An 851,697-nucleotide genomic window follows, 5' to 3' on the forward strand; every position below is an offset into this window, starting at 1 on the left:
GGTGCCGGTTGCGGAAATCCAGTTCGCTGACTACATCTTCCCCGCCTTCGACCAGATCGTTAACGAGTCCGCGAAATTCCGCTACCGCTCAGGCAACCTGTTCGACGTTGGCGGGCTGACCATCCGCGCTCCCTATGGCGGTGGTATCGCGGGGGGGCTCTACCATTCCCAGTCGCCGGAAGCCTACTTTGCCCATACCCCGGGCCTGAAGATCGTTGTCCCCCGGAATCCGCACCAGGCCAAGGGCCTGCTGCTCGGCGCCATCCACGACCCCAACCCGACCCTGTTCTTCGAGCCCAAGCGGCTCTACCGGGCCTCGGTGGGCGAAGTGCCGGAAGAAGACTACCGCCTGCCCCTGGGTGAAGCCGAGGTACTGAAGGAAGGCACCGACATTACCCTGCTGGGCTGGGGCGCCCAGATGGAAGTGATCGGCCAGGCAGTGGATCTGGCGGAAAAGGAGGGTATTTCCTGCGAAGTGATCGATCTGAGGACCATCCTGCCCTGGGATGTGAACACTGTGGTCGAATCGGTGCTGAAAACCGGTCGCCTGGTGGTAAGCCACGAGGCGCCGCTGACCGGCGGCTTCGCCAGCGAGATTTCCGCAACCATTCAGGAGCGTTGCTTTCTTTACCTGGAATCTCCCATCGCCCGTGTTACCGGCATGGATACACCCTTCCCGCTGGCACTGGAGAAGGAATATCTACCCAATCACCTGAAGGTTTTTGATGCCATCAGGGCGAGCGTCGAATTCTAGGCCGGTATCAGGACAGGAGAGCAACCATGAGTGATTTTATTCTGCCCGATATCGGTGAAGGTATCGTGGAATGTGAGCTGGTCAAGTGGCTGGTGAGCGAAGGTGACATCATCGAGGAAGACCAGCCGGTCGCCGAGGTCATGACCGACAAGGCCCTGGTGGAAATCCCCGCGCCCTACAAAGGCAGGGTTACCCGGCTTTACCACCAGGAAGGTGACATCGCCCGGGTGCATGAGCCTTTATTCGAGCTGGTGGCCGAGGGCGAGGGCGAGGGCGAGGGCGAGGGCGAGGGCGAGGGCGAGGAAGGAGAACACAGCGAGACGGAGACCGAAACTTCTTCCGAAACCGTCAGTGATGAACCATCTTCCGCCATCGCGGCAGAGACCGGCCGGCCTGCTTCAGAACAGCAGGAAGCAAAGACCGAACCTGCCGGACCCGCCGCCGGGGAAGCCACCGAGGACTTCATCCTGCCGGACATCGGTGAGGGCATCGTGGAATGCGAGGTCGTGGAATGGCGTGTAGCCGAGGGCGACAGGATCGAGGAAGACCAACCCGTTGTGGACGTCATGACGGACAAGGCCATGGTGGAAATCACGGCGCCCAAGGCCGGCCGCGTCACACAGCTTTACTATCAGAAAGGGGACCTGGCGAGAGTCCACTCTCCCCTGTTTGCCTTCATTCCCGGGGATGGAGAATCGTCGGCCGGGCCTGCCGCTGAGGCGGAAACACAGAAACAGGCAACTCCGCCAGCGGTTTCGGCCCGGTCCGCCCCGGCTATCAACAAAGCCGGGGGCAAGCGGATTCCCGCCAGCCCGGCCGTGAGGCGCATTGTAAGGGAACACGATCTGAACCTGGCGGACATCCCCGGTTCCGGTAAGGACGGCCGCATACTCAAGTCCGATGTGCTGGAGTACCTTGAACGGGGCGAACAGGCTCCCCGGGCCCCGGTCTCTCCCGAGCCGGCACCGGAGGCAGGACCGGCTCGCCGCCCGGAAACCGGCGGGAAGGCCCGGATTGAACCCATCCGGGGGGTCAAGGCGGCCATGGCCAGACATATGGCCTCGGCAGCGGCGATGATTCCCCACTTCATCTACAGCGAGGAGATCGATGTCACCGATCTGCTGGCCCTGCGAGCCCGGCTCAAGCCGGAAGCGGAGGCCGCAGGCTCACGGCTGACCCTGATGCCCTTCATCATGAAGGCCATGGCGCTGGCGGTGCGGGAGTACCCCGTACTCAACAGTCAGCTCAATGACGAGGTCACCGAGATCCACTACCTGCCCCAGTGCAATATCGGCATGGCCGTGGACAGTACATCCGGCCTGATCGTGCCCAACGTGAAGGGAGTGGAGGGCCTCACCCTGCTGGAAATCGCCAACGAAGTGGCCCGCCTGACGGAAGCCGCACGATCAGGCCGGGTAAGCCAGGAGGACCTCCGTGGCGGCACCATCACCATCTCCAACATCGGCGCCCTGGGCGGCACCTACGCTGCCCCCATCATCAATGCACCGGAAGTGGCCATTGTCGCTCTCGGGCGAACCCAGAAGCTGCCCCGGTTCGATGCGGGCGGCCAGGTCAGGGAAAGATCGATAATGACCGTGAGCTGGGCGGGGGATCACCGAATCATCGACGGTGGCACCATTGCCCGTTTCTGTAACCGCTGGAAGGGCTATCTGGAGGATCCCCAGTCCATGCTGCTGCACCTGGGCTGACCGGAAGCCATGCCGCAACAGAGCCAGCTGCAGCAATTCTATATCCCTGAAGAGCAGTCCATCTATCTGCTCAGCGAGGACGACGCCAGAAAGCTCAAGGACTGGGTGGCATTGTGTGCCACCCAGCTTGAGCAACTGGGCTACCGTGACATAGAAATGATCGGCAAGGGGGCCTACGGCTTTGTGTTTGCCGGCGTGCTGGCGAGACCGGGTGCCACCGACCTGGAGCATGTGTTCAAGTTCACCCGGGTCACCCTGGCCCAGCATCTTCAGGACCGGCTGGAGGAGGAAGCCTTCATGCTGGAGCAGGTGCGGCATCCACGGGTACCACAGCTGATCGCTTACCAGCGGGCCGGCAACCAGCCCATCCTCGTCATGGAGCGGGCGCCGGGCCTCAACCTGGAGGAAATTTCCCTTCGGGAAGGCCCCCTGAGGCCAAGGCTGGTGATCCGTATCGCCGCGCAGCTGGCGGATATCCTCCGCAACCTGCGGCAGGAACTCGGCCCTGCCGGTCGGCCCATCGTTCACGGCGATATCAAGCCGTCCAACCTGGTCTTCGACGAGCGCACCGAAAACATCGCCCTGATCGACTGGGGCTCTTCCGTATTTGCCCAGCTCGATGCGAATCAGCAGTTCATCAATGCCAATGTCATGGAGCTGATGTCCGACAATCTCCAGCAGACCAACGCCCGCCTGGGCGATGTCTATTTCATTGGCGAGGAACAGCTCAATGGCGGCCTGTCCTCACCCAGGTTCGACGAGCAGGGCGCGGCGGGAACCCTGTATGCCCTGGCGTCCGGCCAGTCCTGCCGATTTGGCCATCAGGCCATTCCTCCCACCTCCCTGGGCCTGCCCATGGAATTCGCCCGCATGCTCGAGGGCATGCTGGACCCGGACCCGGAGACACGGATGCGGGCCGGCGACTATTACCTGAAAGCCATGCCGAGAATGGCCAGGACCGTGATGGTTGACCTGCCCGAGCCGCCGGTGCCCCCCATGGTTCCGGTCTGGACACGGCTGGCCAGGCGGGAGATCGACACGGTGGTCTACAGTTCCCGCAAGTCCTTTCTGCGCCAGGAGGATGCCCAGGAAACCCTTAACAGCGTCAACGACGTACAGCTGGATCGCTACTACAAGAACTTCATGCAGGGCATGGGGGAAACCGAGAAGGCATTTCTGGCGGCAGTCAGCCGGCTTGGCAGATACCCGGTGGTGGGTGGGCTCGCCGTGCGCTGGGAGAGCGACGGGGTCTACATAGATACTTCCCTCAATCTCCACGATCCGGAGCTCCGCACCTCATTTGTGGCCGCAGTGAACAATATGGTGAACCTGGCCCGGGCAATCTACCGCCAGGGCATCTTCAAGAGCTGCCTGTTCAACGCCCGGGATACCCTGCATATCGATCGCCTCAGCCCGGAAGAATCGTTCGAGGTTTCGCCGGATTTGCGCCTGCCCTACGAAGTGAGCTCGGTTCCCGAGCTGGAGGATCACTCCCGTGTGCATTCCTACTTTGAAGACGGGCCGGACCCCGAGGAATTCCTGGTATTGCCCGCGCAGATCATCCATTCTCTGGAGGCCCTGAACGAAATACACCATACAGGAATGATCATATTCGAAGCCCTGCCCACCCACCTGAAGATCCACAGTCACTACCGTCTGCTGGACCCGGGCAGGGAAAAGGAGTTCCGTCTGCGTCTGGAGGAGATTCTCGCGGCCGTCGGCCAGATCGAGGGACTGGGTGTCTCGGGCTTCATGAAAATGCCCTTCAAGGACACCCGGTTTTTCACTCACATCGAACGGATGCCGGAGCGGTATTATCCCAGGAACCCCCGCCTTGCCAGTGATCCCCCATCGAATCCTTCCCCGTAGATAACCGGCTACAGACGCTTTGGCCAGCAAAAACACCTTTACGTTTACGTAAACTTTCTCTAACCTAAGTCTAAAAAGGGAGTCACCATGGCCAGTAAAAAGACGTACAGCATCAGTGAGCTCTCAAAAGAGTTCGACGTAACCACCCGGAGCATCCGCTTCTACGAAGACCAGGAACTGCTCAGGCCTTCCCGGCGGGGCCAGACCCGGATCTTCAGCTCCAAGGACAGGGTACGCCTGAAGCTCATCCTGCGGGGCAAGCGCATGGGCTTTTCCCTGGCGGAAACCAAGGAACTGTTCGACCTGTGGGACGAGACCCCCATCGGTAACGAAAAACAGCTGCTGAAGATGTTGACCATCCTCAACAACAAACGGGCGCAGCTGGAACAGCAGAAAAATGACATTGCCCAGGCAGAAATGGAAATGGACACAGCCGAGGCCAGGTGCCGGGAAGCCCTGGCCGAACTGCAGAAGAAAAAGAAACAGCAGGCACCGGCCAACGACGATGAAAAGCAGGCCGCTGAAAACTAATGACAGAGAACCAAAGGTAGCCAACCATGAAATCACAATACTCAGAGCTCAACTTCGGTCTTGGCGAAACCCTCGACATGCTTCGGGAACAGACCAACGGCTTCGCCGCCTCTGAAATCGCGCCCCGGGCCGAGGAGATCGACCGCAACAACGAGTTCCCCATGGACCTGTGGCGGAAAATGGGCGATATGGGCCTGCTGGGTATTACCGTGAAGGAAGAGTATGGCGGCTCTGACATGGGCTATCTGGCCCACGTGATCGCCATGGAGGAAATCAGCCGCGCCTCAGCATCGGTCGGCCTGTCCTACGGTGCCCATTCCAACCTGTGTGTGAATCAGATTCACCGCAACGGCACCGAGGAGCAGAAACAGAAATACCTGCCGAAACTGGTCAGCGGCGAGCACATCGGTGCCCTCGCCATGTCCGAGCCCAACGCGGGCTCCGATGTCATCTCCATGAAACTCAGCGCCAGGGATGCCGGTGACCACTATGTGCTCAACGGCAACAAGATGTGGATCACCAATGGCCCTGATGCCCATACCTACGTGATCTACGCGAAGACTGACACCAAGGCCGGTTCCAAAGGCGTGACCGCCTTCATCGTGGAACGGGACTACCCGGGCTTCAGCCGTCATCAGAAACTCGACAAGCTGGGCATGCGGGGCTCAAACACCTGTGAGCTGGTGTTTGAAGACTGCAAGGTACCCAGGGAAAACATGCTCGGGGAACTCGGCGGCGGCGCCCGCGTACTCATGAGCGGCCTCGACTATGAGCGCCTGGTCCTTTCCGGCGGCCCCCTGGGCATCATGCAGGCAGCCATGGACGTGGTGGTGCCCTACATCCGCGAGCGCAAGCAGTTTGGCCAGGCCATCGGCGAATTCGAGCTGGTACAGGGCAAAGTGGCGGACATGTATACCTGGATGAACACCGCCAGGTCCTACGTCTATATGGTGGCGATGTCCGCCGACCGGGGCGAGACCACCCGCAAGGACGCCGCCGGCGCCATTCTCTACTCCGCCGAAATGGCCACCAAGCTGGCCCTGGACGCTATCCAGCTGCTCGGTGGCAACGGGTACATCAACGAATACCCGACAGGACGTCTGCTGCGGGATGCAAAGCTTTACGAGATCGGTGCCGGAACATCCGAAATCCGCCGCATGCTGATCGGACGAGAGCTGTTCCTGAACAAGTAACAGCGCCGTACCGGGAAGTCAGCACCAAAGCACGTCGAGGGACCGGCGGTACGTCGCTCCGGAAGTGCCTGTTGCCTTCAAGGGCAACAGGCAGGCGCCCAGGGTGTGCCTTCAAACTTCCCGAGGGGCCGCCGCCGGACCCTATGCACCGACACACGTTGCACGGACCAAGAGCCCTATGACCATACTCCAGAGCAAAATAAACCCCAGGTCTGACGAGTTCCAGGCCAACCAGGAATCCATGGCGCAGGCCGTGGAGGACCTGCGGGACAAAGTCTCCACCATCCAGCAGGGTGGCGGCCCCTCCTACCAGGAGCGGCACCTTGCCCGGGGCAAGCTGCTGCCCCGGGAGCGTATCAACCGCCTCCTGGACGACGGTTCTCCATTCCTGGAAATCGGCCAGCTGGCCGCCTACAACGTCTATGATGAGGAGGTCCCGGCAGCCGGCCTCATTGCTGGTGTGGGCCGTGTCTCCGGCACTGAGTGCATGATTATCGCCAACGATGCCACGGTCAAGGGCGGCAGCTACTACCCCCTGACCGTGAAGAAGCATCTTCGCGCCCAGGAGATCGCCCTTCAGAACCGACTGCCCTGCATCTACCTCGTGGATTCCGGTGGCGCCAACCTGCCCAGGCAGGACGAAGTCTTCCCGGACCGCGACCACTTCGGCCGTATCTTCTACAACCAGGCCAGAATGTCCGCCAACGACATTCCCCAGATTGCCGTGGTCATGGGTCTGTGCACCGCCGGCGGCGCCTACGTGCCTGCCATGGCGGATGAATCCATCATCGTGCGCAACCAGGGAACCATCTTCCTGGCGGGCCCGCCGCTGGTCAAAGCGGCCACCGGCGAAGTGGTCAGCGCCGAGGACCTTGGCGGCGCCGATGTCCACTGCAAGATCTCCGGCGTTGCCGACCATTATGCCGAGAACGATGCCCATGCCCTGGAAATCGCCCGGCGCTGCGTGTCCAACCTCAACCGCCGCAAGCCGGTGGATGTGGAGATCCGCAAGCCGAAGGCGCCCCTGTACGACGCCGAGGAAATCTACGGCATCGTCGGCACCGACCTGCGTAAACAGTTCGACGTGCGTGACGTCATAGCGCGGGTGGTCGATGGCTCCGAATTTGACGAGTTCAAACGCTACTATGGCCAGACCCTGGTCACGGGCTTCGCCCACATACATGGGTACCCGGTGGGCATCATCGCCAATAACGGCATCCTGTTCGGCGAGTCGGCCCAGAAAGGCGCCCACTTCGTGGAGCTTTGCTGTCAACGCAACATTCCCCTGCTGTTCCTGCAGAACATCACCGGCTTTATGGTGGGCCGGAAGTACGAATCCGAGGGCATCGCCAAACATGGCGCCAAGATGGTCATGGCCGTGGCCTGTGCCAATGTGCCCAAGATCACCATTCTGATCGGAGGCAGCTTTGGCGCGGGTAACTACGGCATGTGCGGGCGCGCCTACAGCCCGGACTTCCTGTGGATGTGGCCCAACGCCCGCATCTCTGTCATGGGTGGCGAGCAGGCCGCCGGTGTTATGGCAACGGTGCGCCGGGAGGGGCTGGAGCGAAAGGGCCAGGAATGGGGCGCCGAGGAAGAGGCCGAATTCAAGAAGCCGATCATCGACACCTACGAGCATCAGGGCCATCCCTACTACGCCAGTGCTCGACTGTGGGACGACGGTGTCATCGATCCGGCCCAGACCCGCGAAGTGGTTGCCCTGAGCCTGTCTGCCACCCTTAACCGACCGGCCCGGCCGACACGCTTCGGCGTGTTCCGGATGTAACGGAGGAGAACACCATGACCGAACAGGAATCAGCGGTTCTGCTGAGACGCCGCGCCGAAGGTGTAACCGAGGTGGTACTGAACCGCCCGGAGAAACGCAATGCGTTCGACGACCTCATCATCCAGCAACTGATCACCGCGCTGGAAAAGGTGAATGCAGACGATAAGACCAACATCGTGATCCTTCGTTCCGAGGGCAAGCACTTTTCCGCCGGTGCGGACCTTGGCTGGATGCGCCGCATGGCGGAAAACACCCGCCAGGAAAACCTGGACGATGCCCGCCAGCTCGCGCGGCTGATGGAGACCCTGAACAATCTCGGCAAGCCGGTCATCGGCCTGGTCCAGGGCGCGGCCTACGGAGGGGCAGTCGGCCTGGCTGCCTGCTGCGACATCGTCATCGCCACCGGGAAGTCCAGTTTCTGCCTCAGCGAGGTGAAGCTCGGCCTGATCCCGGCCGTCATCAGCCCTTACGTGGTACGGGCCATCGGTGAACGCCAGGCTCGCCGCTACTTCATCTCGGCGGAAGTGTTCACCGCCCGCCAGGCCGAACAGTATGGGCTGGTGCACATGGTCTGCGACGACCTCGACGCCATGGAGCGCCGCTGCGATGACCTGCTGCTGCAGCTTGCCCTGAACGGGCCCGAAGCCATGAATGCAGCGAAAGACCTGGTGTTCGCCGTCAGTCACAAAGTCATCGGTGAAGACGTGATTGAAGACACGGCACAGCGCATTGCGGACATCCGTGTGGGTGCCGAAGGCCAGGAAGGGCTCAGTGCCTTCCTCAACAAGCGCAAGGCCACGTGGGTTCCGGGAGAATAATCCATGAGACAGGGCACCCAAATGTTCAACAAAATTCTGATTGCCAACCGGGGCGAGATTGCCTGCCGGATAATACAAACCGCCCATCGCATGGGCATTCGCTGCGTGGCCGTGTATTCCGACGCCGATGCAAGCGCCCGCCATGTGGCCATGGCCGATGAGGCCTTCAACATCGGGCCCGCGCCCAGCTCCGAAAGCTACCTTCGGGCTGAAAAAATTATCGAGATCGCAAAGCAGAGCGGCGCCCAGGCCATCCACCCCGGCTACGGCTTCCTCTCGGAAAACACCGGCTTCGCCGAAGCCTGTGAGGCCAATGATCTTGTTTTCATCGGGCCGCCCTCTTCCGCCATTGCCGCCATGGGGTCAAAGTCCGCCGCCAAGGCCATTATGGAAAAAGCCGGCGTCCCCCTGGTGCCCGGATACCACGGTGACGACCAGTCCCCGGAAACGCTTCGCGCCGAAGCGGAGAAATGCGGCTTTCCGCTGCTTCTGAAGGCCGTTGCCGGCGGTGGCGGCAAAGGCATGCGGGTGGTTGAGCGCATGGCCGATTTTGACGATGCCCTGGCCGCCGCCAGGCGGGAGGCCCAGAACGCCTTCGGCAATCCGGACATGCTGATCGAGCGCTACCTGACCCAGCCGCGCCACGTGGAAATCCAGGTGTTCTGTGATCAGGAAGGCCACGGCGTCTACCTCGCTGAACGTGACTGCTCGGTGCAGCGGCGCCACCAGAAAGTCCTGGAGGAAGCCCCCGCGCCGGGCCTTTCCGAGGAAACCCGCAAGGCCATGGGGGAGGCCGCTGTGCGCGCGGCCCAGGCCATCGACTATGTTGGCGCCGGCACCGTGGAGTTCCTCTACGACGTGGACGGCTCCTTCTTCTTCATGGAGATGAACACCCGCCTGCAGGTGGAGCACCCGGTCACCGAAATGGTCACCGGCCAGGACCTGGTGGAGTGGCAGCTGAAAATTGCCTGGGGCGAGCCCCTGCCTCTGGACCAGTCCCAGGTACGCACCCGGGGCCATGCCCTGGAGGCGCGGATTTACGCGGAAGATCCGGACCAGGACTTCCTGCCCGCCACCGGCAGCCTGCGCTACCTGAGAACACCGGATGAAAGCACCCACGTCAGGGTGGACACCGGGGTTACCGAAGGGGACGACATCAGCATCCATTACGACCCGATGATTGCCAAACTCATCGTCTGGGACGAAACCCGGGACCAGGCCATCAACCGCATGGTTCAGGCCCTCGAGCACTACCGCATTGCCGGGGTAAAGACCAACATCCGGTTCCTCCACGCCCTGGCCGATTCCCAGCCGTTCCGGGAAGCGGATCTGACCACCGGCTTCATCGACAGCCACCGTGACCTGCTGTTTCCGAAATCCCGGCTGGATACCCACAAGGCCCTGGTACTGGCCGCGGGCTTTGTCCTGGAGCAGCGCAAGTCCCGGGAGGTGGTCAGCAACGACCCCTGGTCGCCCTTCGGCCGCCAGAACAGCTGGCGCATGAATTCCGAGTTCGCACAGCCCCTTCGGCTCCAGGTAGGCGAGGAGATCCACGAACTCAAGGTGCTTGAACGGGACGACCGTTACCAGGTGTTCGTGGGCGGCAGCGTCTATAACCTCTGCGCGAGACTGGATGACGATTATCTCCAGGCTGTGATCAACGGCCACCGCATCAGCATCCACGGCGATCTCCACAACGACCAGCTGGTGCTGTTCTACGAAGGCGACACCTTCAACTGCACGGTTTACCGGGAGACCTACGGCTTCGAGGAAATGGCCGGGGAAGGCAGCCTGGAGGCACCCATGAACGGGGCCATCGTAGCGGTGCAGGCCAAAGTCGGAGACCGGGTAACCGCCGGCCAGACCCTGGTGATCATGGAAGCCATGAAAATGGAACACGCCATCAAGGCCCCTGCCGATGGTGTAGTGACCGAGATCTTCTTCACCGAAGGCGATCAGGTCTCAGAGGGCGCTGAACTGATTGCCATCGAAGTGGACGAAGAGGAGGCAGGCTGATGGCTTTTCCCAAACAGGTTCGTCTGGTGGAGATGAGCCCCCGGGACGGTCTTCAGAACGAACCCGGTGCGGTGATTGCGACGGCCATCAAGACCGGACTGATCGACCGCCTGGCGGACTGCGGCCTCAGCCACATCGAGGCCGCCAGCTTCGTGTCTCCGAAATGGGTGCCCCAGATGGGGGATGCCGCCGAGGTCATGGCCGGCATCAACCGCAGGCCGGGCGTTCGCTATTCCGCCCTCACCCCCAACCTCAAGGGACTTGAAGGAGCCATTGCCGCCCGGGCCGACGAAGTGGCGGTGTTCGGGGCGGCTTCCGAGTCCTTCACCAAAAAGAACATCAACTGCACCATTGCCGAGAGCCTGGAGCGGTTCGCCCCGGTGGTGGAGCAAGCCCGCAGCCACGGCATTCCTGTTCGAGGCTACGTTTCCACCGTGATGGGCTGCCCCTACGAGGGCGATATCGCCCCCGGGCAGGTGGCCACCGTGGCCCGGGCCCTGTACGACATGGGCTGCCATGAAATCTCCCTGGGCGACACCATCGGCGTGGGGACGCCCCTGAAAGCCAAGCGCATGCTTGAAGCCGTTGCCGCCCACGTGCCCATGGAGAAACTGGCCGCCCACTTCCACGATACCTACGGCCAGGCCCTGGCCAATCTCTATGCGGTACTGGAAGAAGGCGTGGCGGTCATCGACTCATCGGTAGCCGGACTCGGTGGCTGCCCCTACGCCAAGGGCGCTTCCGGCAACGTGGCCACCGAAGACGTGCTGTACCTCCTTGAGGGGCTGGGCATCAGAACCGGTGTCGACCTCCACAGGCTGGTGGCCACCGGTAACTGGATCTGCCAGCAGCTGAACCGCCACAACGGTTCCAAAGTTGGCCAGGCGCTTGTCGGCAACTGCGATTGAACGGTGGAGGGCGTCCCCTCTCTCCACCACACCTTGAAGGCAAGGAGCAAACATGAGTCAGAACAGAAACATCGTCGCCCTTGATCTGCCGATCCCGGAGATCAGCGACCTGCCCGAGGATACCCGGAAGTACTTCGAGATCTGCCAGGAAAAGCTGGGCATGATTCCCAACGTGCTTACCGCTTACAGCCAGAACCTGAAACAGCTGGATGGCTTTACCCGCCTGTACAATGAGCTGATGCTCGGCGAGGGGGAGCTTTCCAAACTGGAACGGGAGATGGTCGCCGTGGTGGTCTCCTCCGAGAACAAGTGTTTCTACTGCCTGGTGGCTCACGGCGCCGCCGTTCGGGTACTCAGCGGCGACCCGGCACTGGGTGAACACATGGTGATGAACTACCGCACCGCCAGCCTCGACCGGCGCCAGCGGGCGATGCTCGATTTCGCGTCGCTTCTCACCCGCTCGCCGGCCACCGTCACCGAAGACAATATCCAGGCACTGCGGGACGCCGGTCTCAGCGACCGCGCCATCTGGGACCTCAGCAACCTGGTGGGCTTCTACAACATGTCCAACCGCGTGGCCATTGCCAGCGATATGCAACCCAATACCGAGTATCACAGCCAGAATCGCTAGCAGGCCCGGCCGTCTGCTCGCCCTCGACTACAAAAACAATGGAGGCAGATAATGAACCAGACTCTTCCAAGTTACACCAGCGGCACCTCCGAAATCCCACTGCTGGGCATGACCATCGGCGAGATGCTCGACCGTACCGTCGAGAAATACCCGGACACCGAAGCCCTGGTGTGCCTGCATCAGGACATCCGCTGGACCTACAGGCAGTTCGTTGAAAAGGTCAACGAGGCGGCCCGTGCCTTCCTGGCCATCGGCGTCAGGCGTGGCGACCGGGTGGGCATCTGGTCCCCCAACCGCTACGAATGGACCGTCACCCAGTTCGCCACCGCCAAGGTGGGCGCCATCCTGGTGAACATCAACCCCGCCTACGGCGTCCACGAGCTGGAATACGCCATGAACCTGGCCGGCATTTCAGTACTGGTAACCGCAGACAGCTTCAAGGCGTCCGACTACCGCAAGATGGTCTACGAACTGGCTCCCGAACTGAAAGCCGGTGCGCCGGGCAAAGTTCAAGCCCAGCGACTGCCGGACCTGAGGGCGGTGATCAACCTGGACAAGGACAGTCACGACGGCATGTGGACCTGGGACGAGTTCACAGGCTTTTCAGGAGAGGTCAGTCAGGAAGAGCTGGAGAGACTGCAGGACAGACTCCAGTTCGATGATCCCATCAACATCCAGTTCACCTCCGGCACCACAGGCAATCCCAAGGGTGCCACCCTTACCCACCACAATATCCTCAATAACGGATACTTCGTGGCAGAAAGTCAGCGCTTCACCGAGAAAGACCGCCTGGTGATCCCGGTACCCCTCTACCACTGTTTCGGCATGGTAATGGGCAACCTGGGCTGCATCACCCACGGCTCCACCATGATCTACCCGGGTGAGGGTTTCGAGCCGAAATCCGTGCTGCAGGCGGTACACCAGGAAAAAGCCACCGCCCTTTACGGCGTGCCCACCATGTTCATCGCCGAACTGGCCGAGCCGGAGTTTGAAACCTACGACCTGTCGAGCCTGCGCACCGGCATCATGGCCGGCTCCATCTGCCCGGCGGAGGTGATGAAAAAGGTCAACGGCAAGATGAACATGAAGGAAGTACAGATTGCCTATGGGATGACCGAGACCAGCCCCGTGTCCACCCAGACCAGCTCCCTCGACCCCTTCGAGAAGCAGGTGACCACCGTGGGCCGAACCCAGCCTCACCTGGAAACCAAGATCGTTGATCCAGGCACCGGCAACATCCTGCCCCGGGGCGAAATCGGCGAACTCTGCACCCGCGGCTACAGTGTGATGCTGAAGTACTGGGACAACGAGGAGAAAACCGCCGAAGCCATTGACGAGGCGGGCTGGATGCACACCGGCGACCTGGCCACCATGGACGAGGACGGCTACGTTCAGATCGTTGGCCGCATCAAGGACATGGTCATCCGTGGCGGTGAAAACATCTACCCGAAGGAAATCGAGGAATTCCTCTACACCCACCCCGCCATCGAGGAAGTGCAGGTCACGGGTATTCCTGATGACAAATACGGCGAGGAACTGATCGCCTGGGTGAAACTGGCCCCGGACGCGGAACCCGTCACCGGCGACGACCTCCGGGAGTTCTGCAAGGGCAAGATCGCCCACTTCAAGATCCCCCGGAACTACAAGTTCGTGGACGAATTCCCCATGACGGTTACCGGCAAGATCCAGAAGTTCAAGATGCGGGAGATCTCCATTGAGGAGATGGGCCTGAAGTCCTGATTCGTGCCGAGACAGATCCATTCCAAGACCCCCGTACCGGCCGGGGGTTTTTATTGCCCGACCAGTATCTCCCACCCTGTTACAGTCACGCACGGGCCCTGTTACGGCCCTCACTCTTGGCCCGATAGAGAGCCTGATCTGCCTGGCGGACCAGTTGGTCGAGGCCACAGCTCCCATCCCATTCAGCAATACCGAAGCTCGCAGTGACTTGGAGGGGTGTGGTCCCATAGTTTACTGGAGTTTCGGAAATCTGAGTGCGGATGCGTTCAGCGATGTCCAGAGCTGCGCTTTCAGGGGTGTCGGGCAGGAGTATCAGAAACTCCTCACCGCCAATCCGTCCAAATAGGTCGGTCGGGCGAATAGTGGTTTCGACTGGGGTCATAACCCCACGCAGAACCTCATCTCCGGCCTCATGACCAAAGGTGTCATTGATGGTCTTGAAATGATCCAGGTCGAAGGCGACCAGAGCTGCCGTCCGTCCGTCCTGCTTCAACCGTTTCAATTCTCTCTTGGCGACTTCGTAGAAATGGCGGCGGTTGGCGATGCCTGTCAGGAAATCTGTAGACGCAACCTTCTTAAGCTTCTCAACAGCCCTGTTCAGGGACTGTGTGCGCTCCTGAACTTTTTCCTCCAGGACCTCATTCTGCTGCTCGATTGCACGGTTGGCCTCCCGCAGGCGTTCCTCGGCCTCTTTCTCCTGCGTGAGATCGTGCTGGATACCTACATAATGTGTAACAGTGCCGGCATGGTTACTCACGGGTGCCAGACTCAGGTCTATCCAGAGAAGCTTGCCTGATTTTGTGTAATTTCTAACCTGAACGCGGCATGGTTTACTCTCAGCCACTGCGGCTCGTATGATTTCAATCGTCGTCTTTTGCTGATCACCATCCTGAAGAAACTGACAGCCCTGCCCAACGATTTCGGCTGCCCTGTAACCAAACAGTTCCTCGAACTTGGGATTGACCCAGGTGATTGGCATGTCAGATTGCCGGACATCGACAACAGAAATTGGATCGTTGCTTGCCTGAATTGCCCGCTCCTGAAACCGAAGAGAAGCGTTTTGACGTCTTATTTTCTGGATCAGCCCGGAGAGACCAACGGCAATGATACTCACAACCACGAGATATTCCTGGGTCAGCCAGATTGCCTCCTGAGGAGCTATCGTTTCGGTATAGGTACTCAGCGGTTGGATGAGGAGAGCAACAGCCACGACGGCAATTATCGACACGGTTGCTGTGGTGGCGAGTAACCGGAAACGGGTCGCAGTCCAGACGACGAATCCCAAGAGCAGCACAGGTGTAAGGAAAAACTCGACGCTTCCCTGGCGAGCAAAGTCAAAGGCATAGAAGCCGGTGATTGCGATGGCTGTCCATATCACGACAAGTTCTGTGATCTTCGAATAGTGTGGAGCACGGACACTCCTCCAGCCGGTGCTTATGGCATGCCAACAGGAAGCGAACAGTGGCGTGAGAAGAAGGAGGCCCACGGCGTCGGCAAACCACCAGAGACGCCAGAACACCCAAAACGGATTGTCCGTTCGGTCCAGAATATTGTAAACGGCGGCGCCTAACAGCGCGGCAACGGAACATGCAACCAGGGGACCCGTCAGGATGAATATCCTGAGGTGCTTTAACGATTGAAAGTCAAAACCGGGACCACAAAATCGCCGGATCAGAAAAGCCGCAAGAAAAGATTCAAAGATATTCACCAGACCAAACAGGCTGGCGGACCAAAGCGGGAAAGAGACGGACAGAGCCGCAGTACAGGCTGCGATCAAGGCAGCAGTGGCGAGTCCAGTCCACTCGCGGCGAGGGGTCAATAAAAGTGCGGTTAAAAGTACGGCATTGGCGGGCCAAAGGATGGCAATGCCGTCCTCTGTCACGGTTTGTGTAAGACCTAACCAGGCCCCCAGAAAGAAAAACACCCCGGTGAGGATGGCGCGTAAACCAGGTTTCGTTAGCGCATTCGAATTCACCCTCTCTCTCCAATACTGTCACAGGCTCTGTGAAGGGCCTTCTCGGACAGTACGACAACGGAATTTCCGCTTTCTGGTCGAAAGCAAACTGTTACGGGAAGCTTAGCTGAAAAAACCGGTGATACTAATACCGGCCAGGCTCACCAGAACGAGGATGTACCCCCCAGGGCTGAAGAGCCTGGTCGGTTCCAGGCAAGGGTGCCTGCGCTGATCGTCTGTCGCGGAGCGATTGGGGGGAGTAACTGGCGGGGGACTTGCCGCTGAAGCCGTCCGTGGCCTCGGAGGTACTGCGGTGGCAACCGTCAACTCATATTTTTCCGCAGGAAGTTCTGGATCTCCCCCACAATCCCCGAGCGGAAGGTCATTACCGTAACCACAAAGATAGCGCCGAGGATGGGGTCCACCCAGTCGCCCAGCGGGCCCTGGGAGAGCTGATACTCGAGGTTGACCACGAAAGTGGCGCCGATCACCGGGCCCAATAGCGTCCCGGTGCCACCGAGCAGGGTCATGAGGATCACCTCGCCGGACATGTGCCAGTGGGCATCATTGAGGGAAGCCAGCTGGAACACCACGGTTTTCACCGAGCCGGCCAGGCCTGCCAGGCTGGCGGAAATCACGAAGGCCAGCAGCTTGTAGCGATCCACGTTATAGCCCAGGGAAATGGCCCTCGGTTCGTTCTGTTTGATGGCCTTGAGCACCTGGCCGAAGGGGGAGCCGACAATTCGCTGCACCAGAAGATAGCCACCGAGAAAGACTGCCAGCACGAAATAGTACATGGCGAAGTTATTACTCAGGTCCACCAGGCCGAACAGGTGGCCCCTCGGCACACCATGCAAGCCATCTTCGCCGCCGGTAAACGGGGCCTGCACGAACACGAAATAGACCAGCTGGGCCAGCGCCAGGGTGATCATGGCAAAGTAGATACCCTGCCGGCGAATTGCCACGATGCCGAATCCGAGCCCCAACAGGGTGGCCGTAGCGGTACCCACGATGATGCCCATTTCCGTTGTCAGTCCGGAAAAGTTCGAGAGCAGGTAGCCGGTGGTGTAGGAGCCGGCCGCCAGGAAGGCTGCATGCCCGAACGAGAGCAGTCCCGTGTAACCCAGCAGGAGGTTGAAGGCCACGGCGAACAGGGCGAAGCACAGGATTTTCATCAGGAAAACGGGGTACATGACCGTCGGTGCGAGCAGGAGCAACACCAGCAGCACCAGGTTGAGGATCTGCTTCTTGCGCTGTTCCGCCTTCTGTTGCCTGACGATACCCTGGTGGATGTCAGTCTGGGTGGTTGCGGTCGTCATGGCTATGCCTCCTTACCGAACAGGCCCGATGGGCGAATCAACAGGACGATCACCATCACCAGAAAGATCACGGCTGCCGAACCCTGGGGGTAAAATACTTTGGTGAGACCTTCCACAACCCCCATCAGCAGGCCAGTGATGACCGCGCCGGCGATGGAGCCCATACCGCCGATGACCACAACGGCAAACACCACGATAAGTATATTGGCGCCCATCACCGGAGATACCGAATAGATGGGGGCGGCCAGCACACCGGCGAAGGCAGCCAGCATGACGCCAAAACCGTAGGTCAGACTGATCAGCAAGGGCACATTGATACCGAAACCCTGCATCAGCTGGGAATCCTCCGTGCCTGCCCGCAGATAGGAGCCGAGCCGGGTTTTCTCAATCATGAACCAGGTACCGAAACACACCAGTAGGGCTGCGACGATAACCCAGGCACGATAATAGGGGAGAAACATGAAGCCGAGGTTCATCCCCCCCTTGAACACATCCGGCATGGAATACCTCAGGCCGGAAACACCATAAATATTGGTCAGCACACCCTGAATGATAAGAGCGATGCCGAAGGTCAGAAGCAGGCTGTATATATGGTCCTGCCCCGCAATACGTCGCAACAGGAAATACTCCAGGGCAATACCAAAGCAGCCCACAAGAATAGGTGCGAGAAAAAGTGCCACCCAGTAATTGATGCCGAAAGCATCAAACATCAGAACGGTGCAGAGGGCGCCGAGCATGTACATGGCACCGTGGGCAAAGTTGATAATTTTCAGCAGTCCGAATATGACCGCCAGGCCGAGGCTCAGCAGGGCGTAAAAGGCGCCGTTGATGACCCCGAGCATAAGCTGGCCGGACAGCACAGCCACGGGGACTCCCAGTATCATGGACATGTCGAGAACTCCAAAAGCAGCGCAGACGTTGTAACCGGGTGGTGAATCTGCAGTTTTCGGTGGTGTCCCCGCCACAATGGCGGGGACACCAGTCGGTCAGAACATCAGTTTTGGGTTACCAGATCGCACTTGCTCTCGGAGAGCGGACGGTAGGCTTCGTCGCCCGGGATGGTGCGAATGATCTTGTACAGGTCCCACTCGCCCTTGGATTCAGCCGGCGTCTTCACTTCTGCCAGGTACATATCGTGGACCATACGGCCATCCTCGCGGATGATGCCATTCTTGGCGAACATGTCGTTGATGGGTGTTTCCATCATCTGCTTGCGGACGGTCTGGGCATCGTCGGAACCCGTTGCCTTGACGGCATCCAGGTACTGCATGGTGCTGGAGTAGATACCCGCGTGCACCATGGTGGGACGAACGCCGGTCTCTTCCATGAAGCGGTCGGACCAGGCACGGGTTTCATCGTTCATATCCCAGTACCAACCCGTGGTGAGCTGGATGCCCTGTGCGGTTTCCGCGCCCAGTGCGTGAACATCGGTGAGGAACAGCAGCAGGGCTGCCAGGGTCTGACCGGACTGAGTGAGCCCGAACTCGTTGGCGGTCGTAATCGCATTGGTGGTATCCGCACCGGCATTCGCCAGGGCCACCACGTCAGCACCGGACGCCTGGGCCTGCAGGATGAAGGATGAAAAGTCAGACGTCGGGAAGGGGTGCCGCACGGTCTCGATGACTTTCCCGCCATTTTCCTCCACCACGCGGGTGACATCGCCTTCCAGAGCATGACCAAAGGCGTAATCGGCGGTAAGGATAAACCAGGTCTCCCCACCCTCTTTCACGACGGCACTGGCCGTACCGTTGGCCAGGGGATAGGTGTCATACACATAGTGAATGTGGTTGGGCGTGCAGTGTTCGTTGGTAATGCTGGACGCGGCAGAGCCGGAGATGATGCCCAGCCGGTCGTTCTCTTCCAGGATATTGCTGACAGCGATGGAGACCGAGGAGGCAACAAGGCCGCCAATCATGTCGACGTCTTCATTTTCCACCCAGCGCCGTGCCGTACTTGAGGCGGCGTCAGGGCTGTTGCGGTCATCGGCACTTACCACTTCGATCTTGGCGCCATTCACCTTGCCACCGAAGTCGGCGATGGCCATTTCCATGGCCTTCAGGCCGTTAGGACCTGCCAGGTCCCGGTAGGTACCGGACATATCGGCAAGGTAACCGATCTTGACGGTATTGTTGGAGATCTCGGCCTGGGCACCGCCCACCAGAAGGGCCGAGGCGATCGCTGAGGTCAGAAGCTTTTTCGTGATTGTCATTATTGTAACTCCGCTGCTGTCGTTGCGTTGGTTTTCGGGATTTGTTCTTGTTTTTGCACTCTCTGGCCCGGGCATCAAACGCCCAGGTACCTGTCCAGCACCGACTGCTTGCTCGCAAGGTCGCCAGCGCTGATTTCCTCCACAATCTGGCCGTGCTCCATCACGTAATGACGGTCTGCCAGGGGTGCGGCGAAATGGAAATTCTGTTCAACCAGAATAATGGTCAGTCCTTTTTCCTTGAGCCTGATCAGGACCTCGCCCAGCTTTTCTACAATGACCGGGGCCAGACCCTCAGTGATTTCATCCAGCAGCAGCATGTTGGCGCCCGTCCGGAGGATGCGGGCCATGGCCAGCATCTGCTGTTCACCACCGGAGAGCTTGGTGCCCTGACTGGTCCGACGCTCATACAGGTTCGGGAACATGGCGAAGATTTCTTCCAGCCCCATGCCGCCGCTTCTTACCACCGGCGGGAGCGTCAGGTTCTCCATGACGTTGAGTCCGGAAAAAATGCCCCGGTGTTCGGGGCAATATCCAACGCCCAACCTTGCAATGTGGTGAGGGGCACAGGACATCGTCTCCTCACCGTTGATCATGATCGAGCCGGTACGGCGGCCCACCATATTCATGATGGCTTTCAACGTGGTGCTTCGGCCGGCCCCGTTGCGACCCAGGAGGGTGACCAGCTCGCCCCGCTGGACCTCCATCTCAATGCCGTGGAGGATGTGGGACTCGCCGTAGAACGCGTGCAGTCCGGAAATCCGCAGCTGTTCGTACTCCTTGTGAGCAACCTGGCTCATTCCGCTTCCTCCTGCTTCTCGGTGGCTGCGCCACCCATGTATACCTCCCGCACGCGGGGGTCATCGGAAACCTGCTGGTAATTCCCCTCGGTCAGCACCGAGCCCTGGGCCAGCACAGTGACCCGGTCACAGAGCTTGCTGACGACGCCCAGATTATGTTCCACCATCAGTACGGTGCGGCCCTGGGCGGCCTTCCGGACCAGCTCCACCACCCGATCCACATCCTCACTGCCCATGCCCTGGGTGGGCTCATCCAGCAGCAGCAGCTCCGGCTCCATGGCCAGGGTGGTGGCCAGCTCCAGTGCCCGCTTGCGGCCATAGGCCAGCTCCACGGTTGTGGTATTGGCGTATTCCGTCAGACCCACACTGTCCAGCAGCTCCATACACCGCTCATTCAGCCTGTTGAGGGATTCGCCGGACTTCCAGAAGCGGAACGAATTGCCTTCAAAGCTTTGCAGGGCAACGCGGATGTTTTCCAGGGCGGTCATATGGGGAAAGACCGCGGAAATCTGGAATGAGCGGACCACGCCCTTCCGCGCGATGGCGGCAGGCTTCATGGCGGTAATGTCCTCGCCCTTGAAAAGGATCCTGCCCCGGGTGGGAATGAGAAACTTGGTAAGCAGGTTGAATACCGTGGTCTTGCCCGCGCCATTGGGGCCGATCAGGGCATGGATGTGCCCACGCTGCACCTTCAGGTTGACGTCGTTGACCGCGACAAAGCCCTTGAACTCCTTGACGAGGCTTTGGGTCTCCAGAACGAACGGGTCACTCATGGGGCATTCCACCTTTGTTATTGTTGTACATTTGAACTTTTCACAGAGTAGATTGACGTATACGTAAACGTCAATCAAAAAGTCGCGTTTTTTCGACCAATCTCTATGTCCGGGAAGTCGAGCGTTGACGACAGCACCCCACGGTGCCTGTGCCGCCGAAAACGCTCTTGCTCAACCCCCCCCCCGCACCGGAGGTCCCCCAGGTCCGTTATCGCGCCGCCGGAATGGCATAGATGCTGGTAGCATGAGCGACGGGCTCTTCCAGGCCTTCGGAGTGAATATACACCTCACCCACGGCACTGGTCCGGCCAATACGCAGCATGTTGGCCTTCGCCCGTATCGGGCTGTGGGCCACCGGCTTGCGCAGAAAGTTGATGTTCAGGTTGCTGGTGACGGCCAGGGGGACCAGGCCGATCTTGCCCAGTAGCGCGGCATAAACCGCGACGTCCGCCAGCGCCATCATGGCGGGACCGGAAACCGTGCCACCCGGGCGCAGATGTTCGTCGTCCACCTCCAGCTTCATTTCGGCCCAGCCATCCCCCAGGCCCTGCAGGGTTCCGTACCGGGCGCCCTGGGGGAAATGCTCGGCGAGGAAGGCCTGAAGTTCCTCGAAGGTGACGATCATCCGTGCACCTCCTCCTTGGCCTGGTTGCGCAGCACAAAACGCTGGATCTTGCCGCTGGGAGTTTTCGGCAGTTCATCCACAAACTCGATCTCCCGCGGGTAAGCGTGCGCCGACAGACGATGGCGGACCAGTTCCTGCAACTCCTCTTTCAGGGCATCCTCGCTTTCCGGTTCCTGCCCGCCCTTGATCACAACATAGGCCTTGATGATGGAACCACGCTTCTCGTCAGGCTTGGCCACCACACCGGACTCGGCAACGGCCTGGTGCTCCAGCAGGGTACTTTCCACATCCGCCGGGCCAACCCGGTAGCCGGCGGTGGTGATGATGTCGTCATCGCGGCCGCTGAAGGAAAAGCCGCCGTCACCATGGCTGATGACCATATCGCCGGTGAGGTAGTAGCCGTTCACAAACGGATCCTTCTCTCCCCAGGTATAGCCATCGAAGTGGAACAATGGCGAGGCCTCCACATCCACCGCCAGCTGGCCGACCTCGCCTGCCCCCACTTCCTCATTCCTTTCATTCAGTGCCACCACCCGGTGGCCCGGGGATGAATAGCCCATGGAGCCCGGGCGCACCGTGCTCTCGAGTCCGTGAAAATTGCAGCAGGTCATACCGGTTTCGGTCTGGCCATAATGGTCCTTGACCGAACAGAAATGGCGCTTTTCGATCCAGCTCACCACCTCCGGATTCAGCGGTTCCCCGGCGCTACTGGCGACCCGCAGGCCAAGGTTTTCACCCTCCGGCAGCACATGATCATGGGCCTTCAGCAGCCGGTAAGCCGTGGGCGCCGCCGCCAGATTGGTGATCCCGTATCTGCGGATCATGTCGTAGGTGGTTTCCGGGGTGAAGGCGCCCGGGTTGAAATGGGTCGCGTGCCCCATCAGCAGCGGGCCGATCACCGCGTAGTACAGGCCGTAGGCCCAGCCCGGATCAGCCACGTTCCAGAACACGTCGTCTTCCCGCAGGTCAATGGCGTATTTCATGTAAACATAGAACGCCAGCAACGCCTTGGCCGGTACCGCAACACCCTTGGATTTGCCCACGGTTCCGGAGGTGAACATCTGCAGGAAGGGGTCGCTACCCGTGATCAGCACCGGCTCGAACCGGTCGGACTGCTCTGCCAGAATGCTTTCGAAATCAGGAACATCGGCATCCACCGCCGAGGCATTCACACACACCACCGGCGCGCAATCCTTCACTTCGGTCAGCTTCGGGTAATTGGCCGGGTCGGTCACCACCAGTTGAGTGCCGGCACGCTCAAAGCGGTACTCGATGGCGCCGGGACCGAATGCGGTAAAGAGGGGCTGGTACACAGCGCCGGCGCGCAGGGTGCCGGCAATGACAATGAGCAGTTCCGGGGTACGGGGCAGCAGGGCAGCCACGCGGTCACCCTTGCCAATTCCCCGGGATGCCAGGTAATTCGCGAAGCGGGCGGACTTTTCCTTCAGCTCGGCAAAGGTGAGTTTGCCGGAACCACCATCCTCTTTCTCATAGTAGAGGGCGACCCGCTGGGGGTCTTCGGCCCACTTGTCACAGATTTCGGTGCAGACATTCAGGCCCGTCTCCAGATTGCCTTCCAGGATCTCGGCTTCGAGGCTGGCGGGATCGAAATTGTCATAGACCGACTGGTATTCCGGGAGGCTCATGGTCCTTTCCTTTTATTGTTGTCAACGAGTGCGTGATCAATTTTTAGCACATACTACAGTTTACGTAAAGGTAAAGTTAAGGACCATGACAGACCCGCAATAACCTCCCGCCCGGGTAGCAGGATCGGCCAGCTAACGGGAGTTTCAGAGCAGGGGTTTTTGCCTGTACCCAAGCCCGTATGAGCCGATCAAAGCCACTGGCGACGGGCCAGGACGTAATACAGCAGCGGCACCACCAGCAGCGTCAGGAGGGTGGACATGGCGAGACCGAAGATCAGTGAAATCGCCAGGCCATTGAATATCGGGTCATTCAGAATGAACCAGGCCCCCACCATCGCCGAAACGGCGGTAAGGGCGATGGGTTTGACCCGTACCGCTCCCGCCAGCATGACGGCCTGGTCGAGGTCCACGCCTTCAGACAGCAGCTGCCGGATAAAGACCACCAGCAGGATGGAATTGCGGACGATGATTCCGGCCAGGGCAATCATTCCGATCATGCTGGTGGCGGTAAACTCCCTGTCCAGCAGGGCGTGCCCTGGCATGATGCCTATCAGGGTGAGAGGAATCGGCGCCATTATCACCAGGGGCAGAAGATAGGAACGGAATTGGGCCACCAGCAACACGAAGATCATGAAGACACCCACGGAATATGCCAGGCCCATATCCCGGAAGGTCTCGTAGGTGATCTGCCACTCACCGTCCCATTTCAGGGAGCCCTGCTGGGGCAGATCCGGCTGACGGATGAAGAACTGCTCGGGGCCGTTCTCCCACTGGTCGAGGCGCTCCACCATCCGGAACATGCCGTATAGCGGCGAGTCCACATCCCCGGCCATGTCCGCGGTGACGTACGTGACCGGCAGGAGGTCCTTGTGGTACCGGGCTCCCATCCAGTCGGCCTCCCTGACCTCGGCGAAACTGCTGATCGGCACCAGTTCACCGCTGCCGCTGCGCAGTGACAGGGACAGCAGCCCGGATTTCTGGGCCTTGTCGCCCTCCTCCAGGATGACCCGGATCGGTACCGCGTATTTGGCACTGTCATCGTGGAGGTAACTGACGTTATCTCCTCCCAGCAACGTCGCCAGGGCTGACACCACCTGGGCCTGGGAAATCCCCAACCGGGCGGCCCGGTCGCGGTCCACCTCCACTTCCCAGCGCCGCGTCGGAGCCTCCAGGGTGGTGTCGATATCCACCAGACCCCCGACCCTGGCCATTTCTGCGGCCAGATTGGTGGCAAGTTCCGCACGGTGGGCCTCATCAATGGCGTAAACCTCCGCCACCACAGGGGAGAGGACGGGCGGACCGGGGGGAACCTCGACAATCTTGACAGCCGCGCCGTAGCGGTCTCCGATCTCCTTAAGAGGCGCTCGCAGAGCAAGCGCGATCTCATGGGACTGGCGGTCACGCTCGTCCTTGTCCGCCAGGTTTACCTGGATATCGCCATGGTAGGGCTCACCACGCCGATAATACTGACGTACCAGACCATTGAAGTTGATGGGTGAGGCGGTGCCGGCATAACTCTGCCAGTTGGCGACCTCGCCGACGGTTTCGAGGTGGGCGCCCATCTCCAGCAACACACGCTGGGTCTGCTCCATGGGTGTATGCTCGGGCATATCGACCACGACCTGAAGCTCCGACTTGTTATCAAATGGCAGCATCTTGAGGATAACGGCCAGAAACAGCGGCAGCGAAGCGGCAACCAGCGTGAGCCCGATCACAACCACAGCCAGCAGGCTCCTTCGCCAGAAGTGCCCGCCCAGAAAGGGGCCAAGAACCGTGCGGAATATCCGCATCATCAGAGTGCTGACGCCTGCAGCGGAGTTACTGGCCTCTTCCGCCTCCCCGGCCTGCTGCCCCTTTTTATGACGTAGCAGGCGCAGTGCGAGCCAGGGCGCCACCACGAAGGCGACAATCTGGGAGAACACCATGCCGGCAGAAGCGTTGATGGGAATCGGCTGCATGTACGGCCCCATGAGCCCGCTCACAAAAGCCATGGGTATCAGTGCCGCCATGATGGTCAGACTCGCCATGATGGTTGGCGTGCCCACTTCGTCCACTGCCAGCGGAATGATTTCTCTCACCGATCGGCGTGAATTCTGGATGCGGCGGTTGATGTTCTCGGTTATTACAATGCCGTCGTCAACCAAAATGCCGATGGAGAAGATCAGGGCAAAAAGCGAGACCCGGTTCAGGGTGAAACCCCAGGCCCAGGAAAAGACCAGGGTCAGCAGAAGCGTGATCAGTACGGCGGAGCCGACGATCAGTGCCTGACGCCAGCCCATGGCGGCCAGCACCAGCAATATGACGGACACGGTGGCCGACAGCAGGTCGGTAATCAACTGGCTGGCCTTGGCAGAAGCCGTCTTGCCATAGTCCCGGGTAACCACCACCTCCACGGTTTCCGGCAGGATCCAGCCCCGTAAAGTATCCAGGCGCGACTCTATGGCCGCGGCGATGTCGACCGCATTCTCACCGGATTTCTTTGCGATGGCGAGGGTAACCGCCGGGTAGAGTTCACCGGGCGCCCCGGCTCGCGTTTCCGCGTAAGCAGGCCCGAAGCCCATCATCACGCTCTGGTCGGCCACGGTTCCACCCCGGCTGATTTCGGCCACATCCGCCAGGAAAACCGCGGCGCCATTCTCCATGCCCACCACCAGCCGGCGCACTGCTTCAACGGATTCAAGGGGAGTGCCCGCCTGGACCGGTATCGACATGCCATCCTGGGTCACCCGCACTTCCTGGCTACTGGTGTTGGCTGCCTGCAGTGCTAGGCGAAGGTCTTCAACGGTCAGGCCGAACCCCTTGAGCAGGGCGGGATCGATGCGCACATCAACCCGGTCGGGAATCCCGCCCCGGGTGTAGATATCCCGGGTGCCGGGTATGCGTTTCAGTTCGACTTCGAGGGCGTGGGCCAGGCGCGTCAGCTCCTCGCCCCCATGACGGTTGTCGGGGTCGAAAAGCGTCAGGGTCATGATGGGCACGTCATCAATACCCCTGGGCTTGATCAGAGGTTCGGTAGCGCCCAGGTTCCGGGGCAGCCAGTCCCGGTTCGAGTAAATCTTGTTATAGAGCCGGACCAGGGCCTCCTGTCGCGGGATGCCCACTTCATACTCAACCGTAATGACAGCGCTGCCCTGGCGGGATACCGAGTAAACATGTTCTATTCCCCTGATCTCGCTCATCACCTGTTCAGCCGGAGTGGCAATAAGACTTTCCACCTCGCTGACACTGGCGCCGGGAAGGGCCACAAAGATGTCCGCCATGGTGACGTCGATCTGGGGCTCTTCCTCCTTCGGGGTAATGATGATGACCAGAATGCCCGCCAGCACGGCAAGCATCGCCAGCAAGGGCGTAAGTTTCGAGTCCTGGAATACCCGGGCTATCATGCCGGAGGGGCCGACCGGATTGTCTTCCTGGCTCACTCGTCGGCCTCCCGGGGATCGGCATGGTGGTCCCTGGCCGATCCGCCGCCCCCTTCCCCGGCCAGATCACCAGGATTGGTTACAACCTGCTCACCCTCGTCAAGCCCCGCCAGCACTTCGATCTGGCCATCACGCCGGACACCGGTGCGGATCTGCCGCAAACGGGGGCTGCCCTCCCGGTCGAGCACATACACTGCGCGGAGCTCGCTACGTTGAATCAGACTACTGGCGGGTATCCACAGGGCCTCCCGCTCCGCGACCGGAGCCTCGACCTTGACCAGCATTCCCGGATAGAGCGTTGCTTCGGGCTCCTCCAGGGCGAGCCGGAGCCGGAATGTGTGGGTGCGGGCGTCCGCATAGGGGTAGAAGGTCATCTCGCCGGTTCTGAGCACCCGGCCATCACCGAGGGTGACCCTCGTGCGACGCTCGGCCCTGACCTTGTCCACGTACATCTGCGGCAACTCCACGACAATCCGAAGCTGTTCAAGGGAGAGGCCACTGAGCAACGGTTGCCCGGGACTGACAGACTCACCCACCTCCACGTGGCGCGCCGTGAGAATGCCAGTGTAGGGTGCGATCACCGTGGTGTAGTCCAGCTGTTCCTGAGCCTCTTCCACGGCGGCCCGGGCCCGTTCCAGCCGTGCCCTGGCTGCTGCAAGATTGTTCTGGGCCTGATCAAATTCCTGTCGCGACACATAGCCCTGCTCATGCACTTCCTCGATCCTTCGGAACTGCTGCAGGGCATTCCTGTGATTGGCCTCCGCTTCCTGGAGGTTTCCCCTGGCCTGGTCGAGTCTCGCCTGTTGCTCGCTGTCTTCCAGCTTCACGATCAGTTCCCCCGCCTCCACCGAATCATCCACATCGTAGGGCAGGCGCTGCACCGTGCCGCTGGTCTGGGCGGAGACGGTGCTCTCCTGGACCGCTTCGATTACGCCATCGAGCCGGATGGTTTCACTGAGGGTTTCTCGGCGGACGGGCTCGGACTCCACATCGGCCAGGGCAGCAACAGGAAAACCCAGAATCATCACCAGGAAGAGCGCGACAGGATAAGGCATTTTCAGGACCTTCATTGTTCGCATAAGCTTATAACTTCATGCTATCACACACGGCAAAATTTTGAACCGCGCTCCTACTTTTGGCGGGTTCTCTCCTGCCTGCCATGACATTTTCCAACCTGCCAACCTTCACATCGTTTTTTACGAACATTCACTATCAATAAACCTGCTTTTTTCGACACCTCCCTTCGACTACCGTGGAAGCATCTTGCTGGGCACTATTTAAAGGGGGCAGAACATGGCGATTCACCACACTGACATTCTGATGATTGGCGGCGGAATAATGAGCGTTACCCTCGCCTCCCTGATCGCCCGTCTGGACAGCTCACGGTCCATTACCCTGGCCGAACAGTCCGGCCAGCTGGGCGAAGAGAGTTCCGATGCCTGGAACAACGCCGGCACCGGTCATGCCGGCTACTGTGAGCTCAATTATACGCCCCAGCAGGCGGACGGCTCCGTCGCAATCGACCGCGCCCTGGCGATCAACGAGCAGTTCGAGGTGTCACTGCAGTTCTGGAGTTCCCTCGTTGAGCGCAACGACCTTTCCCAGGCTGACGGATTCATTCGCAATGTGCCTCACCTGAGCTGGGTTCAGGGCAAGGAAGCGTGCCAGTTTTTGCAGAAGCGGCAGGCGGCACTTCAGTCCCATCCGCTGTTCGGAGCCATGGAGTTCACCAGCCGGCCCTCCACCCTCTCGGAATGGCTTCCGCTGATCATGGGACCACGATCATCCATCGTGCCCACGGCAGCCACCAGGGTTGCCCACGGCAGTGATGTGAATTTCGGATCGCTGACCCGGCAGCTTGGCCGCTCCCTGTCCCAGCGGGACAACACCGACATTCGCCTGAAAACCCGCGTAACCGGCCTGACCCGCAAAGGGAAGACCTGGCTTGTCACGCTTGAAGACCTTGAGTCCGGACAAACCACGGAGCTGTCAGCCAACTTCGTCTTTGTTGGTGCCGGTGGCGCCGCTCTCCACCTCTTGCAGAAGGCCCGTGTGCCGGAGGCCAAAGGCTACGGGGGCTTCCCGGTTTCCGGTCTCTGGCTGGCCTGCGAGGACCAGAATCTTGCCTCGGCTCACCACGCCAAGGTCTACAGCCAGGCACCCGTGGGGGCCCCGCCCATGTCGGTTCCTCACCTGGACACCCGATTCATTGATGGCAAACCCGCCCTGCTGTTTGGTCCCTTCGCCGGCTTCACCACCCGCTTCCTGAAATCCGGAAGCGTGCTCGACCTTGCGAAATCCATTCGGAGCCACAACCTGCGAAACCTGCTGGATGTCGCTGTCGGCAACTGGCCCCTGACACGCTATCTGATCAAGGAGGCGCTCAGCTCCAGGGATGCCCGCCTGGATCAGCTCCGTGGCTTCATGCCCGACCTGGAGCCCGAGAACTGGTATCTTCGCCCGGCGGGCCAGCGGGTCCAGATCATCAAAACCGATGACCGCAAACGGGGCAAGCTGGAATTCGGCACCGAAGTCCTGACCACGGCCGACCGGTCGATGGCCGCTTTGCTCGGCGCCTCGCCCGGAGCGTCCACCTGCGTTTCCGCCATGCTTGACGTGATCGAGCGCTGCATGCCGGAACTGGTCACCGGCAAAGGTCTGGAAACACTCCAGACACTGATTCCAAGCTATGGTCAGTCGCTGAAACACGATGGGATGCTGCTTGAGGACGTCCGCCGCTTCACGTCCTCCACCCTGGGACTGGCACCGACGGCCACCCAACGCGCCCCTGAACGAAGCATTTCCGCGTGACCGCGAATGCTCTCTGGGGGAAAGCCGGCGATAACCACTGACCGGGAACGAGCGTGAATACGCATCTTGACCAGCTGGAGGCCGAAGCCATCCATATCATGCGGGAGGTTGTCGCCTGCTTCGACAACCCCTGCATGTTCTACTCCATCGGCAAGGACTCCACGGTGATGCTCCACCTGGCGCGCAAGGCCTTCTGGCCCGCGCCAGTTCCCTTTACCCTGCTGCATATCGACACCACCTGGGAATTCGCGGAAATGGGCCGCTTCCGGGACCGGCTCGCCCAGAAACACAACCTGAACCTGGAGGTGTGGGTCAACCGGGAGGCCCTTGCAAATGGCGTCCATCCCATCGAGTCAGGTTCCGTTATCTACAACGACCAGATGAAAACGGAGGCACTGAAGCAGGCCCTGGCTCACTTTGGTTTTGATGCCGCTCTCGGGGGTGCAAGGCGGGACGAAGAGCGCTCAAGGGCCAAAGAGCGGATTTTCTCCGTAAGAAACAGCCAGCAACAGTGGGACCCGAAAAACCAGCGCCCCGAGCCGTGGAACATCTATAACACGAGAATCAACAAGGGCGAGTCTGTAAGGGTGTTCCCGTTGTCCAACTGGACCGAGCTGGATATATGGATGTACATCCTCAGGGAGCGGATCGAAATCGTTCCTCTCTATTACTCCTCACCCAGGCTATGCTGGCAGGACGATCAATCGGGTACGATTCTGGCGCTGGATGACGAGCGAATGCTCCCCTACCTCTCAGAGTCAGAAAAAGCGTCACTTTCCGAGCGCCAAATCCGTTTTCGCACCCTCGGGTGTTATCCCCAGACAGGCGCGGTCGAGAGCACGGCAAAAACCGCCGCCGCCATCGTTATCGAAATGATGGCGGCCCGCACGAGCGAACGGGATGGTCGGCTCCTGGACAAAGACCAGGCCTCATCCATGGAGCGAAAGAAACGACAGGGTTACTTCTAGTCTTTTCTCCCCACGTGACCAGGCATGCATCCTTCGTCATCTTCGTTCATATTAGGCACACCGTTTCAAATCGCTCTCGCACCGTCCAAAACAAAAAAGGAGAGTCCGACGTGCATACCCCTGCTGTTCGCACCGAAGAGAAAGGCCATGTCTTTACCATCATCCTCGAGCGCCCCGACAGAAAAAATGCGGTAGACCGTAAGACCGCGGAGGAACTGCGGGCGGCTTTTGAACGTTTCGAGGCCGAGGACCGGTTCCGCGTCGCCGTGCTCTGGGGCGCAAACGGGATTTTCTGCTCCGGTGCGGACCTGACCGCCATGGGTGACCCGGAAAGACGTAACAGCCTTGACCCCGAAGGAGCGGGTCCGGGTCCCATGGGCCCTACCCGCATGAGCCTGAGCAAGCCCGTGATCGCCGCTGTCGCCGGTTATGCCGTGGCTGGGGGGCTGGAACTGTCTCTACTCTGCGACCTGCGGGTGGCGGAGGAATCCGCCGTCTTCGGTGTATTCTGCCGGCGCTGGGGCGTACCCCTGATCGATGGGGGCACGGTACGGCTGCCCCGGATCATCGGCCAGTCACGGGCCCTGGATATGATTCTGACCGGCCGACCGGTTGGTGCGGACGAGGCATTGCAGATTGGCCTGGCTAACCGTGTGGTTCCAGACGGCCAGAGCCGTGAAGCCGCCGAGGCATTGGCGGAGCAGATCGCGGATTTTCCCCAGCAATGCATGCTGACGGATCGTGCCTCTGCCTATCGCCAGTGGGAGTTGCCGCTTTCGGAAGCTCTCCGCAATGAGGGCCGGAACGGCTACCCCATTGTATTCAGGGAGGCCATTGCCGGAGCCGACCGCTTTGCCAGGGGCGCAGGGCGTCATGGCCAGTTCGAGCGTTGAAGCACCCGAGCCAGGCCAGAGCGGAGTTTTCCAGTGCTTTCTTCCGCATCCTGTACTACACAGCCAATTTTCTGACGCTGATGTTGCTGAGCCAGCTGAAACGCTTCCTGCGGCTGGAGCTCTCACTGTCCTGGTGGGCCTATTCCTTCCCCATGGCCGCCCCACCTCCTCGTTCACATCGAATTTTCCGATGCTTACTTCTTATTAAATCTGTTTTTGGCGACAGCTCTATTCGACTAAGGTATGACCCCTTTTATTCGGGCACTACCGAAAAGGTCACGATATGGCGAGTCACCCAGAACGGAGCATACCCGCATGATGATTGGCATCCCCCGGGAGAAAGCGGCCGGTGAAAACCGCGTCGCGATCATACCCCCAGGCGTAACGCAACTGCTTGAGTCTGGCTACGAGGTGATCGTGGAGAGCGGCGCCGGCCTGGGCGCCCATTTCACGGACGAGGAATATCGTCATTGCGGTGCGATCATCGCCGACGATGCCGAATCCCTCTACCGGCAATCGCAGGTTATCCTCAAGGTCCTGGCGCCGGAACCGGACGAAGCCGCGCTGATCCAGCCGGAATCAACACTGATATGCCTGCTCAACCCCTGGTTCAACCGGCCGCTTCTGGAGCAACTGGCTGACCGGTCGGTGCAGGCTTTTTCGCTGGATCTTGTGCCACGCACCACCCGCGCGCAATCCATGGATGTTCTCAGTGCCATGGCCGGAATCAGTGGTTACCGGGCGGTACTGAACGGCGCCATGGCCCTGCCACGGTATTTCCCCATGCTGATGACCGCCGCCGGCACCATTCATCCGGCCCGGGTTCTGGTCATCGGCGCCGGTGTGGCCGGCCTCATGGCCATTGCCACGGCCCGACGGCTGGGTGCCGTCGTGGAGGCCTACGACCTGCGCCCCGAGGTCAAGGAACAGGTAAACAGCCTGGGTGCGGACTTCATTGAGATCGAGGTTCCACCACCGACCGCCTCAGGCAGCGATGGTTATGCCAAAGCCCAGAATGCGGAGTTCTATGCCGCCCAGCGACAGCAGCTGGCTGAATGCGTGGCCCGTGCGGATCTTGTGGTTACCACCGCTGCCGTGCCGGGCAAACCGGCACCGAAACTCATTGACCGGGACATGATCCACCGCATGAAAAGCGGCTCGGTCATTGTCGATCTCGCCGCTGACCGGGGCGGAAATGTCGAGGGTACCGTCCTGAACAGGAAGGTGGATCTGGACGGCGTAACCGTGGTCGGCCACGCCAACCACCCATCCCGAGTGCCCGTGCATGCCTCTCAGCTGCTCACCCGGAACATTACCGCTTTCCTGCTGAACATGACCCGCGAAGGGGCCCTTGATCCCGACCCTGAGGATGACATTGTCGCCGCCACGCGGGTCATTCACGAGGGCCGGATCCTGCACGATCAGGAGCCTGCCGGGACCGTGAAAGCGGAAAAAACAGAAACGGATGTGGAGGTAAACGCCTGATGGAGATGTTCGTTCTCAGCTTCACTATTTTCATTCTCGCCCTGTTCGTCGGCGTTGAGCTGATCAACAAGGTGCCCCCCACCCTGCATACACCGCTTATGAGCGGCACCAATGCCATTTCCGGCATCGTCGTTGTGGGCGCGATCATCAGTGCCGGCAGCGCTGGTGTATCACCCACTGTGGCCGCGGTACTCGGATTTGTTGCCGTTACCCTGGCCAGTATCAACATCGTGGCCGGCTTCCTGGTGACAGACCGGATGCTGAACATGTTCAAGCGGAAGGTATAACCATGTTTGCACTCATCAACTTCTCCTACCTTGCCGCTGCGGTCTGTTTCATCCTTGGCATCAAGGGTATGACCAGGCCCAGCACCGCCGTGCGGGGTAACCAGATTGCCGCTGTCGGTATGCTCATCGCCGTGGTCGCGGCACTTCTGCATCAGCAAATCGTCAGTTACCCCACCATCATCGCCGGTATGCTGGTTGGTGGAACCATTGGCGTCTGGCTGGCAAAGCGCATTGCCATGACGCAGATGCCGGAGCTGGTGGCGAGCCTCAACGGCATTGGGGGCGCGGCTTCTGTCACCGTTGCCGCCAGCACCTGGCTGATCGCCCTGACCGCGGACAATCTGGGCACGACAGGGTGGGCGGTAGCCATTCTGGTGTCGATTGTCATCGGCTCGGTCACACTCGCAGGCTCACTGGTTGCGGTCCTCAAGCTCCATGGCAGCATTGGTGACTCCGCAAAGAACAGGACCTGGCAGCTGGTTGCGCTGACAACACTGGTTGCCGTGATCGTCGGCGGCGGTCTGTTCGTGAACGGCACCGGCGCACAACCCCTGGTGCTGGCGGCTCTGGTTGGCCTCTGTCTCCTGATGGGAGTGGCGCTGGTGCAGCCCATCGGCGGTGCGGACATGCCGGTGGTGGTCGCTCTTCTCAACGCATACTCCGGCCTGGCCGGAGCTGCAACGGGCTTTGTCCTGGACAACCAGGGGCTGATCATAACCGGCTCACTGGTGGGCGCGTCCGGCCTGATCCTGACGGCGGTCATGTGCAAGGCCATGAACCGCTCACTGCCAAACGTGCTGTTTGGCGGCGTATTCGGCCAGGCGGGCAGCGGGTCCCAGGCCCGGGACGAAGGAGACTTCTACGCGGGCAAGGTGAAATACGCCACTGCGGATGAGCTGGCCCTGCTCCTGGACAGCGCCAGGAAGGTTGTCATGGTTCCCGGCTACGGCCTCGCCGTTGCCCAGGCCCAGCACGCGGTCAAGGAGCTGGCCTCCCAGCTGGAAAGCCGTGGCGCCAGTGTCAGCTATGCCATCCATCCCGTTGCGGGCCGGATGCCAGGCCACATGAACGTATTGCTGGCGGAAGCCGAGATTCCCTATCACCAGCTCAAGGACATGGACGCCATCAACCCGGAACTGCCACAGGCCGACGTTGCCATCGTACTCGGGGCCAATGACGTGGTGAATCCGGCAGCCGCCGAAGAGCCCAGCTCGCCGATCTATGGCATGCCGATTCTCGACGTTCACAAGGCCAGGACCGTGGTTGTGGTCAAACGGAGCCTCTCTCCGGGCTTCGCCGGGATTCCCAACAGTCTGTTCATAAAGGACAACAGCCTGATGGTGAAAGGTGATGCCAAGGACGTGCTGCAAGCGACAACCCGTGCCATGAAGGACCTGTAGGCCCCGCCGGCGGGAAACAGTCAGCACCGCTGGCCCGACCCGCCTTTGATTAAACCTGAAACAGACAGCCCCCGATGCAGATCTCTGTGCCGGGCGCTTTTTTGTAACCCCACCAACCGGCGCCCTCAAGCCCCGCTTTACCATCCCGGTTGCACAGGTGCGGTCGAGTCGCCTATGTATGCCAGCGAACCGACCAAAAGATTCCTTTGAGTTAATCTTTTCTCTCAAACCGGCCAGGGAGGACACGATATGAGCGTGACATCGATTTTTGTGACCATCCTGGTACTGGCCCTGGCGGGCGTCGTTCCCGCATGGCCAAGCGGCAGGGCATGGGGATACGCGCCAAGCGGCGCCGTAGGTGTTACCATGCTGGTCCTGCTGATCTGGGTTATGACAAGGAGCATTTGAGCAGAGACTCACACACTGACGACGGCTTGTCCGGACATGGGTGTCATGCCTGCCTGATTCGAGTCAAAGGGATACCCTATGCCATCGAAAGAAGAAGCAGAGCCCGTGGAAACATCAAAGGACGGCAATCACCTGATCGACAGTCTGCCATCCAGGCAGCGCCAGGCCGTGCTGGCTCAGTGCGAGCGCGTTGAGCTGGCAGCCGGCGCGGTGATCTGCGAGGCAGGCAAGCCCTTCCAATACGCCTACTTTCCGATAGGCGGCACCATCTCACTGGTCAGCTCAATCACCGGCTACAAGCCGTTCGAGACCGAGAGCATCGGAAGCGAGGGGATGGTCGGGGCGACGCTGGTCCTCGATATCAACAGCTCACCCCAGGGGGGTATCGTCCAGACCCCGTGCCTGGCACTGCGGGTGAGCGCAGGGAGCCTGCAGGCAGCCATGCGGAAGGAACCCGCACTATCCCCTATTCTTCAACGATATCTGCACTTCGCTCTCACGGAAATCCTGCAGACAGCCGGCTGCGTCCGTTTTCATGATGTGAGGATGCGCCTGGCCCGTGCCCTGCTGCTTGCCCATGACCGCGCCCAGACCGACCAGCTACCCCTGACCCATCTTCTTCTCGCCGGCATGCTGGGCGTCCAGCGTGGCGCCGTTACCATCGCCGCCGCAAAATTGCAGCGGGCGGGGGTCATACGCTACACCCGAGGCAAAATCGCCATTCTCGATCGTCCTGCTCTTGAGGCGGCATCCTGTGGTTGCTATGAGGCAAGCCTTGAAAACCGCGCAAGCAACCTGTCCTGATACACCCCCCATAGAAAAACGTTACAGATTATCGCCAATGTTCGTTAGCGTACAGAGCCCCGGCCGGAGCCACGCTAAACTCTCCAATCACGGGTACGACAGAAAGCGATGGGCTAATCAGTTTCTCGGGCCGTCTGCACTCAGGATGAGGGAAGGCGAGCCTACACGGAGGACAGGGAGAACGGGAAGAACCAAGGGACGACAGGGATTGTATTCAGGTGTGTCCGGGAAACTGATAGCCCATTGCCCCGTATGTTGAACGACTTGACACGGGTTCCCTTCAGGCCAATTCCAGGCTGAAGGGTGTTCACCCCTCAAGAACCTTTCACTCCCTAGTTGCCGCCAGGAATAAGTGCTTGCCCTACAGGCCCTATGTATTGTGTCGTACATAACTCCGGCAGGTGAACTACACTACGCCCATCTCGGTTGGAAAGAAGACCTCAGTGATGCCCAACGCTCCACAGCCAACACAGAACCTGCTCCTCGACAAATTGCCACCGGAGGTCCAGGAACGGGTTTTTCCCTATCTTGAAGAAATTCCCCTGCCTCTGGGCAAGGTGCTCTACGAACCTGGCGACAAGATGCGCTACGTCTACTTTCCCACCGACTGCATTGTGTCATTGCTCTACGTCATGGAAAGTGGCGCATCGGCGGAGATTTCCGTGGTCGGCAAGGAGGGCCTCGTGGGCATTTCGTTGTTCATGGGCGGCGAAAGCACTTCCAGTCGCGCCCTTGTTCAGAGCGGTGGCTGGGGTTTCAGGCTGGCGGGCCACCGACTTGTCGATGAGTTCAACCGGCACGGCGAGCTGATGGCACTGGTATTGCGCTACACCCAGGCCCTCATGACCCAGATGTCCCAGACCGCCGTCTGTAACCGCCACCATTCCATTGATCAGCAATTGTGCCGCTGGCTGCTGCTCTCCCTCGACCGATTGCCCTCGAACCACCTGGTCATGACCCAGGAACTGATTGCCAACATGCTCGGCGTTCGTCGGGAAGGGGTGACGGAGGCGGCCGGAAAACTGCAGGATCTTGGCGTTATCGAATACCGGCGCGGCCGTATCGAAGTCATCGACCGCCCCAGGCTCGAGGAACTGAGCTGTGAGTGCTACGCCGTGGTCAAGAAGGAAACGGACCGTTTGCTCAACCCCGACTCAAGCGAAGACTGGTTCGCCAGTAAGAAGCCGGCCTAGCCCCGGCATTCTCCAAAGTAAAATCCCGATCCTGCCTTCCCGGCAGGAGGGTGCGCTCCCGTACAGACCCCTGGTGTCTCCTCCGGATAATCTGGTGATCAAGGTCGTTACCAAGGAGACATCGATGCCAATGACACTCGTGCCCGCAACTGGCGGTCTCTTCACTGACACCGGGCTCCCATGTCCTCACTGCGAGGCCAGGAAAACCTCAAGGGGATGGCCGGGCCTTAGTGGGAACTCTGCCGAAGGCTTCGATGACGTCTCGTTCGAGGACATGGCACAGATTACCCTGGATGCCATTGGTGATGGGGTACTGGTTGTCAATCCGGAAGGCAGGTTGATCTATCTCAACCGTGTGGCGGAAACGCTGACCGGCTGGACCCGTGAAGAGGCTCTGGGTCGCTCGGTGGAACAGGTATTTTTCATTTTCGACGGTATCACCCGGGAGCGGACTGTCAGCCCCGCCCAACGCGCCATCAACGAAGACCGCATCGTGGAGCTGGCCCTGGGCAGTGTGCTGATCCGCCGGGACGGTACCGATATCGCAATCGAGGATTCCGCGGCGCCCATCTACCATCGCTCAGGAGAGGTCGCTGGAGCTGTGATTGTGTTTCACGACGCCCGCCAGGCCGGATCCGTGGTGCAGAAGATGAGCCATCACGCCCAGCACGACTTCCTGACCGGCCTGCCCAATCGCATGTTGCTCATGGAGCGGCTCAACCAGGCTATCGGCATGGCCGACCGGCACCACAAGCAGATCGCACTGCTGTTTCTCGATCTGGATCATTTCAAGCAGATCAACGACACCTTCGGTCACGGCGTGGGCGATCATCTGCTTCAGGAAGTCGCGGGGGAAATCGGAACCTGTGTGCGGGCCACAGATACCATCAGTCGTCACGGCGGCGATGAGTTCATTATCCTGTTGACGGAAATCGAAGCAGCCCAGGACGCCGCCTGCATTGCCAGGAAGTTGCTGGACAGGTTTGCAACACCACGGGTTGTCGATGGCCACGAACTCAAGGTCGCCCTGAGTATAGGCATTGCGGTCTACCCGGAAAGCGGCCTTGACGCAGACACGCTGATGGCCAACGCGGACGCGGCCATGTACACCGCCAAGGAAAACGGTCGTAATCACTACCAGTTCTGCCACCGGGTACCCGTGAAACCGGGTGCATCGAGGGGGACCGGTTTGCGGCAGTCCACCAGCGACAGGTTCCAGTGATCGAAATTGGGGGCAAGCATCCCGGGTAAAGACCGGGGCCTGCAAAGGTTTCCCTTGGCCCGTTACTGACGCCGGGCCAGGACGGCGCTGATTTGTCAGCTCCGGCGTGATTGAGTATGGTCAAAAGGCAGATCTGCTGATTCCTATTGTCACTCTGGGCCACGCCATGTTGGACGCCAGCTCTCCGCGCCAAAGAACAGTCCTGCTGATCCGCCGCTCGTTCCGGTTCGGACATCGCGTGCTGGGCCGTTTCCTCCGTAACCATGGCATTCTTCTCGCCGGTGGTGTGGGTTACAACGTGCTGCTGTCGGCGATTCCCTTGCTCGCCGTGCTGGGGGTCCTGCTGACCCATATTGTTCCGGAGGCGCAACTGGTGGAGGTCATGCGCATCCAGGCGCGGCATTTCGCGTCGGGCCATGCCGACCTGCTGCTGGAAATCGTGCAGACATTTCTGGATTCCCGGGACGTTATCGGTCTCATTGGAATCCCCGTGCTGCTGTTCTTCAGCTCCTTCGCTTTCCGGATGCTGGAGGATTCCATCGCCATCATCTTCCACCAGCCCGACACGCCGACCCGCAGTTTCTGGGTATCCGCCGCCCTGCCCTATGCTTTCATCCTGGTACTGGGCATTGGCCTGTTGACCCTGACACTGATTTTTGTGCTGGCGGATCTCTTTTACGAACGCCCGGGCATTATTCTCTACCCCCTGAGCTTTGTCAGTGTGTTCGTTCTGTTCAGCGCCATTTACAAAGTGCTTCCCATCGTCCGCATAGCGCCACGGCGGGCCGTTATAGGGGGATTTATTGCGGCCGTTCTCTGGGAGGGTACGCGGCTGATTCTGATGTACTACCTGCAGAACGTGTCCTTCGTGAATGTCATCTACGGTTCCCTGGCCACCATTATCGTCCTGCTGATCAGCCTGGAAGTGGGTGCCATCATCCTGTTGCTGGGCGCTCAGGTGATCGCGGAACTGGAACACAGCGCCGTGGCGGGACGGCCCTGGTACCAGGGCGCTGGTGATGAGGGCCGGAAGGTTCCGGCCCCGGGCGGCAAGCAGTAGGTCAGCGGACTAACCAGACGGGGGGCACTAACCCTCGCCAAGATCTTTCAGCACATCCTCGCTGCTGAAGTAGGTTCCTTCCGGTATGTGCTCCAGGGTATCGATGATTCGCGGATCGGCACCGTGTGCCCGTGCCTGCTCCACCAGCTCGTCGCGACTGGCGGGAAACTCCAGCCCCGCGATGGCGTCATGGGCCTGGGTATCAACACGCTTTTCAGGATCGCTCGTTGCCATGATGTCCTCCTCTATCGGGTGACCGTTCAGCGTACCTCGCCTTCAGCCTAGCTTCCGGACGGGAGAATACCAAACGGTGGTGGCTCTCCGGGGCTTACCTCAAGGCCCGGCTCCGGCATTTCAGTGGAGAGGACAATTCCCTTTAAGTATATGCATATTAAATAAACAGGACTCGTTTATTTACACAATAATGCACGACATATAAGTTTTCCCACATTACGTTTAAAATCAATTTACGAACACCTTAATAACAACATAACCATATGTAAAATATAGATATTTATTGTATATTTTCCAATCAAAACCGGTGAATTCAAAGATTAATTTTTCATCAGACAGAAGAAAACCACATAAGAAAGCGCCAAACTGTGGGCCACGAACAAAAGAGCACACCAGAACCAGAGGAGCCTTTCCGAGGCCTCCACCAAACAGCGAGTGCCCCCATAAGCTGAGCGCTGCCATTACAAGGGAATATAAACCAGGGAGAAGGAGCTTCATGAAATACGATATGTTGGTGGAAGGTGGCCAGATTCCCTCGGGCAAGGTCAAGGTCAGTGGAGCGAAAAACTCCGCCACCCGTCTGTTGGCGGCTTCACTGCTGACCGACGAGCCTGTGCGTATCCGTAACTTCCCCACCCAGCTGGTGGATGTGGTGGAGAAGATCGGCTTTATCCGGAAGCTGGGTGCGCGGGTGGAGGTGGATGACGAACGGGAGTTCCTGGAGATCCTCACCCCCGGCCTGTCCTGCAAGACCATTGATGACTGGGAACTGCCGATACGGACCACCTACCTGCTCACGGCCGGTCAGATCGTTCGCAACGGCATCGCGCGGATTCCCTACCCCGGCGGCTGCAAGATCGGCGCGCGAGGCTACGATCTTCACATGATGGTCTGGAAGGCACTTGGCTGTGAGGTCAGGGAGGAGGAGAGCTACATCCAGGTGAACGGCTCCTTTCGCGGCGGCTCCGTCGACTTCCCGATTTCGACCGTGGGCGGCACCGAAAACGCGCTGATGTGTGCATCGGTGGCAACCGGCACCACGGAAATCCGCAATGCCTATATCACCCCGGAAGTGGAAGACCTGATCGACATGCTTCAGCAGATGGGCGCGGGCATCGAGAATTTCGGTAACAGCCTGATTCGGGTCCGTGGCATGGGGGGGCTCATGCGCGGGGCGTCGTTCGAGGTCATGCCGGACCGTATCGAAGCCCTCACATGGATCGTTTTCGCGGCCATGACCGGCGGCGACGTTTACATCAAGGGTGTGCCGTTCAGGCATATGAAGGTCCCTCTCCTCCACCTTGAGGAAGCGGGGCTTGATCTCTATCGCAACTCCCACTCGGTGTTTGTCTCGGGGGAGAGCATTCAGGGCCAGGGTATCCAGCCATTCGAACTGGCCTGCGGCACCCATCCGGGCGTCATCTCCGACATGCAGTCTTTCTATGTTCTGCTTGGCATGAAGGCGAACGGCATTTCCCGTACCTTTGACTATCGTTACCCTGAACGAATCGCCTATGCCCGGGAACTCAGCCGTTTCAATGCCGATGCCATTGCCTGCGAGCCAGGCAAGATCACCACGTTCGGCATCGCCAGCCTCAAAGGCGCCGATGTGACCTCCACCGACCTTCGTGGCAGCATGGCCCTGGTAATGGCCGCCTTCTGCGCCGACGGCCAGAGCCGCATCAAGGATGTGCACATGGCCATGCGTGGCTACAACGGCCTGCTGGACAAGCTCAAGACCCTGGGCGTTCATGCCTCTCTCATTGAAACCGGGTAAGGCCATGGACCAACAGCGGAAACCGGAAATCTTCGACTATCGCTCGGTACTCGGTGATCTCCGTGCACTGTCACCCAACGGGGTGTTCACGAATATCGACCTCGCCGGTCTGAGCCGCTGGCGGGTGGGCGGCCGGGCCGACTGCGTGGTTGCACCCAGGAGCCTGACGGAAATCCGGGAACTTATGGGCTACATCCACCGTCACGGGATTCCCTACGTTGTGCTGGGCTCGAGCTCCAACCTGATGTTTGCCGACCAGGGACTGCGCGCCCTCGGTGTGCATTTTGGCGCCGGCTTTGCGGACATGCGTATTTCCGGCAGCTCGGTCTGGAGCCAGAGCGGCGTATGGGTTCCGGAGTTCGCCCGAAGGCTCGCCCGGTCGGGGCTCGAGGGCGGCGAACACATCTGCGGGATTCCCGGCACTCTGGGCGGCCTGATCTACATGAATGGCGGCAGTCAACGCAAGGGTATCGGCGACAATATTGTGGAAGTCACAACCGTCACGCCAACCGGGAGCCTGAGGCGCTACGACCGGAAAGCCTGTGACTTCCGTTACCGTCGCTCGTGTTTCCAGTCCTCCCCGGAAATCATTGTGGAGGCTCGCTTCGAGTTCACCTACACCGGCCAGGTGGGGGCCATCCGTCGCAGCATGCTCGAGATTCTCGGCCAGCGAAGGCGCAAGTTTCCGAGAAAACTCCCCAACTGCGGCTCTGTCTTCGTCAGTAATCCGGCCATGTATGAGGATTACGGCCCCCCCGGGGCGGTGATTGAACAATGCGGCCTGAAGGGCCTTCGCCGTGGCGGCGCCCAGGTCTCCAGCCTTCACGCCAACTTTATTGTGAACACAGGGAATGCGACCGCCAGTGATCTGCTCTACCTGATTGAAAAGATCAGGACAACGGTCCGACACCGCACAGGTTACGATATGCCATCCGAAGTTTTGTACGTTACCCCTGAAGGCCGAATCGTTCAGGCCCACGAGCAGGCCCGCCAAATGTTCGGGGGATCACCGCCAGGGGATGAGGCGCAACCGCACCCGGACCCTGTTGGCACCGGGATGCCCAGACTGGTTTGAGACTTCGATCTCGCCGGCAGGAAACCGTCCTTGAAAGAGCCGTTGCCATGAAAACCATCGTTTTCTTTCTTTCGTCCTACTCCACGATCAATACCGGTGTCGGCGGGCACTACCGCTCCCTGAAGGAAATCGCATCGATCCTTCAATCGGATTTCGATGTACGCATTTTCACTTTCGGAAACGTGCCGTCCCCTATCCTGCAGCAGCTCGACTGCTACCGGCATGTTGAGACAGGACCACTGGTTTCCCCGGGCACATGGCGCACCCTTCGCAACCTCAGAAAGGAGCTGTCATTCGAGCCGGACAGGGAGGTGCTTTATGTCACGGTGGGTGACCTTATCTGTTACGTGCCCATCCTGTTATGCCTGGGGCTAGGCTCCGGGCCTGTCGCCCACCTGAAGCCCGGCGGACCGGTATTCCCCAGGAGTTATATGTTCAACGGTTTGCCGCTGATGGTCTTCCACCGGCAGGACTACCGGCTATTCGAGGCCCATGACAGCAAGCGGCCCCTGGCGCTGGCGCCAGGCCGGGTCTCGCCGCCCCCCTATGACCGCGAGTACCTCAACCACGCCGTGCCGCGACTTATCGGGGCTCAGGAAGGTCAACTTCGACTGCTGACAATTTGCCGGATCGCGGAAGAGAAGGCGACCTCACTGTCGGTCATGTACGGGGCTCTGGAAAACCTGGAGGGCAGTCCTGTTTCCACTCACATCGGTGTGCTTCAGAGCAGGAGCGTGCTGCACCGGCTGGAGCAGCACCGGCTTGCGTTCAGTCACGAGATTCTGGTGGACGATGACGTGGTGGACACAGCGGCCAGGGCGATCCACGCCTGCGATCTGTTTATCGGCCTGGGCCGGTCCGCAATGGAAGCCATGGCCCTGGGGAAAATCGCTTTCGTGCCGGTCAGGGACAGGGAAGGGGCTCCCCGCCTGGTAGCGGTAACCCGCCAGAACTGGCGCATCTTCCAGCATCACAATTTTACCGACCGAACCCCGATGGACGAACTGGAAGCGACCGGAGAGCCCCTGTTCATCGAGGACGTGGTCGGTGACTTCGATCACCACCAGCATCTGGGGCAGGAAGGCCAGGACATCTTCCGGGAGCACCTGTCCATCGAAACATCGGCGTCCGCCTGGCGCCAGTTCTACGACGATGCCACGGGTTTCAGGGTCTCACGGCTAAGGGATCTTTTTCGGGTGTGCTACTTCGTGGCAATGGCCCTCAAACGCCAGCTGAAACCGATCAAGCGCTGAACCGGTCCAGGGCCAGTGTTATTCAGCCTACCTTCGAATGATCCGCATACAATTTTGTGCAGTACCTACTACTATAATAGACATGTCCCACTACAAATCAGGAGATGGCTTGGCTTACCCGACAGTCCTCAAACGACTCCTGGTCGCCGGGATCACGGCAACCCTGGCCGGCTGTGGAGACGCCAAAGAGCCCGAGTTGGTGGTGATGGAGTCGCCGTTCGAAACCGGCGTGCTGAAAGTCGCCACCCGCAACGGCTCGACCACCTACTACCTCGACCGCCATGAAAATTCGGCCGGACCCGAGTACTCCCTGGTGTCGGACTACGCCGAAGCCCGGGGGTGGGAGGTGGAGTGGACCATGCTGGAGTCCACAGCCGATGTGCTGAAGGCGCTCAAGTCCGGCACCACACACCTGGCAGCAGCGGGACTGACCCACCTGGACTCCCGGGATGAACAGTTTGTCCGGGGCCCGGCCCATACCGAGATCGTCGAGCAACTGGTGTGCCACCGGGATCACCGACCCCTGCCCCGCACCGCGGAGGAGCTCCCCGGCACGGAAATCGTTGTCACCGCCGGCGCCAGCTACGTGGAAACCCTGGACGGCCTCGCGCAGGTCCATCCCGGCGTTGAGTTCACTGAAGACAGCGAGCGGACCACCGAAGTGCTGCTCTCGGAAGTTGCGGAGCAGGCCATTGGCTGCACGGTAGCCGATTCCAATATTGTCCAGGTGATGCGCCGCCACTTCCCACACCTTGAAATCGCGATGAACCTGACCGGGGGTAACAACCTGGGCTGGTACCTACCCGCCGGGTCGGAAGACCTGGCTGGCGATGCGAGGAGGTGGATGAGCAGCATTGAGGGTGACGAAGCCATTGGCCTCATGGAAAATCGCTATTATGCGTACATTGGCGACTTCGACTTTGTTGACCTGCGGGCACTGAACCGTCGGATCGAGGACCGGCTCCCCCGGTTCATCGCCGAGTTCGAGAAAGCCGAAGCGGAAACCGGCGTACCGGCGGACCTGCTGGCCGCCCTTGCCTATCAGGAATCCCACTGGGACCCGAACGCTGTCTCGCCTACGGGCGTTCGCGGCATCATGATGCTCACCCTGCCCACAGCCAAGTCACTGGACGTGACCAACCGGCTGGACCCCCGCCAGGCCATCGATGGAGGCGCCCGGTATCTTGCGGACCGGCACCGCAGGCTTCCGGACACCATCCCGGAACCAGACAGGACCTTCCTGGCCCTGGCCAGCTACAATATCGGCCGTGGCCACCTGCTGGATGCGCGAAGCCTCGCCCGCAAACTCGGCAAAAATCCGGACTCCTGGGCAGAGATGAGAACCGTGCTTCCCCTCAAGGCCGACAAACGCTACTACCCCAACACACGCTACGGCTACGCCCGAGGCTACGAGCCGGTGCATTATGTGCAGCGCATCCGCAACTATCGCGATGTGATCCGGCCGGCATTCAGTCAGTGAAAGCAGGACCACAACAGCAATTCGCTGACTGCGGCTGAACATGGGGCAAGACTCATTCCGACGTTATCTTGGCATTGCCCGCCAAACCTTCTATTGTGCTCTGGTTTCTGTATTTCCCTCACTTTTCGGCCGGGCGCCGAAACGACAATAAAAAAAGGAGAGATCATGGACGTAGCAAATCGCATCGTAGTGGTGACCGGCGCGGCCGGTGGAATCGGCAGGGCCCTGGCAATCCGCTTCGCCCAGGCCGGCGCGAAAAAGGTCATCTGTGCCGACCTGGATGGCGAAGGGGCCGAAGCAACGGCAGCTGAAATCAATGGCATCGGCCGCAAGGTCAATGTCGCCAATGAAGATGAGATCAGGAGCCTGATCGACGATATCGAAGCCAGCGAAGGCCCCATCGACCTGTTCTGTTCCAACGCCGGCATCATGGAGCCGGGCGGCCCCGAGGCCTCCAACGAGGCATGGCAGCGTATCTGGGACATCAACGTCATGGCCCACGTTTACGCCGCACGGCACCTGGCACCGGTCATGATCCAGCGCGGCGGTGGCTACTTCCTCAACACCGCTTCCGCCGCAGGCCTGCTTTCCCAGGTGGGCTCCGCGCCCTATTCCGTCACCAAGCATGCTGCCGTCGCCCTCGCGGAGTGGCTGGCGTTCACCTATGCGGACGATGGCATCAAGGTGTCGGTGCTATGCCCCCAGGCGGTCCGTTCCGCCATGACCCGGGGCCATGAGGACGGTGTGGCGAGTGTCGACGGCATGCTGGAGCCGGAACCCGTGGCCGATGCCTGCCTCAAGGCTATCGAAGAGGAAACCTTCCTGGTACTGCCTCACCCCAATGTCCTCCAGTACTTCCGCAACAAGGCGGAAAACTATGATCGCTGGATCGGCGGCATGAAGAAACTGAACCGCATCTATAAGTGAGCCGCAGTGGAGCCCGGAATCGATCCCGGGCTCCGGCCACCCCACGCCCGTTCTTCGCGACTTCTCCCGGCAAAGGCCACCCTGGGCCCGATACTGCCCTGTCAGTACTGGCGTAAGACGCATCATCCCGCTAGCCTTGTGAATCATTTCCCGTGTTTATTCAGGAGTGGCTCATGGCTTCGCAGTGGATCGACATTCCCAGTAACGACGGCAAAAGTTTCAATGGTTACCTTGCGCTGCCACCCGCTGGCAAAGGGCCCGGGCTGGTGCTTGTCCAGGAAATCTGGGGGGTCAACCGCCACATCCGTGCCGTGGCCGAGCAGTACGCCCTGGATGGTTATGTGGTGCTGGCGCCGGATGTGTTCTGGCGACAGGAGAAGCGGATTGATCTGGACTATAACGAGGCAGACTCGGCCAAGGCCTTCGCTCTTGTGAAGGCGGCGGACGCCGCGCAATGCGGCGACGACGTTGCCGCTGCGGTGGATCACCTCAGGGGCCTGTCCGAATCCAATGGCAGGGTCGCCGTCATGGGTTTCTGCTTCGGCGGCCAGCTGGCCTATCGCGCCGCCGCCACCGGCAAGCCTGACACCGCTGTCAGTTATTACGGCGGTGGCATCCACAACCACCTGGACCTCGCCAAAGAGATCCATCAGCCCATCCTGTTTCACTTCGCGGGGGAGGACGGCATGATCCCACCGGAAGCGGTGAACCGGATACGCGACACCTTCGCCGATCACAGTCGCGCACTGGTGTTCGAGTACCCCGGTGTGGACCACGGCTTCAACTGCTGGGGGCGGTCGGCGTACAATCAACACGCCGCCGCGCTGGCCCATGGCCGCACCCTCCAGTTCCTGGCGGAAAACCTCAACTAGGACCGGCTATTACAAGCTCCCGGGAGGAGTCATGCGGAAGAACATCCTGATCACCGGAGCCAGCTCCGGCCTCGGCGAGGGTATGGCACGGGCCTTCGCCGCGAAAGGCTGCAGTCTCGCCCTCTGTGCCCGCAGCACGGAAAAGCTCGCCCGGCTGCAAAGCGAGTTGCTGGCCAACTATCCCAACATCCGGGTGTTCGTCCGGTCGCTGGACGTGTGCGAGTACGATGACGTATTCGAGGTTTTTCGCGGTTTCCGGGATGACCTCGGCTCGCTGGACAGGGTGATCGTCAACGCGGGCATGGGCAGCAGGTCCGCCATCGGCAGCGGTGACTTCCCCTCCAACCGGAAAACGGTCGAAACCAACTTCGTGGCGGCCCTGGCCCAGTGCGAGGCGGCAATGGAGATACTGAAGGACCAGAACGAAGGCCACCTGGTGCTGATGTCATCCGTCAGCGCGGTGCGGGGATTCAGGGGATCCATCAATGTCTATGCCGCCACCAAGGCAGCGGTTGCCTCCCTGGCGGAGGGGCTGCAGCTGGACACACTGGGATCGCCGATACGGGTGAGCTGCATTCTGCCCGGGTACATTCTTACGGACATCAACCGCGACGTGGAGAACGCTCCCTTCCGGGTTGACCTGGAAACCGGCGTACAGGCGCTGGTGAAGGCCATCGAGAAAGAGAAGAGGCGCGCCTACGTGCCATCCTGGCCCTGGACACCCCTCAGTCATGTGCTCAGGGCCCTTCCCTTTCGCCTTTACGCGCGGGCCATGTGAACAGGGACTGGCGCCGCTCGGGGGTAAAAAAGGTAGAATGCTCTCTTTCAGGAGATCCGACGTACATTTCCGGATCTGGTCACCAACGTGAGAGAGGCACCATGAACGAGGTTATCGAGTTACTCCAGTCCCATCGCTCAATCCGCAAGTTCACCGACCAGAAGATCCCCCGGGACCTCTTCCTGGAGCTGATCCGTGCCGGCCAGAGCGCGGCCACCTCCAACCATGTACAGGCCTACTCCATCATCCACGTCAGGAACCAGGCCAACCGGGAGAAGATCGCCGAGCTGGCTGGTGGCCAGAAGTACATCGCCGACTGCTCCGACTTCCTGGTGTTCTGCGGCGATATGAAACGTCCCACGGATTCCGCTGAACGGGCCGGGGCCGATGTGATCCGGGGCATGACCGAGCAGTTCCTGGTGGCCAGCGTGGATACCGCCCTGATGGCCCAGAACGTGGTGATTGCGGCGGAGTCCGCAGGCCTGGGCATATGCTACATCGGTGGTATCCGCAACAATCCGGCCGAGATCAGCGAGTTGCTGAAACTGCCGGAGCACGTGTTCCCGGTATTCGGCCTGTGCCTCGGTTATCCGGATCAGGACCCGAACGTGAAACCCCGCCTGCCGGTGGAGAGCATTCTCAAGGAGGATTACTACCGCGAGGACGAGGCCATGGTGGACGGCTTCGACGAAACCATGCGCGACTACTACGGTCAGCGTACCGGCGGCACCAAGGACACCAACTGGTCGAAACAGCTGAGCCCGCTGTTCAACGCCAAACTGCGGCCCCATATGCGGGAATTCCTGGTCAAGCGTGGCTTTGAGCTGAAATAGAACGAAAAAAGCCGTCAGTACAGTACTGACGGCTCTTGATATAACTGCCGGGCTTGCGGGCGCACCGCCAGCCTGCTGGCTGACGGTGCCGGAGCGTTATTCCGTAGGCAGCTTGTAGCCCTTGAAGTCCTCCCGCAGCTTGGCCTTCTGGAGCTTACCGGTGGCACCGTGAGGCAGCTCTTCCACGAACACCACGTCGTCCGGCAGCCACCACTTGGCAACCCGTTCCTCCAGGAACTTCAGGACGTCTTCCTTGGTCACCTTGGAATCCGGCTCACGCACGGCCACCAGCAACGGACGCTCCTGCCACTTCTCGTGACGCACGCCGATCACCGCGGCTTCCGCCAGCTCCGGATGGGCGACGGCTTCGTTTTCCAGATCGATGGAGCTGATCCACTCGCCGCCGGATTTGATCACGTCTTTCACCCGGTCAACGATTTCCATGAAACCATCCGGGGAGATCACCGACACATCACCGGTGCGGAACCAGCCATCGTCGTCGAATGCATTGGCGCTGGCTTCCGGGTTCTCATAGTAACCGTTGATAACCCCGTTCCCCCGCACCAGCAGCTCACCCTGGGACTCACCGTCATGGGGCAGCTCATTGCCTTCGGCGTCAACGATCTTCATCTCCACGCCGAACATCAGCCGGCCCTGGGTGCCCCGCAGCCGCAGTTCCTCCTCCCAGTCTCCGCCACGCTGGCTCGGCCGCGGTGTTGCCACCGTGCCCAGCGGGCTCATTTCGGTCATGCCCCAGCCCTGGATAGCCTCGACGTTGTAGGTCTTCTTGAACTCCTCAATCATCGACTTGGGCAGTGCCGAGCCACCGATCAGGGTGCGCTTGAGGCTGCTGAACTTCTTGCCAGCCTTGCGCATGTAACCAAGCAGGCCCAGCCAGACCGTGGGCACGCCCCAGGCGTCGGTTACTTTTTCGTCTTCAATCAGGTTATGGAGACTCTCGCCGTCCAGCGCCGGTCCCGGGAATACCATTTTTACCCCAGCGATCAGGCCAAAGTAGGGCGAACCCCAGGCATTGACGTGGAACATGGGCACCACCGGCAGAATGGTGGAGTTCTCGTCGATGGGCACGCCGGAAATGGTCAGTACGAACAGGGCATGCAGGACGTTGGAACGATGACTGTAAAGAACGCCTTTGGGGTTGCCGGTTGTGCCAGAGGTGTAGCACAGGGAGGAGGCGGTATTCTCATCGAATTCCGGCCACTCGAACTGGTCCGACTCATCCTTGATCAGGGTTTCATAGCAGTAGACCCGGGGCAGGCTGGTCTCCGGCATGTGCTCTTCATCGGTCATGACCACGAAGCCTTCCACGTCCGGAAAATGCTCGTACAGCTTCTCCAGCAGCGGCAGGAAAGTCAGGTCCACAAAAATGAACTTGTCCTGGGCGTGGTTGACGATGTAGATCAGCTGGTCCGCCGGCAGGCGCGGGTTCATGGTGTGACAGATGGCACCCATACCGGAGCTGGCGTAATACACTTCCAGGTGACGGTAGTTGTTCCAGGCAATGGTACCAATGCGGTCTTCCTCGGAGGCGCCCAGTTTCTTCAGGGCATTGGCGAGCTTGCGGGTGCGCTGGGCCATTTCCGGGTAGGTGTAGCGATGAATGCCGCCCTCAGTGGTGCGGGAGACGATCTCCTGATCGGGGTAGTTCCCGGCTGCGAACTCCAGGATCTGGGATATGAGCAGGGGCCGGTGCATCATCAGGCCTTGCATGGGCTTTCTCCTTTATTTTTATCTAACGGTAATGAATTGGGGGGACAAGTGCCTCCGGGAGACACCGGGTGCCCGGTTTCCTGTTTTCGGGTAGGGATACGATATAGCGCCGGATTGGATCGTGGCAACCCGGATGGTTGTTTTTCTTATGCGGGGGGCACTGACCGTTGATCAGTCGTCGTCGCTGAACGCGGAGCGGTGAAATTCGGCGGCCTCACTGGCCTCCTTCACACCGGTTTCCAGCAACTCAGGTATGTCTCCGCCAGCGAGCACCTCCAACACTGCGTGGGTACCCCGGGCAAGGGAGGTCAGGTTGTAGCCACCCTCCATCACGAGGGCGAGCCTGCCATCGCAGTGCTTGTCGGCAACCTCCTGAATAATGCGGGTGATGACCTTGAACCCGTCGTAGGTCAGGTTCAGCGCCATGTCATTGCGGTGAGGGTCGAAACCGGCAGAGACAAGCACCAGGTCCGGCTTGAAGTGGTCGGCGGCCGGCACGAGGATTTCACGGAACACTTTCTCGAAGGCGATATCCCCTGCTGACTCGGGAAGGGGCACATTGATGGTGTAGCCCTCACCAAATCCCGCGCCCACCTCCTCCAGGTGGCCCGAACCCGGATAGAAGGGAGCGGCACAATGGGTGTCGAAGAACAGGACATCGGGGTCCGCCCAGAAAATATCCTGGGTTCCGTTGCCGTGATGGGCGTCCCAGTCGATGATCAGTACCCGTTCACAGCCCAGCTTTGCCTGGGCATGGGCCGCAGCCACCGCAACGTTGTTCAACATGCAGAAGCCCCGGGCCCTCACCGGCTCCGCATGATGACCCGGTGGACGCACCAGGGCGAACGCGCTCTGGCATTCACCGTTGATGACACTCTCCACGGCCGCGATGGCGTTCCCCGCAGCCGCGGTAGCGGCCTTGATGCTGTCGGGGGAAACGGCCGTGGTGTCCGAGTCCAGCCAGGCGCTTTTGCCCGACAGCGAAAAGATGTGATCCAGGTAGGATGTGGTATGCACCCGCGCAAGCTGGTCGTAGGTTGCGCTCTTCCCCTCCCTGAACTGAACACCGGGAACCGGGTTTTCCTCCAGGTACTTCCTGACTGCGGTCAGACGCCCCGGATGTTCCGGATAACTCCACTTGAAGTCCAGACCCTGCAGGATGTTCCTGACACGCTTTTCCACCCGACTGGGAACGAAAGGCAGATCCACCTCAGGGTTATGGCCCAGCATGACGTCATCGGTAAAGACATAAACGGTTCGATCGCCCAGCACTTCATCCCCCTTTTTCATTTCTCTCCCGCGGCCCAGTGAGGTTCACGTATCACTGTCGATCAGCCAGAACTTCCTGCACAGACGTTGTGAATGCGGCTGCCCGTACACCTATGGTTTTGAAGCCCAGCCGGGTCCAGGCCGCCTTGGCCTCCTTGTTGGAAGCCGAGTACTCAAGGATCAGCTCATAGGCGCCACGACTCTCGGCGAATGCAACGAGCCTACGCAAAATCGCCCGGAAAATCCCCAGCTTGCGGAAATCGGGCTCCACCCAGACATCGTCAATAACACCAGACCTGTATTCCACGTGGCTGGTCTGTTCCCAGATGCCCTGATTGTGCAGTACATAGATATAGCCCATGGCAACAAGACCAGCCCCAGGTACCTCCGCCACCACAAGCTGCTTGTTGGCAGCGGTCAGGGACGAGTGCAACACCGCGAGCAGACGGTCCCGCTCATCCTCCTTCAGGCTTTGCGGCTGCGCACCCGCCACATGCAGGGCGAGCTTGGCGAGAAATTCCACTAGCACGGGGAGGTCATCCTCTGTCGCTTCCCGAATCACATACCTCTCATCTGTGTTCTTTCTGCTAACCATCTCGCGGCTCCGGCACGACCACTGTTTCACGACCAGTGCAAGTCTCCGGCTGCGGAACTCCCACAACCCCCTTTCACTATGGCTTGTTATGCTTGATATTCAAGCACTCATCCGTGACAGGAGTTTGCCAGGGTGTTCATCAGGGTCGCAACCGTCCGTCGTTCACGCAGGCTTCGCCTGCCATGCCACCCATGGCAGAACTCACCCACCGGGCCTGAACGAAACGCCCGGCCGAGGTTAAAGATTGGTTCACGATCATGGTATGGTGGCAGGGAGCTCGCGCTACGGCCGGGCCCACGAATCCACGTTCCGCCTGCGCTGGCGGGTCCCGTTGTTATCTGGAGCAAGAACATGCCAAAGGATGTGATTCTGGACACCAATGTCTTTGTTGCGTCCGGCTTCAACCCCCACAGTGCCTCTGCAAAGGTTGTCCGCCAGGTCAGGGAGGGCAAGCTTCAGATGATCTGGGACCGGCATACCCGGGGAGAGATTGAACACATCCTGGGCAAGATTCCGGGCCTCTCCAGGCGCGACAGCCGGGCTCTGTTCCAGAAGAGCGGCCGGTTCCGGGGCCGTACCCACCCGAGCCGATTCCGCTATGTTCCGGATCCCGCTGACCGGAAATTCGCAGCCCTTGCCGATGCCAGCGGTGCCACCCTGATCAGCAATGACGACGACCTGCTCCGGGGCCGAAAACGGGCGCGGGCGCCCATCATGACCCCCAGGGAATTCCAGCGGAAGCGGTCAAAGGGCTAGTGTCCCGTTTGGTTAATTCGCTGATCCACTGAGCCCCTGAAAGCCTTGAGAGCAAGGCGCGGTGGTGAAGGTTTGGTGGCTCCAAATCGAGACACCGCAACACAGCTATCAAGGCTTTCAGGAGCTCCCGAAGGGCTTGCCGCTGGCGCCTCTGGACCTGTGTTGCCAGCCCTTGATGTGGAACCACCACACCTTCGGACTGGCGCCTTGGCCAGAGGCGCCAGTGGCAAGCAGTGGATCAGCGAATTAACCAAACGGGACACTAGTGTTCCAGGCCTTCAGGGCATACGGTTGCGCTGCAGTAACTCCGACAGGGCCTCCGGGAAAAAGGACTTGCGTATCGAGATGGCATAGAAATTCTCGAAAACCTGGGAACCACCACACCTTCGGACTGGCGCCTTGGCCAGAGGCGCCAGTGGCAAGCAGTGGATCAGCGAATTAACCAAACGGGACACTAGTGTTCCAGGCCTTCAGGGCATACGGTTGCGCTGCAGTAACTCCGACAGGGCCTCCGGGAAAAAGGACTTGCGTATCGAGATGGCATAGAAATTCTCGAAAACCTGGGGAAGAAGCTGATATTCCTCCAGCCTGCCCTGATTGATCTCATCCTTTACCACCACCGGCGGCAGCACCGCGAAACCGTCGCTGTCCCGGGCCAGAAGCCGCAGCATCGCCATGTCATCGGCCTCGGCCTTGATACGGGGCCGGTACTGATGAATGGCACAAAGCGATTCGAACGCGGAACGGATTTCGGTGTTTTTATCGGGCAGCACCCATTCGGCGTTCTCGTAGCCCTCCGGGAACGGCCGTTCTGGCCGTCGTCCCGTTGGCCCGACAATGGCAACCGGCTGGCGGGCGACCAGCTGGTTCTGCCACGGGGCTTCCTGCGCTTCAGCCGTCACCGCCCGGTTGGTCAGTACCAGATCGAACTCATGACTGGACAGGCCCTCCAGCAGACTGGACATGCCCCGCGCCTTCAGGGAAAAGCGGACGTCCGGATTCTTCAGCAGCGGGCTCACAAATCCCTCGACGAAATTACGGGACAGGTTGGTCTGGACACCGATGGACAGGTGCTGGACGCGACGATCGGCGCCCTTCAGCAAAAACGTCTCCAGCTCCTCCCCCGTTGAAAATATCTCCTCCGCAAAGGCCAGGGTGCGTCTGCCGGTGTCGGTCAGCACCAGCTTTCGGCCGCTGCGACTGAACAGCTGTACATCCATCGTGTGCTCGAGCTGCTTGATCTGGGCGGAGAGGGCTGACTGGGACACGTGCAGCGCCTCGGCAACCTGGGTCAGGTTCCCGGTTACGGCCACACGCCAGAAGTAATAGAGGTGATGGTAATTCAGTCGCTTCATTTCAGTTAACTTTTATAGAACGTTTTTTTAATATTTATGTATTTTTATTAACTATAAAACATCAGCACACTGGAGCTCAACTTGAAAAGGAGGTCAGCACCCCATGCCACTATCCAGTACCCTGATGCTCACTATCCCGGCCCTGTGTTTTCTGGCGGGTCTATGGAGCGGAAGCTCCGGCCTCAGCCATAGCCGGCTGGCGCAATGGCAACAACGGCTGGGCCAGTACCTGTGGCTGCCCCTGCCATTTCTGCTGGTGCTCATGCTGACTCACCCAGAAAGCGCCGCGGACCTCGACATTCTCAGCCTGACGCCCCTCACCCTGGTTATGCTGGCGCTGGTGACCGGAATGGCGTTCGTGCTCATGCGTTTTTCCCGCCACTACATGGCTGGAGATCCCCGGCTTCCCCACTACTACCGGTGGTTCTGGCTGACACTGGGTTCAGTCTCCCTGACCATCATGGCCAATCATCTGCTGCTGTTCTGGTTTGGTTGGATGACGATCAGCCTCTGCCTGCACCGCCTGCTCACCCATTACCCTGAACGGCCTCGCGCCGTTCTGGCGGCCCACAAGAAGTTCATCCTTGCGCGAACCGCCGAGCTGGCCCTGCTGGCAGCCTTCACCATGCTTCATCTCCAGCACCAGACCTTCCTGATTGATGAACTGCGCGCACACTTTTCACAACCGGGGGCCACACTGAGCTGGCAGGACCAGGTTGCCGCGGGACTGATTGCCATCGCAGCCCTGATCAAGTGCGCCCAGTTGCCGGTACACGGCTGGCTGATCCAGGTTGTCGAGGCACCGACACCGGTCAGCGCCCTGCTGCATGCGGGCGTCATCAACCTCGGGGGCTTTCTGCTGATCCTGTTCGCTCCACTGCTGATGCTGGCGACCGCGGCCCAGTGGCTGATCCTGATCGTTGCGGGGCTGAGTACCGTGCTGGCCGCCCTGATCATGACCACACGCGTCAGTCAGAAAGTCCGGCTGGCATGGTCAACCTGCGCGCAGATGGGGCTGATGCTGGTGGAGTGCGCCCTGGGACTGTTCGAGCTGGCCCTGCTGCACCTGCTCGCCCATTCGGCCTACAAGGCATATGCCTTCCTCAACTCCGGCAGTGCGGTTTACGACGATATCCAGCAGCGCCTCGCGCCGGCGGCGGTACCATCATCGGTTGACTGGTCCGTTGCGGCAGTGATCGCGGCCTCCGCCGTCGGAGTTGTCGCCGCCCTGCTCAACCCCGGTGGCGCCTGGAGTCCCTGGCTTCTGCTAGCGCTGGCCCTGACGATGCTGATCGCCCAGCGCCGCAGCACCGAGGCGCATGCCTCCCTCGCCGGCCTCGGCATGATTGCCCTGACTCTCAGCCTGGTTTACGGCCTGCTGAAGACCGCCATGGCTCCTGTACTTGAGTCATCCGGCATCCAGGCCGCCCCGGCCTCCGGCCCCGCGGATGTCTGGGGGATGCTCATGTTCACCACCCTGTTCGCTCTCGGATGGCTGCTGCGTTATCAGTTCCGCAGGCCCCGGACGCAACATCTGTACACGGCGCTGTACGCGGGCCTGTATCTGGATGAGTGGTTCACCCGTGCCACCCTGAGAATCTGGCCGGTGCGCCTGCCAGTCAATCCTCGTCAAAAACAGTGTGACCTTGACCTTTCCGAGTTGGACAACAGGAGCCCGACGCATGAATATGCCGCTCAGCCCCAGAAACTTTAAGCTCCCGCCGGAGACCGCCGCCCGCCTGGCTGAGGCGACGGGGCGAATCGCTCCCGCCTGGCCCCTGGACAGGATGATCGCGGTCAACCCCCTGTGGGAAATGCGGGATCGTCCGTACCAGGAAGTGTCCGCACGCTGGGGTGCCCTGGCCGGCATCCGCTGCCTGCTGCCACGGCAACAATACCGCCGCCTGTACCGGGAAGGACAGATCACGGATACCGCACTGGTGCAGGCCGCGAAGCGGCAGGGACAGAGCGCTGACCTTGAGCAACTCCATTCCGGCCTGCGGGACACCGGTAATGAACCGGCCCACTGGCACAATATCGCTGACCTGCTGGATGCGGATCGCGACCCGACCCGCATGTACTGGACCGATGAGATCATCCATCAGATCAGTCAGTTCTGCGCCATGCACTATCAGCAACGCCAGCGAATGGCCGGAGACGAGAGCCTCGAGTCCCTCTACAGCCACTGGCTGAATGTCGTCCAGAAGGACTACGGCATCAGTATCGTGATGAAGGAACCCGGCCTGCGCTCGGTCTTCGCCGGCCTGCCCGCCGACCCCGAAGAGCTGATCGCCGCCGCAATTGACGAGCTGGGGATCGATGAGAGCGTCCTGGACGCATACGCCGAAGCCCTGCTGCTCGACATCAATGGCTGGGCCTCCTACGTCGCCTACCGGCGCTGGCAGGCCAACCTGGCCGGCGAGCCTGATTCTGACATGCTGCAGTTGCTGGCTATCCGGCTGGCCTGGGAACTGGTGATCTGGCGTCACCTGAAGGAGAATGACCGCTCACAGTTCGAACAGCTGGCGAGCCGCTGGCGCCAGGAGCAGGACAGCCTTGACCAGAAACTGGACGCGCACCTCGATGACCAGAGGTTGCTCTGGGTCTGGGCCCAGGCCCTGGAGCTGAGCGATCAGCATCATCTGCAGGGGTCACTGCTCGCGAGCACACCGACAGAAACAAAAGTCCCGGACCTGCAGGCGATTTTCTGCATCGATGTGCGCTCGGAAGTCATGCGCCGCGCCCTGGAAAGTCAGCATCAGGGGATAGAAACCTACGGCTTCGCCGGTTTCTTCGGACTGCCGCTGGAGTATGCGCCGGCGGGCACATCCCTGGTGCGGCCCCAATTGCCGGGCCTGTTGAAAGCACAGATCACGGCAAGGGAAGCGAGCCCTCCAGGCCATCGCCCCGGAGCCCTCAATCGCCAGTCGCGTTGGCGTGACTGGTCACAGTCCGCCAGTTCAGCCTTTTCCATGGTGGAGTCGGTAGGCCTCTGGTATGCCTTCAAACTTTTCAAGCAAAGCCTGTTTCCCTCGCAGCAGAACCATCCGGTCAATACCCTCAGTCACCACCGCGAGTGGGAACTGAGCCGCGACGGCGAGCCTCTGGGTGTCGAAGAGAGGGCGGCCCTTGCCAAGGGTATCCTTCACGCAATGGGACTGGGCACTTTCGCGCCAAAAATCCTTCTCGTCGGGCATGGCAGCCAGTGCAGCAACAACCTTCATGCCGCGGGGCTGGACTGCGGCGCCTGCGGGGGCCAGACCGGTGAAATCAATGTTCGTGTACTGGCACAGTTACTCAACGACCCGGAAATCCGCCGGCAACTGGACCGGGACGGTCTGCCCATACCTGACGGTACCGTTTTCGTGGCCGCCCTGCACAACACCACCACGGACGAGGTGACCTGCCTCGACAACGAGACCGACAGCCAGCTTCAGGACTGGTTACACTCAGCAACCCGCCAGGCCCAGAAAGAGCGCGCCGGTCGCCTCGACCCGGAGCTGGAAGGTCTGGAGGAGCACTCGCTCCATGCAGCGCTCGGGCGGCGGGCCCGCGACGCGTCCCAGGTTCGCCCGGAATGGGGGCTGGCCGACAATGCCGCCTTCATCGTGGCGCCCCGTAACTGGACCCGGGAGCTTGACCTGGGCGGGCGCAGTTTCCTGCACGATTACGACTGGCAGCGGGACTCGGGCTTCAGCATCCTGGAACTGGTGATGACCGCGCCGATGGTGGTTACCCACTGGATCAACATGCAATACAACGCCTCGGTGACCGACAATCTCAAGTTCGGTAGTGGCAACAAGGTCCTCCACAATGCCGTGAACGGTAACATGGGCGTATTCGAAGGTAACGGTGGTGACTTGCGCATAGGCCTGCCGCTGCAGTCGCTTCACAATGGCGAACGCTGGATGCACACCCCACGTCGCCTGAGCGTGTACATAGCAGCGCCCAGGGAGGCCATTACCGACATCGTGGCCCGCCACGACACGGTTCGTCACCTGATCGATAACGACTGGATCTACCTGTTCCGCTGGGACCAGCAGGAGGGTATTGAACGACTCTACCGGCAGCAATGGCGGGAGATGGCCGAGTCACCTCAATTCAGTCCGTCGGACGTGCGCGGTGCCGCCTAGACAACCTTGGGGACCAACGGCAGGGGTGGCTCAGATAAGCCCCTGCCGTCTGGCCTTCACCAGAGCATCCTGCTTATCCCTGGCCTGGAGCTTTTCGTAGATTTTCTTGATGTGACTATGCACGGTATGGGGACTTATATTGAGCCGCACCGCGGTTTCCTTGTAGGTCAGGCCCTCCTGCACTGCCATCAGCACATCACGCTCCTTGCGGCTGAGTAACTCCCCGGTGGGGGCATCGGCCTGGAATTCCCTGACCAGTGCCCGCGCAATCCGGGGTGTCATTGGCGCTCCGCCATTACGAAGCGTGTGCAGGGCGTCAATCAGTTCAGCCGGGCGTGTGCCTTTCAGGATATAGCCGGTGGCGCCAGCCCTGAGTGCACCAAAAACATGGCCGCGGTCTTCATTGATGGTGTGAGCGAGGATCTCGATGCCCGGCAACCGCGCCTTTGCCTCGGCAATAACCGTCAGGCCCGACATGCCCGGAAGGTTGAGGTCACACAGCAGAAGATCCGGCCTCACGGTATCCAGAGCCAGCATCAGGCTCTCGCCGTCGCCACAGGCGGCGACTACATCAAACCCGGGATCGCCCTCCAGCAGCAGGCGAAGGTTCTCCCGCAAGGGCGTACTGTCTTCCACAATGGCGATCCTGATCATGCCGCCGCACCTCTTCCATTACTGCCGGGAAGGCCGGGCATCACCGCCAGGGCATCACCGGCGGCTTCCCCGATCCGGGCGATTCCGGTCCCGATGTCATTTCCGGCGAGGGGCAGGGAGAATTCCACCCGGGTGCCCTTCCCCGCCTCCGACGAAATCTCCAGGCGGGCGCCAAGGTGTCGTGCCCTGGTCGCCAGGTTGCCACTGCCCCGCCCCGTGCCATCGACCCGGATAGCCGCCGCTGATGAGGGCATCCCGACGCCATCATCCACCACCACAAGCCTTAGACCCGGGGGTGCGACATGGAGGCTGACCCTGATCCGGCTCGCCCGGGCATGCTTGAGGGCATTGGTCAGGCACTCCTTGTAAACACGGGATACGTTCAGCAATATCACGCTGTCGGGCACGGGTGTTTCTTCATCCAGGGCAACCGTCATCTCGAAATCGAGTCCGCCCGCCTCCGCCAGGGAGCGTCCCAGCACCCGGAACTGGGCTCCGAGGGTTACCCAGTCAATGTCGTCGTCCAGGGCCTGCATGATCGCCCTGACTTCGCCCAGGGTCTCACGGGCAAGATTCGCGATGCTCTCGAGGTGTTCCCTGACAACCGGCTCACCGCTTTTCTTAAGTGTCATGTCGGCCACCATGGCAATCGTCGTCGCCAGGCTTCCTATGCCATCGTGAAGGTCCCGCAGAAGACCCGCCTTTTCCTCCTCCCGCGCGGCCAGCTCCCTGGTCCGGCCATCTTCTGCGCGCTGCAGCGCTTCAGCCTGTTGGGTCAGCGCAAGCAGTGCCTCGGCGAGCCGAAGATCCTCGCTGGTGAAAAGTCGCTTGCCCTTGTGGCCATGGCTCAGCTCCAGGCAGCCGCGCCCATCGATAGTGGGACTGAGCAGCACCAGTCCTTCCCGGTCAAGGGTGGCACGTTGGCACTTCTCATCCAGCATGCGCACGGAAAGCGGCTCGAAAACCCGCGTCAGCAGCCTCTGCCAGCTGACGCGAAGTCCTTCCGCCGAGCGGGCCGAGAAGAGGGTCTGAATGAGTTCAGGAAGGTGGCGCTCGATGGCCTGGCCGGCGGCTGGATTCACTTTTCGCCACAGGTACTGACGCAATGGGAAATACAGCCAGCCGGCAATCAGCAGCGAGGCTCCAAGGGAGGCTCCCGCGCCGGCATTAAGTGTCAACAGGAGAGCATCAAGCGCGAGAACCGTCATTCCGCTGAGAGCCCAGATCATGGCCTCGAACCACCACTGGCCCAGATTGAAAAGACGGTAACGCACGACTCCGAACGCCAGGGCAACGTACATGCAGAAGACCAGGGCGTAGACCCCGGATGTGGACAGGTAGACCTCCCGGGCCAGCGCCACCTGCATCAGGTTGGCAACAATTGCGGTACCGATGGTGATCAGCACCACCATCAGCAACCAGAGCAGCGCGGACCGGTCCGCTGGCTCAGCAGACGTACGACGCCACTGTAGTGCGCCAAACAGCGGAAACAGCACCAGCATGGACAGTACAATCGGCAGCTGGAAGAGCAGCAGTGGCGACGGGGACAGTTCCAGCACCGACACCGCCGTTATCATGGCGGCGGCAAGGTACAACATCTTCGCCACCGGCGCCCTTCCCAGCTGGACGGGATAGGACCAGATAAGGGCCACGAAGGCAAAACAGGCGATGGTGACGCCAAACAGGTTGGCATGGGTCAGGCTTTCAAGAAGCTGGGGCCGGAGCGTCAGCTCCCGGTGATTGATAGGGGTTGCGGCGCAGGCCGCCACGAACATCCCCGCTCCGTTGATGGCGAAGTGCCGGCAGGCCTCTGACTGGCGACGATAGGCCCATACGCCCACGCCTACCAGCAGGGCAGACAAGCCACAAAGCATGGCAATCCAGTAGGGCAGAGGCACTGAAGCCACTGGCCGCATGGAAGGCTTCAGGGCTACCGTCTCCCCTGCGAGCAGTTCGAGGGTGACCGTTCCCGCGGTGAGCCCGCGGTAGAGCTCGGCTTCATCCGTGAAGAATGACTGGAACTGATCCCGGTCCGGCAGACCGTAGGCACCTTCCGGCAGAACCAGGGCGGACCTCAGAGGCAGGTACGTGCCATTCCCGAACCGGATTCCCTGGATGCGGTCACCGGGTTCGACCTGGCCCGCGGCAGGCCCTGAAGGCGCCACCTCGCTGACCACCACCAGCCCCGTTTCGAGGTCACCCCTGAATGTCAGCCCAAGCCAGGGAGTGGACAGCAGGAACTGGGTAAGCAGAGCGATGGTACAAATGCCGAGGATACCGACCAGGAGCAGCAGCTTGCCGGGGGCATAGCTCGGACGACGCCAGCAAAAGGTTCGAAGACCCACCTCAAGACTCCAAACAGATACGCCGTCAGCCGTTGGTGCCCCCCGGGGGACTGGCTGCTATCACAAGTCCGTGGCGCCGGTCAGACCCGGTACGGACCCCGCCCACAAAATGTACAGGTCTATTTAAGCGCAAATACCCCGGAAAATCACTCTCCCGGGGTAGCGCCCGGGGATACCCGATACCCATCCCACCCCATAGGATAACGGAGCCTGGCGTATACCCGAGCCGCCACCAGCGGCACCGGGAATCGACCGGGCCCGAACCACCCCCACCGCCTCACCACCCTATAGCTCATGGAGGGAACCAAAAATGACTTTTGATCGCCAATACCTGATCTGTGGCCTGATCTATGCCCTGGCGGGCATGGGGCTGGGCATCGTTATGGCCAAGACAGCCAACGTAGCCCAGCATGTGACCCACGCTCACATACTGCTTGTCGGCTTCGCTGTCTCCCTGATCTACGCCATCATCCACAAGCTCTGGCTGGCCAATGCCAACCACCGCCTGGCGTTGGTCCAGTTCTATGCCCACCAGACCGGTTCACTGGTCATGTTCGCGGGCCTGTTCCTGTTCTACGGCGGACACGTGCCGGAACCCCAGGTCGGGCCTGTCCTTGGACTGGCGTCCTTTGCCGTGCTCACCGGGGCGGTCCTGATGCTGGTCATGGTCCTGATGAGCGGCAGACAGCCCCACCCGCACAACGCAATCCATGAAATCCGATAATGGAAAAATCGTCATGTTCAAGCAATCACTACGGCCTGCTGCCTTTTGCATCGCCCTTGCCATCACACCCTGGGTTTCAGCGGACTGCGTTGGTGGCATAACCCAGGCCGAAGCCCGGCAGCACTGGAACCACGCCCAGGCCCTGGAGAGGTCGGGCAGGACCACAGAAGCCGTCGTCGCCTACCGCCAGGCCCAGGGGTATGTCTGTGGAGGAAGTAATCCCGTTGAACTGGAGGCGGCCCAGATGGCGGCGCCCCTGGCCAGGGATCTGGGCCGGTCCCTGGAACAGAAGGGCAGGCTACTGTCCGTTGACGACAACGGCAAGGTAGCGGTGTGGGGTGCGTTCGACTGGTACGAGACCGGCGGCCACTTCAGCGACGCCGACCGTGTCCTGTTCGCGGCCGCCCGCGCAAACCCGGATGATATCGGCCTGTTCGACAGGATCCGCCAGCATTTCATCGACCGGACGCTGCCCTCCTTTTTGACCAACAACCGGGCACGGCTCCAGGCCGTGGGCGGCTATACCCTGGACCGGTCCATTTACGACAGGGTAATGGCAATGCCCCGGCAGAGCTTCGAGAACGCGCTTCTTGCCGAGGACCGGGCCTTCGATGAGAACTGGCTCCGGGGCTTCGCTGCGCTGGAGGGCCGGCGGCCGGAGAACCCGACGGATATCGTCGCGATCCAGCAGGCGCAGATGGCGGAGCAGACGTTCATCCGCAAATGGCCGGAGGATCTTATGGACCGCAGTCTTTCACTCCTGGAGATTGCTCGCCAGTGGTCTCTGCGGGCAGCGCCGGATCCGGCTGTCCACAAGGCCCTGGTCCACCGGCTCAACGAACGCGCGGTGGCCCGTGGTGATCGTCTGCTTGAGGCTTATGCCGATACCCCTGCCCTGCTTGATCGGGCCATTGAGTTCTACCTGCGGGCCGATGCCGCTGACCGGGTGGCCACGGTGGAAAAACGCGCTGAACAGCTGGGTGACGCGAACCTTGCCGACAATCGATTCACCCTGGCTGCCGAGTTTTACCGGATCTCCGGCAACGACGGGAAACAGGAGGAAGCCACTATACTTGGGGAACGCCAGCTCGGGTCGCAGGCATCCTCCATGGCCGCCAGCTATGAGGCGCAGGCGCTCCAACTGCAACAGATGTACAGCAATCCCGCCATGATTGAGGCCATGCAGAAGCAGGCCGAAGAGATGATGCGGCAACTCCAGAAAAGCCAGGGCCAGTTCCAGCAGAACTGACGATGGGATTAACCGACGGCGGGATCAATCCACTTTCAGTCAGGAAGCCGCTGCCGCGACCTCCAAACCGGATTGGATGGCCAGACGTCTGCAGGGCATCGTCGGCCGCTTCAGTAACTGAAAGGCCTGTACTCCACCCCCAACGCCCGGGACGAGCGAACGCTCATCCCGGGCACAACTGCGATTCATTTCAACTGGTCACCGCGTGGTGGCGTGTCCGGCCACCATTTCAGCATCACGGGCTTGACGCTCAGCCCGTGGATAATGATTGAAAGCACGATGACAACCAGGGTGATGTGGATGAACTCCACGGCCATGTCTTCCGGCAGGCCAAAGACAATGGCGAACATGAGGTAATAGATCGAACCGATCCCCCGCACACCGAACCACCCGACCAGCAACTGCAACCGGAGGGGAGTGCCGGAGCCCAGCAGACCGAGGAGGACACTCGCCGGCCGGACCACCATGAAAAGAAACAGTGCCATGCCGACGGCTCTCACGCTCCATGAGTCAAGAAACAACATCCCGCCCAGCAGCAAAACCAGCACAAGCTCGGACAGTCGCTCCAGGGGTTCCTTGAATAACAGAGAGCCTTCCGATACGTGAGTACCGTGCTGTGGCATCGCTCTGTCGGGCTGAACCTCCGGGGCGGATCCGGTATCCCTGGTGAGTGGACCAATAGCCGCCAGCTTGAGCTCTGCCTGACGCAGTGAAATGGCTGCTGCGAAAACCGCCAGGAAGCCCCAGGCTTCCACCAACAGGCAGGCACCGTACACCAGGCCGATCAGGCCCAGACCAAGAAAATCATCCAGCAATGGGCTTTCGCCACCGAGCAAACGCTGCTTCCGAACAATATGGGCCAGCAGGCGGCCCATCACGAATCCGATCAGGAGGGCCGATACCGTCGACCAGAGGACGTCCTTCATCACCCACGAGCCAATCAATTCATAACTTACCGGAGCGCTCAGCATTGCAAGGCCCAGCATGATAAACGGAAAGGCACTGCCATCATTCATACCCGCTTCGCTGGTCAGGGTGAACCGCAAAGCGTCTTTGTCCCCCATGTGCCGAACCTGAACATCCGTGGCCAGCACCGGATCGGTGGGTGCCAGGATACCTCCAAGCAGGATCGCCGCACCCAGGGGGAGTGAGAGCACGAAATACCCGAAAGCAGCGGTCAGGGCGACACTGATTGTCATGGAGACGAATGCGAGCCGCACCGGAGCCCGCCACTCGCGCCACCTCACAGGAACCGGCATTTTCATGCCGGCAATAAACAGTGACACCAGAACCGCGACCTCCGCAAGAATTTCCAGCAGGTGAGCCTGTTCCAGCGGATTAAAATGAAAGGCCCCGAATACCGTTGGGCCAAGGGCTACCCCGACGGCAAGATAGACAATGGAGGGCGTCAGGTGTAACCGCTGGAGGATGGGAGAGCGCAATCCCATCATGATCAACAGTGTTCCGATCAATACAAACCAGGCGGCGGTGTTCAAAGGCATTCCCCCGTTGCGGGATATGGAGCACAAACACCTACCGCAACCCAGGTTTGCGGTTTAATGCGCTGAGTTACAGCTGGGCCGGAGCGTGGCCGAGAATCGATTTCCAGGCCTTGTTCATATCGGGCAGCCACGCCTTGAGAAGGGGCGTGGCCGCCTCCCCGGGCCCCATGCCCCTGTGGGTTTGAAGGTAGCAAAAAAGAAATGCGGACACCCGGGCGTTGACGATGCAGTGGACCCAGACCTTCCGGTCAGAAAACGCGTCCATGAGCTCCGAGAACTCATCCAGATGCGCCTTGGCTGGTGCATCAAAGGGTACGGGCAGATGGACGTAGGTCATACCCAGGGAGGTGACGATACTCCCTTCCCGGTCGATCGACTGCTCGTGGTTCGGCATTGCCAGGTTGATCACGCACTGGTAGCCCCTCGCCGCGATCTGTTTCAGCTGTTCCTCCGTGGGCTGGCCCGAGGTGCAGATGCCCGGAGTGATCTTGAATTCGTTGAGTATTTCCATCGGCAATCCTGGCCTGAGTTAGAACTGCTCCGGCCACGAGCGAAGCCCGCGCCCGTAAACCGTTCAGTTTCAGAATACACTGAGTCTGTCATTGCGTGCCAGGAACCGGTCGTTAACGGTAAGCCACAAAGGTTCACAAGACAGGGGCGCACCTTCCGGCAGCCCTCTCTGGGCATGCACGTGGAGGTGGGATTCCGAGCTGTTTCCGCAGGAACGCCAGCAGGGAGGGCGAGACAATCCACCGGCACAAGCTGATGATGCTCTGACCGGCGTCAATCACGGGGGAACTCCACCGCCGCAACCTCCGCGACGAAGAACGGAAAGTACTGGTCACCACCAAAATGATTCCCTGCCTCTACATGGGTCGGTAAACGGAAACCCGAAAACCAGCGGTATCCGGAAAGATAGCCACCGAATGGCTGCAAGCGGTATTGTTTTTCCGGGTTAGCATTGCTCCATCGTTCAAATCGGACCTGGGTTGGCTCCCCGTCTGGCGCCACCGTCAGCTCCACCGACTGTGACAGACCCTGGTGCACGACGGTGAGCCGTACGCTGTCGGCACCCACCTGCTCCCAGGAAATTCCGGGGCCAGGAAGCGTCGCGGCGGGGGTCCAGAATAACGCTTCGGCCACGTAGCGGCCAAACGCCGACCGCCGATGATCCTCGTCCCCTCCAAGCCGGGCGACCGGCAGTAATCCCATCATCCAGAACCGGGTCCAGTGTTCACTGTCAGAACCGGAGAGCCTGAGCACACCTCGTCGCCCGCGCATCTTCCAGAGGAATCCCTCTGGCATGGCCAGCGCCTGGATCGCCGAAAAATCCAGATAGCCTGGACTGGCCCTGGTTCCCAGACCAAAACGGCCGGTCATTGTTATTCTGGCTATTGTGTAGAGCGGGGCCCCAGGTTCAATGGTGTAAAGGAAATAGCGCCGGGCCGGTTCCGGCAGGCCGGCAACAATGTCAGGTGAAAACCTTGCAGGTTGTCCGGGTTGCAACGATGCAAGCGCTTCCATGGCGTCACGGTCAGCCCGGTGGTCCAGCTGCCGCCTGGCCGCTAGCGCCAGCACCACCAGAACGAGCAAGAGCACCGTAAACGTCAGCCACATGATCAGTCTGCACTATCGGACAAGGGACTCTTCAGCCTGAGGCCAACGCTCATACGCCCCTTTACCCGGTATTCGGCGTCAGGCACACCCGGCAGCGCTATACCCATCGGAGGACCTCCTCTACTGGCCGTCTCAGGGACCGTGGCATCTCGGGTCCGCGACCAATTCGCACAATCAGATCCGGGCGGCAACCCGGGTCGACGGCGGGACAGCGTCTTGAAAGGTCAGGAAGAATCCAGATCCGCCCCGGTTCTGCCCTGAATATCCAGGGCTGGGTATTGTGACTGGAAGCCGCAAGGGTTGCGTAACGTATCAGGCCGCCATAGTCCTGCGGCTGAATACCGAGGTCATGGTGACGCCAGATTTCACTGACGGTATCGGAATAGGTCATGGCAGCCTCACATATCCATGGGCGAGGCACAAAGTATGTTCCCTGTCGCCGGCCCCTGCTATTGATATGAATCAACAGGCCCAGATATCATTTTGTGGTTTTGCTCAGGGCAACGCTCACGGCCTGATCCGCATGAATCCGGGTCGTATCATAAAGCGCCACATCGGTATCGGTTTCCTGAATGAGAAGCCCGATTTCAGTGCACCCCAGAATGACCGCCTGCGCCCCACTCTCTGCCAGAGAGGACACTACATCCAGATAGGCGTTCCTGGAGACCGGCTTAATCACACCCTGGCACAATTCTTCGTATATCACCGTATGAACAAGTTCCCGCTGGGCTTCATCTGGCAGCCGGACCTCAATCCCCTGAACCTCCAGCCGCTTCCGGTAGAAGTCCTGCTCCATGGTGAACCGGGTGCCAAGCAATCCGACACAGGTGACGTCGTCCTGCCGCAGCACCTGGGCGGTGGCATCGGCAATATGGAGCAGGGGCACCGTCACGGCCTTTTCAATTTCGGGCGCAACCTTGTGCATGGTGTTGGTGCAGAGCACCAGGAACTCGGCACCGGCGGCCTCAACTGATCGGGCGGCGGATGACAGGATCTCCGCGGTGGCTTCCCAGTCCCCCTGGTGCTGAAGTCGTTCAATATCAGCAAAATCCACGCTGTACAGAACCAGCCTGGCGGAGTGAAGCCCGCCCAACCGATCCCGGACTTTCTCGTTTATCAGGCGGTAGTAGGTCTGGGTCGACTCCCAGCTCATCCCGCCGATCAAGCCTATGGTTTTCATCCACTCACTCCCTGTAAGGGTTTCGGTTCAATTTCCGGCCTGTTCCGGAGCTCTAACAGCCCGGGTAAATTCCGCCCCCGCTTCCGTGCCTGTCGTTACCGCTTCATTAAGGTTTCGTATCCTGCTCGGCTGGTGATTCCTTTTTCGAGGATCACGATGGCGCGGGGGTGATATCTGACCTAACGTGCAAATGCAGGTGCTCGGGAATCACATTTATCAGGGACGATAGGCTGAAATGGAATTGACGGCAACGTTGGAAATTTTTGCTGATTACAACCTCACTCTCGTGGTGATAGGCCTGGGAGTGCTTGCACTTGCGGTGCTGCTCCACCACTTCAGCGACTACCCGTTCTCCTTTCCCATTGTCGCGCTCGCCCTGGGGTACCTTGCCTTTGCCCTTCCTCTGGGCCTGAAGCCCCCCGACCCTCACGAACACGGTGCGTTAGCGGTTCACCTGACAGAGCTGGGTGTCATCATTTCGCTGATGGGCGTGGGCCTGAAGATAGACCGGATGCCCAGTTTGCGCACCTGGAGTTCCACATGGCGCCTGCTGGCCATTTGCATGCCGCTGACCATCGCGGGCGTCGCCTTTCTGGGATGGTGGATGATTGGCCTGACTCCGGCGGCCGCCGTGTTACTTGGCGCCGCTCTCGCCCCGACGGACCCGGTCTTGGCCGCGGACGTTCAGGTTGGCGAGCCAGAGGGTTCGAACGAAGAGGATATCCACCCCAAGAAAAAAGAGGACGAGCTGCGGTTCACCCTGACGTCTGAGGCGGGACTGAACGACTCGCTGGCATTTCCGTTCACCTACCTTGCCCTGCTTATGGTAGCGGAGGGAACGGCTCCGTCGAACTGGATTGGCGAATGGCTGTTGATCGACGTGGTGTACAAACTCGCGATGGCTCTCGTCGCCGGGCTGGCCCTTGGCTGGCTGCTTGCAAGGATCCTGCTTCGACTGCCCATCGAAACAGAGCCCCAGAGAATGAAAGCCGGGGTCGGGGCCCTGGCCGGCACCCTGCTGCTCTATGGCATCACCGAAGTGCTTGGAGGTTACGGCTTTCTGGCGGTCTTCATTGGCGCGATGACCATCAAACACTACGAGCAGACGCACCAGGCCCACAAGTCATTGCACACCTTTGCTGAGCAGTCGGAGCAGCTGCTGATGCTGGGCATACTGATCGCGCTGGGTGCCGCCATCGCCGGCGGACTGCTTGCCTCCCTCACCTGGGAGGCCGCCCTGCTCGGGATACTGCTGGTCTTCGTTTTGCGACCCCTGGCCGGAATGATCAGCATGTTCGGATCGACATGGCTGCCCCTCCGGGATCGCGCCATCGCCAGCTTTTTCGGTATCCGCGGTATCGGCTGCCTGTTCTACCTGGCCTATGGGCTTCATGAGGGAGAATTTATGGAAGCGGAACTGCTGTGGTCGACCTGTGCCTTTGCCGTCGTTCTGTCTGTTTTTGTGCATGGCGTAGCAGCCAGTCCCGTTATGAAGTTCAGGGAGCGGCGGATCCCCCCTCATCCCCGGCAACCATCCAGCAACTGCTGAAACCTCGCGGCCTCCGTGGCATCGGGCTGGAGACCGTAGCTCTTGACTATCCTCACAAACCGCGCGACATACTGGCATCGGCCCGCTGGCGGCATCCACTCATCGGGGCCTCGTGCTCCCTTGCTTCGGTTCAGGTGGGCCTCCACCGGCCAGAGGTTGACCGGATCGTTGGCGAAGCGCTCCCGCTCCACCCGGGGCCAGGTGTTGGCGCCCCGTTCCCAGGCCCAGGCCAGGGGGACGACGTGGTCGATGTCGATGTCACCGGCGTTCTGGATAACGTTGCCGGTGAAGGGGGAGATCCAGCGACCGGTGACCACGCGGCAGCGGCTGGCGTCGGCGAAGCGGACGGTGGTGCTGGAGCTCTGGATCAGGGCTTCGGCCCGGCTGTCCTGGCAGTCGCCGTCCTCATCGGACCAGCCGTGGCCGAACTCGGAGCGCTGGTATTCCACGCTGGGGTCGGCGCGGCTCAGGGTAAGGCCCTTGGGCAGACGGCCACCAGCACTCAGGCAGCTCTCCAGGTCCTGGAAGGGCGTGAAATTTCCGGTCCGCTCATAGTAGGAACTTACCGGCGGGTGACAGATACCGGAAGAGGACTGCTTGACGGGTGGATTGACCGCATGGGCCAGGCTGAAGCCCAGCAACAGGACCAGCACGGCCAGGTTTCGACAGCACACTGAAACCATGAAAACTCCAGGTAAAACGAGGGCTACTTCATTGCCTCCCTCTCCTGGTCAAATTGTACCCGAGTTGCCGATTTTTTGCCCCGAGATGACACTGAGGTATTGGATCCGAGAACGGCACCGGTGTCGAAAGCTAGCGGGTCTCAGTCGTATCCCGATCAAACCACCATTCCGGCAACAGGTTCCTGTTCGCCGGCTGCAGGAAACGGTCATCGATCAGCCAGATCACGCCTTCATCCTGCGGGGTGCGAATCACCCTTCCCGCTGCCTGGGCGACTTTCTGCAGGCCGGGGATGCGGTAGGTGTAGTCGTAGCCGGCACCGAAGCGTTCCTCCAGCCGGGTCCTGAGTACCTCGTGCCAGGGGTCGAAGGGCGGCAGGCCCAGGGTGGCCACAAAGGCCCCGATCAGCTGGTCCCCGGGCAGATCGATGCCCTCACTGAACACGCCCCCCAGCACGGCGAACGCCACGGCCGGTTCCGGTTGTCGGAAGCCCGCCAGGAAATCGGCCCGCTGCGCCTGGCTCATACCCGGTCTCTGGGGACGCTGGGGGATATCCGGGGCAATGTGGGCCAGGGCTTCGGTGACCTGCTCCAGGTAGCGAAAACTGCTGAAAAAGGCCAGATAGTGCCCCGGGCGTTCACGGAACTGGCCGGCAATCAGCTCGGCAATGGGTTCCAGCGACCGTTCCCGGTCGGGCTGGCGGGTACTGATGCGCGGGGTGAAGTGAACCTGCAGCTGGTCCGCGCTGAAGGGGCTGGGAAGCGAGGTAAACCGGGTGTCTTCCGCCAGGCCCAGCAGATCCCGGTGGTAGACGCCGGGGGTGAGGGTGGCGGAGAACAGCAGCACCGAAGCCGCCGCCCGGAACCGGTCCCGCAGGAAGTCCGCCGGTATCAGGTTCTGCAAGGTCAGGCTGGCCCTGCCACGACCGGCCCGCTGGTACTCGCACAGGGAGTGGTCGCCAAACTGATCCGCCAGTTTCATGAAGGCCACGCTCTCGAACAGCAGCTCCTGCAGCGCCAGATCCGGCGGGTTGTCCGCCAGATAGTCAGTCAGACCGGACACCAGTCCTTGCAGGCTGCCGGTGAGCTGTCCGGGAAGTGACTTCAGGAACACCGGTTCGGAGCTGTCCACGCCCTGTTCGCTGATCACCTCCTGCCAGGCTTTTGCCACCCGATTCATTGGCGCTTTCAGGGGCCTGGGCGCTGTCCGGCGGACCCGCAGCAATCGTTGCTGGTCCAGCCTTACCGAGTACATGCCCCGGGCCCGGTCCACCAGGTTGTGGGCCTCGTCCACCAGCACGCCGGCCTTCCACTGGTTCTGACGAACCAGGGCATGTAGCAGTGCGCTCTGGTCGAACATTCGGTTCACGTCGGCCACCACCACATCGCTCCAGCGGGCCATCTCCTGGCCCAGGAAATAGGGACAGATGTCGTGGCCGGCCGCAATTTCAGCCAGCCGTTCACGGCTCAGGGGCCCCTGTACCCGGGCCGCTTCCGCCCGGGCATCCGGAAGACGGTCAAAAAAGCCCCTTGCCAGTGGACAGGCGTCGCCGTGGCAGGCCTTGTCCGGGTGCTCGCAGGCGTCGTCCTTCGCCACCAGCTCCAGGGTCCTCAGTGGCCAGTGGTGGGGATCCGGCTGGGCCTGCCGCAGGGCTTCGGTGGCGCCCATGGCCAGCTCGCGGGCGGTATTGCGGCAGGTCAGATAGAACAGGCGGTCCTGGCCGGCGGCCGGCATGGCCATCAGCGCCGGGAACAGGGTACCCAGGGTCTTGCCCAGTCCCGTCGGTGCCTCCAGCAACAGGGATCGGGACTGTACGGCATTGCGGTAAACGGTTTCCGCCAGCCGTCGCTGCCCGGCCCGGAACTCGTCGAATGGGAACCGCAGCTGCCCGAGGCGCTGGTCCCGGGCCTGGCGATGACGATCCTCCTGTTCGGCCCAGGCCCGGAAGGCGCTGCACAGGGCTTCCAGCTCGCGCCATAGCTCGTCGGCGGTGGCGGTTTCCGTGACCGGGCTTTCCCTGTTACGTCCCGTGTCGTAGTACACCAGCGCCAGGGTCACGGATTTCAGGTTTTCCTGGCGGCAAAGCAGGGCGCCATAGGCCCGTAACTGTGCCCGATGGAGGGCACGCTGATGGTCGCGGATGCGGGAAAGGTCGCCGCGGTGGGTCTTGATTTCCTCCAGCAGGGGCTTGTGAGGGTTGTACACATCTGCCCGGCCAGTGAGTTCGATACCCAGGCAGTTTCCGGTGAGTGAGAACTCACTCTTATAGCCGTAGCCACGGCTTGCCTGCACCGCCTGATGGCCGGCAATTCCCTCCTCACTGGAGGGGGCCGGGGTGTAGCGGAAGTCCAGGTCACCGCGCCGGGCGGCAAACTCGCAAAGGGTTCGAACCGCCACTTTCACGGGCCGAACTCCGGCTCCTGCCACCGGACATGGCAGACCCGCGCCGCAATCCCCTGGCGGTCAAAGAACGCCAGCCAGCGCCGCTGGTGGTCCTGCAGGCGATCACCGGGGCCTTTCACCTCGATCATTTCGTACCGTTGCGCTGGCTCGGGGTGGTCCGGAACAAACCGGATCAGGTCCGGGAAGCCGCTGCGGTGCTCCTTCAGGTTGGCCAGCAGACGCCGGAACAGGACCTTGAGGTGGACCGGTGGAATGCAATGGAGGGCCATCTCCAGAAGCGGCCCGGAAAGCACCTGCCAATGGACGAAAGGGTTGGCCAGGCCCTGCTTCCGGCGCCAGGTGGTGAGGATGGTGTCGCGGTAGGCGTCCGTGTCCAGCTGGCGGAAGCAGGCTTCCAGCAGATCCCGGCGACGGGAAACAAAGTCCTCCCGGGTCAGGTCCGCCGGCCCCACATGGAAGGGATGGAAGAAAGCACCGGGCATCGGCGTGAAAATCACCTCCCAGCACAGCAGCCCGAAAAGGCCATTGATCAGGGTATTCTCCACATAGACCACCGGGCACTCGTCCGTGGTCAGGTGTTGCTGCACCAGCCACTCCACCGGGCCCGGCTCAGGCAGGATCAGGGTGAAGGTCTCGGGAACGGGGGTATCGTCCAGTGGCGGTGCCGGTTCGCCAACCTTTTTGGATAACCGCTTGAGCAGGCGCCCGAGACCCTGGGCCTCGGCGTCGCTCAGGTCCTGGTCATGCCAGTTCCGGGCAATGGCCCAGGCCTCGTCGAAACGCTTCATGCGCTCCAGCAGCCTGAGCTGCTTCAGGCGGGCTTCCCGGTGATGACTCCCCGCCAGGGCCTCCAGCGCCAGCTCCGGTTCTCCCTGGCGTTCCGCCTGACGCCCCAGCTCCAGCAGCAGTCGGTCGCGGCGACTGGCGAGCCAGGCGTTATCCGCAGGATCCGGCACCTGGCCCCAGACATCAGGGGCGGCCACCCCGGCATCCAGCTGCTCCCGGCACTGGTGCATCACCAGGTAGCAGTCTACATCCCCCCGGTCATGGAATGCCCGGCTCCGGGGTGAGAGGGGGACGGTTTCATACTGCTGGTAGCCCAGCTCCACCAGCACGAAGTCAGACCAGCTCTGTCGCAAGTTGCCAAAGAACATCAGTCGGACCCGGTCGAACAACGCCATGTAGCGCAGACGCACCACCGGATGGCGGTCATGCCCGAGCCACTTGCTCACGGGCCGGGGATCCGGGAACTCCCCCGCCAGCAGCGCTTTCATCCTCCCCTTGGGAAGGCCGGAGGGATGGCCAAGAGACTTGAGGGTGGCGGCAAAGGCCGGGCGCAGTTCCGCCAGGGTAAACAGGCGAAACAGGTCGTCCAGCGTCAGTTCAGGATTGTCTTCAAGCCACCCCCTGGTGCCCAGCTCCATTAGCGCCCTGGCTTCGGAGTCGGGTAGCTCGGGATACTTGAACTTGTCCAGGCGAAACAGCTCACCGGTTCGCATCACCATTCGGGTCAGCAGGGCACGGGCGGAAACCGACAGGTTGCCGAAGGCGGCCAGACGATCGCATTCATCCTGTGTCAGCAGGTCAGCGTGGTGACCGGCCACCCAGGTGACAACAGTTTCCATATTGGCCAGGTAATACAGCGGATCGGCAAGGTCGGCGGTCTGCGGCCGGGCCTGCGGGTGCGAATCGGTCATAGGGGATGGGGACAAAACCTGCTTTCGGGGGAACCAGAGTGCTCACTTTACGACGACCGGGCGCCCACCTCAAATACCGGTATCGGCCTTCTGAACGCGAACACCGGCGATCCGCCACTGGCCATCCTCCTCCACCATGCGGTAATAGGCGTTCCATCGGGCGCCCTGCGGCCCGGTAAGACGCACCACCTGGATGTCGAAGTAACCGTGGGGCACATACTCGCGGAACTCGATGGCAGTGGCCCGGTGAATTGCCGGGTAAGCCTGCTCCACCATGCTGAGGAACACCTCGGAGGTGCCGAAGCGGCGCTGGATTCCCTCGGAGGCGATATCCCAGGCCCGCTGGTGATCATCGGTGGCGAACGCTTCGATCTGCCGCAGGATGGTGTCCCGGATGTCTGCTTCCGCCGAACCCGCCGTTACCTTCGGCACTGCAGTCACCAGCGCCAGCACCAGTAATGTCACCAGCAGCCCGGCGGATGCACCGTGCAGGCGCGATCGGACTCCAGTTCTGTTCCACATTGTCACCTCCCGGGCTCTGCCTCAGGAAACGTGCCGACCCTGTGCCGGCACAGATATCGTAGAAAACATACGAGCTCTTTTGCTTCCAGGATGAATAAAAACTGAGCTGAGCGCCAATCTCCCACGTACCCCGTTCATGACGCACCCGCACAAGTCACCAGAAAGGAGCGCCTTAATGCATATTTCCCATACCGAACTGAAGAATCTTGTCGACCCGGTCGATACCCTGGAGATCGTTTCTCTTGAGGGTCGTTACTACATGGCACGGGTCAGGGTTGGCGAGCGCTGGTACGTCGTCACCGATGGCCACGACGAGGTCATACGGTATTCTGGAGCCGCTGCCGCCCGGGAAGCGTTCGACGACATTCCTGTCAAGGACACAGTGGTGATCGCCGCGGCTGGCACCGACGAGATGGTCGGTATGCCGGAGGAAGGCCTCCGACCCATGAAAGTGCCGCTCAAGTAACGCCACAGCGAACCGGTTGCAGAAACGAAATCAGCTGCCCGCGAACGACAATGAATCCACCAGCTCGCGGCCATGGAAGACGGCGCCGTGGAAATCGCTTTCCGGGACGTCCTTCAGGGTGAAGGCGATGGCGGAGGCGGCCTGCTCCGGCGTCAGGCAGTCGCCGTTGTCCAGGCGCTCTGTCAGCCAGCTGGCATGGGGCAACCCCAGCGAACGGGCACTTGATGCGTGGGCGCGCAACCCGTCCGTGTCCACCATGCCCGGCTGGAACAGGCTGATGACCGGCGCCTCGGGGGAGGCGTCGAATTCAACCGCCAGCTGACGCACCAGCCGTCTCAGCGCCATCTTGCTGACACCATAACTGCCCGTGCCCTTCTGCACAGTCTGATCCATGCCCGCCCCCAGCATCACCACACGGGCAGCCTTTTCCGGGTGGTACAACAACGGCATCAGTCCCTGTATCAGCTGCAGCGGCGCTGCCACATTAACCGCCAGGGCACGGTTCAGGTCTGCCACGTCCCAGCTTTCCACATCCGCCGCTGGCTCCCCGTCACCCGCGCAATAGACCAGGCGATGTATGGCGCCGGTTATCCCGGCAATGTGGCTGGCGAGGCGGGCAACATCATCCGGTCGCGAAAAATCCGCAACGGCGACCCATACGACACGATCGGGATACTGCTCCCGCAGCCCGGCGGCCACGGCTTCCAGCTTGTCCCGTGTCCGGCCCGCTATAATCAGATGGTGGCCGTCCCGTGCCAGTTCATGGGCCAGGGCCCGGCCGATACCGGAACCCGCGCCTGCTATCAGAGTCCACATGGTTCACCTCCAAAAGTCAGCCTGATCAGGCATAATCAGTCTCTGATTACTGTGGCACATACGGTAATCTTCAGCGTCAGGATTGCATTTACCACCCAGCAAGGAGTTCCATGGCCGAGCCCGTCACCATCCACCCCGGCTTCCATGCCATCCACGCCAATCACCTGGAAGATCTGCGCCGGGCCGTGGTGTACCTGTGCCACCATACCCCCCTGCCCCCCCTGGAAAGCGAGACCTTCCTGGTCCAGAGCAATGGCATTGCCCAGTGGCTGAAGCTGGCGCTGGCGGAAAAGCGCTCCGCGGATGGCGGTAACGGTGGGCTGGGCATCGCCGCCGGAATGGACTTCCTGTTCCCCGCCCGTTTCATCTGGCAGGCGTACCGGGCGGTGCTGCCGAATGGCGAGGTGCCGGAGGAATCGCCCTTCGACAAGCGTCGCCTGCTCTGGCGGCTGTACCGGCTGCTGCCGGAACTGGTGGCCACCGACGACGCCTATAATCCGCTGGCCCGGTTTCTTGAAGGCACCGACCCGGAGCTGAGGGCTTTCCAGCTGGCGGAGAAAGTGGCCGACCTGTTCGACCAGTACCAGGTATTCCGTGCGGACTGGCTCAGCGCCTGGGAGCAGGGCCACGACCGCATCACTTCGCCCCGGGGCGGGGAGCAGATGCTGGATGGCGAGACCCGCTGGCAACCCATGCTGTGGCGGGCCCTGGTGGCGGATGTCGGGGAGGCCTCCGGGACGAGCCGATCGGGCATCCATACCCGCTTCATGAACACTGGCCAGCAGCTGCCGGCACCCTCCAACCCGCAACGGCTGCCCAAACGAATTGTTGTCTTTGGCGTGTCTTCCCTGCCCCGCCAGGCGCTGGAAGCCCTGTATGTGCTTAGCCGCTTCAGCCAGGTGGTACTGTGCGTCCACAACCCCTGCCAGTTCTACTGGGCGGACATCATCAGCGACCGCGACCTGCTCCAGGCCCGGCGCAAGCGTGGCAAAACCCACCCCGGCCTGTCCCGCGTCACCGACCCGGACCAGCTCCACCAGCATGCCAACCCCCTGCTTGCCGCCTGGGGCAAACAGGGCCGCGACTACATCCGGCTGCTGGATGAGTTCGACAACCCGGACGAGTACCGGGACCGGTTCCAGACCCCGGACCAGAAGATCGACATTTTTTCTCCACACGGCCATGGCGATGAGCCGCGTCTGCTTCATCAGTTGCAGAACGACATCTATAACCTGACGCCCCTCAGTGAGATCCGCGCGGAGCAGCGGCGGCTCGACTCCCGGGGGGATCATTCCCTGGCCTTCCACGATGCCCACAGCCCCCAGCGGGAGGTGGAAATCCTCCATGACCAGCTGCTGGCCGCTTTCAATGCGGACCCGGCCCTGCGGCCAAGGGACGTGATCGTGATGGTGCCGGACATCAACGTCTATGCGCCCCACATCCAGGCGGTGTTCGGCCGCTATCAGGCCAGCAGCAAGCGCCACATCCCCTTCACCATCTCCGACCAGGGCCAGCGTCATCACGAGCCGGTGCTGATCGCCCTGGAAACCCTCATGTCGCTGCCCCGCAGCCGCTTCCCGGTAAGCGAGATCATCAGCCTGCTGGAAGTTCCGGGCCTGCGCCAGCGCTTTGACATCAGTGAGGAGGAGATTCCCCTGGCCCGGCGCTGGGTGGAAGGCGCCAACATCCGATGGGGCCTGCACGACCGCCAGCGGGCAAGCCTGGAGCTACCCGGCGACCTGACCCGCAACACCTGGCAGTCCGGCCTGAGGTCGATGCTGCTTGGCTATGGCATGGGCGATGATGAGCCCTGGGCCGGGGTGGAACCCTACGCCGAGGTGGGAGGACTGCAGGCCAGCCTGGCCGGCAGGCTCTCGGACTTCGTGCTGCAGCTGGAAAGCCTGTGGGAAACATTGCAGTCGCCAAGGACCCCAGGCGACTGGGAGACCCTGTTCTCGGACATGCTGGAGCAATTCTTCCGGGATGTGAGTGGCTCCGACCTGTTGCTGCTGAACCGGTTCCGCCGCCAGCTGGAGCAATGGCTCACGGACGCCCTGGCCGCCGGCCTGCAGGAGACGCCTCTGCCCCTGAATATCGTCAAGGACGTCCTGCTGGAAGGCCTCGACGAAGGCGGCCTCAACCAGCGTTTTCTTGCCGGCAAGGTGAATTTCGCCACCCTGATGCCCATGCGGGCCATACCCTTTCGCAAGGTGTGCCTGCTGGGCATGAACGACGGTGATTATCCGCGCTCGCGGCCGCCGGTGGACTTCGACCTGATGGCCAACGACTATCGCCCCGGGGACCGCTCCCGCCGGGAGGACGACCGCTACCTGTTCCTGGAGGCCCTGCTGTCCGCCCGGGAGCAGCTGTACATCAGTTGGGTGGGCCGCAGTATCCGGGACGACTCGGAACGGCCGCCTTCGGTGCTGGTGAGCCAGCTCCATGACCACCTGGACAGTCTATGGCGGGTCTCCGGTAACGAAGATCAGGGCGTCACCGCCGCCCTCACCACACGGCACCCGCTGCAGCCCTTCAGCCGGGCCTACTTCCCCCGGGCCAATGGTCTCGAGCCGTCACCGGATAGCCCGCCACGCCCCCTTGAGGAGATCCTGCACAACCGCCACCTGTTCACCTTCGAGCGGGAATGGCGCAGTGCTCACGGCCATAGGGACGAGGATCCGTCACAGCTCCACCAGCCCCTGGCTTATCAGCCACCAGAAGAGCCCATCACCTTCGGAGACCTGGCGAACTTCCTCAAGCGCCCGGTGGGAACCTTCTTCCAGCGCCGGCTGCAGGTGCGATTCGAGGAGGTGGAAGAAGACGACACCGACAACGAGAACTTTGATCTCAGTGGCCTGGACCGCTGGCGCCTGGACAATGAGCTGATCGGCGAGGCCGTGCTCAAGGCCGACAGCGACAAGGAACTGCAAAGCCGTCTGGAGACCACCCTGAACCGGATGGCCCGCCGTGGCGACCTGGGCATGGGACTGACCGAGCACCGGCTGCGTTCGGAGCTGGCCGGACGCCTGCCGGATCTTCACAAACGCTATCGTGAGGCCCTGGCCGGGCTTCCCGAGGCGCTGCCGGAACCGGTCACCTTTGAACATCGCTTCACCAGCGATAAGGGCACGGTGGAGGTGCTCGACCTGATCGACGGCCTGCGCCGGAGCCCGGATGGCAGCCTCTGCCGGCTGGTGGTGTCCCGCTCCAGCCTGTTGTCCGGCTCGGGCAGCACCCGCAAGGTTCGCTACGCCAACCTGATGAAAGACTGGGTACTTCACCTGGCCGGCCAGCTCACGGAGCGGCCGTTCACCACCCTGATCCTGGGCAAGGAGGAGGGCCGCCGTTTCCGTTTCGAGCCGCTACCCGCAGACCAGGCCCGGATCCATCTGGATGCCATGCTGGCCCAGTGGATCGCCGCCTCCACACGGGCCCTGCCCCTGCACTGCGAGGCGGGCTTCGCCTGGATCTACAGCTTCTACCAGAGCAGTAAACACCGGGGGGATCATGACAGGGCCATCGAGGACGCGAAACAGGCCTATAACACCGCCCTGGATCGGGACGCGGGTTATCTGCGCAGCGCCTTCGAGCATCCCGAAGATATCGTGAATGAGGCATTCGAAGGCCTGCTGCACCAGCTCTATGTGCCCCTGTGGGAAGCCGAGCAGGACAAGACCGCCGCCGACCAGATCGAGGGTCAGTCATGAGTCGTGAAAATGCCACCCTGAATCCCCTGGAACTGCCCCTCAATGGCAGTACCCTGATCGAGGCCAGTGCCGGCACCGGCAAGACATTCACCATCGCCATCCTTTACGTGCGTCTGGTGCTGGGTCACGGCCAGCCCCGGGATACCCCCCTGGCCCAGGGCATACTGCCTCCCAATCTGCTGGTGGTGACCTTCACCGAGGCCGCCACCAAGGAGCTTCGGGACCGTATCCGGGCCCGCCTGACCCAGGCCGCGGAGGTATTCTCGGAAACAGCGGACAGCGACACTCCAACAGCGGAAACCGCCCTGATCCATCAGCTGCGGGACCAGGGCTATCCGGACCCGGCCACCTGGCCGGAATGCCGCAAGAAACTGCTGCTGGCGGCGGAATGGATGGACGAGGCAGCGGTATCCACCATCCACGGCTGGTGCAACCGGATGCTCAGCGAACATGCCTTCGATAGCGGCAGCCTGTTCCGCCTGACCCTGGAGACCGACCAGACGGAGCTGCTGGACAATGTGGTCCGGGACTACTGGCGCACCTTCGCCTACCCGCTACCGCCCGAGCTGCAGGACGAGATCCTGGAGCACTGGCAGACCCCGGGGGCACTGCGCAACTCCGTGCGTAACCTGCTACCCGAGGGTGCTCAGATCAGTGCACCGAGCGGCGGGGTGCGCCAGGCTATTGAAGATGCCGTCAGCGAGCGTCAGCGCCGGGCTGATGAGCTGCGCGCTTACCCCTGGCACCAGTGGCGGGACGAGGTCTTCGACCTGCTGGACGGCCTCGGCAAGCGATTGCACGGCAGCAGCCGCAAAGCCATGGTCACCGGGTGGGACCACCTTCTGGCCTGGGCGGACTCCGGCGCGCTATTACCGGACGGCCTGGACAAGGCGGGCCTGCAGAACCAGACCCCGGAGGTGCTGCCTGCCAAGCTCAAGGGAGACGGTCCGGTACCCGACCACCCGGCATTCCATGCCATCGCCGAGCTGATGGCTTTCAGCAAGGATCTGCCAACCGCCCGGGCTGATATCCTCAGGCACGCCGCCCAGTGGATTCACCGGCGCCTGGAGTCCGAGAAACAGAAGCGCTCCGAGATGGGCTTTGACGATTTGCTCACCCGCCTGGACGAGGCCCTCCACGGGCCCCGGGGCGATCAGCTGGCCGCCACCATCCGCCGTCAGTTTCCGGTGGCGCTGATCGACGAGTTCCAGGACACGGACCCGGTGCAGTACCGCATCTTCGACCGAATCTACCGGGTCGCCCGGAACGACCCGTCCACCTGCCTGCTGATGATCGGCGACCCCAAGCAGGCCATCTACGGCTTCCGGGGTGCTGACATCCATACCTACCTGGAAGCGCGCCAGGGGGTTCGGGACCGCATCTGGACCCTGGGCCGCAACTTCCGCTCCGCCAAGCCCATGGTGGAGGCCGTTAACCGGATTTTCGAGTACGGTGATGCCAGGGGAAGAGACGGCGCGTTTCTGTTCGGCAAGGGTGACAGTACGCCACTGCCGTTCAATCCGGTGGCCGCCAAGGGCACGTCCCGCATCTGGACCGTGGACGGGCAGCCCCGCCCCAACCTCACCTTCTGGACCCTCGAGAGTACCGGCCAGACCAGGAATGGTGAGCCGGTCCCCCTGGCCAAGGGCCGGGCTGTCGAGCAGATGGCGCAGGCCTGCGCCAGTGAAGTCGCCCGGCTCCTCCAGCTGGGCCAGCGGGAAGAAGCCGGCTTTGTCCTGGCGGACGACGCTGGCGATCTCGAGCCGGTGCGTCCGGGAGATATCGCCATCCTGGTGAACAACCGTAACGAAGCGGCCGCCGTCAGGGACGCCCTGCAGGACCGCCGGGTACGAAGCGTCTATCTGTCGGACCGGGACTCTGTGCTCACCTCGCCGGAGGCCCGGGAAATCCTTGGATGGCTACGGGCCTTTGCCGAACCCCGGCAGCTGGCCCTGGCACGGGCGGCCCTGGCAACGCCGACCCTGGCGCTGCCGTGGCGGTACCTTGACCAGCTGCTCACCGATGAGGTGGCCCTCGAGCGTGAAATCGAGCGTTTCATGGGCTACCAGCGGCAATGGCAGGAACAGGGCATCCTGCCCACCCTTCGCAGCTTCCTGATGGATTTCGGCGTGCCCGGCCGCCTGTTGCGGCGTCCGGACGGCGAGCGCCGGCTGACGGACATCCTTCACATCGCCGAACTGCTGCAGCAGGACAGCCTTCAGCTGGATGGCGAGCACGCCCTGGTGCACCACTTCACCCAGATCCTGCGAGCGGCGGATGGCGAGGATGAGCACCGGACCCTGCGCCTGGAAAGCGATGCCGGCCTGGTGAAAGTGGTCACTGTGCACAAGTCCAAGGGTCTGGAATACCCCCTGGTGTTTCTGCCCTTCGGCACCGCCTTCCGGGCGGAAAACGAGAAGCAGGCCTTCGTGCGCTTCCACGATGAACGGGGCCGACTGGTTACCGTATTTGATCCCGGGGCCGACGACCTGGCCAGGGCCGACCGGGAGCGGCTGGGTGAAGACATCCGCAAGCTCTATGTGGCCCTGACACGGGCCCGCCATGTCACCTGGGTGGGCGTGGCCGCCCTCCAGGACTGGCACCGGAGCGGGCTCGGCTACCTGCTGGATGGCGATGGTGGAGCCGATGGTGAACTGACCCGGTGCCTGCGGGCCCTCGCCGACGGCCACCCGGCAATCGCCGTCACCCCGCTGCCGGAGGCTGCCGACAACGAATACACTGAAGAAGCCCCGGAAAGCCTGGGCCCGGCACTGATCTCCAGCCGCCAGGCCCGGGAGGACTGGTGGATTGCCAGCTACTCCGCCATCGAATACGGCGGTGTTGCAGGCACCGGCATTGCTTTCACCGACGAGGTGGAGGACGCCGAGGCCCAGAACCTGCTGGAGGAAAGTCGCCTGGAGGAGGAAGCCAGCCAACGCCGGGCGACCACCCTGATACGCAACCAGCATCACTTCCCCAAGGGTGCCGGGCCCGGCACCTTTCTCCACGACGTACTGGAGTGGTGTACCCGCCAGGGGCTGGCCTCCATCGCCGGCCAGCCGGAACAGCTCCGGGACCAGCTCGCCCGTCGCTGCCGTACCCGGGGCTGGAGTGAGTGGGCGGCCCCCCTCACCGATTGGCTGGTAACCCTTATACGCCAGCCACTGCCCCTGGACCGCCAGGGCCCCGACCGGGTCGCCCTGGGTGAGCTCACCACCCTGCGGCCGGAGCTGGAGTTCTGGTTCGAGAGCCGCAATGTCAGCATCCGTGACCTGGACACACTGGTGCGGGTACACACCCTTAACGGAGCCGACCGTCCGGAAGTGGAACAGCAGCACTTCAACGGAATGGTCAAAGGGTTTATCGACCTGGTGTTCGAGCACGAGGGTCGTTATTACGTGCTGGACTACAAGTCCAACGCCCTGGGCGAGGATGACAGCGCCTACACCCGCCAGGCCATGGGGGAGGCGATCCTGGAGAAGCGCTACGATCTGCAGTACGTACTCTACCTGCTGGCGCTGCACCGGCTGCTGAAAGCGCGCCTGCCGGATTATGACTATGACACCCACATCGGCGGCGCCATCTATCTGTTCCTCCGGGGCGTCGAGGCACCCTCCGCAGGCGCTTTCGCGGACCGGCCACCCCGGGTATTGATCGAGACCCTGGACGCCCTGTTCGACGGCGAGTCCATTCAGGGGGAGGCGGCATGACACGCAAAAAGAACCACGAAAACCAGTTCAACCTGGAGTTTGAGCAGGATCCGATTCCACAGGTCAGCCCGGAACCCTCCCAACGGGTCGTCGACGCCAGCGAGGCTCTGGCCGAGCCGGAAACCATTCTTGAGCTGCTGTCCCGGTGGCGGGCCGCGGACTGGATCCGTCCTCTGGATGTGGAGTTTGCCCGGCTGATCCGGTCCCTGTCCGGGGAACAGGGGGAGGAGGCGCCGCCCCTGTTGCTCCTGCTGGCGGCCCTGACGTCCCACCAGGTGGGCCGGGGCCATGTCTGCGTGGACCTGGGGGAACTGATGAGGGATGCCGGACAGGTCGTTGCGTTGCCTCCGGAGGAGTCATTGGCCAGCTCTGTCGCACCGCAGGAGATGGAGCAGTTGCCCCGCCCCGGCGAACTGCTCGCCGGTATTGCCCTGACCGATTGCCTGGCCGCCCTGGACAGGGTTGCGGCCGTCAGCGAGGGCTCACAATCAACGCCGCTGGTGCTGGACGGACACCGCCTCTACCTTCGACGGTTCTGGCGCTATGAGCAAAAGATTGCCCGGGGTATCCGTGATCGCCTGGCCCTGCCCTCGTCAGTGGCCGACTCCGGTTCAGCCGAAGCCGGCACCCTCAAACAGGCCCTGGCCGCCCTCTTCGGCAGCCAGGCCGGGGTGGACTACCAGAAACTGGCCTGCGCCCTGGCCGCCCGGAACCGGTTCGCGGTGATCACCGGCGGGCCGGGCACCGGCAAGACCACAACGGTGGTGAACCTGCTGGCGGCACTGCAGTCGGTGGCGGGAGCCTCCCCCCTTCGGCAGGGTCGCAAGTACCGGATCCGGCTCGCGGCTCCCACCGGCAAGGCCGCGGCCCGCCTGAACGAATCCATCGGCGGCGCGGTCAGCCGTCTGCCCCTGGATCAGTTGCCCGGCCAGGTGACCGTCGCGGACATTCCCACCAGGGTCACTACCCTGCATCGCCTCCTGGGCAGTCGCCCGGACACCCGCCAGTTCCGTCACAACCGGGACAACCCGCTGCTGGTGGACATCCTGGTGATCGACGAAGCCTCCATGGTGGACGTGGACCTGATGGCCTCGGTGTTCGACGCCCTGCCCGGGTCCACCCATCTGATCCTGCTGGGGGACAAGGACCAGCTGGCATCAGTGGACGCCGGTGCGGTGCTGGGGGAACTGTGCCAACGGGCACAGGAGGCCCATTACCGGCCCGGCACCACCGACTGGTTGCAGGCCATCACCGGCGACCGGGTACCGGACGATCTGACCGATCCCGAGGGCCAGGCCATGGACCAGGCGGTGGCCATGCTGCGCAGAAGCTATCGTTTCACTGAGACCAGCGGTATCCGCCAGCTGGCGGAAGCGGTGAACACCAACGCCCTCGACGACGCCATGCTCGAGGGGGCACGCAACGGCAATTTCGAGGACGTGGCCTGGCTGGACACCGGTGTCAGCACCGAAGAAACCCGGACGCTGGTCAACCGGCACGCCCTCACCGGCACGCCCGGGGCTTTCCGCCATCAGGGCCAGGGACGCGTTGTCGGTAACCAGCCGGTACCGCCACCAGTGGGTTACCGGCATTACCTTTCACTGATGAAGGACCATGAGCTGGCGGAAAACAGCCCCCGTGAAGCGTGGGATGCCCTGGCCCAGCGGGTACTGGCCGCATTCGGGGATTTCCAGGTGCTCTGCGCCCTGCGCCAGGGGCCGTGGGGTGTGGAGGGTCTCAACGACCAGATTGCCCGCCACCTCCTTGGCGAGCAATTGATTCCCAGGGCGGAAGGCTGGTACGCCGGCCGGCCGGTGCTGGTAACCGGCAACGACTATAACCTGGGGCTGATGAATGGCGATGTGGGCATTACCTTCAGCCTGCCCTGGGATCAGGATGAAGCCGGTCGGACGAGACAGGTGCTACGGGTGGCGTTTTCCAGTTCTGATGGCAGCGGCAACATCCGCTGGATCTCCCCCAGCCGGCTGCAACAGCTGGAAACCAACTACGCCATGACCGTGCACAAGTCCCAGGGCTCGGAGTTCAACCACACCTGCCTGGTATTGCCGGACCGGCTCAGCCCCGTGATGACGAGGGAGCTGGTCTACACCGGCATCACCCGTGCCCGCAACTGGTTCAGCCTGATTACCGGGAATGAAGCCGTGTTGAGGGAAAGCGTGCGCCAGCGGGTTATTCGGGCTTCGGGGCTGGCTGAGCGGCTGTGGCAATAGGTTCACACCGTACCCGGCAAATCAGGTTCACCCTTTCTTTATCGCCTCCAGGGGATAATACGGTGGAATCCGCCACAGGGGATAACCATCAGGATGACATCGCCGGCAGGAACTACGCCGACAGAGACACCGACGGGCCGCACCCGCCCGCAAAACAGACAGGGACTTACCGCCCCTTTATACTCACTTTTCTTTCCTAACAACCAAGAACGCAACAAAACAGGAGACGCGATATGACAATTCGACTGGATGACAAGGTCGCCATCGTGACCGGTTCCGGTGGTGGGCTGGGCCGCTGTCACGCGCTGGCCCTCGCCGCCCGGGGGGCCAGAGTGGTGGTGAACGACCTTGGCGAGGAGCCGGCGGAGAAAGTGGCCGAGGAGATTCGGGCCGCCGGCGGCGAGGCCATTGCCCACGCCTGTTCCGTGGCCGACTTTGCCGCGGTGGAAACCATGGTCCGGCACGTCATGGACCAGTGGGGCCGGGTGGACATCCTGGTGAACAACGCCGGCATCCTGAGGGACAAGACCTTCGTCAAGATGAACCTGGAGGACTTCCGCACAGTGCTGGATGTTCACCTGATGGGGGCCGTGAACTGCACCAAGGCGGTTTGGGAGATCATGCGCGATCAGCAGTACGGTCGTATTGTGATGACCACCTCGTCGTCTGGCCTGTTCGGCAACTTTGGCCAGTCAAACTACGGCGCCGCCAAGCTGGCAATGGTCGGCCTGATGCAGACCCTGAGCCTGGAGGGCGAGAAGTACAACATCCGGGTCAATTCCCTGGCGCCCACCGCAGCCACCCAGATGACCGAAGGCCTGATGCCACCGGAAGTACTTGAGAAGCTGCGTCCGGAAACGGTTTCCCCGGGCGTGGTCTTCCTGTGCTCGGAGGACGCTCCCAACCGGGCCATCCTGGCGGCTGGCGCCGGTTCCTTCGAATGTGCCCACATCACCCTGACCAGGGGCGTCTACATTGGTGAGGGCGAGGATGCTGCTGATGAAATCGCTGCCCGGTTCTCGGAGATTGCCGACCGTACTGACAGCCAGGTACCCAGGATGGGCTCGGCCCAGGGGCAGCAGGAAATGACCAACCTGATCGCCAGCCAGAAAAAGAGCTGACGCCCCTGTCCCGGGACCGTCGACGCACTGGCGGGTGACGGTCCCGTCTTCAGCGAACCTGCTAGCGCCGGAACTGCGGCGGAAACATCACGAATACGCCCAATAATCCCAGGCGGTCGTGAACCATCGCTGCCATTGGCATCCGTTTGACCCCGCCTTCAGTGCCTGATAACTCTCCCCGCGCTGGGGGGCACCGTTGCGAAAGGACGGTCCATACCGGGACCGGGCCAAAGTGGGTACTCATGACCACATCCAGGGACCATCCGTGGGCTTCTGTCCAGAGCGGCTATACTTTTATGAGGGTCTGGGCTGGGACGGGATCGGGAGAGGGCGAGCAATAAAACCTTTCCGGGCTGGTAGGCCTAGTGTCCCGGCCGGTTAATTCGCTGACCTACTGAGCCCCTGAAAGCCTTGAGAGCAAGGCGCGGTGTCGAAGGTTTGGTGGTTCCAAATCGAGGCGCCGCAACACAGCTCTCAAGGCTTTCAGGGGCTCCCGGAGGGCTTGCCGCTGGCGACTCTGGACCTGTGTTGTCAGCCCTTGATGTGGAACCACCACACCTGCGGACTGACGCCTTGGCCAGAGTCGCCAGCGGCAAGCAATAGGTCAGCGAATTAACCGGCCGGGACACTAGGACCTCGCATATGCTGCTATTTTTTTGTTTGAGCATGATTTCCCGACGGCAGTCAGGGTGATCGAACGAACCGGCGGAGCAGTTTCATGATCGAAAAGCAGGAAATCCTGGTCATCGGCCTGGGCGTATTCGGGTCCACGATCGCCAGCGAACTTTCCCGGCTGGGGCACAACGTCCTGGGCGTCGACAACGATGAGCACAGAGTCGATCGGCTGGCGGATCAGGTGACTCACGCGGTGATCATCGATGTCAGCGATGACGACGCCCTGGAAGAGGTGGACGCGGGTTCCTACGACGTTGCGGTGGTGGCCATGGGGCAGGATTTCGAGGCGACCGTCCTCGCCACCATGAGACTGAAAGAGCTCGGCGTGCCCAAGGTCTGGGCAAAGGCGGTAACCACCCAGCACCACCGCATCCTCGAACGCCTGGGCGCCGACCGGGTGATTGACCCGGATTATGAAATGGGTGAGCGGGTGGCCCAGGAACTGAACTATCCCATGGTGGAGGACTATCTAGACCTGGGCGGCGAGGAGTTCGTGGTTGAGCTGCACGCAACCGACGAGCTGGTGGACCGCTCCCTGGAAGATGTTATTGGCAGTACCGAGGTCCATGCGTTAATGATCCGCAGGGGCGGCCAATCGCTGGTTCATCCTCAAAGCTCCCTCACCATCGAAGCGGAGGACAAACTGATACTGGCAGGGCAGCTGGAGGCACTCAGGGAACTCGCCCGAGATTTATGAAATCCAGTGTTCTTTCCCTGATCCGAGCCGGTCGCGATACCCGGGGAACCCAGCAGCTCAATCCACCCAGGCTGCTGATCGAAAGTTTCCTGAGCCTGATTGTCGTGGGCGGGTGCCTGCTGAAACTTCCGTTTGCCACCGAAATACCGGTTACCTGGCTGGAGGCGTTTTTCACCGCCACTTCGGCGGTAACGGTAACCGGTCTGGTGGTGGTGGAGACCGGAAGCCACTACTCCCTGTTCGGCCAGCTGGTCATTCTCACCCTTATCCAGCTGGGCGGCCTCGGCCTGATGACCTTCGCGGTGCTCACACTGCTTGCCCTCGGCTTCAAGCTGGGTCTGCGGGGGCAGGTGGTTACCCAGGTGGCGTTCAATGAAGTCACCCTGACCACGGCCAAACGGGCTAGCAAATCCATTGCACTGTTCGCCCTGATTGCCGAGTGCATCGGGCTGGTGGTGCTCGCCCTCTTTTTCGTGCCGGAACGGGGCTGGGCAAACGGCCTCTACTACGCCCTGTTCTACGCCATTTCCGCCTTCAACAACTCCGGCTTCGCGCTTTCCGGAGACAGTCTGTCGGCCTATGTATCCCACGCCGGTGTCTCGTTGTCGGTGACTGCCCTGTTCATTACCGGGGGACTTGGCTATCTGGTGGTGATGGAGATGATCCAGAAACGCAGTTTCACCAGGCTGTCGGTCTACGCCAAAATCATCCTGGTCACGACCCTGACACTGAACCTGGTGGCAATGACCGTTTTCCTGCTCCTGGAATACAACAATCCCGCCACCCTCGGCGCCCTGGACAGCATCACCGACAAGCTGGTGACGGCCTGGTTCCAGGGCACCACGCCCCGGACGGCGGGTTTCAATACCGTTGACATTTCCACGCTCACTGCCGGGACCAGTGTTCTGTTCCTGTTGCTGATGTTCGTCGGCGCTGCCCCCAACTCCACGGCCAGCGGGATCAAGATTTCAACCTTTGTGATACTGCTCGCCGCCACCCGGGGGTTTCTGAAAGGTAACCTGAGGGTCAACCTTTTCCGGCGCTCCATCAGTCGGGAAGCGGTGCTGAAAGCCCTTGCCGTGACGACCCTGGGCATGGCACTCGTGTTCGTCGGTGTTCTGAGCCTGACGATCCTGGTGAAGGACGACTTTCTCGACATCGCTTTCGAGGTGGTATCGGCCTTCGGCACAGTAGGACTCTCGAGGGGGACTACGGAGCACCTGGGGGCGGCGGGGCAACTGATCATCATGGCCATCATGCTGATTGGCCGGGTGGGCCCGTTGACGGTGGGCTATATCCTTACGATGCGGAGCAAGTCCCAGATACGGTATGCCCGAACAGAGCTGCCGGTCGGTTGATGGAGGACCCGGTGCGGCGCGGGGTCACAGAAACAGACCATGGCGTCGCCCACAGGCTCACTTGCCCTGATCGTCCCGCATGCGCTCGATACCCGCCAGCATCAGATCGATGCTGAAGGCGGCATCCTCTTCGCTGGTGCCATGACCGGCCGTACCGGTGTCCGGAAGGGGGTCTCCGTAAAGCGGTCGTAACCGCAGGCCATTGGCCGCCACGCTGGCCATGCCGATGCCGTAGGTATATAGCGCGCTGGTTGTCCGGGGCCGGTCCTCTTCCCTGAGCCCGGCTTTCTGTAACGCACGCTGGATGTAGCTGAAAATCTCCTGCTCCCTGGGGGTGCCATAGGGGCTGGCGATCATCGCCGGAAAGATACCCGGGTAACGCCTGGCCAGAACATGAAAGCCCATACCCAGTTGCCGCAGGGCCACCTTCCAGTTGTCCGGCATGGGCTCCGGCAACGGCAGCTCCTCGAGCACCGTCTGGAACACACCCTGCAACAGGGCCTGCTTGTTGGCCACGTGGTGGTAGATCGACATGGCGTCCACCCCAAGGGCCACTGCCAGCTTGCGCATGCTCAGGTCCTCCACCCCCTTCTCGTCAACCAGGGTCAGGGCCATCCGGTAGATGCGCTCGGGGCTGAGGGGCTCTCTTTTCTTCTGGACCTGCTGGGGCTGTCGTGCCAAGGGGCCTCCCTGCTATCCGGCCTGTGGTGGTATCGGAGGCTCCAATGATGCCCGGAAAGCGCATCATTGACCAGCCCTACACCGTAGGGTAAATTTCATGGACCCTACAGTGTAAGGCTATAATAACGATCATGAAGCAGCATCCGGGCGTTACCAGCAGTTCCGACAGCACCACGTCGGCAGAACCTCTCCACCCCATCCCCCATCCGCCCCGCTGGCCGGTGGTGGGCAACCTGCTGCAGATCCCCAAGTCACGCATGGCCCAGTATTTCCTGGAAGTCTCCCGGAACTATGACGGCATTTTTGAACTGGACTTCGGTGGTTTCACCACGCCTTTCGTGTCATCGGCAGCACTGGCGGAAGAGCTGTCCGATGAGACCCGCTTTCGAAAAGTGGTCCGCCCGCCGCTGTCGCTGCTGCGGGATATCGTGGGCGACGGGCTGTTCACCGCCAAAAGTGATGAGCCGAACTGGGGCAAGGCCCACCGTATCCTGATGCCGGCTTTCAGCCAGCGGGCCATGAAAGGGTACTTCGACGCCATGCTGGAGGTTGCCAGCCAGCTCTGTACACGCTGGGAATCCCATCCCGGGGAGGACATCCTGGTGGCGGACGACATGACCCGCCTCACCCTGGACACCATTTCCCTCGCCGGTTTCGGTTATCGCTTCCACTCCTTCGAGTCGCGACAGCTGCATCCATTCCTGGGTGCCATGGTGCGGGTCCTGGCCGCCAACATGGCCAAGCTGACCCAGCTTCCCATGTTCAACCGGCTGCGCCGGGACCCGGCGGACTATTACGCCGACATCGACACCATGAACGCCCTGGTGGATGAGGTGATCCGGGCGCGCCGGGAAAACCCCACCGGAGACAACGACCTGCTCAACCTGATGCTGACAGCGGAAGACCCGGACACCGGCGAAACCCTGGATGACCTCAACATCCGCCATCAGGTGCTCACCTTCCTGGTGGCCGGCCACGAAACCACCAGCGGCCTGCTGACCTTCACCCTCTATTTCCTGCTGCGTAACCCCCATGTTCTTGCCCAGGCGTATGCCGAGGTGGACCGGTTGCTGCCCGGCGACACCGTGCCGGAATACCGGGATCTGGCGCAGCTGGATGTCATTGAACGTGTCCTCAAGGAGAGCCTGCGGCTGTGGCCCACAGCGCCGGCCTTCATGGTGGCCCCCTATGAGGACACCATCATCGGCGGCCGCTACCGGATCAGGCGTAACCAGGGGGTCTCAGTCCATCTCCCGGCGCTGCACCGTGACCCGGCGGTCTGGAGCGATCCGGAAGTGTTCGACATTGACCGCTTCCTGCCGGAGAACGAGGCGAAGATCCATCCCCACGGCTATAAACCTTTTGGTAACGGCCAGCGGGCCTGCATCGGCCGCCAGTTTGCGCTGACCGAGGCCAAGCTGGCCCTCGCCCTGATTCTGCAGCGCTTCGCCCTGAGCGACCCTCACGACTATCAGCTGGAGATCAAGGAGACCCTGACCCTCAAACCGGACAATTTCCGTATCCGCGCCCGTCGGCGCCAGCCTCACGACCGCCTGGCGACATCGGTCGCCACCGGAAACCGGGACAGATCCGAGACGGAACACAGTGGTGTCCAAGGCGACGGGGAGCCCTTCACTGTGGCCTGGGGCTCGAGCCTTGGCACGGCCCGGGATATCGCCGAGGCACTGACTGCCCGGGCGGCGGCACTGGACTTCGATGCCCGCTGCGTTCCCCTGGACGATCTTGCGGGGTCACTGCCGGAGTTCGGCATTCTTCTGATCGTCACCGCCACCTATAACGGCTTTGCGCCGGACAGCGCCAAGGCCTTCGAGCGCCTTCTCGACAATGATGGCCTGGCCGCAGTCACGCGTCCGGAACTGAAGTTTGCGGTGCTCGGCTGCGGCAACACCCAGTGGGTCAACTACCAGGCCTTCCCCAAACGGATCGCCGCCGCCCTTGCCGGGACCGGTGCAACCGAGCTGGCGGAGCGTGGGGCCGCCGATGGCAACGGCGACTTTGAAGGTGCCGTTGAAGACTGGATAGATAACCTCTGGCGAAGCCTGGGCCAGGAGAGTGGGAGTGACGGCGGCACGGCAATTGCGCTGCCCCTGACCTACGTGGACAAACAGGCTACCCGCGCCCTGGTGCTACCGGTCCATGCCCGCCCCCTCAGGGTGACAGGTAACCGGGAACTGGTGCGGAACCCTGACGGACTCGCTGACTTCTCCGGCAGCCAGCCCAGAACCTCGACCCGGGAAATTACCCTCGAGCTGCCAGAGGGCATGCGCTATCAAACCGGCGATCACCTGGCGGTCTACCCCTCGAACGCGCCCCGGCTGATCGAGCGGGTGACCGGGTTGTTGGGTCTGGACCCATCGGACCTGGTGACCTTCCCCGAACACGATACGCCGGCCCACCTGCCGGCGGGCCAGACCGTGAGCATCGGCCAGTTGCTGGGCCACTTTCTGGAACTACAGGAGCCGGCCAGCCGCCGCGACCTGCGGGTACTGGCGGCTCACAGCGCCTGCCCCCGGACCCGCCAGGTTCTGGAGAACGTGGTGGAGGATGGTGACCAGTACCACCACGAGATCCAGGAAAAACGACTGTCCGTGGTGGACCTGCTGGAAACCCACCCCGCAATACAGCTGCCGTTCGAAGTCTTCGCCGCACTTTGCCCGCCGCTAAGGGCCCGGTTCTACTCGATTTCCTCGAGCGCGCTTGCCAGCCCCGGGCAGGTCCGCCTGACCGTGGGTACCGTCGAGGCACCGGCCTGGTCCGGCCAGGGGGAGTACCGGGGCGTTGCATCGGGCTATCTCAAGGGTCTGAAGGAAGGGGACACCCTGCCCGGCTACATCCGCACCCCCACCCCGGCTTTCGCGCCCCCGGAGGATCCGGCCACGGTCATGATCCTGGTGGCGGCGGGCACCGGGCTGGCCCCTTTCCGGGCATTTCTTGAAGAGCGCGCGATTCTGGCGGACCGGAACACAGCGGTCGGCCGAAGCCTGCTGTTCTTCGGTTGCCGCCATCCCGACCACGACAGTCTCTACGGGGACGACCTGATTCGCTGGCAGGACCAGGGTATCGTCGACTGGCAACCGGCCTGCTCCGCAGTGCCGGGCCATCCCTACCGCCACGTCCAGGACGCCCTATGGGGTGAGCGGGAGAGGGTATGGACGATGTTGCAGAACGGTGCCCCGGTCTATGTCTGTGGCGACGGCAGCCGAATGGCGCCAGCGGTGCGGGACTGCCTGATCCGTATCTGCGAGGAAAAGACCGGCGGCACCCGGGAGGAGGCCTCCCTCTGGCTGCAGGCGCTGATGGAGAAAGGGCGTTACCACCAGGATATCTTCGGCACCGGCTAAAGGTTTCTCCCCCGGGCCCGATATACACACTACAAACGGAAACAAAGGCAGCCTCCAGTTTTTGCGGGTCGTCGGCTACCATTGCCCGATACCTCCCGAAAAATGGCAACCAACGTCCGGAATCTCTTGATGACCGAAGGCAACGCTGTTCCCCAGAAGCTTCTCCTGTTCCGCCTGGGCGGAAGCCGCCTGTCAGCATTGGGCACCCTGAAGATCCGCGAGATCATGCCCATGCAGCGGCTGACCCAGCTGCCCCAGAGCCATCCCGCGGTGGTGGGCACCATGAACTTCCGGGGCTCGGCCGTGCCGGTTATCGACATGGCGGCCGCTGTGGGGTACCCGCGCCTGGACCCGGAAGCCCGCAAGACCGCCTCCATCATTGTTACCGACATCCAGCGCCAGGAGATCGGTTTCCTGGTTCGCAGCGTCGACCGCATTGTCGAGGCCAACTGGAAGCAGGTTCAGGCACCGCCCCGGGCGCTGGGCGACCAGGCCTTTGTTACCGGCCTGCTGCAGATCGACAACGACCTGGTACAGCTGATGGACGTGGAACTGCTGCTGGCCCGGGTCTATCCGGAATCCATGCGCAGCGCCCCCACCCAGCTCACCGATCCCGAACGGGAGACCCTGGTCGGGCAGCGCATCCTGCTGGTGGATGACTCCCAGGTGGCGCGCCGGCAATTATCCGATGCCCTGGATCGAGAGAATATTCCCTACCAGGTAACCGGTAACGGCCAGACCGCCCTGGACATCCTGATCGAGGCCAACCAGGACCAGAAGCCTGTCACCATCCTGGTCAGCGATATCGAGATGCCAGGTATGGACGGCTATGAGCTGACGTTCCACCTGCGGGACGACGGTTCCATGCACCAGCCTTACGTGATCCTCCATACCTCCCTGAACAGTGAAATGAGCGTCAGTTACGCCCGCCAGGTAGGGGCGAACGAGGCCCTCACCAAGTTCGACGCCGAGGAACTGCTCGAGGCAATGTTGCGGGGCTCCAAAACCACCATGGCCTGATGGGCCGCGGCCCCGCCTCGTCCATCGTCGGCCGCCTTTTGCTGCCAGGCCGTCGGGGATATACTCTGCCTCCAGCAGCATCCCATCGGCAAAGCAGGGCAGGCCCATGAAGTTCCGCGTCATTCCCGTCACACCTTTCCAGCAGAACTGCACACTGATGTGGTGCGAGGAAACCGCCAGGGGCGTTGTGATCGACCCGGGCGGCGACCTGGACCGGGTGCGGCAGGTGGCGCGGGAAGAAGGGGTCATCCTGGAGAAGATCCTGCTCACCCACGGCCACCTTGACCATGCCGGCGCCGTCGCCGTGCTCGCCCGGGACACCGGCCTGCCCGTGGAAGGTCCCCATCGTGACGACGAATTCTGGATCGAGGGCCTGCCACTGCAGAGCCAGCGCTTCGGCTTCGCCCAGGCCGACCGCTTTACCCCGGACCGCTGGCTTGAGGATGGCGACCGGGTAACATTCGGCAACCAGGAGCTGGAAGTACTTCACTGCCCCGGCCATACCCCGGGTCACGTGGTCTTCTATCACCGGTCCTCTGGCCTGGCCCAGGTAGGCGACGTGCTGTTCAATGGCTCCATCGGTCGCACCGACTTTCCCAGGGGTGATTACAACCAGCTGATCGCTTCCATCCGCGAAAAGCTGTTCCGGCTGGGGGAAGACATCCGTTTCATTCCGGGCCATGGTCCCATGTCCACCTTCGGCCATGAACGCCGGACCAATCCCTTTGTCTCGGATCATCGGGGATAACATGGAAAACAGCCGCCCCCATAAGGTCGACATTCACTACTGCACCGGCTGCCGCTGGCTGCTCCGCTCCGCCTGGATGGCCCAGGAGCTGCTGACCACCTTCGAGGATGAGATCGGCGAGCTCACCCTGCATCCCGGTAGTGGCGGTATTTTCGAAGTCCATGTCAACGGCGAACGGATCTGGTCCCGCAAGGAAATGGGCGGTTTCCCCGAGATCACCCGGCTGAAACAGCTGGTGAGGGACCGGGTTTCACCGGATCGGTCACTGGGTCATTCCGACCGGAATACATCGAACACCTGAAAGTACACATATCCACACATAAAATAGACACAGATCAACAGGCGAATCATTCCGGACCGGACACAGTCCGTTATACTCTGGTTAAAACAACAACAGCCGGAGTAACAATATGTCCCTGGGTAACGTTTTAGGCTTCCGGGCCAAGGTGGCCCTGCCCTTTGTCATTACCGCCCTGGCCGTGATCATTCTGGGCGTGTTCAGCACGTTCACCGTTCGCAACCTGGTTTCCAACACCGACTTTCTCGCCCTTAACCTGATGCCTGCCTCCAGCGAAATCCTCAACGGCGACAGGGACCTGTACCAGGCGCTGGTGGCCCAGAGCGAGTATATCCGCTCGCGGGAACGTAATGCTTCCGCGGACGAGTCCCTCGCCGCCTTCCATGAAAACGCTGACCAGGCGAAAAACCGGATCCGGTCGGCCCAAGAAAGACTCAGCGGCACCCGGGTAGACCAGGTGATGGAAGGCTTCGAGGAAACCTACAGCGCCTGGCGGGACTCTGCGGAATCCGCCCTGAAGCGGGCCGAGATCGGCGACACCTATGGCGCCCACGAAATCGTGGTGAACGAGACCAGCGACCGCTTTGACGCGGTCCGGAACTATTTCGACCTTGCTGGCCAGGTGGCTGACGAGCTGGCCACAAAAACAGCCGGCGCGGCCTCCCAGGAAGCACAGCGCAGCATCGTCATTACCGTCGCCGTCACAGTGGCCGCACTGATCATTGCCGTGGCGGTCTTCGTGTTTGTTCTCAAACTGATCATCGCCTCCATCCGCGAATTGCGGAACCAGCTGGACAATATCGCCCAGGGCGAGGGAGACCTGACTCAGCGGATTCCCGTGGAAAACAACGATGACCTCGGCCAGTTGGCGGAGTCCTTCAACCGGGTACTGGCCAACCTCCAGGGCATGATCCGCAGCATCCAGGAGCTCTCAGGCCAACTCGCGGAGGGCGCCCGGGATCTGGAGAAGTCCGCCGCCGAGAACCGCGACGGCGTTTCACGCCAGACTGAATCCATCACCATGGTGGCGACTGCCATCAATGAGATGCAGAGTGCCGTCGAGGAAGTGGCGGGCAACGCGTCACGGGCTGCGGAAGTGACCCGTACCGCCCAGGGCAACGCCACTCGCGGGGCTGATATCGTCGAGCAGTCCGCAGGGCAGGTCCGGCGTCTGTCGCAGCAGATTACTAAGGCGGTGGAGGTTATCCGCAAGCTGTCGGAGGATTCGGACAACATTACTTCAGTGCTGGACGTGATCCGCGGAATAGCGGAGCAGACGAACCTGCTTGCGCTCAACGCCGCTATCGAGGCCGCCCGGGCCGGAGAACAGGGGCGTGGTTTCGCCGTGGTGGCGGATGAGGTACGCACCCTCGCCCAGCGCACCCAGCAGTCCACCGAAAACATCCAGCAGATGATCACCGCCCTTCAGACCGGGGTATCGGACGTGGTATCGGTCATGGAAACCGGCAGTGAACAGGCCGCCGCCACTGACAAGCTGGCCTCGGATGCGGAGACCGAGCTGTCCTCTATCCTGAACGCCATGACCGACATCAGCGACGTGAATACCAGCGTGGCATCCGCCACCGAACAACAGACCCAGGTCATCGACGAGATCAACCAGAGCATCACCCAGATCAACGACCTGGCCGGAGAGAGCAGCCAGCGTTCCACCGACCTCAACAGCATCAGTGAGTCCATGGCCGGCTACGCCACCAGGCTCAAGGAACAGGCCGGTCGATTCCGGGTCTGATTCGGTTCATAAAAAAAGCCCCGTCAGGTACGGGGCTTTTTTTCACCACCTGTAGGGAGCGACGCTCTTCAGTCACCAACAAACTCTGGCCCGAACCCGTAACTCCAGAGAATCACCGAGCCTACCCGGGTGGTAACCAGGATCACCAGGGCGACCGTCAGCAGGGCTCCGGCGTACATGATCGCCCGTTCCTTTGGAATATCCATGACGATGGGGAGACCGTCATACATCAGGTAGGCCCCGTAGATCGCAGCTGCCAGGAAAACCAGGGCGTTGAACCAGGGCACCGGATACAGAAGGGCAAAGCCCGCCAGGAACAACGGTGTGCAGGAATACGCCGCCAGGGCAACGCCGTTCGACGCATCGGGCTCCTCCTGCGCCCCGTAAGTCTTTGCCATCCAGTTAACCGCATAACCCAGCGCGAACACGCCCACCAGAATGGCGAGGTAGGTCAGTACGCTCAGTTGAAGGGCGCTGACCGGCGATAGCTTGATCAGGCGGTCGGCGCCCACGGTCCAGCCGAAGTGGGCCGTTGAAATATAGGCACAGATTGGGCCGATGGCCGCCAGCGCCAACACGTAGGCCACATAGAGACGCAACGGTTTCTCGTGCTCCCTACGGATTTCTGCCCACTCCGAATCCGGGTGGGTGAACAGACCGAATACATGATGCAAAAGCATAGTTTCGCCCTCTTTTTTGTTGTCTTCTATTATTACGCTCGCCTCAAGAGACAGATCAGCTTTTAACCACACTCTTAATTTAGTCGACAGAGCCCGCCGCCGAAAGTTTTCCCGGGGCCGCACTCACCCGCCTGACATAAGAATCGCGATCCAGGTGGATTCCTTCTGGCTGGCGCCGGCCGCAAATGGCTTCTAGGCTGCGTTTGTCCATGTCAACAGCAACGGATGGCTGGGGCAAATGCCGCCACCCTGAGTTCTCCGACGTGCTGGTCAATGCCAAAGGCTGGTGCAGCGTTTACGCCCCCCGCGGCTGACCCGGTTTTCCGGCATCGTTTTCATGGGGCTTCCGGCTCCCTGGAACGATGCCGGAAGATTCTCGCACTCAGCTCCTTCCAGGATTAAAAGTCAACAACTTACCCACCTTACTGGAACAGGACTTTGAGAACCGGTGCACAGGTGGCAAACTGATGCATTGCTACTGATGTCATGCCTGGCATTCCGCCGACCCTTACCCACAAGAAAAAGGAATCCTTATGAGCGAGTCCGTACTGCTTGAGCGCCGTGACAACGGCGTTGCCCTGGTCACCCTGAACCGTCCCGAAGCCATGAACGCGCTCTCCACCGAGCTGCGCCAGACCCTGTACGGAATCATGCAGGAAATCCGCAGCGACGACACCATCCGTGCCGTGGTGGTCACTGGTGCGGGGCAGAAGGCCTTCACCGCGGGCCTGGATCTCAAGGAGCTGGGCACCGACACCAGCGGCATGAAGGCCGCCACAGACCGGGATCCCACCAGCAACCCGGTTACCGCCATTCGCAGCTGCGGCAAGCCCGTCGTGGGCGCCATCAACGGCGTCGCCATCACCGGCGGCTTCGAGGTGGCTCTGGCCTGCGATATCCTGATCGCCTCGGAAAACGCTCGCTTTGCCGACACTCATGCCCTGGTCGGCATCATGCCGGGCTGGGGGCTCTCCCAGAAACTGCAGCGCATCATTGGCCAGTCCCGCGCCAAGGAACTTTCTTTCACCGGTCGCTTCCTGAATGCGGAGACCGCCGCCCAGTGGGGACTCGTCAACCGCGTGGTGCCGGCGGACAAGCTGCTGGACGAAGCCCTGACACTGGCGGATGACATCGCCGTGATCGAGCCCCCTTTCCTCGCCAAGTACCGGCACCTGATGGAGCACGGCTATGAGCTGGCCATGGACGATGCCCTGGACTACGAGACCCTTTTCTCTTCCATAGAGAACGGCCGCGTCACTCCGGAGGACATCGAGCGCCGGCGCCAGGCGGTCACAGAGCGCGGCCGGGCGCGCAAGGGTTGATCTCCCGCCCGCAACCCCCGGAGGGTTACGGGCCTCTCCCATCCGGTCGCCGGACCCGGGTTCCGCATCCTTGAGAGGTAATGGCTGATATGGCCATGTCCATGGAAGAGCTCCAGCAGCGCTACGGCAGCCACTACAAATGGTGGGTGATGGTGACGGTGATGATCGGCACCATGACCATGTCCTTGTCCTCCACCATTGTTAACGTCGCCCTGCCGGAGATCATGGGTACGTTTTCGGTCAACCACACGATGGGACAATGGCTGGTCACCGCCTTCCTGGCGAGCATGGCCATCGGGATGCTGCTGAATATCTGGATGGTGGACCGTTTCGGACCCCGGACCACCTATATGGGAGCGCTGGCCATATTCATCATCGCGGCCCTGGCCGGCGGCTTTGCCGTCAACTTCGGCATGCTTGTGGTTGTGCGCATAATCCAGGGCCTTATTGCCGGCATGGTGCAGCCCTTGGCTATGCTGATGCTTTACGCGGTGTTTCCGGTGAGAGAGCGGGGGCAGGCGATGGGACTTTACGCCATGGGCGTGGTTCTCGGACCTACAGTAGGGCCGGTGGTGGGCGGCGTACTGGTGGACTGGTGGTCCTGGCGGGCCGTTTTCCTGATTGTACTGCCGTTCTGTCTGGTCGCGTTCTACCTGGGCCAGCGATACCTCTCCCGCCCGCCCTCCGCGCCTCCGGTCCACCGGCGCCTGGACAGCGCCGGGTTGCTGTTGCTGACCGGCTGGATGGTGGCCCTGCTGTGGGGACTCTCCGCCGGCCCCGACTATGGCTGGGCCAGCCCGGCGGTCATCGGCGCCCTGATCCTGGCGGTGATACTGTTCATTGCCTTTGCCTGGCGCCAGCTCAAGGGCCGGGCGCCGTTGCTGGCACTGGGAATTTTCCGCCACGCCGGTTTCGGGCCGGCTTTCATGGTGGCCATGCTGACAGGAGCCGGGCTGTTCGGCTCGGTCTACCTGCTGCCGCTACTGGTACAGACCGCCATGGGAAAATCCGCGTCCGCCGCCGGGATGTTGCTGATGCCGGCCGGCCTGGCCATGGCGCTCTCGTTTCCGGTAATCGGCCGGCTGACGGACCGGGTGGTTCCGAAGGTCCTGGTGGCCGGCGGACTGATCATCTTTGCCATCTCCTGCGTGGTGCTCAGTGATGCCCAGAAAGGCACATCACTGATCCTGGTGGCGCTGATGGCGGCCCTGGGCCGGGTGGGGCTGGCCATGACCATGCCTCCGGTGGTGATCGGGGCGGTGAGCATTGTTCCCCAGAACATGGTGAACCAGGCCACCGGACTGATCAGCTTCGCTCGCCAGTTCGGCGGTTCCCTCGGCGTGGCCCTGTCAGCAATCCTGCTGCAGGAAAGCACCCGGTGGACCGCCGCACTGGGCGTGCCGCTGACCTCCCCCGGTTACCAGGATGCCTTTGCGCTGATGGCCCTGTTCTACCTGCTCGGCCTCTATCCCATGGCCCTGATGAAGTCGCCGCCAAAGGAGGAGCCGGCAAGCACCACTGCCTGAGAACTTGCCCCTGCGAGAATCGGCGCAGGACTTACGCCGGGGTGAAATTTTATTGTATGGTTCCGGGAAACGTCTCACAAAACACAGGAAACAATAACAATGATTTTGACCGACCTGCCAGAAAAGAGCCTTGAACGCTTTGGCGAGTACCCCATGCTGTACGCCGGAGAGCGGGAAATCACCAATCTGGAGCTTCAGGAAAGCGCCAATCGCCTCGCCAACGGACTGAAAAACTTGGGGGTAACCCCGGGTGACCGGGTGGTGGTCTGCATGCCCAACTGCCCGGAAGTATTTATTGCGTACCAGGGTATCCTGAGAGCCGAAGCCATCGTGCTCCCGGTGATGTTCGTGCTCCACCCCCGGGAAATCGGCTACATCCTCCAGGCCTCGGGAGCCACCGCGGTGATCACCAGCCAGGCGATGCTCCCCGCCATCGAGCAGGCCACGTCAGGCATGGAAACCCCGCCCACACTGGTTGTCGCCGGTATCGCCCAGAACCAGCCCAGCCCCAACGCCGGCATCCCCTGTAACAGCCTCTGCTCGCTGATGGCGGCGGCAGAACCGGAGCTTTCCCGGCCCCGGCTCAAGGAAGATGACGTTGCGGTGATCCTGTTCACCTCCGGCACCACCGGCCAGCCCAAGGGGGTCATGCTTACCCACCGCAATCTCTACAGCAACGCCGCTGCCGCGGTGGAACTGGCGGAGGCGACCGGTGATGAGCCAGGCACCACTCTCGGTGTCCTGCCACTGGCCCATATCTACGGCTTTACCATGGCAAACACCCTCTTCCTTCGTGGGGGAAGCATGGTGATATTGCCAAAATTCGATGTCCGGGCGGTCTGCGAGGCCATCCAGAAGCACCAGGTGAGAGCCTTCAGTGCCGTTCCAGCCATGATCTACGCCCTCACCATGGCCCCGGAAGTGGACGAATATGATGTCTCCTCGCTGGAGTCCGTGGGCTCCGGCTCGGCGCCACTGCCGGTGTCGCTGATCGAGGCGTTCCGCAAGCGCTTCAATGCCGAGATCTACGAAGGCTATGGGCTCTCCGAGGCCGCCCCGACGGTATCGGCCCACCGCAAGGGAGAGACCATCAAACCCGGTTCTGTCGGCCGGGCCTTTCCAGGGGTCGAGCTGCGTATCGCCGACGATCAGGGGAACCCCATGCCCGCCGGTGAGGTCGGTGAACTGCTGGTACGGGGCGAAAACATCACACCAGGCTATTACCGCAACGAGGAGGCAACGAAGGCCGCGATTCGTGACGGCTGGCTCCATACCGGCGATGTGGCCAGGATCGATGAGGATGGCTACCTTTATATCGTCGACCGCAAGAAGGACCTGATTCTCCGGGGTGGCTTCAACATCTACCCGCGGGATCTGGAGGAACTGATTTCCCGCCATCCGGCGGTAGCGGAAGTGGCTGTGGTTGGTGTGCCTTCGGAGCGCATGGGGGAGGAAGTCGTGGCCGTGGTTGTCCCCAACCAGGACTCGGAAATTACGGAGGAGGAAGTGCTGACCTTCTGTCAGGAGCGGCTGGCCAAGTACAAGACGCCCCGCCGGGTGGTGTTCATGGACACCATGCCCCGTAATGGCGTTGGCAAGATCCTCAAGAAATCCCTGCGGGAGCAGGTCGCGGAGCAGGTAGTGATTGAATAGAAGGGAAGGACCGTCAGATCACTGGTGACGCCCCGATACCCGTGGGCCAGAGTGTCCGCGGGTAATACAGAATAACAACAGGAAACCCCATGAGCGCGAACACCCCCACCATCATTCCGTTTGAACATGGCATATACGGCATCGACACCGAGTTCGCCGGCACCACAATGATGGACGCCAGTCACCTGATTGTGGACAGTGGCGAGGCCGCCTTTGTCGATGTGGGCAGCAACTTCTCGATACCGGTGCTCCTGAAGGCCCTTGAACAACTGGGGCTGGACCGGAGCCAGGTTCGCTACGTCTGCGTAACCCATGTCCATCTGGATCACGCCGGCGGCGCGGGCCTGATCATGGAGGAACTGCCAGATGCGCAACTGGTGGTTCACCCCCGGGGCGCCAGGCACATGATCGACCCCGGTGCTCTGTACGAAGGCGCCCGCCAGGTTTATGGCACCGAGACCATGAAACGGCACTATGGCGAGCTGATCCCGGTACCCCGGGAGCGGATTGTCGAGGTTCAGGACGGGAACACCCTCACTCTGGGCAAACGCACCCTTACCTTCCTGGACACGCCCGGGCACGCCCTGCACCATTACTGCATCCATGACAGCACCGCCAACGCCGTCTTCTCCGGTGATACTTTCGGCATTTCCTACCGCTTCCTGGATTCGGCCATGGGAGAATTCATCTTTCCCGCCGCCACTCCGGTCCAGTTTGATCCCGCCCGGGCCCATGAATCGGTGGACCGGCTCGCCGGCCTCGAGCCGGATGCCATCTACCTGACCCACTTCAGCCAGGTTCGCAACATCCGGGCCCTGGCCCGCCAGCTTCACAGCGACCTGGACGCCTATGCCGATATTGGTCGCCGCCATATGTCGACCGCTGCCGACCAGGCCAGGCCCATCCGGGACGACCTGAAGACCCTGTTCCGCCAACGCCTTGAAGATCATGGCCTGGCTTTCACCAGCGAAGAACTGGAGGCCTCGCTAGGGCTGGACCTGGACCTGAACTCAAAGGGTATTGCCGTATGGTCGGCCAGGCAGGCGAGGCAGGAACCTTCTAAGACAAAGGTCTAAACCACTATCTGAATAAATGTAACACTCAACTGATCCGTGCTAGTTTAATAACGTACCGTTGGAGGCTTCCGGGGCTTGGCGGATTCCGTGGATGCCCCCGTTTTTAGAAATACCAGAGGCCTCTCCGGGTCGTTAACGGACGGATGACCGATCGGCCCCCTGAAAGCGCCCGAGCACAAACTACAACAACCCAGAGGAACGCACCTTATGATTCGTCGTTCATTTTTTCGCAAGGTGGCTACCGCTGCCGCGCTGTCTGCACTGATTGCCTCCCCCTTTGCCGCCGCCCAGGAGAAGTTCACCCTTCGCCTGGCCGAGACCTGGGGGCCGAATTTCCCGATCTTCGGGGAAGCAACCAAGAGCATGGCCAAAATGGCCGAGGAAATGTCCGATGGCCGTCTGCGCATCCGCATCGACTCAGCCAACAAGCACAAGGCGCCCTTCGGTGTCTTTGACATGGTCAAGGCCGGCCAGTATGACATGGGCCACTCCGCGTCCTACTACTGGAAGGGCAAGGTACCCAACACCCTGTTCTTTACCAGCATGCCCTTTGGTATGACCGCTCAGGAACAGTACGCCTGGTTCTATTACGGCGATGGCATGGAGCTGATGCAGGAAGTCTACGAGCCCCATAACATGCTGTCTTTCCCCGGCGGCAACACCGGCATCCAGATGGGCGGCTGGTTCCGTAAGGAAATCAATTCCCTGGAAGATCTTCAGGGCCTGAAAATGCGGATCCCCGGCTTTGCGGGCGAAGTCTTCGCGGAAGTGGGTGTCGTACCCACCAACATTCCGCCGGGAGAGCTCTACACCGCCCTGGAGCGCGGCACCATCGACGCCGTTGAATGGGTAGGCCCGGCACTGGACCTGCGCCTGGGCTTCCAGCAGATTGCCGACTACTACTACACTGGCTGGCATGAGCCCGCCACCGAACTGCAGTTCCTGGTCAACCAGGACGTCTGGAACAAGCTGCCCAAGGATCTCCAGCGGATCCTGGAGATTTCCATGCGCACCGCCGCCTACGACATGCTGATCCAGTCCGTTCACGAGAACGCCCAGGCCTGGGCTTCCATCACCGAGGAGTATCCGGACATCGAAGTCAGGAACTTCCCGCAGGATGTTCTCGAGGCCATGGTTCTGGCCAACCGCAAGCTCCTCCAGGAAGCGGCCGAGGCTGACGAGCAGGCTGCCCGTATCATCGAGTCCCAGGAGGCTTACCTGGAGAATGCCCGCAATTACATCAACATCTCCGATCGGGCCTATCTCAACAACATGGCCGATATCGAAGAGTAAGTAATTGATATCAGAAAGCGCCGGAACTCCGTAACGGGGTTCCGGCGTTGTTTTAAGGGAATTCTGTGAAAAAGCCGCCACCCTGACGTAGAATACCGGCGTTTTTTTCACAGACTGTCCCTATCGGAACAGAAGGCCGGCCGGGTTTGCCCGGCGGGCCCATGAGGATTGATCATGCGATGGCTCAGAATCATTGACAGCGGGCTGGGACGCGTAGCTTATTTTTGCGGCTGGATTGCCAGCGTGGCGTTCATCCTGCTGACACTGAATGTGTTCTACGACGTGGTAGCCCGTTACGCCTTTAACAGTGTCTCCATCGGCATGCAGGAAATGGAATGGCACCTGTATTCCGTGGTTTTCCTGATGGGCATTCCCTATGCCCTGCGAACCGACGGCCACGTCCGGGTAGATGTTTTCTACACGCGCTGGAGCGAGACCTTCAAGGCCTGGGTCAATCTGATTGGCGCATTGTTGCTGGTCATTCCCCTCGCCGGCTTCATCGCCTGGCTGGGCATCGATTTTGCCTACGAATCCTACAAACTGGGAGAGGGCAGCGGTGACCCGGGCGGCCTGCCCCATCGCTGGATCATCAAGAGCCTGATTTCCTTCTCGTCCTTCTTTACCGCGGTCGCCGGTATTGGCATGGTCACCTACGCCATCCGGGTCCTCAAGCGGGATGCCCACTACGAAGATAGCTCACACAGCGGCGGAGGCCTCGCATGATCGGCATTATTATGTTCGGGGTTTGCCTCCTGATGCTTTTGTGGGGCTTCCCCGTCGCTTTCACCTTTGGTGGTGTCGCCCTGATCTTCGGCCTGATCGCCGAAGGGCCGCAACTGTTCGCCTTCATGCCCTACCGCATCATGAGCATCATGCAGAACACCACGCTGATGGCGGTACCGCTGTTTATTTTCATGGGTCTGGTGTTGCAACGCACCAGGCTGGCGGAGCAGTTGCTGGAATCCATGGGCAAGCTGTTTGGCGGGGTTCGCGGTGGCCTGGCCATATCCACCGTTCTGGTGGGCGCGCTGCTGGCGGCCTCAACTGGCGTCGTAGGTGCCAGCGTCGTTGCCATGGGACTGATCTCCCTGCCGGTGATGATGGCCCACGGTTACAAAACGGAACTTGCTACCGGTACCATCTGTGCTTCAGGCACTCTGGGACAGATTATCCCCCCTTCCATCATCCTGATCATTCTGGGTGATGTCATGGGCCTGCCGGTGGGCGACCTGTTCAAGGCTGCAGTGGTACCGGGACTCATCCTGATCGGGCTTTACATCGCCTACATCCTGATTATGGCCTTTATCAAGCCCGAGATCGCTCCGGCTATGGAGCGCGACAGCAACGAATCCCGCAGCCAGGAAGTCGTCCGGGCCCTGCTGGCGGTCATTCCGCCACTGGCCCTGATCATCGTGGTGCTCGGTTCGATATTCACCGGCATCGCCACGCCCACCGAGTCCTCGGCCCTCGGCGGTGTGGGGGCAGTGGTGCTGGCGCTACTCTATCGTCAGTTCTCCTGGCAGGTTATCTGGGACTCCGCCCGGGATACCGTTAAAGTCACGGCCATGGTATTCGCGATCCTGGTGGGGGCGACCGCTTTCTCCATGGTCTTCAGCTATACCGGCGGAGAGTATCTGCTGGAAGAGTGGATGCTGGCCCTGCCCGGCGAGAAGTGGGGCTTCCTGATCCTGTCGATGCTGGTCATCCTGGTCCTGGGTTTCTTCATCGACTTCGTGGAAATCTCCTTCATCGTGGTGCCCATTCTGGCCCCTATCGCGGAACTCCTTGGCATCAACATGCTCTGGTTCGCGATTCTCATTGCCATGAACCTGCAGACCAGCTTCCTGACGCCACCCTTTGGCTTCAGCCTGTTCTACCTGAAGGGCGTGGCACCACCAGGGGTTCAGACCACACAGATCTACCGGGGCGTCATGCCATTTATCCTGATCCAGATCGCGGTCGTCATCACTCTGCTGGTCGTGCCCGAGTGGTTCGGAATGAGTTCGACGTCGGGATTCTGACCCTTCCACTGCGATAAAAGGGCCGGCTTCAAGCCGGCCCTTTGCATTTCCGGCACCCTCTCGTGCCCGCGGAAACCGAGCTCCTTCGCGGCCTTAAAAAAACTGACCCGACAGAAGTGATTGATGTGTTCCGCAGATCGAGAGAAGATACCGCAACCAGTTTTACAGGATGGGATTCCATCGACCTCCAACACTCAACAATCATAAAAAGGGCCACGCCATGAAACTCAAAGATTCCGTCGCCATTATCACCGGCTCCTCCTCAGGCATTGGTGCCGCCATCGCCCGCCTGTTCGCCGAGCATGGCTGCCATGTCGTGATCAACTACAGCAATAATGAGGGGGGCGCCCTCGCCGTGGCCGCCGACTGCGAGAAGCAGGGCGTCGAGACGCTGGTTTTCCGTGCCAATGTGGCAGAGGATGCTGACTGCCGGGCCATGGTGGACGCCGCCCTGGCCAAATTTGGTCGGGTCGACATTCTGGTCAATAACGCTGGCACCACAAAATTCTGCGACCATGCCAACCTCGACGGGCTGGACAAACAGGACTTCCTGGACCTTTACGCCGTCAACACAGTAGGCGCCTTCCAGATGACCCGCGCCGCCGAAAAGGCCCTGCGCGCCAATGACTCCGGACATGTCATCAACATGGCATCCATCGCAGGCCTGGCGGGGATTGGCAGTTCCATTGCCTACGCGGCTTCCAAGGGCGCACTGGTCACCATGACCCGCTCACTGGCTCGGGTCCTCGGACCGGAAGTGCGGGTCAATGCGGTTTGCCCGGGATTTGTCCAGGGCGAGTGGCTGAAGAAAGGGCTGGGCGAGGAAAAGTACGACGCCCTTCTGGAGAAGACCAAGCGGGCCGCCCCGCTACACGATACCGCGTCGCCTGAAACCGTTGCAGATGTCTGCCTGGGCCTGATCATCGGTGGCGATCTGACCACCGGCGAGACCATCCTGATCGATGGTGGCGCGCACTTGGGCGCCGCCCCCGTACGCCGCTGAATCAACGGGCCGAACAGAGGAGTTTTTTCGATATGAGTAGCAAACCCGATATCCTGATCGTCGGTGCCGGCGCCATAGGCAGCTTTTACGGTGCCATCCTGAAGAAGGCTGGCTGCAGTGTCAGTACCGTGCTGCGGTCGGAGTACGAGGCAGTCAAGGCCAACGGCATCAGGATCAACAGCCCCCTCGGCGACCTTTCCTACCGCCCGGACCACGTCTACAAGGATGGCGACAAACCGGAAACCACCCCGGATTATCTGATCCTTTGCGTCAAGGTTCTGCCGGGAGTCGACCGCGCCGCCCTGGTCAGGCCCTGGATGGGCGAGAACACCCGCCTGGTGCTGATCGAAAACGGGCTGGACATCGAGCGGGAACTGGCTGACGCCTACCCCGACAACCCCATCATCAGCTGCCTGGCATTTATCGCCGCCAGCCGCACGGAACCGGGCGTGGTGGAACACAAGGCCTACGGCAAGCTGGTCATGGGGCGCTACCCGAAAGGCATCGACGACGATTGTCGTGAACTGTCCCAGCTGTTCATGGACGGTGGCATCAACATTGACCTGACCGAAGAGGTGGTGGGCGAGCGCTGGCGCAAGTGCCTGTGGAACACACCCTTCAACCCACTGTCGGTGATTGCCAACGGTGCCGATACCAAGACCATCCTGGAAACCGAGGGTGGCGAGGAACTCATCCGGGCCATGATCCGCGAGGTCATGGACGTGGCCGCTGCGGAGGGCTATCCCATGGATGAGAAGCTGATCGACCAGAACATCGAGGGTACCCGCAAGATGCCACCCTACAAGAACAGCATGGCACTGGATTACCTGAATGGCCGGCCCATCGAGCGGGAGGCTGTGCTTGGCAACGTGGTGGCCATTGCCCAGCGCCATGGTCTTCCGGTGCCTCACCTGAACACGGTTCTGGTGACCCTGAAAATGCGGGCCAACCTGGAAGACCGGAACTGACTGTCAGTTTCTTTTACACATCCTGACTGACCAGAGAGGAGAGCGCGATGCTCTCCTTTTCTTTTGCTGTGTCGTCTAACCGGATTTCTCATTGAACATGGAAATCCGGCCACCATCCACCACCAGGTCGTGGCTGTTGATAAAAGAACCCTCATCGCTGGCCAGGAACACCGCCGCATTGGCAATATCCAGCGCCAGCCCTGCCCTTGGCAGGGGCGTGGCCCTGGCCAGATTTTTCTCCAGTTTTTCCATCTTGGCCTGGTTCTCCTCGTCGCTGAGGTGATTTGCCCGGGCGGATCCGCCCCAGAAGATGGGCGTCGCCACCGCTCCCGGAGAAATGGCGTTTACCCGGATTCCATCCGCCCCCAGCTCCACACCCGCGAGCCGGGTCAGATGGCTGACCGCTGCCTTGGCCCCGGAATAGAGATAGCCGCCCTGGCCCAGCCGGTGGGCGGCGATGCTGGAGTTATTGATGATGCAGCCGCTGCCCTGCTCCCGCATGATCCGGGCAGCATGCTTGATACCGAACACCACGCTGCCCGTAAGCAGCCGCATGACCTGGGCGAATTCTTCCTCGGTCACCGAGTCAAGGGTGGTGCGGTCGCCGGCGCCGGCATTGTTGAACAGGCAGTCCAGCCGACCGAACTTCGCCTTTGCGGTGTCGACCAGCGCGGCAATGTCCGCCTCCTGCATCACATCCGCCTTCTGGAACATGGCGTTACCGCCCAGTTCCTTTGCCAGCTTCTCACCCTTCTCCACGGTACGACCCGCAAGGATAACCGTGGCGCCCTCCTCCGCGAACCGTCGTGCGGTGGCTTCGCCGATACCACTGGTGGCGCCGGTGATGATGGCAACTTTGCCTTCGAGTCTTTGTGTCATGGTTGTTCTCCCGGTTGTTATTGGTGAACAACAGGATAATCTTCTCGACCCCAGGAAGTAACCCGCAGCAGACAGGTGTCAGTTTTTTTAACGAACTCTCCAACCATGAACTTGATTACCTGGCCTCTGAGATCCGCAGTCGCCGTCGGCATATTTTACACCTCACTCCTTAGCCGCCCAGAAACAGAATCATAACATTATGATATTAAGTATTTTTTTATGCGTGAGAAATTCTGGCCCTGCAATTGCTTGCTATAAACTGCAGAATCGCTGACGCGTTACCCGATGGCCCACGCGGATCAGAATCGGATTCGAGCGGCTACCCGATGTAGTCCAGAAATTATCTTGGCAGGGCAGCACCAACCCTCACAGGAGTGCATCAATATGACTAAAAGATATTTCGCGCCAACTCTTGCTGTGTTCAGCCTTGCGGCCGGACTGGCATTCTCAGGCACAGCCAGTGCGGCGGCCACCTACTGTTCCGACGCGGGTGGACACAGCGTTCTCGATACCAGCGATATGACCTGGGCCGGCGCTAACGCTAACGACTGTTATGGCGTCAGCTCTGGTAACCCGGACACAAGCGCCGGTGCCACGCTCACCAACAACTGGGGAACATTCGATTTTCTCACCAAGGACGCTCCCGGAGAGATCGCCGGTGTCAGGTTCACGCTTTTTGACGTCAACATCGGCGCTACATCTGGCGAATGGAGCCTGATGTGGGAAGAGGTTGGTACGCCGGGCCTTCCCCTAACAATCGATTTTGTCGGTAATCTCAAAGCGGGCGACGGTTACGCTTCCTATCTGTTTGAAGGCATCACCTTCGGCAGCCCGGGAAGTTCCGGTACCGGAACCTTCGATATAAGCTTTACCAACCAGGGTGGCCAGACACCGGATCTCTCGAACCTGTCGCTGTTTGCCCGAGTGGCTGAGGTTCCGGTGCCAGAGCCCGGGTCACTGGCCCTTCTCGGTCTGGGCCTGGTCGGTCTGCACTTTGCCCGTCGAAAGAAGGCTTGAGCAAAGAACCCGTTAGCGCTCTTCGCTTGTGTCCTGAAGGAATCCCCGCCCCTGCGGGGATTCTTGCTTTTATCAGTCTCTGCTTTCACCATGAAGCCGTCTTGACGTCCTGACGACCTGCCTCCATGGGGAAGTGATGATTCCAGATGAGCATACCCACAGAAGCCGCCTGAAAACCTTTCTTCTTCTGACCACCGGTGCGGTGATAATGGCTGCAGGGGTACTGATGCTGTACCTCTGGTTCGCCATGCTCAGCCCCTATGGCTACGAGCCGCCCGAGACGCTGCTTCCCATCGACACCGCCCGCGACCATGAACTGTTTGTGTTCGGCACCCTGCGCAGCCCCGTTGTGCGATGGATCGTGATGGGACGAGGCGGGGAGGAGCAGGTGGCGATTCTGGAAGGCTATGAGAAGGAAGGCCTGGATATCACACCCCGTGCCGGCAGTGAGGTGGAGGGTGACCTGATCACAGTGACGGCAGAAGAACTGGCGAGGCTGGATCGCTACGAGCGTCTGGGTATTCGTTATGAGAGGGTGAAAATGGCGCTGGCGGATGGCACCAGCGCCTGGGTGTACCGACGACTTACTCGATAACGGAGTTGTTCAGGTACGCACGGTCGGAGATGTTGGTCCAGGGACGGATCTGCTGCAGATAGTCACGCTGGGACTCGATGATCTCCCGGCTCAGAGGATCCTTTTCTGCCATCTGGCCAAGCAGCTTCTCGGTGGAAGAGCGCAGCGCCTCGATGACCTCATCAGGGAAGGTGCGGAACTTCACGTTGGGGTAGTCTTCCTTGATGGTGCTCCAGGCTTCGCCGCTCATGTGCATGGTCTGGATGTACATGTCATAGGCAGCGGTTCGCATGGCGACGCGCAGGACTTCCTGGAGGTCTTCCGGCAGCTTGTTCCAGGTATCCTTGTTCACCAGCCACTGCAGCTCAGCAGACGGCTCCTGCCAGCCGGCGTAGTAGTAATCGGCGATCTGGTGGAAGCCCATGGGCAGATCCAGTGCGGGGCCGACCCACTCCAGCGCGTCAATGGTTCCGCGCTCCAGCGCGGTGAACAGTTCGCCCGGCGGAATGTTGGTAACCGCAACGCCAATGTCCGACATGACCTCACCGGCAAAGCCGGGCGTCCGCATCTTCAGACCCTTCAGGTCTTCCAGGGATTCGATTTCGTCGCGGAACCAGCCGCCCATCTGGACACCGGTGTTGCCGCCGGGGAACGACAGCATGTTGTGCTCACCGTAGACCTTCTGGGCCAGCTCAAAGCCTTCGTCATAGTAGAACCAGGCGTACTGCTCCGGCGCCGTCATGCCGAAGGGTACGGTGGTGAAGAACATGCTGTTGGGGATCTTGCCTTTGTAGTAGTAAGAAGCGGTATGGCCCAGATCGTACTGGCCCGCCTTCACCATATCGAAGATACCGAAAGGCGCCTTGTGCTTGTTGGAAGAGTCGATACGAATCTTCAGGCGACCTTCCGACATTTTCTCAACCATGGACTTCAGGCTGCGGTTGGTGTCACCAAGGATCGGATAGTTCGGTCCCCAGGTTTCGGCAAGTGTGAGGGTATAGGTTTCTTCGGCAACGGCCTGGGCACTGGCAAAGGAGAAGGAGAGCAGTGCGGCCGCGGCCATCAGCTTGGAGCGTAACGTCATGATTTTACTTCCAGCAATGGTTTTATTGTAGGTTGTTTGCCTGGTGTACGAGTGACATCCGTCAAACGTCACCGGCTACGACAAGACATGATAGCGTTCCCTGAGGCTCTGTGCACCCATCGTATCGCATCGCCGGCTCACCACCGCGAGACCAGAGCGGCCACAAAGATTACGGTCAATTCAGAAGCCACCATACCAGGGTCACGGCAACGGCCCCCAGGACCAGTGCAAGTGTGATATTGCCAAGCCATGCGGAACCCGAGGCACCCTGGTTGTCCCCACCCCGCATACTGGCAATCGTCGCGCGGGTATGCTCCCCCGCGTAAGTTACGTCCGCTTCCAGCGTTCCCGGGGCCCAGGCACACTCCTTCCCTTTGTTGTGTCTCATAAAGTTCGTCCCTCTGAAGAACGCCCTCATGATACCCGTCCCGCCCGGCCCGGGATACCGCAGGGCCCAGAAACAGCGCACACTCCCAGTGATCCGACATTCAGCCTGGGCGTACTTTTCACCAATCAGTCTCATCGACTCCTACCGGGGGAATATGAATGGACATTCTGTTTCACGATGGGGCATGTTCCCTGTGCTCCAAAGAAATCCGGATTCTCCAGAAATACGAACAGGGCGGTCTGAGCTTTGCCGATATCCACCGCCAGCCCGATAGCGGAGCATTCGCGCCCGGCAAAGAGGCCATGCTGCGACGGCTCCATCTGGTGGCAGCGGACGGAACCTGGCACGTGGGGATTGACGCCACCGTCAGGGCCTGGTCCCACACCCCGTTCGGATGGCTGTTCCGCCCCCTGACCTGGCCACTGATCAGGCCCCTGGCCAGCCGACTCTACGCCCGCTGGGCCGACCGCCGGTACCGGCGAAAATACAGCTGTAGCCAATGCAGCCCACCAGAGTCGGCGGTCGAGGGAGGCTTGTAATCACAGCCTTCGACCCAAGCTAGTAACACACATCACTCAAGCAGGGAGACGTCGACATGAAGATTCTGATGGTTCTCACGTCCCATGGTCAGATGGGCGACACCGGCCACAAGACCGGTTTCTGGCTGGAAGAATTCACGGCACCCTATTACGTCTTCCGGGACGCGGGGGCCGAAATCACCCTGGCGTCCCCGAATGGCGGACAGCCCCCGGTGGACCCGAACAGCGAAGCGGAAGAGGCACTGACCGAGACCACCCGCCGCTTCAGCGAGGACGACCGGGCCCGGGAAGCCCTCGCCAGCACCAGGAAACTGAGTGACATCAACATCCACGACTTCGACGCCGTCTTCTATCCGGGTGGCCATGGCCCCCTGTGGGACCTGGCGGAAGATAAGCACTCCATCCAGTTGCTGGAGGAGGCCAACAGGGCCGACATGGTGATTGGCGCCGTCTGTCATGCCCCGGCGGTTTTCCGCCATCCCGAGTCCCCCAACGGTGATCATTTCGTCCGCGGCCGCAGTGTGACCGGCTTCAGCAATTCAGAAGAGGAAGCCGTAGGTCTGACGAATGTTGTCCCTTTCCTGGTGGAGGACATGCTTCGGGAAAAAGGCGGCAACTACAGCAAGGGCGACGACTGGGCCCCTTACATTGTGGTGGACGCAAACCTGATCACCGGCCAGAACCCGGCCTCTTCCGAGGGCGCGGCCAAGGCCGTGTTGCAGGCCCTCGCGGATCAGGGCAAGGGCTGACCTCAGACAGACGGGGGCTGGACATCCCGCGGCGCGCCCCCGTCGCACTTCACGCATTCCAGCTGGAAACCCAGCATGCCATTGCGGCCCTCGGGATTGACCACCCAGGGCCGGTTGATCCAGGGTGGGTCGTGGCGCACGTGCTGATTGTGCCCGCAGGCGAGCTGGGCGACCCAGTGCCCCTCGTCATCCCGGTGATAGCCAACAATAGGCTGCTTCATCTGATTTGCCTCTTTATCCCCTTGAAAAACTGTAGCCCGTAAGATGAGCCTTCAGTGGGATTGGATTGCCAGCGCCCCAGCTACTCAGGATACCCAACCCGTGTCCCCATCAGGGCAGGCAGCAGGCCTTGAACTTGCGGCCGCTGCCGCAGGGGCACCGGTCGTTGCGACCGGGGTTCAACCGGCCCTCCTTCGGCGTTCCGCTGACGTAGTACCACCTCCCCTGCTCCCTGAGAAAATCCGAGACCTCCTCAAGGTAACCGAAGCCATCAGGCAATCGATGGATCGCCCGAAAATGCACCGTGCCATGGTCGCCCCTGGCGTCGGATGCCAGCACCTGCAGCCCTGTCCAGTCTGGTGAGTCCGAAAGGTTCAGCCGGCTGGGGCGGGTGTCCGGGTGCCAGGTGGCCAGCAGATATTCCTCAAGGCCTTGCATGAAAGCGGTGTAGCGGGAACGCATCAGCGCTTCCGGTGTTTCCGCCCGCTGGCCCGAATGTAAGGGAGCGCAGCATTCCCCATAGGTAAGCGTGCTGCCACAGGGACACAGGTTCATAAGGTGAGTCCTCGAAATATCGCCTATAAGGCATCAATCTAACACAGAGGCTCCGGTAGCTACCTATCGGCCTCACGTGCTATAACAGACGGTCACTCCGAAACCCTGACGAGGACGCCGCCGTGCTGGCCGATCTGACCCTCTACCACATTCTGCTCGCCAACCTGGTGGTGCTGGCGGGCGCCTGCCTGCAGGGTGTCGCCGGCTACGGCATCGGTGTGCTGGCCGCTCCGTTGCTGTTCCTGATTTCGCCGGCCTTTGTGCCCGCGCCCCTGATTCTCAACGCGACCGTGCTCACCGTGCTGATGCTGGTTCGCAACAGAACCAGCCTGCAACTACGGCAGGTACGCTTTGCCATCGGAGGGGGGCTGGTGGGAGCCGCCCTTGCCGGGCTTACCCTGCTGCTGCTTTCCCCCAGGGGGTTCCAGCTGATCTTCGGGATGCTGATTCTGGCGGCGGTGGCACTGAGCGTGGCCGGCATCAAACCGCGGCTGAACCTCCGCAACAGCGTTATCGCCGGGGCCGCCTCCACCTACATGGGCACCATCACCGCCGTTGGTGGTCCACCCATCGCGATGATTTACCAGAACGAGAAAGGGCCTCTGGTGCGGGCCAACATGTCGGCGTTCTTCCTGAGCGCCAGCGTGCTGTCGCTGGTTACCCTGATTGCCTCCGGTTACCTTGGCGCAGCAGAACTTCGGCTATTCGCGGCCACCGTGCCGGGAGTGTTCCTGGGCTTCTGGCTCTCCGCGGGGCTGGTCAGGCGGCTGCCTTTCGAGGCCCTGCGCCCCATCATCCTGGGCATTGCTGGCGTGGCGGGACTGATGGCGCTGGTAAGGGGGTTGATCAGCCTGAACGGCGGCTGACCGATGCCCTCAGCTCCTCGATCCGGGCGTCCTTGTCGCGCCATAGCTCGCTGACCCAGGCCTGGAAGGTTTTCCGGAACTCGGGATCATTGGCGTAGTCCCCCAGGAACAGCTCCGGCGGCACCGTGCGGCCGCGGATATCCACGATCACCCGGGATACCTGTCCGCTGAGCAGATGCCAGAAGCCGGGGACCCGCCCTTCCGGGTAGACAATGGTGACATCCAGCAGATACCGCATCTGTTCCCCCAGGGCCGCCATCACGAAGGCCACTCCTCCGGACTTGGGCCTGAGAAGATGGTGATAGGGGGAGTCCTGCTGGCGATGCTTGCCCGTGGTGTATCGGGTGCCCTCCAGAAAATTCACCACGGTCACCGGCAGGTCATGGAACTTCTCGCAGGCCCGCTGGGTGATTTCCAGATCCTTGCCGCGATCCTCCGGGTGTTTTTCCAGGTGCTCCCTGCTGTAGCGCTTCATGAAGGGGTAGTCCAGCGCCCAGAAAGCCAGGCCGATCAGGGGCACCCAGATCAGCTCTTTTTTCAGGAAAAACTTGAAGAAGGGGGTACGGCGGTTGAACGCCTCCACCAGGGCCGGAATATCCACCCAGGACTGATGGTTACTGATCACCAGGTAGGGCTGGTCACGACCGAGGGGAACGTCACAGCGCACGTCCCAGACTGTAGGCGTCATCAGGCGGAAAATGGTCTTCAGCCCCTCCGCCCAGGTTTCGGCAATCCACATGACACCCACCGAACAGACCCTTTGCAGGGGCCTGAAGGGTATCAGTGCCTTTATCAGGCCCATGATCATCATGGGGCCGATACCGATCAGGGTGATCAGCAGGATCAGCAGGCAGACGGCGGCTGCCCGCAGTGCGTGAAGAATGGACACGGTTCTGATGGGTTTCTGGCCTCTTCAATCTCCGACTGACAGGGTCGGTACAGCAGTTGATCGCCAATATACGCAGGCCGGAGCCCAGGACCTGGAATCGGAGGCAGCGTCACCAACCCGCCGGGGTCCGGGCATCGTGCTTAAATGTCCTGGCTGTTGGATATCTGGCGCGCCAGACGCATGGCCTCGTTTTCTTCCATTTTCCGCAGGGAATCCACCAGTTCCTTTGCTTCCGGAATCTCCGCCTTGCTTCCCAGGCTGTCGTAAAGTTCCACCACCTGGTCGTGGAAGGCAAAGACTTCCCGGCAGATGTCGTCAAAACTCAGGGACGCAAAGTGGGTATCCGATGAACCGGCAACCTTGACCGGTTTGTGCTCCATGTAATCATAAAGGCGGGTTTTCAGGGCTTTCGCATCGGCCTGGCGTTCGAACTCCTCGGTGATGCGGACCAGCTCATGCTCGTGCTCGGAAAGATACTGCAGCAGAGCCGAGGCCTGCTCGTTGGTGCTGTGCTCAGCGCTCCGCTTCATGCTCTGGGCAAGTTCGGTGTGAGTGTCCCGCACCCAGTCGATCAGGTCTTCAAAGGTCTTGATTTCCATAAAGTATCCTTTTATTGAGATCTGCAGTCATTTGAAATGTCTAGGATATCATTACCCATGATCCTAGCGCAGGACAGGCGTGGCATCCATCAAACCGGGCTATTAAACCGGTGCTGATCTATGGGGCACCATAGCCTGTCAGCTCCATATAGCCTTCGCCCGAGGCATCCCCGGAAACCGTCACGGGGCTTTCCCAATAGGGATAGGCGCCACGGTTCCAGTAACTCCCCTCGGGCGCTGTCACGGTGAAAGTGAGAGCCTCAGGGAGCACGTCGATGCGCCAGCGATCCGGGATCCGCCCACCCCCGGTGTCGCGAAGCCCCAGAGGAGAGAGGACCAGATCCTTCGGCCCGAGGGCCGAGGTGACGCCTGCCGGGTCGATCCAGGTGCCCGACAGATAGGCGTTGTCACCCCGGCCGACCCGGAAAGCCATCAGCCGGGCGCCCGTATCAAGACGCAGGGCGAACCAGTCCCAGCCCTCCTGGTCCGAGCGCAGGAATTGGCTGCTCCACTCTCGGTCAAGCCATCCGGTACCGCTCACCGAGTGAGGCTCGCCCCCGATGGTTACCGTGCCCTCCATGGCAATATCCGGATCACTGAAGTACATCGAACCCTGGCCACCCTCCGTTTTGGCACTGAAGCCATTGTCCCCGTGGCGAACCACCCGGTCACTGGGGAGGAGGGTGAGGTTATAGGCCCATCCCTCACCGGCTGCTTCCAGTTGCCACTGATCCCGACCCGCCTCCATCAGTTGCCAGTGATCCAGCCAGACCCTGAGCGGTTCGGCCCGGGCCCCGGCATGGCCAACATCGCCGCGGGCAAAGCGCTCAGAGAACCAGTGCCGGCCATTGAACGACACCGCGCCATGGGCCATCCAGGCCGATTCCAGGGGCCAGAGCTGCTCAGCCGGTGGTTCGTCATCCGGCTCCCGGGGTTCCAGTCCCTGCCGGAACTGGGTCCACTGAATACCCATGGGCACACCGTCGGCGGTGGTCAGATTGGCGGTCAGGTACCACCATTCTATCCGGTGGGCCGGGTGAGGCCCCCAGTCCTCCGGAAGCCGGATCGTATCGCCGGGCCGGGGCTGTCGGAAGCCGTCCTCCGCCTCGCTGCTGGCAGCCAGTCCGGCAAAACCACCGGGCGCGGGGGTGTCCGAGCAGGCAGCCAGCAGAAAAGACAGAAGGAAGGCAGGCAGGCATGTTCCCAGTGGCAACAGACACCGTGTCATCGCTCACCTCCCTCAGTGAGAACGGGCATGGTGACAGGGGCGCCCCGCCGTACCCGTGCGGCCAGACTGCCGAGCACCAGTCCGATGATCACCATGACAACCAGCAACTGCAGCCAGTAGCCGGGATAGATTGCCATGGGCAGAGACCAGCCGAACGCCACCGGATTGATGCGGGCAACCAGTACCCAGGTCAGCAGCAGCGCCAGTGGCAGTGCCGCCAGCCAGACCCGGAACATCAGGCCCATGCCGAGCCGGACCAGCAGGCCCAGACGCTCTCGGCGGCGCAGCCCCCAGACCGCCAGCAGATGGACATACCATCGCCGCGATGCCAGCGCCACCCACCCGGTCATCAGCAGAGCGGCTCCAGCCAGCACCAGGGTCAGCAGACTGATGGCCCTGGTCAGCAGAAAGGTCTGGTCAAAGATCCGGTTCGCCAGCTCCCGGATGGTCCCGGTGTCACGAATCTCAATATCGGCAACGCTCCACACCCTTTCCAGGTCCCGCTCCAGGGACTGCCGGTCGGAAGTCGTGGCATCAGATTCCAGGGCGATGGTGACCGACTGGAAGCCCGGCACAAAACTCGCGGGTAGCTCATCATGGTCCAGCAGAACCTCACCCGCGGGGCGGCCGTAGTCGCTGTACACCCCGGCCACCCGTGGGCTGAGGCGATGTTCGGGAAATTGCAGGGTCAGGGTATCGCCTGGTTCCAGCTGGTGGCGCCTGGCCAGCTGCTCATTGATCAGCACCCCGCCCCCGGCGACCGCCTGCCAGGGGTCTGGCACTGACTGAAGCAGTTCCCATTCGCGGATCAGGCCCGAGCCGGTGTCCGTCGCCATCAGATCCAGGGCAATGGTGTTGCCGTCAGGCAGGGGCAACCGGACCTGACCCCGGATGACTGGATGCCATTCGACGATCGAAGGTTGGAACGACAGAATCCCGGCCACATCCTCTGGCCGTTTGCCGGCGGGCACCTCGACAAACAGGTCTCCCGCCAGCCGCTGCCCCAGCCATTGCTGGAAGGTATCTTCGAAAGTCGTCACCAGGGCCTGTACCGCGATCACGGTGGCCACCGCCAGTTGCAGCGCCACCAGGGGAAGACTGAGGCGGCGGATCAGAACGCCGGTTTCCCGCCGGCGCCACAACCCCAGTGGCGCAGTTCCCGAAGAGGTCTTCGGCCACTGGTTCATCAGGTAGGGGGTGGCAAGTCCGGTTGCCGCCATGATCATACCGGTGCCGGCAAACACGGCGACGAGACGTTCGCCAGAAAAAACCAGGACTCCTCCCACCCCCATCATCAGCACGACAGTGGTTACATGAAGCCAGCGGTTGCCTGTTACCCATTTTCCGCGAGGCCGCAGCAACTCCAGTCCACACCAGAACGTCACAAGCAGCATCAGAATCGCGGTCACGCCAAACTGAAGAAACGTGTCGCCGCCCCTCAGCAACGGCGTGCCGAAAAGGGACCCCATTGCCTCTCCGAATCCGCCGGCAAGCCCGTCCGCCAGCAGCTGGCCAAGAAGATAACCGGGCACTATGCCCGACAGCCCCAGTATCAGAAGCTCCAGCAGCAACAGCCGCTGCAGCCGACCGCGGGTGACACCGTAGCGCTCCAGCAGAGCCAGACCCTCCCGGCGCTGGGCAAGTCCAAGGGTGTAGACACTTCGGATCAGCAGCGCCGACACCAGCACCACCAGCACACCCAGGGCGTCCAGATTCAGCAGGAAACTGTCCGCCAGCTCCCCTGTGCTCAAGGCTGCCGGGTCCGGCTGGCGCTGCCACTGCGGCGGCAGGGAAAGGTCTTCCGGCGCGTCCAGCAGCAGCCGCAAGCGATGACGATGGCCCGCCTCGGCCAGCTTCGCCGCTCGATGGATGTCGACGAAAGGCTCACCATCGAGGGAAGTGCCGGCACCGGTCTCCTGATTACCGGCACAGGCCATGGCCAGGGGGTCGATACCCACAAGGCGGCCACGGCCTTCACCGGCGTCCACTTCCAGCCAAGGCATCACACAAAGGCCCTGGCGACGCAGCGTAACGAAATCCTCTACCGTGACAGGCGCCCCGTCACTGCGCACCACCTGCTGTCGACCGGAAAGCTGGGCCTCCCCGGTCCGCATGCTGTCCCGGGCCTGCTGGGTCAGGGACCAGACGCCGGACCAGAGCGCCGTGGCCAGCATCAATATGACCCATAACGACAGCAGATGAAGCGGGTGACGCCGGTAGTGACTGAGAATGGCCCGCAGCACCATGGCTCAGGCGCCCCCCGCCAGATCCAGACCGTCGTCGCAGCGATCAGCCAGGGGCAGGTCGTGGGTGGCCAGAACGAGTGTGGCATTCACCTCCCGCTGCCAGCGAAAAAGTGCATCCGCCACAGTGTGGGCGGTCTGTCGGTCAAGACTGCCGGTGGGTTCGTCCGCCAGCACAAGCTCCGGCTCCATGGCGAACACCATGGCGAGGGCGGCCCGCTGGCGCTGGCCACCGGAGACCTGATCCGGGTATCGCTGCTCCAGCCCTGCCAGCCCCAGTCGCTCCAGCCAATCGCCGGTGCCTTCGGTCGACCTTCCCGCCAGCCCGGCCCGTAGCCGGACATTCTCAGCCAGGGTCATGGTGGGCATCAGGTTGCTGTCCTGGAATACCACCCCGATATGGCGGCGGCGCAGGTCCGCCCAGGCATCCCGCGGCAGGCCATCGACCTCCCGCTCGAGCAGTCGCACATTGCCCTCGTCGAAGCTCTCCAGGCCGCACAGTATGTTCAGCAATGTGCTCTTGCCGGAGCCCGACGGGCCGGTGAGCGCCAGGGAGCGGCCTGCGGCGATGCTGAACGAAAGGCCATCGAAGACCCTGACGGTATCACCGGACGACTCAAACCGTTTGACCAGGCCCGTAACACTCAACATGGGCGCGCACCGGAGCTGATGTGCTGAGCAGCCCGCAGGCACAGGGGCAGTGCATGCCTCGTTTTTCTGCACAAACTCTGTGCATAACCGCTTCGATTCCGAGTTGAAACAAACAGTCTCGCACCATTTAAAATCACGCAACCTCCCGCCAGTTCTCGATTTGCACCATGCCGGACCATTTTTTGCTGGAGTGACGGCTCAGTCACCGGAAAAGGCGCACCACCGTGCGCCATCCGAAACAATCATCGACCCGGGAGCGCTCCAGTCCGTGGATATTTCATCAGCTGTACATACCCTGACCGACAGTGCGAATACCCTTTTCCTCCTGATCGGCGCCGTCATGGTACTCGCCATGCACGCCGGCTTTGCCTTTTTGGAAGTTGGTACTGTCCGCCACAAGAATCAGGTCAACGCTCTGGTAAAAATCATTACCGATTTCGGCATTTCCGCCATCGCCTACTTTTTCATAGGCTACTACATCGCCTATGGCAGCCACTTTTTCGGCAGCGCTGAAACCCTGACCCAGAATCAGGGCTACGAGCTGGTGAAGTTCTTTTTCCTGCTCACCTTTGCCGCCGCCATACCGGCCATCGTATCAGGGGGGATCGCCGAGCGGGCCCGGTTCTATCCGATGCTGATTGCTTCCGGCCTCGTCGTGGCCGTGCTGTACCCCTTCTTCGAGGGTCTTGTCTGGAACGGCAATTTCGGTTTCCAGGCCTGGCTCGAGAATAGCTTTGGCGCCCCTTTCCATGACTTCGCCGGATCCGTCGTGGTTCACGGTGTCGGCGGATGGATCGCCCTCGGCGCAGTATTGTTGCTGGGCGCCCGCAACGGCCGCTACCGCAATGGCCGGGTCGTCGCGTTTGCGCCCTCCAATATCCCGTTCCTGGCCCTCGGTGCCTGGATTCTCACCGTAGGCTGGTTCGGCTTCAACGTGATGTCGGCCCAGACCCTGACCGGCATCAGCGGCCTGGTGGCGGTCAACAGCCTTATGGCCATGGTTGGCGGCACCATCGTGGCGATGCTGGTTGGCCGCAAGGACCCGGGCTTCATCCACAACGGACCCTTGGCCGGGCTGGTGGCGGTGTGCGCCGGCTCGGACCTGATGCACCCCATCGGGGCACTGGTTACCGGCGGCATCGCCGGGGCCATCTTTGTCTACCTGTTCGAGTGGGCCCAGAATCGCATCGAGCGACTGGACGACGTGCTCGGCGTCTGGCCGCTGCACGGTGTCTGCGGGCTCTGGGGCGGTGTCGCCGCGGGAATCTTCGGCCAGACCGGTCTCGGTGGGCTCGGTGGTGTCAGCTTCGCATCCCAGTTACTGGGCTCGCTTGCGGGCATGCTGATCGCCTTCATCGGCGGCCTGGTCATCTACGGGCTGGTTCGCCAGGTGTCTGGTCTGAGGCTGACCCAGGAGGAGGAGTTCGAAGGTGCCGATATCAGCATTCACCGAATTGGGGCCACCTCCTTCGAGTAAATGTCGGCGCGGGGAAGCCGTTGCCCGCCATCGGGCGTATCATGACCGGAAACCTCAGTGTATAAGGACTCCACCATGAACGCCCAGGCACTTTTCCAGGCCATGATTGAAGACTGTCAGCCGGGCTCGTTGCTGGCGGCGGGCCACCATGCCCGGGCAGCGGCGGAACGCTGGCACCAGTATCATCCCGATGCAACGGTCGAACTCCTGGAACCCACGTCCGGGGAGCTGACCGGTCATGGCGCCGTTCCCCACGACCTGGCCATCATCAGCGACACGCTGGAGGAACTGGACCCGCGACAGGGCAGCGTGTTGCTGGGCCAGCTGCGAAACCTCGGCAATCGTCAGATCGCCGCCCTGATAAGCAACAGCAGTGACTGGGCCTTCACTGACTTCATCGCCCTCGGCTTCGTGCGCCAGGGCGCCACCGGGCATGAGGAAGGCTTCACTCTCTATACCTACAACATCGACACTTACAACCGGAAACGGGACTGGAACAATCCACGGAACTGGGCCAACCCGGAGATGTGGGGCAAGGCGAGGTGGTAACCGGCGGCTCCGGAGGTCAGGGCAGCGCCACCGCCTCGAACCGTGCCAGTTCACGACCCTGGTCGTCGAGCAGCTTGAGCACCTTGCCCTGGAGGAAAACGCCGGCGGTGCTGGCGAAGGCCTCATAGAGCCGGCTTTCATAGGTGTCTTCGGGGCATGCCATACGGGTGCTGGCCATGGAATCGAACAGCAGGTTCTCGCCCTGGACGGTGTACTCCCCCACAAACCGGTTGCAGCCACTGAAACCGTTCACCTTGCCGTCGTCCCGAAGAATCAAATGAGGTTCGCCGGGCTCCCCCGCCGGCACGGCCACCTCCTCACCACCGAGCGCCGTGAGTTTCCAGTAGGTGTTGGTCAATGGTGCGGTGGGGATGGCACCGCGCTGCGGCGATGGTCCGGATGCACAGGCCACCATCAGAAGGGCGAGACCCCAAACGATGCCTAGCCGGATAACCTTCATTCCTTTCATATCGAACCTCCCTTGCATTGCTGACCTGGCCCGGATAGGGCACGGATTCGGAACCAAATTGCATGATACCAGCCCGGAGCGGATCCGGTATTTGCCAGCCAGAAAAAATACCCCCAAGTGAGACACGCATTCGGTTGCCGCCCCAGATCTGTCATGTGACTGAGCGTCCCAGGGACCTCAAAATGCCACCACACCGGGCCCGATCCGGTGTTAGACTCATACTATCCGAACCCCAGCAACAGGGAGCTTCTATGACCTCAATCACTTCAAAACAGGCGCAAGAGGAACTGGACCGGGAAAGCAGTAATGTTGATCAGGCGGATGTTGAAACGGTGCTGCAACGGCAGAAGAAGATCGAGGAGAAAGTCCGCAGCAGTGGCAGGCTGCGGCGCTTTTCCACCGATATCAAGCTGATGTTTTCACTGTTGCGGGACTACCTGAAGGGTAATTACCGCACGATTCCCTGGAAGTCGATCGCCGCCATCGCCGGTGCGCTGCTGTATGTGCTGAACCCACTGGACCTGATTCCCGATGTGCTTGTGGGTGTCGGATTCATCGACGATGCCGGCGTGGTTGCCCTGTGCCTGGCGTGGGTCGAGGACGACCTGCACCGGTATGCAGCCTGGAAAGAACTGAAAGAGGAGGGGGCTTGATGTGCATCAACGCTCCCGGGCTGATGTTTCGCTAGTCTTTCCTATGGTCACACGCCCCAACCCGACAACCTGAAGGCTGCCAATGGATTTTGACTACTCGGAGGAGGCTCGCCAGGTGCAGGACCTGATGCGGCGCTTCATGAAGAAGCATGTCCTGCCCCGTAACAGTGACTGGCTGAATACCGCCGAATCCGGCCGCTACCCGCTGGATATTGTCGAGCCCCTGAAAGCCCAGGCAAGGGAGGACGGCCTGTGGAACCTGTTCCTTCCGGAACTGCGGGAAAACGAGCCCGGCACCGCCATGACCAACCTGGACTATGCTCCCCTTGCGGAGATAATGGGGCGTCTGCCCTGGGCAGCTGAAGTCTTCAACTGCAGCGCACCGGACACCGGCAACATGGAGCTGCTGCACCGCTTTGCCACCCCCGAGCAGTACGAAACATGGCTGAAGCCGCAGCTGGACGGCACCATCCGTTCCTGCTTTGCCATGAGTGAGCCGGACGCGGCGTCCTCCGATGCCACTAACATCAGCACCACCATTCGCCGGGATGGCGACGAGTACGTGGTGGACGGCCGCAAGTGGTTCATTACCGGCGCCAACCATCCCAACTGCCGGTTTGCCATCGTGCTGGGTCGCTGCGACGACGTTCCCAATGATAACCGCCATAGCCAGCATTCCATGGTGATTGTGCCCATGGACGCTCCCGGGCTGGAGGTGGTGCGTAATATCCCCATCATGCAGCATCACTCCCCGGAGGGGCATTGCGAGATCGCCTTCCGCCAGGTGCGGGTGCCGGCAGAGAATCTGCTGGGCAAACCCGGGGAAGGTTTCGCCATGGCCCAGGCCCGCCTGGGGCCGGGACGGGTACACCACTGCATGCGCACCATCGGTCAGTGCGAGCTGGCCCTGGAAATGATGACCGAGCGGGCCCTGGAAAGGCGCACCTTTGGCAAGTTCCTCAGCGAGTATGAGAACGTCAGGGACTGGATCGCCGAGTCCCGCCTGGAGATCGACCAGGCCCGGCTGCTGGTACTGCAGGCCGCCTGGAAAATGGACACTTATGGCAACCAGGCCGCCCGGGTGGATGTCTCCGCCATCAAGCTGGTGGCTGCCCGCCTGCAGACCCGGGTGGTGGACCGGGCGATGCAGGTTTTCGGCGCCATGGGGCTCACCCCGGACACTCCCCTGGCCTACCTGTGGACCTGGGGGCGGGCATTGCGTTTCCTGGATGGCCCCGACGAGGTGCACCTGCGCACCGTGGCCCGGGCCGAACTGGAGCGCGCGAAAGAAAATCGCGGCTCCACGGCCGCCTACTACAACCTCTGAAATCCGTTTTCGGATGGGGCATCGGCTCGCTCTTCGCGAGCCTTGCCCCACCCGCCCTTCAGGATTCGGGTGCGGTTCCTCTTTCCTCCGCAAAGCGGATATAGATATCCAGGCTGTCCGGATTGGCCATGGCATCCGGACTCGCCACCTGTGACAGGGGCTTGCCCAGCAGCAGCTTGCGGATGGGCAGTTCCATTTTCTTGCCGGTGAGAGTGTAGGGGATCTCCTTCACCTCGATAATCTCGTTGGGTACATGGCGGGCGGAAAGGTTGTCGCGAATCGCCGACCGGATACGCCCCCTGAGATGGTCATTGAGTTCGGCACCCTCACGGAGCACCACGAACAGGGGCATGTAGGATTCCCGCCCGAGGTATTCCAGGTCCACAACCAGGGAGTCCATCACCTCCGGAATTTCTTCCACCACCCGGTAGATCTCGCCGGTGCCCATGCGCACACCCTGGCGATTGATGGTGGTGTCAGAGCGGCCGTAGATGACCGCTCCACCACGGGGGGTGATGCGGATCCAGTCGCCGTGACGCCAGATACCCGGGTAGGTGTCGAAATAACTGTCATGATAGCGCTGTCCGCCCTCGTCGCCCCAGAAATAGAGGGGCATGGAGGGCATCGGCTTGGTGACCACCAGCTCGCCGACCTCGTCCTCCAGGGCATTGCCGTCCTCGTCAAAGGCATACACCGCGGTGCCCAGGGTCCGGCACTGCATCTCGCCGGCGTAGACCGGGAGAATGGGGTTGCAGCCCACATAGAAGGCCGCCACATCGGTGCCGCCGCTGATGGGCGCCACCAGAACATGCTCGCCCAGCTCATTCATGATCCACCGGTAACCCTCCTCCGGCAGCGGCGAGCCAGTCGATCCAACGGAATGGATGGCGCCGAGGTCCGCATAATCCCCTGGATGGATCCCTGCCTTCTTGCAATTGAGGAAGTAGGCTGCCCCCGCTCCGAAGAAGGTCACCCCGGCCTCGCCGGCAAACCGCCACAGGGTGCCCAGGTCCGGGTAACCGGGATTGCCATCGTAGATACAGATGGTACTGCCCAGCAGCAGCCCGCCGATCTGGGCGTTCCACATGATCCAGCCAGTGGTGGTGAACCAGAGGTAGCGGTCGTGAGGCTGCAGGTCCATGTGCAGACCCTGGCCCTGGAGCCCCTCCAGCAGCGCGCCACCGTGGCTGTGAACAATGGGCTTGGGCATGCCCGTGGTGCCGGAGGAATAGACAACCCAGAGGGGATGGTCAAAAGGCACCTGTTCAAAATGCATGGGAACGTCGTGGAACAGCATGTCATTCCATGGAACGCTGCCCTCCAGGGAAGCGTCCGGGTCCAGGTAAGGCAGCAGTATCACGTGCTCCAGGGTGGGCAGTTCCTCCTTCAGCTGTCGCACCACCTCCAGGCGATTGAAATCCTTGCCGCCGTACCGATAGCCATCCACCGCGATAAGCACCTTGGGCCCGATCTGGCGGAAGCGGTCGATGACGCTGCGGGTGCCCATGTCCGGCGAACAGCTGGACCAGATGGCGCCAATGCTGGCGCAGGCATAGAACGCCACCGGGGCTTCCTCGATGTTGGGCAGATAGGCCACCACCCGGTCGCCGGACTTCACCCCGATCTCCCGGAGACTGTGGGCCAGCGAGGACACCTGGGTTTTCATGTCCCCCCAGGACAGCTCCTGCAGGGGCCGGATCTCGGAACGGGAAATGACCGCCGGCCGCCCCGGCTCATCCTCGTGGAAGCGCAGGGCCTGCTCGATCATATTGAGACGCGCCCCCTCGAACCACTTGGCACCAGGCATGCGGTAACTGTCCAGAACCCGCTCGTAGGGAACCGAATGGGGAATGTCGAAATATTTCCAGAACTCCCCCCAGAAATCTTCCGGACTGTCCACGGACCACTGCCAGAGCTGATGATAACCATCGAATTCAAGACCGCGGTAGCGCATCAGCCACTGCATGAAGTCGTGCATCCGGCTGTTCTCGATCCGTTCTCTGTCCGGGGTCCAGAGTAGCTCTGGCGTCTGGTCTGTCATGGTGTGCTCCTGTCTTATTGTAGGTGTTCGGGGGTTCATGTCGGCATCTTCATGTCCGGCCTTGCCGGCCAACCTCGCAGCCCGTGCAAATCTGCGGATTCGGGCTACAGTAAAAATCGGGTAAATCCTCAACTTTCTGTTGAAGTGGTTGATTTAATCAACTATACCTGTCAACTGTCAGGCTGACCCTAACAGCCTGAAAAGGACGAATTTTGAAATTCATTTTCATAGGGAAAAATAATGGTTCACGACATTGAATAGAACAAGCGCTCGCTATACAGTTTGAAACTCTATCGAACAATTACAAAAAGTCCACTGCCATGGTGGTAGTGGTAAGCAGGAGAACATCATGACAAGAAAGAACAAGACCGGTGTCTTTACCGGCACCATGATTGGCCTGACCATGGCCATTTCCTCAGTCACCTACGCTGACAACCATCCGATCCGGATTTCCTACATCGAGCCGCTGTCCGGGCCCTTCGCCAACGTTGGCGACGCAGGCCTGAAGCACTTCCGCTTCACCGCCGAACAGATCAACAAGGAAGGCGGCATCCTTGGCCGCAACGTCGAAATCGTGGCCATGGACAACAAGCAGAGCCCGTCCGAGTCCGTGCAGCTGATCCAGCGTTCCGTTGACCAGGGCATCAATTTCGTCACCCAGGGCAACGGCTCCAATGTGGCCGGCGCCATGGTCGAAGCGGTGGACCGTAACAACCGCCGCAACGCCGACAACAAGGTGCTGTACCTGAACTACGCCGCCGTTGACCCGGCCCTGACCAACGAGCGCTGCAGCTTCTACCACTTCCGGTTCGATGCCAACAGTGCGATCAAGCTGGAAGCCCTGGCCAACTACATGAAGGACCAGGAGGAGATCAATAAGCTCTTCCTGATCAACCAGGACTACTCCCACGGTCAATTCATTTCCAACCACATGAAGACCCTGATCGACGAGAAAGACATGGACGTTGAAGTGGTGGGCGACGTGCTCCACCCGATCGCCCAGGTCCGTGACTTCGCCCCCTATGTAGCCAGAATCCAGCAGTCCGGCGCGGACACTGTGGTCACCGGCAACTGGGGTAATGACCTGTCGTTGCTGGTTCGGGCGATTGACAGCGCTGGCCTCGACGTCGACATCTACACCTACTATGGCGGCGGCCTGGGTACTCCAGCGGCGATAGGAGCCCGCGGTGAAGACAAGGTCTACCAGGTCACCGAATGGCATGCCGACGTGAACGTTGACGAAGGTCTGGAGGAATACGAGCAGTGGTTCGTCGACTTCAAGGAACGCTACCCGGAAATCGACTGGTACTACCATCGTGTCTACAACCAGATGTACATGCTCAAGGATGCCATCGAGCAGGTCGGTAATGCCGAAGACGTGGACGCCATTGCCTATGCACTGGAAGGCATGCAGTTCGAGTCCCCGACCGGCACGGTCACCATGCGCGCCAAGGACCACCAGGCCCTGCAGCCCCTGTACATCTCCGTCATGGACGCTGACGCCAAGTATGACGCCGACAACTCCGGCGTAGGGTTCCGTACCGTTGCCAACATTCCCGTTGAGCAGGCCACGGACGAGACCAGCTGCAACATGAAACGCCCATAACCCCGAGCGATACTCCGGTGGCGCAATGCCACCGGAGCCTTCCAGAACAATAACCAGGAATTGGTCTCACCATGCTCGAAACCATCGCATATTCCATACTGAATGGCGTGCTCTATGGCACGCTGCTGTTCATGATGTCCAGCGGCCTGACGCTCATTTTCGGGATGATGGGTGTCCTGAACTTCGCCCACGCCAGTTTCTATATGCTGGGCGCCTACTTTGCCTACACCCTTGGCCAGGCTACCGGCTTCTGGGTTGCTCTGTTCATCGCCCCCATACTGGTAGGGTCCGTTGGAGCCATAGTTGAACGATACGGCCTGCGCCGCGTGCACCAGTTCGGGCACGTGCCGGAACTCCTTTTCACGTTCGGCCTGGCCTATGTGATCGAGGAGCTGGTTGCGCTGTTCTGGGGAACCGTTCCGGTACCCTACAAGATGCCTGACGCACTGAACTTCACCGCATTCAATCTGTTCGGCCTTGATTACTCCATGTTCAAGGTCTTCATCCTGTTGGTGGCGGTCGCCATGTTCGTGGGCCTTTGGGTCTTGCTCAAAAAGACCCGTGCCGGCCTGGTCATTCAAGGCTCCCTGTCCCGCCCGGACATGGTTGGCGCCCTGGGACATAACGTGCCCCGCGTTTTCATGTTGGTGTTTGCCTTTGGTTGCGCCCTGGCCGGCCTCGGTGGCGTGGTCGGTGGTATCCAGTTTGTCACGGACCCTGGCATGGCATTCATGATGGGCCCAATCGTCTTCGTGGTGGTGGTACTCGGCGGCCTGGGTTCCGTACCTGGAGCACTGGTGGCCTCGCTCATCATCGGCATCCTGCAAACCTTCTTCCTGTCGGTCAATTTCTCCCTGGCGGAGACCATCGGCACCCTGGGTATTGAGGATTCCGGCTTTTTCGGCGTCCTGTGGCATATGGAGGCAACCCGTATCGCACCGGTTCTGCCGTTCCTGCTGCTGGTCCTGACGCTGATCTTCAGACCCCGCGGACTGTTCGGGAAGCGTGAAGCATGACAACCACAACAACAACGCAACAGGAAACCAAGTCTATGGCTACCAATACCGCAGTGGGCAAACCCAGCCTGCTGAAGTTATGGCCCTGGGTGGTCATCCCGATTGTGGCAATCATCCTGCCGCATATTTTCGACTCGGGTCACGACATCAACCTGATGAGTCACATGAGCATTGCGATCATCTTTGCCCTGTCCTACAACATGTTGCTGGGAAACACCGGGCTGCTGTCCTTTGGTCATGCGGTCTACTTCGGTTTGGGTGCCTACGTCGCCATGCACGTACTGAGAATGGTCAACGAAGCCGGCGGCGAAGGTCTGCCCCTTGAGTTGATACCGCTGGTGGGTGCATTGGCCGGCATGGGCTTCGGCATCATCTTCGGTGCCGTCTCCGTGCGCCGGGCTGGCGTTGTGTTCGCCATGATCACCCTGGGCGTGGGCGCCCTGGTACACTCAAGCTCACTAATGTTCACAGACTTCTTCGGTGGCGAGGCGGGGCTATTCGGCGACCGGACATACGCTCCCTCAATGTTCGGTATCGACTACGGTTCAAGCGTCAGCACCTACTATCTGATCGTAGCGTGGACTTTGGTAGCCGCCATTCTCATCTACCTGCTGAAGAAGACACCTTTGGGCTGGATGGCAAACGCCGTGCGGGACAATCCCGAGCGGGCCCAGTTCGTCGGTTATGATCCGACCTTCGTGCGCTTCTTCCAGTTCGTGCTGTCGGCTCTTTTTGCGGGTCTGGCGGGCGGTCTGCACGTGCTGTCCGATGAAATCGTCAACGATGAGGTGGTTGGCCAGATCCAGTCCGGTGCCGTCCTTCTGGGCACCTATATTGGTGGCATCGGCTACTTCGTGGGCCCCATTGTCGGCGCTTCCATCGTAACCATTCTGGAAAGCTCACTCTCCACCTATACCGACGCTTGGGTACTCTACTTCGGCTTGCTGTTCATCGGCATCGTCATGTTCGCCCCCATGGGAATCGTCGGTGTGATTCATCTGCAATACCTGTCCTGGAAAGCCGGTGGCTGGAAAGGCAATACCGGCATCCGCCTCTACCTGCTTCTTGCCGGCCTGGTGGGAATCTTCGGCCTGGTCTGCGTGATCGAGCTTTCCTATCACTACTTCCGCAGCTGGGACCCCAGTGCACCCTTTGGCCTGATGGGCTTTACCGTTGATGCCACCGGCGCCATGCCCTGGCTGGTATCCTTCGCCATTGCCATTGCCGGCTTCGGTGCAATGCTGTTGCACGCCAAGCCGATGCTCGCCCGCCGTACCGGCGCCAAGACAGAGGGAGGTAAAGCATGAGCACCCGTAACGCACTGGAACTCAAAGGCGTCAAGAAGAACTTCGGGCGAGCCGAGATCATCCGGGGTGTGAACCTGGATATCCATGAGCACGAAAAGCACGTCATCATCGGCCCCAACGGGGCCGGCAAATCCACCCTGTTCAACCTGATCAGCGGACGCCTCAAGGTCTCCGAGGGCTCCGTGAAGCTGTTCGGGAAGGACATACACAACCTGCCCGCCCATAAGGTCAACCGCATGGGCCTCAGTCGCAGTTTCCAGGTGACCAACCTGTTCCAGAACATGACCGTGCTGCAGAATCTGCGCTGTTCACTACTCTGGTCCGAAGGGCACAAGTACGCTTTCTGGAAGAGCGTCCTGAAGCAGGACTCGGTCACCGAACGCGCCAACGAACTCATGGAGCGGCTGAATCTGACGACCCAGGCCAACACCCCGGCCCAGTTGCTGACCTACGCCGAGCAGCGCTCCCTGGAGATCGGCTGTACGGTCGCCTCCGGTGCCAAGGTCATCCTGCTGGACGAGCCCACCGCCGGCATGAGCCGGACGGAAGCCAACGACGTTATCCAGCTTATCCAGCGGATGACAGGCGAAAACACCCTGGTAGTGGTGGAGCACGATCTGAACGTGGTCTTCGAACTGGCCGATCGCATTTCCGTACTGGTGTATGGCGAGATCATCGCCACCGGCACCCCGGAAGACATCCGCAACAACGCGGCGGTACAGGAAGCCTATCTCGGTACGGAGGTCCACTAATGCTCAAGATCCAGGATTTGAATGCCTTCTATGGCAAGAGTCACGTGCTGCGTGGCGTCAACATGACAGTCGAACGCGGTGAAGTGGTCAGCCTTCTCGGCCGTAATGGTGTGGGTCGGTCCACCCTCTGCAAGGCAGTAATGGGACTGGTAGCACCGGTTGGTCATGTGGAGTTCGACGGCAAGACCATCAGCGGCATGGCACCCCACGACATCGCTCACGCCGGAATCGGCTACGTGCCGGAGGACCGTGCCATTTTCCCGGGACTGTCGGTACTTCAGAACCTCGAACTGGGGATGAAGAAGAAGGGTCAGACCGGCGAGAAGTGGACCCTGGAGAAGGTCTACGAATGGTTCCCCCGTCTCAAGGAACGGGAGCATACCCCGGCCGAGGTGCTGTCCGGTGGCGAGCAGCAGATGCTGAGCATGTTCCGGGCCCTGATGGGCGACCCCCAGTGCATACTCGTGGACGAGCCTACCGAGGGTCTGGCCCCCAAGGTGGTGGCCGACGTGGCGGCGATCCTGCAGCAGATGGCAAAAGACGGCCTGGCCGTATTGCTGGTGGAGCAGAAACTGTCCATTGCCCTGGATATAGCCGACCGGATCTACATCATGGGTGAAGGCGAGATTGTCTTCGAGGGCACCCCGGAAGACCTGAGGAATAACCCCGAAATCCGCAAAGAATGGCTGGAGGTATAGGATTCAGCATGCCCGGAGCAGACCACTGCTCCGGGCATGCTGCACCTGAAAACATCAATGGCAACACTGCTTAACGACCGCGATCTTGAATTCCAGCTTTACGAAGTCCTCGATACCGAGTCCCTCCTGCAGCGACCCCGCTACGCGGAACACGACCGGGAGATTTTCGACGCCACGCTCAATACCGCCCGGGATATTGCCGAGCAGTACTTCGCGCCCCACAACCAGAAAGGGGATGCCAACGAACCCACCTTCGATGGCAAAAAGGTCACCCTGATACCGGAAACCAAACCGGCCTGGGATGCCTTTGCCGAAGCGGGTTTCCTGGCCTCCCATCACGATTTTGACGATGGTGGCTCCCAGTTGCCGGAAGTGGTGCTGCGGGCCAGCATGGCCTACTTCAACGCGGCCAATGTCTCCAGCACCGCCTACTCTTTCCTGACCATCGGTGCCGCCAACCTGCTCAAGAGCTTTGGCAGCGACGAACTGAAGGACAGGTACCTGCCGCCGATGCTGGATGGCCGCTACAGCGGCACCATGGCCTTGACCGAACCAGGCCAGGGATCCGCACTGGGCGACCTCCGCACCCTCGCGAAGCCGGCGGGCGATGGCAGCTACCGCCTGTTTGGCAACAAGATGTACATATCCGGAGGCGACCACGAACTGACGGAAAACATCATCCACATGGTACTGGCCCGGATCGAGGGCGCCCCCGCCGGGGTGCGGGGGATTTCCCTGTTCCTGGTGCCGAAATTCCGCCTCGACGACCATGGCCAGCCGGTGGAGCGCAATGATGTGGCCCTGGCGGGCCTGCTCCACAAGATGGGATACCGCAACACCACCTCGACGGTGCTCAACTTTGGTGAGAAAGATGGCGCCGTCGGTTATCTGGTCGGTGAGCCCCACAAGGGCCTGACCTACATGTTCCAGATGATGAACGAGGCCCGCATCGGCGTCGGTCTGGGCGCCGCCGCCATGGGCTACCAGAGTTACCTGCACGCACTGGACTACGCTCGCGAGCGCCCTCAGGGCCGCCCCGTCAGCAACAAGAACCCGGATGCCCCCCAGGTGCGCATCGTCGAACACGCCGATGTCCGTCGCATGCTGTTGATGCAGAAGGCCTATGCCGAGGGCAGCATGGCCCTGTGCCTGTATGCCAGCACCCTGGTGGAAGATGCCCACACCGCGCCGGACGAGAGCGAGCGCAAGGCTGCAGCGGAGTTGCTGGACCTGATCACCCCGATGGTGAAATCCTGGCCCTCCAAATACGGCGTGGCGGCCTCGGACCTGGGGATCCAGGTACTTGGCGGCGCGGGCTATACCCGTGACTACGTTCTTGAGCAGCTTTACCGGGACAACCGGCTCAACCCGATTCACGAAGGCACCGAGGGCATCCAGGGTATCGACCTGCTGGGTCGCAAGCTGGGGCCCAAGGGCGGCGATGGCTATGCGGAGTTCCAGCGGCGCATCGAGGCGACCCTGTCCCAGGCAGCGGGTCTGGCGGGCTGCGAGCACCTGGCCGACGAGCTCGCCCAGGCCCAGGAAACCCTGAAGGCGGTTACCTCGGAACTCCAGAAACAGCTGGCGGCAGATCCCGACCACGGGCTTTCCAACGCCACCATGTATCTGGACATGTTCGGCAAGGTGCTGGTGGGCTGGATGTGGCTCAAGCAGGCCATGGCCGCGGAAAAGGCGCTTGGCAACGGTGCCCTGGGCAGCGAAGAGGCCTTCTACCGGGGCAAGATACACACCGCCCGATACTTCATGAACTGGGAGCTGGCCCCGCTGGATGGTTACGCGCGCCTGCTCATTGCAGGCAACCGTGACAATCTGGATATGCGGAACGACTGGTTCTAATGCTGTTCATGCCTGGTCAAAACTAGTATTGCCTTTGTGCGGTTACCCGAAAGGCTGAAGCGAGTGGACGGGGATGGCTTTCCGGGACCTTCAAAAACAGGGACGTTTTTGAAGAGCCTCCATGGACGGATTTACGGCGTGTCCCGGAAAACCATCCCCGGCCCGCTCGCCTGACTCCAAAGCCCGAACCTCAAACTCCAAATGTAAACACTGGAGCATCAAGCAATGACCTCCCCCCAAGACCACTACACCCCCGAACAGCAACAGGCCCTGGAGCACGTAAAGCAGGCCGAGCAGGAAGCCAGCAACATCCCCGGCATCAGCCCGGACATCCAGCTAAGACCGATCAGGAAGGTGGCCGTAATCGGCGCCGGCACCATGGGTGGCGGCATCGCCATGAACTACGCCAATGCCGGCATTCCGGTGGTCATGCTCGAACTCAGGCAGGCAGCCCTGGACAAGGGCCTGGACATCATCCGCAAGAACTACCAGCGTACGGTTAGCAAGGGCAGGCTCAGCCAGGAAGATATGGACCAGCGTATGGCGCTGCTCTCCGGTACGCTCAGCTACGATGACCTGGGGGACGTGGACCTGGTGGTCGAAGCGGTGTTCGAGAGCATGGACATCAAGAAGAAGGTATTCAACGCCCTGGATCAGGTCTGCAAACCCGGCACCATCCTCGCCACCAATACGTCCAACCTGGACGTGGACGAGATCGCCGCATCCATCAGTCGTCCCCAGGATGTGATCGGCCTCCATTTCTTCAGCCCGGCCAATATCATGAAGCTCCTGGAAGTCGTCCGGGGCAAAAAGACCGCAGACGACGTTCTGGCCACCTGTCTGGACATGGCGAAGAACATCCGCAAGGTCGCGGTGGTGTCCGGCGTCTGCTTTGGTTTTATCGGCAACCGCATGCTCGAACCTTACGCCCGCGAGGCCCACCGGCTGGTTCTGGAAGGCGCCACCCCCGCCCAGGTGGACGCTGTCATGACCTCCACTGGCCTGGCCATGGGGGTACTGGCCATGTATGACATGGCGGGCATCGATGTCGGCTATATGGTGCGGCAGGCCCACCCCGGTGACATCGGTCGTGACCCCAGCTTTTTCAGACTGGCGGACGAGCTCTACCACATGGACCGATACGGACAGAAAACCGGACGCGGCTTTTACATCTACGAGGATCGGGAAAAGAAGGAAGATCCGGAAGTGAACCGGCTGGCGGAGGAGATCGCCGCCGATCTGGGCATCAAGCGCCGGGAGATCAGTAACGAGGAGATCCATGATCGCTGCCTGTACATGCTGATCAACGAGGGCATCCAGATCCTTGACGAGGGCATCGCCCTGCGCAGCGGCGACATCGACCTGGTGTGGATCTATGGCTATGGCTTCCCGGCCTGGCTCGGCGGCCCCATGCACTACGCTGAGCAGATTGGCCTCGAGAAAATCCTCGAAACCATCCGCCACTATCGCGATACCCTGGGTGACTACGGCAAAATGTGGTTCGAGCCGGCGCCTTTGCTGGAAAAGCTGGTTGCCGAAGGAAGGAACCGAATCGAAAAAATATGAGTCGAGAACGCCTCGGGGTCAGACCCCATTTTTCACGCCAAGAGGAAGAGATCATGAGAGAAGCAGTCATCGTATCCACCGCCCGGACCCCCATCGGCAAAGCCTTCCGGGGTCTGTTCAACAACACCAAGTCCCCCACCATGGCCTCCTTCGCCATCAAGGCCGCCGTTGAGCGCTCAAAGGTGGACCCGGCGGAAATTGAAGACCTGATCATGGGCACCGCCATGCCCGCGGGGACCGCCGGCATGAACCTGGGACGTCTGGCGGCACTGGCTTCTGGCCTGCCTCAGGACGTCAGCGGCATGACCATGGACCGCCAGTGTGCCTCCGGCCTGATGGCCATTGCCACTGCCGCCAAACAGATCATGTTCGATGGTCAGGACATCGCCATCGGGGCTGGCCACGAGAACATCTCACGAGTTCAGCAAAAGAACTTTGAATGGATGGCCGCCGAGCGGGACGAGACCGTCATCAAGCACGCACCCCACGCCTACATGCCCATGCTGGAGACCGCGGAGAACGTGGCCAAGGTCTACGGTATCAGCCGTGATGCCCAGGACGAGTATTCCCTGCAGTCCCAGCAGCGCACTGCCGCCGCCCAGGAAAAAGGCCTGTTCGACGACGAGATCGTTCCGGTCACCACCACCAAGGCAGTAATGAACAAGGAAACCAAGGAAGTCACCTACGAGGAAGTTACCCTCGACAAGGATGAAGGCAACCGTCCCTCCACCACGCTCGATGGCCTGCAGAGCCTGAACCCGGTGATTGAAGGCGGCTGCATCACCGCTGGTAACGCCAGTCAGCTTTCCGATGGCGCCAGCGCCTGTGTACTGATGGATTCAAAGCTGGCCGAGCAACGCGGCCTGCAGCCTCTGGGCGCCTATCGGGGCATGGCCGTGGCCGGCCTGAAGCCGGAGGAAATGGGCATCGGTCCCGTGTATGCGATTCCCAAGCTGCTCAAGCAGCACGGCCTGAAAATCGATGACATCGGCCTGTGGGAACTGAACGAAGCCTTTGCGGTGCAGGTGCTTTACTGCCGCGACAAGCTGGGCATTCCCAATGACCGGCTGAATGTGAACGGTGGCGCCATTTCCATCGGCCACCCCTACGGTATGAGCGGTGCGCGGATGGTGGGCCATGCCCTGCTGGAAGGTAAGCGCCGGGGCGTCAAATACGTTGTGGTGACCATGTGTGTGGGCGGCGGCATGGGTGCCGCGGGCCTGTTCGAGGTGCTGTGATGCACCCCCTCGACGCCTTTTCCCTGAAAGGCAAAACCGTCATGGTCACTGGTGCATCCAGTGGCCTTGGCGCCCATTTTGCCGAAGTCTGCAGCCAGGTCGGGGCCAGGGTTGTTGTCGGCGCCCGTCGCGTTGAAAAACTGGAAAAGCTTGCCGAGAGCATCCGTAACACCGGTGGAGAGGTCCTACCGGTAGCCATGGACGTAACCAGCCGGGACAGTGTCGAGGCTGCCTTCGACAGTGCCGAAAAGGCATTCGGGGTGGTGGATATCGTCCTCAATAACGCTGGTATCGGCGGCGCGGCACGGGCCCTGGAAATCAGTGAGGACGACTGGCATGCGATGCTGGCGACCAACCTGGACGGCGTCTGGCGGGTGGCCCAGTGCGCGGGCCAGCGCCTGGCCAGAGCCGGCAGGCCCGGCAGCATCGTCAATATCGCATCCATCCTGGGACTGCGGGTGGGCAAGGGACTGAGTCACTATGCGACTTCCAAGGCGGCGGTAGTGCAACTCACCAAGTCCCTGGGCCTGGAACTTGCCCGGCACCAGATCCGCGTCAACGCCATTGCCCCCGGTTATTTCAAGACCGAGATCAATGCTGATTTCTTTGACACGGAACAGGGTCAGGCCTTTATCCGCAACGGCGTGCCCATGCGCCGCCTGGGCCAACTGGACGAACTCAATGGCGCCATGCTGTTGCTCGCCAGTGACGCCGGTCAGTTCATGACCGGCTCGGTGATTGCCGTCGACGGCGGCCACCTGGTCAGCCCTTTGTAAAGCAGGTCGGTCGCCCTCCGGGGCGACCGACACCTCCCTCCCCTCGATCCTTACCATACCATTAATTTCACGCAGCATTCCTGTACCCGGTGCCGGCAGGTTGCCATCCTGTAGTCATCACCACCCAAAAGGAGTAGGGAGGGAATGGAACCGGATCCGGACAACAACTCATCCTTCGGCACTGAGCAAAAAGGCAGATCGGTTGCCGCCCACGCAATCAACTTTCGTTCCATCGCCCCCATCGTAATCGCCTGCCTGGGGTTTATTGTGTTCCTGGACTGGGCCCAGGCGGTCCTGTTGCCGTTGGTGGCGGGCATCATGATCAGCTATGCCCTGGACCCGCTGGTTTCCCTCTTTGATCGGATCAGCATGCCCCGGCCCATCAGTGCGGCTATTGTTCTAAGTGGCCTGGTGGCCGTTCTGGTGCTGGCCGCCATACCATTACAGACGCAAACCATGAAGATGGTGGAACGGATTCCCGACGCGGTCCGTCAGTTCGAGCGGGAAAGCGCCGCCAAACCGCAATCGGAAGGCATGATGGAGAAAGCCCAGGAGGCCGCAAAGGAAATCGAGGAAAGCGCTTCCAAATCCGAGGAGAAAAGCCAGCCGAGTCGGGTACAGGCCACCGCAGTGCGGGTTGTTGATGAACCCTTCAGCATTCGCGAATACCTGCTTGACCGGGCATCCGGGGCAATAATTATGGTCGCGCAGCTCTTCTCAGTATTGTTCCTGGTCTATTTCGTGCTGGCCACGGGCAAGCTCTACAAACGCAAGGTCGTGCGGCTTTCGGGTCCGGGTTTTCACGGCATGCGCAGGGCGGCGCGGATGCTCAACGAATTCCACGCCCAGATGCGCCGGTTCATCTTTGTCATGCTCCTGGGTGCGGTCTTCGTTGGTGTGGTGACCTGGCTGTCGTTTATTGCAATGGGGGTGGAGCAGTCGCTGCTGTGGGGGGTAATAGCAGGCGTGGCCAGCGCCATCCCCTATCTGGGCCCTCTGCTGGTATTCCTTGGCGCCGGAGCCGCCGCATTTATCCAGTTCGGTTCCCTGGACATGGCGATTCTGGTGTCCGGCGTTTCACTGGTCATTACCAGTATCCAGGGTAACCTGCTGACACCCTGGCTCACCAGCCGGGTCTCAAGCCTCAATCCGGTAGTCATCTTTATCGGTCTGCTGTTCTGGGGCTGGCTCTGGGGTCCCGTGGGACTCATCCTGGCCACACCGATACTGATGATGACCAAAACCCTTTGCGACCATGTGAAAAACCTGCAGGGACTCGGGGAATTGCTGGGGAAATAGCCGCCATGGCTATTTTAACGACAGTTATTTTATGCTCCAATTCACCTTTGCAGCCCAGCTCCCGACAACTCATGGACAGACACCCGGACACCCTCACCCAGCTCGCTCGCCCGCACCGCAAGGCGGTTCTGGTTGCTCTTCTTTGCATTACCATTGCCGGAGGCATCCTGTTCGGTGTGCTCAACGCCCGGAATGACGCATGGTTTATCGCCATCGTCGAGTGGGCAATGGCGGGATATTCCATCGCCCTCCTCCAGGCCGTTCGCAACACCCGCTACCTGGAGCGCTGGATTCTGGCGTACATTCTGCCTTTCTTCAGTGCGATGATGGTGGCAGTGGCCACCCCCAATGCCAGCGCCACGGTATTCGGCTGGGTCCTGCTGATTCCGCTGGTGAGTCACCTGCTGCTGGGGCGCAGGGCAGGCATGGTGCTCTCCCTGTTCTTCATTGCCGTGGCCACGCTGATCTTCCTCTATCGCTTCCAGGGAGACCCAGGCGCCATGGATCCGCGATCCATTGCGAATATGGTAGTCCTTACCGCCTGCATCACTGTTTTTTCCCACGTCTACGAAGTGAGCCGTGAACGCAGCGAAACACAACTGCTCAGGATGGCGCAGACCGACTTTCTCACCGGCCTGCCCAACCGCTCAAGAATCAAGGTGTTCTTCGAACGTGAAAAGAGCCGGGCCACCCGGGAGAAACAACCCCTGTCGCTCCTGATTATCGATCTGGATCACTTCAAACAGGTGAACGACCGCTTCGGCCACGAAGCCGGGGACCGGGCGCTGGTGTTCTTTGCGGACCTGCTACAACGACGGCTGCGCAGCACCGATCTGGCCGGCCGACTGGGCGGTGAGGAGTTCGGTGTCATACTGGTCAATACCGCCACCACCGCGGCCGCGGAGGTGGCCGACGACCTGCGCAAGGCCCTGAAAAGCACGGGTATCAGCCACGATGACCAGACCATACACCTGACCATGAGTGCCGGCGTGGCTGAGCTGGGCGTGGACGGCGACAGCCTGCAGGCGCTGCTCGCCGTCGCCGACCAGCGCCTGTACCAGGCCAAGAACGAAGGGCGCGATCGGATAATTCCCCCACCCCCGGAGCTTACATCACCAGCGATTCTCTCCCCCGGCTGAGACTGTGAAACGCAATCACCGTCAAGCCGGCTCATGCCGTTGCTCACGCCACTGATGGAACTGCTCCAGCAGGGACATCAGCGCGGGAATCACCAGCAGCACCAGGAAAGTGGACAGCGCCAGCCCGAAGGTAATGGAGGTTGCCATCGGAATCAGGAACTGCGCCTGCAACGAGGTTTCAAACATCAGTGGTAACAGGCCCCCGATGGTGGTCAGGGAAGTGAGTATCACGGCCCGGACCCGCTGCACCACCGCTTCATTCAGTGCTTCATTGATCGACCGTCCCTTGCGGCGCTCGGCCTGGTAAAAGGACACCAGGATGATGGCACTATTGACCACGATGCCGGACAGTCCGAACAGCCCAAACAATGACAGAATGGTCAGTTTCATGCCCAGCAGCCAGTGGCCAAGAAGCGCGCCGATCAGGGCAAAGGGAATGATCGACATGACGATCAGCGGCGTGGTCCAGGACGAGAACACCCACACCAGCACCACATACATCAGGGCAACACCGGCAATGGCTCCCGTTTTCATGTCGGCCAGGGTTTCCCTCTGGTCGGCGGAACGCCCCTCGAAGCTGTAGCTGATGCCCCAGGTATCCGCCAGGTCCGGCAGGGTGTGTTCCCGCAAGGAGCCGAGGATCTGGCCCGCGGTGGTCCGGGCCGGGTCCAGCTGGGCCGTCACCTCCACCGCAAGCCGACCATCGGCGTGGCGCAGGGCATCGAAGCCCTGACGAGGTGTCAGGTCCATTACCTGGTCCAGCGGTACGAAGCGACCGTCCGGCAGGCGAATGGTCAGTTGAGACAGGGTGCCGATGCGTTCCCGCTGCTCCCCGGGCAGCTGGACCCGAACCTCGATCTCGTCGCGGCCATCCTGATAGATCTGCACGACGCGACCATCAAAGGCGGCTCGCAACTGACGACCCAGTTCGAGCGTGGTCAGGCCCAGGCTCTGGCCCATGGGCGATACCTCATAGATAAGCTGCTCACGACCCCAGGGCATGTCATCCTCGGTCTCCATGACGCCGGGAAGGGACTGCATGGAGGCCGCCAGGGATTCCGCGGCCCGCTTCAGGGTTGCGGCATCGGCGCCGGTGAGACGGACATTCACATCCCGCCCCGGCGGGCCCGCCTCGCGCTCGGTGATGGTCAGGTTTTCCATGCCGGCGGGGAGCCTTATGCGCTCCCGCCAGGCCCTGACGAATTGCGTATTGCGCACATCCCGGTCGTCGGGATCCGCCAGCTCTATCATGATGGAGCCGACGTCGTCCCCGCTCCTGGCGCTGCCGCCGGCACCCTGGGTACTGCCATGGCTGGTGACGGCGTGAAGAATCAGCTCACCACCGAGGGCGTCGTTGGTCTGGTTGAGGGTCTCCTGCAGATGCTCCAGAAATCGGTCGACCGTACCCCGGTCGGTGCCGGCCACGAAATTGGCGTTGGCATAAAGAACGCTTGGCTCCGGTGTGGGGAAGAAACTGAACCCGATCCGATCACCTTTCAGGAGGCCGAAGGTCATCACCGCCAGGGCCACCACCGATGCCAGCACGATACCCCGGTTCGCCAGGCTCCAGGAGGACAGGCGGCGGCAGAATCCCTGCCGGAACCGCTCGACCCCCCTGTCGAAGCTCCCGCGAACCCGCGCCATCCTGCCCGGATCGCGCCGCTTCCGGCCGGGCTCGAAAGCGTGGCGCAAGTGGGCGGGCAGCACGATAAAGCATTCCAGCAGGGATGCCACCAGCACACAGATCATCACTACGGGAATATCGCCAAGAATGTTGCCGATCACGCCACTGACCGCCAGCAGGGGCATAAAAGCAGCGACGGTGGTCAGCGATGACGCCAGCACCGGCCACACCATGCGCTTTGCCGCGCCTTCCGACGCATAGATGGAATCCTCACCCATGCGGGCATGGGCATCGGCGTCCTCCCCCACCACAATGGCATCATCAACAATCACCCCCAGGGCCATGATCAGGGCGAACAGGGAGATCATGTTGATTGAGCCGCCGTACAGCCACAGGATGCCCAGCGCCGCCAGGAAAGCGGTGGGGATACCCACCGCCACCCAGAAGGCGACCCGCCCTGGCAGGAACAGGTACAGCAGCAGCAACACCAGCACCAGCCCGCCAAGGCCATTGCTGATCAGCAATGAAATCCGCTGGTCGATGAGCTCCCAGGTCTCGTCGTAAACCTCCAGCTCGACAGTGGGAGGGAGTCCCGGCCGGGTTTCGTCCAGCCAGTCCTGCAGGACCTCGGCGGCTCTCAGGGAATGGCCGTCCTCTGACCGAAGCAGCTGAAGCTCCACGGCCGGATGGCCATCCCGGCTCAGGGTAACCTGCTGGTCCCGGGACTGCTGACGGATAATGGCGATATCGCCAAGACGAATCCGTTCCCGGTCCCCGGCCACCACCGAGATATCGGCAAAATCCTCCGGAGAACGTCCCTGGCCGGTGGCCCGCAGTTCCCGGGTGGCGTCCTGCTGCCCCATCAGTCCGGCGGGCAGATCCCGTGACATGGCCTGAATCCTGTCGGCAATGTCGTCCAGGGACAGGCCAAGGGCCTGCAGCCGCTCTGCCGGAACATCAATGCTCATCTGCAGCGCAGGCAACCCCCGCAGTTGTACCCGGTCAATGCCGGCGCGCAGCAGCTCGTCCTCGTAACGGTACGCCAGGCGCCTCAGTTCATCCGGGGCTACCTCGCCGTGTATCAGCAGGCGGGCCACCGGTTCGTAGCGCCCCACACGGCTGACCCTGGGCGTCTCGGCATCCGCCGGCAGGTTGTTGAACTCCTCCACCTGCTGACGCACGTCATCCACCGCCTGGATCGGCTCGGTGCCTTCCTCGAACTCCAGGGTAATGCTGGCGACGCCCTGGGCGGAGGTGGACGTCATTCGCTTGAGGCCCTCGATACTGCGGAAGCGCTGCTCCAGGGGGTCGGTAATACCCTGCTCCACATCCTCGGCAGAGGCGCCGCTCCACACCGCCCTTACATTAACCACATCCAGGGCGAAGGTAGGAAAGAACTGGATGTTCATCCGGGTCAGTGCCAGCGCACCTGCCAGCAACATGAGGATCATTACCAGGTTGGCGGCCACCCGGTGGTGGACAAAGAAACCGATGACACCCCGCCGACGCCTCATTCGTCAGCGCCCTCCCTGGCCTCTACCTCGGATACCTTCAGCCCCTCGATGGCATTGGGCAGGTGGGTGACGATGATTTTTTCGCCCCCGACCAGCTGGTCACTGCGAACCAGGGCATCCAGGTGACCATCGTCCCGCAGGGTCTCACCAATCCGGGTCACGGTTACCCGGTGCATGCGGCCCTCTTCTGTCATCACATAGAGGCTGTCGATGCCGTGCAGCGCGCTGTAGGGAACCGCAATCACGTCCCGCTCCGGCGGTCTGAACACCACCAGGGGCAACATGGCACCGGGACGCAGCAGGGTTCCTCCCTGTTTTATCCGGAAAATGCCCTCAGGGCCCCGGGGGTCGCTTTCCCCCGCGAAACGGACCAGTTCAAGGTGAATCCGGCCATCCTCTGAAATCGCCTCAACTCCGGAGCCCTCCGTCATTGCCATCTCAAGACCGCTGGCGAAGCGGGAAGGCACCCGGGCCCTGACCTCCAGGCGCTCCGGTTGATAGATCGACAGCAAGGGACTGCGGGCTGCCACCTGGTCTCCGGGGGCCACCTCCACCCGCGCCACGATGCCGTCGAACGGCGCCGCCACCTCCGAACGCCGGGCATCCCGCCGGGCCATCGCCAGTGCGGCCTCGGCCCGTTCCAGCCTGGCCTCCAGGCTCCGCAGACGGGCCGGATGTTCCGCCAGGCTCTGTTCCCGCATGATAACCGCCAGCTTCGCCTGCTCCAGGGCGTCACGGGCAGTGTCCAGGTCCCGCTGGGAGACCAGGTTATTGCCCAGCAGGGAGCGGGTCCGTTCCAGTTGCCGCCTGGCACTGTCCCGAACCGCCCGCTCCAGGGCCAGGGCCTCCCGGTCCGTTTCGGCACGGGTCTTCTCACCCTGTATCTGTGCTTCCAGGTCTGACACCTCGGCTTCGGCCTGGACAAGGGGCGGCCGGAAATCCGCCGGATCCATGGCCACCAGCAGTTCCCCTTCGGCCACCCGCTGCCCCTCCGACACCGGACGCCGGGCGACCCGTCCGGAGACCGATGCGACAATATTCATCATCTCCGGCGCGGTCACCTCACCGTAGACGGGCAACGCGGGCCGATGGGCCGAGGGGGTGGCCGGCATGACCTGGACCGGCCAGGAACGCTCGGTCTGGCCGGCGACCTCAGGCTCCGGCCTGGTCAGCTTGAGAATCTGGAAAACCGCCACCGCAGCGATCAGTATCACCGCGGGAATCAGATATCGCATCATGCAACTGTCTCTCATCAAAACCGGAGCTTCCGGAACAGGTACTGGCTTTACCCGCCGGCGTCCATGGCACAGAATTATCCATCATTGCCACGCCCTGGTGTGAGCCGATACGACAAACAACAGGTTTTCCGACATGGATATTCTTGGTCAGGCCAGTCTGCTTACCGCCACCGTGATCAACAGCCTGATCGTGGTTCTGGCCGTGCTTTTTCATTACGAGTGCCTGATGCGGCTCAGCACCTCGCTCGGCCACATGCGACCCATTCGCCAGTTACGGCTGCTGGTGGCGGTGCTGGGAATCCTGATTGCCCACACTGTTGAGGTATGGCTTTTCGCCGGTGCCTATTATCTGATGCATCATGCCGATGGCTGGGGACAGCTGACCGTCAGCTACTCCGGCTCTTTCATGGATACCGTCTATTTTTCCTTCGTGACCTTCACCACCCTCGGTTACGGCGATATCGAACCGGTAGGTATACTGCGTTACCTGACCGGTATTCAAGGGCTCACCGGCTTCGTGCTGATCACCTGGAGTGCCTCATTCCTGTTTGTTGAAATGCAGCGCTACTGGCCGAGTCGCTAATGCCCCCTTACTCAGGCGCCACTCAGTCTACCGGTTGGCGGGCACTGGACAGTGGGACAGAATGTCGCGGTAAAACCATGACCGCCCACACTATAATCGCGACATGAAACTCCACACCATTTCCCAGGCCGGTTTTCGCCAGTCCGCCCGCTACCTGCTGCTGATGCGGCTTTCCATGGTCACCATGGAGTGGCTGGCCCTGGCGGCGCTCTCTTTTCTGGCACCTCCCATGACCGGCCCGGCACCGCTGCTGGTGACCCTGGCCCATGCCCTGTTCGCCGCCGCCAGCTGGCTCTGGCTCACCCGGCATCCGCCCGCCCATTCACTGCCGGTGACACTCTCGCTGACCGCCGACCTGGTCGTCATGGGGATCTGGCTGGCCCTCACAGGTGGTTTCACCAACCCCCTGGTGTCACTGTTATTACTGCCGCTGGTCACCGGCCTGGTGCTGGTTCCCACCCGTCACAGCCTCGCCATCACCCTGGTGGCCATCGTCGTTTATACGCTGCTGGTCCTGTTTCCGGTTCCTCCCCCGGCCGGGCTCTCACGTAGCGATTACATGCAGCTTCACCTGATGGGCATGTGGGGAACCTTTGCCCTGACAGCCGCCATTATGCTGGTCGTGGTGGGCTCGCTGGTATCGAGACTCAGGGAGCAGCAACAGGCCCTTGCCAGGGACCGGGAGGAACGCCTGCGGGACGAGCAGATCATTGCCCTTGGCCTGTCTGCGGCGAATGTGGCCCATCGCCTGGGCACACCCCTCAATACCATGACCCTGCTGGTGGATGACATGCAAACCCTCCCCCAGGCCCACGAGATCCGTGAAGACCTGAAGTTGCTGGAACAACAGATCGGCCTGTGTCGCGATCAGCTGAAGACCATGACCGAGGCTGCCGTCCGGGCACGGGAGGCGGCTACTGAAACGCTTCCCCTGGGTCACTGGCTGCAACGTCTGCGGGAGTCCGCCACCCTGCTGTGGCCGGACGCCCGCATCCACTGGCCCCGCGACCTGCCCGACGACCCGCTGCAGGTGGACGCGACCCTCGACCAGGCCGTCCTCAACCTGCTTGCCAACGCCCTGAGAGCCAGCCCAGGGGGTATCGAAGTGACAGCGGATATCGTCGGTCCACGGGTACAGGTGCGGATCACGGACCATGGCACCGGCATCAGTGAACAGATTCTGGGCCAGCGGTCCCACCGCCCGGTCAACTCCGACCAGGGCCTTGGTGTTGGCCTGTTTCTTTCCAATGCCACCATTCAGCGCCTCGGCGGGCACCTGGAGGCGGATGTCCGCACAGGGGACGAAAACCGGGGCACAACCATGATCATCGACCTGCCCATCGCCGAGGAGGACCACCATGAATGAACCGATCTGGCTGGTGATCGACGACGACCCGACATTTGCCGGCACCCTGGCCCGGTCCCTGGGGCGACGCGGCATCGAGGCGCTCACCGCCCACACATCGCAACAGGCCATGGACCGCCTGAATAACGAGCGGATCCGGCGCTGCGTCCTGGATCTGAACCTGGCGGGAGAAAGCGGACTGCAACTGCTGCCCCGGCTGCTGGAAAAACGGCCGGGCCTGGAAGTACTGGTGCTGACCGGTTACGGCAGCATCGCCACCGCCGTGGAAACCATCCGCAAGGGCGCCATCAACTACCTGTGCAAGCCGGTGACCGTCGGGCAGATCATGGAAGGGTTCGAGCCTGACCGGCCCGAACCGGCGCTGAGAAGCCAGCCTCCGTCCGTGGAGGAACTGGAATGGGAGCATATCCAGCGCGTGCTGGCCGAGCAGGAAGGCAATGTTTCCGCCACCGCCCGGGCCCTGAACATGCACCGCAGAACCCTGCAGCGCAAGCTCGCAAAGCACTCCCGCTGGCGCGAGTAGAGCCCCAGCAGGAGGCGTGTCAGGCGTTGTTCAGGGTTTTCATATCGATGACGAAACGGTATTTCACGTCACCCTTCTTCATGCGTTCGTAGGCTTCGTTGATGTTGCGGATATCCAGCATCTCGATGTCGCATTCGATGCCATGTTCCGCGCAGAAGTCCAGCACTTCCTGGGTCTCCGGCATGCCGCCGATCAGGGACCCCGTGAGGATGCGCCGCTTGCCGATGAGATTGCGGGAATGCACGGTGGGATCGATGGGCTCGATCAGCCCCACCAAGATATGGGCACCATTGACCGCCAGGGTTTGCAGGTATGGGTTCAGGTCGTGGGGAACCGGGATTGTATCCAGCAGGAAATCGAAGCGTTCCGTGGCGGCAGCCATCTGCTCGGGGTCCGTGGAAATGATGACGTGGTCGGCACCCTGTTTCCTGGCCTCGGCCTCCTTGCTCTGTGAACGGGTAAACAGGGTCACCTCCGCGCCCAGCGCCCGGGCGAACTTCACGCCCATGTGGCCCAGCCCACCCATTCCGATCACGCCCACCTTGTGCCCCTTACCCACACCAAAGTGCTTGAGGGGGGAGTAGGTAGTGATGCCCGCACACAGAATGGGCGCTGCCGTGGCCGGGTCCAGTGCGTCCGGCACCGACACCACAAAGCGCTCGCTGACCACAATGCTGTCGGAGTAGCCCCCGAAGGTGCGCTCACCATCGTGGCGGTCCACACCGTTATAGGTGGGCGTCATGCCCTCACGACAGTATTGCTCGAGCCCCTGGTCACAGGAGGCACACTGGCGGCATGAGTCAACCATGCACCCGACGCCGACCCGCTGTCCCACTGTGAATTGATTCACATCATTTCCAACCGCGGTGACCCGGCCGATAATCTCATGCCCTGGCACGACCGGATAATTCGTGCGGCCCCAGTCATTGGCAGCAAAGTGAATGTCCGTATGGCAGACGCCGCAATATTCGATTTCAATGGACACGTCATCCGGCCGGGGGGCGCGACGCTGGAATTGGAACGGCGCCAGGCCCGAAAGTTCGGAAGTGGCAGCGTAACCTTTTACTTCAGACATGCTTGCATCCTCATCAGTTGACTTCAGTGTTTTTTGTTTGTGTTATCATTATCAGCAAACTATTCGTAATTGACCGGACGTCTATACCACACTGCAGGGCAGCAGCGCATTCACCCTTGAGCCCGATACCAGAGTATGGACGAGCAGATCATCAAGCAGCAAACTTCACCTGGACCCGAACGGCTGGCCCTGGTGGCCAGGCACACCAATAATGGCGTCATGATCACGGATGCCCGGGGCCGCGTGGAGTGGGTCAATCCGGCCTTCGAGGCCATGACCGGCTATAGCCTTGAGGAAGTGGCCGGCCGCCCGCCGGGCGAACGCCTGCAGGGCCCGGACACCGATTCCCAGACCATTGCCAGAATCAGACAGCACTTTGACAAGGGCGAGGGTTTCGACAGGGATATTCTCAATTACCGCAAGGACGGATCAACCTTCTGGGTAAGGATGATCTGCACTCCTATCGACCGCAGGGATCACCCGGAGGGTGGTTATGTGGCCATCCAGGTGGATATCACCCACCGCAAGGCGATCGAGCGTCGCCTCAAGATTTCCGCCAGCGTATTCGAGCGCAGCCACGACGCCATCGTCATTTCCGATCGCAACAACCAGATCGTTGACGTCAACCCTGCCTTCACCCGTATCACGGGCTACGACCGCGAGGAGGCCATCGGCCGCAACCCCAATATGCTCAGCTCGGGTCGACAGGGCAGCGAATTCTATCAGGCCATGTGGCGCTCCATTAACGAGCACAACTGCTGGCGTGGCGAGATCTGGAATCGCCGGCGTAACGGCGAGGAGTATCCGGAGTTTCTGCAGATTACCCGCGTCCAGCTGGATGAACCCGGCGACTGGTATTATGTCGCCAGTTTTTCCGATATCTCGGCACTCAAGAATCACGCCGAGGAGCTGGAACGGGCGGCCAATTACGATGAGCTCACCGGACTGCCCAACCGCCAGCTGATGACAGCGCGCCTGGACCGGGAAATGGAGCATGCCGATCTCAGCCGCAAGACACTGGCGGTCTGCTACCTGGACCTGGATGGCTTCAAGGCCATCAATGACCAGGTTGGTCAGGGCCTGGGTGATCGGGCGCTGATGACGGTTGCCAACCGGCTGCGCCTGTCCATCAGGAGTGATGATACGGTGGCCCGCGTCGGTGGCGATGAATTTGTACTGCTGCTCAGGGACGTCGACGACCCCCGTGTTTACCAGCGTATTCTCGATGCGGTGCGTCAGCCCCTGTCCATCGGCCCGACGACCGCGAACATCACCGGCAGCATGGGCATCGCCCTCTACCCCAACGATCCTTCCGATTCGGAACGACTGGTGCGGCATGCCGACCAGGCCATGTATTTCGCCAAGGAAAAGGGACGCAACAACTATCACTTTTTCGATCCGACCCTGGACAAGCATCTGCAACAGCGCCGGCAGCTGCTGACGGAACTGACCCAGGCCCTCAGGGGCAACGAATTCGAGCTCCATTACCAGCCCCAGGTGCAGATGAGCGATGGCCGGGTGGTGGGCATGGAAGCGCTGGTCCGCTGGCGGCATTCGCAGCGGGGCCTGGTTCCGCCGGGGGAGTTCCTGCCCTTCATCGAGGGCAGCCATCTCGAGGAACGCTTCGGCCAGTGGGTTCTGAAAAAGGCCCTGGAACAGCAGGCGATCTGGGCCCGCAGCGGTCATCTCCTGGCCATAAGCATCAATATCAGCGCCGCCCACCTGCTGGCCCCGGGTTTCGCCAATTTTCTGCGGCGCTATCTCTCCGAGCACCCGGAACTCTCTCCGTCACTGGTTACGCTGGAAATCCTGGAATCCACGGCCCTGGACGACATGCAACGGGCAGGCAAAGTCATTGAAGACTGCCGCAACCTTGGCGTCCAGGTCGCCCTCGACGATTTCGGCACGGGTTTTTCGTCCCTCAGTTATTTCCGGACATTGCCGGTGGACCTCATCAAGATTGACCGGAGTTTCATCTTCCGGATGCTGGAAAACGACAGCGATTGCGCCATCGTGGAGAGCGTTATCTATATGTCACGACGGTTCAATCGCCCGGTGCTGGCGGAAGGGGTGGAAACCCTGAGGCACGCGGAAGTCCTCAGAGACATGGGGTGCGATCTGATTCAGGGCTTTGGCATCGCCCGACCCATGCCGGCGGGGGAGGTCGAACGCTGGCTGTCCGGCTGGACCTGGAATCTCGATGCCCGCTCGACAGCTCACTGACGATACCGGCGTTCATCGAGGGTGGTCAGCAGTTCCGGTTGGAACACCATCAGCCCCGTGACCACCGTGCCGTTGACGAAGCCCTCGGGCAGTACGAACAGGGGCAGGTAGCGCAAGTAATCATGCACCAGGTGATACCAGTCGTACACGCCGGTCAGCCAGAGCAACAGCACCATGGTCACGCCGGCGCTGGCGACAGCGGCGCCGGCGCCAAAAAAGCCGCAGAAGAAGATGTAGGCGAAGAAGTTGCGGAAGTTACGGTGGCGTTCCCAGCGCATGATGCCATGGGTAACCAGCGCCGGCACCATGACCGTGATCAGACCGTTGACCGCGAACAGCGACAGGGGCTCGTGACCGGTCACCACCACGATCACCAGCGCCAGCAGACCGGAAAAAACCGCCAGTGGCCAGCCCAGCATGAGGGTGACCGCGGTCATGCCGAAGATATGGATGCTGAGCCCCGGCGAGAGGCCGGCCCGCAGTTGCCACAGGGAGCCCAGTGCCACGGCGGCACCAAACAGGCAGTGCTGGAGGCGTGGCGAGCTCCTCAGCCCAGCCCAGCTGGTCTGGCGCACTGCGGTTACCAGAACACCCGCGAACAGCAGCCCGCAAACCAGCAACAGCCAGCCGGGAAACAGGTTGTCAGTCAGCCCCATACCCTGCCCCTTTTTTCCACACTGTCCTTTCGGATCGTAACCTGCTGATTCTGCAGGCGACCGTCAGGTCTCAAACAACCTTTCATTGACAATGGTCAGGCGACGATTGTCAGAAAGGCACTACCATGGTGCAATGACTCGCTTTACCCATACTCAATCATCGGTCCTCTGACAGGAGAATTCCATGGCGGCACGCCTTGACGAAAAGCTTGAACCCATTTTCCAGGATGTTCTGCACCGCAACCCAGGAGAAGTCGAGTTCCACCAGGCAGTCCATGAAGTACTGGAAACCCTGGGCCCGGTCCTGGTGAAATATCCGGAGTTCGCAGACAAAAAGATCATTCAGCGCATTTGCGAGCCGGAACGGCAGATTATTTTCCGGGTGCCCTGGCAGGACGACAAGGGTGAGATTCATATCAACCGGGCCTTCCGTGTTGAATTCAACAGCGCCCTTGGCCCCTACAAGGGAGGCATGCGCTTCCACCCCTCCGTCTACCTCGGCATTATCAAGTTCCTTGGCTTCGAGCAGATCTTCAAGAACGCCCTCACCGGCCTGCCCATCGGCGGCGGCAAGGGTGGTAGCGATTTCGACCCCAAGGGCCGGTCCGATGACGAGATCATGCGCTTCTGCCAGAGCCTGATGACCGAACTTTACCGCCACCTGGGCGAGTACACCGATGTGCCAGCGGGCGACATCGGTGTCGGCGGCCGTGAGATCGGTTACCTGTTCGGACAGTACAAGCGCATCACCAACCGTTACGAATCCGGCGTCTTTACCGGGAAAGGAATCAACTGGGGCGGCAGCTGCGCCCGCACCGAGGCCACCGGCTATGGCACGGTGTTCTTCACCCAGGAGATGCTCAAGGCCCGTGGAGAAACCCTTGATGGCAAGACCGTGGTGGTTTCCGGCTCCGGCAACGTTGCCATCTACGCCATCGAGAAAGCGCACCAGCTGGGGGCCAAGGTCATCGCCTGCTCCGACTCCGGCGGCATCCTGGTTCACGAGAAAGGTATCGACCTGGCGACCGTCAAGCGAATCAAGGAAGTAGAGCGTCGCCGCATCAGCGCCTACACCGAAGTCCATAAGGACGCGCGATACGTCAAGGGCGGCAGCCTCTGGTCCGTTCCCTGTGATGTGGCGCTGCCCTGTGCCACCCAGAACGAGCTCAACGGCTCCGACGCCAAGACCCTGGTGGAAAATGGCTGCATTGCCGTGGCCGAGGGGGCGAATATGCCCACCACCCCGGAGGGTATCCAGATTTTTCAGGAGGCCAGACTCTCCTACGGCCCGGGCAAGGCCGCCAACGCCGGTGGTGTCGCCACCAGTGCCCTGGAAATGCAGCAGAATGCCAGCCGCGATTCGTGGACCTTCGACTACACTGAAAAGCGGCTGGAGGAAATCATGATCAACATCCACAAAAACTGCTTCGAAACCGCCGAGGAGTTCGGCTCTCCGGGTAACTACGTGATCGGCGCCAATGTGACCGGATTTATCAAGGTGGCCAGGGCCATGGATGCCATGGGCCTGATCTGATCATGACGGACGTCACCAGTTCCGGAGACACGACGCTGATCTCCACCGGCGTTGCCGGCCTGGACCGGGTTCTCGACGGGCTCAGAATTGGTGACAACGTGGTCTGGCGGGTCAGTGACCTGAACGATTACCGGAGCTTTGTTCTCCCCTTCGTCCGCTCCGCCAGGAAGGCGGGACGCCAGATTATCTACCTGCGCTTCGGGCAGCATGAGCCGCTGCTCCCCCCCGGACCTGGTATCCGCATCGTCGAGGTGGATGCCAGGGACGGCTTTGAATCCTTTACCGCCCGGGTCTGGGAGCTGGTTGAGACCTGGGGCCACGGCGCCTTCTACGTCTGCGACTGCCTCAGCGACCTGCTCGACGCCTGGGCGACGGATACCATGGTGGGCTATTTCTTCCGGGTGATCTGCCCGCTTCTGTTCGAGCTGGACACGGTAGCCTGGTTTGCCCTCTATCCTCACCGGCACTCCCGTCACACCCTTGACCGCATCCGCGCCACCACCCAGGTGATGATTGACGTTCACCGGGCCGACAACGACATTCAGATTCAACCGGTGAAAGTCTGGCAGCGCCAGTCTCCCACCATGTTTCTGCCCCACCGCTACCAGGACGGCGCCTTCACGCCGGTGACCGACAGCAGCAACGCCACACGGCTGCAGGCGGCCATAGAGCATCAGGCCCACGGCACCCAGCAACGTCTTGACCGCTGGGACCGTCTGTTCCTCGAGGCCAGGGCGCTGTCCGGCAGCGAAGACCGGACCGCCCGCCGGGCTCTGACCGAACGCATCCTGAGGGTCCTGATAAGCCGGGATCCACGTGTTCTTGAACTGGCGGAGCGTTACCTGGACCTCGATGACCTGACCGCCATTCACAACCGGATCATCGGCAGTGGTTTTATCGGCGGCAAGGCGGTGGGCATGCTGCTGGCCCGTGCCATCCTGTTGCAGGAGGATCCCGATACCTGGAACGAGGCCCTGGATCCCCACGACTCCACCTTCCTCGCGTCGGACGCCTGGTACGCCTTCCTGGTGCATAACGGGTTATGGCCGCTGATGATGCGACACCGCACCTATCAGGGATATTTCGAGGAGGCCCCGGCTCTCAGAAATGCCATCCTTGCCGGAACATTCCCCCCCGAAGTGCGCCCCGAACTGATCCGGACCCTGGACCATTTCGGTCAGTATCCGATCCTGGTCCGCTCCAGCAGCCTTCTGGAAGACGGTTTCGGCAATGCCTTCGCGGGCAAATACGAGAGTGTTTTCCTGGTCAACCAGGGTGATCCGGAGCAGCGACTGGCGGAGCTGGAGAACGCCATCCGCCAGGTCTACGCCTCCGCCCTGAGCGAGGACGCCCTCAGCTATCGTCGCAGCCGCGACCTGGAGCACCAGGAAGAACCCATGGCCCTGCTGATCCAACGGGTCAATGGTCGTTTCCATGATCACTGGTACCTGCCTGATGCCGCCGCCGTGGGTGTGTCCCGCAATACCTTCGTATGGGACCCGGACATGACGCCGGAGGCTGGCATGCTGCGGCTGGTTATGGGCCTGGGCACGAGAGCTGTCGACCGGATCGAGGGGGATCATGCCCTCGTTGTGGCCCTGGACCAACCCGATAAGCAACCCTTCCGCAGCCGCGAGGAGAACTACCGGTTCAGCCAGCATCTTGTAGACGCGCTGGATGTCAACGGCCCCGGCCTGACGACCATCGATCTGACCAGCCTGGCCCGGGAGGTGCCCGACCTGCCCCTCTCGCAACTGGGGGAGACCGACCGGGAGGCCTCGGACCGGGCACGGGAACTGGGCCTGGACCACCCGGTGTGGCGCCTCACCTTCCGCCCCCTGATCCGCAAGGGCGATGTCACGGCTATGGCAAGCCTTTTGCTGAAGACCCTCGAACAGGCCTACCGCCACCCTGTGGATGTGGAGTTCACCCTGCACCTTGCCACCGCCGATAACCCCAGGCCCCGCCTCAACCTGGTGCAGTGCCGTCCCCTGGCCACGATTGGCGAGGCCAGCCCGGTGGAACTGCCGCGACGGCCCGACCCACGCCAGATACTGCTGTCCACGGAAGGTCATTTCATGGGGGGCAATATCAATCTGCCCATACACCGGATCATCCGGGTAAAAGCGGAGGCCTACAGCGCCCTGACTGTGCCCGAGAAGTACCAGGTCGCCAACCTGGTCGGCCGGCTGGCCCGCCAGACACCGGAGTACTTCAACCTGATGCTGGCGGGTCCCGGCCGCTGGGGCACCAGCAGCCCCGAGCTGGGGGTGCCGGTGGGATTCGCGGACATCAGCCGGGTTTCGGTACTGGTGGAGGTGGCCGACATGGGCAACGGCATGGTGCCGGATCTGTCATTCGGCTCCCATTTCTTCCAGGACCTGGTGGAATCCGGAATCGCCTACGTGGCCCTGTTCCCGGAGGAGACCGGCTCCCGCTGGAACCCGGACTGGCTCACGGATCACAGCCTGCTGCGACAGGCGGACTGCCTGCTGCGGGACGATCTGCCGCCGGCTCACATCCGCGACTGCGTGGAAATCCGGGAATGCGAGGACCATCCCATCCGGGTTCTCGCGGACATCACCGTGCAACGTTTACTGGCCGGCCACCTCTGACTCCGGCTCCAGGGCCTTCCAGGCCTGGTAGTTGGTGAGGTAGATCTGCCCGGTCAGGTTATCCAGAAACCCTGTCCCCCGCAGCCGATCCATCACCGGCCCCTTCACCTCGGAGAGGTGCAGGCGCACGCCGCTGTCCTTCAGGCGCTCATTGATGGCCTCCAGGCTCTCCAGGGCAGAGGCATCGATGAGGTTCACCGCCGGACACACCAGCACCACGTCCTTGAGTTCCGGCTGTGTGCTCGCCAGATCCAGCACGCAGTCCTCCAGAAAACGCGCGTTGGCGAAGTAGAGACTTTCATCCACCCGGAGCATGGCCAGGTCCGGGCGGGTTTCCACCTCGTGCCGGCGCACATTGCGGAAGTGCTCGGTCCCGGGAACCCGGCCCACCACCGCGCTGTGGGGGCGACTGGTGCGATAGAGAAAAAGCCCAATGGAGAGGCCAACCCCGGCCACGATGCCGGCTTCGACGCTGTAGGCCAGGGTCAGCAGGATCGTGGTCAGCATGGCGATGAAGTCTGCCCGGGAATAGCGCCAGGTGCGCACCACCGCCGGTACATCGATCAGGCCGGACACCGCCACGACGATGGTGGCCGCCAGGGTGGCCACGGGCAGCAGGGCGATGGCAGGCGTCAGGAACAGCGTCGCCAGGGCGATGCCTATGGCGGCGAAGGCTCCGGCCGCCGGGGTTTCGGCGCCCGCCTCGAAATTCACCACCGAGCGGGAAAAACCACCGGTCACCGGCATGCCCCCGGAAAATCCGGCACCGAGGTTCGCGGCGCCCAGGCCCATCAGCTCCTGGTCCGGATCGATGCGCTGACGACGCTTGGCCGCCAGGGTCTGACCCACCGACACCGACTCCACAAAGCCCACAATGCTGATCAGCAGGGCGCTTATCGCAAGCTGCTGCCAGAGCGCCAGGTCCAGCGTCGGCATCACCAGGCCGGGAAGACCACCGGGCACGTCTCCCACCACGGCGACACCAGACTGGTCCAGTGCCAGCGTCCAGGTCAGTCCGGTGGTGACCACCACCGCCAGAATGGGCGAGGTCTTCACCAGGATATCCGCCGTTTGCGGTGCGAGGCCGGACCGGACAAGGACCCCCTTCAGGTGTTTTCGGGTCAACCAGAGAAAAACCAGCGTACCTCCGCCTATCGCAAGGGTAGCCGGATTGATACGGCTCAGGCCGGAGACCAGTCCGGGAAACAGCGTCAGAAGATTGTGGCCGCCCGCCTCAATGCCCATCAGGTGCGGAAGCTGGCTCGCCACGATCACCACGGCCGACGCGGTGATAAACCCCGAGATCACGGGGTGGCTGAGAAAATTTGCCAGGAATCCGAGCCGGAGAAGACCCATCAGCATCAGCATCAGCCCCGACAGGACCGCCAGCACAACGGCGCCGCCAATATAGCCGGCCGAACCAGGCTCGAACAGTTCACCCAGTGCCGCCGCGGTCATCAGGGAGGCGATCGCCACGGGGCCCACCGAAAGGGTCCGGCTGGAGCCGAACAGGGCGTACAGCACCAGCGGCAGCATGCTCGCGTAGAGCCCTACCTGTGGCGGCAGGCCCGCCAGCATGGCATAGGCCAGGGACTGGGGAATCAGCATGACGGTGACGATCACCGCCGCCATCAGGTCATGGCCGAGGGTGAGTCGTCCGTAGCCGGGCAGCCATTCCAGAATCGGCAGATATCGCGCAAGCTTCAAAATGTCGCCGCCGTCAGAAACGGTTAAGAGGGACTTTCAGATAAACCTGACCATTGTCCTCCGGTGGCGGCATATGGCCCGCCCTCATGTTGACCTGAACCGAGGGAAGGATCAGGCGGGGCATATCGAGGGTTTCATCCCGCTCGCTGCGCATTCTCACGAATTCATCCTCCGTGATGCCGTCGTGAACGTGCACATTGCTCCTGCGCTGCTCCGCCACCGTGGTCATGTGCTGGTACTCGTCACGCTCTGGCGCCTTGTAATCATGGCACAGGAAGATCCGGGTCTGGGGAGGAAGACTCAACACCTTCCGGATCGACCGGTACAGGGTACGGGCATCGCCCCCGGGGAAGTCACACCGGGCCGTGCCATAGTCCGGCATGAACAGGGTATCGCCCACAAAAGCGGCGTCCCCGATAACGTAGGTCAGGCAGGCCGGGGTATGGCCGGGCGTGTGGAGAACATGGCCCTCCAGGCCTCCGATCCGGAAGCGATCACCCTCCTCGAACAGGCGATCAAACTGGCTGCCATCACGGGCGAACTCGGTGCCGGCATTGAAGGCTTTGCCGAAGATCTCCTGCACCTCCACGATGCGGGCGCCGATGCCGGTTTTACCGCCCAGCGCCTCGTGCAGATAGGGTGCCGCGGAAAGGTGGTCGGCGTGGACATGGGTTTCCAGGATCCACTCCACCACCAGACCTTCCCGGCGGACGTAGGCAATAATCTCGTCAGCGGAGCGAACGTCCGTGCGGCCGGCGGCGTAGTCGAAGTCCAGCACCGAATCAACAATCGCGCAGGCATTGCTGTCCGGATCCCGGACCACATAGCTGAAGGTGTTGGTGGGCTCGTCGAAGAAATGCTGAACAAGGGGAGTATTCATGGGAACGCCTTTCAGTATCACATTTGTTCTAAGCATATACTGAAAGGTAATATAGTGAAATACCGATTTTCTATAACCGTGATTTCCCTGATGCATCCACCAGGCAGTCCCGCCCGGAACGCTTGGCCTTGTACAGGCGGCGGTCGGCCTCGGTGACCATGGCATCGGTACTCAGCTTTCCCGGCCGCAGGTCCACTACATGGACCAGGCCCGCACTGACCGTGACCGGCACCGTCCTGCCCTTGAACTCCACGTTCATGGCACGTACCCGTTCGAGTATTCGCAACAAGGCCTGCCTTGCGGACTCATGGCTTGCGCTGGCCAGGGCGACCACAAACTCCTCCCCGCCATAGCGCGCGGCAACATCGGTGCCGCGGAACTGTTCCTGCAGCAGGCGACCGAACTCCTGGAGCACCCGGTCGCCAGCCTGATGACCGAGGGTATCGTTCACCCGCTTGAAATGGTCGATATCCAGCATCGCCAGGGCGAAACCTTCCCCCGTCCGCTGGAAACGCGACATCATCTCTTCGACCCGGGGCTGAAGGTAGCGCCGATTATGAATGCCCGTCAGCGGGTCCCGGATGGACTGATTCAGCAGCTCCTGCTCCAGACGGTGACGTTCCAGGGCCTCCGAGAGCAGGTTTGCCGCCAGGATGAGCAGGTCCGACTGGTCCTTTCGCCAGCTTCGCACGGTCAGCGAGTCCATGCCGAAGAACCCCTCCACCACACCCCGGATCAGGATGGGCACGCAGAACATGGCGGCCACCCCCTGCTCTTCCAGTAACTCCCGTTCAGCAACCGCCTCTTTCGGGAGCTTGCTGACGTCTTCGATAAACACCACCCGGTTCTGCTTCAGGACGCTCTTTGTCTGAGCCTGCCACCAGTGAAATCCGGTGATATCCACTTGCTGCTGGGATCCCTTCAGTTCCGGGACCCCCTCCCGACACCATTCATGGGTGTTGGTCATCCGGGCCAGGTCCTCGGAGAACCGGTACACGTAGACTCTGTCAACGCCGAAGAACTCCCCAATGCGTGCCAGGAAGGTCTGGACTTTGTCGTCAATGTCCCCAATGGTCGAGTTAATGAAGTCTGAGGAAAGGCTCGTCATCAGTTGTTGAAATGACAGCTGGTACTCGGCCTCTGCCTCACTCTTCCGGAGTCCGAACTCCAGATCCTTGTGAGCCTGGATGTCAGTAAACTGCCCGAACCAAAGGGTGCTACCGCCGGGTTCCCTGCGAGGCACTGAATGACCCTCAAACCATCGGTATTCGCCGCTTCTGAGCCTAAGTCTTGCTTGCTGCTGCCAGGGAGCCAGATCCTGAAAAGATTGCTGGATGGAGGAGCCGACCGCGTCGTGGTCGTCGGGATGGATGATGTTAAACAATTCGGAAGCGTCCCGGAGCAATTCATCCGGTGAGACCCCGAACAGATCCCGGACACGGCTACTGATGAATGGGATACGATGCGTGGACGCGTCGGCACTGATTTCATAGCAGAACAGCACGCCTGGTACGCCAGAAGCGAGTTCCCGGAACAGCCCTGAAAAATCCAGGTTATCCGTTGCGGATTTTGACGCCATAAGAAGAGGGCCCTTGGCAGGCGGGACAACCACCGTCTCTTGCGTTCCATCCTAGCCCAATCCCTGACGCCGTGCCATTTCACGAGGGACCCCAGTACCCTGGCGAAGGGCTCGCGGGGATGGCATTACACGCCCCGGGTGCGCCACAATGCTCCCTTTTCAGGAAAACTCGAATTGACCGACGAATCATCCAGATTACGCGCTGAGTGGCAGGCCTTCTGGCTGGCACTGGGATTTCTTACCCGTCTTCCGATGATGGTAAAGATCGACTACAGCCAGAAGCTCATGAATCAGAGCAGCCTTTACTTTCCCCTGGTGGGACTGCTGCTGGGCGCCCTGTACGCCACGACCTATACGGGCCTGACCCTGGTGTTCCCGCCGCTGACAGGCATTCTCCTGGTGATGGCCCTGCATCTGTGGACGACCGGAGCCTTCCATGAAGATGGCCTGGCGGACAGCGTGGATGCCCTCGGGGGCGGCTATACCGTCGAGCGCCGCCTGGAAATCATGAAGGACAGCCGTATCGGCACCTATGGCACGGCCGCCCTGGTCATGTCCCTCGCCCTCAAGGCAGCGCTGCTGCTGGACAGCTCACTCATCTGGCTGGCGCTGCTGGTCGCCCCGGCGGTCTCGCGGCTGACACCGCTGCTACTGATGGGCGGTATGCGCTATGTCACGGACACAAGCACAAGCAAGAGCAGGCCGGTGGCGGACGGTTTCTCCCGGCGGCGGCTGGCTCTCGCTTGCGCCTTCACCCTTACCCTCACCCTGGTGTTCAGTCTCTGGCACGTCAACCTGCTGCTGTGGAGTGTTATCGCAACCATGGGGGTGGCCCTGCTCTGGGGTCGGTATCTGCACACCCAGCTGGGGGGCTATACCGGCGATGCCCTGGGGGCCAGCGTGGTCCTCTCCGAACTCGTTCTGCTTCTGCTGCTGACTCTGGAGTGACGGTCAGCGCAGCGCGGGGACGCAGCCATTATCCCCGGAGCGAGGGCAGGATTCAGCTCAGTGCAGGAACCGCTCAAGCTCCTGAACCGGCAGCGGTCTGGCAAACAGGTAGCCCTGGGCGAAATCACACTTCTTCTCTTTCAGCCAGTCCCGCTGCTCGGCTGTCTCCACGCCCTCCGCCATGACCTTCAGCCCCAGTCTGTGGGCCATCATGATGATGGTTTCGAAGATCTCCCGTTCAGTCGAGCGGGCGCCAGTCTGCAAAAAGGCCGGAGCGACTTTCAGGTAATTGATATTGAAACGTTTCAGGGAGGTCAGTGAGGAGCACCCGGTGCCGAAATCGTCAAGGGCCAGTTCGAGACCGGCGTCCTGAAGACTTTTCAGACGCTCCTGCAGGTAGGGGGAACCATTTACAAGGGTGTTCTCGGCGAGCTCCACCACCACGTTGCTTGCGCCTTCCTTTCGCCGGTTGGTGTGTATTTCCCAGGGTTTTTTCCGGGTATCGTGAATGAACTGCAGCGGTGAGGTGTTGACGCTGACCTGAACACTTCGCCCGGTATCCAGGCTCCACTGATCGGCCTGGGCTGACGCTTCGGCGAACACCCAGTCCTCTAGTTCATCGATCAGCCCTGTTTCCTCCGCAAGCTTCAGAAACTCTTTGGGAAGTAACAGGCCTCGCTGGGGGTGCTCCCAACGTAACAGTGCTTCGGCTTTGGTAACGCGGCCCGTGGCGAGTTCGAAAATCGGCTGGTAGTAGAGCCTGAATTGCTGATGTATCAGTGCCTGACGGAGGTCGCCAATCAGCTGTTGTCGTTCCGACGGGGACTGTTCGCGCACTTCGCTGAAGAAGCAGAGCTGATTGCGACCGGTGCCCTTGGCTGTGTACATGGCCCGATCGGCGCGGTTCAGCAGCTTTCGACTGTCCGACGTATCCTCGGGAAACATGGCAATGCCAATGCTGCCGGAAACCATTGCCCGCTCCTGATCCAGCTCAAACGGAGCACTGAGCTGATCCAGAATGTCCCTGGCGATCACCTCGATAAGTCTGGCGTCACCAAGGTCCAGCAGGAGAACAGTAAACTCATCGCCTCCCAGGCGTGCAACGGTATCGGTCTCACGGATGCAGGACTTGATCCGATCCGCGCTTTGCTGCAGCAAACGGTCCCCCGCTTCATGCCCCAGCCTGTCGTTAACCTCCTTGAAGTGATCCAGATCGATCAGTAACAGCGCAAAAGGAATGCCCGTGCGATTGGAATGAGTGGCATTCTGGTTCAGCCGGTCTTCGAACAGGCGCCGATTGGGGATACCGGTGAGAGCGTCGAAGTTAGCCAGTCGCCAGGTTTCCTCTTCCGACCGCTTTTGTTCAGTGACATCACGGGCGATACCGGAAATGGCCTCCACCACCCCCTGATCATCAATCACCGGGGCATAAACGTAGTCGATAAACCGCTTTCCGGCCTCTTCCTCTAACACCACTTCCTGGTGAAGTTTTTCTTTCTTCCTTATCACGCGGGACAATGTCTGACTCTTGCCGGAGGAGTCTGGAAGACAAATATCTGCGAAGGATTTACCGATGAGATCGTCCCTGGATCTATCCTGGAACGCCGCCATGGCATCATTCGCGTAGAGGAACCGACCTTCAAGGTCCAGCACAAAACCGGGATCGGGCATGGATGACATCATCGTTTCAAATAGCCTGGCCTGATGCTCCGTGTCCGCCTGGTACCGCTGTATGGACTCTGACAGCGTCTTGTCCAGTGCCTCATTGAACTGAACCAGATCAGTAAACTCCCGATGGCTCGATGGTTTACCGTCCTCGATCCACATCTGGATGATCGATCTCCGCAAGGCTCTGAACTCCGTGGCCAACTGGTGTACATCGGCTCCCATACCAAACCGTTGTGAGCCGTGCTTCTGGGCGGAGGTCTCTTCGCCAGATAGGGAGCCCCGCCCAATCGACCTTTCCGACGATTCATGCTCGCTCTGCCGATGTTCCATATCATGAATGATGGCCTCAAGGACGAATTTAAAATGATCTCGTAGTTCCTTCCGGGAAAAATTTTCCGGAGGGAGGATAGCCCGTGCATCCTGTTCGCATTCAAGGAGAATACTTTCCATGTTATCGCGGATAAATTGGGCGAATCTCATCTTCTGGGGGGCCTCCATGGCATCCTGTTCCAGGCGGGCAGGCGGAGCAATTGTTTCATCCCGGAAAAGAGGTGACGGGCCTGCAGCGTCAATGGCCGTCTCTTCGGAACCCGCGACATACTCAAAGCCTAGCTCGGAAGCAGTCGTTTTCAATCCGGAGCGTTCAAATACCTTTATCTGAACTGCCTGTTCATGGTCCCCGGCACAGCCCGCGCCCATCTCTCGCCCCTGACCCGGAATCTGCTAAGTTTGAACAGGACCACCCATCCCCCTGGAGCCCCCATGAAAGACCTGCTTGTGGTGTGCCTGACCGCCCTGACCCTGGCGATGACCATGCCGGTGGCTCACGCCCAGATGACGGAGAGCACGGAGCCGGAAATACGGGTTCAGGATACCCCGCGGGATCAGGCGATCCAGAGCCGCCTGAAGGCGGTACTGGCCGCCATTGACGGCCTTGAGGATGTCGAGGCCACGGTGCAGGCAGGGGTGGTGACCCTGGAGGGGCAGGTCTCCAGCGCCCGGTCCGCCCGGGAACTGACTGCGGTCGCCCAACGGGTTGAAGGGGTGGTCTTCGTCCAGAACCGGCTGCAGGAGGAAGTGGATGTGGCGGCCCGCCTTCAGCCCGCCCGCCGGAAATTCCAGGAGCTGGTGGCCACCGTGATACGCACCTTGCCCCTCACCCTTGCAGCCCTGGGTGTGGTCGTGGTGTTTGCGCTCCTCGGCCGGTGGATCAGCCACCATGCTGACTGGCTGCGGCACCTGGGTTTTTCGGAACTGGCGTCCCATCTTGGCAAGCGGGTGATCCGACTGATCATCACCGGCATCGGCATCCTGCTGGCCCTGGAAATCCTCGACGCCACCGCCCTGGTGGGCGCCATGCTCGGCGTGGCCGGGGTCGCCGGCATCGCTGTGGGTTTCGCGTTCCGCAACATCGTTGAGAACTATCTGGCCGGCGTACTGCTGAGCGCCAGGAATCCCTTCAACATTGGCGATAATGTGCAGATGGGCGAGCTCGCCGGAAGCGTGGTTCGCCTCACCTCCCGGGACACCGTGCTGATGACCGCGGAGGGTAACCACCTGCGCATTCCCAACAGCATGATCATGACCTCGCCGCTGACCAACTTTACCCGTAACCCCCTCCGCCAGTTCGATTTCCCGGTCAACATAGCGGCGAACCTGGACCCCGCCGACGCCCGGCGGCTGGGCACGGCCACCCTGCGGGGGATGAAAGGGGTGCTATCGGACCCCGGCCCGCTGGGTGTGGTGAATTCCCTGGGTGAGGGCACCGTGCAACTGCGTTTCTTCGGCTGGATCGACCAGCGGGAGACGGATTTCCTGAAGGCCAGGAGCGAAGCCATCCGCCTGATCAAGGCCGCGTTCGATGGGGCTGGCATCGAGATGCCGGCGCCCACCTACCGCATCCGCACGGATGACAGCCCATCCCGAGCGGGCCAGAAGCCGGAAACCACCGTAGCACCCCACGAGCCGGTGGACGTTGCCGCCGACTACACCATCGACCGGCAGGTTGAGGATGAACTGCGAACCTCGGGCGAGGAGAATCTCCTGAAAGCCGGCAGGAACGGGCAACAGTAGTGTTCTGCGTCGGGTGGACCTCTACCGGGCCCCGTATTGTCAGCCATTGATGGGAGACCACCACATCCGGTCTGGCACCTGGCCGGAGCCAGCACCGGCAAACCCCGGATCAGGGAATGATTCCGGCGGGAAACTAGTGTCTCGGCCGGTTAATTCGCTGACCTACTGAGCCCCTGAAAGCCTTGAGAGCAAGGCGCGGTGTCGAAGGTTTGGTGGTTTCAAATCGAGGCGCCGCAACACAGCTCTCAAGGCTTTCAGGGGCTCCCGGAGGGCTTGCCGCTGGCGACTCTGGACCTGTGTTGTCAGCCCTTGATGTGGAACCACCACACCTGCGGACTGACGCCTTGGCCAGAGTCGCCAGCGGCAAGCAATAGGTCAGCGAATTAACCGGCCGGGACACTAGGAGGCCGCGTAGATTGAGTTGCTGAAGATATAAATGTGCAGAATGGCCATTGCCAGACAAAACAGGTTTGAGAAAATCACATAGGACCGGAACGCTTTCCCCTCAACGGTATTTCTGGACAGGCAGATAAAACCGATAATAAGCGTCGATATGGCGACAAGAAAGGTCGGCAAAGCCAGGAACATCATCTTTTCAGAATCCGAACCCACCATCGCAACATGGAATTCAGCCTGGCCAATCTCTGACGCCGCCCCCAATATGAACACCACGTAGTAAATCGTGAAAAACGCCAGGGAAACCGCCAGTTGCACACCAAACACGCCGATGACATACCAGGTGTTCTTCATGTGATGAATCTCGGCCACGGATTGTCCTCCATGTTCTTGGTCGCCCAGGAATCCATCCGATGGGACAACTCCCCGAGGCCAGCGAATGCATCAGCCCACGCAGAACCCCGCCAGCGGATATTGACCTCCCCACGATATAAAACGTCTGGCCGCTCATCAAATGGAACGTAAGCAGGCAGACCAACTGCTATGCTTGAGAATTTACCCACGAGGCCCGCTTTCCGATGTTCGAGATGTTCTTTACCACCTACCTCAGCTCCACCATCCGCTTCCTGTTCCTGCTCGCCCCCTTCTTTGTTGTCTCCATGTTCCTGGCCCTGACCCGGGGACTGCCCGCAGCGGAGAAAGAGTCCATCATCCGCCGGGCCTGCATATCCGCCCTCGTGCTGGGGCTGATCCTGTTCTTCGCGGGACCTCTGCTGTTCAGTGCGATTGGCATTACCCTGAATTCCTTTCGCATCGGCGCCGGCAGCCTGCTGTTTCTGACCGCCATCAGCCTGGTCACAAGTGGCACCCGTAACCACGCCACCGGACTGCCGGACGAGGACCGGGATGACATTGCCGTAGTACCCCTGGCAATCCCGGTGATGATCGGGCCGGCGACCATCGGCGCCATCCTGGTATACGGGGCGGAGCTGAATACTGTGCCGGCCGTTGCCGGAGGTCTTCTCGGACTGGTGTCCGGCCTGTTCATACTGGCCGTGCTGCTGCGACTGTCCGGTCACCTGGAAAATGTACTGGGCAGGACGGGGCTGAATATCCTCTCGAAGATCAGTGGCCTGATCCTGTCCGCCATGGCGGCGGAAATTGTCATGACCGGGATTGCCGGGTTTATGGCATCCACCTGAGCCGCGCCCGTAAGGAGTGCCGGCCGGTCGAGCGGGATGCTCACGGCTACGGCTTCCAACGGTCCCGAAAAGAATCGCCGATGGACCTGGCCGCCTCGTCAGCCAGCCGGAGCCGGTCTTCTCTCACTCAGCCATTGCCGCAGGTCGTCGTCCAGGTGGAACTGGGGGTAGGACCAGTTCTCCTCCTCCATTCCGATGTCCTCCTCCCAGACCCTGATTTGCTCCCTGACCTGACCGAACATGGCTTCGGGATCAGTGAGGGACAGGCCCACGTGCTGGTACACCGCCTTGGTGAACCAGGTCATCTCTGAGTCGTCGCCACAGCCAAAGGAGGTACGGTCTTCCCTCGCGGAGGTCATGATCAGGGTGTTGCTGTCCCTTAGCTGGTTGAGCCAATGGCCGGAGTAACAGGCGGAGACCACCAGCACTTTGCGGTGGGCCTTCAGGGGCTCGAGCATTTCCGCGAAGGCCTTGGGGGTCAGGTCCGGCAGTTCGATACCGGGCTGCTGCAACAACAGTCCACCGTCCTGGCCACCGTGGCTCACCAGGTGGATGAAAAGCAGGTCCTGCTCCGGGTCCATGCGCTGACCCAGGGCCTCGATGGCCCTTGCGATGGAGGGCCGGCTGGCCAGGGGAAGGGTTTCATAGTCGCGGTGATTGAGCAGCATGATGGCACGGCTCTCAACATCGAACAGCTTCTGCAAGCCGGTTCTGGCAACCTCGATATCCCGCATGAAGACGGACTCGGTACCATCGCCACCCACCGCGAGAAAATAGGCATCAGTGACACCCGGGCGCTCGGGTTCCAGGCGTTCAATCTGACGGTTCAGGCGCTGGCGGTCCTCGGCCAGAATCTTCTCGGTCAGGGGTTCGGTTGGCTTTTCCGGTGTGTATTCCTCGCCATCCAGGAATTCACCGTACTCCCAGCTGCCGGAGAGGCTGCCCACATCGTCCGGTGCACCGGTGTAGGTGTAGGTGTAGGTGCCTTCACCGTGGTAGTACCAGTCACGGAACTCGCCCTCATAGGTGCCGTAATCCGTGATGTGCGCGCCCTCCACCGGGTCACCATCAACGAACCTGGCGATATAGACGCTGTCATTGACTTCATAGCGTCCTACCCCATGGAACCGGTTATTCCTGAAGGCGCCTTCATAAAGACTGTTTTCATCCTGAAGCACGCCCTCCCCCGCCATCAGGCCCTTCTCGAACTCGCCTTCGTAGCGCCAGCCCGCCGCGGAATCGAGCTCGCCCTTCCCATGCCAGTATCCTTCCCGAAACTCGCCCCGGTAGACCGTCCCACCGGGAAATTCCTGAACGCCTTCTCCGTGGAAGACGCCGTTGCGGGTCTCCCCGGTATAGGTGCTGCCGTCCGGGAGCCGGGCGTCGGAGGGCAGCAACGGTGAGGAATCACAGGCCGCCAGGAGCAGAGCCAGGATCAGTGACAGGGTGAGTCGCAGGGCGCGAGGTAAATCGGTGGACATCCGCTACTTTTCCAGGCCCATTTGACTCAACTTCCATTTCAGAGTCTCAATCCGGTCCTGGCCGAAAAACGGCTCACCATCAACCACCAATGTGGGCACTCCCCAATGACCAGCATCGGCCAGCATCTGCTGATTGTCTTCAATTTCGCGCATGTGGCTGGCATCATCGCTGATTGAGGCATCCATCTCCCCCAGGTTAAGACCGGCTCTGCTCGCCGCGCTGGCAAGATGATCATCCTGGTGCCAATTTCTGGTGCCACCAAAAATAAGCCTCGACACTTCCGCCACGAACTCCGGCCCGCGGCCCCGCCGCTGAGCCTCAACGCCCAGGCAGCTCAACCAGTAGATATAAGGCTGCTTCTGAGGAACACTGAAATTCTTGATATCCATGACAACCGGATCGGGCGAAGGCCAGGCATGAGGCATTCCCAGGAATTCCGCCCGACGCTCCCAGTCCAACTGGATATACTTGACCTTGTTCAGGCTCTCTGGCGTGAACAGGATGTCAGGGCTTCTGATAGCGATAGGCAGTACCACCCGAATATTCACCCGGACATCGTAGTTTTCACGAATTTCAAGAATTCCAGGCGTCGCCAAATAGGAGTATGGGCTCCTGAACGACCAAAATACATCAACTTCTCTCATACAACCCTACTCCACTGACGTTATCAAATCTGGATGCGGCGGCACATGCAGCCGGGAACGGGAATCGTTTATATTCAGCGACGTTGGCGCCGGACCACATCTCGATCTCTCAAAAATGCTGCAGGCAGGAATGATTGTCAATTCTCATGCCGTAAGTCTCGCTTAATGCAGGGTGACGTTCATGCGATCTACCAGACCACTCGAGGCCCGAAGATCACTACACATCGATCCATAGTTAGGGTATCGGTCTTCGGGCGAACGGGCGGACTACTCCGGTGGACTTCCCCGACAGCCAGGCGACCGCTACTTTTTTCAGTTCTTCCAATAGCACAACCGGCAAGAGCTCTTTCACATTCTCGACCAACGCCACGCTGGTTTCGGTGCAGACCAGAAGCTCGTCAGGCAGGTGCCGTCAACTTTTTCGAAAAAGGGCCGAAGGGCATCAAGGACCTCTGGGCCCCCTTTGCTTTTGGATCTCAGAAGCAACTGCTCCAGCTCACGTATTTCTCTTTTTATCTTTTCAAGCTTGTTCATTTACTCACCAACCAGCTCGGGGGAAGTAAATTTTCCCCTATCAAGAACAAGGATTTGAGTTCCGCCACCAGATCTCAAATACTCGCCACCATTGAGTGAAAAAGGCGCGATTGTACTTTCGTATACCGATACTTTCGATGTCGTGCTAATTTTATAAACATCGAAAGCACTTGGAACCTGAGACAAACCAAGTAATGAACCCGCCTCTTGAGGATCACGGGGTAACGGCTCGAGCATTTCTTCGCTCATAAAATAGGGCAAATTTTTCGCCTGGTTTGCCGCCAGTCTTAGGAACAACTATATAGATAGCCTGCGCGCTCTCAAGTTTCGCTAGAATAAAGTAGGGCTTCTGATAATAATTATCGACGTAGCTATCGGCCGCCACGCCTGCAGCCAGGGCAAGCAGCTCTGAACCGTTGTCCCCGCATTGGCTTAGCTCACAAACTGAAACAAGCCCCCCTTCTTGAGGGTATTTTTATAGTTCTCGAATGCTTCTAACGTGGAAACGCCCTTCATCTTATAAGCGATTCTGGTAAAACCGCCTACCAGGGTCTCGCTCGTTAGATTACACCCGTTTGCCGCGGAATCATGATCAGGTCATGTTGGTGTAGTTAGTGGATCGCTTACCAGCAGGGCGTGTAATCGTCAGCAGGCTTGGGGCTAATCCGACAGGACGAAGGATCAATCTGGGCAAACGATTCAATTGCGAATCCCTTCTAGAACAGGGCAAGAATATTAGCATTCATAGGGGCGGCGGCGGGTCGGTTGATCTTATTGTTTTGGCGAACTCAAAACGAACCGGCCTTACCGCCGCCTCCTACTTATTCATGCCAACCCGCGATGAACCTATTTTTTTATCCTTATATTTATTAACTGAACCTCAATTCAAACCGCTGATTTCAGTCGTAGGGGCGACCAATACCATCACCATACGATGCTCTGGAGCAACCGTATCAAGGCCTTCGGCACTACCGTAATCAAATATTCCTAGTCCTTCAAAATCGAGAGTCTGCTTAGGCACTCCCAAATCACCCAAAAACTCCGCGACCGTTCTTGCCCGTACAAGCGACAGGTTCATATTGAAGCCCTTATCGCCTATATAATCAGTGTAGCCCAGAAGCTTGACCGAAACACGCGGGTCCCTATTAATCAGTTCTGCAACCGCTTTATATTTTAGCTTCATGGTCGACGATAATTCGGAGCTTCCCAACCCATAGCCCGATACACGAAGACCTTGTTCAAAGCCTTCTTTTGACCAATAGTTCATGATAGCGTTGGCGTAATTATAAATTGATCGCTCAATATCCACCAGCAAAGCAACCTCATCAATCGTCACCCTGACCCTATCACCTACCATAGAAATATGAGCCGACATCACACGCTCAGGCGGGCCGTTCTCGGGATATACAGCGGATATATAGTACTGGTCAGACTGAGCACCATCTTCCTGTTCCGGATAGAACACCCCCCATCCCTTAACAGAACCACAGGATATGTGCTCACACGAAAAAACCAGCTTAAATCCTTCATCGTCAACTACGCTCTTAATGGCGGCCATTGCTTTTAACGTACCGACACCCGCGCCGAGATCCAAGACCTTTCGATCTATCCTTCCCTCAAAAATCTCTGAAGTTTCGGCTCGGAATCCCTCAACTTCTTCAGGAGAGGAGGGGTACTGATAAGCGAGTTTACCCAATATCAGTTCATAGCGACCAAAATCAGTATGCTCGGATGAGAACTCCTGTACGTTGATCAGGGCACTGGTAAACTCACTTGATATCGAAGCGGCTGAGCTGGTAGACATGCCAACCGCTAAAACGACGACCGGAATAAATCCAAAACATTTTGCCCTTATCATAATCTATACCTCCTTGTAACAGTTTAATCTCAGCTTCTACCACCGGATCGGCGTCTGCATTCTGACCACGCTCGTTGCGCTCACCGGTAAATAATATGAGTCGCGAATAAACGACAGTGCCCTGCAGGCGCCCCAGTGAGGACTCTTGGCTCCAGGCAGACTGGCGTACGTTTGGTAAATGATATAATTTACGAATGGCACGATCATCTCATAACACCAATGACCACGAATTTTTAATAGATTAGCATCCTGCAAATTAATATTAACGTTACCCGACGGCGTCTTTACGAGCTTCTGGGAAGAACTCCGGACGTTCAGATTGTCACTGGGCATCTGAACTATTCCTCTCTCAATCCCTTTTCGGTCTAGATAGTATTGTGTAGTTTTGAACTCTTCGTAAATACTTTTGGTTGGGGAAATAATCTGAATATCCCCAATTGGCGCGGCCGGGAGCTTCATCGCGGCCGACAATATTGCTCTCTGCTTCACCAATTCAGTTAGACTGGCATCTTTTATGTACAAAGGCGCCATAGTCTCTGCCAGGCGCTTTTCCATCGCCTTCCCATCCCCGTGTTTTATAGAACCTTCTCTGGCGGCCTGAAATGTGGCATTGTTCATCGTCGCCTTAGCATTATACAAAAAACCCATCTGGACTACGCCAAGCGTCAGCATTACCAAGATAGGCCAGAGCCATATGCTTTCGACAATGAACGAACCCCGCTGTTTACAGTAATTTTCAAGTTGTTTCATGAGATAAGGCTTCCAAACCTATCGCACAAGGTGCTTTATCAGAGATTGCCTGGAATTTCTTAATACTGCAGCACCCGCAGAATCGTTCGGAAAGTGATGCTGCGCCTCATCGAGGACAGCAAGACTTTGCTTTAACCGGGTTAAGGAAAGGTTGCTCCAACCACGAACTTCATCGGGCCGAAGTTCAGTACACTTGGTGAACATGCGTACTGCTGCTTCGAGCTGGCCAGTTCTTACGTATATGTTACCAAGTTTGAGCCAGGGCTCGTAATAGTCCGGCCGTAACTGCGTCACCTTCCGATAGGAGGCCTCTGCTTCAGTGAGCAATCCCGCTTCATATTGTGACGAAGCTCTTTCAACCAAAGCGGTAAATTCCACGTCCTTTCCTGATTTGGCCGTTGCCGCGCAACCGTTAAAGAGCATAAGAAAAAGTGGAATTAAAGCCAACCTCATAATAAAAAATCTGCTTTTACTGCACATCCCAGCACCTTTCGTCTCTAACGCTTAATTTTTCGCCAATGCTTGCAAACGGAAACGCTGCTTGTCCCGATTTCAGCTCCAGCGCATACCTTGCGCCGAAAATAAATCTACACTGGCGTGGCCCTACGGAAGGGCATCTACGGACTACCCGGAAATCTTTATCCAGGAAATAAACATCGATATCAAAATCCATGCCGATCGTGTGTATCGAGGAGCATGGATATATCAGAATACCATCGACTGCACTCGCGGCGTGCTTGCTTTTAAACCCGCGATATCGTTTCAGCCAGGTATCCGCAATGCTGACGATCGCACGCCTACCGCCTTCAGACTCGACCATCGACTTCCGATATTGGGTTTTACCTAGAATTCTGTTTACGACCACCTAAACATTTCCGGCGTCCTCATGCTTATGGTTGCATTACATTTCGTATAGAAACTTCATGGCAATCGGGAAGCCAAGCACAATAAACGTCATCGGGAATATGAAAGCCACCAACGGGAAGATCAGCTTTACTGGTGCTTCCATAGCCATTTTCTCGGCACGCTGAAACCTTTCGACCCGCCGCTGGTCGGCCTGTATTTTCAAGGTGGCGCCGAGGCTACTACCGGTTTTCTCGGCCTGTGCCACTGCACTGACAAAGCTTGTAACCTCTTTTAATTCGAGCCTCTCTGCCATTGCCCTTAGCGCGTCGATCCGATGCATGCCGGCCCTGATATCCCGCATTACCTTCTCGAGTTCGATTTTTAAAGGTCCCGCTGGGCCTTTTTCGATGGACTGTGTAATGGCCCCTGACAGGTTCATGCCGGCCTGAACCGCCATGGTCAGAAAGTCCAGAAAGGTTGGCAGCTGCTTTAATATGAACGCTTCTCTTTTCTTGCGACGATCCCTTAGTGAAAGCGATGGCAATATCCAGCCGATGAAAAACGCCACCGGAAGATAAAATATGTCAAATGCTTCAAGAAGCCACATAATCAAGCCGGCCACGCCTAATGCGCATAATGCAGCCAGGATTTTCAAGCCCACCAGTTCATCGGCCGTCATCAGGTAGGTAACCCCGGATCTTCGCATCTGGCGGTAATAATATTCCAGAACGTCGGTGGGGAAGCGTTCCCCGAAATAGAATGCAAAGATGCTCACCAAGGGCCAGGCCATCCTGAGCATCGGAGGCAATGGGTCCATATAGTCCCGCTCGGCATCGGGTACAGCGTTTTTAATATTTCTTGCAGCAATTAAAAACAGAACCACCGATAGAAACGCTGCGACAAATAAAATCAGCTTCATATAATTTAACCGTTACGTCCTTTTGTTCACCCGGCACGCCCTAGACGTCGATGGTTACAATTTTTTTTATAAAGTGATATCCGAGCAATTCAAAAACCACGATTACCGCGCATACTGCCCAGCCTATTGGCTCGCTCCACAACCTGGACATCGCCTCTGGCTCGATGTGGTAGATAATCATTGCCAAAAACAAAGGAAGAGCTGCCATCACAATGCCCTGATATTTGCCTTGAGCGGTGAGGGACTTAATTTTCCCTTCCATCTCCAGCTTTTTCCGGATCGTCTCTCCCAGTCGTTCGAGGGTGCCTGCCAGTTGACCGCCTATTTCCCGGGAAATTTTGATCCCGGAGGCGACCAGTGCAAGCTCTTGTACCGGCATACGGTGGCAAAGGTTATCCAAAGCTTCAGCATAGTCCGTTCCCATCCTTACCTCTCTCTGGAAAAGACCAAATTCCTGCTTGATCGGGCCCGATGTTTCCGAAAGCACCGTGTCCAACGCCGTTGACATATTCCCACCTGCCCTCATGCTATTGGCCAACGCGAGAAGAAAATCCGGCAAGTCAGACAGGAACTGGTTTTGCCGCCTGGTTTTGAAGAATTCGTATAACCAGCTTGGCGCCCAGGCTCCAAGCACAGATGCCATCAACGCGACAACCAGAAAACCGCTTGCAATCCAGGTAATTAAAAAAAACAACAACAAACAAACAATATTGACGATGTACAGTTTCGCAGGGTCAACAAAAATGAAGAGGTCGGTTAGATTTTCCCTCGCTGATTCGGTAAAATTTTCTTCATATCTTTTAATCCCAACATTTACATAATAGATACAAACTGCTGCAATCAAAAAGGCAAAGAAGGAGGAGCCGATAACGGCTGCCAGTACTGTGTTAGACATGGCTGTGGTCCGCCGCCATGTCTGTTTTGGGCGCTTTTTCGAAAATCGACAGGTCGACATGGGTTCCCTGATCCGCCAGCCTTTCGTAGAACTCGGGTATCAGACCGGTCGGCTCGAAAACTCCCTTAACTTTTCCATCAGACCCGTAGCCCCTCTGTCGAAAACGGAATATCTCGGCCAGTTGAACGGTATTCCCTTCCAGTCCGGTCACCTCAGCAATAGACGTAACCTTGCGACTGCCACAGGAAAACCGGGTCTGCTGCACAATAATATTAACAGCAGAAGCAACCTGCTCCCTGATGGCGGTCAGAGGCATTTCAATTCCACTCATCATTACGAGCACTTCCAATCTGGATATACAATCGCGAGGGGAGTTGGCGTGGATAGTGGTCAAAGAACCATCATGCCCGGTATTCATGGCCTGCAACATATCGAGCGCCTCACCGGCGCGGCACTCCCCCACCACGATCCGGTCGGGCCGCATCCGCAAACAGTTCTTCACAAGGTCTCGGATAGAAACCAAACCCTTGCCTTCCTGATTAGCAGGCCGGGCTTCCAAGCCAACCAAATTCGGCTGAATCAGGCTTAGCTCAGCAGCGTCTTCTACTGTAATGATTCGTTCGGATTCGGGAATAAAATTCGACAACACGTTGAGCAGCGTGGTCTTGCCGGAGCCGGTACCACCGGAGATAACCACGTTCCTTTTCGCCTTTACAGACATTTCAATGAAATTAATCATTGAAGGGCTTACGGATCCGAAATCGATCAGATTTTGCGCTCTCAGCCGCTCCTTGGCAAACTTACGAATGGTTATGCTCGGACCTTTCAATGCGAGAGGAGGAATAATCGCGTTTACCCGCGAACCATCAGGCAACCGGGCGTCAACCATGGGGGAACTCTCGTCAATACGTCGCCCCAATGGTGCAACTATTCTCTCAATCGCACTAATCACTGCTCTGTCGTCAGTAAAGGTAATGTGGGATTTTTTTAGACGGCCGTTCTGTTCGAAGAAGATCTGATCGGCGGAGTTGACCATAATTTCCGTTATCGAGTCATCACCCAGCAGCTCTTCCAGCGGACCCAATCCTACAGCCTCAGCCAGTGATTGCCTTGCCAGTTCCGCCTGGTCGATATCATTCGGTAAGTCGTCGATATCGGCGATGATTTTCTCAATCGCTTTACTGGTAATCGCGCGTAGCTCTGCGTCACTCAGTTTATTAACATCTATTCTTCGGAGATCCAGCAATTTTACAAGTTTGTCGCGTACGATAATACGCCAGCCCGCATAGAGCTGATCCATTTCAGCAATTTGGCCTTCGGTATCGAGACGGGCCAAATCCGTGGAAACCGACGGCGCCGATTCCCTGGCCTCATTTTCGGTTTTAACTGAAGCGCCAACCGCAACGACGCTATTCTGAACTCGCTTGCAGGTAACCCGAAGTAGGTAGTCTCCAATGGTTATCGAATCCTCTACCGTTATCGGCCCGTGGGAAGAAACCCGAGTGCCATTAACGATAATGCCGGTCTTGGACGAATTATCCTCAATAAATACCCCTTCTTCTTTTTCCAGCAGCCACGCATGTACCCCGCAAACCTTGCGGCCCTGGAGAACGATCATGTTATCCCGGTCACGACCAATACGACATTTTTCATTGGCGCAGTGTGCCTTCTGGAGCACCTTGCCTTTTTTTGAGGATACCTGTATCTCGAACATGGCTTACTCCATCAAGGCTTCGTTCAGCTTTCCGTCTGCCCAGGGCTTGGACATCTCCCGACCAAGCTGCAGCAAATCCTTGTTCTTCTGGCTATCTGCCGTTATCAGCTGAGGAGTCACAAACATGACGATTTCTGTTTTTTCCTCAATTTTTTCGGTCGACCGGAAAAGCGCACCCACATAAGGAATATCACCGAGGAGGGGCACCTTAATCACCTGGTCAGAGGCGTTTGCGGTCGCCAAACCGGAGATGACAATGGTCTCTTTTGCTTTAACGTTAATCACGTTAGAAACGTTTCTTGTCAGCAGGCCCGGCGTGTCGCCAGCCTGGTTGGCCCTGTCGATTGAGCTCACTTCAGCGGCGATAGCGGTCATTATGTTGCCGTTAGCGTCGACCAGCGGCTCGATATCGAGGCTGATGCCATATTGCCGGAACTGGATAACGGGGCGCCCCAGTTCGTCAATCGTCTGATAGGGAAGCTCGCCGCCAGAGTTGAACGAGGCGACTTCACCACTACGGGTGACCAGTTTCGGGGAAGCCAGTATGGAGGCTTCGCCGGTTTCCGCCATAAGGTCAATTTGCGAAGCAAGGCCGGTGCTCAAACCGGCATAGCCGTAAAACGTATCGACGCCAGCGCCACCGACGGCTTCGATAATATCCTCGGAAAGGTCATTGGCATCTGGCGAGAACACAGCAAATCTTGAGTTGGTGGCGATAGGGGCGTACAAACCAACGGCAGGACCTGCAGCGACCTGACCCCATCGAATTCCAAGTTGTTCGGCCGCCCTGCGATTTACCTCAATAATCCTGACGTCCATCAACACCATGTCTTTCATGGTGAATTCCTTTTCCGTGGTCAGGTTAAGACTCCCGGGCAGAGCTGCCGTAAGCTGCGTTACCCTGTCACGGTTTTCGGGCGCAATCTCTCCTTCGAAAATAACAACACCATCAACTTGCCTTAGCTTGAGCTCGGGGATGCTCTCGGCAAAGCCCCTAGCGGTGCTCAGAGCCCGTGACAGGTTCTGCTGAAATACGGTGACAATAAACCGGGTCCGGCGGTCACCCGCTGTCCATACTTCCACCGTGCTTTCACCAACGCCGTTGGCGATGAACAACAGTTGGCCGTTATCGAGTGCCCGATAACTGATGACTTCCGAATTACCGACGGCTACCCGTTTGACATCAGCGAGATCAAATACACGGACCTGACCAACGAACATGGAAACGTACTTCGTCTCAGCCGCTGTCGCCCCGGATATCTTGAGCCCCAGAATCAATGCCAGCAGCAACCATCGCGCTACAGACTTTTCCGCACTGAATATCGTGTTCAACATCCGTGTTACTCCGACTCAACAGTGTTTTTGCTTTGGGACGCAGCAATCGCGCCCTGAAACTTCTGGGGCAGCCTGTATAGATCAACCCTTCCTGTCGACTTATCGAATCCAGGCTCTTCATAACGGACTTCGAGAACTCCATCATTCGACTTTCCGCCGATGTTTTCGATGCCGAACGAACCTGTCTGCAGACCGCGGGAACCACCGGGATAGGACGCGATACTTTCATCTATTGGGTGACGTAGAAGAATATTGAGAGTGTCGTTTTCACGGGCCATCAGTATTTCGGTGACCAGATAAGCCGGCACGGCAATGGTGATCGTGCCGTAAAACGGCTCGTCAGGATAAACGCCATTCGCTTTCGCGTACTTGGCGTCAAGTCGGGTCATGGTGCCTGTCGCCAGTACCTCTACCCTTTCCATCAGCCGACGAAGCACATAGCCCTTGGTGCCTGCTTCGCCATTCTCCTGCTCACCGGCGATTACCAGATCGATGAAGTCGCCTGCTTCGAGCATGCCTGCGACCGCATTGAGTTCGTCAACGGATAATGTCATGGCCCGCCAGCCTTCTTTGAGGTGATCGGAAAAACTCGATTGGTGACTCAAACCCGAGATGTAAGACTTCAGCAGAGGCCTTCCCGGATCCAGCGGGACTAGAATCGCTTTCTTCGCGTAAAACTTGAATTCCTCGGGAGCAATGGCGTCCTGCGGCAGGTATTTTTGTGGAACTTCGGCAATCGCCATATTCTCCAGGGTTATCGATCCCCCGGGGGCCATAGCCTGACTGGCGACCACCACCTCGACGGCGGGGCCGTCCATCGAAGCGGCGGCTTGCCTCAGTTCTGCCTCACGGCTATTCAGATAGGAAAGCGTGCCCCAACCAGCGAGACCCGCGAAAATGAGAGCGAGCAGCATGAGACCGCCCGTTTTAAGAAAACCAGCCATTGAACTTCCATCCCTGGTAAAACTGCGAAAAAAAATTCCATTCTACAACGGGTACGACGCACCCCAGATGTAGCGGTGGTGACTGTCCTTGAACCCCTGTATCATCATTTCCATAACTGATTCGCTATGGCCGGGCACAGGCAAAAACAACATTGCCACCACAACCGCTGTTGCTACGAGATATTCTATCGTTGTTGCGCCAGATTGATGTGAGCGGCGCAACAAACGGACTGAGGAACGGGTCTCGCCATGTATGTTTTTGCGACACCTCTCAGTCATAGCTTTCCACCAGAACGCCATAGCTTTCGTTGTCTATTCGATTGAAAACAATACTAATCTCACCATTACCTTTGTTCATCAGCAGCAGCGCTGTGTCCCTGTCAGCCGAAAGCTGAGATAACTCCTTCCACCCTTGGGCCATATAAAGCTCCCGGTAGAAATGATAATTGGCCTCTACTGTCTGTTGATTCTTGAACTGGACCACCCGTCCACGCTTACCGGCATCGTCAGAGGCAAGATCCAGGAGAATTTCCGACCCAGCGGGTTTGGCGAACCCGTCCGGCTTGTGATTCACCAGGTCCATTGGCCGGGAAACAGCCAGAAACCCGAATGAGGATCCCATGGCCGCTTCCCGCACCTGCACCGTATAAAAGTAGGGCTCGTCGGAACGACTGATAATTTGCCATCCACCGGCTTCATTTTCGAGGAACCCGGGACCTTTCGACTCTGCCGGATCCTGCCATTCCTGCCGATAGTAGGCGAGGATTTCCTCGGGCGACTGAGAACTGGAAAGCTCCCACACCCGAGTAGGTAAACCATTAATATTCAGATCTTCACCAACAATGACCACTTTGGCCCCGTCGGGAACGGCAAGCTCAGGCCCCTCTACTGCATGAACCTGCGGCATTAAAATTGCCATGCTGCAGAAAACGAGCGCCACCTTGCCTGCACCACTCATCATGTCAGAGAATACGGTGAGGGATTGTCCATACTTCAGATTCAACATGATAGCCCGCCCCCAGATTCTGCTAATCGGTGACAGGGAACAATATCCACATCAATTTTGCCCAACTCCATCCTCTTGAAGTCTTTAAAGCCTCCCAAGGAACCTAACGTTTTTAACCCAGAGTCGATACTGGCGTTTTTTAACAGGGTTGTGGCCACGATGCCGTCGATAGAACTTCTAATTCTATCGGGTGAGCCTGCATTCCAACTCTCGGTGAGCAACGTATTTGTGCTACTCACGGTCGCAGGTGTCCAACCATAGTCCAGAGCAGGGATCCAGTCATATTTCCAGGAAATGGTAGAGGTCTGAAGACCTTTATCATTAAGATCGAGTCCATAGGAAACCACACCGCTCAAGGCTTTGGCGATCGATCCCTTCGCAGCCTTGTCATCCTTGAAAGAAAAAGTGTGCAGTACGCCTTTCTCTTCCTTAAATACCGGTCCTCGTTTTCCATCCCCCTTATTGAGGCCCAGCATAGGATCAAACTTCCGACTTTTTGCTTTGACTACCTTTCCATCAGCGTCGCTATCGATAGGCGCGTTGGGTCGGCCAATGACCCTGGAGACAGCTTCATTCAGTACTACTCCATCTGACTTGTGGTGCGCCCCACCTCCACCCGCAGACCAGACGGTGCGCTCCCATGCCGCGTACCGGGCTGCCTCGTGCATCTCATGCTGGCTATTGCCGATCTTCATCAGGTACACACTGCCGAGCGTGACGGGTACCAACAGGAACGTAGCCACTATCACGAACTCCACGAGGGCCTGGCCTGCCTGGCAATTCGCTGAACGCGATATACAACTCTTCATTGTCGCCTCTCCTTGAAGTTAGCCTACTCTCAACTATCTGAGACCACTGCCTAAAGTATCGTCACAGCCAGTCTCAAAAGGGCAGTGCTATCCTTGATTTCAGCCAGCCGCGGCTGCCAGAAAGGGTTATAGAGATTGCCGTATTCCCTTTTTTTATCCCAGCGGCGAAATACGCTCACATCATTAGGTCGAGAAAAATAGGGCACAGCCTGACTCAGCGCAGACAATCTGTTTTTAAAGAATCCGCCTTCAGCCTCAAGGTTGAGATCATCCGACCCGCCCCCAAACGAAGTGTGCTTGACCGTCTTCACGCCACCACCGCTATGGGGCTTGGTAAGCACCACAGCTATCCCTGGCCCCTCGCTCACGAGACCATCCTGCTTGATATCAAAGAAGGGCTGCAGTCCATTAAACCTACCGCTTGGTCCCAAGCCTGTGTATTCGGTCGCAGCCGCCCAAGAGGTTTTCTTGTTTATCCGGAAAGAGCTTGCATACCTGTGCTTACCACCCAGCTCCCGAAAGAAAGTGAAGGACCTTTCGCCGTCGGTAGCCGCAGCGCCCCAGGCGATAGGCATCCCCTCTTTCCAGGACCGCCAACGGCACCGCCAAGAACCACACTTGTACCATTTGAGATGAACGGCCATCGTGTCCATTGCCGACCAGGTATAGTAGCTGCCAATCTCATCGGGATTTTTCGAGCTACCCGTCAGCTCACTGCCTCCTGTTTTTCTCACCCGGAGCTTTAGAACTTTCCATACAGCGGTGAAAGATTTCACATAATCGTATGTACGATTTTTCGAGAAATCATCACGAGATTCAAGGGTAACCTGCCTGAATTCATCCATTCGCTTTTTGTTATCGTCGTATGTGTCGGTCCACCATTTGGCCTTGTTCGTTTTGGTGACTTTCGAAGGAGAATAGCGTTTTGTAAATGCCAGATGATTTTTGGCGTACTGAGCCGCGAAGGGAGCACTACTTAAGGAAATCGAACGATCCACATCAGGGTCATTCCGCTTTACCACTTCGTCAAAGATATCTTCGGCCATTGCCAGAGTACCCCCGTGATGCACCACCTGCGCATAACTTAGTGTTTGCTCAATGACGTTAATAGAAGTGATAGCAATTTCGGTCGCCACTTCAAGAGCCTTCATAGTGATCGCAATACCTTTAGAGACCGCAGCAAAGGCTAATCTCAAGGGCGGAAACGCGCTTGCCACGTGAGATATATTTTCCGTATAACGTGTAGCGAAGCGCGCCCATGAAATAAGACTAATAGACTGAGCCAATCCTACCTGGTTAGCAACCATCGCCCGGTTGGTATAGGATTTGAAGTTTAGATCTCGGGCCTCGACGGCAGCCACGCTAAACGCAGCCGAATCTGCCGTGTTTTGCAGGCGCGTTTTTTCTCCGGAAATGCGGCTAACATTAAATGAGTACCCCACAGAAAGAACTATCAACACCAGCACGCCGAGGCAGTATACCAAAACGCTACCATGCTGTTTTGACAAATAGTTATTCGGCCTGGCTTCGTTCATGTCTTTTCATCCATGCGAAAATCTTAGTCACTTTTTTTTAACAATCTTCCCATTCTTTCAGTGGGTACGTCATCATTACAAGAGTACTTCCATTCTCAATAAACATAGGGTCTTCACTTGTAGAAACCATAACGCCGAGATCGGTATCCGTATCTCCGTCCTTAAATAGTTGGCAACCCTCTGGGTCCAATCCATCAGCATCAATTTGCGAGTACCCTCGAGGGGTCAACTCTGAATGATAATAGCTACAGACTTCTGCAACCGAGAGTTCTGTCCTTAACCCCAAAGTACAGAATTTATTTCCACTCACGCCCATAAACTTCCCACCTGGAGGAGGCGGGAAGGGAACCTCCGACGCATCCGGCATCTTCATTTCCGGATCAATCTCTTGCAAAGGCATATCCTTACCAATAACGCCCCACTCTGCGTAAGGCTCGGCTGACGCGATGCAAGACCAAAAAACACTAAAACCAAGAGCCACCTTGATGAACCTCATCAAACTCTCCTGTCGCTAGAGAATAAACTGACCGGACGGATATCCGGTCAGCTCGTTGTATATTCGGAACTTACTTCTGGTTCCCGTCGTAATAGTTTGACAAGTCTTTTTTTGTTGTTGCCTGTTTTTCAGCGTCAGCAGCAGACGTCTTCGCTGCGTCTCTTGCTTTCTTACCAGATTCGCCTGAAAGTTCCTGTGCCAGACCCGCCATTTGCGTTCTGACGGTGTCGCCAAAAAGACGATAGACTCCAATCGCCGCAACAGCGATAAGCGCTACGATAATGATGTATTCAGTCATGCCCTGACCGCGGATGCGACGAATTCTTACTGGTTGCATAATGTATTCTCCTTGGAAGCGATATATCCTTTAAGCAGACCAGTCAGTAACAGCTTCGTCCCCGGCCTTTGACGGCAACACGATGGCGCCGACTAACCTTGGAACACGAGAGGCAACAGAAGAAAGAGAAGTACCCGGGAGGGCTGACACCCTCAAAACTGAGGGTGCAGGGCTCGACTCACTTCCTTGTGTTAGCCTGCTGACATCCTGATCAACGCAAGCTGACAATACCTACCAGCCTAGAAAATCGTCAACGTTTTGTTGAATCGGGACGCGAAATCGTGACGATGCTCTCATAACTTTAACTATCTGTACCGTCCCCCCATATATCATGGGTGACACCTAATCTTCGTTCGAAAGCCTGCGCACGAGCTCCACACGACGATTCAGACGGCGGCCCTCTGCAGACTCGTTACCTGCCACCGGCGCGTAAGGACCAACTCCAGCGGGTTCCAGACGGTTGCCCGTAACCGGGTAATCCATCTCCAGCGCTTTAACTACAGAGGCCGCCCGGCGGGATGAGAGGCTCAGATTATAGCTGCCTTCACCTGTGTCATCGGTATGACCGACCACATACAGCTCCAGCTCGGGATGAGACTCAAGGAGGTCCGAAATGGTTTTGAGCGCATCAGCGGATTCTGGCTTTACGGTGGTCGAGTCGGTGTCGAAATAGATGCCGTAAACCAGAGCCTTACCCGATTGCTGGATTTCCTGATACAACTGATCGGAATCAACTCTGACCAGATCCGTTTCAGCTCCTCTTTCCTCTACAACGGCCTGCTGAATCCAAACGTCGCCTTCAAACCCGCCAAAATACACCGCAATGACAATACGACCGTGACCAGTTCCACGACTCGCCACGAGGTAATACGGCGCTCGGTAGTAGTTTTCAACATCACGGTCAACCGCCAGGCTTTCCGCCAATGCCAGGGACGCCGATTCATCTCCACATTCATCAAGCTCACACGTGTATTCCAGCGAGAACCCCAGCATCTTTATTGCTTCGAGATAGTTCCGGTAGATCTTCAGAGTCGAAACGTTCTTCGCCTCATAGCTGTACTGGCGAATGTCTCCGACCAGATCCAGTTTTTTGGAAGTCTCGCCTTCCGAATTCAGGACACCGATGGCGATCGTCATCTTCTCATACTCAACGTTTCTGGACCGGAGCAAGCGAGTTTCCGGGTAGCGGGCAATCATGGGGTGGTCCTGCTGCTTTTCCTCTGCGGTACGTCGGTCCCCTAAGGTTGTGGCCGCAGGCTTTTTTTCCAGGTAATCCTCCGCAACAGCGACGAGTCCATTTTCCAGCGGTACGTCCTCAACTACGACCTGATGTAGCCACACGTCCCCTTCGAATCCACCTATGAAGAGGCTCAGATTTACTAGGCCTTTTGCGCTATCGAGTTTTGCGTGAATAAAATACGGCTTACGGTAATAGTTGCCAACATAGCTATCACCCGCCACAGCTGAAGCCAGATCAAGCAGCCCTGTGTTTTTACCACCACACTGATCCAGCTCGCATACCGTCAAGAGCTTTGCTCCCACGATTTTGAGGGCCTTTCTGTAATTCTCGAATACCTTGAACGTGGACACGCCTTCGATCTCATAGGTAATTCGGCTGAGATTGCCCACCAGAGCCTCGCCGGACAGATTACCTTCGGCATCCGCCGGACCGGTCGGCAGCGAAACTTTTTCATACTCGGTATAAAGCTGGCTTTTGATCTCTGCACCAGGATAACGGCTCAGCAGAGGATGGTCTTGAGCATCAGCAATAACCAACGGCGAAAGTAAACAGAGAGTCAACAGGCCAAGCATTCTGAAGAACATGAACATTCCTTATTCACCTTGAAAATAGACTACGCTCGCAATACCGTCAGGACGACGACACGCTTGCATCGTGTTCCTTGAGCGAACGGAAATCGGTATTCCGCCCAAGCGGATGGGTAACCTTACCAAGACCGCCTGACATGTTTATGGGCCGAGAAAAGAACCGTGATTCATGTCACGGATAAAGTCCTGATAAGGTACTAACGATGTAATACCTGTCAAAGCCCCCGGGCAACTCAGCGTTCACCAATCAAGTAATTTTGCGGTAGTCCGCAGATGTCGACTCCGAGCGGCAGGTACAACTATACTCAGCCAAATCCACGATAATCGAAGGACCGCGCCATGAGTGATCTTGAAACCCGCTTCAACGAAGCCGTGGATTTCATCCAGAAGGGAGAGGGCGATGCCCGTCCCTCCAACGAACAGAAACTGGAATTTTACGCCCTCTACAAGCAGGCGACAGAGGGTGACGTTTCCGGCAAACGGCCCGGTATGATGGACTTTGTCGGTCGCGCCAAGTTCGATGCCTGGGAAAAGCTCAAGGGCATGTCCCGGGAAGAGGCCATGCAGCGTTACGTTGACCGACTGGAGGAGCTCCGGGGCTGACGGGATATCCGCCCGGGCGCAGGGGGCAATCCGCGACGGTTTTTTTGCGGTGGTCAAGTGCCTGTCATCTCAGGCCGTCACCATGGCACCAAGAGAGGCACATTCTGGCCTCGCCGTCAGCAGGAAACCTCCCATGCATCTGACCGAAGCGCTCGAGCGGAGCCAGCCCGGGCTGTTTTACCGCATCCAGTGCGCCATGAGCAAACACAGCCTGAACCGGCGGACCGAGCAGACCTACCTGCACTGGATATCACGGTTTGTGTATTTTCACCAGTCCAAGGCGGCGGACGCCCTGGAAAACAAGGACCAGCACCTGTTCCTGAACTACCTGAGCGACCGGATCCAGGTCTCCCGGGCGAGGCTCAATCAGGCGCAACACGCGCTTACCCTGTTTTATGCGGATGTTCTGCAGAAGACAGATCCGGACCAGCAACCACATCTGAGCCACTATGCGAGCAAAGTTGATTACCCGGGCCGGCTTCGAGGCCCTGAAGGCGGAGATGGAACATCTCTGGCGGGTTGAACGCCCGGAGGTCACCCGCAAGGTGACCTGGGCCGCGAGCCTGGGCGATCGCAGCGAAAACGCCGATTACCAGTACAACAAGAAGCGGCTGCGTGAAATCGATCGCCGCTTTCGCTACCTGGAAAAACGCTCGCGGGAACTGAGGGTGGTGGACTACGCCCCCGAACAGGAAGACCGGGTTTTCTTCGGTGCCTGGGTGGAGGTGGAGAACGAGCAGGGAGACACCCGCCGCTTCCGCATCGTCGGTTATGACGAGCTGGATCTGGACAAGCGCTTTATCTCCATTGATTCCCCCATGGCCCGCGCACTGCTGAAGAAGCAGGTGGACGATGAGGCTATCGTCACTACGCCGGAAGGGCCGGTGGCCTGGTATGTCACCGCTATCGACTACGAAAAAACCTGATCCCCGACCCTCTGTCCGATGCAAAAAAAAACCCCGCCGAAAGGCGGGGTCAAGGCTAGCGCTGTGCTGGAGGGAAAAGCAGACGGAACCTTTGTCTGCTTAACTGCTGCAGTGCTTATTATGCATGGTCGCTGTTAAGGCGAGGTGGCGATGGAATGACATTTTCTTCAGGACGGCGCGGATCCCGACCGGCATCCGCCAGGCACTTTATCAAGGTTTTCAGGGGCTCGGCAGGGTGAGCAATTAACCCGACGGGGCAGTAGGTTGTATACTCTAAACAACAACCCCACTATTCCCGCAATCCAATCTCATCCATCTCAGGGAATTGCTCCATGAACAGACAAGACATCGGTCAGGTCGGCCTGAAGGCCATTGACGCTCTGGGTTATCAACTGGACCGGCTGGGCATCACCGACAAGGTGAATCGCCACAACCTGGCGGCTTTCGTGATGGCCGAGCAGCATCACCTGGAGGGCGAATGGGACAGCCTCCAGACCCGGCTGGATCGCTATCGCTCCCGTGCGGAGGACCTCCTTGACGGCCTTGAGCGCGACGGGGCTCCTGTCCTCCGGTCGGTTGCGGGACGCATCAACCGGTTCCGCAGGAGCGACTCTCAGGCCGACTGATCCTGTTCCTGCCGGGTTGTCGAGTCCTTGGCGGCCACCGACCTTAACCGTTTTCTCCGGTCATGATAACGGGGCAGCGTGATCCGAACCCTTAACCCGGGGTATTCCTCTCGCCCCGGATGATGGTCGCTGACCTCAATGGTGCCCCGATGGATCTCGGCCACCGCGCTTACCAGGCTCAGGCCAAGCCCATTGCCAGGCAGGGAACGGCTCTTGCCCACCCGATAGAAACGCTGGAAGATCTTGTCTTTCTCGTCGTCCGGGACACCAACGCCGCTATCAGCCACCTCGAAGATCACGGTGTCGTCCTCCTGGCTCACCCGGATCACGATCTCGCCCCTTTCCGGGGTGTACTTGATGGCATTGTCGATCAGGTTGCTCACCATCTGGAACAACAGGTCCCGGTCCCCTTCCACGGTAATCTCACGATCAATGTCCTGGGTGAAGGTCTGGGCCTTGTCTTCCGCTACCGCCTCGTAGAGTTCACAGGCGTCGCCGACCAGGGTCCCCAGGGCCACCGGGCGGAGGTCGGCCGTCGTATTGCCGCGGGTTTCCAGGCGCGCAATCCGCAACAGGGCGTTGAAGGTGGCCAGCAGCTGATCGGCTTCCGCCACCGCCTTCGCCGCCTGATCCCGGGCCTCGTCGTTGTCCACCAGCATCAGCGTGGTCTCCAGCTGGTTGCGCAGGCGGGTCAGGGGGGTTCGCAGGTCGTGGGCAATGCTGTCCGAGACGTGGCGGATGCCTTCCATCAGGTAGACGATCCGGTCCAGCATCTGGTTGAGGTTTTCTGCAAGCTGGTCGAAGTCGTCCTGGGTTCCCCGGGTGGGAATGCGCTGTGACAGGTGACCGTTCATGATCTTGCGGGAGGTGTTGTTGATCACCTCGATCCGCCGGGTGGTGCTGCGACTCATCATGAAGCCCCCCAGCAATGCCAGGGCGAGGGTAATGCCCATACCCCAGTTGATCGCGGTTTCGATCAGCTCCTTGAGGGTGTTGAGCTCATCCACATCCCGCCCCACCAGGAGCCGCAAGCCGCCCTGGACCTCGAAAATACGGGCCCGCGCCATGCGGGGCGGGCCGGACCATCCCAGGCTCTCGTCCAGGGTGAAATTGATCCAGCCACCCTGGCCCTGGGCCTCTTCAGGCCAGGAGCTCAGGTTGCCCGCCAGCTTCAGATTTTCGTCGGTGGTGAGCAGATACAGGGACTTGGCATTGGGGTCACGAGCCACCCGTTCACGAATGACCGTGATCAGGCCGTTGACACCCCGTCCCCGGTACTGCTCCGCCAGCCCCGCGATTTCCGCCTCGATGGTTTCATCGGTCTGGGCGGTCATGAAGCCGGCGGTACGCCAATAGATGAATGCCAGCAACAGGAACACAGAGGTGGCGAACACCACCATGTAGAGCAGGGCCAGCTGAAATGTGGAGGTTCTTAGCTGACTAAGCAGTTTCACGCAGCATGTATCCGGCACCTCTCACCGTCTGTAGCAGCGGGGTATCGAACTCCTTGTCGATCTTGGCCCGAAGGCGGCTGATGTGCACATCAATAACGTTGGTCTGGGGATCGAAATGGTAATCCCATACCTTTTCCAGCAGCATGGTCCGGGTGACCACCTGACCCGCGTTGCGCATCAGGTACTCCAGCAAGCGGAATTCCCGGGGCTGGACATCGATACTCTGTCCGGCCCGCTTGACGGTCCGGGCCAGCAGGTCCATCTCCAGATCCGCCACCCGGAGCACGGTTTCGGTCTCGGCGGACTGCCGGTTCCTGCGTACCAGCGACTCGATCCGGGCCAGCAACTCGGTGAAGGAAAAGGGCTTGGTGAGGTAATCGTCGCCACCGCCACGAAGACCTTCCACCCGGTCATCCACATCCCCCAGGGCACTGAGAATCAGCACCGGAACCTGATTTCCCGTGGCCCTGACCGTCTTGACGATGGAGAGCCCGTCCATACCCGGTAACATCCGGTCCACAATCATGATGTCGTAGTCTTCGCTGGCGGCCATCATCATTCCTTCCCTGCCGTCAGCTGCGTGATCCACCACGAAATCGGACTCCTTGAGTCCTTTCACAAGGTAGCTTGCCACGTCCTGATCGTCTTCGATTACCAGTGCTTTCACCGGTCTTCCTCCCGCCTGACTGTGTACTCGCGATTACAGGATCCAGGCCCCGCCGTGCGGGTGCCCTGGTACTGTTAATGTCGCCCAGAGTAAGGGCTGGCATGATTGGCTGCCAGTTACGATCCTGTAAGAGGGTGTCGTCATAGACGACGGTCAAAATTGCCCCGAATTCAGCCGTCCAGCCACCCCAGGCCTGCCTCCGTGGTGGTCAGGGGCCGATATTCGGCACTTACCCAGCCATCATACCCGGCCTCGTCCAGGACCCGAAAGATGGATCGAAAGTTAATCTCGCCGGTGCCCGGCTCGTGGCGGCCCGGATTGTCCGCAAACTGGATGTGACCAATACGGGGCATCAGCCGCTGCAGTGTCCGGATCAGGTCCCCCTCCATGATCTGCATGTGGTAGAGGTCGTACTGCAGGCGGACATTGTCCGCACCGACCTCATCAATAAGTTGCAGCACCCGGGAGGAGGTGTCCAGCATGAAGCCCGGCATATCCACACGGGAGTTGATGGCTTCCAGGCACAGGGTGATGCCCTCATCAGCCAGCCGGCCGGCGGCGTAGCGAACGTTCTCCCGCAGTGTCTCCCACTGCCTGGCCTCGTCCACACCCGGTGCCCTCAGGCCCGCCAGGCAATTGAGCCGCCGGCATTCAAGGACACGGGCGTAACGAATGGCATCCTCCACCCCCGTCCGGAATTCGGACTCCCTGCCCGGCAACGCGGCAATGCCTCGCTCGCCGGCCTCCCAGTCGCCCGGCGGCAGGTTGAACAGCACCTGGGTCTGCCCCTGCTCACGGAGCCAGCCCGCCAGTTGCTGTTCCGGCCAGGCGTAGGGAAAAAGAAACTCCACGCCATCGAAGCCGGCATGTCGGGCAGCGGCGAACCTTTGCTCGAACGGTACCTCGTTGAACAGGAGGGTCAGGTTGGCGGCAAATCTCGGCATCTGGCAGCTATCCTTCCTTCGATTCCGGGCGAGTGCGGCCCAGGCGGGCGCCATTAATGTGCTCCAGCTCCAACAGCAAACCACTGTGGTCCACATCTGCATGGCCGTTGGCGACCAGGGACAGATAGGTATTATGGGCCTGCTGGGCCAGGGGTAGGGTAAGGCCCTCCGCCCTGGCCTCGTCCAGGATCATACGAAGGTCCTTGAGCTGGATACGGGCCGGGGCGCCCGGTGCGAAATCCCGGTCGATCATGCGCTGGCCATGCTGCTCGAGGATCCTGCTGCCAGCAAAGCCGCCCAGCAGGGCTTCCCGCACCGCAACCGGATCCGCTCCACCCCGGCTTGCGAGCAACAGCGCCTCCGACACCGCACCGATGGTCACGCCGACAATCGCCTGATTGGCCAGTTTCGCCAGTTGCCCTGCCCCCACGGGTCCGATGTGAGTAACCCGGCCCAGTGCCGCAAGCACCCCCTGCACCGATTCCAGGTGTGCGGCTTCACCACCGGCCATGATGCTGAGTGTCCCCGACTCCGCGCCCCGGGTCCCGCCGGACACCGGTGCATCCAGGTAGCCAGCGCCCCTCTCCGCCGCCATGGCAGCATGGCGGCGGGCCAGGGAGGGCTGGACGGAGCTCATGTCGATCAGCACGGCGCCTTCACCCAGGGCATCGATAACGCCCTGGCGAACCAGCACGTCCTCCACCACGTCGCCATTTTCCAGCATGGTGATGACCACGTCGGCACCCGCGACGGCTTCTGCCGGTGAAGGGGCAACGTCGGCCTGCTCTTTAAAGGGTTCGCATTTGGCAGCGGTGCGGTTCCAGAGGGTCATCCGGAAGCCAGCCGCCAGCAGATTGGCGGTCATGGGCGCACCCATGAGCCCGATGCCCAGAAAAGCGATATGGGGTCTTGCCATTGGCTTTCTCTCTGTAAACAAAAAACGCCACCGGCCGGTCACGGCGGGTGGCGTTTATCATAGCAGGGATCAGGCGAGGATCAGGCGGCTTCCGCCATCTGCGCCCTGATCTTCTTCATGGCGTTCTTCTCAAGCTGCCGGATCCGCTCCGCGGAGACACCGTATTTGTCCGCCAACTCATGAAGTGTGGACTTGCTCTCGGTCAGCCAGCGCTCCCGGAGGATATCCTGGCTGCGCTTATCCAGGCTTTCGAGAGCCTCCATCAGGCGACTGTTGGAGTCCTCGGTCCAGTCTGACTGCTCCAGTTGGGTGGCTGGATCACTGCGGCGGTCCTCCAGGTAATAGGCCGGGGCCTGGTAGGCATTATCGTCATCGTCATCCTGGGGGCCATCGAAGGCGGTGTCCTGGGAGGCAAGACGGCCTTCCATCTCCCGTACTACCCGCGGTTCCACACCGAGGTCACTGGCAACCGCATTGAGTTCATCCTGATTCAGCCAGGCCAGACGCTTTTTCTGGCTGCGCAGATTAAAGAACAGCTTCCGCTGGGCCTTGGTTGTGGCGACCTTGACGATCCGCCAGTTACGCAGAATGAACTCGTGAATCTCCGCCTTGATCCAGTGCACCGCGAAGGACACCAGCCGGACCCCGTACTCGGGGTTGAATCGTTTAACGGCTTTCATCAGTCCCACGTTGCCTTCCTGGATCAGGTCGGCCTGGGCCAGCCCGTAACCGGAGTAACTGCGGGCAATGTGAATAACGAAACGCAGATGGGAGAGCACCAGTGTACGCGCCGCCTCCACATCTTCGTCATAGTAGAGGCGCTCGGCAAGCTTACGCTCCTCATCCGGGGTCAGAACCGGAATGCGGGCGGCTGCCTGAATGTAGGACTCCAGGTTGGTACCCGGAACAAGACGATCGGCCAACTGTAGACTCGTACCCATGTGTCTCCTCCCTCCCAAGCGGTCTATGGCAAAAAATGAATCAATAGACCGCCAAAACTGGTAAATATATTCCGGCTCACAGTACTCGAAAACATTGAACTTACATCAGATCTGGAGCCGGATATGTAGCCATAATCATGTCACTCTGGCTACTCGCATCTGCATTATGCCACACTCCGTTACGTTCAGTGACTAACATAGGTTTAACTACGGAAATCCCGCCATACGGTGTTTCCCTAACGCAGCATTGTCTTCCGCGGCCATCGCCCCCACCGTCTCTGCGCCTGGCAAGCCTTCGGCTCCAGCCAGAAATCAGGAACCGGCGATTTCTCCCGGCTCGATGGCATCGAGGTGGCGCCGTACCGCCAGCCATGCCCCTAGCCAGCCCAGCGAGACAGCGACGAGCAGCAGGCCCAACATGCCATCCGCCGGCAGACCGTGGAGCTCGAAATTGCTGTTGTACAGCATCGCCAGGTCCCGCACGGGACCATTGAGCCACCAGACCGACAGCTGCAGGATGACAACCGCGACCACGCCACCCCCCAGGCCATACCATATACCGGTATAGAGAAACGGCCGGCGGACAAACGCATCCGTTCCTCCCACCAGCTTTGCCACCAGGATTTCATCCCGGCGATTCTCAATAGCCAGCCGAATGGTATTGCCAATGACCAGAATGACTGCTGCCGCCAGCAATCCTGTCAGTACCCAGACAGCCCTGGCGATGAGGTCCGTCATTGCCGCCAGCCGCTGCAACCAGCCCATATCCACCTGAACCCTTGCCACTTCCTCATAGCCCCCCAGGTCGCCGGAAAGGCGATCGACGCCCATTGCCGTGCGGGCCTCGTCCACCGGTGTCACCAAGAGGGTGTGGGGAAGCGGATTGTCGTCCAGATAATCGAGCGCATCGGCCAGGCCGGAACTGGCCCGGAATTCAGCAAGGGCCTCATCCCGGTGGATCAGGGCGACATCGGCGACATCAGGTCGTTCCCGCAGGGTTGCCTGGAGCCGGGCTGCCTCGTCACCGGACACGGAGTCCGCCAGATACACTGTCACCCTTGCGGCGCTCTCCCAGCCCGCGCTGACTCCCTGGAGGCTGGTCAGCAGCAGCAACAGCCCCATCGGCAGGGCGAGGGCAATCCCCATTACCGCCCAGGTCATGGCACTGGCCACCGGCGTGCGCAGCAGACGACGGGCACTGTCTCTGGCCACCTTCAGATGGTGGGCACGATAACTGGCGAGAAGGGCGCCGAGGGATGGCCGCGACTGACCGGCGCCACGGCCGGGGCGGTCTGACTGCTGGCGGTGCTGACGGCCGCTCATGCCACCACCCTGCCGGCCGGCGGAGTGGTCAGGAGCTCGCCGTGGGCCAGGGTCAGCCGGCGGCGCCCCATGGACTCGATCAGGGCAATGTCGTGGGTTGCGATCAGCACCGTAACGCCCACCTGACTGAATTGCTCGAACAGGTGCATGATGTCTGCGGACAGCTCCGGGTCAAGGTTACCGGTGGGCTCGTCCGCCAGCAGCACCGGCGGTTTATTGACCACCGCCCTGGCGATACCCACACGCTGCTGCTCGCCGCCGGAGAGCTGGACGGGGTTCATCTTTTCCTTGCTGAGCAGGCCCACCTTGTCGAGGGCGGCGCGGACCCGGCGGCCGATGTCCTGGTGCGACACCCCCATGACTTCCAGTGGCATGGCCACGTTATCGAAGACGGTGCGGTCGAACAGCAGCTGATGGTTCTGGAAGACCGCCCCTATATGACGGCGGACATAGGGAATCTGTCGCCGCGGCATGGTGTTGAGCAACTGTCCCCCCACCACTACCTTGCCCGCAGAAGGACGCTCCATCAGCAGAATCAGCTTGAGCAGGGTACTCTTGCCGGCCCCCGAATGCCCGGTCAGGAAGGCCAGCTCACCCCGGCCAAGGCCAAAAGAAACGTGCCGCAACGCCGTGTGATCGCTGTCGTAGCGTTTGGAGACCTGCTGGAACTCAATCATTGCGGCCTACTTCCTGGTTCGATAATGCCGGACAACGCCAGTCTGCCACCTGCTCAGTCGTCGAACAGGGCGTCTACGAAGGTCTCCGGCTCAAACGGCCGCAGATCTTCCACCTGCTCCCCGACACCGATGTAGCGGATTGGCAGACCCAGCTGCCGGGCAATGGCGAATACAATGCCCCCCTTGGCGGTGCCATCAAGCTTGGTAAGCGTGATACCACTGACTCCCACGGCCTGCTGGAACACCTGGGCCTGGCTCAGGGCGTTCTGGCCGGTACCGGCATCCAGCACCAGCATGACTTCATGGGGCGCGGTATGGTCCAGTTTTTTCATGACCCGCACCACCTTTTCCAGCTCGGCCATGAGATTGTCCTTGTTCTGCAGGCGGCCTGCTGTGTCCGCAATCACGACATCAACACCCCGGGACTGGGCCGACTGGACAGCGTCGTAGATGACTGAGGCACTGTCAGCACCCGTGTGCTGAGCCACTACCGGCACATTGTTACGCTCGCCCCAGACCTGCAACTGTTCGACCGCGGCCGCGCGGAAAGTATCCCCCGCCGCCAGCATCACCGAATGCCCCTCCTTCTGGAACTGGCGGGCCAGCTTGCCGATGGTGGTGGTCTTGCCAACACCGTTCACACCCACCATGAGCATGACCCACGGCTTCCTGCTACTGTCGATGACGAGGGGCTCCTGGCTTTCCGCCAGCATCGCCCGCAACTCTTCCTTGAGGGCGTTTTTCAGTGCAGCGCCATCCTTCAGCTGGCTGCGATTGAGCTTCTCCGTCAGTGAATCAATGATCTCGGTGGTTGCGGTAACGCCCACATCCGCCATCAGAAGGGTGGTCTCGATCTCCTCAAGAAGGTCCTCGTCCACCTTGCTGCCGGCCGAGAACAGCCCTGACAGACCGGCGCCGAAGCTGGCGCGGGTCTTGCCAAGCCCTGACTTGATGCGCTGGAAAACACTGATCTTCTTCTCCGGCTCCGCGGGCGGCTCCGGGACTTCTTCCGGAGTGACCACCGCAGTGTCGGGTACCGGCGGGACTTCCGGCTCCGGGGCAACCTCAGGTTCCGGCACCACTTCCGGTTCGGCCGTCACTTCCGGAGCCGGCGCGGCTTCCCGATTCAGCGGTTTTGGTGGTGGCCCGCGCGGAGCCTCCAGCTTGCGCTGGGGCACGGGTTTGGGGCGGGGCGCCGCTGCACGCCGCTTGGCCACGTCCACCACAAAGGCCAGAACCAGCAGCACCAGAAGGCCGATCAGAATCCACTCTGCCATCATTTGTCATACCATTTTTTCGGGAGGGAGCGACGGCCCTTAACAGAAGCCGTCGTCAGGAAAGCGCTCATTCTAGCGGCAGGGGCGTTCCGGGTCCAAACCCGCTTACCGGAAGGACAGGATTCCGCTACCATGATCGCCGATCATCAACTCCGGAATACAAGAACCATGAGCCGCCGCCAACCCCGTCCGGGGCGACAGACCAGCAAACAGGCCCGCAGCACCGAAGGTGAGCTGAGAATCATCGGGGGTGACTGGCGTAGCCGGGTGCTTCGTTTTCCCGACGAGGGCGGTGTCCGGCCCACGCCGGCCCGTACCCGGGAAACCCTGTTCAACTGGCTCAACTTCCAGCTGCCCGGCAGCCGCTGCCTCGACCTGTTCAGCGGCAGCGGCGTTCTGGGCCTGGAAGCCCTTTCCCGGGGCGCATCACACGTTCGCTTCGTCGATCATACTCCCGGCCTTGCCCGGGCATTGCGGGAGAATCTGAGGAAACTGAATTCCCAGGGAGGTGAGGTGATCTGCCAGGAGGTAATCGCCTTTCTGGACCAACCGGCGGCAGACCCGGTGGATATCCTGTTCATGGACCCACCTTTCCGCCAGGGCTGGCTCGAGCAGCTCATCCCGCTGATAACGGAACGGGGCTGGTTACGCCCCAGTGGCTGGGTCTATCTCGAGTACGAGAGCGACAGGAGCGCGCCGGACGTTCCGGCGCACTGGCACCTGCACCGCGCAAAAAGCGCGGGTCAGGTGACCTATGCCCTGTATCAGCTTGATGATCAGGCGGGGCGCAGTGAATAGGCTCGCAGATGGGCGGCGAAGTCTTCCAGGTAACGGATGCCACTGGCCTCCGCCCGCCGGCACCACTCCATCAGCGCCTGCAGTTTCTCCTGGGGCTTGACCCCGCGACGGCGCCACAGCGCCTGCAACTCGTGACTCATGTCGTAGATCTGACGCAGGGCCGGATTGGTCTCCAGCACGGTCTCCAGATGAGCCTGGTCCTGGGGCGGAATCAGAGAGGTTTCCCGGGACAATAGTTTCCTCAGGCGCCGATAACGCGGGCGGATGGCGTCGTCCAGCAGTGCCTGTTGCTGGCGCAGGACCGGCTCCATTACCCGCTTGCGGTACTGGCGCATGATGTCGAAGCGGTTGTTCGTAATCGCCTGCACGGTTTCCACGTCAACCTCCTGTTTGCCGGGGACCCAGTGGGCAACGGGCCGGTAACCCTTGGGCGTTGCCAGGCCAAACAGCTGGAACAGGCGGATGTAGCCCCAGCCAATGTCCACCTCATACCAGCGCCGGGAAAGCTTGGCGGAATTGGGGTAGGTGTGGTGATTGTTGTGGAGCTCCTCACCGCCAATCAGTATGCCCAGTGGAGAGATGTTGCGGGCATTGTCCTGGCATTCGAAGTTACGATAGCCCATGTAATGGCCGATACCGTTGACCACGCCCGCCGCCCAGACCGGAATCCACATCATCTGTATCGCCCAGATCCAGATACCATGGACACCGAACAACGCCAGGTTGACGGCGAACATCAGGGTAATCCCGAGATTACGGTGGCGACTGTAGACGTTACGCTCAACCCAGTCCTCGGGTGTGCGCTGACCAAACCGTTCGAGAGTTTCCGGCGTAACGGCCTCGGCATAAAGCTCGGCGCCCTCGAACAGGACCTTGCGAATACCCCTGACCACCGGACTGTGGGGATCGTTCTCCGTTTCCGTGGTGGCATGATGTTTGCGATGGATGGCAGTCCATTCGCGAGTATTGATACTGGTTGAGACCCACAACCAGAAGCGGAAAAAATGCTTCAGCACGGGGTGCAGATCCAGAGCGTTGTGGGCCGAGTGCCGGTGGAGATAGAGCGTGACACTGACAATGGTGACATGCGTCATTGCCAGCGTAACCAGTATGAGCTGGACCCAGGAAAGGTTCAGCAAACCGTTGTACCACATGGGGGTATTCCTCAAATTCTTGTCGGACTGCCAGATCGGGGACTGTCAGAAGTAAGCGCCTCCACCCTCCAGAAGGGTGGGGCATGCCTCTCACTTTAGCGTACAGATGTACGCCGAAACAATGGGTCTTATAGTGCTTTTTATTACCGTTTACTTAGGAGCTGTCGGTGCCTGAATTGCCGGAAGTCGAAACCACCCGCCGGGGAATCGCGCCCCATTGCGAAGGCAAGGCGGTCGCCCGGCTTACGATCCGGGATTCCCGCCTGCGCTGGCCAGTGCCCGACGATCTGCCCGAACTGCTGGCCGGCCAGACCCTGCGCCAGGCGGACCGGCGGGCCAAATACCTGCTGCTGAGGTTTGATCACGGCACCGTGCTCGTTCATCTGGGAATGTCCGGAAGCCTGCGGGTGATAACCGACGGCAGCAGCCCCCTGAAACACGACCATATCGAGCTGCTGTTTAACGACGGCACCCTCCTGCGCTTCAACGACCCGCGACGGTTTGGCTGCTGGCTATGGTCCACGGAACCGGACCGGCACATACTGCTTGCCAATCTGGGACCGGAACCGCTGTCCGGCGAATTCAGCGGAGCCTATCTGCACCGCAAGGCCCAAGGTCGCAAGACGCCCGTCAAGTCGTTCCTGATGGATAACCGTATTGTGGTGGGCGTCGGCAACATCTACGCCAACGAGGCCCTGTTCAAAACCGGCATCCACCCCAACCGCGCCGCCGGCCGCGTCAGCGCCGGCCGCTACCACCAGCTGTGCGAGGCGGTGAAGGAAACGCTGTCCGGCGCCATCCTCATGGGAGGCACCACGCTGCGGGACTTCGTCAACAGCGACGGCAAGCCGGGCTATTTTGCCCAGTCACTGCAGGCCTACGGCCGCGGCGGCCTGCCCTGCTTCAACTGCCAGCGTCCCCTGAAGGAGATACGGATGAATCAGCGCACAACTGTCTATTGCAGCCACTGCCAGCGTTAGGCAGGCTTGCGGCATCAGTGGTCCTTGCCAAAGCGCTCGCCGTTGAGGCAACCTGAATCATCAACACGTCTGACGGAAAACGCCATGATCGACTGGGCACAGGCAGACACCGTATTCCTGGACATGGACGGTACCCTGCTGGATCTGCACTTTGACAACCATTTCTGGCTGGAGCACCTGCCCCGGCGTTACGCCGAGCACAACCAGCTGAGTGCCGAGCAGGCCAGGGAACTCATCATTCCCATGATCATGGCCGAGCGGGGCACCCTTAACTGGTACTGCACCGACTACTGGAGCGAGCGTCTGAAGCTGGACATCACGGCCCTGAAAGCCGAGGTGGGCGACCGTATTGCCTATCGACCCCACGTAAAGGACTTTCTGGCCGCGCTCCGGCAGAGCCGCCTGAAGCCGGTGATCCTGACCAACTGCCACCCGGATCCGCTGCGGCTGAAGCTCGACCGAACCGGACTCGATCAACTGGTGGACGGTGTTGTGTCAAGCCATGACCTGGGAGCGGCCAAGGAAGACCAGGCCTTCTGGGACGAGCTGTCGAACCGGCACCCTCATCATCGCGAGAAGGCCATCATGGTGGATGACAGCCTGCCTGTACTGATGAGCGCACGCCGTGCCGGCATTGGCCAGTGCCTGGCGATTCTGCAGCCGGACAGCCGGCAGCCGGTCCGCGAGCGGCCAGCAGGAATGGCGGCCGTGGAGCATTTCAGTGAAGTGCTGCCGGGGCTCTGCCATCACGCCGCGAGGACCGCTATACTATCCCCATAAGTTGCGGCAGAACCGGGGCGGCAGCGCCCGGATTCCCAGCGGAGGACCATGAGCCAGAAAAGAACCGAGACCCAGGCCGGCTCCGGCAAGCTTCAGGTGCGCCTCGACAAGTGGCTGTGGGCTGCCCGCTTTTTCAAGACCCGGACCCTGGCCAAGGAGGCCATCGAAGGGGGCAAGGTCCACTACAACGAGCAACGCAGCAAGCCGGGCAAGATTGTTGAGGTCGGCGCACTTCTGAAGCTACGCCTGGGCTCCCAGGAAAAGGTGGTGATCATTGACGACATCACCGACCGGCGCCGCGGCGCTCCGGAGGCGCAGACTCTCTATCACGAGACCGAAGACAGCATCCGCCGGCGCGAGGATCTCGCCTGGCAGCGCAAGACCCTGCAGGCAGCGCAGCTGCCGCCGGCCCGGCGGCCCAACAAGAAGGACCGGCGGGATATACGAAAATTCCGGGAAGAGCAGGGCCTCTGAGCACACTTTCCGACAGCTGACTGCCACCACCGACCAGCGCTGATGAATACAGGAACCCCGATGTCATCCAACGATCAGTTTCGCAAATTCCTTTTTGAACACAGTCAGGTACGAGGCGCCTGGGTTCACCTGAAAGAGAGCTATGGTGAGATCCTGTCCCAGACCCGCTACCCGGAGCCTGTGGCCCAGTTGCTCGGCGAGTCCCTGGCGGCCAGCGTCCTCATGAGCAGCACCCTCAAGTTCCATGGCACCCTGTCACTGCAGGCCAATGGCGAGGGGCCGGTGACCACCCTCATGGCTGAATGCAGCCACGACCGTTACATCCGGGGCATCGCCCGCTTTGATGACGCTGACAGCACGACCGGTGAGAACCTGAACCAGCTACTGGGCCAGGGCCGCATGGCCATTACCATCACTCCGGAACAGGGCCAGCGGTACCAGGGCGTCGTGCCCCGGGAGGCGGAAACCCTCTCCGGCGCCCTGGAGGAGTATTTCGAGCGCTCGGAACAGCTTTCCACCCGCTTATTCGTGTTTGCGGACGGCAAGCAGTGCGCCGGCCTCCTGATCCAGCGCCTGCCCGGCGCCACCGAGGAGGACGATCAGCTGTGGGAGCGGGTGGAGCATCTGGCCGCCACCATAAGCCAGGAAGAACTGCTGACCCTGGACAGTGAAACGGTGCTGCACCGCCTTTTCCATGAGGAAGAGGTTCGCCTTTACGACCGCGAGCCGGTGGCCTTCCGCTGCAGCTGCAGCCGCGAGCGCACCCTGGCGGCCCTGCAGGCCATCGGCAGGGACGAGTGTTACAGCATTCTGGAGGAGCAGGGCAGCATCGAAATGGACTGCCAGTTCTGTCACGCCCAGTACCGTTTTCAGCGGATTGATATTGATCAACTCTTTGCCGGACACACCCTGCACTGAACATCGGTGCACCAGGCGCCAGCCCAGTAATGGCAAGGCTTCCAGGGCGGTCGTTTTTCCCGGACTTCTCTGGCATAATAGCGCGCCTGAATTGATCCGATTGCTCATAAATCCACCACCCCCAGTGCTGTCCCGGGACGGAGAATCGAGCAGTCAAAAGACACCCCGAGGGCGAGGTCGAAGTGAGCACAACCTATACTGATCTGAGCTCAGCACGATTGGTCGAGCTGGCACTGAAAAGACACGAAGGTCAACTGGCCGTAAATGGCGCCCTGGTCGTCAAGACCGGCAAGCGTACTGGCCGTTCACCGATGGACCGGTTCATTGTTCAGGAGCCCGGCACAGAAAATACCGTCCACTGGGGCCCGATCAACCGTCCCTTCGATCCGGACCGGTTTGACGCCCTGTGGGACCGCGTGGCGAGCTACCTGGCCGCCCGGGAGCACTTCCTGTCCCACGTTCATGTGGGCTCGGATCCCGAGCATTACCTGCCGGTCCAGATGCGCACCGAGACCGCCTGGCAGAACCTCTTCGGCCGCAATCTCTTTATCCGCCCGGACCGCTATAACCCGGCAGACAAGGACGAATGGCAGATTCTCAACGCCGCCAATTTCGAGTGTGTCCCGGAGCGGGACGGCACCAACAGTGACGGCTGCGTGATCATCAATTTCGCGGCCCGCAAGGTGCTGCTGGCCGGCATGCATTACGCCGGTGAGATGAAGAAGGCCATGTTCTCCGTTCAGAACTTCCTGCTGCCCGAGAAGGACGTTCTGCCGATGCACTGTTCCGCCAACGTCGGCGATGACGGTGATACCTGCCTGTTCTTCGGCCTCTCCGGTACCGGCAAGACCACCCTCTCCGCCGATCCCAACCGTTACCTGATCGGTGACGATGAGCACGGCTGGGGTCCCGGAACGGTCTTCAATATCGAGGGCGGCTGCTACGCCAAGTGCATCGACCTGAGCAAGAAGAACGAGCCGATCATCTGGGACGCCATCCGCTTCGGTGCCATCGTGGAAAACGTGACCATCGACCCGGAGAACCGCGAGCCGGATTACACCGATGTGTCCCTCACCGAGAACTCCCGCTGCGCCTACCCCCTGGAGCACGTGGAAAAGCGGGTTGAAGAAAACCGTGCCGGCGAGCCTTCCCATATCGTGTTCCTGACCTGCGACATGACCGGCGTGCTGCCGCCAGTGTCGATCCTCAGCAAGGAAGCGGCCGCCTATCACTTCCTGAGCGGCTACACCGCGCTGGTGGGCTCCACCGAGATGGGCTCTTCCGCCAAGCTGAAGTCCACCTTCTCGACCTGTTTCGGAGCACCCTTCTTCCCGCGGCCGGCAGGCGTTTACGCGGAACTGCTGATGAAGCGGATGGATGCCTTCGGCAGCAAGGTCTTCCTGGTGAACACCGGCTGGACCGGTGGCCCCTACGGCGTGGGCGAGCGTTTCAGCATTCCCACCACCCGCGGCATCATCAGCGCCATCCAGAACGGCGACCTGGACAATGCCGAGACCGAGCATCTGCCGACTCTGAACCTGGATGTGCCCAAGGCTGTCCCCGGCGTCGACAGCAACCTGCTGAACCCGCGCAACACCTGGGCCAGCAAGGAAGAGTATGATGCCAAGGCGAAGGAGCTGATCAGCCAGTTCGTGGAGAACTTCAAGAAATTCGAGGTTTCCGACGCCATCGTCGCGGCAGGCCCCAAGCTCTGAGCCAGCCGACGTAACCGCATCAAAAAAAGGGGTGTCCGTTGCGGACACCCCTTTTTTTCAGCTCAATGTTTTCTGTCGGTCAAAGGTTGCTGGCAATAATCCCGCAGACTCCTCCCGCTCAATCCGGCCGGCACACCACTTCACCCCCGTGTATGGTCCAGCGGAGCACACCGGGCAACGGTTCGTTCGGCACCGGCACATGCTGCCCGACGGACCGGATTGTGTCAGGGCGCGCCCGCCACTCGCCATTCAGGTCCCACAGGCCCAGACTGGCCTCCGCCCCTTCCGCGATCTCGGAGCGCTGCCCGATGATCGAGGCCGGCCCCGTGGTCAGCGCACGTGTGAGCGCGGCGAAGGAGAGCTCGCCCCGCCGGACAAGCGTCAGGCCCATGGAAAAGACACTTTCTACGGTGGACAGGCCGGGCTCGGTGACCCCGAGCGGCGCCTGCTTGGCGGCGCTGTCGTGGGGCTGGTGCTGGCTTACAATCGCATCGATAACTCCCGACTCCACACCCTCCAGCAGCGCCTTGCGGTCGGCCTCGGAACGAAGGGGGGGCACCACATGATAGCGACTGTCGAACCCGGACAGGGCCTCCTCGGTAAACAGCAACTGATGCATGGCCACGTCCGCTGAAACCGTCACGCCACGGGCACGGGCCTCAGCAACCATCGCCACGCTGCGACCACAGGACAGCTGCCCCAGGTGCAGCCGGACACCGGTTTCTTCCGCCAGCAACAACATTTCCATCACCGCTGCGGTTTCCGCCACTTCCGGCACACCCAGCAGACCCAGACGGGCGGCGACCCTGCCGTCGTGGGCATAACCGTCCGCCGCCAGGGCCTGATTCAGCGGCTGCAACATCAGGGTCAGGTCGAAGGTCCGGGCGTAGGCCATGCAACGGCGCAGGATACGGGCATTGGCCATGGCCCGGGAACCATTGCTGAAAGCCACGCAACCCGCCGCTTTCAGGCCCACCATGTCGCTCAGCAACTCTCCGGAGAGGCCCCGGGTGGCAGCACCGATGGGCAGCACCCGGATACCGGACCTGGCCCGGGCCACATCGCGGACCAGATGGGTGACGGCACCGGAATCGTTCACCGGCGAGGTGTCGGGGGAGGCGCAGACCGTCGTGTAGCCACCCCGGGCCGCAGCCCGGGTTTCGGAAGCGATATTGCCCTTCTGGCCGTTGCCGGGCTCCCGCAGATTGCAGCACAGGTCCACGAATCCCGGCATGAGGGTCAGGCCGGCGGCGTCGATTACCTGCACCGCCTCTGCGCCAGTCAGCTCCGCTCCCACTGCCTTGATACGACCGTCACTCACCAGGACGCTCAGGGGACTCTCCTGGCCAGGCAGCCTTGCCCCGTCAATTCTCAGGGTCTTGCTCATTGGTCAGCCTCCTGGGCCCGGACCCGAGCGGCACGGTCCGCCACCTGCCCGCTCATGGCCATGGACATCACTGCCATGCGGATGGCGATACCGTTGGTGACCTGGTTGAGAATCACTGATTGCGGGCCGTCCGCCACCGCGGACTCGATCTCGACACCCCGGTTGATGGGCCCGGGGTGCATGACTATGCAGTCGGGCTTTGCCAGCGCGAGCTTCTCGGTATCCAGGCCATAGAGCCGGTAGAACTCCCGCTCACTGGGCAATAATGCACCCTCCATCCGTTCTTTCTGAAGTCGCAGCATGATCACCACATCCAGATCCGCCATCCCACGGCGCATGTCGTATTCGATGGTGCAGCCCAGGCTCTCCGCATCCGCGGGCAACAGAGTGCCCGGCGCAATCAGGCGGACCTCCGCGACGCCCAGGGTCTGCAGGGCACGGATCTGGGACCGCGCCACCCGGGAGTGGAGGATATCCCCTACAATGGCCACCCTCAGACCTTCAAACGAGCCCTTGTTCTGGCGGATGGTCAGCATGTCGAGCATCGCCTGGGTGGGGTGTGCGTGGCGGCCGTCGCCGGCGTTGATGATGGCGACGCCGGGGGTCACCGACTCGGCAATGAAGTGGGGCGCGCCACTCTGGGAATGCCGCACCACGAACATGTCGCTGGCCATGGCCTCGAGGTTCAGCAGGGTGTCCGACAGGGTCTCCCCCTTGGATGTGGCCGAGGTGCTGATATCAAGGTTGAGCACGTCCGCCGACAATCGTTTGGCGGCCAGCTCGAAAGTGCTGCGGGTGCGGGTACTGGACTCAAAGAACAGGTTCACCACGGTTCGCCCCCGCAGCAGGGGGACCTTCTTGATGGTGCGCTCGCCCACCTCGATAAAGGAGTCAGCGGTATCGAGGATGTCGGTGAGCATGACCAGGTCCAGGCCATCCAGGGTAATGAAATGCCGGAGCTGGCCATCCCCGGTCAGCTGGAGGTTCCGGGAGGCCCGGTCATGGGCGCTCAGCACAACAGGATCGGTCGCCGGTATCATGCCCTGACCTCCCTGATCTCGACAGCCAGGGGTTGCGGTCCGGTCAGCTTGACCCGCTGGTGGGGCGGCAGCTTCAGGGGGCACGCCGCCACATCGGGCTGGATCGGCAGCTCCCGCTCACCCAGGTCGATGAGCGCCACCAGGGAAATGGAGCTGGGCCGGCCGTAGTCGAAGAGCTCGTTCATGGCGGCGCGAATGGTCCGGCCGCTCATGATGACGTCGTCCACCAGCACCAGGTCCCGGTCCTCCGTCTCGAACGGCAGGTGCGAAGGGGTCACCCTCGGATTGAGGCCAATCCGGCTGAAATCATCCCGGTAGAAAGAAATGTCCAGCTCGCCCCAGGGCTCGATAAGACCCAGTCTTGCGTGCAGCGCTTCCGCCAGCCACACGCCCCCGGTGCGAATCCCCACCAGCAACGGGCGATCGATACCCTTTTCCTCAAGAAAATCCTTCAGCCGCTGCTCAAGACGGTCGAGCAGAACGGGAACTTCGGGGATGTCGGTCATGGTGACGAGAGGCCTCTGCTACATCGATTGTCAGAACGAATTAATTGTCGGGATGGGTTTGCTGATGATTGAACCAGCTCTCCAGGATCAGCACCGCGGCGAGATCGTCCACGCCGTGCCGACCAAAGTCGCTGCTACCACCGCTGGCCAGCACCGCCTCCTTGGCCTCGAAGCTGCTAAGGCGCTCATCCATCATCTCCACAGGCACGTGGAAACGGCCGTGAATGCGCTTGCCAAACTTGCGGGCCCGGGCGCAGATGTCGCTTTCGGTGCCATCCATGTTCAGGGGGAGGCCCACCACAACCAGATCCGGACACCATTCCGTCAGCACGGCACCAATCCGGTCCCAGTCGGGAATGCCGTCCCGGGCCGGAATCATGGTGACTGGCCGGGCCGATCCCAGCAGTTCCTGGCCAACGGCCACGCCAATACGGCGGAGACCGAAGTCGAACGCCAGCACGGTCCGCCGACCAGGGGCAGCGATGGCCTTCTCAGGCATGACCCACCGAAGAGCCCAGCTGCCCGGGATCAATACCCATGCTGGCCAGTACCGCACGGTATCGCTCCCGCCAGGGGGTGCTGAACAGTATCGCGTTGCTGGCCGGGCAGGTAAGCCAGGCGTTTCCGGCCAGCTCTTCCTCCAGCTGGCCGGCGCCCCAGCCGGAGTAGCCCAGGGCCACCAGGAAATGCTCCGGGCCGATGTCGTTGCCAATGGCCTGGAGGATATCCCGGGAAGTTGTGACCTGAAGCTCGCTGTTTATGGGCGTGGAGCTCTGCCAGCGCTCATCCGTCGGATGCAGCACAAACCCCCGCTCCTGCTCCACCGGCCCGCCGGCATACACCGGCAGTTCCAGATGACCGCCATCCATGTCCAGCTGCTCCAGGATCTCGCCCAGGGAAACATCCAGGGGATGGTTGATCATCAGACCAAAAGTGCCGTCCTCGCTGTGCTCGCAGATATATACGAGACCGCCCTGGAAATTGGGATCACCCAGCCAGGGCGACGCCACCAGAAAGTGATCTTTCAGGGACTGGGTCTTGCGCGGGCCGTCACTCATCCCGACGACAGCCCCCTGGGCTGGAACGACCAGGTCCGTATGATTTCAAGCTCATCTGTCTGCTCCCGCATTTCTTCCGGGAAGGGCGCGAAAGGGGCCGCCATGCGAATGATGCGAATGGCGGCGTCGTCCAGCACCGAGTGTCCCGAGGATTCCAGAATGCTCAATTCCTTGATGGTACCGTCCTTGCGCAAGGATACCAGCAGACGAAGGTCACCGTAGATACCGCGACTGCGGGCTTCCTGGGGGTAGTTCATGTTGCCGACGCGGGTCACCTTGGTAATCCAGTTCTGGACGTACCAGGCATTGGAGGACTGCAACGTGGAAACCGCCGTGACCCGGGTCACCCTCGGTCGCCGGGCGTAGGCCTGGCGCTGGGCATCGAGGCGCGCCTCAAGGCTGGCGATTTCCAGGCTGCGTTCCATCAGGCTTTTCTCCTCGGCCACCGGCAGGTCCTGCTCGGGCTCTTCACGGGCTTCCTCGCGGCTCGCCTGGGGCCGCGACTGGCCGGAGGTCTGCACCACTTCCCGCTCGGCCCTGGGCTGGCGTTCGGTGACAGTGGGGGGTTCGGGCTGCACCTGCTCCACCTGCCGGGCATTCACTTCCGCTATTTCCGTGGTGGTCTGCTCGCGCTTTTCCTCGAGCTCACCGCTGCCCTGCTGGGTGGTGGCCGCCAGAAAATCGGCCTCCTCGGGTGCCTGCTCGTCACTGAAGCGGGACAGAGTGATCTCCATGGTGGACGCGCTGGTCGCCGGCTCCTCCGGCGCAAAGCTCACGCCCAGCAGGATCAGCGCGTGAAGCGCGAGCGCCATGAACAAAGTAAACATCAGGCGATCGTTCGCCGTGACCTGTGCCGCCATTCCAGCCACTTCCCGGGGGTTCCTTATTCAGAGGATCTCAATCAGCGGGCCATTATCCCAGGCGACGCTCGATCGCATCCATGAGCTGGCCCGCAATATCGATCCCGAAAGCCGCATCAAGTTCCCGCACACAGGTGGGGCTGGTCACATTGATTTCGGTCAGATAGTCGCCGATCACATCGATGCCCACGAAGATCAGGTTCTTCTCCCGCAGCACCGGAGCGACCCGTTCGCAGATCTCCCGGTCCCGCGCTGTAAGCTCGCGGCCCTCGCCCCGGCCTCCCGCCGCCAGGTTGCCACGATTCTCGCCCACGGAGGGAATCCGGGCCAGCGCGAAGGGCACAGGCTCGCCTTCGATGATCAGAATCCGCTTGTCGCCCTCGGCGATCTCGGGGATGTATTTCTGGGCCATGCACTGGTGCTCGCCGTCGTTGGTGAGCGTCTCGATGATCACGCCCAGGTTGAAGTCGTTTTCCCGGACCCGGAACACCGACTTGCCGCCCATACCATCCACCGGCTTCATGATCACATCGCCATGCTCCCGGTAGAATTGCCGCAGGCGGTCGGCGGAACGGGTCACGATAAGGGGGGGAGTGCAGTCCTCAAACTGGGTGGCGAACAGCTTCTCGTTGCAGTCCCGCAGAGCCGCGGTGGGATTGACCACCAACGCGCCCTGGCGCTCCGCCGCCTCCAGAATATGGGTGGCCATCAGGAATTCCCGGTCCACCGGTGGATCCTTGCGCATCAGAATCGCATCCAGATCACCCAGGGCGACGTCGTCTTCACGACCCAGGGTAAACCAGTCGTGGGGGTCCATCCTGACCTCCAGCTGTCGCACCCGGGCGCGGGCCTGCCCCCCCACCATGTAGAGATCCGGAAGCTCCATGTACTCGACCTGCCAGCCCCGCTGCCGGGCGGCCCACAGCATGGCCAGAGAGGTATCCTTTTTATAGTGGATCGCTTCGATCGGATCCATGACAACACCGATTCTGACTGTCATTGCGCCTCCCCCGGCCACTTGATAAAAAACAGGAACCCGTCTACAGAGCTTACTGATTGAAGGGTGCTATGCTGAGTCATGGAATGGTATTGCACACGGCGCCGGAATGCACCCGCATTCCCCGCCCGACGCCATAAAAACGTCGCCATGGGCGACTGAAACTGTGAGCGGTACAATACGACACAAACTTAAACTTTGTTGCAGGTCACGAATATCCTATAAATAGAGAGGCTTGATAGAACACCCTCAAATAGTGTGTTAAAAAGCCATTCTCTGAACAACGACACTCGCAGAGCGCAGGGCAGTTGCACAATGGATGACAACTTCGAAAATCTGAAAATCATGGTGATTGACGACAGCAAGACCATTCGTCGCACCGCAGAGACGCTACTCAAGAAAGTGGGCTGCGAGGTAATCACCGCGACCGACGGTTTCGATGCGCTCGCCAAAATTGCCGATTCCCGCCCTGACATCATCTTCGTGGATATCATGATGCCGCGCCTTGATGGTTACCAGACCTGCGCTCTGATCAAAAATAATTCCGCGTTCCGGAAAACACCCGTCATAATGCTCTCGAGCAAGGACGGCCTGTTTGACAAGGCCAAGGGGCGCATTGTCGGGTCTGACCAGTACCTGACAAAACCGTTCAGCAAGGACGAGCTACTTAATACCATTCGCCAGTACGTTCCCCAGGCGGAACAGTAACTCCGCCCTATAAGAGAACCATTGAGGATAACATGGCCCGTATTCTGATTGTTGACGACTCCCCCACCGAAATTAAGAAGATCTCCACCATCCTGGAGAAGCACAAGCACGAGGTTCTGACCGCCGACAACGGCGCCGATGGCGTTGCCATGGCCCGCGCGGAGAACCCGGACCTGGTGCTGATGGATGTGGTCATGCCGGGACTGAATGGCTTCCAGGCCACCCGCCAGCTTACCCGCGCGCCGGAAACCGCGTCCATCCCGGTCGTCATCGTGACCACCAAGGACCAGGAAACTGACCGGGTCTGGGGCACCCGCCAGGGGGCCAAGGGCTACCTGGTCAAGCCGGTCAATGAAAACGACCTGATCAACACCATCGACAGTCTCGTGTCCTGAATCCGCCCCGTGGAGTAAGCATGTCTGCCCAGGCCGCCCCCTTTGCCGTACTGACGGATATTGCCCGGCGAAGCCGGTCCCTCGCTGCCGGCCTTCCGGAGCAGCAGGAAGCCGTAACCCTCTGGAACGGCATCGGGTTCATGCTGGCGGGCCAACGCTTCGTCGCACCCATGGGCGAGGTGGTGGAAATTCTCCACGTTCCCCGCTTTACCCATGTGCCGGGTGTCCGGCCATTCATGCTTGGTGTCGCCAACGTCCGTGGCCGGCTGCTGCCCCTGATCGACCTCACCCAGTTTCTCGGCCTCCCCCGGGGCTCCCGCAGTAACCGGGACCGGCGGATATTGGTCGTTGAGCAGGATGACATCTTCACCGGCCTGGTGGTGGATGATGTCGCCGGCATGCAGTACTTCGCAGAAGACAGTTTTGTGGTGCATCCAGGCAATGTTCATGAGGCGGTCCAGCCTTTCGTACAGGGCGGTTACGTCCGGGATGAAGAAATCTGGAACGTGTTCTCAACTTTTGCGCTGATCGATGATGAGCGCTTTCTGGATGTGTCACAGTGGTAATGTTTACGGCCGTGCCGGCATCGCTGGCCGACTTACCCTCTGAAACCTATTTGCCAAAAAAAGAAGAGGCCGGGAGCCAAAGATGAAAAACAAAGCCGGAAGATTCAGCATGGGACAGGGCGCCAACAAGCTTGTTGCCACTCTGATCGCAGCGCTGATCGTACTCACCGTGCTGCTCGTTGCGGTTCTGTTCATTATCAACCGGAACAGCCAGAACGATCAGGAATACATTGCTCACGCCAGTGAGCTGCGGGTCTTGTCCCAGGAGATCACCAGTAACGCCACGGAAGCGGCCTCTGGTACCCCCGAGGCCTTCGACCGGCTTCAGCGCAGCCGTAACGACTTCGCCCGGCTCTGGGACTATATTCTCAACGGTAACCCGGCCACCGGCCTGCCGCCGAGTGAGCTGGCAGCCGAGAGCAATGTCCAGGCCCGCTGGAACGTTCTTCGGGAGAGTGCCGACAGCATCGTGAATACCCGGGAAGAGGTTCTGGGTCTTCATGAAGTGGCGAATACGCTGAACGAGACCATTCCCCGGCTTCAGGTTGAGTACAACGACATTGTCCAGGTACTGCTGGACAACAACGCACCGGCGGAACAGGTTGCCCTGGCCCAGCGCCAGTCCCTGCTGGCTGAACGTATCGCCCGGGCCGTCAACAGCGTACTGTCCGGCGACGAGGACGCTGTGGTGGCCGCCGACCGGTTCGGCCGGGACGCCACCCAGTTCGGCCGCGTTCTGCAGGGCCAGCTGGAAGGCAGCCCCGCCATGGGCATCTCCCGTATCGATATCGACGAGGCCCGCTACGGCCTGGAAGCCGTCCAGGAACTGTACCAGTTCGTTGCCCAGAACATTGACGCCATCCTGGAAGCCTCCCCTGACCTCTATCAGGTCCGGAACGCGGCCAACGACATTTTCCAGAACTCCCAGCTGCTGCTGAGCGAGATTTCCGACCTGGCCGACGCCTTTGCCGGCCGCGCCGATGCCCGCCTGATCAGCCCGCTGCTGGCCTACCTGATTCTCGCCCTGATGGTCGCGACCGTGGTTGCCATCGGTCTGGTACTCTACCGCGCCGCCCAGGAGCGCCTGGCCCAGACCCAGGCCCAGAACGAGCAGAACCAGAATGCGATCCTGCGACTGCTGGACGAACTGGCGGACCTGGCAGACGGTGACCTGACCACCGAGGCCACGGTAACCGAGGACTTCACCGGTGCCATCGCCGACTCCATCAACTACGCGATCGACCAGATGCGTGGCCTGGTACAGGCCATCCGGGGCACGGCGGTACGGGTTGCTTCCGCGGCCCAGGAATCCCAGTCCACCGCCATGCAGCTGGCAGACGCCTCCGAGCACCAGGCCCAGGAAATCGCCGGAGCCTCTGCGGCGGTGAACGAGATGGCCGTGTCCATCGACCAGGTATCCTCCAACGCAGCGGAATCCACCGCGGTTGCGGAGCGCTCGGTTGCCATCGCCAAGAAAGGCGCGGAAGTGGTACAGAACACCATTCGCGGCATGGACAACATCCGTGAGCAGATCCAGGAAACCTCGAAGCGGATCAAGCGCCTGGGTGAATCCTCCCAGGAAATCGGTGACATCGTATCGCTGATCAACGACATTGCCGACCAGACCAACATCCTGTCCCTGAACGCGGCTATCCAGGCCTCCATGGCCGGTGATGCGGGCCGGGGCTTCGCGGTGGTTGCGGACGAGGTTCAGCGCCTGGCGGAACGTTCCTCTGCAGCGACCAAGCAGATTGAAGCCCTGGTAAAGACCATCCAGTCGGATACCAACGAAGCGGTTATCTCCATGGAACACACCACCGCCGAGGTGGTCCGTGGTGCACGTCTGGCGCAGGACGCCGGTGTTGCCCTGGAGGAAATCGAGAACGTATCCATGAGCCTGGCCGAACTCATCCAGAACATCTCCAACGCCGCCCGTCAGCAGGCGTCCTCGGCAGCTCACATTTCCAACACCATGAACGTTATCCAGGAAATCACCTCCCAGACATCCTCCGGTACCAACGCCACCGCGCGGTCCATCGGAAACCTGGCAGAGATGGCTTCCGAGCTGCGGTCTTCGGTTGCTGGCTTCACGCTGCCGGAGGAAGATACCGTCGACACCTACAGCGAGGAAGACCGCAACGTTCCGGTGGTCAGCTGACCACCGCTGCCAGGGGCGATGAGGGTTTATGTCTGAAACACCCCGCAACCTGTCAGCTGGCTCCGACACCTGGGCGCTGCGCCCGCTTCCAGACATGGACGAGGCGCAGTTCCACCAATGGAAAACCCTGTTGGAGCATCGGACTGGCATGGCCCTCGCCCCTGAGCGCAAGTCTTTTCTGGAAACCAACATCGGCATCCGGATGCGGGAAATCGGATGCGGCAGCTTTCAGGCCTATTACGAGAAGATCGTTGCCGGGCCGGAAGCGGTGGTGGAGTGGGCAACCCTTGTTGATCGCCTCACGGTGCAGGAGACCCGGTTCTTCCGGGATCCTGATGCCTTCCGGCTGGTGCATGACTACGTCATGACCCGGCCACGGGAGCAACTCCGCCAGAGGCCTCTTGAGGCCTGGAGTGTGGGCTGCTCCACTGGCGAAGAGGCCTACACCCTCGCCATCCTGCTGAATGAATGCATGGAGCAGCTGGAGCTGCCACCGCTGTATGGGGTAACCGGTTCTGACATCAGCAAGCCGGCTCTGGAGAAGGCTGAACGGGGTTTGTTCAACCCGCGACGCCTGAACGGCATGGATGACAGCCTCCGTCAGCGGTATTTCCGGGCAGGAGCCCGCAACAGTGCAGAAATTACGGAGGGAATTCGTGAGCGCGTCTGTTTCACCCGGCTCAATGTGCTGGACCTGAAGCGCGCCCCGATGCAGGGGATGAACATCATCTTCTGCCAGAACCTGCTGATCTATTTCCGCCGCTGGCGACGGCGGGAGATCCTGAAGCGGCTGGCGGGGTATCTCGCTCCTGGTGGCCTGCTGGTGCTGGGCCAGGGCGAAATCACCGGCTGGCAACCACCGGGACTGCAGCGGGTTCCCTCGGAACATGTACTGGCGTGGATTCGCCGCCAGTCGGACGACGAATAACCGGAGTGGTTATGGGCAACAACCATGACAATATCGCCCTGGACTGGGTTCGTGGCGAGATCGAACAGACCCTTAAACAGGGCCAGCAGGCACTGGAAGCGTACGTCGACAATCGCGACGATACCGCTCGCCTGCGCTTCTGTCTGAATTACCTGCATCAGGTCCATGGCACGCTGCAGATGGTGGAGTTGCAGGGCGCCGCCCTGCTCACCGAGGAGATGGAGAAACTCACCCAGGCTATTCTCGGCAACCGGGTGGACAGTCCCGACCAGGCGGTGGGCGTGCTGATGGAGGCGATTCTGCGTCTGCCCCGCTACCTGGAGGGCCTGCGCTCCAGTGCCGACGATCTGCCCCTTGCCCTGCTCCCGCTGCTTAATGATCTGCGTGCCGCCCGCGGTGAAGGCCTGCTGTCGGACCTCTCCCTGTTCCGGCCGGACATGACCCAGGCCAGATTCGAGCCCTCACCGAAAGTTGCCCGTCTGCTACAGGATCCGAAAATCCTGGCGAACGTCGGCAAACTGGGCAAGATGTTCCATCGGTCGGTAATGGCGACGGATCCCGACCAGGATAACCAGGTCCATTACCAGAACCTGCAGAAGGTCATTCAGCGGCTGGTCAAGCTCTGCACCGGCACGCCCAGGGAAGAGCTCTGGCGTGCGGCCGGCGGTTTCATCGAAACCCTCCAGCACGACCTCCACGAACTGGCTCCGGCTACCCGGACTCTGCTCCAGGAACTGGATCATGAGATAGACCGGCTGACACGGGAACCCAAAGGTATTCTTCATCAGCCGGTGCCGGAAACCCTGTTCCGCAACCTGCTCTATTATGTGGCCCAGGCCCATGATGGGTCATCGCCCTACCTTGTCGACCTGCGGCAACGCTATCGCCTGACCGAGGCTCTGCCCGCCGCCGGTGAGGCCGACCACGGCGACGGACCCGGACGGGAGGCTATCCATTCCGTTGTGGTTGCCCTGAACGAGGAAGTCGCAAGACTCAAGGATCAGCTGGATCTCTTCGTCCGCGACCAGCACCGTCAGAATCAGGATCTGGAGGAGCTCATTCCAGGCCTGCGCCAGGTGGCCAATACCCTGGCGGTGATCGGTCTGGGCAACCCCCGACGGATCATCGGCGAACAGATCGATCTGGTCGAGAAACTGATCCGGCAGTCCGAAACGGCGGACGATGGCATCCTGTTGGATATCGCCGGTGCCCTGCTCTACGTCGAGGCGACCCTTTCCGGTCTCGATCGTGACCGCGGCCCAGGTCTCCAGCGCAAGGCGCTGGCGGACGAGGACGACACCGATGTCGGCGGACCCGGTCGCCAGGAGCTGGGAGACGCCCATACCGCCCTTCTGCGGGAGTCCCGCAACGCCCTGGAGCAGGTCAAGAGCGCGGTCGTCAATTTTATAGCCTCCCAGTGGGACCCGCGGGAAATCGAACACGTGCCCTCGATGCTGGCGAGCATCGAGGGAGGCCTCAAGGTCATCCCCCTGGAACGCCCCGCCCAGATCCTGTCCGCAGCCCGCGATTACATCCAGCAGGTATTGCTGGAGCGCAGGCGGATCCCGGACTGGAAGCAACTGGACACCCTGGCCGATAGCGTCACCAGTATCGAGTACTACCTGGAGCGGCTGACCGACGGCATTTCCGACAATGAGTCGGTACTGCGGGTCGCCGAGGAAAGCCTGCGCTCCCTCGGCTTCCCTCCCGGTGAAGAGCCGACCTGGGTAGAGGCCGAGACCAGCGCCGAAATTCCGGAAGGCAGGTCCAGCCAGGCGCCCCTGGAAGCCCCGGAGCAGGCCGCAAAAAATTCCGACATGGATCTTGTGGATGATGAGATTCTCGAGATTTTCGTCGAGGAAGCCGGCGAGGTCCTGGAAACCATCCATGAATGGTATCCCCAGCTGCGTCAGAACCATGACGACCGGGAAGCCCTTACCGAAGTTCGCCGAGCCTACCACACTCTCAAGGGTAGTGGCCGGCTGGTGGGCGCCGTCAGTATTGGCGAGCTGGCCTGGTCCATCGAGAACCTGCTGAACCGGGTCCTTGACCAGTCCCTGAAACCCACCGACGAACTGTTCGCGCTGGTGGACGAGGTTAACGACCGGCTGCCAGGGTTGATTGACGAATTCCGCACCGGCAGTGCCGACGGCGACGTGTCGGATCTCATTCAGCGCGCGGAGGCCATGGCCACCACCCGCAAGACCGGCCAGGAGGCGGTTCCGGATGAGGCCGCCGACGATCATGAAGCGTGGGCGGAAACTTCGGAAAACGACGACCTCCGGGAGCCCGGAGAGGCAGCCGAGGAGGCCCCGGCCCAGGCCATTCCGCCCGAAAGCACGCCCGAGCCCGCTGACGATTATGACGATCTGATTGATGACGAGATCATCGAGATCTTCGTGGAAGAAGCCGGTGAAGTGCTGGAAACCATCAACGAATACCTGCCCATGCTGCTGCGACAGTACGATGATCGCAGCGCCATGGCGGAAGTCCGACGGGCCTTCCACACCCTCAAGGGCAGTGGCCGTATGGTTGGTGCCACCACGGTGGGAGAGCTTGCCTGGTCAGTGGAGAACATGCTGAACCGGGTTATCGACGGCACCGTGCTCATGAACGACGACATTGCCTCGTTACTGCGGGAGGTTACCGACCAGCTCCCCGCCCTGGTTGCCGATTTCGAGCACCGGCGCACGGCGTCGGTCGACACCCAGGCCCTGGAGATGCGTGCCAACGCCCTGGCCAATGGCGACATCTCCGACGCCCGCGAGATGCCTGCCGCCGACCAGGAGCCGGAAGCGGTTGTGGAGGAAACACCGGAGCCGGCCGACGGCGACAACGACGACCTTGTCGATCCGGTCCTGGTGGATATTTTCGAGAGCGAGGCCCGCACCCACCTGGCCACCCTGGAGGCATTCCTGGAAGAGTCCGAGGGCCGCAGCAGCGTGCCCTACACCGACCACGTCTCCCGGGCTCTCCATACTCTCAAAGGCAGCGCCAATACCGCCGGCATCCAACCGATCGCAGAAATCATCACTCCGCTGGAACAGTTCGTGAAACAGGCCCGCGCGGAAAACCGGCGTGCCGACAGCGATGTGCTTCAGCTGATTCACCAGGCCTGCGAATTCCTGAAGTCGGGCCTGGACCAGCTTCATACCTCGCCCCAGCAGCCCCTGCGCGGCACCGAAGCCTACCTGGAGCGGCTGGCGATGGTCTCCGCCCAGACCCTGGGTCGCCGCGACCGGGAAGACGGTCGCGAGAGCACCGGCAGCATCGACAGCCAGCTGGTGACACTGTTCCTCAGCGATGGCCTTGACGTTCTGCTGGATGCTGATCGCATCGTCAATGAATGGACCGAGGAACCCGGCGAAATCGAGGGCATCCAGCGGCTGAGCCACGAGCTGGAGCAGTTGAGCAAGGGCGCCCGCAATGCCGGCCTGACCGACGTTTCAGAACTGACCGATGGACTGTCAACCGTTTACCGCAATGCCCTGTCTCACCCGGAAGGGCCGGACGACTGGTTCCTGGAAACGGTTCGCTCCGCCCATGATCACCTCATCAATCTGATGGACCAGGTGGCCGCCGGGCTGGCAACCCAGCCCGACGCCACCCTCCAGACCGAACTGCAGGTGCTGGCCGACTCCCTGTCGACTGTTGACGCGGACAGTGCCGGCACCGATGAAGACGTGGATTACGACACCCTGGCGCTGCCGGACGTGGACGTCAGCGAGGAAACCGACGAGATCACCGATGAGGTGGACGAAGAGTTGGCGGAAATCTTCCTGGAAGAAGCCCAGGACCTGATAGCCAGTACCGCCGATGCCCTGGAGTCCTGGCAGGAGCGGCCCGACAACACCGAACTGTTACGGCTGATGCAGCGCGACCTGCATACCCTCAAGGGCGGAGCCCGTCTGGCGGATGTCCAGGCCATCGGCAACCTGGCCCATGACCTGGAAACCCTCTTTGAAGGCCTCAGTGAACACCGCCTGGGGATGACACCCGAACTGTCGGACCTGCTGTTCCGTTGCCACGACCGCCTGGCCGGAATGGTGGAAGCCCTTGCCAATGGCGAGCCGCCGCGTCCGGCGCCGGATCTGGAAGCCGATATCCGGCGTTACATGGATACCGCCAGTGGCAGCCGACCTGTAACTGACATGCCGGGCACCGGAGAAGAGCTGCCCGACACCGACGGGTTTGCCGAAGACCAGATTATCGAAGACCGGGACGAGTCTGAGCGTCCAGAAGGGGTTGCGGAATTCGATGCCGAGCCAGAAGTCCCCGATGACTTTGCGGACGATCAGGACGAGCCGGTAGCCCCGGAGGAAGTTGCGGAAGATCCGGAGCAATCCGAGACACCCTACGAGCTGGGCCTGCCCGATCTGGAGGATCTGGATCAGGAGGCTGCGACCTATGATCTTTCCCATCTGGATCCGGAGCTGGTGTCGATCTTCCTTGAGGAAGCCTACGACCTGATCAACTCCACAGGCAGCGCCCTGCACGCCTGGAGCGAAAACACCACCGATCAGACCGTTGCCGCGGAGCTTCAGCGGGACGTCCATACCCTCAAGGGCAGCGCCCGGATGACGGGGGTCGAACCCATCGCCGATCTGACTCATGTGCTGGAAGATCTGTTCGAACGTGTTGTGGAGGGCCGTCTGAGCGCCAGCCAGCAGATGCTGGACCTGCTGTTCGCGTGTCACGACCGTCTGGCCAACATGGTGGATGAAGTGGCCACCTCCCGGCCCTGCGCGCCCGCCAGGGACCTGGTGGCGCGGGTGCAGGCCATCCTCGACGGCCGCTCGCCTGCCGGGCCCTCACCTGAGCCGATGCCGGCGCCGGCGGTGGACGAAAGCGTCACGACTGAAGCAGACGAAGCTCCGGAGCTCAGCGCCGATGAAATCACCGGCATGTTCCTCGAGGAAGGTCTCGACATCTGTGAGTCTATCGAGGAGAGCCTGGTGCAGTGGCGGGAGGAGCCGGAACAGCTCACCGGCATTACCCAGCTGCAGGAGGAGCTTCATACCCTCAAGGGCGGAGCCCGGCTGGCGGATATCGATGCGGTCGCGGATCTCGCGGCAGCCTGGTCCGATGCCCTCGGCCCCCTCCTGGAAGGTTCGGGCAACCAGCCACTGGTACTTTCCCTGAGCGAGCGTGCCAATGCCGGCCTCAGGGCCATGCTGACAGCCCTTGAGGAAGGTGATCGCCCCGCCGCGGACGACGGCCTGCTACGCCTTCTCCGTGAGGCCGCGAGCCACCTGGACGAGCCCGGGGAGGCACTGACGCCAGCGCCGGAAGCCAACACCGATGAAGAGCCGGACGTCGAAGTCCTGGAGATCTTCCTGGAAGAAGCCCAGGAGATTCTCGACCAGCTCGAACAGCTGTTGGCCGACTGGCGCCAGGAGCCGGACAGTCACCATTTCAACCAGGAGATCCAGCGGGCACTCCATACTCTCAAGGGCGGCGCCCGCCTGTCCCGGCAACCCGAACTGGGCGACCTGGCCCACGACTTTGAAGCCCTGTTGACGGACCTGGGGGACAAAGTGCCGGACCAGGCTGCCTGGCAGAAGATCACACAGTATCACGATGGCCTGATTGCATCGGTGAGCAGGGTCCGGAGCGATTTCGAGGCTTATCTGGCCCGGAGCAGCGACAGCCCGGCCCGGGAAGCCCCGGCACCGAAGGCAGAGCCCGAGGCCCGGAGCGCACCGGAAACCGGCACCGTCGTGCCGGCACCGGCGAAAGCGCCGCAGGCGACCCGCAAGGCCATCGAAAAGCGACGCCGCGAGTCCGCCAGGGCGGCCCAGGAAACCATCCGGGTATCCGCTCCGTTGCTGGATGACCTGGTCAACCTGGCCGGCGAGACCAGTATTACCCGGAGCCGGCTGGAGCAGCAGAACAGTGACTTCAGCCACACCCTGGATGAAATGGCCGCAACCATTGACCGGCTGCGGGAACAGCTGCGGCGGATGGATATCGAGACCGAAGCCCAGATTCTGTTCCGGGCCGAGCAGGAGCATGGCCCGGACTATGGCGAAGACTTCGACCCCCTGGAAATGGACCGTTACTCGTCCATCCAGCAGTTGTCGAGAGCCCTGAGCGAATCCTCTTCCGACCTTGCCGACCTTCGGGAGACCATGGCTGACCGGGTCCGGGATACCGATACCCTGCTGGTCCAGCAGTCCCGGATCAATACCGAGCTGCAGGAAGGTCTGATGAAGACCCGGATGATCCCCTTCGCCTCAATGGTGCCGAGGCTGCGGCGGATCGTGCGCCAGATCAGTGGCGAACTGGGCAAAAAGGTGGAATTCGATGTCCGTAACGCCGAGGGCGAACTGGACCGTAACATTCTCGAACGGATGGTGGCGCCGCTGGAACACATGCTCCGCAACGCCCTGGACCACGGTATCGAGAGCCCCTCGGAGCGGGCCCGGGCCGGCAAGCCGGAAACCGGCCAGGTCAACCTGACCCTGACCCGCGAAGGTGGCGAAGTGGTTCTGCGGATGATGGATGACGGTGCGGGTATTCCCAGTGACATCATCCGTCGCAAAGCCATCGAGCGTGGCTTGCTGTCAGAGAACGAAAATCTGAGCCAGCGGGAAATTCTCCAGTTCATTCTGCAGCCAGGCTTCTCCACCGCCAAGGAAGTCACCCAGATTTCCGGTCGCGGCGTGGGCATGGATGTGGTTGCCAGCGAGATCAAGCAGCTGGGCGGCAGCCTGGACATTGACTCCCGGCTCGGTGAGGGCACCACCTTCACGGTTCGGCTGCCGTTCACGGTATCCGTGAACCGGGCACTGATGGTGTCCACCGGTGAAGACTTCTATGCCATACCGCTCAATACCATCGAAGGTATCGTGCGGGTCAGCACCTGGGAGCTGGAGGAGTATTACCAGCCGGAAGCGCCCATGTATGAGTATGCCGGTCAGGAATACCGCCTGCAGTACCTGGGGGGCCTGCTTCACAGCGAACATCGTCCCAAGCTTCAGGGCCAGGCCCTGCCGCTGCCGGTGATCCTGGTGCGGGGCTCCGAGCAGCCCATGGCGCTGCAGGTGGACAGTCTGCTGGGCAGCCGCGAGATCGTTGTAAAATCCCTGGGGCCTCAGTTCAGCTCCGTGCGGGGGGTTTCCGGTGCCACCATCCTGGGTGACGGCAACGTGGTGGTGATCCTGGATCTGCCCGCCATGATCCGCTCCGACATCCTGTCCGAGCGTCAGCGTCTGGCTGATCATGCAGCCCAGCAGCAGCAGTACCGGGAAGACCGGCCCACGCTGGTCATGGTGGTGGACGACTCGGTCACGGTGCGTAAGGTTACCTCGCGCCTGCTGGAACGGAACGGAATGGAAGTGGTAACCGCCAAAGACGGTCTCGACGCGGTGGCCCAGCTGCAGGACCACAGGCCGGACATCATCCTGCTGGATATCGAAATGCCCCGGATGGACGGTTTCGAAGTGGCGAGCTTCGTACGGCATGATGACAGCCTGCGGGAGGTACCCATCTGCATGATCACTTCCCGGACCGGTGCAAAACACCGGGATCGGGCGCTGAGTCTCGGCGTCAATGAATACCTGGGCAAGCCGTTCCAGGAATCCGAGCTGCTGGAGACCATCGAACGCCTGACCGGTGAGAAAATTGGCGATGGAGAGAGCTGATGGAGGGGGAGGGCGGTCGGCCTGCGGTCGGTATAGTCTCTGACGACGTTCTGCAGCGCCACCGCCTTCAGGAAGCGACGGGGCGCTTCGGCCTGCGGCCGGGGTTCTCCGGCGCCCCGGAACGCATTCTCGGCTATGACCTGTTGCCGGACGCCAGCCTCTGGCTGGTGACTCTGGAGGACGAGGCGGACCACCCGACCCTCTTTGACCATTTGCTGGATCACACCGAGGCGCCCATCCTGTTTGGCATTGATCCGGCGCCCAAGCCCGGCACCCGGGATTTCATCCGCTGGGAGCGCCGCCTGCTCAGGAAGCTGGAGGAGCAGCTTGGCCCCCTGGAGCAGACCGAGTCGGTCCAGGCACTGGAGGCGCTGGCCCAGACACCGCCGCCGCAACCTGCCGCAACTCAGTTGCCACCCTGGATCAGGCCCGCGTCACCGGGCCAGCTCGCCGAGGAAGTCTGGATTCTGGGGGCGTCACTGGGAGGACCGGCCGCGGTGAAGGCCTTTCTGGACAATCTCCCTCCGGGTTTGCCGGTAGGGTTTGTCTATGCCCAGCACATCGACGGTAACTTCACCGATGTACTGGCAAAGGTGCTCGGGCGCCATGCCCACTACCGGTTGCAACGGGCCGAGGAAGGGATGGGGATAGCGTGCGGTCAGGTGACCCTGATACCCGTTGAGCGGGAATGGACACTCACCCGTGAGGGCACACTGACGGAAAAGACCAATGCCTGGCCCGGGCCCTACGGCCCGTCCATTGATCAGGTATTACTGAATTTTGGTGATCACTTCGGGCCCCGCTGCCATGCCATACTGTTTTCCGGCATGGGCAACGACGGAGCCGTGGCGGCCCCCATGCTGCGGGCCTTCGGCAGCAATATCTGGGTGCAGGCGAGCGAAACCTGCGCCAACAGCGCCATGCCAGAGGCCGTGTCGGCGACCGGCTGCGCCGGTTTTTCCGGCTCCCCGGAGGCCCTGGCGAAAGCGCTCGTCCGCACTGTTGCGGATGGGGCACTGCTGAAACAGACCTCGTCGCAGGATGTAACCTGAGGACAGATAACATGACTGATACCACCACGAAAACGCTACCCTGTGTACTGATCCCCATGACTGACCGGCAGTTGCTGCTGCCCAACGTATCCATAGCGGAAGTGGTGGACCACAATACCGATCTCGAGGGCCATGACGGGCCGTCATGGCTGGCGGGGTTCCTTGAATGGCGTGGGCTGCAGCTGCCGGTTATTTCCTATGAAGGCGCCAACGGCCAGTCGGCCGTCATGCCGGGCACCGGCCGTGGCCGGGTCGTGGTGCTCAACACCATTGGTCCCAGCCACGACCGGCTGCCCTTCCTGGCCATCATCACCCAGGGCATTCCGAGCCAGGCCCGGCTTGAGCCCGAGCAGGTGCAGGGGACCGAGGACACCAGCAAGGGGCCGGCCGATCTGATGCAGGTGGACCTGGAAGGCGAACCGGTGTGGATACCGGACCTGGAATACCTCGAAAATCTGGGCCTCCAGGCGCTGGACCGCGGTTGACCGTCAGCCCGGCCAGGCCGGAGCCCTTGTGTGTAAACGGGAAAACAATGTTATATTGTTGCATTGTTTTTCTCGGAAACCGGAGCCATGCCCGCCAACGCGCTGCCCTATCGTCCCCACAATCACAACGCCTGCGTCCGTGACGCCCTGGCAGAGGCTCAGGCCATCTGCCAGGCCCGTAATGCCCGGCTGACTCCGATCCGCCGCCGTGTCCTGGAGCTGGTATGGGAGTCCCACAAGCCCCTGGGGGCCTATGACCTGCTGGCAGTGCTGGCACAGGAAGGCCACAACGCCGCGCCACCCACCGTTTACCGGGCTCTGGATTTTCTCCAGCAGCAAGGTCTGGTCCACCGCATTGCCTCCCTGAACGCCTTTGTCGGCTGCGCCCACGCCCGGGAAAACCATACCGGCATGTTCCTGATCTGCCAGCAATGCCGTAACGTCCATGAACTGGCCTCTGGTCCGGTCGCCGAGGCGGTCAATGCCGCCAGCTCCGAACAGGGCTTCGAGCCCCTGGATACGACCATCGAGGTAGCCGGCCTCTGTCCTGCATGCCGGGCGATCGCACCGGTGGGCGGGGAGTGAGGGCAGCCATGACCAACTTGCTGGTCCGGCTTGAGCGGGCGTCCGTCAGATTCGACAAGCTGCAGGTGGTGGATGACGTCAGCCTGGACGTTCACCGGGGGGACATCGTCACCATTATCGGTCCCAACGGCGCCGGCAAAACCACGCTGATCAAGACCGTTCTCGGGTTGCAGCCATTGACCAGCGGCAGTATTCACAAAACCCCCGGCCTGCAGATCGGCTACGTCCCACAGCACCTTCAGCTGCAGACCACACTGCCACTGAGTGTCCGACGCTTCCTTTCGCTGACCGGAGCTTCGACAAAGGAATGCCAGGCCGCGCTCCACCAGACCGGCATCCCGCAGGTGTTTCGTCAGTCCATTCACCACCTCTCCGGCGGCGAGATGCAACGCCTTCTGCTGGCCCGGGCGCTGGTGCGAAAACCGGACCTGCTGGTCCTCGACGAACCCGCCCAGGGTGTCGACATTAACGGCCAGGCCGCCCTTTACGACCTAATCCGCTCATTCCGTGACCAGCTCCATTGTGGTGTCATCATGATCTCCCACGATCTTCACCTGGTGATGGCGGCAACCGACCGGGTAATCTGCCTGAACCAGCATGTCTGCTGCAGCGGGTACCCGGAGGACATCTCCCATGACCCCGCCTTCGTGGAAACCTTCGGGCGGCCGGTAGCCGAAAGCCTGGCGGTTTATCAGCACCACCACAATCATCACCACGATCTCCATGGGGACGTGGTGGACGAACGTCACTCCAGCCAGCACCAAGATGCCTGCGACCATCATGTCCATTCTTGACCCGATTCTCGATGATTTCTTCTGGCGGGCGCTGCTGGGTGGCCTTGGGGTTGCGCTGGTGGCGGGTCCCCTGGGCTGCTTCGTGGTCTGGCGACGCATGGCCTACTTCGGCGATACCCTCGCCCATTCCGCCCTGCTGGGTATCGCCCTGGGGTTCCTGTTTCAGATCAACCTGAGCCTGAGCGTCACCATCACCTGCGCGCTGCTCGCCATTGCGCTGGTGTACCTGTCCCGGAGCCGGGCCCTGGCCACCGATACCCTGCTGGGCATCCTGGCCCACAGCGCCCTTGCCATTGGCCTGGTTGCCCTCAGTTTCATGCCGGATCTCCGTGTAGATCTCACAGGCTACCTGTTCGGCGACCTGCTGGCGATGACCCGTCAGGACCTGGGCCTGATCCTGGGTGGCGGCGCTGTCGTGCTGGCGTTGCTGTTCTGGCTCTGGCCCGGTTTGCTGATGGCCACCATTCACGAGGAACTGGCCCGGGTGGAAGGTTTCCCGGTGGCCCGACTTCAACTGGCTTTGATGCTGATTTTTTCACTGGTGATTGCCGTGGCCATGAAAATGGTGGGCGTGCTGCTGATCACCGCCCTGCTCATCATTCCCGCGGCTACCGCCCGGCGCCTGGCCAGCAGCCCCGAGAAGATGGTACTCATGGCCATAGGCTTTGGCATGATTGCCGTCTCCGGGGGTCTGACCCTGTCCTGGAACGTCGACACACCCGCTGGCCCTTCCATTGTGGTGTCCGCTTTCACGGTCTTTGTGCTGGTCTATGCCCTGGTCCGCAAGGCCCGGGCCTGAACCGGTGGCAGGGGACGTGGCACTGGGCTAGATTGTAAGCGGTTCATTCCGCCACAACCGGCGATTACAGGGACAGGATTCGCCCATGGACAGCGAGCACTCGTTAACTCAATACAGACACCTGCCATGGCTGTTACCAGGGCTGGTGCTGGTTGCCGGGCTGACCATCACGGCCCTGGTCGCACCCCGCAGCGAGGCACCGGTGAATCACCTGGCCCGGGAGCTGTCCCGAAGCCATCATGAACAGCTGGCCCGGGCCCTGAGCCAGCAGGCTGAACAAACCCTGTCAGAAGCCGGCGCCCTGCCTGGGGGTTCCCGGGACGGATTCATCTTTCACGCCGAGACATTTCTCGAGGATCATCCTGAAATTGCCGGCCTGGAGCGCCTGATCACTGTGCAACACAGTCAGCGGGAGATGGTGGAGAGACAGCTCAGCGAGGAAAGCGGACAGTTCATTCAGTTCGGCGAATGGGACGGCGCCTACGAAAGTGCTGTGGCCCCTCCCCGGGAAGACTATCTGATTGTGCGTCAGAGCGTCTTCCATGGAGACGACCCCGCCTCTAACGCAAGCCTGGGCCTGGTTGCCACTTCGGTGCCCCACTGGCGCAGCGCCCTGCGCAAGGTCCGGGAGGAGCACCGCCAGGCGGCCACGACACTGACAAGGCTGAGCCGCAACGGGGGCGAGCTTTCCGCCCTCAGGGTGTTCCTGCCCGCCGGCGCCGGTGGCGAGGGGCTGCTTTCGGTTGTCATCGAGCCACAGCAGTGGCTTGAGTACCAGCTCGCGGGTCTTCATGATGACCGCTGGCGGGTGGAGATCCACGACATCAGCAGGTTCGCCCTGCGACCCATGGCGTCCCTGCCATCGGCAGACGAGCCCGACGATGTGCCGGCGACTCGATCACCCGTGTCTTTTGCGGACCGCCAGTGGATGCTCAGCACCTGGCCTTCCGGACAGTGGCAGAGCACCCTGCGTCAGCAGGCGGCCTGGCCCGCATGGCTGGCTGGTCTCACCGTAACGCTGCTGGCTACCGGTCTGACCCTGTGGGCAGGCCTGCTCTCGCAACGCCTGCGACGGTTACTCCACCGTCGCACAGAACGCGCCCGGCACCTGGGCCGGCAACTGGAGAATACCCGCGTGGAGAAGTCGATCCTGCATCACTCCCTGCAGGAGAGCGACCGCCGGACCCGGGACCTGATCGAGCTGGGAGCCGGTATCTTCGCCGAGCTGGACGAGAGCCGGCGAATTGGCTACCTATCGCCCCAGGCGGCGACTTTACTGGATCAACCCTCGGCGGAGCTTGCCGACAGCCCCGTCGACTGCCTGTTTCCTCCTGACGCCCGGACCGAGCTTGCCATGGCCTTCGACGCGGCAAGGCGGGAACAGGTCACCCAACGCATGGACAGTCACCTGGTCACCGTTTCGGAGGAGCCGCTGCCAGTGGCCATCAGGATAAAGGCCCTCAAGGATCCCCTTAGCGGCTGTAGCGGGTTCCGGATGACCATGACCCCACGTCAGTAAACGGAGCGGTCGGCGCACCCACCGCTTCAGAGCGGCCTCAGTACATCCCGGATCTGACCTGTCTCGACCAGCTCCAGAAACTCCTGACCGAGTCGGTCACTGCGGGCAATGGCCGTGCGCCAGGTCCGCTCCCGGCCTGCATCGTCCCCGGCGTAGCGTTCGAAGTCCTTCCGGTCCGGCAGTTTCCTGTCCGGCAGGGACGCCAGGTATTCACGGGAAGGCGCCACCAGCACCACGTCCTGCAGCCGACCGGCATCACCACGCCGCCACGGCAGCGACTTGTCAAACCAGCCCGGAATCACCTTGTCCGTGAAGTGGGGGTAGAGGACCACTCCGTTCTGCCTGAAGGGCAGGTCCAGGTGATAATCCAGCAACCCGCCATCCCTGTACACCCCCTCCGGAGCGCCAGGAATATTGCGTACACCAGCCATGACGAGGGGAATGGACGCCGAGGCCAGCAGTGCGGGGATCAGGTTCTCATGGCTCAGGGGCACCTGGTGACTGGGAAAATCCACCAGCTTGGCTACCGGTGTGGGCAGTCGCTGGTCGTGGATGATGCCCCGTTCGAAAAAACGGCCCAGGTGCCGCCGGCTCACCATATTGGCGCTGATCGCCTTCGCCAGGCCGAGGCCCAGTCTGTTCCTGGCATCATCCTCCAGGCCGGCCAGGCTCCGCACCACCACGATGTTCAGCCGGTACCAGGGATGCTGGAGAATGGTCTCCTCCCGGCCCCCCAGAAGTTCCTCCAGGAAAAGCGTACTCTTGCGGGTGACCTCCATCGGACTGACACCCCGGGAAAACCTCTGGCAGGTGTACAGTTCCGCCAGTTTCGCCAATTGAGCCGCAGGATCCCCGGAAGACGCCACGGCGGCGAACCGCCAGCTGCCAATGGATGAGCCGATCAGCGCCCGAACCTGCGGAGCCCTCGGCAGCCACTCTCCGAATATGGCCTGGTCCAGTCCCGACAGACCCAGCGCCTTGGGTCCCCCTGCGGCACCGGGTATCACATGGACATCTTCCGGGGCGAGGCCACGCTCACGCACCCGCTCCAGTGCGCGGCGCCCTGCCCTGATGGTGAGTGCTGGCGGTCTGGTATGAATGGCTGGCATGGTTTCGGATCTCCCTGACTCCCTGGTTCGCCGCGAGTGTAACGAAAGCCCTCGGACACCGCCATAACCTCGCGGGAAAGCCGGGACCGCCTCCCCGGCGTCCATTACGAAACGATTTCACGGCAGGCGGCCGGGAGGGGGGATACTGTTACCGGCCAACTTGGCTTACAATGGCGGGTTAAGCCACGTCGTATCCCTGACGGAACACATAATGACTGACCCTCTCGATAACCTCTCTGATCACTACCGCGCCATCATTGAAGGCCTGGGGGAAAACCCGGACCGTGAAGGCCTGCAGGACACCCCCAAGCGGGCGGCCAAGGCCATGCAGTTTCTGACCCGGGGGTACAACCAGACCCTCGGCGAGCTGGTGAACCGGGCGGTTTTCGAATCCTCCATGGACGAAATGGTGCTGGTCAAGGACATTGAACTCTACAGCCTGTGCGAGCATCACCTGCTCCCCTTTATCGGCAAGTGCCATATTGCGTATATTCCCAATGGCCGGGTTCTCGGGTTGTCCAAGTTCGCCCGTATTGTCGACATGTACGCCCGCCGGCTTCAGATCCAGGAAAACCTCACCCGGGACATTGCCGAGGCCGTGGAGCAGGTAACCGGCGCGGCCGGCGTGGCCGTGGTGATCGAGGCAAGGCACATGTGCATGATGATGCGCGGGGTGGAGAAGCAGAACTCGGTGATGAAAACCTCCATGATGCTGGGGGCTTTCAGACGGTCCCAGGCCACCCGTACCGAATTCCTGCAACTGATCGCCTCACGGGACTGACACCAGGGACACCCATTGGTGTCTTTATTCGTAAAATCATGACCTGACTCATTGAAACTGGTTGCAAATATGACATAGTGCCAGAGGCGGCACACCGGTGAGCACCAGACAGCCGGGCCGACCCTGATATCAGCCAGTACCCGTTAACCCTGTGCCGGAGCCCCGTGTGCGTCAACCACGCCCGCTGTCCCTCATGATTGTGCGCCAGCTCATGCGGCCGGGGTTTCCGATTGTTGTACTGCTGACGTTCCTGGCAATCGCCACGGGACTGAAGATGGGCCTGGATTCCGCAGAAGATACCCAGATCCAGCAGACCCTGGCCGCCGAAACCAACGATCTGGCCAGGCAACTGGAACAGGACTTCCTCAACCACGTACTGGCGCTGAGGCGCATGGCCGAACGGCGTGAGGCACGGCCGGACATGCCCGTGGAGGTCTGGCGCCGGGATGCCCGCCAGTACCTTGAGGATTTCCGGACATTCCAGGCCATTGAGTGGATTGACCAGTCTTTCACAATCCGCTGGCTGGAACCCATGGAAGGCAATGAAGGGGTGCTCGGTTACAACGTCGCCTTCTCCGATGCTCGTCGGAAGGCCCTTGAAGAGGCTCAGGAAACCGGCGAGCCGGACATTTCCGGAGTGATTGAGCTGGAGCAGGGCGGCACAGGGCTCGTGGTGTATGCCCCCATTGGCGAAGGGAACCAGAGCAATGGCTTTATCGCCGGGGTCTTCCGGATGGAGCGGCTGGCGGATGCCCTGGTACTGCCCCGCATCCGCGACAGATTCAGCCTCGCGCTGATCGAGGATGGAAGCGTCGCGTTCTCTCTCTTATCCGACCAGCCCACGGCTGATCGTTTCAGTTATACCTCCGCCCTTGACCTGCCTTCGGTCACCTGGTCCCTCCGTGCCACCCCCACCCTCCCATGGATGAACCGCTACCGGAGCATCTGGCCCTGGGTGACCTTTATCAGCATGGTAGCCCTGGGCATACTGGTGTCCCTGAGTATTCTGCTGGCTCAACTGATCCTGAAACGAAATCAGGACCTGCTGCGGACCCGTCGTGAACTGGAAGCGGAAATCGATCAGCGAGTGGCGGTACAGCAGGATCTCGCCCGGCTTGAATCCACCGACGCCCTCACCGGTCTCGCCAATCGCCGTTTTTTCATGGAAGATCTGGAACATACCCTGACCCAGGCGGACCGCAAGATGCAGCAGGTCGCGCTGATCATGATGGATCTGGACCGCTTCCAGACCCTCAACGACTCCCTGGGCCACCAGTTCGGCGACGAGCTCCTCATCCGCGTCTCCCAGCGCCTCAACAGGCTCAGTGATGAGCGGGTGATGGTGGCCTACTCAGGCGGCGATGAATTCATGATCTGCCAGCAGCATGTGGGCAATATTGATGACGTCATTCACCTGCTCGGACAGATCAAGAGCTGCTTCGCACGGCCTTTCCAGGTTCATGGCGAGCCTCACTCCATCACGGCGACAATGGGGGTGGCGGTCTACCCCCAGAGCGGCCTGGATGCCGACATTCTTCTTCGGAATGCCGATATTGCCCTGTACCGTGCCAAGGAGCGGGGCCGGAACACTTACCAGTTCTACACTGAAGGCATGCAGGACCGGGAAGTCCGGCGGCTGGAGCTGGACAAGGACCTCAGCGAAGCCCTGGCGGGGGATCAGTTCGAGCTGCACTACCAGCCCCAGCTGGACCTGATCACCTCACGGGCCTGCAGCGTGGAGGCACTGATACGCTGGAACCATCCGCAGCGGGGCATGGTGCCCCCGGTGGAATTCATCCCCCTGGCGGAGGAAAGCGGCCGGATCGCGGAAATAGGCCGGTGGGTAATCCAGGCCGCCTGCCGCCAGCTGCGGGCGTGGCAGAACACCAATCTGAGTCACTTGCGCATCGCCATCAACCTGTCCGGGCGGGAACTGGATCAGCCGGATCTTCCGGACTACATCGGCCAGTGCCTGCTGGACTCCGGCGTGGCTCCCCACCAGCTTGAAATCGAGCTGACGGAGGAGTCCTTTATCGCCAACATCGAACACAATCATGAGCAGTTGCGACGCATCAGTGAGCTGGGTGTGCACCTGGCGATTGACGATTTCGGGGTGGGCTATTCCTCCCTGGGCTACCTGCGAAACTTCCCCGTTGATCTGCTCAAGATTGACCGCTCCTTCATCACCAACGTGGCCCAGCAACAGGATGACGCCGTTATCACCCGAGCGATCATCAACCTGGCCCATAACCTGGGCATCCGGGTGGTGGCCGAGGGAGTGGAAACGAAGGAACAGCTGCGCTTCCTGTACAATCACCAGTGTGACCTGGCCCAGGGCTATCTCGTCGGTCGGCCGATGCCGGCACGCAAGCTGGCTGAGAAACTGACCCAGGGGCTGCTGCCGGAATCCCTTAAGCACAACAGTTGATCCGCCGGCCGCCCTGTGCCGAAAATACGGGGAGTGGCATCAGGCGCCGACAGGCAAGCCCTGCCAGAACCCCCTCAGACAGGAATACCATGGCCAGCTACCTGACATCCGAACAGAATCAACGCCTGCGTCGCTGGGAAGCGATCAACAAGGCCTACTTCATCTTTGCCTTCATCACTCTGATCCTCCTGCTGGTGTTCAGCAGTCAGCTCGGCGTGTCCAGTGGCGACAACTGGGGTGCCCTCGGCGTTCTGCTGGCGCTGCTCGTCATTCCCGTTATCGTGCTTCAGTGGCGGCTGAAGTGTCCCGCCTGTGGCCACCCGATTGGCTGGCAGGCCAAGCTCATGGCGCCTGACCAGTGCCGTCACTGCGGTGTGTTCCTGCGATCCCGGGGAGACTGAACCCCGGCACAGGATAAAAAAACCCTTGACCTTTGAGCTACTCACAGGTTTTAGGTTAAGCTCGTGTGAAAGCTGACCATGAGCAAAACATCATGAAAGTAAGTGACATTGCCCGAGCCGCCGAGGTGAATCCGGATACTGTCCGCTTCTATACCCGGGAACGTCTTCTGCATCCGGAACGGAACCCGGACAACAATTACCAGCAATACCGTGCGGAAGACCTGCGCCGACTGCGGTTCGCCCGCAAGGCCCGTCAACTGGGTTTTTCCCTGCCGGAAATTCGCGCCATCCTCGACCAGGCCGATGACAATCACTCCCCCTGCCCCATGGTGCGGGAGCTGTTCGAAGCGCGGCTGATGGAGGTGGAAAAGGAGATCAACGAGCTTCAGCGCCTTCGCGAACGCATGACCAGCGCGCTCACAGCCTGGCAGTCCATGCCGGACGGAACGCCTGACGGCCATACCGTCTGTCGGCTGATCGAGCACTGGGATATTGAGGAGACCTGCCACCATGAGTGAGACCAGAGAACTGCATGCCGGACTGTCCATTTCCGGCGCGTCCTGCCAGGGTTGTGTGAAGAAAATCCGGGGCGCCCTGGAACCTCTGACCGGGGATCCGGAACAGGTCGAGGTGGACCTGGACCGGCAGACCGTGGCCCTGCCCTCCGGAGTGGACCTCGATGATGCCGCGAAGCGGGTGAGCGAGGCGGGCTATCCGGCGGAACCCCTGCCAGGGCCGGCACTGTCCATCTCCGGTGCGTCGTGCCAGGGTTGTGCCAGGAAGATCCGCGGAGCACTGGATCCCCTGATCGATGACACCGACCAGATCGAAGTGGACCTGGACCGGCAAACGGTGACACTGCCCCACGGTACCGACCTTGACGAGGCCGCTCAACGGGTAACCGATGCCGGCTACCCGGCAAAACCACTGGATGAACAGGAGGACAGCGGCACCGGGGAGTCCGAAAACGCGGAGGAGGAATCCGCGGGGGACGGCACCAGGCCCTCACCGGACGAGTCCCGGCAGTCAGTGGAATCCGGGGACGACGAGAACCAGACCTACCTCTCCGTGTCGGGAGCGACCTGTTCCTCCTGTGTCTCCACCATCGAGAAGGCACTGCTGTCCGTTGACGGGGTGACTCACGCCCATATGAACCTGGCGGACAACACCGCCACGGCCTCAGGGGATGCCGACCCGGAGGCGTTGGTCAAGGCGGTGGAAAGTGCCGGCTATGGCGCCAGTATCATCGAGGACCAGGAGGCCGCCGACGAGCAGAAACAGGAACAGGACCGGAAACAGTACCGGGACATGCTGGTCAAGATGGCGGTCAGTGTCAGCCTTGGCATCGGGCTGATGGCCTATGGCATGGGCTTCGGATCGATGATGGTGAGTGAGGCCAACCAGCTCACCTGGATCATCCTCGGCCTGGTGACGATCGCCGTCATGGTGGCGACCGGCAGCCACTACTACACCGGCGCCTGGAAAGCCTTCCGCCACCATAACGCCAACATGGATACCCTGATCGCTTTGGGTACCGGCACCGCCTGGGTCTATTCCATGGTGGTGTCCCTGTTCCCGGACGTCTTCCCCGAGATGGCGCGGCATGTCTACTTCGAAGCCTCGGCCATGATCATAGGCCTGATCAACCTGGGTCAGGCCCTGGAGCTGCGGGCCAAGGGCAAGACCTCCGAGGCCGTTCGCCGGCTTCTGGACCTGAGGGCAAAGACAGCACGGGTTATCCGCGACGGCGAGGAGCAGGACATCCCGGTGGAACAGGTGCGCCGGGGTGACCATATCCGGGTGCGACCCGGTGAGAAGCTGCCGGTTGACGGCGTGATCGTCGAAGGCAGGACCCGCATCGACGAAAGCATGCTCACCGGTGAGCCCATGCCCGTCACCAAGGAAGACGGGGATGACGTGTCAGCCGGCACCCTGAATACCCAGGGTTCCATTGTCTACGAGGCGACCCGGGTGGGCAGCGAGACCGCCCTGGCCCAGATCATCAGGCTGGTGAAGCGGGCCCAGGCGTCCAAGCCCGCCATCGGTCGACTGGCGGACAAGATCTCGGCGGTGTTCGTACCCACCGTGATGCTGATTGCCGTGGTCACCGCCCTGGTCTGGTTCAACGTCGGCCCGGACCCGAGGGTGGTCCACATGATGGTGGCGGCCACTACGGTGCTGATCATCGCCTGCCCCTGCGCCCTGGGCCTGGCCACACCCATGTCGGTGATTGTCGGTGTGGGCAAGGCCGCGGAATACGGTGCGCTGATCCGCCAGGGGGACGCCCTGCAGACGGCCGGTAAACTGGACCTGGTGATCCTCGACAAGACCGGTACCATCACCGAAGGCCATCCGGCCGTGACCCACGTCCACGCCCTGGGCAGTGACGACAGCCGGCTTCTGGCCCTGGCCGGAGGGCTGGAACGTCACTCCGAGCATCCCCTGGCGGAAGCGATCGTGAACCGGGCCGATGACGACAACATCGCCCTGGAGAAGGTGACCGACTTCGAGGCCCTCAACGGCAAGGGCGTGCAGGGACAGCTGGATGGCCAGACCCTGCGCCTGGGCAACCGTCGCTGGCTGGAGGGCGAGGGAGTCGACCTGGCCTCCCTGGACGAAGCCGCCGAATCCATCACGCGGGACGCGGGCACACCGCTGTTCCTGGCCCTTGACGACAAGGCACTGGGGGTTATCGGTGTGGCCGATGCCATAAAGCCGGATTCCGAAGCCGCCATTCGCCGGCTGCACGATGCCGGTCTGAGGGTCATGATGGTGACCGGCGATGTCCGGGCCACCGCCGAGGCCATCGCCCGCAAGACAAATATTGATGATATCCGCGCCGAAGTGCTGCCGGAAGACAAGGCCGATATCGTGGAAGAGATGCGCCGCAAGGGTTACAGGGTCGCCATGGTGGGTGACGGCATCAACGATGCCCCGGCTCTGGCCGCCGCCGACGTGGGTTTTGCCATCGGCACGGGCACCGACGTGGCCATCGAGAGCGCGGCGATCACCCTCATGCGTGGGTCGCTCCATGGGGTGGCAGACGCCATTGAGATCTCGCGGGCGACCGTGCGCAACATTCACCAGAATCTGTTCGGGGCATTCATATACAACACCATGGGTATACCGATCGCCGCGGGCGTGCTTTACCCTATCTGGGGCATGCTGATGAGTCCGATCCTGGCCGGGGCCGCCATGTCCCTGTCTTCGGTTACCGTGGTGACCAACGCCAACCGTTTGCGCCTGTTCACAACCAGCCACAAAACTCACCGGCAGGAGGGGAACTGATGGAGACCGTGCTAGTCAACCTCACCGGACTGGTATTGATGGGGGCCATTGTGTGGTGGTTCTGGCTTTCTGATTCCGACGCCCCTGACACCGACAGAGAACATCACTGAGGATCTACCATGAAAAAGCTCACGCTCGCCCTTGGCCTTGCCGCCGCCCTTGTCAGCAGCCAGAGTGTCCTGGCTGATGGCCAGGAAACCATCAAGGTGTACAAGTCGCCTTCCTGCGGCTGCTGCGGTGACTGGGTCGACCATCTCAAGGAAAATGGCTTCGAGGTGGACGTCACTGACATGGACAACATGAACCAGGTCAAGATGGATGCCGGCCTCACGCGTCAGCTGGCCAGCTGCCATACTGCCTTTGTCGGCGACTATGTGATCGAGGGCCACGTGCCCGCCTCGGACATCCAGCGTCTTCTTGCGGAGTCGCCCCAGGGCCACGGCCTGAGTGTACCGGGCATGCCCATGGGTTCCCCCGGCATGGAGTATGGTGATCGCAAGGACACCTACCAGGTGCTGCTGTTTAATAAAGAAGGCCAGACCCGGGTCTTCGCGGAACATAACTGAATCCGACTCCGGCCACCCGCTCGCTTCTGACGGGAGCGAGCCCCTAATCCGCCCCCTCCGGCTTTAACCGGGCAGCAGCTCAATGGGGTGGCGTATGGTGATGCGCTCGGCGCCCTGCTTCTCGCCGAAATTCACCAGCTGCAGGCGGGCCCATATCTTCGCTTCCAGGGACGGCTCGTCAAGGGTGGATTCCACCACATTGCAGCTGGATACCGCCCCGCTCTCCTCGATCACCAGTTCCGGTGTTACCGTGCCCCTGAGTGAGGGATTGCGACGCTGTCTGTCACAATCACCAGCAGAACGATCGTAAGACACTGGAATGTAGGAGAGATACGGAATTTCATAGTCGTTACCCGCACTGAACGACACCATTGTGCCACTGGAAACGCCTCATTACCGGCGCAATTTCACAGCCACAGAGCATCTGACTCACGGCCTCATAACCGGTATACTCCGCCCAACAGTCACTTTTACCAACCAGGTTCATTTCATGCTCAATGCCGACGCGCTCAACCAGTTGCGCCAGCTTAAAACCGATATCAAGGACAACAAGGTGGTCTCTCCAGGCACCGTCAAGGCCACCAACGGTCGTTTCGGGTTTGTGGCACTGGACGAGGGTCGCGACGTATTTCTTCCCCCGGAGGAAATGCAGAAGGTTCTGCCCGGCGACCGGGTCACCGTTACCGAGGTGCCAGGTGAAAAAGGCCGCTCCCAGGGCATCGTGGAAGAACTGCTGTCAACGGACCTGACCACCTTCGTGGGCCGCTACCTGGTAAAGGGTAAGGGCCACTTCGTCGCTCCGGAAACGCCCGGCATCGGCCGCTGGATTTTCCTGCCGCCGAACGAGCGCCAGAATGCCGAGCCCGGGGACTTCATCTACTGTCGCGTGCTGCGCCACCCCATCAAGGATGGCAAGGGCCAGGCCCAGGTGATCCGGGTCATTGGCAAAGGTGGCGACCCGGGTATCGAACGCAGCTTCACCCTGGCCAGCTTTGACATGGACGACCGTTTCCCGGAAGAGGTGGAGGTCCAGGCCGAGACCCTGTCGGAAGCTTCTGTGGATGCCCACCGAAATGGCCGTGAAGACCGCACCCATCTGCCCTATGTGACCATCGACAGCCCCGGCACCCAGGACATGGACGATGCCCTGCTGGCCGAACCCAATGCCACCGGCTGGAAACTGTCGGTGGCCATTGCCGATCCGACCGCGCTGATTCCGCCAGGCTCGCCGGCGGATGTTGAGGCCCGCAACCGCGCCACGGCCATCTATTTTCCCGGCGAGCCCCGGCCCATGTTGCCGGAAGCCATCAGCACCCGGCTCTGCTCGCTGATGCCCGACACGGACCGCCTTGCCCTGGTATGCGACCTGCAGGTGAACAATGATGGCAGCCTCGGGGAGTACAGTTTCCACCAGGCGGTCATCCGCTCCCGGGGCAAGCTCAGCTATGAACTGGTGAGCCAGCTGCTGGACGACCAGCACACCGAGGAAACCGACGCCCTGAGCAGTGATGTGACCAACAACCTGGACCAGCTGCATCAGGCGGCCACCGCCCTGCGCAGATGGCGTGGCGAACACGCCCTGCTCAATACCGACCGGCCGGAATTCCGCCTGCGACTGGATGAGAACCGGCGTATCCGGACCATTGAAGCGACAGTCCAGAGCGAGGCCCACCGCCTGGTGGAGGACTGCATGGTGGCGGCCAACCGCTGCGCCGCGGACTTCCTGGCGAAGCAGGATCAGGGTCTGTTTATTTCCCATCCCGGCCTCCGGGACGACCGGGCGGACAATATCCGGGCTTTGCTGGAGCGTTACGCTCCCCATCTGGCGGCCATCGATCCGGCCACGCCGGAGGGTTTCCGGGAGCTGATGGTTCGCACCACTGACCTGGAGACAGAGGTACCGGTCAAGTCCATCATTGCCCGTCAGCTGGCCCGGGCCGAGATGGTATTTGAAGCGGCACCTCACCAGGGCATGGGTCTTGCGGCCTACACCACTTTCACCTCGCCCCTGCGACGCTATGTGGATTTCTACGTGCACCGGCTGGTCAAGGCCGCGCTCTGGGAGGAGAGCCACGAGGCCATGGCCCCACATGGCCTCGAGCAGCTTCAGACCGCCCAGATCCAGGCCCGCCAGGCATCCAACAGCCTGGAGAGCTGGCTCAAGAGCGACTACGCCAAAGGGCTGGGGGATGAGCCCATGACCGGCACCATTTCCCGCACCATGCCCGCGGGCTTCTTCGTCCGCCTGGACGCCAACGGTCTGGAAGGTTTTGTCAGCTGCAAGACGCTGTCCGGCAAGTACAGCTTCGATCCGGTCACGCTGCGCCTGGAGGCCACCAAGGGAGCCCGCACATTCCAGTTGGACCAGAAGGTGGTGGTGAAGCTCGACAGCATCGATGAGGAGCGCCGCCAGATCAACTTAAAGCTGGTCAGTGACAGCCCGGAGGCCGAGCGCCCGTCCGACCCCGGAGAGTAGACCGCGCCATGGCCGGATAAGGCCAAAGACGGACGCTCTTCGTAGGGTATGGGTAGTAACGACCGCTCAAGCGGAGGGAGGTACCCATGCCCATAAGCCCCCAGGAGTTCCTGAGGAAGTATGGCTTCGAGGACGACGATGAGGAGCGCGATCATTCCCTGCGTCGCAATGCCCTGGAGCACGCCCGCCATCTGAAACGGCCCCATGCCGGTACACCCCATGACTGGGAGGAGTGGGAGCGTTTCCGGCGGGAGCATCCGGACGAGGTGGACGACAGCGAGAGCTGAAAAAGCGGTCGTCAGCGGGTCTCCGCCTCCGCCAGCATACGCTCCAGACGCTCGTCCTTTTCACGCCACAGCTCCGCCAGCCAGGTTTTCAGCATGCGGCGATACTCGGCGTCCTTGGCATAGTTCCGGCCCTTGAGCTCATCGGGTATGGGGTGGGTATGGATCTCCATGCGCACTTCGCTGACCCGGCCACAGAGAAAGTCCCAGAAGCTGGGTGCGCCCCCGGGATAGGCAATGGTTACGTCAACCAGCGTTTCCATGGCATCCCCCATGGCATCCAGCACGAAGCCCACACCGCCGGCCTTGGGTACCAGCAGGTGACGGTAGGGTGATTTCTGCTGCTTTTGCTTGGCGGACGTAAAGCGGGTGCCTTCCACGAAATTCATGACGCTGACGGGCGTGTAGCGAAACTTCTCGCAGGCCTTGCGGGTGGTCTCCAGGTCCTGGCCCCGCTTCTCCGGATGCCGGAGCAGGTACTCACGGGAATGGCGCTTCATGAACGGAAAGTCCAGGCCCCACCAGGCAAGGCCGATCACCGGCACCCAGATCAGCTCCTTCTTCAGAAAGAACTTGAGAAATGGCGCCCGGCGGTTGAATACCCACTGCATGGCCAGGATGTCCACCCAGCTCTGGTGATTGCTCAATACCAGGTACCAGCTTTCCCGTTCCAGCTTTTCGGCACCATCAACGTGCCACTTGGTTCTCTGGGTTAGTCGCATCCAGGCGTTATTGCCCGCAACCCAGTTCTCCGCCACCCAGATGATGAGCCTGGTACAGCCGACGCGGAAACCCTCGTGGGGAATGATCAGCTTGAGGAGCGCCGGAATGTAGAGGAACAGTGCCCAGAACAGGGTATTGAGAATCAGCAGACTGATTGCAATAACGCCAATTACTGGCTTTGGCAGGAAACCCAACATCGCGTTTTCCGTTATTCAGGGGTTTTGGACCATGCATCATAACAATGCATCGCCTGCTTGGGCAGGTCTGCAGTCTTCATGGCTGGAATCGGTGATACACTTCACCCATGAAATCCGTTGATCAATTCAATCTCGACAGCCACTCACTATCCGTGTTCCTGATGGTACTCCAGGAAAACAGTGTGTCGCGGGCAGCCGAAAAGCTCGGCATGAGCCAGTCCGCGGTCAGCCATACCCTGGAGCGGCTCCGCCGGGCCCTGGGCGATCCGCTGTTCGTCAAGTCCGGGCGGGGCATTGCGCCAACGCGGTATGCCGTGAAAACCGGGCCCCATGTACGTCAGATCCTTGATGAGCTCCGCTCCCTGTCCGCCGGGCCACCCTTCGATCCGGAAACCGCACAGTTCACCTTCACCATTGCCGCCAACGACTACCAGCGGGACCTGCTGCTGCCGCCCCTGATGAAGATACTGTCCGAAAGGGCACCCGGTATCCGCCTGCAGGTCATACCTTCCGGCATCCCCGGTCCGGAAATGCTCCGTGATGACGTCTGCGACCTGATCATCACGCCCCACGCGCCGGATACTGCTGACATCATCCAGAAAGGACTGCTCACCGACCGGATGGTGATTTTCTACGATCCCTCCCGCCGGCAGGCGCCACAGACCTTGGCGGAATACCTGAGGTCAAGGCATGTGGACGTGCTGTTCGGAACCGGCGAGCGCACCGGGCTGGAAAACGCGCTGCAGGCCCGGGGGCTGAGCCGGAACGTCGTGGTGGCGGTGTCCAACTTTTCCGGGCTGCCTGAATTCCTGCGGGGCAGCGACCTGCTGGCGTCCGCCCCCGGTCGCATGAAAGACCAGCTGCTGCGGGGGTTCGCCACCGCCCCGCTCCCCTTCGACTACGGCGACGTCAACCTGCTGATGATCTGGCACCAGCGCTACCAGACCGATGCCGGCCATCGCTGGATTCGCAACGAGCTTGCCACGGTGGCACGGGCCATCGCCTGAATGATCGAAATCGTTCATAGGTCCTATGACCGGGCCGGCCGTTATCTTCCCCGATCAGGCGCGTAGACTGGTCAGCCCTGATTCACCGACCGGACGCCCCCATGCTCGCCCTGACCAGCATCTGGACAACCATACTGCTTGCCGCCGCCGTGGCCCTCGGCCCCCTGGCCACGGATATGTACCTGCCGGCCCTGCCCGCCATGGGCGACGCCCTGTCGGCGGGTCCGGACCAGATCCAGCTGACCCTGAGCCTTTACATGGCCGGCTTCGCGGTCGCCCAGCTGTTCTGTGGGCCGCTGGCGGATCGCTTCGGCCGCAAGCCGGTGATGATCTTCGGGTTGCTGCTGTTCTTTCTCGCCAGCATCGGCTGTGCCCTGGCCACCAATGTGGAAAGCCTGATGACGTTCCGTTTCCTCCAGGCCCTTGGTGGCTCGGCGGGCCCGGTTCTCGGTCGTGCCGCCATCCGCGATATCTACACGCCCCGGGAGGCCGCCCGCATCATGGCGATCCTTGCCAGCATCATGGCCCTGGCGCCAGCGGTGGCCCCGACGCTTGGCGGCCTGCTGCTCTCCGGTTTTGGCTGGTCAGCCATCTTCGTGGCCCTGGGTGGCTATGCCCTGGTGGTCATTCTGCTTATCGCCTTCGGAATTCCGGAGCCCATGGCCCCGGGCAACCGGCAGTCCCTCAGGCTCGGCAACCTGGCCTGCAACTACCGCCGCATTGGCACCGACCCCAGCTTTATCGGCTACACCCTGACAAACGCCTTCGCCTTTGCCGGGTTATTCGCCTTCCTGTCCGGCTCGTCGTTCGTTCTCATTGACTTCCTGGGTATCGCCCCCGACCACTTCGGCCTGTACTTTGCCTGTATGGTCGCCGGTTACATTATCGGCAACCTCACGGCGGTGCGCCTTGGCCGACGGCTGGTGCCGGATCAGATTCTGCTGCGGGGGCTGCTGATCAGTGTCGCCGGCGGCAGCATCATGGCTTCACTGGCCATGACCGGGGTCTACAGCGTCTGGGCGGTAATGATACCCCAGACCCTGTTCATGGTCGGCGTGGGTATGACCCTGCCCCAGACCATGTCGGGCGCCCTGGCCAACTTTCCAACCATGGCGGGTTCCGCCTCGGCCCTGTTCGGTTTCATTCAGATGGCCGTTGCCGCCTGCGTGGGGGCGCTTGTCGGCCATCTTTACACCGGCACGTCACTGATCATGGCCAGTGTCATCGCCGTTTGCGCCGTCGCCGCCCTGGCCGCCTACCTGCTGCTGGTTCAGCGTTATCCGGCTCCGGGCTTCGAGCCCGCGGAGGCAGGCAAATAGGGAATTTTCTGGTTTTCGTGCTCGCGGGGTCATCCAAATTGCCACCAACCAGTGTATGTTACCGGTTCCGACACCAATAATATCGAGCAAGGAGATTTTCCCATGAGCAAGGTCAACCTCGGCGGCAACCCCATCGAAGTCAGCGGTACTTTCCCCAAGCCGGGCGACACCGCCCCGGATTTCACCCTCACCACCGGCGAACTGAAAGACGTGGGGCTCGATCATTTCAGTGGTAAACGCAAGGTCCTGAATATCATCCCCAGCATCGATACCGGCGTCTGCGCCGCATCCACCCGGAAGTTCAACGAGAAAGCCGGCAGCCTGGAGAACACCGTGGTACTCATCGTGGCGGCGGACCTGCCCTTTGCCATGGGCCGGTTCTGTGGCGCCGAAGGCCTCAAGGACGTGGTGAATCTCTCCACTTTCCGGAACCCCGGCTTCCAGGAAGACTATGGTGTCGCCATCCAGACAGGTCCCCTGAGCGGCCTGTGCGCCCGTGCCGTGGTGGTTCTCGACGAGAACAACAAGGTACTCCACAGCGAACTGGTCGACGAGATCAAGAGCGAGCCGGACTACGACGCGGCCCTGAAAGTACTCTGATCAACGCTGTATCATCAGGCCGCCGCCACGGGGATCCCGTAGGCCGGCGGCTTGACCGGCGCGGAACACCCGTGGCCGGGGCCCAGTACCATCCACCGACGATGTAACCCGCTTCCGTGACCCCTACCGACCAGCCGGACAATCTCAGCCGTCAGCTCTTCACCATGACCTGGCCCATGTTGTTCGGGGTACTGTCGCTGATGACTTTTCAGCTGGCGGACAGTATCTTCATCGGCCAGCTGGGCCGTGATCCCCTGGCGGCGCTGGGCTTCACGGTCCCCATGCAGCAGCTTATCACCGGGCTGCAGGTGGGCCTGGGCATTGCCACCACGGCCATTATTTCCCGCACCCTCGGTGCCGGCGATGAAGACCGTGCGGTCAGACTGGCCGGTCTGGTAGTGGTCACCGGCGCCATCCTGGTGTGCCTGCTGGCAATCGGTCTGTGGCTTCTTCGCGACACCATCATGACGCTACTGGGAGCCGAAGAAGCCCTACTGCCGCTGATCCGCCTTTACTGGATGCCCTGGCTGGTGGCAGCCTGGACCGGCGCGGTGCTCTACTTCGGCTACAGCATATGCCGGTCCCATGGCGACACCAAGCTGCCCGGGCTAGTCATGGTGATGGCCAGCCTGCTCAATATCGCCCTCGACCCGCTGTACATCTTCGTCTTTGGCTGGGGGCTGCCCGGCGCGCCCCTGGCCACCATCACCTCCTTCGGTGTGGGCTGCCTGTTCATCTACCCGGCATTACTGCGGCGGGGCTGGCTCGGATTCGACCTGTTCCGGCTCAATCTCGGCAAAGCCCTCCGCCAGCTGGCCGGCACCATGGCACCGGCGATGGTCAGTCAGCTGATGCCTCCCATGGCCGCCATGCTCGCCACCGCCCTGGTGGCCACCTTCGGTTCCGCGGCGGTAGCGGCCTGGGGGCTGGGCACCCGCCTGGAGTTCTTCTCCATCGTGGTGGTGCTCGCGCTGACCATGTCCATGCCGCCCATGGTGGGCCGACTGCTGGGTCAGGGGGACATCGCCACCATTCGCAGACTGGTTCGTCTGGCGGTGCGGTTCATTATCCTGTGGCAACTGGGCATCGCAGTGATCTGGCTGATGGCCTCCGGCGTGGTGTCGGAACTGTTCACCGCCGACCGGCAGGTCAGCGACGTGCTTGGGGAATACCTGTTGCGGGTGCCGCTGAGTTACAGCGGTCTGGGGGTGTGCATGCTGATGGTGTCCGTCAACAACGCCCTGGGGCTGCCCCTGCGGGCGCTGCTGATTTCCACCCTGCGCCTGTTCGCCTGTTACCTGCCAATGCTGTGGATTGGACGGCAACTCGGGGACATAACCGGCCTGATGACCGGCGCACTGGTGGGCAACCTGATGGCCGGTGTCATGGCCTACCTGCTGTACCGACAGGGCATGGGGGAATTACGACGCACCATGGCCCACTGATGGACGGTGCTCAGACAAAGCGCTTGCGAAAACTCTCGGGCAGCTCGACCACCTTCTTGTGCTGGAAATCGAAGAATACGAAACCGTACTTGGCCAGTGCAACCGGCTGGCCACTGCTGGCCTTGGTGACCCGGAACACATAGTCGCCGCCGTACCTGTTGAGGTCAGTCACCCCTACCTCGAAAGTCAGGATTTCCGGAAAGAACGACTCTGACTGGTACATGGTCGCCAGATCGGTGACGATGATACCTATGCCATTGCCAACGGTTTCCTCCAGCCCCATCTTTACCATGAACTGGGCTCGTGCCTCGGACAGCATCGACACCAGAGCGTCGTTGCCAAGATGGTTCGCGCCATTGATATCGGTGATCCGAACCGGCATATCGGTGGAGAAGACGAACACGTCATCGGGAAAGGAAAGTTTTACTCGGGCCATGGCACAGTCAACCGGACAAATGAATCGGAAAAAGTGACGCGCATGATACCGGCATCCCGCGGCCAAATCATCCGGTGCCCCCCCTATATGGGCGCGTCCCCGGTCAAGGGAGACTGGAGTCCGTCCCGTGCTTTCGTTATGTTAGGAAGCCACTAAAATAACATTCATGTCTGTCATCCAGGTATTATCTGATGGAAATCCGCCCTGCCGCCACACTCGCCATTACCCGGGACTCCTCCGAGGGCCTTGAAGTTCTGCTCTTACAGCGCACCTGGGACGCCACGTTCATGCCCGGTTTCTACGTCTTTCCGGGAGGCGCTGTGGACGACGCCGACCGCCGCTGTGAGCAGTGGCTCACCGGTGGCAACGATGCCTCCGTAAGCCATGACATGGGCGTTGAAAGCGGCGGCAGCCACTTCATGACCGCCGCCATCAGGGAGAGCTTCGAGGAAGCCGGCGTCATGCTGGCCCTGGACGGGAATGGTGAAACACTGAAACCGGACCATCCGGTGTTTGCCGAAAGGGACGCGGTCTTCGCCGGCGACCAGACCCTTGGCGCCCTCTGCCACAAGTTCGGACTCAGCCTGCCGCTGGACCGCCTGGCCTACCTCAGCCACTGGGTAACCCCGCCGGGGCCGCCGCGCCGCTTCGATACGCGTTTTTTTGTGGCGGCGCTGCCGGAAGGTCAGTCACCGACCCATGACCGGGTGGAAACCATCGACCACGTCTGGCTGACGCCGGAACAGGCCATGGTGGAACATCGCAAGGGCACCCGTCTGTTCGCCTCGCCGACGCTGCGGACCCTGCGCATACTGGCGGGTTTTGACACCACCGAGGAGCTGATTCGTTACGCCCGCTCCCAGCCACCGGAGGCAGAGCCGGACAAGCCCTGGCCGGCAATCAAAGCCGGCAAGCCGGTGAGCATCGAGCCGGGAACGCCGCCCTTCGATGAGGTGCGCAAGGTCGATCCGGAAGGCCTCGGCCAGGCCAGGGCCGAGATCATACCGGAACGGCCGGTCCAGCTGGCCGACGCCGTGGTGCGCCTCACCTGCCCCAACCCCAGCGCCATGACCGGTCCCGGCACCAACACCTACCTGCTGGGCGTTACCGGCGGGGAATGGACCGTGATCGACCCGGGTCCCGCCGAACAGAGACATCTGGCGAACATTCTGGAGATCACGGGCGGCCGCATCGGCCAGGTGCTCTGCACCCACACCCACCCGGACCATTCCCCGGGAGCCGCGGTGCTCAAGCATGAAACCGGCGCCATTGTCAGAGGCATGCACGCGCCGGCGGAGGATCCGATCCAGGATCACGACTTCGCTCCGGATCAGGTGCCGGTGGATGGGGACCGGATCGATACCGCCGCCGGTACCCTGAAAGTGCTGTTCACCCCGGGTCATGCCTCCAACCACCTGTGCTTCCTGCTGGAAAAAGAGCGGATGCTGTTCGCCGGCGATCACATCATGCAGGGCTCCACCGTGGTCATCAATCCACCGGACGGTGACATGAAGGATTACCTGGAATCCCTGGACCGCCTGCTGCTGGAGGACATCCGCTGGATCGCTCCCGCCCATGGTTTCCTGATCGGCAAGGTGCAGTCGGTCATTGACTGGCTCACCACCCATCGCCTCACCCGGGAGCGCAAGATCGCCAACAGCCTGAGGGAGCATGGGCCCGGAACCCTGGAGGAACTGGTCAAACACGCCTACGACGACGTACCTGCCAGCATTCACGGGCTGGCCAAGCGCTCGCTGCTGGCTCACCTGATCAAGCTCAGAAAGGAAGACAGGGCGCGGGAATCCGACGACGTCTGGCAGGCGATGGACGACAGTCAGGCCTGATAAGGGAAAAGGGGTTAAACCTTTGTCAGTCACCTATCGGCGTCGTGGCCAATTCAGGTAGCCTTGGGGTTGTTTTCGCGCCAGAGACCGGAATCAGCCGGTCGGCGCGAATGCAGTACCGTCCAACAGGATCAAGAGGGGACATGCACCTGAACCATCGCTGTGCCAGCATTATTTTCGCGTTTGTAGCAGGCCTCGGGTTTCTCATTGCGGCACCGTTTTCAAGCGCCCAGGAGACATCCACGGCGTCAGAAGCCGCCGGCAAAACCAGCTCCGATGCCGGGTCCTCCCCTCAACTGCCGGTTATCGAGCTGCCGGAAGACGAGTCCGTTGAAGACATTCCGGTGCCGGACGGCTCCGCCCTTTCCACAAAGCCTGACGTTCCGCCCGACCCGGTTGTCTCAGGGGACAGGCTGCCCCGGGCGGATGACGCGCCCGAATCCCTGGAGAATGCGCCCGGCTCGTCACCACCTGCGTCCGGCGGGGACGACAACTCCGACACAGGCAGCACCGGACCGGGCGAGCGCCAGGACATTGCCCCGGGAGGTGAGCCGGCAACGCTCGAGGTCATACCGGAAACCCGGCCGGCCCAGGCCGGGCCTTTCCACATGCTCAGCGGAAAGGTGTTGCCAGGCACCACGGCCCGCCTGGCCTGGTCCCCGGGTATCCAGATCGCCGGACTGAGCCAGCCAACGCCGGTGCTGGTGGTAAACGGCAGCAGGCCCGGGCCCGTGCTGTGCATGACCGGCGCTGTGCATGGTGACGAACTCAACGGCATCGAGATCATTCGCCGGGTGGTTTACGACCTGGATCCCAAGGAGCTTTCCGGCACCGTGGTGGGCATTCCCATCGTGAACCTTCAGGGTTTTCAGCAGGGCAGCCGCTACCTGGCGGATCGCCGCGATCTGAACCGTTATTTCCCGGGCAGTCCCGAGGGCAGCCTGGCCCATCGCGTGGCCCACTCCCTGTTCGAGCAGGTCATCCAGAAGTGCACCATGCTTGTGGATATCCACACCGGCTCCCTGAAGCGCACCAACCTGCCGCAGCTGCGTGCTGACATGAATCAGCCCGCCGTGGCCGAGCTGAGCCGGGGGTTTGATGCCATGGTCGTGGTTCACAGTCCGGGCAGCCCGGGTATGCTTCGCTCCGCCGCAACCGACGCCGGTGTTCCCGCCGTCACCATGGAAGTGGGTGAGTCCATGCGCATTCAGGAAGACCATATCGACGCCGGCGTGAACAGCCTGTTCAGCCTTCTGGAAAAGCAGGGTATGACTGCCCGTTTCTTCCAGTGGAGCAAACCGGAACCGGTGTACTACCGGTCCCACTGGATACGGGCCAACCAGGGCGGCATTCTGTTCAGCGATGTAAAACTGGGAGCCTACGTGACCGAGGGCACGGTTCTTGGGGTGGTATCGGACCCCATCACCAACGAGCAGTCCGCCATCCGCGCCGACAGCGACGGGCGTGTCATCGGCATGGCGGTCGACCAGGTGGTCATGGCCGGGTTCGCGGCCTATCACCTGGGGTCACGGGCGGAAATCCCCGCGGAAGAGTAAACTCCCCGATTTCATTACCGGAGCTGATTCGTGCCTCAAGCAGTCGATCGTTCCCTTGCCCTAGCCTATGTCGGGCTGGTCCTCACCCCCCTGTTCTGGGCCGGCAATGCCGTCGTGGCGCGGGGGGTGGTGGAGACCATTCCTCCTGCATCCCTTTCATTCTGGCGCTGGGTGATTGCCCTGGTGGTCATCCTGCCCTTTGGCATCCGGGGGATCCGGCAGGAGTGGCGGACGGTCCGGCAGTACTGGCGCAGCATGCTGGTGCTGTCCTTTTTCAGCGTCACCGCCTTCAACACTCTTCTCTATCTGGCGGCCATCACCACGACCGCCATCAATATCGCGCTGATCAACTCCACCATCCCCATCATGGTGGCGCTGCTGGCGCTCCTGCTTCTTGGTGAACGGACCCGCCCTCATCAGGTGTTGGGTATCGCGGTGGCCCTGGCCGGCATGCTGATTGTGATCGGACAGGGCAAGCTCGAAAGGCTGACGAGCCTGAGCTTCGCCATGGGGGACCTGATCATGGTGACCGCCGTGGCGTCCTGGGGAATTTTTTCGGTGCTGCTGCGCAGATTTGCCGTACCCCTGAAACCCCTCACTTTCCTGACTGTCCAGATTGCCCTTGGCACCATCATTCTGGCACCCGTCTACCTGGTCGATCTGCTCTGGTTTTCCGGAGGATTCCGGCTGACGCCAGGCACGCTGCCGCCACTACTTTACGTCGCCTTCTTCCCGGGTATCCTCGCCTACGCCTTCTGGAATCACGGCGTCCTGAAGGTGGGTCCGGCCAGGTCCGCCATGTTCATGTATCTGACCCCCGTGTACGCCGCCGTGCTGGCCTGGGTTTTCCTCGGGGAACGGCTGGGCTGGTTCCACCTGGCCGGCGGTGCCTTCATTCTCGCTGGTCTCTACCTGACCACCCGCAATCCCGCACCGGCACCGAGGCCGGACCGACCCTGAGATGTACCGACGGTCTGCGGAGGTTCAGCCTGCCAGTCTGGTCAGTACCCGCTGATGCAGCTCACGGTCGGCATCCTTGAACAACACGAAGCGAATCAGCCTGACCTTTTTCAGTTCGGAACTGAGTGCCAGGAGCGTCTCGAAGGCCACTTCGGCCGCCGGTTCCATGGGGTAACCGAAGGCGCCGGTGGACAGGGCGGGGAAACCAATGGATTCGAGGCCTTCCTTTTCAGCCAGCTGCACGGCATTGCGATAACAGTCCGCCAGCAGTTCGTCGGACGGCTCATCCCTGCCGTAGACCGGGCCCAGGCAGTGGATGACATGGCCATTGGGCAACTCGAAACCCCGCGTGATAACCGCTTTGCCCGGCGAGATGGGTGCCATTGACTCACAGGTGCGCGCCAGTTCCGGGCCAGCTGCCTTGTGGATGGCACCTGCCACACCACCGCCGGGCATAAGCTCGGCATTGGCGGCGTTGACGATCACATCCAGGTCATGCTGATCGGTAATATCCCCCTGGATGCACTCGAAAGTGACGCCATTCTTCTGGACGCTGTCGCTACTCACAGTCCACCTCCTGCTACTCTGACTTCAGCGCGGTAACCGCTGTCTCGATCTGTTCCAGCGCCTGCCTCAGGACGGACCGGGGAGAACCCAGGTTCAATCGCATATAACCACTGCCGCCGGTTCCGAAGGAACTGCCGGGATTCATGCCGACCCCGGCCTTCTGCACAAAGAACCGCTTCAGGTCGGCATCGCCCAGCCCCAGCTCGCGACAGTCCAGCCACAGCAGGTAGGTGCCCTCCGGCCCGGTTACAGAAATGTCCGGCAGGCGCTGTTCCATAAAGCCAAGCACAAAATCCCGGTTGTCGCGAACGTAGTCCATCATCTCCGCCAGCCAGTCCGCACCAGACCGGTATCCCGCCTCGAAGGCGGCCACACTGAACGGGTTGCACTGCAACATATGAAAGGCGTCGAACACATTGTTCAACTGCTTGAGGAGATCAGCCCGCTCGGCCACAACCGCCGAAAGCCCCATACCGGGGATATTGAAAGTCTTGCTGGGTGCCACAGCCGTCAGCAGAGGGTCCCCGGGTTCTGCCAGCGTAGCCAGCATGGTATGAGCGGACCGGTCAGGATAAACCAGGTCGGCGTGAATCTCGTCGGAAATCACCACCAGGTCATGGCTCCGGGCAATGTCCAGTACCGCCTCCAGTTCCGCCCGGCTCCACACCCGCCCCACCGGGTTGTGAGGTGAACACAGGAACAGCAGCTTCACATCCGGCGACGCGGCGCAGGCGGCCAGGTGATCCAGATCCATCTCGTAGCGGCCACCCCTGACCACCAGTGGGTTCTCCACCACCCGCCGACCGGTTTTCTCGATGCTGCTGAAAAAGGGCGGGTAAACCGGCGGCTGAATGATGACCCCTTCGCCTTCACCGGCGAAGGCCCGGGCGGCGGCGTGCAGGGTAGGCACGACCCCTGGAGCCATCCGGACCCAGTGCCGCTTGATCGACCAGTGGTGATGCTGCCGGAACCAGTCGATCATCGACTCATACAGGCTGTCGGGAAAGAGGGTGTAGCCGTAGGCAGGGTGCCGCGCCCGCTGCACCAGCGCTTCCGTGATCGCCTGTGGCGCGGCGAAGTCCGTATCCGCCACCCAGAGGGGAATCACATCCTCACGCCCGAACACCGCCTTGCGGGCATCAAACTTGACGGAGCAGGTTCCCTCGCGAACGAGCACCCGATCAAAAGGATTCTTCAAGTTACACTCCCGTATTGTCGTATCAACTGCGCCATGCTGATGGCGCCAGGGGGTTTTCGCAAGACACTCCTCCACTGAAGAAGCGTGCGGCCGGGGCCTGCCGGCGATTTCCCGGCTCCGAGCCCTTTCCGGGACGGTGGGTGTGGGTATAAGACCCTGGTCCGAGTGACTGCATCGGGTGGAATGGCTACACTTACCCTCCTACCGTTTACCCTGCTTACCCGCCAAGGCACGGAGTTTTCATGATAGGCCAGATTCTCTCCACGATGTTGCCGGTATTCCTGATCGCCGGCTGTGGCGCTCTGTACGGCCGTTACCGGTCACCGGATATCCAGAGCATGAACACCGTCAACATGGAGCTGTTCGTGCCCATGCTGGTGTTTGCGGTGCTGGCGGACCAGGAGGCCCCGCTCGCCGACTTTGCCTGGCTTGCCACAGCCGGGGCGATCATCGTTCTGGGGTCCGGACTGATCCTGTGGCCGCTGGCGCGGGTCCTGAAGCTGAATGTGAAAACCTTCCTGCCGCCAATGATGTTCAGTAATTCCGGCAACATGGGTATTCCGGTCATCGTGCTGGCCTTCGGGGAGGCCGCCCTGCCAGCGGCGGTGGTGCTGTTTGTGGTGGAGATGATCCTGCATTTCTCGGTGGGTCTGTACATGCTTGATCCCCATACCTCGATCCTGCGACGCCTGCGGGTACCCGTGGTGCTGGCCACCATCGCGGGTCTGACGGTCAACGCCGGCGGCATACCCATGCCGGGGTGGCTGATGGAGGCCCTCAACATGCTCGGCGGCATCTCCATTCCCCTGATGCTGTTCACCCTGGGCATCCGCATGCTGGACGTGGATTTCAGCGACTGGAAACTCGGTCTGCTGGGCGCCATCGCCTGCCCCGCCAGCGGCCTGATTCTGGCCTGGCCAATGGTCGTCCTGATGGATCTTACCGGCCTCCAGATTGCCAGCCTGTGGGTATTCGCCGCGCTGCCTCCGGCGGTACTCAATTACATGGTAGCGGAGCAGTACCGGCAGGAGCCCCACAAGGTGGCCTCCCTGGTACTCATCGCCAACCTGGGCAGCCTGGTGGTGATGCCCCTGGTGCTGGGGCTTGTGTTCAGCGCCAATCTGGTCTGAGGCAACAGCGCTGAGGAGCTGTCGCTGGCATTGATCCACATCAGGCCTTAATGTCAGCTGTGAGGGGTAGACTGACCAGCCAGGCGACACGCCGGGCACATCAAGGACCGACAGCATGCCAAACCCGAAGCCGGACAAGCGCACCCAGTTCTCCATCTGGTACTTCATCGCCGTCATGGTGTTTCTGTTTCTGCTTCCGGACTGGCTTTCCAGCCAGCCCCAGACCATCCGCTACAGCGATTTCCGGGCCCTGGCCATGGCAGGCGAATTGCGGGAGGTATCTGTGGCCGCCGAGGACATCAGGGCCACGGTCGCCATTGACCAGCTGGCGGCTTACCTGCCAGCGAATCAGCTGACCCGCATGGGTCCCGGGGACAGTGGTCTGGTGCGGGTCCGGGCGATCCGCGTGGAAGACCCGGACCTGGTTCGGGTGCTGGAAGAGGCCGATATCAACTACACCGGAGTTCGGGAAAACACCTGGCTGACCTCCCTGCTGTCGTGGCTGCTGCCTTTCGCCCTGTTGATCCTGCTGTGGAGCTTTCTGCTCAGACGCATGGGCGGCATGGGCAGCGGCGGCAGCATGATGGCCATTGGCAAGAGCAAGGCCAAGGTCTACATGGAAAAGGACACCCGGGTGACCTTCGACGACGTGGCCGGCGTTGACGAAGCCAAGGCCGAACTGCAGGAGGTGGTGGATTTCCTGAGAGACCCTGAGAAGTACAGCCGCCTTGGCGCCCATATTCCCAAGGGCGTTCTTCTGGTCGGTCCCCCCGGAACCGGCAAGACCCTGATGGCCCGCGCCGTCGCCGGTCAGGCCGGGGTTCCCTTTCTGTCCATCAGCGGCTCCGAGTTCGTGGAAATGTTCGTGGGCGTGGGTGCCGCCCGGGTCCGGGACCTGTTCAACCAGGCCCGCACCATGGCACCAGCCATCATTTTCATTGACGAGCTCGACGCGCTTGGCCGTGCCCGGGGCGCGAACCCCATGATGGCCAACGACGAAAAGGAACAGACACTTAACCAGCTGCTGGTGGAACTGGACGGTTTCGATCCGTCCAGCGGACTGATCCTGCTGGCAGCCACCAACCGTCCCGAAATCCTCGACCAGGCCCTGCTGCGGGCGGGCCGGTTTGATCGCCAGGTACTGGTGGACCGGCCCGACCGTCTGGGCCGGACCCAGATCCTGAAAGTGCATGTTCGCAAGATCAGGCTGGATGACCAGGCCGACCTGGATCAGATTGCCGCCCTGACACCGGGTTTCACCGGCGCCGACCTGGCCAACCTGGTGAACGAGGCGGCCCTGCTGGCAACACGCCGCAATGCCGACAGGGTGACCCTGGATGACTTCAACAACGCCATCGAGCGGATTGTCGCAGGGCTGGAAAAGAAGAACCGCATCCTCAGTGAACGGGAGCGGCGAACGGTCGCCTATCACGAACTAGGCCACGCCCTGGTGGCCATGGCGCTGCCCGGCGTCGACCCTGTTCAGAAAGTCTCGATCATCCCCCGGGGCATAAGCGCCCTCGGTTATACGCTGCAGCGCCCCACCGAGGACCGGTTCCTGCTGTCCGAGGACGAACTCCGCAACCGGATGGCGGTCCTGCTGGGCGGCCGGGCCGCGGAAGCCCTGGTGTTCAACACCACATCTACCGGCGCGGCAGATGACCTGCAGAAGGCCACGGACATCGCTCGTGACATGGTTACCCGGTACGGCATGATTCCGGGTCTGGGCCTGGTCACCTATGAGAAATCCCCGGCCAGCCATCTGCAACAGCGGTTCCTGGATGGGCCCCGCTCCTACAGCGAAGCCACGGCCGAAGCCATCGATCAGGCCATAAGGACACTGACGGAACAGGCCTTCGAGACTGCCACCGGCATCCTGGAAGCCCATCGTGACTCTCTTGAAACCGGCGCCATGCGCCTGCTGGAGGTCGAGGTACTCAGCGGGGAGGGCCTCCGGGACCTGATGCCGAAGAGGCCAGCCGTCTCTGGCGCGCGATCATGACGGCTGGCCATGCCTGGTACTCAGCTAGTGCCCTGGGCACGGAAAAACTCGACCTCACCACGGAGCTGATCTGCGAGGGAGTCCAGCTCCCTGGCTGAGGAAGCCACCTGCTCGGAACCGGCGGCAGTCTCCACCGTGGCGTCATGAATGCGGCTGATATTACGATTGACCTCTTCGGCCACCGAGCTCTGCTCTTCGGCGGCACTGGCAATCTGGGCGTTCATGTCATTGATGGCACCCACCTCATGACGAATACGGGCCAGCGCATCCCGTGCCTCGCCAGTCTGCACCACCGTCTCACGGGCCCGTTCGCGGCTGGTTTCCATGACCGATACCGCCTGACCGGCGCCAGTCTGCAGCTTGCCGATCATTTCCTGAATCTCCCGGGTGGAATCCTGAGTCCGGGTGGCCAGGGACCGGACCTCGTCCGCCACCACCGCGAATCCACGGCCATGGCTTCCGGCCCGTGCCGCCTCGATGGCGGCATTGAGTGCCAGCAGATTGGTCTGTTCGGCGATCCCATTGATCACTTCAATGATGGTTTCGATATTGGCGCTGTCCTGACTGACCTGCTTGACGGTTTCCGTGGCGTCCTCAAGAGTGTCAGCCAGCTTGCCAATGGCGGTGGCGGTTTCACCAACCACACGGTTGCCGTTTTCCACCTCCTCATCGGCAGTCCGGGTCGCAGAGGCCGCGTTGGCGGCAAAGCCCGCCACCTCGTTCACGGTAGCCGCCATCTGGTTGACCGCTGCGGCCATCTGCTGGGCCTCCTCGGACTGCAGGCGGATCTGCTCACGGTTGTTTCCGGAGGTCGCCAGCAGTTCAGAGGACGATTCTGCCAACTGCACCGAAGCCTGCCTCACCCGCGCCATGGTGGCCGCCAAATGCTCCGTGGTCTGTTTGAGCACCCCCATAACGCTACCGGGATAGGGGGTCTGGATGTTCTGGTCCAGCTGGCCATCAGCTAGGCCACGAATCACATCCGCCACCGCTTCCGGCTCCGCGCCCAGGGTGGACTTCAGATTGCGGATGATCAGCATCGCAACCACCACACCGGCGAATATCGCCACACCGGTCACAAAAAAGATCAGCGTCTGGAAGCCAGAAGCCGCCTCCTGCACGCGCTCAATATCTCCGGCAATGATGGCTTCCTGGTGATCGATAAAGGCGTTCACCCGTTTGAGCCATTCGGTATACGCCGGCGATACCTCGTCCAGCAGGAAGACACGGGCCGCTTCCGGACCCTGCTCCCTGCGCAGCTCGACCAGACGCTCGGTCAGAGCCAGTGTCTGGCGCTCGATCTCCTCGATGTCGGCCAGCAGACTCGCTTCCCGTTCGCTGGCACCGAGGCTGTCGAACAGGGCATCCATGGCCGCAGCAGACTTCTGGTAGAACGCATCCAGGCGCTGGACCTCCTGCAGGTGCCCGGCCAGGGCACTGTCGTTCCGCACCAGAACCGCATCCCTGATGGCAATGGCCCGGTCATGGACACTGCCACGGAAATTGATGGCGTGACGCTGCTTGACCGCAGCACCCTGCTGCACCTCTGTCAGGGTGCGGTCAAGAAAGTCCACCCGGAAGTTCCCGACCAGACTGATAAGTACCATGAGAGATAACAGGAAACCGAAACCGAGACCAATGCGGCCCGCAACCGTCAGCTGGCGAAACATCTGTATACTCCAACGTCGTTATTTTATTAATCGAGTCTATTCTTTCGACGGCTAAGAAAGACTGGATCAATTTCACGATGGTCAAAGCGCATTCTTTTACAACTATTTGCAATATGGTTTTTGCGGTGACAACAGATTCAGAGGCACTTGCAACCATCCGGGGTTTGTTCGATGGTTAGAGGGTTTCTGGTTGATTCCATTCCCGATACGGAGGTCTCCCGATGAGTGTCCTTTTCCTGATTATCAGTGCCCTGGTGCTGATTTACCTTGGCCTCGGCGGTACCCTGGCCACGGTCGTCCTGATTGCCGCCACCCTGGTGGGCATGTCCATGGACGAGTGGCACGTTGTCAGTATTCTTTTCGGCGGCGGCCTGCTGGCCCTCGCCCTGGTTATCCTCCACGCCGATGACCTCCGCCGTGAAAAGCTCAGCAAGCCGCTGCTGGGCTGGGTCCGCGGTCAGCTGCCAACCCTCTCCGACACCGAGCAGGAAGCCCTCCGGTCCGGGTCCGTGGACTGGGACGGCGAGCTGTTCTCCGGCCAGCCGCAATGGTCGAAACTGCTGGGTGCCAGGCCGGCACACCTGTCCAGCGAGGAGCAGGCGTTCCTGGACGGTCCGGTGGAGAAGCTCTGCGCCATGCTGGACGACTGGAAAATCACCCATGAGGATTACGACCTGCCCGACAAGGTCTGGAAGTTCATCCGCGAGAATGGCTTCTTCGGCCTGATGATTCCAAAGGAACGGGGCGGTAAGGGCTTTTCCCACACCGCCCATTCCGAAATCGTGATGAAAATCTCCACCCGCAGTGTGTCCGCGGCAGTCACGGTAATGGTGCCCAACTCCCTGGGTCCGGGTGAGTTGCTGATGGAGTACGGAACCGATGCACAGAAGGAGTACTACCTGCCCCGCCTGGCCGGCGGCGAAGAGATTCCCTGCTTCGCCCTGACCTCGCCGGTGGCCGGTTCCGATGCCGGCGCCATTCCCGACAGGGGCATTGTCTGCAAAGGCCAGTGGAACGGAGAGGAAGTTCTTGGACTGAGGGTCACCTGGAACAAGCGCTACATCACCCTGGCACCGGTGGCCACGCTGATCGGCCTGGCCATCAAGGTCTTCGATCCGGACAGGCTGCTCGGTGACGACGACGAGGTGGGTGTCACCTGCGTCATGGTTCCCAGGGATACCGAAGGCGTCAACGCCGGTGCCCGTCACCTTCCCATGAACACGGTATTCATGAACGGCCCCACCTGGGGCGAGGACGTGTTCATCCCCATGGACCAGGTGATCGGCGGCCAGGACATGCTCGGCAAAGGCTGGACCATGCTACTGGAGACCCTGTCCATCGGCCGTTCCGTTTCCCTGCCGGCGCTCGGTACCGGCGCTGGCAAGGTCGCGAGCCTGGCTACTGGCTCGTACTCCCTGGTACGGGAGCAGTTCGGTCGCTCCATCAGCCAGTTCGAGGGCGTACAGGAGGCTCTGGAACCCATTGCCGGCTACACCTACATGATGGACGCCGCCCGCCTGCTGACCGCCGGCATGCTGGACCGGGGAGTTCGGCCTTCCGTGCCTTCCGCGGTGCTCAAGTACCGCAACACCGACCTGATGCGCGAGGTGATCAACCACGCCATGGATGTGGTAGCCGGCCGGGGCGTCATCACCGGCCCCCGTAACTTCCTGGCCAGGGCCTACCAGGCGGTCCCCATCGGTATCACCGTGGAAGGCGCCAACATTCTTACCCGCAGCCTGATGGTGTTCGGCCAGGGGGCCATCCGCTGTCATCCGTTCATCGTGGCGGAGATCGAAGCGGCGGGCATGAAGGACCAGCGCAAGGCCGTGCGCAAGTTTGACGACACCTTCTACCGTCACATCGCCCACACCACCCGCAACGCCTTGCGGGCGCTGGTGCTTGGTCTGACCGGCGGACTGGCGGAGCCGGTGCCCAGGCAGGGCAATATCCAGAAGCACTACCGCCAGCTGGCCCGGTTCTCTGCGGCCTTCGCCCTTATGACGGACGTCACCCTGCTCACCATCGGCGGCGGCCTGAAGGCCCGCCAGCGGCTCTCGGGGCGCATGGCAGACTGCCTGGTGCAGCTCTACTACGCCACTGCCGTGATCAAGCAGTGGCATGAGGAGGGCTACCCGGACGACCAGCGACCCCTGGTGGAGTGGTGCCTTCAGCGCTGCCTGTGCGACCTGCAGGCGTCGATGCGGGACGCCGTGATCCGGTTTCCGGTACCGGCCCTGCGCTGGCCGCTGCGGGTACTGATCTTCCCCCTCGGCGCCACTGGCCTGAACGGGCCGGACGACCGCCTTGCCACCGAAGTCGCCGAAAGCATCGTCAAGGACACTCCCCTGCGCAAGCGGATCAGCCGCGGGTGTTACGTCAACGACAAGCCCGATGACTCCCTCGGCCGGGTGCTCAACGCCTATCGCCTGGCCAATGAAACCGCCGAAATGCGGGAGCGCCTGCACAAGGCCATCCGCAGCCGTGATCCGGACGAGCTGGGCGGTATCGACATGCTGATGGGCCACCAACGCAAGGAGCTGGTGGACTGGGCCTGCAAGGAGGGCATCATCAAAGAAGAGGAATGCGACAAGCTACTGGAAGCCCTGTCCGCCCTTTACGATGTGATCCGGGTGGATGCGTTCGAGCCCGATGGGCTGAAGGCGCTCGCCCGTTGCGCCAAGGGCAAGCGTAAAGTGGTGGAACGTCCGGCAGACCTTGAGCAGTGAATGGCCGGGGCCCGCGGGCCCCGGTTCCTGCCTGCCTCAGACGTGGGTCAGGGCGTGGCGGCGGCCAGGCCGCTCCAGGTGGGGTGCATTGTTGAAGTTCAGTACCCGACGGGCGCTACTGCCCACGATCACCTCACAGAAGGCGGTGTTACGGAACTGGAAATTGAGGTGGATCGCTCCCCGCTCCGGCCCTTCCAGAAGCCGGGTGAGGGCACTGCCGATAACGCCGCCTGAGGTCACCACCAGTACCGCGTCGTCGCGTCCGGCACCCTCGCAGGCGTGGTCGATGGCGTTTTCAATGCGCTGGCCAAAGTCACCCCAGGTTTCGGTGACATCGGTGAGCCGATCATCGATCCAGGCTTCGTAGGCGGCCCGGAAGGTGCGCCAGTAGTCCTTGAAGTCCCGGGCTTGGTGCACGTGCTGGTCACCGCTACCGGTGAAGGCGCGATACATCATTTCGCCGTCGTATTCGTTGAGACCAGGGTGGGTGGACACGTCCGCGCCGACCCGGGCCATGCCCTCGAGAATGCCCTTGGCGGTGTCCTGCTGGCGCTGGAGACTGCCCGCCACCACGCGATGGAAGTCCAGCTCCCGCTCACCGAAATACTCGCCCAGCCAGCGTGCCTGCTGCCAGCCCAGGTCGGAGAGTCGGTCGTAGTTGGCTTCGCCGAAAGAAGCCTGGCCATGTCTTACGATGAATAATCTTGCCATGGGGTACCTGTTGTTGGATGTCTACCGCAGAAAACACATCCTGCCCGAGCGCGGCGCGATTGGCCAGCCCATCACGCAAGCTGCCAGACCACGAACCCTATGGTTGCGGCGGTAATCGCCAGCGCAATCAGGCCCAGGAGGCCGTCCCGGGCGATAATCGCCAGCCCGTAGGCGAGCAGCGCAAGACCACCACCATTGGCACTGAAGGGCACCAGTTCCATCACCGGCAGCATCATGGCCACCAGCAGGCAGGCGCTGGTGAGAAGAATGTTTCCACCATTCGTCATGAGCACCGTCAGGCGAGGGCCGGTAAAACGGTCGATGAACCGCGCCGGCCGGTACATCCAGCCCAGTCCCTTCTCAAACCTGGCCCGGGACATTCGCCGCTGCGATAGCCATCGCGGCAGCCAGATCCGCTCCCGGCGAAACAGGCGCTGGCCAATGGTCAGCATGATCAACAGGCTCATGACCGTGGGAACGCCCGGAATGTCACCGATCAGGGGTGCCAGTACCACCAGGCCGGCCAACACCACCACGGGTCCGAAGGAGCGGGTGCCGGCCGCGTCGAGGACATCTTCCACTTTCACCTGGTCCCGATTGCCCCTGCTCCGGCGCAGTCGGTCCAGCACGGCTTCGAGACTGTCCAGCCCTTTTTCCTGCGTCTCACCCATCCTGATTCTCCCAGTGTCATTGCGAGGCGGCTGCCTGACCCGCGGGATTCATTAGGGTAACCAATGATCCGGTCGGGAAACCAGACCTTCCGGCAGGGGAAGGCCTCCTCCTTTCAAGGGCTCCGGAAGGCCTCTATACTCCCCCTTCCAGTTCGATCCAGGTCAACCCACGCCGGAGAAGGGCATGTCAGGCAACACAGTGAGCAGCGCCATCCTTTTGCTGGTGATCGGCAACGCCCTGGCTATCGTCTCGGACGTGTTCATCAAACTGCTGGAGCCGGGGGCGCCGGTGTTCCAGTTCGCCTTTCTGCGCAGCCTGCTCACCCTGGTGCTGTTGCTGCCCCTGTTGGGGCAAATCAACCGGGACAGGTTGCTTGAGGGCGTCGGCCTCCATGCCCTCCGGGCCCATATCCATCTTGCCGGTCTGATCTGCATGGTGGTAGCACTCACCACGCTGCCCCTGGCAAGCGCCAATGCCGTGTTCTACGTGGCGCCGGTCATCGTGATGGTGCTATCGGTGGTTTTCATGGGCGAGGGGCTCAGACCCCTGAGCCTGCTGGCGGTTTTCAGCGGCTTTGGCGGCGTCCTCGTCATACTGCGACCCATGGAATTCAACCTGGCGTCACTGTCCGCCCTCGGGACGGCTTTCTGCCTGGCAACGGCGGCGGTCATGGTGCGCAAGCTCCCCCGCGAACAGTCGACGGTGCACAAGCTGTTTCTCAGTTACCTGCTGATGCTGCCCGCCAGCCTTGTGCTGGCACTGCTGGAAGGGGCTCCCTGGCGGCTGGAGGTTGTCTGGAGTGCCCTGGGTTCGGCAATTTTCATCCTCGGCTATAACACCAGCGTGCTGATGGCCTACCGCCACGTGGAGGCCAACCAGGTGACCAGTGCCGAATACACCGGACTGATCTGGGCCATCGCGGTGGGGTGGATCTGGTTCGGGGAAGTGCCGGACCTGTGGTTCTTTACCGGCAGCCTCATGATCATCCTTCCGCTGGTGCTGATCGGCCTGCAGCGCAGGCGGACACCGGTGCCACCGAGGCAGGCCATGGCAGCAGAGGTTACCGCTGCCGACTCCGGAAAATCTCAGCCGGACTGACCTTCGCCTCCGCCTTGCCCACAGGACTCAGCATTTCATACAGACGGAGAGTTTGAACCGATTCCCACTTTGGGCCATTTAACGCTTTGTAACATGCCCCTGTGATGGGAACGGCGGCACACTCCCGTTAACAAGGAATCCACCGATTCGCAGGAGGCGTCTCATGTCCAGGGCACTGGCGTTTATCACCGGTATTGTCGTTATCGTCGTTGTACTGCTATTCCTGTTCTATCCGGTGGCGGACACCACCGGCGCCGGCTCCCCCGCCGACGGAAACAGAGAAAATACCGCGACCAACGATTTCAGACTCGGTCTGCAGTAGGTCTCGTGGTTCTGACCCTTTGAGTGCCCGGCCTCCCGCCGGGCACTCCGTTTTCCTCACCGCCCCCCTTCAGCCACCTCTCATGGCTCTACGTCTTTACAAGTCCCCCACCCCTGTCTAGGATTAGGTTTCATTACGCAACCGCATTTAAAAACGCCATAACAACAAGCAGGAGCACCCATGTTTCTCAGCGAGCCCAAAACCCTTACCACGTCACGCGGCACCTTCAGTTACCGGGAGGGAGGCAGCGGCGCCCCGGTGGTTATGATCCATGGCTGGCCGGAAAGCTCCTACTGCTGGGAGCATCTGGGCCGCCACCTGAAACAGGGCCTGCGGGTCATCGCACCGGATCTTCGGGGACTGGGAGACAGCGAACGCACGGAAGGTCAGGAGCACTACCGAAAGCAGGAGCTGGCCAAAGACGTTATCAGCATGCTGGACGAGCTGGGCATCGAAAAATTCCAGCTTGTCGGCCATGACTGGGGCGGTATCGTGGCCCAGGAAGTGGCCCTGGCGATCCCGGACCAGATCCGCAAGATGGTGATCATGAACATTGCCCTGATCAACAATCTCAAGGGCAACATGGAAGTGATCGAGAAAGTCCGCTCCGGCAGCGGCAAGGCGTACTGGTACCAGCACTTCCAGCAGGCTCCGGGCCTTGCGGAAGCCATGATCCCCGGCGCCGAGGAGACCTGGCTGCGGTTCTTCCTCCAGGGCTGGAGCAACGACATTCCGGAAGATTCCATCGCCGAGTATGTGCGCATGTACAGGATTCCCGGCACGCCTGGCGCCGGGGCCAACTACTACCGCGCCTTCGCTGACGATGCCAAACGCTGGGGAACCCTGTCAGATCATGTCTGGAAGATTCCCAGCCTCTATATCTATGGCAACAAGGACAGGGTCATTATCCCGGAGTACCTCAACCATATCGAAGACTGCTTCGAGGAGATCCGCGTGGAAGAAGTGGACGCCGGCCACTTCCTGCAGGAGGAAAAGCCGGAAGAGGTGGCAGGCCATATGAACGGTTTTTTCGAGACTGACTGATTCCCCGGATGCGACCGGCCACGGGGTCGCCCTGGCCGGTTGTCACTCCTTTCCGGAATTTGTGCTCCCCCCCTGGCCAAGCGCCACCCGCGCCACCAGGTGCTCGATGCGGCGAATGATGTCGGTATTGCCCTGGCGACCGGAGAGCACTACCTGTGAGCCGATGGTCGCCACATACATGAGGGTGGCCAGCTCCTCCACCTGGTCCTCCACGCTTCCCAGGTTCCGGAACAGGAGCTTGTTCTGCTCCACCCGGGCCTCGTCCACCTCTTCCACCAGCCTCGCGGCGTAGTCGTTACGGCGGGCGAAGTCCCGCACCGCCAGTTCCACCTGCAGGCGGCGGACGTTCCGGGAGGCGTCGGTCAGCAGCAACTGGAGCAACTGGTGCAGTTCCTCTTCCGGGTTTTCCCCTTTCGGCCGCATGTAGTCCAGTTCCACGAAACGGCGGTCCCGCCAGCGGTCCAGGAAGCTGTTCACCAGATCCTCATGGTCCCGGAAATGCCAGTAGAAACTGCCCCGGGTCACGCCCAGTTTTTTTGCCAGGGTCAGAACCCGCAGGTTGCCGAAGCCACCGGCGGCGACTTCGCCGGCGGCGGCATCCAGCCAGTCGTCCCGGGTCAGCTGGGACTTGCCCGGGGCTACGTTGCGGTTTGTTCTGGGACTGTTTTTGCTGCTTGCCATAGTAAGTCCGGTTCCGAGCGGCCGCGGCATGAGAGCGGTCCGGGCTCGTTGGTTGCGGGTGACCAGGGCGACGGAGTGTACAACCCCATTGACCTGTGACGCGACAATACATTACTGTACGGAATCTCCAGACACCAGTGTATGGAAACAATTTCCCGCATTCCAGCACGACGACCCGGCCCACGGTGGAACCGACCTGCCATCGAAAGGGCCCACCAGAGCTACCCGGCACTCGTTGCCAAAGCCAAGAAAGGAGCGAGCATGAGCACCGCACACTACGACACCAACGGCAATGTCGCCGTTATCCGACTGGACAACCCCCCGGTCAACGGCCTCAGCCTGGCATTGCGCCAGGGCATCGTCGAGGGCATCAAGAAGGCTGAGCAGGACAGTGCCATCGAGGCCATCGTGATCACCGGTTCCGACCGGGCCTTCTCCGGCGGCGCCGACATTACCGAGTTCGGCACCCCCCGGGTGATGCAGGAGCCTATCCTCACCACCGCCATCCACTACGTGGAAACCGCCAGGAAGCCGGTTGTCGCCGCCATCAGCGGCAACTGCATGGGCGGCGGCCTGGAACTGGCCCTGGGCTGTAATTACCGGGTATCCACTCCGGACGCGCAGCTGGCCCTGCCGGAAGTGAAGCTGGGCATTCTCCCCGGCGCCGGCGGCACCCAGCGCCTGCCCCGGGTAATCGGTGTCGAGCATGCCCTGAACATGATCGTTTCCGGCGCGCCGGTGCCCGCCAAACAGTTCAAGGGCACTCCGCTGCTGGATGAGATTATCGAAGGCGACCTGATGGAAGGCGCCCTGGCGTTCGCCCGCAAGGTGGTCGCCGACAAGATGCCCCTGAAGAAGGTGCGCGACCTGAAGGCGAAGCACCCCAACCCGGAAGGCTTCTTCATGTTCGCCCGTAACACCATCGGCGCCATGGCCAAGAACTATCCGGCTCCGCTGAAGTGCCTGGAAGCGGTGGAAGCCGCCGTCAAGAAGCCCTTCGACGAGGGCATGAAAGTCGAGCGCGACGGCATCAAGTATCTGATGCAGACCCCTGAGTCCGCCGCCCTGCGCCACGCCTTCTTCGCCGAGCGCAAGACCAGCAAGATCTCCGACGTGCCGTCCGATACCCCGACCCGGGATATCGAGTCCGTGGGTGTGATCGGCGCCGGCACCATGGGCACCGGCATCTCCATCAACTTCCTCAATGCCGGCATTCCGGTGACCATCGTCGAGATGAAGCAGGAAGGTCTGGACCGGGGCGTGGAAGCCATCCGCAAGGTCTACGAAGGCCAGGTCAAGAAAGGCCGCATGACCGAAGATAAAGCCAAAGCCCGGATGGAGCTGCTGACCCCTTCCCTCAGTTATGACGACCTCAAGGACGTGGATCTGGTTATCGAGGCCGTGTTCGAGGAGATGGGCGTCAAGGAGCAGGTATTCACCAGGCTGGACGAGGTCTGCAAGCCTGGCGCCATCCTGGCCTCCAACACCTCCACCCTCGACGTGAACAAGATCGCCGGCTTCACCAAGCGACCGGAAGACGTGATCGGCCTGCACTTCTTCAGCCCCGCCAACATCATGAAGCTGCTGGAAGTGATTCGCGGCGACAAGACCGCCAAGGACGTTCTGGCCACCGCCATGAAGCTGGCCAAGACCATCCGGAAGACCGCCGTGGTCTCCGGCGTATGCGATGGCTTCATCGGCAACCGCATGATCAACCAGTACTCCCGTGAAGCCCTGACCATGCTGGAGGAAGGCGCCAGCGTGCAGCAGATCGACAAGGCGATCGAGAAGTTCGGTTTCGCCATGGGCCCGCTGCGCATGGCCGACCTGGCCGGCGGCGACATCGGCTGGGCCATCCGCAAGCGCCTGTACGCGGAACACCCCGGCATGAAGAAGAACCTGATTGCCGACCGCCTGTGCGAGCTGGGTCGTTTCGGGCAGAAGACCGGCTCCGGCTTCTACCGCTACGAGCCGGGTAACCGCAAGGCCCTGCACGATCCGGAAGTGGACAAGATCGTTGACGAGGCCCGCGCCGAGATGGGCATCACCCCCCGCAAGATCAGCAACCAGGAAATCGTCCAGCGTTGCGTCTATGCCCTGGTGAACGAGGGTGCCCGCATCCTGGAGGAAGGCATCGCCCAGCGCGCCTCCGACATCGACATGGTGTACCTCACCGGCTACGGCTTCCCGGTATTCCGCGGTGGCCCCATGCACTACGCCGAGCAGGTTGGTCTGCTCAACGTGGTCCGCGACATGGAGCCCTTCGCCGAGAACCCGAACACCCAGGAAGGTTTCTGGGAGCCCGCTGCGCTGCTGGCCAAATGCGCGCAGGAAGGCCGTGGTTTTGACCAGTAAGGCCGGTGCATTGCGTCACCTGGTTTCCACGAATTGATCGCCGGGGCCCTGCGGGGCTCCGGTTCACAGGAGAAAGATTATGAATGATGTTGTCATCGTATCCACCGCCCGCACGCCCCTGGCCAAGTCCTGGCGCGGCGGCCTGAACATGACCCACGGCGCCACCCTCGCGGGCCACGCCATCCAGCATGCCGTTGAGCGCTCCAAGGTGGACCCCGCCGAGATCGAAGATGTGCTGATGGGCTGCGCCCTGCCGGAAGGCTCCACCGGTAACGACGTGGCCCGCATGGGCGCCATCCGCGCCGGCCTGCCGGTGTCCGTGGCCGGCGCCACCATTAACCGGTTCTGCTCCTCCGGCCTGCAGGCCATTGCCATGGCCGCCCACCACATCGCCGTGGACCGGGTGCCGGTGATGGTCGCCGGTGGCGTGGAGTCCATCTCCACCGTCCAGGCCACCGTCAACCAGAACTACCTCGCCGAGCCCTGGCTGATGAAGAACAAGCCCGAGCTCTACTGGTCCATGCTGCAGACCGCGGAAACCGTGGCCCAGCGTTACAAGATCAGGAAAGAGGACATGGACGAGTACGGCGTGCGCAGCCAGACCCTGGCGGCCAAGGCCCGTGAGGAAGGCAAGTTCGACGACGAGATCGTGCCCATCACCACCACCGCCGGCGTCGCCGACAAGGCCACCGGTCAGCTGATGAGCAAGGAAGTCACCGTGTCCCAGGACGAAGGCATCCGCCCGGACACCAACCTGGAAGGCGTCAGCAAGATCGGCTCCGCCATGGAAGGCGGCGTGGTCACCGCCGGTAACGCCAGCCAGTTCTCCGACGGTGCGTCCGCCTGTGTCCTCATGGACGGCAAGCTGGCCGAACAGCGGGGCCTGCAGCCCCTGGGCATCTTCCGCGGCTTCGCCGTGGCCGGTTGCGAGCCGGACGAGATGGGCATCGGCCCGGTCTACGCCGTGCCCAAGCTGCTCAAGCGCGCCGGCCTGAGCGTCGACGACATCGGCCTGTGGGAACTCAACGAAGCCTTCGCGGTACAGGTGCTGTACTGCCAGCGTGAGCTGGGCATTCCCATGGACCGCCTGAACGTCAACGGCGGCGCCATCGCCGTGGGTCACCCCTACGGCACCACAGGCTCGCGCCTGGTGGGCCACGCCCTGATCGAAGGCAAGCGACGCGGCGTAAAATACGTTGTTGTGACCATGTGTGTCGGCACCGGCATGGGTGCCGCCGGGCTGTTCGAAGTGGCCTGATCGGGTTTCTTTTACGAATAATCCCGGTACACAACCAGACCGGAGTTCCCGCCCCGGCGGGGCTCCGTTGCGACAGACGACACGAGAGAGCGAACCATGGATCTGAATTACACCCCTGAACAGGACGCCTTCCGCCAGGAAGTGCGCCAGTTCCTGGAGAACAACCTGCCGGACGATATCCGTGAGCGGGTGCAGAAGCGCCATCGACCCACCAAGGACATGATCGCCCGCTGGCAGAAGATTCTCTACAAGCAGGGCTGGGGCGCCTCCAACTGGCCCGAGCAGTACGGCGGCACCGGCTGGGATGAAGTCCAGCAGCTGATTTTCGAGGAAGAATGCGCCATGGCAGGCGCGCCCCGCCAGCTGGACTTCGGCCTGCGCATGGTGGCCCCGGTGATCATGAAGTTCGGCAACCAGGAACAGAAGGATCGCCATCTGCCGGGCATCGTCAGCGGCGAAGTCTGGTGGTCCCAGGGCTATTCCGAGCCCGGCGCCGGCTCCGACCTGGCCTCCCTGCGCACCACCGCCAAGCGTGAGGGTGACCACTACATTGTCAACGGCCAGAAGACCTGGACCACCCTGGGCCAGCACGGCGACTGGATCTTCTGCCTGGTGCGCACCAACATGGACGTGAAGTCCCAGGAAGGCATCTCCTTCCTGCTCATCGACATGAAGAGCCCGGGCATCGACGTCAAGCCCATCATCATGCTGGACGGCGAGCACGAGATTAACGACGTCTTCTTCGAGAACGTCAAAGTGCCGGTGGAAAACCTCGTCGGCGAGGAAGACAAGGGCTGGACCTACGCCAAGTACCTGCTGGGTCACGAGCGCACCGGCCTGGCCAACGTGGGCCAGTGGAAAGCCATGATGCGCCGGCTCAAGGAAATCGCCCGGGAGGAGAAGGACGATGGCAGGCCCATCATCGAGAATCCCCGCTTCCGCGATCGCCTGGCCCAGCTGGATGCGGAACTCCGCGCCCTGGAGCTGACCGTACTGCGGGTGCTGACCGCCTCCTCCGGCCCCGGCCCGGAAGCGTCGATCCTCAAGATCCGTGGCACCGAGATCGGCCAGCGCCTGTTCGAACTGGCCATGGAAGCCACCGGCCAGGACGCCCTCGCCCATATCCCGGAGGCCCTGGAGCCGGACTACGCCTACCCCGTGGTGGGCACCATGAACGCCACCTCGGCGGCCGGTGACTACTTCAACATGCGCAAGCTGTCCATCTTCGGCGGATCCAACGAGATCCAGCGCAACATCATTTCCAAGCTGGTGCTGGGGCTTTAAGGAGCGGACCATGAACTTCGAACTGACAGAAGAACAGAACATGCTGCAGGACTCGCTGCGCCGCTTCCTGGCCAACGAGTACACTTTCGAGAAACGCCGCAAGATCGTCGAGTCCGGCAAGGGCACCGATGAGACCATCTGGAACGCCCTGGCGGAGATGGGTCTGCTGGCCTTCACCTTCCCCGAGGAGTACGACGGCCTGGGTGGTAACGGCATCGACACCATGATTGTCATGGAATCCTTCGGCCGCGCCCTGGTCACCGAGCCCTACCTGGCCACCGTGGTGCTGGCCGGCGGCCTGGTGCGGGATGCAGGTTCCGACGCCCAGAAACAGGATATCCTGCCGGCCATCGCCAGTGGCCAGAAGCTGATGGCCCTCGCCGCCTACGAACAGGGTGCCCGCTACAATCCGGCCAATGTGCAGACCACCGCCAAGGCCGACGGCGATAGCTACACCCTGAACGGCAGGAAGACCGCCGTGATTCACGGTGGCCAGGCGCACCAGCTGGTGGTTTCCGCCCGCACCAGCGGCGACACCCGCAGTGAAGACGGCATCACCCTGTTCCTGGTGGATGCGGACGCCTCCGGCCTGACCATCAACGATTTCGCCTCCCACGACGGCTTCCGTACCGCCGATGTGGAGCTGAAGGACGTGAAAGTCAGCGCCGATGCCATCGTTGGCGAGCTCGACAAGGGCTTCCCGGCACTGGAGAAGGCCATCGACCAGGGCATCGCCGCCCTCTGCGCCGAAGCCGTGGGCGCCATGGAAGCCATGACCGGGGCCACCCTGGAGTACACCCAGCAGCGCAAGCAGTTCGGGGTCTCCATCTCCCGCTTCCAGGTGCTGCAGCACGCCATGGCGGATATGTTCATCCAGACCCAGCAGGGTCGTTCCATGGCCATCCTGGCCGCCGCCTACGCGGACTCCGATGACCTTGACGCCCGCCGTGAGGCCATCTCACAGGCCAAGCTGCTGATCGGCCAGGGCGCTCGCCTGGTGGGCCAGTCCGGTGTCCAGCTCCACGGTGGCATGGGTGTCACCGACGAGATGTTCGCCGCTCACCTGTTCAAGCGCCTGACCCTGATCAACCTGCTGTTCGGCGATGCCGATCATCACCTGGGCAAGGTCAGCGACGCCCTGCTGGACAAGATCGCGTAACACAGCTGCCAGTGCCCGGCTCACTCCGGCCGGGCACTCCAACAACAACGACAGGATTCCCCACATGAGCCTGAAACAACTTCTCGACCTGACCGGAAAAGTCGCCGTCATCACCGGCGGTTCCCGGGGCCTGGGTCTGCAAATGGCCGAAGCCCTCGGCGAACTGGGTGCCAAGCTGGTCATCAGCGCCCGTAAGCAGCACGAACTGGACGACGCCCGGAAGCACCTGGAAGGTCAGGGCATCGAGGTAATGACCATCGCCGCCGACATGTCCAAGCGGGAAACCGTACCCGGCTTCGTTGACCAGATCATCGAACGCTTCGGCACCATCGACATCCTGGTGAACAACGCCGGCGCCACCTGGGGTGCCCCGGCGGAAGACCATCCGGACGAAGCCTGGGACAAGGTGATGAACCTGAACGTGGACGCCACCTTCTTCCTCACCCGGGAAGTGGGCAAGCGCTGCATGATTCCCCGCAAGTCCGGCAAGGTGATCACCACCGCTTCCATTGCCGGCCTCTCCGGCAACCCGGAAGGCATGACCACCATCGCCTACAACACCAGCAAGGGCGCCAACGTGAACTTCACCCGGGCCCTGGCCGCGGAGTGGGGCAAGTACAACATCAACGTGAACTCCATCTGCCCCGGCTTTTTCCCCTCCAAGATGGCCAACGGCCTGCTGGACACCATGGGCGAGAAGATGCTGGAGCGCATCCCCCTGAACCGCTTTGGCGGCGAGGAAGACATGAAGGGCCTGATCGCCCTTCTGGCCACCGAAGCCGGCCGCCACATCACCGGGCAGAACATTGCCATCGACGGTGGTACCACAGTCTGTTGATGTAATCCCGACTCGGTTGCACTGACCCCAGTGACAGTCCATTGCCCGGACACCGTTTGGTGATCCGGGCTTTTTTGTACAGTGAGGCCAGGACTGCAAATACATTGGATAAGTCTGTATATCCGGGACTGCCCGGTTCACGAGAGGTCCAGTGGACTACTGATACCTCGCTGGTGCGTGCCAACAACATGGGTATAGATTTGCGTGGTGCTGATATCGTTATGACCCAACAACTCCTGGATACTGCGAATGTCTGTTCCCCGCTTGAGCAAGTTGGTGGCAAAACTGTGGCGAAAGGTATGACAACTGGCCCTCTTGCGAATGCCCGATGCTTTTAACGCATCGCCGACGAAGCGACGGACCTGTTGTTCACCTATATGATGGCGCCGATACACGCCAGACCGGGGGTCAATGGACAGGCGCCGGGCCGGAAATACATACTGCCAGGCCGGGCTGCGGGCAGCAGCGGGGTATTTCTTCGCCAGCGCATTGGGCATGTAAACCTCGCCGAAACCATCTTCCAGATCCTGCCGGTGGAGCGCCAGTGCATATTCCACCTGGGTCTCCAAACTTTCACAAAGTGATGCCGGCAAAATCGTGCGCCGCCACTTATTGCCTTTGCTCTCACGGACAAACACACACGGCTCTGAGAAATCCAGATCCTGAACGCGCAGTCTCACCGCTTCCATAACGCGCAAACCGGAACCGTACATGAGACTGGCCACGAGCTTATGCACGCCCCGCATATGTGACAACACCGCCATAGCCTCTTCATGACTGAAAACGGTGGGCAACTTGCGTCCCTGGGAAGTATGAGTGAACTGCAGGTTGCCCAGTTCCCTTCCCAGAAACTGGTGATACATGAACACCACGGCGTTCAGGGCTGTCTTCTGTGTGTTCACTGCCACGTTGCGGTTGTTGGCGAGATGGCTCAGCCAGGCGTTGACCTCATCCGCACCCATGGACTCGGGGTGACGCTTGTTATGGAACAGAATAAACTCCCGTACCCAGTTGCAGTAGGTTTTCTCCGTGCGGTATGCGAGATGCCGGGTACGAATGAACGCGCGGAAGCGGTCCATGAATCGGGTAGGAACAGCAGGCAAAGGGACTGGAATGTCATCCATGAGCGAGAATCCTATTTAAACTGTACATCTGTACAGTCTATGCAGAGAAGAAAATCATGACAACTGGAAAAACGGTCGCCGTGACCATGATCCAGGCAGCCTTCCAAATTTCCAAACTTTTCCTATATCTATCAGACCATTACGTACTTAGGCGAAACCAGGGGAAGTGATCTTTCTGATCATTTTTCTTTGACCAAAAAGTGACCGAAGTCCGGGAACTGATTGACTTACGAGGACATTTTGCATAGTTTCGAAAAATTATAAATTGAGATATGGGTCGCGGGAAAAACGGTCATGGCGACTTATATACAAATGTTATGTGATCAAATCTACAGAGAAATATGCTAGATGAAAGCACCAGATAGGTTTTGGAATTTCGATGCTCATCTTAAAAATCAGCTGTTTATTGGTAGAGCTAGAGAGTTAGATTTACTCAAGAGATCTATTTTTGAAAAAAAAGATAAGGTAGTTGCCATATCTGGCAATAATGCAACCGGGAAAACATCCTTGTGGAATGCCTTTTTAAGGGTGCATAGTGGAAAATTAAATAATAAAACTGAAGTTGTCTCTATTCTTCGATCTGACGAAGAGTTTCCACCTGTTGAAAATGATATTGAACTAGTAATAATCGAAGATCTGAGTCTGGATATAACACTATCGCTTGAAGGTAAGATAACTGATTTTATAAATCGTTACCCTCGCAAACAATTTATTCTTGTGGGTGCATTCAAAAATTTCTTAGATAAATTTGAGCCCGCTGAACATATCCATCTTGAAGTATTGCCAAGCGATGAGTCTGTTCGGTTCTTATTGAACTTCCTCTCAAGAAAACTACCGGAAAAAGATCTAGTTAAAATATCAAGGATGACTCAAGGAAACCCTTACTTATTAAAGTTGGTTGCCAACTACATTAATGAAAACAAGTATGATCTTAGCTCAATTCTTGAGCTAATCACTCAAAATATAAACTATCAAAGTTTTTTTGATGGTAGAGCCGTTTCCAACATTGAGCAAACGCCTGAGTTTATACAGGTTTCTAGTGATATTCGAGTTGTAAACCAGAGTATTCTGGAAAGAATGAAATATAACCCAGATGCCATGTACCATTTATCGCCGCGACAGTTTGAAGAAATGGTGGCAGAATTGATGGTGAAACGTGGCTATCAAGTAGACCTGACAAAAGCGACCAGGGATGGCGGAAAAGATCTGATAATTGCCAGTCACGTCGATATTGGCAATTTTATGTACTATGTTGAGTGTAAAAGATATGCTCCGACAAACCCGGTTGGAGTAAATCTTGTTCGAGAGTTAGTTGGCACTATTTCCGCCGATCGTGTTACTGCGGGAATAATGATTACGTCTTCATATTACTCACCAGATGCTGTTGAGTTCTCAGAGAAGTTTAGGCACCAACTAAGTTTGATCGATTTCATTAAGTTAAAAGAATGGATGGCGAATTGTCGGTAGCTCAAGATGCACATCACATAACCAAGCCATTAAATACGCTTTTCACCGACGCTGGCGCTCTGGTGCGCCGCAAAGCCAGAGCGTTATGATCTTAAGGAGGGACTCTTGTGTCGATCAAATTAGTTCATAGACAGATAGATAAATTTCTCGGCAACACGACTCCTGAAGTTCTCGCAATTCGAGGGAAATGGGGCGTAGGAAAAACGTTTACGTGGAATCAATTTTTGGTTGACGCTGCACATCGCAATGCAGTTGGCTTGGAACGCTATTCCTATGTTTCTCTCTTCGGTATCAATTCCCTCGATAGCCTGAAATTTGCAATGTTTGAACAAGTTGTCGATATTGAGGCAATTGATCACAAGCCGAGCATTGAAACTTTTAGGAAAAGTACAGAAACCTTAGGAAAGTCCCTTGGAAGAAAGTCAATTAGGGTTATCCAAGGGCTGCCATATGTTAAAAACGTTTCTCTTGCTCTCGAAGCTGTTTCATTTCTCTCCTTGAAAAACACGATTATTTGCATTGATGATCTAGAGCGAAAGGGGGATGATCTAAAAATACGTGATGTTTTGGGTTTAGTTTCTTTGCTAAAAGAACAAAGAGACTGCAAGGTCGTTCTTATACTCAACGAAGATTCCTTCGAAAAAAATGAGAGTGAACAGTTAGATCGATATCGCGAAAAGGTGATTGACTTTGATGTTCTGTTCTCTCCTACCTCAGATGAATGTAGCGAGATAGCTCTTAATGAAGATTTTGAATATTTGGATATTTTAAAGAAAAATGTATTAAGTTTAGGTGTAAGCAACATAAGAATAATTAGGAAAATGCTGTACCTTTCCAGATCTGTAGCTCCTCTTCTCAAAGATTACGAGGCCGAAGTTACCCATCAAGCCATACATAGCCTCGTGCTGTTCGCGCTCTGCCACTTTCAAAGAGACGATAGTTCGATTCCGTCTATAGACTATGTCCGGCATATCGGATATTCACTCTGGGGCCTTGGAAAAGATGAAGAAAGTGACAAAGAGAAGAAGTGGAATTCTTTGTTACGTTCTTATGATTTTCAAAACTGTGATGAGTTTGATTTAGAGATAGCTGATGCAGTGGTTAGGGGGTTTTATGATGAGTCTAAGCTTATTTCTGAAGCTGAGAGTCTCAATCAAAAAATAGTCGCAGACAAAGTAGAGGGCTCGTTCAAGCAAGCTTGGGAAAAATACCATAATACGTTTGATGATAATGAAGAAGAGCTAGTTAACGCTTTGTATGAGGGTTTCAAGAAAAGCTCAAAATACATAAGTCCCCTTAACCTAAATGGCACAGTAGGACTTCTTCGTGATTTGGGGCATGGTGATAAGGCTGATGAACTAATTGAACTTTATGTTGCAGAGAGGGAAGGGAATCCAAAATCTCTTAATCTTGAGATGTACCCATTTTCAGACGATATTCAGGATAAAATAATAATTCAAAGATTTGACGAGATTGCAAGTAAAGCCGTTGATAATCGCTCTTTAGAAGACGTTGTCAGCAGCTTAGTTGGCGCGAACGGATGGAATCGATCTGATATTGAAGTTCTATCACGGGCATCTGTGGACGATTTCTACACACTTTTCAAAGGCACTAAAGGCCCGCAGCTAGGTCGTTATGTTGAGGTTTGTTTGCAATTTTTCCGCATCGGCAATATCGGTGATAAAGAAAGACAAGTTTCAGAGAACGCTCGAAACGCTTTAATAAAAATTGGAAAAGAGAGCACGCTGAACCGGAGGCGAGTTTCAAAGTTTGGGGTTAAAGTGGATGACTGATCATAACCAATGCAGGCACAGCGACGCCCATTACATTGCGCCTTTGGCTCCATTCCATGGGCGCGCGTGCTGCAAGCGTTACATGGTGAATCCAGGCTTATGACTGCGGTGAAACTGAGGGATCTTCAACACCAAGATAAAGCGGCTGTAGTAGCCATGCTTCGTGATCCTAAGGTAATGAGGTTTCTTGGGCCCCGCCGCGCTCTGGCTGAAAATGAGGCGGGTTCATGGTTCGAAAGAGCGCTCGCTCATCCGGCCCGGTTCGCTGTCGCAGAGGCAGATACTGATGAATTCATAGGGTTCTGCGGGGTTAAACAAATAGATGGCGTTCTAGATTTTGGATACTTCATCAGGTCAGAGTTTTGGGGTAGCGGCATAGCTGTCCGGGCGTGTGAGTTGGCAGTTGAAAAGCTGGCCTCGGATATTGATTTAGAGACCGTCCAGGTTTTCATTGCGGATGAAAATGCTGCCAGCAAAAGGGTAGCTGAAAAATTGGGTTGGCAGGCCACACATAGCGGATCTAAGGATGGAGAGCATGGCCGATACTATCGAATCACCATGTAACAAGGCGGTCAACCGGACGCCAAAAGCGTACCGCTTTTGGTTCCCTCCGCTGCGCTCCGGCGCCGGTTACCATCAGCGTTAGGTGTCAGGGTATGCGGAAGCTCGTACCTACAGTACTAAAAGATCACTTACTTCCGTTCGATTGGGATGTGGCTGCTGTGTGGGCCCTTTACGCGCCGACGGAAGATGACCCAATTACTAGATATACCTATTTGCTCCAGTTGCCACTATGGTCCTCCGTGCCAGGACAGGGAATGCTATTTGACGTAAGCCCTATGGGCGTACTGAGCCGGCCTGAACGATTTCCTCACCAAATGAGCCGTATCAACGAAGCAGATGTTTCATTTCCAATAGATATGCTGATCTGGGGCGGTCGGAGATGGATTCTCGATGGAGTACACCGAATCGCAAAGGCATACAGCCAGGGAGCCAAGACCATCGCAGTACGAACACATCCCGAGGAGGCTGTAGCCTCAATTCGGACACCTAACCATGCGCTGCAGCGGAACGCTGACGCGTCCGCTGAGCTATAGCGTTAGCCCCAAAGGAACGGAATCGAAGAATGATTGCGCGGATTTCCACTCACTTTGCGTGCACAGAGAGTGAACTATGGCAACAGATTACCAAGCCAGAGTCTCTCCAATACGTGGCGTGGCCTATACTTACCTTCTCGCCTATCGAGCCTGGAGCGTTTGACAGCGAATGGGAGTTAGGTCGGGATTATCCGTTAAAGCTTTATTTCCTAAAATTCATCCCTTTAGGGCGGCACACGATCCAACTCGTAAAGATTGATACAGAGGAAAACATCATCTGGAGCCGTGAGAGGGGGCTGCTAGCACCAGTTTGGAATCACAAAATCTCTTTTCAGGAGACAAAACCGGGTTTGGTTAGCTATAGCGACGAAGTAGAAATTCGGGCGGGATTCTTAACCCTGCTTATCTGGGTGTTCGCACATGGATTTTATCGCTATCGGCAGCAACGATGGAAAAGGTTGCTGAAGAATAGTAGTAACTGACGACTAATGGCTAACAAGTCGCTCAAGTTCGTTCCGCGCTTCGCGCTCCACCGGACGCGGCAAAGCCGCGCCGCTTAGCTCAGACGTTATGAGTTAAGGTTAGCATGAAGAGTTACTTGTTTAAGTGGGCTATCGCTGGGCTAGCAATCCCGGCGACATTGATAATGGCTAATCATCTAATGTCGCTTCCAGATGAGCTGATAATGGCGCTTTGGCCAAGCGCAATAGTCCTGATGGCATTGGATACGAATCAGCCAGCTAGCACATTGAATGTAATGTATGTTTGGTCGGTGAGCCTATCTTTAAGCGTTGCAATGTATGTAGCTGTCGGACTGGTGCTGACGTTGGCAGCCAAGACCATAAGGAAAGCACGTGGATAAAACTCATAACCAAGCCATTAAGTACGCGCACGTTGTGCGCCGGACCTCGTTTCACTCGGCCGCTTATGGCGGGCGTTAGGCAGAAATTTTGAGTTAACGGAATAATAATGAAACTAATTGAAATTCGAGTACGTAATTTTCGATCAATTGAAGCTGAACAACACTTTCCAGTCCCCGGTAGGATGACTCTGGTTGGGCCTAATAATTCTGGGAAGACCAATCTTTTAAGGGCAATTCAGGTTTTATTTACAGGTCAAGCAAACTCATATGGGTATACGCGTGAGAACGATCTCACATTTGGTGTAGGTAAAGCCCGAACAAGTATTACTGCGACATTTGACGGCGACCCTGAAACGGAAAAAGAAATCTACGATAGCGTCGATGAGCTCCATGAGTTACAGGGAACTACGAGAACCAGCAGCCATCTCAATCTGACACTTTACTTCACCGATACGGACACCCCGGTATACAGCTTCTTCCCTAACATCAAACGACCTAAGCCAGGCGCACAGGCAGCGCAATACTCCCGAACTCACATAGCCCTTCTTAACCGTATAATAGGGATGTTTAGTCTTCATTATGTACCCTCTGCCAAGAGTATTGATCAAATTTACCTCGAACTCCTGACGCCTTTTCTCCGCCGTAAGGTGTCAAAGGTAATCGAGCCGCACCTTTCAGAAATCAATCAAAGCCTAGATGAAGCCGCGGACGCGCTAAATACCGAGCTGAAAAGTGCCAAGCTTTCGGAATACGAAGCTAGCTTCTCTCTGCCGGGCCAATCTATCGAAGCTTTGGTTTCTGGCTTTGACTTTATGATCTCTGATCCCCAAAAGACACCAATACATGAAAAAGGAATGGGGATTCAGTCTACAGCGCTTCTAGCAGCCTTTCGATGGATAACTAAACAAGAAAAATCAGAGGGTAGAGAGGTTTTATGGTTACTCGAAGAGCCAGAATCGTATTTGCATCCAGATCTTGCCGGTAATTGCAATTCGATTCTAGAGAACTTAGCCAAAGATGCAACTGTTATCAAAACCACCCACTCAATGGCGTTCGTACCTCAAGATCCGAATTATGTAAGTGGTACTCGCCTTAACTCAAAGAATCGAACGGAAGTTGAAAGTTATAAAACATTCTCCGAGGCCGTATCTGCTATCAGATGCGCGCTCGGAATAAAGTTTGGTGATTTTTACAACTTGGCTCTCTTTAATATATTTGTGGAAGGGCCTACAGACCGCGAGATATTTGGGTGGGTGCTCGATAATCTGCCAGATGAGACTTACCCTCTTCCATTTGTTCGGCAATCAAAGTTTGAAGACTTCGGCGGCGTCAAACACTTATCGGGTTTCCTCAGGGCAACATATCAGTTCATTCGGCAAGAGTATGCGTGTGTGGCTGTATTCGATGGCGACGACGCGGGAGAAAAAGAGAGAAGAGATCTTCAGGCCTATTTTGGGCAAAGATCAATTCCGTTCGAAGCCAATAAGAATTTTGTCTCAGTGCGCTCACGGTTTGCTATTGAAGGGCTCTTTCCTGACGACTGGATTACAAATATCTATGAAGAGCACGCCTCGTGGTTCGATTCATTCGCAGTTGACGCAGGTGGTGAACTTGAGCCATTTAAGGTAAAGGATAGTAAGAAATCACAAATGCAGGCCAAGCTAATATCTTTCGCAGAGGCCGACAATAGTCTCGATTGGGCTAGTCGCTTCATTAATGTTTTCCAAGTGATAGATTCTGCATTAAGTTCGCTCCATAAAAATCTGGCAAAACAATAATGAGAATCCTTCAAAGCCTAACAATTGCAGGCACTGTGACGGCTTTTTCGTTGCGCCTTCGCCTCCACTACAAAGCCGCACGTGCTGCAGGCGTTAGGCGTCTCTAAGAGGAGACCGTAAAAATGAATCCAAGCATCATTCGACACGGGTTTATCCTGATCTTGATTGCTTTGGTGACCGGCTTATTGCTTCCTGCTATGCAAATTCCGAGACTTGGACTGTCCGCACATACAATCGGCATTCTGAGTGGAGTGCTACTCATCGGGATCGGCGCCATCTGGAGTGCATTCAGCCTATCGGCCCGGCAGTTTCTCGTTATGTACTGGGGCTGGGTGTATTCCAGTTATGCCAATTGGCTAGGCTGCCTAATTGGTGCTTTTACCGGCGCAGGGCAAATGACGCCATTGGCATCATCGGGCGCGAAAGCCGACTCTTGGGCAGAGGCGACTGTTGCCGTGTTGCTCATTAGCGTTGCAATTACCTCGCTAGTCGCTGTGGCGTTGTCCATCTGGGGATTACGGAGGCACAGTGCAAACGACGCCTAACCATTCATTCCAGTTCGTTCCGGCCCTGATGGGCCTCCACCGGACGCCCTTTTCTCCGCTTCGCGGTGCAAAGGTCGCCGCTGAATATTGGCGTTAGTTTTCTAGAGTAGGTTTAAGAAATGCCAGAGATATCAGCTAGAACATGGACCCGTTTTTTGGTGACGAATTTTAATGTCTCGGCGGATGTTATGGGCTTAGCGCATGAATTTGATTTTCATGGGTACAACGTCTCGATTAGGCTTCCTCAGAAGGATCAAGCTGACAGAGACGAAAGATATGACAACGTTGCAGCCACCTCAACTCGGAGGGCCGATACCGGTGAGCCTATCAATTACGAAGTTCTAAAAGTTGATGTTGAGATCGATGTTAAGAATCGGCTAAGCGTCCCATCCGAAGCTTTGGAAAAGCCACCGAAACAATTTCAATTTTTTTCCGAAGAACAGACCAAAGCTGTTGATGATATTTGTGAACAGTATTCTGAAGTTGCCGATAGGGCATTCCAATACTGGTTAGGTGTACTCCGTTGGGCAACTGACTACTCGTTGATTGGTCAACCTGAAATTAGCGGGCCGGATTCGGGTTGGTCGACATATATTTTAGAGTCTTCGAGCAGCCACAGAGTTTGGGCTGGCACTACGGTAATCAGAATTCAATTGCATAAAGAAGTAACGAAAGAGCATTGGGAAAAAGCTTCAGAGAGATTGGTTATCGGCGAAGACATTCCCATGCATCTGCGGTTTCTGCAAGATGCTGAAACATCGACGAAAAACGAGCAATATGAAAAGGCTATCCTCGAACTGGCGATGGCATGTGAAATATACCTTAGGTACTCCGTCTTTGAGTTTATTCCTGAAAGTACCCACTCTGAGCTAAAAACTTATATAGAAGAAGCCAATATTAATCGCTTTGTGAGCAAATTTTTTAAGGGCTTGGTTCCTGCGGATAGGTTGTCGGAGTACAAAAAATTAACAAGCGAAATCTCTTCGCTAATGAGTAGAAGGAATTCGTACGTTCACATGGGAAAAATGGATGATGCTAATAAAGAAACCTGTGATCGTTTTATTAGATCTACCAGGCTGTTATTTAGCATTAAATTGTCTTCCCCTGAATCCGAAAACTAACCACGCCAGTCACGGCTTCCCCTCCACTACAGAGGCGCGCATGCTGCAAGCGTTAGGTAAGAATACACATGGATGATATTCAGGCGTTGGCTTCGGCCATATCGTCAGAGACCCTGAGTCGCTCTTGGCCGTACTTCCTTTCTATTGGCCTGCTCACCTTGGTCTCGGGCGCAGTTGGTGCTTTCCTCAGCTCTTATTTTGGTAGGAGAGGCGAGCACAAAGCGATTGCAGCGGACTTTAATTTAATCAAACAGCAGTTGAAAGACACTACAGAGATCACGGAGTCGATTCGGGGTAAGTTGGATCATACTCTCAATAGGCGACATGCCATTGAAACCCTTCGCCGTGAAAAACTTGAATGTTACGTAGCTAAGGCAATCGAAGCATCGGAAAATTTATCAAGGGAAATGAATGAGAAGCTTTTCAACTCGAAGGTTGATTACGACAAATCCGCATTCTCGACCGCTACCATGCTTCAAAAGCTCTACTTTCCTGAGTTTGATCAGGTACATGCACAATTCCAAATTGCCCATGCGGAATTCCAAAAATGGTTGGTAGAGGGCATGAAGTACCTTGTAGATCAGAGGTCGCAGGGAGTTCCGTTACCAATTCCCAACGCTGCTCACCTAGACCGATACTCTGAGTATTACCAGGAAGTTTTGAGAGCGTTAACAGCTTTGGAAGAAGCGGCACGTGACCTTGGAAGGCAGCTCATTCAAGATGATCCTGCACCGTTTACCTAACCAAAGCAGGCAAGGGACGCTCCTGACGTCGCGCCCCTGCTGCAAGCGTTATGAGTATTGATATGGAATACAGTGTTCATTTTTCACTGACTATTCATAGTCTTGATGGTTCGAAAGCGGCATCGTTCGGTAAGCGAATGACGCTGCCGTTTGTGCCATTTATAGGTCTGCGATTGGCGGAGAGAGAGGGAGCCACTGATCCCGTGGTATCTGTGGTTTGGTCAGCATTAGATCAGGAGTTCCGCTGTCATATCGACTCCTCAGAAGTTGAAATAGCCGACGGCTACGATTTGGACATGGCCTTTCTGATCGACCAAGCAAAAGCCAATGGCTGGGAAGGAGCTGGTCGTATTTATGACACCAACTCATAACAAGGCCATTAAGGTCGTTCCGGGCCGATGGCCCTCCACCGGACGCCCTTGACAGGGCGCCGCTTATGGCTGGCGCTATAACGCTTTGACACCTGATACGTTACAGGGTACACTCAAGAAATGATTCGAAGCTTCAAACACAAGGGCTTGGCAAAATTTTTCAAATCCGGCAGCACAGCAGGGATTCAGGCCGCTCACGAAAAGAGGCTTCGGCTCATTCTCGGTAGATTGAATGCAGCGGCGAATGCCAAAGACATGGACTTACCCGGTCTTCGCTTGCACGAACTCTCTGGCAGCCGGGCCGGAATCTGGTCGGTGACCGTCAGCGGTAACTGGCGAGTGACTTTCCGGTTCGAAGAGGGAGATGCCGAGATTGTGAACTACGAGGATTATCACTGAGGTACCGCCAATGTTAATGCACAACCCTCCGCACCCGGGCGAAGTACTGCGAGAGCTTTGTCTTGAGCCCCTTGGCCTCTCTGTCACGGCGGCGGCAGAGGCATTGGGCGTTAGCCGAAAAACGCTGAGTGCCGTATTGAATGGCAAGGCCGGTATCAGTCCGGAAATGGCAATCCGGCTTTCTATCGCTTTCAATACTTCGGCAGAAAGCTGGCTGAATCAGCAGTCCCAATATGAACTCTGGCACGCTGAACAGCATCGCAAAGAGCTCAACGTGAAGAAGCTTGTTGCAGCTTGAAGCAGCACATAACCAGGCCATGCGCCGGATGCCAAAACCTCCGCTTTGCTGCGGTTTCGCCACAGGTGATGGTGGGCGTTATGTGGTGAATTCCAAGCACACCAAGGAGATAGGTCTACATGGGTGAAGGAAAGGACCCCACCGTAAAGGAGTTTTTCGAAGATTTTGGCGCGGCATTTTCGAGCTTTGACGGTGATCGTGTGGCCACCAAGTTCAGCCTTCCTTATATGGCTAAAGGGCCTGGCGATGTTTGCAATGTTTTCAACTCACGGTCTCAGTTGGCAGAGTATTTCCAGTCGTACGTGCACGTGAAGCTGTCCGCCGCATATCTAGCAAAAATGGTGGTGCGCGCGGCGTTATTGTGAATCTCTCCTCGGCTGCGTCCCGGCTTGGCTCTCCAAATGAGTATGTGGACTATGCTGCGTCGAAAGGTGCCATCGACACCTTTACCCCCGGTCTGGCAAAAGAGGTCGCCTCCGAAGGAATCCGGGTCAACGCCGTGCGCCCGGGGGTTATCTATACGGATATTCATGCCAGCGGCGGTGAGCCGGACCGGGTGGATCCGGTGAAAGGGTCAGTACCCATGCAACATGGTGGCAGCGCTGAAGAAGTGGCCAGAGCTATCCTTTGGTTGCTTTCGGAAGATGCCTCTTACTCAACTGGCGCTCTGCTTGACGTCGCGGGTGGGAGATGAAAATGCCTAACAATCGCAGGCACGGCGACGCTCTTTCCATTGCGCCTTCGGCTCCCTTCCAAAGCCGCGCATGCTGCGAGCGTTAGCAAGATGCCAATAGGCACACACTCTGCTAGACTCGTCCCATGAAGCAAATTAACTGGAATGCTGAAAAGAACCAGCAGCTGATGAGCGAGCGCGGAGTTTCCTTCGAAGATGTCCTTTTTGCTCTTCAGTCTGGTGGTTTACTTGATGATGGACCTCACCCCAACAGGGACAAGTATCCGAATCAACGCCTGCTTGTAGTTCGGATTGACGATTACGCCTGGCTGGTGCCGTACGTCGAGAATGATAGCGAAATCGTTCTCAAGACCGTCATTCCCAGTCGCAAGGCCACCAAGAAATTTCTAGGGGGGTAGCATGGCCAAGACCAAATTAGATCCCGAAGAGCAAGAGCTGCTGGAGGCATACGAATCCGGGGAGTTCGAGTCAGATCTGGATGCCGATCGTCGGGAGTACCTGACGAGGGCAGCGGAAGACACGTTCAAGAAAGACAAGCGGATCAATATACGTATCTCCAGTCGCGACCTCGAGGCACTTCAACGTCGGGCGCTGGAAGAGGGACTTCCTTACCAGACCCTGGTTTCCAGTGTCCTGCACAAGTATGTCTCCGGCAGCCTCAAGGACATCTCTGCTAACAAGTCAGGCCAGCGGAAGCGCTAACGCGAGCCGCTGCCTTCTGCGTTAACCCCTCCACCCGCCATCTTGCAAAAGTCCGTCAATGACGTATATTGGTCGTCATGTTCACCATCATCGAAACTCCTACATTCGAAGCAGATGCCAGAAAGATCTGGACTGAGGAGGAACGGAATGCGCTCTTTGCCTGGTTGGCAGCCAATCCGGAAATTGGCGATCCCATTCCAGGTAGCGGTGGATGTAGAAAGGTTCGCTGGTCGGTGGCGGGTTCAGGGAAGCGTGGTGGAGCGGAGTTATCTACTTCACCAGATTGGCAAATGGTGAGATCTGGTTGTTGGTGATCTACAAGAGGGCCGTCAAGGAGAACATACCCGCGCATATCCTGAAGTCGATCGTGAGGTATTGGAAAATGAGTAATGAGACTCTGAGTGCTGAGGAGCTTGGCAACAAGCTGCTTCAGTCTGTTAAAGAGATGAAAGCTGGCAACGCTGCGCGCGTCAGTCGTGTGGAGCCAAACGAGGTCGCAGAAGCGCGTGGCAGAACTGGCCTCACGCAGCGAGAGTTTGCCGAGGTACTCCATATTTCTCCACGTACGTTGCAGGAATGGGAGCAGGGGCGGCGTAAACCTTCCGGCCCGGCAAAGGCGCTCATCGAGATTGCGTTTCGCCATCCGGAGGTTATTCGGGAAGACCTCGAACTCAGGGGGTAACAAGGTGGTCAACGGGACGCCAACTACGCTGCGCTCCGTTGGCGCGCATGCTGGCAGCGTTAAATCAGTAGTGATATCGAACCTGTGCGATAAGTAAGGCGTCATCCGTGACCTTATACACCATACGGTGTTCCTCATTGATTCGGCGAGACCAGTAACCAGCGAGGCTGTGCTTGAGCGGCTCCGGTTTACCAACGCCTTTGAACGGTTCTTGCTTGCTCTCTTTGATCAGCTTGTTGATCCGGTTAAGGATCTTTTTGTCGGTTTTTTGCCAGTACAGATAGTCTTCCCAGGCGTTCTCGGAGAAGATGAGTTTCATTCAAGAAGTTCCTTTTCTTGACCACCGTCTTGCTCCAGTTCGGCGACGGATTCCATCAAACGCCGGGCGTTTTTTGGTGCGCGCAGAAGGTATGCAGTTTCTTGCAGCGCTTCGTAGTCCTCAAGGGAGATCATTACCACGGACTGCGACTTGCTCCGGGTGATGATCACAGGGGAATGGTCCTCACAGACCTGCTCCATGGTTTTTGCCAGATTGGTTCTGGCGGCTGTGTAGCTGATGGCATCCATAAGGCTGCTCCTGTACAGGATGTTGGTCATGATCAGGATACCGTACGCCAAAGGATTTAACAATCGGCTGCACAGCGACCGATTTTCCGCCGCTTCGCGGCTCCAAACCGGCGCGTGAGCCAAGCGTTATGTTTCCGAGTTACCCATGATAAAGGACACCTAAGAAAAAGCCTGTCCGGTACCTGTCCCCATTCCCTCCTTGCCCCACCCATTCTCCGGCCTGCCTGTGTCCGAAGAGAGTATCTAAGCTATCATCATTACCGAAGACAACGTTCCGGCAGGCTCGGTCTTGCAGCAACACCAGCGTTTCCATATGGCTAAAGGACAGCTGAATGAGCGACAGGGAAACCGATCGGGATATCTCCTCCGAAAAAAAAGCCAAGGAGGCCGCAGACGATCAAGCGTCCCGGGCCAAGGCTCAGGATCGGGAATCCCGGGAGCAGACACCGACGTCCAGCGAAAAGTCACTGACCCGCAAGGAACGTAATACCGTCGCCGACCATGGCGGTCTGACTTCACTGACTCTGTACTCCATTATCCATCGCGAAGGCGAAGCGGAACTGCGACGCCCGGCAATGTCTCTCTGGTGGTCTGGTGTGGCAGCGGGGATCGGGATTTCCACCTCGATCCTCGCCGAGGCTGTTATCCGCTCCAATCTGGAGCCAGATCCCTACCGGACGTTGATTGAGAGCCTGGGTTACTCGTTCGGGTTTGTCCTCGTGATCCTGTGCCGGCTGCAACTGTTCACCGAGAACACCATCACCGTCGTGCTGCCGTTGCTGGCCAAGCCGACGCGCAACGGATTCTCTTGCACGGCGCGCCTATGGGGGATTGTGCTTGCAGCGAATCTGAGTGGCACGTTTGTCACTGCCCTCATCGGCGTTCATGGGGGTATTCTTCCCGGGGACACACTCGCGGCTATCCTGGATATGTCGCATCACCTGGCCTCGCTGACCCCAGCCGAGGCGCTTTTGCGGGGGATTCCATCAGGGTTTTTCATAGCCGCTCTGGTGTGGATACTGCCTTCGGCGAAGGGATCCGAAGTGCTGGTTATTGTCATGTTCACCTGGCTGATCGCGGCGGGTGGCTTTACCCATGTGATTGCCGGGTCAAACGAAATTTTCACTCTGGTGCTCACTGGTGAAATGAATATCTTTACCGCCTTTATCGATCATATTTCACCGGTACTCATCGGCAATATTATCGGCGGCACCGGTTTGTTCGCGATGCTGGCCTATGGCCAGGTTCATGAGGAAATGTGAGTGGCGCAGTCTCGATCTCGATGCCATGCATAACGGGAGCAGTCGCCTAAGACCATTGGACAGTGTTCAGGACGAACATCATGCTGACTGACAGATTCAAGCCGACTGAGCAGCCCATAAACGTGCTGGTCATTCTGGGACATCCCCGCACGGACAGCTTTTGCGCGGCCCTGGCTGAGGCCTTCTGCCGGGGCTCGCGCGCGGCGGGGGTGCAACTGCGCAGGCTGGACCTGGCAGGACTGGATTTCGATTCACACCTGCACATGCCCTCCCCCAACGATCAGCCCCTTGAAGACGACCTCTGCAGGGCCCGGGAGCTCTTTCTCTGGGCGGATCACCTGGTAATCGTTTACCCCACCTGGTGGGGAGGAGCCCCCGCCCTGCTCAAGGGCTTTCTGGACCGGCTGATGGCGCCAGGCTTTGCCTTCAGGACCTGCGAAGGGGGCATCGGCTATGAAGGGCTGTTGCAAGGCCGTTCCGCCCAGCTGATCACCACCATGGATACGCCCCCGCTTGTGCATCGGCTGCTGTACCGGCAACCCGGCAAAAATGCTCTGGCCCGCGCAACCCTGGGCTTCTGTGGCATACGCCCGGTGCGTTCGCTGGTGTTTGGCTCCGTCAAGAACGCCAGCGCGAACCAACGCGAGGCCTGGCTCGGGCGCGCCGAACAACAGGGCCGCAAGCTGGAGCAGGGGCGAATAACACCGATGGAACGGCTGCAACACAAAACCGGCGCCTGGTTGCGGAGCCTGCGACTGCAGTTCTATCCCATGTCGTGGGTGGCCTATACCATCGGCGCTCTTGCGGCCTCCCCCGGCAGCTCAGTGCTCGGGACGTCGGTGTTCTGGGTCGGCTACCTCTGCCTTTTCCTGCTGGAGGTGGCAACGGTGCTGGTCAATGAGCTGGTCGATCTGCCCTCGGATCAGCGCAACTCCTACTACAACGCCTTCACCGGCGGATCGCGCGTGTTGGTTGACGGTTCGCTGAGCCAGCGGGAGGTAAAGACCGGGATTGGTGTTGCGCTGTTGGGGTTGTTGGCCAGCATAATCTGGCTGCTGGCGCTATCCACGGCGGCTCCGGTCGCCATGATCGTGGTGCTTGGCGCCCTGACCGTGCTGGCCATCGGCTATACCGCACCGCCACTGAAGCTCAGCTATCGTGGCCTGGGGGAGTTGGATGTGGCGGTTACCCACAGTATCGGCGTGCTGCTGTGCGGCTATGTGTTTCTGGGCGGGGCCTGGAGCGATCCCACGCCATGGCTCCTGAGCGTGCCGATGTTGTTGGGGATATTGCCCTCCATTACCCTGTCAGGCATACCGGATCTGGAGGCGGATGCCCTGGCGTCCAAGCGCACTCTGGCGGTACGCTTTGGATTCAGGAATGCGCTGGGTATCGCGATCTTCTTCGTCCTGCTCTCCTGTGCAGCTGCACTGGCATGGCAGGCCTGGGGACTGGCAGGTGGCGCCTACAGTGGCATTGGCTGGCTGGTGGTCCCCCATGCCGCTATGCTGACGTGGTTGTTGTACCAGCATTTCCGCACTGACCGGGCGCCGGGGCGTATTGATGGGCTGATGGTCGCCTCACTTGGCTACACGGTGTGGTTCGGGCTGGTTCCACTACTGCGACTGCTATAACTGAAGCCGGACAGGCACTTCCCAAAGAAGAGGGAATGGCCGGCCGAATCATGGCTGTTTCCGTCTCGCCACGACTTTAAAACAACAAAAAAGGCAGCCGAAGCTGCCTTTCTGGTCATGCGGTCTGCTATTTAGATAGCGACAACATTTTCCGCCTGCGGGCCTTTCTGGCCCTGGGTAACGCTGAACTCAACCTGCTGGCCTTCTGCCAGGGTTTTGAAGCCGCTGCTCTGGATGGCGCTGAAGTGAACGAAGACGTCCGGGCCGCTTTCACGCGTGATGAAACCAAAGCCTTTTGCTTCGTTGAAAAACTTAACAGTACCGGTGGTGTTAGACATATAAAGATATCCTGAGATCAATCATTTTGGTTGCCGCCAGTGCATCGGAATGATGGCCGGTCAGCGGTGTGCGGAAAAAATTTGAAGACTCGAAAACAGGACGGGCACTACCAGTAATAACCAGAGAAGCGTCGTATTCTTGAAGTTCGTAACAGATCTTTTCTACCCGCACACAGTACCCCATATCCCCCTGGTTACCTAATGTTTTTTCGGTAGGTACATACCGGGGGATTACCCAGCCTCTCAAAACGCGACCGGAGGTAAGCAATCGGATGGCTCGCCGGCATGCCATGTGGCATATCCCCTGCCAGTTGGTATATTGAAGCCTGCGGCGATGCAATGAACCCGGCGGAAGTACCGAAGCCGTCCGTTACCCGGACCCGGCAAACCGGCGTATGCACCCGCCCGATTCCAACGACAACAACAAGGAGCACCGATGAAAGCCCTGCGGACCCCTGACAGCCGTTTCCAGAACCTGGCCGGTTTCGACTACCAGCCCCATTACCTGAACGTGGACGATTTCGAAGGTGGCGAACTGCGGATGCACTACCTGGACGAGGGTCCGCAGGACGGGCCGATTGTCCTGCTGATGCATGGCGAGCCCTCCTGGTGCTACCTGTACCGTAAGATGATCCCCATCATCACCGCCGCCGGCTACCGTGCGATCGCACCGGACCTGATCGGCTTCGGCCGGTCCGATAAACCAGCGGATCGTAAGGACTATACCTACGCACGTCACATGGGCTGGATGCAGTCCTTCCTGGATCAGCTCGATCTGCAGGACATCCATCTTGTGTGCCAGGACTGGGGTGGACTGCTGGGCCTTCGCCTGGTGGGAGAGAACCCGGACCGCTTTGCCTCCGTGGTTGCCGCCAACACCTTCCTGCCGACCGGCGACAAAGACCCGGGGGCCGCCTTCAAGAAATGGCAGCGCTTCTCCCAGGAAACCCCGGAGTTCCACATTGCCGGCGTGATCAAGGGCGGTACCGTGACCCCGCTGCCGCAGGAAGTCATGGACGCCTACAACGCCCCATTTCCGGATGAGAGTTTCAAGGAAGGTGCCCGTCAGTTCCCCATCCTGGTTCCGACCACCCCCGATGACCCCGCCGCCGAGGCCAACCGGCAGGCCTGGAAGGTACTCGGCCAATGGCAGAAGCCCTTCCTGACGGCATTCAGTGACTCCGACCCCGTGACCCGGGGTGCGGACAGGTTCCTACAGAAGGCCATACCCGGAGCCCAGGGACAGGATCACGTCACGATCGAGCAAGGTGGTCACTTCCTGCAGGAAGACCAGGGGGAAACCCTGGCGGAGGTTGTGGTTCGGTTTCTGGATAAGTCCCGGTGAGCAGGTTTCGGCATGATCGGCTGGAAAGGGTTTTCAGACCAGCCGATCCAGGCGCAGGCGCTCGCGGGTGTCGAACAGGCGGCGGCTTCCCACCGAAACGGCCATCAGGGCTCCGAAACCAGTGCCCACGGTGATGGTGAACATCACCAGAATCTGATATTTCACGGCAACAGCCGGGGGACTTCCGGCAAGGATCTGGCCGGTCATCATACCCGGGAGGCTGACGATACCCGCCGCCGCCATGGCGTTGATGGAGGGGATCATCCCGCCCCGCATGGCGTCACGACGAATATCGCCCACCGCCTCCCGCCAGGTCTGCCCCATCATCAGGCGGTTCTCGATCACCGCACGCTGGCGCCAGACGGATTCGGTAAGACGGTCCAGACTCAGGGCGACGCCGGTCATGGTGTTGCCCAGCATCATACCCAGCAGGGGAATTGCATACTGGGGTGAGTACCAGGGCTGAGGACCGATGACGACAGTAAGGGTCAGTATCGTCACCGTGAAGGACGAAAGGAACATGGCGCCGGTCCCGATCCCGAAGGCCCAGCCCCCGGATAGCCGCCGTTCCTGCCGCGCCATGACTTCCCGCCCCGCCACCAGCAGCATCACGAAAGCCATCAGAACAATCCAGACCAGGTCCGCGGCGGCAAACAGCGCCTCAAGGATCAGGCCTATAAGAAACAGCTGAACCGCTGTGCGGGTGCCGGCAATGAGCAGACTTCTGGTAATGCCCAGTCGCGACAGGTGGCTGCATAGTGCGAGCAGCAGCAGGAGCACCGCTGCGAGGGCCAGCTTCCACCAGGCAAGGTCTATCACTTCCATCAGCGCGCCTCCAGGACGTGGCCGTTCAGATAGAAGGCCCGGTCTGCCAGACGACGGATCTGCCCGGCGTCGTGGGCGACCCAGATGACCGGCATGTTGCGTTCACGGATCTCAGAACCCAGCCATCGCTCAACGGTTTCGGTTGTTTCCGGGTCCAGGTTGGCGGTAGGTTCATCAAGCAGCAGGGCCTGAGGGGCAGCCGCCAGAGCGCGAAGAAGGGCCAGTCGCTGTTTTTCACCGGAGGACAGGCGGCTCACGGACCAGGCCATGACCTGGCGATCAAATCCCAGCTCCGACAATCCGGAAACCTCCGCCTTATCGGGGAAATGATCCCCTACCCGCTCCGACCACCACTGGCTTTCTGATGGCACGAGCATGACCCGGCGGCGCCATTCATGGGCGGCTATTTGCGACTGTTCGATATCGCCCAGAAATACCCGCCCGCCGTGGTCCTCAAGGTCGGCAACCGCCCTGAGCAGTCGGCTTTTGCCACTTCCGGAAATGCCGGACAGGCAGACCACTTCCGCTGAAGCGATGGTAAGGGATACCTGCTCCAGTTCACCGATGGTGACGTTCTCCAGGCGAAGTGTATGGTCGGGACGCAACGGCAGGGCTTCCTCAGGGTCTGGTCCGATTGGGTATTGGATGCCATGATGCACACGAATCGCCCTAAAGCCAATTCGTGCATCGATCGGGGTAAATCGCCGGTCACGTCCGTTCATGGGCACGATGTTCACTGGGCTTGGGCCGGTTTTGGTGCCAAGCTTACACTTGGGTTCAAGGGCTGGAGAATTCTATGGCTGGTGGCTGGTCACGGGATGGTGCCGTTCAGGATCAGATTGATGCGAGCGTTGATGAGGGCGTTCAACGGGCGCGGAGCCAGTTGGCTAGGGGCGAGAGTGCCCGCTATTGCGAAGAGTGTGGTTCCGCTATCCCGGAAGAGCGCCGCAAGGCGATTCCCGGGGTTCAGTTTTGCGTTGCGTGTCAATCCGCTCTCGAGAAGAAGCAGACCTCTTCAAGCGGAATCAACCGCCGTGGCAGCAAGGACAGCCAACTCCGCTAGCCGGAGCTAACGTTTGTCCTGCCTTGATACCCGCAGCCAGGAGTCGTTCCCGACACTGAAAACCTGGCCTGATCGATTTTATCCATAAATGGAGTCTGTACATGCAGCCAAAAGATATCGTGGCGCAATTCATTGCTGATATCCATGCCCAGCGATTTGACGAGGCAAAGGCCCTGCTGGTTGCTGAGGGGTTTGAATATGTGGGGCCGAACATGCGCTTCCTCAGCCCCGATGACATGATGTCCTATCAATTCGGAATGGCTGCCATTCAGAAAGACCTGATACTTCGTCAGCTCAGTGCCGAAGGGGAGCATGTCTTCGCGGTCCTGGATTACCGGACCAACTTCGAACCAATCGGGGATGTGCGGCTTGCGGTCTGGTTTCGGGTCCGGAACGACAAAATACAGACAGTCGAAGCCTTCTACAATGCGGCAGTGGTCGAAAACATGCTGGGAGGCAATCTGCCTTCAGCCCACTGAGACAACAGAAAACCGGGACGCATATTCGTTTAAGGCTTCCTCCTTTCCCGGGTGGGCCGCTGGCCATCCGGGAGGGAAAATAATGCAATATTGCAATTCGTCATTTGTAATACCCCATAAATCAGGCTAACTCCTATCATAGGGCTAATGACCAAGGGGGACCTAATGTCTGATCGGAACCGTTACTCTTCAGTTTCCACCATTAACCACTGGGTGACCGCACTTCTTGTGGTTGTCATGCTTGCGCTCGGCTTCGCAGCGGCAGCAGCGCCGTCAGAAACCGTTGAGAACTATGTGCTTGGGGTTCATATTTCCCTGGGCTTTTTTGTCCTGATATTTATCATCTGGCGAGTGTTATTCAGGATATATGAAGGGTTTCCCCGAAATGTGGGAAAAACTGCCTTAGAGCGCTGGGCCGCTTATGCGGCTCACAGGCTGATACTGATTCTGCTTACTATTCAGGTAATTACGGGACCGATGTATCTGTTTACCGAAAACGAATGCATGAATGTATTTGGCTGGTTTTCTCTCTGTCTTCCGCTGGAAAGCCTGTCAATGATTCACGAGCCCATGGAGTGGCTTCATTTGAATATCGGGCTATATGTTCTTCCAGTCCTGTTGGTACTGCATTTTATTGGCGCAATTCGCCACTATGCCACCAACTCGCCTCAGGAAACGCCAGCGGATATGTGATGTTTAGCCCGGGTCAGCTCCGAGAAGAAGCCGTGCGTGCAGCAGGGCTTCAGAGAGCCCCGAGGACCGATGTTCATCACTCGTAGCGGACCAGGCCCAGGTCGATGTTATCTCCGACAACAGCCCGGATCGCCGCCAACCCGTTCTCCCCGAAAGCGGCGCTCAGCTCAATGGCGTGAACGCCCTGATCCCGCAGGTCACTGGCGAGCTGCTTTGCAGAAACCAGATTATCCACGGTCGCCAGGCTCAGGGTGAAGCCCTCCCCTGACTGGGTACTGACTGCATTGCTGCCCACGGTCGGAACCAGTATGAGAAACGCGAGATGCTTGTGCTCTGCCATGGTTATGGATACTCCATCCGATGGTGAGTGAGTGCTTCCACCGAAGCGTCCGATTTGACCTCGCCCCCGACGGCTTCAACCAGCAAAGTCTGCCAGCCCGACGGGCGCCGGTAACCGGTTCACTAACGGTAGCGGATTTTCAGCCAGGTCACGCCCGCAAAGGCGCCGGCGTTAAGCAAAAAGACAACCAGGGCCTGGTAGCCCTGCACGGGTGCGTACTCCTGATTGGGAATGAGCGGCGCCAACAGCTGCAGGATGATCAGGAAGACGATGGCGCAGAGGCCGGCGAGCAGCGAAAAGCCAACTCTTCCCGGCATTCCGGGAACCCGGCTCTGCCATCGGTACCAGACCAGGTAGAACGCGGCCAGGATCGTGGCCAGTAAATTGCCGACAAGGCCATGGGCTGTGCCCGAAAACAGGTGGATGATGAGTATGACCACCGAGAGGCCGCCAAACACAAGCAGGTAGGCGATAATATCCTGTAGTACATTGTTTCTTGTCATGTCAGCCTCTATACCCCGATATCTTCATTCCAGAGTTCGGGATTGTCGCGGATAAAGCGCTTCATCATATCGATGCAAGCGGGGTCGTTCAGAACCTTCAGCTCAACGCCGCGGCTTTCGAGCAGATGTTCCTCGCCCTGAAAGGTCCGGTTTTCGCCGATGATCACGCGGGGAATGCCGTACAGGAGAATCGCGCCGCTGCACATGGCGCAGGGTGACAGGGTGGTGTAGAGAGTTGACCGCCCATAAACCTCGGCGGGCTGCCGTCCAGCGTTCTCCAGGGCGTCCATTTCACCGTGGCGGATGGCACTGCCGGACTGGACTCGCTGATTCCGCCCGGAACCCAGCACCAGGCCATCACACACAAGAACCGAGCCGATGGGGATGCCACCTTCCGACGCGCCCTTCTCGGCCTCCGCCATTGCCAGCTCCATGAATCGGTCCATGCTGTCTCCTTAGCGAGTGTGGTACTTCGAAGATAGCACAGTCGCGGGTCACCTTCCGCACGGGCCTGCGGGGTGATGGGGAATTACGGTATGGCCGTCGGCCGCTGTGGCTGTTACTGTCCCGCGAGGAGGGCATATCATGAGTTTTGCGAGCATTCACGAACGGGCTGTGGCGCGCAAAGGCGGTATCGCCGAGCTGAACGCTCTGCTGCCCCGACTGGCCAAACCTGATGAACTGATGGACCTGGGCGACGACCGCTATCTGGCTGAGATCACCCGGTGCGTGTTCCGGGCAGGATTCGTCTGGCGGGTGATAGATAATAAATGGCCAGGGTTCGAGGCGGCGTTTGACGGTTTTGTGCCTCTGTACTGGCAGCAGGTACCGCCGGAGGTGTTGGAAAACCTGGCGGGGGATGAGCGCATCGTCCGTAACCTGCAGAAGATCCGCACCGTGCCGGAGAACGCCCGCATGATCGTCCAGGCAGCGGAAGAATATGGCAGTTTTGGCATCATGCTGACCCAGTGGCCCTCGGAAGACCAGGCCGGGCTACTGCTTTGGCTTAAGCGCCACGGTGCCCGGCTGGGGGGCAACACCGCCCAGTACTTCCTGCGGATGGTGGGTTGGGACGGCTTTATTCTTTCTCAGGATGTGATCGCCGTGCTCCGCCTGGAAGGGCTGATGGATGCGACACCAGGCACCAAAAAGGCCCTGCTACAGGCCCAGGCGGCCTTTAACCAGTGGCACCGGGAAACGGGCCTGCCTTATAGCCACCTTTCAAGGATCGCGTCTTGCAGCATTGAGCGCTAACATTAGTAAAGCTACCCGGTTCCCCAAAGCGCCACGCCAGTTCGGCATGACCCGACAACCCCCGACATTCCGCAGTGTTGCACTGGAGGCACTCATTGAAATACTGGCTGTTTCTTGGCATTGCCATTATTGCTGAAGTGATCGGCACCTCGGCCCTCAAGGGCAGTGAGGGTTTTACCCGTCTGTGGCCATCGGTGGTCGTGGTGGTCGGCTATTCAGTGGCCTTCTATTTTCTGGCCCTGACCCTGAAAGTCATTCCCGTCGGTGTCGCCTATGCCATCTGGGCGGGGCTCGGGGTGGTGCTGATTACGGTGGTGGGCTGGCTGGCCTTTGGCCAGAAGATGGATGCAGCCGCCATTGTCGGGATGGCCCTGATCGTGGCTGGCGTTGCCGTGATCAACCTTCTTTCCAGCGCTGGCGGCCACTGAGCCACGGCGCTCGTGCCATCAGTTCTCAGCCGCTTCCTCGTTCAGTAGTTGCGGCTTCTTGAGAGCCTTCTGGAACAGATCCTTGTTCTCCGCGATGGCCAGCGCACACCGGTCCGCCGTTTCTTCATCCAGGCCTTCCACCTTGCGGGTGAGGAACTCCCGGATCTCCTCGGAGAGTTCCAGTATCCGGTCGCGGGCGTCCGCATCGGCCTTGTTGGTGAACAACAGGGTTTCGGGGTGCTTCAGTGCCATGTCCAGCCCATCCTTATCGGAGAAGTAGACTGCTTGTACCGCCATGGGAGTGCCTCGCAGTTTTCGTGAATGATTAATACTGTATTAATTTACAGTATTAATCTGAAGCCTACAATGTGTGTCGATATCCGCTGCGGGTTCACGGCATTCCCGAACTGATCCATGACCCGGAGCTGAACAAGGCACTCTCGTCCCAGTCCCAGCAGTCCCTGCTTGTTACCCGGGTGGCGGTGACCAGCAGCTATTTCCATTGCGGCAAGGCGCTGATCCGCAGCGGCGCCTGGTCACAGGACGCCCAACAAGCGCCCATCAAGGTCTCTTTCGGTGCGGAGATCGCCAACAATCAGGGCCTGTCCGGGGATATCATTGCCGACATCGACGCCGGCGTTGCCCAGCGGTACCGGACTGACATCTGATCAGGCCGGCGTTTCCACGGAGGTCAGTCCGAGCATGAGCAGACACATGCGCTCGGTTTCCTCCGCCCAGCGGACCATGCGCTCCTCCTCCAGTCCCACCTGCAGGGCGTAGCGTCGTCCGCCCCAGACCGCGAGGTGTAGCGCTTCCACGGTTTCCGGCGTCGCCGGTCTTGGCAGGTCGGTACAGGCCGCCAGTACCCGGCGCCACATGGCCAGTAATTCCCCGTAAGCCCGCTGCTGGTATTTCCGGTCCGCCACCAGGGGTTCAAGCCGCATCATGTCCGGATGGAACCAGGAGGGCTGGTCCCGGTCCAGGCCCCCCAGCAGCCGGATCAGCCGGTGAAGCCGGACCCTGGAGTCGAGGGATTCCGGCGCCACCACTCTCTGTTCCACCTTTTCCAGCAAGCGCTCGATGCAGTGTCGGACATAGCCGGAATGAAGCGCTTCCTTACTGGGAAAGTAGTCGTAAAGGGTGCCTACCGCGATGCCTGTCTCCAGGGCCACCTTGCGGGTGGTGAGCCCTTCCCATCCATCCCGCTGCCAAATCCGAACATAGGCATCGTAAATGGCCTGAACCGTGAAGCGGGCCCGGGCCTGCCTGGGCCGTTTGAGCGGTCTCGCCCGGGGCGTGAGGTGAGTCGATGAGCGGCGCATGGTAATCCGAACCCGTTGTGGCCAGCGTGAGCATAAAATCGTCTAACGACAGTAACCGCTCACTATAACGGATTAAGGATGAAAATCATGACCGACATCCAGAGGCTTCTCACCAATCGCAGGGACCTGGGCCACACTCACATCACACCACAGGCCGACCAGCCCCTGGAGCAGGGTCAGATCCTGCTGAGGATCCGGCGCCTGGCCGTCACCACCAACAACATTACCTATGCCGCCTTTGGCGATACCCCTCACCTGCGCTACTGGGACTTCTACCCCACCGGCGAAGCCGCCTGGGGTCAGATGCCTGCGTGGGGCTTTGCCGATGTGATGTTCTCCGATGTGGAGGGCGTTGAGGAAGGTGAACGCTTCTACGGTTTCTGGCCCGTGGCCACCCACGTGGTAATGGAGCCGGTCCGGGTGACGGAGCGGGGATTCTACGACGGAACCCCCCACCGCCAGGAGCTGACCTCGGCCTACAACCAGTACCAACGAATCACCACCGATGCGGCCTACCGGGCTGAGGACGAAAACTACCAGATGCTGCTGCGGCCCCTTTTCATAACCTCGTTCATGCTGGCGGATTTCCTGGAAGACAATCGTTTCTTTGGTGCCCGGCGGATTCTGGTATCCAGCGCCTCCAGCAAGACCGCCTATGGCACGGTTTTCTGCCTGCAGAAACGTGATGACCTGGAAGTGGTCGGGCTTACCTCGGCGGGCAACCGGGCTTTTGTGGAAGGTCTTGGTGCCTATGACGCCGTGGAGGGGTATGACAGCGTGGAAGAACTGGATCCGTCGGTTCCCACTCTCTATGTGGACTTTTCAGGTAATGCGGGTCTTCGGTCACGCATACACCACCACTTGAAGGAGACTCTGGTTCACGATTGTTATGCCGGCTCCGCCCACAGTCATGATCATATCAGCACCCAGGGGGAAGAGCTGCCCGGTCCGGAGCCCAGGACCTATTTCGCACCGAACCAGATTCGCAAGCGCAACACTGACTGGGGCCCCGCAGAAGTCACCCGCCGGTTCAATGAGGCCCAGCTGGCATTCATCAAGCACGTAAAAGGGCCGGATAATCCCTGGATCGAGATAACTGAACATCGTGGGCTACCGGGGGCGCAGATGCTGATCCGCAACCTGGTGGATGGCAAGGTGGAGCCACGGGAAGGCCACGTGGTGATTCCGGGCTGACCGTCGCCCAAGGAACCAGAGGTCCGGCATCACGGGTTACACTCAGAAACGGTTTTTTGGCTGGTTCGGCTCTAGACTCGGGGACTGCCGCCGTTAACAACAGAGTAGCCATCACCAACCGGGCGATGGCACCGCCAAAAAAGAAGGTTATACACCATGCCCGCCGAACCAATGGTGCAACACGCTGATCAGGCCCATACCGCGCTTCCGGCCGGTGGGAAACCGAGCCTTTCCTGGAACGCCCTTCTGTGGGGCGCACTTCAGGTCATTACCGCCATTCTCCTGTATACCCAGTCCGATGGTGCCCTGAAGTGGATTGCCGTGGCCCTGGGTATTGCCGGCGTTGCCATGATGCTGCTGCGTCTGCGGAAGGGGGAATCCGGGGGGCAGCGGGCACTGGTGACCGTGTTGCGGGGAATCAACGAGGATCAGGGTGACCTTTCCCGTGAACTCCCCAGGGAACGGGAGGGGGACGAGACTGCGGAACAGTTCAACCAGTTCATTGAACGCCTGCGGACGACCCTGGAGGAGCTGCGCACCCAGACTATCGGAGTGTCCCTGTCCGCCGCACGGGGCCGCAAGCTGACCGAAGAGGCTGCCCAGGACGCGGCACGGCAGGAGTCCTATTCGGAAACCATTTTCAGCTCAAGCGAGGAGTCGTCCAACGCCATCCAGGAACTGGCCCGGCGCACCGCCACCATTGCCGACGCCAACTCCCGGAATCTTGAAGTGGGCCGCAACTCCTCCACCGAACTCCAGGAGGCCGCCCGGCTGATCGCCGAGGTGAGCACCATGATGCAGGAGTTCCAGAGTACCGTCGGTGAGCTTCACAGCACGTCCGACAACATCAGCACCATTCTGGCGACGGTGCAGGAGTTTTCCGACCAGACCAACATGCTCGCGCTCAACGCGGCGATCGAGGCGGCGCGCGCCGGCGAACAGGGTCGCGGTTTCGCGGTGGTGGCGGATGAAGTCCGCACTCTGGCAGGCAAGGTTGGCGGCGCCGCGGATCAGATCGGCGGGCTGATCGGCAAGATGGGCAAGGTGGTGGAACGCACCGCCAACGGTACCAGTGCGATGATGTCCCAGGCTGAAAAGGTCCAGGCATCCGTGGAGTCATCCTCGGAGCACTTCCAGAATATGATCCGGGACTTCGAGACTGCCCATGGTGACCTGCTGCAGATCAGCTCCGCGGTGGAAGAGCTGTCGGTGGTGAACCGGGACGTGCACGAACGCAGCACTGAGATCCGCTCCCTGGGCCAGAAGATCCGCGAGAACATGCAGCATGCCGACACCCAGACCAGCGACCTGGTTGATTCAGCGGATGAGACGCTCCACAAGCTCTGTCAGTTCCGCATCGGCCGTGGCCAGCTGGAGGCCACCCTGGAAAAGGTGGAGGCCCGGCGGGATGTCATTGAGGCGGAAATCGCCAAACTGGTGGCGAAGGGCGTCAACATGTTCGACCGCAACCACAAGCCCATTCCTGGCACCAATCCGCAGAAGTTCGATGTCAGCTACGCGAGGCCTTTCCAGCAGGCCTGCCAGCACCTCATCGACGAGTGGGCCCGTGAGAACGACGGCGCACTCTACTGCCTTCCCCTGGACAATAAGGGCTATGTGGCCATTCATCGCAGCGAGCTTTCTCATCCGCCTTCCGGCAATCCGGAAGTGGATCTGCAGAAGAGCCGGCACATGCGCTTCTTCCAGACCCGGGACATCCCCCATATGGGTCGGTTCAAGTTGCAGAGCTATATCCGCGACACGGGCGAGGTGATGTTCAACCTGTCGGTGCCCATTGCGCCGGATGGCCGTTATTGGGGCGGCCTGTTCATCGGCCTGCCGGCAACAGTTCTGGGCATTGAATAGGGCCGGTCATCAGACCCTGGCCCCGGTGCCCGCGAGAAGACATTCCACCCGGTGCGCCAGTGCGAACACATGATCATCTCTGGCGCCGAGCGCCTCCAGCGCCCTCGCCAGCTGCAGCAGGTAGTCCGCATTGGCGCCGCTGGGGCCCCCGGACCGGGCTATGTGCTTCGCCATTTCCTGCAGGGGAGCCGGGCCGAGAAAGGCAGCGTTGTCGGATCCCGCCACATAGACCAACCCATCGGCATGGTCACCGTTGTCGAAGGTCATTGGGATGAAGAACCGGAGGTAGCCGTTCTTCTCACGGTGATCCAGATGTTCGAAGGTGACCGGCGAGACACGGTATGCCATGCCGAAACAGACCTCACCCGGCGACTCAGTCAGGGTCGCCACCCGTCCTGGAGATTCCGGCGTGCCCCGGTGGTCATGAGATCCCTGCCAGAAGCGCCGGCCCCAGCCCTGAATGCTCGCCGGCCGGCGTTCAAGGAAAGGAAAATCCACCTTGTATATCAGTGAACCGTATCCGAACAGCCAGACATCCTCGAGGTGATCGAGCCTGTGGCGCTCACGGTTCAGGGCTGTGGTATCGAGTGCCATCGTCGGTAACCTCCCTCAGGACGGGTCCATCCGCGAGAAAGTCCCCTGGAAGAATCGCACCGGCAGGCGACAGGCAAGGCTTTTCACCAGCCACTTGATGCTCTTTGGATTGAGGCAGTACGCCCTGAAGAAGTGCCGACTGGCCAGAGAGAACTCGCCCCTGTCGGCCGCCTCGTAGGCGAACGCCACGCTGCTGCCCCTGAGGTTCGTTGCCACGATTTTCATGGCCCGCTCATCGTCCGACCATGTCTCCCTCATGAATTCAAGGGAATCCAGGCGGCGTTTGCGGTATGCGTGGGTTTTGGTGGTATTGGCAGGATGGTCCCGCATGTGGGTCAAATGCGGGCTACAGAGCATGACTTTCCCGTATCGGGTCAGCCGTGCCCACATTTCCGTATCTTCCGCCGCCCCGCCCAGATGCGGCACGAAAAGTCGGGCTCTGGACCAGACGCTCTTACGGACCAGGGCAGACGAACAGTGGACCGGGTTCCGGTGAAGAATATCGTAGTTCGACAATGATCGGTGTGACACAGGGCACCGGATGGCTTCGAACCGAATCTCTTCCTCCTCCTGAAACTTGACCCGTTCATTGCAGACCACGACCCAGTCGGGATTCTGCTTCATCAACGATGTCTGAATGGAAAGCTTTTCCGGGTGCCAGACATCGTCGTCATCCAGCAGCGCAATGAACTCTCCAGAGGCTTCCAGAATCCCGACATTCCGGGCAACCGATAACCCCTGATTGTTTATGGATACCACTTTGATCCGGTCACCATAACGACTGAGAACCTGCATGGTCCGGTCCGTTGAGCCGTCGTTGACCACAAGCAGCTCGACATCGCCATAGGTCTGGTCCAGCACGCTGTCTATGGCCTGCGCTACGTATTGCTCTCCGTTGTAGACGGGAATAACTACTGATACTCGTCCTGGATACTGCATACTGCTCCCTCTGCGCATCAACTACACCGCTCCGTCCCCGGGGTAAGACGTGCAAGTCGTGCCAGGTACTGAACCTCAGCTTTTTACCCTTCTGCTACCAGTACATCGACAATACACCAAATTCCGGGCGCCCGGAAATGCTCAGGTTTTACCCCCCAAGGTCGCCCCGCCCTCGCTCCGGAACGTCGTGCACAGTCGCCGCTACCTCACTGTCCGGAATGGCCAGCGCTCAGTCCCAGTCCGGGGCGAAGTCCGGGTCGGCGATGCGGTCGCCACGGTCAAGGGCATCGATTTCCCGCATTTCGTCATCGGTCAGCCGCAACTTCAGGGCGTCAAGATTGGCAGTCTGATGCTTTGGCCGCGTTGACGAGGGGATGGGTATCACACCCCGGGTTGCACTCCAGGCGATGGCGATCTGCGCGGGCGTTACGTGGCGCGACCTTGCGATCCGCTGCAGCGTCTCGTCTTCCATTACCCGCCCCACCGCCAGGGGCATATAGCCGGTCACGGTGAGACCCAGTTTTTGCGCATGCTCCACGACTTTGCGATTGGCCATGAACGGGTGTACTTCCACCTGATTGGTGAGAATCGGGGTGTCCCCCAGGATTTCACGAGCCTGATCCATCTGTGGGCAGGTGAAGTTGGAAATTCCGATGTGGTCGGTCAGGCCCTCCCGACGGGCATCCTTCAGTGCACCGAGGTATTCCTCCATGGGCACTTCGTCACCTGGAGACGGCCAGTGGATCAGGGCAAGGTCGACATGATCGGTCTTCAGCAGTTGCAGGCTTCTCTGCAGGCTGTTGATCAGGTCACTGGAACGGAGGTTGTCGAACCAGACTTTGGTGGTGATGAAAATGTCCCGGCGAGGGATTCCGCTGGAAGTGATACCGTCGCCCACCGCTGCTTCATTCTCGTACATCTGGGCTGTGTCGATGTGGCGATACCCCAGTGACAAGGCGCTACGGACCGCTTCCCGGGCTTCTTCGCCCTTGAGTCGGAAGGTTCCCATGCCGATGGGTGGTAATGCGTCAAAAGCCATAATGTCCTCCTGTCGCTGAACCCCTGCTTACGACGATAATGCCCGATCCGCTCTGTGTGGATTCAAAAACGGGCGATGGCCTCGTCATGGCAAGGCTGATGGTCTGCAGAATGGAAGAATTCCAGACAGTATAACGTGCCCGAGCGGTCCCGGGAGGCCATCTGCCAATCAATGGGCTTTTTTGCGGGACTCGGAAATCCAGTCCGTAATGGCGAAAAACACACCGGACAGCACGAAGGTAAAGTGAATACCCACTTTCCACCCCAGCTGCTCATTGGTGTACTGCTCGCTCACCAGGAAAGCCTTGAGCAACTCCACGGCGGAGATGGCAACGATGGCGCCGATCAGCTTCAGCTTGAGATCGGCGAAACCCACCTTGCCCATCCAGGCTGGCCGGTCCTCGTGTCCACTGACCCCGATTTTGGAAACAAAGTTTTCATAGCCGCTGAAAATGATGATCAGCAACAGACTGGCAATGAGGGCCGTGTCCACCAGTGTCAGAATGGAAATGACCGTGTCGTATTCCCCGGCGGTCCATATGCCTGCCACCAGGGAGGCCAGCTCTTTCATGAACTTGACCAGCAGGACCACGATCGCCAGGATCAGGCCCACGAAAAACGGGGCCAGTAACCAGCGGCTGTTGAAGATCGCCATTTCCAGGGTTTTCTCGAAACGCTCCATAGATTCTCCTTCGGGAAACACATCGGCAACCGGTGTGCCGCAGGCCAGGCTATCATCGCCTGGCCATCGTTCGCTCATGTTAGCGCAACAGGAGGAACACACCAGTCAGATAAAGTACGAGGATGGCGACACTTTCCGCACCAATCCGGCCGGGCCCCTGGCGTTCACGTCGAATGAGTCCCATCATCAGAATGCCATGCATCAACACGGTCAGCGCCACCCAGAACAGGGCATCCTCACTCATGGCGTGGTAAACCGAGCCATCCCGATAGGCCAGGTCGGAGGCTGCCGTGAAAAGGGTGTCGAAGGCATTACCGCCAATGATCCCCCCCACAGCCAGGGTCAGCGCACCCCGCCGCACGGCCGCCAGCGAGGTCACCAGCTCGGGGATGCTGGTACTGATAGCCGTGAGCATCACACCAACCACCGTCTGACTGAGCGCGGTTTCACGGGAGATGGTGGTTGCCGACGGCTCAAGTGCCCAGCCCGCCAGACCGAGAATCAGCATGAGGATAACGAACTCGATCCATAAGCGGGATACCGCCGGCATGAGGGTGGTATCGTCCGGCGCATCCTCACGGGTCTCCCCCGTGATTGTCGGTTTCCACATGGGCTCCTTCGATGCCCCCTGCACCAGGCGCACGCCGTAAATGTAAAAGCCGAACAGTACAGGCGTGACCGGATGGATGCCCCAGAAGGTCACGTCGGGCAGCATGGGCGCAAGCAGGATCACCGCCAGCAGGCAGATCAGCAATCCGTTCTGCATCATGTTGGGGGCGGAGGCCGCCGCATGTTCCAGGTTGGCGCGGCGGTAGACCATGTCCGCCACCGCCAGGAAGAATGTCTGCACAGCGATGCCGCCCACGGCGTTACTGACCGCAAGTTCAGGGTGTCCCTTCCAGGCTGCGGTAACCGACAGTACAGAACCACCGAGAGAGGTGGCCGCGCCCAGCAGTACAGCGCCGGCAGCGGCCTCGCCAATACCCGTGCGGTCCGCCAGCTGATCCACCACTCCGGTAATACGGGTTCCCGCCAGGGCAATGACAACAGCACACAGGGCAAACGCTATCAGCGCCTGGCCCAGGCTCCACCCTTCCGGCTCCAGCAAAAACATGAATAAGGGGCCTTACTGGCCCCGTTTCCGCCGATGGGTGACCTGCTCGCCGGCGATACCCCAGTTGTCAGTATTCACTTCATCAATGACCACCACGGTGGTAGCGGGGTTCTTGCCCAGCACATCCTGCAGTAGCCTCGTCGCCCCTTCGATCAGGGCCTTCTTGTCCTCGGAAGATACATTCTCGTCGGTAATCTTGATGTTGACGTAAGGCATGGCATTGAGTCCTTGGAAAAAGTGAACAGTGCCTCCATCCTGCCGCGAAGCCGACCGATAGGCAACGACAGCCTTTAGCGACAGACCGGGCGCAGGGCCATCAGACCCAGCACCGGACCGATCACCAGCAGCCAGGTCACACCGGTCCCCAGCGACAACCAGAGGCGCGCTGTCAGCTCGATCGCGAACACGGTGAGCAGGAAGCCCACACTGTTCATGATGGCCAGGGAGCTGCCCACGGATTCGCTCGGTGCCGACTCCGCCGCGAGGGCCGAGAACTGGGGCGAATCGGCGATCACAGCCATGCCCCAGACCATCAGCAGAAGCATCGAAAGCCAGGCCGGGGCGGATCCGAGCCAGGGCCAGAGCAGGCACATCAGTCCCGACACCGACAGAGCAATGAAAGCAACCCGGGCACTGCCGATCCTTCGGCTGACCATGCCCCCAAGGACACAACCAACAGCGCCGGAGGCAATAAACAGGAAGCTGGCCAGAGAGATCAGTGCGGGGTCGCCATCCTTGCCCGGCAGGCTGGCCGCCACCAGCAGGGGCGCCAGGGCCCACACCGCATAAAGCTCCCACATATGGCCGAAATAGCCCAGGGCCGCCGCCCGGAAGCGTGGCGAGCGAAAGGATCTCACTACCCCGCCCCAGTTGAAATGGCCGCTGGCCGGGAGGCTGGGACCGTCTCCAAGACGCGCCACCATCAACCCCGCGACCACAGCGAGCACAGAGGAGGACAGAACGACCGGTTGCCAGTTCCACCCTGTGCTCAAGCCCCGCATCAGATGAGGAAAGGCCGTGCCCAGGGTAAGCATGCCCACCAGCCAGCCCAGGGCAAGGCCCTTCTTTTCCGGCGCCCAGCTGGCCACCAGCTTCATGCCGATCGGATAGATACCGGCCAGGCACAGGCCGGTCAGGAAGCGCCAGATCAGGCCTGCCCCTGCTCCCGGCGAGAGCACGAACAGACCGTTGGTGACGGCACCCGCCAGCGCGCACACCAGGAAAATCCGGCTGGCCCGCCAGCGGTCCGCCAGGCCGGAGATCGCAAAGATCAGGGTGCCCAGTATGAACCCCAGCTGCACCGCACCTGTTAACCGGGCGACCTCGGCGGGACCAACGCCCCAGGATGCCATCAGACCGGGCATCACCGCATTGGGGGTGAACCACAGCGAGGTGCCAAAAAACTGCGCCATCACAATGATGATCAAGGCAGGGCGCTGGTTCGGCAGGGGCTTTGATGGGCCGGGAGAAATCACAGGAAATTGATCACGATGAGGCCGGCGACGGTAAACGTGAAAACCAGGCCGAGAAGAGCCAGCAGGCCATCCAGGGAGATCATGGCCAGACCAAACACCGCCAGGGCAAAACCGGCAGCACTGGCTGAAAAGGGAATGACTTCCATGAGGGGCATGAAGGCGGCGATCACCACACAGACAGCGCTGATCAGGTAACTGCCCGGGCCTCGAACCACCGGAACCAGCCTGGGATGGAGTCGTGCATCGATAAATCTCGCGGCGGGTAACAGAAAGCGGATGCCGCGGTGCAGCTTTTCGGCGGGCAGGGTGCGATTCATCATCCAGCCAGGCAGCCAGTAACCGGGACCCAGCACCAGCATCTGTGCGGAAACAAACAGGATCAGGAGACCGCTCAGGGTGGGGACCCCGGGAATGCCGCTGATGGGAGACATCAGCAGAACCCCCACAATCACCAGCACCGGACCAAAGGAGCGGCTCCCCACCGTATCCATGATGGTGCCCAGCCTGACCCACGGTTGCTCTGTCGTGGTCCGGACGATCCGGTCCAGTACCTGCTGAAGATTGGCGGGATCACTCATCGAGCGCGCTCCGCCACTGTATGCCTTCTGATTTCCATTTGGCGCATGTGCTTTACGATAACCCCCTCCAGCGCGGGCAAAAACAGCTGACTGTGACTTGTCCGAAAGCTCCGACCCATAGGACCGGAACACGGTTTCCAGGCCATTAGCTTAGCCTGTTCAGCTGTCGAATGCGCAGCGCTTCATAACGGCTGTATCTATTTTCTATATCGGCCTGATAAATAATGCCACTGACCGGTAACTGGTCATCCGGGAGGGGCTGTTCTATAGCTATTCAGCGTTCGGAAACCAATCAGGCATCAGAAGAGGATACGAGACGATGACCGACAAGAAACCGACCACAACCGATGCGGGGATACCGGTTGCGAGCGATGAACACTCCCTGTCCGTGGGCCCGAATGGTCCGCTGCTGCTTCACGACCATTATCTGATCGAACAGATGGCCAATTTCAACCGGGAGCGCATCCCGGAGCGGCAGCCCCACGCCAAGGGTGGTGGCGCCTTCGGTTACTTCGAGACCACCGAGGATATGAGCCCCTACACCAAGGCGGCCCTGTTCCAGAAAGGCACCAGAACCGACCTGGTCATCCGCTTCTCCAGTGTCGCGGGGGAGCGGGGCAGCCCCGATACCTGGCGCGACCCGCGGGGTTTTTCCATCAAGTTCTACACCAGCGAAGGCAACTACGACATGGTGGGCAACAACACCCCCATCTTCTTCGTGCGGGATCCCTTGAAGTTCCAGCATTTCATCCGCTCCCAGAAGCGCAGGGCGGACAATGACCTGCGTGACCACGACATGCAGTGGGATTTCTGGACCCTGTCCCCCGAGTCCGCTCACCAGGTGACCTGGCTGATGGGCGACCGGGGCATCCCCAGGACCTGGCGCCATATGAACGGGTATTCCAGCCACGCCTACATGTGGGTCAACGCCGAAGGCGAGAAGTTCTGGGTGAAATACCACTTCAAGACCGATCAGGGCATTGATTATCTGCCGCAGGAAGAGGCCGATCGCATCGCCGGTGAGGACGTGGACTACCATCGTCGCGACCTGTTCAACACCATCAGGCAGGGCGACTACCCGACCTGGACCCTTTACATGCAGATCATGCCCTTCAGGGAAGCGGAAACCTACCGCATCAATCCGTTCGACCTGACCAAGGTCTGGCCCCACGAGGACTACCCCCTGATCAAGGTGGGCAAGCTGACCCTCAACCAGAATCCCACGGATTTTCACACCGAGATCGAGCAGGCCGCCTTCGAGCCCAACAACCTGGTGCCGGGGATCGGTATAAGCCCGGACAAGATGCTGATCGGGCGAGTGTTTTCCTATGCCGATGCCCATCGGGCGCGGCTCGGGGTGAATTACAAGCAGATTCCCGTGAATTCACCCAGATCGCCCGTTCACAGCTACAGCAAGGACGGCGCCATGCGGGTCCAGAAAGTATCCGACCCGGTCTATGCTCCCAACTCGAAAGGCGGCCCCGCCGCGGATGGGGAGCGCTACCCCACCGACTCCACATGGGAAACCAGTGGTGACATGGTTCGCGCCGCCTACACGCTGCGGGAGGATGACGACGACTTCAGCCAGGCCAATGTCCTGATCAACAAAGTCATGGATGATGCCGCCCGGGATCGCCTGGTCAGCAATGTGGTTGGCCACGTCAAGGACGGTGTTGAGGAGCCGGTGCTCTCCCGGGTATTCGAGTACTGGAAGAACATCGACCAGGCCATCGGCGAGCGTATTGAGAAAGGCGTCAGGGGCGGCTGAATGAACCTGACCCTGCAATCCGGCAGCCGGGAGGCTGTCGGTTTGTTACTCCCTGGCGAAGTCGTTTCCTGCCCTTTCCTTCCAAACCGTAATCCGGCCCGGCCCACATTTGCAGAATTGTGTGCTAATCCTGAACAGACACTCAGGAACGCTGGCAGGAGGCCTCATGTTTATTCAAAAGATCAAATCGGAAGGACTTTCACATCTCTCCTACCTGGTTGGGAACAAGGGCAAGGCCTTCGTCATCGACCCTCGACGCGATTGTGAGATCTATATGGAGGAGGCTGCCAAAGCAGGCTGCCGCATCACCCATGTTTTCGAGACCCACCGTAACGAAGACCTGATTTCGGGCGCACCGATACTGGCGAAGCTGACAGGTGCCCGGGTACTCCACGGACCCAATGCCATGGGCGATGTGACCTACGCGGACACGACTCGTGACGGAGACACCTACGAATTCGGTAACCTGACACTGCAGGTACTGGAAACCCCCGGCCATACGGACGACAGCCTCTCGTTTGCCGTGTTCGACACGGACCACGGCGACGGTGCCGTTGGCGTTTTCACCGGAGACGCCCTGTTCATTGGCGATGTGGGCAGGACGGATTTTTACCCCGACCGGGCCGAGGAAGTGGCGGGCCTGCTCTACGACAGCCTGCAGAAAATACTGGCCCTGGGTGACCAGGCCATTCTCTATCCGGCCCATGGTGCAGGGTCCGTGTGCGGCGATAACATGGCGGACCGGGAGTTTTCATCACTGGGGTATGAACGCCAGTACAACGACAGGCTCAGGATCGACTCGCGCGAGCGGTTTATCAAGGAGAAGATTGCAGAGCATCATTACCAGCCACCCTATTTCCGGCTGATGGAAAAGCTCAATCTGACCGGCGCGGACCCCGCGCCCCGGGTAACCACCCCGGTCCCGCTTTCACCCAATGAATTTCATGACCTTCCGGATACAACGGCCATTATCGACGTCCGTACGGTCAGTGCGTTTCTCGGGGCCCATCTGCCGGGAAGCCTGGCTATCCCCGCCCCCATGATTCCGGCGTTTGCGGGCTGGTATATCGAGCCTGGTCAGCCTGTGGTACTGGTGGCGGCCGATCCCGGCCAGGCCCGGGAAGCGGCTCAGCACCTGATCCGGATCGGCCTGGATAACCTCAGGGGATTCCTGACCACGGATATGCCCGAGTGGTCTGCCAGAGGGCTCCCTTTTCACTCGCTGCCTGCCATGCACGTGGACGACATTCGGGAACGGTTCCGGAACCCTCCGGAAAACTGGCAACTGCTGGACGTGCGGAGCATAACGGAATATGAGGAGGAGGCCATCGACGGATCTGTCCACGTTTACGTCGGCGAGCTGCCCGAGCAGCTGGACCGGCTTGACGGGAACCGGCATTACACGGTGATGTGTGCCAGCGGGGCTCGGGCGACCATAGCCGCGTCGGTGCTGGAACGTGCCGGGTTCAGCCGGGTGGATGTCTTTCTGGGGTCGTTCGGTGCCTGGAAGTCCAGGGACTGAAGCGGCGCCGGGCAAGAACCTTACCCCGATAGCACCGGAGTGGTAGGATTCCCGATAAAGCATTGTTTTGGTAGGGACGCTTATGACCACCATCGCTGATCGGCCAGGGTGGGTGTTCTATTGCTCGCTGGTGCTGCTTGCAGGCTTCGTTGGTATCGGAATCTGGTTTCCTGAGCAGCTGGCTTATGGGGCGTCGCAGGCACTCGCCTTCACGACGGAGCACTTCGGCTGGCTGTACCTGTTCGCGGCAACAGCCTTTCTGTTCTTCTGCGTGGGTGTGGCCCTGTCTGACTATGGCCATATTCGCCTGGGTGCGGATGGGGAAAGTCCTGAATTCGCCTACCCCGCCTGGCTGGGGATGATTTTTTCCGCAGGCATGGGCATCGGCCTTGTGTTCTGGGGCGTTGCCGAGCCCATGACCCACTACAACGAGCCACCCCTGGGGCTGGCCACACCACAAACGCCTGAGGCCGCGAGCCTGGGCATGCGTTACTCCCTGTTCCACTGGGGCTTTCATCAATGGGCCAACTTCGCTCTGGTGGGGCTCGCCATCGCCTACGTGCGGTTCCGTCAGCAACGACCCGGACTGATCAGCGAGGCCTTCCGGGCATCCCTGGGAGGTCGTGTGGATGGCGGGTTCGGCCATGCCATCAACATTCTCGCAGTGGTATCCACCGTGTTCGGCGTTGCCACAACCCTCGGGCTGGGGATCATCCAGATCAACAGCGGCCTGAATACCGTCGCTGACGTCGGCTTTGGCATCACCCAGCAACTGTCGATACTGGGTGGCATATCCATCATTTTCCTTATTTGCGCCCTGTTCCCCCTGGAAAGTGGCGTACGCTACGTCAGCGATGCCAATATGGTGCTGGCCTCTGCCGTTCTCCTTTTCGTTTTCTTCGCGGGACCGACCGACTTCATCACTGCTGCGATGACCAACGCCATTGGGGAATACTTCGGCAATGTCATTGGCATGAGCCTGGTAATGACACCCTATACCGGCGAGGACTGGGTAGAGCGGTGGACCATTTTCTACTGGGCCTGGGGGCTGTCATGGGCGCCCTTTGTAGGAAGCTTCATAGCCCGGATATCCCGGGGGCGCACCATCCGTGAGTTTGTTCTCGGGGTCATCGGCATGCCGGTGCTCCTGAGCATCGTCTGGTTTGCAACTTTTGGCGGCTCTGCCCTGTTTTTCGAACTGTTCGAGGAGGCCGGCATCGCAGCGGCGGTAAGTCAGGAAATCAGCTCGGGACTGTTCCAGATGCTGGCGTTGCTGCCGGCCAACGACATTGTCGCTCCTCTCGTCCTGCTTCTGATCATCCTCTTCGTCATCACATCCGCAAATTCGGCCACCTTCGTTCTGGGCATGTTCACCAGTCAGGGCACCCTGGATCCGAAGCGGTGGCTCCGGATTCTGTGGGGCGTCTCGCAGGTTCTCGTGGCGGGTGTGCTGCTGATGAGCGGCGGCCTGGCGGCACTGCAGACGATCTCCATCGTGGCAGCGTTTCCGTTCATGGTGCTGATGATCTTTATGGCAGCCTCCCTGCTGAAATCCCTGCGCAACGAGCGGCGCCAGTCCGAATTCCACGAGGCGCTGCTTCGGGAGCGTATGGCGCGCATGCTGGAGGAACATGAAAAGAGGCGGGAACAGGAAGGTGCGCTCCGGGAGGAGACCGCTACCGGCGACAGGCCCGGTAGCGGCTATTCGGATCAGTAAAGTTCGCCAAGGGAGGCCTTGCGGAAAGGCTCCACCTCGGCGGATCGACCCTCTTTCACCTTGACCAGCCACTCCGGGTCCTGCAGAAGGGCCCGGCCGACGGCGATCAGGTCAAACTCATCATTGTTCATACGCTCAACCAGCTCATCAATTCCCGCCTCGGAAACAGCCTCCTGTTTGCTGGCGAAGGTGCCGGCAATGAAGTCCTCCGTCAGGCCGACGCTGCCCACGGACATGGTGGGCATGCCGGTGATCTTCTTGACCCAGCCCGCCAGGTTGAGATTGGAGCCTTCGAATTCCGGCTCCCAGAAGCGACGGGTGGAAGCATGGAAGATGTCCACACCCGCATCCACCAGTGGCCTGAGGAAGGCTTCCAGCTCTTCCGGCGTCTGTGCCAGCCTGGCGTCGTAGTCCTGCATCTTCCACTGGGAAAAGCGCAGCATGATGGGAAAGTCCGGACCCACCTTCTCGCGGATGGCCTCGATAATCTCGATGGCGAAGCGCTGCCGGTTGAGCATGCTGCCGCCGTATTCGTCGTCGCGCTGGTTGGTGCCCTCCCAGAAGAACTGGTCGATCAGGTAGCCGTGGGCACCGTGAACCTCAACACCATCAAAGCCAATGGCCTTGGCATCGGCGGCGGCATCGGCGAACGCCCTGACCACATCCTGGATGTCCTGCTTCGTCATGACCTTGCACACCACCTTGCCAGGCCTGTTCATACCGGATGGCGCATAACCCGGCACACTGGGGTCCGGTTCGATTCCCTCTTTGCGAACCGCACCGACGTGCCACAACTGCGGGAAAATCTTCCCCCCCACCTCATGGACGGCATCCACCACTTTCTTCCAGCCAGCCAGGGCCTTCTCTCCGTGGAAGAAGGGAACGTTCTGGTAGCCATTGGCGGCAATATGGTTGACGGTGGTGCCCTCGGTAATCAGAAGTCCTACGCCATTCTCGGCCCGACGTTTGTAGTACGCCACCACGTCATCAGTGGGGACATTGCCCGGGGAGAAGTTGCGGGTCATGGGGGCCATGGCCACGCGGTTGGCGAGCTTCAGGGATTTTATTTCAAACGGCTCGAAAAGAGGGCCGAGGTTCGCGGACATGGGGGACGCACTCCTGACAGTTTTTGGATGGGTATCCGGGTGAATTCGTGATTTCGGGCCGTGGTGAGGGGCAGGCTCCCGAATATGGTCTCTTTACGAAACCTTATTCAATCCGGTTTCATATTGCAACCCTATTGCGTACACTTTGACCATGGCAAGAAAACGTTTTGATGATTCCAGCTGCTCCGTCGCCCGGGCCCTCAATGAAGTGGGGGACTGGTGGTCACTGCTGATTGTACTGCAGGCCATGTATGGCACCCGTCGCTTCGTGGACTTCCAGCAGGAACTGGGCATCGCCCGCAACATCCTGGTGGACAGGTTGTGCCGCCTGGTGGATAACGAAGTTCTGCGCAAGGTGGACGTGGGCGAACACGGACCCCGTTTTGAATACCGTCTTACCGACAAGGGCCGGGACCTGTTTCCGGTGGTCATCGCCCTGCGCCAGTGGGGGGACAGGTACAACCCCAGCCCGGACCAGCCACCTCTGGATCTTCGTGACCGCCCCTCGGGCCGGCCCATCCGTCAGTTGGAAGTGCAGGATGCGGAGGGCAAACCCCTGACCGTGCGTGACGTCTTCGTGGCGGAGGACAATAATGAAGCCCCCTCCAACGGCAAGAAGCAGGCCTGACAGATTCGGTGATTTTCGGACTTTTTGAGCTGAATCAATGTTCTGCAAGCACCATTGCGCTCCAGGATAGACTCTTGCGTTAGATCAATTCCCTTTTTCGCCGCCGCGTTAGCCTTGACCCGTCAACAACTTTTGGTCAAGGAGTTACATCTATGTCCCGTAAATTCACTCTGAGCGTTCTCGCGGCAGGCCTTCTGGCGGCAACTTCCGCGCAGGCCTATCAGGCGGGGGATATCATTATCAGGGCTGGCGCTGTTGCGGTAGACCCGCAGGAGTCGAGCGGCAGCGTACTGGCGGATGGCGCTGATCTGGGTGGCTGGGAGGTCGGCCTGGACTCGAACCGACAGCTGGGCCTGGCAGGCACCTATATGGTGACCAGCCATATCGGTGTGGGACTTCTGGCGGCGACACCGTTCAAGCACAATATCAGCGCAGCCGGCGCCATTGCCGGCGCCGGCAAGCTGGGGGAAACCAAGCACCTGCCCCCGACACTGACTCTGCAGTACTACCCGATGGGATCCGCCAGCCGTTTCCAGCCTTACGCCGGCCTTGGGGTCAACTACACCATCTTCTTCGAGGAGGCGACCACGGACACGCTGAACGGTGCCCTTGGTGTGGATTCGACCACCCTGGACCTGGATGACAGCGTGGGCATCGCGGCCGAATTCGGTTTTGACTATGCACTGTCTGAAGAATTCGGTTTCAACGCAGCCATCTGGTGGGCGGATATCGACACCGAAGGCACTATCAGGACCCAGGCCAGCGGTGCTCCCGGCCCTGTTGGAACCGTCGATGTGGAGATCGACCCCCTGGTCTACATGGTCGGCTTCACCTACAGATTCTGATCAGTGTGAGACGTTCGTGCCCCGGCACCCGTGGACTGGTGGTGCCGGAGCGCGTTCTCCCTTGCGGGGCCCTGGTGGCCCCGCTTTTTTTACTGAAAGAAAATCAGCCACGGAAAACACGGAAAAACACCAACGAAAAGATCAGAACCAGAATGATTCAGTTCTTTGTCTGGGTTTTTCCGTGTTTTCCGTGGCTGAAGAATATCTCTTTGCGGCTATCCGGGGGCTCTCAGCCCCCGAACATCAGGCCGTCTGGCGCGGAGCGGAGCGGCCCTGACCACCACCACTGCGTCCACGGCCGCCGCTGCGACCGGCGGGCTTCGGGCCGAAGCTGCGCTGGCCCTCGGAACGGCCACTGCCACTGCGAGCGCCGCCACCGGCACCACGGTTGCGGGCACGGCTGGGGTCGGCCTTGGCCTTGGGCTTCAGCGGCAGGTTGTTGATGGGCTCGAAGCCCTCCACTTCCTTGCGGGGCAGCTGCTTCTTGATCAGCTTCTCGATATCCGCCAGCAGCTTGCCTTCGTCTGCGCTGACCAGTGACAGGGCATGACCGCTCTCGCCAGCACGACCGGTGCGGCCGATGCGGTGGACATAGTCCTCCGGCACATTGGGCAGCTCGAAGTTCACCACCTGGGGCAACTGCTTGATGTCCAGGCCGCGGGCCGCGATGTCCGTGGCCACCAGCACACGGATATCCCCCTGCTTGAACTCCGCCAGAGCCCGGGTACGGGCGCCCTGGGACTTGTTGCCGTGGATGGCGGCGGCCTTGATGCCGTCGCCTTCCAGCTTCTTGGTCAGGCGGTTTGCGCCATGCTTGGTGCGGGTGAACACCAGCACCTGCTCCCAGTTGTTATCCCGCACCAGCTTGCTCAGCAGGGCGGATTTCTGGCTCTGGTCCACCGGATAGACCGACTGCAGGACCTTCTCGGCAGTGGTGTTACGGACCGCGACGTCCACCTGTACCGGGTTGTTCAACAGGCCCTGGGCCAGGGTACGGATCTCGTTGGAGAAGGTGGCGGAAAACAGCAGGTTCTGACGCTTCGCCGGCAGCAGTGCGAGAATCTTGCGGATATCGCGGATAAAGCCCATGTCCAGCATGCGGTCGGCTTCATCCAGTACCAGGATTTCCACTTCGTCAAAGCGCACGGCGTTCTGCTGGTAAAGGTCCATCAGGCGACCGGGCGTGGCCACCAGCACGTCCAGACCCTTGCGCAGCTTCATCATCTGCGGGTTGATCTTGACGCCACCGAACACCACGGCGGCCTTGGTGGGCACGTATTTGCTGTACAGGTTCACACTGTCATGGACCTGGGCCGCCAGCTCACGGGTCGGCGTGAGGATCAGGGCGCGGGGACCCTTGCCGGTGCGCGGGTTGGCGCTCAGGCGCTGCAGCAAAGGCAGGGTAAAGCCGGCGGTCTTGCCGGTACCGGTCTGGGCGGCCGCCATCACGTCCTTGCCGGACAGTACGGCAGGAATGGCCTGGGCCTGGATGGGGGACGGGGTTTCATAGCCCTGGTCGGTGGTTGCACGGACCAGTTGCTCGGACAGACCGAGTGAAGAAAAACTCATATTTGATGAACTCTTGATTGTTCTGCCTCCACGATCGACGGTAAATCCGTTAACGAATGTGGGCAGATGCCATGGCAAAGCATGGAGTATAAAGACGACTACGGTCCTTCGCCGGTATCGGGAGGACGTCCTCTGACGGGTCGTATGAAAGTATTCGCACGGAGGCCTTGTGGCCGAAACTGCGGATCCTTAGAGGCAGGATGCGGGCACGTTAACAGAGCCCCCGGAGAATAGCCATAGGTGTTTGTCGCCAATATCCCGGGCCCCGTAATGTTTCACTATGGAGCCAGCATCCAGGTCATCGTGGCCGCCAGCAACCCGCCAGCCAGCAGACTGACCACCGAGTGCGACAGATTCCACCGGAATGCGGCCACCCTGGCGGAATAGCCGGTGACCCTCTCCATCAGTAACGAATTGGCCGAATAGGGTGTACCCCCTGTGGTGATGCCCCAGCCGGACACCATGCCGATTCCCAGCCCCAGAACCGACTCCACGGGCCAGATGGGGCCAAGCACACCGCCGGTCAGGGTGCCGATGACAATCGGGTTCAGGCCCAGCATACCTCCGCAAAAGAACACCCAGGGCACCAGCGCGGCCACCAGGGGATAGCCCCAGCCCGGCAGAATGAAGCCGGCGCCAAGCCACTTCAGGGCAAAACTGCTGATCAGTGCGCCGAGGAAGGCGGAGCCCCCCACGATCACCAGTTCATTGCTGACCGGCGCCATGGACGGCAGCGGATTACGCTGACCCGCTGGGGCCGTTGCCACGGTATGCACGAACAGCAGGCCCACCATGCTCAGGCAGCTCAGGGTCACCGCCTTGGAATAACTCAGCCCACCGGGCCCGCTGAGGACAAAGGCCCCCAGGCAGATAACGCCGATAATGGCGGAGAACCGCACCCAGGGGAGGTATCGTTGCCAACCTGATGCCGTTATCTCCAACTGGGCCGGTCCTGGCTCCTCCCGTTCGATGAACAGCAGACCGCTCAGCAGATAGACAGTGGCCAGGGGCAGGCTGAAGGAAATCAGTTCCCAGCTGTGGAGGCCGGGCAGGAAGGTGACGGTCATGACCACCGAGATGGACAGCGGGGAACAGGTAGGCGAAGCGCCGAAGCCCCGCAGGGTCCCCCGGCAGGCATTGCGGGCCATGGCCGAGTCCCCATGGCGCCTGACCTGGCCAGCGATCATCGACGATACCACGCCCACCGAGCCGAAGTTCAGCGGCACGGACAGCACCGTCGTCCCGAAACTCACGCTGAGGTAACGCGCCGTGGGGCGCCCGGCGAAGAGACTGGCGGAGATCCACTCCAGATCACGGGAGCGGCCCAGCAGAGAGGACAGCAGCATCACCGTCAGGATCAGCGCCGTCAGCCGGGTCATGTTGACGGCGCCGTCCATGAGTGCGGAGGGTTCGTCCACCAGGGCCAGCGCGGACATGGCCACCAGCAGACCAAAGATAATCCTGGCCACCAGACGCAACTCGCGCCAGCCCAGCAGTATCGCCAGTACAATGGCGGCCGCGCCCACCACCGCCATGCCGGGGACCAGGGAAAGCACGCCGCACAATAACGCCAGGTAAGCCAGTGCCGACCGGGTGACGGTAAGTACCCCGGTAGAGAAAACGTCTGTCATCAATCAACCTGAATCGGGACCGGGGAGTTGAGGTACGCCGCCTCACACCCGGTCGGGATTGCCAGTGCGGGTCAGGCTGGCGGCGGCAGGAGGCGGGTGCCGGTTACGGCCTGGACCTCCGCCAGGGTGTTGCCCGCCACCAGCTCCAGAACCTGCAGCCCCCTTGGGGTTACCTCGAGAACTGCAAGGTCGGTATAGATCCGGTCCACCACCCCCTTGCCGGTCAGCGGGTACTCACACTCGGTCAGGATCTTGGGTTCGCCGTCACGGGTGCAGTGCTTCATCAGTACATACAGCCTGCGGGCACCCACCGCCAGGTCCATCGCACCACCGACAGCGGGTGGTTCACTGAGGTCATTGGTAGCCCAACTGGCCAGATCACCGGTGGAGGACACCTGAAACGCACCCAGCACAGCAATGTCCAGGTGGCCCCCGCGCATCATGGCGAAGGAGTCCGCATTATCGAAATAGCATCCCCCGGGCAGCAGGGTCACGAATTGCTTGCCGGCATTGATCAGGTCAGGGTTTTCCTCACCTGGCGCCGGCGCCGGGCCCACCCCGAGAATGCCGTTCTCGCTATGGTATATCACATGACGATCCCCGGAAACATAGTTTGCTACCTGGGTCGGCATGCCAATGCCAAGGTTCACATAAGCGCCGTCAGGAATATCCTGAGCGACCCGCCGGGCCATACCTTCGGTATCAAGCCGTTGCATTGATCAGACCCTCCTGTAGCACAACCGTATCCACAAAGATGCCGGGGGTCACCACGCTTTCCGGGTCCAGGTCGCCCACTTCGACAATCTGCTTCACCTCGGCAATAGTAATTCTGGCCGCCATGGCCATGGACGGATTGAAGTTACGGCCGGCGGTGTTGTAGGTCAGATTGCCCCAGGCATCGCCCTTCTCGCCACGGATGAGGGCCACATCCGCATGGAGCGCCGTTTCCATCACATACCCCCTGCCATTGAACAACCGGGTTTCCTTTCCTTCTGCCAGCCGGGTGCCGTAGGCCGTTGGTGTATAGAAGGCCGCCAGACCCGCCCCGGCGGCACGGATGCGTTCACCAAGGGTGCCCTGGGGAACCAGCTCGAATTCGATGGACCCTTCCCTGAAGCGCCTCTGCAGCCAGACCGAACCCCTGGAACGGGGAAACGAACACACCACCTTGCGCACCATTCCGTCCCGCAGCAGGGACGCGATGCCCTCCTCGGCGACGCCGGCATTATTGGAAATGATGGTCAGATCCTTTGGACCATGACGGCGCAGTGCCTCGATCAGCTCCAGCGGGATGCCGGAACTGCCAAAGCCACCGATCATGACGACATCGCCATCCTTGACCACGGAGATCGCCTCCGCCATGGAACTACAGACTTTGTTGATCACGATGTTTCACCAGTGCGTTGCGTGGTATTTACCGGAACGCGACCGACGGTTACCGCCGGAAAGTTCAGCAACCGGCTGCTCAGGTAGATGGCGGCGATCAGACCGAAACCGATCAGGTCCGTCACCAGCTCGGGATAGATGAGCACCCCACCGGCCACCAGCACCAGGATCCGAGCCGGCCATCCCAGCACACCGATCCGGTAGAGGTAACCTTCCATCGCTGAGGACAGCAGCCAGATCGCCGTAATGGCCGTGAAAGTGGATGTCAGGATTTTCGTCAGTTCCCCCTGCAGGATCAGCGAAGGATTGATCACGAACAGGAACGGCAGGATGAACAGGATGCCGCCCAGGCGCATGGCGTAGAGGCCGGTCCGGCCCGCATTCGCCCCGGCCACGCCAGCCGCTGTTATCGCTGCCAGTGAGACCGGCGGCGTGATGTAGGAGAGCATGCCCCAGTAAAGGATAAACAGATGGCTGGCCAGGGGATTGAGGCCGGCGTTCACCAGAGCCGGCGCCAGCAGGATCGACAGGAAGATGTAACAGGCGCTGACCGTCATTCCCATGCCCAGCACGAAACTGGTCACGGCTCCGGCGATCAGCATCAGCGGAATGCTGCCATCGGCGTAGAGCAGTAGCTCCCGGGAGAAGGCTCCCGCCACGCCGGTGTAGGAAAGCCCGCCCACCACCAGGCCGATACCGGCCAGGATGGCCACCAGATTGGCCACGCTGGTGGTCAGGTCCTGCAGGAAGGCCAGGGCACGTTTCAGGTTCAGCCGGTATTTACGCTTGAAGAGGGAGATGCCCAGCAATATCACCGTGGCGTAGTACGGCGCGTAGGCCTCGAGACGCATCACGATCAGCATGTAGATGAGCATGCCCAGCGCCAGCAGGTACGGCCAGCCCTCCTTGAGGGTTTCCTTGAGATTGGGGATGGCCTCCGGCGGCAGTCCCTTCAGCCCCCGGCGGGCGGCATAGATATCCACCTGGAACAGCAGCGCCAGGTAGAAGAGTACCGCTGGCAGGAACGCCGCGATCACGATCTCGGCGTAGGGGACACCCAGGAACGAGGCCATGATGAACGCCACCGCTCCCATGACCGGGGGCATCAGGGTGCCACCCGTGGACGCGCAGGCTTCCACGGCCCCCGCGTAATGGGGCGGGTAACCGGTCTTTTTCATGGTGGGGATGGTGATGGGTCCGGTGGTCAGGATATTGGAGATCACACTCCCGGACAGACTGCCCATGATGCCGCTGGACAGCACCGACACCTTGGCGGGCCCGCCCCGGCTCTTACCCATCAGGGCGGTGGCGAAGTTCATGAAGAACTCACCGCCACCGGTGGCGGTCAGGGCAGCGCCAAACACCACGAAGCCGATCACCAGCTGGGCCACGACCTGCATGGGAATGCCGATAACGCTTTCCACCCCGATGACGTGGGCCCGGATGATCTCCGGCAGGGTGTACTGGTTGCCCCACAGGAAGCCGGGCATGGAATCGGCATAGAGCGGGTAGGTCCCGAAAAACAACGCCACGAACAGCAGTGGCCAGCCACCGCAGCGGCGAACCCCTTCCAGGATCAGCACCAGCAGGATGCCGGACAGCACGGTGGCCTCTGGGGGCGCCTCGAACTCCCAGCCGTAGTTGATCATGGTGAGACCGTGGTAGCCGAGGTAGCCGGCGCACACCATCGCGGTGACCGCCAGCAGCCAGTCGTACCAGGGCACCCTTTCCGCAGCCCCTTTCCAGGCCGGAAACGCGAGGAAGGCGGCCGCCAGGAAAATGCCAATAAGGTAGTACAGGTAGGCGTTGCCCAGGGGTTTGAAGCCGAGGATTTCCAGGTTGAAGGTCTGGTTGATGGCCATCAGTAGGCCCAGGGTGCCCAGGACGATAACGGTCCAGTAACCGGCGCCACGCAGGCGGCCATCCCTCTGTTCAGGCCCGCTGGGTGCCGCTTTCTCCGCGGCGTCGGAAACGCTCATGGCTGTGATACTCCGAAAATGAACAAGGGGCCCGGTCGGGCCCCAGTCAGGGCGTGTTGTACGGTCTTACTTGACGGATTCCAGGGCCTGGGTGCGATGCTTTTCCCAGATCTGGGCAAATTCCTCGTCGCTCTTGTTCTCAGCTGCGGCGAGGGCTTCCGGCCAGGCGTCCAGCAGGGCATTCAGCCGGGCGGTGCGCTGGTCGTTCCAGGCCTGGTGTTCCTCGGTCCAGATGCCCTTCTCTTCCAGGTAGCGGATAGCGCCGGCGTGGAAGGGAACATCAATGGCCGGCGTGCCAGCCTCTTTCAGGTCCCAGCGATGCATAACGGCGGTGGCATCCTTGTACATATCGTAGGTTTCATCCAGAGCCTTGATGTAGTTATAGACCGCATCCTCGTCCATGTCCGCGCGAACGGTCAGAACGGGGTAGCGATAGGCCAGGATATCCACCGGGTTTTCCTTGCTGATGCCGGCACCCACAGTTTCAGTGTAGGGCTGGAAGAAAGGTGCCACTTCCCGCAGGCGTTTCCAGCCTTCTTCATTTTCCTTTGGAACTTCCAGCCAGCGAATGCCCCGGGGGGACTCGGCCAGTTCGTACACATGGCTCGGGGTTGTGGTGGTGCAGGAGGCGTCCGCCTCGCCACGGGCCAGGGAGCTCATGGTGCTGGCATAGGTAGGGAACATGATCGCTTCCACGTCATCCCGACTCAGGCCGGCAAACGCCAGGAAGGCATCGCATTTCACGTTGATGGACGGGTTACCGGCAACGTAGGCGAAACGAACGCCTTTCAGGTCTTCCAGGGTTTCAATGTTGGCATCCGCGGCAGTGAAGATACCGAACGAGGAGGGTCGACCGGCAACCGCCCGAAGATCCTGCGGGCCCCAGCGACGGGTGGAAAAGTCATGGATGCCCTCAGCGGCAAAAAAGGTCTCCGTGGCGAGGAAGGCATAGTCCGCACGGCCACTGAGCAACGGCTGCAGCCGGCCGATGGCAGAGCCGGAGGGCTGGATGCGAACACGGGTGCCGTATTCCCTGCCGAAGGCATCGGCAATGGCGGAGGCCTCCGCGTATCCGGCGGAACCGACGTCGTAGGACGACCAGGTCATGGTGTCGGGCAATTCCTGGGCGGCCGCAGATCCGGCAAAGGCCAGTGAAGCGCTCAGAGCAACAGCAGTCAGGGTTTTTATCAGGAATGGGTTGGCGTAAGGCATGGGATTCTCCGAAGGCTTTTTATTGTTCCGTTCGATTTTCGAACAGCGCAGGGCTGTGACCCGAGATAACAAATTAGTCCCTGACGTGTTCACCGTCAAATATTTATCAATATGTTATAAATTTTTCTCACATAATGAGACAAAAATGAAATATCGTCCCTCATGCAAGGCCGGGGTCAAACAGGGAACACGATCAGGAGCCGCCAGATGCCCAGCGATCAATTTCATCCCTGAGGATCTCAAGCACCCGCTCCCGCCGCCCTTCATTCATTCTCGAGGCGACCGAGGCCACACTGATTGCAGCGTAATGGCCGGAACCCGGCGCCTGGAACGCAAGGCCCACCGCCGACACCTCCGGCACGATGCGGCCTTCGTTCACCGAATAACCGTCCTGCCGGGCCCTGGTGAGCCATTGCTCCACCTCGTTGCGGGTGATACCCGAATACCGGGGGTAGCGGCTCGCGTTCAGCTCTACCATCCGCCGGGCCTCCTCTTCGGGCAGCGCCGCCAGCAGCGCCATGGCGGCGGCACCAACTCCCAGGGGGCGGCGTGCGCCCGCCACCAGGGTATTGGCAGTCACGGGATAGGAGCCCTCGGCCACATCAATGCAGACGGCATCCCGATTCGCGCGGATACTCAGGTAGGTGTAATCTTCAGTACGGGCCGCGATCCGGGCCAGGACCGGCTGCAGGGCATGCCTCAACTGCAGGTCCGGAGCGACCTCTTGGGCCGACTCCGCCATCCGCAGCAGATCGAATCCGATGTGGTAGGTCTTGGCATAGGGATCAAAGGTCAGCAATCCCTCGCCAGCCAGGCCCGTCAGCAATCGGTGGGCCGTGGCGGTATTCATTCCCACTTCACGGGCGATACGGGACAGGCTCCCGCCGGTGGGAAACACCGTTGCCACCGTCCGCAGTAACAGGCAGGCCTTACTCAGGGTTGTGCTGCCGCCGGACGATTTCCGGGAAGGAATGGGAACGTCGCCTGATGTCGGCATTAGGGCTTCCTCTGGTTTCTCAAAATGTATGAAAATTTTATCGTATTTCAATAAAAATAACGATGAGGTTCCAATGAAACCGCGCTTCAGCCTTGTCGGTCGTTATTCCCTGCTCTCACTCACGCTGATCGTGGGCTCGGTGGCGATTCTCAGCAGTCTCTACGCCACGGTGGCGGATTCGGTCACCGAGCGTCTGGCCGGCGAGCGTCTGGAAGCCCAGATGGCAGGCACGGCCAACCGGCTGACCAATTTCATCGAGAACCGGATCTATCAGCTGGAAACCCTGTCGACCCATCCATCCATGCCCCTGTACCTGCTATACCGCGATGGCGTGCCTGAGGGGGTGCGGGAACTGGTAAGGGTGGAGGCGGACTCGCCCGACCTCTATGGCATCCTGTTCTTCAATGATCGCAATGAGCTGACCGAGGTCATTCCCGGGCAGGCAGCCTCAGGCAGCCCCTATTGGGACCGGAGCGACTGGACCCTTGCCGGCCTGCCCTCGGTGTTCCTGCGCAATAGCGAGGTTATCGGTCCCAGCCACAGCAGCGGCGCAGGTCCGAACTGGCTGCTGATCCGTCAGCCTCTGCGGGACACCGGGGAGCCTCAGGTCACCGGCTCCATCGGTCTGCATGTGCGACTGGCGTCCCTTACTGAACTGATGCGAACCGAGAATCTTGCCAGCGTCTTGCGCCCCTATCTGAGAACCCCCGCGGGGGAACTTCTGGATGCCACCGGCAATACCCTCACCATGCCTCCGCAGGACCTGCGCACCGGCCCGGAAGTGCTCCCAGGCTGGCGCATCGACTACGTGGTTTCGGCGGGGGATATCCTCAGCCCCCTGCGTAGTGCCCAGCTGGGACTCTATACCCTGGCCGGGGTGATGGCGCTGGGCACGGTTGTGCTGTTCTGGGCCCTTGCCCGGAGCCTGCGACGGCGGGTGAGACGTCTGGTGGAAGGCGCGGAGGCACTTGCCAGCGGCGACCTGCACTTCCGCCTGCAGGCGCCGAGGAACGACAAGGACGAGATTGACGTACTGGCCCATGCCTTCAACGCCATGGCGGACCGGCTGCAGGACATGATTGGCCGCACCGTGCAGGCGGAGAAAATGGCGGTACTGGGGGAGTTCGCTACCGGCGTCGCCCATGAAGTCCGCAACCCCCTGGCCACCATCAAACTTACGGTACAGGCCCTGGAAAAAGGCGAAGCCAATGACCAGCGCCGAGACCTGCTGGTGTCCGTGGAGGATGAAATCGACCGCCTGAACCGGGTGGTCGGTGATCTGCTGGACTATGGCCGTCCGGTAGCCGGGGAGCCCCAGCGGGTTGAGATCCGCAGGGTGTTCCGCCATGCCACCGTCCTCACTTCCGGCCTGGCGGACCAGCGCCAGGTGCGGATCAGCGCCAGCGGCGATTCCCGTCTTGCCATCTACGCCAGCCCGGACCAGGTCATTCAGTGCCTGGTCAACCTGCTGGCCAACGCCATTGAGGCCTGCGACACCGGCGGCGTGGTTCATCTGCGTGCCTTCCGTAATGGCGACCGCATTAATGTGGATATCACCGACAACGGCTCTGGCATGGACCCCCAGACATTGCGCCAGGTTACCGAGCCTTTCTTCACCACCCGCCAGGAGGGGACGGGCCTGGGCCTGAGCATCACCCGCCAGCTGATCGAACTCAACGGTGGCGAACTCCACATCCACAGTGTCCACGGTGAAGGCACTACGGTTTCCGTCAGACTTCCGGCGGCAAACGATGATAACCTTTTCACACAATAACAACCGCCCGCGAAAGAAACCCATGCGCTCCCAGATACTGATCGTTGATGATGAAAAAAGCTTCGTCCGCTCCATGACCTTCGCCCTGGGCGAAGCAGGCTTCGGTGCCCGTAGCGCACACACCGGCGAGGACGCCCTCAATGCCCTGGCCATGACACCGGCGGACCTGATGCTGCTGGACCTGCGGCTGCCGGGAATGAGTGGCATGGACGTGCTGGCCGAGACCACCCGCCTTTATCCGGACCTGCCGGTGGTCATGATCTCCGCCCATGGCGACACCCGCTCGGCGGTCCAGGCGGTCAAGGCCGGTGCCACCGACTACCTCACCAAACCCTTCGCCCTGGATGAACTGCTGCACCTGATCCGCTCCATCACCGACCGCACCCGGATGCGGGACGAGCTCGACTACCATCGTAAGCGAACCGCCAATTCCTCCGGCCTGGTGGGCTCCAGCCAGCCCATGAAGGCACTGTGGCAGACCGTGCAACGGGTCGCGGCCAGCAGCACCGGGCGAATCCTGTTGCTGGGCGAGTCCGGTACCGGCAAGGCCGTGGTGGCGCGGGCCATTCACCAGCAGAGTCCCCGTGCCGAGGGTGCCTTTGTGGAGATCAACTGTGCCGCCCTGCCCGAGCAGCTGATTGAAGCGGAACTGTTCGGCGCTGAGAAAGGCGCCTACACCGGCGCCCACCAGAAACGCTCCGGACTGGTCGCCCTGGCCCACGGCGGCACCCTCTTTCTCGATGAGATCGGCGAACTGCCACCGTCGCTGCAGGCCAAGTTCCTGCATTTTCTTGAGAACGGCGATTACCGCCCTGTTGGGGGCACCGTCAGTCACACCGCTGACGTGCGGGTGGTTGCGGCCACCAACCGTGCCCTGGAAGAAGACGTGCGCAGTGGCCGATTCCGGGAGGACCTGTTCTTCCGGCTCAACGTTATCGAGCTGACCGTTCCGCCGCTGCGTGAACGGGGCGAGGATCTCCAGGAGCTGCTGGACGTCTTCATCGAGTCCCAGGCCCGGGAGGAAGGCTGCCGGCCCATCGCCATTCCTCCGGAAACCCTGGAGCGCCTCTGCGCCTATCGCTGGCCGGGCAATGTGCGGGAACTGAGGAATCTGGTGGAGCGGCTGACCATACTGCACCCCGGCCAGCCGATCCGTCCGGACCAGTTACCGGCGGAGTTCACCGCCACGGCGACCGCCGAAACCCCGGTCGATGCAGCGATCTCCCTGGACCAGCAGCTTCAGCACACCGAACGCGGTATGATCCTGCAGGCCCTGGAGCAGTCCGGCGGCCACAAGGGTCGGGCAGCGGAAAAGCTGGGCATGTCCCGTCATGCTTTCAAGCGCCGGCTCCAGCGCCTGGGCCTGACTTGAGCGGAATCCGCTCATGAAACCCGGAGGTCTGAGCGGAAGTCGCTCAACGGAGCGCCCTTGATCGGGCTCCGTCTCCGCCTGTCGCCCCACCATTCTGGCCCACAGCGCCAATCACAGGCCACCCCATGGCCTTGGCCCTCCTTTTGCTACAGATTCAGTGTCAGACATCACAAAAACAAACGATGACCCGAGGCCGGCTCTGCCGGATCAGGAGGCAGACGTGCCGGGATTTTCCAACCGCCATCGGCATAGAACAGCATCTCTCAGGCGAACATTCGGCCGGTGGTGGCGACAGGCCGCGGCAACGGCATTTTGCGTTTTCAGTGTTTCGCTGGTGTCGGCACTCCCGGAGAAGCCCCCCGTTGGACGGGTCGAACTGGGCGCCGCGGCGGAAGACGCGGACGCCACCGTAGCCTGCATGTACCCCATGACCGGTCGCTCCGCCAGTTACGGCCGCGACAGCATCGCGGGCATACGCCTGGCCCTTGAAGAGTTGGCCTCCGACCCGCTCGCGCCCCGGTTGCGGGTGATTGTCGATGATTCCCGCTCCAAGGCATCGTTCGCGGTTCGCATGGCCGAGGACTTTCTCCACCAGGACGACGCCAACGTTCTCTGTGGCATGGTCAGCTCAGGGGTTGGCATGGCGGTGAGCCGCCTGGCGAGGGAGAAGCAGGTGATCCTCGTAGGTACCGATCACGCATCCTCCCGCGCTGCCCTTGAAGAAGGCCACGATTACTATTTCCGGGTGTCCAGCGACACCTGGACCTCCCACGCGGCCGGCGCCCGCTACCTGAAGGATCTCCAGGCCAGCAATGGCTGGCGGAAACTGGCCTTCCTGGGGCCCGACTACGAGTATGGCCGGGTAGCATGGCGGGACCTGCAGCAGGCACTGGATCAGAACGGTGTCAGCTACCAGCAGACAGGGACCTACTGGCCGCGCCTCTACGAGCCCGATTACTCGCTGTATATCCAGTCACTGCTGGAATCACCTCCGGACATTCTGGTGGTGGCCCTGTGGGGCGGCGATTTCACGGCCTTCCTGGAACAGGCCCGCACCACTCACCTGTTCGAGCGCATGCGGGTGGCGAATTTCGACACCGGAGGCGACTACGAGACCCTGGTGGCGCTCGGAGACAAATCCCCCGCCGGGCTCATCCTGTCCGCCCGTCACCACGTCAACTGGCCAGACACGGAGCTGAACCGACAGTTCGTAGAACGTTTCCACCGGTTATCGGGACGCTATCCCAGCTATTCCGCCCAGGGTGCCTACGCCGGCATTCTCGCAATCGCCGAGGCCATCACCCTGGCCGGCTCGGTGACCGACACCCGGGCCATGATCTCGGCCCTGGAAGGCCTTCGCATCCGGCTGCCGAAGGATCCGGACGGTTTTGTTTCCTATATCGATCCCGAGACCCACCAGATTGTTCAGGCCCAGGCCATTGGCATCCCCCGGGCGGACGACCGCTTTCCGCCGGCCCGGGTCCTGCTGGGCGACTGGCGGGTCTACGACGCCGAATCCCTCAAACCGTCATCCGCTCTGATCCAGGAGCGACGCGGTAAACCCACAAACCCAACGCAGCATCCGAACCGGGCACAACAACAATCAAGGAGCACGCAATGAACACGACTCAACAACGCAGCATCTGGCAGAAAACCCTGCTGGGTACCGCCACATCGGTGGCCCTGGCCTCCGCCGGCATGATGGGAATGGTGGCTTCCGCCAACGCCCAGGACACCTTCAAGGTGGGTTTTGTCACCTTCCTCTCAGGGGGTGCCTCGGGGCCCTTCGGCGTACCCGCGGCCCAGGGCGCGGATATTGTCGTCAAAGCCATCAATGAGGGAACCCTGCCGGCACCCTACAACAGCAAGGGCGTGAACGGCCTGCAACTGGAAACCGTGGTGATCGACGAGGCCGGCGGCCCCACCAAGCAGGTGGAGGAGTACCGCAACCTGGTGCAGCGTCAGAACGTCGACGCCGTGATCGGCTACATCTCTTCCGGTGACTGTCTTGCCGTGGGACCGGTAGCGGAAGAAATGAAGATGTTCACCATCGCGTTCGACTGCGGAACACCTCGCCTGTTCCAGGAGATCGAGAACCCCGAGTATCTCTTCCGCACCGGTCTTGATGCGGTTGCCGACAATGTCGGGGCGGCCCACTACCTGGCGGAAACCCGTCCCGAAGCCAAACGAATCGCCGGCATCCAGCAGAACTACGCCTGGGGCCAGGATTCCTGGGAGGATTTCACCCTCTCCATTGAACAGCTGATGCCTGAGGCGGAAATCGTCAACAACCAGACGCCTCAGATTTTCCAGGGCAGTTACGGCACCGAAATATCGGCGCTGCAGACCCGCCGTCCCGACATCATTCACTCCTCCATGTGGGGTGGTGACATGGAATCCTTCGTGGCCCAGGCCAATGCCCGTGGTCTTCTCGGCCAGGCGACGGCCCTCCTGACCACGGGTGAATCCGGTCTGCACCGCTTCGATGGCCAGGCGCCCAACGGAACCATCCTGGGTGGTCGTGGGCCCTTTGGCGGCTTCATGCCCGAGAATGACCTGAGCACCTGGTTTACCAAGGCCTATGAGGCCGAGCATGGCACACCGCCAAGCTACCCTGCCTCCAAAGCCGCCCAGGCTATCCTGGCGCTGAAGTTCGCCGCCGACAATTCCGGTGCCGAGGGCGTCCCGACACCGGAGCAGCTGGCTGCCGCTCTCAAGGGCGCGAAGTTCGAATCCGTCAGCGGTACTGTGGACATGGCCCTGGCGGGTGGTCACCAGGCCATGCAACCCATGCTCTACGGTGAATACCACTTCGTGGATGGCAAGGCCGAACTGCGCAATATTCGCTCCTATCCGGGTGAGTGCGTGTCCGCACCGGACGGCCAGAACCCGCAGGAATGGATCAAGGCTGGCTTCCCGGGAGCCAAGTGCGACTGATTCATTCACTGGTTGATTGTTCCGCCGCCCTATGGCGGCGGAACCGTCAGTAACAGGAGAAACAATCGATGTTAACGGTCTGGGCGATACTGATCGACGGGTTTATCTACGCCTCCTGGCTGTTCCTTGTGGCCGCGGGGCTTACCGTCATTTACGGCGTCATGCGAATTCTGAACATGGCCCACGGCAGCCTTTATGCCCTGGGAGCCTATGCCGCCGCCTCGGCGCTGGGCTGGTACTACGCCGGCGGCGGGGAGCAGCTCTGGATGGCCTTTGCCATCATCGCCGTGTCCGCGGTGTTGATTGGTGCAGTCACCGGCCTGGCCATCGAGCGGGGACTGCTCCGGCTGATGTACGGCCGGGACGAAATTCTCATGCTGATCATCACCTTTGCTGTCCTGCTGATTCTTGAGGACGTGATGAAGCTGGTCTGGGGCACCACGCCCTACTTCGCCTACCAGCCCTATGCGGCCATGGGCCGGATCAATATTGATGTGCTCACCGTATCCCAATACGACCTCATGGTGGTGGGGGTGTCCATCGTGATTGGCGTGGGGCTCTGGTTCTGGCTTGAACGCACCCGGATCGGCAAGATCCTTCGCTCCATCATCCACGACCGGGAAGTCTCGGAGGCCATGGGCGTCAACGTGCGACGTATGTTCACCATCACCTTTATGATCGGCGCTACCCTTGGTGCCATTGCCGGTGGTGTCACCGCGCCCATCATTTCAGTGGTACCGGGCATCGGCATCGAAGTCATCGTGCTGGCCTTTGCCGTGGTGGTGACCGGCGGCCTGGGCAGCATCCTCGGTGCTGCCATCGGCGCGATCATCGTGGGCCTGGCCCGGGCTACCTCCATACACACCATGCCCGAACTGGAGCTGTTCATTATCTACGCGGTGATGGCGGCGGTACTGGTATTCCGGCCCCATGGGCTATTCGGTCAGGCGATTGCGAGGAAAATCTGATGAAGCTGGAAAGAACCGAACTGTCACTGATCGGCGTCGCTGTCGCCGTCGCGATTCTTGCCCAGTTCAGCCCCAACTGGCTGGTATTTACCCTGACCCTCGCGATTTCCACCGCCCTGGTAGTGATGGGCGTGGTGATGCTGATGCGGGCAGGACTGGTGTCTTTTGGCCAGGGACTCTTCTACTGCCTCGGTGGTTACGCCGTGGGCCTCGGTGGGCGGTTCCTCGGAATTACCGACGCCCTCATGCTGGTTGGGCTTGGGGTCGGGGTTACCGTTGCCATATCCATGGTGCTGGGGCTCCTGGTCACCCGCTATCGTGAAATATTCTTCGCCATGCTGTCCCTGGCCTTTTCGATGATTCTCTACGGGGTACTGGTGAAAAGCCATGACCTCGGCAGCACCGACGGCTTCGGTGTTGTGGACTGGTCCATTCTGGGATACCAGCCCGGCACCGGCGAAAGCGGCACCCGTGCGGCATTGCTGCTGGCACTTGTGATAGCACTGGCAATCGCCCTGTTTCTCAATCGTTATTTCAAGTCCAGCCTGGGTCTCGCCTGCGAAGCGATCCGGGAAAACGAAGTGCGTGTGGAGTACATGGGCATATCGCGCCAACAGGTGCTGTACATCAACTACGTCATTGCCGCGGCCATCGGCTCCGTTGGCGGGTCCATGACCGCCCTGACCGCCGGCCATGTGGACCCCACCATGGCTTACTGGACCATATCCGGTGAGTTCGTGTTTATCGCCATCCTGGGAGGCACCGGCCACGTTGCGGCGCCCTTTATCGCAGCGCTGATCTTCACCCTCGTGCGCACCTACGCCGTTGAACTGGCGCCCAACGCCTGGCAGATGATCCTGGGCATTGTGCTCCTGCTGATCATCCTGTTCCTGCCCAAGGGTATCTGGAGCCTGTTTACCCGCAAGAGAAGGACCGCCTCATGACGGAGATTCTGAAAACCGAGGGGCTGTCCCGTTATTTTGGAGCGGTGACAGCGGCTGAAGACATCAATATCACCATTACCGAAGGGGAAATCGTGGGTGTCATCGGCTCCAACGGGGCCGGCAAGACCACCTTCATCAACATGGTGACCGGCTACCTGCCGCCATCCAGTGGGACCATCGCCTTTGGAGGCGCGCCTATCAAGGGGCTGGGGCCCCGCAAGCTGATGCGCAAAGGGCTGACCCGGTCGTTCCAGATACCGCAGCTTTTTCTGGAGCTGCCAGTGATCGACAACCTCGCCATTGCTCTGGCGTCCGCCGAACACAACCAGTTCCAGATGCTGCGCCCGGTGCGCACACCCAGGCGTCTTGCGGCGGCGGACAATATCCTCGAACAGATGAACATCAGCCAGTACCGGGACGAGATGGTGACCGCCATGCCCCAGGGCGCCCGCAAGCTGCTGGACATCGCCATCGCCATGCTGGGCAATCCTAAAATGCTGTTGCTGGATGAGCCCACCAGCGGAGTCAGCATGGAGGAGAAATACACCCTGATGGATACCGTGATGGAGGCCGTCAAACGACGGGGGCTGACAGTGTTGTTCGTGGAGCACGATATGGAGATCGTCCAGCGCTACGTTACCCGGGTACTGGCCTTCGCCAGTGGCGTAGTGATCAAGGACGGGCCCGTGGACGAGGTGCTTGCGGACAAGCAGGTCCAGGAACTGGTGACCGGAAAGCGCAAGAAGCAACCTGAAACCGAAGGAGACGCCTGATATGAGCCTGGAAATTTCCAATCTCGACGTCTCCATCGAGGGCATCGGCATCCTCCGGAACGTCAACCTGAACATTCCGGGTGGCCAGATGGCCGGTCTGATCGGCCACAACGGCGCCGGCAAGACCACCCTGATCCGTGCCATCATGGGCCTGCTGCCCGCCACCCGGGGATCCATCATCTTCAAGGGCCAGGACCTCACCCGCCTGCCGGCGCACCGACGGGGGAACATGGCCATCAGCTATATGCCGGAAGACCGGAGGCTGATACCCGAGCTGACGGTCACCGAAAACATGCTGATGCCCGCCTGGGCCAACCGCATTGCGGACGGTGAGCAGCGGCTCAAGTGGGTCTACTCGCTGATGCCGGAGATCGCCGATTTCGGCGAACGCAAGGCGCTGCAGCTGTCCGGTGGCCAGCAGAAACTGGTGGCCCTGGGCCGGGCCCTGATTCCCGGCCGGGAGCTGATCCTGCTGGATGAGCCCTTCGAGGGTGTCGCCCCGGTTCTGGCACAGCGGCTTTCATCCGTAATCGCGGATCTCAGAGGGGAGGGTCTCACCGTGCTGATTGCCGAGTCCGACGACGCCCATTCCGCCGGTCTGGTGGACACCAACTGGCGCATCGAGCGGGGCTCGGTTTCACAAGGGCGCAGGGATCGTTCAGAATCATCAGCTGTTGCTGATGACTGATCCGATCGCAAACAAGGAGAACAACCATGAAAATACGTGCTGCCGTACTCCAGGCCATCGGTGCCGAGCGCCCCTATGACAAAACCAGACCACTGGTCATCGAGGAGCTGGAGCTGGATCCGCCCGGTGACAACGAGGTGCTGGTGCAGATCAAGGCCGCGGGCCTGTGCCACTCCGACCTCTCGGTGATTGACGGCAACCGGCCGCGGCCGGTGCCCATGGCTCTGGGCCATGAGGCCGCCGGTATCGTTAAGGCTGTGGGCAATGGGGTCCGCGACCTCAGGGAAGGCGACCACGTGGTTGCGGTATTCGTGCCCAGTTGTGGCCATTGCGCCCCCTGCGCCGAGGGCCGGCCGGCCCTGTGTGAGCCTGCGGCCAAAACCAACAATGCCGGCACCCTGGTCAGTGGCGACCATCGCCTGCACCGGGCCGATGGCACCACCATCAATCACCACCTGGGGGTTTCCGCCTTCGCCGATCACGCGGTTGTTTCCCGGGACTCCCTGGTCAAGGTGGACCCGGACTTGCCACTGCACCACGCCGCTCTGTTTGGCTGCGCGGTGCTCACCGGCGTTGGCGCCGCCATCAACTCTGCCGATATCAGGGCCGGGCAGTCGGTGGCGGTCATCGGCCTCGGCGGTGTCGGTCTTAACAGCGTGCTGGGGGCCCTGGTGGCCGGTGCCGGTGAGGTGATTGCCATCGACCTGGACGACAGCAAGCTGACCCTGGCAAAAGAGCTGGGGGCTACTCACGCTTTCAATTCCGGAGAAGCGGACTGTGTTGCGAAAATCAAGGAACTGATGAACGGCGGCGTTGACTGCGCCATCGAAATGGCGGGCTCCGAGAAGGCCCTGGAATTCGCCTATCAGATCACCCGCCGCGGCGGCACCACCGTCACCGGGGGGCTCGCCCACCCCGAGAAGAAGGTGGCCATTCAGCAGGTCAGCCTGGTGGCGGAAGAGCGGATTCTGAAGGGCAGCTATGTGGGAAGCTGCGTGCCGGTTCGGGATGTGGCCCGTTACGTCACCCTGTTCCGCCAGGGCAAGCTGCCGGTGGACAGACTGCTGAGCGATACCCTGACCCTGGATGAGATCAACGAGGGGTTCGAGAAGCTGGCCGCCGGTAAGGCGGTACGGCAGGTAATCCTGTTTGACTGACAATTTGTAGAACAAAGCTACACTTAGCACGACCCTCTTTCTTCCTTGCAGTACCACGCCGGGGGCGCACTCGCCCCTGTTGGTAGACACCAGAACCACAACAAGAACGCGACAAGGAGAATTACGATGCCACTCAAACCATCCACCCTGGCCCTGTGCGCCGGGGCGCTACTGACAGGACTGTCCGCCGGAGCCACGGCCCAGTCACCCATGGAGATCCTCCAGGGCGATGCACCCACCAACTGGGGCAAGTGGGGCGAAGACGACCAGGTGGGCGCCCTCAACTACCTGGGCGAAGCCGAGGCAAAAAATGGCGCCGGGGCCATCACCAGCGGCAAGACCTTTACCCTTCAGATCCCCATGACCTCCGGTTCCGGGCCGGTATTCCCGGGTCGGGTACCCACCCAGCATTTCATGGCCACTGACGCGGGTGTCTACATGGCGGGCAAGGCCGAGCCTGCTCCCGGGGGCATCAAGTACTCCGACGATGTGGCCTTCATGTACCTGCAGGGGACCACCCACGTGGATGGCCTGGCCCATGCCTGGTACGGCGACAAGGTTTACGGCGGCAAGAGCGAGGCCACCTCGGTGCATGGTCACACCCATGCCGACGTGGGAGAAATCGGGAAGAAGGGTATCGTCGGCCGCGCCGTGCTGCTGGATGTCGGCCGGCACATGGGCAGTGACGACCTGCATCGTCTGCCCACCGAGACCTGCATTCACCTGAAGGATCTCGAGGCAACCGCCGAGGCCCAGGGCACCACCATCAATAAACGGGATATCCTGGTCATCCGCACCGGTTCCATCGCCCGGTTCTGGGAAGAGGAGCCGGACGAGCAATGGAACGCCATGAACGAACCGGGGCTGTGCTACAGCAAGGAATTGCTGAGCTGGCTGGATCGCATGGAAACGCCCATGATTGCCACCGACAACATTGCGGTGGAGAAGGTGGTCCAGCAAATCGACGGGGAAACCTACATTATTCCGCTTCACGGTGCGCTGATGCGGGATATGGGTGTGGTGCTGTCGGAAATCTGGTGGCTGGATGACCTGGCTGCAGACAGCGCCGAGGACGGCCAGTACAGCTTCATGCTGGTGGCCGCCCCGCTGAAAGTGGAACAGGGCACCGGTTCCCCGGTTAACCCCGTGGCCATCAAGTAGCCAGGTTCATGGCCCCGGCATCCCTCCGGGGCCATGTATCAGGCGTGTCTTATTCCTGACCATCCTCATCAGCGTCGTCCCCTGCGGCGTCAGGGTTGTCGTATTCGTCGAGACTGTTCTGTTCATCGTCCGGAGAAATGTCCCGGACGCCCGGGCGGTGACCTTCCTTGAGGGTTTCCCGGTCCATCGGGGCCGGATCCTCTTTAGCCTGGTCTGCCTGCTCTCTCGGTGACAGGTCCGGCTGGTTGCCCCCCATGGGACGTATGGCCTGGCCTTCGGGCGAAGCGGCCCAGGCCGATGAGGTCACCAGAAGCATGGCGGCAATGGCGGCGGGAAGAGAATATTTCATGGCGTCTCCTGGATCTGGGAATGTCAGGGACCAGGACCGCCGAAGGTAACCGGCGGCCATGTGGACCATTCATGGTTATGGTATTGGGACGAATCCAGAAAAATAAAGCCTTGGCATGATCCGGCTCAAAACCGGTTCGTACCGCGATATTTGGTTCTTTTTACCGATCTCGCCGGGGGAAACGGTCAGAAGCCCTGACATTAATCAAACAAACGATATTTTTTCGATCACAATTCATCCAGAGTTCAGAGGGCTGGCTTATACTGAGCCAATCGTTTCTGGCCTCCTATCGACAAAACTGACATGTCATTCAAACACGCCCCTCGCCACAGCCAGCCCCACTGGGTGGTGACGATGAACCGACGCAACCGCAGCCTCTCCTTCGCGGCCATCTTCGTGACCCTGGCCAGTCACATCTGGCTTCAGCAGCTCTCGCCCTGGCTTCTTCCCATCCTGCTTGTAAGCTTCCTCGTGTGGCCCCAGCTCGCCTACCTCCGTGCAAGAGAGTCCCGGGACACCATGAACGCCGAGTTCGATAACCTGATTATCGACTCGGTGATCTTCGGTCTCTGGATCAGCGGACTGGGCTTTCCCTTGTGGATCGGATTCATGCTGGCCATCAGCACCTCCATGAACCTCATGGTCTTCCGGGGACCCAGGGGACTGGCCCAGGCATTCGGCGGTCTCACAGCGGGCATCGTGGCGGGAGCGGCGTTCACGGGCATGAGGTTCGAGCCCGCCACCCATTGGCTTACTACGGTAATGGCGGTGAGTTCCATTTCGATGTACCTGCTGCTGGTGGGATACGTTTCCTACAGCCGCAACCTGGTACTCCACGAAGCCCGGGAGCGGCAGCGACGGATCGAGTCCCAGCTGAAACAGCAGATCGAGGAAAACCGGCTTCTCCAGGAGAGACTGCATGAGCAGGCAAACCGGGACCCTCTCACCGGCCTCTACAACCGGCGCTACCTTGATGACAGTCTGCAGCGGGAGATTGACCGCTGTCGACGCCAGCAGGAGCCGGTCGGCCTGCTCCTAATCGACATCGACCATTTCAAGGCCATAAACGACGAACATGGCCATGCCAGCGGCGATGCTGTAATTACCCAGCTGGCAACCCTGCTTGGGTCCATGTCACGGGCCAGCGATATCGTCTGCCGCTTTGGGGGTGAGGAGTTCCTGGTGGTGTTGCCGGGAACGGGCCGGGAGCCCGCTATGGAGAGGGCGGAGGAATACCGTCAGTTATTTGCCAATACCCCGGTCATCACCGAGGCGGGAGCGATAACCGCCACCCTATCGGTGGGGGTTGCGTGCTGGATTGAACCCATGAGCCCCGATGAACTGATTCGCGAGGCGGACAAGGCGCTCTACCGTGCCAAGAACGAAGGCCGCAACCGGGTCATCTTCGGCACCTTGGACCCGGCGGCAGCCCCGGAAGGGGCCTAGTGTCTCGGCCGGGACACTAGTGTTCCGTCCGGGACACGACCGGTCCGGCATGTTCAGTCCGCATCGAGGGATCTTGCCGGCGGCTGATCCACGGCCACCTCCCGGGGAAATCGGCGGATCATGAGCGTGAGCCAGACACCAACTACCAGCACGGCGAATGTGAAGCCGAACGCCACCCGGAAATCACCACTCCACTCGATCAGCCAACCCGCCACAGCGGGGCCGATCAGCTGACCGGTGGCGAAAAACACGGTCACGAAACTGAAGGCAATGGGAATATACCTGGGGGCCACCTGATCGGTGGCACTGGCCTGGATCAGGGCAAACATGCCATTGACCGACAGACCCATCACCAGGAAATGCAGGAAGAACACCGGCAGTGACTGGTCCAGCAGGGGCAGCCCCATGGCCAAGGTCACCAGGGCCAGGGAAGCGGTCAGGGCATTGCCACGCCCCCAGAAATCCGACAGCCATCCCCACAGGGGGCCGGCAGCTATGGACAATAGCCCGAGCATCGCCATGAAAGCCCCGGCGGTGGTCTCGGGGTGCCCTGACTCCACCATGAAGCTGACAATAAAAATCGCCTGCACGATGTAAGTGACCCCGATGATGCCGTAGACGGAGGCCACGGTAATTACCCGCGGATTGCGGTAGATCAGCCATTTGTCGGCGGAGGGCGGGGACTGCCCGGTCGCGGTGGCCAGCCTTGGCGGATCCTTGGCGAATACGGTCACCAGTAACGCGACCACAAGGGCCGCACTACAGAAAATGCCCCAGCTGACCCGCCAGCCGTCATCACCAAACAGCTCGGTCATCCATGGCACCAGCGCACCGGCCAGCAGCATGCCGAGGCCAACGCCGCTGGTCATCAACCCGATGACCAGGCCCCGCTTTTCCGGATACCAGGTCGCCAGCAATGAGACCATTGGCGCAAAGCTGAAAGCTGTACCAAAGCCCAGCAGGGCCATCAGGGCAAGCAGCATATAGAAATGGGAGGCCAGGCTCAGACCCGCGAAGCCAATGGCAACACACACCAGGCCAAAGACGACGGTCAGGCGGGCTCCCCAGCGGGCAGCGGCAATACCGCCCGCCAATACGAAGCTCAGGTAGCCCAGGGCGGTGATCGTGCCCAGGATGCCCGCCTGCTGGTAACTCAGGCCAAGGTCCGCCCGCATGGGAGGCAAAAGCAGACCGTAGGCCATCCGGGCAAAGGCAATTACCACAAGACTGGTAAACAGGCCGCAGACCACCATGATCAGCATGTTTGGCCGTTCTTGACTGGGAGACATCGGAACTTCCATCGGCAAAGAGGGGGGAACGCCCCGACAATAAGCGGCGGGGCAAGCTGATTCTGCGGTGGCTAATGACTGACCGGAGAGCCCTTGTGCCCGCCATGGACCGGACCCACGCGGCGGTCGATTTCCCGCTGCAATGACTTGCACAGTCCCACCCCGAACGCGGCTTCGGCAACCACAAACAGCGGACCGATCAGCAGGCCCACCAGATCATCGACAAAGGCGGGTTTGCGGCCCTCGTAGAAGTGGCCGATGAATTGGGCGATCCAGCCAATCACGAACAGGCCGATACCCCATCCCAGCCAGGCCCCGGTGGACATGGCGGCAACGGTCATTCCCGCCCACACGGCGAGAGCCATCAGCACGCCCATGACAACCCCGAAACGGAGGTCGAGCACCAGGTAATAAGCCACGCTGGCAATGGCAAGCAACCAGATCGGTGCCATGGTGATACCGGCGATCTCGAAGGAAGGGCGGGCCAGAAGTATGGCGATGGCCACCACGATCATCGGAATACCGATGAAGTGGGTGACGATGTTTCGACGATCACGATGATAGCTGGCGTAGTTGGCCAGCTGGTCTGTTATTGTTTTCATTGTAGTTATCCCCTAGTCGCTCGTGTTCCGGCAATGCACGGAACACCAGAGCGGCGGCTGTGGAAACCGCCGGATCTGTTAAAGATAGCTGCCTACGGGAGTAAATGCTACTTCCGAACCCAATTGCCGTCCACCTGGATATACTGCCCGGCCGGTGTTTTCTCCAGGGCCTTCTTGCCGGCCACGGCCTCCACCTTGGCGACGGGAATATCATGCTTCTCGGCGATCCGCTGGTATTCCTGACGGCGGGCATCGTTGATCGTCTTCACGATCTCGGCCGCATCGCCGCCAGGGGACACCACGCCCAGATAACCATCGGGTTTTTCACCCACCAGGCCCTCGGTCTTTACGGTATCCAGACGACTCTTGGCTTCCTCAAGCTCCATGGCCAGGGCCGGGAGACTCAGGCACAGCATGAGCAGAAGCATTGTGGCGCGCTTTATCAATGTCATTTGCAGCTCCTTGAAACCGTGACGGTCAGGCTCAGAACAGGCCCTGGTCAGTGAAGAGTTCCTCGACCTCGCGGTCCACCTTCACGTAGATCTCATGCTGGATCTTGACGTTCAGGTTTACCGTTATGGGCTCCTTGGGTGCCGCCATCTGCACGGTTGGCGTGCAGGCGGCCAGCAACAGGCCGGCCAGGCAACCGATCATCAGACCTGCACCGGTTTGCGATATCCTCATAATCACCTCATTGTCCGGGGCTTTTCCACCCTGCCGATGGGCCATGAATTCACCCAGTCTGCTCATTGTACACTGACATCACCCTGCTCCAGCATCCTGCGGACCCGTTCGGTGACCGCGTCGTTCACCCGGCCACTCAGCTGCAGGCTGGTCAGCAGGGCCGGAATGTTTTCCTCCAGGTTGATATTCAGTACCACCGGCCGTTCGCTTTCGATCTGCGGGCTTGAGCCCTCCAGGTGCAGGTCCAGTGTCAGGGCGCCATCCTCAGCATAGTTGATACTGCTGTCCAGGACCCGGTAGTGAAAATCCTCCATGGCCCTGGCCACCAGGTCCATGGCCGCATTGCCCTGCCCCAGGCCGCGGAGTCGGTCCGCAGGCAGCTGCAGCGTCCCACCCGGCGCCAGAGCCGAGATCTCGCCACCTTCAATACGGATACCGTTGGCGCTGATCAATACCGGCAGGCGCCCCTGCAGGATGCCGTCCCCCGACAGTCCCTCGGCGGGGTAGAGGTTCATCAGCGCCGACAGCTCGATACCTTCCACGATCAGCGGTACCCGCCAAAGCTCCTTTGCCAGCGACCAACGGTTTTCATCTATTTTTACCATACCTCCGGCGAAGCCCGCTGTAGCCTTATCCAGATGTAACTGTCCCGCCATCGGAGCCTCCGTATCGGCCTCGTACTGAAATCCCAGCTGAACCGGGCCGATAGCCACCCCGGGGTTGAGAGTTTCCAGTGCCAGCTCGTCTGCGTTCAATGACACCTGCTCCCTTCCCCAGCGACCAGAGACACTCCCCTCCAGTTCTTCCCACGCCATCCGGTCGTAAAGGCCTGACGCAGCCGCCAGCACCAGCGTTCCCTCCATCTCCGAACCTTCATCAGGCAGCCACCGGATTCCCGCTGTCAGGTCGGCATGGCCGCCTGAGAATGTCAGCGTCTTCGGCCAGGCCTCGAGAGTCCCGGCCAGATAGTTTGCCTGGTTGGCTTCCTCGAGTTTCATGGAAAAGCGTGCATCCAGGCCCTGCCGGGAGTGGTAGTCCAGTTCCGAAGTAATGATCGTCCCCGCCTCACTGGACAGGGTCAGACCGGTCATGGCGATGGCCTGCCCCTGTAACCGGACCTGGCCGTTTGCCTGCCATGGCTGGGGAATCAGGCCAGGTAGGGTTGCCTCCCGGACTGACAGCTCCAGCGGGCCTGTGGCGGCAGGCCCATTCTCGAAGGTGAGTTCCAGCCCTGCCCCTGAGAGCGACAGTCCGTCCAGCCAGACCAACCGGTCGGTTTCCATCAGATCCGCATACCGGACGGTAAGCTCCGCACCCTGACCGAGGGTCAGTCGGGTCCTGGCCGCGGATACACTGCCGGCAAGGGGCAGATGCGCCCTGATGTCGTCGAACAGCCAGCCCGAGTGTTGCAGGCTGCTCAATCTGCCAGTCAGGAGACCCTCCCGGATCCGAAGCGCCCAGGGTGACTCCGTGTTCAGAGTCAACTGCCCGTCGAAGCCAAGGCCGGCGCCGCCTTCCGTTTCGACGGAGACATTCCCTGACCAGTGATCGGGGGACTCTTCCGTAAGGCCGGAGGGTGACAGCTCAAGCCGCGCGGAGACGGGCATCAGTGTCTGATCCATTGAAGGGAAAAGATCCCTGAGCCAGGGTTTCAGGCCATCCATCCGGAACTCGCCGCCGGTAATATCTTTCGCCGAACCGCCGGCGCCCAGACGGAGATCTCCGCGGATTTCCAGCGGCTCAACCGCTTCCCGGTTCAGGGTTGCGTCCACCTTCAGGGTTGCCTCGCTTCCGCCACGATCGAACGCCAGCTCTCCTTCCAGCCGACACTGGCCGGCCCCGCAGGGAAAGGATGCCATCAGATGATTCACCGTCAGCGTCCGCGGTAGCCAGAAAGGGATGTTTTCCGGCAGGGTCAGCCTGACGGCGGGAGCTCCGTCGGAGGATGACGGGGCGCCGTCTTCATTCCCGAGACTGACATCAGTGACCGTGGCCTGACGGGTCGACAGGCGGGCAACCTGCCAGTCTCCCCAGTCCAGATGCACCGATGGGCCGGTACTCTCGACGCGCATCGTCCGACCCGCGCCCGACCAGGTGAAGGCAAGGTCACGGAAGCCCACATGATCCCACCCCACCTCAAGGCCGCTGGCCTCGATCTTTTCGATGCCCAGCTCCGACAGCCGGTTGCTCACCAGTACCCAACTGACCCAGAGAAGAAGAACCAGCGCCAGCAGAAGAACCAGCAGAACCCAGAGCGAGCGTCGGACTTTCAAGTCAACCTCCGTGACAAGTGAGATAGCCTTGGCAAACAAGCATAGCGGTGGCTGTATCGTCTTGAAAATGCTTTAGTATGACCAATAGACGTGTATAGGTGGCGGGAGCCCCCGCCCGTACGATGGCATAAGGAGTGCGAATGAGCGTTCAAAACGGTAATACCCACAGTGTGGTTATGGGCTACCTGCTCTGGATATTCGGTTTCCTGGGGGCCCACCGTTTCTACTATGGCAAGCCGGTGACCGGCACCATCTGGTTCTTCACCCTGGGCCTGTTTTTCATCGGCTGGATTATTGACCTGTTCCTGATTCCCGGCATGGACCGGGAGGCGGACATGCGCTATCAGGAAGGACCGGTCAACTACAGCGTGAGCTGGCTCCTGCTGACCTTCCTGGGAATCTTCGGACTTCACCGGATGTACATGGGCAAGTGGATTACCGGCATCATCTACCTGTTCACCGGCGGCCTGTTCTTCCTCGGGGTACTTTACGACTTCTGGACCCTGAACGAGCAGGTGACGATCAAGAATAACGAAAGGCTGTAGTCACCTTATCGACCAGGCCCCTGGCGTAATGGACGCCGGGGCCTGGTCCACTCAGGCAATGGAGTCGACGATACCCCCTTCCACCCGCAGGGCCGCGCCGGTGGTGGCAGATGCCTGTTCGGAACAGGCGTAGACAATCATGTTGGCGACCTCTTCCACCGAAGCAATGCGCTGGATAATGGAGCTTGGGCGCATCTTTCTCACAAACTCCTGCCCCACCTGCTCCATGGACACACCCCGTTTCTCCGCGGATTCCTTCAACATGGCACCGACCCCGTCACTGAGAGTGGGCCCCGGAAGCACCGAGTTGACCGTAACCCCGGTGGCCGACATCCGCTTGGCCAGCCCACGGGCAACGCTGAGCACAGCGGTCTTGGTAAAACCGTAATGAATCATCTCAGTCGGAATGTTGAGGCCGGACTCCGAAGACAGGAACACCACCCGTCCCCAGTTCCGCTTTTCCATACCCGGCAGGTAGGCCCGGGACAGACGCACACCGGACATCACATTGATGTCGAAGAAACGCTGCCATTCGCTGTCCGGTACATCGAAAAAATCCTCCGGGCCGAAGATGCCCACATTGTTCACCAGGATGTCGCATTCCGGGATGGCGTCCACCAGCGCCTGGCATCCTTCAGCGGTGCCAAGGTCCGCGGCGACACCACGAATACCCGCGTCAGGGGCCATCTTCCTGACCGCCATGACCGCTTCATCCACGGCCTCCTGGGTACGGCCATTGACGACCACACTGCCCCCGGCTGCCGCGAGCCCTTTCGCCGCCGCCAGGCCAATGCCCTTGGTTGAACCGGTGATGATGGCGTTACGCCCTTCAAGAGAAATGTGCATGGGCTTGCTCCTGTCAGTGTATGAATTTGGCAGAGACCTGTTGTCCGTGCCTTCAGGGTATACCAATCCGGCGCCTGTCAGGTCTGCCCCGGGTAACCGGTTTTCATGGGCCACCGGAGCCCTTCATTAAAACTTCGCAATCCTACACATCCAGGCAAATTCGCCTGGCGTAAAAATAGCCAGCATCGATGCCGATCCGAATGAACCGCAAGTCACTCAAAATGTATCTCATTGCACCAACTGAAGGAGTCAGACATGAGTATCAAAAATCTTGCTATCGCATTGATTGCAACCGTTGGCTTTTCCGTCACCGCCCAGGCAGACCATCACAAGGGCGATGGGATGAAAGACGGACCGACCATCACCGATATCGTGGTGAATTCAGACCAGCACACCACCCTGGAAACCGCCGTGGTGGAAGCCGGCCTGGCCGATACGCTGGCAGGCAAGGGGCCGTTCACAGTCTTTGCCCCAACTGACGCGGCCTTCGCCGCATTACCCGAAGGCACGCTGAAAACCCTGCTCATGCCGGAAAACCAGGATAAGCTCCAGGGCATTCTGACCTACCATGTCGTTGAGGGTAAGGTGTCCGCTGACAAACTTCTGGGCCTCATCGAGACCGGCGAGACAATGTACGAAGTAACCACCATGAATGGCGAGATCGTCGCCCGTACCGAGGGCGGCGCGGTTACTCTGGAAGACGCCCAGGGCAACCGGGTGACAGTCACCATGACCGATATTGAAGCCAGTAATGGCGTGGTACATGTGATCGACGGCGTACTGCTTCCCTGAATCAACGGAACCACCGCGACGCGTCCGTATCAGACGGACTTCTCAACCCCGCTGCCCTGAAGGCGACGGGGTTTTTTTTCAGATAATTGTCGGTATCAGCCTGCGGCAGCAAGACGGAAGCCGTACCGTGGAAAATGCACGTGCACGAGGCCGGCCCGGTCATCTTCGCGGCTGACGACAATTTCTTCGGCGTCATGGTAAACCAGCGTACCCGCCACCGGGTCAACACCGTAGTCCACAGCCGCCACCGTCACCTGGTTGCCGATCTCGAAGCCATTGGGGTCCACGAAGTCAAAGTCGCCTGAACCCACCGGCTCCGGTGTGCTGTCACGGGCGATCTCGACTGCCTCGGGGGACGGCAGTTCCGAATGTTCGCCGTGACCACAGGCCGCCACGGCTTCAAGCCACGCCAGCACCTGGGGATAGGGATCCAGCTCGTTGGCCACCGCCTTGTTACTGGCGACGAACCACAGGGGATGATAGTAGGAGAAGTCGACGATGCAGGGTTCCTCACCCATGAGGAAGCTGCCGCTTTCCGCCAGCTGTTGCTCCAGCCGCCCCAGCAGGGCCGGCCACTGGGATTTGGCCTGGGCCGGATGGAGCGGCGCGGCGGAGCCACCCTCAAACAGCTTCTTCCGGTCCGCCAGGAAAGCCTTCATGACATCTTCCGGGGCCCCCTTGAAACGCTCAGCCACGCCATGGGGCTGGAAATTCATGGCAACACCGTGGCGGAACATCACCTCGTCCGCGAAGTGGGCCGCACTGGCCGCAAGCGCTTCCTTGCCTTCCGGGTAGAGCGCCGGAACCGGCTGTATCCGGTCCAGAAGACGGGCCATGATGGCTGTGTCGCAGTAGATATCGGCACCAATCTGCATCACCGGTGTCTTGCGGTACCCCCCTGTGAGGGCGGTGAGATCAGGCTTGGGCATGACCGGAGGAATGGACACGGACCGCCAGGTGAGGCCCTTGAAGCCCAGCATCATGCGGGCTTTTTCGGCGAAAGGGGAGCCGGCGTAGTGGTGCAGGATAATGTCGCTCATAGGGGTTCCTTTTTCTTATCAGGTTGCGTAATGCAACCACCTTAGACGTTTACCGGCCCGACAGCCAGTACTCCCGAACCTCCGGACCCTTCCGGGGAGCTTCGTCAGGACCACTTGCGGGCGGGAGGCTCGTAGGCCCGGATGGCTTCAACAAGCGCTTCGGCCCGATCTTCCACAATCAACATTCTGTGGTGGTGGGTTTTCAGGAAACCGGATTCCGCCATATGGTTTACCAGGGCCAGCAGGTGGTCGTAGTAACCAAAGGCGTTGTACAGAGCGCAGGGCTTATTGTGGTAACCCAGCTGACCCCAGGTCCAGGCCTCGAAGAGTTCGTCCATGGTGCCCGGGCCACCGGGCAGTGCCACGAACCCGTCCGCCAGCTCCGCCATCCGGGCTTTGCGCTCGTGCATGCCGGAGACGACTTCCAGTTCGGTGAGTCCATGGTGGGCAAGCTCCCGCTCCTGCAGGGAGGCAGGAATAACGCCAAAAACCTGACCGCCACCGGTCAGCACGGCATCGGCCACCGCTCCCATCAGTCCCACCTTGCCACCACCGAACACCAGATCAATACCCTCATTGGCCAGAAAGGTACCGAACTCAGTGGCGCACTTCTGATAACGTTCATCGTTTCCGCTACTGGAACCACAAAACACGGCGAGTTTCATCAGGCTGGCCTCCGGCGGCATCGGGGTGAAAGCGGGCATCGGCTCCCTGTCTGCTCAATCAGGAAAGCCGGTTACAAATGGTGCCATGGTGGCGTTGACGGCACAATTGTCCCGCATCAGCGATCACTGTGGACATGGGCGGCCAGCGCACCAAGGGTGCGAACGGCATCCTCGATTCGCGCCGACCAGGGATTGGCGGCGTTCAGGCGCAGGCAGTTCTCGTACTTGCCGGTGGTGGAGAACATGATGCCCGGTGCCACGTTGATATCCCGCTCCCGGGCGCGCCGGTAGATATCGGTGCCGGAGATGCCCTCCGGCAGCTGGACCCAGACCACGAAACCACCCTGGGGCCGGCTGACCGCCGTTCCCGGCGGGAAGTGGCGGACCACGGCGGTGCGCAGGCGCTCCACCGCATCCCGGTAATTGCGCCGGGCGCCACGCAGGTAGCGATCGTAACCGCCCTGCTCCAGAAAATGGGCGACCGCCATCTGTGGCAGGGTGGCCGTGGCCAGGTTAGTGAAGTATTTCTGCTGCCGGATCTCGTTGAAATAACGACCGGGGACGATCCAGCCCAGCCGCAGGCCCGGGGAGATGGTCTTGGAAAAGGAACTGCAGTAGATCACGTTACCGGACCGGTCAAACGCCCTGGCTGGTCGCGGCCGCTCCCCCGAGTGACCAAGGTCACCGTAGATGTCGTCCTCGATCAGCGGTACGCCCGCATCTTCCAGCAGAGTCACCAGCTTGCGCTTGTGGTCATCCGAAAGCCGCATGCCCATGGGATTGCTGTGATTGGTGACCGCGATGCAGGCCTTGATGGGCCATTGCTCCATGGCCAGCTGGAGTCCCTCCAGGCTCAGGCCCTCCGAGGGGTGGGCCGGAATCTCGATGGCCCTGAGCCCGCCGACCTCCAGCGCCTGGAGGATTCCCGGAAAGGAGGGGGATTCCACCGCGACAATATCACCGGGTCGGGTTATGGCCCGCAGGGCCATGATGATGGCCTCCTGGGCGCCGTTGGTGGCCAGCACCTCGTCCGGCGTTACCGCCACACCCAGGGTCGCCATGCGCTGGGCGATCTGGCGCCGGAATGCGGACTTGCCGGGGAAGGCGTAGTCGAGGGTTTCCAGGCCGTGACGGGCGGCCCAGATGGAGGCCTGCTGGATCTGGCGGATGGGCAGGAAATCCGGGTGGGGTATGGCCGTGGCCAGGGGTACCATGCGCTTTTCCTCATCGGCGCAGAGGTCGATGGTCATGTCCCGCGCACTGACCGGCATCGGTCTGGATGCCTGGGACGCCATCGCAGGTTCCGGTGCTTCAACATCGGGCACCCGGACAAAGAATCCGCTCCGCTCCCGGGGTTCGAGGATGCCCCGGCCTTCCAGGGTCTGGTGGGCCTGCAGCACGGTGGCGATACTGACACCAAACTGGCGGCTCAGCATCCGCACGCCCGGCAGGCGTTCGCCATTGCGATAGACCCCATCGCGAATCAGCGATTCCACCTGATCTGCCACCTGATGATAAAGAATTTCCATACCCTATCCTTTCACAGCCCGCAGTCAGCGACACAGTACAGTTCATCGTCAACAGAACCGGTACAGATACTCCGCCACCGGCCGCTGTACCGGTTCAAAACCATATTAGCTGAATCTGTTACGCCAAACAGCCAGGAGAGACACTATAAGGCCATCGGATCAGGGAAAAGAGACACCCATGAGCCTGTTCAGCCCGATCACAGGAAAAGCCGGCCCGGCTACCAGGAAAGATCTGCTTCAGGTCCAGAACACGGTCGGATCCGCGACGACGGACGTCATTGATGAACTGGAACGCCTCGGTTTTTCCGTGACCGGGCGACGGCGCGATCACTGGGTGGTAACGGGACGATCAGCACTACCGGAATTCCACTTCTACAGCATCGGGGAGATGGGCCAGTTTGCCCGGGACCGCGCCCGATTCTATATTGAGCCTCTTCATAAGGAGATCCTGCCATGACACAACTGTCCATCTATCAAGTGGACGCCTTTGCCTCACGGGTATTCGGTGGCAATCCAGCGGCGGTTATGCCGCTGGAGACGTGGCTGCCGGAAGAAACCCTCCAGGCCCTGGCCATGGAAAACAATCTGGCGGAAACCGCCTTCTTCGTGGCAGAACAGCAGGGCAGTGAGGCGGACTTTCACATTCGCTGGTTCACCCCCAGAGCCGAGGTGCCACTGTGCGGTCATGCCACCCTGGCCAGCGCGTGGGTGCTGTTCCACCGGCTGGGCTGGCAGGGAGAGCACCTTCGCTTCCGCTCGAAAAGTGGCACTCTTGGGGTTCGCCGGCTGGAAAAGGACCGGCTGGAGCTGGACTTTCCGGCACTGGCCATAAGACCGGTTGCCGTGCCAGACATCCTTGCAAGGGCTTTGCCGGAGGTCAGCAGCCAGGTATTCGAGGTGCCCCACGACACCAACCTGATGGTCGTACTGGACAGCGAAGACGCGGTCCGTCGGGCAAAACCGGATATGACACTGCTTAAAACACTCGATAACCAGGGAGTGATCATCACCGCCCCGGGTGACCAGTGCGATTTCGTCAGCCGCTACTTCGCCCCCGCTCTCGGTATCGACGAAGACCCGGTGACCGGATCGATCCACAGTGCTCTGGTCCCTTACTGGGCCAGTCGGCTGGACCGCACCCGATTCAGGGCACGCCAGCTGTCCGCACGGGGCGGTGAACTTGAATGCGAACTGCGGGGCGACCGCGTGTCGATTGCCGGACCGGCGATTCTCTACATGGAGGGCCGGGTTATTCTGGCCTGAGAAAATCAGGGCAGAATAACCAGATGGTTGGGCAGCTCGTTACGTTCATGGGTGGCCGGGACGTGTTCCCGCAGGTGTTTGCCACAGGCCTCGATACAGTCGAGAAAACCCTGGCAGGTGTCACCCTGGCGCACCTTACGCGTGAAATCCGCCACGATTTCCTCCCAGACCCGGTTGTCCACTTTTGAGGAAATGCCCTGGTCAACCAGGATTTCCACGTAACGCTCGGCCTCGGAGACAAAAATCAGCACACCCGTGCTGCCCCTGGTGTGATGCAGGTTCTGCTCCAGGAACTGCCGGCGGGCCAGGTTGGAAGCCCGCCAGTGCCGGACCGGCCCGGGTATCATTATCGTGGTGATCCGGTGTATGCGGAAGAGCAGGCCCAGAATCAGGAAAACACCCCACTGGGTAAGCAGCAACATATCGGCGCCAAACCAGCCCGTAAAATAGTTGATCATCCCCGGTATCAGCAATGCCACGATTCCGGCCCATAAAAGCGGTATATAGGAATAGTTGTCGGCCTGCCGCGCCAGCACGGTGACCAACTCTGCGTCGGTTTGCTGTTCCACCGCTTTGATGGCTGCTGCCACCTTGTCCTGTTCGGAATTGGTCAGTAGTGTCATGGGACCTTCGTTTTATGGGCTGTCATTATTGAGGTTGAAGACTTAGGGCACCGGACTACCAGCCACCGGAAGCACCGCCACCACCGAAGCCACCGCCTCCGCCGCCAAAGCCGCCACCACCGAAGCCGCCGCCGCGGCCGCCCATGCCAGCGCCGAGCAGAGCACCGGCAACCAGCGCACCCCTGCCACGGCCCCCTCTGCCGCCACCTCCGACAAGGCCGATGAAGGCGACGATAATGACAAAGAACATGATGACTGCGCCGACATTGGGTTTTTCGCGCTGGCTGGTCTGCGCTGCCGGTACATTCAGCGGATTACCGCCAAGTACCTGGATCATCGCTTCGGTTCCCTGAACGATGCCACCGGCAAAATCGCCCTGGCGGAAGGCCGGCGTAATGATGCGGTTGATAATCGTGGACGAGGCCGCATCCGTCAGTTGCCCCTCGAGCCCATACCCCACTTCGATGCGGACCGCACGCTCCTGCTCGGCCACGATCAGCAGGGCGCCATTGTCTTCGCCCTCCTGACCGATGCCCCAGTGGCGGCCAAGTTGGTAGCCATACTCTTCAATGTTGCGTCCCTGCAGATCCGGCAGGGTAACCACCACCACCTGGTTCGTGGTAGCCTCCTCATGGGCGGCCAGGATCCGGGTGAGATCAGACTCGACCTTGGAAGGCAGCATCTCGGCCCGGTCCACCACCCGGCCCGTAAGCTCGGGGAACTCCGGTGTCGACTGGGCCCAGGCCACCGGATAAACCACCAGCAAGGCAAGAATCGCGACGAATGGTCGAAGCCAGAGCATCAGAATTCAACCTGTGGTGCCTGGTCCGCGTCTTCCGTGGTTGCAGTGAAGTTTTCACGCAACTCCATGTCGCTGTAGAGCAGACTGTGCCAGATACGGCCAGGAAAGGTGCGGATCTCGGTGTTGTACTTTTCCACCGCCTGGATGAAGTCGCGACGCGCTACGGCGATGCGGTTCTCCGTGCCCTCCAGCTGTGACTGCAGGGCAAGGAAGTTCTGGTTCGACTTCAGCTCCGGATAGCGCTCGGAAACCGCCATCAGACGACTCAGGGCACTGGTCAGCTGGCTTTGTGCCTGCTCGAACTGCTGCATTTTCCGGGGATTGCTGAGCATGCTCTCATCCACCTGAATCGAAGTGGCCTTGCTGCGGGCCTCGATGACCGCGGTCAGGGTCTCCTGCTCCTGGGCGGCATATCCCTTGACCGTCTCCACCAGGTTCGGCACCAGATCCGCACGCCGCTGGTACTGGTTCTCCACCTGGGACCATGCGGCCTTGACCTGTTCGTCGTAGGTTGGGATGTTGTTGATCCCACATCCGCTGAGCAAAAACGCCAGCGCCAGCAGTGAAGTGAGTTGCCAGAATGCCCCCCGCCGGGGCCCTTTCCTGAGGTTGGTCATGATTCAACGTTTCCTGTGTGCATGACATGAAGCCATTGAGACTGTCGCCCAACGGCTCAACTATGTCCGTATCGGCCCCTACCGTAACACCTCCGGCGTTACAATTCGCCCAGGGCCGACACTGAGCTGCCCCATCCCGACGATGGAGTCGACCCAACGGGAGTCAGCGTTACTGCTTCTGGCGGTAATCGGGGTCCGTCCAGCACACTGGCAGTGCTTCTCCTGAGGGAAACGCGAGCTCGGTCTTCAGCATCGGCTCCGGATCCTGGGCCTCTTCGCCGTAATGAACGCTCCCCATGACCCTGGGTTCATTGGGATCGATCAGCATTTTAACGTCCTTGATCTCAACGAGATGTCCGGTGGATTTCTCGGCCAGCAACATGGACTTGCTCCTTTTTTCAGATAGGGCGGGTTCCGCTGTTATTCATCTGTTCCTGCCCACAGGTATATGGCCCATGGCCGCCAGATGCAACTCCGGCGCGCAGCCCTGGGGCCGGACAGGGGTTTAAACCCGAAGATTCAGCCTCAGGTCACTAGGACTGACCGAGAGACCGGGGACTCCCGGCATCAAGCCATTTCAAACGGGGAGACGTCATCATGACGAACCAACTGCAAGGCAAGACAATCGCATTTCTCGCGACCGATGGGGTCGAGCAGATCGAACTCACCCAGCCCTGGGAGACACTCAGGGACGCCGGCGCACGGGTGGAGTTGCTGTCGGTGAAAACCGGTAAGATCCAGGGCTACAACCATCTCGACAAGGCGGACCAGTTTCCGGTGGACGGCCAGGTGAAGGACGTCTCCTTCGAGGACTACGATGCCCTGGTGTTACCCGGCGGCGTGGCGAACCCGGACGCATTGCGCATGGACCAGAGCGCCGTTGCCTTTGTCCGCAGTTTCGTGGAAGCCGACAAGCCGGTGGCGGCCATCTGTCATGCGGCCTGGCTGCTGGTGGAGGCGGACGTGGTTCGTGGCAGAACCCTGACATCCTTTCCCAGCGTGCAGACGGACATTGCCAATGCCGGCGGTAAATGGGTGGACGAAACCGTCTGTCATGACGATCCACTGATCACCAGCCGCAAACCCGATGACCTGGACGATTTCTGCAACAGAATTATCGAAGTCGTGGGTCGGTAGCTGTCGCACTGCTGCGCCCGGACCGCTCCCCCGGGCGCAGCGTTGACGGGTCTGCCAGCTCCCGGGTACCAGATTCATTGCACAACTGTCATGGAGAAGACGGCCGTATTTCAGTCGATTCTTGCTACGCTTACCGCTAATGCCATCCGTTTTTCATCACAGCCCGATAATGGATGCCGCACCTCTTCAAGGAGTTCGTTTACAAGGAGATTCCCAATGAAATCCCCCGTAAAGCCTCTGATGGCCCTTGCCGGTCTGGCCGCACTAATGGCCGGCTGTGCCTCCGACCCCGGTCCGAAGCCCAGCGCCGAACTGGAAGAGGCCACCCTGGCGGTGCAGGAAGCCGAGACGGCCCGGGCCCAGAACCAGGAACCGGCCCTGATGGAGGAAGCACGGAGCAAGCTCACCCGCGCCCGATTCCTCCTTGAGGAGCAACGACACACCGAGGCCAGACAACTGCTGGAACAGGCGGCCCTGGATGCCCGCCTCGCCGAGGCAAGAGCCGGAACCCAGGCCGTGCGGGATGAGCTGGGTGCTCTCATGGCCAGTATCGAATCACTCCGGAACAGCCTGGCAGCCCAGGAACAATAAAGACACAGGGAGGCGCCATGAAAACATTGTTGATCACCAGAGGCTCCGTCATCACGCTGGCGGCATTTATCTCCGCCTGTGCCAGTGGGCCCACCGAACACGCCGGCCTGGCGGAGAGCCGGGCCAGCTATGAGCAGGCGATCGAAAAAGACCATGTGGTCCGTAACGGCCTGGCGCACCTGCGCAAGGCGGACACGGCCCTCAGTCACGCCGAAACCCTGCTGGCGGAGAGAAAGGACTCCGAGGAACTCGACCATCAGGTCTATCTCGCGGACCGGCACCTGGCGATAGCTCGGGAGAAAGCGCTCCGGGCGGAGCTGGAGGAACAGCGGATCATGGCAGAACGGGAGCGTGACGACCTGCGTATCCGCCTTGGCGAGCGCCGGGCCCAGATTGCGGAAATGGAAGCGCGCATGTTGCGGGAACAGATGGGTCGCCTGCAGGCGGAACAGACCGACAGGGGCATGGTAATGACCCTCGGCGATGTCCTGTTCGAGTTTGACCAGGCCGAACTCAAACCCGCCAGTGAAGAGACCATCGAGCGTCTCGCCAGTTTCATGAAGGACTACAGCAATTACCGGGTCCGCATCGAGGGTTATACCGACAGTATCGGCGACCCCGACTACAACCAGGCCCTGTCGCTGAAGCGGGCGGAGTCGGTCCGCAACGCCCTGCTTCGTAAAGGCATCGCGCCGGGTCGCATGGAAGTGGCCGGTTATGGCGAAGCCTTTCCCAAAGCATCAAACAGCACCCGGACAGGACGGCGGGAAAACCGGCGGGTGGAAATCGTGATTTCCGATAGCGAGGGGAACATCAAGAACCGCTGAGCTATGTCGGCCGGACGGTCGTCCTGCTAGCCCTTTATGCGGGATTTTTTCGGCCGCTTGCCTTTAGCCCGGGCCGGTTTGGCCGGGGGCTTGCCTTTACCGGCAGTGGCCGGTTTGCCAAATGGCTTGCCCCCTCGTTTCGGCGCAGCGGGGCCGCGTTTTCCTGCCGGAATGCCTTGACCCTTACCGCCGGCCTTTTTGCCGGTCGTTTTCTTTGCGCCGGCTTTTCCGGACGGTTTGGGAACCTGACGCCGGGTACCGGGGGTGGCTTCCGATGACGAGCCACGAATGGACTCGAAAAGGACCGACAGCTCTGCGTCGGTCAAATCACGCCACTCTCCCACCGCCAGCCCCTTAAGACTGATGTTCATGATCCGCACCCGCTCCAGCTGCAGTACTTCGTAGCCAAAGTGCTCGCACATGCGCCGGATCTGCCGGTTCAACCCCTGGATCAGCGTGATCCGAAAGGCATTTCTGGATTCCCGCTCGACCTTGCACCTTTTGGTGACCGTGCCAAGAATGGGCACGCCGGCCCGCATACCATTGAGGAAATCGTCAGTCACCGGCCGGTCGACCGTCACCACGTATTCCTTTTCATGGTTGTTGCCCGCCCGCAGGATCTTGTTCACCAGATCGCCGTTGCTGGTGAGAAAAATCAGCCCCTGGGAGTCCTTGTCCAGCCGGCCAATGGGGAAAATCCGCTCGCTGTGACCCACGAACCGGACAATATTGTCGGGTTCGGCGCTGTCCGTGGTGCTGACCACCCCCACCGGCTTGTTGAGAGCAATGAAGATAAGGTCCTCTTCACTGCGGGGCTCGATCAGCTGTCCGTTGACCCTGACCTCGTCACCAGGAAACACCTGATCGCCGATCTGCGCACGCTTGCCATTGATCACCACATTGCCCTGCTCAATGTAGCGATCCGCCTCGCGGCGGGAACAGATGCCGCTCTCGCTGATGTACTTATTGAGGCGGGTTGAGCCCTGGTTGTGCATAACAGTCCTGTCTGGTCATTGTTCAGTGGATGGGCGAGGTGCGGTCGCAGGGTCGATTGTCGGCCCTGACCGCCGGTGGGACAAGGGTCGGGGAACAAAAAAGCCCCGCGCCATTGCTGGCGCAGGGCTTTGGGGCCTGCAGCGACGGCGGTAGCTGTCGCTGCTCTCTCATCAGGCCACTTCCGCTATCACGCGGCTTCGGTCTCTGCCTCTTCCGGCACTTCGTGACGAATCAGGAAGTCAAAGGCACTCAGGGCAGCCTTGGAGCCCTCGCCCATGGATATGACGATCTGCTTGTAGGGCACCGTGGTGGCATCACCGGCCGCGAACACGCCCGGAATCGAAGTCTCGCTACGCTCGTTCACGACGATCTCTCCGTGCTTGCTCAGCTCAATATCGCCCTTGAGCCACTCGGTGTTGGGTACCAGCCCGATCTGGACAAAAATGCCCTCCAGAGAAACATGATGCTCCTCGCCGGAATCACGGTCCTTGTAATTAAGACCGTTTACCTTGCCCCCTTCACCGGTAACCTCGGTGGTCTGGGCAGAGGTGACGATTTCCACGTTCTTGAGGCTGCGAAGCTTCTTCTGGAGCACCTCGTCGGCCTTCAGCTCGCTGGCGAACTCCAGCAGGGTCACGTGGCCCACGATGCCGGCCAGGTCAATGGCGGCTTCCACACCGGAATTACCGCCACCAATGACCGCAACGCGCTTGCCCTTGAACAGGGGACCGTCGCAGTGGGGGCAGTAGGCCACACCCTTGTTCCGGTATTCTTCCTCTCCCGGTACGCCCATCTGGCGCCAGCGGGCACCGGTGGACAGGATCACGCTGCGGGCCCTCAGAGATGCGCCATTGGCCAGCCGGACCTCATGATAGCCCCCGGCCTCGGAAGCCGGTAACAGCTTCTCGGCGCGCTGCATGTTCATGATATCCACGTCGTATTCCTTGACGTGCTGCTCCATGGCAGCCACCAGCTTGGGACCCTCGGTGTAGGGCACGGAAATCAGGTTCTCGATACCCATGGTATCGGCCACCTGGCCACCGAAGCGCTCCGCAGCGATACCAGTGCTGATTCCCTTGCGGGCGGCATAGATTGCCGCAGACGCGCCAGCAGGACCGCCGCCAATCACCAGGACCTCAAACGGATCTTTCTCATTGATCTTGCGGGCTTCCTTGGCTCCGGCGTTGCTGTCCAGCTTGACCACAATTTCTTCCAGGGTCATGCGGCCCTGGCCCCAGGGCTCACCGTTGAGGTAGACCGAGGGCACTGCCATGATCTCTTTCTTCTCGACCTCGTCCTGGAACAGGGCGCCGTCGATGGCGGTGTGCCTGATCCGTGGGTTCAGCACGCTCATCAGGTTCAGGGCCTGTACCACGTCCGGGCAGTTCTGGCAGGACAGGGAGAAGAAGGACTCGAACTCGAATTCCCCTTCAATGGACTGAATCTGTTCAATGGTGTCCTGAGCGGCCTTGGACGGATGGCCGCCAACCTGCAGCAGAGCCAGTACCAGCGAGGTGAACTCGTGGCCCATGGGGATGCCGGCAAACCTCACGCCGACATCGGAGCCGATCCGGTTGATGGCAAAAGACGGGCGACGCACGTTCGGATCGTCGTCGGTGCGCAGGCTGATCTTGCTCGACAGCGGCTCGATTTCTTCCAGCAGTTCCTTCAGTTCCTGAGACTTCTTGCTGTCGTCATAGGCGGCCGCGAGCTCGATGGGCTCGCGGAGCTTCTCAAGGTAGGCTTTCAACTGGTCTTTGAGATTGTTGTCCAACATGGCGTGTCCTCTATTAGATCAAAATGCGATGACTGAAACCGTAAACCGGCAATTTAAGTCTGATGGTTCTCAAGATAGGACCAGACCGGCCGAAGCTCAAATTAATTGACCTTAAACATTCAATAGTCGATATCTATAGGCCAATGAGTTTGAACTCTTTTCGGAACCCTGAAAACAGCAAACCCCGGACGGGCCGGGGTTTACCGAAGCGCGGAGCCCGCCAGAGGCGGACTCCCTGGGAGATCAGGCGCTCCTTAGATCTTGCCAACCAAGTCCAGGGACGGAGACAGTGTTGCTTCGCCTTCCTTCCACTTGGCCGGGCATACCTCACCGGGGTGGTTACGCACGTACTGGGCAGCCTTAACCTTACGCAGCAGGTCCTCAGCGTCGCGACCAATACCTTCAGCCGTGATTTCCATCGCCTGGATGATACCGTCCGGATCCACCAGGAAGGTGGCACGGTCGGCCAGGCCCTGACCTTCACGCATGACACCGAAGTTGTTGGTGATGCGGCCGGTCTGGTCACCAACCATGTAGTACTGGATCTTGCCGATGGTCTCGGAGCTGTCGTGCCATGCCTTGTGGGTGAAGTGGGTGTCAGTGGAGACGGACAGCACTTCCACGCCCAGCTTCTGGAGCTCTTCGTACTTGTCAGCCACGTCACCCAGCTCGGTCGGGCACACGAAGGTGAAGTCGGCCGGGTAGAAGAAGAAGATCGACCACTTGCCCTGCAGATCGGTGTCGGAAATCTCGACGAACTCGCCCTGCTTGTACGCGGTGGCGGTGAACGGTTTGATTGGCGTGTTTACTAGAGTCGTCATTGATTTATTCTCCTTCAAGTTAATTGAGGTGCACAAGGTATGCGGTTCACCCCGACTCATCAAATTGATTAACCTTAAAAGAGCCATAGGTATGGGCTATATCTCGGAAAAGGTTTACCGTTTTCCGAACCGGGAGCCGATAATTTGTACTACCCCCGTATGATGGGGTGAATGTTCCGGAAATCAATCAGTCCATCACCGCGACGTATCCCGCCCACCCGTCCGGGACAACACCCGATGATTCCCTGTCGGAGCCATATTCGTTAATCTGTGTGACCGTTCTGATACACACCCGGGAGCTCTCCCCATGCACGAATTTCCCATCCACTATGTCGAGCCCGTATTCCGCCCACCCAGCGAGGCCCATTCGCTGATCCTGCCGGTGACCAACGGCTGTTCCTGGAACAAGTGCACGTTTTGCGAAATGTACACCGCACCCCAGAAAAAATTCCGGGCCCGGGATGAGAGCGAGGTGCTTGAGGAAATTCGCAAATGCGGCGAACGGATGATTGTTCAGCGGGTATTCCTCGCCGATGGCGATGCCATGATCCTGCCCACCCATCGCCTGCTGCGGATCCTTGAGGCCATTCGGGACCATCTGCCGGATGTTGAGCGGGTGACCTCCTACTGCCTGCCAAGAAACCTGAAGAAAAAATCGGTGGCCGAACTGAAAGAGCTGCAGGATGCCGGTCTTGCCATGCTCTATGTGGGAGCGGAATCCGGCGATGATGAGGTACTCAGGCGGGTCAACAAGGGCGAAACCTATGACTCCACCCGCGATGCTCTGCTCAAGGCCGGCGAGGCAGGCATCAAGCGCTCGGTGATGATTCTCAACGGTCTTGGCGGCAAGAGCCTGAGTGATCAGCATGCCCTTCATTCCGCCCAGTTGATGAACGAGACCCAGCCGGAATTCCTGTCCACCCTGGTGGTGAGCTTTCCCCAGGGCATGGAGCGTTACCGGGAGCAGTTCCCGGACTTCGAACCCCTGAACCAGCAGGAGCTGTTCCTGGAAGCGGAGCGGCTCCTGGAGAACCTGGAACTGGACAACACGGTGTTCCGCAGCGACCACGCCTCCAATTACCTGGTACTGAAGGGCACGCTCGGTCGGGACAAGGAGCGGATGCTGGCGCAGGTACGTACCGCCATACACACGCCGGAGCAGGCCAGATTGCGTCCCGAGTGGATGCGGGGGTTGTGACAGGGATCGACCCGGCAAGGGAGAGGTTCCGGTCAAAAAACAACTATATCTGAGAAAAAGAACGCGGTCTGTCCAGGCGTCCTCCCAGGGCGCCTGAACCCTTCATCTGATCACTTTCCGCTCGACAAAACTTGTAACCGCTCCCTGATTTCCTGTATCTTTATTTTAATTGAACGTTCAATTAACAATATTCCGAGAGAACTCATGCCGATTGTCGGAGTCAAGGACACCCGAAAACAGCAGCTGATCGATGCCACTATGGCCTCCATCGCGGAGCTGGGAATGCAGAACACCACCATCGTCAGTATCAGCAAGCGGGCTGGTATGTCCTCCGGGATCATCAGCCACTATTTCGGTGGCAAGCAGGGACTGATCGAGGCCGCGCTACGTTACCTGCTGGATCAGCTGGGCCAGGAATTGCGGGAACGCATGGCTAAAACCGATGGCAGCCCCGAGCAGCGCCTAAACTGCATTATTGAGTCCAATTTTTCCGAATTTCAGCGCTCGGCCCTGGCCGCCAAGACCTGGCTCAGTTTCTGGGCCCGCTCCATGCATGAGCCGGGGCTCAAGCGTTTACAACAGATCAACAACGCGCGGCTATACAGCAACCTGCGTTATTCATTTGCCCAGGGGCTGCCGCCGGCACAAGCCACCGCAGCGGCCCGCCAGACCGCCGCCATGATTGACGGCTTCTGGCTGCGCAGTGCCCTCAGCCTGGACCCGGCAGAAAGTTTCGAGGCAGGCGAACGCCTGTGTAAGCAATTTGTTCACCAGACCCTGGCCAGTGCCGGGGCCGAGAACTCATCAAATTAAGGATACCGGTCGCCATGTCCCATTCCATTCCCGTTTACCAGAATTTCGTCCACGGCCGTTTTCTCGCCAACCATAGTGGCGAAACCTTTGCCGTGGTGAATCCGGCCACCGGCCAGGTGATTTACCAGGTGGAAGTCGCTGATCCGTCGGTTCAGAAGGCTGCCATCGAGAGTGCCCGGGCCGGTTTCGCCGACTGGTCCGCCATGACCGCCATTGAGCGCAGCCGCATCCTGTTGCGAGCCGCCGCCCTCCTGCGGGAGCGCAACGACGAGCTGGCCCGGGTGGAAGTGCTGGACACCGGCAAGCCGCTGCAGGAGGCCGAAGCGGTCGATGTTGTGACCGGCGCCGACGCGGTCGAGTTCTTTGCCGGCCTGGCTCCCTCGATAGAGGGTAACCAGCAGGATCTGGGTGGAGACTTCTATTACACGCGCCGGGAGCCCCTGGGCATCTGCGCCGGTATCGGCGCATGGAACTACCCCATCCAGATTGCCTGCTGGAAGTCCGCGCCGGCATTGGCCGCAGGCAATGCCATGATTTTCAAGCCCTCGGAAGAAACGCCGATGGGTGCCATCAAACTGGCGGAAATCTTCATCGAGGCGGGTGTGCCCGCAGGCGTGTTCAACGTGGTACAGGGCGCCGCCGAGGTGGGCAGCTGGCTGACCCATGATCCGGACATCGCCAAGGTGTCCTTCACCGGTGAGGTGGGCACCGGCAAGAAGGTCATGGCGGCAGCCGCGTCCTCCCTGAAGGACGTGACCATGGAGCTCGGCGGCAAGTCACCGCTGATCATTTTCGACGATGCCGACCTGGAGAACGCGGTTTCCGCCGCCATGGTGGGCAACTTCTACACCCAGGGCGAGATATGTACCAATGGCACCAGGGTGTTTGTCCAGGAAGGTATCTACCCCGCCTTTATCGAGCGGCTGCTGGAACGCACACGCAACAACATCGTGCCCGGCGATCCCCTGGATCCGGCCACCAACTATGGTGCGCTGATCTCTGAGGGGCACCGGAAACTGGTACTGGACTATATCGGAAAGGGCGTCGCCGAAGGTGCCACATTGAGCCATGGCGGGCGCCCCCTGTCACCGGCCAACGCCAGCGGTGGCTATTTCGTGGAGCCCACCATCTTCACCGATTGCACTGACGACATGACCATCGTGAAGGAAGAGATCTTCGGGCCGGTGATGTCCGTGCTCACCTTTGCGGACGAGGCAGAAGTCATCGAGCGGGCCAACGACACCGAGACAGGCCTGGCCGCAGGCGTGTTCACCAATGATATCCGGCGCGCACACCGGGTGATTCACCGGATTCAGGCGGGCATCTGCTGGATCAACAGTTACGGGGCCTCGCCGGCGGAAATGCCGGTGGGGGGTTACAAACTCTCCGGCGTTGGTCGCGAGAACGGTCGCATAACGCTGGATTCCTACACCCAGATCAAATCGATTTACGTTGGCATGTCCGACCTTGAGGCGCCGTTCTAGTGCCGTCTGGTTACCAGACACATCGCTAGTGTCTCGGCCGGTTAATTCGCTGACCTACTGAGCCCCTGAAAGCCTTGAGAGCAAGGCGTGGTGTCGAAGGTTTGGTGGTTCCAAATCGAGGCGCCGCAACACAGCTCTCAAGGCTTTCAGGGGCTCCCGGAGGGCTTGCCGCTGGCGACTCTGGACCTGTGTTGTCAGCCCTTGATGTGGAACCACCACACCTGCGGACTGACGCCTTGGCCAGAGTCGCCAGCGGCAAGCAATAGGTCAGCGAATTAACCGGCCGGGACACTAGTGCCACGGGAGGAAATGAATGAAAGAAAACCGATACGACTACATCATTGTGGGCGCGGGCTCCGCGGGGTGTGTGCTGGCGAACCGGCTCACCGAGGACGGCCGCAGCAGGGTGCTGCTGCTGGAAACCGGCGGCAGCGACAAGAGCATCTTCATCCAGATGCCCACTGCCCTGTCCATCCCCATGAACACCAAAAAATACGCCTGGCAGTTCGAGACCGAGCCTGAACCCTACCTGGATAACCGTCGCATGCACTGTCCCCGCGGCAAGGTGCTGGGTGGTTCCTCGTCCATAAACGGCATGGTGTATGTCCGCGGCCATGCCAGGGATTTCGATGAATGGGATGCCGAAGGCGCCACGGGCTGGGACTATCAGCACGTACTCCCCTATTTCAAAAAGGCCGAAACCTGGGCCTTCGGCGGTGACGACTACCGGGGCGGTTCCGGTCCGTTGGGCGTCAACAACGGCAACGGGATGAAGAATCCCCTCTATAAAGCTTTTATCCGGGCCGGAGCGGACAGCGGCTATCTCGAGACCGAAGACTACAACGGCGCGCAGCAGGAAGGCTTCGGCGCAATGCACATGACCGTGAAGAACGGCCGTCGCGCCTCCACTGCCAATGCCTATCTGCGTCCGGCCATGAACCGCCACAACCTCACCGTGGTTACCCATGCCCTGGTCCACAAGGTATTGCTGGAAGACAAAACCGCCACTGGTGTGCGTTTCGAGCAGGGCGGCAAGGTACAGGAAGTTCATGCCCGCGAAGAAGTGATTCTCTCCGCCGGGTCCATCGGCTCGCCCCACCTGCTGCAACTCTCCGGTATCGGCCGCCGCGAGGTACTGGAGAACGCCGGTATCGAAGTAAGGCATGAGCTGCCGGGCGTGGGTGAAAACCTGCAGGACCACCTGGAGTTCTACTTCCAGTTCCGCTGCAAGCAGCCGGTTTCCCTGAACCGCAGGCTGGACTGGTGGAACAAGCTGAAGATCGGTGTGCGATGGATCCTCCGGAAGGATGGCCTTGGCGCCACCAACCATTTCGAATCCTGCGGCTTCATCCGGTCGAAGGCCGGCGTGGAGTGGCCGGACCTGCAATATCATTTCCTCCCGGCCGCGATGCGTTACGACGGCAGGGAGGCATTCGACGGGGATGGCTTCCAGCTCCACGTGGGGCATAACAAGCCAAAGAGCCGCGGCTTCGTTCACGTGCAGTCGGCCGACCCGACCCAGCCGCCCCGTATCCGCTTCAACTACCTGCAGCACGAGGCGGACCGTGAGGGCTTCCGCGACTGTGTTCGGCGGACCCGCGAACTCATCAGCCAGCCCGCAATGGATGAATACCGTGGCGCCGAAATTCAGCCGGGCGAGCATATCCAGAGCGATGAGGAAATCGATACCTTCGTTCGCCAGGCGGTGGAAAGCGCCTACCATCCGTCCTGCTCCTGCAGGATGGGCACGGACGACAAGGCGGTGGTGGACCCCAGGACCCGGGTTCACGGCCTCAAAAATCTGCGGGTGGTGGATTCGTCCATCTTCCCCACGATCCCCAACGGCAACCTGAACGCGCCCACCATCATGGTGGCGGAACGGGCGGCCGACCTGATCCGGGGCAGGGAGCCCCTCCAGCCTGCCGGCGTGCCGGTCGTCATGGACGAGCAATGGCAGAGCCGCCAGCGCCCCGGGGAACCGGAACGGGCGTCTGGTTAGTGCATTCCCTCCCCGGGCGCATCGCGCGCCCGGGACTCTGTAAACCATCAGGGTTTCCCTATCAGCGCGGCGGCTTCGTGCCGTCTTGAGGCGCCGGATAGGCAAGTCCTGGTTGGATTCTCAAACTCGAGGAGACAAACCATGAAACTGATGACAACAAGTAACAGCCAGGGGAGGAGTAACCCATGACGCTCTGGTTATCCGCAGGCCTGATTTTCACCTTCGCTGCCATGGCGATGATTCTCTACAAGTGGTGGAACGTGCAATGCATCGGCGTAACACCGGTAAGCACGTTTACGTTCATTGCCATCCTGTTTACCTCGGGGCTGGACGTGGGGCTGATCATGTTCCCGCTGACCGAGTTCGCCGGTTATGGCGACCTGGCTGAAAGTCCGGAATACGGCTTCGCCAATCCCCTGGCCATTGAGTTCGGCTTCTGGGCCTTCCTGATCTGGGGGTTCTATTTCCTCACCTGTTTCTATTTCGCCATCATCGAGCCCCGGGTGCACTTCTTTGAGATTCCCGTGGTCAAGGTGATCAACAACATGGTGATCATCGGCACCTGTGCCTTTACTGCCTACCTGCTGCTGGTGAACCTGCCCTGGTATCTGCCCCAGATCGGCGACGGGGAATCGGTAGTTCCCACCTTCTACGCCATTGTGTTCGCGTCCATTGGCCTGGCGGTGTACTCCAGTTCCCGGATCAAGTACGTGCGCATCCTCAGTGTGGGCTCCAGTATCCTGTTCATCGCCCTGATCGCACTGATGTGGTTCCGGGCGTTTGTACTGGGCAAGGGGTCACCAGCGGATTTTGTGGGCACGGCCGGAATGATCGGAGAGTACTTCAGCAACATCCACCAGTTCCTGCTGCCCATCAATGACTATCACGAGTTCTATCTGCTGTGGTGGTTCTCCTGGAGCATCATGATCGGCCAGTTCACGGCGCGCTTTGTCAGCGGCATCCGTACCTGGCAGCTGCTGATCGCCATGATGGTGGTGCCGTCCATCGCCATCGGAACCTGGTTCACAGTGCTCTACTACTACCACTCCGAAGGCATCCAGGTGGCCGCCTTCACCAACATCGCGATGATTTCCGTGGGTGTGCTGATGGTGGTGAACTCCCTGGACTCCCTGATACGCCTGTATACGGACAACCTGAACCTTACCGCGAAGCGGCTGGGCCAGTTCAACTACGTGGTGTTCAACCTGGTGGCCATGATAGGGCTCACCCTGCTGTTCCAGCTGGACTTCCTGCGCATCCAGTGGGTAGGCGCCCTGGTGATTGCGCTCTACTTCAGCTGTTTCGTGTACATTCTTACCAGAAAGCGGACCGAAGTCGGCGCTATCACGAGCTCTCCGAAGGAGAACGTGCTCGATTTCCACAAGATCGAAACCGCCAGCTGACCTGGTCGGATGAACATCCCGGGGGATAATCCCCGGGGACCCGCTCCGCCCCTTCCTCAATACCAGATCAGGCGACCGAGGATGGCCGCCACCATGATGAGGGTGAGCCACCGGATCCACTGGGCACCTTTCGGCCCCATGTTCACCTTCACCGCCAGCAGAGCCCCCACCACGTTGCCCGCCGCCAGGATAAGTCCGGTGGCCCACAGCACCTGTCCCTTGAAGGCAAAGATCGCCAATGCCGGAATCGTGTACACCAGCACGATGAATACCTTGATGACATTCACCTGTGGCAGGTCAATCTTCAGCATACGGTAAAGCACCACCACGAACAGCGCACCGACCCCCACCTGGATAAACCCGCCATAGAGCCCGATCAGCAAGAGGGCAAAGTACTCAACAGGTCCAAGCCGGTCCGGCGCCAGGGGGCGGGTATCGAGCTTTGGCTGTGGCAGCAGGAGAAAGAGGGATGCGCCAATCATGGCAAGGATCAGTACCCACTCGAAGATGGTCCTTGGGATCCAGGTGGCCGTCCAGGCGCCGATAAGGGAACCGACAACGGCGGGAATGGACAGCCGCCAGCTCACCGCCAGGTTGCTCTGCCCCCCGCGGAAGAAGCTGCCGACAGCCATGACACTCTGCAGCGTAATCGCCACGCGATTGGTGCCGTTCGCCACCTGGGCGGGAAGGCCCAGGAACATCAGCATGGGCAGTGTCAGCATGGAGCCGCCCGCGGAGAGTACGTTGATGAAACCCGCCACGCCGCCAATGGCAACCAGGGCCGTTATCTCCAGCAGAGTCATTGTCGTCATTTCCCATCCACGGGGGTCATAAGAATAAGCGCCAGCCGGTCAGGTCAGGCGCTCCGGCCATCTCGGAGTCCCGTCCCGGGCGCCCGGTCGCGCTTCACGGGTCATAAAGACTATCATGTGGAGACCAGACCCCAACGAACCGCAGGCAGGAAACGATTCATGTGGAGTAACCTTCAGGACCAGCTTTTAAGCAACCTGAGTGATACCGCTGACGCGCTGGGTATCGCCGAGATGGACTGGCAGCATCTGCTGGTCTGGATGTCCGGCCAGCTACTGGTCACCTTTATACTCCTGGTTCTCGCGGCGCTGCTGTACGGCCTGCTCGAACTTATCCTGAAACTTGCGATTGGCCGGCGGCGAGCGCTGAACAGCATTTATCTTGCGGTGAAACGGGGCCTGCAATACCTGGTTACCCTGTTTGTCGTCATTGCCGTCGTTGCCCAGTACGGCGGCGACGCCGCACTACTGAAAAGCATTGCCCGCGGTGGCCTCATGGCCATGGGGTTCTATGTGGGCTGGGTGCTGGTAGCCCAGACCATACTGAAAACCCTTCATCGTTATCGCATCGACCCCTCCCTGGAACAGTTGCTGAAAAACTCCCTGTCGGTGATGTTCCTGGTGCTGGGCGCGGTGACCGTGCTGGCCCAGTTCGGCTTTGATGTCTGGTCCATTATTGCCGGTCTCGGCATTGTCGGCATTGCCGTAGGCTTTGCGGCCCAGTCCACCCTGTCCAACTTTATCGCGGGCGTGACCCTGCTGATCGAGCGTCCCTTCCGCATCGGCGACTGGGTACGCATCAACGACCAGGAAGGCAGGGTTCAGAAGATTGCCTTTCGCACCACCTGGCTGCGGACGCGGGACAATATCTTTACCATGATCCCCAACGACAACGTCGCCTCCTCGGAAATCGTCAACTTCAGCGCCGAGGGCCCCACCCGCATCCGTATCAAGGTTGGTATTGCCTACAAGGAATCGGCCCAGGCCGCCCGCGACGCTATCCTGCCGGTTCTGGCGGAGCATCCCAAGGTATTGCAGGAGCCCGACATGATGCCCCGGGTCCGGATGGAAGCACTCGGCGACTCCTCCATTGACCTGGAGGTACTGGCCTGGATCCGGCGGGAAGACATCGATACCAAGGCCAGAATCGCCTCCGAGATCCTGGAGGGGATCAAGAGTTGCCTGGATGAAGCCGGCATTCAGATCCCCTTCCCCCACCTTCAGCTGTTTATCGATGACGCCAAGGGTCTCAAGCCCCTGGTCTCGCCGCTCCGCATCAAGGATGAGGGGGGAACAGCCGCCAACAATCCGTAGACCCGACCTGAACCAGCGGGGCGCTTTCCGGCGAGGGAGAGACCCGGCCGAAACACCCGCTAAGCGGTTGCGGTCACACCCGGCCCCGCTGTGCGGCGTGTACTCCAGAGCATCAGGGAGAGAAATACCACCAGCCCCGTCAGGTCAATCCAGATCAGGCCGTGGGGCCAGAGCATCAGGGCACCCAACGGGAACATCAGCACCCGCAGCCACCACTTGAGGGGATGTTCCAGATAACCTTCCAGGCCGGCAATAATCGCGTACATCCCGAACAGGGCAAAGGTAAAGACCTTGAGCATCTCCATGGGCGTGCCGGAAATCAGCGGCGAGTAGGCGAACAGAAGCGGCACGATGTAGAGCCCCTTGGCGATCTTCCAGGCAGTCAGCCCGGTGCGCATCGGCGGCGTACCGGCGATGGCGGCTGCCGCGAACGCGGTCAGGCAGACCGGTGGTGTGACGTTCGAATCCTGGGACAGCCAGAAGATGATCATGTGGGCGGCCACCAGCGCCATTGTGGTGGCGTGGGGCGAAAGCGCCTGCTCCAGCAGCTGGCTGGTGAAGTTTTCCGGCACCTGGCCCAGCAGCTCCACCGCCAGCGCCCGATCCATGGGCGCGCTCAGGGCCTCCACGGAGTCCGGGGCGGTCAGCATGAAGATGGCCCGGGCCTGCTCCGGAAGGTTCCCGCTGGCCATCAGGTCCAGCAGCTGGCTCTGGGCAATCAACTGATAGATGGCGGGGGCAGAGAGGGTGGCCAGGACAATATAGGCTGCGGTCACCGGCAGCCCCATGCCCAGGATCAGCGATGCCAGGGCGACCAGGACGATGGTCACAAGCAGACTGCCCCCGGCCCAGTCGGTGATCATCAGGGAGAAGATGTTGCCGATGCCGGTAGTGGAAATCACATTGACGATCAATCCCACAGTAATGAGCAGGATGGCCGTGGTCATGATGTTGCGGCTGCCCTGGGCCAGGGCGTCCAGGATATCCCTGAGGGTCATGGGCTTGCGGGCGATCCATGAAGCCACGACCACCGAGACAATGGCAATGCCGGCGGCGTAGGTGGGGGTAAAGCCATAGATAAGCGCCACCACCAGCACCACCAGCGGCAACAGGTAATGCCAGCCGTTCCTGAGTACCGTGCCGAAGGACTCACCGGTATCGTCCTCCAGCTTCACCGCGTTACTGCGCTTGGCCTCGATACGTACGAACATGGCCACGGACAGGAAATACAGGAACGCCGGCAGTGCCGCCACGCCGATGATGGTGAGATAGGACACCTGGGTGTAGGAGGCCATGATGAAAGCGCCGGCACCCATAACCGGGGGCATCAGTTGTCCCCCGGTGGAGGCCGCCGCCTCTACCCCACCGGCGAAGCGGGCGGGGAAACCGGCCTTACGCATCAGCGGGATGGTGATCACGCCCGTGGACACCGTGTTGGCCACACTGGAGCCGGACACCGAGCCCATCAGTCCGGACGAGAACACCGCCACAAACCCGGGGCCGCCGACAAAGCGGCCGGCGGCACAACGGGCCAGGTCAACGATGAAATCTCCGGCACCGGACTTTACCAGGAAGGCGCCGAACAGGATGAACATGAACACGTAGGTCCAGGAGATACGGGCAATGGAACCCAGCATGCCCTGGCCACCGATATAGGAACGATAGAGGACCGTTTCCCAGGACAGCCCGGGAAAGTTGAACACGCCATCAACATACTGCCCCCACCAGGCCACATAGGTCAGCGCCACGATACACAGGCAGGGGATGAACCAGCCGGTGGTGCGCCGGGCAAATTCCAGCACCAGCAGAATCGCCGCAATGGAAACCACCCAGTCACCGGTGGAGAAATTCACGCCCCTGTCGTAGAGGGCATCCTCGAATCCGATCAGGTAAAGCGCGCAACCCAGGGCCGCCAGGCCGAGCAACAGGTCGACCCCGAACACGGCCCGGCGAACCCCCGGGCGCTCGCTGCGGATCATCGGCATGGACAGCGCGCACAGCAGGCCGAACAGCCCGAAGTGCAATGCCGAGGTCCACAGTTCCGACAGGGTGGAAAAGGTATTGAACCAGAGATGGATGAGGGCGATGCCGATGGCCAGCACGAAGATCACCCGGCCGATGACCGGGTGGTCCAGGCGCTCTGGCGCCTCCTTCACACTTTCCTCGCGGATTCCTGCTGGCGCCTCGGGGGCGTCGTTCGGGGCGTTGCTCACTCCGAAGTTACCGGCTTACCGGGCTTTCAGACGATCCGGAATCTCGATGCCCTGCTCTTCGTAAAAGCGCTGGGCGCCTGGGTGCAGGGGCATGGGCAGACCCACAATGGCCTTTTCCAGCGCCATGGCCTTGGTGGCCGGGTGAATATTGTTCAGGAACGGCAGGTTTTCGTAGACGGTCCTGGTGATCTGGTAGACGTCTTCCTCCGACACATCCTCCCGCACAGCCAGGATGTTGGGCTGGGCGATGGTGTTGATGGCCTTTTCCTGGTTGGGATAGGTGCCGGCTGGGATCTCGTAGGGTGACCAGAGCTCGAATTCACTGTTTACCCGGGCCAGCTGGTCGGCGGTGAAGTCCAGCGTGGTGATGTCGCCGCCAATGTTGGCGTAGGCCCGGGTCACCGCCGAGGCGGGCACACCGGCGGGGATATTCATACCGTCGATATTGCCATTCTGCATGGCGTCGGCACTGGGACCATAACCGAGGTAGGCCATGTCGATCTTTTCCAGATCCACACCCAGCTTGCCAAGGATGAACCGGCCCGAGCCCTCGGTGCCGGAGTTGCGGGCGCCGATGGAGAACGTCTCACCGTACAGATTCTCCATGTCCGAAATGGTTCCGGTGTCCACCATTTCATCACGAACCACGAAGTGCTCGACGTTCTGCCAGAGCATGGAAACCGAACGGAGGTTCTTGTAGGCCTTGGGAACCGGGCCCGATCCGTTCCAGGCCCAGGCACCGTAAAGACCCTGCAGGATGCCGAACTGGATCTGGTCTTCATCCATCAGTTTCAGGTTCTCACCGGAGCCGGCTGAACTGATGGCGGAGAGGGAAATGTTCTGGGTGGGCTCAAGCTTCACCTTGACCAGCGTGGAAATGGCAACGCCCACAGGGTAGTAGGTGCCACCGGTTGTGGCGGTACCCATAATGTATTTGCCCTCGGCCTGGACCGGAGCGGAGAGACCGAAAGAAACCGAAACAAGCAGGGAGGCGCCAAGGGCGAAAAAGGAACGCTTATCCATGGAAATATCCTTATTGTGGATCTGATCTGATCGTTTTGTTGTGTGTTATCCAGACAAATCTAGAACAGGCTGACGGGAACGGCCACAGTGTTGCCTTATACTTTAGGCGAAGAGACTCTCGGGGGGCATGGTGGTGTGGTGTCCGGGTGGAACGGGAAAAGCCCGGCAGGTCCGGGGAAGCGCGCTTCCCCGGCGAGCCAGGCTGATGCCGGCAGGGCCGATTTCTCGATATCCCGTGGGACAGCAGGGCCTGTTAATTGTTGGTGGCGTCTTTTCCCTCCCCCGTGAGGTTGTACCAGGCAGAGGAAGTCGCCTGCTTGGTGTTCTCCCAGGCGCTTTCGCTGACGTCCTTGGTTTCTTCCCAGGCCTGGTTCAGGTTTTCGCGGGTCTCGTTCCACCAGTTTTCATCGTATTCCGGCAGTTCTTTAACGCCTTCTCCCGCGGTTTCCATGTGAACCTTATAGTCGAAGTCGTCAAAGCGGGCCTCGTCACCCTCTTCACGCATCGTCTGCACCGTAAACGAACCGCGCTCGGCAACCACCTGGCGACCACCAAGGCCAAGGATATCACCGGTTCTGATGACCAATGAGTGCACGGACATATCGTCACTCAACAGAACGTCTTCAACCTCGCCGATTTCTTCGCCTGTATTATCCAGAACGTCCGCATCCAGAAGCTCGTCCATGGAATAGAGCCCCTCGGTGGCAGTCGCGGAAAAGCTCAGCGCCATGCTGCCTGCCAGTAGCGACGCGCCCATTGCACGAATGATAGGTTTACGCATTTTCATACTCCTGTACTCCGTCACTCCTGTGAAAACCCGGAGCGTTGAACGCACCCGGGCCACTCAAAGCGTATTCGTTCATTGATGTGCCTCACCGATTTGGTGAACTGCGTCACACTTTAAAAGCTAGCAGAGGATCCAGGCAGGGACTAATGACGGTCCGGCAATGATTTGGCCTTCGGCCCGCCGGCGACAAGGGCTTGCGAATGATCTCCTCCGCGCTCCCGTCACCAGGGAACGCGGCAGTCTGTGGCGCTACAGGAAGTAGACCCGCAGCGGCATCCACAACCCCATGCCCATCATGATCAGGTTTTCGCTGAGGGAGATAAAACCCAGGGGAACATTGCTGTTGCCACCGACACAGGCACACTTGAGGCTCCGCTTGTCTATGTAGACAGCCTTGAACACAGACACCGCCCCGACAGTCCCGATAAACAGGGCTATGGGCGCCGCCAGCCAGATCAGGGCACTGGCCAGCATCAACAGGCCGGCAAAAGCCTCGCCAAAGGGGTAGAAGTAACCGTAGGCGACCTGCTTCTGGGCCAGCAGGTCATAGTTGAGGAACATGGTGCTGAAGCTTTCCACATCCTGCAGCTTCTGCAGGCCGAGCAGCACCATGGAGATGGCCACGAACTTTTCCACCGTCATCCATGAAAAAACCGGGCTGTCGAAGAACCACATGATGGCGACCGCCATCAGCAGAGCGGTGCCAAACAGCGCGATCACCGGTTGATAGGTGGTGTCCTGCTCGGGGTCGTCGAGCCCGAAATACACCCTCAGATCGTCGTATCCGCCGATCCGCTTGCCGTCGATAAACGTCTGGGGGGTGGTGTCGACGTCGTGCTTTTCCTTGAAGCGGTCCGTCTCCTCACGGGTGGTCAGATGATGGTCCTCAACCTTGTATCCCTTCCGCTTGAGCAGGAACTTGCTTTTCAGTCCCATGGGGCACAGGTGTTGCGACATGACCATGCGATGCAGCTCGGCCGTTTTACCACTTGCTTGATTTGCCATTGCTTTTCTCCAGACAGCCCCGCAACCGAACCCCGGGGGGAAAGGATCCAGCGGAAGCGATGGGTTGTAGGAGAAAGCCTAGCAGATGCGGAGGGGACAGCCCTGGAAAAGGGCGAGACTTCCTTAGGCCAGTTCAGGAGTGGGCAAAGGTGCCCTTCGCGCCGTCCTTGACACTGTACATGGCCTTGTCCGCACGATGGATAATGTCGGCTACGGACATGCCGGGATAGGGAAACTGGCAGATGCCTATGCTCGCGGCCAGCCTCTCGTTCGCCGGTACCGACTTCAGGGGAGCCTTGAGCCGTTCCAGAAGTTTGTCGGCGAAGGCGCTCGAGTCCGCTTCGTTATCGATATTGGTGAGCAATACAAAAAACTCATCCCCACCGAGGCGGGCCACGGTGTCCATGTCCCGCACCACGGACTGCAGACGTTCCGCCACTTCTTTCAGTACGTCGTCTCCGGCCTGGTGACCGTACTCGTCATTGATGCGCTTGAAACCATCCAGGTCCAGAAACAGGGCACAGTGGGCAACATTTTCCCGCTGGCTCGTCGCCATGGCCTGGCTGATCCGGTCTTCCAGCAGTTCGCGGTTGGCGAGTCCCGTCAGGGGATCGCGGAGCGCACGATTGAAATGGTACCTCCGCTCCCGGTCCAGCTCCTCCTCCCGGAGAAACAACAGGCGCCGCTGTCGCTCCGTCAGGTAGCCGGCAGTGCCACCAATCAGATTGGCGGAGACAATGAAAATGTCATGTCCCAGCAGAATCGGTAACGGATAGCCCTGGACCACCCCGAAGACAAGGTTGTAACTCACCAAAAACAGGAGATCGATGGCCAGAGCGTAAATGAAGCGGATACCGATGAAGTTATAGGTGTAGAAGGTCACCAGAATGATGGCGGGATAATAGAAAGCTGCCTGGGAGGTGGGCACATAACTCTGGATCGCAATAAGGCCAACGCCCGCCGCCACCGAAACAAGGGACAGATAGAACTGCGCGAACCGGTGGAAAGATGACGTCAGAGTCAGGACGAGAACCACCACTGGCACGCAAAGCGCAATAATCCTCACTCTCCAGGTGGCCTCCTGGTGCGGCTCGGCTACAAACCAGAAATCCAGCATGCCCACCAGCAGATAGACCAGTATTCCGACCAGGATGGCCATCCGCCCCTGTAAACGGAGGCGAGACAGAGTCTGTTGCCGGTAACGACGCTCATCCTCCACATCATGGAAGGTCAATGTAAACGGGCGGATGGCCTGCATTTTGTTTCCTGATAGTACCGTAGCCAACACTATATGTAGCCTTTCACGGTACATGATGAAACTGGGATAAGGCAGGTTTTTTAACCCGGACAAGGCATTCCTGTCGAGTACAGGACACACTTATCACGCAAATTAACATTTTGGGTTGCGCTGAGCCGTAATCACGGGTTAGATTCCTGTTAACAGATAAATTGAGTCGGTCGAATTTTTTCTATGAACCTTAACGCCGTAGTCGTGATCGTGAAGCTAGTCCTGGTGGTGGTGCCATCCGGGGGCCTTTGCGTGAACAGACGGTTGACTGACTGACAGACCGAAAAGACACCAAAGCCCCCGGCCCGAAAGGTCCGGGGGCTTTTTTTTGCACCAGAAAAAGAAGGGAAAACACCATGAATGGCGCACAGCACATACTGACGGCGTTACGCCGCCATCACATCGACACGGTCTTCGGCTATCCGGGCGGCTGCATCATGCCCCTATACGATGCCCTGGTGGACAATGTTGGTGTGGAACACGTGCTTTGCCGCCACGAGCAGGCCTGCGCCCTCGCCGCTGATGGCTACGCCCGGGCCACCGGCAGGACCGGTGTCTGCATCGCCACCTCCGGGCCCGGCGCCACCAATCTGATCACCGGTGTCGCCAACGCCCACCGGGATTCCACCCCCATGCTGGTCATCACCGGCCAGGTTCCCTCCGGGCTGATTGGGACCGATGCCTTCCAGGAAACCGATGTACTTGGCATGGCGCTGGGTATCGTCAAACACAGCTACCTGGTGCAGGAGGCCGACAGCCTGCCCGCAATCATGGAGGAGGCCCTGAGACTGGCATCGGAGGGACGCCCCGGACCGGTCTGGATCGATATTCCCAAGGACATTCTGCTGGCCGAAGTGTCCCCGCCCATGATGGCCGCGCCGTCCAGGACCCAGTCCCGTACCGCAAAGATCGGCGATGCCCTGGCCCTGCTCCGCGAGGCGCGAAAACCCCTGATCTACAGTGGCGGAGGCATCTCCCTGGCCGGCGCCGAGGCTGCTTTCCGGGCGTTCGCAGAGACCTCCGGCGTGCCGGGCGTGGCAACCCTCAAGGGATTGGGCAACGCCGGCAAACACAACCCGAACGACATGGGCATGCTGGGGATGCACGGCTCCAGGGCCGCCAACCGGGCGGTGGACGAATGCGACCTGCTGTTCGTGGTCGGCGCCCGCCTGGACGACCGGGCCACCGGCAGGCTGGATGGCTTCGCGCCCAACGCCCGCCTGATCCATATTGACGCCGACGGCGCCGAACTCAACAAACTGCGCCAGGCGGACATCGCCCTGAGGGGGGACCTCAACACCATACTGGGCGCCTTCACCAAAGCCCTTGATGCGCAACCGCTGGCCATTGCGGACTGGCAACGGCAATGCCGTAGCTGGCACACCACCGGCGGCTTCCATGAGGCGGACAACGAGGATCCCTACGCGCCCATCACCGGCCCCGCTTTCATTCGCCGGCTGTCCGGAATTGCCCCCGAGGAAGCCATCATCGCCTGCGATGTGGGCCAGCACCAGATGTGGGTGGCCCAGCACTATCGCTTTGCCAGCCCGCGCCACCACCTCACGAGTGGCGGCCTGGGTACCATGGGCTTTGGTCTGCCCGCGGCCATCGGTGCCCAGTTCGCGGACCGCGACAGTACTGTCATCAACGTCACCGGCGATGGCTCCTTCATGATGAATGCCCAGGAACTGGCCACCATCCGCCGCTACCAGCTGCCGGTGAAGATCATCATTCTCGATAATCAGTGCCTGGGCATGGTCCGTCAGCAGCAGGAACTGTTCTACAACAACCGGGAAAGCCAGATCGGTCTGGACGACAATCCGGATTTCGTGGCCATGGCCGGAGCGTTCGACATCCACGCCCTGCACATCAACCGCACGGACCAGATCCGCCGGGGCATCGAAACCCTGCTGGCCTACAACGGCCCCATGCTGCTGCATGTCGCCATCGCCCGGGAGGAAAACGTCTGGCCCATTGTCAAACCCGGCGCCAGCAATGCCCACATGATCGACGAGTCCCAACGAACCCGTAAGACCAGCAAGGAGGAGGTTGCATGAACACCACGACCCAGGACACATCCAGTTACCAGATGAATTGCCGCATGAGCCAGGAAGCAGCAGCACTGGAGCGCCTTTGCCAGGTGGTGCGGATACGGGGATTTCGAATTTCCAAACTGGCCATGGAAAGAATGGGGGAGGAACTGGATATCGCCCTGACTCTGGAAGGCTCACGGCCTATCGGCATGTTGCAGAGTCAGCTGGAGAAGTTGCATACCGTGGCGGCAGTGGAACTGGTTGAGAGAACGGCGCTGACCACATCGACAAGAAGTGCGTAATTCACTTGCTTTGTCCGGAACGCCTTTAAGGGTCACGAGGAGGACACATGCTCTGCTTCACCTACGGCTCAAACATGTCCAGGGCAAGGTTACAGGCCCGGCTCCCGTCTGCCCGCCCCTTCGCCGTAGCTACCCTGCCCGGCCACCGGCTCCGTTTCCACAAGAGGGCCCGGGACGGCTCCGCCAAGTGCGACGCCGAAAGGACACGCAATCCGGAGGACAGGGTAATCGGGGTCATCTATGAGATTGCGGATGACGAGAAGCCGGACCTGGACCGCTACGAGGGCCTGGGCTTTGGCTACGAGCAGAAAATGGTGGAGCTGGAAACCGCCTGGGGCCATGCCCAGGCCTGGATGTACTACGCCGCCGACATAGACCCGTCTTTGAAGCCCTATCGCTGGTACAGGGAGCATGTGCTGATCGGGGCCCGGGAACACGATCTGCCACCGGACTATATCGCCCGCATCGAGGCCGTCGAGTCGGTGGACGACCCCGATGTCAAACGAAGCCATCGGGAACTGGCCATCTACCGCCAGCGGAGGTGAGTAGGGCTGCCGACTTCACTCACCGCCACCTGCCGGGATATCCCTCTGATCGAGGGTCAGCCCCTGACCCTTGCGGTCACTTCAATTTCCAGCTGCATGGCGTCATCCAGCAGCCCGGCCACGAATACGGTGGCGGCGGGGCGCGACTCGCCCAGGTACTTCTGGAACACCGGCCAGCAGGGTTCAAAGTCAGCCCTGTTGGGGTAGATGTAGTGAATACGGACCACGTCCGCGAAACTGCTGCCGGCCTGTTCCAGCACCTTGCCGATGTTCCGGAAACACTGCTCGGCCTGCTCCACCACATCCTCTGAGATGGTCATGGTTTCGTAGTTGAAGCCGGTGGTGCCGGAGACATACACATAGTCGCCATCAATGACGGCGCGGGAATAACCGATTTTGGACTCGAATTCAGAACCGCTGGAAATCAGTGTTCGACTCATTGTGGAGATCCTTTTTGGACAAGGAGATTTAGAGCCGGGTGGCCCGGTCGGGCGGATTCTAACCCATTGCCCGGAGAGCGGGAATCACCGAAAAACCCGCTGACGGTCACTCAGTCAGGGTTGCCTCACACCCCCAACCGATCCCGCAGGGCGTAATACCAGGCCCCCATGGCCGTGAATGGCACCCGGAAGACCCGACCACCCGGGAACGGGTAATGGGGCAGGCTGGCAAAGGCATCGTAGCGCTCCGCCTGACCCTGGATCGCCAGGGCCAGGGCCTTGCCCGCCACGTGGGTGAAGGTCACGCCGTGGCCGGAGCAGCCCTGGGAATAGAGTATGTTGTCATGGAGCCGGCCCACCTGGGGGAGCCGTGACAGGGTCAGCAGGAAGTTGCCGGTCCAGGCGTAGTCCACTTTCACGTTGGCGAGCTCCGGAAAGGTGGTTGCCATCTTGGGCCGGATCAGCCGTTCGATATTGGCCGGATCCCGGGCACCGTAGACCACGCCGCCACCGTAGATCAGGCGTTTGTCCCCGGACAGGCGGAAGTAGTCCAGCAGGTAGTTGCAGTCCTCCACGCAGTTATCCTCAGGCAACAGGCGTGTCGCCAGCTCATCGCTCAAGGGCTCGGTGACAATGATCTGGGAGCCGCAGGGCATGGCCTTGGCGCCCAGTTTGGGAACCAGGCCACCCAGGTAGGCGTTGCCGGCCAGTACCACGAAGGGGGCACTCACCTCGCCCTGGTCGGTTTTCACCGTGGCGGGCTGGCCGGGGCGGACCTCAACTACCGGCGAATGTTCATAAATCGTGCCGCCGAGAGACTCCAGCGCCGTTGCTTCCCCCAGTGCCAGGTTGAGGGGATGGATATGGCCGCCGGTCTGATCGATGGCGCCGCCTATATAGCGATCGGTGCCGACACGGGCGCGGATGCCTGCCCGGTCCAGCAGTTCCAGCTGGTCGTAACCGAACCGGCGCCAGAGCGCCTGCTGGGTTTCCAGGTGTTTCTGCTGACGGGGGTTGAGGGCGGCGAAGATGCCGCCTTCCTTCAGATCGCACTGGATGTCGTAATCCCGCACCCGCTGACGGATGATCTGGCCCCCTTCAAAGGCCATCTCCGCCAGCAGGCGCAGGTGATCCGGCGCGGTCTGTCGCTCAATGGTATCCAGGTCGCGGCTGTAGCTGTTGACGATCTGGCCACCGTTGCGACCGGAGGCACCCCAGCCCACGGTCGCCGCCTCCAGCACCACCACGGAAAAGCCGGCCTCCGCCAGGAAAAGGGCCGTGGACAGGCCGGTATAACCGGCGCCCACCACACAGACATCCGCCTCGCGGCGTCCCTGCAGAGGCGGGCGCGCCGGGGCCGGGTTGGCGGTGGCGGCGTAATAGGAGGGAACCGGAGCGTACTGGGTCATGAAAGAGCACCATAGAGGGAACGGAAAACCGGCCGCAAGCGCAGCCGCTGCGCCAAGTCTAAGCCAGCGGCCGCACCCCGTGAAGACACGTTCTTTTACCTATGCCAGCGGTGGCGGCCCGGGGCCAAAGTACTGCTATGATTGGGCTATTCCACAGTCAGCGAGGCCAGCATGTCCGACCCTGTAGTTTCAAGAACCCCCGACACCCAGGAAGACTGGCAGGCCCTGGCCGACCGGCTATCCATCGAAGGCCGCGCCCGGATCAACGGCACCTATCAATGGGCCGAAAACGGCGAAACCTTTGCCTCCGTCAGCCCGGTGGATGGCCGTGAACTGGCGCGGGTGGCCAGTTGCGACCAGGCCGACGCCAACCAGGCGGTCACCGCCGCAAGGGGTGCCTTCGAACGGGGAATCTGGAGCCGTCAGCCCCCGACCCATCGCAAGGCCGTACTGCTCCGCTTCGCTGAGCTGATCGAAGCCCATGGCGACGAGCTGGCCCTGCTGGAAACCCTGGACATGGGCAAGCCCATCAGCCACGCCCGGGCGGTGGATGTGCCGGCGACCGCAAGGGCCATTCGCTGGACTGCCGAGGCCATCGACAAGGTGTATGGCGAACTGGCCGCGACACCCCATGACCAGATCGGCATGATCTCCCGGGAGCCCGTGGGCGTGGTGGCCGCCATCGTCCCCTGGAACTTCCCCATGATCATGGCCTCCTGGAAGATCGCACCGGCCCTGGCCACGGGCAACTCGGTGATCCTCAAACCCTCGGAGAAATCGCCACTCACGGCGATCCGCCTGGCGGCTCTCGCGGAGGAAGCAGGCGTACCGGCTGGCGTGTTCAACGTGTTACCCGGTTACGGTCACACCGTGGGCAAGGCCCTGGCCCTGCACATGGATGTGGACTGCCTGGTGTTCACCGGCTCCACCAGCGTGGCCAAGCAGCTGATGATCTACGCCGGCCAGTCCAACATGAAACGGGTCTGGCTGGAAGCCGGGGGCAAGAGTCCCAACATCGTCTTCGCCGACGCCCCGGATCTGAAGAAGGCCGCCGCCGAGGCCGCCAGCGCCATTGCCTTCAACCAGGGCGAGGTCTGCACCGCCGGCAGCCGCCTGCTGGTGGAGGAAAGCATCCGCAATGAATTCATTGTCCTGATCCGGGACGCCCTCAAGACCTGGCGCCCGGGCCACCCCCTGGACCCGGCCACCACCTGCGGCGCCATTGTCGACCAGGCCCAGCTGGACCGGATCATCGAATACATCGACATCGGCCAGGCCGAGGGCGCGACGCTTGTGGAAGGGGGCAAGCGGGTGATGGAGGAGACCGGCGGGCTGTTTATCCAGCCCACGGTGTTCGACGGCGTCCAGAACACCATGCGGATTGCCTCGGAGGAGATTTTCGGGCCGGTGCTGTCGGTGATCGGATTCCGCAGTGCTGAGGAGGCCATCGCCATTGCCAACGACACCATCTACGGGCTGGCGGCGGCGGTATGGACCTCCAATCTCAGCACCGCCCACAAGACGGCAAAGGCCCTGCGGGCCGGCAGCGTGTGGATCAACCACTACGACGGCGGCGACATGACCGCACCCTTCGGTGGTTTCAAGCAGTCCGGCAACGGACGCGACAAGTCACTGCACGCCTTCGACAAGTACACCGAACTGAAGGCCACCTGGCTCCTTATCGACTGATGCGGCGATGGTAACGTCTCTCCGATGGGAACCACCGTCGAACGCGGCGGGGCCACAAGAGGCGGGTACTGTGGCTACCCGTCTGCCCCCGGTGCCCTCATGGTGATGATGGCCTGCAGGATTTTTCCCACCGGTCCCTGGCTGTCGAACAGAGTCGTTTCCACCAGGCCGACACCGGTATCCTGCATACGGCTGCGGGCATCCAGCCCCAGCCACTCGCCGACCGGGTTCCGGTGGAGGTAGAGGGTCACATCGGTGTTGATACAGCCCAGATCACTGGAGAGGTTGAGCTGACCCACCCCATTGCCAAAATCACACAGTGTGGCTGCCATAACGGTGGGGCTCGTCAAGACCCCCTGCACCAGCGGCAGCGGCAATTTTAGCCAGGCACATCCCTGCCCGCCGCCATTGACGCCCTCGATGATCACAGCTTTGGCCGTGCTGTGCAGACCCACCGGACTATAACGGTTCTGCCAGCCTCCGGCCTCGGCAATACTTGCCTCGACAGGCCAGGATGGAGGCTCAAGCCCTGTCGCCGGGAAGCCGGCATGCTCCGGTACCGTTACCGGTCGGTTTTCGAGGAAAAGGGCGCTTGCCCGGGTGACTTCGGTCTCCCCCGCGAACAATGACGCCTCCAGAATCTGGAGCCGCTTGCCACCGCGCACCAGTCGGGTGGTCACGGTCAGCGGTGCTTTGGGGGCCGGTCGCAGCAAATCCACGGTAAGCCTGGCCAGATGCAGATCCGCATTGTCCGACGCCTGCTCCACCGCGTGGGCCATCAACCCCACTACCGGTCCGCCGTGCAGTTGCCGGGGGCTCCAGGGACTGCCACATGCGGGCGTGGGTACGTAAAAGTCTCCATCACGGTGAAAGAGCGCTTCAGTCATGGTCTGTCCTTCTTCTTGTTCTTTTCAGAATCGGTGAAGGGCCGGCTCCTGCTGTCGCCACAAGAGCGCACTGCACCTACCGTGGCACGAGTCGAAAAGCCACTAAACCGTATGAAGATACCAGAGATATTCCAGGTCCGAGATGGTCATCTCGAACTCGGTCAGTTCGTGTTCCTTACAGGCCACGAAAACATCCAGGAAGCGGCTGCCCAGATAATCCGTCATCACTTCCGACTGGCTCAGTCCCCGCAGCGCGTCCCGCAGGTTGTTCACCAGGCTGGCCTCGTGCTGCTCATGGGCGTTGCCCACGGTCATGGGAGGCGGCTCGATGCGGTTGGCGATACCGTAATGGATACCCGCCAGCACCGCCGCCATCACCAGGTAAGGATTGGCGTCGGCACCGGCCACCCGGTGTTCGATGCGCAGCGCTTCCGGGTCACCACCGGGCAGGCGCAGGGAGGTCGTGCGGTTGTCCACGCCCCAGGTGGGTGCGCTGGGCACATAGTATTCCGGGCTGAACCTGCGATAGGAATTGATGTTGGGGCAGAACAGCGCCATGGCGTCGTTCATGGTTGCGGCCAGGCCACCCACGGCCCAGCGCAGCAGGTCGTTGGGCTTCTCCGCATTGCCGGCGAAGACATTGCGGCCGGCCCTGTCCAGCATGCTCACGTGCAGATGCATGCCGCTGCCAGCCTGGCTGTGGTAGGGCTTGGCCATGAAGGTGGTGTCCATTTCATGGTCGTAGGCCACGTTCTTGATCAGGCGCTTGAGCAGGGTGGCGTGATCGCAGGAGCGCACCGCATCGTTGACGTAGTGCAGGTTCACCTCGAACTGGCCCGGCGCCGACTCCGCCACCAGGGCGTCCGCCGGCAGTTCCTGCTCATGGGCGGCATCCAGCACGTCCGCCAGGAATTCGGCGTATTCGTCCAGGTCATCAAGGGAGTAGGCCTGAGTGCCCGCCGGGCGCTTGCCGGAAATGGGGGACTTGGGCGGCTGGGGCCGGCCGGCCAGGTTCTCCTGGTCGATCAGGTAGAACTCCATCTCGTAGGCCGCCACCGGCGTCAGACCCAGCTCGTCAAAACGCCTGACAATGTTCTGAAGCACCACCCGGGGGTCGGCGAAGAAGGGCGTCTCACGGTCCAGCTCAAACATGGTCAGCATCAGCTGGGCCGTGGGTCGCTTCTGCCAGGGTTCCATGGTCAGGGTGCCGTCAATGGGCAGACAGACCCGGTCGGCCTCACCGATATCCAGGCCCAGGCCGGTCTCCTCCACGGTGGTGCCCTGGATATTAAGCGCAAAGATGGACGCCGGCAGCGCAATCCCCCGCTCGAAAACCTTCACCAGAGTCGATGGATCCACCCGTTTGCCGCGAACGATGCCATTGATGTCCGGCATCAGCAGATCGACAAACTGCAGCTCGGGGTGCGCCTGAAGGAATGCGTCGGCGCTCGCGGAACCAGAACCCATAGAAAAGCCTTTTAGTACCCGAATTCAGCCCGTAAGCGGGCCTCCGGCACAGGAGCGTGCCAGAGCACCTTTATCCCGTTTTCCGGGGCGGTTTGCAAGATACGCACATGTCGTAGGGCAGGCTGGCCGAAATCTCTGGTGTGGCCATGGCCGACATGCTAGAAATTGCGCAATTCCTGATCAGGAAGCGTTCCGCAGACCGGTCGTCCAAACGTCTGCCCTGGATTTCCCGAAGGCACGGAGTTCACTATCAGTGGTTACCCAGCACTCCCCCCGCGCCGTTGAGGCTCCCCGTCCCCTGATTGGTATCAGTGCCTGCAGCCAGCACACCGAGGGCGAGCATCCGATTTTTACCTTTGGCGAGAAGTATACCCGCGCTGTGTCCGAGGGCGCCCAGGGGATAGCCGTTGCCATCCCGGCCCTCGGCAACGGCGTGCCCCTGGATCAGCTGGTACAACGGCTGGACGGTATCCTGCTGACCGGCTCGCCTTCCAACATCGAACCCCACCACTACCGGGATGCCGGAAGTGAGCCGGGCACCGCCCACGACCCCAAGCGCGATGCGACCACCCTGCCCCTGATATGGGCGGCGGTGGCCGCCGGCGTCCCGATCCTCGGCATCTGCCGTGGGTTCCAGGAAATGAACGTGGCCCTGGGCGGCACCCTGTACCAGAAACTCCACACCACGGGTCGCTTCCAGGAACACCGGGAGAACAAGAATGCGCCCCTGGCCGAGCGTTACAGCCATGGCCACACCATTCGCATTATTCCCGGTGGCAGTCTGGCGCGGATCTGGGACAGGCCGGAACCGGTCTACGTCAACTCCCTCCATGAACAGGGCATTCGGGCTCTGGCCCCGGGTCTGCAGGTGGAAGCGGTGGCGGAGGACGGCCTGGTGGAGGCCTTCTCACTGACCGGGGCGCCCGCCTTTACCCTGGCGGTGCAATGGCACCCGGAGTGGCAGTGGCATCCGGGCCATGCAGTGGGGGAGTTTCCGTTTTACCGGGCGTTGCTGGGGGCGTTCGGGAAGGCGTGTGCAATACGGCAGCGGGCCCGTGACCGGGCCCGGGGAGCAGTAGGTGCATGACCCCGACGAGTGATAAGCCGGAGTGACGCACTGACAGACGCATGTATGCGTAGGCGATGAGTGCCTATTTCTTCGCCATGGACTCCAGCATCCGGTTCACCGCCTCAAGATGCTCCGGCTCGTTATGGCACATGCCCTGGAATACGGCGCACACATCGAGGAAGTCCTTCAGCTCCATCCGCTGGCCCATTTTCATCAGGCGCTTGGTCAGGCGGGTCGCCTTGGGCGGCTGGCTGGCAATACGCTTTGCCATCTTCATGGCGGTGGGCATCAGGTCGTCTGCCGGCACCACTTCCAGCACAACTCCCAGTTCCTTCGCTTCACCGGCCTCCACCACCCGGCCGGTGAGGGTCAGTTCGAAGGCGCGCTGGTAACCGATCAGGCGCTGCATGAACCAGGCGCCGCCATCCCCGGGAATAATACCCAGGTTGAGGAAAGTCTCGCCGAACTTCGCTTTTTCGGAGGCAATGCGGACATCAGCCATGTTGGCCAGGTCAAAACCGGCTCCGATGGCGGGGCCGTTCACCGCGGCGATGATAGGTACTTCCACTTCCTGCAGGGCGAGGGGGATCCGCTGGATGCCCTTGCGATAGCGCTCCGCGCATTCGGCCACGTCGCCGGCGAAATCGCCGCCTCGCTCGGCCATGTCACGGACGTTACCGCCGGCGCTGAAGGCGGAACCCGCCCCGGTGATCACCAGCACGGAGACATCGTTGCAGTGGTTCACCCAGTCGGCGGTGGTGACGATGTCGTCGATCAGATGGGAGCCGGTCAGGGCATTGCGCAGATCGTGGCGGTTCAGGGTGAGCACCGCGACGCGGTCTTCCAGGGTCAGCAGGGCGTCGGTGAGTTGGGGGATGTTGGCCATCATGGGCTCCTTGATTGAGGGTAACGTAGCCGGCGTGCCGGATGGGGTTTTGCGACTAGGATAAACCACGAGCTGCGCTTTATCTCCCAATACGCACAACCCCGAATCCTCCTGCTGAAAAAATCTGTAGCGCGACCCCTGTTCTCATGATAAATATCGCGCGAATACGGAAGGTTCCCCACCGCCGTTTCCAGGACAAGCCTCAAAGGAGTCTCTGGCGACTTCCCAGCCGCCCGAAGGCCACCCTCAGCAGACCTGCACAACACTGCGTGCGTCCTGCACGTTTTGCTTCCATCCCTTTTCAGTGAGGGACAACACCATGTTGAAGTTGTGTAAGCCCGCGGCGCTGGCTGCCGCTATTGCTGTGTCACTCGGTTCCACTGCTGCCCTGGCGGCGGGTGAAGTGCGTGTGTATAACTGGTCCGACTACATCGCCGAGGACACCCTGGCGAAGTTCACCGAAGAGACCGGCATCAAGGTCATCTACGACGTCTACGACAGTAACGAGATCCTGGAAGCCGCCCTGCTCTCGGGCCGTTCCGGCTATGACCTGGTGGTGCCGTCCAACCACTATGTGGCCAAGCAGATTTCCGCCGGCGCGTTCGAGCCCCTGGATCACAGCAAACTGCCGAACATGAGCAACCTGAACCCGGACCTGATGGACGACCTGGAGTCCGTGGACCCGGGCAGCAAGTACGCCATTCCCTACCTGTGGGGCACCAATGGCTACGGCTACAATGAGGCCCGCATCCAGGCCATCCTGGGTGACGACGCCCCCACCGACTCCTGGGCCCTGGTGTTCGACCCGGTGGTGACCGGCAAGCTGGCGGCCGGTGGCTGCGGCATTGCCATGCTGGATTCCGGCGAGGAGATGGTGCGTGCGGCCATGGCCTACATCGGCCTGGACCCGAACAGCAACAACGCCGAGGACATCAGGAAAGGCGGTGAGGTGATCAAGGCGGCACGTCCGAACATCACCTACTTCCATTCCTCCCGTTACATCGGTGATCTGGCCAACGGCGACCTGTGCGTGGCCGCCGGCTACTCCGGCGACATCCTGCAGGCCGCTGCCCGCGCGGAGGAAGCCGGTAACGGCAATGTCATCCTGTACACCATCCCCAAGGAAGGTGCCGCCCTGTGGTTTGACATGATGACCATTCCAGCGGGCGCCCCCAACGTGGACAACGCCCACAAGCTGATGAACTTCCTGATGAAGCCGGAGATCATCGCGGACGTGACCAACTACGTTTGGTACGCCAACCCCAACAAGCCCGCCAGCGAGTTCGTGGATCCGGAGATTCTCGGCGATACCAGCATCTACCCCACGGATGACGTGATGAAGAAGCTGTACATCATGGACAGCCGTCCCCAGGACGCCCAGCGCCTGATGACCCGCACCTGGACCAGCGTGAAGTCCGGGCGCTAGGGGTGGGCGAGAGCAACAACACCTCCGCCCAGGCGGAGGTGTTACTCAGCATCAAGGGCATTTCCAAGAGCTTTGACGGCACGCTGGCCGTAGACGACGTCAGCCTGGACATCCACCGGGGCGAGATTTTCGCCCTTCTGGGTGGCTCCGGGTCCGGCAAATCCACGTTACTGCGTATGCTGGCGGGCTTCGAGAGGCCGGATTCCGGCCGCATCCTGCTGGATGGCCAGGACATCACCGACCTGCCGCCCTACCTGCGGCCGACCAACATGATGTTCCAGTCCTATGCTCTGTTTCCCCACATGACGGTGGAGCAGAACATTGCCATGGGCCTGAAACAGGACCGGCTGCCAAAGGACGAGATCCGCGACCGGGTCGCCGCCATGCTCCGGCTGGTGAAGATGGAATCCTTTGCCAGTCGCAAGCCCCACCAGCTCTCCGGCGGACAACAGCAGCGGGTGGCCCTGGCCCGATCCCTGGCCAAGCGCCCCAAACTGCTGTTGCTGGACGAGCCCATGGGAGCCCTGGACAAGAAACTTCGCACCGAGATGCAGCTGGAACTGGTGGACATCCTGGAGAACGTGGGCGCCACCTGCCTGATGGTGACCCACGACCAGGAAGAGGCCATGACCATGGCCAGCCGCATCGCCATCATGTCCCATGGCTGGATTGCCCAGGTGGGTTCGCCTATCGACATCTACGAGAGCCCCAACAGCCGGATGACGGCGGAGTTCATCGGCTCGGTGAACATCTTCGAGGCCAGCATCCGGGAAGACCAGTCGGACAGCATTACCCTCACCAGCGACCTGCTGGATGCGCCGGTGTTTATCGACCGGGGCGTCACCACGCCCGCGGAAACCACCGACACCCTGATCGCCCTGCGCCCGGAGAAGATCTACCTCACCACGGACAGGCCGGAAGGCGAGAGCAACTGGAGCCAGGGGACCGTGGATAACATCGCCTATCTGGGTGACATCACCTCCTATTACGTGAAGCTGGCCAGCGGCAAGCGGGTGCAGGCCACCATGGCCAACATCGAACGTCGGGGCGACCGGCCCACCTGGGGGGACAGTGTGTTCGTCTCCTGGGATGCATCCAGCCCGATTCTGCTGTGGAGCTGATGCCGTGAAGCACAGGCTGATCCCGGCTCCGGTGATGGAGCGGGTGCGCGCGGTCGTGTTCCACCGCCGGGTGGTGTTCGGCATTCCCTTCCTGTGGCTGATGCTGTTCTTCCTGCTGCCTTTCGCCCTGGTGATGAAGATCAGTTTCTCCAGCGCGGTAATGGCCATACCGCCCTACGAGCCGGTAGTACGCTGGGCGGACGATACCTTCTCCATCGTGCTCAACTTCGGCAACTACCTGTTCCTGGCGTCAGACAGCCTGTACGTCGCGGCCTACTGGGGCTCGGTGAAAACCGCCTTCCTGGCCACGGTGGCGTGCCTGCTGATCGGCTATCCCATGGCCTACGCCATGGCCCGTGCACCGAAGCACTGGCAGCTGGTGTTCCTGCTGCTGGTGATGCTGCCCTCCTGGACCTCCTTCCTGATCCGGGTGTATGCCTGGATGGGCATCCTGGGAAACCAGGGGCTTCTCAACAGCCTGCTGCTCTGGCTGGGGGTGATCAACGAGCCCATCCGCATGCTCAACACCAACTTCGCGGTGGTGCTGGGCATCGCCTACGCTTACCTGCCGTTCATGGTGCTGCCCATCTACACCAACCTGGTAAAACTGGACGTGCGCCTGCTGGAGGCGGCCTCGGACCTGGGCTGTCGCAGCCTGACCACCTTCTGGCGCATCACCCTGCCCCTGTCGAAGGCCGGCATCATCGCCGGTACCATGCTGGTGTTCATTCCGGCCGTTGGTGAGTTCGTGATTCCGGAGCTGCTGGGCGGGCCGGACACCCTGATGATCGGCAAGGTGCTGTGGGAGGAGTTCTTCAGCAACCGCGACTGGCCAGTGGCTTCGGCGCTGGCCATCGTGATGCTGGCGCTGCTGCTGGTTCCCATCGTGCTGTTCCACCGTTTCCAGGCCCGGGAGATGGAAAAGCATGGGTAACTCGCGGGGCTTCAGTTTTTCCAGGGTGATGCTGGTACTGGGCCTGCTGTTCCTGTACCTGCCGATGTTCGTGCTGATCGTCTACTCGTTCAACGCCTCGCGGCTGGTGTCGGTATGGGCGGGTTTTTCCACCCACTGGTACGGTGAGTTGTTCCGGGACCAGCAGATTCTCTCGGCCGTATGGATGAGCCTGCGGATCGCCTTCTACTCTGCCAGCATGGCGGTGTGCCTGGGCACCCTGTGCGCCTTCGTGATCACCCGTTTCCGGCGCATGCGCGGGCGCACTCTGCTGTCCAGCATGATCACCGCTCCCCTCGTCATGCCGGAAGTCATCACCGGCCTGTCGCTGTTGCTGCTGTTCGTGCAGATGGCCCAGCTTATCGGCTGGCCGGTGGACCGGGGCATGGCCACCATCTGGATTGCCCACACCACCTTCTGCAGCGCCTATGTGGCGGTAGTAGTGAGCGCCCGCCTGCGGGAAGTGGACCGTTCCATCGAGGAAGCGGCCATGGACCTGGGCTGTACGCCTCTGAAAACCTTTTTCATCATCACCCTCCCGGTGATCGCCCCGGCCCTGATCTCCGGCTGGCTGCTGGCCTTCACCCTCTCCCTGGACGACCTGGTCATCGCCAGCTTCGTCTCCGGCCCCGGCGCTACCACCCTGCCCATGGTGGTGTTCTCCTCCGTGCGCATGGGGGTGTCGCCGAAGATCAACGCCCTGGCGACCATCATCATCCTGGTGGTGTCGGTGATTGCATTTATTGCCTGGTACTGGATGCAACGTGCCGAACGCAGGCAAAGAACACGGGGATAGGTCCTGCGCTATTGCAAACAGGCCAAGTACCCGCGGCCTGTTTGTATTTCTTACCGCCCGCAAAGGCAGAATTTACCGTTCCCGATACTCGCCCCCTTCCTGTGCCCGTCTTACCCGTGGCCTGGATCCTTCCTGATACGTGGCCCACGCTTTGCAGCCACACCTGAGAAAGCCAGAGCAGTATCCCGCTGCGTGGAAACGAAACCTGTTTGCCACGGTTGTAACCAACGGATAGAAGTCTGACCCATGGAAAAGACAGGACCGGCCAACCTTGAGCAGACCCTGGACCGCATCGCCAGGGCCGAGGAAAGCGACGGTGAGCAGACAACCGTCGGAGCCGTCGTGACAGAGCTTGGTCCACGCTCGTTCGGGCCCATGCTACTGCTCCCTGGGCTGATCACCCTGTTGCCCATCGGAGGGGTCCCGGGTGTTCCGACGATCATGGGACTGTTCGCAGTGCTGGTTTCAGCGCAGATGCTGTTCGGGCGCCAATGTTTCTGGCTTCCGGACTGGATGCTCAGGCGCTCCATCGCCTGGGAAAAACTGGACAAGTCCCGTCGCTGGATGCTTCCCCCCGCCCGTTTCACCGACCGCTTCATCCGACCACGCCTCACCAGATTCATGGAGGGCGTCTGGCTGTACCTGATTGCCGCACTGAGCGTGATGACCGGCCTGATGATGCCACTCATGGAGGTGGTACCTTTCTCGGCCATCAGTGCCGGCCTGGTGCTCACATTTTTCGGCCTCGGGCTGCTGGCCCGGGATGGTTTGCTGGCGCTGCTGGGGATGGCGGCCTTCGCCGGGTCAGCCTGGATTATCTATGCCGCCATGATGTAAGCCGACTGCCGCAATTCTCCGGATTCAGTTGCAGATGCATTGAACATCATCAGGTCATCCCTTGTGATGACCTGGTGGGGTCCGGTCCGGAGCCGGGATTCTTCTGGCAAGAGCTCCCCCGACTAGCCACCCCGCACCTGGCTGACGCCATAGGTGACCACGATCCAGGCCAGCACGAGAACCGGCAGGTAGCGGCCCACAAGGTACATCCGCCACTCCCACCAGCGGCTGGCGGTGCCCAGCACGGTTCGGATGCGATGGGGAGGGATAAACCAGCACAGCAGGGCGGCCCCGGTGATCCCGGAGAAGATGATCACATCGCCTCCCGCGACCCTGTCCACAACATCCAGCACCGGTTCCCCGGCAATGCGCCACTCAAGGGGAGTGAAGCTCAGGGCCGAGGCGGTCCCAAGAACCAGCATGACGACCGACACCAGGATGACAGCGGTGGTGTTGCGAAGACGGAACTCCTCGGCCACCGCAGCAACAACCACCTTCAGCCCCGCCAGTGAGGAGCTGAATGCGGCGGCAAAGAACAACCCGAAGAACAGGATGGCCAGAAGGCCGCCCCCGGGCATGTCTGCGAATACCCTGGGGAGAGTCTCAAAGGCCAGGGCCGAGCCCTGCCCCGGTTCCAGGCCATAACTGAATACGAATGGAAAGATCATCCAGCCCGCCAGGAGGGCAACACTGGTTTCCACCACGGCCACTGTGATACAGGCCCTGGGCACGTGGGTCTTGCGGGGTATGAAGCTGCCGTAGGTCACCAGGTAGCCCTGACCGATGGCGAGGGTGTAGAACGCCTGGCCAAAGGCGAATCCCCACAGGCTGCCATCCAGCAGGCGGGACCAGTCGACACGGAAGAAAAAATCCTTGGCCTCGCCCCAGCCTTCCGTCTGCGACGCCCGGTACACCAGGAAAAGCACTATCGCCAGCAGGGCCGGCATCAACAGTTTCGACAGCTTCTCGATAGCCTGGACATCACGGGCCAGCACCAGGGCACCCAGTACCGTCACTACCGCAAAGTACCACAACGAGTTGAACCCGGCGCTGAACTCCTGGAAGACCCGGACATTCCCCCGTACCGAGTCCACGGCGTACCCGAGGGTCCACCCGGTGATGACCAGGTAGTAGCTGGTGATGGCCACGGTAACCAGCACCACAAACCAGCCATAGGCGGCCCCGAAACGTCCTACCTGGCGATAGGTGCCCACCGTGCTGCCCTTGGAGAGCCGGCCCGCAGCCACCTCCAGGATCATGATGGGCATCACCACCACAACCAGGGCAATCAGGTAGGCCACCACAAAAGCTCCGCCGCCGTTTTCCCCCATGATATAAGGAAACCGCCACAGGTTGCCCAGGCCCACCGCGGCGGCCGTCATGGACGCCACAAAGGCGGGCTCGGAACTCCATTGTTTCCGGGACTCTTCGATAAACTGATGTTTACGGGACATCCGGTTTTTCCCTGGCTGGTCATTTTCAGACCATTCTAGGTTGCACAAAGCGCCTGCGCCGATCAAGATTGGGCTATAAAAACAACAGCAACCTACTTACCGAAGAATCCTGACCATGACGTCTCACAACAGCTCCACCGGTGCCACCCGAGCCGAAGACCAGAAACGGCCCGGGCGTCTGTTCTACGGCTGGTATGTGGTCGCCGCTGCCTTCGCGGTGACCTTCGTTGGTTTCGGGGCCGCCTACAGCTTCAGTGCATTCGTGGACGCCCTGCAGCAGGAGTTCAGCGCCTCCCGAGGAGAGGTGTCGCTGGTGTTTTCCATCGCCGGGTTTCTCTATTTCGGACTTGGCGTCATTACCGGGCCTCTCGCGGACCGGTTCGGGTCGCGGCCCATGGCGATTATCGGCATGGTGCTGGTGGCCACCGGGCTGGTGCTGGCGGGCTTCGCACAGAGCCTGACCCAGGTCTACCTGGCCTATGGGCTGGGTGTGGGTCTGGGCGTGGGGTTTTCCTATGTGCCTTCGGTGGGAACCGTGCAGCGCTGGTTTGCGCGCCGGCGTGGCTTTGCTTCCGGTCTGGCTGTCAGCGGAATCGGGTTCGGCACCCTCTTCATGCCGCTGCTTGCGGCCCTGCTGATCGGCACCCTGGGTTGGCGCAATGCCTATATTTCACTGGGTATCCTGTCCGCTGCCCTGGGTATCAGCATGGCCCTGCTGATCGTGAACGATCCCCGCAGCCGGGGCCTGGGTCCGGACGGCGGGCCGCCCCTGCCTCCTGCCTCAGCCGGGGGTGCCGAAGGCGCCGGACTGAAACAGGCGGTACGCAGCCGCCCCTTCCTGACCCTGTACTGTGCCGGTCTGATCGCCTCTTTCGGGCTCTTCGTGCCCTTCGTTCACCTGGTACCCTTCGCCACCGACCACGGCATGAGCCCCGGCGAAGGGGCTTTCCTGCTGGGCATGGTGGGGGTCGGCAGTACCGTGGGCCGGTTCCTGCTGGGTAATGTGGCCGACCTGATCGGGCGGCGCACGGCGCTGATCCTGGCATTCGCCGGCATGTCCACCACCCTGGTGATCTGGGCTCTGTCCACCTCGCTGATTCCCCTGGCGATCTTCGGTCTCACCTTCGGTACCTTCTATGGCGGCTTCGTCGCCCTGATGCCGGCACTGGTAATGGACTATTTCGGAGGCCGCAACGTCAGCGGCATTATCGGGGTGCTGTATACCAGTGTCGCCCTGGGTACCCTGGTGGGCCCGACGGCAGCCGGGTATGCCTATGACCTGACGCAGGATTACACCCTGGCGATCCTGGGCAGTATTGCCGTCAACCTGGTGGCGGCCCTTGCCGTGGCCACCCTACCCAGACCCGACCCGGGGAACCCCTGATCAGTCGATGAACTTCGTGATCGCCTCAAGCACCGCCTCCGGCCGTTCCCGATGGGGGACATGACCGCAGCCCTCCAGAACGACCTGTCTGGAAGGCCCGCTGACGCCTTTGGTTATGCGCTCCGGGAAGGCCAGAGAACCGTATTCGTCCTGATCACCGTGGATGGCCAGAACCGGGCAGTGCACTTCCGTCAGCACCGGCTCCAGGCTCCAGTCGGCAAAGCCCGGGGACAGCCAGGTATCGGTCCAGGCGGCCAGCACCCAGCGGGCTTTATCGCCATGGTAACGCCCGAGTCTTGAGAACTGGGCCGGGTCCTTGAACCCGCCCCCGGCCTGCCGGATACCCTCCAGGGTGCGCTGTTCCACGAAGGCCTGGGCCGCTTCGGTGATGACGACCTGGCACCCGTCCGGGTCCTGGGCGGCAATCTCCAGTGCCATGGCGCCGCCAACACTGTGGCCGAACAGGCTGTATTGGCCGAGTCCAAGGGCCCGGCACAGTTCCGGAAACACGTCCTCTGCCTCCTTCCGGATGAAGTCCCGCGAGGGTAGCTCATGCCGCGCCGACGACTGCCCGAAGCCTGGTCGGTCGTAAGCGATGACCTGACGGCCCAGGTGATCCGCCAGCCGCGATGGAAAGTCGCGCCACAGTTCAACGCAGCCCAGGGAGTCATGGAGCAGTACCAGGGGTACACCCGTAGCCGGTTCCGGTGTCCAGCTCTTTACATAAACGCGGGCACCGGCGATATCGAGGAATTGTTCACGAATAGTGGTCATGAAAGGAATCGGTCGTGTTACAGGCGGGCCCCGCGCCATCCGTTGTGCGCGGGGCCCGCTATGGGGGAATCAGTCCCCGGCTTCCGCGTCCAGCTTGTCCTGGGTACGCAGTTCAAAGTCACTGGCGTCATGACGCTCCGGCAACTGACCGGCAGGATCGCCCCACACCCGGTTTACCATGCGACCGCGCTTGACTGCGGGACGGGCTTCCATCTCCTTACTCCAACGCACCACGTTGGTGTAGGTGTGCACTTCCAGGAATTCCTGGGCATCGTAGATATTGCCGGTCACCAGCTGCCCGTACCAGGGCCAGATGGCCATGTCGGCAATGGTGTACTCGTCACCGGCAATATACCTGTGGTCGGCGAGACGCCGGTCCAGTACGTCCAGCTGGCGCTTCACTTCCATGGTGTAACGGTCGATGGGGTACTGGTACTTCTCCGGCGCGTAGGCGTAGAAATGACCAAAGCCGCCGCCGAGCATGGGCGCGCTGCCCATCTGCCAGAACAACCAGTTGAGTGTCTCGGTACGACCAACGATGTCCTTCGGCAGGAAGGCATCGAACTTTTCCGCCAGATAGAGCAGGATGGAACCTGATTCGAACAGCCGAATGGCGGGATTCTGGCTCTGATCCACCATGGCCGGAATCTTGGAATTGGGATTCACCGCCACAAACCCGCTGCCAAACTGCTCACCCTCGGTGATGCGGATGGTGTAGGCGTCGTACTCGGCACCCTCGAACCCCTTCTCCAGCAGTTCCTCCAGCAGGATGGTCACCTTGACCCCATTGGGCGTGGCCAGAGAGTAGAGCTGAAGCGGATGCTTGCCCACAGGCAACGCCTGGTCGTGGGTCGGCCCGGCTATCGGACGGTTGATGTTGGCGAAACGGCCGCCGTTGCCAGGTTCCCATTTCCAGACTTTCGGGGGAGTATAGGTATCGTCGCTCATTGGTGCACTCTCGCCTTCAGATGAATGAAAGGACTCGTCAGGAGACAACCCATACGGATGAAAGATGGGTTCGGGCCTGTGGGACATCTTGCCACCAGAGACCTCTGGACGCCAACGTATTGATCCGTTGCTACTGGTGAGCGTCAAACCGTCAGCGCCCGTCCCCTTTCACTCCCAGCCGGTCCAGATAGACATGGAGCTCTGCCTCGCTCAGGTTGACGTACTCCAGTACCCGCCCGTACAGCATGACGGTGGGCACGTTTCGCCCCTTGAGCTCCCGCTGGGTTTCATGGAGCACGTACAGGATGATGCGCTCGGTTCGGGTCAGGCCATCACGCACATCCGGGATGGTCTCCAACATGGCATCGATCTCTTCCCCTGGCACGGAAATGTCCTGAAATCCGTCACTGGTCATGGCGAAACGCACCCGTTTTCAGGAAATGCACTGTCTGGGCAATCACTTCATCGTCGTACATCATAAACGAGTGACTCGCGGGCACCTCGATAAAATCATCCATCCCCTCAAGCCGGGTATTGTCCACCGCCACCGTGCCGTCGTCCTCACCGGGTATCAGAGCGGAGAAGACCGGGTTGATGGAACCGGTCCCGGCGATGACCCCCACCTCGAGTTCGGTGGCGCCAAGGGACCGGGGCAGGGAATTCTCCCCGGTTCCCAGCTGACTGCCCGCGGGGCCGTTAAGCCACTGAAAAAGCTCGTTATCCTTGAGCTTATCCACCATCACGCTGCCTTTGTTGGGTGGGGCGAGCATGACCACCCGGCCAAACCGGATCGGCGCCCCCTCGGCACCGAGATACCGGACAATTATGGCGCCCAGGGAGTGCCCCACGAAGGCAATCGGGGTTTCCTCAGGGTCGCTGACACAGTCCTGAATCGCCGGCAGCACAAAATCCATGGCCAGTTCCCCGATCGGATGCTCCGTTGACGGATAGTCGACATTGCAGGGCCGGAAACCCGCGTCGTTCAGGGCTCTGGCCATGTCCTCCATCGACGCGTCGCTCCGGATCAGGCCGTGAAGCAGGACCACCGGTTGCCGCCCATCCCCGGTGGCGCCGGACAGTGGCAATGCGGCGATGCTCATCAGGGCGAATAGCAGAACTCTGGCTTTCAACTCGATCAGGTTCATAGGAGTGTACTGAGAACCCACACCGCAAGGACCAGCACCAGCAAGACCCCGACCAGAAACAGCCGACGCCGGGTGGGGATATGATTACTGCCCGTGTGCACCACGGCATGGGCGATGCGGCTCGCCACGAACAGCCAGGCGAGCGTGAGACTCACCCAGTCGACTGCATCCAGCACCATCAGCGACAGCGCCAGCACAAAGAACAGTACCGGAACCTCGAACTGGTTGCGGATGCAGTTGTTGATCTTGAGCACGTAGTCGGGCCAGGCGTCGTCATAGAGGCCGCGGCGGGATTCATCCACATGGCCGGCCGTCGAGGCCTTGATCTTGGCAAGGTTCAGCCGGACATAGAGCACGAGAGTAAGCGCTACCTGGGTCAGAACTGGCCATAGCATCAGCTGGTTATTCACTCTTTCTCCTTGAATGCCATCACTGCGGGACAAACTTGTGCGGCAGTTCGGGCGAACCCCGTTGGCCAACTTCCCATGACTCTAGCGAAGTTTATTGGCCAGGGCCATCTTCGCCTCTCGCAACCCTGTGATCCCGAGATCTCTCCCGCGCCTGTCGTTATAGGGTTAAGGCTTCTATGCTTGAGGGACGGACAGAACGGACCATGGGGGGAAGGTCAGCCGCCCCCGCCGACACCCATTCGACATGACTCAACCTGGAGGCGCCCTGAACATGAAGCCCGAACTTCCGATATTTACCGACCTGAAGCTGGAGAAGGACCCTGAGATACCCGCTTCCTGGGACTTCGGCGGGGGCGTGGGCCTGATACTCCTGGCACCCGAGTCACAGCGGGACGCCATCAGGCAGGGACCGTGGGGTGAGTTTCTGGAACAGCGCCTGGCCGCCTTCCCGGAAAAAGCCAATCCGGTTCACCTGTCTGGCCCCACCGGAATCCGCACGGCTGTCGCCTTTGTCGCGGACGATGTGGGCGGGTTCAAGGCGTTGACTCAGGCCCGGAAACTGATCGGGCCATTGCTGACCGAGCGCCCCGAGCAGATCAACGTGATTTCCCTGCTCGGCAATGGCGATACCGCAACGGTAATGGCAGAAGCCCTGGCGGCTGCCACCCACGCCGCCCTGTTCCAACTGCCCAAAATTACCGACACCCCCGAAGACGCGCCGACATTGCGGACCATGGTGTTTATGGGAGATTTCGACGCCGCGAATTTCCGTCACGCCGAAGCGACCGCGGAAGGTAATAACCTGGCACGCTGGCTCACCCAGCTTCCGGGCAATTACCTGACGCCCGCCATCTACCGGGATTACGCCGAGTCCCTGGCCAGAAACGAAGGCTGGGATACGGACTTCTTCGACCAGACCCGGCTTGAGGAGCTGGGTGCGGGTGCCTTTTTATCCGTAGTGGCCGCCAGCCCCAACCGGGACGCCGGCATACTTCGCCTGAGTTACCGACCCAGGGATGCGAAGGGGCAGGCCCTCGCTCTGATTGGCAAAGGTATCTGTTTCGATACCGGTGGCGCCAACCTGAAAGTGGGCGGCAGCATGCTTGGCATGCACGGGGACATGCAGGGCAGCGCCGTGGCCCTCGGCACCCTGCTCGCCCTGACGCGTCTGGAATTCGACCAGCCCGTGGACTGCTGGCTACCGCTGGCGGAAAACCACATCGGCCCCGACGCCGTTAAATGCAACGACGTCATTACCGCAATGAATGGCACCACCATCGAACTGATCAATACCGACGCCGAGGGCCGCATGGTACTGGCAGACACCCTCGCCCTGGCAAGCCGGGAAAAGCCCAGGGCGATCCTGGACTACGCCACCCTGACCGGCGCTGTTGTATCCTCCCTTGGTCAGCGCATGGGGGGCGCGATTACCAATCGTCGCCACTGGATCGAACCGATCATCCAGGCCGGTGAACGCAGCGGTGAGCGGGTCTGGCCCTTTCCTTACGAGGACGACTACGACGAAGACCTGAAATCGCAGGTTGCCGACACCCTTCAGTGCCGGACCGCAGGCGCTGGCGATCACATCTACGCGGCACGCTTTCTCGGCCGCTTTGTGGACAAGGACATCGACTGGGTCCATGTGGACATGGCATCCTCCGGTACCCATAAGGGTGGCCTCGCCCACATTCCCACAGACCTCCAGGGTTTTGGCGTGCGTTTCGGGGTGGAATGGTTTGGCACCATCACCAGGGAGTAGGAGCGTCACAGGCCGTTACGAGACAGGAGTCCGTACTGAGATGCCACAACAACGCAAGCTCAGCGTGTATTGGCTGGTTTTCTGCCTCCTGGTGCTGCCTGCAACGGCTGCGGCGGCTGACGAATTTTCAGCCCCCGGTCCGCAGGAGTCGGCCCCGGTCCGTCTGGTAACGGGGCCTCACTACCCTCCTTTGGCCGCGGACTACCTGCCCTACAACGGGCTCGGGGCTTTTCTCGTCAGACGCATCCTTGAAGCTTCGGGAAGCGAAGTGTCCGTGGACCTTCGGCCCTGGAAACGGGCCTATCGAGAGAGTCTGGCGGGGCATTACGATGCCGTCCTGCCCTACCTTGAAACGCCCTCCCGTCAGGAGGACTTCCTCTTTTCGGAACCCGTCTTCAAGGCCGACACCTACGCTTACGTATCGGCGGGGTCGGACATTCACGCCGACTCGATGACAGGACTGGAGGGGCTGACGTACTGCAATCCCCTGGGCTACGCCGACGGCGAAAAACTCGGACAGATGCGTTCGGAGGGCAAAATCACCAGACTCACGGCGCCCCATCTCAACAACTGCTTTCGCATGCTGCTGGCGGGACGGGCCGACTTCGTCAAGATCAATCACTACGTCGCACGCTACAGCCTACACCATAGCGAGCTGCCCCATAACGCCATCAGGGCACTGCCCTTTGTGGTGGAGCGGGTGTCCCTCCACCTTATGGTTCCCAGAACGCGACCCGAGGCAGAAGAACTGGTGGACGAATTCGACCGGATACGTGGCCGTATGGAAGCGTCCGGGCAACTGAATGCTCTGACCAGTTGGTATCTTGAGACCGTCGAACTTGAAGAGGAGCTCCGTTAAATAAGTTCTTTGCCGGCGGCCTTTCCGTCGTTATCGGTCTTATCGTATTAAATGCCGATGTGTTCTACTCTTTAAAAGGGCCGGTGATCATTGGATTCCGGCAGTTGGGAACAACAGACAACAGGGAGCCTGAAATGCAGACGATTCGGAACAATCTGAGATTCACCGCTTTTTTCATGGCCGTCCTGATGAGCCTGGCCACTATCTGGACTTCGCCCGCCGTGGCAAATGTGGTGGGAACGGGAGAACTCCTGAGCGAGCAGCGGGTCGAGCTGGACCGCGCCTCTCTCCTGAACATGCTTGAACAGCAGGAGGTAAAGGACAAGCTCGCAGATATGGGGGTTAGCCAGGCGGACGTGGAAAAACGCATCCAGAACCTGACGCCCGCTGAGTTGTCAGCCTTCGAACAGCAACTGGCCGAAGCGCCGGTTGGTCAGAACAGTGTGGTGGGTATTATTGTGCTCTTCCTGCTGGTGTTCGTGGTTACCGACATTCTCTGCGCAACGAACATCTATCCATTCATCAACTGCATAAGGTAACCGGCCGGGGCCATCGTAAACGTGTCATTGCCTCGCTGTTATCGTTCAACCGCAATCACCGTCAGCCTGCTGCTGATGGTGATTCTTGGCGGCTGCGCCAACCGACCACAGTGGCCCGACCAGACGTCTTCGGCAGTTTCCCCAATCGCTTCATCCCGAAGTTCCGACCTCGATCTCGACCAGAGGCTCATACTCGAGCAGGTTCCCTTTTATGCCCAGGAAAAGTATCAATGCGGGCCGGCGTCCCTTGCCATGATGCTGAACGCCCAGGGCCTCACGACGGAACCCGACCAACTCAAAGATCTGGTCTATCTCCCGGGCCGCGAAGGCAGCCTGCAGGTGGAGCTGGTAGCCGCGGGCCGAAGTCACGGCATGGTGGTCTATGAGCTCGATGGCTCACTGCAAAGCCTGCTCACCGAGGTTGCCGCCGGCCATCCGGTGATGGTCATGCAGAATCTGCGCTTCAACTGGTGGCCACAATGGCACTTCGCCGTGGTCACGGGTTTTGACCGGGAAAAGCGAAATATCATTCTTCATACCGGTACCCGCGAGCTCCATGAGGAGGCGGTGGAAGTCTTCATGGCCACCTGGAACCGTACTGAAAACTGGGCAGTGGTCATGCTTCCGCCCGGACAGCTGCCTGCCACGGCGGAGCCCATCGATTACCTGATGGCGGTCAACGACCTGGAAACCACCGGCCACTGGGACACAGCCAGCGAAGCATACAGAACCGCGGAAAGAGCCTGGCCGGACCAACCGGCGGCCATCCTGGGCCAGGGCAACATTGCCTGGCAGGCTGGCGACTGGGCGGAAGCGACCCGTCACTACCTGAGACTCACCTCAGAGTTTCCCGATCTTGCCGCCGGATGGCACAACCTTGCCCAGTCCCTCGCCAGGCAGGGCTGCGAAAGCCCGGCGCGTAACGCTGCCGAGTGTGCCTTCAGCCTGAAGCCCGACCGCTTCAGCCTGGAGATGCCCGCCATCTCGTCGGGTGTTTCGGCTGAATGCCCTTCCGTGGATTGCCCCGATACCGAAAGGCCCTGATTACTGAATTCTGTCGGGATTCATCCGGAGGCTCAAAAGGATGCCTGCCGGCCTTAACCCCGTTGATCCGATGCCGGAGCCGCCCGCCCCTGCACACCCTCAAGGCTTGAACGACCGGCATCCGTGCCGCGGCGGACAACGCTCAGGGAGCCCTCGGTCTCGATAACCACGGCTTCCACTTCCTCCATGGCCAGGACCCCTGACGACCGGATCGCTGAGCGCACCTCATCTTCCGTGACACGGGCCCGGCGCATGGATGCCGGCATGAACTCGCCCCGGTAAAGCACGAGGCCTGGTTCGCCTGTCAGCGTGCGTCGTATCCACCCCACCCGGACGCTCGACCAGGTAACCACGAGCTGGAGTCCGATCAAAAGGGCAAAGGCCATGGCACCTTCGGAAAGGCTGATGCTTTTGTTCAGCAACACGGTCGCCAGCGTCGAGCCAAGGGCCACCGTTACCACGAAGTCAAAGGCATTCAGCTTCGACAGTGTCCGTTTTCCCGAGATGCGCAGAAACACGACCAGCACGACGTAAGCAAGCACCCCCACGATCAGGATGCGTACCAGATTGGACCAGTCGTTAAAAAACATGCCTTCCATGGATTTTCCTCCTTCTTTCAGCGTCAACGGCCCCGCGTCCCGGGGTTGAGAGGACTGAGAGTCGAGGCGTGCTCTTTAACGATAGCCTATTTTCGACCTGACCCGGCCTGAAGACTCCCGGATTCAGCCAGCGCCGCCGCAATAGCCTGGTACCCCCTGTCACTGGGGTGAAAGCCATCGCTGGCCAGCAGCGAAGAATCGGTGAGCGCCCCGTAACTCCGGTATTGAAAATCCGCCGGCGCCTCCCTGGCCAGCTGCTGGTAGACCCGATTCAGTTGCCGTGCCCGCCATCCCATGATTTGCCGAAGAGGGGAAGGCAACGCCGTAAACAGATGCATGGGCGGCACGCTCAGCAGATAAACCGGGCCCGGATAGTGTGGGGTGAGGGTTTCCCGGAGCATCCCCAGTTGCCGCCGGAACTGATACCGGGGCGTGAAGCCGGTGGTATCGTTGACGCCCATGCTCAGCAGAACCACATCGGCCTCCGGGAGCTCGACGCTGACCAGTTTCCGGTTGAGCTGGTCCAGTCTGATGCCGTTCACACCAAAGGTATGCCAGCTAATGGTCTGACCGGAGCGCCCATGGAGCTCCCTTGCCAGCTGGCTGGCGAGGCCCTGTTCATGGCTGGACACCCCCACGCCGGCGGCGGTGGATTCACCGATGACCAGAAGCCGCAGATCCGGTGTGCCCTTGCCGTACTGACCGGAAAGGGAACCCTGGGCCTCGGGCAGCCGGGGGATAATCCGTCGGGCGCGCCTGCCCTGATACAGGAGGACCGGGAGGAGCAATGCGGTGGTCAGCCAGAAAGGAAGGTGCATGGGTCTCCCGTTGAGTCTGGTGAGTGCGCCTGATATCGGAAACCGGCGTCAAGGCCAGCTCTTACACCAGCCCGGTTTCGCTCCGGCTGATTCTGACTCGCTTTCAGCTTGCCTGTCAGGGTCTCAATGCTGATTTCGATGCCAACGATAGCCTGAACCAGGCGGTCGATGAAGTCCTGTGGCGCATCGTCCACCGACCAGGGGTCGCTCATTCCCGACTCATGCTGGTCGGTCAGGTTACGGACATGCTGATTCAGCGAGGCGGCATCCTCGATGACGCGGGGCGCTTCCATACCGGGTTGTTTCGGGCCACTGCGGAACGCCACTGAAAACAAGACGCTATTGTATCAAAAGCCCAAAAACAGCATGTCCAACGCTGCGGAGATTTCATCTTGCTTCTCAGCAAGGCTACCAGCACCAAAACGCAATTCTTCTTCAGGAACAGCAGCCATGTACTGAGTAGCCATTACTACCTCTTGGCCCTCAATGTTAAATACAGGATTCAGCCTCTGGGCTGGAGAGGGCGCCGAGGATTTTGGCAACAGTGGCACGACAACTCGGGTGTTCAATCCACTGAGTAGGCCTGACTGAACATCCAGCAGATAACCAGTCCCATCCTTATTTTCAAAGATATCGAAACGGGCCATCAGAACTGACGGTGCCGTGCAAGAGGCAAACCGTTAGCTTCAATGTATGCATTCGAGCTTGCGAGGGCTGCGGCATTATCTTGCAACCACTTGTTCTGCTTATGCAGCTTCACAGCCTCCGCGATCCCTGCCTCCGCCGATCGTGAAACATTGATCCCCAGGACTTTTGCCTCTCTAAGAAGGTCACTATCCAGCGACAGGTTCGTTGGCTTTCGCCTGGATTTGGTAGCTTCAGAAGCTTGCATGGCCAGTCCTCACGAAGAATAATGCACTTATCTTATGCGCATACCGATTGCACATCAAACTTGTGCAGCGAAAAGCTTTGGGGAAGGCGCCAAAGGATGCGCGGATGCAGTGGCCTAATGCCACGCTCCGCGACAATTTTTTCGTAGCGGAAAATTTGTCCGATAGCAGCGCCTTGTTAATAGCTCGAACGGCAGCATGGTGGGTCAGAAACCAGGCGGAGCTTATCGCTTCACAATCTCATAAATCGCTCATGAGCACCTGACTTAAAATAGTGTTTTCAGCCCACTGTCTCAGTTGCCCATCCTCGCCTTTAATAATCCAAGGCACTTTCCGAAGATCCTGAGGTCCGGGTATGAACAGGAGGTCAATATGAATCAGGTACTACGCTGCTCCACGGTCCTGCTGCTCCTGGCAACGGGGCCCCTCGCTGGCCAGCAGCCTCCATCCATACCCGCCTTTTCGGTGCTGGAATCCCTCGATGCCGATAACGGCTGGGAGCCGCTGGAGTTTCCCAACATCGACCGGCTGACCCGCTACGAGCTGGTCAGCGAAGACGGTCGGCAGGTGGTGGAGGCCCATACCGACGACAGCGCGTCGGGAATGATCTACCGGGTCTCCCTGGAGCCCGGCGATTCACTGGTGCTGCGCTGGAGCTGGAAGGTGGCCAATGTGCTGGAGACAGGCAATGCCCGGAAGAAATCCGGCGACGACTACCCTGCCCGCATCTACGTGGCCTTCGAGTTCGAGCCGGACAAGGCCGGCTGGTTTGAGCGGGCCAAGCGCAAGACCGTGTCGGCCCTGTTCGGAGAGGAACTGCCGGGCAAGGCCCTGAACTACATCTGGGCCAACCGGTTGCCGGTTGGAACGCAGGTTCCGAACCCGTTCACGGAGGACACGGTGATGATAGCGGTGAATTCCGGAAGTGCCCGGGTCGGAGAGTGGGTGACCGTGGAGCGGGACATCGTGGAGGATTACCGCAGCGCCTTCGGGGATGATCCGCCCCGGCTGGTGGGCGTGGCCATCATGAGCGACACGGACAATACCGGGGGCCAGGCGCGGGCCTGGTACGGCGACATCACCCTGGAGCGGCCCTGAGTGCCTGGCCGCCCACCAATCTCAGGTCATACCAGGTAGATCACACACAGCAGGCCGACACTGCCCATCACAATCATATAGGGGAACGCCATCACCACCATCCGGCCATAGGAGAGCCGCACCAGGGGCGCAATGGCTGAGGTCAGCAGGAACAGGAACGCGGCCTGGCCGTTGGGTGTGGCAACGCTGGGCAGGTTGGTACCGGTGTTGATGGACACAGCCAGGGTCTGGAAATGTTCGTTGCTGATGGCCCCGGCATCCAGCGCCTGCTTGATCTCACTGATGTAGACGGTGGCAACAAAGACGTTATCGCTGATCATCGAGAGGAGACCGTTGGCGATGAAGAACATGCCCGGCTGCTGACTTTCCGGCAGGCTGAGCACGAACTCGATCACCGGCTTGAACAGGTGCTGGTCGTGAATCACCGCCACCACCGCGAAGAACACCACCAGCAGCGAGGTGAACGGCAGAGACTCCTGGAACGCCTTGCCAATCTGGTGCTCGTCGGTCACCCCGGTAAAAGAGGTGATCAGGATGATGACCAGCAGGCCGATCAGGCCCACCTCCGCAAGATGGAAGGCCAGACCCACCACCAGAACCCCGGCGGCAAACGCCTGAACCCATAACGAAGCCTGGTCCGCCTTGGTGCGCTTGGCCTTCTCGTTGTCCGCGAACTCTTCCAGCACCCGGCGCACCGGCTTGGGCAGGCGGGTACCGTAGCCGAACCAGCGCACCTTTTCCAGCACCCAGCAGGTGAACAGCCCTGCCGCCAGCACCGGCAGACTCACTGGTGCCATATGAGTGAAGAAGCTCACGAAGTCCCACCCCACCACCTTGGCGATAAGCAGGTTCTGGGGCTCGCCCACCATGGTGGCCACGCCGCCCAGGGCGGTACCTATGGCACCATGCATCAGCAGACTGCGGAGAAATCCACGGAAATTTTCCAGATCCTCGCGATGCAGTTCAATCACCTCTGCATCGCTGCCGGCGTTGTGATCCTTCTGCTGGTATCCCTTGCCGGAGGCCACCTTGTGGTAAACCGAATAGAAACCGACAGCCACGCTGATGATCACCGCCGTAACCGTGAGGGCATCGAGGAAAGCGGAAAGCAGCGCGGCCGCTGCACAGAACAGCAGCGAGAGGGCGGATTTGGAGCGCACCCCCACCAGTATCTGGGTGAAGGTGACCAGCAACAGTTCCTTCATGAAGTAGATGCCCGCCACCATGAACATCAGCAGCAGAATCACCGGGAAATTGGTAAGAAGCTCGTGGTAGACCGCCTCGGGCGTGGTCATGCCGATCAACAGTGCTTCCACTGCCAGCAGCCCCCCCGGTAGCAACGGATAGCACTTCAGCGCCATGGCCAGCGTGAAAATGAATTCCCCCACCAGCAACCAGCCCGCTACGGCCGGGCCGAACATCACCACCACGATAGGGTTGATGACCAGGAACAGCAGTATCAGCTGCTTGTACCAGACAGGAGCTTTACCCAGAAAATTGGCGGCGAAACCGCCGAAAACGGTCGATGGCATTTGGCTATCACTTCTATAGAGCGAGTCTTTTTATAAGCGTGCGGATATTACCAGAAGGAAGGGCGAATGTGCTTGATTTCGATGAAGTGTTATACCACCGGATTCTCGTTTTTGGTGCTCATGTCGCACCAGACCGGGTTTTATGCACCGTGTCGGTGCGGCCCGTTACTGGCAGGACGGATTCCCTTGACTGGAAATGCAGAAATTTCACTGAAATTTCAGTCATCTGTCAGGAGTGGCATGGAACTTGGTTCTGTTTCGTCACGCAGCGAGACGTTGGTCGACGGACACCACTGATCAAAGCGCGACAATCTGACCAATAGGTCAACTAGGGTTCCGGCCCGCTGCTCCACCGAGCGCGGGTGACTGGTCCGAGAGTTGACGACCTTTTTCCAAGGTTACACGGCGGGACAAAAGCCCGGGAGGATCGTTCAGTGACTGACGCCTCTCGTTTTTTGTAACCCGAACCAGGAGGAAAAGGTGATGCTCGAAACCGCAGCTCCCCTCTACGATGATCTGATTCCCGGCGGATCCCACTGGTCTTTTGTCATGCGCCGTGGCCATGTACTGCGCCTGATCGATGAGTCCGGCGGTACCAACGTCGGCATGCTGATGTACAACCCCGAGAATGCTCTCGAGCGGTACAACATGCCCGACACTCTCAAAAACCAGCACACCTTTCTGCTCACCAGAGGTCATGTCCTGCTGTCGGATATGGGTCGGGTGTTTGCCTCCATTATCCGTGACGATCTGGGCTGGCACGACACTGTCAGTGGCACCTGCAGCGCCGGACTGGTGACAGAGCGCTGGGGCGCGAAGACCTACCAGCAGGCCCACAACCGTTACCATCGCGACGGCATTACCAGCTTTCTCAACGAACTGGCCAAGTACGGCCTGGGCAAGAAGGACCTGACCGCCAACCTAAACTGGTTCAGCAAAGTGAAGACCGACGAAGAGGGTAACCTGGCGTTTGTAAGTGATCACTCACATACAGGCGCCACGGTGGATCTGCGCTTCGAGATGGATACCATCGTGGTGCTGCATACCTGCCCTCATCCCCTCAACCCGGCCCCGGAATACCCCAGCCACCCCCTCCGGTACCAGCTCTTCAGGGCGGCTGCCGTGACCGACGCCGACCCGTGCCGTCTCTCGTCGCCGGAGGCCGCCCGCGCCTTCGCCAATAATGCCCTGTACCACATGTTTCAGTAACCGGAGGCCCGGACATGATCAGAGAAAGCACCCTGCATCCCGACAGCGCCGCCTTCCGGGAGACCGTACCGGCGGGCGAGTACTTCCTCAAGGTGGTCAAGGCGGGTGAGACTTTGCGCATCCTCGACCTGGAGGGTAACCAGGCCGCCGACACCCTGTTCTACAACGCCCACAATCCCGCCGAACGCTACAGTGCGGTGGACACCATCCGCGAGCAGGGCAACGTCTACCTGACCGCCGGCTCGAAGTTGATGTCTTCCGAGAACAACGTGATGCTGGAAATCACCGCGGACACCTGCGGCCGTCACGATACCCTCGGTGGCGCCTGCGCCGCCGAGAGCAACACCACCCGCTATGCCCTGGAGAAGAAATGCATGCACGCCTGCCGCGACAGCTGGCTGGTGGCAGTCACCAAGCATGAGGAGCTGGGCATGAGCAAGCGGGACATCACCCACAACATCAACTTCTTCATGAACGTGCCGGTCACCCCCGAAGGAGGTCTGACCTTTGCCGATGGCATCTCCGACGCGGGCAAATACGTGGAACTCAGAGCGGTAATGGATGTGCTGGTGATGATTTCCAACTGTCCGCAGCTGAACAACCCCTGCAACGCCTACAACCCGACACCCATCGAGGTGCTGGTATGGAACTGAACAGGCCCTTCGAAAAAGTCCTGATTGCCAACCGCGGCGCCATCGCCTGTCGCATGATCCGCACCCTGAGGGAGATGGGCATCGGCTCGGTAGCCGTTTACGCAGAGGCCGATGCCGACTCCCTGCACGTTCGTCAGGCGGATGAAGCCTGGCCCCTTGGGGAAGGATCCGCCGCCGCCACCTACCTGGATCAGGACAAGCTGCTCGGGATCCTCCGGCAAAGCGGCGCCCGGGCGGTCCACCCCGGCTACGGCTTTCTCAGCGAAAACGCCGATTTTGCTCGCCGCTGCGAGGCCGAAGGTGTGGTGTTCCTGGGCCCGACCCCGGAGCAGATGGAAGATTTCGGCCTCAAGCACACCGCCCGGGACCTGGCGCAGAAGGCCGGCGTTCCCCTGCTGCCCGGCACGGGTCTGTTGAACGACCTGGACCAGGCGCTTATGGAGGCCGAACGCATCGGCTACCCGGTAATGCTCAAGAGTACCGCCGGCGGCGGAGGCATCGGCATGTCCCGCAATTACGGCCCCAAGGACCTGCAGAACAGCTTCGACTCGGTTCAGCGCCTGAGCCGGAACAATTTCAGCAACAGTGGCGTGTTCCTGGAGAAGTTCGTGGAGCATGCCCGCCACATCGAGGTGCAGCTCTTCGGGGATGGCGGAGGTACCGTGGTCACCCTGGGTGAGCGGGACTGCTCCGCCCAGCGGCGCAACCAGAAGGTGATCGAGGAAGCACCTGCCCCGGGGCTTTCCGACGCGGTCCGCCAGAGGATGCACGACACCGCCCGGGCGCTGGGGGAAAGCATCGGCTACCGCAGCGCCGGTACGGTGGAATTCATCTACGACCCGGACACCGCCGAATTCTATTTCCTGGAAGTGAACACTCGCTTACAGGTGGAGCACGGCGTCACCGAGGAAGTCTACGGCGTGGACATCGTTCGCTGGATGGTGGAGCTGGGCGCCGGCGTTCTCACCGACCTGCAGCAGCGGGCTGACAGTCTGGCCCCGCAAGGCCACGCCATCCAGGCCCGGATCTATGCTGAAGATCCCCACAAGGATTTCCAGCCCTCCGCGGGTCTGTTGACCCATGTGGCCTGGCCCGAGGAGAAAGGTCTTCGTATCGACACCTGGATACAACCGGGTTCCGAGGTGTCGCCCCTGTTCGACCCCATGCTGGCCAAGGTCATCGTCCACGGCGCGGATCGGGAGGCAGCCCGCCAGCGGCTGGTGGCAGTCCTGGAAGGCACCAGGCTCTACGGCATCGAGACCAACCGGACCTACGTTCGCCAGGTGCTGGCCGACCAGCGCTTCGTGGAAGGCAACCTGGCGACGCGCACCCTCAACGAATTCGACCATCAGCCCGCCACCGTGGATGTCGTCACCGGCGGTACCATGACCACGGTTCAGGACTACCCGGGACGGGTTGGCTACTGGGAGATCGGGGTACCGCCATCGGGGCCGTTCGACAGTTATTCCTTCCGCCTCGGCAATCGCCTGTTACGCAACAGGGAAGACGCTCCGGGGCTGGAGATCACCCTCAAGGGCCCGACACTGATTTTCAACCAGCCCACCCAGATCGTGCTTACCGGCTCCGTGCTGGATGCGACCCTGGATGACGTGCCGGTGGCCTTCTGGGAGGTGCTGGACATTCCCGCCGGCGCGACCCTGAAACTGGGTGCAACCACCGGCGACGGTGCCCGCGCCTATGTGCTGTTCCGTGGCGGCCTTGACTGTCCGTCCTATCTGGAATCCCGCAGCACCTTCACCCTGGGGCAGTTCGGTGGCCACTGCGGCCGGGCGCTCCGGGCCGGTGATGTACTGCACCTGACGGACACGGCGCCGGTGCCACCGGCACGACTGGAAAACGGCCTCAGGCCCGTTATCGGAAAAAGCTGGAGCCTCCACGTCACCTATGGCCCCCATGGCGCACCGGACTACTTCACCGGGCAGGACATCGACACCTTCTTCGACAGTGAGTGGGAGATCCACTACAACTCCAGCCGCACAGGTGTCCGCCTGATCGGGCCAAAACCGGAATGGGCTCGCAGCGATGGCGGCGAAGCGGGCATGCACCCCTCCAACATTCATGACAACGCCTATGCCATCGGCACCGTGGACTTCACCGGGGACATGCCGGTGATCCTGGGTCCGGACGGCCCCAGCCTGGGCGGCTTCGTCTGTCCGGTGACGGTGATCAGTGCCGACCTCTGGAAACTGGGCCAGCTCAAGGCCGGTGACAGGGTGCGGTTTGTCCCGGTCAGCCAGGACCAGGCGGTCGCCCTGCGGGAGGCGCTGGATGAATCTGTCGCCACCCTCACCTCGGCAACCGCCCACATCAGGCCCTTCAGACCGGCCTCCCCAATCCTGGCGTCACTGGGTCCCGACGATCATGAAACCGGTGTGACCTATCGCGCCGCCGGCGATAATTACGTGCTGGTGGAATACGGCCCCATGGAACTGGACATCCGCCTGCGTTTTCGGGCCCACGCCCTGATGCTGTGGCTGAGGGAGCAGGCTCACCCGGCCATTCTGGAACTCACCCCCGGCATCCGGTCACTGCAGGTGCATTACGACAGCCAGCGGTTGAGCCAGCGGGACCTGATAGACCGGCTGATCGATGCCGAGAAAGAACTGGAACAGCAGCCGGAATGGGACGTGCCCGCCCGCATCGTTCACCTGCCCCTGTCCTGGGATGACGAGGCCTGCCACACCGCCATCAGCAAATACATGCAGTCGGTGCGCAGGGACGCCCCCTGGTGCCCCAGCAACCTGGAGTTCATTCGCCGCATCAATGGCCTGGACAGCATCGACGAGGTAAAGAAAACGGTGTTCGATGCCAGCTATTTGGTGATGGGTCTGGGGGATGTGTATCTGGGCGCGCCGGTGGCCACTCCCCTGGACCCGCGCCACCGGCTGGTCACCACCAAGTACAACCCGGCACGCACCTGGACCGCAGAGAATTCGGTGGGCATCGGCGGGGCCTACCTGTGCATCTACGGCATGGAAGGCCCCGGCGGCTACCAGTTCGTCGGCCGCACCCTGCAGATGTGGAACCGCTACCGCACGACGGAGTTCTTCGAGCCCGGCAAGCCCTGGTTGCTGAGGTTCTTCGACCAGGTGCGTTTTTACGAAGTCAGCGCCGAGGAGCTCAAACAGATCCGCCGGGACTTTCCCAACGGCGACTACCCCATCGACGTTGAGGAAACCCGGTTCAACCTGAAGGACTACGAGGCCTTTCTGGCGGACAACGACCAGGAGATCCGGGCCTTCACCGGGCGGCGCCAGCAGGCTTTCGACGAGGAACTTCAGCGCTGGATCGACTCGGGACAGATCAATTTCAGCTCCGAAGCACCACTGGAAGAAAGCGGCGTGGACGATATCGACAACCTGCCCCCTGGCCAGCACGCGGTGGAAAGCCACGTCGCCGGCAATCTCTGGGAGTGCCTGGTGAAGCCGGGCGACCACATCGAGGCCCAGCGCCCGGTGGCGGTGGTGGAGTCCATGAAGATGGAGATCGAACTGCTCAGCCCGGTCAGGGGACGGGTGGCGGAGATCCGCCGCAGGGCGGGCCAGGCGGTCTCGCCCGGCACGCCGGTGGTGATTGTGGAAGAGATAACTGACTGAAACGACATTGTCTTTCAATAACGGGCCCGGCCCGAGGAGAGTACTATGAAAGCACGTAACGCAAGCAAACGTATCGGCGCCATCGCGGGTGCCGGAGTTCTGGCCGCGGGTCTGGCCATGGGCGCTTCCGCCCAGGAGCGGGACTCCTTCAGCATCGCCTGGACCATCTACGCCGGCTGGGTTCCCTGGCAGTACGCCGAGGACAGCGGGATCATGAAGAAGTGGGCCGACAAATACGACATCGAAGTGGATATCGTACAGGTTAACGACTACATCGAATCCATCAACCAGTACACCGCCGGCCAGTTCGACGGGGTGGTTGCCACCAGTATGGACGGCCTGTCCATTCCCGCCGCCTCCGGCATTGATACCACGGCACTGATCGTGGGTGACTACTCCGACGGCAACGATGGCCTGGTGTCAAAGGACGCGGACAGCATCGAGGGCCTTGAGGGTGAAACCGTGCATCTCGTGGAACTGTCTGTATCCCACTACCTGTTGGTACGGGCCCTGGATTCCGTTGGCCTGGAAGAGCGCGACATCAACGTGGTCAATATCTCCGATGCCGACCTGGTCTCCGCGTTCCAGACCGATGACGTCCGCCACGTGGCCACCTGGAACCCGCTGCTGACCGAGGTGGCAAACTATCCCGGCGCCACCCTGCTGTTTGATTCCAGCCAGATTCCCGGCCACATCAAGGACCTGACCCTGGTAAACACCGATACACTGGAAGACAATCCGGAACTGGGCAAGGCCCTGGTGGGCGCCTGGTATGAAACCATGAGTATCCTCGAGTCCGACACCGAGGAAGGCCGGGAGGCCCGCGCCATGCTGGGCGAGATTTCCGGCACCGACCGGGAAGGCTACGAGGCCCAGCTGGCCGGCATGAAAATGTTCTGGGAGCCACAGATGTCGGTAGACTTCATCAACAGCGAGGACGCCCGCGAAGCCATGGACAGCGTGCGCCAGTTCTCTTTCGAAAAAGGCCTGCTGGGTCAGGGCGCCATGAGCCCCGACTTTGTCGGCATCGAGTTCCCGGACGGTTCCATCATGGGTGACGAGAGCAACGTCCAGCTCCGTTTCAACGATACCTATATGCAGATGGCGGCCGACGGCGAGATCTGAGCGACAGTCAGCCTTGCCTGAACCCACACCACAGGGCACGATATCCGTGCCCTTTCTATTTGGCCCGGGGTACGGGTGAGGTGGGAAGACTTTCCCACCTCACCCGCCAATTTGTTCATTGGCCGGAAAATTACGACCGCTCATGCGACGAACCAAAGAAGACGCCGAAAAGACCCGGCAGACCGTACTTGAAGCTGCCCTTACCCTGTTCAGCCGTGACGGCTATTCACTGACCACCCTGAGCCGTATCGCCCAGGAGGCGGGCTGCAGCCGCGGCCCGATTTACTGGCACTTTGAGTCCAAGGACGATCTCTACGAGGCCGTTCTGGCCTACTCCCAGGAACCCCTGGAAGCTCTCGTGGGGGAGTGCAGGGGCATGAAAAGCCAGCCACTGGAGGCCATGGATCATTTTATCGACCGCTGGCTCACACTGCTGGCAACGAACCGGAAATACCGCCAGTCGTTCGAGATTCTGCTTAACAAGACCGAACTCACCGACGCCATGAGCCGGACCCTGCAACGGGAACGCCAGCTGACCCGGTCGATCATTGCACTGTTTGAGGAACTGATCACCGGGGCCATTACAGAGGAAATGCTGGCAACGGCAGAGGATCCGGCAAAGCTGGGACTGCTCAGCTACACCTACCTCATGGGAATCACCCAGAGCTGGCTGTTTTCCCCGAAACTGTTCGACATCAATCGGGAAAGACCATTCTTTCGGAGACGGTTCTGGGCGATGCTGGGCACCGCTGACCTGATCGGCGATGGCGGGGACAAAATCGCAAATACTTGAGGCCTTTCGGTCGCTGGTTCCTGCTTCTGCATTTCAAGAATTGAAGCATGTCAAAAAACTGCTCTGGGAAGAGATCGGGAAATAGCCAAAAAAAATATTGAAAATATTATTAAAAAAAATAAAGTCATATTGAAGAGTCGCTTGAAAAGTTTAAAAGCTATAACTTCATACAACTATGAAAATGAGAGGAGGCTTGATAAAGAAAATAAGACAATTTTTCCTGTTTATAATTCGACTTACGACGTATTGACCGAAGTCAAAAAATACTCAACCAATCGAAACCCCAAAGCAGATCGGTCAAAGATTGCAATAAATGGACAGGGAAAGTGATGGGCGGTCGTTACACTGCATTACTATGCAAACCTCCCCTATAAGCGGTATGGAATTGCCGATGTCTTTTTGCAGGAGTCAGCTTTTCGTTCTTGAGCATTTTCTTCGGATGGACACTGCAAGGCCGGAAAACTGGCTTTCTGCATTACAGGTACTGACCGCAAGCCCGAGACTGTCTCTGAAAACCCTGGCGCCAGCCGGGAGTGGTAGCTTCAGGGCCCGCCTGTCCTTTCTGCCTTCGGCCGACCTGATGGCATGGGGGACCTATACACGACGTGCGGGTACGTTAACCGGAACCAATGCCGGCGCTACGGCCATTGTCATGCCAGTGGCTGGCGAAATGGTTTTTGAAGTCAGGGAGGGCCAATTTTCCTGCGGACCCTGGACACCATTCGTGCTGGACCCCACTGAAAACTTCCATCTCACTCTGTCCGAAGAGGCCCATCTGTTTATCGTCCAGCTGCCAGGGCTCAGCGGCCCCCATCATCGGGACCAACTGCGGTTCCATCAGGATCAGCTGGCAGAGTTGCTCACCAATTTCCTCGGAGAAACTCCTTTTTTTCGCGACCACAAGCACGCACAGGGTTGTCTCGATCGTTTTTCCGGGCACTTACACGGTTTTATCAAAACCGGTTACTCTCCTCTCGCCCAGTCACGCAATCGCAAAGACATTCGAAATGATCGCCGGCTCTGCAACGCGATCCGGTTGCTGAATGAAGAGCTGGACACGGAAATCAGCATTGAATCCGTTGCCAGTCGTTCCGGCCTCAGCCTGCGAAACTTCCATTACCTTATGAAACACTACATCCGGCAATCGCCCTACCAGTACATCCGGGGCCGCAGACTGATCAAAGCCAGGGAAGCGATAATTCGGGACTACCCGGAAAACATCAGTATTGCCCAGCAGGCCTCGAACTGGGGGTTTCAACACGCAGGCCGATTTTCACGTTACTATCAGCAGCATTTTGGCGAATACCCTAACGAGACTCTGGCTGAGCTGGACCGGCTGGGACGATTTGCCCGTCAGGTCCGGTCCACGGCAGGTGGAAATACCGCAGCCGGCGAATACTGGCTCACCAGTAAAGGAACGCCAACGGAAGCTTCCCTGGACGGGGATGCAGGCCCAGCACGACAGAAATGCCTGTTCTAGTGTCTCTCAGTCCCGATAGGCCTGCTTGATTGCCACAAAGCTCTCCACATCCGCGAGGAAAAGATCCACCAGTTCCGGATCGAAATGCTTGCCCCGGTTGTCCCGTATCAGGGCAACTGCGTCCTCGAGGGACCAGGGTCGCTTGTAGGGACGCTCCGAGGTGAGGGCATCGAAAACATCCGCCAGCGCGGCAATACGGCCGGTTATCGGGATATCCTCACCGGCCAGGCCTGCCGGGTAACCACTGCCATCCCACTTTTCGTGGTGACTGAGGGCAATTTCCCGGGCCATTGACAGCAGATCGCTGTCGTTACCAGCCAGCAGACGGGCACCGATCTCGGCGTGGGTCTTCATGGTTTCCCATTCCTCCGGCTCCAGTTTGCCCGGCTTCAAAAGAATGGCATCGGGAATGCCGATCTTGCCGATATCGTGCATCGGGCTGGCATTCAGGATGAGATCACACCGGGCTTCAGACCAGCCAAGCTTGCGGGCCAGCAACGCACACATCTTGCTCATGCGGATTATGTGATTCCCGGTTTCCTCGTCACGATACTCCGCGGCATGGCCAAGCCGACGGATGATTTCCAGCCGGGTCTCCTGAAGTTCCCGGGTACGCTCGCTCACCAGAACCTCAAGATGTGCCTTCTGGTCCAGGGCCATCCTGTGGGCCACGTGGGCTTCCAGAAAATTCCGCACCCGCATCAGCAGTTCGCGGCGATCGAAGGGCTTGGTCACGTAATCACGGGCACCGTGTTGCAACGCCCGCAGCAGCGAATCCTGCTCGTGTTGGGCGGTGAGAATCACCACGGGCGGAGCCAGTGGATCCTGCCTGGCGGCAAGTTGCTGCATGACCTCGAAACCATTCATGCCCGGCATGTTAAGGTCCAGCAGTATCAGGGCCGGACGATGCTCCTGATAGGCCGGCAGTACCTGAAGGGGGTCACCGATGGAAACTACCCGATGATAGCCCTCTGCCGACAGGATGCGCTCCAGCAGCTTGAGGTTCACGGGCTCATCATCCACCACGAAGATGGTCTGATCATGGAGGCTGACGTCGAAAAATGCAGACATAAATGGATTACCTCAGATATTTTTCCAGCGTGACCAGCAGTTCATCCACGTTAATGGGTTTGGTCAGATAGTCGTCAAAACCGGCCTGCAGGCCCCGGCGTACTTCGTTGTGCATGGCGTTGGCGGTCAGGGCGATGACCGGAATGGTCTCGGTCCCGCGGTCGGCTTTCAGTGTCCGCAGGATGTCATAGCCATCCGTATCGGGAAGGTTGATATCCAGCAGTACGATATCCGGCTGTTCGGACCTTGCCATTACGAGTCCTTCCGCGCCACTGGAGGTGGTCAGCAGACGGGCACCGGGGTGCCGCTGCAGGATCCGGGACACCAGCTTCAGGTTTGCCGGATTGTCTTCGATATACAGCACGGTTGGGGTGCTTTGCTCCGGGACTTCCGTGGCCTGCCCCGAATGGCTGTGAGGCTGAACTACCGGCGATGCGCTGGTGTTGATGGCGCCGCGCCCCTGCTCGGACGGCAGTCGCAGCCAGAAAACCGAGCCGTTACCAACCTCACTTTCCACACCCACACTGCCGCCCATCAGCTCCACCAGCCGCTGGGTCAGGGCCAGGCCAATGCCGGTGCCCTCGATGTGGGTAAGTTCGGCTCCAAGCCGGTTGAATGGCTGGAACAGTTCCGGTATCCGGGACGACTCGATCCCGGGACCGGTATCCGAAACCCGGATATCCACCCAGTTTTCATCGTGCTGCCCCACGGTAATGGTTACTTCACCCTGTGCCCGGTTATATTTGATGGCATTGGAAACCAGGTTGAGCAGGGCCTGCTTAAGACGCGTCCAGTCAGCGGTCACCCGGATGCCACGGGTGTCCTCCACATGCAGGGCTATATCCCGGGACCGGGCCAGGTGCCGGACCAGGGTCAGGGTTTCCTCCAGCAGGTCGTGCAGGGGGATCGCCTCCAGGGACAGATCCAGTTTGCCGGACTCGATCCTGGCGAGGTCAAGAACCTCATTGATCAGGGTCAGCAGGTGCCTGCTGGCCTTGAGGATTTCCTGAACGTTGTCCTGTTGCTCTTCGTTCAGGTCGGAATCGGTGTCGAGCAGCTGACTGAAACCAAGGATAGCATTCAGGGGAGTGCGGAGTTCATGACTCATACTGGACAGGAATTCGGATTTGGCCCGGTTGGCCTGGTCCGCCCGCTGTTTGGCACGGACCAGGTTCCTTCGGTTGATTTCTTCCATGTCCAGCATGCGCTGGGAGTTGATGATCACCCCGTAGGTGGCGGAAAACGGCCGCAGGAATTCAATGAGTTTTTCATCGTAGCCCTGCTGCCGGTTGGCCAGGGCAAAAGTGCCTACCAACTCGGGTCCTATAAAAATGGGTACGCTCAGGAATGTGCGGATCTCGGGATGCCCCGGCGGCAGGTGGCTGAATGAAATGCCCGACTGCGGATCCACGACCACGGGTTTACCCTCGCGGATACAGGCCCCCAACAGATTGTCCAGCTCCCGGAATTCGAAACGGTCCGTGCCTACCCGGCTGAACATTTCCTTTGAGGAGGCATTCCAGCTGATGTCGGTGATGGCCTGGATTCTGAGATAGGGCTTGTCGTCGTGGCCATGGAGCACCTCCGCCATGTAACCGAAATCGCTTTCGGTCAGTTCAAGCAGCTTCTTCAGCATGGTGTCCAGGGTGGTCCGGAAACGGCCTTCCAGCACAAACGCGGTAAGGGAATCGTGGAGCATATTCAGCAAAATGGCCTGCCGTTCCAGTTTGAGGTCCGCTTCCCGGATTTCCGTGACATCCTGGACCACGCCCAGCATCCGGATCGCCTCCCCCGCCTCATCCCGGGTGATGTCCCCTGTCTCCATCAGCCAGCGAATCCGGCCGTCCGGCCACACGACACGGTGCTCGATGCGATAGGGATGATTGTCCTCGACCGTCCGCTTGATGGCCGTTTCCACCGCTTCCCGGTCCTCCGGGTGAACGGCGCCGATAAAATTGTCGTAGGAAGTTTCCAGCTCCCCCTCGGAATAACCGAACAGGACCGGAATCTGTTCCGTCCAGTAAAGCGAGCCGGTCCGGATATTCCACTCCCAGGTGCCAATCCCGGAATATTTCTGGGCCACTCGGAGGCGCTCGCGACCTATTTCGTGTTCGTATTCCCGTTGCCAGCGGGCCAGAGCTCCCACCAGAATATTGGCAAGCAGGTCCACCAATCCCCGCTGGGAAAACGTCTCGGCCATGGCTCCGGCAGAGCCATGCAGACTCATGGTGCCGACCCTGACATTGTTGGTCCTGAGTGGCGCTTCCGCGATGGACTGGCAAATCGGGCCCTCGTCCCCTGCCGGAGAGTCCGTGGTTCGAATCCACAGAGCGGGCATCCCCTCCGACTCGGGTAACACCCAGCTCCAATCCTTCAGGAACGGATAGTCCTGGTGCAGGTCCAGTAAAATGCCTTCCGCCTGTAACAGGTGGCACAAGGGTGTCAGGGCTGAGCGGATCCCGCGGACGCCATCCTGCCAGCCAACGCTGAGTAATTCCGCCCCGGCCTCGCCGAGCCGGGCCGCCAGCTCCCGCTGCTGACTGATCTGCACCTCGGCCCGCTTGACGTGGGTGATGTCCTTGCGGATGGCAATGTACTGATACGGCCTGCCGGACTGGTCGAGATAGGGGACGATGGTCGACGATACCCAGTAACAGGAGCCGTCCCGGGCCTGGTTGCAGATCTCCCCCCGCCAGACGTCACCCTGGCTGATGGTGCTCCACAGCTCCCGGTAGAATTCGGGAGCGTGGTGACCTGACTTCAGTATCCGGTGGTTCTGACCGATCAGCTCATCCGCCGAGTAACCGCTGATCTCGCAGAAGCGGTCGTTCACTTCAATGATCCGTCCCGACCGATCCGACTTGCTTACGATGGCGTGCAGGTGCAAAGCACGGTGTTCCTGTTCGTAATCATGAAGCTTCTGAAAAAGCCGACGGGGGGGCGAATTGGCGGTCGGCCTCCGGTTGAGGCGACGACTGACAGCTTCGGGCAATTCGCTCACGTCAGCAATGTAAACCACATCAGCAACGGCGCTCATGGCCTGCAGGAGCTCTCCCTGCCTGGTTATCCCCCTGAGAAGGAAAACCGGAACACCCGTGAGTTCGGGAAAGGACCGTAACAGATCGATGACGCCGCGGAGGGACAGGGATTCCGGATAGTGGCTCAGTACCAGGCCATCCGGTGCTTGCCATCGCAGAGCCTCCAGCGTTTTCTGGAGATCAGCGAGTCTTGCGCTGGAAAATCCCGCGCCGGTCAGAGCGCCATCAATGTCCTGGTAAACCGCTTCCCGGTCTTCCAGTACCGCCAGCGCCGCGCCATGGAATGGCGCTCCGATTCCTAGCTCCCGGCAGGACTCCGCCAATGCACGGGGGGTCAGGGGCTTGCCGAAACACCGGGCCGCGCCCATCGACAGAACCTTCTGAGCCGTTTCCAGGGAGAAGTGCCTGCCCACGGCAATCCACGGTCTGCCTGGGGACTTCTCAGTCTGTTCATTCAGACCCAGGGATTCCAGCGTGCCGGGCGTAATGCCGTCGAGGTCGACCAGCCACAGGTCCGACTCCCGAGCATTACCCAGCCCCTGCTCCCTGTGGACGAACCGGCACCGCAGGCCCTCTGATTCGAGCTTTTGCGCCTGGCGGGCCAGCCACTGTTCCGTGGCGCTGTCACCAACTACGGCGATATCAATCATTGTCCGGCCTGTAACTGGCGATCAAGACAGGCTTCCACCATCCCTAGACACGTCCTCTCTCTCGCAGCCTCAAAACCAGTCGTGCGACATCACCGATCTGCTTCTTGAGCTCGGAGGTGGCCTGCTGGGCTTCCTGAACCAGTCCCATGGCGGAGTCTCCCAGCTCATTGATGCTGACAATCCTGTTGGAAATCTCAGCGGAGGCATGGTGTTGCTGCTCCGCCGCCGCCGAGGTGCCGTTGCAGGCTTCCGAGATATGATCGATGTATTGCACAAGTTCGCCCAGAGTGCGGTCGGAGCTGACCGCGTTCTCAACTGTCTCCCGGGCATGGTGATCGCACCGCTCCATGGAGCTGGTGGCATCCGCCACGGTCTGCCGGAAACGTTGCAGGGTCTGGTCAATCTGTTCCGTTGACGTCTTGGTTCGCAGCGCCAGGCTGCGAACCTCATCCGCCACGACCGCGAAACCACGGCCGGCGTCACCGGCCCGGGCCGCCTCGATGGAGGCGTTCAGGGCCAGCAGGTTGGTCTGTTCGGTGATCTCCCCGATGACTCCCAGGGCCCCGGTAACTCCCCGGCTGGCTTCCGTCAGTTCACTCACGGCGGAGGTTGCCTGGGCCAGCTCCCTTGACAGGGATTCCATGCTGTTGCGGGTTTCCTGGGTCAGTTCCCGTCCCTTCGCCACACGCTCCGTCGCCAACTGGACCTGTTCAAGCATGCTCATGGCATTGCTTGCCACCTCCTGGGAGGTAACGGACATCTCCTCACTCGCCGAAGCGATGGTATCCGTCGCCGTGGACTGCTGTTGTACCGCGGAATGGGCCTCGGTGCTTCGGCTGATGGTATGGGCTGCCCCGGCATCAAGCTTGCCGATGACATCGTGCATCCGCTTGACCACGGCATCCAGCTCCGCAGACTGCTGGGTCAGGGCCAGATCAAGGCTGCCAATGTCATCCACGCGGCCGGCGAAAATATGCTCGGCCACGGTGTCGTCAATCACCGACCGGGCCCTGCGGACACACTGGCGATATGGCCCCATAAGGCCCCGGACGGCCAGCAGGGATACCACCAGAGCCGCCGCCCCAATTAGAGCAGTGGCCATCATGGAGGGCATCAGCAGCTGCACGGAGGTGGTCACGGCAATGATCAGGGCCATGGCCAGCATCAGTTTGGACTGGAGCGTCGGACCGCGACGCAGTCTTGGCCGTTCAACAGGGCCCTTGGAGGGCTGGTCTTTCCGGAGGGTTGCGTAAAGTTTCTCCGCACGGGCCTGGGCCTCCGGCTCCAGCCGGGAGCGAATGGACTGCAACTCCTCTATTTCACCGTTTTTGCCAAGAACCGGAATGGCATAGGCCCGTACCCAATAATGATCGCCATTCTTGCACCGGTTCTTGACCGCACCCAGCCAGCTGTTTCCCTCCCGCAGCCTGGACCACATTTCTTCGTAGGCGGCCCTGGGCATGTCAGGGTGGCGGATGATGTTGTGGGGCTGTCCGATCAGCTCCTCACGGCTAAAACCGCTGATCTCGACGAATTCATCGTTGATATGGGTGATCTGGCCCTTCGGGTTTGTTGTCGAAAGGATGTTGGCGTCAGGCCCGACCGGCACACTCCGATCTGTAACTGGCTGGTTCACTCGCATACGGATATTCCAGAAAGTTCTGTCGTTATAATGCGGAAAAATACGTTCGGAATTCAGTATAGATTGCGACAATGAGCCGCAGCCAAAGCACAAAAACGAGCGCATGCTAACTATAAAAATTCAAGCTATTGTTTTAAATGTGTTTAAGTGGAGACTGGTTGGTTTATTATTGCTAAAATTGGATAGCTGAAGGGCCTGATTTGCACTAACTGGACAGTGGAAATTGTTGCCTGGGGGCTTGCGGGCCCCCGGCTTTGTGCCAGGAGCATCTATAGAAGTTTGTTTCGCCCGGGAGAAGATGCCCCGTTAATTCCCGGGCTCGGTGCTTCCGCCGAACCTGCGAGCAGCCCGCAGCCCTGCAAAAAAGGGCAAGGCCCAGGCATTTACCGGAAGCTCGTGTACTCAGAACATCTTCAGATAACGCTCCACCTCCCAGGTCGAAACGTGGTTCTGGTAGCTCTCCCACTCCCCACGCTTATAGGCAACAAAGCTGTCGAACATGGCATCCCCGAATACCGCTCTGGACAGCGGATCCGCCTCGAAAGCCTCCACCGCTTCGCCCAGGTTGCGGGGCAGGTAGTCAATCCCCAGTCCGGCGATCTCGGCGTCGCTGTAGTTGTACATGTTCTCGTGGTGGGGGGCGCCGGCATCCAGTTGTTCCCGAATACCTTCCAGGCCCGCCGCCAGCATCATCGCGCTCCCCAGGTAGGGGTTGCAGGCAATGTCCGCCGCCCGGCACTCGATACGTCCGCCCACGCCGGGAATCCGGATCATGTTGGTGCGGTTGTTGGAGCCAAAGCACTGGAACACCGGCGCCCAGGTGGAACCGGACATGCTGCCCTGGCGCACCAGCCGCTTGTAGCTGTTGACCGTGGGCGCGATCACTGCACTGATGGCACCGGCGTGTTTCAGAACGCCGGCGATGAAATGGTAGGCAAGCCTGCTGATACCGCAGGCATGGGCGTCGTCTCCCCTGGGCTCGAACAGGTTCTCGCCGGTCGACCGGTCCGCCAGTGACATATTGTAGTGTGCGCCACTGCCGGTGCGGTCGGCAAAGGGCTTGGGCATGAAGCTGGCGAAGGCGCCATGTTTACGGGCGATTTCGTTGGCCATCATACGGAAAAACACGAACCGGTCCGCCATGGTCAGGCCATCGGCGTACCGGAAGTCGGTCTCGAACTGGCCGTTGGCGTCTTCATGATCGAAGGAGTACACATCCCAGCCCAGTTCGTTCATGGCCTCCACGAGCTCATCCATGATCGCCAGGTTGTCCATCATGGCGCGAGGGTCATAGCAGGGCTTGCCGGCGGTATCACGGTCACTGACCGGCGCAAACCCTCCGTCCCCGGTATCCCGGAACAGGAAGAACTCGGTCTCGATTCCCAGGTTGAAGCGATAGCCCATCTCCGCAGCCATCTGCAGCTGGCGACGGAAGATGTTGCGGGAACAGGCCTCAAAAGGCTCGCCGTTAAGGTACAGGTTGCCGGGAAACCAGGCCAGCTGCCGGTTCCAGGGACAAATGGCGACCCCGTCGGCATCGGGCATTGCCGCCACCTCATCGTCGGAAATGTCCTGGGGCACGCCATCGAGCGCGGCGCCGGTATAGAGTTCCGAGCCTTCCATCATCTGACCCAGGTGGGCAATGGGAACGAACTTGCCCTTGCTGATGCCGTGAATGTCGACGTAGCTGGCAATGGCATATTTCACGCCGGCATCCGCCAGCTTTCGTTTCAGGGTCTGGGTATCAATGGCATCCGACATGGTCATGTCCTGTTTTATCCGCTGCATTTGCTGACGCCGGGGCTGGCGTCATCGCTGGAATCTGGCACGGACTTTCCATACAACTTACATGCCATTGTGTATGTAAAAGCCAACATCAGCGGATCTGCTCGACCACCAGGAAAGCCATCAAGTGACTGATAAAAAATGGAATATTCACGAATTCAGGGTGCCTGAACTGGCGCTTTCCGGCGGCGGTCTGCTACCCGCTGCAAGCCTGATCTACCACCAGATTGGCGAACTCAACGCACCAAAAGACAACCTGGTACTGCTGCCCACGTACTATGGCGGTGCAGCGCAAGGAAATTATCCCCTGGTGGGTGGTGACAGCCCCCTGGACCCGGATCGGTACTGCATCGTGATTCCCGCCATGCTCGGTGCGGGTGAGTCCTCGTCCCCCTCCAACACCCGGGGCGTCCCTGGCGGCGGCCATTTTCCCGCGATCAGCCTGTACGACAACATCGTCCTGCAGAAACGGCTGGTGGATGACCGGTTCGGTGGCGCCTCCATCGCCCTGGTGATGGGCTGGTCCATGGGGGGAATGCAGGCGCTGCAGTGGGCAAGCGCCTTTCCCGGGCAGGTTCGATCGGTGGTCGCCAGTTGCTGCACCGCCCGCTGCAGCCCCCACAACTGGCTTTTTCTGGAAGGTGTGAAGGCTGCCCTCAAGGCGGACCCGGGTTATCAGAACGGTCACTATGAAAAGCAGCCCGAGGCGGGCCTGAAAGCCTTTGCCCGGGTCTATGCCGGCTGGGCCTATTCCCAGGCTTTTTTCCGAAACCGAGATTACGAGCTGCTGGGCTTCGGCTCCGTTGAAGAACTGCTCCGCTTCTGGGAGCGGGATCACCTGTCGCAGGATGCCAACGATCTGCTGACTGTGCTCGCGGCCTGGCAGAATGCGGATGTCAGCGATACTCCTCTGTTGGAAAGGGATTTCAACGGTGCCCTGGGGCGGATCACGATGCCCACGCGGGTTCTGCCCTGCCGCACCGACCTCTATTTCACCGTGGAGGACGCCTTCCGGGAGACCGCCGCCATGCCCGGTGCCCGACTGGAGGTCATTGAGTCCGACTGGGGCCATGTGGCCGGCGGCCCCGGGCGCCAACCGCAGGTCATGAGCCAGCTGTTCCGGGCCATGGGAGAGGTCCTGTCGGAAGCGGGGCAGAACTGAACCCTGTCGTGCCCCAGCAATGGGCAGGGGCCCATTTTTCGCGCCCTATCTCGGGGCAGCTGATTTCGACTCCGTCCCGGACAGCAACCATGTCACTCGTTAAAAGTCCTTTATAACAGTACCTTGAGTATTTTTAAGCGGGCCTGGCACGGCCCCTGCACAACTCCCCTTAACGAGACACAGATCCAGTCACAGCAACACCGCAGCACCGGGATGCGGTACGACAGGCTGACCAATGGGTGACTAGGGTTCCGGTCCGGGCAAAACGCCCGGATGACTGGTCCGAGAGTTACCGACCTCTGAGAGGTTACACGGCGGGACAAAAGCCCGGGAGATCGATTCACAGCGTTTGCGCTGCCGTGTTGCTGACCAGAGGAGTGCTTTATGCGACTGATCAACCGCCACCCCGGCCGGGCCTCAGCCCTCGTCCTGGGCCTGATTCCCTTCCTGCTGGCGATACTGGTGTACGGCATGGCCTCCCGGGAGCGCCTGGCGGAAAACCCCAACGACAAGCTGTTGCCCGGCCTTGAGCAGATGACCAGTGCCATCAACCGCATGGCCTTTCAGGAAGACCGTCGCAGTGGCGACTACCTGATGTGGCAGGACACCAAAGCCAGCCTCCAGCGCCTGGCCATCGGTGTCGGCATAGCCGCGTCCCTGGCCCTGGCGGTCGGGCTGCTCAACGGCGTGCTTCCGGTGTTCCGGGCCGGACTGGCGCCCCTGGTGTCGGCGTTATCGATGATTCCACCCCTGGCAATACTACCCATTCTGTTCATCGTTTTCGGCCTTGGCGAACTCTCCAAGGTCATGCTGATTGTGATCGGCACCGCACCCATCATGATGCGGGACGTGGCCCAGCGGGTACGGGAGCTGCCCCAGGAGCAGCTGATCAAGATCCAGACCCTCGGCGCCAACTCCTGGCAGGTGGTCACCCGCATGGCCCTGCCCCAGGTGCTGCCCCGGCTGATCGACACGGTTCGCCTGAGCCTGGGTCCGGCCTGGCTGTTCCTGATCGCCGCCGAGGCCATCGCCTCCGAGGAAGGCCTGGGCTACCGGATTTTCCTGGTCCGCCGCTACCTGGCCATGGATGTGATCCTGCCCTACGTGCTGTGGATTACCCTGCTGGCTATCGTGATTGACCAGCTGCTGAGGCTGACCAACCGTCGCCTGTTCCCCTGGTACAACGCGGGAGGTCACTGATGAGCTTCATCACCGTTAACAGACTGTGGAAGGAATACGGCAGCGCCGTGGTGCTGGAAAATCTCAACCTGCAGGTGAAGCAGGGGGAGTTCTGTACCCTGGTGGGCGCCTCCGGCTGCGGCAAGTCCACCTTCCTGAAAATGCTGCTGGGGCAGGAACAACCGAGCCGGGGAGAACTGAATCTCGAGGGTCAGACGTTCCCGGGCGAGCCCGACCGCAATCGCGGCATCGTGTTCCAGCGCTACTCAGTATTTCCCCATCTGACGGTGCGCCAGAACGTACTGCTGGGTCTGGAGCTGGAGCAGAAACCCTTCCTGGGCAAGCTATTCGGCCAGCAGCGCCGAGAAGCGCTGGACAAAGTCGACGGGATGATCGAGTCCGTCGGCCTCGCCCACGCCGCCAACAAATGGCCCCATGAGCTCTCCGGTGGCATGCAGCAACGCCTGGCCATCGCCCAATCGTTCATCATGCGCCCCCGGGTGTTGCTGCTGGACGAGCCCTTCGGGGCGCTCGATCCCGGTATCCGGGGCGACATGCACGAGCTGATCCTCAAGCTCTGGCGGGAAACCGGTACCACCATCTTCATGGTAACCCACGATCTGCAGGAGGGGTTCTATCTGGGCACACGGTTGCTGGTGTTCGACAAGGTCCGCAACGATCCGCAACAGCCCGAGGCCTACGGCGCCACCATCACCTACGACCTGCCTATTGGCGAAACCAGCCGGCAGGTCTACCAATCCATCGAATCGTCCGTGTCGGAAACGGCGCGCAACCTGTCAGCGTGAGGCACCCGTGAAAACCACCACCATCAATCTCGATATCCCCTCGCTTCACGAGGCCTACCGCAGTGGTGACCTCACGCCAGCCACGGTCATCTCACATCTGCTGGAGCGGGCCCGGAAGTTTGCGGACCATAATATCTGGATCCACCTGGCCACAGAGCAGGAGCTGGCCCCTTACCTGGAACGACTGCAGGGCACTGGCCCCGACCAGCTTCCCCTGTATGGCGTCCCGTTCGCGGTGAAGGACAACATCGACGTGGCCGGCATGCCCACCACCGCGGCCTGTGAAGCCTATCGCTACCAGCCCGCGCAACACGCCGCCGTGGTGGAGGCCCTGGTGAATGCCGGGGCTATCCCCCTGGGCAAGACCAACCTGGACCAGTTTGCCACCGGCCTGGTGGGCACCCGATCGCCAGAGCCCTGGGGGCCCTGCGGTAACAGTTTCGACCCGGACTATATATCCGGCGGTTCCTCCTCCGGCTCGGCGGTGGCCACCGCCCTGGGACTGGTGAGTTTTGCCCTGGGCACGGACACTGCAGGCTCCGGGCGGGTGCCTGCCGGCTTCAATAACCTCATCGGCCTCAAACCCACCCTGGGCCGGCTCAGTGTCCGGGGAGTGGTGCCGGCCTGCCAGAGCCTGGATTGCGTATCCCTGTTTGCCCGCTCCGCCGACCAGGCCGCGAGCGTTCTCTCGGTGGCTTCCAGGAGCGACGATGGTGATCCCTGGCAACGGCCCTTGCCGGTGGGCCGCCGCCCCGTTTCCGGACATTTCCGGTTCGGCGTTCCCCGCCCGGACCAGCTGGACTTCGATGGCGAGGAGGGCGCCCGGCGGCTATTCGAGAAGTCGATTGCCGACCTGGAAGCGATAGGTGGAATATCGGTCCGGGTGGACTTCCAGCCCTTTCTGGATGCCGCCCGGCTGCTCTATGAAGGGCCGTGGGTGGCGGAGCGGTACCTGGCCACCAGTCCGTTGATTCAGGAGCGGCCGGAAGCCCTGCTGGATGTCACCCGCAGCATCATCAGCCAGGGCGCCCTGGCCAGCGCGGCCGAAGCCTTCGCCGCCCGTTACCGCCTGCAGCAGCTCAAACAGAGCGCAGACCAGGTCTGGCGGGAGGTGGATATTATGGTCACGCCCACCACCCCCACCATCTACACCCGGGCCCAGGTCCGGGAAGAGCCCCTGGCCCGAAACAGCCGGCTGGGCACCTACACCAATTTCATGAACCTGCTGGACTACAGTGCGGTTGCGGTGCCCTCCGGCTTCCTGGAAAACGGCCTGCCCCTGGGCTGCACCCTGTTTGCGCCGGCCTTCCAGGACGAGAGCCTGCTGGCGCTGGCCAGCCGTCTCCATCCGAGGGCCACCGATCGGGTGGGCGCCCTCGCGGATCCCCTCGTGAGCGCGGAACCGACGGCAACCGACGGCACCATTGATGTTCTGGTCTGCGGCGCCCACCTCACCGGCCTGCCCCTCAATCATCAGCTCACGGAACGCAACGCCGTGCTGATGGAAACCACGGAAACCGCCCCTGCCTACCGGATGTACCTGCTGGCGGGCGGGCCACCGCTGCGCCCTGGCCTGGTAAGGGATCCGGGCCCGGGCATCGCCCTGCCTGTGGAAATCTGGCGACTACCGGCGGACCGGTTCGGCAGCTTCGTGGCCGGTATTCCGGCGCCCCTGGGTATCGGTAAGGTTGAGCTGGCGGACGGCCGCTGGGTGCCGGGCTTCATCTGCGAGCCCATCGGACTGGAAGGCGCGGAGGACATCACCCACCTGGGTGGCTGGCGAGGATTTCTGGCATCCCGATAACAGCCGGGCTACAGGTTGATCCAGCCAAAGGTCAGCAGCGCGGTGACAAGGTAGCGCCCGGCCTTGGCAATCGTGACGATCCAGAGAAACGTCCAGAACCGCTCCCGCATGATGCCGGCGATCAGTGTCAGCGGATCACCGATGAACGGGGCCCAGCTCATCAGCAGGCTCCATCTTCCCCAACGGTGGTAATGACCCTGGGCCTTTTCCAGGCTGTCTCCCTTGAACGGGAACCAGCGCTTGTAGCGAAATTTCTCGATATACCTGCCCATATACCAGTTAACCACCGAACCCAGCACATTGCCGGCGGTGGCCACCACCAGTAGCAGGGTGACCGAGTAGGTATCCGCCACCAGCAACCCCACCAGCAGCGCTTCCGACTGGAAGGGAAAGAACGTGGCCGCGGCGAAGGCCGCCAGAAACAGGGAGCCATAGGCGAACAGGTCACCCATTAACAGGAACCGAGGTAGCCGGCGGGCAGGAACACACTAGTGACACGGAGCGACCAATTTCAGCATGGGACTCCATGCTAGCGTAGTTCAGTATCCCGCTGACAGGCTACCTGTTCTGCAACATGTCAGGAAACCTTGGGATTACAGGACTCCAGGCTTTCAACGATCTGTTCCAGCAAGGCACCGTAAAGTTCCGGTCCCGGCTCCAGAGAAGACCCGAGTGGATCCAGCACGGGGCTCACCACCACTCCTGTGGAACTGAACACGCTTCTCACAAGGGCGGAATTGTACTGGGGTTCGGTGAAGACACACTGAATAGCCAGGGCTCTGGCCACCTCCCGCAACCTGTTCACCCGCGCCGCACCCGGTTTGGAGGCGTCCCCGAGCGCTATGGCGCCCTGCGCCTCAAGCCCGAAGCGTTTTTCGAAGTACTGATAGGCATCATGGAACACGATGAACCGCAGATCCCCCAGGGCATCGACCCCGTGCGCGAGCTGGCTCTGCAGTCCTGCCAGGGCGACCTGGGCGCGGGCCGCGTTGCGGCGATAGGTATCGGCGTTGGCGGGATCCAGTTCCGCCAGCTCCCGGGCAATTACACCGAGCCAGGCGCGGGCATTCTCAGGGTCGAGCCAGGCGTGGGGATCATGATGGCCATGTCCCTCGTGTTCCCCGTGATCGCCATGGTCGTCATGCCCCTCGAAAGTCGCGCCCTCCCGGTAGGAGCGCACCAGGGTCTCGTTCAACTCCAGCAGCGCCACACTCCGGGCGTCGGGGGCAAGACTGGCGATGGAATTGGCCAGCGACGGCGTGAAGTCTTCGCCCATCCAGATAACCAGGTCCGCCTCCTGCAACGCCTGCGCCTCCGAAGGCCTGAGGGAATGGTGGTGAGGGGAGGTGTTGGGCTGGATTACAAGGTCAACGGGGCCGACGCCGTCCATCACCATGGAAGCCAGGGAATGCACTGGCGTAATGTCGGTTGCCACACGGGGTGGCACAGCGGCGGAAACGCCAAACGACAACAGGGTAAAGAACAATGCAACGGCAAAAGAAAGGTGATTCATGGTTCTCATCCGGATTCCGTAAAGTGCTGAACGCTGAATAATGTTATGTTATAACATATATTCTTCAGCATCAGAATCTCCAGTTAAACCACGACGTCACCATGAGCCGTCAGATTGACGCGTTGGAGCCACCACTCTACTGGTGGGACTTACTTTGATACCACGATTAACCCGGACTGCGGCCTCAAAACCCGCCGGTGGGAGGAAGTGATTCCGGCACTGGAGAACATGGTGGCGGCGGCGAGTTCGCTGCGGGAGGCCGTCTAGTTCTCAGGGCTGGAAACTTGACCCCCGACGGCCTCCTCGTCCGAATGAAGGTTAATGACAGGGTGATGCCGCACCTTCAGGCGACGGTTCGCGATCATTGCGCGAAACCGCCTTTACGGGACACCCGTCTCTGAAGGTTTCGAGTCGGATCAGAGGACAGAGTGAGAGTATGTTCCTCACACTCTGAACTGCGCCACCATACCTTGCAGGTCCGTCGCCATACGCGCCAGTTCACGGGTCGTGGCCGAGGCCTGCTCGATCGCGGCGGCGTTCTGGGTCGACATGTCATGAATGGCCTGGGTATTGATGTTCATTTCCTCGGTAGTGGCGCTCTGCTCCTCGGCAGCACTGGCGATCTGGGTGCTGAAGTCGAGGATTGTGGCGACTGACGCGGTGATTGCGGACAGTGCCCGGCCCGACTCGGCTCCCATTGCGGTCGCCTGATCGGTATCACCGCGGCACAGGTTCATCACGTCCACTGACTCGCGGGCGCTGGCCTGCAGCTGTGCAATGATTTCGCCGATTTCCCCGGCGGAGGCCTGGGTGCGACCCGCCAGGGTGCGTACTTCGTCGGCCACCACCGCGAAGCCACGACCCTGCTCGCCGGCCCGGGCCGCTTCGATGGCCGCATTGAGGGCCAGCAGATTGGTTTGCTCTGCAACACCACTGATCACGTCCAGCACCGAAGTAATGGCCTCGGCACGTTGCGCGAGCTCATTGATCGTGATCGCAGCCTGCTCAATCTTTGAGGCAACCCCATTGATCTGCTCGACGGTGCCGGACACCACTCGAGCGCCGTTATTGGCCTGTCTAGTGGCTTCCTGAGCTGCATCACTGGTGCTGCTGATATTCGCCGAAACTTCGTGGGTGGTGGCCGTCATCTGATTCATCGCCGTGGCCAGGGAATCGGTCTGCTGACGCTGCTCGGTAATGGCGGCGCTGGATTGTATGGAGGTCGCTGACAGTTCTTCGGTAGCGCTGGATAATTCCGCAGAGCTCGCGGCCACGGTCTTGATGGCAACCCGCATTTTTTCGGCGAAAGCATTGAATGCCCGAGCCAGATTGGCAATTTCGTGGCGACCCTCGGCGGGCAGCCGGCGGGTGAGGTCCCCTTCGCCATCAGCCAAATCTTCCATGGGTCGGGTCACTTCCTGCAAGGGACCCACCACCGCCCGCACTAACAGCAGAACGATGAGAACCGCCAGAGCGGTGGCGCCGGCCGCGGAACCCGCCATCAGCCAGTTTGCCTGTCTGATGTCCGCAGCAGGCTCGGCCTTCTGGTCACGCCGCAGAAGCTCTGCCTCCTGCCCCAGCTCCCGGCGGTTCTCAGCAGGGTGGGGGCGAGCTCCCGTTGCTCATTGCGGTCCTCGACAAATGCCGCGAAGGTATTACGATAATCGACCAACTCCTGGCGCACCTGGGTGGCCACCTGCCTGCTCCCCTCCCGCTCGGCATTGGCGGGCGAGCTCATCCGCCAACTGAAGGGCGCCATTCAGTTCGCCGATAACCTGTTGCGCGGCCGAAACCTCACGGCGGAACTGGAAGTTCTTTTCATCACGCCGGGCCTCCAGCAGATATTTGATCAGGCGGTTGGCCGCATCCGCCTCCTCAGACTGGCCCCGCAATAGGTAGTTCTTTTCCTTGGTGCGTAGCTCAAGAACGTACTTCACCAGTCTGCTGGCATCGTCCGCCTTGTCCGTGCGCTGGGTAACCTCCTTGAAGGCCAGCATACCGATGCCGGCGAGCATCAGGGTGATCGCAAGAAGAACAATAAATCCGGCAATAAGCCGAACACGGATAGTCAGACCAGTAAAAAAATGATTCACCGGGCTTTTCCTTGAGTTGATTCCCGCTGGGAGCGGTTCACGTTACCTCACGCTGGTCATTGCGTGGAGCATTTGCAAAAACTGGTCCCCATTATTATTACCGCGCTCCATTTTGGATCTGTGTTTTGATGAAATTACAGAATTTTTTCTAACCGAGGATAGAGTGTCAGTCGGAGTAACCTTACTTCGGGGTAACCACCTTCGATATTTTTCCCGGAAGCTGCGAACAAAGGTCTCTGCTGCTCGGTTCGGCCATGATTCAACCAGCGGCCGTTGGTATGAGTCTCTTATCCCAGTAACCAACTGTAAAAAAATGTTACAGGGAGGTACTTGATAAGGGTTTGAAATGGAAGGGATAACCAGAAAAGGCAACACCACCGTTATCATTAAGTAACGAGAATTTATAATTCTGATATCGTTATTTCACAAAAATACTCATTTCTGAAATGGATGCAGAAATAAAACTGTGCGGAGATCATGGTTTTTTTAAGATTTCATTAAATAGGTAGGAAAAACCGAAACGGTCCATTATTATCATCGAAATTCGATTGCTCAATTACCGGTTATGCCCCTAGAATGCGCCGCTTCAACTGCTTCGAGAACATGCGTTCAAACGCTATCGGCACCTCACCAGGCAAAAGGGTCCAGAACGTGGAACAGGTTAAAGACGCCAGCATCGTTAATCATGAGGACATCTCCTTTGACAGCCTTGAATTCCTTGGCCTGATCGTGCCGGTACTTTTTGCCATCTTTGCGATCGTCCTGGTGGCAATGAGCCCACACGCCGATTCCACGGCTTCCCAGAGTCCGACCGAACGGCCTGAACCTATCGTGCAGATCCACAAGCGTTAGGTGATTCCATGATGAGCGCTTGCGGGCGCGCTGCCGGCATTCAAGTGCGATGCAGGTCTGTTCACAAAGGCCGGTAGGATAGGCCTGCTTTAGGCCTATCTGTACCGATCTAAAAACTCACTCCACCGTCACACTCTTGGCCAGATTTCTCGGCTGGTCCACGTCAGTACCCTTGAGCACCGCCACGTGATACGACAGCAACTGCAGCGGCACCGTGTAAACGATCGGGGCGGTGATGGGGTGCACTGATGGAATCTGGAGCACGTGGATGCCGTCCTCGGACTTCACGTCGGCATTCCGGTCCGCGAAGACGAACAGCTGGCCGCCGCGGGCACGGACTTCCTCCAGATTGGACTTCAGTTTTTCCACCAGATCGTTATTGGGGGCCACGGTCACCACGGGCATTTCGCTGTCCACAAGGGCCAGGGGGCCGTGCTTGAGCTCTCCGGCGGGGTAGGCTTCGGCGTGGATGTAGGAGATTTCCTTGAGCTTGAGGGCACCTTCCAGTGCCACCGGGAACTGGGAGCCGCGACCAAGGAACAGGCTGTGGTGCTTGTCCACGAAGGCCTCGCTCATCTCGACAATGGCCTGGTCCAGGGCCAGCACATCGGCGACCTGCCCCGGCACCAGTTTCAGGGCCTGGACAATCTCGGCTTCCTTTTCCTCCGGCAGGCCATTGTGGCGTGCCAGTGCCAGGGTAAAGATCAGCAGGGCGGTCAGTTGGGTAGTGAAGGCCTTGGTGGAGGCCACGCCGATCTCGGGCCCGGCCTGGGTCATGATGACCAGGTCGGACTCCCGAACCAGGGAGCTGCCCGGCACGTTGCAGATGGCCAGGGCGGCACGGAAGCCGGCTTTCTTGGCCTGGCGCAGGGCCGCCAGGGTATCGGCCGTCTCTCCGGACTGGGAGATGCACAGGAACAGGGTGTCCGGCTGAATCACATGCTTGCGGTAACGGAATTCGGAGGCTACCTCGACCGAGCAGGGCACGCCGGCCAGTTCCTCGATCCAGTAGCGGGCTACCATGCCGGCATGATAGCTGGTACCACAGGCAATGATCTGAACGTGGCGGACATTCTCCAGCAACTGGCCGGCCTGGGTGCCCAGGGCCTGCTCCAGCACATGGCTGTCGGTCAGGCGACCGGCCATGGTGGCCTGGATAACGGCGGGCTGCTCGTGGATTTCCTTGAGCATGAAATGCCGGTACTCACCCTTGTCGGCGGCGTCATGGCCGTGCTCGAAACGGGTGATCGGCCGGTCCACGACGTTACCCTCCTGGTCGTGGATGACTACCTGGTCCTTGCGCACATCCGCAATGTCCCCTTCCTCCAGGAACATGAAGCGGTCGGTTACCGGCAGCAATGCCAACTGATCCGAAGCGATGAAATTCTCGCCAATACCCACCCCGATTACCAGCGGACTGCCCTGCCGGCAGACTACCAGGTGGTCCGGTTCGTCGGCGTGAAGCACAGCCAGGGCGTAGGCACCGCGGAGCTGATCAAGCGTGGAGCGAACCGATTTGAACAGATCGCCATGCTGCTGGTAGTACTTCTCGATAAGGTGGGCGACCACTTCGGTATCGGTCTGGGAGGTGAACTCGTAGCCCTCGGACCTGAGCTGCTCCCGCAACTCCTGGTAGTTCTCGATAATGCCATTGTGAACGATTGCCAGGCGCTCGCCGGACATATGGGGATGGGCATTGATCCGGGAAGGCTCGCCATGGGTGGCCCAGCGGGTGTGGGCGATGCCGATGGGGCCCGGCGCCGGCCGGGTCAGCAGGATGTCCGCCAGGGCGGCAACCTTACCCAGCTCCCGGGCCCGGGTTACCTCTCCGTCCACGTTGAGGGTCGCCAGGCCAGCGGAGTCGTAACCCCGGTATTCCAGGCGACGAAGCCCTTCCAGCAGGATACCTTCCACGTCCCTTTGCGAGACTGCTCCAACAATGCCACACATAGTCTGTTTTTCCGTCGTTAATCGGGGGATCAGGCGTTCTTTTCGGGGCGCTTCCAGCCCTTTACATTCCGTTGGCGACTCCGGGCAACCGCGAGGTCTTTCGCCGCGACGTCGGTGGTGATGGTGGAACCGGCGCCGATGACTGCGTCTTCGGCCACGGTAACCGGGGCCACCAGGGCGGTATTGGAGCCCACGAAAACGTTATCGCCCAGGACAGTCCGGAACTTGTTCACCCCATCATAATTGCAGGTAATGGTTCCTGCACCCACATTCACATTACGGCCCAGGGTAGCATCACCCACGTAACTCAGATGGTTGATCTTGCTGCCCTCGCCCACCTCGGCTTTCTTGGTCTCCACGAAATTGCCGACCTTGGCATTGCTGGCCAGACGAGTGCCCGGGCGGAGGCGGGCAAATGGACCAACCTGGCAATGCTCGGCCACAACGGCGCCTTCGATCACCGAATTGGCGTGAACGGTCACGTTGTCGGCCAGATCTGCATCCCGGATCAGACAGTTCGGGCCGATGGACACGTTATTACCGAGTGTGACCCGACCCTCGAACACCACGTTAACGTCGATCAGGACGTCCTGGCCCACGGTAACCTCGCCACGAAGATCAATCCGGTCAGGATCCGCCAGAGACGCACCCCCGGCCATCAGGCGATCGGCCTCACAACGCTGATACCAGCGCTCGAGAACCGACAGCTGGAGGCGGTTGTTTACACCCTGGACCTCCTGCTCATGGGCCGGCTGGGCCACCTCGATGGCTATCCCCTCATGGGCGGCCATGGCGATAATGTCGGTCAGGTAGTACTCACCCTGGGCGTTGCTGTTGGACAGTTGCGGCAGCCAGCGCTTGAGGTGATCGGAGCTCACCGCCAGGATACCGGTGTTGACCTCACAGATGGCCTTCTGGGAGTCAGTGGCGTCTTTCTGTTCAACGATGGCGTTCACCTTGCCATGGTCATCCCGGAGGATACGGCCGTAACCATCGGGATTGGCCAGGTCGACGGTCAGCAATCCCAGGCTGTTTTCGTTGACCCGGGACACCAGAGAGACCAGGGTCTCGGGGTTAATCAAGGGCACATCCCCATAGAGCACCAGAACCACGGCGCCATCGGGAATTTCGGGCAGCGCCTGGGCAACGGCATGTCCGGTTCCCAGTTGCTGCTCCTGGAGGGCCCAGGTGACGTCATCGACGGGGGTGACCTCACGAACCTGGTCGGCACCATGACCAATGACGCCATGAATGCCCTCGGCACCCAGCGTCCGTGCGGTGTCCATGACGTGGTGGAGCATCGGTTTGCCGGCAAGCTTGTGGAGCACCTTGGGCAGCGCGGATTTCATGCGGGAGCCCTGGCCGGCGGCCAGGATGATGACGTGAAGGGGGGCTGTCATGGCCGGATCCTGATTCCTGTGTTCTGGGATGTGCCGCTAATAAAAAACCGCAACCACAGGAGCAAACCCTTTCCGGACAAACACTCCGGATCTGGCTGCCACTATGGCTGCGGTCGCGGTGAGCGCGTTCCATGGGAACGGCTTAGCGTACCTTCTTGCGTAGCTTCTCCAGGGTACGGAGCTGGGCCACGGCCTCTGCCAGTTCGGCAGCGGCTCGGGAGTACTCGAACTCACCAGTTTTGTTCGCCAGTGCCTTCTCCGCCTCACGCTGGGCTTCCAGCGCTGCAGCTTCATCCACGTCCTTGGCCCGGACAGCGGTATCAGCCAGCAGGGTGACGATGGAGGGCTGTACCTCCAGATAGCCACCGGAGACGTACAGGATCTCTTCCTCGCCGCCCTGCTTGATGACCCGGACAGGGCCCGGGTTCAGCTGGGTCAGCAGCGGGGCGTGACCGGGCTTGATGCCCATCTCACCCTCGGTACCGGTGGCGATCAGCATCTCCACCAGTCCGGAATAGATCTTTTGCTCGGCACTTACGACGTCACAATGTACGGTCATAGCCATCTCGATTGCCTCTCAGGTCGTCGGTCCGCGAAGGGGGTGACTTACTTGCCACCCTTGGATTTCAGTTCCTTCGCTTTCTCGACCGCTTCCTCAATGGTACCGACCATGTAGAAGGCCTGCTCCGGCAGATCGTCGTAATCGCCGTTGAGAATGCCCTTGAAGCTGCTGATGGTTTCCTTCAGCGAAACGTACTTGCCTGGAGAACCGGTAAATACTTCAGCAACGTGGAACGGCTGGGACAGGAAACGCTCGATCTTACGGGCGCGGGCTACGGTCAGCTTGTCGTCTTCTGACAGCTCGTCCATACCCAGGATCGCAATGATGTCCTTCAGTTCCTTGTAGCGCTGCAGGTTGGTCTGCACGCCGCGGGCGACTTCATAGTGCTCCTGACCGATTACCAGTGGATCCAGCTGACGGGAGGTGGAGTCCAGCGGATCGATCGCCGGGTAGATACCCTTGGAGGCGATGTCACGGCTCAGTACAACGGTCGCGTCCAGGTGGGAGAACGTGGTCGCGGGGGACGGGTCGGTAAGGTCGTCCGCCGGTACGTATACCGCCTGGATGGAGGTGATGGAGCCGGTCTTGGTAGAGGTGATCCGCTCCTGCAGCTGGCCCATTTCCTCGGCCAGGGTGGGCTGATAACCTACCGCAGACGGCATCCGGCCCAGAAGTGCCGATACTTCGGTACCCGCCAGGGTGTAGCGATAGATGTTGTCGACGAACAACAGTACGTCACGACCTTCATCACGGAACTTCTCTGCCATGGTGAGACCGGTCAGGGCCACACGCAGACGGTTCCCGGGAGGCTCGTTCATCTGGCCGTAAACCATTGCCACCTTGTCGAGAACGTTCGACTCCTTCATTTCGTAATAGAAGTCGTTACCTTCACGAGTCCGCTCACCAACACCTGCGAATACAGAGAGACCGGAGTGCTCCTTCGCGATGTTGTTGATCAGTTCCATCATGTTTACGGTCTTGCCAACACCAGCACCACCGAACAGACCAACCTTACCACCCTTGGCGAACGGGCAGATCAGGTCGATAACCTTGATGCCGGTCTCCAGCAGGTCGGAGGAGGCGGCCTGGTCGGCGTAGCCCGGTGCCTTGCGGTGAATGGCCCAGCGCTCTTCCTCACCGATGTCGCCCTGCTCGTCGATGGGACGACCCAGAACGTCCATGATGCGACCCAGTGTCTGGGTGCCCACGGGTACGGAAATGGCCTTGCCGGTATTTTCTGCTTTCAGGCCACGCTTGAGGCCTTCGGTGCTGCCCATGGCGATAGTACGAACAATGCCGTCACCCAGCTGTTGCTGGACTTCCAGAGTTGTCTCACCACCTTCAAGCAGCAGTGCGTCATAAACGTTGGGTACGGAGTCACGTGGAAATTCCACGTCGATAACCGCGCCAATGATCTGAACGATGTGTCCGCTACTCATGCTCGGTTCCTCGTTATCTCTATAGTCACTAAAACCAGTTGGATCATGATTGGTATCAGACCGAAGCCGCGCCGCTCACAATCTCCGAAATTTCCTGGGTGATGGCTGCCTGACGGGCCTTGTTGTAGGCCAGCTGGAGCTCATCAATGATGCTGCCAGCATTGTCAGTCGCGCTCTTCATGGCAATCATCCGGGCTGCCTGTTCGCAGGCCAGGTTCTCTACCACACCCTGATACACCTGGGATTCGATGTACCGTGGCAGGAGACCATCCAGGATGGGGGCCGCGCTCGGCTCGTAGATATATTCCCACTGGTTTCTGATCTCTTCATCTTCGCTTGGCGGCAGGGGCAGCAACTGCTCCACCTTCGGCGTCTGGGTCATGGTGTTCACAAATTCGTTGTGGACCACGAAGAGACGGTCGATGCGACCTTCCTCGAACGCGTCCAGCATCACCTTGACGTTGCCGATGAGCTTTTCAGCGCTTGGGGTGTCACCCAGGTGGGTCAGTGCTGCAACGACGTTACCGCCGTAGTTGCGGAAAAACGAGGCGCCTTTCTGACCGATAGCGCAGATGTCGGTGTCGACACCCTTGTTTTTCCAGTCACGCATGTCACGGACCAGGCGACGGAACAGGTTACTGTTCAGGCCACCACACAGTCCCCGGTCAGAGGAGATCACAATGTAGCCAACCCGGTTTACTTCCCGCTCCAGCATGAAGCTGTGGCGGTACTCGGGGTTGGCCAGCGCGATGTGTCCAATGACCTGACGCATCTTTTCCGCATACGGGCGAGTCGCCTGCATGCGTTCCTGAGCCTTACGCATCTTGCTCGCCGCCACCATTTCCATGGCAGAGGTGATCTTCTGCGTGCTCTTGATGCTTCCGATCTGGTTACGTATTTCTTTTCCGACGGCCATAAGTCACTGCCTTTTCAAGTTAGACACTCAAACTGACAACCGGCCTGCCCAATGGGCAGACCGGTAGGTGTTACCAGCTCTGAGTGGTCTTGAATTTTTCCAGAGCAGCTTTCAGGCCGGCGATGATCTCGTCGTTGTAATTGCCTTCAGGGCCGATCTTGTCAAGGAGCTCTTTCTGCTCGGAACGCATCCAGTCCAGGAGTTGCGCTTCGAACTTCACTACCTTTTCGACATCGACGTCATCCAGGAAGCCTTCGTTAGCTGCGAACAATACGGTGCCCATTTCCGCGACGGTCATCGGGCTGTACTGATTCTGCTTCATCAGCTCGGTAACACGCTGACCATGCTCCAGCTGGTTCCGGGTGGCTTCGTCGAGATCGGAAGCGAACTGGGCGAATGCCGCCAGTTCCCGGTACTGGGCCAGTGCCAGACGGATGTTACCACCAAGCTTCTTCATGATCTTGGTCTGGGCGGAACCACCAACCCGGGATACCGAAACACCGGCGTTCATGGCCGGGCGGATGCCGGAGTTGAACAGGTTGGTTTCCAGGAAGATCTGACCGTCGGTAATGGAGATTACGTTGGTCGGTACGAACGCGGAAACGTCACCGGCCTGGGTCTCGATGATCGGCAGTGCCGTCAGGGAACCGGTCTTGCCCTTGACTTCGCCATTGGTCATCTGCTCGACATAGTCGGCGTTGACCCGGGAAGCACGCTCCAGCAGACGGGAGTGCAGATAGAACACGTCACCCGGATAAGCTTCACGGCCCGGAGGACGACGCAGAAGCAGGGAAATCTGGCGATAGGCCACTGCCTGCTTCGACAGGTCATCATAAACAATCAGGGCGTCCTCACCGCGGTCACGGAAGTATTCGCCCATGGAGGTACCGGAGTAGGGGGCCAGGAACTGGGTCGATGCGGGATCCGCAGCACCGGCAGCCACCACGATGGTGTGGTCCATGGCACCATGCTCTTCCAGTTTACGCACCACGGCGGCAATGGAAGACTGCTTCTGGCCGATGGCCACGTAGATGCACTTGATGCCGGTGTGCTTCTGGTTGATGATCGCGTCGATGGCAACCGCGCTCTTACCGATCTGACGGTCACCGATGATCAGCTCCCGCTGGCCACGACCGATGGGAACCATGGTGTCGATGGCTTTCAGACCAGTCTGAACCGGCTGATCAACGGACTGGCGGGCGATAACGCCCGGCGCAACCTTCTCGACCGGGGAGGTCAGGGAGGTGCCCAGCTCGCCCTTGCCGTCGATGGGGTTACCCAGGGAGTCCACTACGCGGCCCAGCAGTTCCGGACCAACCGGAACTTCCAGGATCCGGCCGGTACAACGAACCTTCTGACCTTCCGCCAGATCTTCGTAGTCGCCCAGCACAACCGCACCAACGGAATCACGCTCCAGGTTCAGAGCCATACCGTAGGTGCCGTTGGCGAATTCAATCATCTCACCGTACATAACATCGGCGAGACCGTGGATCAGCACGATACCGTCGGATACCGACAGGATGGTGCCTTCGTTCTTGGCTTCGGAAGAGATATCGAGTTTTTCGATCCTCTTCTTGATGATGTCACTGATCTCGGATGGATTCAGTTGCTGCATGCCTTTGTCCTCAAACCTTGTGCTGAAATCAGGCGCCCAGTGTATCGGCCAGTTTTTGCAGCTTTCCGCGTACGGAGGCGTCGATAACCATGTCGCCGGTGCGAATCACCACACCGCCAATCAGGGAGCTATCTGCCTGGGTGGAAAGCGATACCTGCCGATCGAGATTTCTCGACAGGGCCTGGGCCAGTTTCTGTTGCTGTTCTTCCGACAGCTCAAAGGCTGCGGTGACATCTATCTCGACAGTGCGTTCCAGCTCCGCACGGAACTTGCGGAACAGTTCGGAAATTTCCGGAAGCAGTGTCAGACGTCCTGTTTCAGCGAGAATGGCGAAGAAGTTGCGGACCCGTTCGGAAACCTCGGTACCTGCGAACTCCAGAATTATCTCTGCCTTGACTGACCGGTCGACACCGGGGTGTGCGAGAAGCCCTTTCACATCGCTGTTGGCAGCAACCCGCCCGGTTGTTGTCAGCACGTCGGACCACTCTGCCAGGGCGTCCTGGCTCTGGGCGGTCTCGAAGGCTGCCCGGGCATAGGGGCGTGCCAGCGTAATCAGTTCTGCCATGATGAACCTCGCTTAAAGTTCGGCCGCGAGCTTTTCCAGCATCTCGCTGTGTGCGTTGGCATCGACAGATTTTTCCAGGATCTTCTCGGCACCGGCGACGGCCAGAGCAGCCACCTCGGCACGCAGGGCATCACGCGCCTTGACGCGCTCCTGCTCGATTTCGGCATGGGCCTGGTCGATCAGTTTCTGACCTTCCTGGCGGGCCTCGCCCTTGGAGTCTTCCACGATCTGGTTTGCCCGCTTGTTGGCCTGTTCGATCAGGGCAGCGGCCTGTTCCTTGGCAGCACGCATTTCCTGGGCTGCCTTTTCCTGAGCGAGCTCGAGGTCCAGGGAAGCTCGATCTGCTGCAGACAGACCATCCGCAATTTTCTTCTGGCGCGCGGCCATGGCCTCGGTTATGGGAGGCCAGACGTACTTCACGCAGAACCAGACGAAAATAGCGAAGGCAATCGCTTGCCCTATTAACGTAAGGTTTATATTCACGGCAATGTACCTCTTGCTATTCGTTGCGTCCGGGTAACGGAAAGAGCGGGCGGAACCGTCAGGTCACGCCCGGTCCAGATGCCGAATTAACCCGCAACAACGAAGATCAGGTACATCGCAATACCAACGCCGATCATGGGAACGGCGTCGAGCAGACCGGCCATGATAAAGGTCTTGGTTTGCAGCTGGTTCGCCATTTCGGGCTGACGTGCGGTGGACTCAAGCAGCTTGCCACCAAGCAGACCAAAGCCGATACCGGCACCCAGGGCGCCCAGACCGATGATCACTGCAGCTGCCATAATTACCATTTCCATTGAAGACTCCTCAGTTTTCTCAGATGGTTAAGGGTTAGTGATTGGTTTTTTAACGGTTAATTTGGGATTTTTAAATCCGGTTGCGAATCTGTCCAGAACCCTCGGACGTTAATGCTCCTCATGGGCCTGACTGAGGTAAACCACAGACAGGGTAGTGAAAATGAACGCCTGCAGGGTAACCACAAGAATATGGAAGATGGCCCACGGAACGTTCAGAGTCCACTGTAACCAGAAGGGCAGAAGCGCGATCAGAATGAACACGACCTCACCTGCGTACATGTTGCCAAACAGACGCAGAGCCAGGCTGAGGGGCTTGGTCAGATGGCCGATGATCTCGAGAAGCAGGTTAAAGGGAACCAGTAACCAGTGATTGAAGGGCGTAAAGGACAGCTCTTTCGCGAATCCGCCCGGGCCCTTGACCTTGAAGTTGTAATAGATGATCAGGAAGAACACGCCGATCGCGATCCCGAAGGTACCGTTAGGATCGGTCGTAGGCACGATCTTGAAATACTCAAGGCCCAGGAATTGAGCAAGACTGGGGATAAAGTCAACCGGGATCAGCTTGAGCGTATTCATCAGCAGAACCCACACGAATATGGTCAGGGCAAGAGGCGCAATAAAGGGATTCTTGCCATGGAAGCCATCGCGGACGATACCCTGAACAAACTCGACCGTCATTTCCACCATGTTCTGCAGACCCCCGGGCTGGCCGGAAGTCGCACGCTTCGCCACCAGGCGGAACAGCGTCAGGAACAAGAGACCCATAGCCAGGGACCAGCCCATGGTGTCGACGTGGATTGCCATAAAACCCATGTCCGCGGCTTCCACCGAACTCCGGGCGAAGGTCCAGCTTGTTTCCTGGAGTACGACCACTTCCTCGGTGTAGGGATCGACCCTCTCGTACCCGGCGGGAAGCTTGCCATAGGTCAGGTTCTGAAGGTGGTGCTGTATATATTCTACTGGGGTATCAGCTGCCATACTGCTTCTCGTCCAGTCATCGCTGTGGTGTTGGTCGTATGAACCAGCGCAGGGCCGCACCCATCACAACCATCACAGCAAAAGTGAATAACAGAGCCGGCACATGGATCGGCTCCATCAAGTTGAAAACGGCCGCAAAAAAAACTGCGGTAAGGGCGAGCTTTATGCTTTCCGCCCTGAACAGGTTGCCTACCATCCGGGACATGTTACGGGCCCCTTCAACCTTGTATACCTGGTAAGCGAACCAGGTGTTTGGCACCAGATAGATAAGACCACCCACCAGGGCGGAATAACCGGCCAGAACACCCTGAGTGGCCCATAACAGGGCCATAACAGCAACGGCTGCGAATTCAATCACGAACCAGCGGACCAACGGCACCCGGTTGAAACGTTTTCCGGATCTTGCCATCGCTAAAAACCTGCCGCCATTCCAAGCGCGGGAATTATATGTGTTAACCCAAAGCTGTTCAACTCACCCCGGTCGAAATCCTGACGGTTTTTTGGCCACCTCAGGCACCAAAATGGCGCGAAAGTCATAACTTGTGCCTGAAAATGGTTCGCACAACGACATGTGGTAGTTTGGATGAAAACCGGTTTCAAAAAGGAATTTTTCGCGATGACTCCCAGGCTTTACCGGATATGCCCCAGAATGCCATCGAGTTCGTCCAGCGAGCTGTACTCGATCACCAGCTTGCCCTTGCCCCGCTGGCCGTGATCGATGGATACCCTGGCACCCAGCCGTTCCGCCAGGTCGTCCTGGAGAGCGCGGATGTTGGGGTCGGTTGCTCCCTTCTCACGGGTATTCTTCTGGGGGTTTTCCTGCTGGATACGGCGCACCAGCGCTTCGGTCTGACGCACGGACAGCGATTTGGCCACCACCTGGCGTGCAACCTGGAGCTGCTGCTCCGGGGGGAGCGAGAGCATGGCCCGGCCATGACCCATCTCCAGGTCACCATGCTCGAGCATGATGCGAACGTCCTCGGAGAGACCGATCAGCCGTAAAAGGTTAGTGATGGTGGTGCGGGACTTGCCCACAGCCTCAGCCACCTGGGCCTGGGTGAGACCGAATTCGTCCTGCAGGCGCTGGAGGGCAAAGGCTTCCTCGATGGGGTTGAGGTTTTCCCGCTGGATGTTCTCGATCAGCGCCATGGCGATGGCCGCCTCGTCCGGAACATCCCGGACAATGGCAGGCAGGCGGTCGAGCTCGGCAATCTGGGCGGCGCGCCAGCGACGCTCCCCGGCGATCAGCTCGTAGCGGCCCTCGGCGATCAGCCGCACCACCACCGGCTGCATCACACCCTGCTGGCGAATGGAATCCGCCAGTTCCTGCAGGGCGGCAGGATCCATGTCACGGCGGGGCTGGTAGCGACCTCGCTGGATCAGGTCGATGGGAATCTGGCGGAGTTCGCCATCATGGCTGCGGGGCTCCTCATCCAGGTTGACCCGTGAGTTCGCCAGCAGGGCACCGAGGCCCCGTTCACCCAATCCTCGTTTTTTTGCCGCCATGGTCGTCGCCGTCTGTTCCGCGTGAAGAATTCATCTGATCTGGAAGGGGCTCTATGTTACACCGCAAATGCCTGCCGGCAACCGGGTTATACCGCCACGGCTCCGGGGGCCTTGCTGCCGTGGCGGCGCACCATCTCGCCCGCCAGCGCCAGGTAGGCGACAGCACCCTTGGAGGCCCGGTCGTATTTCAGCGCCGGAAGACCATAACTGGGCGCCTCGGCCAGACGCACGTTGCGGGGAATCACCGCCTTGTAGACCTTGTCACCAAAGTACTCGGACAACTGTCCGGACACATCCAGGGTCAGGCTGTTGCGGGGATCGTACATGGTTCTGAGAATTCCCTCGACCTGCAGGTTGGGATTCACCGTCTCCTGTATCTGCTCGACGGTATTCATCAGCGCCGCCAGCCCCTCCAGGGCGTAATATTCGCACTGCATGGGTATCAGCACGGTATCGGCAGCGGACAGGGCATTGACGGTCAGCAGGTTGAGAGAGGGAGGGCAGTCGATAAGGACGTAGTCATAGTTTTCGCGAACGGTGTTGAGGCACAGGCGCAGGCGATGTTCCCGGCCGATCTCGTTCATCAGTTCCACTTCCGCAGCGGTGAGATCGCCGTTGGCCGGAAGCAGGTCGAAACCGGCGTTTTCCACCGGTACGATAACCTCGGCCGCACTGGCACGCTTGGTGAGAAGATCATAGCCCGAGAGATCAACCCCGTTCTTGTCGACTCCACTGCCCATGGTGGCATTGCCCTGAGGGTCCATATCCACCAGTAACACCCGGCGTTTGGTGGCCGCCAGGGAGGCCGCCAGATTGACGCAGGTGGTGGTCTTGCCAACGCCACCTTTCTGGTTGGTCACCGCAATGATGCGAGCCATGCCTAGCCTCCTTGTATGGAATCCTGTGACGGGGAAACCCGGTTGATGATCAGCAGATGCCGTTCGCCGTCGCAACCCGGGTAGTGCAGCCGGTGCCGGGCACTTACCCGCCAGCCTGACGGCAGTGCAGACACTTCATCATCCGGAAACTGGCCTTTCATGGCAAGGAACTGGCCATCATCCGCCAGCAACCCGTCGCACCAGTTCACCAGATTGGCCAGGGCGGTAAAGGCCCGGCTGGTGATCTGCTCAAAGGGCCTATCCGGCTGGCAGTCTTCGGCACGACCATGGATCACCTCCACGTTGGCCAGTCGCAGCTCCAGCACGCACTGGGTCAGGAACCGTGTCTTCTTGCTGTTACTGTCCAGCAGGGTAAAACGGATATCCGGCCGGGCGATCGCCAGCGGGATACCCGGCAGGCCACCGCCGGCACCAACGTCCAGAACCCGATCCGCGGTCACGAACGGCAGTATGCTGAGGCTGTCCAGCAACTGCCGGGGTACCATCTGCGCGGGTTCACGGACCGCAGTAAGATTATAGGCCCGGTTCCACTTGTTGAGCAGTGCCAGAAAACCCAGCAGCTGGTGCTGCTGATCCTGATCCGGTACCAGCCCCATGGCGGCGAGGCCGTCGGACAGCTGACGCTGCCACAGTGAGTCGTTCACGCTGCCGGCCCTCGTCAGGCGGATTGCTTGCGGAGCAGGTCCCGCTTCTTGAGGTGCACCAGTAACTGGGACACCGCCGCCGGCGTGACGCCCTGGATCCGGGAGGCCTGGGCAATGGTTTCCGGCCTCACCGTCTTCAGTTTCTGGCGAATCTCGTTGGACAGCCCGCCCACGGCATCAAAGTCGAAATCATCCGGCAGGCGGGTCTCCTCGTTGCGACGCAGGCGTTCGATCTCGTCTTCCTGACGGGAGATGTAGCCTTCGTACTTGATCTCGATCTCCACCTGTTGCTCGACATCGTCAAGCTCGGCGCGGGCTCCGCCAACCTCGGCAATCTCGGCGTAGGTCATTTCCGGACGGCGCAGCAGTTCCGCCAGGGTGTTATCCCGGGTCATGGGCTGCTTGAGGTAACGGTCCGCAATTCCGGAAGCGTCGGTTCCCGGATGGATGCGTGTTTTCTCGAGGCGCTGCCGTTCCACGGCGATGGCGTCCCGCTTGTCGTTGAACCGACGCCAGCGCTCCTCGCTCACCAGCCCAAGATGGTGACCAGTCTCGGTGAGGCGAAGGTCAGCGTTGTCTTCCCTCAGAATCAGCCGGTATTCGGCCCGGCTGGTGAACATGCGGTAGGGCTCGGAAGTACCCATGGTGATCAGGTCGTCCACCAGCACCCCGATGTAGGCCTCGTCACGGCGCGGGTACCAGGGTTCCTTGTCCTGGGCCTGGAGGGCCGCATTCAGGCCCGCCAGCAGGCCCTGGGCTCCTGCCTCCTCATAGCCGGTGGTGCCGTTGATCTGGCCGGCAAAGTAGAGGCCACCGATGAACTTGGTTTCCAGGGTGTGGCGCAGGTCCTGGGGATTCAGGTAATCGTATTCGATGGCATAGCCCGGCCGGGTGATATGGGCATTTTCGAATCCGGGAATGGAACGCACCGCCGCCAGCTGGATGTCGAAGGGCAGGCTGGTGGAAATACCGTTCGGGTAGAGTTCGTGGGTATTCAGCCCTTCCGGCTCCACGAAGATCTGGTGGGAATCCTTGTCGGCGAAACGGTTGACCTTGTCCTCGATGGACGGGCAGTAGCGTGGGCCCACGCCCTCGATCTCGCCGGCAAACATGGGCGAGCGATCAAAACCGCTGCGGATAATGTCATGGGTCTGGGCGGTGGTACGGGTGACGTAACAGCACACCTGCCGTGGATGCTGGTCGCGGGAGCCCATGAAAGACATCACCGGGGTGGGGTCATCGCCCCACTGCTCGTCCATGACCGAAAAGTCCACGGTGCGGGCATCGATCCGCGGCGGCGTGCCGGTTTTCAGGCGTCCCACGTTGAACGGCAGTTCCCGCAGACGCTTCGCCAGGGCATTGGCCGGTGCGTCGCCGGCACGGCCGCCGGCATGGTTCTTCATGCCGATGTGGATAACGCCCCCCAGGAAGGTGCCGGTGGTCAGCACCACGGTCCTGGCGTTGAAGCGGATACCGGTATTGGTGACCACACCGGTGACCCGGTCGTTTTCCACAATCAGGTCGTCCGCTGCCTGCTGGAACAGCATAAGGTTGGGCTGGTTCTCAAGGATTTCGCGGATGGCGGCCTTGTACAGCACCCGGTCGGCCTGGGCGCGGGTGGCCCGCACCGCCGGTCCCTTGCGACTGTTGAGAACCCTGAACTGGATGCCGGCAAGGTCGGTGGCCGTGGCCATGGCGCCGCCCAGGGCGTCGATTTCCTTCACCAGGTGACTCTTGCCGATACCACCGATGGCCGGGTTGCAGGACATCTGGCCCAGAGTCTCGATATTGTGGGTCAGCAGCAGGGTCTGGGAACCCATGCGTGCCGCCGCCAGTGCGGCCTCGGTACCGGCATGGCCACCACCAATGACTATCACGTCGAAACGGGTCGGAAAATCCACAACATCACCTCAGCAAAGGGAGAAAAAATCAGCAGGGCAGTATACCTGCAACCACGGCGGGTTTGCAGTGCCAGTGGATAATTTTTAACCAGCCTGACAGCCATGGTGGGCACGGGAAAGGGATGAATAACGGAAATTACCTAATAATCCCTTGATTTCATACGCTTGAACGAGACACTTCAGAAAACTTTTCAAAAAAGTTATCCACAGAAAAGAGGTCGAAAAAGACCGGATTTGAAAACCATATCCCTATGTTTTTAATGGTTTTATATAACTTTACTCAAAGTTCATTCCCAGATTATCCCTGTTTTTATCCACAGAAAATCCGGCCAACTGAGACGGCGGTCCGGCCTTCGAACCGGCATGCTCATCGATGAGCCTCATTCGATGGATTTTCGGGGGCTCTGGGCGGCGGCCATTGACCCACCCCCGCGCTTCTCCTCACGGATTTCCCGCTCCAGTTCCTGCTCCACCGCATTGGAAGAGCTGGCGAAGCGGGCAAGCAGGTTATATAGCACCGGGATCAGGAAGAGGGTGAGGGTGGTGGCGAACAGCAGGCCACCCAGGATGACCATACCGATGGACATACGGCTCTCGGCGCCAGCTCCGGTGGCTATTACCAGTGGCACCGCACCGAAGATCGTGGAGATGGTGGTCATCAGCACCGGCCGGAAACGCAGTACCGCCCCCTCCAGGATGGCCTCCCGCACCTCGTAACCCCGGTCCCGCAACTGGTTGGCAAACTCGACGATGAGAATGCCGTTCTTTGCCATCAGGCCCAGCAGCATCACCATCCCGATCTGGCTGTAAATATTGAGACTTATTCCCGACCACAGCAACGCCAGCAGTGCCCCGGTCGCTGCCAGGGGAACCGTCAGCATGATGATCAATGGATGAATCCAGCTTTCGAACTGGGCCGCCAGCACCAGGAAAACGATGACAAACGCCAGGCCAAAGGTGACGTAGATGGCGGAAGAGGATTCCTCGAACTCACGACTCATCCCTTTATAACTGACCCGGGCTTCCGGCGGCAGGTTATCCATTGCCAGGTTGTTGAGGTAGGTCAGCGCCGTACCCAGGTCGTAGCCCTCCGCCAGTGAGGCGCTGATCACCACGGCGGGCAGACGGTCGATGCGCCGCAGGTCCGGATTGGCACCGATTTCCTTCAGGGTCACCAGGGACGAAAGGGGAATAAGGGTGCCGCCTTCCCGGGGACGCAGGTAGATCTGACCCAGGTCGGAAGGGGACGCCCGGTCGGCGTCGGAGGCCTGGACCACCACGTCATACTCCTGACCCCGGTCGAGGTAGGTGGTGACCTGCCGTGAAGCCAGCATGGTCTGCAGGGTCAGGCCCACATCCTCCACGGTAATGTCCAGGTCTGCTGCCCGTTCCCGGTCAATGGTGACCCTCAGTTCCGGCCGGGTCAGCTCGAAGTCCGTGTCCACATTGAGCAGGTTGGGATTCTCCCTGGCCCGCTCGACGATCTCCTCGCTCCAGGCCTGGACCGAGGCATAATCCGGGCCGGCCACCACGAACTCCACGGGCTGACTGAACCCTCGCTGGCCAAGTCCCGCCGGATTGATGGCAATCACCCGAACCCCGGAGATGTCCGAGAATTTCTGGCGGATTTCCGTGGTGATCTGCTGCTGCTTGACCTCCCGCTGGTCCCAGGGCTCCAGCCCCAGGATCATGAAGGCGTTATCTTCCTCATCCCGGAAGCCGACGATGGACAGCATTCGGTTGGCCACCCCTTCCTCAAGGTAGGGCAGCAGCTTCTGCTCGGCTTCGAGGACGTAGTGATCGGTGTATTCGACCGTGGCACCGCGAGGCGCACTGGTGGGCATGATGATGACGCCGCGGTCTTCAACCGGCGCCAGTTCCTGGGGCAGCTTGGGGTAAACAACGACGGCGACCACCAGACTGGCGATGCCCAGACCCAGCAAAAGGCCCGGCTGTCTCAGGGAGAACCGCAACAGTCGCCCATAAGCCCGGGTCATGCCATCAAGCACCCTCTCACTCGCCACCCACAGCCGGTGACCTTCCACCGTCTCCGGGCTGTGACGTAGCCACTTGGAACACAGCATCGGCGTCAGGGTCAGGGCTACGACACTGGAGAACACCACCGCCGCGGCCAGGGTAAAGCCAAACTCCGCAAACAGCCGCCCGATGTTACCCCCCATAAAGGAGATGGGCACGAAAACCGCCACCAGGGTGAGGGTGGTGGCTATGATGGCAAACGATACCTGCCTGGCCCCCCTGAACGCCGCCAGCAGCGGAGCCTCGCCGTCATCAATCCGGCGCTGGACGTTCTCCAGCATGACAATGGCGTCGTCCACCACCAGGCCGATGGCCAGGATGATGGCCAGCAGGGTCAGTACATTGATGGAAAAACCCAGCAAACCCAGACCGATAAAGGCTCCGATCACGGCCACCGGAATGGTCACCGCGGGAATCAGCGTTGCCCGCCAGGACCGCAGGAACAGGAAGATCACCAGGATAACCAGGGAAACGGCAATGGCCAGAGTGGTGACAACCTCCTTGATGGAGGCCCGGATAAAAATCGACTCGTCGTAGCTCTCGGCGATGGTGACTTCCGGCGGCAGGGTTTCCCGGATGCTCTCCAACTCTGCCCGGACCGCATCGGACACTGACACGGTATTGGCCTTGGACTGGCGGATGACCCCCATGCCGATAGCGGTCTCACCGTTGGCCCTCAGCCGGCTGACATCGGACCGGACTCCCATCTGGACATTGGCCACCTCACCCAGGCGGAGCAGGTCGTTGCCATCGCGGCGTATCACCAGGTTGCGGAACTGCTCCACATTGTTCAGGCGGCCTTCCGCCCGTACCGTGAAATTCCTGGTGGAGGAGTCCACCGAACCCGCCGGCAGCTCCACGTTGTTGGCCCTCAGCGCACGTTCCACTTCGGCCACCGTGATGTCGCGGGCCGCCAGTTTCTCCCGGTCCAGCCAGACCCGGATCGCGTAGCGTCGCTCGCCACCGATGCGGACACTGGCAACCCCGTCGAGTACGGACAGCCGGTCGGTCAGCACCCGGTCGGCGAAATCCGTCAGCTCCGCACTGCTCCAGACCTGGCTCCTGAGGGTCACCCACATCATCGGGCGGGCGTCGGAATCCGCCTTCTGGACCACCGGGGCATCCGCCTCTTCCGGCAGCTGGTCGGCAACACGGGAAACCGCGTCCCTGACGTCATTGGCGGCGATGTCCACGTTCCGGGACAGGTTGAACTCGATGCTGGTGCGGGACCCACCCTGTTCCGTGGAGGACTCAATGGAGCGAATGCCCTCAATCCCGCTGATGGCACCCTCGATAACCTGAGTGATCTGACTGTCCACCACTTCCGCGGCGGCACCGGTGTAGTCGGTGGAAATGGAAACCACCGGCGGATCGATATCGGGGTACTCCCGTACCGGCAGATCCAGCAGGGCGGCTGTGCCGAAAACCACGATCAGCAGGCTCAGGACCGTGGCGAAAACCGGTCGTTTTATGGAAATATCGGAAAGGACCATGAATCAGGAGTCCATGGACCGGACAAACCGGTTCTCGGGGATGGCGTTTTCCCCTTCCTTGACCCGGATGCGATCGCCGCTGCTGAGCCGGTCCTGACCGGTGATGATCACCTGGTCTCCGGCATCGATGCCGCTGATCACTTCCACCAGCCCCGGCATTCGGGAGCCGAGGGTGACGGAAATTCTGCGGGCAACGCCGTCTTCCACAACGAAGACGTACTTCTCGTCACCCCGGATCAGCACCGCCTGCTCCGGAATCACCAGAGCCTCACGCTCCTGCAGTGTCAGGCTGGCGGAAACAAACTGGCCGGGACGCAAACGTCCCTCCGGGTTATCGATCAGCGCCCGTACCGGCAATGACCGGCTCAACTCGCTGATTCTGGTACCAAGCTCCACCAGTTCCCCCTGGAAGGTCTCGCCGGGGAAGGCTGGCGTGGTGCCTCGGACTGTCTGGCCAACGGTTACCTGGCCCAGAAAGCGCTCCGGCACCGAGAAGTTCAGCTCCATCTGTTCGGTGGCATCGAGGGTGGTAATGGTCGTTCCGGCGGTAACGTAGGCTCCAACGCTGATATCCGTAAGCCCTGCCACCCCGGAGAAAGGGGCGATGATACGATGGTTATCCAGGCGCACCCGCGCCGCCTGACGCTGGGCCTCGGCAATATCCACCGCCGTGCGCAGTTCATCCACCTGGGACTGGGAAATGCTGTTGTTGGATTGCAGTCGCCGTGCCCGTTCCAGCTGCCGGCGGGCATCCGCCAGCCGTGCCTCGATGACCCGCAGGTCCGACGCCGCCTGCCGATCATCCAGGCGAATCAGCAGGTCCCCCTTGGCGACCTGCTGGCCCGGCTTCAGGTTGATGTCGATTACCCGGCCGCTGACCTCGGCGGTAAGCTCCACCGCCTCAACGGCCTGCAGGCTGCCGACAGCATTCACCAGATCCCTGACGGTATCCCGCTCCGGCGCAGCGGTGTCGACGGGCTTCGCGGGCTGCTCTCGGTTGCTCCCGGCCGCTCCAACACCATCACGACCATGCCAGACAAAGGCTCCCCCGATGGTGACAGCCACCAGCACGACTGCAACGAACCACTGCTTCCACATAAGACATTATTACCTGTTGTCAGAATCGTAATTCCCGGACCCGGGTGCCGCCCCCTTCTGAATGACCAGAACGATTTCACCGACCGGGATCCCCCATTTGCTCATGGCCGTTTCGTTAATCAGGGTGTCGGGCGTGATCAGGTACATCCAGTCGTCCATCTGGACCTCCAGAGTATCGTCACCGTAGGGAATCTCGAGGACATAGTTCATGTGGATGGCATTGCCCTGCCATTCCATGAAGCCCGGCTCCACCACATCGCCGGCTTCCGCATGGTATCCGCCCTCCCGTGGCGTCAGGGTCCAGACCCTGGTATCGACCTCGCCATCATTGAAACGGAAAACCTCGTCCAGGGTGCCAACCCCCTGCTCGTCCCAGCTCGCCTCGATATCGGCGTCGAAAGTCCGGATCACTTCACCGGACCAGTCTTTTACAACGCCCCGGGCGGTGAGGGAGCCCTCGAAAAAGCGTTCGGGGATCAGCTCGGGTGACCGGGACTGGTAATCGTCCAACGAGGGCCCGGCACAGCCACTCAGCAGCACCACCAATAAAAATACCCATATACCGCGAACAAGACCACAACGATGGTCTTTCACTGAAAGAGTTTGCATAACCTTTACACTCCGATCGGGTTTCGTCTGGTACCAGGGCCGGGCGGATTCCCGATAAGTGGGGAAAGGCTCAGCCGAGTCCGGGACAGTTTCTGCCGACAGGAAAATACGCCACCGCCAGCTCAGCGGTTCTGTCTGCACAATCGACCTTGAAAGATTCCGGTATCGACCCTACATCTCTACCGCGTTTGCGATTTTTTATTAAATATCTAATTTTAAAGGATTTAATTTATCGAAAACGCGATAGGTTTGTTGACACGTTATTACTGAAAAGGAGGTTAGACGATGACACCCCGTTCTGATGACCTTTATCCGACTCGGCTGGAAAGACCAACACCATCCTTCGAACGCCACGATCCGGTGATTCACAGCACCGGCGCGGACCGCAGCGACGGCCCTCTCAGTGAAACCGAACTTGCCCGCTATGAGCGGGATGGTTTTCTGTCGTTTCCCAATTTCCTCGACCAGGACACCGTCAAACGGTTCCGCCAGGACCTTCGGGACTATGAAAACGACGAGAGCATTCTGGGCGCCGAGGGAACCATCACCGAGCCCGGCAAACAGGAGATACGGTCGGTTTTTGGGGTGCACGAGTTGTCCGAACGCTTTGATCGGTTAACCCGGGACCCCAAAATCCTGGCCATGGTGCATCAATTACTTGGCAGCGATGCGTACATTCACCAGTCACGGATCAACTTCAAGCCCGGCTTCCTCGGCAAGGGTTTCGACTGGCATTCGGATTTTGAAACCTGGCACGCGGAAGACGGCATGCCCCGTATGCGGTCGGTCAGCTTCTCCATTGCGCTGACGGACAACACCCCGTTCAACGGGCCGCTGATGCTGATTCCCGGTTCCCACAAAACCTTCGTACCCTGTGTGGGGCGGACACCGGAAAACAATTACCAGTCTTCTCTCAAGAAACAGGAGCTTGGTGTGCCCAACAACGGCGACCTGGCGCGGATGGCTGACAAGGGTGGGATCCAGGCGCCTACCGGTCCGGCGGGCTCCCTGATCATCTTCGAGTGTAATACCCTCCATTCCTCCAATGCCAACATGTCACCCTGGCCACGGAGCAACCTGTTCTTCGTGTTCAACAGTGTGGAAAACAAGCTGGTACAGCCATTCTGCGGTAACAGACCCCGGCCCGATTTTCTGGGTAACCGAAGCAATACCGAAGCGCTTACACCGCGCAACTGGGACGATGCTCGGCGCACCGGTTGATCACTGGAAGACGTGAATCCTGCTCTTTACGAGTCATTCAAGCGAAAAAGGGGAAGCTCTAAAGCTTCCCCTTCGTTATCCAGCTCGTCATTTTCTTACTACCCCCGGCCAGCCTGCTATTCCCTGTTGCGGAATCGCTGGATAAAGGCTTCCGATTCTTTGATGGAGCGTTCCATATCCCGGATCAGGGAGTCCACATCGTCCTGCATCCGGACCAGTTCGCTTTCCAGTGAGGCGATGGCCTGAGCATTGAGATTGTGCTTGAGGAACAGCATCTGGTCTTCAAAAGCCTGGAGTACTGGATCCATGCGGCTCTCCGCCTCGTGCATCTGATCGATCAGTTGATTGTAATGGCGCCGGGTTTCCTGCAGTTTCTGTTCGCTGGAGCGTCGCAGTGAGGCACTTTCATAACGATCCAGCTCGTCTTTCCATTCGGCGAACAGCGCGCCGGCCACATCCTCGACCTTATCGATGCGCTCGCGAACGTCCTCTGCCGCGTCCTCGCTGTTTTCATAGGCATCGAGCACTTCCTCGTACTTGGCGTTAAGCGGTGTATCCGGCGTCTCAACAACGCTCTGGAAACGCGCCAATGCCGACCGGAAGGTTTCCCGGGCCTCGTTCTGGGAATCACGGGCATCTTCGACCCGATCCACCAGGATGTCCCGTTTCTCGAAGCCCAGTTTTTCCATGGTGTTGTAGTAGATGGTGCTGCAGCCGCTGAGCAGTAACAGACCAGCCAGTAACCACATCAGGTTGATCAGGCTTGCCTGACCCTTACCGGGCGATAGGAGGCGGGACTCAAACATGGCTGTGGCTCCGGAAGTATGAGGGTCTCCCTATCCTAGCCGCTATGGCGGCCGTTGGGGAAACTCGTGATGTAATCCGCTGCCGGGATCCGGTACCGGGGCTCAAGGACGACGGCAGGCAATTCGTTGCCATCAATAACCAGTGGCACAAAAATAGGGGCGCAAGGCCCCCTAAACACTGAGTCAACTCAGGATTATCCGGTCAGCAAACTGTCAGCACGGACTGATCAGAACTGCATCTTGTAACCGACGATCATGGTGCGGTCGATACCCGGGCGGGCACCCAACGGGCGGCGAGACAGCATGTAGGTTTCATCCAGCAGATTTTCCACCCGGAGATAGACCTGATGGACTTTCTGCCAGTGATACCGGCCGGATACGTCCATCACGGTGTAGTCATCCAGCCTGGCGCCTTCCAGTGGACCACCGCTACCGGCCTGTTCGAGCTGCTCCCCAACATAATTGGCGCTCAGGTTCACATCCCATGGACCATGGCCGAGGCCCAGGCTGACGGAACCTTTATGACGGGGCATGTAGGGCAGTTCATCCCCAGCGCTTACTTCCTCACCCCACAGCGGAAAGTCAGAGCTGAAATCGCTTTTGAATTCGGAGCGGGTGTAGGTATAGGTGATACCAGCCGGTATCCGCCAGTCGCCAGTCGGATTCCATTGGTGACGGATCACAGCTTCAATACCGTATATATCCACCTCACCGCCATTGAATGCTTCACCTGTCGCTTCCAGACAACCGGAGGAGAAGGTACAAACCCCTTTCAGATTGCTGTAATCGGTGAAAAACCCGATCAGCTCGCCGTAGGTGTCTGCACTCGCGAAACGAAACCCGGCCTCATAGTTGGTGCTCTTCTCCGGCTCAATGCTGTCATCCACGCCTGGGCCGGTGGGGACATAGCCGCGATGGGCACCGGCCAGAACCCCCAGCGTGTCGGTCAGTTGATAATGAATGCCCAGCCCCGGTAACCAGATGAGGTTATCGTTTTCCCTCTTCTCACCAGTTCTCAGGTTTTCGGATTCATAGTCCACCATTTCCAGGCGTATTCCGGGAATAACTTTCAATTTTCCATAGCGGACCTCGTCCTTGATAAAGAAAGCCAGGGCATCTGCCCGTTCCCGTTGTCGGAGCGTTGTGGTCATCCCTTTACCATCCTGCTGCAGGTCACCACTGCGCATCAGAAAACCCTGCTCGGTATGGTTCCGTTCAACCTGGTCCTGATGCAGGCGCAAACCCGCGGTCAGTTCGTGCCGGGTTTCACCCAGTTCGGTGAGCCATTCCACCCGACTCTGTACCCCGCGGGAAAAAAACGTCCGGCCATTGTTTCCGATCAGCAGGGTTTCCTGGTCAGTCTCGCTGTCTTTGTCCCCCCGTAGCACCGCCATGAAATCAGCATTCAGGCCCGCATCGGGATTAGCCAGGATTTCGCTGATGGTGCGGCCGGAATTGAAACGTCCCAGCTTGTTCCAGTCACGCTGGAAATCCTGGTAGTAGCCCTCCGTAATCACAGCCAACTCATCGCTGAACTCGATCCGGTACTTCAGATGGGTCTGCCAATAGTCCCATTCATAGCGGGCATTCCGGGATGCAGCGTAACGACGATAGGGATCCTCGGCGAAATCGTCATCGGTCAGTCCCAGATAGGTTTCGTCGGAGATTTCAGTGGCGACATTCAGGGTCAGGTCAAGTTGGTGGTACACATTGGCGGCCGGATCGCTATTGAGCCGTCCCTTGACCATGACATCGCTCTTCTTGAAGCCGGTATCGCCCCCGGAATCCAGTTCCTTGAAGCCGTCTGTTCGGGTCTGGACGCCTTCAATCAGGAATCCTCCACGGCTGTTGGACTGCCCGTAATAGCCATGGACCTTTCCATAATCATTATCACCGGCAGCCACATCCAGGCCACCCCCGCTCATGGCTGGTATCGGGCGGGTAATCAGATTGATGGCACCGCCCACCGTTGCCGGACCATGCTCGATTGCAGCCGGCCCCTTGACGACCTCCACACCAACCATCCGGGTTATCTGGGGAAAGAAATAGGCGGCCGGAGCGGAATACACGGCCGGCGCCATGACGACACCATCCATCATAAGCGTAACCTTCTGGCTACGCTCGGTTGTGGTTCCACGCAGCCCGATGTTCGGACGCAGACCGTAACCCTCCTCACCCCGGATATACACCCCGGGGACATCGTTGAGCACCCGGTTGATATTGTCGTATTCATCCTGCTCAAGGGTTGCCTCTTCCACCCGGTGAGCAGAGCCGGCAGTGGTGTACCACTCCTCACTGCTGTCACCGACCACCGATATGCCCTTGAGCATTTTTGGCGGCGGTACATCACCTTCTGCCAGTGCCGACACTGGTGCGAAGACAAGAACTGCCAGCAGCATCTTGCTGTTCATAGGTAAAACGGCCATGAACGGACTTCTCCGGAATCAGTAAATCAGGAAAACGAAAGGCGATGCCCACAGTGGACACCGCCTGATTGCAGTCACCTAACCAGCCAGGGTCAGGTGCCGTTACCAGTTTTCGACATCTTCCGGGGAGAAGTCGTACGCTTCCTGCATCAATCCACGGGCCGCCAGCAGAGCGTCACGGTATGCGGCAAAACCTTCATCTCCCGGCAGTGCAGGACGCTCGCCAACCAGGTCGTGGAAATCGGTGAAGCGGGTACCTTCGTTGAGAGGGGAGCGGGGATTGAACTGAAGTCCCAGGGCGAAAGCCTTCATCTCGGCCCAGTGCTTGGTGTGATCCACATAGCTGTAGCCGTCATTGGCCTCAGCCTTGTCCATGTCGGACAGGGTGTCATTGATGTAATGAACAACAGTCGCGGCAAGGGCCTTCTCCCAGGCGCTAACAGCAATGTCTCGCTGTTCCTGCAGTGCTTCCATTTCCAGACTGGTCAGCTCACCGTCACCGTCATCTCCGGCCTGGGCGATTATGGTCCGGCCGGTCAGGAAGGCGTCCATGGCCTGCCTGGTGAAATCGGTGCCGGTCGTACTGCCAAGATCGCGTTTCGCGGCATTGGTGGAGTTGCCGAAATTGAACTCGCCGTTCAGGTCAATCTGGCCATCACCGTCGGTGTCATGGTAACCATCGCTCCAGCCATCACGCCCACTCTTGCCGGCAATTTCCCCATCTGTATAGGCCAGGTAGTTCCTGGCGGCACCAAAGTAACCGAAGCCCTCATCAAACTGGTGCTCCAGCTTGGTATAAGGCTTGGACCCATCGCCGTCAGCCTGGGTATTGTCGGTCAGCAGGCCCTTGCCGTCAGTGGCATCATCCAGATAATCGTCGGTTGCCTGAGAGAAGGTGATGGCGCCAAGAAGGAACTTCTGAACCATCTGTTTCAGATCCAGACCGTCCTGGGTGTGGTAGACCTTCAGGGTTTCTCCGGTACCGGCGTAGGCCCGCTGGGTGCCTTCCGCCTGAGCAACCGTGTTTTCAGCAATCTGGTCGAACCAGTTGCGAATCAGTGCCTCGGGGGAAGTCGCATTCCAGCCTTTGAAGTCGCCACCGTCCCAGTCTTTATGGTCGGTAACCGCATCGTTGCCAGCAAACTTGCCAACCAGATTCTTGCCGGTGGAGATATCGTTGTAAGTGGACTGCAGAGTTGGTGGGGTGGTGGTCAGCAGTATCTCATTGTCACCGATGGCATTCGTGCCTTCATCGAAGTAGCTGTTAAGCACGGCCAGTACCGTATCTTTGGAGGTGCTGCTGTTCCACTCGCCTCCGGTGATCCGCTGTTCCAGCTTGCTGGCAATTTCGGTGTTCAGGTCGGAAATCAGTACCTGCCGGGCCACCTGACCCGGGTACTGGGCACTCTCGGCACCGCTGACAAAACGGCTCGCGAAGCTGTAGGTGTCGGGTACCTCAAGACTGGCCAACAGTTCCGCCTTTGAATCTGTTTCAGCGGCAGTCTGACTGTCGGAACTGGAGCCTCCGCAGCCACTCAGACCCAAACCGGCGACAGTACCGGCGGCAATCAGAGAAACGAGCAGTTTTTTATTCATAGCTTACCTCGCAACGGGCAACGTGTTTATGGAGAACCTGTAACCATGGTGCGCACAATTTAATGGTAATAGGAATTATTTGCAATTAGTTTTTATTATTAATTCTGAGTGCGCGGCGACAGGGTTCCAGATAGGCGTTCAGCAGTCCCCGGTGGGGAGATTTCGCGCCGCGGCGAAGTCCGAAACTGGTGACAACCTGTCCGCGGGCAATCTGCAATGTGCCGAAGAGGCCGTCCCAGACGGCCAGGAAGGCGCCCATGTTGCGGTCAAAATGGGCCGGATTGTCACTGTGGTGAATCTGGTGCTGAGCGGGGCTGATAAATACACGCTCCAGCCAGGGTCCCCAGGATATCCAGACATGAGAGTGTCTGAGATTGGCGCCGGTCAGATTGAACAGGTAGGTAAAGAGATTGGCTCCGGCAATCTCCCACACGCTCAGGTTCATGCCGAATCCAAAGAAAAACAGCCCCAGAATCACTCCCTGGGTAACCACCATCCGGAGGCTGTAGAGCATGCTCTCAAGGGGATGGATGCGATATACCGTAAAGGGTGTCATCACTTCCGCCGAGTGATGGAGCCGGTGAATTGACCACAGTCGGGGCACCTTGTGCATCAGGTAATGCAGCAGAAACCGGGTGAAATCGTCGGCAATGAACAGCACCAGTGTATAGGCCGCTGTCACCTGGATCGCACTCCAGGTCAGGGAAACATCGCCAAGACCGGCTTCCAGAAAACCGCTGGTAGCGAGGGCGACGGGAACCAGGGAAACACCCATCGCGCCTACCGTCACCCCTCTGATGACAGGGTTGGTAATCAACAGCAGGTAATCCAGACGGGCTGACGGATGCCACCAGATTTTCAGGCTGGTCATCCGCCGCCAGTATTCAGCGGCTTCCCGGGGCTGACGTCTTATCAGGGCAGCAGTAATCCAGACCGCCGCTATCGCCAGGCTACCAGCCAGGTAGCCCAGATAGATACGGTTGGCTGCGTCGAAGGGAAAGGCCAGCAGGAACAGGGCATGTTCCTGCATGCTATTGAATAAAGCCTCCACAACTGCTGGGCGCCTGGCCGTTCGTCAATCACCGTCGCCGGCTGCTGCCGCCGGGATCGACAATCCCAACACCTGCAGGAAATCATTTTTCAGGCGGTCCGTGACCTTTTTGGTGGACTCGTGCACTCCCTTGGCCAGGTTGACGCCATTGCTATCGGTTACCGCTTCCTTGAGAGACCTGTCACCGAGGTTATCAATCGCAATAAGCACTTCATTGATGTCGGTCTCCATGGCAGCAGAAACATTATCCCCGTTCACAGCATCAATCAGATCATCAAATCCGAGTCCTTCACTGCCGTCGGCGCTATTCCCGAGAAAGACCCGCTGAAATGCCAGAATGTTCTGACGCAGATGCTCTTTGCTGCGAGCACTGATCGGATTCTCGACAAACTCGGCGCAGGCGGAAGTCCCCTGCTCGCATTTATCCCCTTTCAGCGCCAGCGGTTCTGCCAGTTTGATGTCTTTGACCTGCTTCTCCACGTAGAACAGGGCATCGGATACCGCATTGACCGCTTCCTGTGACGTATTGAAACGGCTGCCACCGCTACCGGCATTGACCAGCTCGTCACGGAAGTTACCGGTTCCCGTACCCCAACGCTCCACTACACTCAGGGACTGCCGGTGGACATCTTCACCCGCTGCCTGGGCATAGGCCAGCCGGGCCGATAGCCGCTCGCTGTCGGTCCGCCCGTTCCAGCTGCTGGTCTTGGTGACGTTTGAAGCACAGGTGTGTTCCAGAGTATCTGTATGGAGGATGTATTCCAGGGCATCGAGGCCCTTGCGCAGAGGGGTCCGGGCGGAAATATCGTAATTGTCCCCCTGCTCCTCGGCTTCGATCACTTCCTGATCAACGGCACAGGTGCTGGTTGAAGGCCAGGAGTAGATACTGTCCCGCAAAAGTGAGGAATTATCGGTCAGCGGGCCCGTCTGCATGACTTCCACCCTTTGCCAGGCATCCATGGCATCGTTCCAGGCCTGCCGGGCTTCCTGCTTGAGGGTGTCATTGTTCTGGTCGGCCCGCCAGGCGGAAACAGCGGACTCCAGGTGATTTGCCCTGGCCTCGAAATCGATCATGGCGGGGATGACTACATTGTCCGCAACGTTTTCAAGCATGGCCTGGCAATCGAAGGCACTGCAGGCACCGGTTTCCTGGTTACCGGTGCCATCACCTCCACCGGAGCCACCACAAGCAGAGAGAAGGGCGGAACCACCGATAACGGCGGTCAGGGTCATGGCTGTGGCCATGCTGCTGCGGTTTTTACCCGTACTGGAAGCTGAAGAACCTGCGATCAACGTCATGACAAACCTCGTTAATAATTTTTAACGAGTTTATTACCATTCGCATTTGAAAATCAATCTCATGTACAGAAATATCCGGCTGTTATTGTCGTTTCAGCCCTGTTTGGGATCGATATTCATCCTCCCGAGATACAAGCTTTTCACTTCCCGATGCAGAAACTGCTGAAGATCTTTCCCAGCAGATCGTCGGGGGTCATGACGCCGGTGATTTCCCCCAATGCATCCTGGGCAGCGCGGAGATCTTCGGCGAGCAGCTCGCCGGCGCCGAAGCCCGTGAGTTGATCCTGGCCCTGGAGGAGGGAATCACGGGCGCGTTCGAGGGCTTCGAGGTGACGACGACGGGCGAGGAAACCACCTTCCGTCGTGGTGGCAAAGCCCATGCACTGTTTCAGGTGGTCTCTCAGTGTGTCCAGTCCGAGGGCGGATTTCGCCGCCAGGCGGATAACGGGTGCGGCCAGCCCGGGGCTCTCATCGAGACCCACGGTCTCTCCGCTCAGGTCCACCTTATTGCGAACCACCGTAACCGGTGCGCTCTCCGGAAGCTGATCGATAAAATCCGGCCAGATGATATGAGGTTCCACTTCGGTGGTAGTGGTGGCGTCCACCATCAGCAGGATGCGGTCCGCCTGACGGATTTCCTCCCAGGCCCGGGCAATGCCGATCTGTTCCACCTCATCGGGGCTGTCCCGGAGACCAGCGGTATCAATGATGTGAAGCGGCATGCCATCGATGTGGATATGTTCCCTCAGAACATCCCGGGTGGTGCCCTCTATGGCGGTGACTATGGCCGCCTCCCGGCCGGCGAGGGCATTGAGAAGACTGGATTTGCCCGCATTGGGACGACCGGCAATAACGACTTTCATGCCATCCCTGAGCAGACTGCCCTGGTGGGCTTCCGCCAGGATACGATTCAGGTCCTTCAGAATGGTTGTCAGGTCGTCCGCAACTTTTCCGTCGGCAAGAAAATCGATTTCCTCTTCGGGAAAATCAATGGCGGCCTCGACATAGATCCTGAGGTTGGTGACCGAGTCAACCAGCGCGTTGATACGGCTGGAGAACACGCCCTGCATGGACTGAACCGCGCAGCGGGCGGCCTGCTCCGAGCTGCTTTCGATCAGATCGGCGATTGCTTCCGCCTGGGTAAGGTCCAGCTTGTCATTGAGAAAGGCCCGTTCCGAGAACTCACCGGGACGGGCCAGGCGGGCGCCAAGCTCGCAGACCCTTTGCAGCAACAGGTCCAGGATTACAGTGCCGCCGTGCCCCTGAAGTTCAAACACATCCTCTCCGGTAAAGGAGTTCGGGTTGGGGAAAAACAGGCCGATGCCTTCATCAATCAGCCTGCCTTTACCATCGTGGAAGGGACCGTAATGGGCATAGCGGGGTTTCGGCTCGAAACCGAGAGTCTGCAAGGCGATCGCCCGGGCGGCGGGCCCGGAAACCCGAACGATGCCAACCCCGGCCTGACCCGGCGCGGTTGCGATGGCGGCTATGGTGTCTGTAACAGGAGCCATGGCGACCTCCGAGTGGCTTCAGATTGACGGGGACTCAAACGAACAGGGGCCCCGATAGGGACCCCTGTTGCTCGCCTGTGGATAACAGAATTATCCGTTAGCTCTTTCTGGCGGCCATCTCGCCCTCGATCTTGTGGGTAATGTACCACTGCTGGGCGATGGACAGTATGTTGTTGGTCAGCCAGTACAGTACCAGACCGGCCGGGAACCACAGGAAGAAGACGGTGAAGATGATGGGCATCAGCTTCATGATCTTGGCCTGCATGGGGTCCGGCGGTGTCGGGTTCAGGTGCATCTGAAGCATCATGCTGGCGCCCATCAGGATCGGCAGTATGAAGTACGGATCCATCTGGGAAAGATCCTGGATCCACAGCATGAAGGGCGCGTGACGAAGTTGCACACTCTCGAACAGAACCCAGTACAGGGCGATGAACACCGGCATCTGCACCAGTATTGGCAAGCAGCCACCCAGGGGATTGATCTTTTCCTTCTTGTAGAGGGCCATCATCTCCTGCGACATTCGCTGGCGATCGTCACCGTAGAGTTCCTTCAGACGGGTCAGCTGTGGCGCAACGGCTCGCATACGGGCCATGGACCGGTAACTGGTGGCTGACAGCTTGAAGAATACCGCCTTGACCAGAACCGTAAGCAGAATGATTGCCACGCCCCAGTTGCCCACCAGGCCGTGGAACCAGTCCATGATCATGAAGAGCGGCAGGGACAGGAAGAACAGCCAGCCAAAGTCAACGGTGCGGTCGAGATTGGGAGCGATGCCTTCAAGGCGTTCGATAATCTTGGGGCCGAGGTAGACCCGGGCGCCCGCTTCTGCGGTTTCACCCGGCTCCGCCGTTGTTGCCGGGCTCACGAATCCCATTACGTGAAGGTTGCTTCCCCGTGTGGTGGTCTGGAACTGATGGGTCTCACCGCGGGAGGGAATCCAGGCCGAGATAAAATAATGCTGGAGAAAGGCCAGCCAGCCATCGGTGACCGGCTGGTTGATCCTGGTGTCGTCGAGATCTGAGAAATCGTATTTCTCATAGGGATCTTCCGGGGTACTAATGACCAGACCCAGGAACGCCTTGATGCCCATGCTGTTCTGGGCGGTGGGATCCGGGGTTTCATCGCGGATGATTTTGCCCGTGAAGTTACCCTGCCAGGTGGAATCGGACTGGTTGTCGATCAGGTACTTGACGTCAATCTCGTAGCTGTCCCGGGACAGGGAGTAGCGCTTGGTGACATTGACGCCGTTGTCTGTGGTAAAGGTCAGGTCAACGTCCAGGGTATCCTGGTTTTCCCGCAGTTCAAACCGTCGGGAATCGGTCTGGTACCGGGGCAGGTTGCCCTGGCCACGACGGTCAAAACCGTCACGGCCGATCATGCCGCTTTCCAGGAAATAGGTTCGCTTGTTGCCCTTCTGCAGGAGCTTCAGAGGCTCCTCGCTGTCGAGGGTGCGGTCGTAATTGAGCAGTGCGGCTTCAACAATATCGCCGCCTGCACGATCGATTTTCAGTTCCAGGACATCCGTGCGCACGGTAATAAGACGATCTTCATCGGGAATCGCTTCACCGGGGACGGACGAGGCGTCGCCGGGAGCAGACAGTTCCCCGGTGTCGGCCTGACGCTCGGACTCGGGGAGAGTCAGCTCATCGTCATCGGCGACAGAACCATTGATTCCTGTTTCTTCCTGGGCAACAGGTGTGGTCTGCGGCTTGTTGTAATCCTCGTTCCAGGCAAGAACCATGAGGTAACTGACAATGGCTAGACCGGCAAATAATACGATGCGCTGAATGTCCATAAACTTAGTCTGCAGTTTGATGTTTTTGGGCTTGGGTGTCAGACCGGTCAGTGCCGGGTACTGGATCGTAACCGTGGGTTCCCCATGGATGACAGCGGGATAGACGGCGGGCCGCCAGAAGTGTACCACGGGCGGCACCATGGGTTTCTATGGCTTCGATCGCGTAGGCGGAGCAGCTTGGAATGTGACGACAGTGGCTTGCCATCAATGGACTGATGGCGTAGCGGTACACATGGATAGGGATGAGCAGGAGAGATCTCATGATGTCTATCCTGACTGCTGTGGCATGTGTTGGTTGGGCTGGACCGGTTCCGAGTGGTACCTGGCGCCCTTTTTGGCGAGGGTTTGCCAGACCTGATCGAGGATCCTGTGCAGGGTTGGATTATCCTGCGTAGCCAGGTCACGACGTCCCAGAACCACGATATCCATGGCGCCAAGGTCTTTCCTGTGACGGAAAGTCTCTCTCACAATACGCTTGACACGGTTCCGCTGTACGGCCCGTTTCAGGTTGCGTTTGGAGAAAACGAGTCCGAGTCTGGGTCGCCCCAGATTGTTGGGCGACGCCAGAATCAGGAAATGCCTGTGGGGAACACGGACCCTGACGTCGTTGAAGACTCCTGCGTAATCCCCCGGTCGCAACAGGCGAGACGATTTGGGAAACGAGAAATCTTCCACGCCGGAACCCGGATCAGGCCGACAGGCGTGCGCGACCCTTGGCACGGCGACGGGACAGGACCTTGCGGCCGTTGGCGGTGGCCATCCGGGCACGGAAACCGTGAACGCGCTTACGCTTCAGGACGCTCGGTTGAAACGTTCTTTTCATGATTAGGCTCTCGTTGATCGAAATGTGAGCTGAAGTAACTGGCTGCAAATTGAACAGTCAAAACAGGAGCGGCATTCTAAGCAATGTGGGGGGTGATTTCAATGGTTTTGCGATTGTGTCGATTGGAGGCAGTTGGGAGCGTGGAGGTGCGGTTTGCGAGTGTCGGCCAGGAAGGGTCCGTAACAGTTACTACAGGTTTTTTTTAATCTTTAAATCTTTTCTGTAATTACTGTTATTACGCACCATGGTTTCTGTGGATATGCCGTTAAACCGGCGCAAATTCATATAGTTGTTTCTTGGGTAAGGCTGTCCGCAAGTGGGCGTGAGGCCTGTGGATGAGATCGGGGCGAAATGGGGATAACTGGGAGGCTGGGCCAGATCCGGTTTTCTCCACGGCGGGTCCCGGAGTCATGAACAGGGTTGAGGGTGGGTTATGGACAGACTCCTGTGGATAAGTATTTTGAGGTATTTTTCTGTACACAAGGTTGTGTGTAAAGATGTAAAAATATGAAAAATAATAGAAAACTTTTGCACAGGGTGTTTATTAAGTGCATTGCCGGGCTTTCCATGGTGGCGTCCGGGGGTTAGAATTCCGGGTCTTGTAACCCTCTTTTGACGGGTTGCTTGCTCTGCATTACACAGGTTCATTTAGCATCGGAGGCAGGCTGTCGTGCCGCACAGGATCTGGCATCAATGTCTTGAAGTACTCCGGGATGAGTTTCCGGCGCAACAGTTCAATACCTGGTTACGTCCCCTGCAGCCCGAGCTGACGGACGGCAACCTGGTGCTGTTCGCGCCCAACCGTTTTGTGATGGACTGGGTCAACCAGAAGTACCTGCGGCGTATAGAGGAAGTGATCAAGGATCTGGAAGGCGGTCAGGCGCCCAGAGTCAATATGAAAGTCGGTTCCGCCTCGCAGGCTGCATCGGCGGGTGATTCCCCTTCTGAAGGGGTAGCCAGATCGGTCGATAGAGCCAGTAGTCCCCGTTCCAGTGGCAGGCCGGGGCTGATGCAGTCCGCGGGGCCGGAGCTGACAACGGTTGAATCCCGTGGTCAGGCGGTCCAGGACGATACCGGTGTGGTCACTGAGGAAGAACGGGGCGTTGCTGCGTCAGTGCCTTCTGCCTCGCCCAGACGTGCCTCCGTGCAGGTGGAAGGGGATATCAAGCATCAGTCGTTCCTGAATGAGGGCTTCACCTTTGATACCTTCGTGGAGGGCAAGTCGAACCAGCTGGCCCGGGCGGCTTCCATGCAGGTCGCGGAGAACCCCGGAGGTGCCTATAACCCTCTGTTCCTGTACGGCGGGGTCGGTCTGGGTAAGACCCACCTGATGCACGCGATCGGTAACGAAATCGTGCGTCGTAATCCCATGGCCAAGGTGGCGTACCTTCGGTCCGAACGTTTTGTCGCGGACATGGTCAAGGCGCTGCAACTGAACGCCATCAATGAGTTCAAGCGGTACTATCGGTCAGTGGATGCACTGCTGATTGACGACATCCAGTTTTTTGCCCGCAAGGAACGTTCCCAGGAAGAGTTCTTTCACACGTTTAACGCCTTGTTGGAGGGTGGTCAGCAGGTTATCGTTACCTGTGACCGGTTTCCCAAGGAAATCACGGACATGGAGGAGCGCCTGAAATCCCGCTTCGGCTGGGGGCTGACGGTGATGGTGGAGCCGCCGGAGCTTGAGACACGGGTTGCCATCCTGATGAAAAAGGCTGAGCAGTCGAATGTGCGTCTGAGCAGTGAGGCCGCGTTTTTTATAGCCCAGAAGATCCGCTCCAATGTGCGTGAGCTGGAGGGTGCCCTTCGGCTCGTTATTGCAAACGCCCATTTCACCGGTTCGGAAATTACACCGCCCTTTATTCGTGAGAGTCTTAAGGATCTGCTCGCCCTGCATGAAAAGCAGGTGAGTATTGATAATATCCAGCGCACGGTGGCGGAATATTACAAGATCAAGGTGGCTGACCTGCTTTCCAAGCGCCGTACCCGTACCGTGACACGCCCGCGTCAGCTGGCCATGGCGCTTTCCAAGGAGCTGACCAATCACAGCCTGCCGGAGATCGGCGATGCCTTTGGTGGTCGTGATCACACCACCGTGCTGCACGCCTGCAAGAAAATAGTCGAGCTGCAGGAGACCGATCCGGGCATGCGGGAAGACTACCAGAACTTCATGCGTCTGCTGACCAGCTGACGCGAGACAAGATATCAAACGCTGAACTCACAGGAATGCCGAGCGACACATGAAACTGACCATCAGCCGAGAAGCCCTGCTCACGCCACTCCAGTCCATCGCCGGTGTGGTGGAGCGTAAGCAGACCATGCCCGTGTTGTCCAACGTCTTGCTGGTGGCTGAAGACAGCCACCTGACCCTGACCGGCACCAACATGGAGGTTGAACTGGTGGGCCGGGTATCGCCGGTGCATGTGGATCAGCCTGGCGAGATTACCGTACCGGCTCGAAAGCTTTCAGATATCTGCCGGGCGCTCGGGGAGGAATCCCCGATCGAGCTGAGCCTGGAAGGAGACCGCCTCCATCTGCGCTGTGGCGCCAGCCATTTCACACTGTCCACCCTGCCGGCCCAGCATTTTCCCAATGTCGAGGATGAACCTGCGAGCCTGCGGCTGGACGTTCCCCAGAAGGAACTCGGGCGGATGCTGGATGCAACGGCCTTTGCCATGGCTCAGCAGGACGTTCGCTACTATCTGAATGGATTGTTGCTGGAGGTGGCTCCGGAGTTTATCCGCACGGTGGCGACCGACGGCCATCGCCTGGCGATGGCCCACTTCGATATGGCGACTGGAGTGGACGAGGCACGGCAGGTCATTGTTCCGCGCAAGGGGGTACTGGAGCTGACCCGTTTGCTGGATGACGTTGAAACCCCCGCGACCCTGGTCATTGGTGATAACCACCTGCGGGTTACGGTAGGTTCCTACACTTTTACCTCGAAGCTTATCGAAGGCAAGTTCCCGGACTACAACCGCGTGATTCCCCGCGGAGGCGACAAGGTGGTCCTGGCGGACCGGACGACTCTGAAGAATACGCTTCAGCGTGCTGGCATTCTTTCCCACGAAAATATTCGCGGGGTGCGCCTTCATCTGTCCCCGGAGAAACTGGAAGTCTTTGCCAATAACCCCGACCAGGAGCAGGCGGAGGATGCCCTCGCTGTGGATTACCAGGGAGAACCGTTGCAGATCGGTTTTAACGTGGGTTACCTGGTGGATGTCATGAATGCGCTGGATGATGATGAGGTACGCATGACGTTGTCCAATCCCAACAGCAGCGCATTGATCGAATCGGACAAGGACAGTCGCAGCCTGTATGTGGTCATGCCCATGCGGCTGTAGAGCCGCGGATCGGGGGACAGTCCAAATCCGCTGAAAACGAGCCAGAAGGGAGATGACAATGGTGAATATCAACCAGGGTATCCAGGGAGCCTTGAGAATCGGTCAGACGGCGAGCGTACTCGGCCGTACAGGCATAGGCTGGCTGCGCGGCCACCGGCCACCTGCCCCACGCCTGTTGCGGGAAACGTTTGAGTCACTGGGAGCGACCTACATCAAGCTGGGCCAATTCATTGCCAGTTCCCCTACTTTTTTCCCTCGCGAATATGTGGATGAATTCCAGGGGTGTCTGGACCGTACTCCCAGTCTTCCCTTCTCTTCCGTTCGTCGGATTATCCGTCAGGAGCTCGGCCGGCCTCTGGAAGAGGTCTACAGCGAGATCAATCCTGTGGCGTTGGCCTCGGCGTCCATTGCGCAGGTTCATGCAGCGCGCTTGGTAACCGGCGAGGACGTGGTCATCAAGGTGCAGAAGCCGAATGTGGAAACGGTTCTGCTGACGGATCTCAATTTCCTGTACCTGTCATCGAGGCTGATTGAAACCCTGGCGCCGAAGCTGTCCTGGACCTCTCTGTCCGGCATTGTGGAAGAGATCCAGCAAACCATGATGGAAGAGTGTGATTTCATTCAGGAGGCCCGGAACCTGAACACGTTCCGAAGGTTCCTCCAGAACACCCATAATGAAGACGTGGCCGTTCCGAAAGTCTACGAGGAGTGCAGTACGCGCCGTGTTCTGACAATGGAACGATTTTATGGTGTGCCGCTGACGGATCTGGAAACTATCCGGCGGGTCACCAATGATCCGGAACACACCCTGATTACCGCCATGAATACCTGGTTTGCCAGCCTTACCCAGTGTGAGTTCTTCCATGCGGATGTCCACGCCGGCAACCTCATGGTGCTCGACGATGGCCGGGTTGGTTTTATCGATTTCGGCATCGTCGGCAGGATACGCCCGGAAACTTGGCAGGCCGTTTCGGATTTTATTGGTGCTGTAATGGCGGGCAACTTCGATGGCATGGCGGACGCCATGGTGCGTATTGGCATCACTCGGGAGAGTGTGGATGTGCCTGCCCTTTCCCGGGATCTGAGTCAACTGTACCGTAACATGGATCGTATGGTTCCTGATGACTCGGCACTTCATAGTCATGGGGACGAGACGGAAGATGAAGTGAACAACATCCTCATGGAAGTGGTCCGCATAGGCGAGGACCATGGCCTTCACTTCCCAAGAGAGTTCGCGCTGTTGCTCAAACAGTTCCTCTATTTTGATCGCTACGTGCATATCCTGGCGCCGGAGATGGATGTGTTTATGGATGATCGACTTACCATGCTTCACTGATGGCGCTGCTTTCCCTCCAGACCGAGAATTTTCGTAATCTGTCCCCGGGCACCCTTCGCTTTTCCCCTCAGGTTAATCTTGTTTACGGAGCCAATGGCAGTGGCAAGACCAGCCTGTTGGAGGCAATCGGTTATCTTGGTCTGGGGCGGTCTTTTCGTCAGGGGCGACACCAGGTTGTGTGCCGGCAGGGGCATGAGCGATTGGTCGTGTTCGGGGAAGTGGAGGTCTCGGACGGGACCGGGCAGGGGAAACATCGAAACAAGGTGTTTCGTCTCGGGATGTCCCGGGATATCCAGAAGAAGGAAACCCGCCTCCGGGTTGATGGTGAAAATGTTCACAGTCTCTCGGTTCTGGCCTCGCTATTCCCGGTTTCGGTAATCGATCCGGGCGTGTTCGATATTGTTGCCGGCGGCCCGGGCAAGCGGCGCCAGTTTCTGGACTGGCTGGTGTTCCACGTGGAACCTTCTTTTGGACCACTATGGCAGCAGTGCCAAAGAGCGATATCTCAGCGGAATCAGATCCTCAGAAGTGATAGAATAGACGGCGATCAGTTAAAGGTCTGGGACCGGCAGTTTGTAGCCCTCGCCGAACAGGTGGATAGCCTGAGGCTGAAGGTCTACAAGCGATTTGAACACGAACTCCAGCGTGTCCTGGCGGAAACCCACGGAGATTGGTCAGAAGGGCTCAAGGTACACTTTTCCGCAGGGTGGGACCGAAAGAAGGGGCTCGCCCGAGTGCTTGAAGACGCCCAGGAGCAGGAGCGCAAGGTTGGTCATACCCTCTACGGGCCCAATCGCGCCGATCTCCGGTTCCGATACGAGGGGCAGCCGGTTGCAGACCTGTTTTCCCGCGGACAGCAAAAGACCCTGGTGATTCTGATGAAACTGGCCCAGGGGCAGGTTCTGTCCGCCGTTAACAAACGGGTGACCTTTCTGCTAGATGATATCAACGCGGAGCTGGACGATTACCACCGCCGGCTCCTTGCGGACCGTCTGAACCGCCTGGAGAGCCAGGTGTTCATGACAGCCATTGAACGTCCGGACCCGGCCACCCTCTGGACGGTTCCACCGCCGGATTACCGAATGTTCCACGTGGAACATGGCCGGTTAACGGAAGAACAAATCAGCGCTTCAGGAGCGTCCGAATGAGCGAACAGAGTTACAACTCCTCCAGTATCAAGGTTCTCAAAGGATTGGATGCGGTCCGCAAACGGCCCGGCATGTACATCGGCGATACGGACGACGGAACCGGCCTTCACCATATGGTGTTCGAACTGGTGGATAACTCCATTGACGAAGCTCTGGCTGGCTACTGCTCGGAAATCGGTGTGGTAATCCACGCAGACGAGTCGGTCACGGTAAGAGACAATGGCCGTGGCATCCCGGTCGACCTTCACGAAGAAGAAGGAGTTTCCGCCGCGGAAGTCATCATGACCGTTCTTCACGCCGGTGGAAAATTCGACGACAACTCCTATAAGGTTTCTGGTGGTCTTCATGGCGTCGGCGTATCGGTGGTCAACGCCCTGTCATCGACTCTGAAGCTGACTATCCGCCGGGATAATCAGGTCTACGAACAGACCTATACCCACGGCGTTCCTGACAAGCCCCTCGCTGTCGTTGGTGATACCGACCGTAGCGGAACCGATGTGCATTTCATCCCGTCGCCGGATACCTTTACCCACATTGAATTCCATTACGATATCCTGGCCAAGCGTCTGCGCGAACTCGCTTTTCTGAACTCAGGCGTCCGCATCCGATTACAGGACGAACGTTCAGGAAAGGAAGAGATCTTTGAATACGAAGGCGGCCTGCGGGCTTTCGTCGAGCACCTGAACCAGAACAAGACCCCCATTAACCGGGTGTTCCATTTCAACCGGGAACGGGAAGACGGCATTGCGGTGGAAGTGGCGATGCAATGGAACGATGCCTTCCAGGAGAACATCTACACGTTCACCAATAACATTCCCCAACGGGATGGTGGTACCCATCTGGCCGGGTTCCGCGCTGCCCTGACCCGCTCACTCAACACCTACATCGAGCACGAGGGAATCGGCAAGAAGACCAAGGTCAGCACCTCCGGGGACGATGCCCGGGAAGGCCTGACGGCGATCATCAGCGTAAAGGTGCCCGATCCCAAGTTCTCCTCCCAGACCAAGGACAAACTGGTTTCCTCGGAAGTGAAGACCGCCGTGGAGCAGGAACTCTACCAGGCTTTTTCCGACTTTCTACAGGAACAGCCGAGCGAAGCGAAGCTGATCGTCAACAAGATGATCGAAGCCGCCCGTGCCCGGGAGGCCGCACGCAAGGCCCGGGACATGACTCGCCGCAAGGGTGCCCTGGACATTGCCGGGTTGCCCGGCAAACTGGCCGATTGCCAGGAAAAAGACCCGGCCCTGTCCGAGCTGTTCATTGTGGAGGGCGATTCCGCCGGTGGGTCGGCCAAGCAGGGCCGTGACCGTCGCACCCAGGCCATTCTCCCCCTCAAGGGCAAGATCCTGAACGTGGAAAAGGCTCGCTTCGACAAGATGCTGTCGTCGGTAGAAGTGGGCACCCTGATTACAGCCCTGGGCTGCGGTATTGGCCGGGAGGAGTTTGATCCGGAGAAGCTGCGCTACCACTCCATCATCATAATGACCGATGCGGACGTCGACGGCTCACACATCCGCACCCTGCTTCTCACCTTCCTGTTCCGTCAAATGCGGGAAATCATCGAGCGCGGTCATGTATTTATCGCAATGCCGCCACTGTACAAGGTAAAGCGCGGCAAACAGGAGCAGTATCTGAAAGACGAAAAGGCGAAGGAAGCCTATCTGACCCAGACCGCCCTTGAGAACGCCCAGCTTTACGTCAATCCGGATGCGCCGGCGATCAAGGATTCCGCCCTGGAAACCATGGTGAAGGAATATCAGGCTGTAATGGCCATGATCCAGCGCCTGTCCCGGGCATTCCCTGAAAAAGTGCTTCAGCAGATGATCCAGAACAGCACCCTGAAGCCGGATGATCTGGTCTCCGAAGAAGCCGTTGCCCGCTGGGTCGCCCGGCTCGGCGAGGGGCTGGAGCTGGACACCCGCACCGGTACCAAGTACACATTCTCGGTGGAGCGGGACCGTGAGCGTAACCTCTTCCTCCCCAAGGTCACCATTTACGTTCATGGTATTCCTTATACCCATGTTTTCAGCCATGACTTCTTCGAGTCTTCTTCGTACAAGGCAATTTCCCGCCTGGGAGAGACCCTTGACGGCCTGATTGAAGACGGCGCCTACGTACAACGGGGTGAGCGCAAGCAGACCGTGCTGAGTTTCGAAGGTGCCCTGCAATGGCTCATGAAGGAGGCCCAGCGGGGATTGAATATCCAGCGGTACAAGGGTCTGGGCGAGATGAACCCCGAACAGCTCTGGGAAACCACCATGGACCCTGAGACCCGCCGCATGATGAAGGTCACGATCGAAGACGCCATCGCGGCGGACCAGATCTTTACCACTCTGATGGGAGACGATGTGGAGCCCCGGCGGAACTTCATCCAGAGCAATGCATTGTCGGTAACCAATCTGGACGTATAGTTCCCGGATACAAAAAAAGCCCCGATGGAACCTTCAATCCACCGGGGCTTTTTATTGTCCTTGAGTTCAGGCCGAAGAGGTTGTGGCTTCTTGGTGGGTGGCCAAACGGTCGCGAACGGTCTCCTGTTGCGGAAGCAGGTAGGAATAAAGCAGGTCGATGACCTGGTCAGCATAGGTTTCCACGGATATATTCTGCTCCCGGTACTTTCGCCGTTTCAGATACCAGTCCTGCAGCATCGCCTTGATAAGCGAGGACATCAGCCTGGAATTGATATCGCGGAACACTTTCTCATTAATTCCGTCGGAAATGATGTCACAGAAAATCGTTTCCACTTCCCGCTCCGTGACAACCGCTTTCTGTTTCTCCTCAGGCGGCAGATGCTTTGCCTCCATATAGGAAAAATAGAACCAGGGTCGGATCAATTCGCTGAGGAACAGATGGGCCCGGATCGCCTGGGCGAGCCTGTCGGCCGGATCCTTCACTTCCGAAATATAGTGAAACACGGTTCGTCGGGTCAGCATGAATCCGTGACTCTGAATCAGATGAATCAGATCGTCCTTGTTGCGGATATAAGCGTAGAGGCCTCCCATGCTGAAGCCAGAATCCGCACAAAGGTCACGAAGGGTCATGGCGTGGAAACCCTTTGAATTCGCCAGCCGAAGGGTTGAGTCAATAATGCGGGTAAGATTCCGCGTTGCGGTGGTCTCCTTCTTGATGCGGATCCTGTCCATATTCTGCCGATATAATTCACGGCAGATCTCGTCTTTCGAGAGACTCATCTCGGTCTTGAAGGTTTCAAAATCCTGAATCATGTTTCTTGGGCCAGCCTGGAAAGCGCGCAGTATACGATAACGCTTCCGGGCATTGCAGAGGAAAGGCGGAAGGTTTGCGAAGCGCAAGCCTGCTTTTTTTATTTCTTATCCTGTAAAAATAGAGCTCTTGCATAGCTTCTTCAAGGGAAAAAGGAGCGATCCACTATCTTTCTTTATAGAGAAACATATCCCTTTGTTTTATCGTAATTTTTTTGGATTAGCCGACCCACATTGACAAAACGTAAGTGTCTGTTTGATCCCTTGGTGAACCTGTTCCCTCCTTCCCATCTTGATTATCCGTAGCATCTCGAAATCCCCGGCCCCGGGCTATGACCTTAAGTCTGTTATTCCCGTGCAGGCTGTGGATCCGTGATCTATCGAAAAGTAACCTTGATGTCCCGCCCGGGTAGGTCAACCAATTACCCGGACGGGAGATTAGCGCTATCGACAACAGGAGGTCGGTATGAGAACCCTTATAGGAAGTACCCTGCTCACCACAGTATTGGCACTGGCCAGTCCCACCAGCCACGCTGTGGCAAGTGGGCCGGTTGGTTTTGCATCCCTCAACGGCGGCACCACCGGTGGAGCCGGTGGTGAAACGGTCACCGTCAGGACCGGTGCTGAACTTTACGACGTGCTCAAGGAACAGCGCAATTCAGATACTCCGCTGACGGTGTTGGTTGAAGGACGAATTACCCCCGACAACACGGGTGAGTCCAAGATCGACCTCAAGGACGTGCGTAACGTTACCGTCCTTGGTGCGCCTGGCGGCGCGGAATTCGACGGAATCGGCATCAAGCTCTCCCGCGCTCATAACATCATCATTCGTAACCTGATCATCCATCACGTGGACACCGGCGACAAGGACGCTATCAGTGTCGAGGGCGGTAGCAGCAATATCTGGATCGACCACAACGAGTTGTATGCCTCACTGGATGTCGACAAGGATCACTACGACGGACTGCTGGATACCAAGCGAGGTTCGGAATACATCACGATCTCTTACAACTATTTCCATGACAGCTGGAAAGCCAGCCTTCATGGTTCCAGTGACAGTGACCAAGGGCAGCGTTTGATAACCTTCCACCACAACCGTTGGGAAAACATCAATTCAAGAGCCCCCCTCTTCCGTTTCGGCGAAGGCCATATTTTCAATAACTACTATTACAACGTAATCGATAGTGGCATCAACAGCCGGATGAGCGCGCGACTCCGGATTGAGAACAATCATTTTGAAAACGCCAACAACCCGATAGTGTCCTTTTACAGTGATGAAATCGGTTTCTGGGACCTGACGAACAACTTCCTGGATGGGGTTTACTGGAACGATAACAGCGGTCCGGTGGCCGGCGAGGCCATGGTCTCCACAACCCGCTACCAGCCCCCCTATCGCTACACCCTGGATGACATTACCTGTGTCAGGGACATCGTGATGGCCACCGCCGGCGCGGGCAAGGGTTTGCGGACGTCTGACGGAAGCTGTGAGGCCACCACACCGGTGCCACCGACAACGCCGACACCGGACCCCACACCGGAACCGCCCGAACCGGAGCAGCCGAAGCCAGAACAGCCTGGCAGCCCGGACCCGGGAATGCCCGATCCGAATCCGGGAGACCGGGGAGAGAACCTCTCCTTGTCGGCCGGTGCCGATGGCAGCAGCAAGGCGAGTGGTTCCAGTTACGGCAATGCCATTGACGGTGACACCGGCAGTTTCTGGCAACCGGCTTCGACCAGCGGTGAGCGGATCTCGGTGAAACGTATGGCGCCTTTTAACACGGTTGTTATCCGGGAGCTGAATGACGCCACCCGAAACTGGCGACTAGTAAACCACGAAACCGGTGAGGTGCTCGCCAGCGGGCAAAGGCTGGGCACGGAGACCACCATCACGGGACTTGGAACCCAAAACATCTACAAGCTGGACCTGGAGATTCTCAATGCCGCTGCTGCGCCCCGGATTGCGGAAATCGAGCTGTACAATGCGGCACCGGGAACCGGCGACAACGACAGTGGATCGCCATCGACACCGGACCAGGGCGAACCGGAGCCCCAGCAGCTGGTGCTGGAGGAAAACCAACCCGGTTTCTGTGGTGTGGACGGCGTCATCGAGAGCGAGCATGCCGGCTTTAGCGGTGCGGGCTATGCCAACACCAGCAACGTCTACGGGACCGGGGTGGCCTGGCAGGTCAACGTAGCGGAGGCGGGACACTATGATCTGGTGGTGCGGTTCGCCAACGGAGCAACAGCCCGCTCCGGATCACTGTACGTCAACGACCGTTGGGTAACGGCGGAGGACTTCCGGTCCACCGGCGCCTGGAACAGCTACCGGGATACCGCGGTGTTATCGGTCACTCTGGGTACGGGGGCAAACCGAATCGCTCTGCGAGCCACCAACGACAGCGGCCTGCCGAATATTGACCGGATTCAACTGGAGGGCCTGGCCGTAAGCGCGGTTGACTGCAACTAGTCCGGTTAAGGGGCCTTCAACGGGAAGGCCCCTTAACTTTTCCGGTCCTCTTTCTCGGCGAGATGGGGGGCGAGCACTTCTTCCAATGTATGACCGGTCAGGCGCCGGATGCTGCGCCACAGATAGAAGAAAATGGCGATCATCATGACCATGGAGGGAATGGCGATCATCGGGTAACTCACCAGGGTCATGCGACCGAGTTCCTCGTTGAAGGCCTGGGTTCCGGACGGGCTTGTTACGATCCAGCGGGCCAGAATGTAATTCATGATGGCCGAAAACAGGAACGTTCCTGCAAAGAAATAACTGGCCTTCAGCAGCCGGCTGTCGAATTCCTCCTCGCACCCCCGCTCCTTCAGCGACTGCTGAATCTTTGCCGTATCCAGAACATTGGGGTTATAAAGCAGGGTGCGCACCAGGGGATATCGGGTGCGGGTGGAGATCAGCACCGCGATGCCAATCGCCAGGGGAACGGCCGCTTCCTTGATAGCCAGCCACCGGGCATCGATGGCCAGCAGGCCGATACCCCCGGTCAGGCCTACACTGATAACCCCGAGGACGGCAATGAAGTTCTTTTTGCGATAACGAATCAGTTCGAACAGACCCCATCCCATGGGAAACGCCAGGCCCACCAGCAACGCCCAGGTATTGCCCAGGTACTCATCGCCGCTGAGCTTCATCAGGATTACCGAGGGGATAATGATACTGACCAGCAGGTCCACCCAGGGGCGGGGTTTGTGGTCGGGGATATTCTTGGAGTGTTCGGTCATTGCCAGCGCCTGCCGTTAACGTGCTTTGGGCAGGATGATAACACGGCTATGGCAGGAGTTTTGGTTGATCACTGCGCAGCAGCAACGTTTCCCCGGGCTGGAGGGTCATCCGGAAGTTCCCGGTTGTAGAGGGCCGCAATCAGGTCGGACTGGGTGACCATACCTACCAGCCGATCCTCGGCATCGACGATAGGGATATGATGAAGTCCCTTGTCGGACAGTAACGGTACCAGGTTGGCTATATGGTCACTCTGGCGAGCCGAAAAGACCTCTGTCGCCATGATCTGGCCGACAACCTCCGGTTTTTCAGTGGGGGTGAACGGTGAGCTTTTACGGAGGAAGGCCTCGATATCTTCCGCGAACGTCCGATAGGTCTTCAGATTGGCCCGTTTCAGGAAGTCCACCAGCGAGATCACTCCGGTAATCCGGTGTGCCCGGTCCACCACTGGCAGTATTTTTACCTTGTGGTACCGTAACAACGCCCAGGCATCCTCAAGGTCTGTACCGTATTCCACGGTGATAAGGTCGGTGGACATAATATCGGCACAGGTCACCTCCCCCATTCGCCGTCTGTACGCAATGCTCTGGGCCATGCCGTAGAGCTGGTTCAGGTCCTGTTCATTGACGTCGAGGAAAGAGGTGTATTCACTCAGTGCGTGATGGAGGTCTTCCGGCCGAATACCAAGGCGTTTCATTGGACTCGGGTCATTGTGCCTGTGGGCGGGGTCTTCTTCCCTGACAGGAGGTACCGGATAGGATTTACCGAGCCAGTAGCGGTTCAGCATAATGGCTATGGCCAGCATGACGAGTACGTTCAGGCCTACGGGGTAAAAGACAAAGTCGAAGCCCAGAGGCTGGTCCTGAGCGGCAATGACAGGCACCAGAGCGGCGGCTCCCCCCGGGGGATGCACACATTCGAAGAGATACATCGCGAAAAGGCTGATGCCCACCGTGGCCGCGGCCGCGATGGCCAGATCGGGGAAAAACTGCGCGCAGGCGACACCAATGGCGGCAGGCAACAGGTGGCCACCGACAAATGACCAGGGCTGGGCCAGCGGGCTGTTGGGAAGGGCGAACAGTAGAATCGCTGAGGCGCCCATGGAGGCAACCAGCACCGGCCAGTGAGGGGTGGACGAAAACTGCTGACTGAACAGGATCACCGCGAGAATGGAAATTGCTGCCGCTATTCCGATCTTGAGCCGGTCAATCAGCGGTAAAGAGGAGAGGGACTGACGGCCCGATACCCCCACGCCGGTGAACTCCAGGAGTTTGCGGAGAAAGAGGCGCGCCCCGGCTCTTTTTCTTATGTTGTCGGGCATAGATGATCACCATGGTGGCCGGCGTCCTGACCCAAAAAGGGGCTCCGCCTGTTCCATATTGGTGCATCATATACCAGAAAACCCGGACAATTCAGCCGCTTTCACTTGCATCGGGCCTTACCCGGCCTTCTTTTTAGTGGACGTTCTGTCGGTAACCGCATCCGGGGGTCCGATCGGGCTTACCGGAGGCTCCTACTCATATGGTGAGGGTTCAACATGAAGCCCTTGTTCAAATAGAGCCGGAGGGCATCGTGCCGCTGATGGCCGGTATCAAGATGGGCCCCGTCACGCCTGAGTGGTGGCTACCGAATCCTGAAACGCAGTTTACCAGTATTCCGCGATGAGACCCGAACGGTGTCCTGGGATCAAGTGGCACGGGCGTCATAGCTTTGGTTGCTTTCAGGATGCGCCCTGCTATATTCGATACCGAATACAAGCGCGGAAAAACGAACAGATCCGAACATGGTTGGCCTAACAACACGAACAACAATCAACCGGAGAAGGAACATGCAAGGGATGGAATTTCGGGGTTCACGCCGGCTCGCCGGCAAGCTGGCGATGGCGTTTTTTGGAGTGTTGCTCTCAGGAGGCATGGCAATGGCGGGTGCCGTTGAATGGCGAGTGATGGAAGCATCCGATGGCACCGGGGTTCACTACCGGTACTGGCCTGCGACGTCCGAGCCACACGCCGTGGTGCAGGTTGTCCATGGGGCTGCGGAGCATAGCGGACGCTATGACCGTTTTGCCCAGTTCCTGAACCGCCATGGCTACGCGGTCTATGCCACGGACCATCGCGGTCATGGCCGCACCCGGGTACGCTCCGAGGAGCTGGGTGACGCCGGTCCCGATGCCTGGAACAGCTTTGTCAGGGACGAGATGCAACTGAGTACCGTCATTCGTGACGAACATCCCGATGCGGATCTGGTGCTGTTCGGCCATAGCCTGGGGTCATTCATAGCGCAGGATTACATTACCCGCCAGCCGGAGCTGATCGACGGTCTGGTATTGTCTGGCACCGCCTACGGTCCGCCCCCACCCCAGGACCTGCTCGAGGCCCTGGACGCAGCTGCCGGAGAGGCACCACTGGCGGACTCCCAGGTCTGGGCCGGTATTTTCACCGACTTCAACAAACCGTTCAGCGACGAACCCGGCTTCCAGTGGCTGAGTCGTGACGAGGCTGAAGTGCAGAAATACCTGGATGATCCCCAGTCCGGGTTCGCATTCAGCAACGAACTGGTGCGGGATTTCTTCCAGGGCATGGCGGATCTGCGGGACCCTGCCCGCGAGCAGGCCATTCCGAAGGATCTGCCGGTGCTGGTCATCCAGGGGGAACTGGACCCCGTGGGAAATAACCTGGAAGGCACCAGGGCCCTGCTTGAGCGCTATAAAGCGCTGGGTCTGACCAGGGTCGAGCATGAATTCTACGACGATGCCCGCCACGAACTGCTGAACGAAACCAATCGTGAGCAGGTGCAGGAGGATGTCCTGGCCTGGCTCAATGATCTGACCCGCTGACCCGCTGACCCGCGGGCCAGTCCTCGCCGACACGGTGCCTCAATAGTGGCACTGGCAGCACACCGGGGAGAGGCTTCCTCCCCGGTGTGGTTTGCTACGGGGCAATCCAGCCCTCTCAGCGCCGCATCTGGCGTTCAATGAAGGCCCGTCGGCTAGATGATTGCCGCAAGAATCTGGATACTCATGATAAATAAACAAACCACGCCTACCGCGAACGCCACCGTACGCCACGGCTGGATTCCGCCCAGGTAAAATACTGTATGAAGGTAGCGGGCTCCGGTAAACACCAGGAAGAGCCAGGCCGCCATTTCAGGGGATGCACCCACCAGAATGTAAGCCACCCCCAGGCCCAGGAAAATGGGAATATTCTCGAGATCATTCAGCCAGGCCCGGGCCGCTCTCTGGACTTGAGGTAATTCCTCTCTCGCCGGCTCACGACCGACAAAGGCAGCATCTTCAGGGATCTTGAAGGTCATTTTCCCGATTCGGTGAAAGGCCTGGTAAGCGGAAGTGGCGAACATTTTGAAGAAGAGCAACACCGTGGCCAGGGCGTACCAAAAGATTGTCTGGTCCATGATTTTTCCCGGTTTTCTGATGTGGAGCGAGATAGCGGTCTCGCAACGTGATGGTATGGGTTGTAGAGAAAAAGGTAACCGACTGCATATTTCAAGGGGAAGACCGGAACAGACGATTCCCGCCTTGTGCCGGGGCTATGACATCGAGGACATTCATGGGCCCGGCTGATCCGGCGGTATCCCGCAACCTCCATTCTCACGGCACCGCCGACAGCCCAACCACCCAGTCAATCATGGGTGCAGGATAGATACCCAGAAGGAGGATCACCACCGCAGTGGCCAGCAGGGTCAGGCCGCCGACGCGGTTGCCCCAGTCGTTGGTGGCGTCTCTCCGGCGCATGCCCGGCTCGGGCATATAGAGGGTGACCATTACCCGCAGGTAGTAGAAAATGCCGATGGCACTGCCGGCAACGATCCCGCCCACCAGCCACCAGCGACTGTCCGCCACACCCAGGGCGATCACGTAGAATTTGCCGATGAAGCCCGCTGTCAGCGGAATGCCCGCCAGTGACAGGAAGCTGACTGTCATGACGGCCGCCAGCCAGGGCCGACGCCAGAACAGACCCCGGTAGTGGTGCAGACCGGCGGCGTCCTCTCCGCTGAAGGGGCTGGACACCTGGGTCACCACACCAAAGGCTGCCAGGGTTGTCGCCAGGTAGGTGACCAGATAGACGCCGGTGGTTTCCACCGCCAGGGAGCCACCGGCCACCACGGCTACCAGCAGGTAGCCGAAATGGGCAATGGAGGAATAGCCCAGCAGCCGCTTGAGGTTGGACTGGAACAGCGCCAGCAGGTTGCCGCCAAGCATGGTAATCAGAGCCAGCAGGCTTATCAGAGTGAGTAACCATTCACTCTCAAATATTGGCGCCGTCAGCACCAGCCGTATCAGCACCGCAAAAACCGCCAGTTTGCTGACCGTGGCGAGGAAAATAGTGGCCGGTGCGGGGCCACCCTGATACACGTCCGGTGTCCACAGATGGAAAGGTATTACCGAGAGCTTGAACCCCAGCCCCGCCAGCATGAGGGCGGCCCCGGCCAGGGTCCAGCTATCGGGACTTGCGGCAAGGCCGGCCGCCAGTCCCGCCAGGTCAAGGCGACCGGTACGGGCATAGATCAATGCCATGCCGAACAGGAGGAAGGCCGTGGCGGCGGCGGAGAGGATCAGGTACTTGATCCCCGCCTCCAGTGAACGCTCTGCCCGGAAGCTGTAGGCCAGCATCCCGTAAAGCGGCATCGACAGCAGTTCCAGGCTGATGAACAGGGTGGCCAGGTGATCGCTGGCCACCAGGCCCAGGGCGCCGGTCACCGCGCACAGCAACAGCAGGTAGAACTCCTCCCGTGGTCCGAGGTATCCGGTCAGGTAGTGGTGACTGAGGGCCACGGTGACCAGCGCTGATAGCAAAACAAGGGTACTGGCCATGATCGCCAGGCCATCCACCTGCATCAGGGGTGGTGACTCCGGTGCGCCATAGGCCATGGGCAGGGCAAGCAGGGCAAGCACCAGGCCCGCGGCGGAAACGAGGGCGGTGACGCCATGGTGGCGCTGCCAGGCAATCCCCAGCATGACCACAACGGCGGTGGTAGCCACAATGATCAGTGGCAAAACGGCGAGAAGACTGTTCAGGGTCAGCATCAGTCCACCTCCCCTGCCAGCGTGGACAGCTTGCCGTCGGTGAACAGCTCCGCTGCCGGCCCCGAGACAGCCGCGGTGGTGTCCAGCAGCGGCTGTGGATAAAGGCCCACGAGCAGCACCAGTGCCACCAATGCCAGCATCATGCCGTATTCACGCAGGTCCGGCCCGGGCAGGGAGCCCTGGCGGTGAACCGGGCCGAAGTGGACCCGCTGCATCAGCAGCAGCGAATAGATGGCCGCCAGCACCAGCCCGCCGCTGGCAATCACCACCACCACCGGTGCAGTGGGGAAGGTTCCGAACAGGATCATGAATTCTCCAACGAAGTTGGCAGTGGCCGGCATGCCCAGGGATGCCGCCACAAAACACAGGGTGAATCCCGGCAGTATGGGTATCCGTCCCCAGAGCCCGCCCATGATGCGCATATCGCGGGTGTGGAGACGCTCATAGATCTGCCCGCTGAGAATGAACAGCCCGGCGCTGGAAAAGGCATGGGCCACCATCAGCACCACGGCTCCCTGGATCGCCAGTTCGGACCCGGAATAGAGCGCGATCAGCACAAAGCCCATGTGGGAGATGCTGGTGTAGGCGATCAGTCGCTTGATGTCCTGCTGCCCACAGGCGAGAACGGCGCCGTAGATGATTCCCACCAGCCCCAGGGTCATGGCCACCGGGGCGAAGGCCTGCGACTCCTCCGGAAACAGCGGCAGGGCAAAGCGGAGAATGCCGTAGGCGGCGGTTTTCAGAAGGATGCCCGCCAGGTCCACGCTGCCGGCCGTGGGCGCCTGTGCATGGGCATCGGGCAGCCAGCCGTGGAAAGGCACCACCGGCAGTTTGACCGCAAAGGCGATGAAGAAGCCCAGCATCAGCCAGGGGGCCAGGGCGTCCGGTACGTCGGTGCCCCGCAAAACGTCGTAGCTGAACGAGAAAACGCCGGTGTTGGCGTAGTGCACGAACACCAGCGTGAGGATGGCCACCAGCATCAACAGGCCACTGGCCTGGGTGTAGATGAAGAAGCGGGTGGCCGCCCGTATCCGGGTATGGCCGGCGGAGCCGCTGTGGCCCCAGAGGGCGATCAGGAAGTACATCGGCACCAGCATCATTTCCCAGAACAGGAAGAACAGGAACAGGTCCAGGGCCAGGAACACGCCCACCACGCCGCCGAGAATCCACAGCAGGTTGAGATGGAAGAACCCGACCCGGTGGGCGATTTCATGCCAGGAGCACAGTACCGCCAGGGCGCCCAGGAAGCCGGTCAGGGCCACCAGGATCAGGGAGAGCCCGTCCAGGGCCAGGTGGATTTCGATGCCAAAGCGGGGAATCCAGGGCGCTCGCCATTCCAGCAACCAGGGGCTCTGGCCGCCATCCGGCAGGCTGAAGTCCCCGGTCCACCACAGGACGATGCTGATCACCAGCACGAAGAGCATGGTGGCCAGGGCAATCCAGCGGGGTGCCTTATCGCCCCAGCGCTCCGCCTGCCAGCAAAACAGGCCGCCGAGGAACGGAATCAGGATCAGCCAGACCAGGATCATGCCGCACCTCCCGGCGCCAGAGCCAGGACCGCCAGGATAACGGTGACGCCGAGCACCATGACCGTGGCGTAACTGCGCATCCGTCCATTCTGGGTCCTTACCAGCCCGGCGTTCAGGACCCGGGCGATCAGCGCAGGCAGGTTCATGGCCAGATTGACCAGGTCGTGCCTGAGCAGATTCACCATCAGTTGCCAGGGTCTTACCAGCAGCCGGTCGAACAGGCCATCAAAGCCCCAGGCGTGGTGCCACACCGACCAGAGACGGCGGCCAGTACCGTGACTGGCCTGGCGCTGCAGCCATTCCCGGCGCATCATGAACAGCCAGCCCGCTAACGCCAGGCCGGCAACGACTGCGCCGATGGCCAGCACCTGCAGCAGGGTATGACCCTCCTCCACGCCCTCGCCCGGCGCGGAGGGAAAAAGCCTGTCCAGCCCAGGATAGAGCCAGGCGCCGATAAATGTGGAGAGTATCGCCAGTACAACCAGGGGCAGGTGGTGGGTAATGAGGTTGGTGCCCGGCTCGGGATGGCGGGAATGGTCACTGCCGGCTTCGCCATGGAAGGTGCCCAGAATAAGCCTCACGGTGTAGATCCCGGTGAGCACGGCACCCAGCAGCCCAGCCAGCAGGAGGCCATTGTTGCCGGCCGCCATGGCCTGCCAGAGAATCTCGTCCTTACTGTAGAAGCCCGCAGTGACCAGCGGCAGAGCCACCAGGGCCGAGCCGCCCACCAGGAAGCCGCCATAGGCCACGGGCAGCCGGCGCCAGAGACCGCCGAGACGGGCCATGTCCTGCTCGTGATGGCAACTGATAATCACTGCCCCGGCGGAAAGGAACAGCAGTGCCTTGAAAAAGGCGTGGGTCACCAGATGGAAAATGGCGGCATCAAAGGCCCCTACTCCCAGGGCCAGAAACATGTAGCCAATCTGGCTCATGGTGGAATAGGCCAGCACCCGTTTTATGTCGGTCTGGGCCAGGGCGGCGAAGGCGGCGAGCAGCATCGACACCGCGCCAATCACACCTACCAGCAGGAGCACATCGGGCGCCAGCAGGAACAGCCCGTTGAGGCGGGCAATGAGGTAGACACCGGCGGTGACCATGGTGGCGGCGTGGATCAGGGCGGACACCGGAGTGGGACCCGCCATGGCATCCGGCAGCCAGGTGTGCAGCGGAACCTGGGCGGACTTGCCCAGGGCCCCGCCCAGCACCAGCAGGGCCGCAATATTGGCGGTGGTGCTGCCCTCCTGCCACAGTTGCGGTGCCCGCACCAGGATCTCCCCGATATCCAGGGTTCCCAGCTCCCGGAAAATCAGGAACAGACCCAAAGCCAGGAAGACATCGCCGATGCGGGTCACGATGAAAGCCTTGAAGGCGGCCTGACCGTTGGCGCTGTTGTGGTAGTAGTAGCCGATCAGCAGGTAACTGCACAGTCCGACCCCTTCCCAGCCCAGGAAGAGCAGCAGCAGGTTGTCCCCCAGCACCAGCAGCAACATGCTGAACACGAACAGGTTCATCCAGGCATAAAACCTTGCGATGCCGGCCTCCCCTTTCATGTACCAGGCGGCAAACAGGTGGATCAGGAAGCCGACGCCGGTGATCACCGACATCATCATCAGGGCCAGCCCGTCCACAGCCAGACCAATGGTGGGCCGGAAGTCGCCCACCGCGATCCAGGTCCACAGGGTGACATTTTCCGGCGAGCCCGGATACAGGGTCACCGCCCAGGCCGTGGCCAGGGCCGCCAGCCCCACACTGGCCACCCCGATGGTGGCACTGGTCCGGGCTCCCAGTCGGCCCGCCGACAGGGCGAGCAGGAGAGTACCCGCCAGTGGCAGAAGGAACGAGAGTACGACTGCTGGTGCCATCATCCGCGCATCCTGCTGGCTGCATCCAGGTTAAGGGAATGGAAACGCTGGTAGAGCTGGATCATCAGTGCCAGGCCGACGCTGGCTTCGGCTGCCGCCAGGGTAATCACCAGCAGGAACATGGCCTGGCCGTCTGGCTGGTTCCAGGCGGTGCTGCCCACCACAAAGGCCAGGGCAGCGGAATTGAGCATCACCTCCAGGCTCATCAGCACGAACAGCATGTTGCGCCGCAGCATCAGTCCCGCCAGACCCAGACTGAACAGGACCGAGGCCAGAATCAGGCCATGCTCCATGGGGATGCCATTCATTGGTTGCCTCCACGGTTGCGGTTTTGCACGGGGTTGTTGCGGCGGCCCACATGGGATGCCGTTACCAGGGCGGCCAACAACAGGATCGCTGACAGCTCCACCACCATCAGCCAGGGCCCGAACAGGGTCAGGGCCACCGAGCGGGCGGTGAGCAATTCCCCCTCGATCACCCGATCCACACTGCCCTGGGCCAGGAGGGCCACCAGCGCACCGAGGAGGACCAGGGCCAGCAGGGATGGCCCCAGCCAGTGACGGGGATGCAGCCAGGGCTGGTCCCCTCTGGTGTCGGATCGCAGGTTGAGCATCATCACCACGAACACGAACAGCACCATGATGGCGCCGGCGTAGACAATGATTTCCAGGGCGCCGGCAAAGGGGGCCCCCAGGGCGAAGAACACCAGGGCGACGGCAATCAGCGAGACGATCAGATAGACCACCGCATGAATCGGGCTGGTGCCGGTGATTACGCCGATGGTGGCCAGTACCGCCACCAGGCCACTGAGGTAGAAGGCCAGTTCCATCAGGCTACCCCCTCCCGGTTATGGCAACAGCGATCGCACATCTTCCGGTGCCTCCTCGTTCTGGGCCTGGCCCTTGTCCTTGCCGCCGATGGCCATGCCCGCCACCTTGTAGAAGTGGTAGTCGTGGTCCTTTCCGGGGCCGTTGATCAGCAGATCCTCTTTCTCGTAGACCAGTTGCTGGCGATCGTACTCGCCCATCTCGAAGTCCGGTGTCAGCTGGATGGCGGAGGTGGGGCAGGCTTCCTCGCACATGCCGCAGAAGATGCACCGTGAAAAATTGATGCGGAAGAATTCCGGATACCAGCGGCCGTCCTCCTGCTCGCCCTTCTGTAGTGAAATGCAGTCCACCGGACAGGCCACCGCGCAGAGGTTGCAGGCGACGCAACGCTCCTCGCCGTCGGGGTCACGGGTCAGCACAATCCTGCCCCGGTACCGGGGTGGCAGGTAAACCTCCTCCTCCGGGTAATTCACCGTCTCCCGTTTGCGGAAACTGTGCATGAACACCATGCCCAGCGTACGCAACTGGGACCAGGTGGCTGGCACGAGCCAGAGCACGGACTTGATGTACGGGACCTTGTTCTCTTTCATCGGGTCCTCCTCAGGCATCCGGGGCAACCAGCAGGATGACGGCGCCGGTTGCCAGCAGGTTGATCAGGGTCAGGGGCAGGCAGATCTTCCATCCGAAGTTCATCACCCGGTCATAACGGGGCCGGGGCAGCGAGGCCCGCAGCAGGATGAACAGCATCAGGAAGAAGCCGGTCTTGATGGCGAACCACAGGATCGGCGGCAGCAGGGGCCCATGCCAGCCCCCGAAGAACAGCGTCACGATCAGCGCCGAGACCAGCAGCATGCCCACGTATTCGCCTATGAAGAACATGCCGAACTTCATACTGGAGTATTCAACATGATAGCCGTCAGCCAGTTCCTGCTCCGCTTCCGGCTGGTCGAAGGGGTGCCGGTGGGTCACCGCGATACCGGCAATCAAAAAGGTGGCGAAGCCGAAGAACTGGGGAATGACGAACCAGAAGCCTTCCTGGGCGGCGACGATGTCCCGCAGGTTGAAGGAGCCGGCCAGGGCCACCACGCCCATCAGCGACAGCCCCATGAATACTTCGTAGGAGAGGGTCTGGGCCGAGGCTCGCAGCGCGCCCAGCAGGGCATACTTGTTACCGCTGGCCCAGCCCCCGAGCAGCACGGCGTAGACGTTGATGCCCGCCATGGCCAGGAAGAACAGCAGCCCGATGTGAAGGTCTGCTACGCCCCAGCCCGGGGTGATGGGGATGATGATGAATGACAGCAACAGCGAGGCGAAGGCGATCACCGGCGCGATCACGAACAGGGGCCGGTCGGCGAAGGGCGGAATCCAGTCTTCCTTGAAGAAGATCTTGATCATGTCCGCCACCAGCTGAAGTGTTCCGAAAGGGCCAACCCGGTTGGGGCCATAACGGTCCTGCCACAGCCCCAGCAGGCGCCGTTCCACAACGGTCAGCACGGCCCCGAGGAGAACCGCCCCCAGCAGGATCACCAGGGCCTGGAACATGGCCCAGAGCACGGCTGCAATTTCGGGTGTCCACCAGTTCATGACGGCCCTCCCGGCGTGGTTTCATCCATCCTGCCCGGCGTCGGAAGCCTGGTCCCCTGGGCGAGCCCGGGAATCAGGCCGGCGGGCAGGCCGGCCCAGCCCCGAGGCCACCCCGGCTGCTCCACCAGCGGAAGAATCCGGCTCTCCCCTGCCAGTTCTATCCTGAGCAGGTCCCCCTCCCGCAGCTCCAGGGCCTCGGCATCGTCCGGCGAAAGCAGGACCACAGGCGACGTCATCCGTTGCCGGATGGGCTCGGCCAGGGATGAGGTTTCCTCGCCGCCGAACAGGCGTGGCAGGATCAGCGCCCGCAAGGACTCCGCGTCATGGGAGGCGGCTGGCGGAATCTCCTTCGGATAGTCGAACCGGACCGGCTGGCGGTGCAGGATGCGTATACCGGGATCCCCGCCGCGCAGGTGGCCGCCCACCTCATCCGTGAACTTGTTCCAGGCCTGGGGAGAGTTCCAGCCCGGCGCCCAGGCGAAGGGTACCTGCTGCCGGGGCCGCTCCGAGCCGCTGTAACCCTCCATGGAGAAAGCAAAGGCGGTGTCCGGGTCCTGCGCCGGCCGCGGTTCGTTCACGTTGAGATTGGCCCGCATGGCCGTGCGACCGCTGTAGCGATGAGGCTCCCGGGCCAGCTTCAGGCCCTCTACCCGGTAGTCCGATCCCGGCGCCGCCGCAGTGATGCCGATCAGAGCGGGGAATTCCACGGCGCAGGCCTGGGTGACGGTATCGAGGGTAATCTCCGGTGGAACGCCATCCTGGAGCTTTGCGGTCAGGGCATGGAGCCAGCGCCAGCTTTCATGGAGCCGGGTTTCCGGACGCAGGTAGCCGGGGTCGAAAACCTGGAAGAAGCGCTGGGCCCGTCCCTCCAGGTTCACCAGGGTGCCGTCGGCCTCGGCAAAACTGGCCGCGGGCAGAATGAAGCTTGCCTGTTCCAGCGTTGGTGTACGCTGGTGGTCCAGCACCACTTTTATCTCGGCAGCGGCCAGGGCCTGGTCCACCTGCTCCCGGGGTCTGCGCTGGTAGAGGTCGTTTTCCAGCACCACCACCGCATCGGCCCGGCCCTGCTCCAGTTCCTCCAGGGCCCAGTCCAGGGGTGGTCCGCCCATCAGCGAGAGCCCGGTGCTGTTGGCCTCGCGACGGATCAGCATCAGTCCGCCACGCCTGGCCCGGCGGGACAGGGCCTGGGCAATTGCGCCGGCAGCCTGCAGGATGGCGATGGAGCAAAGTGAGCCACCACTGACCAGCAGGGGCCGTTCCGCCGCCATCAGGATGTCGGCTATCCGCCGTGCCGACTTCGTGCTGGCCTCGTCCAGACCCGCTACCGCCGGTGCAGCCGGGTCGATACAATGAGCCACGGCAAAGCCCAGCCGGGCGATGTCGTCCGGCGCCATGGCAAGCCGGTCTTCGGCCACGTCGTCCAGGCCCGTGGGCGCCGGCCAGGCGATGAAGAGCGGGTGATACCGGTCCTGACCAAGGGTCTTCAGCGCTTCGGCGTTCCAGGCGGGTACACCGATTTTCTCCCCGAAGCTGACCCTTCGGGACAGGACCGCCTGGCGGATATTGAGGCCAAGCCGCGCGGCGCTCTGGATGGGGTCCTCGCCCAGCACCAGCACGGCGTCGTGATCTTCAATCTGCCGTGGCGTGGGCGTGGCCAGGCCGGCGCTTTGCTGGAGGTGGTTCATCAGCTCCAGACAGGCCTGTTCGTCGGCCTCGATGCCGGTGGAGAAATTCTCGCTGCCAACCAGGGCCCGAAGCTGGTGGTTGCTCTCCAGACTGGCCCGGGGCGAACCGATACCAATGACCCGGCGGGCGTGGCGCAGGGAATCGCTGATCCGTGCCAGGGCGGTGTCCACTTCCAGGCTGGCAGGTTCGCTCCGGGGTGTTTCCCGCCATTCCGGCAGCCTGGGCCGGTCCTCCCGGTTCACATAGCCATAGCCGAAGCGGCCGCGGTCGCAGAGGAAGTAACCATTCACTTCGCCGTGATAGCGGTTCTCGATGCGGCGGATATCACCGTAGCGTTCACCGGGGCTGATGTTGCAGCCGACGGCGCACTGATGGCAGATACCCGGCGCGAACTGCAGGTCCCACTTGCGGGTGTATTGCTCGGAATGGCTCTTGTCGGTGAAGACGCCGGTGGGACACACCTCGGTGAGGTTGCCGGCGAACTCATTCTCCAGAATACCATCCTCATAGCGGCCGAAGTAGACGTTGTCCTTGGCACCGAAGGCTCCAAGGTCGGTGCCGCCGGCATAGTCATTGTAGAAGCGCACGCAGCGGTAGCAGGTGATGCAGCGGTTCATCTCATGGGCAATGAACGGCCCGAGGTACTGATTGCGGCGGGTGCGCTTGCGGAAACGGTAGCGGCGTCGGTCATGGCCGGTCATCACCGTCATGTCCTGCAGATGGCAATGGCCGCCCTCCTCGCAGACCGGGCAGTCGTGGGGGTGGTTGATCATCAGCCACTCCACCACACTGGCACGAAAGGCACGGGCCTCGTCGTCCTCAATGTCGATCCGGGTCTGGTCCTCTGCCGGGGTCATGCAGGACATCACCAGCATGCCCGTGTCGTCGTCTTCGTCCTTGTACTGGCGCACAGCGCACTGGCGGCAGGCACCGACACTGCCCATGGCCGGGTGCCAGCAGAAATAGGGAATGTCCAGGCCAAGGGACAGGCAGGCCTGGAGCAGGTTCTGGGCCCCGTTCACTTCGTAGCTCTGTCCGTCCACATGAATGATTGCCATGGTATGGTTCTACCCTCTCCTGATCGTACCTGTCAGATTGGCCCTGGCCCTGTTCATACTGAACCCACCGGAATGGGATCCTGGTGGGCCGGTCCCCGGGACTGGGTGATGCCCTGCTCGAACTCATGCCGGAAGTGCTTCAGGGCGGTCTCCAGCGGCATGGCAGCCCCGGGGGCGTGGGCGCAGAACGTCAGTCCGGGACCGCAATCCGCTGCCAGTTTGTCCAGCAGCTCAATGTCCCCTTCCTCGCCTTCGCCGTGCTCAAGAGCCTGCAGGAGTTTCACTGTCCAGGGCAGTCCGTCGCGGCAGGGGGTACACCAGCCGCAGGACTCACGGGCGAAAAACGCCTCCAGGTTGCGCATCAGTGCCACCATGCTCTGGTTTTCCGGTACCACCGTCAGCAGGCCGGTGCCGAGACGGCTGCCCTCCTTGCCTACGGTGTCGAAATCCAGAGGCAGGTCCAGGTGTTCCGGCAGCAGGAAGCCGGTACTGGCGCCACCGGGCAGCCAGGCCTTGAGCTTGTGGTCGCCCCGCAGGCCTCCGGCCAGCGCGATAATCTCCCGTCCCGTGGTGCCCATGGGCAGTTCCCAGAGTCCTGGCCGATGTACCGGTCCGGAGATCCCGTAGAGCTTGCTACCGCCGTCGTCCGTGCGGTCGCCGGACAGCGCCTGGTACCAGTCGGCGCCGTTGAGGATGACCGCCGGCACGTTGCAAAGGGTTTCCACGTTATTGACCACGGACGGTTTGCCCCAGGCGCCCGACTGGCCGGGAAACGGAGGCTTTGCGCGGGGGTTCGCCCGCTTGCCTTCCAGGGAGCTGATCAGCGCCGTTTCCTCGCCGCAGATGTACCGTCCGGCACCGGTGTGTACCACGATGTCGAAGTCAAAGCCGCTGCCGTCGATGTCGTTGCCCAGCCAGCGGGCCTCGCGGGCTTCCTGCAGGGCCTGGTTGAGCACCCGGGCCGATTCCACGTATTCACCCCGCAGGAAAATGTAACCAGAACGGGAATTATTGGCGTAGGCTCCGAGAATCATCCCCTCGATCAGCAGATGGGGCTGCTGCTCCATGAGCAGGCGGTCCTTGAAGGTACCTGGCTCCATCTCGTCGGCGTTGCAGATCAGGTAACCCCGGGGCATATCGTCGCCCTGCAGGGTCAGGCTCCATTTGAGGCCCGCGGGAAAGCCGGCCCCGCCCCGGCCCCGGACGTTGGCATCCTTCATTGCGGCAATAATCGCCTGGGGATCTCCTTCGCTGAGGGCCCTGCGGACAGACTGGTAGCCGTCCTTGCCCAGGTATTCGTCCAGCCAGACCACCTCGCCGTCATCCCTCAGGCGCCAGGTGAGCGGGTGGGTGTCGGCGCTGCGCTCGCTCTCTGGCTGCATCAGCCGGCTGCGGTAGCGCAGGGAGTTTCGCTGGCTGGCCATGGCGCCGGTCATGGGTAATCCTCCAGCAGGCCGGGCAGATCATCAGGACTGACCGGCCCGTAGGTGTCGTCATCAATCATCAGAGCGGGGGCACCGTCGCAGGCGCCCAGGCAGCAGACCGGCAATAGTGTGAAGCGGTCATCCGGCGTGGTCTGGCCATAATCGATGCCCAGCTGCGTCACCAGCGCCTGCTTCAGGGCGTCGAAACCGGTGAGGAAGCAGGAGCTGCTGTCGCACACCAGAATCACATGACGGCCCACCGGCTGGCGGAAGATCAGACTGTAGAAAGTCGCCACTTCTTCCACTGCTGCCGGGCCTATGCCCAGCACCCGGGCTATGGCACTGATGGCTCCGTCGGGAACCCAGCCGTGGCGGCGCTGGACGATTTTCAGGGCCTCGATGCAGGCGGCCTGGGGCTGCTCGAAGTGATGCACTTCCTCCAGCATCGCTCGTTCATCCGCCGGATGAAGCTCGAAGCCGTCGCTGCCGATAATCCCGGTTGTTGCTGCTCTTGCTGCCATTTCAGCGGTCCACGTCTGCCATCACGAAGTCGATACTGCCCAGGTGGGCGATCAGGTCGGGCACAAAGCCGCCCCGCATTACCGCCGGTATCTGCTGCAGGTGCGGAAAACTCGGGGTACGGATGCGGGTGCGGTAGCTCATGGTGTTGCCGTCACTGGTGAGGTAATAGCTGTTTATGCCCTTGGTGGCTTCCACCATCTGCAGGGACTCATTGGGTTTGAGTACCGGCCCCCAGGACACCTGCAGGAAATGGGTGATCAGGGTTTCGATGTGCTGCAGCATGCGCTCCCGGGGCGGTGGCGTGGTCAGCGGATGGTCCGCCTTGTAGTCGCCGGCAGGCATGAGCTTGACGCACTGCTGAATGATGCGCAGGCTCTGGCGCATCTCTTCGATACGCAGTTGGCCACGGTCGAAGACGTCGCCGTTCTCACCCAGGGGAATCTCGAACTCGAAGTTGTCGTAGCCCGAGTAAGGCCGCTGCTTGCGCAGATCGAAGTTACAGCCGGTGGCACGCAGGTTGGGGCCGGTAACCCCCCACTCCAGGGCATCGGCGGTATTGAAGGCGGCCACGTGGCGGGTCCGCTCCCGGACCAGCGCGTTCTCCATCATCGCCTTCTCATATTCCCGCAGCCGGGGAGGCATCCAGTCGAGGAACTCCTGAACCAGGTTTTCCCACCCCCGGGGCAGGTCCTGTGCGACACCGCCGATGCGATACCAGGCCGGGTGCATCCGGAAGCCGGTAATTCCCTCGATCACTTTGTAGGCCCGCTGACGGTCGCTGAACGTGAAGAACACCGGCGACATGGCTCCCAGGTCCTGCAGATAGGTGCCCAGGAACAGCAGGTGGCTGCTGATCCGGAACATTTCCGCCATCATCACCCGGATGGTCTTGACCCGGTCCGGCACCTCGATCCCGGCGAGCTTTTCCACCGCCAGCACATAGGGCAGGTTGTTCATCACGCCACCGGTGTAGTCCACGCGGTCGGTGTAGGGGATGAAGCTGTGCCAGGACTGGCGCTCGGCCATCTTCTCGGCCCCCCGATGGTGATAGCCGATGTCCGGAACGCAGTCGACGATCTCCTCGCCATCAAGTTGCAGCACCAACCGGAACGCGCCGTGGGCGGATGGGTGGTTGGGGCCCAGGTTGAGAAACATGAACTCAACGCCGTCCCGCTCCCGGGCCATGCCCCAGTGTTCGGGGTCGAAGCGCATGGCCTCCTGCTCGGTCTCCTGGCCGGCCACGGTCAGGGCGTAGGGGTCGAATTCGGTGGCCCGGGCGGGATAGTCCTTGCGCAGGGGATGACCGGTCCAGGTGGGCGGCATCAGGATGCGTTCCAGGTGGGGGTGGCCGGTGACCCCGATGCCGAACATGTCCCAGATTTCCCGCTCGTACCAGTTGGCATTGGCGAACACCGGCGCCACGCTGGGCACCCTGAGGTCTTCCTCCGTCAGGGCGACCTTGAGTATCAGGTCCTCATTCCGTTCCACCGACATCAGGTGGTAGAAGACCGTGAAGTCCGCCGGCGGCAGGCCCTCGCGATGGGTGCGCAGGCGCTCGTCCACGGCAGACAGGTCATAGAGCATTGAAAACGGTGAGGGCTGCGACTTCAGGAAGCTCAGCATATCGGTGAGAGAGTCACGGCGCACCCACAAGACCGGCAGCCCGGTGCGGGTCTGCTGGACATGACAGACACCCTCCCGGAAGCGCTCCAGTAGGGCCTTGATCATCGGATCCCCGGTCGGGAGCGGGTTATCGACGGTGTCTGTGATCATGCCTTGATCGAGCTCCTGGTGTTTCTGGGAAGTCCCCGGTTAGCGGTTCAGAGCACGCGGTTGCACGGCGCTCCCAGGCCGGAACCTGACCGGTCAGAGTTTGTCCGGTGTCCTCAGTTCGGTGGCCTGGATCCTGCGGTCCCGCCACTTTTCACGCTGGGAGGGCATGTCCGCCTTGTAGACGCCCTGGTCGCCCACCACCCATGACAGCGGACGGCGCTCCTCCTGGATGGAGTCCTGAAGCAGCTGCAGGCCCTGCAGGAAGGCCTCGGGCCGGGGCGGGCAGCCGGGCACGTAGACATCCACCGGCAGGAACTTGTCGACACCCTGAACCACTGAATAGATGTCATACATGCCACCGGAATTGGCACAGGAGCCCATGGAAATCACCCACTTGGGCTCCAGCATCTGATCGTAGAGCTGCTGGATGACAGGGGCCATCTTGATGAAGCAGGTGCCGGCAATCACCATGAAATCCGCCTGCCGGGGGGAGGCGCGTATCACCTCCGAGCCGAAGCGGGCAATGTCGTGGGGCGAGGTGAAGGCGGTGGTCATCTCCACGTAACAGCAGGACAGCCCGAAATTGTAGGGCCACAGTGAATTCTTGCGTCCCCAGTTGACCGCCGAATTGAGCACCTCGCTGAGCTTGCCGGTAAAGACGTTGCGCTCAAGCTGCCGCTTGACCGGATCTTCAGCCGGTGTCTGCTGCCGGGCCGGGTAACGGGTGTCGCCGGCTGGCTCTTTGTCGGCCCTTGTCAGGGTATAGGACATGGTACGCCTCCATGGACATCGTTCCCGGAGGCTCGGGCGCCGCCGGGTTGTCGCCATCTGTGATGCGTTGGTTCAGCCTGCCGGCTTCCGGGATCCGCCTTCTGCTGGTTCCGGGGCCCAGTCCAGGGCGCCGGTGCGGCTGTCGTAGATGAGGCCGGCCAGCAGGATCAGGATGAAGATCGCCGCGCCCCAGAAGCCGGTCCAGCCAACCTCGCGGATGACAATGGCCCAGGCGAACAGGAACACGGCCTCAAGATCGAAGATCACGAACAGCATCGCGACCAGGTAGAACTTGACGGAAAAGCGCTGCCGGGCATCGCCGGTTCCAACGATGCCGGATTCGAAAGGCAGAGACTTGCTGACGCCCTGGCTACGACCGCCCAGCAGCGCGGACGCCACCACCATGAAGGCGCACAGGCCCAGGGTGGCGAACACGAAGAAGCCGGTGGCCCAGTGGTGGGCCAGAATGTCGGTAACGTTCTCGGCCATGCACTTTCCCCTGGCAGTGGGTCGGCTGCCGTTGATATCCCCTTTTTTAAAACCTAACAGCGGGCCCGGGATTCCGCAAATTCGGGCCGCGCAAAATCAATGACCTGCATCAAAGGTAGCGCGGAATTGTAATTCCGCCAGGCGGGCATAGAGTGGATTGCGTCGAATCAGCTCGTCATGGGGGCCTGAATCCAGCAGCGTGCCCTGATCCATCACCAGGATGCGGTCCGCATGCTGCACCGTGGCCAGCCGGTGGGCGATGACCAGGGTCGTACGCCCGGACATCAGTTGTGGCATTGCCTGCTGCACCAGATGCTCACTCTCCGCGTCCAGGGCGCTGGTGGCCTCGTCCAGCAGCAGGATCGGGGCGTCCGCGAGTAGAGCCCGGGCGATGGCCAGGCGCTGTTTCTGGCCCCCGGACAGGCCCAGGCCGGTATCACCAAGGGCAGTGTCGTAGCCCCGGGGCAGTGCCCGGATGAACTGGTCCGCATGGGCGATCCGCGCCGCCCGGACAACCTCGTCGAGAGAGGCCCCGGGGCACCCGTAGCGGATATTGTCGGCAATGGTGCCGTGGAACAGGGCCGGGGTCTGCGGCACCAGGGCAAAGCAGCGGCGCAGTTCTTTCGGGCTCACCCGGCGGCTGTCGGTCCCATCCAGAAGAATGGTGCCCTGCTGTGGATCGTAAAAGCGCAGCAACAGATCAAAAAGGGTGGACTTGCCGGCGCCGGAGGGGCCCACCAGGGCAACGGTCTCTCCGGCCCCGATCCTCACCGACAGGTCCCTGATGACCGGGACCTCCAGGCGGGTCGGGTAGCTGAAGCTGACCTGGCGGAACTCGATCTCACCGGATACCGGTTTCGGCAATGTGGTGACACCAGCGGGGTCGGGGTCAATTTCGGTGGGGGTCTGGAGCAGCTCAAAGATTCGTGCGGCGGCCCCGGCGGCCCGCTGCAGTTCGCCGATGACTTCGCTGATGGCCCCGGCCGCTATGCCCACCAGCAGGCTGTAGAAAACGAAGGCGGCCAGTTCACCCGGGCTGATGCGCCCGGCAATCACATCGAGGCCACCGATCCAGATCACCACCCCCACGGCGCCCATTACCAGGGTGATGGCCAGTGTCATCAGCCAGGCCCGCTGGAGGATGCGGTCACGGGCGATCAGGAAGGCGTTTTCCGCCACCGCAGCGAACCGCTCCCGGTCCACCGGCTGGTGATTGAAGGCCTGGACCGTCTTGATCTGGTTGAGGTTCTCCCCCACGTAGCTGCCCACGTCTGCGACCCGGTCCTGGCTCAGTCGTGACAGTTTTCGCACCCTGCGGCCATAGAACAGGATGGGAATGATCACCAGGGGAAAGCCAAAGATGATGACACTGGCGAGCTTGGCATTGGTCACGAACAGCAGGATGACGCCGCCGAACAGCATCAACAGATTACGCAGGGCGATGGACACGGTGGAGCCAATCACCGATTGCAGCACCGTGGTGTCCGCCGTGAACCGGGACTGGATCTCCAGACTGCGATTGCTCTCGTAGAAGCCCGGGTGCAGGTCGAGGAGATGGTTGAACACCTGCTTGCGGATATCCGCCACCACCCGCTCCCCGATCCAGGACACCAGATAGAAGCGGGCAAAGGAGCCCACCGCCAGACCCAGTACCAGCAGGAAGAAGAGACCAACGGACTGTGCCAGCATTGACGGCGACTGGGTGGCCAGGCCCTGGTCCACCAGGATCCGCAGGCCCTGGCCCAGGGAGAGAGTGATGCCGGCGGTGATCACCAGTGCCACCAGGGCGCCGGCGACGGCTTTCCTGTAGGGCAGGACGAAATCCCGGGCGAGAATCAGGGCTCTGCGGTGCTGGCGTGCGATGGTGGCGACTCCGATCGGGTGATAAAGGGACGCTTAGTACGGTCGGTGTTCGTAACCTATCATTCTACGGACTATCATGCCGTATTGATTCAGACCACCGAACGGAAGCCGACTTCTTGCGCCCATACGCCGACAACGACTACCCCGCCCACCACAAACCCGACTGGAAAGTCATTGCCGGCCTCTGGCCCTACCTGGCGGAATACCGGGGGCGGGTGGCCATGGCGGTGCTGCTACTGGTGACCGCCAAGCTGGCCACCGTGGCCACCCCGGTGGCCCTGAAATACATTGTGGACTATCTCGATGCCACCCGCCCCGAACAGATGATCATGTGGATTCCGGTGGCACTGGTGGTGGTCTACGGTCTGCTCCGGTTCGGCAGCACCCTGTTCAGTGAAATGCGGGACGCGGTCTTCGCGAGGGTGGCGGAACGGGCCATGAGGCGTGTCTCCCTGCGGGTGTTCCGGCATCTTCACCAGCTGGAGCTGAGCTTTCATCTGGACCGCAAGACCGGTGGTCTTGCCCGGGACATCGAGCGCGGCACCAACGGCATCAGCTTCCTGCTGCGCTTTACCCTGTTCAACATCGTGCCCACCATCCTGGAGATCGTACTGGTGTCCGCCATTCTGCTGTGGGCCTTCAGCCCGGGCTATGTGCTGGCGATTCTGGTGGCGGTGGTGGTGTATGTGGTGTTTTCGATCCAGGTGACGGAGTGGCGCACCCGGTATGTACGGGAGGCCAATGCCCGCGACAACCAGTCCAATTCCCGGGCGGTGGACAGCCTGCTGAATTACGAGACGGTGAAGTACTTCAACAACGAGGACTTCGAGGCCCGGCAATACGACGAGGACCTGGCGGAATGGGAACAGGCCCGGCTCAGGAACCGGCTGTCCCTGGCGGCCCTCAACACCGGCCAGGCACTGATCATCGGTGTCGCACTGATCGTCATCATGGCGATGGCGGTTCGGGAGGTGGCCAGTGGCGCCATTACCCTCGGTGATTTCACCATGATCAATGCCTACCTGATCCAGCTGTTCATTCCCCTGAACGCCCTGGGTTTTGTCTACCGGGAGATCCGCCAGGCTCTGGTGAACGTCGAAAGGCTGTTCGGCCTGCTCAACGAGCCACCCCTGGTCACCGATGCAGAGGACGCCGAGCCGCTGGAGGTTCGCAAGGGTGAGGTGCGGTTCGAAAACGTGCACTTTGCCTACCAGGCCGCACGCCCCATTCTCCATGGGGTCAGTTTCGAAATACCTGCGGGCCACAAGGTGGCGGTTGTGGGCGCCAGTGGTGCCGGCAAGTCCACCCTGGCGCGGCTGCTGTTCCGGTTCTTCGATGTGGATGATGGCCGCATCGTCATCGATGGCCAGGATATCCGCTCCGTCACCCAGGACAGTCTGCGTGAGGCCATAGGCGTGGTCCCCCAGGACACAGTGCTGTTCAACGATACCCTGTACCGCAACCTCGCCTACGGTCGCCCGGGTGCAACCGAGGAAGAGGTCCACCGGGCGGCGAAGCTGGCGCACCTGGAGCAGTTCATCGAGTCCCTGCCCGACGGCTACCAGACCCCCGTGGGCGAACGCGGCCTGAAACTCTCCGGCGGTGAAAAACAGCGGGTGGCCATTGCCCGGGTGTTTCTGAAGAACCCGCCGATACTGATCCTCGATGAGGCCACCTCCTCCCTGGATACCGTATCCGAGCAGGTGATCCTGGAGGCGTTGCGGGAGGTCAGTGAGCAGCGCACGACCCTGGTCATCGCCCACCGCCTGTCCACCGTCCAGGATGCCGATACAATCCTTGTGATGGCAGACGGCCGGATCGTGGAACGCGGTGACCATCAGCAGTTGCTGGCGGTGGACGGTCGCTATGCCGAACTCTGGAATCGCCAGCAGAAGAGCGGAGAAGCCGAAAGCTCTCCGGATCAGGAGGACTAGCCCGTCATCCGGGCACTCAGGCGAATCATCAGGAGTCCGCTACGGCGATGCCGCCGAGCTTGGTTTCCAGATACTCCTCTATGCCTTCCCGGGCGCCTTCCCGGCCCAGGCCGCTCTCCTTCATGCCGCCAAAGGGTGCCGCCGCGCTGGTGGGATTGATGTCGTTGATGCCGATAATGCCGAAGTCCAGCCCTTCGAACACCCGCATGGCCTGTGACAGGTTCTCGGTGTAGATGTAGGCCGCGAGACCGTAGGCGGTGTCATTCGCCATGGCCAGTGCTTCCGCCTCGGTGTCGAAGGGGATCACCGCCGCCACCGGACCAAAGGTCTCCTCCCGGTAGATCAGCATTTCCGGCGTCACATCGGACAGCAACGTGGGGGCATAAAAGTGCCCGCCGGCCAGCTCGGGCGTCAGCAGTCGCTCGCCCCCTGCCAGCAGCCGGGCGCCCTTGTCCACGGCGTCCCTTACCTGCCGGTCCACCTTGACGATGGCCGCCTCGTTGATCAGTGGCCCGATACGCACGCCTTCATCCATGCCATTGCCCGCGCGCATTCCACCGATGCGCTTGCCCAGTTCCCCGAGGAATGGCTCCATCACCTCCCGCTGAACCAGAATCCGGTTGGGGCTGATGCAGGCCTGGCCGGTGTTGAGGAATTTCACCAGTGACAGTCCCTTGGCGGCATGAACCGGGTCCGCGTCCGCAAATACCAGGGCCGGGGCATGGCCGCCGAGCTCCATGGATACCCGTTTCATATGGCGGGCCGCCCGCTCGTTAAGCATCTTGCCCACGGGGGTGGAGCCGGTGAAGGTGATCTTGCGCACCCGGGGGTCATCACAGAGGGCATTGCCCACCGGCGCGGGGTCCAGCTTGGTGACCAGGTTGACGACGCCTTTTGGAAAGCCCGCCTGTTCGAAGATGCGGAACATCGCCATGGCGCAGAGAGGCGTGGTTTCGGCGGGTTTCAGTACCACCGTACAGCCCGCCGCCAGGGCCGGGCCCACCTTTCGGGTGATCATGGAGATGGGATAGTTCCAGGGGGTTATCGCGCCCACCACCCCAACGGGCTGCTTCTGAACCCAGAAACGCTGGTCCTTCCGTGCTGATGGAATGGTCTGCCCGTAGACCCGCTTGGCCTCCTCGGCGAACCACAACAGGAAATCGGCTCCGTACTGAACCTCGTTCAGGGAGGCTTTCAGCGGTTTGCCCTGCTCCCGGGTCATCAGTTCCGCAAGTTCCCGCTTCTGCTCCAGCATCAGCTGCCAGGCCCGGTACAGCAGACCGGACCGTTCGTAAGCGGTGGTGTGGCGCCAGCTGAATCCAGCGTCATGAGCGGCGCCGATGGCATCATCAATGTGGGCTGCAGAGGCATCCGGCACCTGGCCGATGACTTCGCCGGTGGCGGGGTTGGTGACATCAAAGGTATTCCCGGTCTCGACCCAGGTGCCGTTTATATACATACTTCTGTACCGTGTTGTTTGGGGGAGGCGCGCCAGACGGGTTGCGGCGCTTTATATAAACATCCTATTTATCCGGTTAAAGATCAACTCTACCAATGGAGCAGATGCATGAGTGACCTCCACGGCCATTACCTGGAAGACCTGACGGTGGGAATGAGCGCGAGTTACGCCAAGACCATCACCGAAGCCGATGTGATCCTGTTCGCCGGTATCACCGGTGACGACAACCCGGTGCACCTGAATGCCGAATTTGCCGCCGAGACCCCCTTCAAGGAGCGGATCGTCCACGGCATGTTCAGTGCCGGGCTGATCTCCACGGTACTGGGTACCCGCCTGCCGGGCCCGGGAGCGATCTACGTGGACCAGGAACTCCGTTTCAAGGCGCCTGTGCTGATCGGTGACACCGTGACGGCCACGGCAACGGTGGAAGAGATCGACGAGCGCCGCCGCCGGGTGAAGCTGAAAACCGTCTGCACGGTCAGGGGCAAGGTGGTCGCCGAGGGTTACGCCACCAACATGGTGGATCGCCGGCCTCAGTCCTGAGTGGCGATGACGACCTGGTTGCGGCCCTGCTTCTTGGCGTCGTAAAGGGATTGGTCCGATAGAGCCAGCAGTTCCCGTATGGAGCCCAGCCTCTTTTGCCAGGCCACGACGCCACAGCTCATGGTGTAGCCCAGCATTTCCGCCCAGCGATTATTGATAATCACCTCGCCGGTGCCCAGGTTCCATTCCCAGGTGCCGGCCAGGGTGCCATCGTTGATGGCCGTCAAGCGGGTCTTGGGGGAAAGTGGAGTTGAGTCTGACATGCCGTTATCCAGGGTGCGCTGTCTGCCCGATGATAATGCACCCGTATACATTGTCCGACGCAACACAAACAGAGGTGAAACCGGTTCGGCCGGAGAGGCACAACAGGGACTCTAGCCGCTTTCGAAGGGGAAAGCTCTGGTAGGGGCAAGGTGAGACGGGGATATGATGGTCGGCGTGGCAGGATTCGAACCTGCGACCCCTTCGTCCCGAACGAAGTGCGCTACCAAGCTGCGCCACACGCCGAATTACGGCCGGTATTATACGGAATCCCTCTTCAATTGCCAGCCCTCCGGCGATGCTCGCAGCGAATCTTTTGGTCTGTTTCAGGGTTGATCCATTTGCCGGGTAGAATACCCTTTATACCCAGACCAATAACGGGAGAAGGCTGTGCTTCGACTGTACAGATTTGCCAACGGGCTTATTCGTGAAATCCCGGTGACGGACCAGCCACTCGAGCCCCAGGTGCGCGCAGCGGACTGGATCGATTGCTACGAGGCAGAGGAGGAAGAGAAGGCCATCCTCGAAAAGCTCCTGATGACGGATGTGCCCGAGCAGGATGAAGTGGACGAGATCGAAGCCTCCGCCCGCTGCTTCGTGGACCAGGCGGGCATTCATGTTCACTCCCTGTTTCTCACCCAGACCGAGGGACGGCATACCACGGTATCCGTTGCCTGCATTCTTCAGCCGGAACGCCTGATCACCATCCGCGATGACGAGATCGCGGACTTCCGCCTGATGCGCATGCGGGCCCGCCGTGGCCAGCTCGAAAGCCATCATCCTTCCGAGCTGCTGGTGACCCTGTTCGAGCAGAAGATCGAGAACCACGCCGACAACCTGGAATACATTCACCGGCAGCTGGATAAAGTGTCCTATCTGGTGCTGGAAGATGAAGACGCCGAGCTGGAGGACGCCATCAGTCAGCTGGCCAGGCTGGAGGACAGCAACGGCCGCATCCGCCTCTGCCTGATGGACAGTCAGCGGGATATCTCTTTCCTGGTGAGGCACCTGAGATCCCACCCCGAACTGAGGGAAACCTGCCGGGAGATTGCCCGGGACATCGAAACCCTGATGTCCCACAGTGCGTTCCTGTTCGAGAAGATCAACTTCCTGATGGGGTCTACCCAGGGGTTCATCAACATCGAGCAGAACCAGATCATCAAGACCTTCTCAATCGCGGCGGTGGTGTTCCTGCCCCCCACGCTGATCGCCAGCATTTACGGTATGAACTTCGAGCACATGCCCGAGCTGGAGTGGTTGCTGGGCTACCCCGCGGCTTTAGTGCTGATGGTGGGGTCCGGGTTTGCCCCCTACTGGTACTTCAAGCGCAAGGGCTGGCTGTAACAGCCAGGCCCTGGAACGAAAAAAAGGCTTCCCGGTCAGGGGAAGCCTTTTTATTCCGGACCGCTGACTCAGCTGCCTGGCAGCAGTGAAATATCCGCCACCCGCAGGAACAGGTTCCGCAGGCGGTTGAGCAGGGCCAGACGGTTGTTGCGCACCGCTTCGTCATCGGCCATGACCATGACCTCGTCGAAGAAGGCGTCCACCGGCTCCCGCAGGCTGGCCAGGGAACTCAGGGCGGAGGCGTAGTTGCCCCGGTCGAACATCGGTACCACTTTCTCCGCCTGCTCACTCACCCGCTCGGCCAGGGCGATTTCCGCCTTGTCCTGCAGCAGGCTGTTATCCACGTGCTCACCAACGGACGCATCACCCTGCTTGGTAAGAATGTTGGATACGCGCTTGTTGGCGGCGGCCAGGGCGTCGGCTTCCGGCAGCTTGCGGAAGGCATCCACGGCTTTCACGCGGCGGTCGAAGTCCAGTGGCCGGGTGGGCCGGCGGGCATGAACCGCTAGGTACACCTCCGCTGCGATGCCCTGCTCCTCGTAATGGGCGCGGAACCGTTCGAGTATGTAGTCCACCACGGTGGTGGCGGTATCATCCTCGGTGAGCTGAGTGAAATTCCTCTCCGCCCACTCGCAACAGGTCTGCAGGTCGAGGTTCAGCTCGCGCTCAATAATGATGCGCAGCACGCCCAGGGACGCCCGGCGAAGACCGAAAGGGTCGCGGGTGCCGGACGGGGGCTGGTTGATCCCGAACAGACCCACGAGGGAGTCCAGGCGGTCGGCGATGGCCACCGCGCAGCCTGTCATCGTGGCCGGCAGATCATCGCCCGCGAAGCGGGGCATGTACTGCTCATTCAGGGCGCGGGCCACGTCGGCATGTTCACCATCGTTGGCGGCGTAGTACTGGCCCATGATGCCCTGCAGGTCGGTGAACTCCAGCACCATCTCGGTGACCAGGTCGGTCTTGCCCAGCATCGCGGCCCGTTGCGCCAGTGCCGGATCGCTACCGATTGCTTCGGCAATTTTCCCCGCCAGAGCGGACACCCGCACCGACTTGTCGTAGATACTGCCCAGCTTTTCCTGGAACACGATCGGCTTGAGCTGATCGATGCGATCTTCCAGGCGGGTCTTGCGGTCGGTGTCGTAGAAAAAGGCGGCGTCAGCCAGGCGCGGACGAATCACTTTTTCGTTGCCGGCGATCACCTGGGCCGGGTCCTTGCTCCTGAGGTTCGCCAGAGTGATGAACACAGGCAGCATTTTCCCTTCCCTGTCCATGACGTGGAAGTACTTCTGGTGCTCCTTCATGGAGGAAATCAGAGCCTCCGGGGGAACCTCCAGAAAGCGCTCCTCGAACCGACCCAGCAGCGGCACCGGCCATTCGTTCAGGGCCGTGACTTCGTCCAGCAGCTCTTCGTCGATCACTGCCTTGCCACCCGCCTCCTTCTCGGCGGTTTCGGTAACGCCGCGACGGATGAGCTCACGGCGTTCGTCGAAGTCGGCGATGACGTAGCCTTCCTGCATCAGCACGATCTCATAGTCGTTGGGTGTCGGTACGATGAGTGAGCGGGGGCAATGGAACCGGTGACCACGGGTGGTGTTTCCAGGCTTGAGTCCCATGATCGGGCTGTCGATCACGGCGTTGCCGTACATGAACACCAGCCAGTGGACCGGCCGCACGAACTCGGTACGGTGTGCTCCCCAACGCATCCGTTTGGGAATCGGCAGACCTGCCAGTGCCTGCTCCACCAGTTCGGGCAGTAGCTCCTCGGTGGGCTTGCCCTGCTCCACGGTGCGGTAGACCACCCAGGCCCCCTTGTCGGTCTCCAGGGTGTCCAGTTGCTCGGGAGTGACGCCCAGAGAGCTGGCAAAGCCGGTCAGGGCGCGGGTGGGGTTGCCGGCGTCGTCAAAGGCGGCCTTGATCGCGGGGCCGCGTTTTTCCACCGGCTTGTCGGGCTGTGCGTCCTCCAGCTTGCGAACCCGGACCGCCAGGCGCCGGGGAGCCGCGAAGGCCTCTACCCGCTCAAAGGCGATACCGGCATCCTCGAGTCCGCGCCGGATACCGCTGGCAAAAGCATCGGACAGGGGCCTGAGAGCTTTCGGTGGCAGCTCCTCGGTGCCCAGTTCAACCAGAAAATCCTGAGTAGCCATGGTTACGCGGTCCCCTTCTTGGCCTTTTTGGCTTTCTTGCCCTTGCCGTTATCGGCGTTCTCTTCCAGTGCCATAACCTCCTTGCGCAGCGCCTCGGGCGCCAGCGGGAAACCCAGGGCCTTGCGACTGTCGAAATATGCCTGGGCAACCGCGCGGGCCAGGGTGCGGACCCGGAGGATAAAACGCTGCCGCTCGGTAACAGAGATGGCGTGGCGGGCATCCAGCAGGTTGAAGGTGTGGGAGGCCTTGAGAACCTGCTCGTAGGCAGGCAGTGCCAGGCCGGCATCGATCAGCCGTGCGCTTTCGCGCTCATGAACGTCGAAACTGTGGAACAGGAACTCGGTATCGGCATGCTCGAAGTTGTAGGTGGACATCTCCACTTCCTGCTGGTGGAAAACGTCGCCGTAGGTGACCACGCCGTCGGGACCTTTGGTCCAGACCAGATCATAAACGCTGTCGACACCCTGCAGGTACATGGCGATTCGCTCGAGACCGTAGGTAAGCTCGCCGGTGACCGGATAACACTCCAGGCCGCCCACCTGCTGGAAGTAGGTGAACTGGGTGACCTCCATGCCGTTGAGCCAGATTTCCCAGCCCAGGCCCCAGGCGCCGAGCGTGGGGGACTCCCAGTTGTCTTCCACGAAGCGGATGTCATGGACCAGCGGATCCAGGCCCAGTGCCTTCAGGGAGTCCAGGTAGAGTTCCTGGATGTTGTCCGGAGAGGGTTTCAGAACCACCTGGAACTGGTAATAGTGCTGCAGGCGGTTGGGGTTTTCACCGTAGCGGCCATCGGTGGGGCGCCGGCTGGGCTGTACGTAGGCGGCGTTCCAGGTCTCAGGCCCGATGGAGCGCAGGAAGGTGGCAGGGTGAAAGGTGCCGGCACCCACCTCCATGTCCAGGGGCTGGAGGACCACACAGCCATGCTGCGCCCAGAAATTCTGCAGTGCCAGGATCAGGCCCTGAAAGGTCTTCAGATCCGGGTTTGAAGATTGTGATGCCATGGTAGTCACGACGATTGCCTGCTGGTCAGTCTGAATGTTGCGGGGAGGCAGATGCACATCTGACGGCGCCGGCCCGCACTGAAAGGCGGGTATTATACGCGCGAAAGCCGGGTAATTCTAAGCCGTGTCATGACTTCCGTCGGGGTTGACGATTGAATTTGTCGGTCTGCAACGGAAGCAACAGGACACGGTGTCCGCGAATTCACCGCCAGGAGCCCACAGGGATGTTCGAGAAAGATCCGGTTTCCATTGATGGCCCACTGGGTAATACCTTTCTTTTTACCCGCCATTTCAAGCACAACAACCCGTTTGCCTCACAACCGATCGCCTTTGTGCATCATCGGGTCTACCCAAAACAGAGCCTAGAAGCACTGGTGCGATATGCCGGCGCCGACCCCTTCAATTACCGCCTTTATGACATCTGGCAGATGGTCTTCCAGAAACCCTGGGCCTGCCCCCGAAACACCAACCAGCAGTTCAACGACTTGGTGGGCAAGATCCATGGGGATGAACTGTTTGTGTACCTGACCGAAAGTGACTCCGACGGAAATCCTTACGCTGGAGAGTGACAAACGGCTGCGGGCGTGGTCAAAGGTTTGGTCAATGAGCCGATCCGCCGCAGTGACGGAATCAACCGGGAGTAGTTGCCGGGGAGCAACATAGTCCCGTACCGGAGTCAGACCTCTGCAAAGATCTTGCTCTGGTCTGCACTCTTGCCCGATGTTCGTTTATTCAGAGGATCCTTAACTTTAATTAACCAATATTGCTTAACTAAATAATAATCGTTAGCCTTACCAAAGGCGTTGCCAAGGTCGTCAACGCTACCGCAATTAGTCATAATTAATAAGGACGTTTTTTATGAAGAGACTACTCATCACACTATTTATTGGACTCTCAGCGAATTCTGTTCTGGCTTCGCCCCTGGAGACCTTTACTCAGTGTGACATGTGCGACTATCAGGAGATGCTACAAGCCGCCCATCAGGTCTCAGGCGAAGTTCGCCCCAAGCGAGAGTCGCCTTTTGCTCCGCAGGGACCGGGCACGGGGTACGTAACGGTTTTAGATCTTCATAGCGGCAGTGCTGCCACTTTCGAAATCTATTTTCGTGAGGCCATGGCCACCTCTCCACCGCCACAATACCAACGTTTTTTTTACTACACGGTCGACTCCATCCATCCATGGAACACCGATGAGAAGGTTACCCAAGCCGCAGGCAGGGTAGCGAGCGCTGTTAGGGTCCTCCAGTCCGCGACCGCAGTACCAGAGGCCATAGCCGATAGCGCTTGGGATTTGGTGGGAGCTGGATATAAGCAAAATCAAGTTATTGATCACTATGTAAACAACATGAGCGTATTTCAGCATTTAAACAACGCCCTAGGATCGCTTGCCATTCTCCTGGGCGGTGTAGTTAACGTTGAAAATGTCCTTATAAAAATGAAATTTAGCGATGGCTCGGAGGCAGATTTTTCGCTCGATGGGTGGGACTCAGCAAGCAGACCCCGGCTCACGTTTCTTGGCGGTAGGGATGCTGATGGAAATATTATTCGAGATAGCAACCAGATATTCAGTTCGGGTTCTTACAGTTTCCGAATTGGCGGTCATGTTGCGTTCAATGCGTTTATTGACGCCGCGTCCCGCTTTGGTGTTTCCGTTCAGTCTGTTCCGGCTGGAACGGTAACTCTGGGTGAGATCCAAATATGTAGCCCTGCCGAGCAGGCAGAAGATGCAAATGAAGATGGCTATGACTACTGCTTTTAATAACAGTGGCTGTGATCGTTTTAACCGAATCTATTTCTTGAAGCAAATAGCTCATGGGAGAATTAAATTGATTTTTACCGTGGACTCAGTAAGTCAAGCTATATTGATCTGGTGCGCAATAGCCTCTGCAGGATCTTTCTTGCTAGCGATGAACAAGTTCAAGGCCCCATGGGGATATGCCCTAATAGGACTGTTCACCGGTCTGTTCCCGCCGCTTACCATTGTGTTCTGGCTCGCATTGTGGCTTAAGAAGGCGCCTCGTCGTGCCGATTGACCATGACCTGCCAGCAAAAGGGCTGCTGATGGAGCTCTGAAACCTCTCAGCGGCGCCAGAACGCCGGCGTCAGCAGCACCAGGAGGGTGAACACTTCCAGCCGCCCCAGCAGCATGGCGAAGCAGAGTACCCATTTGGCGACGTCATTGAGGTTGCCATAGTGGTAGGCTACCTCGCCCAGGCCCGGGCCGAGGTTGTTCATGGCGGAGGCGACGGCGGTCCAGGCGGTGACCTGATCCAGGCCGGTTGCCAGCAGGATGATCAGCATGGCCACGAACATGAACATGTAGACCGAGAAGAACCCCCAGACCGCCTGCAGGACCCGGTCCGATACTGGCCGGTTGCCCAGTTTCACCGGAATGACCGCATTAGGATGTAGCAGGCGCTTTACTTCCCGGGTTCCCTGGCGGTAGATCAGCAGCACCCGCATCACCTTCATGCCGCCGCCGGTGGAGCCGGCGCAGCCACCCATGAAGGCCAGGACGAACAGCATGAACGGCAGCATCAATGGCCACTGGCTGAAGTCAGCGGCGCCAAAGCCGGTCGTGGTGGCGATGGAGACAACCTCGAAGATGCCCTTGGTGATGGCAGTCATGGGGTCGAGGGTTGCGGTATAGATCAGGACCACCACCGTAATTGCGCTGACGCAGGCCAGCACGCTGAAATAGAAGCGGAACTCCGAGTCCTGCCAGTAAGCCAGCAGGCTGCGCTGGCGGAACGCCACGAAGTGGAGCGCGAAGTTGGCTCCCGAGATGATCATGAAAACCACCGCGATCATTTCGATCAGGGGGCTGTTGAAATAGCCGATGCTGGCGTCGTGGGTGGAGAAACCGCCGATGGCGATGGTGGAAAAACTGTGGCCGATGGCGTCAAACCAGGTCATGCCCGCGGCCCAGTAGGCCACGGCACAGACGATGGTCAGTGAGACATAGATGTACCAGAGGGCCTTTGCCGTCTGGCCGATACGGGGAGTGAGCTTGTTGTCCTTTATCGGCCCCGGCACCTCGGCCCTGTAAAGCTGCATCCCCCCGATGCCCAGCATGGGCAGGATGGCCACCGCCAGCACGATGATGCCCATGCCCCCCAGCCACTGCAGTTGCTGGCGATACCAGAGAATGGATTCGGGCAGGGAATCAATCCCGGTGATCACTGTGGCGCCGGTGGTGGTCAGCCCCGAAACCGCCTCGAAGAGGGAGTCAATGTAGGTATAGGGAGCGTTATTGCTGAGGTAGAGGGGAATGGAGCCGGCGACACTCAACACCACCCAGAAAAGGGTGGTGATCAGGAAACCGTCCCTTACCCGCAGATCTCCGGTGACCCGGCGAAACGGCAGCCACACGATGAGGCCGCCGAAGAAAACCATGGTCAGGCCGTTGGCGAACCGCTCCCACTGGCCATCTTCATAGAGCAGGGAAATGCCCAGCGGCGGCAGCATGGTAAGGCTGAAAAGCATCATCAGCAGACCGAGTATCTTTCCGATCACCGGCAGACGCATGTCAGCAACTCCCCTGTGTTTCGAGTGGCGTCATCAGAAGAAGGTCAGCCCCACCTGGAAAAGCTTTTCCACCTCGCGGATACGGGACTTGTCGATCAGGAACAGAACCACGTGGTCATCCGGCTGCACCCTCAGGTGATCGTGGGCGATGAGCACTTCGTTGTGGCGGACGATGGCGCCAATGGTGGTGCCCTGAGGCAGCTTGATCTCGTCCAGCCGCTTACCCACCACCCGGGATGAACGATGATCCCCATGGGCGATGGCTTCGATGGCTTCGGCGGCGCCCCGGCGCAGGGCATGGACGTTCACCACGTCGCCCTTGCGGACGTGGGTCAGCAGGCTGCCGATGGTGGTCTGCTGGGGAGAGATGGCGACGTCGATCTCGCCCCCCTGGATAAGGTCCACATAATCCGGGTTGTTGATCAGGGTCAGTACCTTGCGGGCCCCCAGGCGCTTCGCCAGCAGGGAGGCCATGATGTTGGCCTCGTCATCGTTGGTCACCGCGCAGAACACATCGGTGCTCTCGATGTTCTCTTCCAGCAGGATGTCCTTGTTGGCGGCGTTACCTTCCAGCACGATGGTCTTGCGCAGGTTCTCGGACAGCATCACGCAGCGGTCCCGGTCCTGTTCCAGCAGCTTGACCTGGTAGCGGTTCTCCAGGGAATAGGCCAGGCGCTGACCAATGTTGCCGCCCCCGCAGATAAAAATCCGCTTGTAGGGCTTTTCCAGGGGCTGGAGTTCGCTCATTACTGAGCGGATATGGTCGGTACCGGCAATGAAGAACACTTCATCGCCATCCTCGATCACGGTGTCGCCCTGGGGAATGATAGGCCGGTCCTTGCGGAATATGGCCGCCACACGGGTATCGATGCGGGGCATATGTGTACGCAGATAGGACAGTTCGTGTCCCACCAGCGGACCGCCTTCGGTGGCGCGAATGGCCACCAGGCGGACCAGGCCGTTGGAAAATTCCAGCACCTGCAGTGCGCCCGGATACTCGATCAGTCGGGTGATGTGCTGGGTCACCAGGTGCTCGGGACTGATCAGGACATCCACCGGAAAACCGTTCTCGCCGAACAGCTCCTTGCGGGCCAGGTAGGCGTTGGCTCGCACACGGCTGATCTTGGAGGGAGTGCGGAACAGTGAGAACGCCACCTGACAGGCCACCATGTTGGTCTCGTCGGAGTTGGTGACCGCGATCAGCATGTCGGCATCTTCCGCCCCGGCCTGACGCAGAACGGTGGGATAGGAGCCTCGGCCCTGTACGGTGCGGATGTCGAGGCGGTCCTGCAGTTCCCGCAGGCGGACACCATCGTTGTCGATCACCGTGATGTCGTTGGCCTCGTTGGCCAGGTTCTCGGCAAGGCTGCCGCCTACCTGGCCGGCGCCCAGGATAATGATTTTCACTGGTTCTCCTCCGGCCCGCCCTTGGTCAGACAGGCATAGAAAAATCCGTCGTGGCTGTTCGGGTCCGGCAGCAGCTGGCGGCCGTGGCCGGTGTCCATTCCCCAGTCCCCGACCCGCTCCAGCAGGGTCGCGTCTGGCTGCTGATGCAGAAACCGCCGGATTATACGACTGTTTTCCTGGGGAAACACGGAACATGTCGCGTAAACCAGCCGGCCGCCCGGCTTCAGGACTGGCCAGAGGGCTTCCAGCAGGCGCATCTGGATACCGGCCAACGGCGTGATGTCGGTTTCCCGGCGCAGCAGCTTGATGTCCGGGTGCCGGCGGATCACGCCGGTGGCACTGCAGGGCACATCCAGCAGGACGCCGTCAAAAGGCTCGCCGTCCCACCAGCTGGCCGTGTCTGCCGCGTCGGCCTCCTTCAGGGTGGCGGAGAGGCGAAGCCGGTCCAGATTTTCCCCGATCCGCGGCAGGCGCTGGCCGGACTCGTCAATGGCAACCACATCGGCCCGATTGTCCACAGCTTCGAGAATAGCGCAGGTCTTGCCGCCGGGCGCGGCACATGCATCCAGCAGTCGTTGCCCGTGCTGCGGTTGCAACCACTGGGTGCACAGCTGTGCGGCCTCGTCCTGGACACTGACATGGCCATCGGTAAAGCCCGGTAGCAGATCCACCGGCACCGGCCGTTCCAGCTGGATGCCCCAGGGGGCGAAGGCGGTGGCCCGGCCGACGATACCGGCGGCGTCGAGCCGGGCCAGGTAATCCTCGCGGCTGCCGTGCATACGGTTGACCCGCAGGGTCATCGGGGCCTGGATATTGTTGGCCTCGAGGATGGCCTCCCAGTGCTCCGGCCAGTTGTGACGCAGTTTTTCGATGATCCAGGCCGGGTGGCTGAAGCGGGCCTCGTCGCTGGCCGGCTCCGGGGCGCCGTCACGCTCCGCCTGGCGCAGGACACCATTCACCAGGCCGGTCAACGGCGTCTTGCCGAGAGCCTTGCAGGCTTCGACGGTCTCATTGAGGATGGCGTAGGAAGGATTGCCGCTGAAACGAAGCTGGAACAGGGCGACCAGCATAAGGTGATGAACCACCCGGTCCTGCTTGCGCAGGGGCTTTCTCAATCGGCCGCCGAGTTCCTCATCGAGGCGGTGAAACCAGCGGCAGGTGCCGTAGCACAGGGCCTGCAGCTGGGCCCGCAGGTCCGGATCGAGATCATGACTGGCGGCGGGGAGGCATTGATTCAGGGACTCCCCCTGCTCCACCGCCAGCATTACCCGGGCGGCAACCGCGCGAAGGGGCAGCTCCCGGCTCATCAGCGCAGCACCTGGCCGGGCATCAGCAGCGGTTTGCCGCCGTTGATCAGATCCGAGACTGACATGGCGCGGCTGCCGGACAGCTGAACCCGGGTCACCCGCAGGATGCCACGGCCACAGGCGATGTCGATCCCGGATCGTTGCCGGGACAGAACGGTTCCCGGTTCACTGTCGCTGGAATCCGCTACTGCCACCGCCTCATGGATGCGGACCCGCTGGCCATCCAGTTCGCCATCGGTGCCGGGCCAGGGGTTGAAGGCCCGGACCTTGCGGGCAATGGCATCGGCGTCCCCCTGCCAGTCAATGCGGGCCTCGTCCTTGCTGAGCTTGTGGGCATAAGTGGCCTGCCGGTCGTCCTGCGGTATCGCTTCCAGTCCGCGGGTGTCCAATGCGGCGAGGGCTTCGACGATGGCGGCGCCCCCCATGTCCGCCAGCCGGTCGTGCAGGCTGCCGCCGGTGTCATCATCATGGATCGGAGTCCGGTGTTTCAGCAGCATGTCACCGGTGTCTAGGCCGGCGTCCATCTGCATGATGGTGATGCCGGTTTCGGCATCACCCGCTTCGATGGCGCGATGGATCGGGGCCGCGCCGCGCCAGCGTGGCAGCAGCGAGGCGTGGATGTTGATGCAGCCCAGCCGGGGAATCGTCAATACTGCGGGGGGCAGGATCAGGCCGTAGGCGGCAACCACCATGACATCCGGGTTCAGTGCCCCGAGCTGCTGCTGTTCCTCATCCCCTTTCAGGGACTGGGGCTGGAACACCGGGATCCCGGCGCTCACCGCGGCCTGCTTGACCGGCCCGAACTGCTGCTTGCGACCGCGGCCGGCGGGCCTGTCCGGCTGGGTGTAGACGGCAACCACCTCGTGGCCGGTCTTGAGAAGGGCCCTCAGAGCAATGGCGGCAAAATCCGGCGTTCCGGCAAATACGATTCGCACAGCGGGTTCCTGTCTGTGGCGTTGGTGGTAAACGAAAAAACCGGGTAGCGTACCCGGTTCGTCGTTTTGATCAGGCCCAGGGCCGATCAGGCGCTTTTCTTGTGGAGCTTTTCCAGTTTCTTTCTGATGCGGTTGCGCTTCAGGGCGCTGAGGTAGTCCACGAAAAGCTTGCCGTTCAAATGGTCCATCTCGTGCTGGATACACACCGCAAGCAGGCCGGTGGCTTCCAGTTCAAAGGCTTCGCCCTTCTCATTGATGGCGTTGATACGAACGTGTTCGATGCGATCGACATCCTCGTAGAAGCCGGGTACCGAAAGGCAGCCTTCCTGCATGGGCTGATAATCGCCGTCCAGCACTTCCACCTTCGGGTTGATGAACACCCGGGGTTCACTCTTGTCTTCCGAGAGGTCCATGACGATGATCTGCTGATGCACGTTTACCTGGGTTGCCGCCAGCCCGATACCCGGAGCGTCGTACATGGTTTCAAACATGTCTTCGATAAGCTTGCGGGTCTCGTCGGTCACTTCATCGACCGGCTTGGCGATGGTGCGCAGCCGTGGATCCGGATATTCAAGAATGTTCAGTATCATAAGGACTCGTTCTTGCCTGTCTCTGGCCTTCATCCAGTCAGGACATCTGGCCGGTGTCACAAAATGCGATCGCGTACCGCGACTTTTGCTACCCACTCGCTATGATAATCGGAGCGAAAACTGTGTGTTCAAGGGAAGCAGCTGTTGATGGCACTATTATCCCCGGAAGCATCATTGAATACAAACTGATCAGCCGATAGTCAGAATCTACTACAAGACACGAATATAAGATCACAATTTCTTTGGTTTCCTCTATATTAGGGTGAAGCCACGCTTTCTAGGCACGCGATGAAGGATTTTACGATGAGGAAACTGCTGTACGCTCTGGCAGCCGTGATGCTGCTGTCCACGTCCTGGGCGCAGGCACAGGGCCCGGAGTTCCGGTCCGACCACCCTGAGCGTTATACCGTCAAGAAGGGCGATACGCTGTGGGATATTTCTTCCCGGTTCCTGAATAACCCCTGGTACTGGCCGGAGATCTGGCACGTCAACCCTCAGGTGAACAACCCACATCTGATCTACCCCGGGGACGAGCTGGTTCTGGTCTACATAGACGGCAAACCCCGCCTCACCAAGTCCAGCTCCGGAGTGGTCAGGCTCTCGCCCAAGGTTCGGTCCGAACCGATCGACACGCCGATTCCTGCCATTCCCCTGGAGGCGATTGACAGTTTCCTTACCGACACCCGCATCGTGACCGAGGAAGAGCTCGAGGGCGCGCCTTATGTGCTGGAAGGCACCGAGGGCCGGATCGTGATGGGAGCCCTCGACCGGCTTTATGCACGGGGCGAGGCGCCTGCCAGAAGCGTCGGTGTGTTTCGTCGTGGACGGGCCTACACCGATCCTGACACAGGTGAATTCCTGGGCCTGGAGGCCCGCTCCATCGGTGATGGCGATATTACCGCTGAAAATGGCGACGTACTGACGGTGGATCTCACCCGGACCCGGGAGGAGGTTCGCATCAAGGACCGGCTGCTCAAGCGGGAAGATCGCCGTATCAATACCAGCTTCACCCCCAGCGCGCCCGACACTCAGATCGACGGTAAGATGATTGACGTGGAAAGCGGGGTAACCCAGATCGGTCAGTACAATGTTGTCGTGCTGAACCGGGGCGAACGGGATGGGCTGGAAGAAGGAAACGTGCTGTCGGTGTTTCAGGCGGGCGGAAAGGCAAAAGATCCGGTGACCGGAGAAATGGTGGCATTGCCTGATGAGCGTGCTGGCTTGCTGATGGTGTTCCGGACCTACGAAAAACTCAGCTACGGGCTGATCCTGACCGCCACCCGCGCGCTCTCCGTGGGCGACAAGGTGGCCAACCCGTAACGCCAGTCTGACGGGCCGGGGGCCTCCCCGGTCCGGATCCCGGTTGCCAGGACGGCAGCCCGAACAACAGGGAGGTTGCCATTGCCCCAGGTTTCCGCATCCACCGCATCGTTTATTTCCGATCCCGCCGCGCCCTGGCTGATCCTTGGCATGCTGCCCCGTTTCAGTGGCAAGCGGTGGCTGGCGGTATGCGATGCCTTTTCCGACCCGCTGGAATTCCTTGCGGCCTCATCGGCCACCCACAAGGCTTTTGGCGTTGGGGCGGAGGCCCGCGCCATCCTGTCAGCCTGGCAGCGGGCCGATCTCGATTTCGCACCTCTGGCCCGTATCGCTTCCGTTCTCCTGGACTGTCATGAACGTCGGATCCAGTTGCTGGGCTGGGGTGATCCGCGCTATCCCGAGCCCCTGCGGCATATTCCGGACGCGCCTGCGGTGCTGTATGCCCGGGGCCGCGTGGAGCAGCTTTGCTGCCCCCAGGTGGCAATTGTGGGCAGCCGTAACGCCACCCGGGCCGGACTGGACCATGCCTACCGGTTTGCCGGAGCCCTGACCGAGCGGGGTTACGCCGTCACGTCCGGGCTGGCCCTGGGGGTTGATGGCGCGGCCCATGCCGGCGCCCTGGCTGCCGGGGGTGACACCGTGGCGGTGGTGGGCACGGGTGTGGATGTGCTTTACCCCCAGGCCCACGGGGCACTGACCGGTCAGATCGTAAACAAGGGTGTTCTGGTGTCCGAATACCCGCCGGGTACCCAGCCCAGATCCGGCCACTTTCCCCGCCGTAACCGCATCATCAGTGGCCTCAGCCGGGGCGTGCTGGTGGTCGAGGCCGGCCTGAGGTCAGGGTCGCTGATCACCGCCCGCCTGGCGCTGGAACAGGGCCGGGACGTGTTTGCCATTCCCGGTTCGATTCACAATCCTATGGCCCGGGGCTGTCACGAGCTGATCCGTCAGGGCGCCCGGCTTGTGGAAACGGTGGATGACATCGAAGAGGAGCTGTCGGTCTGGTGGGCAGACAGCCCGGTATCGCCGGTTCCTGAGCCCGACCCTCCTGAGACTGCTTCATCCGGCTCGCCAATGACAGATGATTCCCAAACGCCGGTGCCCGAGTACCTGGATGACCGGGAAATCGCAGTCCTAAAGGCCCTGGGATTTGATCCCTGCTCTACCGACCAGCTATGTTCGGCAACGGGCCTGCCCGCGGATCAGCTGATGCAGTCGCTGCTGTTGCTGGAAATGGAGGGGCTGGTGGAATCCGCACCCGGTGGCTTCCAGCGGATGTCCTGATCCAGCACGGACTTGCCGATACCGCGATGCCGGGTTAGTCTCAGGCGCCCGGTTACCTGCAGGATGAAAAGCCCATGACGACCTCTATAAACCTTTCCACACCCTGGTCACGCCAGCGGTTGCAGCAGACACTGGCTGCCGACGGGGTGATTGCCTATCCCACCGAGGCGGTGTGGGGGCTGGGCTGCAATCCCTGGAGCGAATTCGCCGTGGATACCATCCTTGCCCTCAAGCAGCGGCCAGTGGAGAAGGGGCTGATCCTGGTGGCCTCGTCGGTGGACCAGGTGCAGTTTCTGCTGAGGCATCTGCCGGAGGAGATCCAGGCCCGGGCCACCGCCCACTGGCCCGGACCGGTCACCTGTGTGGTGCCGGATGTCAAACGCCAGGTTCCGGACTGGGTCCGGGGTGATCACGACACCATCGCGGTCCGGGTGAGCGCTCACCCGCTGGTAAGGCAGCTCTGTGATCTGGCAGGCATGCCCCTGGTCTCGACCTCATGCAACCCGGCGGGTCGCGAACCGGCCCGAACCCCCTGGCAGGTCCAGCGGTATTTCCCGGCCGGTATTGACCTGATGGTGTCTGGCAGCCTGGGCACTTCCCGGAAACCCAGCACCATCATCGATATTGCCAGTGGTCGACGGCTGCGATAGGAGAACCCGATGTCCGATACCTCAAATCCGAACTCCGAGGCGGTCCACCAGTATCTGCTGGATCTCCAGAAGACCATCTGCGAACGACTCGAAGCCCTTGACGGCGGGGGAGCGTTCATCGCCGACTCCTGGGACCGGCCCGAGGGGGGTGGCGGCATCAGCCGGGTTATTTCGGATGGCAATGTGTTCGAGAAAGGGGGCGTGAACTTTTCCCGGGTCACCGGCGCCCAGATGCCGCCGTCGGCCACGGCCCACCGTCCCCACCTGGCCGGGGCACCCTGGCAGGCCATGGGGGTATCTCTGGTGATGCACCCGAAAAACCCCTACGTTCCCACCTCCCATGCCAACGTCCGCTTCTTTATTGCCACTCCGAAGGACAGCGAACCGGTGTGGTGGTTTGGCGGCGGGTATGACCTTACGCCTTACTATGGTTTTGACGAAGACTGCCGGCACTGGCATGAGACCGCCCGCAATGCCTGCCTTCCCTTTGGCCCCGACATTTACCCACGCTACAAGCAGTGGTGTGACGAATATTTTTACCTCAGGCACCGTCAGGAGCCGCGAGGTGTTGGCGGGCTCTTCTTCGACGACCATAACACCGGCCACTTCGATGAAGACTTCGGTCTGATGCAGGCGGTGGGATCCAGCTTCGTCGCGGCCTATGAGCCTATTGTGCGCCGGCGCAAGGATCATCCCTGGGGTCAGCGGGAACGGGACTTCCAGCTCTATCGCCGCGGTCGTTACGTGGAGTTCAACCTGGTCTACGATAGGGGTACCCTATTCGGACTGCAGTCCGGCGGCCGTACGGAGTCCATTCTCATGTCCTTGCCACCACTGGTGCGCTGGGATTACGAATGGCGACCGGAACCCGGCACAGAAGAAGCCCGCCTGACCGAACACTTTCTCACCGGCAGGAACTGGCTGGAGGACGACGATGCACAATGATCTGTATGCCGTGGTAGGCAATCCTGTCAGCCACAGCAAATCGCCCCGCATTCACGGGCTTTTCGCCGCCCAGACCGGCGAGGCCATGGAGTACACGGCAATCCAGGCCCCCCTGGAGGAATTTGCCGAAACTGTCCGGGGGTTCTTCGCCCAGGGCGGCAAAGGCCTCAACGTGACCGTTCCGTTCAAGGAACAGGCCTGGGAGCTGGCGGACGTTCGCAGTGATCGGGCTCAGAAGGCGGGCGCGGCCAACACCCTGTACCTGGACGAGTCCGGCCGGCTGATGGCGGACAATACCGACGGAGCCGGCCTGGTTCGTGACCTGACCTACAACGCGGGAGTCAGCCTGCGGGACAGAAAAATCCTGATCCTGGGAGCCGGAGGTGCGGTGAGGGGCGTGCTTGGTCCGATTCTGGCCGAGCAGCCTGCGGAAGTGACCATTGCCAACCGGACCGTGGTGAAAGCCCAGGGTCTGGTTTCCCTGTTCGCCGATGATGCCGGCAATACATCCCTTGGAGCCGCCGGTTTCGCTACGGTCAAGGGCCCTTTCGATATCATTGTCAATGGCACCAGCGCAAGCCTGATGGGGGATCTGCCGCCGGTCCCGGATACGGCCATTTCAGACAGAACCGTCGTTTACGACATGATGTACGCGGCCTCGACCACCCCTTTCAACAAGTGGGCGAGGGAGCAGGGTGCGGAAAAGGTACTGGATGGCGTGGGCATGCTGATCGAGCAGGCGGCGGAGTCCTTCCGGATCTGGCGCGGCGTCAGTCCGGATACCAAAACTGTGATGCAGGAGCTACGGCCGCCCATGGCCTGAGGCCCCGCAACTGGGCTATGCTTTGGCCTCTTGAAGTTGTCCTTTCCCTGAGGCGTATTATGGACATTTTGACCCTGGTCGGGTTGGTTGCGGGCGTGGTGATTGTCATCATCGCCATGCTGGCCAATGCCTCGGCGCTGACCTTCCTGAATCTTCCCGGCCTGGCCATTGTTCTGGGCGGCACCTTCGCCGTCACTCTGATCAAGTTTCGACTGCCGACGGTGGCCAGTTCATTCAGGCTGGCCATCAGGGCCGCCTTCACCGAACGTCTCGACCACCCCCGGGATCTGATCCGCGAGGTGGGTGAACTCGCCCGGGTGGTGCGCAAAGACGGAATCCTGGGACTGGAAAGCCACGACACTGACAATGCCTTCCTGCAGAAAGCGATCAATCTCTGCGTGGACGGGCATTCACCGGAAATGGTGGAGGAGACCCTGGCCCAGGAGATTGAGCTGACCGACGAGCGCTACGAAGTGGCGGAGAGGGTTTTCCGCGGGATCGGGGAATCGGCGCCCGCCATCGGCATGCTGGGTACCCTGGTGGGCCTGGTGCAGATGCTCAATACCCTGGACGACCCCTCTTCCATTGGTCCGGCCATGGCGATAGCCCTGCTGACCACCCTCTATGGCGCCTTCATTGCCCAGCTCATTGCGCTTCCGCTGGCGGACAAGCTCCAGCTGAAGGCGGAGGACGAGCGCCGCAACCATATGCTCATCGCCACCAGTATCCAGAACATTCTGAAGGGTCAGAACCCGCGTGTGATCACTGAAATCCTGTCATCGTTCGTCAGCCCTGACCAGCGGCCGTCGCCGCAAGCGGGCCAGGAGGTCTGAGCAGCGTGGCACTGGTGTCGGCAAGACAAAGGCGGCCCAGCCGTGGCAGGCGTGGCGCACCCGCCTGGATCGTCACCTTCGCGGACCTGGCAACACTGCTGCTCACCTTTTTCATCCTGCTGCTGTCCTTCGCCGAAATGGATGTGGAGAAGTACCGCGCCATGGCCCAATCCATGGCCGTGGCCTTTGGCAGTGCCAATGTGATGGCCGAGGATATTGGCGGATCGCCCCTCACCCTTATCGAATCGGATACGGTGTCATCACCTGAGCCAATGGACACACCCCGGGAGGTAGCGGAGTTCATCGACGACCGTGGCGCGGCCCCGGAACTTACCCGGGTTCCGGAAGGGGTTGTGGAACTGACCTCCCGGCTGATCGGCGAGCTGGAGGAGGAAGTGGCCGACGAGTCCCTCAGCATCAGCTACGACGAGGAACAGGTGGTGATCCGTTTTTCCGAGCGGGCCACGTTCAATTCCGGCGAAGCACAGATAAAGGCGGACATGCTGCCAATCATTGACCGGGTGGTGGACGTGGTCGCCCAGTGTCTGGGTGATGTCATCGTGGCCGGTTACACGGATGACGTGCCCATCGTCAGCAGCCGCTTCCGCTCCAACTGGGATCTGTCCGCGGCAAGGGCGGTGTCGGTGGTTCATGAGCTGGTCCTCAACCGGCAGATACCACCGGAGCGGGTGATTGCGGCCGGCCGCGCCGAAACCCGCCCTCTGGCGCCCAATACCTCGGCAGAGAACCGGGCCATAAACCGGCGAGTGGAAATCGCTATCCGCGAACCGGAGTGCCGCGATGCGGTGCCAACCAGGGATCTTCCAGTGGAAATCCTGCGCTGATATTCCCGGGGGCTAGAACCTAAGACCCAATTCGACTAGGCCCTCGCAGCCAGTCGCCGTTATACTTTGGGCCCCTGATTCCACATGTTTTTTATAACGAAAGAGAGAGATCATGAGCGGACCGGAACAACCAAAAGTCATTGGAGAGGAATGGAGCGATGAGCGGGTCAAGAGCTTCCTGTTCCTGAGTCCCTATGACGCCCGGATCAACCCCGATCATCACGTTCTGATCAAGGCCTATCAGGCCATGCGGGCCGAGGACTTTGCGCGGTTTATCGGATTCTTCGTGGAAGCCGGCCGTGACCTGAATGCTCTGGATGAGCAGGGCGAAACCATTCTTGACCATGTCTCCCGCCACAAGCGCATGACCGATTACGCCGACACCCTCCGGGCGGCGGGCGCGAAAAAAGCGGCGGAGCTCTGATTCCGTCGAGCCCGCCGCCATACCAGGTTACTCTACTTCCACCTCAATGGACTTCGGTTCAGCCGGTTCGGTCTTTTTCAGGGTCACTGACAGCACGCCATTGTTGAAACTGGCTTTTACACTGTTGTCGTCGACGTTGTCTGGCAAGGTGAAACGACGCAGGAAGCTGCCATAGACCCGCTCCACACGGTGTAGCTTCTCGCTGTCGGTTTCCTCTTCCTGTTTGCGCTCACCCTGGATGGTGAGGACACCCTCATGAACGGTGACCTTGACGTCTTCCTTCCGCATACCCGGAAGCTCGGCGTCAATGACGAAGGAATCCCCGGTTTCCCGGATATCCACCGCCGGCGCCCAGTCGCTGCGACGGAAGAGATCTTTCCCTTCCCTTTCACCGGGTGCCCGCGGCAGGCCGAAATGACGGTTGTAGCGGTCAAGCAGATCCTCGAACTCACTGATCGGATTCCAGCGACTGATGTTGGCCATAATGAAACTCCTCCTATGAATCTGAATATGGGTTTTGCATTCAGCTTCATTCGCGGAACAGCTCCATCCCGGCAGACGCCGGATGGTTATCCGTGAACGCTTGCTGTTATCGAATCTAGGAGCGGTTGTGAGTTTTTCAAGAGGTCCGATGAGGGCGTTTTGATTTGGGTCAGGTTGTTGAGTGACTTTTGGGTTTTTGCAGGCTGCTCCCGGGTGGCGGGGGAGGTTTTCTCCGCCGTAATTCACGGTCCATCCCTGGACCGGCCTTGCTCCGCGCCATTCCTGGCGCTGCTGCAAGACACCCAGGACCGTCAGACATTACGAAGGACCGATTACTGCTCGGATCGGCGGTAGCCTGCGCGTTTTCAGTAGGAATGCGGCCTGTCCATCAGGTATTCGTCCTTCAGTTTGACGTAGTTGGCTGCGGTGTAGGTGAAGAACCGTTTTTCGTCGTCGGTGAGTGCCCGGGCCTTCTTGCAGGGTGAACCCACGTATAGGTGGCCCGACTCCAGCCGTTTGCCCGGCGTTACCAGGGCGCCCGCTGCGATGATGACATCGTCCTCCACCACCACGCCGTCCATGAGTATGGCGCCCATACCGACCAGCACCCGGTTGCCGATGGTGGCGCCGTGGATCAGCGCCTTGTGGCCGACAGTGACATCGTCCCCCAGTGTCGTCGGCCAGCCCCCCGGATTGAAGTCGGAGGCGTGGGTGATGTGGACCACAGTGCCGTCCTGGATGCTGCACCGGTTTCCTATGCGTATCTGGTGCATGTCGCCGCGCACCACCGTCATCGGCCAGACCGAGCAGTCGTCTCCCATTTCCACATCCCCGATCACCACCGCCGACTCGTCGACCCAGGCCCGGTCACCGAATTTTGGGCTGATGCCCTTGTGAGAACGTATATTCGCCATTACATACACCTATTAGCCAAAGAGGTTTGTATACCGTTATCGTCGCAGACAACAGTGTGAACTGCTTTCCAGAACCTGGCCATCCGTTACGTGCGGAGAAAACATCCCCAACACCTGTCAGGCACGGAGCAGAAGACTAAACGCTCAAACCTTACAATCAGTCTAGACGAGGTCAAATGAACAACCCACTACTCACAGCCGACCTGCTCCCGAAATTCGATCACATCCGGATCGAACACATGGAGCCCGCCATTGACCAGATTCTGAGCGACAACCGCATGCAGATCCAGAATCTGGCCAGCCAGCAGGACCCCAGCTGGGATACCCTGGTCCAGCCCATGCAGGCGCTGGACGACCGTCTCAATAATGCCTGGTCGGTCATCTCCCACCTCAACGGGGTGATGAACAACGAAGAGATTCGCAAGGTCCACAAACGCTGTCTGGAGAAGCTCACTGAGTACGGCACCGAGGTCAGCCAGAACGAAGCGCTCTGCGAGGCTTTCAAGAAAGTCGCGGCACGCCCCGACTTCAGCAAGTTGTCGGAAGCCCAGCGCAAAATGGTGAATAACACCCTGCGCGACTTCCGCCTGGGCGGTGTGGATCTGCCTGCGGACAAGAAAAAGACCTACGCCAACCTGTCGAGAGAGCTGGCGGACCTGACCAGCCGCTTCAGTGACAACGTGCTGGACGCCACCCAGCACTGGTACCGGCACATTACCGATGAAAAAGAGCTGGCGGGCGTTCCCGAATCGGCCCTGGCCGGCGCCAGGCAGGCGGCGAAGCAGAAGGAACTCGACGGCTACGTCATCACCCTGGACTTTCCCAGCTTCTATCCGGTCATGACCTACTGCGACAACCGTGAGCTGCGCCGTGAGGTGTACGAGGCCTTCGTTACCCGTGCTTCCGACGTTGGGCCGGACGCCGGCAGGTGGGACAATACGCCGATCATGGGCGAGATCCTCAAGCGCCGCCATGCCAAGGCGAAGCTTCTGGGCTTCAGCAATTTCGCCGAGCGCTCCCTGGCCACGAAGATGGCTTCCGGTGTCGACGAGGTACTGGACTTCCTTCATCAGCTGGCGGACAAGTCAAAACCCGTGGCCGAGCAGGAAATGGCTGAGCTGAAGACGTTCGCGAAAGAGGAGTACGGCGTTGACGACCTGCAGGCCTGGGATGTCGGCTATTACAGCGAGAAGCTCCGCCAGAAGCGCTACGACATTTCCTCGGAAGTGCTGCGGCCCTGGTTCCCGGCCCAGCGGGTCATTTCAGGGCTGTTCCAGGTGACGGAAAAATTGTTCGACGTCCAGATCGAAGAGCGCCCGGAAGTGGAAACCTGGCATGAGAACGCCACCGCCTACCGCATCTCCCGCAACGGCGAGGATATCGCCTGGTTCTACCTGGACCCTTACGCACGCCAGGGCAAGCGTGGCGGTGCCTGGATGGCGGATTGCCGCGTGCGCTGGCGCAACCAGCAGGGCTCCCTGCAGCTGCCGGTGGCCTTCCTCACCTGCAACTTCACGCCCCCTGTCGATGACAGGCCGGCCCTGCTGACCCACGATGAGGTGACCACCCTGTTCCACGAGTTCGGTCATGGCCTCCATCATATGCTGACCCAGGTCGAGGTCGCGGATGTTTCAGGTATCAACGGTGTTGCCTGGGATGCGGTGGAGCTGCCCAGCCAGTTCCTGGAGAACTGGTGCTGGAATCCCGAGTCCCTGGAACTGATCGCCAGTCACCATGAGACCGGTGAGCCCCTGCCGCGGGATCTGCTGGACAAGATGCTGGCCGCCAAGAATTTCCAGGCCGGCATGCAGATGGTGCGACAGCTGGAGTTCTCCCTGTTCGATTTCCGCCTGCACGCGGAGTTCAACGAGGAATCGCCCGTCAATCCCCTGGAAGTGTACCGGGAGGTGCGCAAGGAGATCGCGGTGGTGGAGTCACCGGAATTCAACCGGTTCCCCAACTCGTTCTCCCACATCTTCGCCGGTGGCTATGCCGCGGGCTATTACAGCTACAAATGGGCCGAGGTGCTGGCGGCGGATGCCTTCTCGCTGTTCGAGGAGACCGATATCTTCGACCCTGAGACCGGCCGGTCCTTCCGGGAGAACATCCTGGAGATGGGTGGCTCCCGGGAGCCTGCGGAACTTTTCAAGGCATTCCGGGGTCGGGAGCCCAACATCGAGGCCCTGCTGAAGCAGTCGGGCATTACCGATCACCAGAGTGCGGCCTGAGGGGGCGTCCATGGCCAGATCACCGAAACGTTTTATCGCCGGGGCCGTTTGCCCCCGGTGCGCGGCCATGGATCGGCTTACCATGTTCACCGATGACGACGGCGTTCAGCACCGGGAATGCGTGTCCTGCGGCTTCACCGACACCCAGGGAGACCCGCCCCCGGACAGCGGTGAACTGCAGACCCGGGTGAACAAGCGCAAAAATGAAGACGACCATACCGTCAAGCAGGTGGTGTTTTTCAAGGCGGGCGATTCCGACGACTGACGGACTGACTGATTTGCCACGGAATCCACGGAAGGACACGGAAAAAGGAAAAGGAAAAGGAAAAGGAAAAGGAAAAGGAAAAGATTGGTCGGACTTGCGCGGACAAAAACAAGCCATCTTTTTCTTTTTTGTCCGTGTTTGTCCGTGCCGTCCGTGGCTAGTCTTTTAAGTCTTTTTTCCGTGTCCTTCCGTGGCTAAAAAGTCTTTAAAGCACCATGGCCGCCAGCCAGCCGAATGCCAGCAGCGGAAGGTTGTAGTGCAGGAAGGTGGGCACCACGGTGTCCCAGATGTGGTTGTGCTGGCCGTCGACGTTAAGGCCGGCGGTGGGCCCCAGGGTGGAGTCCGAGGCCGGTGAGCCGGCATCCCCCAGGGCGCCGGCGGTGCCTACCAGGGCCAGGATGGCGAGGGGGCTGAAGCCGAGTTCCATGGCCAGAGGCACGTAGAGGGCGGCTATGATGGGAATGGTGGAGAATGAGGAGCCTATCCCCATGGTGATCATCAGGCCCACTACCAGCATGAGCAGGGCCGCCAGGGCGCGGTTGTCGCCAATGGCGGCCACCGAGCCTTCCACCAGGGCACTGATCTCCCCGGTTTCCCGCATGACTTCGGCAAAACCGGAGGCGGCGATCATGATGAAACCGATCATCGCCAGCATCTTCATGCCTTCCGTGAACAGGTCGTCGGACTCTTTCCACTTCACCACGCCGGACAGGTTGAACAGAATGAACCCTGTCAGCGCCCCCAGGATCATGGAGCCCAGCCATAGTTGCACCACGAACGCGGCGACAATCGCCACCAGTGCCATGAGCAGTGTCCTGGTGCTGTATGGGGTGTTCACCCGCTCGGTCTGTTCGATCCGCTCCAGTTCGTAGTCGCGCTGCCCCCGGTAACTGAAAAAGACCGCCACCAGCAGTCCCACCAGCATCCCCAGTGCGGGCAGTGCCATGGCGGAGATGACGCTGAGGCCCTCGGTGTCGATGCCGTTCTGGCCCACGTTGGCCATCAGGATCTCGTTAAGGTAGATGCCGCCAAAACCCACTGGCAGGAACATATAGGGGGTGATCAGCCCGAAGGTGAGCACGCAGGCCACCAGACGTCGGTCCAGTTTCAGTTTCGCCATCACATAGAGCAGTGGCGGGACGATCAGGGGGATGAAGGCAATGTGTATCGGCAGGATGTTCTGGGATGACATGGCGATCAACAGCAGCAGGCCGATAATCAGAAAGCGCACGCCCCTGTTGGCGGCGCTACTGGTATCGCCGGCCTGCCGGTTTCCCACCAGGGCCAGTGCCTTGTCAGCAAGGGCGTGGGCCAGGCCGGATTTGCCGATGGCGACGGCAAAGGCTCCGAGGGTGGCGTAGGACAGGGCTACGGTGGCCCCTCCCCCGAGGCCACCATTGAAGGCTTCGATGGTGGCTTCCAGGGACAGGCCGCTGATCAGTCCACCGGCCAGGGCTCCGATGATCAGGGCGACAACAACGTGGATTCTGCACAGACTCAGGGCGAGCATGATGATGACCGCGGCAACAACGGCGTTCATGGTAAGACTCCGTAAGGACGACAGATACCCTTGTGGGGCCTTCTGTCACGGTTGATCAGGGGGTGGTTGGTTCTAACGGGGCGGTAATGTGCAGTAAACGGCAGTCAGAGTCAAAGCCGATCCCGGAGGTGGGCCCGCCGGGAGCCGGTATCAGTCACCTGCGGGGGTGAATCGCGGTACCTGCTCCCCGGCGACCTCGACCGTTTCGGTAAACATATCCAGGGGCCGCACCCAGAGGCTGAAGTCGCCGTACAGGCAGCGGTAGACGACCAGCCACTCCCCGGTTTCACTATGCCGGGCGGTACCGAGCACTTCGTATTCCCTTCCCTTGTAGTGACGGTAGCGACCAGGAGTCACGTTGCGGGGCATGGCGGACACCTCAGTTTTTCAGTTTATAGCGGCCGGGGCCAAGGAAGATCAGCGCCAGCGCCGTGAACAGGAAGAAGCCCTGGAGTTCCAGAGACCAGCCTCCACCGCCACCGAGCGTCATCAGTTCGCTGGCGTGAACCAGGGCAATGGCCACCATCATGTTGAAGACGATCAGCAGGGCACCGATCCGGGTGTGGTAGCCCAGGATCACCATCAGCGGCGCCAGCAACTCCCCGATGAATACACCATAGGCGAAGAATGCCGGGATGCCATGTGCCACCAGTATGGCCTCGATATGACCGACGCCATTGAGAAGCTTGCTGATGCCGTGGAACAGTAAAAGCCCGCCAAGGGTGAGACGCAGGATCAGTTTTCCGAGATCGGCATTATCCATTCAGAGGTTGCTCCGGGCTGAGGGGTCACAAAAGGCTGCAAGCTTAACGCCGGGGCCTTTCGGAGCCAAGTTTCCATGGCTACCGATGGGTGATGTCCGGATGCAGTTCCACCAGCCGCCCGAGTAACCGGTTCTGGGCGCTGGTGCTCACCTGGTTTTCCTCCATCGCCAGTATCAGTTGTTCCGCCAGGGCATTGAACTGTGTTTCGGTTACGTTCATTCCCTCATGCACCTCCGTCATGGCACGGCCGGTGTAAGTGCAGGGGCCGCCGCTGATTTCGCAGATCTGGTCGGTCAGATTGGTGTGGAACTGGACCACATCGATGCCCTTGAACTGAGGGGCAATGCGGTCGTCTTCCACAATCCGGTACAGCAGGTCCTCAACAATCTTGGCAATGCCGGAGCGCTCGCCCAGACCCTGGTAAAGCGTCGAATCCCCGCTCCTGTTCGAGGTGGCACAGGCCGTGGCCAGGGCCAAAGTGGCGGCCAGAGCCAGGGTACGCGCAACGATGATCATTGGTCGGTTCCTCAGAAAGTGCCTTGCAGTGAAACATACAGGCCGCGTTGGTCCTCCAGCCCGGCGATGTCGCCCAGATCCGCCCAGGCGGCGGTCACCGAGAGGCGACGGTCCGGTATCCAGGCCACGAAGACGTCCCACCAGTCCTGTTCCCGGGCAAAGCCAAGATTGTCGGGCTTCTGCCGGTATTCCGCCCCCACTACCCAGCTACGGTTCAGCAGAATACCGGCACTGGTTTCCAGCATCGCTTCATAGCTGTCGTTCCGGTCTCCCCCGAATCCCAGAAGCCCCCCCTGATTGGCCCTGGTGCCCCGGAGGCTGACATTGACCAGCAGGTTGCGATCGAGAACCGCGGCAAAGAACAGTTTGCTGGCGGCGAGATAGACATCGGTGCCGCGGTCGTCCTCTGCTCCGACCGCTTCCGGCACGTCGAATTCCCGTTGGTGCTTGTGCTGCAGCCCCAGGGACCACTGACCGTAGTCGCTGTAGAGAACGTCGCCGGCAAGCCGTACCTTGGCGGCGAAAATGTCCTGTGAGAGTTCGTCCTGGCCCAGGGCGGCCCCCAGTGTGTCCAGATCCAGGGTCTGGCGGGCGATACTGAGTTCGATCCGGTTCCGCCAGTTCAGGGCGGCGCCGGTCACGTTGAGGGTGAAGTCGTCCGTTTCCGCCCGGGAGAGGGTCAAGGTCCCGCCCCATTCCTCATCACTGGCGTAGCCTGACATCAGTGCCCAGGGCACCAGGCCGCCACCGGCAGTGCCTTCAATGGTGGTGACGCCGCCGGTAGCCCATAACCGGCTGCCCGGATCGGCCTTCAGCGCCGCAGCCGGGGCCAGGCTCACGCAGGCGACCAGTGTCAGTCGGCACAGGGTGGAAGGTTTCATCGCATGTCTCCGGTCATGAGAGGACGCAGTTCCCGGGCCCCGGCGCGAAAGTCCCGGGCCCAGGCCGCCAGCGCCTGTTGGGGCATCGGCCGGGCCATGAAGAAGCCCTGGCCCTTGTCGCAGCCCCATTGCTGCAGGAGTCGCCAGCTGTCCAGGTTCTCGATGCCCTCGGCGACTACCGACAGGCCCAGGCCATGGGCCATGTCGATGGTGGAGCGGACGATCAGCTGATCCTGGGGTTCCTGCTCCAGTCTGAGTACAAAGGATTTGTCGATCTTGAGTTCCTGCACCGGCAACTGCCGCAGTTGCGACAGGGACGAGTAGCCGGTGCCGAAATCGTCTACCGAAAGGGAGGCGCCCAGGGTGCCCAGCTGGTCCAGGGTGGCTCTGGCCGAGGTTGCATCTGACATGAAGGCGCTTTCGGTGATCTCGAAGGTCAGCCAGCTGAAAGGGATGCTGTGCCGGGAAAAGGCCTCCCGGATCTCCTCGGTGAGGGTCGGGTTGCTCAGATCGAGGGCAGACAGGTTGATCGCAGCGCCAATCTCAAGCCCCTGGCGGTGCAGGTCGGCAAGGTCCTGGGAAATCTGACTGAGGATGAAACGGGTCAGGTCACCAATCTGGCCGGTCTGTTCCGCCAGCAGGATGAATTCCTCCGGCGAGATGAATCCCATCTCCGGGTGCTGCCATCGCGCCAGGGCCTCCACCTGAATCATTTCGGCGCTGGCCATCAGGATTTTGGGCTGATACACGACATTGAGCCCGTTGTCGGCTATGGCCCGTCGCAGGTCCTGGGTCAGGGTGAGTTCCCGCAGGTGGGTCTCGTCACCCCCGGGTTCGTAAACAGCCAGGCTTCGGGGGTCATGCTCGGCCCGTTTCAGCGTGAGGCTGAGGCGGCGCCGCACCTGGTCCAGCGTGGCAGCGTCTTCCGGCAGCTTCAGCCCGGCAACTGCCACGTGGAGACTGATAGGGGTTTCGCCAATGGTTGCGGTGGCCTGGAGGCCATCCCTGATGTCGAGCAGCAGCTCCTTTAGAGGCCCCTGCATCGGCTCAACCAGCACCATGAACTCATTTCCGCCGGTGCGGGCCAGCACCAGGGCCCGGTGCCCGACGATACGCTGGAGGCGGTCCGCTGCCATGGACAGGACCTGGTCCCCGAACTGGAAACCGAGGGTGTCGTTCAGAGCCCGGAAGCGGTTCAGGGTGACGCCGACTAGCAGTAGCGGGTGTGCCTCCTCCAGGGCCGGGCTGAGTTTCTCGTTGAGCGCCTTGCGGTTGGCCAGTCCGGTCAGTTCGTCGTGAAAGGCGTTAAAGCGAATGCGGTCTTCCCGGTCGCGCACTCGTTGTTGCATGGTGGTCAGGGCGCTCTGCAGCGTTCGCAGTTCCCGGGTTCTCGGTGGAGAGGGCTCGGCGGCGTCCTTACCTTCGCCAATAGCGGTGGCGAAGCGGGCCAGTTGCAGCACCGGCTGCCCCAGTGCCCGGGCCGTTACCAACACCACCAGCCCAGACAGGACGATGGACAGCATCAGAATGAGAGCCAGATCCGTGGCCCGGTTGTAATAATTTGCCAGAGCTTCCTCGCGATCGATCAGCAGCACTGCCTGCACGGCGGATGCCTGCTCGCCGCCCAGCTCCATGGTGCGGATGAAAAACCGCTCATTCTCCACCGGCCGTTCTCCCGTTGTGGTCTCGGGAAGGTCATCAAGCAACTGATGGAAGCGGTCGGGTCTGCGGCTCGCTGCCAGCAGCCCCTGCCCCTGACTCTGGCGGATTCTGAAAAGAACGTCGGTCCCCGTGAGGTCGGCCAGCTGGCGGGCGAAAGCATCATCCAGAACAAAGCCAGCCACCAGCCACGCCCTCAGTCCGGCCCCCCGTATCGGCACGGCGAACATCTGGAGGGCCCGACCACCTGCGCTGATGATCTGGTCTGCTCCACCTCGGTTGCGTGCACTCTGCAGCAGGCCTGGGACAGCCTGGCGGAGTGTTTCCCCGCTGATACCAAGGGCGATCAGTTGCGCTCCCTGATTGTCCAGGACCACGGCGATGTCGGCCCCTGCCCGGCCGGCGTGGTTGACCAGGGCGCTTTCCATGGTCGCCTGATCGTTACTGGCGATGGCGGACCTGAAGCCGAAGTCGTCCACCAGCACCTGCAGGTTGCCGGTCAGCAGTTCGCTGCGGCGGGCCATGATCTCCGAGGTGACCCGGGCGGCCACATCCAGGCTGTCACTCGCCCGCTGCTTTTCGTCCTCCAGCAGATACACCAGGAACACCACGCCGAGCACCACTGCGGTGGCCGCGACCAGGGAGAGCATCGCCGCCAGCAGTCGCCCCCGGAAACCCAGACCGGCCGGCACCACCCTCACAGGTCCCGGAAGCGCTGTTGCAGGCGCTGCAGGGAGCCATCGGTCTGCGGCTCTGGCCGAACATCCAGCTGGATCTCGGTCGCCCCCGCCATGGCCGGTCCGGAAAGGGAGACCTCCCTCCAATCTGTGTTGTCGGGCAGTCGCGGATGCCAGACCCGGACCTGCTCCGGGAACGCCCGGTCGTCGGGCCAGCTCAGGGTCACCCGGCCGTCGGGGCCGGTGACCCCATGACGCTGGTCCGTAACCAGGATAAAGCCCTGCATGTGGTCGTGGATGTTGCAGCCCAGTTCCACCACGCCCACGTCATCGAACAGAACCGGGGATTCCGGTACACCGGCGTACAGTTCAATCTCAAAGGTTTTCGCCGGCGAAAAGGAATAGACGTGGTGCTGGGTATTATCCTGGTTGGGAAACGTCACTTCGGTACCGGCGGTAACCGCCAGCACCTGGGGCACGAACTGCCGGTTCCGCTGGATCATGCGGGTGTTTGCGTCAGGATGGTCCGCGGAGACAGGTAAAATTACCACCGCATCGGAAAGTACACTTCCTGTGCGGGCGTCAGTTACCAGGAAAGAATGTTCTCCGCCCACGGCGGCCAGCGGGGCCACTGTAAAGCACAGCATCAGGGCCTTTCTGAAAGTCATTGCCGGTTGCTCGTCTGTTCGTTTAGGGCATCAGGGTAAACCGGATGTGATTCCTGGTCAGCAGGTTTTCCCAGTATTCACGCATCCATTCCCGCGCTGCCTTGCCAAGCTCTTCGACGAAGGGGTCCAGGTTCAGTTCGTAGTAATCAGGTGATCCCGCCAGGTTCAGCATGGTCACGGTAATGGACTCATCCAGCTCATTGGCGAAGGGCTCGCCGATCAGCTGGTGGGCCAGCAGGTTGGCCCGTATGGCCTCCATGTCCACGACATGGCTGCGGCGGGTGGACTGGTTGTTTTCATACATCTCCTCCATCAGACGGTGGCACAGGTAGGCCTTGATCAGAAGCCCATCCAGGCCGTCATACCGGGCGAGGACGATGGAGGGTTGGGTGAAGTAACGGGTAGCCGTGTCAATGAAGGGGAGAAACAGGGCTCTCCTGCGGGACTTCTGGGCGCACTCTTCAACGCACTGGATCAGCCGCGGCGCCATCTCGATATACTCGATGGCGAACTGGAACAGGCAGGTGGCAGGCTGGTATCCCTCCACGGTAACGCTGGCGGGCAGGCGTGTGGCCTTTTCACGCATCTGGCGGAGAAACTCCCCAGAGTGTGCTTCCTGTCGACGGGCCTGATCAATGATGTTCAATACTGCCTCTGGGGTCATGTCAGACAAAGCCGGATCTGCTGGAAAAACCAGGGGTGCCTGTCGCCAGACGCCCCTTTTTCTGCAGTGTAGTTGAGATTTTTCGGTGTGCTGAGTGATTACCGATCACTCATCTCAGAACCATGATCCGGATCGTGTCCTGACCAGGAAAACCGCCCCCATGGATCCGGCCCTGGCGAGCATCAGGGCAATCAGCGCAAACCACAGGCCGTGGTTGCCCCAGCTGGTGGTCAGCCACCACACGGGCAGGAACACTCCCAGTGATGAGAAAAGCATGGTGTTCTGCATGTCTTGGGTACGGGTGGCACCGATAAAAATACCGTCGAAAAGGTATCCCCAGACCGCTGCCATCGGTAGCAGCCACAACCAGGGCAGATAGTCCCGGGCGGTGGCGCGCACCTCCTCGATACTGGTCAGCAGGCCAATCAGCCAGTGTCCGCCGAGAACGAACAGGGCCGTAAAGATCACTGCGCCAATCAGCGACCAGCGCGCGGCGGTGCGGCACGCCACCAGGAAACGGGCGTGGGAGCGATGACCAACTGCCTGTCCCACCAACGCTTCGGCGGCATTGGCAAAGCCGTCGAGGCCGGCGGAAATGACCAGCAGGAACGTCAGCAGCACAGCGTTGGCCGCGAGAATAACCTCGCCCTGCCGGGCTCCCTGTGCGGTAAAAAAGGCCAGTGCCAGCAGCAGGCAGATGGTTCTCACCATCAGGTAGCGGTTGACGCGGATCAGTGCCAGGTAGTCCTCCAGCTGGCCCAGCAGGGTTTTCAGTGAAGCCCGGTGGTCCGGCAGCCGCTGCCATACCAGCCAGAGGCCCAGAGCCGTTGCGAAATACTCGGCGGTGATCGTGGCCATGGCCACGCCCCGGCTGTTCCATCCCAGCACCGTCACGAACAGAACATCCAGCAGGATGTTCACGCTGTTGGCGGCGATCAGCATGACCATCGGCCCCCGGGGCAACTGGCAGCCAATCAGCCAGCCCACCAGCGTGTACTGGCAGAGCACCGCCGGGGCGCTCCAGATTCGTATGGCGGCGTACTCCGCCGCCAGGGCAGCCACATCCGGCCCCGGGTTCATCAGCCCCAGCCCGGTGGTAATCAGCGGGCCCTGAAGTGCGATCAGAGTCAGCCCGACGGCGATGGCGAGCAAAAGGGAGCGGAGCAGCAGTGCGGCCTGGCCGACCTGGTCCTGCCTGCCATAAGCCTGGGCTGCGAGGCCGGTAGTGCCCATGCGCATGAAGCCGAAGGTCCAGTAGAGGATGCTGAACAGGTTTGCACCAACGGCAACCGCTCCCAGGTACTGGGGATCGTCCAGGTGGCCCAGCACGGCAGTATCCACCAGGCCCAGCAGGGGGACGGTCAGGTTGGTGAGCATCAGCGGCCAGGCCAGGCGCCAGAGATGCCGGTCGGAGCGGGTCAGTACCATCATCCCGGAAAAGGCTCGGGAGTCGGTCGCGTCCAACAAAATTGATATATGTTTATAACTATAAAATTATTCAAAATGTGTCCAAGGTTTGAGTGTTGGCTAACTCTCTGTCTATACTCACTTCTGGTTATCCGTGAACAGACTTCCCGTGCTTTCCTGTTGCGTGTGCGAGCGCATCCGGGTTCAATGGCTCCGGGGGGACGAACTTCCATCAGTCGTGGAAGTGTCACGCAGATCCGCCAGACTTGGCAGGCTGAAGTCGCGGGAGGCGTCTGGCCTCGTGTCTGTCATGTATAAGAACAACATTCTGTGGAGACGCGGTATGCACGTGCACGTTAAACGGGCAGGTGCCCTTATTGCGGGATCGTTATTATCTGCTTCGGCGCTGGCCGACTGGCAGATGAATATGTCCCCGGGGGTAACTGACACCAGTAACGAGATTTTTGGCCTTCACATGACTATCCTGTGGATATGCGTCGCAATAGGCGTCGTGGTCTTCGGGGTCATGTTCTGGTCCATCTTTGCCCATCGAAAGTCCAAGGGCCACAAGCCGGCCCACTTCCACGAGAACACCGTCGTGGAAATCCTCTGGACGATTATACCTTTTGCCATCCTTGTCATCATGGCCATCCCGGCAACCGCCACCCTGGTGGATATGTACGACACCTCCGAGTCGGAAGTGGACATCAAGGTCACCGGGTATCAATGGCGCTGGAAATACGACTACATCGAGGACGACTTCGGTTACTTCTCGAACATGTCCACTTCCCGTGACGAAATCTATAACCGGATGGAAAAGAGCGAGAACTACCTGCTGGACGTGGACAACCCCATGGTGATCCCTGCCGGCAAGAAGGTCCGTCTCCTGCTTACCGCCAACGACGTGATTCATTCCTGGTGGGTGCCCAATTTCGGGGTAAAGAAAGACGCGATCCCGGGCTTCATCAACGAGATCTGGGTGAAGGTGGATAAGCCTGGCACGTATCGGGGACAGTGTACCGAGTTGTGCGGCAAGGACCACGGCTTCATGCCGGTGGTCGTTGAGGTCTTGCCCGAAGAGGAATACAACCTGTGGCTGGCGGACCAGCGGGAAGCCGCTGAGAAGGAACGTCAGCTCACCGAAAAAGACTGGACCCTGGAAGAGCTGGTTGAGCGCGGCGAAGGTGTCTACGCCACTGCCTGTGCGGCCTGTCATGGTCAGGACGGTTCCGGTGGCGGTGGCGGCGCGTTCCCGTCACTGCGGGGCACGCCGGTCGTAACCGAGGATATACAGGCTCATCTTGATATTGTCGTCAACGGTGTCAGCGGAACCGCGATGCAGGCCTTCGGTGCCCAGCTCAGTGAAGCCGATCTTGCCGCGGTCATTACCTACGAGCGTAATGCCTGGGGTAACAATACCGGCGAAATGGTGACACCGAAGGAAGTCTTCGACTACAAGAACCAGTAAGAGACAGCCGGGCGGTGGCATTGCCGCCGTCAGGTTCGCCAGATAACAAACTTCGCCAGCAACAAGAAAAAGGCGGCAACGGGGGTTTCAAATGAGTGCGGTCGCAGATACCCATGCCCAGGATCATCATCATGGTCCCGCCAAAGGCATGACCCGGTGGCTGTTAACCACCAATCACAAAGATATCGGGTCCATGTACCTGATCTTCAGCTTTGCCATGTTCCTCCTCGGGGGGAGCATGGCAATGGTCATTCGGGCTGAGCTGTTCCAGCCGGGTCTCCAGATCGTGGAGCCCGAATTTTTCAACCAGATGACCACCATGCATGGGCTTATCATGGTATTCGGCGCGGTCATGCCTGCTTTCGTGGGTCTGGCCAACTGGATGCTGCCGCTGATGGTGGGGGCGCCCGACATGGCCCTGCCGCGGATGAACAACTGGAGTTTCTGGCTGCTGCCGGCGGCGTTCCTGATGCTGGTGTCCACCCTGTTCATGCAGGGCGGCGCCCCCAACTTCGGCTGGACCTTCTACGCGCCCCTGTCGACGACCTACGGGCCGCCAAGCACGACCTTCTTCATCTTTGCCGTCCATATCATGGGTATTTCCTCCATCATGGGCGCCATCAACGTCATCGCCACCATCCTCAACATGCGGGCGCCGGGCATGACCCTGATGAAGATGCCCCTGTTTGTATGGACCTGGCTGATTACCGCCTTCCTGCTGATTGCTGTCATGCCGGTACTGGCTGGCGTGGTCACCATGATGCTCATGGACATCAACTTCGGCACCAGTTTCTTTGATGCCGCCGGCGGCGGTGACCCGGTCCTGTTCCAGCATGTGTTCTGGTTCTTTGGTCATCCTGAGGTCTATATCATGATCCTGCCGGCATTCGGGGTGGTTTCCCACATCATCCCCGCATTCGCCCGCAAGCCCCTGTTCGGCTATGCCTCCATGGTATATGCGGTAGGTGCCATCGCCCTCCTCTCATTCCTGGTTTGGGCCCATCACATGTTTACCGTGGGCATTCCCATCTTCGGGCAGCTGTTCTTCATGTATGCCACCATGCTGATTGCCGTGCCAACCGGGGTGAAAGTATTCAACTGGGTGGCAACCATGTTCCGGGGATCCATGACGTTCGAGACCCCCATGCTGTTCTCGGTAGCCTTCGTCATACTGTTTACCATCGGCGGGTTCTCGGGCCTGATGCTGGCCATTGCACCGGCGGATTTCCAGTATCATGACACCTATTTCGTGGTGGCCCATTTCCACTACGTCCTGGTACCTGGTGCGATCTTCGGCATTTTCGCGGCCGCCTACTACTGGTTGCCCAAGTGGACTGGCACCATGTACGACGAAACCCTGGGCAAAACCCATTTCTGGCTGTCTTTCGTGGGCATGAACCTAGCCTTCTTCCCGATGCACTTCCTCGGCCTGGCCGGGATGCCCCGCCGTATCCCCGACTATGCCCTGCAGTTTGCCGACTTCAACATGGTATCCAGCGTGGGTGCCTTCATGTTCGGTGCTACCCAGCTGCTGTTCCTGTTCATCGTGGTTAAGTGTGTCAGGGGCTATGGGGAAAAGGCCTCGGCCAAACCCTGGGAGGGAGCCGAGGGGCTGGAGTGGACCGTGCCGTCGCCGGCGCCCTACCACACCTTTGCCACTCCACCTGACGTGAAATAGGCAGCGGTCGCTGAAAAGGGGTACCGTTCATGGCATCAACACCGCAAAACAATGGTCGATCTTCCAATACCCGGGTCGTCGCCTGGTGTCTTGGGGGTGTCATCGGAATGTTCGGGTTTGGCTTTGCCATGGTGCCCCTCTATGACGTCTTCTGTGAGATCACGGGCATCAATGGCAAGACCGCCGGTCGTTATGAGTCCACCCAGGCGACGGAAGCGGACGTGAACCGGACGGTAACCGTTCAGTTCACCGCCCAGAACGGACCGGACATGCCCTGGGTTTTCAAACCGGAGGTTCGAAGCATCAAGGTTCATCCGGGGGAGGCGATAACGGTTAACTTCATCGCCGAAAACCCGACCACCAGAACGATGGTTGGCCAGGCGGTTCCAAGTCTGGCGCCATCCGAAGGTACCGGATATTTCCACAAGACCGAATGTTTCTGCTTCAACCAGCAGCAGCTGGAGGCGGGTGAGCGGGTGGAGATGCCCCTGGTCTTCATCGTCGACAGGGCATTACCGGACACCATCCACAAGCTGACGCTGTCCTACACCCTGTACGACCAGAAGCTGGAAGTGCCGGCGGCCGAAACCGCAGCGAGTGAAAGTACAACAACAAACAGAAACGGATAGGCCACCGGAACAGGCCTCTGGAGACAAGCATGGCGAACAACCAGACGTATTATGTACCTGAACAGAGCAAGTGGCCCATTGTGGCCACCATCGGGATGTTCCTCCTCATGTATGGGGTGGCATCCATCATGGTCAACAACTCACAGGGAGAACCCACCCAGGCGTCCTGGTTCATGTTTCTGGCCGGAGCCCTGGTGATGGTCTACATGCTGTTCGGCTGGTTCGGGTCGGTGATCCGCGAGAGCCGGGCGGGCCTGTACAGTGAGCAGATGGACCGCTCCTTCCGGTGGGGCATGGCCTGGTTCATCTTCTCGGAAGTGATGTTCTTCGCGGCCTTCTTCGGCGCTCTGTTCTATGTACGGGTGTTTGTGGTGCCATGGCTCGGCGGCGAAGGCGACAAGGGCACAAGCGCCATGCTGTGGGAAGGCTTCCAGGCTAACTGGCCGCTGATCAATACTCCGAATCCGGAAGCCTATCCGCCACCAGATGGCATTATCGGACCCTGGGGGCTGCCGCTGATCAACACCATCCTGCTGGTGACCTCCTCATTCACCATTACTGTGGCCCATCACGCCCTCAAGGAAGACAACCGCAAGAAAGTGAAAATCTGGCTTGGCGCCACCATTGTGCTGGCTCTGGTTTTCCTGGGCCTTCAGGCTGAGGAATATGTCCATGCCTACCAGGATCTCAACCTGACGCTGCAGTCCGGGATCTACGGCAGCACCTTCTTCATGCTGACGGGTTTCCACGGTGCCCACGTGATCCTGGGGACCCTGATCCTGATCGTCATGATGGTGCGGATCCAGAAAGGTCATTTCACCGGTGACAATCATTTCGGGTTCGAAGCCGCCAGCTGGTACTGGCACTTTGTCGACGTCGTCTGGCTGGGTCTGTTTGTGTTTGTCTATGTTATCTGACCCGAGCCGCCGGTAATCCTGCACCCGGCAGCGATGCTGGCGGGTGCAGCCGGCTCAGTGATAGGGGGTGGGGTTCAGGCTGAGGCCGCCCTGCCACAGGGCCAGCAGGATCACCGCCAGGAGCAGGATGCTCAGCACGACCCTGACCGCCAGTGAATTCACCACCCGCCGTCGGTTACCATCGTCCTTGATGAGGAAGAAGAGGCCACTGAACAGGCTGACGATGATTGCCAGCATCAGGATGACGATGAGTACTTTGAGAAGCATGGGCCCTGTCTCCGGGATGGCTGTCCATTATTCCTGTCTTCAGAAAGGCTACGAACCTGTGACTATAACAGAGCATGTCGGATCTTGAATCCCGCGGGCGCACCTGGGTGTTTGACTGGCGCCTGCTCCTGTTTGCCGGGGTATTCCTGCCGCTGTTACTGGGGCTCGGTACCTGGCAACTGAGCCGGGCGGAGGAGAAAAAGGAACTTCTGGCCCAGTGGTCAGACCCGAGCGAGACCGAAGCCTGGGGCAACCTGAGTGAGTCGGCAGGAAAAGCCGGGCGCCCCGTGATTGCGGCGGGAGAATACAGTCGCTACAGCTGGCTCCTGGACAACCGGACCCGGGACGGTGTGCCGGGATACGAGGTGCTTACCCTGTTTTACCCGCGGCAGGGTCCGTCGGTGGTGGTCAACCGGGGCTGGGTAAAGGCGGAGCGCCGCCGCAGCGAACTGCCTGCTGTTGGCATTCCCGCCGGCCCCGTGGAAATCCGTGGGCGTATCGCCGGGTACCCCGAACCTCCTGTCCTGGCCGGGGCGGCCGCCGGCGCCGATACCGGTTCGGAGGGCTGGCCCCGCCGGGTTCAGGCACTTCCCCGCGAGATTGTGGCGAAACAGGCGCCGGAGGTGGCTGACCGGATTCTCCGGCTCGAGAACCCCGCACAACCGGGAGCCTTCCGGGCTGACTGGGAACCCGATATGATGGGTCCTCAGACTCACTATGGTTATGCCCTGCAGTGGTTTTCCCTGGCAGTGGCGCTCATCATACTGACAATAATAGCGAGCTATCGTAAGCAGGAGTCCTGAATGACCGACATCACCGCCCGCCAGCAGGAAGCCGAACCCACCGCGGATCAGGTCCGTCGTGGGCGCCGCACTGCACTGATCCTCTTTGCCATCGGTTTCGGGCCCATGATTTTCGCCACAATCATGTATTACACAGGCTGGCTGCACCCCGAGAGCCGCAGTAATCATGGCGAACTGATCCTGCCTGCCGTTCCTGTTGAACAACTGAATCTCGCTGGCGCCGATGGGGACCCGTTGGAGCAGCGCTTCGGACCTCTTCTCCATGAGCCAAAGTGGATGATGATTGTCGTCGCCGAGACCTGTGGCAGCGATTGCGAGCGCCTCATGTATCTGGCGCGCCAGGTGAATATTGCTTTGGGAAAGAACGCCAATCGCATGGGCCGGGGAGCCTGGATAGGGGAGATTCCCGAGGAACTGCAGACCCGCTGGCGCTCCGAGTACAGCTCCATGGAGCGCCTCAGGCTTGTGGGTGAGGGAGCCTCCTGGCCGAACGGGATCGACCCTGCCGAAGAGTCACGCATCCTGCTGGTCGATCCCTTTGGCAACGTGATGATGCATTACGGTACTGAACACACGGGCAAGGAAATGCTTGAAGATCTCAAGCATCTGATGAAGCTGTCCCAGATTGGCTGATCTATACCGGACAGGCGTGGTCCTGGCGGATGGATAAGCCCGGTTGATGTGAACAAGGTAACCATCGTGAAAGAAGAACAACAATTGTCCAGTGACCAGCACGTCCGAAAGACCATGGCCCGATGGGCCCTGATTGCGGCGGTATTCACCGTTGTAGTGGTGATGCTCGGCGCCTGGACCCGACTCGTGGATGCCGGCCTGGGATGTCCTGACTGGCCCGGCTGCTACGGCTTTCTGACGGTACCCCAGAGCGAGTCCAGTATTGCCATCGCCAATGCCCGCTTTCCCGATTCGCCAGTGGATGTGGCCAAGGGCTGGCCAGAGATGATCCATCGGTACGCCGCGGGCACCCTGGGCCTGATTGTGTTCGGGCTTGCCATTTACGCTGTCCGTAACCGCAGGGCGGGTATCCCGGTCAAGTTGCCGGTGTTTACCGCGGCGTTTATCGTTCTGCAGGCCCTGTTTGGCATGTGGACGGTGACCCTGCAGCTCTGGCCCAAGGTGGTGGCTCTGCACCTGCTGGGTGGTTTCACCACCCTCAGTCTGCTTACCCTGCTGAATTTCCGCCTGCGGGCACGACGCAAGCCATTACCGGCCAGGCGGCAAAGCGCGCTGGCCCGGCTCAGGCCCTGGGTCTACGGTGGCCTCGCCCTGGTTGTTATGCAGATTGCCCTGGGCGCCTGGACTGCGGCCAACTACGCCGCCGTGGCCTGCCCCGACCTGCCTACCTGTCAGGGCCAGTGGTGGCCGGAGGACATGGACTTCAGCCACGGCTTTGACATTCTCCAGACCATCGGACCCAACTATCTGGGGGGGCAGCTCACCGCCGACGGTCGTGTGGCCATCCACTTCAGCCATCGCCTGGGGGCCCTGGTTGTCCTGGGTTACTTCATCTTTCTGCTGCTCGCACTCTGGCGTCAGGTACGGGGAACCCATCTCCAGTTCATGGTGCTCTTGACCGCGGGGGCACTGGTCGTGCAGATTGGGCTGGGTGTCGCCAACGTTGCCTTCCACATTCCGCTGTCCATAGCCGTTGCCCATAACGCCATGGGGGCAGGGCTGCTGTTGACGGTTATTCACGTGCTGTGGCGAATACACGGCTACAGGCCACAACCGGTCGCAGAACCGGAACAAAAAACAACAAATTCTCGCGAGGTACCCGCATGAGTAACCAGGCCAAGGCCATTGCCGCCGAACCCGGAGTCAGCCGCTCCCTTTCCTGGCGTGACTTTCTGGAGCTGACCAAGCCCCGGGTGGTGGCGCTGATGATTCTTACCTCGGTCATCGGCATGTTGCTGGCGGCCCCAGGGGTACCTGGATGGAGCGTACTAGTGTTCGGCAATCTGGGCATTGCCCTGCTGGCCGGTGCTGCCGCCGTGGTCAATCATGTGGTGGACCAGAAGATCGACACGGTCATGGCCCGTACCCGCAAGCGTCCGGTGGCTACAGGGCGTATCAGCCCGCTGGACGCGATTCTGTTCGCTACGGTGCTTGCCCTTTCCGGAATGATGATCCTGATGTGGCAGGTCAACGCCCTGACCGCCTGGCTTACCCTGGCGTCGCTGGTGGGTTACGCAGGCGTCTATACTCTCTTCCTCAAGCGCGCCACGCCCCAGAACATCGTGATTGGCGGTCTCGCCGGCGCCATGCCGCCGCTACTGGGCTGGACCGCGGTTACCGGTCAGGTGGACGGCCATGCCCTGCTGCTGGTGCTGATCATTTTTGCCTGGACCCCTCCCCATTTCTGGGCGCTGGCGATCCATCGCAAGGAAGAGTACGCGAAAGCCGGAATTCCCATGCTACCGGTCACCCACGGCAACCGCTACACCGAGCTGCATATTCTGCTGTACACCCTGATGCTGCTGGCGGTCACCCTGCTACCTTTTGCCACAGGTATGTCCGGCTGGATCTATCTGGCGGGGTCCGTCCTACTTGGGTTACGCTTTCTGCAATACTCGGTACGTCTGCTTCGTGGCGACGACCGCCGGGTGGCGCTGGCAACCTTCAAGTACTCGATCACTTACCTGATGGCCCTTTTCGTGGTGTTGCTGGTGGACCACTTCTTCTATTTCTGATGCATCGGGCCCGGCCGGCTCTGACGCCGGCCGGGTCTCCCTGAACCGGAGTCACCATGAATCGCTCAGTCCGGCGAACGCTCGTACTGTTACTGCTCGTTGTTGCCCTGATATTCGGCCTGGTGGTGAGCCAGCAGATGCGCACCGCCAGTGAGGAACCCCCGCCGGCCCCGGATCTCAGCGCCCTGAACACCTACGTCTATAACGAACCCCGGACGCTGACACCGTTCTCTCTCACCGGTGACACCGGCGAAACCGTCACTCTGGAGGACCTCAAGGGTGGCTGGACCTTTGTTTTCGTCGGCTACACCCACTGCCCCGACATCTGTCCGGCCACCATGTCCACCCTGCGTCGGTTCAGTCGTGAACTCCCCCCTGAGTTGCCGGAGCCGGAGTTCCTGCTGGTCAGTGCCGACCCCCAGCGGGACACACCGGAGCGACTTCAGGAGTACCTGGACTTTTTCGGGGAAGATTTCCACGGTCTCACCGGCGATATTGATGAACTGCGTGAGTTGGCCAGGAGCGTCAACGCGGTATTCGTCCATCGTGACGATGGCGACGGTAACAACCTGGTGGATCACAGTGGCCACCTGACCCTGCTCGATCCGGAAGGCCGGATGGTGGCCGTCATCCAGCCACCCCACGAACCGGACAAGCTGATCAGGGCTTACCGTCAGATCTACCAGTGGGCCCGTGAAAATCACCCCCGCGCCGGCTGATCCGGCGTGGCTCTCACTCCCGCAGGATATTCCTGCCCGACCCGAGGACAATCAATGCTGTATATCCGCGCCATTCTCCATGTGAAACCCGAGCAGAGGGAAACCCTGCTGGAAGCCGCCCGGCCCTGTATCGATGCGACCCTGCAGGAGCCAGGCTGCCAGGAATACGAGCTGCATATCAGTCTCTCCGACCCCAACCGCCTGGTCTTCATGGAAGTGTGGGAGTCCGAGGACTGCCTCGAGCCCCACCGCAAGAGCGATCACATGAGGGCCTTTGGCAAGGTCGCCGCAGGCTGCCTGGCGGCGCCACCAAGGATCGAGTACATTACCCCGGCCAAGGTCGATGTGAAGTAACCAACCGTTTTCGGGCGCCAGCCCCGTGGTGTAGCGATGACTGAGAGATGACAGATTCCCGGATAACTCCCAGCCCCCGGGAGCTGGCCACAGTCTTGGTGGCGGGCGCTGTCATCCTGCTGGTGGTCCACGCCCTGGGGCGCTTTATCTATACGCCCCTGCTGCCCTACCTGGTAGGGGACGGCCTGCTGACCCCCAGCGAGGGGGCCTCCGTGGCCACGTGGAACTACCTCGGTTACCTGATCGGTGCGCTGCTGGCGATCCGCTGGTACCGGCCGGACCATATCCGGAAGGCATTGCCCATCGCGATGCTGGTCCACGTCGTGATCACGTTGCTGCAGACCCAGGTAGAAGCGGTGGCAGGGCTCTCAGCCCTGCGACTGGTCAACGGCATTGCCAACGGCGTGGTCTTTGTCCAGGCACCGGCCCTGATCCTGGAGTGGCTGGTGCGCCGGAACCGAGCTTCCAGCAGCGGTCTGGTCTATGTCGGCGTGGGCGTAGGCCTGTTACTGTCCAGTTTTCTGGTCACCGGCACGGCCGATCTGCTGTCCGGCCCGGCCCGCTGGTGGCCGGCCGCGCTGCTGTCCATTCCCCTGGCCTGGTGGGCAACCCGTCGCCTGCTGATCCTGGACGTGCCGGCCCGGATCCAGCGGGAGGATGGCTCCTTTGCGGAAAAAGGTCCCCTGCTGGACCGTGCTTCCATCCCCCTCTTCCTGTCCTACGCGGGCGCCGGGATGGGTTATATCCTGCCCATGACGTTCCTGCCCCTGCTCACCAAGACCCAGTTGCCGGAAGGTCACTGGCTGGTGGATGGCTCGTGGCTGTTCGTGGCTCTCGTCACCATACCCACGCCCATTCTCTGGAGCTACCTTGGTTCGCGGATGGGCGATCTTAGGGCCCTGCGGCTCAACTACCTGATCCAGTTCCTGGGGGCACTCTCGGTTGTGATATGGCCAGGTCCCACTGGCATCATCCTCTGTGCTCTGCTGGTTGGCAGCACGTTCGTGGGAACGGTACTGCTGACCCAGCGCATTGGCCGCGCTCTCCACCCCCACCAGGGTCCGCGTCTGTCCGCCGCCATGGTGGCGTTGTACAGCGTGACCCAGATGGCGGGCCCGTGGCTGACGCGGCAGTGGCTGGAGGCCGGCGGGACCCTGATCGGTGCTTTCAGCCTGGGAGCCGTCGCCCTGGGCCTGGGCCTGTTCTTCGCCCTGTTCGTGCCCCACCCGGAAGATTGGCACGGCCGCTGATTCCGGTTAGCCTCGGATTCACCGATTCATTGCCGGCGTACGATCATGCTTCCTGTAGACGGGATCCTTCCCCAGCTTTCTGAGACCCTTGAACAGCAAACCACGGTGCTGCTGCAGGCACCACCGGGTGCCGGCAAGACAACCCGGGTACCGCTGGCGTTGCTTGCCGCGTCGTGGCGCGGCGAGCGGAAGATCCTGATGCTGGAACCCCGGCGGCTGGCAGCACGGTCGGCAGCCCGCTACATGGCGCGCCAACGGGAGGAGAGCCCGGGCCAGACCATCGGCTACCGGACCCGCCTTGATACCCGGGTAAGCGACACAACCCGGGTCGAGGTGGTGACCGAAGGCATTCTGACCCGGCTGATCCAGGAAGACCCGGCCCTTGAAGACTACGCGGTGGTCATCTTCGACGAATTCCACGAGCGCTCCCTGCAGGCGGACCTCGGCCTGGCGCTGGTGCGGGAATGCCAGCAGGCCCTGCGGGAGGATCTGCGGGTTGTGGTGATGTCGGCAACCCTCGACACTGCACCGCTGGCCAGCCTGCTCGACAATGCGCCGGTGCTTACCAGTGAGGGCCGGGCCTTTCCGGTGGGGGTGCGTTATCGTCCGCTGTCGGCATCCTCAGGCCGCCGGTCCCGACTTCTGGACCACGTTACAGCGACGGTGATCGAGGCACTTGAGACGGAGACCGGCTCAGTACTCGTGTTTCTTCCGGGGGCCGGAGAAATCCGCCAGGCCGAGCGCCTGTTGCGCCCCTACCTGCCATCGGATACTCATATCGCGCCGCTCTACGGCAACCTCAGGGGTGATGATCAGGACCGGGCGATCCAGCCAGCCCCCGCCGGTCATCGCAAGATCGTGCTGGCCACTGCCATTGCCGAAACCAGCCTGACCATTGAGGGGGTGCGGGTGGTGATTGATGCGGGGCAGCAACGTCGTGCCGTGTTTGATCCCAATAGTGGCATGACCCGACTGAAAACCGGACGGGTCTCCCGGGCCTCAGCCGAGCAGCGCAAGGGTCGGGCAGGGCGGGTGGAGCCGGGGGTCTGCTACCGGTTGTGGAGTGAATCCGAGCAGCAGGGACTGCCCGCCTACACCCCGCCGGAAATCCTGGAAGCGGATCTCGCCCCCCTGGCTCTGGAGCTGGCGCAGTGGGGTGCCCGCAGCCCGGACGCCCTGGAATGGCTGGACCCGCCCCCGCCAGCACACTGGGCCCAGGCTGTTGAGCTGTTGCAGTGGCTGGACCTGCTCGATGGCCAGGGGGGGATGACGGACCACGGCCGTAAGGCCCGTGCCCTGGGTATCCACCCCCGCCTTGCCCACATGGTGTTGAAGGGGCGGAAGCTTGGCTACCCCCGGACCGCCGCCAGGCTGGCCGCTTTGCTGGGCGAACGGGATCCTCTTGGCACCGGGGCGGGATCGGACATCAGTTACCGCCTGCAATGGCTGACCGGGGAGTACCGGGCAGCCCGTCCTGACCGGGCCGGACTGGAGACTCTCAGGCGGGCCGCCGACCGTCTGGTGACGGAAAGGGGGGCGAAAGACGTTGACGAAAGCCAGCCGGCCGGCCGGTTGCTGGCCTTCGCTTACCCGGACCGGATCGGACTTCGGCGTGCGGGGGACGCCAACCGCTATCAGCTCAGCAACGGCCGTGGCGCCAGGCTGCGGGAGGAAGACCCGCTTGGGGCCCGAACCTGGATCGTCGCCGCGGAGCTGGACGGGCAGGCCCGAGAGGCTCTGATCTATCTGGCGGCCGCGACAGACCGTGCCACTCTGGAAGATGACCTGGCAGACCACGTCCGTACCATCGATGAGGCCCGCTGGGATGATCGTAGAGGCACGGTGGTGGCCCGCCGCGTAAAGCGGCTTGGGGCGCTGGTCCTTGATGAGGCCAGCCTGCCGGAACCGGGGCCGGAACAGATCCAGCTGGGGCTGTTGACCGCCGTCCGGGAAAGGGGCATTGAAAGCCTGCCCTGGACGGAAGCCGCCCGCCAGTGGCAGGCCCGGGTAAGGCTCATGAAGCAGCTGGAACCGGCCGACTGGCCGGAGGTCTCCGACCAGGCTCTGCTGGCGGAACTGGAACAATGGCTCGCGCCGTACCTGGCCGGTATCCGTAACTGGAAAGGCTTGCAGCAGGTCCCGCTGTCCGATGCCCTGCAAAGCCTGCTGCCCTATGAGCAGCAACAACGCCTGAACCGGGAGCTGCCATCCACTCTGGAAATTCCGGCCGGCCAGCGCCTGCGCCTGGATTACACCGCCGAAAACGGCCCGGTACTGGCTGTCAAGCTACAGGCCATTTTCGGCTGGGTGGTGACGCCGGCCCTGGCGAGCGGCCGGGTTCCGGTGGTGATTCACCTGCTGTCTCCGGCGCAACGGCCACTGGCGGTCACCGCGGACCTGGCCAGTTTCTGGAGCGCGGTTTATCCGGAAGTCCGAAAGGAAATGCGGGGGCGTTACCCCAAGCACCCGTGGCCGGAGGATCCGCTGACCGCAGAGGCGAAGATGGGAACCCGCAAATCAGGACGATAACCCGCTGCGGAACTCCCACAGCCGGGATTTATGCTGCCCGGCAGCCTTTCAGCTGGTCGTTGAGGGCGGCCATCACCCTTGAGCGGGTCAGTATGCCAAGGACCCGGTTTTCCCGATCCACCACCGGGTAAATCTTGGGCTTGCGTTCGGAGAACAGGTTGGCCAGGGCCAGTTCGGACATGTCCGCGGTCACCGATACGGGTTCCCGGGACATGATATCGCTGATGCGTACCCAGTTGTCACAGTGGTAACTGCTGCTCGCCAGCGAGCGGATACAGTCCTGCTCGGACAGGAAGCCCACCAGGCGATTGTCACTGTCCACCACCGGGAGCCCGGTGTGGCCGCTCGAGAGGATCTGGTCCACGGCACGGCTGAGATAGTCCCGTTCGTGCAATGGGGGCGTCCATTTCGACATCAGGTCTTGTACGGTGCGCATGGGTACCTCCTTGGGCTCTGAATGCGTCTGGCAGCCAGTATCCGGATACCAGTGGCGTCCGCCCAATCGCACTTTCCAATGCCATTCATTCGCAAAAGCTATACTGATTATTACATCAATAGGAAAATTGAAATTTTAGGCCCCCAGCATCAGAAGCAGTCCTGTGACCAGCAACACACCGTAGACGGCCTGCCTGAAACGGTCCTCGTTGAGACGGTGGTGGAGGAACTCTCCGGCCCAAACGCCAATGACGAGTAACGGCAGGTACCACACCAACCGACCGGCGCTGGTGATCAGGCTGCCGTCGAACATATAGAGGACGCTGAGGGTCAGGTTCAGGGTAAACCAGACTGTAAGCAGGGTGGCCCGGGTACGCCCCTTGTCCAGCTGGATACCGGCCAGAGCATAGACCAGCAGCGGGCCGCCGGAGGCAAAGAGGCCGTGGGTGATGCCGGCGCCGAAGGTGATGACGCGGCTGGCGGCAAGGTTGTGGGGTACTGCGACACGGCCGCCGAAGATACGCCACAGCTCCTTGCCGGCGAACCAGACCACGAGCAGACCGAACAGGGTTTTGAGGGCGGCGGCTCCCAGCCAGGGTGTGAGCACGTAGCCGGTGATCGTGCCCGTCAGCATCAGCGGCAGAATCAGCGTCGACAGCAGTCGCCAGTGAATATGGTGGCGGTGCTTCCAGGTGAGGTAGCCACTCATCAGGACGTTCAGGGGCACCAGCACCGGGAGCATTTCAGGTATCGGCAACAGCACCGCCCCCAGGGACAGGGCGATGACGATGGAGCCAAAGCCGGTGATGGCCTCAATGGTGTAGGCCAGCAGGATACACAGGCCAAGCCAGAGCCAGGGGTCCATTAAACCAGATCCTCCGCGAATCTCCGGCGGACGGCGTTCAGGTAAAGTCCGGGTGCCAGCCGCCATAGCAGGCTGCCGAAACGGGACACGGGCTCCGGCAGGAGCCAGCGTTTGCGTCGGGAGAATGCCTGGTCAATGCTTCTGGCCATCTCGTCCGCACTGGTCATGGCCCCGATGGTGGAACGGGGGTGTGTCGCTTTCTCGCCATCCGCCCCCAGGGCGTTGTTCTCGATCGGGGTGTCCAGGAAGCTGGGGTAAACCATGAGAATGTGAATACCATCTGCCTCCAGCTCCAGTCGCAGTACCTCGAAGAACTGGGTCAGGGCGCTCTTTGCCGCGCAATAGCCCGCTCGCCCCGGCACCGGCATCCAGCCGGCCATGGAGCCGATGCTGATAATGCCGCCACGGCTTTTCCTGAGCAGGGGCAGGGCGAGCTGGGTGAGTTCCACCGGCCCCTGCCAGTCCACTGCCATGACTTTCCGGAAGACCCCCGGATCTGTACTGGCAGCGGGAGAACGGTGGGTGATGCCGGCATTGTTGACCAGGAGGTCGAGGCGACCAAAGGTCGTTTCAGTCTCCCGGATCAATCGCTCCAGGTCGCGGCGATCAGTCACGTCGACGGTCACCACGTGCACTCGTTGAGGGTCGTCCAGTTCGGCCTCGCGCTTCACCAGGGACTCGGCGTCGATGTCCGCCAGTACCAGGGAATGACCGGCCTGATACCAGTGCCGGGCCATGGCCCAGCCCAGGCCGCTGGCAGCTCCGGTTATCAGGATGACGGTCACAGATCGCCCCTCTGCCTTGCCTGCGCCACAAAGTAATCAAAGGTCTCGGCCGATGTTTTCTGCAGCCGGTAACCGAATTCCTCCTTGAGCCTGCGGTTGCTCAGCACTGGTCGGTAGCGCAGGAAGTTGATCTGTTCCGGCGACACCGGTTTGCCCAGCCATTTGGCCATCTGCAATCCGGCTTTCACAACACTGGCGGGCAGGGCCAACAGGGGTTTGTCGAGCCTGTGGGCGATCTCCCGGATGGTGAGAGCGCCATCGCCGGCCATATTGTAACAACCGGTTTTGTCCGCCCGGATGCCCTGCTCCATGGCTGCCACAACGTCCTGGTCCCAGATGAATACGAATGGCGAATTACTGCCCCGTATGGCCAGCAGGCGGGGCGCCAGGAACAGACCGGTGATCTGGTTACGGGTCTCGGCCCCCAGCACCGTGCCTGGCCGGAAGATGAGCTGGGCCAGCTCCGGGTGTTCCTGACGGTAGCGGGCGAGAAGTTCCTCCACCCTGCGCTTGTGATCCGAGTAGGCGAACTCCGGATTACCCCGCAATGGGTCATCCTCGTCGATCCAGGCCGGGTTGTCCGGGTGATAGCCGTAGGCTGCCCCGGAGCTGGTAACGGTGATGTGTTTCACCTTGGCGGCAACGCAGGCTTCCAGCACGTTGCGGGTACCATTTACGTCAATGTCGAAATCACGTTGCCGGTCCGGAGAGGCCTGCAGCACCGAAGCGAGGTGGACCACGTGAGTGATGCGATATTCCGCCAGGGTAAGCACCAGCTTCGGGTCCCGCACGTCGAGGACTTCCAGGGGGAAGGTCAGCCCGTCCCGCCGGTTGATGTCGGTGCCGATGACAAAATGGTCTTTCGCCAGCCGATTGCCCAGCTGGTGGCCGATGTAGCCGGCGGCGCCGGTGATGAGAATCCGTTTTTCAGTGTTCATGGTTGTTTACTGAAAGTTTCCGGTTGAAGAGGGATGGGCCTGCGGGACCAGATCTGCGACAGGATGAGGCCGGACACCAGGTGCCAGACGCCCCAGAAAGCGGTGATCAGCATCATGCCACCGGCGTCGGGGAAGAAGGTGAACAGAATCACCAGCCCCAGGCCGGAGTTCTGGATGCCCACCTCCATGGTGACGGCCCGCTGGTCAGGCACTGACAGCTTCATGAGCCTTGCCATGGCGAACCCGAGCGTCAGGGCGATCAGGTTATGCCCCACCACCAGCCAGAAAAAGGTGTGGAACCTTTCCAGAAAGAGCCCGACATTATTCATGAAGGCTATGGCTACGAAGGCGAGGAACACCAGCAACGAGATGAACCGCAGGGGCTTTTCGCTGCGCACCGCCAGTTTCGGGAAGCGGCTACCAGTGACCATGCCCAGTATCAGTGGTACGGCCAGCACGAGGAGCACCAGCAGCAGAACGTTCTCCGGCTGGAGACTGATCTCCTGAAGATAGCCCCGGGTGTGGGGGTTGAGCCAGCCATAAAAGGCGAAGTTGAGGGGCGTCATTACCGTCGCCGCCAGACTGGACACTGCGGTCATGCTGACGGACACCGCCACGCTGCCCTTCCCCAGCCAGGTCATGATGTTGGAGAAGCTGCCGCCGGGGCAGGAGGCCACCAGAATCATCCCCAGGGCCAGCTCCGGGTCGATCTCAAGGGCCCAGGTAAACAGGCAGGTGGCCAGCGGCAGCAGCAGGAACTGGGCAAACAGGCCCGCTATGGGTGCCCTGGGTATGGTGAGTACCCTGCGAAAATCCGCGGGCTTCAGGTTCAGGGAAACGCCGAACATCATCAGCGCGAGGATGGCGTTGAGCGTGACCAGGCTGGCGGGGTCAAACTGCACCGTCAGGGACGACTGCATACGGCATTACCCCTTGCTGGGTTCGAGGTCGGCAATGTGACTCGCCAGGGCGTCGAGGTAGGCGTCCTTGTTGACATAATAAGCCATGCGCGCCAGCTTGATGTAGTCATAACCACCATCCAGCCGTTCTCCCGCATGCGCCTTTTTCTTATGCCTCAGGGCGGTTGCGGCCGCTGTACCCCGCTGTTGCTCACGGATGAACAGTGCCACCAGCCGTGCCTGCTGGTTGCGCCCCTCCCAGCCCAGGCCAGTGGCTTCGATCATGCCCATCAGGAACAGGTTGTCGTAGTCGGGGTGCATCATGTTCAGGTACAGCTGGGGGGCATCCCGCTCGGCGGGCCAGTTCAGGTGCGTGCGATCGATGAAGGGGTAATCCAGCAGATAGCCGGTGGCCATCAGTATCAGGTCGTATTCACCCTGTTCGCCATCGGTGAAGTGGACGGTGTGGCCCTCAACCCTCTCGATGCCCCGCCGGGGCCGGATATCACCGTGACCCAGGTGATGGAGTATCAGGGAATTGATGACCGGGTGTGACTCATACATACGGTAGTCCGGATCCGGCAGACCGTAGTCCGAGGGCTTGCCCATCACCAGCCGGATCAGGGTGGCGTCGACCCGTTGTTTGAGCGGGCGCGGCAGCTTCAGCCTGCCGCCAATGGTGTCGATGGGCCGGCCTTTCAGGAACTTGGGCAGGAAGTAGTAGCCCCGGCGCAGGCTCATGTCCACGGAGCGGGCGTGGTGCACCGCATCCACGGCGATATCGGCCCCGGAATTGCCGCAGCCGACGATCAGCACACGCCTGTCACGGAAGATCTCGGGGTTGCGGTAGTCGGCGGAGTGCATCAGCTCACCGGCAAAGTCGCCGGGCAGCGGCGGCCTGTTCGGGGTGTGGAGCGTGCCGTTGGCGATCATGACCCCATCGAAGGTACGAGTCTGTCGCTCGCCATTGTGCTCGGTGGTAATCCGCCACTGGCTTCCGTCCGGCTCCATGCTGACCACTCGGGTATTGAACTCGTAGTACTCCCGCAAACCGAAGTGAGCCACGAATTCCCGGAAATAGCTCTTCAGCTCGTGGTGGCTGGGGTACTGGGCCACCGCGTCCTTCATGGGGAACTCGGCAAATTCCGTCATCCGCTTGGAGGAAATCAGGTGAGCCGTGTCATACATGGTGCTATGGGGGTTGTCGATGTCCCAGAGTCCGCCCACATCGCTGTGGAGCTCGAAACCGGTAAAGGGGATGCCCTGCTTCTGAAGGTTGCGCGCGCACGCCAGGCCCATGGGGCCGGCACCAATGACTGCGTACATGTGGGTGTTCCTGATTTTGTTATTGTGTAAGGCTATCCTAGCGAAATACGTTACGCCATTCCTGATCCGACGGGACAGGAAACACGACAATTCAGGCCATGATCGCAACATCGCCCACAGTTACCCATCTCTATGCCCAGGCCATTCTGCAGGCGGCTCGCCGTCGCGGAATCGCGTTGCCGGGTGATGTCACGTCCCGGCTGGTGGCGGGGCAAAGGGTGCCTCTGATGGTGCAGGACCGGCTCTGGGAGGAATACTGCCGGGCCATTGACGAACCCTTGGCAGGCCTGGACATAGGCCTGGCGTTGCAGGTGGGCCACCTGGACAGCGCCGGCATGCTGCTGGTGAGCTGCGACACCCTGCGGGACGGGCTGGAAGCGCTGGTGGAATATGCGCCGGTGATTGGCGACGGCGGTGAGTTCAGCCTCTTGGAGGAAGGCGATCTGATCTGCCTGTGCTATCGACCGGGATATTCGGTGCGTGTGGCCGAGCGTGTGGAGGCGGTGATGGCGTCCCTGGCCCGGCTCGCCCGCTGGGCCACGGGAGACGCATTCCGGCCGGATGATTTGTGGCTGGCCCATTGTCCCCTGGCGGATGAGTCGGTCTATGAGGAGCGGCTGGCCATGCCGGTGGTCTTCCGGGCGGAGCGGAACTGCCTGCGTTTTCACCGGAATCAGGCTGCGCTGCCGCTGATTCAGGCCAACAGTGCCTTGCGGGATCATCTTCGGCAGATGGCGGATCGTACACTGGAAAGTCTTGGTCATCAGAGTCTGAGTGCCCAGGTCTGTCATCTGATGCGGGTGCATCCGGACTGGGGCAAGGAGCGGGTGGCGGCGGAGCTGGCTGTCAGTGGCCGGCACCTGACCCGGCTGCTGGCGGAGGAGGGGCTGTCCTTCAGGGTTCTGCGGGAGCGGGAGTTGCGACGTCTGGCGGTGTCGGCCCTGGAATCCGGCTTTTCGGTAGCCGAGGTTTCCGAGCAGCTTGGCTTCTCAGAGGAAGCGGCGTTTGCCCGGGCCTTCCGGCGCTGGGAAGGGGTTAGTCCTTCCCGTTTTCGGTCTTCCGTTTCGGGGTAGCGTTGATTAAAGCTTCAAGATCCCCCTGGAACTCCGCGCTCGTGCAGTATTGCGTGCTGCTGAGAAATGCTTTCAGAAGATCGTCATGGGGTCAGCACCCTGTTGGCCAGTGCCTACTCGATGAGTTGGCGTGCCTTCTCCAGGTAAGCCGACCCTTGCTCACTGACCGTCCCGGTATTTGCGCTTTCGGAAGCCAGGTGCACTTCCTCCAGGGTTTCAGCCAGGTGCTCCAGCTCTTCTTCCATTCGGGCAATGGCATTTTCCAGGGTGTAGGTGAGCTGATGAATCTCATTCAGGTCTTCCGGGGTCAGCTCGCCCTGAAGAACCTTCTCGAGTTTTTCGTTGTACTCCGAGAAGTTGGTTACGGCCTCTGGCAGGGAATTGGCGGACTTGCCCTCGTAGTGTTCCACCTCGGTGGCCAGGGAAAGACCTGAAAAGACCATTGAGGTTACCAGGGCGCTGCAGCAGAACAGTTGTTTCACGGTAGTCTCCTTTTTATGAACGAGAATCATTATCGTTAATGCCCCGCTGGCTTTCAATGACACATATCAAAAAAAGATTCCCGGAACCTGCTTGCCAAAAATTGGATTGTGCATAAAATGCCCACTTTCCCCATTCTGAGTGCCTCTGCCTCCATGCACCTCGTGTCCTTCGATATCTTTCGAACCCTGGGCTTTCCCAACACCACCGTTCTGAAGCCTGACCAGTTGCTTCGCCACAAGCCGTTGTTGCAGGAGGCGGACTGGGTCCTGTTTCCGGAATACTGGCAGCTCAATGCCCTGGTCTATGGCCTCAAGTGCCGGGTCTTTCCCAGCGAAGCCAGCTACCGCATCGGCCATGACAAGGTGGAAATGACCCGGGCATTCCAGGCCGTCGCACCGGAACACGCACCCTGGACCCTGATCGAAGCCAATGGCCCTGAGGAGCGGGAGCGACTCTGGAGCATAATGCCCCTGCCCTTTGTGGCCAAGCTGCCGAAAGCCTCCATGGGCGAGGGCGTCTGGCTGATCGAATCCAGGCAGGACTGGCTCCGGTACTGTGAGAAAACGCCCGTGCTGTACGTGCAGGAATACCTGCCCATCGACCGGGACGTGCGGGTCGTGGTGGTGGGCGACCGGGTGCTGGCGGCTTACTGGCGGACCCAATCGGACCAGGGTTTCTACAACAACGTGGCTCGCGGGGGCCGGATCGATACCGGGCCGGTGCCAGCTGTGGTTACCCACCTGGCGCTTCGTCTGGCCCGTGACCTGGGGGTGGATCATGCTGGGTTTGATATCGCACTGGTAGATGGTTACCCCTACGTCCTGGAGTTCAACCGCCTGTTCGGCAACCAGGGCCTCGGGCAGGGCTCCGGGCTCAGGGAAGCCATCCTCGGCTACCTGGAGAGCCGCACCGAGCCGGAGGATCCGGATGGGCCGGCGCCGCTCTGGCCCGTTGCTGTTTGATTGTGTCGGTAGAAGCTACTAGGTTATCTACAGTGCCCTGACAGAGGCTCGCCGACAGTCACCAAACCTGTGTCAAGGCATACTCTGTACCCGACAATAAAGGACAGTTTCATGGGAACACCCAAGATTGTGGGCATTGTGCTGCTGGTGGTTGGTATCCTGCTGTTGTTTTTTGGCTGGCAGGCCTCCCAGTCCGTGGGGGAACAGCTGGCGGAAACCTTCACCGGCCGATTCAGTAACGAAACCATGTGGTACATCATTGGGGGCGTGGCCGCGATTGTGGCAGGCGCCTTCCTGGCTTTCTTCAGGAAGTAGCGGAGTATCGGCGGGGATGGGTATTTATGCTCATATCCCGACCTGAAGAAAAGCCCGATCATCGCGCAAAATCCGGGGTGCCACAGTGACTGAGGTACCCTTTTTTCTTTGTGATTACCCTGTGGAGGGCCACACCACCCATGACCGAAATTGCCAACGCCAACATCGCTGATTACTACGACGCCGAGACCTTCAAGCGGATCAAGGATTTCGCTGACACGAAGGAAACCCCGTTCGTGGTGATTGATACCAAAACCATCGATCGTCAGTACGACGAACTGGTGGATGGTTTCCCCTACGCCAGGGTCTACTACGCCGTGAAAGCCAACCCGGCCCCGGAAATCCTGACCATGCTTCGGGACAAGGGAGCGAATTTCGACATCGCGTCGGTGTATGAGTTGGACAAGGTCATGTCCCTGGGTGTGACCGGTGATCGCATCAGCTATGGCAATACCATCAAGAAGGCCCGGGACATCCGCACCTTCTATGAAAAGGGTGTGCGTCTGTTCGCCACGGACTCGGAGGCGGACCTGCGCAATATCGCCAAGGCCGCGCCGGGCTCCAGAGTCTACGTACGCATTCTGACGGAAGGTACCCTGACCGCTGACTGGCCGCTGTCCCGCAAGTTTGGCTGCCAGACCGATATGGCCATGGACCTGCTTATCCTGGCCCGTGACCTGGGCCTTGAGCCCTACGGGGTGTCCTTCCATGTGGGCTCACAGCAACGTGAAATCGGCGCCTGGGACGCAGCCCTGGGTAAGGTGAAGGTTATCTTCGAGCGTCTGAAGGAAGAAGACGGCATTGAGCTGAAGATGATCAACATGGGTGGCGGCTTTCCCGCCAACTACATCACCCGCACCAACGAACTGGGTGTTTACGCTGAAGAGATCGCCCGTTTTCTGCATGAGGATTTCGGGGACGACCTGCCGGAGATCATCATCGAGCCGGGCCGCTCGCTGATTTCCAACGCCGGTGTGCTGGTGAGCGAGGTGGTGCTCATTTCCCGCAAATCCCGTACTGCCCTGCATCGCTGGGTGTACACGGATGTGGGCAAGTTCAGTGGCCTGATCGAGACTCTGGACGAGTCCATCAAGTTCCCGATCTGGACCGAGAAGACCGGCGAAGGCGAGGATTGCGTGATTGCGGGACCGACCTGTGACAGTGCCGACATCATGTACGAGCACCACAAGTATCCGCTGCCCCTGAACCTGGCGATTGGGGACCGCATGTACTGGCTCTCAACCGGCGCCTACACGACAACGTACAGTGCGATCGAGTTCAACGGCTTTCCTCCGCTTGAGGACTACTACATCTGAGCCCGGGTTCGGGCCGCGAGCGGGAGCAAGGAAGTATTTCGAAAGGGTCAGCCTTCGGGCTGGCCCTTTTGCGTTTTCAGGTCGAGGGTGAAGGCCAGTGGCAGTACAAGGACGCTATAGCCGATCATGACCGCGATGCCATGGCGGACGTCGCCGGTCAGGTCGGCCAGCAGCCCTCCGGCCATGGGTATCGTGAACGCCACGGTATAGCCCACCAGAAAGGTGCCTGCGGAGAGCCGGCCGGTTTCCTCGGAGCGCACCAGCAATGGCGGCAGGCCCACCAGGAGAATCAGCAGGATGCCGGCGACGAAGCTCATGAAGGTGGCGCTGGCGATGGCCCACCAGCCATCGGTGAGCACCGCGCCGGTGGTACCAATAATGCTTAGCGAAGCCATCCACAGGATAAGATCCCGACGGCCGACCCACAGGCGGGCCAGCCTCAGCATCATCAGCGAGGCCATCACCTGGGCGATGTTATACCAGAACAGCGCGCCGGCCAGTTTGTCGAAGTGGCCGGTCTGCTCCAGCAGGCTTCCCATGTAGGCGTTCAGCCCGAAGAACATGGAGGCTGACAGGCCAAGCAGCAGGCCCAGTTTCAGGGTCAGTGGATTGGACCAGTCCGGCAACCAGGACACCCGTTTCACCGGCCGGGCAAGATCCCGCCGGGGCAGGAACAATGCTGCGGCGACAACCAGTGCCGGCAGGGACCAGGCGAGCAGGGTCAGTCGCCAGTTATTGTCGAGCAGCGGCATCAGAACCGGCAGGGTCAGGCCGGCACCCACGAACTCCCCCATCAGCATGCCGTTCATGTAGATGGCGCTGCCCACCGCCACGTGGTGGGGCTGCAGCCAGCGGGGCAGCAATGCCGGCAGGGCGGGCTGCATCATGGCAACTCCGAGGCCCATGACGGCGCTGGCACCCATGAGGGTAAAGACTTCCGGCGCCAGCCCCCTGCTGGCGGAGCCAAGTACCATGATCGTCATGGCCAGAGCCAGGGTGTTGCGGGGCCCCAGCCGGGCAATGGCGAATGAGCCGGGCATGGCGCCGATGGCGAGCATCAATATGGGCAGCGCCGTCAGGGCGCCGGTGAAAGTCTGGTTCAGGGCCAGATCCTGGCTGATAAAGGGCGCCAGGGGTGGGGCAACAAGAATGGGAACCCTGAGATAGAGGCCGGCCAGCCAAAGCAGCACCGCCACCGGCAGCAGTCGGGCTGGCGGTGGCGGTGGCGGTGGTGTTGGGGTGACAGGTTCCGTCACGGATGGACGGACCGGTCAGTCTGCTTTTTTGGACTTTTCTTTCTGCTCTTTTTCAAACCGTTCCCTTTCCTCGGGATTCTCGATTTCCATTTCTTCCTCGGTGTCCGCGATATAGGCGCCGTCGTGGTCGTGGATCTCACGGCCGGTCACCGGCGGATTGAAGGCGCAGATCAGGCGCATGTCTTCGGTGCCGCCGTACAGGGTATGCTTGTCGTGTTTGTCGAGGGCATACAGAACGCCATCGTAGATCTCGTGGACTTCGCCGGTTTCCAGATCCCTGATGGAGCCGTTACCGGCCACACAGTAGACGGCCTCCAGATGGTTCTTGTACCAGAAGGTGTGTTCGGATCCCGCCTTGATGATGGTTTCATGAAACGAGAATCCCATTTTGTCCTTCTTCAGCAATAACCGACGGCTGGTCCACTGCTTGTCGTAGACCTCGCGCTCGCTGCCGATAATGTCCTCTAGTTTAACGATCTTCATGGGCGTACCTCATGGTTGATGGGCAGAATCGTAAGAATCAGCCTTCATTGTAAACATTAGACCCGAACCGACTTCAACCGCCAGTTCCGGAACCCCTCAAGGGCGGAACCAATGGCGGCCTCCAGATGTTGCCGTTCTTTCTGGTTCAGATCGCGACCCCTGCGAAGCTGGTTCAGGGCCACCTGAATGGCATTTCGCTGGGGTTGCGCCAGTTGCTCCAGCCAGTGGTTTTCCGTTGGCGGCAACTCCAGCGGATCTCGCCCGGCATGGTTGCGTTCGCTGATGTGCCACCAGTGATCCACGGCCCTTCCTAATACAATGTAGCCGAACTGGAGGTCTTGTGCAGGTCCGAATGCAGCGGTCTGCAATTCAGTGCCGGGCTTGAGGGGGCCCAGGCGCAACGCCTGACCGGCAAGACGGTCACCATAGAAATAGCTTCCGGCGGCGCCGATCAGGCCGCCAATGAGGGCGCCGGCCCCGAGGGAATGCCCCAGGGTCGCGGCATCGATTCCGACGCCACCGATTGCCCCCGCACCAAAACCGGCAGTGGCCAGGTAGCCCCGGCTGACGGACCAGACCTGGCGGGTGCTCTCACTGAACAGGTCATGCTCGTGATGCCAGCTGAGTTCCGCCTCCTGGCGACTGATGCGATGGTGTTCATAGAGCGCTTCAATGTCTTTGCGCAGCCTCTGTTCCCGCTCGCGCTGGTACTGGTACCAGCCTTCCCGCAGGCGGGCCTCCAGGGCCCTGCGGCTCTCGGCACCGGGATTGGCCAGACCCGGCGGCAGGGTGCGGGTTTCCTGGTGCCGCATCATGTCTACCAGAGCGCTTGCAATCAGGCTGGCGGCCTGGCGCTGGCGATCCTCGCGCTGGCGGGTCAGGTGGTGGGTGGCGTCTTCCAGAGGTTGTTCCCACTCCGGGCGCAGCTGCCCGAAAGCCTTCAGCAGGCCCAGGTGCTGCTCAAAGGGGGCGCGGACGGCGTCGAAGCTGCGGACAATCTGGAAGAACTGCCCCAGCGCCGCCCGCCAGGTTTCCGTGTGGTCGTCGGGGCCGATCCGGTTAATCAGGGCCAGGCTTGGCTGGCCGCTCCAGCGCAGGATGGTCATTTCGGCCTCCTGCTCGGCGGTGTACGGCACCGAGCCATCCACCACGTAGATGATCCCCGCTCCATCGAGGATCGGGGTCAGCAATTCGCACTCGTCATGGAACTTCGGATTGTCCCGGTGCTGGCGTACAAACGCGGCCACGGTATCGGGCCGGTCCGAGGCGGACAGGCTGTGAGCCTCCAGCCACTCCAGAACCCGCCGCGGGCGCTGGAAACCGGGGGTATCCACCAGCGTATACAGGATCCTGTCATCCACCTTCAGTGGGTAATACTGACTCTCCCGTGTGGTGCCAGGCTCCAGGGCGATGGCGATGCGATCATTCTGGGACAGGGTCGCCACGACACTGGACTTGCCCCGATTGGGATGGCCGACGACAGCAAACATCGGGCTTGTGCTTACCTCTGTCATGGCTCGATCTCCACTTCATCCGGAACCGCCACGGCGCTTCCCCTGCCCAGACGATGGGCGAATCGCAGCCACTGGGCCAGTTGCCACGCCGTTGGTCGACTGCTGCTTGTGGTGGCCACGGGCAAGAGGGTGATCCTGATCCCCGGCAGGTGGTCTGTGGCCTCATCCAGAAAGTCCTCGAGCTCGGCCGTGGGGGGCTCCCAGCTGCGGGCAATCACCAGCAGGTGACCGTCGGACGAGTTCCGCCGGGCCGCGAGTTCCCTCAGGGTCTCCCGGTCAGCCGCCAGGCTCTGGTTGCCCCCCGCGGGCAGCGGGTCGCCAACACCCTCCGGTAGTTGACTCTCATACGCGGGGGATCCGGCCCAGGACACCACCAGCGAAGTGCGGGGGATGGCAACGGTGTCACTGGCCTCCAGGTCCGGCAGCTGTCCGGAGTCGGGCGTGTCGCTGCCGGTATCCACGGACGGAGTTTCCAGGCGCCACAGCAGCGCCGGATAGCCCGGGTGGCGAGCCAGTGCCCGGCGGCTTTGCCGGCGAAGGTCCAGTCGGGCCACCAGTAACAGGATCAGGCGTGGCAGCACAACCCACGTGAGCCAGGCCATGGCGACAAAGGGCCACCAGGCGCCCCAGCGGCCCGCATTTTCCATCTCCCGGCTTCCTGCCAGTCGGAAGAACCGCGTCTCCGTTACCAGCTCCAGGGAAGGGGCGGCCGCCGGCAACCAGCCAGCCCAGGGGGCGGCCACCATGGACACGATGTCGTGCCAGACCCCCGCGGACGTGTCGAGAGTTGTGCTCCAGCCGAAGGCCAGATCCTGGAGGACCACCGAGATCAGTAGGGTCACGAGACCGGTGACCCCGAAAGCCAGCCCGGCCGCCTGGGCATTGCGGGCCATCAGGGGAGCATGCAGTGGTTTCAGTGCGGGGGTGTCGGCGCCCGGACTTTTCCTGAGCAGGCGTTCCAGCACCGGCGCCCAGGGCTGCCAGCCGGCAACGCCCTGGATGGCGGTATAAATTGCCAGCACCAGCTGCAGCAGGATGAAGGCTAGAATCACGGTGATGTTGATCTGCTGGCCGCCGTCGTAGAACAGCAGGCCCGACATGGCCACCACACCCAGCACGGCGCCGGCCAGCACAAATCCCGTTTCCAGGCGCCGCCAGAACTTCATTTCCGGATATTGGCTGCCAGTCCCCGACCCGAGTGCCTGGAGGTGCGCCAGCCAGTGGTCGAGGCGGGGGGCCCTTTGGCCCTCGAGCTCCTGATCCAGAGCGTAGCGGCGGTCACGGCGGTGAAGAAAGACCGGTGACTGCTGCTGGTCGCGCTGGTACTGGCGATCGAATGCCAGCAGGGTCTCAAGATGACCAGGCATGGGGTATCCTTGTGTGATTGACAGCGAAACGCTTGCACCCGGAGTGTAACCGATGCCCCACCATTTGATGAATCTGCGCCACGTACCGGACGATGAGGCGGATGAGATCCGGGCCCTGTTCGAGGCCCATGACGTGAACTATTACGAGACTCCGCCGTCTTTCTGGGGCATCAGCATGGGTGGCTTCTGGGTCCATGACGAGATCGAGGCGGAACGGGCGAGAGCCCTGCTGGCGGAATACCAGGCCAGGCGCCAGAGTAGCCAGCGCCAGGCCTGGGAGGATGCCCTGCGGGAGGGGCGTGGTGCGGGGGTGTGGCAACAGTTCATCCGTAAGCCGGTTACCGTGCTTGCTGCCCTGATTGCCCTGGTCTTCATTCTGGGGGTTTCACTGGCACCGTTCCTGAGCCTGGGATGATGCTGGCTTGCTTCAGCGAGTGTGTCGTTCAAGGAAGCGGATGGCTTCGTCCATGGCTACGCCGCGGAACAGGAAAGTGCTGAAATGGCCATGGCCGTGCATCAGGTAAAGCTCGCTGGGCACACCCGCAGCCCGTAGCTGCTGATGAAAGTCCTTCGACTGCTCCACCGGCACCAGTTGGTCCCAGGTGCCGTGAAACAGGAAATGCGGTGGCATTGCGGGGGTTACCCAGGCGGCCGGCGAGGCGCGCTCGTAACGTTGCGGAAATTTGTCCTGGGTACCGCCGAGCAGCTGGCGCAACAGGCGGCCGGAGCCGAAGGTTCGCAGATCCGCCGGCAGACCTCCGGCCACCACCGCCACCAGGCCTTTTTGATCGGGAGCCCAGGGTGCCTGGTCCGGATGCCCGCTGCTGGTCACTGCGCCCAGCAGGCTGACCAGATGCCCGCCGGAGGAGTACCCCAGGCCGGCAATGCGATCCGGATCAATCCCCAGGTCGTCGTGGTGTTCCCTGAGCCAGGTCAGGGCCTGTTGCAGGTCGCGAAGCTGGGCCGGGAACCGGTGCTCGGGCGCAAACCGGTAGTCGATGTTCATGGCGGTAAAGCCATGGCGGGCCAGGTTGCGGGCGACGCCGGTCATGTCGTCCCGGGAGCGGCGCTGCCAGCCTCCGCCGTGGACCACCAGCACGGCGGGGCCCGGTTCGCCCGTGCGGGCAAGGTAAAGATCGGCCTGAAGCGCTTCCGGCCAGTCCTCCGGCGAATAGCGGATGTTGAGCCGCTCCTCAAACCCGGTATGCTTGGGCTGAGCGGCCTGCTCGGGAGCATTGAGATGGCTGGTGCAGCCGGTGAGTGCCACCAGCCCGAGGGCGGACAGCCAGCTTGGGAGTTTCATGGGATTCCTCACAGGGTAATGTGGGGGTGCGTCTGGGATTCGATACGACCTGCCGGCGGCGATGGATGGCCTTGCGGGCTGACCGAGAACAAGCGTTAACAGGGAGCCGCCATGGCGCAACCATTCCAGCCGACCGGTATCCACGGGCTGACCCGGGAAATGATCCAGGCATTCATGGCCATGTTCGACAAGGCCAGTGCCGGCGCTATTGCGGTGGACCGGGACACCCGCATCACATGGATTAACGACCGCTACTGCCAACTGCTGGGAGTGCACGCCCCTGACGTAATCGGTAAGCCGGTGCGGCGTGTTATCCCCCAGAGCCGCATGCCCGAAGTGGTGGCCAGCGGCGACCCCCTGTTGCTGGATATCATGGAGCACCAGAACCAGCAGCTGGTAGTCACCCGCCTGCCCTATTTTGATCCTGATGGCGCCGTGATCGGTGCTATCGCCTGCGTTCTCTACGATGATCTGCAGCCGCTGACGCCCCTGGTATCCAAATATCGGCGCCTTCATCAGGACCTGATGGCCGCCCGCAAGGCCCTGGCCCGCAAGGCCAGGAGTACCCGCTACAGTCTCTCGGATTTTATCGGTGCCAGCCCCGGGGCCCTGGATGTGAAGCGTCGGGCCCGGCTTGCTGCCGGCCGGGACATGCCAGTGTTGCTGCTGGGCGAAACCGGTACCGGTAAGGAAGTGCTGGCGCAGGCCATCCATTCGGGTTCCGCTCGGGCGGAGCGACCGTTTGTGGCGGTCAACGTCGCGGCAATTCCGGACAATCTGCTGGAAGCCGAGTTCTTCGGAGTGACGGCAGGTGCCTATACCGGAGCGGATCGTAATCGCACCGGACGTTTCCAGCTGGCAAATGGTGGCACCCTTTTTCTCGATGAGGTGGGCGATATGCCCCTGAGCCTCCAGGCCAAACTTTTGCGGGCCCTTCAGGAAGGTGAGGTCGAACCGCTCGGATCCAGCACCGTGACTCCCGTGGACGTTCGCGTCATTGCCGCCACAAGTCGTGATCTCGGTACCATGGTCGCCGAGGGTGCTTTTCGTTCCGATCTCTATTACCGCTTGAATGTCATGGAGATTACGGTGCCTCCTCTGCGCGAGCGGCTGGCGGATCTGGGAGTCCTGTGTGAGGCGTTTCTCGGGGACATGGGGGTGGGTCCCGGGGCCCGGGCAGATATAACCGATTCAGGCATCGCTGCGCTGTCCGGGTATGACTGGCCCGGCAATATCCGCGAACTGCGCAATGTTCTGGAGCGGGCCCTGACCATGGATGAGGGGGATGGGCTGCTGGATGCCGAAGCTATTTTCCGGGTGCTGCCCTCTCAGAGCGGGAAGGCCGCTTTCCGGCTTGCCGCCAGACCAATAAAGCCGTTGTCGAAGACGGTGGCTGAGGCTGAAGCGCGGGCTATCGAAGAGGCTCTTGTGGCGTCCCGTGGAAACCGGTCCCAGGCTGCCAAGCTCTTGGGTATTTCACGATCCGTGCTTTATGACAAGCTTTCCAGGGTGTCCTGATTTCAGGACGCTTGTGCGAATATCCGGACATTTTCATTCGACAAACGTAGAAATATGTCCTGAATTTCGGACACTTTCCCATGGAGTTCTGCTGATCCGTTTTTTTCAACTAATTGATTATTAAGATTAATTTATATCTGGCACAAACCCTGCCTCATCTCTCTCCGAAGGCGGTCAGAACAACGCAGTATAATATTGACGCCCATTTTCCACTTGGCATGGCGGATTCTGCTGTGTTTTTGCGTTGTCTGGCTAAACTCAAATCAGACCGTTAGACCTTCAAAACGGTCTTCGTATAAAAACAATGCTAGGAGACGCTTCATGAAACTGTTAAAGGCCATGGCCGGCATTGCCGGTGCCCTCGCCCTTTCTACCGGCGCAGCCGTCGCGGATGACCTGCGCTGGAAAATGCCCGTAGCTTTCGCCACCAACCTACCGGGTCTTGGCTCGCCCGCGGCCTGGGTTGCCGATAACCTGACCACTGCCTCTGGTGGCAGTATCCAGGTCCGGGTATACGAGCCCGGCAAGCTGGTGCCCCCCTTCGATATCCTGCAGTCGGTTTCCGACGGCAAGGTTGAAGCAGGTTACACCTGGATCGGTTACGACCAGGGCAAGGTGCCCGCGATCCCCCTGTTTGCCGCCGTGCCCTTTGGCATGAAGCCCTGGGCCTACACCGCATGGTATTACTATGGGGGCGGCCATGAAATGCTGCAGGAAGTCTACGCCAACAAGGGATTCGAGGTGCACGCCCAGTTGTGCGGCATCATCGGCCCTGAGACAGCCGGCTGGTATTCGGACCCAATCGAATCACTGGAAGATTATGAAGGGCTGAAGATCCGATTCGCAGGTCTGGGTGGCAAGGTTCTGGAAAAACTGGGGGCTTCCGTCACCATGATGCCCGGCGGCGAGCTCTACCAGGCGTTGGAAAAAGGCACCATTGACGCGACCGAATTCTCCATGCCTGCCATCGATCAGATCCTCGGCTTCCACCAGGTGGTCAAATACAACCTTTTCCCGGGATGGCACCAGCAATTCACCGCCCAGTACATGCTGATAAACAAGGACGAGTGGAACAAAGCCACCGAAGCGCAGAAAGCACTGGTTGATGCTTCCTGTACCGCGGCAACCACACTTGGCCTGGCCGAGGGTGAATACAAGAACGGCAAGGTGCTGGCTGGCTTCCAGGAAAAGGGTGTTCAGGCTGACCAGATACCCCGCGAGGTTCTGGAAGAGCTGAAAGCAGTCACCGATGAGGTGATGAAAGAAGAAGCCTCGAAGGATGCTGACTTCAAACGTGTCTATGAGAGCCAGAACGAGTTCCTCGAAACCTATAAAGTCTGGGATTCACGGGCCTATGTTCCCACCGACCTCTGAGGTTGTGGGCCGGGCCTGAGGCGCCGGCTGGAGTGCCGGCTTCTCTCTGACCAAGTCTGGATGGCCCTTCGGGGCCATCCCTGTTTGAAATCAGCTTTTCTGAGCGGGGAACTGTTGTATGACAGTGTCTGATAAAGACTCGCCGCAGAATGTGCGGGCATCGGTGTCTGACGCGGGTAAGTTTATTCATCACCACACGGAGTTTCCTACAACCCGGCTCAGCCAGGTTATGGACGGTGTGATTTCTGCAATCGGCAAGACCGCTTCCTGGCTCTGGCTGGTTGTCACCGGTGTGATCATCTATGCCGTGGTGGGTCGTTATGCATTTGGCGCTGGCTCGGTGACGCTGGAAGAAGTCCAGTGGCACCTGGCCGGCGCAGGCTGGTTGTTGGGGCTGGGCTACACGCTGGTGACGGATGATCATGTACGGGTGGATGTCATCCACGAACGGCTGTCCCTCAGGAGCCAGGCCTGGATTGAACTGTTCGGCCTGCTATTCCTGTTGTTGCCTTTTCTTGGGCTTGCCGTCTGGGAAATGGTCCCTTACGCCTATAGCTCCTGGCAGCAGGGCGAAACCAGCCAGGCGCCTGCGGGACTTCCGTACCGCTGGATTCTCAAGGGGGTCCTCGCATTATCCTTTGTTCTACTGATTCTGGCTGCGCTGTCCCGCTTACTGAAAGTTACCGCACTGCTTTTTGGTTTTCCGAGGCCAATCCGGGTTGAATCCGGAAATAACAAGAAAGAGGACGCGTCCTGATGGAACTCGAAACCCTGTTTGTAATCGGCATGTTCCTGACCTTCGGGGTGCTGCTGATGACCGGCTTTCCGGTTGCCTGGGTGTTGGGTGGTACCGCGGTCATCTGGACAGTTGTCGGTGTGGTGGCCGTTGAGAATTTTGGTGCCAATCTTTGGTTCGACTATTCCTCATCCATGGGGCTCGTGCCTGAACGGGTGTGGAAGGTCGTAAACAGCGAGACCCTTGTGGCTTTGCCCATGTTCATCTTCATGGGCATCATGCTTGATCAGTCCGGTGTTGCCGAGCGACTGATGAACAGCATGGTGAAGCTCTTTGGTGCCGTTCGTGGGGGCTATGCGGTAACCGTCATTGTTATTGGCGTATTGCTTGCTGCCACTACCGGTATTATCGGTGCGTCTGTGGTGCTTCTGGGCATGCTCTCCCTGCCAGTGATGATGGAGAACAAGTATAACAAGGGGTTTGCCGTGGGTACGGCCTGTGCCACCGGCACCCTGGGGATTCTCATCCCTCCCTCCATCATGCTGGTGCTGATGGCTGACCGGCTGGCCGTCCCCGAAGCGTCCGTGGGTGATCTGTTTATGGGTGCTTTCTTCCCCGGGTTGATGCTGGGCGCCATGTACGTGGCCTATGCCATTATCCGTCCCATGCTGCAGCCGCACATTGCGCCGGTGCCGGAGGGCACGGAAAAAGTGTCATGGAAGATCGTCTGGGAAGTGGCAAAGGCAGTGGTGCCCACGGCTGCACTGATCCTGGGTGTGCTGGGTTCGATTTTTGCCGGTATAGCGACTCCAACGGAGGCTTCTGGTGTTGGCGCACTTGGCGCCCTGCTCCTGGCCCTGATGTCACGTCGCCTGAACCTGAAAGTACTCAACTCCTCAATGCAGCAGACAACCCGCACCTCTGCATTCATCTTTGCCATTTTCCTCGGGGCGACGGCCTTCTCCGTGGTGCTTCGGGGTCTGGGTGGCGACCAGGTGATCGAAGACGCCCTGCTGGGCTTGCCATTCGGGCCCTATGGCGTGGTATTGACCATTCTGTTTGCGGTATTCCTGCTTGGCTTCTTCCTGGACTGGGTTGAGATTACTCTCATCATTCTGCCGCTGGTGGCACCGGTGGTCCAGACGCTGGGTTTCGACCTGGTGTGGTTCACCATCCTGTTTGCCATGTGCCTGCAGACATCGTTCCTCACGCCGCCGGTGGGCTTTGCACTGTTTTACATCAAGGGAGTGGCCCCGCCGGAAATCGACGTGATGGATATCTACAAGGGCGTTATCCCTTTCATCATTATTCAATTGGTCGGACTGGCAATCGTCTTCCTGGTGCCTGAAATTGCAACCTGGCTACCGGCCATGGCCTATGACTAAGGAAACAATCATGCGTATGAACAATCGTGTTGCCCTGATCACGGGCGCGGGCCGGGGTATCGGTCGCGCCATTGCCGAGGCTTATGCTCGCGAAGGGGCGAAAGTGGCGGTGGCGGACCTGACTGAAGAGGCTGCTGCCGATACCGTCTCGGCGATTGAGGCGGCTGGTGGCACCGCCATGGCACTGGCCATGGATGTTACCGATGAGCAGGCGGTGGACAACGGTGTCGATGCCATCGTTGAACGTTGGGGGAGTCTGGATATCGCTCTCGCCAATGCTGGCGTGCAACACATCGACCCTGTCCACAAGCTGGCTTTCGCCGACTGGAGGAAGGTCATGAACGTCCATCTCGACGGTGCCTTTCTGGTAACGCGCGCTGCCCTCAGGCAGATGTATGCCAGCGGCGGGGGCGTCATGCTTTATATGGGGTCGGTTCATTCTCTGGAAGCTTCGCCCCTGAAGTCGCCCTACGTGGCCGCCAAACATGGCATGCTCGGTCTTTGCCGGGCCGTCGCGAAAGAAGGTGCCGAACATGGGGTTCGCAGCAACATCATCTGCCCCGGTTTCGTGCGCACGCCGCTGGTGGAAAAGCAGATTCCGGAACAGGCGAAGGAGCTGGGCATTTCCGAAGAGGAGGTCATCCGTAACGTGATGCTCAAGAACACCGTCGACGGCGAATTCACCACCGTGGAGGACGTCGCCGAGCTGGCCGTTCACCTGGCTGCCTTCCCGTCCGCCGCCCTTACCGGTCAGTCCATCGTGGTCAGCCACGGCTGGCACATGCAGTAATACAGGAGATTCGGATGAGCACTACAGAACCATCACCGATAGTCTGGACTCCGTCCCGGGAAACCCTTGAACATTCCCGCATGGGCAAGTTCAAGGCCTGGCTTGAAGCCCAGGGCTGTGGCCTCTTCGACGACTATCACGCCCTGCACCAGTGGTCCATCAGTGATCTGGACGTTTTCTGGGAAAAAATCTGGGAATACTGTGGTCTGGTCTGTGATACGCCAGCCGACGGTGTGCTGGGCAAGCGGGAGATGCCCGGCACGGAATGGTTCCCGGGGATGAGGCTCAATTTCGCCGCCAACCTGCTGCGTCTCGCCGATGGCGAGCATGGCGATCAGGAGGCGGTTGTCGCCTATTGCGAGACACGGCCCGTGTTACGCAAGAGCTATCGGGAGCTGAAAGCCGATGTTGGTGCGATGGAAGCGTTTTTGCGCCAGCGGGGCATCTACGAAGGTGATCGGGTAGCCGGCATCGTCACCAACGGCTATGAAGCGATTGTGGGTATGCTGGCGGCGACCAGCATGGGGGCCATCTGGAGTTCCGCATCGCCGGACTTCGGCGTTGGCGCCATCAAGGACCGTTTTGGTCAGATCGAGCCGACTGCGCTTATTACGGTCAATGGGTACGGCTATGGCGGCAAGGTGTTCCGGCGTCAGCAGGATTTCCGCGAACTGGTCGAGGACCTGCCTTCCCTCAAGTGCGTGATCAGCATCGCCCAGTTGCCGGATGATGAGCCGGTTCCCGGCGAGCTGGTGACCACCTGGGATGCCGCCCTTGCCGCGGGCGAAGGTCGGGCGCCGTCCTTCACTCCGCTGCCGCCGGATCACCCCGTTTACATCCTGTTTTCCTCGGGCACCACCGGCAAGCCAAAGTGCATTGTTCATGGCAGCGCGGGCCTGCTGGTGAATCATGCCAAGGAACTGATGCTCCATGGCGATGTTGGCCCGGATGACCGTTTCCTCTATTTCACCACCTGTGGCTGGATGATGTGGAACTGGCAGGTATCCGCGCTGATGACCGGCGCTGCCGTGATCACTGTCGACGGTTCGCCGGGCTATCCGACCCTGGGCATGCTGTGGGAAGTCGTTGCCAGGGAAAAGGTCACCCATTTCGGCACCAGTGCCCGTTTCATCGCCGGCTGCCGCAAGGCGGAGATCCGCCCGGCCCGGGAACTGGATCAGAGCAAGCTGCGGATTGTCTTCTCCACTGGCTCTCCACTGTTGCCCGAGGATTACGACTGGGTCTACCAGGACGGCGCTCCGGAGGTGTTGCTGGGCTCCATTGCCGGCGGCACCGACATCTGTGGCTGCTTCGTGGGCGCCACGCCTTTGCTGCCGGTGCGACGCGGTGAAATCCAGTGCCGCTTCCTGGGAGTGGACGCCGTTGCCTACGGCGACGACGGCAAGCCGGTGACTGAAGGCCGGGGTGAACTGGTCTGTCGCCAGCCCCTGCCCTCCATGCCGGTGTGCTTCTGGAATGATCCGGACGGCGAGCGTTATTTCAGCGCCTACTTCGACACCTTTCCCGGAGTCTGGGCCCATGGGGACTTTATCGAATTCACCGAGCATGGCGGTGCCATCATCTACGGCCGCTCGGATGCCACGCTGAACCCGGGAGGTGTCCGGATTGGCACCGCGGAGATCTATCGTCAGGTGGAGACCGTGGATGCGGTCGCTGACAGCCTGGTGGTGGGCCGGCAGGTGGAGGGCGACGTGGAGGTGCTCTTGCTGGTGGTACCCGCTCAGGGTCAGGAGGTCGACGAGGAACTGAGGAAACAGCTGAAAACACGCATCCGTGAGGGCGCCAGTCCACGCCATGTGCCCAGGCATATCATCGCCGTTTCGGATATCCCTTATACGCGCAGCGGCAAGAAAGTGGAGCTCGCGGTGGCCCGCCTGGTCAACGGTTCGGCACGGGCGGACAATCGTGACGCCATGGCCAATCCCGAGGCCCTGGACCGGATCCGCGAAGCCCTGCAGACGGCTGGCCTACTGGGTGCGGACACTTCTTCCTGAGGTCTTTGACGCTGCGAAAATTCCTCGATCATTTGCCGGCAGGGACGCCGGCAAACCCCGTTTTCGGGGCGGCTTCGCCAGAGTATGTCAACCGACAGAGGGGCGACTTTAGACTAAAATCGTAACCTGAGATACACAAAAACTGGTATATTTACCAGCTCCAATAATAGTTCGTAATCAGTGTCTGCTCTTATCCGGAGTCCACAAGACACCGGTGTCAGCCCTGACCGTCCTGAACTGACAACCAACCTCGAGGACGCACATGACAGAATCAAATCCAAAGATTGTCTACACACTGACCGACGAAGCTCCGGCACTGGCGACCCGCTCTCTTCTGCCCATCCTGCAGACGTTTACTGCCCCGGCGGGTATCACCTTCGAGACCAGCGACATTTCCCTGGCCGCCCGTATCCTGGCTACGTTCCCCGATTACCTTGAAGAAGACCAGCGTGTACCCGACGACCTGGCGGAACTGGGTGAATACACCAAGAATCCAGAAGCCAACATCATCAAGCTGCCGAACATCAGTGCGTCAATTCCCCAGCTGCGTGCCGCCATCAAGGAGCTGAACGAGCAGGGCTACAAGGTTCCGGAATACCGGGAAAACCCCCAAACCGACGAAGAAAAGGAAGTCCGGGCCCGTTACTCCAAGGTGCTGGGCAGTGCCGTGAATCCGGTTCTCCGTGAAGGTAACTCCGACCGCCGGGCTCCGGCCGCGGTCAAGGCGTTCGCCCGCAAGCACCCCCATTCCATGGGTGAATGGAGCCCGGCTTCCCGCACCCACGTGGCCCATATGCGGGGTGGTGATTTCTACTCAAGCGAACAGTCCGTCACCCTCGACAAGGCCACCAATGCCCGCATTGTTTTCGAGGATGTCCACGGCAAGCAGACCGTCCTCAAGCCCGAGCTGCCACTGCAGGCGGGTGAGGTGCTGGACGGCATGTTCATGAGCAAGAAGCACCTGGTGAAGTTCTTCGAGGACGCCATCGACGATTGCGAGAAGACCGGGGTGATGTTCTCCCTGCACGTCAAGGCCACCATGATGAAGATCTCCCACCCCATCGTGTTCGGTCACGCAGTGAAGGTCTTCTACAAGGAGCTGTTCGAGAAGTACGGCGATGTGTTCGATGAAATCGGCGTCAATCCCAACAACGGCCTTTCCTCCGTACTCGAGAGAATCAAGCAGCTGCCGGAGTCCAAGCAGGAGCAGATCCAGGAAGACCTGCACAAGACCTACGAGCATCGCCCCGAGATCGCCATGGTGGATTCGGTCAAGGGCATCACCAACCTCCACGTGCCCAGCGACGTAATCGTTGATGCCTCCATGCCGGCGATGATCCGCAACTCCGGCAAGATGTGGGCCCGGGATGGCAAGCTCAAGGACACCAAGGCGGTCATGCCGGAGTCCACGTACGCCACCATCTACCAGGAAGTCATCAATTTCTGTAAGACCCACGGTGCCTTTGATCCCACCACCATGGGTACGGTTCCCAACGTCGGTCTGATGGCCCAGAAGGCCGAGGAATACGGCTCCCACGACAAGACCTTTGAGATTCCGGAAGAGGGAACGGTCCGGATTGTGACCGATGAAGGCACCGTTCTGACCGAGCACACCGTGTCCGAGGGCGATATCTGGCGCGCCTGCCAGACCAAGGACCTGCCCATCCGTGACTGGGTCAAGCTGGCGGTGAATCGTTCCCGTTCCAGCGGCATGCCCGCTGTGTTCTGGCTGGACGATGAGCGTCCCCACGACGCCGAACTGATCAAGAAGGTGGAGACCTACCTGAAGGAGCATGATACCGAGGGTCTGGCAATCCACATCATGTCGCCCGTCCGTGCTATCCGCTGGACCATGGAGCGCCTGATCCGCGGCCTCGACACCATCTCCGTGACCGGCAACGTCCTGCGTGACTACCTGACCGACCTGTTCCCCATTCTGGAACTGGGCACCAGCGCGAAGATGCTGTCCATCGTTCCGCTGCTCAATGGTGGCGGCCTGTATGAGACCGGTGCCGGTGGCTCCGCTCCCAAGCACGTCCAGCAGCTGCTGGAAGAGAACCATCTGCGCTGGGATTCCCTGGGAGAGTTCCTGGCCATTGCGGTGTCGCTGGAAGAGCTGGGTGAGAAGAAGGACAACGCCCGTGCCCGCCTGATGGGTCAGGCCCTGGACAAGGCCACCGGCCGCCTGCTGGAGAATAACCAGTCGCCGTCACGGGTGACCGGCGAACTCGACAACCGTGGCAGCCACTTCCACCTGGCCCGTTACTGGGCCGAAGAGCTGGCCAGCCAGGATGAGGACAAGGATCTGAAGGCCTTCTTCGAGAAACTGTCAAAGAAGCTGGAAGACAACAAGGACACCATCCTCGAGGAAATGAGCGTGATCCAGGGTCATCCGGCGGATATCGGTGGTTACTACCATCCGCCGGCGGACAAGGTCTGCAAGATCATGCAGCCTAGCGAGACTCTCAACAAGATCCTCGACGAGGCCCGCGCCGAAGCCGGCAAGTAAACTCCGGCCAGGCACCAGGAACCCGGGGAGCGACGACGCTCTCCGGGTTTTTTGTTTTAGCCGCGGAATCCGCGGAAGGACGCGGAAGAAAAAACAGAACTAAATTAGCCACGGAAACCACGGAAGGACACGGAAAAAAGACTATTAGACAAAGACGTACACGGCCGAAAAGTCTGTTCTTTTTCATCCATGTGGGTCGGTGTCATCCTTAGCTAATCAGTTTTTATCTTTTTTTCCGTGTCCTTCCGTGGTTTCCGTGGCTAAAAATCCTTTCTTTCCGCGTCCTTCCGCGGATTCCGCGGCAAAAAAAATCAGTCTCTCACAGGCGCGAACGAAGCCCCCGTCAGGCTCGCCAGGTCCGCTGGTGCCAGTTCGATCTCCAGGCCCCGGCGGCCGGCGCTGACGTGGATGGTTTCGAAGCGGTGAGCGGAGTCGTCGATGACGGTCCTCAGTCGTTTTTTCTGTCCGAGGGGGCTGACCCCGCCCAGCACGTAGCCCGTGGTTCGCTGGACCTTCTGTTTCTCTGCCATGGCAACCTTCCTGGCCTTTGCCGCTTTTGCCATCTGCTTGAAGCTCAGGTTGCCGGAGACGGGTACGATTGCGACAACCAGTTCGCCGCTGTCGGTTTCCACCACCAGGGTCTTGAACACCCGGTCCGGATCCAGTCCCAGCTTGACGGCCGCTTCCGTGCCGTAGGACTGGCTCTTGGGGTCGTGTTCGTACTCGTGGATTTCGTGGGCGATGCCCGCCTTGCGGGCCAGGTCGACAGCAGGAGTCATGAGGTCTTCCGGTCAGCGCTGAAGCCGGAAGCATAGCGCCAAAAGCCCACCAAGTCAGCGCCCGGAATCGCCGGCGGCCCTGGGCACCGTCAGCATGATCAGAAAGCCCGCGACCAGGAAGGCGAGAATCGTGCTCATGCCCCATCTCTGGCTGCCGGTTGCGGCGGTCACCCAGCCTACCAGCAGCGGCCCGGCAAAGGCCGTGGCCTTGCCCGAGAAGGCGAACAGGCCGAACATCTGGGTTTGCAGGTGGGGTGGCGCGACGCGGGCCATGTAGGAGCGACTGGCGGACTGCAGGGGGCCGACAAAGATGCCGAGAATCATGCCCCATACCCAGAACCAGAGCACTGTGTCCACCACCAGGATGGCAAGCGCGCTGGATCCCAGTCCCACCAATGCCAGCAGCACCGTATTGCGGCCGCCAATGATATCATCTATCCATGCAAGGCCAAGGGCGCCAAGACCTGACGTCACGTTGAGAGCAATGGCAAACTGCAATACCTGGCTCTGGTCCATGGCAAACGTACCGGCCGCGTATACTCCGCCGAAGGTGAAGATGGTGGCGAGGCCATCGGTGTACAGCATGCGCGCAACCAGGAAGCGCAGTATGTGACCGTACTCCCGGGCCTGGCGGATGGAGTCCCTTATCTGGCGGAGGCCGAGCCGGACCGAGCGTCGCAGTGACACCCCTTTTGAGGGCTGGTCCGGAACGAAGAGGAAAGCCGGCAGTGAGAACAAAAGGTACCAGATGGCCACGAGTACAAAGGTGGCCCGGACGTGTTCCAGATTGTCCCGGTCCAGGCCCAGCCAGCTGGTATCGCCATCAATGAACACGAACAGGGCGACCACCAGGCAGGACACGCCGCCGATGTACCCCAGTCCCCAGGCCCAGCCGGACCAACGTCCCACCCGGACCGATGAGGCGAGATCCGGCAGCATGGCGTTGTAGAAAATAAAGGCGCACTCGGCGCCCAGAATACCGACACTGACCCAGAAGGCCGCCAGCCAGAAGTCGCCGGTCTGCGGTTCCACGAACCACAGCATGCCGCTGGCAACCACACACAGCAGGGTAAACGCCATCAGCCAGGGTTTGCGGCGACCATTCTGGTCCGCGATGGCACCCAGTATCGGGGCCAGTATGGCCACCGCGAAGCCGGAAATACCCACGATATTGCCCCAGGCCTCCGTGCCCGCCACATCGTCCTGTACCACGGACTGGCTGAAATAGCGTGCAAAAACGAAGGTCAGGATGATGGTGAAGAATGCGCTGTTGGCCCAGTCATAGAGGGCCCAGGACCAGAGTGCCCGGCGGTCCTCCGGGATGTCCTTCAGGTGGCTCAACGCCATGGCTGAATTCCTTGCTGGTTCGGGTTCGGTGATCTGCCAGTGTGCTCCGTCAGTATGACAGCCATGGAAAAATGTGGAAGTGGTCGACGCTGTCTTTCCCAGGCACTACTGTTGACATAAAGGGCAGGTACCCCTTCATGGATTGCAGTGGTGCTTTAAAGGCCCGTCGCTTCCTGTTCTTTGGCCCTGACGCAGCAGTGTGGACGATCAGCCTATGGAAAAAACCGGAGGACGAGGCACCCCCTCAAGGCGAGCTCTCTGGATCGCCCTTGCCTACCTGATCGCCAGCAGTCTGTGGATTTTGCTCACGGATCTCGGGGTTGAGCGCCTGGTACGCGATCCGGTCGCCCTGACCCAGGTCCAGACTTGGAAGGGCTGGGCTTTTGTCGCGGTGACGGCGGCGGTGCTTTACCTGGTGTTGCGCCGCCAGTTCCAGCGGGACCGGGAGCTACTCGATCTGCAGCAGGACCAGCGGGAAGAAATCCTGAGACTCAGCCAGTTCCAGGAAAGCGTGATCGACAATGCCAATATCTGGATCAATGTTCTCGACCAGAATGGGCGGATCCTGTTATGGAACAAGGCCGCTGAGAAAATCAGTGGTTATCCCGGGCAGGAAGTCACCGGCGGTGATTGGATCTGGCAGGCGCTCTACCCGGATCCGGATTACCGGAACTGGGTTCTGGCCCAGGTGGATGGCATCCACCTGGGCGGCAAGGAGGTGGAGGGCCTGGAAACCACGATCCTCACCCGTGACGGCAATGAACGGCTGATCGCCTGGAACTCCAGGCCGTTCCGGAACACCGGCGGGGAAGAGGTGGGATCCATCGCCATTGGTATGGATGTTACCGAACGGCGGGCCGCAGAGCGGCGCCTCATGGAGCGCGAGCGGCAGCTGACCACCATCATGGACAATCTTCCGGGCATGGCCTATCGCTGTCTCTATGATGATCGCTGGACCATGAAGTTCGTCTCCAGCGGCTGCCATGAACTTACCGGTTACCAACCGGAAGATCTGATCGATAACCATCGGATTGCCTGGACTGACATCATTCTGCCAGAACATCGTCCTGATGTGCTGGAGGCCGTTGAGCAGGCCATCGCGTCCGCCGATTCCTTTTCACTGGAATATGAGATTCTGCGTGCTGACGGTGAACGGCTCTGGGTCTGGGAACGGGGTCGAAGTATCGAGGAGAACAGCGGCCTCGCGCTGGAAGGGATCGTCCTGGACATTACCGAGCGGAAGGAACTGGAGCAGCGCCTGTCGGAGCTGGCGACGCTTGATGCCCTGACCGGTCAGCTCAATCGTCGGGAAACCGAGCGACTGCTGGAAGAGGAAGTGATTCGGGCCAATCGTTATCAGCGACAGTTGGCGGTGCTCTGGGTGGATCTCGACCACTTCAAGGACGTCAACGACACCCATGGCCACGCCGTGGGCGATCAGGTGTTGAGGGCCGTGAGCCTCAGGCTCGCGGACAGCATCCGTGCTGTGGACACCCTCGGGCGTTTCGGTGGCGAGGAGTTTATCGTGGTGCTGCCGGAGATGTCGGTGATGGAAGCGGAGGAAATCGCCGAGCGGCTCCGTCACCGGGTAGCGGACGAGCCTATTCTGACCACCTCGGGGGAGCCGCTGGCTCTCACCATCAGCATCGGCGTTGCGGTTTTCCCCGACCACGCCACCACTGCCGAGGGGCTCTGCGAACTGGCGGACCGGGCCATGTATCGTGCCAAGGAAGAAGGGCGCAACCGGACCGCGATAGCGACCCCCGGTGTCTGAAACCGGGCGGCGCGCGGGGTATTCAGATGGTCCGCAGCTGGGCTTCCAGAATGCCCAGAACCGAAGACACAATGTCCCGGAAATCGGTCAGGGTCTGGGTCCGCTGAATCACCTCAAGGCGCTGCTCGTCCAGCTGTTCAAGCCGGGGAACCACGCGGCGCATACCTTCAGTGATCACTTCGTAGGGATAGTGATGGTCCTGGATGCTGAGCTTGTTGAGCTCCGACACTTCCTGGTGAAAGATGCTGATGATGTCGTAGAGCATGTCCTTGTGCTGGATGGAGCTGGCCTCCCAATAGGCGTCGTCGAGCAGTTCCAGCAGGGAAAGGTATTCGCGAAGGGTATCGGCAACAGAGGTTTGGCTCATGACACGCTCCATGGTGAATGCATGAGCCAACTATAGCAGGACTTGAACCGCCAGAACCTGTTCCTGATTCCGGCAGTGCCCATCAGGCAACCTGTCGGGCGATCCACGAATCATAGCGAATGGCGAGAGCCTTCACGTAACGGGCTTCGGCGTCGCCAAGGTTTGCCAGAACGCCCTTGAAGATCCAGCCACGCTCATACAACGCCAGTACCCGCTGCTCGTCCTCCAGGTTGACCCGCTGGTTCAGTTTCTTGCAGATGGCATCCAGCAGTGGCAGCTTGTTTGGCTGACGAATCGGGCCGGGGCGCTGGCTGGCCGGTGGCGTGGCGGCACGTCTGTTCTGGGATCTGTTCATAATCTTCTCCTCGCTGTTCTGCGGCTGCAAAAACCAAAAACCCGGCCTCAGGGGACCGGGTTTTCATGCGAGAGATGCTGCATGCCCGGTCGCCTGAGCTTCCGGGCCGTACCGAAAGCTTTACCTGAAATTCGCCATTCCGCGGCCCGGCACCAATGCCAGAGGGCGCGTCTGCGGGAAACGTTGATGGATTGCCTTGTTCAAAATATCGGTACTCGCCATATCGGTACTTTTCATATCGGTACTTTTTTTGAGAGACCTTCGGGTTTGAGAGACCTTCAGGGTTCAGGACCCATTCCAGCCGTCAGGCCCACACCGGATCATTGCCGGACCCTGAATTCAGGGCCTGTCGGTTTTCTGCCCGTCAGGTAAATATCGGCTCTTCGAGGTCGTCAGGTAACGCATTCGGAAATGTCAGCGCCGGCATGAATGTGCCACGCTGACAACGATGAGTGTATCGTGCCCGGAGACCTTTGCAAATGGGTTCCTCGGATCGGGATATAGGCATAATCCGCGGCTTCGGCAAACCCCTACAGACCGGAATGGGAGCGGGATGGATAATGCGCGCCGTCACGTGTTTTACGTTGTGCAAATCCGCAGTGGCAGGTGTGCTACTGCGTGATCTCTCCTTTATTGTTTAGGCGTTGCCGGTCACGGCAGCGCCTTTTTTTTAGGTGGATATCGTGGAACTGCTGCCCGCACCGTCGGTCAGGGTGAGCCAGGTGGTGTGAAGAATCCGGGCGTCATTGGCGGCCCGGTGAACCGGCAGGCCGAGGTCTTCGATTACTTGGCGCCGGATGGCCGACCAGCGCTGGATCTGCGCCGGTGAAAGCAGCATGGATACCGATTCCAGCTGGAAGGCAGGCCGCATGTCCGCGGCCCGGTAGAGCCTGTGAAGCCAGAAACTGTCAAAGGTCCAGGCATCACAGAAGACTGGCCCGGAGAGCAGCTCGTTCAGGTGGTGAGCAACCCGGCGGACACTGATGCCCTCTTCGATCAGAGTATCCCGGGTTATACCGTGGATTTCCTCTGCGGTGTCGGACCAGTCCTGCCAGAGCACATGGGGATGAATCAGCCAACTATGCAGAGAGCCGTCCGCAAGACACACACCCACCTCGATCGGGTAACTGGCAATCAGATCAAGGCTGGAAGCCTCGAAATCGATAAAGGCCGGTGTTTGGGGATGGGTCATCGGCATGTCGGTCGGTTGATGGAGTGTCTGCAAAGTGTAACCGCCCCTGTTGTCAGACGCGAACCCATCCTCCGCCCGCACTGTTACAATATGACGAACATTTCCGGGAAATCCCGGCGCTTCCCTGAACCGGGGGTGGCCGGCCGATCAGTAAGGAGGACGGGTGTCAAAAACTGTGGTCGTTATCTATTCCGGGGGTATGGACTCTTTTACCCTCCTGCACCGGGCCCTGGCGGAAGGCCATCGGGTGCATGCCCTCTCCTTTGACTATGGCCAGCGCCATGTGCGGGAACTGGAGGCAGCCAGCGAGGTGTGCGAGGGTCTGGGCATTCCTCACCGGGTGATCGATATCCGCTCCCTGGAGACGGTGATGTCAGGTTCCTCCCTCACCGGCGGAGGCCCGGTGCCGGAAGGGCATTACGAGGAGGAGACCATGAAGTCCACAGTCGTGCCCAACCGCAACATGATCCTCCTCTCACTTGCGACCGGCTATGCGGTTACCGTAAAGGGTGATGCGGTCTGGTTCGGCGCCCACGGCGGCGACCACGCCATCTACCCGGACTGCCGCCCGGAGTTCATCGAGAAGATGGATGCTGTCTGCCGGGTTGCCAATTACGAGCCAGTGGCCGTGGAGGCACCTTATATGCTGGCGGACAAGTCGGAAATTCTCGCAGAGGGTCTGGCCATGGGCCTCGACTACAGTCAGACATGGACCTGCTACAACGGTCGCGAAAAGGCCTGCGGGGTCTGCGGTTCCTGCGTTGAGCGCCTGGAGGCCTTCGCCGCCAACGGTAAGACCGATCCTCTGGCCTACGAGGCGCGAAATTGATGTACCGGGTCAAGGAAGCCTTCTATACCCTTCAGGGCGAGGGTGCCCAGGCAGGCCGGGCGGCGGTCTTCTGTCGCTTCAGCAAGTGCAATCTCTGGACTGGCCGGGAGGCGGACCGGGCTTCGGCGGTGTGCAATTTCTGTGATACGGATTTTGTCGGTACTGATGGCCAGAATGGCGGCCGGTTCGCCACGGCAGCAGAGCTGGCCGGTCATGTTGCCGCCCTCTGGCCCGGTGACCCGATGGCGGATGTCGAGACCGGCATCCGGCCCTATGTGGTATGCACCGGGGGGGAGCCCCTGTTGCAACTCGACGAGGCGCTGATCAGGGCTTTTCACGAGCAGGGTTTTGAAGTCGGCGTGGAAACCAATGGCACGCTTCCCGCCCCGGCCGGGATTGACTGGCTCTGTGTCAGCCCGAAAGCGGATGCGACTGTGGTGATCCGGGAGTGCGACGAGCTGAAGCTGGTCTATCCGCAGCCCCTGGCCCTTCCTGAACGCTTCCTTGAAATCCAGGCCCAACACTATTTTCTTTCGCCCATGGCATCGCCGTCGCTGCCGGAGGATGGGCGGGATCCGGTCAAGGCGAGCAATACCCGCAAGGCGGTGGACTATTGCCTGAAGCACCCTCGCTGGCGTCTGACCCTGCAGATGCACAAGATAGTCGGTATCGATTAAGGCGTCCCGATCCGGCGCCAGGTGGAAAACTGGCGCTCTCGCGTCAGTCCAGCCGGAGGTCGGTGATTACCGGATCGTGGTCGGAGGCGCGCCAGGGCATACCTTCATGCCCGGCAGGCGGGCGGTCCTCCTGATAGCTCCACAGCCTTGGCTCGTCGGCATTTGCTGACCAGATATGGCTGGCCAGTACGTGGGGCATCAACAACTCGTCGGCCAGATGATAATCCAGGGTTCCCGCCCGACCGTGATAGCGGTACGTGGCATTCCTCAGGCCGTGGAAGTGCCGGATCAGATCGGTGAATCCCTTCTTGCCGAGGACTTCCAGCGGATCCTCCCGGGCGTAGGCATTGAAATCACCCACCAGCAACCGCCGCGACACTCCCTTCGGCCACTGTGCAAGGGCCCTGGCCGCCTCAACCCTGGCGTCGGCGTAGCAGCCCTGACCATCGCCCTGGTCCTGCTGGTCTGCAGGAGCCTTTGAGCAGCGCTTGGATTTCAGGTGCACGGCGACCAGTGTCAGGGTCTGCTTTCCATTCGCTAACCGGAAATCCTGGGCCACAGGGGGCCGGTGCCAGCGCCGGAACGCGCCAGCGTCCAGGAGTACCGGCGATCCCTCCGGTCTTACACGGTCACTCCGGTATAGCAGGGCGTTGCGAATCTCATCGTTACCGGGACGCGCGGCGGTCTCCACGAACGCCCACTCCGGCCCAAGAGCGGTAGCCAGGTCCACGAGGGTACTATCGGCACCATAACCGTCGTTCTCCAGCTCGGCTACCGCCAGGATGTCCGGCGCGATGGCCTTTATCTGGGTCGCGATCCGGCCCAGCTGGGCCCTGAATTGCGATGACGAGGCAGCGCCCCGGGAGGAAGGAAAACCGCCACCGGAGCCGTCGCCATTGAACAGGTTGCCCAGGTTCAGCGACGCCACCCGCAGGTTGGCATCCGGATGCCGTTCCGGAGCGGACTGTCGGGGGTTGGCGGTCTCGAATTCGGGTGTTCCGAGGGGCTGCAGTCGCCAGTCGCCGAAGCGGAAATCCATCACGCCAACCAGATTGTGGACGCGATCGCCGATGCGAAGCGGGTTGTCCGGGGACAGCCCGCCAGGAGGGTAGGGCACGGGACGGGGCGCCCGTTTCCGATGCCCGTCATCCACAAGCAGGCGCTCCAGTTCCTGCTGCTGGTATAGGGTCGCTATGCCGGGACCGGGCCGTTCAAGCTGGGTGGGGATGAACTGATGGCGTGGGGCCAGTGCCAGTTCTCCATACTTGCCGAGGTTCCAGGTATCGGTAACTTCCAGCGGTTCGCTCAGGGCCACCACCATACCCTCAAGGTGTTCCAGCAGGTCTCGGGAATCTGTCGGAAATGCCAGGGGGCGCGGTGCCGGCAGGCCGGGGTGGGCGCATACAGCCAGATTCTTAACGTCTGTCAGTCCGGTGAGTCCGTAGTATTCGTTGACCCGGCCTTCGACACGCACCAGATCCCCCTGACTGCCCTCGCGGAAGTGGGTGTGAATAAAGAGGCCTTCGGAGGTTTCCGGGTTGTCGTCTTGGTGATCGGCGGATTGTTGCAGGTAGAAGCCCTGAAAGCCGCCCGCCTGACGCACATCGAGGGTGATGATGCCCTCCACGGCTACCACGGTACCGCTCATGGGAGAGTGGTCGTTGCTGCCCTGAATGTCGGAAATGGGCGTGTGGGGCTCAGGGCAGGCGTCTCCCTGGACGATGGCCGGGAGGGAGAGCAGGATCAGTACAGCGGTGGTTTTAAGCATATACGGGGCAGCGGACTCCGTTGCTTCGTTATGGGCAGCCCCGGTGGTCAGGTCAGATCGTATCAGCGTGGGTTGCCGTCTGCTGGCGCGTCGACCTTTTCAGCCAGGCGGGCAGTGCCTCACCGTTTACCAGTTCCAGCGGCGTGCCGGGAATCTCGCCCTCGCGACCACCGGAGTCAAGGCCGAGCATGGGTAACAGCCAGGGTAGTATTGCCTCCCGGGCACGCACTTCCATGGGGCCATCTTCAAGTCCGAAATCGGCACAGACCAGTTTGCGCTGGGCAGCATTCAGGCCGGAGGTGGGCTGTAGCCGGAGGCTGATCATGCGGTTCCAGCGTTCGTCGTGTTCTTCCCGGTGACGGGATTTTTCACGGCACACCTGCATTTTGCCGGCGATCCGGCTGAGGCGATAATCGCCGAATCCTTCCCGTTTGTCACTCCATGCCCGTACATGCCAGCCCTGACCGGTGAGCACGAGGGTGTGGGGCTCCAGTAAGAGGGACTCGCCGTCCGGGTTGTCGAGCGTCAGGTAACGGATGTCCAGCTTGCGTTTCTGCCGGCATGCGGTAATGACCGAGCGGGTAACCTCCGGGCTGGCCTGACGGCATGGGGCCCGCACCACGCAGCTGTCCGGCAGTCCGATATCGAGGTTCTCAAAACACTGGCTCAATGCCTGGTGCCTGCAGGCCAGCTCCAGGTATTCCTGGGGTTCACCGCGGGTCACCACGGGCTGGAAGTCCGGAGCGGGGATATAGCCTTTGAGGTGCCTGTCGTAGACGAGGTTGCCGGGGGCCAGTTCACGCAAATAGGTATTGATGTCCTTGGATGCCTGTTGGCGACCAATGCCGAAGCCATGGCAGATATGATTGGTTGTCAGACGACCTTCCCAGAGGGCAACGATTTCTATCAGGCGGTAACGCAGCAGCAGATCCCAGCGAATGGGCCATTCCGTTTTTTTCATGATGTCGGGCTCTTGATGATGGCTAAAAGAGGTCAGGTCGACAATGACCGATCCATGATCACCCTACCGATGTTAGCAGCATTGCAACGGGTCGGTGTGTTACGGGCGATTAATGTAAAATTTTGTAAAACTCAGGCGGGGTGCGACCTGCAGCGGTGTTTTTATGATCAGATCCGATACCGTTTCGGCAACTGCGTAATGGCTGTCTAATCGATTGGATGCTTAAATAAAGGTTTCTCTATCTGCAGTACCTCGGTTGCCGTTGCAGGCGTGGGCTCAGGGCATTTCTGAACAATCCCGGAGTACAATCGATGACCCGTATGGTGGCGTCACTGTCTGCGCTGATCATCAGCATTATCCTTCTGGTCAGCGGCAATGCCTTTCTGACGACTCTATTGGGTATCCGCCTCAGTATTGAGCAGATCGAGCCCTCCATTATCGGTTGGGTGCTGGTGTGCTACTCCATCGGTTTCGTGCTCGGCACTCTCTATGTCCAGAAAGTCATTGCCCGGGTCGGGCACATTCGGGCATTCGCGGTATTCGCGGCCCTGTCAGCGGTAGCGGCGCTGGTCTACCCGATCTCCGTGACTATGGGGCTCTGGGCCGTGCTAAGGGTGATCTCGGGTTTCAGCATTGCCGGTGTGCTGGTTGTGATCGAAAGCTGGTTTTCCAGTCGCGCCACCAACACCAACCGGGGCGCACTCTTCGCCGTCTATCAGATCGTGTTCTACATCGCCGCGGCGGGCGGCCAGCTTGTCGTCAACCTGGGTAACCCGGCCAGCTTCATGCCATTTACCCTGGCGGCCATCCTGCTGACGCTGGCCCTCATTCCCCTTTCCCTGACCCGGATGGAGGCGCCGGTCATCGAGACCGCTGATCGCCTGTCCTTCTTTACCCTGGCAAGGGAGTCCTTCACCGGGGTTGCCGGCGCTCTGATCTGTGGTGTGCTTATTGGCGCCTTCTACGCCCTGGGGCCGGTCTATGCCACCATGGCGGGGCTGGACGTTACCCGGACATCCATTTTCATGGCGGCAGCCATTATTGCCGCGATGCTTCTGGCCTGGCCTCTGGGCCGGGTCTGCGACAGTTTTGACCGGCGTCGCGTGATGTTCGTCGTGTCGCTGGTTGCCGCCATCACGGCGGTTGCGGTAGCCATGATCGGCAGCACCAACATGACCCTGCTCATGCTGCTGGTGGGTCTGTTTACCGGCCTCTCCGCCACCCTTTACCCTATCGCTGTGGCGATCACCAATGACCGGATGGAAACCCACAGGATCGTGGCGGCCAGTGCTACGCTGTTACTCAGTTACGGCATCGGCAGTGTCATCGGGCCGGTGGTGATGGCGGAGCTGATGGGACGGCTGGGGCCGGCGGGTCTGTTCTGGGGCAGTGCGGGCTTTCTTCTGCTGCTGACGGTGGCAACCGGTTATCGGATCAGCAGCACCTGGGACGTTCCGGTGGAAGACCAGGAACACTTTGTTGCAACGATGCCCGAGGCATCTTCCGTGCTGGTGGAAATCGATCCGCGAAACGAAGAATTTCATGCCTCCGACGTGGTGAAGGAGGAAACATTCAGACAGGCAAGCTGATAAGTAATGCACAAATGCATTTGATCTCACGCAAATCTGATCAATGCGTAACTTGTGATCGTCTCAATGATTAGCTTACTATTGCTGAATATCGGAAAAGGACAGGATCATGGATCAGCAGAGTATCAGAGAACAGTTCCCGTTTGCTGTGGCACGGGTTACCCGACGCTGGCGGAAGTTGCTTGACGAGCGGCTGAAGGACCTGGGCGTGACCCAGGCACGCTGGTCAACCATGGTATACCTCCAGCGCGGCGGCGAAGGCCTGACCCAGCGTGAGCTCGCTCACCTGATGGCCATTGAAAATCCGACCCTGGTGCGCCTGCTGGACAGCCTCGAGGAGCAGGGCCTTATCGAGCGGCGTCCCTGCAAGCGCGACCGCCGGGCCCGCAGGCTTTACCTGACTCCCGCCGGCGAGCGTTTCATGAGCGATCTGAACGAGCGGGGCGATATCCTGCGGGACGAAATGCTGGAAGGCATCGACGACAAGGATCTGGAAGTGGCGTTGGGGGTGTTCAATCGCGTCATGGAAAATGCCGCAAAACTGAAGAAATAGTCAGGGCACAGCGGTTGAGTTATCTGTTTCAACTCGCTATTCTCTCACCTCCTTCAGGGGAGTAGTCTCCGCGACGTTCAGGGTTTTCGTGAGCGCCGCGGGTGATGGTCAACATACTTGGAGCACATCTCCATGGCCATCACGTTTCCGTTGTCATCCCTCACCTGGGCCGGTGAATGACGACGGAATTGACAAGACCTGGGGTACATCCACTTTTCCATGGGCGGAGGGTGGTGGTACCTCATGTCTGGACACTCCGCCCTGGAACATCAACCTTATGGATGCTTTCCTCGCCTCTACCCTTTCCGTGGCTGTCGCCGAGATTGGTGACAAGACCCAGCTTCTCTCCCTCTTTCTGATTACCCGCTTTCATCAGCGCACCCCGATCATCTTCGGTATCCTCGTCGCAACCCTAGCCAATCATGGTCTTTCGGCGCTGCTCGGGGCCTGGGTAGCCAGCTGGCTGCCGGACACCTGGGTGCCCTGGCTGGTGGCCGGCAGTTTTGTCGCCATCGCCCTGTGGTTGCTGTTTCCGGACAAGGACGACAGCGAGGATTCACGACTGCTGGGGCTGGGGGCTTTTGGCGCAACCACGATGATGTTTTTTCTCGCCGAGGTTGGTGACAAGACACAAATTGCCACGGTTGTGCTGGCGGCACGCTACGATGAGACCTTCTGGGTGATTGTCGGCACAACCGTTGGTATGCTGGCGGCAAATATTCCGGTGATTATCGCGGGCAGGTGGCTGATGGAGCGGCTGCCGCTGGCGACCGCGAGAATCAGTGCCAGTGTGCTTTTCCTGATACTGGCCATTATCACGGTTTTCGCCGCAGTAAACGGGTTTTAACGACCGTCAATCAATGCGACAGGAAGGAACTCCTGGACGTTTGACCAATCAGACACTCAATCATGACAGAGCTGTCCAGGGAACCGGACAATCAGGAAGCAGGAACACCAGAATGGCAATATCCAGAGTTTTGACGGCGGGTCTTACCGCTTCGCTTTTGCTGGCGGGAACAGCCTTGATGCCGGCGATGGCGGCTGAACGAGCTGCCGAGGGAAGCCAGGCGGGCCAGGGCAGCGTGGTCAGGGCCGACGAAAGCGAGACCGGAGCTTCCGGGAAGGACAGTCGTGCCCGCTCACCGGTATGGGCACTGAAGGGAGATCTTGCGGGTAACCTGCAGGTTGTGACAACCCGGTATGAGGATACCTTCGCGGAACTGGGCAATCGCCTCAGCCTCGGCTACCTTGAACTGGTAAAGGCCAATCCTGGCGTTGACCCCTGGCTGCCCGGCGATGGCAACCGCATCACCCTGCCCCGGCAGTATGTTCTCCCGGAGTCCCGGCGGGAGGGTATTGTGATCAATCTGGCCGAGTACCGGCTCTACTATTTTCGCGACGGGGGGGTCCAGGTCTTCCCGGTGGGCGTAGGAACAGAAGAGAATCCCTCGCCGATCACCGATGCCAAGGTAACCATGGGACTTGAGTCACCCGCCTGGTATCCGCCGGCGAGCATCCGGGCGGAATTCGATGCCCGCGGCGAGTACCTGCCCCGGATGATTCCACCGGGGCCCGAGAATCCGCTGGGAACCCACGCCCTGGTGCTGAGCGAGGAAGGCTATCTGATCCACGGCACCAACAAGGGTTTCGGTGTCGGCATGCAGGTCAGTCACGGTTGTTTCCGTATGTACAACCAGGATATTTCCCGGTTTGTACATGAGGTTGCCAAGGGGACCCCGGTTCAGGTGGTTCACCAGCCGGTCAAAATCGGCATGCACGAGGGCGAGGTCTGGCTGGAGGTTCACCGGGCGAAGGAAGAATACCCCAGCGAGGAGAAAGAGCGTCTCTGGGAGCAGGTCAGCGAGCAACTGGCCAGATTTACTGACAGCGTAAAAGGTCTGGAGATCCAGCGCCAGGCGGTTGAGATGGCGGTGGACCAGGCGGACGGCATTCCCCGGAGAATCGGCGAGAAGGTAACCCAGGTCGCGAGTCGGACCGAGCCTGCAAAACCCGAATCGGCGACGCCGGGTGTCAACCGGTCCGGTGCGACACAGACGGAGTCAGCGCCGCAGCAATGGTTCTGATTTCCGCTCCTTGTGTTAAGGCACGCTAACAACCGGTTGCGGACACCGGTCTGACGGACGTAAGGAGTTGTCCATGGCACGAGGTGAGGTCAGTCGTACCCCAAGACCCAGGCGTTACTGGTTATGGCTGGCGGTTCTGGTATCCGGACTGACGCTTTCGCTGATCCAGCTGGGGGCTGCCCAACAGAACGGCGGGCGTACAGCCGTTGTGCTTACCATAGACGGCGCCATCGGCCCGGCCACCATGGACTACGTGGTTCGGGGCATTGACCAGGCCCGTGAAGACGAGGCCGCGCTGGTAGTCCTGCGTCTGGACACGCCCGGCGGCCTGATGAGTTCCACCCGCGAGCTGATCAAGGCCATACTCGCGGCGGAAGTCCCGGTCGCCACCTGGGTCACACCGGGTGGCGCCCGTGCCGCCAGTGCCGGTACTTACATCATGTACGGCAGCCATATCGCGGCCATGGCCCCTTCCACCAACCTCGGTTCCGCCACCCCTGTTCAGATGGGCGGTATGCCCGGTACCAGTGAGCCCGCCAGTGAACCCGCTCCAGAACAGACCGATGGCGAGAAACCAGCGGAAGAAAAGTCCCCTGAGGCGGCGGATGAGCCTCGGCGGGGCGAGACATCCATGGAGCGCAAGGTTCTGGAGGACGCCGTCAGTTATATCCGGGAGCTTGCCGATCGCCACGGCCGCAATGCCGACTGGGCGGAACTGGCGGTCCGGGAGGGCGTCAACCTGGGCGCTGAGGAGGCCCTCGAAAAAAACGTCATCGACGTTATCGCGCGGGACCTTGACGAACTGCTGGCAAAGATAGACGGACGCACCGTGGTAATGGCCTCGGGCGAGCGTGTGCTTCAGACTGAGAACCTCACCATAGTTCGCCTGGATCCTGACTGGCGGACCAGCCTGCTTGCTGTCATTACCGATCCCAACATTGCCTATTTCCTGATGATCATCGGGTTTTACGGCATCATTTTCGAGCTGGCGAATCCCGGCAGCGTCTATCCCGGGGTGATTGGCGCAATCTCCCTTCTGCTGGCCCTCTTCGCCTTCCAGGTGCTTTCCGTGAATTACGCGGGGCTTGCCCTTATCCTGCTGGGCCTCGCTTTCATTGTCGGCGAGGCGTTCATGCCGAGCTTCGGCATGCTGGGAATTGGCGGCATAGTGGCGTTTGTGCTGGGGTCCGTCATACTGATGGACGGTACCCACCAGGATATTTCCCTCCCGATCATTGGGGGAACCGCGGCGGTGGCGGGCGGCTTTATTCTGTGGACCGTTACCCGGTTCATGGGTCTGCGGGGAAAACCATCGTCCGTGGGCAAGGATCACATAAAGCATGGCCGTGCCCGGGCGCAGGATGATTTTACCGCAGACGGCGACGTATTCCGGGGCCATGTGCAGCTCGGGGGCGAACGCTGGAACGCCGTCAGCCAGGCACCCATCGAAAAGGGCCAGACGCTGAGGGTGGACGATGTGGAAGGACTGACCGTAAAAGTCAGCCCTGCGGGCAGTTCGCAGGGTAAGAATGAGGAGGCATTATGATAGGTGAATTGATTCCCTGGGTTGCACCCTTGGTGGTGCTCCTGCTGATACTGGCTGCAGCCATCCGTATCCTGCCGGAGTATGAGCGGGGCGTGGTGTTCTTCCTTGGGCGGTTCCAGGGAGTAAAAGGGCCGGGGCTGATTATCATCATTCCGGGTATACAACAGATAGTGCGGGTTGATCTGCGGGTGATTACCCTGGACGTTCCCAGTCAGGATGTGATTTCCAAGGACAACGTCACGGTCCGGGTCAACGCGGTGCTCTATTACCGCGTTGTTGATCCCGAGAAGGCCATCCTGCAGGTGGAGGACTTCGGTTCCGCCACCAGCCAGCTTTCCCAGACCACGCTGAGATCGGTACTGGGCAAGCACGACCTCGATGAAATGCTGTCGGAGCGGGACAAGCTCAATGCGGATATCCAGGAAATCATTGATGCCCAGACGGAGGACTGGGGCGTCAAGGTAGCCAACGTCGAGATCAAGCACGTGGATCTTAACGAGTCCATGATCCGCGCCATTGCCCGGCAGGCTGAGGCAGAGCGGGAGCGGCGTGCCAAGGTCATTCACGCCGAGGGTGAGCTGCAGGCTTCCAAGAAACTGGTGGAAGCGGCGGAGGTCATGTCTTCGGAGTCCGGCGCGATGCAGTTGCGGTACCTGCAGACTCTTTCTGACATGAGTACCAACAACAACAACGCGTCGACGATTGTCTTCCCCCTGCCCATGGACCTGATGCGGGCGTTCATGAAAACCATGGGTTCGGAAAATCCCCAGTCCGGCCCGTCAAAGAGGAGCGATGAGTAATCCGGTGGCAGGGGCTGTACGGTAATGGCCACGGATGGCCGTAGAGGGCGGGAGATAAAAAAAGGCCGGCGGATGCCGGCCTTTTTCTGGCAGCTGTAATCCAGCTTTTACTTCTGGCTGGAACGCTGAAGCATGCGACGAGCGCGCTCGTTTGCTTCGTCTGCCGCTTTTTGAGCTTCCTTGGCTTCAGCCAGGGCCTGCTCGGCGCGACGCAGGGCAGTGTTGGCCTTGCGGTCGGCGTTGTTGGCAGTGCTCAGGGCGTTGCTGGCAGTCTGCTCAGCGGAAGATGCAGTAGCCTGCGCCTCGTCAATGGCAGCCTGATCAGTGGTGGCACAGCCAGCAGTCAGAGCTGTGGCCAGTGCAAACCCTGCGATCGTCAACTTACGCATGTCTTAATTCCCCTTATTGGTCGTTATACTTCCTGTGGTACAGAAGTTTGGATTGAATAACATCCTGTCAAAAATCAGCTCCGATGAACAAAATCATCGGATTCGTTTACAGTGTAAAACACTAATGCCAAAAATGTTAACTTCGGATAGGTGAAAGTTCTTAGGGAATTACATAAACTTAAGACGTTTGTCAGGAACTTTCTGAAAACTCCCGGATTTTTCACCTGTCACGGCAGTATCCGGATAGGCGTTCCCACATCCACCAGCTGCCAGATTTCATCCATCTCTTCGTTGCTCACCGCTATACATCCGTTGGTCCAGTCCAGGCCAATATAGGCAAACGCCATATCGCCGACATCGTTTGGCAGGCCATGAATCATGATATTGCCGCCTGGATTCAACCCCCAGGATTCCGCCTGGCGACGGTCCTTGTGATTGGGATAGGAAATCCGGATGGACTTGTAAAAGTCGCTGTGAGGATTGCGGAAATCGAGGGTATAGCTACCTTCCGGCGTGCGGCTGTCCCCTTCATAGAGTTTGTGTCCCGTCGGGCTCTTGCCGAGGGAAATGCGGTAACTGCGAATCACCTCACCATGGGCCATCAGGTACAGCCGACGCTGCTCCTTTTTCACCACCACTTCACTGACCGCCGGCGGCGTGGCCATGGCCAGGGTGCGGAGCTCGGCGGCGGACAACCAGGGCGCCGCCAGGGAGAAAACCAGTGCCAGTATCGTGGCCAGCGTCAGTCTTTGGACGAGCGGGGTCATGGAAGCTCTCATGGATAGGTCAGAATTCCGCCGAAATGATCAATATTTCCTCATCTTATAGCATATTCCCGGACACGGGCGAAGCGAAGGTTTGTGGTGATATGTCACAAACGATGTCGGAATTTTCCCGAGCGTCATGTCAGCCGCCGTCGCTCACCCACGCCAGGTCAGGAGTCGGTCATCTTGAGTCCCACCTTGGTCACCCGGTCCGCCTCGGTGGCCCTTGCCACGAGTACCACCGGGCCCAGTTTCACCTTGTCGCCCACCACCGGATGGCCCTTGGTTCGCTTGGCGAAGCATTCGGCCAAGGACAGTTCCGGAGGCAGTTCGTCGAACTCGATGCCGTAGACCTGCTCCACGTCTCCAAGCAGGGCGTCACCATTGAGCACGAAGTCGCCAAAGAAGGTCCGTTCTGCCAGGTGCTCTGGCGTCGGCCTGCCTGAAAGGGCCTTGCCCAGTTCCGTGAGACTGTTGGAAACAGCGAATACCGCGACCACATCGTCCCTGCCGATGTGCAGGTCAGGTGCCGGGGCGAAGCATTCATGATTGCGGAAGATGCCGGCAATGGCTGTATTTTCCGGCAGCCTCAGCTGGCCCAGCGGGCGCGGCTCATTCCAGCGGTCGCCCCTGAGCGGGAACAGCATCAGTTCATGGTCACCGGCGGCGGATACGTCCAGGGGAAGGCGCCGATAGGGCTCGCCCGTGGCCGGCACCTCCAGTTTGAGCTTCCTTGCCAGGGGCGCCAGGGAGGTGCCCTGCACCAGCAGGGAGACCAGCACGATAAAGAAGGCAAAGTGGAAGATCTGCGGGGCCTCCGGCACCCCCGCCATGATCGGGAAAAGCGCCAGCACGATGGGCACCGCGCCGCGAAGGCCCACCCAGCTGATAAAAAAGAGTTCACGTCGATTGAAGCCAAAGGGCCAGAGGGTGCTGAACACCGCCAGGGGCCGGATCACGAAGATCAGTGCCAACGCCAGAATCAGGCCGCTGCCGGCAAGGGACAGTAGCGACGACGGTGTGACCAGCAATCCCAGCATCAGGAAGAGGCACAACTGGGCGAGCCAGGCCAGGCCATCATGGACCTGCAGGATCATCGGCATCATTCTGACCGGGCGGTTGCCGACGATAACCCCTGCCAGATAGATGGCCAGAAAGCCGCTGCCACTGAGGATGTTGGTCCCGGCGAAGACAAAAAGCCCGGCCGCCACCACCATCAGGGGATAGAGTGCGGGTGTCAGGCGCACCCGGTTTGCCATCTCCACGATGATAAACCCACCTGCCACCCCGACGACTGCCCCTATGCCGAATTGCCGGACCAGCATCATCAGGCCGTCGGCAAGGGTGGATGCCCCTTCCTGGCCAATAAGACTCACCAGCATCAGGGTCAGGAAGATGGCCATGGGGTCGTTGCTGCCGGATTCGATCTCCAGGGTGGCGCTGACCCGTTCGTTGAGGTGCAGGCCATGGCCCTGAAGCAGCGAGAACACCGCGGCGGCGTCGGTTGATGAAATGATGGCGCCGATCAGCAATGCGATCATCCAGTGCATATCAAACACCAGCCAGGCGCAGAGCCCCGCCAGCGCCGCGGTGATGAACACGCCCAGCGTGGCCAGCACCAGAGCCGGCTTCAGGCCGACCCGAAAGGTCTCGGCCCTCGTCCGCATACCGCCATCCAGCAGGATTACCGCCAGGGCCAGATTGCCAATCACAAACGCCAGTTCGAAATTGTCGAAGCGGATACCTCCGGCGCCGTCCTCTCCCATGAGCATCCCCACCGCCAGGAATATCAGTAGCACCGGCATGCCCACCCGGCTGGAAAGCGGGCTGAGCAGAATGCTCGTGATGAGCATGGCGGCGCCGATGAGGATCACGTAAGGGTCCATGGAGTCTCCAGTGAGGTTGCCGTCTTAATACTAGCTGACCATGACGGCCGAGGGCACTTGCCTGATTTGACTGGCAGGCCTATATTGGGCCTGCGCGGGTGTAGCTCAATGGTAGAGCAGAAGCTTCCCAAGCTTAAGACGAGGGTTCGATTCCCTTCACCCGCTCCATACTGCTCGATTTGGAGCACCTTCCCAATGCAGCGGAGGAACCTGGTCCCACGCACTCTGAGGGTGGCTGACCCAGGGAAGAGTCAGTTCGAGCTGTGGAAGGGACCGGACCACCATGCCCTTTGATCTGAATTGAGTATCCGAGGTCCCCTGACCGAGCGGTGGGCGGCCATGGGTCCATATCATGGTCAGAAGCTTAGCGCCCGGCCTCCTCGGCGCGCGTTTCCCAATACCTTGCCCTCTCGGGATCCTTTTGCACGCCTATACCTTTACGGTAGGCGTTCGCTGTCTCCTCCATGCCGGTCTGCACACCGGCTTCCGCCGCCGTTCGGTACCACCTGAAGGACTCACTGTCACTCTGTGCCACACCTTTGCCTTCCGCGTACATCTTGGCCGCATTCAGCATGCCCTGATGGTTTCCGTCCTTGGCGAGAGCGAGGTAGCGCTCGAACGCCAGGTCGTACTGGCCCATTTTGTAGACTGCGTAAGCCTCCAGGGTCCGGATGATGTCCCGGGCGACGCGGGTCTGGTCGTCTGATGCCCGGACTGTCTCTGAATGAGTTGGCAGAACCATCAGCGCCGCGAGCATCATCGTATTGAGAACTTTCCTGTTGAAGAACATGTTAGCTTCCGCTCCCGGCCGCGTGAGTTAATCCTTGTCAGTCCAAGCTAGCAGGATCAGCTGGGAGGGGGGAACGGTACTAAAGTACCTTTCCGCACCCTGTTTCCTGAGAGGTCAGCTATTTCGGGTCAACCGGCGAGGAGTTACTCCCCTCGCTGCCTGCGGTGAGCGATACGTTGTCGATCAGGGCTGGCCGTCTGAATGGGGCAGGTGTCTGGTCCCGATCAGTGCAGCTTCAGCCGCGGCTGCATGGCCCGGCTTACCCGGTCCATGGCCCAGATGATGGCCGTTCGCAGCGGTCCGTGCAGTGCGTTCTGGTGCATCCGATACAGCGAGGCGTAGAACAGCCTGGCCACTTTCCCCTCCACGTACATCGAACGACCTGACAGGTTGCCCATCAGGTTACCCACCGTGGTGTAACGGCTGAAGTTGATGAGCGAGCCGTGATCGCGATAGACGAAAGGCACCGCCTCGCCGCCCTGGATCCGGTGGCGCAGGGTCCTGAAGAGGGTGTCCGCCTGCTGGTGGGCTGCCTGGGCCCTGGGCGGAACGGGCCGCTCCGAGCCCGGCTGAGGACAGGCGGCGCAGTCGCCGAGGGCGAAGATATCGGGGTCGGTGATGGATTGCAGGGTCTGCCTGACCACCAGCTGGTTGCTGCGGTTGAGCTCCAGGTCCAGGGCGCGTAACCAGACCGGTGCCTTGATGCCCGCTGCCCAGATGGTCATTTCCGAAGGCAGTTCGGTCCCGTCCTTCATGACGATGCCGCTATCACGGATCTCCGCCACCGGTTGTCCGGTAAGCACTTTCACATCCTGACGTTCCAGTTCCCGGGTGGCGGCCAGTGACAGTCGGGGCGGCAACGCCGGCAGAATCCTGTCAGCCGCTTCGATCACCGAAATGTGGATGTCCTCAGGGGCCAGGTGGTTCATGCCATAGACGGGTAGCTCCCGCGAAGCCAGGCGCAGTTCCGCTGCCAGTTCCACGCCGGTGGCGCCCGCGCCGATGATGGTGATGGGTAACGGATGGGGGCGGCCTTCCCTGGCGTAGTGATTCTTGCGCAGGAAGGCATTGAGCATCAGGTTGTGGAATCGCCGGGCCTGGGGCAGGCTGTCGAGAAACAGGCAGTGGTCCTGGGCACCCGGTGTGCCAAAGTCGTTGGCGGTGCTGCCGACGGCCAGCACCAGGGTGTCGTAGGGAATGCGGCGCTCGGGCACCACCTCATCGCCGTCTCCGTCCAGAAACGGGGCAATAACGATCTCGCGCTCACTCCGGTCCAGCCCCGTCATCCTTCCGAGCTGGAATTCATAATGATGCTTGCGGGCATGGGCCCGGTAGTTAATCTCGTTGGCATTGGCATCCAGCGAGCCGGAGGCGACTTCATGAAGCAGGGGCTTCCAGACGTGGGTCAGGCCGGCATCCACCAGGGTGATGCGGGCTTTGCCGCGACGGCCGAGTCTGTTGCCCAGGCGGGTCACCAGTTCAAGACCGCCGGCACCGCCGCCAACCACGACGATATGATGTTTGTGATCCATTTCGGACTTCCAATCAGTGAGGACAGGCAGAAATCCTCACTGAAAAGGACGTCTGGCTCTCTTCCCTGGGCATGGACGAGGATAGCCGGGTTATGGGCCCGGGCATGGCTTGCCCGGGCCCATTGTTATGGCAGGTCGGTCACCGCCCCCTGGGAGGCAGAATTGACGGTGCGGGCGTACTTGGCAAGCACCCCCCGGGTCACCCTAGGTGCCGGCGGCTGCCAGGCATTGCGCCGACGCTCCATCTCCTCGTCGGAAATGTCGAGCTCAATGGTGTTGTCCACCGCATCGATGGTAATGGTGTCACCGTTCTCCACAAGTGCGATGGGGCCACCTTCAGCGGCTTCCGGCGTGATATGGCCCACCACGAAGCCGTGGCTGCCACCGGAGAAGCGGCCGTCGGTAATCAGCGCCACATCGCTGCCCAGGCCCTTGCCCATGATGGCGGAGGTGGGACTGAGCATCTCCCGCATGCCGGGACCGCCCCGGGGACCTTCATAGCGTATCACCACCACGTCCCCGGCCACGACGGTACCGTCCAGGATGCGCTCCTGGGCTTCCTCCTCGGAGTGAAAGACCCGGGCCTTGCCGGTGAAGTGAGTACCTTCCTTGCCCGTGATCTTTGCCACGGCGCCGGTGGGTGACAGATTGCCATAGAGGATGCGGAGGTGGCTGTCCGATTTGATGGGATTGTCAAAGGCGCGGATGATGTCCTGGTCTTCCGGATAGGGATCAACCGTTGCCAGGTTCTCCGCCAGGGTCTGGCCGGTCACGGTGAGGCAGTCACCGTGCAGCAGGCCACGGTCCAGCAGCATCTTCATCAGCGGCTGGATGCCGCCAATGGCCACCAATTCCGACATCATGTAATGGCCCGACGGGCGCAGGTCCGCCAGTACCGGTACCTGTTTGCCGATACGGACAAAGTCGTCCAGGGTCAGCTCGACGCCCACGGTGCTGGCCATTCCCAGTAGGTGAAGGACGGCGTTGGTGGAGCCGCCCAGGGCGATGGTCACGGTGATGGCGTTCTCGAAGGCCTCCCGGGTCATGATGTCCGAAGGCTTGATGTCCCGCTCCAGCAGGGTCAGCACCGCCGCGCCGGCTGCTTCGCAGTCCTGGAGCTTGGTGTCGGAAACAGCGTTCTGGGCGGAACTGCCGGGCAGACTCATACCCATGGCCTCAATGGCGGAGGCCATGGTGTTCGCGGTGTACATGCCGCCGCAGGAACCGGGTCCGGGTATGGCGGTTTCCTCGATCTGCTTGACTTCGATCAGGTCCATGTTGCCCTGGGCATGGGCACCCACGGCTTCAAATACCGAGATGATGTCGGTGTGATTTTCGCCCGGTTTGATGGTGCCGCCATAAACGAACACCGAAGGCCGGTTCAGTCGTGCCAGGCCCATCAGGCAGCCGGGCATGTTCTTGTCGCAGCCGCCGATCGCCACCAGGCCGTCGAACCCCTCGCAGCCGGCGACGGTCTCAATGGAGTCGGCAATCACCTCCCGGGACACCAGGGAGTACTTCATGCCCTCTGTGCCGTTGGCGATGCCGTCAGAGACGGTGATGGTATTGAAGATCAGGCTCTTGCCACCGGCGCCATCGGCCCCCTTGGCGGCTTCCCGGGCCAGTACGTCAATGTGCATATTGCAGGGGGTAAGGTTGCTCCAGGTGGAGGCGATGCCCACCTGGGGCTTCTGGAAATCCTCGTCGGTAAAGCCCACGGCCCGCAGCATGGCGCGGCTGGCGGATTTGCCCAGGCCATCAACCACCACAGCGGAATGGCGACGCCGTTTGTCATTGTTCATGGTGTGTCCCTCTGCCAAACGAATGGTTTCAAGAGATTAGTGTGAGACAGGGTCCTGCGTAAAGGCGCCAAGGGCCGTGATGATGTCTTCGGCCAGTATTTTGATGTCTTCCACGGCTATGTCCCGCTGGGCGAGGGAGCGCAGACCCATGATCTGGGCCTGGATGAGCCGTGCCAGCCGCCGGCAGTCCACGTCCGCTTTCAGTTCCCCCCGCTGATGGGCCTGTTCGAGCAGCCCGGTAAGGTGGTCTTCCACGGCCTGAAGGCGCTCGTTGACCAGGGCGCGCAGTTCCTGTTGGTCCTCGGTGACCTCCAGCAGGGTCTTTACCACCATGCAGGCCCGGGCCGGGGAATCGGGGGCGGTGATCTCGCCGGTAAGGGAGCGGAGGTAATTGAACACGCCACCCATGGTGCTGGGAGCGGTTGCCATCGCTTCCGCCAGTGACCGGGACATGCGCCCGGCATAGACATCCAGTGCCTCCCGGAACAGGCCGTCCTTGCTGCCGAAGGTGGCATAGATACTGCCAGGGCGCATATCCAGAGCCTGTTCGATCTGTTTCATGGAAGCACCGCCATAGCCCCGTTCCCAGAACAGGTTAACGGCGCTCTCCAGGGCCTTGTCGCGATCGTATTTGGCAATTCTCGGCATGGCATTACTTCTTGATGAAATTCAGCCCAAGTATAACTTGAGTGATCACTCAAAAACAGCTAGAGTAGAGGTGAATTTGAATGAATGCTCAAAAAAGAGGACATATGACTGATTTCAAACTGCACGACATCGACTCGGCTCCGGAAGACTCGAAACCCCTGCTCGAGGGATCAAAGAAGAGGATGGGTATGATCCCCAGCCTTCACGCGGTCATGGCCGAGGCCCCGGGGGTCCTTGAGGGGTATCAGACCCTGCATGGCCTGTTTACCAAGACCAGCCTTGATGCCAACGAGCAGACCGTGGTCTGGCAGAGCATCAACGTGGAGCACGAATGCCACTACTGCGTACCTGCCCACACCGGCATCGCCCAGATGATGAAGGTGCCCGATGAAATCACCGAGGCTCTTCGCAACGAAACACCGCTGCCGGATGACAGGCTTGAGGCTTTACGTACCTTTACTCTTGCGGTGGTTCGCAAGCGTGGCAACGTCACCAGCGAGGACCTGAACGCCTTTTACGAGGCCGGCTATGGTCAGCGCCAGGTACTGGAGGTGATTCTCGGTGTGGCCCAGAAGACCATGAGTAACTATGTCAACCACATTGCCGAGACGCCCATCGACGAGCCGTTCAAAAAGTTCGCCTGGAAGAAAAATTCCTGATTTCCTGTAATTCCCGGGCAGCCCGGGGGTCCAACAGGTGAGGTCAGAGCCTCACTTGTTGAACTCAGGGTTTACCCCTCCTTTGGCGCGTTACGGTATAGTGACGCGCCTTTTTTGTGCCAGGAGTGGATGTGCCTTGAGAACCCTGCAACGTCAGCAGCTGATAATCCGGTTGATGGCCATCGCCGGCTTGACGTTATTGCTTGCCGGTATCTGGCTGACCCTGCTGGAGCTCGGTGCCCCGACGACCCTCTCCCCCGGCGATCTCGCTGCATGGCTTCGGGGCGAGGGGGCCCTGGGGCCGGTATTGCTGGTGCTGTTGATGGTACTCGCCGTGGTTGTTGGCCCGATTCCCACCCTGCCGGTCAGCGCCGCCGCCGGGCTGGCATTCGGCATGTTCTACGGAACGTTGATTGCCGTGACCGGTGCCGCGCTGGGTGCCCTGGTGGCGTTCTGGACCAGCCGCATCCTGGCGCGGGAATTCTTTCGCCAGAAGCTGAAGGACCACCCGATGTTCGCCCCCGATGCCTCTCAGCGAGCCCTGTTCTGGGGAATCCTCTTCACCCGCCTGGTGCCCGTGTTTTCCTTTGCCCTGATCAGCTATGCGGCGGGCCTTACCTCGGTGACGGTCACACGGTTCCTGCTGGCGTCGGTTATCGGCATGCTGCCAATGACCTTCGTGTTCGCGGGCCTTGGCAATACCTTTGAGTTGCACCCTTTATGGACCGTTTTTGCCGCAGGGCTGGTACTGGTCGTCATGACGGTAATGCCCTGGTTGTGGCACCAGCGTGGCCGCGCCTCCCGTCGCTGAGTGGTGCCCGTGAGTTAAGCCATCGATCTGGACAAATCCGGTGCGCAACTGCTAAAACCGGAAGATCGGTCATTGAAAGCCAACAGGAGCAAGCCATGAAAGTTCACGTCAATGGTATTGACGACGGAAAGCCGATCCCCGAGAAATTTGCATTTGGTGTGTACAGCGAAGAAAACCACATGAACTTCGGACCCAACCGCAACCCGGAGGTGTCCTGGCAGGACGCCCCCGAGGGCACCAGAAGCTTCGCGGTGGTCATGTTTGACCCCGATGTTCCCAGCGAGGCGGACGACGTCAACCAGGAGGGCAAGACCGTCTCCAGGGACCTGCCCAGAGTGGATTTTTTTCACTGGTTGCTGGTGGACGTTCCGGCCTCGACCAGCCGTATTCCAGAGGGAGAAGACAGTGACGGCGTCATCCCCAAGGGCAAGGACCCCGGTCCCGGTCCCATTGGCGTTCGCGGTGTCAACAATTTCACCCAGTTCCTTGCGGATAACCCCGACATGGCCGGCACCTACGGTGGCTATGACGGGCCCTGCCCGCCCTGGAACGACGAACTGATCCACCACTATCATTTTGAGGTCTATGCCCTCGACGTCGAGACCCTGGGCCTGGAAGGTGAGTTCGATGGCGAGGCGGTGCGCGAGGCCATGGAAGGGCACATACTGGCCAGCGACCGGGTGACCGGTACCTATACCCTCAACCCGGATCTGCGCTGATGGTTCGGTTTTGCCTGTAACCTCTGCCAGGAGCGGAGCACGGAGAGTCAGTCCATGAGCACCCGCGTGATCCTGTTCGATGTCATAGAGACGCTGTTTTCCCTGCGACCCCTGAAGGCCCGTCTGGAGGCGGAGGGTCTGCCAGAAGAGGCGGCTGACCTGTTCTTCGCCCAGATACTGCGGGACGCCTTTGCGCTATCCGCCGCGGGTGTGTTCAGACCCTTCCCGGAAATTGCCGCCGGCACCCTGCGCGTGCTTCTGGAAAGCCACTGGCAGCCGGTAACCGACGACGTGCTCCGTGACATTCTGGCGGTCTTCGGAAAGCTGCCGGCTCACTCCGACGTGCGGGGCGCGCTGGAAGCGGCGCGAACGGCCGGCGTGCGCTCTGTGCTTCTGACCAACGGGTCGCGGGCCAATACCGAGAAACTGGTGAGCAATGCCGGGCTGACGGACCTTGTGGACGATGTCATTTCCATTGAGGACTTCAAGGTCTGGAAACCCAAAGCCGACGTTTATAGGGAGGCGTCCCGGAGATGCGGAGTGGAGCCGGCAGACGCAACCCTGATCGCGGCTCATGCCTGGGACGTTCACGGAGCTTTGCAGGCGGGGCTTGGCGCCGTATGGGTGAAGCGGCAGGACGCCAGTTTCCATCCCCTGATGGGGCAGCCCCTGGCACTGGCGGATACGCTGCCTCAAGCCGTGGCGGCCGCCCTGTAATATTGCTTCGGCCCCCGTGTCTTCCGGAGCTGGAAAAGGCTTCGAGTCCGTTGCGGGACACTATTGGTGGGCAGGTGGTCAGCGTTCATTACGATGCCGGGGTGCCCAATGCCTGGGTGACGGATTCCATGGGGGAGGAGTTGGCGGCGACCCGGGCGTTCTGGTTCGCCTGGTATACCTTTTACCCGGAAACAACGATTTTTCAGGTCACTGATGAATAGGATCGGATGGTCATGAAACCGGGCGATGCTGTCCGTTGGGTGGAAGTAACCGATCGAACCGACAAATATGGGCCCCTGTGAAAAGAAGCCCACTCCCCAGGGGCCCGGCAAGATCCGGGAGACAGGAGCCCGTTGTCATCGTTGCCTGAAATTCTCCTGCTCGACTCGCATGTATTCAGTCAGGGCGGCAAGTTCTTCGGAATCCCATTCCAATGGCTGGGCTGCCATGGGAGCCACCATACAGACCTGAACCATTTCATCCAGGGTTACCTGGTCCAGTCCGAAGTCGGTCTTTGCCATCTCGACGGAGTGTGGGTAATCCTTCGAGAAAGTATCGGCGTAACCAGCGCCATTGGCATGACACGTCTGACAGGACAGGCCATTGGTGGAAAGCGAGGTGTCACTGAACAGCGCCTTGCCTTTTTCAGCCAGGGCGCGGGCATCGCCTTCATGAGGCTGGTAATCCGAGGGCCGCTGGACAGCGGCTTTCATTTTTTCAGAAATGCCTTCCCCCTCACCCTCGGCCTCACCTTCACCTTGGGCTTCACCCTCACCTTCACCTTCTCCTTCGGATTTTCCTTCGGCTTCACCTTCAGCTTCGCTGTGGGCTTCCCCCTCGGCTTCACCCTGACCGGCTTCGGCCGAGGGAATCAGTCCCGGACCATGGTCTGAAACGGCCGTGGCGCCGGCCATTGCTACCACTGTCATTACTGGCACCGAGATCATGAAGTTCCGGGACAGTTTTTGCAGAAGTTCCTTTCGATGATTGTCAGTGTTCATTTGATCGCTCTCCGGTAGTCATTGTTTTTTTGCCCTGTCAGGTATGATTCCGTTCCCACAAGGCGGTGACGCCTTTCTGCATTCTGTTACCTTGATCAGGCCGGCCTTTCTCCGGGCTCCGGCTCACGCACTCCTGGCCATCTGCATTTGCAACTGCTTCTGGTGCCGCAATGTGGACGGATGGACCCCGAACCCCTCCACGACCTCGACTTCACCCTGTTCGGCCAGCATTGCGATAATCGCCATGTGGTGAATGGTATGGCTGGTGAGAAATACGAGTTCCCGCTCAGCGGTCGTGGAGACCGGAACCCGCTGATCGCCGCTCACATGTTCCATCCACAAGGGCGCGTTCCGGGGCGAAAGGGAAAGCCTGTCTAAAAAACGGGCAATCGCGAGGAGTCGGTTTCGGGCGGCGTGAATGTCCAGCTCAAGGCTTTCCTCACGCTGCCGGCTTTCATAATCCAGCGGCTTTGACGGATCTCCGCTGACAGCCTTCTGGAACGAGACGTAGTGGTCGATGATATGGCGCACGTGCTTGCCGATAACATGCTTTCCCCTGGCCCCGAAGGTTTGTCGGTACAGCTTCCCGGGCAATACGACGAGCAGATCCACAAGCTGTTGGATTGCGTGAAGGTTTTCGGCGACAAGGCCTTCACAACTAACTGGGTCGGAGCTTGATTTTGACATTTTTATCACCCGTGCTGACTGGGTAGATTCAGTACCTGAAAGCCGTAAATCAGGATGGCAGGCAGGCCCGGCGCGGGGGAGGGAAATCATGAATCAGATCCAACCCTGCCCCGGCCGCTGCCTTTGTAAGGAGCCAGGATTCAGGCTTAGCCTTCGGCTTCACCCTCACCCTCACCCTCACCTTCGCCCTCACCTTCGCCTTCGCCTTCACCTTCACCTTCGGCTTTACCCTTGGCTTCCCCCTCTGCCTCGCCATAAGCGAGCATCAGGTGGTCACGCTCCGCACTGTTTTCCACACTGACATCCGCAGTGGCGGCACCACTGAATGCGGAGGCGCCCACAACAACAGCGAGTACTGGTCCGGTGTAGGTGATTCCTCTGGCAAGCTTTCGTAACAACTGTCTTTTCTGGGTATGTCTGGACATGATATTTCCTCTCTTGCCCGTTGCTTTGGTTAACGCCGGGCATGTGTGCCCGGGTCTTCAGCCGGGAGGTAAAAGCCGTTAACGGCACCCCATTACCACCCGGGGTTGCTGGCGATGACCTGACGGCGGAGGCCAGCAAACACCCTCAATGTCTGTCACTCAGCTGGCGTTCATGCCGCTGGTGTACCGCAGCGTCTCCCCTGGCTGTAGCTGAGGGATTACGGCGTCGAGGCTGCCGGCAACAACAAGGAAGCGGTTCGCACCTTCCAGCCATTCAGACAACCTTGAAAATCCGGAGGTATCCAGGGGCCTGCCCCCGGAGCCACAACAGGCGGAAATAAGATGCTTCAGGGTTTCGGTAACCGAGATCGCCCGGATACCGTCCTCTTCCTCCGGAAGTGTCTCCACCGGTATCAATACCGTATTGATGTGGCAGTGCAGTCCCGCCACGCCAGCCGAGGCCGGTCGCAGCATGACCTCGCGATCGTTTGCCAGGGAATGCGTTGAAAAACGTTCTGACGACGTGGGATCGACGGTCCCTGTACCGGGCACCTGCGCTGGCAGGCCAAGGGCAAACATGGATGTGCCAGCATTGCCCGGAATCCGGAGGGCCCGGCCAAAGCTTGCTCCCAGCCGGCTGGCGAGCTCCAGCGCGGGCAGATCGCCGAGCCCGGAAGGACTGCTGGCAACCAGCACGGCGCTTCCCGGCTCATCTGCGGAGCAGACAAGGCCCGCGTCGACAATGATATCGCCTGGACCCGCCGAATGGTGGGTCAGGCAGGCCATTACAGCCAGTGCGACATGTGCGAGTCCCAGGCGCTCCCTGATCACCTTGCCGTCCAGAACCAGGGTGTACCCAGGGGTGCCACGCACGATTTCAAGCCGTGAGTGCTCCTTCTGGCGGGCAGTCGATGCAAGGGGGAGAAGCAGCGGGCCGATGCGACTGATCACGGTGGGGCTGTCGGTCAGGCACTCCACCTGGAAGCCCCCGCATCCGACCAGGCACGAGAAGGGCTCGGAAATCGGCGGGGGCTGGTGGTCCTCAGGCCTCGGCTTAATGGAGGTAACGCCCGGCGTGCCTGTCTGCACCAGGAGGCGGTTGTTGGTCCAGTTCGCCAGGGAGTTCCAGACATCCTGGCGAACTGCCCAGGCATCCGGTTCGTTGGCGGCGCCCTGCCGGGCGGACTGGAGCAGGGCATCGGCTATGTCATCCGGTGCGATTCCATCCGTGGCCATGAGCCAGATCAGCGAAGCGGTTTCATTCAGTTCGCTGAGGTGCCCCCGGCGGGTATCGTAAACGTACACCCGGTCCTCACTGATCATATCCTCGGCGCAACGGCGCTGCAGGGTGGGTTGGGTTAATTCCCCACTGGCCAGGGCCCTTGAGACGATCCAGTCCTCGAGGCGGGGCAGGGTGTAAAATGGCAGATAGGCGGCCGGGTCTTCGGAGGGAAGCAGGCGCTTGAAGTTACCGGCCCGGGCCAGTTCCTGTTCGGTTTCCGCAAGCAGCTGCTCTTCCGGGGAAACACCCCCGTCAATCCCGGTTTGGTCGTTCAGCCCCACGAGATTGACCAGGTCCGCCACCATCGTGCCCTTGACGCCTTCTTCGATTGCTCCACCGCTCTCCGGCCCGGCACACACTTCCAGGGAAGGGCTGAGATTGCATTCCAGTACCCATGGCTTGAGTGTCTCGTCGATCAGGCAGTCGATGCCCAGCAGCTCGTAACATCCCCGGGTATCCGCACCGATCGTCCGGGACCGTTCACGCATGGACTCCAGTGCGGAAAGGCAAGTCAGGGCGACCATGTCCTCGACCCGGGCGAAGAGGATGGCATCGTCATGCCCCTGCTCCCGAAGCCAGGCCCGGTACCGCTCCAGGTCGACGAATTCGACCGGCACTTCGGCGTCCAGGTTCAGCGCATTCACGTCGGGATTGGTGAGGTAGCTGTAGGGGTTGTCCGCGTTTTCCGCGTCGTAGGGAGCCGAGGCGAGCTTGGCGAAGCCCTGACGGTACAGATAGACCCGCAGGGGAGTCACGGATGATATGGCGACGTAAAGCCGCAGAACGTATTTGCGCCCATGCATGGTGTGGGGATTTTCAATGTACTCCTGCACCATCCAGGAGGATTCCATGGGAACCCTGGCAGGATCCTTGACCAGCTGTATGCCCTTGCCCCGGGCTGCGTTCTTGGGCTTGAGTATCCAGCGCCGGGAGGGATTATCGAAGGCCGCCTGCTGGAAGGCGTGGTAGTCATCGGGCATGCTGTAAACCCGGGGAAAGAACTGCAGTCTGTCAGACAGTGCGGAGGCGCCGTTCTCCTGGACCGTCACCCGCTCCCGGAGAATTGCCAGGCTCTGGTAGAGCCGGCTTTTGACGGTCAGGGCATTGTTACCCGGGATGTGATTGATTTTCCTTCCGGGTCCCAGGTTCTGGAAAAAACCGGGGTCGGGCATGCCGGTGTACCAGCAGGCGTCCCATTCTTCCGCGCTGTCCGCTGCCTGCCAGTCAGTCTTACTGAGAGAAGTTTCAAAAAAACGGTCCTGCTCGTAACTGCGGTTGCCACCCATCCAGTAGTGTCGCGTCATCTTTGCGCTTCCCCCCTCGGCCGGTTTTTTTTATTCTGTCTTGCCGCCGCCGGAGATCGAACCCGGAAAGAGCTGGCTCAACAGTTTTCGGTTTTTCTTCTATTGCAGACACACGGCTTGGGGAGTTGTTACAGATAAATTTTGCTCGATCTGCGGCAATAAACAGTCTCTCATCCCTGGAGAGATCACTTTCGGTCACCGGGAGGGGGGCAGTCGCAGGTAGCAGTCTTGCGGCGAACTTTTGTTAAGAGGCATCAGGGGAAAACAGGCCCCGGACTTCCGGTGTCGGGGCGAAGTGGTGTCATTCAGGCGTCGCGGATGCCGGCTCCCGTGGTGGCGGGCCGGGGCGCGGAGTTCATTCGCAGCCAGATGATGGCAAGCAGGACCAGCGTGATGGGCGCCAGCATGATCAGGTTCAGTGTTTCCCAGCCAAGGTGGTGCAGCAGTGAGCCCGACATCAGAGAGCCCACGGCCACCAGGGAAAATATGGCCAGGTCGTTAATGCCCTGCACCTTCCCCCTCTCCCCTTCGGAATGGGTTGTGGATAGCAGCGTGCTGCCTCCCACAAACAGGAAGTTCCAGCCGATCCCCAGCAGGACAAGGGCAAGCCAGAAATGGACCAGGGTGTTACCGAGGACCGCGACGCCCACCGTACCCGCCAGCAGTACGCTGCCAGCCAGCAGGATACGGCCCACACCGAAACGGGCAATCAGGCTGCCGGTTATGAAAGAGGGAACATACATGCCCAGCACATGCCATTGCATGATGAAGGCAATCTGCCCCATCTCGAAGCCCCGGGCCCGCATGGCCAATGGCGTGGCGGTCATGACCAGTATCATGATCGCATAGCCGATGGCACCGGCGATCACCGCCACCTGAAAAGCCGGTTGGCGGGCGATGGCGGGCATGGGGCGGGTGGTTTCGCCGGGGCGCGGCTCACCGCCGGGCGGAACCCTCAACTGGCTCAGCAGGCCCATAGCCAGCAGGGCAAGGATGGCTATCACCAGATAGGGGCCACCGGAAGGGACGCCGGCAACCAGTCCGGTTGCCAGACTGGCGTTCCACGGTCCGAGGAACGCCGCCGCCACGCCGCCGGCCAGAACAAAGGAAATCGCCCGACTGCGGAAAGACGGGCTGGCGACGTCCACCGCCGCAAACCGGTAATACATGGCAAAACCCTGGTAGAGCCCCAGCAATGCACTGCCGAGACAGAACAGCCAGAAAGACCCCAGTCCGATCGCGGTGAAACTCAGCAGGCCGCCGGCGACGCCGCCGAGACTGGCTCCTGTCATAAAGCCCCGGCGCCGGCCTACCCGCTTCATGTAGAGCGAAGCGGGGAGGGTGGACACCACCGTGCCCAGCATCATGACAGCGATCGGCAGAGTTGCCAGGCCGGGGTCGGGGCTCAGCTGCTGCCCCACCACGCCGCTCAGGGTCATGACGGTAATGGCGGCCACCATGAACAGGGTCTGGCTGACCACCAGAATGGCCACATTGCGCTTCTGGAGATGGTAGGGGTCCATGGACGGTTTGCTCCTCGGTAAGGCAGTTCAGAAAACCAGCACCCTGTCGGCACTGATGGTGGCATCGGCCAGGGCATCCATGGTGCTCCGCTCGGCTCCCTTCACTATCTCATCCTCAGTAATGCCCCGGGCATCCATACAGGTCCCGCACAGCTGAACCTCCCCCTTGATGGCGACCCTTTTGACCATGCGTTCCGCGTTGTAAAAGCCATCAGGCGTCTTCTGACCGGACTTGGCTCCGGCAACCGCATCCCCCATCAGGAAAACAGTAACCTCGCACTCCTGCTTGAGCAGGGCATGGGCCAGTCGCAGTCCGTTATAGAGTCGCTCGGTGCCATAAGGCGGGTCATTGATTATGATCAGCGCTTTCATGATTCTCTGCCTCAATCTTGCTAACATTCTATTAATTGTTAGAATAAGAGAATATTGAAGTCTGTCAAGGTCGATTCAGGCATGGGTTTGCCATGACGTTTTCTGGAGAGGACTAAAGCGATGACCGCCCGAGAGGATCTGTTCGACACCCTGTCCCAGATCGGCAAAGCCCTGGGACATGGGCACCGGCTTGCCCTGCTGGAGCGTCTGGCCCAGGGGGAAGCCGCTGTGGACGCGCTGGCGAAAACCGCTGACCTTACCGTTGGCAATGCCTCCGCCCATCTCCAGCATCTGCGCAGAGCCGGGTTGGTGACCGCCAGCCGTTCCGGCAAGCAGATGATCTATCGTTTGACTGACCAGCGGGTTGTCACCCTGCTGAGCCTGATGCGGGACGTGGCGGAAACCAATCTGGCGGAAATGGAGCGCCTGGTAAGCCGGCTGTTTGCCGACGACAATCCCGATGGCGCGCTGGAGGCTATCTCCCGGGATGAACTGCTGTCGGGGCTGAAGAGGGGGGCGGTAGCCCTGCTCGATGTACGCCCCGAAGACGAGTTCAGGGCCGGGCACCTGCCCGATGCCATCAATATTCCTCTCGACCAGCTGGAAATGATGCTGGAAGAGCTCCCCCGGGATCGGGAAATCGTGGCTTACTGCCGGGGGCCCTACTGCGTGCTCTCCCATGAAGCGGTCCAGCGGCTGCGGGCCCTGGGCTTTCGGATCCGGCGCTTTGATGAAGGCTTTCCCGAGTGGAAAGCCGCTGGCTTGCCCGTTCATTGAAATGAGGCCGGGACATGACCGATACGTTCCTCGCCAATGAACCTCTGATCCGGGCCGGCTTTTTCCTCTCCGTTCTGGCCATCATGGCCCTGTGGGAAGTGTTCGCGGCTCGCCGCCCACAGGCCATTGGCCGCCGGGTCCGGTGGCCCGGCAACCTTCTGATTGTCCTTCTGGATACGCTGGCGGTCAGGGCGATATTCCCGTTCGCCGCGGTCGGCGTCGCTCTGGTGGCATCGGAGAATGGGTGGGGGTTGCTGAACCTGGTGGCCCTGCCTGGATGGCTCTCCGTGCTTCTGGCCATTGTCGTGCTGGATGCTGCCATCTATTTCCAGCACCGGCTGTTTCACGCGGTGCCCTGGTTGTGGCGGCTGCACCGGATGCACCATGCGGACCTGGAGTTTGATGTCACCACGGGACTGCGCTTTCATCCGGTTGAAATCATCCTGTCCATGGGCATCAAGGTGGCGGTGGTTCTGCTGCTTGGGGCGCCCGCACTGGCCGTCCTGGTCTTCGAGGTTGTACTCAATGCCACCTCCATGTTCAATCATGGCAACGTTCGGTTACCGGGCTGGATCGACAGATGGTTACGGCTGCTTGTTGTGACACCGGAGATGCACCGGGTCCACCATTCGATCATACGGCGGGAAACCGACAGCAATTTCGGCTTTAACCTTCCCTGGTGGGACCGTCTGTTCGGTACGTACCGGAATCAGCCCGAAAAGGGTCATCTGGGCATGACCATCGGTATCGAGGATTTCAGGACGGAACGGGACCTGAGGCTGGACCAGATGCTGATCCAGCCTCTCAGGAAAAACGTGCTATCAAGTGGCAGTAAGATGGGGCTGGGCTGAAAGACCGCACTCCCGGTATGCGGCAGTTGCCCTACTGTTCCTTCAGCGCCTTTTCGACCGCTGAATCGAGGCGATTCGCGTATTCCTCGTCGAGACGGAACCCGGAGTGCCCTTTCAGCAGTCGGACACTCTCACGCAGGTTGCCGATAAAGGAGCGGCAGTCCTTGCACATCAGTATGTGCATCTTTACGGAAAGGTTGTCCGCCGTGCCCAGGTTACCATCAATGTAATCGCTGCTAATTCTGGCCAGATCTCGACACATCAGCATTCGCCGGTCTCCTGGAAGCGTTCCACCATAAGGTAAATCTTCTGACGGGCACGATGAACCAGTACCCTCAGGTTAGACGCATTGATGTCCAGGATGTTACACACATCGTCCGCATTATGCTGGTGGGCTTCATACAGCATGACCGCCGAACGCTGTTTCTCGGGAAGAGATGACAGGTGCTTGTCGAGGCACTCACTGAGGGCGTCGTTTTCCATCAGTGATTCGGCATGCTCCTCGAAGCGCAGCTTTGGGGGTGTCGCCCAGCGACCGCCCGACTCGAAGCGATCAGCGATTCCTGGCTCCAGCACTTCACCGAATTCGCTGGAAACCTCCCGGTTGGCGGTCCTCAGCCGGTTCTTGCAGCGATTGGCGACAATACGGTGCAGCCACGTCTTCAGCCCGGAGCGACCCTCGAACTTCTGTATCGCGTCGACAACGTTAACCCAGGTGTCCTGAACCACATCTTCGGCACTGGAGTGGTCCAGGTAGTAGCGTGCAACCGCCAGCATGTCTGGCGAGTATTCCCTGACGGCGATCCGGAACGCTTGCTGGTCTCCGGCTTTCAGGGCGTCAACGAGACCTGCTTCCTTTTGGGGGGTGTCTGAGAGTGTTGCCATGACTGATTACTTCCCTTTCCGCTCAGGCTGCATTGCGAAACCCCAATCACCAGTATCCACCATTACCGGAGAACGAGTTGGTGCCGGGAGTTTTTTCAGTCCGTCCATGACGGCAGTGACAGTCCTTTTGACGGTACGACGGGCCATCGGTTCCAGCGTTCGGATTAATTTTGAGTGAATGCTCAAATCATAGCAGACGGAAGATCTTAGCCACATCGGTAAGCTGGAACGATGGAGTATTCGGCCTTTTCTGTGATTGCCGGCCGGCAAGTCTCCGCTATCCTGTTAAGACCATCTCAGGTGTCCGGGGGCGGAGGTTTCCCCGTTGGTTGCCACCCGACGGGAAGGTCATGGTTCGCCGGCCAGGTGGAATCGTCGCCAGCAGACTGAGCGCCCATTTACTGCATCAACAGGCATCAGGATCCGGAGGAGGACTGTCATGACCAGCAAACCATCCACATCGCAACAGGCCCGTCTTGTAAACGCTCTGGCAGGTGGCTGGGTGGCCGACGCCGCTGCCCTGGGCCTGCACTGGGTATACAGCAGCCAGCGCATCGCGGAAGTGGGCGGGTCGGCGCCGGAATTCCTGCCACCCAAAGCCGAATATTACGCGCATGGCGTAGGCTATTTCGCCCATGAAGGCAAAGTAGTGGGCGATGTCAGCCATTACGGGGCGGCAACCGCAGTACTGACCGAAAGCCTCCTGTTCCGGGAAGGGCGTTTTGGCGTGCGGGACTACCAGCGCCGTTTCCGTGACTATTTCGGCCCGGGTGGTGGCTGGTGCGGCTATATCGACAACCCGACCCGCATCACCCTGGCCAATCTGGACAGGATTGAGCAGGAGGCCATCGACCAGGGCCTGTCAGATGCGGGCTCATCCCTCAACGAAGAGCAACGCCGGATTCTGGTGCAGAAGGTGCTCCCCTACACCCGCCGCATGAGCGGTGACAGCCTGGCTGACCCCATCCGTCGGGCCATCAGCCTGACCTATACGGAAGAAGACGTGCAGGAAGCCGGCGTCCAGCTTGCTCTGGCCATAGATCGGCATCTGCGGGCTGACAGCGGGGCCGATGACCAGCAGTTACCGGCGGTTTCCAAGCTACCGCCGCTGGTTGCCTGCTATCTGGACGATCCGGAACTGATGGAAGTCGTGGAATCTGCTGTCCGTGTCACCAACCATAACGACCGTGCAGTGGCCTGGGCAAGGTACTGCACCCGTCTGTTGGCCGCACTCTTTCAGGGAGAGGGCATTGAGACGGCTCTGGAAAAGGCCGGGCCGGAAGCGCCGGACCGGGAGGCCATCCGTCGGGCACAGCAGCTGGCTCCGCTGAACCCGGTCACCGTGGGGGACCAGTTCGGGCGTACCTGCTATCTTCACGAGGCGGTGCCGGTGATCGTCCATATTCTGACCCATGCCGAATCATTCGCCGAGGCGGTTCGGGCCAACATCCTGTGCGGCGGGGACTCTTGCGGCCGGGCCTGGATCATCGGCCCGGCAATGGCCGCCATCCATGGCGCGGGAGGCGTGCGGGGTATTCCATTGAGCTGGCTGGCGCAAGTGAACGATGCGGCTGCCATTTTTTCTGATATCGAGAACCTGGTAGCGGAGGACTGACCCGGAAGGGGCCGGGGTGGGCGCCGGCGAATGATCTGTGCGGCAACGTACTGACACGGTGATCGTCATGTCTAACACTATGTGACGCTAGGGTGATCGCTCGGCGATTCCGGAGGTATCCAATGATCAGCAAGACGGCAATTGTGGACGGAATTACCATGAGGTGGGAGGAGACCGGCGAGGGCACGCCAGTTGTTCTTATCCACGGGATTCCCACATCCCCCGCCCTATGGCGGCATGTTGCGCCCCGAATTCCCAAGGCACGCTGCCTTGCCTGGGAAATGGTCGGTTATGGCGAGTCTATTCCAGAGGGTCGTGATCGGGACATATCCGTAGGTCGCCAGGCGGATTATCTCGCGAGCTGGCTTGAACATCTGGGAATCGAGCAGGCGATTCTCGTCGGCCATGATCTTGGCGGGGGAGTCGCCCAGATTGCGGCTGTCCGGTACTCCGGGTTGTGTCGTGGCCTCTTTCTGACCAACGCGATTGGCTACGATTCCTGGCCAATCCCGAGCGTGAAGGCTATGCGCATGGGCGGACCGCTACTTCGGCATTTGCCCGATCTCGCGTTCAAGCAGGTGATCCGGACTTTCCTTCAGCGAGGGCACGACGACAGCACGCGGGCAAAGGAAGCCTTCGAAGCGCACTGGCCCCATTACAGGAAACATGATGGCGCGGCCGCCTTTGTCCGGCAGGCGAATTCCCTTGACGTGCAAGATACGATGGCAGTTGCAGGTGATCTACCCGGGCTGGGAATACCCGCCCGTATTGTCTGGGGCGCGGCGGATCAGTTCCAGAAAATGGAATACGGCGAACGCTTTGCGCACGACCTTTCTGCGCCGTTGCAGCGGATCGAAGGCGGGAAACACTTCACGCCAGAGGATCATCCGGAGATCATTGCTAACGGCATTAACCAGCTCATGGCAGACGCCGCCGACGCCGAGAGCACTACGGGCGCCGGTGGTGATAACGACATTGCCAGTGGTGTCTGACGTGGCTGGTGATTCTTGCCGATTCCGCAGATCCCCGCCAAAGCCAGTTCAGGCGAGTGCAACGCAGCCCCAACGTCCACACAGGCCCGCCCTGCGGGCTCTGACAGCCGCAAAACCTGTGTCAGGGGACGCGAGTCATTGTCCCGGTGATTCCTTCATGTAAGGACGCAATCAACGGGCAGCTGATGTCGCCTTGATGGGCGTGGCATCGCTTGACCATTTCACCCAGCACCTTCTCGATTTTCTCCAGCCTGTCGATTTTTTCACGCACGTCCCGCAACTTGTGCTCGGCCAGAGCGCTGGCTTCCTGGCAGTGGGTGCCGTCTTCAAGCCTGAGCAGGTCGCTGATGTCATCGAGACTGAATCCCAACTGCTGCGCCGTTTTCACGAACGTCAACCGGGCGATATCGGCGGAACCATAGCGTCGGACACCCCCTGGAGGACGTTGGGGTTCCCGTAACAGCCCTCGTCGCTGGTAGTAGCGGATCGTCTCGATATGAACGTTGGTCGCCTTTGCCAGGCCACCGATGGTCAGTGAATTCGCGTTAACTGGCATACGCCTTGACTCCGTAGCTGACTACGGAAGTAATCTTATCTCAACGCGCGTCTTAATGCTTCGGCTCCATTTCCTCAAAAGGAGAGTTCCTGTTGAAGAACCCTAAGACCCTGCTGCGCGTGAGCGTGATTGGCACCGTCCTGGTGGCGTTGTGCTGCTTCACGCCAATCCTGGTGATCCTGCTGAGCACCGTGGGCCTGGCTGCCATGACGGGCTACCTCGACTATCTGCTGCTTCCAGCGCTGGCTTTCTTCATTGGCCTGACCCTCTATGCGCTATGGCAGAAAAAGCCGTACGACGCCTACTGTGAGAAAGCCTCTACAGATTCAGGGAGTTCCGTTCATGAGTGATAACAGCCTGCACATAGCCGTCATCGGCAGCGGTGGCGCAGCGATGGCGGCCGCCCTGAAAGCGGCCGAGCGCGGTGCCCGCATCACCCTGATCGAACGCGGCACCATCGGCGGTACCTGCGTGAATACCGGCTGCGTGCCCTCGAAGATCACGATTCGCGCCGCGCATATTGCGCACCTGCGCAAGGAGAGCTCCTTTGACGAGGGGGTAAGCGCTCAGCCCCCCGTGGTGGACCGGGTGAAACTGATTCGACAGCAGCAGGCACGTGTCGAGGAGCTTCGTAATAACAAGTACGAAAGCATATTGCACGACCACACAGCCATCACCGTCCTGAAAGGTGATGCCCGGTTTGTCGATGCTCATAATCTGACGGTCAGGCTGAACGATGGCGGTGAGCAGACTGTTCACTTTGATCGCGCCTTTATTGGCACTGGCGCCCGCCCGGCAGAGCCGCCGATACCGGGGCTGGCCGATACGCCCTACCTGACCTCCACCAGTGCGTTGGTACTGGATACAGTACCCGAACGGTTGATTGTGATCGGTGCGGGTTTCGTCGCCCTGGAGTTGGCTCAGGCCTTCGCCAGGCTGGGTAGCGAGGTCACCGTGTTGGCCCGCAGCCGTTTGCTGTCCAGTGAAGACCCCGCTATCGGTGACGCCATGGAGGCAGCGTTCAAGCGTGAGGGCATCAAGGTGCTCAGGCAGACCCAGGCCAGCCGCGCGGACTATAGCGACAATGAGTTCACCGTCCACACCAATGCCGGCACCTTGCGGGCGGATCAACTGCTGGTGGCCGCCGGCCGAACACCCAATACCGAAGCCCTGAACCTGGAGAGGATCGGCGTGGAAACCTCCAATGGTGCGATCCAAGTGGATGGGCAGCTGCAAACCACCGTCCCCGGTGTCTATGCTGCCGGTGATTGCACCGATCAGCCGCAGTTTGTCTATGTCGCCGCCGCCGGGGGCAGTCGGGCCGCCATTAACATGGCGGGAGGCGGAGCCACCCTGGACCTCAGTGCCATGCCAGGGGTGATGTTTACCGACCCGCAGGTGGCCACCGCTGGCCTGACGGAAGCCGAGTCGCTTGAGCAAGGCTTTAACGTGGATACCCGTGTGCTGGAACTTGAGAACGTGCCGCGCGCGCTGGTCAACTTCGACACCCACGGCTTTATCAAGATGGTCGCCGAGCGCGATTCCGGGTGCTTGCTTGGGGTGCAGGCGGTCACGGCAGAAGCCGGTGAACTGATCCAGACGGCGGTGATGGCGCTGCGGTCAGGTATGACCGTGCAGGAAATCGGTGATGAACTGTTTCCTTACCTGACCATGGTGGAAGGCCTCAAACTCTGCGCACAGACCTTCACCAAAGATGTAAGCCAATTATCCTGTTGCGCGGGATGAACGATATCTTTGTGGTGGGCGCTGGTAGGTGCGCAAGTGGGCCTTACGGGTATTCCGCAGCGATTCCTGGATGGCCTCGATCGCTCGGAGGACATCCGGGAACTGGTCCAGGTTCTGACTTCACAGATGCCGGGCTAATCACCTCACCAATAGACCAATTCTCACGAGAACCCTCCCAGACCCTGCCGGTGCAGCATCCAAGTCAGGAAGAGGCGCGGAATAATCGCGTCTCCTCAGGACAGGAGTGTCTTCGTACTGCCAAATTCAGCCTCCCAGCACATCGGGACGGGCCTGATTTAGCCAAGAGAATCGTGGGCGTGGGTGTCCTGGTTTTCGGTTTCCTGAAGGATGAGCCGCACGGTCTCTTCGGGCCGATCCCACATCGGGAAATGACCGCATGTGCCGAACCAGTGCAGCCTGGCGGATGGAAACGCCGCTTTCGCTCTGGCGGCCTGGCGCGGCAGACACAGGCGATCCTGGCGCCCCCATCCGATGACAAGGGGGCGGGATGTCTTTGCCGCCGGTCCCTCCTGTGCCGGCGCCGTGGCGAGGTCGCGCACGAGCGCATTAAAGGTCTTCGTCGCGGTAAAGCTCTTCAGTTCGGTCGCCACTGTATTGCCGTCCAGCTTCCAGGGCCGTGCTGACAGCTGCGCCAGCAGCATGCTGCGGGTCGCGGCAGACCGGGAGAGGGCCGGCAGTGCTGGCCCAAGGCCGCGAAGGAACCGGATCGACGCTGTGAGGGTGGCGCGGAAATACTTTCTTTCCCAGCCTTGCCAGAATCCGCCCGGATCGAGGGCGACCGTTGCGCCGACCTTGCCGCGGCGCGCCATCTCGAGCACGATCCTTGCGCCGAGCGAGCTGCCGACGATGTCGATGCCGTCAAGGCCCTGTTCGGTGATGAAGGCATCGACGCTGTCGGCGAGCCCCCTAAACGTGCCGCTGTCGGCAACCGCCGGCGTTTTGCCATGCCCCGGCAGGTCCAGGGCCACAACCTCGCGCGCTTCGGAAAGCGCGGGAAGGATCGTGGTCCAGGATCGCCACGAGCCGCCGAGGCCGTGCACGAGGAGAAGGGGCGGGCCTGCGCCCTGTCGAATGAAATTCAGCGTCGGTGCCTTTCCCGGTCCCGCGCCGGAACCGAGTCGCTCTAGTGTGCAAGTCATCAGGGGTTTTCTGCCCACGTGTGACATCACTGCTCCTGTTTCACGAATGTCGGCGATAAAAAAGGCTAACGCCATATCACCCAATGGTCTGTTTGGTAACGTACCGACACGGTCGGCTAAGGCGAGTCCAATCTGGAGAGTCGTGACCGCTGGTTCGACATCGCCAGGGTACGCGAGCTTTTTTTAGGCAATGAGCGGACAGCGAAACCCGAAGACGAGACCCTGTCAAACGGAGGAATACGGATGGAATCGAATGAAAAACAGACCACGCTTTGCGACCGGAACGAGACCGATTTTTCAGATCTCCGGGCCGTTTACGTCAATTGTACCCTGCAGCATCCCGACAAGCCGTCCCACACCGCCCTGCTGATGGGCGCATCCGCCGGGATCATGCGCCGGAACGGCGTTGTCGTCGATGACATACGCGCCACCGCCCATCGCATCGCTTTCGGCGTACAGCCCGACATGCGCGAGCATGGCTGTGAGCATGACGACTGGCCCGACCTGTGGCAGCGGATCGAGGCCGCCGATATTCTGGTGATTGGCTCGCCGATCTGGCTGGGCGAGCAATCCTCGGTCTGCCGTCTGGTGATTGAACGCCTGTACGCCATGTCGGGGCTTCTGAACGACAAGGGACAGTCCCTCTTTTACGGCAGGGTCGGGGGCGTTGTGGTCACCGGCAATGAGGATGGCGCCAAGCATGTTGCAATGAATGTGCTCTATTCGCTCTCGCACCTGGGCTACATGATCCCGCCGCAAGCCGACTGCGGCTGGCTTGGCGAGGCTGGCCCGGGCCCCGGCTATGGCGACGATGGCGCTGGCCTCGACAACGAATTCACGCAGCAGAATACGACGGTCATGACCTGGAATCTCCTGCATGTGGCGCGGATGTTGAAGGACGCCGGAGGCCTCCCCAACCACGGCAATGATCGCAAAGCCTGGTCCGCCGGTTGCCGGTTCGATTACGAAAACCCCGAACGCCGAAGCTAAAGTCGGGGCCAACATGGCGGAAACCGCCAGCGATTTTACAGTCAAGCGTCTGAAGGCCTGCCCGGTCAGAGCGGCTGTTTGGTAGGCCGGATGATGATCTCGTTGACATCGACCTCCGCCGGCTGTTCGATGGCGTAAGTAATCGCCCGCGCAATCGCATCGGCATCGATGGCGTTCTCGTACATCTCGTCCACACCTTTGGCAGTATCGGGGTCGCTGATTTTACTGGTCAGCTCAGTCGCTACGGCTCCCGGCGAGATATTGGTAGAGCGGATTTCGCCGTCACCTTCCTGGCGAAGGCCTTCAGAGATCGCCCTCACCGCATATTTGGTTGCAGAGTAGACTGCAGATGCGGGAAAGACCTTATGCCCAGCGACCGACGACAGATTGATGATGTGGCCAACATGCTGCTCGCGCATGGCGGGCAGCACCGCGGCGATGCCGTAGAGCACGCCCCTGATGTTGACGTCGATCATCTGGTCCCACTCGTCGACCTTGAGCTCATCAAGGGGCGACAGTGGCATCAGGCCGGCGTTATTGACCAGTACGTCGATGCGACCATAGGTTTCCTTCGCCACCCTGGCCAGCGACTCGAGCTGGGTGCGGTCAGTGACGTCTGTGACCTGGTAAATCGCTTCACCACCCTGCTCCGTGATCGCGTCACGCAGCTCCACAAGGCGTTCCTCACGGCGGGCAGCAAGTACGAGCTTTGCCCCACCCTTGGCCAGCCGGTGGGCAGTGGCTTTGCCGAGGCCACTACTGGCACCGGTAATGATGACGACCTTGCCATTGATCTCTGACATGGGTTTTCTCCTGTGAACATGGAATGTTGGGGGCTGCGGGTTAAGCGCTCCGAGCCGGGTGTGACCCCGACAAAAGGATGATCACGGCAGGAAAATCGACTTTACGTTGACGAATTCCTTCATGCCAAAGCCGCCGTGTTCCCGTCCGTATCCGGAATTCTTGACCCCGCCAAAGGGCATATTCGGATCAGCGGCCCCGAACGAGTTGATGCGGATCATGCCCGTATCGAAGTAATCCCGGGCCAGGTTCACGGCACGTTCCTCGTCTTTGGAAAATATCCCTCCGCCCAGACCATAACGGCTTTCATTAGCCAGGCGCATGGCGTCCTCGTCGTCCCGGGCACGGATGATCGACGCGACAGGCCCGAAGATCTCATCGTCGTAGGCCGGCATTCCGGGCGCGAGCTCCGCCAGCACCGTGGAGGGATAGTAGGCGCCCGTGCGGTCAGGCACTTCACCACCGCAGAGGATTTTTGCACCCTTGGCGACGCTGGCGTCCACCTGCTCCTTGACCGTGTCAAACTGGTCCTGGCTTGAAAGCGGGCCAAGCTGGGTATTCTTGTCTGTGGGATCGCCCATGGTGATGTTCTGCATCTGAGCGACGAAAGCTTCGACAAAAGCGTCATAGACCTTGTCGGTCACGATGAACCGCTTGGCGGAAATGCAGGTCTCTCCGTTGTTGTAAAGCCGCCCCATGACCGAAAATTTCACCGCGGTTTCAATGTCGGCGTCTTCCAGCACGAGGTAGGCGTCGTTCGACCCCAGTTCGAGTACAGTCTTCTTCAGCGCCTTGGCGGCGACAGCGCCGACGTGCCGCCCGGCACCATCGCTGCCGGTCAGTGTGACACCACGAACCTTGGGATGGGCGATCAGCTTGTCGCTGGTGTCGTGGTCGATCACGATGACCTGAAACAGGTCCTCAGGCAGACCTGCTTCAATGCATAACTCCCGCAGCCGCAGGCCAGACCCCGTGCAGATGCTGGCGTGTTTCAGAACACAGCCGTTGCCTGCCATCAGATTTGCCGCCAGCACGCGAACCGGCTGGTAGATGGGGAAGTTCCAGGGCTGGATCGAATAGATGACGCCAATGGGCTGATAGCTGACAACGCCTCGCTTGCCGTTGAGACCCTGGGCACGTTCCTCATCGGCCAGCTCGCCGGGTCCGTTTTCAGCGGCGTAATCAAAGAGTGCCGCACAGAGCTCGACTTCACCCCGTCCGTCCTTCAGGAGCTTGCCGGTTTCATTGGTCATCAAGGCGGCCAGTTCATCGGCATTATCGCGCAACTTCTGCCCGATCTTCCTGAGATAGGGGGCCCGCTCCTGGTGGGTCAGTTCGCGCCATTCCAGGAACGCCCTGTGGCAGGCCTCGAGCCGCTCCGTGGCCTGCTTTTCCGTCATGACGTCGTAGCTTTGAATGGCTTTTTCCGTCGCGGGATTAAAGGTGGTGACTGTCGACATGGTCGTTCCCTCCGGATCTGATAGGTGAATGCAGGGCGATGCCATGCATTTCTTTCCCACGTTGACGCTGGTGCTGTTGGTGGCCGTCGTTGAGGGCAGAGGAACGATTTTCACACCCTTGGCAGGGTCTGTCTGTTCGATAACCAACGCATGGGTGGCGATTGTTATTCTTTAAGCGGTCCATCTTCGCTTTCCACAAAGCCGTAGCCCGGCTGTCCGGGCGCTCAACTTCGCTGTACGTCCTCATCGACTCGCTCACGGAAAATCTGTTTACCGGCTCTGCATTGACCGCTAACGGGCAAATCCCGCAGACTTCAAGGTAATCAGAGTCAGGAACTCGAGCTCTATGCCAGCGAAAGTAAAAACCCGCGTTCTCTTCCGGTCCAGGTACCTGAACACCTACCTCGTGCGTTACCCGGAAGGCCACAAAGTGGTGCCTCATCTGGATATGATTGCCGAAGGCCGCCTGTACAAACTCAATTGCCTTCTGATCAAGCCCCGATCAGGCGGCGAGTTCGCCTGTGAGAAAAATATCTTCAACCTTTTCGGGCGGCTGATCCTGTTTCGGCCTGACCTCTACCAGCACCAGGTTTCGAGGATTGAGCGGGGGACCCGGTGGTTACTCAGTTTTGCTCTGACCACACCCTGAGGCGACGGAGCGACTTGCGCCGGCGGGCAGGTTGAGGTTGAACGCTGCCGAGTTAAAGATACCGGCTGGACCAGGCTACCAGCATATTCGCAACGTATTCCGAATCCGCTGCCTGCGAGAGCAGGTGGTCGGCATTGTCCAGAGAGATGAAGCTCTTGGGATGCCTGGCGGCCTGATAGATTGCGGCCGCCTCCCCTATGTCCACGACCTGATCGACAGGCGAGTGGAAAATGATCAGTGCCTTGCGCAGCTTGCCAATATGATCCGGTGTGTTCCAGCGCTCCAGGTCCTCAAGCATTTGTGATTTCACATTGAACCGACGACCGGCCAGGGTTACTTCCGCCTCGCCGGCCCTGCTTGGAGCAGCAAGGGGCAGAAACCGAAGCCATTACCGGACACCCGTTCGCTACGTCGACCGCCTGGAACGGATGCCAAGGGATGCGCTGAACCTGCTACCAGTTTTCTCCGAAGGGCCGGATGTCCAGCTCGAAGGTCCAGGCGGAGGAGTGCTGCTGGCACAGGTGCCAGATGGCATCGGCCACGGCGTCCGGTTTCACGAAGAAGTCGTCGTCCTTGTCCGGCAGCATTTCCCGGGTGCGGGGCAGATCCACCACGCCATCGATGATGACGTTGGCCACATGGATGCCCTCCGGCCCCAGCTGGCGGGCCAGTGACTGGGCCAGGCTCCGCTGGGCGGCCTTGGCGGACGCGAACGGGGCAGTATTGGCCCGGCCACGGGTCGCCGCGGAGGCGCTGGTCACCATAATGGCGGCCTGGTTGTGCTTTCTCAGTTGGGGCAGTACCGCCTTGGTGGCGGCTGCCAGGCCGAGAACGTTGACTCGCCAGTTCGCTTCGAAATCCTCCAGACTGGCGTCTTCCACGTTTTTGAAAACGCCGCCGCCGGCGTTGTAGATCAGCACCGAGACCGGCCCCAGCTGTTCCCGGATGTCCCGGAACGTTGAATCGATCTGCGTCGGGTCGGTCGCATCGCACGGAAACGCATGGGTGCCCGTTATGTCCTTCTCGAGTGACGACAGGTAATCCCGGCTGCGGGCCACCATGGCCACCTGATAGCCTTCGGCGCTGAAGCGCCGCACCAGGGCCTCGCCATTGCCTTCGCCCACACCAATTACCACGCAAACCTTGCTCATCGGATGCCTCCTGCCGGTTAAAGACGGCTGTTATGGCTGTGCACTCGTCCCTAAGGTCTAGTTCTCCCGCTCTGATTTGACAACTTGAGCCAGGACTTCTGATGTAAGGTTAATTGTTACATCCTCAACAAGCGACTTGGGGGAACGGCCGTTACGGTGCATGTCGATGGGATTCGCTGATGAAGGTTTAGATCATTGCTTTTGGTGTGCCGTCGCCAATGCCGGTTCGCTTACTTTCTGGCCGGGCTTCTGGTAAGCTTCGCGCCCCTTTTTCGCAGTCAACTGACTTTTATCAACGGAACCAAGCTGCTCACCGTGACGATCACTCCACCCTAGTATTCCGATCCCCCCTTCCTGCCGGCCTGGACCGACATGCCGCGATGCTCCGCCGTGCCCCGACGACGGACGATAGCCGTGACTCGTCCGCCCACTATGTCTGCTCTGCCGGCCTTCCGATTTTTACGTTGTAACGCATGGATACCCGAAACCTATGGTGACTTCTCTGAAAGCCAACTGGCTCTCCAACATTCGTGGCGATGTGCTCGCCGGTATTGTCGTGGCCCTGGCCCTGATCCCGGAGGCCATTGCGTTCTCCATTATTGCCGGTGTCGACCCCAAGGTGGGGCTTTACGCGTCCTTCTGCATCGCCGTGATCATTGCCTTCGTGGGCGGCCGCCCCGGCATGATCTCCGCCGCCACAGGCGCCATGGCCCTGCTGATGGTGACCCTGGTGAAGGATCACGGCCTGGAATACCTGCTGGCCGCAACGCTGCTGACCGGTGTGTTGCAGATAGTGGCCGGCTACCTGAAGCTGGGTGGCCTGATGCGTTTTGTGTCCCGTTCGGTGGTTACCGGTTTTGTCAACGCCCTGGCGATTCTGATCTTCATGGCGCAGTTGCCGGAACTGACCAACGTCACCTGGCATGTGTACGCCATGACCGCCACAGGCCTGGGCATCATTTACCTGTTCCCGCTACTGCCGAAAATCGGCAGGCTGATTCCCTCGCCCCTGGTGTGCATTGTCGTTCTGACCGCCGTGGCCATGATTCTCGGGCTCGACATTCGCACCGTTGGCGACATGGGGGATCTGCCGGACACTCTGCCCATCTTCCTGTGGCCGGACGTGCCCCTGAACCTGGAAACCCTGATGATCATCCTGCCCTACTCCGTGGGTCTGGCGGTGGTGGGCCTGCTGGAGTCCATGATGACCGCCACCATCGTGGACGACCTGACCGATACCACTTCGGACCGTAACCGCGAGTGCCGGGGGCAGGGCATTGCCAATATCGGTTCCGGCCTGCTGGGGGGTATGGCGGGCTGCGCCATGATCGGCCAGTCCATCATCAACGTTAAATCCGGGGGCCGGACACGACTGTCGACCCTGACAGCCGGTGTGTTTCTGCTGATCATGGTGCTGGTACTGGACCAGTGGCTGGTACAGATACCCATGGCCGCCCTGGTGGCAGTCATGATCATGGTGTCTATCGGTACCTTCAGCTGGGGGTCCATCAGGGACCTCAAGGATCATCCCCTGTCCACGAACATCGTGATGGTGGTGACTGTGGTGGTGGTTGTCGCCACCCACAACCTGGCGTTTGGCGTATTGGCGGGCGTCCTGCTGGCGGCCCTGTTCTTTGCCAACAAGGTGGGCCACTACATGGCGGTCACCTCCGAATATGAAGAAGACACCGACACCCGCACCTACCGCGTGGTGGGTCAGGTTTTCTTCAGTTCGTCGGAAAAATTCACGGAATCCTTTGACTTCAAGGAAGCGCTGGATAAGGTGGTTATTGACCTGAGCCGGGCCCATTTCTGGGACATCACGGCCGTGGCGGCACTGGATAAGGCGGTGATCAAGTTCCGTCGTGAGGGCGCCGAGGTGGAAGTGATCGGACTGAACGAGGCGAGCGCCACCATCGTAGACAGGTTTGGCGTGCACGATAAGCCGGACGCCGTTGACCAGTTGATGGGGCACTGAAATGACCACAGCTGGCGAAAACCCGGTCAACCCCGATCCTCCAGATAAACATAACAGACTGGAAAGCGAGACTGACATGTTACACGTAGTGGCCTGTATCGATGGTTCCCGTGCGGCTCCCGCGGTTTGTGACTACAGTGCCTGGGCAAGCCAGCACATGGACACCCCCATGATGCTGTTGCATGTATTGGATGAGGATCGCTATCCGGTGGCTCCGGACCTGGCGGGCAATATCGGTCTGGGCAGTCGCGAGCACCTGCTGGAAGAGCTGGCTCACCTTGACGAAAAACGCAGCAGGCTGGCCCTTGAACACGGCCATCATATGCTGGATGAAGCTGAACGGCGGGTCCGGGAGGCTGGTGTCGGCGAGGTGGTCAAGCGCCAGCGCCATGGCAGCCTTACGGAGTCGCTGCTGGCCCTGGAGGATCAGACCCGGTTGCTGGTGATGGGGCTTCACGGCGAAAGCAGTTCGGATCGCGACCTGCACATAGGCAGCCAGCTGGAGACCGCGATCAGGAGCCTGCACCGGCCGATTCTGCTGGTGCCGGACGAGTTCAGCCAGCCCAGAAGCGCCATGCTGGCCTTCGATGGCAGTGCCACGGCCTTCAAGAGCGTGGAACTGCTGGCAGGGAGCCAGGTGCTTGCCGGCATGCCCCTACACATCGTGATGGTGGGTCCGGATACCGCCGATCGCTGGGAACAGTTGAAGAAGGCCGAAGCCATGCTGGCAGGGCTGGGAGTGGAAATCCAGCTGGCCATTCGTGCCGGGGAGGTGGAACCCACCCTTCATGCCTATCAGGCGGAACACGATATCGACATCCTGGTGATGGGGGCCTACGGCCATTCCCGTATCCGTCAGTTCCTGGTGGGCAGCACCACCACCACCATGTTGAGAACCGCGGAAAAACCGCTGGTTATATTGCGCTAGCCCGGAGGGAATCAGGCGCCGTGGCCGCCAGCAGCAGCGGCCAGTGCGGTCTCCCGGGGTGCGGCGCGCCGCTTTGTACAGAAATCAGACGGGAAAACAAGACTGGTTCGCTTGCTTATAAAGTGAAATAATTTTCGTTCAGGGTCACTCCCTCCTGCTTTGCATTCTACAGGCCGCGCCACGGCGCGCCTTTCCAGGGAGTGGGTTTCGGTCGTTGTCAGGGATTCACATTATGCGCACGTTTCGCCGTTTTCTGGTGGTCATTGTCATCCTGGGTCTGGTGCTCGGGGGTATCTTTGGCTACAAGTTCTACCAGTTCGGGCAGATGAAAGAGCAGATGTCCCAGCCCCAGCCTCCGGCAGAGGTTTCGGCCACCACCGCGACCCTTGAACAGTGGACCCCAAGCGTCAAGGCCGTGGGCAGCATTGAGGCGGTCAATGGCATTCGGGTCGCCAATGAGGTGCCGGGGGTGATCGAGCAGATCGAGTTCGAGTCCGGGGATACGGTGGAAACCGGTGACGTGCTGATCAGGCTCGATTCCGAAATCGATGAAGCCGCGCTTCGGACACGGCGGGCCGAGGCCCAGCTGGCTGCCCAGGAATTCAAGCGGGTGGAAGACCTGTTGCCACGGCGCGCGGTATCCCAGTCCCAGTTTGATGAGGCCAAGGCCAATTATGACGCCGCCCGGGCCCGGGTCAATGAAGCTGAAGCACAGCTGAACAAGAAGGTCATACGGGCACCCTTCGACGGCAACCTCGGGCTGCGGCTGGTGGATCAGGGAGAATACATCGCCACCGGCACGCCCATCGTCGAGATCAACATGCTCGACCCCATCTATCTGGACTACACCCTGTCCGAAAAAGAGCTGCCCCGGGTCGATATCGGTTATCAGGTAACCACGACGGTGGCGGCAGTGCCGGGGGAGACCTTCACCGGCGAGGTGACCGCCATCAACACCTCGGTCAATCCCCAGAGCCGCACCGTTCGCGTCCGCGCCACGCTGCCCAATCCGGAAGGCAAGCTCCGCCCCGGCATGTTCTCCACGGTCATGACCCGGCAGCCGGACCAGCGGGACGTCCTGACCCTGCCCCGCACCGCCATCTCCTACAACACTTACGGCGACTACGTGTTTCTGATCGAAGAGAACGATGAGGGGCAGAAGACCGTGACGCGGCGCTCGGTCACCACCGGGGAGGTTCAGGGTGACCGGGTGGCTATTGTCAGCGGACTGGAGGAAGGCGACCGGGTGGTCTCCAAGGCGCTGTTGCGCCTGAGGGCGGGCCAGCGGGTGGAAATCCAGCAATCCGATGATGAATCGGCGGAGGCGTCTGACTGATGCGCTTCACCGACATTTTCGTCCACCGGCCGGTCCTCGCCACGGTGGTCAGCCTGCTGATTCTCCTGCTGGGTGCGCGGGCAGCCATGGAAATGGAGATTCGCCAGTACCCGAAGCTGGAAAGCACCACGGTCACGGTGACCACCGCCTACCCGGGCGCCAGCTCGGACCTGATCAAGGGCTTTATCACCACTCCGTTGCAACAGGCCATAGCGGAGGCCAGCGGTATTGATTACCTGACATCCACCAGCTCCCAGGGTGTGTCCACCATCCAGGCCAAGATGGAGCTGAACTACGATGCCAACGCAGCTCTGGCCGAGATCCAGGCCAAGGTGGCCAGCCAGAGGAACGTGCTGCCACAGAATGCCCAGGACCCCGTCATTACCTCGGAGACCGGTGACTCCACGGCCCTGATGTACATTGCCTTCTACAGTGATGAGCTGGATGTACCCCAGATCACCGACTACCTGACGCGGGTCGTGCAGCCTCGGCTGCAGGCCCTTCCCGGTGTTGGTAAGGCCGACCTGCTGGGCCGGCGGTTTGCCCTGCGCGCCTGGCTGGATCCGGAGCGACTGGCGGCGGTGGACATGACCCCCCAGGAAGTGGTCGGCGTACTGTTGCGCAACAACTACCAGGCAGCGGTTGGCAGCTCCAAGGGCAAGTACACCGAGATCAGCATGACCAGCAACACCGATGTGAGCGATCTGGAAGACTTCCGTGACCTGGTGGTGAAGGAAGTGGATGGCTCCATCATCCGGCTGCGGGATATCGCGCGGGTCGAACTGGGCTCGCAGACCTATGATCAGTTGGCTCTCTACAAGGGGCAGCCAGCCACCTACGTGGCCATCGAACTGGCGCCCGGTGCCAATCCCCTGACCGTGGCCGGCCTGGTCAAGGATGACCTGCCTGACATCGAGCGACAGCTGCCCTCCGGCCTGAATGTGAAGCTGGCCTATGACGCTTCCAGCTTCATTGAAGACTCCATATACGAGGTCATCAAGACCCTGCTGGAAGCGCTCGTCATCGTGCTGTTGGTGGTGTTCCTGTGCCTGGGGTCGATACGGGCCGCGGTCGTGCCTTCGGTGGCGGTTCCCCTGTCCCTGATCGGCGGCGCCTTCCTGATGCTGATAATGGGATTCTCCCTTAACCTGCTGACGCTTTTGTCCATGGTGCTGGCCATCGGCCTGGTGGTGGACGATGCCATTATCATGGTGGAAAACGTCCACCGCCACATCGAGCAGGGCGAGTCCCGGTTTGATGCTGCCCTTAACGGGGCCCGGGAAATGGCGGCCCCCATCATTGCCATGACCACCACCCTGGTGGCCGTTTACGCCCCCATCGGCTTCATGGGTGGGCTGGTTGGTTCACTGTTCACCGAATTTGCCTTTACGCTGGCGGGTACGGTGGTGATCTCGGGTATCGTTGCCCTCACCCTGTCACCCATGCTCTCCGGCAAGATCCTCAAGCCCCATGGCAACGCCGGCTGGTTCGAGGGCCGAGTGGAAAGTGCGTTCACCGGACTGGCCAATGGTTACAAGCGGGTTCTGGGCTCCCTGATGCAGACCATCTCCGTGGTGATCTTCTTCGCACTGGTGGTGCTGGCGTCCATTTACTTCATGGTGGCCATGAGTCAGAACGAACTTGCACCCACGGAGGATCAGGGCATCCTGTTCTATCAGGGCCAGGGCCCGCAAACGGCCACCCTTGATTACCTGCTGGAAGAGGGAAATGAAATCCAGCAACGGATGACCACGGTGCCGGGATACAACGAAGACTTCATGATTATCGGGATTACCGGGCCCAATACCGTTTTCGGGGGCTTCAAGATGGCCCCCTGGAGCGACCGTGACATCACCCAGTTCGAGGCCCAGCCCAAGCTCGATGCCGAACTGAAGAAAGTGACGGGCCTGCAGACAGCGGTATTCCCGCGGCCTTCCCTGCCGGGCTCCGGCGGAGGCCTGCTTTTCCAGTTCGTGATCACCACCGGCGACAGCTACGAGCGCCTGAACGATGTGGCCAACGAACTCCAGGGCAAGGCCATGCAGAGCGGCAACTTCATGTTCCTCCAGAAATCCATCGACTTCGACCGGCCGGTGACACGGGTCCTGGTGGACCGTGACCGGGTCGCAGACCTGGGTCTGTCGATGCAGGATGTGGGGCAGTCCCTCTCCAGCATGCTGGGTGGGGGTTATATCAACCGCTTCAGCATGGAGGGCCGGTCCTATGAGGTCATTCCCCAGGTGGAGCGGGATTTCCGTACCAGCTCGGAGGCTCTGAACGACTACTACATTCGCACGGATACCGGCGAGCTGGTGCCCATGGGCAGCGTGGTCAGCTTCGAACGGGATGTGGAACCGTCCCAGCGCACCCAGTTCAACCAGCTCAACTCCCTGACCCTGCAGGGTGTGGTGATGCCCGGCGTCACCGACGGTGATGCCATGGCCTGGATGGAGCAGACCGCCGCGGAGGTCTTCCCCCAGGGTTTCAGCAACGATTACACCGGGCAGACTCGACAACTGGCGACCCAGGGCAGCGCCCTGATGGTAACTTTCTTCCTGTCGCTGCTGGTGATCTATCTGGTGCTAGCGGCCCAGTTCGAGAGCTGGCGGGACCCGTTCATCATCCTGGTATCGGTGCCCATGTCCGTGGCGGGAGCGATGGCCTTTATCGTCCTTGGGTTTGCCACCATGAATATCTACACCCAGGTGGGCCTGATCACCCTTATCGGCGTCGTCTCCAAGAACGGCATCCTGATTGTCGAGTTTGCCAACCAGTTGCAGGTCGACCGGGGCTACGACAAGCGCAAGGCAGTACTGGAAGCGGCCGCCATCCGCCTGCGGCCGATCATCATGACCTCCCTGGCACTGATCTTCGCCATGGTGCCGCTTCTGCTCGCCATGGGCCCGGGTGCCCAGAGCCGCTTCGCCATCGGCCTGACCATCAGTGCGGGGCTCGGCATCGGTACGCTCTTTACCGTCTTTGTCTTGCCGGCGTTCTACATTCTGCTGGCCCGGGACCACAACGCCGGGAAGGAAACGGAGGCGAGCGCCTGACGGTCGAAAATCCATAAGGGGGGCTGCGGCCCCCTTTTTACTGATGCGTTTTCCCTGCCACTGCGTATTTCCCTCCACCTTGGGTGCTTTCACCGACACCCCGTTAACGTTTCGGGACATTTGCACGCTACCCTGTAACGGTACGGCGATCCCTGTGTCTGGTATCCGTCATTCTTATTCACTGGAAAGCGCGAATCATGTCGAAAAAGAAACTGATTGTCGTAGTCCTGATCGCGGTTCTTGTCGGCGCCTTTCTGCTTCTCGGGGGGCCGGAAGTGTTGACGCTGGAGAATCTGAAACAGCACCAGGCGCAACTGGACCAATGGATCGCCGACAACCTGCTGCTTGCGGTGTCCGGGTATGCCCTGGTGTATGTGGTGGTCACTGCACTGTCGTTACCGGGAGCCACCGTGATGACCCTGGCGGGTGGTGCTTTCTTTGGCAACCTGGTGGGACTGCTGACGGTTTCCCTGGCCTCCACCCTTGGCGCCACGCTCGCTTTTCTCGTGGCCCGATTCCTGTTGCGGGATACCCTGAAGCGGAAGTATGCCAAGACCGTCCGGCGTATTGACGAGGGTATCGAGAAAGACGGCGCCTTCTATCTGGCAACCCTGCGACTGGTGCCGGTGTTTCCCTTTTTCCTGATCAATCTGGCCATGGGCCTGACCGCCATGAAGCTGCGCACCTACGCGCTGGTGAGCTGGCTGGGGATGCTGCCGGGCACCTTTGTCTACGTGAATGCGGGTACCCAGCTTGCGGGGGTCAGTAGCCTGGGGGACGTTGTCTCCGCGGATCTGTTGTTGTCCTTCGCCCTGCTGGGACTGTTCCCGCTGATTGCCAAGTTCGTGGTGGACTTTATCCGCCGTCGCCGGGTTTACCGGGGTTTCAGCAAGCCCTCCTCGTTCGATTACAACCTGCTGGTGATCGGTGGTGGTTCCGCCGGTCTGGTATCGGCCTATATCGCCGCAGCCGTCAAGGCGAAAGTGGTCCTCATCGAACGGAACAGGATGGGGGGCGACTGTCTCAATACCGGCTGTGTGCCCTCAAAGGCGCTGATCAAAAGCGCCAAGGCGGCCGATACCATGCGCCATGCCGATCGCTATGGTCTGGACGCGGTGCCGGTGTCCGGTTCCTTCGCCAACATCATGGGCCGGGTGAAACGCATCATCGAGAAAGTGGAGCCCCACGACTCCCCGGAGCGCTACCGTAGCCTGGGTGTGGACTGCATTGCCGGCAGCGCGGCGTTCATCTCCCCATGGGAGGTGGAAGTAACCCACAACGACGGTGGCCGCGAGCGCCTGACCGCCCGCAGCATTATTGTGGCCACAGGCGGCAGGCCCTTTGTGCCGCCAATTCCGGGCCTGGAGCAAATGGAGCCGCTGACCTCCGAGAATCTGTGGTCATTGCAGGAGCAGCCGGAGCGCCTGTTGGTGATCGGCGGCGGTCCGATTGGGTGTGAGTTATCCCAGGCCTTTGCCCGCCTGGGCACCCGGGTGACCCAGGTGGAGACCGGTGACCGCATCCTGGTAAAGGAGGATGCGGACGTGTCGGAGTTACTGATGGAGCGGTTCCGGGATGAGGGCATTGACCTGCGGCTCAATCACCGGGCAGTCGAGTTCGCAGAGGACAACGGCGAGAAGGTGGCCTGGTGTGAGCACAATGACGAGCGTGTCGCCATTCCTTTCGACCGGGTGCTGATCGCGGTGGGCCGTGCCGGTAACACCGAGGGCCTTGACCTAGAGACCCTGGGCATCGAGCCCCGCGCCAACGGTACGGTGCCGGTTGCCGATGACCTGAGCATGCGCTATCCCAACATCTTTGCCTGCGGCGACGTTGCAGGCCCCTATCAGTTCACCCATGCCGCCGCCCACCAGGCCTGGTACGCGGCGGTGAACGGTCTTTTCGGACAGTTCCGCCGGTTCCGAGTCGATTACCGGGTGCTGCCCTGGGTGACCTTTACCTCGCCCGAAGTGGCCCGGGTCGGGCTCAGCGAGGATGAGGCCCGGGAGCAGGGCGTGGACTACGAAGTCACCCGGTATGACCTGGACGATCTGGACCGCGCCATCGCCGAAGACGAGGATCATGGGTTCATCAAGGTGCTGACCGTGCCCGGCAAGGATCGAATCCTTGGCGCCGTCGTTGCCGGCACCCACGGCGGCGAGATTCTGGCGGAATTCACCCTGGCCATGAAACACGGTATCGGACTCAACAAGATTCTCGGTACCATTCATCCCTATCCTACCTGGAACGAGTCCGCCAAGTTCGCCGCGGGTGGCTGGAAGCGGGCCCACGCGCCCGAGGGTGTGCTGGCATGGCTCGCCCGTTTTCACCGGTGGCGGCTTGGGGGTGGTCAATCCGAGCGCTCCCGGCGTAAACAGGGTGAGTCGGTAACATAATCCCGCTGACTGTGTCTGACAGAACAAGATTGGTAACCATGGAGCGACTATGCCCCTGACTGCAGAAAAGATGATACCGGTCACCGAACTGGTGGAACCCCGTGCCCGGGACAGCTGGACCCACACCCGGGCGGGTGAGCCCCGCGGCTACATCGACCCGGACCGGCTCAAGGAGCTCTGGATCCACACCGGTACCGCCTGCAACCTTGCCTGCCCCTTCTGTCTGGAAGGATCCCACCCCGGCGATGGGCGTATTCCCGGCATGAAACTCAGCGACGTGAAGCCCTTTATTCACGAGGCCCTGGAGATGGGGGTGGAGCAGTTCTCCTTCACGGGAGGCGAGCCCTTCGTGATCCGGGATTTCATCAATATCCTGGATTACGCGAGCCAGCACCGCCCCTGCTTTGTGCTCACCAACGCCACCGACCCGCTGCTCAAGCGCCGTCACCAGGTCAGGCCGCTGCTGGATAACGCTCATCCGATCCACTTCCGGGTCAGCCTGGACTATCCCGATGCCATCCGCCATGACGTGGACCGGGGCGAGGGCAGTTTCGACAAGGCCCTGGAAGGCATCCGCTGGCTGGTGGATCAGGGCTTCAAGGTCTCCATCGCCCGCCAGAGTGATCCCGTGGAAGATCCCGAGCAGGTGGAGGCGTCCTTCCGGGCCATTCTCAGGGAGTGGAGCATTCCCGACTCCCTGGCATTTACCGCCTTTCCGGACCTTGGCACACCGGGCTCCGACGATGGCAGCCCGGAAATCACCGAAACCTGCATGGAGAAATATCCCACCCGGGAAAGCCGCGCCCACTTCATGTGCACCCACACCCGCATGCTGGTGAAAAAGAACGATCAGGTCCGGGTCTACGCCTGCACCCTGGTGGACGACGACCCCCAATACGATCTGGGCGGCACCCTGGCGGAGAGCATGGAAGAGCGCATCATGCTGCGGCATCACCGGTGCTTTGCCTGTTACCGGTTCGGGGCAAGCTGCGGGGCGCCTGAGTAAGGTCTTGTTTTGCCGCGGAATCCGCGGAAAAAAGACGGATTAGCCACGGAAACCACGGAAAGACACGGAAAAAAGAAACGAATGGGCCACGGACACTCACGGACAAAAAACAAAAGATCTTTTAGGCTTTTCAATCTTTTTGTCCGTGTCGTCCGTGGCAAATAAAAAACGAGGAAAATGAAAATGACAGGCACAGAAGCCACCCTGTTCTGGGGCTTTCTGGTGGTTTACGGCATTGTGATGTATGCGCTCTCGCCGAAGAGCCTTAACGCCGAATCTTTTTACAAGGGTGCCGATGATCAGGGCAGGCCGGTGGGGCAGTGGTCGCTGACCGCCTCCATTTTTATCAGCTGGATCTTCGCCAAATCGGTCACCAACGCCGCCAATCTTGGTGCCGCTTACGGGGTGACCGGAGGCCTTGCTTACGCGGCGTACTGGCTCTCCATTCCCGTGGCGGGTTACATCATCTACCTGATCCGCACCCAGACCGGCGCCGGCAGCCTCCAGGAGTTCCTCACTTCCCGTTTCGGCCGCCTGGCAGCGCTGAGTTTTTCCGCCGCCATCCTGATCCGGCTCTACAATGAGGTCTGGAGCAACACCGCGGTGGTGGGAGGGTACTTCGGCAGTCCCGGCGACTGGCCCTATTACACCGCGGCCATGGTCTTCACGGCATTCACCCTGGCCTACAGCCTGAAGGGTGGTCTTCGCAGCTCCATCTTCACGGATGTCATCCAGGCAGTGGTGTTCGTGTTCTTCGTTGCGGCGGTACTGTTCCTGATCATACCCGCCAACGACCCCAGGACCCTGCTCACCACCGGCGAGTTCCGCCTTGAGGCCGGTATGGATCTGCTGCTGGTGGCGGGGCTACAGCTGTTCAGCTATCCGTTCCACGACCCGGTGCTGACCGACCGGGGCTTCGTGAATCGTGAGAAAACCATGCTCAAGAGCTTTGTGGTGGCAGGACTGCTGGGTTTTGTGGCGGTGTTTGTCTTCAGTCTGGTGGGCGTGCATGCCCAGATCAACGGCATCGCCGCCAACGGCAACGCGCCCGCGGCGGTGGGACAGGCCTTGGGTCTCACCGCCCTGTTCCTGATGAGTGTGGTGATGATGACCTCGGCAGGCTCAACCCTCGACTCCACCTTTACCTCCTTCTCCAAGTCCATCGCGGTGGACCTGCCCCGGCTGGCCCGAAGGGCAGCGGAGCGACTGCCGAGTATGAAAGTTGGGGCCGCGGTGATGATCATCTTCGCTATCCTCGGCAACCTTCCGATGTTTGCCGGTACCGACATTCTCAAGGCCACCACGATCTCCGGCACCATGGTGATGGGGCTGGCGCCGGTATTCCTGTTCTACGGCTTCACCCGCTGGTCACCCTGGAGTTTCCACCTGAGCTTCTGGACCGGGCTGATTCTCGGACTGTTGCTGGCTCTGGGCCTGATCCCCCGGTCCTGGGCCATCGGTGAAGGGGCCTATGCCTTACTGCTGGGCACCAACGCCTGGGGTATTCTTCTCTGCAGCGCCGGTTTCTTCGTGCCCCTGGTGTTGCGGCGCCTGCGGGGACGTGGATTGGCCACTACCGAGGCCGGGGGATGAGCGAAGGGCGCAGCTGCCCGCTGCACTATCGCTACCGGCCGGAAGCACTCACGCTGTTTCCGGAACCCTGTGATGCCGATGTGCTCTATGTTGTTGGCGGTCTCTACGGCAACCCGTTCGCCCTCGACGAGATCGAGGCCATGGCTGCGCGGGAGCAGCAACAGGGCCATCGGGTCCGGCTGCTGTTCAACGGCGACTTCAATTGGTTCAATGCCAGTGATGAGCTGTTCCGGGACATCAATGCCCGGGTACTGTCCCACTCCGCCATCACCGGTAACGTCGAGTACGAACTGGCCCGGCCGGGGGACGATACGGGCTGTGGTTGCGCCTACCCGGATTTCGTGGATGACGCCGTTGTGGCGCGCTCAAACCGGATCATGGAACGGCTCCAGGGGGTCGCAGGTCGGCACCCGGATATCCAGGAGCAACTGGCCCGGCTCCCTCGCTTTCAGTGCCTGATCTTTGGTGGCCTAAAGGTTGTTGTTCTGCACGGCGATCCCGAGTCCCTGGCGGGCTGGGGGCTGTCCCACGAGGTGCTGAGCCACGATGGCGACGATCAGCTGGGGGAATGGTTCCGCCGGAGTGACGCCGATATCATCATCAGCACCCACACCTGCCTGCCGGTAATGCGCAGTCTGGCGGTGGATGGTCGGCCCCGGGTCTTTCTCAACAACGGGTCGGCCGGAATGGGGAATCTGGCAGGGGGAAGCTCTGGTCTGGTGGCCCGCGTCGCCCGCTCACCGGCGTCACCGGCTGCTTTCCACCTGCCCTCGGAGCTTCCAGTTGACGCATCTCTGGAACCGGTGGTGTTCCCCCTGGCCCCATGGCTGCAGCGGTTCGACCAGCTCTGGCCATATGGCAGCGATGCCGCCCTGTCCTATCGCCAGCGTATTATCAATGGCACCAGCCTCTGCGGCCGGCACTTGCTGGCGACGTCTGCAACATTCCGGTAACTGACCTAGTATTGAATCATGGAGCGTCGTCGCGGTTGCGGCGCCGTTGCCTGGCGCCTGCTGCAGGACCGCTCCGGTTGATTTTTCTTTTGTGGTCTATATAATTCACCACTAACGTTTGCAGCGAAGAGGTCGATATGACAGCCAAAGATGCCGATACTGCTTCCGCCACCATCCGTAAACCAGTAAAGGATGATGGCTTCCGGCTCCACCAGCTGGTGGATGAGTGCCCGCCCCTTGATCCCAATTCCATCTACTGCAACCTCCTGCAGTGCAGTCACTTCGCTGACACGGGCGCCGCTGCGGAAATCGACGGCGACATGGTCGGTTTCGTCTCAGGATACATCCCCCCAAAGCAGCCAGAGACCATGTTCGTCTGGCAGGTAGCGGTCCATGAGAAAGGCCGCGGCCAGGGCCTCGCCAAGAGGATGCTCAAGGACATCGTGGCACGGGATGTCTGCAAGGGCGTGACCCACATGGAAACCACCATTACTGAAGACAACGAAGCGTCGTGGGCGCTTTTCCGCTCCTTTGCCCGGGACATGGGTGCCGAGGTGACCTCTCACGAGCACTTCGAGAAAGAGAAGCACTTTGGCGGCAAGCACGATTCCGAGTTCCTGCTGCGTATCGGTCCCCTCGTCAACAAAGGCTGAATGCCAGCGAAGACTGAACCGACGATCAATTCTGCTTTAACGGGCCGGTGGAGGATAAGAGGAGCCTCCACCCCAGAGCCCCTGACACTGTGGAATGTACCGGTCGCGACCGAACCCCGTCCGGTACCCGCATCCCCTCGAACCTTAAAATGCTAAGAGGCAAGACATACACATGGAAATCTTCAAGTCGACCGAATCCGAAGTACGCGTTTATTCACGGGCGTTTCCGGTAATCTTCAACCGGGCCAAGAATGCGCATCTGTACTCCGAGGACGGCAAGGAATATCTGGACTTTCTCGCGGGCGCGGGCTCCCTGAACTACGGCCATAACAACGACGTCCTGAAAAAGGCGTTGCTGACCTACATCGAGTCGGACGGTGTGAGCCAGGGCCTGGATCTGTTCACCACCGCCAAGCATGACTTCATTGAGTCCTACAAGAAATACATCCTCGATCCCCGGGGCCTGGACTACAAGATGCAGTTCACCGGCCCGACCGGTACCAACTGCGTGGAAGCGGCCATGAAGCTTGCCCGCAAGGTCAAGGGTCGCACCGGTATCATCTCCTTCACCAACGGCTTCCACGGTGTGACCACCGGTGCGGTGGCTGCCACCGGCAACAAGCATCACCGTGGTGGTGTGGGCATGCCGCTGGGCAATGTGGACTTCCTTTTCTACGACGGCTACCTCGGTGAGAACGTGGACAGCCTGGCTATCATGGATAAGGTGCTGTCCGACGGCTCCTCCGGTTTTGAAACGCCGGCGGCGGTCATCGTGGAGGCCGTCCAGGGCGAAGGTGGGCTCAATGCCGCCCGCGCCGAATGGTTGCAGGGCCTCGAGAAACTCTGCAAGAAGCACGACATGCTGCTGATCCTGGATGACATCCAGGCGGGTAATGGCCGCACGGGCGAGTTCTTCAGCTTTGAGTTCGCCGGTATCAAGCCGGACATGGTTACTGTATCCAAGTCCCTCAGTGGCTATGGTCTTCCCATGGCGCTGGTGCTGTTCAAGCCGGAACTGGATATCTGGGAGTCCGGCGAGCACAACGGCACCTTCCGGGGCAACAACATGGCCTTCGTCACGGCCCGCGCGGCGGTGGAGACCTACTGGAAGGATGACGCCTTCGCCAACGAGGTGAAAGCCAAGACCAAAGTCCTTGGGGACGCCCTGCAGGCGATCTGTGACAAGTATCCGGGGGAATTCCGGGTCAAGGGCCGCGGTCTGATGCGTGGTATCGAGGCTAAGAACGCCGACATCACCGGCCCGGTAACGGCCCGCGCTTTCGAAAAGGGCCTGATCATCGAGACCAGCGGTCCCAATGACGAGGTCATCAAATGCCTGATGCCACTGACCACCAGTGAAGAAGACCTGAAAAAAGGTGCTAGAATTCTGGCTGAGAGTGTGGACGAAATCATGCAGGAAGGGATCAGCGTGGCGTCGTAAGGCGCCAGTGGCACTCTGACCTCCTCTGGCCATTCATTCTGCAGGATAGCGACGGAAACACCATGACTAGCCAACAACATACTGTCGAGAAGATCGGCGGCACCTCCATGAGCAACTACGAGGCCGTTCGAGACAATATCATCATCGGCGGTCGCAAAAAGAGTGAACTCTACCAGCGTATCTTCGTGGTCTCCGCCTACGGCGGTGTCACCAACGAGCTTCTCGAGCACAAGAAGACCGGCGAGCCGGGTGTCTATGCCCTGTTCGCCGACGCCGAGTCCGACTGGGCCTGGGGTGATGATCTTACCAAGCTCGTGAAGTTCCTGACCGACCTGAACGGCGAACTCTTCCGCGACCCGATGCTCAAGCAGCAGGCCGACCAGTTCATCACCGACCGTGTCGAAGGGGTCCGCGGCTGCCTGATCGACCTCCAGCGCCTCTGCTCCTACGGCCAGTTCCAGCTGGAGGAGCACCTGCTCACCGTGCGGGAGATGCTGGCGGGCATCGGTGAGGCACACAGTGCCTTCAACACCGCCCTGAAGCTCCAGCAGGAGGGCATCAACGCCCGTTTCGTCGATCTCACGGGTTGGCGGGACAACGAACTGCTGCCCCTGGACGAGAAGCTCAAGCAGGCCTTCGATGCCGTTGACCTGAGTCGCGAGCTGCCTATCGTTACCGGTTATGCCCAGTGCAAGGAAGGTCTGATGCGGACCTTCGACCGGGGTTACAGCGAGATGACATTCAGCCGGGTGGCGGTGATCACCAACGCCCGTGAAGCGGTGATCCACAAGGAATATCACCTGAGCTCCGCCGACCCGAACATTGTCGGCGCGGACAAGGTGGTACCCCTGGGTCGCACCAACTATGACGTCGCGGACCAGCTGGCCAACCTGGGGATGGAGGCGATCCACCCCCGTGCGGGTAAGGGGCTGCGCCAGAATGAGATTCCGCTGCGGGTGATGAACACCTTCGAACCGGAGCACACCGGTACCCTGATCACCGGCGACTACGTCAGCGAGAAGGCCCGGGTGGAAATCATTGCCGGTGCAAAGGGCATCTTCGCCATCGAGGTGTTCGACCAGGATATGCAGGGAGAGCCCGGTTCCGACCGCCGTATCCTCGATATCCTGACCCGGTTCAAGGTCCGCTTCGTGTCGAAGGACACCAATGCCAATACCATTACCCACTACGTCAACAGCACTCTCAAGCATGTCAAACGGGTGGTGAAGGCGCTGCAGGAAGAGTTCCCGAACGCTGAGGTCAATACCCGCAAGGTGGCCCTGGTGTCAGCGGTTGGCAGTGACCTGAAGGTGCCCGGCATCCTGGCCCGTTCCGTCAAGGCCCTGGCGGACGAGGACATCAGCGTGCTGGCCATCCACCAGTGCATGCGCCAGGTGGACATCCAGTTTGTGGTGGACGAGGATGACTACGAGAAGGCCATCGTGGCCCTTCATGCCGTGCTGATCGAGCCCCACAACCACGAATACGCCATCGTGGCGGCCTGACGGGCAGAGTCCCGTTCAGGTAAACGGGTTACCTTCGGGTGAAACCGGTCGCTTCACCCGACGGTAACGGAGGTTGTCTTGCCTCCTGATCGGCGGCATCCGGTGCGACTGCACCGGGTGCTGGCCGATCCCTTCCCACCCCTGTATTTCCCGCCTTTCCGAAACCTCCGATAACGTTCCTTTGCCCCATCAACCCGGGCAATCTGTGGGGCCTGCCGGTGCGTAAAAACAGATGTACGCACGGCCCGGCACCGCCGGGCACAAGCATTCACTGGTAATAATCAGAGTGCCTATGGCCAACGAAACCATGATCGATCAGCCCGAAACCCTGGTGTCCCGCTATTTCAGGGACGTCTCAGAACACGACCTGTTGACGGATGCCCGTGAGAAACGGCTTTCGCGACAGCTGATGCGTTGTTTCAGAGTGCTGTCAGAGTCATCAGGCCTGCCGACCCCAACGACGATACGGGAGGCGAGGGAATGCTATGACGAGGCTTCCGTGTCGATGCGCTTGCGCCGCGCCCGTGCCCTGATCGAAGGCAACAGGGAGCTGCTGATCCGCAGCAACCTGCGTCTGGCCGTACACATTGCAAGACGCCACAGCCAACAGGGCGGTATGGACATGACAGACCTTATCCAGGATGCCAACGTGGGTCTGATCAAGGCGGTGGACCGTTTTGATCCGGCCCGGGGCTTCCGCTTTTCCACCTATGCCTACTGGTGGATCACCGAAGAGGTTCGGCGCAGCCTCAAGCGTGGACAACGGGTGGTGCATACTCCGGACCACATCATCGACGAGATCCGCCGCCTGCAGGCCGCAACCATGAAGCTGCACCACCAGCTTGCCCGCCAGCCGAGACAGAGTGAGCTGGCCCGGGAGCTGGAGGTAGAGCCGTCGCGCATCAGTGAGATCCGCGGATTCGCCCAGACCGAGCTGTCCACGGCGCTGCCCATTGGTGACGACACCTCCGCCTCACTCGGCGACACCCTGGAGGACGATCAGTGGAACCCGGTGAAAGTTGCCCAGGGCAGTGATCACGGACAGGTTCTCAAGGGACTGCTGGCTCACCTCAGTGCCCGCGAGCAGGACGTGCTCAAACGGCGGTTCGGGCTCAACAGGCGGGAGGAAGAAACCCTTCAGGTCATCTCCGAGGACCTGGGCATCAGTCGCGAGCGTATACGTCAGATCGAAAAAGGTGCCATAAAAAAACTGCGCCAGCTGACGCAGGACCGGCCGGACGCAGATAACATTCTTTTCTCCTGAGGAGTCATTCGGGAACGACAAAGGGGCTGGTCAGCGGAGATAGAGCCAGCCCATCACCACCGTCTGGCAAAGCACAACAATCAGCGTCAGGGTCATACGGAGCCGCCGATACCACCGGGGCCAGTAATTATAGAGCCAGCGTACATCGATCAGGCACAGGGCGAGGTAAGCAACGGGATAGACCAGAGTGCGCCACTCAAGGGGAAGCAGCAGCGCAAGTCCTCCCACCAGGAAGAGCACCTGGCTGATGGCCAGGGTGACAATGGGTGACAGGGGGTAGCAGCGATTCTCCAGCTGCATGGCCACCGGCCAGTAGATCCCCGACATGAAGGCCAGGATGCCGGCACTGTAGATGTAGAACCAGCGGACCAGCCAATCGGCGTGGTCGGGCATGACAAACAGGCCAATGGCGCCGGCCAGGAAGGGCAGCAGTCCGGCCAGGCCCACAAAGATGGCCAGTCTTTCCACCGATATCACTGTTTTCGCCCCTCAAGCCTGATCCTCAAGGGTTCCCTGTCATCCGGGTCGAGCCCGATCATTTCATCATAGGCGGATGGATGAACCAGCTCCGTTTTCCCGATATCCAGGTCACTCAGTTCGTTCTGGGCCTCATGGGCGCTTCGGAACAGTCTGCTCTGGCCATTCTCATCGGACAGGATGAGAGGCTCTCCTTGAATATGAAGCCTGGCCAGGTAGCCCTGCCCCTCGATGGACAGGATTTCCAGCAGCGTAACAGGCGCGATGTCAGCCTCGTGAAGCTCGGCAAGTGTAATGCGCACAGGAAATTCCCCGACTGATGAACGTGGCAATGAGTACAAGGGCATTTACGCCCGCCAGAAGGGGTAAGATCATCGGGGTGGTAAGAAAAATTGATCCCTGGAGCCCAGTTCACGGCAGGGTCCGTGAGAGGGACACTGCACCAGGTGGTCGTTGACCATGCCCGTGGCCTGCATGAAAGCATAGACAATGGTCGGGCCGACGAAATTGAAGCCATGCTTTTTCAGGGCCTTGGACATCGCTTCAGATTCGGGGGTGGTTACCGGAACCTCATGGAAGCTCTGCCACTGATTCTGTACCGGCCGGTAATCCACGAACGACCACAGGAATTCGCTGAAGGATTCGCCCCGCTCACGAAAGTCCAGGAATCCCCTGGCATTCCGGATGATCGACTCCACTTTCAGGCGATTGCGGATGATTCCCGGATTTTCCAGTAATTCCGCAATCTTTCTGTCGTCGTACCGGGCAATTTTTTCAGCGTCGAAGCCGTCGTAGGCCTGACGGTAGCTTTCCTGTTTGCGAAGGATGGTGATCCAGCTCAGGCCGGCCTGCTGACCATCCAGGCAGAGCTTTTCAAACAGGGCCTCCTCCCGGGTTTCCGGTCGCCCCCAGACTTCGTCATGATAGGCCACGTAGAGCGGATCGGTGCCACACCAGGGGCAGCGCTCCTCGGGAAGGGGCTGGTTCATGCCTCTCTCCGGCGATTGCTGTCCGCTCCGGATTCCCGGGGCTGGGGGTACTGGCGTAAGGGGCAGATCACCCAGGGCTGCTCTGACAGCGACTCCAGCTCCGCCGGATTCAGATGGGCTTCGTCACTGCCCCGTACCCGGTGCAGGGATGGCGCCGCATCGCCGGACTCGTCCTGCCAGACCGCGGCGATCATGTAGCCCTCGGCCTCGGTGAGGGCAGCATGCCAGTTCTCGTCAGGCCGGTCGCCAATGAGCTCCAGGTTGGCGCTTACCCTCAGGCTTCGCAGGTTGTTGGCGATCCCCCGTCCGGTGGCCTTGAGCCAGGCCTCCTTGAGGGTCCATACCTTGAGAAAGGCTTCATGGCTGCCCCGGGTGAGCAGCCAGTCCTGTTCCTCCTCGGTGAACCAGCGCCGGACGATGCGGCGCCAGTTGGTCTCCCGGTAGAGCGGCTCGATGTCGACGCCCAGGCCAGGGCGGGAGGATACCGCGCAGGCGGACATGCCGTGACTGTGGCTGAGGGAGAGGTGCCAACCGGCTGGCTCGGCGGAGGCCACCGGCCGGCCATGGACCGGCCGGCACAGGTGCGGTGGCCGACCGCTGACCCCGTGCAGGGCCTGCCGGACCAGCCAGCGGCTGTGGACGAATTCCATCAGCCGGCCGGTGGCCATCCCCGAGGCCACCTCCTGCTCATAGGGACCCAGCCAGTCCGGGAAATCGTAGGGTTCCAGCGGCTGCCGGCCCAGCCAGACGGAGACCCGGGCGCGTTCAGGGTTGGAGTCGTTGGATGTTCCAGCCATCATGGCTCCTGAGGTATTCAAAACGGTCATGCAGGCGGCTGGGGCGCCCCTGCCAGAATTCGATCCGTTCCGGAATGACCCGGTAGCCACCCCAGAACGACGGCAAGGGTACCTCACCATCGCCGAATTTTCGCTTGATCTCGGCCACTTTCTGCTCGAGAAGGCCGCGGGAGCTGATCGCTTTGCTCTGTTCGGAGACCCAGGCCCCCAGCTGACTGCCCCTGGGTCGGCTGGCAAAGTAACGCATGGACTCGGTCTTGCTCACCTGGGCGACGGTGCCCTGGATAATCACCTGCCGATTGAGGCCCAGCCAGGGAAACAACAGCGCGGCCCGTGGATTTTCCTCCAGCTCCTTGGCCTTGCGACTGCCATAATTGGTATAGAATACGAAGCCCTGGTGGTCGAAATATTTCAGCAGTACCGTGCGCAGGTCCGGCTGCAGGTCCGAACCTGCGGTGGCCAGGGACATGGCATTGGGTTCGAGAATGCCAGCTTCCCGTGCGTCCTCGAACCATTTCTCGAACTGTTGGACCGGGTCGTTGTCCAGCTGCTCGCGATCAAGGCCTTCGCTCTCGAAATCGCGGCGCATATCACCTATATCCATCGGAGTTTCCTGATATAAAGGTTGGGTTCGAATCTACGGTTCTATATTCTTTCAGGATCAAGCGCGATTTAGAACCGCAAAGGAGCCACTGCAGTGACCAAGACCGCCCGTCGTAAACCCGCCTACCGCCGATGGTGGTTCTGGCTGCTGGTTCTGGCGCTGGTTTATTGTGTGATTGGCTTCGGCCTGGTGCCGCTCTACCTCAACTCCGCCATTCCCGATCGGCTGGAACGTCACCTGGGCTGGTCCGCCAAGGCCCGTGAGATCACCTTCAACCCTTTTTCCTTCAGTGTCGGGATCGACCGGCTGGAAGCCACCGATGACGGCGGACTTACGGTGATGTCGGTGCGTCAGGCCGATCTGAACCTTGGCCTGTTCCAGCTTGTGAAAGGGACGCTCCATCTCCAGCAACTGACCCTCGACGATCCTTACCTTCGACTGGACCTGAGGGCTGATGGTCAGGTGAATGTTCTGGAAGACTGGCGTAGCCACAGCGCGTCCAGGGAGAACGGCACGCCCGAAGAAACCGGGTACAGCGTGTTCCTGGGGGAGACCACTGTCAACAATGGAAGGGTCCTGGTACGGGACTTTAGCGAAACCGGCGAGCAGGATGAGCCCAGGGAGTTCCGGATTGAACCCCTGGGCCTGACCCTGAATGACGTCGCCACCTGGGCGCAGGAAGACCCGGGCGATTACTCGCTGCGCGCGGTCATGGGGGATCAGGTGATCGAGTGGGAAGGCACCCTGGGCCTGGCTCCGGTCTGGTCCAATGGCCGGATGTCCCTCAGCAATGTGAGCGGCGACACGCTCCGGGCTCTGGTTGAACCATGGTTCCCCTACCGCATTGGCGCTGGTCGCCTGTCCGCCACCACCGCTTTTCAGTTTGCCTATGATGACCAGGGTGTGGCCCTGGCGACCCGTGAAGGCCAGGTGTCGGCCGAGGATGTCGAGCTCGCCACGAGGGGGGACAGCAGCACGGTCCTCGCTCGCGCCGGAACCCTCGACCTGGAGGCCGTTGCCTTCAACCTTGACGGCCCGGAGCTGGTGATTTCGGTGGTGAACGGCGCACAGCTCGAGCTGATGGCGACGGTGGATGCGGAGGGGGCGTTTAATCTCACGGCGCCCTTTCAGCCGGGCGCCGGAAGCAAATCGTCCCCGTCGACCCCGAACCCCGACGACTATGGCCTGAGGTGGTCCGTTGGCACCGTGAATCTCGGGGACAGTGTGATCGACTGGCGGGATAATCGTCCCGACACGCCGGTTACCGCAAGTTTCCGGGACGTTAACCTGACCCTCGGAGCCATGACCGAACGTCTTGAGGAGCCGGTCACCTACCAGCTGACTGCCACCCTCGCCAGGGGCGGTGCCTTCTCTGCCAATGGCCAGTTCACGCTGTCGCCTCTGACGTTCGAGGGGGGCGTCAACCTTGACCAGGTGGTGCTGCCCCCCTTTAACGGTTACCTGCAGGAAATCAGTCGCCTCGACGTGCAGGAGGGCATTGTAAGTCTGTCTGGCAACGTCGATATCGATGTCCAGGACGACCCCCTGACGGGCACCTTCAGCGGGCGTGGCAGCATCAGCCAGTTCAACGCCCGCCTGCAGAATAGCGAAGAGCCGCTGGTGAGCTGGCGGGAACTGCGGCTGGATCCCATCGAGTACAATTTCGCCCCTGCCCGCCTGGAGCTGGGCACGGTGGTGATTTCCGAGCCAGAGCTGAATATTGTCAACCGCCGCGACGCGGGCCATAACCTGGGCCAGGTTATGCGCTCCGGCGAAAGCCGGTCGGATGGCTCCGGAACAGCGCCGGACACGGCTGAGGATAGGCCCGAAATGATCTTCCGACTGCGTCAGCTGGAGTTGGAGAGCGCGGAACTTCATTATACCGACCAGACCCTGAGCCCCACCTTTACCACCCGCGTACACAATCTGCAGGCTGTCGTATCCGGGCTCAGCAATGTGACCCCCCAGGAAGGGCGGTTTACCCTCAATGGCCGAGTGAGTGATAACGCGACTCTTCAGGCGAACGGAACCATTGCCACCCTGGGCACCGATGAACCCGCAGAGCTGGATCTGAAGCTGGCGGATCTGTCGATGCCGGTGGTCAATCCCTATTTCGTCCGGTACCTGGGTTACCGTGTCGACGGTGGACGCCTCGCTGTGGATGCCACCTATCGCCTGGAGGGCACGGTCATTGAGGGAACCAACACGGTCCGGCTTGACCGGCTGGAACTGGGTGAGCAGGTTGGTAGCGGGCCGGCAGGTAATGCCCCGGTCCGCCTTGGCCTGGCCCTGCTGCGCGACGACGACGGCCGCATCCGGCTTGATATCCCGGTCAGCGGCAACCTGGCCGACCCGCAATTCGAGCTGGGACCAGTGATCATGCGCACGTTCCGCAGTCTGGTGGTGAAGGCTGCGACGTCGCCCTTCACCCTCCTGGGGGCTGCGGTGGATCTCGCCGGATTCTCGCCGGAGGAGCTCGGTGGCGTGGCCTTCCTGCCGGGGGAGACGACCATGGAACTGGGCGAATACACCAAGATGGAAACCCTGGCGAAGGCGTTGAAATCCCGTGAACGGCTGATACTTTCCATCCGTGGCATCGCGGTGGAATCCATCGACCTGCCGGAACTGAAAGCCACCCTTCAGGATGAGGAGTCGCTGCCGGACAGAGCCCTCGCGAGCCTCGCCTCGCAACGGGGCAAAACCCTCCGGCGTCTGCTGATGGACGAGTACGATGTGCCCGGCGATCAGATTTTCCTCCGGGATCCACAGGTGGTTCCCGGAGAAGAGTCGGCCGGGAAAGTGACCATAGAGTTCGAACTGGAGGCACGATGAAACCGCCCGTCTTCAGTCACTTCTTTGCCTATATCGGACGCCTGAGGTGGATTCGCCGCTGGGGTCTCATGCGCAATGCCATCGAGGAAAATGTCGCCACCCACTCCTGGGAGGTGGCGACCCTGGCCCATGCCCTGGCCGTGATCCGAAATCGTCATTTCGGAGGTACCGTCAACCCGGAGGCGGTAGCCACCTCGGCCCTCTACCACGACGCTACCGAGGTCATCACAGGGGATATGCCCACTCCCGTGAAATATCATTCGGCGGTGATGCGGGAAGCGTTCAGCGACATTGAACACAAGGCAGCGGACGAATTGCTGGCGCTGCTGCCAGCGGATCTGCAGCAGGATTTCGCACCTTACATACAGGAATCGCTCTGGACCGGGGAGGTCAGGGAGCTGGTGAAGGCTGCCGACCGCCTGTCGGCCCTGCTCAAGTGTGAGGCGGAAATTCAGGCCGGCAATCGGGAATTCGAACCGGCGGCCCAGCAGATCCGCCAGCGTCTGCGGGATGAGAATCTGCCGGAGGTGATCTTCTTCCTGGAGGTATTCGCTCCGAGTTACAGCCGTCCCCTGGATCATCTGCTCGGTGACTGAATTCCGCGCTCGGCCTCGGCCCCCTTCCTTTCCTGGCGGGCACCTGGGGTCTGGCGGGACGCTAGTGTCCCGACCGGTTAATTCGCTGACCTATTGCTTGCCGCTGGCGACTCTGGCCAAGGCGTCAGTCCGCAGGTGTGGTGGTTCCACATCAAGGGCTGACAACACAGGTCCAGAGTCGCCAGCGGCAAGCCCTCCGGGAGCCCCTGAAAGCCTTGAGAGCTGTGTTGCGGCGCCTCGATTTGAAACCACCAAACCTTCGACACCACGCCTTGCTCTCAAGGCTTTCAGGGGCTCAGTAGGTCAGCGAATTAACCGGCCGAGACACTAGCCCATCACCACCTGGTTGCGGCCACTGTTCTTGGCCTGGTAGAGGGCCTCATCCGCTCGCTTGAAGTTATTTTCGACGGTTTCGCCGGGCTGATGGATGGCCACACCCTGGGATACGGTCACCCGGTAGCTTTCGGGCAGCTCATCGAAACGCAATGCCGACACGGCGCGGCGAATGCGCTCGGCGGCGGGAATGGCATGGTCGGGAGCGGTATCGGGAAAGATCAGCAGGAATTCCTCACCGCCGATACGTCCAACATAATCGCCCCTGCGGATGGTGGCCTCAATGGTGCGACTGACCTTGCGCAGGATTTCGTCACCGGCCTGGTGACCGAAAGTGTCGTTGATTTTCTTGAAATGGTCGATATCCAGCACGCTGATGCCCAGGGCTTTGGTCCCTTCCGTCTGGCGATCACTGCGGGCCACTTCCTTCTCGAACTGTTCCATCACAGTGCGTCGGTTGGGAAGGCTGGTGAGTGGGTCGCGGGTCGCCAGCTCCACCAGCTCAAGATTGGCATGCTTCAGCTCCCGGTTGCGCATGCTCAGCTCGGACCGCAGCTGGGATATGAAACTGCCCAGGTAGGCAAGAATCGACAGCACCGAGGCGTAGGCGAACAGGGTTACGGCCTCCAGCGGCCAGTAGACCCGGTCCGGGGCCTGCCAGGTAAGAATGAGCACCAGCACCAGGTACCCCAGCCAGAACAGCCAGGCAATGGTGAACATCTGGCGACGATTCAGCGCCAGTGCACCGAACAGCAGGCCACCCGTAGCCAGTAGCAGGAACAGGATGCGGCCCTGAGGCAGCGCCACAAAATACATCACGTAAAGCGAGGGAATTACGGGGAGGGTAATCTGGGCCATGGTCATGCTGGGATCACGAAACCGCAGATTGATGCCAAACTGAAGAATAAGCACCATGAGGGTGCTGATAAGGACGCTGCTGGCAAAAAACACCAGGACCGGCGCCAGGGGAAGAAAACCGCCAAGGTAGAGTCCGGCAACCGCCAATCCGGTACAACCATGATTGGCGAACCCCCACAGCATCCGCTTCAGACGAAGGGATTGGGCCCGCTGAATCCTTTGTTCAATGGTTTCTGCCGACATGTCCTCACTGACCCTGGCTCGAACGATTTTTATACGATTGTTTTAAAGTGCGCCAAGATTATCACGATTTCTGTCAAAGACGAGGTCGTCCCATTACAAATACCGCCTCAAACCCTGCAGACCCATTAATTTGGGGAAAGATGGAAAGCCCGCGGAGCGGCAAGTATCAGGAGTCCGTCTGAGCGTGGCAGACCCAGACAGGTCTGGTGGCTGAAAACACCCGTAACACCCGTAGGGCCCTGTTGTCATGGGAACAGGATCCTATGTCCATCGACCAGAGCAATGAAACGGAACTGAGGTAAAACTATTGATGTATAACGAAGGCACAAGAACCCCCGTTTGCCGGGCGCTCGGGCTCCTGGTGCTTTCTCTTGTTTCAGCGGTTGCCATGGCCCAGGAACATCCTGGCGTCCAGTTGGCGCCCGTGGAGGAACGCCTGGTGCTCGAGGAGACGAGGCTCAATGGCACGGTCAACGCCTTGCGCGCGTCCCGCTTGTCGGCTGCAGTGGCGGGACTTGTGGAGAAGGTCGCCGTAGAGATTGGCGACACCGTGTCACCGGGAGATCTTGTGATCGCCCTGGACGATGAGCGGGCCGAGCACGAGCTGGCCAGCGCCCGGGCCCGGCGGCAGGAAGCGGAAGCCAACCTGGACGATGCCCGGCGCCGGCTTTCGGAAGCACAGTCCGTGGGAGCTGGCAGGAACATAGCTGCCACCGAGATCCGCTCCCGGGCCTCCGCTGTGGAGTCCGCCGAGGCGGCTCTGGCGCGGACCCAGGCAGATGTCAGGCGCTTTCGTACCGCCCTGGAGAAACATCGGGTTACCGCGCCCTTCTCAGGTGTGGTGAGCGCCCGCAGCCGGGATCTGGGTGAGTGGGTGACGCCGGGAGACGAGCTTTTGACCCTGGTGGACCAGAGCAATCTGCGCCTGGACTTCTCCGTGGCACAGGAATTCTATTACGCCCTTTCCGGCGACAGTGAGCTGCTACTGGTCTCCGGGCCCGGCGGAAGCGAGCCCGTCCCCCTGGCAATAAACACCGTCGTCCCCGTTACCGACCCCGTCTCGCGCACATTCCTGTTGAGGGCGACAGCACCGGAGAAAGTGGAGCTCATGCCGGGCATGTCCGTTGTCGCCCTGTTGCGGGTCAGCACCGGTGAGCGGGGTCTTACTGTGCCGAGGGACGCCATCAACCGCTATCCGGAAGGCCGGGTCACTGTCTGGGTGGCAAAACCGGCGGAGGGCCAGGGGCTCTATACCGTTTCCGAGCACAGGGTAAAAACCGGAGGCGGTTTTGATCAATGGGTGGAAATCCTGGAAGGGGTTTCGGCGGGCGACCGGGTGGTCTCCCGGGGCAATGAGGCTCTCAACGAAGGCATGACGGTGAAGATTTCCGAGCGGGAGGCCCGCTGATGTTCGCAGCCGTTATCCGCCACGGCACCCTGGTCATGGTGGTCACGCTCATCATTGCCATCCTCGGCGCTGCCGCGGCCCTTCGGATACCGGTGCAGATGATCCCCGACCTGGAGGTCCGCACGATCACGGTGGAAACCCAGTGGCCCGGCGCCACACCCCAGGATATCGAGAAAGAAATCCTGATCGAGCAGGAGCGTTTCCTGCGCAATGTGCCCAACCTCGGCCGGATGACGGCCACGGCTTCTTCCGGCAGCGCGGAGATCGAGCTGGAATTTCCCTTCGGTGTCGACATCACCGAAACCCTGATCCAGGTGAACAATGCCCTCAGCCAGGTACCGGACTATCCGCGCAATGTGGATGAACCGCGCATCGTGGCTACCTCCTTCTCCTCCAACGCCTTCATGTATTTCCGGATTGCCACTCTTCCTGACAATCCCCGGGAGCTGGACATCCAGTTGATGCGGGATTTCGTGGAGGACCGGGTTCGGCCCCGTATGGAAAGCGTCCCCGGGGTATCGGAAGTCACCGTCGGCGGCGGTGCCCGACGTCAGATGCAGGTATTGGTGAATGAATCCCGGCTGGCCCAGCGCGGTCTGACCCTGGTGGATGTGCGCGACGCCATGGTTGCCCGTAACCAGGACGTTTCCGGCGGACAGATCGAGGCGGGCAAGCGTCGTTATCTGCTCCGTACGGTAGGCCGCTTTGACAGTGTGGAATCCCTGGAGGCCATGGTGGTGGTGCGCCGGGGTGACAGTGTCATTCGCCTGGGGGATGTGGCCACGGTTCGCCAGGGTCAGTCCCGGGTCACCGAGCGCTCCCTGATCAATGGCAAGCTGACCATCGGCCTGCAGGTGCGACGGGAACTGGGCTCCAACGTCATCGCCACCAAGGAGGCGATGCTGGAGGAAGTGGATGCCATCAACCGGGAACTGCTGGAACCCGCCGGCCTGGAGCTGTCACTGACCGCGGACGACGCCCGTTACGTGGAGGCGTCCGTGGCCAATGTCTGGACCAACCTGGGTATCGGCGCGGTGTTTGCCACCCTGGTGATGTTCCTGTTCCTACGCTCCGGCAAGGCCACCTTCGTCGGCGTGATGGGCATTCCACTGTGCGCCATCGCGGCCTTTATCGGCCTGATGATCTCCGGGCGGACCATCAACGTCATTTCCCTCGCCGGTATTGCCTTCGCCATCGGCATGACCGTGGACAACAGCATAGTGGTGCTTGAGAACATCGAGCGGCACCGGCGCATGGGCCTGGACCGGTTCGACTCGGCGGTTAGGGGAGTGCAGGAGGTCTGGCCGGCGGTATTGGCGTCCACCACAACCACCATCCTGGTATTCCTGCCCATCCTGTTCATCGAGGAGGAAGCGGGACAGCTCTATTCCGATGTGGCCATTGCCATATCCTCTGCCATTTTCGCCTCCATGCTGGTGGCGGTCGCCCTGATTCCCACGCTCAGCGCCCGCCTGGATTTCGGGAAGCGCTCGGAGGCCACCGACGAACAGGGCAATGTGGTCTCTGGTGGCTGGCTCAGTGGGGTCATGACGCTGGTGACCTGGCTGGTGCGGCGGCCCCTGCGCCGTTTGGTGGTCATTGTCGCCACCATTGGCGTCAGTGCCTGGATCATCCTGGTGCTGACGCCTCCTGCGGAATACCTTCCGGAGGGGGAGGAAGCGAAAACCTTCGCCTCCATGAGTGCACCGCCGGGCTACAACCTGGAGGAAATGAGTGCCATTGCCCGACAGGTGGAGGATCACTTCCTGCCCCACGTCAACGCCGATGGCGAGGCCTACGCCGCCGGGGAAACCCGGGTGCCGCCGATCGCCTACCTGAACATGCAGGTGTCCCAGACCGGCATCCGGATCATCTCGGAGACCCTCGATCCGACCCATATTGAAGCGCTGATGGACGAGATCACCCGCTTCTACCGGCAGTTCCCGGGTATGCGGGCCTTTGCCGCCAAGGGCTCGATCATTTCCAGCAACGATGGGGGCACCCGCAGTATCAACCTGGATATCTCAGGGCCGGACCTGGTGTCCATATACAACGCGGCCAACGCCGCCTACCGGCGGGCCCAGGAGATTTTCGACGATCCCCGCATCCAGAGTCAGCCCTCAACCCTGACCCTGGCCCAGCCGCTGATCGAGGTGCGCCCCGACTGGGACCGGGCCGCCGAGCTCGGACTCGGCACCGAGGCCATCGGCTTCACCGTATCGGCCCTGACCGAAGGCGCCTTTGTGGATGAGTTCTTCCTGGGTGACGACAAGATCGATATCTACGTCTATGGCAGCGAGGGTCGGGACACGGAACTCTCCCGCCTGCCGGATCTGATGATTCGCGCTCCCAGCGGGACCACACTGCCCCTTTCAACCCTGGCCACCATCGAGGAAACCGTCGACACCAGCATCGTTCGCCGGGTGGATGGGCGCCGGACGGTGACCCTCAATGTGATTCCGCCGGACGATGTCGCCCTGGAGACCGGGGTGCAGCGGGTGAAATCAGAGCTACTCCAGCATCTGCGGGACACGGGGCAGATACCCACCAGTGTGGGTGTGGATATCTCCGGTGCCAGCGACCAGCTCAACGCCACCCGGGACGCGCTCAGCGGCAATTTCATCATTGCCCTGGCCATCGTCTATCTGCTGCTGGTGGCCATCTTCGCTCACTGGGGTTACCCGCTGCTGATCATGACCGCCATTCCCCTGGGGGTGGCGGGCGGTATCGTCGGCCTGGTGCTGATGAATGTGGTGGGCGGGTTGCTGCCGATGATCGGCCTGCAACCGCTACGGCAGCCGTTCGACATGATTTCCATGCTTGGTTTCCTGATCCTGATGGGCACCGTGGTCAACAACCCGATCCTGGTGGTGGAGCAGGCCCGTCAGAACCTGAAGGCGAAGGGCGTCGACGCGGTGGAGGCGGTTGTGACGGCTGTCCGGACCCGGCTGCGTCCCATTGCCATGACCACCCTGACCACTATTTGCGGCCTGTCGCCCCTGGTATTCCTGCCGGGGGAGGGTACTGAGCTGTACAGGGGCGTTGGGGCTATTGTGCTGTTTGGTCTGGTGGGGGCCGCTACGGTGACGGTGACCTTTTTGCCTGCTCTCACCGTGTTTGTCTTGAGGTTTCGGCGCCAGGAAGGGTGATTTTATTGCCGCCGGACTTGGGAGGTGAGGCGGAGCCGGGGGTTCGTTTCTTCCGGGCAATCGAAAACTCGCTACGCTCAGACAACGATTCCCTACAGAAACGAACCCCCGGCTCCGCCTCCGGCCGGGCTGGCCGGAAGACCTCCCAGAAGAATCTGCAATCAGCTCGGCGCGGATCTTTCTGATCTGCAGACAGAGACGATATTTCGGGATCAGGCCGCAACAGCCTCGAAGCTGGCTGTGCGGATTTCCAGCCTTACCGCATTGCCATCCAGCAGTACACGGTAGGTTTTCACCTTCACATCCTCATTTTCCAGGCACTGGCCAGTCACCAGGCTGAAATGCTGCTTGTACAGCGGCGATGCCACCACCGGCTCCCCTTTCAGGTCGCCGGTGATGCCCCGGGCGAGCACATTGGTGCCACTGAACGGGTCGGTGTGGCTGATGGCGAACAGGGCCGGCAGCCTATAGGGAATATAGAAGATGGCGACCGGGCCATCGGGAGTCCAGACGGCGATGCCGGACTCTGGCACCAGGTCATCCACGGTGCAGACGATGTTCCATTGGTTGGCGGTTTTCATGGTGTGGCTCCTCACTATTTTAATCAGTATCCAGATGCTCGTTCAAACCGGGAGTTGTGGTGGGCCCTGCCTCAGACAGATTCCAACAAGGGCCGGCGCTGATCCCGCTCGGTAGTCCACTGCTGCACAGGGTCTTTCTTCTCCGGTGCGTTGACGAACTCCCGGAAGCGCTTGCGCTTCTCAGGATCCTCCACGGCGGTTTTCCACTCGCACTGGTAGGTGCTGACGATATCCGCCATGTGCTGCTCCAGCTCCTCGCCAATGCCCAGGCTGTCCTCCAGAACCACCTTTTTCAGATAGGCCAGGCCCCCCTCCATGTTCTCCATCCACACACTGGTGCGCTGCAGGCGGTCGGCGGTGCGGACGTAGAACATCAGCACCCGGTCGATGGTACTGATCAGCCCCTCGTCGGACAGGTCGGTGGCGAACAGGTCGGCATGGCGCGGACGCATGCCGCCGTTGCCGCAGACGTAGAGGTTCCAGCCGTTCTCGGTGGCGATCACGCCGATGTCCTTGCTCTGGGCCTCGGCGCATTCACGGGTACAGCCGGATACCGCCATCTTCAGTTTGTGGGGTGAGCGCAGGCCCTTGTAGCGGTGCTCCAGGAAGATGGCCATGCCCACGCTGTCCTGCACGCCGTACCGACACCAGCTGTTGCCCACGCAGGACTTCACGGTTCGCAGGGACTTGCCGTAGGCGTGACCGGTTTCGAAGCCGGCGGCGATGAGCTTTTCCCAGATCTCCGGCAGTTCGCTCAGGGTGGCGCCGAACAGGTCCACCCGCTGGCCACCGGTAATCTTGGTGTAGAGGTTGTACTCCCTGGCCACTTCACCCAGCACGATCAGCTTGTCAGGGGTGATTTCCCCACCCGGCACCCGGGGCACGATGGAGTAGGTGCCGTTCTTCTGCATGTTGGCCATGAACGTGTCGTTGGTGTCCTGCAGCGGCACATGGTCCGTTGTCAGGATGTGCTCGTTCCAGCAGGTGGCGAGAATGGATGCCACTGCGGGCTTGCAGATGTCGCAGCCGTGGCCCCGGCCATGCTGTTGAATCAGGGTGCGGAAGGTGCGGATGCCGTTCACCTTGACGATATTGAACAGGTCCTGGCGGCTGTAGGCAAAGTGCTCGCAGAGGTCCCGGCTCACTTCCACGCCGCGTTTCTCCAGTTCGCTGTCCACCACGGTCTTGAGCAGCGCGGTGCAGCCGCCGCAGCCGGTGCTGGCCCTGGTTTCACCCTTGACCGCGCCCAGGTCGCAGCAGCCGGCGTCAATGGCGCCGCAGATGTCACCCTTGCTGACATTGTGGCAGGAGCAGATCTGCGCTGTGTCCGGCAGGGCATCCGGCCCCAGGGCCGGGGCGCCGCCCTGGCTTTCCGGCAGGATCAGGGATTCCGGGTTGTCCGGCAGATCGATGCCGTTGAGGGCGTATTGCAGCAGGGTGTCGTAGTGGCTGTTGTCTCCCACCAGGATGGCACCGAGCAGCTTTTTGCCGTCTGCACTGATCACCATGCGACGGTAGTGTCCCGCGTTCTCGTCGCTGAAACGGATATTGCGGGCACCCGGGGTCCTGGCGTGAGCATCGCCGATGGAACCAACGTCCACGCCCAGCAGCTTGAGCTTGGTGCTCATGTCGGCGCCGGTAAAGGCGGCATCACTGTCGCCGTTCAGAATGGCGGACAGGGTACGGGCCATGGTGTAGCCCGGCGCCACCAGGCCGAAGATCTGCTGGTTCCACAGGGCGCACTCGCCGATGGCGTGGATATGGGGGTCCGAGGTAGTGCACTGGTTGTTGACGATGATGCCGCCGCGCTCGCCAGTCTCCAGTTCGCAGGACCGGGCCAGGGTATCCTGGGGCCGGATACCGGCGGAGAATACGATAAGGTCGGTTTCCAGGTGGGTATCGTCGCCAAAGTTCATACGCAGGCGGGATTCCTCACCATCGACGATGGCGGTGGTGGCCTTCTCGGAATGCACCTGCACGCCCAGTTCCTCGATCTTGCGACGCAGCAGGGCACCGCCGTCCCCATCCAGCTGCACTGGCATCAGACGGGGAGCGAACTCCACCACATGGGCATCCAGACCCAGGCTCTTGAGGGCATTGGCCGCCTCCAGGCCCAGCAGACCGCCACCCACCACGACGCCGGTGCTGGCGCCATCGGAACAGGCGCGGATCGCGTCCAGATCGTCCAGGGTGCGATAAACAAAGCAGTTGGGATTTTCCCGCCCTTCAATGGGCGGCACAAAGGGATAGGAGCCCGTAGCCAGGACCAGCTCATCGTAACGGTAGGTGCCTTTATGGGTGGTGACCGTCCGGTTTTCCCGATCCACTGCAGTGACCAGCTCGTTCAGGTGCAGGTCGATGCGGTTGTCGGAATACCAGTCCGCCGTGGCCATGGCCAGGTCGGCATGGGTGGATCCACTGAAGTATTCCGACAGGTGAACCCGGTCATAGGCCAGCTGCTTTTCCTCACCGAAGACGATGATGTCGAACCCGGCAGCCGCTGGCGATGCGACGAACTGCTCGAGGAAATGGTGGCCAACCATGCCGTTGCCGATGACGATCAGGGTCTTATTGCTCATGGGACTGTCCTCTCTTTCGTATCCTGGTGTTCAGGCGGCCTGCTCACAGTACTCGCGACCAAAGGCCAGGTTGGCCCGCCAGGGGGTGATGTCTTTATGTGTCTGAATCTGTTCCGCGTACCAGTTGCCGTCAGTGGTATCGCCGAACAGCACGGCCCCCACCAGTTGCCGGTCGTGGATCAGCAGCCGGCAGTAGCGGTTGTTCTGGTGGTCCTGCCAGACAATGGATTCGGTTTGCCCGTCATCGTCGGTCTGGCCGCAGGAGAAAATGGGAATGCCGCTGATCTTGAGCCGGGTGGGTTGGGTGGCGGCCTGGAAGCGTCGGCCAGTGGCCCGCTCGCTGAGCACCGCTGCCAGCACCTCCGCCTGCTGATAACCCGGGTCCACCAGACCAAAGGTCTGGCCGTTGATCTCGCAGCACTCTCCCAGGGCGAAGATGTCGGGGTCACTGGTCTGTAAACGGTCGCTTACGCGGATTCCCCTGCCACAGTGGAGCCCCGCGGCGCGGCCCAGCTCTGCGTTGGGTGTTATCCCTGCAGCGGTGATGACCAGATCGGTGCTGATCAGGGTGTCGTCATCCAGTCGGACCGCCCGCACGCAACGCTTGCCCAGTAGCGCCACGGGCGCGCGGCCGGTGCGGATGCTCAGGCCGCGTTCAGTAAGGCTCTTCGCCAGCAGCTTGCTGCCGGTGGGATCGAGCTGACGGTTCAGAAGACAGGGGTTGCGATGGAGAACGGTCACCGCCATACCCCGGCAACGGAGCCCCTCCGCCGCTTCCAGACCCAGGAAGCCGCCACCGATCACCACAGCACGACCAAAGCGCTGGCTCAGGTCGATAAGGCGGCGGGTGTCCTGCAGGTCACGGAAGGTCAGGGTGCCCCCCAGGTCCCCGCCTTCAAGGCCCAGTTCAGTTGGACGTGCCCCGGTTGCAATCACAAGGGTGCCGTAGTCGTAGCGCAGCTCCGACCCGGTAATCACCTGCCTGGCAGCGCGATCGATCGTGACAACGGCGTCGCCGCAATACCGTTCGATACCCGCCTGCTCAAACCAGGCGGCGTCCTTGAGCCGGATCTGGTCGGCGGTCGCCTCACCGGCCAGTACCGAGGATAGCAACACCCGGTTGTAGGCCGGGCCGGACTCGGCGCCGAGCACCACAATGCGTTCAAACGGATGACCGCCTTCAACGAGTCGCTCCAGCAGTCGCTGGGCCACCATGCCGTGTCCGCAAATCACCAGTGTTCCGGTTGCCATGACGTTGCTCCTTCAGATAAGGACATTGTTCGCGCCAGACAAAAAAAGCCGGAGCACCTATCCCCCGAAGGGGAATCGATGGTCCGGCGCCAATGCCAACAACGATGTTCTGGGAGTCCCTGACCAATGATGGTCCGGTCGATCCTTGACCGGGACGTTCATCCATACCTGAGCTAAAGCGATTACCGTGCCATTATCATTAAACCCTTTAATTTCAGTCCTATAATCGGTTCCTGGGGATTCTTCGGGGCTGGCCCTGCCCCAGTTCGGTTCAGGGCCGGGGTTCTGTGCACCTTCTTCGAACGTCACGCCCTCAGGCAATGGCCCGGAGGCCCTGGCGCCCCTCATCCTCGCCTTCGCTGCCTGAGTCCTGCTTTTGCCCGGCGGAGGGCTTTCGCTCGGCCTTGTCCGGGAACCGCTGCTTCTCGTAGAGGAACGACAATACCGCCTGGCGGTAGCGTAGATACCTGGGGTTATCCGCCATGGCAACACGATTCCTTGGTCTTGGCAGATCAATGGCCAGGTCCTCACCCACGGTTGCGGCGGGGCCATTGGTCATCATGATGATTCGATCGGACAGCAGCACCGCCTCATCCACATCGTGGGTGATCATGATCACCGTGTTGTTCAGCTCCTGCTGGATTTCCATTAACGAGTCCTGCAGGTGGGCCCGGGTAAGGGCATCCAGTGCCCCGAAGGGCTCGTCCATCAGCAGTACACTGGGCTTCATGGCCAGGGCCCGGGCAATGCCCACCCGCTGGGCCATACCACCGGAAATTTCCCCGGGGCGTTTATTGGCGGCATGATCCATATGCACCAGTTCCAGGTTGTGAAGGATCCACGCCTTGCGCTCCCGCTTGCTCATGGACTTGCGGAACACCTGCTGCACCGCCAGCTCCACATTCTCGTAGACCGTCAGCCAGGGCATCAGCGAATGATTCTGAAACACCACCGCCCGCTCCGGCCCGGGCGTATTCACCTCATGCCCATCCAGCACACAGCCACCCCTGGTAGCACCCAATAATCCAGCGACGATGTTCAGCACCGTGGACTTGCCACAGCCGGAGTGCCCGATCAGGGAAACAAACTCCCCCTTGCCGATCTTCAGGTTCAGGTTGTCCAGTGCAATAAAAGGTCCGGACGGCGTATCAAATGCCATCTGAACACCGGTCAGTTCCAAATGTGATTTGCTCATGGTATTCACTCCATTGTTGCGAAGCGCTGGCTGGGGCTGTGTCTTCCGGGACCGTCGAAAACAGGGATGGTTTCGTCGAGCCTGCACGGATGTATTCACGGCGTGTCCCGGAAGACACAGCCCCAGCCAGCGCGCCATACTCCAGAAGAAAGCAATAAACTACTCGTTCCAGGCCACTTTCCGCTGAACCACCAACATCCCGCGATCCAGTAAGAACCCGATAAACCCGATAGCCAGCACCGCCACCATGATCCGGCTCAGGGACTGGCTACTGCCGTTCTGGAACTCATCCCACACGAATTTCCCCAGCCCGGGATTCTGCGACAGCATCTCCGCGGCAATCAGCACCATCCAGGCAATCCCCAGGGACACCCGCAGGCCGGTGAAAATTGCCGGAATCGACGAGGGCAGCACCACCTTGCGCACATGGGTCCAGAAGGAAAGCCGCAGCACCCGGGAGACATTCACCAGATCCGGATTCACCGCCGCCACCCCGAAGCTGGTATTGATCAGCGTCGGCCACAGGCTGCACAGGGTCACCGTGATCATCGACGTCAGGAACGACTTCTCGAACATGGGGTCGTCACTGACGTAGGTGGCTGACACCACCATGGTGACCAGGGGCAGCCAGGCCAGGGGCGATACCGGTTTGAAGATCTGGATCAGTGGGTTCATCGCCGCGTTGAAGTAGCGGTTGAGGCCGATCACGATACCCAGGGGCACCGCGATCACCGTGGCCAGGAAGAAGCCTGCCACTACCGTAACCAGGCTGGTACCGATCTGATCAATGAAGGTGGGTGCCCCGGGATAGGCGCGAATCCTGACCTCCGCGTCGGGGTTCGTTGACAGGATGCGGGCGTTTCGCTCCTCCTGCATGGTGACGTATTTTTCCGCGCGATCACGTTGGTTCTGGTGTTCCTGCCAGAGAGCGCCCGCCTGCTCCATCACGTCGGCAGGCCCCGGAAACGCTCCCAGGGAGGTATTCACCTGAGGCGCGGCCAGGTGCCAGGCCCCGAGGAACACCAGGATGCCGACCAGCGGCAGCAACAACTGCTGCGCCGCACTCGCCAGGCGCTGCCACGTAAACAGGATTCCCATGAGTGACAGCCACCGGCCAGGGCCTGTTTGCGTATCGGTTTGGCTCAGGGTGCTCATTACCTTTCTCCATGCACGTTGTACGTGCCCTAGTGACGTCTGCAAATAGCCTGATGCCGCAGATCAGGGGGTATCGTCGCCCTTCAGGCCGATCTCGAAACTGTCGATGTAGGCATTCGGCGTGCGAGGGGTGAAGGGCACGCCATCAATCAGCTCACCCTGGTGAGGGCGCTGGAAGTTTTCCGCCCCCAGGTCCGGGAAGTCTTCGGCGGGGAGGGTTCCGTCCTCAATGAGGGAGCGGGCGGCTTCCCGGTAGATGTCCGCGCGGTAGACCTCTTCTGCGGTCTTCAGATACCAGTCATCCGGTTTGGCTTCCGCAATCTGACCCCAGCGACGCATCTGGCTCAGATACCAGATGGCGTCCGAAGGATAGGGATAGGTGGCGTAGTAGCGGAAGAAAACATTGAAGTCCGGCACCTTGCGCACATCGCCTTTCTCGTACTCAAAGGTGCCGGTCATGGAATTGGCGATCACCTCTTCATCGGCTCCAACGTAGTTGGGCCGGGACAGCAGCTTCACCGCTTCCTGGCGGTTGGCGTTGTTGTTCTCGTCAAGCCAGTGGGCGGCACGGATCAGTGCCCGCAGCATGCGAAGGTGGGTGTTGGGATTTTTCTCCGCCCATTGCCGTGTTACACCGAAGACCTTCTCCGGATTGTTGGGCCAGATTTCATAGTCAGTAATCACCGGCACGCCAATACCCTTGAACACGGCCTGCTGATTCCAGGGCTCGCCCACGCAGTAACCCTGGATGGTCCCTGCCTCCAGTGTTGCCGGCATCTGCGGCGGGGGAGTGACCGACAGGTGTACGTCCGCCTCCAGCGTGCCGCTGGTATCCCCCCGTTGCGGTGCGTAGTAGCCGGGATTCAGGCCGCCGGCCGCCAGCCAGTAGCGCAGCTCATAGTTATGGGTGGAAACCGGGAAGACCATACCCATCCGGAACCGTTCGCCCTGGTTGCGGTATTGCTCGACGACGGGTTTCAGTGTGCTGGCACTGATGGGGTGCCGGGGACTGCCGTTCTCATTTTCGGGAATCTGGGGCTTCATCACCTCCCATACATCATTGGAAACGGTAATGCCATTGCCGTTGAGATCCATGCTGAAGGCGGTGATCACATCGGCCCGGGTGCCGTAGCCGATACTGGCCCCCAGGGGCTGACCAGCAAGCATATGGGCACCGTCCAGCTCGCCGGTGATGACCCGGTCCAGCAGCACCTTCCAGTTGGCCTGGGCCTCGAGTTCCACAAACAGGCCCTCATCCATGAAGAATCCCTGCTCCCAGGCAACCGCCAGAGGAGCCATGTCGGTCAGCTTGATAAAGCCCAGCTTCAGGTCCGGCCTTTCGGCCGGACCGATCGTGGCCCCTGCATGACCCGTGAGTCCCGTTGAAAGGACCAGGCTCAGTGCGAAGAGAAGTTTCCGTTTCATATGATTGCCCCCAAGGCGTTTTCCGGAGTCTTTGCCAAAAAAAACGCCTGCCCCCCGTCACCGGGAAGCAGACGCCAATGTCTGCAGATCAGTCAGAATGTGTCGGAGGACATGCCGGCATCGGCTGCCTTCCTGGTGTTAAGACTTGCATTTGCTGTGCCATATAGATTTTTGCCCGGAAAACAAAGCCATGAGAATTATTCGGGGTGCGGAGTCAGGGTCGAAGGTGTAAATAACCGTGCAAAAAAGAGCGATACGCCCCGGATGAGTGCATCAATGGCTTGAAAGTACGGTGCTCACCGACCTTCGGGAGTGAGGTTGTAACACCCTGAAATAAATAGGGCCTCTCTGGTAGCTATGGCCGTTATCGATACTGGCGGGTCGCTGGCGTCATTATTGCTAGGTTTCCTGGCAGAGCGCAGACACTGGCAATGAAGCCCGATGGTCCCCGTCGCCGATGGTCATTCTGAACCATCCGGTAACAGGGACCATCGGGCTTTTTTGGTCAGGGTCCGTCCTCTTTGGAAAGGCCTTTTACCTGATCACGTTAGCGGAGCCACCATGACTGATTCTGACAACCCTGTTTGCCGAACCACCTGCCCCTATTGCGGCGTTGGCTGCGGGGTGGTGGCACCGGGCCGTTCGCTGTCCGCGGGGGCCCTGGTAGCCGGTGACCAGGATCATCCGGCAAATTACGGACGCCTGTGTGTGAAGGGGGCCAGTCTTCATGAGACCACGGCTGTCGACGGGCACATGATGTATCCCCGGCTTCATGGCAGACGGGTGACGTGGGAACGGGCGCTGGATGAGGTGGCCGGCGCCATCAGGGCATCCGTCGATGCCCATGGCCCGGAATCCGTGGCGTTCTATCTCTCGGGTCAGCTGCTGACCGAGGATTATTATGTGGCCAACAAACTGGCCAAGGGTTTTATCGGAACACCCCATGTGGATACCAATTCCCGGCTCTGCATGGCATCAGCGGTGGCAGCCCACAAACGGGCCTTTGGCGAGGACGTGGTGCCTGGCTGCTATGAAGATCTGGAGCTGGCGGATCTATTGGTACTGACCGGCAGCAATGCCGCCTGGAATCACCCGGTGCTTTACCAGCGGATGAAGGCGGCCGGCCGCCCGGGCCGTCGGGTTGTGGTCATCGATCCACGGAGGACGGCCACCGCGGAACTGGCGGACCTTCATCTGGCACTGAGGCCGGGTTCTGACGCCATCCTGTTCAATGGTTTGCTGGTCTGGCTGGCCGATACCGGCGCCCTTGACCAGGATTATGTGCGCAACCACTGCCGGGGCCTCGGGGAAGCAATGGCGTCTGCTCGAGTCAGCGGTTTTGCGCCGTCGAAAGTGGCCGATCTGTGCGACCTGCCCGAGCAGGACGTGGTTCGTTTCTATCGTTGGTTCGCCGAGAACCCACGCACGGTCACGGCCTTTTCCCAGGGAGTGAACCAGAGCTCTACCGGCACCGACAAGGCCAATGCCATCATCAATTGCCACCTGGCGACGGGCCGGGTGGGCAAGCCCGGCGCCAGTCCTTTTTCCCTTACCGGTCAGCCCAATGCCATGGGAGGGCGGGAGGTGGGCGGGCTTGCCAATACCCTGGCCGCTCATCTGGACTATGACACCCCCGGGGGCCCTGAACAGGTGGCCGAATTCTGGGGCACGGGCCAAATCCCCCCGGGTCCGGGTCTCAAGGCGGTCGAGCTGTTCAGGGCCGTGTCCGAGGGACGGATAAAGGTGCTCTGGATAATGGGTACCAATCCGGCGGTCAGTCTGCCGGACTCTGGCCTGGTGCGGCAGGCGCTGAAGGCCTGTCCCGTGGTGATCGCCTCCGACTGTATTGCCCTGACAGATACCAATGCCCTGGCGGACATACTGTTGCCTGCCCAGGGCTGGGGAGAGAAGGACGGCACGGTCACCAACTCCGAGCGCCGTATTTCCCGCCAGCGGCGATTCCTGCCGGCCGTCGGTGAGGCTCGCGCGGACTGGTGGATGCTAGCGGAAGTGGGACGCCTGCTTGGCCATGGTGATGCCTTCGCCTGGCCGGATGTGGCGTCGGTTTTCCGGGAGCACGCGCAGTTGTCGGCTATTGCCGGCTCTACCGGGCGGCAGTTCAGCCTGTCGGCGCTGGCGGGGATTTCCGATGAGGGCTATGAAGCCCTGGAGCCGGTCCAGTGGCCGGTCACCACCGATTATCCCCACGGCCGTGCCCGACTTTTCGGCGATGGCCGGTTCAGTACCCCGGATGGAAAGGCCTGCCTGGTGCCCATTGAGGGCCGGTTACCGGAAGCCGAACCCGATCTCCGGTGGCCGATGATCGTGAACACCGGGCGGATTCGTGACCAGTGGCACACCATGACAAGAACAGCCCGTTCATCCCGACTGGTCCAGCATCGCCAGGAGCCCTTTATCGACCTACATCCGGAGGATGCGCGCCGCTATGGGCTGAGCCCCGGCGATCTGGCCCGTCTGGAAGGTCCCGGGAGCATGGGTGGGTATGTGGGGAAGGTACGTTCCGAGCCCGGACAGAGGCCGGGGGAGGTGTTTGTGCCCATCCACTGGAACCGGCAATTCACCCCGGCGGGTCTGGCGAGTGACCTGATCCGCCCGGTCACCGACCCGGTTTCGGGCCAGCCCGAGTCCAAGTACGGCGTCGTCCACCTCACGAGGATCACGACCCTGTGGCATGGGCGCCTGATCCGGCCAGGTAACGCGCCCCGGGGCTGGCAGGCGGATTACTGGTGTCGGGTGCCACAGGACCACTGTGACAGCTGGTGGGTGGCAGGCTCGGGCCCGGTGAGCTGGCCCCGTGAGGTGGCCCGCTGGCTTGGCGGTGCTCCCGACCTGGTGCTGGAAGACGCCGCCCGCGGCACCTATCGGGCGGCCCGGCTGGTGGAGGGCCGGTTGCAGGGCATCCTGCTGGTGGAGCGGGAGGCGGCTCTGCTGCCGGATGCTGGCTGGCTCATCGGCCTCTTCGATGGACGGGTTCTGTCCATGGGTGAGCGACGGGGCCTGCTTTCGGCCCGGGACGTGGAAGTGAAGGACGTTGGCCCTGTGGTGTGCAGCTGTTTTGGTGTCGGAGAGCGCCAGATCGAGGCAGCAATCCGCTCTGGTGCCGGTGATGTGGAGGCACTGGGCCGGGCCCTGAAGTGCGGTACCAATTGCGGATCCTGTGTCCCGGAGCTTAAGGCGCTCATGGCCTGCGCGATCCCTTCCTGAGCTTCCCGAGCTCTGACGGGACGTGCGACAGAATTCGCCTTCGGTCAGGCGGCGGCTCTGAGCATCACAAAGGGAACGCGGAATCTCAGTCCTCGGGAAAGCCCGGCACCTTCCACGGTGCAGGTCTTCCGGTTGATTCGCAGTATCACGCCCTCCCGTGCCTGGGGCCCCTCGCCGAATTCCACGTGATCACCCCGTTGCCATTGCGCGGCCTGGGCCTGGCGAGCCGGCAGGACCATGGGAGCCGTGTCCAGGGCGATGCCCACGCTGGTGCCCGCGTCCGCCAGAAAACGCCGCACCTGGCCGGCGCTGCCATTGCCATTCAGCTCATCCAGCAGCCGGTAGAAGTGGCGGTTATGAACGGAACCGTGGTAACGCTTGCCTCCTTGCAACTGCAGAAGATGGGCAAACTCGTGGATGCAGGTATGGGCCAGCAGATTCAGTACCGATACTTCGCCCCCGAAATACCCGCGACCGACAATCTCCCGTGTCGACAACCAGTTGGCGGCGGTGCGGGCTTCCTGCTTGGCGGCCACCATTTTTACACCGAAGGTGATCAGGTGGCGTTGGTCACGGTGGTCGTAACGGTGATAGGTGGCACGGCCCCCGCCTACCCGGCACACCAGCTGGGCCCGGGCACGACGGGAGCGAAGATCGTCCCGGTAGGCGGACCAGAGCACTTCGTGGGTAGCCTGGCACATGAGCTGTGCGATCTGGTTGAACGTCTCTGGAAGGGCGGGCATTACCGGTATCCGGGCTCCATTGGGATCTGAAGGAGAAGATGGTTTACCTCAGATTAAACCTCACCGGCAGGGCATAGGTAAATGTCTTTCCGGTCATCCCCTCGGGGACATCCGGCAGGGGCTCCGCTGCGGCGAGCATCTCCAGGGCTGCCTGGTCCAGCAGTTGATGGGAGGACGAGTCTCTCACCCGGTAGTCCAGCAGGTTACCGTCCCGGTCGAACTGGAACAGAATGACCGGCGTGCCTTCCTGCTGCAGACGCCGCGCGCGGCGGGGATAGTCGTAATGGCGTGACAGGTGCCGGTGCAGCTCGGAAAGGTAGTTGTCCACATCCGCATCGTCCCCCGCATTGAGCTGCACCTGTTCCCGACGGGTCTCGCGGTCTGACCCCGCATCCGGCTCCGGTGTGTCGACGTTCGCCGCCGCTTCGGTGGCCTGGGGGGTGGGCCCAGGTTCGGGTTTCGGTTCGGGTTGCGGTGTGGGCTCCGGTTCGGGAGCCTTTTCAGGCTCAGGCTCAGGCTCAGGCTCAGGCTCAGGCTCAGGCTCAGGCTCAGGCTCAGGCTCAGGCTCAGGCTCAGGCTCAGGCTCAGGTTCTGGCTCCGGTGCAGGGGGCTGGTTTTGTTCCTCGGAAGGCTGGGGGGCGACATTGCCGCCCGCGAGCTGAATCTTCAGGGCCGGCGTAGTGGTGCTCGCATTCCCCACGGGTTTAAGTTCCAGGGCAGGTGCCGCCGGAAGCACCAGAAACAGTGTCAGCCCGGTCAGCAAAATCGAAATGGTAAAGATGATGGCCCTGGCGGTTGCGGTCATTCCACCGGCTCCGTAAGCAGGATGACCTCACTGAACCCGGCGTCTTCCAGAGTGCGAAAAAGAACTTCCAGCTGGTCCATGGCTGTGCCGGAGGCGGCGGCGATACGCAGGGTCGTATCGTCCTGCGGTTGTGGCAGGGTATCAGGCAGGGCATCAAGAGCAACGGGTTCGTTGGCCACCATGAAGGCACCGTCTGCGCTGACCACCAGGTCCGCCTCGGGCTGTTCTCCGGCTTCCGGGCTCGCCATGCCCGGCAACTCCGGAATCGCTGTGTCGGTCAGCTGACCTGCGACGATAAAAAACATCAACAGCAGGAACACCAGGTTGATCAGCGGCAACAGGCTGTCTTCAACCCGTTCCAGAAGCGTCTTGCGGTCCTCGAAAGGTTCTGGTGTCAATGGCGTCATGTCAGGGCGTGGTCGCTGCTTCGTCGGGGGGTGTCCGCTTCCACTGGGTGCGGATGCCGGCGCTGTCAAGGGAGCTCAGAGTCCGGGTGAAGCGATCCAGCGCCACATCGCCATCGGTAGCCAGCCGAACCTCCTGATGACCAGCCTGTAACAGCGCAGTGGCCAGCTCTGCGGATTGCCAGCGCCGGTTCTGCCACTGAATATCGCCGTCGGCCGTGAGTTGCAGTTCCGGCAGCGGCGTCCCGCCCTCGCCCCGTCCGGCGGCGGTTACGTTTTCAAGCTCCAGATAACTGGTGGGGAGCAGATAACTGGTGACCATGAAGAACACCAGCAGGATGAACACCACGTCGATCAGTGGTGTCATCCGGATGGGCATGGGACGGGCAGGCCGGGGTTTAACCAGTGGCATGGGCAACCCGGGACCCGGTATAGGCCGCCCCACCGGCTTCCGACACCGGTCTTGAACGGTTCTGTGCTGACGGCTGGGCAACGGGTGACTGAACCGCCGGAGAGGCGTTGAGGATATCCAGCAGGCGTTCGTTCATCTGGCTGTTCAGCCGGCGCAGACGGAATTCCACCCAGGCGGCAATAGCGGCAAAGGGGATGGCGATGATCAGGCCGGCGGCGGTGGTGGTCAGGGCTTCATAGATTCCGCCACTGAGCTGGCTGGCGCTGGCCCGTCCCTCTGTGGTGGCCATGGCGCTGAAAGCCTCCATCATGCCCATGACCGTACCCAGCAGGCCGAGTAACGGCGCCAGAGCCGCAATCACCTCGATAATCTTGAGGGGCGCCTCAAAAGGCTGCAGGGCTTTCTGGGCTCCCTGGGCCACGGTTTCCCGCAGCGCGCCCAGTGGTTCCCGGTTGGCCACACCCACCATGGCACGACGTGTCAGCTCATGCATGGGATTGCAACGGGCGAAAAAGGCACGGGGTGCTGGTGGCGGATTCTCGGCGCCGGTCTGTTTCCACTTCGCCACATCCTGCTTTACCCGGCCGCCGGAACGGGGGGCGTAAAGTGCACCGGTGAGCACCAGGTAGAAAAAGGTCAGGGTGCCCACCAGGGCGAGCCCGAGCAGCACATACATCACGGGGCCGCCCATGGCGATGAGGGACTGGAGCGGGGTATCCAGCGAGGCCAGCTGGGTAGATTCAGGCATATCGTCCACTCTGGAAAGTCAAGTGAACGCAAACGATAACAATTTTTATTAGGTTAATCCAGTGGCGTCCATCCCCTTGAGGCGATGGTTGTCTGTTAAACTGACATTACATCCATTTTCTGGTTCAGGGCGTTCTGACTGACATGATGCTGCCCATGAGAGCGAAGAAAAACGGAGACCTTCCCCATGCGGGCGTGGTTTGATCGCCTGGCCAACCGGGGCATTGCGATTTTTGTCGCCGTTATCATTCTGACCGTGGCGTTTGTGAGCATGTTTAACATGGCGGCGAGTCGCCAGGAACTCGGCCAGCAGGCCCGGACCCAGGTTGCGATGGTGGCGGAGCTGCTCGCCTACGAACTGGACCGCAAGCTGATTGAACGTTTCAATATCCTCACCGGCGCGGCGGCCACCATGACCATGGATGCCACCTCCTTTCGCCAGTTCTCCGGCCTGATCATGGAGCGGCAGTCACCCTATCATCATCTGTTCGAGAATCTGATCCTGTTTGATGAAGGCGGCGTCGTGCTCGAGATCTACCCGGAAGTGGAAGGCCTGGTCGGAACCGACCTGTCGGCCCGACCTTATTTCCAGGATACGAACCGGGGTCTGACGCCGGTGATTTCCGAACCTTTCGAGTCCTATATCCGGAAGCTGCCGACCGTGGCCATGACCGCGCCGGTGTTCAATCACAATGGTCGTGTGGTTGGCGTGTTCGCCGGCACGATTGTGCTCACTTCCCATAACTTCCTGAGCGAAGTGGCCAACACCCGTATCGGTCACGATGGGTATGTTGGTGTGGGCACCCGTTCCGGCAAGATGCTGGTACAGGGAGGCCGTTCCGCCGGTTTCCGGGATCTGTCTCCGGGCAACGACGTGGCCATGGCGGCGATGGATGGCTTTGAAGGTGTCAGGACGACCACGAACCGTCAGGGCGTGGAAGTCATGGTGGCGGTCCAGCAGCTGAACATGGCACCCTGGTTTGTCCTTGCCAGCTGGCCCCTCGAGGATGCCTTCGCCCCCGCCAACCGGCTGCGGGAGGATCTCCTGCTGACCATAGCGATCGTCCTGCTCATTCTCCTGCCCGTAGCCTGGTATACCTTCCGGCGCTACACCAATCCCCTGATCGAGCTCGCCGAGCAGATCCGGGAACGCCATCTCGGGGTTCGGCCAGAGCCGGTGGATGTGGGTGGATACCGGGAGATCCGTGAGCTGGAGCAGGCCTTCAACCGGGTGATGGCTGACCGCAATGAAGTGGAGGCCCGGCTTCGGGCCGAGCAGGAGATGGGTGCCAGTATTCTCGGTGTACTCCACGAAGCGGTGGTGATGACGGACACCGAAGGCAGGATCCGCTATGCCAACCGGAGGGCCGAGGAGTTTCTCAACCGCGCCGGACGTCTTGAGGGACTGGTCCTGTTCGAGCTGCTTTCCTTCGAGGCGGAGGGGGAAGAATGGGGTGCCGACCGCTTTCTGTCCAGTGACGAGGTTCATGGCATGGACGGCGCGCTGCGGGACGAGCACGACCGTGTTTTCGATGTGGAAGTCACCATGTTGCACGTCAGCCGCGGCGAACCGGATGAGCGGCTGGTCTTCGTGGTTCGCGACGACAGCGAACGGCGCCGCCAGGAGCGGCATCTGTCCTGGCAGGCCACCCACGACAGCCTCACTTCATTGATGAACCGTCGCGCCTTCTCTGCGGAACTGGTCAAGTGGCTGGCCCAGGCCAGGGAGCTGGAAGCACCGACGGTGCTGATGCTCATCGACCTGGATCATTTCAAACCGGTCAACGACAGGGGCGGCCATCTGACCGGAGACGAGTTGCTGCGGGGGCTCGCCGCGACTTTGCGCCAGGTGGTGCGAAAAACCGATGTGATCGCCAGGCTGGGCGGGGATGAGTTCGCCATACTGCTACCGGCCTGCGGCCTGGAGCGGGCACTGGTCCTGGCGGAGGAGATTCGCAGGAACATAGAGGCGCTTCGCGTGGCCGCCGATGGCCAGGAGTTCGGAGTGACCGCCAGTATCGGGCTGTCGGATCTGAGCCCCGGAGACGCCAGCCCCCGGGAAGCCATGGCAAGGGCCGACGAGGCGGCATACGCCGCCAAGGCCAGGGGGCGCAATCAGGTGGTGGTGATTGCCTCACCCTTATCGGATTAGCTGGCGGAGCCTCACAACTCAGGCGACGGACAGCTGCTGCCATACGAGCCAGAGCAGCCGGAGCGCCAGCAGGGTCAGCAGTACGTTGAACACCCGGTGGAACGTCAGATTGCCAAGCCGGTCGAGGACCCTCAGGCCGAGCCAGGTGCCCAGGAAACCGCAGGCAATCATGGCGACCAGGAAAACCAGCCACTCCCTGAAAGCGAAACCGGCCAGGCCGAATACGAGGGCCTTGGGCAGGTGCTGCAGGCACATGCTCATGGCGAAAGTGGCCACGGTTTTGTGGCGGTCCCGGTGAAGCTGCTTGATGAAGGCAGCCACCAGAGGGCCGGTGGCACCCACGAAGAGACTGATAAAACTGGTGAACGTTGACGCCAACAGGATGCCACCACGGCCCAGGGCCATGGCCGGAAGCTTCGGCCCCCAGCAAAGGTAGAGCACGAACAGGGCAATGGTCAGCTGCCATACCCAGGGAGACAGCTCAACCAGCACCAGGGCCCCGGCGAACGCGCCCAGGGCAACCCCCGGCGCGAAAGCGGCGATCACCCGCCAGTCCACATGCCTCCAGGTCAGGCCGGCGCGCCCGGCGTTGGAGCCGAGCTGAATAATGCCGTGGACCGGAATGATGGCCGCCGGTGGCAGCCACAGGGCCATCAGCACCAGTAACAGCAATCCGCCGCCCGCCCCCAGGGCTGCCGTGATCAGGGAGGTCGCGACAGAGCAGGCCAGCAACAGAATGGCGATGTGGGGGCTCAGATCGGGCGGCAGGATCGAGATCAAGGTGTTTTCCGGCGCGGTTTTCAGGTCACGGGGACTGGCAGAACCGGGTCTGGTCCAGGCCTTCGGTTTTACAAAGCGCCCGGGTGGCCAGTTCAACGTCCGCCACATAGTACAACGAGGCCAGTCCCAGGCGGTCCCTGCCGAGATTATGGAAAACCATACCGAAGGCGATATCCCCGGCCTCGAAGCGGTCGTGATATTCGGCGAAATAGCGGGCAGCCTGACCCAGGTCGTCGTCTTCAAGAAGCCTCAGTACCCGGGTTGCACCGCCGTGATAGGCCTGGATCAGAAGGAGCGTGAACAGGCGCTCCCGCTTGGGCTCCGGCAGGTGCCCGAACTTCTCCTGGACCGTGGGGGCCAGTATGCGGGCGTTCTGGGCCATCAGTTTCATGGCGCAGTCGAGCTGCGCGAGCCGGTGCCAGTGATTGCGTGGAGCGACTCCACAATCGGCCAGCACCTGGGGCGTCAGCTGCATGATGCCCTTGGCGCCGACCGGTGAGTGGGCGCGACTGCGGCCGCCACTCTCGATCATCAGCATACCGGCCAGGTAACGGGGGAGTTCCGGCGGCAGTGAGAGCCTTTGCTGATCCGTGCGGGTCTGGTAGACATGGAGCAGTGCGTCATGCAGGCTCCCCGGCGCGTTCTCGCTGGCGAAGTCAAGGTCATCCCAGCGTCCCCACAGTCGTGCGGAGGGGTTGCGGCCCAGGTACCGATCCCGGGCGATTTCCAGTCTCGCGTGGGGTTGGTCGCACGCCAGGGCGAAGGGGTAGCCTACGGTATCGGCGTCACCGGGGGTCCAGCCGGTCACCCGTCCGTCAGCCGCCAGGGTGGCGCGCAGGGAATTCAGGCGCTGCTGGGTGGCCGCCCGGGTCAGGCCGTCGGTGATGTAACCCAGGAATGTGCCACGATGGTCAAACAGCAGGTGTCGGTCACTCTCGCTGCAATAGCCGGATTCCTCCAGTACCCAGCGACGGATGTCCAGAACGTTGGCATATACCCCCTGGCTGCTCCAGAACGGAGCGGCGCGGATGATGTCCTGCCATTCGTCCACTGGCGCAACCGCCTCGGCCCTGGCCAGTGAACCCGCCACAAGCAGGCAGAGAGCGGCCGTCAGGCCGCGGATCGTGGTTGCTGTTCGCCGGTGTGTCATGTTTGTCGGCGTGTGCTCCTGCCCCTGCTACAATCGAAACAGCGGGGTCGTTGACTGAGGCTTTGCGGACGTGTCTTTCCGATTCCCTAGATATACCTGAAACCATAAAGTAATCCCAATAACAATCAGGTTAATACCATGAAACCTTCCGAGTATCTGCAATACGATGCCACCGGCCTGGCCGATCTGGTCCGGCGGGGTGATGTTACCCAGGATGAGGTTGTTGAAGCGGCCATAGGCCGGGCCGAAGCCCTTAACCCCCGTCTTAATGCGATCTGCCTGCCCCAGTATGACTCCGCACGCCAGCAGCCTGCCGGCAACGGACCCCTGGCCGGGGTGCCCATGCTGGTGAAGGACCTGGGGCAGGAGCAGGCCGGTGAGCCGTGCACCATGGGCAGCCAGGGGTTTCGCGACCGGATAATGACCCAGGATTCCGAATACGTCAGGCGGGCCCGGGATGCCGGGCTGGTTTTTCTGGGCAGAACGGCAACACCGGAATTCGGTCTCAAGGCAGTCACCGAATCCAGGCTCTGGGGACCCACTCGCAATCCCTGGAATACCGAACTGACGCCGGGAGGTTCCAGTGGTGGTTCCGGTGCGGCCGTTGCCGCCGGAATCGTACCGGTGGCGGGGGCCAACGATGGCGGTGGTTCGATCCGCATTCCCGCCGCCTACAACGGCCTGGTGGGACTCAAGCCTTCCCGCGGCCGGATTCCCTGGGGGCCCGAGACCGGCGAGAGCTGGCTCGGTGCGGCCGAGAACCATGTCGTCACCCGGACCGTGCGTGACACGGCGGCATTGCTCGACGCCCTTGCCGGACCGGCGGTGGGTGACCCGTTCCGCATCGAGCGGCCGGACCTGCCCTGGAAAGACATCGCCAGCCTGTCCCCGGGCAGACTCCGGATCGGTATGTTTACCCGGTCGCCCTATGGCGGTGATGTGCACCCGGACTGTGTGGCGGCGGTTCAGGAGGCGGCCCGGATGCTGGAGTCCCTCGGCCATGTGATCGAGGAAGCGGAACCGGCCGTCGACGGCCAGGATCTGGCACGCTGTTACCTGGGGATTTACTTTGGCGAGGTATCGGCGTTCGTGCAGCAGGCACTGGAAGGCGGCGCCGACAGGGACGATTTCGAGCTGGATACCAGGGTGCTGGCGATGCTGGGGCGAAGCTTCCCCCTGCCCGATTACGTGCGCATGCGCCAGCGGTGGAACGACTTTGCCCGGGCCACCGGGGGGTTCTTCGGACGTCATGACCTCTATCTGTGTCCCACCACTGCCCAGCCGCCGGCCCGGATCGGCGAGCTGGATATGCCACCGGCGATGAAACTTCTGTCGACGTTGCTGGTCAAGGTTCGTGCTGGCGCGGTATTGCACCGGACCGGGATGGTGGACCAGCTGGCGATGGAAAGCCTGGCACGCACGCCGTTCACCCAGTTGGCGAATCTTACCGGTACCCCGGCCATCTCGGTGCCGGTCTGCTGGAGTCCCCAGGGACTGCCGGTGGGAGTGCAGTTCGGTGCCGCGCACGGTGGCGAGGGCCTGTTACTGCAGCTGGCGGCCCAGCTCGAGGAGGCCAGCCCCTGGTATGGCCGCTACGAGAGCCTGTGGGAAGCCAGCGAGGACCGTTGAGCAAGTTGTGATCCGCTCCCACAAAACCCACGTTTATTTTTAAGGTCGGAACAGGCTATGCTGTCAGTAACAGAGATGGCATGGCTTCACCGCCCTCTGTACCTACGGAGACCGGTCATCCCGATCGGGCTCCCCTTGCTGATGGCATCGAGGAGGCGAGTACCATGAACCAACCGATGGCAATCGAAGAACTGGTGTCTGTAGCTCAGGCCGAGGCCATGGGGGAACTGGATGCGCCGATCATGGCCATCGTTCTGTCCAGCGAACAAAGCTACGACCTTCCCATCAACTCCCTTGAAACCGATGCCGACAAGGCCCGGTGGGCGCTGATCCTGCGCGCAGCCCGGGAACATGTCGAGGCAGACGCCGTGGCCCTGCTGTATCCGGCGTGGACCACCATCCGTCACCGGTCACCGGAGGCGGAGAAAGAGAAAGATGAAGGCGCGGAGCCCATCGACACGCTCTTTGTCCAGCTCCACACCCGTGACAGGATTTACTGGCGTGGGTTCGAGCAGATCCGCGATCCCCGCCACCAGCGCATCATCGGCTTTCGCACCATCGGTGCCCTGTCCAATGAGTACGAGCGGGAGGAAGCTCCGTCGGTCACTTCCTGGCTGAACACGCTGTTCGAACCCTTGCCGGACGAGGGGGAGGAAACTGAGGTGGACCGCGAGCTGGCGGATCTTCTGGAAGAGCCGGAAGTCAGTGCCGCGCTCTACCCCAGGCAGATGCGAGCACTCCATTGACCAAAACCCTTTCCCGGCTGTGCCGGGAAAGGCTCAATCCGTTTTCCCCCTGAATAGTGTCCCGTACGGATAATTCGTTAACCCGCTGAGCCCCTCAAGGGCTTGCCGGCAGCGACTCTGGACCTGTGTTGCCAGCGGCAAGCAGTGGGTCAGATGATTACCCGGACGGGGCACTGGATATCAGGCTGAGGCATAGCTGTGCATGCTGGACGAAGTGGCTGAAAGCGTGCAGGTGTTCCTGGCCCGGTTCGCTGGCGTTGGCGCCGAAGTCAGCGTAAAACATGCCGAGCATGCGGCCATTGGCCATGATGGGGCCGGTCAGCGCCGGCACCCGGCCGAGCCAGGGGTCGAACGGCAGCTCCCTGGCCTGCTTCGGTGGATAATAGATGGCGCAACTGCCGTGGGGTAGCAGGCTTCCCAGTGTACCGCTGCCGTCCCGGGCAACGGCAAAGTGCTCGCGCCAGCCCTCGGTATCCGGCCCGGCGCACTTGCGCAGAACGAGATTGCGGCCGTCCCGGTCGGACATCAGCAGACCCACACGCCTGAAACCGATCCCCCGCTGAATTCCCTCCATGACCAGCTGGATGACGGTATTGAGTTCGGGCTTCTCGGTCAGGCTCTGGGCCAGTTCCCGAAGGATCCGGAGTTGCAGCTCGGCGTCGATATCCGGTGGAGCCGGCGGCTCCACCGTGCCCTCGGCACCCGGCATCAGTGCCTGTACCTGGGGAATGCCGAGGGAGACCGCGACCTTGCCCGCTTCCGTGGCGTTCAGTCTGGCCTGGTCCCGGATCACGGCAGGGGATTCGCCAAGGTCCCGGCCGATACGCTCCATCAGCGAATCCATTTCCGGCGTACGCCAGCCCTTTTCCGCCAGTTCCGCCATGCTGACCGAGTTTCTCGCCAGTTGACTGGCCTGGGAGCCGGCCCGGTTGGAGGAAACCACATCGCGGATGAACGGCCCCAGGGCCCAGGCCTCAGCCAGCCCGCGGGTGATCTCGGCAAAGGTGCTGTGGAGCACGGCTTTCTGGGCTTCCACCGGCGGCACGCCGTCCCGTAACCGTTGCTCCAGCTCCGCCGCCTGTTCGGTATCGCAGGACCAGAACGCCAGCTCGCCGATGTTCATCAGCAGGGCACCGATGAACACCTCCTCAAGGGCCTGTTCGTTCCGCTTGGGCAGCAGGCTGCGTGCCTGCACGGCGGCATGGATGGCACGGGCCAGGCACGTCAGCAGGTGGGGTCTTGAGCTTCGCTTGAGGAGCGAGTCGACGATCAGTGACGAAATCGCCATGGACTTGACGGAATCAAATCCGATCAGGGTAATGGCCCGGCTGACAGTGCTGACCTGCACCCGGGTCTGGTTGTAGAACACCGTGTTGGACAGGCGCAGCACCTGGGAGGTGAGCTGGGCGTCATTGATGATCACCTCGGCCAGCTCGTTCACCGTGCTGCTGCTGCTCTCGGTCAGTTCGTTGATGCGCCGCAGGGTGTTGGCCAGCACGGGCAGCTCCACCCGGCTGAGATAGGCAACCCAGGCCTGGGTCGAGTTTATTCGTGCGCTGGAACCGTCTGGCGAGTCCAAAGTGAGCTTTGCCTCCCTGGTGATCTGATGGATGTGGACACTGAATCATCATACTACACTTGCCGAATCCCGCCGCCACAAGCCGCTCGGGGAAACAAAATCGAACATTCGGGTTTGGCTGGCGATTGCGCTATAATCAGCGCCTTTTCGTGTCACGCTCACAAGGCGTTGGCGAAAGTCTCACTCAAGGTTTGTGACGTGTGATTGAGCTTGACCAGGTCCAGAAATCCTACCAGGTGGGTGGCCGGGCGATCCCCGCATTGCATTCCACCAGCCTGACCATTGAAACCGGCGAGGTGTTTGGTATTGTCGGCCACTCCGGTGCCGGCAAGTCGACCCTGGTGCGTCTGATCAATCTGCTGGAACGGCCCACCAATGGGCGGGTGCTGGTGGACGGAGAAAACGTCACCCATTACGATGCGGCGGAACTGCGGGCCTTCCGCCGCAGGGTGGGAATGATATTCCAGCACTTCAATCTGCTTTCCTCCCGTACCGTGGCGGACAACATCGCCTTTCCCATGAAGCTCGCGGGAATCTACTCGAAACAACAGATCCGGGAACGGGTAGCCGAACTGCTGGCCCTGGTCAGTCTCACTGACCAGGGCAACAAGTACCCTTCCCAGCTCTCCGGAGGGCAGAAACAGCGGGTTGGCATTGCCCGCGCTCTGGCCTGTCGCCCCACCATTCTGCTCTGTGACGAAGCCACCAGCGCCCTTGATCCGCAGACCACCCAGTCGGTATTGCGGCTGCTGGCGGACATCAACCGGGAACTGGGGCTGACCATTGTACTGATCACCCACGAAATGGACGTGGTGCGGCGAATCTGTGACCGGGTGGCGGTCATGGATGGCGGACGCGTGGTGGAGATGGGGCCGGTAACGGACGTGTTCCTTCACCCGGAGCATGCCACCACACGGGATTTCGTTTTTGAGAGCGAGAATATCGACCGGGAGGAGATGAGAGAGGACCTGGCCCACGCCCCGGGCCGGATCCTGCGGCTGACGTTCCGGGGGGAAAGCACCTATCAGCCGTTGCTGGGCCATGTGGCCCGCAGTTCGGGGGTGGACTTCAGTATTCTCTCCGGTCGGATCGACCATATCAAGGACACCCCCTACGGCCAGCTGACCCTTTCGCTGGTGGGTGGTGACCTGGACCGGGCCATGGCGGAATTTGACGCCGCGGATGTTCACGTGGAGGTGCTGCGCTGATGGAAGCTCTGCTGGGTAATGTGGACTGGAGCGAAATCGGCTGGGCCAGCTGGGAAACTCTGGTGATGGTGGGCCTGTCGCTGCTGTTCAGTGTGCTGGTGGGGCTCCCGGTCGGGGTCCTGCTGTTTCTGACCGGCAAGCGGCAGCTGCTGGAGCAGAAGGTGGCCTACGGCATTCTGTCTTTCATTGTGAACGTGCTGCGTTCGGTTCCGTTCATCATTCTGCTGATTGTGATGATCCCGGTGACGGTGGTCCTTGTGGGCACTTCACTGGGGGTGATCGGGGCGATTCCCCCCCTGGTGGCCGGTGGCGCCCCTTTCTTCGCGCGGCTGGTGGAGACCTCCCTGCGGGAGGTGGACCGGGGCATTATCGAGGCGACCCAGGCGATGGGCGCCAATATTCGCCAGATTGTCCTCGGGGCGCTGTTGCCGGAGGCGCTGCCGGGTATCATCGCCGGTATCACGGTGACTGCCATTACCCTGGTTTCCTATGCCGCCATGTCAGGTGTCGTTGGCGGCGGCGGTCTGGGTGATCTGGCGATTCGTTTCGGTTATCAACGGTTCCAGACAGACGTGATGGTGATTACTGTGGCGCTGTTGGTGATTTTTGTGCAGATGCTGCAGATGCTGGGGGACCGGCTGGTGCTTTATTTTAGCCGCAAGTGATGTTTTCTGCGGTGAATGACTTCGGACGAGGTGCCGGCCGCCGACCCGAGCGGCTCTGACTTGAGTGCTGCCCTCTGTAACGTAATTTTTAGAACCAAGGAGTTATGTTGATGACTTTCAAGAAAACCCTGATTGGCCTGGCCGCATTCGCGGCTTTTTCCTCGGCCCAGGCGGAGGAAACCCTGTCCGTGGCGGCGACGCCCGTTCCCCACGCGGAAATCCTGGAGTTTGTGGAGCCCATGCTGGAAAAGCAGGGTGTTGATCTGGAGATCCGGGTGTTCACCGATTACATCCAGCCGAATATCCAGGTGGACCAGAAGCGGATGGACGCCAACTTCTTCCAGCACCAGCCGTATCTGGATGAGTTCAATGATGGCCGTGGTACCGATCTGGTCACCGTGACCGGCGTTCACATCGAGCCGTTCGGTGCCTATTCCCAGAAGGTGGATTCACTGGATGCGCTGAAAAAAGGCGCCACGGTTGCGATTCCGAACGATCCCACCAACGGTGGCCGTGCTCTCCTGCTGCTGCAGGACGCGGGCCTGATCAAACTGAAGGAAGAAAGCAAGATCACCGCGACACCAAGGGATATCGCCGAGAACCCCAAGGACCTCAAGTTCCGCGAGCTGGAGGCGGCGACGCTGCCCCGTGTCCTGAACCAGGTGGATCTGGCCCTGATCAACACCAACTATGCCCTCGAGGCAGGCCTGAACCCCAGTGAGGACGCTCTGGTGATCGAGGGTTCCAATTCACCCTACGTCAACATCCTGGTGGCCCGTCCGGATAACAAGGACTCCGAGGCCATGCAGAAGCTGGCGGATGTCCTCACCTCAGAGGAAGTGAGGGAATTCATCCTTGAGAAGTATGAAGGTGCGGTGGTTCCGGCATTCTGAAGCCGGTTTAGCCCTTTCACAAAAAAGCCGGGCTGGTGAAAACCAGCCCGGCTTTTTTGTGGTTGGCGGCAGGGCACGGCCCCACCGATGCCACGACAACGAGCGGCGCCTACTCGCCGGACCAGTTGGACTTGGGGTCCGGGGTCATGCGCAGATAGGATTTGACCGCCTTGTAGCCTTTCGGGAAGCGCTCTTTGATTTCTTCCTCGTCCTGCAGCGACGGTACGATGACCACATCATCGCCGCGCTCCCAGTTGCCCGGGGTGGCCACCTTGTGGACGTCGGTGAGCTGCAGTGAGTCGATCACCCGCAGTACCTCGTTGAAGTTGCGCCCCGTGCTCGCCGGATAAGTGATCATCAGGCGGATCTTCTTGTTCGGGTCGATCACGAACAGGGAGCGGACCGTCAGGGTGCTGCTGGCATTGGGGTGGATCATGTCGTACAGCTCCGCCACCTTGCGGTCGTGGTCCGCAATGATGGGGAAGTTCACGGTGCAGCCCTGGGTTTCGTTGATGTCGTGGATCCACTCATTGTGTGAGTCCACAGGGTCCACGCTCAGGGCAATCGCCTTGACATTGCGCTTGGCGAATTCGTCCTTGAGCTTGGCGGTCAGACCCAGCTCGGTGGTGCACACCGGGGTGAAGTCCGCGGGGTGGGAGAAGAGGACCCCCCAGCCATCGCCAAGCCATTCATGGAAGCGAATGGTGCCTTCACTGGAATCCTGCTCGAAGTCCGGTGCAGTATCGCCTAGATGTAAACTCATATCGTCTTCCTCCATTCTCGGTGCCGCCGCCTGCAGCGTGTCTGCAGGGTACGGCGTGTTAACTTCGTTCTCTTGGGTTACCAAGGAGTTATGGAGCCTTTACGAGGATTAAACAAGTGTCGGATCTCTTTACCATCGCAAGCTCCGGCGATTGGACGACACTTTCCCCCATCAGCCCCCTATCTGTTTCTGCCTTTCGAAATGCTCTTTCGTCAGCCTGAATACTACGGGGCTGAGCAATACCAGGGCAATCAGGTTAGGCAGGGCCATCATGGCGTTCAGGGTGTCCGCCAACAACCACACGAAACCGAGGTTGAGTGTGGCGCCCACCGGGATGGCAAGGATCCATGCCACCCGGTACGGCACGATCGCCTTCACGCCAAACAGGAATTCAATACAACGCTCACCATAGAAAGACCAGCCCAGAATGGTCGTGAAGGCGAATACCGCCAGGGAGATGGCCACCACGTAATTGCCGCCGGGGAAGCCAAGGGCAAAGGCGGTGGATGTGAGGGCCGCCCCGGATTCGCCGGTGGTCCAGGCGCCGGAGGTGATGATCACCATGCCGGTGATGGTGCATACGATGATGGTGTCGATGAAGGTCCCCAGCATCGCCACCATGCCCTGATTGATGGGGTTGTTGGTCTGGGCGGCGGCATGGGCAATGGGGGCGGAGCCAAGACCCGCCTCGTTGGAAAAGATGCCCCGGGCCACACCAAAGCGGATCGCGGCCCAGACCGCGGCCCCGGCAAAGCCACCTTCGGCGGCGATGGGGGAGAACGCATGCTCGAAGACCAGGCCGAAGGCTGCCGGCAGGGCGGGAGCATTCACTGCCAGCACGATCAGGCCGGCTATGACATAGGAAATCGCCATCAACGGGACCAGGGCGCTGGCCACCTGACCGATGCGGCGGATGCCGCCGATCAGCACCATGCCCACCAGCACCATCAAAATCAGCCCCGTCGCCCAGGCGGGCAGGCCGAAGTTGGCCTGGAGCACGTCAGCCACCGAGTTGGCCTGTACCGTGTTGCCGATACCGAAACCGGCAATGGCGGCGAAGATGGCGAACAGTACGCCCAGCCAGGCCCACTTGCTGCCCAGGCCGTTGCGGATGTAGTACATGGGGCCGCCGACGTGGGCGCCCCGCTCGTCAACCTCCCGGAAGCGCACCGCCAGAACCGCCTCGGAATACTTGGTGGCCATGCCCACCAGGGCGGTCAGCCACATCCAGAAGAGGGCCCCGGGTCCGCCGAGAAAGACCGCAGTGGCGACACCAGCGATGTTACCGGTGCCGATGGTGGCGGACAGCGCGGTCATCAGGGCCTGGAAGGGCGGGATTTCACCGCTCTCTTCCGCGCCCTCGGCGGTCCGGCCCCGCCACATCAGGCGGAAGCCTTCCCCCAGGCGCAGAATGGGCATCAGTTTCAGGCCCAGGCTGAGGAAAAGGCCCACCCCCAGGATGAGTACCAGCATGGGAGGTCCCCACACCAGCCCGTTGACATAGGATACAAGGTTGCTGACGAATTCCATTGGTGTGCTCCGTATCAGGCGCGGTATCGGGATAAGCGCTCCCCGGGGTCTCCCGGGACACTCGGAGTTTAGCCTCTGGTTTTCAGATGTAAATGTTTCAAATCAGTAAGTTGTCTCTTCGTGGGCCATTGTTGTGATATCCGTTCATTTCCTGAGCAGCCTCACCTGCTCCACGTCATCGAAGTGCCGCAGGGTCAGTGTGCCAGGGGGCTGGTCGGCGCCAGGTCTGTCCCGTTCCAGTTGCTCGATCAGATCCGCCAGTCCGAGGTCGGTGGAAACCCCGGTGCAGGCGGAAAGGCCAAGGTGGGCGAGATTTGCAGGGTGCTCCCCGAAAAACCGGCGGATTCTTTCCGCCAGCAGCGAAAGCACCGTTGTGAGGGACTCCCGGTTGCCATTGCCGATAATGAGAATGAACTGGCCCTGGCCCACGGTTCCTGCCGTGTCCCGGAAGTCCAGGACCCCAAGTATCAGATTTGCAAGTTCCCGCTGAACATCATCGGGCGCCTGGGCATCGGCGCCAGCGGGCATCGTGAAACCCACGTCCACCCAGGCCAGGGATTGCTGACCTCCACTGAGATGGATGCGATGCCGGGCCTCTTCCAGCAGCCGGATGATGCCATCCCAGTTCCACAGGCCGGTTACATCATCCAGCAGCAACGGCCGGTCGGAGAGATCCATCGGATTTCCGGAGTGGGCGTTCAGAGCGCTTTCAAAGAGCAGTTCCCTTTCCACCAGGGCAGCCAGATCGCTGAGAACGGACAGGTCCATTTCTCCGGCGCCATGGGGCTCGATATCAAGAATGCAGAGCGTGCCGATGTGGGCCTGGTCGTGACCCCTCAGGGGGATCCCGGCATAGAACCGAAGTCCCGGGTTCGTTACAACCAGGGGATTGTTTTCGAATCGCGGATCGAGCCGGGCGTCCTCCACCACCATCATGGCATCCTCCAGAATGGCATGACCACAGAAGGAGATGGCCCGTGGAACGCTGCGTTCGCTCAAACCGATCGCCGCCTTGCACCATTGCCGGTCTTCCTCGATCAGGGAAATGGCCGCTATGGGAACAGTGAAGAACTTCTGCGCGAGCCGTGTGATCCGCTGAAACCGTTCCTCAAAAGGCGTGTCCATGAGCCCGGTACTGCGAAGGGCTTCCAGTCGGCGGGATTCGTTATGGGATTGTGGTGGCTCTTGCATAACTGGCCTTTGTCGTGGCGTCGCGGGACAGTAGGGAATGGTGTTACCGTAACATGAAATACTGGCGGGCCTGGCCCACGGACCAATGAGCTCCCCCCCCGGCTTTCAATATAGCTGATATAATCATGTTTCGTTCAGGCGAGTTATTGCCTAAGGTTAGGAAAGGGGTCCGGGAAGGACGCGCCTGATACAGAAGGGTGGTCTTCAGGGGCCGCTCGTTTGTGAGAAAACAGGAACCTGAAACAGGAACAGGAGGACGTTCAGATGATGCGCTCACTCAAGGCTTCGGACATCATGTTGAATCATATTGAACCGCTACGCCTGGGTACGCCCCTGCCGGCGGTGGTCAAGCACCTGCTGATAAACCATGTCACGGGTCTTCCCGTGGTGGACGGTAACCGCAAGGTGGTCGGCTTTGTCTCGGAGCAGGACTGTATACATGCTCTGCTGGTGAGCAATTACCATGGCGAGGGTGAGCCATCGGTGGACGATGTGATGATCAGCAAACCGGTTACCATCAGCCCGGAAATGTCCGTTGTCGACCTGGCCCAGAACCTTGGTCATGGCAAGCCGAAGGTGTATCCGGTCGAGGACCACGGGCGCCTGGTGGGCATCGTGACCCGTACCGCTATCCTGGCCGAGCTCGCCCGCCTGGGTGCCGGCGTGGACGTGGGGCGGTTCGCCGAGGCACAGTGACCTCCCGGGATTTCCGACAATGACCTACCGGAGGTGAGGTATGGAACAGCTGGCAACGAACATGTGTTTTGGCGGGGAGCATCGTCGCTATCGCCACCGGTCCGATGTTCTTTACTGCGACATGGAATTCGCCGTGTTCCTGCCGCCGGTCGCGCTGGGCAGCGGCGCCCGGCAGGTGCCGGTACTTTACTGGTTGTCCGGCCTGACCTGCACTGACCAGAATTTCATGCAGAAGGCCGGTGCCCAGAAGCTTGCGGCGGAACTGGGCATGGCCATCGTGTGCCCGGATACGAGCCCCCGGGGACTGGATCTGCCGGGCGAGGACGACAGTTACGATTTTGGCTCCGGCGCCGGTTTCTACCTCAATGCCACCCGGGAGCCCTGGTCGCGCCATTACCGCATGTACGACTATGTCGTGACTGAACTGCCCTCCCTGCTGGAGCGGGAGCTGCCGGTGACCGATCAGAGGGGCGTCAGCGGCCACTCCATGGGTGGGCATGGTGCGCTGATCTGCGCCCTGAAAAACCCGGGTCGCTACCGCTCGGTTTCCGCCTTTGCACCCATCGCCAACCCGTCGGAGTGTCCCTGGGGCCAGAAAGCCTTCAGCGGATATCTGGGTGGCGACAGGGAGCAGTGGGCTGAATGGGACGCAACGCTGCTGATTCCGGGGGCGAAAGAGCGCCTGCCCCTGCTGGTGGACCAGGGCACCTCGGACCAGTTCCTGGAGGAGCAGCTGGCGCCTGACGCGCTCGCGGACGCCTGTGAGAAAGCCCATCACCCCATCGAACTGCGCATGCACAGAGGCTACGATCACAGCTACTTCTTCATTGCCTCATTCATTGACGACCACCTCAGGCACCATGGCCGCGCCCTCGGACTGGTGTGAGCCGGCGCCCGGGGCAGCTGTGTCAGGGCACATCAGCGGGCGCCGCGACTCTACCGCTCAGGGATTGACGGCAAGTAACAGTTTGCCCGTGCTTTCATTGCTTTCCAGGTAGGCCATGGCCTCGTCCGCCTCTGTGATGGGCCAGGTACGGTCAATGATGGGCTTTATGTCGCCACTGGCGAGTTTCGGCCATACATGCTCGTAGAGCGCGTCCATCACCTCGCCTTTGAGTTCGACCGGCTGGGCCCGCAGGGTGGAACCGATCAGCCGTTGACGCTTCATCAGCATCAGTCCGGTGTTGATCTGGGAATCGGTACCGGCCATCCGGCCGATCAGGATGATGCGGCCTTCCACGTTCAGGCACTTCTGGTCCTCCGCGATATAATCGCCGCCCACGGGGTCCAAAACCATGTCGGCACCGCCCCAGTCTTTCACCGCCTGGGCAAATGACCCCTGGTGTCGATTCCAGGTTCCATCCGCGCCCAGCTCCCTGCAAAACGCCAGCTTGTCATCGCTCCCGGCGGTGGCGAACACGGGGTTGCCCATGGCCTTGGCCAACTGGATGGCTGCGGTTCCCACTCCGCTGGCCGCGGCGTGGAGCAGGACACGTTCACCCGGCCTGATGCCCGCCACCATGTAAAGGTTCATCCAGGCGGTGGCAAAAACCTCAGGCAGGGCGGCGGCCTGCTCCAGGGTCAGCCCGTCGGGTACCGGCAGTACCTGGGCCGAGGGTACGTTGACCCGGGAGGCGTAGCCACCGCCGGTCAAAAGCGCACAGACCTCGGTCCCGGGTTCGAGGTGGGAGACATTTTCGCCCACGGCCGCCACGCGGCCACTTACCTCCAGGCCAAGAATGGGGGATGCTCCCGGAGGCGGCGGATACGCCCCCTTGCGCTGCACCAGGTCGGCCCGGTTCATTCCAGCCCAGGTCACATCAATAGCGACTTCGTCCGGACCGGGCTCTGGCAGGTCCGGGTGTTCTTCCCAGATCAGGGACTGGTCCGTTACCGTGATTGCTTTCATGACTGCTCCTGTTTGAAAGAAATGCCTGTTTGAAGGAGAGGACCTCCTTCAGAGGCCATCAGTATTATCTGATTTCGTTGATTTTGGCACCGAGTCCCGGGACAGGTTGCTGAGCAGCGACCGCAGGGAATCCCGGGTGATGGGTTTCTCCAGGTGGGCATCAAACCCACTGTGGAGGCTGCGCTGACGCTGCTCACTGCCGGAGTGGGCCGTACAGGCGATCATCCGGGGTTGCCTGCGGTTTGCTTCACTGAGTCGCTGGCGGGCCTCCCGCAGAAACTGGTAACCATCCATCTGCGGCATCTGGATGTCCACAAACACCAGGTCCGGTGACAGATTCTCCAGCATCACAAGCCCCCGGCGGGCGGAACCTGCCGTGTAGACCTTACTGGTACCGAGATGGCCAAGCATGGCTTCCAGAATATCCCTGTTAACGACGTTGTCATCGATAACCAGAGCTTCCCGGGGTGGTTTCCAGGAGCCCCTGTCGGAGGCGTCGTCCGCCGGGATCATCTCCGGTCCGGCGAGGGCCAGGGTAAGACGGGTGTGGAAACGGGCTCCCTGGCCGGGCCTGCTGTCCAGACACAGGTCCGCGTCCATCAGGTGAAGGAGCTGGCGGCTGATAGCAAGACCCAGGCCTGAGCCGCCATAGGCCCGCGTGGCGGAATTATCCAGCTGTTCAAAGTGGTTGAAGATACGTCTCTGATCCGCCTCGGGAATACCCGGTCCTGTGTCCGCCACGGCAAGTTCCACGGTATGGAAGCGGTCGTTCGCCGCGGTGACCAGCGCCTCGATCCGGATCTCTCCATTCTCGGTGAATTTCACCGCATTGCCCACCAGGTTCATCACCACCTGCTTGATGCGGGTCGGGTCCCCTATCAGCCAGACGTCCGCCAGGCCCCGGATATCGAGCCTGAGCTCGGTGCCTGCTTCTCCAGCCCTGGCCCTGAAGAGTTCCGCCACTTCCTGCAACTGGCTGTCCAGCTTCATCGGCATGAGGTCGAGGCCCATTCGCCCGCTTTCGATGTGGGACAGGTCCAGAATGTCATTCAGCAATCTCAGTAAATGCCGTGATGACTGGTTCAGGGTCCGCAGTAGCGGCTGGAGGTCGTCGGGTGCCTTTTCATGCATCAGCTCAGCCACGCCGAGGATGCCGTTCAGAGGGGTGCGCAACTCGTGACTGATGTTGGCGAGGAACTCGCTCTTGGCGCGGCTGGCGCGCTCGGCGGTGTCCCGTGCCTGGCGGAGAGCTATTTCCTGCTCCTTGCGGCGGGTAATGTTGGTCTGGGAAGCGATGAAATGGGTGATGTTGCCATGCTGGTCATGGATCGGTTCCACTGAGACGTCCACCCAGTAAGGGGTGCCGTCGCGGCTGTAGTTAAGAATCTCCTGACGTACCGGCTGGCCTTTGTCAATGTGCTCCCGCAGGCGCCGGCGCGCCTCCGGAGAGGTGTCCGGACCCTGGAGGATCTCCCCCGGGCGTCTGCCGGCGACCTCCCCCAGGCTATAGCCGGTCAGCTTCTCGAAGCTGCGGTTGACCCAGGTAATGCCCTCGTCGGGGCCGGTGATCACGATGAGGTTCTGACTCTGGAGGGCTGCACGGTTAAACAGCCGGAGATTGGAGCGGACCTCCTGGACCTCACAGCGGGATGCCCGGAGGGCGGACTGGTCGTGAATGACCACCAGCAGGTTCTGACGGCCGTCCTCCCGGGAGTTGATCAGGCGTATCCAGCTGGTGACGTTGTCGCCGGGCCCGAAATGGACTGGGGTTTCGAGGGTCTGCTCCGTCTCCGTATCACTCAGCAGATCCTGAGTGGAGAGCTCCGGGAACATCTGTTCGAAGGCGTCCGTGGCGGAGCCCGGTAAATCTCCAAGGCGCCGGTCCAGGGCATGGTTGGCGTACAGAACCTGGTTCCTGCGGAGGTCCAGCAGCATCAAATAGAGGTCACTGGTATCGAGAATGCTGCCTATATGGCGATTCAGGATACCTTGCACCCGGCGCTCCAGGCGCTCGGTCACCTGTGCCGCCAGCAGCTGGAGGGCTTCAGTCTGTTCGTCATCAAGGACGCCGGGACAGGGATCGAAGACGCACAGGGTGCCGATGGTCAGGCCATCACTGGTGATCAGCGGGGCGCCGGCGTAGAAGCGGATCATGGGGCCACCGGCAACCAGAGGGTTGTCCAGGAAACGGGGGTCCTGGTGGGTATCCTCCACCACGAATACCCGGGTCTGGAGGATCGTGTGGCCGCAGAAGGACATTTCCCGCTCCGTTTCCGTCACATCCAGGTCGCCCTGGCGGGACTTGAACCATTGCCGCTCCCGGTCCACCAGGGTGACAGTGGCAAAGCGGGTCTTGCAGATCATCGCCGCCAGTCGGGTAATGTCATCGTATAAACGCTCAGAGGGGGTGTCCAGCACGTCCATCTGATACAGTCGCTCGAGGCGGCGTTCCTCGTTTTCTGGAATAGCGGGGGCCTGCATGGTCTCTCCGGGAACGGCGACAGAGCCAGGGACCTCACCACCGCTCTGACCCGGATGGGCCAGTGCCGGCAGGGGCGAGGCTCTTGATCTATATAACAAAGAGCCTAGCACGTTTTCCGGGCCGGCCAGGTTCTACGGACCTTCCTTTTTACACCAGATTACGGTCATCACAGGCAGGGCATATTCCCCATGAGCGAGCGGTTCTCCGATCAGTTCGATTTCACCAGGTGCGAGGAAGAGCCTATCAGAACCCCGGGCTCAATCCAGGCTTTCGGTGCCGTGCGGGTGCTGGCGGTGGGCCTGGACAGGGTCCTGGCGGAGAGTGCCGATGCCAGCCAATGGTTTTCGCGGCTGCCAGAGGCTGGCGAGATGGGGTTGCCGGCGTCCTTTGCCGGGGCACTGGAAAAGGCCATCGCTCGTGACAGCGACTGGCCGGTGCGGGAAACCCTGCGGGTGGGGGCGCAGCGATGGCACCTCACCGGCCATTATCTTCCCGAAGCCGCCATCCTGGTGGAAGTGGAGCCGGGTAACACCGGTCCGGACACGGTGGGGACAGCAGTCAGCGATCTGGAGGCACTGATTGGCCGGGTCAAGGCGGCCAGGTCGGTGGATGAGCTGATGACCACAGCGGCGGAGGCAATACGGGGTATCACCGGATTCGACCGGGTCATGGTCTATCGCTTTGCCGAGGACTGGCACGGCGAGGTTGTGGCGGAAAGCCGGGCGGATCACATGGCCTCGTATCTCGGGCTTCATTTCCCGGCCTCGGACATACCCCCTCAGGCCCGGGCACTGTACGTGGAAAACCAGATCCGTCTGATCGCGAGTGTCGACGCTCCCGTGATTCCGGTGTATTGGACAGTGAGTAACCGGGCACCGGCGGAACTGGACCTGAGCCAGTGCAGTCTGCGCGCCGTATCCCCCATTCATCTGCAGTACCTGCGCAACATGGGCGTCCAGGCCTCGATGTCCATTTCCCTCATGCGGGACGGTCAGCTCTGGGGCATGGTGGCCTGCCACCATGCGACCCCCCGCCACGTCACCCTGGATGCCCGCATGGGGGCCAAGCTGGTAGGCGATGTGCTGTCCATGTGCCTGCGCCTGGTCGAGGACGCCGATACCATGCGGGCCCGCCTGCAGCACAGCTTCCATCAGCGGGAGGTTACGGACCGCTTCGTTCACAGCGACGAGCTCGTACCGGCGCTGAGGGACTCCGGCGAGGACCTTCGGCGACTGTTTCGCGCCAGCGGCCTGTTGATCGCAGAGGGGGAGCGGACCTGGCTTTACGGCACATGCCCGAATGAGCGTTGCGCCAGGTTGCTGGCCAACCACGTCGGGGAGCGGATGAAAGCCAATGGCCTGGGACTCTACCAGCGCAATGGCTGGTCGACGCCGCTGTTCGATCATCAGGAACTCACCGCGGCCGGGGTGCTCGCCCTTGCCCCGACCGCGGACTACAGGGTTCTGGTACTCTGGTTGCGGGCCCACGAGCCCGAAGAAGTGGCCTGGGCGGGGGCTCCGGAAAAGGCGCCGGAAGACCCCCTCAATCCCCGTCATTCTTTCAGCCAGTGGCGTGAGCAGCGCCGGGGTCTGGCCCGCCCCTGGCAACCCTGGGAAATGGAGGCGGCGGATGAGCTCCTGTCCGACCTGCGCCAGCTCAGTCTTCGCCAGATGGAGAGGCTGCAGCGGCTGTCGGAAAACCTCGAGCGTTCAAACCGGGATCTGGAGGATTTTGCCTTTATCGCTTCCCACGATCTTCAGGAACCCCTGCGCAAGATCGAGGCGTTTTCCACCATGATCCAGGAGGAAGCGCGGGAGGGGCAGCTTGAGGGGCTGGACGACTACCTGGACCGTATCAGCTCCAGCTCCCGCCGCCTGCGGGCCCTGGTCGGTGATCTGCTGACATACTCCCGGGTGGGTCGGCTGGATTACAGCTATTCGCGGTGCGACTGGCGAAAGGTCATCGACAGGGTGCTGGAGTTGCTGGACGGTGAGATTGCTCAGGCGGGCGCGGAGATCTCCCTGGAAGGAGACTTTCCGGTAACGTACAGTGCCCCGGTCCTGGTGCGGATGATCTTCCAGAATCTGATCTCCAATGCCATCAAGTACCGGGCGAGTGGGCGACCTCCCCGGATCGAGATACGTTCCCGGAGAGTGGCCGATGGCTGGCAGGTGACCGTGAACGACAATGGCATCGGCTTTTCCCAGGATAAGGCGGACGCCATTTTCAGGCCTTTCCTGCGACTCCACAGCAAGTCCCGGTACCCGGGCTCCGGTATCGGTCTGGCCATCGTTCGCAAGGCGGCCAGCCGTATCGACACCCAGGTGGACGCCACATCCGAACCGGGAAAGGGTAGTTGTTTCCGGTTGCAGGTGAGAGCGCCGGGAGATAGCGAAGAATAGCGAAGAGTAGTCGCGGCAGGCCCCTGGCGATCAGGAGTCGTGCCCCAAGCTGTCGCTCTCCAGTCCGGTGAGCAGATACCGGAAAGCGAACCGGGCCCCCCGGCTCGCCGACGGGGCCATGGCTGGCGGCAGCGACCGCAGTTGCTGGCAGAACGCTGGCCAGTTGTCCTCGCGGCAACGGAAGAATGCCAGTGGCAGGCCGGCATCGGATGCGGCAAGCCTGCGCTCAAGAAACGCGCTGCCCAGCTGGGCTCCCTTGACGGTGTACAGGACCCCCACCGCTTCCTCCGGGGACCAGGCGGGGATTGGTGCGGGGTCCACCGGTGGAGTGGCGCCCAGATCCTCCAGGTCGGCCATCAGGGCGTCTCGGCGGGGCAGCAGCCAGGGTTGCCACGGACTGCCGGCCAGCGAATGCTCCAGCGCTTCCTCCAGCGGGCACCAGCCCCGGGCCAGGCCCGTCATGGCGATACGGTACTCGTCCCGGGAGGGATCGGCCGTGAGGGTGGCGAGCAGGCGGTGCTGATCCAGTTTCCGGTGGTCGGCCCCGGTATCCGCACGCAGGCGGCTGAGCAGATCCGGGGTGGTGATATCAGGGGTGATAGAGCTTCTCCACCGGCAGTGGCAGTTCGCAGCTGGGCAACTGCCCCACGGTCCAGTAACGGTCCATCTGCAGCACCAGTCTGCTCAGATCCTGGAAACGGATCGGTAGCTGGATGACCGAGTTTACACGCCGCGCGTAGAGATTGTGGATGTCGGTTTCGGTGATGTGGCTGTCCGGACTGTAGAACGCCGTCAGTGGAGCCCGGGACAGCTCGGCGTGAAGCTTTATGTCCACCGGCACGCTCAGGTCTTCCGGTCCGTTAACCAGGAAAAAGACCAGTCTGATATCGAAGGAACGGGAGCTTCCCGGGCTTTCAAGGGATTCCAGCAGGTCCGTCACGCTGGAAAACACCGCAACCTGATCCACCAGGCCGGAGTGCACGAAACCAGTCCAGATCTCCCGGGGCAACTCGGTGTGGTTGCCAATCAGCACCGCCGCACTTTTATCCACCATCAGGCTCCCTCCTGCACACTCTGCTCCGCCAGGGCTTCAACCCAGTCCTTCAGGGGCATCGGTCGTGCCAGGAAATTGCCCTGCCCGGTGGTCGCGCCCAGTTCCCTGACGATGCGCCAGTCACTCTCACTTTCGATGCCTTCCGCCACCACCGCCAGATCGAGGCGCTGGCCCAGGCAGATGATGGCTTCACAGATACCCCGCGCCGCCTGATCCGACTGCAGGCCGCTGGTAAAGCTCTGATCGATCTTGAGAGTGGAGACCGCCAGTGTGCGCAGGTAGGCAAGGCAGGAGAAGCCGGTGCCGAAGTCATCAATGGCCACGCCAAATCCTTTCTGTCGCAGTTGTCCGAGGGTCTGCTGGGCGGTGCGGTCCACCAGCGATCGTTCCACGATCTCGAACTCCAGGTAACGGGGTTCCACGCCGTAACCGGTACAGAGGGTCGCAAGCTCGTCGGCAAGATCAAGGTTCAGCAACTGCGCCACGGTGATGTTGAAACCCAGACGCCAGGGCCGCTCCGGCGATGGCAGGGAGTGGTTGGACGCCAGCAGATCCAGGGTTCGCCGAATCATGTACTGGTCTATATCGAGCATCAGACTGGAACGCTCGGCAACCGGGATAAATACCCCCGGTAGCAGCAGGCCCCTGAGCGGGTGCCGCCAGCGGGCCAGCACTTCCGCTCCACTCACACGACCGGTGTGGCTGTCGAAACGGGGCTGGAACCAGGGCTCGAACTCACCCTGGTCAAGGGCGCGGCGGATGTCCTGTTCCAGCTCAAGCGAGACCATCAGCCCCTGCTCCAGGTCACTGTCGAAGGTAACCACATCGCGACGACCATGGGCCTTGGCCTCGTAAAGCGCGATATCGGCGTAACGCATCATTTCCAGGGGCGAGTGGGCGTGGTCCGGATAGATGGCGATACCGAAGGAGCCGCTGATCCGGCTGTTGATCCCCCGTATGGGAATGGGTGCTCGCAGGGCGGCCAGTAACTTGAGGGCGATCGTCTCCAGCTCGTCCTCGGTGGTGAAATCCTGGACCAGAATGGCGAATTCGTCGCCTCCCAGGCGGGCCAGCAGGTCCTCTTCCCGCAATTCCCGCTGTAAACGGTCAGCCACCAGCTGCAGCAGCAGGTCGCCGGTGTCGTGGCCGAGGGAGTCGTTGACGTTCTTGAAGTCATCCAGGTCCATGGCCAGGATGGCCACCCGGCGTTTGTGGCGCTCGGCCCGGCTCAGGGCACGCTTCAGCTGCTCCTCGAACATCATGCGGTTGGCCAGCCCCGTCAGGCTGTCCTGCCGGATCAGCTGGTGCATTTCCCGTTCGTGGCGCTGGCGCTGGACGACGTTCAGCACTATCCGCTCCAGCATTCTTGAACCCAGGTCATCCTTGTAGATGAAGTCCCAGGCACCCGCGTCCACCACACTCGCGTTGACCTTCAGATCGTTGGTAGAGGTGACCACGACGAAAGGCGTGGTTTTCAGCTGGGCCGGCAGGTTCCGCAGTACGTCCTCAGCGGTCCGGTCCCCCCAGTAATAGTCGATGAAAACAGCGTCATACCGGTTGCGTTTACACAGTTCGACAGCCCGGTCCAGATCGGATTCCACCGTGACACGGGCTTCGAACCGTTCCATGCGCCCCAGGTACTTTCGTATCAGCAGAGCGTCGTCCTGGTCATCATCAACAATCAGGATCCTGAGACTATTATCCGGTTTGGTCATGGGGCAGTTCCACCAGGCTGAACCAGTACTGTTGGATTTGGCTGACAACGTCGAGAAATTCCCGGTCTCTTCCAACAGTCCAAGTGTCCTCCAATTCGGGGTTTGGTTCCAGTGAACCCGCAATGCTGCCTTGGTGCCGGATCGAACCTACTGCTGATATCCCCACAGCAGCTGGAAATCCATGGGAGGCATGATGTCCACCACTTCCACCGCCCGGATATTGAACTCCAGCAGATCGGTATCCCGCCGGAAGCCCCCGGGATAGTCCTTGCCCCGTGAATCCTTGATCGACTGCACCCCGTGGCCGGTCGTTCGGGTGGGGCGGTGGGTCACCACCGCCACCTCGTTGTTGGCAAGACGCACCAGTGCGCCGGGAGGATAGGGCGTGAGAGCCCTGAGCAGGGCCTGGTGGAGTGCCGGTCGGGGAGTCTCCCGGGAAGCGTCGAGAATGGCCTTGCGGGCCTCGGTGATACTGTGGCGAGAGCGGTAGCCGCGGCGACTGATCAGGGCCACATAATGCTCCGCAAGGGCCAGCACCTGGGCCTCCAGCAGGATATCGGTGCCTTTGATTCCGTTCGGGTAGCCACTGCCATCCGGCCGCTCGTGATGCTGCAGGATGGTCTTCAGCAACAGCCGGTTATCGATGCCAGCATCGAGCAGCGCACGGGCGGCCAGCTGGGGATGGCGGTGGATGATATTGCGTTGCTGATCGTTGAGTCCGCGACTGGACGCATTGAGCTTGTCCAGGATCGGTATCAGTGCCAGGTTGGCTGACAGGGCCGCCGCCATGAGGACCACGGTATGACCTTCATCCATGTCGAGTTCGCGGGCCGTGAAGTGGCAGATAATGCTGTAGAACAGGGATTGCTCCGTGGCGGTCGGCTCCACCGAATACAGGTGAACCAGCGCCAGGCAGGCCTCCGGTGCTTCCCGGCAGATCCGGTCGATAAAACGGGCCAGTCCCAGCAGTTTCAGGCGGGCCTCCTCATCCTGGCGGGAGATTGCCTCGTAGGTGCGGTCAAGAGTCTTGAGCAGCGCCCGGTAATCGGCGAAGGGGTTGCGTTCGCCTTCGGCCACCTCTTCCTGGAGTTCCTCCTCGGGATCCTCTGCCTGCCGCGGATAGAACAGGCCGCGTTTGTAAAGCTGTTCGAGCTGGCTGTCACTCTGGATGACATAGCCCTGGGCAAGCAGGACATCGCCCTGGTCATCGTAGATGGGCCAGGGCAGGGGCTTGCCAACCACCAGTACCCCGGGAGCGACCCGGAGCAGGTTCTGTGGCTGATCGTGAGTGTTATTCGCCGGCATGGCTGATAACAGTGCCCCGCCCGGCAGTCTTGATCCGCTCCCGGACATCGTCCGGAATGGGGGTTTTCGTCATGGTGTCAGGATTGACCATGACGTAGGTGATATCCGCTTCCGCGATGGCCTTCTCATCCGGATGGCGCACGAACGCGATGTTCAGCACCATGGAGGTATTACCCAGGTGTTTGGGTTCGACGCGGGCGCAGAGTACCTCGTCGAAATGGGCCGGGGCACTCCAGTTGAGGGTGAGGCTGACGACCTGTATGTCGAGTTTGCGTTCCAGCATCTGCTGGTAATCGCCGAACAGCACCCGTATGTACTCGTTGATGGCGATATCCACGTAATCAGCGTAGCGGGCGTTGAAAACGACCTGCTGGGCGTCGCATTCCGCGTATCGTACGCGGAAACGAAATTCGAACGGGTGGTCACTCATGGGGGCCTCCTGATGTTTTCTGTTGCCCAAGTGTAACCTGACCGGCGGGAATGTCACCCGGCCGGTCAATAAGTTTTACATGCTACCTGGTAGGGAGCTGCGACGGCAGGGTCTCAGAACCGGAACTTCCGCACCAGCTCGGACAGCTCTGTTGCCAGGCGCGACAGTTCATTACTGGATGAGCGGGTCTGGCTGGCACCTGCGGTGGACTGGGCCGCCAGGTCGCGGATGTTGACCAGGTTGCGATCCACGTCCCGGGCCACTTGCGCCTGTTCCTCCGCACCGCTGGCAATGCTGGCGTTGCGGTCGCTGATATCGGTCACGGCCTGGGCAATCCTGGCCAGGGCTTCGCCGGCTTCCCGGGCGATGGTCAGTACCTGGTCCGAGCCTTCGTGACTTTTCGCCATCGCCTTGCGGGCGTCATCGCTGCCATTCTGTACCGCGGCAATCATACCCTCGATTTCAGTGGTGGAGTCCTGGGTCCGTTGGGCCAGGGTGCGCACCTCATCCGCCACCACGGCAAAACCACGGCCTGCCTGTCCCGCCCGGGCTGCTTCGATGGCTGCATTCAGGGCAAGCAGATTGGTCTGGTCGGCGATACTGCGGATCACGTCCAGCACCCCGCCGATATCGGAGGCCTTGGCGGCGAGGGTCTCGATATGCCTGACCGTATTGGTGATATTGTCCGCCAGACCTTCCATGGCCAGTACCGTGTCCTGCACCTTCTCCCGCCCGGCCTGGGCCTGCTGGTTTGCTTCCCGTGAGGAATCGGCGGCGGCATTGGCGTTACGGGCCACATCGTCGATCGCGGTGGTCATCTCGTTCACCGCCGTGGCCGCCTGGTCCAGCTGGCCGCTCTGCTCGTTCAGGCTGCGGGTGGACTCGTCGGTTACCGCACTGAGCTGTTCGGAGGTGGAGGCGAGCTGATCGGAAGAGCCGGTAATGGTGCCAATGGTATCCCGCAGGTTGGCCTGCATGGCGTCGAGAGCCCGCAGGAGATCCGCCAGTTCGTCCCGGCCATGACTGTCGATGCGGGCGTTGAGGGTGCCGTCGGCAATGGTGCGGGCCACATCAACTGCCTGACGGACCGGCAGGGCAATACTGCGGGTGATCAGCAGAGCCAGGGCCACGGTCAGTGCGATCGCCACCAGCACTGCGATGATCACGCCCAGACGCACGTTGTCGGCCACCTGTTGGCCATGATCGGCAGCATCGGCGATACGCTGGTCCTGATAGTCCAGCAGGGCGCCGGTCAGTGCGATCAGCTCTTTGGTTACCGGATTGAGTTCGGCGTTACGCAACTGCCGTGCCCGGTCGGACTGGCCGCGCTCCGCATAACTTACCACTTCCTGATGGACGTCCCAGAAGCGGGCATCTACTGCCCGGAGCTGGTCGTACAGCTCGCGGGCCTGGTCGCTACGGATAAGGGACTCATACCGCTCCTTAGCGCGGTTCAGCCGGTCGCGGGCGTCCACCAGCCGTCCGATCAGGGGCGCCCGCGTCGCCATGTCCTGGGCGCCGATCATGGTTTCTGTGTAAATCCGTACCCGAAGATACTGCTCGTTGACCTGGTTGATGGCATCGTTGGCAGGTGCCCGGTGGTCGGTCACCAGAACCAGTTCGTTTCTCAGGGCATTGCTTTGCATGAGACTGAACAGTCCCAGGCCTATGATTACGAGTACGAGAAAGCCGAAGGCCAGGGTAAGGCGCGGGCCTAGGCGTAACTGTCGGAACATGGGAGAACTTCCTGTCTATCGATTGCGGGGACATTCGGGCGAGGGACTATACGGGAATCAGGCCGGAGCCACCGTTCCAAATTGTTAACCGGTTCCGGGCCTTTATCCCGGCCCGCCCCGAAGAGGCAAGCCGGGAGTGCCGGGTTCAGTCCGCCGACGCGCCGTGATAGACGAAGGCCTGGCGGATATGGTTGCGGATCTGCTGGTCGTCCCAGGGTTTGGTTAGGAACTTGTAGATAGCCCCCTCGTTGATGGCGTCGGTGACGGATTTGAGATCGGTGTACCCGGAGAGGACGATGCGCACGGTATGCGGATAGATGTTCTTCACCTGGCTGAGAAACTCGGTGCCCGACATTTCCGGCATACGCTGGTCCGAGATGATCACCTGGACGTTATTGCCCGCCAGCAGCTCAAAGGCTTCCTGAACACTGGTGGTGGACAGGATCCGGTACCCGTCACGGCGCAACACCCGGATAAGGGCCCGCAGAATGTTGGCTTCATCATCCAGCAGCAGCAGCGTTGGCTGACTTGCGGTGGCCGGCGACGCCCCATCCGGACTTTCCGGGCTGGGGCTTGTGCTGCGCTGACCAAGGTAGTCCAGCAACTCGGCGAAAGGCATCGGGCGGGCGAACAGGTAGCCCTGGAGCATTTCGCAGTTGTTCTTGCGCAGGAAGGCGGCGTGGGCTTCGGTTTCCACCCCCTCGGCGACGACTTCCAGTGCCAGGTGGTGGGCCATGGACAGGATGCCCTGGGTGATGGCGGCGTCGCTGCGGTTGCTGATCACGTCTTTTATGAACGCGCGGTCGATCTTGATCTTGGTGACCGGCATCAGCTTGAGGTAGCTGAGACTTGAAAAGCCGGTACCGAAGTCGTCGATGGCGATGCCCACACCCAATGCCCGCAATTGCCGCAGGTGTTCGATCACCTGTTCGGTATCGTAGAGGATAGCGGACTCGACGATCTCCAGTTCCAGCAGTTCCGGGGCCAGTCCGGTCTGGCGGAGGGTATCGGTGACCTTCTGGGAGAAGTTGCCCTGGCGCAACTGCATGGGGGAAACGTTCACCGATATCCGGTGTTCCCGGTATCCCAGCCCCTGTAGTCTCACCGCATCGCGGCAGGCCTGATAGAGCACCCAGGTGCCCAGCTCGATGATCTGTCCGGTGTCTTCCGCAAGGGGAATGAAGGCATTGGGGGGAATGAGGCCGCGGCTCGGGTGGTACCATCGGATCAGGGCCTCGGACCCTCTTACCCGTCCTGTCCGGCTGTCGATCAGGGGCTGATAGAACAGGACCAGCTGGCCATTTTCCAGGGCTTTTTGCAGGTCGTTGCGCAGCTCCACCCGCTCATTGGCTTCGTCGTTCAGGTCAGAAGCGTACCACTGGTAGGTATTGCGACCCTGCTGTTTGGCCCGGTACATGGCCAGGTCCGCCTGCTGGACCAGCTCCATGGGATGCTCCCGGGTGCCATCGTCCAGGGCAATGCCGGCACTGGCGGTCAGGCGCAGGGACCGGCCGTCCACCTCGTAGGGCTGGGCGACGGCATGGAGCAGCAGCTCCACCACCTTGATGATGTCGTCGCCGTGGGCCAGGTCCGGCAGTACCACGACGAACTCGTCACCGCTGCCGCGGGCCACGGTGTCGCCACTGCGAACCCTGGCCTTGAGGCGGTTGGCCACCTCGATCAGGATCTGGTCGCCCACCCGGTGACCCAGTGAGTCGTTGATAGGCTTGAAACCGTCCAGGTCCAGGAACAGCACGCCCACCTTTCGGCCGTATCGCCGGGCCATCTGGCAGCCCTGGCTGAGCCGGTCTTCCAGCAGCGTCCGGTTGGGCAGCCCTGTCAGCACGTCATGGCTGACGTTATAGGCCAGTTCACTCTCAACCGACTTTTTTTCCGAAATGTCGTTCTGGACCCCGATAAAGTGGGTGACCTCGCCGGAGTCGTCCCGGATAGGGGCAATAAACAGGTCATTCCAGAACGGGGTGCCGTCCTTGCGGAAGTTACGCAGCACCACGCTGACGTCACTGTTTTCAGCAAGGCCCCGACGAACCTCTTCCAGGGCGCTTCTGGTCCCCGGGTCCATGGGGCCGCCTTCCTGCAGGAAACGGCAGTTCCGACCGACGCTTTCCGCCGCGGTAAACCCCGTGATTCGCTCGAAAGCCGGGTTGACGTAGACAATCGGGACGTCCGGCTCCCTGGCATTGGCAATGATGATGCCGTTGTAGCTGGACTCGATGCCCTGCTTCATGAGCCGCAGCTCGCGACTGTTCTCGATGCGCTCGGTGATGTCCACCACCATCACCAGATTTATCCGTCGCCGCTCGACCACCATCCCCTGGCTGCGGGTCTCCACATAGATATCGGATCCGTCGAAACGGCGGTGGACTTCCAGCGCCGCGCCCGGCTGGGTGATCATGCCCCCGGTGCCAGGCTCGCTGGTCAGGGCGCTGCCAGCGCCCTGAAGGTCGGAGAGGGCGAGGCGGCCGAAGTCTCGGCGGTCGGCGCCGTAGAGTGTCAGCGCCGCATCGTTCATGGAAAGGATGACGCCGGTTTCCGGCTCCGTCAGCAGCATGGGCACCGGGTTGCTGTCGAACAGCAGGCGGTAGCGGGCTTCGCTCTGGGCCAGGCTGTCGATGGCCATGGACCGGTCGATGGCGTAGCGAACGCTGCGGATCAGGGACGGGGCATCCACCAGGCCCTTGACGAGATAGTCGGCGGCGCCGATTTCCACAGCCCGCAGGTCAAGCTCCTGGTCCCCCTGGCCGGTCAGCAGGATCATGGGGGTGTTGATGGCCTCTTTCTGGGCCTGGCGGATAACGTCGATGCCGGACTCCGGGCCCAGCCGGTAGTCCACCAGGGCAACGTCGTGGCGGCGCTCCCTCAGGGCGGCAAGGCCGGCATCGGCGGTGTCGATCCAGTCCAGGTCCACTGGCAGGCTGCTGCCTTCCTCCAGCAGCTCGCGGGTGATCAGGACGTCATCTTCGTCATCCTCAATCAGCAGGATGCGCAGTCGGGTCTGGTTATCGGGCATGGCTCGTCATTTGTCCTGGTAATACGCTGGTTTGTGTCCAGTAATTGATCAGTGAGCGGGTGACTTCCAGCAGAGCCTCGTAGCTCCCTGGCTTTACGATATAGGAGCAGGCGCCCAGGTCGTAGCAGGCGCCGATGTCTTCCTCATTGCGGGAGGTTGTCAGCATGATCACGGGTACTCGCCGGTATCCGCCCGCGCCCTTGAGTTCCGACAGAACCTCGCGGCCGTTTTTGCCCGGCATGTTCAGGTCCAGCAGGATCATGTCAGGCAGCGCTCTCCTGGTCCGGGCGCTTTGCAGGCCATGAAGCAGTTCGTCACCGGTGGCGAAGAAACTCAGCTCCAGGCTCTTCCCGTGCTCCAGGAACGCGTCCCGGATCAGCAGGCGGTCATCGGCGTCATCGTCGGCGATGAAAATACGCAGGGACAGTTTGTGGAACATGATCAGTGGGATACTCCCGGTGTTTGGTCCAGGCTATCGGGATGCCTGAAATGAATCCGGAAGGTGGCTCCTTCCCCCGGCCGGCTGTCCGCCACGATTACCGCGTCGTGGCGGTCGATGATCTTTCTGACAATCGCCAGACCGATACCGGTGCCGGCGTATTCGTGCTTGTTGTGCAGACGCTGGAAGGGCTGGAACATGCGGTCGGCGTACTTTGGCTCGAAGCCGATGCCATTGTCCTGGATAACCAGTGTCCAGCCCCGCACACTCACATCCTCAGGGTATATCACAATTCGCGGTCTCACATCCGGTCTGGAAAACTTTATGGCGTTGCTCAGCAGGTTCTGCATGACCTGGCGCAGCTGGGAGGGGTCGCCGGCAATCTCTGGCAGGGGGCGGGCCTCCACCACCGCACGGCTGGCGGTGATTGCTGACTCCAGATCCTGCTGAACCCCCTCCAGGATGTCAGTCAGGTCGCAGCGGACGAAGGGCTGTGCCCGGGTGTTGATCCTGGAATAGGAGAGCAGGTCCATGATCAGCCCCTGCATTCGCTCGGCCGCGGAGCGCATCCGCCTGAGGTAGTCCTGTTCCCGTTCGTCAAAGTGATCAGGATTCCGCGTCAGGCGGTCGCTGAAGGCCTGTATCTTGCGCAGGGGTTCCTGCAGGTCATGGGATGCCACGAAGGCGAAGTCCTGGAGCTCACTGTTACTCCGCTCCAGTTCCGCCAGAGTGGCCTTCAGCTCCCGTTCCGCCTCGACCCGCTCGTTGATGCTGCGGAAATACACCGCCAGGCCATCCTCCGACGGATAGGCATTCGCCTCGGACCAGAGGTCCAGGGGCGCAAAATAGGCTTCGAAGGAGGCGGTCTCGCCGGTGTTCATGGCCTGTCGATACTGGCTTTCGAACTCCGTTCCGATTGCCTCCGGAAACACCTCCCAGAGACTTTCTCCGATTACTTCACCACGGGACTGCTGCAGCAGTTCCTCGCACTTCCGGTTCATGAAGGTGAAACGCCACTCCCGGTCGAGTGTGAAAAAGGCGTCAGTGATGCTCTCGAAAATGCGGGACTGGCGCTCCGCCAGCCGGCGGATCTGCTCACTGGCCTCTTTCCCCGCGGAAATGTCCTGAAAGGCCCCCTGCAGGCTGATGACCTCGCCCCGTTCGTCGCGGACTGCCCGGCCGATAAGCCTGACCCACCTGAGCCGGCCGGTGGCGGTCGTGATCCTGGCCTCCAGGTCAAAGGGCAGTCCCAGCACAATTGCCTGTCGAACCGCCTGTCTCACCACGGGCCGGTATTCCGGGGTATAGAATTGCAGCGCCTCGTTCATATCAGGAACCTGATCGGGGGCCATCTCATGGATATCGCAGACCGCGTCGGACCATACCGAGCGGCCGGAAGTGACATCCACCATCCATCCGCCAAGGCGACCGATCTGTTCGGCCATGCGAAGCAGCTGTTCATTGGCCCGTAATTCCTTCTGGACCTGAAGCTCGGCAGTGATGTCCCTTGCCGAACAGTAGATCAGCCGGTCCCGACTCATGGAAGCGTTCACCCGCAGCCAGCGCAGGCTGCCATCGCGATGGAAAAGCTGGATTTCCAGATCGTATATGGTCTCTCCGTCAGCCAGCCGTTCGATGGCGTCCATGACCGTGTCATGCCAGGAGGGTTCTATCAGGTTCAGGTAGGGTATCTCCACCACCTCGGCCCGGGTGTAGCCCAGGGTTTTGAGAAAAGTCTTGTTCACCTCGACGAAACGGTTGCGTGCCGACACAATGCAGAATATTTCCGGAGTCAGGGAAAAGAACGCCTCCCGCTGGTGTGCCAGCTCCTCCGCTTTGAGCTCCGGGGTGATGTCGCGACCGACGCAGAACAGGGTGTCATCCTGGCTGGACAGGCGCGCCTTCCAGTTCAGGGTGACCACGTGGCCATCCTTATGGTAATAGCGGTTGCGGAACTGGGGAGTGCCGGGGCCCGTGTCCTGCCTGACCCCCTGTGCCGCCTGGACGCTCGGTTTCCGGTCCTCCTCCACCATGAATTCCAGCGCCCGGTGCCCGATCATCTCCTCCGGGCGATAGCCGAGTATGGGCTCGCAGGCCGGGCTCACGAAACGGAACCGGCCCTCCTGGTCAATGGTGCACAGCAGGTCACTGCTGAAGGAGATGATGCGCTCGTTCGTTTCCCGCAACTCCTGCTCCCGCTGCAGGAGGCGGGCCAGGCGCCGGTTGCGTTCATCGCCCAGTACTCCGAACAGGCGGGTGATCATCATCAGCGTCGTCACCGCCAGCCCCCCGGCCAGTACCAGGGTTTCCGAGAGGTGATGGGTATGGGACGAAATCCCCATCGGCTCGGCCAGGAAAAGCAGGTCGCCGTGGCCATGACTGATGCGAAGCAGTTCCCAGATGAACACCGTCAGCACGGCTCCGGCCACGCCAACCCCGAGAACGGTCCGGAGCGGCGCGTCTCGCATGCAGCTGACGTGGGCCGACGGGGTCCGTGTGGGGCGGCTTTTTGCCAGGGTGGCCAGCAACAGCAGAAGGCCTCCCGTCAGGGCAATAACTCCTCCGGCGGGACTGTCTTCCTGTTCAGAGGCTTCTGCCAGGGCCCACAGGTAGCCGGCAGAAAGGACCAGGCCCAGTGCCACCAGGATCATGCCGGCAGCAAGCGCCAGGCAGAGCAGTGTCAGCTGGTGGTTGCGTGATTCAGTCATGGAGCTCCTGCGGGCCCAACACCCTGAGAATCTCCTCCGCGCTGGTGTGTCCCGCCTCCAGTTTTTCAAGAGCATCATCCAGGAGCACCTTCATACCCTGTTCCCGGGCAATGGACTCGATCTGCATGGCGCTTGCGCCCTCGGTTACCGCAATGCGCAGCTTCTCGTTCATGGTGAGGACTTCGTGCAGGGCCACCCGTCCACGGTAGCCCTTGTGGCAGCGTTCGCAGCCCCTTCCCTGAAAATAGGACATATCCGGCTTACGGAATCGCGCGCCCAGCTGCTCCAGGACCTCTTTCGGTGGTTCGGTCTGCTCGCGGCAATGGGAACAGATACGGCGAACCAGGCGCTGAGCGATAATCGCTTCGAGGGCGGAAGCCAGGACAAAGGGCTTCAGGCCCAGGTCCAGCAGCCGGGCCACGGTGGCGGCGGCGGAGCTGGTGTGCAGGGTGGAGTAGACCAGGTGGCCGGTCATGGCGGCATGGAAGGCCACATCCGCGGTTTCCGCATCGCGTATTTCCCCCAGGAGAATCACGTCCGGATCCTGGCGCAGGATGGCCCGCAGTACCGTGGCGAAATCCAGACCGATACGGTCCTTGACCGGGACCTGGCCGGCCATGTCGACGTGGAACTCCACCGGGTCTTCGATGGTGACGTAATTGCGTTCCGCAGTGGCGTTATGCTGCAGCAGGGCGTAGAGCGTTGTGGTCTTGCCGCTGCCGGTGGGTCCGGTGGCAAGGATAATCCCCTGGGGCTTGCCCACCACGTGCGTCAGCCGCTTGAGGTTGTGCTCGGACAGCCCCAGCTCGGGAAGGGACTGGGCGGAAGATTGCCGTTCCAGAACCCGCATCACCACTTTTTCGCCGTTGATGGTGGGCAGGGTGGAGATGCGCAGGTCCACGATCCGCATGGGCGTCTTTACGGTAATCCGGCCATCCTGGGGCCGTCGCCTTTCGGTGATGTCCAGTTCGGCCATCACCTTGATGCGGGAGACCACCGACATCAGCAGGCTGGTGGGAATGTGGATCTTGTCCTGCAACACCCCATCGATGCGGTAGCGCACCACCAGGGATTTGGTGCGGGGGTGAATGTGGATATCGCTGGCGCCAAGGCGCAGTGCCTCCAGGATAATGCCGTTGACAAGGCGTATGGCGGGCGGCTCTTCGGAGCTCCCCAGCAGTTGCTCCAGGGATTCGCTATCCTCATCGTCCAGGACGATTTCAATGCCTTCATAGGGGTCGTCGGTTCCGACTTTCGTTGCCAGGTCGTCGATATTGTCAGCCTGTTCGCCGAAGATCTCCCCGAGTTTCGATTGCATCTGATCCGCTTCAACGAGCAGCGGGTGGACGGTGTAGCCGGTCATGAAGCCCAGCTCGTCAATCAGGTTGATATCCATGGGGTCCACCATGGCCAGCCGCAGGCGCTTGCCCTGGACCCGCAGCGGCAGGATCAGCTGGCGAATGCAGACCGACTGGGGAATCAGCGACAGCAGGCTGGGATCGGCCTGGAATTCCCTCAGGTCGATCTCCTCGAACATCAGCTCGTCCCGCAGCAGCTGGTGGACCTTTTTGAAGTCCACCCACTCATGCTTGAGCAGCTGACGCACCACGGGGGTCTTCTGGTTCTGCATTTCCCGGTGCAGCTGCTGAATCTGCTGGGCGTTCAGCCAGCCTTTCTTGTGGAGCATGATGGCCAGCTGGCTGCGGTTGGTGGCACCGAGCTTGGCGATGGTTTCCAGGTCCTTGCCCTGTTTCCTGTTCTGTTGCTCCAGCTGATGGGTCTTCTGGATCAGTTCATACTGCTCAAGGGCCAGGGCGATGGTCAGGCGCAGGTCGTCGTCGTTCCAGGGCTTGAGGATGAAGCGGTAGACGGCGCCATCCTTGATGGAGCCCATTACCGCATCGGTATTGGCGTGTCCCGTGAGCATGATACGGATGGTCCGGGGCCAGTGCTCCCGCACCGTGCGCAGCAGCTCGCTGCCATTCATGCCCGGCATCATGAAGTCGGTCATGATCAATTCGACGGGTTGCTGCTCCAGGATTTTCAGGGCCTCCGCCGCGCTCTTGGCGAACAGCAGCTCGTAATTCTCGCGCATGAAGACGCGCCGCAGGGACGCGAGGATATTGGGCTCGTCGTCCACCAGCAGAATCCGGTAGGGCTGGCGCTTTTGCGTCTCCTGCCCACGGGTGTCCTGGTCGTCCTGGTTGCCGGTGAAAAGCGCTGCGTATCGGTTTGCCATAGAAAGTCGGAAGCCTAGTGTTTCGACGGTAGTAACAGGGTGATCCGGGTGCCGGCATTGAGGCGGCTTTCCAGCTTGATCAGTCCGTTGTGGGCGCGGACGGTATCCCTCGCCACGGTCAGGCCCAGGCCGGTTCCGGAGCCCACGGGCCGGCTGGTATAGAAGGGGTCGAAGACCTGGCCCCGGCTGGCTTCCGGAATGCCACAGCCATTGTCCTGGATGACCACGGCAATATTCCCGGAACTGTCGGTGGCGGTCTTGACGATGATCCGGCCCTCCTCGTCGATGGCCCGTACTGCGTTATCGAGTACATTGTAGAAGGCCTCGGACAGCCGGGCCGGGTTGCCCTGGATGTCAGGCAGTTCGCCCAGACGCTCGTCGATTGCCAGGTCGCGGTCACTGTAGCTGGTGCGCAAAAGGTGGATGGCGGCCTTCAGCAGGTCGTTGATCCGGCAATGGGTGTACTCGGCGTGGTCGATGCTGGAGAAGGTCTTGAGGTCCGCCACGATGGTAGCTATGCGGCGGGCGCCGTCCTGTGACTCCGCCAGCAGGTCGCGGAAATCGTTCAGCAGATCCCGGGTGGCCTCATCACCCGGCAGCTTTTCCTCCAGCTCGTCCAGGTAGTCGCCGGCCACCTTCAGGTTGCTTTTCATAAACCCGATGGGGTTGTTGATCTCATGGGCGATACCGGCGGCCAGCTGGCCCACGGACCGTGTCTTCGCGCTCTCATAGAGTTCCTGCTGGGCCTTCTGGATGGTCTCCACCTGTTCCTTTACCTTCTCCTGGAGCTGATCCGACAATGTCCGGTAGCGGGCCTCGGAGGCTTTGAGGGCTTCGTGCTTGCGCTGGAGTTCCTCATAACCGGCCTCGGTTGCGTCATGGTGGAGATTGGCCGCCAGCCGGTATTTCGCGACAAAAAGCAGGATGAAAGAGACCAGTTCCGCCGCCGCCCGCAGATTTTTCTGGCTGCAGTCCCCGCTGAGCCAGGCTACCGTTTCCAGGTTGAATTCCACCGGTATGGCGTTTTCGTGCCTGGTCGTGGTGAGACTGACACGGCCCAGGCCCAGGGCTTCGAGGCTGGACTCCAGGCGGGAAACCTGTTGTGGCTGTAACAGGTCCGTGAGGGTGGGATCGTCCTCAAACTGGCGCATGGGCATCTCCCGCGCTCAGCCGGTCCACGAAGGCGGCACGGTCGATGCCGTGGCGCTCCGCCAGCCGGAACTCGTTGTCCGCCACCGAATAAAGACGGTCCAGAAGAGCCCGGAAGGTATCCACCACACCCGTGCCGTTGATGGCGCTGGCCATCTGCAACGGTGACCAGGGCGTCGGTCCCCAGCGCTCCTGCAGAACGTCCTCGGCCACGATGTCCGCCATGTCCCGCTTGTTGAACTGGATGACCAGGGGCAGAGCTTCAATGTCCAGCCCCACTTTTTCCAGGTTCTCCTCCAGATTGCCGAACGCGATGGCGTTGTTGTCCTGCTGTGCGCTCAGGGAGTCCGCCACGAAAATGATACCGTCGGCACGGGACAGTACCGCCTTGCGGGTGCTGTCGTGCTGGACCTGGCCCGGTACCGTGTAAAGCTTCAGTCGCAGATCGAGGCCACTGCTGCCCCGCAGGCCAATGGGCAGCATGTCGAAGAACAGGGTGCGGTCGTCACGGGTTTCAAGCACCATCAGTTCGCCCTTGCGCTCCGGCATCAGCAGGGTGTGCAGCTGCATGAGATTGGTGGTCTTGCCGCTCAGGGCGGGACCATAGAACACCACCTTCAGGTTCAGCCGGTTATCATCGGAACAGTAGTCAGCCATGGCGGTACTCAGGCACTCTCGTCGATGATGATGGAGCCGTCGGCGTCACGGGCGACCCGGGTAATGCCGGGGTTCTCGGTTTCCAGGCGCATGAGCTCTTCCTCCCGAAGGCGCAGGAGGTCCTTCTGACGGTGGATCTCGGCCAGCAGTTCCCGGTTTTCCACCTTGACCCGGTACAGGTCCACCGCCGAGCGGATGGCCGCCTGGATCTCGTAGTCCTCCCAGGGCTTGGAGAGGAACCGGTAGATCTCTGCCCGGTTGATGGCGTTGATCATGGACTGCCGGTCCCCGTGGGCGCTGAGGATCAGGCGGATTGCGTCGGGCTGCCGCTGGCGGGCGAACTGCAAATAGGTGACGCCATCCATGCCGGGCATCTGGTAATCGGAGACGATGACGCCATAGCGGTGGGCCTGCAGGGCATCCAGAGCCTCCTCGGCACGGGTAAAGGTATCTATTAACCAGTCTTCCTCCCGCAGCAGCCGCTTGAGGGCCGTCAGGATATTGGGTTCATCGTCCAGGAGCAGTATGCGAATCATTGGATGCCGACCTCCATCAGTGGCTCTTCCGGTACCTCGGGGTCATGAATAAAGAGGATATAGCGGGTACCTTCCGGTTCTCCCCGCTCGAAGGCGATCAGCTTCTCGATCAGTGGTCGCGTCAGCTGTTTGCCCTCGTTGAGTAGCAGCATGCCGGAAGCGGCATGGAGGTCCCGCGCGAGGATCATCCCGGCCTTCAGCTGGCGGGTGTCTACCGCAATCACGCCTTCTTCGGTGGGGGCCAGGTCTGGGGCGGTTCCTTCACAAAGTGCGACGAAGGCGCCGCACAGTGCCGGGTCATAGAGTCGGCCGGACTGCCGTTCAACCAGCTTGAGGGCGTCATCCCGGGAAACCCTCCGGCTGATGATCAGTCCGGTCTGCAGTTCAATGAAATCCACCGCCATTCTCAGTATCCGTGATCCCAGGGGAATGGCATCGCCGGCCAGCTCGTCCGGAAATCCACGCCCGCTCCATCGTTCCTGGTGGTGGCGGATGATATGGGCCGCCTCCTGCAGGGGCTCCAGGGTCATCAGCAACTGTTCGCCGGCTTCCGGATACTGCCGGTAGGTCTTGGTCTGGGCCTTGGTGAGCTGGTCGGAAGGTGCCCGCAGCATGTCATCGGACCAGCTCAACTTGCCCAGGTTATAGAGTGCGGACGCCATCTCCAGGTTGCGGGTAAGCTCGGCATCCAGCTCAAGGTGCTGGGCAAAGGCGCGGGCCACCGCGATGACGCGGCCATTGGTCTGCAGGTCCCGGGGCAGCCGCTGGTTGAGCAGCGACGAAAACACTTCGGTGGTGGTGACATAGCTGGTCCGCAATTCGCTGAGGGCGCGATCAAGCATGTCGGCGGTTTCCTTCAGCTCCGCCGTGCGGGACTCCACCTGCTGTTCCAGGTTTTCATTGAGGGCACGCAGTTGCCGGTTCTGCTTGCGGGAGAGTTTTTCCAGGGCCAGTCGCCTGCGCTCTGAGTACTGGAATGCCAGGGCCTGCCGCACGATGACCTTGAGTTCTTCGTCTTCCCAGGGTTTGCTGATGTAACGGTAGATCTGGCCGTCGTTGATGGCCTTGACGGTGGATTCCATGTCGGCGTAGCCGGTGAGCAGGATCCGGATCACCCAGGGCCAGCGCCTGCGGATCAGGCTCAGCAGTGAAGGCCCGTCCATCCCCGGCATGCGGGCGTCGGAAATCACAAGGTCGATACGCTCGTTTTCCAGTATCCGGAGCGCCGCTTCGCCGGATTCCGCGGTGACCAGCTCGTAAGGCTCACGGCGCAGGAGTCGCTTGAGACTCCTCAGGATGTTCTCCTCGTCGTCCACCAGCAGCAGCCGAAGGTTGTCAGGCAGCGTCGGGGTCATGGCCTCCTCCTGCATGATCTCACCGAATCCCGATGTCGGGTTGTTGTACGGGTAGTCGTATGCGGAAGCACGTGCCCTTGCCGGGGGTACTGGTGGCGGTGATTTCACCGTGGTGCTTTTCCACAATATTGAATGACAGTGACAGGCCCAGCCCGGTCCCCTTGCCCACGGGCTTGGTGGTGAAGAACGGATCGAAGATGCGGTTCAGATTCGCCGCCTCGATCCCCTTGCCGGTATCCTCCACCTCGATCAGGACCTGGCCTTCCGCCGTCCGGGTCCGGATAGTGATGGTGCCGGTGGACTCAATGGCATGGGCTGCGTTCACCAGCAGGTTCATGATCACCTGGTTGAGCTGGGAAATGATGCACTCGATCTCCGGTACGTTACCGAAATCCTTCACCACTTCCGCCTTGTACTTGAGCTCGTTGTTCACCACGTTGAGGGTGGTTTCAATACCCCGGTGCAGATCCGCCATGCGGAACTCTTCTTCCTCGGTATGGGAGAAATCCTTCATGGCGGCAATGATGGTCTTGACCCGTTCAATGCCCTCCCGGGATTCCGCCAGCAGGTCCTCCAGGTCGCCCCTCAGGAAGTCGTAGTCGATGCTCTTGCGGATCTGGCGCAGGTCTTCCAGGGATTGTGCCGTGTCCACCGCGTCTGTCAGCCGGAACAGGTCCGTCAGATAGGTGCCGAGACTCTGCAGGTTGGAGTAGACGTAGCCAACCGGGTTGTTGATCTCGTGGGCAACGCCGGCGGCAAGCTGACCGATGGCGGCCATCTTCTCGGACTGCAACAGCTGCCGGTTCGCCTGTTCCAGGCGCTCCGACAGTTCCCGGGAAGGAAGCTCGGACGAAACTTGACTCGGAGTATCGGTCATGGCGGGAACCAACCGTTTTCATTGGGTTTTAAAGCGGTAAATCAGTGATATCAAGCAGTATAGGGGGGTGTCGTATTTCAGTTGGTAATTTTTGGTATCCGGTGGAAAGCAAAGGTTACCGGGTGGGTGCGTGAAGAAGAAACGGGGGGTTAATCAGACAAACTGTCACCAGTTGTCAACAGGTGGTGACAGTTTGTCTGGTCACAGGGCGATTGGCTAACTCCGCGCAGAGCCATTAATCCTCGAGGGCTCCACCCTGGTATACAGAAACAACCGCCACCCCAGCAGCAACGCCGCAGAAGCCAGCCCGGCAGTGATCCCCACCCAGAATCCCGGCGCGCCCATGCCCTCGACGATCAGGTCCGTGAAGGTGAGGGCATAGCCTAGTGGCAGGCCCACGCCCCAGAAGGAGAACAGCATGATGAACATGGGGATGCGGGTGTCCTTGTAACCCCTCAGGGCACTGATGCAGCTGACCTGGATCACATCCGCGATCTGGAACATGGCGGCGTACCTGAGCAGTACAGTGGTGACCGCCTGAACCTGGGGGTCGCTGGTGTAGAGCCGGGAAATGGGACCGGCGAAGAGGAACAGGCAGGAGGCAAATGCCGCAGCCGTGGCGCCCGCCAGGAGCAGCGAGCTGCGGGACAGAAGGTGGGCGGTATCCGGGGTGCCGGCGCCCATCAGGAAGGAAATCCTCAGGGTCAGTGCCATGCCGATGCTCAGAGGCAGCATGAACATCAGCGAGGTGACATTGAGGGCAATCTGGTGCCCGGCCACCACCACGGGTCCCAGGGGGGCCAGGAACAGGGCAATCACCGCAAACATGCTGGCTTCCACGAAGATGGTGAAGCCAATGGGTACACCGATGCGAAGAATGTAGCGAAGGTTTTCAGGGTCCGGTTTCGCCCAGTCGGCAATGAGATGGAAGTGCTGGTAAACCGGGCTGCGGTTGAGATAGATCACCATGGCCACGGCGGCGATGGCGTTGGAAATGGCGGTGGCCCAGCCACAGCCTATGCCGCCCATCTCGGGCAGCCCGAACTTGCCGTAGATCAGCATCCAGTTAAGGGGCAGGTTGATCAGTGTGCCAAGCACCGAGAATGCCATGATAACGCGGGTATGGCCCAGGCCATCCGTCAGCCCCCGAAGGGCCACCATCAGCAGCATGAAGGGCACACCCCAGGCGAAGGCGTTCAGGTAGCCCTGGGCGATGGCGGTGGTTTCCGCCTCAAGACTCATCAGCCTGAACACAGGCCCGACATTGACCACGATCAGGATCATCAGCACCGAGCTGACGGCCCCGATGTAGAGTCCCTGCCAGGTGGCGGGCATGATCTTGTGGACGGCCCGGGCACCGTTGTATCCGGAGATGATGGGTTGCAGGGCGCCAAGCAGTCCCATGAAGAACAGGAACAGGGGCATCCAGATACTGCTGCCGATGCCCACTGCCGCCAGGTCCTCAGCACTGGCGTGACCCGCCATGACGGTGTCGATGACGCCGTTGGCCATCTGGGCGATCTGGGCGATCAGGATTGGCCCGCCCAATATTGCAAGCGTACGCCATTCTCCGACCATCCGGGGAATCAGCGGGGCTTTGACGTCGGGAACCGGTTGGTGTTCGCTGTCCAGCATAAGACGGGCGTTTTATCCGGGGAGCATGGATGGGAGCGTGGAAAACCGCCTACTATACACTTCCGGGCGAGGCCTGTGTCAGTTCAGGGAGGCGGTATTTTCCACGGCACAGGCCAGCGCCACCAGGTCCCCCCTGAGCTCGTTCGCCTCCCCCCGAAGATGCTGCCAATGGCGCTCTTCCGCAGCGCTCAGGAGGTCATGGGTCAGCCGGGTGACGGACTGGATGTTGGCCTCCATCATGGCCGGATAGGCATCGCCGCGGTAGCGATCATGTTGGAGGATGAGGTCCCGAAGGCGGACGCGGAAGTCGTCCGCGTCCCGGTCCGCCATCAATTGGGCGAAGGCGGCCTGCCACAGGGCCCGACCCTCCAGCCAGATGCGGGTGCGGGGCGCGCGCTCGCTGGTCCATTGCCGGATGATGACCTGCTGCTGCGGATTCAGCGGGCCGAGCCATCGCTCAACCCGCTCCCGGGTGCGTGCGGCGGCTTTCTCTGGTGTGTCGTCTTCCAGAAACTCTTTGCGGGTCTCCTGGTGTCGGATTCTCATGTTGGCAAGCAGCTCCTCCACCTGCTCATCGCTCAGGCTTTCCAGAAGCCGGGTGGCGGCGGGGACGATCCGGGCGGCCAGCGGCTCGGAAAACTGGATTGCCCGGGAACGGTAGTGGGCGATTCGCGGTGGCGGAAGATTCCCATCCCCGACTTCCTGTTCCAGGTCCGCCAGCCAGTCCGCGTAGCGGGGCAGCTCCGCTCCGCAATGCCAGTCCCGGAGCACACCCAGATCCCGTTTGAGGGCGGATGTCTGGGCATGGGTCAGGGTGACGTAATCCTCCACCCACCAGATGACGCCGGTGTCCGCAAACCGGTAGGCGAGTCGGGTGGAACTGCAGCCATTGAGCGTCATTATGGCAAGTAGCAGGCAGATCAGCTCTATGATCCTTGGTCTGCATGAAATTCCCATGGGCAGAACCCCCTCTGAGTGTCCGTTACTCCTGTCAGATTACAGTTCATCGAGGCGGAGGCAGCCAGTAATCGCCGCCATGCGTTGTTGTTATCGGCAGTACGAGCGGTGCGACTGGATGGTTTCCGCTTCTGTTTCAGTTGGATTCCATCGCCGTCATTTGAGCGGTTCCGGCTCGGTGTTTTCTGACATTAGCTGCCTTGTTTTGGGTCTGCGGGATACCGGTGACACCTTCAGGCCAAAGTTGTCAAAATTCGTCAAACCAGTCGAATCCAAAAAATCACCACCCCCGTAGATCATTTAACGCACAGTTCATGGACTGAATCAGTGCAGGTTCGAACCACCCAAGCAAAGCAGTCAAACGATCTCTGCACAATGAGGAGCAGACTTTTATGAACCGTTTCCTGGCTTTACCCCTGGTGGTGGCCGGCGGGCTGATGCTTGCCGGTTGTGACGACGATTCAGACAGTGCCCTTGGGACTGTGACCGAGGCTGAAGTCCGTATCATTCACGCCTCGCCGGACGCGCCTCCGGTAAATATCCTGGTGGATGGAGAGGCCGCCGTCGAGGGGGCCGACTACAAAGAGGTTGCCCTGCTGACGCCCCCGGTTGGAGACTACGACCTTGCCGTGCAAGGCATCATTCCGGGGGTAACCGGTGATGCCGCCATCGTTATCGGACCGGCGAACTTCACCTTCGAAGACGGTATCCGTTACAACGTGGTTGCAGTGGACACCGTTGCTGGTATCCGCCCGCTGACCTTCAACGATACAGACCCGGATTTCAGCTCCACCACCGACGTTCGCGTTCGGATCGGGCACCTGGCACCCAATGCACCGGCGGTGGATGTCTACGTGACGGCCGCTGGCGACGGGGATGACCTTTCCATGACCGACCCCCTGCTGGCCAACGTCAGCTTTGAGGACGTTGCCGATGCGGTGGAGGTGCCCGCGGGGGACTACCGGGTCCAGATTACCGCTAACGGAGCCACCCAGGCGGTCTTCGACAGCGGCAGTGTCTCCCTGCCGGCCGGTGCTGACCTGTTCATCGGTGCGGTGCAGAATACCGGTGCCAATGCATCAGCCACCGGTGCCAGTCCCGTCAGCCTGATCGTTGTGAACGGTGCGGATGTGAGTGAAATCTACGACGCCGACCAGAATGCCGGCGTCCGGGTGGTCCATAATTCCGCCGATGCGCCCGAGGTGGATGTGCTGGTGGACGACACCGAAGCTCTCGCCAATATCGCCTTCACCGAAGCCGCCCCTTCTGCGGCCCTTGATGAATACGCGTCCCTTCCGGCGGACACCTATAACATCAAGGTGGCAGCCAGTGCCGATAATTCGATCGTTCCCATCGAGGCGGACCTGACCCTTGCCAACGGCCAGGGTTATACGGTTGCGGCTGTGGGGCTTCTTGGGGATAACACGATCGAAGCGCTGGTACTGGAAGACAGTGTCCGCAGCATTGGGACCCAGGCTTCCCTGCGGGTGGTGCATGGCGCCACCGCCGCGGGTAATGTGGATGTCTACCTGCTCCCGGGTGACCAGACCGCCATAGGCAATGCCAGCCCGACCCTGGAGGACGTTCCCTTCAAGGCGGTAACCGGCTACCTGCCCGTGCCGCAGGGTACCTACAACCTGCGCATTACCGACACGGACGGCAATATCGCCATCAGCGCTGATGGCGTTGCGCTGGACAATGGTGGTGTCTACACCGTGATCGCGCGGGACGGCCAGCCGACACTCACCGACTTTGGCCTGATCCTGCTGGATGATTTCGTTCAGCCCTGATCAAGCGCCCCGATAGCATGGGCCCGACGACCTGTCGGGCCCATGCTTTTTGGAATTGCCGACTACTCCATCAGTGCCGCTGATTTCACCAGCGCTACCGCCGTCTGCCCCGTCTTCAGTTCAAGCTCCCGTACCGACTGCCGGGTAATGCGTGACAGCAGCACCTGACCGTCCTCAATTCGGCAGGTAACCGTACTCCGGTATTCATCACTGTCTTCAATCCGCTCAATCCTCACAGGCAACAGATTCCGTATGCTGATGCCCTCTGGCCGGGTCAGCGCAAGACTGACGTCGGACGCCAGTATCCGTAACCGGTGCAGGCTGGTCTGGTGGCTTGACCGGCCGCTGACCTCGAACCTCACCGCCTGGCGGTCGCCGCCCGGTTCAGTAATGAACTGCCACTGCCCGGGACCGGTTTCCTCCAGTCGGCCCACCAGAACCGACGCCGGTCCCTCATCGGAAAACAGCGGTGAATCGGGCCTGGCCAGCGCTTCCCGCAAAGGCTCCACACGGTCGATGCGACCGTTCTCCATGAAGGCCACCTGGTCCGCCAGCTGTTCCACTTCCCGGGCCGAATGAGTCACCAGTAAGACCGGCACGCCGGTCCTGCTGGCGAGACCGGAGAGAAAAGGCATGATCTCCCTCTTCGCCGTGGCGTCCAGGGCCGACAGGGGTTCATCCAGGAGCAGCAGCTGCGGACTGGTGAGCAGGGCGCGCCCCAGGGCGATGCGCTGACGCTGGCCGCCGGAGAGGGTATGGACCGGCTGCGACAGCAGGGTGTCCAGCTCCAGCAATGAGCGAACCGCTTCAGGGTGTAGCCGGCGCTGGCCTGCCGGCGTACGACGGTAGCCATACAGCAGGTTGGCCTCTACCGACAGGTGGGGCAGCAGGCTGGGTTCCTGGAAAACCAGCCCCAGGCGACGCCGGCTGACCGGCAGCCGCCATCTGCCCGCCTGCCAGACCTGATCATGAAAACGGATCTCGGCCTTCCGCGTCGGCTCCAGTCCCGCTATCAGTCGCAACAGTGTGGTCTTGCCGCATCCGGACCGTCCGAACAGGGCGGTGATGCCTTCGGTTGGCAGGGTGTCGTTGAGGGTCAGGTGAAAATCCCCGCGGTGGAGCCGGGCAGTGATCTGCAGCGTCATGGCTTCACCACATCGAACCGGCGGTTGAGACTGTAGACCGCCACCAGTACCACAAAGGAAAACACCAGCAGACCCAGCGACAGGCGGTGGGCGGCGGCGTATTCCATTGCCTCGGTGTAGTCGTAGATCAGCACTGACAGCACCTGGGTTTCCCCGGGAATGGAGCCGCCCAGCATCAGGATGACGCCGAATTCCCCCAGGGTATGGGCGAAGGTGAGGGTGGCGGCGACGATGAAACCGCCCCGGCACAGGGGCAGGATGACCGTAAACAGACGATCCAGCCTGCCTGCTCCCAGGGAGGCCGCCACTTCCACCGGCCGTGCTCCCAGGGCCCGGAAAGACTCCATCAGTGGCTGCACCGCAAACGGCAGCGAGTAGACCACCGAGGCCACCAGGATGCCCTCGAAACTGAACGCCAGATGGGTCAGCCCCACCGCCTCCAGACTCTGGCCGACAGGCCCGCGGGGCCCCAGGGCCAGCAGCAGATAGAAACCGAGAACCGTGGGTGGCAACACCAGGGGCAGGGCGACCAGGGCCTGCACCAGGGTTCGACCGGTGGAGCGCTTGTGGGCCAGCCACCAGGCCAGGGGCGTGGCCAGTACCAGCAGGATAATCGTGGTCAGGGCGCAGAGTTTCAGGGTGACGGTGATCGCCTGCCAGTCCTGGGGTGAAAGCTCGGGCATGGGACCTCAGTCTGTTGTGGGGGCCTGAAAACCGTACTGCTGGAGAATGTCCTGCGCCGTAATGGTCTGCAGGAAGTTGGAAAAATTCCGCGCATCCGGATTGTCGGCTCCCTGGCGGGTGATAACCATGGCCATGGCAAGCGGCGAATGCAGGTCCTCATTGATCAGGGCGAAGGATCGCCCGGCAAGCTCCGGGGAATGGGTAAGCGACCAGGCGATGAGGCCGGCATCCGCGGCGCCGGAAGCCACCATGGCCGCTGCCTGGCCGACATTTTCGCCATAGACCAGTTTCGGTTTGACTGCCTGCCAGAGACCGGCGCTCCCCAGGACTTCCAGGGCAGCCTGGCCGTAGGGAGCGTGCCGGGGCTGGGCAATGGCGATGCGGCGGATATCCTGATCCAGCAGGCCGGCGAGTTCCGGATTGGTGCGGTCCGGCTCCCGATACCAGAGAACCAGCCTGCCCCTGGCATAAATGGCCGGCTCCGAGGCGGCGGCACCCAGGGCCACGAGCCGCTCCGGATAGGCGGTATCGGCCGACAGGAACACATCGTAGGGCGCGCCATTGGTGATCTGTGCCGTCAGCTTGCCGGATGAGCCGAAAATGACGCGGATTCCGGTATCCGGATGTTGCTCCAGGAACGCCTCTTCAAGATCGCCCATCGCCTGCCGGAGACTGGACGCGGCGGCGATGGTGAGGGCGTGGACCGACGTGCTGAACAAAAGCATCAGCAGGCTGAACACCAGGGCAATACGCATGGGGGACCGGTTCTCCGCAATTTTCCAAAGACTACCCTATCTGCCCGGACGTTCAAACAGCAGGTGTCCGGTGGCTGGCAGGCCCCCGGCGACAACTGGCCAGTTTTTGATACATATCACTTGCGAGATCCCATGCTTAAACTAGGGTTATTACGAATATTCCCGAATTAGGTGGCTTATGGAGCAGGCTCACAACACCGAGAATGACGGCGGCAACGACAAGCGCAAGCGCGACGAGCGGCGCTTGTTCCTGTTTCTGGTGATCTTTCTCTTTCCGATACTGGCGGTCGCTGTCGTTGGTGGTTATGGCTTTATCGTCTGGATGTCGCAGTTGATCCTGGGCCCCCCCGGGCCGCCGGCCTGAGGAGTCGCCATGACGGTTTCCCGATCCCGGCGTACCCTGTTTCTTGGCGGACGGAGTGCCGTTGCAAGCGAGCGACGTCCGCCATGGACCAGTGACAGCTTCACCGACCTGTGCAGCCGTTGCGGGGATTGCATCCGGGCCTGCCCGGAGCAGGTGTTGGCACCCGGAGACGGTGGCTTCCCCCAGGTGGTGTTCCGGGGCGAGGGCTGCACCTTTTGTGGTGAGTGTGCCGGGGCCTGCCCCGAGCCGGTGTTTGACCTGGCCCGGGAAGCTTTCCACTGGAAAGCCACAGTGGGCAACACCTGCCTGGCCCTGAACGGCATTCATTGCCAGAGTTGTCAGGATGCCTGCGAGCCACGGGCCATCCGTTTCCGCCCCCGGCTCGGCAAGCCCCCGGAGCCCGACATCTCGGAAGATACCTGTACCGGCTGCTTTGCCTGCGCGGCCGTGTGCCCCCAGGACGCGATCTCTCTGAACACTCCCTCTGAAACCAGGGAAACGAGCCATGCCTGACATCACCGACTCTCCTGAAGTGCATATCGCCAGCTTTATCGTTCATTTTCACAACGCCCAGCGGGATTCCCTGGAGCGGTTTCTGAAGGCGGAAGCCGATCTGGAGGTCCAGCCATCGGATCCGCCCGGCGATGGCAGGCTGGTCGTCGTCTGTGAAGGGCCACACCAGGGACACATCCTGGATCGGATGGACGCCATCGAGCAGGTACCGGGTGTGCTGGGCTGCTCACTGGTCTACCACGAGGTCATGAGCGCCCGGGAAGCGGAGCAGGAGCTGATCAGCGAAGTGATCAGCGGCTGAAAGACGTGAACCTTGCCCCGCCGAGGGCAACCAGTATAAGAACAGGGATACGATCATGAAACTGACCCGTCGAGAATTCGCCAAGGCGAATGCCGTGGTGGCGGCTTCTGCTGCCGCCGGACTGTCCGTGCCCGCTGCTGCCAGCAATCTGGTGACCAACCGGGAGCTGACGGAGCTGCAATGGAGCAAGGCGCCGTGCCGCTTCTGTGGAACCGGCTGCTCCGTCATGGTGGCCACCAAGGAAGGCCGGATCGTTGCCACCCACGGGGATACCCGGTCCGAGGTGAACCGCGGCCTCAACTGTGTGAAAGGCTACTTCCTCTCCAAGATCCTCTATGGTCATGACAGGCTCACCAGGCCGCTGCTGCGCAAGCGTAATGGCGAATACCACAAGGAGGGTGAGTTTGAGGAAGTGGACTGGGATGAGGCCCTGGACATCATGGCGGAGAAATTCACCTCTGCGATCCAGGAATATGGTCCCGAGAGTGTGGGAATGTTCGGCTCTGGGCAGTGGACCATCTGGGAGGGGTACGCCGGCCTCAAGCTGTTCAAGGGCGGTTTCCGCAGCAACAATATCGACCCCAATGCCCGCCACTGCATGGCCTCGGCTGTGGGGGGCTTCATGCGGACCTTCGGTGCCGATGAACCCATGGGAGTCTACGACGACATTGAGAGTGCCGATGCCTTCGTGCTCTGGGGCTCCAACATGGCGGAAATGCATCCGATTCTCTGGACCCGGGTCACCGACCGCCGCCTGTCCAATCCCGACACCACCGAAGTGGCGGTGCTTTCCACTTTCAAGCATCGCTGCTTCGATCTGGCAGACCACTCCCTGATCATGCACCCCCACGCGGATATCGCGATCCTCAACTTCATCGCCAATTACATCATCCAGAACGATGCGGTAAACCAGGACTTTGTCGGCAGGCACACCAATTTTGTTCGTGGTGTCGCCGATATCGGCTATGGCCTGCGGCCGGAAGATCCCAGGGAGCAGGCGGCAGCCAATGCCGACAACCCCAATGACTGGGGCCCCATGAGCTTCGAGGAGTTCGCCGATTTCGTCAAACCCTTCACCGCCGAGCTGGCGTCCGAGGTGTCCGGTGTGCCGGTGGACCGGCTCAATACCCTCGCGGAAATCTACGCCAATCCTGACAAGCGGGTGATGACGTTCTGGACCATGGGCGTCAACCAGCACACCCGGGGCGTATGGGTAAACAACCTGATCTACAATCTGCACCTGCTCACCGGCAAGATCTCCAGGCCGGGCAACAGCCCCTTCTCCCTGACCGGTCAGCCATCGGCCTGTGGTACCGCCCGGGAAGTGGGCACCTTCGCCCACCGCCTGCCGGCGGACATGGTGGTCACCAATCCGGAGCACCGTGCCAAGGCGGAAAAGATCTGGAAACTGCCGGATGGGACCATTCCGGCAAAACCCGGTTACCACGCGGTCCTGCAGAGCCGGATGCTCAAGGACAGCAAGTTGCGGGTGTACTGGACCCAGGTCACCAACAACATCCAGGCCGGTCCCAATACAATGCAGGAAACCCTGCCGGGCTGGCGCAATCCGGACACTTTCGTGATCGTCTCGGATATCTATCCCACGGTATCGGCCCAGGCCGCGGACCTGATCCTGCCTGCAGCCGGCTGGGTGGAGAAGGAGGGCGCCTATGGCAACGCCGAGCGGCGCACCCAGTTCTGGCACCAGCTGGTGTCGCCGCCCGGGGAAGCCCGCTCCGACCTCTGGCAGACCATTGAGCTGTCCCGTCGCATCAGGGTGGCGGATGTGTGGCCCGAGGAGCAACTCGCCAAGGCGCCGGAGTTCCGTAACAAGACCCTTTACGACATCCTGTTCCGCAATGGCCAGGTGGACCGCTACCCCCTAAACGACGTGGACAGAAATTACCTGAACGAGGAATCCGAGCATTTCGGTTTCTACATTCACAAGGGGCTCTTTGAGGAATACGCCAGGTTCGGTGCCGGCAAGGGCAAGGACCTGGCGGATTTCGAGACCTATCACCAGACCCGGGGCCTGCGCTGGCCCGTGGTGGACGGCGAGGAAACCCTCTGGCGCTACCGCGAGGGCTCTGACCCCTACGTGGAGGAGGGCGCGGGCTTCCAGTTCTACGGTACGCCGGACAACCGGGCCCGCATCTTCGCTGTTCCGGACGAGCCCCCGGCGGAATCCCCGGACGAGGAATATCCGTTCTGGCTGTCCACCGGCCGGGTGCTGGAGCACTGGCACACCGGCTCCATGACACGACGGGTCGGCGAGCTTCACAAGGCGGTTCCCCATGCACTTCTTTATATGAACAGCGAGGACGTCCAGGAGAGGGGCTGGCGCCGTGGCAGCGAAGTGCGGGTGATCAGCCGCCGTGGAGAGACGCGCCTGAGGGTGGAAACCCGTGGCCGCGTCAGCGTGCCGCGAGGCCTGGTCTACGTGCCTTTCTTCGATGCCGGACGGCTGATCAACAAGGTGACGCTGGATGCGACGGACCCCATCTCCAAGCAAACCGATTTCAAGAAGTGCGCCGTTCGTCTGGAACTGGTCAGTCTGGCCTGAGGAGGAGCCCTGATGAAAACCGTTATCCTGCGTGTTACCGCTGCTCTGGCCATCACCGGCCTGCTGTGCCTTTCCGCGATCTCCTCTGCCCAGGACCAGCGGCTCTCGCCTCCCGCACCGGACGGGTTGCGCATGGGCGGAACCCTCGCTGAAACCATGCCGGCGCCTCCCATTGCCGGTGATCCCCGCACGGTGGAGCGGGAGGTGCGCAACTACCCCGAGCAGCCGCCGGTGATCCCCCATGTGATTCGCGACTACCAGGTGGACCGTCGCTTCAACCGCTGCCTCGACTGCCACAGTCGCGAAGACGCGGTGGAGGCCGGCGCGCCCATGGTCAGCATCACTCACTTCATGGACCGGGAGGGCCAGGTCCGGGCGGCGGTTACCCCCCGTCGCTACTTCTGCACCCAGTGCCATGTGCCCCAGACCGATGCAAAGCCGCTGGTGGAATCGGACTTCTGGCCGGCGGAGAAGGTGATCCGTGAGGCCATCAGGGGGGATAAGCAATGAAGCGATGGCTCAGGCGTTACTGGGACCTGTTGCGCAAACCCAGTGTCCATTACAGCCTGGGGTTTCTTACCCTGGGCGGCTTTATTGCCGGTATTATCTTCTGGGGTGGGTTCAACACCGCCATGGAAGCCACCAATACCGAGGCTTTCTGCACCAGTTGCCATGAAATGTATGCCAATCCCTATCAGGAACTCCAGGGCACCATCCACTGGAGCAACCGCTCGGGGGTAAGGGCCACCTGTTCCGACTGCCATGTGCCCCATGAGTGGACCCACAAGATCGCCCGTAAGATGGAAGCATCGAAGGAAGTCTGGGGCTGGATTTTCGGCACCATCGATACCGAGGAAAAATACGAGGAAAAGCGTCTGGAACTGGCCCAGCGGGAATGGCACCGGCTGAAGGCCAACGACTCACTGGAGTGCCGCAACTGCCATGAGTTCGAGTCCATGGACTTCACCCTGCAGGAGGAGCGCGCAGCGCAGGCTCACTCCACGGCCCTGGCCGGAGGGGACAAGACCTGCATCGACTGTCACAAGGGCATCGCCCACGAGTTGCCAGACATGGCCGGGGCCACCCTGGTCCAGTAAACACGGCCTCGCGGGGCTGGTCAGGACTCGCCGGGGTCTGACGTGGCCCTGGCCAGGCAGGCCGCCAGCATGGACTGCATGGCGGCAAGCCCCAGGTTTTCCACCCGCTCGATATTGCGCTCGGGAATGGCAGCGGTATCGGGATAGCGCGCAATGGCCTCTTCCAGGCTGTCCTCCCGTAGCAGATGGAGCATCGGGTAGGGGGAGCGGTTGGTGTAGTTTTCCACGTCCTCCGCTTCCGTGCCGGCAAAGCGGTAATCGGGATGGAAGCTGGCGATCTGCACGACACCCTCCAGCTCCATGGCCTCCAGAAGCCCGTCGGTCAGGGCCAGGAAATCGTTGTAGTCGTGGAAGGCCCGCAGTGCTAGCGGGTGGACGAGCAGAGTGGTCTCAATCGAGTCGTCCCGGACCAACCGCTCCAGCTCCTCCACCAGAGCCTCCAGCAAGGCTTCCTCGGTCTCCGCTCCGGTCACCGCAAAGCGGACGGTTTCGTTGACCAGCTCGCGGCGGGCAAAGGGGCACAGGTTTAGGCCGACGACCACATCCTCAACCCACTGCCGGGTGGCCTTTATGGCCATCTGGTGATTCATGGACTCTCCCGCCATCTGATTACAATTCCTTACTCTGGATGAGGTTTTCCGCTGATATTATTCGGCCCGATTGACTAAAGTCATGACGATTCCGGCCGTTACCGGACATGGATCCCGTCGGCCCATGGCCTCTTCGATATACCCCCGTAAAACCGCCCAGCAAGGATATTCCGCCATTATGCGCAATAACGGCCCTGTTACCCAACGCGAAGTCACCATGAAGCCGGGGAGCCGGCTGATTACCATCACCAACCTCAAGGGGGTGATCACCTATTGCAACGATGACTTCGTGGAGATCAGCGGCTTCAGCCGGGAGGAGTTGCTGGGTCAGGCCCACAACATTATCCGTCACCCTGACATGCCCCAGGCCGTGTTCAAGCTGATGTGGGACCTGCTCAAAGAGGGCAAGCCCTTCATGGGTGTGGTCAAGAACCGCAGCAAGAATGGCGATCATTACTGGGTCAGTGCTTACGTTACGCCAATTCTGGAGGGTGGCAAAATCACCGGTTATGAGTCGGTGCGCGTTGCGCCTACCCGGGCGCAGGTGGCCCGCGCCGAGCGGCTGTATCGGCGCCTCTCCCAGGGCAGGCCGGCAATCAGTGTCACCGACAGGCTGGCGGCGGTCTCCCGCCTGTGCTGGCCCATGGTTGCGCCCCTGGCCGCGGGCCTGGCTGCCCTTGCATGGGGTGAGTTCTGGCCGGGCGTTGTGCTGATGGTGCTTGGCGCGGGGCTGGGGTGTGCGCTGTACGGCATGTCAATCAACAGTCGGCTGTCCCGACTCCTCGAACTGCGCCCGGAAGCTTTCCGGGACCCCCTGGTCGCCCGCACCTATACCGATGACAGCGGCCGCTTCGCCGAGCTGGGCATGGTGCTGATGAGTGAAAAAGCCAGAATCCGGACGGCCCTGACCCGAATCGAGGACCGCGCGGAAGATTTGCTGCGCACGGCGCGTGAAGGCTACGAGTTGATTGCGGAAAGTGCCGGCGCCATTGAGCGGCAGCGTCAGGAAACCGATCAGACCGCGTCCGCCATGAACGAAATGACTGCCTCCATCCAGGATGTGACGGGCACCGTCAACCGGAACGCCGCTGACGCCGAGCAGGCCAGTGGACTTGCCCGGAATGGCGGTCGCCTGAGTGGCGAGGCGTTACAGGCCATCGAGCAGTTGGTGAGCCAGGGTACCACCATCGGCGAGAGCATCAGTCGCCTGGGCGAGTCCACGAACCGGATCGGGGAGGCCGCGCAACTGATTTCCGACATCGCTGATCAGACCAACCTGCTGGCGCTCAATGCCGCCATCGAGGCGGCCCGTGCCGGCGAACAGGGCCGCGGCTTCGCGGTGGTGGCCGACGAAGTCCGTTCCCTGGCCCAGCGCACACGCCAGTCCACGGTGTCCATCCACGAGGTGATCGAGCGTTTCCAGGGCCAGGTGGAGGAAGTCATGGCCGCGACCCGACGGGGCGAGGAAATCGGCAACCTGGGCCTGGGAAGGGTTCGTGAGACGGAGGCTGCCCTTCAGGAAATCATGCATACCGTCGAAGGTATTTCCGACAGTTTCATGAGTATGTCGGCCACTTTCGAGGAACAGACCCAGGTGTCCGACGAAATCAATCAGCAGGTGGTCAGCATCGCCAGCCTGGCGGATACCAGCACGGAAAAAGCGGGCGGCGCCCGTGCCGCCAGCGATACCATCAGCCAGCACTCGCATAGTCTGAACGACCTGGTGGCACGCTTCGTTACTCAGGAGTAACCGGCTCTGCGCCCCTGATGCCCGCGCCGGACAACCTCCGGCGCGTTTTCGAACTGGCCACCTGTTTGCGTTGTTTTACAGATCAGCCGGGACCGGCGGTGGTATTAGCGGCCCCGGACTGGCAGAATCCGCCCCCAATCGCCGGTATCACGCAGGGAACCCCCTGACCGGCTACGCTCATTCAAGCATTGCTGATGCTTTCAAACCGCATACGTATACAGGATTGAAACCCATGTCTGATTCTAGTCCGGCCAGTCGCGGCAACTGGTCATCCCGCATGGCCTTTATTCTGGCCGCAGCGGGCTCCGCTGTTGGCCTTGGCAATATCTGGAAGTTCCCCTACATCACCGGTGAAAATGGTGGTGGTGCGTTTGTTCTGGTGTACCTTGCCTGTATTGCCGTGCTCGGCATACCCATCATGATGGCCGAGGTGTTCATTGGCCGTAATGGTGCCCGCAATCCCATTGCCAGCATGCGCCTTGTGGCTGAGCGCAACCTCGCCAATCCGGCCTGGCGGGTATCCGCCATCGTGGGTGTGCTGGCTGCGTTCGTTATCCTCTCCTTCTACTCCGTGATCGGTGGCTGGTCCGCTTCCTACGTGGTGCATTCTGCCATGGGGGATTTCGCCGGGCAGGATGCGGATGCGGTGGGCACGCTGTTTGGCAACCTGCTGGCAAGTCCGGGTATCCTGCTGTTCTGGCACACTGTGTTCATGGCGCTGGTGATTTTCGTGGTGTCGCGGGGCCTGAAGTCGGGCCTTGAGCGGGCGGCCAAGATCCTGATGCCAGCCCTGTTCCTGCTGCTGCTGCTGGTCGTGGCCTATGCCACCACCACGGGGCACTTCGGCCAGGCGGTCAGCTTCCTGTTCACGCCGGACTTCAGCAAGCTTACCTGGGAAGCTGCACTGGTTGCCCTGGGCCAGGCCTTCTTTACCATGAGCCTGGGCATGGCCATCATGATGGCCTACGGCTCCTACCTGGGTAAGGACGTGTCCATTGGCCGGGCGGCCGTGGGGGTCGGTATCACCGACACCCTGGTGGCGTTGCTGGCCGGTCTGGCCATCTTCCCCTTCGTGTTCGCCAACGGCCTCGAGGCCGGCCAGGGCCCCGGGCTGATCTTTGTCACACTGCCGCTGGCATTCGGCCAGATGCCCCTGGGGGTGGTGTTCGCCACGATCTTCTTTGTGCTGCTGCTGTTCGCAGCCTGGACATCCGGCATTTCGCTGCTGGAGCCGGTGACCGAGTGGGTGGAGGAAAAAATGGCCATCACCCGCACCAGTGCCGCGATTCTTTCCGGTCTTGCCTGCTGGGCTCTTGGCTTCGCCTCCATCCTGTCCCTCAATGTCTGGTCTGATGTCTACCCGCTCGGTATGTTCGACCGTTTCGCCGAGACCGGCATCCTGGACCTGCTCGACTTCTTTACCGCCAATATCATGCTGCCCCTTTCCGGTCTGCTGACCGCGCTGTTTGTGGGCTGGTGTGTTGCCAAAGAGTCACTGAAGGCGGATATGGCCATGTCCCAGGGCATGTTCACCCTCTGGCTGACCCTGCTCCGTTACGTGACCCCGCTGGCGGTGCTGGCGGTGTTTGTCTACAACCTGATGTAACCCCAAGAAGATGATTGGGACATCCCCGGTATTTCCGGGGGTGCTCCTCATTCATGCATGTCATCTGTTCTCCTCCAGTCGGCGTAATCAGATCACACTCCTGAGAATCACTCGCTTACCCCACGTCAGGTAATCATTGTGTCTTCGCGGGTGGTGACGTGCAGGTACCCCGACCAGGTACCTGCGGCAGAACTGGAGTAACTGTGATGATGTCGGTAACTCAGCCGCTGGCTGGTACCAGATCGATCCTGGCCCCTGGGCTGATACTGGCCCTGACCCTCATTGCCAGTGCGGAGCTCTCCCGAACCCTGACCGTTCCCGGCGAGGCCATATCAGCCATCTGGCCGCCCTCCGGTATCATGCTGGGTGCGTGTCTTGCCCTGGGCTCGCGCTTTCTACTACTGTTGGTGCCTGCCCTGTGGTTGTGGATGGTGGGCTTCCAGGATTATGCCCCGGGCACCGGTATGCTGGTGGCGCTGGGTCAGGGCTCCGGTACCCTGGCGGGGTGCTGGCTGATCCGGCGATTCTGGAAGGACAATCGTCACGTCCGGCCTGTGGTCTCGCAACTGATGCTCTATATCCGCGGGGCGGTCATTGGTGGGGGCCTGTCCTCACTGGTTGGCGCGCTCGTGCTGTTCCGGCTCGAGAGTCCGCCGGTCATGTTTCATGATCTCTGGCTGGTCTACTGGCTGTTTGATGGACTGGGCATCATTCTGTTCGCACCGGCCACCTTCCTGATCCTGGTGAATGAACAGCGTTTCCTGTCGGATCTCCGCTGTGAGCTCAGGCGGCCCGCCATCCGATGGTGGCTGGCTCTGGCCGGCACGTTGTCCATCCTGGCACTGGGTTTTTCCAGGCTGACGAATGAGGCCTATGCGCCCGCCATCGGGTTCGCGTATTTTCCGCTGCTGTGCTGGGCAGTGCTTCAGACCCGTGCCTCCCTGACCGCTCTGGTCATTCCCCTGTTCGCCCTGCTTTACGTGGCGTTTTCCCTCCACGGCCTGGCGGGCTTTCCGGACGTCCGAACCATTACCGATCTGGTGGGGATCCTGCTCGTATTGATGGGGCTGGTGATCTTTGCCCAGATGATCGCCGCCACTTCCCTGGAGCGGACCCGGCTGCTGCAAAGTTTTCGGCAGCAGGCAAACACGGATTTCCTGACCGGGCTGGGGAATGACCGTGCCCTGTCGCAGATGCTTGAAGCCCGTTTCACTCGCCAGGGGCAATGGCGGGCGTCTCCGGACTGGCTGGTGTACCTGCAGGTACTGGATTTCGACCAGCTGGGGGACCTGCTGGGCTACCGTTCCACACGAAAACTCGAAACCCTTCTGGCGGAATGCCTGAAGGAAGCGGTCGGTCCGGACGCGATGCCATCCCGGATCGGTGATGGCGTGTATGCGTTCGTGCTCCACAGCGTGGACATGGAATCCATCCGGCGCCAGGTAGAAAGCGTGTACCAGAAGTTCAACGATCAGATGTTCGCCGCCGGAGACCATGATACCCGCATACGGGTCGCCGCGGGCGTCATTCCCCTGGACCAGCACGCCCGCGACCATAACCAGCAACTCAGTGCGGTGATTCAGGCCGCCCAGCTCGCCCGACATGACCTGCACCGGGTAATGATCATTGAAGATGTCGCCGGCTTCATGGCCCGCCGCGGTGAGCTGACCCAGCGAATGGAGGTGCTGAAACGGGCGCTGTCAGAGGAGCGGCTGGAGCTGTTCGCCCAGCCCATACGTCCCCTGGGCCCGGAGCCGGAACTGCTCAGCTATGAAATATTGTTGAGACTGCGTACCGAGAGCGGCGAACTGCTGGGGCCGGGGCAGTTCCTGCCAGCGGCGGAAGCCTTCGGGTTCATGATGGAAATCGACCAGTGGGTCATCAGCCGGACCCTGAGAATGCTGGCGGACAATCCGGAATGGCTGGCCATGACTCGCAAATGCTCGATCAATATCGCCGGCACTACCCTGTCTTCAGGGGATATTGCGGGTTTTGTGGCGGCACAGCTTGAGGCAACCGGCGTGCCTGCCGGATGCCTCAGTTTCGAGATTACCGAGACCGAGCAGATACGCCGGCTGGATGTTGCACGCACCGTGGTCTCGGAGTTTCGGCGTCAGGGTTGCAGTGTGTCCCTGGACGATTTTGGTACGGGACTCGCAACCTTTGACTATCTTAAGAGTTTTGAGCTGGACTACGTAAAGATCGATGGGGCTTTCATCCGGGAACTTGAGACGGACCCCTATGACCGCAGCATCGTCAGGTCCATCTGTGAGGTGGCCGGGGAAATGGGTCTGCAGACTATTGCCGAATTCGTGGAAGGTGAGAACGTGGTGGCCATGCTGAGGGAGCTGGGTGTGGACTACGGCCAGGGGTTTGGCCTGGGTCGCCCGGAACCGCTGGCAGCCATCTTTGCCGTCGGTTCCGGGAATACCCGAACGATTACAGCCTGAAGCGCGCAATCCGACCGCTGAGATCCTCTCCCAGCCTGGCCAGCTCATTGCTGGAGCTGGAAACCTGCGAGGCCGCCGTGGCGGACTGATCGCTGACATCCCGGATATGGGTGATGTTCTGATTGATGTCCTCTGCGACCGAAGTCTGCTGCTCGGCGGCGGTGGCAATCTGGCTGTTGAACTGACTGATATTGCCAACCGCCTCCGCGATTTCGCGGATGGTGTCACCGGTGGTGCGGGCACTGTCCAGGGTCTGACTGGCGAGCGTTGTGCCCCTCTCCATGGTGGCCACGGAGTCTTCGGTGCTGTTAACGAGAGTGGAGATCAGGGTTTCAATCTCCGAGGCGGAACTCTGGGTGCGCTGAGCCAGGGAGCGGACCTCGTCCGCCACGACCGCGAAGCCGCGGCCCTGCTCGCCGGCGCGGGCGGCCTCGATGGCCGCGTTCAGGGCCAGCAGGTTGGTCTGCTCCGCCACTGATTTGATCACGTCCAGAACCGTGCCGATGTTCTGGGTGTCCGCCTGCAGCCCCCGCAGCCGCTCCATCACGGTTTCCACCTGGGTATTGAGCTCGGCAACATAGGACAGGGTTTCGCCAACGGCGGCTTCTCCGGCCGAGGCCTTGGCATTGGCGGTGTTGGCGGCGTTGAAGGCTTCCTCGGCGCTCTTGGCCACATCATTGACCGTGGCCACCATCTCATTCATGGCGGTTGCCACCTGGTCGGTCTGATCCCGCTGTTCCGCCACGCCCTTGCTGGTCTCTTGGGTGACAGTGGAGAGTTCCTCGGCGGAGGAGGCAATGTTGGTGGCGCCGGTGTTGATCTGCTGTACCAAATCCCGCAGGCTGGTCACCATGCTGCCCAGGGCTGTGAGCAGCTGCCCGAACTCATCGCGCCGGTTGCTGGAGACCGTGTTGCGAAGGTCCCCGTCCGCCACTTTGGTGGCCAGTTCCACAGCCTGGCGCACCGGACGGACGATGCTTGTGGTGAGCAGCCAGGCAGTCAGGGCGCCCAGAAGAACAATCACAGCCAGGACGACTCCAATAAGAATCATGGCTTGAGTCCGGTCTTCAAGCATCCTTTGTACCTGGGATTTCTGGAGGGTGTCAGCGATGCTGAGGATTTCCTCGGCGTTGGCCATCATCGCTTGCTGAAGATCCTGTGTCCGGTTTTCCGCGGCAACCACGGCATCGAAAGCTTTGCGGTAGCGAACAATCAGTCCCTTCAGGGCCTCTTTCACATTCTTGTCGAGAAAGGAAGATTCCAGAGTCTTTTCGGCGCGCTCACCGGCTCTTTGGAATCTCTCGACCGCTTCCTGGTCCCCCTCTACCAGGAAGTTACTCTCATACCGCCGCATCTGCTGGATGGCAGCATTAGTGCCGTACAGGCTGTCTTCGGCGGCAAAGCCCCCTGTCACTCCGCGCACGGTGATTTCGAGGGCGTTGAGTTTTTCGTCCCGCTCGGCCCGCACTTCCACGAGGGACAGGAGCTGCTGATCGTACTCGGCGATGCGGGTCTGAAGTCTTTCAATACGATCCCGATTGGTGGGATCGTTCAGGCGCGCACCCAGTTCGCCGGCACGCGCTGATGCCTGGTCAGTCAGCTCAACCGCTTTTTCCACATAGCTCTGATCCTGGCGAAGCAGGAAATTTTTCTCCGCCCGGCGGGCGTTGAGCAGCCTCACTTCAATCTCATAGGCGGTGCTGACATTCAGTGAGCGTTTACTGTAGTTGTCCAGGGCAAGAAACCCGCTTGCGCCAACAACAACGGCCAGGACGATCAGCAGGGCAAACCCCGCCGCCAGCTTCAGGCCAATGGAAAGATCGGTAAACAGGGATGCGAGCCGCATACATACTCCGGGGCTGTTTTTTCTTGGATATGACTGTCTGGTTCTGTAACAGGTATCGGCCAGACAGCTTATTTATTTAGGGGTTTCTGGCCAGGAGGACGTTTTGTCCGGGCTGGTCCGACAGGGTCGGGGCCGACGCCAGTAAAGCGTTGAAGGGTGGGAGAGACAAGAAACATTTGGTAACAGTGTGCTACCGGACATAAAAAAGCGCCGGGTCCCTGGGGGGAGCCGGCGCTTTTGGGCTGGTCAGCCGTTTATCAGAACAGCAGATCCGGCAGGTAGGTGACGATTTCGGGGAAGATCATCAGAATTGCGAGCCCGATGATTTCCACGATCACGAAGGGAATCACCGACTTGTAGATGTCCTTCATGGTGATGCCGGGTGGCACGATTCCCTTGAGATAGAACAGGTTGAAGCCGAATGGCGGCGTCATGTACCCGATTTCCATGTTGATCACGAAGAGAATGCCGAACCAGATCGGATCGAAACCCAGGGACTCCACGATGGGCAGGAACACCGGCAGGGTGATCAGCATGATACCCACTGGATCCAGCACCATCCCGAGGATGAAGGTGATCAGCATCATGGCGATGATGATGCCCCAGGGCCCGCCGGGGATATGGGTCATGAAGCCCTCGATCAGAGCCTGGGCACCCATGCTCTGGTAGGCCGCGCTGAAGGCGTGGGCCGCGAACAGGATCCACATGATCATGCCGGTGAGTTTGAAGGTGCGCACGGAAGCTTCCTTCAAGAGCGGCAAGTCCAGCTTGCGGTAGACCGCGGCGGCAATCAGTGAACCCAGAACGCCCATGGCGGCGGCCTCGGTGGGCGTGGTGATGCCGCCCATGATAGAGCCAAGCACCATGAACACGATCAGTACCGGAAGGGCTATCGACCTCAGGGCTACGAGCTTCTCCCGCATGGTGCCCCTTTCTTCGGGTGGCAGGGCCGGCGCCAGATGAGGCTGGAGGTTGCTGCGGATAAGGATGTAGATCGCTGTGAGAACCATCAGCAGGATGCCCGGCAGGACGCCGGCGGCGAACATCTTGCCCACGGAAACGCCACTGATCAGGGCATACAGGATCATCATGATGCTGGGCGGAATCAGGATGCCCCAGCCGCCACCGGTATTAATGACACCAAGACACATGCTGCGGTCATAGCCCCGGGCCAGCATGGCTGGCAGGGCAATGGTGCCCATGGCGACGACGGCGGCGCCACTGATGCCTACCATGGCGGCAAAGATGGCGCAGATGACCAGCGTACCAATGGCCAGGCCGCCGCGAACACCACCGAACCACAGGTGCATGGTGCGGTACAGGTCCTTGGCGACGCCGGTGCGCTCCAGGATCATGGCCATGAACACGAACAGGGGAATGGCCACCAGCGTAAAGCTTCCCATGGTGCTCCAGATCTGGGATGCCACCATGTAGAAGGAGTCGAATCCCCAGGTGAAATACAGGAATACGACGGACACGCCGCCAAGAACGAATGCCAGGGGCAGGCCCAGGAATACGAAAAACAGCAGTGAACCAAAGAACAGCAGAGTCAGGGCTTCGATACTCACAGTTGCTCTCCCTTGGGATCTTCTTCTACAACCTTGTCTTTTTCCGGGTCGTAGTAGCTGAGGTTGCAGGCGATGGCGATGTCTTCAAGCAGCTTGACGATGCCCTGGAGCACCAACAGCGCCGTGGCGATGGGAATACAGGCCTTCACCGGCCAGATGGGCGGGTTCCAGGCGGAATAGGAGGTTTCCCAGTTGCCGATGGACTCCTGGGCCATGTCGTAGCCGAACCAGAGCAGGGCCAGGGTGAAGATGAAGAAAAGGATGGACGTGAAAATATCAATGACGGCCCGTACCCGGGTACCGAACATTGAGTAGATCAGGTCAACATTCACATGACCCCTGTGGGCCATAAGGTAACCACCGGAGAGCACGGCGTAGGCGCCAAACAGCAGCTGGGTGAGCTCGTTGGTCCAGACCGTCGGGGAATTGAAGGCATACCGCAGGAAGACTTCCAGCAGTATGAAGATGAACATGCCAAACACCAGGTATGAGACCCATTGCCCGATGGCATTATTGAGCCTGGTGACGCCGTTCATGAACGCGGTGATCGCACGCATGGCATCCTCCGGGAGGAAAGTTGATGACCTGCAATAAAAAACCGGGAATCCCTGGCAGGATCCCCGGTTCGCTTACCCCGGCTTACAGGTAGCCGAGTTTGCCCAGGTAGTCCTTGAGCATCTGGAGGGCTTCAGCGGCGTTGTCGCTGCGCTTGCCTTCCTCGTCCCACATTTCCTGGGCGACCTGTACCAGACGGTCCTGAACATCGTCCGGCAGGGTGTTGATCTTGACACCCTCTTCCTCAATGGCCTTGGCCAGGGTTACACGCTCCTTGTACTGGTACTCATTGGTGCGGTACCAGAACTGCTCCTGGAGCACGTCCTTCACCAGCTTCTGCAGGTCCGCCGGCAGCTTGTCGAGGGCCTTCTGGCTGACGATGATGGCGTCTGTGCCCGCGATGTTCAGAGCCGGCTGGACATGGTACTTGGCGATTTCATACAGGGCCATGGAGTACGCGCCCTGCGCGGCACCCCAGTGAGCGCCGTCAACGATGCCGGAATCCAGAGCGGTGTACAGTTCGCCGCCCGGAATGTAGGAGGCGGCGGCGCCGGCTTCGGTCAGGAACTTCTGCAGCGCGCCGGAAGACCGGATCTTCAGGCTGGTGAAGTCTTCCCAGCTCTCGATGGGCTCCTTGACCACCATCTCGGTGGGGTACACCTTGTCGGTGGAATAGTAGACGCCGTGCTGGGCGGCTTCTTCACGCAGCATCTCCTCGAATCCGAGGACCTGGTGGAAGTAGGCTGCTTCCCAGACGTTACGGAACGCGAAGGGCAGACCGGAGGCGATACCCGCCAGGCTCATCTTGTCGGACGCGTAGGAGGGGGAGATGGTGCCCATTTCCAGGATGCCACGGCTGACCGCGTTGAAGGTTTCCTGGGCCTTGAACAGGGAGCCGGCTTCAAACAGCTGGAGCTTCAGGCGACCATCGGAACGCTCTTCGATCTGGTCTTTGAGACGACCCAGGCTGTCCTTGTAGGAGCTGGAGGCGCCCGGCCAGTGGGACTGCACTTTCCAGGTGATGGTTTCCTGAGCGGCGGCGGGGGTAACCGTCAGAGCGGCGGTCACGCCCAGGGTGAGTGCGGAGGCAAACACCGTGAGTTTTCTGCGCATGTTGTTAAGCATTACTTAACCTCTTTGTTGTTTTCCAGGTTGATGACATCCTGTCTCAATTTCGTCAGGCGGAATTCGTGACTGCAGAACGAATCCGAGTTTCCCAAATTTATCACATGAGAGTGGGTTTGCAACACCGCCTTGTCATTCCTTTACACAAGGCACTCCGCCCGAGTGTTATAAAAGATAGCTTATGCAAGAGTTCCTGTCTGTTGCTGTAATGAATCCTTATGAAACCGGCGGCCACGGCAGACCGTTCGGGAACAGCTCTTTCTGTGCCAGTCGTGCCACCTGGATAAGGGTTTTCTCGCTCCAGGCGGGCCCGATAATCTGCACCGCCCGTGGCAGGCCGTCGGCTCCGAAGCCCACCGGAAAGCTGATCGCCGGCAGGCCAACCACACCCGCAACCCCCGCCCAAACCGTAATGTCCATGTAAGGTTCCGCCCTGCCATTGATGGTGAGAGTGCGATCTATGGCGGACACGTCCTGGCTGTGGGCGAATGGCAGGGTGTTGGTGACCGGACAGATCAGAAGGTCATACTTCCGGAACAGCTCGGCCCAGGTTCGCTGGAGCCTGGCCCGTTCCTCATCCCTGTCGAGCCACTCGGCGTGGCTTTGCAGGGCGCCCCGTGCGAAACGACTGCGATAGTCGTCGCCCTGGCCTTCCGCCAGTTCCCTGAGTTTCTCCCGCATCCGTGGCGGCAGGCCCTGCCCCATCACGCCTCCCAGCAGATGGTAATAGAGCCGGTGGCTGTTCTCCAGGTCGAGCCCTTCGGGCTGGGCATCCTCCACGGTTGCACCCAGGGACCTGAGGGTGTCGCAGAATCCTGCCAGGCCATTGAGAACCTCCCCGTCCACCGGCGCGAAGTCGTCGTTGAGCCAGGAGGCAAAGCGATACTCGGCCAGGTTCCGGCTGTCAGGGTCTGGCAGGGTCACGGTCCAGGCGGCAGACATGTCGTCGTCCGGCCCGGAGAGCAGGTCGAGCTCCGCTTCCAGGTCGTCCAGGTGGCGGGCCAGAGGGCCGCTCACTCCCATGTCCCGTTTGCCAACGCTGCCCGGTGCTCCCGGGACGTGGCCCCGCATGGGAATCAGGCCCGGGGTGGTCTTGAGACCAAAGATGCCGCAAAACGCGGCAGGGGTGCGGATAGACCCACCAATATCGCTGCCCAGCTCAAGGGGCGTGAGCCCTGCTGCCAGAGCGGCCGCCGCTCCACCAGATGAGCCTCCAGGGGTCAGGTCGGTGTTCCACGGATTATTGGTTGTGCCGTAGATATCATTGTAGCTTTGCAGGTCGCCGGCGAACTCAGGCACGTTGGTCTTGCCGAAAATGATGGCGCCGGCATCGATCAGCCTCTGGACCGCCACGGCGGTACGGGGCGAGACATGGTCCTGGTAGCCCTTGTGGCCTGCCGTCGTGGGCCAGCCCTCGATCTCGAAAGTCTCCTTGATGGTCATGGGTACGCCGTGGAGGGGGCCGAGGTCTTTCCCTTCAGACGCTGCCCTGTCTGCCTCCCGGGCCTGCCGTCTGGCCTGCTCTTCCTTCAGGACAACGATGGCATTGAGCTCCGGGTTGTACTTGCGGGTCCGCTCAAGGAAGTGCTCGAGTACCTCTTCGCTGCTGTATTCTCCGGCCTTGATACCGCGGGCGAGTTCGAATGCGCCCAGCTTGTGGAAATCCATAGAGGCTCCGTTCTGGTTGTTGTTGGGGGTTCGGGAGTTCCAGCAACATAGAATATCCGGCGGTTTTGTGGAACAGTATTCCGAAAATTAGTTCACCATCGGGAGTTTTCATGATCAAGACAGAACAGAAGAACGGCTACGTTCACCTGCTGATATCACGGCCGGAGAAGAAAAACGCCCTGACAAGGGACATGTACCAGGATCTGGCGGATGGGGTGGAGAAAGCGGCCGCCGACGAGTCGGTCAACGCCATTGTGATCAGCGGTGATGGCGGCGTTTTCACAGCCGGCAATGACCTGGACGACTTCCGGGCAAGAGCCACCGATACCAATCCCAGGCCTTCCGCGGGTCTCGCCTTTATAGAGACACTGATGAATTGCGACACCCCGGTGATTATCGCGGCGGAGGGCCTGGCCATCGGCATCGGTACCACCATGCTGCTGCACGTGGACACGGTCTACGCAGGGCAATCGACCCGATTCAAGACCGCCTTCGTCGACCTGGGGCTGGTGCCGGAAGCCGCTTCCACAGTAACCATGCCCCTGCATCTGGGCTCGCGCAAGGCGGCGGATCTGCTGCTGATGGGGGACGTGCTGACGGCGGTCGAGGCAGCGGATATCGGTCTGATCACCCGCTCGGTCGAAGATGGAGAAGCCCTGAATCAGGCCTTCGAAGCCGCTGAAAAACTGGCCACCAAGCCCCGTGGCGCCCTGAGGGCCAGCAAGCGACTGATGAAAGCCCCGTGGCAGGCCATGGTCAAGGAAGCCCTTGAGCGTGAGCGGGACGTGTTCGGCGAGCGCCTTCGCTCCGACGATTGCCATGCCGCCCTGGCGCGTATGGGTAAAAAATAACGGAAAAAAGCTGTAGGAGCTGGCCTGCCAGCGAGGAGGGTACCTGAAAGCTCACGGGCCGGGTCTTCGCCAGCAGGCTGGCTCCTACAGAAGTTTTCGGGTGGTTACTTCTTGGGTTCGGCCCAGTAGGGCGCACGAAGCTCCCGCTTGAGGACCTTGCCGATGGTTGACCGGGGCAGTTCGTCCCGGAATTCCACGCCCGAGAGCCGCTGGGTCTTGCCCAGTTTTCCGTTGGCGAAGGCCAGGATCTCTTCCTCGGTGTCGCTGGCGCCGGCCTTGCGAACCACCAGGCCAAGCGGCGTCTCGCCCCAGTGCTCGCTGGGGATGCCGATGACGGCTACATCCGCCACGGCGGGGTGCTCCAGCAGTACCTTTTCCAGATCCACAGCATAGATATTGAAGCCACCGGAAATGATCATGTCCTTGCGGCGGTCGAGTATATAAAGGAAGCCGTCTTCGTCCAGGCGGCCCATGTCGCCGCTGCGGTAGAAGGTCAGGCCCTCCGGGCTGGTCCAGAGCATTTCCCGGGTCTGCTCTTCCCGGTGGTAGTAGCCGCGCATCATGGAGATGGCCCGGCCTACGATCTCGCCGATCTCGCCCCGGGGCACCTCGTTGCCTTCGTCATCAATGATCCGCACCTCGGCGCCCTCGGTGGGAACGCCCACGGAATCCCATTTGCTGGGGTTGGCTGCACAGTCCAGGGTAGTGGAGATGCCGCCTTCGGTCAGGCCGTATACCTCGCGGATATTGCCCGGCCAGCGTTTCATGGCCTCGTCGATCACGTCGGCGCGCAAGGGGGCGCTGGTGCACAGTTTCAGCTTGAAGGAGGACAGGTCAAACCGGTCGAAGTCCGGCTCGGCCATGATGCGGGTGTACTGCACCGGTACCAGCATGGCGTGGGTTACCCGGTGTTCCTCCGCCAGTTCCAGGAAGCGGTGGGCGTTGAACTTGCCCATCAGGATCAGGGTGCCGCCGTTGTAGAGGGTGGGCAGGGCGGATACCAGGGTGGTGTTGGAATAAAGTGGCGTGGACACCAGGTTGATGGCGTCTCCGTCGAGGCCGAACCGGGCCAGGCGAACAAACTGACGCTGGCGGAACCGGTAATCGTGCAGTATACCTTTGGGGGTGCCGGTGGTGCCCGAGCTGTAGATGATGTTGAAGGGGTCATCCAGGGTGACTTCCGCCGGGTCGGCCTGGTCGGAGACGTCGCCCAGCCAGGCGTCGAGGTCCTGGCCGCTGTCTACGTCGCGGGTATCGATGCCGATCCGCTGCCCGGGCCTGACCCGCTCCAGCTGATCACGGATTTCCCGGAACAGTGACAGGTTCTTTTCGGACACAAACAGGAACCGGGAGTCGCAGTCGGCCACCATCAGTGCCAGGGCTTCGCCGCTCGCCATGCCGGACAGGGGGACCATGCAGCCACCGGCAATCAGGGTGCCCAGGTAGAGGCACATATAGTTGTTGCTGTTCTCCGCGAGGCCGGCAACGGTGTCACCGGTTTTCAGGCCGTCCTGCCTTAACCGGTTGGCAATGCGATTGGCGCGACTGATCATTTCCGACCACGTCAGTGTGCCGTATTCGTCAGTCAGGGCCGCTTTGTCAGCCTGGGTTCGGGCAAATGCCTGGATATGGTGGCCGATTGGGTCCATGGTTTCATGCTCGATCGCTGGCGCGTAATTCGGCATAGCCTCAACGGTTTCTCTCATAGGGGGCCTCTGAGTGGTTGTTGTGTTTTATCTAGTGAAATTTATTTTCGAATATATTGACTCAAAACTGGAAGCCGTGACAAATTAAACGCCCTATGGAGCTTCCTGACAAATGTCCGTCGCGCAATTTCAGGTGATTTATCAAGAGGTTTCTCGCGGATAATCAGTAAGCTATCAACAATCATAAAAGCCCAGGAAAGATAAAGGAGCATGTGTATGATGCGTTTCACTGAGCGGGTCGCCATCGTGACCGGCGCAGGCAGTGGTATTGGCCGCGCAACCGCCCTCAGGCTCGCTCGCGAAGGCGCCAGTGTCATCATGGCGGACTGGTCGGAAGAAGGTCTGCAGGAAACCGCCTCACACATGCCCGCCGATGCCACCCATATTGAGCGCAAGCTGGATGTCTCGGATGAAGACGGCGTGCGCACGCTGATTGCCGAGGTTATGGACCAGTTTGGCCAGATTGATGTGCTGGTCAACAATGCCGGCATCTCCGGCGGAAGCTATCCCCCCGTAACCGAGAACGAAAAAGGCGACTGGGAAAAGATCCTGGGCGTCAATCTGATCGGCGCCATGCTCATGATCAAGCATGTCGCTCCTCACATGCAGGCACGGCAGCAGGGCGCCATCGTCAATACCGCGTCCGTGGCTGGCATCCGCTCCGGAGCCGGCGGAAACCCCTACAGCGCCTCCAAGGCGGGTGTCATCAACCTCACCCAGACCGCGGCCTGTGACCTGGGCGGCTTTAACGTACGCGTCAACGCAGTGTGTCCGGGCCTGGTGGAAACCGGTATGACCAAGGCAGTCTTCGACTACGCCCGCTCCAATGACAAGGAGCACAAGCTCGGCGGACGCTGCGAACTGCGCCGTTATGGCAAGCCGGAAGAGCTGGCAGCCGCCATCTGCTTCCTGGCGTCCGATGATGCCAGCTATATTACCGGTCAGGCACTTCCCGTCGACGGTGGTAACACCGCTTCCCTGAACCTTCCCGGAATGAAAGTGTAATGAGTGAAGCATCACAGAACCTCCACATCACCGGTGGCAAGGATCTGCCCGGCTTCCACAATCTGCTCGGTTACCGGCAGGTGTCCTGGGAAGAGGACAAGGCGGTTATCGCCCTGGACCTGAGACCGGAGCACCTGAATCTCGGCGGAGTCATCCACGGCGGCGTGCTCAGCTCGCTTTTGGACATTGTGCTCGCCGAAGCGGGTACTTACTGCCCCTATCCGGGCCGTATGCGCAAGGCCATTACGCTCACACTGACCACGACGTTTACCGGCCAGTGTTCCGGTGGCACCATTACCGTCACGGGCATCAAGCGCGCCGGCGGCACCCGAATATTCAACAGCACCGGCGAAGTCCGTGACGACAAGGGCAACCTGCTTGCCATTGCCGAAGGTACCTTCAGGATTCGATCCGGTAGCGAAAAACCCGAGGGCGTTCCCATCTGATCGCCCCCTCATCAGATCAATAAAAGAGAGGAATAACGATGTCCTACGAACCGTCTGACCGAGCCAAGAAACTGCAGAAAGAACTCATCGAGTTCATGGACGCCTATGTCTACCCCAACGAGCACAAGCATCACGAGCAGGTAGACAATGCCGAAAACCGCTGGGCGCCTACGCCCATCATGGAAGAGCTCAAGGCCAAGGCCAAGAGTGCCGGCCTGTGGAACCTGTTCCTGCCGGAGAGTGAGCGTGGCGCCGGCCTGACCAATCTCGAATACGCTTACCTGTGTGAAATAATGGGCCGCTCCCATATGGCGCCGGAAGTGTTCAACTGCTCCGCGCCGGACACCGGTAACATGGAAACCATCGAGCGTTACGGCAGCGAAGAGCACAAAGAGAAGTGGCTGAAGCCTCTGCTCGAGGGCGAGATTCGTTCCTGCTTTTCCATGACCGAGCCAAATGTGGCGTCTTCCGATGCCACCAATATCGGAACCGAGATTCGCCGCGAAGGCGACGAGTACGTGATCAACGGCAAGAAGTGGTGGTCCTCCGGTGCCATGACCACCACCACCAAGATCGCCATCGTGATGGGCAAGACCGATCCTACAGCCGAGAAGCACAAGCAGCAGTCCATGATCCTGGTGCCACTGGATGCACCGGGCGTTGAAATCGTTCGCGCCCTGCATGTCTTTGGCTACGATCACGCACCCCACGGTCACGCCGAAGTGCATTACAACAACGTCCGGGTACCGGCTTCCAATATCCTGCTGGGTGAGGGTCGCGGTTTCGAGATCGCCCAGGGCCGCCTCGGGCCGGGCCGTATCCATCACTGCATGCGCACCATCGGTGTTGCCGAGCGTGCCCTGGAAGCCATGTGTGAGCGTGCCAATGCCCGTGAGGCTTTCGGTCGTCCGCTGGTGGAGTTCGACTCCATCCGCAAGGATATCGCCCGTTCACGCCTGGAAATCGAGCAGGCCCGCCTGATGACCCTTAAGGCTGCCCACATGATGGATACCGTGGGTAACAAGGTTGCCCGCCAGGAAATCGCCATGATCAAGGTTATTGCGCCGAATATGGCCCTGAAGGTTCTCGACCGTGCCATTCAGGTTCACGGTGGTGCCGGCGTCAGCCAGGACACTTTCCTGGCCGCAGCCTGGGCAAGCGTGCGTACCCTGCGCCTGGCGGATGGTCCGGATGAAGTACACCTGGACTCCATCGCCAAGCTCGAGCTCAAGAACTACCCACGCACCCACTGAACCCGGAGCCAGACCGTGAGCAATCCATTGTTTGACATGACCGGCAAGGTGGCCCTGATAACCGGGTCCACCAAGGGCATTGGCCGGTCCATTGCCGAAGAGATGGCCCGCCTGGGTGCCAGGGTGGTGATCTCCAGCCGCAAGGCCGACGCCTGCGAGCAGGTGGCCGGGGAGCTGAAGGCCGAGGGCTTCGATGCCATGGCCATCCCCTGCCACGTTGGCAAGAAGGATCAGTTGCAGAACCTGGTGGACAAGACCATCGAGGCCTGGGGCAGAATCGACGTGCTGGTGTGCAATGCCGCCACCAACCCGGTTTACGGCCCCACATCGGAAATGACTGATGAGGCCTGGGACAAGATCATGGACACCAACGTCAAGGGCACGTTCTGGCTCACCAACATGGTCCTGCCCGGAATGGCCGAGCGTGGCGAGGGTGCAGTGGTCCTGCTGTCCTCCATCGCCGGTATTCGCGGCAACACCACCATCGGCACCTACGGTGTCTCCAAGGCCGCGGAAGCGGCCCTGGCACGGAATCTGGCGGTGGAGTGGGGTCCGAAGGGTATCCGTATCAACAGTATTGCCCCGGGCATCATCAAGACCGACTTCGCCAAGGCGTTATGGGAAGATCCGGTGCGGATCAAGCGTGCGGAAGAGAAGACTCCGCTGCGCCGGATCGGTGACCCGGTGGATATCGCCGGCCTCGCCGTCTTCCTGTCCACCAAGGCCAGCGCCTACATCACCGGTCAGGTGATCGTGGCGGATGGCGGCGAGACTATTTGCTGAGGTTACTATGAGCACTGGCCCTAACCTGGTGGACGTCCTGGACGCCCACCGGTTCGACGAGGCAGCCCTGTTGAAGTGGCTGCAGAAGCACATTCCGGAGTTCGGGGACGACCTCGAGGTGAAGCAGTTCCAGGGCGGGCAGTCAAACCCGACCTTTCTGCTCACCTCCGGGGGCAAACGTTATGTCCTGCGCAAAAAACCCCCCGGGAAGACGCTGCCTTCCGCTCACATGGTGGAGCGGGAGTACAAGGTTATCCGGGCATTGTCCGACAATACCGATGTGCCTGTACCCAAGGCCCGGGTGCTGTGCGAGGACAGCGACCTGATCGGCACTCCCTTCTACGTAATGGACTACATGGAAGGCCGGGTCGTGAGTCATCCGGCCCTGAAGGAGCTGGACCGGGCCGAGCGTCGTCCTGTGCACCACGCCGCCATAGACACCATGGCGAAAATGCACGCGGTGGATGTGAACGAGGTGGGTCTTGGGGATTTCGGTCGTCCCGAGGGCTACGTTGCACGCCAGGTGGCGCGCTGGTCCAAACAGTACGAGGCGTCCAAGACCGGTGACATGCCGTCCATGGACAAGCTGATGAAGTGGCTGCCGGAAAATCTTCCGGCGAAGGATGAATGCGCCATTGCCCACGGTGACTACCGCCTGGGGAACCTGATGCTTCATCCGGAAAAGCCTGAAGTCATTGCGATTCTGGACTGGGAGCTCTCCACGCTGGGGCACCCGCTGGCGGATCTCGCCTACTACTGCCTGCCATACCATCTCAGCTCCGATTTCGAGGGGATGCGTGGCCTGATCGGCGAGGATCTCGAGGAGCTCGGCATTCCCGACGAGCAGGAGACTATCGAGAGGTATTGCAAGGCTTCCGGCCGTGAGAGCCTGGATGACTGGCATGTCTTCCTCGCGTTTTCCCTGTTCCGCCTGGCGGCGATCCTCCAGGGTGTGTATGCCCGGGCGCTGGCCGGCAACGCCAGTAACGCGGATGCCCTGGAAGTTGGCAAGCGGGCCCATGTGCTGGCGGATGTGGGCTGGGCGATCGCCCAGCAGGGCAGCAAAGGCTCCGCGGTATGAGCCGTGCAGCAGCGGCGGACCCGATGGTCCGCCGCATACTGATTACCAATGACGACGGGGTGGCGGCGCCGGGCCTGAAGATCCTGGTGGATATCGCTCGCAGGCTGGCCGAGGAAGTCTGGATCGTGGCCCCGGAGCACGACCGCAGTGGCGCCGGGCAGAGTATTTCCCTGCACGATCCGCTGCGGGTCTATTGTCATGCCGAAAGGCATTACGCCGTCTCGGGAACGCCGGCTGACTGCGTGCTCTATGCGCTGGCGGAGTGGTTCGGCGAGACGCCGCCGGACCTGGTGCTTTCGGGCATCAACGCGGGCGGAAACATAGGCGATTCGGTGCAGTATTCGGGTACCGTCGGAGCGGTGCTGAGCGCGGAGCACCTGGGTATTCCGGCCATTGCCCTGAGTCAGGCATTCACCAACCGGGATGCCATCGACTGGTCGCCGGTTACCCAGCTGGGCGAAACCGCGATCCGTGCCCTGTGGCCGACGGCGGGCTCGGGCAAGTGTTGCTGGAACGTGAATTTCCCGGCCTGCCGGGCCGAAGAGGTCGGTGACATGGAGTACGCACTCCAGTCCACAGGCTCCATTGCCCGGCCCCGGTTGCTGCCGGGCCAGGACAGTCGCGGGCTGTCCTATTGGTGGTTGGGTTTTGACCGCAACTCCGATCACCCGGTTCCCGACAACTCCGACGTGGCTGTGCTGCGGCGCCGGGGAGTGGCGGCCTCGCCGCTGCGGGGAGATCATGGGTTACCCGGTGGCCAGACGTCCATCGCGTTGCAGAACAGATGACAGAAACGGAGAAGTAATCTCAATGTTTACACGACATCATAAGGTCTGGCCGAAAGAACTGCCCAAGACCATGACGCTGCCGAAAACCAGTGTGTTTACCAACCTGGAAATCTCGGCCAGGCGATACCCGGACCACACCGCCATCATCTATTACGATACCAGGATGACCTACCAGACCCTTCTGGATGAGGTGGAGGCGCTGGCGGGATGGCTGCAGAACAATGGTGTCAAGAAAGGGGACCGGGTCCTGCTGTACATGCAGAATTCCCCCCAGTATGTCATCAGTTATTATGCCATCCTGCGGGCCGATGCCGTGGTCATTCCGGTCAACCCCATGAACCGGGCCTCGGAGCTTGAGCACTATATCTCCGATACCAGCGCTACGGTCTGCCTGGCGGGTGTGGAACTCGCCGGGTTCATTGCGCCGCTGGTGGGACAAACCTATCTCGAGCAGGTGGTCGTTGCGGCTTACGGCACTTACGTTCGTCAGCCGACGGATCTGAACCTGCCGGCCGAAGTGGCCGCAGAGCCTCAGCCCCTGAAGGGCCCCGGCCTGATCTCCTGGGAAGATGCCCTAAATGCCGGCAACAGCCCGGCCGAGCATACGGCGGGTCCGGAGGATCTGGCGGTGATTCCCTACAGTTCCGGCACCACCGGCCAGCCCAAGGGTTGTGTGCATGTGCACCGGGGTGTGATGGCGACGGCGGTACACCGGTCTTTCTGGAACGTGACCTCCGTGGACTCGGTCCAGCTGTGCACGCTGCCGTTCTTCCACGTCACCGGCATGACCGGTTCCATGAACAGTCCCATCTATGCCGGTTCCACCATGGTCATCATGACCCGTTGGGACCGCGACGTGGCCGGAACGCTGATCGAGCGCTACAAGGTCACCGGCTGGACCAACATCGTCACCATGGCCGTGGACTTCCTGTCCAACCCCAACCTCAAGAACTATGACATCAGTTCCCTCGTCACCATCGGTGGCGGTGGCGCAGCGATGCCGGAAGCGGTTGCCAGGAAGCTGCACACCCTGACCGGGCTGGATTATATTGAAGGATATGGTCTCTCCGAGACCATGGCAGCCACTCATATCAATCCTCCCGACAACCCCAAGGCCCAGTGTCTGGGCATTCCGGTGTTCGACGTGGATTCCCGGATTATCGACGTCGATACCCTGGAAGAGAAAGGACCGGGTGAAGTGGGGGAGATCGTATCCAACGGCCCCCAGGTGACTGTCGGCTACTGGAACCGTCCTGCCGAGACCGAAGCCGCGTTTGTGGAGATTGATGGCAAGAAGTTCTTCCGCACCGGTGATCTGGCGTATTACGATGAGGACGGTTACTTCTTCATGGTGGACCGGGTCAAGCGGATGATCAATGCCTCCGGTTTCAAGGTATGGCCCTCCGAAGTCGAGAGCATGATGTACCAGCATCCCTCCATCCATGAGGTCTGTATCATCTCCGCCCCTCACGAAAAGCGTGGCGAGACCGTCAAGGCGGTCGTGGTGCTTACACCCGAGGCGGAAGGGCTGACCACCGAGCAGGAGATCATCGCCTGGTGCAAGGAGCAGATGGCGGCCTACAAGGTGCCGTCCATGGTGGAGTTTGTCAGCGAGCTGCCAAAATCACCAACGGGCAAGCTGATGTGGCGCGCGCTCCAGGAAGAAGAGTGGAAGAAGCAGGCCTGAGCTGGAAGCAGGGCTGACCTGAATGCCCCCGCTAACCTTTTCTGGTTGGTGGGGTTTCTCGCCAATGCCGGGCATCTGAGCCTGGTATCCCGCCATCATGGCAACACCATCAATATTTCATTTTTGTCATTAAAATTCCCAATCGGGTTCGCATAGCGAAATTACATTCTGTCTATTGACAGTATAGGCACGGAGTGTAATCTTGTCGGCCGACGTGAGGCTTTCCGGCGTTACGTCTGAAAAAGAACGGAAAACCAGAAAAACAAATCCCTGAAAAATCATAGAAACACACAGTGTTGCGGTAACGGCAACTCTACAAAAACAACGTCGCCACGGGAGGGGCCGGTTTGACTATATTTCTCCAACAGGTTTTCAACGGGTTAACACTGGGCAGCATCTACGGTCTCGTAGCGCTCGGTCTGACACTCGTATACGGGATACTCCACATCCCGAACTTCGCACATGGTGCGCTCTACATGGTAGGCGCCTTCATATCGTACTTTTTCATGGTGGACATCGGCGCCCATTACTGGGTCGCCATGGCGGGAGCGGCTGTTGTCGTAGCCGTGCTGGGTGTTGTCTGTGAGCGTCTGGTGTTCCATCCGTTGAGAAACGCCCCCCCCATCCACGACAAGATTGCCGCTATCGGTATACTTCTGTTCCTGGAAGCCCTCGTTCATATGGTTTGGGGTTCGGATTTCCGTCGCATGGCCTCTCCCTTTGGTGGCGTGGTCAACCTGGACGGTGTCTTCCTCCGGGAGCAGGGCATCCTGATCATCGCCTCCACCGTGGTTCTGGTGGTTGCGCTGAATCTGTTCCTACGCAAGACCATGGTGGGCGCCACCATAATCGCTATGGCCCAGAATCGCGAAGGTGCGTTCCTGGTAGGTATCGACGCCAACCGGGTAGCAATGATGACCTTCGCCATTTCCGGGGCGCTGGCAGCCATCGCTGCTACGCTCTACGCTCCGCTGAACCTGGTTTATCCGGCAATGGGTCACCTGGTCATCATGAAGGCCTTCGTTATCATTATCCTTGGCGGCATGGGCAGCATTCCCGGGGCCATTGTCGGTGGCATGATCATCGGGTTCGCCGAGGCGTTTGGAGGGTACTACATCTCCACCGCCTATAAAGATGTCATTGCTTTCGCTCTGCTGGTGGTGATCCTGTCCATACGTCCACAAGGTCTGTTTGCTAAGGGGGCGCACTGATCATGATGTTTAAACTCGGAGCCCTGATTATGCATCCGGCCAGCAAGTATGTGCTGCTGGCCCTGGCGCTGCTTTTCCCGGCAATGGCCGCCAATGAGTACCAGATCTACGTGATGGCTACGGCTTTCATCTGGGCCATCGCCGTCTATGGTTTCAACGTGATCACCGGCTACTGTGGCCAGCTCAATCTGGCTCACGGCGGATTCTTCGCCATCGGTGCGTACGCCGTCGCTCTGTTGACGGCTGATTATGGCTGGAATTTCTGGCCGGCATTCATCGGAGCGCTCGTGGTGACCGGTGTTCTCGGCTTACTGGTGGGTGCGGTCTCACTGCGCCTGAAGGAGCATTACTTCGCCATCTTCACCCTCTGTGTCGGCTTCATCATCTACCTGCTGCTGGACAAGTGGGAAGAGCTGACCCATGGTGCCCTCGGTGTACGCAACATCGCCGCGCCGGATGGTTTTGGGCTGGTCAACTTCCGGGAAACCATTCCGGTCTATTACCTGATCCTGTTCTTCCTGGTGTTCATCATCTGGTTCACCAGTCGCATCCAGAAGTCGCTGCTGGGACGGACCTTCATTGCCATCCGTAACGGCGATGATCTGGCCCAGTCCCTGGGTATCAACCTGATGCGGAACAAGATTCTGGCGTTCGTGGTCTCCACGGTCTATGCCGGCCTGGCAGGTGCCCTTTATGCTGGAATGATCCGTTTCGTTGGTCCTGAGGATGGCAATATCCTTCACACCTTCAACATGATCATGTACATGCTGGTGGGTGGTATCGGCACTCTGTTCGGCCCCCTACTGGGCACCGTCGGTATCGTGTGGATTACCCAGTCGCTGCAGTTCCTGGAAGAGTACCGGATGATCATCTTCGGTCCGCTGCTGGTGATCCTGGTTATCTTCTTCCCGCTGGGTATCGCCGGTTCCTTCCTGACCTGGATGCATCGCAAGGCCCAGGCCCTGGGCCTAGGTTCGAAAAAGCCCCAGAAAGAGAGCAAGGTAAAGACCACCGCCGGTCGGGAGGCAGAGAACAATGCTTAAGGTAGAACACCTCACCAAGATGTTTGGTGGCCTGGCAGCGGTCAATGATGTGTCCGTTGAGTTTGGCGCCAACCAGATCAACGCCATCATTGGTCCCAATGGTGCTGGAAAGAGTACGTTTTTCAATCTCATCTCCGGCGTGCATCAGCCTACCTCCGGCAGAATCCTGCTGGAGGGAAAGGACGTGACCACCATGCGTTGCGACCACGTTGCCAAGCTGGGCGTGGGCCGCACCTTCCAGACCACCAATCTGTTTGAAACAGCGACGGTTCTGGATAACCTGATTGTTGGCTACCGGCTACGGACCAACTCCGGCCTGTGGGATGTGCTGATCAATTCCAAGCGACTGCAGGCGGAAGAGAAGGCTGCCCGAGAAAAGGCCCGCGAGGCACTGGATTTTGTTGGTCTGACCTACGCTGAGAACCGCTATATTGCGGACTGCACCCAGGAAGAGCGAAAGCGGGTGGCGTTCGCGCTGGCGCTGGCGACCCAGCCCAAGATTGTCCTGCTGGACGAACCCGCCGCGGGTGTGAACCCGGAGGAGACCGAAGGCCTGGCGGACCTGATGAAGAAGATGGTCAAGCATGGCCTGACGGTCTGCCTGATCGAGCACAAGATGGACATGATCATGGGCATTGCCGACAAGATCATGGTTCTTGACCACGGTGAGAAAATTGCTGAAGGTACCCCGGAGGAGGTCAAGAATAATCCGGTGGTAATTGAGGCTTACCTGGGGAGCGATCACGATGCTGCAGCTTAAAAACGTCGACGTTCATTACGGTAGCTTCAAGGCGCTGAACAATATCAACATGACTGTGGATACCGGCGGGCTCGTTGTTCTTCTGGGTGCCAACGGTGCTGGTAAATCCACCCTGTTCAATGCAATCAGTGGCTTGATCAAGCCTTCATCCGGTGAAATCGAGTTCGAGGACAAGATTCTCAACGGCATGAAGCCCAGTGCCATCGTATCCTCCGGTGTTGTTCAGTGTGCCGAAGGCCGCCAGCTGTTCCCGCAGATGAGCGTCCACGACAACCTGATGCTCGGAGCCTACGTCCATCGCAAAGACAAGGAGGGTAACCGCAAGCGCCTTAACGAGGTTCTTGAACTGTTCCCCATCCTAGAGGAAAAGGCCCATCAACCGGCGGGTTCCCTTTCCGGTGGTCAGCAGCAGATGGTTGCCATCGGAAGGGCCATGATGAGCCGCCCGCGGCTGATGATGCTGGATGAGCCATCCCTTGGTCTCGCCCCGCTGGTGGTCAAGCAGATGTTCGAGACCATCAAGCAGATCAACAGCCTGGGCACCACAGTGCTCCTGGCTGAACAGAATGCCTTTGCGGCACTGAAAATTGCCACACATGCATACGTTATGGAAAACGGCCAGCTCGTTATGGACGGCGACCGTGAAACGATGCTGGGTAACGAGGAAGTGCGCAAAGCATACATCGGGGCCTGACCGGCCCCCGCTCGCTCGAAAATAAACCTGATAAGCGCCTGATGTTCAGGCGAAACAAAACCAGGAGAAAACAATGAAAACAGCGAAAAAACTTGGACTGGCCGTTGCCGTAGCAACCCTTGGTATGGGTATGTCCGCTGCCTCTATGGCAGAGGAAGTGAACATCGGGTTCTCCGGACCTCTGTCCGGCGGCGCCGCCCTGTACGGTGAGAACGTTCTTTCCGGCCTGCGCATGGCCGCTGAAGAAATCAACGCCAATGGTGGTTTTGATATCAACGGTGAAATGCACACAGTCAACGTCGTGGCCCTGGATGACCAGTATTCACCGGCTCAGGCGGCAACCAACGCCAAGCGCCTGATCCAGGAATCCGAGGCACCGGCCATTTTCATTCCCCACTCCGGCGGCATCTTTGCGCTGATGGACTTCAATGTTGAGGATGACTTCCTCATCATGGCCTACACCAGCGTGCCGACCATTACGGCACAGGGTAACCCGCTGACCCTGCGTATCCCGCCGACCTTTGACGGTTATGTAAAGGCGTTCACCGATTACGCTATCGAAGAATACGGTACCAAGCTGGCCATGGGCGGCGCCACCCATGAATATGCCAAGATCTGGGGCTCCATGATCGAAAAGGCGTGGGAAGCAAAAGGCGGTGAAGTCGTTGCCAAGAATCCGATGGACTACAACAAGTCCGCCGACTTCTTCACCGGAGTCAGCAAGCTCCTGGCCGAGGACCCGGACGTCATGTTCGTTGGTGGTGCTTCCGAGCCGACCGGGCTGGTTATCCAGCAGGCCCGCCAGTTGGGCTATGAAGGCGCGTTCATCATGATGGACCAGGCCAAGATCGACGAGGCGGCGGTTGCTGCGGGTGGTCTTGAGCCGCTTGAGAACACAGTTGGTGTGGTTCCTCTGAGCACCGATGAGTCCGAGGCAGCCCAGAGCTTCATCAAGCGTTATGAAGAGAAGTATGGCAAGACCCCGGGTTCCGAGGCGGCCTACAACTACCTCGCCATGCACGCGCTGGTTGAAGCCATGGACATGACCGACTCCACGGATCCGAAAACTATCCGTGCGGCCATGAATGATGCCATCGCCCAGATGGATTCCAGCAAGAACCCGTACGCCGTTGAGGAAATCGACGAGGCGGGTGGTTTCGTCACCATGCCCACCATGTCGGTGGTCAAGGACGGCAAGATCATGGAAGTGACTTTCTGATTCCACTGATCAGGCTGTGCTAACGAAAAAGGGGGCGAGAGCCCCCTTTTTTACGTTCGGGAAGCCTGGAAAGCCTCAGGGCTTCACATACATCGCAAGGTTCTCCGCCACGACGGCCGGCTTGTCCTCACCCTTGATCTCTATGGTGGTGCGATAGGTGGCCAGTACCCGTTTGTCATCCACGTCCTGCACATCCAGCAGTTCCACTGTGGAGCGTATGTCCGAGCCGGACTTGACGGCGGCGGGCAGGCGTACCTTGTTCATGCCGTAGTTGATGGTGGCCACCGGGCCGGTGATGGTGACCGCCTGCTGGTTCAGCTGCGGAATCAGCGACAGGGTCAGGAAGCCATGGGCCACGGGCGCGCCCCAGGGCGCTTCTTTCCTGGCCCTCTCAACGTCCACGTGAATCCACTGGTGGTCGCCGGTGGCATCCGCAAAGGCCTGGATTGTCTCCTGGCTGACGTTTTTCCAGGGGCTCTGGCCAACCACCTTGCCCTTGTGTTCAGGAAGTTCTTGCAGTGGAATACTTGTCATTATTCTTCTCCTGGTTTCGTTTGGCGAAAATCAGTTTCGTAAGCTATTCTGTTGCAGTTAAGTCTCCGGTGCAACAATAAAAACACCCCCGCGAAACAGAGGTATATCATGGAAAAGAACAGGCGCTACATCCTTGCCGACCGCCCGGTGGGCATGCCGGACGAGACCCATCTCAAGCTTGAAGAGGTCGAGATTCCGGAGCCAGGTCCCAATGAAGTATTGCTGAAAACCCGCTACCTCTCCCTGGACCCCTATATGCGGGGCCGCATGAACGATACGGCCTCCTACGCCACCCCGTTGCAGCTGGGTGATGTGATGACAGGCGAGGCCGTCAGTGAGGTGGTCACCAGCAATCAGCCCGACCTGAAGCCCGGCGACCTGGTCATGGGCCGTACTGGCTGGCAGACCTATTCGGTGACCACACCGGAGAATCTAACCCGAATCGATCCGTCACTGGCACCACCGAGTGCATGGCTGGGCGTCATCGGCATGCCGGGCTTTACCGCGTACGTCGGGCTGCTGGAATTCGGCAAGCCAAAAGCCGGTGAAACCGTGGTGGTATCCGCGGCGTCAGGTGCCGTTGGTCAGGTGGTCGGCCAGATTGCCAAGATGAAGGGCTGTCGTGTGGTCGGCGTTGCCGGTGCAGAGGACAAGTGCCGGCACGTCGTGGACCAGTACGGTTTTGACGCCTGCGTGAACTACAAGGACGAGGACTTCCCGGAACAGTTGAAGGCGGCCTGTCCCGACGGCATCGATGTTTACTTCGAGAACGTTGGCGGAAAGGTATTTGATGCGGTCATGACCCTGGTGAACAATTTCGCCCGCATTCCCGTCTGTGGCCGAATCGCCCATTACAACCAGACCTCCCTGCCTGAAGGCCCCGACCGGCTGATCCCCTTCATGGGCCAGATCCTGATCAAACGCCTGATGTTCCGGGGCTTCATCCAGTCCGACCACTCGGAACTGCTGCCTGCGTTCCGCCAGGACATGGCGCAATGGCTCAGGGATGGAACGGTCAGCTATCAGGAAGACGTGGTGGAAGGCATAGAAAACGCCCTGACCGCCTTCCAGGGCCTGCTCCAGGGCCGTAACCGGGGCAAACTCGTGGTCAAGGTCTCTTGAGGCCTTGGTTGGCCGCGGAATCCGCGGAAAAACGCGGAAAAAAGACAGTTTAGCCACGGAAACCACGGAAGGACACGGAAAAAGAAAACAGTTCTTGTTAGAGACGTTTATTTGTTCTTTCCGTGTCCTTCCGTGGTTAATATTCGGTTTTTCCTCTCTGTGGATTCCGCGGCTTAAAAATCTTTTAAACCGCGTAACCGGGGTTCTTGCTGTCCAGCAGACGGGTCAGGGCCGGCCAGGTGAGGGCCGAGGCCTTGCCCAGGGACTGGGACTGTTCCTGGGTGGTGGCGATGGCCTGGTCCGAGGGCAGGCAATAGGGTGTCGGTGTCTTCACCTGGATTTCACAGGCCTTCATCAGGAAGTACAGGTAGGTGAAGCACTCCGGTACCGAGCCACCCGCCGTCAGTACGCCGTGGTTGCGCAGGATCAGCATGTTCTTGTCGCCAATGTCGTTGATCAGGCGTTCCCGCTCGTCCAGGTTCAGGGCGACACCTTCATAGTCGTGATAGGCGATGTGGTCCAGGCACAGCATGGCGGTCTGGCTCAGGGGCAGCAGGCCGTCCTTATGGGCGGACACCGCAACGCTGTCAGCGGCATGAATGTGCATGACCGCATGAGCGTCGTCCCTGCCCATGTGAACCGCGCTGTGGATGGTGAACCCCGCCGGATTGACCCGGTCAATGCCACCGGCCTGCACCACGTTGCCTTCCTTGTCCACCTTCACCAGGGAGGAGGCGGTGATCTCGTGGAAAAGCAGGCCATAGGGGTTGATCAGAAAGTGATGCTCGGGCCCGGGAACACGGGCGGACAGGTGGGTAAAGACCAGGTCATCCCAACCGAAAAGGGCGATCAGCCGATAGGCGGCGGCCAGCTCGGTACGGACCTTCCATTCCTGCTGCTTCAGCTCTTCGGTACCCAGGTCGTTTGAGCCGGTGATGTTAGATGCATTCATACTGCGTCATCCTCTTTATTGTTGGCGATCAGGAGCTCTCGGAGGCTCTTTGTTGTTGGGGGTAAATAAACAGTGTAGCCCGTTCCGAAACGGTTCGACAGGTTGTCACCGGACCTGCCTGGTGACTCCCTAAAAAAAGGGCGGCCAAAGGGCCGCCCAGAAACGCTCTCCCACTGGTGGAGAGACCCGACAGGTTCTTTTCGCAGCCGGCTTCAGCTGGCTTCCAGCAGGGACGCGTAGCGCTCCAGGTGGAAGTCCTCGTCACCCAGCTGATGGCTGATCATGACCAGCCGCTTGGCGTAATGGGCAAAGCTGTATTCCCAGGTCATGCCAATACCGCCGTGGGACTGGATGCCCTTTTCAGAGATGAACTGGCCGGCACGGTTGATCACGTTCTTGGCGGCGGCCAGTGTGCGGCGACGCTCATCGCTCTGCTCGGCGTCGGCGAAACTGGCAGCCAGGATAGCCATGGAACGGGCCTGCTCCAGCTCGGACATCATATCCACCATGCGGTGCTGGAGTACCTGGAACTTACCGATGGGCACACCGAACTGCTTGCGCTGCTTCAGGTATTCCAGGGTAAGCTCGTTGGCCTCTTCCATGCAGCCAATCGCTTCGGCGCACAGTGCCGCGATAGCGCGGCCGGTCTGGTATTCAATTACCTCGGCGGCCTTGCCTTCTTCGCCCAGAAGGGCATCGGCGTCCACCTTGACGTTGTTCAGGAAGACATCGCAGCCCTTGGCTCCATCAATGGTCGGATAGGTGCGACGCTCAACACCTTCGGCACTTGGATCGACAGCGAACAGGCTGATGCCGTCGGCGTCGCGCACATCGCCGGAGGTGCGTGCAGACACAATGATCAGGTCTGCACAGTGGCCCCCGATCACAACTGCCTTGCGGCCATTGAGGGTGTAGCCTTCGCCGGATTTTTCGGCCTTGGTTTCCACTTCGTTCAGGTTGTAGTACGACTGCGGCTCCTGGAGGCCAACGGCCACTTTCAGTTCACCGGAAGCCACGCCCGGCAGGTATTTATCCTGCTGATCCTTGTTGCCCGCCTGGCTGAGGATGCCGCCACCCAGAATGACGGACTGCATGAAGGGCTCCAGGCACAGACCCCGGCCCAGTTCCGTCATCACAGACTGGATCTCGACGCCGCCGCCACCAAAACCGCCCAGTTCCTCATCGAAGGGAACGGCGGTCAGGCCCAGTTCGCCCAGCTGCTTCCAGAAATCCTCGCTGAAACCAAGCTCGGTCTCGCTGAATTCCAGACGCTTTTCAAAACTGTATTCACCGCGGACCAGACGCGCCACGGTGTCCTGCAACATCTGCTGCTCTTCGCTCAGAGTGAAGTCCATGGTCGCCCCCTTAAAGTCCCAGAATCATTTTGGATACGATGTTCTTCTGGATCTCGTTGGATCCGCCGAAAATCGACAGTTTGCGGTTGTTGAAGTACTGAGCAGCCATGGGTGCGGCATTCTCGTCAGACAGGAATTCACCTTCGTAGTCGAGGCTCATCTCTTCTTCAACAAACGGTATGGCGTAGGGGCCAATGGCGCGACGGGCCAGATCGTTGATGGCCTGTCTGATCTCGGTGCCCTTGACCTTGAGCATGGAGCTCTCGGCACCGGGCACACCACCGCCCTCTACGGCCGCGATGATGCGCAGGTTGCTGATGGAAGCGGCCATCAGGTCGATTTCCACCTGGGCGATACGCTGGCTGAAGCTGGGGTCCTGCAGAAGCGGCTTGCCATTCTTCAGGCGACGGCTCGCCAGGCCCTTCAGATGGCTCAGGGCGGCCTTGGAAATGCCGATGCCGGCCAGACCGGTGCGCTCGTAGGTCAGCAGGTACTTGGCGTAGGTCCAGCCCTTGTCTTCTTCGCCCACCAGGTTTTCCACCGGTACTTTGACGTCTTCGAAGAACACTTCGTTGACCTCATGCTCGCCGTCCAGGGTGATGATCGGACGAACGGTGATGCCCGGGGTGTTCATGTCGATCAGCAGGAAGGAAATGCCTTCCTGGGCCTTGACCTCGGTGTTGGTACGCACCAGGCAGAAGATCATGTTGGCGTGCTGGCCCAGCGTGGTCCAGGTCTTCTGACCGTTGACGATGTAGTGGTCAACCTCGCGGACCGCACGGGTCTTCAGGGAGGCCAGGTCAGAGCCGGCCCCGGGCTCGGAATAGCCCTGACACCACCAGTGCTCACCGTTGAGAATCTTCGGCAGGTAGTACTGTTTCTGCTCTTCGGTACCAAACTTGATGATAACCGGAGCCACCATGTTCACGCCGAACGGGACGGTGCGGGGACCACCGTAAGCGCTGGATTCCTCATCCCAGATGTGCTTCTGAACCGGGGTCCATTTCACACCGCCGTATTCCTCGGGCCAGTGGGAGGCGTACCAGCCCTGTTCAACGAGGATTTTTTGCCAGCGCTGGTGATCTTCCTTGGTCATCTTGCGGAAGCCCTTGGCCTTGGCAGCGATGTCGGCCGGCAGTTTCTCTTCCAGAAAAGCGCGCACTTCGTCTCGGAAGGCCAGCTCTTCAGCCGTGTAGTTCATATTCATGAATCAACCTCTCGGTTCGTTCCAGCGAAAACATATACCGCATAGCAGAATATACCTATGATGGAGGAAGCCTTTTCCGGTGTCAATTCCCTTACCGGGCCATCACGTCAATGGCTGGCCGCCTGCAATGCCCCTATTTCCGTGGAAAAAGGGGCGAACTGATTATGTCTATGCACTGGAGCAGCAAAAATGGAGAAATGCCGTATCGCAGAGTGAAATATGGCGTTCCAAAACAACCAGCGGAGCCGAACACAAAATAACCAGCCGGGCGTATTTTAGCGAAAAGGACCTCATATTGCGCGCCCCTCCATCGTGGAGGGACTCCAGACAAAAAAACAGGGCCCGAAGGCCCTGTCTCAGTGCTGGACTTGATCCGGGCAGGGCGTTACTTGAACGCCTGCAGACCGGTCTGCCCGCGACCCAGAATCAGCGCGTGAACGTCATGAGTACCCTCATAGGTATTCACGGCCTCCAGGTTCATCACGTGACGGATAACATGGTATTCGTCGGAGATGCCGTTGCCGCCGTGCATGTCGCGGGCGACCCGGGCGATGTCCAGTGCCTTGCCGCAGTTATTGCGCTTGAGCAGCGACACGGAATCCGGAGTGGCGTCGCCGGAATCCATCATCCGGCCCAGCTGCAGCACCGCCTGCAGGCCCAGGGTGATTTCGGTCTGCATGTCCACGAGCTTCTTCTGGATCAGCTGGTTGGCAGCCAGGGGCTTGCCGAACTGCTTGCGCTCCAGGGTGTAGTTGCGGGCGGCGTGCCAGCAGAATTCCGCGGCGCCCAGGGAGCCCCAGCTGATGCCGTAACGGGCCTTGGTCAGGCAGCTCAGGGGGCCTTTCAGGCCGGTTACATCAAGCTTGTTTTCCTCTGGCACGAAAACCTCGTCCATGAAGATGGAGCCGGTTTCCGAAGCGCGCAGGGAGAACTTGCCTTCAATTTTCGGGGTCTCGAGACCGGTGGCGCCTTCGCGCTCGATAATGAAGCCGGTGACTTCGCCGTCGAGCTTGCCCCAGATCACGCAGACATCGGCAATCGGCGAGTTGGTGATCCAGGTCTTGGAGCCACTGAGCAGATAGCCGCCGTCAACCTTCTTGGCGCGGGTTTCCATGCCACCGGGATCGGAACCGTGGTTGGGCTCGGTCAGACCGAAACAGCCCACCCACTCGCCGGAAGCCAGCTTCGGCAGGATGCGCTTTTTGGTTTCTTCCTGTGCATAGGAAAAGATCGGGTACATGACAAGAGACGACTGCACGCTCAGGGCGGAGCGATAGGCTGAATCCACGCGCTCTACCTCGCGGGCGATCAGGCCATAGCAGACATGGTTCAGGCCCGGGCCGCCGTATTCTTCCGGCAGCGTGGCACCCAGCATGCCCAGTTCACCCATCTCGTTGAAAATGTTGCGGTCGAACTTCTCGTGGCGGTTTGCCTCGACAATTCCCGGCATCAGGCGCTGGTCGCAGAAGCCGCGGATACTGTCACGAACCTGACGTTCGGTCTCGTCGAGCTGCTTGTCAAAAAGGAGCAGATCGTCCCAGGGAGCGGAAGCCATTTTGTGTCTCCTGAATTGCATTCTGGCGGCACCGGATGGTGGTGCCGCCGGGTTGATATACGGCCTTGGGCCGGGTTGTGATCAGTCCTTGAAACGCTCGATTACAGCGGCAATACCCTGGCCAACGCCAATGCACATGCTGATCAGCGCGTAACGGCCTTCCATACGTTCAAGCTGACGGGTCGCTGTCAGCGCAATCCGGGCGCCGGAAGCTCCCAGGGGGTGGCCTACGGCGATAGCGCCACCATTGGGGTTCAGGCGTGGGTCGGTCTGGTCGATGCCCAGCTTGGTGGTGCAGCCCAGGACCTGGGCGGCAAAGGCTTCGTTGATTTCGATGACGTCCATATCGTTGATGGACAGGCCCGCCCGGGCCAGTGCCTTCTGGCTGGCGGGTACCGGGCCGTAGCCCATTACCCTGGGCTCAACCCCGGCGATAGCCGCGGAAACGATGCGGGCGCGGGGCCGGATGCCGGCCTTCTCGCCAGCCTCCAGGGAGCCGATGATCAGAGCGGCGGCACCATCGTTAACGCCGGAAGCATTGCCGGCGGTGACCACGCCGCCTTCAAACAGGGGGCGAAGGCCGGAGAGGGCTTCAATATCGGACTGCGGGCGCGGGTGCTCATCCTTGTCGACGGTAACCGGTGGCTTCTTGCGGCCCTGGGGCACTTCGATACCGAGAATTTCTTCATCATAGAAGCCCAGCTTGCGGGCTCCTTCATAGCGTGCCTGGCTCTGGGCTGCGAACTCATCGACCCGGTCGCGGCTCAGGCCCAGGTCTTTCGCGATGTTGTCAGCGGTCTGGGGCATGGTGTCGTCGCCAAACTCCGCTTCCACCCGTGGGTTGGGGAAACGGGCGCCAATGGTGCTGTCGAACATGCGAAAATCGCGGGAATAGGGCGCTTCGGCCTTGGCCATGACAAAGGGGGCACGGCTCATGCTCTCGGCGCCGCCGGCGATAAACAGCTCACCTTCGCCACAACGCACCGCTCGTGCGGCGTCGATGATGGCCGCCAGGCCGGAGCCGCACAGACGGTTGACGGTCAGGCCAGCGGTCTCCACCGGCAAACCGGCCATCAGGCCTGCGTGACGGGCAATGTTGCGGGCGTCTTCGCCGGCCTGGTTGGTGCAGCCGGCAATCACGTCCTCATAGGCGCTGCGCTCGAAACCGTTGCGCTCAATTACGGCTTTGATGACGCTGGCCAGCAGGTCGTCCGGGCGTACCTTGGCCAGGGCTCCGGCGTGGCGTCCAAAGGGGGTTCTCAAGCCGTCATAGATGTAGGCGCTCATGGTGTCTCCTGTCTAGTGATCCGCGGCCATGCCGGCGGAAAGATAAAGATTCAGTTCAAGCCTTCCTATGATACCGGAAAATGCCCGCGGCTTGTCTTCGCCAAAATGATAATGTAGTTTCATTAAGCGAAACTGAATTTTATCGAATATCGAGAGTGGCTAAAGATTAATCCGCCCAATGGCCAATTGCAAGCCATGCAAGCCGGCGGAGCTGCCATCTCCAACCCCCGGGAAAACGTCCTCCATGAGCCGCTACGTGCTGTCGTTGGCGGTGGTGATCGAGCTGGCCGCGCTCATCACCTCCGTCAGTGCCCTGAGTATAGTCGCCGGTTGCCTGTTCATCGGGTACTTCACCGTCTTTCTGGCCAGGATCAAGGCATACTCGCGCATCATTATGGTGGTTACCCTGTCGGTGACCGGCGTTCTGGTCATCCTGGGCAGGCTCGACCAGCCCCATCTGCTGGGGGCGGCGGAATCCGCCGGCTTCTATGGTGCCTTCCTGGGCAGCCTCGGCATGATGCAATGCCTGGTGCGACGCTTCGAGGTGCTGCGCCGTATTCACGATGTGTTGCTTGGTGGCCCGCCCATGCTGTTGTACCCGAAATATGCAGTGACGACCCTCGGCATTGCCTCGGTCCTCAATTTCGGCGTGATGAGTCTGCTGTGCGGAACGCTGACCGGCATTCTGGATGAGCGGGGTGTGCGGGGGGAATCCCGCCTTAACTGGATTCGAAGTGTTCTGATCAGCGCCCTGCGAGGGTTTTCCCTGGTGCCTCTGGTGGCGCCCACCAGCGTCGCGGTCGCCATTCTCACCCAGGAAGTGCCCGAACTGAGCTGGTCGGGTCTGCTGCCTTATGGTCTGACGGCAGCCGCTCTCCTGATCTGTGTCGGCTGGGTACTGGAACAGCGACGGTTCCGCAAGGTCAGTGAGGAGCGGGTCAAGCTGGAAGGCTGGCCCCAGGGTACCCGGACCCTCGTGGTCATGGTGTCACTTATCCTGGGCACCATGGCAGCCCTGGTCTACAGCGCCGGATTCAACGTTTCCCGTGCGGCCATGATCGCAGTGCCCTCAGTTACGGTGCTGTACATGCTCTGGACGGACCGGAACGTGGCCTCCGTATTCCGCGAAGCCACCGATAATGTCGTGTCCATGAGCAACGAGATGGCCATCTTCGCCGCCTCGGCCTGCCTGGGTGTGGCCCTGATGGCCCTGGTGCCGTCAGACTTCATTTCCGGTGTCGCCGCCAGAGAAGCGGGGGTTTACCTGCTGGCAGTGGCGGGGCTGCTGGTTTTGCCGCTTTTCTCCACAGTGGGCGTTATCCCCATCACCACCCTGAGCGTGCTGGGCGGACTACTGCCCCAGCTGACCGCCGCCGGCATGGATATCCAGCCCATCGCCGTCGCCCTGATGATCGGCTTCTCCCTGGCCATGATGCTTTCGCCCATGGGACCTGCGGTGCTGTTACTTTCCCGTTTCGGCCAGGTTCGCCAGGTGACCGTGGCCTTTGGCTGGAACGGCCTCTTTGTAGCGGCGGCATTCCCGGTGCTGCTGCTCTATCTATGGATACTGGTATAACGGGCCACCGGAGCCGGAACAGAGCCTGCCCCGGGTTTTTTTGAGACCTGGTTCCGTTGACCAAAAACGGTATGCAGGACAATATTATCTCCAGGATTGATTGATGGAGTTTCAGGGATGAGGCTGACACCGCCTGCCAAAGGGCCGAAGACCGCGCGCCCGTTTTTTCGCTTCACCTGTTTGCATAACGCTCATCCCGTGTCCGAGCCAGTCACGTTTCACCTGGAGGCATCATGGTATCCATGATTCGCTTGGTAGGGGGGGTGTGTCTGTTCGGCTTTTATGATCAGTGAAGGGAGTGCGGGGATGTTTGGGTTAGGGAAAAAGTACGACGTTGAACTCTTCCCCCGGGTTGAGGGGATAGCCAACAATGGAGAACCCCCTACAGACAAGGGGGTTGCTGGGGCAGTTGCTGGCTTTCGCCCGTGCCGCAGTCACAACGGTAGTCCACCTGACCTTCAGTTTTATCCCGTGGGTTTTCGATCAGACAGTTGGGACTCTGTATCGCGCCGTGAGACAGGCAATCAAACGCACATGATCGTGCTCAGGAACAATCTGATGCGCTTTGGGTTCAGTGTTCTATTGGTTCTTCTGCTATCACCGTTTTCTGCCCGGCTGAAGGCAGCCGGCCTATTCCGCCGCTGGCCCGACAGAGTGATTGACCTCTCGATTGCTGAGAGACACGACTAATCCGCGCCTGCTAAGCTAGACGGAGTACAGTCAACCAGACCGTGCAACGGAGGCACCATGAGGCGAGTGGTTTTCAACCAGAAAGGTGGCGTGGGCAAATCCAGTATCGCCTGCAATCTCGCAGCCATCAGTGCGGCCCGGGGCAGGCGGACGCTGGTGGTGGATCTTGACCCACAGGGCAACTCGACCCATTACCTGCTGGGCCAGTCGGCGGCCGGTATGAAGGATACGGTAGCGGATCTGCTGGAGCAGACGGTTTCCTTCAAGATGTTCAACCGCCCGGTGGAGGATTTCATCCATGCCACACCCTTCGACAACCTCTCGGTCATGCCCGCCAGTCCGGAACTGGAATTCCTGGAGCGGAAACTGGAGGCGAAGCATAAAATCTACAAGCTTCGCGAGGCCCTGAAGAAGCTGGATGACGATTTTGACGAGATCTACATCGACACCGCTCCATCCCTGAATTTCTACGCCCGGGCCTCCCTGGTGGCGGCAGAACGATGCCTGATTCCCTTCGATTGCGACGACTTTTCCCGGCAGGCCCTGTACAACACCCTCAATGAGATTTCTGATCTGCGGGAAGACCACAACGAGGACCTGGTGGTGGAGGGCATCATCGCCAACCAGTTCCAGGCGCGGGCCCGTCTCCCTCAGCAGGTCATGCAGGAACTGGTCGATGAAGGCCTGCCAGTGATGGATGTGCGCCTGCCAAGTTCGGTCAAGATGAAGGAATCCCACCAGCTTCATCAGCCGCTGATTCATATGGCGCCGAGCCATGCCCTGACCCTTCAGTACAGCGCACTTTACGATTCGTTGTCCGGGGCGCCCGTTTCGTCACGCTAGGAACCGTCTCGGTACAAACCTTTCTGCCGTGCTTTTGACCGGTCCCGGTTAGGGGGGGCGGTCAAAAGGCCATCAGTTGCCCCCGGTTCCGCTCCGCCATTTCCCGCAGGAAATCCCAGGTTACCCGCATGCGGGCGATGTGGCGCAGTTCCTCTGGCATCAGCATCCAGAAGGTCCTCACGAACCGTATCTGTTCCGGCATCACAACCTGGAGTCGCGAGTCGATGTCTGCGGAAAAGGCGGGGAGGATGCCGATACCGGCCCCTGTCGCGATGGCCTCCTGCTGGGCCAGCACGCTGGTGCTGCGGATGCTGACATCGCCGGAGCTGGCGATCTCATCGAGGAACAGCAGTTCGCGGCTGAACACCAGGTCATCCACATAGCTGACGAAGCGATGCTGGCTCATGTGGTCCCGCCGGCGGATGGGACCGTGCCGTTCCAGGTAGTCCCGGCTGGCATAGAGACGGAGCACGTAGTCGGTCAGCTTGGTGATGATGAAGGGGCCGCGTTCGGGACGCTCGAGGGTGATCACGATATCCGCTTCATGGCGGGACAGGCGCACCGCCCGGGGCAGGGCCAGCAGGTCGAGGTGTAGATGTGGGTAGCGATGGGTAAGGTTGCCCAGCTGCCGGCCGATCATGATGGTGCCGTAACCCTCCGTCGCACCGATGCGTATCTGCCCGGACAGCTGCTCCTCGGGGTTGGGCAGGCTCTGCTCGATGCTGACACTGGCGCTCTCCATCTGTTCCACCTGGGGAAGCAGTCGTCGTCCCGCTTCGGTCAGGCTGTAACCGGTGTTTTCACGGATGAACAGAGTCACACCCAGGCTTTTTTCGAGGACCTGGATCCGCCGGGAAACGGTTGTGTGATCCACTCCCATGCGCCTGGCGGCGGCCGTGAGCTTGCCCGCCCGGCTGAGTTCCAGAAAGAAGCGGAGATTGTCCCAGTCCATATTCTCTAGGCCTGTGCATATTTGCAGAGTGGAGTTGCATTATGCGCCATTGTAGCTGACAAAAATGCACTGCTACTATCCGGTGACGTCCAATAACAATATCCGGGCGCCTCACGGCCCGACCCTGAACCGGAGATACACAATGAACAACCAGGTCCCGACCGTTAAACTGCTTATTAACGGCGAATTTGTCGAATCGAAAACCAGCGACTGGCGTGACGTGACCAACCCTGCGACCCAGGAAGTGCTGGCAAAAGTGCCCTTCGCCACCGGTGACGAGCTGGAAGCCGCGGTCAGCGCCGCCAGCGAAGCCTTCAAGACCTGGCGCAAGACCCCCATCGGCGTGCGCTCCCGGATATTCCTAAAGTACCAGCAGCTGATCCGCGACAACATGAAGGAACTGGCCGCCATCCTCACGGCGGAGCAGGGCAAGACCCTGCCCGATGCCGAGGGGGATGTGTTCCGGGGCCTTGAGGTGGTGGAACATGCCGCCGGCATCGGCACGCTGCAGATGGGGGAGTTCGCCAACAACGTTGCCAATGATGTGGACACCTATACCCTGCGCCAGCCTCTGGGCGTCTGTGCCGGCATCACGCCGTTCAACTTCCCCGCCATGATTCCGCTGTGGATGTTCCCCATGGCCATTGCCACCGGCAACACCTTCGTACTCAAGCCTTCGGAGCGTGATCCCATGGTCACCATGCGGCTGGTGGAACTGGCCGTCGAGGCGGGCGTACCCAAGGGCGTGCTCAACGTGGTCCATGGTGGGCCGGACATGGTGAATGGCATCTGCGACCACCCGGACATCAAGGCGGTTTCATTCGTGGGCTCCACACCGGTGGGAACCCATGTCTACAACCGCGCCTCCCAGGCGGGCAAGCGTGTCCAGTGCATGATGGGCGCCAAGAACCATGCGGTGGTACTGCCGGATGCCAACAAGGAGCAGACTCTGAACGCCCTGGTGGGCTCCTGCTTCGGCGCCGCCGGTCAACGGTGCATGGCGGTCTCTGCCGTGGTACTGGTGGGCGAGGCCCGCAACTGGCTGCCGGAACTGGCGCGTCGCGCCGAGAAACTGAACGTCAATGCCGGTACCGAGGAAGGCACCGATATCGGGCCGCTGATTACGCCCCAGGCGCTGGAGCGGGTGGAGCGCCTGGTCCAGGCAGGCATCGATGAAGGGGCCGAACTGGTATTGGATGGCCGCTCCCCCAACGTCCGTGGCTATGAAAAAGGCAACTTCATCGGACCGACCCTGTTCTCTGGTGTGCGTCCGGACATGACCATTTATAAAGAGGAAATTTTCGGGCCCGTACTGTGCGTGCTGGAAGCGGAAACCCTGGATGAGGCCATCGACGTGGTCAACGCCAATCCCAACGGCAATGGCACCGCCATCTTTACCCGTTCCGGCGCCGCTGCCCATCGCTACCAGGAGAAGATCGACGTGGGCCAGGTCGGCATCAATGTGCCCATTCCGGTACCGGTGCCCCTGTTTTCCTTCACCGGCTCCCGTGGTTCCAAGCTGGGTGATCTGGGCCCCTACGGCAAGCAGGTGGTGGACTTCTATACCCAGACCAAGACGGTTACCTCACGCTGGTTCGACGAGGATGAGAAGGTCGGTTCCGTGAACACCACCATCAACCTTCGTTAGGACAAGGAGCGACTGTCATGACATATGAAACCCTGCTGACCGAGATAAAGGGCCGCGTGGGCCTGATTACCCTGAACCGGCCCAAGGCGCTTAACGCACTGAACAGCCAGCTCATTGACGAACTCAACCAGGCACTGGATGAGTTTGAGCGCAGCCCGGATATCGGCTGCATCGTGCTGGCCGGCTCCGAGAAGGCCTTTGCTGCCGGCGCCGACATCAAGGAGATGTCGGTGCTGGAATACCCCCAGATCTATCTGGACGACTTCTTCGCCAACGCCGACCGGATCGGCCAGCGCCGCAAACCGATGATCGCCGCGGTGGCGGGCTACGCCCTCGGTGGTGGCTGCGAGCTGGCGCTGATGTGTGACTTTATCTATGCCGGTGACAATGCCCGCTTCGGTCAGCCCGAGATCAACCTCGGGGTGCTGCCGGGCATTGGTGGTACCCAGCGCCTCACGCGGGCCCTGGGCAAGGCCAAGGCCATGGAGATGTGCCTTACCGGCCGGCAGATGGACGCCACGGAAGCCGAGGCCGCTGGCCTGGTCGCCCGCATCTTCCCGGTGGAGCAGCTGCTGGAGGAGACCCTGAAAGCCGCCACTTCCATCGCTGAGAAATCCCTGCCCAGCACCATGATGACCAAGGAAGCGATCAATCGCGTATTTGAAGTCAGCCTCAGCGAGGGTGTGCGGTTCGAGCGGCGTATTTTCCATGCCGTCTTTGCCACCCATGACCAGAAGGAAGGTATGAGCGCCTTCGTTGAGAAGCGCAAGCCGGATTTCCAGCATAAATAACGGGGCGCCAGCTCCCTACAAAACAACAGGACTGGAGACAGCATCATGAAAATCGGATTCATTGGCCTGGGTAACATGGGTGCGCCCATGGCCAGCAACCTGCTCAAGGCGGGTCACGAACTGACAGTATTTGACCTGGACCAGGCAGCGGTGGACAAGGCCGTGACTGAGGGTGCCACGGCCGCGGACGGTCTGGGCGACATATCCACTGGAGATGTCGAGCTGATTATCACCATGCTGCCAGCGGCCCAGCACGTAAGATCCGTATACCTGGGTGAGGACGGCCTGCTGGCCAGTGTCGCCAGGGGCGTGCACCTGATCGACAGCTCCACCATCGATCCCATGACGGCACGGGAAGTCGCCGCCCGGGCGGCGGACCAGGGCAATCCGATGCTGGATGCGCCGGTATCCGGCGGTACCGGTGGTGCCCAGGCCGGCACCCTGACGTTCATGGTCGGCGGCGAGGATGAGGAATTTGCCTTTGCCCGCCCGGTGCTGGCGAACATGGGCAAGAATATCGTGCACTGCGGCGCGGCCGGCAACGGTCAGGTGGCCAAGATGGCCAACAACATGCTGCTGGGCATCTCCATGATCGGCGCCGCCGAAGCCATGAGTCTCGGCGTTGCCATGGGCATGGATCCGGAGGTCCTGGCGGGGGTGATCAACACTTCCAGCGGCCGCTGCTGGAGTACCGATACCTACAACCCCTATCCCGGTGTCATCGAGACCGCGCCCTCCAACCGGGGCTATACCGGCGGGTTCGGCATGGACCTGATGATCAAGGACCTGGGCTTGGCCACGGAAGCGGCGAAAACCGCCCGTCAGCCCGTGATAATGGGCGCTCTTGCCCAGCAGCTGTATCAGGGCATGAGCTTTGAGGGTCATGGCGGTCTGGATTTCTCGGCCATCATCAAACGGTATCTGAAGGAGCCGGAATGAGTGAGAACGATTCCGAAGTCATCGTCGAGGTCAGGGGGCGATACGGTTGCCTGACCCTGAACCGGCCCTCGGGGCTCAACGCCCTGACCCTGGGCATGGTTCAGACCCTCCACCGGCAGCTGGACGACTGGGCCGGGGACGACGCCATTGATGCGGTTCTGATCCAGGGCGCGGGCGAAAAGGCCTTTTGCGCTGGTGGTGATATCCGGGCGCTGTATGACAGCTACCACAACGGCGATACCCTCCACCGGGTGTTCTTCGAGGAAGAATACGCCCTGGACCAGGCCATCCACGACTACCCCAAGCCGGTTATCGCCCTGATGAACGGATTTGTGATGGGCGGTGGCATGGGTCTCGCCCAGGGGGCCAGCGTCCGGATTGTCAGCGAAAAGGCCCGGCTGGCCATGCCCGAGACCGGCATCGGCTATTTCCCTGATGTGGGGGCGACCTATTTCCTGGGCCGCCTGCCGGGACGGCTGGGCGAATACCTGGGCCTGACCGGCAAACAGCTGGGACCGGCGGATGCGATCCACGCCGGGCTGGCGGACCTGTATTTGCCGCCGGAGCATGTTGATGGCTTCGTGGATACCCTGGTTGATATCGACGGTCGCACCGATGACGCCCTCCGGGCCGGTCTTGCCATGATGACCGGCGAGCCGGGCGAGGCTGGCCTGGAACGACTCCGGCCGGCCATCGACGAGCACTTCGCAAAGGAGTCCCTCAGGGCCATCCGGGATTCCCTCGAGGCGGAACAGCGCCCCCAGTACCGTGAGTGGGCCGCGGAGACCCTCAAGGCTATCGAGGGCCGCTCGCCCCTGGGCATGGCGGTTGCACTGGAACTGGTGCGCCGGGGCCGCAGGCTGACCCTGTCCGAGGCATTCGCCCTGGAGCTGAAGCTTGATTACCAATGGTTTGACCATGGCGACATGGTGGAAGGCATCCGGGCACTGATCGTGGACAAGGACAAGTCGCCCCGCTGGCAGCCAGCCACAATTGACGACCTGGAGCCGAAGCACGTTTCCGTCTTTTTCGACGACGCGGGTCGCTGACAGAACGGGCAGCATTGGGTGCCCAGGCGTTACAACAACGAGAGAGTTGCGTCATGCAGGATATTGAATTCAACGAAGATCAGCGGATGATCCGCGACATGGCACGCCAGTTTGCCGAGAGCGAGCTGGCGCCCCGGGCGGCGGAGTGGGACCAATCCGGCTACATTGATGATGCCACCGTCCGGCAGATGGGTGAGCTGGGTCTGCTCGGCATGGTCGTGCCCGAGGAATGGGGCGGCAGTTACGTGGATTACGTGGCCTACGCCCTGGCGGTGGAAGAGGTGGCCGTGGGCTGCTGTGCCACCAGTACCCTGATGAGCGTGCACAGCTCGGTTGGTTGTGCGCCGGTGCTGCATTTCGGCAGCGATGCCCAAAAGAGCCGTTGGCTGACGTCCCTGGCAACGGGTGAAACCATCGGCTGTTTCTGCCTGACCGAACCCCAGGCTGGTTCAGAGGCCCATAACCTGAAGACCCGGGCCGAGCTGAAGGAAGGTCAGTGGGTGCTCAACGGTGCCAAGCAGTTCGTAACCAACGGCAAGCGGGCCGGGCTGGCCATCGTCTTTGCGGTGACCGATCCGGATCTGGGCAAGCGCGGCCTGTCCGCCTTTCTGGTGCCCACGGACACCCCGGGGTTCCGGGTTGAACGTATGGAAAAGAAGCTGGGCATCCGCGGATCGGACACCTGCGCCATCACCCTCGACGACTGTCGCATCCCGGAAGAAAACATGCTCGGTGAGCGGGGCAAGGGCCTGGCCATCGCGTTGTCAAACCTGGAGGGTGGCCGCATCGGCATCGCCTCCCAGGCGGTGGGCGTCGGCAGGGCTGCCTTTGAGGCGGCACTCAAGTATGCCAGCGAACGCATCCAGTTCGGCGTGCCGCTCACCGGTCACCAGAGCATCGCCAACATGCTGGCGGACATGCACACCCGCCTGAACGCGGCACGCCTTCTGGTCATGCACGCCGCAAGGCTCAAGAGCGCAGGCCTGCCGTGCCTGTCGGAGGCATCACAGGCCAAGCTGTTCGCCAGTGAACTGGCGGAAGATGTGTGCAGCAAGGCCATCCAGATCCACGGGGGCTATGGCTACCTTCAGGACTACCCAGTCGAGCGTCTCTATCGGGATGCCCGCATTACCCAGATCTACGAGGGCACCAGCGAGGTCCAGAGACTGCTGATCGCCCGGGAGCTGAAGAACCTGCTTTGAATCATCCCTGTTGTCCAGCCTCATGGACGAGGCAGTTTCCTCCGGTTGTCTTCCATCTTCCAGTTCGTCTTTTTCGACGATGATTACGCTTGCTTATCGAATGATCATGACGTGAATCCCGTAACCCGGCGTGATGCTCCTCAGGGGCACCCCGTTATTGAGGAAACCGCTCATGACAGACCTGCCCCCACCCCTCAGAATCGAAGAATCCGGCGGAGTGGCCCGCCTGACCCTGGCACGGCCGGACGCCCTGAATGCCCTCGACCGCCCCCTAGTTCACGCCCTGCGGGACTACTTCTGTGAGCTTTATCACCGTCGTGATATCCGGGTGGTGGTGCTTGCCGGAGAAGGTCGGGCCTTCTGTGCCGGGCTGGACCTCAAGGAACAGGCGCAAAGCCCGATCAATCCCAGGGTGGGCGGCGCGCTGGATGAGCAGCGGGCCGTGAGGGACATCATGGTGGCCATGCGCCGCTGCCCTCAACCCATTATCAGCATTGTCCAGGGAGCCGCCAGTGGTGGTGGCTTTGCCCTGGCCCTGGCCAGCGATATCCGGCTGCTTACCCCTGATGCCCGCCTGAACGCGGCTTTCATCAGACTGGGTATCAGCGGCTGCGACGTGGGTGTGAGCTATTTCCTGCCCCGCATGGTGGGCAGCTCGGTGGCGGCGGAATACCTCTTGACCGGTCGCTTTATCGAGGCCAGGCGTGCCCGGGAGCTGGGCCTCACCAGCACCGTGGCGGAGCTGGCCCAGTTGTGGGAGCACGCCGAAGGGCTCGTGGAGGACATGCTGCGGGCCACGCCCCTGGCGCTGCGACTGACCAAGGAGGCCCTGGGCCTGGCCATCGATGCCCAGAGCCTGGAAGCGGTGGTGGCTCTGGAGGACCGCAACCAGATTCTCTGTGTACAGGACGACAACTTCCGGGAGGGCGTCAGTGCGTTCCTGGAAAAGCGCGAACCCCGGTATTCCCCCGAAGGAGACAGTCGTGAAGGCAGATGACCTGATGTACAGGGATGGTCTTATCAACAACGCCGCAGTCAATTTCGTCAGCCGTACCGGGGACCTGTCCCACCGGGCCTTCGATGCCGTCGGCCATGTCCAGGGCCGGGATCAATGCCATGACCCGGTGACTTGCGGTAGAGTGGGGCAACCGTGGTATCCGGCTTGATGCCATTGCTCGGGGTCTGTTTCCCACCGAGGGCATGAGCAAGCGCCTGGGAGCAGGTGCCGACTACGTCAACGGCCAGACCATGCCATTGATGGGGGGCAGTGCCAGGCGGATGGCGGAACTTTACTGCCCTGTCGGCCTGGGGCGAAGAGGAATGGCGCCCGGGCCCGGAAGGCGATTACTGCCATTAACAATCAGGACAAGGCCAAACGCTCCAGCTGAGCCGGTCTGCTGTTTATCGAGGAAGTTACTATGTCCGAAGTCGTACAGGTTATCCGAAGTGAGCATGAAGGTGTGGTTGAAGTGCGCCTGAACCGCCCCGACAAGATGAATTCGCTGAATACCGACATGTTCACCAGTCTGGCAGCGGTCGGCGAAGAGCTGAAAAAAGACCCGGGCCTTCGGGCGGTCGTGCTCAGTGGCGAGGGCCGCTGTTTCTGCGCGGGGCTGGACATGGGTAACTTTTCGAAAATGGCGGAGGGCGGAGGTGCCGGCGTCAACGGCAACGGCCTGGAGCCCCGGACCCATGGTGACTCGAATCTCGCCCAGTACGTGGCTATGGTATGGCGGGAAGTGCCGGTACCGGTTATCGCCGCCGTACACGGTGTATGTTTTGGCGGTGGCCTGCAGGTGGCCCTCGGTGCGGATATGCGCTACACCACGCCGGACGCCCAGTGGGCAGTACTGGAAGTTAAATGGGGCCTGGTGCCGGACATGGGCGGCATGGTCCTGCTCAATGAACTGGTGCGGCCGGACATCGCCCGGGAGCTGTGCTACAGCGGACGAGTGCTGAACGGGTCCGAGGCGGTGGAACTGGGGCTGGCCACCCATCTCGGAGACGATCCCCGGGCAGATGCACTGGCACTGGCACGTACCATTGCCGGCAAGAACCCGGACGCGATCCGTGCCATGAAGCGCATGTTGAACAGCGCTATTACCCCGAGGGAGGAAGCGGCCCGCATCCTGCTGGAGGAATCCCGGGAGCAGGACCGCATTATCGGCAGCCCCAATCAGGTCGAGGCAGTCTACGCAAACCTGGAGAAGCGGGCACCGAAGTTCGCTGATCCGGAAGTTTGAATGCCCCCCGTGTCCGCCCCTCAGGAGTGGTGGGTGGGCACCGGAGAAACTTTGTCTGCAGTCCTGTGATTTGGTGTATCGCGGCCTGTCGCGGTAACCCAGAATAGGCGGCACATCTCCAGCAGCATGAGGCCGAACGCGAGCGGCACCATAAGGATCACCGGCCATATGGGCCAGTGAGTCGAGCTGATCTGGAACTGCCGCCCACTTTCTGTCGACTTCCAGGCGAAATCGGTGACGTGCCACATCACCACCAGGAAGATGATGATTTCCACCAGCAGCACGAGTGACGCGAGAATTCGGTGAATCAGCGGCGGCAGTTTTGCCTGCAACATGTCGAATTTCGGGAACATACCATCCCGATGGGCAAGGGGAACGGCCCAGAAGACCAGGAGAGGGAATGCCACTCGCTCGATCAGGTTATACCCACCGGGTATCAGGTCCATGTTGAATACATAGCGTCCCAGAACGCTCAGCACGGTCATGATCATGATCGCGAACAGACAGAAGCCGGCTCCGACCGAGGCCAGGCCACCTTCCAGTTTGCCGAGTTTTTGCCAGAATCCCATAAAATCCCCTTATCGCATCTGGGCGGGCAGCCAGGTCACAACGGACGGGAATACCAGCAGCAGGGCCGTTACGATAACCCCCGCTGCCAAGGCGAATATCGTGGCGCCACGAAAGACCTGTGATGCCGGATGGTTAGCGGCACTGGCCGCCGCGAAACTGGCCAGACCGACCGGTGGCGTCAGCAAGCCAAGTGCAATCATGGTCGAGGCACTGACCCCGAACCACAACAGGTCGATATTGGCGGCCTTCAGCAGTGGCAGAATGATGGGAACCAGCAGGACGATAACGGCGGCAGACTCCAGGAACATGCCGGCAAGGAAGAAGACTGCAAGGAGAATGATGGCCACCAGGCCGGGGTTCGCCAGCACCGGTTCCATAAACGCAATCAGTTCATTCGGCAGTCGGGAAAAGGTAAGAAACCGGGCGAAAATCTTGGCGCCAATTACCAGCATCATCAGCGCGGCGGTAACCTTCACGGAGTCGGACAGGGCCTGGAAGATATCCTGCGGGTTGACGCGGCGCATTGCGATCATGCCCATCATGGCGGTGAAGGCACCGATTGCGCCTGCTTCAGCGACGGTAATGATGCCACCGTAAATGCCGCCGAACACCACTACCATGAGGGTGACCACGAACAGGAAGGCGTTCCGGCTCTTGCGTCGGCTGTCAGGGGCATCCGGCTCATCGGGTATGGTGCCATCTGCCTGGGCATCGCCGCGGATTTCGCCGAACACCTTAAGGCACACAACGTAGATAAGAATACACAGTACCGCGGGGCCAATGGCGCCAATGAACAGGTGGCCAATGGGCACCGACGCGAGTGAGCCATAGATGATCATGATCAGGCTGGGCGGAACGATCGCTGACAGTGATCCCGAAACCGCGGCGATACTCAGTGAAAACCTTCGGGTATAGCCCAGTTTCTCCAGCTCGGGAGAGGCCACGGCGGCCAGTGAGGCAGAACTGGCGGCACCTGAGCCGGAAACGGCGCCAAGCAGCGAACCGGTAACAATGGTGGCCACGCCCAGAGGAAAGCGACGATAACCAGACATGCGGTGACCGACCTGGAACAGATCATTGATGATACCGCCTCGCAGCAGCATCTGGGCCATTAACAGATACAGCGGAACGATGGACAGGGAATAGATGGAGGCAGTGTAGAAAATGTCGGGACCTATGATGCCGCCCAGTGGCCCGGTGCCTATGTAGAGCGCAATACCGACAATACCGGCCCCCAGAAGCACGGTAGCGACGTTCTGGCCCAGGGTCAGGAAGATGGCGAACCAGGCAATGACGATCCAGATAGTAGCCGTTGCAGACACAGCGAATCACCCGCAGGGTTGGGAAAACGAACGTACGGCGATGGTCAGACTATCGCCGTACACACGGGCCAGATCAGTTGAGCTGGAGGTATTCCGCAGCCCCTTCAGGTATTTGCCCGCCTCTAGCCATGATCAGCTCGGCCCATTGCCGGGCTGCCGCTTTTGCGGGATGACCATTGCTCTCAAGCTGTTCGATCCAGCGGATCCAGGTCTGGCTGGCTGCGTTGGACATGTGCGCCTGCATGTCTTCAGAGAGATCCTCGATCTGCACAAATGTGGTGCCCTCTTCGCTTGTTTTCTGGCGAACGGTTATTTCCCGCTCGTCGATGTAGCGGGCGTTTTCCATGGCGATTTCCCGGGCGATGCGGTCCCATGTCTCGCGCTGTTCCTCGGTGAGCCCCTGCCAGGTTTCTTCGGTCATGGCGAGGTAGCTTTCCCAGTGGCCCATGGAAATACCGGTAATGGCATACTCCAGAAGATCTTCAAAGGAATAGGACGGCCAGTCGGCAACTGACAGGATGGTGCCTTCCACCGTGTTCCGCGACAGAGCCTCATAGGAATCGGCACTGGTCATGGTAACCGGGGTTGCGCCCAGTTCTTCCAGCAGGATGGTGTGGAGGGGGGAGCCGGCGCGGATGGGCAGTCCCTTGATGTCGGAAGGTTCCTTCAGTTCAATGCCAGTCGTAGCCAGAGAGTAGGCGGAGGTCGCTCCCACCGGCCAGCCACGGATGCCCTTTTCACCGAGTTCATATTCATAGAAGGATTTGCCATCTTTCAGTTCCTGCTCTGAGTCCATCAGCTCGAGCAGTGCGTCGGTGACCAGTTCCGAATTGGTTTCCAGCGTGGGTAGCTGAGTGACATCGGACAGCGGGAAGCGGCCTTCATGGTAAGGAGCCAGCAGTGGCGCGGCTACGTGGATAATGCCGTCCCTGAGGCCGCCCAGCTCCTGGCCTGGTGTCACCAGGGAGCCGGAATAGTAGGCTTCGAAGTCAATGCCGATGTCGGCGGCTTCGATCGCCTCAATGAAGGGATCCATGTGCTCCCCGCCCCAGAAATGCTGCTGGCCGACACCGGATGAAATGCGCAGGGTTTCGGCCGATGCAGTTCCGGCAACGCCGAGGGAGCCGGCTAACAGGCCCGCGACGGTCAGTCTGAAAAGAGTGTTGTTCATTGTGATTCTCCTGTGGACCCTGTTACGGGCCACCTGCTGTTGCATGTTGTATTTGTTGTGTGCGGCTTCCGTGCTTCCCCGGCCGTTCGGGTCAGGGGCAAGTTTCTCCGGTAAAAACGGTTGTGACTTCAGCTCGTCAGGCGATCGACAGACAATAACTCGGCTCCCCGGCGGCCCAGCGCAATGGCCAGAGCCCCGACAGTGGCCGCATTCTCCGACGCAGCGTTACCGGATTCCGCACGCTTGGCGATGCCCTGGAAAATCACCGCCCAGCGGAACAGGGCGAAAGCATGGTGGAACGTGGTCAGGCCGTTACTGAACCCCGCTGCTTCAAGGTAGGTTTCTTCAAACTGCTGGCGGTCGGGGATGCCAAGGGCTTTCAGGTCAGCTCCCATCAGGCCGCCGTATTCTTCCGGCGTGATGTGCCACATGGCCGTGGCGTGGGCCAGGTCGGCCAGGGGGTGGCCCAGGGTAGACAGTTCCCAGTCCAGAACACCAACAATGCGTGGCTTGCCGGGGTGCAGCATAAGGTTGCCGATACGATAGTCACCGTGGACAAGGGTGGAGGTTTCATCGCCGTCGTCGTTTTCTTTCAGCCACTTTGCGAGTTGGTCGATCTCCGGTATCTCCCGGGTTTTGGACAGCTCCCACTGCTGGGTCCAGCGATGAATCTGGCGGGTGAAGAAGGGGCCTGTACGGCCGTAATCCTCAAGGCCCTTTTCAGCGATATCAACACAATGAAGGTTGGCCAGAACCCGGGCCTTGTGTTCATAGATTGCCGACCTGGCCTCGGGCGAGTGGTCAGGCAGGGTGCTTTCATGGAAAACCTGGCCGTGCAGTCGTTCCATGAGGTAGAACGGCGCGCCAAGTACGCTCTTGTCTTCCTCCAGCCGCACCATTGCCGGCACCGGTACCCCCGAATCAGCCAGTGCGGCCATGATGCGGTATTCCCGGTCAACCCGGTGTGCGCCGGGGAGAAGTTCCCCATTTGGGGCCTTGCGCAGCACCAGCTCACGGTCGCCAATGGTCACGAAGTAGGTGGGGTTGGACTGGCCGCCCGAGATCGGTTCGATGGAGAGATTCCGGGCGTCGATGGATGCCGGGAGCTCGTGCAGGTCCGTTTCGAGGTATCTGAGAAGTGCCGCAGGATCAAAGTCTGTCTGGCCTGCGTGCATTGAAGTCGACTGTTGCCCGCTGGTACTCATTGGAAAGGCCCTTTCGGGGGCGGATAACCCGGGGAGATCGTCCGCTGGTTTGTTGTTTTTCAGGAGTAAACCCTGAAGATAGGCCAGGGGCCTCTGACCAAGTATCGTCGCAATGGACGATTTTTGCCCAACCGGAAAAACCGCCCAGGGAGCCCGGAATAATATCGTCGGAATGGACGATTTTTTCCGGTAGTTCCCCAATCAATCTACCTGAAAGATAAAAACAACAACTAATGATCCGCTTCCGGTGGTGGCTCGCTCGGCGCGATAGCTGGAATGTGCCGGCGGATCAGACCATGGAGGCATTGTGAACATACTGGAAATCGACCAGCTGTCGCTGTCCTTTGGTGGCGTCAAGGCCCTCGAGGATGTCAGTCTGCGGGTTCCCAAGGACACCATCACCACCATTATTGGTCCCAACGGTGCCGGCAAGACTTCCCTGTTCAACTGTATTTCAGGCTTCTACAAGCCCCAGCAGGGTCGCATCACTTACCAGGGCAAGCCCCTGGATGGCCTCCGGCCGCCCAAACGCGCCGGCCTTGGTCTGGCCCGCACCTTCCAGAACATCGCCCTGTTCAGGGGCATGACGGTACTGGACAACATCAAGCTTGGTGCCCATGTCCATATGAAGACCGGTCTGCTTGGCTCCCTCGTCTATTTCGGCCGGGCGCGCCGGGAGGAAATGGCGGTGCGGGAGGAGGTGGAACGCCGCATCATCGATTTCCTGGAAATCGACCATATCCGACGGCAGCCGGTAGCCAATCTTCCTTACGGCCTGCAGAAGCGGGTCGAACTGGCCCGGGCCCTGGCCATGAAGCCCGAAGTGCTGATGCTGGACGAGCCGGTTGCCGGCATGAACCGGGAAGAGAAGGAGGACATGGCCCGCTTCATCCTGGACATACGGGAAGAGTGGGGCATCACCATCCTCATGGTGGAACACGATATGGGCATGGTGATGGACATCTCCGATCATATTGCCGTGCTCAATTTCGGCAAGGTCATTGCTGAAGGTGACCCCGGAACGGTGCAGAAGAACCCGGACGTGATCAAGGCCTATCTGGGCAACAGCGACATCGAGAGCCTGCGCAGGAAGCTGAACCCGAATCGGGAGGCCGCCTGATGGACTGGCTGTTTTTCGGTGAAATCAGCCTGGCCGGACTGGCCATGGGCGGGCTTTACGCACTGATCGCCCTGGGCTTCGTGATCATCTACAAGGCCACCCGGGTCATCAACTTTGCCATCGGCGAAATCATGATGTTCGCCGCCTACCTTTTCCTGGCGTTTGCCGGCGGCATGGAAATGTCGCCCTGGGTGGCGGTGCCGCTGGCGGTGCTCGGTGGCGCCCTGCTTGGCGGGGTGATCGAGAAGACCATGATCCGCCCGATGCTGGGGGAGTCCCCCATTGCCGTGGTCATGGTCACCATCGGTATTGCCAGTATCCTGGTGGGCCTGGTGGAGCTGATCTGGACCGCCGACCCGCAACTGTTGCCCTCCTTCCTGCCGCGGCAACCCGTGTTCATCGGCGAACTCTACCTGGCCCCCAAGATTGCCTACGGTTTCCTGATCGGAATGGCCGTGCTGGTGATCTACCTGCTCTATTTCCGCTTCTCCCGGGGCGGGGTGGCCTTGCGGGCAACGGCGTCGGACCAGGCCGCTGCCTATTCCATGGGTATCAACGTGCGCCGGGTATTCAACCTGGCCTGGGTATTCGGCTCCCTGGCGGCGTCCGTCGCCGGCATCCTGGTGGCTGCCACCGGAGGCCTGAGTCCGCAATTCGGCATTATCGGTCTGAGTGTGCTGGTGGTGGTGATTGTGGGTGGCCTGGACAGCATTCTCGGGGCCCTGGTTGCCGGTGTGTTTATTGGCTGGCTCGAGACCGTTGCTGGCGCCTATCTGGGGGGGGAATACCGGATGCCCGCCACCTTCGCGGTGCTGGCGGTGATTCTGGTGTTCAAGCCCTATGGCCTGTTCGGCACCCATGAAATAGAGCGAGTGTAAGATGCGTATTGGTGACGCCAAACAGACCTACGTGGCCGACGAGGCCATCTGGACAACTTCGACCCAGAAGTTCTGGTTCAGTATCCTGCTGCTGGGACTCCTGATTTTTCCATTGCTGGCCAATTCCTACCTGCTGTACCTGGGGTGCCTGGTGGGCATCGCGGTCATCAGTACCACCGGCCTGAATATCCTGACCGGCTTTACGGGCCTGATCTCCCTCGGCCAGGCGGGCTTCATGGGCGTGGGTGCCTACACCGTGGCGTGGCTGTCCACCAACACCGGGCTGCCGTTCCCCATTACCCTGCTGCTGGCGGGTTTGATGGCCGCCGCGGTGGGTTTTCTTGTGGGTTTGCCCTCACTGAGGGTAAAGGGACTGTATCTGGCCATTGCGACCCTGGCGGCCAGTGTCTTCCTGCACTTTATCTTCGCCGAGTGGGAAAGTGTCACCGGTGGCATGGAGGGGCTCAGCCTGGAGCCGGCCCATCTGTTCGGGGTGACCTTCCGCAGCGATTTCGCCATGTACTTTCTCATTGTTCCGCTGGCGGTACTGGCGGTCCTCGCCGCCAGGAACCTGTTCCGAACCCGCATCGGCCGGGCCTTCATCGCCATTCGCGACCGGGATATCTCGGCGGAGATCCTGGGTATCCCCCTGCTCAGGTACAAGCTGATGTCCTTTGCCCTGAGCTCCTTCTACGCGGGGGTCGCCGGGGGGCTGTTCGCCTACTTCTATCGTGTGGTGACACCGGAGAGCTTCCCGCTGACCATGTCCATCTTCTATCTGGCGGCAGTGATCGTCGGCGGCATGGGCAACCTGCTGGGGGGTATCCTGGGCGCGGCGTTCATGACCCTGGTGCCGGAAGCACTGAAATTGCTGACCGCTGCGCTGACCCCGTTTTTCCCCAACGCGCCGGTGTTCATGTCACCCATGCTGGAGATTATTTTTGGCGCCCTCATCGTGGGTTTCCTTATTTTCGAGCCCCACGGGCTGGCAGAGATCTGGCGTCGCGTGCGCCGGTTCTTCCACCTGTGGCCATTCCGCAGCTGACAGCAGCGGCGGACACAAAGACCCGACAACACCAACAAAAAGCAAGGAGAAGGCCCATGTTCAACCAACTGATGCAAAAGGGTCGCCAGCTGGCCGGTATCGGCAGCCTGGTCACCGCCCTGGGACTGGCCGCACCGGCCCTGGCCCAGGACAAGGAGCCGATTGTCTTCGGGGGCTCCATTCCCCTCTCCGGTGTGTTTGCCTTTGCCGGCATACATGGCCATGCGGGACTGACGGACTACACCGACTGGATCAACAGCCAGGGTGGTATTGATGGTCGTCCGGTCCAGTATGTCATGGAAGACACCGCCTATGAGGTGGACCGATCCGTGGCGGCCTTCAAGAAGATCACCGGCAGTTATTCCCCGCCAGTCTATTACGGTGACAGTACAGGGTTCATGAAGTCCATTGCCTCCGAACTCAACAGCATGAATTCCATGCTGATGAGTGGTGCATCTTTCGCCACCGCCCTGACCGACAACGAACAATACCCCTACCAGTTCATCCCCGGCCCCAGCTACAGCCAGATGTTCGGCATCATTCTGGAGTACATCGCCAGCGAGGGTGAGGGCGGTGACATGCCGACCGTGGCCTTTGTCTACAGCGACACCGAGTTCGGAAAGGACCCCATCGAGAACAGCAAGGCCCGGGCTGCCGAACTGGGCATCGACGTGGTTGAGGAAATCGTCACCAAGCCCGGCAGTGTCGACGTGTCCGCCGAAGTACTGAAGCTGCGCCGGGTCCGCCCGGACTACGTGGTCTTCCACGGTTATGTACTGTCACCCATCAACGAGTTCATGGTGCAGATGCGCCAGATGGGCCTGGACACCAAGTTCATGGGCACATTCTGGTCGTCCGACAAGCTGATCATCGACAAGATGGGCAAGGACGCCGACGGCTACATGGGCATCATGCCCTACAACTATTATGACGCCGAAGAGAGCGGTCCCATGCTGGACGCCCTGAGGGCCCAGGCTGAAAAGAGCGACCCGGAAGCCGGGTACCGGCCCACGGCCTACATCCAGGCCTGGTTCAACGCCATGGTATGGACCGAGGTCATCCAGCGTACCCTGGATGCCGGCAAGGAGCTCACCGGCGACAACATGGCCGAGGCTCTGGCCTCCATCAAGGACTGGGACACCGGCGGCATCATGGGTATTCCGGTCACGGTGAAAGACATGTCGTTCCCGGTAGGCCGTATCTGGCGGGTCAATGCCGCCGAGGGCCGCTATGAGCCGGTGTCCGACTGGATTCACCTCGACTGAGGCCGCCATGGACGCTGTTCTGGAAATCGAAAATATCGAGGTGGTCTACAACAAGACGGTACAGGTCCTGCGGGGCCTGTCCCTGACGGTTCCCCGCGGTGCCATTGTGGCACTGCTGGGGTCCAACGGGGCCGGCAAGTCCACCACCCTGAAAAGCGTCTCCGGCCTGCTCGCCCTTGAGGATGGAGAGGTGACCGCCGGCGATATCCGCTTCAAGGGCCAGAGTCTGAAAAACCGGCCACCGGAGAAGCTGGTGCGGGAGGGGCTCTTCCATGTAATGGAAGGGCGGAGGGTGTTCGAGGACCTTACCGTTGAGGAAAACCTGGTGGCCGCCACCTACGCGCTGAGTGGCCGCGAAGACGCACGTTCACGGGGATATGAACTGGTCTATGACTATTTCCCCCGGTTGCGGGAGCGTCGGCGGCAGCTGGCAGGCTACCTCTCCGGTGGTGAACAGCAGATGCTTGCGTTGGGGCGGGCGCTGATTGCCAGGCCGGAGCTGATCATGCTCGACGAGCCCTCCCTGGGGCTGGCGCCCCTGCTGGTGGAGGAAATTTTCGAAATCGTGGCTCGTATCAACCGGGAACAGGGCACGGCGATCCTGCTGGTGGAGCAGAATGCCGCAGTGTCCCTTGCGATTGCCTCCTACGGCTACATCATGGAAAACGGCAAGATCGTGATCGACGGGCCGGCGGAAAAGCTTACCGCCAACGAGGATGTGCGGGAGTTCTATCTCGGTGTGGGAGGCCAGGACGGAGAGGCCCGCAGCTACCGGGAGATCAAACATTACAAACGTCGTAAACGGTGGCTGTCATGACTGCACCCGCAATTCCCCGACTGACCCTGCCGCAGATGCTGCGGGAGCATGCCCGCCGCCGGCCACGGGAACTGGCCCTGCGCCAGAAGGATTTCGGCATCTGGCAGGCCTTTGACTGGCAGAGCTACTATCGCCGGGCCCGGCACTTCGGTCTGGGACTCAGGGCCATGGGACTCGAGCCCGGTGGCCACGTTGCCATTATTTCCGAGAACCGGGTGGAGTGGGTCATCGCCCAGATGGGCATCGGCATGGTGAGAGGCATCTGTGTCGGTGTCTATCCCACAAGCCCCTGGAACGAAGTGGCCTATGTGCTGGAACACAGTGATTCCACCATGGTGATCTGCGAAGACCAGGAGCAGACCGACAAGGTTCTGGAGGCCTGGCCCCAGCTGCCTCATCTCAGGCACAACATCGTCATCGACATGAAGGGACTGCGCCATTATCCGGACCCTCCCACCGTATTCGACAGGGTGGAGGCCATGGGTGCTGCCTATGAGAGCGAGCATCCGGGTATCGTGGACCAGCTGCTGGATCAGCAGGATATGGACGAAACCGCGCTGATGATCTACACCTCGGGATCCACCGGCCGGCCCAAGGGCGCCATGATATCCTGGCGCAACCTGCATGCCGCGGTGCCGGGCCTGATCGAACTGATGGATATCGATGAGCACGACACCAGCCTGTCCTACCTGCCGCTGTGCCATGTGGCGGAACAGGCTTTTACCAACATGGGACCGGTCTACGCGGGCAGTACCGTCAGCTTCGGCGAGAGCCTGCGCACGGTGCAGGAAGACCTGCGGGAAATCGCGCCGACCCTCTTCCTCGGGGTGCCCCGTATCTGGGAGAAGCTGCACTCGTCCATCTACATCAAGATCCAGGAAACCGGCCGGATCCGGCAGGGCCTGTTCAACCGCGCCATGACCGCCTGCGGGCCGCTGGCAAACCGCCCGAAGGACCGGTGGAGTTTCAGCGACCGGGTCCGGTACGGGGTCTGGTACTGGTTGGTGTTCCGGGCCCTGCAGAACTATGTGGGGCTGCGCCGCTGCCATATCGCCATGAGCGGGGCCGCGCCCATATCACCGGGTATTCTCGAATTCTTCCGCACCATCGGTATACCCCTGGTGGAAGTTTACGGCCAGACGGAAAGTACCGGGGTGGCCACCGCCCAGCCGCTCAATGATGTCCAGATGGGCACCGTGGGCAAAGCGGTCGCCGGCGTGGAGGTGAAACTGGGGGAACATAATGAAATCCTGCTGCGGGGCGACAGCATGTTTCAGGGCTACTACAAGAATGACGAGGCCACGGCCAGCACCTTCAGGGATGGCTGGCTCCATACCGGTGACGTGGGCGAGTGGCAGGGGGAACACCTGCGAATCGTCGATCGGCTCAAGGACATCATGATCACCGCGGGCGGCAAGAACCTGTCTCCCACCGAAATCGAAAACACTATCAAGGCCAGCCCCTACATCAAGGAATGCATTGTCATTGGCGAGGCCCGCAAATTTGTGTCGGCGCTGATCCAGATCGACTTCGACACCGTCGCCAAGTGGGCGGAGCAGGAGCGGCTGGCCTACACCACGTTCCGCAGTCTTACGGAGCATGAACGGGTGAGGGCCCTGATTCAGGATGAGGTTAACCGCGGCAACGACCAGCTGCCCCAGGTCGCCCAGGTCAAGCGGTTCCACCTGCTGAGCAAGGAGCTGGACCACGACGATGACGAAGTGACCGCCACCATGAAGGTGCGCCGGAGCAACATCTACGAGAAGTATACCGAGGTGATTGAATCGCTATACGCCTGAGGAGGTTTTAGCCACGGAATCCACGGAAGGACACGGAAAAAAGATAAAAGATAGTCACGGACGACACGGACAAAGACAAAAGATTTCTTTATTTTTTAGTCTTTTCGTCCGTGCAATGTCCGTGTCGTCCGTGGCCGAGTTATTTTTTCTTTTTTCTTTCTTCTTTTCTTTCCGTGTCCTTCCGTGGATTCCGTGGCAAAAAAATCCTTACCGGGCGATCCGCTCTTTCAGCCCGGCCTTGACCAGCTTGCCATTGGCATTCCGTGGCAGGGGATCTTCCTGGATGGTGACATAATCCGGCGTCTTGTAGTCGGCCAGGTTTTCCCGGCAGAACTGGCGGATCTCGTTTTCCGTGAGTTCCTGGCCTTTAACCACCGTCACGAAGACATGGATCTTCTCCCCCAGAACCTCGTCCGGATGGGGAATTACTGCAGATTCCACCACAGCCGGGTGGCCGGTGATCAGGTTTTCCAGTTCCACGCTGTAGATGTTGTACCCACCCCGGTTGATCATGTCCTTCTTGCGGTCAAAGACCCGCACAAAGCCTTCCTCATCGATTGATCCGATGTCGCCCGAACGCCAGTGGCCGGCAGTGAACTCCCGGGCGTTCGCTTCCGGGTTGTTCCAGTAGCCCGGAACCACCATGGGACCGCTGATCCATAACTCGCCGGATTGTCCCGGCGCCACTTCACGGCCGTGATCGTCCATGATGCGGACATCGCCGCAGGGCACCACCCGACCGACGCTGTCAGCATGGTTGCCGGCGTCACCCAGGGGCAGGCAGGTGGACGGGGAGGTGGTCTCGGTGGCGCCGTAGGCATTGATCAGCTCCAGGTCCGGTAACTGTTCCCTTAGCCGGGCGATGGTACTTTCCGGCATGGGCGCGCCACCAAAGCCGCCGATGCGGAACGCGCTCAGATCGTGGTCGCGGAAGTTCGTGCGCATCAGGCACAGGTTGTACATGGCCGGCACCATGATTGTGTGGGTGACTTTCTCCCGCGCAATCAGACGAACCGCCTCCACTGCGTCAAACGCCGGGATCACCACAGTGCACCCGGCGACATGGGTCATGGTGAAAATATTGGCCACCAGACCGGTGACATGGCTGCCCGGGGCTACCAGTAGCGTGCGTTCGCCATCCCCCAGGCCCATGGTGTGCTGGAAATGCATCACAGAGTGGATGATGTTGAAGTGGGTCAGGATCACCCCCTTCGGGGTTCCCGTCGTGCCGGAGGTATACAGGATCACCGCCGGGTCCTCCTCGTTCACGGACGGTAGCGGCAGGCCCATGTCAGCGGTCTGCAGGAGGTTCTCGAAAGGCTCGCTGTGCTCGTTATCGCCGTTGATGACAAACCGGTGGCGAAGGCCCGGCAGTTCAGTTGGCGGCGGCAGCTTGCCACCCTGATCGGCGGCAAAAACCACGGCCCGGGCATCGGAATGCTCCAGCATATAGCGCAGCCCCGGCGCCTGTTCACGAATGTTCAGAGGCATGATGATGGCCCCCGCCCGAAGTATTCCAATCACGGTCAGCACAAACTCGATACCATTACCGATGAGCAGGCCGACCCGGTCACCCGGTTCAACGCCCCGGTGCCGGAGCTGGGCTGCCATCGTCTCGGCCCGGTCGGCTACCTCCCGGTAACTGAGCCGTTGGCCCTCACAGACAATACAGTCTGCATCCGGTGCCCGTTCCACCGATGCCAGAAAAGAATCCAGGACGCTGGCCGGCCGTTCCCGGTAGCAGCGTACAACGCGGTCACCAAAATGTTGTTCGTGGCGTGTGGAAAAGTTCGGGCTGATACTCATTGGACTGAATCTCCGGTTTCTGTCTGTCGGGAACCAAAATGGTGTTATGGCCCGAGACGTACCACGGCATCGCCAACCACCTTGGGCTCGCCGTGCTGATTGACCACACTGAGTTCGAGTCGTGCTCTGTGTTCGCCGTCTTCCTCGAAGCGTTCAGCAATTCGGCCGCTGCAGCTCAGTTCGTCGTGGACGTGGGATATCGCCACAAAACGCATGCCAAAACTCACCAGGGCATCCTGGGGCAGCCAGTTGGTGAGCATTCGGCCCAGGTAGGCAGAGGCCAGCATGCCATGGGCAAAGACATCGTTCATGCCGTGATAGCGGGCGAAGTCCAGGTCCACATGAATAGGATTATGGTCGCCGGAAGCACCGGCATACAGCGCCAGGGTCAGGCGCGAAATGGGTGGCGTGGACAGGGGCGGGATCTCGTCCCCCACCCTGAGGGAAGTGGTGTCGACGTCAGAACGCATAGGCTTCACCTGTGGCGGATAATAATGATGGAACGAAGGTCGGCGACTTTTTCCTGTTTCTGCTCGCCGGTTTCCCGGACCACGGCAGTGTCCCTGACCACGAATTCCATGGCACCTTCCTTTTTCTGATAGATGTCGGTGATCCGTGAGTCAAAGGTAAGCCGGTCGCCGGCACAGGCCACCTGGTGGTAACTGAACTGCTGCTCGCCGTGCAGAACTTTCCCCAGCTCGATGCCCAGCGTGACCATGTAGTCATAGGGATTGTCCCGTTCCATGTCGAGGCAGAACAGGAACGTGGGGGGCACGGGCAGCGATCGCCAGCCAGCCGCCTTTGCCGAGTCTTCGTCCAGGTAAACCGGGTTGGTTTCGCCGATGGCCTTTGCAAAGAAGCGCAGGCGTCCTTTGTCGACGAGCTGGGTGTGGACCGGCAACCGGAAACCGATGAAGTCAGTATCGATCATAAGGTTACACCATCAGGAAGTCCCGCCAGCCAGCAGGGCTGGCGGAAGATGGGGTCAGCCGGTGGTCACCGGTTTGAAATCACCGAACTCTTCCCGGAGCTTGGTCTTGAGCAACTTCCCGGTAGCCGTATGGGGCAGTTCGTCCACGAACAGGATGTCGTCCGGCAGCCACCACTTGGCGACTTGCTCTTCCAGGAATTCCATCAGATCCTCCTTGTCGATGGTAGCGTTGTCCTTGAGTACCACAATCAGTAACGGACGCTCCTGCCACTTGGGGTGGGCGATGCCGATAACCGCGGCCTCTGCTACCTGGGGATGGGAAGCCGCGGCGTTCTCCAGTTCAATGGACGAAATCCACTCGCCGCCGGACTTGATCACGTCCTTGGACCGGTCCACCAGCTGCAGGTAGCCGTCCGGGTCGATGGTGCCGATGTCGCCGGTGGGGAAGAAGCCTTCGCTGTCCAGCTTGCTGCCCCCCTCCTGCCGGTAATACCCGCTGGCAATCCAGGGGCCCTTCACGTAGAAGTGGCCGGAGGTCTTGCCGTCCCAGGGCAGGCGCTCCCCGTCATCATTGACGATCTTGATCTCCACGCCCCAGATACCGCGGCCAGCCTTGGTTTTGAGTTTCGCCTTATCCTCATCGCTGAGGCTGTCATGCTTGGGCAGGGGCTTGTTGATGACACCCAGCGGACTGGTCTCCGTCATGCCCCAGCCCTGCACCATGTCGATGCCGGACTTGCGGAACCGTTCGATCATCGCAATCGGGGGTGCGGAGCCGCCCACACCCACGCCGGTCAGGCTCAGCCTGTCAAGGCTGGCGTCCGGGTGGGCGTCCAGGTACTGGAACAGCATCAGCCAGACCGTGGGCACCGCCATGGAGAAGCTGACGCTTTCTTCCTTCATCAGCTTATAGACATTCTCGCCGTCCAGGTGCGGTCCGGGCAGTACCATTTTGGCGCCCACCATGGGAGCGGAGTAGGGCACACCCCAGGCGTTAGCGTGGAACATGGGCACAATCAGCAACATGGTGGTCCTGCTGCTGATCTCGAAGGCGTCCGGTGCTACCTGCATCAGCGAGTGCAGCACCGTCGAGCGATGACCGTAGAGAACTCCCTTTGGATTGCCCGTGGTGCCGGAGGTGTAGCACAGGGACGAGGCGGTACGCTCGTCGAACTCAGGCCATTGATACTCTTCGCTGGCAGCCTCTACCAGGTCCTCATAGCAGTGAAGATTGGGCAGGTTGACCTCGGGCATATGGTCCCGATCGGTCATGGCTATGAAGGCCTCGACGGTCTTCAGCTGCGGTGCCAGCTGCTCCACCAGTCCGGCGAAGGTGATGTCAAAGAACAGCACCTTGTCCTCGGCGTGGTTGATGATATAGGTCAGCTGTTCCGGAAAGAGGCGCGGATTGACCGTATGGAGAATGGCACCGCTGCCGGAGACTCCGAAGTACAGCTCGTAGTGGCGGTGGGTGTTCCAGGCCAGGGTGCCGACCCGGTCCTGAAAGTCCACACCCAGGGTGGTCAGCGCATTCGCCACCCGCCTGGACCGGTCCCGCAGCTCCCGGTAGTTGGAGCGGTGAATGGGTCCCTCCACTGTCTTGGTGACGATCTCAGTTTCCGGGTGGAACGCTGCCGCGTGCTCGATGAGTGATGAGATGAGTAGAGGCTTGTCTTGCATCAGTCCATGCATGGCCGTCTCCTGGCGTTATTGTGATTGTGGCAGGAAGATTTTCCCCAGTGTCCCTTATCAGAAAAACTGCGACCTCGTCTGATTCGACGATTTAAAATTGCGTTGCCTGACGCTGCCATGATCTCGTCGGAACAGACGAGGCCCTCTTCCTCACGTCTTCCTAAGCTGGACTCTGGTCGGTATTGGCTGGCCGCGAACCGACAGCAATCAAATAACAACAAACGTACCCTCTAGCCGGTACGATCAGGAGCTTATTATGCGTTATCTGAAGACTCCCCATTTTATTCATACCGCACTGCCATTGGTGGTGACTGGTTTCCTGATAGCCGGTGTTGCCGACGCCCGCACAATCAGTTATGCCACCGGTTATCCTCCCCAGTCCATCGGGGCAGAGGCGGGTAAGGCTTTCGCCGACGCCATGGAGGATTATTCCGATGGTGAACTCATGGTGAAGGTCTACCCCCAATCGCTGCTCAGCTTTTCTGAAACCCCCTCTGGCGTGCGGGATGGGATGGCGGACAGCGGTCTGGTGTTGACGCCCTATTTTCCCTCGGAATTTCCCAGTACCAACCTTGCTGCCGAGATCTCCATGTTACTGGAGCTGACCGATGCACCGGCAGAAACAGCTGGCCTGGCCTACGCCGGCGCCATGTCCGAATATCTGTTCAATCATTGTCCGGAATGCTCTGGCGAGTTCGAGGCACAGAACCAGGTGTTTATTGGCGGCGGCGGTACCTCTCCCTATATGCTCCTCTGCAACACCCCCGTGCGGAACCTGGAAGAACTGGAAGGTAAACGGGTGCGGATCGGTGGTGCGCAATGGTCCCGGTGGGCGGAAGACCTGGGCGCATCCCCGGTATCAGTGCCTCAGCACGAAACTTATGAAGCTCTCAGTCAGGGCGTGGTTGACTGCACCATCCATTCAGCTCCCGAGCTTACCATCGTCAAGCTGATGGAAGTCGTGTCGGATATTACCACCGGCGCTCCTGGCGGGGTCTTCGCAGGAGTCGGCAACACCGTGAACCGGGACACCTGGAGGAACCTGGATGAGCAGCAGCGGAGTTCTGTGCTGCATGCTTCCGCCGTACTCTCCGCTGAATTGAGCTGGGGCTATGCAGAGGCTGCCGTTGAAAATATGAAGACCGCGGAGAGACTGGAGCGGATCGATATTCACGATGCCAGCGACGAAATGAAGGTGCGGACCCGTGAATTCATCCGTGAAGATCTGGACAACATGGCCTCCACCTATTCCGAAAAATACGGTGTCAACGGTGCGGACGAGATGATCGAAACATTCAAGCCAATCCTCGAGAAGTGGGTGTCCCTGGTGGATGGCGTCGAGAGTGGCGAAGCACTGGCCGAGCTCTATTGGAAGGAAGTTTTCTCCAAGGTGGACGTGAGTGGCCATGGTCTGTGAACGCCGGACAGTAACAAGACCGACACTACAGGAGAACTGAGCCGTGATTCTGCACAAACCTGAGCTGATCGAGGAGTACACCCGCAAGGGATATTGGGGCCACAAAACCCTGTTTGAACGATTCCAGGCCAACTGCCAGGCCCATCCCGACCGGGAGGCAGTGGTGGATCCCCCAAACAGGGAGGAGCTGGTGGGAACCCCGGCCCAGCGACTCACCTGGGCCGAGTTCGGCCGGGGCGTGGATGCCACAGCGGCGGAACTGGTGCGACGGGGGTTTGGTAAAGATGACATCGTGGTAGCGCAGTTGCCCAACGTGTGGGAACTGGCCATGCTCTACCTGGCTGCGGCAAAAGCCGGTGGGCTCCTTTCCGCTCTGCCCATGCAGTGGCGGCGCAAGGATGTGGGCTACGTGAGGGAAATGACCGGCGCCCGGTTCTATATCTCCGCGGAAACCTTCCACGGCTTTGACTACCAGGCACTGGGACAGGAACTGGGTTTCGAGAATTACATCGGCCTCCGTGAACTGACGGAAATTGCCCGCGGCGAGCCTGGTGAAGCGGTCAACGCGGCGGTGGATGCCAACGACATCTTCACCCTGTGCTGGACGTCCGGTACCGAGGCGGATCCCAAGGGCTGCCCCATGAGCCACAACAACTGGGAGTACCTCATCAGCCTGGTATTCACCACCTGCGGGTTGGAAAAGGGGGACCGCATGCTCTGCGTGGCGCCCCTGGTGAACATGACCGCGGTGGGGGTGAACTACGTGCCCTGGCTGGCGGCCGCAGGTACCCTGGTGCTACACCATCCGATCACCCCGGAGATCCTGCTTCGCCAGCTCACGGAAGAAAGAATCCAGTACACCATCCTGGTACCGGCGATGCTCAACATGATCGCCAAGCTGCCCAACGTGGATCAGCTGGACCTGTCCAGTATCCGCACCATCACCACCGGTTCGGCGCCGCCTTCAGCCTGGTCCATGCAGGAGTTCAAGCGGCGCTGGGATATCGATATCGTCAACATCTGGGGCCAGAATGAGGGTACCAGCCTGGTAGCGGGTCCGGCGGATGTGCCGGAGCTGGATATGCGGGTGGATCACCTGCCCTGGTGGGGCAGGGAAGGCGTTGAATGGCCCTCGGGCATCTATGGTGTTGAAGTGAAAATCCTTGGGGATGGGGACGAGGAAATTACCGAACCCGGCGGTATCGGAGAGCTGGTCTACCGCAGTCCCGGTCTCTTCGCCGGTTATTTCCGGCGCCCTGACCTCACCGAACGGGCGTTTACCGAGGAAGGCTTTTTCCGTACCGGTGACCTGTTCATCGTGCAGGATGACAGGCACGTGGGTTTCTATGACCGCAAGAAAGACATGGTCATTCGCGGCGGCTTCAATATTTCCAGTGTGGAGGTGGAGAACGCCGTGTTGGGCTTCGACAGGGTTCAGGATGTCGCCGTTATTCCACAGCCGGACGACATCATGGGGGAGCGGGTCTGCATCTGTGTGGTGGCCGCTGACGACCACAATCCGCCTACCCTGGAGGAGATCAATGACCACCTCCGTGAACAGGGTATGAGTGTCTACAAGCTGCCGGAGAAGATGAAGCTGATTGACGCCATTCCCCGGAATCCCGTCGGCAAGATCCTGAAGAAGGAGCTACGGACCATGTGAATGCTGACAGGCCGGGGCTTATTGCCCCGGCCTGTCAGGTTGGTTACATACCGTACTGATTCACATCGACCTTCGAGAAGACCTCGTCCCAGTAGAGTTGTTGCAGCTCTTCCCCGGTTTCCACATCCTGGACCAGCTCCAGCCAGTGGCTGAGCCGGTCACGGAACCCCGCGATCATTTCCCCAGACCGGGCCAGGTCATGGTTCTCCTGGTAACGCTCGGCGATGGTGGCGACGTCGTTCTCGATAAAGCTGCGGGTGGCCGCCTTGAGCTCGTCACCGGCATCGTGGACGGCGATGTCGTCCATCTCCCTGATCAGCTCCCGGTTCTCCTCGTGCTCCTTCACATAAAGGCGGGCAATCTCGGCGGCGAGAGCGGCGGAGGCGTAGAGCACATCCTTGCGGTGCTCCACCGACAGATTCTTCCAGGCATCCGCGTGCATGTGGGTGGCAATGCCACCGAAGATGCCACCGGGTACGCCCAGGGTTACATCACTGGTCACCTCGATGAAGTTGAAATTGGTCAGGTCAGGCAGGTTGTGGGCGGTGCAGTCCAGCACACCCTGGCCCAGACCCTCGTAGACTTCGTTCACTGCCATGGAGACCGGCGAGGCGCCCATGGATTCGGCCCATCGGGCCCATTGAGGCCCGCCGACACGAACCCGTTTGCCCTTGAGCTCTTCCATGGTGGTAACAGGTTTGTTGCAGATCAGGGTGTAGGGCGTGCTACCGGAAATGCCGAGAAACACCTGGTTATTGTTGCTGTATTCCTCCAGGCATTCCGGGCAGTTATTGAAGACGTATTCGGAAATGGCACCGCCGAAGGCAAAGGTTGCCTCCCGTGCCGAGGTATCGTCCAGCTCCAGCAGCATGGTCAGTTCCGTCAGCATGATGGTGCTGGGAAACTCGGTCTGGAAATAGGGCGTGAGAACCGCGCCAAAGTCCGCCATGCCGTCCCGCAGCCCCGAAGGCGTCTCCAGGAAACTCAGCAATGACTGCATGTAGGCCTTGACCGACAGGTCACCGCCGCTGCGCTCTTCCAGGGCGTTGGAGAACACATCGATACTCTTGGAGCCGATGGAGTTGGGCGTGGCGCCGGAGGCGAAGCTCAGCTCCCGGGCTTCGACGCTGCCGGCGACTACCAGTGAGGTCAGGACGGCGCCGGCCATAAAGCCGGCAAGGGGTTTTTTCAGGTAGGTCATTGGGTTCTCCCTTTCGATTGTTGTTATGGTGCCTTGCTCTGTTCAGGTTGTATCTGTTGTACCGGGACCGTTCAGCTCACCTTGCGGTCCCGGTCGGACCAGTGTTCCTCCCTCAGTTTGTACTTGAGCAGCTTGCCCGCCGGTGACAGCGGCAATTCGTCACGGACGTCCAGGCTGCGGGGGATCTTGTAGTTGGCGATCAGCGTCCTGCAGTGAGCCATCAGGTCGTCCAGGCTCATTTCTGTGCCTTCCTGCAGCACCACAGTGGCATGAACCCGCTCGCCCCAGTCCTCGTCCGGTACTCCGATGACTGCACATTGGGCCACTCCGGGCATCTGCAGCACGGCTTCCTCCACCTCGGCGGAGTAGACGTTCTCGCCGCCGGTGACAATCATGTCCTTGATGCGGTCCACCACGTAGACAAAGCCGTCTTCGTCCATGTAGCCCGCATCGCCGGTGTGCATCCAGCCATTGCGAAGTGCCTGGGCGGTCTGCTCCGGCTTGTTCCAATAGCCCTGCATGACCACCGGGCCGCGGGCCACGATCTCGCCCCGGGTGCCATGGGGAACCGGTTTGTCCTCGGCATCGACGATGCGGATCTCCACCATGGGCAGGGGGCGGCCGGCGGAATTCATCTTGCCGCTCCTGAAGCCCTCGTCGGTGTGCCAATCCTTGGTGAGGATGGTGACGGTGGGGGACAGCTCGGTCATGCCATAGGCCTGGAGAAAACTGGCCTTGGGCATGGCATGCCGGGCCCGGTTCAGCAATGTGCTGTCCATGGGAGAAGCACCGTACATCATGTGCTGCAGGCCGCTGAGGTCATAGTTGTCAAACTCGGGGTGGGCCAGCACCATGCGCAGCATGGTGGGTACCAGGAAGGTCTCGATCACCTTTTCGTTCTGGATGGCTTCCAGCACGGCCCTGGGCTCGAACATGGGAATGATCACATTGGTGCTGTGGCGGGCCACCGCCTGGAGGATCAGGCCGGTACCGGCCACGTGGAACGTGGGTGCGGCGTGCAGGGTCACCGAGCGCAGCGGCATGCTGGCAACGGCCTGGGAGCCCAGGCCATTACTGAACAGGTTCGTGTGGCTGAGCATTACACCCTTGGGCTTGCCGGTGGTGCCGCCGGTGTACATGACCGCCGCCAGGTCATCGTTGCTGCGAAGGGCATCATCGGTCTCGCGGTTATCCCGGATGAGCGCCTCGAAGCTGTGGGTATCGGCGGGCGTTTCCTTGTCACCAGCGTGGATCACCGTGCGCAGGGATTTCGAACCCTCCCGCAGTGGCCCGACCATGGGGCTGAAGGTGTCGTCCACGATCAGGAAGCTGCTATCACAGTCGTCCAGGGAGTAGATGATCTCGGCCGGGCTCCAGCGGATATTCACCGGGTTGATCACGCCTCCGGCCCAGAAAATGGCGTAGATGGCCTCCGCGTAGCGGTCCGAGTTAAGGCTCAGGATAGCCACCCGGTCGCCTTCCTTCAGTCCCAGTTTCCTGAGGCCCGCCGCCAACCGGGCAACCCGGGAGACAAATTCACGGTAAGTATGGCGGCGCCCGCCATAGACCGTGGCAAGCTTGTCGGGGGCTTCGATCAGGGCCTTGTGAAGGGGTTGTGTCAGGTACATGCTCGTTGGTCTCCTTTGCATGCCAGCAGGGCAGGCCACGATCGGACTCCGGGTCCGGGTGGGGTGCTGTTATGGAAACGGACAGAAACGGGAATGGTGAACGGGGCCCGAAACAGAGGCGAACGGACTGCTTCCGGTCGCCTCTGGCGGTATTCCCGGGAATCGGTAATCCTGTTACATGCCGTGAGTGGCGGGATCCACCCTGGAGAAGACTTCCTGCCAATAGATTTCGGCAAGTTCGTCCTGGCTGTCCACCTCCTGCACCAGCTTTACCCATTTTTCCAGGATCGGACGGAATTCCTTGAGCATCTCGGCACCGTTTTCGACACCGTGTCTTTCCTTGTAATAGCGAGCGATCACGTCCATGTCGTTACGGACGAATTCCCGTGTCGCCTCTACAAGATCTTCGGATGCGGTGTGAATGTTGATCCCAAGCTCGGAACGGGCCCGCTCGAGCACTTCAGCGTCCCGCTGGTGGTACACCCAGGGGATTTCGGCGGAAATGTGAGCGCCGGCATGAAGCATGGCCTGCCGCTGGCTGTCGGTCAGTCCCTGCCAGGTGTCCTGGTTGGTATTGGTGATTTCGGCGCCGGCGAAGACGCCGCCGGGCACATCGGTGGTAATGTCCGTGGTGGCCTCAATGATGCCAAGGTTTTCCAGGTCGGGGGCGGAGATAATGACGCAGTCCACCACACCCTGCTCAAGAGCCTCGAAGGCTTCATTACCGGACAGGGTTACCGGCGTCGCCCCGAAGTTTTCGGCCCACCGTGACCACTGAGAGCCGGCTGCGCGGAGCCGCTTGCCCTCCAGTTGCTGGACCGTGGTGACCGGTTGGCTGCAGTTCAGCATGTAGTTCGAGCTTGAGGCGATGCCGGTAAAGACCTGATTCTGATTCTGGAACTCCTCATTGCACTCCTCGCAATGGAAGAACACGTATTCCGCGAGTGCGCCGATATACGCCGGCCCCTCCTTGCCTTTCACCTCGTCACCGAACAGTTGCAGCTGCATGGCCGCTTCGGCCAAAAGATTGGTGTGAGGGTATTCCGCCGGAAAATAGGGGCTCAGCAGGTAGCCGATGTCGGCCATACCGTCCCTCACGCCCGAGGAGGTTTCGGCAAAGTTCAGCAGTGACAGGGGAAATACCTTCACCTTGAGCTCCCCATCCGAGTATTTTTCCACCCAGTCGGCGTAATTTTCTGCCGCTTTCGCAGAATCCGTCCCCGGCGGATAGCCCAGGGCGTATCGAAGTGTTTCACCCTGAGCTGTGGCGGCGAATGACACGCCACTGATCAGTAACGACGCGGTAAGTGCTTTCAAAACAGGTTTGTTGAGCATGAGTGAGCTTCCTTGTGGTTGTTTTTGTCATTTCAGGAAAGAAAGGCTGAAGAAAGCCTTTCCATAGCTGGTATCTGAAAGTTAGATTCAAGCGCTTGACCAATCAAATGGTTGGTTAAAAAATCGTCGGAATGGACGAGAGAGGTCTGGTAGCCAGCTTACACAAGACACCCCCAGCAATGGGTGTCAGCCTCATATACCCACATCACGAGGAAACCCCATGAACTTCGATTACTCAGACAAGGTCCGGGGCCTGCAGGAACAACTGCAGTCCTTCATGGACGAGCACATCTACCCCAACGAAGCAGCTGTTCTGGAGGAAGTCCGTGCCCTGGGGCCCTATCGGGTTTCGCCCAAGCTGGAAGAGCTCAAGGCGATTGCCCGGGAGTCCGGCCTTTGGAATCTGTTCCTGCCGGAATCGGAACACGGCGCCGGACTCACCAACCTGGAATACGCGCCCCTGTGCGAGATCATGGGCCGTGTGGCCTTTGCACCGGAGGTGTTCAACTGCAGTGCCCCTGACACCGGCAATATGGAGGTTCTGGCCCGTTATGGTACCGAGGAACAGAAGAAGCAGTGGCTGGAACCGCTACTGCAGGGCCTGACCCGTTCCTGCTTCGCCATGACCGAGCCGGCGGTGGCGTCCAGCGATGCCACCAACATCCAGTCCTCCATCAGCCGGGATGGTGACGAGTACGTGATCAATGGTCACAAGTGGTTCAGCTCCGGCGCCACCGACCCCCGCTGCGCCCTGTTCATCTTCATGGGCAAGACCGACCCGGACAACCCGGATCGCCATAAACAGCAGTCCATGATCATCGTGCCCCGAGATGCGGCGGGTGTGGAGATCGTCCGGCCCCTGCCGGTATTCGGCTATGAGACCCTGGACCGGGTCACCGAGGTTAAATTCAACAATGTGCGGGTGCCGGCAGACAATATGCTGCTGGGGGAGGGAAGGGGTTTCGAGATTGCCCAGGGCCGCCTGGGGCCCGGCCGCATCCATCACTGCATGCGACTGATCGGCCTGGCGGAGCGGATGCTGGAGAAGATGTGCATACGTACCCAGCAGCGGGTGACCTTTGGCCAGCCGGTCTCCACCCAGACGGTTACCCTGGAACGTCTCGCGGAATCCCGCATCATGATCGAGCAGGCCCGGCTACTGACCCTGAAGGCCGCCTACATGATGGACACGGTGGGCAACAAGGTGGCGAAGGCCGAGATTGCCATGATCAAGATTGCCGCTCCCAATATGGCCTGCAAGGTGATCGACTGGGTGATGCAGGCCCACGGTGGCGCCGGGGTGATCAATGATCACGGCATTGCCGCGGCCTACGCCGTTGCCCGTTTCCTGCGGATTGCGGACGGCCCGGATGAGGTGCATCGCAACCAGTTGGGCCGGATGGAGCTGAAGAAACATCCCGTGACCGGACAGTAGAACCAGAAAGGCCCGCCAGTGCGGCGGGCCTTTCCACAGGTCACTGAGGCTCAGCGATTCTTCCAGACCGGTGCACGTTTCTCGGCAAAGGCACGGGAGCCCTCGATGGCATCCTCGGACCTCATCACCGGCCCGATCAGCTCGGCCTGGCGGTCAAACATCTCATCCAGGGACCAGTCCTGCTGCCGGGCAATTACTGCCTTGGTCGCCTTGAGGGACATGGGCGCGTTGGCAGCGATGGCGCGAGCCATCTCAAGAGCGCCGTCCATGGCTGCACCCGCACTGACCAGCCGATTGATCAGCCCCAGGTCATACATCCGCTGGGCGTCCGCCATATCACCGGTCAGGGCGAGTTCCATGGCCACCCGGTACGGCAGTTGACGGGGCAGGCGCAACAGGCCCCCGGCGCCGGCCGTCAGCCCCCGCTTCACCTCCGGCAGGCCGAACTTGGCGTTGTTGGCGGCAACAATCAGGTCGCAACTGAGAGCCAGCTCGCAACCACCGGCCAGGGCATAGCCCTCGATGGCCGCTATGACCGGCTTGGTCAGTCTTGCCTGCACGAAACCGGCGAAACCCTTGTCATCCGTGACCACCTTCTCTCCGGCCACAAACGCCTTCAGGTCCATACCGGCACAGAAGGAGCCGCCAGCTCCTGTCAGGACCACCACCCGGACATCATCCCTGGACTCAACCTCGTCCAGGGTCCTGTCCATGGTTTCGGCAACCGCCTGGTTGATGGCATTTTTTGCCTCCGGGCGGTTCAGGGTAATGACAGCGATACCGTCTTTCACGTTCAGCTCAAGTACGCTCATGGCCGTTTTCTCTTGTTGTTGATGAGGAATATCATTCCACCACGCCGACGCCTCCAATGCCTCGGTCAAACCGACGATCCTGCGACTACATCAACGCGACAGAAAACCCGCCGTCCACCACCAGGTTGGTGCCGCTGACGTAAGCGCCGGCCCTGCTGCAAAGGTACAACACCGAGTAGCCAATATCCTCCGGCTCCCCCAGGCGCTTGACGGTGGTTTTCTCGACAATGCGCTTCTTCGTTTCCGCGTCGAAGGCTTCAGCCAGCTTGGTCTGGATTACCCCCGGGAGGATGGTGTTGACGCGTATGCCCTCGCCGCCGAACTCCAGGGCGAAGGAGCGGCTCATGCCGATGAGGGCCGTCTTCAGTGTGGAATAGAGGCTCAGCATCCGGTCCGGGTGCAGCGCAGCGACCGAGGCCAGGTTGATGATACTGCCGCCCCCTCTGGGACGCATCAGCTTGACGGCCTCCACCGACAGGAACCAGTAGCCCCGCAGATCCACCTCGACGGTTTTGGTGAAGAGCCCCACATCCGTGTCCTCAATGGTTCGCCATGGGCTCAGCACCGCATTGTTGACCAGGATGTCGAGACCGCCGTGTTCCTGCAGGTAGGCAGCCATGGCTTCAATGTCTTCCATGCGGCCGATATGGCATGCTCGCCCTTCGGCACTCAACCCCAGCTCCCGGAAGCGGGCAGCCACGGCCTCACATTCGTCCTGCTTGCGGCTGCTGATAATGACGTGGGCGCCCGCCTGCGCCAGCACCCTGGCCGTGCCCTCGCCAATACCCATGGTGGAGCCGGTGATCAGGGCCACCTTGCCTTCCAGGCTGAAGGCCGAGGTGAGGTCGGACGATAGCTGAAATGCCATGCTGTTCTCCCAGTGCCAGAGATTTCTTGTGGTTGTGTTGGTGACAGGGCCTGACGGGGCAACCCACGACTCATTGATGAAAGCGCATCCGGGCCTTCCCCGGGGTGATCACGTCACCCGACTCATTCAGGATCGCAAGTTCTACTTCCACCTCCCTGTCGGTCTCCCTGACCTCTGTTACCTGACCGCGTGCGACAAGAGTGTCGCCGATATAGGCCGCCTTGCGATTGCTGTACTCGAAGCCGGTCAGCGCGGCGTCTTCGCCCACCCATTCAAGGACCAGTTGCGTGAGGAAGTCCCCCTGCAACGGCCCGTCGATGACGATTCCGGGATGTCCTTCCTCGCCGGTTGTGTAGGGCTGGTCATAATGAATACGATGAGAGTTCCAGATCGCCGCGTTGTACATGAACAGCTGCACCTCGTCGGGCCGGAACGTTCTCTCAGGCAGGACAATGCCCGCGTGCACCTCTGACAGGACCATGGTCACCTCGCAATACGTGTGGAACGCTCCGTCATCACCGGTGCGCCCGCTTCCGTCTCAACACAGTTTTCAACCACCGCAAAAATCAGTGGCCCCTGTGCGCCTTCTTTCTCGAAAAGATCCACCAGGGTCTGGCGGGAGACCAGGACATCGCCGGGGTAGATTCCCCGGAACCAGGTCTGCCGGGTGCCACCGGCCATCACCCGTTTGAGAGGAAGTTCCGGCACCAGGCCGCTGTCCGGGGGCAGGCCATCGTGACCCACCTGCGCCCGGGGCAATATGGGCATGAAAAGGCCGAACAGAAACATGGGCGGCGCTTCGTCCCCTTCAATGAACCGTTGCAGCCGCTGGCCGGTTGCCACCGAGTATTTGCAGATTTCCCGGCGGGTCACTTCCGCCCTGGCGGGGGGCAACTGGCGGCCGATAGTTGCCTTGAGTTCCGGTGTCAGCAACGGCATGTTTTGCTCCTCAGTCGGTCAGTCCCAGGCGGGACCTGGCCTCCTCATCAAGTTTACGGAAGTCGATCTTGCCCTCGGGCGTTACCGGCCAGTTTCCATTCCACTCCAGAAACTCCTGCGGTATCTCATAGATCGCCATCACCCCCTTGCAGGCCTCGCGGATATCCCGGGTGGAGCCAAGATCGTATCCGGTCCGGGGCCTGACAAAGGCGACGATCTTCGAACCCCAGTACTCATCCGGAACACCGATGGTCTTGGCGTCGTCGAACGCCTCCTGGAATATCTCAAGCAGCAGGTTGGTTACCCGCACGGTGGACACGTTTTCCCCGCCGGTTTTGAGCACGCCCCCGAGCCGGCCCAGAAAGGTGATGTAGCCATTGTCGAAGGTACCGTAGTCGCCACTGTGGAAGTAGCCTTCTTCATCGAAGGATTGCCGGGTTTCCTCTTCCTGTCGATAGTAGCCACGAAACAGGAAGGGGCTCCGGTAGCAGATTTCCCCGGGCTGCCCCTGAACGACCCGGCCACCCGTTTCAAGATCCTTGATGACCACCTCCACCCCGGCCAGGGGCCGGCCATGGGTGTACTTCCTGATGCGGTAATCCATGCAGTCATGTTCCGCCAGTGACACCAGCGGGCCGTTCTCGGTCTGGGCATAGAGGTTGTTGATGGTGGCGCCTTCCGGGCACATGTCCTTCACCAGGTCGTAGCTCCTTGGCTCACCCGCAAGCACTGCCTTGGAAATGGTGAAGTCGTAGCCGGAAAATCCGGGCGCCCCCAGCAGGCCCTGCCAATGGGAGTCAAAGCCGAAGGTCGCGGTCACCTTGTACCTGTCGATAATCTTCAGAGCCTGCTCGGGCCGGAACTGTTCCATGAGATGAAGAGTGCTGCCGGCCAGGGTCAGGTTGAGGTTAAGGCCGAACAATCCGCTGTTGTGATAGAACGGGCTCATATTGATGTAGGCATCGCTTTCCTGATAGCAAAGGTTCTTGGCTCCGAAATGCGCCGTTGCCAATGGTGGCCGGTGATCCCATAGTGCACTCTTGGAAAGCCCCGTGGTTCCGGACGTCTGGCACATGAACTGGATATCCGTGGGCCGGCTTTCCCGGATCAGCCTGTCGAACGTATCCTGCTGCCAGTCAGCGCCACGTCCCATCAGCTCGCTGAAATCGAGAAATCCATCGTGGCGCAGCCCTTGGCGACTCATACAGACCAGATGGGAAAGCCCGGGCACGGCCCCGGAGGACACGCGTTCCCCATCAACCTGAAGATCGGGAATGGAACTCTTCAGTGTCTGGATGTAATCCCGGTTGCCGCAATGATCAACTGTGACGATCACCCTGGGATTATTGCGGGGCAACACGCCCTGGAACTCCTTCACACCCCAAAGCAGGTTCAGGGGATTGATGATCGCACCCACCTGTAGTGTCGCAAAGTACAGGCAGGCGAACTCTGGCGTTGGACTCGGCAGCATGGATACCACATCCCCCTTGCCGACTCCCAGTCCCAGCAGTCCCTGTGACAGCTGGTTGACCCGATCGCCCAGGGTCCGATACGGGATCTCCTCGTCTTCGAAAATAATCGCTGGCTTGTCCGGTTGACGGGCGCAGACCTCTGCAAACAGGGCCTGAGTCGTGCTGTGATACCAGCGGTTGTGCAGGAATCTTTCCTGAAGAGCCATGATCGAGCTCCGTTATAGGCATGAGGGGCAGGGCACGGGAAGGCCGGTGCTGAGGGACCGGCTTCGAAACTCAAGTTAACAGGCCGGTGTCACCCACTCTTGTGCCTACTGGCTGCACAGGGGACTTCCGGGGCCGGCGGGAAAAGATTGGATACTGAAATACGTCCCTAGCCACCTGACGCAAGTCACCGGAGGAACAACCTCCCTATGCTGGGCTTATCCGCCAGAAGGAGAGCTCCGATGGTGAAGCTGATTTTTTGTCTGCGTAGAAAACCGGGGATGTCCCCGCAAGACTTCCGGGATTACTGGGCCAACCACCATGCCCCCCTGGTGCAGAAGCACGCCCGGGCCCTTGGCATACAGCGTTACGTGCAGAGTTACACCCTCCCATCCTCGGGTTTTTCCAGAATCGCTGACGCCCGCGGCGCCCCCGAGGCGTTCGATGGTGTTGCGGAGCTGTGGTTTACGAGCACCAGTGACATGAAGGAAAGGGGTGCAACGGAAGAAGGCCGGGCGGCGGGCAGGGCGCTGCTTGAGGATGAGGCCCGTTTCATCGACCTGGCGAGATCACCGCTCTGGATCTCGGAAGAGAAAGAATTCCTATGAAGGTGACAGTCTTTTCAGGAGCGCTCCGCCATGACCGTGCAGTTCAGCCAACAACAGCTTGATAGCCTGACACGCCCCTTTGAACAGCGCGCTCTGGAGGCGCTCGCCAAAGGCGACCTGGATGCCGTCAGACACTGGCTGGATCAGATGGAGCGGGGCCACGCCGGCCTTGATGCCCTGTCCGCCCACGCCCTGGCCCGGAAGATGGGCAAGCTGCGGCAGGATTTCGGTGAGACCGAGGCCCGCCGGTTGCTGGAGGACATCGGACGTCAACTGATGAAAACCTGGCATGCCCAGTTGCGACAGGGCGATGAAAAACGCGCCTTCGCCGATCTGATCAGCATCTATCGCTACCAGGGGGATGCCCACCTCGCTCCCCTTCGGGAAACCGATGGCGAGGTCATTCTGGACCTGGAACCCTGTGGCAGCGGAGGCAAACTGGAGCGCCAGGGACTGGCGGATCGTCATCCGGACTGGTACGGACGCTGGAGTGACGGTGTAAGCACTTTCTGCCAGGGTTGCAAGGCCTGCCAGAACGCCCTCAATGAGTCCCTTGGCGAGGACGTCTGGACTACTGAAAAGGGCGAGGGCGGCCACTGCCGGATGCGCTTCCGCAAGCTCAGCAGCAAGGGTGCCCGGCTGTTCACGGACCGGGAACTTGAAACCCTATCTGAAACCCGGGTCCAACAGGCGCGAAACAGGCTGGACGCCGGAGATACGGATATCGAACCACTGCTGAAAGGACAGCGCAAGGAATGGCAACCCTGGCACGACTTTGGCGTGGTATGGCTGGAGTACTTCTACGCCACGGCTCTCGAAAAGGGCGGCGCCGACTATCTGGATGAGATGCTGGCGCAGACCTACGAACCGGCGTTTGACGCCGGTTTCCCCCATTACCGCGCCCTGAGCGATCAGGAGTTGCTGGAGGAGGTCGCCAAAACCTGGAACTATCACTGTGCGGATTTCTCGGTCACGGAGGAAGACGACCGCTTCGTGTTCCACCTTGATCCCTGTGGAAGCGGTGGGCGCCTGTTCCGGGGCGAGATGTGGCGGGACATGTTCCACTACGGTGAACCGCTTTCGCCGACCATGGAAGAGCCCCACAACATCAATTTCAATCGCCGCCAGGCGCCCACCTATTGCACCCACTGCGCGGCCTCCAACCGAGCCCAGTTGCGGGACGGTCCTGACGGATCCAATCCCCGGTTTTTTGTTATCGACGGGCACGTACAACAGATGCCGGGTCAGGCCTGCCGCCAGTTCAGCTACAAGAAAAATGCCGACCGGTCCGACATGGACCCTGCGCTTCCCGCTCAGATCGGTATCGACTGGACCAGCAAGCATCGGGCGATACCCACCAGAAACCTGAAGGACTGACCATGATGAGACTGGACGGGAAAACCGCCCTGATTACCGGCGCCTCAAGGGGGCTCGGGCGCGCTGCTGCCAACTACCTGGCAGAGCTGGGGGCCGATATCGCCATCCTTGATGTTGACGAACAGGCTGCCGCCACCGTGGAAGAAGTACGGGCACTTGGCCGCAAGGCCGCCTACAGGCACGCCGATGTGGCTGATAACCAGGCCGTACGGGACGCGGTTGCCTCGGTAGAGGAGGAACTGGCGCCTATCGACATCCTGGTGAACAACGCCGGTATCGTGAAAAACATCGCGCCCATCAGCCGTATGTCGCCGGACGCCTGGCAGAAAGAGCTGGGTGTCAATCTCAGCGGGCCCTTCAACCTGATCCAGGCCATTGCCCCGGGCATGGCCGAGCGCGGCTGGGGTCGCATTGTCAACATCTCCTCGGCGGCAGCCCGCGGAGGTCTGTACAACCAGGCAGGGTATGCTGCCACCAAGGCCGGGGTTTTGGGGCTCACCCAGAACGTTACCCTGGAATTCGCGGGCAGCGGCATCACCTGCAACGCCATCCTGCCAGGTGTCATCGGCACCGAGAATGTCATGGCCATGCCACAGGAAATCTTCGACCAGGCGGTACGGCTGGTCCCCACCGGCCGTGTTGGTGATCCCCGGGAGGTGGCCCATCTGATCGCCTTTCTGTGCTCGGACCTGGCTGGCTATATCAACGGTGTCGACATCCTGATCGATGGCGGCGCTGCATTGAACACCGTGGTTCTGGGAAGCCGTAAAGCCCTGAAATCATGACATCAGGGAACCGCGGCCTGCGGTAAAACAACGATAACAAGGAGGCACATCATGCCTGCATCCCCCCGATTCCGAAAAGCACTGTTGCCGGTTGCACTGGCAGCCGGTCTGGCCGTTACCATGAGCGCTCAGGCGGAGGAACTCAGTTATGCGCTGGGCTTCCCGCCCAACTCCGCGGCCGATGACGCTGCCAAAACGTTTGCCGAGAAGCTGGAGCAGGAAACCGGTGGTGAGGTCACCGTCAAGCTCTATGCCATGTCACTGCTGAACCTGGCGGAAATGTCCGATGGCGTCCGGGACGGCATCGCCGATATCGGCAATGTGCTGACGCCCTACTTCCCCCGCCAGTATCCACACGCCAACATGGCCGCCGAACTGACCATGCTGCTGGCGCTGGATTCGAGAGCCAAAGGGCGTCAGGGCATGGCCTACGCCGGCGCCATGGGCGAGTTTCTGCTGCTGAACTGTGGTGACTGCACCGAGGATTTCATCGAACAGAGTCAGATCTATCTGCCCATGGGGGCAACGCCGGAATATCAGCTTCTGTGCACCAGTCCGATCAAGACCGCCGAGGACCTCAAGGGGAAACGGCTCCGGGTTGCCGGCGCGCAATGGTCCCGCTGGGCAGCACACTTCGGCGCGTCCGGCGTTTCCCTGTCCGGTAACGAGGTCTATGAGGCGCTGGAACAGGGTGTGGTGGACTGCACCATACAATCCAATCCGGAACTGGGGAATTTCGGGCTCAAGGACGTGGTTACGGACATAACCGTGGGTGTTCCCGGTGGTGTCTTCTCCGGGGGCTCACTGAGCGTCGGCCTGGCCCCCTGGCGGGATCTTTCCACCGAACACCGGGAAGATCTGCTCAAGGCCGCCAGTCACCTGATGGCGGACATGACCTGGCGCTACCAGGTCTATGGTGACCGGGACTTCGAGGAAGCCAGGGAGAGTGGCGTGAATATCCACGAACCGTCCGAAGAACTGGTGCAGGCATCCAGGTCCTTCGTGGAACAGGACATCAAGGAGATCGCCAGGAACTACACCGAGCAGTATGGCATGACCAATGCCGACGACAAGATCGAAACCCTCCGACCCATTGTCGAAAAATGGGTCCGGCTGATGGATACCGCAGACCTGTCTGACTCGGAAGACCTGGCCAATCTTTACTGGGAGGAGATTCTGTCGAAGGTCGACGTGGAGTCGTATGGCCTGTAGATGAGTAACGGCGGGCCCGTGCAAAGCGCACTGGCCCGCACGGCCTCATTGTGATCTCCCTGCCTCAATCAGCCCTGGCGTGCAGCCGCTGCATGCCCCGCAGCCAACGGTCAATATCCTCGGACTTGGCGCGGTAGTAGGTCAGCACTTCCTGGTGTGGCAGAATCAGGAACCGTTCCTCCCGCAATCCCTCCACCACCACCCGGGCCACCTCGTCCGGCGTCAGTTCGTGACCGCCTGACATCAGTTCCCGCCTCACATCGGAAACGCTGTTCAGCATCGGTGTGTCAACGGCGCCCGGGCACAGACAGCTCACCCCGATGCCGCGGGCACCATAGGTAATGGAGAGCCATTCAGAGAAACTGACCGCGGCATGCTTGGTAACGGCATAGGATGCGTCGAACTGCGACAGCAGTCCCGCCGCCGAAGCCGTTTGCAGCAGATAGCCGTGGCCCCGTGCCAGCATGCGGGGGACAAGGGCGCGTGCGGCATAGACATGGGCCATGACATTGATATCCCAGGTGCGTCGCCACTGCTCATCCGGCAGCTCGATGCCACCGGCAACAGCGATTCCCGCGTTGGAACAGAACAGGTCTACCGGCCCATAGTGGTCAGTGGTCTCGTCGACCAGTCCCACGATATCCGCCTCGACACCGACGTCCACCTGCAAGGCCAGGCCCGCGATTTCCGCAGCCACCCGTCGTGCCGCCTCGATATCCAGGTCGGCAACCACCACACCCCTGGCGCCTTCGGCGGCGAAACGCAGGGCCATGCTTCGCCCTATGCCACTGCCACCGCCGGTGACAACGACAACCTTATCCCTTACCTCCACGGTTCATCCCCCGTCCCGGCCAAGCCCGGTATAGACAATCAGCTTGCCGGTGGCCCGCCGCTCCTTCAGATCGATCAGCGCCCGGGCCGTCTCTTCCAGGGGATAGCGGGCCGTGATCCGGGGCTTGATGCGGCCCTCGGCGAGCCAGTCGGTCAACTCGCCCATCAGCTCACGGAAACGCGCCGGTTCCTTCTCCTGAAAGGCGCCGTAGAACACACCGACAATGGCGCATCCTTTCAGCAAGGGAAGGTTCAGGGGCAGCCTGGGGATCTCACCCGCGGTAAAGCCGATCACCAGGTAGCGGCCGTTCCAGGCCATGCCCCTCAGGGCGGGTTCGCTGTACTCACCGCCGACCGGATCGTAGACCACATCGACGCCCCGGCCATCGGTCAGTTCCCTGATGCGTTCCCTAAGGCTGTCCTGGCTGTAGTTGATGGTCTCATCCGCACCGTGCTGCCGGCAGACCTCGAGTTTTTCATCGGTGGACGCGGCGGCAATTACATGGGCGCCCATTACCTTGCCCAGCTCGATCGCGGCCAGCCCGGTGCCGCCCGCGGCGCCCAGTGCCAGCAGGGTTTCACCGGGCTGCAGGCGAGCCCTGTCCTCGAGCGCATAGTGGGTGGTGCCGTAGGTGATAACCAGGGCGGCGCCGGCATCCATGCTTACAGGGTCCGGCAGTCGCACCACCTTGCGTGCGCTGACCGGCGTTTCTTCGGCGAAGCCACCCCAGCCGGGTATGCCGATGACCCGGTCTCCGGGAGCGAACCCCTCGACGCCTTTTCCCACCGACTTGATGGTTCCGGCCACCTCTCCCCCGGGAACAAAGGGAAAAGCCCTCTTGAACTGGTACTTGCCCTCAATGATCAGCGTATCGGGAAAGTTTGCGGCACAGGAATGGACCGAGATGATTACCTCCCCCTCGGCCGGTTCCAGGGAGGGTATGTCTTCTACCGCCAGCGATTCTGGTGGGCCATACTGCCTGCATAGAACAGCCTTCATATCGGGCACTTCCTCTGTCGTCAGCGTCCCGGCCATTCCGGTGCGCGTTTTTCATTGAACGCCGCCATACCCTCTTTGGCGTCCTCCGTCAGAGCCATGGTGGCCAGCTGGGTTTCGGTATAGGCAATGGCCTGCTCGAAGCTCATGTCCTCGATGGCCTTCATGGCGTACTTGCCACGGCGGATGGCGGTGGGAGACCGGTCCGTCAGTCGACTGATCAGCCAGTCCACCTTGGCGTCCAGTTCCTGAGGCGCCACGACGTGGTTCAGCAGGCCATGCTGCAGGGCCTCGGCGGCAGTAAAGGGCTCACCGGTGAGGGTCCATTCCCGCAGGACACGGCGGGGCACCAGGCGTTGCATCAGGCTGAGCACCTGCATGGGGAAGAGCCCAACCTTGACTTCTGGTAGCCCGAATTTCACCTCGTTGTGGGCCACCGCCATGTCACCCATACAGAGCAGGCCCATGCCGCCGGCCATGCAGATTCCGTTCACCCGCACAATACAGGGGGTGGTGGTGTTGACCGCGAGCCGGAACAGGTCGGCGTACTCCGCATTGGGCTTTGAATAGTCGAAAGCGAATCCCTGGCCCGGCTGCAGATCACCGCCGGCACAGAAGGCCTTTTCGCCGGCAGCGGTGAGCACGATTACCCGGATCTCCGGGTCGGACTCCGCCTTCAGGTAACCTTCACGGATACGGGCGATGACGTCATTGTTAATGGCATTGCGCTTTTCCGGTCGGTTGATGGTAATCCACAGGGCCGGCCCCCGCTGCTCCAGTAGGACGGTCTGATTTTCGGTACCGGATGGTGCTGACATGATCTGCTCCTGTTTATCCTTCGTTTTTCGCGGGGGCCTCATTCTCAGGTGTTATTTCTGCCACCACCCTGCCGGCAGTTACCTGCTCCCCTTCGCTGACCGTGAGTGAGGTGAGGGTGCCGGCAACCGTCGCCGTATGGACATGCTCCATCTTCATGGCCTCCAGCACAATAATCGGCTGGCCCGCCTCCACGGCATCGCCCTCGCTGGCATGCAGGGCGACGACACGCCCGTTCATGGACGCACGGATGATCCCGTCACCGGCTTCATCGCCTGCGGTGGCCGCCTCGTGGGTATGATCGTCCACCCGGTAGGACTGACCCCGGTAACGCAGATAGAGCCGGCTGCCTTCGCGAACCAGGTCCGCAGTCTCTGAAAGGCCCTGGCAACCGAACCGAACCTGGCTGCCGTTGACGGCATCCAGCGTCAGTTCGGTGCTGTCGTCATTCAACTGCACCTGGAAACAACCGTTACCCTGATTGCTTACCCGGGCGTCCGCTGCCTCGCCATCCACACTGAAGCGGAAGATGATAGGCAAACGGTGAGTGATGGTGCTGATGGAACCACCGTAAACGCCCCAGGCATCGGTGGTGTACAGCAATACGGCCGCCAGCAGCCGGGCACGGGCATCGATGCCTTTGTCCCGCGCCAGCAGTTCGTCCTGATGGTTCGCCACAAAAGCCGTGGTGGCTTCCCCGCGGATGAAGGTGGGATGCTCCAGGCAGGCACGCAGGAAGGCCTGGTTGGTTTCCACTCCCAGGGCGGTGGCATCCTGCAGGCCACTCACCAGACGTCGCCGTGCTTCTTCCCGGTCTGCGCCGGTGCTGATCAGCTTGGCAATCATGGAGTCGTAGAAGGGTGGTATCTCGGAGCCCGTCTCCACCGCATCCTCCACTCGCAGGGTGGATGGCATATGCCACAGGGCCATCGTGCCGCTCTGGGGCATGAAACCTTCGCTGGGGCTTTCCGCGCAGAGACGCACTTCAATGGAATGGCCTTTCAGAACGATGTCGTCCTGGTCCAGGGGCAGCGGCTGGCCGGCTGCAACCCGGAGTTGCAGCTCCACCAGGTCCAGGCCGGTAATGGACTCGGTCACCGGGTGCTCTACCTGGAGGCGGGTGTTCATTTCCATGAAATAGAAGTTACCGTCCTGGTCCAGCAGGAATTCCAGGGTACCGGCCCCTTCATAGTTGATGGCCTTGACGGCGGCCACGGCGGTTTCACCCATCCGGGCGCGCAGTTCCGGAGACACCGCCGGAGAGGGCGCCTCCTCCACCACCTTCTGGTGGCGACGCTGAATGGAACAGTCACGCTCGCCGATATAGACCGCGTTGCCGTAGCGATCCGCCATCACCTGGATCTCGATATGACGGGGGTTGATGATGGCCCGCTCCAGGATCACCTCCGGGTCGCCAAAGGCGCTTTCCGCCTCCGACCGGGCACTGCCCAGGGCGGCGGGAAAGTCTTCCGCGGTCTCCACCAGCCGCATGCCCCGGCCACCGCCACCGGCGGTGGCCTTGATCATCACCGGAAAGCCGACCTCGTCCGCTTCGCGGATCAGCCGGTCCTCACTCTGATCCTCGCCCTGGTAACCGGGCACGCAGGGCACCCCGGCGTCCATCATCAGCCGCTTGGCGCCTGCCTTGTGACCCATGGCCACGATGGATTCGGCCGACGGGCCGATGAACACGAGACCGGCTTCCCTGCAGGCCCGGGGCAGTTCCGGGTTCTCCGCCAGGAAACCATAACCCGGGTGGATGGCATCGGCTCCGCTGAGCCGGGCCGCCTCGATGATCCGGTCGATGCGGAGATAGGAATCGGCTGGCAGGTCGCCGCCAATGGCCACGGCCTGGTCGGCGGCCCGGACGTGGCGGGCATTGCGGTCGGCGGTGGAATATACCGCCACGGTACGGTAGCCCAGGTCACGGGCGGAGCGGATGACGCGGAGCGCAATCTCGCCCCGGTTGGCCACCAGCACCTTGCTGAAGGGAGTCGGTTGATTCGCTGTTGTCGTGGTCATGATGGTCAGACACCGTTCTCATTCTTGGGACAGCCGGCCATGCCGGCCAGGCTCCGGGAATCCGCTGGATCAGGGACGCGCCACGCCAAACTGCATCCGGTGGGGCTCGCGCCGCTCCGCGTCACGGCAGATCGACAGCACATAGGACAGTACCGAGCGGGTTTCCCTCGGGTCGATCACACCGTCATCCAGCAGCCGGGCGCTGGTGGTGAACACATCCATCTGGCTTTCAAAGGTGTCGATGATCTTCTTCTCCATGGCCGCCAGACGCTCATGATCCACCTCGCCGGTCTTGCGCATCATCGCGGCTTCGGTGACGTTGGTCATGGTCTTCGCCGCCTGTTCGGCACCCATTACCGCGGTCTTGGCGTTGGGCCAGGAGAAACAGAACCGGGGGGCGAAGCCCCGGCCGCACATGCCATAGTTGCCTGCGCCAAAGGAGGCCCCACAGTAGATGGTGATCTGTGGCACGGTGGCGTTGGTGACCGCCTGGATCATCTTGGACCCGTGCTTGATGATGCCGGCCTGCTCGTACTCCTTGCCGACCATAAAGCCGGTGGTGTTATTCAGGTACAGGATCGGAGTCTGGGACTGGCAGCAGGCCTGGATGAAATGGGTGGCCTTGGTGGCGCCCGCCGGGTCGATGGGGCCGTTGTTGGTGAGAATGCCCACGGCCAGGCCTTCCACTTTGGCGTGACCACAGACAGTGGACGACCCGTAGTTGGCACCAAATTCCAGGAAGTAGGAATCGTCCACGATGCGGGCGATCACCTCCTTCATGTCAACCGGACGCTTGTAATCCATGGGCATGATGCCCAGCAGTTCTTCCCGGTCGTAGCGGGGAGGCTGGAAGGACCGGGACTTCTCTTCCGGCTGATCTCCATCCCAGTCCAGCTGGGCAACGATTTCCCGCACCATACGCAGCGCGTCGCGATCATCTTCCGCCAGGTAGTCCCCCAGGCCGGAGATGCTCGTGTGCATTTCGGCCCCGCCCAGCTCTTCCTCGGTGGCGATTTCACCGGTGGCTGCCTTGAGCAGTGGCGGTCCTGCCAGGAATGCCCGGGACCGGTCCCGCACCATGATGATGTAATCGGACAGGCCAGTCTGGTAGGCACCGCCTGCCGTGGAGGAGCCATGGGTTACCGTGACCACCGGCAGGCCCGCCGCCGACAACCGGGTCAGGTTGGCGAACAGGGTACCGCCGTGGATGAACTGGTCCACCTGGTACTTGAGCAGGTTGGCACCGGCACTTTCCACCAGTTGCACATAGGGCAGCTTGTTCTGCAGCGCCAGTTCCTGCACCCGAAGCTGTTTCTCCAGACCCATGGCCTGCAGCGCGCCGGCGTCGATGCCTGAATCGTTGGCGGCGATCATCACCCGTACGCCGGAAACGTAACCAATGCCGGCCACCACCCCACCGCCGGGTACACTGGTGTCCGGGTCGGGGGTATCAAGCCCGAAACCGGCCAGGGTGGACAGCTCCAGGAAGGGCGCGCCGGGATCCAGCACCAGGGCGATACGCTCCCGGGGCAGCAACTGGCCCCGTTTCTCGAACCGCGCCTTGGATGCCTCGGATTTGGTCCGGGTGCGGTTCTCGAGCTCACGAATGCGCTCCAGAATCGATAGCATGCCCTGTCGGTTGTCGCGAAAGGTGTCGCCACCAGTGGAAATTTTGGACTCGATGACTGCCATAAGCCTGGTATTCCAGATTCGTGGATTTCTCACCGGTGTAACACACCAGTACCATTGACTATCCTGAGAGAATTCCGCCGGGCCGTCTTGTGCCGACTGGCTGGAGAGGCGGAATTCCGTTAGCCGTTCGTTATCTCAACATAAATTTGATCAAGCGTTTGGTCAATACTAGAATCGGAAAAAACCAACAAACGGGAAAACCTATGATCAAGCTTTACCACTGCATGAGCGCCCGCTCGTTCCGGGCACTGTGGGCCCTGGAGGAACTGGCGCTGGACTACGACCTGCACATGCTGCCGTTTCCGCCCCGGATGTTCAAAAAAGACTATCTGGGCATCAACCCCCTGGGCACCATTCCCGCTTTCTTCGATGGTGACATCTTCATGACCGAATCCTCTGCCATTGCCCAGTATCTGGCGGAACGCTACGGTCAGGGGCAGCTGAATGTCCCGGTGGATGACCCTCGTTACGGGGCCTACCTCAACTGGCTGCATTTCGGCGAGGCGACCCTCACTTTCCCCCAGACCCTGGTCTTGCGCTACACCCGGCTGGAGCCGGAAGAACGGCGTGTCCCCCAGGTCGCTGAGGACTATAAGAAGTGGTTCCTGGGACGCCTGAGGGCCGTGGAGGCCTCCCTGGGGACGACTGCACCGTGGATCCTCGGTGACACCTTCACCGCTGCGGACATCTCGGTGGCCTATGCCCTGATGCTGGCGGAGAACCTGAACCTGGAGGGAGAGTTCGGTCCCAACACCCGGGCATACTGGGAGCGGATTCAGCAGCGGGATGCCTTCAAACGGGCCCTTGAGAACCAGGAAGAGGCGGCCACGCTCCAGGGTATTTCCTGAACCATGGCAGCCAGGTTCCCCGTTGCTGGCGTCGCGGATCGGAAAACCTTCAGGCCGTGTTCGGGGCGCTGAAGTCCGGTCCGGAACGACAGGGTAGGGCCATTGCAGGTGTTGTGCGGACTGCCGCCGGGGATCAGAGCAGCCCCCAGCTGCGGGCCTCCTGTTCCGGAACCGGAATTTCCAGCTCCAGCAGTACCTGGGAATAGGTTTTCCCCTGAGGGTCCAGGTGGAGGGAGCTGACGCCTCCTCCATCCAGGGACTCCGCCAGCAGGAAGTTGATGCCGTGGATGCCCGGCAACGGGTGCGCCGTAACTTTGCCCCGGGTCAGCCCGCTGAAGCAGGCTTTCACCCGCTCCGGGGTCAGGGCAGCACGAATAACATCGAAAAAACGGGGGTCCCGGGCAATCACACCGATGTTCGCGTAGTTGCCCTTGTCGCCACTGCGGGCAACGGCGAGACGGATCAGCGGTATCGATACCGTGGCGCCCCCGATCACGTCGGGCGGCTCCAGCTCCTCCGCAGGTTGCGGCTGTCCCGGTCCCTGCTGGCAGGCCTGCGGCAGGGCTACCGGATCGCCTCCCACTTTCACGGTTACCGGTACCTGGTCCTTGTTGATCAGGCCCGAGAACAGGCCCACGACGGGGCTCGGGCGAGGCCGCCCCGGCGTGACGCCGGTCACCGCCGGTGACATGGAGAGAGCCGCTCCCACGAATTCCTTGGAAAAGAGTTCGACGCCTTCCTTGCGGGGGTGGTGAACGCCCAGGCGTAGCACGACCTCACGGGCCTGAAGGGCCTCCGGTCGTGCGTGATCGCCGAACATGGCTTCGGCACCAATCACCTGCAGGTCCGACTTGGTAAACGCCTGCAGGCCCTCGTCCTCCAGCATGGCGGAGGCACGGTTGCGGATCGCCTCGCCCATCCGCCTGGCCCTGGCGGCCGCGTCCCGGCCCACGATCACAAAACTGCCTATGCAGGCAAAACCGCCAAGATAGGTGGCGCTGACCTTATAGCTTGCAGTGGGCTCCCGGCCCCGGGCGCCCTTTATCAGGACCCGGTCCTCACCGACCTGCTCCATGGTGACCCGGGTAAAGTCGCAGATCACATCCGGCAGGATGTAGCTGTGGGCGTCGCCGATCTCGTACAGCATCTGCTCACCGGCGGTCAGCGGCGATACCAGCCCGCCGGTCTCAGGCGGTTTGGTGAGCACAAAGCTGCCATCCGCCGACACTTCGGCAATGGGGAAACCGGTGTTCTCCCATCCGTCTTCAGTGTCCTGCCAGTCGGTGAAATTGCCTCCGCTGGTCTGGGCGCCGCATTCGATCAGGTGTCCCACCAGTCCGCCGGCAGCCAGGCGATCGTAATCCTCCGGTTTCCAGCCGAATTCGTGGATCAGGGGCCCCACCGCCAGCGCGCTGTCGACACAGCGGCCGGTCACCACGATATCGGCGCCGGCATCCAGGGCGGCGGCAATGGGGAAAGCGCCCAGGTAGGCATTCACGCTCATGACCGTGTCAGGCATGGCGGCGCCGGTTTCCATCTCCCGCAGGCCCTTGTCCCGCAGTTCGTCGGCCCGGTCGAGCAGGTTATCCCCCTCCACGGTGCCGATCTTCAGCGTCACTCCAGCCTCTTCCGCCACGGCTTCCAGGGCCCGGCGGCAGGCCTGCAGGTTTACCCCGCCGGCATTGGCAATCACCCGGATGCGCTTGTCGGCAATCTCCCGCACCCACGGTTTCATGACCCGGTCGATGAAGTCCGTGGCATAGCCCGCTTCCGGATCCCGGGACCGGGCCTTGGCGAGGATCGACATGGTGATCTCCGCCAGGTAGTCCAGGATCAGGTAATCCACGCCACCGTGGCGGATCAGCTGTTTCGGCCCCAGAGCAGTGTCGCCCCAGTAACCCGAGGCACCGCCAATTTTTACAACCTTGTCTGACATAAGGACTCCGCTGGAAAATTCCGCTTACAGGCCAAGCTGGCGCGACGCCAGGTCCCGCATGATCTCTTCGGCACCACCACCGATGGCGTTGACCCGTACCTCCCGGTAGATGCGTTCCGACTTCGGACCCCGCAGGTAGCCGGCGCCACCAAGGGTCTGCACCGCTTCCCGGGCACAGTACTCCATGGTCAGGGTACTCTGGTTCTTGAGCAGACAGACATCCGCCACCGGGTTGTCCCCCTGCTCGATTTGCCAGGCCAGTTTTTCCAGGTAGGCCTGGCTGGCCTCGATCTTCATGTACATGTCCGCCAGCTTGTGACGGATCACCTGGTGCTCTATCAACGATTTGCCGAAGGTCTGGCGTTGACGGGCGTACTCCACGGTTTCCTCATAGCAGGCCCGGGCAAAGCCGACGCAGCCTGCGGCCATGAAGATGCGCTCGAAGTTGAAGTTGTTCATGATCATCTTCGACCCCTGGTTTTCCTCTCCCAGAAGATTGCCCGCCGGTACCCGGCAATCGTCGAAATAGAGAGTGGCGGTGTCGGAACACCACCAGCCCATCTTCCGGTCCAGGGGAGTGCGGGTGAAGCCGGGGGTGTCCCGGTCAATCACCAGCAGGGAGATGCCCCTGTGGCCGGCCTCGCCGGTGCGAACGGCAACGGTGTAGGTGTCCGCCCGCATCCCGGACGTGATGAAGGTCTTGGAGCCATTCACCACGTAATGGTCACCGTCGCGCCGGGCGGTGGTCCTCAGGGCGGCCACATCGGAGCCACCGCCTGGCTCGGTGATGGCCAGGGCACTGATGGCCTCACCGGAATAGATGGGCGGCAGCACCCGCTGCTTGAGCTCCTCGGAACCGTACTTCACGATGGGCGGCGTGCCGATACCGTGACTCATCAGGCTGGCGGACAGACCACCACAGCCGGCCATGGCCAGCTCCTGGGCAGCGATAATCATGTAGAACAGGTCCGCCTCGATGCCGCCGTACTGTTCCGGGTACCCCAGGGGAATCAGGCCAATGTCCGCTGCCTTTCTGTACAGCTCCCGCGGGAACGTGCCGGCCTCGTCCCATTCGGTGACAAAGGGCTCGATCTCCTTGCGGACAAAGGTCCGGACCGAATCCCGAAAAGCCTCGTGTTCGGCGGTGTAGAAGGGACTGCTGATGGACATGGATCTTCCTCGGTTGGATCGTCAGGTTACTGGTACTGCTTGCGCAGTTCCCGCTTGAGCACCTTGCCCGTGGCGGTGCGGGGCAGTTCATCCAGCACCACCAGGTGCCTGGGAATCTTGAAACGGGCCAGTTGGTCCCCGCAGTGGGCCTGGATCTCTTCCAGGGTAGGCGCCTCGCCCTCCTCGGGGACCACCAGGGCCAAGGGCACTTCACCCCACTTTTCGTCGGGTACGCCGATTACCGCCACGTCACGGACTTTCGGGTGGCGATAGAGCACCTGTTCCACCTCGGTGGGATAGACGTTCTCACCGCCGGAAATCAGCATGTCTTTCTTGCGATCAACAATGTAATAGAAGCCTTCCTCGTCCTGTCGGGCCAGGTCACCACTGTGGAACCAGCCGTTGCGCCAGTCCTCGGCGGTGGCGTCCGGGCGATTCCAGTATTCCCGGAACATGCTGGGGCCGCGCAGCACCAGCTCGCCGGTGTCTCCGGGGGCCACATCGTTGTCGTTCTCGTCCACGATGCGCATCTGGACATGGATCAGGGGCTTGCCCACCGAGCCGTTCTTGCGCACCGCGTTTTCGTTGTTGAGGACACAGGCTGAGGCGCAGGTCTCGGTCATGCCGAAGCCCTCCAGGAACTGGAAGCCCCGTTTCTGGAAGAACTCGATGACCGGAATGGGGCAGGGCGCGCCCCCGGACAGCAGCACCTTCAGGGAGGACAGGTCGTAATCATCGAAGTCCGGCCGCTGGCTGAGCATCAGCCACATGGCCGGCAGCACGAACAGGGAGGTGATGCGCTCCTGCTCCAGGTCCCTGAGAAGCGTTTCCGGCTCGAACTGGGGCTGCAATACGATGCGGGCGCCGCAATACAGCATGGGCAGGGTGTAGATGGCCAGGCCACCGATATGGAACAGGGGCGCCACCGTCAGGGTGCTGTCCGAGGTGTTGAAGGCCAGGGGACTCATCTGGGTGTTGATGGCGATCCAGGTAGGGTTGGCGTGGGTCAGCAGCGCTCCCTTAGGCTTACCGGTGGTGCCGGAGGTGTACATCATCATCAGCGGGTCGTCCTGGGCTACCAGGACATTCCGGTCGGAGGTATCCGCCGCGGCCAGGCTCTCCCGGTAGTCCGGGTCGCCTTCGGCGCCGCGGACACCCTCGCCACACTCACCGTTCACGGCAATGGCATGCTGCAGGGTGGTTTCACTGCGGATGGGTTCCAGCAGGGGCAGCAGGCGGGCGTGATAGACCACCACCGAGGCTTCGGCGTCGTTGATGATGAATTCCAGTTCCCGGGGGCTTAGCCGGAAGTTCAGGGGAACCGCAATGGCGCCGAGCTTGGCGCAGGCAAAGAAGGTTTCCAGGAACGCGGTACTGTTGATCATCAGCAGCGCCACCCGGCTGCCCTGGGTGATACCGCGTGCCGCCAGCATGTTGGCCGCGCGGTTCACCCGCTGGTCGAGTTCGCTGTAGCTGACACGGTCCTCGTTGTACACCAGCGCCTCGCTATCCGGGCGATACCAGGCGTGGTAGCGCAACCAGTCACCGATGCCCCCGATGTAGTGGGAGCCGAGGCTGGGGTCGGTTTTTTGTACTTGTTGTTGGGTCATGATGAACCTCTGATCATCCGTCTCACGAATTGGAGCTGTGTTAAGGGGCACTAGACCATAGCAGTGCGCGATGTGACCAGCTTGCGCGAACTGGCTGCCCGCGCGGAAACCGGTGTTTCCGCGGCCGGAACCTGCACACGGATTCGCAGCCTGCGGGAACCATTGACAATATCCCGCGGCGGCAGCCCGTAGATTCGACGTATGGAGTGGCTGAAATGGGTGGAGTCCGGGTAGCCGGTTTCCAGGGCAATGTCGGTCAGTGTCGACGCTGAGCGGACGTGATAGAGCAGACTGCGGGCCCGGCGCCAGGCCCGGTACTTGCGCAGGCAGACCCCTGTCTCCGCCTTGAAGAGGTGCAGAAACCGCGACAGAGAAAGCCCCTCCAGTTCCGCCAGGTCAGAGGCACCGCAGGGCTCGGCGGTATATTCACAGATATGATCCACGACACGGCTGACTCGGGGATCCAGCGTGCGACGGGGCAGGGACTGCCCGAACAGCAGGTCGTCAAACTCACTGTCCGAAAGACGATTTTCCGAAGCCGCCTGCTGCAATCGGCCCACTCCTGCCAGCACTCGTGCCTTCAATGCCAGTGGATCAGTCATCAGCCTGTCGTGGATACAGAGACCGGCCCCTTCCGTGTCGGTGTATTCGGGCTCCAGCATCACCACGGCCAGATGCCGGTCACGGGACCGGATCCGATGGGGCGTATAGGGTGGCACCCAGGCCAGGTGCTGTGCCTGCCAGCCATCACCCAGGTCTACGTTCAACGGCGCCTGGTCTGCCACATAAAGAGTGGCACAGCCGAAGTTGCGGATCGCCGGCCTGCCCAGCAGGCCGTAGTAGAAGACCCGGTGATCACCAATAAGCATCAGCCGGTGGCCCGTGTGTGTCCCGCCGGGGGTAAGATCCATCGCGTTTACCCTCTCGTTTGTCGTCAATTCAAGGTTAGACCTAACACTTGGTCAAATTCAAGATTGCCGCTACTATAATTTGACCGAATGATTGGTCTCATGTCTGAATGACATCCAGACAGACCCACATAATGCCCCGGGGCGAGCCGCCCTGCCCGATTGGAGAGCAGCATGCGTTATACCACCGAGCACAAGAGCCTCTACGAGTCCGTCAGCAAGTTTGTGGCGGACGAGATCAATCCCTACGTCGACCAGTGGGAGGAGGAAGGCATCTTCCCGGCGCGGGAATTGTTCCGGAAAATGGGTGCCAAGGGGTTCCTGGGCATCACGAAACCGGAGGCCTTTGGCGGCATGGGGCTCGACTGGAGTTATGACCTTGCCTTCTGCGAAGCCATGGGGGAAGTGAACTGCGGCTCCATTCCCATGGCGGTGGGCGTACAGACCAATATGGCCACCCCGGCCCTGGCCAAAATCGGCTCGGACGAACTTCGCCGGGAATTTCTGGCACCAGCCATTTCCGGCGACTACGTTGCCTGCATTGGCGTGTCGGAACCCGGCGCCGGCTCCGACGTGGCGTCCATCAGGACCAATGCCCGCAAGGACGGCGACGACTACATCATCAATGGCGGCAAACTGTGGATCACCAATGGTACCCAGGCTGACTTCATGTGCCTGCTGACCAACACCGGCGACGGTCCTGCCCACAAGAACAAGTCCCTGATCGTGCTACCCATGGACACCCCGGGGGTAACCGTGGCCCGCAAGCTCGACAAGCTGGGCATGCGCAGCTCCGACACAGCCCAGATCTTCTTCGAGGACGTGCGGGTACCCCAGCGCTATCGCATTGGTGAGGAGGGCATGGGATTCATCTATCAGATGCAGCAGTTCCAGGAAGAGCGGCTGTGGGGGTCCGCAAGCACACTGCGCACTCTGGAGAAATGCATCCAGGACGTCATTGACTACACCCGTCAGCGCATTGCCTTCGGCAAGCCGCTACTGCACAACCAGACCATCCATTTCCGCCTGGCGGAGCTGCAGACCGAGGTGGAACTGCTGCGGTCCCTGGTGTACCGGACAACAGAAGGCTATATCAACGGGGAGGACATGACCCGGCTGGCATCCATGGCAAAATTGAAGGCCGGCCGTCTTTGCCGGGAAGTGACCGACGCCTGCCTCCAGTACTACGGCGGTATGGGCTTCATGAACGAGACTCTGATCACCCGGCTCTACCGGGACCTCCGGCTGGTGTCCATTGGAGGAGGGGCGGACGAAGTGATGCTGGGCATTTTGTCCAAGTTCATGGGCACCCACCCCGGCGGACAGTAATCGGGACCGGCTCACGCTGGGCCGTCAGGGACGACGGCCCGTGTTCCGTCCGGATAATTCATTGACTACCTGGACGGGACACTTGTGGCCAGTTGCAGTACCCGGTCGGTGAGATCATCCAGAGACAGCCCTCTGCCATGCCGGAACCAGGTGGGGGTCCAGTGAAGGGAGCCGGCCAGCAGCTTGCGCAGTATACCCGGCTCCATGGTCACCAGCCCGTCCTTGCGGGCTTCCCGCAGCACCTCCAGCCAGATGCTTTCATACTCTTCCCGCAATCTCAGGATGGTCGCCTTGCCCTCGTCCGAGAGGTTGCGCCATTCATCCACCATGACGCTCCAGGCCTCGCCGGTTTCGCCGTTCATGGCGTAGAGCTCAACTGATATCAGCGTGCGCAGCCTGTCCTCGAGCGTCTGGCTCTCCGTCAGTGCACGCTTGAGACGGGTCAGGTTGAGAATGATGCTTTCCTCCATAACCGTGCGCAGGATTTCGTCCTTGCTGCGGTAATGGTGGAAGATACTCCCCGGCAGAATGCCCGTTTCGCGGCCGATATCCCGCACGGTTGTCTGCAGGTAGCCCTTGCGCCGGAACAGACTGGCAGCGGTGTTGAGGACCGCGCCCCGGGGGCTTTTCGGGTCAGTGATCCTGCCATCTTCTATCAGTTCGTTGCGGATATCTTCACTGAATTCCAAGGTTCCGGCTCTCTGTCCACGAAGTTGAAAAAGGGTTGGGAATGGGGCGGCATTCTATAGTAAATCCGGTATTGCAGGCCACCGGTCCGTTCTGGGCGATCCGTTCTCGGAGCGCTCCAACATTGTAGACCAAGCGCTTGCTCAAATCCTTTTGGTCCGCTAGATTTGTCGAAACAAGAACAATGGACCAACAATCCTGCGGAGGCTTTTATGGCCAGGCAAGCTCAAGGTGGAACCACTCCCGCCATGAACATGATCGACCGTGTCTGCGCCGGCGACATACTAACCCGGGCAGCGGATCTCTTTCCCGACAATGTGGCAATGGTCGATGATGGCCGCACCCTGACCTACCGGGAGTTCGAGGAGCAGGCCAACCGCATGGCCCACAGTCTGCTCGGCCTTGGCCTGAAAGCGGGCGAACCGGTGGGGCTGCTGGCCCGCAACTGTCTGGAGCTGATGGTGTGCTATATGGCCTGCGCCAAGGCCAACCTGGTGTTTGCGCCGGTGAACCTCGGCCTCAAGCCCCATGAGATCGCCTACTGCCTGAACGACTGCGGTACCCGCATTCTCATCGTCGAGGAAGCCCTGGCCGAGGCAGGCCGGGCGCTGCCGGACCAGTGCCCGGACCTGGAGTTCCTCTACTCGACCGGCACTTCCGCCACCAGCAGCGGAGACCGCACGTGGCGCCCGTTTCGGGAGCTGATCGACAATGGCAGCGAGCATCCCATCGAAGTGGTGGTGGGTGACCGGGATCCGGTGCAGTTGCTCTACACTTCCGGCACCACCGCCAATCCCAAGGGTGTTGTCACCAGCCATCAGGCGGTGACCATAGCGGCCATGTCCAACATCATTGCCAACCAGCTGCCGCCGGAAGCGGCCATGCTGTGCCAATTGCCGCTATTCCACTGTACCGCAGTGAACTGCCTGGCTCTGCCCACTTATATGATGGGCGGCAAGCTGGTACTTGCGAAGGGCTTTGATGCCCGGGAGTGCGCCAGACTGATCGAGGAACATGAGGTCTACATGCTGGTGTTCCTGCCCATGATGTTCACTGAAATACTGACTGACGCGGAGGCCAGCCAACGGGACTTCTCCTCAGTACATCGCGCACTCTATGCCATGGCTCCCATGGCGGAGTCCAAGCTCCAGGTGATCCACGATGCCTTCCCCAACGCCGACGTGGTCCTGGGTTCCGGCCAGACCGAATTCACTCCGGCCACCTGCCTGATCCGTCCGGAACACCAGTGGTCCAAGGCCGGTTCCTGGGGTACCGCCACCCCCATGACCCGCGTGGCCATAATGGATGATCATGGCCGGTTGCTCCCGCCGGGTGAAACCGGCGAGATCGTCTACCGGGGACCACAGGTGATGACCGAATACCTGAACCAGCCCGAGAAGACCGGGGAGGCCTTCAAGTACGGCTGGTTCCACAGTGGCGACATCGCCTCCATCGACGAGGACGGCGCCATCTGGTTCACCGATCGCAAGAAGGACATTATCAAGACCGGCGGCGAAAACGTGGCGTCCCTGGAGGTTGAACGCTGCCTTATCGGCCATCCCAAGGTGGCGGAAGCGGCGGTCATCGGGGTGCCCCATGAGCGCTGGGGAGAGGCCATCACCGCCAGTGTCATCCTCATGCCGGATGAGGATGCCGCGGAGGAAGAGCTCATCGAATACTGCCGGGAGCACCTCGCCGGCTTTAAGGTCCCTAAGGCCATTGTGGTCGTCGAAGAGTTTCCTCGCACTGGCACCGGCAAGATCCAGAAACACATGATTCGCAAGGGTATGGAGGGGCATTTCTCCGGCTGACCCGGAAATTGGGGTCAGACCCCAATTCCGGCGGGCCGTCGCTGGCTGCCTTCCTTAATATGGGGTCAGACCCTGTTTTCCTGCGGAAAAATCGGTCAGACCCCGTAAGTCCGGAGCAGCTGGCGGGACAACGCGGCCCGGTGTACCTGGTCCGGGCCGTCACCAATACGGATATAGCGGGCGTACATCCAGGCTTCCGGCAGGAAGGTGTCCTGGCATACTCCGGCACCGCCATAGACCTGAATGGCCCGGTCGATGACCCGGGCTGCCATGGACGGGACCACGATCTTGGCGGCGGCGATCAGATCCTTTGCCGCCTTGTTGCCTTCCTGATCCATCCTGTCAGCCGCCTTCAGGGTGAGCAACCGCGCCTGCTCGATCTCGCAGAAGGAGTTGGCGATTTCCTCCCTTACCGAGTCGAACTGCGACAGTCGGCGTCCGAACGCCTCCCGCTGTTCCGCTCGCTGGCAAAGCATTTCCAGGGCCCGCTGCGCGCAGCCGATAAGCCGCATGCAATGATGAATACGACCCGGACCCAGGCGACCCTGGGCGATTTCGAACCCCCGGCCCTCCCCAAGCAGAATGTTCGAAGCGGGTACCCGTACATTGTCGTAGACAATCTCGGGATGTCCCACCGGCGCCTCGTCGTACCCGAACACGGTCATGTCGCGAATGATGTGCACCCCCGCTGTGTCCCTGGGCACGAGGATCATCGACTGCTGGTGGTGCCGGTCGGCGTTATCCGGATCGGTCTTGCCCATCACGATCAGCAGTTTACAGGCCTCGTTCATGGCACCTGAGGTAAACCACTTACGGCCATTGATCACATACTCGTTACCGTCACGGCGGATCTCGCACTGGATGTTGGTGGCATCACTGGATGCCACCGCCGGCTCGGTCATGGAAAAGGCGGAACGGATCTCACCTGCCAGCAGTGGCTCAAGCCATTGCTTCTTCTGCTCCGGTGTTCCGAACATGGACAGGATCTCCATATTGCCGGTGTCCGGAGCCGAACAGTTGAACACCTCGGAAGCCCACAGGATACGGCCCATCTCCTCCGCCAGTGGGGCATAGTCCAGGTTCGTCAGTCCTGCTCCATGATCCCCCGGAAGAAACAGGTTCCACAGACCGGCTGTCTTTGCCTTTGATTTCAGTTCCTGGACAATCGCCGGAGTATGGTAACGATTCTCTCCGCTGGCCTGTTCGCGATACAGGTGTTCGACGGGTAAGACCTCCTCCGTCATGAACCGTCTTACCTGCTCCAGAAGTTCTCTGGCTTTTGCGGATTCCTGAAAAAGCATTCGCTAGTCCTCATTTTCGTCGTTGTCGTGACCGGCCGGTGAAACCTTTCGATGGTTGACCGGATTATCGGGCGAACGGATCCGCGCAGGCCTGCTTCATCGCCGCCTGATATTCGTCCACCAGTCGGCGGCACAGCTCGGCCGCTGGCGGCTCGTCAGTAATGGCGCCAACGCCGTGGCCCGCCGACCAGACCGTTTTCCACGCCTTGACTTCGTTTTCCATATTGAGACCACGGTGTTCCTCCATTGAGGACAGGTCCAGTCCCTGCGCTTCAATACTCGGTTTGAGGAAATTGGCGTTAACCCCGGATATCTTGGGGGTATAAACGATATCCGACGCCAGACTCTGCCGTACCATGGTTTTGTACTCGGGCTGGACCATCGCCTCCCGCGTTGCCAGGAACCGGGTGCCCAGATAGGCCAGATCCGCCCCCATCAGCCGCGCCGCGGCAATCTGCTCACCGGTGCTGATGGCCCCCGCCAGAACGATGGTGCCGTCGAACACCTGTCGGATCTCCTGGACAAGGGCAAAGGGACTGACGGTGCCGGCATGGCCGCCGGCCCCCGCGGATACGGCAATGATGCCGTCGACGCCGGCTTCGGCGGCTTTTTCGGCATGGCGGCGGTTGACGACATCGTGAAAGACCAAGCCGCCATACGAGTGCACGGCCTTCACCACCTCCGGCACAGCGCCCAGGGAAGTAATGACGAGGGGCACCTTGTGTTTGACGACCTGCTCCAGATCCGCCTCCAGACGGGGATTGGATTTATGGACAATCAGGTTGACGCCGTAGGGCGCGGCAGCCTGACCATAGAGGCGGGCCTTGATGTCCAGAAGCCACTCCTCAAAACCTTCCGTAGTGCGCTGGTTAAGTGCCGGGAAGGTGCCGATGACACCGTTCAGGCAGGTTTCCACCACCAGGTCCGGACCGGATGTCAGGAACATGGGGGCGGCGATGGCCGGTATCGAGAGCCGGACTTCAAGATCAGCAGGAATGGGCATGGCGATAATCTCCCTCAGTTGATGGACAGGTCCGCTTTGAAGTGAAACACGGCCAACGGCGTTGCGCCACTTTTCGGGGGGGGGGCTGGCGGAGTCAGCCCGACGGATCACGGGGCTTGCTGTATCCCCTGCTGCGAGGTCCTGTTAAGACCTGAGCAGCTCCTCCTCCACAAAATCCATTCGATCCTTGCCCCAGAACAACTCATCGCCAACAAACAGGCTGGGAACACCAAACACCCCCCGATCGAGCCCCTGGTTGGTACTGTCCACCAGCTGTTGGCGGATCTCGTCGCTTTCGCTGAGTTCCTCGAACGCCGCCGGATCAACACCGAGAGAGCGCACGATCGGCCGCAGCCCGGCAAAGTCCGCGATGCTCGCGTCGTTACATTCCCAGTAGGCGTCGAGGACGGCCTCCGTAAAGGCGGCCTCCAGGTTCCAGCGCCGCATTGCCAGAGCACCGCGCAGCACGCGGCTCGTCTTGATAGGAAACACATCGGGAAACCTGAAGGGCAGATTGTATTTCTCCGCCCATCGCATCAGGTCCCTTTTGCGGTTCGCCAGCTTTGCCGGCGGCTCTTCCATGAGTACATAATTGTTGGCACGAAAGACGTATCCGAGATTGAACGGATGCAGAACCAGTTCCGCACCGGTCTGGTGAAGTATTGGCTTGAGCAGCTTGTAGGCGAAATAGGTGTTGGTGCTGCCGACGTCCCAGTAGAGCTCGACCTGCTTTTTACTCATGTTGTTCTCCGTTAATCCCGGGGTCTCCTGTCATCTGGTTGTGTGGGACGACGGGATGGCATAGGTGACCACCGCGTGCGCCACCGGCTTTTCCAGATGACCTTCGGAGTAGATGTTCACTTCCGTCAGCACCGAACGGCGGCCGAGGTGCAGCAGTGTACCCCTGGCAAGCAGAGCCTTGCCGGACTCCGGCTTGCGCAGGAAGTTGATGTTCAGGTTGCTGGTAACGGCCAGCGGCACGATGCCGATACGGGACAGCACCACCACATAGGCGGCCGTGTCTGCGGTGGCCATCATGGTGGGCCCCGAAACCGTGCCGCCGGGTCGCAGGTGGGACTCGTCCACAGGCTGGCGGACCCAGATGTCCTGCTCGTCGACCCCCTCCACGGTGATGGTTGCCTGGGGAAATTCACTGCTCATAAATGCCTGCAGTTCGTCAGCGGTGACCTGGATTGCCATGTGCCTGTTCCTCGGTGGTTTGGTTAGGGGTTCAGTTTTCCGGGCTGCCCCGGCCGGCCTTTCCCAGGGCTTCCTGCAGGGCTTCCTCCAGGGCTGGTAGTTGGTGGGCCGCTGCGCTGATGGCACGGATGTCCATGGGCTCCGCCAGGGCAGCTTCGCCCAGGGCCGACCAGGCATCGGCACTACGCTGGCAGGTTTCGGCCGCCGCCGCGAAGTCTTCATCGCCGGTTGCCAGGGCTACGTCCCGGCAGAAGCTGGCCTCCAGGCGCCGGAACATCCCGCCGCCAGTGCCGGCCTTCTCCACAAACACCGGTATCGTCCGGACCGCGGTGGTGAGCTCGTCCGGGTCCAGACGGTAGGGCCAGGTGATGATGTCATCGGCGAATGTCCTGACCCCATCAACGCCGCTGGCCACCAGGCTGCCGGAGGGCAGAGTGGAGACATCAAACAGCTGGGCATCCTCCCCGCCCAGCACCCGGGCGGCTGCGGCCGCTGCGTCCCGGGCGCAGGTCAGAAGGTCCGGCAACTGTGCGGGGAAACGCATCGGATACGTGGCAAAACGGTTGGGCCCCGGAAAGCCGCTGGACCCGTGCGCCCGCCGGAAAGCCTCCATGGGCACTTCCTGGACATCCTCCCGGTCGTTGTCCACGACCAGGACCGTCTGGCGGTCGTCGTCGTAACCGATGACGACCACATCATGCCGGGTATTGGACAGTCTCACTCGCAGATAGGGCAGTTCAGCAATGTCGCACCACACCATCACCGGACGGCCGGCATCAATTTCGTCTTTTATTAGGCGCCAGGCTTCCTCAGGGTCATCGGTCTGCTGGCGCCGGGTCTCGATGTTCAGGCGCCGGCACAGGTTCAGCTCCATGTCCGCGTTTCGCCCCACTACGTACATGGGCGGTGTCAGCCCGGGATAACGGGTGTACATGAAAGACAGCCCACCACCAAGACCGAATACCAGACCCTCTCCCGGCAACCCGTCGCCGGGTAGGCTCTCCCAGCCAAGGCCGGCCCAGTGCAGCAGATCCCGCAGGGCGCCGGAGCCGCAGTGACCGCCGAGCTGGTGGGGATAGGCTTCGATGATTTTCCGGGTCATGAGGGATTGTTCCCTTCGCTTGTTGTTATTTTCAATGTCACCTTAGTCCCCGGATGGTGGCCGGGCATCGTCCGAAACGACGATGCTCCTCCTGGCGCCTGCCTCACCGCTGCTGTTGGCGAGCGGGGGGAGGCGACGCCCCAGTCCCCAGTCAGAAATTGGGTTCGCGCTTTTCCAGGAACGCCCGTACGCCTTCCTGGAAGGTGGGGCTGTCGATCAGCTCCTGTTGCCGATCAGCTTCGTAGGCAAGCTGTCGCACCAGGGTGGCGGTTTCCGCCTGGTCAAAGGCCTCCCGCAGTGCCGGTGCCGCGTGGTTGGGGCCGGAGGTCAGGCGGCGGGCAACCGCGAGAACTTCCGCCTGGAGCTGATCATCCGCCACGCACTTCCAGATCAGGCCCTGGTCAACCGCTTCGGGGCCGTAGATACGCTCACCCAGCAGGCTCACGGCCATGGCCCGGGCCCGGCCGATCAGGCGTGGCAGAATCCAGGTGGCCCCCAGGTCCGGCAGGATCCCCAGCTTGGGAATGAAGGGAAACAGGAAGTAGGCGGACTTGCCGGCAACGACAATATCCGCCGCCAGGGCGATACTGGCACCGGCCCCAGCGGCGGCACCGTTGACCGCGGACACCACCGGAAAAGGCAGATCCCGCAGCTCCAGGGCCAGGGGGTTGGACAGTTCTTCCATCAGGCTCTTTACCTGGGTGCCCAAACTGGGACCGTCGGAATCCGGGCTCATGGAGCCGAGATCGGCACCGGAGCAGAAGGCCTTGCCGGTTCCGGTAAGAATCAGCGCCTTGACCTCCCTGTCTCCTTTGAGATTCGCCAGGGCATTGCGTACCTCTTTCTGCAGTGGCACCGACATGGCGTTCATGGTCCTGGGCTGGTCCAGGGTGAGGGTCGCGATGCCCTCCTCAATCGCCAGGTGAATATGTTCGTAGCTCATTGCCGGGCCTCCTGTCAGTTACCAGCCGGGAATTCGTCGTAGAAGCTGCCATCGGTTTCCGCCAGCTTGCGGATGGTGGCGGTGGGTTCGTATTGGGCACCCAGGTGCCGATACAGTTCGCATTGCGCAAGCACCGCTTTCGCTCCCAGGCTGTCGGCGTAGCGGATGGCGCCGCCCTTGTCCCGGGGAAAACCCACGCCCATCAGCAGGGCTGTGTCCAGTTCCTCGGCGGAGCCGACCACCCTGTCCTCAAGACAGTGAACGGATTCGGTAATCATTGCCAGCATCATGCGTTGCTGGATCTCTTCCACGCTGAGCTCTTTCCGGCCATTGGGCTGGATGGTCCTGATCAGTTCGTGGGCCTCCGGGCTGGAGTGCTTTTGCGGCCTGCCGCTGTCATCCGGCGTGTAGTCATAGAAGCCCTTGCCGTTTTTCTGGCCCAGGCGGTCCCGGGATTTCATCAGCCGGAAGGCGTCGTTCTCGATGTGGGGCATGCGGTCCGGGTAGCCGGCGGAAATGACATCCGAGACGTGGCTGCCGGTGTCAATGCCGATAACGTCCTCAAGATAAGCGGGTCCCATGGGCCAGCCGAAGGCCTCCATGGATTTATCGATGTGTTCGAAGTCAACACCCTCCGCCACCAGTTCCAGAAATGCCCGGGTGTAGGCGGTGAGGATCCGGTTGACCAGGAAGCCAGGGCAGTCCTGGACCACTATCGGCGTTTTGCCCATTTTCAGGGCCCAGGTCACCGCCGTGGACACGGCCTCATCACGGGTTTTCGTGCCCTGGATGATTTCCACCAGCGGCATCACCGGCACCGGGTTGAAAAAATGCATGCCCACGAAGCGCTCCGGATGCTTCATGTGCTGGCCTATGTCATCGATGCGCAGGCTGGAGGTGTTGGTGGCAATGATGGCCTCGTCCCGGACGACATTTTCAAGTTCGTCCAGTACACGATGCTTGAGGTCCAGGTTCTCCACCACGGCCTCGATTACCGCATCCACCTGGTCAAAGCCCAGGTATTCCAGGGTGGGGTCGATGGAGGCCATGACTTCTTCGGCCTGCTCCGGGGTGATTTTCTCCTTCTGCACCAGCCGGCCCACCTGGCGCCGGGCTTCGTTCATTCCCAGCTCAAGCTGGGCTTCGGCGATGTCTTTCATAAGCACCGGTACCCCGTGAGCGGCGCTGGTAATGGTGATGCCGCCGCCCATGATACCGGCTCCGAGCACCGCCGCCTTGCGGACGGGGCGGGCCTTGTCAGCGTGCTCCTTGAATACCTGCTGCAGTTCGGATGAAAGGGAAGACACGTGTGGTTACCTCTTGCTGTCGGTTCAATATGTGACGTTGACGGGGTGAGCCTCAGATGCCCCGAAAACGGACGAACTCGTCCAGCGGAGCCCGCCGGGCACGAAGCTGATTGACCGGTTCCTCCGGGTCCATGTAGCCGATGGCCATGCCAGTGAACAGCATCAGCTCATCCGGTGGATCGAGAAAGTCCTTCAGGGTCCGGTGATAGAGGCTCCAGCATTCCTGGGCGCAGGAGTCCAGGCCTTCCTCCCGTAGCAGCAGCATCACCGTCTGCAGGAACATGCCCAGGTCCGACCACTGGGGTGGCCCCATCTGGCGATCCACGTAGCAGAACAGGGCCAGTGGCGCGCCGAAGAACTGATAGTTGCGGGCGAACCAGCCCAGGCGGGCAGCCTTGTCTTCCCGGGGGATGTTCAGCAGGCCATACATGTCCTCGCCCACCTGGAAGCGATAGTCCCGGTACGGAGCCTTGAGGCCCTTGGGGTACACATCGTATTCCGGCTCTTCGCCGGTGGGGGCCTCGGTGACCCGCCTGGCCATGATTGCCTTGAACGACTCGAGTTCGGCACCGCCGACCACATAAATTTTCCAGGGCTGCACATTGCCGCCGGACGGGGCCCGTGAGGCCTTTTCCAGTACCCGCCGGATGACGTCGCCGTCCACCGGCTGATCGCTGTAGCCCCGCACGGACATGCGGGTGTTCACGGCTTCAGTTACCGTGGCCGCTTTAGTTCTCATTCGGGCATCCCCTTTCTGTTATGACTTTCTGTGATCCCTTATGTTGGGGTTCCGGGTATGTCGTTGGCAATCGTCGCTTACGACGAAGTAGGTTGCGAAATCAGGCGTGAATATGGATGCTAGAGCGTTCAACATTGAGAGAAAAGACGACCTGCCATGAGTCACAGACAGAAAAACGGTGCTGTTTTCAGCGGCACCCTGACACCCCGATATACCGACCAGGATACCTGGCGTCACGTGAACAACTCCCGGGCCTACCAGCTTCATATCGAGGCTCGGATACAGGCACTGGTGAAGCGTTTTGGTCCCGATGCCTGGTACTCGGATGCAGAGCGCCTGCGTCCGCTGCGTACCATTACCCAGTTCCGGGAGATGAGCTTTTTCGGCAGTGACATCGAGTTCACGGTCGAGGTGCTGGGCTGCGACAGAACGTCGGTTCATCTGCGGACGGAGCTGCATCAGAACGATAGCCTTGTCGGCATCCAGGACTGCCTGCTGGTGGCCTTCCTGAACCATGAACAGGTGGATCTTCCCGAAGAGGTCTACCGCAGTTTCCATGCGGATGCGGAGGTCGCGCCCCATCCGCTGCCGGAGGCACGTTACGACCAGTATGCCGGGGATTTTTCCCGGTTTCCGGTCAGTCGTGAGCTGACACCTCGTTATGCCGATCTCGACGCCGACAGCCAACGCAGCGAGGCCGCGATCGCCCGTTACATGGAGCAGGCCCGTTTCGGCACACTCCGCAGTATCGACATGGGCGGCTACGGCCTGCTGATTGCGGCCCTGGACATCAGTTTCGGTCACTACCGGCCCAGCTCCAAACCGGTCGAACTGGTAACCGGCGTCAGTCACATCGGCAATACCTCGTTTCATCTCACTGGTGGTGCCCGCAGCATCCATGGCGTGCATGCCATGGCGAACAGCGTCATGGTGGTCGTTGATCTTGAGACCAATCGGCCTGCGCCCCTTACCGATGAGATCCGCGAACAGCTGGAAAGCCTTCGTCTGTAGCTGGAGATCGTCGTCCAGTCCGGGCGCCGAAGTCTTGGTCCGCCTCTCTCCAGGCCCGGTGTATGCCGGGCTTTTGTTTTTTCGGGCCCGGTTCGTCGTTTCCGACGATGGGCCAGTGAGGCTGGGCGCCTAAACTGGAACCAAAGCGGGTGCTGGCTCAGATCGCTCCGTCGTATTGCAACAACAAGAAACCGGGGGAAACATGGCAGGTCCACTCAGCGGCGTGCGAATCATCGAAATGGTCGGGCTGGGCCCGGCTCCGTTCTGCGGCATGATGCTGGCGGATATGGGGGCGGAGGTTATCCGTATTGATCGCCCTGGTGCAGGTGAGGGTGGCGCCTGGAAGTTCGACATCCTCTCCCGCAGCCGCCAGACCATCTGTCTCGACCTGAAAAAACCGGAGAGCGTCGAAGCCGTTCTGGCCATGACGGCGAAGGCCGATGCAATCATCGAGGGCTTCCGTCCGGGCGTGATGGAAAAGATGGGCCTGGGCCCTGACGAGTGCATGGCCCGGAACCCGGCGCTGGTCTATGGCCGCATGACCGGTTGGGGCCAGTTCGGCCCCCTGTCCAGTGCCGCCGGCCATGACCTGAACTACATCGCCATCAGCGGGGCGCTCCATGCTATTGGCCGTGCCGGCGAGCCGCCGGTGGTGCCCCTGAATCTGGTGGGGGATTTTGGTGGCGGTGGCATGCTGCTGTCGGTAGGTGTGCTGGCGGCAATGCTGGAAGCCAGAAGTTCCGGTAAGGGACAGGTGGTGGATGCTGCGATGACCGATGGGGCGGCTCTGCTTTCGTCGATGATGTATGGCTTCAAGGCGGCCGGCCAATGGAGCAATAATCGCGGCGAGAATATGCTCGATGGCGGTGCCCATTTTTACGATGTCTATACCTGTGCGGATGGCAAGTACGTTGCTGTCGGTCCCATCGAGCCCAAGTTCTACGCTGAAATGCTGGAGCGCTGTGGCCTGGAACAGGACGCTTTCGAGCCCCAGATGGACCCGAAACGCTGGCCGCTGCTGAAGTTGAAGCTTGCGGACGTGTTCCGGACCCGCTCCCGGGATGAGTGGTGTGAAATCCTGGAAGGGACCGACGCCTGCTTTGCGCCAGTACTGGACTGGGATGAAGCGCCCCTGCATCCCCATAACCGCGCCCGCGATACCTTTGTGGAGACGGATGGCGTGATTCATCCCGCGCCGGCGCCGCGCTTCAGCCGGACACCATCGGATCCCCCCCGGGCGCCCTCCAGGCCAACCAGCGAGGTGACCGACGTTCTTTCCCGATGGGGTGTTCCGGACACCGTCATCAACGGCCTTTAAACGAATTTCTTGAACAGAGGAAACCACTATGTCACTTGACCTTACCCCCCGCTGGCAGGACGAGGAAATCTCGATGTTCCGGGACAGCGTTGGCCGCTTTATCGAGGCGGAAATGGCGCCAGCCGATGAAGAGGCCCGTAAGCGTGGCCATGTTGGCTATGAACTCTGGCGCAAGGCCGGCGAGATGGGCATCCTCTGTACCGATATACCGGAAGAATACGGCGGTGCCGGAGGTGATTTCCGTCATGAGGCCGTGGTGGCGGAGGAAATGGGGAAACGTGGTCTGACCGGCCTGAATCATTCGGTGCACAGTATTGTGGCTCACTATTTTCTGAACCACGGCACCGATGAGCAAAAGGAAAAGTACCTGCCCCGCATGGCCCGTGGGGAACTTGTGGGCGCGATCGCCATGACCGAACCAGGTACAGGGTCGGATCTGCAAGGGGTGCGGGCCCACGCCAAAAAGGATGGCGATCACTACGTCATCAACGGTTCCAAGACCTTTATCTCCAATGGCTACCTCGCGGGTGTGGTATTGGTGGTGGTTAAGACGGACACCTCCCAGCGTGCCAAGGGCATGTCCATCATGATCGTGGAGACCGAGAACCAGCCCGGCTACAAGGTGGGCAGGGTGCTCGACAAGATTGGCCTGAAAGCCCAGGACACATCGGAGCTGTTCTTCGAGGATGTTCGTGTCCACGAGAGCCAGTTGCTCGGTGGGGTGGAGGGCAAGGGTTTCTACCAGCTGATGGGGGACCTGCCCTATGAGCGCCTGTTCATCGGTGTTGGTGCCCTGGCTGCCATGGAAGGGGCCTACAATGCCACCCTGGACTACGTGCGTGAGCGGACCGCCTTTGGCCAGCCCATTGCCGAGTTCCAGAACACCAAGTTCAAACTAGCGGAAGTGGCCACCACCATCAAGGTCGGTCGGGCCTTTATAGACGAGTGCGTGGAAGACATGCTCGCCGGTCGCCTTGATACCACCAAGGCCTCCATGGCCAAGATGTGGGGAAGCGACAACCAGTGCCGCGTGGTGGACGAATGCCTGCAGCTGTTCGGCGGTTACGGCTACATGAACGAGTACATGATCGGACGGATGTATACCGACGCCCGCATTCAGCGCATTTATGGTGGCACCAACGAGATCATGAAAGAGGTGATCTCCCGGTCGCTGTAGCGCCGGTATCTGTAAAGACGTTGGCCACGGAAACCACGGAAGGACACGGAAAGAAAAGACCGAAAAAGAAGAAACCAAATCAGCCACGGACAGCACGGACATGCACGGACGAAAAAATTAAAAAACTCAAAAAGATCTTTGTTTTGTTTTTGTCCGTGTCGTCCGTGGCTATCTTTATCTTTTTTCCGTGTTCTTCCGTGGTTTCCGTGGCTAAACAGTCTTTCCTTCCGCGTAATTCCGCGGATTCAGCGGCTAAAAAATTCCAAGACGCCGTGCAATGGCCACCGCCTGGGTCCGGCTGCTGGCATTCAGCTTGGAATTGATGTTCCGCAGGTGGGTGCGCACCGTGCTGTCGGACACGAACAGCTTCTCCGCCATGGCGCTGTTGGAGTACCCCTCGGACAACAGCTGCAGTACCCGTATCTCTTTTCGGGTGAGCGGGTCGAGCAGGATGTTTTCCGGTTCCGTGGCGCCGGCCTGCTCCTGGAGGTCCGGGCCGAAAGCCTCCAGCAAGCCCTGGATATAGCCGGCCAGGATCGGGTCCGTCCGGTCACTGCTGTCCTGAAGGTTCTGGCTGAACAGCAGTACCAGGTTGCCTGCGGCCGGGCCTTCATCAACGATCAGCCTCAGGTAACCCTCAGAGCAGGCGACCCTGAGAACCTCACTCATGGTCTCCAGGGTCTCCCGTATACGGGTGCTGCGATGCAGGGCCATGGCCTTGAGCAGGTTCAGTTTAAGGTAACGGCGATACCGGTGCTCATCGTTGGCCTCCCGGAGTTGCCGGTCCAGCAGCTGGAGCGCCTTGTCCGGCTCGCCCGCGAGAATCTGCCAGCGGGCTTCGGCCAGTTCAAGGTATTCCAGATCATTGGCCGGCATTCTCAGGGTCTGGACCCGCTGCCACAGCTCCCGGTCACCGGCCCGGTCCAGTTCCTGCCGCGATGAGTCCGTCCGGCCCTGAAGCAATAACAGCCGTGAGCGCTCCAGCCGTGTGGTGGCCACCACACGGCTCAGGTTGCGCACGTAACCCAGGTGCTCCAGTTCCGTCAGCACCCGGAAGGCCTGGTCGATCTCGCCCTTGGTGAAGGCAATCCGGGCCAGCATGATGTCGCTGAGCAGCATGTGGTCGGGCAGGCCGACGTCACGGGCCAGAGGTCCGTAGACGTGAAGCAGGCGGGCGGCCAGTTCAAGCTGGTTCTGTTCATAGATGGCTCCAGCATGCAGAACGCCTGCCCATGCATTGCCATTGGCCTGGCTGAACGAAGAAGCCTGGCGCGTGGCGCCCACTGCGAGGCGGAAGCGGGCAGCCGCCTGGCGCTGGCGGCCCTCCTGCATGTCGATGATGCCTTCCACCGATTCCGAATACATCACGTTGAAGGAGCTGGCATGGGTGCCCTGAGCGTCGCGAGCGCCGTCCAGCAGCTGGCGGGCCTTGGTGTAAAGCCCCATCACCGAGTAGCTGCTGGCCATGGAATTGACCAGAGCCATATCGGCAAATGGCTGGCAGGTGGGCAGTTCCGGCAGGCCGCGCTCGCCCATTTCAATGGCTTCTTCCTGGCGGTCCATCATCGACAGGGTCAGCGGCCGGATGGCCATTACATGGGGCCGGATGGTGGGATCGTCTGAATGCTCAAGACCGGTTTCCTCCAGCATTTCCAGGGCTTCCGTGGGCCCCCGGGTAAAGCAGAGGGCCCAGACCCAGATCATCTGCAGGTGCTCGTCCCGTTGTAACTGCTCCGCTGGCAGTGTGCTGAACCAGCGGGACAGCAACCGCATGCGCCCCTGGGAAAGCAGATTGGCGGCATGGGCCTGCAGCAGGGACATTGCCCGCCCGAAGTCACCTCCCTCCAGGGCATGGTCGATTGCCGGTACCGGCCGTGCCTGTTGTTCGTACCACCGGGAGGCAGCATGGTGCAGCCGGGGAATTTCCTCCGGGTATTGCGTTTGCAGCTGCGATTTCAGGAACTCCGAGAACAGGCTGTGGTAACGATAGCTCCTGCCATCGTTTTCCAGTGGTGTCAGGAACGTGTGGGTACTCGCCAGGTGCCTCAGCATCCGGTCCGCGTCGGCATCGGGCATCAGCGCCTGGCATAACGAAGGATTAAGGTGTCGCAAAATGCTGGTGCGCAACAGGAACTGTCTGGCCGATTCCGTCTGCAGCTCCAGAACGTCATAGGCCAGGTAGTCCGCGATGGTCTGGTCTGCACCGGAGAAGCGTTCAATAAAGGTTTCCGGTGAATGGTGACCTTCCAGGGCAAGGGATGCCAGCCAAAGGGCGGTGACCCAGCCCTCGGTGCGATCGTGGATCTTGAGCAGGTCTTCCTGGGTCAGGGCCAGCTGGCGGCGTGAGATCAGGAAATCAGTGGTCTCCTCAACGGAAAAGCGCAGCTGGTGAGCGTCGATTTCCAGCAACTGACCCCGGGCGCGCAGCCGGCCGAGACCCAGCTCCGGAAGGTTGCGGGAGCCAATAACGAATTGCCCTCTGCGGGGCAGGTGTTCCACAATTTGCCGGATCAGCCCCAGTACCGCCGAATCCTGGATGCGCTCGAAGTCGTCCAGGTACAGCGCGAAAGCCGACTGGTGCTCCGACAGCCGGGCGACAATCTCCAGCGCGGCGTCACCGGAGGACATGACTGCACATTCCGAAAGTGATGGTATATCCCGGCCGTCCTCGGTGAGACGGGATACCGCGGCATTGAGATACCACAGAAACCGGGAGACATCGTTATCCGCCTCATCCAGGGTCAGCCAGGCCGTTACCTGGCCGGCTTCTTCCATCCGGCTCATGCACTGGGTCATCACGGTGGTTTTGCCGAAACCCGCGGGCGCGCGAACCAGAACCAGCCTCGCGGCCGAAGCGCCAACCACCTTGTCGACCACGGACGCGCGTGGCACCTGCACGGCCCGGGCCGTGGGTGGATTCAGCTTGCTGGTCATAAGGACGCGACTGGAGGCGACGAAAGACATGCGCAGGATGCTCTTTTTGACCTGTGGGGTGAGCGTCGGTTATTGGAATTATGTCAAATCCGCTTGCAATTTGAGCTTTCCAGTCTAAGCGCATTGCCGGATAAGGCGCAAGTACTTAGCCAGCGACATAAATTTCCGGAGATCAACCTTTTGCAGTGTCGACCAGGGATGGCTCAGGGCAATTCGTCGGATACGACGATGATGTGATCACTGCCAGTGCCTAACCTGAGGACACAGCGTCCCGGTCTGAAAACAGCGAGGGATACCGCACGAATCTGAGAAACTTTCCGTCAAAAGAAGAATGACACCTGAAAAGGAAACCTTATGAAACTTGATTCTTCAATCAGCGCGGTGGTGACCGGTGGAGCATCCGGCCTTGGTGAAGCCGTGGCCCGCCGTCTGGCAGCATCGGGCGTCAAAATCGCCATTTTCGATTTCAACGAGGAACGCGGCCAGGCCGTTGCTGAAGAGCTTGGTGGTGTGTTCTGCAAAGTGGATGTCACCTCCGAGGAGGCGGTGGACGCCGGATTCGAGAAGGCCCGCGGCGCCATTGGCCAGGAGCGCATCCTGGTGAACTGTGCCGGCACCGGCAATGCATTCAAGACTGCAAGCCGTGCCAGGCAGACCGGGGAGATCAAGCACTTCCCTCTGTCGGAGTTCGAGAAGCTCATTCAGATCAACCTGATTGGCAGCTTCCGCTGTGCCGCCAAGTCAGCGGCCGGCATGCTGGCCCTCGAGCCTGTCAACGAGGACGGCGAGCGTGGTGTCATAATCAATGTATCTTCGGTGGCGGCCCAGGATGGCCAGATCGGTCAGGCGGCCTACTCCGCTTCCAAGGCCGGGATCGTGGGCATGACCCTGCCCATGGCCCGGGACCTGATGGGCGAAGGCGTGCGAGTGAATACCATCATGCCAGGCCTGTTTGACACGCCCCTGATGCAGGGAATGCCGGACAATGTCAAAGACGCCCTGTCCGCGTCAGTGCCTTTCCCGAAGCGGCTCGGCAGGCCCGAGGAAGTGGCCTCCCTGACCGAAGTGATGGTCACCAACGGTTACTTCAACGGAGAAAGCGTTCGCCTGGATGGCGCGATTCGCATGGCGCCCCGTTGAGCCGTCCGAACAGTCAGAATTTGTCGCTCCGGATATGGATGACGATTGCGGCAATCACTGAACGCAAGAATGATCCGGCAGACACATCGAGAATGCGACCTGGGTTTCGCCACGGTCGCTTACTGAACCATCCCTGCCGCAAGAGCCGGCAGGCAAGAGGATTTCAACATGGCAGAAGCATATATAGTAGCAGCAACCCGAACCGCTGGCGGTCGCCGTGGTGGTCGCCTGTCCGGCTGGCATTCGGCCGATCTGGCCGCACAGGTGCTCAATGAGGTGGTCGACCGGGCCGGAGCGGATCCGGCGCTGATCGACGACGTGATCATGGGCTGTGTCAGCCAGATTGGTGAGCAATCCACCAACATTGCCCGCAATGCGGTTCTGGCCTCAAAGCTGCCGGAGTCGGTGCCGGGTACCTCCATAGACCGTCAGTGCGGCAGTTCCCAGCAGGCGCTTCATTTTGCAGCCCAGGCGGTCATGTCCGGTTTCCAGGACATTGTCATTGCCTCCGGTGTGGAGAGCATGAGCCGCACCCCGATGTTTTCCACGGTGGCTCTGGCCCAGAAGGCGGGCATCGCCGAGCATTACATGAGTCAGAGTATCCGTGATCGCTATCCCGATGTGCCGGAGTTCAGCCAGTTCATGGGCGCGGAAATGATTGCCAAGAAGTATGGCCAGAAGCCGGAAGATCTCCATGCGTTTGCCCTGGAGAGCCACAAACGCGCCATTGCGGCCACTGAGGCGGGGAAATTCGACAGGGAAATCCTGCCGCTGCAGGCACGGCTTCAGGACGGTACCGTGCTGGACGAGATGCACATGCGTGATGAAGGTATCCGCTTTGACGCCACCCTGGAAGGGATTGCCAGCGTCAAGCCCCTTCAGGAGGGAGGCTATATAAACGCGGCAGTGGCCAGCCAGATCTGTGATGGCGCCACCGCGGTGATGATCGTAAACGAGAAGGGACTCAAGAAACTGGGTGTTGAACCCCTGGCGCGGATTCACCACATGAGCGTGATCGGACATGATCCCGTCATCATGCTGGAAGCCCCGATTCCGGCAACCCAGGCAGCGCTCAGGAAGGCTGGTATGAGCATCAATGACATCGATCTGTTCGAGGTCAATGAGGCCTTTGCTCCGGTACCTCTGGCCTGGCTCGAAGTGACCGGCGCCGATCCCGACCGCATGAACGTGAATGGTGGCGCTATTGCCCTGGGCCATCCCCTGGGGGCATCCGGCACCAAGCTGATGACGACCCTGGTTCATGCCCTCCAGGATCGTGGCGGCCGCTACGGCCTGCAGACCATGTGTGAAGGCGGCGGCATGGCCAACGTTACCATTATCGAACGGCTCTGAGAGCCCGGGCCCGGCGGCGGAATCGCCGGGCCTGTTGATTAAGGCCTGCCAATAACAACATAGCGCCCCTCGGGGCGGGAGGTTGCTCCATGTACGCAATAGGCCGAGCGCTCGCCAGAATTACCAACGTCGTCTCCATTCTCGGTGGCCTGGCGATCGCCCTGATGATGTTCCACATTACGTTCGACGTCATCGGGCGTTACGTTTTCAATTCACCCATCCCGGGTACGATCACGATCGTCTCCTACTACTACATGTCCATAGCGGCCTTTGTTCCCCTGGCATTTGCCGAGCAGAAGGACGCTCATATCTCGGTGGAAGTGATCACCGAGCGCATGCCGGCCTGGATGCGGAATAACCTCGAGCGGCTTTCGCTGCTGTGCTCAATGACCGTGTTCGGGTTCCTGGCTGTGCGTACATTTGGCGAGGCCCAGCGCAAGTATGAGATGGGGGCCTCGGTAGTCCAGGGCAGTGCCGACATTACCATCTGGGTCACCTACTACATGCTGCCCGTCGGCAGCGGCCTCATGTTCCTGGTGGTGCTATACAAGCTGATCAACAGTTTCCTGCCTCAGGAAAGCGGCCTCGATACCGAGCGTGCAAAGGCTGACGAACTCCCGCCCGCAGACTGACGACTGAGAGAATAATAATGAGCGATGTACAGATCGGTTTGACAGGTCTAATTCTTCTGGTGGTACTGATTGCCCTCAGGATTCCCATTGGCGTTTCCCTGATCGGCGTTTCCTTCGGTGGCCTGTGGTACCTGATGGGCTTCAATGTCGCCTGGGGCTCACTGGGGATCGTTCCCTACCAGTTTGCCACCAACTGGGTGCTCAGTTCGGTGCCCATGTTCCTGCTGCTGGGTTTCCTCTGTTATCACACCCAGCTGACCCAGGGGATGTTCCGGGCCGCCCGCATGTGGCTCGCCGGCGTACCCGGGGGCCTTGCCATTGCCGCCGTATTCGGGTCGGCCGGCTTTGCAGCGGTTTCCGGCTCTTCGGTCGCCTGCTCCGCCGCCATGGGACGGATCGCCGTCCCGGAAATGATCAAGTATCGCTATAACCCGGAACTGGCTACTGGCACGGTGGCGGTGGCCGGTACCATTGGCGCGCTGATTCCGCCCTCCATCATCATGATTCTTTACGGCATTATTGCCCAGGAATCCATTACCGGGCTCTTCCTCGGGGGTATCTCCGCAGGGATCATCACCGCCGTTGGTTACATCGTGGTGATCCTGGTCCGGGTCAAGCTCAATCCCGAGCTGGCGCCGGATACCCAGGAAGTAATTCCGTTCCAGGACAAGGTCTGGGCACTCAAGGACACCTGGCCCGTCATCCTGATCATGATCGGCATTTTCGGCGGCCTGTTTGGTGGCGTTTTCACCCCCACGGAGGCCGGGGCCATCGGGGCCTGTCTCTCTCTGATCGTGGCAGCCATCAAGGGCAGTCTGACCTGGCCGCGCTTCCGGGATGCGATTCTGGAAACACTGCTGACGACCAGTGCGCTGATCATCATAGCTGTGGGTGCCAGCCTGCTGACCCGGTTCCTGGCGCTTTCCGGTGCCGGTGACTTCCTTTCCGAGTGGATCATCAGCCTGGATGCCAGTGTCGTTGTCATTCTGCTGGCGATCGTATTGATCTATGTACTGCTGGGTATGTTCCTGGAGCCCATTGGCGCCATGCTGCTGACCCTGCCCATCGTGCTGCCGATCATCGACAACCTCGGCCTGAGCCTGCTCTGGTTCGGTGTTGTGCTGACCAAGCTGCTGGAGGTGGGCATGATTACCCCGCCTATCGGCATGAATGTGTTTGTCATCAAGAGCGTGGTGGGCAAGCTGGTGACTACGGCCCAGGTTTTCAGAGGAATCTTCTGGTTCCTGATCATGGACTTCTTCGTGCTGTTCCTGCTGATAACCTTCCCGGACATCATTCTGTTCCTGCCGGGACTGGGAAACTGAAGTGGTGGCCAGGAGCCATGTCATAAAAAGGGGTGTTCTGAGCAATCGTGCCCTATGCTGAATCGACAATGATCAAAGGAGCTCAAAATGAAACAATATCCCCTCGTGATCGCCATGATGGCGCTGGCGCCGGTTGCCCTCGAAGCGGAGCAGTTGCGTTTTGCCTCCGGTTATCCATCCGGTAGCATCACCAGTGAAGCGCTTGATGCCTTTTCCAAAAAGCTGGAACAGGCTTCCAGCGGTGACCTGAGTGTCCAGGTTTATGAATTGTCCCTGCTGAATCTCAAGGAAACCCCTTCGGGAATTCGAGATGGCATGGCAGACATGGGCGTGGTGCTGACTCCCTATTTTCCGGCGGACTATCCCCACACCAATATGGTGGCTGAAGTATCCATGTCTATCGAGTTGACCGATGGTGGTTCGGATCAGGCCGGCCTGGTGTACACCGGTGCCATGTCCGAATTCATATTCCTGGAATGTGCAGAATGCCGGCAGGAATTCGAGGCGCAGAACCAGCTGTTTCTGGGCAGTGCCGCCACGCCACCGTATTCACTGCTGTGCCGCGAGAAAGTGGATAGCCTCGAGGCCCTGGAAGGCAAGAATCTGAGAACCTCTGGTGCCCAGTGGGCGCGGTGGGCGGAGTCCGTCAATGCCAACCCCATCACGATGTCGGTCAACGAGATATACGAGGGCCTGAGTCAGGGCGTGGTTGACTGTTCGGTTCAGTCCACCTCGGAGCTGTCGGTATTCAACCTCTTTGAAGTCGTGAACGATATCACCGTGAATTATCCCAGCGGTGTGTTCAGCGGGGTCGGATCAGCCAATATTAACAAACAGACCTGGCGTTCCCTGAGCGAGGCGCAGCGTGAGGCTCTGCTGGAAGCGACCGCCGTTCTGTCGGCCGAGTTCAGTTGGGGTTACGAAGTGGGTGCCGTGGAAAACGAGAAAACCGCGAAAGAGCAGGGTATTGGAATTACCCATCCCACCGAGGAGATGAAAGAAGTCAACCGGGAGTTCATCCGCTCTGACCTGAAAACCATCGCCGACGCCTATACCGAGCGATATGGTATCGAGCAGGCCGAAGAAAAAATCGCCCGTTTCCGCGAGATCCTGGCCAAGTGGGGGGAGCGGATCGACGATGTCGAGAGTGGCGAGGAGTTAGCAGATCTGTATTGGGAACATGTGTTCTCTAAAGTCAGTGCTGCTGAATACGGCATGGGCAAGTAACAGGGTGGTTCAGGGGTGGCCCCTTCCCCTGCCTGAGCCCCTCGGGCAGAGATTACCGGGAAAGGAGCCTCCCGATACCCTGGGACCGGGGCCAGGGTGACGGGGGATATGGGAACGCATCAGGAGACTGACTGGCCCCGGTTCACGAAGTCGCCAATTGCACGATAGGTATCGGCGCAGGCTTCCGGCACCAGATCTTCCAGGTTCAGGAAGGCATGGATCATGTCCGGATAGTCCCGCAGTTCGCAGCTGACGCCGGCCGCCTGGAGCCTTAGGGCATAAGCGACCCCCTCGTCATGGAGGGGGCAGTAGCCGGCGGTGATAACCAGCGTGGCCGGCATTCCGTCCGGCACCTCCATGTGTATAGGGGAAGCCTTGCGGCGGTCCTCCTCCCCCTGGAAGTAGTGGTCGAAATACCAGCCGATTCTGTTTTTTTCCAGCAGGTACCCCTCGCCGTGCTCAGTGATGGATGGATGATCCATGGTGTAGTCCAGGCTGGGGTAGATGAGGATCTGGGATTTCAGGTTCAGCCCCGGCTCCCGCGCCAGCATGTGGCTGACCGTGGCGGCATAGGTGGCGCCGCCGGAGTCTCCAGTCAGGGTGAGCCGACGCTCGAACCCGTAGTCGTGGTGCGAGAGTAAGGCCCATATCTGGCGGGTGACGTTCAGGCAGTCATTGAGCCCGGCGGGATAGGGGGCCTCCGGGGCCAGCCGGTAGTCCACGGATACCACCAGATGGCCACTGGTGGCTGCCAGTTTACAGGCGATCGGGTCATACACCGCCACGCTGCCCGCCATATGGCCGCCACCATGGAAGAAAAGCATGACCGGCTTGCTCTCGCCCGGTGAGGGGTCGTAGACCCGTGCCGGCACGTCGCCGTCCCCGGTCGCGACCCGAATGTCGCGGACGTCCGCGATATTCGGTGCCCGGGTCACAAAGGTGGCGGTCAGGCCAGCAAGGCTGTCCCGCACCATCGCGGGAGTGGCCTCTACGCCTCGCGCCTTCTGCTCTGCCACCAGGGCATTGAGCTGGTCCAGCCAGGCCCGCAGGTTGGGGTGTACGTCGGTCATCGGGGTTGCTCCATTTCCGGTCGCTGGCGGCCGGATATCAGTGTTGAAACAGCACCAGGGCCTCGCCGTCACAGATCAGGCGACCATCATGGCCGGTGCACACCGTTTTCAGGTTGGCCAGGGCCTTGTCCCGGCGGAGCCGGCTTATGGTCACGCTGGCGGTCAGGGTCTCACCGGCTTCGGCCGTGGCGTGAAAGGCCATCGCCTGCTTCAGGTAATTGGTGCCATGGCCGGGCAGCTCCTCTCCCAGCAGGTAGGAGAACAGGCCGGCAATCAGCGGCTCAGGCACCCCCTGCCAGGTCTGGTCAAGCTGGCACAGATCGCACCACTCCTGCAGGTCTTCGCTGGCGAAGACGCGCCTGGTACTGGCACTGAGCCCCTCTTTCAGGGCGTCGAATCGATCCAGGCTCATACTTCCTCCTCGCTCAGCTGCAGCTCACACTGGCCGGCCAGGCAGGTTTCGCCGTCGGGTCGGGTAATGGTGGTGGTGAGGGTCAGAGTCCGACCCTCGCGACCGGTTTCCTCGATAACCAGCTCCAGCGTATCGCCGGCGTAGGCGGGCGCCGGAAACATCAGGCTCTGGCTCTTCAATACCGAGCGGGGCCAGCTCTGCGCCAGGAGACTGCGGACCACGCTGAACAGCAGCATGCCGTGGGAGACCGTGCGGCCAAAGCTGGTCCGGGCCGAAAATTCCGGATCCACGTGAATCGGGTTGTGGTCGCCGCTGAGGCGAGCGAAGCGGTCAAAGTCTTCCTGGCTGAGGATGAAGGCCTGTTCGCAGGGAATGCTGGATTCGGTCATGGGTCAGTCCTGCCTGAGTATCTGTTTGGTGACCTTGCCCAGGGCGTTGCGGGGCAGCTCATCCACAAACTGGAAATACTTCGGCACCTTGTATCCGGCCAGCCGTTCCCGGCAGAAGCTGTAGAGGGCGTCGGTGCCGGGCGCGGCGGTATCGCCTCTGAGGCAGATAAAGGCCTTGCCCACTTCGCCCCATTTTCCGTCCGGTACGCCAATCACCGCCACCTCACTGATGGCGGGGTGCTCCACCAGGACCCGTTCCACTTCGGCGGGATAGACGTTTTCACCGCCGGAAATGAACATGTCCTTCCAGCGGTCGACAATGTAGTAACAGCCGTCCTCATCACAGCGGGCGACGTCGCCACTGTGGAGCCAGCCATCGGGCCGTATCGCCTCCCGGGTGGCGTCCGGGCGATTCCAGTAGCCGGGGGTGATGTTGGGGCCCCTGATCATCAGTTCGCCGGATTCGCCCCGGGCAACCTCCCGGCCGTCGGTGCCCACGATGCGCACCTCCGTCAGCAGCTGGGGGCGGCCCACTGACCCGATCTTGGTAAGGACGTCCGCCTCGTCGAGCAGAAATACCGTCGGTCCCGTTTCGGTCATGCCCATGCCGGTGCGCACCCGGATGCCCTGCTCAACAAAACGTCTTGCCACCGGCAATGCCAGCGGCGCGCCGCCACAGCCCCAGGAACGGACATTCCTCAGGCGCTCGCCACTGAACGCCGGGTGCTCGAGAATGGCCTGGTAGACCGCGGGCACGCCGAAGAAAATGGTTGCCCGGTTTGCCAGCACGTCCATGGCCTGGTCCGGCTCGAAGCTCCTGGCAACCAGCACGCAGCCACCGGCGATGAAAACCGCGGAGGAATAGAGATTGATACCAGCGGTATGGAACAGCGGCAACACGTTCAGCAGGGTATCCTTTCCGGTCAGGTCCACCGCCAGACCAATATTCAGGTAATTGGCCATCATCATCCGGAACGTCTGGATGACGCCCTTGGGCCGGCCGGTGGTGCCCGATGTGTAGAGCAGGTACCAGGGAGTATCCGGATCACGCTCGGGGTGGGGGCTCAGGTCGGGGTCCGTGGCCGCCAGGTCCTGATCATAGGGGCGGCAAGCGGAAGCAGTGCCGTCCAGGTCCACAAGCGTGTCGACATGCCCCGTCGCTTTCAGTCCGAAGGCGCTGTCGGTGAATTCCCCACCGAAGACCAGGGCGCGGGGTCCACAGTCGGCCATCAGCTGTTCGAGTTCCGGCTGTGCCAGTCGCCAGTTCAGCGGCACCAGGATAAGGCCGGCCTTCGCGCAGCCGAACAGCATGGCGAAAAATTCCGCCCGGCTGTGTCCCAGAAAGGCGATCCGGTCGCCCTCGGCCAGGTCCCAGTGGGTGAGGGCGGCCGTGGCGAATCTGGCTGCCTGCTCGTTCAGCTGGCGGTAGTTGTAAACGGCACCGGAATGGAGATCCTCCAGAGCCGGACGGTCAGGGGTGACGCGGGCCCTGTGGGCCATCAGGTCAAACATGTTCATGGGGTTCTCCCGAGGAAATCGGCCATGCCGAGATCGGCTTCATCGGTCGTTATCTGTTCCAGGAATTCCCGGTACTCCCGTTCCAGGGCGCCGGCAACGTGCCCGGGGTCGGGGCGTGTCAGTCTCAGGGTGCGCCGGACACTGCCGGGTTTGCGCGCCCGGATCTGGTTGGCGATGGTGAGTGCCCTGTCCAGTTCCTCGCCGGCATCGGCCGGATACTGGGCAAGCCCGCAGCCCAGGGCTTCGTCCTGGTTCATGGTCCTGTTGGTGAGCTGAATCTCAAGCGCCCGGGCCCTGCCAATCCGTTCCGGCAGCAGCGCGGTCCAGCCGCCGTCGGGGCTGTATCCCACAACCGTATACCAGGGGGCAAAGCTGGCTTGCGGCCCAGCGACCACGATATCGCTGGCCAGGATCAACCCCAGGGAGCCGCCCGTTACCATGCCGTGGACCGCGACCACCGTGGGCACCGGAAGGGTGAGCAGGTCGAGGATGGCCCGATTGAGTTCCCCCACCACCTCGGCGCCATAACGGGCCCGGAATTCCCTGGCAATGTCATGGAAACCCGCCACATCGCCGCCCGTGGAAAACGATTTGCCGGCGGAATCGATGACCAGGGCCCCGGGCCGATCCTGCCCGCATTGGGCCAGCGCCCGCCGTAGATCCCGTAACAGCTCCGGCACCAGCGCGTTGTGGCGCTCGGGACGGTTCAGGGTAAGCCGGGCGATACCGGCCTCCAGCCGGTACAGAACCTGTGTCATCCCTTGTCTCTCCCGTTCAGCGCAAGGCCGTTCTGGAACAGGTCCGCCATGGTTTCAACAATGGGATCGAAGGCCCCTTCTCCCTCTTTGGCCCGCTGGTCCCAGAGGGCGTATTTGAGCCCGAGGAAGTGGGAAAGCCCCATCAGGGCCCAGGCCCGGTGGTGGTTGTTGCCGGGACGGATCTCCCCTTTGCGGGAGGCGGCATCGAGCATGTCAGCATAGCCCCGGGCAAAGGTTTCGTAGTATTCCCGGTAGATGGTTTCGTCAACGAACTGCGCCTCCTGCAGTACACGGTACAGGGAGGGGTGGTCCGCCAGATACTGCAGGAAGGCCCGCAGCCCCCTCTCCTCCGCCTCAAGGCGGTCACTGCTGCCAAGAATTTCCGCTGCCAGGTGGGCGCGGAGCTTGTGACCCAGATCCATCACCAACTCCCGCAGAATCTCCTCCTTGCTGGCGAAGTAGGTGTAGAAGGTGCCCTGGGCGACACCGGCTGTGCGGGTGATGTCGGTCACTCCCGCCCGGTGGTATCCCAGGGAGCCGAAGGTCTCTTCGGCGGCCTTCAGGATCCTGGCCCGGGTGCGGGCACCGCGGGCGGTCTTGGGGGCGCCCGGGGACTGCGGGGCCTGTGTCGTTGTGGTCATCAGCCTGGTCCTTTTGCTCAGTCAGGTGACAGAGCGCAATCCGGTCCCCGTCTCACGGGGAGTGGTTTGACACTGTGGGAGCCGTTATCATCCCGAAACATGAATCGGTCGTCAACTAATCTAGGAAGCTCCGGCAGCGATGTCAAGTTGACAAAGCCTCTGACAGAGCCTGGGTCAGGAGGTGCTCAAGGTTTTTCTATCGTTAGCCCGTCTTCGATAGTCAAAAAAATTCTCTTTATTCTTGATAAAACCTGAATCGGTTGTCATATTTAATGGCGAGCATCACTGACGGGTAAGCCGGTGCGCATGACAGGTGCCGGAGCCCGATAACAATGAACAGACCCGACAACAAGAAAAGGGGATCGTTGTATGAAGCGCTTTTTACTTGCCACTGCCATTTCCATGGCCGCGTTTTCCGCCCAGGCGGAAGACACCATCCGGATTGCTCATGTCACCGCCTTCACCGGCGCGCTGGCACCTTACGCCGAGCAGCTTGATATCGGTCTGAACATGGGTTTCGAGTACGCCACCGGCGGTTCGATGGAAATCGAGGGACGTCCGCTGCTGATTTCCCGCAAGGACACCCAACTGGACCCGGCCCGTGCCCGGGCACTGGTTGAAGAAGCCTATGGTGAGGACGACGCCCACATCGTGATCGGACCGGTGTCATCCGGTGTGGCCCTGGCCACCCTGCCACTGGCGGAAGAATACGAGCGCATCATCATGCCCGAGGGTGTGGCCGATGCGATCACCGGTGCTGACTGGAACCGCTACGTGGTCCGGGTCGGCCGTAACTCATCCCAGGACGCGGTTTCCAACGCGGTCGCTATCGGCGGGGAAGGAGTCTGTGTTTCCACCATCGCCCAGGACTACGCCTTTGGCCGTGACGGTGTCTCCGCCTATAAGGAAGCGATGGAAAAGGAGGGTGGCAAAATTGTCCATGAGGAATACCTGCCCACGGACGCCACGGACTTTACCGCTGCCGCCCAGCGTCTGTTTGACTCCCTGAAGGACCGTACTGATTGCGAAGAAAAATACATCTTCGGTATCTGGGCGGGTTCATCCAACCCCCTCGGCCGGATCCAGGATCTGGACCCGGGCCGTTTCGGTATCAAACTGGCCACTGGCGGCAACATCCTCGCAGCCCTGGTGGGCTATGCCGACTTCCCGGGCATGCAGGGCGCTACCTACTACTACTACGAGTCGCCCGAAAACGCGATCAACGACTGGTTGGTCAAGGAGCATTTCGAGCGTCATAACGCGGCACCGGACTTCTTCACCGCCCAGGGTTTCGCCCAGGCGATGGCGATCACCGAGGCAATCCGCAAGTCAGGCGGCTCCACTGACACCGAAGACCTGATCACCGCCTTCAAGGGCCTGGTATTCGATACCCCCAAGGGTGAGATGGAAATCCGTGCCGAGGACCATCAGGCGATGCAGGACATGTATCACTTCGAAATTGAAGTGGAAGAACGTGACGACTGGTTTGCCGGCCGTACCGTGACCGCTGGTGTGCCGAAGCTGATCCGTGTTATCGACCGCAGCGAGATGGATATTCCGGTTCGCAACTGATGAGCGGCCCGGGCGGCAACGCCCGGGCATGAAGAACTCAGGCCCCGGTCAGTAACGGGGTCTGAACGAGTTAGTGCAGATAGCCGGAGTTGTTCATGTCATCCCAGCAAGCGGTTCTCGAAACCCGCGATCTGACCATCAACTTTGGTGGCCACGTGGCGGTCAACCGGGTCTCCTGCCAGTTTCACAAGGGAACCCTCACCTCCATCGTCGGGCCCAATGGCGCCGGCAAGACCACCTGGTTCAACCTGATTTCAGGGCAGTTGAAAGCCAGCGCAGGCCAGGTCCTGCTCAACGGCGAGGACATTACCGGCCTCAGTGCCGCCAAGCGGGCCGACAAGGGCCTGGGTCGCGCGTTTCAGCTGACCAACCTGTTTCCAAACCTGACGGCCCTGGAGAACGTGCGCCTGGCCGTGGCATCGCGCCACAGCATCGGTCACATCTTCTGGCAGATGGCCAGCAGCCGTCGGGACCTGGCCGACCAGGCCATGGAATACCTTGCCCAGGTCAACCTGGCGGGCCGCGCCGACTACCTGGTCTCCGGCCTGCCCCATGGCGACCAGCGTAAGCTGGAAGTGGCCCTTATGCTGGCCCTGGAGCCGGAAGTCTTCATGTTTGACGAGCCCACGGCCGGAATGAGCGTGGACGAAGTGCCGGTGATCCTGGACCTGATCGCCGATATCAAGAACAGGCAGAACAAGGTTGTGCTCCTGGTGGAGCACAAGATGGATGTGGTCCGCTCACTCTCCGACCGGATCGTCGTGCTTCACAATGGCGAGCTGGTGGCGGATGGGAAACCGGCGGAAGTGATTGCTTCCCCCGTGGTTCAGGAAGCCTACCTGGGTGCCTCCCCGGAAACCGAAGCGGAGGTGGCCCATGGCTGAGCCGATTCTCACCCTGTCAGGCGTCAAGGCTGATATCGAGCAGTATCATATCCTCCACGGTGTCGACCTGGTTGTGCCCCGTGGCGAACTGACGGTGCTTCTCGGCCGCAACGGCGCCGGCAAGAGCACCTCCCTGCGAACCATCATGGGCCTGACTAACCTTACCGGTGGCTCCATAACCTACCAGGGCCAGGACATCAGCCGCTGGCCAACACCAAAGATCGCCCGGGCCGGTATCGCCTTTGTACCGGAAAGCATGGGGATCTTCGGTCTGCTGACAGTTCGGGAAAACCTTGTCCTGGCTGCCGTCAGCGGTCCCATGGATGAAGCCCGTCTTCAGTGGATCTTCGATCTGTTCCCGCCCCTGAAGAAGTTCTGGGACAAGCCCGCCGGAACCCTCTCCGGTGGTCAGAAGCAGATGCTGGCCATCGCCCGGGCGGTGATTGAGCCCCGGGATCTGCTGCTGGTGGACGAGCCAACGAAGGGTCTCGCTCCGGCGATTATCAATGACCTGGCGGATGCCTTCGAACAGCTCAAGGAGCAGCAGGTCAGCATCCTGCTGGTGGAGCAGAACTTCAATTTCTCCCGTCGGCTCGGCCAGTCCGTTGCCGTCATGAACGATGGCGCCGTGGTGCACTCGGGCACCATGGCGGAACTCTCGGAAAACGAGGAACTCCAGCAGGAGCTGCTAGGACTTGGACTGGGAGCGCACCAATGAATAAAGAGACTACTGCCATGCCGATGTCGGATCCGATTCAGGAGGCTCCCCGGCAACGCCGCAGCCCCCGGGTGTGGCTCAGTGACTTTCAGGAGAACCAGGCCCATCTTTTCCTGTTGGCGGCCATGCTCATTTTGTCCCTGGCGGTCATTGATTTCGGCACCTGGCTGGTACTGACCATCAGTGGCATTGCCATGGGGGGGATGCTCTTCCTGATGGCGTCGGGCATGACCCTGACCTTTGGGCTGATGAGTGTTCTGAACCTGGCCCATGGCGCCTTCATCTCTCTCGGCGCCTTCGCCGGCGGCACCGTCCTGGCGTTCTGGCTGGACGGCTTCGCCGGTGCTCCCGGCCTGATGAGCAACCTGGTGGCCATCATTCCGGCCCTGCTGTTCGCCGCCTTCGTGGCGGGTATCGTGGGGCTGGTGTTCGAGAAGCTGGTGATCAAGCCGGTGTACGGAGACCACCTCAAGCAGATTCTGGTCACCGTGGGTGGCTCCATCATCCTGATGCAGCTGATCGAGGTGATCTGGGGCCCCAACGAAATTCCCGTAACCCGGCCGGAGTCCCTGAGTGGCGCCCTGATGCTGCCGGAATCACTGCCCGTGATCGGCGGCATCGTGCTGGAGAAATTCCGGTTGCTGGCGGTGGTACTGGGGCTGGCCATATATGCGGCCATGCTGTGGGTCATCGACCGTACCCGCATCGGCATCCTGATTCGCGCCGGCGTTGAGAGCCGGGAAATGGTGGAGATCCAGGGTTACCGCATCCACCTGCTGTTCCTCGGGGTCTTCATTGCCGGCTCGGCTCTGGCGGGCCTGGGTGGTGTCATGTGGGGAATGTACAAGGAAATCCTGACGCCTCATATGGGCGACGAGATGATGATCTCCGTCATCGTGGTCATCATCCTCGGTGGCCTGGGCTCCATCCGTGGCTGTTTCTACGGGGCCCTGCTGGTGGGCCTGATCAATCTCTACATCGGTTTCGTTGAACCCCGCCTGGCGGCGGTGGCGACGGTCGGGCTGATGGTGGGTGTACTCATGTGGCGGCCCCAGGGGCTGATCCCGGTTATCAAGGTGTAGAGGGAGGCAATCATGTTGAATCGAATCCTGTCGGGGGATTATCCCCGCAGCAAGCCGCTGACTGCGCTGCTCCTGATTATCGTGGTCAGTCTGTTACTCGGCCCCTTCCTGTTTGACGGTATCCGGGCATTCACCACCCTGGGCATGATCTGTGTCTTTATCATGGTGGTCGCCGCCTATGACCTGATGCTGGGCTATACCCACATTGTGTCTTTCGCCCACACCATGTTCTTTGGCATCGGCGCCTATGGCGTTGCCATGGCCACGAGCAATATCGGTAGTACCTTTCCTGCTGTACTGATCGGTATTACCGGCGCGCTGGCCCTCAGCTTCGTGCTGTCCCTCCTTCTGGGCTTGTTGTCGCTGCGGGTGAAGGCCATATTCTTCGCCCTGGTGACCCTGGCGGTGGCCTTTGCCTTCCTGAGTCTGGTGACCCAGCTGTACGTCATCACCGGCGGCGAGGATGGCATGCGGGTGCGGGTGCCCCGGGAACTCGGGCCAGCCTTCCGGCCTCTCGATGGCACCCTGCCGGGCATTGACGTGCCTACACTTTTGAAGGGTCTGCTGACCCAGCCCTGGAACCTTGGGCAGGTGTGGCAGGATTCACTGTTCGAGCTTCGGCTCAGCGGTCGGAACGTCATGTACTACGCGCTGCTGGCGGTCTCCGCCGGGGTCTTCCTGTTCCTGCTGCGACTGGTCAACTCGCCGTTCGGCCGGGTACTTCAGGCCATCCGTGAGAACGAGTTCCGGGCTGAGGCCCTGGGCTACCGGACCGTGGTCTACCGCACTGCGGTTGTCATCCTGGCCGCCCTGGTGGCCACCCTCGCCGGCGCTGCCTTTGCCCTGATCAACCGTTACGTGAATCCGGAGAATACCCTTAACTTCGAGCTGATGGTGTTCATCCTCCTGATGTGCGTGATTGGTGGCATGGGCACGCTCTACGGCGCCATTGTCGGCAGCACGCTCTTCATCCTGGCCCAGACCTACCTGCAGGATCTCCTCAAGTGGGTCGGCCAGTACACGGACGGCATTCCCCTGGTGGAGAACCTGCTCGGTCCGGGCCACTGGCTACTCTGGTTCGGGCTGCTGTTCGTGCTGAGCGTATACTTCTTCCCGGCAGGCGTGGTCGGCCAGTTGAGGATATGGTCGATGCGCCGGCGGAGCAGGGATCAGCAACCACCGGACGGACCCGAGGCGGAGCCTCTGCCGCAGACATAGGGCCAACGGTATCCGGTCCCCGCAAGGGGGCCGGATTCGATAGTGCCTGTTCCGCGAGACGTTATTGGTGGATGTGAGCTGGCGAGGGGAGGTGATCCACACCCTGTATCAGTGACTGTTCATCCGTTGTTCTGCTTCCAGTCACGCTTGATTTTCTTGGCCAGGGACCACTTGTGTACCTCCGTGGGCCCGTCGTATACCCGGAAGGCCCTGATTTCCCGAAATACCTGCTCGACAATGGAGTCCTCTGTCAATCCGCTGCCCCCCATTACCTGAACACAGCGGTCGGCAATTCGCATCAAGGATTCGCTGACGGCAACCTTGGTCATGGAACTTTCCGCTCCACCCTTCTCACCCCGATCCAGTACGCCGGCACACCAGTCGATCATCAATCGGGACTGTTGCAGGTCGATCAGGTTCTCCGCCAGCATGAAGCCAACGCCCTCGTGGTCGATCAGCGGCTTGCCGAACGCCATCCGGCGGTTGGCATAGTCAGAGGCGATCTCGTTGGCCCGGATGCAGGCCCCCAGCCAGCGCATGCAGTGGGACAGCCGCGCTGGCGCGAGACGTACCTGGGCGTAGTGGAAACCATCACCCGCCGCCCCGAGCATCTGCTCATCCGGTACCCTGAGATCCCTGATCATGACGGTGGCATGGCCGCCCGGCATGGAGCTGTCGATGGTTCTCGGCACCCGTTCGATGCGGATCGCCGGATCGGGCAGGTCCACCACGAACATGCAGGCGCCTTCCTGCGCCCTGGCCATGATTATGCCGACACCCGCCCCTTCTGCCCCGGTGATAAAGGCCTTGCGACCGTTAATAACCCATTCGTCACCATCCCTGTGGCATTCGGTGAGCATCATGGAGGGATCGGATCCCGCTCCACCCTCGTTGGCCGGCTCGGTCATGAAAAACGCCGACCGTTTTTTTCCCTCCACGATCGGCTGCAGGAACCGCTCCCTGATCATCGGGCTGCCCATCTTGCCGAGCAGATACATGTTGCCCTCATCCGGCGCCGCCGTGTTGCAGGCCAGCGGGCCGAGCGGGGACAGGCCGCTTCTGATCAGGACCAGGGCGGTGCCCCGTTGGCTAAGGTGGCCGCCATCCGCGAATATATGGGGCGTCAGAACGCCTGCTTCCCGGGCTTTCTGGCGCAGTTCCCGGGTCAGTTCGTCGGTCGGGCAATCGTGATGGTCCCTGCGGGAATCGGTTTCATAAGGTATGACCACATCACGAACAAACCGCTCCACCTTTGCCGCTATGTCTTCCGCTTGCTTCCGGTCGGGAAAGCTGTCGTCAATGACCGGACTTGTGGTGCTGTCAGTGTTCATCTGAATCTCCGCTGATTGTTCAGGGCGGGAACCCGGGCCAGGTGCAGCCAGGCATATCCCCCGTGGGTATGCACCGATTGTGGCGTTGCCGGATAGCCCCACCATCGTCGTAATGGACGAATTACCGATGCCGACACCATGCAATACGGTAAACCGGTGCCACTGTCGGGCCATCGGGGTCCGCCCTGATTCTTCTGCCTCGCAAGGACTCGTCGTAACAGACGATTCCCGCCACGCTGCCTTAAGGCACACTGTTTACATCAGCAACGATAATAAGGAAGCCCGACCATGCCTGATACCCTCCAGAACCGTCGCTGGGTCCTGCGTAAGCGTCCGGAAGCGGACATCACGTCGGAGCATCTGGAACTGGTCACCCAACCGGTTCCGGAACTCTCGCCGGACCAGGTGCTTATCCGCAACATCTACCTGTCACTGGATCCCACTCATCGCCTGTGGATGAGCGACCGGGAGCAATATCTGCCACCGGTCCAGGTGGGCGATGTCATGAGAGGCGGTACCCTGGGGGTGGTGGAAGAATCACGCTCAGAACGGTTTCGTCCCGGCGATATCGTCAAGCCCATGGTTGGCGGCTGGGAGGCCTACACCGTGGCAGATGCCAAAATGGTGCGCCCGGTAGCCACCCATCCGGATCTTCCCCTGTCCGCTTACATGTCGGTGCTCGGGTCCACCGGTATCACCGCCTACTTCGGTCTGCTGGATATCGGCAAGCCACAACCGGGGGAGACCGTGGTGGTCAGTGCGGCTGCAGGTGCGGTGGGATCCATCGTGGGCCAGATCGCAAAGCTGAAGGGTTGCCGTGTCATTGGTATCGCCGGTGGCACGGAGAAGTGTCGCTGGCTTGCTGATGAGCTGGGCTTCGACGGCGCCATTGACTATCGCAATGAGGACGTGCCCGCCATGCTCGACCGGCTTTGCCCGGACGGCGTCGACATCCAGTTCGAGAACGTTGGCGGCGACATCATGGATGCCATCTATAACCGTCTCAATCTCAATGGTCGCCTGTCCCTGTGCGGCATGATTTCCCGTTATAACGACGAAGGCGTCATGCCCGGGCCCAGGGATTTCGGTCGTGTGCTGATGAAGCGCCTGACGGTGAAGGGGTTTATCGTTCTCGATTACCAGAAGCGGTTCCCGGAAGCGCTGGAGGCCCTGACCGAATGGGTCAGCAGGGATCAGCTCCAATGGAAGAATCACGTGGTGGATGGCCTGGACAATGCCCTGGATGGGCTGTCGCTGCTGTTCAGCGGTAAAAACGAAGGCAAGCTGATGGTGAAAGTGTCGGACGAGCCCTGATTTCTCCTGCAGCGAAAGAACCTCGAGCGGAGGCACTTGGCAGATACCAGTGCTGTGACCGGAGGCCCGTTCTGGGCTCTCCGGCTTTTTTACGTTCAGGGTTTACCAGGCGGGCAGAGAGATGGAGGCTGGTCCTGAATTCAAGTAAAGAGTATGGGGCGTCCCGGGGCTGGGGAGATCTTTCAGAGCAGGGGCATGGATGCCCCGGAAGCGTTGGGGTGGCAGGACGCCCCTCCGACGCGGCGGCGAAAGACCTCCCCAGTGCCGGGACGTCTTGCACTGCAACAATAGGCACGCCCGGTTTTTTACTGACGATTACCTGAATTCCGGCTCTCCCTGCCAATCGAAGAACTCCGGCATATCGGTGGATACCTTGTTGGCGTAGTCCGCCGGCCGTTTCTCCAGGAACGAAGCCACTCCCTCCTTTGCATCCGCTGACGCGCCACGGGCCTGGACCGCGCGGCTATCCAGCTGATGTGCTTCCATCGGGTGTTCGGCCCCGGCCATGCGCCACAGCATCTGGCGTGTCATGGCCACAGACACCGGGGCGGTGTTGTCGGCGATTTCCCGGGCGATTTCCCGGGCTGCCGGCAGCAGCTCGTCCGGGGCGTGAACCGATCGCACCAGCCCGCGTTTTTCCAGCTCATCGGCGTTGATCAGTTTACCGGTCATACACCACTCCAATGCCGTAGACAGACCCACCGCCCGGGAGATGAACCAGGACGAGGCCGCTTCCGGCACGATGCCCCGGCGGGTGAATACGAAACCGTAGCGCGCCTTTTCGGAGGCCAGGCGGATATCCATGGCCAGGGACATGGTGGCGCCGACGCCCACCGCGGCGCCGTTGATGGCGCCGATCACCGGTTTCAGGCTGCGGAAGATGCGCAGCGAGACCATGCCGCCACCGTCCCGGTTGACGCCGCTGGCCAGGGGGTCCGGGGCATTTTCCCGGCGGGACTCGTAGTCAAAGGTATCCGCTCCTGAGGAAAGGTCCGCACCGGCGCAGAATGCCTTGCCAGCGCCGGTAACGATCACGGCCCGAACGCTGTCGTCGGCGTCGGTCCGTTCGAAGGCAGCAATCAGCTCTTCCATCATTTTCAGGGTGAAGGCGTTCATCCGGTCCGGCCGGTTCAGGGTGATGGTGGCGATACCTTCCTCGATGTCGAGGGCTATGGTTTCAAACTGGCTCATAACAATTCCTTATCCGCAGATCATGGCGGAGCAACCGCCGTCGATGTAGAGGACCTGGCCGGTGGTGTGCTTGCTGGCATCCGAGGCGAACATCACGGTCGCGCCCTTCAGGGCCTCGTCGTCCCCGGTCTGTTGCAGGGGGACATGGCGGATCAGGCCCTCGTCACCATGCTGGTCCCTGAGGCCCTTCGACATCTTGCTGGGGAAATAGCCGGGGCCGATGGCGTTGACGGTGATCTTGTGGGCGCCCCATTCCGCCGCCAGGGCCCGGGTGAAGGTCACCACGGCCCCCTTGCTGGTGTTATAGCCGACGGCGGTCATCAGGTCCCGGTTGCCGCCGATGGCGGCGTTGGAGGCAATGTTGATGATTCGGCCATAACGTCGGGGAATCATGCTCTTCCTGCCTACCTCCCGGGTGAGCAGGAACAGGTTCCGCACATTCAGGGTCATGACCTTGTCCCAGCCCTCCAGGGGATAGTCCTCCGCGGGTGCCCCCCAGGTGGCCCCTGCGTTGTTCACGAGGATATCAATGTGGCCAAGAACTTCAATGGCGCGGTCCGCCAGGCCGATAACCTCATCCTCGTTCGCCAGGTTGGCCAGGAGGGGCGTGACGTCATGTCCGGCGGCCTGCAGCTCGTCGGCGGCCTCGTTCAGGTCGGTCTCCTTGCGGGCGCTGATCACCAGCCTCGCCCCGGCTTCGCCAAGGGCGTGAGCCATCTGCAGGCCCAGGCCACGGGAGCCGCCGGTTACCAGGGCAGTGCGCCCGTTGAGATCGAGCAGCTGCTGAATGCTGCGTGCGGGGGTATCCGTCATCAGGGGAGTCCTCGAATAAGAGCAGTGATTGTCCGTCTACGGTGCCCCGGGTGGCTTCCCGGGTCATCGTCCGTTGCGACGAAAAGCCCGGCCGGATGGCGATTCGTCGGTTCAGACGATGCCCATGCCCGCCACTGAGACGACGATGGAAAAAACGAGGAGGACACCCCATGACCGAAAACAATGCTGTGCAGTACGTCGTCCGCGACGCCGTTGCCTGGATCCGCATGAACCGCCCGGACTCCCTTAACGCCTTCAACCAGGATCTGCGACGGGACCTGTCCGACGCCCTGAGGCGGGCCGGCGACGATGCGTCGGTGAAAGTGGTGGTGCTGGGTGCCGAGGGTCGTGCCTTCAGTGCCGGCGCCGACCTGATGGAGGACAACTCGCCGGACCGGTCCGACGTCACCCGCCAGCTGATGGACGACTATCGTCCCATTCTGGAGAGCATCCAGAACATGCCCAAACCGGTGATCGGTGTTGCCCCTGGTGTGGCGGCAGGTATCGGCGCATCGGTACTGATGAGCTGTGACCAGGTGGTGATGGCGGACACATCCCGTATCTATCTGGCATTCAGTCACATCGGTCTGATACCGGATGGCGGCGGTACCTGGCTGCTGTTCCAGACCCTGGGCTACCACCGGGCCTTCGCTCTCATCACCGAGGGCGGCAGCCTGAGCGCCCAGGAGTGCCTGGCACTGGGTCTGGCGCGAGCGGTCGTTCCCCAGGGCGAGGAAGACGCGACTGCCGCCGGCATTGCCGCCACGCTCTGTGAACGGTCGTCCCTGGCCACGGCGGAGGCCAAGCGCCTGTTACGCCAATGCGCCACCGCCTCCTACGCCCAGATTTTCGAGGGGGAGGCCATCGCCCAGAAGCAGTGTCTGCAGAGTGAGGAGTCCCGCGAGGCCATCGCCAAATTCAAGAACCGCCAGCGCTGACCCGCCAGCGTTTTTCTGTTCTCTGATCACAAGAAAGAAACCACCATGCCCGAGACCTCAAGTTCTACCGAAGAAGGCCTGGAAACGCGACTGAACAGAGTGCTCCAACGCTTCCTCCCGGGCGCCCGGGTGACGGGGCTGAAGCGCCTGACCGGCGGTGCGAATCAGCAGATGTGGTCGCTGGATGCCAGCGCCGGCGAGGCCATGACACCATTCATTCTGCGCCAGGCCAGCAACTGGAACCAGGGCAGCGACGACAGCCTGGACCTGGATGACGAAGCACGGCTGGTGATCCGGGCCGGGGAGGGTGGCGTTGCCGCCCCCCGGGTCTACGAGATTCTCCGGCCGGAGGATGAACTCGGTACCGGCTACCTCATGGAGCGCGTTTCCGGCGAAACCCTGCCTCCGAAGATTCTCCGGGAGGAGCGCTATGCCGGGGCCCGGTCCCAGCTCGCCCATCAGTGTGGCGAGGCCCTTGCGGAGATCCATCGCCTCGACGTCGCGGATCTGGATTTTCTCGCCCGCGCCACACCGGCACAGGCCCTGGATCAGCTCTATCGGGAGTACCGGGGCCATGGCGAGCCCCGTCCGGTTTTTGAACTGGCGTTTCGCTGGCTCAGGGATCACCTGCCGGAAGCGCCGGAGACCCTGGCCCTGGTGCACGGTGATTTCCGTCACGGCAACCTGATGGTGGATGAGAGCGGACTTGTCTCTGTACTGGATTGGGAGCTGGCGTATCTCGGTGATCCCATGGCGGATCTGGGCTGGATCTGCGTGAACTCCTGGCGCTACGGCCACATTGATCTTCCGGTAGGTGGTTTTGGCACCCGTGAGCAGCTGTTCGAAGGCTACCAGGCAGCCAGCGGGCAGCGCCCGGATCCGGAGCGCGTCCGCTTCTGGGAGATTTTCGGCACCCTGCGCTGGGGAATCATGTGCCAGGGCATGGCCGCCTCCTTCGTGGCCGGCCACGACACCTCGCCCGAGCGCGGAGCGATTGGACGCCGGGCCTCGGAAACGGAAGTGGACCTGCTGCGACAGCTCGTTCCCCTGCCTGCGCCAGAGGAGAAAAGTGATGCAAGACCTGCCTGATAATCCGGCGCTGCTGGCCTCGGTGGAAGCCTTCCTCAGGGACGAAGTAATGCCACAGATGGAACCCGCGGAAGCTTTCCGGGCCCGCGTCTCCGCCAACGTGCTGGGCATGGTGCGCCGCCATCTGGAAATGGCCAGTCGTGACGATGGCCATGACGAGCGCGAACAACTGCACCAGCTGACCGGCAAGAGGGGCACTCTGGCGGGGCTCACCACGGAGGTTTGCCGGCTGATAGCCGAAGGGTCGCTGACCCCCGATAACCCGCGGCTGCGTGATTATCTCTGGCTCACCACCCTCAACAAGGTGGCGGTGGACCAGCCGAAATATTCCGGGTATCGCCGGGCCCGGGAAGAGTGGACTGCTTACCAGTCAGGCTTCCCTAAAGAATACTGACATTCACCAACAGCTATCTCTGGAGTAAGACCATGGACTTTCACCTGCCGCAGGAACTGACCGACTATCTCGCTGAGCTGGACGACTTCATCGAAAAGGAAATCCGCCCCCTGGAGCAGCAGGATGACAACATCCGCTTCTTTGATCACCGCCGCGAATGGGCCCGGACCGATTTCGAGGGGGGCGGTCTTCCCCGTACGGAGTGGGAGGACCTGCTGAAGGTAGCCCGCCGCAAGGCGGATGAGGCCGGCCATCTGCGATTTCCGCTGCCCAGGGCATTCGGAGGAAAGGATGGCTCCAACCTGGCCATGACAGTGATCCGGGAGCATTTGGCGGCCAGGGGCCTGGGTCTGCACAACGATCTGCAGAACGAGCACTCCATTGTGGCCAACAATCCTTTCGTGCTGCTGTTCCGGGACTTCGGGAGCCCGCAGCAGTACGAGGAATTCGTGGACAACATGCTCAACGAGAAATACCAGCTCGCCTTCGGTCTCACCGAGCCGGACCACGGCTCCGACGCCACCCACATGGAAACCCGGGCGGTTCGGGAGACCCGGGATGGTGTTGACGGCTGGCTGATCAATGGCGAGAAGATGTGGACCACCGGTATGCATACCGCCACCCACTGCATTACCTTCGTGCGCACCAGTGGGAACGACGGCGACGCCAAAGGCATTACCGCCCTGATCGTGCCATCCGATACCTCCGGTGTGAAAGTGGAGGAGTATCTGTGGACCTTCAACATGCCCACGGACCATCCCCGGGTGAGTTTCACCAACGTGTGGGTACCGGACACGGCGGTCTTTGGGCCCTTGGACGGGGGCCTGGCCATTGCCCAGCACTTTGTCCATGAGAACCGCATCCGCCAGGCAGCCTCCAGCCTGGGGGCTGCCGATTTCTGCATCAGGGAAAGCGTGAAGTACGCCCGTAGGCGCAAGCCCTTCGGTCAGGAGCTTGCCCGCAACCAGGGTATCCAGTTTCCCCTGGTGGAACTGGCGACGCAGGTGGAAATGTTGCGACTGCTGATCCGCAAGACCGCCTGGGAAATGGATCAGCTCTCCAAGCCGGAAGTGGCCAACCAGCTCTCCGACAAGGTGTCGATGTGCAACTACTGGTCAAACCGCCTGTGCTGTGAGGCAGCTGATCAGGCCATGCAGGTCCATGGCGGTATTGGCTACTCCCGCCACAAGCCGTTCGAGCATATCTACCGTCATCACCGCCGTTACCGCATCACCGAGGGTTCGGAGGAAATCCAGAAGCGCAAGGTGGGCGCGTTCCTGTTCGGGTATCTCGGGCCCAACAAGTGGAAGGAAGCCTGAGGGGATTTCGTCCTTAACGACGAGGCCTCCGGCCGGAAGTGGTGGCGATAATGCCACCTCTGACCCCAATGCACCGATAACAAAAGCAAGCGAGATCAACCATGTACCTGACGCAACTCCTGCACAAGGCCCTCCGGGAATATCCCAATGATGAAGCCGTCGTTTTCGGCGAGCGTCGCCAGACCTGGGCCCAGCTGACAGACCGCGTGGCCCGGCTCGCTGGTGTCCTGCAGACGTTGGGTATGGGCCCGGATGACCGGGTAGGTATCCTGGGTCTCAACTCCGACCGGTATATGGAGACCGTGTTCGCAGCGCTCTGGGGCGGCGGCGTCTTCAATACCGTGAACATCCGCTGGAGCGCCCCGGAGATCGCCTATTCCCTGGATGACTGTGATACCCGGATCCTGTTCGTGGACGATGAGTTCGCTTCCATGCTTGGCGCCATTCGCGAACGCTCCTCGGCCTTGCAGAAAGTGGTCTACATGGGCGACCGGACGGCTCCCGAAGGGACGGAAGATCTCCGTGACCTCATCAGTGGGGCCTCTCCCGTTGCCGATGCCGGGCGTTGTGACAGGGACCTGGCAGGCATTCTTTACACCGGCGGCACCACCGGTAAGCCCAAGGGGGTAATGCTGAGCCACGGCAACCTGTACCTGAGCGCCCTGAGTACGGTCATACCCGCCTGCCGGAAGGATCGCATCGTCGGGCTGCATTCGGCGCCCTTCTTCCATGTGGCGGGTATCGGCCTGCTGCTCCAGCTGTCGATCCGGGGTGGTACCAACATCATCCTGCCCCGTTTCGAGCCTCTGCCGGTCATCGAGGCCATCGGCCGCGAGAAAGTGGAAGAGACCTTCCTGGTGCCCACCATGCTGAGGGCGGTGCTGGATCACCCCGAGTTTGACAGCCATGACACCAGTTCCCTGCGGTGCTTTATCTACGGTGCGTCCCCCATGGACAGTGCGTTACTGAAACGGGCCATGAAGAAGCTGCCCAACGCGGACTTCCTGCAGATGTATGGCATGACCGAGCTGTCACCCACCGTCACCATGCTGCATCCGGAGATCCATTCCGACCCTGCCCGGCACCACAAGCTGATGTCAGCCGGATGCCCGACGCACATCGCCGAGATCCGCATTGTGGACCCAATGGACAATGAGGTTCCACGAGGCCAGGTGGGCGAGATCTGCGCCCGTGGTCCCATGGTGATGCAGGGCTACTGGAACAAGGAAAGCCAGACTAGGGATGCGATCCGTGAGGGCTGGATGCATACCGGAGATGCGGGCTACATGGATGACGACGGCTATGTGTTCCTGGTGGACCGGATCAAGGACATGATCGTGACGGGCGGCGAAAACGTCTACTCCGTGGAAGTGGAGGACGTGCTGCTGCAGTACCCCCAGGTATCCCAGTGCGCGGTCATCGGTGTGCCGGATGAAAAGTGGGGCGAGCGGGTGCACGCGGTCCTGATTCTCAGGGAGGGCGAGGAACTCGACGAGGCAGACCTCACCACCTTCTGCAAGGAACATATCGCCGGCTACAAGTGCCCCAGAAGTTATGAGGTGCGTGATCAGCTGCCCATGTCAGGGGCCGGCAAGCTATTGAAGTTCAAACTGAAGGAAGAGCACTGGAAGGAAAAGGGCCGGAACATCGGCTGAAGGCCAATTCGTCGTAACCGACGACGTGTCGATGAGGAGCGCAGCCGTAAGCTGGGTAACACTGTTCGAACAACAACAAACCGGGCGTGCCCCGCGAGATGGCACTGCCCGACAAAGGACCCGGAGGTTCACATGACGTTACGCAATGCCATAAAACAATTCGCAGCACCTTTACTGCTCGGAGGCCTGGTGGTTGCCTCAGGGGCTAACGCCACCAGCATTTCCCACGCCACTGGCTACCCACCCAACTCCATTGGCGCCGATTCCGCAGAAACCTACGCCAGGGCGCTGGAGGAAATCTCGGGAGGAGAGCTCACCGCCAAGGTGTATGCGGGCTCACTGCTGAGCTTCAAGGAGACATCCCCGGGCATTCGCGACGGCATGGCCGATTCCGGTTTCGTGTTGCTGTCCTACTATCCCAGTGAGTTCCCTGTTACCAACCTTGTGGGCGAACTCAGCATGCTCACGGAGCTTGTGGACGTTGCGCCAAGTCATGCGGGTCTGGCCTACGTGGGCGCCATGTCCGAATTCATCATGAATGACTGCCCGGAATGCATCGAGGAATTCGCGGCACAGAACCAGGTGTTTACGGGAGGCTCCGCGAGTACCGCCTATTTCCTTCTCTGCAACCAGCCGGTGACCACGGTGGAGCAGGCCAAGGGCAAGCGCTTCCGTACCGCCGGTGCCCATTGGGCGCGCTGGACGGAGGAAGTGGGCGCGACGCCGGTCTCTCTGTCCATCGCGGAAACCTACGAAGCCCTGAACCAGGGGGTTCTTGACTGCACCATCAGTTCACCGACGGAACTGGACATCTTCAAGCTGAAGGAGGTGACTTCGGACATCACCCAGGGTGTGCCCGGTGGTGTCTACGGCGCGACGGCGGTGAACAACCTCAGCCGTGATGTCTGGCGGGGTCTGTCGGAAGAGGAGCGTCGTTATATTCTCAAGGCAACCGCAGTGCTGGGAGCGGATATCAGCTGGAAATATCAGGTCAGCGCGAGCAAAGAGATGGAGAACGCCAGTGAAAGCCAGATCACGGTTCACCAGCCCTCCGATGAGCTGGTCGAGATGACCGAGGCATTCATTCGCAACGACCTGGATACGATCGTCGAGCGGTATGAAGAGAAGTACGGAGTAACAGGTGCCGATCTGGTTATTGACAGTTTCCGGTCACTGCTCACGAAATGGTCGGGTCTGGTCGAGGGCATTGATAACGCCGACGACCTTGCCGACCTCTACTGGGAAGAGATCTACTCCAAAGTGGATGTGAGTGCTTACGGCATGTAGGCCCCGGTATGCGCCCCCCGGTGGGGCGCATTACCTCCTTCGTCTCCCTTCCTTTCCCGAGGCATCTCATGAGCGCACACCAGGCGGCCGAGTTATCGGCCTTCCGTCAGCAGGTTCGCGACTTTATCGAGGCCAATGCGGACGATGAAATACGGGAAGCCGGCCGCAAGACCACCAGCTTCTTCCCGCCGTTTGATCAGGTTATGAAATGGCACCGCATTCTCCACAGCCAGGGCTGGTCCGCCATTCGCTGGCCGGAGGAATACGGAGGCACCGGCTGGGATGTGCCCCGCCAGCTCATTTTCGAGGAAGAGTGCCGCCGCGCAGGCGTACCTCTGCTGCTGCCCCAGAGTATATCCATGGTGGGGCCGGCGATTATTCACTACGGCACAGACGGGCAGAAGCAAAAGCATTTACCGGGCATCCTTTCCGGGGATGACTTCTGGGCCCAGGGTTATTCCGAGCCCAATGCCGGTTCCGATCTGGCGTCCCTGAGATGTCGGGCAGAGCGGGACGGTGACCACTATGTAATCAACGGCTCCAAGACCTGGACCACCTACGCCCATCACGCCAACCGCATGTTCCTGCTGGTGCGGACTGGGGGTGCTGGCAAGCCCCAGCAGGGCATCAGCTTTTTCCTGATTGAGGACCTGACGGACCCGGGCATCGAGATCCGGCCCATCATTGGTCTGGACGGTCTGCCCGAGCAGTGCGATGTCTTCTTCACCAATGTCCGGGTGCCGGTGGACTGCTGCCTTGGAGAGAAAAACGATGGCTGGTCGGTGGCCAAGTACCTGCTCGAGCATGAGCGGGGCGGTGGCACGTCCTTTGCCACCACCTTCCGCCACGAACTGGCACTGATTCTGCGGCTGGCCCGACGCACGGGGGACGGCTTTGGTGGAACGCTTGCCGATGATGGGGCCTTTCAGGATCGCTATATGCGACTTGTCCTGGAAGTGGACACCCTTGAAGCCACGGAGGAGCAGTTCGCCGCCATGGAAAAGGGCTCTCCCCAGTCCGGCCCCATGAGCTCCATGATCAAGATCATCTCCATGGAGACGCTTCAGCGTATCAACGAAATGGCCATCGATGTGGCGGGCTCACCTTCTTTGCCGCTCCAGCTGGCAGCCCTGACGGTCGGCAGTGGCGTTGAGCCCATTGGCGACGAAGATGCCCTGACCCTGATGCCCAAGTACCTGAACAACCGGGCCGCCTCGATTTTTGGCGGCAGCAACGAGATCCAGCGCAACATCATTGCCAAGTCCCTGTTGCGGTAAGGAGCCGGCCCATGAGCACCCTGAACCACGAAACCCGCGCCATGCTGGATGATAGCGTGAGCCGGTTTGTCCAGAACGAGTACACCTTCGATGACCGGCGTCAGAACCTGGCCCGGCATCAGGGGCAGTCCGAGCGGGTATGGCAGACTTTTGCGGAGATGGGCTGGCTGTCCATCCCCTTTACGGAGGAGTTGGGAGGCCTGGGTGGTGACATCACCGATACGGTGGGTGTGATGCGCAATTTCGGCCACGCCCTGATCACCGAACCCTACCCGGCGGTGATGCAGGCCGCCCGCCTGTTGGCCCTGGGCAACAATGAATACCTGAAGTCAGAGTTGTTACCAGGGGTTCTTGAGGGGAGGCGCCAGCTGGTATTCGCCGGCGAGGAAGTGGCCAGCCGGGGCAATCCGCTGGCCGTAGCACTGAAGGCTGAACCGGACGGCGATGGCTTCCGTCTCAGCGGTGAAAAGATTTCCGTGCGCCATGCCATGACGGCGAGCCACGTTGTGGTTTCGGCGAGGCACCACGGTAGCTATTGCGATGAGGCGGGGCTGGACCTGTTCGTGCTACCCCTGGAAACACCAGGGGTGGTGGTGACCGATTATCCAATGATGGACGGCCAGCGCGGGGCAAACATCCGTTTTGATGGAGTTTCCGTCAGCCCGGACCAGCGCCTGGTGGATGCGGGCAACGCGGGAGCCCTCATCCTCCGGGTGAATGCCGAAGCCATCCTGATGGCGGCTGCGGAAGCCGTGGGGATCATGGAAACCCTGGTAAAGAAAACCGTCGCCTATACCCGGACCCGCAAGCAGTTCGGCGTGGCCCTGGCGGAATTTCAGGTGCTCCAGCACCGCATGGCCGACATGTACATCGAAACCACCAGCGTCGACAACCTGCTGGCCCAGACCGTCACCCGCTGGGCCGGTGCCGATGCCCGCCAGCAAGCAACCCTGGCGTCAAAGCTCAAGGCACGCATGGGTCAGGCCAACCGCTATGTCGGCCAGCAGGCAGTCCAGCTCCACGGTGGCATCGGCATGACCGATGAACTGGACATCGGCCACTACTTCAAACGCCTGACCGCAATTGATCTGCAAATGGGCAACAGCGAATGGCACCGCAAGCAGCTGTGGCGTGAGACCGTGGCATAGCCCCCACCTCCCCCTCTATCCCTGTAGGAGCTTGCCTGCAAGCGAAGAGGTCAGCTACCCAGCTGTCGGCCCCTTCTCACCATCAGAACCGGAACCCGGGCACCACATTCCTCGCCGGCAGGCCGGCTCCTACAGCTAAGGCCCCGATCCTGTAGGAGCTTGCCTGCAAGCGAAGAGCTCAACCACCCAGCTA

760 protein-coding genes, 2 tRNA genes, 5 pseudogenes and 2 riboswitches (1 of these 769 cut by a window edge) are annotated in these 851,697 nt (G+C 60.6%); of the genes and pseudogenes, 386 read left to right on the forward strand and 381 right to left on the reverse strand.

From position 1 onward, the window contains the following. The 11 genes from BM346_RS08875 to BM346_RS08925 form a co-directional block, all read left to right on the forward strand. Positions 1-754, forward strand: partial view of an alpha-ketoacid dehydrogenase subunit beta gene (locus tag BM346_RS08875; RefSeq protein ID WP_092011038.1) — the 3' portion only. It extends 224 nt beyond the left edge of the window; only the last 754 of its 978 coding nucleotides appear in the window; its start codon lies off the left edge, out of view; it ends in the stop codon at positions 752-754. Between the two features lie 26 nt (positions 755-780). Continuing rightward, the gene (locus tag BM346_RS08880; RefSeq protein WP_092011041.1) at positions 781-2,463 is read left to right on the forward strand and encodes a dihydrolipoyllysine-residue acetyltransferase; all 1,683 of its coding nucleotides are present in this window, start codon (positions 781-783) and stop codon (positions 2,461-2,463) included. A 9-nt stretch (positions 2,464-2,472) separates the two neighbouring features. Further along, entirely contained in the window at positions 2,473-4,332 is a 1,860-nt protein-coding gene (locus tag BM346_RS08885) for a protein kinase domain-containing protein (protein WP_092011043.1), read from the forward strand. A gap of 87 nt (positions 4,333-4,419) precedes the next feature. Then, on the forward strand, positions 4,420-4,863 hold the full coding sequence (locus BM346_RS08890; protein WP_092011046.1) for a MerR family transcriptional regulator: 444 nt from the start codon (positions 4,420-4,422) through the stop codon (positions 4,861-4,863). A gap of 26 nt (positions 4,864-4,889) precedes the next feature. Beyond that, positions 4,890-6,056, forward strand: coding sequence for an isovaleryl-CoA dehydrogenase (locus BM346_RS08895; RefSeq protein WP_092011049.1), 1,167 nt, complete (start codon positions 4,890-4,892; stop codon positions 6,054-6,056). A gap of 178 nt (positions 6,057-6,234) precedes the next feature. Beyond that, positions 6,235-7,842, forward strand: coding sequence for a carboxyl transferase domain-containing protein (locus BM346_RS08900; RefSeq protein WP_092011051.1), 1,608 nt, complete (start codon positions 6,235-6,237; stop codon positions 7,840-7,842). Positions 7,843-7,856: 14 nt separating this feature from the next. Further along, positions 7,857-8,660 (forward strand): enoyl-CoA hydratase-related protein, encoded by an 804-nt coding sequence (locus tag BM346_RS08905; RefSeq protein ID WP_092011053.1) that lies wholly within the window; start codon positions 7,857-7,859, stop codon positions 8,658-8,660. A 21-nt stretch (positions 8,661-8,681) separates the two neighbouring features. Beyond that, positions 8,682-10,676, forward strand: a complete 1,995-nt coding sequence (locus BM346_RS08910; RefSeq protein WP_092013527.1) for an acetyl/propionyl/methylcrotonyl-CoA carboxylase subunit alpha — start codon at positions 8,682-8,684, stop codon at positions 10,674-10,676. Beyond that, complete coding sequence (locus tag BM346_RS08915) at positions 10,676-11,584, forward strand: hydroxymethylglutaryl-CoA lyase (protein ID WP_092011055.1); 909 nt, start codon at positions 10,676-10,678, stop codon at positions 11,582-11,584. The genes BM346_RS08910 and BM346_RS08915 overlap by 1 nt, the downstream gene beginning before the upstream one ends. A gap of 52 nt (positions 11,585-11,636) precedes the next feature. Next, complete coding sequence (locus tag BM346_RS08920; protein WP_092011058.1) at positions 11,637-12,215, forward strand: peroxidase-related enzyme; 579 nt, start codon at positions 11,637-11,639, stop codon at positions 12,213-12,215. Positions 12,216-12,266: 51 nt separating this feature from the next. Further along, entirely contained in the window at positions 12,267-13,955 is a 1,689-nt protein-coding gene (locus tag BM346_RS08925) for an AMP-binding protein (protein WP_092011060.1), read from the forward strand. Between the two features lie 85 nt (positions 13,956-14,040). On the opposite strand, the gene BM346_RS08930 is transcribed toward BM346_RS08925, so the two are convergent. The 10 genes from BM346_RS08930 to BM346_RS08975 all read right to left on the reverse strand — a co-directional run bounded on the left by BM346_RS08930 (position 14,041) and on the right by BM346_RS08975 (position 27,752). Further along, a complete protein-coding gene (locus BM346_RS08930) occupies positions 14,041-15,930 on the reverse strand; it encodes a sensor domain-containing diguanylate cyclase (RefSeq protein WP_092011062.1) in 1,890 nt (629 codons plus the stop codon). 302 nt (positions 15,931-16,232) lie between these two features. Further along, positions 16,233-17,228: a branched-chain amino acid ABC transporter permease gene (locus tag BM346_RS08935; RefSeq protein ID WP_092011064.1), complete on the reverse strand. Its 996-nt coding sequence runs from the start codon at positions 17,226-17,228 to the stop codon at positions 16,233-16,235. A gap of 2 nt (positions 17,229-17,230) precedes the next feature. Beyond that, positions 17,231-18,118 (reverse strand): branched-chain amino acid ABC transporter permease, encoded by an 888-nt coding sequence (locus tag BM346_RS08940; protein WP_092011066.1) that lies wholly within the window; start codon positions 18,116-18,118, stop codon positions 17,231-17,233. A 104-nt stretch (positions 18,119-18,222) separates the two neighbouring features. Then, the gene (locus BM346_RS08945; protein WP_092011068.1) at positions 18,223-19,437 is read right to left on the reverse strand and encodes an ABC transporter substrate-binding protein; all 1,215 of its coding nucleotides are present in this window, start codon (positions 19,435-19,437) and stop codon (positions 18,223-18,225) included. A gap of 74 nt (positions 19,438-19,511) precedes the next feature. Next, a complete protein-coding gene (locus tag BM346_RS08950; protein WP_092011070.1) occupies positions 19,512-20,234 on the reverse strand; it encodes an ABC transporter ATP-binding protein in 723 nt (240 codons plus the stop codon). Continuing rightward, a complete protein-coding gene (locus tag BM346_RS08955; protein WP_092011072.1) occupies positions 20,231-21,007 on the reverse strand; it encodes an ABC transporter ATP-binding protein in 777 nt (258 codons plus the stop codon). Before BM346_RS08955 ends, BM346_RS08950 begins: the two co-directional genes overlap by 4 nt. Positions 21,008-21,215: 208 nt before the next feature. Beyond that, positions 21,216-21,632 carry a PaaI family thioesterase gene (locus tag BM346_RS08960; protein WP_092011074.1) on the reverse strand — a complete coding sequence of 139 codons (417 nt, stop codon included), beginning with the start codon at positions 21,630-21,632 and terminating at the stop codon, positions 21,216-21,218. Then, positions 21,629-23,278 (reverse strand): AMP-binding protein, encoded by a 1,650-nt coding sequence (locus BM346_RS08965; protein WP_092011075.1) that lies wholly within the window; start codon positions 23,276-23,278, stop codon positions 21,629-21,631. The genes BM346_RS08960 and BM346_RS08965 overlap by 4 nt, the downstream gene beginning before the upstream one ends. A 188-nt stretch (positions 23,279-23,466) precedes the next feature. Beyond that, entirely contained in the window at positions 23,467-26,661 is a 3,195-nt protein-coding gene (locus BM346_RS08970) for an efflux RND transporter permease subunit (protein ID WP_406812895.1), read from the reverse strand. Positions 26,662-26,693: 32 nt separating this feature from the next. Next, entirely contained in the window at positions 26,694-27,752 is a 1,059-nt protein-coding gene (locus BM346_RS08975) for an efflux RND transporter periplasmic adaptor subunit (protein ID WP_227662841.1), read from the reverse strand. Between the two features lie 238 nt (positions 27,753-27,990). Here BM346_RS08975 and mqo point away from each other — a divergent pair, with 238 nt between their 5' ends. The 11 genes from mqo to BM346_RS09035 all read left to right on the forward strand — a co-directional run bounded on the left by mqo (position 27,991) and on the right by BM346_RS09035 (position 39,228). Beyond that, positions 27,991-29,508, forward strand: a complete 1,518-nt coding sequence (gene mqo, locus BM346_RS08980; RefSeq protein WP_092011100.1) for a malate dehydrogenase (quinone) — start codon at positions 27,991-27,993, stop codon at positions 29,506-29,508. A gap of 53 nt (positions 29,509-29,561) precedes the next feature. Then, on the forward strand, positions 29,562-30,476 hold the full coding sequence (cysD, locus tag BM346_RS08985) for a sulfate adenylyltransferase subunit CysD (protein ID WP_092011103.1): 915 nt from the start codon (positions 29,562-29,564) through the stop codon (positions 30,474-30,476). 110 nt (positions 30,477-30,586) lie between these two features. Next, on the forward strand, positions 30,587-31,369 hold the full coding sequence (locus BM346_RS08990; RefSeq protein WP_092011106.1) for a crotonase/enoyl-CoA hydratase family protein: 783 nt from the start codon (positions 30,587-30,589) through the stop codon (positions 31,367-31,369). A gap of 315 nt (positions 31,370-31,684) precedes the next feature. Continuing rightward, a complete protein-coding gene (locus BM346_RS09000) occupies positions 31,685-32,854 on the forward strand; it encodes a Re/Si-specific NAD(P)(+) transhydrogenase subunit alpha (RefSeq protein WP_092011112.1) in 1,170 nt (389 codons plus the stop codon). After that, positions 32,854-33,141, forward strand: coding sequence for an NAD(P) transhydrogenase subunit alpha part 2 (locus BM346_RS09005; RefSeq protein ID WP_092011115.1), 288 nt, complete (start codon positions 32,854-32,856; stop codon positions 33,139-33,141). The genes BM346_RS09000 and BM346_RS09005 overlap by 1 nt, the downstream gene beginning before the upstream one ends. 2 nt (positions 33,142-33,143) lie before the next feature. Beyond that, a complete protein-coding gene (locus tag BM346_RS09010; RefSeq protein WP_092011118.1) occupies positions 33,144-34,541 on the forward strand; it encodes an NAD(P)(+) transhydrogenase (Re/Si-specific) subunit beta in 1,398 nt (465 codons plus the stop codon). Between the two features lie 249 nt (positions 34,542-34,790). Beyond that, a complete protein-coding gene (locus tag BM346_RS09015; protein ID WP_092011121.1) occupies positions 34,791-34,949 on the forward strand; it encodes a DUF3309 family protein in 159 nt (52 codons plus the stop codon). Positions 34,950-35,027: 78 nt separating this feature from the next. Continuing rightward, entirely contained in the window at positions 35,028-35,753 is a 726-nt protein-coding gene (locus BM346_RS09020; RefSeq protein ID WP_092011124.1) for a Crp/Fnr family transcriptional regulator, read from the forward strand. A gap of 446 nt (positions 35,754-36,199) precedes the next feature. Next, complete coding sequence (locus BM346_RS09025; protein ID WP_092011126.1) at positions 36,200-36,946, forward strand: Crp/Fnr family transcriptional regulator; 747 nt, start codon at positions 36,200-36,202, stop codon at positions 36,944-36,946. Between the two features lie 124 nt (positions 36,947-37,070). Then, the gene (locus BM346_RS09030; RefSeq protein ID WP_092011129.1) at positions 37,071-38,168 is read left to right on the forward strand and encodes a diguanylate cyclase domain-containing protein; all 1,098 of its coding nucleotides are present in this window, start codon (positions 37,071-37,073) and stop codon (positions 38,166-38,168) included. A gap of 166 nt (positions 38,169-38,334) precedes the next feature. Next, positions 38,335-39,228, forward strand: coding sequence for a YihY/virulence factor BrkB family protein (locus BM346_RS09035; protein ID WP_092013530.1), 894 nt, complete (start codon positions 38,335-38,337; stop codon positions 39,226-39,228). A 27-nt stretch (positions 39,229-39,255) separates the two neighbouring features. Here the strand turns inward: BM346_RS09035 and BM346_RS09040 are convergent, their stop codons facing one another. Continuing rightward, positions 39,256-39,462, reverse strand: coding sequence for a DUF2795 domain-containing protein (locus tag BM346_RS09040; RefSeq protein WP_092011132.1), 207 nt, complete (start codon positions 39,460-39,462; stop codon positions 39,256-39,258). Between the two features lie 496 nt (positions 39,463-39,958). Here BM346_RS09040 and BM346_RS09045 point away from each other — a divergent pair, with 496 nt between their 5' ends. From BM346_RS09045 to nfsA, 8 genes are all read left to right on the forward strand, one after another. Next, positions 39,959-41,239, forward strand: a complete 1,281-nt coding sequence (locus BM346_RS09045; protein WP_206675675.1) for a UDP-N-acetylglucosamine 1-carboxyvinyltransferase — start codon at positions 39,959-39,961, stop codon at positions 41,237-41,239. A 4-nt stretch (positions 41,240-41,243) separates the two neighbouring features. Next, the gene (gene murB / locus BM346_RS09050; RefSeq protein ID WP_092011135.1) at positions 41,244-42,314 is read left to right on the forward strand and encodes a UDP-N-acetylmuramate dehydrogenase; all 1,071 of its coding nucleotides are present in this window, start codon (positions 41,244-41,246) and stop codon (positions 42,312-42,314) included. A 47-nt stretch (positions 42,315-42,361) separates the two neighbouring features. Further along, complete coding sequence (locus tag BM346_RS09055; RefSeq protein ID WP_092011138.1) at positions 42,362-43,567, forward strand: glycosyltransferase; 1,206 nt, start codon at positions 42,362-42,364, stop codon at positions 43,565-43,567. A 109-nt stretch (positions 43,568-43,676) separates the two neighbouring features. Further along, positions 43,677-45,047 (forward strand): membrane-bound lytic murein transglycosylase MltF, encoded by a 1,371-nt coding sequence (gene mltF, locus BM346_RS09060; protein ID WP_227662840.1) that lies wholly within the window; start codon positions 43,677-43,679, stop codon positions 45,045-45,047. A 165-nt stretch (positions 45,048-45,212) separates the two neighbouring features. After that, positions 45,213-45,974: an SDR family oxidoreductase gene (locus BM346_RS09065; RefSeq protein ID WP_092011144.1), complete on the forward strand. Its 762-nt coding sequence runs from the start codon at positions 45,213-45,215 to the stop codon at positions 45,972-45,974. Positions 45,975-46,147: 173 nt separating this feature from the next. After that, entirely contained in the window at positions 46,148-46,846 is a 699-nt protein-coding gene (locus BM346_RS09070) for a dienelactone hydrolase family protein (RefSeq protein WP_092011146.1), read from the forward strand. 31 nt (positions 46,847-46,877) lie between these two features. Beyond that, the gene (locus BM346_RS09075) at positions 46,878-47,624 is read left to right on the forward strand and encodes an SDR family oxidoreductase (RefSeq protein WP_092011149.1); all 747 of its coding nucleotides are present in this window, start codon (positions 46,878-46,880) and stop codon (positions 47,622-47,624) included. Between the two features lie 101 nt (positions 47,625-47,725). Next, positions 47,726-48,457 carry an oxygen-insensitive NADPH nitroreductase gene (gene nfsA, locus BM346_RS09080; protein ID WP_092011152.1) on the forward strand — a complete coding sequence of 244 codons (732 nt, stop codon included), beginning with the start codon at positions 47,726-47,728 and terminating at the stop codon, positions 48,455-48,457. Between the two features lie 96 nt (positions 48,458-48,553). Here nfsA and BM346_RS09085 read toward each other — a convergent pair whose 3' ends face one another. The 3 genes from BM346_RS09085 to BM346_RS09095 form a co-directional block, all read right to left on the reverse strand. Next, positions 48,554-50,188 (reverse strand): long-chain-fatty-acid--CoA ligase, encoded by a 1,635-nt coding sequence (locus BM346_RS09085; RefSeq protein WP_092011155.1) that lies wholly within the window; start codon positions 50,186-50,188, stop codon positions 48,554-48,556. Between the two features lie 171 nt (positions 50,189-50,359). Then, positions 50,360-51,460 carry a histone deacetylase family protein gene (locus tag BM346_RS09090; protein WP_174805159.1) on the reverse strand — a complete coding sequence of 367 codons (1,101 nt, stop codon included), beginning with the start codon at positions 51,458-51,460 and terminating at the stop codon, positions 50,360-50,362. 49 nt (positions 51,461-51,509) lie between these two features. Next, positions 51,510-52,052 (reverse strand): GNAT family N-acetyltransferase, encoded by a 543-nt coding sequence (locus BM346_RS09095; RefSeq protein WP_092011160.1) that lies wholly within the window; start codon positions 52,050-52,052, stop codon positions 51,510-51,512. A 351-nt stretch (positions 52,053-52,403) separates the two neighbouring features. Between BM346_RS09095 and BM346_RS09100 the strand changes: the two genes are divergently transcribed. Beyond that, on the forward strand, positions 52,404-52,808 hold the full coding sequence (locus BM346_RS09100) for a PIN domain-containing protein (RefSeq protein ID WP_092011162.1): 405 nt from the start codon (positions 52,404-52,406) through the stop codon (positions 52,806-52,808). 278 nt (positions 52,809-53,086) lie between these two features. Here BM346_RS09100 and BM346_RS18085 read toward each other — a convergent pair whose 3' ends face one another. Further along, on the reverse strand, positions 53,087-53,263 hold the full coding sequence (locus tag BM346_RS18085; protein ID WP_175510254.1) for a hypothetical protein: 177 nt from the start codon (positions 53,261-53,263) through the stop codon (positions 53,087-53,089). 15 nt (positions 53,264-53,278) lie between these two features. Further along, the gene (locus BM346_RS09105; RefSeq protein ID WP_092011165.1) at positions 53,279-54,163 is read right to left on the reverse strand and encodes a LysR family transcriptional regulator; all 885 of its coding nucleotides are present in this window, start codon (positions 54,161-54,163) and stop codon (positions 53,279-53,281) included. A gap of 103 nt (positions 54,164-54,266) precedes the next feature. Here BM346_RS09105 and BM346_RS09110 point away from each other — a divergent pair, with 103 nt between their 5' ends. Together BM346_RS09110 and BM346_RS09115 are read left to right on the forward strand one after the other, a co-directional pair. Next, positions 54,267-55,877, forward strand: a complete 1,611-nt coding sequence (locus BM346_RS09110; RefSeq protein WP_092011168.1) for an NADH-quinone oxidoreductase subunit L — start codon at positions 54,267-54,269, stop codon at positions 55,875-55,877. Continuing rightward, on the forward strand, positions 55,846-58,296 hold the full coding sequence (locus BM346_RS09115) for a YbcC family protein (protein ID WP_092011171.1): 2,451 nt from the start codon (positions 55,846-55,848) through the stop codon (positions 58,294-58,296). Before BM346_RS09110 ends, BM346_RS09115 begins: the two co-directional genes overlap by 32 nt. Before the next feature lie 30 nt (positions 58,297-58,326). Here the strand turns inward: BM346_RS09115 and BM346_RS09120 are convergent, their stop codons facing one another. Then, a complete protein-coding gene (locus BM346_RS09120; protein ID WP_092011174.1) occupies positions 58,327-58,950 on the reverse strand; it encodes a response regulator in 624 nt (207 codons plus the stop codon). Continuing rightward, a complete protein-coding gene (locus tag BM346_RS09125) occupies positions 58,947-61,295 on the reverse strand; it encodes an ATP-binding protein (protein ID WP_092011177.1) in 2,349 nt (782 codons plus the stop codon). The genes BM346_RS09120 and BM346_RS09125 overlap by 4 nt, the downstream gene beginning before the upstream one ends. Positions 61,296-61,605: 310 nt before the next feature. Between BM346_RS09125 and BM346_RS09130 the strand changes: the two genes are divergently transcribed. Both BM346_RS09130 and BM346_RS09135 read left to right on the forward strand, forming a co-directional pair. Continuing rightward, positions 61,606-62,019 carry a TonB-dependent receptor gene (locus BM346_RS09130; RefSeq protein ID WP_092011180.1) on the forward strand — a complete coding sequence of 138 codons (414 nt, stop codon included), beginning with the start codon at positions 61,606-61,608 and terminating at the stop codon, positions 62,017-62,019. A 13-nt stretch (positions 62,020-62,032) separates the two neighbouring features. Continuing rightward, positions 62,033-63,268 carry a hypothetical protein gene (locus tag BM346_RS09135; protein WP_092011182.1) on the forward strand — a complete coding sequence of 412 codons (1,236 nt, stop codon included), beginning with the start codon at positions 62,033-62,035 and terminating at the stop codon, positions 63,266-63,268. Between the two features lie 185 nt (positions 63,269-63,453). Here BM346_RS09135 and BM346_RS09140 read toward each other — a convergent pair whose 3' ends face one another. The 4 genes from BM346_RS09140 to BM346_RS09160 form a co-directional block, all read right to left on the reverse strand. Continuing rightward, positions 63,454-64,770 carry a cation:proton antiporter gene (locus tag BM346_RS09140; RefSeq protein WP_227662838.1) on the reverse strand — a complete coding sequence of 439 codons (1,317 nt, stop codon included), beginning with the start codon at positions 64,768-64,770 and terminating at the stop codon, positions 63,454-63,456. Between the two features lie 67 nt (positions 64,771-64,837). After that, positions 64,838-65,281: a protein tyrosine phosphatase family protein gene (locus tag BM346_RS09145; protein ID WP_092011186.1), complete on the reverse strand. Its 444-nt coding sequence runs from the start codon at positions 65,279-65,281 to the stop codon at positions 64,838-64,840. Positions 65,282-65,553: 272 nt separating this feature from the next. Next, positions 65,554-66,387: a DUF6544 family protein gene (locus tag BM346_RS09150; protein WP_092011189.1), complete on the reverse strand. Its 834-nt coding sequence runs from the start codon at positions 66,385-66,387 to the stop codon at positions 65,554-65,556. Between the two features lie 478 nt (positions 66,388-66,865). Next, positions 66,866-67,567, reverse strand: coding sequence for an aspartate/glutamate racemase family protein (locus BM346_RS09160; protein WP_092011194.1), 702 nt, complete (start codon positions 67,565-67,567; stop codon positions 66,866-66,868). Between the two features lie 235 nt (positions 67,568-67,802). Between BM346_RS09160 and BM346_RS09165 the strand changes: the two genes are divergently transcribed. After that, positions 67,803-69,116: a cation:proton antiporter gene (locus BM346_RS09165; RefSeq protein ID WP_092011197.1), complete on the forward strand. Its 1,314-nt coding sequence runs from the start codon at positions 67,803-67,805 to the stop codon at positions 69,114-69,116. Here the strand turns inward: BM346_RS09165 and BM346_RS09170 are convergent. The 4 genes from BM346_RS09170 to BM346_RS09185 all read right to left on the reverse strand — a co-directional run bounded on the left by BM346_RS09170 (position 69,086) and on the right by BM346_RS09185 (position 74,419). Next, positions 69,086-69,799, reverse strand: a complete 714-nt coding sequence (locus BM346_RS09170; RefSeq protein WP_092011199.1) for an HNH endonuclease family protein — start codon at positions 69,797-69,799, stop codon at positions 69,086-69,088. The two genes, BM346_RS09165 and BM346_RS09170, sit on opposite strands and share 31 nt — an antisense overlap. Positions 69,800-69,929: 130 nt before the next feature. Next, positions 69,930-72,200, reverse strand: a complete 2,271-nt coding sequence (locus BM346_RS09175; RefSeq protein ID WP_092011202.1) for an ATP-dependent DNA helicase — start codon at positions 72,198-72,200, stop codon at positions 69,930-69,932. Next, positions 72,197-73,897, reverse strand: a complete 1,701-nt coding sequence (locus BM346_RS09180; RefSeq protein ID WP_092011205.1) for a VRR-NUC domain-containing protein — start codon at positions 73,895-73,897, stop codon at positions 72,197-72,199. Before BM346_RS09180 ends, BM346_RS09175 begins: the two co-directional genes overlap by 4 nt. A 69-nt stretch (positions 73,898-73,966) precedes the next feature. Beyond that, positions 73,967-74,419, reverse strand: coding sequence for a DUF4864 domain-containing protein (locus BM346_RS09185; RefSeq protein WP_092011208.1), 453 nt, complete (start codon positions 74,417-74,419; stop codon positions 73,967-73,969). Positions 74,420-74,594: 175 nt separating this feature from the next. Between BM346_RS09185 and BM346_RS09190 the strand changes: the two genes are divergently transcribed. Continuing rightward, positions 74,595-74,885, forward strand: coding sequence for a DUF6482 family protein (locus tag BM346_RS09190; protein ID WP_092011211.1), 291 nt, complete (start codon positions 74,595-74,597; stop codon positions 74,883-74,885). A 30-nt stretch (positions 74,886-74,915) separates the two neighbouring features. Here BM346_RS09190 and BM346_RS09195 read toward each other — a convergent pair whose 3' ends face one another. Further along, positions 74,916-75,701: an SDR family NAD(P)-dependent oxidoreductase gene (locus BM346_RS09195; RefSeq protein WP_092011214.1), complete on the reverse strand. Its 786-nt coding sequence runs from the start codon at positions 75,699-75,701 to the stop codon at positions 74,916-74,918. A gap of 110 nt (positions 75,702-75,811) precedes the next feature. On the opposite strand from BM346_RS09195, the gene recC reads away from it, so the two are divergent. The 6 genes from recC (at position 75,812) to BM346_RS09225 (ending at position 89,200) form a co-directional block, all read left to right on the forward strand. Further along, on the forward strand, positions 75,812-79,408 hold the full coding sequence (gene recC / locus BM346_RS09200) for an exodeoxyribonuclease V subunit gamma (RefSeq protein ID WP_092011217.1): 3,597 nt from the start codon (positions 75,812-75,814) through the stop codon (positions 79,406-79,408). Continuing rightward, positions 79,405-83,118, forward strand: a complete 3,714-nt coding sequence (gene recB / locus BM346_RS09205) for an exodeoxyribonuclease V subunit beta (RefSeq protein WP_092011220.1) — start codon at positions 79,405-79,407, stop codon at positions 83,116-83,118. The genes recC and recB overlap by 4 nt, the downstream gene beginning before the upstream one ends. Further along, a complete protein-coding gene (recD, locus tag BM346_RS09210) occupies positions 83,115-85,349 on the forward strand; it encodes an exodeoxyribonuclease V subunit alpha (RefSeq protein ID WP_092011223.1) in 2,235 nt (744 codons plus the stop codon). Before recB ends, recD begins: the two co-directional genes overlap by 4 nt. A gap of 233 nt (positions 85,350-85,582) precedes the next feature. Further along, positions 85,583-86,470, forward strand: a complete 888-nt coding sequence (locus BM346_RS09215) for an SDR family NAD(P)-dependent oxidoreductase (RefSeq protein ID WP_092011226.1) — start codon at positions 85,583-85,585, stop codon at positions 86,468-86,470. Between the two features lie 718 nt (positions 86,471-87,188). Then, positions 87,189-87,842 carry a potassium channel family protein gene (locus tag BM346_RS09220; protein WP_092011229.1) on the forward strand — a complete coding sequence of 218 codons (654 nt, stop codon included), beginning with the start codon at positions 87,189-87,191 and terminating at the stop codon, positions 87,840-87,842. Further along, positions 87,839-89,200 carry a TrkH family potassium uptake protein gene (locus tag BM346_RS09225; RefSeq protein ID WP_092011232.1) on the forward strand — a complete coding sequence of 454 codons (1,362 nt, stop codon included), beginning with the start codon at positions 87,839-87,841 and terminating at the stop codon, positions 89,198-89,200. The genes BM346_RS09220 and BM346_RS09225 overlap by 4 nt, the downstream gene beginning before the upstream one ends. Before the next feature lie 57 nt (positions 89,201-89,257). On the opposite strand, the gene BM346_RS09230 is transcribed toward BM346_RS09225, so the two are convergent. After that, the gene (locus BM346_RS09230) at positions 89,258-89,881 is read right to left on the reverse strand and encodes a TetR/AcrR family transcriptional regulator (RefSeq protein WP_092011235.1); all 624 of its coding nucleotides are present in this window, start codon (positions 89,879-89,881) and stop codon (positions 89,258-89,260) included. A 131-nt stretch (positions 89,882-90,012) separates the two neighbouring features. Between BM346_RS09230 and BM346_RS09235 the strand changes: the two genes are divergently transcribed. The 5 genes from BM346_RS09235 to BM346_RS09255 all read left to right on the forward strand — a co-directional run bounded on the left by BM346_RS09235 (position 90,013) and on the right by BM346_RS09255 (position 97,059). Next, positions 90,013-93,243 carry a bifunctional cytochrome P450/NADPH--P450 reductase gene (locus BM346_RS09235; protein WP_092011237.1) on the forward strand — a complete coding sequence of 1,077 codons (3,231 nt, stop codon included), beginning with the start codon at positions 90,013-90,015 and terminating at the stop codon, positions 93,241-93,243. Positions 93,244-93,372: 129 nt separating this feature from the next. Next, positions 93,373-94,263, forward strand: a complete 891-nt coding sequence (locus BM346_RS09240) for a chemotaxis protein (RefSeq protein ID WP_092011240.1) — start codon at positions 93,373-93,375, stop codon at positions 94,261-94,263. Between the two features lie 106 nt (positions 94,264-94,369). Beyond that, positions 94,370-95,011 carry an MBL fold metallo-hydrolase gene (locus BM346_RS09245; protein ID WP_092011243.1) on the forward strand — a complete coding sequence of 214 codons (642 nt, stop codon included), beginning with the start codon at positions 94,370-94,372 and terminating at the stop codon, positions 95,009-95,011. Between the two features lies 1 nt (position 95,012). Then, positions 95,013-95,312: an Rdx family protein gene (locus tag BM346_RS09250; RefSeq protein WP_092011246.1), complete on the forward strand. Its 300-nt coding sequence runs from the start codon at positions 95,013-95,015 to the stop codon at positions 95,310-95,312. A 109-nt stretch (positions 95,313-95,421) separates the two neighbouring features. Further along, positions 95,422-97,059: a methyl-accepting chemotaxis protein gene (locus BM346_RS09255; protein WP_092011249.1), complete on the forward strand. Its 1,638-nt coding sequence runs from the start codon at positions 95,422-95,424 to the stop codon at positions 97,057-97,059. 68 nt (positions 97,060-97,127) lie between these two features. Here BM346_RS09255 and BM346_RS09260 read toward each other — a convergent pair whose 3' ends face one another. Then, positions 97,128-97,739, reverse strand: coding sequence for a Yip1 family protein (locus tag BM346_RS09260; RefSeq protein WP_092011252.1), 612 nt, complete (start codon positions 97,737-97,739; stop codon positions 97,128-97,130). A 209-nt stretch (positions 97,740-97,948) separates the two neighbouring features. On the opposite strand from BM346_RS09260, the gene BM346_RS09265 reads away from it, so the two are divergent. The 10 genes from BM346_RS09265 to BM346_RS09310 all read left to right on the forward strand — a co-directional run bounded on the left by BM346_RS09265 (position 97,949) and on the right by BM346_RS09310 (position 108,601). Next, the gene (locus BM346_RS09265) at positions 97,949-98,053 is read left to right on the forward strand and encodes a high-potential iron-sulfur protein (RefSeq protein WP_206675674.1); all 105 of its coding nucleotides are present in this window, start codon (positions 97,949-97,951) and stop codon (positions 98,051-98,053) included. Positions 98,054-98,272: 219 nt separating this feature from the next. Next, on the forward strand, positions 98,273-99,061 hold the full coding sequence (locus BM346_RS09270; protein WP_092011256.1) for an enoyl-CoA hydratase: 789 nt from the start codon (positions 98,273-98,275) through the stop codon (positions 99,059-99,061). Between the two features lie 80 nt (positions 99,062-99,141). Beyond that, a complete protein-coding gene (locus BM346_RS09275; RefSeq protein WP_092011259.1) occupies positions 99,142-100,587 on the forward strand; it encodes a DHA2 family efflux MFS transporter permease subunit in 1,446 nt (481 codons plus the stop codon). A 99-nt stretch (positions 100,588-100,686) separates the two neighbouring features. Beyond that, positions 100,687-102,240 (forward strand): class I adenylate-forming enzyme family protein, encoded by a 1,554-nt coding sequence (locus tag BM346_RS09280; protein WP_092011262.1) that lies wholly within the window; start codon positions 100,687-100,689, stop codon positions 102,238-102,240. Between the two features lie 89 nt (positions 102,241-102,329). Beyond that, on the forward strand, positions 102,330-103,316 hold the full coding sequence (locus BM346_RS09285; RefSeq protein WP_092011265.1) for an MBL fold metallo-hydrolase: 987 nt from the start codon (positions 102,330-102,332) through the stop codon (positions 103,314-103,316). A gap of 207 nt (positions 103,317-103,523) precedes the next feature. Continuing rightward, complete coding sequence (locus tag BM346_RS09290; protein WP_092011268.1) at positions 103,524-104,609, forward strand: TRAP transporter substrate-binding protein; 1,086 nt, start codon at positions 103,524-103,526, stop codon at positions 104,607-104,609. 174 nt (positions 104,610-104,783) lie between these two features. Beyond that, positions 104,784-105,332: a TRAP transporter small permease subunit gene (locus BM346_RS09295; RefSeq protein ID WP_092011271.1), complete on the forward strand. Its 549-nt coding sequence runs from the start codon at positions 104,784-104,786 to the stop codon at positions 105,330-105,332. Further along, positions 105,329-106,630, forward strand: a complete 1,302-nt coding sequence (locus BM346_RS09300; protein ID WP_092011274.1) for a TRAP transporter large permease — start codon at positions 105,329-105,331, stop codon at positions 106,628-106,630. Before BM346_RS09295 ends, BM346_RS09300 begins: the two co-directional genes overlap by 4 nt. 220 nt (positions 106,631-106,850) lie before the next feature. Further along, positions 106,851-107,633 carry an SDR family NAD(P)-dependent oxidoreductase gene (locus BM346_RS09305; RefSeq protein WP_092011276.1) on the forward strand — a complete coding sequence of 261 codons (783 nt, stop codon included), beginning with the start codon at positions 106,851-106,853 and terminating at the stop codon, positions 107,631-107,633. A 32-nt stretch (positions 107,634-107,665) separates the two neighbouring features. Then, on the forward strand, positions 107,666-108,601 hold the full coding sequence (locus BM346_RS09310; RefSeq protein ID WP_092011279.1) for a ketopantoate reductase family protein: 936 nt from the start codon (positions 107,666-107,668) through the stop codon (positions 108,599-108,601). A 75-nt stretch (positions 108,602-108,676) separates the two neighbouring features. On the opposite strand, the gene BM346_RS09315 is transcribed toward BM346_RS09310, so the two are convergent. Then, entirely contained in the window at positions 108,677-109,480 is an 804-nt protein-coding gene (locus BM346_RS09315; protein ID WP_092011281.1) for an SDR family NAD(P)-dependent oxidoreductase, read from the reverse strand. Between the two features lie 384 nt (positions 109,481-109,864). Here BM346_RS09315 and BM346_RS18265 point away from each other — a divergent pair, with 384 nt between their 5' ends. Both BM346_RS18265 and BM346_RS09325 read left to right on the forward strand, forming a co-directional pair. Continuing rightward, a complete protein-coding gene (locus tag BM346_RS18265) occupies positions 109,865-110,497 on the forward strand; it encodes a PEP-CTERM sorting domain-containing protein (protein ID WP_167812612.1) in 633 nt (210 codons plus the stop codon). Between the two features lie 136 nt (positions 110,498-110,633). Beyond that, entirely contained in the window at positions 110,634-111,092 is a 459-nt protein-coding gene (locus BM346_RS09325) for a gamma-glutamylcyclotransferase family protein (protein ID WP_206675673.1), read from the forward strand. On the opposite strand, the gene BM346_RS09330 is transcribed toward BM346_RS09325, so the two are convergent. Next, complete coding sequence (locus BM346_RS09330) at positions 111,082-112,155, reverse strand: TRAP transporter substrate-binding protein (RefSeq protein WP_092011287.1); 1,074 nt, start codon at positions 112,153-112,155, stop codon at positions 111,082-111,084. The two genes, BM346_RS09325 and BM346_RS09330, sit on opposite strands and share 11 nt — an antisense overlap. Before the next feature lie 175 nt (positions 112,156-112,330). Continuing rightward, the gene (locus BM346_RS17950) at positions 112,331-112,543 is read right to left on the reverse strand and encodes a hypothetical protein (protein ID WP_139229928.1); all 213 of its coding nucleotides are present in this window, start codon (positions 112,541-112,543) and stop codon (positions 112,331-112,333) included. Positions 112,544-112,701: 158 nt separating this feature from the next. Here BM346_RS17950 and BM346_RS09340 point away from each other — a divergent pair, with 158 nt between their 5' ends. Then, positions 112,702-113,082, forward strand: coding sequence for a thiol-disulfide oxidoreductase DCC family protein (locus BM346_RS09340; protein WP_092011292.1), 381 nt, complete (start codon positions 112,702-112,704; stop codon positions 113,080-113,082). A 56-nt stretch (positions 113,083-113,138) separates the two neighbouring features. Further along, a complete protein-coding gene (locus tag BM346_RS09345; RefSeq protein WP_092011295.1) occupies positions 113,139-113,831 on the forward strand; it encodes a type 1 glutamine amidotransferase domain-containing protein in 693 nt (230 codons plus the stop codon). A gap of 2 nt (positions 113,832-113,833) precedes the next feature. On the opposite strand, the gene BM346_RS09350 is transcribed toward BM346_RS09345, so the two are convergent. After that, positions 113,834-114,052, reverse strand: a complete 219-nt coding sequence (locus tag BM346_RS09350; protein WP_092011298.1) for a DUF3565 domain-containing protein — start codon at positions 114,050-114,052, stop codon at positions 113,834-113,836. 109 nt (positions 114,053-114,161) lie between these two features. Next, complete coding sequence (locus BM346_RS09355) at positions 114,162-114,605, reverse strand: YchJ family protein (protein WP_092011300.1); 444 nt, start codon at positions 114,603-114,605, stop codon at positions 114,162-114,164. A 122-nt stretch (positions 114,606-114,727) separates the two neighbouring features. Between BM346_RS09355 and BM346_RS09360 the strand changes: the two genes are divergently transcribed. After that, positions 114,728-115,471 carry a sulfite exporter TauE/SafE family protein gene (locus BM346_RS09360; RefSeq protein ID WP_227662837.1) on the forward strand — a complete coding sequence of 248 codons (744 nt, stop codon included), beginning with the start codon at positions 114,728-114,730 and terminating at the stop codon, positions 115,469-115,471. Here the strand turns inward: BM346_RS09360 and BM346_RS09365 are convergent. The 5 genes from BM346_RS09365 to BM346_RS09385 all read right to left on the reverse strand — a co-directional run bounded on the left by BM346_RS09365 (position 115,452) and on the right by BM346_RS09385 (position 121,081). Next, positions 115,452-116,354 carry an acyltransferase gene (locus BM346_RS09365; protein WP_092013542.1) on the reverse strand — a complete coding sequence of 301 codons (903 nt, stop codon included), beginning with the start codon at positions 116,352-116,354 and terminating at the stop codon, positions 115,452-115,454. The two genes, BM346_RS09360 and BM346_RS09365, sit on opposite strands and share 20 nt — an antisense overlap. Before the next feature lie 146 nt (positions 116,355-116,500). Then, entirely contained in the window at positions 116,501-116,959 is a 459-nt protein-coding gene (locus BM346_RS09370) for an ATPase (RefSeq protein WP_092011303.1), read from the reverse strand. 118 nt (positions 116,960-117,077) lie between these two features. Further along, positions 117,078-118,187 carry a lipocalin-like domain-containing protein gene (locus tag BM346_RS09375; protein ID WP_092011306.1) on the reverse strand — a complete coding sequence of 370 codons (1,110 nt, stop codon included), beginning with the start codon at positions 118,185-118,187 and terminating at the stop codon, positions 117,078-117,080. Then, positions 118,184-120,433, reverse strand: a complete 2,250-nt coding sequence (locus tag BM346_RS09380; RefSeq protein ID WP_092011309.1) for an ABC transporter permease — start codon at positions 120,431-120,433, stop codon at positions 118,184-118,186. The genes BM346_RS09375 and BM346_RS09380 overlap by 4 nt, the downstream gene beginning before the upstream one ends. A gap of 3 nt (positions 120,434-120,436) precedes the next feature. Beyond that, on the reverse strand, positions 120,437-121,081 hold the full coding sequence (locus tag BM346_RS09385) for an ABC transporter ATP-binding protein (RefSeq protein ID WP_092011313.1): 645 nt from the start codon (positions 121,079-121,081) through the stop codon (positions 120,437-120,439). A gap of 268 nt (positions 121,082-121,349) precedes the next feature. Between BM346_RS09385 and BM346_RS09390 the strand changes: the two genes are divergently transcribed. Next, positions 121,350-122,558, forward strand: a complete 1,209-nt coding sequence (locus BM346_RS09390; protein ID WP_092013545.1) for an ammonium transporter — start codon at positions 121,350-121,352, stop codon at positions 122,556-122,558. A 75-nt stretch (positions 122,559-122,633) separates the two neighbouring features. Further along, the gene (locus BM346_RS09395) at positions 122,634-123,107 is read left to right on the forward strand and encodes a DUF6231 family protein (protein WP_092013548.1); all 474 of its coding nucleotides are present in this window, start codon (positions 122,634-122,636) and stop codon (positions 123,105-123,107) included. A 16-nt stretch (positions 123,108-123,123) separates the two neighbouring features. On the opposite strand, the gene BM346_RS09400 is transcribed toward BM346_RS09395, so the two are convergent. Then, entirely contained in the window at positions 123,124-123,576 is a 453-nt protein-coding gene (locus BM346_RS09400) for an META domain-containing protein (protein ID WP_167812611.1), read from the reverse strand. A 251-nt stretch (positions 123,577-123,827) separates the two neighbouring features. On the opposite strand from BM346_RS09400, the gene BM346_RS09405 reads away from it, so the two are divergent. Then, on the forward strand, positions 123,828-124,229 hold the full coding sequence (locus tag BM346_RS09405; RefSeq protein WP_092011318.1) for a YkvA family protein: 402 nt from the start codon (positions 123,828-123,830) through the stop codon (positions 124,227-124,229). Between the two features lie 82 nt (positions 124,230-124,311). Beyond that, positions 124,312-125,556 carry an acyl-CoA dehydrogenase family protein gene (locus BM346_RS09410; protein WP_092011321.1) on the forward strand — a complete coding sequence of 415 codons (1,245 nt, stop codon included), beginning with the start codon at positions 124,312-124,314 and terminating at the stop codon, positions 125,554-125,556. Positions 125,557-125,614: 58 nt separating this feature from the next. Here the strand turns inward: BM346_RS09410 and BM346_RS09415 are convergent, their stop codons facing one another. Next, on the reverse strand, positions 125,615-127,597 hold the full coding sequence (locus tag BM346_RS09415) for an acetoacetate--CoA ligase (protein WP_092011324.1): 1,983 nt from the start codon (positions 127,595-127,597) through the stop codon (positions 125,615-125,617). A 349-nt stretch (positions 127,598-127,946) separates the two neighbouring features. On the opposite strand from BM346_RS09415, the gene BM346_RS09420 reads away from it, so the two are divergent. The 11 genes and pseudogenes from BM346_RS09420 to BM346_RS09470 all read left to right on the forward strand — a co-directional run bounded on the left by BM346_RS09420 (position 127,947) and on the right by BM346_RS09470 (position 140,851). Further along, positions 127,947-129,203: a branched-chain amino acid ABC transporter substrate-binding protein gene (locus BM346_RS09420; RefSeq protein WP_092011326.1), complete on the forward strand. Its 1,257-nt coding sequence runs from the start codon at positions 127,947-127,949 to the stop codon at positions 129,201-129,203. A 71-nt stretch (positions 129,204-129,274) separates the two neighbouring features. Continuing rightward, entirely contained in the window at positions 129,275-130,219 is a 945-nt protein-coding gene (locus BM346_RS09425; RefSeq protein WP_092011329.1) for a branched-chain amino acid ABC transporter permease, read from the forward strand. Positions 130,220-130,254: 35 nt separating this feature from the next. Further along, positions 130,255-131,526 (forward strand): branched-chain amino acid ABC transporter permease, encoded by a 1,272-nt coding sequence (locus BM346_RS09430; protein ID WP_227662836.1) that lies wholly within the window; start codon positions 130,255-130,257, stop codon positions 131,524-131,526. Then, on the forward strand, positions 131,523-132,278 hold the full coding sequence (locus tag BM346_RS09435) for an ABC transporter ATP-binding protein (RefSeq protein WP_092011335.1): 756 nt from the start codon (positions 131,523-131,525) through the stop codon (positions 132,276-132,278). Before BM346_RS09430 ends, BM346_RS09435 begins: the two co-directional genes overlap by 4 nt. Further along, on the forward strand, positions 132,278-132,976 hold the full coding sequence (locus BM346_RS09440; RefSeq protein ID WP_092011338.1) for an ABC transporter ATP-binding protein: 699 nt from the start codon (positions 132,278-132,280) through the stop codon (positions 132,974-132,976). Before BM346_RS09435 ends, BM346_RS09440 begins: the two co-directional genes overlap by 1 nt. A gap of 57 nt (positions 132,977-133,033) precedes the next feature. Further along, on the forward strand, positions 133,034-134,833 hold the full coding sequence (locus tag BM346_RS09445) for an acyl-CoA dehydrogenase (protein ID WP_092013551.1): 1,800 nt from the start codon (positions 133,034-133,036) through the stop codon (positions 134,831-134,833). Positions 134,834-135,091: 258 nt separating this feature from the next. Further along, positions 135,092-136,399 (forward strand): annotated as a pseudogene (locus BM346_RS09450) (3-hydroxyacyl-CoA dehydrogenase); the annotation flags it as partial. Between the two features lie 53 nt (positions 136,400-136,452). Next, positions 136,453-137,637, forward strand: coding sequence for an acetyl-CoA C-acyltransferase (locus tag BM346_RS09455; RefSeq protein WP_092011344.1), 1,185 nt, complete (start codon positions 136,453-136,455; stop codon positions 137,635-137,637). Continuing rightward, positions 137,637-138,413, forward strand: a complete 777-nt coding sequence (locus BM346_RS09460; RefSeq protein WP_092011347.1) for an SDR family NAD(P)-dependent oxidoreductase — start codon at positions 137,637-137,639, stop codon at positions 138,411-138,413. The genes BM346_RS09455 and BM346_RS09460 overlap by 1 nt, the downstream gene beginning before the upstream one ends. A 144-nt stretch (positions 138,414-138,557) precedes the next feature. Continuing rightward, positions 138,558-139,712 carry an AI-2E family transporter gene (locus BM346_RS09465; protein ID WP_092011350.1) on the forward strand — a complete coding sequence of 385 codons (1,155 nt, stop codon included), beginning with the start codon at positions 138,558-138,560 and terminating at the stop codon, positions 139,710-139,712. A gap of 71 nt (positions 139,713-139,783) precedes the next feature. Next, on the forward strand, positions 139,784-140,851 hold the full coding sequence (locus BM346_RS09470; protein ID WP_092011353.1) for a GGDEF domain-containing protein: 1,068 nt from the start codon (positions 139,784-139,786) through the stop codon (positions 140,849-140,851). A 21-nt stretch (positions 140,852-140,872) separates the two neighbouring features. On the opposite strand, the gene BM346_RS09475 is transcribed toward BM346_RS09470, so the two are convergent. The 3 genes and pseudogenes from BM346_RS09475 to BM346_RS18470 form a co-directional block, all read right to left on the reverse strand. Beyond that, on the reverse strand, positions 140,873-143,989 hold the full coding sequence (locus BM346_RS09475; RefSeq protein WP_092011356.1) for an efflux RND transporter permease subunit: 3,117 nt from the start codon (positions 143,987-143,989) through the stop codon (positions 140,873-140,875). Next, on the reverse strand, positions 143,986-145,227 hold the full coding sequence (locus BM346_RS09480) for an efflux RND transporter periplasmic adaptor subunit (RefSeq protein ID WP_167812610.1): 1,242 nt from the start codon (positions 145,225-145,227) through the stop codon (positions 143,986-143,988). Before BM346_RS09480 ends, BM346_RS09475 begins: the two co-directional genes overlap by 4 nt. A 74-nt stretch (positions 145,228-145,301) precedes the next feature. Continuing rightward, positions 145,302-145,358: pseudogene (locus tag BM346_RS18470) on the reverse strand ((2Fe-2S)-binding protein); the annotation flags it as partial. A gap of 2 nt (positions 145,359-145,360) precedes the next feature. Here BM346_RS18470 and BM346_RS09490 point away from each other — a divergent pair. From BM346_RS09490 to BM346_RS09500, 3 genes are all read left to right on the forward strand, one after another. Continuing rightward, positions 145,361-145,810 carry a potassium channel family protein gene (locus BM346_RS09490; RefSeq protein ID WP_092011362.1) on the forward strand — a complete coding sequence of 150 codons (450 nt, stop codon included), beginning with the start codon at positions 145,361-145,363 and terminating at the stop codon, positions 145,808-145,810. 103 nt (positions 145,811-145,913) lie between these two features. Further along, complete coding sequence (locus tag BM346_RS09495; protein ID WP_092011365.1) at positions 145,914-147,176, forward strand: sensor histidine kinase; 1,263 nt, start codon at positions 145,914-145,916, stop codon at positions 147,174-147,176. Then, positions 147,169-147,699 carry a response regulator transcription factor gene (locus BM346_RS09500; protein ID WP_092011368.1) on the forward strand — a complete coding sequence of 177 codons (531 nt, stop codon included), beginning with the start codon at positions 147,169-147,171 and terminating at the stop codon, positions 147,697-147,699. The genes BM346_RS09495 and BM346_RS09500 overlap by 8 nt, the downstream gene beginning before the upstream one ends. A 19-nt stretch (positions 147,700-147,718) precedes the next feature. On the opposite strand, the gene BM346_RS09505 is transcribed toward BM346_RS09500, so the two are convergent. Further along, entirely contained in the window at positions 147,719-148,774 is a 1,056-nt protein-coding gene (locus BM346_RS09505) for an NAD(P)-dependent alcohol dehydrogenase (protein WP_092011371.1), read from the reverse strand. A 135-nt stretch (positions 148,775-148,909) separates the two neighbouring features. On the opposite strand from BM346_RS09505, the gene BM346_RS09510 reads away from it, so the two are divergent. Beyond that, positions 148,910-150,997 (forward strand): putative bifunctional diguanylate cyclase/phosphodiesterase, encoded by a 2,088-nt coding sequence (locus BM346_RS09510; protein ID WP_092011374.1) that lies wholly within the window; start codon positions 148,910-148,912, stop codon positions 150,995-150,997. Here the strand turns inward: BM346_RS09510 and BM346_RS09515 are convergent. Further along, positions 150,991-151,653: an energy-coupling factor ABC transporter permease gene (locus BM346_RS09515; RefSeq protein ID WP_092011377.1), complete on the reverse strand. Its 663-nt coding sequence runs from the start codon at positions 151,651-151,653 to the stop codon at positions 150,991-150,993. The two genes, BM346_RS09510 and BM346_RS09515, sit on opposite strands and share 7 nt — an antisense overlap. A gap of 184 nt (positions 151,654-151,837) precedes the next feature. Between BM346_RS09515 and gdhA the strand changes: the two genes are divergently transcribed. Further along, entirely contained in the window at positions 151,838-153,187 is a 1,350-nt protein-coding gene (gene gdhA, locus BM346_RS09520; protein WP_092011380.1) for an NADP-specific glutamate dehydrogenase, read from the forward strand. Between the two features lie 2 nt (positions 153,188-153,189). Next, positions 153,190-155,802, forward strand: coding sequence for a PEP/pyruvate-binding domain-containing protein (locus BM346_RS09525; protein WP_092011383.1), 2,613 nt, complete (start codon positions 153,190-153,192; stop codon positions 155,800-155,802). On the opposite strand, the gene BM346_RS09530 is transcribed toward BM346_RS09525, so the two are convergent. From BM346_RS09530 to BM346_RS09540, 3 genes are all read right to left on the reverse strand, one after another. Next, the gene (locus tag BM346_RS09530; protein ID WP_092011386.1) at positions 155,782-157,509 is read right to left on the reverse strand and encodes a SulP family inorganic anion transporter; all 1,728 of its coding nucleotides are present in this window, start codon (positions 157,507-157,509) and stop codon (positions 155,782-155,784) included. The two genes, BM346_RS09525 and BM346_RS09530, sit on opposite strands and share 21 nt — an antisense overlap. Positions 157,510-157,522: 13 nt before the next feature. Continuing rightward, positions 157,523-158,389 (reverse strand): MBL fold metallo-hydrolase, encoded by an 867-nt coding sequence (locus BM346_RS09535; RefSeq protein ID WP_092011389.1) that lies wholly within the window; start codon positions 158,387-158,389, stop codon positions 157,523-157,525. Positions 158,390-158,459: 70 nt separating this feature from the next. After that, positions 158,460-159,968 (reverse strand): diguanylate cyclase, encoded by a 1,509-nt coding sequence (locus BM346_RS09540; protein ID WP_092011392.1) that lies wholly within the window; start codon positions 159,966-159,968, stop codon positions 158,460-158,462. 174 nt (positions 159,969-160,142) lie between these two features. On the opposite strand from BM346_RS09540, the gene cobS reads away from it, so the two are divergent. Beyond that, positions 160,143-160,916, forward strand: a complete 774-nt coding sequence (gene cobS / locus BM346_RS09545; protein ID WP_092011395.1) for an adenosylcobinamide-GDP ribazoletransferase — start codon at positions 160,143-160,145, stop codon at positions 160,914-160,916. A gap of 57 nt (positions 160,917-160,973) precedes the next feature. On the opposite strand, the gene BM346_RS09550 is transcribed toward cobS, so the two are convergent. After that, positions 160,974-162,764, reverse strand: a complete 1,791-nt coding sequence (locus BM346_RS09550; RefSeq protein WP_227662835.1) for a putative bifunctional diguanylate cyclase/phosphodiesterase — start codon at positions 162,762-162,764, stop codon at positions 160,974-160,976. Between the two features lie 582 nt (positions 162,765-163,346). Here BM346_RS09550 and BM346_RS09555 point away from each other — a divergent pair. Beyond that, positions 163,347-164,657, forward strand: coding sequence for a mechanosensitive ion channel family protein (locus BM346_RS09555; RefSeq protein ID WP_167812609.1), 1,311 nt, complete (start codon positions 163,347-163,349; stop codon positions 164,655-164,657). A gap of 399 nt (positions 164,658-165,056) precedes the next feature. Here BM346_RS09555 and BM346_RS09560 read toward each other — a convergent pair whose 3' ends face one another. Further along, positions 165,057-165,425, reverse strand: a complete 369-nt coding sequence (locus BM346_RS09560; protein ID WP_092011401.1) for a hypothetical protein — start codon at positions 165,423-165,425, stop codon at positions 165,057-165,059. Positions 165,426-165,631: 206 nt separating this feature from the next. On the opposite strand from BM346_RS09560, the gene BM346_RS09565 reads away from it, so the two are divergent. After that, on the forward strand, positions 165,632-166,255 hold the full coding sequence (locus BM346_RS09565; RefSeq protein WP_092011404.1) for a MarC family protein: 624 nt from the start codon (positions 165,632-165,634) through the stop codon (positions 166,253-166,255). Between the two features lie 98 nt (positions 166,256-166,353). Here the strand turns inward: BM346_RS09565 and BM346_RS09570 are convergent, their stop codons facing one another. The 18 genes from BM346_RS09570 to BM346_RS09650 all read right to left on the reverse strand — a co-directional run bounded on the left by BM346_RS09570 (position 166,354) and on the right by BM346_RS09650 (position 184,189). Further along, positions 166,354-167,736 carry a C13 family peptidase gene (locus BM346_RS09570; protein WP_092011407.1) on the reverse strand — a complete coding sequence of 461 codons (1,383 nt, stop codon included), beginning with the start codon at positions 167,734-167,736 and terminating at the stop codon, positions 166,354-166,356. 3 nt (positions 167,737-167,739) lie between these two features. Further along, positions 167,740-168,381, reverse strand: a complete 642-nt coding sequence (locus tag BM346_RS09575; protein ID WP_092011410.1) for a 2-hydroxychromene-2-carboxylate isomerase — start codon at positions 168,379-168,381, stop codon at positions 167,740-167,742. A gap of 534 nt (positions 168,382-168,915) precedes the next feature. Beyond that, a complete protein-coding gene (locus BM346_RS17955) occupies positions 168,916-169,212 on the reverse strand; it encodes a hypothetical protein (protein WP_139229929.1) in 297 nt (98 codons plus the stop codon). A 583-nt stretch (positions 169,213-169,795) separates the two neighbouring features. Beyond that, the gene (locus BM346_RS09580; protein WP_092011413.1) at positions 169,796-170,773 is read right to left on the reverse strand and encodes an OmpA family protein; all 978 of its coding nucleotides are present in this window, start codon (positions 170,771-170,773) and stop codon (positions 169,796-169,798) included. Between the two features lie 36 nt (positions 170,774-170,809). Next, positions 170,810-171,523, reverse strand: coding sequence for a TadE family protein (locus BM346_RS09585; RefSeq protein ID WP_092011416.1), 714 nt, complete (start codon positions 171,521-171,523; stop codon positions 170,810-170,812). An 18-nt stretch (positions 171,524-171,541) separates the two neighbouring features. Continuing rightward, positions 171,542-171,901 carry a tetratricopeptide repeat protein gene (locus BM346_RS09590; protein WP_167812608.1) on the reverse strand — a complete coding sequence of 120 codons (360 nt, stop codon included), beginning with the start codon at positions 171,899-171,901 and terminating at the stop codon, positions 171,542-171,544. 91 nt (positions 171,902-171,992) lie between these two features. Next, positions 171,993-172,343 carry a DUF192 domain-containing protein gene (locus tag BM346_RS18475; protein WP_139229930.1) on the reverse strand — a complete coding sequence of 117 codons (351 nt, stop codon included), beginning with the start codon at positions 172,341-172,343 and terminating at the stop codon, positions 171,993-171,995. Between the two features lie 81 nt (positions 172,344-172,424). After that, the gene (locus tag BM346_RS09600) at positions 172,425-173,288 is read right to left on the reverse strand and encodes a type II secretion system F family protein (RefSeq protein ID WP_206675671.1); all 864 of its coding nucleotides are present in this window, start codon (positions 173,286-173,288) and stop codon (positions 172,425-172,427) included. A gap of 40 nt (positions 173,289-173,328) precedes the next feature. Beyond that, positions 173,329-174,183, reverse strand: coding sequence for a type II secretion system F family protein (locus BM346_RS09605; protein WP_167812607.1), 855 nt, complete (start codon positions 174,181-174,183; stop codon positions 173,329-173,331). Further along, the gene (locus BM346_RS09610; protein ID WP_092011429.1) at positions 174,176-175,897 is read right to left on the reverse strand and encodes an ATPase, T2SS/T4P/T4SS family; all 1,722 of its coding nucleotides are present in this window, start codon (positions 175,895-175,897) and stop codon (positions 174,176-174,178) included. The genes BM346_RS09605 and BM346_RS09610 overlap by 8 nt, the downstream gene beginning before the upstream one ends. 3 nt (positions 175,898-175,900) lie before the next feature. Next, complete coding sequence (locus BM346_RS09615) at positions 175,901-177,232, reverse strand: type II and III secretion system protein family protein (protein ID WP_092011432.1); 1,332 nt, start codon at positions 177,230-177,232, stop codon at positions 175,901-175,903. A gap of 5 nt (positions 177,233-177,237) precedes the next feature. Next, positions 177,238-178,176 (reverse strand): Flp pilus assembly protein CpaB, encoded by a 939-nt coding sequence (gene cpaB, locus BM346_RS09620; RefSeq protein WP_092011435.1) that lies wholly within the window; start codon positions 178,174-178,176, stop codon positions 177,238-177,240. Positions 178,177-178,447: 271 nt separating this feature from the next. After that, complete coding sequence (locus BM346_RS09625; protein ID WP_092011437.1) at positions 178,448-179,182, reverse strand: hypothetical protein; 735 nt, start codon at positions 179,180-179,182, stop codon at positions 178,448-178,450. Next, on the reverse strand, positions 179,176-179,925 hold the full coding sequence (locus BM346_RS09630; protein WP_167812606.1) for a hypothetical protein: 750 nt from the start codon (positions 179,923-179,925) through the stop codon (positions 179,176-179,178). Before BM346_RS09630 ends, BM346_RS09625 begins: the two co-directional genes overlap by 7 nt. Before the next feature lie 116 nt (positions 179,926-180,041). Continuing rightward, the gene (locus BM346_RS09635) at positions 180,042-181,526 is read right to left on the reverse strand and encodes a Tad domain-containing protein (protein ID WP_092011442.1); all 1,485 of its coding nucleotides are present in this window, start codon (positions 181,524-181,526) and stop codon (positions 180,042-180,044) included. A 37-nt stretch (positions 181,527-181,563) separates the two neighbouring features. After that, a complete protein-coding gene (locus tag BM346_RS09640; protein WP_092011444.1) occupies positions 181,564-182,022 on the reverse strand; it encodes a hypothetical protein in 459 nt (152 codons plus the stop codon). Positions 182,023-182,092: 70 nt separating this feature from the next. Then, the gene (locus BM346_RS09645) at positions 182,093-182,359 is read right to left on the reverse strand and encodes a Flp family type IVb pilin (protein ID WP_092011446.1); all 267 of its coding nucleotides are present in this window, start codon (positions 182,357-182,359) and stop codon (positions 182,093-182,095) included. Positions 182,360-182,701: 342 nt separating this feature from the next. After that, positions 182,702-184,189 carry an OmpA family protein gene (locus tag BM346_RS09650; protein WP_092011449.1) on the reverse strand — a complete coding sequence of 496 codons (1,488 nt, stop codon included), beginning with the start codon at positions 184,187-184,189 and terminating at the stop codon, positions 182,702-182,704. Positions 184,190-184,525: 336 nt separating this feature from the next. Here BM346_RS09650 and BM346_RS09655 point away from each other — a divergent pair, with 336 nt between their 5' ends. The 4 genes from BM346_RS09655 (at position 184,526) to BM346_RS09670 (ending at position 186,341) form a co-directional block, all read left to right on the forward strand. After that, entirely contained in the window at positions 184,526-184,789 is a 264-nt protein-coding gene (locus BM346_RS09655) for an acyl-CoA-binding protein (RefSeq protein ID WP_092011452.1), read from the forward strand. A 133-nt stretch (positions 184,790-184,922) separates the two neighbouring features. Further along, the gene (locus BM346_RS09660) at positions 184,923-185,312 is read left to right on the forward strand and encodes a phage integrase N-terminal SAM-like domain-containing protein (RefSeq protein ID WP_092013560.1); all 390 of its coding nucleotides are present in this window, start codon (positions 184,923-184,925) and stop codon (positions 185,310-185,312) included. Further along, entirely contained in the window at positions 185,239-185,715 is a 477-nt protein-coding gene (gene greB / locus BM346_RS09665; protein ID WP_092011455.1) for a transcription elongation factor GreB, read from the forward strand. The genes BM346_RS09660 and greB overlap by 74 nt, the downstream gene beginning before the upstream one ends. A 332-nt stretch (positions 185,716-186,047) precedes the next feature. Then, positions 186,048-186,341, forward strand: coding sequence for a hypothetical protein (locus tag BM346_RS09670; protein WP_092011458.1), 294 nt, complete (start codon positions 186,048-186,050; stop codon positions 186,339-186,341). Here BM346_RS09670 and BM346_RS09675 read toward each other — a convergent pair. From BM346_RS09675 to ftsY, 8 genes are all read right to left on the reverse strand, one after another. Then, a complete protein-coding gene (locus BM346_RS09675) occupies positions 186,329-187,795 on the reverse strand; it encodes a HAMP domain-containing sensor histidine kinase (RefSeq protein WP_092011461.1) in 1,467 nt (488 codons plus the stop codon). The two genes, BM346_RS09670 and BM346_RS09675, sit on opposite strands and share 13 nt — an antisense overlap. Continuing rightward, entirely contained in the window at positions 187,782-188,462 is a 681-nt protein-coding gene (locus tag BM346_RS09680; RefSeq protein WP_092011464.1) for a winged helix-turn-helix domain-containing protein, read from the reverse strand. The genes BM346_RS09675 and BM346_RS09680 overlap by 14 nt, the downstream gene beginning before the upstream one ends. Before the next feature lie 170 nt (positions 188,463-188,632). Then, a complete protein-coding gene (gene hyi, locus BM346_RS09685) occupies positions 188,633-189,406 on the reverse strand; it encodes a hydroxypyruvate isomerase (RefSeq protein ID WP_092011467.1) in 774 nt (257 codons plus the stop codon). A gap of 7 nt (positions 189,407-189,413) precedes the next feature. Then, positions 189,414-190,322 (reverse strand): NAD(P)-dependent oxidoreductase, encoded by a 909-nt coding sequence (locus BM346_RS09690; RefSeq protein WP_092011469.1) that lies wholly within the window; start codon positions 190,320-190,322, stop codon positions 189,414-189,416. Positions 190,323-190,402: 80 nt separating this feature from the next. Further along, positions 190,403-191,263 carry an RNA polymerase sigma factor RpoH gene (rpoH, locus tag BM346_RS09695; protein WP_092011472.1) on the reverse strand — a complete coding sequence of 287 codons (861 nt, stop codon included), beginning with the start codon at positions 191,261-191,263 and terminating at the stop codon, positions 190,403-190,405. A 312-nt stretch (positions 191,264-191,575) separates the two neighbouring features. Next, a complete protein-coding gene (ftsX, locus tag BM346_RS09700; RefSeq protein ID WP_092011474.1) occupies positions 191,576-192,586 on the reverse strand; it encodes a permease-like cell division protein FtsX in 1,011 nt (336 codons plus the stop codon). Next, positions 192,583-193,263 carry a cell division ATP-binding protein FtsE gene (ftsE, locus tag BM346_RS09705; protein ID WP_092011477.1) on the reverse strand — a complete coding sequence of 227 codons (681 nt, stop codon included), beginning with the start codon at positions 193,261-193,263 and terminating at the stop codon, positions 192,583-192,585. The genes ftsX and ftsE overlap by 4 nt, the downstream gene beginning before the upstream one ends. A gap of 53 nt (positions 193,264-193,316) precedes the next feature. Continuing rightward, positions 193,317-194,543 (reverse strand): signal recognition particle-docking protein FtsY, encoded by a 1,227-nt coding sequence (gene ftsY, locus BM346_RS09710; RefSeq protein ID WP_092011481.1) that lies wholly within the window; start codon positions 194,541-194,543, stop codon positions 193,317-193,319. A gap of 165 nt (positions 194,544-194,708) precedes the next feature. Between ftsY and rsmD the strand changes: the two genes are divergently transcribed. Beyond that, positions 194,709-195,338 carry a 16S rRNA (guanine(966)-N(2))-methyltransferase RsmD gene (gene rsmD, locus BM346_RS09715; protein ID WP_092013562.1) on the forward strand — a complete coding sequence of 210 codons (630 nt, stop codon included), beginning with the start codon at positions 194,709-194,711 and terminating at the stop codon, positions 195,336-195,338. Here the strand turns inward: rsmD and BM346_RS09720 are convergent. Beyond that, positions 195,317-196,492 carry a DesA family fatty acid desaturase gene (locus BM346_RS09720; RefSeq protein WP_092011484.1) on the reverse strand — a complete coding sequence of 392 codons (1,176 nt, stop codon included), beginning with the start codon at positions 196,490-196,492 and terminating at the stop codon, positions 195,317-195,319. The genes rsmD and BM346_RS09720 overlap by 22 nt on opposite strands. Positions 196,493-196,659: 167 nt before the next feature. Between BM346_RS09720 and mutM the strand changes: the two genes are divergently transcribed. The 5 genes from mutM to BM346_RS09745 all read left to right on the forward strand — a co-directional run bounded on the left by mutM (position 196,660) and on the right by BM346_RS09745 (position 201,359). After that, positions 196,660-197,472 (forward strand): bifunctional DNA-formamidopyrimidine glycosylase/DNA-(apurinic or apyrimidinic site) lyase, encoded by an 813-nt coding sequence (gene mutM, locus BM346_RS09725; RefSeq protein ID WP_092011487.1) that lies wholly within the window; start codon positions 196,660-196,662, stop codon positions 197,470-197,472. Positions 197,473-197,556: 84 nt separating this feature from the next. Continuing rightward, the gene (yrfG, locus tag BM346_RS09730) at positions 197,557-198,252 is read left to right on the forward strand and encodes a GMP/IMP nucleotidase (RefSeq protein ID WP_092011490.1); all 696 of its coding nucleotides are present in this window, start codon (positions 197,557-197,559) and stop codon (positions 198,250-198,252) included. 48 nt (positions 198,253-198,300) lie between these two features. Beyond that, positions 198,301-198,726: a ribosome-associated heat shock protein Hsp15 gene (hslR, locus tag BM346_RS09735; RefSeq protein WP_092011493.1), complete on the forward strand. Its 426-nt coding sequence runs from the start codon at positions 198,301-198,303 to the stop codon at positions 198,724-198,726. Positions 198,727-198,786: 60 nt separating this feature from the next. Further along, positions 198,787-199,644, forward strand: coding sequence for an Hsp33 family molecular chaperone HslO (gene hslO / locus BM346_RS09740; RefSeq protein ID WP_092011496.1), 858 nt, complete (start codon positions 198,787-198,789; stop codon positions 199,642-199,644). 182 nt (positions 199,645-199,826) lie between these two features. Beyond that, positions 199,827-201,359: a phosphoenolpyruvate carboxykinase gene (locus BM346_RS09745; protein ID WP_092011499.1), complete on the forward strand. Its 1,533-nt coding sequence runs from the start codon at positions 199,827-199,829 to the stop codon at positions 201,357-201,359. A gap of 118 nt (positions 201,360-201,477) precedes the next feature. Here BM346_RS09745 and BM346_RS09750 read toward each other — a convergent pair whose 3' ends face one another. Genes BM346_RS09750 through gshB form a run of 7 tightly spaced genes read right to left on the reverse strand, consistent with a single transcriptional unit; the run spans position 201,478 to position 207,210 of the window. Then, entirely contained in the window at positions 201,478-202,746 is a 1,269-nt protein-coding gene (locus BM346_RS09750; protein WP_092011501.1) for a dihydroorotase, read from the reverse strand. Beyond that, on the reverse strand, positions 202,743-203,786 hold the full coding sequence (locus BM346_RS09755) for an aspartate carbamoyltransferase catalytic subunit (protein WP_406812880.1): 1,044 nt from the start codon (positions 203,784-203,786) through the stop codon (positions 202,743-202,745). The genes BM346_RS09750 and BM346_RS09755 overlap by 4 nt, the downstream gene beginning before the upstream one ends. Further along, a complete protein-coding gene (gene pyrR, locus BM346_RS09760; RefSeq protein WP_092011504.1) occupies positions 203,783-204,292 on the reverse strand; it encodes a bifunctional pyr operon transcriptional regulator/uracil phosphoribosyltransferase PyrR in 510 nt (169 codons plus the stop codon). The genes BM346_RS09755 and pyrR overlap by 4 nt, the downstream gene beginning before the upstream one ends. A gap of 40 nt (positions 204,293-204,332) precedes the next feature. Next, a complete protein-coding gene (ruvX, locus tag BM346_RS09765) occupies positions 204,333-204,791 on the reverse strand; it encodes a Holliday junction resolvase RuvX (RefSeq protein WP_174805141.1) in 459 nt (152 codons plus the stop codon). After that, entirely contained in the window at positions 204,784-205,350 is a 567-nt protein-coding gene (locus BM346_RS09770) for a YqgE/AlgH family protein (protein ID WP_092011508.1), read from the reverse strand. Before BM346_RS09770 ends, ruvX begins: the two co-directional genes overlap by 8 nt. Continuing rightward, a complete protein-coding gene (locus BM346_RS09775) occupies positions 205,347-206,210 on the reverse strand; it encodes an energy transducer TonB (RefSeq protein ID WP_092011511.1) in 864 nt (287 codons plus the stop codon). The genes BM346_RS09770 and BM346_RS09775 overlap by 4 nt, the downstream gene beginning before the upstream one ends. A gap of 52 nt (positions 206,211-206,262) precedes the next feature. Then, on the reverse strand, positions 206,263-207,210 hold the full coding sequence (gshB, locus tag BM346_RS09780) for a glutathione synthase (protein WP_092011514.1): 948 nt from the start codon (positions 207,208-207,210) through the stop codon (positions 206,263-206,265). A 312-nt stretch (positions 207,211-207,522) separates the two neighbouring features. Between gshB and pilG the strand changes: the two genes are divergently transcribed. The 12 genes from pilG to BM346_RS09840 all read left to right on the forward strand — a co-directional run bounded on the left by pilG (position 207,523) and on the right by BM346_RS09840 (position 224,842). Continuing rightward, positions 207,523-207,915, forward strand: coding sequence for a twitching motility response regulator PilG (gene pilG, locus BM346_RS09785; protein WP_092011517.1), 393 nt, complete (start codon positions 207,523-207,525; stop codon positions 207,913-207,915). Between the two features lie 32 nt (positions 207,916-207,947). Continuing rightward, complete coding sequence (gene pilH, locus BM346_RS09790) at positions 207,948-208,310, forward strand: twitching motility response regulator PilH (protein WP_092011519.1); 363 nt, start codon at positions 207,948-207,950, stop codon at positions 208,308-208,310. A 20-nt stretch (positions 208,311-208,330) separates the two neighbouring features. After that, positions 208,331-208,876 carry a chemotaxis protein CheW gene (locus tag BM346_RS09795; protein WP_092011522.1) on the forward strand — a complete coding sequence of 182 codons (546 nt, stop codon included), beginning with the start codon at positions 208,331-208,333 and terminating at the stop codon, positions 208,874-208,876. An 82-nt stretch (positions 208,877-208,958) separates the two neighbouring features. Continuing rightward, positions 208,959-211,034: a methyl-accepting chemotaxis protein gene (locus BM346_RS09800; protein ID WP_167812605.1), complete on the forward strand. Its 2,076-nt coding sequence runs from the start codon at positions 208,959-208,961 to the stop codon at positions 211,032-211,034. Between the two features lie 28 nt (positions 211,035-211,062). After that, positions 211,063-211,962 (forward strand): CheR family methyltransferase, encoded by a 900-nt coding sequence (locus BM346_RS09805; protein ID WP_092011525.1) that lies wholly within the window; start codon positions 211,063-211,065, stop codon positions 211,960-211,962. An 11-nt stretch (positions 211,963-211,973) separates the two neighbouring features. Continuing rightward, positions 211,974-219,608 (forward strand): hybrid sensor histidine kinase/response regulator, encoded by a 7,635-nt coding sequence (locus BM346_RS09810; protein WP_092011529.1) that lies wholly within the window; start codon positions 211,974-211,976, stop codon positions 219,606-219,608. Further along, positions 219,608-220,660, forward strand: coding sequence for a chemotaxis protein CheB (locus tag BM346_RS09815; RefSeq protein ID WP_092011532.1), 1,053 nt, complete (start codon positions 219,608-219,610; stop codon positions 220,658-220,660). The genes BM346_RS09810 and BM346_RS09815 overlap by 1 nt, the downstream gene beginning before the upstream one ends. Positions 220,661-220,671: 11 nt before the next feature. Beyond that, positions 220,672-221,145: a chemotaxis protein CheW gene (locus tag BM346_RS09820; protein ID WP_092011535.1), complete on the forward strand. Its 474-nt coding sequence runs from the start codon at positions 220,672-220,674 to the stop codon at positions 221,143-221,145. Between the two features lie 87 nt (positions 221,146-221,232). Next, a complete protein-coding gene (locus BM346_RS09825) occupies positions 221,233-221,730 on the forward strand; it encodes a Fur family transcriptional regulator (RefSeq protein ID WP_092011538.1) in 498 nt (165 codons plus the stop codon). Between the two features lie 8 nt (positions 221,731-221,738). After that, positions 221,739-222,524: a zinc ABC transporter ATP-binding protein ZnuC gene (znuC, locus tag BM346_RS09830; protein ID WP_092013574.1), complete on the forward strand. Its 786-nt coding sequence runs from the start codon at positions 221,739-221,741 to the stop codon at positions 222,522-222,524. Beyond that, positions 222,511-223,323, forward strand: a complete 813-nt coding sequence (znuB, locus tag BM346_RS09835) for a zinc ABC transporter permease subunit ZnuB (RefSeq protein WP_092011541.1) — start codon at positions 222,511-222,513, stop codon at positions 223,321-223,323. Before znuC ends, znuB begins: the two co-directional genes overlap by 14 nt. Positions 223,324-223,408: 85 nt before the next feature. After that, complete coding sequence (locus tag BM346_RS09840; RefSeq protein ID WP_092011544.1) at positions 223,409-224,842, forward strand: CHASE domain-containing protein; 1,434 nt, start codon at positions 223,409-223,411, stop codon at positions 224,840-224,842. Between the two features lie 26 nt (positions 224,843-224,868). Here BM346_RS09840 and BM346_RS09845 read toward each other — a convergent pair whose 3' ends face one another. Then, positions 224,869-225,951, reverse strand: coding sequence for a patatin-like phospholipase family protein (locus BM346_RS09845; protein WP_092011547.1), 1,083 nt, complete (start codon positions 225,949-225,951; stop codon positions 224,869-224,871). 211 nt (positions 225,952-226,162) lie between these two features. Here BM346_RS09845 and folE point away from each other — a divergent pair, with 211 nt between their 5' ends. The 6 genes from folE (at position 226,163) to BM346_RS09875 (ending at position 233,415) form a co-directional block, all read left to right on the forward strand. Next, positions 226,163-226,732, forward strand: a complete 570-nt coding sequence (gene folE, locus BM346_RS09850; RefSeq protein ID WP_092011551.1) for a GTP cyclohydrolase I FolE — start codon at positions 226,163-226,165, stop codon at positions 226,730-226,732. Positions 226,733-226,898: 166 nt separating this feature from the next. After that, complete coding sequence (locus BM346_RS09855) at positions 226,899-229,160, forward strand: bifunctional diguanylate cyclase/phosphodiesterase (RefSeq protein ID WP_227662833.1); 2,262 nt, start codon at positions 226,899-226,901, stop codon at positions 229,158-229,160. Positions 229,161-229,249: 89 nt separating this feature from the next. Next, on the forward strand, positions 229,250-229,561 hold the full coding sequence (locus BM346_RS09860) for a hypothetical protein (RefSeq protein ID WP_092011556.1): 312 nt from the start codon (positions 229,250-229,252) through the stop codon (positions 229,559-229,561). Between the two features lie 92 nt (positions 229,562-229,653). Then, positions 229,654-230,079, forward strand: coding sequence for a MerR family transcriptional regulator (locus BM346_RS09865; RefSeq protein ID WP_092011559.1), 426 nt, complete (start codon positions 229,654-229,656; stop codon positions 230,077-230,079). Beyond that, a complete protein-coding gene (locus BM346_RS09870; RefSeq protein ID WP_092011562.1) occupies positions 230,072-232,849 on the forward strand; it encodes a heavy metal translocating P-type ATPase in 2,778 nt (925 codons plus the stop codon). The genes BM346_RS09865 and BM346_RS09870 overlap by 8 nt, the downstream gene beginning before the upstream one ends. 119 nt (positions 232,850-232,968) lie before the next feature. Beyond that, the gene (locus tag BM346_RS09875; protein ID WP_092011564.1) at positions 232,969-233,415 is read left to right on the forward strand and encodes a DUF411 domain-containing protein; all 447 of its coding nucleotides are present in this window, start codon (positions 232,969-232,971) and stop codon (positions 233,413-233,415) included. Between the two features lie 63 nt (positions 233,416-233,478). On the opposite strand, the gene BM346_RS09880 is transcribed toward BM346_RS09875, so the two are convergent. Further along, positions 233,479-233,787, reverse strand: coding sequence for an AgmX/PglI C-terminal domain-containing protein (locus BM346_RS09880; protein WP_139229931.1), 309 nt, complete (start codon positions 233,785-233,787; stop codon positions 233,479-233,481). A gap of 118 nt (positions 233,788-233,905) precedes the next feature. On the opposite strand from BM346_RS09880, the gene BM346_RS09885 reads away from it, so the two are divergent. Further along, positions 233,906-235,891, forward strand: coding sequence for a ribonuclease R family protein (locus BM346_RS09885; RefSeq protein ID WP_092011567.1), 1,986 nt, complete (start codon positions 233,906-233,908; stop codon positions 235,889-235,891). 86 nt (positions 235,892-235,977) lie between these two features. After that, positions 235,978-236,178: a hypothetical protein gene (locus BM346_RS09890; protein ID WP_092011570.1), complete on the forward strand. Its 201-nt coding sequence runs from the start codon at positions 235,978-235,980 to the stop codon at positions 236,176-236,178. Between the two features lie 11 nt (positions 236,179-236,189). Here BM346_RS09890 and BM346_RS09895 read toward each other — a convergent pair whose 3' ends face one another. Further along, the gene (locus BM346_RS09895) at positions 236,190-237,095 is read right to left on the reverse strand and encodes an acyltransferase (protein WP_092011573.1); all 906 of its coding nucleotides are present in this window, start codon (positions 237,093-237,095) and stop codon (positions 236,190-236,192) included. A gap of 107 nt (positions 237,096-237,202) precedes the next feature. Here BM346_RS09895 and BM346_RS09900 point away from each other — a divergent pair, with 107 nt between their 5' ends. The 4 genes from BM346_RS09900 (at position 237,203) to BM346_RS09915 (ending at position 241,466) form a co-directional block, all read left to right on the forward strand. Then, complete coding sequence (locus tag BM346_RS09900; protein ID WP_092011575.1) at positions 237,203-238,102, forward strand: LysR family transcriptional regulator; 900 nt, start codon at positions 237,203-237,205, stop codon at positions 238,100-238,102. Positions 238,103-238,203: 101 nt separating this feature from the next. Then, positions 238,204-239,421 (forward strand): multidrug effflux MFS transporter, encoded by a 1,218-nt coding sequence (locus BM346_RS09905; protein WP_092011578.1) that lies wholly within the window; start codon positions 238,204-238,206, stop codon positions 239,419-239,421. A 102-nt stretch (positions 239,422-239,523) separates the two neighbouring features. Beyond that, the gene (gene tpx / locus BM346_RS09910; protein ID WP_092011581.1) at positions 239,524-240,021 is read left to right on the forward strand and encodes a thiol peroxidase; all 498 of its coding nucleotides are present in this window, start codon (positions 239,524-239,526) and stop codon (positions 240,019-240,021) included. A gap of 164 nt (positions 240,022-240,185) precedes the next feature. Further along, the gene (locus BM346_RS09915) at positions 240,186-241,466 is read left to right on the forward strand and encodes an MATE family efflux transporter (RefSeq protein WP_228704325.1); all 1,281 of its coding nucleotides are present in this window, start codon (positions 240,186-240,188) and stop codon (positions 241,464-241,466) included. Between the two features lie 10 nt (positions 241,467-241,476). Here the strand turns inward: BM346_RS09915 and BM346_RS09920 are convergent, their stop codons facing one another. Beyond that, the gene (locus tag BM346_RS09920) at positions 241,477-241,902 is read right to left on the reverse strand and encodes an acyl-CoA thioesterase (protein WP_092011584.1); all 426 of its coding nucleotides are present in this window, start codon (positions 241,900-241,902) and stop codon (positions 241,477-241,479) included. A 191-nt stretch (positions 241,903-242,093) separates the two neighbouring features. Between BM346_RS09920 and BM346_RS09925 the strand changes: the two genes are divergently transcribed. The 3 genes from BM346_RS09925 to BM346_RS09935 all read left to right on the forward strand — a co-directional run bounded on the left by BM346_RS09925 (position 242,094) and on the right by BM346_RS09935 (position 246,262). Next, positions 242,094-243,746, forward strand: a complete 1,653-nt coding sequence (locus BM346_RS09925) for an MBL fold metallo-hydrolase (protein WP_092011587.1) — start codon at positions 242,094-242,096, stop codon at positions 243,744-243,746. 143 nt (positions 243,747-243,889) lie between these two features. Beyond that, positions 243,890-245,302, forward strand: coding sequence for a succinylglutamate desuccinylase/aspartoacylase family protein (locus tag BM346_RS09930; protein WP_092011590.1), 1,413 nt, complete (start codon positions 243,890-243,892; stop codon positions 245,300-245,302). 30 nt (positions 245,303-245,332) lie between these two features. Beyond that, positions 245,333-246,262 (forward strand): DMT family transporter, encoded by a 930-nt coding sequence (locus BM346_RS09935; protein ID WP_092011593.1) that lies wholly within the window; start codon positions 245,333-245,335, stop codon positions 246,260-246,262. A 24-nt stretch (positions 246,263-246,286) separates the two neighbouring features. On the opposite strand, the gene BM346_RS09940 is transcribed toward BM346_RS09935, so the two are convergent. Further along, a complete protein-coding gene (locus BM346_RS09940; protein WP_092011596.1) occupies positions 246,287-246,829 on the reverse strand; it encodes a macro domain-containing protein in 543 nt (180 codons plus the stop codon). A gap of 13 nt (positions 246,830-246,842) precedes the next feature. Beyond that, positions 246,843-248,027 (reverse strand): MalY/PatB family protein, encoded by a 1,185-nt coding sequence (locus BM346_RS09945; RefSeq protein WP_092011599.1) that lies wholly within the window; start codon positions 248,025-248,027, stop codon positions 246,843-246,845. 242 nt (positions 248,028-248,269) lie between these two features. On the opposite strand from BM346_RS09945, the gene BM346_RS09950 reads away from it, so the two are divergent. Together BM346_RS09950 and ftsH are read left to right on the forward strand one after the other, a co-directional pair. Beyond that, positions 248,270-249,157 (forward strand): AEC family transporter, encoded by an 888-nt coding sequence (locus BM346_RS09950; RefSeq protein WP_092011602.1) that lies wholly within the window; start codon positions 248,270-248,272, stop codon positions 249,155-249,157. Positions 249,158-249,272: 115 nt separating this feature from the next. Further along, the gene (ftsH, locus tag BM346_RS09955) at positions 249,273-251,159 is read left to right on the forward strand and encodes an ATP-dependent zinc metalloprotease FtsH (protein WP_092011605.1); all 1,887 of its coding nucleotides are present in this window, start codon (positions 249,273-249,275) and stop codon (positions 251,157-251,159) included. A gap of 20 nt (positions 251,160-251,179) precedes the next feature. On the opposite strand, the gene BM346_RS09960 is transcribed toward ftsH, so the two are convergent. After that, entirely contained in the window at positions 251,180-252,829 is a 1,650-nt protein-coding gene (locus BM346_RS09960) for a methyl-accepting chemotaxis protein (RefSeq protein ID WP_092011608.1), read from the reverse strand. A 221-nt stretch (positions 252,830-253,050) separates the two neighbouring features. Here BM346_RS09960 and BM346_RS09965 point away from each other — a divergent pair, with 221 nt between their 5' ends. Further along, positions 253,051-255,558 (forward strand): acyl-CoA dehydrogenase, encoded by a 2,508-nt coding sequence (locus tag BM346_RS09965; protein WP_092011611.1) that lies wholly within the window; start codon positions 253,051-253,053, stop codon positions 255,556-255,558. Positions 255,559-255,594: 36 nt separating this feature from the next. On the opposite strand, the gene BM346_RS09970 is transcribed toward BM346_RS09965, so the two are convergent. After that, entirely contained in the window at positions 255,595-256,269 is a 675-nt protein-coding gene (locus BM346_RS09970) for a histidine phosphatase family protein (RefSeq protein WP_092011615.1), read from the reverse strand. Positions 256,270-256,340: 71 nt separating this feature from the next. Beyond that, on the reverse strand, positions 256,341-256,940 hold the full coding sequence (locus BM346_RS09975; protein ID WP_092011618.1) for an exopolysaccharide biosynthesis protein: 600 nt from the start codon (positions 256,938-256,940) through the stop codon (positions 256,341-256,343). A 184-nt stretch (positions 256,941-257,124) separates the two neighbouring features. On the opposite strand from BM346_RS09975, the gene BM346_RS09980 reads away from it, so the two are divergent. From BM346_RS09980 to BM346_RS09985, 3 genes are all read left to right on the forward strand, one after another. Then, positions 257,125-258,039 (forward strand): DMT family transporter, encoded by a 915-nt coding sequence (locus tag BM346_RS09980; protein WP_092011621.1) that lies wholly within the window; start codon positions 257,125-257,127, stop codon positions 258,037-258,039. A gap of 163 nt (positions 258,040-258,202) precedes the next feature. Beyond that, positions 258,203-258,361: a hypothetical protein gene (locus BM346_RS18090; protein ID WP_167812604.1), complete on the forward strand. Its 159-nt coding sequence runs from the start codon at positions 258,203-258,205 to the stop codon at positions 258,359-258,361. Between the two features lie 180 nt (positions 258,362-258,541). Beyond that, entirely contained in the window at positions 258,542-259,405 is an 864-nt protein-coding gene (locus BM346_RS09985; protein WP_092011624.1) for an alpha/beta fold hydrolase, read from the forward strand. A gap of 42 nt (positions 259,406-259,447) precedes the next feature. On the opposite strand, the gene BM346_RS09990 is transcribed toward BM346_RS09985, so the two are convergent. Beyond that, positions 259,448-260,086 (reverse strand): TetR/AcrR family transcriptional regulator, encoded by a 639-nt coding sequence (locus BM346_RS09990; RefSeq protein WP_092011627.1) that lies wholly within the window; start codon positions 260,084-260,086, stop codon positions 259,448-259,450. Between the two features lie 261 nt (positions 260,087-260,347). On the opposite strand from BM346_RS09990, the gene BM346_RS09995 reads away from it, so the two are divergent. The 5 genes from BM346_RS09995 to BM346_RS10015 all read left to right on the forward strand — a co-directional run bounded on the left by BM346_RS09995 (position 260,348) and on the right by BM346_RS10015 (position 266,980). Then, positions 260,348-262,441 carry a 3-hydroxyacyl-CoA dehydrogenase NAD-binding domain-containing protein gene (locus BM346_RS09995; RefSeq protein WP_092011630.1) on the forward strand — a complete coding sequence of 698 codons (2,094 nt, stop codon included), beginning with the start codon at positions 260,348-260,350 and terminating at the stop codon, positions 262,439-262,441. Between the two features lie 79 nt (positions 262,442-262,520). Beyond that, positions 262,521-263,699, forward strand: coding sequence for an acetyl-CoA C-acyltransferase (locus BM346_RS10000; protein WP_092011633.1), 1,179 nt, complete (start codon positions 262,521-262,523; stop codon positions 263,697-263,699). A gap of 96 nt (positions 263,700-263,795) precedes the next feature. Beyond that, positions 263,796-264,983: an acyl-CoA dehydrogenase family protein gene (locus tag BM346_RS10005; protein ID WP_092011636.1), complete on the forward strand. Its 1,188-nt coding sequence runs from the start codon at positions 263,796-263,798 to the stop codon at positions 264,981-264,983. Positions 264,984-264,993: 10 nt separating this feature from the next. Further along, entirely contained in the window at positions 264,994-266,142 is a 1,149-nt protein-coding gene (locus tag BM346_RS10010; RefSeq protein ID WP_092011639.1) for an acyl-CoA dehydrogenase family protein, read from the forward strand. 64 nt (positions 266,143-266,206) lie between these two features. Continuing rightward, positions 266,207-266,980, forward strand: a complete 774-nt coding sequence (locus BM346_RS10015) for an SDR family oxidoreductase (protein ID WP_092011642.1) — start codon at positions 266,207-266,209, stop codon at positions 266,978-266,980. 137 nt (positions 266,981-267,117) lie between these two features. On the opposite strand, the gene BM346_RS10020 is transcribed toward BM346_RS10015, so the two are convergent. Next, positions 267,118-268,104 carry an integron integrase gene (locus tag BM346_RS10020; protein ID WP_092011644.1) on the reverse strand — a complete coding sequence of 329 codons (987 nt, stop codon included), beginning with the start codon at positions 268,102-268,104 and terminating at the stop codon, positions 267,118-267,120. A 348-nt stretch (positions 268,105-268,452) separates the two neighbouring features. On the opposite strand from BM346_RS10020, the gene BM346_RS10025 reads away from it, so the two are divergent. The 15 genes and pseudogenes from BM346_RS10025 to BM346_RS10105 all read left to right on the forward strand — a co-directional run bounded on the left by BM346_RS10025 (position 268,453) and on the right by BM346_RS10105 (position 280,656). Beyond that, entirely contained in the window at positions 268,453-269,571 is a 1,119-nt protein-coding gene (locus BM346_RS10025) for a restriction endonuclease (protein WP_092011647.1), read from the forward strand. Positions 269,572-269,678: 107 nt separating this feature from the next. Beyond that, a complete protein-coding gene (locus tag BM346_RS10030) occupies positions 269,679-271,364 on the forward strand; it encodes a P-loop NTPase family protein (protein WP_092011649.1) in 1,686 nt (561 codons plus the stop codon). Positions 271,365-271,463: 99 nt separating this feature from the next. After that, positions 271,464-271,928 carry a GNAT family N-acetyltransferase gene (locus BM346_RS10035; RefSeq protein ID WP_092011653.1) on the forward strand — a complete coding sequence of 155 codons (465 nt, stop codon included), beginning with the start codon at positions 271,464-271,466 and terminating at the stop codon, positions 271,926-271,928. A 1,502-nt stretch (positions 271,929-273,430) separates the two neighbouring features. Continuing rightward, entirely contained in the window at positions 273,431-275,101 is a 1,671-nt protein-coding gene (locus BM346_RS10050; protein WP_092011663.1) for an AAA family ATPase, read from the forward strand. Positions 275,102-275,223: 122 nt separating this feature from the next. Then, positions 275,224-275,646, forward strand: a complete 423-nt coding sequence (locus BM346_RS10055) for a hypothetical protein (protein ID WP_092011666.1) — start codon at positions 275,224-275,226, stop codon at positions 275,644-275,646. 119 nt (positions 275,647-275,765) lie between these two features. Beyond that, positions 275,766-276,767 (forward strand): hypothetical protein, encoded by a 1,002-nt coding sequence (locus BM346_RS10060; protein WP_139229932.1) that lies wholly within the window; start codon positions 275,766-275,768, stop codon positions 276,765-276,767. A 68-nt stretch (positions 276,768-276,835) separates the two neighbouring features. Continuing rightward, complete coding sequence (locus BM346_RS10065) at positions 276,836-277,510, forward strand: hypothetical protein (protein ID WP_092011672.1); 675 nt, start codon at positions 276,836-276,838, stop codon at positions 277,508-277,510. Between the two features lie 62 nt (positions 277,511-277,572). Beyond that, complete coding sequence (locus BM346_RS10070; protein ID WP_175510255.1) at positions 277,573-277,881, forward strand: hypothetical protein; 309 nt, start codon at positions 277,573-277,575, stop codon at positions 277,879-277,881. Positions 277,882-278,001: 120 nt separating this feature from the next. Next, a complete protein-coding gene (locus BM346_RS10075) occupies positions 278,002-278,280 on the forward strand; it encodes a type II toxin-antitoxin system RelE/ParE family toxin (protein WP_092011677.1) in 279 nt (92 codons plus the stop codon). A gap of 10 nt (positions 278,281-278,290) precedes the next feature. Continuing rightward, the gene (locus tag BM346_RS10080) at positions 278,291-278,578 is read left to right on the forward strand and encodes a HigA family addiction module antitoxin (protein WP_092011680.1); all 288 of its coding nucleotides are present in this window, start codon (positions 278,291-278,293) and stop codon (positions 278,576-278,578) included. 119 nt (positions 278,579-278,697) lie between these two features. Beyond that, a complete protein-coding gene (locus BM346_RS18095; protein ID WP_167812575.1) occupies positions 278,698-278,943 on the forward strand; it encodes a hypothetical protein in 246 nt (81 codons plus the stop codon). Beyond that, a pseudogene (locus BM346_RS10085) lies at positions 278,883-279,272 on the forward strand (SDR family oxidoreductase); the annotation flags it as partial. The gene BM346_RS18095 and the pseudogene BM346_RS10085, both read left to right, overlap by 61 nt. Positions 279,273-279,397: 125 nt before the next feature. Then, positions 279,398-279,670 (forward strand): BrnT family toxin, encoded by a 273-nt coding sequence (locus BM346_RS10090; protein ID WP_092011684.1) that lies wholly within the window; start codon positions 279,398-279,400, stop codon positions 279,668-279,670. 1 nt (position 279,671) lies between these two features. Then, positions 279,672-279,974, forward strand: coding sequence for a CopG family antitoxin (locus tag BM346_RS10095; protein WP_092011687.1), 303 nt, complete (start codon positions 279,672-279,674; stop codon positions 279,972-279,974). A gap of 310 nt (positions 279,975-280,284) precedes the next feature. Beyond that, positions 280,285-280,656: a helix-turn-helix domain-containing protein gene (locus BM346_RS10105; RefSeq protein ID WP_320083300.1), complete on the forward strand. Its 372-nt coding sequence runs from the start codon at positions 280,285-280,287 to the stop codon at positions 280,654-280,656. A 64-nt stretch (positions 280,657-280,720) separates the two neighbouring features. On the opposite strand, the gene BM346_RS10110 is transcribed toward BM346_RS10105, so the two are convergent. Continuing rightward, the gene (locus BM346_RS10110) at positions 280,721-280,975 is read right to left on the reverse strand and encodes a Txe/YoeB family addiction module toxin (protein ID WP_092011693.1); all 255 of its coding nucleotides are present in this window, start codon (positions 280,973-280,975) and stop codon (positions 280,721-280,723) included. After that, on the reverse strand, positions 280,972-281,223 hold the full coding sequence (locus BM346_RS10115) for a type II toxin-antitoxin system Phd/YefM family antitoxin (protein ID WP_092011696.1): 252 nt from the start codon (positions 281,221-281,223) through the stop codon (positions 280,972-280,974). Before BM346_RS10115 ends, BM346_RS10110 begins: the two co-directional genes overlap by 4 nt. Positions 281,224-281,555: 332 nt before the next feature. Here BM346_RS10115 and BM346_RS10120 point away from each other — a divergent pair, with 332 nt between their 5' ends. Together BM346_RS10120 and BM346_RS18390 are read left to right on the forward strand one after the other, a co-directional pair. Then, positions 281,556-282,485: a formate/nitrite transporter family protein gene (locus tag BM346_RS10120; RefSeq protein WP_092011699.1), complete on the forward strand. Its 930-nt coding sequence runs from the start codon at positions 281,556-281,558 to the stop codon at positions 282,483-282,485. 80 nt (positions 282,486-282,565) lie between these two features. Next, positions 282,566-284,119, forward strand: a complete 1,554-nt coding sequence (locus BM346_RS18390; protein WP_206675669.1) for an NAD(P)H-dependent oxidoreductase — start codon at positions 282,566-282,568, stop codon at positions 284,117-284,119. Positions 284,120-284,250: 131 nt separating this feature from the next. Here BM346_RS18390 and BM346_RS10130 read toward each other — a convergent pair whose 3' ends face one another. Beyond that, positions 284,251-284,457 carry a cold-shock protein gene (locus BM346_RS10130; protein ID WP_092011702.1) on the reverse strand — a complete coding sequence of 69 codons (207 nt, stop codon included), beginning with the start codon at positions 284,455-284,457 and terminating at the stop codon, positions 284,251-284,253. Positions 284,458-284,893: 436 nt separating this feature from the next. Between BM346_RS10130 and BM346_RS10135 the strand changes: the two genes are divergently transcribed. After that, on the forward strand, positions 284,894-285,802 hold the full coding sequence (locus BM346_RS10135; protein ID WP_092011705.1) for a haloalkane dehalogenase: 909 nt from the start codon (positions 284,894-284,896) through the stop codon (positions 285,800-285,802). Positions 285,803-285,835: 33 nt separating this feature from the next. On the opposite strand, the gene BM346_RS10140 is transcribed toward BM346_RS10135, so the two are convergent. Both BM346_RS10140 and BM346_RS10145 read right to left on the reverse strand, forming a co-directional pair. Further along, positions 285,836-286,627, reverse strand: coding sequence for an ABC transporter permease (locus tag BM346_RS10140; RefSeq protein WP_092011708.1), 792 nt, complete (start codon positions 286,625-286,627; stop codon positions 285,836-285,838). Further along, positions 286,627-287,349, reverse strand: a complete 723-nt coding sequence (locus BM346_RS10145; protein ID WP_092013582.1) for an ABC transporter ATP-binding protein — start codon at positions 287,347-287,349, stop codon at positions 286,627-286,629. The genes BM346_RS10140 and BM346_RS10145 overlap by 1 nt, the downstream gene beginning before the upstream one ends. Positions 287,350-287,423: 74 nt before the next feature. On the opposite strand from BM346_RS10145, the gene BM346_RS10150 reads away from it, so the two are divergent. The 3 genes from BM346_RS10150 (at position 287,424) to BM346_RS10160 (ending at position 288,862) form a co-directional block, all read left to right on the forward strand. After that, positions 287,424-287,690: a DksA/TraR family C4-type zinc finger protein gene (locus BM346_RS10150; RefSeq protein ID WP_092011711.1), complete on the forward strand. Its 267-nt coding sequence runs from the start codon at positions 287,424-287,426 to the stop codon at positions 287,688-287,690. A 101-nt stretch (positions 287,691-287,791) separates the two neighbouring features. Beyond that, entirely contained in the window at positions 287,792-288,169 is a 378-nt protein-coding gene (locus tag BM346_RS10155; protein ID WP_092011714.1) for a nuclear transport factor 2 family protein, read from the forward strand. Between the two features lie 165 nt (positions 288,170-288,334). Then, entirely contained in the window at positions 288,335-288,862 is a 528-nt protein-coding gene (locus tag BM346_RS10160) for a cytochrome b (protein ID WP_167812603.1), read from the forward strand. Positions 288,863-288,938: 76 nt separating this feature from the next. Here BM346_RS10160 and BM346_RS10165 read toward each other — a convergent pair whose 3' ends face one another. The 3 genes from BM346_RS10165 to BM346_RS10175 all read right to left on the reverse strand — a co-directional run bounded on the left by BM346_RS10165 (position 288,939) and on the right by BM346_RS10175 (position 290,151). Then, positions 288,939-289,202, reverse strand: coding sequence for a DUF6506 family protein (locus BM346_RS10165; RefSeq protein WP_092011720.1), 264 nt, complete (start codon positions 289,200-289,202; stop codon positions 288,939-288,941). A gap of 122 nt (positions 289,203-289,324) precedes the next feature. Next, the gene (locus BM346_RS10170; RefSeq protein ID WP_092011723.1) at positions 289,325-289,705 is read right to left on the reverse strand and encodes a hypothetical protein; all 381 of its coding nucleotides are present in this window, start codon (positions 289,703-289,705) and stop codon (positions 289,325-289,327) included. Positions 289,706-289,713: 8 nt separating this feature from the next. Further along, complete coding sequence (locus BM346_RS10175) at positions 289,714-290,151, reverse strand: nucleoside deaminase (protein ID WP_092011726.1); 438 nt, start codon at positions 290,149-290,151, stop codon at positions 289,714-289,716. Between the two features lie 139 nt (positions 290,152-290,290). Between BM346_RS10175 and BM346_RS10180 the strand changes: the two genes are divergently transcribed. Continuing rightward, complete coding sequence (locus BM346_RS10180; protein WP_092011729.1) at positions 290,291-290,959, forward strand: DNA-3-methyladenine glycosylase I; 669 nt, start codon at positions 290,291-290,293, stop codon at positions 290,957-290,959. 95 nt (positions 290,960-291,054) lie between these two features. Then, positions 291,055-291,387 (forward strand): SMR family transporter, encoded by a 333-nt coding sequence (locus BM346_RS10185; protein WP_092011732.1) that lies wholly within the window; start codon positions 291,055-291,057, stop codon positions 291,385-291,387. 18 nt (positions 291,388-291,405) lie between these two features. Here BM346_RS10185 and BM346_RS10190 read toward each other — a convergent pair whose 3' ends face one another. Continuing rightward, positions 291,406-291,684: a YebG family protein gene (locus tag BM346_RS10190; RefSeq protein ID WP_092011735.1), complete on the reverse strand. Its 279-nt coding sequence runs from the start codon at positions 291,682-291,684 to the stop codon at positions 291,406-291,408. A gap of 71 nt (positions 291,685-291,755) precedes the next feature. On the opposite strand from BM346_RS10190, the gene BM346_RS10195 reads away from it, so the two are divergent. Then, a complete protein-coding gene (locus tag BM346_RS10195; RefSeq protein ID WP_092011738.1) occupies positions 291,756-292,055 on the forward strand; it encodes a PNPOx family protein in 300 nt (99 codons plus the stop codon). Here BM346_RS10195 and BM346_RS10200 read toward each other — a convergent pair whose 3' ends face one another. Then, a complete protein-coding gene (locus tag BM346_RS10200) occupies positions 292,056-292,709 on the reverse strand; it encodes a TetR/AcrR family transcriptional regulator (RefSeq protein ID WP_092011741.1) in 654 nt (217 codons plus the stop codon). A gap of 87 nt (positions 292,710-292,796) precedes the next feature. Between BM346_RS10200 and BM346_RS10205 the strand changes: the two genes are divergently transcribed. Together BM346_RS10205 and BM346_RS10210 are read left to right on the forward strand one after the other, a co-directional pair. After that, complete coding sequence (locus BM346_RS10205; protein ID WP_092013584.1) at positions 292,797-293,903, forward strand: DUF2855 family protein; 1,107 nt, start codon at positions 292,797-292,799, stop codon at positions 293,901-293,903. Positions 293,904-294,059: 156 nt separating this feature from the next. Further along, on the forward strand, positions 294,060-295,769 hold the full coding sequence (locus BM346_RS10210) for a methyl-accepting chemotaxis protein (protein ID WP_092011744.1): 1,710 nt from the start codon (positions 294,060-294,062) through the stop codon (positions 295,767-295,769). Between the two features lie 9 nt (positions 295,770-295,778). Here BM346_RS10210 and BM346_RS10215 read toward each other — a convergent pair whose 3' ends face one another. From BM346_RS10215 to BM346_RS10250, 8 genes are all read right to left on the reverse strand, one after another. Next, positions 295,779-296,363 (reverse strand): gamma-glutamylcyclotransferase, encoded by a 585-nt coding sequence (locus BM346_RS10215; protein ID WP_092011748.1) that lies wholly within the window; start codon positions 296,361-296,363, stop codon positions 295,779-295,781. A 15-nt stretch (positions 296,364-296,378) separates the two neighbouring features. After that, on the reverse strand, positions 296,379-297,302 hold the full coding sequence (locus tag BM346_RS10220; RefSeq protein WP_167812602.1) for a glycosyltransferase family 2 protein: 924 nt from the start codon (positions 297,300-297,302) through the stop codon (positions 296,379-296,381). A 229-nt stretch (positions 297,303-297,531) separates the two neighbouring features. Further along, complete coding sequence (gene dkgB, locus BM346_RS10225) at positions 297,532-298,341, reverse strand: 2,5-didehydrogluconate reductase DkgB (protein WP_092011755.1); 810 nt, start codon at positions 298,339-298,341, stop codon at positions 297,532-297,534. 168 nt (positions 298,342-298,509) lie between these two features. Next, positions 298,510-299,022 (reverse strand): TIGR00645 family protein, encoded by a 513-nt coding sequence (locus BM346_RS10230; RefSeq protein ID WP_092011758.1) that lies wholly within the window; start codon positions 299,020-299,022, stop codon positions 298,510-298,512. Positions 299,023-299,101: 79 nt separating this feature from the next. Continuing rightward, the gene (locus BM346_RS10235; RefSeq protein WP_092011761.1) at positions 299,102-300,136 is read right to left on the reverse strand and encodes a sodium:calcium antiporter; all 1,035 of its coding nucleotides are present in this window, start codon (positions 300,134-300,136) and stop codon (positions 299,102-299,104) included. A gap of 12 nt (positions 300,137-300,148) precedes the next feature. Beyond that, complete coding sequence (locus BM346_RS10240; protein ID WP_092011763.1) at positions 300,149-300,352, reverse strand: 2-hydroxymuconate tautomerase family protein; 204 nt, start codon at positions 300,350-300,352, stop codon at positions 300,149-300,151. Between the two features lie 74 nt (positions 300,353-300,426). Next, entirely contained in the window at positions 300,427-301,563 is a 1,137-nt protein-coding gene (locus BM346_RS10245) for an MFS transporter (RefSeq protein ID WP_227662830.1), read from the reverse strand. A gap of 44 nt (positions 301,564-301,607) precedes the next feature. Continuing rightward, the gene (locus BM346_RS10250) at positions 301,608-302,189 is read right to left on the reverse strand and encodes an exopolysaccharide biosynthesis protein (RefSeq protein ID WP_092011766.1); all 582 of its coding nucleotides are present in this window, start codon (positions 302,187-302,189) and stop codon (positions 301,608-301,610) included. Positions 302,190-302,508: 319 nt separating this feature from the next. Between BM346_RS10250 and BM346_RS10255 the strand changes: the two genes are divergently transcribed. The 3 genes from BM346_RS10255 to BM346_RS10265 all read left to right on the forward strand — a co-directional run bounded on the left by BM346_RS10255 (position 302,509) and on the right by BM346_RS10265 (position 307,196). After that, on the forward strand, positions 302,509-303,957 hold the full coding sequence (locus tag BM346_RS10255) for a catalase (protein WP_092011769.1): 1,449 nt from the start codon (positions 302,509-302,511) through the stop codon (positions 303,955-303,957). A gap of 166 nt (positions 303,958-304,123) precedes the next feature. After that, positions 304,124-305,479 (forward strand): MBL fold metallo-hydrolase, encoded by a 1,356-nt coding sequence (locus BM346_RS10260; protein WP_092011772.1) that lies wholly within the window; start codon positions 304,124-304,126, stop codon positions 305,477-305,479. A gap of 82 nt (positions 305,480-305,561) precedes the next feature. Further along, a complete protein-coding gene (locus BM346_RS10265; RefSeq protein ID WP_092011775.1) occupies positions 305,562-307,196 on the forward strand; it encodes a BCCT family transporter in 1,635 nt (544 codons plus the stop codon). On the opposite strand, the gene BM346_RS10270 is transcribed toward BM346_RS10265, so the two are convergent. Next, positions 307,190-308,302, reverse strand: a complete 1,113-nt coding sequence (locus tag BM346_RS10270; RefSeq protein ID WP_092011778.1) for an NADH:flavin oxidoreductase — start codon at positions 308,300-308,302, stop codon at positions 307,190-307,192. The genes BM346_RS10265 and BM346_RS10270 overlap by 7 nt on opposite strands. Before the next feature lie 151 nt (positions 308,303-308,453). Between BM346_RS10270 and BM346_RS10275 the strand changes: the two genes are divergently transcribed. Together BM346_RS10275 and BM346_RS10280 are read left to right on the forward strand one after the other, a co-directional pair. Further along, positions 308,454-308,930, forward strand: a complete 477-nt coding sequence (locus BM346_RS10275; RefSeq protein WP_092011781.1) for a winged helix-turn-helix transcriptional regulator — start codon at positions 308,454-308,456, stop codon at positions 308,928-308,930. A 152-nt stretch (positions 308,931-309,082) separates the two neighbouring features. Continuing rightward, on the forward strand, positions 309,083-309,775 hold the full coding sequence (locus BM346_RS10280) for an OmpW/AlkL family protein (RefSeq protein ID WP_092011784.1): 693 nt from the start codon (positions 309,083-309,085) through the stop codon (positions 309,773-309,775). A gap of 243 nt (positions 309,776-310,018) precedes the next feature. Here BM346_RS10280 and BM346_RS10285 read toward each other — a convergent pair whose 3' ends face one another. The 7 genes from BM346_RS10285 to BM346_RS10315 all read right to left on the reverse strand — a co-directional run bounded on the left by BM346_RS10285 (position 310,019) and on the right by BM346_RS10315 (position 318,549). After that, positions 310,019-311,344, reverse strand: a complete 1,326-nt coding sequence (locus tag BM346_RS10285) for a DEAD/DEAH box helicase (RefSeq protein WP_092011787.1) — start codon at positions 311,342-311,344, stop codon at positions 310,019-310,021. Positions 311,345-311,622: 278 nt separating this feature from the next. Continuing rightward, complete coding sequence (locus tag BM346_RS10290; protein WP_092011790.1) at positions 311,623-312,975, reverse strand: hypothetical protein; 1,353 nt, start codon at positions 312,973-312,975, stop codon at positions 311,623-311,625. A 71-nt stretch (positions 312,976-313,046) separates the two neighbouring features. Further along, a complete protein-coding gene (locus tag BM346_RS10295; RefSeq protein WP_092011792.1) occupies positions 313,047-313,691 on the reverse strand; it encodes a 3-oxoacid CoA-transferase subunit B in 645 nt (214 codons plus the stop codon). Next, complete coding sequence (locus BM346_RS10300) at positions 313,678-314,361, reverse strand: 3-oxoacid CoA-transferase subunit A (protein WP_092011795.1); 684 nt, start codon at positions 314,359-314,361, stop codon at positions 313,678-313,680. Before BM346_RS10300 ends, BM346_RS10295 begins: the two co-directional genes overlap by 14 nt. After that, positions 314,358-316,340 carry a TRAP transporter permease gene (locus BM346_RS10305; RefSeq protein WP_092011798.1) on the reverse strand — a complete coding sequence of 661 codons (1,983 nt, stop codon included), beginning with the start codon at positions 316,338-316,340 and terminating at the stop codon, positions 314,358-314,360. Before BM346_RS10305 ends, BM346_RS10300 begins: the two co-directional genes overlap by 4 nt. Before the next feature lie 66 nt (positions 316,341-316,406). Beyond that, positions 316,407-317,552 carry a TAXI family TRAP transporter solute-binding subunit gene (locus tag BM346_RS10310; protein ID WP_092011801.1) on the reverse strand — a complete coding sequence of 382 codons (1,146 nt, stop codon included), beginning with the start codon at positions 317,550-317,552 and terminating at the stop codon, positions 316,407-316,409. A gap of 193 nt (positions 317,553-317,745) precedes the next feature. Continuing rightward, positions 317,746-318,549, reverse strand: coding sequence for an IclR family transcriptional regulator (locus BM346_RS10315; protein WP_092011803.1), 804 nt, complete (start codon positions 318,547-318,549; stop codon positions 317,746-317,748). Positions 318,550-318,622: 73 nt separating this feature from the next. Between BM346_RS10315 and BM346_RS10320 the strand changes: the two genes are divergently transcribed. The 10 genes from BM346_RS10320 to BM346_RS10365 all read left to right on the forward strand — a co-directional run bounded on the left by BM346_RS10320 (position 318,623) and on the right by BM346_RS10365 (position 330,323). Continuing rightward, positions 318,623-320,323, forward strand: coding sequence for a sensor histidine kinase (locus tag BM346_RS10320; RefSeq protein WP_167812601.1), 1,701 nt, complete (start codon positions 318,623-318,625; stop codon positions 320,321-320,323). A gap of 22 nt (positions 320,324-320,345) precedes the next feature. Next, on the forward strand, positions 320,346-321,695 hold the full coding sequence (locus BM346_RS10325; RefSeq protein ID WP_092011808.1) for a sigma-54-dependent transcriptional regulator: 1,350 nt from the start codon (positions 320,346-320,348) through the stop codon (positions 321,693-321,695). A 334-nt stretch (positions 321,696-322,029) separates the two neighbouring features. Further along, positions 322,030-323,316 (forward strand): ABC transporter substrate-binding protein, encoded by a 1,287-nt coding sequence (locus tag BM346_RS10330; protein ID WP_206675668.1) that lies wholly within the window; start codon positions 322,030-322,032, stop codon positions 323,314-323,316. Next, complete coding sequence (locus tag BM346_RS10335) at positions 323,313-324,632, forward strand: ABC transporter substrate-binding protein (protein ID WP_092011814.1); 1,320 nt, start codon at positions 323,313-323,315, stop codon at positions 324,630-324,632. Before BM346_RS10330 ends, BM346_RS10335 begins: the two co-directional genes overlap by 4 nt. A gap of 68 nt (positions 324,633-324,700) precedes the next feature. Next, complete coding sequence (locus tag BM346_RS10340; protein WP_092011817.1) at positions 324,701-325,600, forward strand: branched-chain amino acid ABC transporter permease; 900 nt, start codon at positions 324,701-324,703, stop codon at positions 325,598-325,600. After that, a complete protein-coding gene (locus BM346_RS10345; protein ID WP_092011819.1) occupies positions 325,600-326,544 on the forward strand; it encodes a branched-chain amino acid ABC transporter permease in 945 nt (314 codons plus the stop codon). Before BM346_RS10340 ends, BM346_RS10345 begins: the two co-directional genes overlap by 1 nt. Beyond that, a complete protein-coding gene (locus tag BM346_RS10350; RefSeq protein ID WP_092011822.1) occupies positions 326,541-327,317 on the forward strand; it encodes an ABC transporter ATP-binding protein in 777 nt (258 codons plus the stop codon). Before BM346_RS10345 ends, BM346_RS10350 begins: the two co-directional genes overlap by 4 nt. Before the next feature lies 1 nt (position 327,318). Next, positions 327,319-328,005 (forward strand): ATP-binding cassette domain-containing protein, encoded by a 687-nt coding sequence (locus tag BM346_RS10355; RefSeq protein ID WP_092011825.1) that lies wholly within the window; start codon positions 327,319-327,321, stop codon positions 328,003-328,005. Positions 328,006-328,031: 26 nt separating this feature from the next. Next, entirely contained in the window at positions 328,032-329,162 is a 1,131-nt protein-coding gene (locus tag BM346_RS10360; protein WP_092011828.1) for a zinc-dependent alcohol dehydrogenase family protein, read from the forward strand. Between the two features lie 126 nt (positions 329,163-329,288). Continuing rightward, positions 329,289-330,323, forward strand: coding sequence for a cyclase family protein (locus BM346_RS10365; protein WP_092011831.1), 1,035 nt, complete (start codon positions 329,289-329,291; stop codon positions 330,321-330,323). A 49-nt stretch (positions 330,324-330,372) separates the two neighbouring features. On the opposite strand, the gene BM346_RS10370 is transcribed toward BM346_RS10365, so the two are convergent. After that, positions 330,373-330,672, reverse strand: a complete 300-nt coding sequence (locus BM346_RS10370; RefSeq protein WP_092011834.1) for a hypothetical protein — start codon at positions 330,670-330,672, stop codon at positions 330,373-330,375. Positions 330,673-330,975: 303 nt separating this feature from the next. Between BM346_RS10370 and BM346_RS10375 the strand changes: the two genes are divergently transcribed. After that, positions 330,976-332,118 carry a sensor domain-containing diguanylate cyclase gene (locus tag BM346_RS10375; RefSeq protein ID WP_092011837.1) on the forward strand — a complete coding sequence of 381 codons (1,143 nt, stop codon included), beginning with the start codon at positions 330,976-330,978 and terminating at the stop codon, positions 332,116-332,118. A 53-nt stretch (positions 332,119-332,171) separates the two neighbouring features. Here BM346_RS10375 and BM346_RS10380 read toward each other — a convergent pair whose 3' ends face one another. The 5 genes from BM346_RS10380 to BM346_RS10400 form a co-directional block, all read right to left on the reverse strand. Next, positions 332,172-333,407, reverse strand: coding sequence for an MFS transporter (locus BM346_RS10380; RefSeq protein ID WP_167812600.1), 1,236 nt, complete (start codon positions 333,405-333,407; stop codon positions 332,172-332,174). Positions 333,408-333,478: 71 nt separating this feature from the next. After that, complete coding sequence (locus BM346_RS10385; RefSeq protein WP_092011843.1) at positions 333,479-334,009, reverse strand: Mpo1 family 2-hydroxy fatty acid dioxygenase; 531 nt, start codon at positions 334,007-334,009, stop codon at positions 333,479-333,481. Positions 334,010-334,116: 107 nt separating this feature from the next. Continuing rightward, complete coding sequence (locus tag BM346_RS10390; RefSeq protein WP_092011846.1) at positions 334,117-334,461, reverse strand: YdbL family probable chaperone protein; 345 nt, start codon at positions 334,459-334,461, stop codon at positions 334,117-334,119. Positions 334,462-334,492: 31 nt separating this feature from the next. Then, positions 334,493-334,693: a YnbE family lipoprotein gene (locus BM346_RS10395; RefSeq protein ID WP_092013590.1), complete on the reverse strand. Its 201-nt coding sequence runs from the start codon at positions 334,691-334,693 to the stop codon at positions 334,493-334,495. A gap of 62 nt (positions 334,694-334,755) precedes the next feature. Next, positions 334,756-336,966, reverse strand: coding sequence for an intermembrane phospholipid transport protein YdbH family protein (locus BM346_RS10400; protein ID WP_092011849.1), 2,211 nt, complete (start codon positions 336,964-336,966; stop codon positions 334,756-334,758). A gap of 140 nt (positions 336,967-337,106) precedes the next feature. Between BM346_RS10400 and BM346_RS10405 the strand changes: the two genes are divergently transcribed. After that, positions 337,107-337,511, forward strand: a complete 405-nt coding sequence (locus BM346_RS10405) for an NINE protein (RefSeq protein ID WP_092011852.1) — start codon at positions 337,107-337,109, stop codon at positions 337,509-337,511. Positions 337,512-337,562: 51 nt separating this feature from the next. Here BM346_RS10405 and BM346_RS10410 read toward each other — a convergent pair whose 3' ends face one another. Beyond that, a complete protein-coding gene (locus tag BM346_RS10410; protein WP_092011855.1) occupies positions 337,563-338,357 on the reverse strand; it encodes an SDR family NAD(P)-dependent oxidoreductase in 795 nt (264 codons plus the stop codon). A 255-nt stretch (positions 338,358-338,612) separates the two neighbouring features. Here BM346_RS10410 and BM346_RS10415 point away from each other — a divergent pair, with 255 nt between their 5' ends. Beyond that, entirely contained in the window at positions 338,613-339,149 is a 537-nt protein-coding gene (locus tag BM346_RS10415; protein WP_206675667.1) for a fasciclin domain-containing protein, read from the forward strand. Between the two features lie 95 nt (positions 339,150-339,244). Here the strand turns inward: BM346_RS10415 and BM346_RS10420 are convergent, their stop codons facing one another. From BM346_RS10420 to BM346_RS10430, 3 genes are all read right to left on the reverse strand, one after another. Beyond that, entirely contained in the window at positions 339,245-340,189 is a 945-nt protein-coding gene (locus BM346_RS10420) for a glutathione S-transferase family protein (RefSeq protein ID WP_092011858.1), read from the reverse strand. Between the two features lie 104 nt (positions 340,190-340,293). Then, positions 340,294-340,854: an LOG family protein gene (locus BM346_RS10425; protein WP_092013596.1), complete on the reverse strand. Its 561-nt coding sequence runs from the start codon at positions 340,852-340,854 to the stop codon at positions 340,294-340,296. 116 nt (positions 340,855-340,970) lie between these two features. Next, positions 340,971-342,383: an aminotransferase-like domain-containing protein gene (locus tag BM346_RS10430; RefSeq protein WP_092011862.1), complete on the reverse strand. Its 1,413-nt coding sequence runs from the start codon at positions 342,381-342,383 to the stop codon at positions 340,971-340,973. Positions 342,384-342,561: 178 nt separating this feature from the next. Here BM346_RS10430 and BM346_RS10435 point away from each other — a divergent pair, with 178 nt between their 5' ends. Together BM346_RS10435 and BM346_RS10440 are read left to right on the forward strand one after the other, a co-directional pair. Further along, the gene (locus BM346_RS10435; protein WP_092011865.1) at positions 342,562-342,840 is read left to right on the forward strand and encodes a hypothetical protein; all 279 of its coding nucleotides are present in this window, start codon (positions 342,562-342,564) and stop codon (positions 342,838-342,840) included. Then, positions 342,837-343,646: a PhzF family phenazine biosynthesis protein gene (locus BM346_RS10440; protein ID WP_092011868.1), complete on the forward strand. Its 810-nt coding sequence runs from the start codon at positions 342,837-342,839 to the stop codon at positions 343,644-343,646. Before BM346_RS10435 ends, BM346_RS10440 begins: the two co-directional genes overlap by 4 nt. Before the next feature lie 5 nt (positions 343,647-343,651). Here the strand turns inward: BM346_RS10440 and BM346_RS10445 are convergent, their stop codons facing one another. The 4 genes from BM346_RS10445 to BM346_RS10460 all read right to left on the reverse strand — a co-directional run bounded on the left by BM346_RS10445 (position 343,652) and on the right by BM346_RS10460 (position 346,070). Beyond that, positions 343,652-344,269, reverse strand: a complete 618-nt coding sequence (locus tag BM346_RS10445; protein WP_092011871.1) for a TPM domain-containing protein — start codon at positions 344,267-344,269, stop codon at positions 343,652-343,654. A 55-nt stretch (positions 344,270-344,324) separates the two neighbouring features. Beyond that, entirely contained in the window at positions 344,325-345,071 is a 747-nt protein-coding gene (locus BM346_RS10450) for a TPM domain-containing protein (RefSeq protein ID WP_092011874.1), read from the reverse strand. After that, on the reverse strand, positions 345,071-345,688 hold the full coding sequence (locus BM346_RS10455; protein WP_092011877.1) for a LemA family protein: 618 nt from the start codon (positions 345,686-345,688) through the stop codon (positions 345,071-345,073). Before BM346_RS10455 ends, BM346_RS10450 begins: the two co-directional genes overlap by 1 nt. A 169-nt stretch (positions 345,689-345,857) precedes the next feature. Continuing rightward, positions 345,858-346,070 carry an acetyltransferase gene (locus tag BM346_RS10460; RefSeq protein WP_092011880.1) on the reverse strand — a complete coding sequence of 71 codons (213 nt, stop codon included), beginning with the start codon at positions 346,068-346,070 and terminating at the stop codon, positions 345,858-345,860. A 215-nt stretch (positions 346,071-346,285) separates the two neighbouring features. Between BM346_RS10460 and BM346_RS10465 the strand changes: the two genes are divergently transcribed. The 3 genes from BM346_RS10465 (at position 346,286) to BM346_RS10475 (ending at position 348,243) form a co-directional block, all read left to right on the forward strand. After that, a complete protein-coding gene (locus tag BM346_RS10465) occupies positions 346,286-346,825 on the forward strand; it encodes a type 1 glutamine amidotransferase domain-containing protein (protein ID WP_092011883.1) in 540 nt (179 codons plus the stop codon). Positions 346,826-347,041: 216 nt separating this feature from the next. Then, positions 347,042-347,416 carry a DUF4398 domain-containing protein gene (locus BM346_RS10470; RefSeq protein WP_167812599.1) on the forward strand — a complete coding sequence of 125 codons (375 nt, stop codon included), beginning with the start codon at positions 347,042-347,044 and terminating at the stop codon, positions 347,414-347,416. Positions 347,417-347,433: 17 nt separating this feature from the next. Further along, positions 347,434-348,243 carry an OmpA family protein gene (locus BM346_RS10475; protein ID WP_092011889.1) on the forward strand — a complete coding sequence of 270 codons (810 nt, stop codon included), beginning with the start codon at positions 347,434-347,436 and terminating at the stop codon, positions 348,241-348,243. 26 nt (positions 348,244-348,269) lie between these two features. On the opposite strand, the gene rluF is transcribed toward BM346_RS10475, so the two are convergent. From rluF to ahpC, 3 genes are all read right to left on the reverse strand, one after another. Next, on the reverse strand, positions 348,270-349,238 hold the full coding sequence (gene rluF / locus BM346_RS10480) for a 23S rRNA pseudouridine(2604) synthase RluF (protein ID WP_092011892.1): 969 nt from the start codon (positions 349,236-349,238) through the stop codon (positions 348,270-348,272). 188 nt (positions 349,239-349,426) lie between these two features. Further along, a complete protein-coding gene (gene ahpF / locus BM346_RS10485) occupies positions 349,427-351,016 on the reverse strand; it encodes an alkyl hydroperoxide reductase subunit F (RefSeq protein ID WP_092011895.1) in 1,590 nt (529 codons plus the stop codon). Positions 351,017-351,270: 254 nt separating this feature from the next. Then, positions 351,271-351,837: an alkyl hydroperoxide reductase subunit C gene (gene ahpC, locus BM346_RS10490; RefSeq protein WP_092011898.1), complete on the reverse strand. Its 567-nt coding sequence runs from the start codon at positions 351,835-351,837 to the stop codon at positions 351,271-351,273. A gap of 307 nt (positions 351,838-352,144) precedes the next feature. Here ahpC and BM346_RS10495 point away from each other — a divergent pair, with 307 nt between their 5' ends. From BM346_RS10495 to BM346_RS10515, 5 genes are all read left to right on the forward strand, one after another. Next, the gene (locus tag BM346_RS10495; RefSeq protein ID WP_092011901.1) at positions 352,145-353,035 is read left to right on the forward strand and encodes a radical SAM protein; all 891 of its coding nucleotides are present in this window, start codon (positions 352,145-352,147) and stop codon (positions 353,033-353,035) included. Between the two features lie 204 nt (positions 353,036-353,239). Continuing rightward, positions 353,240-353,848 carry a transcriptional regulator BetI gene (gene betI, locus BM346_RS10500; RefSeq protein WP_092011904.1) on the forward strand — a complete coding sequence of 203 codons (609 nt, stop codon included), beginning with the start codon at positions 353,240-353,242 and terminating at the stop codon, positions 353,846-353,848. A gap of 14 nt (positions 353,849-353,862) precedes the next feature. Next, entirely contained in the window at positions 353,863-355,332 is a 1,470-nt protein-coding gene (gene betB / locus BM346_RS10505) for a betaine-aldehyde dehydrogenase (RefSeq protein ID WP_092011907.1), read from the forward strand. A 313-nt stretch (positions 355,333-355,645) separates the two neighbouring features. Continuing rightward, positions 355,646-357,331 (forward strand): choline dehydrogenase, encoded by a 1,686-nt coding sequence (gene betA, locus BM346_RS10510; protein WP_092011910.1) that lies wholly within the window; start codon positions 355,646-355,648, stop codon positions 357,329-357,331. Between the two features lie 185 nt (positions 357,332-357,516). Beyond that, positions 357,517-358,734 (forward strand): choline transporter, encoded by a 1,218-nt coding sequence (locus tag BM346_RS10515; protein ID WP_092011913.1) that lies wholly within the window; start codon positions 357,517-357,519, stop codon positions 358,732-358,734. Between the two features lie 56 nt (positions 358,735-358,790). Here the strand turns inward: BM346_RS10515 and BM346_RS10520 are convergent, their stop codons facing one another. Next, complete coding sequence (locus tag BM346_RS10520; protein WP_227662829.1) at positions 358,791-359,546, reverse strand: sulfite exporter TauE/SafE family protein; 756 nt, start codon at positions 359,544-359,546, stop codon at positions 358,791-358,793. A gap of 159 nt (positions 359,547-359,705) precedes the next feature. On the opposite strand from BM346_RS10520, the gene BM346_RS10525 reads away from it, so the two are divergent. Next, positions 359,706-360,857 (forward strand): mechanosensitive ion channel family protein, encoded by a 1,152-nt coding sequence (locus BM346_RS10525; protein ID WP_092011919.1) that lies wholly within the window; start codon positions 359,706-359,708, stop codon positions 360,855-360,857. Positions 360,858-360,916: 59 nt separating this feature from the next. Here BM346_RS10525 and BM346_RS10530 read toward each other — a convergent pair whose 3' ends face one another. From BM346_RS10530 to BM346_RS10550, 5 genes are all read right to left on the reverse strand, one after another. After that, positions 360,917-363,070 (reverse strand): TRAP transporter permease, encoded by a 2,154-nt coding sequence (locus tag BM346_RS10530; RefSeq protein WP_227662828.1) that lies wholly within the window; start codon positions 363,068-363,070, stop codon positions 360,917-360,919. Positions 363,071-363,085: 15 nt separating this feature from the next. Beyond that, positions 363,086-364,093 carry a TAXI family TRAP transporter solute-binding subunit gene (locus tag BM346_RS10535; protein ID WP_092011922.1) on the reverse strand — a complete coding sequence of 336 codons (1,008 nt, stop codon included), beginning with the start codon at positions 364,091-364,093 and terminating at the stop codon, positions 363,086-363,088. Between the two features lie 253 nt (positions 364,094-364,346). Beyond that, positions 364,347-364,874: a PRC-barrel domain-containing protein gene (locus BM346_RS10540; RefSeq protein WP_167812598.1), complete on the reverse strand. Its 528-nt coding sequence runs from the start codon at positions 364,872-364,874 to the stop codon at positions 364,347-364,349. A 255-nt stretch (positions 364,875-365,129) separates the two neighbouring features. Further along, positions 365,130-365,885: a glutaredoxin family protein gene (locus BM346_RS10545; protein ID WP_092011928.1), complete on the reverse strand. Its 756-nt coding sequence runs from the start codon at positions 365,883-365,885 to the stop codon at positions 365,130-365,132. A 133-nt stretch (positions 365,886-366,018) separates the two neighbouring features. Further along, on the reverse strand, positions 366,019-367,143 hold the full coding sequence (locus BM346_RS10550) for a GGDEF domain-containing protein (protein WP_206675666.1): 1,125 nt from the start codon (positions 367,141-367,143) through the stop codon (positions 366,019-366,021). 386 nt (positions 367,144-367,529) lie between these two features. On the opposite strand from BM346_RS10550, the gene ilvG reads away from it, so the two are divergent. The 3 genes from ilvG to BM346_RS10565 are packed head-to-tail and all read left to right on the forward strand — an operon-like array spanning position 367,530 to position 370,053. Then, positions 367,530-369,230, forward strand: coding sequence for an acetolactate synthase 2 catalytic subunit (ilvG, locus tag BM346_RS10555; protein ID WP_092011931.1), 1,701 nt, complete (start codon positions 367,530-367,532; stop codon positions 369,228-369,230). After that, on the forward strand, positions 369,227-369,508 hold the full coding sequence (locus tag BM346_RS10560; protein ID WP_092011934.1) for an ACT domain-containing protein: 282 nt from the start codon (positions 369,227-369,229) through the stop codon (positions 369,506-369,508). Before ilvG ends, BM346_RS10560 begins: the two co-directional genes overlap by 4 nt. Before the next feature lie 47 nt (positions 369,509-369,555). Then, positions 369,556-370,053 (forward strand): gamma-glutamylcyclotransferase family protein, encoded by a 498-nt coding sequence (locus BM346_RS10565; RefSeq protein WP_092011936.1) that lies wholly within the window; start codon positions 369,556-369,558, stop codon positions 370,051-370,053. A gap of 56 nt (positions 370,054-370,109) precedes the next feature. Here BM346_RS10565 and BM346_RS10570 read toward each other — a convergent pair whose 3' ends face one another. Next, the gene (locus BM346_RS10570) at positions 370,110-370,493 is read right to left on the reverse strand and encodes a RidA family protein (RefSeq protein ID WP_092011940.1); all 384 of its coding nucleotides are present in this window, start codon (positions 370,491-370,493) and stop codon (positions 370,110-370,112) included. Positions 370,494-370,618: 125 nt separating this feature from the next. Further along, on the reverse strand, positions 370,619-371,902 hold the full coding sequence (locus tag BM346_RS10575) for an NAD(P)/FAD-dependent oxidoreductase (protein ID WP_092011943.1): 1,284 nt from the start codon (positions 371,900-371,902) through the stop codon (positions 370,619-370,621). Positions 371,903-372,073: 171 nt separating this feature from the next. Between BM346_RS10575 and BM346_RS10580 the strand changes: the two genes are divergently transcribed. Continuing rightward, positions 372,074-373,591, forward strand: a complete 1,518-nt coding sequence (locus BM346_RS10580; RefSeq protein WP_092013603.1) for an aldehyde dehydrogenase — start codon at positions 372,074-372,076, stop codon at positions 373,589-373,591. Between the two features lie 74 nt (positions 373,592-373,665). Here the strand turns inward: BM346_RS10580 and BM346_RS10585 are convergent, their stop codons facing one another. Continuing rightward, positions 373,666-374,478, reverse strand: a complete 813-nt coding sequence (locus BM346_RS10585) for a thioesterase family protein (protein WP_092011946.1) — start codon at positions 374,476-374,478, stop codon at positions 373,666-373,668. A gap of 102 nt (positions 374,479-374,580) precedes the next feature. Then, entirely contained in the window at positions 374,581-375,945 is a 1,365-nt protein-coding gene (locus tag BM346_RS10590; RefSeq protein WP_092011949.1) for a glutamine synthetase family protein, read from the reverse strand. 253 nt (positions 375,946-376,198) lie between these two features. Here BM346_RS10590 and BM346_RS10595 point away from each other — a divergent pair, with 253 nt between their 5' ends. Then, positions 376,199-377,032, forward strand: coding sequence for a gamma-glutamyl-gamma-aminobutyrate hydrolase family protein (locus tag BM346_RS10595; RefSeq protein ID WP_092011952.1), 834 nt, complete (start codon positions 376,199-376,201; stop codon positions 377,030-377,032). A gap of 64 nt (positions 377,033-377,096) precedes the next feature. Here the strand turns inward: BM346_RS10595 and BM346_RS10600 are convergent, their stop codons facing one another. After that, the gene (locus tag BM346_RS10600; protein WP_092011955.1) at positions 377,097-377,900 is read right to left on the reverse strand and encodes an enoyl-CoA hydratase-related protein; all 804 of its coding nucleotides are present in this window, start codon (positions 377,898-377,900) and stop codon (positions 377,097-377,099) included. Between the two features lie 319 nt (positions 377,901-378,219). Between BM346_RS10600 and BM346_RS10605 the strand changes: the two genes are divergently transcribed. The 5 genes from BM346_RS10605 (at position 378,220) to BM346_RS10625 (ending at position 383,032) form a co-directional block, all read left to right on the forward strand. Beyond that, complete coding sequence (locus BM346_RS10605; RefSeq protein WP_092011958.1) at positions 378,220-379,326, forward strand: polyamine ABC transporter substrate-binding protein; 1,107 nt, start codon at positions 378,220-378,222, stop codon at positions 379,324-379,326. A 2-nt stretch (positions 379,327-379,328) separates the two neighbouring features. Next, entirely contained in the window at positions 379,329-380,447 is a 1,119-nt protein-coding gene (potA, locus tag BM346_RS10610) for a polyamine ABC transporter ATP-binding protein (RefSeq protein WP_092011961.1), read from the forward strand. A gap of 34 nt (positions 380,448-380,481) precedes the next feature. Further along, complete coding sequence (locus BM346_RS10615) at positions 380,482-381,381, forward strand: ABC transporter permease subunit (protein ID WP_092013606.1); 900 nt, start codon at positions 380,482-380,484, stop codon at positions 381,379-381,381. Then, a complete protein-coding gene (locus BM346_RS10620) occupies positions 381,374-382,195 on the forward strand; it encodes an ABC transporter permease subunit (RefSeq protein ID WP_092011963.1) in 822 nt (273 codons plus the stop codon). The genes BM346_RS10615 and BM346_RS10620 overlap by 8 nt, the downstream gene beginning before the upstream one ends. Positions 382,196-382,441: 246 nt before the next feature. Next, positions 382,442-383,032 carry an exopolysaccharide biosynthesis protein gene (locus tag BM346_RS10625; RefSeq protein ID WP_092011966.1) on the forward strand — a complete coding sequence of 197 codons (591 nt, stop codon included), beginning with the start codon at positions 382,442-382,444 and terminating at the stop codon, positions 383,030-383,032. Between the two features lie 122 nt (positions 383,033-383,154). Here BM346_RS10625 and BM346_RS10630 read toward each other — a convergent pair whose 3' ends face one another. Continuing rightward, the gene (locus BM346_RS10630; RefSeq protein ID WP_092011969.1) at positions 383,155-384,486 is read right to left on the reverse strand and encodes a sodium-dependent transporter; all 1,332 of its coding nucleotides are present in this window, start codon (positions 384,484-384,486) and stop codon (positions 383,155-383,157) included. Positions 384,487-384,601: 115 nt separating this feature from the next. Between BM346_RS10630 and BM346_RS10635 the strand changes: the two genes are divergently transcribed. Beyond that, complete coding sequence (locus BM346_RS10635; protein ID WP_092011972.1) at positions 384,602-385,870, forward strand: MCT family MFS transporter; 1,269 nt, start codon at positions 384,602-384,604, stop codon at positions 385,868-385,870. Here BM346_RS10635 and BM346_RS10640 read toward each other — a convergent pair whose 3' ends face one another. From BM346_RS10640 to BM346_RS10660, 5 genes are all read right to left on the reverse strand, one after another. After that, complete coding sequence (locus tag BM346_RS10640; RefSeq protein WP_092011975.1) at positions 385,871-386,644, reverse strand: alpha/beta fold hydrolase; 774 nt, start codon at positions 386,642-386,644, stop codon at positions 385,871-385,873. It abuts the gene before it with no gap. Between the two features lie 69 nt (positions 386,645-386,713). Then, positions 386,714-387,592, reverse strand: a complete 879-nt coding sequence (yghU, locus tag BM346_RS10645; RefSeq protein ID WP_092011978.1) for a glutathione-dependent disulfide-bond oxidoreductase — start codon at positions 387,590-387,592, stop codon at positions 386,714-386,716. Between the two features lie 151 nt (positions 387,593-387,743). Beyond that, on the reverse strand, positions 387,744-388,007 hold the full coding sequence (locus BM346_RS10650; RefSeq protein WP_227662827.1) for a hypothetical protein: 264 nt from the start codon (positions 388,005-388,007) through the stop codon (positions 387,744-387,746). Next, the gene (locus BM346_RS10655) at positions 387,997-388,737 is read right to left on the reverse strand and encodes an esterase/lipase family protein (protein WP_206675665.1); all 741 of its coding nucleotides are present in this window, start codon (positions 388,735-388,737) and stop codon (positions 387,997-387,999) included. Before BM346_RS10655 ends, BM346_RS10650 begins: the two co-directional genes overlap by 11 nt. Continuing rightward, a complete protein-coding gene (locus BM346_RS10660) occupies positions 388,734-389,147 on the reverse strand; it encodes an MAPEG family protein (RefSeq protein ID WP_092011982.1) in 414 nt (137 codons plus the stop codon). Before BM346_RS10660 ends, BM346_RS10655 begins: the two co-directional genes overlap by 4 nt. A 271-nt stretch (positions 389,148-389,418) precedes the next feature. On the opposite strand from BM346_RS10660, the gene BM346_RS10665 reads away from it, so the two are divergent. The 4 genes from BM346_RS10665 to BM346_RS10680 all read left to right on the forward strand — a co-directional run bounded on the left by BM346_RS10665 (position 389,419) and on the right by BM346_RS10680 (position 393,348). Next, on the forward strand, positions 389,419-390,906 hold the full coding sequence (locus tag BM346_RS10665; RefSeq protein ID WP_167812597.1) for a M17 family metallopeptidase: 1,488 nt from the start codon (positions 389,419-389,421) through the stop codon (positions 390,904-390,906). 40 nt (positions 390,907-390,946) lie between these two features. Continuing rightward, the gene (locus tag BM346_RS10670; protein ID WP_167812596.1) at positions 390,947-391,765 is read left to right on the forward strand and encodes a substrate-binding periplasmic protein; all 819 of its coding nucleotides are present in this window, start codon (positions 390,947-390,949) and stop codon (positions 391,763-391,765) included. A gap of 134 nt (positions 391,766-391,899) precedes the next feature. Continuing rightward, on the forward strand, positions 391,900-392,304 hold the full coding sequence (locus BM346_RS10675) for a PA2779 family protein (protein ID WP_092011990.1): 405 nt from the start codon (positions 391,900-391,902) through the stop codon (positions 392,302-392,304). 21 nt (positions 392,305-392,325) lie between these two features. Then, positions 392,326-393,348 (forward strand): PA2778 family cysteine peptidase, encoded by a 1,023-nt coding sequence (locus BM346_RS10680; RefSeq protein ID WP_227662826.1) that lies wholly within the window; start codon positions 392,326-392,328, stop codon positions 393,346-393,348. 53 nt (positions 393,349-393,401) lie between these two features. Here BM346_RS10680 and BM346_RS10685 read toward each other — a convergent pair whose 3' ends face one another. The 5 genes from BM346_RS10685 to BM346_RS10705 form a co-directional block, all read right to left on the reverse strand. Beyond that, entirely contained in the window at positions 393,402-393,947 is a 546-nt protein-coding gene (locus BM346_RS10685) for a DUF421 domain-containing protein (RefSeq protein ID WP_092011993.1), read from the reverse strand. An 86-nt stretch (positions 393,948-394,033) separates the two neighbouring features. Continuing rightward, a complete protein-coding gene (locus tag BM346_RS10690; protein ID WP_092011995.1) occupies positions 394,034-394,765 on the reverse strand; it encodes an SGNH/GDSL hydrolase family protein in 732 nt (243 codons plus the stop codon). Then, entirely contained in the window at positions 394,744-395,058 is a 315-nt protein-coding gene (locus BM346_RS10695; protein WP_092011998.1) for an FMN-binding negative transcriptional regulator, read from the reverse strand. The genes BM346_RS10690 and BM346_RS10695 overlap by 22 nt, the downstream gene beginning before the upstream one ends. Positions 395,059-395,112: 54 nt before the next feature. Beyond that, complete coding sequence (locus tag BM346_RS10700; RefSeq protein ID WP_092012001.1) at positions 395,113-395,412, reverse strand: CcdB family protein; 300 nt, start codon at positions 395,410-395,412, stop codon at positions 395,113-395,115. Next, positions 395,412-395,657, reverse strand: a complete 246-nt coding sequence (locus tag BM346_RS10705; RefSeq protein WP_092012004.1) for a type II toxin-antitoxin system CcdA family antitoxin — start codon at positions 395,655-395,657, stop codon at positions 395,412-395,414. Before BM346_RS10705 ends, BM346_RS10700 begins: the two co-directional genes overlap by 1 nt. A 370-nt stretch (positions 395,658-396,027) precedes the next feature. Here BM346_RS10705 and BM346_RS10710 point away from each other — a divergent pair, with 370 nt between their 5' ends. Further along, on the forward strand, positions 396,028-396,753 hold the full coding sequence (locus BM346_RS10710) for a DUF3047 domain-containing protein (protein ID WP_092012007.1): 726 nt from the start codon (positions 396,028-396,030) through the stop codon (positions 396,751-396,753). A 26-nt stretch (positions 396,754-396,779) separates the two neighbouring features. Here the strand turns inward: BM346_RS10710 and nhaB are convergent, their stop codons facing one another. Continuing rightward, positions 396,780-398,285: a sodium/proton antiporter NhaB gene (gene nhaB / locus BM346_RS10715; protein ID WP_092012009.1), complete on the reverse strand. Its 1,506-nt coding sequence runs from the start codon at positions 398,283-398,285 to the stop codon at positions 396,780-396,782. 317 nt (positions 398,286-398,602) lie between these two features. Next, positions 398,603-398,712, forward strand: a riboswitch (guanidine-I (ykkC/yxkD leader). A 56-nt stretch (positions 398,713-398,768) separates the two neighbouring features. Here nhaB and BM346_RS10720 point away from each other — a divergent pair. The 6 genes from BM346_RS10720 (at position 398,769) to BM346_RS10745 (ending at position 407,162) form a co-directional block, all read left to right on the forward strand. Continuing rightward, complete coding sequence (locus BM346_RS10720) at positions 398,769-399,494, forward strand: urea amidolyase associated protein UAAP1 (protein WP_092012012.1); 726 nt, start codon at positions 398,769-398,771, stop codon at positions 399,492-399,494. 14 nt (positions 399,495-399,508) lie between these two features. Then, on the forward strand, positions 399,509-400,147 hold the full coding sequence (locus BM346_RS10725) for an urea amidolyase associated protein UAAP2 (RefSeq protein ID WP_092012015.1): 639 nt from the start codon (positions 399,509-399,511) through the stop codon (positions 400,145-400,147). After that, complete coding sequence (gene uca, locus BM346_RS10730) at positions 400,138-403,764, forward strand: urea carboxylase (protein ID WP_092012017.1); 3,627 nt, start codon at positions 400,138-400,140, stop codon at positions 403,762-403,764. The genes BM346_RS10725 and uca overlap by 10 nt, the downstream gene beginning before the upstream one ends. A gap of 45 nt (positions 403,765-403,809) precedes the next feature. Continuing rightward, the gene (locus tag BM346_RS10735) at positions 403,810-404,889 is read left to right on the forward strand and encodes a putative urea ABC transporter substrate-binding protein (RefSeq protein WP_092012020.1); all 1,080 of its coding nucleotides are present in this window, start codon (positions 403,810-403,812) and stop codon (positions 404,887-404,889) included. Positions 404,890-405,031: 142 nt separating this feature from the next. Then, positions 405,032-405,682, forward strand: coding sequence for a TetR family transcriptional regulator (locus BM346_RS10740; RefSeq protein WP_092012022.1), 651 nt, complete (start codon positions 405,032-405,034; stop codon positions 405,680-405,682). A 439-nt stretch (positions 405,683-406,121) separates the two neighbouring features. Then, positions 406,122-407,162: an AraC family transcriptional regulator gene (locus BM346_RS10745; protein ID WP_167812595.1), complete on the forward strand. Its 1,041-nt coding sequence runs from the start codon at positions 406,122-406,124 to the stop codon at positions 407,160-407,162. Between the two features lie 6 nt (positions 407,163-407,168). Here BM346_RS10745 and BM346_RS10750 read toward each other — a convergent pair whose 3' ends face one another. The 4 genes from BM346_RS10750 to glnT form a co-directional block, all read right to left on the reverse strand. Continuing rightward, positions 407,169-408,233 carry an HD domain-containing phosphohydrolase gene (locus tag BM346_RS10750; protein WP_092012028.1) on the reverse strand — a complete coding sequence of 355 codons (1,065 nt, stop codon included), beginning with the start codon at positions 408,231-408,233 and terminating at the stop codon, positions 407,169-407,171. A gap of 7 nt (positions 408,234-408,240) precedes the next feature. After that, positions 408,241-411,921 (reverse strand): PAS domain-containing protein, encoded by a 3,681-nt coding sequence (locus BM346_RS10755; RefSeq protein WP_092012031.1) that lies wholly within the window; start codon positions 411,919-411,921, stop codon positions 408,241-408,243. 43 nt (positions 411,922-411,964) lie between these two features. After that, the gene (locus BM346_RS10760) at positions 411,965-413,563 is read right to left on the reverse strand and encodes a methyl-accepting chemotaxis protein (protein WP_092012035.1); all 1,599 of its coding nucleotides are present in this window, start codon (positions 413,561-413,563) and stop codon (positions 411,965-411,967) included. Positions 413,564-413,965: 402 nt separating this feature from the next. Then, positions 413,966-415,324, reverse strand: coding sequence for a type III glutamate--ammonia ligase (gene glnT / locus BM346_RS10765; RefSeq protein WP_092013619.1), 1,359 nt, complete (start codon positions 415,322-415,324; stop codon positions 413,966-413,968). A 151-nt stretch (positions 415,325-415,475) separates the two neighbouring features. On the opposite strand from glnT, the gene BM346_RS10770 reads away from it, so the two are divergent. The 4 genes from BM346_RS10770 to atzF all read left to right on the forward strand — a co-directional run bounded on the left by BM346_RS10770 (position 415,476) and on the right by atzF (position 420,299). Further along, complete coding sequence (locus BM346_RS10770; RefSeq protein WP_092012039.1) at positions 415,476-416,510, forward strand: alpha/beta fold hydrolase; 1,035 nt, start codon at positions 415,476-415,478, stop codon at positions 416,508-416,510. A 232-nt stretch (positions 416,511-416,742) separates the two neighbouring features. Continuing rightward, positions 416,743-416,846, forward strand: a riboswitch (guanidine-I (ykkC/yxkD leader). A 48-nt stretch (positions 416,847-416,894) separates the two neighbouring features. Next, the gene (locus tag BM346_RS10775) at positions 416,895-417,710 is read left to right on the forward strand and encodes an ABC transporter permease (protein ID WP_092012042.1); all 816 of its coding nucleotides are present in this window, start codon (positions 416,895-416,897) and stop codon (positions 417,708-417,710) included. After that, complete coding sequence (locus BM346_RS10780; protein WP_092012044.1) at positions 417,710-418,495, forward strand: ABC transporter ATP-binding protein; 786 nt, start codon at positions 417,710-417,712, stop codon at positions 418,493-418,495. The genes BM346_RS10775 and BM346_RS10780 overlap by 1 nt, the downstream gene beginning before the upstream one ends. A 7-nt stretch (positions 418,496-418,502) precedes the next feature. Continuing rightward, on the forward strand, positions 418,503-420,299 hold the full coding sequence (gene atzF / locus BM346_RS10785; RefSeq protein ID WP_092012046.1) for an allophanate hydrolase: 1,797 nt from the start codon (positions 418,503-418,505) through the stop codon (positions 420,297-420,299). A gap of 8 nt (positions 420,300-420,307) precedes the next feature. On the opposite strand, the gene BM346_RS10790 is transcribed toward atzF, so the two are convergent. Both BM346_RS10790 and BM346_RS10795 read right to left on the reverse strand, forming a co-directional pair. Next, positions 420,308-420,742 (reverse strand): YqaA family protein, encoded by a 435-nt coding sequence (locus BM346_RS10790; protein WP_174805157.1) that lies wholly within the window; start codon positions 420,740-420,742, stop codon positions 420,308-420,310. Between the two features lie 134 nt (positions 420,743-420,876). After that, entirely contained in the window at positions 420,877-421,812 is a 936-nt protein-coding gene (locus tag BM346_RS10795) for a zinc ABC transporter substrate-binding protein (RefSeq protein ID WP_092013622.1), read from the reverse strand. 165 nt (positions 421,813-421,977) lie between these two features. Between BM346_RS10795 and BM346_RS18480 the strand changes: the two are divergent. Beyond that, positions 421,978-422,079 (forward strand): annotated as a pseudogene (locus BM346_RS18480) (hypothetical protein); the annotation flags it as partial. Positions 422,080-422,255: 176 nt separating this feature from the next. Here BM346_RS18480 and BM346_RS10805 read toward each other — a convergent pair. Both BM346_RS10805 and BM346_RS10810 read right to left on the reverse strand, forming a co-directional pair. After that, positions 422,256-423,314, reverse strand: coding sequence for a methyl-accepting chemotaxis protein (locus BM346_RS10805; protein ID WP_092012053.1), 1,059 nt, complete (start codon positions 423,312-423,314; stop codon positions 422,256-422,258). Between the two features lie 153 nt (positions 423,315-423,467). Then, positions 423,468-423,905: an MCP four helix bundle domain-containing protein gene (locus tag BM346_RS10810; RefSeq protein ID WP_092012056.1), complete on the reverse strand. Its 438-nt coding sequence runs from the start codon at positions 423,903-423,905 to the stop codon at positions 423,468-423,470. Between the two features lie 576 nt (positions 423,906-424,481). Here BM346_RS10810 and BM346_RS10815 point away from each other — a divergent pair. After that, positions 424,482-424,757 carry a hypothetical protein gene (locus BM346_RS10815; RefSeq protein WP_092012059.1) on the forward strand — a complete coding sequence of 92 codons (276 nt, stop codon included), beginning with the start codon at positions 424,482-424,484 and terminating at the stop codon, positions 424,755-424,757. Positions 424,758-424,874: 117 nt separating this feature from the next. On the opposite strand, the gene glmS is transcribed toward BM346_RS10815, so the two are convergent. The 18 genes from glmS to BM346_RS10905 form a co-directional block, all read right to left on the reverse strand. Further along, positions 424,875-426,707, reverse strand: coding sequence for a glutamine--fructose-6-phosphate transaminase (isomerizing) (gene glmS, locus BM346_RS10820; protein ID WP_092012062.1), 1,833 nt, complete (start codon positions 426,705-426,707; stop codon positions 424,875-424,877). 29 nt (positions 426,708-426,736) lie between these two features. Next, positions 426,737-428,107 (reverse strand): bifunctional UDP-N-acetylglucosamine diphosphorylase/glucosamine-1-phosphate N-acetyltransferase GlmU, encoded by a 1,371-nt coding sequence (glmU, locus tag BM346_RS10825; protein ID WP_092012065.1) that lies wholly within the window; start codon positions 428,105-428,107, stop codon positions 426,737-426,739. A gap of 142 nt (positions 428,108-428,249) precedes the next feature. Then, positions 428,250-428,672, reverse strand: a complete 423-nt coding sequence (locus BM346_RS10830) for a F0F1 ATP synthase subunit epsilon (RefSeq protein WP_092012068.1) — start codon at positions 428,670-428,672, stop codon at positions 428,250-428,252. Between the two features lie 41 nt (positions 428,673-428,713). Next, positions 428,714-430,108, reverse strand: a complete 1,395-nt coding sequence (atpD, locus tag BM346_RS10835) for a F0F1 ATP synthase subunit beta (protein ID WP_092012071.1) — start codon at positions 430,106-430,108, stop codon at positions 428,714-428,716. Positions 430,109-430,163: 55 nt separating this feature from the next. Continuing rightward, on the reverse strand, positions 430,164-431,024 hold the full coding sequence (gene atpG, locus BM346_RS10840; protein ID WP_092012074.1) for a F0F1 ATP synthase subunit gamma: 861 nt from the start codon (positions 431,022-431,024) through the stop codon (positions 430,164-430,166). A gap of 70 nt (positions 431,025-431,094) precedes the next feature. Continuing rightward, positions 431,095-432,639 (reverse strand): F0F1 ATP synthase subunit alpha, encoded by a 1,545-nt coding sequence (atpA, locus tag BM346_RS10845; RefSeq protein WP_092012077.1) that lies wholly within the window; start codon positions 432,637-432,639, stop codon positions 431,095-431,097. A 28-nt stretch (positions 432,640-432,667) separates the two neighbouring features. Then, the gene (locus tag BM346_RS10850; protein WP_092012080.1) at positions 432,668-433,204 is read right to left on the reverse strand and encodes a F0F1 ATP synthase subunit delta; all 537 of its coding nucleotides are present in this window, start codon (positions 433,202-433,204) and stop codon (positions 432,668-432,670) included. 12 nt (positions 433,205-433,216) lie between these two features. After that, positions 433,217-433,687 (reverse strand): F0F1 ATP synthase subunit B, encoded by a 471-nt coding sequence (locus BM346_RS10855; protein ID WP_092012083.1) that lies wholly within the window; start codon positions 433,685-433,687, stop codon positions 433,217-433,219. Positions 433,688-433,773: 86 nt separating this feature from the next. Beyond that, positions 433,774-434,001 carry a F0F1 ATP synthase subunit C gene (atpE, locus tag BM346_RS10860; protein ID WP_092012086.1) on the reverse strand — a complete coding sequence of 76 codons (228 nt, stop codon included), beginning with the start codon at positions 433,999-434,001 and terminating at the stop codon, positions 433,774-433,776. 108 nt (positions 434,002-434,109) lie between these two features. Next, on the reverse strand, positions 434,110-434,979 hold the full coding sequence (gene atpB, locus BM346_RS10865; protein WP_092012089.1) for a F0F1 ATP synthase subunit A: 870 nt from the start codon (positions 434,977-434,979) through the stop codon (positions 434,110-434,112). A 16-nt stretch (positions 434,980-434,995) separates the two neighbouring features. Further along, positions 434,996-435,388 carry an ATP synthase subunit I gene (locus tag BM346_RS10870; protein WP_092012092.1) on the reverse strand — a complete coding sequence of 131 codons (393 nt, stop codon included), beginning with the start codon at positions 435,386-435,388 and terminating at the stop codon, positions 434,996-434,998. 221 nt (positions 435,389-435,609) lie between these two features. Continuing rightward, a complete protein-coding gene (locus BM346_RS10875; protein WP_092012095.1) occupies positions 435,610-436,485 on the reverse strand; it encodes a ParB/RepB/Spo0J family partition protein in 876 nt (291 codons plus the stop codon). Positions 436,486-436,571: 86 nt separating this feature from the next. Continuing rightward, positions 436,572-437,363, reverse strand: a complete 792-nt coding sequence (locus BM346_RS10880) for a ParA family protein (RefSeq protein ID WP_092012098.1) — start codon at positions 437,361-437,363, stop codon at positions 436,572-436,574. A 2-nt stretch (positions 437,364-437,365) separates the two neighbouring features. After that, a complete protein-coding gene (gene rsmG, locus BM346_RS10885; RefSeq protein WP_217648226.1) occupies positions 437,366-437,980 on the reverse strand; it encodes a 16S rRNA (guanine(527)-N(7))-methyltransferase RsmG in 615 nt (204 codons plus the stop codon). Positions 437,981-438,042: 62 nt separating this feature from the next. Next, positions 438,043-439,929 carry a tRNA uridine-5-carboxymethylaminomethyl(34) synthesis enzyme MnmG gene (gene mnmG / locus BM346_RS10890; protein WP_092012104.1) on the reverse strand — a complete coding sequence of 629 codons (1,887 nt, stop codon included), beginning with the start codon at positions 439,927-439,929 and terminating at the stop codon, positions 438,043-438,045. 380 nt (positions 439,930-440,309) lie between these two features. Then, positions 440,310-443,459: an efflux RND transporter permease subunit gene (locus BM346_RS10895; RefSeq protein WP_092012107.1), complete on the reverse strand. Its 3,150-nt coding sequence runs from the start codon at positions 443,457-443,459 to the stop codon at positions 440,310-440,312. A 3-nt stretch (positions 443,460-443,462) separates the two neighbouring features. Next, positions 443,463-444,557, reverse strand: coding sequence for an efflux RND transporter periplasmic adaptor subunit (locus BM346_RS10900; RefSeq protein ID WP_092012110.1), 1,095 nt, complete (start codon positions 444,555-444,557; stop codon positions 443,463-443,465). A gap of 9 nt (positions 444,558-444,566) precedes the next feature. Beyond that, positions 444,567-445,166, reverse strand: a complete 600-nt coding sequence (locus BM346_RS10905; protein WP_092012113.1) for a DUF3833 domain-containing protein — start codon at positions 445,164-445,166, stop codon at positions 444,567-444,569. A gap of 285 nt (positions 445,167-445,451) precedes the next feature. Here BM346_RS10905 and thpD point away from each other — a divergent pair, with 285 nt between their 5' ends. After that, positions 445,452-446,387 (forward strand): ectoine hydroxylase, encoded by a 936-nt coding sequence (thpD, locus tag BM346_RS10910; protein WP_092012116.1) that lies wholly within the window; start codon positions 445,452-445,454, stop codon positions 446,385-446,387. 116 nt (positions 446,388-446,503) lie between these two features. Here thpD and BM346_RS10915 read toward each other — a convergent pair whose 3' ends face one another. The 10 genes from BM346_RS10915 to rpmH form a co-directional block, all read right to left on the reverse strand. After that, the gene (locus BM346_RS10915) at positions 446,504-447,136 is read right to left on the reverse strand and encodes a DUF2959 domain-containing protein (RefSeq protein WP_092013625.1); all 633 of its coding nucleotides are present in this window, start codon (positions 447,134-447,136) and stop codon (positions 446,504-446,506) included. Positions 447,137-447,420: 284 nt separating this feature from the next. Next, the gene (locus BM346_RS10920; RefSeq protein WP_092012120.1) at positions 447,421-449,619 is read right to left on the reverse strand and encodes a TonB-dependent receptor family protein; all 2,199 of its coding nucleotides are present in this window, start codon (positions 449,617-449,619) and stop codon (positions 447,421-447,423) included. A gap of 102 nt (positions 449,620-449,721) precedes the next feature. Next, positions 449,722-451,215 (reverse strand): DUF4856 domain-containing protein, encoded by a 1,494-nt coding sequence (locus BM346_RS10925; RefSeq protein WP_092012123.1) that lies wholly within the window; start codon positions 451,213-451,215, stop codon positions 449,722-449,724. An 85-nt stretch (positions 451,216-451,300) separates the two neighbouring features. Continuing rightward, on the reverse strand, positions 451,301-452,245 hold the full coding sequence (locus tag BM346_RS10930; protein ID WP_092012126.1) for a sterol desaturase family protein: 945 nt from the start codon (positions 452,243-452,245) through the stop codon (positions 451,301-451,303). Between the two features lie 45 nt (positions 452,246-452,290). Beyond that, positions 452,291-453,565 carry an imelysin family protein gene (locus BM346_RS10935; protein WP_092012128.1) on the reverse strand — a complete coding sequence of 425 codons (1,275 nt, stop codon included), beginning with the start codon at positions 453,563-453,565 and terminating at the stop codon, positions 452,291-452,293. A gap of 140 nt (positions 453,566-453,705) precedes the next feature. Further along, on the reverse strand, positions 453,706-455,076 hold the full coding sequence (gene mnmE, locus BM346_RS10940; RefSeq protein WP_092012131.1) for a tRNA uridine-5-carboxymethylaminomethyl(34) synthesis GTPase MnmE: 1,371 nt from the start codon (positions 455,074-455,076) through the stop codon (positions 453,706-453,708). Between the two features lie 97 nt (positions 455,077-455,173). Next, entirely contained in the window at positions 455,174-456,871 is a 1,698-nt protein-coding gene (yidC, locus tag BM346_RS10945; RefSeq protein WP_092012136.1) for a membrane protein insertase YidC, read from the reverse strand. A gap of 4 nt (positions 456,872-456,875) precedes the next feature. Beyond that, positions 456,876-457,133, reverse strand: a complete 258-nt coding sequence (gene yidD / locus BM346_RS10950; RefSeq protein ID WP_206675664.1) for a membrane protein insertion efficiency factor YidD — start codon at positions 457,131-457,133, stop codon at positions 456,876-456,878. Between the two features lie 5 nt (positions 457,134-457,138). Further along, the gene (gene rnpA / locus BM346_RS10955; RefSeq protein ID WP_092012142.1) at positions 457,139-457,546 is read right to left on the reverse strand and encodes a ribonuclease P protein component; all 408 of its coding nucleotides are present in this window, start codon (positions 457,544-457,546) and stop codon (positions 457,139-457,141) included. A gap of 13 nt (positions 457,547-457,559) precedes the next feature. After that, complete coding sequence (gene rpmH, locus BM346_RS10960) at positions 457,560-457,694, reverse strand: 50S ribosomal protein L34 (RefSeq protein ID WP_008940054.1); 135 nt, start codon at positions 457,692-457,694, stop codon at positions 457,560-457,562. A 670-nt stretch (positions 457,695-458,364) separates the two neighbouring features. On the opposite strand from rpmH, the gene dnaA reads away from it, so the two are divergent. The 5 genes from dnaA to gyrB are packed head-to-tail and all read left to right on the forward strand — an operon-like array spanning position 458,365 to position 465,933. Further along, positions 458,365-459,885, forward strand: a complete 1,521-nt coding sequence (gene dnaA / locus BM346_RS10965) for a chromosomal replication initiator protein DnaA (RefSeq protein ID WP_092012145.1) — start codon at positions 458,365-458,367, stop codon at positions 459,883-459,885. Between the two features lie 49 nt (positions 459,886-459,934). Then, positions 459,935-461,038, forward strand: a complete 1,104-nt coding sequence (gene dnaN / locus BM346_RS10970; RefSeq protein ID WP_092012148.1) for a DNA polymerase III subunit beta — start codon at positions 459,935-459,937, stop codon at positions 461,036-461,038. A 58-nt stretch (positions 461,039-461,096) separates the two neighbouring features. Beyond that, the gene (locus BM346_RS10975) at positions 461,097-462,374 is read left to right on the forward strand and encodes an ABC1 kinase family protein (RefSeq protein ID WP_092012151.1); all 1,278 of its coding nucleotides are present in this window, start codon (positions 461,097-461,099) and stop codon (positions 462,372-462,374) included. Then, a complete protein-coding gene (recF, locus tag BM346_RS10980; RefSeq protein ID WP_092012155.1) occupies positions 462,374-463,522 on the forward strand; it encodes a DNA replication/repair protein RecF in 1,149 nt (382 codons plus the stop codon). Before BM346_RS10975 ends, recF begins: the two co-directional genes overlap by 1 nt. Further along, positions 463,519-465,933, forward strand: coding sequence for a DNA topoisomerase (ATP-hydrolyzing) subunit B (gene gyrB, locus BM346_RS10985; RefSeq protein ID WP_092012158.1), 2,415 nt, complete (start codon positions 463,519-463,521; stop codon positions 465,931-465,933). The genes recF and gyrB overlap by 4 nt, the downstream gene beginning before the upstream one ends. A gap of 66 nt (positions 465,934-465,999) precedes the next feature. Here gyrB and BM346_RS10990 read toward each other — a convergent pair whose 3' ends face one another. Next, positions 466,000-466,746: a TetR/AcrR family transcriptional regulator gene (locus BM346_RS10990; protein ID WP_092012161.1), complete on the reverse strand. Its 747-nt coding sequence runs from the start codon at positions 466,744-466,746 to the stop codon at positions 466,000-466,002. Between the two features lie 463 nt (positions 466,747-467,209). Between BM346_RS10990 and BM346_RS10995 the strand changes: the two genes are divergently transcribed. Next, positions 467,210-469,210 (forward strand): pectate lyase family protein, encoded by a 2,001-nt coding sequence (locus BM346_RS10995; RefSeq protein WP_092012164.1) that lies wholly within the window; start codon positions 467,210-467,212, stop codon positions 469,208-469,210. 32 nt (positions 469,211-469,242) lie between these two features. Here the strand turns inward: BM346_RS10995 and BM346_RS11000 are convergent, their stop codons facing one another. Next, positions 469,243-469,977: a VC0807 family protein gene (locus tag BM346_RS11000; RefSeq protein WP_092012167.1), complete on the reverse strand. Its 735-nt coding sequence runs from the start codon at positions 469,975-469,977 to the stop codon at positions 469,243-469,245. A gap of 68 nt (positions 469,978-470,045) precedes the next feature. Next, positions 470,046-471,296 (reverse strand): HPP family protein, encoded by a 1,251-nt coding sequence (locus BM346_RS11005; RefSeq protein WP_092012170.1) that lies wholly within the window; start codon positions 471,294-471,296, stop codon positions 470,046-470,048. 507 nt (positions 471,297-471,803) lie between these two features. Here BM346_RS11005 and BM346_RS11010 point away from each other — a divergent pair. Beyond that, a complete protein-coding gene (locus BM346_RS11010; RefSeq protein WP_175510256.1) occupies positions 471,804-472,811 on the forward strand; it encodes an alpha/beta hydrolase in 1,008 nt (335 codons plus the stop codon). Between the two features lie 152 nt (positions 472,812-472,963). On the opposite strand, the gene BM346_RS11015 is transcribed toward BM346_RS11010, so the two are convergent. The 15 genes from BM346_RS11015 to BM346_RS11085 all read right to left on the reverse strand — a co-directional run bounded on the left by BM346_RS11015 (position 472,964) and on the right by BM346_RS11085 (position 490,383). Beyond that, the gene (locus BM346_RS11015) at positions 472,964-473,386 is read right to left on the reverse strand and encodes an MAPEG family protein (RefSeq protein WP_092012176.1); all 423 of its coding nucleotides are present in this window, start codon (positions 473,384-473,386) and stop codon (positions 472,964-472,966) included. A gap of 196 nt (positions 473,387-473,582) precedes the next feature. Continuing rightward, positions 473,583-475,019 (reverse strand): NADH-quinone oxidoreductase subunit NuoN, encoded by a 1,437-nt coding sequence (gene nuoN / locus BM346_RS11020; RefSeq protein ID WP_092012179.1) that lies wholly within the window; start codon positions 475,017-475,019, stop codon positions 473,583-473,585. Further along, positions 475,019-476,548 carry an NADH-quinone oxidoreductase subunit M gene (gene nuoM, locus BM346_RS11025; RefSeq protein ID WP_092012181.1) on the reverse strand — a complete coding sequence of 510 codons (1,530 nt, stop codon included), beginning with the start codon at positions 476,546-476,548 and terminating at the stop codon, positions 475,019-475,021. Before nuoM ends, nuoN begins: the two co-directional genes overlap by 1 nt. Then, complete coding sequence (nuoL, locus tag BM346_RS11030; protein ID WP_092012184.1) at positions 476,545-478,413, reverse strand: NADH-quinone oxidoreductase subunit L; 1,869 nt, start codon at positions 478,411-478,413, stop codon at positions 476,545-476,547. Before nuoL ends, nuoM begins: the two co-directional genes overlap by 4 nt. Further along, the gene (nuoK, locus tag BM346_RS11035) at positions 478,410-478,718 is read right to left on the reverse strand and encodes an NADH-quinone oxidoreductase subunit NuoK (protein WP_092012187.1); all 309 of its coding nucleotides are present in this window, start codon (positions 478,716-478,718) and stop codon (positions 478,410-478,412) included. Before nuoK ends, nuoL begins: the two co-directional genes overlap by 4 nt. Further along, positions 478,715-479,239 (reverse strand): NADH-quinone oxidoreductase subunit J, encoded by a 525-nt coding sequence (gene nuoJ / locus BM346_RS11040; RefSeq protein WP_092012190.1) that lies wholly within the window; start codon positions 479,237-479,239, stop codon positions 478,715-478,717. The genes nuoK and nuoJ overlap by 4 nt, the downstream gene beginning before the upstream one ends. A gap of 18 nt (positions 479,240-479,257) precedes the next feature. Continuing rightward, positions 479,258-479,827: an NADH-quinone oxidoreductase subunit NuoI gene (gene nuoI, locus BM346_RS11045; RefSeq protein WP_092012193.1), complete on the reverse strand. Its 570-nt coding sequence runs from the start codon at positions 479,825-479,827 to the stop codon at positions 479,258-479,260. 10 nt (positions 479,828-479,837) lie between these two features. Beyond that, positions 479,838-480,821, reverse strand: coding sequence for an NADH-quinone oxidoreductase subunit NuoH (gene nuoH / locus BM346_RS11050; RefSeq protein WP_092012197.1), 984 nt, complete (start codon positions 480,819-480,821; stop codon positions 479,838-479,840). Further along, entirely contained in the window at positions 480,818-483,565 is a 2,748-nt protein-coding gene (gene nuoG / locus BM346_RS11055) for an NADH-quinone oxidoreductase subunit NuoG (RefSeq protein ID WP_092012200.1), read from the reverse strand. Before nuoG ends, nuoH begins: the two co-directional genes overlap by 4 nt. Before the next feature lie 53 nt (positions 483,566-483,618). After that, positions 483,619-484,989: an NADH-quinone oxidoreductase subunit NuoF gene (nuoF, locus tag BM346_RS11060; protein ID WP_406812894.1), complete on the reverse strand. Its 1,371-nt coding sequence runs from the start codon at positions 484,987-484,989 to the stop codon at positions 483,619-483,621. Between the two features lie 8 nt (positions 484,990-484,997). Continuing rightward, entirely contained in the window at positions 484,998-485,510 is a 513-nt protein-coding gene (gene nuoE, locus BM346_RS11065) for an NADH-quinone oxidoreductase subunit NuoE (RefSeq protein WP_092012205.1), read from the reverse strand. A gap of 1 nt (position 485,511) precedes the next feature. Next, complete coding sequence (gene nuoC, locus BM346_RS11070; RefSeq protein WP_228704329.1) at positions 485,512-487,239, reverse strand: NADH-quinone oxidoreductase subunit C/D; 1,728 nt, start codon at positions 487,237-487,239, stop codon at positions 485,512-485,514. Between the two features lie 138 nt (positions 487,240-487,377). Beyond that, positions 487,378-488,055 carry an NADH-quinone oxidoreductase subunit B gene (locus BM346_RS11075; RefSeq protein WP_092012211.1) on the reverse strand — a complete coding sequence of 226 codons (678 nt, stop codon included), beginning with the start codon at positions 488,053-488,055 and terminating at the stop codon, positions 487,378-487,380. Positions 488,056-488,127: 72 nt separating this feature from the next. Continuing rightward, positions 488,128-488,544 carry an NADH-quinone oxidoreductase subunit A gene (locus tag BM346_RS11080; RefSeq protein WP_092012214.1) on the reverse strand — a complete coding sequence of 139 codons (417 nt, stop codon included), beginning with the start codon at positions 488,542-488,544 and terminating at the stop codon, positions 488,128-488,130. Positions 488,545-488,640: 96 nt separating this feature from the next. Beyond that, positions 488,641-490,383: an ABC transporter transmembrane domain-containing protein gene (locus tag BM346_RS11085; RefSeq protein ID WP_092012216.1), complete on the reverse strand. Its 1,743-nt coding sequence runs from the start codon at positions 490,381-490,383 to the stop codon at positions 488,641-488,643. Between the two features lie 140 nt (positions 490,384-490,523). Between BM346_RS11085 and BM346_RS11090 the strand changes: the two genes are divergently transcribed. After that, the gene (locus BM346_RS11090) at positions 490,524-492,341 is read left to right on the forward strand and encodes an ABCB family ABC transporter ATP-binding protein/permease (protein ID WP_092012219.1); all 1,818 of its coding nucleotides are present in this window, start codon (positions 490,524-490,526) and stop codon (positions 492,339-492,341) included. A gap of 28 nt (positions 492,342-492,369) precedes the next feature. On the opposite strand, the gene BM346_RS11095 is transcribed toward BM346_RS11090, so the two are convergent. Next, positions 492,370-493,800: an NAD-dependent succinate-semialdehyde dehydrogenase gene (locus tag BM346_RS11095; protein WP_092012222.1), complete on the reverse strand. Its 1,431-nt coding sequence runs from the start codon at positions 493,798-493,800 to the stop codon at positions 492,370-492,372. A 108-nt stretch (positions 493,801-493,908) separates the two neighbouring features. On the opposite strand from BM346_RS11095, the gene BM346_RS11100 reads away from it, so the two are divergent. Further along, complete coding sequence (locus BM346_RS11100) at positions 493,909-494,343, forward strand: MaoC family dehydratase (RefSeq protein ID WP_092012225.1); 435 nt, start codon at positions 493,909-493,911, stop codon at positions 494,341-494,343. Here BM346_RS11100 and BM346_RS11105 read toward each other — a convergent pair. Both BM346_RS11105 and BM346_RS11110 read right to left on the reverse strand, forming a co-directional pair. Continuing rightward, positions 494,334-494,606, reverse strand: a complete 273-nt coding sequence (locus BM346_RS11105; RefSeq protein WP_092012228.1) for a diguanylate cyclase — start codon at positions 494,604-494,606, stop codon at positions 494,334-494,336. The two genes, BM346_RS11100 and BM346_RS11105, sit on opposite strands and share 10 nt — an antisense overlap. A gap of 167 nt (positions 494,607-494,773) precedes the next feature. Then, positions 494,774-494,850: transfer RNA gene (locus tag BM346_RS11110), tRNA-Pro, on the reverse strand. A gap of 144 nt (positions 494,851-494,994) precedes the next feature. Here BM346_RS11110 and corA point away from each other — a divergent pair. After that, a complete protein-coding gene (gene corA, locus BM346_RS11115; RefSeq protein ID WP_092012231.1) occupies positions 494,995-495,948 on the forward strand; it encodes a magnesium/cobalt transporter CorA in 954 nt (317 codons plus the stop codon). Between the two features lie 68 nt (positions 495,949-496,016). On the opposite strand, the gene glyS is transcribed toward corA, so the two are convergent. After that, positions 496,017-498,095: a glycine--tRNA ligase subunit beta gene (gene glyS, locus BM346_RS11120; protein WP_092012235.1), complete on the reverse strand. Its 2,079-nt coding sequence runs from the start codon at positions 498,093-498,095 to the stop codon at positions 496,017-496,019. 2 nt (positions 498,096-498,097) lie between these two features. Then, entirely contained in the window at positions 498,098-499,096 is a 999-nt protein-coding gene (gene glyQ, locus BM346_RS11125; RefSeq protein ID WP_167812593.1) for a glycine--tRNA ligase subunit alpha, read from the reverse strand. Between the two features lie 224 nt (positions 499,097-499,320). On the opposite strand from glyQ, the gene BM346_RS11130 reads away from it, so the two are divergent. Further along, the gene (locus tag BM346_RS11130; RefSeq protein WP_092012238.1) at positions 499,321-499,665 is read left to right on the forward strand and encodes a hypothetical protein; all 345 of its coding nucleotides are present in this window, start codon (positions 499,321-499,323) and stop codon (positions 499,663-499,665) included. 289 nt (positions 499,666-499,954) lie between these two features. After that, positions 499,955-500,854, forward strand: a complete 900-nt coding sequence (locus tag BM346_RS11135; RefSeq protein ID WP_092012240.1) for a hypothetical protein — start codon at positions 499,955-499,957, stop codon at positions 500,852-500,854. A gap of 320 nt (positions 500,855-501,174) precedes the next feature. Here the strand turns inward: BM346_RS11135 and BM346_RS11140 are convergent, their stop codons facing one another. The 5 genes from BM346_RS11140 to def form a co-directional block, all read right to left on the reverse strand. After that, positions 501,175-502,623, reverse strand: a complete 1,449-nt coding sequence (locus BM346_RS11140; RefSeq protein ID WP_092012243.1) for a TrkH family potassium uptake protein — start codon at positions 502,621-502,623, stop codon at positions 501,175-501,177. 33 nt (positions 502,624-502,656) lie between these two features. Next, positions 502,657-504,030: a Trk system potassium transporter TrkA gene (gene trkA, locus BM346_RS11145; RefSeq protein WP_092012246.1), complete on the reverse strand. Its 1,374-nt coding sequence runs from the start codon at positions 504,028-504,030 to the stop codon at positions 502,657-502,659. Beyond that, complete coding sequence (gene rsmB, locus BM346_RS11150; protein ID WP_174805140.1) at positions 504,027-505,337, reverse strand: 16S rRNA (cytosine(967)-C(5))-methyltransferase RsmB; 1,311 nt, start codon at positions 505,335-505,337, stop codon at positions 504,027-504,029. The genes trkA and rsmB overlap by 4 nt, the downstream gene beginning before the upstream one ends. After that, on the reverse strand, positions 505,337-506,272 hold the full coding sequence (gene fmt / locus BM346_RS11155; protein WP_092012252.1) for a methionyl-tRNA formyltransferase: 936 nt from the start codon (positions 506,270-506,272) through the stop codon (positions 505,337-505,339). Before fmt ends, rsmB begins: the two co-directional genes overlap by 1 nt. Before the next feature lie 86 nt (positions 506,273-506,358). Next, positions 506,359-506,862, reverse strand: a complete 504-nt coding sequence (gene def / locus BM346_RS11160) for a peptide deformylase (RefSeq protein WP_092012255.1) — start codon at positions 506,860-506,862, stop codon at positions 506,359-506,361. A 303-nt stretch (positions 506,863-507,165) separates the two neighbouring features. On the opposite strand from def, the gene BM346_RS11165 reads away from it, so the two are divergent. From BM346_RS11165 to BM346_RS11200, 8 genes are all read left to right on the forward strand, one after another. Beyond that, positions 507,166-508,182 carry a LysM peptidoglycan-binding domain-containing protein gene (locus BM346_RS11165; protein WP_092012258.1) on the forward strand — a complete coding sequence of 339 codons (1,017 nt, stop codon included), beginning with the start codon at positions 507,166-507,168 and terminating at the stop codon, positions 508,180-508,182. Positions 508,183-508,263: 81 nt separating this feature from the next. Next, the gene (dprA, locus tag BM346_RS11170) at positions 508,264-509,466 is read left to right on the forward strand and encodes a DNA-processing protein DprA (protein WP_227662822.1); all 1,203 of its coding nucleotides are present in this window, start codon (positions 508,264-508,266) and stop codon (positions 509,464-509,466) included. Between the two features lie 74 nt (positions 509,467-509,540). Continuing rightward, positions 509,541-510,116 (forward strand): L-threonylcarbamoyladenylate synthase, encoded by a 576-nt coding sequence (locus tag BM346_RS11175; protein ID WP_092012261.1) that lies wholly within the window; start codon positions 509,541-509,543, stop codon positions 510,114-510,116. Between the two features lie 9 nt (positions 510,117-510,125). Further along, complete coding sequence (gene hemF / locus BM346_RS11180) at positions 510,126-511,061, forward strand: oxygen-dependent coproporphyrinogen oxidase (protein WP_092012264.1); 936 nt, start codon at positions 510,126-510,128, stop codon at positions 511,059-511,061. Continuing rightward, on the forward strand, positions 511,051-511,884 hold the full coding sequence (aroE, locus tag BM346_RS11185) for a shikimate dehydrogenase (RefSeq protein WP_092012267.1): 834 nt from the start codon (positions 511,051-511,053) through the stop codon (positions 511,882-511,884). The genes hemF and aroE overlap by 11 nt, the downstream gene beginning before the upstream one ends. A gap of 59 nt (positions 511,885-511,943) precedes the next feature. Continuing rightward, positions 511,944-512,717, forward strand: coding sequence for a MotA/TolQ/ExbB proton channel family protein (locus tag BM346_RS11190; RefSeq protein WP_092012270.1), 774 nt, complete (start codon positions 511,944-511,946; stop codon positions 512,715-512,717). 11 nt (positions 512,718-512,728) lie between these two features. Next, positions 512,729-513,562, forward strand: coding sequence for a flagellar motor protein MotB (locus BM346_RS11195; protein WP_228704331.1), 834 nt, complete (start codon positions 512,729-512,731; stop codon positions 513,560-513,562). 112 nt (positions 513,563-513,674) lie between these two features. Beyond that, the gene (locus tag BM346_RS11200; RefSeq protein WP_092012277.1) at positions 513,675-513,986 is read left to right on the forward strand and encodes a PA4642 family protein; all 312 of its coding nucleotides are present in this window, start codon (positions 513,675-513,677) and stop codon (positions 513,984-513,986) included. Between the two features lie 27 nt (positions 513,987-514,013). Here BM346_RS11200 and BM346_RS11205 read toward each other — a convergent pair whose 3' ends face one another. After that, positions 514,014-514,469 (reverse strand): Hsp20/alpha crystallin family protein, encoded by a 456-nt coding sequence (locus BM346_RS11205; RefSeq protein WP_092012280.1) that lies wholly within the window; start codon positions 514,467-514,469, stop codon positions 514,014-514,016. A gap of 365 nt (positions 514,470-514,834) precedes the next feature. Continuing rightward, the gene (locus BM346_RS11210) at positions 514,835-515,383 is read right to left on the reverse strand and encodes a gamma carbonic anhydrase family protein (protein WP_092012283.1); all 549 of its coding nucleotides are present in this window, start codon (positions 515,381-515,383) and stop codon (positions 514,835-514,837) included. Positions 515,384-515,559: 176 nt separating this feature from the next. Between BM346_RS11210 and prlC the strand changes: the two genes are divergently transcribed. Both prlC and BM346_RS11220 read left to right on the forward strand, forming a co-directional pair. Beyond that, the gene (gene prlC, locus BM346_RS11215) at positions 515,560-517,611 is read left to right on the forward strand and encodes an oligopeptidase A (RefSeq protein WP_092012286.1); all 2,052 of its coding nucleotides are present in this window, start codon (positions 515,560-515,562) and stop codon (positions 517,609-517,611) included. Between the two features lie 10 nt (positions 517,612-517,621). Further along, on the forward strand, positions 517,622-517,876 hold the full coding sequence (locus BM346_RS11220; protein ID WP_092012289.1) for a YheV family putative zinc ribbon protein: 255 nt from the start codon (positions 517,622-517,624) through the stop codon (positions 517,874-517,876). A 205-nt stretch (positions 517,877-518,081) separates the two neighbouring features. On the opposite strand, the gene BM346_RS11225 is transcribed toward BM346_RS11220, so the two are convergent. The 9 genes from BM346_RS11225 to BM346_RS11265 form a co-directional block, all read right to left on the reverse strand. Further along, entirely contained in the window at positions 518,082-519,416 is a 1,335-nt protein-coding gene (locus BM346_RS11225) for a Na+/H+ antiporter family protein (protein WP_092012292.1), read from the reverse strand. Positions 519,417-519,566: 150 nt separating this feature from the next. Beyond that, the gene (locus tag BM346_RS11230; protein WP_092012295.1) at positions 519,567-519,785 is read right to left on the reverse strand and encodes a DUF1653 domain-containing protein; all 219 of its coding nucleotides are present in this window, start codon (positions 519,783-519,785) and stop codon (positions 519,567-519,569) included. Between the two features lie 10 nt (positions 519,786-519,795). Then, the gene (locus BM346_RS11235) at positions 519,796-520,179 is read right to left on the reverse strand and encodes a DoxX family protein (RefSeq protein WP_092012298.1); all 384 of its coding nucleotides are present in this window, start codon (positions 520,177-520,179) and stop codon (positions 519,796-519,798) included. A gap of 79 nt (positions 520,180-520,258) precedes the next feature. Continuing rightward, positions 520,259-520,696, reverse strand: a complete 438-nt coding sequence (locus BM346_RS11240; RefSeq protein ID WP_092012301.1) for a group I truncated hemoglobin — start codon at positions 520,694-520,696, stop codon at positions 520,259-520,261. A gap of 11 nt (positions 520,697-520,707) precedes the next feature. Beyond that, a complete protein-coding gene (locus BM346_RS11245) occupies positions 520,708-521,577 on the reverse strand; it encodes a DUF3034 family protein (protein ID WP_092012303.1) in 870 nt (289 codons plus the stop codon). Then, on the reverse strand, positions 521,574-523,931 hold the full coding sequence (locus BM346_RS11250; protein WP_092012306.1) for a putative bifunctional diguanylate cyclase/phosphodiesterase: 2,358 nt from the start codon (positions 523,929-523,931) through the stop codon (positions 521,574-521,576). Before BM346_RS11250 ends, BM346_RS11245 begins: the two co-directional genes overlap by 4 nt. A gap of 2 nt (positions 523,932-523,933) precedes the next feature. Further along, positions 523,934-524,581 (reverse strand): methylamine utilization protein, encoded by a 648-nt coding sequence (locus BM346_RS11255; protein WP_092012309.1) that lies wholly within the window; start codon positions 524,579-524,581, stop codon positions 523,934-523,936. 22 nt (positions 524,582-524,603) lie between these two features. Beyond that, on the reverse strand, positions 524,604-525,245 hold the full coding sequence (locus BM346_RS11260; protein ID WP_092012312.1) for a hypothetical protein: 642 nt from the start codon (positions 525,243-525,245) through the stop codon (positions 524,604-524,606). A gap of 114 nt (positions 525,246-525,359) precedes the next feature. Beyond that, on the reverse strand, positions 525,360-526,673 hold the full coding sequence (locus tag BM346_RS11265) for an MATE family efflux transporter (RefSeq protein WP_406812893.1): 1,314 nt from the start codon (positions 526,671-526,673) through the stop codon (positions 525,360-525,362). Positions 526,674-526,995: 322 nt separating this feature from the next. On the opposite strand from BM346_RS11265, the gene coxB reads away from it, so the two are divergent. From coxB to BM346_RS11285, 4 genes are all read left to right on the forward strand, one after another. Beyond that, positions 526,996-528,120: a cytochrome c oxidase subunit II gene (gene coxB / locus BM346_RS11270; protein ID WP_092012315.1), complete on the forward strand. Its 1,125-nt coding sequence runs from the start codon at positions 526,996-526,998 to the stop codon at positions 528,118-528,120. A gap of 91 nt (positions 528,121-528,211) precedes the next feature. Then, on the forward strand, positions 528,212-529,798 hold the full coding sequence (gene ctaD / locus BM346_RS11275) for a cytochrome c oxidase subunit I (RefSeq protein WP_092012318.1): 1,587 nt from the start codon (positions 528,212-528,214) through the stop codon (positions 529,796-529,798). Positions 529,799-529,827: 29 nt separating this feature from the next. Next, positions 529,828-530,427, forward strand: coding sequence for a cytochrome c oxidase assembly protein (locus BM346_RS11280; protein ID WP_092012321.1), 600 nt, complete (start codon positions 529,828-529,830; stop codon positions 530,425-530,427). A gap of 29 nt (positions 530,428-530,456) precedes the next feature. Beyond that, complete coding sequence (locus BM346_RS11285; protein WP_092012324.1) at positions 530,457-531,344, forward strand: cytochrome c oxidase subunit 3; 888 nt, start codon at positions 530,457-530,459, stop codon at positions 531,342-531,344. A 54-nt stretch (positions 531,345-531,398) separates the two neighbouring features. On the opposite strand, the gene BM346_RS11290 is transcribed toward BM346_RS11285, so the two are convergent. Then, entirely contained in the window at positions 531,399-531,611 is a 213-nt protein-coding gene (locus BM346_RS11290) for a twin transmembrane helix small protein (RefSeq protein WP_092012327.1), read from the reverse strand. A 74-nt stretch (positions 531,612-531,685) separates the two neighbouring features. Between BM346_RS11290 and BM346_RS11295 the strand changes: the two genes are divergently transcribed. The 8 genes from BM346_RS11295 (at position 531,686) to hrpB (ending at position 539,974) form a co-directional block, all read left to right on the forward strand. Next, positions 531,686-532,414: an SURF1 family protein gene (locus BM346_RS11295; protein WP_092012330.1), complete on the forward strand. Its 729-nt coding sequence runs from the start codon at positions 531,686-531,688 to the stop codon at positions 532,412-532,414. Next, on the forward strand, positions 532,415-533,047 hold the full coding sequence (locus tag BM346_RS11300) for a hypothetical protein (RefSeq protein WP_092012332.1): 633 nt from the start codon (positions 532,415-532,417) through the stop codon (positions 533,045-533,047). A 114-nt stretch (positions 533,048-533,161) separates the two neighbouring features. Next, entirely contained in the window at positions 533,162-534,214 is a 1,053-nt protein-coding gene (locus tag BM346_RS11305) for a COX15/CtaA family protein (protein ID WP_092013637.1), read from the forward strand. After that, on the forward strand, positions 534,211-535,122 hold the full coding sequence (cyoE, locus tag BM346_RS11310) for a heme o synthase (RefSeq protein WP_092012335.1): 912 nt from the start codon (positions 534,211-534,213) through the stop codon (positions 535,120-535,122). Before BM346_RS11305 ends, cyoE begins: the two co-directional genes overlap by 4 nt. Positions 535,123-535,178: 56 nt before the next feature. Then, positions 535,179-535,841 carry an SCO family protein gene (locus tag BM346_RS11315; protein ID WP_092012338.1) on the forward strand — a complete coding sequence of 221 codons (663 nt, stop codon included), beginning with the start codon at positions 535,179-535,181 and terminating at the stop codon, positions 535,839-535,841. A gap of 54 nt (positions 535,842-535,895) precedes the next feature. Further along, a complete protein-coding gene (locus BM346_RS11320) occupies positions 535,896-536,195 on the forward strand; it encodes a putative quinol monooxygenase (RefSeq protein ID WP_092012340.1) in 300 nt (99 codons plus the stop codon). 47 nt (positions 536,196-536,242) lie between these two features. After that, entirely contained in the window at positions 536,243-537,445 is a 1,203-nt protein-coding gene (locus tag BM346_RS11325; protein ID WP_092012342.1) for a YbfB/YjiJ family MFS transporter, read from the forward strand. Between the two features lie 45 nt (positions 537,446-537,490). Beyond that, complete coding sequence (hrpB, locus tag BM346_RS11330) at positions 537,491-539,974, forward strand: ATP-dependent helicase HrpB (RefSeq protein WP_092012345.1); 2,484 nt, start codon at positions 537,491-537,493, stop codon at positions 539,972-539,974. A 28-nt stretch (positions 539,975-540,002) separates the two neighbouring features. Here hrpB and BM346_RS11335 read toward each other — a convergent pair whose 3' ends face one another. The 6 genes from BM346_RS11335 to BM346_RS11360 form a co-directional block, all read right to left on the reverse strand. Continuing rightward, positions 540,003-540,410 (reverse strand): CBS domain-containing protein, encoded by a 408-nt coding sequence (locus tag BM346_RS11335; protein WP_092012348.1) that lies wholly within the window; start codon positions 540,408-540,410, stop codon positions 540,003-540,005. A gap of 135 nt (positions 540,411-540,545) precedes the next feature. Continuing rightward, positions 540,546-541,274, reverse strand: a complete 729-nt coding sequence (locus BM346_RS11340; protein ID WP_167812592.1) for a sulfite exporter TauE/SafE family protein — start codon at positions 541,272-541,274, stop codon at positions 540,546-540,548. Next, the gene (locus BM346_RS11345) at positions 541,274-542,059 is read right to left on the reverse strand and encodes an SDR family oxidoreductase (RefSeq protein WP_092012353.1); all 786 of its coding nucleotides are present in this window, start codon (positions 542,057-542,059) and stop codon (positions 541,274-541,276) included. Before BM346_RS11345 ends, BM346_RS11340 begins: the two co-directional genes overlap by 1 nt. Continuing rightward, positions 542,056-542,997, reverse strand: a complete 942-nt coding sequence (locus BM346_RS11350) for an SDR family oxidoreductase (RefSeq protein WP_092012355.1) — start codon at positions 542,995-542,997, stop codon at positions 542,056-542,058. Before BM346_RS11350 ends, BM346_RS11345 begins: the two co-directional genes overlap by 4 nt. After that, the gene (locus BM346_RS11355) at positions 542,994-543,917 is read right to left on the reverse strand and encodes a bile acid:sodium symporter family protein (RefSeq protein ID WP_092012358.1); all 924 of its coding nucleotides are present in this window, start codon (positions 543,915-543,917) and stop codon (positions 542,994-542,996) included. The genes BM346_RS11350 and BM346_RS11355 overlap by 4 nt, the downstream gene beginning before the upstream one ends. A gap of 6 nt (positions 543,918-543,923) precedes the next feature. Continuing rightward, positions 543,924-545,222 carry a flavin-containing monooxygenase gene (locus tag BM346_RS11360; RefSeq protein ID WP_092012361.1) on the reverse strand — a complete coding sequence of 433 codons (1,299 nt, stop codon included), beginning with the start codon at positions 545,220-545,222 and terminating at the stop codon, positions 543,924-543,926. A gap of 98 nt (positions 545,223-545,320) precedes the next feature. Here BM346_RS11360 and BM346_RS11365 point away from each other — a divergent pair, with 98 nt between their 5' ends. After that, positions 545,321-546,295, forward strand: coding sequence for an AraC family transcriptional regulator (locus BM346_RS11365; protein ID WP_092012364.1), 975 nt, complete (start codon positions 545,321-545,323; stop codon positions 546,293-546,295). Between the two features lie 113 nt (positions 546,296-546,408). Here BM346_RS11365 and BM346_RS11370 read toward each other — a convergent pair whose 3' ends face one another. Next, the gene (locus BM346_RS11370; protein WP_227662817.1) at positions 546,409-546,777 is read right to left on the reverse strand and encodes a DUF6746 family protein; all 369 of its coding nucleotides are present in this window, start codon (positions 546,775-546,777) and stop codon (positions 546,409-546,411) included. Between the two features lie 153 nt (positions 546,778-546,930). Between BM346_RS11370 and BM346_RS11375 the strand changes: the two genes are divergently transcribed. The 3 genes from BM346_RS11375 to BM346_RS11385 all read left to right on the forward strand — a co-directional run bounded on the left by BM346_RS11375 (position 546,931) and on the right by BM346_RS11385 (position 549,371). Then, a complete protein-coding gene (locus tag BM346_RS11375) occupies positions 546,931-547,740 on the forward strand; it encodes an ATP-grasp domain-containing protein (protein ID WP_092013643.1) in 810 nt (269 codons plus the stop codon). Positions 547,741-547,851: 111 nt separating this feature from the next. Next, positions 547,852-548,055, forward strand: coding sequence for a DUF3185 family protein (locus BM346_RS11380; RefSeq protein WP_092012367.1), 204 nt, complete (start codon positions 547,852-547,854; stop codon positions 548,053-548,055). Between the two features lie 140 nt (positions 548,056-548,195). Beyond that, entirely contained in the window at positions 548,196-549,371 is a 1,176-nt protein-coding gene (locus BM346_RS11385) for a type III PLP-dependent enzyme (protein WP_092012370.1), read from the forward strand. Between the two features lie 47 nt (positions 549,372-549,418). Here BM346_RS11385 and BM346_RS11390 read toward each other — a convergent pair whose 3' ends face one another. The 4 genes and pseudogenes from BM346_RS11390 to BM346_RS11405 form a co-directional block, all read right to left on the reverse strand. Beyond that, positions 549,419-550,627 carry an MFS transporter gene (locus tag BM346_RS11390; RefSeq protein ID WP_092012373.1) on the reverse strand — a complete coding sequence of 403 codons (1,209 nt, stop codon included), beginning with the start codon at positions 550,625-550,627 and terminating at the stop codon, positions 549,419-549,421. Between the two features lie 90 nt (positions 550,628-550,717). After that, positions 550,718-551,110 (reverse strand): annotated as a pseudogene (locus BM346_RS11395) (ectoine synthase); the annotation flags it as partial. Between the two features lie 56 nt (positions 551,111-551,166). Then, on the reverse strand, positions 551,167-552,624 hold the full coding sequence (locus BM346_RS11400; RefSeq protein ID WP_092012379.1) for a GTPase/DUF3482 domain-containing protein: 1,458 nt from the start codon (positions 552,622-552,624) through the stop codon (positions 551,167-551,169). Further along, on the reverse strand, positions 552,621-553,991 hold the full coding sequence (locus tag BM346_RS11405) for a DUF2868 domain-containing protein (protein WP_092012382.1): 1,371 nt from the start codon (positions 553,989-553,991) through the stop codon (positions 552,621-552,623). The genes BM346_RS11400 and BM346_RS11405 overlap by 4 nt, the downstream gene beginning before the upstream one ends. Positions 553,992-554,043: 52 nt before the next feature. Between BM346_RS11405 and BM346_RS11410 the strand changes: the two genes are divergently transcribed. Further along, positions 554,044-554,406 (forward strand): DUF6164 family protein, encoded by a 363-nt coding sequence (locus tag BM346_RS11410; protein WP_092012385.1) that lies wholly within the window; start codon positions 554,044-554,046, stop codon positions 554,404-554,406. 12 nt (positions 554,407-554,418) lie between these two features. On the opposite strand, the gene BM346_RS11415 is transcribed toward BM346_RS11410, so the two are convergent. Beyond that, positions 554,419-555,294 (reverse strand): alpha/beta hydrolase, encoded by an 876-nt coding sequence (locus tag BM346_RS11415; RefSeq protein ID WP_092012388.1) that lies wholly within the window; start codon positions 555,292-555,294, stop codon positions 554,419-554,421. Positions 555,295-555,405: 111 nt separating this feature from the next. Between BM346_RS11415 and BM346_RS11420 the strand changes: the two genes are divergently transcribed. From BM346_RS11420 to BM346_RS11450, 7 genes are all read left to right on the forward strand, one after another. Further along, the gene (locus tag BM346_RS11420; RefSeq protein ID WP_092012391.1) at positions 555,406-556,812 is read left to right on the forward strand and encodes a sigma-54 interaction domain-containing protein; all 1,407 of its coding nucleotides are present in this window, start codon (positions 555,406-555,408) and stop codon (positions 556,810-556,812) included. 321 nt (positions 556,813-557,133) lie between these two features. Further along, a complete protein-coding gene (locus BM346_RS11425; RefSeq protein ID WP_092012394.1) occupies positions 557,134-558,186 on the forward strand; it encodes a TRAP transporter substrate-binding protein in 1,053 nt (350 codons plus the stop codon). Positions 558,187-558,304: 118 nt separating this feature from the next. Then, complete coding sequence (locus BM346_RS11430) at positions 558,305-558,943, forward strand: TRAP transporter small permease subunit (RefSeq protein WP_092012397.1); 639 nt, start codon at positions 558,305-558,307, stop codon at positions 558,941-558,943. Further along, the gene (locus BM346_RS11435; protein WP_092012400.1) at positions 558,943-560,307 is read left to right on the forward strand and encodes a TRAP transporter large permease; all 1,365 of its coding nucleotides are present in this window, start codon (positions 558,943-558,945) and stop codon (positions 560,305-560,307) included. Before BM346_RS11430 ends, BM346_RS11435 begins: the two co-directional genes overlap by 1 nt. A 10-nt stretch (positions 560,308-560,317) precedes the next feature. Beyond that, on the forward strand, positions 560,318-561,097 hold the full coding sequence (locus BM346_RS11440) for a 3-hydroxybutyrate dehydrogenase (protein WP_092012403.1): 780 nt from the start codon (positions 560,318-560,320) through the stop codon (positions 561,095-561,097). Positions 561,098-561,111: 14 nt separating this feature from the next. Further along, positions 561,112-563,112: an acetoacetate--CoA ligase gene (locus tag BM346_RS11445; protein WP_092012406.1), complete on the forward strand. Its 2,001-nt coding sequence runs from the start codon at positions 561,112-561,114 to the stop codon at positions 563,110-563,112. A gap of 262 nt (positions 563,113-563,374) precedes the next feature. Next, positions 563,375-565,621 (forward strand): NADP-dependent isocitrate dehydrogenase, encoded by a 2,247-nt coding sequence (locus BM346_RS11450; RefSeq protein WP_092012410.1) that lies wholly within the window; start codon positions 563,375-563,377, stop codon positions 565,619-565,621. Between the two features lie 311 nt (positions 565,622-565,932). Here the strand turns inward: BM346_RS11450 and ybaK are convergent, their stop codons facing one another. Together ybaK and BM346_RS11460 are read right to left on the reverse strand one after the other, a co-directional pair. Continuing rightward, positions 565,933-566,400, reverse strand: coding sequence for a Cys-tRNA(Pro) deacylase (gene ybaK, locus BM346_RS11455; RefSeq protein WP_092012413.1), 468 nt, complete (start codon positions 566,398-566,400; stop codon positions 565,933-565,935). A gap of 54 nt (positions 566,401-566,454) precedes the next feature. Next, a complete protein-coding gene (locus BM346_RS11460) occupies positions 566,455-567,747 on the reverse strand; it encodes an MFS transporter (protein ID WP_092012416.1) in 1,293 nt (430 codons plus the stop codon). 214 nt (positions 567,748-567,961) lie between these two features. Between BM346_RS11460 and BM346_RS11465 the strand changes: the two genes are divergently transcribed. Further along, on the forward strand, positions 567,962-569,521 hold the full coding sequence (locus BM346_RS11465) for a sensor domain-containing diguanylate cyclase (protein WP_092012419.1): 1,560 nt from the start codon (positions 567,962-567,964) through the stop codon (positions 569,519-569,521). Between the two features lie 22 nt (positions 569,522-569,543). On the opposite strand, the gene BM346_RS11470 is transcribed toward BM346_RS11465, so the two are convergent. The 3 genes from BM346_RS11470 to BM346_RS11480 all read right to left on the reverse strand — a co-directional run bounded on the left by BM346_RS11470 (position 569,544) and on the right by BM346_RS11480 (position 571,435). Further along, a complete protein-coding gene (locus BM346_RS11470) occupies positions 569,544-569,888 on the reverse strand; it encodes a hypothetical protein (RefSeq protein WP_092012422.1) in 345 nt (114 codons plus the stop codon). An 82-nt stretch (positions 569,889-569,970) separates the two neighbouring features. Continuing rightward, positions 569,971-570,243 (reverse strand): hypothetical protein, encoded by a 273-nt coding sequence (locus tag BM346_RS11475; protein ID WP_092012424.1) that lies wholly within the window; start codon positions 570,241-570,243, stop codon positions 569,971-569,973. Positions 570,244-570,913: 670 nt separating this feature from the next. Continuing rightward, positions 570,914-571,435, reverse strand: coding sequence for a 3'-5' exonuclease (locus BM346_RS11480; RefSeq protein ID WP_092013646.1), 522 nt, complete (start codon positions 571,433-571,435; stop codon positions 570,914-570,916). Positions 571,436-571,598: 163 nt separating this feature from the next. Here BM346_RS11480 and queC point away from each other — a divergent pair, with 163 nt between their 5' ends. Together queC and queE are read left to right on the forward strand one after the other, a co-directional pair. Then, positions 571,599-572,264, forward strand: a complete 666-nt coding sequence (queC, locus tag BM346_RS11485; protein ID WP_092012427.1) for a 7-cyano-7-deazaguanine synthase QueC — start codon at positions 571,599-571,601, stop codon at positions 572,262-572,264. Next, positions 572,264-572,941: a 7-carboxy-7-deazaguanine synthase gene (queE, locus tag BM346_RS11490; RefSeq protein ID WP_092012430.1), complete on the forward strand. Its 678-nt coding sequence runs from the start codon at positions 572,264-572,266 to the stop codon at positions 572,939-572,941. Before queC ends, queE begins: the two co-directional genes overlap by 1 nt. A gap of 43 nt (positions 572,942-572,984) precedes the next feature. On the opposite strand, the gene BM346_RS11495 is transcribed toward queE, so the two are convergent. Then, complete coding sequence (locus BM346_RS11495) at positions 572,985-574,709, reverse strand: ExeM/NucH family extracellular endonuclease (protein WP_092012433.1); 1,725 nt, start codon at positions 574,707-574,709, stop codon at positions 572,985-572,987. A 52-nt stretch (positions 574,710-574,761) separates the two neighbouring features. Then, positions 574,762-575,670 carry a WYL domain-containing protein gene (locus tag BM346_RS11500; RefSeq protein ID WP_092012436.1) on the reverse strand — a complete coding sequence of 303 codons (909 nt, stop codon included), beginning with the start codon at positions 575,668-575,670 and terminating at the stop codon, positions 574,762-574,764. 311 nt (positions 575,671-575,981) lie between these two features. Between BM346_RS11500 and BM346_RS11505 the strand changes: the two genes are divergently transcribed. The 6 genes from BM346_RS11505 to BM346_RS11530 all read left to right on the forward strand — a co-directional run bounded on the left by BM346_RS11505 (position 575,982) and on the right by BM346_RS11530 (position 582,242). Next, positions 575,982-577,259 (forward strand): MFS transporter, encoded by a 1,278-nt coding sequence (locus BM346_RS11505; RefSeq protein WP_092012438.1) that lies wholly within the window; start codon positions 575,982-575,984, stop codon positions 577,257-577,259. Between the two features lie 124 nt (positions 577,260-577,383). Further along, positions 577,384-577,812 (forward strand): MarR family transcriptional regulator, encoded by a 429-nt coding sequence (locus BM346_RS11510; RefSeq protein ID WP_092013650.1) that lies wholly within the window; start codon positions 577,384-577,386, stop codon positions 577,810-577,812. 277 nt (positions 577,813-578,089) lie between these two features. Then, positions 578,090-578,659 (forward strand): TMEM165/GDT1 family protein, encoded by a 570-nt coding sequence (locus tag BM346_RS11515; protein ID WP_092012441.1) that lies wholly within the window; start codon positions 578,090-578,092, stop codon positions 578,657-578,659. A gap of 112 nt (positions 578,660-578,771) precedes the next feature. Next, the gene (locus BM346_RS11520) at positions 578,772-579,896 is read left to right on the forward strand and encodes a L,D-transpeptidase family protein (protein ID WP_227662814.1); all 1,125 of its coding nucleotides are present in this window, start codon (positions 578,772-578,774) and stop codon (positions 579,894-579,896) included. A gap of 73 nt (positions 579,897-579,969) precedes the next feature. Then, complete coding sequence (locus BM346_RS11525) at positions 579,970-581,442, forward strand: NfeD family protein (RefSeq protein WP_092012444.1); 1,473 nt, start codon at positions 579,970-579,972, stop codon at positions 581,440-581,442. Further along, a complete protein-coding gene (locus BM346_RS11530; protein WP_174805139.1) occupies positions 581,439-582,242 on the forward strand; it encodes a slipin family protein in 804 nt (267 codons plus the stop codon). The genes BM346_RS11525 and BM346_RS11530 overlap by 4 nt, the downstream gene beginning before the upstream one ends. A gap of 107 nt (positions 582,243-582,349) precedes the next feature. Here BM346_RS11530 and BM346_RS11535 read toward each other — a convergent pair whose 3' ends face one another. From BM346_RS11535 to BM346_RS11545, 3 genes are all read right to left on the reverse strand, one after another. Beyond that, positions 582,350-582,631 (reverse strand): Lpp/OprI family alanine-zipper lipoprotein, encoded by a 282-nt coding sequence (locus BM346_RS11535; protein WP_092012450.1) that lies wholly within the window; start codon positions 582,629-582,631, stop codon positions 582,350-582,352. 227 nt (positions 582,632-582,858) lie between these two features. Next, complete coding sequence (locus BM346_RS11540; RefSeq protein WP_406812892.1) at positions 582,859-583,296, reverse strand: L,D-transpeptidase family protein; 438 nt, start codon at positions 583,294-583,296, stop codon at positions 582,859-582,861. A 269-nt stretch (positions 583,297-583,565) separates the two neighbouring features. After that, complete coding sequence (locus BM346_RS11545) at positions 583,566-585,281, reverse strand: potassium/proton antiporter (protein WP_092012456.1); 1,716 nt, start codon at positions 585,279-585,281, stop codon at positions 583,566-583,568. A 94-nt stretch (positions 585,282-585,375) separates the two neighbouring features. On the opposite strand from BM346_RS11545, the gene BM346_RS11550 reads away from it, so the two are divergent. Beyond that, positions 585,376-585,449, forward strand: a tRNA-Gly gene (locus BM346_RS11550). 196 nt (positions 585,450-585,645) lie between these two features. Here BM346_RS11550 and BM346_RS11555 read toward each other — a convergent pair. The 4 genes from BM346_RS11555 to BM346_RS11570 all read right to left on the reverse strand — a co-directional run bounded on the left by BM346_RS11555 (position 585,646) and on the right by BM346_RS11570 (position 590,053). Then, a complete protein-coding gene (locus tag BM346_RS11555) occupies positions 585,646-586,071 on the reverse strand; it encodes a tetratricopeptide repeat protein (RefSeq protein WP_092012459.1) in 426 nt (141 codons plus the stop codon). A 224-nt stretch (positions 586,072-586,295) separates the two neighbouring features. Continuing rightward, a complete protein-coding gene (locus BM346_RS11560; RefSeq protein ID WP_092012463.1) occupies positions 586,296-587,603 on the reverse strand; it encodes an NAD(P)/FAD-dependent oxidoreductase in 1,308 nt (435 codons plus the stop codon). A gap of 125 nt (positions 587,604-587,728) precedes the next feature. Then, entirely contained in the window at positions 587,729-589,405 is a 1,677-nt protein-coding gene (gene ilvD, locus BM346_RS11565) for a dihydroxy-acid dehydratase (RefSeq protein WP_092012466.1), read from the reverse strand. 36 nt (positions 589,406-589,441) lie between these two features. Beyond that, on the reverse strand, positions 589,442-590,053 hold the full coding sequence (locus BM346_RS11570; protein WP_092012469.1) for a TetR/AcrR family transcriptional regulator: 612 nt from the start codon (positions 590,051-590,053) through the stop codon (positions 589,442-589,444). Positions 590,054-590,157: 104 nt separating this feature from the next. On the opposite strand from BM346_RS11570, the gene BM346_RS11575 reads away from it, so the two are divergent. The 5 genes from BM346_RS11575 (at position 590,158) to BM346_RS18100 (ending at position 593,180) form a co-directional block, all read left to right on the forward strand. Next, positions 590,158-590,712 carry a carboxymuconolactone decarboxylase family protein gene (locus BM346_RS11575; RefSeq protein ID WP_092012472.1) on the forward strand — a complete coding sequence of 185 codons (555 nt, stop codon included), beginning with the start codon at positions 590,158-590,160 and terminating at the stop codon, positions 590,710-590,712. A gap of 136 nt (positions 590,713-590,848) precedes the next feature. Beyond that, on the forward strand, positions 590,849-591,523 hold the full coding sequence (locus tag BM346_RS11580) for a TVP38/TMEM64 family protein (protein WP_227662812.1): 675 nt from the start codon (positions 590,849-590,851) through the stop codon (positions 591,521-591,523). A 95-nt stretch (positions 591,524-591,618) separates the two neighbouring features. Further along, positions 591,619-592,242 carry a YbhB/YbcL family Raf kinase inhibitor-like protein gene (locus tag BM346_RS11585; RefSeq protein WP_092012475.1) on the forward strand — a complete coding sequence of 208 codons (624 nt, stop codon included), beginning with the start codon at positions 591,619-591,621 and terminating at the stop codon, positions 592,240-592,242. A 54-nt stretch (positions 592,243-592,296) separates the two neighbouring features. Further along, positions 592,297-592,959, forward strand: coding sequence for a haloacid dehalogenase type II (locus BM346_RS11590; protein WP_092012478.1), 663 nt, complete (start codon positions 592,297-592,299; stop codon positions 592,957-592,959). A gap of 50 nt (positions 592,960-593,009) precedes the next feature. After that, positions 593,010-593,180 (forward strand): DUF3179 domain-containing protein, encoded by a 171-nt coding sequence (locus tag BM346_RS18100; protein WP_167812591.1) that lies wholly within the window; start codon positions 593,010-593,012, stop codon positions 593,178-593,180. 135 nt (positions 593,181-593,315) lie between these two features. Here BM346_RS18100 and BM346_RS11595 read toward each other — a convergent pair whose 3' ends face one another. The 6 genes from BM346_RS11595 to BM346_RS11620 form a co-directional block, all read right to left on the reverse strand. Then, positions 593,316-593,960, reverse strand: coding sequence for a c-type cytochrome (locus BM346_RS11595; protein WP_092012480.1), 645 nt, complete (start codon positions 593,958-593,960; stop codon positions 593,316-593,318). Between the two features lie 123 nt (positions 593,961-594,083). After that, complete coding sequence (locus BM346_RS11600; protein WP_227662811.1) at positions 594,084-594,737, reverse strand: DinB family protein; 654 nt, start codon at positions 594,735-594,737, stop codon at positions 594,084-594,086. A gap of 56 nt (positions 594,738-594,793) precedes the next feature. Continuing rightward, positions 594,794-595,072, reverse strand: a complete 279-nt coding sequence (locus tag BM346_RS18105) for a hypothetical protein (RefSeq protein WP_092012486.1) — start codon at positions 595,070-595,072, stop codon at positions 594,794-594,796. A gap of 159 nt (positions 595,073-595,231) precedes the next feature. Next, positions 595,232-597,658 (reverse strand): hypothetical protein, encoded by a 2,427-nt coding sequence (locus tag BM346_RS11610; RefSeq protein WP_227662810.1) that lies wholly within the window; start codon positions 597,656-597,658, stop codon positions 595,232-595,234. Positions 597,659-597,963: 305 nt separating this feature from the next. After that, positions 597,964-599,181, reverse strand: coding sequence for an MFS transporter (locus tag BM346_RS11615; protein WP_092012492.1), 1,218 nt, complete (start codon positions 599,179-599,181; stop codon positions 597,964-597,966). A 27-nt stretch (positions 599,182-599,208) separates the two neighbouring features. Beyond that, entirely contained in the window at positions 599,209-599,553 is a 345-nt protein-coding gene (locus BM346_RS11620; RefSeq protein WP_092012495.1) for a DsrE/DsrF/TusD sulfur relay family protein, read from the reverse strand. A gap of 120 nt (positions 599,554-599,673) precedes the next feature. Here BM346_RS11620 and BM346_RS11625 point away from each other — a divergent pair, with 120 nt between their 5' ends. Continuing rightward, positions 599,674-600,330, forward strand: a complete 657-nt coding sequence (locus BM346_RS11625; RefSeq protein WP_092012498.1) for an ArsR/SmtB family transcription factor — start codon at positions 599,674-599,676, stop codon at positions 600,328-600,330. A 14-nt stretch (positions 600,331-600,344) separates the two neighbouring features. Then, positions 600,345-601,181 carry a sterol desaturase family protein gene (locus BM346_RS11630; RefSeq protein ID WP_092012501.1) on the forward strand — a complete coding sequence of 279 codons (837 nt, stop codon included), beginning with the start codon at positions 600,345-600,347 and terminating at the stop codon, positions 601,179-601,181. A gap of 31 nt (positions 601,182-601,212) precedes the next feature. Here the strand turns inward: BM346_RS11630 and BM346_RS11635 are convergent, their stop codons facing one another. After that, positions 601,213-601,449: a zf-HC2 domain-containing protein gene (locus tag BM346_RS11635; RefSeq protein WP_092012504.1), complete on the reverse strand. Its 237-nt coding sequence runs from the start codon at positions 601,447-601,449 to the stop codon at positions 601,213-601,215. After that, positions 601,443-602,066 (reverse strand): RNA polymerase sigma factor, encoded by a 624-nt coding sequence (locus tag BM346_RS11640; protein ID WP_092012507.1) that lies wholly within the window; start codon positions 602,064-602,066, stop codon positions 601,443-601,445. Before BM346_RS11640 ends, BM346_RS11635 begins: the two co-directional genes overlap by 7 nt. Before the next feature lie 439 nt (positions 602,067-602,505). Here BM346_RS11640 and BM346_RS11645 point away from each other — a divergent pair, with 439 nt between their 5' ends. Both BM346_RS11645 and BM346_RS11650 read left to right on the forward strand, forming a co-directional pair. Beyond that, positions 602,506-603,681: an ADP-ribosylglycohydrolase family protein gene (locus BM346_RS11645; protein WP_092012510.1), complete on the forward strand. Its 1,176-nt coding sequence runs from the start codon at positions 602,506-602,508 to the stop codon at positions 603,679-603,681. 122 nt (positions 603,682-603,803) lie between these two features. Then, a complete protein-coding gene (locus BM346_RS11650) occupies positions 603,804-604,673 on the forward strand; it encodes an alpha/beta fold hydrolase (protein WP_092012513.1) in 870 nt (289 codons plus the stop codon). A 121-nt stretch (positions 604,674-604,794) separates the two neighbouring features. Here BM346_RS11650 and merR read toward each other — a convergent pair whose 3' ends face one another. After that, on the reverse strand, positions 604,795-605,229 hold the full coding sequence (gene merR / locus BM346_RS11655) for an Hg(II)-responsive transcriptional regulator (RefSeq protein WP_092012517.1): 435 nt from the start codon (positions 605,227-605,229) through the stop codon (positions 604,795-604,797). Between the two features lie 92 nt (positions 605,230-605,321). Here merR and merF point away from each other — a divergent pair, with 92 nt between their 5' ends. Continuing rightward, positions 605,322-605,579, forward strand: a complete 258-nt coding sequence (gene merF, locus BM346_RS11660; protein ID WP_092012520.1) for a mercury resistance system transport protein MerF — start codon at positions 605,322-605,324, stop codon at positions 605,577-605,579. After that, on the forward strand, positions 605,572-606,975 hold the full coding sequence (gene merA / locus BM346_RS11665) for a mercury(II) reductase (RefSeq protein ID WP_092012523.1): 1,404 nt from the start codon (positions 605,572-605,574) through the stop codon (positions 606,973-606,975). The genes merF and merA overlap by 8 nt, the downstream gene beginning before the upstream one ends. Positions 606,976-607,271: 296 nt before the next feature. Here the strand turns inward: merA and BM346_RS11670 are convergent, their stop codons facing one another. Next, positions 607,272-608,210 (reverse strand): alpha/beta fold hydrolase, encoded by a 939-nt coding sequence (locus tag BM346_RS11670; protein ID WP_206675663.1) that lies wholly within the window; start codon positions 608,208-608,210, stop codon positions 607,272-607,274. A gap of 168 nt (positions 608,211-608,378) precedes the next feature. Here BM346_RS11670 and BM346_RS11675 point away from each other — a divergent pair, with 168 nt between their 5' ends. Beyond that, complete coding sequence (locus tag BM346_RS11675; protein WP_092012526.1) at positions 608,379-609,125, forward strand: flavodoxin family protein; 747 nt, start codon at positions 608,379-608,381, stop codon at positions 609,123-609,125. A 65-nt stretch (positions 609,126-609,190) separates the two neighbouring features. On the opposite strand, the gene BM346_RS11680 is transcribed toward BM346_RS11675, so the two are convergent. Together BM346_RS11680 and BM346_RS11685 are read right to left on the reverse strand one after the other, a co-directional pair. Continuing rightward, complete coding sequence (locus BM346_RS11680; protein WP_092012529.1) at positions 609,191-609,928, reverse strand: SDR family oxidoreductase; 738 nt, start codon at positions 609,926-609,928, stop codon at positions 609,191-609,193. A gap of 81 nt (positions 609,929-610,009) precedes the next feature. Further along, positions 610,010-611,386 carry an NAD-dependent succinate-semialdehyde dehydrogenase gene (locus BM346_RS11685; RefSeq protein WP_092012532.1) on the reverse strand — a complete coding sequence of 459 codons (1,377 nt, stop codon included), beginning with the start codon at positions 611,384-611,386 and terminating at the stop codon, positions 610,010-610,012. 346 nt (positions 611,387-611,732) lie between these two features. Between BM346_RS11685 and BM346_RS11690 the strand changes: the two genes are divergently transcribed. After that, positions 611,733-612,035, forward strand: coding sequence for a 2OG-Fe(II) oxygenase (locus BM346_RS11690; RefSeq protein ID WP_092012534.1), 303 nt, complete (start codon positions 611,733-611,735; stop codon positions 612,033-612,035). Positions 612,036-612,087: 52 nt separating this feature from the next. On the opposite strand, the gene BM346_RS11695 is transcribed toward BM346_RS11690, so the two are convergent. Together BM346_RS11695 and BM346_RS11700 are read right to left on the reverse strand one after the other, a co-directional pair. After that, positions 612,088-612,333 carry an alpha/beta hydrolase family protein gene (locus BM346_RS11695; protein ID WP_092012537.1) on the reverse strand — a complete coding sequence of 82 codons (246 nt, stop codon included), beginning with the start codon at positions 612,331-612,333 and terminating at the stop codon, positions 612,088-612,090. Between the two features lie 154 nt (positions 612,334-612,487). Then, the gene (locus tag BM346_RS11700; RefSeq protein ID WP_092012539.1) at positions 612,488-613,186 is read right to left on the reverse strand and encodes an SDR family NAD(P)-dependent oxidoreductase; all 699 of its coding nucleotides are present in this window, start codon (positions 613,184-613,186) and stop codon (positions 612,488-612,490) included. A 490-nt stretch (positions 613,187-613,676) separates the two neighbouring features. Between BM346_RS11700 and BM346_RS11705 the strand changes: the two genes are divergently transcribed. From BM346_RS11705 to BM346_RS11760, 12 genes are all read left to right on the forward strand, one after another. Continuing rightward, positions 613,677-615,164, forward strand: a complete 1,488-nt coding sequence (locus BM346_RS11705; protein ID WP_092012542.1) for a SulP family inorganic anion transporter — start codon at positions 613,677-613,679, stop codon at positions 615,162-615,164. Between the two features lie 76 nt (positions 615,165-615,240). After that, a complete protein-coding gene (locus tag BM346_RS11710) occupies positions 615,241-616,092 on the forward strand; it encodes a universal stress protein (RefSeq protein ID WP_092013663.1) in 852 nt (283 codons plus the stop codon). A 232-nt stretch (positions 616,093-616,324) separates the two neighbouring features. Further along, positions 616,325-617,428 (forward strand): efflux RND transporter periplasmic adaptor subunit, encoded by a 1,104-nt coding sequence (locus BM346_RS11715; protein WP_092012545.1) that lies wholly within the window; start codon positions 616,325-616,327, stop codon positions 617,426-617,428. Continuing rightward, entirely contained in the window at positions 617,428-620,481 is a 3,054-nt protein-coding gene (locus BM346_RS11720) for an efflux RND transporter permease subunit (RefSeq protein WP_092012547.1), read from the forward strand. The genes BM346_RS11715 and BM346_RS11720 overlap by 1 nt, the downstream gene beginning before the upstream one ends. Before the next feature lie 197 nt (positions 620,482-620,678). Continuing rightward, positions 620,679-622,877: an FAD-dependent oxidoreductase gene (locus BM346_RS11725; protein ID WP_092012550.1), complete on the forward strand. Its 2,199-nt coding sequence runs from the start codon at positions 620,679-620,681 to the stop codon at positions 622,875-622,877. 49 nt (positions 622,878-622,926) lie between these two features. Beyond that, the gene (locus tag BM346_RS11730) at positions 622,927-623,883 is read left to right on the forward strand and encodes a radical SAM protein (protein ID WP_092012553.1); all 957 of its coding nucleotides are present in this window, start codon (positions 622,927-622,929) and stop codon (positions 623,881-623,883) included. A gap of 183 nt (positions 623,884-624,066) precedes the next feature. Continuing rightward, positions 624,067-625,476, forward strand: a complete 1,410-nt coding sequence (locus BM346_RS11735; RefSeq protein ID WP_092012556.1) for a sodium:solute symporter family transporter — start codon at positions 624,067-624,069, stop codon at positions 625,474-625,476. Next, positions 625,473-626,429, forward strand: a complete 957-nt coding sequence (locus BM346_RS11740; protein ID WP_092012559.1) for a metallophosphoesterase family protein — start codon at positions 625,473-625,475, stop codon at positions 626,427-626,429. Before BM346_RS11735 ends, BM346_RS11740 begins: the two co-directional genes overlap by 4 nt. A 137-nt stretch (positions 626,430-626,566) precedes the next feature. Beyond that, a complete protein-coding gene (gene ectA, locus BM346_RS11745) occupies positions 626,567-627,082 on the forward strand; it encodes a diaminobutyrate acetyltransferase (RefSeq protein WP_092012562.1) in 516 nt (171 codons plus the stop codon). A gap of 172 nt (positions 627,083-627,254) precedes the next feature. Continuing rightward, on the forward strand, positions 627,255-628,523 hold the full coding sequence (gene ectB, locus BM346_RS11750) for a diaminobutyrate--2-oxoglutarate transaminase (protein WP_092012565.1): 1,269 nt from the start codon (positions 627,255-627,257) through the stop codon (positions 628,521-628,523). A 62-nt stretch (positions 628,524-628,585) separates the two neighbouring features. Then, a complete protein-coding gene (locus BM346_RS11755; RefSeq protein WP_092012568.1) occupies positions 628,586-630,028 on the forward strand; it encodes an aspartate kinase in 1,443 nt (480 codons plus the stop codon). Between the two features lie 292 nt (positions 630,029-630,320). Beyond that, entirely contained in the window at positions 630,321-631,292 is a 972-nt protein-coding gene (locus BM346_RS11760; RefSeq protein WP_092013666.1) for a sigma-70 family RNA polymerase sigma factor, read from the forward strand. A gap of 30 nt (positions 631,293-631,322) precedes the next feature. Here BM346_RS11760 and BM346_RS11765 read toward each other — a convergent pair whose 3' ends face one another. The 5 genes from BM346_RS11765 to pdxH form a co-directional block, all read right to left on the reverse strand. Then, the gene (locus BM346_RS11765; RefSeq protein WP_227662809.1) at positions 631,323-631,760 is read right to left on the reverse strand and encodes a DUF3429 domain-containing protein; all 438 of its coding nucleotides are present in this window, start codon (positions 631,758-631,760) and stop codon (positions 631,323-631,325) included. Positions 631,761-631,765: 5 nt separating this feature from the next. Beyond that, positions 631,766-632,071, reverse strand: a complete 306-nt coding sequence (locus BM346_RS11770) for a DUF6482 family protein (protein WP_092012574.1) — start codon at positions 632,069-632,071, stop codon at positions 631,766-631,768. A 69-nt stretch (positions 632,072-632,140) separates the two neighbouring features. Continuing rightward, positions 632,141-632,758, reverse strand: coding sequence for a DNA-3-methyladenine glycosylase I (locus tag BM346_RS11775; RefSeq protein WP_092012577.1), 618 nt, complete (start codon positions 632,756-632,758; stop codon positions 632,141-632,143). Further along, positions 632,755-633,555, reverse strand: coding sequence for a 4'-phosphopantetheinyl transferase family protein (locus tag BM346_RS11780; protein ID WP_167812590.1), 801 nt, complete (start codon positions 633,553-633,555; stop codon positions 632,755-632,757). The genes BM346_RS11775 and BM346_RS11780 overlap by 4 nt, the downstream gene beginning before the upstream one ends. After that, positions 633,524-634,159, reverse strand: coding sequence for a pyridoxamine 5'-phosphate oxidase (gene pdxH, locus BM346_RS11785; protein WP_092012583.1), 636 nt, complete (start codon positions 634,157-634,159; stop codon positions 633,524-633,526). The genes BM346_RS11780 and pdxH overlap by 32 nt, the downstream gene beginning before the upstream one ends. Before the next feature lie 93 nt (positions 634,160-634,252). Between pdxH and BM346_RS11790 the strand changes: the two genes are divergently transcribed. Both BM346_RS11790 and yfbR read left to right on the forward strand, forming a co-directional pair. After that, complete coding sequence (locus BM346_RS11790; protein WP_092012586.1) at positions 634,253-636,991, forward strand: DUF748 domain-containing protein; 2,739 nt, start codon at positions 634,253-634,255, stop codon at positions 636,989-636,991. Next, complete coding sequence (yfbR, locus tag BM346_RS11795; RefSeq protein ID WP_092012589.1) at positions 636,988-637,587, forward strand: 5'-deoxynucleotidase; 600 nt, start codon at positions 636,988-636,990, stop codon at positions 637,585-637,587. The genes BM346_RS11790 and yfbR overlap by 4 nt, the downstream gene beginning before the upstream one ends. Positions 637,588-637,914: 327 nt before the next feature. Here yfbR and BM346_RS11800 read toward each other — a convergent pair whose 3' ends face one another. Continuing rightward, a complete protein-coding gene (locus BM346_RS11800) occupies positions 637,915-639,021 on the reverse strand; it encodes a GGDEF domain-containing protein (protein ID WP_092012592.1) in 1,107 nt (368 codons plus the stop codon). 388 nt (positions 639,022-639,409) lie between these two features. Here BM346_RS11800 and BM346_RS11805 point away from each other — a divergent pair, with 388 nt between their 5' ends. Together BM346_RS11805 and BM346_RS11810 are read left to right on the forward strand one after the other, a co-directional pair. Continuing rightward, on the forward strand, positions 639,410-640,429 hold the full coding sequence (locus BM346_RS11805) for an efflux RND transporter periplasmic adaptor subunit (RefSeq protein WP_227662808.1): 1,020 nt from the start codon (positions 639,410-639,412) through the stop codon (positions 640,427-640,429). Continuing rightward, positions 640,429-643,578: an efflux RND transporter permease subunit gene (locus BM346_RS11810; protein WP_092012598.1), complete on the forward strand. Its 3,150-nt coding sequence runs from the start codon at positions 640,429-640,431 to the stop codon at positions 643,576-643,578. Before BM346_RS11805 ends, BM346_RS11810 begins: the two co-directional genes overlap by 1 nt. A gap of 212 nt (positions 643,579-643,790) precedes the next feature. Here the strand turns inward: BM346_RS11810 and nirD are convergent, their stop codons facing one another. From nirD to BM346_RS11840, 6 genes are all read right to left on the reverse strand, one after another. Next, positions 643,791-644,159, reverse strand: coding sequence for a nitrite reductase small subunit NirD (gene nirD / locus BM346_RS11815; protein WP_092012601.1), 369 nt, complete (start codon positions 644,157-644,159; stop codon positions 643,791-643,793). 71 nt (positions 644,160-644,230) lie between these two features. Then, on the reverse strand, positions 644,231-646,738 hold the full coding sequence (gene nirB, locus BM346_RS11820; RefSeq protein WP_092012604.1) for a nitrite reductase large subunit NirB: 2,508 nt from the start codon (positions 646,736-646,738) through the stop codon (positions 644,231-644,233). A gap of 30 nt (positions 646,739-646,768) precedes the next feature. After that, entirely contained in the window at positions 646,769-647,989 is a 1,221-nt protein-coding gene (locus BM346_RS11825) for an NAD(P)/FAD-dependent oxidoreductase (RefSeq protein ID WP_092012607.1), read from the reverse strand. Between the two features lie 313 nt (positions 647,990-648,302). Next, complete coding sequence (locus tag BM346_RS11830; protein WP_406812891.1) at positions 648,303-649,148, reverse strand: ABC transporter ATP-binding protein; 846 nt, start codon at positions 649,146-649,148, stop codon at positions 648,303-648,305. 195 nt (positions 649,149-649,343) lie between these two features. After that, the gene (locus BM346_RS11835; RefSeq protein WP_228704334.1) at positions 649,344-650,282 is read right to left on the reverse strand and encodes an ABC transporter permease; all 939 of its coding nucleotides are present in this window, start codon (positions 650,280-650,282) and stop codon (positions 649,344-649,346) included. A gap of 120 nt (positions 650,283-650,402) precedes the next feature. Further along, positions 650,403-651,764 carry a CmpA/NrtA family ABC transporter substrate-binding protein gene (locus BM346_RS11840; RefSeq protein WP_092012616.1) on the reverse strand — a complete coding sequence of 454 codons (1,362 nt, stop codon included), beginning with the start codon at positions 651,762-651,764 and terminating at the stop codon, positions 650,403-650,405. A 561-nt stretch (positions 651,765-652,325) separates the two neighbouring features. Here BM346_RS11840 and BM346_RS11845 point away from each other — a divergent pair. Continuing rightward, the gene (locus BM346_RS11845; protein WP_092012619.1) at positions 652,326-654,989 is read left to right on the forward strand and encodes a nitrate reductase; all 2,664 of its coding nucleotides are present in this window, start codon (positions 652,326-652,328) and stop codon (positions 654,987-654,989) included. Positions 654,990-655,033: 44 nt separating this feature from the next. Here BM346_RS11845 and BM346_RS11850 read toward each other — a convergent pair whose 3' ends face one another. From BM346_RS11850 to BM346_RS11870, 5 genes are read right to left on the reverse strand one after another with little or no spacing between them, the layout of a single operon-like run. After that, positions 655,034-655,732, reverse strand: a complete 699-nt coding sequence (locus BM346_RS11850; protein WP_227662807.1) for a hypothetical protein — start codon at positions 655,730-655,732, stop codon at positions 655,034-655,036. Positions 655,733-655,775: 43 nt separating this feature from the next. Continuing rightward, on the reverse strand, positions 655,776-656,537 hold the full coding sequence (locus BM346_RS11855; RefSeq protein ID WP_092012622.1) for a TonB family protein: 762 nt from the start codon (positions 656,535-656,537) through the stop codon (positions 655,776-655,778). Further along, positions 656,534-656,944, reverse strand: a complete 411-nt coding sequence (locus BM346_RS11860; RefSeq protein ID WP_092012625.1) for an ExbD/TolR family protein — start codon at positions 656,942-656,944, stop codon at positions 656,534-656,536. Before BM346_RS11860 ends, BM346_RS11855 begins: the two co-directional genes overlap by 4 nt. 1 nt (position 656,945) lies before the next feature. Next, positions 656,946-657,353: an ExbD/TolR family protein gene (locus tag BM346_RS11865; protein ID WP_092012628.1), complete on the reverse strand. Its 408-nt coding sequence runs from the start codon at positions 657,351-657,353 to the stop codon at positions 656,946-656,948. After that, positions 657,340-658,101 carry a MotA/TolQ/ExbB proton channel family protein gene (locus BM346_RS11870; protein ID WP_092012631.1) on the reverse strand — a complete coding sequence of 254 codons (762 nt, stop codon included), beginning with the start codon at positions 658,099-658,101 and terminating at the stop codon, positions 657,340-657,342. Before BM346_RS11870 ends, BM346_RS11865 begins: the two co-directional genes overlap by 14 nt. Before the next feature lie 186 nt (positions 658,102-658,287). Between BM346_RS11870 and BM346_RS11875 the strand changes: the two genes are divergently transcribed. Next, positions 658,288-660,252, forward strand: a complete 1,965-nt coding sequence (locus tag BM346_RS11875) for a sensor domain-containing diguanylate cyclase (RefSeq protein ID WP_092012635.1) — start codon at positions 658,288-658,290, stop codon at positions 660,250-660,252. Between the two features lie 18 nt (positions 660,253-660,270). Here the strand turns inward: BM346_RS11875 and BM346_RS11880 are convergent, their stop codons facing one another. Then, positions 660,271-661,032 (reverse strand): sulfite exporter TauE/SafE family protein, encoded by a 762-nt coding sequence (locus BM346_RS11880; protein ID WP_227662805.1) that lies wholly within the window; start codon positions 661,030-661,032, stop codon positions 660,271-660,273. A 25-nt stretch (positions 661,033-661,057) separates the two neighbouring features. Then, positions 661,058-662,182, reverse strand: coding sequence for a lytic transglycosylase domain-containing protein (locus tag BM346_RS11885; RefSeq protein ID WP_227662804.1), 1,125 nt, complete (start codon positions 662,180-662,182; stop codon positions 661,058-661,060). Between the two features lie 138 nt (positions 662,183-662,320). Here BM346_RS11885 and BM346_RS11890 point away from each other — a divergent pair, with 138 nt between their 5' ends. Further along, positions 662,321-663,811, forward strand: a complete 1,491-nt coding sequence (locus BM346_RS11890) for an amidase (RefSeq protein WP_092012640.1) — start codon at positions 662,321-662,323, stop codon at positions 663,809-663,811. A 164-nt stretch (positions 663,812-663,975) separates the two neighbouring features. Further along, positions 663,976-664,557, forward strand: a complete 582-nt coding sequence (locus BM346_RS11895) for a hypothetical protein (RefSeq protein ID WP_092012643.1) — start codon at positions 663,976-663,978, stop codon at positions 664,555-664,557. A 157-nt stretch (positions 664,558-664,714) separates the two neighbouring features. On the opposite strand, the gene BM346_RS11900 is transcribed toward BM346_RS11895, so the two are convergent. Then, positions 664,715-666,136 carry an HDOD domain-containing protein gene (locus tag BM346_RS11900; RefSeq protein WP_092012646.1) on the reverse strand — a complete coding sequence of 474 codons (1,422 nt, stop codon included), beginning with the start codon at positions 666,134-666,136 and terminating at the stop codon, positions 664,715-664,717. A gap of 200 nt (positions 666,137-666,336) precedes the next feature. Between BM346_RS11900 and BM346_RS11905 the strand changes: the two genes are divergently transcribed. The 3 genes from BM346_RS11905 (at position 666,337) to BM346_RS11915 (ending at position 668,902) form a co-directional block, all read left to right on the forward strand. Then, positions 666,337-667,344 carry a methionine ABC transporter ATP-binding protein gene (locus tag BM346_RS11905; RefSeq protein ID WP_092012649.1) on the forward strand — a complete coding sequence of 336 codons (1,008 nt, stop codon included), beginning with the start codon at positions 666,337-666,339 and terminating at the stop codon, positions 667,342-667,344. Beyond that, positions 667,344-668,009, forward strand: coding sequence for a methionine ABC transporter permease (locus BM346_RS11910; protein WP_092012652.1), 666 nt, complete (start codon positions 667,344-667,346; stop codon positions 668,007-668,009). The genes BM346_RS11905 and BM346_RS11910 overlap by 1 nt, the downstream gene beginning before the upstream one ends. A 110-nt stretch (positions 668,010-668,119) precedes the next feature. Then, positions 668,120-668,902 (forward strand): MetQ/NlpA family ABC transporter substrate-binding protein, encoded by a 783-nt coding sequence (locus tag BM346_RS11915; protein WP_092012654.1) that lies wholly within the window; start codon positions 668,120-668,122, stop codon positions 668,900-668,902. A gap of 109 nt (positions 668,903-669,011) precedes the next feature. Here the strand turns inward: BM346_RS11915 and BM346_RS11920 are convergent, their stop codons facing one another. The 3 genes from BM346_RS11920 to BM346_RS11930 all read right to left on the reverse strand — a co-directional run bounded on the left by BM346_RS11920 (position 669,012) and on the right by BM346_RS11930 (position 672,386). Beyond that, a complete protein-coding gene (locus BM346_RS11920; RefSeq protein WP_092013675.1) occupies positions 669,012-669,665 on the reverse strand; it encodes a peroxiredoxin in 654 nt (217 codons plus the stop codon). 171 nt (positions 669,666-669,836) lie between these two features. Further along, positions 669,837-671,195 carry an alanine/glycine:cation symporter family protein gene (locus tag BM346_RS11925; RefSeq protein WP_092012659.1) on the reverse strand — a complete coding sequence of 453 codons (1,359 nt, stop codon included), beginning with the start codon at positions 671,193-671,195 and terminating at the stop codon, positions 669,837-669,839. Positions 671,196-671,339: 144 nt separating this feature from the next. Then, positions 671,340-672,386, reverse strand: a complete 1,047-nt coding sequence (locus tag BM346_RS11930) for a GAF domain-containing protein (protein WP_092012662.1) — start codon at positions 672,384-672,386, stop codon at positions 671,340-671,342. Between the two features lie 267 nt (positions 672,387-672,653). Between BM346_RS11930 and BM346_RS11935 the strand changes: the two genes are divergently transcribed. Next, on the forward strand, positions 672,654-673,082 hold the full coding sequence (locus BM346_RS11935) for a CBS domain-containing protein (RefSeq protein ID WP_092013678.1): 429 nt from the start codon (positions 672,654-672,656) through the stop codon (positions 673,080-673,082). A gap of 40 nt (positions 673,083-673,122) precedes the next feature. Then, entirely contained in the window at positions 673,123-673,968 is an 846-nt protein-coding gene (fghA, locus tag BM346_RS11940; protein WP_092012665.1) for an S-formylglutathione hydrolase, read from the forward strand. A 57-nt stretch (positions 673,969-674,025) separates the two neighbouring features. Here the strand turns inward: fghA and BM346_RS11945 are convergent, their stop codons facing one another. Both BM346_RS11945 and BM346_RS11950 read right to left on the reverse strand, forming a co-directional pair. Further along, positions 674,026-674,991, reverse strand: a complete 966-nt coding sequence (locus BM346_RS11945) for an NAD(P)H-quinone oxidoreductase (protein ID WP_092012668.1) — start codon at positions 674,989-674,991, stop codon at positions 674,026-674,028. A 48-nt stretch (positions 674,992-675,039) separates the two neighbouring features. Beyond that, complete coding sequence (locus tag BM346_RS11950) at positions 675,040-677,472, reverse strand: GAF domain-containing hybrid sensor histidine kinase/response regulator (RefSeq protein WP_092012671.1); 2,433 nt, start codon at positions 677,470-677,472, stop codon at positions 675,040-675,042. 189 nt (positions 677,473-677,661) lie between these two features. Between BM346_RS11950 and BM346_RS11955 the strand changes: the two genes are divergently transcribed. Continuing rightward, on the forward strand, positions 677,662-679,875 hold the full coding sequence (locus tag BM346_RS11955; protein WP_092012674.1) for an ATP-binding protein: 2,214 nt from the start codon (positions 677,662-677,664) through the stop codon (positions 679,873-679,875). A gap of 30 nt (positions 679,876-679,905) precedes the next feature. Here BM346_RS11955 and BM346_RS11960 read toward each other — a convergent pair whose 3' ends face one another. From BM346_RS11960 to BM346_RS12040, 17 genes are all read right to left on the reverse strand, one after another. After that, positions 679,906-680,475, reverse strand: coding sequence for a biliverdin-producing heme oxygenase (locus BM346_RS11960; protein ID WP_323807478.1), 570 nt, complete (start codon positions 680,473-680,475; stop codon positions 679,906-679,908). Further along, complete coding sequence (locus BM346_RS11965) at positions 680,465-680,929, reverse strand: hypothetical protein (protein WP_092012680.1); 465 nt, start codon at positions 680,927-680,929, stop codon at positions 680,465-680,467. The genes BM346_RS11960 and BM346_RS11965 overlap by 11 nt, the downstream gene beginning before the upstream one ends. Further along, complete coding sequence (locus BM346_RS11970) at positions 680,929-682,644, reverse strand: two-component system response regulator (RefSeq protein WP_092012683.1); 1,716 nt, start codon at positions 682,642-682,644, stop codon at positions 680,929-680,931. The genes BM346_RS11965 and BM346_RS11970 overlap by 1 nt, the downstream gene beginning before the upstream one ends. A 147-nt stretch (positions 682,645-682,791) precedes the next feature. Beyond that, the gene (locus BM346_RS11975) at positions 682,792-683,949 is read right to left on the reverse strand and encodes an HD-GYP domain-containing protein (protein WP_092012686.1); all 1,158 of its coding nucleotides are present in this window, start codon (positions 683,947-683,949) and stop codon (positions 682,792-682,794) included. Continuing rightward, on the reverse strand, positions 683,936-684,379 hold the full coding sequence (locus BM346_RS11980; protein WP_092012689.1) for an acyl-CoA thioesterase: 444 nt from the start codon (positions 684,377-684,379) through the stop codon (positions 683,936-683,938). Before BM346_RS11980 ends, BM346_RS11975 begins: the two co-directional genes overlap by 14 nt. 113 nt (positions 684,380-684,492) lie before the next feature. Beyond that, on the reverse strand, positions 684,493-686,115 hold the full coding sequence (locus BM346_RS11985; protein WP_092012693.1) for a methyl-accepting chemotaxis protein: 1,623 nt from the start codon (positions 686,113-686,115) through the stop codon (positions 684,493-684,495). 145 nt (positions 686,116-686,260) lie between these two features. Then, positions 686,261-689,146 (reverse strand): EAL domain-containing protein, encoded by a 2,886-nt coding sequence (locus BM346_RS11990; protein ID WP_092012696.1) that lies wholly within the window; start codon positions 689,144-689,146, stop codon positions 686,261-686,263. Beyond that, positions 689,136-689,585 carry a response regulator gene (locus BM346_RS11995; protein ID WP_092012699.1) on the reverse strand — a complete coding sequence of 150 codons (450 nt, stop codon included), beginning with the start codon at positions 689,583-689,585 and terminating at the stop codon, positions 689,136-689,138. Before BM346_RS11995 ends, BM346_RS11990 begins: the two co-directional genes overlap by 11 nt. A 2-nt stretch (positions 689,586-689,587) precedes the next feature. Further along, complete coding sequence (locus BM346_RS12000; RefSeq protein ID WP_167812589.1) at positions 689,588-692,293, reverse strand: PAS domain-containing sensor histidine kinase; 2,706 nt, start codon at positions 692,291-692,293, stop codon at positions 689,588-689,590. Continuing rightward, on the reverse strand, positions 692,286-694,532 hold the full coding sequence (locus tag BM346_RS12005; RefSeq protein WP_092012705.1) for an ATPase, T2SS/T4P/T4SS family: 2,247 nt from the start codon (positions 694,530-694,532) through the stop codon (positions 692,286-692,288). Before BM346_RS12005 ends, BM346_RS12000 begins: the two co-directional genes overlap by 8 nt. A 14-nt stretch (positions 694,533-694,546) precedes the next feature. After that, positions 694,547-695,683, reverse strand: a complete 1,137-nt coding sequence (locus tag BM346_RS12010; RefSeq protein WP_092012708.1) for a sensor histidine kinase — start codon at positions 695,681-695,683, stop codon at positions 694,547-694,549. Beyond that, on the reverse strand, positions 695,670-696,338 hold the full coding sequence (locus BM346_RS12015) for a GTP-binding protein (RefSeq protein ID WP_092012711.1): 669 nt from the start codon (positions 696,336-696,338) through the stop codon (positions 695,670-695,672). Before BM346_RS12015 ends, BM346_RS12010 begins: the two co-directional genes overlap by 14 nt. Positions 696,339-696,346: 8 nt before the next feature. Then, positions 696,347-696,874, reverse strand: coding sequence for a response regulator (locus tag BM346_RS12020; RefSeq protein WP_092012714.1), 528 nt, complete (start codon positions 696,872-696,874; stop codon positions 696,347-696,349). Next, on the reverse strand, positions 696,871-698,229 hold the full coding sequence (locus tag BM346_RS12025; RefSeq protein WP_206675662.1) for an HD domain-containing phosphohydrolase: 1,359 nt from the start codon (positions 698,227-698,229) through the stop codon (positions 696,871-696,873). Before BM346_RS12025 ends, BM346_RS12020 begins: the two co-directional genes overlap by 4 nt. Positions 698,230-698,248: 19 nt before the next feature. Then, positions 698,249-699,106 (reverse strand): ATP-binding protein, encoded by an 858-nt coding sequence (locus BM346_RS12030; RefSeq protein WP_092012720.1) that lies wholly within the window; start codon positions 699,104-699,106, stop codon positions 698,249-698,251. A gap of 216 nt (positions 699,107-699,322) precedes the next feature. Beyond that, entirely contained in the window at positions 699,323-700,738 is a 1,416-nt protein-coding gene (locus BM346_RS12035) for an MATE family efflux transporter (RefSeq protein WP_092013681.1), read from the reverse strand. 81 nt (positions 700,739-700,819) lie between these two features. Continuing rightward, positions 700,820-701,698 (reverse strand): DUF6279 family lipoprotein, encoded by an 879-nt coding sequence (locus tag BM346_RS12040; RefSeq protein WP_139229935.1) that lies wholly within the window; start codon positions 701,696-701,698, stop codon positions 700,820-700,822. Between the two features lie 392 nt (positions 701,699-702,090). Between BM346_RS12040 and BM346_RS12045 the strand changes: the two genes are divergently transcribed. Further along, positions 702,091-703,488, forward strand: coding sequence for a DUF4397 domain-containing protein (locus BM346_RS12045; protein ID WP_092012726.1), 1,398 nt, complete (start codon positions 702,091-702,093; stop codon positions 703,486-703,488). Positions 703,489-703,550: 62 nt separating this feature from the next. Here BM346_RS12045 and modC read toward each other — a convergent pair whose 3' ends face one another. Genes modC through modA form a run of 3 tightly spaced genes read right to left on the reverse strand, consistent with a single transcriptional unit; the run spans position 703,551 to position 706,072 of the window. After that, positions 703,551-704,633 carry a molybdenum ABC transporter ATP-binding protein gene (gene modC / locus BM346_RS12050; RefSeq protein WP_092012729.1) on the reverse strand — a complete coding sequence of 361 codons (1,083 nt, stop codon included), beginning with the start codon at positions 704,631-704,633 and terminating at the stop codon, positions 703,551-703,553. Continuing rightward, positions 704,630-705,316 (reverse strand): molybdate ABC transporter permease subunit, encoded by a 687-nt coding sequence (gene modB / locus BM346_RS12055; RefSeq protein WP_092012732.1) that lies wholly within the window; start codon positions 705,314-705,316, stop codon positions 704,630-704,632. The genes modC and modB overlap by 4 nt, the downstream gene beginning before the upstream one ends. A 6-nt stretch (positions 705,317-705,322) precedes the next feature. After that, the gene (modA, locus tag BM346_RS12060) at positions 705,323-706,072 is read right to left on the reverse strand and encodes a molybdate ABC transporter substrate-binding protein (protein WP_092012735.1); all 750 of its coding nucleotides are present in this window, start codon (positions 706,070-706,072) and stop codon (positions 705,323-705,325) included. 178 nt (positions 706,073-706,250) lie between these two features. Here modA and napE point away from each other — a divergent pair, with 178 nt between their 5' ends. Genes napE through BM346_RS12090 form a run of 6 tightly spaced genes read left to right on the forward strand, consistent with a single transcriptional unit; the run spans position 706,251 to position 710,910 of the window. After that, positions 706,251-706,436, forward strand: a complete 186-nt coding sequence (gene napE / locus BM346_RS12065; protein ID WP_092012738.1) for a periplasmic nitrate reductase, NapE protein — start codon at positions 706,251-706,253, stop codon at positions 706,434-706,436. A gap of 9 nt (positions 706,437-706,445) precedes the next feature. Beyond that, positions 706,446-706,949, forward strand: coding sequence for a ferredoxin-type protein NapF (napF, locus tag BM346_RS12070; RefSeq protein WP_092012741.1), 504 nt, complete (start codon positions 706,446-706,448; stop codon positions 706,947-706,949). Next, positions 706,942-707,250 carry a chaperone NapD gene (locus tag BM346_RS12075; RefSeq protein WP_092012744.1) on the forward strand — a complete coding sequence of 103 codons (309 nt, stop codon included), beginning with the start codon at positions 706,942-706,944 and terminating at the stop codon, positions 707,248-707,250. Before napF ends, BM346_RS12075 begins: the two co-directional genes overlap by 8 nt. A 55-nt stretch (positions 707,251-707,305) precedes the next feature. Further along, complete coding sequence (gene napA, locus BM346_RS12080) at positions 707,306-709,813, forward strand: nitrate reductase catalytic subunit NapA (RefSeq protein ID WP_092012747.1); 2,508 nt, start codon at positions 707,306-707,308, stop codon at positions 709,811-709,813. 12 nt (positions 709,814-709,825) lie between these two features. Beyond that, positions 709,826-710,323: a nitrate reductase cytochrome c-type subunit gene (locus BM346_RS12085; protein ID WP_092012750.1), complete on the forward strand. Its 498-nt coding sequence runs from the start codon at positions 709,826-709,828 to the stop codon at positions 710,321-710,323. Next, positions 710,320-710,910, forward strand: coding sequence for a NapC/NirT family cytochrome c (locus BM346_RS12090; protein ID WP_092012753.1), 591 nt, complete (start codon positions 710,320-710,322; stop codon positions 710,908-710,910). The genes BM346_RS12085 and BM346_RS12090 overlap by 4 nt, the downstream gene beginning before the upstream one ends. 20 nt (positions 710,911-710,930) lie before the next feature. Here the strand turns inward: BM346_RS12090 and BM346_RS12095 are convergent, their stop codons facing one another. Beyond that, the gene (locus BM346_RS12095; RefSeq protein ID WP_092013684.1) at positions 710,931-711,500 is read right to left on the reverse strand and encodes a DUF1415 domain-containing protein; all 570 of its coding nucleotides are present in this window, start codon (positions 711,498-711,500) and stop codon (positions 710,931-710,933) included. A gap of 178 nt (positions 711,501-711,678) precedes the next feature. On the opposite strand from BM346_RS12095, the gene BM346_RS12100 reads away from it, so the two are divergent. The 3 genes from BM346_RS12100 (at position 711,679) to BM346_RS12110 (ending at position 717,306) form a co-directional block, all read left to right on the forward strand. Then, positions 711,679-713,250: a methyl-accepting chemotaxis protein gene (locus BM346_RS12100; protein WP_092012756.1), complete on the forward strand. Its 1,572-nt coding sequence runs from the start codon at positions 711,679-711,681 to the stop codon at positions 713,248-713,250. A gap of 232 nt (positions 713,251-713,482) precedes the next feature. Then, on the forward strand, positions 713,483-714,856 hold the full coding sequence (locus tag BM346_RS12105; protein ID WP_092012759.1) for a sodium-dependent transporter: 1,374 nt from the start codon (positions 713,483-713,485) through the stop codon (positions 714,854-714,856). 206 nt (positions 714,857-715,062) lie between these two features. After that, entirely contained in the window at positions 715,063-717,306 is a 2,244-nt protein-coding gene (locus BM346_RS12110) for an EAL domain-containing protein (RefSeq protein WP_092012762.1), read from the forward strand. On the opposite strand, the gene BM346_RS12115 is transcribed toward BM346_RS12110, so the two are convergent. The 5 genes from BM346_RS12115 to BM346_RS12135 all read right to left on the reverse strand — a co-directional run bounded on the left by BM346_RS12115 (position 717,296) and on the right by BM346_RS12135 (position 724,068). After that, positions 717,296-719,152, reverse strand: a complete 1,857-nt coding sequence (locus tag BM346_RS12115) for a methyl-accepting chemotaxis protein (protein WP_092012765.1) — start codon at positions 719,150-719,152, stop codon at positions 717,296-717,298. The two genes, BM346_RS12110 and BM346_RS12115, sit on opposite strands and share 11 nt — an antisense overlap. A gap of 257 nt (positions 719,153-719,409) precedes the next feature. Beyond that, a complete protein-coding gene (locus tag BM346_RS12120) occupies positions 719,410-720,720 on the reverse strand; it encodes a TRAP transporter large permease (RefSeq protein WP_092012768.1) in 1,311 nt (436 codons plus the stop codon). After that, positions 720,717-721,277 carry a TRAP transporter small permease subunit gene (locus BM346_RS12125; protein WP_092012770.1) on the reverse strand — a complete coding sequence of 187 codons (561 nt, stop codon included), beginning with the start codon at positions 721,275-721,277 and terminating at the stop codon, positions 720,717-720,719. The genes BM346_RS12120 and BM346_RS12125 overlap by 4 nt, the downstream gene beginning before the upstream one ends. An 82-nt stretch (positions 721,278-721,359) precedes the next feature. After that, complete coding sequence (gene dctP / locus BM346_RS12130) at positions 721,360-722,400, reverse strand: TRAP transporter substrate-binding protein DctP (RefSeq protein ID WP_092012773.1); 1,041 nt, start codon at positions 722,398-722,400, stop codon at positions 721,360-721,362. A 216-nt stretch (positions 722,401-722,616) separates the two neighbouring features. Beyond that, positions 722,617-724,068: an amidase gene (locus tag BM346_RS12135; RefSeq protein WP_092012776.1), complete on the reverse strand. Its 1,452-nt coding sequence runs from the start codon at positions 724,066-724,068 to the stop codon at positions 722,617-722,619. A gap of 110 nt (positions 724,069-724,178) precedes the next feature. On the opposite strand from BM346_RS12135, the gene BM346_RS12140 reads away from it, so the two are divergent. Beyond that, positions 724,179-724,919, forward strand: a complete 741-nt coding sequence (locus BM346_RS12140; protein ID WP_092012779.1) for an enoyl-CoA hydratase-related protein — start codon at positions 724,179-724,181, stop codon at positions 724,917-724,919. A gap of 104 nt (positions 724,920-725,023) precedes the next feature. Here BM346_RS12140 and BM346_RS12145 read toward each other — a convergent pair whose 3' ends face one another. Next, positions 725,024-726,625: a class I adenylate-forming enzyme family protein gene (locus BM346_RS12145; protein ID WP_092012782.1), complete on the reverse strand. Its 1,602-nt coding sequence runs from the start codon at positions 726,623-726,625 to the stop codon at positions 725,024-725,026. 216 nt (positions 726,626-726,841) lie between these two features. On the opposite strand from BM346_RS12145, the gene BM346_RS12150 reads away from it, so the two are divergent. The 12 genes from BM346_RS12150 (at position 726,842) to BM346_RS12205 (ending at position 738,595) form a co-directional block, all read left to right on the forward strand. Continuing rightward, the gene (locus tag BM346_RS12150) at positions 726,842-727,630 is read left to right on the forward strand and encodes an SDR family NAD(P)-dependent oxidoreductase (protein ID WP_092012786.1); all 789 of its coding nucleotides are present in this window, start codon (positions 726,842-726,844) and stop codon (positions 727,628-727,630) included. Beyond that, complete coding sequence (locus tag BM346_RS12155) at positions 727,630-728,076, forward strand: PaaI family thioesterase (RefSeq protein ID WP_092012789.1); 447 nt, start codon at positions 727,630-727,632, stop codon at positions 728,074-728,076. The genes BM346_RS12150 and BM346_RS12155 overlap by 1 nt, the downstream gene beginning before the upstream one ends. A gap of 38 nt (positions 728,077-728,114) precedes the next feature. Further along, positions 728,115-729,329, forward strand: coding sequence for an acyl-CoA dehydrogenase family protein (locus BM346_RS12160; RefSeq protein ID WP_092012792.1), 1,215 nt, complete (start codon positions 728,115-728,117; stop codon positions 729,327-729,329). 15 nt (positions 729,330-729,344) lie between these two features. Next, the gene (locus BM346_RS12165) at positions 729,345-730,112 is read left to right on the forward strand and encodes an SDR family NAD(P)-dependent oxidoreductase (RefSeq protein ID WP_092012794.1); all 768 of its coding nucleotides are present in this window, start codon (positions 729,345-729,347) and stop codon (positions 730,110-730,112) included. A gap of 7 nt (positions 730,113-730,119) precedes the next feature. Further along, positions 730,120-731,193 (forward strand): phosphotransferase, encoded by a 1,074-nt coding sequence (locus BM346_RS12170; protein ID WP_092012797.1) that lies wholly within the window; start codon positions 730,120-730,122, stop codon positions 731,191-731,193. Further along, positions 731,190-731,981 (forward strand): 5'/3'-nucleotidase SurE, encoded by a 792-nt coding sequence (gene surE / locus BM346_RS12175; protein WP_092012800.1) that lies wholly within the window; start codon positions 731,190-731,192, stop codon positions 731,979-731,981. The genes BM346_RS12170 and surE overlap by 4 nt, the downstream gene beginning before the upstream one ends. Before the next feature lie 22 nt (positions 731,982-732,003). Beyond that, positions 732,004-733,668 (forward strand): long-chain fatty acid--CoA ligase, encoded by a 1,665-nt coding sequence (locus tag BM346_RS12180; protein WP_092012803.1) that lies wholly within the window; start codon positions 732,004-732,006, stop codon positions 733,666-733,668. 347 nt (positions 733,669-734,015) lie between these two features. Next, positions 734,016-734,879, forward strand: a complete 864-nt coding sequence (locus tag BM346_RS12185) for a branched-chain amino acid ABC transporter permease (RefSeq protein WP_092012806.1) — start codon at positions 734,016-734,018, stop codon at positions 734,877-734,879. 2 nt (positions 734,880-734,881) lie between these two features. Continuing rightward, entirely contained in the window at positions 734,882-735,922 is a 1,041-nt protein-coding gene (locus tag BM346_RS12190) for a branched-chain amino acid ABC transporter permease (RefSeq protein WP_092012809.1), read from the forward strand. After that, entirely contained in the window at positions 735,915-736,682 is a 768-nt protein-coding gene (locus tag BM346_RS12195; RefSeq protein ID WP_092012812.1) for an ABC transporter ATP-binding protein, read from the forward strand. The genes BM346_RS12190 and BM346_RS12195 overlap by 8 nt, the downstream gene beginning before the upstream one ends. Further along, complete coding sequence (locus BM346_RS12200) at positions 736,669-737,376, forward strand: ABC transporter ATP-binding protein (protein WP_092012815.1); 708 nt, start codon at positions 736,669-736,671, stop codon at positions 737,374-737,376. The genes BM346_RS12195 and BM346_RS12200 overlap by 14 nt, the downstream gene beginning before the upstream one ends. 73 nt (positions 737,377-737,449) lie before the next feature. Next, a complete protein-coding gene (locus BM346_RS12205; protein WP_092012818.1) occupies positions 737,450-738,595 on the forward strand; it encodes an ABC transporter substrate-binding protein in 1,146 nt (381 codons plus the stop codon). Positions 738,596-738,670: 75 nt separating this feature from the next. Here BM346_RS12205 and BM346_RS12210 read toward each other — a convergent pair whose 3' ends face one another. Then, a complete protein-coding gene (locus BM346_RS12210; protein WP_092012821.1) occupies positions 738,671-739,129 on the reverse strand; it encodes a MaoC family dehydratase in 459 nt (152 codons plus the stop codon). Between the two features lie 108 nt (positions 739,130-739,237). Here BM346_RS12210 and BM346_RS12215 point away from each other — a divergent pair, with 108 nt between their 5' ends. Then, a complete protein-coding gene (locus BM346_RS12215; RefSeq protein ID WP_092012824.1) occupies positions 739,238-740,251 on the forward strand; it encodes an NADP-dependent oxidoreductase in 1,014 nt (337 codons plus the stop codon). 184 nt (positions 740,252-740,435) lie between these two features. On the opposite strand, the gene BM346_RS12220 is transcribed toward BM346_RS12215, so the two are convergent. The 5 genes from BM346_RS12220 to BM346_RS12240 form a co-directional block, all read right to left on the reverse strand. Next, positions 740,436-741,203 (reverse strand): class II aldolase/adducin family protein, encoded by a 768-nt coding sequence (locus BM346_RS12220; RefSeq protein WP_174805138.1) that lies wholly within the window; start codon positions 741,201-741,203, stop codon positions 740,436-740,438. Between the two features lie 212 nt (positions 741,204-741,415). Beyond that, positions 741,416-742,558, reverse strand: a complete 1,143-nt coding sequence (locus BM346_RS12225) for an acyl-CoA dehydrogenase family protein (protein ID WP_092012827.1) — start codon at positions 742,556-742,558, stop codon at positions 741,416-741,418. A gap of 10 nt (positions 742,559-742,568) precedes the next feature. Beyond that, positions 742,569-743,765 (reverse strand): acyl-CoA dehydrogenase family protein, encoded by a 1,197-nt coding sequence (locus tag BM346_RS12230; RefSeq protein WP_092012830.1) that lies wholly within the window; start codon positions 743,763-743,765, stop codon positions 742,569-742,571. Between the two features lie 385 nt (positions 743,766-744,150). Further along, complete coding sequence (locus BM346_RS12235) at positions 744,151-745,320, reverse strand: acyl-CoA dehydrogenase (protein ID WP_092012833.1); 1,170 nt, start codon at positions 745,318-745,320, stop codon at positions 744,151-744,153. A gap of 81 nt (positions 745,321-745,401) precedes the next feature. Next, complete coding sequence (locus BM346_RS12240; RefSeq protein WP_092012836.1) at positions 745,402-746,607, reverse strand: 3-oxoadipyl-CoA thiolase; 1,206 nt, start codon at positions 746,605-746,607, stop codon at positions 745,402-745,404. Positions 746,608-746,851: 244 nt separating this feature from the next. On the opposite strand from BM346_RS12240, the gene BM346_RS12245 reads away from it, so the two are divergent. Beyond that, positions 746,852-748,183 (forward strand): hypothetical protein, encoded by a 1,332-nt coding sequence (locus tag BM346_RS12245; protein WP_092012840.1) that lies wholly within the window; start codon positions 746,852-746,854, stop codon positions 748,181-748,183. A gap of 747 nt (positions 748,184-748,930) precedes the next feature. Continuing rightward, positions 748,931-749,716, forward strand: a complete 786-nt coding sequence (locus tag BM346_RS12250; protein WP_092012843.1) for a ParA family protein — start codon at positions 748,931-748,933, stop codon at positions 749,714-749,716. Positions 749,717-749,777: 61 nt separating this feature from the next. Here BM346_RS12250 and BM346_RS12255 read toward each other — a convergent pair whose 3' ends face one another. Then, positions 749,778-750,668, reverse strand: coding sequence for a LysR family transcriptional regulator (locus BM346_RS12255; RefSeq protein ID WP_092012846.1), 891 nt, complete (start codon positions 750,666-750,668; stop codon positions 749,778-749,780). A gap of 142 nt (positions 750,669-750,810) precedes the next feature. Here BM346_RS12255 and BM346_RS12260 point away from each other — a divergent pair, with 142 nt between their 5' ends. The 8 genes from BM346_RS12260 (at position 750,811) to BM346_RS12295 (ending at position 758,540) form a co-directional block, all read left to right on the forward strand. Further along, complete coding sequence (locus BM346_RS12260) at positions 750,811-752,316, forward strand: CoA-acylating methylmalonate-semialdehyde dehydrogenase (RefSeq protein WP_092012849.1); 1,506 nt, start codon at positions 750,811-750,813, stop codon at positions 752,314-752,316. 17 nt (positions 752,317-752,333) lie between these two features. Next, complete coding sequence (locus tag BM346_RS12265) at positions 752,334-753,107, forward strand: enoyl-CoA hydratase (protein ID WP_092012852.1); 774 nt, start codon at positions 752,334-752,336, stop codon at positions 753,105-753,107. Between the two features lie 45 nt (positions 753,108-753,152). Continuing rightward, on the forward strand, positions 753,153-754,046 hold the full coding sequence (gene mmsB, locus BM346_RS12270) for a 3-hydroxyisobutyrate dehydrogenase (protein ID WP_092012855.1): 894 nt from the start codon (positions 753,153-753,155) through the stop codon (positions 754,044-754,046). Further along, a complete protein-coding gene (locus BM346_RS12275) occupies positions 754,043-755,095 on the forward strand; it encodes an enoyl-CoA hydratase/isomerase family protein (RefSeq protein WP_092012858.1) in 1,053 nt (350 codons plus the stop codon). Before mmsB ends, BM346_RS12275 begins: the two co-directional genes overlap by 4 nt. Before the next feature lie 53 nt (positions 755,096-755,148). Continuing rightward, positions 755,149-756,297: an acyl-CoA dehydrogenase family protein gene (locus BM346_RS12280; RefSeq protein WP_092012861.1), complete on the forward strand. Its 1,149-nt coding sequence runs from the start codon at positions 755,149-755,151 to the stop codon at positions 756,295-756,297. A gap of 172 nt (positions 756,298-756,469) precedes the next feature. Continuing rightward, the gene (locus BM346_RS12285) at positions 756,470-757,294 is read left to right on the forward strand and encodes an enoyl-CoA hydratase/isomerase family protein (protein ID WP_092012864.1); all 825 of its coding nucleotides are present in this window, start codon (positions 756,470-756,472) and stop codon (positions 757,292-757,294) included. Then, positions 757,281-757,463, forward strand: coding sequence for a hypothetical protein (locus BM346_RS18110; RefSeq protein WP_174805137.1), 183 nt, complete (start codon positions 757,281-757,283; stop codon positions 757,461-757,463). The genes BM346_RS12285 and BM346_RS18110 overlap by 14 nt, the downstream gene beginning before the upstream one ends. Before the next feature lie 252 nt (positions 757,464-757,715). Next, positions 757,716-758,540 carry a crotonase/enoyl-CoA hydratase family protein gene (locus tag BM346_RS12295; RefSeq protein WP_092012867.1) on the forward strand — a complete coding sequence of 275 codons (825 nt, stop codon included), beginning with the start codon at positions 757,716-757,718 and terminating at the stop codon, positions 758,538-758,540. Positions 758,541-758,560: 20 nt separating this feature from the next. Here BM346_RS12295 and BM346_RS12300 read toward each other — a convergent pair whose 3' ends face one another. From BM346_RS12300 to BM346_RS12315, 4 genes are all read right to left on the reverse strand, one after another. Then, on the reverse strand, positions 758,561-759,109 hold the full coding sequence (locus BM346_RS12300) for a TRAP transporter small permease (protein WP_092012869.1): 549 nt from the start codon (positions 759,107-759,109) through the stop codon (positions 758,561-758,563). Positions 759,110-759,118: 9 nt separating this feature from the next. Then, positions 759,119-760,432 carry a TRAP transporter large permease gene (locus BM346_RS12305; protein WP_092012872.1) on the reverse strand — a complete coding sequence of 438 codons (1,314 nt, stop codon included), beginning with the start codon at positions 760,430-760,432 and terminating at the stop codon, positions 759,119-759,121. 73 nt (positions 760,433-760,505) lie between these two features. Then, entirely contained in the window at positions 760,506-761,603 is a 1,098-nt protein-coding gene (dctP, locus tag BM346_RS12310) for a TRAP transporter substrate-binding protein DctP (RefSeq protein ID WP_092012875.1), read from the reverse strand. A 128-nt stretch (positions 761,604-761,731) separates the two neighbouring features. Beyond that, positions 761,732-762,808 (reverse strand): phosphotransferase family protein, encoded by a 1,077-nt coding sequence (locus BM346_RS12315; protein WP_092012878.1) that lies wholly within the window; start codon positions 762,806-762,808, stop codon positions 761,732-761,734. A gap of 307 nt (positions 762,809-763,115) precedes the next feature. Between BM346_RS12315 and BM346_RS12320 the strand changes: the two genes are divergently transcribed. From BM346_RS12320 to BM346_RS12345, 6 genes are read left to right on the forward strand one after another with little or no spacing between them, the layout of a single operon-like run. Continuing rightward, complete coding sequence (locus BM346_RS12320) at positions 763,116-763,928, forward strand: ABC transporter ATP-binding protein (RefSeq protein ID WP_092012881.1); 813 nt, start codon at positions 763,116-763,118, stop codon at positions 763,926-763,928. Next, the gene (locus BM346_RS12325) at positions 763,928-764,806 is read left to right on the forward strand and encodes a branched-chain amino acid ABC transporter permease (protein ID WP_092012883.1); all 879 of its coding nucleotides are present in this window, start codon (positions 763,928-763,930) and stop codon (positions 764,804-764,806) included. The genes BM346_RS12320 and BM346_RS12325 overlap by 1 nt, the downstream gene beginning before the upstream one ends. Position 764,807: 1 nt before the next feature. After that, on the forward strand, positions 764,808-765,851 hold the full coding sequence (locus BM346_RS12330) for a branched-chain amino acid ABC transporter permease (protein WP_092012886.1): 1,044 nt from the start codon (positions 764,808-764,810) through the stop codon (positions 765,849-765,851). Between the two features lie 56 nt (positions 765,852-765,907). Then, a complete protein-coding gene (locus BM346_RS12335; protein ID WP_092012889.1) occupies positions 765,908-767,116 on the forward strand; it encodes an ABC transporter substrate-binding protein in 1,209 nt (402 codons plus the stop codon). A 7-nt stretch (positions 767,117-767,123) separates the two neighbouring features. Next, the gene (locus tag BM346_RS12340; RefSeq protein ID WP_092012891.1) at positions 767,124-767,933 is read left to right on the forward strand and encodes an ABC transporter ATP-binding protein; all 810 of its coding nucleotides are present in this window, start codon (positions 767,124-767,126) and stop codon (positions 767,931-767,933) included. Beyond that, entirely contained in the window at positions 767,930-769,732 is a 1,803-nt protein-coding gene (locus tag BM346_RS12345; RefSeq protein WP_092012894.1) for an AMP-dependent synthetase/ligase, read from the forward strand. Before BM346_RS12340 ends, BM346_RS12345 begins: the two co-directional genes overlap by 4 nt. A gap of 207 nt (positions 769,733-769,939) precedes the next feature. Here BM346_RS12345 and BM346_RS12350 read toward each other — a convergent pair whose 3' ends face one another. Genes BM346_RS12350 through BM346_RS12365 form a run of 4 tightly spaced genes read right to left on the reverse strand, consistent with a single transcriptional unit; the run spans position 769,940 to position 774,161 of the window. Beyond that, positions 769,940-771,538 carry a class I adenylate-forming enzyme family protein gene (locus tag BM346_RS12350; RefSeq protein ID WP_092012896.1) on the reverse strand — a complete coding sequence of 533 codons (1,599 nt, stop codon included), beginning with the start codon at positions 771,536-771,538 and terminating at the stop codon, positions 769,940-769,942. A gap of 44 nt (positions 771,539-771,582) precedes the next feature. Beyond that, positions 771,583-772,008: a MaoC family dehydratase gene (locus BM346_RS12355; RefSeq protein ID WP_092012899.1), complete on the reverse strand. Its 426-nt coding sequence runs from the start codon at positions 772,006-772,008 to the stop codon at positions 771,583-771,585. Positions 772,009-772,013: 5 nt separating this feature from the next. After that, entirely contained in the window at positions 772,014-772,469 is a 456-nt protein-coding gene (locus tag BM346_RS12360; RefSeq protein ID WP_092012902.1) for a MaoC family dehydratase N-terminal domain-containing protein, read from the reverse strand. Between the two features lie 54 nt (positions 772,470-772,523). Beyond that, a complete protein-coding gene (locus BM346_RS12365; protein ID WP_092012905.1) occupies positions 772,524-774,161 on the reverse strand; it encodes a long-chain-fatty-acid--CoA ligase in 1,638 nt (545 codons plus the stop codon). 256 nt (positions 774,162-774,417) lie between these two features. Here BM346_RS12365 and BM346_RS12370 point away from each other — a divergent pair, with 256 nt between their 5' ends. Together BM346_RS12370 and BM346_RS12375 are read left to right on the forward strand one after the other, a co-directional pair. Next, the gene (locus BM346_RS12370) at positions 774,418-775,578 is read left to right on the forward strand and encodes a C4-dicarboxylate TRAP transporter substrate-binding protein (RefSeq protein ID WP_092012908.1); all 1,161 of its coding nucleotides are present in this window, start codon (positions 774,418-774,420) and stop codon (positions 775,576-775,578) included. Positions 775,579-775,621: 43 nt separating this feature from the next. Continuing rightward, positions 775,622-777,241, forward strand: a complete 1,620-nt coding sequence (locus tag BM346_RS12375; RefSeq protein WP_092012911.1) for a class I adenylate-forming enzyme family protein — start codon at positions 775,622-775,624, stop codon at positions 777,239-777,241. Between the two features lie 43 nt (positions 777,242-777,284). Here the strand turns inward: BM346_RS12375 and BM346_RS12380 are convergent, their stop codons facing one another. The 3 genes from BM346_RS12380 to BM346_RS12390 all read right to left on the reverse strand — a co-directional run bounded on the left by BM346_RS12380 (position 777,285) and on the right by BM346_RS12390 (position 781,405). After that, positions 777,285-778,442, reverse strand: a complete 1,158-nt coding sequence (locus BM346_RS12380) for a C4-dicarboxylate TRAP transporter substrate-binding protein (protein WP_092012915.1) — start codon at positions 778,440-778,442, stop codon at positions 777,285-777,287. A gap of 71 nt (positions 778,443-778,513) precedes the next feature. After that, a complete protein-coding gene (locus tag BM346_RS12385) occupies positions 778,514-780,070 on the reverse strand; it encodes a long-chain-fatty-acid--CoA ligase (RefSeq protein WP_092012917.1) in 1,557 nt (518 codons plus the stop codon). Between the two features lie 174 nt (positions 780,071-780,244). After that, positions 780,245-781,405, reverse strand: coding sequence for a C4-dicarboxylate TRAP transporter substrate-binding protein (locus tag BM346_RS12390; protein WP_092012920.1), 1,161 nt, complete (start codon positions 781,403-781,405; stop codon positions 780,245-780,247). 220 nt (positions 781,406-781,625) lie between these two features. Between BM346_RS12390 and BM346_RS12395 the strand changes: the two genes are divergently transcribed. Beyond that, positions 781,626-782,840 carry an acyl-CoA dehydrogenase family protein gene (locus BM346_RS12395; RefSeq protein ID WP_092012923.1) on the forward strand — a complete coding sequence of 405 codons (1,215 nt, stop codon included), beginning with the start codon at positions 781,626-781,628 and terminating at the stop codon, positions 782,838-782,840. A 50-nt stretch (positions 782,841-782,890) separates the two neighbouring features. On the opposite strand, the gene BM346_RS12400 is transcribed toward BM346_RS12395, so the two are convergent. The 5 genes from BM346_RS12400 to BM346_RS12420 form a co-directional block, all read right to left on the reverse strand. Then, positions 782,891-783,652: a crotonase/enoyl-CoA hydratase family protein gene (locus tag BM346_RS12400; protein WP_092012926.1), complete on the reverse strand. Its 762-nt coding sequence runs from the start codon at positions 783,650-783,652 to the stop codon at positions 782,891-782,893. A gap of 85 nt (positions 783,653-783,737) precedes the next feature. Then, positions 783,738-784,520: a glucose 1-dehydrogenase gene (locus BM346_RS12405; RefSeq protein WP_092012929.1), complete on the reverse strand. Its 783-nt coding sequence runs from the start codon at positions 784,518-784,520 to the stop codon at positions 783,738-783,740. Between the two features lie 70 nt (positions 784,521-784,590). Then, entirely contained in the window at positions 784,591-785,001 is a 411-nt protein-coding gene (locus BM346_RS18485; protein WP_092012932.1) for a hotdog family protein, read from the reverse strand. 2 nt (positions 785,002-785,003) lie between these two features. Beyond that, positions 785,004-785,459: an FAS1-like dehydratase domain-containing protein gene (locus BM346_RS12415; protein ID WP_092012935.1), complete on the reverse strand. Its 456-nt coding sequence runs from the start codon at positions 785,457-785,459 to the stop codon at positions 785,004-785,006. Positions 785,460-785,469: 10 nt separating this feature from the next. Next, positions 785,470-787,137, reverse strand: coding sequence for a class I adenylate-forming enzyme family protein (locus BM346_RS12420; protein WP_092012937.1), 1,668 nt, complete (start codon positions 787,135-787,137; stop codon positions 785,470-785,472). A 240-nt stretch (positions 787,138-787,377) separates the two neighbouring features. Between BM346_RS12420 and BM346_RS12425 the strand changes: the two genes are divergently transcribed. From BM346_RS12425 to BM346_RS12440, 4 genes are read left to right on the forward strand one after another with little or no spacing between them, the layout of a single operon-like run. Continuing rightward, entirely contained in the window at positions 787,378-787,743 is a 366-nt protein-coding gene (locus BM346_RS12425; protein ID WP_092012940.1) for an EthD domain-containing protein, read from the forward strand. A gap of 30 nt (positions 787,744-787,773) precedes the next feature. Continuing rightward, the gene (locus BM346_RS12430) at positions 787,774-789,120 is read left to right on the forward strand and encodes a hypothetical protein (protein WP_092012943.1); all 1,347 of its coding nucleotides are present in this window, start codon (positions 787,774-787,776) and stop codon (positions 789,118-789,120) included. A gap of 2 nt (positions 789,121-789,122) precedes the next feature. After that, the gene (locus BM346_RS12435) at positions 789,123-789,905 is read left to right on the forward strand and encodes an SDR family NAD(P)-dependent oxidoreductase (protein ID WP_092012946.1); all 783 of its coding nucleotides are present in this window, start codon (positions 789,123-789,125) and stop codon (positions 789,903-789,905) included. A 51-nt stretch (positions 789,906-789,956) separates the two neighbouring features. Continuing rightward, positions 789,957-791,117 (forward strand): C4-dicarboxylate TRAP transporter substrate-binding protein, encoded by a 1,161-nt coding sequence (locus tag BM346_RS12440; protein ID WP_092012949.1) that lies wholly within the window; start codon positions 789,957-789,959, stop codon positions 791,115-791,117. Between the two features lie 64 nt (positions 791,118-791,181). Here BM346_RS12440 and BM346_RS12445 read toward each other — a convergent pair whose 3' ends face one another. From BM346_RS12445 to BM346_RS12465, 5 genes are all read right to left on the reverse strand, one after another. Beyond that, a complete protein-coding gene (locus tag BM346_RS12445) occupies positions 791,182-791,949 on the reverse strand; it encodes an SDR family oxidoreductase (RefSeq protein WP_092012952.1) in 768 nt (255 codons plus the stop codon). 3 nt (positions 791,950-791,952) lie between these two features. Further along, complete coding sequence (locus BM346_RS12450) at positions 791,953-792,948, reverse strand: NADPH:quinone oxidoreductase family protein (protein ID WP_092012955.1); 996 nt, start codon at positions 792,946-792,948, stop codon at positions 791,953-791,955. Between the two features lie 20 nt (positions 792,949-792,968). After that, positions 792,969-793,763: an enoyl-CoA hydratase/isomerase family protein gene (locus BM346_RS12455; protein WP_092012959.1), complete on the reverse strand. Its 795-nt coding sequence runs from the start codon at positions 793,761-793,763 to the stop codon at positions 792,969-792,971. A gap of 13 nt (positions 793,764-793,776) precedes the next feature. Further along, on the reverse strand, positions 793,777-795,783 hold the full coding sequence (locus BM346_RS12460; protein ID WP_174805136.1) for an acetyl/propionyl/methylcrotonyl-CoA carboxylase subunit alpha: 2,007 nt from the start codon (positions 795,781-795,783) through the stop codon (positions 793,777-793,779). Positions 795,784-795,852: 69 nt separating this feature from the next. After that, positions 795,853-797,475 carry an acyl-CoA carboxylase subunit beta gene (locus BM346_RS12465; protein WP_092012965.1) on the reverse strand — a complete coding sequence of 541 codons (1,623 nt, stop codon included), beginning with the start codon at positions 797,473-797,475 and terminating at the stop codon, positions 795,853-795,855. Between the two features lie 203 nt (positions 797,476-797,678). Between BM346_RS12465 and BM346_RS12470 the strand changes: the two genes are divergently transcribed. Then, positions 797,679-798,323, forward strand: a complete 645-nt coding sequence (locus BM346_RS12470) for a glutathione S-transferase family protein (RefSeq protein ID WP_092012968.1) — start codon at positions 797,679-797,681, stop codon at positions 798,321-798,323. Positions 798,324-798,456: 133 nt separating this feature from the next. On the opposite strand, the gene BM346_RS12475 is transcribed toward BM346_RS12470, so the two are convergent. The 4 genes from BM346_RS12475 to BM346_RS12490 are packed head-to-tail and all read right to left on the reverse strand — an operon-like array spanning position 798,457 to position 803,950. Next, positions 798,457-800,259 carry an acyclic terpene utilization AtuA family protein gene (locus BM346_RS12475; protein ID WP_092012971.1) on the reverse strand — a complete coding sequence of 601 codons (1,803 nt, stop codon included), beginning with the start codon at positions 800,257-800,259 and terminating at the stop codon, positions 798,457-798,459. Positions 800,260-800,283: 24 nt separating this feature from the next. Next, on the reverse strand, positions 800,284-801,429 hold the full coding sequence (locus tag BM346_RS12480) for an acyl-CoA dehydrogenase family protein (RefSeq protein WP_092012974.1): 1,146 nt from the start codon (positions 801,427-801,429) through the stop codon (positions 800,284-800,286). Between the two features lie 26 nt (positions 801,430-801,455). Then, complete coding sequence (menE, locus tag BM346_RS12485; RefSeq protein ID WP_092012977.1) at positions 801,456-803,039, reverse strand: o-succinylbenzoate--CoA ligase; 1,584 nt, start codon at positions 803,037-803,039, stop codon at positions 801,456-801,458. 50 nt (positions 803,040-803,089) lie between these two features. Beyond that, positions 803,090-803,950, reverse strand: coding sequence for a helix-turn-helix transcriptional regulator (locus BM346_RS12490; RefSeq protein WP_092012980.1), 861 nt, complete (start codon positions 803,948-803,950; stop codon positions 803,090-803,092). A 171-nt stretch (positions 803,951-804,121) separates the two neighbouring features. Between BM346_RS12490 and BM346_RS12495 the strand changes: the two genes are divergently transcribed. Next, a complete protein-coding gene (locus BM346_RS12495; protein ID WP_092012983.1) occupies positions 804,122-805,276 on the forward strand; it encodes an acyl-CoA dehydrogenase family protein in 1,155 nt (384 codons plus the stop codon). Positions 805,277-805,341: 65 nt separating this feature from the next. Here the strand turns inward: BM346_RS12495 and BM346_RS12500 are convergent, their stop codons facing one another. Continuing rightward, a complete protein-coding gene (locus BM346_RS12500) occupies positions 805,342-805,965 on the reverse strand; it encodes a TetR/AcrR family transcriptional regulator (RefSeq protein ID WP_092012985.1) in 624 nt (207 codons plus the stop codon). 210 nt (positions 805,966-806,175) lie between these two features. On the opposite strand from BM346_RS12500, the gene BM346_RS12505 reads away from it, so the two are divergent. Further along, positions 806,176-807,774, forward strand: a complete 1,599-nt coding sequence (locus BM346_RS12505) for a class I adenylate-forming enzyme family protein (protein WP_092012988.1) — start codon at positions 806,176-806,178, stop codon at positions 807,772-807,774. A gap of 95 nt (positions 807,775-807,869) precedes the next feature. Here the strand turns inward: BM346_RS12505 and BM346_RS12510 are convergent, their stop codons facing one another. From BM346_RS12510 to BM346_RS12545, 8 genes are all read right to left on the reverse strand, one after another. After that, positions 807,870-809,075, reverse strand: coding sequence for an acyl-CoA dehydrogenase family protein (locus tag BM346_RS12510; RefSeq protein ID WP_092012992.1), 1,206 nt, complete (start codon positions 809,073-809,075; stop codon positions 807,870-807,872). Positions 809,076-809,139: 64 nt separating this feature from the next. After that, positions 809,140-810,078 carry an NAD(P)H-dependent flavin oxidoreductase gene (locus tag BM346_RS12515; protein WP_092012995.1) on the reverse strand — a complete coding sequence of 313 codons (939 nt, stop codon included), beginning with the start codon at positions 810,076-810,078 and terminating at the stop codon, positions 809,140-809,142. A gap of 144 nt (positions 810,079-810,222) precedes the next feature. Beyond that, on the reverse strand, positions 810,223-810,819 hold the full coding sequence (locus tag BM346_RS12520; protein ID WP_092012998.1) for a 2-hydroxychromene-2-carboxylate isomerase: 597 nt from the start codon (positions 810,817-810,819) through the stop codon (positions 810,223-810,225). A 30-nt stretch (positions 810,820-810,849) separates the two neighbouring features. Further along, positions 810,850-811,278 carry a PaaI family thioesterase gene (locus BM346_RS12525; RefSeq protein ID WP_174805135.1) on the reverse strand — a complete coding sequence of 143 codons (429 nt, stop codon included), beginning with the start codon at positions 811,276-811,278 and terminating at the stop codon, positions 810,850-810,852. A gap of 31 nt (positions 811,279-811,309) precedes the next feature. Beyond that, positions 811,310-812,380, reverse strand: coding sequence for a BtrH N-terminal domain-containing protein (locus BM346_RS12530; RefSeq protein ID WP_092013001.1), 1,071 nt, complete (start codon positions 812,378-812,380; stop codon positions 811,310-811,312). A 151-nt stretch (positions 812,381-812,531) separates the two neighbouring features. After that, complete coding sequence (locus BM346_RS12535; protein WP_092013004.1) at positions 812,532-813,323, reverse strand: enoyl-CoA hydratase-related protein; 792 nt, start codon at positions 813,321-813,323, stop codon at positions 812,532-812,534. Positions 813,324-813,337: 14 nt separating this feature from the next. Then, positions 813,338-814,630, reverse strand: a complete 1,293-nt coding sequence (locus tag BM346_RS12540; protein WP_092013007.1) for a 3-hydroxyacyl-CoA dehydrogenase NAD-binding domain-containing protein — start codon at positions 814,628-814,630, stop codon at positions 813,338-813,340. A gap of 52 nt (positions 814,631-814,682) precedes the next feature. Next, a complete protein-coding gene (locus BM346_RS12545; protein WP_092013008.1) occupies positions 814,683-815,369 on the reverse strand; it encodes a nitroreductase in 687 nt (228 codons plus the stop codon). A 156-nt stretch (positions 815,370-815,525) separates the two neighbouring features. Here BM346_RS12545 and BM346_RS12550 point away from each other — a divergent pair, with 156 nt between their 5' ends. From BM346_RS12550 to BM346_RS12560, 3 genes are all read left to right on the forward strand, one after another. Then, entirely contained in the window at positions 815,526-816,380 is an 855-nt protein-coding gene (locus tag BM346_RS12550; RefSeq protein ID WP_092013011.1) for a thioesterase family protein, read from the forward strand. Positions 816,381-816,582: 202 nt separating this feature from the next. Further along, positions 816,583-817,698: a CaiB/BaiF CoA transferase family protein gene (locus BM346_RS12555; protein WP_092013013.1), complete on the forward strand. Its 1,116-nt coding sequence runs from the start codon at positions 816,583-816,585 to the stop codon at positions 817,696-817,698. A 28-nt stretch (positions 817,699-817,726) separates the two neighbouring features. Continuing rightward, positions 817,727-818,875, forward strand: a complete 1,149-nt coding sequence (locus BM346_RS12560; RefSeq protein ID WP_092013016.1) for an acyl-CoA dehydrogenase family protein — start codon at positions 817,727-817,729, stop codon at positions 818,873-818,875. A 252-nt stretch (positions 818,876-819,127) separates the two neighbouring features. On the opposite strand, the gene BM346_RS12565 is transcribed toward BM346_RS12560, so the two are convergent. Beyond that, positions 819,128-821,839: a LuxR C-terminal-related transcriptional regulator gene (locus tag BM346_RS12565; RefSeq protein ID WP_092013019.1), complete on the reverse strand. Its 2,712-nt coding sequence runs from the start codon at positions 821,837-821,839 to the stop codon at positions 819,128-819,130. A 324-nt stretch (positions 821,840-822,163) separates the two neighbouring features. Between BM346_RS12565 and BM346_RS12570 the strand changes: the two genes are divergently transcribed. From BM346_RS12570 to BM346_RS12590, 5 genes are all read left to right on the forward strand, one after another. Then, a complete protein-coding gene (locus BM346_RS12570; protein ID WP_092013022.1) occupies positions 822,164-822,949 on the forward strand; it encodes an SDR family NAD(P)-dependent oxidoreductase in 786 nt (261 codons plus the stop codon). A 168-nt stretch (positions 822,950-823,117) separates the two neighbouring features. Then, positions 823,118-824,302, forward strand: coding sequence for an acetyl-CoA C-acetyltransferase (locus tag BM346_RS12575; protein ID WP_092013025.1), 1,185 nt, complete (start codon positions 823,118-823,120; stop codon positions 824,300-824,302). Between the two features lie 89 nt (positions 824,303-824,391). Beyond that, positions 824,392-824,934, forward strand: coding sequence for a TRAP transporter small permease (locus tag BM346_RS12580; RefSeq protein WP_092013028.1), 543 nt, complete (start codon positions 824,392-824,394; stop codon positions 824,932-824,934). A 17-nt stretch (positions 824,935-824,951) separates the two neighbouring features. Next, positions 824,952-826,259, forward strand: a complete 1,308-nt coding sequence (locus BM346_RS12585) for a TRAP transporter large permease (RefSeq protein ID WP_092013031.1) — start codon at positions 824,952-824,954, stop codon at positions 826,257-826,259. An 87-nt stretch (positions 826,260-826,346) separates the two neighbouring features. Then, the gene (locus BM346_RS12590; protein ID WP_092013034.1) at positions 826,347-827,486 is read left to right on the forward strand and encodes a C4-dicarboxylate TRAP transporter substrate-binding protein; all 1,140 of its coding nucleotides are present in this window, start codon (positions 826,347-826,349) and stop codon (positions 827,484-827,486) included. A 119-nt stretch (positions 827,487-827,605) separates the two neighbouring features. On the opposite strand, the gene BM346_RS12595 is transcribed toward BM346_RS12590, so the two are convergent. Genes BM346_RS12595 through BM346_RS12620 form a run of 6 tightly spaced genes read right to left on the reverse strand, consistent with a single transcriptional unit; the run spans position 827,606 to position 832,274 of the window. Beyond that, positions 827,606-828,556: an alpha/beta hydrolase gene (locus BM346_RS12595; protein ID WP_092013037.1), complete on the reverse strand. Its 951-nt coding sequence runs from the start codon at positions 828,554-828,556 to the stop codon at positions 827,606-827,608. 37 nt (positions 828,557-828,593) lie between these two features. Continuing rightward, the gene (locus BM346_RS12600) at positions 828,594-828,968 is read right to left on the reverse strand and encodes a hotdog family protein (protein ID WP_092013040.1); all 375 of its coding nucleotides are present in this window, start codon (positions 828,966-828,968) and stop codon (positions 828,594-828,596) included. After that, positions 828,965-829,357 (reverse strand): MaoC family dehydratase, encoded by a 393-nt coding sequence (locus BM346_RS12605; RefSeq protein WP_092013042.1) that lies wholly within the window; start codon positions 829,355-829,357, stop codon positions 828,965-828,967. The genes BM346_RS12600 and BM346_RS12605 overlap by 4 nt, the downstream gene beginning before the upstream one ends. A gap of 3 nt (positions 829,358-829,360) precedes the next feature. After that, positions 829,361-830,875, reverse strand: a complete 1,515-nt coding sequence (locus BM346_RS12610; protein ID WP_092013045.1) for an acyl-CoA synthetase — start codon at positions 830,873-830,875, stop codon at positions 829,361-829,363. After that, positions 830,872-831,633 (reverse strand): enoyl-CoA hydratase/isomerase family protein, encoded by a 762-nt coding sequence (locus tag BM346_RS12615; RefSeq protein WP_092013048.1) that lies wholly within the window; start codon positions 831,631-831,633, stop codon positions 830,872-830,874. Before BM346_RS12615 ends, BM346_RS12610 begins: the two co-directional genes overlap by 4 nt. Continuing rightward, a complete protein-coding gene (locus BM346_RS12620) occupies positions 831,630-832,274 on the reverse strand; it encodes a TetR/AcrR family transcriptional regulator (protein WP_092013051.1) in 645 nt (214 codons plus the stop codon). The genes BM346_RS12615 and BM346_RS12620 overlap by 4 nt, the downstream gene beginning before the upstream one ends. A 369-nt stretch (positions 832,275-832,643) precedes the next feature. Here BM346_RS12620 and BM346_RS12625 point away from each other — a divergent pair, with 369 nt between their 5' ends. From BM346_RS12625 to BM346_RS12645, 5 genes are all read left to right on the forward strand, one after another. Next, complete coding sequence (locus tag BM346_RS12625) at positions 832,644-833,846, forward strand: substrate-binding domain-containing protein (protein ID WP_092013055.1); 1,203 nt, start codon at positions 832,644-832,646, stop codon at positions 833,844-833,846. Between the two features lie 95 nt (positions 833,847-833,941). After that, a complete protein-coding gene (locus BM346_RS12630) occupies positions 833,942-834,730 on the forward strand; it encodes an ABC transporter ATP-binding protein (RefSeq protein ID WP_092013058.1) in 789 nt (262 codons plus the stop codon). Further along, positions 834,723-835,448, forward strand: a complete 726-nt coding sequence (locus tag BM346_RS12635) for an ABC transporter ATP-binding protein (RefSeq protein ID WP_092013060.1) — start codon at positions 834,723-834,725, stop codon at positions 835,446-835,448. Before BM346_RS12630 ends, BM346_RS12635 begins: the two co-directional genes overlap by 8 nt. After that, the gene (locus tag BM346_RS12640) at positions 835,445-836,530 is read left to right on the forward strand and encodes a branched-chain amino acid ABC transporter permease (RefSeq protein WP_206675660.1); all 1,086 of its coding nucleotides are present in this window, start codon (positions 835,445-835,447) and stop codon (positions 836,528-836,530) included. The genes BM346_RS12635 and BM346_RS12640 overlap by 4 nt, the downstream gene beginning before the upstream one ends. Before the next feature lie 12 nt (positions 836,531-836,542). Beyond that, on the forward strand, positions 836,543-837,748 hold the full coding sequence (locus BM346_RS12645) for a branched-chain amino acid ABC transporter permease (RefSeq protein WP_092013063.1): 1,206 nt from the start codon (positions 836,543-836,545) through the stop codon (positions 837,746-837,748). A gap of 119 nt (positions 837,749-837,867) precedes the next feature. Here the strand turns inward: BM346_RS12645 and BM346_RS12650 are convergent, their stop codons facing one another. After that, positions 837,868-839,049: an acyl-CoA dehydrogenase family protein gene (locus tag BM346_RS12650; RefSeq protein WP_406812889.1), complete on the reverse strand. Its 1,182-nt coding sequence runs from the start codon at positions 839,047-839,049 to the stop codon at positions 837,868-837,870. Between the two features lie 318 nt (positions 839,050-839,367). Here BM346_RS12650 and BM346_RS12655 point away from each other — a divergent pair, with 318 nt between their 5' ends. Continuing rightward, complete coding sequence (locus BM346_RS12655; protein ID WP_092013068.1) at positions 839,368-840,393, forward strand: NADP-dependent oxidoreductase; 1,026 nt, start codon at positions 839,368-839,370, stop codon at positions 840,391-840,393. A 315-nt stretch (positions 840,394-840,708) separates the two neighbouring features. Here the strand turns inward: BM346_RS12655 and BM346_RS12660 are convergent, their stop codons facing one another. Together BM346_RS12660 and BM346_RS12665 are read right to left on the reverse strand one after the other, a co-directional pair. After that, positions 840,709-841,584: a crotonase/enoyl-CoA hydratase family protein gene (locus BM346_RS12660; RefSeq protein ID WP_092013071.1), complete on the reverse strand. Its 876-nt coding sequence runs from the start codon at positions 841,582-841,584 to the stop codon at positions 840,709-840,711. 9 nt (positions 841,585-841,593) lie between these two features. Next, the gene (locus BM346_RS12665) at positions 841,594-842,397 is read right to left on the reverse strand and encodes an SDR family oxidoreductase (RefSeq protein ID WP_092013073.1); all 804 of its coding nucleotides are present in this window, start codon (positions 842,395-842,397) and stop codon (positions 841,594-841,596) included. 170 nt (positions 842,398-842,567) lie between these two features. On the opposite strand from BM346_RS12665, the gene BM346_RS12670 reads away from it, so the two are divergent. The 8 genes from BM346_RS12670 (at position 842,568) to BM346_RS12705 (ending at position 851,504) form a co-directional block, all read left to right on the forward strand. Further along, positions 842,568-843,335 carry an enoyl-CoA hydratase/isomerase family protein gene (locus BM346_RS12670; protein ID WP_167812588.1) on the forward strand — a complete coding sequence of 256 codons (768 nt, stop codon included), beginning with the start codon at positions 842,568-842,570 and terminating at the stop codon, positions 843,333-843,335. Between the two features lie 45 nt (positions 843,336-843,380). Beyond that, a complete protein-coding gene (locus BM346_RS12675) occupies positions 843,381-844,424 on the forward strand; it encodes a phosphotransferase family protein (RefSeq protein WP_092013079.1) in 1,044 nt (347 codons plus the stop codon). Beyond that, positions 844,408-844,818 (forward strand): DUF6285 domain-containing protein, encoded by a 411-nt coding sequence (locus tag BM346_RS12680; RefSeq protein WP_092013081.1) that lies wholly within the window; start codon positions 844,408-844,410, stop codon positions 844,816-844,818. Before BM346_RS12675 ends, BM346_RS12680 begins: the two co-directional genes overlap by 17 nt. Positions 844,819-844,850: 32 nt before the next feature. Next, positions 844,851-846,137 (forward strand): acyl-CoA dehydrogenase family protein, encoded by a 1,287-nt coding sequence (locus BM346_RS12685; RefSeq protein ID WP_092013084.1) that lies wholly within the window; start codon positions 844,851-844,853, stop codon positions 846,135-846,137. Between the two features lie 101 nt (positions 846,138-846,238). After that, positions 846,239-847,792: a long-chain-fatty-acid--CoA ligase gene (locus tag BM346_RS12690; protein WP_092013086.1), complete on the forward strand. Its 1,554-nt coding sequence runs from the start codon at positions 846,239-846,241 to the stop codon at positions 847,790-847,792. A 132-nt stretch (positions 847,793-847,924) separates the two neighbouring features. After that, positions 847,925-849,079 carry a C4-dicarboxylate TRAP transporter substrate-binding protein gene (locus tag BM346_RS12695; protein ID WP_092013089.1) on the forward strand — a complete coding sequence of 385 codons (1,155 nt, stop codon included), beginning with the start codon at positions 847,925-847,927 and terminating at the stop codon, positions 849,077-849,079. A gap of 68 nt (positions 849,080-849,147) precedes the next feature. After that, positions 849,148-850,356: an acyl-CoA dehydrogenase family protein gene (locus tag BM346_RS12700; RefSeq protein WP_092013092.1), complete on the forward strand. Its 1,209-nt coding sequence runs from the start codon at positions 849,148-849,150 to the stop codon at positions 850,354-850,356. 11 nt (positions 850,357-850,367) lie between these two features. Continuing rightward, the gene (locus BM346_RS12705) at positions 850,368-851,504 is read left to right on the forward strand and encodes an acyl-CoA dehydrogenase family protein (protein WP_092013095.1); all 1,137 of its coding nucleotides are present in this window, start codon (positions 850,368-850,370) and stop codon (positions 851,502-851,504) included. Positions 851,505-851,697 lie beyond the last annotated feature (193 nt).

It is taken from the genome of Marinobacter daqiaonensis (genome assembly GCF_900115285.1).
Lineage (GTDB): Bacteria > Pseudomonadota > Gammaproteobacteria > Pseudomonadales > Oleiphilaceae > Marinobacter > Marinobacter daqiaonensis.

Bases quoted from the DNA above. Each gene is read 5' to 3' on its own strand.
- BM346_RS11315 (WP_092012338.1), top strand. From the start codon at position 535,179: ATGAATCGCTCAGTCCGGCGAACGCTCGTACTGTTACTGCTCGTTGTT.
- BM346_RS12190 (WP_092012809.1), top strand. From the start codon at position 734,882: ATGATGTTTAAACTCGGAGCCCTGATTATGCATCCGGCCAGCAAGTAT.
- BM346_RS10430 (WP_092011862.1), bottom strand. From the start codon at position 342,383: ATGGAAATTCTTTATCATCAGGTGGCAGATCAGGTGGAATCGCTGATT.
- BM346_RS09295 (WP_092011271.1), top strand. From the start codon at position 104,784: ATGCGATGGCTCAGAATCATTGACAGCGGGCTGGGACGCGTAGCTTAT.
- BM346_RS12640 (WP_206675660.1), top strand. From the start codon at position 835,445: ATGAATAAAGAGACTACTGCCATGCCGATGTCGGATCCGATTCAGGAG.
- BM346_RS09460 (WP_092011347.1), top strand. From the start codon at position 137,637: ATGCACCCCCTCGACGCCTTTTCCCTGAAAGGCAAAACCGTCATGGTC.
- BM346_RS09970 (WP_092011615.1), bottom strand. From the start codon at position 256,269: ATGGCAAGATTATTCATCGTAAGACATGGCCAGGCTTCTTTCGGCGAA.
- merA (WP_092012523.1), top strand. From the start codon at position 605,572: ATGAGTGATAACAGCCTGCACATAGCCGTCATCGGCAGCGGTGGCGCA.
- BM346_RS09185 (WP_092011208.1), bottom strand. From the start codon at position 74,419: ATGTGGAACAGAACTGGAGTCCGATCGCGCCTGCACGGTGCATCCGCC.
- BM346_RS10025 (WP_092011647.1), top strand. From the start codon at position 268,453: ATGAAAGCACCAGATAGGTTTTGGAATTTCGATGCTCATCTTAAAAAT.
- BM346_RS11920 (WP_092013675.1), bottom strand. From the start codon at position 669,665: ATGAGTTTACATCTAGGCGATACTGCACCGGACTTCGAGCAGGATTCC.
- BM346_RS10005 (WP_092011636.1), top strand. From the start codon at position 263,796: ATGGATCTGAATTACACCCCTGAACAGGACGCCTTCCGCCAGGAAGTG.
- BM346_RS11105 (WP_092012228.1), bottom strand. From the start codon at position 494,606: ATGTCAGACTCAACTCCACTTTCCCCCAAGACCCGCTTGACGGCCATC.
- BM346_RS09245 (WP_092011243.1), top strand. From the start codon at position 94,370: ATGAAGTTCCGCGTCATTCCCGTCACACCTTTCCAGCAGAACTGCACA.
- BM346_RS12205 (WP_092012818.1), top strand. From the start codon at position 737,450: ATGAAAACAGCGAAAAAACTTGGACTGGCCGTTGCCGTAGCAACCCTT.
- BM346_RS10170 (WP_092011723.1), bottom strand. From the start codon at position 289,705: ATGACAAGAAACAATGTACTACAGGATATTATCGCCTACCTGCTTGTG.
- modB (WP_092012732.1), bottom strand. From the start codon at position 705,316: ATGCCCGAGCTTTCACCCCAGGACTGGCAGGCGATCACCGTCACCCTG.
- BM346_RS11100 (WP_092012225.1), top strand. From the start codon at position 493,909: ATGAGTGACCTCCACGGCCATTACCTGGAAGACCTGACGGTGGGAATG.
- BM346_RS09140 (WP_227662838.1), bottom strand. From the start codon at position 64,770: ATGCCTTTGAACACCGCCGCCTGGTTTGTATTGATCGGAACACTGTTG.
- BM346_RS09515 (WP_092011377.1), bottom strand. From the start codon at position 151,653: ATGGGGCTGACTGACAACCTGTTTCCCGGCTGGCTGTTGCTGGTTTGC.
- BM346_RS09045 (WP_206675675.1), top strand. From the start codon at position 39,959: ATGAAATACGATATGTTGGTGGAAGGTGGCCAGATTCCCTCGGGCAAG.
- BM346_RS10260 (WP_092011772.1), top strand. From the start codon at position 304,124: ATGTTTATTCAAAAGATCAAATCGGAAGGACTTTCACATCTCTCCTAC.
- BM346_RS08940 (WP_092011066.1), bottom strand. From the start codon at position 18,118: ATGTCCATGATACTGGGAGTCCCCGTGGCTGTGCTGTCCGGCCAGCTT.
- BM346_RS10350 (WP_092011822.1), top strand. From the start codon at position 326,541: ATGACGGAGATTCTGAAAACCGAGGGGCTGTCCCGTTATTTTGGAGCG.
- uca (WP_092012017.1), top strand. From the start codon at position 400,138: ATGGAACTGAACAGGCCCTTCGAAAAAGTCCTGATTGCCAACCGCGGC.
- BM346_RS12480 (WP_092012974.1), bottom strand. From the start codon at position 801,429: ATGTCCATCAGCAGTCCCTTCTACACCGCCGAACACGAGGCTTTTCGG.
- BM346_RS12655 (WP_092013068.1), top strand. From the start codon at position 839,368: ATGCCTGATACCCTCCAGAACCGTCGCTGGGTCCTGCGTAAGCGTCCG.
- BM346_RS11895 (WP_092012643.1), top strand. From the start codon at position 663,976: ATGAACCAACCGATGGCAATCGAAGAACTGGTGTCTGTAGCTCAGGCC.
- BM346_RS10445 (WP_092011871.1), bottom strand. From the start codon at position 344,269: ATGACACTACTGACCAATTCCGAACAGGACAAGGTGGCAGCAGCCATC.
- BM346_RS10440 (WP_092011868.1), top strand. From the start codon at position 342,837: ATGACACAACTGTCCATCTATCAAGTGGACGCCTTTGCCTCACGGGTA.
- BM346_RS11970 (WP_092012683.1), bottom strand. From the start codon at position 682,644: ATGACCAAACCGGATAATAGTCTCAGGATCCTGATTGTTGATGATGAC.
- BM346_RS11475 (WP_092012424.1), bottom strand. From the start codon at position 570,243: ATGAACAGATCCCAGAACAGACGTGCCGCCACGCCACCGGCCAGCCAG.
- BM346_RS09950 (WP_092011602.1), top strand. From the start codon at position 248,270: ATGATAGGCCAGATTCTCTCCACGATGTTGCCGGTATTCCTGATCGCC.
- BM346_RS11450 (WP_092012410.1), top strand. From the start codon at position 563,375: ATGACAGAATCAAATCCAAAGATTGTCTACACACTGACCGACGAAGCT.
- BM346_RS09165 (WP_092011197.1), top strand. From the start codon at position 67,803: ATGGAATTGACGGCAACGTTGGAAATTTTTGCTGATTACAACCTCACT.
- rsmD (WP_092013562.1), top strand. From the start codon at position 194,709: ATGAGCCGCCGCCAACCCCGTCCGGGGCGACAGACCAGCAAACAGGCC.
- BM346_RS12075 (WP_092012744.1), top strand. From the start codon at position 706,942: ATGCCTGACATCACCGACTCTCCTGAAGTGCATATCGCCAGCTTTATC.
- atpB (WP_092012089.1), bottom strand. From the start codon at position 434,979: ATGGCAGCTGATACCCCAGTAGAATATATACAGCACCACCTTCAGAAC.
- BM346_RS11865 (WP_092012628.1), bottom strand. From the start codon at position 657,353: ATGCCACTGGTTAAACCCCGGCCTGCCCGTCCCATGCCCATCCGGATG.
- BM346_RS10055 (WP_092011666.1), top strand. From the start codon at position 275,224: ATGAATCCAAGCATCATTCGACACGGGTTTATCCTGATCTTGATTGCT.
- BM346_RS10690 (WP_092011995.1), bottom strand. From the start codon at position 394,765: ATGCACCTTCCTTTCTGGCTGACCACCGCATTGCTCCTCCCGGTCCTC.
- BM346_RS11410 (WP_092012385.1), top strand. From the start codon at position 554,044: ATGCCCCACCATTTGATGAATCTGCGCCACGTACCGGACGATGAGGCG.
- BM346_RS09310 (WP_092011279.1), top strand. From the start codon at position 107,666: ATGAGTAGCAAACCCGATATCCTGATCGTCGGTGCCGGCGCCATAGGC.
- BM346_RS12690 (WP_092013086.1), top strand. From the start codon at position 846,239: ATGTACCTGACGCAACTCCTGCACAAGGCCCTCCGGGAATATCCCAAT.
- BM346_RS09225 (WP_092011232.1), top strand. From the start codon at position 87,839: ATGAAATCCAGTGTTCTTTCCCTGATCCGAGCCGGTCGCGATACCCGG.
- BM346_RS10585 (WP_092011946.1), bottom strand. From the start codon at position 374,478: ATGACTGAAGCGCTCTTTCACCGTGATGGAGACTTTTACGTACCCACG.
- BM346_RS09110 (WP_092011168.1), top strand. From the start codon at position 54,267: ATGCCACTATCCAGTACCCTGATGCTCACTATCCCGGCCCTGTGTTTT.
- BM346_RS11350 (WP_092012355.1), bottom strand. From the start codon at position 542,997: ATGAACACTGAAAAACGGATTCTCATCACCGGCGCCGCCGGCTACATC.
- nuoC (WP_228704329.1), bottom strand. From the start codon at position 487,239: ATGATCAAGGCCCTACTGGAGCGCTTCCGGGAGGGTGTCTGTCATGTC.
- BM346_RS09190 (WP_092011211.1), top strand. From the start codon at position 74,595: ATGCATATTTCCCATACCGAACTGAAGAATCTTGTCGACCCGGTCGAT.
- BM346_RS09065 (WP_092011144.1), top strand. From the start codon at position 45,213: ATGGACGTAGCAAATCGCATCGTAGTGGTGACCGGCGCGGCCGGTGGA.
- BM346_RS12170 (WP_092012797.1), top strand. From the start codon at position 730,120: ATGAGCACTGGCCCTAACCTGGTGGACGTCCTGGACGCCCACCGGTTC.
- BM346_RS10725 (WP_092012015.1), top strand. From the start codon at position 399,509: ATGATCAGAGAAAGCACCCTGCATCCCGACAGCGCCGCCTTCCGGGAG.
- BM346_RS08880 (WP_092011041.1), top strand. From the start codon at position 781: ATGAGTGATTTTATTCTGCCCGATATCGGTGAAGGTATCGTGGAATGT.
- gdhA (WP_092011380.1), top strand. From the start codon at position 151,838: ATGGCGGCACGCCTTGACGAAAAGCTTGAACCCATTTTCCAGGATGTT.
- BM346_RS10460 (WP_092011880.1), bottom strand. From the start codon at position 346,070: ATGTTGCTGGCCGAGAAATCCACCGGACATCTCGTTGAGATCAAGGAC.
- BM346_RS11870 (WP_092012631.1), bottom strand. From the start codon at position 658,101: ATGCCTGAATCTACCCAGCTGGCCTCGCTGGATACCCCGCTCCAGTCC.
- BM346_RS11670 (WP_206675663.1), bottom strand. From the start codon at position 608,210: ATGGCGTTAGCCTTTTTTATCGCCGACATTCGTGAAACAGGAGCAGTG.
- BM346_RS09340 (WP_092011292.1), top strand. From the start codon at position 112,702: ATGGACATTCTGTTTCACGATGGGGCATGTTCCCTGTGCTCCAAAGAA.
- atpD (WP_092012071.1), bottom strand. From the start codon at position 430,108: ATGAGTAGCGGACACATCGTTCAGATCATTGGCGCGGTTATCGACGTG.
- BM346_RS09505 (WP_092011371.1), bottom strand. From the start codon at position 148,774: ATGTCTGAAGTAAAAGGTTACGCTGCCACTTCCGAACTTTCGGGCCTG.
- BM346_RS12665 (WP_092013073.1), bottom strand. From the start codon at position 842,397: ATGACGGATACCCCCGCACGCAGCATTCAGCAGCTGCTCGATCTCAAC.
- nuoM (WP_092012181.1), bottom strand. From the start codon at position 476,548: ATGATCCTGGTCTGGCTGATCCTGATTCCGTTCCTCGGCGGCCTGTTT.
- BM346_RS09800 (WP_167812605.1), top strand. From the start codon at position 208,959: ATGAAAAACAAAGCCGGAAGATTCAGCATGGGACAGGGCGCCAACAAG.
- BM346_RS09650 (WP_092011449.1), bottom strand. From the start codon at position 184,189: ATGTTCATGTTCTTCAGAATGCTTGGCCTGTTGACTCTCTGTTTACTT.
- BM346_RS12090 (WP_092012753.1), top strand. From the start codon at position 710,320: ATGAAGCGATGGCTCAGGCGTTACTGGGACCTGTTGCGCAAACCCAGT.
- BM346_RS12215 (WP_092012824.1), top strand. From the start codon at position 739,238: ATGGAAAAGAACAGGCGCTACATCCTTGCCGACCGCCCGGTGGGCATG.
- BM346_RS11640 (WP_092012507.1), bottom strand. From the start codon at position 602,066: ATGGCAACACTCTCAGACACCCCCCAAAAGGAAGCAGGTCTCGTTGAC.
- BM346_RS12280 (WP_092012861.1), top strand. From the start codon at position 755,149: ATGCAGGATATTGAATTCAACGAAGATCAGCGGATGATCCGCGACATG.
- BM346_RS10080 (WP_092011680.1), top strand. From the start codon at position 278,291: ATGTTAATGCACAACCCTCCGCACCCGGGCGAAGTACTGCGAGAGCTT.
- BM346_RS11695 (WP_092012537.1), bottom strand. From the start codon at position 612,333: ATGCTTGAGGACCTGGAGCGCTGGAACACACCGGATCATATTGGCAAG.
- BM346_RS11500 (WP_092012436.1), bottom strand. From the start codon at position 575,670: ATGAAAAAAACGGAATGGCCCATTCGCTGGGATCTGCTGCTGCGTTAC.
- BM346_RS09895 (WP_092011573.1), bottom strand. From the start codon at position 237,095: ATGTTGGGTTTCCTGCCAAAGCCAGTAATTGGCGTTATTGCAATCAGT.
- BM346_RS10285 (WP_092011787.1), bottom strand. From the start codon at position 311,344: ATGAGTTTTTCTTCACTCGGTCTGTCCGAGCAACTGGTCCGTGCAACC.
- BM346_RS11980 (WP_092012689.1), bottom strand. From the start codon at position 684,379: ATGAGTGACCACCCGTTCGAATTTCGTTTCCGCGTACGATACGCGGAA.
- dctP (WP_092012875.1), bottom strand. From the start codon at position 761,603: ATGAACAACACTCTTTTCAGACTGACCGTCGCGGGCCTGTTAGCCGGC.
- BM346_RS12400 (WP_092012926.1), bottom strand. From the start codon at position 783,652: ATGAGCGTACTTGAGCTGAACGTGAAAGACGGTATCGCTGTCATTACC.
- BM346_RS09810 (WP_092011529.1), top strand. From the start codon at position 211,974: ATGGGCAACAACCATGACAATATCGCCCTGGACTGGGTTCGTGGCGAG.
- BM346_RS08915 (WP_092011055.1), top strand. From the start codon at position 10,676: ATGGCTTTTCCCAAACAGGTTCGTCTGGTGGAGATGAGCCCCCGGGAC.
- BM346_RS11220 (WP_092012289.1), top strand. From the start codon at position 517,622: ATGGCCAGATCACCGAAACGTTTTATCGCCGGGGCCGTTTGCCCCCGG.
- BM346_RS10375 (WP_092011837.1), top strand. From the start codon at position 330,976: ATGTCATTCAAACACGCCCCTCGCCACAGCCAGCCCCACTGGGTGGTG.
- glmU (WP_092012065.1), bottom strand. From the start codon at position 428,107: ATGACAGCCCCCCTTCACGTCATCATCCTGGCCGCCGGCCAGGGCTCC.
- BM346_RS10095 (WP_092011687.1), top strand. From the start codon at position 279,672: ATGGCCAAGACCAAATTAGATCCCGAAGAGCAAGAGCTGCTGGAGGCA.
- BM346_RS08965 (WP_092011075.1), bottom strand. From the start codon at position 23,278: ATGAGCCTCCCGGAATACCAGTCGGTCTATGACAATTTCGATCCCGCC.
- BM346_RS09870 (WP_092011562.1), top strand. From the start codon at position 230,072: ATGAGTGAGACCAGAGAACTGCATGCCGGACTGTCCATTTCCGGCGCG.
- BM346_RS12240 (WP_092012836.1), bottom strand. From the start codon at position 746,607: ATGAGCGCCTACATCTATGACGGCTTGAGAACCCCCTTTGGACGCCAC.
- BM346_RS09015 (WP_092011121.1), top strand. From the start codon at position 34,791: ATGAGCGTGACATCGATTTTTGTGACCATCCTGGTACTGGCCCTGGCG.
- ahpF (WP_092011895.1), bottom strand. From the start codon at position 351,016: ATGTTGGACAACAATCTCAAAGACCAGTTGAAAGCCTACCTTGAGAAG.
- BM346_RS10805 (WP_092012053.1), bottom strand. From the start codon at position 423,314: ATGGCGGGTTCCGCGGCCGGCGCCACCGCTCTGGCGGTTCTCATCGTT.
- BM346_RS18475 (WP_139229930.1), bottom strand. From the start codon at position 172,343: ATGGTCGAGTCTGAAGGCGGTAGGCGTGCGATCGTCAGCATTGCGGAT.
- BM346_RS09085 (WP_092011155.1), bottom strand. From the start codon at position 50,188: ATGCAAGGCCTGATGATGCACCGGCCCCTGCTCATATCCCAGATCCTG.
- BM346_RS10670 (WP_167812596.1), top strand. From the start codon at position 390,947: ATGCCACAACAACGCAAGCTCAGCGTGTATTGGCTGGTTTTCTGCCTC.
- BM346_RS11260 (WP_092012312.1), bottom strand. From the start codon at position 525,245: ATGACCCCAGAGGCAGTATTGAACATCATTGATCAGGCCCGTCGACAG.
- BM346_RS12115 (WP_092012765.1), bottom strand. From the start codon at position 719,152: ATGCGGCTCGCATCCCTGTTTACCGATCTTTCCATTGGCCTGAAGCTG.
- ilvG (WP_092011931.1), top strand. From the start codon at position 367,530: ATGAATGGCGCACAGCACATACTGACGGCGTTACGCCGCCATCACATC.
- BM346_RS10140 (WP_092011708.1), bottom strand. From the start codon at position 286,627: ATGGAAGTGATAGACCTTGCCTGGTGGAAGCTGGCCCTCGCAGCGGTG.
- BM346_RS12000 (WP_167812589.1), bottom strand. From the start codon at position 692,293: ATGACTGAATCACGCAACCACCAGCTGACACTGCTCTGCCTGGCGCTT.
- BM346_RS11520 (WP_227662814.1), top strand. From the start codon at position 578,772: ATGGCAATATCCAGAGTTTTGACGGCGGGTCTTACCGCTTCGCTTTTG.
- BM346_RS12030 (WP_092012720.1), bottom strand. From the start codon at position 699,106: ATGACCGATACTCCGAGTCAAGTTTCGTCCGAGCTTCCTTCCCGGGAA.
- atpE (WP_092012086.1), bottom strand. From the start codon at position 434,001: ATGGAAATGGTAATTATGGCAGCTGCAGTGATCATCGGTCTGGGCGCC.
- BM346_RS09465 (WP_092011350.1), top strand. From the start codon at position 138,558: ATGGAACCGGATCCGGACAACAACTCATCCTTCGGCACTGAGCAAAAA.
- BM346_RS08905 (WP_092011053.1), top strand. From the start codon at position 7,857: ATGACCGAACAGGAATCAGCGGTTCTGCTGAGACGCCGCGCCGAAGGT.
- BM346_RS09580 (WP_092011413.1), bottom strand. From the start codon at position 170,773: ATGATAAGGGCAAAATGTTTTGGATTTATTCCGGTCGTCGTTTTAGCG.
- BM346_RS11720 (WP_092012547.1), top strand. From the start codon at position 617,428: ATGCGCTTCACCGACATTTTCGTCCACCGGCCGGTCCTCGCCACGGTG.
- BM346_RS10600 (WP_092011955.1), bottom strand. From the start codon at position 377,900: ATGGCCAACATCCCCCAACTCACCGACGCCCTGCTGACCCTGGAAGAC.
- BM346_RS09475 (WP_092011356.1), bottom strand. From the start codon at position 143,989: ATGAGGCGTCGGCGGGGTGTCATCGGTTTCTTTGTCCACCACCGGGTG.
- BM346_RS12005 (WP_092012705.1), bottom strand. From the start codon at position 694,532: ATGGCAAACCGATACGCAGCGCTTTTCACCGGCAACCAGGACGACCAG.
- BM346_RS11805 (WP_227662808.1), top strand. From the start codon at position 639,410: ATGGCCCAGGAACATCCTGGCGTCCAGTTGGCGCCCGTGGAGGAACGC.
- BM346_RS11190 (WP_092012270.1), top strand. From the start codon at position 511,944: ATGGACATTTTGACCCTGGTCGGGTTGGTTGCGGGCGTGGTGATTGTC.
- BM346_RS09975 (WP_092011618.1), bottom strand. From the start codon at position 256,940: ATGGGTGAGACGCAGGAAAAAGGGCTGGACAGTCTCGAAGCCGTGCTG.
- BM346_RS12605 (WP_092013042.1), bottom strand. From the start codon at position 829,357: ATGACCGAATCCAGCATTCCCTGCGAACAGGCCTTCATCCTCAGCCAG.
- BM346_RS10310 (WP_092011801.1), bottom strand. From the start codon at position 317,552: ATGCCTTACGCCAACCCATTCCTGATAAAAACCCTGACTGCTGTTGCT.
- BM346_RS11985 (WP_092012693.1), bottom strand. From the start codon at position 686,115: ATGTTCCGACAGTTACGCCTAGGCCCGCGCCTTACCCTGGCCTTCGGC.
- ruvX (WP_174805141.1), bottom strand. From the start codon at position 204,791: ATGCCTGAGAAGGCCATCGCTGCCCCTGGTCGGCGGACCGTGCTGGCG.
- BM346_RS11615 (WP_092012492.1), bottom strand. From the start codon at position 599,181: ATGGACCCCTACCATCTCCAGAAGCGCAATGTGGCCATTCTGGTGGTC.
- BM346_RS12360 (WP_092012902.1), bottom strand. From the start codon at position 772,469: ATGATCGATACTGACTTCATCGGTTTCCGGTTGCCGGTCCACACCCAG.
- BM346_RS10640 (WP_092011975.1), bottom strand. From the start codon at position 386,644: ATGACCACTATTCGTGAACAATTCCTCGATATCGCCGGTGCCCGCGTT.
- BM346_RS11675 (WP_092012526.1), top strand. From the start codon at position 608,379: ATGGAATCGAATGAAAAACAGACCACGCTTTGCGACCGGAACGAGACC.
- BM346_RS10035 (WP_092011653.1), top strand. From the start codon at position 271,464: ATGACTGCGGTGAAACTGAGGGATCTTCAACACCAAGATAAAGCGGCT.
- BM346_RS12610 (WP_092013045.1), bottom strand. From the start codon at position 830,875: ATGAACATGTTTGACCTGATGGCCCACAGGGCCCGCGTCACCCCTGAC.
- rsmB (WP_174805140.1), bottom strand. From the start codon at position 505,337: ATGAGCCGGGAGCTGCCCCTTCGCGCGGTTGCCGCCCGGGTAATGCTG.
- BM346_RS12365 (WP_092012905.1), bottom strand. From the start codon at position 774,161: ATGCATGGACTGATGCAAGACAAGCCTCTACTCATCTCATCACTCATC.
- BM346_RS09420 (WP_092011326.1), top strand. From the start codon at position 127,947: ATGACAAGAAAGAACAAGACCGGTGTCTTTACCGGCACCATGATTGGC.
- BM346_RS09030 (WP_092011129.1), top strand. From the start codon at position 37,071: ATGCCAATGACACTCGTGCCCGCAACTGGCGGTCTCTTCACTGACACC.
- BM346_RS11885 (WP_227662804.1), bottom strand. From the start codon at position 662,182: ATGACACACCGGCGAACAGCAACCACGATCCGCGGCCTGACGGCCGCT.
- gshB (WP_092011514.1), bottom strand. From the start codon at position 207,210: ATGACAGTCAGAATCGGTGTTGTCATGGATCCGATCGAAGCGATCCAC.
- BM346_RS12680 (WP_092013081.1), top strand. From the start codon at position 844,408: ATGCAAGACCTGCCTGATAATCCGGCGCTGCTGGCCTCGGTGGAAGCC.
- BM346_RS09035 (WP_092013530.1), top strand. From the start codon at position 38,335: ATGTTGGACGCCAGCTCTCCGCGCCAAAGAACAGTCCTGCTGATCCGC.
- BM346_RS12435 (WP_092012946.1), top strand. From the start codon at position 789,123: ATGATGAGACTGGACGGGAAAACCGCCCTGATTACCGGCGCCTCAAGG.
- BM346_RS10755 (WP_092012031.1), bottom strand. From the start codon at position 411,921: ATGATTGATATCGCCGTAGTTGGTGACAGCGCCACGGAACAGTGGCTG.
- BM346_RS12415 (WP_092012935.1), bottom strand. From the start codon at position 785,459: ATGCCGTTGCTGACACCGGAACTCAAGGCAACTATCGGCCGCCAGTTG.
- BM346_RS09960 (WP_092011608.1), bottom strand. From the start codon at position 252,829: ATGTTTCGCCAGCTGACGGTTGCGGGCCGCATTGGTCTCGGTTTCGGT.
- BM346_RS10175 (WP_092011726.1), bottom strand. From the start codon at position 290,151: ATGGACCGATTCATGGAGCTGGCAATGGCGGAGGCCGAGAAGGGCGCG.
- BM346_RS09445 (WP_092013551.1), top strand. From the start codon at position 133,034: ATGGCAACACTGCTTAACGACCGCGATCTTGAATTCCAGCTTTACGAA.
- BM346_RS18105 (WP_092012486.1), bottom strand. From the start codon at position 595,072: ATGTCCAGACATACCCAGAAAAGACAGTTGTTACGAAAGCTTGCCAGA.
- BM346_RS10060 (WP_139229932.1), top strand. From the start codon at position 275,766: ATGCCAGAGATATCAGCTAGAACATGGACCCGTTTTTTGGTGACGAAT.
- BM346_RS11680 (WP_092012529.1), bottom strand. From the start codon at position 609,928: ATGTCAGAGATCAATGGCAAGGTCGTCATCATTACCGGTGCCAGTAGT.
- BM346_RS10920 (WP_092012120.1), bottom strand. From the start codon at position 449,619: ATGGCCGTTTTACCTATGAACAGCAAGATGCTGCTGGCAGTTCTTGTC.
- BM346_RS09300 (WP_092011274.1), top strand. From the start codon at position 105,329: ATGATCGGCATTATTATGTTCGGGGTTTGCCTCCTGATGCTTTTGTGG.
- BM346_RS10450 (WP_092011874.1), bottom strand. From the start codon at position 345,071: ATGCTCTGGCTTCGACCATTCGTCGCGATTCTTGCCTTGCTGGTGGTT.
- BM346_RS11435 (WP_092012400.1), top strand. From the start codon at position 558,943: ATGGAACTCGAAACCCTGTTTGTAATCGGCATGTTCCTGACCTTCGGG.
- BM346_RS18390 (WP_206675669.1), top strand. From the start codon at position 282,566: ATGCTGACTGACAGATTCAAGCCGACTGAGCAGCCCATAAACGTGCTG.
- BM346_RS12510 (WP_092012992.1), bottom strand. From the start codon at position 809,075: ATGCTTTTTCAGGAATCCGCAAAAGCCAGAGAACTTCTGGAGCAGGTA.
- BM346_RS12620 (WP_092013051.1), bottom strand. From the start codon at position 832,274: ATGACCACAACGACACAGGCCCCGCAGTCCCCGGGCGCCCCCAAGACC.
- recB (WP_092011220.1), top strand. From the start codon at position 79,405: ATGAGTCGTGAAAATGCCACCCTGAATCCCCTGGAACTGCCCCTCAAT.
- BM346_RS09645 (WP_092011446.1), bottom strand. From the start codon at position 182,359: ATGCAACCAGTAAGAATTCGTCGCATCCGCGGTCAGGGCATGACTGAA.
- BM346_RS12700 (WP_092013092.1), top strand. From the start codon at position 849,148: ATGAGCGCACACCAGGCGGCCGAGTTATCGGCCTTCCGTCAGCAGGTT.
- BM346_RS09215 (WP_092011226.1), top strand. From the start codon at position 85,583: ATGACAATTCGACTGGATGACAAGGTCGCCATCGTGACCGGTTCCGGT.
- ctaD (WP_092012318.1), top strand. From the start codon at position 528,212: ATGAGTGCGGTCGCAGATACCCATGCCCAGGATCATCATCATGGTCCC.
- BM346_RS09355 (WP_092011300.1), bottom strand. From the start codon at position 114,605: ATGAACCTGTGTCCCTGTGGCAGCACGCTTACCTATGGGGAATGCTGC.
- BM346_RS11480 (WP_092013646.1), bottom strand. From the start codon at position 571,435: ATGACCCATCCCCAAACACCGGCCTTTATCGATTTCGAGGCTTCCAGC.
- BM346_RS09400 (WP_167812611.1), bottom strand. From the start codon at position 123,576: ATGAAAGGAATGAAGGTTATCCGGCTAGGCATCGTTTGGGGTCTCGCC.
- BM346_RS09415 (WP_092011324.1), bottom strand. From the start codon at position 127,597: ATGACAGACCAGACGCCAGAGCTACTCTGGACCCCGGACAGAGAACGG.
- BM346_RS11290 (WP_092012327.1), bottom strand. From the start codon at position 531,611: ATGCTTCTCAAAGTACTCATCGTCATCCTGATGCTGGCAATCATCGTC.
- napE (WP_092012738.1), top strand. From the start codon at position 706,251: ATGGAGCAGGCTCACAACACCGAGAATGACGGCGGCAACGACAAGCGC.
- BM346_RS12010 (WP_092012708.1), bottom strand. From the start codon at position 695,683: ATGCGCCAGTTTGAGGACGATCCCACCCTCACGGACCTGTTACAGCCA.
- dctP (WP_092012773.1), bottom strand. From the start codon at position 722,400: ATGCTTAACAACATGCGCAGAAAACTCACGGTGTTTGCCTCCGCACTC.
- znuC (WP_092013574.1), top strand. From the start codon at position 221,739: ATGACCAACTTGCTGGTCCGGCTTGAGCGGGCGTCCGTCAGATTCGAC.
- BM346_RS10830 (WP_092012068.1), bottom strand. From the start codon at position 428,672: ATGGCTATGACCGTACATTGTGACGTCGTAAGTGCCGAGCAAAAGATC.
- BM346_RS09100 (WP_092011162.1), top strand. From the start codon at position 52,404: ATGCCAAAGGATGTGATTCTGGACACCAATGTCTTTGTTGCGTCCGGC.
- cpaB (WP_092011435.1), bottom strand. From the start codon at position 178,176: ATGGCTGGTTTTCTTAAAACGGGCGGTCTCATGCTGCTCGCTCTCATT.
- BM346_RS11995 (WP_092012699.1), bottom strand. From the start codon at position 689,585: ATGTTCCACAAACTGTCCCTGCGTATTTTCATCGCCGACGATGACGCC.
- BM346_RS10620 (WP_092011963.1), top strand. From the start codon at position 381,374: ATGGGTAACTCGCGGGGCTTCAGTTTTTCCAGGGTGATGCTGGTACTG.
- BM346_RS09070 (WP_092011146.1), top strand. From the start codon at position 46,148: ATGGCTTCGCAGTGGATCGACATTCCCAGTAACGACGGCAAAAGTTTC.
- BM346_RS10705 (WP_092012004.1), bottom strand. From the start codon at position 395,657: ATGCAAGCTTCTGAAGCTACCAAATCCAGGCGAAAGCCAACGAACCTG.
- BM346_RS09025 (WP_092011126.1), top strand. From the start codon at position 36,200: ATGCCCAACGCTCCACAGCCAACACAGAACCTGCTCCTCGACAAATTG.
- nuoK (WP_092012187.1), bottom strand. From the start codon at position 478,718: ATGAATGGCATCCCCATGGAGCATGGCCTGATTCTGGCCTCGGTCCTG.
- BM346_RS11200 (WP_092012277.1), top strand. From the start codon at position 513,675: ATGAGCGGACCGGAACAACCAAAAGTCATTGGAGAGGAATGGAGCGAT.
- BM346_RS09260 (WP_092011252.1), bottom strand. From the start codon at position 97,739: ATGCTTTTGCATCATGTATTCGGTCTGTTCACCCACCCGGATTCGGAG.
- BM346_RS09195 (WP_092011214.1), bottom strand. From the start codon at position 75,701: ATGTGGACTCTGATAGCAGGCGCGGGTTCCGGTATCGGCCGGGCCCTG.
- BM346_RS11705 (WP_092012542.1), top strand. From the start codon at position 613,677: ATGGTGACTTCTCTGAAAGCCAACTGGCTCTCCAACATTCGTGGCGAT.
- BM346_RS12150 (WP_092012786.1), top strand. From the start codon at position 726,842: ATGATGCGTTTCACTGAGCGGGTCGCCATCGTGACCGGCGCAGGCAGT.
- BM346_RS11760 (WP_092013666.1), top strand. From the start codon at position 630,321: ATGGCCAACGAAACCATGATCGATCAGCCCGAAACCCTGGTGTCCCGC.
- BM346_RS12545 (WP_092013008.1), bottom strand. From the start codon at position 815,369: ATGAGAACTAAAGCGGCCACGGTAACTGAAGCCGTGAACACCCGCATG.
- BM346_RS12590 (WP_092013034.1), top strand. From the start codon at position 826,347: ATGAAACAATATCCCCTCGTGATCGCCATGATGGCGCTGGCGCCGGTT.
- BM346_RS10905 (WP_092012113.1), bottom strand. From the start codon at position 445,166: ATGCAAACTCTTTCAGTGAAAGACCATCGTTGTGGTCTTGTTCGCGGT.
- BM346_RS10515 (WP_092011913.1), top strand. From the start codon at position 357,517: ATGACGCTCTGGTTATCCGCAGGCCTGATTTTCACCTTCGCTGCCATG.
- BM346_RS11295 (WP_092012330.1), top strand. From the start codon at position 531,686: ATGTCGGATCTTGAATCCCGCGGGCGCACCTGGGTGTTTGACTGGCGC.
- BM346_RS12235 (WP_092012833.1), bottom strand. From the start codon at position 745,320: ATGGCTTCCGCTCCCTGGGACGATCTGCTCCTTTTTGACAAGCAGCTC.
- coxB (WP_092012315.1), top strand. From the start codon at position 526,996: ATGCACGTGCACGTTAAACGGGCAGGTGCCCTTATTGCGGGATCGTTA.
- BM346_RS11585 (WP_092012475.1), top strand. From the start codon at position 591,619: ATGAAAGTTCACGTCAATGGTATTGACGACGGAAAGCCGATCCCCGAG.
- BM346_RS12325 (WP_092012883.1), top strand. From the start codon at position 763,928: ATGGACTGGCTGTTTTTCGGTGAAATCAGCCTGGCCGGACTGGCCATG.
- BM346_RS11240 (WP_092012301.1), bottom strand. From the start codon at position 520,696: ATGATCATCGTTGCGCGTACCCTGGCTCTGGCCGCCACTTTGGCCCTG.
- BM346_RS08975 (WP_227662841.1), bottom strand. From the start codon at position 27,752: ATGCCTTATCCTGTCGCGCTCTTCCTGGTGATGATTCTGGGTTTTCCT.
- BM346_RS10570 (WP_092011940.1), bottom strand. From the start codon at position 370,493: ATGAGTCGAACACTGATTTCCAGCGGTTCTGAATTCGAGTCCAAAATC.
- BM346_RS10625 (WP_092011966.1), top strand. From the start codon at position 382,442: ATGGAAAAGACAGGACCGGCCAACCTTGAGCAGACCCTGGACCGCATC.
- BM346_RS12675 (WP_092013079.1), top strand. From the start codon at position 843,381: ATGCCCGAGACCTCAAGTTCTACCGAAGAAGGCCTGGAAACGCGACTG.
- BM346_RS09055 (WP_092011138.1), top strand. From the start codon at position 42,362: ATGAAAACCATCGTTTTCTTTCTTTCGTCCTACTCCACGATCAATACC.
- ectB (WP_092012565.1), top strand. From the start codon at position 627,255: ATGGAAATCTTCAAGTCGACCGAATCCGAAGTACGCGTTTATTCACGG.
- BM346_RS12300 (WP_092012869.1), bottom strand. From the start codon at position 759,109: ATGGGATTCTGGCAAAAACTCGGCAAACTGGAAGGTGGCCTGGCCTCG.
- BM346_RS12585 (WP_092013031.1), top strand. From the start codon at position 824,952: ATGAGCGATGTACAGATCGGTTTGACAGGTCTAATTCTTCTGGTGGTA.
- BM346_RS10065 (WP_092011672.1), top strand. From the start codon at position 276,836: ATGGATGATATTCAGGCGTTGGCTTCGGCCATATCGTCAGAGACCCTG.
- BM346_RS10335 (WP_092011814.1), top strand. From the start codon at position 323,313: ATGAACACGACTCAACAACGCAGCATCTGGCAGAAAACCCTGCTGGGT.
- BM346_RS10735 (WP_092012020.1), top strand. From the start codon at position 403,810: ATGAAAGCACGTAACGCAAGCAAACGTATCGGCGCCATCGCGGGTGCC.
- BM346_RS11365 (WP_092012364.1), top strand. From the start codon at position 545,321: ATGATCGCAACATCGCCCACAGTTACCCATCTCTATGCCCAGGCCATT.
- BM346_RS12315 (WP_092012878.1), bottom strand. From the start codon at position 762,808: ATGAGTACCAGCGGGCAACAGTCGACTTCAATGCACGCAGGCCAGACA.
- BM346_RS09495 (WP_092011365.1), top strand. From the start codon at position 145,914: ATGAAACTCCACACCATTTCCCAGGCCGGTTTTCGCCAGTCCGCCCGC.
- BM346_RS12670 (WP_167812588.1), top strand. From the start codon at position 842,568: ATGACCGAAAACAATGCTGTGCAGTACGTCGTCCGCGACGCCGTTGCC.
- BM346_RS12095 (WP_092013684.1), bottom strand. From the start codon at position 711,500: ATGAATCACCAGATGGCCATAAAGGCCACCCGGCAGTGGGTTGAGGAT.
- BM346_RS18095 (WP_167812575.1), top strand. From the start codon at position 278,698: ATGGGTGAAGGAAAGGACCCCACCGTAAAGGAGTTTTTCGAAGATTTT.
- BM346_RS11625 (WP_092012498.1), top strand. From the start codon at position 599,674: ATGACCGCCCGAGAGGATCTGTTCGACACCCTGTCCCAGATCGGCAAA.
- BM346_RS10615 (WP_092013606.1), top strand. From the start codon at position 380,482: ATGGAGCGGGTGCGCGCGGTCGTGTTCCACCGCCGGGTGGTGTTCGGC.
- dkgB (WP_092011755.1), bottom strand. From the start codon at position 298,341: ATGGCTTTTGACGCATTACCACCCATCGGCATGGGAACCTTCCGACTC.
- BM346_RS10930 (WP_092012126.1), bottom strand. From the start codon at position 452,245: ATGCAGGAACATGCCCTGTTCCTGCTGGCCTTTCCCTTCGACGCAGCC.
- rpoH (WP_092011472.1), bottom strand. From the start codon at position 191,263: ATGGGTACGAGTCTACAGTTGGCCGATCGTCTTGTTCCGGGTACCAAC.
- murB (WP_092011135.1), top strand. From the start codon at position 41,244: ATGGACCAACAGCGGAAACCGGAAATCTTCGACTATCGCTCGGTACTC.
- BM346_RS11320 (WP_092012340.1), top strand. From the start codon at position 535,896: ATGCTGTATATCCGCGCCATTCTCCATGTGAAACCCGAGCAGAGGGAA.
- BM346_RS09990 (WP_092011627.1), bottom strand. From the start codon at position 260,086: ATGGCAAGCAGCAAAAACAGTCCCAGAACAAACCGCAACGTAGCCCCG.
- BM346_RS12210 (WP_092012821.1), bottom strand. From the start codon at position 739,129: ATGACAAGTATTCCACTGCAAGAACTTCCTGAACACAAGGGCAAGGTG.
- BM346_RS10355 (WP_092011825.1), top strand. From the start codon at position 327,319: ATGAGCCTGGAAATTTCCAATCTCGACGTCTCCATCGAGGGCATCGGC.
- BM346_RS10250 (WP_092011766.1), bottom strand. From the start codon at position 302,189: ATGAGTGATCCCGCCAATCTTCAGCAGGTACTGGACCGGATCGTCCGG.
- BM346_RS12630 (WP_092013058.1), top strand. From the start codon at position 833,942: ATGTCATCCCAGCAAGCGGTTCTCGAAACCCGCGATCTGACCATCAAC.
- BM346_RS11590 (WP_092012478.1), top strand. From the start codon at position 592,297: ATGAGCACCCGCGTGATCCTGTTCGATGTCATAGAGACGCTGTTTTCC.
- BM346_RS09575 (WP_092011410.1), bottom strand. From the start codon at position 168,381: ATGAGAGAAGTTGATGTATTTTGGTCGTTCAGGAGCCCATACTCCTAT.
- BM346_RS11630 (WP_092012501.1), top strand. From the start codon at position 600,345: ATGACCGATACGTTCCTCGCCAATGAACCTCTGATCCGGGCCGGCTTT.
- BM346_RS11930 (WP_092012662.1), bottom strand. From the start codon at position 672,386: ATGCAAGAGCCACCACAATCCCATAACGAATCCCGCCGACTGGAAGCC.
- modA (WP_092012735.1), bottom strand. From the start codon at position 706,072: ATGCGTATTGCCCTGGTGTTCAGCCTGCTGATGCTTTTGTTCAGCACG.
- BM346_RS11830 (WP_406812891.1), bottom strand. From the start codon at position 649,148: ATGGCATTTGATACGCCGTCCGGACCTTTTATTGCACTGGACAACCTG.
- BM346_RS10165 (WP_092011720.1), bottom strand. From the start codon at position 289,202: ATGGCAGAGCACAAGCATCTCGCGTTTCTCATACTGGTTCCGACCGTG.
- BM346_RS10880 (WP_092012098.1), bottom strand. From the start codon at position 437,363: ATGGCTCGCATCATTGCGGTGACCAACCAGAAAGGTGGCGTTGGCAAG.
- BM346_RS10190 (WP_092011735.1), bottom strand. From the start codon at position 291,684: ATGGCGGTACAAGCAGTCTACTTCTCCGATAAGGATGGGCTGGACATG.
- BM346_RS10130 (WP_092011702.1), bottom strand. From the start codon at position 284,457: ATGTCTAACACCACCGGTACTGTTAAGTTTTTCAACGAAGCAAAAGGC.
- BM346_RS11165 (WP_092012258.1), top strand. From the start codon at position 507,166: ATGAGGAAACTGCTGTACGCTCTGGCAGCCGTGATGCTGCTGTCCACG.
- BM346_RS10420 (WP_092011858.1), bottom strand. From the start codon at position 340,189: ATGAGCGACATTATCCTGCACCACTACGCCGGCTCCCCTTTCGCCGAA.
- BM346_RS09690 (WP_092011469.1), bottom strand. From the start codon at position 190,322: ATGGCAAGACCCCATATCGCTTTTCTGGGCATCGGGCTCATGGGTGCG.
- BM346_RS10650 (WP_227662827.1), bottom strand. From the start codon at position 388,007: ATGACCAGTGACGGATTTCAGGACATTTCCGTGCCAGGGGAAGAGATC.
- BM346_RS09115 (WP_092011171.1), top strand. From the start codon at position 55,846: ATGAATATGCCGCTCAGCCCCAGAAACTTTAAGCTCCCGCCGGAGACC.
- BM346_RS09570 (WP_092011407.1), bottom strand. From the start codon at position 167,736: ATGTCCACCGATTTACCTCGCGCCCTGCGACTCACCCTGTCACTGATC.
- BM346_RS08955 (WP_092011072.1), bottom strand. From the start codon at position 21,007: ATGAGTGACCCGTTCGTTCTGGAGACCCAAAGCCTCGTCAAGGAGTTC.
- BM346_RS09040 (WP_092011132.1), bottom strand. From the start codon at position 39,462: ATGGCAACGAGCGATCCTGAAAAGCGTGTTGATACCCAGGCCCATGAC.
- BM346_RS09425 (WP_092011329.1), top strand. From the start codon at position 129,275: ATGCTCGAAACCATCGCATATTCCATACTGAATGGCGTGCTCTATGGC.
- BM346_RS10565 (WP_092011936.1), top strand. From the start codon at position 369,556: ATGCTCTGCTTCACCTACGGCTCAAACATGTCCAGGGCAAGGTTACAG.
- BM346_RS08925 (WP_092011060.1), top strand. From the start codon at position 12,267: ATGAACCAGACTCTTCCAAGTTACACCAGCGGCACCTCCGAAATCCCA.
- BM346_RS11235 (WP_092012298.1), bottom strand. From the start codon at position 520,179: ATGGATAATGCCGATCTCGGAAAACTGATCCTGCGTCTCACCCTTGGC.
- BM346_RS10015 (WP_092011642.1), top strand. From the start codon at position 266,207: ATGAGCCTGAAACAACTTCTCGACCTGACCGGAAAAGTCGCCGTCATC.
- BM346_RS11080 (WP_092012214.1), bottom strand. From the start codon at position 488,544: ATGGCCGAGAACGTTACCGACATTCTGGCCCACCACTGGGCCACCGGC.
- BM346_RS09075 (WP_092011149.1), top strand. From the start codon at position 46,878: ATGCGGAAGAACATCCTGATCACCGGAGCCAGCTCCGGCCTCGGCGAG.
- BM346_RS10000 (WP_092011633.1), top strand. From the start codon at position 262,521: ATGAATGATGTTGTCATCGTATCCACCGCCCGCACGCCCCTGGCCAAG.
- BM346_RS11875 (WP_092012635.1), top strand. From the start codon at position 658,288: ATGCGGGCGTGGTTTGATCGCCTGGCCAACCGGGGCATTGCGATTTTT.
- BM346_RS11890 (WP_092012640.1), top strand. From the start codon at position 662,321: ATGAAACCTTCCGAGTATCTGCAATACGATGCCACCGGCCTGGCCGAT.
- BM346_RS10345 (WP_092011819.1), top strand. From the start codon at position 325,600: ATGAAGCTGGAAAGAACCGAACTGTCACTGATCGGCGTCGCTGTCGCC.
- BM346_RS11010 (WP_175510256.1), top strand. From the start codon at position 471,804: ATGCAAGGGATGGAATTTCGGGGTTCACGCCGGCTCGCCGGCAAGCTG.
- BM346_RS09455 (WP_092011344.1), top strand. From the start codon at position 136,453: ATGAGAGAAGCAGTCATCGTATCCACCGCCCGGACCCCCATCGGCAAA.
- BM346_RS11465 (WP_092012419.1), top strand. From the start codon at position 567,962: ATGGAAAAAACCGGAGGACGAGGCACCCCCTCAAGGCGAGCTCTCTGG.
- BM346_RS10385 (WP_092011843.1), bottom strand. From the start codon at position 334,009: ATGAAAACAATAACAGACCAGCTGGCCAACTACGCCAGCTATCATCGT.
- merR (WP_092012517.1), bottom strand. From the start codon at position 605,229: ATGCCAGTTAACGCGAATTCACTGACCATCGGTGGCCTGGCAAAGGCG.
- BM346_RS09290 (WP_092011268.1), top strand. From the start codon at position 103,524: ATGATTCGTCGTTCATTTTTTCGCAAGGTGGCTACCGCTGCCGCGCTG.
- BM346_RS09845 (WP_092011547.1), bottom strand. From the start codon at position 225,951: ATGCCAGCCATTCATACCAGACCGCCAGCACTCACCATCAGGGCAGGG.
- BM346_RS12525 (WP_174805135.1), bottom strand. From the start codon at position 811,278: ATGGCAATCCAGGTCACCGCTGACGAACTGCAGGCATTTATGAGCAGT.
- BM346_RS09610 (WP_092011429.1), bottom strand. From the start codon at position 175,897: ATGTTCGAGATACAGGTATCCTCAAAAAAAGGCAAGGTGCTCCAGAAG.
- recD (WP_092011223.1), top strand. From the start codon at position 83,115: ATGACACGCAAAAAGAACCACGAAAACCAGTTCAACCTGGAGTTTGAG.
- BM346_RS11800 (WP_092012592.1), bottom strand. From the start codon at position 639,021: ATGTCGGCAGAAACCATTGAACAAAGGATTCAGCGGGCCCAATCCCTT.
- cyoE (WP_092012335.1), top strand. From the start codon at position 534,211: ATGAGTAACCAGGCCAAGGCCATTGCCGCCGAACCCGGAGTCAGCCGC.
- BM346_RS09775 (WP_092011511.1), bottom strand. From the start codon at position 206,210: ATGGCGGCACAGGTCACGGCGAACGATCGCCTGATGTTTACTTTGTTC.
- BM346_RS09005 (WP_092011115.1), top strand. From the start codon at position 32,854: ATGGAGATGTTCGTTCTCAGCTTCACTATTTTCATTCTCGCCCTGTTC.
- BM346_RS12395 (WP_092012923.1), top strand. From the start codon at position 781,626: ATGAACTTCGATTACTCAGACAAGGTCCGGGGCCTGCAGGAACAACTG.
- BM346_RS10425 (WP_092013596.1), bottom strand. From the start codon at position 340,854: ATGAAACTCGCCGTGTTTTGTGGTTCCAGTAGCGGAAACGATGAACGT.
- yrfG (WP_092011490.1), top strand. From the start codon at position 197,557: ATGATCGACTGGGCACAGGCAGACACCGTATTCCTGGACATGGACGGT.
- glmS (WP_092012062.1), bottom strand. From the start codon at position 426,707: ATGTGTGGCATTGTTGGAGCAGTCTCGCAAAGGGACGTGGAAGGTATC.
- BM346_RS11700 (WP_092012539.1), bottom strand. From the start codon at position 613,186: ATGAGCAAGGTTTGCGTGGTAATTGGTGTGGGCGAAGGCAATGGCGAG.
- BM346_RS09380 (WP_092011309.1), bottom strand. From the start codon at position 120,433: ATGGTGCTGCGGGCCATTCTCAGTCACTACCGGCGTCACCCGCTTCAT.
- BM346_RS09555 (WP_167812609.1), top strand. From the start codon at position 163,347: ATGAAAGACCTGCTTGTGGTGTGCCTGACCGCCCTGACCCTGGCGATG.
- BM346_RS12040 (WP_139229935.1), bottom strand. From the start codon at position 701,698: ATGGGAATTTCATGCAGACCAAGGATCATAGAGCTGATCTGCCTGCTA.
- BM346_RS11140 (WP_092012243.1), bottom strand. From the start codon at position 502,623: ATGCGTCTGCCGGTGATCGGAAAGATACTCGGTCTGCTGATGATGCTT.
- BM346_RS09105 (WP_092011165.1), bottom strand. From the start codon at position 54,163: ATGAAGCGACTGAATTACCATCACCTCTATTACTTCTGGCGTGTGGCC.
- mmsB (WP_092012855.1), top strand. From the start codon at position 753,153: ATGAAAATCGGATTCATTGGCCTGGGTAACATGGGTGCGCCCATGGCC.
- BM346_RS09240 (WP_092011240.1), top strand. From the start codon at position 93,373: ATGACCGAAGGCAACGCTGTTCCCCAGAAGCTTCTCCTGTTCCGCCTG.
- BM346_RS09905 (WP_092011578.1), top strand. From the start codon at position 238,204: ATGCTCGCCCTGACCAGCATCTGGACAACCATACTGCTTGCCGCCGCC.
- BM346_RS10995 (WP_092012164.1), top strand. From the start codon at position 467,210: ATGAGAACCCTTATAGGAAGTACCCTGCTCACCACAGTATTGGCACTG.
- BM346_RS09890 (WP_092011570.1), top strand. From the start codon at position 235,978: ATGCCCATAAGCCCCCAGGAGTTCCTGAGGAAGTATGGCTTCGAGGAC.
- BM346_RS10020 (WP_092011644.1), bottom strand. From the start codon at position 268,104: ATGGATGACATTCCAGTCCCTTTGCCTGCTGTTCCTACCCGATTCATG.
- BM346_RS09985 (WP_092011624.1), top strand. From the start codon at position 258,542: ATGTTTCTCAGCGAGCCCAAAACCCTTACCACGTCACGCGGCACCTTC.
- greB (WP_092011455.1), top strand. From the start codon at position 185,239: ATGCGAGCAAAGTTGATTACCCGGGCCGGCTTCGAGGCCCTGAAGGCG.
- BM346_RS11975 (WP_092012686.1), bottom strand. From the start codon at position 683,949: ATGCCGGCGAATAACACTCACGATCAGCCACAGAACCTGCTCCGGGTC.
- BM346_RS10775 (WP_092012042.1), top strand. From the start codon at position 416,895: ATGCGACTGATCAACCGCCACCCCGGCCGGGCCTCAGCCCTCGTCCTG.
- BM346_RS11530 (WP_174805139.1), top strand. From the start codon at position 581,439: ATGATAGGTGAATTGATTCCCTGGGTTGCACCCTTGGTGGTGCTCCTG.
- BM346_RS12155 (WP_092012789.1), top strand. From the start codon at position 727,630: ATGAGTGAAGCATCACAGAACCTCCACATCACCGGTGGCAAGGATCTG.
- BM346_RS09655 (WP_092011452.1), top strand. From the start codon at position 184,526: ATGAGTGATCTTGAAACCCGCTTCAACGAAGCCGTGGATTTCATCCAG.
- nfsA (WP_092011152.1), top strand. From the start codon at position 47,726: ATGAACGAGGTTATCGAGTTACTCCAGTCCCATCGCTCAATCCGCAAG.
- BM346_RS11560 (WP_092012463.1), bottom strand. From the start codon at position 587,603: ATGGATCACAAACATCATATCGTCGTGGTTGGCGGCGGTGCCGGCGGT.
- BM346_RS10925 (WP_092012123.1), bottom strand. From the start codon at position 451,215: ATGAATAAAAAACTGCTCGTTTCTCTGATTGCCGCCGGTACTGTCGCC.
- yidC (WP_092012136.1), bottom strand. From the start codon at position 456,871: ATGGACATTCAGCGCATCGTATTATTTGCCGGTCTAGCCATTGTCAGT.
- BM346_RS10365 (WP_092011831.1), top strand. From the start codon at position 329,289: ATGCCACTCAAACCATCCACCCTGGCCCTGTGCGCCGGGGCGCTACTG.
- BM346_RS11620 (WP_092012495.1), bottom strand. From the start codon at position 599,553: ATGAAAGCGCTGATCATAATCAATGACCCGCCTTATGGCACCGAGCGA.
- BM346_RS11730 (WP_092012553.1), top strand. From the start codon at position 622,927: ATGCCCCTGACTGCAGAAAAGATGATACCGGTCACCGAACTGGTGGAA.
- fghA (WP_092012665.1), top strand. From the start codon at position 673,123: ATGGAACAGCTGGCAACGAACATGTGTTTTGGCGGGGAGCATCGTCGC.
- BM346_RS09670 (WP_092011458.1), top strand. From the start codon at position 186,048: ATGAACAGACAAGACATCGGTCAGGTCGGCCTGAAGGCCATTGACGCT.
- folE (WP_092011551.1), top strand. From the start codon at position 226,163: ATGACTGACCCTCTCGATAACCTCTCTGATCACTACCGCGCCATCATT.
- BM346_RS12355 (WP_092012899.1), bottom strand. From the start codon at position 772,008: ATGCGTTCTGACGTCGACACCACTTCCCTCAGGGTGGGGGACGAGATC.
- BM346_RS10395 (WP_092013590.1), bottom strand. From the start codon at position 334,693: ATGAGGATATCGCAAACCGGTGCAGGTCTGATGATCGGTTGCCTGGCC.
- BM346_RS09305 (WP_092011276.1), top strand. From the start codon at position 106,851: ATGAAACTCAAAGATTCCGTCGCCATTATCACCGGCTCCTCCTCAGGC.
- ftsY (WP_092011481.1), bottom strand. From the start codon at position 194,543: ATGATGGCAGAGTGGATTCTGATCGGCCTTCTGGTGCTGCTGGTTCTG.
- BM346_RS10540 (WP_167812598.1), bottom strand. From the start codon at position 364,874: ATGCGTAAACCTATCATTCGTGCAATGGGCGCGTCGCTACTGGCAGGC.
- BM346_RS11690 (WP_092012534.1), top strand. From the start codon at position 611,733: ATGCCAGCGAAAGTAAAAACCCGCGTTCTCTTCCGGTCCAGGTACCTG.
- BM346_RS10435 (WP_092011865.1), top strand. From the start codon at position 342,562: ATGAGCCTGTTCAGCCCGATCACAGGAAAAGCCGGCCCGGCTACCAGG.
- BM346_RS09375 (WP_092011306.1), bottom strand. From the start codon at position 118,187: ATGACACGGTGTCTGTTGCCACTGGGAACATGCCTGCCTGCCTTCCTT.
- BM346_RS09255 (WP_092011249.1), top strand. From the start codon at position 95,422: ATGTCCCTGGGTAACGTTTTAGGCTTCCGGGCCAAGGTGGCCCTGCCC.
- dnaN (WP_092012148.1), top strand. From the start codon at position 459,935: ATGAAACTGACCATCAGCCGAGAAGCCCTGCTCACGCCACTCCAGTCC.
- BM346_RS12565 (WP_092013019.1), bottom strand. From the start codon at position 821,839: ATGTCTTTCGTCGCCTCCAGTCGCGTCCTTATGACCAGCAAGCTGAAT.
- menE (WP_092012977.1), bottom strand. From the start codon at position 803,039: ATGACCCAACAACAAGTACAAAAAACCGACCCCAGCCTCGGCTCCCAC.
- BM346_RS12370 (WP_092012908.1), top strand. From the start codon at position 774,418: ATGCGTTATCTGAAGACTCCCCATTTTATTCATACCGCACTGCCATTG.
- BM346_RS10115 (WP_092011696.1), bottom strand. From the start codon at position 281,223: ATGGATGCCATCAGCTACACAGCCGCCAGAACCAATCTGGCAAAAACC.
- BM346_RS10320 (WP_167812601.1), top strand. From the start codon at position 318,623: ATGAAACCGCGCTTCAGCCTTGTCGGTCGTTATTCCCTGCTCTCACTC.
- BM346_RS10470 (WP_167812599.1), top strand. From the start codon at position 347,042: ATGAAATCCCCCGTAAAGCCTCTGATGGCCCTTGCCGGTCTGGCCGCA.
- ilvD (WP_092012466.1), bottom strand. From the start codon at position 589,405: ATGAACAATGACAAACGGCGTCGCCATTCCGCTGTGGTGGTTGATGGC.
- BM346_RS10110 (WP_092011693.1), bottom strand. From the start codon at position 280,975: ATGAAACTCATCTTCTCCGAGAACGCCTGGGAAGACTATCTGTACTGG.
- BM346_RS10720 (WP_092012012.1), top strand. From the start codon at position 398,769: ATGCTCGAAACCGCAGCTCCCCTCTACGATGATCTGATTCCCGGCGGA.
- BM346_RS11990 (WP_092012696.1), bottom strand. From the start codon at position 689,146: ATGCCCGATAACCAGACCCGACTGCGCATCCTGCTGATTGAGGATGAC.
- BM346_RS09815 (WP_092011532.1), top strand. From the start codon at position 219,608: ATGGAGGGGGAGGGCGGTCGGCCTGCGGTCGGTATAGTCTCTGACGAC.
- BM346_RS09470 (WP_092011353.1), top strand. From the start codon at position 139,784: ATGGACAGACACCCGGACACCCTCACCCAGCTCGCTCGCCCGCACCGC.
- BM346_RS11955 (WP_092012674.1), top strand. From the start codon at position 677,662: ATGAGCGAGCGGTTCTCCGATCAGTTCGATTTCACCAGGTGCGAGGAA.
- modC (WP_092012729.1), bottom strand. From the start codon at position 704,633: ATGACGCTGCAGATCACTGCCCGGCTCCACCGCGGGGATTTTCACCTG.
- ybaK (WP_092012413.1), bottom strand. From the start codon at position 566,400: ATGACTCCTGCTGTCGACCTGGCCCGCAAGGCGGGCATCGCCCACGAA.
- BM346_RS09825 (WP_092011538.1), top strand. From the start codon at position 221,233: ATGCCCGCCAACGCGCTGCCCTATCGTCCCCACAATCACAACGCCTGC.
- BM346_RS09635 (WP_092011442.1), bottom strand. From the start codon at position 181,526: ATGAACGAAGCCAGGCCGAATAACTATTTGTCAAAACAGCATGGTAGC.
- BM346_RS12140 (WP_092012779.1), top strand. From the start codon at position 724,179: ATGATCAAGACAGAACAGAAGAACGGCTACGTTCACCTGCTGATATCA.
- BM346_RS10235 (WP_092011761.1), bottom strand. From the start codon at position 300,136: ATGTTTTTGCTGGAGCCGGAAGGGTGGAGCCTGGGCCAGGCGCTGATA.
- BM346_RS12515 (WP_092012995.1), bottom strand. From the start codon at position 810,078: ATGCCCATTCCTGCTGATCTTGAAGTCCGGCTCTCGATACCGGCCATC.
- glyQ (WP_167812593.1), bottom strand. From the start codon at position 499,096: ATGGCATCACAATCTTCAAACCCGGATCTGAAGACCTTTCAGGGCCTG.
- BM346_RS11445 (WP_092012406.1), top strand. From the start codon at position 561,112: ATGAGCACTACAGAACCATCACCGATAGTCTGGACTCCGTCCCGGGAA.
- BM346_RS11255 (WP_092012309.1), bottom strand. From the start codon at position 524,581: ATGACTTTCAGAAAGGCCCTGATGCTGTGCTTTACAGTGGCCCCGCTG.
- BM346_RS08895 (WP_092011049.1), top strand. From the start codon at position 4,890: ATGAAATCACAATACTCAGAGCTCAACTTCGGTCTTGGCGAAACCCTC.
- hrpB (WP_092012345.1), top strand. From the start codon at position 537,491: ATGCTTCCTGTAGACGGGATCCTTCCCCAGCTTTCTGAGACCCTTGAA.
- BM346_RS10630 (WP_092011969.1), bottom strand. From the start codon at position 384,486: ATGTCCCGTAAACATCAGTTTATCGAAGAGTCCCGGAAACAATGGAGT.
- BM346_RS09250 (WP_092011246.1), top strand. From the start codon at position 95,013: ATGGAAAACAGCCGCCCCCATAAGGTCGACATTCACTACTGCACCGGC.
- BM346_RS11635 (WP_092012504.1), bottom strand. From the start codon at position 601,449: ATGCTGATGTGTCGAGATCTGGCCAGAATTAGCAGCGATTACATTGAT.
- BM346_RS11850 (WP_227662807.1), bottom strand. From the start codon at position 655,732: ATGCCCGCCCTTCCAGAGACGTTCAACCAGATCGCACAGCTCATGTGC.
- BM346_RS11285 (WP_092012324.1), top strand. From the start codon at position 530,457: ATGGCGAACAACCAGACGTATTATGTACCTGAACAGAGCAAGTGGCCC.
- BM346_RS12615 (WP_092013048.1), bottom strand. From the start codon at position 831,633: ATGACACAGGTTCTGTACCGGCTGGAGGCCGGTATCGCCCGGCTTACC.
- BM346_RS12255 (WP_092012846.1), bottom strand. From the start codon at position 750,668: ATGGACTGGGACAATCTCCGCTTCTTTCTGGAACTCAGCCGGGCGGGC.
- BM346_RS09875 (WP_092011564.1), top strand. From the start codon at position 232,969: ATGAAAAAGCTCACGCTCGCCCTTGGCCTTGCCGCCGCCCTTGTCAGC.
- BM346_RS11840 (WP_092012616.1), bottom strand. From the start codon at position 651,764: ATGAAACGGAAACTTCTCTTCGCACTGAGCCTGGTCCTTTCAACGGGA.
- BM346_RS09930 (WP_092011590.1), top strand. From the start codon at position 243,890: ATGCACCTGAACCATCGCTGTGCCAGCATTATTTTCGCGTTTGTAGCA.
- BM346_RS10155 (WP_092011714.1), top strand. From the start codon at position 287,792: ATGCAGCCAAAAGATATCGTGGCGCAATTCATTGCTGATATCCATGCC.
- BM346_RS09410 (WP_092011321.1), top strand. From the start codon at position 124,312: ATGGATTTTGACTACTCGGAGGAGGCTCGCCAGGTGCAGGACCTGATG.
- BM346_RS10895 (WP_092012107.1), bottom strand. From the start codon at position 443,459: ATGGTCCTTTCCGATATTTCCATAAAACGACCGGTTTTCGCCACGGTC.
- BM346_RS10295 (WP_092011792.1), bottom strand. From the start codon at position 313,691: ATGCAACGGCTTGATACCGAAGGTATGGCCCGGCGGGTCGCTCAGGAT.
- BM346_RS10665 (WP_167812597.1), top strand. From the start codon at position 389,419: ATGAAGCCCGAACTTCCGATATTTACCGACCTGAAGCTGGAGAAGGAC.
- nuoJ (WP_092012190.1), bottom strand. From the start codon at position 479,239: ATGGAACTGGCCTTCTACCTCAGTGGCCTGGTGGCGGTACTGGCCACC.
- BM346_RS11305 (WP_092013637.1), top strand. From the start codon at position 533,162: ATGGCCCGATGGGCCCTGATTGCGGCGGTATTCACCGTTGTAGTGGTG.
- BM346_RS09435 (WP_092011335.1), top strand. From the start codon at position 131,523: ATGAGCACCCGTAACGCACTGGAACTCAAAGGCGTCAAGAAGAACTTC.
- BM346_RS12550 (WP_092013011.1), top strand. From the start codon at position 815,526: ATGAGTCACAGACAGAAAAACGGTGCTGTTTTCAGCGGCACCCTGACA.
- nirD (WP_092012601.1), bottom strand. From the start codon at position 644,159: ATGAAAACCGCCAACCAATGGAACATCGTCTGCACCGTGGATGACCTG.
- BM346_RS10210 (WP_092011744.1), top strand. From the start codon at position 294,060: ATGCCCGCCGAACCAATGGTGCAACACGCTGATCAGGCCCATACCGCG.
- BM346_RS11545 (WP_092012456.1), bottom strand. From the start codon at position 585,281: ATGGACCCTTACGTGATCCTCATCGGCGCCGCCATGCTCATCACGAGC.
- BM346_RS11650 (WP_092012513.1), top strand. From the start codon at position 603,804: ATGATCAGCAAGACGGCAATTGTGGACGGAATTACCATGAGGTGGGAG.
- BM346_RS12425 (WP_092012940.1), top strand. From the start codon at position 787,378: ATGGTGAAGCTGATTTTTTGTCTGCGTAGAAAACCGGGGATGTCCCCG.
- BM346_RS11005 (WP_092012170.1), bottom strand. From the start codon at position 471,296: ATGCCCGACAACATAAGAAAAAGAGCCGGGGCGCGCCTCTTTCTCCGC.
- betB (WP_092011907.1), top strand. From the start codon at position 353,863: ATGTCCCATTCCATTCCCGTTTACCAGAATTTCGTCCACGGCCGTTTT.
- BM346_RS10160 (WP_167812603.1), top strand. From the start codon at position 288,335: ATGTCTGATCGGAACCGTTACTCTTCAGTTTCCACCATTAACCACTGG.
- pdxH (WP_092012583.1), bottom strand. From the start codon at position 634,159: ATGGATATAGGTGATATGCGCCGCGATTTCGAGAGCGAAGGCCTTGAT.
- BM346_RS11835 (WP_228704334.1), bottom strand. From the start codon at position 650,282: ATGGGAATCCTGTTTACGTGGCAGCGCCTGGCGAGTGCGGCGCAGCAG.
- BM346_RS12470 (WP_092012968.1), top strand. From the start codon at position 797,679: ATGATCAAGCTTTACCACTGCATGAGCGCCCGCTCGTTCCGGGCACTG.
- BM346_RS10255 (WP_092011769.1), top strand. From the start codon at position 302,509: ATGACCGACAAGAAACCGACCACAACCGATGCGGGGATACCGGTTGCG.
- betI (WP_092011904.1), top strand. From the start codon at position 353,240: ATGCCGATTGTCGGAGTCAAGGACACCCGAAAACAGCAGCTGATCGAT.
- nuoN (WP_092012179.1), bottom strand. From the start codon at position 475,019: ATGCTGACCCTGAACAGTCTTCTCGCCGTTTTGCCACTGATCATTGTG.
- BM346_RS12420 (WP_092012937.1), bottom strand. From the start codon at position 787,137: ATGGCTCTTCAGGAAAGATTCCTGCACAACCGCTGGTATCACAGCACG.
- ftsX (WP_092011474.1), bottom strand. From the start codon at position 192,586: ATGAGCGGCCGTCAGCACCGCCAGCAGTCAGACCGCCCCGGCCGTGGC.
- BM346_RS11405 (WP_092012382.1), bottom strand. From the start codon at position 553,991: ATGCCTGGTCATCTTGAGACCCTGCTGGCATTCGATCGCCAGTACCAG.
- BM346_RS12295 (WP_092012867.1), top strand. From the start codon at position 757,716: ATGTCCGAAGTCGTACAGGTTATCCGAAGTGAGCATGAAGGTGTGGTT.
- BM346_RS09605 (WP_167812607.1), bottom strand. From the start codon at position 174,183: ATGTCTAACACAGTACTGGCAGCCGTTATCGGCTCCTCCTTCTTTGCC.
- BM346_RS12695 (WP_092013089.1), top strand. From the start codon at position 847,925: ATGACGTTACGCAATGCCATAAAACAATTCGCAGCACCTTTACTGCTC.
- BM346_RS11230 (WP_092012295.1), bottom strand. From the start codon at position 519,785: ATGCCCCGCAACGTGACTCCTGGTCGCTACCGTCACTACAAGGGAAGG.
- BM346_RS10405 (WP_092011852.1), top strand. From the start codon at position 337,107: ATGAGCGTTCAAAACGGTAATACCCACAGTGTGGTTATGGGCTACCTG.
- BM346_RS10900 (WP_092012110.1), bottom strand. From the start codon at position 444,557: ATGTGGAAGCAGTGGTTCGTTGCAGTCGTGCTGGTGGCTGTCACCATC.
- BM346_RS11860 (WP_092012625.1), bottom strand. From the start codon at position 656,944: ATGACGCCATTGACACCAGAACCTTTCGAGGACCGCAAGACGCTTCTG.
- BM346_RS11425 (WP_092012394.1), top strand. From the start codon at position 557,134: ATGAAACTGTTAAAGGCCATGGCCGGCATTGCCGGTGCCCTCGCCCTT.
- BM346_RS10290 (WP_092011790.1), bottom strand. From the start codon at position 312,975: ATGACAGACGTTTTCTCTACCGGGGTACTTACCGTCACCCGGTCGGCA.
- BM346_RS12015 (WP_092012711.1), bottom strand. From the start codon at position 696,338: ATGGCTGACTACTGTTCCGATGATAACCGGCTGAACCTGAAGGTGGTG.
- glnT (WP_092013619.1), bottom strand. From the start codon at position 415,324: ATGTCGGATGCCATTGATACCCAGACCCTGAAACGAAAGCTGGCGGAT.
- BM346_RS09430 (WP_227662836.1), top strand. From the start codon at position 130,255: ATGGCTACCAATACCGCAGTGGGCAAACCCAGCCTGCTGAAGTTATGG.
- BM346_RS09095 (WP_092011160.1), bottom strand. From the start codon at position 52,052: ATGGTTAGCAGAAAGAACACAGATGAGAGGTATGTGATTCGGGAAGCG.
- atpG (WP_092012074.1), bottom strand. From the start codon at position 431,024: ATGGCCGTCGGAAAAGAAATACGTAACCAGATCGGAAGCATCAAGAGC.
- BM346_RS11945 (WP_092012668.1), bottom strand. From the start codon at position 674,991: ATGAAAGCAATCACGGTAACGGACCAGTCCCTGATCTGGGAAGAACAC.
- BM346_RS12105 (WP_092012759.1), top strand. From the start codon at position 713,483: ATGTCTGATTCTAGTCCGGCCAGTCGCGGCAACTGGTCATCCCGCATG.
- BM346_RS09880 (WP_139229931.1), bottom strand. From the start codon at position 233,787: ATGGTGTCGTTCAGTGCGGGTAACGACTATGAAATTCCGTATCTCTCC.
- BM346_RS09285 (WP_092011265.1), top strand. From the start codon at position 102,330: ATGAGCGCGAACACCCCCACCATCATTCCGTTTGAACATGGCATATAC.
- BM346_RS09995 (WP_092011630.1), top strand. From the start codon at position 260,348: ATGAGCACCGCACACTACGACACCAACGGCAATGTCGCCGTTATCCGA.
- BM346_RS11600 (WP_227662811.1), bottom strand. From the start codon at position 594,737: ATGATTTCCCTCCCCCGCGCCGGGCCTGCCTGCCATCCTGATTTACGG.
- BM346_RS10370 (WP_092011834.1), bottom strand. From the start codon at position 330,672: ATGAAATATTCTCTTCCCGCCGCCATTGCCGCCATGCTTCTGGTGACC.
- BM346_RS09640 (WP_092011444.1), bottom strand. From the start codon at position 182,022: ATGAGGTTCATCAAGGTGGCTCTTGGTTTTAGTGTTTTTTGGTCTTGC.
- yghU (WP_092011978.1), bottom strand. From the start codon at position 387,592: ATGAGCGACGATACCTATACTCCCCCGAAAGTCTGGAAATGGGAACCT.
- BM346_RS12475 (WP_092012971.1), bottom strand. From the start codon at position 800,259: ATGTCAGACAAGGTTGTAAAAATTGGCGGTGCCTCGGGTTACTGGGGC.
- BM346_RS11645 (WP_092012510.1), top strand. From the start codon at position 602,506: ATGACCAGCAAACCATCCACATCGCAACAGGCCCGTCTTGTAAACGCT.
- BM346_RS08960 (WP_092011074.1), bottom strand. From the start codon at position 21,632: ATGATCGTCACCTTCGAGGAACTTCAGGCCTTCCTCGCCGAGCATTTC.
- BM346_RS09160 (WP_092011194.1), bottom strand. From the start codon at position 67,567: ATGAAAACCATAGGCTTGATCGGCGGGATGAGCTGGGAGTCGACCCAG.
- BM346_RS12265 (WP_092012852.1), top strand. From the start codon at position 752,334: ATGACATATGAAACCCTGCTGACCGAGATAAAGGGCCGCGTGGGCCTG.
- BM346_RS10535 (WP_092011922.1), bottom strand. From the start codon at position 364,093: ATGGATAAGCGTTCCTTTTTCGCCCTTGGCGCCTCCCTGCTTGTTTCG.
- mnmE (WP_092012131.1), bottom strand. From the start codon at position 455,076: ATGGCTCCTGTTACAGACACCATAGCCGCCATCGCAACCGCGCCGGGT.
- BM346_RS09795 (WP_092011522.1), top strand. From the start codon at position 208,331: ATGTCTGCCCAGGCCGCCCCCTTTGCCGTACTGACGGATATTGCCCGG.
- pilG (WP_092011517.1), top strand. From the start codon at position 207,523: ATGGATGACAACTTCGAAAATCTGAAAATCATGGTGATTGACGACAGC.
- BM346_RS10340 (WP_092011817.1), top strand. From the start codon at position 324,701: ATGTTAACGGTCTGGGCGATACTGATCGACGGGTTTATCTACGCCTCC.
- BM346_RS10745 (WP_167812595.1), top strand. From the start codon at position 406,122: ATGGACACTGCAAGGCCGGAAAACTGGCTTTCTGCATTACAGGTACTG.
- BM346_RS11950 (WP_092012671.1), bottom strand. From the start codon at position 677,472: ATGCAGGCCCCCGCTATTCCAGAAAACGAGGAACGCCGCCTCGAGCGA.
- BM346_RS10575 (WP_092011943.1), bottom strand. From the start codon at position 371,902: ATGACCCAGTACGCTCCGGTTCCCTCCTATTACGCCGCCACCGCCAAC.
- BM346_RS12100 (WP_092012756.1), top strand. From the start codon at position 711,679: ATGCGCAATAACGGCCCTGTTACCCAACGCGAAGTCACCATGAAGCCG.
- BM346_RS11175 (WP_092012261.1), top strand. From the start codon at position 509,541: ATGACGACCTCTATAAACCTTTCCACACCCTGGTCACGCCAGCGGTTG.
- napA (WP_092012747.1), top strand. From the start codon at position 707,306: ATGAAACTGACCCGTCGAGAATTCGCCAAGGCGAATGCCGTGGTGGCG.
- BM346_RS18090 (WP_167812604.1), top strand. From the start codon at position 258,203: ATGTCCAGGGCACTGGCGTTTATCACCGGTATTGTCGTTATCGTCGTT.
- BM346_RS10270 (WP_092011778.1), bottom strand. From the start codon at position 308,302: ATGTCCGCGAACCTCGGCCCTCTTTTCGAGCCGTTTGAAATAAAATCC.
- nuoF (WP_406812894.1), bottom strand. From the start codon at position 484,989: ATGGCCAGCCAGCGAAACTCCCTGCGCTACCGCAGCCGGCTGATGCAG.
- BM346_RS12635 (WP_092013060.1), top strand. From the start codon at position 834,723: ATGGCTGAGCCGATTCTCACCCTGTCAGGCGTCAAGGCTGATATCGAG.
- BM346_RS10180 (WP_092011729.1), top strand. From the start codon at position 290,291: ATGAGTTTTGCGAGCATTCACGAACGGGCTGTGGCGCGCAAAGGCGGT.
- BM346_RS09405 (WP_092011318.1), top strand. From the start codon at position 123,828: ATGACCTCAATCACTTCAAAACAGGCGCAAGAGGAACTGGACCGGGAA.
- BM346_RS08970 (WP_406812895.1), bottom strand. From the start codon at position 26,661: ATGATAGCCCGGGTATTCCAGGACTCGAAACTTACGCCCTTGCTGGCG.
- BM346_RS11735 (WP_092012556.1), top strand. From the start codon at position 624,067: ATGACAGGCACAGAAGCCACCCTGTTCTGGGGCTTTCTGGTGGTTTAC.
- nuoI (WP_092012193.1), bottom strand. From the start codon at position 479,827: ATGAAAGAGAACAAGGTCCCGTACATCAAGTCCGTGCTCTGGCTCGTG.
- BM346_RS10815 (WP_092012059.1), top strand. From the start codon at position 424,482: ATGCGCCGCTTCAACTGCTTCGAGAACATGCGTTCAAACGCTATCGGC.
- BM346_RS09010 (WP_092011118.1), top strand. From the start codon at position 33,144: ATGTTTGCACTCATCAACTTCTCCTACCTTGCCGCTGCGGTCTGTTTC.
- BM346_RS11535 (WP_092012450.1), bottom strand. From the start codon at position 582,631: ATGCGTAAGTTGACGATCGCAGGGTTTGCACTGGCCACAGCTCTGACT.
- BM346_RS08885 (WP_092011043.1), top strand. From the start codon at position 2,473: ATGCCGCAACAGAGCCAGCTGCAGCAATTCTATATCCCTGAAGAGCAG.
- BM346_RS09805 (WP_092011525.1), top strand. From the start codon at position 211,063: ATGTCTGAAACACCCCGCAACCTGTCAGCTGGCTCCGACACCTGGGCG.
- BM346_RS09920 (WP_092011584.1), bottom strand. From the start codon at position 241,902: ATGGCCCGAGTAAAACTTTCCTTTCCCGATGACGTGTTCGTCTTCTCC.
- hslR (WP_092011493.1), top strand. From the start codon at position 198,301: ATGAGCCAGAAAAGAACCGAGACCCAGGCCGGCTCCGGCAAGCTTCAG.
- BM346_RS10795 (WP_092013622.1), bottom strand. From the start codon at position 421,812: ATGAATCACCTTTCTTTTGCCGTTGCATTGTTCTTTACCCTGTTGTCG.
- BM346_RS11385 (WP_092012370.1), top strand. From the start codon at position 548,196: ATGACCGAAATTGCCAACGCCAACATCGCTGATTACTACGACGCCGAG.
- BM346_RS11430 (WP_092012397.1), top strand. From the start codon at position 558,305: ATGACAGTGTCTGATAAAGACTCGCCGCAGAATGTGCGGGCATCGGTG.
- BM346_RS08950 (WP_092011070.1), bottom strand. From the start codon at position 20,234: ATGAGCCAGGTTGCTCACAAGGAGTACGAACAGCTGCGGATTTCCGGA.
- BM346_RS09600 (WP_206675671.1), bottom strand. From the start codon at position 173,288: ATGAAGCTGATTTTATTTGTCGCAGCGTTTCTATCGGTGGTTCTGTTT.
- BM346_RS10135 (WP_092011705.1), top strand. From the start codon at position 284,894: ATGAAAGCCCTGCGGACCCCTGACAGCCGTTTCCAGAACCTGGCCGGT.
- BM346_RS10240 (WP_092011763.1), bottom strand. From the start codon at position 300,352: ATGCCTTACGTCAACATCAAGATTACCGACGAGAATGTATCTTCCGAG.
- BM346_RS09535 (WP_092011389.1), bottom strand. From the start codon at position 158,389: ATGAATACTCCCCTTGTTCAGCATTTCTTCGACGAGCCCACCAACACC.
- BM346_RS12350 (WP_092012896.1), bottom strand. From the start codon at position 771,538: ATGAGTATCAGCCCGAACTTTTCCACACGCCACGAACAACATTTTGGT.
- BM346_RS09370 (WP_092011303.1), bottom strand. From the start codon at position 116,959: ATGGAAATCAAGACCTTTGAAGACCTGATCGACTGGGTGCGGGACACT.
- BM346_RS12335 (WP_092012889.1), top strand. From the start codon at position 765,908: ATGTTCAACCAACTGATGCAAAAGGGTCGCCAGCTGGCCGGTATCGGC.
- BM346_RS11555 (WP_092012459.1), bottom strand. From the start codon at position 586,071: ATGTTCTTCAACAGGAAAGTTCTCAATACGATGATGCTCGCGGCGCTG.
- BM346_RS10390 (WP_092011846.1), bottom strand. From the start codon at position 334,461: ATGACATTGATAAAGCGCGCCACAATGCTTCTGCTCATGCTGTGCCTG.
- BM346_RS09145 (WP_092011186.1), bottom strand. From the start codon at position 65,281: ATGGAAATACTCAACGAATTCAAGATCACTCCGGGCATCTGCACCTCG.
- BM346_RS10760 (WP_092012035.1), bottom strand. From the start codon at position 413,563: ATGCGAGTGAACCAGCCAGTTACAGATCGGAGTGTGCCGGTCGGGCCT.
- BM346_RS10935 (WP_092012128.1), bottom strand. From the start codon at position 453,565: ATGACGTTGATCGCAGGTTCTTCAGCTTCCAGTACGGGTAAAAACCGC.
- BM346_RS11265 (WP_406812893.1), bottom strand. From the start codon at position 526,673: ATGGTACTGACCCGCTCCGACCGGCATCTCTGGCGCCTGGCCTGGCCG.
- BM346_RS11245 (WP_092012303.1), bottom strand. From the start codon at position 521,577: ATGAAACCTTCCACCCTGTGCCGACTGACACTGGTCGCCTGCGTGAGC.
- BM346_RS10655 (WP_206675665.1), bottom strand. From the start codon at position 388,737: ATGAACCTGATCGAGTTGAAAGCCAGAGTTCTGCTATTCGCCCTGATG.
- BM346_RS10465 (WP_092011883.1), top strand. From the start codon at position 346,286: ATGACGAACCAACTGCAAGGCAAGACAATCGCATTTCTCGCGACCGAT.
- BM346_RS10305 (WP_092011798.1), bottom strand. From the start codon at position 316,340: ATGAGCGTTTCCGACGCCGCGGAGAAAGCGGCACCCAGCGGGCCTGAA.
- glyS (WP_092012235.1), bottom strand. From the start codon at position 498,095: ATGGCTACTCAGGATTTTCTGGTTGAACTGGGCACCGAGGAGCTGCCA.
- BM346_RS12705 (WP_092013095.1), top strand. From the start codon at position 850,368: ATGAGCACCCTGAACCACGAAACCCGCGCCATGCTGGATGATAGCGTG.
- BM346_RS09270 (WP_092011256.1), top strand. From the start codon at position 98,273: ATGAGCGAGTCCGTACTGCTTGAGCGCCGTGACAACGGCGTTGCCCTG.
- BM346_RS10455 (WP_092011877.1), bottom strand. From the start codon at position 345,688: ATGACCAACCTCAGGAAAGGGCCCCGGCGGGGGGCATTCTGGCAACTC.
- BM346_RS12275 (WP_092012858.1), top strand. From the start codon at position 754,043: ATGAGTGAGAACGATTCCGAAGTCATCGTCGAGGTCAGGGGGCGATAC.
- BM346_RS10410 (WP_092011855.1), bottom strand. From the start codon at position 338,357: ATGCACATTTCTCTTGAAGGGCGTAACGCCATCATCACCGGTTCAACC.
- nuoH (WP_092012197.1), bottom strand. From the start codon at position 480,821: ATGAACTGGTGGACACCCGAAATTGCAGCCGTGCTCTGGGCCATGTTC.
- recC (WP_092011217.1), top strand. From the start codon at position 75,812: ATGGCCGAGCCCGTCACCATCCACCCCGGCTTCCATGCCATCCACGCC.
- BM346_RS11775 (WP_092012577.1), bottom strand. From the start codon at position 632,758: ATGAACCAGCCCCTTCCCGAGGAGCGCTGCCCCTGGTGTGGCACCGAT.
- BM346_RS11570 (WP_092012469.1), bottom strand. From the start codon at position 590,053: ATGCCGAGAATTGCCAAATACGATCGCGACAAGGCCCTGGAGAGCGCC.
- BM346_RS11380 (WP_092012367.1), top strand. From the start codon at position 547,852: ATGGGAACACCCAAGATTGTGGGCATTGTGCTGCTGGTGGTTGGTATC.
- BM346_RS10875 (WP_092012095.1), bottom strand. From the start codon at position 436,485: ATGGCGGCAAAAAAACGAGGATTGGGTGAACGGGGCCTCGGTGCCCTG.
- BM346_RS11525 (WP_092012444.1), top strand. From the start codon at position 579,970: ATGGCACGAGGTGAGGTCAGTCGTACCCCAAGACCCAGGCGTTACTGG.
- BM346_RS11420 (WP_092012391.1), top strand. From the start codon at position 555,406: ATGGCGCAACCATTCCAGCCGACCGGTATCCACGGGCTGACCCGGGAA.
- BM346_RS09915 (WP_228704325.1), top strand. From the start codon at position 240,186: ATGACCTGGCCCATGTTGTTCGGGGTACTGTCGCTGATGACTTTTCAG.
- surE (WP_092012800.1), top strand. From the start codon at position 731,190: ATGAGCCGTGCAGCAGCGGCGGACCCGATGGTCCGCCGCATACTGATT.
- BM346_RS12180 (WP_092012803.1), top strand. From the start codon at position 732,004: ATGTTTACACGACATCATAAGGTCTGGCCGAAAGAACTGCCCAAGACC.
- BM346_RS11845 (WP_092012619.1), top strand. From the start codon at position 652,326: ATGACTGATTCTGACAACCCTGTTTGCCGAACCACCTGCCCCTATTGC.
- gyrB (WP_092012158.1), top strand. From the start codon at position 463,519: ATGAGCGAACAGAGTTACAACTCCTCCAGTATCAAGGTTCTCAAAGGA.
- BM346_RS10915 (WP_092013625.1), bottom strand. From the start codon at position 447,136: ATGTGGTTACTGGCTGGTCTGTTACTGCTCAGCGGCTGCAGCACCATC.
- BM346_RS10580 (WP_092013603.1), top strand. From the start codon at position 372,074: ATGTCCGACCCTGTAGTTTCAAGAACCCCCGACACCCAGGAAGACTGG.
- BM346_RS12430 (WP_092012943.1), top strand. From the start codon at position 787,774: ATGACCGTGCAGTTCAGCCAACAACAGCTTGATAGCCTGACACGCCCC.
- BM346_RS11910 (WP_092012652.1), top strand. From the start codon at position 667,344: ATGGAAGCTCTGCTGGGTAATGTGGACTGGAGCGAAATCGGCTGGGCC.
- BM346_RS12390 (WP_092012920.1), bottom strand. From the start codon at position 781,405: ATGCTCAACAAACCTGTTTTGAAAGCACTTACCGCGTCGTTACTGATC.
- napF (WP_092012741.1), top strand. From the start codon at position 706,446: ATGACGGTTTCCCGATCCCGGCGTACCCTGTTTCTTGGCGGACGGAGT.
- BM346_RS12520 (WP_092012998.1), bottom strand. From the start codon at position 810,819: ATGAGTAAAAAGCAGGTCGAGCTCTACTGGGACGTCGGCAGCACCAAC.
- ftsE (WP_092011477.1), bottom strand. From the start codon at position 193,263: ATGATTGAGTTCCAGCAGGTCTCCAAACGCTACGACAGCGATCACACG.
- BM346_RS11340 (WP_167812592.1), bottom strand. From the start codon at position 541,274: ATGGACCCCTGGCTCTGGCTTGGCCTGTGTATCCTGCTGGCCTACACC.
- BM346_RS08935 (WP_092011064.1), bottom strand. From the start codon at position 17,228: ATGACGACCGCAACCACCCAGACTGACATCCACCAGGGTATCGTCAGG.
- BM346_RS09440 (WP_092011338.1), top strand. From the start codon at position 132,278: ATGCTCAAGATCCAGGATTTGAATGCCTTCTATGGCAAGAGTCACGTG.
- BM346_RS11755 (WP_092012568.1), top strand. From the start codon at position 628,586: ATGACTAGCCAACAACATACTGTCGAGAAGATCGGCGGCACCTCCATG.
- BM346_RS09500 (WP_092011368.1), top strand. From the start codon at position 147,169: ATGAATGAACCGATCTGGCTGGTGATCGACGACGACCCGACATTTGCC.
- BM346_RS11710 (WP_092013663.1), top strand. From the start codon at position 615,241: ATGTTACACGTAGTGGCCTGTATCGATGGTTCCCGTGCGGCTCCCGCG.
- BM346_RS12135 (WP_092012776.1), bottom strand. From the start codon at position 724,068: ATGGATTTCCACAAGCTGGGCGCATTCGAACTCGCCCGCGGTATCAAG.
- BM346_RS10205 (WP_092013584.1), top strand. From the start codon at position 292,797: ATGACCGACATCCAGAGGCTTCTCACCAATCGCAGGGACCTGGGCCAC.
- BM346_RS11855 (WP_092012622.1), bottom strand. From the start codon at position 656,537: ATGACCGCAACCGCCAGGGCCATCATCTTTACCATTTCGATTTTGCTG.
- BM346_RS10220 (WP_167812602.1), bottom strand. From the start codon at position 297,302: ATGCAGTATCCAGGACGAGTATCAGTAGTTATTCCCGTCTACAACGGA.
- BM346_RS10050 (WP_092011663.1), top strand. From the start codon at position 273,431: ATGAAACTAATTGAAATTCGAGTACGTAATTTTCGATCAATTGAAGCT.
- BM346_RS10380 (WP_167812600.1), bottom strand. From the start codon at position 333,407: ATGTCTCCCAGTCAAGAACGGCCAAACATGCTGATCATGGTGGTCTGC.
- BM346_RS11715 (WP_092012545.1), top strand. From the start codon at position 616,325: ATGCGCACGTTTCGCCGTTTTCTGGTGGTCATTGTCATCCTGGGTCTG.
- BM346_RS09275 (WP_092011259.1), top strand. From the start codon at position 99,142: ATGGCTGATATGGCCATGTCCATGGAAGAGCTCCAGCAGCGCTACGGC.
- BM346_RS12160 (WP_092012792.1), top strand. From the start codon at position 728,115: ATGTCCTACGAACCGTCTGACCGAGCCAAGAAACTGCAGAAAGAACTC.
- BM346_RS09925 (WP_092011587.1), top strand. From the start codon at position 242,094: ATGGAAATCCGCCCTGCCGCCACACTCGCCATTACCCGGGACTCCTCC.
- BM346_RS11495 (WP_092012433.1), bottom strand. From the start codon at position 574,709: ATGCTTAAAACCACCGCTGTACTGATCCTGCTCTCCCTCCCGGCCATC.
- BM346_RS09180 (WP_092011205.1), bottom strand. From the start codon at position 73,897: ATGACCGATTCGCACCCGCAGGCCCGGCCGCAGACCGCCGACCTTGCC.
- BM346_RS10780 (WP_092012044.1), top strand. From the start codon at position 417,710: ATGAGCTTCATCACCGTTAACAGACTGTGGAAGGAATACGGCAGCGCC.
- BM346_RS10415 (WP_206675667.1), top strand. From the start codon at position 338,613: ATGAGTATCAAAAATCTTGCTATCGCATTGATTGCAACCGTTGGCTTT.
- BM346_RS09395 (WP_092013548.1), top strand. From the start codon at position 122,634: ATGAACGCCCAGGCACTTTTCCAGGCCATGATTGAAGACTGTCAGCCG.
- BM346_RS11505 (WP_092012438.1), top strand. From the start codon at position 575,982: ATGACCCGTATGGTGGCGTCACTGTCTGCGCTGATCATCAGCATTATC.
- BM346_RS12195 (WP_092012812.1), top strand. From the start codon at position 735,915: ATGCTTAAGGTAGAACACCTCACCAAGATGTTTGGTGGCCTGGCAGCG.
- BM346_RS12385 (WP_092012917.1), bottom strand. From the start codon at position 780,070: ATGTACCTGACACAACCCCTTCACAAGGCCCTGATCGAAGCCCCCGAC.
- BM346_RS10975 (WP_092012151.1), top strand. From the start codon at position 461,097: ATGGTGAATATCAACCAGGGTATCCAGGGAGCCTTGAGAATCGGTCAG.
- BM346_RS09965 (WP_092011611.1), top strand. From the start codon at position 253,051: ATGAGTGTCCTTTTCCTGATTATCAGTGCCCTGGTGCTGATTTACCTT.
- BM346_RS09350 (WP_092011298.1), bottom strand. From the start codon at position 114,052: ATGAAGCAGCCTATTGTTGGCTATCACCGGGATGACGAGGGGCACTGG.
- BM346_RS11015 (WP_092012176.1), bottom strand. From the start codon at position 473,386: ATGGACCAGACAATCTTTTGGTACGCCCTGGCCACGGTGTTGCTCTTC.
- BM346_RS10075 (WP_092011677.1), top strand. From the start codon at position 278,002: ATGATTCGAAGCTTCAAACACAAGGGCTTGGCAAAATTTTTCAAATCC.
- BM346_RS08900 (WP_092011051.1), top strand. From the start codon at position 6,235: ATGACCATACTCCAGAGCAAAATAAACCCCAGGTCTGACGAGTTCCAG.
- BM346_RS09510 (WP_092011374.1), top strand. From the start codon at position 148,910: ATGGACGAGCAGATCATCAAGCAGCAAACTTCACCTGGACCCGAACGG.
- BM346_RS12660 (WP_092013071.1), bottom strand. From the start codon at position 841,584: ATGAGCCAGTTTGAAACCATAGCCCTCGACATCGAGGAAGGTATCGCC.
- pyrR (WP_092011504.1), bottom strand. From the start codon at position 204,292: ATGACCGACATCCCCGAAGTTCCCGTTCTGCTCGACCGTCTTGAGCAG.
- BM346_RS09615 (WP_092011432.1), bottom strand. From the start codon at position 177,232: ATGTTGAACACGATATTCAGTGCGGAAAAGTCTGTAGCGCGATGGTTG.
- BM346_RS10315 (WP_092011803.1), bottom strand. From the start codon at position 318,549: ATGCCGACATCAGGCGACGTTCCCATTCCTTCCCGGAAATCGTCCGGC.
- BM346_RS12045 (WP_092012726.1), top strand. From the start codon at position 702,091: ATGAACCGTTTCCTGGCTTTACCCCTGGTGGTGGCCGGCGGGCTGATG.
- BM346_RS10750 (WP_092012028.1), bottom strand. From the start codon at position 408,233: ATGTCTGCATTTTTCGACGTCAGCCTCCATGATCAGACCATCTTCGTG.
- yidD (WP_206675664.1), bottom strand. From the start codon at position 457,133: ATGAGATCTCTCCTGCTCATCCCTATCCATGTGTACCGCTACGCCATC.
- BM346_RS10325 (WP_092011808.1), top strand. From the start codon at position 320,346: ATGCGCTCCCAGATACTGATCGTTGATGATGAAAAAAGCTTCGTCCGC.
- BM346_RS08920 (WP_092011058.1), top strand. From the start codon at position 11,637: ATGAGTCAGAACAGAAACATCGTCGCCCTTGATCTGCCGATCCCGGAG.
- BM346_RS18485 (WP_092012932.1), bottom strand. From the start codon at position 785,001: ATGGTCCTGTCAGAGGTGCACGCGGGCATTGTCCTGCCTGAGAGAACG.
- BM346_RS09120 (WP_092011174.1), bottom strand. From the start codon at position 58,950: ATGATCAGGATCGCCATTGTGGAAGACAGTACGCCCTTGCGGGAGAAC.
- BM346_RS17950 (WP_139229928.1), bottom strand. From the start codon at position 112,543: ATGAGACACAACAAAGGGAAGGAGTGTGCCTGGGCCCCGGGAACGCTG.
- thpD (WP_092012116.1), top strand. From the start codon at position 445,452: ATGACACCCCGTTCTGATGACCTTTATCCGACTCGGCTGGAAAGACCA.
- BM346_RS10710 (WP_092012007.1), top strand. From the start codon at position 396,028: ATGAATCAGGTACTACGCTGCTCCACGGTCCTGCTGCTCCTGGCAACG.
- BM346_RS11915 (WP_092012654.1), top strand. From the start codon at position 668,120: ATGACTTTCAAGAAAACCCTGATTGGCCTGGCCGCATTCGCGGCTTTT.
- BM346_RS10275 (WP_092011781.1), top strand. From the start codon at position 308,454: ATGGCAAGAAAACGTTTTGATGATTCCAGCTGCTCCGTCGCCCGGGCC.
- BM346_RS11460 (WP_092012416.1), bottom strand. From the start codon at position 567,747: ATGGCGTTGAGCCACCTGAAGGACATCCCGGAGGACCGCCGGGCACTC.
- BM346_RS10560 (WP_092011934.1), top strand. From the start codon at position 369,227: ATGAACACCACGACCCAGGACACATCCAGTTACCAGATGAATTGCCGC.
- BM346_RS11740 (WP_092012559.1), top strand. From the start codon at position 625,473: ATGAGCGAAGGGCGCAGCTGCCCGCTGCACTATCGCTACCGGCCGGAA.
- betA (WP_092011910.1), top strand. From the start codon at position 355,646: ATGAAAGAAAACCGATACGACTACATCATTGTGGGCGCGGGCTCCGCG.
- BM346_RS09135 (WP_092011182.1), top strand. From the start codon at position 62,033: ATGTTCAAGCAATCACTACGGCCTGCTGCCTTTTGCATCGCCCTTGCC.
- BM346_RS09130 (WP_092011180.1), top strand. From the start codon at position 61,606: ATGACTTTTGATCGCCAATACCTGATCTGTGGCCTGATCTATGCCCTG.
- BM346_RS10550 (WP_206675666.1), bottom strand. From the start codon at position 367,143: ATGCAGGCCATCCGCCCGTTTACATTGACCTTCCATGATGTGGAGGAT.
- BM346_RS11225 (WP_092012292.1), bottom strand. From the start codon at position 519,416: ATGAACGCCGTTGTTGCCGCGGTCATCATCATGCTCGCCCTGAGTCTG.
- BM346_RS11280 (WP_092012321.1), top strand. From the start codon at position 529,828: ATGGCATCAACACCGCAAAACAATGGTCGATCTTCCAATACCCGGGTC.
- BM346_RS12465 (WP_092012965.1), bottom strand. From the start codon at position 797,475: ATGGCAGTCATCGAGTCCAAAATTTCCACTGGTGGCGACACCTTTCGC.
- atpA (WP_092012077.1), bottom strand. From the start codon at position 432,639: ATGCAGCAACTGAATCCATCCGAGATCAGTGACATCATCAAGAAGAGG.
- BM346_RS09265 (WP_206675674.1), top strand. From the start codon at position 97,949: ATGTCAACAGCAACGGATGGCTGGGGCAAATGCCGCCACCCTGAGTTC.
- BM346_RS10150 (WP_092011711.1), top strand. From the start codon at position 287,424: ATGGCTGGTGGCTGGTCACGGGATGGTGCCGTTCAGGATCAGATTGAT.
- BM346_RS11575 (WP_092012472.1), top strand. From the start codon at position 590,158: ATGACTGATTTCAAACTGCACGACATCGACTCGGCTCCGGAAGACTCG.
- BM346_RS10850 (WP_092012080.1), bottom strand. From the start codon at position 433,204: ATGGCAGAACTGATTACGCTGGCACGCCCCTATGCCCGGGCAGCCTTC.
- BM346_RS12685 (WP_092013084.1), top strand. From the start codon at position 844,851: ATGGACTTTCACCTGCCGCAGGAACTGACCGACTATCTCGCTGAGCTG.
- prlC (WP_092012286.1), top strand. From the start codon at position 515,560: ATGAACAACCCACTACTCACAGCCGACCTGCTCCCGAAATTCGATCAC.
- hyi (WP_092011467.1), bottom strand. From the start codon at position 189,406: ATGCCGAGATTTGCCGCCAACCTGACCCTCCTGTTCAACGAGGTACCG.
- BM346_RS11610 (WP_227662810.1), bottom strand. From the start codon at position 597,658: ATGACGCGACACTACTGGATGGGTGGCAACCGCAGTTACGAGCAGGAC.
- BM346_RS09325 (WP_206675673.1), top strand. From the start codon at position 110,634: ATGATTCCAGATGAGCATACCCACAGAAGCCGCCTGAAAACCTTTCTT.
- BM346_RS10870 (WP_092012092.1), bottom strand. From the start codon at position 435,388: ATGGCAAGATCCGGAAAACGTTTCAACCGGGTGCCGTTGGTCCGCTGG.
- BM346_RS10605 (WP_092011958.1), top strand. From the start codon at position 378,220: ATGTTGAAGTTGTGTAAGCCCGCGGCGCTGGCTGCCGCTATTGCTGTG.
- hemF (WP_092012264.1), top strand. From the start codon at position 510,126: ATGTCCGATACCTCAAATCCGAACTCCGAGGCGGTCCACCAGTATCTG.
- BM346_RS11515 (WP_092012441.1), top strand. From the start codon at position 578,090: ATGGATGCTTTCCTCGCCTCTACCCTTTCCGTGGCTGTCGCCGAGATT.
- BM346_RS10280 (WP_092011784.1), top strand. From the start codon at position 309,083: ATGTCCCGTAAATTCACTCTGAGCGTTCTCGCGGCAGGCCTTCTGGCG.
- BM346_RS11205 (WP_092012280.1), bottom strand. From the start codon at position 514,469: ATGGCCAACATCAGTCGCTGGAATCCGATCAGTGAGTTCGAGGATCTG.
- BM346_RS11075 (WP_092012211.1), bottom strand. From the start codon at position 488,055: ATGTCCTATACCCTGACAAGGGCCGACAAAGAGCCAGCCGGCGACACC.
- BM346_RS12570 (WP_092013022.1), top strand. From the start codon at position 822,164: ATGAAACTTGATTCTTCAATCAGCGCGGTGGTGACCGGTGGAGCATCC.
- BM346_RS09000 (WP_092011112.1), top strand. From the start codon at position 31,685: ATGATGATTGGCATCCCCCGGGAGAAAGCGGCCGGTGAAAACCGCGTC.
- BM346_RS12460 (WP_174805136.1), bottom strand. From the start codon at position 795,783: ATGACCACGACAACAGCGAATCAACCGACTCCCTTCAGCAAGGTGCTG.
- BM346_RS12260 (WP_092012849.1), top strand. From the start codon at position 750,811: ATGAACAACCAGGTCCCGACCGTTAAACTGCTTATTAACGGCGAATTT.
- BM346_RS12245 (WP_092012840.1), top strand. From the start codon at position 746,852: ATGAGCCGCTACGTGCTGTCGTTGGCGGTGGTGATCGAGCTGGCCGCG.
- BM346_RS12145 (WP_092012782.1), bottom strand. From the start codon at position 726,625: ATGAGAGAAACCGTTGAGGCTATGCCGAATTACGCGCCAGCGATCGAG.
- BM346_RS12600 (WP_092013040.1), bottom strand. From the start codon at position 828,968: ATGAGCCTGGATCGATTCGACGCCCTGAAAGAGGGGCTCAGTGCCAGT.
- BM346_RS10010 (WP_092011639.1), top strand. From the start codon at position 264,994: ATGAACTTCGAACTGACAGAAGAACAGAACATGCTGCAGGACTCGCTG.
- BM346_RS10070 (WP_175510255.1), top strand. From the start codon at position 277,573: ATGGAATACAGTGTTCATTTTTCACTGACTATTCATAGTCTTGATGGT.
- BM346_RS12330 (WP_092012886.1), top strand. From the start codon at position 764,808: ATGCGTATTGGTGACGCCAAACAGACCTACGTGGCCGACGAGGCCATC.
- BM346_RS09490 (WP_092011362.1), top strand. From the start codon at position 145,361: ATGGATATTCTTGGTCAGGCCAGTCTGCTTACCGCCACCGTGATCAAC.
- BM346_RS12230 (WP_092012830.1), bottom strand. From the start codon at position 743,765: ATGAATATGAACTACACGGCTGAAGAGCTGGCCTTCCGAGACGAAGTG.
- BM346_RS12490 (WP_092012980.1), bottom strand. From the start codon at position 803,950: ATGGATCTTACCCCCGGCGGGACACACACGGGCCACCGGCTGATGCTT.
- mqo (WP_092011100.1), top strand. From the start codon at position 27,991: ATGGCGATTCACCACACTGACATTCTGATGATTGGCGGCGGAATAATG.
- BM346_RS12225 (WP_092012827.1), bottom strand. From the start codon at position 742,558: ATGGACTTCACTCTGAGCGAAGAGCAGCAGATGTTGCAGGACACCGTG.
- BM346_RS12340 (WP_092012891.1), top strand. From the start codon at position 767,124: ATGGACGCTGTTCTGGAAATCGAAAATATCGAGGTGGTCTACAACAAG.
- BM346_RS12380 (WP_092012915.1), bottom strand. From the start codon at position 778,442: ATGACCTACCTGAAAAAACCCCTTGCCGGCTTTATGGCCGGCGCCGTC.
- BM346_RS09900 (WP_092011575.1), top strand. From the start codon at position 237,203: ATGAAATCCGTTGATCAATTCAATCTCGACAGCCACTCACTATCCGTG.
- BM346_RS10685 (WP_092011993.1), bottom strand. From the start codon at position 393,947: ATGGAAGGCATGTTTTTTAACGACTGGTCCAATCTGGTACGCATCCTG.
- BM346_RS12220 (WP_174805138.1), bottom strand. From the start codon at position 741,203: ATGAATGCATCTAACATCACCGGCTCAAACGACCTGGGTACCGAAGAG.
- BM346_RS10590 (WP_092011949.1), bottom strand. From the start codon at position 375,945: ATGGGTTCTGGTTCCGCGAGCGCCGACGCATTCCTTCAGGCGCACCCC.
- BM346_RS11810 (WP_092012598.1), top strand. From the start codon at position 640,429: ATGTTCGCAGCCGTTATCCGCCACGGCACCCTGGTCATGGTGGTCACG.
- BM346_RS10525 (WP_092011919.1), top strand. From the start codon at position 359,706: ATGTGGAGTAACCTTCAGGACCAGCTTTTAAGCAACCTGAGTGATACC.
- BM346_RS09170 (WP_092011199.1), bottom strand. From the start codon at position 69,799: ATGGTTTCAGTGTGCTGTCGAAACCTGGCCGTGCTGGTCCTGTTGCTG.
- BM346_RS10740 (WP_092012022.1), top strand. From the start codon at position 405,032: ATGCGACGAACCAAAGAAGACGCCGAAAAGACCCGGCAGACCGTACTT.
- BM346_RS09865 (WP_092011559.1), top strand. From the start codon at position 229,654: ATGAAAGTAAGTGACATTGCCCGAGCCGCCGAGGTGAATCCGGATACT.
- BM346_RS09980 (WP_092011621.1), top strand. From the start codon at position 257,125: ATGTCAGGCAACACAGTGAGCAGCGCCATCCTTTTGCTGGTGATCGGC.
- BM346_RS12495 (WP_092012983.1), top strand. From the start codon at position 804,122: ATGCGTTATACCACCGAGCACAAGAGCCTCTACGAGTCCGTCAGCAAG.
- BM346_RS12645 (WP_092013063.1), top strand. From the start codon at position 836,543: ATGTTGAATCGAATCCTGTCGGGGGATTATCCCCGCAGCAAGCCGCTG.
- BM346_RS11000 (WP_092012167.1), bottom strand. From the start codon at position 469,977: ATGACCGAACACTCCAAGAATATCCCCGACCACAAACCCCGCCCCTGG.
- BM346_RS10495 (WP_092011901.1), top strand. From the start codon at position 352,145: ATGCACGAATTTCCCATCCACTATGTCGAGCCCGTATTCCGCCCACCC.
- BM346_RS09150 (WP_092011189.1), bottom strand. From the start codon at position 66,387: ATGTGGCTGACGTTTACGGTGCTCTTGCTCGTTCTGGTGGTGCTGGCG.
- BM346_RS09820 (WP_092011535.1), top strand. From the start codon at position 220,672: ATGACTGATACCACCACGAAAACGCTACCCTGTGTACTGATCCCCATG.
- ftsH (WP_092011605.1), top strand. From the start codon at position 249,273: ATGCCAAACCCGAAGCCGGACAAGCGCACCCAGTTCTCCATCTGGTAC.
- BM346_RS11095 (WP_092012222.1), bottom strand. From the start codon at position 493,800: ATGTATATAAACGGCACCTGGGTCGAGACCGGGAATACCTTTGATGTC.
- BM346_RS10675 (WP_092011990.1), top strand. From the start codon at position 391,900: ATGCAGACGATTCGGAACAATCTGAGATTCACCGCTTTTTTCATGGCC.
- BM346_RS12455 (WP_092012959.1), bottom strand. From the start codon at position 793,763: ATGTCAGCACCATCCGGTACCGAAAATCAGACCGTCCTACTGGAGCAG.
- BM346_RS09660 (WP_092013560.1), top strand. From the start codon at position 184,923: ATGCATCTGACCGAAGCGCTCGAGCGGAGCCAGCCCGGGCTGTTTTAC.
- BM346_RS09840 (WP_092011544.1), top strand. From the start codon at position 223,409: ATGGACAGCGAGCACTCGTTAACTCAATACAGACACCTGCCATGGCTG.
- BM346_RS11375 (WP_092013643.1), top strand. From the start codon at position 546,931: ATGCACCTCGTGTCCTTCGATATCTTTCGAACCCTGGGCTTTCCCAAC.
- BM346_RS12110 (WP_092012762.1), top strand. From the start codon at position 715,063: ATGATGTCGGTAACTCAGCCGCTGGCTGGTACCAGATCGATCCTGGCC.
- BM346_RS12580 (WP_092013028.1), top strand. From the start codon at position 824,392: ATGTACGCAATAGGCCGAGCGCTCGCCAGAATTACCAACGTCGTCTCC.
- rsmG (WP_217648226.1), bottom strand. From the start codon at position 437,980: ATGGGGCTGGTACCGGATCAGGATCAGCAGCACCAGCTGCTGGGTTTT.
- BM346_RS09860 (WP_092011556.1), top strand. From the start codon at position 229,250: ATGGCCAGCTACCTGACATCCGAACAGAATCAACGCCTGCGTCGCTGG.
- BM346_RS12560 (WP_092013016.1), top strand. From the start codon at position 817,727: ATGTCACTTGACCTTACCCCCCGCTGGCAGGACGAGGAAATCTCGATG.
- queE (WP_092012430.1), top strand. From the start codon at position 572,264: ATGTACCGGGTCAAGGAAGCCTTCTATACCCTTCAGGGCGAGGGTGCC.
- BM346_RS11325 (WP_092012342.1), top strand. From the start codon at position 536,243: ATGACAGATTCCCGGATAACTCCCAGCCCCCGGGAGCTGGCCACAGTC.
- BM346_RS10230 (WP_092011758.1), bottom strand. From the start codon at position 299,022: ATGGAGCGTTTCGAGAAAACCCTGGAAATGGCGATCTTCAACAGCCGC.
- BM346_RS09330 (WP_092011287.1), bottom strand. From the start codon at position 112,155: ATGACGTTACGCTCCAAGCTGATGGCCGCGGCCGCACTGCTCTCCTTC.
- BM346_RS12530 (WP_092013001.1), bottom strand. From the start codon at position 812,380: ATGACCCGGAAAATCATCGAAGCCTATCCCCACCAGCTCGGCGGTCAC.
- BM346_RS11135 (WP_092012240.1), top strand. From the start codon at position 499,955: ATGAAGAGACTACTCATCACACTATTTATTGGACTCTCAGCGAATTCT.
- BM346_RS11470 (WP_092012422.1), bottom strand. From the start codon at position 569,888: ATGAGCCAAACCTCTGTTGCCGATACCCTTCGCGAATACCTTTCCCTG.
- BM346_RS09770 (WP_092011508.1), bottom strand. From the start codon at position 205,350: ATGAGTGACGGCCCGCGCAAGACCCAGTCCCTGAAAGATCACTTTCTG.
- BM346_RS12625 (WP_092013055.1), top strand. From the start codon at position 832,644: ATGAAGCGCTTTTTACTTGCCACTGCCATTTCCATGGCCGCGTTTTCC.
- BM346_RS10520 (WP_227662829.1), bottom strand. From the start codon at position 359,546: ATGACGACAATGACTCTGCTGGAGATAACGGCCCTGGTTGCCATTGGC.
- BM346_RS10545 (WP_092011928.1), bottom strand. From the start codon at position 365,885: ATGGCAAATCAAGCAAGTGGTAAAACGGCCGAGCTGCATCGCATGGTC.
- BM346_RS18265 (WP_167812612.1), top strand. From the start codon at position 109,865: ATGACTAAAAGATATTTCGCGCCAACTCTTGCTGTGTTCAGCCTTGCG.
- ectA (WP_092012562.1), top strand. From the start codon at position 626,567: ATGACAGCCAAAGATGCCGATACTGCTTCCGCCACCATCCGTAAACCA.
- nuoL (WP_092012184.1), bottom strand. From the start codon at position 478,413: ATGATGGCACCAGCAGTCGTACTCTCGTTCCTTCTGCCACTGGCGGGT.
- BM346_RS10475 (WP_092011889.1), top strand. From the start codon at position 347,434: ATGAAAACATTGTTGATCACCAGAGGCTCCGTCATCACGCTGGCGGCA.
- BM346_RS12440 (WP_092012949.1), top strand. From the start codon at position 789,957: ATGCCTGCATCCCCCCGATTCCGAAAAGCACTGTTGCCGGTTGCACTG.
- BM346_RS11935 (WP_092013678.1), top strand. From the start codon at position 672,654: ATGCGCTCACTCAAGGCTTCGGACATCATGTTGAATCATATTGAACCG.
- BM346_RS10990 (WP_092012161.1), bottom strand. From the start codon at position 466,746: ATGATTCAGGATTTTGAAACCTTCAAGACCGAGATGAGTCTCTCGAAA.
- BM346_RS08910 (WP_092013527.1), top strand. From the start codon at position 8,682: ATGTTCAACAAAATTCTGATTGCCAACCGGGGCGAGATTGCCTGCCGG.
- BM346_RS09565 (WP_092011404.1), top strand. From the start codon at position 165,632: ATGTTCGAGATGTTCTTTACCACCTACCTCAGCTCCACCATCCGCTTC.
- BM346_RS11540 (WP_406812892.1), bottom strand. From the start codon at position 583,296: ATGGCCACGCCGCCGGCGGTCAGTGAAGTGGTGGTGAAAAAGGAGCAG.
- nhaB (WP_092012009.1), bottom strand. From the start codon at position 398,285: ATGCCATCGACCGTTTTCGGCGGTTTCGCCGCCAATTTTCTGGGTAAA.
- ahpC (WP_092011898.1), bottom strand. From the start codon at position 351,837: ATGACGACTCTAGTAAACACGCCAATCAAACCGTTCACCGCCACCGCG.
- BM346_RS12535 (WP_092013004.1), bottom strand. From the start codon at position 813,323: ATGAGCTACGAACATATTCACCTGGCGATTGAGGAGGGCATCGCGACC.
- BM346_RS10200 (WP_092011741.1), bottom strand. From the start codon at position 292,709: ATGCGCCGCTCATCGACTCACCTCACGCCCCGGGCGAGACCGCTCAAA.
- hslO (WP_092011496.1), top strand. From the start codon at position 198,787: ATGTCATCCAACGATCAGTTTCGCAAATTCCTTTTTGAACACAGTCAG.
- BM346_RS09345 (WP_092011295.1), top strand. From the start codon at position 113,139: ATGAAGATTCTGATGGTTCTCACGTCCCATGGTCAGATGGGCGACACC.
- BM346_RS10360 (WP_092011828.1), top strand. From the start codon at position 328,032: ATGAAAATACGTGCTGCCGTACTCCAGGCCATCGGTGCCGAGCGCCCC.
- BM346_RS12025 (WP_206675662.1), bottom strand. From the start codon at position 698,229: ATGACCCCGACGCTGCCTGACAACCTTCGGCTGCTGCTGGTGGACGAC.
- BM346_RS09625 (WP_092011437.1), bottom strand. From the start codon at position 179,182: ATGTTGAATCTGAAGTATGGACAATCCCTCACCGTATTCTCTGACATG.
- BM346_RS11130 (WP_092012238.1), top strand. From the start codon at position 499,321: ATGTTCGAGAAAGATCCGGTTTCCATTGATGGCCCACTGGGTAATACC.
- BM346_RS12285 (WP_092012864.1), top strand. From the start codon at position 756,470: ATGACAGACCTGCCCCCACCCCTCAGAATCGAAGAATCCGGCGGAGTG.
- BM346_RS11725 (WP_092012550.1), top strand. From the start codon at position 620,679: ATGTCGAAAAAGAAACTGATTGTCGTAGTCCTGATCGCGGTTCTTGTC.
- BM346_RS09525 (WP_092011383.1), top strand. From the start codon at position 153,190: ATGACGGACGTCACCAGTTCCGGAGACACGACGCTGATCTCCACCGGC.
- BM346_RS12450 (WP_092012955.1), bottom strand. From the start codon at position 792,948: ATGAAGGCTGTTCTATGCAGGCAGTATGGCCCACCAGAATCGCTGGCG.
- BM346_RS12085 (WP_092012750.1), top strand. From the start codon at position 709,826: ATGAAAACCGTTATCCTGCGTGTTACCGCTGCTCTGGCCATCACCGGC.
- BM346_RS10700 (WP_092012001.1), bottom strand. From the start codon at position 395,412: ATGGCCCGTTTCGATATCTTTGAAAATAAGGATGGGACTGGTTATCTG.
- BM346_RS08945 (WP_092011068.1), bottom strand. From the start codon at position 19,437: ATGACAATCACGAAAAAGCTTCTGACCTCAGCGATCGCCTCGGCCCTT.
- BM346_RS12595 (WP_092013037.1), bottom strand. From the start codon at position 828,556: ATGACCGACGTACACCCCAACCTGCGGGCCTGGCTGGACCAGCTCAAT.
- BM346_RS09585 (WP_092011416.1), bottom strand. From the start codon at position 171,523: ATGAAACAACTTGAAAATTACTGTAAACAGCGGGGTTCGTTCATTGTC.
- nuoE (WP_092012205.1), bottom strand. From the start codon at position 485,510: ATGGCAGCAAGAGCAGCAACAACCGGGATTATCGGCAGCGACGGCTTC.
- BM346_RS12200 (WP_092012815.1), top strand. From the start codon at position 736,669: ATGCTGCAGCTTAAAAACGTCGACGTTCATTACGGTAGCTTCAAGGCG.
- nuoG (WP_092012200.1), bottom strand. From the start codon at position 483,565: ATGGCAATCATTCATGTGGACGGACAGAGCTACGAAGTGAACGGGGCC.
- nirB (WP_092012604.1), bottom strand. From the start codon at position 646,738: ATGAGCAATAAGACCCTGATCGTCATCGGCAACGGCATGGTTGGCCAC.
- tpx (WP_092011581.1), top strand. From the start codon at position 239,524: ATGAGCAAGGTCAACCTCGGCGGCAACCCCATCGAAGTCAGCGGTACT.
- BM346_RS12125 (WP_092012770.1), bottom strand. From the start codon at position 721,277: ATGCGTGCGATCACCGCGTTCATGAACGGCGTCACCAGGCTCAATAAT.
- BM346_RS10635 (WP_092011972.1), top strand. From the start codon at position 384,602: ATGACGTCTCACAACAGCTCCACCGGTGCCACCCGAGCCGAAGACCAG.
- BM346_RS09385 (WP_092011313.1), bottom strand. From the start codon at position 121,081: ATGTTGAGTGTTACGGGCCTGGTCAAACGGTTTGAGTCGTCCGGTGAT.
- BM346_RS09280 (WP_092011262.1), top strand. From the start codon at position 100,687: ATGATTTTGACCGACCTGCCAGAAAAGAGCCTTGAACGCTTTGGCGAG.
- BM346_RS10215 (WP_092011748.1), bottom strand. From the start codon at position 296,363: ATGGCACTCGATACCACAGCCCTGAACCGTGAGCGCCACAGGCTCGAT.
- BM346_RS12505 (WP_092012988.1), top strand. From the start codon at position 806,176: ATGGCCAGGCAAGCTCAAGGTGGAACCACTCCCGCCATGAACATGATC.
- BM346_RS11685 (WP_092012532.1), bottom strand. From the start codon at position 611,386: ATGTCGACAGTCACCACCTTTAATCCCGCGACGGAAAAAGCCATTCAA.
- BM346_RS12020 (WP_092012714.1), bottom strand. From the start codon at position 696,874: ATGATTCGCATACTGCTCCTGGACGATGAACCCAATATCCTGACGGCC.
- recF (WP_092012155.1), top strand. From the start codon at position 462,374: ATGGCGCTGCTTTCCCTCCAGACCGAGAATTTTCGTAATCTGTCCCCG.
- BM346_RS11925 (WP_092012659.1), bottom strand. From the start codon at position 671,195: ATGGAATTCGTCAGCAACCTTGTATCCTATGTCAACGGGCTGGTGTGG.
- BM346_RS11335 (WP_092012348.1), bottom strand. From the start codon at position 540,410: ATGCGCACCGTACAAGACCTGATGTCGAAATGGACGCCCCCATTGCAC.
- rpmH (WP_008940054.1), bottom strand. From the start codon at position 457,694: ATGAAAAGAACGTTTCAACCGAGCGTCCTGAAGCGTAAGCGCGTTCAC.
- BM346_RS11780 (WP_167812590.1), bottom strand. From the start codon at position 633,555: ATGGCTGGAACATCCAACGACTCCAACCCTGAACGCGCCCGGGTCTCC.
- BM346_RS09480 (WP_167812610.1), bottom strand. From the start codon at position 145,227: ATGATGCGATATCTGATTCCCGCGGTGATACTGATCGCTGCGGTGGCG.
- BM346_RS11300 (WP_092012332.1), top strand. From the start codon at position 532,415: ATGACCGACATCACCGCCCGCCAGCAGGAAGCCGAACCCACCGCGGAT.
- BM346_RS09755 (WP_406812880.1), bottom strand. From the start codon at position 203,786: ATGATACCGGCGACCGATCCTGTTGTGCTGAGCGCCCATGACCGGGCC.
- BM346_RS10120 (WP_092011699.1), top strand. From the start codon at position 281,556: ATGAGCGACAGGGAAACCGATCGGGATATCTCCTCCGAAAAAAAAGCC.
- BM346_RS10265 (WP_092011775.1), top strand. From the start codon at position 305,562: ATGACCACCATCGCTGATCGGCCAGGGTGGGTGTTCTATTGCTCGCTG.
- BM346_RS11595 (WP_092012480.1), bottom strand. From the start codon at position 593,960: ATGAACACTGACAATCATCGAAAGGAACTTCTGCAAAAACTGTCCCGG.
- BM346_RS11415 (WP_092012388.1), bottom strand. From the start codon at position 555,294: ATGAAACTCCCAAGCTGGCTGTCCGCCCTCGGGCTGGTGGCACTCACC.
- znuB (WP_092011541.1), top strand. From the start codon at position 222,511: ATGTCCATTCTTGACCCGATTCTCGATGATTTCTTCTGGCGGGCGCTG.
- BM346_RS10695 (WP_092011998.1), bottom strand. From the start codon at position 395,058: ATGGAAGCGCCCCGCGTCATCGAGGATGCCGCCTCGCTGAATCAGCAT.
- BM346_RS10090 (WP_092011684.1), top strand. From the start codon at position 279,398: ATGAAGCAAATTAACTGGAATGCTGAAAAGAACCAGCAGCTGATGAGC.
- BM346_RS11825 (WP_092012607.1), bottom strand. From the start codon at position 647,989: ATGGCAACCGGAACACTGGTGATTTGCGGACACGGCATGGTGGCCCAG.
- BM346_RS09750 (WP_092011501.1), bottom strand. From the start codon at position 202,746: ATGAGCAAGACCCTGAGAATTGACGGGGCAAGGCTGCCTGGCCAGGAG.
- BM346_RS12575 (WP_092013025.1), top strand. From the start codon at position 823,118: ATGGCAGAAGCATATATAGTAGCAGCAACCCGAACCGCTGGCGGTCGC.
- BM346_RS09315 (WP_092011281.1), bottom strand. From the start codon at position 109,480: ATGACACAAAGACTCGAAGGCAAAGTTGCCATCATCACCGGCGCCACC.
- BM346_RS12555 (WP_092013013.1), top strand. From the start codon at position 816,583: ATGGCAGGTCCACTCAGCGGCGTGCGAATCATCGAAATGGTCGGGCTG.
- BM346_RS11360 (WP_092012361.1), bottom strand. From the start codon at position 545,222: ATGTACGCAGTCATTGGTGCCGGCCCCATGGGCCTGGCGTGCGCGCGC.
- BM346_RS09720 (WP_092011484.1), bottom strand. From the start codon at position 196,492: ATGTGGTACAACGGTTTGCTGAACCTTTCCTGGGTCCAGCTCATACTG.
- rluF (WP_092011892.1), bottom strand. From the start codon at position 349,238: ATGCACAACCAGGGCTCAACCCGCCTCAATAAGTACATCAGCGAGAGC.
- BM346_RS11440 (WP_092012403.1), top strand. From the start codon at position 560,318: ATGCGTATGAACAATCGTGTTGCCCTGATCACGGGCGCGGGCCGGGGT.
- BM346_RS09235 (WP_092011237.1), top strand. From the start codon at position 90,013: ATGAAGCAGCATCCGGGCGTTACCAGCAGTTCCGACAGCACCACGTCG.
- BM346_RS11210 (WP_092012283.1), bottom strand. From the start codon at position 515,383: ATGGCGAATATACGTTCTCACAAGGGCATCAGCCCAAAATTCGGTGAC.
- aroE (WP_092012267.1), top strand. From the start codon at position 511,051: ATGCACAATGATCTGTATGCCGTGGTAGGCAATCCTGTCAGCCACAGC.
- BM346_RS12405 (WP_092012929.1), bottom strand. From the start codon at position 784,520: ATGGCATTTCAGCTATCGTCCGACCTCACCTCGGCCTTCAGCCTGGAA.
- BM346_RS11965 (WP_092012680.1), bottom strand. From the start codon at position 680,929: ATGGTGGATAAAAGTGCGGCGGTGCTGATTGGCAACCACACCGAGTTG.
- BM346_RS08890 (WP_092011046.1), top strand. From the start codon at position 4,420: ATGGCCAGTAAAAAGACGTACAGCATCAGTGAGCTCTCAAAAGAGTTC.
- BM346_RS09540 (WP_092011392.1), bottom strand. From the start codon at position 159,968: ATGGCGTCAAAATCCGCAACGGATAACCTGGATTTTTCAGGGCTGTTC.
- yfbR (WP_092012589.1), top strand. From the start codon at position 636,988: ATGAAACCGCCCGTCTTCAGTCACTTCTTTGCCTATATCGGACGCCTG.
- BM346_RS09020 (WP_092011124.1), top strand. From the start codon at position 35,028: ATGCCATCGAAAGAAGAAGCAGAGCCCGTGGAAACATCAAAGGACGGC.
- BM346_RS09220 (WP_092011229.1), top strand. From the start codon at position 87,189: ATGATCGAAAAGCAGGAAATCCTGGTCATCGGCCTGGGCGTATTCGGG.
- BM346_RS12250 (WP_092012843.1), top strand. From the start codon at position 748,931: ATGAGGCGAGTGGTTTTCAACCAGAAAGGTGGCGTGGGCAAATCCAGT.
- BM346_RS09885 (WP_092011567.1), top strand. From the start codon at position 233,906: ATGCTCAATGCCGACGCGCTCAACCAGTTGCGCCAGCTTAAAACCGAT.
- BM346_RS11355 (WP_092012358.1), bottom strand. From the start codon at position 543,917: ATGCAGTCGTCCCTGACGGTGCAGTTTGACCCCGCCAGCCTGGTCACG.
- BM346_RS12345 (WP_092012894.1), top strand. From the start codon at position 767,930: ATGACTGCACCCGCAATTCCCCGACTGACCCTGCCGCAGATGCTGCGG.
- BM346_RS10145 (WP_092013582.1), bottom strand. From the start codon at position 287,349: ATGAACGGACGTGACCGGCGATTTACCCCGATCGATGCACGAATTGGC.
- BM346_RS11400 (WP_092012379.1), bottom strand. From the start codon at position 552,624: ATGACAGAGGTAAGCACAAGCCCGATGTTTGCTGTCGTCGGCCATCCC.
- def (WP_092012255.1), bottom strand. From the start codon at position 506,862: ATGATACTGAACATTCTTGAATATCCGGATCCACGGCTGCGCACCATC.
- pilH (WP_092011519.1), top strand. From the start codon at position 207,948: ATGGCCCGTATTCTGATTGTTGACGACTCCCCCACCGAAATTAAGAAG.